The organism is Clostridium nigeriense, from assembly GCF_900086595.1.
Classification (GTDB): Bacteria; Bacillota; Clostridia; order Clostridiales; family Clostridiaceae; genus Clostridium; species Clostridium nigeriense.
Genome location: NZ_LT575472.1, coordinates 2,796,060 through 3,559,315, shown reverse-complemented (window position 1 = coordinate 3,559,315; position 763,256 = coordinate 2,796,060). Strand labels below are relative to the sequence as shown.

The window sequence follows — 763,256 nt, the reverse complement described above, 5'->3', positions numbered from 1 at the left end:
CTTGACTGTAGATATAAAGAGCGCAGCAAAAAAGATAGAGGAATTATCTAAGGCTTATGGTTTAAACGTTGATCCTTATGCAAAAATAGAAGATATTTCTGTTGGTATGCAACAACGTGTTGAAATACTTAAAATGCTTTATAGAAATGCTGAAGTTCTTATTTTTGATGAACCAACAGCAGTATTAACACCACAAGAAATTGAAGATCTAATTGGAATTATGAAAAATCTTATAAGAGAAGGAAAATCAATAATTTTAATTACACATAAATTAAAAGAAATTAAAGAAGCTGCAGATAGATGTACTGTTATAAGAAGAGGTAAGTACATTGGAACTGTTAATGTTAAAGAAACTTCAGAAGCTGACATGGCCAAAATGATGGTTGGAAGACAAGTATCATTTAAGGTTAATAAAGGAGAAGCGCACCTAGGGGAAGAAGTTTTAAAAATAGAGAATTTATCTGTTAAAAATAATAAAAAAGTTTTAGGGTTAAAGAATTTCAATTTAGAAGTTAAAAGAGGAGAAATAGTTGGTATAGCTGGGGTAGAAGGAAATGGACAAACGGAATTAGTAGAAGCTATAACAGGAATGAGAGCAGCAGAAGAAGGCAAAATATTATTTAATGGGAATGAAATTACTAATTATTCTATTAGAAAGAGAATAGAGGAAGGAATAGCTCATATTCCAGAAGATAGGCATAAAAGAGGACTTATTTTAGATTATACATTAGAAGATAATTTGGTTCTTAAAGTATATAAAAATGAACCGTTTTCAAAAAATGGACTTATTAATAGAAATAAAATTACAGAGTATTCAAATGAAATTATAGAAACTTTTGATGTAAGATCAGGTGAAGGTGGAAAATCACCAGCAAGGTCTTTATCAGGAGGAAACCAGCAAAAAGGAATTATTGGACGTGAAATTCAATCAAATCCTGATTTATTAATTGCTGTTCAGCCTACTAGAGGATTAGACGTTGGATCTATAGAATACATACACAAAAGATTGGTTGAACAAAGGGATAGTGGGAAAGCAGTGCTTTTAGTATCTCTTGAGTTAGATGAGATACTAAATGTTTCAGATAGAATAGCTATTGTTAATAATGGCGAGCTTGTAGGAGTTGTAAATGCTGATGAAACAGATGAAAATGAAGTAGGGCTAATGATGGCAGGAATAAAGAGAGGTGAAAGCTAATGGAAAAGAATCAAGGCATAAAATCAATAATGGCTGTATTATTAGGACTTTTAGCAGGAGCTTTATTAATGTTAATCATGGGATTTAACCCAGCAGAAGGATATAAATATCTATTTATGGGTGGATTAAAGAACCTAGAAAGAATAGGTAATACTCTTGCAACAGCAACTCCATTAATGCTTACTGGACTTTCAGTTGCCTTTGCTTTTAAAACAGGTTTATTTAATATAGGAACTCCAGGACAAATGCTATTTGGAGGATTTTGTTCTATAGCTACAGGGTTAACTTTAGACTTACCAAAAGGAATATTAGTACCAGTAGTAGTACTTGTGGGTATTCTTGGCGGTGCAATATGGGGAATAGTTCCTGGAATATTAAAAGCTAAATTTAATGTTCATGAAGTAGTATCATCTATAATGATGAACTGGATAGCTTATTGGATGGTTTATTATATGGTGCCTCTGTATTTTAAGGGAGAATTTTTAGAAACTGAATCTAAAATGCTACCAGAAACAGCTACTTTAAAAGTTCAATGGCTTTCAGATATATTTAAAGGTTCATATATAAATTTAGGAATTTTCTTAGCAATAATAGCAGTATTAATAATATGGTTTATTTTAAACAAAACTGTTTTAGGATATGAATTAAGGGCTGGTGGATTTAATAGATTTGGTGCTGAATATGCAGGGATGCCTGTTAATAGAAATATTGTTATTTCAATGATGATAGCAGGAGCTTTATCAGGACTTGCAGGAGCAATACAATACACTGGTAATGCTAATATAATGCAAATTGGAGTTATGCCAAGCCAAGGTTTTGATGGTATAGCAGTTGCTTTACTTGGAGCAAGTAATCCAATTGGAGTTATGTTCTCATCATTATTCTTTGGAGTACTTTATGTAGGTAAAGGATTTATGAATGCTGCTGTAAAGGTACCGCCAGAACTTGCAGATACAATAATGGCTACAATAATATACTTTGCAGCAACTAGTATGGTTATGGATAAGGTAATAAAAAAATTAAAGAAATTTAAGAAGGATAAATCTAATAAAATAAACAATTCTTCTGAAAGGGTGGTGGAAAAATAATGTGGAGTATAGTTGAACAAATTTTTCCATATGCAATTTCTTATACAGTTCCTCTGCTAATAACTGCTCTAGGAGCACTTTATTGTGAAAGAAGTGGTGTAGTAAATATAGGATTAGAGGGACTTATGATAATAGGATCTTTTTCTGGAGCCTTAACTGTTTCAAAGTTACAAGCTAATGGAGTACCAGGTGCACTATGGATAGGACTTTTAGTAGCAGTATTAGTTGGAGTATTATTTTCTCTACTTCATGCCTTTGCTAGTATAAATTTAAATGCAGATCAAGTTATAAGTGGTACAGCTATAAATATGATAGCAGGAGCTTTAACAGTTTATTTAGCAAGAAATATTACAGGTAGTGGTAATATAAGAGTTACTAATAGTTTTACTCCAAAGGATCTTCCGGTACTTTCACAAATACCTGTTATTGGACCATTATTCTTTACGAAGACTTATGCAACTACTTGGCTAGTGATAGTCATACTATTAATAAGTGTATTTCTATTATATAAAACTAGTTTTGGTTTAAGATTAAGAGCTTGTGGTGAGCATCCTCAAGCTGCAGCAGCTGCTGGCGTAAGCGTGTTTAAAATGAGATATCTAGGAGTTATGATATCTGGAGGAATGGCAGCTTTAGGTGGAGCTATAATGCTTTTAACTTTTGCTGGAGAGTTTAATGGAAGCGTTGCTGGACTTGGATTCTTAGCATTGGCATCTTTAATATTTGGACAATGGAGACCGCTTGGAATACTAGGAGCAACATTTTTCTTTGGATTTGCTTCAACTATTGCTAATGTGTCACAAGCAATACCAACATTAGCTCAAATACCAGGAGTTATACTTAAGACATTCCCATATATAGTGACATTAATAGCATTAGTATTATTCTCTAAAACATCTCAAGCACCTAAAGCTTCTGGAGAACCTTTTGATACAAGTAAGAGATAATTTTATTAAAATAGATATATGGAGGATGAAGGCGTGAAGATATTTATAGATACAGCCAACATAGATGAAATTATATCTGCAAATGATATGGGGGTTATTTGTGGTGTAACTACAAACCCATCTTTAATAGCGAAAGAAAAAAGAGATTTTAATGAAGTAATTAAAGAAATAACATCAATAGTAGATGGACCAGTTAGTGCGGAAGTTATAAGCTTAAAGCATGATGAGATGGTAGATGAAGCCCTTGAATTAGCAAAAATTCATAATAATGTAGTTATTAAAGTGCCAATGACTATAGAAGGGCTAAAGGCTGTAAATATACTTTCTTCAAAGGGAATAAAAACTAATGTAACCTTAATTTTCTCAACGGCTCAAGCTTTATTAGCTGCAAGGGCTGGAGCAAGCTATGTTAGTCCTTTTATAGGAAGAATAGATGATACTGGAAGTAAGGGAATAGAGCTTATTAAGGAAATTGCAGAAGTTTTTAAAATTCATAATATAGAAACTGAAATAATAGCTGCTAGTGTTAGAAATCCAATTCATAGTATTGAGGCTGCATTAGCGGGAGCAGATATAGCCACAATTCCATATAAGGTTTTAGTTCAAATGACAAAGAATCCTCTAACAGATATAGGGATAGAAAAGTTTTTAGAGGATTGGAATAATAGTAATAAGTAGATATTATTAGTTCTACAAGGATCTGAAAATGGACATCTAAGTGTTTTCGTAGATATTTATTATCTAAAATGCATTAGGTGTCCTTTTATTTATGGTTATTATAAAATAACATAAATATAAAATTAGGAGGGGTATTTTTGAAAATTGGGTCTAACCTAAAAAAACTATTAGCTTATGTGGTAGTATTATTGTTTATTGTAGGGCTTTTACCTATAAAAGCAATAAAAGCAGCTACAGAAGAACTAACAACTAAAACTATTCAAATTCTTGCTACAACTGACTTACATGGTAGATTTGTTCCATATGATTATGCAAGAGCTACAAAGTCAGATGGAGGCTTAACTCAAATTGCAACATTGGTAAATTCTGAAAGACAAAATAATCCTAACACTATACTTGTTGATAATGGAGATAATATTCAAGGAAATTACAATCATTTATTTTTAAATGATGAAAAGAACCCTATGATGACAGCTATGAATTATATAGGATATGATTCATTTGGCTTAGGAAACCATGAGTTTAATTTTGGAATGAGAACATTAAAGGATATAACTGGACAATTACAAAATACAGAAGTTTTATGTGCAAATTTATATAAGGACAACGCAAGGGTATTTAGTCCATATGTATTGAAAACAGTAGAGGATGGAATAAAGGTTGCAATAATTGGAGTAGTTACTCCACATATTGATAGGTGGGATGGACCGAATTTAGCTGGATATATTCCAACAAATCCAACAGAGGAAGTAAAAAAAGTAATAGGTGAAATAAAAGCTATAGGTGGAGCAGATGTTTATGTTGTAACCGCTCACATGGGATTTGAAAGTGAGTATGGAAAGGGTGATTCTGCAAAAGAAATAGCAAAAGGTAATCCAGATGTTGATGTAGTAGTAATGGGACATAGCCACATGGAAANTTATTTAATATAGGAACTCCAGGACAAATGCTATTTGGAGGATTTTGTTCTATAGCTACAGGGTTAACTTTAGACTTACCAAAAGGAATATTAGTACCAGTAGTAGTACTTGTGGGTATTCTTGGCGGTGCAATATGGGGAATAGTTCCTGGAATATTAAAAGCTAAATTTAATGTTCATGAAGTAGTATCATCTATAATGATGAACTGGATAGCTTATTGGATGGTTTATTATATGGTGCCTCTGTATTTTAAGGGAGAATTTTTAGAAACTGAATCTAAAATGCTACCAGAAACAGCTACTTTAAAAGTTCAATGGCTTTCAGATATATTTAAAGGTTCATATATAAATTTAGGAATTTTCTTAGCAATAATAGCAGTATTAATAATATGGTTTATTTTAAACAAAACTGTTTTAGGATATGAATTAAGGGCTGGTGGATTTAATAGATTTGGTGCTGAATATGCAGGGATGCCTGTTAATAGAAATATTGTTATTTCAATGATGATAGCAGGAGCTTTATCAGGACTTGCAGGAGCAATACAATACACTGGTAATGCTAATATAATGCAAATTGGAGTTATGCCAAGCCAAGGTTTTGATGGTATAGCAGTTGCTTTACTTGGAGCAAGTAATCCAATTGGAGTTATGTTCTCATCATTATTCTTTGGAGTACTTTATGTAGGTAAAGGATTTATGAATGCTGCTGTAAAGGTACCGCCAGAACTTGCAGATACAATAATGGCTACAATAATATACTTTGCAGCAACTAGTATGGTTATGGATAAGGTAATAAAAAAATTAAAGAAATTTAAGAAGGATAAATCTAATAAAATAAACAATTCTTCTGAAAGGGTGGTGGAAAAATAATGTGGAGTATAGTTGAACAAATTTTTCCATATGCAATTTCTTATACAGTTCCTCTGCTAATAACTGCTCTAGGAGCACTTTATTGTGAAAGAAGTGGTGTAGTAAATATAGGATTAGAGGGACTTATGATAATAGGATCTTTTTCTGGAGCCTTAACTGTTTCAAAGTTACAAGCTAATGGAGTACCAGGTGCACTATGGATAGGACTTTTAGTAGCAGTATTAGTTGGAGTATTATTTTCTCTACTTCATGCCTTTGCTAGTATAAATTTAAATGCAGATCAAGTTATAAGTGGTACAGCTATAAATATGATAGCAGGAGCTTTAACAGTTTATTTAGCAAGAAATATTACAGGTAGTGGTAATATAAGAGTTACTAATAGTTTTACTCCAAAGGATCTTCCGGTACTTTCACAAATACCTGTTATTGGACCATTATTCTTTACGAAGACTTATGCAACTACTTGGCTAGTGATAGTCATACTATTAATAAGTGTATTTCTATTATATAAAACTAGTTTTGGTTTAAGATTAAGAGCTTGTGGTGAGCATCCTCAAGCTGCAGCAGCTGCTGGCGTAAGCGTGTTTAAAATGAGATATCTAGGAGTTATGATATCTGGAGGAATGGCAGCTTTAGGTGGAGCTATAATGCTTTTAACTTTTGCTGGAGAGTTTAATGGAAGCGTTGCTGGACTTGGATTCTTAGCATTGGCATCTTTAATATTTGGACAATGGAGACCGCTTGGAATACTAGGAGCAACATTTTTCTTTGGATTTGCTTCAACTATTGCTAATGTGTCACAAGCAATACCAACATTAGCTCAAATACCAGGAGTTATACTTAAGACATTCCCATATATAGTGACATTAATAGCATTAGTATTATTCTCTAAAACATCTCAAGCACCTAAAGCTTCTGGAGAACCTTTTGATACAAGTAAGAGATAATTTTATTAAAATAGATATATGGAGGATGAAGGCGTGAAGATATTTATAGATACAGCCAACATAGATGAAATTATATCTGCAAATGATATGGGGGTTATTTGTGGTGTAACTACAAACCCATCTTTAATAGCGAAAGAAAAAAGAGATTTTAATGAAGTAATTAAAGAAATAACATCAATAGTAGATGGACCAGTTAGTGCGGAAGTTATAAGCTTAAAGCATGATGAGATGGTAGATGAAGCCCTTGAATTAGCAAAAATTCATAATAATGTAGTTATTAAAGTGCCAATGACTATAGAAGGGCTAAAGGCTGTAAATATACTTTCTTCAAAGGGAATAAAAACTAATGTAACCTTAATTTTCTCAACGGCTCAAGCTTTATTAGCTGCAAGGGCTGGAGCAAGCTATGTTAGTCCTTTTATAGGAAGAATAGATGATACTGGAAGTAAGGGAATAGAGCTTATTAAGGAAATTGCAGAAGTTTTTAAAATTCATAATATAGAAACTGAAATAATAGCTGCTAGTGTTAGAAATCCAATTCATAGTATTGAGGCTGCATTAGCGGGAGCAGATATAGCCACAATTCCATATAAGGTTTTAGTTCAAATGACAAAGAATCCTCTAACAGATATAGGGATAGAAAAGTTTTTAGAGGATTGGAATAATAGTAATAAGTAGATATTATTAGTTCTACAAGGATCTGAAAATGGACATCTAAGTGTTTTCGTAGATATTTATTATCTAAAATGCATTAGGTGTCCTTTTATTTATGGTTATTATAAAATAACATAAATATAAAATTAGGAGGGGTATTTTTGAAAATTGGGTCTAACCTAAAAAAACTATTAGCTTATGTGGTAGTATTATTGTTTATTGTAGGGCTTTTACCTATAAAAGCAATAAAAGCAGCTACAGAAGAACTAACAACTAAAACTATTCAAATTCTTGCTACAACTGACTTACATGGTAGATTTGTTCCATATGATTATGCAAGAGCTACAAAGTCAGATGGAGGCTTAACTCAAATTGCAACATTGGTAAATTCTGAAAGACAAAATAATCCTAACACTATACTTGTTGATAATGGAGATAATATTCAAGGAAATTACAATCATTTATTTTTAAATGATGAAAAGAACCCTATGATGACAGCTATGAATTATATAGGATATGATTCATTTGGCTTAGGAAACCATGAGTTTAATTTTGGAATGAGAACATTAAAGGATATAACTGGACAATTACAAAATACAGAAGTTTTATGTGCAAATTTATATAAGGACAACGCAAGGGTATTTAGTCCATATGTATTGAAAACAGTAGAGGATGGAATAAAGGTTGCAATAATTGGAGTAGTTACTCCACATATTGATAGGTGGGATGGACCGAATTTAGCTGGATATATTCCAACAAATCCAACAGAGGAAGTAAAAAAAGTAATAGGTGAAATAAAAGCTATAGGTGGAGCAGATGTTTATGTTGTAACCGCTCACATGGGATTTGAAAGTGAGTATGGAAAGGGTGATTCTGCAAAAGAAATAGCAAAAGGTAATCCAGATGTTGATGTAGTAGTAATGGGACATAGCCACATGGAAAATAAAGGATTAGAAGCCGGTAATGCTATTTTAATTCAACCTGCCAATAATGCTGGTAGCTTAGGAAAAGTTGAATTAAAGTTAACTAAGAAAGATGGAAAATATGAAATAACTTCTAAGACAGGATCACTTATTAGCACAAAAGGTGTTGAAGAGGATACTAAATTAGTGGATATATTAAAAAGTTATGATGAAAGAGCTAAGGCTGATGCAAATCAAGTTATAGGAAAACTTGAAGGTCCAAGCCTTGCAGATGAAAATGAAATTGCAGATATTCCAGAGTCCTTAGTTAGAGACCAAGGAATAACAGATTTTGTGAATGAAGTTCAAATATATAATGCTAAGAAGCATTTGGCTAGTAAAGGAGTAAATTCAGATAATGTATATCTAGTATCAGCAGCTGCTTTATTCGATGCAGATTCTAATATGAAATCTGGAGAAATTAAAAAGTCGGATGTATCTAAAATATATAAATATGATAATAAGTTATATACAATAGAAACTACGGGAAAGCAACTTAAGAATTTTATGGAATGGACAGCATCCATTTATAATACATTTAAAACTGGTGATTTAACAGTTTCTTTAAATGAAAAGATAAGGTTATATCAATACGATATGTTTAGTGGAATTAGCTACGATATAAATATAGCAAAAGATCCTGGAAAGAGAATAGAAAATCTTAAATTCCAAAAGGATGGAAAAGTTGTTGAGGATAATGATATAGTTTATCTATCGGTAAATAACTATAGATATGATTCTGTTTTAGTTGGACTTGGAGTATTTGAAACAGGAACTCATAAAAAGATTTATGATACTAATAATGATAGTATTTCAGATATGAGAGACTTAATTATAGATTATATTGAAAATGTTAAGGGTGGAACTATCCAAAGAAATATAGATAACAACTGGAAGCTTACAGGTGTAACTTATGATAATGAATTAAGAGCTGAAGCAGTAAGGTTAGTTAAGGAAGGAAAGCTTCAAATTCCTAAATCAGCAGATGGAAGAACTCCAAATGTTAGAAGCCTTACTTGGAACGATGTATTAGCAGCGTCAAATAAAAAGAGAGTAGAAATATTAACTTTTAATGATTTTCATGGTAATGTTGAAGAAAGTGGAAAAAATATTGGAGCAGCCAAGCTTGCATCAATAATTAAAGAAAGAACAAGGTTAAATAATTCAAGTAATTATGAAGCAATACCAGTAGCTGGTGGGGATTTATATCAAGGAACTGCAATATCTAATTTAACTCAGGGTGCTCCTGTTACTGAATTCTTAAAGGAAATAGGATTAAAAGCATCAGCAGTAGGAAATCATGAATTTGATTGGAACAGAAATAATATAGTTAACTGGGCTAAGGATGGCAATTTTGATTTCCTAGCAGCTAATATAGTAGATAAAGTTACAGGAAAACCAGTGGATTGGGCAAAACCTTATAAAATAATTGAAGTTGATGGATTAAAGATAGGTTTAATAGGAATAACAACTCCAGAAACTGCTTATAAGACTAAGCCTGAAAATGTAAGGGATTTAAGTTTCTTAGAGCCAACTGAGATAGTAAATAAGTATGCTAAGGAACTTAAAGAAGATAAAAAAGTAAATGCTGTTGTTGTCCTATCACATTTAGGAGCTAAGACGGATTCTGCTACAAAAAAAATTAGTGGAGAGGCTGTAGATTTAGCTAATGGAGTTAAGAATGTTGATGCAATAATTGCAGCACATGATCATCAATTTACAAATGCTGTTGTAAATAATATTCCAATAGTTGAGGCTGGATATAATGGTAGAGGTCTTGGACTTTTAACTTTTGATTTTAATGAAAATGGAAACTTAATAAATGTTAAGGGAACATTAGATGAAGCATATAAGAGAAGTAGCAACATAGTTCCAGATGAAACAGTATTAAATATAGTTAATAAATATAAGGATGAATTAAAACCTATTTTAAGTGAAAAGGTAGCTGATTTAGATAAAACATTAGAGCATGATAGTTATAATGGATTAACACCACTAGGAATTGTGGTTTCAGAAGCAATGAGAAAAATAGCAGGTGCAGATATAGCTATAACTAATGGAGGCGGAATAAGGGCTCCATTAGAAGCTGGAGAAGTAACTATTGGTCATTTATATACTATAATACCATTTGATAACACGTTATTTACAATGGAGTTAAAAGGATCAGATATAAAGAAGGCTATAGAACATGGAATTATGCCAGGAAATATGGGATGGGGACAATTCTCTGGAATAAAGGTTTGGTATGACAAGGATGCCAAGGCAGGGGAAAGAGTAACATCCATAAGATTACAAGATGGAACTCCTCTAGATATGAATAAGTACTATAAGGTAGTTACTAATGACTTTATGGCAACTGGCGGAGATGGATATGATTTTAGTAATGCCAAAAATTTATATGATACAAATCTAGTTATGAGAGATGAGATAGTTAAGGAATGGAAAGCTAATGGAATAAATACTAAAATAGAAAATCTACTAATAGCAGGAATAGATGATACTAAGAATAATGTAAAACCAGATGATAATGGCAAACCAAATACTGAAAATCCTTCAAATAATGATTCTAATAATAACACAAATTTACCTTTAACAGGTGGAGAAAATTCTATAAGCTTAGCTATTTTTGCTATAATGATTTCAGGAATTGGATACACTATGGTTAAGAAGAATAAAAATAGAAAAATTAGTTAATAGTATTATTTAGGGCTATCTTAATAAGGTAGCCCTTTAAATTTTATAGATTAAAAGCATAGAATTAGGAAATAATAATAATAAATTCCTTGATAAATTAGCTAGAATAATTCATAATATATATACATGTATAAATTCGAGAAACATATCTTTAATATATCTTATAAACTCCCATAAATTTAACAGAACTTATGAATAGAATATGGAGGTGTAATTTTGAACAAAGAAAATTACGAAAAAAAGACTTTAATAGAGTTAAAAGAAATAGCAAAAGAGCTTAATATAAAAAATATTAGTAAGCTTAAGAAAAGCGAGCTTATAGATGAGATACTAGAAAAATCTCCTAAAAGTATAGAGAAAAATGGAGTAATACTACAAGAAAAAATAACTCCTAAAGCAAAACTTGAAGAGAATTCAAATTTAGTTAAGGAAAATAAAGAAGAAGTTAGGGAAGAAAAAAAAGAGAGATTAAAGGTTATGATTAATGAATCTGATACAGCTAAGGGTGTATTAGAAATATTAGAAAATAATAGCTTTGGATTCTTAAGATGCAATAATTATCAAACGGGAGAAAATGATATTTATGTATCGCCGTCTCAAATTAGAAGATTTAACTTAAGAACTGGAGATGAGGTTCAAGGAAAAGTTAGAGAGTCTAAAGAAGGAGAAAAGTTTAAAGCTTTATTATATGTTGAAAAGGTAAATGGAGAAAATCCTGAAAGAGCAGTGGGAAGAAAATCTTTTGAAACATTAACTCCAATTTATCCAGAAGACAGACTTCATTTAGAAACTACTGGAGAAAATGACTTATCATCAAGATTAATGGATATAATTTGTCCAATAGGTAAGGGTCAAAGAGGAATAATAGTTGCACCTCCTAAAGCTGGTAAAACTACGTTATTAAAGAAAATAGCCCAAAACATATCTAAAAATTATCCGGAAGTTAAGCTTATAGTGTTACTTATAGATGAGAGACCAGAAGAAGTAACTGATATGAAGAGATCAATAAATGGTGATGTAATATATTCAACTTTTGATGAAGAGCCGCAAAACCATGCAAAGGTATCTCAAATGGTATTGGAAAGAGCTAAGAGAATGGTTGAGCAAGGAAAAGATGTAGTTATACTACTAGATAGTTTAACTAGACTTTCTAGAGCTTACAACTTAACTATAACGCCAACAGGAAGAACATTATCAGGTGGATTAGATCCAGGTGCTTTAATTATGCCGAAAAAATTCTTTGGAGCAGCTAGAAATGTAGAAGAAGGTGGAAGTTTAACTATATTAGCAACAGCTTTAATAGATACTGGATCAAGAATGGATGATATGATATTTGAAGAATTTAAGGGAACAGGAAATATGGAAGTCCACTTAGATAGAAAGTTACAAGAAAGAAGAATTTTCCCTGCAATAGATATATATAAATCAGGAACTAGAAAAGAAGACTTAATTTTATCAGAAGATGAAAAAGAAGTTGCTTATACAATTAGAAGAGTTATGTATAGGGATGGTAATATAGAAAATGTTACTGAAAAATTAATTAATATGCTTTCTAAAACTAAAAATAATAAAGAGTTTATAAATGTATTTAGTAAAAGTGAAATAGAGCGAAAATAAGAGGGACTGTTTTATACAGCCCCTCTTATTTTTAATTGTTTGGAGTCTATTTTAGAATTCTTTAAGAACTAATTTATCTGCCAATTTAACTATTTCTTTCTTAGAATACAAAGAAGAAAGATTAGCTAAATTTAATTTCATTTTTTCTAATTCTTTAGGATTAGAAATTAATTTATCTACAATTAAGTTTAACTCTAATAAATTATCAATATAGAGAGCATATCCATTCTTGGTTAAAAACTCTACATTTTGTGTTTCTTGTCCAGGAATTGCAAAAGGAATTAATAAAGGTAAATTCTTAGTTATAGCTTCTGTAACTGTTAATCCACCGGGTTTACTTATTATTATATCTGAGTATTCCATTAAATAATCTATATCTTTACAAAAACCTAGTATATGAAGTTTTTTATTTTTTATATTATGATCATACTCTTTTAATAAGTTCTCTTTTAATTTTTCATTTTTACCACATACAACAGTTATTCTTAATTTGTTGGAATTATTTAAAAGCTCTTTTAGAACATAAGAAATATTTTTTAATCCCATACTACCACTCATTAATAATATGTTAAAGTAATCATCGTTTTTAGTATTTTCAAGATTCAATTTATTTTCGAAGAATTCATCTTTTACAGGAATACCATAAGAAAATATTCTTCTAGAATCTATGCCCCTAAGTGATAAGTCTTCCTTAGTATTCTCGCTAGCTGTAATATATGCATCAATATTTTTATCTATATAGGTAGAATGAGCTTTGAAATCTGTTACTATTACTATTACTGGTATTTTTAAGCCCTTTCTTTTTAATGAGCCCATAATGTTAACTGCAAATGGATGTGTAACTAAAATTATATTAGGTTTAGTTTCATTAATAAGCTTTAATATTTTTCTTTTAGTAAAAGAAAAAACCATAGATAAAAGTTTATTAGTAAAGAATGTATCAGTTAACTTATAAGCAAAGCCATAAGTCTTAGGAAAAAATGAAGCAGAAATTTCATAACCTGTTATAAATAACTTAGTCAGTAATTTACTATTACTTTTTAAAAAATCATGTCTTATAATTTCATATCCAGATTTTTCGAAAGTAGTAGAAATTGAATTAGCAGCTTGATTATGACCTTCACCAGTTGAAGTTGTTAGTATTAAAATTTTCTTCATAAAATAACACTCACTTTTCTAAATAACATAATTAATATTAAAAATAATAGCAATATACTATATTATAATATAAATATATTAAGGAAAATATAAAAAATATTAATTCTAAGATAAATTTAAGATTTTAAACAAAAGAAAAATGGGAAAGACTATGTCTTTCCCAGAATTTCTATTTGTTAAGGTTAAATCTCTTATTGAATTTGTCAACTCTACCGCCAACATCAATGATTTTTTGTTTACCAGTGAAGAATGGGTGGCATTTAGAGCATATTTCTACTTTTAGTTCATCTTTAACAGAACCAGTTGTAAAAGTATTTCCACATGCACACTTAACTACAGCTTCGTGGTTGTATTTTGGATGTATGCCTTCTCTCATATTTTTCACCTCTTTCGAATACTTAAATAACTATTAGAGTATATCATAGGCATAAGTAATGGTCAATATTATACATAATAAAAATATCTTTGATAAGTCATAAATAAAAATGCTATAATCTTATTATATCTAGAGAAAAGGAGACATAAATATATGAGTAAATTGTATTTTAGATATGGAGCTATGAACTCAGGAAAATCAACTCACCTTATGCAAGTGGCTTATAACTATGAAGAAAGAGGAATGAAGGTTATATTAATTAAACCTTTTACAGATACTAAGGGTGGAGATAAGTTAGTTTCAAGACTTGGAGTTGAAAGAAAAGTAGATTTAGTTATTTATGAAGAAGATAATATATTAGAAAAAGTTAAGGAATATACAAAAAAAATTGGGAATATTGATTGTATTCTAGTAGATGAGGCACAATTTTTAAAGTCTAATCAAATAGATGAGTTATTTGAAGTTGCAGTAGTACTAGATACACCTGTAATATGCTATGGTCTTAGAACAGATTTTAGAATGCAAGGTTTTGAAGGAAGTACAAGGCTTTTACTGTTAGCACATAGTATAGAAGAAATGAAAACCATATGTAAATGCGGTAAAAAAGCAATATTAAATGGTAGAAAAATTAATAACAGATTTGTCTTTGAAGGAGAACAAGTTGCAATTGATAATGTTAATAACGTTGAATACGAATCTTTATGCGGACACTGTTATTTCAAATATAAAAATAATTTATAAATTAGAAAGAGTGGTAGTATGAGAAAGTGTGAAGTAGGAGGCCAAGCTGTTATTGAAGGAGTTATGATGAGAGGTAGCAAAGGCCAAGCTACTGCTATTAGAAAGCCTAACGGCGAAATAGAAATAGATATGAAGAAAATAATTCCTATAACTAAAAAATATAAGTTTTTAAATATTCCTTTTATAAGAGGAATTTTTGTACTTATTGACTCACTAGTTACTGGAATAAATACCTTAAATTATTCTGCATCATTTTTTGAAGAAGATGAGGAAGAATCGAAGTTTGAACTTTGGTTAAAAGCTAAATTTGGAGAAAAAAGTAATGACTTAATAATAGCTGGTACTATGATATTATCCTTTATATTAGCAATAGGACTATTTGTAGCACTACCAACAGGTATAGCTTCTATATTCAATAGTATAGGCTTATCCCCTATTATATTAAACTTAATAGAAGCAGTTATTAGAATTGGTATTTTACTTATATATATGTATTCAATAAGTAAGATGGAGGATATTTACAGAGTTTTTCAATATCACGGTGCTGAACATAAATCTATTTTTTGCTATGAAGCTGGTGAGGAATTAACTGTAGAAAATGTTAGAAGATTTACTAGATTTCATCCAAGATGTGGAACGAATTTTTTATTCTTAATAATGTTTGTAAGTATAATAATTTTTAGTTTTACTGGGTGGGGGAATTTTTTTGAAAGATTAACGCTTAGAATTTTATTAATTCCAATAGTTTCAGGAATAACCTATGAATTAATAAGATGGCTGGGAAAAAATAATAGTTCATTATCTAAAATTATTGCTTATCCAGGTCTAAAGCTTCAAGAGCTTACAACAAAAGAACCTGATGATGATCAATTAGAAGTTGCCATAGCAGCTCTTATGACTGCAGAAGGATTAAAACCAAAAGAAAAGACTATAGGAGAACTTTTAGATATTGGTTCTAAAGCATTAAAAGATAAAAATATAGATACATATATTTTAGATTCTCAATTACTATTAGGCATGGTTTTGGGGAAGGATAAAATATATATAATTACTAATAGAAATAAAGATGTTTCAATTAAGGATGAAAAAGAGTATTTAGATTTAATTGAAAAAAGAAGTGAAAAAATGCCTATAAAATATATTTTAGGTGAAACAGAGTTTATGGGATTAGATTTTGATGTAGAAGAAGGAGTCTTAATTCCAAGAGGAGATACTGAAATTCTTGTTGAAGAGTTGCTTTCTATTATTAATGAAGATGAAGAGTTAGAGATTTGTGATCTTTGTTCAGGAAGTGGAGCCATTGGAATAGCTTTGGCAACATATAGAAAGAATATAAGTGTAGATGAAATTGATAATTTTAGTATTCCAGAAAAAGTTACTAAAAGTAATATTTTAAAACATGGTTTAGAGAATAGAGTTAAGTTTATAAAAAGTAATTTATTAGAAGAACCTATTAAAGAAGAGAAAAAATATGATTTAATAGTATCAAACCCTCCTTATATAAAAGCTAGTGAAATAGATAAGTTAATGGATGATGTTAAACTTTATGAACCTCATACAGCTTTAGATGGTGGAGAAGATGGCTTAGTATTTTATAGAAGAATTATTGAGGAGAGCAAAATAACATTAAAAAATAATGGGATACTAGCTTTTGAAATAGGCCATGATCAAGGAATTGATGTTAGAATATTAATGGAAGAAGCCGGATTTAAAAATGTTAAATTAGTAAAAGATTTGGCGGGTTTAGACAGAGTTTTACTGGGATACTTTAAATATTGATAAATTTCTGTATATTGTGATATAATAGGGAGATGTAAAAATTTAAAGTACGGAGTGATATTTATGTTATTAGATAAATTAGCGTTTATAGAGAATAAATATGATGAATTATCTGTAAAGATATCAGATCCTTCAATTATGGCTAATCAAAACGAATGGAGAAAGCTATGTAAGGAGCATGCTGATTTAGAAACTATAGTTACAGCCTATAGAGAATATAGAACAGTTATAGATGATTTAGAAGCAAACAAGGAAATGTTATCAGAAGAAAGCGACAAAGAAATGAGAGAAATGCTTTCTGAAGAAATTTCAATGTTAACAGAAAGAGAAGCAGAATTAGAAAAGCATATTCAAATTTTATTATTACCTAAGGATCCTAATGATGAAAAGAACGTATTTGTAGAAATAAGAGGAGGAGCAGGTGGAGATGAAGCAGCTCTATTTGCAGCTAATCTTTTTAGAATGTACACAAGATACGCTGAAACTCAAAGATGGTCAGTTGAACTTATGAGTGCCAATGAAACTGATATTGGCGGTTTTAAAGAAGTAGTATTTATGATTAAAGGACATGGAGCTTATTCAAAGCTTAAATATGAAAGTGGAGTTCATAGAGTTCAGAGAGTACCAGATACAGAATCAAGTGGTAGAATTCATACATCTACAGCAACAGTTGCTGTTTTACCAGAAGTTGATGATGTAGAAATAGAAATTAATGAAAAAGATTTAAGAATAGATGTTTATAGATCATCAGGTAATGGAGGACAATGTGTTAATACAACAGATTCGGCGGTAAGAATTACTCATATACCTACTGGAGTTGTTGTTGCATGTCAAGATGAAAAGTCACAATTAAAAAATAAAGAAAAAGCTATGAAGGTTTTAAGATCTAGATTATATGAAGCTGCAGAGGCAGAAAGAAATGCTGGTATAGCAGAAGATAGAAAGAGCCAAGTAGGTTCTGGGGATAGAAGTGAAAGAATAAGAACATACAACTATCCACAAGGTAGAGTTACAGATCACAGAATAGGCTTAACACTTTATAAATTAGAATCATATTTAAACGGAGATATAGAAGAAGTAATAAATGCATTAATCACAGCTGATCAAGCTGAAAAGATGAAGCAAATGGGTAATACAGACGCTATTTAATAAAAAAGCCTTGCATTTTTAATGTAAGGCTTTTGAAGTAGGTGGGAAAATGAAAATACTTAAGGCCTTGAAAAAGGAAAGAAAGCATGAAAAATATTTTTTTATACTTATGAGCACAATTTTTATACTTCTTCCTTTAATAGCTTTTTTATCACAAATAAAATCAGTATTTTTGTGGTCCTATTTAGGAATTATAGAGGTATTAATAATCATAGCTTGTATAAATAAGCTAAATTATCATAAACTAAGATTTTCTTGTATTAATAATAAGTTGAAATTTAAAAGTGGATTATTTTCAAAAGAATCAGTTGTTTTATGTGATAAAGTAGTTATTGTACATACTGATAAATGTAAAGAAGAAATGGATATAATACTTATAAGTACAGTAAGGTTTAGAAATAAATATTTAAAGCCAGTTTCTAAAGCTTTTTTAAAGAAATATCCAGAGGCCTCTGAAGAATACATAAAAATTAAAAAAATTAATCCAGAAGATAGTTATTATTTTCAAATAATACGAAGAGGTGCTTTAAAAAAGTATACATTATTAGATGATATATATAGAAATTGTGTTAGAGCTTCATATACGGCTTCTGCTATAGAAAATATAAAAATAGCTAGAGAACAAATAGAACTATAACAAATCTAATAGGAAAGAAGGAATCTTTTTTGGAAACAAAGGTAGCTATCATTAAAGATGTTAATAAAGATATTGAATACTTAAAAGAAGCAGCTAACATAATATGTAATGGGGGCATTGTAGCCTTTCCTACTGAAACTGTTTATGGACTTGGAGCCAATGCTTTAAATGAAGATGCAGTAAGTAAAATATTTGAAGCAAAAGGAAGACCACAGGATAATCCATTAATAGTTCATGTGGCTTCTAAAAAAATAGATAATTTAGTTACTGAAGTACCTGATATAGCACAAAAGTTAATAGATAAATTTTGGCCAGGTCCTTTAACAATAATTTTAAATAAAAAAGAAATAATACCAAATAGAACTAGTGCAAACTTAGAATCTGTAGGTATTAGAATGCCAGCAAATGATATAGCCTTAAGATTGATAGAGCTTGCAGGATGTCCAATAGCTGCCCCATCAGCTAATATTTCCGGAAGACCTAGTCCTACGGATGTTGAAAGGTGTATAGAGGACTTAGGTGGAAAAATAGACTATATACTAGGGGGTAATAAAAGTGATGTAGGTGTTGAATCTACAATAGTAGATTGTACAGTTATACCTCCAGTAGTTTTAAGACCAGGTGGAATAACATTAGAAATGCTTAGAGATGTTTGTAGTGATATTACTATAGACAAGGCTATACAAGGAAAACCAAGAGAAGATTTAAAGCCAAAAGCACCTGGAATGAAGTATAGACATTATGCACCGAAGGCTAAGCTTAGAATAATAAAAGGTAATAAAGAAAAAACTATTGAAAAAATTAACGAAATAGTACAAAATTATATAGAAAATCAAAAAAAAGTAGCAATTTTATCTACTGATGAATTATATGGTAAATTTCCATTAGGTGAAGTTATTACTTTAGGAAGTGAAAAAAATCTATATGAAGTTGCAAGAAATTTGTTTGAAGCACTTAGAAAATGTGATGATTTAAAAGTTGATTTTGTTTTATGTCAAGCTTTTGAAGAAGATGGAGTTGGTCTTGCAATAATGAATAGATTAAATAAAGCAGCAGGTTTTGATATACTAGAAGTATAATTAGGGAGGGAGGGGGAATACCTTCCCTTTTTTTTTATATATACCATATTATAGTTTGGAGGAATTTAAATGAAGAAGATAGCAATTGGCTGTGATCATGGTGGTGTTGAATTAAAATTAGAAATTAAAAATTTTCTAATTAAAGAAGGATATGAAGTTAAGGACTTTGGTACTGATTCGACTGAGTCTTGTGATTATCCAGATTATGCACTACCAGTAGCAGAAGCTGTAGCAGCAAAAGATTTTGACTTTGGAATCTTAGTATGTGGAACAGGTATAGGTATAGGTTTAGCAGCAAATAAAGTTCCAGGAATAAGAGCGGCACTATGTTCAGATACATTTAGTGCTCATGCAACAAGAGAGCATAATAATGCAAATATATTAACCCTAGGACAAAGAGTAGTTGGTCCAGGATTAGCTTTAGATATAGTTAAAACATTTTTAAATACTGAATTTGAAGCTGGAAGACATCAAACTAGAATAGATAAAATTTCAGAAATTGAAAAAAAATATAATAAATAAATTTATGCTATAGGAGGAAATAAGATGAGTAAAGTAACACAAATAGATCACCCGTTAATATTACACAAATTAGCTTTTATAAGAAGTAAGGAAACAGGTTCTAAAGACTTTAGAGAATTAGTAGAAGAAGTTGCTATGTTAATGGCTTATGAAGTAACTAGAGATTTAAGTACAGAGGAAGTAGAAATAGAAACTCCAATATGTAAAACTAAGTGTAAAATGCTTTCAGGTAAAAAGATGGCTATAGTTCCAATATTAAGAGCAGGCTTAGGAATGGTTGATGGTATGTTAAAGCTTATACCAGCAGCGAAAGTTGGCCATATAGGATTATATAGGGATGAAGAAACTCTTCAACCAGTAGAGTATTTTTGTAAATTACCTCAAGATATAGCTGAAAGAGATGTTATAGTTGTAGATCCAATGCTTGCAACAGGTGGTTCAGCGGCAGATGCAATAACTATGTTAAAGAGAAGAGGAGCTAAGAACTTAAGACTTATGTGTTTAATAAGCTCACCAGAAGGAATTGAATTTGTTCAAAAAGAACATCCAGATGTAGATATATACGTTGCAGGTATAGATGAAAAATTAAATGAACATGGATACATAGTTCCTGGTCTTGGAGATGCTGGAGATAGATTATTTGGAACTAAATAATTTTTAATTAAAGAGTAGCTTTTAAAGCTACTCTTTAATTGTTTATTTAACTTTTAATGTGTATAATAAGGATGATGATATAGGATAATAAAATATAAGTTTATAATATAAACAATATATTAGGAGGAACCTTAAATGGAAAAGAAAAAAATAATAACTATATTTGGAACAAGACCAGAAGCTATTAAAATGGCTCCTTTAGTAAAGGAATTAGAAAAAAGAGAAGGCATTGACTCTAAAGTATGTGTTACAGCTCAACATAGAGAAATGCTAGATCAAGTTCTAGATTTATTTGATATAAAGCCTGATTTTGATTTAAATATAATGAAGAGTAAGCAAACATTAACAGGCATTACTAATAGAGTTTTAGAAGGGTTAGAAGAAATTTTTGTGGAAGAAAAACCGGATATGATATTAGTACACGGAGATACAACTACTACATTTTCAGGTGCTCTTGCAGCCTTCTATCAGCAAATAAAGGTTGGGCATGTAGAAGCTGGACTTAGAACCTTTGATAAATATTTTCCTTTTCCTGAAGAGATGAATAGAAAACTTACAGGATCTTTAGCAGACTTACATTTTGCACCAACTAAAAGCTCTAAAGCAAACCTTTTAAGAGAAGGAGTTAAAGAAGAAGAAATATTTATAACTGGAAATACTGTTATAGATGCTATGCTCCATACTGTTAAAGAAGATTATAAATTTGAAAATGAATTATTAAATGAAATAGATTTTGAAAATAAAAAAGTAATTATGATAACTGCTCATAGAAGAGAAAATTGGGGGCAGGGAATAGAAAATATCTGTGATGCATTAAATAAAATAGTAGAAGAAAACAAAGATGTTGAATTAGTTTATTTAGTACACCTAAATCCTGTGGTTAAGGATGTAGTTACTAAAAAATTAGGAAATAAGGAAAGAATACATTTACTACCACCTCTAGATACTAACGAAACACATAATTTAATGAATAAATGTTTTATGGTTATGACTGATTCAGGTGGATTACAAGAAGAAGCACCGCATTTAGGAAAACCAGTTTTAGTATTAAGGGATGTTACAGAAAGACCGGAAGCTGTTGAATATGGAACTGTTAAATTAGTGGGAACTGATATAAATAAAATAGTTCATGAGGCTAACACTTTAATAACAAATAATGATGAATATTTAAAAATGAGTAAGGCTGCAAATCCATATGGTGATGGATATGCTTCAAAAAGAATAGCTGATATTATAGAAAAATATTTTTCTATAAGAAATATAGAGATTGAAGAGTATTTGAGATAATATTCAAAAAAATCGGATAATTGGGTTGAATAACAGGCAGAAAGTGGTATAATTGAGTTATGTTAATTGTTTAACAAATTTGAAAATTCTTAAGATTAAATAAGGAGATGTGAATATGAGAGAAGTTGTAATTGTAAGTGCTGTAAGAACTCCAATTGGTACATTTGGTGGATCATTAAAAGATGTATCAGCAGCAGATTTAGGAGCATTAGTTATAAAAGAAGCTATAAATAGAGCAGGAATTAAAGGCGAATTAGTTGAAGAAGTAATAATGGGTAATGTTATTCAAGCTGGTCTTGGACAAAATATAGCTAGACAAGCTACTATAAAAGCTGGTTTGCCTGTAGAAGTTCCAGCTATGACAGTTAATAAGGTTTGTGGTTCAGGACTTAGAACAGTTTCATTAGCGGCTCAAATAATAAAAGCTGGTGATGCTGATGTTATAATAGCTGGTGGAACAGAAAACATGTCTCAAGCTCCATATCTATTGAAAACTGCAAGATGGGGTCAAAGAATGGGCGATGGAAAAATGGTTGACTCTATGATTAATGATGCATTATGGGATGCATTTAATAATTACCATATGGGAGTTACTGCAGAAAACATTGCAAAAGAATGGAATTTAACTAGAGAAGAACAAGATGAATTCGCTTTAAACTCTCAGCTAAAAGCTGAAGCTGCTATTAAAGCTGGCAAGTTTAAGGATGAAATAGTTCCAGTAGTAATACCTCAAAGAAAGGGAGAACCAAAAGTATTTGATACAGATGAATTCCCAAGATTAGGTTCAACTATAGAGGGATTAGCAAAATTAAAAGCTGCATTTGTAAAAGATGGTACAGTAACAGCAGGAAACGCTTCAGGAATAAATGATGGAGCAGCAGCTTTTGTAGTTATGAGTGCTGAAAAGGCTGAAGAATTAGGTCTTACTCCTTTAGCAAAGATAGTTTCTTATGGACAAAAAGGTTTAGATCCTTCAATAATGGGATATGGACCATTCCATGCAACCAAAAAAGCTTTAGAAGTGGCTAATTTAAATATAGAAGATTTAGATTTAATAGAAGCTAATGAAGCTTTTGCAGCACAAAGTTTAGCAGTTGCAAAAGATTTAAATTTTGATATGAGTAAAGTAAATGTAAATGGTGGTGCAATTGCTTTAGGTCATCCAGTTGGAGCATCTGGTGCAAGAATCCTTGTTACATTAATTCATGAAATGCAAAAGAGGGATGCTAAAAAAGGTTTAGCAACTTTATGCATAGGTGGAGGAATGGGAACAGCACTTATTGTTGAAAGATAATATTATAAAATAAAGCCCTCGAGTAATCGAGGGCTTTAAAATTATTTGAATTATAAATATGATTTCAGATAATAATACTATATATAATAAAAATTTATAATAATCATAATAAAATGATATATAAGTTTTAAAACAAAAATATGAATAAATATTAAATGGATTATTCATTTTTCAAATAATAATTTAAAGGATAATAGTATAAAAATACAAAAAAAATAATAAAAAACATAAAAAAATATGACTGAAAAGTATAAAAAGATAATTGAAAATGTTATCAATTGGAGAAACGGTATATTATACGAGAAAGTGAATTTTCAGAAAAATGAATTGACTTAAATTCATTAAGCTATATTTGGAGATAAAATGAAATATAATGAAGTTAGTTAAGTAAAAATGAAATAAACTCTTATAATCATTATAAATTAAGTAATAATCTGTTAAATAGACATATTTAGGGTTTTCATTAATGTTTTCATAGTACTATAATAACAAGAGTTAGTTGGGGGTGAGGATAAAATGAGTAGAGAAATGAATAATATTATTTCTAAGATGATAAAATACGATTTAATTGCAGGATTCATTTTTGTACTTATATTATCCCTATTCTTTAATTTAAAAGTGGCTTCAATATTCTTTTTAGGATTAATAGTATCATTAATTAATACAATTGCTAACGGGTTAATTATTGAATATTCATTTAAAAATGATAAAAAAGCATTATTAGCTATTAGTTACTTATTTAGGATAACTATTATTATTTTAATAGCATTGCCATTTTTAAATAATTTAATACAACTTTTATCATATATTTCAGGGTATTTATCCCATTTTGTTTTTGTTGTATTTTATTGGATGAAAAAAGGGAAAGGAAGTGATTAAGTGGAACCACTAGAACCAATATGGTCTTTTTATGTTGGACCCATGAAAATTGATATAGTTCCAGAAGTGGTAATGCAATGGATAACTATTGTTTTAGTAGCAATTATTGCAATATGGGCAACAAGAAATATGAAGCTTAGACCAAACAAAAAGCAAGTAGTAGTAGAATCTATATATACTACATTAAGAAAAGTAGTAATAGATAATATGGGAGAGGAATTTTTAGATATAATTCCCTTTATAGGAAGTTTAGCGGTATTCTTACTATTTATGAACCTGACAGGTCTAATAGGATTACCAGTACCAACAAAGAGCTTCAGTGTAACAGTAGCTTTAGCTTTAATAACTTTTTATATGGTACAGTACTATACAATACGAAAGTATGGATTAAAAAGTTATTTTGGTGGATATACATTCCCACTTGCTATAATAACACCTATAAATATACTAGAAAGAATAATGCTTCCAGTATCATTAGCACTAAGATTATTTGGTAATATACTTGCAGCTACATTCTTAGTAGAACTATGCTATGAAGCTCTTAATCATATAGGTTTTGTAGCTCAGTTAGCGATACCAGTACCTTTACATGCATATTTTGATATTTTTGATGGTGGTATTCAAACTATAATTTTTATAATGCTAACTATGATAAATATTAAAATGATAGCAGAACATTCAGGACATGAAGAACATTAATTTCGCTAAAATATTTTTATTAAATTATAAATTAAAAAATTATTAAATTATTTTTTATTAAAGGAGGATTTTTATTATGGAAATATCAATGAGAGCATTAGGTGCAGCTATAGCTGTATTAGTAGGTATAGGAGCAGCAATAGGTATAGGAAATGCAACTGCTAAAGCAGTAGAAGGAATATCAAGACAACCAGAAGCAAGTGGTAAAATAACTACAGCTTTAATGCTTGGTTCAGCTTTCGCAGAAGCAACAGCAATTTACGGTTTATTAGTATCAATTCTTTTAATATTCGTTGGAGTAAAATAGTGTCTTAGGGCTCCAGAAGGGAGGCAATAGTTATGTTAATGGAAATAAACCCTAGTACCCTTATAGCCACTATAATTAACTTTATTATTCTTTTAGCTATTCTGAAGTATTTCTTCTTTAATAAGGTTAAAGCTATTATTGATGAGAGAGAAAATCTTATTAATGAACAATTAGATAATGCTGAAGAAGAAGCAGAAAAAGCAAGAATGCTGGCTATAGAAAATGAAAGAATATTAAAAAATGCTAGAGAAGAAGGGAAGTTAATTACAGAAAGACATAAACAAAAAGCTGAAAAGATATATGATGAAATAATTGAAGAAGCTAATAAAGAGTCTAAAGTAATAATTGAAAGAGCAAAAGTTGAAATAAATAGAGAAAAAGAAAAAGTAGAATATCAATTAAAGAAAGAAGCTATCGATTTAGCAATTGAACTTTCTAAAAAGGTTATAGAGAAAAATATAGATGAAGAAAAAAATAGAGAGTTAATCGGAGACTTTATAACTAAGGTAGGTAATTCATAATGTATGAATATTTAGACCGTAGATATGCACTGGCTTTATATGAAGTGGCAGAAGAAAAAGGGAAAGTTCAACAATATCTACAAGACTTAAGAGAAATCTGTAATCTTATAGATACAAATAAAGAATTCTACGAAGTAATTAAGCACCCTCAAATTAGTACTAAAAAAAAGAAAAGAACTTTTATTAATATTTTTAAAGGTCATATTGACGAAGAATTACTATCATTTTTATTAATTCTTATAGAAAAAGATAGAATACTATATTTAAGAGAAAAATTAGAGGAAATGGAAAAAATAGATTTAGAGAGAAAAAATACTCTAAATGGTATTGTAAAAACAACAGTTCCTTTGAGTAAAGAAGAGTTTGAAAAACTAATAGAAACATTAGAGAAAAAATATAATAAAAATATTATATTAGAACAAATTATTGACGAAAGTATTCTAGGTGGAATTTACGTAAGAGTTAATAATGATGTTATCGATGGAACAATCAAATCTAAGTTGGATGAACTAAAAGAATTGATGCTTAAAACAGAATAGAGGTGAAGGTATGAATATTAAGCCTGAAGAAATAACTTCCATAATTAAAAAAGAAATTGAAAGATACGAAAAAGAAATTAAAACTGTAGATTCAGGTACTATCATTCAAATTGGTGATGGTATTGCTAGAGTTTACGGCTTAGATGATTGTATGGAAGGTGAATTATTAGAATTCCCAAATAATGTTTTTGGTATGGCTCTAAATCTAGAACAAGATAACGTAGGTTGTGTTCTTTTAGGATCAGAAGAAGGCATTAGAGAAGGAGATATAGTAAAAAGAACTAATAAGATAGTAGAAGTCCCTGTAGGAGAAGAATTACTTGGAAGAGTAGTTAATTCTTTAGGAGAACCTATAGATGGAAAAGGCCCTATTAATAATGCAGGATATAGACCAATAGAAGTTCCAGCTCCAAGTATTATAGATAGAAGCTCTGTTAATGAACCTTTACAAACAGGTATAAAGGCTATAGATTCCATGATACCTATAGGAAAAGGTCAAAGAGAACTTATAATTGGAGATAGACAAACAGGTAAAACTGCTATTGCAGTAGATACAATATTAAATCAAAAAGGTAAGGATGTAATTTGTATTTACGTTGCAATTGGACAAAAGCAATCTACTGTTGCAAATATAGTTAATACATTAGAAGAATTTGGAGCATTAGATTACTCAATAATAGTAGGTGGTACAGCTTCAGAATCAGCACCACTTCAATATTTAGCTCCATACGCTGGATGTAGTATGGGTGAATATTTCATGCATAAGGGAAAAGATGTATTAATAATATATGATGATCTTTCTAAGCACGCAGTAGCTTATAGAACAATGTCACTATTACTTAGAAGACCACCAGGCAGAGAAGCATATCCAGGAGATGTATTCTATATCCATTCAAGACTTTTAGAAAGAGCTGCAAAGCTATCTAAAGAAAATGGTGGAGGATCATTAACGGCCTTACCAATAATTGAAACATTAGCTGGAGACGTAACTGCATATATTCCAACCAATGTTATTTCAATTACAGATGGACAAATATTCCTAGAATCAGATTTATTCCATTCAGGACAAAGACCAGCAGTAAATGCCGGTATATCTGTATCGAGAGTTGGAGGAAACGCTCAAATAAAAGCGATGAAACAAGTTTCTGGTACTTTAAGATTAGAGTTAGCTCAATATAGAGAACTTGAATCTTTTGCACAATTTGGATCTGATTTAGATAAAGATTCTAAGAAGAGACTTGAAAAAGGTAAGAGATTAGTAGAAGTTTTAAAACAAGATCAATATTCTCCTATGGATGTAGAAAAACAAATAGTAATTCTTTACGCTATAGTTAATGATTTCTTATCAGATATCAAAGTTAATGATGTTAGAAGATTTGAAAGTGAACTTTTAGAATATATGGATACTCACAATAGGGATCTATTAAGAAAAATAGTTGAAGTTAAGACTTTAACTGATGAAATAAAATCAGAATTAGAAAATTCTATTGTAGAGTTTAAGAAATTATTCTTACAAGATGCATAGCCTAAAAAGCTATGCAATTCTTTAGGAGGTGGAAACTTGGGAGCAGCAGGACTTATAGATATTAAGAGAAGAATAAAGTCGGTTGAAAGTACAAGAAAGATAACAAAAGCTATGAATCTTGTAGCCACTTCTAAACTTAGAAAAGCAAGGAAAGAACTAAATGATAATGAGGAATATTATAAATTAAGTGAAGAAATAGTAGAGAATTTAATGTCAGCATTACCAGAAAGTTATGAAAGTTCCTTCTTTAATACGAATTCTAATGATTTAGATAAGCTATATATTGTTATGGCTTCAGATACAGGCCTTTGTGGAGGCTTTAATGGAAATGTAGCTAACAGCTTAAATGATTTAATCAAAGATAAGGGCTCAGCTAGAATAGTAATTGTAGGAGCTAAGGGAATTTCCTATATGAGAAAGTATGGATTTGATACTATTAAAGAATATGTAGAAATTCCAGATATACCTACTATTAAAGAAGTTAGAGCTATATATGATGATGCATTATTCATGTTTAATAATAAGGAAGTTGGAGAGGTTAATCTTGTATTTACAGAGTTTAAATCTCCAATTAAGCAAGAGGTTAAAATAGAGAGATTATTTCCATTAGAAATAAAAAGAGAAAAATCAGAACAATTTTTAATAGAGCCTAGTGTAGAAGAGGTTTTAAATTCAAGTTTAGATATATATTTTAAATGTAAAATAAGAAGAGCTATGTTACATTCAAAAGTTAGTGAGCAAAATGCTAGAATGACTGCAATGGATGGAGCAACTCAAAATGCCAATGATATCCTACAAGCCTTAAATCTTAAGTATAATAGAATAAGACAAGGAATGATAACTCAAGAAATATCTGAAATTGTAGGTGGGGCAGAGGCTCAAAAATAGTAAGGAGGGATTACTGTGTCTGAAAAAGTAGGAAAAGTAGTTCAAGTAATTGGACCTGTAGTGGATATAAAATTTGATACAGATTCTTTACCTAATATCTATAATGAAATTAGAATAGATATGGGAGAGAAAGTCCTAGTAGTTGAAGTTGAACAACATGTTGGTGATGATATAGTTAGAACTATAGCAATGGAATCAACTGAAGGTTTAAAAAGAGGAATGAAGGCAATAGATATGGGAAGATGTATTTCTGTTCCTGTAGGAAAAGAAGTATTAGGAAGAGTATTTAATGTTCTTGGTAATCCTATAGATAATGCTGGAGATGTAGATATAAAAGAAATGTATCCTATTCATAGACCTGCACCAAGTTTTAAAGAACAATCTTTAGAACCAGAAATGTTTGAAACAGGAATAAAGGTTATTGATCTTTTAGCTCCGTATCAAAGAGGTGGTAAAATAGGTCTATTTGGTGGAGCTGGAGTTGGAAAAACAGTTTTAATTCAAGAACTTATAAACAATATTGCAAAAGAACATGGTGGTCTTTCAGTATTTACAGGTGTAGGTGAAAGATCAAGAGAAGGTAATGACTTATACTATGAAATGAAAGAATCAGGAGTTATAGATAAAACAGCTCTAGTATTTGGACAAATGAATGAGTCACCAGGAGCTAGAATGAGAGTTTCATTAACTGGACTTACAATGGCTGAATACTTTAGAGATCAAGGTCAAGATGTACTTTTATTTATAGATAATATATTTAGATTTACACAAGCTGGATCAGAAGTATCTGCTTTACTTGGAAGAATTCCATCAGCTGTTGGTTATCAACCAACTCTTGCAACTGAAATGGGAGCTTTACAAGAAAGAATCACTTCTACTAAAAATGGTTCTATAACATCAGTTCAAGCAGTTTATGTTCCTGCTGATGACCTTACAGACCCAGCACCAGCAACAACCTTTACTCACCTTGATGCGACAACAGTTTTATCAAGAAGTATAGCCGAACTTGGAATATATCCAGCTGTTGATCCTCTAGAATCTAACTCAAGAATATTAGATCCAAGAGTTGTAGGTAAAGAGCACTACGAAGTAGCTACATCTGTTAAAAATATACTTGAAAGATATAAAGAATTACAAGATATAATTGCAATTCTAGGTGTAGATGAATTATCTGATGAAGATAAGAAAGTAGTTGCAAGAGCAAGAAGAGTTCAAAGATTTTTATCTCAACCATTTACAGTTGCTGAGCAATTTACAGGAATGCAAGGAAGATACGTTCCGGTAAAAGAAACAGTAAGAGGATTTAAAGAAATATTAGATGGTAAATATGATGATTTACCAGAATCAGCTTTCCTTTTTGCAGGAACTATAGAAGAAGTAATAGAAAAAGCTAAGACCTTAAGTTAGGGGATGAAGCTATGAGTAAAACTTTTAAAATAACTATAGTTACTTCAGGAAAGGAACCTATTGAGTTCGAAGGAGAAGCATTAATTACATCTACTAAAGATGGTAAGGTGGAATTTAAGTCTAATCATGCCCCTATAATTACTAGTACGGTTCCAACAACAACTACGATAGTTAATGGTAGTACAAGAGAAGAGGTATTTACTTCATCTGGAATTGTATATATTAAGAACAATGAAATAAAGTTTTGTTGTGATGCAGCTGAAAGAAGTGCAGATATAGATAGGGAGAGAGCTTTAAAATCAAAGGAAAGAGCTGAAAAAAGATTAAAAGAAAATAATAATAACATAGATATAGAAAGAGCTAAAAGGGCATTAGCAAGAGCAAATGCTAGAATTAGCACTATAAGTATAAATGATTAAAAGAAATAAGGAGGACTTAAGTCTTCTTTATTTCTTTTTTTACTTTTTAGGAAAATATAAAAATGTAACCCTATTAATAATTTTTTTGTAATTTACTTAATAAGTATCACTATTAATTTTGGATGATTTAGAGCGAATGTGACGGAATAACAAAATTATACATATGAAATTATCATAGTAATGACAATTAATCACAAATTTCAACTATTTTTATATATTATAATATGACTATTATTTTTTGAATAAAATAAAAAAAATGGACAATAATTAAAAGAGAAAGGTAGGGGGAATATGAGAAGGATATTGAAAATACTACCTATGATAGCCTTTTTTTCTTTAATTATTGGAACAATTCCAGCAAAATCTGAACTTAATTCAGATAATTTTTATTTTTTAGAGAATAAAGTGATTAGTGCTGGAGACTTTATAGAAAATGGCATTAGGGTAGAATATGATTCAAAAAATAATTTAAAAAACGAGTTACTTATAATTAAAAATAATTTAGAGAAACTATTTAAAGAAGATATTTATATTATTGATAATAAAATTTTCTTTAATGATGATTATAGAGAAATTAATGTACTAGCATGGAAGGAAGATAATGAAACGAAAGTACAAATTACTTATACAAATAATAGAATAGAATGTACAACTAATCAAATTAAGAAAGAACTAGAACAAATACAATATTTTGCAGCAGAAAATATAAAATATTTTAATTTTATAAAGGTAAAAATAATAGAAGAGCAAAAGCAGAATCTTTTAGATCTACTAAAGAACAATATAAAAAAAGGAACTCTGGAGGAATTAAGTATTATTAATGGGATGGTTGGTAAAGGAAGGTTAATAAATGGAGATAAAATTAATTTTTCTTTTATGACCTATAATGGAGAAGAATATTTAATTCTAGGAACACCAGTGATATTCATAACATACTAACAATTTATAATGGAGGATAATATGGAAAAAATTATAGTTGAAGGTGGTAATAAACTAAGGGGTGAAGTGAATGTTAGTTTAGCTAAAAATTCTGTTTTACCTATAATAGTTGCAAGTATTTTAAATCCAAATGACATAGTTATAAAAAATGCACCTATGTTGGAAGATGTAGTGGTTTTAACTGATTTGTTATCAGGTATGAATTGTAATATTGAAAGTACTGTAAATGGTGATCTGAAGATAAATACATCAAATTTAGCAGAAGTAAATTTAAATAGTGAATTAATTAGAAAGATGAGAGCATCTTTTTTAATAATGGGACCTATGCTCTCAAGATTCGGTAGATGTAGAATATCAATGCCTGGTGGATGTAATATAGGTAGTAGGCCTATAGATTTACATTTAAAGGGTTTTAAACTTTTAGGTGCAGAAATAGAAACAGAGCATGGTTATGTAGAAGCTAAGGGAAAGAAGTTAATAGGAAATAGAATATATTTGGATTTTCCATCTGTAGGTGCAACTGAAAATATTTTAATGGCAGCTGTTTTAGCTGAAGGAACAACTATTATAGAAAATGCAGCTGAAGAACCAGAAATATGGGATTTAGCAAATTTTTTAAATTCCATGGGAGCTAAGATTCATGGAGCTGGAGTAGGGAAAATTACTATAGAAGGAGTAGACTCTTTAAAGGGAGTAGAGTATAAACCAATATATGATAGGGTTGAAGCTGGCACATTTATGGTAGCAGCAGCAATAACAAATAGTAAGATAACTATAAATGGAGCCAATGAAGATCATTTGAGACCAACTATAGAAAAATTAAAAGAATGTGGTGTGAAGTTTGAAAATCTTGGAGAAAATAAAATTTTAGTAGATGGAACTGGAGTAAAATCACCAGTAGATATAAAAACTCTTCCTTATCCTGGTTTTCCTACAGACATGCAAGCACAAATGATGGCTTTATTAGCTGTTACAAAAGGATCAAGTATAATAACAGAGACAGTATTTGAAAATAGATTTATGCATGTAGCAGAACTTGTTAGAATGGGTGCAAATATTAAAATTGATGGAAGAACTGCCATAATAGAAGGCGTTGGATCTTTAACTGGGTGTGATGTAAAGGCAACTGATTTAAGAGCAGGAGCAGCAATGATATTAGCAGGGTTAGTTGCACAAGGTAAAACTGAAATTAGCGATTTATATCACATAGACAGAGGATATGTGGATATAGAAGAAAAGTTTAGAGGCCTAGGGGCAAATATATATAGGGTTGATAAATAATAAAACTTTAAAATAAATTTTATTACTATAACAACCTATTTAAAAAACTTAGATAAATCTAAGTTTTTTAATTTTTACAATATTTTAATGAGTAAGTAATAATTACCTTCAGTTTGTTAAGAGATAAATATTGTATGAGGTTGACTTGGAGCGAATGCGACGGAGTAAGGAATACAATATTTATCTTTTTTTCTTACTTAACATAAAAATTAAAGCTTAAAGTATATTTGAGTATTTTAAACATATATTTAAATGTATTACGTAAAAAGGAGGATAGTTATGAGGAAGCAATTTCCATATACTTTATTTTTTAGTATTCTAATATTAATTTTTATGATAGTAGCACCAATGATTATTATTAAATCTATGCCAGTAAAGGCTAGTAGTGAAGAAGATAATTCATCTAGTATAAGTGAAAATAATAATTTAATAACCATAAATGGGAGTGAAAATATTAAAGTGTACATTACTAAAGAAGATAGAATGGAAGAAGTTCCTATTGAAGATTATGTGAAGAGTGTAGTTTCAGGAGAGATGCCAGCTAGTTTCAGTGATGAAGCATTAAAAGCACAAGCTGTTGCCGCAAGAACTTATATTATGTCTAAAAGATCTAGACCTTGTGATATAGCAAAGGGAGGAGATGTTTGTGACACAACTCATTGCCAAGTTTATATAAGTAAAGTAAGTAGATTAGAAAAATGGGAAGATAAGGCTACAGAAAATTGGGATAAAATATCAAAGGCAGTAGATGAGACTAAAGGGAAAGTTCTAACATATAATAATCAATTAGTTTTATATCCACAATTTTTCTCAACTAGTTCTGGAATGACAGAAAATGCTGTAGATGTTTTTTCAAATGATGTTCCATATCTTGTTTCTACAGAGAGTAAAGGGGAGGAAATAGCACCTAAATATGAATCAGAAATCCCGTTTAATATAAATGAATTTGTTAATAAAGTAAATGAAAAATATCCTGAAGCAGAATTAACAGTAGAGAATTTACAAGGCAATATAGAAATAATAAGTAGGAGTAGTGCAGGAGGAATTAAAGAAATAAGGCTTGGACAAACAAAGGTTAAGGGCTTAGATTTTAGATTATCCTTCGGATTAAATTCAACTAACTTTGAATACACAATAAGTAATGATCAGATATTATTTAAATGCAAGGGGTATGGTCATGGGGTCGGAATGAGCCAATGGGGAGCAAATGTTATGGCTAAAAGCGGATCTAATTATGAGGAAATATTAAAGCACTATTATAAGGGAATTGATTTAAAAGTAATAAAATTTAAGGAATAAAAAATAAATAGTAGTTACAAACAGTAAATAATATATTGTTAGTGTTTTGCTATTAAATATGAGTGTAGAAAAGATAATTAATGATTTTTTCTACACTCTTTTTATATAAATAGAAAATATTAATACATATAAATTAATGTTGGTAAATGTAGAAATTTGATGAAAACAAATCTTTTTGAAATTGTATTAATTTACTATAAAGGGCAAGAATACAAAAAGGAGGTGTTGATATGCATGTAAACAAAAAAGATAAGGTAAAAGACTTTTTTAGAAAGGAGGGCTTTTATTTAGTATTATTCCTTTGTTTATGCGTAATTGCTACTGTTGCGATTGTAACTACTAAGAGAAATAAATCATTAGAAGAAAGCAATAAGGCACAAAGTGAATTTACTTTAAATATTAATGAGAATGAAACTTCAGAGGTTAAAAAGCAAAATGCTGAAAGAGTAGAAGAAAATTCTGATAATGAATTGGCACAACAAGAAAGTGATGTAAATGTTTCAGCAGGTACTAATACTGAAGTAGTATTTTCTAATCCTATAGATGGGGTAGTTTCAAGAGGATATACATATCCAAAACCTCAATTAATGTCTGATGGAACTAGCAGAAATATAAGGGGAATTGATATTAGTGCGGCTGTAGGAAGCGAAGTTAAAGCTGCAGCTGTAGGAGAAGTAAAGGAAGTTTCAAGCAAAGTAGAAGAGGGTAATTATGTAGTTATTGCTCATGCAAATGGTTTATATACAAAGTATAGTAATTTATCAAATGATATAAAGGTAAATGTAGGAGATAGAGTAACAGAGGAAACTGTTATTGGAACTGTTGGAAATAGCTCTAAAATATTTACTAATAATGAGTTTGGTGACCACTTGAGTATTCAAGTACAAGATTCTTACGGAAAAGATCTTGACCCAACAGCATATTTTACATTTAAGGAAGAGTAATTAATAGATTATCAGTCATTAAATAGTGGCTGATAATCTAAAGATAAAATCAGATTTTATTTTTAAGAGGAGGTAATATTTTTGAAGGATTATATAGAAGAAAGAGTTTTAGAAGTAGCAAAATACATTATAGAGTCAAAGGACACTATTAGAAAAACTGCAAAAGTATTTGGTGTAAGTAAAAGTACAATCCATAAAGATATGACAGAAAGATTACCTAAGATAAATCCAACAATAGCTAAAGAAACACATTCAATATTAGAATTAAATAAAGCTGAAAGACATATTAGAGGTGGAAAAGCCACTAAAATGAAATATAAAGCTGCAGATCAATAGAAATTTTTTTATATTTTAAATAAAAATTATTTTAAAGTGAAAATAAATACAAAAATATTGAAGGTTTACCATATTCCATATATAATAAGAAATAGGGCAAATATTGTAAAATAATAAGCGTTTTATGAAATTATGTAGATTTAGATTAGGAGTGAACAAGGAATGTGGTTTTTTAAAAATAGGGGCGATTTAGGGATTGATTTAGGTACAGCTACAGTTTTAGTCTATTCTGAAGGCAAGGGTGTTATACTTAAGGAGCCATCAGTTGTAGCAATAAATAAAAATAATAATAAGGTACTTGCTGTAGGTGAAGAGGCTAGAAAAATGATTGGAAGAACTCCAGGGAATATTGTAGCAGTAAGACCATTAAAGGATGGGGTTATATCTGATTACGATATAACAGAGAAAATGTTAAAAGAATTTATAAAAAAAGCATATGGAAAAAGTAAAATAACAGCTCCTAACGTAATGATTTGTGTTCCATCTCAAGCAACAGAAGTAGAGAAAAGAGCAGTAATTGATGCTGCAAGAAATTCTGGAGCAAAAAAAGTACATTTAATTGAAGAACCTCTAGCAGCTGCTATTGGAGCAGGACTAGATATTACTAGGCCAAATGGGTCTATGGTAATTGATATTGGTGGTGGTACTACAGATATAGCGGTAATATCATTGGGGGGAGTAGTTGTAAGATCATCTATAAAAGTAGCTGGAGATACATTCGATGATGCTATAATTAAGTATGTTAGAAATAAATATAAAATAATGATAGGTGAAAAAACAGCAGAAGAATTGAAGGTTAGTATTGGTTCAGCATTTAAAGGGTCAAGAAATTTAACTGCAAGTATGAGGGGAAGAAATTTAATTACTGGATTACCAGATGAAATTTCTATTACATCTGACGAAATAAATGTTGCGTTAAAGGAATCTGTATCATTAATTGTTGAAAGTGTAAAATCAGTATTGGAAAAAACACCACCTGAGCTTGCTGCTGACATTATAGAAAAGGGAATTTTGATGACTGGTGGAGGCTCTTTATTACATGGATTAGATAAATTAATAGAGCATGAAACTGGAGTTAATGTTGAAATTGCAAATAATTCTATTGAGGCAGTAGCAGAAGGAACAGGCAAGGTTTTAGGATATTTAGATAAATTGGAACCAAATTTAATGGACAATGAAATTAGTTTAATTGAATAAATGTAATTTCTACATAATTTGTATAGTACTTAAGGAGCAGATTTGCTCCTTTTTTATTTTTTTTGTGATAAATTATATGAATACATAAGAGCTTTTGAAATTATTTTAGCCATTTCCATAATTAAATATAAACGAATACTTCTGCTTGTGAAGAATAAGGAGTTGTCACTTGAATCTACAACACCTATTATTGAATAATTACCTACTTCAGGTAGGATTTTACCAACTCCTTTGCCAGGATGAACTGGATAGTCTCTAATATGTATTTCACCAATAGAATCTTCTTCACTTAAGCAAGCATCTATACCAATAATAGTTGAATTTGGATGGAACTTATAAATAGAATTTAATTTTTCTTTTATATTTAATGCATGAATAGGAGATTCAAGGGTTCCAAATACAGGAAGCGGAAAATTGCTTTCTACTAAAAGAGTTCCTACAAGTGGGCCTAGACAGTCTCCAATGCATTTATCAGTGCCTATGCAAATTATTATAGTATTATCTTTAATATAGCCTTCAATTTTTTTTGCTATCTCAATATATGAATCAGAATTGTTATAGTGTATTTTATGTTTCACAAGATTCACCCCCCTAGTTATACAAATATATGCTGAAAAAATTGAAATATAATTAAATGTATAAAAAAACCTTAATAGGAAATTAATTAAATAAGGAGATGATAATTATGAAAAAAATATTAATTTATATATTTGCTATATTATTAGGAGCCAGTATCCCCATATACTTTTTGTTGATTTGGGAGCCTTTAAAAAGCGAAGAAGCTTTAAGTGAAAATATCATTAATATATCTACTGAGGATAAGTTGAATGAAAATACTAATTTACTAGCTGAAGAAGAAAAATTAATTTTAAAGCAAAAAGATAATCAAGAAAGCTTATTTAATTATTTAGAGGGCAATAGAAGAGAAAGTTTAAATTTAATTTTAAAAAAATTATCTATATTAGATATAGTAAAAGTTAATGAATATTTTTCGGATAAAAATAATGAGGAAAAGATAAAACAGGGAATTGAACTAGTTAAGAGAAGGTTATCTTCTTCTGATTATGATATATTTAAAAGTATAATACAAAATAAAGTAAACTCAACTTTTTTATAATAAGGTTAGATTTGATAATTAAAAAATAAATTTTTATTAAAAAGATATTAGTATTAAATAAGAGAAAATAAGAGCATTAGTGAATAATATAGATATAATTTTATTAAATGATTAAATATTGCACTTGAAATTAGGAAACAATAAATATATACTAGACAATGTCAGTTGAGGACGGCAAGTTTACTTAACTGAAATTAAATAGAATTAAATAAATTTGATATGGGGGAGTTCCCGAGTGGCCAAAGGGGGCAGACTGTAAATCTGTTACGTTATCGTTTCGATGGTTCGAATCCGTCCTCCCCCACCATTTAAAATTTATTTAATGAATATGCTGGCATGGCTCAACGGTAGAGCAGCTGACTTGTAATCAGCAGGTTGTAGGTTCGATTCCTATTGCCAGCTCCATAAAAATGGGGGAGTTCCCGAGTGGCCAAAGGGGGCAGACTGTAAATCTGTTACGTTATCGTTTCGATGGTTCGAATCCGTCCTCCCCCACCATTTTTAAATTTTTTTAATAAGTATGGAAGCATAGCTCAGCTGGGAGAGCATCTGCCTTACAAGCAGAGGGTCACAGGTTCGATCCCTGTTGTTTCCACCATTAATATGCTGGCATGGCTCAACGGTAGAGCAGCTGACTTGTAATCAGCAGGTTGTAGGTTCGATTCCTATTGCCAGCTCCATAATAAGGGGGAGTTCCCGAGTGGCCAAAGGGGGCAGACTGTAAATCTGTTACGTTATCGTTTCGATGGTTCGAATCCGTCCTCCCCCACCACAAAGACAAGATTAACTTCTTGTCTTTTTTTGTTGACTATTATGGATAAAGATGATATAATCTGTAAAGAAAAATTTGATATTAGTTCTTATCAAGAGAGGTGGAGGGAAAAGGGCCCTATGAAACCCGGCAACCTACTTCATTAATTTGAGTGTGGTGCCAATTCCAGCAATGTATTTTGCAAGATAAGAAAGAAAATGATTTTTAGCATCTCTTCTTATCGAAGAGATTTTTTTATTTTTAAAAATATACAAGTTTATAACTTGCTTTAGAATTAATATCAAATAAAATGAAAGGAGATATTAAGATGAAAAGATTATTTACTTCAGAATCAGTTACAGAAGGACATCCAGACAAAATTTGTGACCAAATTTCAGATGCTGTATTAGATAGCATTTTAGAAAAAGATCCTATGGCGAGAGTTGCATGTGAAACTGCTGTTACTACAGGAATGGTTTTAGTAATGGGGGAAATATCAACTAATTGTTATGTTGACATTCCAAAGCTAGTTAGAGAAACTGTTAAGAATATAGGTTATGATAGGGCTAAATATGGATTTGATTGTGAAACATGTTCAGTTTTAACTTCTATAGATGAACAGTCAGGGGATATAGCTATGGGAGTAGATGAGGCTTTTGAATCTAGAGCAGGAGAAAAGGATAATGTTGAAGCTGTGGGAGCCGGAGACCAAGGGATGATGTTTGGTTTTGCAACTAATGAAACAGAAGAATTTATGCCTTTACCAATAGCTACAGCTCATAGATTATCAAGGAGATTATCTGAAGTTAGAAAAAATGGAACTTTACCATATTTAAGACCTGACGGAAAAACTCAAGTTACAGTTGAATATGATGATAATAAAGTTGTAAGAATAGATACAATAGTTATATCAACACAACATAGTGAAGAAATTTCTCAAGAGCAAATAAGAGAAGATTTAATGGAATATGTTATTAAAGCAGTAGTTCCTTCAGAATTATTAGATGAAAAAACTAGATATTTTATTAATCCAACAGGAAGATTTGTAGTTGGTGGACCACAAGGAGACAGTGGATTAACTGGAAGAAAGATAATAGTTGATACTTATGGTGGATATGGAAGACATGGTGGCGGCGCTTTCTCAGGTAAAGATCCAACTAAGGTTGATAGATCAGCTGCATATGCAGCAAGATGGGTGGCAAAAAATTTAGTTGCTGCAGGAGTAGCAGATAAATTAGAAATTCAATTAGCTTATGCTATTGGAGTGGCTAAGCCGGTATCGATTGAAGTAGAAACTTTTGGAACAGGTAAAAAATCAGAAGAAGAAATAGTATCTATAGTAGAGAAGGTATTTGATTTAAGACCAGGTGCAATAATTAGAGACTTAGAGTTAAGAAGACCTATATATAAACAAACTGCAGCTTATGGACATTTTGGTAGAAATGATTTAAATTTACCTTGGGAACAGTTAAATAAAGTAGAAGAAATAAAAAAATATTTGCTATAGCATAATAAAAATAAGTATTTCATACCGAAATACTTATTTTTTTACTCTACATTATATATCTTATATTAATGTAGCTACCTTAGGTAGCTACATTTTTTATACTAATATTTTTCCGCTAACAATAACCTTTTTAATATTGATATCTTCATCAAATAATACTAAATCCGCATCATAGCCTTCCTTGATAAGACCTTTCCTATCTTCAACCTTACAGTGTCTTGCAGGATTGTAGCTAGCCATTTTTACAGCCTCATATAAAGGAAGTCCTACATTTTTATAAACATTTCTAACAGCCTTATCTAAAGTAAGAATTGAGCCAGCTAGACTTCCACTTAGTAATCTTGCAGCTCCTTCTTTAACAACTACATCTTGACCTCCTAAAGCATACATACCATCAGGCATTGCACAAGCCATCATAGCATCTGTAACTAATAGAACCTTATCAGGAGTCTTTTGATTGTAAGCTATTCTAAGAGAAGGATAAGAAACGTGAATTCCATCAGAGATAGTTTCAGTAGTAATTTCACTATCAAATATAGCGCCTACAACTCCTGGTTCTCTATGCGCAAAAGGAGTCATTGCATTGAAAAGATGTGTTGAGTGACCGCAACCACATTTTATTCCTTCCATAGCTTCTTCGTAAGTAGCTTTAGTATGTCCTATTGAGCAAACTATACCTCTTTGAGATAACTCTTTAATTAATTCTTTTGCACCAGGAACTTCAGGAGCAATAGTAATAGATACTACAGCATCTTCTGCATCTCCAACCATTGCTTTATAGTTTTCTAAAGTTGGAGGTATTAAGTAATTAGGATTTTGAGCACCAATAGCCTTTGGACTAATGAAAGGGCCTTCTAAATGAGCACCCAATACTATAGCACCATCAGTACCATTTTCCTTAGCATCTTTAATTACTTCCATTGATTTTCTAATATCTTCAACAGCAACAGTCATAGTAGTTGGTGTAAAAGAAGTAGTTCCGTGTTTTACTATTGTTTTTGCAATTTCATTAATAGCTTCAAAAGTTCCGTCCATTGTATCATGACCACCTGCACCATGAATGTGAACATCTATAAATCCAGGAGCTAAATATAAACCATTAGCATCTATTACTTCATCAACATCAGTGTTACTTGGATTTATTTCTTTAATTTTACCATTTTCAATTAAAACTGAACCATTTTCAATTTTATCAAGATATATTATATTACAATTTTTTATTAGCATATAAACACCTCCATGCTTTTTTATATTTTTATTATAACATATTTAAATAATATTAATTAAAAAAGCCAATCTTTATTATGTATTATTTGTTATATATTATATAATAAAATAATAGGAAATAAAATATTTTAAGTTTGGAGCGATAACATGGAAGATTGCATAAATGGAATAGTTGAATCTATTGTATTTAAAAGCGAAGATACTGGATATGTAGTATCTAAGATAAGAATGGAAAAGGAAGTTGTAAATGCAGTTGGAGTGGTTCCTTTTATGAGAGAAGGGCAACATGTTAGATTAAAGGGACAATGGGTAATTCATAAGCAATTTGGACGTCAGTTTAATATAGAGGAATATGAAGAAATATTACCAAGTTCCATTAAGGGAATAGAAAGATACTTAGCAACTGGTATAATAAGAGGAATAGGACCAATTACTGCAAAAAGACTAGTAGAGAGGTTTAAAGAAAAAACATTAGATATTTTAGATACAGATATAGATAGAATAAAAGGAATTGAAGGGATTGGAGAAAAGAAATTTGAAATTATTAAAGAATCCTATATAGAGCAAAGGGAATTAAAGGATATAATAATGTTTTTCCAAGGGCATGGAATGAGTACCAATCAATGTATAAAGATTTATAAAACTTTTGGAGAAAATTCTAAAGAAATAATAGTTGAAAATCCATACATACTTTCTGATGAAATTTCAGGAATTGGATTCCTTACAGCAGATAGAATAGCTAAAAGTCTTGGAGTTGAACCTACATCTCCCTTTAGAATACAAAGTGGGATTAGATATATATTAAATCAATTTTCTTCATCAGGAAATACTTTTATGCCTAAGGATGAGTTGATTAGAGAAACAAGTAAAATATTAGGGGCTACAGCTCAAATGGTGGAAGAAAGTTTATATAATTTATCTTTAGATTCTAAGATAAAGGTTGAGAAAATAGATGGGGTAGATTCTGTTTTTGCACTACCGTATTATTATTGCGAATTAGGAGTAACTAACAGAATAATAACCTTGAGTATGGAGAATTTTAGAAGTATAAATTCCGATATTGAGTTTGAAATAGGTGTATTTGAAAAAAAACACAATATAAAATTTGCACCGTCTCAAAAAGAAGCTATAGTAGGAGCCTTTGATAATGGAATAGAAATTATTACAGGAGGTCCAGGGACAGGTAAAACAACAATAATTAGAGCTATAATTGAAATATACGAAAATAATAATATGAAGGTAGTTTTAGGAGCGCCTACTGGAAGAGCAGCAAAAAGAATGAGTGAATCAACGGGTAGAGAGGCTAAAACAATACATAGATTACTAGAGATGGGAGTCAGTGAGGAAGGAAAGTCTTACTACAAATTAGGAGAAACTGAGCCATTAGAAGCTGATGTTATCATCATTGATGAAGCATCTATGATAGATGTAATGCTTATGCATAGTTTACTTAAAGCAATAAAACTAGGAACTAGAGTAATTATAGTTGGTGATGTTGATCAACTTCCATCTGTAGGAGCTGGTAATGTTTTAAAAGATTTAATAGAAAGTAAATTTATTAAGGTAGTTAGATTAAGAGATATATTTAGACAGGGAAAAGAAAGCTTAATTGTAACAAATGCGCATAAAATAAATAATGGAGAAATGCCAATATTAAATAGGAGAGATGGTGATTTCTTCTTTGAAAATAGAGAAGATGTAAATGAAATATTAAATACTATAATAGATTTAATAAATAGAAGACTTCCTAAGTTTAATACTAGTTGGGATAAATATAAAGATATTCAAATATTAACTCCTACAAGAAAGGGAATCTTAGGTGTACAAAATTTAAATAATGAACTTCAAAATGTATTGAATCCAAAGTCTAAAGTTAAAAAGGAAAAAGAGTTAAAGGATGTTACCTTTAGAGAAGGAGATAAGGTAATGCAAACAAAGAATAATTACTCTTTAAAGTGGGTTAGAATTAATGGAGATGGAGATAATGAAGGCGTAGGAGTATTTAATGGGGACATGGGATTCATAGAAAGTATAAATGAAGAAGATAAGACATTAACAGTTATTTTTGATGATGAAAGAAAGGTAATATATGATTATATTTATTTGGATGAACTAGAACTAGCTTATGCAATAACTATCCATAAAAGCCAAGGTAGTGAATTTAAAGTTATTATAACACCAGCATTTATGGGATCACCACTTTTAATGAATAAAAATTTATTATATACCGCTATAACTAGAGCTAAAGAACTAGTGGTTGTTGTTGGTATTCCTAAAGCACTGCAATATATGATTACTAATGATAAGAGTGTAAGTAGGTATTCTTCATTAAAAAATAGAATTTTAGATATTACTAATAATGAAATATTTAGTGAATAGGAGAATTTTAATGTTAGATAATAAATTAATAAACCTAAAAGAGTTTAATAATTGTACGTCTAAAATAAACAAGTGGTATAACAAGCAGTCAAAAATATTAAGTGTCATAACTAATCCATATAATACAACATTAATTTTTACAAATATAATAAAATTACTATTAAAAGAAAATAAAAAAATTTTGTATATATGGAATGGAGAAAACTATAATAGAGAAATATTAGAAGCTCTTAAAAAAGATGAATTAAATTTTAAATATTCATATATTGAAGATAAAGAAGGTAGTGAAAATTTAGTTTTTATTAATTTTAAAAATATAAAGAGTATAAAAGAGTATTATGATCTTTGTATAATTGATGATATAAGTAATTATTCAATATTTTCAAAGGAAGAGTTAAGAGAATGTATTGAGTATATATACGTTTATTCTAAGAGGATTATATCTTATGGAATAGAAAAAATAATTAATATGGGAATGTCTTTTGAAATTTCAGACTTAATTAGAACTAAAGTTTTTGTTGAACCAAGAATAATAACAACAAGAGTAAAATTAGATGAAGATATGCCCTATACTCTTTACGATTATCTAATGTGGTTTAAAAGTAATAATAAAAAGGTAATTATTTATGTTCCCACTGAAGAAAAAATAAATAAAGTATATAACTACTATACAAATGATTTGAAAATAAAGGATACAAAAATAATAAAATATTTAAAAAAAGAATCTATTAAGCAAATAGACTACATTTACAAAGTAAAGAATAAAAGTGCATTTGTAATTACTAATAATATAAGAGAATATACAAAGGGTGAAGATAATATTGATATAGTAGCATTATTTGCCGATGAAAGTTTCTATAATTATAAAAAAATAATCTATTTCTGTGCAGATGTAGGAAAAGCTACAAAAAACCTAGGTGAAGTACTTTTAGTTGGGAAAGATATTTCAAGAGATATGGATTTATCAAAGGATATAGCAAGGAGTTATAATAAAAATATATGGGAAAAAGGATTATTGAATTACTAATAACCTTAAAAGATGAAATCTTAGATATAATTTACCCGCCTAAAAATACTTGTATTATTTGTGAAAATGAGTTTGCTGGTATATGTCCAATATGTGAAGGAAAGATACAAAGAGTAAAAGATGATGACGAAATTCTTTCTTATGGGTATTATAGTGGTGTGTTAAAAAAATTAGTACTAGAATTTAAATATAAGAAAAACTTTATAGCGGGAAATGTGTTAGTGGAATTTTTATATGAATTAATTGATAAAAAGAATATAAAGATAGATGCTATAGTTTTTATTCCAAGTAGCAAAAAAGCTTTAAAGGAAAGAGGATTTAACCAATGTGAATATTTGGCTAAAGAAATAAGTAAAAAATTAAGAGTAAATTTATATAAAGATATAATAAAGGTTAAAAATACAAAAGAACAAAAGCTTTTATCAAAAGAAGATAGATATAAAAATATTAAGGATGCATTTGCTTTAAAAAGTGAAAAAAATATTAAAAATAAACATTTGTTACTTATTGATGATGTTATTACAACGGGTGCCACATTATATGAATGTGAAAAATTGCTGAAAAAAAGTGGAGCATCATCCATAAAAATATTGACAGTTGCTAAAAGTTATATATAATAATAGAGTAAAGATAGGTCTGTGGATGAAAGTCGATGCCAGTCGCAGGCAAAACGATCCACGTAAGTTTGGAAAAATTCCTAATGAGCATGGTGCGGTGTAGAAGTAAGTCCTACCAAGAAATTGAGAGGGTTAGTAGTGAGGGGTTAAGTCCTAGTAGCAAAAGCTCCAGTAGGCGAGTGTGGGGTCAAAGTCCAGGTCAGCTATTTTTACAAAATAGTAGCTATTAGTAAGACTAATGGCTCTTTTTTTTATTTTTAAAAGATTAGCATGAATTATAAATATAGTATATATTCTTGTATTTATGGAATAATTAAAGAGTGAATTTTCTGATAAATAATATATAAGCCTTGATAAAAACGATTACTTAATGGTATAATGTATACATAACAAAAACAAAATAATTCTACAGATTAAGCTTTTAAGCTTATAGAGAGGGGATGAACTTTTATGAGAGTTTCAGTAATAGCAAAAAATACTACAGTTACACCAGCATTAAAGGATATGATAGAAAAGAAGTTGTCTAAAGTTAAGAGGTACTTTAACCCAGATGTAGAAGCTAAGGCTACTTTGTCAGTACAAAAAAGTAAACAAAAAATTGAAATTACAATACCTTTTAATGGTGTTATACTTAGAGCTGAAGAAGCTACAGATGATATGTATAAGTCAATTGATTTAGTAGTTAACAAGCTAGAAAGGCAAATTAGAAAACAAAAAACAAAGTTATCTAGAAAAAATCATGAATCTCTAAGATTCTCTCAATTAGATGAAGTTGCCTTTGAAGATGAAGATGATAAAATAGAAGAGGAAAATGGAAAAGTTGTAAAAATTAAAAAATTTGGTATTAAGCCTATGTCAGTAGAAGAAGCTATACTTCAAATGGAGTTAATAGGACATAACTTTTTTGTATTCCAGGACTTTGAAGAAAATAAAATTAGTGTTCTATATAAGAGAAAAGATGGAGATTATGGTCTTTTAGAACCAGATTATATCTAATAAATAAAATGTAAATAGTAAAATATAAGAAGGAAGTGCTTAAACACTTCCTTTTTAGTTATAAATTTATTAAAAAATAACATATTTGTTGAATTAATTGTTAGTAAAATGGTATAATTTATTAATGAAATTCGATAACCTATAAATAACTAAAATATATATGTGGAAGGAAAATTATTATGGGATTTTTGGAAAAGATATTTGGGTCTTATAGTGAAAGAGAAGTTAAGAAGTTAGAAAAGATTGCAGATAAAATAGAAGCTTTAGATGAATCAATGCAAAAATTATCAGATGAAGAACTAAAGGCTAAAACTGATGAATTTAAATCTAGACTTAAAAATGGGGAAACCTTAGATGATATATTACCAGAAGCTTTTGCGGTATGTAGAGAAGCTGCATGGAGAACTTTAGGAATGAAGCATTATAGAGTTCAACTTATAGGAGGTATGGTTCTACATCAAGGAAGAATAGCAGAAATGAAAACCGGTGAAGGTAAAACTCTTGTTGCTACACTTCCATTATATTTAAATGCCTTAACTGGAGAAGGAGTTCACTTAGTAACAGTAAATGATTACTTAGCACAAAGAGATATTGAGTGGATGGGACAATTATATCATTTCCTTGGCCTAACTACAGGATGTATAGTTCATGGACTAAACTCTGAACAAAGAAGAGCTGCTTATGGAGCAGATATAACTTATGGAACAAATAATGAATTCGGTTTTGATTACTTAAGAGATAATATGGTAATTTATAAGGAAGAAAGAGTTCAAAGAAAATTAAACTTTGCTGTTGTAGACGAAGTTGACTCTATTCTTATAGACGAAGCTAGAACACCACTTATAATCTCAGGTGCTGGAGAAAAATCAACTAAATTCTATAATGTTGCAGATAATTTTGTAAAACAATTATTAGCTGATACAGATTATACTATAGATGAAAAAGCTAACTCTGTTATGTTAACTGATTCAGGAGTTTCTAAGGCTGAAAAAGCTTTTGGAATAGATAACTATGCTGATGCAGAACATTTAGAGTTACAACACTATATAACTCAAGCTTTAAAGGCTAACTATGGAATGAAAAGAGATAAGGACTACATGGTTAAAGATGGTCAAGTAATTATAGTTGACGAATTTACGGGTAGACTTATGGAAGGAAGAAGATATTCAGATGGTCTTCACCAAGCAATAGAAGCTAAAGAAGGAGTAAAGATTGAAAGAGAATCTAAGACTTTAGCTACAATCACATTCCAGAATTACTTTAGAATGTATAATAAATTATCTGGTATGACTGGTACTGCTTTAACAGAAGAAAATGAATTTAGAGAAATTTATGCTTTAGACGTTATAGTTGTACCTACTAATAGATCAGTGGCAAGAATAGATAAAAGTGATTTAATTTATAAAAATACTAAGGGGAAATATAATTCAATTATAGAAGATATAATTGAATGTAATAAAAAAGGTCAACCAGTTTTAGTAGGAACCGTAAGCATAGAAAAATCTGAATATCTATCTGCTTTATTAAAGAAGAGAGGTATTAAACATCAAGTACTAAATGCTAAATACCATGAACAAGAAGCAGAAATTATATCTCATGCAGGAGAATTAGGAAGCGTAACAATAGCGACTAATATGGCTGGTAGAGGTACAGATATTAAGTTAGGTGAAGGTGTTAAAGAAGTTGGTGGCTTAAAGATAATAGGTACAGAAAGACATGAGTCAAGAAGAATAGATAACCAATTAAGAGGTAGATCTGGTCGTCAAGGAGACCCTGGTGAATCAGTATTCTATATTTCACTTGAAGATGATTTAATGAGAATATTTGGATCAGAAAAGATTCAAGGTTTAATGGATAAATTAGGCTTAGAGGAAGATGAAGCTATTGATCACAAGATGGTAAGCAAAGCACTTGAAAATGCTCAAAAGAAGGTTGAAGGTAATAATTTTGATATCAGAAAGAACCTTATAGGTTATGATGATGTTATGAATATGCAAAGAGAGGTTATTTATAAGCAAAGATCTGAAGTGCTTGAAGGAAAAGACTTAAAAGAGCAAATTCAAGGAATGGTTAAGGAATTAGTTTCTGATGCTGTAAAAGCTCATTTAGATAATGTTACAGATAGTCTTGAAAAAGAAATAGAAAGATTAATTCAGTATTTAGAAGATATATGTTTACCAAGCAAAGCAGTTAAGGTAGAAAATTTAATAGATTTATCTAATGATGAAATTACAGAAAAGTTATTAGATATATTAATGAAAATTTATCATGAAAAAGAAGAAGAGTTTGGTGAAGAACATTTTAGAGAAATAGAAAGAGTTATTCTTCTAAGAGTAGTTGACCAAAAGTGGATGGATCATATTGATAATATGGACCACTTAAAGCAAGGTATAGGTCTTAGAGCTTATAAGCAAATGGATCCAATACAAGCATACCAAATGGAAGGTAGTGCTATGTTTGAAGAAATGATCGAGGGAATAAAAGTAGATACAGTTAAGTTCCTATATCATATCCAAATTCAAAAACCTGTTGAAAGAGAAAGAGTAGCCGAAGAAACTACTGCAAGCCATGGTGGAGAAGATGGAGATTCTAAAAAACAACCAGTTAGGAATGAAAATAAAGTTGGCAGAAACGATGCATGCCCATGTGGAAGTGGAAAAAAATATAAAAATTGTTGTGGAAGAGAAGCATAGGGTGCTATCGCACAATTAAAAATTAAGAATGAATAATGAAGAATTAAAGAAGTAATTTAAGGGGCTGTCTTATTAAAAAGAAATATCGCAGTATATTATGTAATTATTAAAAAATATATTGTATATAAATTTCTTAGTGAGGCAGCCTCTATTTATGAATGTGAAATTAATAATTAAAATAAAATGTAATTAAAGAAATTCAGTTTACTGAATTTCATCTAAAATTATTAATTATGCATTATCAACTATCAATTGTAAAGGTGTGATGTTATGATAATTAAGCTAGAAGCAGAATTAGCTAAGCTTACAGATATTAAAAAATTTATAGAAGAAATGAGGGCTTCTCTTTGACAAAGAAGCTTTAGAAAAACAACTTCAAGAATTAGAGCTTCAAATGCAAGAGTCAGGCTTTTGGGATGATGTAAAGAGGGCAGAAGAAGTTACTAAGGAAAGTAAAAGAATAAAAGATAAGATAGATAGATTTGATAACTTAGTTAATAGGGTTGAAGATGTAGAGATACTATCTGATTTAGTTGAAGAAGATGATAATGATTCAATTAATGAGGTTATTAAGGAAATTAGATCAATAGAAAAAGATGTAGAGGAATATAGAATAGAACTTTTATTATCTGGTGAATATGATAGGAATGATGCTATTTTAACACTACATGCAGGTGTTGGTGGCAGTGATGCTAATGATTGGACTGAAATGTTACTTAGAATGTATACTAGATGGTCTGAAAAGAAGGGCTTTTCTATAGAAACTTTAGATTATCTTGAAGGTGATGAAGCAGGAATAAAAAGTGTTACCTTAAAAGTTAAGGGAGAGTTTGCTTATGGGTATTTAAAGGCTGAAAAGGGAGTTCATAGATTAGTAAGAATATCTCCTTTTAACGCTAATGGCAAAAGACAAACGTCTTTTGCATCTGTGGAAGTTTTACCTGAACTTACAAAGGATCAAGATATTGAAATAAGAAGTGAAGATTTAAAAGTAGATACTTATAGGGCAAGTGGAGCTGGTGGGCAACATGTCAATAAAACAGAGTCTGCTATAAGGATAACACATATTCCAACTGGAATTGTAGTTCAATGCCAAAGTGAAAGAAGTCAATTTTCAAATAGGGATACTGCTATGTCTATGCTTAAATCTAAGCTTATAGATTTAAAGGAAAGAGCCCATAAAGAGAAAATAGAGGATTTAACTGGAGAGTTAAAGGATATGGGATGGGGAAGCCAAATAAGATCTTATGTATTCCATCCTTATAATATGGTTAAGGATCACAGAACTGGTGAAGAAACATCAAACTTAAATGCAGTTATGAATGGAGAAATAGATAATTTTATAACAGCATATTTAAGAAAGAAAGAATAGAATAAGATTGCTTAGCAATCTTATTCTATTCTTTTCTTTTTAAAATAATTTATAAACGGTGCTGACACTAAAAATCCAAATAATATAGAAAATATTAATATAGATAATTTTCCATAGAAGAACTTTGTTATTAAGTTGTAGGAGGATTCAAATATTTTATCTTCTATAACGCTATAAGCACTGTTAATAGAATTAAGATCAATATATTCAACTTTATCATTAGGCGTATGAATTTTACTTACATCAGCATGACAAAAGCTTAAGGAATCAATTCCTAGATCATTAAAGCTTGCATGATCACTAGAATTTTCATATTTTACAACAGTTTCTACATTATTAGATTTAGCTATTTTTTCAATTGATTTAAGTAGCTTAGAATCTTTATCTTTATAGGTTGTTCCTAGCATTAAAGTAAGCGGAAAATCTTTACTTCCTATCATATCAAAATTAATAACCTCAGCGCCTTTTAACTTATCTATATTTTTTTCCGCAAAGGCTTTAGAACCTAAAAGTCCAAATTCTTCAGCATTTAAAGCAACAAAAATAATATCTCTTTTTGGCTTACCATAAGTAGATAAAGATCGTTGAAGTTCTAATAAAAATGAAGTTCCAGATGCATTATCTAAAGCTCCACCATAGAGGTTTTTAAGGGCATCTTTTCCTAAATGATCAAAATGAGCTGTCAGAACTAATGGAGGAAGAGTATTAGAGGTACCTTTAATAACCCCAACAACATTAGAAATTTCTTTTTCTTCAGATGAAAATGGAATGTTAACTGAAATAGAAGCTCCTTCTCTTAAAGAATCTAAAATCTTATTATAAGAATTTTTGTTTAAGAGAATCATCATATCATATGGAAAGCTACTTATAAATGAACTTCTAAATGAAAAAGTATCATCAGGAGACAAATAAAATAAGCAATTGCCTTGAGATGTAGTAGCTTCTATATAGTTTGAAAATAAGTTTATTTTATCTTCCTTTGAGAAGGTTAAATTAGTATTTTTAAAGTTTATCATATCTTCCTTAAAATCAACACCATAATTTAAGTTTTCTTCGAATCCATCATCATAAGATATTTTTAAGTAAGGAACACTATTATTATTAACTGGAGATATAACATTATAGCTTTCCTTATAGTCATCATTAAGTGGAGTTAGTTTATTGTTTTGGAAGTTAATTCTAATTAATTCTTCTACTAAAGAATTTTCCTTACTTCCAGCTAGCCTACCTCCATAGGTACTAGAAGATAAGATAGCTATGCTTTCCTTTACATTATCAGCATTAAAAGGTGAATATGTAAAATTAGAAAATATTGATAAAGATAATAGTATTATTGTAGTTAATAAAGAGACATAATAAATTAATTTTTTTTTCATAAAAATACCTCGAAAAATAGTTATATTTAATACTATTAATCAAGGCTTTGAAATATAACAAATATAAATTTAAAATAATTTAAGCTCTTTTATAAATAAGATCTATAAATCCATGAATTAAAGAAAATAATATACAGATATAAATGAAAATATTTATCTGATTAGTAATTATTGAAAAAACTCCACCAACGATAAAACTGAATAATATTATACAGTTTATAAATTTAGATAGTCCAGATTTACCTAATATTATTTCTTTAGTAGAGGAAATTAATATTAAAATAAGTGTTAAAAAATATAAAACATATTTTAAGGTATTGGAGAAATCAATAATATAATATTGATTCAATATAATAAAAACAATGAAAAAAACAAGAAGTATATTGATTATTTTATTTATAAACATTGAAAATTTATTCATATCATCACCTAATTGTAAATTTTTTACAATTATAATTATATACTTAATTTTACATAATATCAAGTCGATAATTTTATAAAAATAGTAAATTGTATTATAATAATATTATTATGTAAAATTTCATTAGGAGGAAGTTTATGGTTGATATAGTAGGTAGACTAGCGGGGGAACTAAATATAAGTTTAACTCAAGTAAATAACGTTATTTCATTACTTGATGATGGAAATACTGTTCCTTTTATTTCAAGATATAGAAAGGAGCAAACAGGAGCATTAAGTGATGAGGTTTTAAGAAAATTTCAAGAGAGATTAATTTATCTTAGAAACTTAAAAGAAAGAAAAGAAGATGTATTGAGACTTATAGAGGAACAAGGAAAACTAACTGAAGAAATTCAAAAGTCTTTAGAAAAAGCGATGACTTTGACTGAAGTTGAAGATATTTATAGACCATATAAACAAAAGAAAAGGACTAGGGCGACGATAGCCTTAGAAAAGGGATTAAAACCTTTAGCGGAAGTTTTATTATCTGGAGACTTTAAGGATGATTTAAAAAAAGAAGCTTTAAAATACATTAATGAAGATAAATCTGTAAATTCAGAAGAGGATGCTTTAAATGGAGCCTTAGATATAATAGCAGAAGAAATATCAGATGAAGCTAAATATAGAAAGTGGATAAGAAATTTAGTATTTAGAGAAGGTAAAATTGAATCAAAGGGGCAAAGTGAAGAACATACTCCTTTCGAAATGTACTATGAATATAGTGAAGAAGTCTCAAAGATACCACCACATAGAATTTTAGCTATAAATAGAGGGGAAAAAGAAAAAGTTTTAAGTGTAAAAATAGTTGTAAATGAAGAAAAAATTATTAGCTATTTAGAAAATGAAATATTAAAGAAAAATAATATAACAGATGAATATTTAAAAATTGCCATTAAAGATTCTTTAAAGAGACTAATTTATCCATCTATAGAAAGAGAAGTTAGAAATGAACTAACAGATAAAGGCGAAGAAGGAGCAATAAAAATATTTAAGGAAAACCTAAAGTCACTATTGATGCAGCCACCTATTAAGGGGAAGGTTGTTATGGGATATGATCCTGGATTTAGAACAGGATGTAAAGTAGCTATATTAGATAGCACAGGAAGATTTTTGGAAAATACTACTGTATATCCAACTGCTCCTCAAAATAAAATTAAAGAAACTAAAGAAGTGTTAAAAAGATTAATTAATAAACATAATGTTGAAGTTATTTCTTTAGGAAATGGAACTGCATCGAGAGAATCCGAAGAAGTAATTTCAGAAGTAATTTCAGAAATAAAAAAAGAAAATGGAAAAGAAGTAGCTTATGTAATAGTATCAGAAGCAGGGGCATCTGTTTATTCCGCCTCTGAGCTTGCAACTAAAGAATATCCAGATTTAGATGTTACAGTTAGAGGGGCTATATCAATAGGTAGAAGGTTACAAGATCCAATGGCAGAATTAGTTAAGATAGATCCAAAAGCACTAGGAGTAGGTCAATATCAACATGATGTTACTCCTAAAAGATTAGATGAATCATTAACAGGAGTAGTTGAAGATTCCGTTAATAAGGTAGGGGTTGATTTGAATACTGCTACACCATCATTACTTACTTATATTGCAGGAATAAATGCAAGCATTGCTAATAATATAGTTCTTTATAGAGATGAGGTTGGTGGATTTAAAACTAGAAAAGAGCTTTTAAAAGTTAAGAGACTTGGACAAAAGGCATATGAGCAATGTGCAGGATTTTTAAGAGTTATGGAAAGTAAGGAACCTTTAGATAATACTTCAGTTCATCCAGAATCCTATGAAGTAGCTAGAAATTTAATAACTTTACTTGGATATAGTAATAATGATTTAAAAGAAAATAATCTTAGTGATATAGATGAAAGAGTAAAGGAAAAAGGAATAAAAAATATAGCTAATGAATTAGAAGTTGGTGAACTTACTTTAGAAGATATTATTAAAGAACTTAAAAAACCAGGAAGAGATATAAGAGAAGAAATGCCAAAACCAATTTTAAAAACTGGTGTAATAGATCTTAAAGATTTAAGTGAAGGTATGATTCTTATGGGAACTGTAAGAAATGTATCAGACTTTGGAGCTTTTGTAGACATAGGTGTCCATCAAGATGGTTTAGTCCATAAAAGCCAAATGGCTGATAGATTTGTAAAGCATCCGTTAGATATAGTTAAGGTTGGAGATATAGTAAAAGTTAAAATTTTAGAAGTAGATCCTAAAAGACATAGAATTTCTTTATCTATGAAGGGAATAAAAGAAGAAGATTGTTAAAAAAAATCTTGTCAAAGATTACAAAGAGGAATATAATAAAAGTGTAAATAAAATTATCTTCAGGGCGGGGCGTAATTCCCCACCGGCGGTATAGCCCGCGCGCTAAGTTTTAGCATGATTCGGTGAAACTCCGAGGCCGACAGTATAGTCTGGATGAAAGAAGGTAAGGTGTTAGATATTGCTTATTATGTAAGTTTAATTGGCAAATCTTATTTCCTATGACTTTGTACCCTGATGTAAAAAAATTACATCAGGTTTTTTTATTATAAAAAAGGTACAAATAAATAAAAATGAAATATTTTTTGTTAAATAAATATCAATTGTAAGCACTAACCCATGCCCCAGAGGATATCTTTTGGGAGGAGATATAAAATGAATAATCAACAAAACAAAAATCTAAACAAATTTATTAAAATTTCACTTTTAGGTGCTATAGCTGTAGTACTTATGTATTTTGATTTTCCAATACCTTTCTTACCATTTCCATGGCTTAAAATTGATTTAAGTGATATACCAGCACTTATGGGAGCATTTGCTTTTGGACCAATGGCAGGAGTAGTAATAGAATTATTAAAGAATTTATTGATATTAATTGTGAAAGGAACTGGAACAGGTTTTGTTGGAGAAATTGCCAATTTTATAGTAGGAATTTCTTTAGTTGCTCCAGCAGCATGGGTTTATCATAGAAATAAAAGTAAGAAAACAGCTTTACTTGGAATGTTGTTAGGGACATTATGTATTGAAATTGTAGGAATTATAGCTAATGTATATTTCTTAGTACCTGCATATGGAATGAAAATGGCTACAGATGAAATTATTAACTATGTAACTATAGGGTTAGTACCTTTTAACGGAATAAAAGCTATAATGGTATGTAGTTTAACTTATGTTTTATATAAGAAGGTTTCATTAGCAATTTTCAAAGTAGATTCCAATTTTGATAGAGTAGAAAAAAGAAAATTAAAATCAATTTAAGTATAGATATAAGATAGATAGGAATTTAAATTCCTATCTATTTTTTATACATAGGAATTTATAAAGATTATCCAATTATTAAGGACATTTTATAATTTTTACCCTTCGGTTTTAAAGTATTAAAATATTATAAGAATGCGACTTTAAGCTTGAGGCTTAACCCAGATATTATATTAATGGTTTTTTATGTTGTAAGTTAGGTAAGAATAAGATATACTAATATAGTTGCAAATGCAACTATATTAGTATATCTTATTTGGGAGAGTATAATGGAAGAAAATAAATGTGAAAATATAGCAAGATATATTTCTGAAATTCAAAGAAAAGGTAATATATTTTTTTTGAAAGAATTAGCAGATTTAAGTTTAGGATATGGGCAATTTAATTATTTAATGGAATTATATAAAAAAGATGGAGTTAGACAAGAGGATTTATCTTTAAGCTTAAATATTGATAAGGGTACAACTGCAAGGGCCATAAAAAAATTAGAGACCGAAGGATTTATTAATAAGATTCATGATGAAAATGATAAGAGAGCCTATAGAATATTTTTAACGGATAAAGCTTTAAGAAATAAAGAGGCTATATATGAAGTAGCAATAAAATGGGAAAGTAACATAACAAATAAGTTAACTATAGAAGAAAGAGAACTAATGTTGAAGTTATTGAAAAAATGTATATAAGGAGTGTGATTTAATGAATACACAAGAATTATTAGCTAAGGAAAAGATAAGCAAATTATTATTGAAATATTCAATACCAGCTATAATAGGTATGGTAGTTAATGCTTTATATAATGTAGTAGATAGAATTTTTATAGGTAATATTCCAGGGGTAGGATCACTAGCTATAACTGGAGTAGGAGTAACACTACCTATTACAACAATTATCCTTGGATTTTGTATGTTAGTAGGAGTAGGAGCTACTACTACTATTTCTATTAGGCTTGGCCAGGGTAAAAAGGAAGAAGCAGAGAAAGTTATAGGTAATGCAATAACATTATCAATAATTATTGCATTAATCTTAACAGTAATAGGATTAGTTTTTGGAAATTTTATATTAACTAAATTTGGTGCAAGTGAAAGTACTTTATACTATGCAAAAGCATACATATATATAATACTTATAGGTACAGTATTTAATGTAGTAGCATTTACATTAAACAACACTATAAGAGGAGATGGAAATCCAAAGTTAGCTGCTATAATAATGGTTATTGGTTGTTTAACTAATATTGTATTAGATGCAGTTTTAATATTTGTATTTAATATGGGAATACAAGGAGCTGCAATTGCAACAATAATATCCCAATTCATTACTGCTTTTATAGGAATAAGATATTATGTAAGCGGAAAATCAAACTTAAAGTTTTTAAAATCTAGTTTGAAATTAAATAGAAAGATAACAGTACAAATATTATCCATAGGGGCGGCTCCTTTTGCTATGCAAATTGCAGCTAGTTTAGTTCAGGTTATTGCTAATAATGTTTTAAGAACTTATGGAACTGATATTGCTATTGGTGCAATGGCAACTATATCTTCTGTAAGTCTTATGTGTTTAATGCCTATATTTGGAATAAACCAAGGAGCACAGCCTATTATAGGATTTAACTATGGTGCAAAACAAGAAAAAAGAGCTCATGAAGCATATAAGCTATCTCTTTTAGTTGCAACAATAATACTAGTAGTAGCATTTATATTAGTTCAAACATTCCCAGAAGCTATAATAGGAATATTTAATAAGGATCCTAAGTTCATGGATATATCAGTTAAGGGATTAAGAATTTATCTATTAATGCTACCTATAGTAGGAATATCCGTTACAGGTTCTAACTATATTCAATCTATTGGTGAAGCAAAAATAGCTATGTTTTTAAGTTTACTAAGACAAGTAATATTATTAGTTCCATTTATAATAATCTTACCAAGAGTATTTGGTCTAGGATTAAATGGAGTGTGGATAGCACAACCATTAAGTGATTTAATCTCTTCAACTATAACTGCAGTAATACTTATAAGAAGTATCAAACATAAAGAAAAAGTAGAAGAAATTAAGTTAAAGAAAGCAAATTAAAGGGGATGTTTAAAACATCCCCTTATAATTTTTTACTCATTAATATTGCATCTTCTTTATTATCTTCATAATAGCCTTTTCTGATTCCATCTATTATAAAACCATGTTTTTTATAAAGGTTTTGAGCCGTATAATTTGAAGCTCTTACTTCTAAATTAATTAATGTACAGCTTAAATCATCACAAAGATTGATTAATGATTCTAATAGTTTATTACCTATACTTTTTCCTCTATAATCTGAACTAACAGCTATATTAGTTATACTTCCTTCACCTATAACTATCCAAACTCCAACAAAGCCAACTACTAAATTTAGATCTTCATCTCGAGCTACTATATACTTTGCTAAAGGATTATTTAATTCACTTTTTATTGAGTCTATACTCCAAGGAATTGAAAAGCAAGATTTTGATATATTAAAAATTCCATTAATATCTTTATCTGTCATTAAATTATAAGTTATTTTCATTTTTTAGTGCTAACCTTTTTTCTAATTCTCTTTGAGCCTGTGGCTTTTTTAAATAAAAAGGAGATGAATTTAAATCGTCTTGTTCATTGTTTAATAGCATTTTAACACCTAACTCTCCTAAAGAAGAAGCTCTTATAACACTAAGATGATTTGGTGCAAATAATGCGTTGGGGAAATTTTTTAATAAATAATCCTTATGTTTATTTACAGCATCTCCAGTAAAAATAACTGTTTCTCCTTTTTCTTTTAAGATATCAATTAATTCATCTAATTCTAAAGCTGAATAATCAATTAATTTTTCTAAGTTTCCATTATTACCCTTATAAAGGCAAGTATAAACGCTACTTCTCAATGCATCCATAATTGGGCATATAATGCCATCAAAGTTAACAAGAGAGTATGCAAGAGAATCTAAACTAGAAATACTAATGTAAGGCTTGTTTGCACCTAAGCTTAGTCCTTTTATAGTAGCCATTCCTATTCTTAATCCTGTAAAGGAACCAGGGCCTTTTGAAACTACAAAGCCATCTACATCATCAATATCTAAATTCGAATCCTTTAGTAGTTTATCAACAATATCCATAATTAATGTGGAATGTTCTAATTTATTATTAATAGTATATTCTGCAATTAAGTTATTTTCATCTAAAAGAGCAGCAGTAGCTACTTTAGATGCTGAATCAATACTTAAAACTATCATAAGCTTAACTCCTTTATATAATTATATCTTTCTCCATAAGGAGTAATAGTAATTTTTCTAAAATTTTCACCTCTTGATAAATCTTTCTCTATTAAAATATGTAAATACTCATTTGGTAAAATTTCTTCAATATAATTAGCCCATTCAATAACAGATACACCATTTGAAAATATATAATCATCAAAACCAATAGCGTAAATTTCATCAGGATCACTAACTCTGTAAACATCAAAATGGTATAGTTTAAGTCTTCCTGAATCATATTCATTAACTATTGTAAATGTTGGACTTGTTATATGTTCATCTATTTCTAAACCTCTTGCAATTCCTTTTGTTATGTGAGTTTTCCCAGTTCCTAAATCTCCAGTTAAACAAACTATATCACCAGAATTCAGTAGCTTACCTATAGAAACTCCTAATTCGGTAGTTTCTTCTATATCTTTAACATAAAAATGCATATGGAATCTCCTTTCTAAATACTATATAATAATATATATTCTATCCAAAATGAATAAAAAAAGAAAGTTAAAAAATATATATACATATATTTTAAGTTGTAATATATTTGTAATTCTTTTTTATAAGTGATAAGATATTATGAAGGTAGTAAAGAATTATATTCCTTGGAGGAAATTATTATGAAGAAGTTAACATATGCTTTAGTTATTTTTACTTCTATTTTATTTTTAGGATTAACCTTTTCTTATAATCCGTTAATGGCTAATCCAACAGATGAATTTGATGAAGAAAAAGAAGTATATTTAAATATATTAGTAGTAAATAAGGAACTTTATAACATGACTAAGGATTTAGTTGGAAATAAGCATAATGTTGAGTACTTATTTAGTAATGAAAAAGAAGTTAGAGAATTTAAAATAAATGATAATATCATAAATAATGTGTTAAATATGGATTTATTTATATATAATGGCTTAGGGTATGAGCCCTGGATAAATAAGATTGTAGATAGTTCTAAAAATTCAAATGTTGGTGTAATTAATGCTAGTAGAGGTATAAGACCAATAACAAAAGAACTGTCAACAGTTAATGAAGAAAATCCATATTACTTATTAGGATTTAATGAATATAAAATAGCATTATATAATATAAAAACAGCACTACAAGAAAGAGATATTAAAAATAGAAATTATTATGAAGAAAATTATAATAATATAGTTAAAAATTTAGATGAATTCTTAGCTAAGTCAAAAGAAGAGCTAGATTCATATAAGGACTATACTATAGTTACTAATACAGATAAGTTTGATTATCTATTTAGAGAGATTGGAATTTCCGTAGAGAAATTAATAGATGGTAAAGAAAAAATTAATAAAAATGAACTAGAAAAAAGTATTTTTCTATATGACAGGGATAATAACACTATAGATGAATTAAAAAATAAAATGAAAAATGAATATATATATGTTGGGCTAAACTCCCCTGAAGATGCTAGTGTATTAACTAGAAATATTACTAATATTCTTGAAGCAATAAAAAATAAAAGTAATAGTTGATTTTTAGGTATACATAAGATATAATAGTTATTGTTGTACAAAGGGGTATAGCTCAATTGGTAGAGTAGCGGTCTCCAAAACCGTTGGTTGTGGGTTCGATTCCTACTGCCCCTGCCAAAATGAAAATAGGAAAGTCTTTGATATTGCTAGGTTCAAGACTTTCCTATTGTATTATTATTTATTTACTTTGAGTAGCTTGGTTGTGTTTTGGTTGTAATCTAAAATACTTTCCAAGTTATTTTTTTTATAAGAATTCTGCTGCTTTATATATTTCTTCTTTTTGCATATCTAAATTAACGTGTACATAAGTATCCATTGTAAAGGCAACATTACTATGACCTAACCTTTTAGATATTACTTTTACATTTGTACCAGCCTTTAATAACATTGTAGCGTGTGTATGTCTCGTACCATGGAATGTTATTCTTTCTTTTATTCCACAATAATCTAGGGCATCTCTAAAGTTTTGACTTACATAATGAGGGTCTAATGGTCTACCATCTTCCCAATGAAAAACAAAATCATCTTTTTTTTCATTTTTACAGCCATTTATAGATATTACCTTGGTTGTATTTTGTAATTTGCGAAGTAGCTCAATAGTTGATGGATAAAGGCTTATAACCCTTTTGGCATTGGTTGTTTTTAGTTTTACTAATCTTAATTTCCCATCAACTCTTTGGAGTTGTTCTTCTACTTTTATTACTCCGATTTTAAAATCTACATTTTCCCATCTAAGTCCACATAGCTCACCTACACGCATACCAGTATGACATGCTAGATAAGTTATATTATATAAAAAATGATTTTCAAGTTTTTTTAAATACTCTTTTACTTTGCTAGGTTCCCAGAATTCTATTTCTTTTTTTACTTCTTTAGGTTTAGTTACTAAATCACAAGGATTAGTATTTAATAACTGCCATTGTTGCGCACATTTTAAAGCTAAATGGAAAGTTCTATGTGTTTTTAATAATGTATTTGTGCTTATTTCTTTATCCTCAAGTACATCTTTATAAAATTTTTCTATCACCAATGGATTTAATTTAGAAATTTTTATGTTACCCAAATAATTATTTATATCATTAACAGATAATTTATATCTCTTATAAGTATTTGGAGAGCAATTAGACTTCACATAGGTTTCCATCCAATAATCTAAATAATCACGTACAATCATTTTTTCATTATCTATAGTTGTTCCTTTATCTAACTCCGTTATTAATTGTGCTAAAGCAATTTCACATTCCTTTTTGGTTCTAAATCCTCTTTTTCTTTTGTATTTATATTTATCTGTGGTTGGGTCTTTACCTATACATACAAGGTAAGACCAGGAAGAACCTTCTTTCCGTACAGTTCCTTTCACAGAAACACCTCCTTATAGGTTATTGACCACGTAAACCTAATAATATTTCTGGATGTTTAGCAGCAATATTAGAAAATTCTTCTGCTTCCTTTTCAGCAATAGTTACGGAATAGGCTTTATTCAAATGAGAATATACATGTTTTGCTTCATGCCACAATTCTTTTATTTGTTGTTCATAGCTTAAAGAAGGATCTATAGCAATGCAAAATCTATCAGTATTAGTCATAACAAGAGCTTTTGCTCCTAAGTCTTCTACATATACTATTCGTAATTCACCACATTCTTCTAACATTTTTAGTTTTAATCCAATTTGAATAACTTCATCCATATAACCAATCCCTTCATCTAGTTGTTATTCTCGTCCTCAAAAATTTCAATCATTTTTAACACTTTTTTTCTATTTTCTTTGGATAATTGTTTAGCTTTAGAAAATAATAGTTTCATATCTTCTTCTAAATCTTCTAGTTCTTCGTCAATAGGGTCTTGCTCGAAAAGGTCAGATACGCTAATGCCTAATGCTTTTGCGATTTTATCTAATATTTCGATGTTAGGATTTTCTTTAATTCCATTTTCAAGTTCACTTAAATACCCTTTACTCACACCAGATTCTCTGGAAAGTTTAGATAAGGAAATTCCTCTCTTATTCCTAATTTCTGCAATTTTAGAACCAACCATAATAAATACACACCTTTCTATGTTCGCCCTCAATGAATATTATATCACCTTTTTGTTCTCTGTCAACGAAAAATAAAGAAAAATTTAGCAATTATTAGGAAGTACAAGGTAATTTGTTCAGGTCGCTTACAGAGAACGATTTGAGGTATTGTTCTCTATTGGAGAACGATATATAATAAAGTCACAAGGAGGGAGAACATGAATAAAATTAAAGAAATAAGAAATCAAAAGAAGCTCTCACTAAGAGAATTAGCTAAAAAAGCTAAAGTTTCAGCATCTTATATTTCTGAATTAGAGAACGATTCAGAGAACAAAAAAAATCCAACAAAAGAAATAATGGAAAAAATTGCAGAAGCTCTAGAGAGAACAGTTCCAGAAGTATTTTATTAAAGGAGGAAATTGAATAATGTTTATTACACCAAAAAAATTTGCTGAAAAAACAGGAGAAAATTATGATCTAATTTTAGATTTATGTAAAAAGGGAAATATTAAATGTGAGAGAACAGATGGAGGTCATTTTAAAATTTATTACACAGAATTAGATAAATTTACTAAGCAAAATGAAGATTTTATATCTAGAGAACAATATGAAGCAGTTATAAGAGAGAATGAAAGACTTAAAAGTTTTATTATACAGTTAAAAACTCTTGTAACAAGTTGTAATTAAGGAGGACAAGCTATATGAAATATGAAAAAATAATCAAAAAAATTTGTGAAAACAGATTAATAGGATTTGAATCTAAACAAGAAGATGCACAACTTATAGCAAAAGTAATCGAAACTCTTGCCGGAGAAGAAAACTTATCTATAAGTCATGCACAAGCAATCTTAGAAGATGCTAAAAAGATTATACCCATGATAGTAACCTTTTAAAGGCCTAATGATTTTCTATCTAAGATTTTCGCTTTAGGAGTAGGTAAATCCTTAAGTTGCTTTTCAGCTTGGGAATATGCTTCAACGTACTTAGAAGTAAAATCTTCTACCAATTTAGAATAGCCAGATTCTTTATACTCCGGAAGGTTAGTTTCAATGTAAAGTTTAGCACATTTAGAAGCTATTTCATTACAAGCAGTTTTAATATCCATAAAAACACCTCCTTTCAACATAGATTTTACCATATGTTAGGAGAAAAGAAAAAAAAGAGGCAAGCTATATAAATAAAATAATAAATATTTCAATTGAATAGTTTAAGAATTTATTGGTAATTCTATTTTTGATGGAGCACTTTAACTAAGTGTGAATACAAAAAAAGGAGACATTAAACAATGACTATCAATGTAGTAATCCATTATCCAGAAACTGAAGAAGGGATTAATAATCTGATAAACTCACAAGTTACTGTAATGATAGATATATTAGAGAATCAGATTGGTATTGAGAAAACAAAAATGCTTATCGATAAGTTGAGAACATCAAATAAAGTGTAATGTTATTAAAAATAGGAGGGAGTATTAATGTTATTAGATTACTTAACAGAAGTTAAGGAAAGTCTACCAGAAAAAGAGTTTTTAGATTTTATGAAAGATGTTGAGAACGACATAAAAGTGAATAGAGTTGCCTTTGGTAAAAGGACAAGCCAAGATGAATTTAAAAATATATGTGAAATATTAAAGGGGGCTATGAGTAGATGATTGAGTTTGATGATTATGGAAGAATGAAATATAATCCAGAGCTTCATCCTAATCACGGGAAACCTTGGACATATGAAGATACTAAATATTTAATTGACTGGCTAGAAAAGATTGGCTATGAAGAAATGTCACTTGCATTAGGAAGAACAGAATCTACTTTAAGAGATAAAGTCTTTAAATTACGTAAAAAGGGATTGATGAAAGAGGGTGATAAATCAATACGTCATATAAGGCTTTTAAGGAGGTGCGAAGGTGAACAGATTGTTACTTATTAATAGTAATGCTATAAGGCTAGGAAGGAGAAGCAGGTGGATAAAATCAATATTAAATTGGAAATAGCAAAAGAAGTTGAACATAAGGTTGTTGATAAAGGTTTAGAATTAAATGCAGCTTTAAGAGAAGCTAAAGAAATTTATAAAGAAAAAGCTCATAACTTAACCGACCAAAGTAAAAGTTACGAGCACATAAAAACATTCAATGACATTATAACACAGAAAGTGGGTGTTAACCATAGGTAAGTTTAATTTAGAAATTCAAAAAGCTAAAGAAGAAGTAATTCAAAGGAGAAAAGAAACTTGGGTTAAAGATTGGCTAAGAAAGAATCCTAAGGAAAGAGTTGCACCAGAGCCGCCATTAGAAGAAGTTACTCCAAAGGCATGGTTTATAGCTGAATGGGATACAGGTTTTGTGTTAGCAGATTATGAAGAACTTAAGAAGTGTCCTAAAAGGCAGAGAGAAAAGATTTTATCATTAGGGGGAATTTAATGGATAAGATAGCATTAGTTAAATTTCCTAGAGGAAGTTTTGATCAGGAGTATTCATATAAGACAGATATAGAAGATTTAAAGAAAGATGATGTTTTAGTTGTACAAGCTAACAACTCATATTCAATAGCAATATTTCAAAGATATTCTTCTACAAATAGAAATATCGAACAGGCCACAAAATGGATAGTTCAAAAAGTAGATGTAGAAGAATTTGAAACTAAATTATTTTTAGGAGAACTAGAATGAGGGCATTAAGCAAAAAGGAGTTTATGAATAAAGTTATTAATGACATGTACAATAGGCAAAGGCTAGAGAAAGAAAGACTGAAAAGTGCTGATGTTCATGCAATAGAAAATGTTTATAGAATACAAGAATATAGGAGGAAAAAGAAATGAAAATTATAGCAGAATTTAATTCAACAAATGAGGTACTAGATTTTATTAATGCTTTTGGTGCTGGAGTAGTAACAAGTCAAATAACTATTGATGGGGCAAAAGTAGGTACAGCATTAGAAGATATAAAAGAAAGTAAAAAGTCTAGTCCAATTAAGGAAGAAGTAAAAACAGTTGAGAAAGAAGAAACTCAAAAAGTTGAAAAGTCTAATGATGTTACAGAAGATAAAGAAAGTGAAGTAGTTAAGATTACTAAGGAACAAATAAGAGAGGTATTCTCTAAATTAATTAAGGCTGGTAAGCAAAAAGAAGCTAAAGAATTAACAGCTAAATATGGTGCTAGCAAAGTTGGTGAAGTTAAAGAAGAAGATTATGCAGCAATACTAAAAGATGCGGAGGAATTATTATAATGGCACATGCAATACTTAGTGCTTCAGGAGCTAGTAGGTGGATGGCTTGCACTCCATCTGCTAGACTAGAGCAAAATTTTGAAAACAAAACTTCTGAATATGCAGCAGAAGGAACATTGGCTCATGAGTTAGGAGAACTGAAATTAAGGAAAGAATTAGAAGGACTATCAACAAGAAGTTTTAATTCAAAGGTTAAGAAGATACAAGAAGATAAGTTATACACAGCTGATATGCCAGATTATGTGGATATGTATGTTGAAACTTGTTTAGAAAGAGTTAGTGAAGCTAAGGCTAAAACTCCTGATGCACTTTTCAAAATAGAACAAAGATTAGATTTTAGTGAATGGGTTCCTGAAGGATTCGGAACTGGTGACTTTGTAATTATAGCTGATGGAACTATGGAAGTGTGTGACCTTAAGTATGGAAAAGGTGTTCCAGTAAGTGCTAACAACAATAAGCAAATGATGTTATATGCATTAGGAGCTATATCAGAGTTTTCATTCTTATATGATATTGAAAAAGTAAGGATGACAATAATTCAACCAAGGTTAGATAACATATCTACTTTTGAAGTAACAGTTGAAGAACTTCTTAAATGGGCTGAAGAATATGTGAGGCCAAAAGCAGAACTAGCTATAAAAGGAGAAGGAGAGTTTTGTGCAGGAGATCATTGTAGATTCTGTAGAGCTAAAGCAGTATGTGAGGCAAGAGCAGAAAAGAACTTAGAACTAGCTAAGTATGACTTCCAAAAGCCTAACACATTAGATAATAATGATATAGCTTATATATTAAGTAAAGTAGACGAACTTGTTAATTGGGCAGGTGACGTAAAAGAATATGCACTTGAACAAGCATTACAAGGAGAAGAGTTTGATGGATATAAGGTTGTTGAAGGTAGAAGTAATAGGAAATGGTCTAGTGAAGATGATGTTGCAAAAGTACTAATAGGACAAGGATTCCAAGAGAACATGATATATACTAAAAAGCTTGATGGTATTACTAAAATAGAATCTGCTATAGGTAAAAAAGAAGTTCAAAGGCTACTTGGAGATTACATTGTTAAGCCAGTTGGTAAGCCTACATTAGTACCTATAACAGATAAAAGAGAGCCATATAATCCAGCTAAATCTGATTTTCTAGATTAGGAGATTGATTATGAGTTTAGCAGATGATTATTGCGAGTATTTAGCTTTTAAAGAATATAAAGCTAATTATTATATTGATTTAAATGATCCATTATTTGATTTTAATAAAGTATATGAAAGTGAGGAAAAAAGAATGAAAGTAACAGCAAAAAGAACAGGAACAAAGGTAACTACAGGAAAGGTGAGATTAAGTTATGCACACTTATTCGAACCTCATGCAATAGAAGGAAACGAGCCTAAATATTCAGTATCAGTAATTATACCAAAGAGTGACAAGGAAACTTTACAAGCTATTAAAGAAGCAGTAAATGAAGCTAAGGAACAAGGGAAAGGTAAATGGAGTGGTAAAGTACCAGCTAATATTAAAACACCTTTAAGAGATGGTGATGTAGAAAGACCAGATGATGAAGCTTATGTAGGTTGTTACTTCTTGAATGCTAATAGTAAGAATAAGCCAGGAATAGTCGATATAAATGTACAACCTATTTTGGATGCAACAGAAGTTTATTCAGGTTGCTATGGTAGATTAACTCTTAATTTCTATGCGTATAATGCAAATGGTAATAAAGGAATAGCTGCAGGACTTGGAAATGTTCAAAAGTTAGCAGATGGAGAACCATTAGGAGGATTCACTAGAGCCGAAGATGACTTTGAGGCAATAGAATCAGCAGAAGATAGCTTCTTAGATTAGGAGAAGAAATTATGAGAACACTTGCAATAGATGTTGAAACATATTGCGAGTTAGACATTAAAAATGTGGGTGCTTATAGATATTGTGAGCACCCATCTTTTGAAATAATGTTATTCGCATATGCTTATGATGATGAACCAGTACAGATAATTGACTTTATGAATGATGAAACTTTACCTTTTGAAGTTATAGAAGATTTAGAGAATCAAGATGTATTAAAAACAGCATTTAATGCTAACTTTGAAAGAAATGCAATAGCTAATGATTCTTATTGGCCTAATGGTATAGAGGATATGAATCCAGAGCAATGGGATTGCACAATGATACAAGCTTTAAGAATGGGTTTACCAGGTAGCCTTGATATGGTTGGTAAAGCATTGAATTTTGAAGAAGATAAGCAAAAGATGAAGGAAGGTAAGGCCTTAATACAATATTTTTGTAAGCCATGTAAGCCTACTAAGACAAATGGAGGTAGGACTAGGAATCTTCCAGAACATTATCCTGAAAAGTGGGAGCTATTTAAAAAATATTGTAAACAAGACGTAGAAGTAGAAAGAGAAATAAGAAGAAGGCTTAATAAGTATAAACCTACTGATAAAGAAAAAAGATTATGGGATTTAGATCAAGAGATTAATGATAGAGGTATAAACTTAGATTTAATATTAGCAGAACAAGCGATAAAATGTGATGAACAGTTTAAAGATAGATTAACTAAAGAAGCAATAGAACTTACAGGATTAAGTAATCCTAATTCACCTACTCAATTAAAAAAATGGCTTAGTGAGAAAGTAGGGTACGAAGTTACTAGTTTAACTAAAGATAGTGTTCCTAAATTATTAGAAGCAGCTGAAGATGAAAATGTTAAAAGAGTTTTAGAACTAAGGCAGCTTATGTCTAAGACTTCAATTAAAAAATATAAGGCTATGGAAGATGCTAGATGTGATGATGGAAGATTAAGAGGACTATTGCAGTTTTATGGAGCTAATAGGACTGGTAGATGGGCAGGAAGGTTAGTGCAAGTACAAAACCTACCACAAAATCATTTACCTGATTTAGATGATGCAAGACAACTTGTTAGAGATGGTAAATTTGATGAAGTTGAATTTTTATTTGATAGTGTACCTGATACTTTAAGTCAACTCATAAGAACTGCTTTTATACCTAGTGAAGGTAATAGATTTATAGTTGCTGACTTTTCAGCAATAGAAGCAAGAGTAATAGCCTGGTATGCAGCTGAGAAATGGAGATTAGAAGTTTTTAAAACTCATGGAAAGATATATGAAGCTTCAGCTAGTCAAATGTTTAAAGTTCCAATAGAAGATATTAAAAAAGGTAGTGATCTAAGACAAAAAGGTAAGATAGCAGAACTTGCTCTGGGATATGGGGGAAGTGTAGGAGCTATAAAGTCTATGGATAAGTCAGGAAGTATTCCAGAAGAAGAATTACCTGGACTAGTTAGAAGTTGGAGAAATGCTAATCCTAATATAACTAAGTTTTGGTGGGATTGTGATAAAGCAGCTAAGAAAGCCATAAATGAAAGAACAACTGTAAGCATGCAATATGGACTTAAATTTATCTATGATCCTGGAGTATTATTCATTCAATTACCTTCTGGAAGAAGATTAAGTTATGTAAGGCCTAAGATTGAAGAACACCAAACTTTTGAAGGCTACAAAATAACATATGAGGGTATGGAACAAACAAGTAAACAATGGACTAGACAAGATACTTATGGACCAAAACTTGTGGAGAATATAGTTCAAGCAACAGCAAGGGATTGTTTAGCAGAAGCTCTATTTAATGTTGATAAAGCTGGATATAAAACTGTAATGCATGTACATGATGAAATTGTTATGGATGTACCTATTGGTTTTGGCAGTGTAGAAGAAGTTAATAATATATTTGGCCAAGAAATTAGTTGGGCACCAGGACTTCCTTTAAAAGCAGATGGATATGAGTGTAATTACTACATGAAAGATTAAAGTAATTTAATTAATTTTTAAAATATAATTTTGGTATTTTAATTAATTTTGAATTTATTACGAAATAAAATTAAAAATGAAAGTGAGGAAATTAGAATGAAAGTCAAAGATTTAATAGCAAATTTAGAAAGGCAAAATCAAGAAAATGAGGTTTATATAGCTACGCAAGATGGTACTGATATTCTTGATATTTTTGAAACCACAGGTTGTAAATTTCTAAGTGGTGAAACCTTTACTTTAATTAATCCGGTAGGTATGGATGATTATATATCACCATTAAAGTAATTCGCCATTCAAATAAAAAAGAACTACATATACTGTAGTTCTTAGCGAATGAGTGAGATTTAATTTAATTAATTTTAGATTTACAAATAAGCTGAATTTAATTAATTTTTAAACCTAGTTATAGAGTATCCCCTAGGATAGATTTTACCATTCTAAGATAGAGATACTTTAAAATACTTTAAGATATTTTTATTAGATAAGCAATAATCATAATTAAGATTAGGTGTTGCAATACATCTAATAAAAATTCTCTTCTAGTTTTACCCATTAAATCTCACTCCTATATTCAATTATAAGTATAACACTATTATTATATTAAAAAAGTAAAGGAGATAGAAGTGGATAATAAAGGAATAACAAAATTTCTAGAAGAAAATGCTTGTAGAACTAAAGGTGAAACCTTAATAAGGGTAGTTAGAAAATTCAATTTGAGTAAAGAAGAAGCAGAAGAAATTTATAATGCTTGGAAGAAAGAGTATATGAAATTTAAAGGTAATCATTAAATAAGGAGTGTGAGCTATGGATATTAAGACTAAAGAGGATATAGAATTAAAAATTAAATATGATGGTTCCATAGCCTTAGCAACAGGTAAAAGTAAGAAAGAAACACATTGGAAGAATAAAACTATAAGTTGGTCAGATTTAGTTAAAAAGTTAAGTATTACTACAAGAACACCTGAAACTGTAGCAGAATACAAGAAAATGGGTAAGGTTGATAAAGATAGAGTAAAAGATGTTGGTGGATTCGTAGGAGGTACACTTAAAAATGGTAGAAGATTAAAAGCTAATGTAGCTAATAGAACATTGCTAACATTAGACCTGGATTATGTTGAAGGAGATATATGGTCCAGTATAGAGCTCTTATATGACTTTAATGTTGTTATGTATTCAACTCATACACATACAACCGATAATCAAAGATTAAGATTAGTAATCCCATTATCAAGGCCAGTTCTTCCAGATGAATATCAGGCTATTTCAAGAATGGTTGCAGACGATTTAGGAATAGACCAATTTGATGATACAACATATGATCCAGAACGATTAATGTATTGGCCATCAACTTCATGTGATGGAGATTATGTATTTAAATATCAAGATTTACCCTGGCTTAATCCTGATGAAATATTAGAAAGATACCCATTTGGTTGGCGAGATGTTAGTTATTGGCCAGAAAGTTCAAGAGCTAGGGCAAAATTAAGTAAGGCATTAAGCAAACAGGAAGATCCTTTAACTAAGAAAGGAATTATAGGAGCTTTTTGTAGGACATATTCAATAACTGAATCCATAGGAGAGTTCTTAGCTGATATATATATTCCTGGCGCCGATAATACTAGATACACTTATTCAGAAGGAAGTACAACAGGTGGTGTAGTTATCTATGATGATAAATTTAGTTATAGCCACCATGGTACGGATCCAGCTTCAAATACTTTATGTAATGCATTTGACTTAGTAAGAATCCATAAGTTTGGAGAATTGGACGAAGGAGCTAAGGAGGGAACTCCAGCTAATAGGCTACCTAGTTTTACGAAAATGAGTGAATTTGCATCAAGTAATAAAAAAGTAATGGAAACCTTGGGTAAGGAAAAGATGCTAGCAGCTCAGGAAGATTTTGACCAAATCGAAGAAGATGAAATAAATACAGAATGGCTAAAAAAATTAGAGTATACGGAACAAGGTAAGCTAAGAAGTACAATAAGTAACTTTAGCTTAATTATAGAAAATGAGCCACTACTTAAAGATAAAATTGCTTACAATGAATTTTCTAATAGAGCTGTAGTGATTGGCCAACTTCCTTGGAGAAGAAAAGGGAATATGGGTGATTGGAATGATACAGATGATAGTGGGCTTAGAGAGTTTATTGAAAAATATTATGGAATAAGTTCTACTGCAAAATGTGCTGATGCATTAGCATTAAGTTTTGAGAATCATTCTTTCCATCCTATAAAAGATTACTTAGAAGGGTTATCGTGGGATGGTAAAGAGAGAATAAATTCTTTATTTATAGATTATTTAGGTGCTGAAGATAGTAGTTATGTAAGAACAGTAACAAGAAAAATATTAGTTGCAGCAGTAGCAAGAGTTTTTATTCCAGGTATCAAGTTTGATAATATGCCAGTACTTGCAGGTACACAAGGTATAGGTAAAAGTACAATAATTAAAAAGCTTGGCCAACAATGGTATAGTGATTCATTAACTACAGTATCAGGCAAAGAAGCTTATGAACAATTACAAGGTGTATGGATACTAGAAATGGGAGAAATGATGGCCACAAAAAAAGCTGATATTGAAGCAACAAAACATTTCTTAAGTAAGACAGAAGATATTTATAGAGTTGCTTATGGTAGAAGGACAAGCCGATTCCCAAGACAATGTGTATTTATAGGAACAACTAATGATAGGGAGTTCTTAAGAGATAAAACTGGTAATAGAAGATTTTGGCCAATAGATGTAGGGGTAAAAACTCATAGTAAAAGTGTATTTGATGATTTAAATCAATATGAAATAGATCAAGTTTGGGCTGAAGCAGTTGAGCTATGGAAAGCAGGAGAAAAGTTATTCCTAACTGGAGAAGAAGAAAAAGAAGCTAAAAGACAACAAGAAGAACATAGCGAGGAAAGTGCTAAAGCTGGGCTTATTGAAGAATATTTAGATAGATTATTACCTGAAGATTGGTATGAGTTAGGTATTCCTGAAAAAAGAAACTTCATACAAGGGACTGAATTTGGAGAATCAAAAGAAGGAACTTTAAGAAGAGATAAGACTTGTGTTATGGAAATATGGGTTGAACTATTTAACGGAGATCCTAAACAATTAACACCTATGCAGTCAAGAGAAATAAATGATATTTTAACTGGAATTAAAGGGTGGGCAAAAGCAAATGGTACTTTAAGATTTGGTAAAGTGTATGGAAGACAAAGAGCTTATATTAGAAAAAATTAATGGATACAAAGTTTTGTTTTACGAAATAAGTAAATGGATACAATGGATACAAAAATAATTGTTCTGTATCCAGTATTGTATCCATCTTAAAGCAAGTAATATAAAGGTTTTGAAAGCTACTGGATACAGTGGATACAAAATATTCTTTATAAGTATTATTTATATAATTAGGCATATACCTATATACACATATACGCCTAATACACACATTTATATATATATAGAAATTGTGTATCCATGTATCCACTATAAAGAAGGTGATAAAGTGGAAGAACAAAAAATAGAAAGACGACTTAAAAAAGAAATTGAGTTGATAGGTGGTAAAGCATTAAAGTTTGTTAGTCCAGGAGTGTCAGGAGTGCCTGATAGGATTATTCTTCTTCCATACGGAAAAGTGATATTTGTAGAACTTAAATCACCTGGTAAAAAATTAAGACCAATACAAGAACTTAGAAAAAAAGAATTAGAAAAGTTAGGTTTTGATTATTGGGTGATTGATAGCTATGAGGACATAGAAAGCTTACTTGTTTATATAGAAGTACAAGAATATTAAAAGGAAGTGGTGTAATGCAGTTCAAACCTTGGAACTATCAACAGTATTCCATTAACCATATTATAGATCATAAAGCTTCAGGGTTATTCTTAGATATGGGTATGGGCAAGACAGTTAGCACCTTAACAGCAATAGATAATTTAATTTTCTTAGGTGAAGTAAATAAAGTTTTAGTTATAGCACCACTTAGAGTTGCAGAAGATACATGGAGTACAGAAGTAGAAAAGTGGGACCATCTAAAACATTTAAAAATATCTAAAATTCTAGGAACTAAGAAGCAAAGAGAAGAAGCTTTAATGAAGAATGCAGATATTTATGTAACTAATAGAGAGAATGTAGATTGGTTAGTTAATGAATGTTTTGATAGCTGGATATGGGATATGGTAGTTATAGATGAATTAAGTTCTTTTAAATCTAGTAAAGCAAAAAGATTTAGAGCATTAAAGAAAGTAAGGCCTTATTTTAAAAGAATAGTAGGATTAACAGGAACACCAGCACCTAATAGCTTAATAGATCTTTGGCCACAAATTTATTTATTAGATGGTGGACAAAGATTAGGAAAAACAATAACAGGATTTAAAGATAGATATTTTAATCCAGGAAGAAGAAATGGTTATGTAGTTTATAACTGGGATTTAAAAGAAGGAGCAGAAGAAGCAATTCAAAATAAAATATCTGATATTTGTATTTCGATGAAAGCAGATGATTATCTGGATCTTCCTGAAAGAATAGATAACAAAGTTGAAATATCATTATCTAAAAAGGCTTTAGAAACCTATAAAACATTAGAAAAGGATTTAATTATTGAATTAGGAGAAGAAGATATAACAGCAGCTAATGCAGCAGTGCTAACAAATAAATTATTACAAATTTCTAATGGGGCAATTTATTCTGAATCAAAGGAAGTAGTTAATATTCATGATGAGAAGTTAGAAAAGCTTGAGGAAATTATTGATATATCAAATGGTAAGTCTGTATTAGTATTTTATAACTTCAAACATGACTATAACAGAATATCAGAAATGTTAAATAAGAAAAAAGTAAGTTATCAAACTTTAAATGATTCGGAAGATATTAAAAAATGGAATGAAGGAGAAATACAAGTAGCCTTATTACATCCAGCAAGTGCAGGACATGGGTTAAATCTACAATACGGAGGTAACATTATTGTATGGTTTGGGCTTACTTGGAGTTTAGAGTTATATCAACAAGCTAATGCAAGACTTCATAGACAAGGACAAAAAGAAACTGTAATTATACACCATTTGATAGCTAAGGGAACTGTAGATGAAGATGTCATGAATGCATTGGCCAATAAAGAAATAAATCAAAACATGCTTTTAGAAGCAGTAAAAGCAAGATTGGAGGAAGTATGAAATATATAATTATTTACTTCTTGGTTTTAGCTTTAATAATAATGTTTTTCAAAGGAGCTGATATAGATTGAAACTATTAATGCATGTGTTAAAAGAAAGTAAGAAATTAAATATAGATAATACTAAAATAGGACCAATGGCTATAATAATAAAACTAGATGAAGAATTTAAAGAAGTAGTAAAGGCTATGATGACTTACAGCAGAGATAGAACTTTAAGTAATCTAAAAGAAGTTATTGCAGAAACTTTTGATTTAATTCAGATGTGTATATTAATTTTATGGAGATGTCATAGACAGGCACTTGATTTTGATGAACCTAACTCATTAAAAGATATTAATATGGCACATAAGGATAAGTTAGTAGAAAGACAATGGATCTTTGAAACTGGAATTGAAATTGACATTAAGGAATAGGAGGGATATAAGTGGAAAAGATAAGTTATGAGGAAGCAGTTAAGATTGGAGTAAGAGAAGGAATAAAATATATTAAAGAACAAGAATATCAAAAGTTAACTAAGAGATATGATAGAAGATTAAGAAATACCAGATTACTTCTTAAGCATTATAGAGGGCTTACCATTCATAGTGATTTTAGTGATACAGTTATCAATAAGGTATATTATGAAAATGCTGTAGATGTGTTAGATGACATAGAAGCGATAAATGATGAAGAGCAATATGTACAAGCTATAAGTAGAACTAAAGTTCGAACAACAATAATGGTTGGACATATAAATAAATCTATTAAATATTATGAAGCTATTTGTAAAAGTGAAGGTAAGAATAAAATTAGAAGGTATAAGATAATAAAATACATGTATATAGATCCTAATGAAAATCAAACAATACCAACATATGAAGAAGTAGCAGAAAAATTTGATATTACTGTTAAGACAGTAGGAAGAGATGTAAGATTAGCAATTGAAGATTTATCAATATTATTTTTTGGAATTGATGGAATTAAGCTTTAAAAAATGTCCTTTTTAAATTGCATCAATACTAGTAATACAGCCAAAAATATAATAATAATATATGAAAAAATGTCCTTTTCAATGGGATTGTGGTACTTTTTATACCATAGTATAATGGTATCAAGTAATTTTATAAATTAGCACCTAGATAAATTCTGTATAAGGATTTAGGTGCTTTTTTTATATTTAAAGAAGGAAACCTAATCAATATGTAGAAATATCTATATAGATGGGAGGTTGAAAGAAAATGGATATTAAGTTAACGGATGAACAATGTTATGAGATAGCTGATAGTATAGTAAGTGGAAATTTTAGAATGTATGGATTAGGACATTTTGATTTAGGATTAGATGAAATGGCCCAAATAATTAAAATTGCATTTAATGAAACTAATTCAAAAGAAAAAATGTTAGAATATTATGAAGAAATACAATTAAAGTAAAAATATTAACAGAGCCCTTTTAGGCTCTTTTTTAATATATAAAAATACAGGAGGTGGCATTAATGGCCAGACTTACAGATAAACAAATAATATTTGCAAATGAATACTTGATAGACCTTAATGCTACTAGAGCATATAAAAAGGCTTATCCTAATGTGAAAAAAGATAGTGTAGCAAAGGCAGCAGCAAGTAGACTGTTAACTAATGTTAACCTTAAAAACTATATTGATGAACAGCTTAAGAAAATAGAAGATGAAAGCATAGCAAATGCAACAGAAGTTATGAAATACCTTACAGCAGTAATGAGAAATGAACTAACAGAAGAAGTTGTTGTTGTAGAAGGTGAAGGAGAAGGATGTTCATCAGCAAGAATAGTTAAGAAAGATATATCAGCTAAAGATAGAAATAAAGCAGCAGAGTTATTAGGTAAGAGATATAGATTGTTTACTGAAAAGATTGAAGTTGATGGTGTTCAACAAGTACAGATAGTAGATGATATAGATGATTAAAGTAAAACTAAAATCAATAATAGCAGAAAGCTTTTATGAAGCACATAAAGATATAAAAAGAGGACTTCATACTCACTACTGGTTTAAAGGTGGTAGAGGTAGTACGAAGTCTTCTTTTATTTCTATTGAAATAGTTCTAGGAATGATGAAAGATGCACAAGAAGGAATAATGTCTAATGCTTTGATACTAAGAAGGGTTAAAGATACTCTATCAGAATCAGTAAGAGATCAGATTAAATGGGCAATAGATATATTAGGTGTAAGTGATGAATGGCACGTTCCAGAAGCTAAATTAACAATAACGTATAAGCCAACAGGGCAAGTAATAAGATTTAAAGGTGCTGATAATCCTAAGAAAGTTAAATCTACCAAAGTACCTAAAGGATATATTAAATATATTTGGTATGAAGAAGTAGACGAGTTTGAAGGAAAACATAAAATAGATACCATTAATCAGTCTTTAATGAGAGGTGGACCAAAATTCTTTGTATTCTATTCTTTTAACCCACCAGAAAGTCAAAGGAATTGGTGTAACCAAGAAGTTATAGAGCAAAGAGAAGATAAATATATACATCATAGTGATTATAGAGCAGTACCTAAAGAGTGGTTAGGAGAACAATTTATTATTGAAGCTGAACACATGAAGAAGGTTAATCCTACTAAATATGAACATGACTATTTAGGAGCTGTAACTGGAACTGGTGGAGAAGTATTTAGAAATATAACAGTAAGAGAAATAACAGATGATGAAATAAAAGTATTTGATAGATTAAAGAATGGATTAGACTTTGGATATGCAGCAGATCCTTTGGCTTATTTATTAATGAATTATGATAAGACTAGAAAGAGATTATATATCTTTGGAGAAGTTTATAAAGTTCAATTAAGTAATAGTAAAGCAGTTGAGGAAATAAGGAAACTTAATCCTTTAAATAAAAGAGTAACAGCAGATTCAGCAGAGCCTAGAACTATAAATGAATTTAAGAATCTAGGATTAAATATTGCAGGAGCAAAGAAGGGACCAGATAGTGTTGACCATGGAATTAAGTTCTTAAGTGAAGAAATAGAAGAGATAATAATTGATCCAGTAAGATGTCCTAATGCTAAAAGAGAGTTTGTAGGATATGAAATAGAAAAAGATAAAGAAGGTAATTTAAAGGGAGAATATCCAGATAAAAATAACCATACTATAGATGCTTGTAGGTATGGTATGGAAGATGAAATTAACTCTACTAAGGTAAAAGTTAAGAGCAAGGTTAAGTTGGGATTAAGATAATTTCGTTAAATTTTCGTTTAATGAATATTAGTTAAATTACCTATTTAAGCCATTTATAAGATGTGAAAATAAGAAACTTAGTTTAATAAAACTAAACATTTAAAGTAAAAAGTACTATTTCGCATATGAAGTTACGAAATGATATAAAAAGAGGTGATAAAATGCCAATAATTAAGGATAGAGATTTACTAAATGAAGATGGAAGTATTCCTATAAAGTTATTAGTTAAATGTATTGATGAACATAAGTCTATAGTAAGGAATAAGTACGAGAAGTTAAATAAATATTATGATGGAGAACATAAGATATTAAACAGAACATTATCAAGTACATCTTTACCTAATAATAAGGTAGTTGCTAACCATGCAGAGTATATAACAGATATGGCAACAGGATATGTATTTGGTACTCCAGTAAGCTATGGAGGTAAGGGAGCAGAAGAATTAAATAAGATATTTATAGAAATAGATGAAGATAGTCATAACAATGAGTTAGCTTTAGATTTATCTATATTTGGTGTAGGATATGAATTAATCTATATGAATAACGAAGAAGTTCCTTACCCAGAACTGGCAGTAGTAAGTCCTTTAAATAGCTTTATTGTGGTTGATAGCACAGTTAAACATAAGCCTATGTTTGGAGTGACTCATTATCCTAAGTATGATATTGATAATATATTAAAAGGATATGATGTTAATGTCTATACAGATAAGGATATAACACATTATTTCTTTACAGACTTAACTAGTGAATCACCAACTATTGATGATCCAGAAGAACATTATTTTAAAGGTGTTCCATTAATTGAATATAAAAATAATAAGAAGTTCAAAGGTGATTTTGAAGGAGTAATAACTTTAATAGATGCTTATAACTTATTGCAAAGCGATAGAGTAAATGATAAAGAACAAATGGTGGATGCTTTGCTTGCTGTTATAGGTGCTTCATTAGGTGATGATGGAGAAGAGAAGATAGAAACAGCTAAACTATTGAAGGAATTAAAGATTATTGAACTAGACCAAGGTGGAGATGCTAAATGGTTAGTTAAAAGTCTTAATGAAACTGAAATAGAAGTATTAAAGAACTCATTAAAAGATGATATACACGAATTCAGTAAAGTACCATGTCTTACTGATGAAAACTTTGTTGGTAATGCTTCTGGAGTAGCTATGAAGTACAAGCTATTAGGCTTTGAACAACTAGGAAAGACTAAAGAAAGATACTTTAAGCAAGGAGTAAGGCGAAGATTAAGGTTAATGTCTAATATAGAGAATATAAGAGCGAAGAATATAAATCCAAGCGACATAGATATTACTATGAAGAGATCACTTCCAGTTGATGATGAATTGGCAGCTAAAATAGCACAAGAAACAGAAGGGTTTATAAGTTGGGAAACTAGAATCAAAAGATTTGATGAAGAAATAGATGTTAATGAAGAAAGAAAAAGGATAGAAGAAGAAAATAAGAAAAAGTTAGAGGACCAACAAAAAGCTTTTGGATCATATGATTTTAAAAATATAGAAAGGGAAGGTGAAGAAGAATGATAATAATAGCTTGGATAGTATTAATATTAAATATTTTAGTTAGCTTAATAACTTTTCTTGGAATATTTAATGAAAAAACAACTTCTGGAAGAATAGGAAGCTTTATATCTTGTACAGGTGGTATATTAGCTTGCATAGTTTCTATTTATATTTTAAGGCTATGATATGAAGAATAGAAGTAAAGCTTATTGGAATAAAAGAGCCAATGAAAGAATGGCTACTTATCATAAAGATAGTGATGAAACAATTAGAAAAATAACTAGTGCTTATGATAAAGCTATTAAGGATATTAATGGCGATATAAATAATATATTCTATAAATACATGAAAGATAGTGAACTTAGTGAGAAAGAAGTTAGGCAATTATTAAACTCTAAAATACCTAAGAAAGAGTTAAATGATATAAGAGCTAAGATACATGGAATACAAGATGAAGAATTAAAAAGATATATGATGGCTCAATTAAATGCAGAAGCATATAAGGCTAGAATAACTAGATTAGAAGCTTTAAAAGAAAGCATATATATCAATACTAAGTTAGTAGCAGATGTTGAAATAAAGCAAAGTACAAAACTATATACAGATAATATAAAGAAAGCTTATTATACTAACCTATTTGATATTCAAAAAGGATTAGGGATAGGCTTTAATGTTGCAGAAATGCCATTAGAAAGCATACAAGAAATACTTAAAAATAATTGGAGTGGTAAACATTATTCTAAGCGTATATGGCATAATACAGATGTGTTAGCAGAGAAGTTAGAAGAAGTAATAACAAATGGATTAATGACAGGCAAGAGTTCTAAAAAGATGGCTATAGAGTTAGAGGAATTAACTAACTATGGTAAGTTTGCAGCAGAAAGAATTATAAGAACTGAGACAACTTATATATCTAATTCAGCAGAAATAGAATCTTATAAGGAGTGTGGAATAGATAAATATGTTTTTATTGCTACTTTAGACTTAAGAACATCTAAAGTATGCAGAGAAAAAGATAAGAAGATATTTAAGGTTAAAGATGCAGAAGCAGGAGTTAATCTTCCACCTTTACATCCACATTGTAGAAGTACAACAAGAGCATACTTTAAGGGGATGGAATCTTTACAAAGAAGGTCAAGAGATCCACAAACAGGAAAGTCTTATTTAGTACCAGGAGATATGAACTACCAAGATTGGTATGATAAGTTTGTAATTGATAAGTATGGTAAAGATAAAACAGAAGTATTTGAGAAGATGATTAAGAATAAATCTTATGATAGAAAACAACTTAATAAATATAAGGAAGTTTTAGGAAAAGAATCGCCAAAGACATTGAAAGACTTCCAAGAGTTGAAGTATAATAATATTAAGGAATGGAGTATAAAACAAAGAGAGTACTCTACTATTAATTCTATAAATAATAAAGAATGGTCTAACATCTATAAAGAAAAGGTAAAATCGACATATTATAATTTTAGGAATGATAATATTGAGTTATCCTGGCATGGAGCTCAAAGATTTGTAGATAGAAATATAGATAAGAAAGGGAATACTATATTTACTCAAAAAGATATTGTTGATAGCTTTAATAGTAAACCTAATTATATACAAGAAGATGGCAGGTTAGTAAACTTTAATAATGGAATAGCTATTATTAGAAATAATGAAACAAACGAAATTGTAAGTATTGTAGTTAGAAAGAATCCAAAGGAAGGGTGGATAAGGAATGATTAAAAAGGTTCTAGATATAATTGAATCATACTTAGATGGAAAATATGAAGAAGATAAAAATTATCCTTTCTATCTTGAATTAGAAACGGAACTTTTATTTAACAATTATGATGAAATGTACAAAGAAAATAAAGAAGTAACAGAGTTATTAAATGATGAAATTCCAGATATTTGTGCAGCAGTTGAAGAAATAGATATTAAGGAGTTTAAAAGACTATTAAGAATTGAATTTTTAAAAGCTAAAGAATTATATAATAAATAAAGGCACTTACTAAGTTAAATGGTAGGTGCTTTTATTATGCTTAAAATAAAGTCTTAGGAAACTAAGGCTTTTTATTATGCCTTTTATTACTTGCTGTAAGGCTTTAAAGAACAGGATAGTAAATAATATTTGAATCTAATGGGCATTGAACATTAGGGGCAAGGAGGAAGAAATGAAAAGAAAATTAATAATGAATCTACAGTTATTTGGTTTAGGTGGAATATCTAGACCTTTTTTTGAAGCAGACGGAGGAGCTGGAAGTGGTGCTACTGGAACTGGGGCAGATAATGGCAATGGTGAAGGTACTGGAGAAGGAACTCAAAGTCAAGAAGGTGGAGAAAAATCTTTTGATGATGTATTAAAAGATAAAAAGTATCAATCTGAATTCGATAAAAGAGTAGCTAAAGCTTTAGAAACTGCTAAAGGAAAATGGGAGACAGATTATCAAGCCAAAATCGAAGAAGCTAAAACAGAAGCTGAAAAACTAGCTAAGATGAATGCTGACCAAAAGGCAGAATATGAGAAACAAAAGAAGCTAGATGAACTAGCAAAAAGAGAAAAAGATATTACTACTAGAGAATTAAGAGCAACAGCTTATGAAACTCTAGCAGAAAAGAATCTACCTAAGGAGTTAGTAGATATTCTTAACTATTCAGATGCAGAACAATGCAATAAAAGTATTGAAGCAGTAGAAAAGGCTTTCCAATCTGCAGTAGAGAAAGCAGTAAATGATAAGTTAAGAGGTGGAAATCCTCCTAAGGGTGGACAAGGAAGTAAAACAGATTATAGCAAAATGAGTGATGCTGAATATTATGCAGCTACTTATAAAAATAAAAAATAGAAAGAAGGAATATTAAATGGCAAATGAATTTATTACAGTAAAGGAAATAGCAAGACAAATATTACCAAGATTAATTGAAAATTTAGTTTTTCCTAACTTAATCCATAAGGATTTTAGTGAAGAATATGTAACTGGTAAAGGTGCTACTATTCAAGTAAAGAAACCAGTTATTTTAACTGCTAAAGATTTTAATGAATTAGAAGGAACTTCTCCACAAGATGTTAAAGAAGAATCAGTAGATGTAACATTAGATAAGCTTGCAACAGTTGATGTTGAGTTTGGAGCAATTCAAAGAGCAACTAATGTTGATGATTTAAATAGATTATTCTTAGAACCTGCAGCAGTTGCATTAGCAGAAAAGATTAACTCAGATGGGTTATTCTTATACAAAGATATACCTTATGCAGTAGGAACTGCAGGAACAACTCCAAGTAAGCTTACTGATTTAGCTAATGTAAGAAAGATGTTAAATACAAATAAAGTTCCAGTTGCAGGTCGTGTTGCTGTGTGGGATCCAGAAGCAGATGCTAATTTTACAACTATAGATGCAATTGTTAATGCTGAAAAGAGTGGTTCAACTGCTGCATTAAGAGAAGGTTCTATAGGTCGTGTATTTGGATTAGATAACTACATGGCACAAGGTGTTAAGCAACATACTACAGGAATTACTAAAGCTACTGATATTAAGGTAAATGGTAAAGTCACTGCAGGAGCAACAAGCCTTGCTATAGATGGAACTGCTTTAACAGGTAAGCTTGTAAAAGGTGATATATTAACAATTAAAAAGAATAATTATGTAGTTGTAGAAGATACTGCAGATGCATCAACAAATGCAATTGCTTCAGTTAAAGTATATCCAGCTTTACCAGAAATCGTAGATGATACAGTAGTAACATTAATTTCTGGACATACTGCTAACTTAGCATTTAATCCAATGGCATTTGCTTTTGTTACTAGACCACTAGTTGCGCCAGCAGGAGTTGAATCTTATGTTACTTCTTATAATGGAATCACTTTAAGAGTTGTAAGAGGATATGACATGAAATATAAAAAGGAAATGCTTTCAATGGATGTGCTTTATGGATATAAGACAATGTATCCAGAGTTAGCGACAAGAGTATTAGGATAATAGAGGGTATTAACCCTCTTTTTCTTTAGGGGGTGTTTATTTGATACAATTAGAAAAGCTAAAAATAAGGTTAGGGATAAATGATACTAGTCAAGATAATCTATTAAATATGCTTTTAGAAGATGCAGAAGGAGAAATATTAGACTTCTGTAATAGAGATAAGCTTCCAATAAAGGCTGAACCTTTGCAAAGGGAACTAGCTATTATTTATTACAATAGACTAGGAAGTGAAGGGGAAGTGTCAAGAAGTGAAGGAGGAGTATCTGTTTCTTATTCTACCGAAATACCAGAAAATATAAAAAATAGGTTAATAGCTTTTAGAAGGCTTAAGTTAGTGGGTGTTGCTAATGCGAATAAAGAATAAAAAGACTTATTATCTTAAAAAGAAAACAGTAATAGAAGATAATGAGAGTGGAAAATATCCAGGTTATTCAGAAGCTATAGAAATTAACGCTAATATAAGTCCTGCATCTGGTAGGCTACAAGCTGAAATTTATGGAGAAAGATTAAATTATATTTTAAATATGCTTGTAGATGGACCATATGAAGTAATAGTAAAAGAAAATATAACTTACTATATAGTTAATGGAATAGAAATATGTGAAGGTTATGGAATATGTGTATATGTATCTAAAGAGAGTAACCCAGACTACAAGATTATAAGTATAAAACCATACTCACATCTATTTATAGAACTGGAGAAGATTTAAAATGGCTACTAACGTTACTGGAGTAGAGAGTTTAATGAAAAAGCTAACTGAACTAGGTGGAAATGTAGAAGAAACATTATATAAAAGCATACAAAAACAAGGTGAGTTGGTAAAAGGTGAAGCAAAGATGTTATGTCCTGTAGATACTGGAGATTTAAGAAAAAGTATCTACAAGAAAACTAAAAGGGCCAAAGGAAAAATAATAGGAATAGTTTATACTAATTCAGATCATGCAGCTTATGTTGAATTTGGAACAGGTAGAACAGGTGAAATAACTAATAAAAATACTAATGTAAATGTTAGTTATAAACAAGATAAATGGTTAGTTAATATACCAGATGTAGGTCCAAGATGGATAGAAGGTCAACCAGCTCAACCTTATTTATATCCAGCACTTAAGAATAATGAAAAAAGAATAATTGAATATATAAAAGCAGATTTAAGAAAAGCAATAAGGGAGGTAGCTAAGAAGTGATAAATATTAAGCCTATAATAGTAAATGAACTAAAAAAAGTATTTAATAATATTAATGATACTTATCCTTCTGAATGGACCATATTCCCTGTAATACAATATACAGAAGAAGATAACAAAACTTACACTAAAACAGATGATAAAGAGCAAGAAGCTTATGTAAGATACAAGATTGATATATGGAATAAAAGAAGTACTTCTGATATTGCATTGAAAGTTGATGAAGTACTTTCTTCTTTAGGATTAGTAAGAATACAATGCTTAGATACTCCAGAACCTAGTCAATTAAAACATAAGGTAATGAGGTATGAAGGCATTATTGATGTAAATAATATGAGAGTTTATAACTCTTAAAAGGAGGAATGAAAAGTGTTAGCTAATGGAATAACTTTAGGATATAAGAAAAAAAGTGGCTCCCCTTCAACTTATACAATTTTAACAGGATTGAAGGAAGTTCCGGAAATAGGAGATGAACCAGAGAAAGTAGAAAATACTTGCTTAAGTGATGCAGTAAAACAGTATGAGTTTGGAATAGGTGATCCAGGAGATTTAGAATTTAAATTCAAGTATGAAAATTCTAGTGCAACTAGTCCATATAGAGTATTAAGAACTGCTGCAGCAGCTAAAGAAATATTAGCATTTGAAGAAACTCTTCCAGATGGAACTAAGTTTAATTGGGATGCACAAGTAAGCGTAAAACTTGGTGGTGGTGGAGTAAACAATCCACTGGATTTTACTGTTAAGATGGCATTACAAAGTGAAATAACTCCAGTAGATCCATCAACAGGTTCATAAATTTAAGACACCATTAATTTGGTGTCTTTTTAATTTAATAGAAAATAAGAAAGGATGATATAAATGGCAAGAAAACAATTTGCAATATGGCAAGTAGGAGAAGAAGAATATAAGTTAAAACTTAAGACTTCAACTTTATGTGATTTAGAAGAAAAGTTAGGAACTAGCTTAATGAATGTATTAGGTAATGGTAATATGCCAGCATTAAAGATAATGCTTACAATTACCCATTATGCTATGAAAGATTATAATGCAAACATTAAATTCAAGGATGTTCAAGATCTATTTGATAAATATGTTGATGAAGGCGGAAGTCAGTTAGAGTTTTTTACTAAGGTAATTATGGATATTTACAAGGTGAGTGGTTTTTTTACGGAAACACAAGCAGAGATGGTGGAGGAGAAACAGGAGAAAGCAGAGGAAATGCTACTAGGATAGAAAACTTCACAGATTATATTAATAATTTATATCCTCAATTTCTAGACATGGGATATACTCCATCTTTATTCTGGGAGAGTTCTTTATTAGAAATATATGATTTGATGGATAGCTATAACAGAAGAAAGAAGAATGAAATTAAAGAAATTGAAGAAAAAATAAAAGCTGAAATTTCTCTTAATGCTGTATTAGCAAGACAAATAGGAGAGTATGTTGCTAGTTTATTTAACAAAGACTCACAGATAACACCATTAAACAAATTCTTTCCTAGTCTTTTTGAGGAAGATGAAGAAGAAAAGAATGTTGATATGGCTTTATATAAAGCTAAGATGGAGGAGTTCGCCTTTAGACATAATCAAAGATTTAAAAGAAAGGAGGAATAGTTTATGGATGGCATGACCTTGGAGAAATTGCAAGTTCTTATTGAAGCACAAACTAAAGGCTTTAGGGATGAAGTTGCAAAAGTTCAAAACGAAGTAAAGAAAATGACTAACAATGTTAATAATGAAGTTAATAAAGTTAAGAGTATATTTAAAAGCCTAGGTAAGTTTATAGCAGCAGTAGGAATAGGTAAATTCTTTGTAGATAGTACAAGGCAAGCCATGAAGGTTGAAGCAGCTATTCAGCAGATAACTCGTACAATGGGAGAAAGTACAAATCAATTCTTAAAATGGGCAAAGAATAATGCTTTAGCCTTTAATATGTCACAATCGGATGCTATGAATTATGGAGCTATTTTCTCTAATTTAGTAAGTACTTTTAGTAGTGGAACAAAAGAAACATTACAATATACTACTGATTTATTAAAAGCATCTTCTATTATAGCGAGTGGTACAGGTAGAACTATGGAAGATGTAATGGAACGTATTAGATCTGGTTTACTTGGTAATACGGAAGCCATTGAAGATTTAGGAGTTAACGTAAATGTTGCTATGCTTAAGAGTACAGAAGCCTTTAATAGATTTGCTAATGGTAAGTCATGGGACCAATTATCTTTCCAAACTCAACAACAAATTAGGTTGATGGCTATATTAGAGCAAACACAAAATAAATTTGGTGGAGAAGTATTTAATAATACTAATAGTGCTTTACAACAATTAGTAGCAGTATTAAAAGACGTAGCTTTAAACATAGGAAATGCTTTCTTACCTATACTTAATGTAGTTTTACCTATATTAACTGGATTTGCTATTAAATTAAGAGAAGTAACATCATATATAGCAACATTTATGCAAGTGCTATTTGGTAAAAAGGGAACTAGTACAGCAACTAAAACTATGCAATCTGCAACTAATGCTGCTTTAAGTGGAGCAAGTGCACAAAATGCCTATAATGATGCTTTAGGTAATACTGGGGATACAGCTAAGAAAACAGCTAAAGAAATGAATAGATTACTAGGTGGATTTGATGAAATTAATTCATTAAGCAATAATAGTGATTCTGGTGGAGGTGGCCTAGCATCCTCAGGTGTGGGTGGTGGAGCAGATATACCATCAATAGACTTAGGATTAAGCGAAGAACCAGATACTAGTGGAATTTCAAAAGCTGCAGAAAAGGTTAGAAAGATATTTGAAGACTTTGCTAATTTCTTAAAAACAAATAAGGATATTGTTATTTCTATAGTAGGAGGAATAATAGCAGGAATAGGAAGTTTCTTTTTAATAACTAAATGGAGCAAAATAATAGAAGGAATAAGGTTAGGTTTTAGTAGTCTTGGAGGAGTTATAAGTGGTATTAGTTGGCCAATAGTTGCTATAGCTGCATTAATAGCTTTATTAGTAGGGAACATAATTTATTTATGGAGAACTAATGAGGATTTTAGAAACTCTGTCATAGAAATATGGACCATGATAAAAGATTTTATAGGACAAGTAATAACAGATATAGGAAGTATATTAAAAAGCTTATGGCAAGAATATGGACAAACATTAATAGATAATCTAAAAGGCTTTATGTTAAGCATACAAAAGATAATTATTAATGTTTGGGAAGGTGTAATAAAACCAATTATAACTAATGCTTTAGAAATGCTAAGTTGGTTATGGAATAATCACTTAAAAGGATTAGTTGAGGAACTAGGAAAATTCTTAATGAAATTAACTAATTTTGCACTTGAGTTATGGAATAATTTCTTTGGTCCAATAGTAAATTTTTTAGTTGATGTATTATCTCCTATATTTATAGCTACTTTTAATTTTATAGTAGATTCCATTGGAACTGCAGTCGGAGTAATAGCAGATATTATAAAAGGATTATTAAGAGTATTCAATGGATTAATAGATTTTATATCTGGAGTGTTTTCTGGAAATTGGTCTAGGGCTTGGCAGGGTATAGTAGATATATTTGGTGGAATATTTGATGGATTAATAGGAATAGTTAGATGGCCATTAAATATAATCATAGACATGATAAATAGTGCTATATCTGGTATTAATTCAATGATAAGAACTATAAATAAAGTACCTGGTATTAATATACCTAGTGTACCTAGCATTCCTAAATTAGCAAAGGGAGGAATTGTTGATAGTGCAACTCTTGCTATAATTGGTGAAGCAGGTAGAGAAGCAGTAGTTCCATTAGAGAATAATAAAGCAGGCTTAAGAGAGTTAGCTAGTTTATTATTGGCTGAAATGGGACCAAGGAGCTCTAATAATGATAGCTTTGGTGATGGAGATTTAATCTTACAAATAGATGGTAGCGTGATAGGTAAAGTAGCACTTAAGCAATTAAGAAAAATGCAAAGACAAGGGAATATTACATTAATACCATTATAGAGGAGTGGTGATATTGATAAAGATTAATGGAGTAGATATTGCTACTCCTAAAACATATGAAGCAACTGTAACTGATTTAGATGGGGAAACAAATCGTAATGCAAATGGAGAAATGATAAGAGATAGAATAGCAGTAAAAAGAAAGTTAAATTTAGAGTGGGGACCATTAACCCAAGCAGAAATACAAACATTACTTAGTGCTGTAAGTAGTGTTTTTTTTACTGTTACTTTTCCAGATCCAATGAGTGGTATGGTAACTAAAACAATGTATGTAGGAGATAGAACTGCTCCAGCATATTCTTTTATCAATGGAGAAATTAAATGGCAAGGTCTAAAAATGAATTTTATAGAAAAGTAGGAGGGTATGTATGTTTATAAGAAAAAAGACATTATTAACTATGATTGAAGTATTAAAGGGAGAAGTAATTAATCTTAAACAAAAAGTATCAGAACTTGAAGCTTTAAATAATACAAGAAAGATTAATTTCAATATTGATAGTAAAGAAATAGGAACAATTACAGCCGAAAAAATTTATAAGGCTAACACTAAACCTATACTAAGCTGTGATAGTAAGGGAAATGTAACTATTAATGGGAAAATAGCTATTAAAGGTAAAAAGAATGAAGCATTAGAAGAAGGGGGAATTGTTAATGAAAATAAGTAATGAAAAGTTAGTAAATAGCATAGGTGTTTTAAGTAAATTAACCAATATGGAGTTACCGATTAAACTTAGTTATGCATTTTCTAAGAATATAACAAAGATAGACAGAGAACTAACTGCATATAACAAAGAAAGGCAAAAGTTAATTGAAAAGTATGGAGCAAAAGATAAAGAAGGTAATTTAAAAACTAAGGAAGATGGAACTATTAATATAACTGACGTAGATAGTTTTAATAATGAGATAAAAGAAATTTTAGAAATTGAAACAGAAGTAGATATACATCTTATAGATTTAGAAAAGGTTGAGGTAGATATAAATATTACTCCTGGTGAATTGATGGTTATAGACTATATGTTTAAATAGGTCCTTCTAAAATCTAAGAAAGGAGGGAGAATTATTTACACAACAAGTACAGCTTATAAAACAGCAATAAAAGATTCAGCAAGAAGTTTTGAATGTAAGGTTACAATATTAGATAAAGTCTATAAAAATGAGGATATTGTAGATATTATAATAGATGGTAATATACAACCTAGTGATGGATTTATGATAGGTGCTACAACTAGCCAATCCCTTGATTTAACACTACTTAATAAAGGTGATATTGTTTATGGTACTAGCACCATAAAAGTAGAAATAGGCTTAAAAATAGGCTCTACAGTAGAGTATATTCCTATGGGTATCTATAATATAGATGATATAGAGAAAACTGACTATACAATTAAAATTACTGCATATGATAACATGATAAAATTTGAAAAGAACTTCACAACTACATTAGGAGATTATTTAACATTACAGCAAGTGGTAAGCGAATTAACTAGAATAACAGGAGTAGAGTTTACAGGAAGCCTTCCATCTTACACAGTTAAAAAGTTGGAGGGTTTTTCTTGTAGAGAAGTTCTTGGATATGTAGCAAGTCTATGTGGAGGAAATGCAGTTATAAATCGTGATGGTAAATTTATTATAGTAACTCCTAAGGATATTAATTACCCTATAGGAACATCTAATTATTTTATAGGAGATTATAAAAGAGAAGAAACTAAATATAAGATGGGAAAAATATCCTGCCAAGCAGGAGAAGAAGTCTTAACTAAAGGAACTCTAGGAGCAGATTCTATGGAGTTAGAATTTGAAAATCCTTGGGTAACTACAGCAATATTGAATGATATTTACACTAAGTTAAATGGATTTGAGTATTTAGGATATTCTATGAAATGGCAAGGAGATTTATCTTTAGATGTAGGGGATATAGTAACTATAACTGATAAAAAAGGAGTAGTAAGAAAACACCCTATATTATCTCAAAAATTTACTTACACCGGCGGGTTAACATCTGAATTAGGAGCAAAAGGAGAAACAAAAAACAAAAATAGTTTTTCTAGTAGTGGAAGTACAGCAAAGAAAGTAGAAAGAGTTGTAATGGAACTGGCTCTTATAAACAAAGCTTTAATAGATGTAGCTTATATAGGAGATTTAACAGCAGGAAATATAAAATTTGATACAGCAAGTGGTACTATACTAGATTTACAAACTCTTTTAAGTAAATTTGTAACAGGGGAAAATGGACAGTTTTTAAATCTTACAACAGATAATGTTGTTATAGCAAATGCAGTAATTAAAGATGCTATGATAGATAGCTTAAGCTTAAATAAATTAAAAGCAGGAACTATAAATACTAACACAATTAATTTAGCTTCTGCAGATGGTGGTCTTTCAATAGTAGGTCCTACAATGCAATTTAAAGATAAAGCTAATAAGGTAAGGTTACAACTAGGACAAGATACTGCTGGAGATTTTAATTTTATATTAATAGCAGCAGATGGAACTACTACATTAATAGACGGATATGGAATAAAAGAAAAAGCTATAGCAGATAAATTAATCAAGTCTAATATGGTAGCAGATAATGCGATAGGAGAGCAACAGATTAATTATAGTTCTTTAGTAACTGGACTTAATAAAGATACTAATACAAGCTTAATACAAGCATCCAAAGTAGCAATAGACCTTACTGGACAAAGCTTAGATGTTGCCTTTAATTCTCTTAAATCAAGCGTAAATGGATTTGATGAGAGAATAGAAGCTAATACAACTTCAATATCAGTAGCACAAGGAAAGATAGAAGGATTAATAAAAGAAAGTGCTATAACTAAAAGTGATGTAACTACTTTAAAAGATAACTATACAAGTATTAAAGCTACAGTAGATGGAATTAATACAACAGTAGCAAGTCATACAACTTCTATTTCTACTTTAGATGGTAAAATATCTAAAGTAGAAACTAAGGCGACTACAGTAGAACAAGGTTTAGAAGGATTTAAAGTGACTGTAAGCAATAACTATATAACAAAAACAGATGCAGAGAATTCTTATGCAACTAAAGCAAGTATGGAACTTACAGCCAATCAATTAAAATTAGATTTTAGTAAAACTGGTATAGCGAATATAGTACCTAACTCTAGTTTTGAAGATGGGTTAAACGGGTGGAATTATTACACAAGTGGAGGATCTATAGTAGCTACTATAGTTGATACAACTGGAGATAATCCACAATCAATTAGTGCACTAAGAATGGGAGTAAGCAATTTTTCTTATACTGGAGGATACCACAGGTTTGTAGATTTAGAACCAGACACTACCTATACAATTAGTGCTTATATAAGAATTTCTGCATTAACATCATTACCTGGTAGATCTATAGGAATAATTGTAAATGAGTATTCTGGAACAACTCCTTTAGGAATTAATAATTTAGCAGAATATACAGAATCAACAATAAACACTAGTAAATGGGTAAGAGTAACCAAAACTTTCACAACAGGAGCAAACACAAATAGAGGGCAAATCTATTGTAGAATAAGTAATATATCTAATGGTGTAATTTACTATGATAATATTAAATTAGAAAAAGGAACATTTGCTACGGATTGGACATCTGGAGAAAATGAAATATATAGTGGGAATACAATAATAGATGCAAATGGAGTAACAATTAAAAATGGTGCATTAACTATTAAGAACAAAGCTAATGCTAATGTATTAACATCAGATACAAATGGGGACTTAACTATTACAGGGACATTTATTAATAAAAATAGCAATGGTGTAAAAGCAGTAGAAATAAATAATACCAATATATACCTTTATGATTGGGAAAGAAGTGGAAGAGAACTAGGGATAATCTATAGTTCTTATCTTACCGATTATCCAAACGTAAGAGGATTTTCCCTTGCACATAATCAACAAGGATATATGACACTTGGATATAGAACAGGAAAAAATACCTTTGGACACTACATTATTTTAGATAAATATTCTAAAAATCCAAGTTATACATCTCCAATAAGAGTTTTGGAAGGTACTGTATTTAGTCAAGCTGTAAATATGCAGAATAGAGTTTACGTTCCAGATATAGTATGTTTTGAAGGTTCTTATAATTCAACAACTCCACAGATATTTAAGAACACAGGAGATTCTAGAAATCTTCTTTGTGTACAAGTATCCGTAAATGCTAAAAATGATGGCTTTTTGATACAAAGTAATACAGGTAGTAAATTATTTGCTATTGAAGCAGGTTATCCTTACCCAGTATATTCAAATACGAATTTTGCTGTAAATGGTAATTTTACTGCAAGTGGTTCAAAGAACTCTTTACAGACAACTAAAAATTATGGAGAAAGATTAATAAATGCTTATGAAACAGCAGAATATTATTATTCGGATATAGGGTTTGGTAAAATAAATGATTCTGGAGAGTGTTATATAAGCATAGATGATATATTACAAGAATGTGTAAATTTAGATTGTGAATATCATATATTTACACAAAAATATAATGGTGAAATAAATATAATTGATAGACATAGAGATTATTTTGTAGTCTATGGAGAACCAGGAACTGAGTTTAGCTGGCAATATATAGCTAAAAGAATAGGATATGAAAATGTAAGATTAGATCAACCAGAATTAGTAGGATATTTAGACAACTCAGTAGTCTTTACAGAAGAAGAGTTTACAGTTAAAACAAGTGAAGAAATATTGATACAAGAACTAGATTTTAAATTAGAAGATATTTTATTGGAGGTGGCTTAATGAAAATACTTACAGGATTTGCAGTTATAAAAGATAATGTTGGAAATAGAATAACTTACAGTTATTCAGAGGTAGATGGACAGGGAACTATAACTTCTAGTAATAATAAAGAAAGTTACATTGTTTTAGATGATGAAACTAAGAATTTAGTTACTCAATTAGAAGCAAAAATAAAAGAAAGATTATAAGAACTTAACTTTTACCTAAAATATGTATATAATTAAAGTATAATACATATTTTAGGAGGGTAAATATGAGAATAAATAAAAATTTAATTATAAGTATTATAGTTACTCTTGTTTTAGGGGTAGGAATAAGCGCTATAGTATTTAAACCTATGGGTACTGTAGCAACTGAGAAAAATAATGCAGAGCTTTATGCAGAAATGAAGGAAAGTGCTAAGGAAGAAGTTAAGGCAGAGTTACAAGAACAATTTAACGCTCAGCTAGAAGAAGAAGTAAAGAAAATCAAGGAAGATACAGAGTTACAAATAAAAACATTGAAATCAGAGTATGATTCAGCTATTGCAGATGCGAAGCTACAGCAGGCAAATGATTTGCAAGCTGCGATAAATAAAGCTAATGAAAATGCACAAGCTGCAATAAACCAAGCAACTTCACCAGAGGAAATCGAAAGAAGAAGACAAGAGGAAATGAAAAATAATCCAGAAAAATACGGTTTAAGTGGTCCTATTAATGGAGGAAGTGATACTGGAAGTGGTGCAGGTAGTAATGTAGGAAGTAATGGGAATTAATGTTTAAGAGCTTACAAATGTAGGCTCTTTTTATTTTTAAATAATATAGTGAACTATCATACGATAAATAAGAATAACTAAATCCTTAAATTACTATAGTAATAAAAAACAATATTTATGGAGGAAAAATCAATGAACATAATTAATATTTTTAAAAATACTAATGTTAATTTAGGGTTATTCTTATACTTAGTGGTGGTTATCTTTATATTAGGCAGGCACTTAGGTTATAAGGAAGTTAGCAACAAGTTCTTACTAATAGTAGTAATATTAAATCTATTTAATTTACTATAAAAATTAAATAAAAAAAATAGAGATGTATTATATAGGTGAGCCTAACATCTCTATTTCTGGTGATTTTTTATATATTAATATTATTGACAGAAAATAAAAAAATAAACACATTAAGAGATTAGATAATTCTAGTCTCTTTTTTATTTGAAAAATAAGAAAGAAGGTGAAGTATGGATGAATTAATGCAATTAGCAGCAGGACAAGGACTAGGGTATGCGTTATTTGTATTCTTATTAATCTATGTACTTAAAACAACAGGAGATAGAGAAAAGAGATATCAAGATTTATTAGATACTTTAGGAGAAAAGTTCGGTGTTGTTGAAGATATAAAGGAAGATGTTAAAGAAATAAAAAGTAAAATAGAAGGAGAGAAATAGAATGGAATTTGTAAAATTTATAATTGAAAATGCTTTAATATTAGTGCCTGCATTATATGTAATAGGACTAATTATAAAAGGAACTGAAAAAATAGGAGATAAATATATCCCTGTAATATTATTAGTATTTGGCATTCTTGGAGCAGTAGCTTTATTAGGGTTTAATATTAATGCAATAATACAAGGTATTCTAGTTACGGGTGCTGCAGTATATACCAATCAATTATTTAAACAAATTAATAAACAAGAATAAGAGTAGGATTATTTCCTACTCATTTTAAATTAAAAAAGAAAGGTGGAATTTAAAATGTCATTAATTAAAAATTTAATACCAGAAAGTCAATATCCAACTAAGTGCCCCTATTCAATGCAACCAAAAGGGATATGTATCCATAACACAGGAAATGATGCTTCAGCTGAAAATGAAAGAGATAATCTGGCAAGACCTGATAATAAAGCAGAAGTTTCATTTCATATTGCTATTGATGATGAGAAAGCTATTCAATGTGTACCATTCACTAGGAATTGTTGGGCAAGTGGAGATGGAGCAAATGGTGATGGAAACAGAAACTATATCCATACTGAAATTTGTTATTCTAAATCTGGTGGAGATAGATTTATAAAAGCAGAGAAGAGAGCAGCTAAAGAAGTAGCAACATTATTAAAACAATATGGGTGGACTATTAATAATGTAAAGAAGCATCAAGATTTTAGTGGAAAGTATTGTCCTCATAGAACTTTAGATTTAGGTTGGCAAAGATTCTTAAATATGATTCAATCTGAATTAGACATATTGAATAGAACTAATAAATCTATATTTCCATTACCTTTAAAAATGAAATCTGATGCAATGAGTTATGATGGAGAAGTAAAGATATATAACATTGGAGATCTATTAACAGCAGATGCAGAAAATCAATTTGCTTATTCTATTGAATTAGATGGTAAGAGATGTTGGGTAGAAAAAGCAAATGTTAAGTTATTAGGCTTAACTGATGAAAGATATAGAAGGTTTAGACTACAAGTAACAGAATATCCTTGCAGGGTGTGGACTAAGGAAATTAAGCCTTTTTATAAGGAGGAATTAATAACTGCACAATGGGAAATGAGTGGTTATTATGCTTTAGATATAGATGGAGCTAGAGCATATATAAGAAAGAATGCAACTATGAATAGATAATTTTAATGTTAGTAGGTAGGACAAATTTTACTTACTAGCCTTTATTTTTATTTTATGGACAAGTTTACCAGGAATGTGTAAAATATAATAAAAGAACTCGTAATCTGACTACCAATCTATACGAGTTCAAAACAATAATATATTTCGTTGAATATACCTCTATTATAACATATGTTCAATGGAATATAAATATAAAATAGGGGGATAATATGAATAAAATTGAATTAATAAGCAAAATGAATTCCTTTACTGGGGAAAGAATAAGTGTTGGAATGGAATTAATTAATAAAAGTAATAAGAATTATTCATTTTTAAAATGCAATATTGATGATGAGGTTCAGAAGGATATATTTAATTTATTAAAATCTTCTATAATGTCAATAATTAATGGAAATGAATTAATAGAGTTTAATCCGATTGGAAAAGCAGATTGTACTATAGAAAAGTTGAAGGTACCAGATGTAGAAGGTTTAGTTAACATAATAAATATGAGAAGAGATAAGAGTAATTTTACTACAAGTTTTGAGGATTTAAGGGAGATTAATGCTTATATCTTAGAAGTAAAAATGGGAGATGAAAATTTAAAAATATTTAGAAGATATTCTAAAAGTAAAAGCTTATCAAAAGGAATGTTTTTGAAAGTTTTTTCAGAACAATTTACAAAACTAAAAGAAAATATATTTCAGATTGATAATATAGTTGATTTTATTGTAATTAATGACGAACTCATTATAATATTTAATAGATATGCATTTGAGGTTATTACTAATTATAAAGATAATTATTTCTTAAATTTAGATACAGCTCTTGAAGAAATAAGTAGAAGTAATCTTATAAATAACATAGAACAATTTGAAGAAGATTGTAAGGAAAGTACAAAGATAGCAAAGCAATTTACTAAAGCAATGCAAGATAATAGTATAAATTTAATTTTAGAAAATATACAAGAAGTATCGGATGCTATTAGAGAAGCAGAATTACCAATTGAATTTATAAATAATAAGTTTCAATATGAAAGTAAAGAGCAATTATCAATACTAGTTGCATTGTTATCAGATAAATATGCAAAAACATTGATAGGTAAAAGAATTACGAGTAATTAATAATGAAAGGAGGGCTAATATTTGTTTACAAAAATAAGTAAATGGATTCTATTTATATCTTCATACATCCCATTATATATAATATTTATAGTTAGTAATTTATTTGATATTTATAGCAATTATAAGAGCTTAGTTGGTAATAATACTTTTAGTCCTCAATTACTTATATTAAATTCAGAGGTTAATATAATTCTTATATTAATATTTACTATCTTATCAATTATATCACTAATTCTATTATTACTTATTTTTAAAGTTGCTGGTAAAAGTAGTGAATATACTTCTATGTATGATATAAGCAAGAATAATAAATCTATAAATGAATATGTATTAGTTTATATCCTACCATTCATAACAGTAAAAACTAATGATTATAAAGAGTTAGTAATTTTTATAATAATATTTTTCTTAATTGGATTACTATCAGTAAAAAATGATATGGTATATATAAATCCAATACTATATATTATGAAATATAATATATATACATTTAAAGAAGATAAAAGGTCCTTAGAAAGTTCTATATTAATTAGTCAATATTCCATTTTAGATTTAAAGAGAAATTCAAATGGCGGAACGGACAAAATTAATGTGAGAGCGTCAATAATTGGTGAAGGAGTATATTATATAAAAAGTAACTAATTTAATACTTAAATCTAGTTTTATAAAATCCTTTTTAATATTATTCACCCCCTAGTCTGATTATAGACAAGGGGGTATTTTTTTATACATATAGTTCTACAATGCACTCCATGGTCATACAATGTAATACAAAGCAATAAATGGAGGTGTAAGCATGGCAGATAGATTAAGAATAATAATAGAGTTTTCTAAGAATAAAGAAAGAGAATTAAAGCTTTATGGTAAGTTACAAGAGTATTCGGTTCCATCTGTAGCAGTTAAGGATATGCTACTAGGATTAATTCCTTTACCTGATATAAAGGATACCAATGTAACCATTAAAGAATTATAAGAATAGTATAATGGTCCGTACAGTACGGATATGTACGGACGAGCCTTTTAAAAGCATTTAATTTTGAGTAAAAGAGAAGTGGGGGAGATTAGTGAGTAAGATATTAGAATTAATTAACTCTATATTTAATAGGAAAGAAATTGTTTTAGATGATAGAATTGAATTTAGAGTTAATAAAAAAGAAAAGATTTTGATTAAAAAGTATTGTGATCTTAAGAGAGTTACTACATCAGATTTTTTTAGAACATTAGCGATGAAAGAGATAGATAAGTTTATAAAAATGAATAGTTAATATCTGTATGGTTGTATTTTGGTTGTATAAGTTAAATAAAAATAAGTAATAATTAATGAATTATAATAATGTAAAACCTAGTAATATCAAATGTTTCCTTTAATAACGGAATAGAAAGGAAAGTTTTTTACATAAAGAAAACGACCTCCAAAACCGTTGGTTGTGGGTTCGATTCCTACTGCCCCTGCCAAAAAGTCAGTAATTTAGTTACTGACTTTTTATTTTTTCTTTAAAACTTATAAAGGGCTTACATTGAGGAGAGCTTTTTTATACTTTTTTATTGACAATAGTTAAAATATCATGATAGAATAAATTTTGTCGAAGGGGTATAGCTCAATTGGTAGAGTAGCGGTCTCCAAAACCGTTGGTTGTGGGTTCGATTCCTACTGCCCCTGCCAGAGAAAAAAAGACTAAAAACTGAAAGTTTTTAGTCTTTTTTTGCATATATTAATAATTAAATATACAAGTAGTTGTTTAATTTGGTATAATTTTATATACCGAATTATTAAATTATCTAAGAGGTCATGTATATGAAGAAAAATATAAAAAATATAAGTGTTTGTTTATTAATGATAACTATGTTGATAAATGTTTTTTGTATTAAAGTTAGTGCCGTGGATAATAATGAAAAAAATATTAACTTTAAAAGAATAACTGTAGAGGACGGGTTATCACAAACCTCTGCTCAATATATATTTCAAGATAGTAAAGGATATATGTGGATAGGAACATCAGATGGATTAAATAGATATGATGGAAATGAATTTAAAGTCTATCGATATAAGGAAGGTGAAAAAAAATCATTAAGTGTAAATTATATTACGGCTATAAATGAAGATGAATATGGGAATATATGGGTAGGAACCATAAGGGGATTAAATAAGATAGATGCTAAAACAAAAGAGATAAAAACTTACTTTCCAGAAGTAGATGGATGTAATTTATCTTATCACAATATAACTGAAATTTTAATAGATTCCAATGATAACATATACATAGCAACTGCGGATGGATTAAACTTGTATGATAAAGAAAATGATAATTTTATACGAGTTTATGGAGAGGATTCTGAATATAAATTAACTAGTCAATTTATATATTCTATAACTGAAGATAAGAATGGAGATCTTTGGGTAGGTACAGAAGAAGGATTAAATAAGGTTAGTAGAAAGACCAACAAAATTATAAAATACTATGCTGATGGATTAAGTAATTCTATTACAGATGACTTTATATACAAGTTATATGTTGATACTATGAATAATTTATGGATAGGAACCTATAGTGGAGGGTTAAATAAATTAAACATTGATACTAATAAGATAGAGTATTATTTAAATAATCCAAATAATGATAAATCTATAGCTAGCAATTCCATTAGAGATATTCTAATGGATAGTGATGGTATTGTTTGGGTAGCTACAGATAATGGGTTAAGTAGATTGAATAATAAGAATAATAGCTTTATAAATTACAAATCTAAAGTATATGATCCACAGAGTATAGTTAGCAATAATATTTTAAGTTTGTTTGAGGATAACTCTGGTTCAATATGGATTGGAACCTATGATGGAATAAGCATTTTTAATATGGAAAATTCATTTATAAATTATAAAAAAGATCCATTTGATACAAACTCTTTAAGTGATAATATGTTAGCTGGAATATACAAAGATAAGGATGGACTTTTATGGGTTGGAACAGTTTATAATGGATTAAATGTTATGGATAGAGAAAAAGGTATAATAACAAAGTACAAAGCCGATGGTAGTGAGAACTCCTTAAGTGATGATGATATTAGAGATATAACAGGAATCGACAATGAAATTTGGATTGCTACTGAAAATGGACTAACAAAGTATGATAAAAATACCAATAAATTCACAAAATATTTCCATGGAAATGATAATTCTTTAATTTCAAATGATGTTAGAAGTCTATATATAGATAGTAGTGGAGTTTTATGGATAGGAACTGCAGATGGTGTTTGTAGTTTTGATAGAAAAAATACCTTTAAATCCTATAAAAAGATTTTTGGGGAAAATGGAATAACCGAAACTATGTTTTCAGATATAGTTGAAGATAAAGAGGGGATAATATGGATAGGTTCATCCTTAGATGGTGGATTAATTAAGTTAAATAAAGAAACAGAAGAGATAAAAGTATATAGAAATGATAAAAATAATGAAAAAAGTTTAAGCTTTAATATAGTAAAATCTATAGCAATAGATAAAAATAATAACTTGTGGATTGGAACACAGTATGGACTTAATAAATTTAATAGAGAAGATGAAACCTTTACAAGATACACTGAAGATGATGGATTATCTAATAACTTTATTTATGGTGTATTAGTAGATGATGAAGGTGATTTGTGGATAAGCACTAATTATGGTATATCAAAATATGACGTAAAGAAAAATAAATTTATCAACTATGATGTAACAGATGGATTGCAAGGAAATGAATTTAATGGGTTTTCATATTATAAGGCCGTAGATGGAGAATTGTTTTTTGGAGGAATAAATGGTTTAACTACATTTTATCCAAAAAATTTAAAGGAAAAAAACTTTCTTCCTAAGGTAGTAATAGGAAGTGTTTATAGTAATGACAATAAAATTTTGAATTTAGATAAAATACATATAGGATATAAAAATAATAATATTAATTTCAAATTTTTCTTGCCGGATTATGGAAATATAAAGAAGATTCAGTATGAATACAAATTAGTTGGTTTAGATGATAATTGGAATTTTGCAGAAAATAGGAATTATGCAAGCTATACTAATTTAGAATCGGGAAAATATACATTTATGGTAAGAGCTAGAAATTCTACAGGAGATTGGAGTGAAGCTACTAGTATAAGTTTTACTGTAGGAGTTAAGCCATGGAAGAGCTCTTTTGCCTATATGATATATGGATTATTTTTATTTCTAATAATTTATATTATTTGGAATAGAGTGAAAATACTTGATAGTTTAGTGGAGCAAAGAACTAATGAATTAAATAAAAAATTAAAAGAAAATGAAGATTTATATAATAAGTTAATTGAAAATGAGAAATATAAAAATAATTATTTTATAAATTTATCTCATGAGCTTAGAACACCTCTTAATGTTATTATTTCTGTAGAACAATTAATATCTAAATTAAATAAAGACAAAAAAGAAATATCTATGGAGAAGTTAGATTATTATATGGATACCTTAAGAAGAAATTCAGATAGGTTATTAAAATTAATTAATAATATAATTGATACTTCTAAAATAGAATCTGGATCATATAAGTTAAATATTAAGGAATATGACATAGTATATTTAGTAGAAGAAATAGCTCTATCTATGAAGAATTACATAGAATCTAAGGGAATAGAATTAATAATAGACCCTGAAATTGAAGAGAAAATAATAGAATGTGATGCTACAGAAATTGAAAAATGTATAGTTAATTTAATAGGAAATGCAGTTAAATTTACTGAAGTTGGAGGTAAAATAGAAATTAAAATAAAGGATAATAATAATTATGTGAAAATTTCAGTGAAGGATACGGGGGTCGGAATAGATCAAAAATATCATAATGCTATATTTGATAGATTTGGACAAGCTTATAATAATATTTCTGAAGAAAATGGAGGAAGTGGATTAGGACTTACATTAACAAAACAATTAGTTACTTTACATAAAGGGAAAATATATGTTAAAAGTGAAGTTAATAAGGGAAGTGAGTTTGTTATAATCTTGCCTATAAAACAAGGTTAGTTTGGAATGTTGACAGTATTTATTCACAATGATATTATATATTTAATAAGTATGTGGATTGTTACTGGAATACAGGCAATACCTAAATTAAAATAGAATATTCTATTTTAATTTAGGTATTTTATTTTCCAAGTGTAAGGAGAATGTTAAGATGATTGTAGAAAAAATATTGAACAACAACGTAGTTGTAGCAATAGATCCTAATACTAAAAAAGAAGTTATTATTATGGGGTCCGGAATTGCCTTTAAAAGAAAGATAGGGCAAGAAATTGAAGAGGATAAAATTGAAAAGATATTTGTAGTAGATGATAAGACCATGGGAAATAAACTAAAGAAATTAATAAATCAAATTCCAGATGGTATATTTGAAATAGCTCATGAAATAATTTCATATGCTGATAAAAAATTAAATAGAAAATTGGATAAGCAAATATACATATCTTTATCAGATCATATAGCTTTTGCTATAAAGAGATATAAAAATAATGTTCAAATTAAAAATGATTTATTAGATGAAATTAGAAGAATACACAAAGAAGAATTTTCTATAGCTTTATGGGGAGTAAACTTTATTAATAAAAGATTAAAAATAAATTTGCCGGAAGACGAAGCAGCTTTTATTGCTCTTCATTTAGTTAATGCTAGTTACCGAGAAACTTCAAAGGAATCTGTAGTTGCAACTAATATAATTAAGGGAATTTTAAATATTATAAGGTATTATTACTCTGTAGAATTTAATGAAGAAGATTTAAATTATGATAGATTATTAACTCATTTAAAATATTTTGCAAAAAGAGTAGTAACAAATAATCAAAATAAAGATAATAATAGTGAGTTTTTAGATATAGCAAAAAGAAGCTACCCAGAAGCATATGATTGTGCTGAAAAGATAAAAAAGTATATTGAAGGTAACTATAATTATATTGTTAATAAGGATGAGATGGTTTACTTAACAATGCATATTCATAGGGTTATATCTGTGTTAAGAAGTAATTAATATGGTAGATAAAAATTTTGTTGGACTGTTGCAAAGATAGATAAAGTGCGACAGTCTTTATTTAAATAAAAATGAATTGAATGAAGGAGTAAAAATGGATAGTAGTTATTTATTAAAAAAGATATTTGGAATTTTACAAAGAGTAGGAAAATCATTAACCTTACCTATTGCATTATTACCAATAGCAGGACTTTTAATGGGCTTAGGAACACTGTTTGAAAACCAATATATATTAACTACATTTCCTATTTTGACTGGAGAAAAATTTCAACTAGTAGCCAATATTATGTCATCTTCAGGAAATATCATATTTACAAATTTACCATTAATATTTGCAGTTGGAGTAGCTATTGGAATGACTTCAGGAGATGGAGTTGCTGCTTTAGCGGCTATAGTTGGGTTTTTAATTATGAATATAACTACAGGTATTATTGCTGGGGTAGAATTATCTGAGGTAGCAAACAATCCAATGTATGCTACTATTCTTGGAATACCTACATTACCAACTGGTGTTTTTGGTGGAATAATTATGGGACTTGTTTCGGCTATAGTGTATGAAAAATTTTATGACATTAAATTACCAGAATTTTTAGGCTTTTTTTCTGGAAAGAGATTTGTACCAATTGTAGCAGCTATATCTGGAGTTATAATAGGAGTTATAATGGCAATAATTTGGCCTCATATACAAAATTCTTTATTAGTTTTCTCTAGAAGTGTCTTAAGTACTAATGAGACTATTTCAGCTTTTATATTTGGAGTTATAGAAAGAGCACTAATCCCATTTGGGTTACATCATATTTGGTATGCTCCATTTTGGTATCAGTTTGGAGAGTATATAAATTCAGCGGGTCAACTAGTAGTAGGAGATCAGTCTATATTTTTCGCTCAGTTAAAAGATGGAGTAGAATTTACTGCTGGTACTTTTATGACAGGGAAATTTCCTTTTATGATGTTTGGTTTACCAGCAGCAACTTTGGCAATGTATCATGAGGCAGAGGATAAAAAGAAAAAGCTAGTATCAGGCATTTTACTTTCAGGAGCATTAACTTCTTTTCTTACAGGGATTACAGAACCTATAGAATTTTTATTTTTATTTATAGCACCAGTTTTATTTATTATTCACTGTATTTTTGCAGGCTTATCATTTATGATAATGGAAATTTTAAATGTAAAGATAGGACTAACGTTTTCTGGAGGACTAATAGATTTTATTCTATTTGGAGTGATACCAAATAGAACTAAGTGGTGGGATGTTCTTATAGTAGGTGGAATTTTTGCTATAATATATTATTTTGGATTTAGATATTTAATAAGAAAATTAAATTTAAAAACCCCGGGAAGGGAATATGAAGAAAATGACTTATTCATAGATGTTTCAGATGAAAATATAGCTTATGGAATATTACATGCCTTTGGAGGAACTAAAAATATTAAGCATTTAGATTCCTGTATAACTAGACTAAGAGTAACAGTTAATAATTTATCATTAGTAGATAAAGATAAGTTAAGGAATTTAGGTGCTATAGATTTAATGATAATAGGTAATAATATTCAAGCTATCTTAGGACCACAATCAGATATAATTAGAAGTCAAATTAAGGATATTATGGATGGTAAAGAGATTTTTATAAAACAGAAAAAAGTTATAGGTGAAATTAAAAGTGGAATTAAAACAGAAACAACTATAGATATACCTATCTCAGGTACATTAATGAGATTAGAAGAGGTACCAGATGAAATATTCTCAATGAAACTAATAGGTGATGGATTTGCAATTAGCCCCATAGAGAACGTATTGAGATCTCCAGCTAGAGGAATGATACTTACATTATCTAAGGAAAAACATTCTATAACTATTAGAACATTAGATGGATATGATATATTAATTCATATTGGTATAGATAGTTTAAAATTAAAAGGAGAAGGTTTTAAATCTTTTGTTGAGGAAGGCGATATAGTAAATCAAGGAGATATATTATTAGAATTTCCATTAGAACTTATCAAAGCAAAAGCTAAATCACCTATAACACCGATCATATTTAAGGGCTTAGGAAAAGACAAATATATATTTTTTAAAAATAATATGAGAGTTAAAAGTGGAGATAAAAATAAAGTACAAATACACCAACATGTAAAAGAATAATATAATAATAAAAGAGAAATAATTATTAAAGAAATTTAATTGGGAGGTGAGTTACTATTAAAAAAGAAGAAGTAGTTTATAATTTTTATACTAAGGGAGAAGAAATTGCTAATGCTGTAACTCATGGTGTAGGAGCAATATTATCAGTTATAGGAAGCGTCTTTTTAATTTTAGCATCAGTAAAGACAGGTAGTAAATATGCAGTTACAGGGGTAGGGGTCTATTGCGCTTCTTTAATTATTTTGTATTTAGGCTCAACACTATATCATAGTATTCCAGGGAAATTAGCAAAAAAAATATTAAGAATATTAGATCACTCGTCTATTTATCTATTAATAGCTGGAACTTATACACCTATTATTTTGATTTTAATGAATAGCGATAAGAAATCTATGTATATTCTAATTGCTTTATGGATAATTGCTGCTTTGGGGATATTTTTCAAAGCCTTTTGGATAGGAAGATTTGAAATTTTTTCAACTATATTATATATTTTAATGGGATGGACAATTGTAATTAACATAAAAGCAGTACTTCTATTAGTACCTACAAATATTCTGATGTTTGTAGTATTAGGTGGAATTGCCTATACGGTAGGATGTATATTTTTTGCAGCAGATAAAATGCCTTACAATCATTTTATTTGGCACTTATTTGTTATGGCAGGAAGCGTCTTACACTATGTAGCAATTTTCTTAGGAATATTATATATAAGTTAAAATCAATTTAAGATGGATTATCTATTTTTATTAATAATTTAGATAATCCATTTTTATTTAAATTTTTTAAATTAAGCTTTTTAGAGTCTAATAATAAAAATGTACTAACTTATCCATGAATTACTAGGAATATAAAAGTAGCCTAAGGTTAAGATAATAGTGTAAACATTAAAGCTTTAAAATGAGAGAGAGTTCCATTTAGAAGCAAGTTTACAAAACCAAAAGCCAAAGGAGGAATTACAAATGGCAAAAACATTAGTTCCAGAAGCAAGAAAGGGATTAAGTGCATTTAAAAATGAAGTTGCATCAGAGTTAGGAGTTCCATTTAGTGAATACAATGGAAACTTAACATCAAAGCAATGTGGTTCCGTTGGTGGCGAAATGGTAAAAAGAATGGTGGAACAATACGAACATTCAATAAAATAGCCACAGCAACAAGATAACCAAGGTTAAAAGTAATAGGATGGATATACCGCCAAAGAAATTCGTAATTACACCGTTCTAAAAAGGAGAAGTCTTCTTGAAATAAAAAATTAATTTTTATTTCAAGGGACTTCTTTTATATTTTTAGAAAACTATAATAAAAAATATAAAATTACAGTATTTATAGAAAAATGAAGAAATTACAAGAAAATTAAAGATATATACAAATAAATATGAATAATGAAGTTTTATAAGAATAGCAAATTAGAATGTATTAGTGTACTATACTATTAATACACTAATACTGTTTGAAAGGAGATAAGCTTATGGGACTTGAATTAAATTCAAAGGAGCCTATATATCTTCAAATAATTTCTTATATAAAAAAGAAAATAGTTTCTGGGGAATTAAAAGGGGGAGATAGAATTTTGTCTGTAAGGGAATATGCTAGTGAAATAAAAGTGAATCCAAATACAATTCAAAAGGTATATTATGAGTTAGAAAATGAAGGACTAATATATACTCAAAGAGGTATTGGAAAATTTGTAACTGAAAATGAAGATAAAATTAATTCATTAAGACAAGAATTATTTAATGAAACTATAGATAAATTTATAAAAGACTCAATATCATTAGGATTTACAAAGGAAAAAATATTAGCAATTATAAATGAGAGATATAGGGAGGATTAAAATGGGGAATTTATTAGAGGTAAATAATGTATATAAAAGTATAAAGGGAAAAGAAATTTTAAGGGGAGTCAATTTTAATATTGAAAGAGGAAAAGTACTTGGGATAATGGGCCCAAATGGGCAAGGAAAAACTACTCTCTTAAATATTATAGAAGGATTTTTGAAAATAGATAAAGGAGAAATAAAATTAGAAGGAAATAGTATTTCTCATGTAACAAAAGGGCAGATATCTTATTTGCAAGATATGAATATCTTCAATAGATCCATGAAAATTAAGGATGCTATAAAGTTGTATTCTGATTTTTTTCAAGATTTTAATAGAGAAAAGATGGATAATTATTTAGAGTTTATGAATTTAGATAGAAATTCAAAAATAAAAGATTTATCAAAAGGAATGATGGAAAAGTTTAATTTGTCCTTAACATTAAGTAGAAAAGCAAGACTTTTCTTGTTAGATGAGCCAATATCAGGGGTTGATCCTGTTTCAAGAGAGAAGATCCTAGATGCCATCTTGGAAAACTTATCAGAGGATAGTTCTATGATTATAACAACACATTATATAGGTGAACTTGAAAGAATATTTGATGAGGTATTATTTTTAGGAGACGGTAAAGTAATAGAATATGGTAATGCAGAAGAATTAAGAGAAAAGCATGGGTCATCTATAGATGAAATTTATAGAAAGATATTTGCAGAATAAATAAGAGGAGGAAATTATGAGAAATATTATTAATCTTTTAAAATATAATTTTGGTAAGTATCATACAGGTACTAGTAAAATACTATATATAATTGGTTTTTCTATTTTGCTTATTAATGTTTTCTCGACTTTTAGTAGAATACCATTAATAAGTGAAGTTATGTCATTATCAAATATAGCTTTCATATCAACATTTTTAGGATTAAACTTTATTGGAGCAATAATAAGATTTACAAGGCAGATTTCTAAGGAAAAGGGAAAGTTAATATTTACTTTTCCAATTAATTCATATGAATTTTTAATATCTAAAATTTTAGAATTTATTATAATACAGGGGAGTATAGTTGTTGTAGCATATATAATGTCATTAATTTCAGTAAGTTCTGTATCAGGTTTAATTAGAACGGTAGCTTTTTCTGTAGCATATGGAACTATTATTAGTTATATGGTGATAATATCCTTTATTATAATAGCATTATCTTATATAAAGAATATGCCACTTAGTATAATAGCTGTTATAATTGGGGGCCCTATAATTGCTGGAATAGTTGATAAATTTATTTATTCTATAACTAATCTTTTCCCTTATTTATATATTAAAATAGGTAGCTTTATAGAAATCGATATTATATATTTTCTTTTAAGCTTAGCGGGGATTGTTTTTATTGTATATTTAGCAATATATCATTTAGAAAAAAAATTAGATATAATCTAGGGGGAGGGATTTAAATGAAAAAATCTTTTAAAATAATAATGGCTTTAACATTAACTATTATGCTTACAGGCTGTGGAGTAAAATTTGGTAGTGAAAGTAGAAATAATAAATTTAATTTTTTTAATATAAATAATGAAGATGTAAGTGATAATAATGACAATGATAACTTAATACAAAATGTTGATATTTCTGAAGAAATAGATGGGATTAATAAGTTAGATATTAATATAGATGTAAGTAATGCAGATATAGAGTACTACGATGGAGATACTATTAGAATTTCAGGGAATTTAAGCAAATACTCTAGAGGAGTTAAAACTGAAAAAAAATCAAATAAGCTTATTATTATAGAGGAATCTAAAAGAAGCACAAATGTTTCTCAAGATTATGCAAGTGAATTAACAATAAGTGTTCCAAGAAGCTTTAATGGAGATTTTGAATTTTCTTTTGGAGTAGGAGAATGTGAGATTAATGAATTAGAATTAGATAATGTAACTATAAAGAATGGTGTTGGAGAGCTAACTTTAGAAGATATATCTTTTAATAACTTAGATTTAGAAAGTGGAGTTGGGACTGTAAACTTAGAAACAAAGAAAAAAACAGGAGAAATTACTATAAAGGGTGGAATTGGTGAAACGAATGTTTCATTAGGAGATATAAATGGTAATTTAAAATTTGATGGAGGTATGGGCAGTACAACTATCAAAGTGCCTGTTAATGCAGCTATAGCAATAAATTCTAATTCTGGACTTGGAGATGTTAAAATAAGAGCTAAGACATCAAATGAAGCTAAATATAATTTTGATATTACAGTGGGAATTGGTGAAGTAGAAGTCACTAATTAAAAAAAGGAACTGCTATGGAGTGTTAAAAAACTTTATAGTAGTTCTTTTTTAGTTTTAAGTGTGGTGTATAAAGTTGCGAAAAGCTTAAGGGTGGCCTAGGTAAGAAGTAAACTTGTATAATAAAGATAAATATTAAATGATATGTAGAAAACACTGTTTTTATCTGTTGTATAAGCATTTGAAAAATGATAAAATAGAACAAAAGTTCGTGAATTTGTAAAGGTGATAAGATGAAAAAGATTAAGATATTACAAGCTGGAGATTTACATTTTGATACTCCATTTAAAGATTTAGATAAAAATATATCGGAAATAAGTAAAGAAGAACTTTTGGAAGTATTTAGTAAAATAATCAACCTATCAATAGAAAATAATGTGGATATTTTATTGTTAACTGGTGATATTTTTGACAATTTAACTGTAAATAAAAAAACATTGATATTTATAAAAAATCAAATGGAAAGAATAAGTAATATAAAAGTATTTATATCCCCAGGTAACCACGACCCATATAATGAGAAATCTTTTTATAAGATGATAAATTGGCCAAAGAATGTTTATATATTCAAGGAAAGTATGGAAAGTGTATTATTAGAAGAATTAAATACTGTAGTTTGGGGAGCGGCTTTTAACGAATATCATGTAAGAAAGAGTATGATTAAAAATATTAATGCTAATAAAAATTATATTAACATAATGACTATTCACGGTGATATTTCTAATTCTGATGAAGGAAATGATTATAATCCAATTACTTTAAAAGATATAGGTGAAAGTGGAATGGATTATATTGCTATTGGACATAGGCATAATTTTAGTGGGATTTTAAGAGAAAATAATACTTATTATGGATATGCAGGTTGCCCTCAAGGAAGAGGTTTTGATGAATTAGAGGATAAGGGAATTATAATTGGAGAAGTATCTAAGGGGGCAGTAGATTTAAGTTTTTTTAGAACATCAAAAAGAAATTATTATGTTAATGAAATAAATATAAGTAATTCTGTTAGCTATGAAGAAATAAGGACAAAGATATTATCATCTATAAAAGAGGAAGATAGAAAGAATAATTTATATAAAATAATATTAAAGGGTGAAATAGAATCTTATATTAATTTAAAAGAAGATTTGATTTTAGAAAAAATAAAAGATGCCTTCTATTTTGTTAAAGTTATTGATAGATCAGAGGTTAAACTAGATTTTGATAAGATAGCGAAGGATTATTCTTTTAAGGGAGTATATGCTAAAAAGTTATTGAAAAAATTGGAAGATGAAAATTATAATAAGGATGTTTTAAAAATGGCTTTAAAATTAGGAATGCAATGTTTATCCCATGAGGAAGTGAATTTAAATGATTATAAATAAAATTAATATAATTTCCTTTGCAGGGTTAAAGGATAAAATAATAGATTTAGAGGATAATGTTAATTTAATTTATGGAGAAAACGAAAAAGGAAAGAGTACTATTCAAAACTTCATAAGAATTTGGCTTTATGGAATGAGTTCTAAAAGAACAAAGGATTTAAAAAATAATGATAGAGTAAGGTTTTCGCCGGTAGATGGAGATAAAATAAGAGGGGAATTATACATTACTTATAATAATAGAAAATATATAATAAGAAGAAGCTTTGGATCTACTAGAAAAGAAGATATTTCTGAAGTTTTAGATGCTGAAACTGGAGAAGTTATTAAAGATATACCGAAAGATGAACCAGGAAAGTATTTTCTTAATGTAAATTCAGCAACCTTTACAAAAACATTATTTATTAATCAATTAGGAGTATCTATTTCTAAAGATAAGGAAGAAGATATTATTGATAGGGCGGCAAATCTTCTTGATAGTGATAGTGAAAATATTTCTATTCAAAAATCTTTAGAAAAGTTAGAAGGTATTAAAAAGTCTATAATTACTTCTAGAAAAACAGGAGAGTTAGATTTATTAAGAAATAAACTGGATGATTTAAATAAAGAAAGATATGAGGGCTATAAGTTATCAGAGGAAAACATAGATAAGGAAAATCATTTAATAGAATTAAGGGAAAGAAATAATGAACTAAGGGTTGAACTTAGAAATTTAGATATTTATAAAAAGTACTTGAAAAAGTCAAAGCTTCAAAAGGAATATGAGGAAATTAGTGACTATCTAAGGAAGAAAGAAGAACTTAAGAAAAAGGAAAGATATATTCAAGAAAGTATATCCTCCAGAAATGGAGTTATAGATGAAGTTTTATTAAATGATATAAAAGATGAGAATGCGTTATATTTCAGTATTTTAGATATGAAATATGAAGAAGAAAAGAGTTTAAATAAAAGTAAGGAAATTTATTTAAGTAAGAGAGAAAGCTATGATAATTTACTTTTTATTGAAGACATATCTATTGAGGATAAAAATAGATTTATAAAGTCAACAATGGAAAGAGGAAACTTAGAAGAAAAAATTAACAATTATGAAGTTTTAAATAAAGAGATAGAAATTATAAAAAAAGATATTTCTAATAAAGAGAAGTTTATTGGTAGTGCAATAAATTTTAAAGAAATTAGAGAAGAGATAAGATTATTATTAGTAAAGTATGAAGATAAGCTAAAAGAATATAAGTTTAAGGCTGAAAATTATAAGAATGCTAATATAACAACTAAAAAATTAGAAAGTAAATTTAAAATTTTTAGTATTTTATCTATTTTAACTTTAATTTTTTTAGTAGGAACTATAGTATTATATACGAATAATTTGCTTTTAGTTGGAATGTTTTTAGGAATATTACTACTTTTTATATATAAAAGCATATCTTTAAAAATTCAAATTAAAGGTGGAGGGAATGGGGCTTTAAATATAAAAGCTTTAGAAGAGGACATAAAATATATAGAAAAAGAAATATTTAAGTATACAAGTGTAGTTGAAGCATCTTCTTATGAAGAATTTATTAAAAAATTAAAACTTTTTGATGATTTTAATAATTATTTAGAGAAACAAAAAATAAAGATATCAGAAAAGGAAGCACAGATTAAGTATTTAAATATAGATGTAGTCAAGGAAAATTATAAAATAAATCAAGAATATATAAAACATATATTAGAACTAGCTAATTGTGATGATATTAATGAAGTTCTATTAATGTTTTCAAAGTATGAAGAAGTTAATAAAGAAGTATTATCACTAAAAATAGATATTGAAAAAGAAGAAAAATCTATTGAAAAATTAAATAATGAATTAAGTATTAGAGAAAAAAGAATTAGAGAAAAATTAGAGAATATAGGCCTTGAAAATGTAGATCTGTATGATTTAGAAGAAAAATTATTTGAAATTAAAGAAAAAATTAAACAGAAGGATGAAATATTAAAAACTTTAGAAAATATAGAATCAGCTTATAATGCCTTAACTAAGGATAAGGATATAGAGGCTATAAAGGAAGATTTAAAGGATATAATTAATGAAAATATAAATTATACTTATTCATCCGAAGAAGAAATAGATAATCAAGTTTCTCTAAAATCTAATGAATTAATTGAAATAGAAAAAGAAATTAAAGATGTGGAAAATCATTTAAATAATAGGTTTATAGGTAAAAGAACAATACCTGAAATAGAAGAAGAAATTAATGAAGTTAAAGAGAAACTTAATAAGTTAGAGATTTTACTTAAGGCAACAGAAATAGCAATAGAGAATTTAAATGAATCAATAAGGGAAGTTAGAGGTAATTTTGGAAACATATTAAACTCAAATGTAATTAATTATTTCAAAACCCTTACAGATGAAGAATATGATGATGTTATGGTATCTGATTCTTATGATATGAAGGTGAGAAAGGGGAAAGAAATACTACCTGGGGCTATTTTAAGTAATGGAGCAAATGATCAATTATATTTATCCTTAAGATTAGCTTTTATAAATATGATTTATAGGGGGATGGACTTCCCTGTAATACTAGACGATGCCTTTGTTCAGTACGACGACATTAGAGCAGAAAGAGCTTTAGAAGTATTATTAAGTGGTAATTTTAAGCAACTTCTTATATTTACTTGTCAAAGTAGGGAAAAGAATATATTAGATAATAAAAATATAGAATTTAATTATATATTTTTATAATAATGTTAATAATACTATTGACAAGGTAGATACTAAAATATAGAATTATACCTATGAATAATGCAAATCATTTGCATAAAAGAGGTGGAATAATGAAAAAAAAATTAATAAGCCTAGTACTTATATTAGGTATATTATTTTCTCTTTCAGGATGTAAAAGTAAGGACTTGGAAGATAATAAAGGTGAAAGATTAAGGGTAGGAGTTACTATTAATCCTTTAAAAGATTTTGCAGAAGCAATTGGTGGGGATAAGGTGGATGTATTTTCAATAATACCAGATGGAAGCGATGCCCATGACTTTGATCCAAAACCAAAGGATTTAAAGGACTTAATTAATACGAACATATTTATATATAACGGACTTGGAATGGAAGAGTGGATAGATTCTGTTTTAGGAACTATTGAAGGAAAAAATGTAAAAATAGTTGAAGCAAGTAGTGGCATAGATGCAATTAGCATATCAGAGGAAGTTGTCAATGAACAAGGTGATGAAGAAGAACATGATGATCATGATCATGGACATAGTGGAAAAGATCCTCATATTTGGCTAAGTCTAAGTAATGCTATAAAAGAAGCCGAAAACATAAAGAATACTTTTTGTGAAGTTGATCCAGATAACAAAGACTTTTATGAAGAAAACTTTGAAAATTTGAAGAGCGATTTTAATTCATTATATGAAGAATATATTTCTAAATTTAACGAATTAAGTAACAAAGATTTTGTTACTGGACATGCAGCTTTTGGATATCTATGTAAAGATTTTGGGTTAACTCAAAAGAGTATAGCAGATGTTTTTGGTGAAGGAGAATTAACTCCTAAGGATTTAGAAACTTTAATAAATTATTGTAAAGAAAATGGAGTTAAGACAATATTTAGTGAATCTACTGCAAGTTCAAAAGAAGCAGAAACTCTAGCTAAGGAAGTTGGAGCAAAAGTAGTTAAAGTATATAGTCTTGAAACTAAAGAAGATAATATGAGTTATTTAGAAGGAATGAAATACAATCTAGAAACTATATATAATTCTTTAAAATAAAAAATGTGCTATACAATAAAATTATGCTAAACAATCAGTAATTAAATATAATTAATGTTTAATAGGATACATATTATATTGCAAAGACTTGAAGAAAATATAAGGGTGTTAGCAAGATATTGTGTATCCTATAATTTTTATTTCCATAAAAATTATAAAATTACATAGTGAACTTTTTATGGTAGAATATTTCATAAGGTGGTGTATATATGAGTAGGGCATTGAACTTTTATGAAAATGAAATTACAAATTATAAAGATAAATTAAAAATTCTAAACAATATTATTAATATTATTTCAACTATAAGATTAGTAATAATTATTTTAATAATTTCATCGGCATATTATTTTTATAAAAAAGAAAATATATTATTTTTAATTGGGTCAGTAATAATTGGATTCTTATTATTTATAGTAGTAGCAGTTTTTCATAATAAAAAGATAAAAGAAAGAAATGAATCAAAATTATATATTTCTATTAATGGTAAAGGTATAAATAGAATTAATGGAAGATTTAAAGAAGAAGAGGATAAAGGGGAGGAATTTTTAAATGATAAACATCCTTTTACTAGCGATTTGGATGTTTTTGGTAGAAATTCCTTATTCCAAATGATAAATTCAACTAAGACTAAATTTGGAAGAGAAAAGCTAAGGGATATTTTATCCTTAAAAGAAATACCAAGTAAAGAAAAAATAATAAATAGACAAGAAGCTATTAAGGAGTTAGGAAATAAGGTTAAATGGAGGCAAGAATTAGAGGTAAAATCAACTTTTAAGAAAAGTGGATTAAGGGATATTAGTGACTTATTAGAATGGGCAGAATCACAAAAAGAAATTAAACCAATATTTAAAATAGTTCCATATATATTTATATTTATTACTATGGTTTCTATAATTTTAGTAGCAGTAAGAATTTTGCCTATAACATATTTAATATTAGTTTTTATGATCAATTATTTAGTGGTTAAAACTCTTACAAAAGATTTATCACAAGTTATATCATTGTTTAATAATCATAAAAAGGATATTGAAGCTTATACAAACTTATTAGATTTAATAGATAAAGAAGATTTTAAGGCAGAATTATTAAAGGGCTTAAAACTGAAACTAAGAAGCAATAATTCTAGTGCCATAAAGGAAATGAAGGCATTAAAGTCATTAGTTGATTGGCTGGGAGATAGTAGCGGGAATGCTTATTATTTAATTTTAAATGTAACCTTATTATCGGATATTTTCATATTAAGGAACTTAGAGGAATGGAGAAACTTAAATGGAAATAAATTGAAAGAATGGCTTGAAATTATGGGAGAGTTTGAGGCTTTATCAAGTATTTCAAACTTATCTTTTGACTTTGAAGATTGGTGTTATCCTAAAATCTATGATGAAGATGGATTAGAGGGGATAGAGGTAGCTCATCCAATGCTTGGGGATAAGGCAGTTTCTAATAATTTTAATTTAAACTCAAAGAATGGGATTAGTAGAAAAGTTGCTTTAATTACTGGATCCAATATGTCTGGTAAAAGTACTTTTTTAAGAACTATAGGAGTGAATTTATTATTAAGTTATATAGGAGCTCCTGTTTGTGCTAAAGAGTTTAGTTGTAGTATTTTTAGTATATATACATGTATGAGAACTAAGGATAACTTAGAAGAAAGTATATCTTCTTTTTATGCAGAAATATTAAGGATAAAGATATTAATTGAAGCAGCTAAAAATGGAGAAAAAGTATTTTTCTTATTAGATGAAATTTTTAAGGGAACTAATTCAAGAGATAGGCACGAAGGAGCTAAGGTCCTAATAAATCAACTAGTGGATAATGGTGCTATGGGACTTGTATCAACCCATGATTTAGAACTTTGCGAGTTAGAAGAAACTAGGAAATGGCTTAAAAATTATAATTTTCAAGAGTATTATGAAGATGATAAGATTAAATTTGACTATACTCTTAGAGAAGGAAAAAGTAAAACTCAAAATGCAGTACATTTAATGAAGCTTGCAGGAATTAATTTTGAAAATAAATAATTAATATAGTTTTTAGTGTGTTATATAAGGTCGTGATGGCTTATAGGAAATATAGGTCATAAGCAAACTTATATGGCACACTTTTTTATTTGTTTTTCAATTTAATATATATAATTTTGGGCTTTAAGCAAGGATATAGTACATATGTATATTTACTAGTAATTTATACAAATAGTAGTGAAAAATATTGAAAAAAATGGCATAATATACTTATGAGTATAAAGTTTTGAGAGGTATGAAATGGCATTTATAATAATTGATTTAGAATTTAATAATTTAGAAGGTATACATAGGTATTTTCCTAATATATTAGAAGAATATCCAGGACTTGAAAAGCTTGATTTAGATAATGAAATAATTGAAATAGGGGCAATAAAGCTAGATAATTATATGAAGCCACTAGAGGAATTTAAGACTTATATTAAGCCATCAGCAATACCTATTTTAAATCCTAAAATATCAGAAATAACAAATATAACAGAAGAAGATTTAAAGGAAGGTTTAACTTTTCAAGAGGGTATAGAAAATCTATCTAAGCTTATAAATGAAGGAGATATAATATGTTCTTGGGCTAAGGATGATATTATTGAAATAATAAATAATGCAATGTATTATGGCTATAATAATTTGAATTGGCTTAAAAACTATTTAGATCTTCAAGAATACTCTACTAAAATACTAGCAAAGAAAAAATCTCTGAGTTTAAAGAATGCGTTAGAAGAATTAAAAATTAAAGTTGATAATAATAAGCTTCATGATGCACTAAATGATGCTATATATACATCTGAAGTATTTAAAAGAATATATAATTCCAGAGTTCTAAAAAATTATATAATTAAAGATATTTATAATATGCCAGCTGTAGATTTAAAAAATTTAAGTGAATATTTATTGGATAAACAAAAAATAAATAGCAAATGTCCTAAGTGTCAGGTAAATATAGATATAGAGTATGATTTTGTTCCAATAAAATGGAGATTTGTATCTCTTGGAAAATGTCCAAGGTGTAATAATAAAGTAATGAATGAGGTTATAGTAAAGAAAACCTTCAGTGGTGAAGAAGTTTATAATGAAATTTCAACCATAATTGATGAAATAGAATATATTAATTTTAGTTATAAAATTAAAAAAATGGATAATAAATTAATTAAGTATTAAAATTTATATATTCTAAAACAATTACATTGTAAATATGATAAAATGTATATGTAAGTTGTGATAAATATTACACATGTAATTTAGACATATATAGCTTAATATCAATTTTAAGTATGGGAGAAGATACATTATGAATATTGCATTTTTTTTAACACCTAAAAATGAGGTGATTTATGAGTATTTAGATGCAACAATGAGACAAGTTATAGAGAGAATGGAGCATCATGGATACACAGCAATTCCTTTAATAGATAAAGAAGGCAAGTATGTAGGAACTTTAACTGAAGGAGATTTGCTTTGGAAACTTAAAAATACTCCTGATTTAAACTTTAGAAATACTGAAAATGTTAAAATTATAGATATACCGAGAAAAAGAAAGCACAAAAGTGTTTCAATAAATGCTGATGTTGAGAGTCTTATATATTTAGCAACAAGTCAAAATTTTGTTCCAGTAGTAGATGATGAAGGAATTTTTATTGGAATAATTAAGAGAAGTGATATAATAAATTATTGCTATGATGAAATGAAGAAGAAAAAGATAGTTTAGAATATTAAAGAAAAGGAGGATTATTATGATAGTAGTTATTTCTCCTGCAAAAACTTTAGATTTTGAAAAAAAAGAAAGTAACTTACCAATGAGTGAACCAAGATTTTTAAAAAAGTCGCAGGAAATAATAGATGAAATTGTTAATTATGATAGTTATTCTTTAGAAAAGTTGATGAAAATAAGTACAAAGTTAGCCACTTTAAATAAAGATAGATTCCAAAAGTGGACACCTGATTTAGATACTGCAAAGCAATGTATTCTTGCTTTTAAAGGTGATGTATATAGGGGCATGGATGTAGGAAGCTTATCAGATTCAGAACTTTTCTATGCAAATGATCATTTAAGAATATTATCAGGTTTATATGGGGTATTAAGACCTTTTGATGGAATTAATGAATATAGGCTTGAAATGGGAACTAAACTTAAAGTTAATGAGTTAAAGGACCTTTATGAGTTTTGGGATAATACTTTAGAAGAAAGCTTAATAGAAGAATTAAGCACTCATAATAATAAGACCATAATAAATTTAGCATCAAATGAGTACTTTAAGGCTATAGAAGGATTAAGTAAAAGTGATAAGGTAAATGTAGTAACGCCTATATTTAAGGAGTTAAGAGGAGAAGAATATAAGATTATATCTTTCAATGCTAAAAAGGCAAGAGGGATTATGACTAGATATATAATACAAAATGAAATAGAAAATATCGAAGATATTAAAAAGCTAAATGTAGACGGATATTTATTTAATGAAGATATGTCTACTGAAAAAGAATTAGTATTTACGAGAGAGTAACGTATATTATAAATTTAAATAATTAAGAGGCTGCTATAAGCAACCTCTTAATTATTTTTTATCACTTAACACTAAACATAATGTTGCTATAGGTCCAAGTAGTAATGATAGTAAAAACCAATTCAGACCAGATCTATTTTTTCCTTGGGCAATTCCTGCATTAATCAATGCCAATGTTCCAAAGCCAACATAAAATTCATTATTCATAATAGTTTTTATCCCCCAATATTGATATAATAGCATAAACCAATATAGCTATTATTTATAAAAATGCTTTTAGTAGTTTTTACCCCAATTATACATTCTTAATTATTAATTGTTTCAATTCGCTAATTAGCTTTGTTCATAAGTTTCAACTATAAGGTTAAATTCTTCTTCATCTGTAATTTCGCCAAAATCATCGGATGAAATTCCAGGATAATAATATAAAATAAGCTTATCATTATTATCTAATAAGTTTTCAAGAGCTATATATAAATTGTCTTCTATACAGTTCTCAATTGTAGCAAGGACTTTATATCTATTAGATTTTCCAGTATTGTTATTAGTTAAATCTAAAATAAAGTTTTTGTGGAAGCGTACATTTAATTTAGATTTATCACAAGATTTTATATAGGAGTTTGTTCTACATCCACTACAACTTTTGAAATTACACTCCTTTATACAATTAAGGCAGGAGCATTTTGCACAATTTTCAAATTGACTAAAGCCCTCTAGGTTATCATTTTTATATTGTTCTAGTTTTATAATACTATCATCTTTTTTAAAAAAACTAAATTTTTTATTTTTACTAGAGTATTCTACCTCATCTAGCATATCAATATATTTTTTTAATATAGGAAGTTTTGAATAATACTTTCTTCTTTTTAATATACTAGCGTCAAGAAAGGGAGTAACTTCACTTATTGCATAAGTAATTTCAGTATAAGTTTTTCCAATAACATCCCTTTCCTTATTTATAAACTCAATGGTACTAGACATTTAATCACCTAATTCATATTTTTATATTTTTCAAGTTCTAAATCTAAATCAACAGTATCTAAAGCTTCAAATTCACTTTCAAAAGTGTCAACATTTCTAAGTTCATTTAATCCATTAGCTAGAGCTTCATGTTTTTGTATTTTTCTTTCTATACTATCTATTTCAATAGAATTAGATTTGGTTTGAACATTTGCCAATACTTCATTTACTTTTTGGCTGGCCTGAGCATTGCTATATCTAGCAGCAGCTTCATCTCTGTAGTTTCTAGTTCTATCTATTTCAGCCTCTAAAGCAGCAAGATTTTTCTTGATAGTATCGGCTTGAGTTCTAGCATTTTCATAACTAGTCTTTAAACTTTCTAATTTCTTTTCAGATTCTATTTTTCTAGCTAAAGCTTTTTTAGCCAAGTCTTCATTGCTTTTAGATAATGCTAACTTGATTTTATCTTCATAATCTTTTACTTCTAATTGGCAAGCATCCATTTTATTTTTTATTTCATGTGCATTACCAATTATTTGAGCTGAATTTAATTTTGCTGAGTTTAGTTGTTTTTCCATATCCCTAATTTTTTGATCTAATAATTCTATTGGATTTTCCATTTCATCTAATGTTGAATTTACCTTTGATTTTAACATATTTGACATTCTTGTAAAAATACCCATAAGTATTCCTCCTAATTAATATTTTCTTTTCTTTAAATAAATTTTTATTATAGAAATTATAATTACGAATATTATTCCCATTATAAGTATAGAACCAAAAGAAATAGAGCTTCCCCCAGTGCCATAAGCAAAATGTCTAAGGGCTGATAGTCCATATAACATATCTCCTAATGAGAATCCACTATCATAATCATCGTAATTAGTTGTTTGATTGTCGTAATCTTTATCTTGGGTTGTATTGTCCTTATTTGAGGTGCTATAGGACCCGGAAGAAAAACCTTTCGAAGTTCCTGACTTCCCTTTATCTACAGTACTACTAAAGGAACCACTTTTGAAGTTTCCAGAGCTTGAGTTAGAGCTGCTTTGAGTTTTAGAGCTACTAGAGGAACTAGAGCTACTACTTTTAAAGGAGCCACTTTTAAAACCACTAGTAGATTTAGAAACATTTGACTTACCACCACTTGATTTAAAGCTACTAGAAGAACTTTTAAAACTACTAGAACTCTTAAAACCGCCACTTTTAAAGCTACTAGAACTTTTAGCTTTTGCAGATACTGTTACTTCTCCATGAGTAATATTATCAAAGATAGGAATAGTATCTATAAGAAAACTAGAAGTTAAAAAAATAAAAGTTAAAAATACAGTAAATATTATTTTTTTATAATTATTTCTTTTAATAAAATTCACCTCCAAGAAAAGATTATAGATTTATTTTATATAAAATAGTTAAATTATTCAAAGTCAATTTAAGAATAAAATTTAGTAAATAGCCAAATAAATAGTTAGATAAGTAATATTTGCTAACTATATCGTACTATAACTACTATTTACTAGATTTATATACTGTTTAATATGGTATATAAAAACTTATAATTTGTGAATTCTTGCATAATCAATTATAACACAACTTATTTGACTAATAATTAAGATGAAGTTAATATTAAGAAAAAACTTAGTAGATATAAATACTTGTAATCAATATCATATTAATCTAAAATTATATTATGATACAACATAATTTAAGGAGTGAAAAACATGACAAATCAAAACTTAGAAGGAACTATGGGGGATTTATTAAAGGAATTTGACGTTAAGAGAATAAAAACTGGGGATATATTAGATGGAGAAGTAATTGATGTTAATGATAAAGAGGTTTCTGTTAATATTAATTATGCTTTTGATGGAGTTATAGAAAAATCAGAATTAACTAATATGGATAAAGATCCAAGAGAAGTTGTAAATAAGGGAGATAAGATAAAAGTTTATGTTTTATCACCTAATGATGGAGAAGGATATGTTCAGTTATCAAGAGTAAAGGCTTTAGAAATAACTGAAAGAGAAGATATTAAAAAAGCTTTTGAAAATGAAGAAACTATAAAGGTTTATGTTAAGGAAGAGGTAAAGGGTGGCTTAGTAGCTTACTATGGAAATATAAGAGTATTTATACCAGCTTCTTTAGTTTCAAGGGAAAGAGTAGTATTAGCAGATTATATTGGAAAAGAATTAGAAGTTAAAGTTATTGAATTAGACTTTAGAAATAGAAAAGTAGTTGCATCAAGAAGAGTAATTGAAGATGTAATATACGAAGATAACAAAAAACAATTATGGAAATCGGTTAAATCTGGAGAAAAGAGATCAGGTGTTGTTAAAAAGATAATTAAATCAGGAGCAATAGTTGATATCGGTGGAATAACAGGATTAATTCACTTAAATGATTTATCATGGGGAAGAGTTCATAGAGCTGAAGAAGTAGTTAAAGAAGGCGATAAAGTAGAAGTATTCGTTGGAGAAGTAGATGCTCAAAATGAAAGAGTATCATTAATATTAAAAGATATAAATGAAGAACCTTGGACTAAATATGGTGAAGGGCTAAAAATAGGTGATATCTTAGAAGGTAAAGTAATGAAGTTCTTAAACTTCGGTGCTTTTGTTGAATTATTCCCAGGAATTGAAGGATTAGTTCATATAAACGAAATTACAGAAGAAAATATAGCAAAACCTTCAGATGTATTAAAACTAGGACAAAAAGTAAAAGTGAAGGTTTTAGATGTTGATAAGAATAATAAGAGAGTTTCTTTAACTATAAAAGATGCTGAAGAAAAATCTAAAGAATACTTACAATATAATGATTTAGATGAAGGTGTTTCGTTAGGAGATTTATTTAAAGGCTTGTTTGAATAAAATGTTTAAAGAAATATTGACATTATTATAGAATTTATAATATATTAAAAAAGATAGATTTCAAAAAAAGCGAGGGAAGTTTGTGAGTGTTTAGTATCAAATAGTTAATTTAATATTGATTCCAAAAAATAGGGTTACTATACCTTTGTTTGTTGTGGAATTAATTAAACTATATTGATACAAGTCCACGAATTAGCTTGCATTAGGTATAATTATATACCTTTTATTGTTGAATTTTTAGCTGTGGAAGTATCCACAGCTTTTTTATTTTTTATATAAGTGAAATCTATCTAGATTTCGTGGCTTGTATTTATTTAATGCAAGAAAGGAATATTAAAATGGATAAAATGACATTAGAAAAATTAAATTATTTGGATTTAAAAGAAATAGTTAAAGGATATTGTGTAAGTGGTTTAGGAAAAGATTTAATTGATAAACTTAAACCAAGTGATAATTTAAAAGTTGTAAATAAAAGACTTGATGAAACTTCAGAGGGAAGAAAATTAATAGAAGCTTCATACCATATACCTTTAAATGGGATATTTAATATAGTTCCATGTATTGAAAAAATAGAAAAAGGTTCATCATTAGATCCAGAAGATTTAACAATGATATCTGATTTTTTAAGAGGATGTAGAAAGATCAAAATATTTTTTAAGGATAAAGAAGGTTACGCACCTACTTTAAGCAGTTATGGAGATAGTATTACAGAACTGAACTATATAGAAGAGGAAATAAATAGATGTATTAAGGGAACCATTGTAGATTCTAATGCAAGTAAGGAACTTAAAAAAATAAGAAGGCACATAGATGAGTGTGAAGAAAAAATAAGAGAAAGATTAGATAAATTTTTAAAGAATAGTGAAAATAAAAAATATATACAAGAATTTTTTATAAGCAAGAGAAATGGAAGATATACTATTCCTATAAAATCTTCTTATAAAAATTATGTTTCAGGAAGTATAATTGAAACTTCTTCAAAAGGGATGACAGTATTTATAGAACCGGATGTAATTTCTAAATATACTTTAGAACTATCTACATTAAAAGTTGAAGAAAGTATAGAAGAGTATAGGATACTAGGAATGCTTACTGAAATGTTAAACGAAAGAATTAGAGATTTGAAAATTAATATAGAAGTAATAGCAGAATATGATATGATTTGGGCTAAAGCTAAATATAGCAATGAGATTTCAGGAATAAAACCTAAATTAAATGATACTGGGTATATAAAAATAATAAATGGTAAATATCCATTACTTCAAAATTCTGTGCCTCTTAATTTTGAAATTGGAGAAAACTATAGAACATTAATAATAACAGGACCAAATGCTGGGGGGAAGACAGTTGTTCTTAAAACAGTAGGCTTATTAACTCTTGCTGTACAATCAGGTTTTCATATAGGAGCTAAAGAAGGAACAGAAATTTCCGTATTTAATAATATTTTTGTTGATATAGGTGATAATCAAAGCATTGAAAATGCTTTAAGTACATTTTCGTCTCATGTAAAAAACTTAGCTGAAATTATAAAGAAAAGTACAAAATCAACTTTATTATTATTTGATGAAATAGGAAGTGGAACTGAACCAAATGAAGGAGCAGCTCTTGCAATTGCTATTTTAGAAGAGTTATATCATAAGGGGTGTATTACAATAGCAACTACTCACTATGGAGAAATAAAAAATTTCTCTAAGGAGCATCCAGACTTTGAAAATGCAGCTATGGAATTTAAAAAGGAAACTTTAGAACCATTATATAAGCTTAATATAGGTAAAAGTGGAGATAGTAATGCTCTCTATATATCTAAAAAAATGGGGATAGCGGATTCTATAATAGAGAGAACTAAAAAGTATATAGAAACAAAAAAATATAATTATGATTTAATCAAATCTAGTAAAGTAATTAAAAAGAAAGATGAAATAGAAATTTTAGAATCGAAATATAATTATTCTGTTGGAGATAGAGTAATTTTATTAGATAAAAATGATAGTGCTATAGTTTATAAAGAAATAAATGAGTTGAATAATCTAGTAGTGTTTTATAAAAATGATTTTATTGAAGTAAATTATAAAAGAGTTAAATTAGACCTAAAAGCAAGTGAGCTATATCCAGAAGGATATGACTTAAATCAACTATTTGTAAGTTATAAAGAAAGAAAACTAGAACATGATATAAATCGTGGATCAAAAAAAGCCTTGAAAAAAATAAGAAAAGAATCCTTTAAATAATAAGAAATTATAAAAGTGTATAAAAATTTTCCAGAGTATTATTTATGTAGATATATTTTAATAGATTTAGGGAAATATAATATGGAATATTAAAGCGGAGGTAATAGTATGGAAAATAATATGGAGTTAGAATATCCAATGTTTTGCTATCAATGTGAACAAACTTTAGGTGAAAGGGATGTACTAAATTAGGGGTATGTGGTAAAACTCCTGAAATAGCAGCGCTTCAAGACTTAAAAGATAATAAACAGCTTTCTATTTACTTGTAAAAGTATATAGAGAGCTGTTCTTTTTATGTAGAATTTAAATTTTGTTTTATATCATAGGGGTGAGTATGCATACTAATATTATTGAATTAGTATATATTAAAATCAGCAATCATAAAGGAGGATTAAGATGTCAAAGTATAATTTACAATCCAATGAATCTTTTATTTTAGAAAACGATCATGTTAGACATGGTAATAGTAATGGCGAGTTAATATTAACTAATTTAAATCTTGTTTATATTACAACAAAAGGCGTTTTTAGAACTAATTATATACATCAAATATATCCAATTAAGCAAATAAAAGTGTTTAATGAGAAAGCTCAAGTAGTTTTGGGGAAGGATGGTAATATTGATATTTATTTTGTAAATGGTATGGAATCATTTAAATTTTGGAATACAGATTCTCTATTTAGCATAAAAAAGGCAGAAAAAGAAGCAAGTAGATGGGTAAATGCAATAAACAATTTAATTACTGGACAAGTTTCTGAAGTTGACATGGCAGTTACTCCTAAGTTAGTAGATTCAGAAGTAATAGCAGGAGCTATAAAAGATACTTTTGATATATTTAAAGGAGCTTTAGGAGGTAAGACTCAAAATAATAATGAAATAGTAACAAAAGTGGCAAAAAAATGTAGCTTTTGTGGCGCTCCAATTTCTGGAGTGAAAGGGAAAATTGTTCGATGTCAGTATTGTGACGGTGATCAACAACTATAAAAGAAAGGGGTTAAAATACAATGGGAATAATTAGAGCATTTACAGGGGCTATTGGTGGAACTTTTGCAGATCAATGGAAAGATATAATTACTGCAGGTTATTTTGATGAGCATACTGTTGTTAATCAGGGGATATATCAGCAAACGAATAAAGGGCGAGGTTCCAATTTCAATGGTTCTAACGCTGTAATTTCAAATGGTTCAAAGATATTTGTTCCGGAAAATACCGCTGCATTTATTTTTAGTAAATCTGGGATTGAAGAAATTATTACAACTCCTGGTGGATATGAATACCAAAATGGTCAAAAAAGTATTTTCAATGGTGATGGAATGACGAGTTCTATCTTAAATCAAGTAAAAGATAGAATAGCTTTTGGAGGACAGACTTCTGACCAAAAACAAATCGCATTTGTTAATTTAAGAGAAATACGTGATATAAAATTTGGAACTCGTGGACCATTAGTATATAATGATATGTTTTATGGTACTGATTTAGAGATACTTGCTTTTGGAACATTTTCTATAAAAGTGATTGATGCTGAAAAATTTATTAAAAATTATGTTCCAGCTAATACTACTTATTATTCCTTTGATGATATAAAGGCAAGATCTCAAATTATTTCTGAGTTTGTCCAATCATTTACTGTAGCATTAAATTCATTATCAACAACATATCGAATATCTCAATTACCTTCACAGTCTAATCAAATTGCAGAAAAAATATCTTCTGATAATTCAAATGCAGGAACTTGGAAAGAACGATTTGGTTTTGAAATAGTAAAGGTCGGAATTGAAAACATTGAATTCTCACAGGAATCTAGAGAATTGGTTAAACAGTATTCTTCAAATAAGATGAATCTTAAAGCATATGAAGATATTTCACAAAAAGCATCAAATATTTCAGCACAACAAAAAATAGCACAAGGGATTCAGGATAACGGATTAGGTGATGGCGCAGGTATGATATTTGGTATGAATATTGCTCAAAATATGAACACTCAGACCGTAGCACCCATTACGCAAAAATCTAGTATGTCCCTTGATGAGCAAATAGATGCTGTGAAGAAGTTAAAAGAGTTAATGGATATTGGGATTCTTTCGCAAGATGAGTTCGATGTTAAAAAGAAGGAGATTATGGGGTTGTAATCTTGGAAGTGAAAAGCAATTAAGTATATTATAATAATGGTAGAATGAGATGATATATTTATTATAAAATTAAGAAAAAAAGTTCAGTTTAAGCTGAACTTTTTTTGCTTTCATATAACGGTAATATTATACTTTTTCTATTTTAAGCATATTAGTTCCACCAGTGGTAGCGCTAGGCATTCCAGCTGCAACTATTATATCATCACCTCTTTCAGCAAAAGATAAATTTGTAGCAACTTTTTTGGCTTCGCTTAGTATTTCATCAGTTGTTGTGAATACTTGGCATTTAGTTGGGAATATGCCAAAATTAAGGTTTAATCCTCTTCTTACTTCATCATAAGGCGTTATAGCTATAATAGGGCACTTAGGTCTATATTTAGATATAAGCTTAGCTGTGGCTCCACTATTAGTAGCTGCAACTACAGCTTTAGCATGTAGTAAATTAGAGCTTCTACATGCTGAATAACTAATAGCTTCTGAGAATGAAGTTAAAGATGGTTCCTTTAATCTCTTATTTAAATAGTTATAATCTAAGTTTGCTTCGGTTTCAACAGCTATACGAGACATCATTTCAGCAGCTTCTATAGGATAGTTTCCACTAGCACTTTCACCACTTAGCATAATTGCATCAGTCCCATCAAAAATAGCATTACATATATCACAAGCTTCAGCTCTAGTAGGTAGAGAGTTTCTTATCATAGAATCTAGCATTTGGGTTGCGGTAATTACTATTTTTCCAGCCTCATTACATTTTCTAATTATGTTTTTTTGAATTATTGGAACTTTTTCAATAGGAATTTCAACTCCCATATCACCTCTAGCAACCATGATTCCATCTGAAGCTTCAATTATTTCATCTATATTGTCAACACCTTCTTGGTTTTCTATTTTAGCTATAATCTGAATATAATCTCCACCATGGCTTTTTAAAACTTCTCTCACATCTTCTATATCGGAAGCTTTTCTAATAAAAGATGCAGCTACGAAATCTATCTTATTTTCACAGCCAAAAATTAAATCCTCTTTATCTTTTTCAGTAATTGAAGGGAGATGTATTTTAACGTTAGGTACATTTACACCTTTATGATTTTTAATAGTTCCACCAACTGTAACTATACATTTAATTTCTGTCCCTACAACTTCTTTAATTTTAAACCTTAAAAGTCCGTCATCAACTAGAATTTCTCCACCAACTGTAACATCCTTATATAAATCTCTATATGAAACAGTACATTTTTTATTATCTCCTAGAATTTCATCGTCACATATAAAAGAGAATTCATCATTTTCCTTAAGTTCTACACCGTCATTAATAAAGTTGTGAGTTCTAATTTTAGGACCTTTAATATCAAGAATAATAGCTGTAGGAGAATTTAGATCTTCTCTTACTTTCTTTATAAGATCTATTTTTTCTTTATGGGTTTCATGAGTTCCATGAGAAAAGTTTAATCTTGCAGCACTCATTCCAATTTGAATAAACTTTCTTAAGATTTCTTCTGTATCGCTTGCAGGTCCAATGGTAAAAATCATTTTTGTTTTTTGCATAACATCACCTCAAAATAAAATATTATGAATATTATGAATAATTATAATAAAAAAATAAAATTTAAGTATCATATATACTATGATATACTTATTTCATAATATAATTCTAACATAATTTAGCATGGAAGGAGAAAATAAAATGAATATTTTACAAAATTTAGAACCTAAAAAGGTTTTTCAATATTTCGAAGAAATATCTCAAATACCAAGAGGATCAGGAAATGAAAAAGCTATAAGTGATTATTTGGTAAGTGTAGCAAAGAAACTTAATTTAGAAGTTCATCAAGATGAAGCTTTAAACGTAATTATTAAAAAACCAGGAACAGAAGGATATGAAAATTCTACAACTGTTATACTTCAAGGACATATGGACATGGTTTGTGAAAAAAATAAAGGAACAGATCATGACTTTGAAAAGGATCCATTAAAATTAAGAGTTATAGATGATATGGTATATGCAACAGATACAACACTAGGAGCAGATAATGGTATTGCAGTTGCCTATGCATTAGCAATATTAGATTCAACAGATATTCCGCACCCACCATTAGAAGTATTAATTACTACAGATGAAGAAACTGGAATGTCAGGAGCTATGGCAGTTTCTAAAGAAAACATAAATGGTAAAATTCTTTTAAACTTAGATAATGAGGAAGAAGGACATTTATTAGTAAGTTGTGCAGGCGGAATTAGAAGTAAACATATACTTAAAGTTAATTTAGAAGAAGTAGGAGACTACGATAACTTTTTACATATTGCAGTAAGAGGATTAAAGGGTGGTCACTCAGGTATGGAAATTAATAAAGAAAGAGGAAATTCTAATAAAATTATAGGTAGAATTTTAAAATCTTTATTATCTTCTGTAGATTATAAATTAGCTTCACTAAATGGCGGTTCAAAAAATAATGCTATACCAAGAGAAGCAGATGCTATAATTGCACTTAAAGCAAGTGATGTAGAAAAAGCAAAAGAAATAATTAATTCATGGAATCCAGTTTTATTAAATGAATTAAAAACACAAGATCCAGGAGTTAAAGTTTCTATACTTCAAAATACTGAAAATGTTGAAAAGCTATTTACAAGGGTAGATACTGAAAAAACAGTAAATTTACTTTACTTAATACCAAATGGAATTAACACAAATAGTGTTGAAATAGAAGATTTAGTTGAAAGTTCTACTAACCTAGGTGTAGTTACAACTAAGGGGGATACAGTTGAATTTGATAGTGCTATAAGAAGCTCTATTGCATCTCTAAAGGATGAAATAGTATTAAGAAGTAAAACTGTAGCAGATTTAATTGGAGCAGAATTTGAAACTACAGCTAGCTATCCAGAATGGCAATATGATAGTGAATCAAAGGTAAGAGGAATTTGCCAAGATGTTTATAAGAGAATGTATGGAAAAGATGCTAAAATAGTAGCTATACATGCAGGTGTTGAATGTGGTTTATTTAATGAAAGATTAGGAAAGCTTGATATGATAAGCTTTGGTCCAGATCTTTATGATGTTCATACACCACAAGAACATATGAGTATATCATCAGTTAAAAATGTTTGGGATTATTTATTAGAAGTATTAAAAGAACTTAAGTAGTTTATATATTAAAATTTAATGTAAATGATAAAAAATCGATGGCTTTAAAGTCATCGATTTTTTTATTGGCTCTGTTTTATTTGATTGTTTAACACCAATTTTTGTATAATGAGTTTGTTTATATAGTATTATATATCTATATAAGTGTATAATACTATATAAGTTATTATGCAATAGTATTATAGTAATAAATAAATATATTTTTATATTATATAGATAAATAGTAATTTGAAAGAGAGAAAAAAATGAAGTTTACTATTATTGATAAAAAAAATTGGGATAGAATAGAATACTTTGAACATTATTTTTTTGAAGTTCCGTGTACATATAGCATGAGTGTAAAATTGGATATTACAGAAATAAAAAACAGAAAACAAAAATTATATCCAGCAATGCTATATTTTATTACTACTATTGTTAATAGACATAGTGAGTTTAGGACTTCATTTAATGCAAATGGTCAATTAGGTGTGTATGATGAAATGATACCTTGCTATACAATATTTAATAAAAATACAAAAACTTTTTCTAATCTTTGGACAGAGTATTCTAGCAAGTATGATGATTTCTGTACCGCTTATGAAAAAGATATGGCAGAATTCGGAGAACTAAAAGGGATGATACCAAAGCCGAATATACCCGAAAATAATTTTTCAGTATCAATGATTCCATGGACAACATTTGAAGGGTTTAACTTAAATCTTAAAAAAGGGTATGAGTATTTGTTACCTATATTTACAATGGGAAAATATTATGAAGAAAGAGGAAGATACATTTTACCATTAGCTATTCAAGTACATCATGCTGTATGTGATGGATTTCATGTATGTCGTTTTATAAATGAGTTGCAAGATTTAATTGATGAATAAATTACAATTTTTAAATTAGATTTAATGAAAAATATTAATATATTACGAAGTTAAGACCAGTGATTTCAAGTCATTGGTCTTTTAAATTAATCATATATAATATTAGCATTGTTTTAAAACAGATCTTTTTTATTATACTAAGTTATATATTTTTTTACATATGTTATACTGTTAGATTATTTTTTATTAAAAAATGTTTTACATAATGAATATTATCAAGAAATTTATAATATATATAAGTATGAAAGAGGGGGATGATAAAATGAAGTACACAAAATATCAATACAAAAAGAAAAATAATGGAATAAAGTTTTTGACATCTTTATTAATGACAACTCTTGCAGCAATATCCATAGGAGTATTTGCAGCTTGGTTTTTGTTAAAGATTATTCCTAATATAGATACCTTAGGTAAAATAAACAATAAACCTCAAGTAGAAGAAAATAATAGTAATGCAAACTCAGAAGGTGTTGATACAGAAAACTTTGACATAATTCAATGTGGATACTTTTCTAAGGAAGAAAACGCTAAACAGGTATTAAGTAAAATAGATAGTGAATTTAACTCTTTTATTGTAAAAGATTCTGAAGGAAAATATAGAGTCCTTGCTGGAATAACTAAGGAAGAAGGTAGTGAAGAAATTATACAAAAATTAAAGGAAAAAGGAATAGAAACAGCTAAAATTAAATTAGCTTTAAATAAAAATGATGAAATTCAAAATCAAATAATTGAAATTACAAATGGATACTTAGAAATATTAAATACAGCTAGTAAAGAAGAGGTTAAGGAAATTAATACTACAGATTTTAAAGCATGGATAAAAGATTTAAAAGAAATATCTGAAGGGAATTCAATAGATATTTTAAAAGATTATAAAGGGCATATGGACTCTTTACCAGAAGTAATAAATAAGTCAAATATAGTATCAGAATTAGAATATATTTATTCAATCTTAAGCAAATTACAAAAGTAAAAAAATAGATGGTGGGTAATTATAACAAAACTATTACAATTAAATAAAAATTAAATAAAGAAGGGCAAAGCTACTTGTTTCAAAGCTTATATAATGATAAACTATATAAGATATAAGATAGGGACAAATATCTTTGTCTTTATTTTTACTTTTAAACCGTGCCATTTTTGTCAAGACTATAAATAAGTATAAAAGTAGGATGTGATAGGTTTGAAATATGTTTTAGCGTCATCATCTGCAAGACGCCAGGAACTATTACATAGAATAATTAGTGACTTTAAAATAGAAGTTAGTAACTTCGACGAAAGTACTGTACTATTTAATGGAAACATAGAAGAATATGTAATTAATTTAGCTAAAGGAAAGGCCATTAGTATTAAAAATAGTCTTAAAGAAGAAGCTATAATTATTGCTGGTGACACTGTAGTTGTATTAGAAAATGAGATTTTGGGAAAACCTAAAAATGAAGAAGATGCATATAGAATGCTGAAAGAGTTAAGTGGGAAAACTCATAGAGTTTATTCCGGTATAGTAATTATTAACATGTACAATAATAAAATGGAAGAGGCTTCCTTGTACACTGAAGTTAAAATAGGAACCTTAACAGACCAAGAAATATTAAATTACATAAAGACTGGAGAGCCACTTGATAAGGCAGGATCTTATGGAATACAAGGATACGGTGGTGTTTTTGTAGAAGAAATAAAGGGTTGCTATTATAATGTAGTAGGATTACCATTAAATCTTCTAAATAAAATGTTAAATAAGGTTAAGGAGTAGGATTTTAGGGTATATTTATAAATAAAGCTACTATTTTTTGAGGTGTTTATTTATGAATAATAGTATAAAAGTTATTGATATGCCAGAAGAAGAAAGACCAATTGAAAAATTACTTATAAACGGTCCAGAAACCTTAACTAATGCAGAACTTCTTGCGGTGATTTTAAGAACAGGAACAAAAGGTGAAAATATAATTTCCTTAAGTACTAGAATTTTATCAGAGTTTAATGGACTAGATGGTTTATTAGAAGCTGGATTAGATGAAATTACTAATATTAAAGGAATTAAAAATATAAAGGCAAGTCAAATTATGGCTATAGGTGAACTTGTTAGAAGAATTAATATGTTAAGTCTAATTAGAGAGAAAGAAAGTATTACTTCTCCAAGGGATATAGCAAGATTAATAATGAGTGAAATGGTTCTTTTAAAACAGGAAGTGTTAAAACTAATAATGTTAGATACAAAAAATAATATTATAGGTATAAAGGATGTTTTTAAGGGAAGTTTAAATACATCAATTGTACATCCAAGAGAAATCTTTAAAGAAGCTTTAAAGAAAAGTAGTTCCAGTATAATTATTTGTCATAATCATCCTTCAGGAGATCCTACACCAAGTAAGGAAGACATCAATATAACAATTAGGTTAAAAGAATGTGGTAAGATAATGGGCATTGATTTATTAGACCATTTAATAATAGGAAAAAATGAATACGTTAGTTTGAAAGAAAAAGGAATAATATAAGCGAAAGGGGAATTCATATGGGATTTTTCAGTAGTAATAAAGACATGGGAATAGATTTAGGAACAGCAAATACGCTTGTTTTTGTTAAAGGTAAGGGAGTAGTATTAAGTGAACCTTCAGTAGTTGCTATAAATAGTGCAACTAGAAAGCCACTTGCAGTAGGGGCAGAAGCTAAACTTATGATAGGAAGAACTCCAGGAAATATAGTTGCCATTAGACCTTTAAAAGATGGAGTTATAGCTGATTTTGATATAGCACAAACAATGCTTAAGAAATTAATTGAAAAAGTAACTAGCAAAAGTGCTTTCACTAGTCCAAGAATTATAGTTTGTTACCCATCAGGAGTAACAGAAGTTGAAAGAAGAGCAATAGAAGAAGCTGCAAAATTTGCAGGAGCTAGAGACGTAGTATTAATGGAGGAACCAATGGCGGCAGCAATTGGAGCAGGTCTTCCAGTTGGAGAGCCTACAGGTAGCATGATAGTTGATATCGGTGGAGGTACAACGGAAGTGGCTATAATATCTTTAGGTGGAATAGTTACTAGTAAGTCATTAAGAGTGGCTGGAGATGAATTAGATCAATCAATTATAGCTTATATTAAAAAAGAATTTAACTTAATGATAGGTGAAAGAACTGCAGAACAAGTTAAAATGGAATTAGGCTCAGCTTATAAGGTTGATGATGAAGTAAGAGAAATGGACATAAAAGGAAGAGATATGATTACAGGACTTCCTAAGACTGTAACAGTTGGCGAAGATCAAATAAGAGAAGCTTTAAAGGAACCTGTATATGCAATAATAGAATCAATAAAGACAACTTTAGAGAAGACACCACCTGAATTAGCAGCAGATATAATGGAAAAAGGAATAATGTTAGCTGGTGGCGGGGCATTACTTAGAGGATTAGATGCACTAATTAACCATGAAACAAATATGCCTGTTCATATAGCGGAATCACCGCTTGATTGTGTTGTACTTGGAGCAGGTAAGGCATTAGATAACTTTGATGAGTTAAGTAAGACTCAAAGAGGTCAATAATGAAGCTTCACAAGAATAAACTGGCAGCTACTGTAATAGTGCTGTCAGTTGCCTTTTTAGGCATAATTATTTATACAATAAATAATGAACAAAAGGATGCTGTTTCAAGTGGTGTTGGTAGTGCTATAAATCCTTTGCAAAAGGTAGTTTATAATATTAATGATAAAATAAAGGGTGGTTTAGACTTTTTATTAAACTTTTCTAAAGTAAAACAAGAAAATGAAGAGTTAACTAAAGAAAATATAGAATTAAAAAATAAATTATTAGAATACGATAAATTTAAAGAGGAAAATGATAGATTAAGAGAAGTTTTAAATTTTAAAAATTCAAAGAATAACTATGATTATGTAGGTTGTGATATCATTGGCTATAGTGGAGAAAGTTTGTCAGATGGCTATATTATAGATAAAGGTGAAAATGATGGATTAAAAAAGGATATGGTAGTTATTTCAGAAAAGGGTTTGGTGGGACAGGTTACCAGTACAGGGTCTAATTGGGCTATTGTAGAAAGTTTGTTAAATGAAAATATAGCTGTTTCGGTTATGGTTAATAGCACAAGAGAGACTACTGGAATATTAAAAGGGTATGTCACACGTACTAAGTCTGGTTTAACAAAAGTAACTAATTTACCATTAGATTCTGAAATAAAAGAAGGAGATGTAATACTTACATCTGGACTTGGCCAAATCTATCCTAAGGAAATTAGAATAGGAGAAGTTGTTTCAGTAGAAAGTGATGAAATAAAGGTTATGAAAACCGCCATAGTAAAACCTTATGTTGATTTCAATAAGTTAGAAGAATTATTTGTAATCATACCAAAGGAAACAAGAGAAGTAAAATACGATAATTAGAGGTTAGTATATGAAAAAGTGGATTTTAATTTTAATTTCATTAGTACTCTTAATTCTAGATAATTCTCTTATGCCTTTTTTATCTATTAAGGAAGCTTTCCCAAGCTTACTTTTTACATTTGCAGTAGCTTATTCTATTATAAATGGAAGAGAAGAAGCTGTAACTATTGGAGTTATATCAGGATTCTTGCAAGATATATATTTCTATAATGGTTTTGGAGTGAATTCTTTAATTAATATGCTAATATGTTTACTTGCAGCAATTATAGGTGAAAACATATATAGAGAAAAGAAGTTTATACCAACAATATCTATGTTCTTTTTATACTTGTTAAAGGTATTTTCAATATTTTTAATATTAAAAGTGGCTAAGAGGACAATAAATATTGAGATAGGATTATATTCTTCTATTTATAGTTCTGTAATAATGTTTTTAGGGTATAATTTTGTTTTAAGGCTTTATGATAAAAAAAATAAAAAGAGATCATGGAGGTTTAAATGATAGTAAATAAACCGAAAAAGAAAAAGAAAATTTCAAGGTATACTGTTTTAAATATAATAATGATAGCTCTTTTTACTACCTTTATTGCAAAGCTAGTTTATCTTCAAGTTTATAAGCATGAAGACTATAAAGAAAGAGCAGACATTAGCTCTACAAGACTTATATCTGAAAATGCCCCTAGAGGGAAGATTTATGATAATGAAGGAAATGTTTTAGCAACTAATATTCAAACTTATACATTAACATATACTAAGCCTAGTGATGAAAATGAAAACTTTTATGAAACTATGGATAAGGTATTTAATATTCTTTCAGAAAATGGAGAGAAGTTTGAAGATGATTTAATGCTTAAAATAGATAGTAATGGTAAATTCTATTTTGATTTTAAAACGGATGATGCCGATACTAAAAAAATAGTTGAAATTAGATTTAAAAGAGATAGAGGATTAAACGAGGAAATAGAAAAGGAACTATTTGATGAAGAAAAGACTGAGTTTAATGATGATGAAACTAATAAAGTTAATGAGGAATTATTAAAAATATCAGCAGAGGAAACCTTTTATAAACTTATTAAAACTTATAATCTTCAAGAACTTGTAAATCCAGTTCCAGTTCAAGAAGAAGGAGAAAGTAATAAGGCTTATAACGCAAGACTTGAGGCTTATAACGAAAAGTATAAAGAGTTATCAGGTAAAGAGATATTAAATGAACTTTTAACTACTTATTCAATTCAAGATGTTAGAAAATACATGGTAATTAAAGATGCTATAAAAATGCAAAGTTTTAAGGGATATAGAGCAGTTACAATTGCTTCAAATATAAAAAAGGATACAGCATTTGTTGTATATCAAAAGCTAAATGATTTACCAGGTATAGATGTAAGCATAGAACCTATTAGAATTTATCCTTATAATAATCTAGCTTCAGGAGTAATAGGATATTTATCATCTATAGACTCTTCTAAAGAAACTAATTATGAATTAAGAGGATATGATGTATCTTCTGATTTAATTGGTGTTGCTGGGATAGAATCTGCCTTTGAAGACCAATTAAGAGGTACAAAGGGTGGCACTACTGTTAAAGTTAACTCTAAAGGTAGAGTTACAGAGGAATTGTTTAAGCTAGATTCTTATCCAGGTAATAATGTACACTTAACTATAAATAAAGATGTTCAATATGCTGCTGAACAAGCTATGCAAGATACTATGGAGCGTATAAAGAGTATAGCACCGAATGCGACTAGAGGAGCTGTAGTAGCAATTGAAGTTAAAACAGGTAGAATTGTTGCAATGGTAAGTTATCCAGGATATGATCCCAATGTGTTTTCTGTTCCAGGTATGCTTACTGATGAGTTGTCACAACAATACTTTGATCCAGATATAGAAAATTATGCAAAAGAGTTTATTCAAAGAACTGGAGCTACAGGTGGTATTGATTATTTATTCCCTGTGGATGATGATACTGGAAAAAGAAGAGATAAGTTTGATACTTATCCTAAAAAATTCTTTAACTATGCAACTCAAGGTTTACTTCCACCAGGATCGACTTTCAAACCTCTTACTGCAATTGCTGGATTAATGGAAGGTGTAGTAAGTACTGGGGAAGTTATGAATGATACTTCTGGTACATGGAGTAATGATGATTTACCAGAAATTAGAGAGAACTTTGAAAGAGTAGCAAATGGAGCTACTGATTTAAGAAAAGCCTTACAGGTATCATCAAACTATTATTTTTATGAGTTAGGATATAGACTTTGGAAAAATAATGGTGCAAATATTGAGGCTTTAGATACTCTTGCTAAATATGCATGGAAATTTGGATTGGGAGTTCCTAAATCCAGCCAAAATGCTAGCACTTTATCTACAGGGATTCAAATTGAGGAAGCTTTTGGGCAAGTCTATAATTTTGAGTCATGGAAGGATGATGTGTTAAGTAATCCAATGTATGACATAGTAGAATCATTACAAAAAGGGAATTATTATAGTTATTCTTTTGTTCCTTTTAACATAGAAGATAGTGAAAGTGATCCGGATGAGTTAAAAGAAGCAAAAACAGCTTTAAAAACGTATATGAAGGATACCCTAGCAAAAGTAGGAACAGATGAAGAAGTAACAGATAATACTAAGTATGCTGAAAGCTTAATTCCATATATTAAAAAGATTATGGAGTTATCACCTGAGTTTAAAGCAGCTGTAGTTGAAACTTCTCAAAGAAGAACAGTGGATATAGATGAGGAAGCTGGAGTAATATCAGATGCTATAGCATATTATATTGTAAATAATAAATCGGCAGAAATTAAAACAGCAGGACAAATAGTATCTAGTGCAATTGGGCAAGGTATGAATAACTTTACACCAGTACAAATCGCAAATTATGTTGCAACGCTTGCTAATGGAGGAGTTAGATATAGACTTACTCTTGTTGATAAAATTACATCACCAACAGGAGAAGTAATAAAAGAATATACTCCGGAAATAGTTGATACACTAGATATACCAGCAGAATACCTTCAAGCCGTTAAAGAAGGGATGTATAGAGTTAATACAAGTCCTAGTAATGGAACTGCTTATACAAGTTTTGCAAACTTTCCAATTAAGGTTGCAGGAAAGACAGGTACTGCGGACTTTAGTACAGATGCAAATTATACTATTCAAGGAAGACTAGCCTATGGTAACTATATTAGTTTTGCACCTTTAGATGATCCGGAAATAGCTATATTCTCAACTATTTATGATGGTAAGAGAGGTAGTGAAGGTGCAACTATTCATAAGGCTATATATGAAGCATACTTTAAAGAAAGACTATTACAATTAGATCCGTCTTATGCTTCTAAATCAGAATCTTTTAGAAAATATGTTTTAGATTCACCTCTTAAAGATAATAAAGAAGGCGAAAAAACAAATAATAAAACTGAAGATACAAGTTCTAGTAACTAAAAAAAGCTGAGTTTACTCAGCTTTTTTTTATTATTAAAAAAAATTATCATAATTTTACTGTTTTTTTTAATTTAATACAAAATTAGGTTGTTAAAGTGTATAATATAATTGTATAATTATAAGTACGTAACAATATTATAATAAGTTAAGGTAATTGGTGGAGGGTGGCCAATGAAGGTACATAGCATACAAATAAGGGGTACCAAAGAAGGTATTAATGCGGCTATAGATATGGACAAGTTTGATAGTTTTCAAGATATGTTAGATACATTAGTTAAGAAACTATCAGTTGGTAAAGGTTTTTATAAAGGCGCATCCCTTAAGATAGAAACGAATTTAAAATTATTAAAAGAAGATGACATATTAAAACTAAAAGATGCTTTATTTGAAAAAATACAAATAAAGGACTGTATATTTGAAGATATTAAAAGGTTAGAATCTAATGAAAATAAAGAAAATAAGCTTTTTAATGGAATATATGAAGGAAAAACTAAGTTTATAAAGAAAACAATAAGAGGTGGGCAACAAGTTAAATATTATGGGAATATAGTGATAATTGGAGATATAAATCATGGGGCAGAAGTATATGCAGGGGGAAATATAGTAGTTTTAGGAACAATTAAAGGACAAGTTCATGCTGGGGTAGGTGGAAATAAAAAAGCTATAATTTCAGCTTTTAACCTTCAACCAGAAATACTACAGATAGCTGACATAGTTACTATTGCACCAGATGATGGAATAAAGCCATCTTATCCGGAGCTTGCCAAAATTAAAGATAATATTATTGTGGTAGAACCATATTTACCAAAGAAATATATATAGTGTTGGAGGGAGAAGAAATGGGAATTTCTATTGTAATTACATCAGGTAAAGGCGGAGTTGGAAAAACAACAACAACTGCAAATATTGGTACTGCATTAGCAGCTTTAAATAAAAGAGTTGTAGTAGTAGATGGAGACACTGGGCTTAGAAATTTAGATGTGTTAATGGGACTTGAAAATAGAATAGTTTATACAATTTCAGATGTTATAGAAAATAGGTGTAGATTAAAACAAGCTTTAATAAAGGATAAAAGATATCAAAACCTTTGTTTATTACCAACAGCTCAAACAAAGGATAAGGATGATATAAGACCTCAAGATATGTTAAAGATAGTAAATCAATTAAAAGAAGATTTTGATTATGTCATAATTGACTGTCCAGCTGGAATTGAACAAGGTTTTGAAAATTCAGTAGTAGGAGCTGATAAAGCAGTTGTAGTGGTTAATCCTGAAATAACTTCAGTTAGAGATGCAGATAGGGTAATTGGAAAACTAGATGCTAAGGGACTAGATGACCATTCTGTAATAATTAATAGATTAAATTATGAAATGACTCAAAGAGGCGATATGTTAGATGTTCCTGATATAATTGAGACGTTATCAATAGAGTTATTAGGAGTAGTTCCAGACGATAAAAATATTACAGTTTCAACCAATAAGGGAGAGCCGATAGTTTTAGATGAAAAGTCAATGTCTGGTCAAGCGTTTAGAAATATAGCTAGAAGATTAATTGGAGAAGAAGTACCTTTACTTGATTTAAAGACTGAAGGAGAAGGATTCTTCGCATCATTAAAGAAACTATTCAAACGTTAAAAGGGGGAGTTGAGAGGTGGATTTTTTTAGAAAGTTTTCAAGTAAGCCAACACCAAAGGATGTTGCAAAGGATAGATTAAAACTAATATTAATACATGATAGAGGGGATTTGCCTCACGAAACCCTTGAAAAGATAAGAATGGAAATATTAGATGTATTATCAAAATATATAGAGATAGATGTTGAGGATGTGGAAATTGCAGTAAGCAAGAGTGAAAATGTAGATGGTAATAATCCTGCTTTAGTTGCTAATATTCCAATAAAGAATATTAAAAACTAGTACCAGAAGAGAAGTATATTTAGTTTAAATACATAGTGAAAGGTCTATAATTAAGGTAGTATATGGTTATCCATAGAAGAATATATAGGCCTTTTGCTATTTTTTATGAAAATAATATTTTAAATTAATTAATAAATTCTTAAATTTTAGTTTTTTATTATATATATTATAGAGAAATATAATATTTTTGGATATAATAAATCTAGGTTGAAAGATGGAGGTGAAGTACAAAAGAATGATACCATTATCAAGATTTAAAATAGATTTTAAAAAGTTAAAGGAAATAGATAAAATAATCTTATTTTCAATGATTGGGTTAATGATATTTGGAATAGTAAATATATACTTAGCAAGTGCAGCAGAATATGGGACATTGTTTTTAAAAAGACAATCTGTCTGGTTTGTAATTTGTTTAGTTGCATTATACTTTATGCTAGCAATTGATTATACATTATTAAAGTCCTATACTCCTTTGTTTTATTGGGGATCTATAGTTTTACTTATAGTAACTATGTTTATAGGAACTGATATAAATGGAGCAAGAGGATGGATAAGACTTGGCCCATTATCCTTTCAACCAGCGGAATTAGCAAAGATAGCAACCATAATGATGTTAGGTAAAACTTTAGAGGAAATGAATGGAACTATAAATGATTTAAAAAACTTTTTTACTATGGCTTTTTATGCTATTGTACCTGCAATATTTATAGTAATTCAACCAGATATGGGAATGACTATGGTTTTATTTTTTATAGTTGTAGGTATATTTTTCATTGCAGGATTAGATTTAAGGGTAATAGGTGGAGGTTTGTTCTCTCTACTTTTAATAATTGTAGTAGTTTGGAATTCAGGTTTAATACAGGATTATCAAAAAACAAGAATAACCTCATTTTTAAATCCAGAATCTGATACTTCCCAATCAGGGTATCAGTTAAGACAATCCCTTATTAGTATAGGGAACGGGGGAACTTTAGGTCTTCAAGGAAATGCTATAACTAAAGAAAATTCAGTTGGCTATGCAGCTCAGTATGTTCCAGAGGTTCAAACTGACTTTATCTTTGCTAGCATAGCAGAACAGTGGGGCTTAGCTGGAGGATGCTTCTTACTTCTACTTTATGGACTATTAATATCTAGGATGATAGCAATTGGACGAACAGCTAAGGATACCTTTGGATCAATTATTTGTGTTGGGTTAGTAGCTTACTTTTTATTTGCGTTATTACAGAATATAGGAATGACTATTGGTCTTATGCCTATTACTGGTATAACCTTACCCCTACTTAGTTATGGAGGAAGTTCTTTACTTACAACAGTAATGTCTATAGGATTAATTTTAAATGTGGGAATGAGAAGAAAAAAGATATACTTTTAATAAATGAAGAATATAGATTTAATGATTTAATTTGTTATAAATTACTAAAATACATTTATATAAAATCTGCTTTTTTAAAGGGCAGATTTTTCTTTTTTATAAAGTTGTTTATCTATACTTCTTTACTTTTTAGGAATTTACAAAAGTGTTACTTTGCGAACTATTTTTTATATAATTCCCTCCTTTATTTTAAAAGTGCTTCTATTAATTTTACTGTGGCTTGGAGACGAGGCCACGGAATAAGCAAAATACATAGATACATTTTTATGGCATAAAATTATTATTACTTAAATATAAATACATTATTAAGAGTAGGGAGAGAGGTGTATGAATAATAATTATAGTGAGGCTTACAAGGATTATTATGACAAAATGAGAAAAAAAATTAAAGGAAATACAAATAAAATGGATAAGGTAATTCATACAAGAGAAGACGTATATCCAAGTATGAATAATGTAGGTAGATATACCTATAAAAGAGGTAGCTATGGGGTTATACAAGAAAAGAAGAACTTTAAATATATAGATAGATTTATAATTAGACTTATATGTACATTTGTATTGTTTTTAGGTGTATTTACATTGAAGGTACTTCCAAACAAAGAGGCAAAGGATATATATAATGTTTTTAAATCAGCTATAAGTAGTAATATTAATTATGATAAATTACTTTCGAATATCAATATATCAGGTTTAAAGTATAAGGATATATTAAATAGTGTAGAAGAAAAATATTCTAACATTAAGGAAAGTATAGATTTAGAGAATTTAAATAAAGTTTTAAAGCTGTAACATACAGAATTTTATAAGTAGAAGGTGATTTTATAGAATTGTAGTAATTAGTAGGGAGATATAAATGAAAAGAGAAACAAAAAAGGTTTTAGCAGAAATACTTTTAATTTTATTAGTGTGTAGCTATAATCCAATGTTTATATTTGCTTTTATATGGGTATTTCTCCATGAACTAACTCATATATTTATAGCGTTAAAATATGGATGTAAATTTTATAATATAGGGTTTCATATATTTGGATTAAATGCAGAACTTTCTGATATAAATATTCTAAAGGATAAGGAAAAAATCAGTATTTATCTTTCTGGTGCCGTTTTTAATATAATTTCTGCAACTTTAATTTATTTAATTAGTTTTAGATATAATAATAGATTTATTGAAGAAAGTATTAATTTAAACATAGGGTTAGCGATATTTAATCTATTACCTGCTTATCCATTAGATGGATCTAGAATTTTAGAAGTGATTTTATCTAAAAAAATTCTATTTAAGAAGGCACAAAGAATTATAAGTATAATTAGCTTTATAATAGCAGGTTTATTTATTATTATAGGAATTTATATTTATATATTTCTACATAGTTTAAATTTTAGTATGATTATAGGAGCAATAATTATAATTTATATTACTAGAATGGAAGCACATACTTCCATGTATATAACTATGGGAAACATAGTTAAAAAAAGAAAGAAGCTTTTAAAGGATAATTATATAGAAAATAAGAGCATATCAGTTTATTACAAGCAAGGTCTTGTTAATGTATTAGCTTTAGTTGATAGAAATAAGTTTAATACTTTTTATATTTTAGATGATGATATGAAACTTATATATATATTATATGAAGATGAATTAATAGAAGCTTTAAAGTGTTATGGGAATATGACTTTGGAGGAATATATAAAAGGCAAATCCTAAAAATTATAAAAAAGGATTAAATTATCAATAGCCTATGTAATAGTAATACATTTACCTTTAGTTTTATATATGCTAGAATAGAAAAGATATAGGTGCTGTCATATATAGCACCTATTTAAATTCTCGACTTAGGAGGAATGATTATGAAGAAAATTACTGATCATATTTTATATAAGGTTGAAAAGCCATCAAGATATGTTGGTGGGGAATTAAATCAAGTAGTTAAAAATCCAAAAGATGTTGACATAAGATTTGCTTTTTGTTTTCCAGATGTATATGAAGTAGGAATGTCCCATTTAGGAACAAGAATACTTTATCATACTATAAATGAGAGAAAAGATACATATTGTGAAAGAGTTTTTGCACCATGGCCAGATATGGAAGCAGAACTTAGAAAAAATGAGATTCCTTTAATGACTTTAGAAACAAAGGATCCACTTACAGAGTTTGATATATTAGGGTTTACTCTTCAGTATGAAATGAGTTATACAAATATATTAAATATGCTTGATATGGCAGGAATAACTTATAGAGCCTCAGAAAGAAGAGAAGATGAGCCAATAATTATGGCTGGTGGACCTTGTGCTTATAATCCAGAACCGTTATATGACATAGTTGATTTCTTTGAAATTGGTGAAGGTGAAGAAATCATGAATGATGTTCTTGATGTATATAAAAAGTACAAAGGAAAAGGAAAGAAAAAAGAATTTTTAAGAGAAATAGCTAAAATAGAAGGTGTTTATGTACCATCGCTATATGATGTTACTTATAAGGAAGATGGAACTATAAAAGAATTTAAACCTAAGTATGAAGATGTTCCAGCTAAAGTAAAAAAGAGAATAGTAAACAACTTTGATAAGGTAGATTTCCCTATAGACATGATAGTACCTTATTCAGAAATAGTACACGACAGAGTAGTTTTAGAAACTTCAAGGGGATGTACTAATGGATGTAGATTCTGTCAAGCTGGTATGATTTATAGACCAGTTAGAGAAAAGACAACTAATACATTATTAGAACAAGCAAGAAAAATGATAGATGCAACAGGATATCAAGAGGTATCATTAGCTTCATTAAGTATTTGTGATTATTCAGATATACAAAACCTTGTAAGTAGTTTAATAATGGAACATGGAAAGAAAAACGTAGGGGTGGCTCTTCCATCTATTAGAGTAGATGCATTTTCAGTTGATTTAATTAAAGAAATTCAAAAGGTTAGAAAAACTGGATTAACATTTGCTCCAGAAGCAGGCTCTCAAAGAATGAGAGATATCATAAATAAAGGATTAACAGAAGATAGAATATTAGAAGCAACTAAAAGTGCCTTTGAATCAGGTTGGAGTACTATTAAATTATACTTTATATTAGGACTTCCATATGAAGAATTAGAAGATGCGGCTGGTATTGGTGAACTTGCGGAGAAAATGGCTGCAGTTTATTATGAAATTCCAAAGGAAAAGAGAGCAAAGGGATTAAAAATTACAGTAAGTACTTCAATACTTGTACCAAAACCATTCACTCCATTCCAATGGGCACCAATGGCTAGACCAGACGAAGTATGGAAAAAGATAGATGCTGTTAAAGGCGCTATAAAAACAAGAGCTATTCATTACAATTATCATGAGCAAAAAACTTCATTTATGGAAGCTGTATTTGCTAGAGGAGATAGAAGAACTTGTGACCTATTAATAAAGGCCTTTGAAAAGGGAGCTAAATTTGATGGTTGGTCAGAGTACTTCAAATATGATATATGGATGGAAGCGATGAAGGAATGTAATATAGACGAAGATTTCTATGTTTATAGAGATAGAAGCTATGATGAAATACTTCCATGGGACTTTATAGATATTGGAGTTAATAGAAAATATCTAGAAAGAGAAAATGAAAAAGCAAAAAGAGCAGAACTTACACAAAACTGTAGAAAAGGATGTACAGGATGTGGAGTTAATGTAAACTTTAAAGAAGGGAAGTGTTTTGAAGGTGCGTTATGTAATTAAGTTTACTAAAGAATCAAGTATTAAATTTATATCTCACTTAGATTTAATGAGAACTTTACAAAGAGTAATAAGAAGAGCAGATCTTCCAATGGAATACTCAAAGGGATTTAATCCTCATATGGCAATGTCAATAGCACAACCTTTATCAGTTGGTGTTTATTCAGATGCTGAATATATGGATATAGTATTAGTAGAAGAACTAAGTGAAGAGGAAATAGTAAATAGATTAAATTCAAAAACTGCATCAGGAATTAAATTCTTAACAGCTAAGAAGGTAATAAATAAAGAGGGAGAAAAAAAGGTTCCTCAAACTATGGCTTTAGTAGATGCAGCAAGGTTTACAGTAAAAATTTTATGTGAAAATGCTAAAATAGTAGAAGAAAAAATGGAAGAATTAGAAAAAAAGGCTGAATGGACTACTATAAAGAAGAGTAAAAAAGGTGAAAAAGAAGTTAATTTAAGAACTATGATTAAGGAAATGAAATATTGGATAAATGATAATGAGTTAATATTAAATATCCTTGTTTCTTCAGGAAGTAGAGAACATTTATCACCAGATTTAGTAGCAAGTTATATAAAAAGTAATATTGAAGAAATAATAGAAGATGCCTTTATAGATATAAAAAGAGAAGAAATGTATGTATTAAAAGAAGATAAATACGTACCAATATATAAATTTATTTAGGGAAGTGTATTTTTATGAGAGAAATTTTCATTGAAAGAGATGAATTGCTTTTAAGAATAGCCATAAAAGAAAATGGAAAGCTTGAAGAGTGCTTCTTTGAAGAAGCCTCTCAAGACCCTAAAATAGGAGAAATTTATAAGGGAAGAGTAAAAAACATAGTACCTGCTATAAATTCTATTTTTGTAGATATTGGATTAGAAAAAGAAGCTTATATGTATCTTAGCAATGATTTAAAGAATGAAGGAATTAAAAAGGGCGATGAAATTTTAGTAGAAATAATAAAAGAGCCAATAAATAATAAGGGTGCTAAGATAAGCAAAAATATAAGCATTCCAGGAAGATTTATGGTACTTACTCTAGGGGGAAGTGGAATAAGCTTTTCTAAGAGAATTAATAGTAAGGAAGAAAAAGATAGGATATTAAAGGCTGTTAGCAACATAGATGGCTATGGAATAACTATTAGAACGGAAGCAGTACATGCTGGTGATGAGGATTTAATACAAGAAAAGCTTAGACTTTTAGATGAATTTGAAATTCTTATAAAGAAATTAAATTATAGCTTAAATCTTGGTAAGGTCTATGGTGAAAATATTATTTTAAATAAGGTTCTTACTGAAAATCTAAATACAAAGTGTAAGATATTTACCAATAATGAAGAAGATTTAAATGAAATATATTCTTTAATAGAAGGAAATAAAGATATAATTGTAGAAAAGTTCAATAATATTAGAAGCTTATTTGATTTTTATGGAATAGAAAAAGAAATATTAAAGCTTAGACATAAAAAGGTAGCTCTAAACTGTGGTGGTAATATAGTTATAGATAAAACAGAAGCTATGTATGTTATAGATGTAAACTCATCTAAAAATATTAAAGGAAGAAGTTTTGATAAAACTATATTAGAAACTAATCTAGAAGCAGCAAAAGAAATAGGAAGACAGATTAGGCTTAGAAATTTAGCTGGAATTATTGTTATAGATTTTATAGATATGAGAGATTTTTCTCATAAATCAATAGTTATGGATGCATTAAAAGAAGCATTAAAAGAAGATAAGGGAAATGTTAAGATATTCCCATTTACTGAACTTGATTTAATTCAAATTGCAAGAAAAAGAAGAGGAAAATCTATATATGAGTATTTAGAAGAAAAGTGCAAAAGATGCAATAGTGAAGGCTTTGTTTTAAAACTATCATATATAGAAAAGTTAATAAGAAATGAAGTTATAAAAGCAGAAGAGGAAAGTTCAATAAAATCCTTTTATATTGAATTAGATAGAAACTATGAAGAAATAGTTAAGGGAGATGAGTTTTCGTTTTTAGCAAATATAAACTCCTTAAAAAATGAAATTTACTTAAATTTTGTAGATGGAATTGAAGGATATAAAGTAGAACCATTAATTTTTAAAAGCCAAAAAGAAAATGTAAAACATTATCTTATAAATGCCTATGAAAAATATGAATAAATTGCTTTACAATCTACATAATAATATGGTAAAATAGCAGATGTTAAACCGCACATAAGAGGTTTTTTTATTAAACAAAGTTTAGAGCTTTGTACCTCGGTTGGCGAGACCGTAATAAGAGGAGGTGTTTTTAATGTACGCAGTATTATCTACAGGAGGAAAACAATACAGAGTTCAAGAAGGAGACGTAATATTCGTTGAAAAACTTAACGCTGAAGTTGACTCAACAGTTGAATTAACAGAAGTATTAGCAGTTTCAAATGGTGATGCTTTAAAAGTTGGTACACCAGTTGTAGAAGGTGCTAAGGTTGTAGCTAAAGTTGTTGCTCAAGGCAAAGCTAAGAAAATTACAGTTTTCAAGTATAAGCCAAAGAAGGACTACAGAAAGAAGACTGGTCACAGACAACCATACACTAAGTTAGTAATCGAAAAAATCGAAGCTTAATTATTATGATTAAGATTAGAATTTTAAAAAAAGATGATTTGAGACTTGGTTTTAAGATAGAAGGGCATGCTTTATCAAGAGCTGAAATAGAGAAAAGTGGAAATGCTTATGATTTAATTTGCAATTCAGTTTCTGTATTATCTCAAAGTGCTTTAATAGGTATGGAAGAGGTTTTAAAGCTTAAAGTTAAGTATGAGATAAATGATGGATTTTTACATATAAATTTATCAAATCTTAAAATTCAAGAAATAGAGAATTGTCAAGTATTACTTTTAACTTTTGAAAAAAGTATAGAAAGCTTGATGGAATCTCTTAAATTAACTTTTGGAAGTAAAAAAGATAGTGAATATATAAGATTGTTGAAAGAGGAGGTGCAATAGTATGTTAATAATGAACCTTCAATTATTTGCCCACAAGAAAGGGGTAGGTAGCTCTAAGAACGGTAGAGACTCAGAATCAAAGAGATTAGGAGTTAAAGCTGCTGACGGAGAGTTCGTTTTAGCTGGTAACATTTTAGTTAGACAAAGAGGAACAAAGATTCATCCAGGAACTAATGTTGGTAAGGGTGGAGATGACACTCTATTTGCTAAAGAAGACGGAATTGTTAGATTTGAAAGAATGGGTAGAGATAAGAAAAAAGTTAGCATTTACCCAGTAAATCTTGAAGAAATAGCAGAATAATTTATTTTCATAAAGCACCCTGTTTAGGGTGCTTTATTTTGTAAAAATAATAAATGAAAAAATGGGCAATTGACAATGAATAAATTTGCCCATTGTACACTGTCAATTGTCCATTTACATATAATTTGTGAAATATAATGGATGCTTATTTAAATGTAATAATTAAATAATAATATTATTCACAATTATGATATAATAAACCTTACAAAGTTTGAAATAATAAGAATAAGGTTAAAATAATTTATGAAAGATAGGTGATTTTATGTTTATAGATAAAGCCAAAATATTTATTAAATCTGGAGATGGTGGAAACGGATGTGTATCCTTTAGAAGAGAAAAATATGTTCCATTAGGTGGACCAGATGGAGGAGATGGCGGAAAAGGCGGAAGCGTAGTTTTCGAAGTTGATCCAGGTTTAACTACACTTTTAGATTTTAAATATAAAAAGAAATTCGTAGCTGAAGCTGGTGGAAAAGGTGAAGGCTCTAAATGTTATGGAAAAGATGGAGATGATTTACATATAAAAGTTCCAATGGGAACTATCATAAGGGACTTTGAAAGTAATAAAATAATAGCAGACCTTTCTCATAAGGATGATACTTTTGTAATTGCAAGAGGAGGAAAGGGTGGAAAAGGAAATTGTAAGTTCTGTACACCAACTAGGCAAGCACCTCATTTTGCAGAGCCAGGTATGCCAGGAGAAGAAAGATGGATTACACTTGAGCTTAAGTTATTAGCAGATGTAGGATTAGTAGGATTCCCGAATGTAGGAAAATCAACATTCCTTTCAACAGTAACAGCAGCTAAACCAAAGATAGCAAACTATCACTTTACTACTTTAAAGCCTAATTTAGGTGTTGTTAAAGCAGAAGGTATAAATGCTTTCGTTATGGCAGATATTCCAGGAATAATTGAAGGAGCTGCTGAAGGAGTAGGTTTAGGATTAGAGTTCTTAAGACATATAGAAAGAACTAGATTATTAATACATGTTGTTGATATATCAGGAATAGAAGGAAGAGATCCTTTCGAGGATTTTGTAAAGATCAACGAAGAACTTAAGAAATACTCAGTTAAGCTTTGGGATAGACCACAAATAGTTGTAGCAAATAAAACTGATATGCTTTATGATGAAGAAATCTATGAAGACTTTAAGAAAAAAGTAAATGAATTAGGCTTTGATAAAGTATATAAAATGTCAGCTGCTACTAAGTCAGGAGTAGAAACAATAATTAAAGAAGCTGGTAGAATGCTTTCAGAAATTCCAATTAGAGAATTAGAAATAAGTGAAGATGAAAGATTTATCCCAGAAGAAAAGAGATTTACTTATGATGTTTCCATTGAAGATGGAGAAGATGGAAATAAGGTATATATAGTTTACGGATCTTTCGTGGATAGATTATTAAACTCAGTTAATATACATGATGCTGACTCTTTAAGATATTTCCATAAGGTATTAAACAATAAAGGGGTTTTTGATAACCTTAGATCAATGGGAATTGAAGATGGAGATATAGTAAGATTAAATGACTTTGAATTTGAGTATTTATTGTAATTAGGAGGAAAAATATGATAACAGGAAAACAGAGAGCTTACCTAAGAGGGCTTGCAAATAATATGGATCCAATATTTCAATTAGGTAAGAATGGAATAGAAGAAACTTTTTTAAAACAAATAGAAGAAGCTTTAGAAGCAAGAGAATTAATTAAAATTAAGGTTCTTGAAAATAGTGGTTTAGCTACTAGAGAAGCATCAAATACAATATGTGAAAAAATAGGTTGCGAAGGTATTCAAGCTATAGGAAGTAAAATAGTTTTATATAAAAAATCCTCTAAAAAACCTAAGATAGAATTACCTAGGTAATAAGAATATGAAAAAGATTGGTATAGTAGGAGGAACTTTTAATCCTATTCATTTAGCTCATTTATATATAGCCTATGAAGCTAAGAACCAATTGAATTTAGACAAAATAATATTTATACCAGCAGGAAGTCCTCCTCATAAGAAAGATAAAAATATTATAGAGGCTTCCTTAAGGTATAAAATGGTATATGAAGCTATTAAAAATTATGAGGATTTTGAATTAAGTAATTATGAAATAGAAAAAAAAGGCTATAGCTATACTTTTGAAACCTTAAGAAAATTTAAGTCTAAAGATAATGAGTTATACTTTATTACAGGGGCAGACTGTCTTATGGATATAGAGAAGTGGAAAAATCCAGAGGAAATATTTAAGCTTTCAAAATTCGTTGTCTTTAATAGAGCAGGTTATAGTAAGAAAAACTTAACAATTCAAAAGGCAAAAATTGAGAAAAAATTTAACACAGATATTACTTTTTTAGATATAATAGATTTAGAAATTTCATCATCTATGATCAGAAAAAGAATATCAGAAGGAAAAAGAGTAGATTTTTTCTTATCAAAAGAAGTCTTAGATTTTATTAAAGAAAAAAATATATATGATTATTTTAATAATATTAAGTAATCGTAGATAAGGGTTTAAGGAGAGGATTATGCTTAGTATAGAAGAAATGAAAATCTACCTTAAAGATAACTTAATGGAGAGCAGGTATATTCATACTTTAGGGGTAGTTGATACAGCTATAAGGTTAGCACAAATTAACAATGTAGATAAGAAGAAAACAGAAATTGCGGCCTTAGCTCATGATATAGCAAAAAATAAAACTATATATGAATTAAAAGATATTTTAGATAAAAACAATATAAAATTAACTTATGATGAAGAAGAAAATCAAGAACTTTGGCATAGTATGGTTGGACCAATTTTAGCAAAAGAAATTTTCAAAATAGAAGATGAGGAAATTCTAAGTGCTATGAGATGGCATACTACAGGCAAAGAAAATATGAGTAAGCTAGATAAAGTAATTTATATGGCTGATATGATAGAACCGAATAGAAAATTTCCAGATGTAGATATGTTAAGAAGAGAATGTTTTAATGATTTAGATAATGGGGTTCTTCAAGGATTGAATCATACTATTAAGTACTTGCTAAGTAAGGGAGTTCCTATAGATATAAATAGTATTAAGGCAAGGAATTATTTATTGCTTCATAAATAAATAGTAGAGAGGAATTAAGAGGATGGGGAATAGTAAAGAAGATCTTCAAAATAGAGGGAGAAGAAGACTTTCAAGAGAGGAACAGATAAAAAGAAGAAAAGTAATAGAAGCTAAAAAACGAAAAAGAAGAAGAAAAAGAATAATAGCTTCAATTATTATAGTTACTGTAGTTTTAATTGTAGGTGGATTATTTTATGGATATAACTTTATATCTGGTCTTAAAACTAATAATTTAGGTACTGGAACTCCACCAGCATCATCAAGTGATCCGATTAATATATTGGTTTTAGGAATGGATATAGGAGATGCAGAAAATCAAGGTAATAAGGCTGGTAGAAGAAGCGACACCATAATGGTTTTAAATTATAACCCTAATACAAAAAAAGTACATTTAGTATCTATACCTAGAGATACTTTAATTGAAGTAGATGCTTATTTAGATACGGGTGAATATAGAAGGTATTGGAAGATTAATGTTGCCTATGTTCTAGGTGGAGAAGATGAAGTTATAACTCATGTTGAATCATTATTAAATATTGATATAAATTATTTAGTTGAAGTTGATTATAATGCCTTTAGAAGTATTATAGATGCTATTGGTGGAGTAGAAATGACAATAGAAAAAGATATGTATTATGATGATGATGAACAAAATCTTCACATTAATTTTAAGGCAGGAGAAACAGTACTTCTAGATGGTAAAAAAGCTGAGGAATTCTTTAGATGGAGAAAAAATAATGATGGAACTGGGCTTGAAAATGCTGACTTAGATAGAATTAAAAATCAACAATTATTTATGAGTAAGTTACTAGATAAGGTAATGACTCCTTCTATAGTATTTAAAGCTCCTAAAATATTAAACGCTATTAGTGAAAATGTTGAAACTAATATCCCGGCTAAAGATTTAATTTCTCTTGGAATGAAAATATTAAGGTTAAAACCTAGTGACATAATCATGGCTACTATTCAAGGGGAGTCTCAATATTTTTATGGAGAATCATTTTTAGTAGCTGATAAAGATTATAATAGGGATTTAATAAATGCACTAAATACAGTTAATCCTTCAGCATCCAATGCTATAACAGCTATAAATAGAGGCGATCTTAAGGTTTTAGTCTTAAATGGAACTAAGATAGATGGATTAGCATCTAGTGCTAGAGATACTCTTTTTTCATTAGGGTATACTAATATAGAAGTAGGAAATAGTGATATAGCAACTTCTAAAAGTATAATACAAACTAATAATAAAGATTTAAAAGAGTTATTGAAAAGTGATATAGATATAGAAAAATTTGAAAAAATAAGTAAATCTGAATATAAGGATTATGATGCAGTAATAATATTAGGTGAAGATTATAACTTATTCAACAATAGGTAGGAAGTCTATAGATTTTCTACCTTTTTTCTAGGAGGAAAAATGAGTACTATAAAAAAAGTAGTTAGTAAAGCTTATGATGGAAGAAAAATAAGAGAATATCTTAAAGAGGAACTTGGACTTTCATCTAGATTAATTAGAAGTGCTTCTGTTGACAAAAGAATATTTGTCAATAATAAGGCTGTTAAGATGAACTATATATTAAAAGGCAATGATAACATTTTAATTAATTTAATGAAGGATGAAACTCAAAATATAGATCCAGAGGATATACCAATAGACATAGTATATGAGGATGAAGATATTATAGTTGTAAATAAGGGACCTAATATGGTTGTACATCCTACAAAAAGACACCAAAGTGGTACCTTAGCCAATGCTTTAATGTATTATTTTAAAGAAAGTAATCAAAAGTGTATAGTTAGACTTGTTAGTAGATTAGATATGGATACATCAGGATTAATTATTATAGCTAAAAATCAATATGCTCATATGGAATTATCAAAGGAAATGACTTTAAATAATGTAGAAAAAAGATATTTAGCAGTAGTACATGGGCATATGGAAAGTATTGAAGGTACTATAGATTTACCAATATATAGACCAGAAGAAGAGGGAACTATTAGAAGAGTTATTGATGACAGAGGTCAAAGAAGCATAACTCATTATAAAGTTATAGAAAGATATAAGGATTCAGATTTAATAGAATGTCTATTAGAAACAGGACGAACACATCAAATAAGAGTGCACTTAAGTCATTTAGGACATCCTATATGGGGAGATACATTATACGGTAATGAAGAAGATAATACTATTATAAAAAGGCAAGCACTTCATGCCTACGGATTAGATTTTAAATCACCGAGAACTAAAAAGTCATTAAGTCTTAGGGCAAATTTACCAGATGATATTGATAATTTAATTAATGAAATTAAATAATAAAATAGGAAATTATAAAAAGCTTTCAATATGAATAACTTTTTATAATTTCCTTATTTTATATTTTATCTATTAAACTTTGGGCGTTTATTTTTTAGGTTACGTCTTCTTTTAAAGAGAACAATATAGTTCCTAATTATAAATAAAGCAAATACTACAAGGATCACATAAAGTATATTCAAAGGCTTTTTAAAAAATTCGGATATACCTTCCTTAGTTTTAACTTGAATAGTATAGTCTCTATCAGTTCCACTTATTAAGTCCATAGTAGAAATAGTTTTTCCATCAACTTTAAGTTTTGCTTTATATAATATATCTCCAGTTTTAATAGCTTGTTTACTAATATCAATCTTATCATATTCTAAAGAATATAAAGGCTTATCTTCGGATTTAGCTTTAGTGTAATAAAAATCAGTTTTAGCCAATAATGGAATAGTAATTTCATCATTAATTTTATATGTATCTAATTCATCATTTGCGCTTATTAATTTTATAGTTTCAAAGTTATCAAAACCATAGTCGAATAATTTACCAATATTGGAGTAAAAATTATCCTTATCAGTTGCATTTATAAAAGCTCCAACTAATACTTCCTCATCTCTTACAGCAGCTGCTGTGTAAGAATGGTTAGCTTCTGGTGTATAACCATTTTTTCCACACAAAGTACTTCCGTAAAAATAAGGGCTATATTCATTAAGAAGTTGATTTCTATTAGTTGCCCACTTTTCACTTCCATCAGAAAATGGTTGATTTACATACTTATAAGATTCTGTCTGTGAAATTCTTACATAGTCCTTATTATGTAGAGCGGCCTTCATCATAAGAGCTAAATCATAGGCTGTAGTTAAATGTCCATCTTCATGCAAACCACTAGGATTTTTGAAATTTGTATTTAGGGCTCCAAGCTCCTTTGCTTTGGCATTCATAAGCTTGGCAAATTCCTCGTTAGAGCCAGCAACATATTCAGCTAATGCTTCTGCACAATCATTGCCTGATTCAAGTAAAAGACCTAACATAAGCTCTTCTACCGTATAAACTTCTCCCTCTCTAATACCAATGGCAGATCCATCTACCAAAGGAGGTTTTTCCCCTATTGTTACTTTATCTGTTAGTTTTACATTTTCAAGAACAACTAATGCTGTCATAACCTTGGTTGTAGATGCAGGCTCAAATTGAGTATGCTCATTTTTTGAATATAATACTGTCCCAGTTCTTCCATCCATTAAAACTGCACCTTCTGAATATACAGGTGGTAATTCAGTCGCTTTTACATCAATTGAATTTATTGAAGTAAAAATACTAGTTACAAATAAAGAAGATAGAAGAAATTTCTTAATAAATTTTTTCATTTTGAATCTCCCACATAAACTTTTTCATATAGACAAAACTATTTTATCAAAAATAAATGAATCATTCTATATTTTATGAATATTTAAATAGAAAATAGTTTAAATTTTAAGAATAAGTTAATACTTAAGATGAATATTTACGAAATAGGAGATAATGATGGATAAAAAGATAAAAACCATATTAAACTTAAAGAATATAATTTTATTTACTTTAGGGCTTTTTTGTATTTTAACTTCATTTTATTTATATGGTAGAAATAAATCTAAGGTATTTAAAGATGAATATATGGAAAATATATTTGTTGAAGAAGCTGATAGCAAAGAAAGCGTTACAACTATGGGAGAAAATATAGTCAACAATAAATCTAACAAAATATTGGTAGAAATAAAGGGAGAAGTAAATAAGCCAGAGGTTTATGAAATAGATGAAGGCAGTATAATAAGAGATTTAATTGATAGAGCAGGAGGATTAACTTCTGATGCAAATATTAATAATATTAATAGGGCTGAAAAATTAAAGGACAATCAACTTATAATAATTCCTAATAAAAATGATGTAGTAAATAATGAAAATAATAACATAAGTCAAGGAGATTCAAATAGTGGACTTATAAATATTAATAATGCAGATTTATCAGAATTACAAAAAATTAATGGAATAGGTGAGGTTAAAGCACAGAGTATAATAAATTATAGAGAAAAAAGTGGAGGATTTAAATCAATAGAAGATATTAAAAATGTTGATGGTATAGGAAGCAAAACCTTTGAAAAGATAAAGGATAAAATATGCATTTGAAGAAATTTACAAATCTTTAATACACCAGTATAACTTTTATGATAAAATTAATGTATGTAATCCAAAAGGGGGATGAGTTATGGAAGTAGTTTTAAATGCTATTATGAATTTAGTACTTAGCTTAATATTTGGAGCAGCAGGAATTTTAATTTTAGTTGCTGGATATAAAATTTTTGATGCAATAGTACCAGCAGATTTTAACAAAGAATTAGAAAAAGGTAATATTGCAGTTGCAATTTTCCTGGCAGGAGCTTTAATTGGAATAGCTATTATAGTTTCACAAGTAATTAAATAATTAAAAGCTAATAGTAAAGCATAAAGTTACTACTATATAAAAGTGTGAGATAAGATATTAAACTTAAGAGATAAGTCTTTAAAATTAATATTTTCTTTCACACTTTTTTATTCTTTTAAAATTAGTTGTAAGATGCTTTTCTAATAAAAGACATAATAATACTAAATCGAAGCTTATGTGACAGTTAAGTGACAAAGACTTTTAAAATAGAATGGTTAGTGTTATAATAAGATGAATTTAGGGAAAAATAATAAATATTGTATAGGTTGAAAATCCTAAGGAGGATGTTATGATAAGAAAAATTTTAGCAGCAATTTTAAGTGGAGTTATGGTTGTATCTTTAGTTGCATGTAGTCCTTCCAATAATAAAAAAGTAGAACAAAGAAAAGTGGAAGAACCTGCAAAAGCATCAATAGAAGAAAAGCCTTTTATAGGAGAAGGTGAATGGGCACAAGACTATACTAGAGAAGAAGTTACAACACTAAATGAAGAAATAACAGCAAGAGTGGAAGAAGCAGCTAACTTTTTAGGCTTAGAATATATAAAAGAAGAAAAAATTAAAGATGAGAATTCAGAAAGTGTTAATGATAAATATATATATTTTGATAATTTAAATCCAGAACCTAACAAAATAGAAAGTATGTATTATGGTTTTAAGACTTATGGTTCAGATATGGCAAAAGGTAGTTTAAATTTAAAAATAGGATTAAAACTAGATTTAGAGCAAATAAAAAATGAAGATAAGTTTGATTTAAAGGAAACTTCGATATCAAATTTTTCAGAAGCTATGACTAATGATTCAGAAAGAGATTATTCAGAAGTAAATGAAAAAATAATTGATATAGTGAAGAATCAAAATGCAAATGGAACTATAGAGACTAATTTAAATGGACTAGTTGAAACTATAACAATTAAGGATGAATTTTTATTATATAAAATAGATTCAAAAATGTACGATTTTAAGAAATAGTATAAATTAGGAGGATGAGGGTTTGGATAATAAAGAATTAAATAATGAGGAAGTATCAAATGAAGTTATAGAAGAAGTCGTTGAAGTGACTAATGAAGTAGAAACAGAGGTTTCTTTAGAAGAAGTAGCAGGTGAAATGCTTACAGAAACTAAAGAAGATAGTAAAGCTATGAAGTTTTTAAAGAAGGTTTTAGCTGGAGTAATAGATCAAATAATAAGTATTGCTGTAGCATTAGTATTATTAATAGTTTTGGATTTTATATTAAAGCTAATTGGCTTCTATATAGCAGAAAGAGAGCCAATGTTCTTAATAATGTATGTTATAGTTAATATTTTTTATAGACCTATTTGTTCATTAACAAAATTAAAAGATACTATAGGAACAAAAACAATGTCAAAATAATTTCAATTAGGAGTTAAGATGAGAAAAGGGAGTACTGTACAAGTTAAAATAGATAAAACTGAATTTCCATCAATGGGTGTTGGAACTTTAGAAGGTAAAAAAATATATGTAAAAGGTACTTTTCCAGGGCAATTAGTAACTGGTAGAGTAAAGAAAAAAAGAGAATCCTTTGCAGAATTAAAACTTATTTCTGTAGATGAAAGAGCAGATTATGAAATAGACCCACCATGTGAACATTTTGGAATTTGTGGAGGATGTACTTCACAAAATCTAACTTATGAAAAGCAATTAGAGCTTTTAAGTGAAGAATTTAAAGAATTACTAGAAGATGCTGGGTTACCAACTAATAATTATAAAGGTATAGTTGCTAGTAAAGAGCAATGGGAATATAGAAATAAGATGGAGTTTACCTTTGGTGACTTTGAAAAAGGTGGAGAATTAACCTTAGGAATGCACATGAAGGGTAAATCCTTTGGAATTATAACTGTAGATAAGTGTTTAATAGTAGATGAAGATTTTAGAACTGTAATTAAAGCTACAGTAGATTACTTCAGAACTCAAAACTTACCTTATTATAGAGTAATGAAAAGAGAAGGTTATTTAAGACACTTAGTTATAAGAAAAGCTATTAATACTGGCGAATTAATGGTTAACATAGTTACAACAACTCAAATTGATTTTGATTTATCGGAGTATGTAGAAATATTAAAAAATCAAAACTACAAAGGTGAATTAGTATCTATACTGCATACTGAAAATAATTCTTTTTCAGATGCTGTAGTACCAGAGAAAGTAAAGTTATTATATGGTAAAGACTATATAATTGAAGAACTTTTAGGACTTAGATTTAAAATATCTCCTTTTTCATTTTTCCAAACTAATACTAAGGGAGCAGAAAGTCTTTATAGCATAGTTAGGGATTATATAGGTGAATCAAATAACAAGATAGTATTTGATTTATACTGTGGAACAGGGACTATAGGTCAAATAGCAGCTGCAAATGCTAAAAAAGTAGTTGGAATCGAACTTATAGAAGAAGCGGTTGAAGCAGCAAAGGAAAATGCTAAGTTTAATAATTTAGATAACTGTGAGTTCTTAGCAGGAGATGTAGCAGAAATAATAAAAAATGTTAAGGATAAACCAGATACAATAATTTTAGATCCACCAAGAAGTGGAGTACATCCAAAAGCTCTAGAATATGTAATTAAATTCAATGCTAAAGAAATAATTTACGTATCATGTAATCCAAAAACTTTAGTGGAAAACTTAAATACATTAATAGGAGCAGGCTACAAAATAGTAGAAAGCTGTGTTAAAGATATGTTCCCAAACACACCGCACGCTGAGGCAGTTGTTAAACTTACGAAGTAAGTTGTTACAACTACCCATGTAAAGATTGACGAAGAAAACGAGCGAAGCGAAGTTTGATTGGAATCAATCTACTGCAAGACCATTTTTACACTAAAGAAAATAAATAGACTTATTTTTCTCTCTCAGAGTACAGTTCTGAGGGAGATTTTTTATAACTTTTTTGAGTATTTTTCATAGAATAATTATAGAAATTACTAGGGAAGTGTATTATCACGAGTATTATAAGCAAATCATTATATAAGATACTAAGAGGAGCAGGAGCTTTTGTAGAAAAAAAGTTTGAAAGTGATACTAAAAATCCGCAAGAAGTTAATGAACGGATATTATTAAAAATTTTAAGAAGAAATTCCAGAACAGTAATTGGGAATATTTATAATTTTAAGAATATAAAATCTTCTGAAGAATTCAAGAGAATATTTCCTATAACTGATTATGAATACTATGAAAAGTATATAGTAAGGATGGCTGAAGGAGAGAGTAATGTACTAACTTCAGATAAGGTGGAGTATTTCTGCCATACTTCAGGAACTACAGGGAAACAGAAGTTAATTCCAACTACTAAGAGAGGTAGGAGAGTACCTACTAAATACATGGTATTTCTCATTAATCGCTTTGCATATAAGGAATTTAAAGAGAAGCGGAACTATGGAAGAGGGCTCATGATAGCAGATATTACAATGACTAACTATACAAAGGGCGGATATCCTGTGTGCTCTGCAACTTCAGGAGGAATTAAAGCTATGAAAACAATGCTACCCTATATGTATACTTCACCAATTGATGTAATGGAAATTAAGGACAAGGAGACATCTTCCTATCTTCATCTCCTCTTTGCCCTTAAGGAGGTAAATCTACTTTTTATAAATGGAGTATTTATTTCTAATGTGGTGGATTTATTTAGAATACTTCAGGAAAACTCAAGTAAATTAGTGGAGGATATTAGAAGGGGGAAGGTTAGCAGGACAATTAATCTTGAGGAAGACGTAAGACAGAAACTGAATAGCTATTTAACACCGGATGCTGGAAGAGCAGATGAGCTACAGAGGATATTTAAACATGGATTTGCAGGAGTTGCCAGAAGGGTTTGGCCGAAACTGCTTTACATTGGTTCTGTTACGGGAGCAAACTTTGCTATCTATGATGATATGCTTAACTACTATACAGATTACCTGCCTGTCTATTCTCCAGTTTATGCTGCCACTGAGGGGACAATTGGGATGAATCCATTTGTTAAAAAAATAGAGTATGTAATCATACCTGATACTGTTTATTATGAATTTATTCCAGAGAAAGAAATGAATATTAAAAATCCTAAAACACTTTGTCTTGGAGAGCTTAAGGAGGGAGAAAAATATGAAATACTTATGACTAACTGCATGGGACTATATAGATACAGGCTGGGAGATGTAGTGAAAGTTGTTGGAAAATATAATAACACTCCAACCATTGAATTTTTATATAGAAGGAATCAAGTACTTAACATGGTTTCAGAAAAAACTAATGAAGAACATTTAACAAGTACTATAAAAGATGCCATAAAGACCCTTAATATTGATATTGTGGATTATACAACATTACCTGACAATACTATTACTCCAGGCCGATATGTGTTTTATATGGAGCTGAAGAATTGCCTTATGCACGAGGAAAAGTGTAAATTGGAGGAGTTTTTGGATAAGGAACTTAGAGGGGCTAACTTGGCATATGATAGAGCTAGAGCTAGTAAAAAATTAGGTAGACTAAAGGTTATAGCTTTAAGACCTAATACCTTTAAGAAGGTTAAAGAGGCTTTAATAAAGAATGAAGTATCCAAAAATCAAATTAAGATTCCAAGGGTTGTTACAGAAAAATATGAAGTTATAAGAATATTAGAAGAAAATAGTATAAAATAACATTAGGTTTAATACTATTGTTGATTTTATAATACATTAATTATATGAAAAATTTCATAGATACTTACAGATTATGAATATTAATTACTAGAATTTGTCGATTAGTATTTATAAGAAGAAATATTTTTAAATAAATTTTGAATAAATTTAAAAAATATTTACAAATTACTTGCAATAAAGTTTATATTGTGGTATTATAAATAAGTAGCAATTTTGCTAACAAAAAAAGTTTCATTTAGGTAAATAGTTTCTCAAAAGTTAGAGATTATTATATCAATTTAGAATCTTTAATTTTAGGAGGAATATTTATGACAGATAAGACAATAACATGTAGAGATTGCGGAAGCGAATTCATATTTTCAGTAGGAGAGCAAGAGTTCTATAAAGAAAAAGGATTCGATAATGAACCTACAAGATGTATAGCTTGTAGAAGAGCTAAAAAAGAACAAAATAGAAGATAATTTAGATTATTATAGGTTGTAGTTTAAACTACAACCTTTTTTGTTAATTGCAATGAATAGATATTTCAATTATAAGAACCTAATCTAAATACTATAAAAAATAGTGTTTAGACTAATTAAGATAAAAGAGAGAAGGATAATTAATGGATTTAACATTTTATAAACCAAACTATAAAGTCTTTGAAGATCTAAGTTTACTAGATTTCCAAAGACTTTTTCATTAGTTAAGGATATATTAAGAGCCAGAGTATCCATATGTAAGATAATAATAAAAAATTATAATTATTTATATAGAAAAGATATTGACATAAAGTTAACTTTACCCCTTATCATATGGGTATAGATAAAAATATGTTTATTAATTATTTAGTCAAGAAAGGAGTTCTATATGAGTTATACCATAAAAGAGTTTTCTGAAAAAATTGGAGTTTCTATTTCTACATTGTGATATTATGATAAAGAGGGATTATTGCCATTTATTGATAAAAAAGAAAATGGTACTAGAATTTCTAAAGATGAAGATTTTGAAGGGTTATCTATAATAGCATGTATGAAAAAATCTGGAGTTCCAATAAAAGACATAAAGAAGTATATGGATTTATGTATAGAGGGAGATAATACTCTTAAGGAGCGTATGGAAATTTTCCTTGAAAGAAAGAAAACTGTTCAAAAGCAAATTGAAGAATTAAATAATATAATGGAAACTATTGATCATAAAATATGGTATTACGAGGAAGCAATTAAAGCTGGAACAGAAGATATACATAGAAAATGTAATGATAATAATAAACAAATCATATAAAAAGGGAGAGAACTTAAATGTATTTAGAAAAAATAAATTCACCAGAGGATGTAAAGAAATTATCAATAGATGAAATGAAGGAGTTAAGCTTTGAAATTCGTAAGGCTTTACTTAATAGATTAAGTGAGAAGGGAGGTCATGTAGGACCTAACCTTGGAGTTGTAGAACTTACAATTGCATTACATTATGTATTTAATTCTCCAAAGGATAAAATAGTTTATGATATTTCTCATCAAAGCTATGTTCATAAAATTCTTACAGGAAGAAAAGAAGGATTTACTAATTTAGAAAAATATAAGACGATTTCTGGTTATTCTAATCCAGATGAAAGTGAACATGATTTCTTTAAATTAGGTCATACATCTACTTCTATAAGTCTTGCTTGTGGCCTTGCTAAGGCTAGAGATTTAAAGGGAGATAAGGATAATATTATTGCTATTATTGGAGATGGTTCATTAAGTGGTGGAGAAGCATATGAAGGTTTAAATAATGCTGCAGAAGCTGGTACAAATATGATTATAATTGTAAATGATAATGAAATGTCTATTGCAGAAAATTATGGTGGTTTATATAAAAATCTTAGAGAACTTAGAGAATCAGAAGGAAAGTGTGAATGTAATTTCTTTAAAGCAATGGGATTAGATTATTACTATATAAAAGATGGCCATAACCTTGATGAATTAATAAGTACATTAAGGAAAGTTAAAGATATAGATAATCCAGTAGTTGTTCATGTTCACACTATTAAAGGAAAAGGCTTTGAAGTTGCAGAGAAAAATAAAGAACAATGGCACTGGGGTATGCCTTTTGAAATAGAAACAGGAAAATTAAAGGTAGATAATAAAAATACAAATACTTATGCTAATTTAACAGGAGAATATCTTTTAAATGCTATGAAAAAAGATAAAAATGTAGTTGCTATTACATCAGGAACACCAACAGTATTTGGATTCTATAAAGATAGAAGAGAAAAAGCAGGAAAACAATTTGTTGATGTTGGAATTGCAGAAGAACATGCAGTAGCTTTAGCTTCAGGAATTGCAGCTAATGGAGGAACCCCTGTTTATGGAGTAAATAGTACTTTTCTTCAAAGAACCTATGACCAGCTTTCACAGGATTTATGTATAAATAATAATCCAGCTACAATATTAGTTTATTCAGCATCTGTTTATGGAATGAATGATGTAACACATATTGGATTATTTGATATAGGATTTATGAGTAATATTCCTAATATGGTATATTTAGCTCCAGCCTTTAAGGAAGAATATTTTAAAATGCTTAATTGGGCTATGACCCAAAAAGAACATCCAGTAGCTATTCGTGTTCCGGCTATGGGAGTAATTGAAAGTGGAGTAGAAGATACTACAGATTATTCAATATTAAATAAATATCAAGTAACTAAAGAAGGAAATGAAGTTGCAATAATTGCACTTGGGGATTTCTATCAACTTGGTGAAAAAGTAGTTAAAAAGCTTTCAAAGGAAAATGATATTGAAGCTACTTTAATTAATCCAAAGTTTATTACAGGTATTGATGAAGAATTATTAGAAAGTTTAAAGAAAGAACATAAAATTATAATTACTATTGAAGATGGTATTTTAGAGGGGGGATTTGGTGAAAAAATTTCAAGATTCTATGGTCCATCTAATATGAAAGTTTTAAATTATGGTATTAAAAAGGAAATATTAGACCGTTATATTCCAGATGAACTTATGAAAAAGAATAGACTTACAGATATTCAAATAGTAGAAGATATTATAAAAATTATAAGATAGAGGTTATATAGATGGATACAAATGATTTATTAGAATGTGCTAATAAGGGAGAAGTAATTGTAGGAAATTCTAAATTACATGAAGTAATGCATGAAGCAGCACAAGAAGCATTAAGATTAACTTTTGAACTTAATGGAAAGTATCATACTCCAGAAGAAATTAGAAAAATATTTTCAATGATAATTGGTAAAGATGTGGATAATACATTTAATATGTTTCCACCATTCTATACAGATTGTGGGAAAAATATATTTATAGGAAAAAATGTTTTTATTAATTCGGGATGCCGTTTTCAAGATCAAGGTGGAATTAAAATTGGAGACGGAGTTTTAATTGGGCATAATGTAGTTTTAGCCACTGTTAATCATGATACTGATCCAAGTAAAAGAAGTGATATGAAGCTTTCACCAATAGTTATAGGGAATAATGTTTGGATTGGTGCAAATGTTACTGTAGTTCCTGGTGTAACAATTGGTGATGGTGCAATTATAGCAGCAGGTGCAGTTGTAACAAAAGATGTTCCAGACAATGTTATTGTTGGAGGTATACCTGCTAAAATCATTAAAAAAATTGAAGCCAGCCAGGAGTAATACTAATATTCTTAAGTGTACCTAGACAAAAATTATAGTTAAGTATATAATAATTTCAACAAGAATCTTGATAAAAAAAGCTTAAATATTTTTAAAATAATAAAAATTTAGATTTAAAACCTTGAGAAATCAAGGTTTTTTCTAACAAAAAATCATCCACTTTATAAATTAAAGAATTATATAAAAAGGGGAGAAAAGAAATGACAGCGGAATTAGAAAAACATTATAACAAGTTTTGTGAAGATAAAAGATTAACAAGAAGACATGGGCAAGTAGAATACATAACTTCTATGAAGTATATACATGAATATTTAAATGATAATAAGAGCTTAAAAATACTGGATGTTGGTGCGGGAACTGGAAGATATTCAGTAGCATTAGCTAATGAAGGATATGATGTTACAGCTGTTGAACTTGTAAAGCATAATTTAGGAGTTTTAAAGTCTAAAGGAAGTACAGTAAAAGCCTTTCAAGGAACTGCACTAAACTTGGCTAGATTTGAAGACAATACTTTTGATATGACATTGGTTTTTGGGCCAATGTACCATTTATATACACTTGAAGATAAAATAAGGGCTTTAGAAGAAGCAAAGAGAGTAACTAAAATTGGAGGAAAGATATTAGTTGCTTATCTTATGAATGAATATAGTGTAATAACATATGGCTTTAAGGAAAATAATATTAAAAAGTGCATTGAAGATGGTAAGATTGATGAAAACTTTCATGTTATATCAAATCCAGAAGACTTATATGATTATGTAAGACTTGAAGATATAAATAAAATAAATGAAGTTGCAGGAGTAAAAAGAATAAAAATAATTTCAGCAGATGGTCCAGCTAATTATATGAGACCAACATTAAATGCAATGGATGAAGAAACTTTTAAAACTTTTGTTCAGTATCATTTATCTATATGTGAAAGACCAGAATTAATAGGGGCAGGAGCTCATACATTGGATATTTTAACAAAAGAATAGTAAGCATATTGAAATTTTATTAAAGGAGTGATAGTTTTGGCACTAGGTATATTATTTATACTAACGATTGTAATTGGAATACTTATATTATCAACAGTAGGAATAGGATTTTTTAGTAAAGATAATATCTTAAATAAAAAATGGTATGCATATTATGCATTAATAGCTATATTAGTTCTTACCATAATTACATTTACAGCTCTACCAAGTAACTATATTATTTATAAATCTTTAACAGTTTTATTAGGTTTACTAGGTATCTTAGGAATTTATTTAGGTAAGACAAAAAAAGTGCATTATAAAATTGGTATATTCTTAATTTCTATATCCTTATTAGGCAATTTTTATATAGGATTTTTAATGTAATGATACATGCTTTATGATAATTTCTATCCATAAATGAAGGGAATAAAAGAAAAATTAATTAAATTAGAATATATAGATAAGGTGGCATTAAGTATTAAAATCATTTAATGTTGCCTATTTTATTAATAATAAATAGAATAAAATTTTACTAAAAGTAGCTACTGTAAGGTTTTCGTTAGAATTATAAGATAAATTTAATAAATGGGATTAACATAAGCTTTTAATAAAAATGGTATAATTAATATGACTTTAATTAAATTAATGGAGGGGTAATGTTAAATAAAAAGAAAACTATTATTTTAATTGTATTATTAGCTTGTTTAGTAATGGGATTTATAGATGTAGTTATAAGACCGCAATATCTTATAAAATCCTTTGTAAAGATTATACTTTTTTCTATGATGCCAATTCTTTATTCGAAATACAATAAAGAATTAAACGTAGCTTCCTTATTTAAAATAAAAAGTAAGAATGAAATTCTTACGGCTATTTTATCTGGAATTGGAGTATTTATAATTATTTTTGGAGCTTATTTAGTAATAGGGAAGTTCTTTGATTTTTCAAATGTTGTATCTTCGTTATCAGAAAATACAGGTGTTACTATTAGTAATTTTATATTTGTTGCAATATATATTTCTTTTATTAATTCATTGCTTGAGGAGTTCTTTTTTAGAGGGTTTGCATTTTTAAAATTGAAGGAAGTATCAAGTAGAAAATTTGCTTATATTTTTAGTTCTTTAGCCTTTGCATTTTATCATGTTGCTATGATGATAGGGTGGTTTGATATAAATTTATTTCTTCTAACTATAGTAGGGTTATTTATTGGAGGAATAATTTTTAACTATTTTAATGAAAAATATAAAAATATATATGTTACTTGGTTAATTCATATGTTTGCAAATTTTGCTATTAATATAGTTGGATTTATTCTTTTTAATATCATATAAAATTTGTTTTTTTTAATACTTTAAAATAAATTAAAAAAATAATTAAAAGAGCTATTGTATAAAATGATGATAATATGATAAAATTTACCTATAAAATTTAATAGGCAAACTTAAAGAAATTTAAGGACGCAAAGCTACAGGGACTAAAGTGTTAATCAAAGTCAGCCAGTTGCCAAAAAGTATTATTGATGCTTTTTGTTTAAATAAAAATATTAAATCTCATTTAAATATCATTTTAAATGGATTTTATTTTTATGCAAATTTATATGACACTACCTTATTAGGTAGTTTTTTTATTGTTTCATAAAGGCTTTAAGGTTGCCGGAAGGTGGGGTAAATACATATGATAAGAAGAAAACTATCAGCAGTTATTATTGTTGCAGTAATGACAAATTTAGCAGCAACACCTATAAGTGTTTTTGCAGAGACTATGAGGAGTAACAGTGTTGTACTAGCTTCCAATGAACAAGAAGAAAAAATAGATACGGAAGCGAAAATATCAAAATTTAATCCATATTACTCACAATATAAAGAAGCCTATGATATAGCTTTTAAAATGGATAATTCTAATATTAAAAGTATCACTAGTACTGGTGGTAATAGGGCTTCAAGTGTTGGAACTGAAAATATAATAGATGGAAAGTTAGATAGCTATTGGGAAACTAGAAAGCATACATCAGATTCTTTTAAAAATGAGTTAATATTCACATTTGAAAAAGAAACAGTTTTGAATAGAATAGCATATAGATCTGCATGGAATACAGTAGGATTTGCAGAAAATTTTGAAGTTTGGGCATCTAATACAGAAGAGGGAGATGATTTTAAACTAGTTTCAAATGGTACAGCAAGTAAGACTGCAGACGTTATTGAAATTAAATTTAATCCAACTAATTTTAAAAGAGTTAAGTTTACTTTTAAGAATTTAGGAACAGCAACAGCATCTGAAATGATGTTTTATAAAGAAGATAAAGTTTTAGATAAAATGAATTCTTTATTTACAGACAATACATTAGCGGTAGTATCAGAGGATTTTAACACAATAGAAAAAATAACATCTTTAGAAGAAGAGGCGAAAACCCATCCATTATATGAAGATTATAAACAAACTATAAATAATGCAAAGGCTTTAATAAGAAGAGGAGAAGTTAAAGCTGTTGAAGCAAAAGTCATGAACTTTGGTGTAAGTGATGAAAAGCTACAGGCATACAATGAGAAGTTTAAAATATCAAGAGATGAGATAATAGCAGCTTCTAATACTGGTGGAACTTCTAATAAAACTAAAATAGAAAATGTATTAGATGGAGATTTAAATACATTTTGGGAATCAGGTAGGGTAAATACTTCCACATATAATAATGAGGTAAACTTTGAATTCAATGAATTAAAAACAATAAATAGAATAGTTTATTCTACTAAAAGAGGGACAAATAGAGGTTTTGCACAAGAATTTGAAATATATGCATCACCAACTAGTGTTGGAGATACTTTTAAATTAATTTCAACTGGAAGTGCAGATGCAACCCAGGAAACATTGGAGTTTAGATTTGAGCCAACAGAAATAAAAAGAATAAAATTTATATATAAAAAGAGCGTAGAGTCATGGGCAGCAGCAGCAGAGTTTGCATTTTATAAAGAGGATGCTTTAAGGGATAAGGTTACACAATTATTTACAGATAACACAATGTCTAAGGTTTCAGAGGAATTTAATACTTTAGATAAGATAAAGGAATTAGAAGAAGAATTTAAATCACATATATTATATGAAGATTACAAAGAAAATTTTAAAAATGCAAAAATTCTTGTAAGTGAAAATAAGATAGAGGCAACTGAAGCTAAGGTTTCTAAATTTGAAACTTATTACTCCGAATATAAAGAAGCTTATGATAAGGTCTTTAGAATGGATAATTCAAATGTAGAAAATATATATACTAATGGGGGAGATTTAAATTATTATTCAACATCAAGTAATATACTTGATAATAATTTAGATACTTATTGGGAAACGGCAAAACAAACAAAAGATGATTTTAAAAATGAAGTAGTATTTACATTAAAAGAAGATGTAGTTTTAAATAGAATATCATATAGATCAGCTTGGAATACAGTAGGATTTGCAGAAGATTTTGAAATATGGACATCAAATACAAGTAAGGGAGATACATTTCAATTAGTAAGCAGCGCTACAGCAACTAAAACATCAGATATGGTGGAGATAAAGTTTAATCCAACAAGCTTTAAGAGAATAAAATTTATATTTAAGAATAATGGAAAAGCTACTATATCTGAAATGATGTTTTATAAAGAAGACAAAACACAAGATGAAATAAATACAATATTTAATGATAATACTTTTTCATCTGTATCAGATGAGTTTAATTCACTAGATAAAATAAATGAATTAGAAGAAGAAATTGCTAATCATCCATTAAAAGTAGAATTACAAGAAAAGATAGATTTAGCTAAAAGTATAGTAAAAGGTGAAGTAGATTTTAGTGAAAATACATTCACACTTAAGCAAGATGGAGATATTGTAAGACATATAAGAAATGATTTAAAAATGAGTTCTCTTGGAACTAATCTTCAATCAACTGGAATAGTTGCGTTACCTGGTGAAGTTTTTAAAATATACGTTGAAGCAGATGGTCAAAAGTATTTACCTCAAATAGCATTTACTCAACAAGAAGGACACTATGGAAACTGGATTAGAACATATAATCTAAAAGAGGGTATGAATACGATAGTAGTACCTGAAATTTATAGTGAAAACTGGGCTAAAAAGAGTAATAAGGGTGGAGCAGTTTATTTAATAAATCCATATACTCCTGAACAACAAGGAAAAGCACCTGTAGTTAGAATTGAAGGAGGCGGACATTTCCCACTATTTAATGAAGGTGATAATGTAGCAGAATTTTTAGAAGAGCTAAAAGCATACAAAGAAAAATTAGATGAAAATCCAGATACAATGATTGATATATTTGAGTTTAATGGATATAGATTAATGTTCACAGGAAAAGCTACATCAGCATATCAAGTTTATATAAATGAGGGTGTAGATGTAAATGAATCTATTAATATTTGGGATGATAAGTTTGAAGATGCAATTAAGTTTGCAGGATTAAGCGACAATGTAGAAGATATTAAAAATGATTCAACTAATATAAGAACAGCTGTAAGATTAATGCAACCATTTGGATCAGCATATGCAGCGTCTGATCATATAGGATTACAAAGAGGTGTAATGGAATACTTCCTAAGAACAGACAAGTACTATGTAAATGACATAATTTGGGGAACTTTACATGAACTTGGACATCAAATGGATATACCAGCTAGAACGTGGGGAGAAGTAACTAATAACATGTGGGCAAATCAAGCGGCTATATTAAATGGTAAAGGTGATAGAATTAACTATGAAGATTTATATAAAGAAATAGCTGCAGAAGATAGCAAGAAAGAGAGTGAAAGCGTTGGATTAGATATGTTCTGGCAATTACAATTAGCCAATGAAAATTATTGGCCAAGCTTAGAAAGAATGTATAGAGAAAATAATCCAAACGTACCTGATTATAAAGCTAAAAAAGATACTTTAGCTAAATATTCTTCTCAAATATTTGGGATGAATTTGACTCCGTATTTTGAAAAGTATAACTTTACACTTTCAGATGAATGTAAAGAAGAATTAGCTAAACTTCCAGATATGGATAAAAAAATATGGTATGCAAATACTAGCGCTATGAATTATGAGGGAACTGGATTTAATAATAATGTAAAAGTAGAAATAACATCAATAGTTAATAATTTGGAAAATGGTGTTACATTAACATTTGATATTGATAAAGAAAATAAAGATGACTTATTAGGATATGAAATAGTTAGAGATGGAAAGGTAATAGGATTTACATCAACAAATACTTTCACAGATTCTACTGTAGATATTAATAAAAATTACAAATATGAAGTAGTTCCATATGCTAGAGATTTATCAAAAGCTAATGGATTAGAAATTAACTCTAAAACGCCTAGCTTATTAGTAAATGATAAGATAACTATTAAATTAAATAGTGAATTTAATCCATTAGATTATGTAAATGCATTTGATTATTTAGGGGAAAAAATAACTGATATAAATGTAATTCAAAATGTAGATACATCAAAGAAAGGTAGTTACAATGTAAGTTATGAAGTAACATCAAATGATATAAAAGTTACTAAAAATGTTACAGTAGAAGTTGTTAGTGATTATGACTATTTATCAGATATAGAATGGACTTCGTCATTAACAGGATATGGTTCTATAAGAAAAAATACTGATTTAAAATTATTTGTAAATGGAGAAGTTAAGAGTTTCGATAAAGGAATAGGACTTCATGCAAATGGTGAATTAGTTTATGATTTATCAGGAAAAGATTATGATAAGTTTGAAGCTTTTATAGGAGTAAGCAGGTCAATAGCTGAGCAAAACAATTCAAGTATAAAATTTAGTATATTAGCAGATGGAAATGAAATTTACAATAGTGGTTTAATGAAATATTCTACTCCTGCTAAATATGTAAGTTTAGACATTAAAGGGATAAATGAATTAAAAATAGTTATAAATGATGCAGGGAATGGAATATCTTCAGACCATGCTGTAATAGGAAATCCAATAGTTACAACTAATAATGTAAAACCTATATTAGAAGTTGGATCAGATGATTATATTGAATTAAGAAGTGAATTTAATCTAATGAATTCAGTTAATGCAAGTGATGTTGAAGATGGAAATTTAACTGATTCAATAGTAGTAAATAAAAATGGATTTACTACAGATAAAGCAGGAGAATACACTGTTGAGTATTTAGTAACAGATAGCGATGGAAATACAACTACTAAAGAAAGAAAAATATTAGTATATAGCAAGTCAGAATATATATCTAATATGGAATGGGAATCAGCAGTATCAGGATGGAAGACAGTTAAAAAAGATGCTGCAGTAAATACTAATAATAAGATTAAATTAAATGTAGATGGAGTTATTAAAGAGTTTAATAAAGGTATAGGTGCTGCCACAAATGCAGAAATAGTTTATAACTTAAATGGAGATTATAATGTATTTACAACTTACTTAGGAACCGATAAAAACTATAATGTAAATGCTACAACTATAATATTTAAAATATTTGCAGATGGAGAAGAAGTTTATACTTCTGATGTGGTAAGAGTAAATAGTGAAGCTGAGTTTGTAAGATTGGATGTAACTGGAGTAAAAGAACTTAAATTAGTAGCAAATGATGCAGGAGATAGTGGATATGGGGATTTTGCATCTTGGGCAGATACTAAGATTTATACTACAAATTCTAAACCAGAATTAGTTATACCAGAATCAATTTCAACAACTTTAGGACATCCTATTGATATTAATCAAGAATATAGTGCTACTGATATAGAAGATGGGAATTTAACAGAAAGAGTTAAAGTTGAAGGTGAAGTTAACTTTGATAAGACTGGAGAATATCCAATAACTTATACAGTAGTAGACAATGATGGAAATGAAGTATCTAAAACTAGAACAATAGCAGTTGTTGATATGAATGATTTTACTTATTTAACAGAATATGATTGGAAGTCAGAATCTCATAGCTATGCAGCTCCAAAGAAAGATTTAGGTAATAGTTCAAGAGCTATTAGATTAACTGATGAAAATGGAAATGAAGTAGTTTATGAAAGAGGATTAGGAGCTCACTCAAATTCTACAGTTATTTATGATTTAAGTGATAAGAATTATGATTATTTCACATCATATGTTGGAGTAGATAGAAGTGCATATAATACTATAGGATCTGTAACATTTGAAGTATATGTTGATGGAGTTAAGAAATTTGATAGTGGTTTAATGAATTCAAGAGATGTTAAGAAATATATACAAGTAGATATTAATGGAGCAAAAGAATTAAAGTTAGTTGTAACTGATGGTGGTAATGGAAATGGTTATGACCATGCATCATGGGGAGATACTAAATTACACTATGCAAAGGAAAATGGAGCATCAATAAATAGAAGAGAATTAAGTGAATTGATTAAGACTGTAAGTGAATTAGATTCAAAAATATATACTGAAGATAGCTTTAATAATTTAGCTTTAGTTTTAAAAGATGTTAATACTAATCTAGCAGATGGATATAATCAAGAAGAAGTTGATAAGTTATATAATAACTTAAAACAAGCTTATGATGCTTTAGTTAAAGCAACAGATTATTCAAGTCTTAAGGAAGTAATAGCTAATAATAGTAATTTAAATGAATTGAATTATTATAAAGATGCAATTACTTCTCATAAAGCTCTAGTAGAAGAAGCTAAAAAAGTTTTAGCTAATGAAAAGGCTACTCAAGAAGAAATTGATAAAATGGTAGATAAAATAAATGAATCATCTAAAAAGTTAGTAGTTAGGGAAAATAAAATAGAGCTTGAAAAGAAAATAAAAGAAGCTAAAGAAATTAAAAATGATAATTATCAAAAGATAAGATGGGATAATTTCCTTTGGGGCATAGATTATGCAGAAGGAATATATAATAATATCGATGCAACTGATGCAAATATTAGTTCAGCGTTATTCACACTTGAATATATGAAGAGTGAATTAAAATAAAAATATATAAATTAAAGTATCAAAACGGTAGAGAAAACTCTACCGTTTTTTTAATAATATATAGTTTAAATTAAGAATTCATATTATAAGAATTTGATGCAATTTCTATAAAATAATCTTCATCTAATATTTGGTAATATTTTCCTGATTTATTTAACTTACCATTATTACAAAATGAATTAAGAACTCTTAACAAATGTCTATAACTAGTGCATAAAAGTTCAGCACATTCTGTTAAGTTATAATGAAAAATATTGTCCTTAGAATTTTTTAAAATAAAGGAAGCCAATCGACTTTCTAAGGAATCAAACATAGTTATACAAGTGTTACTGTTCATAAAGCTAAGTCTTTCACCTAGGTTCATACATGTATATCTTAAAAACTTTACATCATTTAAAAGAGTTTCTCTATATCGAACCAAGGATATTCCAAGACAATATCCATTTGTAGTTGCTTGAACAGTTGCTGTTGGTATTTTTCTCCACAGACTACAAGTCTCACCTAAAATTTGTAAAGATCTAAAATAAGAAACAAACATCACTTTACCTGAGCTAGAATGAGAAAATACCTTCATTTTCCCACTTACTAAAAAAAACAGGTAATCCGAACATTCTCCTTCGGTTATTAAAATATCACCTTTCTTAAAAGAAAAAAGGTCCATTTTATTACTCATATCATGTGAAAATATCTCTAAAATTTTTGTTTCACTGACATATTTATTAAAAAGAGAGTTATTTTCTACTTTTTTCATAAGGCCTCCAAGTATACAAATAAGAAGATATTCATTATTTTATATTTTATCATAAGGGTATTTATCATTCAATTAATAAAGATTTTAATATTATATCAAAAGAGAAAATTTATCCATTGAAAATCACGAACATTTTTGTTAAAAATAAGTTAAATATAAAGATTTATTTGAAAAAACATGACCTATGTCATATTTTTAATGGAAAATAGTCATTATAATAAAAATATAAGTTGAATACGGGGGATTAGTTATGAAAAAAATCATGAAGAAAGTTACTATTTGTTTATTATTTATTATGTCAACTCTTGTTTTTGCAGGATGTTCTTCATCAGGTAATGGTGCATCAGGTGACAAAAATTCTTCTAATGGAGATTACTCAAAATTAAGAGTAGCATTAATTTCAGACACAATTGGAACAGAACAATTTATTCTTCAAGCTTATAATGCAGTAAAAGATGCAGCAGATAAGTACGGATTTCAATGGACATCAATTGAATGTACAGATACAGCTGCTTGGGAAGAAAATACAAGAGCAGCATCTAATGAAGGTTATGATTTAATAATAGGTATTGGTTGGCAAGCAGCAGACCCATTTAGTGAAGCAGCAGATGAATTTGAAAATACAAAATATGCTGTAATTGATACAACAGCATCTAATGATAAAGTAACAAGTATAGGATTCAAAGAAGCAGAAGGAAGCTATGTACTTGGAGCAATGATAGCAAAAGCTTTCCCGAATGAAAGTTTATATGGGTATGTATCTTCATTCCAAACACAAGCTACATATAAGTACAGATATGGTTTTGAAGAAGGTGTTAAATCTTTAAATCCAAATGCTAAATTTATGTATAACTTTACAAACTCTTATAGTGATACAAGTTTAGCATATGAATATGCAGTTCAACAAAAGGCAGCAGGTGCTAACTTCATATTTGGTGGAGTATCAGCAAGTGGTAACTCAGGTATATATCAAGCTGCACTTGAATTAGAAAAGAAGGGTACACCAATATATACAACTGGTTTAAGTATTGACCAAACAACAAAAGATAACAAATATATAATAGGTGGATTAATAAAAGATACAGCAGTATGTGTGAATACAATTATAGATGAATTCTTAAATGGTGAATTACAAGGTGGAGCACAGCTTCTTGGAATTAAAGAAGGAGCTTTTGGAGTAGTTGGTGTTACGACAGAAACTATGAACTATAAAAACACTGAAATTTTAACAGATGAAGTTATAGAAGCTGGAAAGAGTGCAGCGGAAAATATTAAATCTGGAAAAGTTGTAATAGAAGTTCCAGAAGAATCTAAAAACTAATAATAAGAAAATAATATTTTTATAGGGCAGTGGGGCATAGTCCCTTGCCCTTATTTTGTGATTAGGAGATTAAAAAGGAGAATTGGATATGCTTTTAGAAATGAAAAATATCGTTAAAAGATATGGAAATGTTCTAGCTAATAATGGGGTAAGTATAGAACTTAATAAAGGTGAAATCTTAGCTATTGTTGGTGAAAATGGAGCTGGTAAATCAACAATAATGAAAATACTTTATGGTCTTGAAAGGCCTGATTCAGGTGAAATTTATATAAATGGCAGGAAAATGGACTTTCATAATCCATCAGATGCTATGGCTCAAGGAATTGGAATGGTTCAACAACACTTTATGCTTTTTGATTCTATGACTATTGCTGAAAATATAGTTTATAAAAATGAAATGAAAAAAGGAATTTTATTCGATTATAAAAAGAATATAGAAGTAGTAGAAGAACTTTCTAAGAAGTATATGTTAAAGGTTGACCCAAAGGCAATTATAGAAGATTGTCCAGTAGGATTACAACAACGTGTTGAGATTTTAAAGATTCTTTATCAAAATGCAGATATTATAATTTTCGATGAGCCTTCAGCAGTTTTAACTCCTATTGAAGTAGATGAACTTTTAAAAACTATGAAGCAATTAGCTAGCCTTGGTAAAAGTATAATTATAATAACTCATAAGCTTAATGAAGTTATGGAAGTAGCTGATAGAATAGTTGTAATGAGAACTGGTGAAGTTGTTGCAGAGAAGCTTAAAAGAGATACAAATGTAGAAGAGTTATCTTATTTAATGGTAGGAAGACAAATATTAACAAGGGTAATTCCTGAAAAAGAAACTAAGGAAAATGTATTAGAAGTTAAGGGATTAACTTTAAATGGAGAGCATGAAAAGAAAACTTTAAATAATGTTGATTTACATGTAAGAAAAGGTGAGATTGTTGGTATTGCAGGGGTATCTGGAAATGGACAATCTGAACTTATAAGATGTATAACAGGTCTTGAACATGTAGATTCAGGAAAAGTTCTTCTTAATGATGAAGATATTACAAATAAAAAGGTTATGGAAATTAGAGATGTAGGTATAGCTCATATTCCAGAAGATAGATATTACTGGGGAAGTGCAAAGGAAGCTACATTAACAGAAAATGCATTAATGGGCTTTGAAGATCATAAGGATTTCTCTAAAAGAGGAATTTTAGATACTAAGAAGGTTACAAATCATGCAAAGGAATTAATAAAAAAATTCTTAGTAAAAGCAGATTCTCCAAATCAAAAAATTAAGGAATTATCAGGTGGTAATGCTCAAAAGCTTATAGTAGCAAGGGAAATGGAAATGCAAACACCATTACTTATTGCCTGTGAACCTACTAGAGGTATAGATATAGGTGCTATTGAATTTATTCATGATAAGCTTGTTGAAAAAAGAAATAATGGAGATAGTGTTCTTTTAGTTTCTTCTGAGTTAAGTGAAATAATGAGTTTAAGCGATAGAATTTATGTTATTTATGAAGGTGAAATTGTAGGAGAATTTAAAAGAGGAAGTATTGATGAAAAGAGATTAGGTCTTTTAATGGTAGGAGGTAAGGAAAATGAAAAGTAAAATTAATAAGTTTGCTGGATTTTTTGAACCTTTAAAACATCCTATACAAGCTATAGTTGTTGGATTAATTTTAGGTGGAGTGATTATTGGACTTTCTGGATTTAATCCTATAGAAGCTATGCTTGGAATGTTTAAAGGTGGTTTTGGATCAGCATATTATTTAACAACTACATTAACACGTTCAGTTCCAATTATTTTTGCAGGGCTTGCAGGTGCATTAGCATGGGGATCTGGTTATTCAAGTCTTGGAGCAGCTGGACAAATGGTTTTAGGAGCATTTACATCTGCAGTTGTTGCAGCTAATTGTCCAGGACCAGCAGTTTTCGTAGTAATTGTTTCATTACTTACAGGTATGTTAGTTGGTATATTATATTCTATTCTTTCTGCATATTTAAGCGAAAGATTTAAATTAGATTTACTTATTATAACTCTTATGCTTAACTATGTTGCTGATTATATAGCTTCATATTTTACAACTTATGTAGTAAAGGACCCATTAGCTGTGGATTCATCAGCTATACAAACACAAAAGTTAACTGATACAATACTTCCTAAGATTTTTAAGGGATATTCATTACACTGGGGCTTTATAATTGCCTTAATATCTGTATTATTAATTTTATTTATTATGAAGAAGACAAGCTTTGGATATAAGGCTAAAATGGGTGGATTAAATCCTAACTTTGCAAATTATGGTGGAGTTAACAGTACAAAGATGATGTACTATGTATTAATGTTAAGTGGTGCTATTGCAGGTCTTGGTGGAGCTTGTGAAGTTTTAGGTGCTAGATATAGATATGTTGATGCAATGATAACTTCTCCGGGATATGCATGGACAGGGATTATAGCTTCTTTAATGTCAAGTAATCATCCAGTTGGTATTTTAGTAAGTTCTATTTTCTTAGCAGGACTTACAACAGGGGGCAGTACAATAGAGCGTAGTATGGGAGTTCCATCAGAAGTAACAACTATAATTCAAGGTATTATTACTCTATTAATAACAGCTAGATTTGCTGTTAAGTGGTATAAGAAAAATAAAGAAGCATCAACTAAGGAAGGAGTACAATAAAGATGGAAATAAGTATAGATTATTTAGCTGTAGTAGTTAATTCTACTATTCGTATGATGACACCTATTTTATTAGTAACTCTTGCAGCAGCAATATGTACAAAAGTTAAGATTTTCAATATTGCTATGGAAGGTACAATGTTAACTGGTGCATTCTTTAGTATTGTTGCTAATTATTATACTCATAGTGTGTTTTGGTCAGTAGTTGCTGGTGCTGTAAGTGGAATGATAGTATCTGCAATAGTTGGTTTTTGTATAATTAAATTAAAAGCTTCTCCAGTAGTTGTTGGGATGGCTACTAACACAATGATGGGTGGAGTAACTACTTATTTACTTTATGTAATATTTAAAACAAAGGGAGTTTTTACAGATCCAAGCTTAGTAAGTCTTACAAAGATAGATTTACCAGTTATAAAGGATATACCTGTTATTGGAACAATGCTTTCTGGTTTAACAATAATAGATTATTTAGCTTTTGTAATTGTAATAGCTATGCATATATTCTTATATAAAACAGTTTTAGGATATAGATTAAGAGCTATTGGAATAAATAAAGAGGCTGCAAGAAGCTTAGGTACTCCAGTTGAAAAGTATCAATTCCTTACAATAAGTTTATCTGGAATATTATGTGGATTAGGTGGAGTTCTTCTTTCAATGGGAACTGTAACTTTATTTATACAAAATATAACTTCAGGACGTGGATATATTGCTATGGCTGCTAATAATTTAGGTAGATCAAATCCAATAGGAGTTCTTTTATCAAGTTTATTTTTTGGATTCTCACAAGCAGCAGGAAATGTTCTTCAAAACACATCTTTAAAAACGCAAATAACAGCATCTATTCCATATATAGCTACAGTAGTTGCTTTAGTTATATTTAGTATAAAGAATAGAAAAAATAAGGTTAAAAAGGTGTAGTAATGATATTTTTACATATATCAGACATACATTTTTTAAGAGAGTATAAAAAAGCGGAAGAAGGATATAATTCTATTTTCAATAATATGACTAATCCAATTATTCAAATAAAGAGTGTATTAGAAAAAATAGATAAGAATACCTTAGATTTTATTATTATTACTGGAGATTTAGTTGAATCGGGAAAAAGTGAAGATTATAAATGTTTAAAAGAAAACTTAGAAAGTTTATTCGGGGATATTCCTTATATTGTTACCTTGGGAAATCATGACAATAAAAAAGAGTTCTATAAGGGCTGGTTTAATGAAGAATTAGGTGATATACCCTATAATACGATTATGGAAATAGGAGATTTAAAAATAATAAGCTTTGATAATTCTAAATATCATGAAAATAATGGAATTATAAATTTAGATCAGTATGAATGGTTAAGGTTTGAATTAGAAAAAGATACTGAAAAAGATATAATACTTATGCTTCATCATCATCTTTTAAAAGAACAATTTAATTTGCCTCCTGTTAGCTTTAGTAAAGAGTTTGAAGAGACTATTAGCAAAAGTAAAGTTATAGGAGTATTTTCAGGACATACTCATCATCCATATAAAGGAATTTTTGCAGGGAAACCTTATTTTACAGCAGGTAGTCTTTCTTTTGTTGGATATGATGAAGAGTATGGTAGAGTTAGATTTGAAGAAGCAACAAAGTGTAATCTTTGTAAATATGAAAATGGAAAAATATTTGTAAAAGTTATAGATGTTTTAGAAAAAAATAAATTTTTAACTTATGTAAGGTTTTAAAAATGCGCCAGGAAATAAATTTGGAATAAAGTTTTCTATGTAAATATCCTGAGGTATTTAAATTTAACAATGTATAACAATTGTTAAAAAGTCTTTACTTTATTTTACATAAATATGATATTGCTTAAAATTTTGAAATGATATACTCCAATCAAATAGAACTTTTCTTAAAGATAAGTTAGGAGGATATTATGGCAAAAAGGAAATTATATAGAAGTAAATTATTTACATTAGGATTAACAGCTTTAATTTGTACAACTCCAATGGAGACTATGGCATTAAGTTCAAAAACATTATTAGCAGAAGCTGAAACTATTGAGAATGCTAATGAAACAGAGAGTTTTCAAATACCAGAATTATTAATTACAGAAATATTACCAGATTCAAAAAATGTTAATGGTGCAGATGCTTATGAATTTATAGAGGTTTATAATAACTCTACTATAGATGTAAATTTAAAGGATTATAAAATATATTATAACTATCCTGATAAAGGTGATGAAAGTGATGTAATGTGGGTAGATATTAATGAAGATATTAATGTCAAAAGTGGAGAAGCTATCGTTTTTTGGATTAAGAATGGAAGTAATGACACTTTAACAGCTAGTGATTTTAATGATCACTTTAAGGTTCAATTGCAAATGGATGTAAACTTATTTGAGGTATATAGTGCAGGTATGGCAAATAGTGGAGCAAGAGCTCTTAGACTTACTACGAGCATAAAGGAGCAAGTTGATTTTGTTGCTTATAATATGAATGGAGTAAAAGATACAAGCGCAGACAAATCTATAAAGTATCTTTATGATGAAAATATAAATGAAAGTGTTATAAAAACTAATAAAGGAACACCAGATCCAGGAACAGTAAAAGATGAGGATAAACCTAAACAAGCTATATCAACTATCCCGCAAAATGAACCTACAGTAGTAGATATGACAGAAGAAACTTTTATTACTGAAGAGGAAGTAGTATTTAAAGTAAATGCTAAATCTGATGAAACTAATATTAAAACTGTTAAATTAAGCTATAGAAATAATAAAATGAGTGATTATGAAACATATAATTTATTAAAAGAAGAGGGAGATGTATTTTCAAAGATAATTTCTAAATATGATTTAATAGGAAAAGCTTATTTTGATTATTATTTTGAAGTTAGTGATGGATTTACTACTGTAAAAACTCCTATAAAGAGAATTACAAATACTGAAGTTGATACATCAGCTATAAGATTTAACATAAATGAAAACACTTATTTATCTGGAATAGATAATTTAATAACTACTGGAGACAAGCTATTTATTGATGGAGAAGATAAAACTTCAGAAACTGTAGAATCTATTGAAAATAATGCAAAGATAGTTTTTGATATTAAAGATACTGATACTTTCTTTAAAAATGCAGTTGCAATTGGTGATACTGTTCTTGGAATATTTAATGAAGGAACTTATGATAATTGGGACACAGTAGCTTATGATGTAGATCCTGTTTACTTTATTAAGGGTGAAAAAATTCAAATTGATATTCATGCTGGTAATAAAGCCAATGCCTTAGAACATAACTGGGAAAATAATGATGACTTTGTGGTTAAAAATATTAGATTAATATTACCAGATGGAAGTATATTAAGACCAGAAGGTTTTGAAAATCCTGAAGAAGTTATAAAAATGGGAGATTCAGCTGGGAAAATTGAAATATTAGAAGCTATTTTTACACCAAGTGATGAATCCTTTAATGCTTTAAGATATGAAATTGATACAACTAAGCTAAGTGATGGAGAGCATACTTTTAGTGGTAGCTTAACTGCTTCAAATGAAAGTGAAGATATTAAATTTATTGTTGATAACACTGCTCCTGAAATAATTACAAATATTAAGGATGATGAAATATATAAAGGAACAAATGAAATTATAGTAGACGCAAAGGATGCTCTTTCTGGAGTAAAAGAAGTATCAGTAAAATTAGATAATAAGAAAATTGAATTACCTTATACCTTTAGATCTTTAGAGTTATCCCCAGGAGAACATACTTTAACTATTTATACTGTTGATAATTGTAACAATGAACATATTAAGGAAATTAAGTTTATTATTCCTGAAGAAAATGCAAAGTTAGGACTTGAAATAACTCCAGGACCTGGTGCAATATTAACTTCAGACCCAACTTTTAAAATAGAAGCAACTGATAGCACTAATGATATTATGACTGTTTCCTTTAAAAAGGGTGAAAGATATGTTTTAGGAGATTATAATATCTCTAAAACGGAGGGGGTTAGCCAAAGTGCAGGTACTAATGGACAAGATTTTACTGCAGATAGTAGTAATGGATTCCCTTATGAAGAATTTGATATTGAATTAAGTGAAGAAGTAAATGAAAATGCATCAATTCAAGTTGACTGGACTGGAACTTCAAATAATTTGAAAACAAAGATGTATGCATATAACTATACAACAGGTTCTTTTGACTTAGTTGAAGCTACTATGGAGCAAAATGGAGAAGAAATTAAATTAACAGGATTAGTTTCTTTAAAGGATCATTTAAAAGATAGTAAAGTGAAAATTATGGTTCAAAATGGGGAAGGTTATACACCAACTCAATATGAGGCGGGAACTCCAGCAACACCTTCTGAAAATCCAAATATTACAACTAGTAACGAAAATGATTTAAATAGAAATTCTTATGATTTTACTTTTGCTATTGAAAGTGATACACAGTATTATAATGAAGATACATCTGATAATACAAATATTGTTGGTAAGTATGAGCATCAATTAAATATACATGATTGGTTACTTGCAAATCGTTCAAGAATGAATATTCAATATTTATTCCACGATGGAGATATAGTTGATGATGTAGATATGATTTCTCAATGGGAAAATGCTGATGCAGCTTATAAAAAGTTAGATGAAGCGGGGCTTCCTTACGGTGTACTAGCTGGTAATCATGATGTTGGACATTTAACTGGAGATTATACTAACTATGGAACTTACTTTGGAGAAGATAGATTTATAAATAATCCATGGTATGGAGAAAGCTATAAAAATAATAGAGCTCACTATGATTTAATATCAGTAGATGGAATTGATTTTATAATGATGTATGTAGGCTGGGGAATTGGTGATGAAGAAATAGAATGGATGAATAATATTCTAAAGAAATATCCTGAAAGAAAAGCTATTTTAAACTTCCATGAATACCTACTTGCAAGTGGAGGCCTTGGTGAAGAGCCTCAAAGAGTACTTAATGAAGTAGTTTCCACTAATTCAAATGTATGTATGGTTTTATCTGGTCATTATCATAATGCCCAAACTGTAGTAAATGAATTTGATGATGATGGTGATGGAGTAAATGATAGAAAAGTTTATCAAATGCTATTTGACTATCAAGGATTACCAGAAGGTGGTATGGGATATTTAAGATTAATGCATTTTGATTTGACTGGTGAAAAAGTAGTATTTAAAACTTATTCTCCTTCATTAGATGATTATAATGCAAAAGATACAGTTGCAGGTGGAGATACTATATTAGGAGAAGAGGATTTTGAAATTTCCTTTGCTGATTTAGGAATTGAACCTAAGACAAAAACAATTGAAACAACTAATTTAGATGTAAATGTGTATACAGATGAAGTGATTGGTGTAGTAAATAATGTAACAAATGATACTGAAATTTCTTATACATTGGAAAATGCAGTAAATGGTGTATATGGATGGTATGCAGAAGTCACAGATGATTTTGGTGGACTTTCTAGAACTAATGTAAATTACTTTACTGTAGATAAGGATATAGTAAAACCTGTTATAACATTACCTGAAAATAATATAATTCCATTGGGGGCTGAATTTAATCCAAAGGATGGAGTTTCAGCAAAAGATGACATAGATGGAGATTTAACTTCTAAGATAGTTGTATCAGGTTCAGTTGATACAAGCAAAGAAGGCGAATACAAAATTACTTACACAGTTTCAGATAGTTCAGGAAATACAGAAACAGTATCAAGAGTTATTACAGTAGAAAACTTTGAAAACTCTAATGAAGAAAATAATGATGAAGTAGAAGACAATAATAACACCAATATTGATTCAGAGAATAATAATAGTGAGGATTATGTAACTGAAGATACTATAGAAAATGAAGATAAGAATACCTTACCACAAACAGGAGCTGATGTATCAACATTACAAGTTTCGATATTTGCAATGCTATCAATTGCTATAGGAACACTATTAAATAAAAGAAAAAGAAAATAAACAAAATCAAAGAATAATAGTACCCCGGGCATAAGGAGGGAATAAATGTTCCACCTATATCCCCGGGGAATTTTTTTTTGTTTTTTTAGGGAAAGTAAATATTTATATTGACTAATTATACATTGTTACTGGTGAATGTCATAGGATAATAGAAGGAAGTAAAGTATGTTGTATGTTAACTAAGCTTACAACATATCCGTTAATATGTAAACCGGAAGATATTTTAAAGGCTTTAAATGAAAATTTAAATAACTATTCATTGTTGAAAATGGAATGGGAGCTGTTGATAAAATTGAAGAAGATGGATCTATAAATGATGATTATAGAATTGAATATTTTAGAAGTCATATGATAGAGATGAAAAAGGCAGTATAAGAAGCTGCTAATATCGCCTTTCACTTAGTAAATGCACAAAGTGGTAAAAGTTATCAACATGATGCTATGAGGGCAGCTCAGTTAAATATGCAGAAAAGGTTGCTCATTATATTTACAAGGCATATAACAAAGTAATTATTTTAAATAAAATCTAAAAATCATATTGACTTATACGAATAATTATTATAATATACAAAATATAATTCGACTTTTGTTTCATAGAAACGAAAAATGGAGGAGAAACTAAAGATGGAAAAAATATTTAAATTTAAAGAACGTAATACAAATATAAAAACTGAGGTAACAGCAGGTATAACTACCTTTATGACTATGGCATATATTTTAGTCTTACAACCTATGTTTATGAGTGCAGCTGGAATGGATGTTGGAGCAGTAACTGTAGTAACTGCAATGTTATCAGCTGTATTTAGTATTTTTATGGGGATTTATACAAATTTACCTTTTGCTTTAGCACCAGCTATGGGGAGTAATGCTTTCTTTGCTTATACTTTAGTTGCAGGTGGAGTAGTAAACTGGGAAACTGGTTTGGGTATGGTATTTATTTCAGGGGTTATTTTTATTCTTTTAACTATATTTGGGCTTAGAGAAGTTATAGTAAATTTAATACCAAAGAATATTAAATATGCAATAGGAGTTGCAGTAGGCTTTTATATAGTTTTATTAGGCTTTAAAAATGGAGGCTTAATGAGTTTAGAAGGTGGAAGTATTGCCATGGGAGATGTTAAGTCTCCAGGAGTTTTACTTACAATTATAGGTTTAGTAATAGTTGTATTTTTACAAGCTAGAAAGATTAAGGGTGGCGTATTAATAGCAATAATATTAACAACAATAATCGGAATTCCAATGGGAATAACGAATGTTCCAGAAAGTTTAGTTACAATGCCACCATCAATAGCGCCAATAGCATTTAAACTTGATGTTATGGCAGCATTAAAGTGGAGTTTCTTCCCACTTATGTTTACATTCTTCGTTGGAGATTTTTTCTCAACCTTAGGAACTTTATTAGGAGTTTCTGCAAAAGCTAATCTTTTAGATGAAAATGGGGACTTACCTGAAATAAACAAACCATTTTTAGTTGATGCAATTGCAACTGTAGTAGGAGCCTTATTTGGATCCACAGTAGTTACAACTTATATTGAGTCTGCAGCTGGAGTTGAAGAGGGTGGAAGAACTGGATTTACAGCAGTAGTAGCAGGTATATGCTTTGCACTTACAATATTTATTACTCCAATTGCAGGAATGATACCAAGTGAAGCAACGGCACCAGCATTAATTTTAATAGGGTTATTAATGATTACAGGAATTAAAAATATAGAATTTAATGATTTTACGGAAGCTTTTCCAGCTTTTGCAACAATTACATTTACAGCATTTACATCAAGTATATCAAATGGCATAAGCATAGGAATAATTTCTTATGTAGTTACAAAAGTAATGGCTGGAAGGTTTAAGGATTTAAATATAGGAATATACATTTTAGCAATTCCACTAATAGCTTATTTTATAATATAGGAGAAATGATATGAAAATTTTACCTGAGGATAAAAAGGGACTAATAGAAGCAGCTATAGGAAAGAGACCTTGTGATTTAGTTATAAAAAATGCAAATATAGTAAATGTATTTACAGGTGAGATATATGTAGGAGACATAGGAGTGTTTAACGGATTTATAGCTCATATAAGTACAAGAATTGATAACGAAGAAGTTAGTGAGATATGTGCAAAAAAATATTATGATGTGAAAGGACAATATGTTATTCCAGGTCTTATAGATAGTCATATACATATAGAGAGTACTCTTATGACACCAAGAAACTTTGCAAAAGAGGTTATTCCATATGGAACCACTACAGTAGTTACAGATCCTCATGAAATTGCAAATGTATATGGAATAAGGGGAGTTAAATACATGCACGATAGTAGCGAAGATATTCCAATGAGGCAATATGTACTAGCTCCATCTTGTGTGCCAGCAGTCTTAGGTTTTGAGAATGCTGGAGCGGAGTTTTTTGAAAAAGAAATTGAAGAGATGCTAAACCTAGATAGAGTAATAGGCTTAGGTGAAGTTATGGATTTCTTAGGTGTTATAGGCAATAGTGATAGGATGGTATCAATATTAGCTGAAGCCGAAAAACGAGGAAGTTTCATTCAAGGACATGCTCCCTTTCTAAGTGGCAAACAATTATCTTCGTATCTATGTGGAGGAGCAACTACTTGTCATGAAAGTAGAACAGCTAAAGAAGCAAGAGAAAAAATTAGAAATGGAATGTACGTAGATGCTAGAGAAAGTTCTATATCTAAAAATGTTACAGAGATTGTAAAGGGAGTAAAGGAGTTTAGATATTTAGATAATTTGACATTATGTACAGATGATAGAGAAGCAGATGAAATACTTAAAAGTGGTCATATGAATGATGTAGTTAGAACTGCAATAAAAGCAGGACTTAATCCAATTGATGCTATAAGATCTGCAACGTTAAACTCAGCAAGAGAAATAGGAGTAACTAACTTAGGGGGAATAGCTCCTGGATATGTAGCTGATTTAGTTGTATTAGAAAATCTTGAGAATATGAAAGTAAAATCTGTTATTTTCCAAGGGGAGTTAGTTGCTGAAAATGGGGTTTTATTAAAACCTATAGAAGATAGAAAGTATGATATAGAAAAGGAGAATTCAGTTCATATTAGTGATTTATCCTTAGAAGATTTTAAGTTAAAAGCTCCAATTCAAGAGGGAAAGTGTAAGGTTAATATAATAAAATATAATAGTCAATTATCTTCATCTACAGAAATTGTAGAAGAGGAAGTTGATATAAAAGATGGATATGTATATATTAATGATAATGATTTGAATTTTGTTATAGTTATTAATAGACATGGAAAAGTAAACACAAAATCCATTGGATTAGTGAGAGGCTTTGGAATAAATAAAGGTGCCATAGGAAGTACAATATCTCACGATAGTCATAACCTAACTATAGTTTATAAAGATATAAATGAAGGTTTCAAGGTAGCAAAAGATTTAATTTCTATAGGTGGAGGAATAAGTTGTGCTATAGATAGAGAAGTAAAAAAGAATATTCAGCTAGAAGTAGCAGGACTTATGACAACTAAAAGTGCACTAGAAATAGCGAAAGATGCTGAAGAAATGAAGAAAATTTTAAAAAGTATAGGATTAACTGAAATAAAGAATCCTTTATTAAGAATAGTTACATTAGCTCTTCCGGTAATACCTGAAGGTAAAATGTCAGATTTAGGTTTAATAAATGTAAATAAAAAAGAAATAGTTAATATTTTTAATTGTTAAAAATATTATGACTTAACTTAAAAACTCCTAAGGGAGTTTTTTCTTTGATTTTATATTTAATAATATTATCTTTGTATTTAAAATAGAAAACTAATGAAAATATAAGTGGGTGGGTAAATGATAAAAGTAATAAGAAAATTTATAAGGTTGATGTTAGGTTTTATATTGTGTGCAAGTTCAACTATATTTATGCTAAATTCAAACTTAGGTTTATCTCCATGGGATGTGTTTCATCAAGGTATATCTAATGTTACAGGTTTAACTATAGGGGAAGCCAATATTCTTTCAAGTATAATTGTAATATTAATAGGAATACTTCTTAAACAAAGAATAGGGTTAGGAACTTTATTAAATATAATAATGATTGGGAAGTTTGTAGATATAATCAATAATAGCAATTTAATTCCAATAGCTAATAATTTATGGATGGGAATTGTAATGATGATAATTGGAATGTTTGTTATGGGATATGGATGTTATTTATATATAGGTTGTGAGTTAGGCTGTGGTCCTAGAGATGGAGTGATGGTAGGATTAAGTAGTAAGCTAAATAAGCCCATCAAAATTGTAAGAGGAAGTATAGAGGTTTTTGTTTTAATAATAGGTATATTTTTAGGCGGAAAGTTTGGAATAGGAACATTAATAAGTGCTTTTGCAATTGGATATTGTATACAAATAGTATTTAAGTTGAGAAACTTTGATGCTGTTAGTCTAAATCATAAATCTATATTAGATACCATAAAATTATAAAAGTATAGTTGCTACTAAGTATAAAATATAAACCTAGGATAAGTTTATCCTAGGTTTATATTTTATATATTATTAATTCTTTTGAATATATAAAATTTTTAGAATATATAATATATATTTTTTTAATATAAATTGCTATAATGGAGATAACAATATGTTACAAAAATAAAACAAATTATAAAAAATGAGATTTGTTTTATTAGTTTATAAAAATAAGTCTTAATATCAAAAATATTGTAAAATTAAATTGTACTAATTATTAAATAATTAGGTAGGAGGAAAATGGTATGTATAAAGTGGAAATAAATGGAGTTCAAATGAAATTTATAAGGGAGTTTTTTGATAACTATGAAGATGATAAGGTTAAGCTAACAGTTTTAGATGATAAAAATAGAATTAAGATAATATATTCAGCGGAATCTGAATTATCAGCAGCAGATTTAGAAAGATATTTAAAAACACAATTTAAGACTAAGTCAATATATGGGACAACTCTTTATTATACATTAAATGTAAAATAACATATTGAATTAAAAGGGCTTATTTTTATAAATGGGAGGAAAAATAAATGAAGTTTGCAAAGGATTTTTTATTTGGAGCTGCATCAGCTTCATATCAAGTGGAAGGTGCTTGGAATGAAGATGGAAAAGGATTATCAAATTGGGATGTATTTTCTAAAGTACCAGGTAAGACTTTTGAAGGAACTAATGGTGATATAGCAGTTGATCATTATCATAGATATAAAGAAGATATAAAATTAATGGCAGAAATGGGGTTAGAATCCTATAGATTTTCTATTTCCTGGCCAAGAATTATTCCAAATGGGGTTGGTGAAGTAAATCCTAAAGGAATAGAGTTTTATAATAATATCATTGATGAATGTTTAAAGTATGGAATAGTTCCTTTTGTAACACTATATCACTGGGATTTACCTCAAGTTTTAGAGGGAAAAGGTGGTTGGATTAACAAAGAAACTGTAGATGCTTTTGTAAAATATGCTGAAGTATGTTATAAAGCTTTTGGAGATAGGGTTAAACGTTGGATTACATTTAATGAAACAATTGTTTTTTGTGGTTTAGGATATCTATCAGGAGCACATCCGCCAGCATTAGTTGGAGACGTAAATAAATATTTTCAAGCTACTCATAATGTTTTCCTAGCTCATGCAAAATCAGTAGAGGTATATAAAAGTTTAAGACAGTATGGTGAAATTGGAATTACTCATGTTTTTTCACCAGCCTTTAGTGCAAATAATAAGGAGGAAAATATATTAGCAGCCAAACATGCAAATGCTATGGATATGCATTGGTATTATGATCCTATATTAAAAGGAGAATATCCTAAGTATGTTATTGATGAAATTAATAAAAAAGGCGTTAATATAGATTGGACAGATGAGGAGTTAGAAATTATTAAGAATGCTTCGGATAAAAATGATTTTATAGGACTAAATTATTATCAACCTCAAAGAGTTATAAAAAACAATATAAATGAAATGGTAGAAAGAAGTAGGGAAAACTCTACAGGAGCACCAGGAAATCCTTCTTTAGATGGTTACTATAGAACAATAAAAATGGATGATAAAAATTATACTAAATGGGGATGGGAAGTATCACCTGAAGCTTTTTTAGATGGTCTTAGAATGCTAAAAGAAAGATATGGGGATATAAAAATATATATAACAGAAAATGGACTAGGAGACGAGGATCCAATCATTGAAGGTGAAATAATGGACATTCCTAGAATAAAATTTATTGAAGCCCATTTAAAGGCAGTTAAGAATGCAATTAAAGAAGGAATTAATATAAAGGGTTATTATGCATGGTCTGTTATAGATTTATTAAGCTGGCTTAATGGATTTAAAAAACAATATGGATTTATATATGTAGATCATAAGGATAACTTAAATAGGAAGAAAAAAGCCTCTTTTTATTGGTATAAGAACATAATAAAAACAAGAGGGGAATACATTTAAAATAGAACTATTAATTTGGCTGAAGTCTTGACTAATTAGATTTCAGCCATTTTTAAAATTATTATTTATAGGTGATGTATATGGGGAATTATTTAGAAAATTACTATGAATGTTTAAGTATAGCTGAACATTACTATTAAAGGAGGGTAGGAATGTTTAGTTATAATAAGATACAAGGGCTAAATGAACTTGAGCTTTCATTATATAACTATATTATGAAAAATAGTGATAAAGTTATTTATATGAGAATAAGAGAGTTAGCAAATGAAGCTCATGTTTCAACAACAACTATTTTAAGATTTTGTAAGAAACTAGATTGTGAAGGATTCTCAGAGTTTAAGATAAAGTTTAAAATGTATTTAGAAGAATCAGGCGGAAAAGAGCTTAAGGATAATACATCTATGATAATAGACTTTCTAAAAAAATCCCAAGGTGAAGAGTACAAGAAAAAAATTGATTTAGTTTGTGATGAATTAGAAAAGTCAAATACAATTATATTTGTAGGGATAGGATTTTCAGGAATACTTTCTAAATATGCAGCTAGATATATTTCTGCAATAGGTAAAAATGCTGTATATATAGATGATCCATTTTATCCCTTAAATTTCAAATATACTGAGAATTATGTAACTATTGCATTTTCTGTTTCTGGAGAAACACCAACAGTAATAGATCATATTAATAGACTAAAGAGAAAAGGCAGCAAAATAATAAGTATTACTAATAATGAAGATTCTACATTAGCTAAAATATCAGATATTAATATTGGATATTATGTTCAACAGGAAAAAACTGAAGAACATGATATAACAACGCAAATTCCGGCATTATATATTATAGAAACTATAGGTAGAAAATTATATAAGAATTAAAGGGTAGATGAAAGTCTATCCTTTTTTGTTTTTATAACTATATTTGAGATTAGGTTTACTTAAAATAAATGAAAAAAAATTAATTTTAATAATACACTTTTCTATAAAAATACCTTGTTATTTTTAAGATAAAAAAATAAAAAAAACCTATAAAAAACACTTAAAAATGGAACAAATTGTTATTTTAAAGTGACAAATTATATCTTTAGCAGAGTTGTTTTTTTAACTGTTAAAAACGATTACAAAAGTGAAATAATAATATATAATTTAGTAAAAATAAGAATTGGAGGAGGTAAAAGTGATTTACGATAAACTTGATAATTTTAAAGAAGATTTCTTGTGGGGAAGTGCTTCTGCAGCATATCAAGTTGAGGGAGCTTATGATATAGATGGTAAGGGTCCAAGTATTTGGGATAAGTTTTCTGAGGTTCCAGGGAAAACCTATAAGGGGACAAATGGAAAGGTTGCAGTTGATCACTATAATAGGTATAAGGAAGATATAGCTTTAATGAAAGAGATGGGACTTAAAGCTTATAGATTTTCTATTTCATGGAGTAGAATTTATCCAAAGGGTAGGGGAGAGATTAATGAAAAGGGCTTAGAGTTTTATGATAATTTAATCGATGAACTTATAAGAAGTAAAATAAAACCTATTATCACTATATATCATTGGGATTTACCACAATATCTTCAGGATCTTTACGGGGGGTGGGAGTCAAGGGAAATAATAGATGATTTTAACAATTATTGTATAACCTTATATAAAAGATATGGAGGGAAAGTTAAATATTGGATAACTCTTAACGAACAAAATGTATTTATGCTTTTAGGATATAAGTTAGGAATTCATCCACCTGGTGTAAAAGATGAAAAAAGGATGCTTAAAGCAAACCATATTGCAAGTTTAGCAAATGCAAAAGCAATAGTATCTTTTAGAGAATATGTTACTAACGGAATGGTTGGTCCTAGCTTTGCCTTTACACCAAATTATGCCTATACATGCAAACCAGAAGATGTTTTAGCAAGAGAAAATGCAGAAGATATGAATTGTCATTGGTGGCTGGATGCATATTGTTTTGGAAATTATCCTGCCTTTGCTTTAAGTTACTATGAAAAACAAGGAATAGCTCCAGAAATAGAGGATGGAGATTTAGAACTTTTAGAAAAGGGAAAGCCGGATTTTATCGGTATAAATTATTATAGAAGTGAAACGGTAGAGGAAAATCCGATAAATGGGATTAATGATTTTGAAGAAATAAATACATCAGGAAAAAAAGGTACATCTAAGGATTATGGAATACCAGGTAACTTTAAAACAATAAAAAATCCTTATCTAGAAAGGACAAATTGGGATTGGGAAATAGATCCTACAGGATTGAGAATAGGAATTAGAAGGATAAATAGTAGATATAGGCTTCCTATATTGGTAACGGAAAATGGATTAGGTGAGTTTGATAAATTAGAGCAAAATGATGTTATAAATGATGAATATAGAATTAAATTTATAAAAAATCATATTTTAGCATGTAAACAAGCTGTAACTGATGGAGTAGAACTTTTAGGATACTGCACATGGTCTTTTACAGATTTACTGAGCTGGCTTAATGGATATCAAAAAAGATATGGCTTTGTTTATGTAGATAGAGATGAGAATAGTGAAAAAGAGTTAAAGCGTATTAAGAAGAATAGTTTTTATTGGTATAAAAATGTTATTGAAACTAATGGTAAAGACCTTTAGTTATATAAATTTAGGAGGGATTATATTATGAAAAACATTTTATTAGTCTGTGCAGCTGGTATGTCAACAAGTCTTTTAGTAAATAAAATGAATGCTGCAGCAAAGGAAAAGGGAGTAGAAATTCATATTGAGGCTTTACCAGTTTCAGAATGTTCAAGTGTCATAGACAAAATGGATATTGTACTTCTTGGACCACAAGTAAGGTTCCAAAAGCCACAAGTAGATGCTTTAGTCAAGGGAAGAGTTCCAGTTCAGGTTATAGATATGAGATTATATGGAACTATGAATGGAAAAGCTATTTTAGAAGGTGTATTAAAAACTCTTGGAATTTAACAAGAGATTTAATAAATAAAAAATTATAAGGGGGAAAAACAATGAGTATCATGACTAGCTTTGAAAACGGAATAGAAAGACTACTTGTTCCAGTTGCTACAAAATTAAATTCTCAAAGACATATTTGTGCAATCAGGGACGCATTTATCTTAACCTTCCCATTAACAATGGCAGGTTCATTAATGGTATTATTAAACTTTGTTTTACTAGATCCAAATGGATTTATAGCAAAACTAATTCATTTAGGTGACTTAATACCAAATTTAGCAGACTATCAGGCAATATTTGCACCTGTACTAAAAGGTTCATTAGATATTTTAGCAATTTTAATAGTATTTTTAATAGCAAGGAACCTTGCTAGAACTTTAGGTGCAGATGATTTATTAACAGGACTTACTGCAGTATCAGTATTTTTCATAATCTATCCTGCAGGAGAAAATGGAATGCTTTCAACTCAATATTTAGGACCTCAAGGATTATTTGTTGCAATTATAGTAGGTTTATTAGTTGGAGAAATTCTATCAAAACTTTCTAAATCACCAAAGCTAGAAATTAAAATGCCTGAACAAGTACCTCCAGCTGTATCTAGAACTTTTAAGATTTTATTACCAATAATTATAGTAACTATTGGATTCTCAATAGTAAACTTCATATTATTAAAAGTTACAAATGGTGGAGGAATTCATACTCTAGTTTATAATTTATTGCAAAAACCATTAACTAAACTTGGAGATAATATTTTATCAGTAGTAGTTATGACTTTAGTATCAAATTTATTATGGATAATGGGTATTCATGGACCTAATACTATTGCAGCTGTAAGAGACACTATGTTTGCAGAAGCAAATGCTGCTAATCTAGCTTTTGCACAAGCTAATGGAACAGCTTGGGGAGCTCCATTCCCAACAACTTGGGCTTTAGTAGATGGATTTGCTAACTATGGTGGATCAGGTTGTACTCTTGGATTAGTTATTGCTATTTTTATATTCTCAAAAATGAAGGACCAAAAGGATATAGCTAAATTATCAATAGGACCTGGATTATTTAATATTAATGAATCAGTAATATTTGGTTTACCTATAGTTTTAAACCCAATATTTATAATTCCATTCTTATTAGTGCCAATAGTTAATGTTTTAATAGGTTGGGGTGCAATGATGATAAAACTAATTCCACCTATTGCATATTCTGTTCCATGGACAACTCCTGGACCACTTATTCCTTTCTTAGGAACTGGTGGAAACTTCATGGGGTTTGTAGTAGGCTTTGTATGTTTAGCTGTTAGTGTAATTATATATGCTCCATTTGTTATAGCATCTAATAAAGCTGCTAAGAAGATGTATGAAGAAGATTTAACATCAAATACAGAAAGTGTTTAAAAATAAAGTTTAGGAGAATGTAGTAAAATGGATGAACTAGAATTAGTAGCTTTTCAAATAATAAGCAATGTGGGAATGGCTAAATCTTTAGCTATGGAAGCAATAAGAGAAGCTAGGGAAGGAAATTTTGAAGAGGCAGAAAATAAGGTGGAAGAAGCTAAAGGATTTTTATTAGAAGGACATCATGCCCATTCTGGTTTAATTCAAAATGAAGCTAGTGGCAAAAAGTTAGAATTTTCTTTAATAATAATGCATGCAGAAGATCAACTTATGAGTGCAGAAACTATTAAAGATATAGCAATTGAGCTAATTGAAATGAATAAAGAAATAAAAATGAAATAATATCTGTTTCAAACAATAACTTAAGGCTATTAAGAGATTTAATAAACTCTAATAGCCTTTCTTTGTTTTTATTATAACATGTTAATTCTTCTATGATATTAGTGAAAGATATATAATAAGAAAACTTATATAAGCGTATTTTTTGTTTTGGGATTCTTGTATTAATAATATAATAAATATATAATTACTAGATGAATATAAATATTAAGGGAAGAGGATAATATGGTAAATTTTTTTAATAATTTAGATATAGGAATTTTATATTTTATAAGAGATAGCTTTTCTAATCCATTTATGGATAAGCTTATGGTATTTATAACTTCTTTAGGTGATAAAGGTTTCATATGGATAGCAATTGGAATAATATTATTGATTCAAAAAAAATATAGAAAAGTAGGTTTTATATTATTATTGGCTTTGCTAATAAATGCAATAATAGGAGAAGGAATTATAAAAAATATAGTACAAAGGCCAAGAGCCTTTATAACATATCCTAATATAAATATAATAATTAATCCACCAACCTCCTTTTCATTTCCATCTGGACACACTGCATCTTCTTTTGCAGCTGCTGTTGTTATAGGGTATTATATAAAGGAATGGAAATATATATCTTATAGTCTAGCTACTTTAATTGCATTTTCAAGGTTATATTTATTTGTTCACTATCCATCAGATATAATTGGTGGAATATTATTAGGGATTATATCTGCTTTACTTACAATTAGGATAGCTAAAAGCATTAATATTAAGAAAATAAAAAAATATAAAAAATTTTAATTTCAGTAATAGCTAAAATAGTTACATTTATATCTCTAGCTAGTATAAATATTTATTAAAGGTTAAATATAATAATATAACTAGTTAGGAGGTGTAAAATATGGGTATGGAAGAAATAGAAAAGAAAATGAAAAAGCTATATAAGCATGTTAAATCAGGTAGATTAACTGAAGAAATAGCAGATGAAATATCTGAGTTAATAGACAAAGTTGAAGATATAGGTGGAGACGTTAAAGAAAATTTTGCTTCAATGATTAATGATATGAAAAAAGCCATTAAAAAAATGAAATAATTAAAGTAAATATAAGAATAAAAAAGATGAATATACTCATCTTTTTTATTCTTATAGCAGTTTTGTAACATTATACAAAAATAAATGTCTGAATTGTGCAAAAATACTATTGAATTAAAACGATTGCAGGAATATAATTGAAATATAAAGACAAATAAAAGTTAAAAATAAAAATAAATTTTATTTTTAAGGTTTTTGGAAACGTTACCTGTTTCAGTGTCAAAAGAATTTTACGGAGGGAGCTTATGTATGGGTTAAAAAACTCCTTTAAGAAAATAAGTGAGGAAATTCAAATTCCCTTCAAACTAAGTGAAAAAGATGGAACTGTATTAGCAAATTTTCTTCAAGGAAATAATTCTAAAATAATAAGCAGTGTTATTAATATTCCTACAGAGGAATTATTATTAGAAACTTATGAGAATTATAGTAATTGTATAAGTTTATTAAAATGTTTTTTAGAACAAGAATTAAGTAATGCAGTAAAGTCCAAGGAAGAAATTATACTAGATATTTTAAAGGGAAGAGAATTTTCAGATGATATTTTAAAAGAAGTTATTAAGTACAAGCCTTTTAAATTAATATTACTTTATTTAGAAGAAAAACACACAAGTGTTTTGAATTTAATAAAGGATAAATATTTAGAGGAAGAAAGTATAGTAGTAAATCAAGAGGAATATATTTTAATTATAAGTAAAAATGATATTAGCAATGAGAAAATTAATGATTTATTTAAATTAATAAGAAAAAGTATTACGGAAAAATTATATATTACTTATTGCAAAATAAATGAATACAAAGAGCTTAAAGAAAGATTCGAATACTTAAAGGGAAATATAGGAATTTGTTTAAAATATGATTTAGCATCAAAGGTATATAGTGAAAATTCTTTATTACTTGAAAAGATGGTTAATAATGCAGGAAATGAAGAAATAAGTAGAGCATATAAGCATTATAATGATTTGTTTTCAAAATTAGATAGTGAACTTATAAAAACTATAGAAATATTTTTTAGTGAAGGTCTTAAGGTTAGTGAATCTGCGGACAAGCTATATATTCATAGAAATACACTGTTTTATAGAATAGATAAGATTAAAAAACTAATTAATTATGATATATCTAATTTTAATGAAGCAATAGAGTTTAAAATTTTGTTTTTACTTTGGAAAGAAGCAATTTATAGTAATAAATTGTAGTCTATTATGGAAACGGTACCGGTAAGGATACCTGAAAATGTTATCAATAAGTTGATAAACCTAAGGGGTTTATAATATAAAGATATAAATTAGATTTTGGGAGGAATTTATTATGGTAAAAAGTTCAAAATTATTAGCAATTTTAATTGCTGGTGTAATTACAACAACTGCATTTGTTGGTTGTGGAAGTAAGGGTGGAGATGGAAATTCTACTTCAGCTGAAAAGAAGACATTAACAGTTTGGTCTCACTTTACTACTAATGAAGTTCAAGAATTTGAAAAAGTTGCTAAAGCTTGGGGAGAAGAAAACAATGTTGAAGTTAATGTTGTTGAAGACCAAGGAAAATTCCAAGAAATGATACAAGCAGCTCAAAGTGATAACGGTCCAGATATAATGTTAGGAGTTCCACATGATAATTTGGGAACATTCCAAAAAGCTGGAGTTACAGCAGAAGTTCCTTCAGGAATGGTTTCAGCTGATAAATATACATCAGAAGCTGTAGTTGATGCTGTTACTATAGATGGTAAGGTTTATGCAGTTCCATTTGCACAAGAAACAACATCAATGTTCTATAATAAGGATTTAGTTAAAGAAGTTCCAAAAACTATGGAAGATTTAGTTGCAAAAGCTAAAGAAGTTGGCTTTGTTTATAATATTAATGATTTCTACTTCTCATATGCATTTTTAGCAGCTAATGGTGGTTATGTATATAAGAATAATAATGGTACATTAGATTCAAGTGATATAGGACTTGGAAATGAAGGCGCTGTAAAGGGACTTCAATTTATCACTGATTTAGTAAATAAAGATAAATTAATGGCTGCAGATATTACTGGGGATATAGCTAAAGGTGAATTTACTTCAGGAAAAGCAGGATTCTATTTCTCAGGTCCATGGGATGTTTCAGGTGCTAAAGAAGCAGGAATTAACTTTGGTGTAATTCCAATGCCAACATTAGGTGGAAATGCTCCTCAAACTTTCTTAGGTGTTCAATCTGCAATTGTTAATGAAAATTCTAAGAATAAAGATTTAGCATGGAAGCTTATGGAAGAGTTTGTTAATAAGGGACAAGATATAGTTTATAAGACTGGTAGCAGAATTCCTGTAGCTAAAGATTACGTAGTTGAAGACGAATATACTAAGGTATTCATGGAACAAGCTAAAGTTGCTTACCCAATGCCTAATATAGTAGAAGTTCAAGCTATGTGGGAACCAGCTGCTAATAACTTAAAGTTATTAACTTCTGGACAAATTGATGCTGCTACAGCAGGAAAGAACATGGTTGAGCAAGTTAAAGAAGGTATAAAACAAATAAAATAATAAATCTAGCAATTAGAGATAGGTTTTTAAAACCTATCTCTATATAAAATAAAGGGGGATTTTATATGGGCATGAAGAGTAAAAGTCATAAAGCTTATTATTTTTTAGCACCAGCACTTATTTCAATATGTATATTTACAATAATGCCAATAATATCAACAATATATTATGCTTTTACAGATTATACTCAGTACTCCAAAGGTGAAATAAATTTTGTAGCCTTAGATAACTTTAAAGAAGTTTTAACAGGACCTTTTAAAGATACATTCTTACCAGTATTCGGATGGACAATGGTTTTTGCGTTGGTATCAACTCTTGGATGTTTTTTATTAGGATTAATATTAGCCTTAGTTTTAAATAATCCAAATATAAGAGAAAGAGGATTTTATAAAGGAATATTAATATTACCATGGGCGTTACCAGCCACAGTTGCTATTCTTTCTTTCCAAGGGCTTTTTAATGGAAGTTATGGACAGATAAATAATGTATTAATGCAATTAAATTTAATCAGTGAACCTATTAAATGGTTAACAGATCCTAACCTAGCAAGAATAAGTATATTAATTGTTAATATATGGCTTGGATTTCCATATATGATGAATGTTTGCCTTGGATCATTGTCAGCAATACCAGAAGTTTATTATGAAGCTGCAATGGTAGATGGTGCAAGTAAGTGGAAGCAGTTCACAAGTATTACAGTACCATCAATAGCTAAAACATCATACCCTTTAATAATTTCATCCTTTGCATTTAATTTTAATAATTTTGGTTCAGCATATCTAATAACTCAAGGTAATCCACCAAGATTAACTACTCAGTTTGCTGGATTTACAGATATACTGGCATCAGTAAACTATAAGCTTTCAATGCAATTTGGTAGATTTGAGATTGCATCTGCACTTAGTATTATAATATTTATAATAATTGCATCAATTTCATTTGTACAAATGAAAGCATCTGGTCAGTTTGAGGAGGTTGAATAAAATGCAAGTAGGTATAAATTTAAATAAAAGTTCAACTACAAGTAAGAAAGTAGTTTATAAGAAAAAGTTAAGACCTGATGAAGTAAGAGCTGCTTGGCTTGGTAGAATATTTTTATGGATAATGATAGTAATAACTCTATTTCCTATAGTAGCTGTAATTTCAGCATCAATGGCAAAAGGACAATCATTTACACAAACAAGTTTTTTCCCAGCGGAGTGGACATTAGAAAATTATAAGAGAGTTATAGATAAAACTCAATTTTTATTATGGGTTAGAAATTCACTTATGATTAGTACTATAGTAGCTATAGTACAATTAGCATTATCAGTGCCAGCAGCCTTTGCCTTTTCTAAGTTAAGATTTTGGGGAAGAAAAAATGGTTTAATGAGTTTATTAATACTTCAAATGTTTCCAGCAACAATGGCATTACCAGCAATTATGGGAATAGTATTTGCTTATAATTTAACTAATAGGCCATGGGTATTAATATTGATATTAGCTGGAGGAAGTGCTTATAATATATGGCTTTTAAAAGGAGCCGTAGATGGTATTCCAGATGAACTAGTAGAGGCAGCTTATATTGATGGTGCATCAACTTGGAAGGTATTTACTTCAATAATAATACCTTTATTAAGAAACATGTTAATAGTTATATTCTTATTTGCATTCATAGGTGCATATAGTGAATTTATGTTTACTTCAGCAATACTAAAAAATGCAAATGTTCAAACTATAACTACAGGATTACAGAAGTTTATTACTAATAATTTCTCTGCAAACTGGACTATGTATTCATCAGCAGCAGTAATGGCAGCTTTACCAATAGTAATAATATTTATGTTATTCCAAAAATATATAGCAACTGGATTAGTTTCAGGATCAGTAAAAGAATAATATAATTTATGGGGTTATTATAATTTAATTATAGAAAATAATGGAAACGATACCGAATATTTTGTCGAAACTTGGAGGGAGTTATGATTAACATAAGAGATATTGCAAGAATAGCAGGAGTTGGGGTTAGTACAGTTTCAAGAGTAATTAATAATCATCCCGATGTTAAAGAGCAAACTAGGGAAAGAGTATTAGAAGTTATTAAAGAAAATAACTATATACCTAATAATAGTGCAAGAAACTTGAAAAAGAATAATACAAATAACATTGGTGTGCTTATAAAAGGTGTATTTAATCCTTTTTTCTCTGAAATGTTAGACTCAATAAGTAAAAGAATATCTAAAGCTGGATATTCTATGATATTAGAGCATCATGACTACTTAAGTGATGATGAAATGAATAATTTAATATCAATGATAAAAGAAAAAAGATTACAAGGTGTAATATGCCTTGGAGGAAACTTTACAGAAGTTAAGAATGATGATTTTGAGGATATAAATGTACCAGTAGTATTAACTTCTATAAATCATAAATATGGAAAAGAATTTTCAAACTTTTCATCTGTATCAATAGATAATGAAAAGTCGGCTTATTCAGCTACAAAATACCTAATAGATTGTGGTCATAAAAACATAGCTTTAATGCTAGGGGATGAGTATGACATAGGAATTGGTCACTTAAGAGAATCTGGTTATTTAAAAGCTTTAAGTGATAATAATATTAAATTTAATAAAGAATATAGAATCCTAGGTAATTATGATTACAGAGGAGCTTATGATGAGACAAATAAATTAATAAAAAAACATAGCGAGGTAACAGCTATATTTGCAATATCAGATATAATGGCGGTTGGATGTGCCAAGGCTATAAAAGATAATGGATTAGCTGTTGGAAAAGATATAGCTATAATTGGGTTTGATGGTATGGATATAAGTGAATTTTATAATCCTACTATATCAACAATAATACAACCTAAAGTAGAAATGGCAAAAATAAGTGTTGATTTATTATTAGATTTAATTGCAAATAAGACAAACAATAAACACGTAATTCTAAATACAGAACTAGTTACAAGAGAATCAACTAACTTTAAGATAGGAAAATAAACTTAATTAATTTTTGTTAATAAGTTTTAAATTAATAAATTATGTAAAGTTACAACCCTTAATTATAAGCTTGTAAATCTCTTATGAAAACAGTTGTACTAAGAATAAAAAATATTTAGCTTTATAGGAAATGAGGTAAAGTTCATGGAAAGAAGTAGTGGAATATTAATGCATGTTTCATCACTACCTGGAAAGTATGGAATAGGCACTTTTGGAAAGCAAGCCTTTGCCTTTGTAGATTTTTTAAAGAAGAGTGGACAAAAATACTGGCAGATACTACCTCTAGGACAAACAGGATATGGAGATTCACCATATCAATGCTTTTCAGCTTTTGCTGGTAATCCATATTTTATAGATTTCGAGTTATTAGAAGAAGAAGGCTTATTAAAGAAAGAAGATTATGTAAATCTAGATTATGGATCAAATGATGAAAAAGTAGATTATTATAAATTATTTATAAATAAAAATAAAGTTTTAAGAATTGCTTATGAAAACTCAAAAGGAAAATATGAAAATGAAATAGAAGAATTTAAGATAACAAATAGTTTTTGGTTAGAAGATTATGCTCTATATATGGCAGTAAAGAAACATTTTAAACTAGTTAGCTGGTATGAATGGGATGAAGATATTAGATTAAGGAAACCAAGTGCTGTTAAGTACTATAAAGAAGCTCTTAAAGATGAAATTGAATACTGTATATTTATCCAATATATGTTTTTTAAACAATGGAATAAGCTTAAAGATTATTCTAATAAAAATGGTATTAGAATAATAGGTGATATACCTATCTATGTAGCAGAAGATAGTGCTGATATATGGAGCAATCCTAAATATTTTAATGTAGATGAAAATATGAAGCCAATAACAGTAGCTGGATGTCCACCAGATACATTTTCAACTACAGGACAATTATGGGGAAATCCTATTTATAATTGGAAAAGCATAGAAGCAGATCAGTACTCATGGTGGATAGACAGAGTTCGAGAAAGTTTGGAAATATATGATGTTGTTAGAATAGATCATTTTAGGGGCTTTGACGCCTATTGGGAAGTTCCATATGGAGATAAAACTGCAGAAAATGGGAAGTGGACTAAAGGGCCTGGAATAAAACTTTTTGAAGCTATAAAAGAAAAACTTGGAGATGTTGAAATTATAGCTGAGGATTTAGGAATTATGACAGATGAAGTAATAGAGCTTAGAAATAATACAGGATTTCCAGGTATGAAGATATTACAATTTGCTTTTGGTGGTGAAGATAGTGAATATTTACCTCATAATTATCCTTTAAATTGTGTAGCCTATACAGGCACCCATGATAATGATACTGTTATGGGGTGGTATAACTCAACTGGAAGTAAGGAAGAAATTGAAAAAGCAAAGAAATATCTTAATTTAACCTATGAAGAAGGAATTTCCAGAGGTTTTATAAGGGGAGTATGGGGTAGTAGAGCTTATTTAGCCATTACTACTATGCAAGACTTATTAGGACTTGGAAATGAAGCAAGAATGAATTTTCCATCAACCTTAGGTGGAAATTGGGGATGGAGAGCTAAAGAAAGTGATATTAATGATAAACTNTATGAAGCTGCAATGGTAGATGGTGCAAGTAAGTGGAAGCAGTTCACAAGTATTACAGTACCATCAATAGCTAAAACATCATACCCTTTAATAATTTCATCCTTTGCATTTAATTTTAATAATTTTGGTTCAGCATATCTAATAACTCAAGGTAATCCACCAAGATTAACTACTCAGTTTGCTGGATTTACAGATATACTGGCATCAGTAAACTATAAGCTTTCAATGCAATTTGGTAGATTTGAGATTGCATCTGCACTTAGTATTATAATATTTATAATAATTGCATCAATTTCATTTGTACAAATGAAAGCATCTGGTCAGTTTGAGGAGGTTGAATAAAATGCAAGTAGGTATAAATTTAAATAAAAGTTCAACTACAAGTAAGAAAGTAGTTTATAAGAAAAAGTTAAGACCTGATGAAGTAAGAGCTGCTTGGCTTGGTAGAATATTTTTATGGATAATGATAGTAATAACTCTATTTCCTATAGTAGCTGTAATTTCAGCATCAATGGCAAAAGGACAATCATTTACACAAACAAGTTTTTTCCCAGCGGAGTGGACATTAGAAAATTATAAGAGAGTTATAGATAAAACTCAATTTTTATTATGGGTTAGAAATTCACTTATGATTAGTACTATAGTAGCTATAGTACAATTAGCATTATCAGTGCCAGCAGCCTTTGCCTTTTCTAAGTTAAGATTTTGGGGAAGAAAAAATGGTTTAATGAGTTTATTAATACTTCAAATGTTTCCAGCAACAATGGCATTACCAGCAATTATGGGAATAGTATTTGCTTATAATTTAACTAATAGGCCATGGGTATTAATATTGATATTAGCTGGAGGAAGTGCTTATAATATATGGCTTTTAAAAGGAGCCGTAGATGGTATTCCAGATGAACTAGTAGAGGCAGCTTATATTGATGGTGCATCAACTTGGAAGGTATTTACTTCAATAATAATACCTTTATTAAGAAACATGTTAATAGTTATATTCTTATTTGCATTCATAGGTGCATATAGTGAATTTATGTTTACTTCAGCAATACTAAAAAATGCAAATGTTCAAACTATAACTACAGGATTACAGAAGTTTATTACTAATAATTTCTCTGCAAACTGGACTATGTATTCATCAGCAGCAGTAATGGCAGCTTTACCAATAGTAATAATATTTATGTTATTCCAAAAATATATAGCAACTGGATTAGTTTCAGGATCAGTAAAAGAATAATATAATTTATGGGGTTATTATAATTTAATTATAGAAAATAATGGAAACGATACCGAATATTTTGTCGAAACTTGGAGGGAGTTATGATTAACATAAGAGATATTGCAAGAATAGCAGGAGTTGGGGTTAGTACAGTTTCAAGAGTAATTAATAATCATCCCGATGTTAAAGAGCAAACTAGGGAAAGAGTATTAGAAGTTATTAAAGAAAATAACTATATACCTAATAATAGTGCAAGAAACTTGAAAAAGAATAATACAAATAACATTGGTGTGCTTATAAAAGGTGTATTTAATCCTTTTTTCTCTGAAATGTTAGACTCAATAAGTAAAAGAATATCTAAAGCTGGATATTCTATGATATTAGAGCATCATGACTACTTAAGTGATGATGAAATGAATAATTTAATATCAATGATAAAAGAAAAAAGATTACAAGGTGTAATATGCCTTGGAGGAAACTTTACAGAAGTTAAGAATGATGATTTTGAGGATATAAATGTACCAGTAGTATTAACTTCTATAAATCATAAATATGGAAAAGAATTTTCAAACTTTTCATCTGTATCAATAGATAATGAAAAGTCGGCTTATTCAGCTACAAAATACCTAATAGATTGTGGTCATAAAAACATAGCTTTAATGCTAGGGGATGAGTATGACATAGGAATTGGTCACTTAAGAGAATCTGGTTATTTAAAAGCTTTAAGTGATAATAATATTAAATTTAATAAAGAATATAGAATCCTAGGTAATTATGATTACAGAGGAGCTTATGATGAGACAAATAAATTAATAAAAAAACATAGCGAGGTAACAGCTATATTTGCAATATCAGATATAATGGCGGTTGGATGTGCCAAGGCTATAAAAGATAATGGATTAGCTGTTGGAAAAGATATAGCTATAATTGGGTTTGATGGTATGGATATAAGTGAATTTTATAATCCTACTATATCAACAATAATACAACCTAAAGTAGAAATGGCAAAAATAAGTGTTGATTTATTATTAGATTTAATTGCAAATAAGACAAACAATAAACACGTAATTCTAAATACAGAACTAGTTACAAGAGAATCAACTAACTTTAAGATAGGAAAATAAACTTAATTAATTTTTGTTAATAAGTTTTAAATTAATAAATTATGTAAAGTTACAACCCTTAATTATAAGCTTGTAAATCTCTTATGAAAACAGTTGTACTAAGAATAAAAAATATTTAGCTTTATAGGAAATGAGGTAAAGTTCATGGAAAGAAGTAGTGGAATATTAATGCATGTTTCATCACTACCTGGAAAGTATGGAATAGGCACTTTTGGAAAGCAAGCCTTTGCCTTTGTAGATTTTTTAAAGAAGAGTGGACAAAAATACTGGCAGATACTACCTCTAGGACAAACAGGATATGGAGATTCACCATATCAATGCTTTTCAGCTTTTGCTGGTAATCCATATTTTATAGATTTCGAGTTATTAGAAGAAGAAGGCTTATTAAAGAAAGAAGATTATGTAAATCTAGATTATGGATCAAATGATGAAAAAGTAGATTATTATAAATTATTTATAAATAAAAATAAAGTTTTAAGAATTGCTTATGAAAACTCAAAAGGAAAATATGAAAATGAAATAGAAGAATTTAAGATAACAAATAGTTTTTGGTTAGAAGATTATGCTCTATATATGGCAGTAAAGAAACATTTTAAACTAGTTAGCTGGTATGAATGGGATGAAGATATTAGATTAAGGAAACCAAGTGCTGTTAAGTACTATAAAGAAGCTCTTAAAGATGAAATTGAATACTGTATATTTATCCAATATATGTTTTTTAAACAATGGAATAAGCTTAAAGATTATTCTAATAAAAATGGTATTAGAATAATAGGTGATATACCTATCTATGTAGCAGAAGATAGTGCTGATATATGGAGCAATCCTAAATATTTTAATGTAGATGAAAATATGAAGCCAATAACAGTAGCTGGATGTCCACCAGATACATTTTCAACTACAGGACAATTATGGGGAAATCCTATTTATAATTGGAAAAGCATAGAAGCAGATCAGTACTCATGGTGGATAGACAGAGTTCGAGAAAGTTTGGAAATATATGATGTTGTTAGAATAGATCATTTTAGGGGCTTTGACGCCTATTGGGAAGTTCCATATGGAGATAAAACTGCAGAAAATGGGAAGTGGACTAAAGGGCCTGGAATAAAACTTTTTGAAGCTATAAAAGAAAAACTTGGAGATGTTGAAATTATAGCTGAGGATTTAGGAATTATGACAGATGAAGTAATAGAGCTTAGAAATAATACAGGATTTCCAGGTATGAAGATATTACAATTTGCTTTTGGTGGTGAAGATAGTGAATATTTACCTCATAATTATCCTTTAAATTGTGTAGCCTATACAGGCACCCATGATAATGATACTGTTATGGGGTGGTATAACTCAACTGGAAGTAAGGAAGAAATTGAAAAAGCAAAGAAATATCTTAATTTAACCTATGAAGAAGGAATTTCCAGAGGTTTTATAAGGGGAGTATGGGGTAGTAGAGCTTATTTAGCCATTACTACTATGCAAGACTTATTAGGACTTGGAAATGAAGCAAGAATGAATTTTCCATCAACCTTAGGTGGAAATTGGGGATGGAGAGCTAAAGAAAGTGATATTAATGATAAACTAGCTAATGAAATTTATAGTTTAACGAAATTATACAACAGGTGTTAAAAATGAAAATAATACCTAAAAGGGTCAAGCAGTGCTTGACCTTTTTTACTGTGTATTAAATACATTATACATTTAATTTTAANAAAATGGTTTAATGAGTTTATTAATACTTCAAATGTTTCCAGCAACAATGGCATTACCAGCAATTATGGGAATAGTATTTGCTTATAATTTAACTAATAGGCCATGGGTATTAATATTGATATTAGCTGGAGGAAGTGCTTATAATATATGGCTTTTAAAAGGAGCCGTAGATGGTATTCCAGATGAACTAGTAGAGGCAGCTTATATTGATGGTGCATCAACTTGGAAGGTATTTACTTCAATAATAATACCTTTATTAAGAAACATGTTAATAGTTATATTCTTATTTGCATTCATAGGTGCATATAGTGAATTTATGTTTACTTCAGCAATACTAAAAAATGCAAATGTTCAAACTATAACTACAGGATTACAGAAGTTTATTACTAATAATTTCTCTGCAAACTGGACTATGTATTCATCAGCAGCAGTAATGGCAGCTTTACCAATAGTAATAATATTTATGTTATTCCAAAAATATATAGCAACTGGATTAGTTTCAGGATCAGTAAAAGAATAATATAATTTATGGGGTTATTATAATTTAATTATAGAAAATAATGGAAACGATACCGAATATTTTGTCGAAACTTGGAGGGAGTTATGATTAACATAAGAGATATTGCAAGAATAGCAGGAGTTGGGGTTAGTACAGTTTCAAGAGTAATTAATAATCATCCCGATGTTAAAGAGCAAACTAGGGAAAGAGTATTAGAAGTTATTAAAGAAAATAACTATATACCTAATAATAGTGCAAGAAACTTGAAAAAGAATAATACAAATAACATTGGTGTGCTTATAAAAGGTGTATTTAATCCTTTTTTCTCTGAAATGTTAGACTCAATAAGTAAAAGAATATCTAAAGCTGGATATTCTATGATATTAGAGCATCATGACTACTTAAGTGATGATGAAATGAATAATTTAATATCAATGATAAAAGAAAAAAGATTACAAGGTGTAATATGCCTTGGAGGAAACTTTACAGAAGTTAAGAATGATGATTTTGAGGATATAAATGTACCAGTAGTATTAACTTCTATAAATCATAAATATGGAAAAGAATTTTCAAACTTTTCATCTGTATCAATAGATAATGAAAAGTCGGCTTATTCAGCTACAAAATACCTAATAGATTGTGGTCATAAAAACATAGCTTTAATGCTAGGGGATGAGTATGACATAGGAATTGGTCACTTAAGAGAATCTGGTTATTTAAAAGCTTTAAGTGATAATAATATTAAATTTAATAAAGAATATAGAATCCTAGGTAATTATGATTACAGAGGAGCTTATGATGAGACAAATAAATTAATAAAAAAACATAGCGAGGTAACAGCTATATTTGCAATATCAGATATAATGGCGGTTGGATGTGCCAAGGCTATAAAAGATAATGGATTAGCTGTTGGAAAAGATATAGCTATAATTGGGTTTGATGGTATGGATATAAGTGAATTTTATAATCCTACTATATCAACAATAATACAACCTAAAGTAGAAATGGCAAAAATAAGTGTTGATTTATTATTAGATTTAATTGCAAATAAGACAAACAATAAACACGTAATTCTAAATACAGAACTAGTTACAAGAGAATCAACTAACTTTAAGATAGGAAAATAAACTTAATTAATTTTTGTTAATAAGTTTTAAATTAATAAATTATGTAAAGTTACAACCCTTAATTATAAGCTTGTAAATCTCTTATGAAAACAGTTGTACTAAGAATAAAAAATATTTAGCTTTATAGGAAATGAGGTAAAGTTCATGGAAAGAAGTAGTGGAATATTAATGCATGTTTCATCACTACCTGGAAAGTATGGAATAGGCACTTTTGGAAAGCAAGCCTTTGCCTTTGTAGATTTTTTAAAGAAGAGTGGACAAAAATACTGGCAGATACTACCTCTAGGACAAACAGGATATGGAGATTCACCATATCAATGCTTTTCAGCTTTTGCTGGTAATCCATATTTTATAGATTTCGAGTTATTAGAAGAAGAAGGCTTATTAAAGAAAGAAGATTATGTAAATCTAGATTATGGATCAAATGATGAAAAAGTAGATTATTATAAATTATTTATAAATAAAAATAAAGTTTTAAGAATTGCTTATGAAAACTCAAAAGGAAAATATGAAAATGAAATAGAAGAATTTAAGATAACAAATAGTTTTTGGTTAGAAGATTATGCTCTATATATGGCAGTAAAGAAACATTTTAAACTAGTTAGCTGGTATGAATGGGATGAAGATATTAGATTAAGGAAACCAAGTGCTGTTAAGTACTATAAAGAAGCTCTTAAAGATGAAATTGAATACTGTATATTTATCCAATATATGTTTTTTAAACAATGGAATAAGCTTAAAGATTATTCTAATAAAAATGGTATTAGAATAATAGGTGATATACCTATCTATGTAGCAGAAGATAGTGCTGATATATGGAGCAATCCTAAATATTTTAATGTAGATGAAAATATGAAGCCAATAACAGTAGCTGGATGTCCACCAGATACATTTTCAACTACAGGACAATTATGGGGAAATCCTATTTATAATTGGAAAAGCATAGAAGCAGATCAGTACTCATGGTGGATAGACAGAGTTCGAGAAAGTTTGGAAATATATGATGTTGTTAGAATAGATCATTTTAGGGGCTTTGACGCCTATTGGGAAGTTCCATATGGAGATAAAACTGCAGAAAATGGGAAGTGGACTAAAGGGCCTGGAATAAAACTTTTTGAAGCTATAAAAGAAAAACTTGGAGATGTTGAAATTATAGCTGAGGATTTAGGAATTATGACAGATGAAGTAATAGAGCTTAGAAATAATACAGGATTTCCAGGTATGAAGATATTACAATTTGCTTTTGGTGGTGAAGATAGTGAATATTTACCTCATAATTATCCTTTAAATTGTGTAGCCTATACAGGCACCCATGATAATGATACTGTTATGGGGTGGTATAACTCAACTGGAAGTAAGGAAGAAATTGAAAAAGCAAAGAAATATCTTAATTTAACCTATGAAGAAGGAATTTCCAGAGGTTTTATAAGGGGAGTATGGGGTAGTAGAGCTTATTTAGCCATTACTACTATGCAAGACTTATTAGGACTTGGAAATGAAGCAAGAATGAATTTTCCATCAACCTTAGGTGGAAATTGGGGATGGAGAGCTAAAGAAAGTGATATTAATGATAAACTAGCTAATGAAATTTATAGTTTAACGAAATTATACAACAGGTGTTAAAAATGAAAATAATACCTAAAAGGGTCAAGCAGTGCTTGACCTTTTTTACTGTGTATTAAATACATTATACATTTAATTTTAATAATGAAATTTCTATATAAATTTAATATGAAGCATATTTAACTTAAGGATATTTTTTTGTTATCTATAAATAAAATACAAACCATAGAGAAATTTCCTCCAAGATTTACCTTTATATCTTCGCCGCTTGGTAATCTCCCAATAAGTTTAGCCCTAGATGTAAGACCGTATGTCTCATCTTGAACTTCACCATCAACTAATAATATTTCCTTATTCCAGTAATTTTCAATTCTTATAAGATGATTATTGTATTTTTTCTCCCAAACTTTCATAAGTCCCTCCAAATATTTTTATTAATTATATAACTAATACTCATCATTTAATTTATATTATTTTAACATTATTTAGAAAATAATTCCAATATTCTTTTGATAAATGTATTTTTACATATGGCAACTCACATATAAAGTCACGACATTAATAAATTTATTAACGGTTCTAAAACTAATACCAAAATTTATATAAATTTTTACTAAAATAAAGCAAAAAAAGCAATAGACTTATTTTGGCTTTATGTGATTTTAAAGTTTGAACCTCAAAATGGAATCAGTTGTAAGCAGGAATACTACTGTATTATATATAATTAAAACAAATATATATTTTATAAGTAAAGTAGAAAAAATGGATAAAACTTTAATGATAGAAAAAACTAATGTAATTTCCCCCTGTTTTTTATTAATTTTAGTATTATAATATAAGTAAAAAGGTGATAATATGAAAGTATTAGTTATGACTATAAACTTAAGAGCAGAGTGGGTTCATTCGTTAAAAGAAAAAAGGATGGTAGTTAGAAGTATAATCCAAAAGCTTAAAAATAAATTTAATATCTCTGTTAATGAAGTTAATAATCAAGATATCCATCAAAGTGTTATAATTGGAATAAGTTGTATATGTGCAAATAATGCTCAAGTTGATTCTACAGCTGAGAATATAGTAAATTTTGTTGAAGGAAATACTGATGCAGAGTTGGTAAATATAGAAAAAGAAGTTATAAGTTTTAAATTTTAAAAAATAATTGTTGACAAATTTATCTAATAAATGTATATTAGTATCAATAGAAAATTTAATAAATTTTTGAGTTTCTTATCAAGAGTGGTGGAGGGACTGGCCCTGTGAAACCCAGCAACCTGTAATAAGATATTTAGGCTTATTTTATATGCTTAAAAATAATCTTATTAAGTTTGGTGCTAAATCCTGCAGCTTTTAGCTGATAGATGAGAGAATAAATTAATAGGTGAATTTTACGCGCACTAGAGAATTTATTCTCCAGTGCGCTTTTTATTATAAAAAATTATATATATTTTCTTAATTAAGTTCTTAGGGGGGACTACAATGATAGAGATTAAAAATCTAAGTAAAAGATTTAATGATATTGAAGTTATAAAAAATGTTTCTTTAAAAATAGAAGAAGGAAAAATATATGGAATAATTGGACATAGTGGAGCAGGAAAATCAACTTTACTAAGATGTATAAATGGGCTTGAAAGCTATGAAGAAGGATCTATAACTGTTATGGGAAAGGAAGTTAATAAGTTAAGAGGATACGAATTAAGAGAGTTTAGAAAAAAGCTAGGCATGATATTCCAAGGGTTTAACTTATTAAATAGAAAAACTGTATTTGAAAATATAGCTTTACCGCTAGAAGTTTGGGGATTTGAAGAAGAGTATAGGGTGTATAAGGAAGGCTTAAATGGAAATAAGGGAATTAGCTATAGAAGATATAGAAAAAATAAAATAAATGATAGGGTTAATTATCTTTTAGATTTAGTAGGACTTTCAGAAAAAGCTAAGGAAAAACCTTCAAAGTTAAGTGGAGGGCAAAAACAAAGGGTAGCAATTGCAAGAGCATTGGCTCTTGAACCAAAGGTTTTACTTTGTGACGAAGCAACTTCAGCATTAGATCCTAAAATAACAAAAGATATATTGTCTCTTTTATCTAAGATAAATAAAGAGTTAGGAATTACAATTGTTATAGTAACTCATCAAATGGAAGTTGTTAAGGAAGTTTGTGAAAAGGTAGCATTAATAGAAGGAGGAATTTTAAAGGCAGAAGGAAATTCAGAAGAATTATTCCTAAGACCTGGAGTATCATTAAAGAAATTCTTAGGCGAAGATGATGAACTTTTACCGGAAAGTGGAGTCAACATTAAATTATTTTTCCCAAGTACATCTTCAGAAAATGCACTTATTACAAAAATGGCAAGAGACTTAAATGTAGATTTTTCAATAGTTTGGGGAAAGTTAGAAAAGTTTAGAGAAGAGATACTAGGAAACTTAGTAATTAATATTCAAGAAGAAGATAAAGAAAAAGTTATAAATTACTTAAAAGAAAAAGATATAGTATTGGAGGTGCTTAATTAATGTTAGATTTATTAATACCAGAACTAAATAAAACAATAATAATGGTTTTTTTCTCAACTATATTTTCAGTAATATTAGGATTTATTTTAGCAATTGTATCAATAATTACAGCTCCAAATGGTTTAAAACCTAATAAAATAACTTACAAAGTACTGGATACTATAATAAATATCTTAAGAGGATTTCCATTCTTAATATTAATGGTAGCAATAATGCCAATTACAAAATTATTAGTTGGAAGATCTATAGGAACAACAGCAGCAATAGTTCCATTAACTATAGCAGCAGCTCCATTTGTAGCAAGGGTTATAGAATCAGCTTTAAAGGAAGTTGATCCAGGAGTAATTGAAGCGGCAAAATCCTTTGGAGCATCAAATACACAAATAATATTTAAAGTTATGCTTAAAGAAGCAGTACCGGCAATAACATCAGGTTTAACTTTGACTGTAATAAGCATAATTGGATATTCAGCTATGGCAGGTACTGTAGGTGCAGGTGGACTTGGTGATTTAGCTGTAAGATATGGTTATCAAAGATATCAAACAGATGTAATGATAGTTACAGTAGTTATTTTAATAATAATCGTACAAGCACTTCAAACACTAGGAAACTATTTATACAAAAAACTATCATAGATTTTATAATGGATAATGCATAATCAAAATGAAGAATTAAGAGTGAAGAATGAAAAATTAAGGATGTTTTACTTTGTAAAACTTAAAATTTTATTAGTAAGAAATATTTTTGTTAAAAAAGTATTTAGAGTTTTTTATTATTTCTCATTACTCACTTTAAATTATAAAAAATAAAGAAACTCCGGTAGGAGTTTCAACCAAAATTATCAACTATCAATTATCAATTATTAATTAAACAGGGGGTTTATATATGAAAAGAAAATCAATTTTATCAATTTTATTAACAGGGGCTTTAGCAATAAGTTTAGTAGGATGTGGAGGAAAGAAAACAGATGATAACACAGGTTCAGCATCTGAAGATAAGACAATAACAATAGGGGTAACTCCAGTTCCTCATAAGGAAATAGTAGAGCAAATTGTACCAGATCTTGAGGCGAAAGGATATACAGTTAAAATAGTAGAATTTACTGATTATGTAACACCTAATACAGCTTTAGAAGAAGGTGAATTAGATGCAAACTATTTCCAAACTATAGCATATTTAGATGAAACCAATGAAGGTAAGGGATTGCATTTAACTTACACAAAGGGAGTTCACTTAGAGCCTTTAGCAGTTTATTCAACTAAAATTAAAGACATAAAAAATTTAGCAGATGGAGCAACAATTGCAGTACCAAATGATCCATCTAATGAAGCAAGAGCTTTAAGAGTTTTAGAAAGTGCAGGTGTTATAAAATTAAAAGATGGAGAATTAGTAACTCCAAAGGATATAACAGAAAATACTAAAAACTTAAAATTTGAAGAATTAGAAGCAGCACAACTTCCAAGAGTTTTAGAAGAAGTTGATTTAGCAGTAATAAATGGTAACTATGCTCTTGAAGCAGGATTAAGCCCAGCAAAAGATGCTGTATTTGTAGAAGATTCTACTTCAGAAGCTTCAAAGAAATATCACAATGTAATAGCAATAAAAGAAGGAAATGAAGGTAGTCAAAAAATAAAGGACTTAACAGAAGCATTAACATCAGAAACTGTTAAAAAGTATATACAAGAAAAGTATTCTGATGGATCAGTAGTTCCAACATTCTAAAAATAAAATGTTATTAAGAAATTTTTAAAATAAAAGATGAAATATCTAACTGTAAAATCAGTTGGGTATTTCGTCTTTTTTATATTATTAATTCATATGCTATAATGTAATAGTTATCAAGGAAAATGAAGGTGAACTAAGATGAGAAAAAAATATATTTTTATGCTTTTATCCTTAACAATTCTATTAGTAGGGTGCAAAGGAAAAGAGGCATTAAAAGAAGAGGATGTTATATTAGATAAAGAAGTTGTAGGAGTAGACTTTACTGAAAAGGAGGAAGTACTAGATGTAGAAGAAAAAAGTTTAGTAGAATTAATTGAAGAAAAGGTAAATGAAATTATAGGTAATTATAAAGACAATGTAGCTATATATTTTAAGAATATGAATACCAATGAAGAATATACTTTAAACGAAAATACATATTATGTTGCCGCTAGTACTAATAAAATTCCATTATCAATGATGATATTAGATGATGTTAATAATGGAAATAAATCTTTAAATGATATACTTTATTTTAGAGAAGAGGATAGAGAAGGTGGTAGTGGTACTTTATATTATTTAGATAAAGTACCTAATTTAACTATTGGAGAAGCAATTTATTTATCTATTGTAGATTCAGATAATATTGCAAAAAATATGCTAACTAGAGTAGCATCAACAAGTGTTACTGATTATATGAGATATATAACTAATGATAATGATATTCCCTATGGAAATTATATAACAGCAAAACAGTTAGGAATATTATTAAATAATTTATATGAAAATCAAGAGACTAATAAATATTATACAACTTTAATAGATTATATGACTAAAACAAATTACCATGATAGATTAGATAAATATATAGATTATGATAAAGTTGCTCATAAGATTGGAAATTACTATAGATATTATCATGATGCAGGTATAATTTATGGAGAAGATCCTTACGTATTAGTTATATTAACTAAGGATATAGGAGAATTAAGTAATGAGTCATATGATAATGGTGGAGAAGATGAAAGATTTGTGCTAGATTGGGGAGAAGAAGCTTGTGAGCTTATAGCAAAGATATCTAAGGAAATTTATACTTTAGTAGAGGTAAGTAAAAAGTAGGTGAACATATGGTGAAATTATATTATAAAGATCAGTATTTAAAGGAATTTTATGCTAAGGTTATAGAAGTAAGAAGAATTAAAAATGAATATCATGTAGTTTTAGATAAAACAGCTTTTTTCCCAGGAGGAGGAGGACAGCAGTGTGATTTGGGATATATAGATAACAAAGTAGTTTTAGATGTATATGAAAAGGATAAGATTATATATCATGTTCTAAATGAATCAATTAAAGAAGATTCAATTGTTTTATGTAAGATTGATTGGGATAGAAGAGAAGATGGAATGCATCAACATTTAGGTCAGCATGTTTTATCAGGATGCTTTTTTAAACTATTTAATGCTAATACAGTAAGTATTCATTTAGGAAAAAAAATTAGTACTGTAGATATTATAGGAGAATTAAATGAAAAAAAGGTAATAGAGGCAGAAGCTTTGGCCAATGAAGTTATTAGAAAAAATATAGAGGTAGATTTTTTAGTACCAGATAAAGAAGAAATAAATAATATTAATTTAAGACGGGATTTACCTAATACAGAGGATGATATCAGGGTTGTTAAAATAGGAGATTTAGATATAAATGCTTGTTGTGGTGTACATCCTGCTAATACTTTAGATTTAAAAATGATAAAGATAACTAAGTTTGAAAAAAACAAAGGGAATACTAGGGTAGAGTTTTTATCAGGAAACAGAGCTATAAAAGATTCCTTAAATAAAGATAAAATATTAAGAGATATATGTAATTATTTAAGTAGTAATGAAGATGAGGCTTTAAATGGAATAAAGAATATAAGAGCTTTATTAGAAGAAATAAGGCTTGAAAAGAAAAAATTAGAAGAGGAACTTTTAGAATATGAAATTAATTCATTTTTGGAAAATGGAAATACTAATAAAATGGTAATAAAGAGAATATTTCAAGGTAAATCTGTAGATTATATCACAAAACTTGCTAATAAATTAAGTGAAAGAGATAATATTATTTGTTTATTTGCAATAAAAAATAAGGAGAAAGCTAATATAATATTGTCTGCATCTAAAAATATAAGTGACATAAATATGGGAAACTTATTTAGAGAGTTTTCTGAAGTGATAAATGGAAAGGGTGGAGGTAGTAAAACCTTAGCTCAAGGAATAGGTGAAGCAAATAAAATAGAGGAATTTTTAAATAAAATATATGAATTCTGTTGTAGTACAATGTAAAAATATAACAGATAAAAATAAATTTTGTAACCAACTCTTGAATCCTAAAGTATACTAAAATATAAAGTAATACAGTGTTTATATGACTAATATATAAATAATGGGAGGGAAAAAGTTGGCAAAATGGGTATTAGATGCAGGGCATGGCGGTAGTGACTCAGGAGCAGTAGGGAAGTATGGCAGGCGAGAAGCTGATATTGTACTAGAAGCTGTTTATGAGACAAAAAGGTTGTTGGAAAGAAATGGCGAAGTAGTACTACTTACTAGAGCATCTGATGTTTATTTAGATGTGAAGGATAGAGTAGATATTGCAAATAACTGGAATGCAGATTATTTTGTTAGCTTCCATATGAACTCCTTTGTAGATAATTCTGTTAGTGGAACTGAAATTGTTATATTTGAAAAGGGAAATAAATCAGAAGAATTAGCAAGATTCCTAAAAGATGAACTACTTGCTAATTTAAAATCTAAGGATAGGGGAATAAAGGAAGCTAGTTATACTATTTTAAGACAAACTAAGATGCCAGCGGTAATAATTGAAGCTGAATTTATATCGAATGAAGATGTAGAGAAAAACTTTAGTGCTATAAAGTATGGGTACATGGTGGCCAGAGCTTGTTTAGCTATGGTAAATAAGGTTTTAATAGATATTCCAATAAAAAAACCAAAAACTCCTACTAGAGAAGGATGGAGAATTTGCATAGGATATTATAGGGATTATGAGGAGGCAGAGGATGAAGTAATTAGACTTCAAAATGAAGGGTTTAAAGATGTCTATGTAGTTCCTTATCCAGAAGATAATTAAAAAAATGGACTGTTTAAACAGTCCATTTTTTGTTTTACTCTTTAGTAAATTATAAAAAGTTTTACCACTCCAATAACATATTAGAATTAAATATACTTAATAACATTGGTTAGAGAGTAATAAAATGGTAAAATATTTATAAGTTTAAATTTAGGGGGAATTTATATGAGGTATAAGGGGGCTTTTTTTATGATATTAATATCAGTTCTTTTATTTGGCTGTGGTGAAAAAGTTGATACTATAAAATTAAGGAAGGAAAGTGAGCATTTTAAGTATAATTCTACTAAGGCTGATAAAGATAGCTTAAGTGATTTAGAGAAAAATTTAGAAAGTAATTATGATAGGATAGCTAATGATTTAAATGTAACTTTAGATGAAAAAATAAATGTGACTATTTATCCTAATATTAATGAGTTTCATAAAGCTATTGGATATACAGAAGCAGAAGATTGGCTTGTTGGAGTTGCAAGAAATGGTGAAATACTTATGGTATCGCCATTAAATCCTGGAAGTGTTCATAATTATGACAGTTTAATGAAGATTATTGTTCATGAATATACACACATATTAGTAGGGAATATTAATCCATCTACAGATATATATTTAAATGAAGGAACTGCAGTAGTTGAAGCTAATCAGATAGATAGTATTGCTCAAAACTATTTAAAGGAAACTGCTAAAACAAATAAGCTTCCAACTATAGATTATATGAAAAATAATTATAGTAGATTAGAGCAACCATATTTTCTATCAGGAGGATTTGTTGATTTTATTATTAAGGAGTATGGTTACGATAAAATAATAGCGGTAATTAAAAATCCAGATAATATAGAAGAAATTATAGGTTTAACTAAAGAAGAAATAATAGTAAAATGGAGTGAATATATATTTAATAATTATTAATAAACATAAGAAGGGAAGGGATAGGATGATAAGTAATTATTTGTACTTATTTTCTATAGGAATAGCTTTTATAACAATAATATTTATAGTTTATAATCTTATTTTATTAGGTAAAAGGATAAAAGTCTCAAATATAGGTACTAGCAAAGAAGAAAACATAATAAAAAAATATAAAAATAATTTAGTAATTTTTGTAGTGGTATTAGTAATTTGTATTTCATATATTTTTTACTATTCACGACCAGTAACCGTATATAATACTGTAGGTATAGGTGAGGAAATAAATTATGATACCATAAATATATACGGAAATATTACTAGTGAAGATATTATTAAATTAGATTCAGATAAAGGTAAAAAGGTATTTAACTTATTAGAAAAATATAAGTATAAAAGGGTATTTAATTTCAGCGATGTTACTGGAGAAGTAGAATTTATTTTATTTGAAAATGTAGATGGTAAGCCTGGAATAATAGAGGTATGGAGTACTGGATATATTAGGATACCAAATAATAATTTATATAAAATAGAGATAGACAATACAGTTCAATTATATAATGAGTTAAAAAATATTCTTGTAGATTAATTAAAAATAAGGATTGTAAGTAATTTTGCAATCCTTATTTTTTATTAGATTGTTAGGAGTATAAGCTGATTTTTAGTTTGCATAATAGTGTACTATTTTTTTATAGGTATTTTTAATAGGTAGTGAACTTTTTAATAGGGAGATATATCTAATAGATAAGAATATGTGGGGAGGTAAATAAATGTTTGGATTAAACAAAGAAGATTTAGTGTACAAGGCTAAGAGAGGAAACGGAAAAGCCTTTACTAAATTAATGGATGAAAATCTTAAAAGTATGTATAGAGTGGGAAAAGGAATTTTAACTAGAGAAGATGATATAGAAGATGCTATACAAAATACTATACTTAAGGCATATTTAAATATTAAAACTTTAAAAAATGATGAATTATTTAAAACTTGGCTCATAAAAATTCTTATAAATGAATGTAATAAAATTTATAACTTTAATAAAAAATGTATAAGTTTTGATAAGGTTGTTGAAGAACAATATAAGGATAAATATGAGGATTTTGATTTAAAAGTTGCTGTTGATTCTTTACCAGAAGATTTAAGGCTAGTTATTACGTTATTTTATTTTGAAGATTTAAAGATAAGTGAGATTTCAGAAGTTTTAAGAATCCCAGAAGGTACAGTTAAATCAAGATTATCTAGGGCAAAGTCTAAAATTGCTGAAAGTATTAATGGAAAGGAGATAATGTAATGATGGATTTAGATAAAAAGTTAAAGAATCTTTATAATGAAGATGATATAAAAATACCAAATTCTTTAAGAGAAAAGGTTGATAAAATATATGAAGATATAGAATCAAATAACAAGAAGAAGGTTAGAAAAAATTTATTGAAGGTTGCTGGAATATTTATTGCTATATTGATAGTAACTAATTTTGTTAAGCCATCCTTGGCGGAAGAGCTACCTATATTTGGTCCAGTTCTTAAAGTGTTAAATAACAAATGGGGATTAGGAATTAAATATACAGAAAATGGGCTATCAGTTAAAGAAGAGTTTCATACAGAAAATCACACTATTAATATCGAAGCTGTAGATTTTAAGGGGGATAAACTATTAATAGTATATAAAGTTGAGAGTAAAATTGAAATTGATGATCCAATTATGTATTCAATTAGCATAGATATAAGAGGAGAAGATTTTATTAATAAAGAAGGAGCTGGATTAGATACAGGTGGTCCAGATGAAGATGGAATATATTATGGTTATTCCATAAGAGAATTAAATTTTGAAAAAGGATCAAATAACAAAGAGGAATTAAATGTGAGTATTTATCCTAAGTCAATAACCTATTTCAAAAACGATGATGAAGTTATAGAAGAAGTTTATGACTCTCGAGAAATAAAGCTAACAATAAAAAATAAAAATTATAGATAAAGTATCTAAATATAAGAGTGAAAAATAACCAAGAAATATTTCATGGTTATTTTTTTGTATACAAAATATTTAATTTGGAATATAATATAATTAGTAAAAAATATTTTAGTAATAAAATATTTTTAATTATATTAAGAGGGTGTTAGAATGAATTATTTAGATTTGTATTTACAAAGGAATAGTATGAAAAGGTATGATGTTTATAAAAAAACTGGTATAAGCCAACAGTTATTATCTACTCATACTAATAAAAAAATAGAAAAGTACTCAAATAAGGTTATAATGGCTTTAGCAGAAGCTTTAGAAAAAACTCCAGGAACTGTATTAGATGAATTATTAGCTATTGAAAAGGAAAATCCAGCTTTTGAGGCCTATAATCCAACTGAATTACTAACAGCTCTAGAATTTAAGTACGATAAAATTATAATTAAAGGAGCTTATTGCAGAGAAATATATAAGTTGATGAAAGGACAATTATCAGAAACTGAAAGTATGGGATTTGAACTAGGGAGTGCTGGGGTAGCTACAGTATTAGCTTATGCAATAAATGCAGCAAGAGATCTTTTTAGTAATACAGATAAAGTTACAAAAGAAATTGAAAGAAAAGTAATATCTTATAAGTTAGAAAGTGCATCAGAAGATGAGGTAACTATAAGATTAAAACAATTAGATTATTAAGGATAAAATAAGGAGAGTTATAAAAAAACTCTCCTTATTTTATTTTTAATAATATAAAGTAAAAAATTAAATTTCTAAATTTTGTAGAAATTTAATTCATTTTGATTATTTTCTACATTGCATATTAGTAGAATTTTGTTGTAATATGTAATTGATGGCATTATTATACTTTGGATAAAATAATATTATTTAAAAGGACTATTAAAGAATATAAAATTTAAATTTTAAAGTATAGAAGTACATAAAAATTATATATTTCTGATTACTAATATTTAGTTAGCATCCTTAGAATAGTCCTTTACAATATAGGGGGAAGAATAAGTGAAAATTTTTCAAAAAATGTCTGTAAGGACAAAATTATTATCTGGTTTTTTAATTTGTGCAATTATGCTAAATATTGTAGGAGTTATTGGTGTTTTAGGGATGCGTACTATTAATAGTAATTCAAAGGAAATATTTAATTATGATTTTAAAAGCGTAACCTATCTTCATCTTGTTAAAGAAAAATTATTATTAATAAGGGCAGAAATTGATAATGGAGTGCTTTATGAAGAAACTAGTAGAACTGCAGAAGCTATAGAAAATATAAAGGTACTTGATAATGAAATTTATAGTGGATTAGGGGAATATGCAAAGCTTCAGCATTCATCTGAAATTAAGGAGAAATATGAAAAAATACTAACATCCTTTGAGGAATATAAGGCTTTTAGAACAAAGGCTTTAGATTTAGCTATAGCTGGGAAATATGATGAAGCTGAAACTATTTTACCTAAAATAACTGAAGTAAGAAGCGAAATAGGTGAAACACTAGATGGTTTAATTGAAGACACTCAAAAAAATGCAACAATTAAAAATGATAATAATAGGGATACATATAAAGCTGAATTTAATAATATAGTATTTATAATTTTAACAGGGACTATTATTTCAATAATAATAGGAATTGGAATATCAATGTCTATTGCTAAAAAAATTAAAAATATGCTTTTATTTGCAGAAGCCATTGGTGAAGGAGATTTTACATATACAACATCTATTAAGGGGGAAGACGAATTTGCCAAGCTTTCAGATGCTCTTAATAGTGCTAGAGAAAAGTTAAGAAATTTAGTAAAAACAATTGTTGATCAAAGTCAAGAAGTATCAGCTTCCAGTGAGGAACTATCAGCTAATATAGAGGAAATAACAAGCACATTTTCTCAGATTATTGAAAATATAACTTTAATTGTGATGAATATTCAGGAGATAAATGTTACTACTGAGGAATTATCAGCTACTGTAGAACAAGTAGATTCAGGAATAAATCAGTTATCTTCAGACTCCATGGAAAGCAATACTGAAGCCAATAAAATAAAAGAAAGAGCCATTGATATAAAGACTAAGGGTCAAGAATCTAAAATAATAGCAGATAGATTAAGTGAAGAAAAAAACAAAAGAATTTTGGAAGCCATTGAAGAAAGTAAAGTTGTTGAAGAAATTATAAAGTTTGCAGAATCAATTGCATCAATTGCACAACAAACAAATCTTCTGGCCCTTAATGCAGCTATTGAGGCAGCAAGAGCAGGAGAACATGGAAAAGGATTTGCAGTAGTAGCTGATGAAATAAGGGAGTTAGCAGAAAAATCATCTAAGGATGTTAAGGAAATACAAAATATTATAATAAATGTTCAAAAATCAGTAGAAAATTTAACAGTTCATTCAGAAGATTTATTAAAATTTATAAATAGCAACGTAAAAGAAGATTATCAATTATTAATAGATACTGGATCAAGCTATGAGAAAGATTCAGAATATGTAAGTGATTTATCTACTAGTATTGCAGCAATGACTGAAGAGTTAAATGCATCAACTAATGAAATAGCAAATGTAACAAAAAATATTGCTTCTAATATAGAGCAAACATCATTTAATTCAGAAGAAATTTTAAAGAGTATAGATGAAGTTGGAATTTCTATGGAAGATATATCAAAAGCAACAGAGCATCAATCTGAAATTGCAGAAAAGTTAAATGAAATCATATCTGTTTTTAAAATATAATTTTAGGATTTAAAGCTACCCAGTAAGAAAATATAGTTCTTACTGGGTTTTATTTGGTTTTAGGAAATTATATATTACTAATTAATCTAATCTTTGTGTAATTATAAAAGAATTTTAAACCTGATAATAATAAGGCAAAACCTAATCCAGTATAAAAGAATGCAATAAATGATTCAGAAGCTAGGTTATTTGCACGTACGATTATTCCAAAGGACATCATGAAAGCCATAATTATAAATGATTTAATATCAAAGAACTTCCAAAACCATTGTTTTGAGCTTTTATATTCAATAATTCTTTTAGTGTGTTTTTTTACCATTTTATTAAAAATCATATATTTAAAAAATAAAAATATAATTGTTGATAAAGTAATAAGTTTTAATGATATATTTCCAATATATGATTCACAACCTATGTGTAATACATTATAGCCAGCAATACTCCATACAAAGCCAGCTAAGAATAATAGTGATTTTTTTTCTATCATACAAATCAACCTTCTTTATAATAAAATAATATTATATTATGAATTTATTTGAACAAGGTTCATTATAAAGTTATTAAATTAATTTGTCAACTAGGTAAATATAGAAAATAAAATAAAAAAATATTGACAAACAAAATATAGAAAATTATAATGAACATTGTTCAGAAAATTATAGGGGTTAATTATTCTGAATATAAATTTTAATATCAGGAGGTATAATATGAGCAGTAAATTAATTATGGCAATTGTAACTATAACATTAGCACTTATTTTTTATACAATAGGTGTATTTTCAGAGCGTAAAAGTGGAACCTTAAATAAGTTTCATGTGATTATTTTTTGGATTGGATTATTATTTGATACAACTGGTACGACTATAATGTCAACAATTGCAGAGGGAGCAAGTTTATTTAGCTTACATGGTATTACTGGAGCATTAGCAATAGTTTTAATGCTATTCCATGCAGTTTGGGCTACAATAGTATTTGTTAAAAAGGATACGAAAAAGCTACAAAATTTTCATAAGTTCAGTATTGTAGTTTGGTTGATATGGTTAGTTCCTTATATAATAGGATTAATAATAGGAATGACAAAATAAAAATGCTAACATTTTTATAATGGATAATTGATAATGCATAATGAATAATTAAGGAAAAAAATCCTTCGGATTTTTGAAAAGAAGGTGCTTGGAACGGATGTAAATTAAGTTTTGCTGTGCAAAACCTCCTTAATTATCCATTATCAATTATGCATTATTAATTACAAAAGTTTGTATATATCTTTTTCATCTAAAGTTTCTTTATCTAATAGTTCCATAGCGATTTTATCTAATATATTTTTATTTTCTTTTAAAACACATATTGTTTCTTCATATAATGAATTAACTAATTCTCTACATTCTTCAACTATAGGATTTCCATAAGTAGTAGAAAGTTGTCCTAGGCTAGATAGCTTTAATAATCCAAGGGTATTTCCCATTCCATATTCTGAAATCATAGCCATAGCCATTTCAGTTGTTTGACTTAAATCTCCTTCAGCACCTGTGGATATTTTTTCTTTTCCGAATATTACCTCTTCAGCAGCTCTACCACCTAGCAATACCATAATTCTGTTTTTAAGATAATCTAATCTTTGATATGAAGTATCTTTAGGTATAGTTAGAGTATATCCACCAGCACCCTTGGTAGTTGGAATAATAGTTATTTTTGAAACCTTATCTTCAGGTAGTTTTATAAGTGAAAGAAGAGCATGTCCAGCTTCGTGATAAGATGTTAATAATCTATCTTCGTCTAAATAATGACTTCTTTCTTTTTTCTCGTAACCTGCAAGAACAATGGAATAAGCTCTATTAATATGTTCTTGGGATAATGAAACAGAATTTTCTTTAGCAGCTATTATAGCAGCTTCATTAATTAAGCTTTCTAATTTTGCTCCTGAGAAATAAGCAGTTTTTCTAGCAATATCTTTTATATTTATTTCATCATGAGGTTTATTTTCTAAATGAAGAGAAATAATTTTTTCTCTTGCAGGTAAATCAGGTAATGAAACCTCTATATGTCTATCAAATCTTCCAGGTCTTAAAAGTGCTGAATCAAGGGTATCTAATCTATTAGTAGCAGCAATAACTACTATACCTTCTTTTTCACCAAAGCCTGACATTTCAGTTAAAAGAGCATTTAAGGTTTGATCTCTTTCATCATTACCATTTGAAGTACCAGACCCACCTCTTTTCTTACCTATTGCATCTATTTCATCTATGAAAATAACTGCCTTACCTTGAGCTTTTGCTTTTTTAAATAATCCTCTAATTCTAGCAGCCCCAACCCCTACGTAGACTTGAACAAAATCAGATCCACTTAAAGCATAGAAGGGTACTTTAGCTTCACCAGCTACTGCTTTAGCTAGAAGAGTTTTACCAGTACCAGGAGAACCGTAAAGTATTACTCCTTTTGGCATTCTTGCTCCATATTCTTTATATTTTTCAGGGCTTTTTAGGAAGTCAACTATATCCATAAGACTTTCTTTAGCTTCTTCATTTCCAGCAACATCCTTAAAATTTAAAGCACTATCTCCTTGAGAGAAATCTTTAACATCTAAGTTTGAAATTTTAGAGGCACTAGAACTTCTTTTATTTATTGATATAAAAACAATAGATATAACAGAAGCCAAAAGGACTATAGAAGTTAAAGTTTTTGATGGACTACTTAAATTTTCATCTGAAATTTCTATATTATTTTTTAACAACTCTTCTTTTAAAGTCGGACTATTAGGATTTATAGTAGAGTATTTACTACCATCCTTTAAAAATACAGTAAGTTTTGAACTATTGTTAATAGTTACTTTAGATATATTGTTATTAGTTATATCTTGTAAAAAAGATGAATATTGTTTATTATAGTTAGCTGTTTGTCCAAAACTTAAATATACTAAAATTAATGTTGAAATAATAGTAGTTACTATTGGAACCCAAATTATATTTTTCTTTAGTTTATTCATAATTACCTCCTAAATAGAAGATGAAATATCATAAACATTTTAACATTTTTAAATATTAAGTCCACTTAAGAACATATATTTTACCAATGTAAGTGTTGGTATATATGTAAAATAAAAAGGAATCCCAAGAATAGCCTAAGTAAAATGAATAATTACTTATATAGTTTTTTTCGTTGTGTGAAAGCACCAAATAGGGTATACTTTAAGGTAAATAGCTGACTGATTAGACTAATAAATTTTATATTAATATAATAAGGGGAGATAATAAAATTGCTAAATTTAACTGTATTATCATCAAAAGATATTACTGAAATAGTTAATTTAAAGGGCAAGGATAAAGGTATAGAGGTGACCCATATAGAAATAAATAATGGTATAGTTTTTTCAGGTAGTATAGCTAGTAAAATAAATAGTAAGTTTAGTGGGAGCCTTTATATAAAAAGCTTTTGTGAAAATAAAATAATCTTAGAAACAAAAAATATAAATATAGATAAACTAGGACTTTTAAAGGGGATTAGTGGATTAGCTTTAAAGACAGTTGTTAAGATGCTAGGAGAAGAGTATATTAGTATAAAAGGTAATGAGATTGTTATTGACTTAGATAAGTACGAGACTGGTATTACTGATATCTATATAAAGGACAAGCTTCTTTATATAATTGGAACAAATTTAAAAATGTATATAAATGCATGATAACTTATTAATGGGAGGTAATTAGGATGAACATTTCAAGTGTTAAAGTTGCGTTAACTGGAGAAGATTTATTAAGTATATTAAATGAATTTGTAAGTGTAGACGGATTAGTTTTAGAAAAAGTTGAAATTGAAGATGAAATAAGATTATATGGAAGTTTTACTAAGGGCGTTACAATTAATTTTGTAGCAGGTGTAAAACTTATGAGAATAGAAAATGGAGTAATACATGGAGAGATTTCATCTTTTAAAATAGCTAAGATAAAGATTTTATCTATTTTCAGAAAGGCAGCTTTAAAATATGCTTTAAAATCTTTAGAGGAAAAAGGCATAAGTTATAATGATGGTAAAGTAGTAATTAATTTAAAATATTTATTAAAGGATGTACCATATGTCGATTTAGATATTTCGGAAATATATACAACACAAGATACATTAAATGTAGATGTAGCAAATATTAATATATCTTTGAAGGGGACATTAATAAAAGAGGTTCCTAAAGAAGAAAATGTAGAAGAAATTGAAGAAGAATTTGATGAAAATATAGAAAAGGTTAAGGATTATTATACTTTAGGTAGAGGATACATAGAAGAAAAATTACCAGAAAAAATAAAGACATACAGTGATTATATACTTATAGTCCCTGATATGGCCGCATTAATTTATAGACTTTTAAAGGATAAAAGAGTTCCTTTAAAGACTAAGTTAATAATATCTGGTGCAGCTGCATATATTGCATTTCCAACGGATATAATACCAGATAATATTCCTTTTATAGGAAAAGTTGATGAAATAGCTGTGGCATTTTTTGCACTAGAAAGAATTATATCAGATGTACCAACTAAGATTATATTAGAAAATTGGGAAGGAAAAAATGATATTGTTTTTGTAATAAAAAATATAATAGAATATGTAGTAAACTTTACAGGGGCAAAAAATGTAGAGAAGGTTTATAACTTTATTGAAGAAGTTATGTCTTTATAATAAAGATAAAGGAGTAGTAAGTTTGGCTAAAAAGGTTTATGCAATTAAAGAAGGATTTAATTTTTCTACAAATGAAAAAGTAGAGAATTTAATAGTTGATACTTGGGCAGAATGTCAAAAATATATAAAAGGGGTTAAAGGAGCTAAATATAAGAGCTTTGAAGATATAAATGAAGCAAGAAAATTTTTATCTCAAGGTGATGGGATGCTGAAAAAGGGAATAGACAGTTATCCTATGGATTGTTTACATATATATGTAGACGGAAGTTATAATATATCTACTGAAAAGTACTCTTATGCATTAGTCGCTGTTAAAGAAAATATAATACAGTATATTGAAAATGGAAAAAGTAAAGATAATTCTAGTAAGAGTATAAGACAAATTGCTGGAGAGTTAGAAGCAACAATTAAAGGCGTTGAATATGCATTAAGGCAAAAAGAAAATAAGGTTGTTATTTTCCATGATTATGCTGGTATAGCGCATCATGCAACTGGATTTTGGGAAAGAAAAGAGCAATCATCAATAGAGTATCACAATAAGATGAAAAGTTTAATGAATAATGGAATAGAAGTGATTTTTGTTAAAGTAGATAGCCATACTGGAGATTTATATAATGAGATAGCAGATGAAAAATGCAAAGAAGCTTTAAATATTACTTCTAATAATGAGGTTTATAAATATTTAGGAAATAATAAAATTTATGTTTCTAATAATTTAGTTAAGGAAGAATTAAAGTTTATTGTAAGGGATAGGGATTATAATATTATTAATATAAATAATGAAGAGAATATCAATAATGATCATATAAAAAAATGTGAAGTAGCTTTGGATAATAATATTAATGAAAGTGATGAAATAATAAATAAACTAAAGTTACTGTTAAAGGCTATTCCAATAGAAAAGCAAAGAGATGTGTTAAGTTATGCTGAATATCTATATAACAAGGAAAAATAAAAGATTGCAATGCAATCTTTTATTTTTAGGAAATTTTGCAAGGAAACTTTTATTATTAAAATTTCTGTATAATATAGATTAGTGAAAAAGAATAAAGAATTTGAAATTTAAAATTGATGAGGATAAAGGGGAGGAGATTGTTTGCATAGGATATTAATAGTAGAGGATGATATAACCATGGCAGAGTTAATGAAAAATCAAATTGAGGCATGGGGGAATGATGTTAGATGTGTAAGGAATTTTCAAGATATAGTTTCTGAGTTTACGGATTTTAATCCACATCTTATCTTATTAGATATTATGCTACCCTTTTATAATGGTTATTATTGGTGTACTGAAATTAGAAAAATATCTAACATACCCATTATATTTATTTCTTCAGCATCGGATAATATGAATATTATAATGGCTATGAATATGGGAGGGGATGACTTTATATCTAAGCCTTTTGATTTAAACGTACTTATGGCTAAGATTCAAGCGATATTGCGTAGAACTTATGACTTAGGGGGAAAGGTTCCGTTTTTAGAATATAGAGGAGCTATATTAAATTTAAATGATAATACTATAATTTATGATGGAAAAAAAGCTGAATTAACAAGAAATGAGTTTAGAATTTTACAGACTTTAATGGAAAATAAAAATAAAGTTGTAAGTAGGGATACTCTTATGACTAGACTTTGGGAAATTGACTCATATGTAGAAGAAAATACTTTAACAGTTAATATAACAAGGCTAAGAAAGAAGCTTGAAGGAATAGGATTGGTTGATTTTATTAAAACTAAAATAGGTTTAGGATATATTATTGAATAACTTTATATGGGGTGATTATTTGGAGGAAGTTAATGTATTTAAAAGTTTATATAAGTATATTTGTGGAAATATTTCTATAATAATTTTATTTTTTGCTTTTATAGGTATATTTATGGGAGTATTTTCTTTATATAATTTAGAAGCTGAGGCAGTAATATACTCTTCAATACTTTGTATATCTTTGGCATTAATTTATTTTACATTTAAATTTTTAAGTTATTATAAAAAACATAGTGAATTTATAAGAATTGAAAAAAACATTTCATTAATAGCCAATGAACTACCATTACCTAGGAAAGGTATAGAGGAAGATTATCATAAGATGATTTTTACTTTAATGGATATTAATAATAAGAACTTAACAGAATTAGTTAAACAAAGAAAAGAGAGCATTGATTATTATACAACTTGGGTTCACCAAATTAAAGTACCAATATCAATAATGAAGCTAATTCTTCAAGGAGAAGATACTAATGAAAATAAAGAATTATTATCTGAGCTTTTTAGAGTTGAAGAATATGTTGAAATGGTTTTATGCTATTTTAGATTAGATAGTAGTTCAAGTGATTTTGTTTTTAAGGAGTATGAATTAGATAATATTATTAAAAAATCTGTAAGAAAGTATGCTTCACAATTTATAAGAAAGAAAATTTCTTTAATCTATAATGGGACTGATAAAATAGTATTAACAGATGAAAAATGGTTGGCCTTTATCTTAGAACAAATTTTATCTAATGCGATTAAATACACAGATAAGGGGGTTATAACCATTTCTGTTGATAATGATAGCATTCTATCTATTTCTGATACTGGGATAGGAATTGCAGAGGAAGATATACATAGAATATTTGAAAAGGGCTTTACGGGGTACAATGGTAGGGCAGATAAAAAATCAACAGGCTTAGGATTATATCTTTGTAAAAGGGCTGCTAATAAGATTTCGCATAAAATTTATGTGGAGTCAGAAGTAGGTAAGGGTAGTACATTTTTTATAGATCTAAAGACTATAAATCTCCAAGTAGAATAAAGTACCTTACAAAAATGTAAGGACATAAGGCTAAAATGTCACAGAAATGAATGGAGGCGTTTTAGTCATTTTATTATACTTATGTTATAAGATGAAAGGGGAGATAATATGTCAATATTAGAAGTTAATAGTGTGAAGAAAATATATACTACACGATTTGGAGGAAATCAAGTTAAAGCGTTATCTAATGTTTCTTTTTCTGTTGAAAAAGGAGAATATATAGCCATAATGGGAGAATCAGGCTCTGGAAAAACAACTCTTTTAAATATACTAGCAGCCTTAGATAAGCCAACTAACGGTGAAGTAGTATTAGATGGAAAGAGGATTAATAATATTAAAGAAAAGGAAATTTCTGCATTTCGTAGAGATAATTTAGGGTTTGTGTTCCAAGATTTTAATTTGCTAGATACTTTTTCTATAAAGGATAACATATTTTTGCCTTTAGTTTTAGCAAGAAAAGAATATGGTGAAATGAAGGAACGTTTGCATCCTATAGCTAAGAAGTTAGGTATATCAGATATTCTTGAAAAATATCCTTATGAAGTTTCAGGAGGACAAAAGCAAAGAGCTGCTGTAGCTAGAGCTTTAATAAATAATCCTAAACTTATTTTAGCTGATGAGCCGACAGGAGCTCTAGACTCACATGCAACAGACGGTTTACTTAAACTTTTTAAGGAAATTAATAAAGAAGGTCAAACTATTTTAATGGTAACACATTCTACTAAGGCAGCTAGTCATGCAAGCAGAGTTTTGTTTATTAAAGACGGGGAGGTATTTCATCAATTATATAGAGGTAAAAATTCTAATGAGGAAATGTACCAAAAAATTTCTGATACCCTTACTTTAATAGCAACAGGGGGAATGAAAAATGAATAATGGTTTTTATCCAAAGCTTGCAGCAAATAATATAAGGAAAAATAGTAAAACCTATATTCCATATATTCTTACCTGTATTTTTACTGCAGCAATGTATTATATTATTCATTCTCTTTCAAACAATGAAGGGATTAGTACATTAGTTGGGAGTGAAACTATATCTATAACATTAGGTTTAGGAAATAGAATAACGGCAATTTTTGCAATTATATTTCTTTTTTATACTAATAGCTTCTTAATTAAGAGAAGAAAAAAAGAATTCGGATTATTTAATATTCTTGGAATGGAAAAAAAACATTTATTAAGGGTTATAGGATATGAAACTTTATATATAGCACTAATAAGTCTTACATTAGGAATAACTATTGGGATTTTATTGGATAAACTTATGTATCTAAGTGTTTTAAAGATGATGGAAGTAGAAATTTCATTAGGTTTTTATATTTCTTGGTCATCGATCCTATCAACCATAATATTATTTTCAGTTATATTTTTTATAATATTTATTAATTCTCTTCGTCAAGTTCATATATCCAATCCTATTGAACTATTGAAAAGTACCAATTTAGGAGAAAAAGAGCCTAAGACTAAATGGTTTATGGCTATATTAGGATTTATTTGCTTGGGAGTAGGCTACTACATTGCATTAACTACTAAAAATCCTGTTATGGCAATAACTTTATTCTTTGTAGCAGTTATTTTAGTTATTATAGGAACATATCTAATATTTACAGCTGGAAGTATAGCTTTTCTAAAGCTTCTTAGAAAAAATAAAAAATATTACTATAATGTTAAGCACTTTACCAGTGTAGCAGGAATGATATATCGTATGAAGCAAAATGCCGTTGGACTTGCCAACATATGTATATTATCGACTATGGTATTAGTTATGATATCATCAACTTCATCTATGATGATAGGTATGGAAGACATAATTAATACAAGATATCCTTATGATATTTCTATATATTCAGATGTAAGTGATAATGATAATAAAGAATCATTAGTATATGAAATAGAGAATGCCATAAAAAATGAAAGAGTGAAAAAGGAAATTTCATATACTTATTTAAATTTTGCGGCTATAAAAGATAAAGATAGGTTTGTTACTAATAGTAATTCAAATTCAGATATTTATAATGATATGAATAATCTTATATTTATAACTCTCGAAGATTATAATAGAGTAACTTCAGAAAATAAAAGTTTAGGAGAAGGGGAAGTACTACTATATTCAAATCGTGAAAAATATAGTTATGATACAATTAACATCTTTGATAGAGAGTATAAAATATTAGAGAAGGTAAATGAATTTTTAGGTAATGGTATTATTTCAGCTAATATAGCTAGTAGTCAGTATATAGTAGTAAAAGATACTGATGAGATAAATTATCTATATAAAAAGCAAAAAGAAGTTTTTGGCGAAAATGCTTCGGAAATAGAGTTTTTGTATGGAATTGATTTAAATGAAACTGAGGTTGAAAAAGGGGAAGCTTACGAGAGTATTGTTGGTAGACTAGATGAGAAGGGATTTGTTTATAAATGTGAAACTAAATTAGGAGCTAGAAGCAGCGCTATCTCATTATATGGTGGATTATTTTTTATTGGAACTTTCCTAGGAGTATTATTTATTATGGCAACAATTTTAATAATTTATTATAAGCAAATTTCAGAAGGATACGATGATAAGGAAAGATTTGAAATAATGCAAAAGGTAGGTATGAGTAATGAGGAGGTTCAAGGATCTATAAGATCTCAAGTCCTAACTGTATTCTTTTTACCATTAATAACAGCAGGAATTCATATTTCTTTTGCCTTCCCATTTATAGTTAAGATACTTTCTATGTTAAATTTAACTAATACTAAGCTATTCATATTATGTACTTTTGTATCATTTGCAGTATTTGCTTTAATATATAGCGTTATTTATATTTTAACAGCAAGGTCTTATTATAAGATTGTTAGAAGAAAATAAGGGAGTAGAGAAGAATTAAAATTTAAGAATAAATAAGTGTGAATTACAGATAATATAGTAAGAAAATTATTTATGAGGTGATAAAATGCTAAGAATGTTAAAAGGTATGGCTGCAGGAGCTTTAGTAGGAATGGCAGTTAGTGCTGTTATACTACCACAATTAGATAGAAAAACACAAAAGAGTTTAAGAAGAGTTGGTAAAAGAGCATTAAATATAGCAGAAGATGCTTGTGATATGGTTATGGGATATATGAAGTAAATATTACATAAGGAGCTGTTTTTAACAGCTCCTTTTTGTGACTTAAGTCCTTTTAAACAAGAGTTATCAATATGGTAATAATTTATTTTTTTATTATAATTATTAAAATAAAATTATAAATTATTTAAATTTTATAGAAAATTTTTCAAATTCACTATTACTTTTAATGAATTTAATGATATAATAATAAAAAGAAAAAATATTAAAAATTTTTTGGGTTTATATTAGAATTTGACGAAAAAAATCTAAATGGTAAATTGTAGTAATGGATTATCTATTATAAATTGTTAAATTATGATATAATCTAAAATATTAATATAGTAAAAAATTATTAATTTTATGATAATGAAAAGGAAGAGTGTTAATGGAAATTCTTGCATTAGGGGAAAAAATAAAGAGAAGAAGAAAAGAATTAGATATGACTCTTAAAGATTTAGCTGGCGATAGAATAACACCTGGACAAATTAGCTTAGTTGAATCAGGAAGATCTAATCCTTCTATGGACTTGCTTGAATATTTAGCAGGAGCATTACAAACTTCAGTAGAATATTTAATGGAGTCAGAAGAAACCCAAGCTGAAAAGATAAGTATATATTATGAGCAGATAGCAGAATCATATATATTATCTGGAGATTACATTACAGGTGAAAAGTATATAGAAAATGCTTTGTACTATGTTGAAAAGTATAATTTAGAATATAGAAAAGCAAAGATTATATATTTAAGAGCACAAATATATAAAGCTAAAGGAGAATTAACTTTAGCTCAACAATTTTTCTTATCTTCTAACGTAATATTTATTAAAAATAATAATTATGAGGAAATAATAAATACATTTTTGAATTTAGGAAAAATAACATTAAAGCAAAAAGCATATCACTCATCTAGCAGTTATTTAAGACAAGCTGAAAAGGTCTACTTAGATAATAATATAGGTGATGATTACTTACTTGGAGAAATATATTATTATATGGCTCAAGCATATTTTAATACGGAAGATATATCAAGGGCTATAGATTATTCGTTTTTAGCAAAAAGTAAATTTGAGCAAGTCCATAATAGAGAGGAATATGCAAAAACACTTTTATTATTATCAGAGGAGTATAATAAAAAAGGTGATTTAACAAATGCAATAAAGTACTCTCAAAAGACTTTAGAAGTGTACAAGGAATTAGAAGAATTAAATAGTATTTCAGAGATTGAAAATAATTTAGGTAAATTATTCTATGAGTTCGAGAATATAGAAGAATCCTTTAAGCATTATGAAATATCTAAAGAGATTAGACTAAGAAGAAAAGATGTAAAAATAGTAAATACATTAATGAATATGTGTGAAAATTACATTAAGTTAAAGGATATTTCCATGTGTGAAGAAGTATTAGCGGAAGTAACTACATATTTAGATGAAGGGGATATAGAAAACTTAATAGAATTAAATTTATTATGGTATAGAATATACATACTGAAAGATATGCTAAGAGAAGCGGAATATATTTTACTTGATACTTATGACTTAGCTAAAAATAATAATTTACAAAAACAAGCAGGGCAATTAGCAATAATGATTGGGAAGTTCTATATAGATAATAAAAAAGATATTGAAGCAGCTAAATATTTAGATGAGGGAGTTAATATTTTTAGGAAGATAGGAATACTTAAAAATTAATTCAAGCGGGGGTTGCAAATGGAAATATTATCAACTGGAGAAAAGATAAAAAGGGCAAGGGTATATCAGGGAATAACTTTAAAGGAATTGTGCGGAGATAAAGTTTCAATATCGAAAATGAGCTGTATTGAAAATGGAAAAATAAAAGCTGATAAAGATATTTTAGAGTATATTTCTAAAAAGCTTGGTCTTGATTATGAATATTTAATAAGAGATGTTGAAGAGCAAATTACTAGTAATCTTCAATTAATAAATAAAGATTTAGTTCCTGATGAAGAGATGGACAATGTTATTAATCATAATTTAAATTATGCTTTAGAATATTCCTATAACGATTTAGCCTTTGAGCTTATACATAAGCTATTTAACCATTACGTCAAGATGAATAAAGTTGAAAATATACAATTAATCATATCACAATATTATGATTTATATCAGAAAAATAATACTCGCGAGAATACAATAACTTACTATAAAGACATGGCTACGTTCTTTTACAGTATTGAAGATTATAATGAGGCTATAAATTATTACAGCAGAACTAGAAGCTTAATAAAGTCTAATATAAATTTTAATAAGGCTGATTATGCTTATATTTCTTATAGAGAAGGAAAATCTTATGAAAAACTAGGCCAATTGGAAAAAACTTATGACACTATTAATGAGGCATTAAAATATATAGATTATATAAATAATACATTAGACAAGGGTGATATTTATCATTGCTTTGCAAATGTATGTATAAAGCTTAATAAGGATGAAGCTGAAAAATACATGAGTTTAGCTTATGAATATAAAAAAGAAAACCCTATAGTCCTAGCAATAGCTAAGGGGAAAAGTGGCAAGAGTTACTTCTATGCAAAGGATAGAGATAGAGCAGTAGAAGAAATTAAAGAGGGGATAGAGTTATTCCCAACAATAAATGAAGGAAAATATGTTAAGTTTTTGAATTCATGTATTAGAACTCTTTATGAAAATAAGGAGTATGATATTGCCTATGAAATTACTGATAAAGCTTTAAACTCTGCCATAAATTCAAAGAATATAGTATTGATTGAAGAGGCATACTATTTAAAGGGAATGATTCTTCAAAAGAAGGGATTATATGTTCAAGCAGAAATGTATATGAATTTATCTTTAGATTCAGTATTTAAATTTGCTAGTAAGGAAAAAAGATACGAAAGATATTTAGATATGGGAGAAATGTACTATAAGCTTGGAGATGTGAAAGATTCTTTGAAATATTTTACTTTAGCAATGAGGCTAGAAAAAGAATAGAATTTTATAGAAAAATAATAAAGGCATTTAATGCCTTTTTATTATTCAGAAATTTATATATTTTAAATTAAAAATGTACTTAATTGTTTTTTATAGGGTGAAAAAATGATGATAATATATTTAATAATGAATATTTTGAAAATATGCTAGGTACAAAAAATAGACCTCTCATTAAAAATCAATCCTTTCTAAGTTTTAAACTTTATTACTATAATTAAAGTATACTTAAATTTATTTAATAATGCATTGACTTAAATGGTTACTTTTAAGTACATTTAAGTTATTAGCAAAACTTTTAATATATTGAAAAAGTACAAAGAAACCATAAAATTTGGTTTCTTTGTACTTTTACTTGATATTTTTTATTAAAATTAGTTTAGCATGATATCCATTTAGTTCAGTAATTATGTTTAAGATTGTATTTTTCTTTGAATATTTAAATTCTATCTTAGGAAAAGAAGCTCTATGCAAAATTTCTTTTTCTTCTTTATTTAGTCTATCTGGTGATCCCATAGATAGCCAGTAGTTATAAGAAGAACCAATCCTCTCACTAATTTCATAAGTAATTATTCTAGAAGATTTTTTTGTATTTTCAATATTTAAAGATATTTTTTTTTTGTAAATTTTTCTTTTACCACGTTTAGTAAAGATATCTTCATAATTTTGTATTTCTTCTAATTCATCAGTATAGGAATAAAGTAAAATACAATACTCATCATCTTTTTTAGTTACTATTAATCCATTATCTATAGCTACAATTTCATCGCCAAGTTTACTTAATAAGTAATAAGCATAATAGGAAGGCTTTCTAATTCCCATATCATTAACTAGTCCTGGTGCACCAATAAATACTTCATTAGTTAAACTTATTTCTTTTTCTAAGACATCAAAAGCTCTTAAGAAGTTTAATGAATTTTTATTAAAGATAGTATTGTGAATTATAAAAGGGAGCATAAAAGCTGTATCATAAATTTTATTTAAACTTTTATCACAAATGAAATCAGCTTCAATTATATCTAAACTATATTCCTCTATTAAGAATTTTAATAAGGATTTCTTTATTTCTCTATCTATAACAGGAGTAAATTGAAATTTAAATTCAGTTACGTTAATATAGTCTATTTCTGAGAAATATTCAAAAAAGCTTTTTAAAACTTGCTTATATTTTTCAAAAGTAAAATTTGGGTTGTCTATCAATATAAGAGGTTTTAAATCAATATAATCTAAAAATTCAATGACACTTTTAGCTTTATTCCAATTATAGAAGTCAGCTTTGGGGAAAACTCCCATATCATTGTTAAACATATTTTCAAGTCTTACATATTTAAAATGAAGTTCTTCTTGGATTTCTTCCAAAATATCCTTATTATCTTCTAATAATAAATCGAAAGCATCATCTAAGTTTATTATTTCGCTATAATCTTTTTTGAAATGGCCAAGACTTTCATCCATGTCAATATGTATTTTCCATATCTTGTTTTCATAATTGAATCTTTCATAATCATCTAAATCAGAGGATAAATATTCTAAAGCATCTTCAATATTTAAAATTTCTATTTTTTTAGATGCCTCATATTCCTCCTCAGTTAATTTATTTTTTTTTCTATATTGAAGAGGAGTACAACCATAATAATTTTTAAAGTTTTTATTTAGATACCTTACATGAGAAAATCCAACTTCATCAGATATATCTGAAATACTTAAATCACTATCTAATAAAAGTTTTACTGATTCTTCTACTCTAGTTAAATTTACTAAGTCTGTGAAACTATATCCTGTAGCATACTTAATCTCATGTGATAAGTAGTGAGGGCTTAAAAATTCTTTCTTTGCAATTTCTTGTAATGTGATATTACTATCGTAGTTATTAAAAATATATTTAGAAATCCTATGATACCTAGCTAATTGTTCCGACTTATCTTTTAATTCTTCCTTCTCATAAGTTAAGTAGTGGAAATTATTTATAAGATGATATAGTAAATCAACTAAAATTGATTCGATTTCCTTATCATAATCATCAAGTTTTTGAACTGCCTCACATAATAATTTAGCTAAAAATTCTCTTAGTATATCATATTCTTCACCTTCTTGAGCACCATCATCTGTTGAGTTAGTATAAAAGAAAATGTTATTAATATCCTTATAATATTTTTCAAAAAAATAAGGATCTATATGAAAAATTAATACTCTATTTTCTTCATTGCTATATATTCTGTGTGCTTCATCAACATTTATAATTTCCATTTCCTTTTCTAAAACTTCAAAGGAGTCTGTATCTACGTTGACATTTATGCTTCCTCTTAAAACATAAAGTACCTCTATAGAATTATGCCAATGTACTGGATATTCTTTAATATTAGCATAAGATATTTTTATAGGAGAATCAGATGGATAACTTACATATTCTCTTCTTATAAAAATCACCTCTTTTCAATTAATTAAATTATTTATTCTAATTATATCCTATTTATTAAGAAATAGAAAATTATAAAAAAATAAAATATACTTTGACTTTCTTTGACTTTTGTATTATTATTGAAATATAGATTAAAATAAAAATATAAAGTAGTATAAAGGAGTGAAGCACATGAATATTGATAAGATGACTTTAAGAGTCCAAGAAGCATTAAACAATGCTAGTATGATTGCAGTTAAATTTAATCACCAACAAGTAGAGTTAATACACTTATTTACAGCGCTAGTAGAACAAGAAGATGGATTAATACCAAATATATTTACTAAAATGGGTGTAAATGTAAAATCTATAGACGATGATTTAAATAGAGTTTTAGGAAATATGCCAAAGGTTTTAGGAGAAGGTGCTAACTCTTCAGGTGTTTATGCTACTAGACAAATAGAAGAAGTATTAGTAAAAGCTGAAGATTTAGCTAAAAAATTTGAGGATTCTTATATAAGTGTTGAACATTTAATGCTTGCAATAATTGATGTAGATAAGAATGGAGAAGTTAAGAGATTATTAGATAAGTACAATATTAATAAAAAGACTTTTATGGAAGTACTTAAGGAAGTTAGAGGAAATCAAAGAGTAGAAACTCAAGATCCCGAAGGAACCTATGATGCTTTAGGGAAGTATGGTACTAATTTAACTGATCTTGCTAAAAAGCATAAATTAGATCCTGTAATAGGAAGAGATGAAGAAATAAGAAGAGCTATTAGAATTTTATCAAGAAGAACTAAAAATAACCCTGTATTAATTGGAGAACCAGGGGTAGGTAAAACTGCTATTGTTGAAGGTTTAGCTGAAAGAATAATAAAAGGTGATGTACCAGAAGGTTTAAAAAACAAAGTTATTTTTTCTTTAGATATGGGAGCTTTAATTGCAGGAGCTAAATATAGAGGGGAATTTGAAGAAAGATTAAAGGCTGTATTAAAGGAAGTACAAAGTAGTGAAGGTAGAATAATTCTATTTATAGACGAAATTCACACTATAGTTGGAGCAGGTAAAACTGATGGAGCTATGGATGCAGGTAACTTAATTAAGCCGTTACTTGCAAGAGGAGAGTTACACTGCATAGGTGCTACTACTTTTGATGAGTATAGACAATATATAGAAAAGGATAAGGCTTTAGAGAGAAGATTCCAACCTGTTGTTGTTGAAGAGCCAACTGTAGAAGATGCTATTTCAATTCTTAGAGGTTTAAAGGAGAGATTTGAAATACATCATGGTGTAAGAATTCATGATTCAGCTTTAATTGCAGCTGCAAAATTATCACATAGATATATTCAAGATAGATATTTACCAGATAAAGCAATAGATTTAATTGATGAAGCTGGTGCAATGATAAGAACAGAAATAGATTCTCTTCCAACAGAGCTTGATAACATAAGAAGAAAATTATTCCAACTAGAAATAGAAAAAGAAGCATTAACTAAGGAAAAGGATGAAGGTTCTAAAAAGAAATTAGTTGCATTAGAAAAGGATATTGCAGAGCTTAAGGCTAGAAATGATGAAATGACAGCAAAGTTTGAAAAAGAAAAAGATGCAATAGTTAGTTTAAGAGACTTAAAAACAAAATTAGATGATGCAAGAGGAGATTTAGAAGCTGCTCAAAGAAATTACAATTATAATAAAGCTGCTGAAATTCAATATAGTGTAATTCCAGCTCTAGAAGAAGAAATTAAACAAAAAGAAATTGAAGTTAAAGAAAATTATGAAGGTGCTTTATTAAAAGAGGAAGTAACAGAAGAGGAAGTATCAAAGATTCTTTCAAAATGGACTGGAATTCCTGTAACTAATCTTTTAGAAGGTGAAAGAGAAAAACTTTTAAGATTAGAAAGTGAAATGGAAAAGAGGGTTATTGGCCAAGAAGAGGCAATAACTACTGTTTCAAATGCTATTCTTAGAGCAAGAGCTGGATTAAAAGATGCTAATAAGCCTATAGGTTCATTTATATTCTTAGGACCAACAGGGGTTGGTAAAACAGAACTTGCAAAAACTTTAGCAAGAAATTTATTTGATTCTGAAGAGAATATTATAAGAATTGATATGTCTGAATATATGGAGAAACATTCTGTATCTAGACTAGTTGGAGCTCCTCCAGGATATGTAGGATATGATGAAGGTGGTCAACTTACAGAGGCAGTAAGAAGAAATCCATACAGTGTAATTCTATTTGATGAAATAGAAAAAGCACATGAAGATGTATTTAATATTTTCCTACAAATATTAGATGATGGTAGATTAACTGATAACAAAGGAAAAACTGTAGACTTTAAAAATACTATTATAATTATGACTTCAAATATTGGTAGTAGCTATCTTTTAGAAAATAAAGGTGAAGATGCTGTAGATGAAAGTATTAGAAATCAAGTTATGAATGAAATGAAATTAAGATTTAAGCCTGAATTTTTAAATAGAGTAGATGATATAATAATGTTTAAACCTTTATCTGAAAATGGAATTAAGAAGATTATAGATATATTCTTGAAAGAAGTTTCAGGAAGATTAAAGGATAAGAATATTACTCTTGAAGTAACTGATGAAGCAAAAACATTTATGGCAACAGAAGGATATGATCCAGTGTACGGAGCAAGACCTTTAAAGAGATATATTCAAAATAGTATAGAAAATACTTTAGCTAGAAAGATTATAAAAGGAGATATTGGCTACGGCTCAAATGTTATAGTAGATGTTGAAGGAGATAATATAATAATTAAATAATTGATAATTCATAATTGACGAAAACTCCCTAATGGGAGTTTTCTGATTATTATCATTTGATAGAATGGTTTCATAAATTATTTTTATTGAAATATATTATAAGTTTTTTAGCTTAAACTTTCAGATTTTAATTTTTTTATTTAAAATTTGTTGACAAGTTACGACAAAATAGGGTATTATATTTCACGTAGAAAAAATGCGTGTTTAGCTCAGCTGGATAGAGCAACGCCCTTCTAAGGCGTGGGCCAGGAGTTCGAATCTCTTAACACGCACCACTGTGGTTTACTAGCTCAATCGGTAGAGCACTTGACTTTTAATCAAGGTGTACCGGGTTCGATTCCCGGGTAAGCCACCATATTTTAGTGGTATTTTATTTATAAATATAGTTGACCATTTTAAAAGTCTATTATATTATATAATTATAATTAATGTGCGGAAGTGGCTCAATGGTAGAGCGTCACCTTGCCAAGGTGAATGTTGCGGGTTCGAGTCCCGTCTTTCGCTCCAAAAAGGAAGTATGAGATACTTCCTTTTTTTATATCTTCAATTCTTTAGTTTTAAAGTACATATATTGATTTTGAGATGAATGAGAACCTATAAAGAGAAGAAAAATACATAATTCTGAGAAATGAGGAATTATTACCTTATTATACAAAATGAGAATTTTTCTAAGATAACATTAAAATACTTACATTATTCTTTTTGTGTGGTATAATAAATGAAATTAATACATAAAAAGGAGAAAAAGACATGTTAGTAGTATATGATAGTAGATTTGGTAATGGAAAGGCATTTGCTGAAAAATTAGGAATGCCAACACAAAATGTTAATGAGGAATTAAATGAAGAATGTGTTCTTGTTACACGTAATGAAGGATTAGGTGAAATTACACAAGTTACAAGAGCATTTTTAGATAAAAACAAAGATCTAGTTCGTGGCGTTGTTGTAAATGGTAGTAAGGAAAGACATGCTGAAACATACTGTTTTGCAGCTGATAAAATTGAAAAGGAATATGGAATTACTTGTCTTCGTAAAATTGATGGACAAGGAACTGATGAGGATGTAGAAGCAGTAAAAGCTGCTATTGAAAATCTGTAAGCTAAGTAGGAATTTATCTTACTTTAAAAGAAAAGGCTATGTATAGGTATAACCTACACATAGCTTTTTTGTTATTAGATAGTATTAATTTATTTTATTTTTGATTCGTATTGTTCTACCATTCGTTTAACCATTTCTCCGCCAACGCTACCGCATTGCTTTGCAGAAAGGTTTCCGTTATATTCTGTAAAAGGAACTCCCATTTCATTAGCTACTTCATTTTTGAATTTAGCTAATCCTTTCTTTGCTTCTGGAACTAATTTTTTGTAGCCTGCCATAATAAGCGCCTCCTTAAAATTTTGATACAAAGCTTTTTCTAACTTTGTAATATTATATTGTGTAAAAAATCCATATATAAACTATTAAATTAAATACATTACAGGAAAGCTATTCTTATTAAGGATAAAAATAGTACAAACTATAAAAAGGTTATTTGATTAATTTCAAATAACCTTATAATAAGCATATTTATAAATTTTTCTTTTGCATTTTAAATATTGCAATTACTATAGGAGTTACAACGAAAGCTGATAAAATAGCTTCGGCAATTCCATTTGTACCTATTACAGTTAATAAGGCTGTAGTAACTGCACTTAATGAATTTGATGCAATTGTACCTCTTTCAATAAGTACATTAGCATAATCTTTAAAGTAAATTAAGTAAATACCACCAAGAACACCGATAGTATTAACTAATGATCCACAAACTGCTGCAATGCTAATTGAAACTTTTACATTTTTTACTTTTGATTTTATCATTTTATAAATGTAATAAGCCAATACTCCGATTAGGACTCTTGGTAAAACAGAAATTAGTGGATTATAAAAAAATGGTGACATTGGTGTTGGAGCTGTTATATTTTGATAAATTGAGAATAAGCCAAAAATTAGGCCTATAGAAGCACCTACTACTGGTCCTTCAATTATAGCTCCAATGATAACTGGTAAATGTAAAATAGTTAGTTTAAAAAGTGGTAAGGGTATAAAACCAAGACCTGTTAATCCTAAAAATAAACAAATCCCCGATAGCATAGCTATTACTACCATCTTTCTAACATTTTCATGGGATTTTCCCACCCCTCTAGTGTTTAACATTATAACTCCTCCGTTCTTATTCCTTTATAGGATATAATTCGGCAAAAATAAATTTTGCAAAGTTCGGTTTCATTGAATACCGACTGATATAATTTTACCATATATGAAGAAGGTGTAAAGAAGAAAATTTTAAAAATATATTGATTTCACATTATATCTGTTATAGTATTAATATAACAGATATAATAAGGGGTGTTAAAATGTTAGAAGTAATTAACTTTTCAAAAGCATATAAAAGTGGGAAAAAGGCTGTGGATAATATTTCTATTAAAGTTAATGCTGGGGAAATATTTGCCTTTATAGGTCATAATGGAGCCGGAAAAACAACAACTATAAAATCTATAGTTGGGATACTTGAATTTGAAGAAGGAGATATATTAATTGATGGAGTTTCAATTAAAAAGGATCCTTTACAATGCAAAAGAAAAATTGCATATATACCAGATAATCCAGATATATATGAGTCTTTAACAGGAATACAATATTTGAATTTTATTGCAGATATATTTAATGTATCAAAAAATGATAGAGAAAACTTAATAAAATTTTATGCTGATAAATTTGAGATAACAAATTTTTTAGGTGATTTAATATCTTCATATTCTCATGGTATGAAACAAAAATTAGTTATTATTTCAGCTTTAATTCATAAACCTAGACTATTAGTTTTAGATGAACCTTTTGTTGGGTTAGATCCAAAAGCAGCACATTTATTAAAAGAAGAAATGAAGAACTTATGTAGTGAGGGAATAGCTATTTTCTTTTCAACCCATGTCTTAGAAGTAGCAGAGAAACTTTGTAATAAAGTTGCAATAATAAAAAATGGTGTTATTGTAACACAAGGAAAAATGGAAGAAGTAAAAGGTGATAGTTCATTAGAAGATATATTTATGGAGTTGATAGATAATGAATAATTTAGGAAGTCTTTTAAAAATTACATTTATTAATTCTAGTGGGATTAATAAATTTACTAAGGAGAAATCTAAGGTAGAAAGAAATAAAGCTATTTTTCTTGCCATAACAATTGGAGCTTCTATAGCTGTGCTTTTAAGTATGCTAGTTGTATATTTTAAATTTTTAGCTAAGGGTTTAGAGGAAATTGGTTTATTAGAAATACTTTTAGTTATGGGATTTATGGCTAGTACAGCAATGATACTTTTTACATCCATTTATAAAGCACAAGGTATATTATTTTCGTTTAAAGATTATGATTTACTAGCAAGTTTACCTATTAAAAAGAGTGATATTTTAATTTCTAAAATGGTATATTTACTTGTTATAAATTATTTATTCGCTATATTTACATTATTACCACCAGCAATAATTTATTATAAATATACATCAGTATCTTTATTGTTTTTTATAAATTTATTATTAATATTTTTAGTATTGCCACTTGTGCCTATAGTACTAGCTTCTATATTGGCCTTTGGGATAAGTTATATTTCATCGAGAATGAAGCATAAAAACTTAATTATCATTTTAGGGACTTTAGGTATTGTATTTTTCATGTTTGTAATATCTTTTAAATCGGGAGATTTTGTACAAACATTGATTATAAATAGTAAATCTATAAGTGAAGGAATTTTGAAAATTTATCCACCTGCAATTTGGGTTGTAAGAGGATTAACTAATAATAATTTTTTATATATTTTATTATTTATAGTATATTCGTTATTAATTTTTTCATTGTTTATAATTGTTTTTAATAAGAGCTTTAATAAAATAAGTGCAAGGCTTCAAGAAAGTTATAAAAAGGCTAATTATAAAGTAAAAGAGATGAAAAGTTCTTCACAGTTAATGGCCCTAGTTAAGAAGGAAATAAAGAGATATTTTGCATCACCTATATATGTAGTAAATACAATAATTGGACCATTACTATTACTAGGAATGTCAATAGCAACTATATTCTTAGGAGATGAGGTTATTTTAAGTATTCTTGAAGTAGATGTTATAAAAGATCTTATTCCTATATTTATTATAGTTGTTGTATGCGGTACTTTAACATTATCTTGTACGACAAATTCCTCTATATCATTAGAAGGAAAGAATTTATGGATATTAAAATCAAGCCCAATTAATACAATAGAGATTTTTAAAGCTAAGATACTGATGAATTTAATATTAATTTTACCAAGTGTTGTAATTGCAGATATTATATTTACAATTTCATTAAATTTATCATTAAGTCAGTCTATTTGGCTTATTTTAATATCAAGCATATACTCCCTTATAGTTCCAACTTTAGGGTTGATAGTTAATTTATACTTTCCTAATTTAAATTGGGTATCAGAAACTGCTGTAGTAAAGCAAAGTGCAAGTGTTTTAATACAAATGCTTGTAGGAGTAGGAATTATAGCTATTCCTGTAGTTATATTTATATACGGAAATATACTGAACTTAACTATGTTTCTAATAGGAATAGTAGTATATGAATTAATAGTATTGTTAGGATTAACAATTATCTTAAATACTAATTGTGTAAAATTATTTAATAAGCTTTAAAATACAAATTCAGGGGCTGTCAAAGGCAGCCCCTGAAAGTTACATTATTTCTGATTTATCAGGCATTATAAGTGCGCAACCAAAATAAAAAATTAGTCCTATAGAGAATGAACAAAGAATGATTAGTAGAGTTAACACTCTAATTAATGTAACATCTGCATTAATATATTCTGCAAAGCCAGCACAAACACCAGCTACTCTTTTTTGTGATGAAATTTTATAAAGCTTTTTATTCATTATAACCCTCCTCAAAGGTTTTTATTGTTTAGAAGATAATATATTAGATTAAAGTTTTTAATTACTACACAATTAGAATATACAGCTTATATTCATAAGTAATAAATATGCATACAATTATAGGATACTTTATTATTCTAATATATAATGTAATTATACTACAAAATTTTTCTTAAGATTTATAATAGAGAAAACTTAAAAAAATCTTAAAATAATTATAGCAAAAGAGGTGATTTAGTGATTTTGAGGATAGATTTTGATTCGGAGATTCCGATCTATATTCAAATAAAAAATCAAGTCATTGAAGGAATAGCAAGGGGCGAAATTGAAAGTGATGAGGAGTTACCATCAGTTAGGGCTTTGGCAGAAGATATAGGGGTTAATATGCACACTGTAAATAAGGCATATGCTTTATTAAAGGATGAAGGATATATAAAAATTGATAGAAGAAAGGGCGCAATAGTATCTTTAAATTTAAATCAATCTATGGAAAGATTTAAATATGACTTAAATGAAAATTTATATTATTACATGGCTCAGTGTTTTAATAGAGGATTAAGTAAAGAAGATATTAAATCTTATATAGATAAAGTATTTTTAGATTTTAATAAAAAGTAGGTGAGGATTAGTGGAGAAAATAATTATTTTAGGAAGCGCTATTTTTGTAAGTATAATTTTAGTCTTTTCAACGATTTTTGTGAACAAATTGTCTAATAATGGTATAATCTTTGGCGTTAGAGTTCCTAAGGAATATGAAAAAGATAAAGATATAATTAATCTAGAAAAAGAATATAAGAGAAATTATTTGTTATTTATCTTGCCGCTAATTATTATTATAAATATAATTTTGTTTTTTAATTCAAAGATCTGGGTATATCTTTTATTAATATTTACTTTAATTATAGTCAGCAATATTCCAATATTTATTTATTGGAAGAAAACAATGAAACTTAAAGAAGAAAAAGGGTGGAAAAGTCTAGGGAAAAATGTTGTTCTTGTAGACACAACTATTAGAAATCCCAAAATTAGAGAAGATAATGTTGTCATAAGGACTAGAACTTATATGCTTTTATTGATAATACCTTTAATTACAATTATAGCAACCTTAATTGCTTATAAGAATGTTCCAAATCCTTTTCCTATTCATTATAATGCAGAAGGAATTGCTGATGGATTTGTTAAGAAAGAAGGATTTAAAGGATTTTTCTATTTAGTTATATTTCCAACTTTAACTCAATGCGGAATGATACTTTTTTTAGCTTTAACTAATAAGTTTGCTATAAATGGGAAGGTTGATATTAATAGTGGAACTCTAGAAGAAATTAAGAAGCAAAGAAGGGTATTCAAAAAGGTTAATTCTATTATGCTATTTGTAATAACTTTAGAAATAGTATTAATGTTTGCTTTTATACAATTTTGTACTATTTATTCATGGAATGTTAGTATAGTAAATATTATAGCTTTGCCTATTATAATAATTACAATAATTATTTTTTTAATTATAGGATATAAAATAGGGCAGGGTGGTAAAAATATTAAATTTAACAAAGAAGAAAAAGAAATTTATAGAGACGATGATAAAAATTGGATATTAGGAAATTTTTATTATAATAAAAATGATCCAAGTATATTTATCGAAAAGAGAATAGGAATTGGTTGGGAAGTTAACTTAGGAAATCCCATTGGATTAATATTAATGGTATTACCCTTTATATTGATTATAGTATTAGTTATATATTTTATTATAAAGGGAATTTAAACCACAGGAGGTATTTATTTTGTATGGCTTAAGTTCATTTATTGTAGCAAATATTACAATAATATTTTTAGGAGTGTTGTCATATTATTTAAATAGCTATTCTAATAGTGGAATATATTTTGGTGTTAGAATTCCTAATAAATTTAAAGAGTTAGATGAGATTAAATTTTTAGAAAAAGAATATAAAAAACTAATATTAATATCATTCTCAGTAGTTATAGTACTATTTAATATAATTATGTTTTTAGGTAGGAGAAAGGGAGAAGGAATAGCTTCTTTGGTTTTAGGAGTTACTTTAATAGTTGCATTATTAATTCATGGACTAGTTTTTGTTATTTATAATAAGAAGACTAAGAAAATAAAGAAAGAAAAAAACTTAAATTATATAAGAAATAATGTAGTTATAGTAGATACTACTTTAAGAAAAGCAAAGAAGGATGAAAGATATAAGCCTTTAAAAGATTGGTTGTATTTATCTCCAATAGTTATTCCAATAGTACTTTTATTTTTAACTTTTTCAAAAAAAGAATATTTATATGAATTAGGTTTAAATAAGATATATAATATTCCTATAATTGGAATGTTAATGTGTATGTTCATGTATGTACTTGCTAAAATAAGCTTAAAATCAAAGGTTGATTTGAATAGTTTAAATAGAGAAAAGATAATTATTAAAAAGAAAAAAATAAAGAAGTATATATCAATATTTTTCTTACTAAGTGAAGTTGAGGTTATATTACTTTACTCTATAGTTCAGCTTGGAATTATATATGAATTTTATACTGTTAGATTAATTAATTATATAAATGTATTTATATCAATTAGTATGATAGCTTTTGTCTCAGTTTTATTAATAATAGGATCATCTGATAGAGAGGATTTTGACGAAGTTAATAAGTGTGAAGACTATAGAGATGATGATGATAATTGGATATGGGGAATGTTTTATTTTAATAAAAATGATCCAACCTTTATGATTGAAAAAAGAGTTGGGATAGGATATACAGTGAATTTTGCTAATAAAAAATCATGGATTTTATTTGCTTTTATAATAGCATTTATTATATTAATGTCATTTGTATAAATTTATCAGAAGAATGAGGGGGAACAAAATGGTTAGTAATTTATCAATATTTTTTATGGCTATTAGTTTAATTATAAGTGTAATGTTACCTATTGCTGGAATTATTTACTTGAAGAAAAAATATAAAGTAAGTTTAAAGATATTTTTTATTGGGATGGCAGCATTCTTTGTTGCTGTACAAATTTTAGAAGCGCCTATTCATAGTTATTTTTTAAGTTTTAACGAAGGAACTTCTAATTTCTTATTAAATAATCCAGTAGCATATATGCTTTATGGTGGATTAATGGCTGGTATTTTTGAAGAAACAGCAAGGTTAATATCCTTTAAATATTTAATAAAGGAAAGAGATAATTTAACAGGAATAACATACGGTTTAGGACATGGTGGTATAGAAGCTATCTTAATTGGTGGTATATCTACCTTAAACGCTATTGTATATTCAATCTTAATAAATAAAGGCGGATTTCAATCTTTGATGGAGGGAGCTCTAGTATCTAAGGATGTAATAAATACAACCTATAACCACTATGTAAATAGTAGTGCTTTTTATTGGTTGGCTCCTGGTTTTGAAAGAATTGCAGCCATAATTGTTCATATTTCCTTATCAGTTTTAGTATTATATGCAGTAAAAGAGAAAAAGTATATTTATTATTTTTTAGCTATAATAATTCATGCAACGATAAATTTCCCAGCAGCTCTTTATCAAGTTGGGGTGATAAATAATGTTTTCTTATTAGAAGTAGGTATTATGATCTTAGCTATAATAATTTCAATAATTATATTCAAAAAAATAATAAAAAATCCTCATAAACCTAGCAATAATTTGGAAAATTCTTTATAATATTATTAAAATAATAATTTCAAATATAAACAATAGATTTCTATTTTGTAGAAGTCTATTATTTTATATAAAAATAAGGGGGCTAAATATGAAAAATTTAATTATTAGAAAAGCTAGAGCAGGGGACGAGGAAAAAGTTTTAAGTTTAGTACAAGAAGTACTTAACTCATATGGATTGAAACTAAATCCATATGATGAGGATTTGGATATTACCAACATACCTAAATACTACACTGAAAATAATGGGGATTTTGAAGTGATAGAATTTAAGGGAGATATAATAGGAAGCTATGGAATATATAAAATAGATGAAGAAACCTGTGAACTTAGGAAGATGTATTTAAAAGGGAATTTCCAAGGGTTAGGTCTTGGAAATATAATGATTGAGAATTCTTTTAAAATTGCAAAGGCTTTAAAATATAAAAGAATTACGTTACAAACTAACTCCGTTTTATATAAAGCTATAAAGCTTTATAAAAAGTATGGATTTGAAGAATTTAGTGAAGAGGTATGTACAAGATGTGATTTAGCAATGATAAAAGAAATTGCTTAATATATTTAATTATAACTAAAGAGGTGGGTTTTTTATGCATTATTATAATACTAATATTGAAAATTTAAAAATTAGAGAAACTGAAGAAGAAGATTGTAAGTTAATTTTATCTCTTATTCATGAAATCGCTAAGTATGAAAAAATGGAAAATGAAGTTATAGCAACTGAAGAAAGCTTAATGGAATCAATTTTTAAAAATAATAGAGCTGAAGCAGTAATTTTAGAATTAGATGAAGAACCTGTAGGATATGCTATATATTTTTATAATTTTTCAACTTTTATAGGAAGAAGTGGATTATATTTAGAAGATATTTTTATAAAAAAAGAATATAGAGGAAGAGGTATAGGTAAAGAAGTATTTAAGTTTTTAGGGAAAAAGGCCAGAGAAGAAGGTTGTAAGAGAATGGAATGGTCTTGCCTTAATTGGAATGAACCTTCAATAAAATTTTATAAGTCATTAGGTGCAGTTCCTATGGATGAATGGACAGTTTATAGATTAACTGAACAAGAAATAATAAAATTAAGTGAAATGTAAAAGAAATTCAGCTTAGGCTGAATTTCTTTTATTTTAGATAATATTCTCATTTTCTTAGTTGTTACTTATTATTTCTAATTGCCTTTTATTGAAATAGACTCCCTGTAAATTTAAGTTTTCTAAAAAGCTTAAAGCTATATCAAAATTTTTAGCAATGGAGTTTTGGATATGAGCATCTGAGCCTAAAGTAACATATTTTCCACCAAGATCCGTGTAAAGTTTATAGATATCTAATAATGAATCTTGGGCTTCTTTAATATGAAGTCTTGAGGTGTTAAGTTCTAATACCTTATTTTTAATAATTAAAGTTTTAAAAACTTCAGCTATAATATCTTTAAAATCTTTTAATATTATTTCCTTATCCTGAATTTTAAAATATCGACTAGGGTAATCTATGTGGGATAAAGAATCAAAATTGTCATATAACTGTACACATTTTAGCATATCCTCAAAATAAGAGGATAAAAAGACGTTTTTATCACTTGATTCATGTAAAAGATATGTATATATGTCTAAGCCTTTTACAGAATGTATAGATCCTAAAATAAAATCAAAATCATAACTACTAGCTATTTTTTCATTATCTATAAAAGTACTTTCTGCAAGTCCTATCTCAATTCCAAGTTTTAAATTAGCAGATCTATATTTTTCATATTCATTAAAATAGCTTGGAACATCAAACCTAAATTTATCTTTAATAGGATAATCTAAATCCATATGATCAGTTATTATGATTCCTATATTTTTTTCCTTTGCAGTATTAATTGCATCTTCTATTTTCATTATACTATCTGTAGAAAATTGAGAGTGCATATGACTATCAAAAATCATTTTTATTCCCCCTTTTATAATATAATTATAGCATTTCGTAATAAATTATTAAAATTAAATATCTTGATTAATAGTATTAATAAATATAAAATTAAAGTACAATATAGCAAAGGTTGTGGTTTTATGGAGAAATTATTTGAAATAAAAGATTTAGTGTTTTATAAGGAAGAATTTTTAGATAATATCGAAGAATTTGAAGATATTCTATTTATTATAAAAGAACTTAGTCCTAGACTTAATTATGAAGAAATAGAAGTTGTAGGAGAAAATGACTGTTGTGAAAAAACTAATAAAAATTATATTGTTGAAATTCAAGGTTTTTTAAATGAAGAAGATGAATTTTTTACAAAAGAAGAAGTTGAAATATTAAGTAAAGAAAAGTCAATGGGTATATTAGATTTATTTGTTATTAGGATATATAAGTGTTTAGAATGCAAGAAATGGATAATAGATATTTTAGAATAAAGGGTGAAAATATTGAATAAATTCAAGATATTTATCGAAGCTTTTAGGAAGTATTTAAAAGTTTTATCAAAAGATATAAGTAATTTAACCTTTAATAATTTAAAAGATTTTCTTATTAACAGAAAAATATTATTTATAAGTATTCTAATATTTTTTACTATAGTCGGTTTTGGAGTTGGTAATTATAAATCATCTAAAAACATATTGCTAAAAAATTTAGAAATAGCAATGAAAGAAAATAGGCCAAGTAAGATATATAGAAAAATAAAAGTAGATGGTAATAGAATAACTAAAGGAGAATTGAAACCTTTAGTTGAATATTATTCTGAAAATCAACAACAAGTAATTGGGATAATTAAAGAATTAAAAAACAATGGTAGAAGTGGTTATTTTACTTTGGTAAATAAAAAAATATTATTTTTCGACAATTATCACATAGAAATTGAACCAGTTGCAGTCAAAATTAATACTAATTTTGAAAAAACTAAGGTGTTGATAAATGGAAAAGAAATAGCTGCTACTAACATAAAAAGAAATTTAATTCCTGGGAAATATTTAATAAGGGGAGAGTTATTAACTTCATACGGTTTAGTTGAAGAAGAAAAAGAAGTTTATATAATGGAAAATTTAGAATATAACTTAAATATGCCAGCAATTAATATAAGTTTAAATTCTAATTTTAATGATGCTGATGTTTTTATAAATGATGAAAATATTAATAAAAAAGTGAAGGATATTCAAAATTTTGGACCTATTCCTTTAAATAAAAATATAAAAATACAGTTAGTAAAAGAATTTCCATGGGGATTGTTAAAAAGCGAAAAAGTAAAAATTGAAAGTTTACCCAATATTAATATAAATATAAATATGGTTAATGATAGGCTTATTGATGATGTAAATAAATCTACTGAAAGCTTTTATTCTAGTGTTTTTAATGCACTAAATAAATCAGATTATACATTAATAGAAAATTCCAGAGAAGAGGCTAAAAATAAGATTTATGATAGTATAAAAAGAGAAAGCTTATTTTTAAAAAATAATTACGAGCTAAATGATTTACATACAGAAATGAAAAGCAGTGAATTCTATTTTGAAGATGGAGTTTACAGAGGAAAGATAGTAATTAACTTAAGTTACAATATAAGTAAAAAGATATTACCTTTTATAGATAAAAATGTTGAAGAAATGTTTTTAACAAATATAGAATATGAAAATGGTAATTGGATTATTAATGATGTTCAAAAGTTTAACTTAGAATAATTAGTGGAGGGTGAAGATGAAAAAAATATATAAGTTAATGACAATTATAGTTACCATAGTTTTTTCTACGAATATCATAGCATTTGCAGAAACTAGCTCTTCTCTACAAGATAAAATAGATCAAAATCAAAGTCAAATTGATAGCCTTGAAGGTGAGAAAGATAAAGTTAATAATGAGATAAATAATCAAAGCAACGAACTTCAAGGTATTTTAAATAAAATAGATGAAAAGAGTAAAGACTTAGAAGCTGCTAAAGAAGATGTAAGAACTTATCAAGTTAAAATTGATGAGGTTCAAGCTGAGATAGATAAAATTAATAGTGAAATTTCTAAGTCTGAAAATGAAATTGCTAGTAGGGAACAATTAATTGCTGAAAAAGAAAAAGAAGCAATTAAGATAAAAAGTAATATAGATAAGAGGCTTAGAGGCTATTATAAAATGGATGTAGTAACAAATTACATATATTTAATATTAAAAAGTGAGGATATATTATCTTTATTTAATAATATTCAAAGTATATTTAGATTAATTAATTTTGATAAGAACTTAATTACTGAAGCTAAAGGAATACAAGCGCAGTTAGAAAATGAAAAAAATGAAATTTCAAAACAACTAGAAAGTATAGAAGAAAACAAGAAAGCTATAGTAGCAAGACAAGATGATTTAAAAGAGGCTCAAAAAGAATATATAGCCAAGGAAGAGTATCATCAAAGTAAAATGAATGAACTATATGGATTAGAATCGGAAAAATCTAATTTGCTTGCATCATTAAATGATAAAGAAAAAGAATTAGCAGATCAAATTGGGGATTTAGCTTCTTATAACCAAGAACTTCAAGCAGAATTAGATAAAATATTTGCAGATATAAATAATGGAAATAATGCAGGAACAGGTGGAAATACTACTCCTGATGAAGGTGGAAATAGTGGAGTGACAGGAGATCCAAGCACTGAAACTTATTTAAGACCTGGATATGGAGTTGTTACAGATCCTTATGGACCAAGAATAAACCCTGTAACTGGAGCAGCTGGTTTTCATACTGGTGTTGATTTAGGCGATCCGGAGGGGGCTCCAGTAGCTGCATCAAAAAGTGGTGTTGTTGCATATTCAGGATGGCTTGGTGATTATGGAAATACTATAATTTTAGATCATGGTGGTGGAGTTCAGACACTATATGCTCATAATAGTGCTCTGCTAGTTGGTGTTGGACAATCTGTCTATAGAGGACAAACTATAGCACAAGTAGGATCTACAGGAATGAGTACAGGACCTCATATACATTGGGAAATAAGAATAAATGGGCAACATACAAATCCAATGGGATATTTATAAAATATTTAAATATGGATATAATAAGAGCTGGTGCATACCAGCCTTTATTTTTTTATAAAAATAAAGAACCTGCACAAGAATATTGCACAGGTTAAAGGGTTTTATGTTCATTTAAGAAAGGGAATAAATGAACATATGTGGGGTTTTATTAAAACTGTTAATATAATTATTAACAGCAGTATGGGCATTATTATTTATTAAGTATGTAAGTTTTTGGTCATAAATATTATATAATTATTATAGTATATTTGGTCAAAAAATCCAATAGTTTAGGAAAAAAAATCGAAAATTATAATTTATTAGAAGCATGTAGATAATTATCTTAAAATAAAATTAAAAATACATAAAATATGTGGAGATTTAATGAAAATAAAGTATATAATATAAGTTGAGGTGATTTAAATGATAAATATTAAGAATGAAGATCTATTGAAGACTACGCCAGAATATGAAGAATATGATAAAAATGAGGCTAAGCTTACAGTAGAAGAATTAAGGGAGAATGGGCTCATAAAATGTGGGGGCTGCTGTAGCACAAAGGGTGGAAAATCTTCTTGTGGTTGTGGGAGCAGAAAATAATAGCTAATAATTAAGTTTTTATATATGAAGCTTTTATGTAAAATATTTTTTTAGGAGGTAATTAGGTGTGAGAAAACCTAGCATATTCAGTAGAGATTATGAGAGGCAGATGAGAAAACGCAGAAAAAGAATATTCTTAGTATCTTTATTAGGAATTTTATTAATTGGATTATTATTTGCTAAAATAGCTATGAGTAGTATTAATATGGAAACTCTAAGAAATAAAGTCCAAAATTGGATTGATGAAGATAATAATATCCAAGAAAACCCTATAGTTAAAGAAGAAATAAGTGAAGAAGAAGCACCTAAAGAAGAAACACCTAAGGAAGAATTAAAAACTATGGATCTAGTGATTAAAGAAGGAATTATATTAAAGGCAGAGTATGAAGAAACTAATGAAGGGCTTAAGTTTAAGGGGATAAAGGATACTCCAAATAATATTTATTATGCTTTAAATCCAAATAGAAATTTAATATTGACTATTGATGAAAAACAAGATATGAAGATTTTCAATATAGATAAAAAAGAAGCTAGTATAAATAAGGATAAATATATAGCACCAAATGGGGAAATATTTAATAAAGAGTCTGTATTGCAGTCTTACGAAGGATACTTATGGAATGTAGAAGCTAAATTTATTGATAATACAAAGATAGCTTATATAAGTAATCTTCCTTACTTTGGATATAATTTAAGTAAATATATCTGGATAGTTGATTTAAATGATAATTCTCATAAAACACTATGGAACTCTAAGGGGAAGGATATCAAGTTTGGCGATATTAAAGAAAAGGGATTAGAAGTTACTATAGATAGTTCTATTAAATTTATAAATTCCAATGGGGAATTAATTAACTAAAAATTAATTTTAATTAGTAATATTAATTTGAAACATTGATTATTTAATTATATAATATTTATTAAAACTTATACAAACAAATATTTGAAACTAATTGATATTATATGGTATAATAACGTAGTTATATCAATTATGATAGTATCTTACTATTTTAGGAGGAAAGAATACGATGGAAGCTAAAATGGAAAAAATAGAGAAGAACATTGTTAAGTTCGAAATAACAGTTGAAGCAAATAAGTTTCAAGATGCTATAAAGAGAGCTTATAACAAAAATGTTAAAAACTTCAATGTACCAGGATTTAGAAAGGGTAAAGTTCCTATGGCTATAGTTAAAAAATACTATGGAGTAGGAGCATTAATGGAAGATGCAATTAATTTTGCTATAGAAGGTTCTTACGCAAAAGCATTAGAAGAAAATAACATAGTTCCTGTTGACTATCCACAAATAGATATAGTAACAGCAGAAGAAGGAAAAGACTTTGTTTATACTGCAGAAGTTACTGTTTATCCAGAAGTTGAATTAGGTGAATACAAGGGATTAAAAGTAGAAAAACCAGTTTATGAAGTTACTGAAGAAGATGTTGAAGCAAGATTAAAAGAAATGCAAGAAAAAAATGCAAGTGTTGAAATTAAGGAAAATGGAGAAATAGCTACTGGAGATACAGCAGTTATTGACTTTAAAGGTTTCATTGATGATGTAGCTTTTGAAGGTGGAGAAGGTAAGGACTATTCACTTGAAATAGGTTCAGGTACTTTCATAGATACTTTTGAAGATCAATTAGTTGGAGCGAAAGTTGGAGATAAAGTAGAAGTTAACGTAACTTTCCCTGAAAACTATGGAAGAGAAGAATTAAATAATAAGAAAGCTAAGTTTGATGTTCTAGTAAAAGAAATCAAAGTAAAAGAATTACCAGAAATAGATGATGAATTTGCGAAGGAAGCTTCAGAGTTTGATACGTTAGCTGAATTAAAAGCTGATATAACTAAGAAGATGGAAGAAGCTAATGCTAAGAGAGCAGAAAATGAATATGAAGATGCTATAATAAAAGCTGTTGTAGACAATGCAAAAGTAGAAATACCAACTGTTATGGTTGAAAAAGAAATAGATTCTATGGTTAAAAACTTAGAACAAAGACTTCAATACCAAGGATTAAACTTAGAACAATACTTCCAATTCACAGGTACTGACGAAGCTAAGATGAGAGAATACATGAAAGAAAATGCTGAAGTTAAAGTAAAAACTGACTTAGTATTAGAAGCAGTTGAAAAGGCTGAAAATATAGAAGCTACTGAAGAAGAAATAAAAGAAAAAGCAGTAGAAGTTGCTAAAATGTATTCAGCTAGCGAAGATGAAAAAATGGTAGAGTTATTAATAAATAGTCAAAAAGCAGCACTTACAGCTGATGTTAAAATTGCAAAGACAGTAAAATTATTAGTTGAAAATAATAAATAATGAAAAAAATAATTGCCAGAATTTTATTCTGGCAATTATTTCAAATAACCGTTAACAAAATATATAAAATTTTATATAATTAATATATATGTTTCAGTTAGTAATATACAATAGAGATGAGTTATATTATTGAAATCATATATATTATTTAATTTTTATATAAGTTAATGAAAGAATAAATTTACTTAAAAACTATGAATTTGAAATATAATTCATTTAAATGTAGAATATTTATTATAACTTATATAATTAGTTTTAAGCAATGTGGATATATTATAAAAGAAGATAAATTTTAGAAAAGGAGGGAAAATAAATGAGTTTAGTTCCAATGGTAGTAGAACAAACTAGTAGGGGAGAAAGATCTTACGATATTTTTTCAAGATTATTAAAAGATAGAATTATAATGTTAAGTGGAGAAATAAATGATACGGTATCTAACTTAGTAGTTGCACAACTATTATTTTTAGAAAGTGAAGATCCTGATAAAGATATTTATTTATACATAAATAGTCCAGGAGGATCAATAACTTCAGGAATGGCTATTTATGATACAATGCAATATATTAAACCAGATGTTTCAACTATATGTATAGGTATGGCTGCATCAATGGGTTCTTTCTTGCTTTCATCTGGAGCAAAAGGCAAGAGATTTGCATTACCAAATAGTGAAATTATGATTCATCAGCCTCTAGGTGGTTTCCAAGGTCAAGCGACTGATTTTGATATTCATGCTAAAAGAATTTTAAAAATTAAAGAATCTTTAAATAAAATTTTAAGCGAAAATACTAATCAGCCAATAGAAAAGATTAAGTCAGATGTTGAGAGGGATTACTTTATGACAGCAGATGAAGCTATGAATTATGGGTTAGTAGATAAAGTGATTACTAAAAATGAAAAAGGTAGTAACGAAAAATAGTTCTATCTTAACCTAAGTGAGGTGAATTTATGGCTAAATACGATGAGAAGAAACAATTAAAATGCTCTTTTTGCGGTAAAAGTCAAGAGCAAGTTAAAAGATTAATAGCTGGACCAGGAGTGTACATTTGTGATGAATGTATAGATCTTTGTTCAGAAATAATTGCAGATGAATTTGAAGAGAATATTGAGTTAGATACAACTAGTGTACCTAAGCCAAATGAAATTAAGAATTATTTAGATCAATATGTAATAGGTCAAGAAAAGGCTAAAAAATCTTTATCTGTTGCGGTTTATAACCACTATAAAAGAATAAATTCAAACTTAGTTGATGATGAAATTGAGCTTCAAAAAAGCAATATTTTACTATTAGGTCCAACTGGATCTGGTAAGACGTTATTAGCTCAAACTCTAGCTAAGTTTTTAAATGTTCCTTTTGCTATCGCAGATGCTACAACTTTAACTGAAGCAGGATATGTAGGTGAAGATGTAGAAAATATATTATTAAAGTTAATACAAAATGCTGATTATGATATAGAAAGAGCTGAAAAGGGAATTATTTATATAGATGAAATAGATAAGATTGCAAGAAAGTCAGAAAATCCATCTATTACAAGGGATGTATCTGGAGAAGGGGTTCAACAAGCTTTATTAAAAATTCTTGAAGGAACTACAGCTTCAGTTCCACCGCAAGGAGGAAGAAAACATCCTCATCAAGAGTTCTTACAAATTAATACATCAAATATATTATTTATTTGTGGTGGAGCTTTTGATGGAATAGATAAAATAATTGAAAAAAGAACTGAAAAAAGTTCTATAGGATTTGGAGCTAATATACCTTCTAAGCATAATAAGGATGTTGGTAAGTTACTTCAAGATATAATGCCTGGAGATTTATTAAAATTTGGACTTATTCCTGAGTTTGTAGGTAGATTACCAGTAGTTGTAACATTAGAGTCTTTAGATAGTGATGCTTTAATTAATATTTTAACTAAACCAAAGAATGCTTTAGTTAAACAATATAAAAAATTATTCGAAATGGATAACGTAGATTTAAGTTTCAGTGATGAATCTTTAAAAGCAATTGCTAATGAAGCAATTAAAAGAAAAACAGGTGCAAGAGGATTAAGATCCATAGTTGAAGAAATAATGACGGAAATAATGTTTGATATACCTTCTGATGAAAGTATATCAAAGGTTGTTATTAATGAAGAATGTATAACAGAAAAGAAGAATCCAGAAGTAGTTAAGCTGCCAGAAGGTGAAGTAAGACCTCAGTTAAAAGCTAAAAAAATTAAAAAAAGAAAAGATATAGAAACTGCCTAATAAAAAAACACCCTATAGTTATTAAAACTTTAGGGTGTTTTTTATTAAGAAAAATTATGGTAATCCAACCTTTTTTTATAGAATATTAAGGAGGTAATAAGTTAATAATACTTATATGACTAGAAAGAAGGGAGGATGCATTTACTTTTAAAGTTAATGCAGAAATTATGGCAGAGGTATTAGTAATATTACAGATAACCACCATGTTGCTTTTCATTTATTATATTGTTAATAGTAACAAAGGACAGAATAATAATAAGATAGTTATAGAAAAAGAAAATGCAAAGGAAATGGATAAACTAAAAAAAATGAGAAGTATTCAGTTAACACAACCATTAACTGAGAAAAGTAGGCCTACAAGTTTTGAAGAAATAATAGGGCAAGAGGAAGGAATAAAGGCATTAAAAGCAGCTTTGTGTGGACCTAATCCACAACATGTTATTATTTATGGACCACCAGGGGTAGGGAAGACAGCGGCAGCAAGATTAGTACTTGATGAAGCTAAAAAGTTTTCTAAATCTCCATTTAAAAAAGATGCAAAATTTATAGAAATAGATGCAACAACTATTAGATTTGATGAGAGAGGAATTGCAGATCCTTTAATTGGCTCAGTCCATGATCCAATATACCAAGGTGCTGGATCTTTAGGGATCGCCGGGATACCACAACCAAAGCCTGGAGCTGTAACAAAGGCTCATGGTGGTGTTCTGTTTATGGATGAAATAGGAGAATTGCATCATATAGAATTAAATAAGCTTCTTAAGGTTCTTGAGGATAGAAAGGTTTTTTTAGATAGTTCATATTATAGTAGTGAGAATCCTAATATGCCTGATTATATTAAAGAAGTATTTGATAATGGTTTACCAGCTGATTTTAGATTAATAGGAGCTACAACTAGAAGTCCAGAAGAAATTGTTCCTGCTATAAGATCAAGATGTGTTGAAATTTTCTTTAGGTCATTACATCCCGATGAGATTAAGATAATTGCAAAGAATGCAGCGAGTAAGGTTGGACTAAATATAGATGAAAAATCCTTAGAACTAGTATCTAAATATTGTACTAATGGAAGGGATGTAGTAAATTTAATTCAACTTTCATCAGGTGTTGCAATTAATGAAAACAGAACGGAGATTAATATTGATGACATACAATGGGTAATAGAAAATGGAAACTATAGTCAAATTCCTGATAAAAAGATTAAAGATAAAGCAGAAATTGGGGTAGTAAATGGATTAGCAGTTCATGGAGCTAACATAGGAATATTGATGGAAATAGAAGCTACCGCTAAGAAGGTTAATCATAGGATTGGTACATTAAAAGTTACAGGAATAGTTGAAGAAGAAGAAATTAGTAGTAGTAACAGAAAAATTAAGAGAAAAAGTACTGCATATTCATCAATACAAAATGTATTAACAGTTTTAAATAATATTTTTGGATTAGAATGTGAAAATTATGATATACATATAAATATTCCAGGTGGAATGCCGGTAGATGGACCATCTGCTGGAATAACTATTGCAACTGCCGTATATAGCGCTATTAATAAAGTTAAGATTAATAATAAAATTGCTATGACTGGAGAAATAAGTTTATTAGGTGAAGTTAAACCTATAGGTGGAGTAAATGCAAAAATTTATGCAGCTAGAAAAGCTGGAGCAAATAAAGTTATTATACCTATGGAAAATTGGAGGGATAATTTTAAAGATATAGAGGGAATAAGTGTAATACCAGTTAAGAGTTTAAAAGAGGTTATTGAAACAGCTATCTATAAAGAGACTTTAGTAGAAGATATAATAATAAACAATAATGTAGATATACTATCAGCTAAATCTGAAGAGTAATATAATAATAATATAAAAATCAATATGTAAAATATTAAACGTAGGTTGCTACAAAATAGAGAGAATTTTGTAACAACCTATTCATTTTTAAAGCATAAAATTAGTTTCTTATTACTTTAGTTGCAAGTGATAATATTAACCTTGTGATGAAATAAAATCTATAGAAGAACTCTTTTATCATTGCTAAAATTTATGTATGTATTATAATATTAATAAAACTATTGATAATTAGTGTATAATGATAATTAATATTAATTATCTAACTAAGCATAATGTTCAAAGTAATAAATAGATTGAAAAATAACAATTTTATGTGTATACTAATAAAGTTATACAATGAAATAAAGGAGGATGGGAATAATGAGTGAAAAAGTTATGACTCTACCTTTAATTCCTTTAAGAGGAATTAGTATCTTTCCTAATATGATAATACATTTCGATGTAGGAAGAGAAAAGTCTAGGGCAGCTATAAATGCAGCAATGGAAAATCAAACAGAAATCTTTTTATCAACCCAAAAAGATTATGAAATAGAAGATCCTGAATTTGATGATATATATGAAATTGGTACTATATGTAGAATAAAGCAAATAATAAAATTGCCCAATGATGTAATAAGGATATTAGTAGAAGGAATAGATAGAGGTAGACTTACAAATTTAATAACTAATGATGAATATTTAGAAGGTGAGATAGAAAAAATAGATGAGCCGTCTAATGAGGAATATGAAGGTATTGAAGCTTACGTAAACTTATTAAAAAAGAGTTTCAATAAATATATAAAATCAGCTGGAAATACTAGAAACAATGTAATGTCTATATTTGATACAATCAAAAACTATAGTGAGCTTGCTGATGTAGTAGCATCTTATATAATAATAGATGAAGAAAAAAGACAAGAAATTCTTCAAGAAATAAATTGTATTAAAAGAATAGAAAAGCTATTAATTATAATAGAAAAAGAAATAGATATTTTAAATATTGAAAAGAAAATAGGTAAGAAGCTTAAAGAGAACGTTGATAAGTCTCAAAGAGAATACTATATAAGAGAACAAATTAGAGTACTTCAAGAAGAAATTGGCGAAGATGATGAAGATAAAAAAGAAATAAGGAAGTATGAAGAGAAAATTAGGAAGAGTAAATTACCAAAGTATGTTAGAGAAAAGGCTGAAAATGAACTGAGTAGACTAAAATCAGCAGCTGGTCAAGGTTCAGAAAGTAATGTAATCAGAACATATTTAGATTGGATATTAGATATACCTTGGAGTAAATCAACAAAGGATAATTTTGATATTAAAGAAGCTGAAGAAATATTAAATAATGATCATTATGGATTAGAAGAAGTAAAAGAGAGAATAGTTGAGTATTTAGCTGTTAAACAGTACACTAATAGTTTAAAAGGACCAATTTTATGTTTAGTTGGACCACCAGGAGTAGGAAAAACATCTATTGCTAAATCTATAGCAAATGCAACTAATAGAAAGTACACAAGAATGTCATTAGGTGGAGTAAGAGATGAAGCTGAAATTAGGGGACATAGAAAAACTTATGTAGGAGCTATTCCAGGAAGATTTGCATATGCATTAAAAGAAGCTAAGGTTAACAATCCACTTATTTTATTAGATGAAATAGATAAACTTGGTTCGGATCATAGAGGAAATGTTGCAGATGCCTTATTAGAAGTTTTAGATAGTGAGCAAAATAATACATTTAGAGATCACTATTTAGAATTAGATATGGATTTATCTAAAGTATTATTTATAACAACTGCTAATTCATTAGATACTATACCGGCACCTTTATTAGATAGAATGGAAATAATAGAAGTGTCAGGATACACATATGAAGAAAAGTATCATATTGCGAAGGGGTATTTACTTCCTAAGTTATTGAAAGAGCATAAATTAGAAGAAAATCAATTTAAAATTTCAGAGGCAGCAATTAAAGAAATTATAAATTCTTATACTAGGGAAGCGGGAGTAAGAAGTTTAGAAAGAGTTTTAGGTAAGTTAATTAGAAAATCTCTTACAGAAATGATAAAGAGTAATAAGGAAACTATTTCCATAAGTGCTAATAGAATAGAAAAATATTTAGGTAATAAAATTTATACCTTTGATATTAAGGATAAAGAGGATAGGGTTGGAGTTGTTAAAGGAATGGCTTGGACCGCTGCTGGTGGAGATACTTTACCTGTGGAATCTGTAATAATGAAAGGAACAGGAAAGTTAACTTTAACAGGACAATTAGGAGATGTAATGCAGGAATCTGCAAAGATAGCCTTTGGATTTGTAAGAGCAAATGCAAATAAATATGGAATAGAAGAAGGATTTTACAAAAATACAGATATTCATATTCATTTCCCTGAAGGAGCAATTAAAAAAGATGGACCTTCTGCTGGAGTTACTATAATCACTTCAATAGTTTCAGCCCTAACTAATAAAAAGGTTAGAAGTAATGTTGCTATGACTGGGGAAGTTACGCTAACTGGTAGAGTTCTTGCAATAGGTGGCTTGAAAGAAAAATCTATTGCAGCATTTAGAGCTGGAATTGATACTATAATAATTCCAAGGGAAAATGAAAAAGATATAAATAAAATACCAGATACAGTTAAAAATAAACTAAATATAATAACTGTAGATCATGTTGATGAGGTATTAAATAAAGCTATAATTGGAGTTGATACTATTGTTTAAAATTAATAATTCTGATTTTGTTACGTCTGCTGTTAAGAAAGATCAATATCCAACTACTGGACTTTCTGAAATTGCATTTGTAGGTCGTTCAAATGTTGGAAAAAGTTCTATAATAAATGCTTTAACTAATAGAAGAAAATTAGCTAAGGTAAGTCAAACACCAGGAAAAACAAGACTAATTAACTTTTTTATAATAAATAATGATGAGTTTTATTTGGTGGATTTACCTGGATATGGATATGCTAAGGTTTCTAAAAGTGAAAAGGCAAGTTGGGGAAATACTATTGAGACTTATTTAAGTGGGCGTAATGAATTAAAAAGAGTAGTATTATTAGTAGATTCTAGACATAAACCAACTGCAGATGATATACAAATGCATGAATGGATTAAATTTTATGGATATGATGAAGTAATTATAGCTACTAAAAGTGATAAATTATCTAATAATGAATTAAGAAAAAGTGAAAAGTTAATTAGAGATACATTAAAATTAACTAAGGAAGAAAAATTATATTTCTTTTCATCGGTTAACAAAAAAGGAAAAGATGAATTAGTAGATAGTCTTTTTTCACCGTTGTTAAATAATGAATAATGCTACTATAATATAATTTAAAATGCATAGAAAGTATAAAGGGTTTATTCTTATATAAACTATTTATACTTTCTTTTTTATTCTTTTTTTATTCTTTTTTATATTTTAAATTTTAAAATATTACAATAAAAAACAGTGGCAATTATTATTCGTGGGAATATCATATAGTATAAAAACAAAATAAAACTAAAAATCCCAAGGAGGAGTAAGTTATGGAAATGAATGAAATTCTAAACGGTTTAAATTCATGTGGATGTAACGATGGAGTTGCACCTCAATGTCCAACTCAACCAATTGGACCATGTAATAATAACGGTTGTTTTGGATTTGGAAGTTGGATTTGGATCCTATTAATTCTATTCTACAGCGGTGGATTTGGTGGCGGATATAACAATAATAGATGCTGCTGTAAGAAGCAAGTAAAATCTGAGTGCTGCTGTGGTAGAGGAAATGCTGGATATGGTGGATTAGGAAATTGCACACCTTATCTATTCTTATTAGTAATACTATTCCTTTGTAATGGTTGTTCAGGCTTTGGTAACTGTGGAAACTTCGGAAACGGAAATTTATTTGGCGGATGCTGCTAATATAAATTAGAAAGGAGAGAGGATCATGTCAAAGAAAAAACATCGTGAAAGATATAATGAATGTTGTTGCTGTGAACCAGTATGCTGTGAACCAGTAGGAAATGCTTGCTGTGGATCAGGAAATATATTTGGTGGATTAAATAGCTGCATTACACCAATTATATTCTTATTAATAGCATGTGGTTCTGGTGTATTAAATAATAACTGCTCATATCTAATAATTTTATTATTCTTACTATGTGGAGGCTGCTTCGGAAATTTATTTGGTGGAGACGGCTGTTGTTAATAGTATAGAGGATGGAGGGCAAGGCCCTCCAAAAAAATGTCTAAAAACATAAGCAAAATTAAAATTTTTACATATAATAAAACAATAGAAATATGTAGGAGGATCCTTGATGTCTAAAAGAAAAAGGAGACGTAGAGAGGAATTTAGAAGAGAAGATATTAATAATGCTACGCCTTTTGGAATAAATCCAGCTCAGTTAATGAGTTTATTAGGTAATAATATGGACTTTAATCAGATCGGAAACATGTTATCATCTATGAAGATAGATGGTTTAGATTTAAATAACTTTAACTTAAATCCTAAAAATAATAATGAAACTAATAGATCTGGTTTTGACTTAGGACCATTACAAGGATTTATGAATGGTTTAGGATTAGGAGGAAGTAATTTATCGAATAATAATTCTAATGTTTTTGGATCTATGGATAATAATCAAAAAGAATTTGAAGTACAAGAAGTTAATGAAGAACATAAAAATAATTTTGAAGAAAGTTTTCAGGAAGAGGATTTTCTTGAGGAAGATGAGAACATACAAATGTTGATTGCAATAAAAAGTATTGTAGACTCTAAAAAAGCACATTTTTTAGATAGAGTAATAGAGGAGTATAATAAAGGGAATTTTAAATAAGAAAACCAATGCATAAAAAGATTAATTGAAGTTAATACTATAACTGTACCGGAGAAGTATTCTCCTATAGCAAACGTAGAGAAATCTTCGTTTAAGCTAAAACCCCCCCATCCCCCTTTTAGGCCGCATTTATGCGGCCTTTCACTTTGGTTCTTTAGATATATATAATTTTTATGTTTATTAAATGTTATGGTTAGATATAATTTTCTAAAGAATAAAATAAGCTAGAAATTTTTGGAAATTTCTAGCTTGTTCATTATTTACAGTTTGCGCATAAACCGTAAAAGAATATTCTATTTGATAAAACTTTAAAATCTGAGCATTCCTCAGCAGTACGATTAAGAGTAGAAAAAGAAATATTATCTAAATCAGAAACCTTACTACAGTTTATACATTGAATATGAGCGTGATCATGTTGATTAGCGTCATATCTAAAATTACCTTCTCCAACATTAATCTCTTGAACTAATCCAACTTCCACTAAAGTTTTTAATGCTTTGTAGACTGTAGCTAAGCTCATAGTAGGATACTCAGGTTGAAGTGATTTATATATAATTTCTGCAGAAGGATGTTCATTTGTACTCATTAAATACTTATAAACTGCTAATCTCTGAGGAGTAAGTTTTAATTTCTTTTCTCTGAAGATAGAAGTTATATTCTCCATAATACACCATCCTTTTTTATTGTTGTTACAATTATATAACAGAAATTATTATAAGTCAATATATATCTATTAGTAAAAAATATTAATAAATAATGAATATCATTTAATCGATTACTTAATTTCATCCTATTATTTATTAAATCTATTGAATTAATAAATAGAATATGATATTATATACGTAGAAGTTGTTAATAAATTAACAAACTAATGTGATTATAAAATATCTAGAATTATAATATCATAATTTTGAGAAATAATATATAATAAATATAAAAAAAATGTTCAAAAAAAAGGAGGAATTTTTATGGGAAAATATAAAGTTGGAGATGAATTAATTGTAATTAGTGATCCTTCTGAGGAAAAAGTAAAATTAAGAGAGTTAACTAAGTTAACAACAGATGGGGAGTATGCACAAATATCATGGGGATTAAAAATAGTTAACGTTGAATATGATAAACCTTATGTAACCTTAACATATAGAAATGTTGATGGAGAATTAAATAAAGTTTTTGCTGAATGTAGAGATATTAAGAATTTTGATCATGAAAAAGTTTTAGAGAAAGCTCTTCTGAAAGCTTTTACTAATGAAATAATAAATATTTCTGTAGTTAAGAATAGTAGTCATTGTAATAGATAAAAGAGGATAATTATCCTCTTTTATTATTTTTTTACAAAAATCAATAAATTTATTTCAAATTAATATTGTATAGTTTATAATATTAATATAATAATAATTGAGGATGGGAACATGGATATATTTATAGCTAGACAGGGGATTTATAATTCACTTAATAAAGTGGTAGCTTATGAATTATTATATAGAAATTCGTTTAAAAATAGTTTTGCTCCCTTTATAGAAGATGAAATTGCAACTTATAAGGTTATTGAGAATATTTCTTCTTTTGGATTAGATATACTTACAGATAATAAAATAGCTTTTGTAAATTTTTCAGAGCAATTAATAATAAAAAATATTGCTACATTACTTCCAAAGGAAAATGTTGTTATAGAAGTACTTGAAACTGTAAGTCCATCTCCAGAGATTATACATAAATTAAGTTCTTTAAAAGATTTAGGATATTATATAGCATTAGATGATGTAATAGATGCAAAACATATATTAAAGTTTATTGGCGTAATAGATATAGTTAAAGTTGATTTCTTACTATCATCAAAAAAATCAAGAAAAGAAATATCCTATGTTTGTGAAAAATACAATATTAAAATGTTAGCAGAAAAGATTGAAACTGAGGAAGATTTGGAAGAAGCAAAAGCCTTAGGTTATGATTACTTTCAAGGATATTATTATAGTAAGCCATCTGTTTTTTTAGGTAAGGACATTGCCATTAAAAATACTAGTATTTTTATGCTTTTAGTAGAACTAGTAAGAGAAGATTATGATATTGATAAAGTTGAATATGTTATGAAAACTGATATTGCATTAACATATAAGTTTTTAAGATTTATTAACTCTTCATATTTTACTTTTCTTCAAGAAATTAAATCTATAAAACAAGCTATAATGCTAATAGGAAGAGAAGAGCTTAGGAAGTGGTTATCTATATTGTCAGTAGTTGAAATGTCATCTACAAATGATGAGTATGCTAAAAGTATAATAATAAGGGCTAAGTTCTGTGAGGAAATTGCTAAAACTATAAAAGTAAAGGAAGACGCCTCAGCTTTTATGGTTGGATTATTTTCAAACATACATTTAATGATAGAAAAGGATATAAACTATGTAGTTGACAATTTACCATTAAATGTTGAAATAAAAAGGGCATTATTAGGTAGTGAAAATATTTTTAGAGATATTTTAGATTTAGCTTTAGCATATGAGGATATAGATAGTGATAGAATAGGTGAATTGTGTAATAAACTAGGTTTAAGTGAGGGGGCATTATGGGAGTTATATTGTAAATCTATAGAATGGTGTGGCAATATAGGGGATTAAGTCGATATTTGTCTTATGAAAAGAGGGTTATAAGACTTTATTTTAACAAAAATATATAATATAATATAAGAAAATTCTGATTTCGTTTTCAACTATTGGGGTATGGAGGGAAGAGTATGAGTAAGTGTCCGTTTTGGTCAACAAATAAAGAAAGGGTTAATTGTTATAGTGAATGCCCTATGCATACTATAAGCAATGAAAGTGAAGGATGTCCTTTTAAGGAGTTTTTATCCTCAGGAGCCAAGACATCTTTTGTAGATAGCATGAATGAGGACTTATTTTATTCTCAAGATAGATATTTAAATTATGATGAGGATGATAGGGTAATTAATTATTAAAACATAAAAAAAGAGTGCATTTGCACTCTTTTATTTTATACATTTATGAAGCAAGTTTTGTTTTAAGCCCCATAACTTTTCGGATAAATCTACATAATAGGTATGTGGATTTTCAAATCTTAAAATCTCAGGCCACATTTTTAGACTTTCATTTTCAGAGAATTTTTTTATTTCTAATACAGAAGGGCTTTCATAAACTTGCTGACCTTTATCAAATATTTTAACCATTAGTTCTTTAACATAGTAATTAGTAACAACTTTTCTTTTCCAAGTTTCTATTGGATGAAAAATTTCAAGAGGAATAGACTCATCAATAGTTTCATTATTTAAAGCTATAAGGTCTGCAATAGCATTATGAGTTTCCTTATCATAAATTCTATATATCTTCTTAAACCCTGGGTTTGTTATTTTTTCAGTATTTTCACTTATTTTAATTTTAGGCACTATTTTATCATCATTCTCAACTGCTACAAGTTTGTAAACACCACCAAAAACGGGTTCTGACTTAGCGGTAATTAATCTTTCACCTACTCCAAAAGAGTCTACACAAGCACCTTGATTTAAGACATCTCTTATAATATGTTCGTCTAAAGAATTAGAAACTATTATTTTACAATCAGAATATCCAGCTGCATCTAATATCTTTCTACATTTTTTAGTTAAATAAGTTATATCTCCTGAATCTATTCTTATACCTTTAGGTCTTTTTCCAAGGGGTTTTAAAATTTCATCAAAAACTTTTATTGCATTAGGCAATCCAGATTTTAAAACATTATATGTGTCTATAAGTAATGAACAATTATCTGGATAAACTTCTGCCCAAGCTTTAAAAGCTTCATATTCAGTATCAAATAATTGAACCCAACTATGAGCCATGGTTCCAACAGCTGGCACGTTAAAATATTTATCAGCTATAGTACAAGCAGTAGAATCACATCCGCCTATTATAGCAGCTCTAGCTCCATATATTGCTCCATCGTAACCTTGGGCTCTACGAGAACCAAATTCCATAACAGTTCTTCCATTAGCAGCTCTACATATTCTATTTGCCTTAGTAGCTATTAGAGTTTGATGATTTATTGTAAGTAAAATCATAGTTTCAATAAATTGAGCTTGAACAACAGGTCCTCTAACTATTACTAGTGGTTGATTAGGAAACACAAAGTTTCCTTCTGGTATTGCCCAAACATCACATTCGAATTTAAAGTTTTTTAAATAATTTAGAAATTCCTCTGAGAAAATATTTTTACTTCTTAAATAATCTATATCAGAGTCAGTAAACTTCAAGTTGTTTAAATATTGGATTAGTTGGTCAACACCTGCCATAATACAGTATCCACCACCATCAGGAACTCTTCTAAAATACATATCGAAATATGCAATCTTATTTTGAATTTCTTTATTGAAATATCCATTTGCCATAGTTAGCTCATAAAAGTCTACTAACATTGTAAGATTACGTTCGTTAGTAACATCAAATCTAATTAAGTTTTCCATTTTTTTCTCCTTTTAAACAAATATTATTATAAAATAATAAAGGAATTAATTTATAAAATACATAATTATTGTATCTCTATAAATTAATTATTACAATATATATGTTTCAATTAATAAAATCTATCTCTGTAATCTGATAAGGTTACAAGAGAAATTAATTGGATTTTGAATATTTATTATAACCTATATAGTTATTTATAACATAAAGAGGTCAATAATACATAAAAAGAGGAGAAGATATGAAAATTAATTTAGATAAATATCAAAAGGAAGCTGTTTATATAAAAGACAAAAATGTATTAGTAGTTGCTGCACCAGGATCTGGTAAAACTACTGTTATTATAAATAGAGTAAATCACTTAGTTATGGATTTAAATATAAAGATAGGTAATATAATAGTAATTACTTTTACAAGAGCCGCAGCAGATAATATGAGAAATAGATATAAAAATGTGTTCAAAAGAGACACAGCCCCATTCTTTGGTACCTTTCATGGACTTTTTTATAAAATTCTCTTAAGAGAGGGATACAATATATCTATAATTGATGGGGGGATATCTCATAGAATAATTAAGGGAGTTTTATCTAAATACTCAGATGAAGTTAATGAAGATAAGATTAAAGAATTACTTAACAATATATCATTTTTTAAAACTTCCTTGAAATCAATGGAAGAGTTTAAACCTACTTTATCAAAGGATATTTTTATAGAAGCATTTGAAAAATATGAAGAATTTAAAAGAAAAAATGGACTTTGGGACTTTGATGATTTGTCAATTAAAGTAATTACATTGTTTAAAGAAAATAAAAGTATATTAAATAAGTATTTAAATTTATTTAAGTATATCCTTGTAGATGAATTTCAAGACTGTGATGAATTACAAATTAATTTTCTTAAAATGATGAATGAAAATAGTTCTTTATTTGCAGTGGGGGATGAAGACCAATGTATTTACAGTTTTAGAGGATCTAAGCCTGAATATATGGTAACTTTTAATGAATTATTTAAAGAAGGAAAGAAAATATACTTATCCATAAATTATAGAAGTAATGAAAACATAGTAGAGGTATCAAAAGAGGTAATAAAAAATAATATTAAAAGAAACTCCAAGTTAATAAATCCATATAAGAGTACTAAGGGAATAATAAAATTTTCTTTACCTTATGATGAAAGACTTCAAGGGGAAGAAATTGCAGATGTAATAGAAAAAAGTATAGATGATTTGAATGAAAATGCTATTTTATATAGAACTAATATGGAAGCAAGAAGCATAATAGATACTTTTACTAGGAGAAAAATTCCTTTCGTATTGCTAGATAAAGGATATAATTTTTTTGATCATTTTATTTGTAAAGATATTTTAGCGTATTTAAGATTAGCCATCAATATAAAAGATAGAGAGAATTTTTTACATATTATAAATAAGCCCTTTAGGTATGTAAGTAAAAGCAACTTAGAATATATTAGAACATATAGAGAGGATAAGTGTCCTTTTGAAATATTAATAGAAAAAAAAGATACACCACCTTATCAAGCAAAAAAATTAGATGAATTAAGAAGGGATATAATTCATTTAAATAAATTATCATTATCATCTGCAATACAATATGTTATATCTGAATTAGGATATATAGATTATTTAAGAGAGTATGCCGAAAGATACAATCAAAGTATAGATGATCTTGAGGAAATTCTTGAGGAATTTAAAAGTGCTGCTGATGGATTAAGAACTATTATAGAATTACTTTCTCATGTAGAAAAAGTTAAAGATAAAATTGAAGAAAGCAAAGATGTAAAAGAAGGCGTAATTTTAAGTACAATTCATGGCGTTAAAGGAATGGAGTTTAAAAATGTATTTTTGATAAATGCAAATGAGGAAACTATTCCTCACAAATCATCTATAGATGAAAACATAGAAGAAGAGAGAAGATTATTTTATGTTGGCATAACAAGAGCTATAGACAATTTGTATATATATTCAACAAAGACACAAAGGGGAAAGTTTAAAGAAACATCTAGATTTGTAATTGAGGGTGGATTTAAGGATATTGAAAATAATGAAGATTACGGAATAAAAAAAGATGATTATATTAATCATAAGGCTTATGGTAGAGGAAGAGTTGTAGATATAAATAAAGATGTAATAAAATTAGATTTTGGAGATAAAGTTAGCAAAAGTTTTTCAGTGAAGGTTTTAATGGAGAATAATCTTATTACATTAATTAAGTAAGTGTTCACTAATTTTGTATTAGGCTGTATAATCTTATTATGGCAATAAAAGGAGAAATTAACTGATATTATATAAATTACGAGGTGTATTATATGGGTAATGTAAATTTAAGGAACATTAAATTTGCACTAGATGTTGGAACTAGATCTTTAATTGGAACAGTTGGTATAGTTGAAGATAACAATTTGAAAGTAATATGTGAAAAATATTTAGAGCATGAAGAAAGAGCAATGATAGATGGACAAATTCATGATATAGACTTAGTTGCAAAGGGTGTAAAGACTATTCTAGATGAAATAGAAAAGGAACTTGGAATAAAGCTTACTGATGTTTCTATTGCGGCAGCTGGAAGGTTTTTAAAAACAGTAAATTCTATAGGGAAAATTGAATTAAATATAGATGATGAAATAACTAAGGAAGATGTAAAAAGTTTAGAACTAATTTCTCTTAAAGAAGCAGAAAATGAAATTAATAAAACTACTGAAGGAAGATTATATTGTGTAGGATATTCAGTTAAAAACTATTTTTTAAATGGATTTGTCATTTCAAATCTAGTTGGTCATAAGGGAGAAGAAGCTAAGGTTGAAACTATAGCAACATTTTTACCAAGGTCAGTAGTTGATTCTTTATATTCAGTAATGAATAAGGTTGGTTTAAGAGTAAATAATTTAACTTTAGAGCCTATTGCAGCTATTGAAGCTGTAGTTCCTAAAAAGTTAAGGCTTTTAAATATAGCTTTAGTAGATATAGGAGCAGGTACTTCAGATATAGCTATAAGTTCTAAAGATAGTATATCTTCATATGGAATGGTGCCACAGGCAGGAGATGAGGTTACAGAAGCAATTGCTCAAGAATGCTTAGTAGATTTTAATACAGCAGAGTACATAAAGAGAAATTTAACAATAAAAGATGAAATAACATATACTGATATAATTGGACTAGAAAATACAGTTAAATCAGAAAACATATTAAAAAGTATTAAGCCTATAGTTAAAAAGATTGCAGAATCTATAGGTAAAAAGATTATTGAATTAAATGCAAATAAATCTCCAAGTGCTTTATTCTTAGTTGGGGGAGGTGCTCATACTCCAGGACTTATAAATGAATTAAGCGAAGTTTTAAATATGCCAATTCAAAGGATAGCAATTAAGGATAGAAAAGCTATAGAAAATTGTATAAGCGACAATAATATTGGATCTGCTGGTGTAACTGTTTTAGGAATAGCATTAATGGCTATAAAGAATGGGCAGAATGATTTTATAGAAGTAGTTTTAAATGGTAGTCCTGTTACAATGTTTAATTCTCATAATCATAGTGTCATGGATGTAATTATTCATGCTGGAATTAATGGGAGTATGCTTATAGCTAAAAATGGTAAAAATTTAAGATATACATTAAATGGAGTTAAAAGAATAGCCTTTGGAGAAAGAGGTAGAAGTCCTGTTATTAAGATAAATGGAAACATAGAAAGTATAGATAAACCTATTAAATCAGGAGATAATATAGAGATAAATTATGCAATATCAGGAAAAGATGCATCTCCTCAAATAATAGATCAAATAAGAGAATTTAGTACTATAAGTGTATATTTAGATGATGAAATTATTAACTTAGAGCCTATAATTTTAGTAAATGGTAACAAAGAAAATTTAGATTACTATATAAAGGAAAACGATGAGGTTAATATAATTCTTCCTAAAACTATTGGGGATATAAAAAAATATATAATGAACAAAGAGTTATATATTAAAAAGGATGGAATTAATATTAGTGATAATTATATACTGCAAGAAGGAGATAAATTAATAACTAATGAAGAAACAATAATAGAAGAGCATCACGGAAAAAAGGATTTAAATAACAACTCAGAGATAATAGTTACTTTTAATAGTAATGAAGTTAAGTTAAAAGGACAAAAAGACTATATACTTGTGGATATTTTTAACTATGTTAATTTTGATTTAAGTGAAGCAAAAGGGATAATTAATTTATTATTAAATGGAGAGAAAGCGGGATATACAGAAACACTAAAGAATGGGGATAATATAGAAGTTTTCTGGAGTTAAATATTATTAAAATAATTTAATATGGATAAGTATAAAATTATAAATATATTATAAAATTAGTAAAAATAAATTTGAATAAATGATTTTTACTAAGTTGGAACAAACTACATCAATAATTATCAACTATCCATTATCAATTAGCAATTTAAATATGGGGGTATTTATGAATTTTAAGAATGAGGCAATAAGCATAAAAGATGAATTAATTAGTATAAGAAGAAAATTACATGAAAATCCTGAATTAGGTATGGAAGAATATGAAACCTCTAAACTCATAAAGTCATTTTTGATTAAAGAAGGTATAGAATTTAGAGAGGTAGCTAAAACTGGAGTTTGTGGAATTATAAGAGGAACTAAAGAATGTACTGTGGAAAAGACTATAGCCTTAAGAGGAGATATAGACGGATTACCTATTTTAGATAAAAAAGCTTGTGATTATTCATCTAAGATAGAAGGTAAAATGCATGCTTGTGGTCATGATGGACATACTACGATTTTATTAGGTGCTGCAAAGATACTAAATAGAAATAGACATTTATTTAGTGGAAATATAAAATTATTATTTGAACCGGCAGAAGAAACTATAGGTGGGGCTAGATTTATGATTAATGAAGGAGTTTTAGAAAATCCTAGAGTTGATTGTGTTTGTGGTCTTCATGTAGAGGAAACTTTAGAGTGTGGTACAATAATGATAAAAGAAGGAGTAGTAAATGCTGCATCAGATCAATTTACTATAAAAATTACTGGTGCTGGAGGTCATGGAGCATATCCTCATACAACAGTAGATCCAATAGTAATAACAAGTCATGTAGTATTAGCGTTACAAACTATTGTTAGTAGAGAAATAAATACCTCAAATCCAGCTGTTATTACAATTGGGAGTATCCATGGAGGAACTGCTCAAAATATAATTCCAGAAGAGGTAACAATAAGTGGTATAATTAGAACTATGAGCAAAGAAGATAGAATATTTGCTAAGGAAAGATTAATAGAAATAGTTCAAGGAATATGTAAATCTTCAAGAGCTACTGCAGATATAAATATAGAAGAATCTTATCCTAATCTGTATAATAATGAAGATATGGTAAAACTATTTAAAAATGGTGCTGAAAAGATTTTAGGTAAAGATAATATTTTAGTTCAAAAGCATCCAAAAATGGGAGTAGAAAGCTTTGCTTACTTTGCAAATGAAAGGCCAGCAGTTTTTTATTTCCTAGGATCAGGAAATAAGGAGAAAGATATTATTTATCCAGCTCATAGTAGCTTATTTGATATAGATGAAGATTGTTTACCCCTTGGAGTAGCAATGCAATGCCAAATGGCTTTTGAATATTTGACAAGAAGATAAATTAATATTAATCTAATACAATGAAATAATAAAAATGTGAAAACATTTTTACAATATATAATGCATAATGCATTATATATTTATAAAATAATTAACTGGAGTGATAACTATTGAAAATAGAAATAGGAACAAATGAAGCAGGTCAAAGATTAGACAAATTTTTAAGAAAATTATTAAAGGATGTTCCTTTAAGTAAAATATTTAAGGCCTTAAGAAAAGGTGATGTTAGAGTTAACGGAAAGAAGCAAAAGGAAAATTATACACTGCAATTAGACGATGTAGTTGAAATTAAGTATATACAAAGCACTAAAGAAAAGCCAGAAGAAAAGTTTATTAAAGTAAATGCTAGTGGAATGAAGATAACATATGAGGATTCTAATATATTAATAGTTGAAAAATGGCCTAATATTTTAGTTCATCCCGATGAAAAAGGTAAGGAGCCTAGTTTAACTGATTATGTATTATCATATTTAAATGCAAAAGGAGACTATTTACCTGAAAATGAATTAACATTTACCCCAGCACCGTGTAATAGATTAGATAGAAACACTTCTGGTATAGTTATATTTGGTAAAAACTTTGAAGCGTTAAGAACAGTAAATGAATTAATAAGAGAAGGAAATGTTGAAAAGTATTATAATGCCTTAGTTAAGGGGAAAATTAAGGATGGACTATATAAAGGGTATATACTTAAGAATGAGGATGCTAATATTTCCAAAATATATGAAGAAGAAGTTCCAAACTCTAAGGAAATAGCCATGGAAGTTAAGACATTAAAAACTAATGGAGCATATTCATTTCTAGAAATAGATTTAATAACAGGAAGAAGTCATCAAATAAGAGCTCACTTATCTCATCTAGGAGCTCCAATTATTGGAGATAATAAATATGGAGATAGAAAGTTAAATTCATTTTTTGCTAATAAGTTTGGCTTAGATTGTCAATTTTTATATGCATATAAACTGATTTTTAGAGATACAAAAGATAAATTAAGTTATTTAAATAATAAAACAATAACAGAAAGTTTACCACCAGTATTTAAAAAGATAAAGAATGATGTGTTTAAGTTCAAAATATAATAAAAGGTGATTAGTATGGAACAAAAATCAGCCGGACGTGGTTTTTTAATATTATCAATAGCAGGTATTGCTGGTAAGTTATTATCAGCAATATATGTTCCTTTATTAACAGCGGTTTTAGGGGATACAGGATATGGAATATATGTAGCAGGCTATGATATATTTGTATTTTTAATTGCAGTAACTAGTTTAGGGGCACAACCTGCAGTAACTAAGGTGGTTACTGAACTTAGAGCAATGGGAAATCATAAAGATGCTTTACGAGCAATGAAGTTATCAATTAAATATTTAGCAATTATAAGTATAGTTATTGCAGGCATATTTATGGCATTGGCATTTCCTATATCTAAGTTGATTTATAGAGAAAGATCAGCATGGACATTTGTATTTTTAGGACCGGCCATAATTTTTGCAGCTATTTTAGCTGGATTTAGAGGATATATGCAGGGGATTGAGGAAATGGAATCTCTAGCAATATCTCAAATTATTGAGCAATTGATAAATGTTGTACTTAGTCTTATATTTGCTGCTTTATTAATAAAGATTACAAGCAGCTTAGAATGGGGAAGTGCAGGGGGAACTATAGGTACTTCTCTTGGTGCAGTTGTTGCAATAATGTATATTATCTATATTTATAATAAAAACGATTTTAGAGAAGAAGCAGAATTAAATCATGATCCAAGTAGAAAAAGAGTTTCTGATAAGAGGATAGTTAAAAAATTATTTATGTATGCTATTCCAATAACGTTAGTTGCAGCAGTTCAAAATTTTGCAGGAGTTATAGATAGTATAACTTTAGCAAGAAGTTTAACTGCAGCTGGTTTTGCTGAAACTAATATAGATAGTTTAACATCAGTTTTATCTTATTATAAAACACTTATTTATGTACCGCTTGCTATTGTAACAGCTCTTGGAACATCAATATTTCCAAAGATAATACAAGCATTTGTGTGTAAAAATAGAAAGGAATTAAAACAACAAACTAGTTATTCCTTTAGAATGATGTATATAATAGTTATGCCAGCTACATTTGGATTAGCAATATTAAGTAAGGAAATATATACTTTCTTATTTCCTTCCAATGAAGGGTACAAATTACTTATGTATGGCTCGGCATTATTAATATTTATGTCGATAACAACTATACAAAACGTTATATTGCAAGGAATTAATAAATTATACTTGATTATTGTATCTGCGGGACTTGGATTACTTGCGAAAATAATTATAAACATAGTTTTAGTTTCTATCCCAAGTGTAAATATAATGGGGGCAGTAATTGCAACTTTTGTATCATTTATTATACCTACTATAATAAATCATAGAAAAATTAAAGAATTTTTTAAAGTAAATATTCCTATAGTAAAACAAGCAATAGTACCAACTATTTGTTCAATATTAATGTCAATTGGAATATTAATTGCAAAGTTTCCTATAATTAAAGTTTCAGAAGCTTTAGGTGGAGGAAGAATAATAAGTGCAATTATAACATTGATACTAATTTCTATAGGGGGAATAATTTACCTTTATACTATGATATATTTTGGTGGAATAAGAAGAAAAGACTTAGATTTAATATCACCAAAACTATTTAAGTTTTTACCAAGAAGTTTAAGAAAAGAACTTATATAGTTAATGTATAATTGATAATGCGTAATGGATAATTATTGACAAAACTCAGCCTAGGCTGAGTTTTTACATTAATTATCCATTATTAATTATGAATTTTTAATTTTGCTTTAGCACTAGTCTTCTTCTATTCCAAAGAAATTCAAGCCTATAAATATTAAAAAAGTCACTATTATAAGTAGTATATTTTTTATAGTAATATAGTTAGTTAGTATATTTCCTGTTAAACCTCTTAGAATCATAAAGGTTAAAATTGCTAGTAATATAAAAATAATAATATTACTCTTTGATAAATTTAAGTATATATGTTTTTGTACTTCTCTAAGATTTATAAGTAAACTTATACTAGAAGTTATAAATAAGGTTATACCGTATCCCATTATATTTACTCCTGGAATTCCAATAAATATAAAGAGACAAATAATTTCTATTGCAGATACTATTAAGGAGTTTCTAAGAATTATTCCTTGTTTATTTAAGCCATTTAAAATTCCAAACATAGTATTAGCAGTAAAGAAAATTGGAGCACTTAAAGATGCTATTTTTATATAATTACCAAGATCATCTCTCTTGAAAAACATTTCTCCTAAGGAGGTTGGAATTAAATTACAAATAACTGTAGTAGCAAGACCTAATAAAAAGGCAATTTTCATAACTTTTTTAATTCTTATTGAGGCATTATAATAATCCCGTCTACTTATTGTTTCAGAAAGATCAGGGACTATTAATGAATTTATAGACATAACTACAATCATTGGAAAAGTGACTATAGTCAAGGCCATTCCTGTAAATTTTCCTATCATTCCTAAAGCTGTAGATGCATCAAATCCAGCTGAAATTAAGCGCCTTGGAACCAGAAGAGTTGAAGCAGTTCCAAATAAATTTCCTAAAAAACCATTTATACACAAAGGTAATGCAATAACTAAAACATTAAATAATAGTTGAGAAGCTCTTTCAGGTTTATCCAAAGAAGGTGGAGATTTTTTCTTTAAATTTTTATAATATGAAAAAAGTAAAATCAGGCTTTGTAATTCACCAATAGCTAGAGATAAATAAGCTAAAGTTACAAGGGTAGTAATAGAAGTAGCTTTAAATATTAAAATAAGTAACGTTATAGTAATTATACGCATAGCTTTTTCTAAAATATCAATAAATGAAGGTACTGCTATTTTTGAAACACCATAAAAATATCCTTTTAGAATATTTGATAATGCTATAAAGACCATTGCAGGACAAGTTATTCTAATAGCATTTACAGTTCTCATATCGTGAATTCCATATTTACTTATGTAAGGAGCTAAAAAAAACACTATGACTCCTATGGCAATAGCCCATATTACATTAAAGCTTGCAACTGATTTAATAGTTTTATTTATATTATTATATTGGCCTTTTGACTTGTATATAGCTGAAACTTGAGATATAGCAGCTATTATTCCTGCTGTCATAAGACAAATAAAAAGGTTATAAATAGGCATTACTAATCCATAAAGTCCAAGTCCAACAGGACCTATGAGATCAGCTAGGTAAAGTGAGAAAATAAATCCTAAAATTCCTGTTGTAACATTAGACGCAGTAAGAAGGATAGAATTTTTAAGAAAACTATCTTCTTTCAAGTTTTTCACCCCCAATCAATACATTTATATCTATTCCTAAATAAATAGAAATATGAATAAGAGGCAATTTTTAAAGATTAATATAAAAAGTATTAATAAATTTAATTAAACATAAATATAAATAATAATATAACTTATGTAATATGGAGGTAAGGTGAGATGGGCAAAACAATAGTATTAAATTTATCAGATGTAAAACTACAAGGAAACATAATAGACATTGGTGAAAGCTTTGGAGTAATTTACAATATAACAAAGGAAGTAATGGATGAAATTTCAGTAGATTATGTATATGGGAATGAAAATAATAATCTTATGAAAGAAGAATATAATATTTGTACTATGTTTTTTTGTTTAAGTAGATTTTGGAATGCATCAAGTAGATTAAAGTTAATTGAAGAAGTAAGTAAATATATTAAATCTGGGGGAGAATTATTTATATGGGATATAAATAAAGAAATGAAAGATATGGTTAATAATAAGATAATAGCAATTTTACCTTCTGGTAATTTTAAAGAATTTGAATTTAAGAATCTAAATCCAATAATAAAGTCAAATATAGAAGAAAATGAAAAACTCCTTGAAAAATATTATAAAATAGAAGAAACTAAGTTATGGGAGGATATACATTTTATAAGAGCTAGAAAAATATAAATTTAAGTTGAAGGGAGAAATACTTATGAAGATTTTACTTACAGCTATAAATTCTAAATTTGTACACAGTAATTTAGCTGTTAGATATTTAAAAGCATTTACAAAAGATATGAATTACCAATGTAAAATTAGGGAGTTTTCCATAAATGATAGAGAAGAGAAAATTTTAGAAGAAATAATTATGGAAAGGCCTAATGTAGTGGCCTTTTCTACTTATATATGGAATATTGAAATGATAAAACATCTATCAAATTTAATAAAATTAGTAGATGAAAATATTCAGATACTATATGGTGGTCCAGAAGTATCTTATGATAGCCAAAACATACTTAAGGAGCTTAATGGGGAATATATTATTGAAGGTGAAGGGGAAAAAACATATAGAGAATTTGTAGAATATAAGTTAGGTGAAAGAGATATATCATCAATTAGAGGACTATATTACAAGGAAAATAATGAAGTCTTATTCAATGGGAAAAGACCTTTAATGAATATGAATGAAATAGTTTTTCCATATGAAGAAGATGAGAATTTAGATAATAAAATTGTATACTATGAAGCTTCTAGAGGATGTCCTTTTAATTGTAAATATTGTTTATCATCTACAGTTCATGGAGTTAGATTTTTAGATGTAGAAAGAGTAAAGCAAGAATTAAAATATTTCATAGATAAGGAAGTTAGGCTTGTAAAGTTTGTAGATAGAACATTTAACTGCAATCATAAGTTTACAATGGCTATATGGGAATTTCTAATTAATCAAGATACAAAAACTCAATTTCATTTTGAAATATCTGCAGATATACTAAAAAAAGCAGAATTAGAGCTATTAAGAAAAGCTCCTAAAGATAGATTCCAATTTGAAGTAGGTGTTCAAACTACTAATGATGATGTTTTAAGTAGAATAAATAGATTTGTAAATTTCAGTGATATTAAAGAAAAGGTTGATGAACTTCTCCAAATAAGAAATATAAAACAACATCTAGACCTTATTGCGGGACTTCCGGGAGAAGATTATACTTCTTTTAAAAAATCCTTTAATGATGTATATAGTATAAGACCAGAAGAAATACAATTAGGGTTTTTAAAGTTACTGAGAGGCTCTTCTATGAGAGAAGAAGCAGCTGATTATGGTATGAAGTATTCACCTTATCCACCATATGAAATATTAAAAACAAATCATATAAGTTATTACGAGCTTTTAAAGTTAAAAAAGGTAGAAGAAATGGTGGATAAATACTACAACTCACAAAAGTTTAATAACATAATAAAATATTTAGTAAAGAAATTTGAAACTCCGTTTGATTTTTATTATGAGCTAGGAATGTATTTTGAAGAAAAAGGTTACTTTAATAGAAATATAGGAAATAGTGAGTATTATAGAGTATTTTTAGATTTTAATATGGAGATATTAAAAGAAGATAATTTTATATTAAAAGAATTAATAAGATTTGATTATTTAAATTTTAATAAAAAAAGAGGAATACCTGATTTTATAAAAAGAAATATAGATAAGAAAGAAGAAGAAAAAATAAAGGATAAATTAAGAGGAAAGTATTCTTTTAAAGATTATTATTTAGAGTCATTTAATATAAATATTAATAAATTTAAAAATGATTCGATAATAAGTAATGAAAAAGATTATTATTTATTTGGCTATGGAGGTGATATAGTACATATAACTGATGAAATAAATGAATATTAAGAAAATATAAGTATGATAAATAATTTCCGAAGAAAACATTTACAATAGCTGAATATTAATGTTTGTTTTTCTAAATTAGGAATAAATATGTTGAAAAAAATAGGAAAAAGTGTATAATGGAAAATAGTAAAGAGTAATTAATACTATATAAAGTATTAATTTCTATATTATTAAAATGATAAAGGTGGTGAGATTTTGGCATTAGAAGCAATAAATGATATTAAAAAAGCTGAGGACCAAGCTGAAAAGTTAGTTCAAGAAGCTACAATAAGGTCTAAGGAAATAATTAAAAATGCAAGTATTCAAGCTGAAGAAGAATACAATAAAATATTAGAATGTGCTAATTTAAGAAAAATTGAAATTCTTAAGAAATCAGAAGAAGATGGAAATTTAGAAGCAGCACCTATATTAGAAAAGGGTGAAGAAGAAGTACAGGAAATAAAAAATGTTTCTGATGATAAGCAAAATAATGCTATTAATTTAATAGTTGAGAGGATAGTGAAGATTCATGGCAATAGTTAAGATGAAGAAGTTCACTTTGCTTACCTTTGAATCTAAAAAGCCAAGACTCTTAAAAGAAATGCAAGGTTTATCTAATGTTGAATTCATTAACTTGCAAGATGAAGATTTTCTTGAAAAATATGAGAGCCTAAAAGAATTAGCTAAGGATAATGATGATATTGAGTGCTCAAAGTATGAAGAAAATTTATCAAAAGCTAAATTTGGAGTAGAATTTTTAAGTAAGTATGTTCCGAAAAAGTCAGGCTTAAAAGCATTGCAAGAAGAGAAACTAACTTTAACTTTAGATGAATTAGAGGAAAAGTTTAAATCTTCTAACTGGTTAGATAGTTATGAAAAGGCAAAGGAAAAAGAAGAAGAGTTAGCTAGATTAGATTCACAAGTGACAAAGCTGCAATCTGAAATAGAAACTTTAACTCCTTGGGAAGGTTTAGATGTAGCTTTTAGTGAACTTAAAACCTTAAAAAATACATCCTATTATTTAGGGACTGTAGCTAAGTCATACGAGGATACTTTAATTCAAGAAATATCTAATGCTTACATTGAAATTATTTCAAGGAGCACTAACGATATTAATTTATTGATTTTAGCTAATAAGGAATATGATGAAAATATTTCTGAAGTTCTAAAAAATATTGGATTTAGTTCTTTTAAAACAGAACATAATAGTGTACCACTAAAATTAATTTTAGATTTTAAGCATCAAATAGAAGAAATTCAATCTAAGAAATTCTTTGTGCAAGAAGAAATTTCAGATCTTGAAGAAGATTTGAAAAAGTTACAAATTGCATATGATTATTTCGCAAGTAAAGTTGAAAGAAATAAAGCATCTAAAAATTTCTTAAAAACTAAAAATATTTGTGCAATTCAAGGGTGGATAGCAGAAGAAGAAAGTGAAGCTTTAAGAACTATGTGTAATAATACACTTGGTAATGATTATTATATTGAACTTGAAGATGTTAAAGAAGAAGAAATTGATGATGTACCTATTAAACTTAAAAATGGGGAACTCGTATCTGCATTTGAAAGTGTTACAGGTATGTATAGTTATCCAAAATATAATGAAATAGATCCTACACCACTTCTTGCACCCTTTTATTTAATATTCTTTGGTATGATGGTGGCAGATGCTGGATATGGATTACTAGTACTAATAGGTTCATTTTTAGCTATCAGATATTTAAAATTAAGTGATAGTATGAAGGACTTTGCTAGATTTTTCTTTTATTTAAGTTTTCCAACAATATTCTTTGGGTTGATTTATGGATCTTTCTTTGGAGATATAGTGAAATTACCAACTCAATTAATAGATACTAACAAGGATGTTATGACAATAGTTTATTTATCTTTAGGATTAGGAGTTATTCAAATATTCTTTGGATTATTCATAAAGGTATATAGCTTAGTAAGAATAGGAAAAGGAAAAGATGCACTATTTGGTGCAGGATCTTGGATAATAACATTATTATCAATTGGTGGATTAGCAACCGCTAAGGCTTTAAAATTACCAAGTGTAGTTGGAACTATTTTCATAGTAACAATGGTTATTGGTATGATACTTATAGTTATTGGTGGAGGAAGAGAAGAAAAATCCTTTGGAGCTAAGGCTGGTCAAGGTTTATATTCTTTATATGGTATAACTGGTTATGTAGGAGACTTAGTTTCTTATACAAGACTTATGGCTTTAGGTCTAGCTGGTGGTTCTATTGCAGGTGCATTAAATTTACTAATACATACATTGCCTGGAGTAGCTGCCATAATAATAGGACCGGTATTATTTGTATTATTCCATATATTTAATTTAGGATTATCTTTACTTGGAGCATATGTTCATACAGCAAGACTTCAATATGTTGAATATTTCTCTAAGTTTTACGATGGCGGTGGAAGACCGTTTAAAGCATTTAAAGGTTCAGAAAAATATATAAGGATCAAAAGAAATTAGGAGGAATTATAAAATGGAAATGACATGGATTCAATTTTTTATGGAAAATAACGGAGGAATGATTTTAGCAGCAATGGGAGTTGCATTAGCAGTTGGTTTAGCTGGTATAGGATCAGCTAAAGGAGTTGGTATAGTAGGTGAAGCAGCTACAGGATTAGTTACAGAAGAACCAGAAAAGTTTGGTAAGGCACTTGTTCTTCAATTATTACCAGGTACTCAAGGTTTATATGGTTTCGTTATAGGCTTCTTAATATTCACTAAGATGTCAGCTGGTATGCCATTTGAACAAGGTTTATATTTATTAGGAGCAGGCCTTCCAATAGCATTTGCAGGACTTTGGTCTGGTATTGCTCAAGGTAAGGTTGCTGCTGCTGGTATTCAAATATTAGCTAAGAATCCAGAACATAACACTAAGGGTATAATCTTAGCAGCAATGGTTGAAACATATGCATTATTAGGTTTCGTTATTTCATTTATGTTAGTAAACAAAGGATTCTAGGATTGGAGAGAATAGGCGATGGCAAATATTAATAATCTAACTTCTAAAATCCTTAGGGATTCAGAAGAAAGAAAGGAAAGCATTCTAGCTTCTGCAGAAGAGGAAAAGAGTAAGATTCTTTCAAAGAAAATAGCTAAAGCCAAGGAACTAGAAAAAGAAATAATACAAAAGGCTGAGGTTGAAGCTAAGAGCAGAAAAGAAAGAATTATATCTTCTGCATCTTTAAAAGTTAGAAATGATAAATTAGCTGCAAAGCAAGAAGTTATTAAAGAAGTATTTGATAAAAGTATAGATGTGTTATCTTCTATTTCAGGAGATGATTTCTTAAGATTTATAAAAAATACAATTCTTTCTTTAGGAAATATAGGAGAGCAAAATCTTATTTTAAATAAAGAGGGAATGGAATTAGTTGATCTTACTTTTATATATGATTTAAATCAATCCTTAGGTGATAAGGGGAATATAAAGTTAAGTTCTAATATCGGAAATTTTAAGGGCGGATTTATCCTTGAAAGAAATGGTATAGAAATAAATAACACATATGAGGCTTTAGTAAGTTCATTAAGAGATGAATTGGAGTTTGAAGTGGCAAATGTGTTGTTCAATTAAGGAGGGTAAGAGATGGATGTAATGAAGTTTACCCAAGCGGTATCAAGAATATGGGTTTTAGAAACTAAACTTCTTGATAAGCCAAAAGTTGAAAGAATGATAGAAGCTCCATCTGCTAGTGAGGCTCTTAGAATATTAAATGAAACAGAGTATTCTAATGTTTCAGCTAATATAAAGAGGCCAGAGGATTATGAAGAAATATTAACAGCTGAATTAAAAAGAGTGTATGATTTAGTTTATGAAATAAGTCCAATTAAAGAAGTTGTTAAAATTATGAGTTTAAAATATGATTATCATAATATTAAAGTTCTTTTAAAGGGAAAGGTATTAGGTAAAGATTTTTCTTCAATGCTTATTAAGCTTGGAAATATAGATTTACAAGAAATTAAGCGTAAGATAGATGGAGATAATTTAAAAAGCTTAAATGGAACTCTTGGAAAAGGGGTTCAAGAAGCTATGAAGGTCTTTGAAGAAACTAAAGACCCTCAAAAGATAGATATAATAATAGATAAATATATGTACAAAGAATTAGTAGAAATAAAAAATTCTTTAAACTATAAGTTTATAGATAATTTAGTTAAAGCTATGATAGATTCTACTAATATAAGAACTTTACTTAGAATTAAGAAACAAAAAAAAGGACGGGATTTTGCTAGTGAAGTAATAGTAGATGGTGGAGCAATAGAAAGTAGCAAATTAATAGCTTTATTAAATGAATCACCAGAAAATATAATGTCTAAACTACAAAGTACAATTTATTCTGATTTAGTTAAAGAAGGCTTTGAAGGTTATATAGCAACTGAATCAGCAAGTCTTTTAGAAAAATTAAGTGATAATTATATTATGGACTTAATGAAGGATTCTAAGTTAGTTACTTTTGGACCAGAAAAAATATTATCTTATATTTATGCTAAGGAAACTGAAATAAAGATTATAAGAATTATAATGGTTGGCAAGCTTAATAATATTGCTGAGGAAGTAATAAGAGAAAGGCTGCGTGATATATATGCATAAGAAAATAGGCGTTGTTGGTGATAAAGATTCAATTTTAGCATTTAAGGCTTTAGGAATAGATGTATTCCCAGTAGTTGAAGCTGATGAAGCAAGAAGAGCAGTTGATAATTGTGCAAGAAATAATTATGCAGTAATATTTGTAACTGAACAAATAGCACAAAATATAGAAGAAACTATAGCTCGTTACAATGAGCAAATACTTCCAGCGGTAATATTAATTCCAAGTAATCAAGGTTCATTAAATATTGGACTTAAGAGAATTAGTGATAGTGTGGAAAAAGCTGTTGGCGTTAATATTTTATAGGAAGGTAGGTTAGTAAGTTGAAAACCGGAAAGATAATTAAGGTTGCAGGTCCCTTAGTAGTAGCTGAAGGGATGGAAGAAGCAAATATATTCGACATGGTTAAAGTTGGAGAAAATGGCCTTATCGGTGAAATAATTGAAATGAGAGGCGATAAAGCATCTATCCAAGTTTACGAAGAAACTACAGGAATTGGACCAGGGGATCCAGTAATTACAACTGGAGAACCATTAAGTATAGAATTAGGACCAGGTCTTATTGAATCAATGTTTGATGGAATTCAAAGACCACTTGATGCTTTTGCAAAGGCAGCAAACTCACCGTTTTTAAAGAAAGGTGTTGCTGTTAAATCATTAAATAGAGAAAGAGTTTGGAAGTTCGTACCTACAGCTAAAGCTGGAGATGTAGTAGAAGCTGGAGATGTTATTGGAACAGTTCAAGAAACTACAGTAGTACTTCATAAAATAATGGTACCTTATGGTGTTAAGGGAACTATAAAAGAAATAAAAGAAGGCGAATTCACTATAGTTGACACTGTATGTATAGTAGAAACTGAAAAAGGTGATAAGGAATTAACTTTAATGCAAAAATGGCCTGCAAGAAAAGGCAGACCATATGCAAGAAAATTAAAACCAGATGCTCCAATGACTACAGGTCAAAGAGTTATAGATACATTCTTCCCAGTTGCAAAAGGTGGTGCAGCTGCAGTTCCAGGTCCTTTCGGAGCAGGAAAAACAGTAGTACAACACCAAGTAGCTAAATGGGGAGATACTGAAATAGTTGTTTATGTTGGATGTGGTGAACGTGGAAATGAAATGACAGACGTTCTTAATGAATTCCCAGAACTTAAAGACCCTAAAACTGGCGAAAGCTTAATGAAGAGAACAGTACTTATTGCTAATACTTCAAACATGCCAGTTGCTGCTAGAGAAGCTTGTATTTATACAGGTATAACTATTGCAGAATATTTTAGAGATATGGGATATTCAGTATCAATAATGGCTGATTCAACATCAAGATGGGCAGAAGCTTTAAGAGAAATGTCTGGTAGACTTGAAGAAATGCCAGGGGATGAAGGTTATCCAGCTTACCTTGGATCAAGACTTGCTGATTATTATGAAAGAGCAGGTAAGGTAATTTGTTTAGGTAAAGATGGAAGAGAAGGAGCTGTAACAGCTATAGGAGCAGTTTCACCTCCAGGAGGAGACCTTTCAGAGCCAGTTACTCAAGCAACACTTAGAATAGTTAAGGTGTTCTGGGGACTAGATGCACAATTAGCTTATAAGAGACACTTCCCATCAATAAACTGGTTAAACTCATATTCATTATATGCAGATACAATAGATGAATGGATGAATGGAGAAGTTGCTTCAGATTGGTCATCATTAAGACAAGAAGCTATGACATTATTACAAGAGGAATCAGGACTTCAAGAAATAGTGAGTCTTGTTGGTATAGATGCTTTATCAGAAAATGATAGACTAAAATTAGAAGTATCTAAGTCAATTAGGGAAGACTATCTTCAACAAAATGCATTCCATGAAGTTGATACATATGCATCATTAGATAAGCAATATAAGATGCTAAAGTTAATACTTCTATTTAAAAAGGAAGCAGAGAGAGCTTTAAAGGCTGGAGTATATTTAAATAAAATTTTAGGCTTAAGTGAAATTAGAGATAAAATTGCAAGAAGTAAATATATTTCAGAAGATAATATAAATAAAATTGATGAGATTGAAATAGAATTAAAATCTGCTATAGATACATTAATCAACCAAGAGGGAGGGGTTCTAGATGCTTAGAGAATATAAAACTGTAACAGAAGTTGTAGGACCTTTAATGGTAGTTGAAGGTGTTGAAGGCGTTAAATATGATGAATTAGTTGAAGTAGAACTTCAAACTGGTGAAATGAGAAGAGGTAAAGTTCTTGAAATTAATGGAACTAGAGCTATGGTGCAACTTTTCGAAGGATCATCAGGAATTAATTTAAAGGGAACAAAAGCAAAGTTTTTAGGAAGACCTCTTGAACTTGGTGTTTCAGAAGATATGCTTGGAAGAATATTTGACGGGATGGGACACCCAATAGATAATGGTCCAAATATAATACCTGAGAAAAGAGTAGATATAAATGGAGAAGCTATAAACCCAGTTTCTAGAGATTATCCATCAGAATTTATACAAACAGGTATATCAGCTATAGATGGACTTAATACTTTAGTTAGAGGACAAAAGTTACCTGTTTTCTCAGGATCAGGACTTCCTCATGCGCAATTAGCGGCTCAAATTGCAAGACAAGCGAAGGTTTTAAACTCTGATGCTAACTTTGCAGTTGTATTTGCGGCTATAGGAATTACTTTCGAAGAATCTCAATTCTTCGTTGATGAATTTAATAAAACTGGTGCTATAGATAATTCAGTATTATTTATGAATCTTGCATCAGACCCAGCTATAGAAAGAATAGCTACTCCTAGAATGGCTCTTACTACAGCAGAATTCTTAGCTTATGAAAAAGGAATGCATGTACTTGTTATTATGACAGATATAACAAATTATGCAGAAGCATTAAGAGAAGTTTCAGCAGCTAGAAAAGAGGTACCAGGAAGAAGAGGATATCCAGGATACTTATATACTGACCTTTCAACTTTATATGAAAGAGCAGGAAGACTTAGAGGTAGAGAAGGATCAATTACTCAAATTCCTATATTAACAATGCCAGAAGATGATAAGACACATCCAATTCCAGACTTAACTGGATATATTACAGAAGGTCAAATTATCCTTTCAAGAGAATTATATAAGAAAGGAATTATGCCTCCAATAGATGTTCTTCCATCATTATCAAGACTTAAGGATAAAGGTATTGGAAAAAATAAAACAAGAGAAGATCATGCTGATACTATGAATCAATTATTCTCTTCTTATGCACAAGGTAAGCAAGCAAAAGAATTATCAGCAATACTAGGGGAATCAGCATTATCAGATACAGATAAGCAATATGCAAAATTTGCAGAAGCTTTTGAAGAACAATATGTATCCCAAGGATTTACTACTAATAGAAGCATAGAAGAAACATTAGAATTAGGATGGAAGCTTTTAAAGATACTACCTAGAACAGAGCTTAAGAGAATTAGAGATGAGTATCTTGAAAAGTATATGCCAAAGGGAGATGAAGAATAGCCATGGCAAGATTAAATGTAAATCCTACTAGAATGGAGATGTCTAAGCTTAAGAAAAGATTAGTTACAGCAACAAGAGGACATAAACTTTTAAAGGATAAGCAAGATGAGCTTATGAGGCAATTCGTTAATCTTGTCAAATATAATAATGAATTAAGAAAATCTGTAGAAGCAGAGCTTCAAGGGGCACTTAAGGATTTTGTTATGGCTAGAGCTGTTATGAGCTCGGAATTTTTAGAGGAAGCAGTAGCTTATCCAAAAGAAAGTATTTCTGTTGAAGTAGGAACTAAAAATATAATGAGTGTTAATGTTCCAAAGATGGATTTTCATAGACAGCTTGAAGGTGATGAAGGTAGTATATTCCCATATGGTTTTGCAAGTACTTCATCTGAATTAGATGATTCTATAGCTAAGCTTTATGATATATTACCTAAGCTATTAGAACTTGCAGAGGTTGAAAAATCAACTCAACTTATGGCAGATGAAATAGAAAAAACAAGAAGAAGAGTTAATGCGCTTGAATATATGACTATTCCTTCATTACAAGAAACTATTAAGTATATTAGAATGAAGCTTGATGAAAATGAAAGAGGAGCTTTAACTAGACTTATGAAAGTTAAAGATATGATACAAGCAAAAAGCTAAAGGAGACCTTAGGGTCTCTTTTTTTTATGTGAAAATATTTGGAATATTGACGTAAAATGCAAATATATTTTAAGGTGGGGTTAAATTAAAGAAATAAAACATAGTGGGGGAATATTTAATGGCAAAGAAAAAATTTAAAAAATTAATTTTAATGTGGGGAGTAGTAAGTTTAATAGGATCAACATGTATAGTTTCAACTAAAGCTTTAGAAAGAGATAAATATTTTAATATGAATAGATTTTTCGCAAAAAAATTATCTAATGAAGAAAATTTCCAAGGTCAGGCAGACGGGTTAATAGATGAAACAGATAGAACTAATTCTTATGCTTGGGCTATGGCTGAATCTAAAGAATATATATACATTGGAATAAACAGAAATTTTCTTCATGGAGTTGTTCAACAAGCTGTAGGAGATAACAAATTAGCAGATTTATTAACTAATACAATTTTTAAGGGAGATGTAGAAACAGAAAATATAGATTATACTGGGAAAATAGTTAGATATAATAAAAATACTAATAAAATGGAGATTGTATATAGTTCTGAGATAGCTGAAGATGGAAATCCATATGAAACTAGTTACAGAAGTGCTTTAACTTTTAAGGGAAAAGAAGAAGATTCTCCTAGTGTATATATAGGATCATCTTTTGGAAAAAAATATTCACGTATACTAAAATTTAAGGAAAATTATAATATTGAAACAGATAAACCAGAGGTTGTTTTTGAAACTGCTAGTGGTAATACAAGTTTAAGAGCATTATGTGAACACAATGGAAAAATGTATGTTGGATCAATGATAGTCAATGAAGATTTAAGAATTTTAGAAAGTGATTCTCCATCTAAAGATAATTGGAAGGCTATAGCTAATTGGGATGACTTTAATAATATACCAAATTTAGATTCTCAATCATCTGGGTTTGGCGGGATAAGTGATTTAATAAGCTATAACGGATATTTATATGCAACAATAGGATCAGGAAGTAAGACTGAAAAGAATGAGACTGGTTTCATGGTATATAAGGGGAAGGAAGTAGGTGTAGGAGAACCAGGAGCAAATGAGTCAGGATGGAAATGGGAAATGATAGTTGGTCCTAATGGAAAGTATCCTTTAGGAATGGGAAATTACCAATATGTTATGGGAACTCCTTTTAAGTATACAGCTTCTGATGGAAAGGAATATGTGTATGTTGGAACTTTTTCTAATATTATGGCGGCTATAATAAATTCACTATCTTTAGACTATAGTTTAATGTATGAAACTATGATGAAACCTACACAATTATATAGATTTGATGAAAATGATAATTGGGAAATGGTTGTAGGAACTCCAGGGGAAAATGATATATTAAAAGGAAGAATAGGTAATTATAAAGCTGGATTTGTGGATCCACTAGAAAATAAAAATTATTCAACAAATCAATATGTATGGAGAATGGAAGAGTATAATGGAAAATTATTTGCATCAACCTATGATTCAAGTACATTATATGATTATTTTGTACCTGATAAAATAGAAAATGCAAAAAATCAAGAGGAAGCAATAATAAGAACATTACTAGAGTATTCAGAAATTATTAATGGTAAAAAATCTAAAGAAACAGAAAAAATAGTAAGTCTTTTAGAGGAAAAGCCAGCTAAATTTAGGTTACAGGAAGAAGAGAATAAAGAAATAAGATTAATATCCGAGTATTCTACAGGAGAAGAAGATTTACCAAGTGACTATATAAATAATATTTTAACTGGTGCTGAGATGGAATTAACAGAGGATATGCTTGAGGAATTGAAACCTTTATTAAAAGATGAGGAAGTAAAGAAAGCAGCAGATATAATTAATAGTATTGATTGGAATCATATAAAGGAAGTATTTTCACAAGAAGTAATGGATAAGATAAATAAAGTAGTTAAAGAAAATCCTAAGAGTAATGATGAAACATATACTGAATATTTTAATAGTATATATGATGAATTAGCAAAAGCTGTAGATGATGAAATAATAGATGAAATAAAAAATATAGTTGAAAAGCTGGATAAATATGTAGATGAAATAAACAAGTTAATAGAAAAAATTAAAGATTATATAAATAGTAGTGAAATAAAAAAGCAATATGAGTATATTACTAAGTTGCAAAAAATATTTGAAGAAAGTAATAAAGGGTTCGGATTATATGTATCAGATGATGGAGTTAACTTTAGTTGCTTAAATGAAAATGGTTTTAATGATAAGTATAATTATGGATTAAGAACATTTGTAAGCACAAGGGAAGGCTTATTTATTGGTACTGCAAATCCTTTTTATGGAGCACAATTATGGAAATTAAATGAAAAGTCAACTAAATTACAGAGTATAATTTTAAATGATGGATATATTCCATTAGAGTTTAATAAAAATAAGAACAATTATGAAGTAACAGTAGATAATAAAGTAGATAAAGTTATAGTTAAAGCTATAACAGAGGATTTATCATCAAAGGCAACTTACGATGAAGAAAAAGAATTATCTGTTGGATTAAATTTAATAGAAATAAAGGTAACGAATATTGATAATGAAGAATCAGTATATAAAATTAATATAAATAGAAAAAGTGATGATAAAGAAGAAAAACCAAATGAAGAAGATAATAATGAAAATGAGAAACCTAATAAGGAAGATGATAAGCATCAGAATAAACCAAGTGAAATATTACCACAAACAGGTGGAATTAATTCTAATGTATTAATTTTAATAGGATGTTTATTTTCATTAATAGGAGGCTATTTTCTAAATTTCAGAAGAAAATCTTAGTAATAATTATAAAAGCTACGTTTAAACGTAGCTTTTATTTAGAAAAAATCGTAACTCTTTTGTCATTGATAATAATAAAGGTTAATAGTATAATAAAATAATAATTAATTAACATAATAAAAGAGCATTTTAAAGTTAAGGAGAAAATTATGCGATATATATTATCCTTTATATTAGCATTTTCAATAGTATATTTTATAACACCAAGCATAATAAATTTATCATATAAATATAGTTTTACCGACAAGCCTACAAAAAGAAAAAAACATAGTAAAGAAACTCCACTTTGTGGGGGATTAGCTATGTTTATAGGATTTTTTATAGTATACTTTTTAGTTAATAGATACTCCTTGTTAACTGAAAAGGTATGGATATTCCTTGGAGCTATATTAATTTTAGGAATAGGCTTAGTAGATGATTACTATAAGACTAGGGGGAAAGAGTTTCCTATATATCCAAGGTTAATTGTGCAATTAATTGCTGCATTTATTATTTATAATGCAGGGATAGCTTTTAGAGGATTTACTAATCCTTTCACAGGTGAATATGTATTACTAACTAAAACAATACAGCTTATACTAACTATAACATGGATATTTGGAGTAACAACAGTAATAAATTGGTCAGATGGTATGGATGGACTTGCTGGTGGGTTGTCTTTTATATCTTCATTAACCTTTGTAGCAGCAGCAATTATATTAAAGCAAAGCGAATCTATTACTATGTCACTAATAATATCTGGAGTTACATTAGGGTTTTTAGTATATAATAAGTATCCTGCAAAGATATTTATGGGGGATTCTGGAGCTAATTTCTTAGGATTTATGTTAAGTATAATAGCTTTAGATGGAGCTTTTAAACAAGCTACATTAATGAGTTTATTTATACCTATATTAGCTTTAGCAATACCTATTTTTGACAATTTATTTGTTATAATTAAAAGGTTCAAAGATGGAAAGCCAGTTTATCAAGCTGATAGAAGTCAGATTCATTATAGATTAGAATCAAAAGGATTTACTCCAAAACAAGTTGTAACCTATATAAATATGGTAAGCCTTGCATTTAGTTTAATTTCAATAATATTATTACTTATTAAAAATTAGAGTGATATAAAGGTTCTGTTTAAAACAGGCCTTTTTTTAGTATTTCTAGGAAAGCTTATTCTATGAATAATTGCTAATAAATTCATTGATTTAAGTATAAAGCTTTTTAGAAAAGTATATTTATGAGATAAATTGACGTGGATATATTTGGGTGATATAATTTATGAAATATAAAAAGGGGGAATATATTATGTATAATGGGGATTTAGTTAAATTAAGAGCTTATAAGGAAGATGATGTAGAAAGAGCAGTAGAATTTATTAATGATGAAGAAGTTAAAAAGCTTCTTGACTCAAACATACCATTTCCAATGACTAAATGGCAAGAGGAAGAATGGGTAAAGAGTAGAAAGGCAGAAACTAACTTTACTTATGATTTCGCAATTGAAGATTTAGATACTGGTAAATATATTGGGGGATGTAGCATTAATGAATGTAATTTAAAAAATAGAAATTGTACTATTGGAATAATGATCGGTGATAAGAATTATTGGGGTAAAGGATATGGTAGTGATGCCTTAAAAGTTCTTATTAAATTCATATTTGAAGAAGTTAATATGGATAAGATTAAGCTTAATGTATTTTCTTTTAATAAAAGAGCTATTTCATGCTACAAAAAAGTTGGATTTAAAGAAGAGGGACTATTAAAAAGAGAAATTTATAGAAATGGGAGATATTACGATGAAGTTCCAATGGCTTTATTTAAGGAAGATTGGATAAAATAAATAAGAATCCAGTTATTCTATTGTTTACAAAAAAGAGGAAATGAATTATAATATATAAAAAGAATATTTAGAAACTTATCAAGAGTGGTGGAGGGACTGGCCCTATGAAACCCAGCAACCTACAAGTTTAATTATGTTGATTAAGTATTGTGTGGTGCTAATTCCTGTTAGATAAGGGTAATATATAGGCAAATAGTGTACCTAAAGGTTATCCTTTAGGTACTTTTTTATTTTAAATTTTAGCAATAAGCAGGGGGAAATTATGAATATTAGCAATTTATTTAAAGAAAAAAAGGTGGTTTTTTCATTTGAAATATTTCCACCAAAGAAAGAATCAAAAATAGACACAATATATAATACTTTAGAAGAATTAAAGGGGTTAAGTCCTGATTTTATTAGTGTAACTTATGGGGCTGGAGGAAGTTTAACTAAAAATAGAACTTGTGAAATATCTTCTATAGTAAAGAATAAGTATGGTATAGAACCATTGGCTCATTTAACTTGTATAAATTCATCTAAGGAAGATGTAACTAAAATATTAGATGATTTAAAAAAAGAGGGTGTAGAAAATATTTTAGCTTTAAGGGGAGACATTCCTCTTGACTATAAAGAAAATAGTAATTTTAAATATTCGAGCGATTTAATAAAACATATTAAAGAAAGAAATGACTTTAATATAGTTGGAGCTTGTTATCCAGAAGGTCACTTAGATAGTAAATCTTATGAAGAGGATTTATTAAATTTAAAAAGAAAACAAGAATTTGGGGCAACCCATGTAATATCTCAATTGTTTTTTGACAATAAGTTTTTTTATGATTTTTTAGATAAAAAAGATAAATATGGAGTTAATATTCCTATTCAGGCGGGGATTATGCCTGTAATTAATACTAAACAAATAAATAGGATAGTAAGTTTGTGTGGTGCAAAAATTCCAGATAAATTTATTAAAATAATGAATAAGTACGAATATAATCCTGAAGCTTTAAGAGATGCTGGAATTGCATATGCTACTGAGCAAATTATAGATTTAATATCTACAGGTGTAGATGGGATTCATTTATATACTATGAACAATCCATATGTGGCTAAAAAAATAAGTGAAAGTATCTCTTCAATTATTCATACTATAAATAACTGTGATAAGGTAGTTAATTAATTTAAAAATATTTTGTGGTTGTTATAGTGTTTAGGTAAAATTATTTTTTAAATAAAGTATACTAATAAGTTTGGAGGAAGAAAATATGGAAAAGGTTGAAAGTTTTGAATTAGATCATAGAATAGTAAAGGCTCCTTATATTAGAAAATGCTGCTTGCTTGAAGGAGAGAAAGGGGATAAGGTATCAAAATTTGATTTAAGGTTTTTACAACCTAATAAAGAAGCTTTTGGAACAGCTGCTATGCATGGATTAGAACATATACTAGCACATGAACTTAGAAAAGAAATTAGTGGAATTATAGACCTATCGCCCATGGGATGTAGGACCGGTTTTTATTTAAGTATATGGGGGGATAGGGAAGCATCCGAGATAAAGAAAGCTTTAGAAATATCTTTGAAGTCAGTTTTAGAGGCAAAAGAAATACCAGCAGCAAATGAAATTCAATGTGGTAATTATAAAGATTTATCTTTATTTGGAGCGAAGGAGTATGCTAAAGAAGCTTTAGAAAAAGGTTTTTCGTTAAATATTTATGGAAATAATTAATAAACTGTATAAAATACATTCTAATGTAATATATTAGAATGTATTTTTTAGTTTATAAGATAGTATTAAGAATATTTTTATTTAAATATAAAAATATTTATGATAACATTTAATTAGCAAAATATTTTGAAAATTTAAAATATTTAAAGTGGGAGATGATTTAATGGACAAGTGTAGTAAATTTAAAGATTTAGAAGCATTTATCCAAGAAGGAAATGATGATGAAAGTTCTTTAATAGCGGTTTTACATCATGCACAAAACCTTTACGGATACTTAGGAAGAGAGGTACAAGAATATATAGCTAAAAGGCTAAATATTCCAGAGTCAAAGGTTTATGGTGTAATAACCTTTTATTCATATTTTTCAACAGAACCAAAGGGCAAATATGTTATTAGCATTTGCACTGGAACAGCTTGTTTCGTTAGGGGAGCTAATGATATATTAGAAGATTTTAAAAAGGTATTAGGTATAAGAGAAGGTGAAACTACAAAGGATGGGTTATTTACGGTAGATACTTTAAGATGTGTAGGATCCTGTGCAATTGCACCAGTTGTTTTAGTTAATGATAAAGTTTATGGACACTTTACAAAACCTCAAGTTACTGAATTAATTAATAGTTTAAGGGAGCAAGGTTAATATGAATAAAATAAAGACTTACGAAGAATTATTAAACAAAGTAAGCTACTGTAAAAATAAAATTGAATTAAGAGAACACCCTGAAAAATTTAATAGGGGACAAATAGAAGAAAGGCATATATTGATTTGTGGTGGACCAGGATGTAGAGCATCAAAAGGAGATAAAATAGCAGAGAGTTTTAATGAGGAAATAACTAGGTTAAATTTAAATGATAAAGTAAAAGTAATAATCACTGGATGTTTTGGATTTTGTGCTAAGGGTCCTGTAATAGAAATTATGCCAGATAAGGTGTTTTATATTGAAGTAAAAGAAGAGGATGTTAGAGATATAATAGAAAATCATATACTTGAAGGTAGAGTTGTTGAAAGATTGCTTTATGAGGATAAAGAAAGCAAGGAAAGAATAAGAGTAAAAGAAGAAATCCCTTTCTATAAGAAACAAGTAAAAATTGCTTTAAAAAATTGTGGGCTAATAGATCCAGAAAATATGGAAGAAGCATTAGCCGTTGGGGCCTACACTGCTTTAGGTAAAGTATTGACATCAATGTCTAAAGAAGAGGTAATAAACGAAATTAAAGAGTCAGGTCTTAGAGGAAGAGGTGGCGGAGGATTTCCAACAGGTAGAAAGTGGGAAGCGGCTAAAAGAGCTGAAGGAGAAATTAAATACGTTATATGTAATGCTGATGAAGGTGATCCAGGAGCATTTATGGATAGAGCCATATTAGAGGGAGATCCTAATTGTGTATTAGAAGCAATGGCTATATGTGGATACGCTATAGGAGCTAATAAAGGGTACATTTATATTAGAGCAGAATATCCTTTAGCAGTACAGAGGTTAAAGATAGCTATTGATCAAGCCAGGAAACTTGGGTTGCTTGGAGAAAATATTTTAAATAGTGGCTTTAATTTTGATATTGAAATTAAGTATGGAGCAGGTGCTTTTGTATGTGGAGAAGCTACTGCATTAATACATTCTATTGAAGGGTTAAGAGGGGAACCAACAATGAAACCACCCAGAACCTCGGAAAAAGGATTATGGCAAAGACCAACTTGTGTTAATAATGTAGAAACCTTTGCTAATATTAGTCAAATAATTAACAATGGGGCAAAGTGGTATAACAAAATTGGAGCAGAAAAATCTACAGGGACAAAGGTATTTGCTCTTGCTGGAAATATTAATAATGTTGGGTTAGTTGAAGTTCCAATGGGAATACCATTAAAAGATATAATTTATGAAATTGGTGGAGGAGTAATAGATGATAAAAAATTAAAAGCAATTCAAACTGGGGGACCTTCTGGAGGATGCATCCCTATTGATTACTTAGATTTACCAATAGAGTATGATACTTTAACAGATATAGGGTCTATGATGGGGTCTGGTGGAATGATAGTTATGGATGAAGATAATTGTATGGTAGATATAGCAAAGTTCTATTTAGAATTTAGTGTAGATGAATCCTGTGGAAAATGTACTCCTTGTAGAATAGGAAATAAAAGGATTTTAGAAATTATAAATGATATAACAAATGGAAGAGCTAAGAAAGAGGACTTAAAGAAATTAGAGAGTCTTTGTGAAGTAGTTAAGGATTCATCTCTTTGTGGCCTTGGAGAATCTGCTCCTAATCCAGTATTAAGTACATTAAAATTTTTTAAAGATGAATATGAGGATCATGTAGTAAATAAAAAATGTAGTGCTGGGGTTTGTAAAAGTTTAGTAAAATATGAAGTTACAGATAGTTGTATTGGATGCACTAAATGTTTAAGGGCATGTCCTGTACTTTGCATTAAAGGAGAACTTAGAGAAAAGCATATTATTGATATAGATAAATGTATAAGATGTGGATTGTGCTTTGAAGCATGTCCTGTAAAAGCAATAATTAAAACTAGCTTAGGGGGTGAAAATTAATGATTAATGCAAAGATTAATGGAATTAATATAGTAGTAGAAAAGGGAACAAGCATCTTAGATGCTGCAAAATTAGTTAATATTAAACTACCAACTTTATGCAATATGAATATGATAGATGGTGAAACTAGAAATTGTAAAGGAACATGTAGAGTTTGCGTAGTTGAAATTGAAAAAAAAGAAGGATTAGTACCAGCATGTGCTACAGAAATAAAGGAAGGCATGTCAGTAAAAACTAACTCTTTAAAGGCAATTAGAGCTAGAAGGACAATAGCAGAACTACTATTATCAGATCACCCTATGGATTGTTTGAAATGTGAAAAAAATAACAAATGTGAATTACAAGATTTGGCCTTTGAACTAGGTATAGATAAAAACTCTTATGAGGGAGAAAGGGTACATTATGATTTAGATATATGTGAGTCCTTTGTAAGAGATAGAGAAAAATGCATAATGTGTAGGAGATGTGTCACCGTATGTAATGAAATCCAAAAGGTTCATGCAATAACAGTAGCTAATAGGGGATTTGAAAGCAATATTTCTACTTTTTGTGATGATAGTATAGTTAATAGTAGTTGTACGTATTGCGGGCAATGTGTAGCTGTTTGCCCTACAGGAGCATTAAGAGAAAAAAATGACTATAAAGAACTATGGAAATTATTAAATGATAATAAATATGTAATAGCTCAAATTGCTCCAGCAGTAAGATATGCTTTAGCAGAAGAATTTAAACTTGAAGCAGGAGAGTTATCTCTTGGAAGGATAATTACAGCTTTAAGAATGATGGGATTTAATGGGGTATTTGATACGAATTTTGCAGCTGACTTAACTATAACGGAGGAAGCTAATGAGTTTATGGAAAGACTTACAAAGGGGGAGAAGCTACCTATTATTACAAGTTGCTGTCCAGCTTGGGTTAAGTATGCTGAAAATAATTATTATGATAATATAGAACTTTTATCTACATGTAAATCACCACAACAAATCTTTGGAGCAATTGCAAAAAATTATTTGCCAACAAAATCTGAATTAAAAAAGAAGGATATAAAAGTAGTTTCAATAATGCCTTGTATTGCAAAAAAGTATGAGTCAAAAAGAGATGAAATGAAGGATAGAAATGGAATAGCAGATGTTGATTTAGTAATTACAACAAGAGAGCTTGCTAAATTAATAAGGGAAGCAGGAATAGATATTCTTAGTTTAAATGAGAGTGACTTTGATAGTCCATTAGGAACATCTAGTGGAGCTGGCGTTATATTTGGAACAAGTGGTGGTGTTATGGAGGCGGCATTAAGAACTTCTTATGAATGGATTACAGGAAAGACATTAGAAAAAATAGACTTTGAAGAAGTCAGGGGCTTAGAAGGAATTAAAGAAGGGAAAATAACTCTAAATGGAAAAGAGATAAATATAGCAGTTATTAGTTCTCTTGGAAAAGTTAAAAAAATAATGGATGAAATTAAGGTAGGAAACTGTAAGTATCACTTTATAGAAATTATGGCATGTCCAGGAGGATGCATTGGAGGTGGAGGACAACCTTTTATCAAATCTAATAGGGAAATATTGAAAAATAGAATGGTTGCTATTTATAAAGATGACAAAGGAAGAAAAATTAGAAAGTCTCATGAAAATCCTATTATAAAGCAAGTTTATAGAGAATATCTTAAAGAACCTAATAGTTCTATAGCACATGATATTTTACATGTAAATTATAAAAATAAATAAATATGAATTTTAAATAAAGGGAAAGTATGTAAATCCCTTTATTTTTTTGAGAATTTTAACAAGAAAAAAGGCTGAAAAAGTAGAAAAAAAGCGAAATATAAGCAAAAAAAACTATGGAAAAGAATAACGGGCAATAGTATAATTGGTTTATAAAAAAGAAATGTAATAAAAACGTATTTTTTGATGGAATATAATAAAAATAAAAGGTGAATGTTGAATTATGTTAGAAACTATAATTATTTCATTAATATTTTGTAAAATAAAGAAATTTAAAATATCACCATTATTTAAAAATTGGGCCATTTATCCTGTTTTATTTATGGAAATGGTTTACCTTGTTGTACAAGCTAATATATTTATGGAGAATTATGCTGTTATTAAGTATGTAGGTATACTAAAAACTATATATTTATGTTCGTATTTACCATTAGTTTTTAAATATAAACAGTTTATAGCATCTATTATTGGTTCTGTTTTTGTTATAGTTGGAGGAATATTGAATGATATAGCAATTGCAGTTAATAATGGATATATGCCTGTTTTTCCTACTTTATCATATATAACTGGATATGCAAAATTAGATGCATTTGATAAGGTAAATGATATACATATATTGGGAGATAGTTCAACAAAATTAAAGCCATTAACAGATATATTTGATATAGGATATAGTGTACTTAGCATAGGAGATATTTTCATTAGAGTATATGTATTCATTATAATTTACAATGTAGTTAAATCATTAAACATAACAAAAGATAAGATAAATTAGTTGATTTATTTAAAAACATATAGAAAAAGGAGATAATGCATGTTAAAGTTACAACCTATAGAATTTTTCTTAAGAACAATACCTGAAGGATTTCTTTTTATATTTGCTATTTATGTATTTTCACAAATTAATATAGATAGAAAAAAATATTTAATATCGAGTTTGTTATTTTCTACTTCAGTGTACATAATAAGATTACTTCCAATAAACTATGGGGTACATATGATTTTATCAGTGTTAGTTTTATCGTTTATATCCATAGTATATAATAAAATAGATGCAATTCAATCAATAAAAAGTATTATAATTTTATATATAATTCAACTAATATCAGAAGCCGTTAATGTCGTATTACTTAACTTAATGAAGCTTGATTTAGATAAGTTATTTAAAGATCCAATAAAAAAATCTATTTTAGGACTACCATCATTACTAATTACATTAACAATTATTATAATATTTTATTTAATAAATAAAAAAAGAAGGAAACTTAAAAAATGAATTTAGAACTATTGTGCAAAAATATATCACATAATTTAAAAAAAGAGTTAAATTTAGATGAGGATAAAAGAAGTATAATAGAATATGGTTTATATGCTGTTTTACACATGATTATATCAATATTAGCAGTTGGTATATTTGGTAAAATATTAGGGGTAATGTATGAAGCATTAATTATCTCATTTGTTCAAGCTATATTGAGAAAATATTCTGGTGGAGTTCATGCAAGCACTCCATTTAATTGTATAGTAATAGGTGTAATAGTATCTGTATTACCTGGATATTTAATGAAAAATGTTAATTTAAATGTTAACTATATAATTATTATAGGAGTTATTTTATATATCACTTCATTAATTATTATTTATAAGCTAGCTCCTGTAGATAGTCCTAATAAACCAATTAAAAAAGAAGAAAAAATAAGAAGATTAAAAAAGAGTTCACTAACAATATTATCTATTTATATGATTATAGTATGTTTTAATTTAATAATGTATTATATTAAAAATAATGAGGTTTTTTTAATTTATTCTGCGTGTATATATTTAGGTATATTATGGCAGGTGTTTACTTTAACTACATATGGTCATATTTTAGTAAATACAGTAGACTCTTTATTAATAAAAATTATTAAAATGATGGGAGTTGAAAGAAATGAAAAGATTAAACAATAAAATTCTAATGGCAGTTGCAGCTTTTGCTACAGCAATAGCATCTGTAGTAGCTACATCAGCATGTTTCTGGTCAGTATATCAACCAGAAGAGCCAAAGGCTTTAAGAGATGAATAATTAAATAAAGATCGGATGAATCCGATCTTTATTTAAATTACTAAGAGGTGGACAATTTGAACAAAATAAACAAGGATAAAAGAAAGCAAATAAATGATATGGTTTCAATAGTAAAATTGACATCATTAATGTTCACAGCTATTATATTTTTTCAATATATTTTTAATGATAATGAATTTTTAAATAATTTAATATATCAACAAATTATGGTTATGGCCTTAGGAGTTGTAATGTTATTATTATTAGGAATATACCTTGTATGGTCATTTTCACTAAATGATCAAATAAATAAAAATAAATATAGAAAAATAATATTTGTAGAAAATTTAGTTTTTATTGGAATTTTCTTTGTTGCTGTATTCCTATCAGGGGCCTATAAAAGTGAATTTAAATATATATTTCTTTTTATAATAACAAGTTCAACTATACAGTTAGGTTTAAAAAATGGAATAACAGTTGCAGTAATATCTTCAGTATTAATACTAGGAATGGATATCCTTTGTGTTCAAAATACAAATGTTAATAAATATTTTCAAACAGATTTAATTCTTTCAGGCATTTTCATTTTAACAGCTTGGCCTTTAGGGTTCTATGTTAAGATAGAAGGTGAGCATATTGATAAATTAGAGGAATTAGTAAATAAAGATGGTTTAACTGGAGTATTTAATCATAGATATTTTCAAGACGCATTAAAAGAGAAAGTAGCACTATCAGAGAAATATAAAGAGCCTGTTTCAATGATATTTGTTGATATAGATTACTTTAAACATTACAATGATTTATATGGTCATCAAAAAGGTGATGAAGTACTAAGGACTATAGGGAAAATATTAAGAGAAAACTTAAGAGAAAATGATGTTGCAGCTAGGTATGGGGGAGAAGAATTTGCTATAATTCTACCTAATACGAAGGAAACTGAAGCAGTTATTATAGCTGATAAAATTAGAAAAATTATAGAGGATACAAAATTCTATGGTGAGGAAAATCAGCCAAATGGGGTATTAACTGCTTCTATGGGAATATCAGTATATCCTGATAAAGCTAAAAATGATGTTACCCTAATTAAAAGTGCAGATGATGCGTTATATAGAGCTAAATTCTTTAAAAAGAATAGAGTTGAAACATATACATCAATATTAGATGAAATAAATGCTGATATTGAGGACAAGGATGTAGAGTTAATTGCATCTATTAAAACCTTAATAATTGTAATAAATGCTAAGGATAGATATACATATGGTCATTCAGAAAGAGTAGTTCTCTACAGTAGGTTGCTAGCTGAAAAGTTAAAGTTAAGTGAAAAAGATAAGAAAAAATTAATTTATGGTGCTTATATGCACGATATAGGAAAAATTAATATTTCTCAAGACATATTAATTAAAAAAATGCCATTGACAGATAAGGAATGGGAAATATTGAAGTGTCATCCTCAAGATGGAATAGAGATTATTAAGCCAGTAAAATCATTACAAGACATAATACCAATAATATTACATCATCATGAAAGGTATGATGGAACAGGATACCCAAATAAGTTAAGGGGAGAAGAAATACCTTATTTAGCTAGAGTTTTAAGTGTTGTAGATAGTTTTGATGCAATGACTTCTAATAGACCATATAATGTTAGAAAAAATTATCAAGAAGCAATAGAAGAATTAAAAAAATATAGTGGAAGTCAATTTGATCCTGAAATTGCAGATAAGTTTATAGAAGTAATTAAAGAAAATAAAGATAAGTTAGACAACTTAATCTAGTATATTAATTAACTTTAGAAAATAAAAGTGCTATTGCACTTTAAAATAACGCTATAATTATAAATGGGCTGTTTGTAACAGCCCATTTATAATTTTATGTCTTTTTTTATAAGCCTTTTATTAGTATATTCTTTAATAAGCTGATAAGCTACACTAAATGTAGGAATTCCTATAAGCATACCTATTAAACCTAAGGTGCTTCCACCAACTAACATTGCAAGCATAACCCATATTGCCGATAATCCAACAGAATTACCAACAACTCTCGGATAAATAATATTACCTTCAAATTGTTGTAGACATAGAATAAAGACTATAAACCATAAAGCTTTTATAGGATCAATAATAAGAATTAAGAATACAGCAGGTATAGTTCCTATAAAGGCTCCAAAAACAGGGATTAATGCAGTAACACCTATAAGAACACTTATTAATAAGGCGTAAGGCATTGAAAATATTGTCATACCTACAAAACATAAGGCTCCTAATATAAAAGCCTCTACACATTGACCTGTTATAAATTTAGAAAAAGTAGTATTAGCAATTTTACCTACTCCAATAGATTTATCAGCAAAACTTTTTGGAGTAAAGGCATATAACATTTTTTTTGCTTGATATATAAGAGTTTCTTTACTAGCAAGCATATAAATAGTTAACACTAAAGAAAGAACAAAGTTAACAATTCCGCTAGTTATTGTAACTGTAGTACTTAAAATTCCCGTTAAAGATGTAGTTAAAAAATTGGCAAAAAACTTAAGAAGCTCTCTCCAAGTACTAATTAGAGTATTGTATATATTATTTAATATTTCAGTTGATGAAATATATTCATTAATTAAAGCTTCAAAAGATTTAATATAATCTGGAACAGTATCTAAAAGAGTAGATACACTAGAAACTAATTGAGGTATAACAAAAAATGCTAGGGCTAATATTAAACCTATAACAGTAATAAATGTGGTTAATATAGATAATGGTCTTTTTAGGCCTCTAAGAAAACTAGATTTTTCTTTATCTAAAAAGTTAAAAACTTTATTTTCAAAAAAGCTCATTGGCAAGTTTAGTACAAAAGCCATACTAAAAGCAACAATAAATGGACTTATTATTCCAAATATATTACCAAAAGTTGAAACTACTGATTTTATATTTAATAGAATAAAACATAGAAATATCAAATATGTTCCAAGTAGAATATTTTCTTTAAATTTCTTATTTAACTCCTTCAACTAAAAATCCTCCAATATTTAAAATTATTATATATGTTTTTAATTAGTGAACATATCATATATTATAATTTTAAAACAATAATAAAAGGAATGCTAGTAATAAAGTTGAATCATTTGTAAATTAAAAGTAAAATATAAAAAGGAAATAAGATGAAATGGAGATGAGATAATGAGTAAGGTTAATAGTATAAAAACATTAGCAAGTACTAAATATTTATCATTATATAGCGCTGATTATACAAATAAAAAAGGAAATTTAAGAAATTGGACTATAGCTTCTAGAAAGAATTTAAAAACTATAGAAAATAAATTTTTTAATGATGGAGATGACAATATAGATGCAGTTGTAGTAATTGCAAAACATATTGATGAAGATAAGCTAGTGGTTATTAGACAGTTTAGGGTACCTATAAATGATTATGTTATTGAGTTACCAGCTGGATTAGTAGATGGAAATGAAGGATTTGAAGAAGCTGTCAAAAGAGAATTAAAAGAGGAAACAGGATTGGATTTGATAAATATAGATAAAGAAGCTACTAAAGAGAAAGTATATGTTTCCGTAGGAATGACTGACGAATCTATAGCTTTAGTACAATGTACATGTAGAGGAACAGTATCTAAAGAAAATTTAGAAGATGATGAAGATATAGAGGTTGTTATGCTTTCAAAAGAAGAAGCAAAGGAACTTATAAAATCAAATGAAAATATAGATGTAAAGGCATTACTTGCAATACAAAATTTTATATTAAGCTAATAAATTTACTAAAAGGAGATAAAATACTAAATATTATAGTTTAAGAGGTAATTTAAATGGATAATAGAAAGTATTTTATGAATTTTGGTATGGATGAAGATGTAGTTGAAGAGGTTAAGAAAAAGCTTAAGTATATAAAGACTAGTGGTAACTTTACTGGAGAAAAGGGAAATAAAATATATTATGAAAAATATAAGGTTAAAAATGAAAAGGGAAGAATAGTTATTTCGCATGGTTTTACCGAATGTATAGAAAAATACATTGAAATTATATATTACTTTACAAGAGAAGGTTATTCTACCTTTATTATGGAGCATAGGGGACATGGTCGTTCAGGATGTTTAGGAGCGGATAGTACTCAAATACATATTGAAGATTTTAATTTTTATATTAAAGATTTAAAAAGTTTTATTGATAAAATTGTTGTTAAAAAGAAAAATTTATTTTTATTTGCTCACTCTATGGGAGGAGCCATTGGAGCTATGTTTATAGAAAAATACCCATCATATTTTAAAAAGGCAATTTTATCTTCACCTATGCTTAAAATTGCTATAGGAAAAATTCCGAATTTTTTAGCTTTATTTTTAGCTAAGATAGCTATAGTAATGGGAAAAGAAAATGAGTTTATAGTTGGTAATATGCCTTATGAAAGTTCCTATGATTTCTTTTTAGCATCTACTTCAAATGAGAGTCGGTATAACTACTACTACAGAGAGATAGTAGCAAATAGCAAAATACAAAGAGGTGGTGGCTCTTATAGATGGTTATATGAATCCCTAAAAGCAATTAATTACATATTAAATAGAAATAATATAAAAAATATTAATATACCAGTTTTACTTTTTCAAGGAGGAAAGGATGAACTAGTAGGCGAAGAGGGAGGTCAAAAATTTGCTAAAAAATGCAGGTTTTGTAAGTTGATAAAATTTGAAAATGCAAAGCATGAACTTTACTTAGAAAATAATAATATACTGGAAGTTTATCTGGATACTATATTTGAATTTTTAGAAAACTAAAATTAGTTAGATTTTTTTGTTAACAATATTAAAGAGAAGAAAATATGATAATATAGGTGAAAGAGGAGGGATAAACTTTGGAGGAATTACTAAAGCTTAAAAAAAAATCTGGAAATATAGTAAATGCAAAATATAAGATTTTAGATTTAAGTTATATAGATAAAATAATGGAATTACAAGACAGAATAATTGAAGATTTAGAAGACAAACAACTATATGCTCCTACAGAAAAAGAAGAATTTATTGATTGCATAGTAAATGATGGTAAAATAATAGGTTATTTAGATGAGAACAATGAATTAATAGCAATGGGAGCATATGTAAGAAAAGGATATTCAAAAGGTAACTATGGATATGACTTAGGAATAGAAGGAGAAATGCTACTTAATATTGCTCAAGTAGAGTCTACAGTTGTAAGAAGTGACTATAGGGGAAATGGGCTTCAAAGAATATTGTGTGAGAAGATAGAGGATATTGCAAAAAAGGATAGAGTTAAATTACTAACCTCCACAGCATCCCCATATAATAACTATAGTGTTAATACTTTTAAAAAATTAGGATATGAAATCAAGAAAGATAAACTTAAGTATGGTGGTTTAAGAAGGTACGTATTAGCTAAGGAACTTTAAAGTATATCTGAATTGATTTTTAAAGTGCACCTATTAATTTTGCAATGGTTTAGAGACTAGCCATTGGATAAACAAAATTATTTAGGTGCTTTTTTTATAAATTAAAATAATAATTAGAAATGTAAAGATAATAAAAGTTATTAAAAAATATTTACTTTATATAGTTAATAATAGCTAAAATAACGGTTGATTAATTCTTAGTAATTTAGTATGATATAATTAATTCAGAGTGAAACACTAAGATATGATTTAAATATATTATTTCTATAATAAGGAGATGTAAAAATGAGTGAAGTTTTATTAAATATAAATGGTTTAAAAACTGCAGTAGAAGGAAAGGAAATCCTAAAGGGTCTAGATTTAAAAATAAATAAAGGTGAAATACATGTAATAATGGGCCCAAATGGAGCTGGTAAATCTACTTTAGCAAATGCATTAATGGCTCATCCAAGATATGAAAGAGTTGAGGGAGACATTGTTTTTGAAGGTGAAGATATAACAGAATTAAAAACAGATGAAAGAGCTAAGAAAGGTTTATTCTTATCTTTTCAACATCCAGAAGAAATACCTGGAATAACAGTTGAAAACTTTATTAGAAGTTCAAAAATTGCAAAGGATGGTCAATTAATTAAATTCTTAAAGTTTGATAAAGACTTAAAAAACAATATGAAAGAATTAAAAATGGATCCAATCTATGCAAAGAGATACTTAAATGTAGGTTTTTCTGGTGGAGAAAAGAAGAAAAACGAAATACTACAAATGCTTATGTTAAGTCCTAAATTAGCAATTTTAGATGAAACAGATTCAGGTCTAGATGTAGATGCTATTAGAGTTGTTTCAGAAGGTATAAAAATGTATGCTAATGAAAATAACGGAGTATTAATAATAACTCACAATACTAAGATTCTTGAAAACTTAAAACCTGATTATGTTCATGTTTTAGTTAATGGAAAGATAGTTAAAACAGGAAATGCAGATTTAGCTAATGAAATTGAGAAAAATGGATATGAAGCTTTTAAAGCAGAAGCTATGTAGGAGGTGACTGGCTTTGGAAATGAAAAAAAAGACCTACGTTGAAGACGTAGAAAGAGGAATTTACGACGTAAAGAATGAGGATAAGTTTGAATTTAAAACAGATAAAGGTTTAACTAGAGAAATTGTTGAAACAATTTCAAAAGAAAAAGAGGAACCAGACTGGATGAGAGAATTCAGATTAAAATCTCTTGATATATATAATAAAATTAAATTACCAACTTGGGGTCCTTCTTTAGATGAATTAGATATGGATAATATAGTTACATATGTTAGACCAAAATCTAAGTTAAATGAAAGCTGGGAAGATGTACCGGAAGATATTAAAAAGACATTTGATCTTTTAGGTATTCCAGAAGCAGAAAAGAAATCCCTAGCAGGAGTTGGTGCTCAATACGATTCAGAGGTAGTTTATCATAGTATTAGAGAAGACCTTGTAAAACAAGGTGTAGTTTATACTGATATGGAAACTGCAGTTAGAGATTATGAAGATATAGTTAAAGAATACTTTATGAAATGTGTAGCCCCAAGTGATCATAAATTTGCAGCCCTTCATGGAGCTGTATGGTCAGGTGGATCCTTTGTATATGTACCAAAGGGAATTAAAGTTGATATACCATTACAATCATACTTTAGATTAAATTCACCAGGAGCAGGTCAATTTGAACACACATTAATTGTAGTAGAAGAGGGAGCTAGTCTACACTTTATTGAGGGATGTTCAGCACCTAAGTATAATGTAACTAATTTACATGCAGGTTGTGTTGAATTATTTGTAAAGGAAGGCGCTAGTTTAAGATATAGCACTATAGAAAACTGGTCAAAAAACATGCTTAACTTAAATACTAAGAGAGCAATAGTTGAAAAGAATGGAACAATAGAATGGGTATCTGGTTCCTTTGGATCTAGAATATCTATGTTATATCCAATGAGTATATTAAAGGGTGAAGGAGCAAAGGCTGAATTTACGGGAGTATCTTTTGCAGGAAAAGGCCAAAACCTAGACACTGGAGCTAAGATAATTCATGCAGCACCAAATACTTCATCAACAATAAACTCAAAATCTATTTCTAAAAATGGTGGAGTTGCAACTTATAGAGGTGTAGTTAAAGTAAATCCAAATGCTTATAACTCAAAATCAGTAGTATCCTGTGAATCATTAATGTTAGATAATATTTCAAAATCTGATACTATACCAGTTATTGATTTAGCAAATGATGATGTTGAAATCGGACATGAAGCAAAAATAGGTAAAATCAGCGATGATGCAATATTCTATTTAATGAGTAGAGGAATTACAGAAGAAGAAGCTAAATCAATGATAGTAAGAGGTTTCGTTGAACCTATATCAAAGGAACTACCACTTGAATATGCAGTTGAAATGAATAATTTAATTAAGCTTGAACTAGAAGGGAGCATAGGATAATGAACAATTTAGATTTTAATAATATTAATAAGACTCCTGTAAGAACAAAAAGCTGGTTAAAGGTTAATGATGTATCATTAAAGGATTATAATGCTCCTGAAATTGGAGAGTTTAATAATTATAAGGTAACTGGTAATGAACTTGAAGGAGTTACTATAGAAGAGTTTTCAAAAGGTAAAGTATTACCATTAAATAAAGATTTTACTTATGGAGCTTCAGAAGAACTAATAAATCAAGGAGAGCTTGATTTTAATAAAGGTTTCTTTATAAAAATAGATAAAAGAGCAAAGGTTCAAGATCCAATAGTTATAGAATTTAATATGGATAATGAAAATAGCACTTTAGTAGATAATGTTTTAGTAGTTGCTGAAGAAGATTCAGAAGCTAAAATTATTATAAAATATAATTCAAAAGATAATGTAGAAGGTTATCACAATGGAGTATGTAAAATCTTTAGTAAAGAAAATAGTAATATACAAGTAATTAAAGTGAATTTATTAAACAAAGAAACAGTTAATATAGATTCAAATTTATCTGATATCAATAGTTATGGAAAAGTAGATTTTGTATCTATTGATTTAGGTGGAAAAGTTAGTATAACAAACTACCATGGAGATTTAAAAGAAGATAGTTCAGAATCTAATTTAAGTTCAATTTATCTTGGTGGAGATAAAAAAGTTATAGATATGAATTATATTGTTACTCATAAGGGAATAAGAAGTAAGTCTAATATTATTACAAGAGGTGCCCTTAAAGGAGAAGCAAATAAGATATTTAGAGGAACTATAGACTTTAAAAGAGGAGCTTCTAAAAGTAAGGGAGCAGAAGATGAATATTGTATGATTTTATCACCAAAGGTAAAATCTAAAGCAATGCCATTGTTACTTTGTGAAGAAGATGATGTATCTGGAGAACACGCAGCAGCTTCAGGTAAAATAGATGAAAATAAGCTATTCTATTTAATGAGTAGAGGATTAGATTACAATGATGCCAGAAGAGTAATTATAGAAGGTGCATTTAATCCTATAATAGATAAAATAGAAGATGAAACAATAAAAAATGAAGTTTTAGCTTCAATAAAGGAATGTTTAGATAATGAATAATAGAGATTTTTTAAAGGATTTTCCTACTTTAAATAAAGAGAGAAATGGAAAGAAAATAGCTTATTTAGATAGTGCTGCAACTACACAAAAGCCAAGAGCAGTAATAGAGGCTATAAAGGGATACTATGAAAAAACAAATGCAAACCCTCATAGAGGAGCTTATGAGTTAAGTGTTCTTGCTACTGATGCATATGATGAAGCAAGAGAAAAAGTTAAAAGCTTTATCAATGCAAAACATAGAGAAGAAATTATATTTACTAAAAATGCAACAGAAGCTTTTAATTTACTTTCAATGTCTTATGGCATGAATTTTATAAATGAAGGCGATGAAATAGTTATTTCTATTGCAGAACATCATTCAAATTTAATTCCATGGCAACAAGTTGCAAAGGCAAAGGGTGCAATTTTAAAGTATATGTACACTGATGAAAATGGTGAATTAACAGAAGAGGAAGTACATTCTAAAATAACAGATAAAACTAAGATAGTAAGCATAACACATGTTTCTAATGCTTTAGGAACAATAAATCCTGTAAAGCAAATAGCAGAATATGCTCACTCTAAGGGAGCTATAGTTATAGTAGATGGTGCACAAAGTGTTCCTCATATGAAAGTAGATGTAAGAGATATAAATGCAGACTTTTTAGTTATTGCAGGACATAAGCTTTTAGCACCAATGGGAATAGGTGTACTTTATGGTAAAAAAGAATTATTAGAAAAAATGCCACCAATTATTTTTGGTGGAGATATGGTTGAATATGTTTATGAACAAGAAACAACATTTAATGTTTTACCATATAAATTTGAAGCTGGAACACAAAATGTAGAAGCAGCTGTTGGTTTATCTAAGGCCATAGACTATTTAAATGAAATTGGAATGGATAATATTGAAAAAATAGAAAAAGAACTAATGTCCTATGCAATAGAAGAAATAAGTAAATTAGAATATGTAAAAATATATGGCCCGAAAGATATAGATAAAAGAGGTGGGGTTTTATCCTTTGAAATAAGCGGAGTTCACCCACATGATGTTGCTTCAATTTTTGATACCTTTGGAGTTTGTATAAGAGCTGGAAACCATTGTGCTCAGCCTCTAATGAGATATATGGGAATAAATGCAACATCTAGAGCAAGCATTTATTTCTATAATACAAAAGAAGATATTGATAGATTAATAGAAGCAATCAAAAAGACATACGATATGTTTTCAAAATGGAGGTAATATTTAATGGATTTAAATGAAATTTATACAACTCTTATAATGGAGCATAGTTCATCAAAGCATAATAGAAGAAAACTAGATCATGTAGATTTATGTGAAAAAGGACATAATCCAAGTTGTGGTGATGAAATAACATTAGAAATAAAAATGAATGGGGATATAATAGAAGACTTAGCATTTACAGGCCAAGGATGTGCTATTTCTCAAGCATCAACCTCAATGATGATAGATCTTATAAAAGGAAAAAATAAAGAGGAAGCATTAAAATTAGTTGAAACCTTTATAGGAATGATAAAAAGAGAAATTGATGATGAAGATGAGTTAGAAGCATTAGAGGATGCAATAGTTCTGAAAAATATCTCAAATATGCCAGCAAGAGTAAAATGTGCTGTTTTAGCTTGGCATACTTTAAAAGAAGCAATAGCTTAGATAAAATGCATGCATTTTATAATGTAAAGTTAAGAATGAAGAATTAAGAATTAAGGAAAAAAATCCTTTGGATTTTTAAATAAAAAGTGCTTTGCACTATTTAAAATAAGTTTTGCTGTGCAAAACATCCTTAATTTTACATTCTTCATTTTTCATTCTAAATTTAAAGTGTTCTTAATTTTTCATTATTAATTCAAAGCTATGATTTATTATTCTTAAATAAAATGGAATAATTTTAAATTTTACAACAATTTGCTTTATATCGTTATAAATAAGGATTTGATATAGTAATATAAATTATGGTAGAATAAAGTCATTATATTTTAAAAATAAGGAGAAATGCGTAAATGGAAGGTAGTCCCGGGAGTAGTTTTATTTTAATCTTAATTTTAGTATTGGTTAATGCTTTTTTTGCATCTGCAGAAATGGCAATAGTATCATTAAACAAAACTAAAATAAATATTTTAGATGAGGAAGGAAATAAGAAAGCAAAGCTTTTAAAAAATGTAATGAAGGATCCAAATAGGTTTTTATCTACAATACAAGTTGGTATAACTTTTGCAGGGTTCTTTGCATCAGCATCAGCAGCAACATCGATTTCTTATGGATTTGCTAACTTTTTAAAGGGTATTAATGTACCATATAGTGAAAGTATAGCTTTAGTTTTAACAACACTTGCTATATCTTATATAACATTAGTATTAGGAGAATTAGTACCTAAGAGAATAGCACTTCAAAATTCAGAAAAATTAGCAATGTCAGTTATTAAACCTATAATTTTTATTTCTAAGTTGACCAAGCCTTTTGTATGGTTTTTATCTTTTTCAACTAATGTGATTTTAAAAATCCTTAGAATAAATACAGAAGGAATAGAAGAGCAAATATCAAGAGAAGAAATAAGAAGTTTAATAGAAATAGGTGAGGAAAACGGAGCTATAAATCCATCAGAAAGAGAAATGATAGATGGAATTATTGAATTTGATGATACAACAGCTAAAAAGATCATGACCCCTAGAACAGAAACTTTCTTATTAAATGTTAATGATAATATAAGAGAGTGTATTAAAGAGATTTTAGATGAGAATTATTCAAGAATACCTGTTTATGAAGGTGAACAAGATAATATTATAGGAATACTACACATGAAAGATTTATTTGCATGTATAGTAGAAAATGGTATAGATAATGTTAATATAAGAGATTTATTAATAGAGCCGAGCTTTTTTATTGAAACTAAAAATATAGATGATTTATTTAAAGAATTAAAAGAGAAAAAGGCATATATAGCTGTATTAATAGATGAGTATGGTGGTTTTTCTGGAATTGTTACCATGGAAGACATAATAGAAGAAGTAATGGGAGAAATTCTAGACGAATATGATGATAATCTAGATATAGAAAAAATAGATGATGACAATTATATAGTTAGTGGTTTAATGGCATTAACAGATATAAATAGTTATTTAGATATAGAGTTAGAATCAGAATTTGCTGATACTATAGCAGGGTTATTTATAGAAAAGTTAGGTGAAATACCAACTTCAACTCAAAATTGTGAGGTTAATCTAAATAATGTAACTTTAAAGTTATTAAAATTAGATGATAAAAGAATAGATAAGATTCATATAGTTTTAGATCATAATTTACAAGAAGAAGTAAGTTGTGATGAAGATATAGAAATTTAATAAATAAAATGTATAATACTCCTCTATAATACTAAAAATATTATAGAGGAGTGTTTTAATTATGATAGAAAATACCTTAAAAGAATTAAATACCCAACTTGAAGGAGTAATAATGGGTGAAAATGCAATGTCAAACTTAAAAGATAAAGCAAAGGATTATAAACTGATTGAATTAATCGATGATACCTTATGCACAGTGCAAAAAAATAAAGATGTAATAGTAAAAGAAATAGAGGAATTGGGCGGAACACCTACTCATAATGAAGGTGTATGGGGAAAAATATTAGAGATTTTTAATAATATAAAAGAAATGACAATTGATACAGATAAGGAAATATTAGAAAAAGCTATTCAAGGAACTGAAATGGGATTTAAAGCTATATTGGATTTCTTAATAAAAGAGGATAATTTACATGATCATTTTAAAAAAGAATTAATTAAGGTTTCAGATGAATATAGTAGAAATATTAAGGATATGCAAGAATATTTAATTAACATATAATAGATATAAAAATGAATATGCATAAATTTATTTAATTAATGCAAAATAAAACTAATAAAATAAAGGAGTGTGTATTTATGAGTGATAAAATAATGACATTTAATGATGAGAATGGAAACAAAGTGGAGTATGCAATTTTAGAACAAAAATTAATTTGTGGAAGTGAATATGTTGCAATGGCTCCTGTTAAAGATAAATCACATATTGAAATTTATAAAATAAAATTTGATAAGGATTGGAATGAAAGTTTGAGCGAAGTAGAATCTCAAACAGAAATAAATATGTATAAAGAAGTATCAAATTTAAAGTTTTAATTGCACATAAAAACACTAGTAAACTAAATTATGTTTGCTAGTGCTTTTTAATTTTTGGAAATTATAAAAATGTTATTCTATCAATAATATTTTTATGATTTCCTTCCTTCAGTTTGAAAAGAGATAAAAATTGTATGACGGGGACTTGGAGCGCATGCGACGGAGCAAGTAATACAATGTTTATCTCTTCTTTTATTTTAGATTCACAAATGAATTTGTCTATGAATAAGATAAAATAAAATAAGTTTAGGAGTAATGATTTCATGAATAGTTATAATCTAATAATGAAACTACAAGCTAAAATGCAAGATCCTAGATTTGCAGAAAGATTTAATAGAATAGTTTCAGAATTCAATAGTATTCCTGGAGTTCAACAGGAAGTAATGAGAATAGCTCAAATACAAGACGAAAGACAAAGAGAAAAAGCTATATCCAAACTACCAGATAGAGTTAAACATTTGGTTAGAGAAGTAAGCTCATTATTAAATGAATAAGTTAAAATTAATCATTAACAAAAGCCAAGTAATTTGCATATATTATGTATTATAAGTATTTTACAAGGAGATAAAAAATATGGGAACTAATTACGAATATAATGCTGAAAATTTCGAAGAAATTTTAAGTAGGCTTCAAGCAGATGAAACTGAATTATTATCAAACAATAATTGTAATAATTCAGAAAATGGATTAGCTGATTTTGACTTTTCAGAATTAGAAAACTTAGGTTTAGAAGGACTAAACTCAAACACTTCTAGAAGCTGTCCTGACTTAGAAAATAATATTGGAACATTAGAAGTAGCTAGCAATTGTAATTCAGGCTGTGGAGTTGTAAGCTGTAGACAATGCTATGAAAAAGGATTAAGAAATGGATTAGAGCAAGGATTTACTAGAGGATATCAAAAAGGATATTGTAAAGGAAGAGACGCAGGATTACGTGAAGGATTTAATGCAGGGTTAGAAAGAGGATTAAGTAGAGCAGAAGAATTAGCTAGAGCTGCTTATGAAAAAGGCTTTAAATGTGGATATCAAAAAGGGTATTCAGCTGGATACCAAAAAGGTTTCCAAGATGGATGCAGAATTGGATTCCAAAGAGGAGCAAGAGCTGGTTTTAACAATGGTTTTAGAAGTGGCTACGAAAAAGCTGTTAGAGATATTATTAGGTGTGCAAATGCAAATGCAGCTAACAATGGTGTAGGAACAGGCTGTAATAATAATTCAAATTCAAATGGATCTTGGAGAAATTGTTAAAGATATTAAAAGTAAATTATAATTTTTAAATTTTAGGGTTGCTAATAGAGTAGTAACCCTATATTTTTATTTAAAATACTATAGATAAAATTGTAAAATTAAGTTATAAATAATATAAGATTAATTTAGATAATAGAAAATATAATAATGAATAAATAATTAAATTTAAGAAATATGTAAAAATATTTATATAAATCATTTATAATTGTAATGATAATAAATTTAGTAAAGAGAGGTCAAAAATGAAGATAAATTGGAATAATAAATATACAACTATAGCTATATATTCTTTTCTTGTTGCAATTTCTGTAATTTTATTTTATTTAGCAATATCGCAAGTGTCTATATTTACTGATAAATTAAACTCTATATTTGTAATATTACAACCTTTTATTATAGGTTTTTCTATAGCGTATATAATTAATTTTTTATTAGAGTTTTATGAAAATAAGGTTTTTGAAACAAAGTATGTAAAAAAAATAAGATTAAAATCAAAAAGGGGTTTAGCTATAATTCTTTCATATATTACTGCATTTTTTATAATCAGTATGGTAGTGAAATTCCTTTTACCACAGGTTATAGATAGTATAGTAGGATTAGTTAATGATATACCAACTTACATAAATAATACTACTAATTTTGTTAATAATGTTATAAATGATTTAAACATAGAAGATCAGTATTCAAAGACTCTTATAGATAATTTTAATAATTTAATAAACTATATAATTAGATTTATCACTAATTTAATTCCAGCTTTAGGAGGATTTGTTGCAAGAATTGCATCAAGTATTTGGAATGTTATTTTGGGGATAATAGTATCGGTATATCTATTAATAGATAAAGAAAAGCTATGTGCTGTAAGTAAAAAAATAACATATGGACTTTTACCAGAAAATTATGCAAATAGTATAATAGAGTTAGTTCATAGAAGTAATTATACTTTCGGAAGGTTTTTAATTGGAAAAATAATAGATTCATTAATTATAGGTGTGCTAACATTTATTATATTGGCTATCTTTAAAATGCCATATACAATATTAGTATCTGTTATAGTTGGAATAACCAATATTATACCTTTCTTTGGACCATTTATAGGGGCAATCCCTTCATTTATAATTATTTTATTTGTATCACCAGTTCAAGCATGTTGGTTCTTATTAATAATATTATTTATCCAACAATTAGATGGAAATGTAATTGGACCTAAGATACTAGGGGATACAATAGGGATATCAGCATTTTGGATTTTATTTTCAATATTAGTAGCAGGTAAGGTCTTAGGTATAATTGGTATGATAATAGGTGTACCTTTATTCGCTATATTCTATTCAGTAGTAAAAGGCTTTATAGAAGGAAAATTAAAAAAGAAGGGGTTAAAAACAGAAACAAAAGATTATATGAAAAATTAATATAAGTAAAAGGGCTGTTATAAACAGCCCTTTAATACAAAATGTATAATTAATTGTTAATTATTAAATGAGCTGTCTAATTACAGTTCTTTACCATCTTCCAGAAGATCCTCCGCCTCCAGAAGAACCACCTCCAAAGCCTCCAAAACCTCCGGAAGATCCGCCACCTCTACCACCTCTACCATAGCCACCAGTTAAGAATAATATTCTAAGTATTAATAAAGTTATAGATCCTCTATTGAAAATCAAATCTAATAATAATAGTACTCCTAAGATTCCAAATGAACTAAATAAAGGAGTTCTTATAGAATTATAATTATTATTAGGAAGAGATATATTTAGAGATTTATCAAGAGAAACATTATACTCTTCTGCAATTAAATCACTAAAAGAACTATAACTATTTAATATCCCTTCACCATACTCTCCTAATTGAAACTTTTCTTTTGCTAAAGAATTCATAACTCTATTACTTAGTGCATCTGGAATAGCACCCTCTAATCCACGTCCTACTTCTACTCGCCAAGCTCTATCATTAATAGCTACTAATATAAGTAGCCCATTATCTTTATTTTTTTGACCTATTCCCCAAGTTCTAAAAAGCTTTAAAGCATAGTCCTCAATTGCTTCACCATTAGTACTATCTATTATTACTGTAACAGCTTGAGCTCCAGTTTTATCTTCTAGCTCTTTTCCAATAGATATTATTTTTTCTTTTTCATCTTGTGTTAATATACCTACATAGTCATTTACATATTTATAATTAGTTGGAGAGGGTAAATTAGCTTCTGCTAATGTAATTAAAGAAGAACTAAATAATAATGATAATAATAAAGAGATTAGAAGGAATTTTAATTTTGATATTATTTTCATATTATCTATTAAAATCTACAGAAGGTACTTCGCTAGCATTATCGCTTGCTTTATAAAGTGGCATTTGTTCAAATCCAAATATTGAAGCAATAATGTTGCTTGGAAATCTTCTTAATTTAGAATTATAATTAGTTGCTGCTGTATTATAATCTTGTCTTGCAACAGCTATTCTATTTTCAGTTCCTTCTAATTGGATACTTAAATCTTTAAAATTTTCATTAGATTTCAAATCAGGATATCTTTCAACTACAACAAGCAATCTAGATAATGCATTAGATAGTTCACTATCGGCATTAGCTTGCTCAGTAACATTGCTTGCACCAGCAAGTTTACTTCTTGCATTAGCTATATCAGTAAAAATATCCTTTTCTTGAGTAGCATAACCTTTAACAGTGTTAACTAAATTAGGTATTAAATCAGATCTTCTTTGTAGTTGAGTATCTATATTTGAAGCTGATTTATTTACTTGTTGTTCTAAATTTACTAAGTTATTATAACTAGATATAACAGGAAATGCTATAATAGCAAGAACTATTAATATAGCTATTAATACTTTTACTCCATTTTTCAAAAAAAACACACTCCTTTCTACATAATTAGTATATGTAGAAAAAGAATGTGTTATTAAAAATTAACCTATTAATAGTGTTATAATTAATAATAATGTGAAAGTCCAATGTAAGTTGTTTGTATAAGGTATACCTAATTTTTCAAAACTACAAACTGCTTTATGAGCTTTTAAAGCAATAGGTAGAGTTATAAATACTAATAGTGAAACTAAAGGATAAAATCCTAAAATAATATATATTGAAGTTAATATATAGGCTCCAAATACTAAGAACCTATAAATATATGTACTATACTTACTTCCAATTCTAACACTTAATGTACCAAGGCTTAAGTTAGCATCTCTTTGGAAATCTCTCATTTCATTGCTTATCATAAGAGCTGGTATTATAAAAGATGCTGGTAAAGATAATAATATTGGATAAATACTTAATTCTTTTGTAAATGGATAAGATGCACCTAGCACCATAAGTGGTCCCATTGTTATAAATGATATTGGAACACCAAGACCTTTTCGCTTAAATACAAAAGGTTCACCAGTATATGAATAAGCACCAAAGATTCCTATTAAGCCTATTATTAACATTTTATAATCAGTTATATAAATTAAATATAATCCAATTAATGATGCAAGTCCAAAACAAGCCATTGCCCATAGAAATACATAAATATCAAAGTAAGTTCTAGTAACGCCTAAAAATTTTATTTTTCTTCCACTAGGTCTATAATATCTAAAGCTTCCTTCAAAATAATCATTTACTAAATTTGCACCAGATTGAGCTAATAATCCAGCAATAGTTACAAGAATAACTAAGAATATATCCCTAGAATTTGAAAAATTAATTGCTCCCATTTTATATGCAGCAACAATCCCTAAAGTAGTAGAGCCTATTGCAAGAGTTAATGAAAATGGTCGAAAGGCTTTCCAAGAGTCTTTTATAAATTTTATTATATAATCTTTATTCAAATAATCACCTCATATCAATTATTGCAAGTTAAAATTTTATCATAAATACGTAATTCTTTCAAATAAAAACTTATTTTAAAATATAAGAAATTATAATATCTATCTCTTTTAAGAGTTAAGAATTTCGATATATTTGTTAAGTTTTTTATATGGAAGTTAATGTATTAAGAATCTATAATTATAAATGTAAACGAAATCAAATATGAAAATATTTTATAGAGGTAGGGGATTTTTATGAAAAAGGTTAAAAAGTTACTTACAATGGCAATGGCTACTATTATGCTTACTGCTTCATTAGTAGGCTGTGGTGGAAAGGAAACTGGAGATAAGGGAGGTACTTCATCAGGAGATAAGGTTAAAGTTGGAGTATGCCTATACAAGTTTGATGATACTTATATTTCAACTGTTCGTCAAAACTTAGAAAAGATTCAATCTGAGAATCCGGATAAAGTTGAATTTACTTTCTATGATGGAAAAGGTGACCAAGCTACACAAAATGATAGTATAGATACATTATTACAAAAGGATGTAGATTTATTATTAGTTAACTTAGTTGATACAGGAGCTGCACCAACTGTAATTGATAAGATTAAAGCAGCTGAAAAACCAGTAGTTTTATTTAATAGAGAGCCTGCAACTGATGCAATAAAGGCATATGACAAGGCTATATTTGTTGGAACTAATGCTCAAGAAGCTGGAGTTATGCAAGGTAAAATACTTACAAGCTTATGGGAAAAGGATTCAAAGGCTGTAGATAAAAATGGAGATGGAGTTTTACAATATGTTATGCTAAAAGGTGAACCTGATAATCCAGAAGCAGTTGCAAGAACTCAATTCTCAGTTTCAACTTTAAATGATAATGGAATTAAAACTGAAGAATTAGCTCTTCAAGTTTGTAACTGGCAAAATGATTTAGCACAAAGTGCAACTGAAGCTTGGTTATCAAGATTTGGTGATAAGATAGAAGCTGTTATAGCTAATAATGATGGTATGGCTCAAGGTGCTATAGCTGCATTACAAGCTCAAGGATATAACAATGGTGATGCTGCAAAGACTATTCCAGTTGTAGGTGTTGATGCTACATCAGCAGCTCAAGATTTAATTGCTAAAGGATTTATGTTAGGATCAGTTCTTCAAGATGCTGAAGGAATGGCTAAGGCTTTATATGCAACAGGAATGAATTTAGCAGGTGGTAAGGGTGCTGTAGAAGGAACTTCATATAAATTTGATGATACTGGAGTTGCAGTACGTATTCCATATCAAGAATATACTAAATAAAAAATTTCAATTAACTGCATAGTGAAGATTCACTATGCAGTTTAAAAATAAAAGAAAAGTGGTGAAAAGTTATGGCAGATACAAAATATGTTCTTGAAATGATAGATATTTGCAAAGAGTTTCCAGGAGTTAAAGCATTAGACAAGGTTCAGTTAAAGGTAAGGCCAGGAACTGTACATGCTTTAATGGGAGAAAATGGAGCAGGAAAATCTACTTTAATGAAATGTTTATTTGGTGTTTATATCGAAGATAATGGAGAAATTTTTATTGATGGAGTAAAAATTAAGTTTTCTAATCCAAAGCAAGCCATGGATAATGGAGTTGCAATGGTACATCAAGAGTTAAACCAAGTTTTACAGCGAAATGTTATGGATAATATTTGGCTTGGTAGATATCCAGGCAACACTGGAATAGTAAATGAAAAAATTATGTATGAAGAAACAAAAAAAATATTAGATGAATTAGAAATAGATGTTGATCCTAAAATGAAAATGGCTAAGTTATCTGTTTCACAAAGACAAATGGTTGAAATAGCAAAGGCTGTTTCATATAATGCAAAAATTTTAGTATTAGATGAACCTACATCATCCTTAACTAATGAAGAAGTTAAGCATTTATTTAGAATTATAAATAAGTTAAGGGATAGAGGTTGCGGTATTATATATATTTCTCATAAGATGGAAGAAATTCTTCAAATTTCAGATGATGTAACAATTATGCGTGATGGTAAATGGATAGATACACTTCCAGCTAAGGAGCTTACAACAGATAAAATAATAAAATTAATGGTTGGACGTGATTTAACTAATAGATTTCCACCAAAAACAAATAAGCCACAAGATGTTATTTTAGAAGTTAAAAATTTAACGGGTTCATATCAACCTTCAATTAAGAATGTTTCTTTTGAACTTAAAAAAGGAGAAATATTAGGGGTTGCAGGATTAGTTGGATCTAAGAGAACTGAACTATTGGAAACTATATTTGGAATAGCTAAACACAGTGAGGGTGAGATACTTCTTCATGGTAAAAAAGTAGAAAATAGTGATTCTCGTAAGGCTATAAAAAATGGATTTGCCTTACTAACAGAAGAACGTAGAGCAACAGGTATATTTGGACAACTTGATATTAAATTTAATACTATGATTGCTAATATAGATGGGTATAGCAAATATGGTGTATTAGATAATAAAAAGATGACAGAAGATACTAAATGGGCAATAGATAGTATGAAGGTTAAGACTCCAAGTCAAAAGACTTTAATTAGGAGCCTATCTGGAGGTAATCAGCAAAAGGTAATTATAGGAAGATGGCTCTTAACGAATCCAGAAATACTTCTATTAGATGAACCAACAAGAGGTATAGATGTTGGAGCTAAATATGAAATTTATCAACTTATTATAGATTTAGCTAATAAGGGTAAAGGGGTTATAGTTGTATCCTCTGAAATGCCAGAATTATTAGGAATTTGCGATAGAATACTTGTAATGTCAAATGGAAAAGTAGCTGGAATAGGTGATGCAGATAAAATATCACAAGAAGATATTATGACTATGGCTGCTAAATATATTTAGAATAGAGGTGTAACTTATGAATAAAGTTAAATTTAATAAAGAGTCTTTACAAAATTTCTTGCTTAATTATGCGTTGTATATAGTTTTATTTATAATGATAGTCTTCTTTGTAATAAAGGAACCAGGATTCCTTTCATTAAAAAACTTCACTAATATTTTAAGTCAAGCATCAACAAGAGGGATACTTGCACTTGGAGTCGCTGGTTTAATTGTACTTCAAGGTACAGACCTTTCTGCAGGACGTATTTTAGGACTTACAGCAATAGTATCAGCATCTTTATTGCAATCAACAACATATGCTGCTAGAATGTATCCTAATTTAAAGGCATTACCCCTAATAGTACCAATGTTTATTGCTATAGTAATAGGCGGTATATTTGGAGCAATTAATGGATTTGGAGTTGCTAAGTTAAAGGTTCATGCCTTCATTATAACTCTTGGAACCCAGCTTATAGCCTATGGTGCATCTTGTTTATATATAGACAGACCACCACTAGGAGCTCAACCAGTTGCTAACTTAGATGAAAGATATACATCCTTTGTTAATGGTTATTTAAAATTAGGTAGTGTTCAAATTCCATATTTAGTTTTCTATCTTGCAATAGTTGCAGCAATAATGTGGTTTATATGGAATAAGACTAAGCTTGGTAAAAATATGTTTGCTATTGGTGGAAATCCAGAAGCAGCAGCTGTTTCAGGTGTTAACCTAGTAAAGAACATAATGCTTATATTTATAATTTCAGGTGTGCTTTATGGATTAGCAGGTTTCTTAGAAGCTGCAAGGGCTGGATCTACTACTACAAGTACTGGATTTAACTATGAACTAGATGCTATATCTGCCTGCGTAGTAGGGGGAGTATCCTTTACAGGTGGTATAGGTACAATTCCAGGAGTATTAATTGGAACAGTATTATTACAAGTTATAAACTATGGACTTAACTTTATTGGAGTAAATGCTTACTGGCAATATATAATTAGAGGATTAATAATTATAGTTGCAGTATCATTAGACGTAAGAAAATATATAGCTAAAAAATAATAAAGGATTTGATTAATATGGAAAATGAAGCTATAAATAAAAAAATAGAAGATATTCCTAAAAAATCTATGAGAGATACTCTATATGGTAATTTAGACGTATCAGTAAAAACTATGGATAGAGTATTAATAGTATTATTCATTCTACTTGCGTTATCCTTAATAATAGGAATATTACTTTAAAGTATAAAATAGAAAATTTACTCATATATTAGGGTGGGGTTAATTAAACCTCACTCTATTTTTTTATAAAAAAATAGAAAAGTGTGATATAATTAATTTTGAAGATTTGGAATATTTTGATTGATATCATAATGACTTATTTTAATATAGACTGTATTAATATTATTTGCAGGAGGTTATTTATGGGGTTATACAAATTAATGATTGTAGATGATGAAGAGGAAATAAGGTTAGGAGTTATAAAAAAAATAAATTGGCAAGAACATGGATTTGTTGTAGTTGGAGATGCGGAAAATGGACAAGAAGCCTTGGAAATGGCAGAAAAATTACATCCAGATGTAATAATGACAGATATTAAAATGCCCTTTATGGATGGATTAGAGCTAGGAAAAAGAATAGTTGATTTAATGCCATCTACAAAAATAATAATTTTTTCAGGGTCAGATGACTTAGAATATGCTCATCAAGCTATTAAAATTAACGTTGTTGAGTATGTTTTGAAGCCGATTAATTCAATTGAACTTATTGAAGTTTTAAAGAGACTTAAAGACAAATTGGACAAGGAATATGATGATAAGCGTAATATGGAAATCTTAAAAAAACATTATGTAGAAAGTATTCCAGTAATAAGAGAACAGTTTTTAGTTGGGACTTTAGAAGGTAGAATCACTAAAGAACAATGGGAAGAAAATGAAAAAAAACTAGGATTAGATTTAATAGATAAATATTTATCTGTAGCATTAATAAATCTTGATACTATTTCTAAGGAGCAAGACGATAGTTTAATTTTAATATCTATAAAAAAAATTGTTGATGAAACTATAATTGGATATTGTAAGTTTATTAGTTTTCCTTATTTAGATAAGATAGCTATTTTATTATCCTTTAATGAAAAGGATAACATAATGAAAGCTATAAAAGGATTAAACGAAGTATGTAAAGTTTTTGAAAGTGTTTTTGAAAGTACAATATCTGTAGGAATAGGAAGAATATATGATAATATTAATGAAATAAGGCTTTCCTATAGAACTGCACAAAGTGCCTTAGATTATAGACCTATATTAGGAAATGGAAAAACAATATATATAGATGATGTGGAACCGGATAATACTATACAGCTTCAATTTGATGAGCAGGATGAAATACATTTTTTAAACTCTATAAAGCTTTCAAATGAAGATAACATAAGAGAAGTGGTGGAAAGTGTATTTAAAAAAATGGAAGAATCTTTTGTTTCATTAGAAAAGTATAGAATTTATTTAATGGAAGTTCTTACTTCTATTCTTAAATTAGTTCAAAGTTATAACATAGAAATTAATAGTGTTTTTGGAGAGGAGTTTAATTTTTATAGTCATTTAGAACAATTTAATTCTATAGAAGAAATAAAAAAATGGTTTATTGAAAAATCATTAATATTAAATGAAATAATAAAAAAGGAAAGAGTAAATTCTTCAAAATTATTAGTAGAAAAGGCAAAAGAATATATAAAAAATAATTATGATGATTATGAACTTTCAGTTGAAAAGCTATGTTCTAAGCTACATGTAAGTCCAACTTATTTTTCAACTATATTTAAGAAAGAAACTGATATGAATTTTGTGAATTATCTTACTAATATAAGGCTAGAAGAGGCTGTGAAACTATTAAATACAACAGATGAAAAAACATATATTATTGCTAGTAAAGTTGGATATCAAGAGGCAAATTATTTTAGTTATGTTTTTAAAAAGAAGTTTGGAATATCACCTTCTAGGTATAGAAAGAATTGAGAGAAATAATATGTTGAAATTAATAAAGGAGAAGCTAACTACTTATTATAAAAAAGCTAGTATTCAATATATAATATCAATATCCTTTACTATAGTAGCTGTTCTTGGAATGATAGTTGTGGGTGGAGCTCTTTATATAAGATTTTCTAATTCTACAGAAGAAATGGTTTCAAAAAATAATGAAACAATTATAGAACAAGTTAATCTAAATTTAGATAGTTACTTAAGAAATATGATGAAGATATCGGATACTATTTATTATAGGGCTATTAAAAAAACAGATATGTCTATAGAAAATGTAGATAAGGAAATGGATTTAATTTATGAAGCCAATAAGGATTACTTAATAAGTATTACATTATTTTCAGAATATGGTGAAATAATAGCTTCTTATCCCCTAGAGCAATTAAAATTAAATATAGATCCAAGAGAAAATGATTGGTTTAAAAATGCAAGAAATAAAAGAGAAAACTTACATTTTTCAACTCCTCATGTTCAAAACTTATTTTATGATCCTAATTATAAGTACACTTGGGTAGTATCTTTAAGTAGAGCAGTTGAAATAACTGAAAGTGGAAATATAAGTAGTGGAGTTCTATTAGTAGATATGAATTTTAGTGGAATAGAACAAATATGTAAGAATGTTGAAGTAAGTAAAAATGGCTATGTATATCTAATAGATAGAGATGGAGAAATAATATATCATCCAAGGCAACAGCTTATTTATTCTAATTTAATTAGTGAAAATAATTATGAAGCAGCTAAATATGAAGATGGTAATCATATTGAAAGTTTTGAAGGAAATAAAAGGTTAGTTACTGTAAAAACAGTGGGATACACTGGCTGGAAGTTAGTGGCTATATCTCCAATGTCAGATGTTACTGCAGATTATTATGAATTTAGAGTTTTTGCAATTTTTATTATGCTTTTTGCAATTTTTACATTAATATCAATTAATATGTTTGTATCTTCAAGGATAGCTAATCCAATAAGAGCTTTAGAAAAAAGTGTTAAAGAACTTGAAGATGGAGTTGGTAAATTAAATATACCTGAAAAGGGTTCTTACGAAATTCAACATTTAGGAAAAGCTATTAAATCAATGGTGAAGCAAATGAATCAACTAATGGATAATATTATGTTAGAGCAAGAAGCAAAAAGAAAAAGTGAATTAAATGCTCTTCAAGCTCAAATAAATCCACATTTTTTATATAATACATTAGATTCTATAATTTGGATGATAGAAAATGAAAATTATGATGGAGCTATTATAATGGTTACTGCCTTAGCTAGATTCTTTAGAATAAGTTTAAGTAAGGGTAAGAATGTTATTACAGTAAAAGATGAATTGGAACATGCTAGAAATTATTTAACCATACAAAATATAAGATATAAAAATAAATTTACCTATAGTATAGAAGCAGAAGAAGAGACTTTAAATCTAACTAGCATAAAGTTGATAATTCAACCCCTTATTGAAAACGCTATTTATCATGGAATGGAATATATGAGTGGTGATGGTGATATAGAAGTTAAAGCCTATAAGAAAGATGAGGATTTATATATAGATATTATAGATAACGGTTTAGGTATGCCTCAAGAAATAGCTGATAAACTTTTAGTAGCTAATGTTAGTAATCATCAAAAGAAGGGCTCAGGTATTGGCCTAAGAAATGTTCATGAAAGAATTAAGTTATATTTTGGTGAAAAGTATGGGTTAGAAATCTATAGTGAGCCTGATGAAGGTACTACAATTAGGATTCATATGCCATCTATAGAATTTAATAATATTAAGGAGGATAAACTATGAAGATAAAGAAAAAGCTAATATTTCTAATTTTATTTGTATTAGTTTTGTCATCCTCATTATTATTAGTTAAAGAAAGCAGTGGAAAAAGTGTTGTAGTATATAACGTATCAGTAATAATAAGAGGAAAAAATAGTGAAATATGGAGTAGGATAAAAGCTGGTATGGAGCAAGCTTCCTCAGAAATGAATGTAAACTTAAGATTTATATCCTTACTTGAAGAAAATAATGCCATGGAACAAAAAAATATCCTGGAAAGAGAGATGAATTCAGATATTGATGCTATAATTATTTCTCCAGCAGATTATAATGAACTTTCATCATTAATTGAAAATATAAATAAAAAGATTCCAATAGTTTTATTTGAATCAACAATAGATACTAAACAAGATATACCTTATATTTCTTGTGATAACTATGAATTAGGTAAAAGTTTAGCCGAAGAAGTCATTAGAAATGGGAATAGTAGAAGTAATATTGCTATAGTAAAAAGTGATTTGTCTTGTAGTAGCACAAAGGAAAGGTATGATGGGTTTATTGAAGAAATAAGTAAGAGTAAAAATACCTATGAGTTAATTGAAATGCCTTTAGATGATTCTAAACTATATAATAAAATAAGAACATTAATTGATGAAAATAGAACTAAAGCAATAGTTTCTTTTGATCCTAGTCTTTTAGAATCTATTGGAAAGGCAAAAAAATATGTAATAAATAATAGTGAAATAAAACATAATATTGAATTATATGGAACCGGATGTACAAGCACTATAATTTCACTAATAGAAGAGAATATAATTAGTTCTATATCAATGCAAAATGAATTTAATGTTGGTTACTTAAGTATTAAAAGTGCTGTTTTAAAGATAGAAGGAAAGAAGAATAGTGATAAGATAAATATTACTTCAACACTAATAAATAGTCGAAATATGTATTCTAAAGAAAATCAAAAGATGCTATTTCCTATAATAAGGTAAGAATTTTTATTTTACAGGAGGGTATTGTGAAAAAGGGGCGTAAAATTTTTAATGTACTTGGATTAATGATAATATCTACTCTTATTGTAAGCTGTAATAAAAATGTAACTAATAAATCAAATGATGAAATAAAAATAGGAATAACTTTATATAGACAAGATGATACTTTTATTTCAACCATTTCAAGTAATTTAGAAGAAATAGCTAAAGAGAACGAAAGCAATTTTAATAGTAAAATAGTACTTGAATTTGTAGATGCTAAAGCAAGCACTATAAATCAAGGTAACCAAGTAGATAAATTTATAAAACAAGATTACGATATTATTTGTGTTAATTTAGTTGATAGAACTGCAGCAGCAACAATTATAGATAAAGCAAAGTCTGCTAACATACCATTAATTTTTTTTAATAGGGAACCAGTGGAAGAAGATATGAATAGATGGGATAAGGTATATTATGTAGGGGCTCAAGCAGAACAATCAGCAAGGCTTCAAGCAGATATAGTGGCAGAGGAGTGGCTTTCTAATAAAGATTACTATGATAAAAATAAAGATGGGAAAATTCAATATGTAATGATAGAAGGGGAGCCGGGACACCAGGATGCTTTAATAAGAACAGAGTATTGTATTAAAGCATTAAATGAAAGAGGAATTCAATTAGAGAAACTAGCAGATGATAGTGCTAACTGGCAAAGTGATCAGGCTAATAGCAAGATGTCTCAGTGGATTAAAGAATTTGGAGATAATATTGAAGTAGTCTTTAGTAACAATGATGTTATGGCTTTAGGAGCCATTCATGCAATTAATTCTAATAGCAACTTAATTAGAAGGCCAATAGTTGTTGGGGTAGATGGAATTAAAGAGGCCATGGAGGCTATAAAATCTGGGGATATGAAAGGAACTGTTATTAGTGATGCTAAAGCTCAAGCTCAAGCAATTTTTGATATAGCTATTAATGTAGCTAAAGGAACTTCTTTAGAAAATGTAAGTGATATGGAAAAAGGAAAGTATAAAAAGCTTCCACATACTAAGGTTACTGTAGATAATGTAGAGAGTTATTTAAGTGAATAAAATAGCTATAACTGAGACTTTCTTTAGTTTCAGTTATAGCTATTTTTTACTTTTTAGGAAGTTATAAAAAGCATTTTAAATATTTATTCTAAATATTTAATTTAATATTGACAAGGCAATAAATAGTGATATAATTTAATCATAGTATTCCGATATGATTAAAAACATTGAAGAGGGAAAGTAGTTAGTAATGATTATTTCAGAGAGGGCTAGTTTGCTGTGATAGCCTATAATTATATTAATGAAGTGCACCTTTGAGTTTAATTCTTGAATTAAGTAGGGAATTATGGGTTCTCCCATTATAGAGATTAGGTATTATATGTACCGAATATGAGATGGATATTTTATATCTAATCAGAGTGGGACCGTGGAAGTTAACTTTCTGCCTCTGTAATACAGAGCAGGAGGTTTTTTTTACGTATAGGAAAGTATAAAAAATTTACTATAATTATTAATTATTTATACATTTCTTAATTTAGTTATAAAATTTTATTCTTTCATTTAAAATATAAATACAGGAGGAAATAATATGAATATTAATATTAGTTTAAATTTAATTTTAGCAGTAATATTATCACTAGTTGCATTTTATGTAATTTATTTAGTTAAATCAAAAACAGGTAAATTTTCTTACTCAACTTTAACAGCTTTAACAATAGGTCTAGTTTTAGGAGTAATATTTAAAGAAAATATTACTTTCTTAGAGGTTGTTGGTAAAGGATATATATCATTAATTAAAATGATTGTAGTACCATTAGTTATGGTTTCAATAATAACAAGTATTATAAGACTTAAGAATTTAGATACTTTAAAGTCAATAGGGTTAAAAACTTTAGGAATATTATTAGGAACCACAGGGATAGCAACTATAATTGGATTAATTGTAGGGAGAGCTTTTAATTTAGGACAAGGATTAAACTATGTTGGAATAGAAGGGTTTACTCCAAGGGAAATTCCAGCCTTCTCAAAGGTTATATTAGACTTCTTACCATCTAACCCAATAGCATCAATAGTTAATAATCAAATTATACCAATAGTAATATTTTCTTTATTTGTAGCAATAGCTTTAGTTATTGAAGATAATAAAAATCCAGAGAAGGTTAAAGCTTTTAAAGATGTAATATTATCAGCTTATGAATTAGTACTAAGTATAACTAGAATAGTTTTAAAGTTTATACCATATGGAGTATTTGCTTTAATTGCTACTGCAGCTGCAAAGAATGGACTAGATACAATAAAATCTTTAATAGCAGTAATTTTAGCTGTATATATAGCGTGTGGATTACAAATATTATTAGTTCATAGTTCATTAGTAGCATTTGTAGCTAGAAAAAATCCATTTAAGTTCTTTAAGGATATATTCCCAGCTCAAGTAGTTGCATTTACAAGTCAAAGTAGCTATGGAACTTTACCAGTAACTATTAAGAGTTTAATTGAGAATGCTAAAGTTTCTGAAAATGTAGCAAGCTTTGTAGCACCGCTTGGTTCTACTATAGGTATGAATGCTTGTGGAGGATTATATCCTGCAATAGTAGCTATATTTGTAGCAAATGTATTTAATGTAGATATGACAATGTACCACTATTTCTTGATAATAATTACAACTATTATTTCATCAATAGGTATAGCAGGGGTTCCTGGAGCTGCTACTATGTCAACAACAGTAGTATTATCAACAGTTGGACTACCTATAGAAGGAATGGCAATGGTAATGGCAGTAGATGCTATAATAGATATGATGAGAACAATGACTAATGTAACAGGATCTGCCGTGGCAGCAGTTGTTGTAGATGAAACAGAGAAAAGAAAAAAACAAAGAATAAAAGCATAATATTAATTTTGCTTAGCAAAATTTAAAATTTATAATGCATTATCAATTATACATTATAAACATCAGTTTAAAACAGAGCCTTATTTTAGGCTCTGTTTTATTTTTTTCAACAATGGTATATTATTTATATACCTAATGGAATTATATTCCAAATAAGTGTATAATAAAAGTATATATTATTACGCAATTGTATTATAAAACTAATTAACTTTATAGAATAAAAGGGAGCGAATATTATGAAAAAGAAGATTATACTCATTAGTACAGTAGTAATATCAGTAATTGTATTTTTAATATTTATCGCATCTAATAGTAATGGTAGAACAGATAGCATTCAAGAAGCATTAGATAAAAATCCAAATAGTAATTTTGAAATAATTCATGAGGAATATACCGATAAAGGAAGTATTGTCTTTAGCATTAATGTAGATAATAATAAAAAATATCTTTCTACTGCATTTATAAGTAAAAATATATTTGGCTATAAAGACCTTTATAGTGGAGTTTCTTCAATTGATGGATTAGGGAAAAGAGATTTAACTATTAAATATTTTCCTGCAATTAAACAAACTTCATTACCAATATATTTTGGAGTAATATTAAATGATGAAATAGTTAAAGTTAATGTTAGGCAAAGTGATAATTCTGAAATTAAAAATGCAAAAATAATTGATACTGGTGATATTAGAATATAGCTTACCTTTATGGAGGGTTTTAAAGGTACTGACTTTGAAATTGTAGGTTATAATAATAGTGAAAAAGAAATATATAAAATTCAAGATATAATTCCATGGAATGTAGAGCAAAAGGCTCAAAAAAGTCCATACGAATAAAATTAATATATTACGCCGATGCATTATATTATTAATTATATGGAGGAAAGTGGGATGGGAAATACTATTACAGCAACTTTAGTTTCAGTAATATTTATTATAATAATATTAGAAATATTAAGGTATTTTAGAAAATCAAAAAAACTTATGATTGAGTTCGAGGAATTAGAGAAAAGAGTGAAGTTTTTAGAAAATAAAATAAATGAAGATTAAAAAGTTACAATGATAATAATAAGCAATATTAATCTATTACGCACTAAATAATAAAATTTGTTCTTTGAAAATTGAATAGTACGGAATTTACAAAATATGTTATAATTAACTCGTAATTTTATTTTAAAATAAATTTAAAGAAGGGTTTTATAGTATGAAATCTATAATTTACAAAAATAGAATAATATTTTCTATAGTATTATTTTTATTAACAATGGCATTAGTTACATACTTATATAATAACAATCTTATATATCTTAATTGGTGGATTATAACACTCTTTATTGTTTTAAATAGAAAGATATTATGTAATATAGGTGACTTACACAAAAAAGAAAAAACAATTTTAGTAGTTAGCTTAATTTTAATAACTATTGTATTTATGTTCTTTTTTTATACCATAGCAATTAACAAAGTTATTAATAAATAATTTGTAATCTTAATCTTTTACGAATTAAAAGAAGGAGGAAACTATGAGTAAAAACACTAAATTACTATACTGCATTTTAGGGAGTGTACTTTTAGCTTTAATAAGTATTCCTACATTTTATAATGCAGTTCACTATATCCCATTAATTGGATTTAGTTTAAGTCAGTTGCTTTATTTTATTTCAGCTATAGGAGTGATACTAACTATATATTTTGCTATAGTATTAATAAAAGAAAATTGGAATTTTAAGTAGACAATATTAAACCATGATTCGCAAAACGGGGTGTCTTATTTGAATAAAAAATTATTTATAGGAAATTTAGCAATAATAATTGGAGGGTTAGTTTTATCCTTAGAATTGATGGGGGTACAAATAATACAAATAATTGAGGGAAACCAATTTCCTTGGTATAGTTATATAAGTATGTTCACACCAGTGTTTATTGCATTTATTATAACAATTAGTGTTATTGGTTATGGGATAAAGCTAGTAGCTAAATCAATTAGAGAAAAGGACAACAATAATAAATAAAAAAACGGATGATATAATCTATTCGTTATGATTATAATTTTTTTTAAATAAGAATTTATTATATAGAAAAAGAGATAGATATTATATGAGGTTGACTTGGAGCGAAGTGAAGGAGCAAGGAATATAATATCTATCTCTTTATTTTTACTTCAATAAGTTAACTATTTCCTCAAGCTTTTTACCACCAAAGTAAACTTTTGAATCATTAACTATTATTGCTGGTACACTCATTATTTTATGCTTATCTTTTAAATCAGGGAAGTGAGATAAGTCTAGCATTTCTGTTTCAATATTAGGGTTTTCTATAGCAATTCTTTGTGCAGCCATAACTACATCAGGGCATACATGACAAGAAAGTGATACTCCAACTTTAATATTTAATTTCTTATCAATAGATTTAATATCATTTAAAATAGATTCACTTATTTGTTGTCCTGGACCAGCTACATTATACATAGCTATAAGGAAGGAATTTAATTCATGTCCACCTGGCACACCATGGAATTTAACTCCTGTATATTCATCATCTTTATTTAATATAGCTACTATTGGGAATTTATCTGCATGAATTTTAGATTCCATATCATGATTTTCACCTTTTTTATAAATTATAGCATTTACTTTATCACCTAAATCAGCAATATCTAAAACTAAATCCCTTAATTCTATAGAATTTTTATTATTTTCATCTACAATAGAAACTAATGATATATTATTTTCAAATCTAGCTAAAACACCTTGAATTTGGCTTCTTAAAGCATCATTTAATAGAGCACTCTTACCAGAATTTGTGTTAGGGGAGAGTGGAGCCTCCTTTTTAGGTTCAACTTTTTCTTCTTCAATATACTCATCAACTATTCCAAGTCTTTCTTTTTCAGAAGCTACATATCTTTCAGCAGATGTTGCAGCAATAGCACCATCAGAAACAGCTGTAATAACTTGTCTTAGCATTTTAGGTCTTAAATCACCAGCTGCATAAACCCCTTTTATGTTAGTTTCCATATTTTCATCAGTTAATATATAACCCCATTTATCCATTTCAATTTTATTTTTAAATACGTCAGTTTGAGGCTGATATCCAACGAATACAAATATACCAAATGTTCCATCTTCTTTAGGTGGATAATATTCAGAAGTTTCATTAGTTACATTGTTAACTAATTTTACTGATCTTAATACATCATCACCTACAGCTTCAACTACTTCAGTATTAAATCTAATTTCTATGTTTTTATTAGCCTTGACCTTGTCACCAATTGATTTAGCACAAGTAAAGTCAGGTTCTCTTGCAATTATAATTACCTTCTTAGCAAATCTAGTAAGATATATTGCTTCTTCTGCAGCTGCATAGCCAGCACCAATAACAAGGACTTCTAATCCTTTAAAGAATTCTCCATCACAAGTAGAACAGTAGGCTACACCTCTACCACCATATTCAATTTCTCCAGGGAACCCTAATTTTCTTGGAGACGCACCAGTAGCTATAATAACTGATCTTCCTTCAATATCTCCTGAGTTAGTTTTGATTACTTTAATATCGCCATTTAAATCTACATCTATAACATCTGCAGTTTTAAATTTTACACCGAAATTTTCAGCTTGAGTTCTCATTTGTGAAGTTAATTCTGGGCCACTTGTTCTTATAACTCCAGGATAATTTACAACTTCAGCAGTAGTGTTAATTTGTCCACCAGTATGTTCTTTTTCAACAATTAATGTTCTAAGTTTTGCTCTTCCTGCATATAGACCAGCGGATAAACCAGCTGGTCCACCACCGATTATAATTAAATCATAAATATTTTTATTCATATATACCTCCTAAAAGTAATTTTATGTATTATTACTTAATAATTATTATTCGTTAATTATTAAAAAAATAGCGAGTTTCCTCGCTAAATTTTTAAGGGAGAAGATAGCCTCCCTTATATGTTATCTATTATAGCTTTCCAACTAAGTCTAAGCTTGGTGTTAATGTTTCAGCTCCTGGAGTCCAGTTAGCTGGGCAAACTTCATCACCATGTTCGGCTACGAATTGAGCAGCTTGAACTTTTCTTAATAATTCTTCAGCATTTCTACCAATTCCGTTTTGGTGAACTTCGTAAGCTTGAATTGTTCCTTCTGGATCAACTATAAATGTTCCTCTTAATGCTAGACCTTCTTCTTCAATAAGAACTTCAAACATTCTTGCTAACTTACCAGTAGGATCTCCTAACATTGGATACTTAATCTTTCCAATTGTTTCAGTAGTATCAGCCCATGCTTTATGAACAAAGTGAGTATCTTCTGATACTGAATAAATTTCAGCTCCAATTTCTTTAAAGCTATCATAATGATCAGCTAAATCTCCTAATTCTGTTGGACAAACAAATGTAAAGTCTGCTGGGTAGAAGAAGAATATTGACCACTTTCCTAAAACATCTTCCTTTGATACTTCTACAAACTTTCCATTATGATAAGCTTGAACCTTAAAATCTTCTATTTTCTTTCCTATTAATGACATATTGTTTCCTCCTAAATCTCTTTTAATATTCTCTATGTATTAATAATAATTATTATTTAATAATTTGTCAATAGATTTTTAAGAAATAATGAGAATTTTTATCAATTAACTTTCTATGATTTAAAACAATATAAAGTATAAAATTTAAGTACATTTAATAATTAAATAAATTATTAATTTTATACATGTTGTATATAAGATATATTTGGTATAAAATATACTTAAAAAGTAGATTTTTTAGGGAGGATTATATTCTTGAATAAGGGTGGAATTAGACTATATTATAAAAATCAAGAGGAGCTTAGCTATGCTTTAAGAAACTACATAGATGATTATTTTGAAGGAAACGTTGAAGACGATACCTTAGAAGAAAAAATTTATATGGTTATACAAGCTAACAAAAATAAATTTTACAAAGATAATGAGATAGCTAAGAAACCAAAACAAATATTGGGTAAAACAAGATTAAATGTTTTAGAACAAATTTTACAGAAGAAGCAGGGGGAATAGGGTAATATTACAAGGTATAATTATTTACTACAACGTAGAAGTTCCACTAAGTTATATTGAGTAATTTAAATAAACTATAAATTTTAAGGAAGAGGACAAACCTCTTCCTTAAAATTTATTAATTATTATCCAATGAAATTAACGAAAAACCAAAAAATTCGGGAATTAGATCATTTGATTTATTGTGAGTTAGATTAAAATAATTTGAATACTCATTAGTATCATAACTTAAATAAATTTTAAAATATTCTTTTGAGAGATTAATTTCATCAATTTTCTTATAGCAGTAACTTAAAAATAAGTATAATTCTCTAATAAAATTATATTTTATAGAAAAGCTTTCACCTATTAAAATTGCTTTATTGTATTTTTTTAGATTGTAGTATGATTTAACTATTAATAAAGTAACGTAACTATTTATAAAAATATTATCATTTGAATTAAGTGCTTTTAAGTAGTAGTTAGCGGCTAAATTATATTTTTTTAATAAGTAATATTCATTTCCTATATTGTAATAATATAAATAATTCTTTTCTTCATCAGAAAAAGATAAATAAATATTTAAATTTCTATTACACCTATCTGTAAGACTTTTTCTATTATAATCGAATCCAAAGTTATATAATAAATAATCTAAATTCATTACTTTATTTATATAGGATTCTCTATATTTAGAATTCATTAGATTCTCATTAATTTTTCCTGAAAAATAGAAACCGGAGTTATTTTTTATTATTCGCAATACATATTTTCCATTATAAGCTTTATTATCAATGACATTAATGAGCTTTAACCTAAAGCCTAAATGATTTGAGTTATTTAAAACTTTTTTTATTTCATGGGTTTGAGAGCTATCTAATGCTTCATCACAGTCAAGATATAATATCCAATCTTTAGAGGCCATTTCTAAGGCTTTATTTCGTGCAGAACTAAAATTATTTTGCCAAGGAAATTTTATTACTTTAGCATCATATTTTTCGGCAATACTTATTGTATTATCAACAGAACCTGTATCTACTAATATTACTTCATCAGCAATGGCTTTTATACTTTCTAGGCATTTCAATAAGTTCTTTTCTTCATTTTTAGCTATTATACAAATACTTAAAGTATCCAAATTAAATTTCCTCCAACAAAACTTTTTATATTATAGGATATGATAGGTGTTAAATTTATGATAATAATAGATAAAAAGATATTCATAGTAATTTCTACTTAAAATTACTTAATAAGATATCAAAAAATAAATAAACACATATAGTATTGTTACAATTCACAACAATATTACATGTGTTTATATTAAACTGAGTCTAATTTACATTAATTAAATTTTCTATGAAAAATCTTGGTTTTATTTTCATCTTCAAAATCTTTTAATGATGATATTCCTATTTTATTTAACACATCATCCATAGTAGAACTATGAGTGGCAATTTTTATTGGGGAATTAAAGGCAAGATTATCCACAGATATCTTTCCTTGCTCCTTTGGGATAAGAGCTTTGGGACCACCAACACATCCACCAATACAACCCATTCCTTCAATAAAGTTAGCAGATACTTCTCCACTTAATGCTTTATTTAAGACTTCTTTGCATTCTTTTACTCCTTCAGCTTTAACTGATTTAAAAAGCTTTGCTTTTTCTGGATATAACTCTTCAACAGCCTCATAGACTGCAGTAGATACACCGCCAGTACGAGCATATAATCTACCACCTCTTGAAGCATAATCTTTAGTTGGAATACCCTCTAGTTTACTTGGATTAATTTCTAAAGATTTAAATATATTATCTAATTCTTGGAATGTTAATACAAAATCTATATCTCCACATAAATCTGCTTCTTTAGCTTCAGCTTTTTTAGCAATACATGGACCAATAAAAACCACTTTAGCCTTTGGATTTAATTCTTTTATAATTCTTCCTGCACCAATCATTGGTGATACCGATGGTGATAAATCTGGAACTAATTCTTTATACACTTTTTTTAACATTCCTACCCACATTGGACAACAGCAAGAGGTTATCATTAAGTCTTCTGGTCCATTTACATGTCTATTAAATTCCACTGCTTCTTTAATAGTTATCATATCAGCAGCAAAGGCTACTTCAATCATATCAGTAAAGCCAACTTTTATTAAGGCTGCTCTTAGTTGGTCAAGGGATACATTTTCACCAAATTGACCTATAATTGCTGGAGCAACAGCAGCAATAACTATTTCATTGTTTTTTATTAAATCAGCAATTGGTATAAAATCAATTTTGTCTAAGATTTTTCCTTCCTTACAAGAATCAATGCATAACCCACATCCAACACAAGAGTCATAATTAATATATGTTGTTTTATTTTCTTTATCATATAATATTGCATTAAAAGGACAACTTAATTGACATTGGTGTTTTCCATTTTTATCTTTCTTACAATTAATACTACAACTTTCAAGTTTTTCTACTAATTTTTTATTTACAGAGTAATTAGTAATAGCTTTTTTTATGTTATATACATAGTTATTGTCAAAGTCTATAGATACTCCGCAAAGAGAGGTTATAATTTTAAAAGTTTCTTGAGGAGAAATTTCATGACAAACCATAATTCTTGATAGAGTTTCATCAAAATTCCCGTTGTAATAAGATTTTACTAAAGAGTTAAAAAGATCATTATATTTACTATGCACTTTTACACCACCTAATAATTATTTATATATATTATTAATATCCTATATTTGCAATTAATATTATACTATTTTAGTAAAAATGAAAGATAAAGTATTTTGCAAACAAATATAAAAAATGTTTATAATTATATAGACTAAATGATTATAGCGTTGTATTATAATATTAACAATATTTGGAGGTGGAATAATGAGTGATTTGTTTTGGAGTGCTAATATAGAGGAAGTAGAAAGAGGGTTTATTGAAACAGAAGAAAATATAAAGTGTCTTATATGTGAAGAGAATTTTATTAAGGGAAGAATATATGAGATAGAAGGGAATCTTTATGAAGCAAAAAAAGCTGCAGAAATTCATATAATAAATAGACATAAATCAATGTTAAATTATTTGTTAAATATGAATTCATCTTATACAGGCATCTCCTCTTCACAAAAGTCAGTAATAGAGTTAATGGCTTTAGGGTTAACAGATAAGGAAATATCACAAAAGCTAGGAATAGCAAACTCAACTATAAGAAATTATAGATATAAATTAAGAGAAAAAGAAAAGCAGTCAAAAGTCTTTTTAGCAACAATGAATTTATTATCTAAAAGTATTAATAGGGATATTAATATTTTAGAAGAAGATAAAATTTGTGATCCACATAAGGGAGCAACAACATTAGATGAGAGGTTTAATATAACAAGTGAAGAAAAAAGAAGGGTTATTGAAACTTATATAGATGAAAATGGAGCATTAAAAAGCTATCCTTCTAGAGAAAAAAAGAAAGTTATTTTATTAGGAGAAATTATTAAAAATTTTAATATAGGCAAGAAGTACACTGAGAATGAAATTAATAGAGTTTTAAAAAGAATTTTTGAAGATTATGCAACAATAAGAAGGGCGCTAATTCAATATGGTTTTTTAGAAAGATCAAAGGATTGTAGCGAGTATTGGGTTAAGGAATAATGGTAAAAAGCTTTTTAGATATGGATATAAAAGAGCAAGAACGAGCTTTAAATTTTATAATGAAATATAAAAATACGTATAAATCAGTAGAAGACTTTAAAAATGAATTGAATAATAAGATATGTAATTATGGAGAAGGAATAATATTTTATTACGATGAAAATGGGATAAAAGGGAAGTTATCAATAATATTAGAATTAGTAGAAAAACTAAAAGTGATATATATAAACAAGATTATTTGCCCTTATGAGGATGAAAATATATTAAAAGCTTTAATTAATGAGGCAAAAACAATTGCAGATAAATATAAAGCAAAAGAAATTTTAATTGGAATAAGGGATGAGAAACTAATGAATTTATCAAAAAAACTTGGATTAAATAAATCATACTCATCTTTTAAAATGATATTAAAAAATAAAAGTACTATTTATAATACCTTAGAGACAGTTAAGTTATCAAATAAAAATATTGAAGATTATGTAAATACTTATAATAAATCATTTATGGACATGCCACATGGAACATTTATTGAAATAGAAGATGCTAAAGAGTATTTAGAAAATAAAGATCCAAAGGAAGACTATTTTATTATAATTAAAAACAATGAAAAAATAGGTTTTTTAAGCACTGTAATTGAAGATAATAAGGGTTTTTTTGATATAGGTTTAATAAAAGAATATAGGGGAAAAGGATATGGTAAAAAACTTTTGGAAACTGCAATTGAGTTTTTTAAAGAAAAAAACGTAGATAATATATGTTTGATTGTTATAGAAAAAAATGAGGTTGCTTTTGAAATGTATAAAAAAAGAGGTTTTGAAGTTTATGAAAAGTTAAGTGACTGGATAGAAATTTATTTATAAGGGCTGTCTGTGCGACAGCCCTTAGATATGTTATTTTAATACTTTTTTATGCTAGTCCAGATAAGTGTTCAATTAAGATTTTAATGCCTATAAATATTAATATAATTCCTCCAAGCAATTCTGCATAGTTTTGAAATAATCCTCCAATTTTTTTCCCAAGAAATACTGCAAAAAAACACAGGATAAAGGTTGTTAATCCAATGATTATTATTGATGGAATTATGCTTATATTTAGAAAAGCAAGGCTAACTCCAACGGCTAAAGCATCAATACTAGTTGCAATTGCTAGAACAGTTAACTTTTTATAACAAAAGTCATCTCGTTTACACTCAGTAGGTACATTATTATCTCCACCATTTCTAATGTCCTTAATAGATTCTAACAGCATTTTTCCACCTATAATACCTAGTAAAATGAAAGCTATCCAATGATCTATAGATTTTATATAACTTTCAAAATAAGTTCCAACCCACCAACCTAATAAAGGCATAAGTGCTTGGAAAGCACCAAATAAAAATGCAACTCTAAAAGAATATTTTACTTCATTATCTTTTAGGCAAAAACCTTTAGCAAGAGAAACTGCAAAGGCATCCATAGATAATCCTAAGCCTGTCATAAAAATTGAAAATAAACCCATAATATGTACTCCTTTTTATTATGCTAGGAAATTATAAAAATGTTTTTATAATTTCCATATTTTTATAGAATTTATTATAAAACTAAAGTTATAAGGAATTTATTAGCTTTATATATCATGAACAAATAAAACGAGACTTATACGTAGCAAAGCTACGCATAAGTCTCGTTATTTAATATTAAGCCAGAACCACGTTCAATATGTTGACTTAATAACTCTTACTAAATTAGAGCTAACTACTCCCTTATACAAAGTATCTTAATATATAATATCAAATAATTAAAATACTATCAATAAATAAATTTAGATTATATTAATTATCAAATCTATCAACACTAAATAATTCCATATTGGAATCATAATCCTTTTTATATAGTTTTGATAGCATTAGACCTCCTAATATAGAGAAAAGAACTCCATTTGCACCATATCCAAGACAATACCACAAATTTTCATTAGTTTTTTTAGAAGGTCCAATAAAACCTAAATTGTCTTTAGTTGATGCAAAACAACCACAATACTTATATTGGATTTCAATATTTTTTATATTTGGAAACATTGATCTCAATTTATTTTCTAAGATAGAATATTGTTTATTGCATAAAACTTCATTATTTATATCTTTAAAATTAATATCTTCTCCTCCAATTATAATTCTATTATCAGAAGTAGATCTTAAATAATTATATGGATCAGAAGTATTTCTAATCAAAACTTTATTACTCCAGGGTTCGGTATCTAGTGGATTAGTAACAAGATTAAAGGTAGTATACTTAGTAGCAAAATTTTTGTTAGTAAATAATTCAGTATTATATCCAGTAGCAACAATAATTTTTTTGCATTTAATTTTAAATCCGAAAGATGTTTCTACTTCTATATAATTACTAAAATAATTTATTTTTTGAGCTTCAGTGTTTTCATATATTTTAACTCCCATATTTGAAGAAATGTTTAAAAGTTGCCTTGTAAACTTATAAGGATTAATTTCAGCACCACCATTTCTAGCAAGTACACCATATTTTAATGGGAAATTATATTTAGAGTTCTCCGAATTAATTAATTCTACATGGAAACCAACTTCTTTTCTTAAATTAAATTCTTCTTCAATTAACTTTTTATCTAAGATATCATTAGAATAAAAAAGAGTATCTCTTTCATGATATTCACATTCATTTCCATAATCATTAATAATTTTATTGATTTCCTTTAAAGCAAAGTCACCTAATTTATATGCCTTTTCAACATTTTCTTTTCCAAGTATAGGAATAAGTTGAGAAAAGGTGCTATCAAGTTCATATTGAAGTAGAGCTGTAGTAACACTAGTACTGCAATATCCAATTCTATTTTTTTCTATAATCACAGCTGGGATATTGTTTTTAGAAAAATAATACCCACAAATGGCTCCAGTAGCTCCACCACCAATTATCAAAACCTCTGTTTCTATATTTTTAGATAAATATTTATACTGTTTATCAATAGGATTTGAAGTGAAAAATGGTATTCCTTTTACATATTCAGTCATTATATTATTTCCTCCAAGACATTATTATAAATATTATTTATCATATATTAAAAATTTATCCTGAAAATTATAATGATGTAGATTATTAATAAAACAGTAATATAATATAAAGAATAAATTTATTGGTGAGAGAAATGAATATAGTTAAAGAAATTACTTCACTATTTTTAATAATGTTAATTGGAGTATATGGAAAAAGAAAAAATATAATAAATGAAGAAATAAATATAGGTCTTAGAAAAATTTTATTAGAAATAACATTACCTTTGTTAGTTATTAATTCATTTAGCTTTGATTTTCAAGATGAAATGAAAAGAAATATATTAATAGCTTTTATTTATAGCATAGCCTTTTTTATAATTGCTACTATTATATCCTATATTTTTTTGATCCCTATAAAAGGAGACAAGAAAAGAATATTACATTTTGCTAATGTATTTTCTAATTGTGGGTTTATAGGATTTCCTGTTATAAATAATTTATATAAAGCAGAAGGCATGGTCTATGGATCAATATTTAATATGGTATTTACTATTTTTCTTTGGACATATGGAATTATAATTTTTTCTAATAAAATAAATAAGAAAAATATTAAAAAAGTCTTTTCAAATCCATCTATAGTTGCTGCTTATATAGGAATTTCAATGATGCTTCTTAATATAAAACCTCCTTCATTTATATTAGAATCAATGAAAATGGTAGGTAATATGACAACTCCAATTTCTATGATAATTGTTGGGGGAATATTAGCAAAAGTTAAAGTAAGGGATTTATTTAAAGAAGTATCAATATATTATGGAGCTGTAATTAAGCTAATATTAATTCCATTAACTCTATATATTATTAAATTGTTTTTAAAAGATAATTCAACTATAATAAACACTATTATAATTCTTCAAGCTATGCCAGCAGCAGCAATGACATCCATATTCGCTGCAAATTTTAATAAAGAGAAGGAGTATTCAGCAGTAGTAGTATTTTTATCAACTTTATTATCAATAATAACTATTCCTCTAATAGTCAGCTTTATTTCTTAATTAAGATTAACTTTTAAATAATATCTTTTATTTATAATGAAAATATAATATAATTAAAACAAGCTATAATAAAAAAGCTTTTTGTTACAAATAATAATAGTGATAATTTAGAAATTGAGGTGTATAATATGGATTTAATTTGCTTATGCAAAGGTGTAGAAAAGGACGTAATAGTTAAAGCTATAAAAGAAGGCGCAGATACATTTGAAAAAGTACAAGAAGCTACTGGAGCAGGAACAGGTTTTTGTGGTGCAGGTAGATGTAGAGGCAAGATAGAAGCTTTAATTGAAGAAAATAAATAGTGTATAAGGGTTGTTTTACAACCCTTTTTTTATTTATTTATTAAGATTCTATTAAATATGTTAAAATTAGAATAAAATGTAACCAAAATGACAATAAATCATTCTATAATATAATAAGGAGATATTTTAAAAGGAGGTGAAAAAATATGCTTAAGGTAGATACTAATAAACATTGTAGTTTAAATAAATCAATAAGAGCTCTATTCTATATGAAGCAAAACATTAATAACTCAAGAACTTATAGTGAAGAAGAAAAAATGTTACTTACAAGAAAAATTGAAAAGGATATCTATAATACTTGGGAAAGAGTAAAATATGATTTAAAAATAAGAAAAGGATAGAAACACTATTATTTTTATATTAATTCTTAAATAATTATAGAGGAGCATATTTTAATGATAATAAAATCCAGTATTAAGGATGTATATAATAATAGTAATAACAAAATAATTTTGCATAATAAGTCATAAGAGAAGTTAGGATTAATATTATTCTAGCTTCTTATTAATTTGTTTCGTTAAATTAATAAGTAGATATATGTAAGTCTATTAAATTAAATAAATAATATTTTTAGTAAACTTACATATGGTTACTTTTATTTAGAAGATGTTAAAATAGTATATAGTATATTTTTTAATAATTAAGGAGAACGCTATGTTTTTTATAGGAATTTTTGGAGTAGAGGATAAGGAAAAAGAAATTAAAATAGTTGATAAAATACAATGTAAGTCATGTAATAATATAACAAGGGGAAGATTAATAAAGTCCTTTAGGTATTTCCATTTTTTCTTTATACCTATTTTTAAATGGAATGAAGAATATTATATAGTGTGTGAAAGCTGTAATAAAGTATTTTCAATTTCAAAAGATAAGGGGAAGGACATAGAGAATGGAAATAATATAGAGATAACGTATTGGGATTTAAAAGAAATAAATATGAATTATAATTATACCTCAGTATGTAATAATTGTAAAAAAGTTGTGGATAGTGAATATGAATATTGTCCTTATTGTGGTAATAAATTAAGATAAAGTTTTGAATAAATATAATATCTCTGGATAAATTATAAGTAAATATGTAATTTGAAAGGAGAACATTTATGTATAATAAAATTGATTTACCTTATGCTTTTAATGCATTAGAACCATATATTGATGAAGAAACTGTAAGAACACATTACGGAAAGCATCTTCAAACTTATGAAACTAACTTAAATAAGGCTTTAGAAGGCTATGAAGAATACACAAAAGGGAAAACTTTAGATCAACTAATAAAAGATATAGAAGATCTGCCAGAAGAAATAAGGCCTGCTGTAGTAAATAATGGAGGTGGAGTATCTAATCATAATTTATATTTTTCAATTCTTTCACCTACACCTAAAAAACAACCAGAGGGCAAATTACTTGAAGAAATAAATAAAACTTTTGGAAGTGTAGAAAATTTAAAAGAAGAATTAACAAATGTTACTATAAGCCAGTTTGGATCAGGTTATGGATTTTTAGTTAAAGATAAGGATGGCAAATTATCTATAGTTAAGAGGGTAAATCAAAATTCGCCTGTTATGGATAATTTAATTCCTATTTTAACTATAGATGTATGGGAACATGCTTATTATTTAAAATACAAGAATTTAAGAGCAGATTATGTTAAAAATATATGGAATATAATAGATTGGGAAAAAGTAGAGGGGCTTTACGAAAATTGTCATAACATATAATAACTTATAAAGGAGGAGATTCTAAAAGGGTTTCCTCCTTAATTTATTATTTTAATTAAAATTGGAGTGATTTTAAATATTAGAATGCTGTAATGATGTAGAATATTAATTTTAAAAAATATATAATATTAGTATTAATTTTTATAAAAGGAGAAGAGAATTATGATTAATTTTGCTCATAGAGGAGCAAGTAATGATTACCCGGAAAATACCATATTATCATTGAAGGAAGGTATAAATTCAGGAGCAAATGGATTAGAAATTGATGTGCATAAAAGTAAGGATAATGAATTAATAGTAATACATGATGAGGATATAGAAAGAACATTTTGTGGGAGAGGCTTAGTTAAAGATTATACATTAAAAGAATTGAAAAAATTTAAGAATAGAAAGAAATTATTTAGAAATAACGATGAGTGTTGTATTCCAACTTTAAAAGAAGTATTAGACTTAGTAAAAGATAAAAATATTCTACTAAATATTGAGTTGAAAACTGATATTATTTCTTATGATGGAATAGAAGAAGATGTTGTTAATTTGGTTAAAAAGTATGGGATAGAAGAGAAAATTATATTATCTAGTTTTAATCATGAATCAATAAAAAAAGTAAAGTTAATAAGTAATATAAAAACCGGAATTTTATATGAAAGGCCCATAAAGAATGTAGTTGAATATGCAAAAGTATTAGGAGTTGAATATATACATCCAGATTTAAGATTAGTAGATGAGGATTTAATAAAAGAAGCACATAAAAATAATATAAAAGTTAATATTTTTACTGTAAACAACCCAATATACATGAGAATGCTTATTGACAATAAAGTAGATGGGGCTTTTACTGATTATCCAGAATTGTTAAATGAAATACTACAACAGGTTTAAATATTATATTATGGGGCTATTTTAAAAAGCCCCAAATATTATTCTATCATTTCTCTATAAAGTTTAATAAGCTTTTATTCACTTTATCTTTTTCCTCAATAAAAGCACCATGTCCACTCTCTGTTAATGGAATTAAAGTAGAATTTTTAATTTTTTCATTTAAATATTTAGCAAATTCATATGGACAAATTAAATCATGAAATCCATGAAGTATCAGAGTTGGAAGATTAATTTTTTCAATGTCATCAAACAATCTTTCATCTCTTAAGCTAACTAAGCATTTGAAAGTACCCCAAGGAGAGGCATTTAAAGCAATACTATTGAACCAATTTAGCATAGGTTGAGATATATACTTAAAAAAGAATTGGTCAGATACATCTTTTAAAAATTTTGGCCTATCTGATAAAGAGTCCTTAATAAATTCATTAACTTTTTCTTGTGTATAACCATAAGGGAAGTCCTTGGTTTTAACCCAGCTAGGTACTGCGGCACCAATTAAACAAAGCTTAGAAACACCATGGGAATTATACTTAGAGATGTATTTGATAGATATAGCACCACCCATAGAGTGACCAACTAAAGTTATATTTTTTAGATTAAGCACATCAATCACTTTTTTTATATCTGAAGCCATAGTATCATAATCGTAATTATTATAAGGTCTATCAGATTCACCAAAGCCCCTTAAATCAACAGCTACACATCTATATCCTTTATCAGGGAAAAAATCTAATTGATATTCAAAGGCAGTATGATTCAATGGCCAACCATGTATAAATAATATTGTTTTTTCAGAATCAGAATTTAGGTCTTCTACTAAAATCCTAGCATTATCAGAGGTTTTAATAAAATATTTCATAGTTGCTCCTTAAATGTAATTAATATATAGTCAATATATTCAAAAGCTATTCTTGATGACAATAAGATAAATAATAAAAAATTAATCTTTTAAAAAATAAGTTAATTTAGATAAGATTTCTTTGAATTTAAAGGTATTTACTTTTTTTAATTTCATAGTTTTAGTCTCTTTCTTTAACAATTCTAATTCTAGTTCCTTTTCAATATATAATTTTTTTAATTCATTAAGTTCAGTTTCTTTATTAGATAAATCATCTTGAAGGAGTGATATACTTTCATTTAATTGGTAGGTATTTTCATTAAACTTTTCTATGAGATTCTTAATGGAATTTAATTTGTTTTCATTTGATAGTAATTTAGTTTTTTGTTTTTTTATAATATTGCTTTGTTTTTGAATTAATATATCTTTGTCAGAAAATGATATATTATTTGAGTTATTTTCTATGTTAATAAGTGAAAGAAAATATAGAATATAAAATCTATAACTATTATATTGACTATGTTTATAAATTAGCTCATAGATATTATCAATTACTAATAATTTTGGAGAATTGATGTTTATAATGAATGTGTATCCTATGCACATAATATTTTTATTTTCTAAGACGTTTGAGATATAGTAAGCTTTATAAATCTTTAAGTTATTTACTTCATCCACTTGATAAGGCTTGATAAATGAATTACCTCCATCAATGGAAACAGTACTAAAAAGTTTATTATCCTTAAACCAAAAGCACCAAATATATCTATGAGCTATAAATATTGATGAAGAAAAACTAGATTTACTTTTAAATATAGAAATGCAATTATTTAAAGATAAAGTAATTTTACAATAATTTAATAAATAGCTTTTATTAGTATCTATTTTTGTATAAATAGAATGAAGTTCATTTTTAAGAGATAATAAATAATAGTCTTTAAATAAGCCAATAGATTCATCTATTTTATAAAATTCAGAATAAGTTTTGGAATTAGTATTATATAGCTTATACCCTAGAGTATAGTTAGTTTCTTTTTTTTGATACAGGATATATACATTATCCTTAATAGAGGAAAGTGAAAAATTAATATTATTTTCAAAGAAAAACTTATCAACTAATGATGGTAAGCCTAAATTATACTTATTATCAATTATATAAGAGTTTATAGTTAAAACATTAGTATATTTATTATAGATGCTACAAAATAATAATAAATCATTTTTAATAAATATAGCTTTAAAGTAAGTATCTATTTCATCATATTCCTGATTTTTAACTATATAATTGTAACTCCACTTTTTATTAGTATATATCTTCATAACTAATTGCCTACTAAGGTTTTCATATATAAGACATATTGTATCATTTGGTAATAAGCTTACGGAATATTTACCAGTAGTTTTTTTAGTTAATATATATATATTTGACCACTTATTTTTTTCATATATTTTATATGTAATTCCTAATCTTTTATCATATAGAAAGTTCCATATAGAACCATTAGATTGCTTTAGAATGTGTATATTTTGTTCTATAGATACCACTAGCTTTACCTCTCAAATTAATTGTTCATTTATATAGAATATATGCATATTACGTTTGATATTATAACTTTAATGACTATAAAGAAAAAATATAAAAATGGCTTCATCACAATAATAAATTTATTTTGATGAAGCCAAGTATAAGTTTATTTTATAATATATATGCTAAAGATAGTATTTATAATTTAAAGATTATTAAGAGCATGCTGGAAGTCTGAAATTACCTGTTACTTTTACAAAGCAATCTCCTGGAGTATATACAGCTCTAAAATCTGCAACTGGAACTGTAACAGTATCACAGTTAAATCTAATATTAGAACGAGTAATAATAGCATCTTCATAATTACATTTATTACAAATAACTTTATTTACACAGATACTGTTGCTAGCGCATGCTGCTACGGTAGAATTAGAAGGTACAACACAATTTCCTGTAGTTTTAATATCTACATTGACAACAAATGAGATACTTCCCACAACTCTTATATCCCATTTTGGAATTCCATTACAACAACATGATTCAACCACTGTTCTTAGGCAACTTAAATCATATATTATCTTAGGTGTAGGGCTATTAGTAGTAGGAACAAAGTTACCAGGTAAACTTATTACAGCACAAAATGGAATATAACGGCTAGTAGCATCTACATTAGCACAGGTAGTTTGAGGACTAGCTGCACATGATGGAGTAGTTTGAGTTACAGCTTCTACTTGATTTACTACTTCTTCTTCACTATTTAATGAAACTGCAATTTGCTCACTTAAGCTATTCATTTCCTTCATAATATCCTTTATTTTTTTCATATAGATTCTCCTTTAAATTTTTTTCTTCTGAAATAGCACTTTATGTAATATATTATGAAAATAAAGAGGTGTTTGTTCCTTTATTAATTTAGTTTTTATTAAATTAAGATATTAAGTAAATTTACCTATTATATTAAATAATTATTACAAATTTATAAAAAATTAACATATTATAGTAAAATGTAGTGAATAATAGTAAAATTAAAATAATAAGGCTTAATAATATTTATTAGGTATATTTAGAGAAAATAAGGAAATTTTAAGATTTTGTTAAGGTAAATTTCTATTATTTGGTCTAGACTTATAATATGTGAGAAATTTTATAACTTAGGGGGGAAAATAATGAAGTTATTCTTGAAAAAGAGTTTATTAGTAATGCTTACAACTTTAGTAATCAGTACTATTTCCTTTAGTAATTTAATTGTAAAAGCTGATACTAATAAAGCTGAGGCTTATGAAATGAAAATTACTTCAGGATTAGAAGGAAAGTATAGGGCTTTAAAGTATATTCCAGTTACTGTTGAATTTACGAGCTCTGAAAAGGATTTTAATGGAGAAGTAGAAATAAGAACAAGTGGTGCACGTACTTCTACTTATGATTCCTATAGTAAGGAAATTTCAGTGACTCAAGGTGAAACTGGAAAATTAACTATTCCAATAAAACTATTAGAAGGATCGAGTAAAATAACAGTAAATCTTGTTGAGAATGGAAAGGTTTTGTTTGAAAAGAAAAGCCTAATTTCAAATGGAAGAGTAAGTGAATCAAATTTATTTATGGGAGTTTTAACAGATGACCAAACATCCTTAAGCTATACAGGAAGTGTAATGTTTGATAATCCTAATAGCCCAGGATATAAAGGTGTAATTGAAAAAGTTCAATTAGATGAGAAGATAATTGGAGAAAATAATTTAAACATAGATGGATTGGATATTATCCTTATTAATAATTATAATATGTCAAACTTAAAAACTGAACAATATAAAGCATTAAGTTCTTGGGTCAATAAAGGTGGAACTTTAATAATTGGTGCAGGAGCAAATGAAGGAAAAACTATCAGTAATATAGATAATGAATTTTTAAGCATAAAGTCAAGAGGAACTAAAGAGAAAAATATTACTTTAGTAGATGAAAACTTAAAACTTATAGTTTCAGACTTAGAAGTAAAAGATTCTAAGATTAAAAATGGAAGTGATGATAATCCTTTAACCTACTCCTTGAAAAGAGGCAAGGGAGAAATAATAGTTACAACCTTTGATTTGGGTTTAGATCCATTAATATCATCAAAAGATGCAGGAAAATTTTTTAGCAACATTATATCAGATTCTACAACTAAGCTCTTTGAAAATAATATGAATGGCGGATATATGCAAGGATATTATAGAGCAAGCGAGCTAACAAGAACTATTCCTATAAATGAAATAGTAGGGGTTAAGTCTTTAATAATAGTTCTTTCTTTATATGCAGTTATAGTTGGTATCATTCTTTATATAGTGTTAAAGAAAATAAATAAGAGAGATTTTGCTTGGATTGTAATACCTGTAATATCAATATTATTTACTTTTATAATTTATTTTATGGGTTCAGCAACAAGGGTTAATGACATTGTATTAAATCAAAATAATATAATTTTAGTAGATGAAAATGGAAAAGGAACTGCTAAAGGATATTTAGGAATAGGAAGTAAATATAAATCAGATGTAATAATTAAAAAGCCTGAAGATTTAACTATGAACTATGCAACTATTGACAATTACTATTATGGAAATGAAGAAGAAGAAGGAAGCAGTATTTTAAGAGTTAAGACAACATATAGTGGAAATAATTCCTACTTTACCTTTAATAATAGTGATGCATTAGATATGAAGCCTTTTGAAGTAGTAGGCAAGGAACAAATAATATCTACAATTGAGTCATCATTTAATTTATCAGAGGGAAATTTAAATGGAAAAGTTAAGAATAGTTTAGGATATGATATTAATAAATTATTGTTAGTAGCCGGAAGAAATATTTGGGATATTGGTTCAATTAATAAAGATGAAGAAAAAGAGATTAGTGATTTAAAGACTGTGGGTTCTGGCGGTTTACAAGCATATTCAGATACTTTAAATCAAAAATACTATGATGCTAGATGGAATAACAAAGAAAAATTAAAATCTGAAGAATTTAAAAATATATTAAGAGTATCAGGTTTAATTGGAGTTGCTTCTGATGAAATTCTTATTAATAAAGATATTAAGTTAATTGCAATTACCAATTTACCTATAGAATATGGTGTTGACTTTGGAAATAAATCAGTTTCTAAGTTTGATACAACTGCAATAGTTCAAGATGCAGAATTAGATTTTAGAGATAAAAATGGTGATTATAACTTCCCAGATGGATATTTTGATCATACTGTAGAGTCCTCTTCAAATAATGTTCATATAGACGATTATAATGGCTATATTTATGGCCAAGGGGAAGTAGTATTTAAATATGAAATTGATAATAATATAGAAATTTTAGATTTAATTATTAAACAAGGAATAGATAGATATGGATATTCCCCTGGAGATAATGCAGAAAAGTATATTTACAACTATAAAACAGATACCTATGATAAATTTTTAATGTCACAAGGATATGAGAAAATTAAGGATTTAGAAAATTATATATATAATAATACTGTTAAAGTTAAGTATATAGTAGATGATGCAGGTAAAGGTCAATCAATGATTCCAAGAATTACTGTAAAGGGGAGGGAAAGATAGTGCTAGTTATAAAGAATCTTGAAAAATCCTATGGTAATTTTAAAGCATTAAAGGGTGTTAATCTAGAAATTCAAAAAGGTGAAATTTTTGGTTTTATAGGTCCAAATGGAGCAGGAAAAAGTACTACTATGAAGATTGTTTCTGGGCTTCTTTCACCGGACAGTGGAGAAGTATATGTAGATGGAATAGATGCCATTAAGAACAATAAAGCATTAAAAGATAAAATAGGCTATATGCCTGACTTCTTTGGTGTATATGATAACTTAAGAGCTATAGAATACTTAGAGTTTTATGCATCGATATATGGAATAATTGGAGAAGAAGCAAGAAAATTATCTATGGATTTATTAGAACTTGTTAACCTTCAAGATAAGTGGGATGCAAATGTAGATGGATTATCTAGAGGAATGAAACAAAGATTATGCTTAGCTAGATGTTTAGTCCATAATCCAGAGTTATTAATATTAGATGAGCCAGCATCAGGTATGGATCCAAGAGCAAGGTTTGAAATGAAGGGAATATTAAAGAACTTAAGAGAAATGGGGAAAACCATAATAGTATCCTCTCATATATTATCAGAACTTGGTGAGATTTGTACTAGAATAGGAATAATTAAAAATGGATCTATAGTTTGTGAAGGAACTGTAGAAGAAGTTATGTTAATGGCATCGGGGACAGCACCTATAAATATAACTGTTATAGATAAAGTTGAAGAAGCAATACAATTATTAAAAGAGAAAACAGAAGTTAAAGAAATATCAGTTGATAGTAATAAAGTTACTATAAATGTAGCTGGTGGAGATAAAGAAGCTAGGGATATATTAAAAGATTTAATATTAAAGGATATTCCAGTTATAAGCTATAGTAAAGCATCAGGGAATTTAGAAGAAGTCTTTATACAAATAACTGAGGAAAATAATTAAAGGGGGGCAGCAAGATGAAATTAAATCCAGTTTTAAGAAATGAAAGTAAACTATCTGTGAGAACTCCAAGATTTTCACTAATGCTATTAATATATATTGCAGTTTTATCAGTAGGCACTTTAATATTTTACAATAGCTATAGCTCAGATGTTTATGCTTCAGGGATAAATCCTCAAGGAGCAGTTACTCTTTATATTGTTATGGCAGTAATACAAGCTATATTATTAATGTTTATAGTTCCATCATTAACAGCAACTTCAATATGTTCAGAAAGAGAAAAGCAAACATTAGACATTTTACTTTCAACAAGATTAAGTCCTCTACAAATTATACTTGGAAAGCTTTCAGCTTCTTCCTTAAAGGTAATAATGCTAATAATTTGTACAATACCTTTATATGCAATTTGCGGATTAATAGGAGGTATTAAACTAAGTAATATATTGATTTTAGTTGGATCTTTTATTATAAGTACAATATTTGTTGGAGCCATTGGGGTGTTTATTTCCACTTATTCTAAAACTTCCAAGGTAGCAACCTCATTAACCTATGCTTTAATATTGTTCATATTTGTTGGAACAATAGTTATAGCTTATATTCTGTTGATGGTTAATATGTATAAAATGGGCTACAACGGAAAAACACCAGAAATTTCTCCAATTGCCTATTTAAGTCCTGCAACTGGCTTCTTTGTAATGTTATCTAATCAAGTTGGATTTGGAGGAAATTCTATTTACTTTATAGGACAACTAGGTGTTTCTAAATATGCAGATTATATAAGTATTAGTATTCAATTAATATTTAGCTTCATATTTATATTTTTAGCAGCAAGGAGGCTAAATCCGTTAAATGAAAAGAAGTTTTCAAGAAGGAAAAGGGCAAAAGGAAAGAAAAAAGTAAAGGAGTAGGGCTATGAATTCTTTAAACAATGAAATATTAACCTTTATTAGAAAGGCATCAAAAAGAATTAAAGCTAACTTTATAATTAACTTAAGCATAATAGGTTTAAAATACCTATTATGCTTAATATTATGCGTACTATTAATATCTTTGTTTATAACTATTCCATATGTAGAAGAGATTTCTTTAGGAATTTTACTAGTAGGAGTTATGGGAATTATAATTTTTGGGTTTATTAAAGCACCAGATAATAGGAAAGTTGCTTTAATAGTAGATTCAAAGGGGTTAAAAGAAAGAGTAACAACTTCTTTAGAATTTATTAATGAAGAAGATAACATATCTATTGCTCAAAAAAAAGATACAGTAAAATTTATTAAAAATTTTAATATTAAAGAAAATCTAAAAATTTCTATAGATAAAAAGCAAATAATTTTAGTAATTTCATTAATTTTTCTATGTGTACTAACTTCTTTTATAGATACAGCATCTAAAAAAGAAGCTAATAACATAAGAGAGTTCAATAAATATCAACAGGAATATATTAAAAAGATTGAAGAAGAGAGTAAAAATGTGGATAAGTTAGAGAATTTATCAAAAGAAGAGAAGGAAGCAATAAAAAAGATATTAGAGGATGCAAAGAAGGAATTAAAGGAAAGTGAAAAGAAGCTTGATGTAAATAAAACATTAGAAAGAATGGAAAAGAAGCTAGAAGAGGCAAAAGAAAAGTCAAGCAGTGAAAAAAGCAAAGAAGATATACAAAATATGCAAAAGAATTTATTAGATAAATTTAATAAGGAAAAAGAAGAGGGAGCTAAAAAAGATTTAAATAAGCTTACAAATGAACTAATAAAGAAAAAAGAAGGTAAAGATTTAGCAGAGGCTATATTATCTAAGGATAAAGAAGCTTTAGAAAAGGCGTTAGGAAAATTAAAAAAATCCTTAGGAAATATGAGTTCAAGTGAACTTAATAATTTGTCAAAAGCTTTAGCAAGTGCTTCTGAAGGTGTTAATGATGAAAATTTAAAAGAAGCCTTAGAAAATGCATCTAATTCAGTTTTAGATGGAAAGTTAGATGCTGAAGCTTTAAAGGAAGCTATTGAAAATTCTCAAAATAATAGTGATGGTAATAAAAATGAAGGAGAAGGCTCAGGAGAAGGAGAAGGCTCAGGAGAAGGTTCTGGAGAAGGAGAAGGCTCTGGTGAAGGCGAAGGTTCTGGAAGTGGTCAGGGAAATGGTCAAGGACAGGGAAGTGGAAATGGATCTGGTCAAGGTTGGAACATGGGAAGCGACGAAGGTAAGGAAAATGATATAGATAACAAAGTAGGAGAGCAAGTATATATTCCAGGAAGAGAGGTTGGAGATGATAAGAACCTTACTGGAAATAAAAATCAAAATGGAAACTCTCAAAGTATAGATTCAGAAAATGGATTTAATTTAGATGGAAATAAAATAAATTATGATAAGGTAATTGGAGATTATACTAATAGCGCCTTAGAAGGTGCTAATAATAGTAATTTACCAGAAAGTTTAAAGGATCTTATTAAGCAGTATTTTGAAGGATTAAACTAAGGGGTGAAAATCATGGAAATAAATGAGAAAGAAATGCTAGAAATTTCAGAGAAAATTAGAAAATGCGAAGAAGAAATATCAAAAGGAATTATAGGTCAAAAGGATATAATAAGAAATGTTTTAGTTGCAATATTTGCTGATGGAAATGTACTTTTAGAAGGTATGCCAGGAATGGGAAAAACTCAATTAGTAAAGACAATAGGAAAGGTATTAAATTTAAAATTTTCTAGAATTCAATTTACACCAGATTTAATGCCAGCAGATGTTGTTGGTACTAATATAGTTGTAAAAGAAGAGGATAAAACTGTATTTAAATTTGAAAAGGGGCCGGTATTTACTAATCTTTTACTAGCAGATGAAATAAATAGAGCTACTCCTAAAACACAATCGGCTTTACTTGAAGCAATGGGAGAAAAAACTGTTACAGTAGGAAAACAAACTTATGAGATGTCGAAGCCTTTTATGGTACTTGCAACTCAAAATCCAATAGAACAAGAAGGGACATATCCACTACCAGAAGCTCAATTAGATAGATTTTTATTTAAGTTAAATGTAGATTTTCCAAACTTACAAGAATTAAAAGAAATAATGGATTTAACCTTAACTAATGATAAAACTGATATTAATGCTGTTCTTGAAGGGGATGAAATATTAAAGATAAGAGAAGCAATAAGGGAAATTAAGATTGCAGATTCTGTTAAAGAATATGCTTTAAAGTTAATATTAGCTACTCATCCTGAAATAGAAGAGGGTGCTGAAATAGTTAAAAAGTATCTAGAAGCAGGTGCAAGTCCAAGAGCTGCTCAAGGGATAATTAGCGGAGCTAAAGTTAGAGCTGTAATGGAAGGGAGACTTAATGTTTCCTTCGAAGATATAAAAGTATTGGCTTATCCAGTTTTAAGACATAGAATTATATTAAATTTTGATGCTATAACAGAAGGTTTAACTGAGGAAAGTATTATAGATAAGCTATTAGAAGATTTAAAGGTTGTGTAGTTAATGAGTGAAAGATTATTTAATGAAGATTTCTTCAAGAAGCTAAATAAAATTAATATGCATATAAATTTTAAGCTTTCATCTGGAACTCAAGGAGGAAGAAAATCTAAAGCAAAAGGAGTATCAGTTGAGTTTTCAGATTATAGAGAATATGCACCAGGAGATGACTTTAGAAGAATAGATTGGAATGCATATGGAAGATTTGATAAATTTTTTGTTAAAGTTTTCATGGAGGAAAGAGAAGGAGTATTTAATTTTTTTATAGATAAATCTAAGTCTATGGATTATGGATTAGTAAATAAAAAGGATACTGCCTTAAAGGTAGTTGCAGCCCTAAGCTATATTGTATTAAACAATTTAGATAGAGTAAATATTTCTACTATGGATAGTGGAAGTATAGAAAATATTAAATCAGCTGCAGGAAATAAGGCTTTTCAAAGAATACTTAGGGAATTAGAAAGTCTAGAGTTTAAAGGAAGTACAGATTTAACTAAAAGTATAAAAAAGAGACCGTTAACTCCTAGAGGAGTTTCTGTTATAGTGTCGGATTTCTTTAATAACCAAGGAATGAAGGATTTAGAAGAAGCCTTAAAATATTTAGCTTTTAAGAAACAAGATATAATTTTAGTTCAAATATTATCAGAGGAAGAACTAAACCCTGATTTTAATAATGAAATTACATTTATAGATAGTGAAACTAATGAAAATATAAAGATGAGTTTAACTCCAAGTATAATTAAAGAATATAAATCTACATTGAAGATATATAAAAAATCAATTGAGGATTTAGTAAGAAAATATGGTGGAAAGTTTATAAGTGTAAGCTCATCAATGGAAATAGAAGAAATAATATTAGGTGAATTTAGTAAGAAAAGAGTATTGTATTAGGGGGAATATATTATGGGATTTAGTAGCTTATGGCCTTTATTTTTATTAATAACTATTCCTCTTTTAATACTACTTTATATATTAAAGAGAAAGTATAAAGAAGAAGTTATTTCTTCAACTCTTTTATGGAATGAAGTTTATAAAAATACAAGAGCCAATACACCTTGGGAAAAACTTAGAAAAAATATAATGTTACTTTTGCAAATAATTACATTATTACTACTAATTTTAAGCTTAATGAAACCATATTTAAATTTTGGAGGCAAGACTTATAAAAATATTATCCTAGTATTAGATAATACTGCAAGTATGAGTGCAGAGTATGGAAGTGGAAGTAGATTAGATGAAGGAAAAAGATTAGCAAAGGAAGTTTTATCTTCAACTAAAGAAGATACTAATACTTATATTATATCTTTTGACGGAAGTAGTAATTTACTTCAAAATGGTGAGTTTAATAAGGAAGTATCTAATGAAATTATTAATTCTATATCTCAAAGCTATAATACAGGTGATATAAATGAAACTATATCTTTTATTAAGGCTATAGGAGAAGGTATTGAAGAAGATTATGAAGCAATTATTATTACTGATAAAGACTTTTCATTGGGAGATGTTAATGGAAAGGTAGTGTCACTAGCAAATTCAGGTGTAAATGCTTCAATAGATAATGTATCTCATAAGTTTTTAGAAGATAAAGTTAGAGTAATTGCTACTATAACTAATAGAGGAACTGGAGATTACGAAGGGGATTTTTCTCTTTATGATGGAGAAGAGCTTATATCAGTTGAAGCTCTAAATCTTAAAGAAGGAGAAAATAAAACATTAAGCTTAGATTTACCATCAATTAAATCAGAAACTTTAAGAGGAGAATTATCCAGAAAAGACATGATTTTAGGAGACAATACTTATAATCATGTAGTTGGAAAGAAAAAGGTTAATAAAATTCTTATAGTTACAGAACAAAATTTATTTTTAGAAAAAGCCTTTAGTAGTATTCAAAATACTGAAGTATATAAAACTAATAATGTATCTAATTTAACTAGTTCAGATATTTATGATTTATATGTATTTGATAGTGTTACACCAGATGTTATGCCATCAAAAGGAAGCATATTATTTATTAACCCTTCATCAAATGAATTTTTTAATGTTATTTCTGGTGGAGAAGGGGGAGAAGCTAAGGCTGTTATTGGAGAAGTATCAAAATACTTAGAAGATACAACCTTCACTGCTGGAAAATATAATTCAATAGAAATACCTTATTACGGAAGGGGTTTTTTAAATATAGATGAAGAGTTTATAGGATTTAAGGGAGAAGTTGATGGAAGAAAAATTGCTGCTTTATCCTTTGATCTTCACAATAGTGATTTTCCACTAAAAAAAGAGTTTCCTATATTAATGTATGAACTTGGTGAAAATTTAATTTCTAGTGGGATGGTGTATAAGAACAACTATAAGGCTGGAGAAAAAATCATAGCTAAGGGTATAAGTTTAGATTCTAGTATTACACTAACTTATCCAAATGGTGAAAGTGAAGAAATATCTTCAGGCGATGAAATAAAAGAGGAAAGTCAGCTTGGGATATATAAACTAGAAGCCTTAGAAGAAAAGGAATTATTTTCAGTAAATTTCCCTTCAGAAAAAGAAGGAGATACTAAGGTAAGTAATATTAGTGAAAGTGAGAACTTAGTAAGTTCTAAAGCAGAGTTAAAAAGAGGATTAAATATTTCTCCTTTACTTATAATTATGGCAATGATGGTAGTAGCTTTTGAATGGATAATGTATAAACGAGGAAATTAGGAGGCAAGAAGATGAAGATAGAAATAGGAAATTTATATTTTTTAATACTAATCCCATTGATTTTTGCCTTTATGATTTATAGTTTTAAAAAATATAAACCATGGAATAAAAATGAATTAGCTATATTTATAAGTAGAACATTAATTTTTGCTTTACTTATACTAGCTTTTGGGAATATAACAATAAACTTAAAGGGAAGAAATATATCAACAGTATTTTTATTAGATGTATCTGAAAGTATTGGTGATTTTGAAGAATCGGGAAAGGATTTTATATCCACAGCTTTAGAAAAAATGCCAAGAGGAAATAAAGCTGGAGTAGTTTTGTTTGGAGATAATTCTAAGGTAGATAAGGTTTTAAATAGAAAGAAAGAATATAAGTCTATAAATGAAAGTCCTATAGTTACAGCTACTAATATTCAAGAGGCTATAGAAAGTTCTTTAAGCTTGTTTGAAAGAGGTGGATCAAAAAGAATTGTCTTAATTACTGATGGAGAAGAAAATCAAGGAGATATTTTAAAATCTATTCCTTTAATAAATGAACAAAAAATAGATTTTAAAGTATATAAAGTAACTGGAGAAAAGGGAAATGAAGTTTATGTAGATAGTGTAAAGGTTCCAGATAATATAGCTGTAGGAGAAGAATTTTCAGTATCTATAGATATAAAATCTAATTATGCAACTAAGGCTAAGCTTTCACTTTTTTCTGGTAGAACTAAGGTAGGAGAGCAAGAAGTTCAAATACAAAAGGGAAAAAACTCCTTTGTGTTTAGAGATAAGCAAAATTCAGGGGGATTTAAAGGATATAGAGTTTTAATAGAAGCAGCAGATGATACAAATAAAGTAAATAATGAATATAGTACCTTTACAAATGTAATGGATAAACCAAATATTCTTCTTATAAATGGAGCTAAAGGAGATTCAACATCTCTAGAGGAAATATTGTTAAACTCTGGAGCTAATATAAAAAAGATAGCACCAGGAGGATCACCTAATTCATTAAATGAGTTATTAGAATATAAGACTATAGTTTTGAATGATGTTCATAAGGATGATTTGACAAATGGATTTATGGAAAATATTGAAGCTTATGTAAGAGACTATGGTGGTGGTTTAGTAACCTTCGGTGGTGAAGATTCTTATGCTCTTGGAGGATATAAAGATACATCATTAGAAAAGGTATTACCTGTGTATATGGATAAAAGAGGGAAAAATGAAGTTCCAGCTATAAGTATAAACTTAATTATAGATAAGTCAGGTAGTATGAGTGCAGAAGGCGGAGGTGTAAGTAAATTAACCTTAGCCAAGGAAGCTGCAATGAAGGCCTTAGAAAATTTAAGAGAAGTAGATGAAATATCTGTAATAGCCTTTGATGATACTTATGATGTAGTTGTACCACTTCAAAAGGTTGGAGATAAGGAGTATATAAAGGAACTTATTTCTGGAATCCAAATAAGAGGAGGAACTTCTATATATCCAGCTCTGGAACAAGGCTACAATATACAACTTGAAAGTAATGCAAAAATAAAACATACTATTCTTTTAACAGACGGACAAGATGGATATGGATATGATAACTACTTAAATTTATTACAAGGCTTTAATGATAATAATGTTACACTTTCTACAGTAGCTGTTGGTGAAGGGGCTAATGCCGATCTTTTAAATCAACTAGCATCTGTAGGTAGGGGGAGAAGTTATTATACAGATATTTATACAGATATTCCTAGAATATTTGCAAAAGAAGTATTATTATCAGCAGGTACTTATATAATAAATGAAGAATTTACTCCAAAGATACTAAGTAATCATGAAATATTAGCAGGAGTTAAAACTTCTGATGGTATACCTAGTTTACTAGGATATATAGGTACTTCTATAAAAGAAAATGCAGTAGAAATTTTAAGTTCAAGTCATGATGAACCAATATTGGCTGCTATGCAATATGGAATAGGTAGGACAGTAAGTTTTACTTCAGATATTAATGGACAGTGGAGTAAAAATTATTTAACTTGGGAGTATGGTCCACAATTTATAAAGAATATGGTTTACTTTACAATACCCAAGTATGGTGAAGATGGGTATTTAAATATATCACAAGAAGGTAATGAAGCCAAAATTGAATTTTATAATGATAATATTTCTAAAGATGCAAAAGTTAAGGGTATTTATAATGGAGAAAATGGGGAAGAAGGAGAGTTTGAGTTATCTCAAGTTGAACCTGGTAAATTCTCTGCCAATATACCTTTAAATTCATTAGGATTTTATAATTTCAATATAAGAGAAGAGGAAAATGGTGAAATTACTAATAACTATAAAGGTGCTTTTGCACTTCAGTATTCAGATGAATATAAGTTTAATACTAATGCTGAAAAGCTAGATGTAGTAGTAAAAGAAACAAAGGGAACCTTTATAAATAAGGCGGAGGAAGTTTTTCAAGGAAAGCTTCAAAGAGAATATAAAAAAATTAATTTAACTAACCCTCTTTTAATAATAAGTATCTTATTGTTTATGCTTGATATAGCATATAGAAGGTTAAATTTAGATTTTATTAAAATATTTAAAAAGAGAAAAGATAAACCTAAGAAGGAAAAGATAATACCAGAAAATGATCTTTCAACAAATAAAGAAAAAGATAAAAATTATAAGATAATATCTGAGGAAAAGAAAATTATAAAAGAAAAGCTTCAAGAAGATATAAAAGTTGAAGAAATTAAAAAGAAAGAAAGTAAAAGAGCAAAAAGTAAGGTAACAAATGAAGAAAATAAAAAACAATCCTTAGATACTAGTTCTCTACTAAAAAAGAAAAGCGATAGAAAGAAAATATAACTGAGACTCTAAATCTTTGATTTAGCCAGTCGAAGTTAAGTGACACTTCAAAACTTGTTTTTGAATAGTGGAACTTACACAGAGTGCACTCCTACGAACGAATGTGAGTAGCGAGTTTCCATTGAGACTCTAAATCTTTGATTTAGCCAGTCCAAGTAAATAATTTGTGTTAGTGGCATTTGGAGATGCTGGAAGAACAACTAACACAAATTATTTACTTTTTTTTTTGTGAAAATATATTAAAAATTATTGATATATTAAAAAAAGAAAATGATTTAAATTAAATAAATGCTAATAATATTAATGAAAAATTAAAGAAAGAAGCATTGTTGAAATTGAAGATTCATTGTGATAATATTTTTTCTTGTATCAAAAGGGAGGGACTAGAATGAAAAATAAAATAATTACCAATACAATAATTTTTATATTTATAATAGCTTTTGTTAATATATTTCAGTCATTATTTGGAGCTGGAAATTCCTTAGTAGGGGTAACTATAATAACTACAGGGTTAACTCTTATGGAAAGGGACTTAACAATAGCACCATTAAAAAATTTCTTTAAAATATTAGGGATTAATTTATTTAGTTTAGTATTTTCAGTTTTAGCTATTCAAAATGTATGGCTTGGAATTATATTTAATTTTATTGCTCTTTTTGCAATTGGATATTTCTTTAGTGGAAATTTAAAAAAATCTATTGTGGTGCCATTTGGCCTTCAGTATTTCTTTATGTTGTTTTATCCAGCAGAAGGAGAAGTTTTATTTAATAGGTTTATAGCTTTAATTTTTGGAAGTATCTTTATAATGTTAATTCAATTTGTTGTAAATAAGGATAAGTTGTTTAAAACAGGAACTAAATTAATAGATAAAATTAGTAATAGCATATTAGAAAAAATAAAATTAATACAAGATAATAAAAGCTTTGAAAAAGAAAATATAGAAATATTAGAATCAATAAATTATTTAAAAAGAGTTATATATGACAAAAGAGTTGATGATTACTATTTAACTAGTGATGGTATAATTATAACGGATATTATATGGGCATTAGAAAGAATAAATATGTTACTAGATGGAATTAACATAGAAAAGAATAAAAGTAACTATAAAGATTTATTAAATGATATATATAATGAGGTTAAAAATATTAAAGATAGAAATTTAGAATTAAAAGATATAGAAAATATAAAATTATATTTAAATAGAGAAGATTTAAATAAGGATTATATAAATGAAACTATAGACTTGATTAATATTCTTTATAGAGAAGTAGAAAACATAAGTGTTTTAAGTGAAAAAGAAAAGAAAAGTATAAAGAAAGAATATCATATTCCCTATCACTTCCATAATATAGCCATTCACAAAAGAAACTTCAATATTGATTCAGCTAAAGTTAGATATGCTATAAGATTAGGGGTAATAGGTGCCTTTACTGCATTTATAGCTAAGTTCTTTAATTTATCTGAAGGAAGATGGATGTGCTTTACTATCTTCTCCCTTATTCAACCTTATGTAGAAGTTTCGAATGAAAGAGTAAAGGATAGGGTTATAGGTACATTTATAGGTGGAGTTATTGTTCTTATAGCTTTTGGAGCTATACATAATCAAACTGCAAGAGCAGCAATTATTCTTTTAGCTGGATATTTAGATCCATTTAGTAAAAATTATAAACAAAAAATGGTTTGTGTTACTGTATCAGCAGTAGCTTCAGCTGCAATAATTGGTGGTACAGTTGAATTAGTATTTGAAAGAATTATATTTGTTATTATAGGTGCTACTTTAACCTTATTTGCTAATAAGTATATATTTCCTTATAAAATTAAGGATATGAAACAATATTTATCTGAGGTATATAATTCTCTTATAAGTCAAATGAAGGAAGACATAAAGGAAAAGCATAATGATTATAGTATAAGAAACCTTTATCTTATTACTGGTTTTATAGAAGAGAAAATGAAATTACCTTTGAGCATTGATAAAGATAATAGAGAAATTAATAGATTTTTAAAGGAAAACAAATTTGAGGTAAGTAATATATATAAATCATTTGTTACTATAAAAAATTAAATTATTATTTATGTAGCAAATTAGTGGTTAGATAAATATTTATATAGTAACAGTAATAAAATAGGAGATAACCATATGCAAATGATGGATATGCTTTTTAGAGGACTTATGGGAGGCGGAATGCCAGGAATGGGTGGAGGAATGCCAGGTATGGGTGGTGGAGGAAACCCCCTTGGAGGACTAGGTGGAAATCCACTTATGAATATGCTTTTTGGATCTATGATGGGTGGAATGGGAGGACAACGAGGAGCACAAGGTCAAGGTAACAATCCTTTATCCATGCTTATGAATGGAATGGGCGGAGGAATGCCTGGAATGGGTGGAGGAATGACTGGTATGCCACAAGGAAATAATATGAACCAAGGAAATGGTATGAATCAATTATTAAGTATGTTAATGGGCGGAAATAATATGATGCCAAATAATATGAATGGTAATATGAATCCTAATATGAACAACAATCCTTTAGCAATGTTTATGAATGGATTAAATCAACAACCACAACAACAGCAACAACAAAGAAACCAAAATGGCAATAGAAATAACAGCGTTGATATGAATCAATTAATGAACATGTTAATGAATGGTGGAAATTCAGGAGCACAACAAAGTCAACCAAACCAACAAGGACAACAAAATCAGCCTAATATGAATGACCAAAATGGCTCTCAAATGGATCCTTTAGCAATGTTCTTTAATTCTATGAATGGTGGCGGAATGAATGGCAATATGAATGGTGGAATGAACCCTACTCAAAATCAAGATAGTAGACGATCTTCAAGAAGTCACAGAAAACACCGTTAAGAAATGTAGAATATAGAATGAATAATATAGAATTCAGGAGAAAACTCCTGTGGAGTTTTTTTCAAATAAAGTTTTTTATAATAAATTTTGAAATTAGAAAAATGGGTTTTGGTAATTTAGAACAAATTACTTCAACGATTATCAACTATCCATTATCAATTATTAATTACATTAACGTGGCTGTCCTTTGGGCAGCCTTATTTTACTTAACATAATGTAATAAATGAAAATACTTAAATAAACACTTTATTATTTTCCGAAGAAATGTTATTCTATATAATTGAGAATAAATATATAGGAGAGTATTAAGTGATGGCAAAAAATATGACAAAAGATATGACAACTGGGAATCCGGTTAAATTAATACTATTATTTTCAATACCACTACTTATAGGGAATATATTTCAACAATTTTATAGTATGGTAGATACTATTATAGTTGGTAGATTTATAGGAGTAGATGCATTAGCAGCAGTTGGGTCTACTGGATCAATGTCATTTTTAATAAATGGGTTTGTTGTAGGACTAACAAGTGGTTTTTCTGTTTTAGTTTCTCAAAAGTTTGGAGCAAAAGATGAAGAAGGATTAAAAAAAGCAACTTCAAGTGCATTGGTTTTATCCTTAATAGCAACAGCTATAATAACAATAGTAAGTGTTTTATTAGCTAAACCTATGCTTCATTTAATGAATACTCCAGAAAATATAATGGTAGATGCCTATAGTTATATAGTAATTATTTATGCGGGAACTATAGCAACTGTAGTTTATAATATAATTTCAGGAATATTAAGAGCATTAGGAGATAGTAAGACTCCGTTGTATTTCTTAATAGTAGCATCAATATTAAATATAATTTTAGATATAGTATTTATAGTTAATTTTTCTATGGGAGTTGCAGGAGCAGCTTGGGCAACAATAATCTCTCAAGGGGTTTCAGGCATATTATGTATAGTTTATACATATAGCAAATATAATATTTTAAGGTTAAAAAGAAATGACTTTAAAGTTAAGAAAAGAGTATATATAAAGCATTTAAAAATAGGTATTCCAATGGCATTACAATTTTCTATAACCGCAATTGGAATTATGATAGTACAAGGAGCTTTAAATGTTTTTGGTTCTACAGCAATAGCAGCTTATACAGCAGCTTCAAAAGTTTTACAAATAGTTATGCAACCAGCAATTACCTTTGGTGTAACTATGGCAACATACTGTGGACAAAACTTAGGAGCTAAAAACTATAAGCGTATAAAAGAAGGGGTAAAGAAGTGTACAGAAATATCTGTAATTACAAGTATTATAGCAGGGCTTATCCTAGTATTTGGAGGAAAATTCTTTGTAGGTTTATTTATTGAAAACCCAAATGCAACTATTTTAGCTTATGCTCAAGAGTGTCTTAATTACTCAGCTATATTCTTTATACCTTTAGGATTAATATTTATATATAGAAATGCACTTCAAGGTATGGGTGAATCCTTTGTGCCAATGATGGCAGGAGCTTATGAACTTATAGCTAGAGGTTTAGTAGCATTTATTTTACCAAAATTTTTAGACTATACAGGAATATGTTTAGCTGATCCAGTAGCTTGGCTTTCAGCATCAATTCCTCTTGGAATATATTACTTCAAGAAAATGAAGTCTATTGAAAAACAAGGATTATAAAGATTTTTAAAATAAGTTTAAAATAAATTTAAAAAATTCAGAAAATTTACTTGCGATATAAATAATAGTATGTTATTATTAGATAGTAGCAAAAAGCTAACAAAGAAAGTTTCGATTGGATAAATAGTTTCTCAGTAATTAGAGATTATATATCAATTTAGAATCTTTAATTTTAGGAGGAATATTTATGTCAGATAAAACTTTATCATGCAGAGATTGCGGAAGCGAATTCATATTTTCAGTAGGAGAACAAGAATTCTACAAAGAAAAAGGATTCACAAATGAACCAACAAGATGTATATCTTGTAGAAGAGCAAAAAAAGAACAAAATAGAAGATAATTTTAGATTGTTGAAGGTTGTAGTGCAAATTACAACCTTTTTTGATGTCCTTTTTTATTGAATATTATAAGATTAAATCTATAGAAGTTTTAAATATACTAATTAAAATGAGGTAAGGATAGATATTATAGAATATGATATAATAATTTTTTGTTCATTAACAAAGACATTATTAAATAGAAAGAATATGTAAAGTATGAAAAAGGTAGCTTTAGGCCAAAGTGATTTAAAACAATTATTAAAGATGATAGATATTTTGTAGATAAAACTCTTTTAATAAAGGAATTTTTATAAGATCCATCACAAGTGATTTTGATTCCAATATCACTAAGGTTTTGGAAAACTCTTGATAAGATATTTCGTTGAAAAATATGATGAAGATAGAAGACATCTGTTTAATAATCTTCTTATAGAAAAAGAAGAATATATAATGAAAGGACAAGGAATATATCTAACTATATATTTAACTTTTAAAGACGAAAAACATAATGATTTAAGTCGCTTATTGAAAGAATTAAATGGTTTATAACAGAAATATATAATGAACATAAGGAAGTTTATAGTAATTTAAAGGATAAACAAGTTAAAGATTTCTTTAATAAAATAATTAATAGTGATTACAGAATGGCAGAATTAGAATTATCATTGAAAAATTTATGTAAATATCTTTATGAATATCATGGGGAAAAAGTTATTTTTTAAATAGATAAATATGATACACCAATCTAACATAGTTATTTTTCTGGAATTTATGATGAAGCAATTAATTTTATGAGAAACTTTTTATCTAATACTTTAAAGGATAATATATATTTAGAAAAAGCTATGCTTACAGGGATATTAAGAGTAGCTAGAGAATTTATATTTTCAGGACTTAATAATATACAGGTTTATTCTATTCTTAAAGAACGATATTCAAAACATTTTGGATTTACAGATGGGGAAATAGAGAAAATATTAAATGCTTTTAATGTAATAGAGCAAAGAGAAGAATTTAAAAGGTGGTATAACGGATATATTTTTGGAAGTACAGTAATTTATAATCCATGGTATGTTTTATCTTATTTAAAGGATAAAGATAGCGACTTTATGCCTTACTGGGTAAATACTTCAGAAAATAAAATAATAAAAACAATTTTAGCTAAAGGTAGTGAAACCTTAAAAAATTCTTTGAAGAACTACTTAGTGGGAATTCTATAGATGAAAATATAATAATGGCAGATATAGAACTTAATGAAGATAATATATGGAGCTTTTTATTAATGGCTGGATATTTAAAAGTTGTAGGAAAAAGAAGAGAAGATATAGAGATATATTATAGTTTAAAGATTCCGAACTTAGAAGTTAAATATATGTATGAAAAAATAATTAGAGATTGGTAAAGTGAAAGTTATATAGCATCATAATAAAATGAAATACCAAAACTTTAGTAAACTTTGATTATGAAGTATTTGAAGAAATATTTATAGATTATGTAGAAAAGTCATTAAGTTACTTTGATGTATCTGGAGAAGATCCAGAAAAGGTAGATCATAGCTTTGTTCTTGGAATGTTAGTATCTTTAAATAGAACACATTAGGTTTTATCAGATAGAGAATCAGGATACGGAAAATATGATGTAATGCTAATACCAAAAGATATAAATAAACCAGGAATAATCATAGAATTTAAAAGAGCAAGAAAAACAAATAAAAAATCAATAGAAGAATTAATAGAAGAAGCAAGAAAACAAATAGAATATAAAAAGTATGAAACAGAACTATTAAATAGAGTAATAGCTAATATAAAGAAGTTACTTATAGTATTTAAAGCAAAAGAAGTTCAGTTAATGATGTAAGTTAATTAATTTATAATTAAATAAGTAAGAGTTAATAGAGTTTTATTTAATTTATTACATAAGGAGGATATGCATATAAAATGTGAAAAATGTGGCTGTGAAGATTACTCAACTTATACGGATGATAAAACTGGAGAATGGAAAAAAGAATGCCAAAATTATGGAGAATAGCTAGAAAGTAATATAATGGTTATTGAAGAAGTATAGAAACTAAAAAATCAGTTTCTTTTTTATGCTGGACATATATTAGATTTTATTAGTCCAATTGTAGTAATTATTATAAATTATATATGTTTAGGTAAGGTTTAAAATATATTCTGAAAATTGTGAAATGAGGCTGAAATTTTAATTTATTAAAGAATGAAGTTGTTAAAAAAAGAGTAATAGAATGTATGGATTAAAATGTTTATAAAAAGTTCATAAATCTAATATAGAATTAGCGGGATAGATAGTCTTAAATAAAAATGATAAGGGAAATATATTATAGAAACTGCTAACTGATATAATGTCTACTTATTTCAGTTCTCTCCAGAAAAAAATATTTATATAAAAGCTAGATTTAAATGCTTTAATATACAAGCAAGTAAAAAAATTAAAAACTAGTGGAATATTTTATCTATATTTTTATAAAAATTAATATTAGTATTTGATAAAAAAATATTACAGGAAATCAAAATTTCCTGTAATATGAAAATAATAAAAAGAATAATTATACAGAATTATATAGAGTCTTTTAAAGTATGTTAATTATAATCATCTAATATTTTAACTATGTGTTTACCTATAGCTTCGGCAAGAAATGGAGGTACTGCGTTACCAATTTGCATACCAAGTGAAGTTATATCACCAATAAATTTATATCTATCAGGGAAAGATTGAATCCTTGCAGCCTCTCGAGGAGTAATTGTCCTATGCTGTTTAGGGTGCGTTATTCTTCCTACTGATGGAGTGTTTAAACGTGTTGTAAGAGTATAAGCAGGAGAATTTCCTTCCATTCTGCCATAAGCACCGCTATGGACTGATTTAGTTCTATATTGTTCAGGCAAATCTTTCATTGTTTGCCCTTCATTTATCATTTTTAAGAGTTCTATAGTTTCTGGCTTGTGCTGAGAACTTATATGATTATATATTAATCCATGTGGATTTTTTAGTTTTTTCTGGTAATCTGTTAAAGTTGTATTGGTAGAATAAGGAATATCATCAACGCCCTCACCAGAATTTAATGCTGGAAGATCGCTAATTGCATCCATAACAGATATATATTTTTCTTTAGAATGTGTAGCTGGTGGAAAAAAATCTTTTGAGCATATTCCAAGATTATTACCTATAAAGATAGCTCTTTTTCTCATTTGTGGAACACCATAATCAGCAGCACATAAAACTTCCGCATGAACATCGTATCCTAAATTTAAAAAAGTTTCATAAATTTCTTTTTTAACAGCCCCATAATTATAGTTTAGAATGCCAGGCACGTTTTCAATAACAAAGACTTTAGGTTTTAGATATTTTACCATTCTAATAAATTCTTTAAAGAGATAATTTCGTTCATCTTCAAGAAACCTAGCATTGCATCTAATACGCCTACCAGCCATGCTAAAACCTTGACAAGGTGGACCACCAAAAATTATGTCACAAGTTAAGGCTTTTTTATCAAATATTTGTTTTATATTTTGGAAACCATGTTCATGTACAGGTAACGAGATATCAATATCATCATTTGATGCCTTAATGAATCTTATATCATCTACAATTAATTGTGTTTGAGGATTATTATATTTATAAGTTTCTGCAATTTGAGGGTTAAATTCAATTGAGGCAACAACATTTATTCCTGCCTGTTCCATTCCAATAGAAAAACCACCAGCCCCACAAAAAAGATCTAAAGCATTATATTTTTTTTTGTTTTTATTTATTTTACTATCCATTTGTAATTTTCACCTAGTCCTTTATTCCCTAAATTTGTTATTTCTATATACTCAAAATTTTTCTTTATCAAATTATCTATATTTATAACTTTGCCGTCATTATTACAGTAAGCGTGGTTTTTGGCTATTATTGGAATGAGATATTCGTAAAGCTGAGATGAAGTAGCACCGTTCTTTTTAATTAAAAAATCTCGTATAGTAGTCAATATAAATTCCTCAGCGTTTGGAAGATATTGATAACTATGTTTGTTTTTATTTGGAGCAACTTTCTTGAAGTTGTAAACAAAATCTCCAGTTAAAGTATTTTTCTTATTAATACCTTGTGTACCTGAAGAGACCGCTTGAGATTGGAGTACAATTCCCATTAATTCAAATCCAGCATCTAGGCAACCTTCTAAGATGGATTTCCATATATTTAGGTCTCTGTTATGAAAAGTGAAGGACATATAATGATTAGGCTTTAATACTCTATACATTTCTTTATAAGCCTTTTTAATTCTTAAATCATAATCAGCATAGTCCTTATCCCTATAAGAATCAATTATTATTTCATCTTTATAATCGACTTTGAAATTCAACCAACAGTTCCAAAAATGGCTTAGTGCAAAATATGCTATACTTTCTCCATAAGGTGGATCAGTAAATATGTAATCAATGCTATTAGATTCAATGTTATCTAAATGAGATGAATCCATATTGTAGAATGTAGCTAAATTTGAATCAATACCTTTTAACTCAAGTTTCCCTTTTAAAATTGTCTTAAAGCGTAAATTAAAACATGTAAATATGTTTCTTTCGGTATGAACTGTTGGAGTCCAAAATTTACTAATTACCCATCCAGACTTATAAGTACAATTCTTTATATCTCCAGGAATCATCCTAGAAACATTAGGTAACATAGAAGTAAAACATAATAGAAATAAATTTTTAATATTTTCATCTTCAATGTTTAATATCTGCTTTCTAAGATAAGATAGAATTATCAGAGCACGTTGGGTAAATAATTCATCAATACGCTCACGTCCACTTCTTTTAACATATTGCATGATAGGGTCTTTAGGATATTCCAATTCACCAGACATTTCAAGTCTATTAAAAAGTTCTATGTATTCATTTACCTTTTGGTTATCAAATTCATCTGCATCTTTAATGAATAGGCCGTGCTCTCCACATTTAGCTCTAACTCTAACTAAGGAGTCTTGTTCCCATACGTATATTTCAACTTGACAAATGCTACCACAGTTAGGGCATTTAGTGAAATATAGAGTATGAAATTCTTCATACATAGTATTATAAATAATTTTAAAATGCTCCTTAAAAGCATTTAAATCTACCTTGCTCAAAGTGTTTTTAACAATAAATACAGACATTGGATTAAGATCAACACCGATAGATTTTCTATTCAGTTTTGAACTTTCAACATTTGTTAATCCACTACCCATAAAGGGATCAAGAACAATATCACCTTCATCGGTAAAGTTTTTTATGTATTCACTTACAACATTATGAGCCTTACGCCCCCAATACCTATGCATCAAGTAATGTGATGGATGTGGCAAAGGTGGTATATTATTTTTGATTATTTGTGAATCTTTGGAAACGCCTTCTTTATTAAGTGAACTGCTATTTGAATAAATTTCAGATTTGATTTTTTCAATATCATTAGCATTAAATTTTCTGTATTTAGATTCACCTACCCTATAGCAAGGTAAATAGCCAGAATCTGCCCATCTTCTTATAGTAGATTCTGATACATCTAATGCTACAGCGACTTCTTTTGTTGTTAGTAATTTTTTGTTATTCATCTAAAAGTCCTCCAAGTCTATCTTAGTAACGTATGATATTTTAACATACTTCGATAAATTAATCAATGAAAATACACGGTATTATTGTTAGCATATTTGAAGTGTGATATAGTTACTATGAGAGGGGGGGCTGTATATGAAGGCTATTAAGGTAGAAAATATAATTGATGAATTTGAAGCAAAAAAATTCTTCTTTAATAAGGAACTAATATTTAATTATTTTAATTGTTTAAAAACTAAACCTTTTTTGATTTTGACAGGAATATCAGGGTCAGGTAAATCAAAATTATCACAAGTATTTTCAGATATAATATCTGAAGGTAATAAATCAAAAATTGAATTAATCCCAGTTAAGCCTAATTGGAAAGATAGTAAAGGGTTGTTTGGATATCATAATTTATTAGATAATACGTACTATATTACGCCTTTAATTAAATTAATGATAAGAGCTTTAAGTGATGGTGAAAATCCGTATTTTTTAATATTAGATGAGATGAATTTAGCAAAGACAGAGCATTATTTTGCTGATTATCTTAGCTTAATTGAAAGTAGACAATTACGTATAACTAACACGACAAGAGATATTAATATTTATAGCACTTTGAAAAGTAACTTTACTTTTAAGCAGGGAGACTCACTATCTGAAGCAATAATATTAGCAGCTATAGATTTTAATACTAATACTTACCGACCAGTTGCTGATTATAGGGGACATAATTTTTCTAAATTGTGGAGAGAACAGTTTAGTAACGTTAGTGATGAGAATTGGACACCACAGTTTAGGACAGAATTAAATCAAGGTGATAATAGGTTAGCTAATAGGGTGTTTGAGTCTCCAAATGGTGAAGGTAGGAATTATAGATTAAAAGATAAAAGTGGTCTTAGTGTATCAGACAGAGCTATAATTGAGCGTTTAGAGAAAACCTATAGTGATTTAGTAAATGGAACATCAGTTGAAATATATCAAGATTTAATAACATTGCATAATAATGATATATGTATTGGAGCATGTAGTGGTACAAGCTGTACGATAACTAATTGTCCGTATAAAAATGAAGAAAAATATAAATGTGACAAGTTATACGATAGTAGTAGCGACACATATTTAGTGCCACCTAAAATGCCAATTCCTTTAAACCTATTTACGATAGGAACAGTTAATATTGATGAGACAACATATATGTTTAGTCCTAAAGTATTAGATAGAGCTAATGTTATTGAATTCAATGATATTGATTTTGAGAATCTTTTAGGGTTGAGTGAAGAATTTAAGAGTATTATAAGTGAAAACTCTAATTATGTTTGGGATGAAAATTTTTATTTCAATGATGGTACAATTATTGATGAGTTTAAGATAGATATACCAAATGCAGAACATGCTAAATATTTTATGAATATATATTCAAATGGATTTAAAGATATCCTTAAGATATTTGATATTTTAAGAGTGTATAATATGCATTTTGGATACAGAACTATGAATGAGATAAGTTTGTATATTAGTAATGTTAATAAATTTACAGCATATGAACATAAGTTACAAATTGCTGTTGATTTACAGGTGCTACAAAAAATATTACCCAAATTCCATGGGTCATTTGAAAAATTGTGGAATCCTTTATTTAACATTTTATTAGTTTGTTTAAAGGAAATTCCAAAAGAATTCAAAAATACGTCAAGCTTTGCAAGCGGTGATATAGAAAAATTATTATCGATTGTGTCTGAGGATGCAAACTATGAAAAAATGAGTCTTGATGCTGAAACATTAAAAAATAAATTTAAGTATCCTAGAAGTGCAAAAAAAATATTATCAATGATGAAGAATCTTCAAATGTACGGATTCTGTAGTTATATAGAATAGGTATGCATATGAAAGGGTATGAAAAGTTAATAGCAATTAAACAAAATGGTATTCTTTTATATGTTGATGGGATATCAAGAGAAGTACTTGCCAAATTTAAGAACTCTAAGGAAATATATTTACCTTATGATGAATATTGTAAAGATTATATATGTTTGAATTCTTCAGCAGATAAGTCTAATATAATATACTTAAACGAATGGGCTTCATATAAGGTAGAACCTCTAAATGATAGTATTGTATTTGAAGAAAAAGACTTCCTAAAAAGAGGTTCTTATGGAAATGATAAGTTTGGAACATTAATTTTTAAGAATTGTACAGGATTGTCATTTTTCAAAAACTTAACAGTTTTTATTGTTTCAAACAAAATAAATGAAGAAACATTTGAGAAAATGCTTAACACGATAAATAGTTATATATTAAATTTATCATTTGACTTTAACCAAAGTACATTTAGCAGTGTAGAAAGAGATAAAAAAATACATACTGATATAGAGTATCATATTTTTATAATGGTAATGCATTGGCTTGATACTAAACAAAGAAATATTAATCTATTTACCTTATTTAAGTTAATAAGAAACAACCCTCATAGAAATATTTATGATAACTATTATTATGAAGATATAAATTCATTATCATATGTAGATGAGGATGTTATGGTTGATATTTTTTCAGGTTTAGATGAATTAATTGAAGTTCAAGGAGTTAATAATAAGTTGTCAGCTAAATTAAGCAAAGGTGGTAAGAATTATCTTCCTAAAAAAGTATTACAAGTTGAAATAGAAGATACTTTTAACACTAATGAGAATAGGTTTCTCAAATATTTTATTAACTATATTATTAAAATAATTGATTACTTTGTGGGTGTATTCATTAATAAAAAGGATGCGATGATAAATTATAGTATTATAGAAAAGTCATTATTATATAAAAAGGAATTAGAAACATTAATAAGTGATAGTTTTCTAAGAAATGTAGGAGATTTATCATATATACCATCTAATTCCACAGTGCTTCAAAGAAGAGAAGGTTATAGGCAGTTTTATAATTATTATGTAACAATTAAGTCAATGCCTAAAATAAGTGATATTAATGTGGATCTATCAGATATTATTGAAAATAAAAGCTTAGATTTATTGTATGAATACTATTGCTTTTTTATGGTAGCTGATGTTCTTTGTAATATTTACAAAGTAAACATTAATAATTTAGCTTTTAAAGTGTATAAAAATGAATTTAATAAAACATTAGCAAAAAAGACTAATGCTAATTATTTTGAGTTTGAAGATAAAATGAAATTATTGCCAAGGATTAAGCTTTTTTATAATAAGAATTATTCTAATCCCTTATCTTATTCAAAAGCTTATGACCCTGATATATCAATAGAAATATTTGATAACAAAGGGGAGTTAAAGGAAATAGTTATTTTGGATGCTAAATTTAAAATTGTTAACTATCAAATACAAGATGAAGAATCAGAGAATAGTTTCAATTTTGATGATATTACCAAAATGCATGCTTATAAAGATGCAATTACAGATGTGGTAGGGGCATTTGTTTTATATCCAGGGGATATACATAAGGTTTACAGAGAAAAAAGTGATTGTGTTAATTGTGAGGAATCTAATTGTAAAAATGCATTTAATGGGGTAGGAGCGTTTACTTTAAACCCAGATAATCATAACGATTATTTAAAGCTTACTATAATATTGAAGACTATATTAGAAAGTTATTATAAAGGGATACCAGCTAATTGTAGAAAGGGCAAAATAATAGAAATAGCACTAGATAAAGTTGCTGAAAATAGAGAGAGTTACGATTGATTTATCAAATAAGAGAAAGTATGGTGTAAATCACTTATAATTCTCAAGTGATAACTAGGAGCTTTTTAAATAGATGTAAAACATAGATGATCATAAAGAAAAAAATATTTAACACTTTATGATCATCTATATTTATTTTATAAGAATTAGTTAGAGTATCTATCATGAATTTAAATTTTTAGTAAAATTAAAATCAATGTATGCTTAAATAAACAATTTATTAAATAGAAAGTGGGATGAAAAGCCTCCCACAAGTAACTCCTGGTATGAGTACGATGTTCCAAATTAAATAATATGAGAAGTATTTTTAATAACGTTGAAATTCTAAAATCTAATAAAAGTTTTGCATAATGTATAAGCTATGGGTAAGATAAAGACTTTATCCATAGCTTATATTTTTTATTTCTAATTTACCATTTGATACTAAATTTATTCTTAGAATTCATACAAGGTAATTTAAATTCAAAAAAGTTTAAATGTTTTCCGTTAGTTGAAAATCTATCCCCAACAATATGTAGAGTATAACCCATAATAAATCCCAATGTAAGATATATAATACCAATATTATATATGGTATAGAAAAAAAGCATTGTCCCAAACCATTTATGTGTGAACATTCTATGTGGTGACAATTTTCCTAAGGTCATTAAAATAATAAAATATAAACTATATTTATTTTGTACAATAACTTTAGGTAATATTTCCACAACTCTATTTGTTATATTTAGCTTATAGACTAGTGCAAATAATAATAAAGCTATTACTAAGACTTTATTAAAAGTTTGACTTGCTTTAGATTTTTCAGCATCTATGTCTGGTAAATATGAACCTATGATGCTCCCGCTAATAAGGGGAATAAAATAATTTAAATTTTGATTCTTATCTAAATTAAAGACAGCTAGTCCCATAATACTTGTAGCTGTTATTCCAATAGCTAAGTGTTCTCTACCTTTCATTAGTTTTTCTCCATTTATCTTTTGTAATTTCTTATAGTGTACTATATTTAATAAAAAAACAAAAGTATGTTCTTAGATAACACTTTAGGTATAGAAGTTAAATATGAAATAGGGAAAGAATTAGGTTATATTTTATAAGTTAATTTTTAATATTATAGTTATTTAAGTTAGTATAATAAATTAAATAAAATAGTGAGTATTATTTATTAGGAGTAAATAAAAGTTACAATGGATAAAATAATTAATTTAAAACAAGGATTTATATAAAATTTGAAAAAAAGCAAAGAAAAAATTTGAGTATATAAAAATATTAGATGATGTATATGAAGTACCTACAAATGAAATATTTTCAAAAGATATTGCAAATATATATTTGGATTCTAAAATTTATTCTGATTTAAACTTAGTTAAAGATATTAAAAAGGTTAAATTTAAAGAAAATGATTGTATAAGTATAATGTAAAAATATTAGTGTTACCTATAATTACAGAATATATAAATGAAGTGAGGACTATAAATAAAAATTAAAAATGTATTTATCATATGAAGATAGAGAAGAATTAATAAGTTAATTTTTAGTATTATAGAAAATTAAATTTTTAATAATAGATGATTATAAAGGTCGAATAGTTAATACCTTTTAATCACCTATTTTTTATTTTAGAGTTAAATTAATAAAAGGGATAATTTTGATTAATATATTGAATATTTATTTGTATTATCTTAGAATTAAAAGGAATAAATGTAAAATGATAACTAAATGATTTTACTTAATAAAAAGTATGATTTATAGATATTTTTAAATAAATTTTAATTAGATAGTTATAATATTACGCAAAAATTACGTTGTATATTGTGAAGAAATTAAATTTAAGGAGAGAGGTTTTATGAGTTTACAAAGTGAAATAGTAGAAAAAGAGGTTAAGAAATCAAGTTTTTTTAAGAAGTATCTTATCAAAAAAGGAAAATGGGGGATTCTAATTTTAGTAGTTATTTTAGCTGTATTAATTGGATTAAGATCAGCTATTTATTTTAATAATAAGACTACAAAAATTGGATTTGAAAATATTGGAGAATTTGCTACACAAGCTGCTTATTGTACAGAACTGAGTTCTATAGATAATTCAAGAGAATTGCTTAAATTTTCAATACCATTTACACAAAGTAAGTATATATATAGCTATGATGTAGTCATTAAGGCTGGTTTTGATTTTAGTGAAATTGAATGGGAGGAAAATGACAAGATAATTGAAGTTAAGTTTCCAACGGCAAAAATCCTAAGTAGTGAAATAGATTTAGACTCCTTTAAAGTTTATCATGAGGAAGAAAGTATCTTTAATAAAATTACTATGACAGAAAACAATGAATCAATTAGAGGGTTAAAAGAAAAAGCAGAAGAAGATGCCATTGCAAATGGATTGTTAGAAAATGCTCGAGCTAATGCTGAAACAGTATTAACTGGATTTTTTAGTAAGGTATATGATTTGGACAAGTATGAAATAGTTTTTAAAGATAAATAGGTAGGAGGAATAATTATGAAAAAGCGTTTAATTTTCTTAGGCGTTGGTGTAGGAGCTATTATATTTTTGTTTTACTTTGTATTATTTCTTACGGCATAAGAATATGCCAAATGAACAGTTAAATAATATAATTATATTCAGTTAGAGAAGATTATTATAAAGTTAGAATAATTAATACTTTATAATAATCTATTTTTGTAAAATAAAACTTTTATATTGAAAGAAAAAATAACACTAAAAGAATTAATTAAATATAATAATATAAATAATAAATTAGGAGTTTTATATGGAAAATTCTAAATTATATCAATTAATAGCTTTTGCTTGTTGTTCGGCAATAAATGATAATCTGAATGGTATTTATTATACCTATAACAGATATAATAAAAAATTAGATAACATAAATAATAATAAATTTATTGTAAAACTAAACAAAAGTATTAAAGAAATTTCAAAAGATTTATTTAAATAAAGTATATATAGATAGCCAATAAAAAACTCATCTTTAAGGTGAGTTTTTTCTATGTTAAATTATTTTATAAATTTATTTGTGTATAGTGTAAAAGTTCCATAAAATTAAAATATATAGTTTTTCATATGCAACATTTTAGGTTGTTGTTTTGTATTAGTTATGAAAGGGGGATGAGGTGAAAGATGGATAAGTTTTCTTTACCTAGGGAAGAACTTATTTTAGAAGTTTTAGAAAAATATAATACTATGGTTTACAGATTAGCCTTTTCAAGAACTAAAAGTGTACATGACGCTGAGGATATAATGCAGAATGTTTTTATAAAATTTATAAAGTGTAATGTTAACTTCGAAAGTGATGATCATATAAAAGCTTGGTTAATAAGAGTGACTATAAATTTGAGTAAAAATTTATTAACTTCAGTTTGGTTTAAAAGAACTACAACCTTGGAAGAGGATATAGTTGTAACACTAAAGGAAGATAGTGAAGTATATAAGTATGTATTGGATTTACCAAACAAGTATAGAACTGTTATACACCTTTTCTATTATGAAGACATGTCAACAGCTAGTATATCAGAGGTTTTAAATATAAAAGAGTCAACAGTACGTTCTCAGCTTCATAGAGCAAGAAATATGCTTAAGGAAAAAATGAAAGGAGATGAGTGCCTTGAATTTTAAAGATAGTTATAAAAAAGATAATGAAAAAATTAAGCCAAGAAAAGAAGTATTAACTGGTATATCAAATAATATTAACAACTATAGTAAAAGCAAGAAGAAGCTCAATTATAAACTGGCATTTTCAATAGCAGCAGTTTTAATTTTTTCATTTTTAATTTTTGCTAAAGAAAAAATAAAATATGATGATAAGCTCTCAAATAATATAACTGAAGACTATAACAAAGTAGTTGAAGATAGTATTGAAGAAAATCAAATAAATGATGATGTCAATAATACTTATAAAAAAGGAATATATGTACCTAAGCAACAACTTGGTAAAATAGATCCTAATATTCAAGCCTGTAGAATTGCTAGTCTTGTATATAAAGGGAGAGTTTATACTGTAGCAGGAACAGAAATTTCATTAGAAGAAGGAAAAGCTTTAATGGATAAAAAAATAGGTGTTACCTGGGACCTAATAGGTGAAATTAGAGATAATGGCACATCAGCAGGATATGTAGATTTAGAAAATCTAAAGGATTTTGCAAGCTTTGGAGAGGGTGAAGAAGTTTATACAGTAAAAGGGTATGATGAGGAGTTTAGATTAATAACACATACTAAAAATGAATATGGTGAGTTTGTTAATCTTTGGGAATGTTTAAATGATTTTATTTTAGCTGATGGTAGTGATGTATTTGGCAAGATGAATATAAAAGATAAGTTAGAAAGCGTTACTTGGGAGACATTTAATAATTGGAATTACGGAAATATAAATGAAAAAGAAGTTGTTATAGATAATGTAGTAATCAATTTTATTGAGGCTATGTATAATGGAGTACCCTATTCTTTAGAGGATGAAGAATTAAGAAAGAAATTGTTTGACAAAGAAAGCAATTATAGTAGTGGAGAAGAATATTTTCAAGCTAACGAGGAAAGACAAAAATTCTTATTTTTAAAAATGAAAGATGGAACAAAAGTAGAAATAAGATTATTTAAAGATGGGTATATATATTATTCAGGATTAAACTTTGCTTTTAAAATTGATGATGAGACCTTCAATAATATGTGGAATAAACTTATATAGTAGTATAACATGTAAAACCATTAGTTTAGTAATATTTATGAACTAATGGTTTTATTATGTTATAGTATTGCCATATTGAGTTTGAAAACAATTAGACTTTAAGATATTTAATTAAAAATCTATAATAAATTTAAGGAGGAAATATTTATGAATGAAAGATGTAATCAGATTTTATTATCAATCATAAATAGTGAAGAGTACATCACAATAAGTAAATTAAGTAACATATTTAATGTTTCACAAAGAACAATTAGATATGACTTAGATACTATAGATGAGTTTCTAAATGATAATTGTTGTGAAGTATTGTTAAGGAAACAGAAATTAGGAATAGGATTTGTTAAAGATACAAATAAAAAAAATAAAATACTTGAAATAATAGGGAATCAAGATTTATCTTTCTATGCATTAGGAAAAGAAGAAAGAATTAATATAATAATAAGTGAAATCCTTCAATGTAGAGATTTTATAAAGATAGATAGGTTGGTAGAGAAAACACAAACTAGTAGGGCAACAATATCTAATGATATAAAATATATTAAAAAATGGTTTAAAGAGAAAAATATTAAATTAAATGTAGTTCCTAAAAAAGGTTTTGTAGTGGAAGGCGAAGAGTATTTTATAAGAAAAGCCTTATTAGAAGTAATAAGTAATTCAATAGATATAAGCAAATATGAGAGAAACCCACAAATGGGAAAAAATACTAGATTCAACTTCTCTCTTTACAAGGAAGTGGAAGAATTTTTCAAAGAAATTAATTTAGAGATAATAAAGATGTTCTTAGAAGATGTAGAAAAGGATTTAGGGATTGTTTTAACTGATGAAGGGTTTACTAATTTAGTAATAAATATATCATATTCAATTAAGCGTATAAAAGAAGGTAAATCCATAATAGAAACTAAGAATTATAATAGCATAATAGAAACAAATGAATTTAGAGTTATAAAGAAATTAAGTAAAAAAATTGAGGATGAATACAAAATTAAGATTAATAATGATGAAATTCAATTTATTGCTATTGAATTACTAGGAAGTAGTTTAACAAATTGTAATCAGAGAATAAGTGAAAATTGGGTAGAAATAAATCTAAGTGTAAAATATTTAATAGAATCTATAAGTTTAATAGAAGGAGTAGACTTATTAAATGATAAGCAATTATTTTTAGGAATAGTTAATCATTTAAGGCCTGCAATATATAGAATGAAAAATGATATTATTTTAGTAAATCCAATTTTAAATGAAATAAAGGCTAAATATACAAAAATATTTTTAGAATTAAAGAAATATGTATATTTAGTTGAGAACTCTTTTAGTTGCAAGTTTAATGATTCTGAAATAGGCTATTTAACTATACATTTTGCTGCAGCTTTGGAGAGAAATAAAACTATTAAGTCAGGTAAAAAAAATGTAGTTATAGTATGCTCTGAAGGAATTGGAACATCACAAATGATTTTATCAACTATTTTGAAAAGGTTTAAAGTTAACGTTGTTGGTGTAACTTCTAAAAGATATTTAGATAAAGTAGTAGCTAAGAATAAGGTAGATTTAATAATTTCAACTATTCTGTTAAATACAAAAATAAAGACAATAGTAGTTAATCCTATTATTTCAAACGAAGATATAGAAATGTTAAAAGATGCTATTGGAGAAATAGAGGAAGAAGATAGAGAAATAAGTAATGTTATAGAAACCATAAGAAAAAGTTGCATTATTAAAGATGAAGAAAGATTAATTTGTGATTTAAGAAAATTATTAAATTATAAAGATGAAATAATAATAAAGGAGAGATATAAACCAATGCTAAAAGAGATCATAACAGAAAATGAAATTTTAACGAATATAGAAGTAAAAGATTGGAGGGAAGCCGTTAGAAAAGGTGGAGAATTATTATTTAAGTCAGGAAAAATTGAAGAAGGATATATACAGGGAATGATAGAGAATGTGGAGGAAAATGGAGCTTATATTGTAATAGCACCTAAAATAGCTATGCCTCATGCTAGGCCAGAAAAAGGTGTGAAGGAAATAGGGATAAGCTTAATAACATTGAAAAAACCTATAAACTTTGGTAATCCTAAAAATGATCCAGTAAGCCTAGTTATTTGTTTATGTGCTGTCGATCATTCTTCTCATTTAATAGCTTTATCAGAGCTTATGGAAATTTTATCTGATGATGAAAAGGTTAAATACATATTAAGTGAGAATGATTCAAATAAAATTATTAATTTAATTAAGGGGGTATAAAGTATGATAAAAATTGTAACAGTTTGTGGAGCAGGGGTAGGCAGTAGTATGATGCTTAGAGTTTTTACACAACAAATAATTGAAGCTTATAATATTGAGGCAGAAGTAGAGGCTTCAGATATAGGGTCAGTAAATGCAAATGAGTATGATATTGTTATTACTACATCAGACTTTGCAAATGTATTGAGAGAAAGCACAGCTAAGATAGTTAGAATTGACAATTTAATGGATAAAGCATATTTAAAGAGTGAATTATTATCTGCAATTAATGAATTATAATTATAAGTTAAGGGGGACTAGAGATGAAAGATTTTTTTATGTATCTAGCAACTAATGTTTTTAATGAAGCAGTATTTTTAATCGGAGCAGTAACTCTTGTAGGATTGATTGCTCAAAAGAAAAAACTAAGTTCAATGATATCAGCAACAATTAAGACCATGGTTGGATTTACTCTTATTACAACAGGAGCACAATCAATGGGAATGTCTTTAACTCCAATGCAGTCAATGCTTCAGCATATATTTGGGCAATCAGCTGAAGTTGTAGATGTGGGAGTAGCTATGGGAAGTAGTATGAGTTCAATAGGAGCGTCAGCGGCACTAATTTTTGGATTCGGATTTATTTTAAATGTACTTATTGCAAGATTTACAAGATTCAAATATATACATTTATCAGCGCATGTATCTTTTTTTTATGCGGGACTTATCTCTGCAATACTTGGAACTATGACAGATTTATCTATGATAATGATAGTAGCAATTGGATCAATTCTCCTAGGTATATATATGACATTTACTTGTGCATATATGAATCCATTAATGAAATATGTTAAGGGAGGAGAAGGTTTTACAATAGCTCATTCAAGTTCTATTGGGTGTTTAATATCAGCAGGAATAGGAAAAGTATTAGGTAATAAAGAAAACGATATTGAGGAGATTAAACTTCCTAAAGGATTAGAGTTTTTAAGAGAAATAACAATAGCATTAACTGTAGTAATGACATTAGTTTTTATGATAGTTTCATTAATAGCAGGTCCAGTCTTTGTAATGGAGAATGTAAGCAATGGTAAAGATATAATTACTTTCTCAATATTAAATGGAATACAATTTGGTTTATGGATAACTGTAATAATTACTGGAGTTAGAATGATGATGGCAGATATAGTACCAGCTTTTCATGGTATTTCAGACAAATTAGTACCAAATGCAAAGCCAGGTTTAGACATACCTTTATTATTCCCTAAATATCCTACTTCAGTTATCGTTGGTTTTTTATCAAGTTTAACTGCAGGGCTAATCGGAATGAGTATATTAGGGTTTATTAACTATCCAGTTTTTGTGTTTCCAGCACTTATACCAACATTTTTCACTGGAGCAATAACAGCTATATTTGGTAATGCAACAGGTGGAAGAAGAGGTGCTATTATTGGATCTTTTGTGAATGGACTAATATTAATTTTTGGACAAGCATTTTTAATTCAATATATTGGAGGATTTGAACCTGTAATGAGGGTACTTTGTGAAACAGATTATGCTTTCTTTGGACCATTATTTGGATGGATATTGAATTTATTATAAGAGAGGTATATTTTGAATAAGAAAAAAAAGTTAATTACTGTATATTTACTAGCTAATTTTCCTAATAAGAAAAAGTTTTATGCAGTATTAGATGAAATTAAAAAAGCTAAAATAGATTATTTAGAATTAGGGATACCATGTAAAAATCCCTTTATGGATGGAGAAATTATTTCAAATGCACATAAGCTTGTAGCTAATAGTGGATTTACAGAGAATGATTTGAAAGAGATATTTGTATATATTAAGGAGAATATGCCGGAGATTAAGTTAATAGTAATGACATATAAGGATGGCATTTCAACTTATAACTTATATAATTATAAAAACTATTATGATGGAATACTATGTCCAGAAACGTTTATAAATGATAATACAGTAAATAGAATTCAAATTTATAATGAAAAATTAACAGAAGACGAAATAAAGGAAAGATTGAAATATAATAAAGTATTTGCTTACGTTATGACTGGAGTTATGAAAACAGGAAATAAATGCGAAATTCCAAAATCTTATTTAAAAACAATAGAAAAAATAAAAAAATATAGTGATATATTAATTCAAGTTGGTTTTGGAATAAGTACTCCACAAGATGTTAAAATGATTGCAGAGAGTAAGACAGATGGTATTATTATAGGATCTGAACTAATGAAACGCGTAGAAAATGATAGTTTAGATGATATATGTGATTACTTAACAAGCATTAATAGTGTATTATAAAGTAAAAATTGATTTTAAAGAGTCATCCAAAGCAATAGTGTTTGGGTGACTCCTATTTTTATGGATTTGTAAATTTATATTATGTATTATTAAATTTTTATTATGTCATAGCACCTAGAATCCCTTTTTCTTTGCGTCAACTCCACTTTCATTGAGAGCAGGTTCTTCTGTGGTAAAGTTATAGTGGTTATTAGCATATTGATTTTGAGTTTTAGATCCATTCTTTAGATAATTATCTTTAGAATGGACTTTTTTGTTTTGACTTTTCATAATTAGTACCTCCTAAAATATATTCATTTATATTATTAGAAGAATTAAAAAATATTATTATAAGTAATTATTATATAAGTTGTAATAAATATTCACATTAATATTATGATATATCTTATGCTGATCATATTTAAGTAAAGTCTCATATAGAAGATATAAACTTTAAAACAATATACCACAAAATTGTATAAATTGATGTTATTGGTTAAAAAATTATGGTAGCATTTAAGAAGAGTAATGAACAAAATTTGGAATTAATTTTTAAAAGGGGGGCTTTAGAATTTGATTAAGATTTTATTTTTGGAAGATGAACCAAATATACTTGAAGTTACAACTGAATATATGAAGATGCAAGGTTATGATGTTACTTGTGTATCTAATGGAGCAGATGCCATTGAAATGCTAAAAAGCTATAATTTTAACTTAGCTGTTTTAGATATAATGGTTCCTAAAGTTACTGGATTGGAAGTTTTAGAGTATATTAATGAAAATAAAAGAGATATAGCTACTATTATGCTTACAGCTCTTGGAGATGAACAAACTCAGCTTAAGGCTTTTAATTTAAAAACAGATGATTATGTTATTAAGCCTTTTTCACCTTTATTACTATTAAAAAGGATTGAAGCTGTATTAAGGAGAAGTCTTACTGAGAAAAAATATGAAGAGAATACTGAATTTTATATAGATGACAAAACTTACCAAGCTTATTATAAGGGACAAAGCTTAAATTTAACTCTAAGTGAATTTCTATTGTTACAAACATTAATTAATGAACCTGATAGAGTTTTTAATAGAGAACAATTAATAATGAAAATATTCAATGAGGACTATATTTCTAATGATAGAATTATTGATGCTCATGTGAAAAATTTAAGAAAAAAGCTTCCTTATAATTATATAAAGACAGTAATTGGAGTTGGATATCAGTTTAATAAGGAGGATAATCAATGAATTTGTCTAAAAAGACATTTATTTATAGCTCAATACTTTCAGGAATCATACTTTCACTGATATTAATTTATTTTATTATCATGTTGCCTTCCTTATATATAGATTATCAAGGCAAAAGTAATTATCAAGCTATAAAGGCAATTCATGAGGAGTATATAAAAGATAAAAATTATGATAATATACATTCTCCTAATCCAACAGCAACTATTAGTCTTAGAATACCATCTAGTGGCAGCTATATATATGCATCCAATAATTTTAGTACAGTTAAAATTATTATTAAGAATAATGATTTAAATGATTTATTAGATGAGCTTAGATATTACTCTAATAATATAGAAGAGTTAAAGGAAGATAATACTTATTTTGAAAGGTTTTTTGATACTTTAAAGAAAAGTTTTAATAAGGAAGTTTTTGTTAATGAATTACCAATAAAATTTGAGTTTACTGAGAATAATAATAAAAATGTATTTGATGAAGGTACAAGTAAGCTTAGTATTGTTTCAGATAATACTGTAATTTATGAGTTTAATAGCTTTGATGGAGTAAATTATTTTACAGCATACTTTGCAACTACTATTGATAAGGGAGAGATAATAGTATCTTTATTATCTGTAATGACACCTAAGATTGAAGATGTTAGATCCATAGTATTAGAAAGTTTACCTATGATAATTTCAGTTATGATTTTAATATTATTAGTTTTCACCTATTTCTTTTCTAGAAAGATAATAATTCCAATTAAAAAACTTGCAAATCATGCGGAATTCATTAAAGAGAACAATATAAGTGATGCCTCTCCTATTGAAATAAAGGGAGAAGATGAAATATCTATTTTAGGAAATACCTTAAATGAGTTATATAGCAAACTAAATGAAAGTTTTATTAAGATAGAAGAGAAGAATAGATTGCTAGTATTAGAAAATAATAGACAAGATATATTTTTAAGAGCATCATCCCATCAATTGAAGACACCAGTTGCAGCTGCACTTCTTCTTGTAGAAGGTATGATAGATGAGGTAGGAAAATTTAAAGATACAAAAGAATATTTACCTAAGGTAAAAGGTCAGCTTTTATCTATTAGAAAAATTATAGATGAAATTTTGAACCTTAATAATAAGACTATAAATAAGAAGGTAATAAATATTAATGTATTAATTAATGAAATATTATATGAGCATGAAATAGAAACAAAGGAAAAGCTTATAAATATAAATTTTGAAGATAAGGATATTCTTTTAGATACAGATTATCATTTGATTTATAAAATTATAGATAATTTAATTACTAATGCAATTAATTATACTAATAAAAATAATGATATAAGCATTATATTATCAGAAGATAATCTAGAAATCATAAACTATGGTGCTCATATAGATGAAGAGCTTTTACCTAATATATTTGATGCTTTTGTATCAAGTAATTCAGAAAGTAGGGGAAGAGGATTAGGTCTTTATATAGCTTATTACTATTCAAACCTTTTAGATTATAAGATAGAAATAATCAATATTAATAATGGCGTTAAAGCTATAGTTTATTTTAAGAGATAGCTATATATGAATAAAGCTACAGATGATTTCCATAGCATATTCATATGAAATTCATAGGAGGGTATTATAATTAGACTATAGAGGGTAGTTAAAAGGGAGGAATAATAATGATAACTATAAATAATTTAGAGGTTAAATACGGAGAAGAGTTAGCTTTATTAATTAAAAATCCTATAAAGTTTGAAAGTGGAGATAGAGTAGGAGTAATTGGTTCAAATGGAGCTGGAAAAACAACCTTAGTAAAGTCAATATTAGGCCTAATTAAATATAATGGTTCAATAAATACAAAGATAAAACCAGAGGAAATGTCAGCACATATGCAAATTAATAATTATGTGGATACAATGGCAGTTAAGTATATCATTGAAGGAATTTTAAACACAAAGATAAAAAATAATATAAAACTTCAGGAATTGATTAATTTCTTTGATTTTAATTGTTGTCTAAATAAAAAATATAGTGCACTTTCTGGGGGACAAAAGCAAAGGCTTACTATTATTTTAGTATTAATTCAAGATTCACCACTTGTTTTCTTTGATGAAGTTACTTCAGGTCTTGATTTTGAAACAAGGCAACAGTTAATGAGTAAAATTGAAGAATGGTATAAAAATAAAAATACTACCATATGTATAGTTTCTCACTATTATGAGGAATTAGAACAATTAACTAATAAGATATTGATATTAGAAAAGGGAAGAGTAGTAGATTTTGGAGAAAAAGAAGAATTGTTTAAAAAGTACTGTGGTAAATCAATTATAGTTTTAGCTAATAACAATAAGAACTTAGAAATAACAAAAAACTTAAAAAAGCTAAAATCTCCTGACCATTTAATTGCAGTTTCTTGTATGAGCATTGAAGAAGAATTAGAAGTAACCAAACTTTTAATTGAAAATGATATAAGCTTTAAGAGAAGTAACTCAGATATTGAAATAATGAGTATTAATGCAAAGAATAAAATAAATACTAAGGAGGTAGCTTAGAGTGAAGGTACAACTAATTAAAAGTAACTTAGTAAAGTATGAGTTGAGAAATTTAGTGGGGAATATATTTTCAGTGATTTTTGGAGTCGTGTTTCCAATATTTATGTCTATTTTCTTAGGAGCCATAATTGGAGGGCAAGTTCCAGAAGAAGCAAGAGCAAGAGTAATTACAAATATATTTATAAGTAATAGCATGATGATTCCATTAGCTACAGTTTTCATTGGATATTCAGCAACCTTTTCTCAAGAGATAGAAAAGAATATTCCTCTTAGATTTAGACTTTTTGGATATAGAGAAGAGACTTTAGTGGTATCTAAGATAATTGCATATTTAATTTTTATGACAATAGCATTAATAATGTACACAATAATATCCTTTATAGTGCTAGATATACAAGTTCCATCCTTAGGAGCAGCTTTAATCTTAATAGGTTCACTATATTTACTTGCAACAATATTTTTTGTTTTGGCTCATGGCATTTCATTAATTATAAAGAAATTTGGGCCAACTTATGCAATTACTATGATTCTATATTTTGGAATAATGATTTTAAGTGGTATGTTTGGAGTTCAAGCAAAAGATTTTCCAGAGCCTTTAATGAAGGTAGCATATTTATTTCCAACTACCTATGTGACAAGCGACTTTATTGATTTCTGGCAAAAAGGCAGCTATAATTTCATGCCATATATTCAATCCTTGGTATTATTATTAGCAGTAGCATTAATTGTTTTAATAATTGCCATAAACAAAGATTCTAGGTATAATCATAGAAATAAAGTATCATTAAATAAAATTGATAAAGTTTCAGTTAATAAATAAGAGTATAGTGGGCTTCCAGAGGGGAGCTCATTATAATTTTCAGCAAAATATATTTTGTAACATTATGTAAATTTTAAAAAATCAATGATAAATTTCTTTTATAATGTTATAATCAATTAGCGAAAAGTAAACATAAAGTAGGTGTTTAAATGTCAAATAATAGATTTTTGCCGATAAGTAAAGAAGATATGCAAGAGCGTGGTTGGGAACAATGTGATTTCATTATAGTTACAGGGGATGCCTATATTGACCATCATAGCTTTGGAACAGCAATTATTTCAAGAGTTTTAGAAGATGCCGGATATAAGGTTGGTATTATACCACAACCAGATTGGCATAGTACAGATGATTTTATGAAGCTTGGAAGACCAAGGCTTGCCTTCTTAGTTAATGGTGGGAATATGGACCCAATGGTTAACCATTATACTGTAAGCAAGAGAAGAAGAGAAAAAGATCTTTATACTCCTGGTGGAAAAATGGGAGCTAGACCAGATAGAGCAACTATAGTTTATTGTAATAAAATAAGAGAAGCTTATAAAAATATAGATATTGTTATAGGTGGTATAGAAGCAAGTTTAAGGAGATTAGCTCATTATGACTACTGGGATAACAATGTAAGAAATTCTATTTTAATAGATAGTGGTGCTGACCTTTTAATTTATGGAATGAGTGAAAAGCAAATAGTTGAAGTTGCTAATGCTTTAAATGATGGATTTGAAGCAAAATATATAAGGCACGTTAATGGTACTACATATACTATAGATTCCTTAGATGAAATTTATGGTGATTATAAGATTTTACCTTCAAAAGAAGATGTTACAAAGGATAAGATGGAATATGCTAAAGCTTTTAAAATACAATATGAAGAACAAGATCCTGTAAGAGGAAAAGTTCTTGTTCAAAAGCATGCAGATAGATATGTAGTTTGTAATACTCCTGAAATGCCTCTTAATAGAGAAGAGTTAGATAGAGTTTATGCTCTTCCATACACAAAGGAATCTCACCCTATATATGATGAATTTGGTGGAATAGCAGCTTTAGAAGAGGTTAAATTTAGTATAGTAAGTTCAAGAGGATGTTTTGGGAACTGTTCATTCTGTGCAATTACTTTCCATCAAGGAAGGGCTGTTCAAAGTAGAAGCGAATCATCTATCTTAGATGAAGCAGTTGAAATAACTAATTTAAAAGACTTTAAAGGGTATATACATGATGTTGGTGGTCCAACAGCAAATTTTAGAAAGCCAGCATGTAAAACTCAGCTTACTATAGGAGCATGTAAGAGTAAACAATGTTTAACTCCAAAACCATGTAAGAACTTAATAGTAGATCATAGTGAATTCTTAGGAGTACTAAGAAAAATAAGGAAACTTCCTAAAGTAAAGAAGGCCTTTGTTCGTTCAGGATTAAGATATGATTATATAATGGCAGATAAAGATGATACATTCTTTAGAGAATTAGTTGAGCATCATGTAAGTGGTCAATTAAAGGTTGCTCCAGAACATGTAGCAGCTAATACATTAAAATATATGGGTAAGCCATCAGGAGATACCTATGATAGATTTAGAGAAAAATTCTTCAAGATAAATAAACAATTAGGTAAGGAACAATACTTAATACCATATTTAATGTCAAGCCATCCAGGTAGTGGTCTAAATGAAGCAATAGAACTTGCAGAATATTTAAGAGATACTAAATATCAACCAGAACAAGTTCAGGATTTTTATCCAACTCCAGGAACATTATCTACAGCTATGTTCTATACAGGAATAAATCCAATAACTGGGGAAAAAGTTTATGTTCCTAAGACGAAAGAAGAAAAAGCTATGCAAAGAGCACTTCTTCAATTTAAAAATCCGAAGAACTATAATTTAGTTCATGATGCTTTGGTTAAAGCTGGTAGAGAAGATTTAATAGGAAATGGACCAAAGTGTTTAATAAAATCAAAAGCTGATAGATATTTAGCAAAAATTAAGAAGGAAGAAGCAATGGCAAGGGGAAGTTCTAGTAGAGGAAAACAAGGAACTAAGTCAAAATCTTCTTCAAAAACTAATGGTAAATCAAATTCAAAGTCTGCAAATAGTAAAACTTCATCAAAAGGAAAATTTGGAGACTTCAAAGGAAAAAGTTCTAAGGTAAAAAGTAATAAGAGTAGTAATAGAAGACAAGGAAGATAAGAATATAATTAAGGTAATTCTATAGCTAAAGGGGATCTTTAAATGAAGAAGAGTTTTAACATAGATGAATTTATATTAAAATATCCACATGTAGAAAAAATTATTGAGGAGAAGAATATAAATACTGAAAATTTAAGGGACATTTATAATAATTTCGTAGATTATGAAGTTTCCTATGAAAATCAAGCAGATTTTATAGCTAATATTTTACGTTCAGAGCCTATGATTCATTCAGTAAAATCAAGAATAAAAGAACCAGATAGATTAATAGAAAAAATCATAAGAAAAACTGAAGATAGAAGATTAAAATATGGTGAAGATTTTCAATTTACTTTAGATAATTATAAAAATGAAATAAATGATTTAATTGGAATTAGAGTTATCCATATATTTAAAGATCAATGGCGGGATATTCATGAATTTATTACTAAAACTTGGAATGTTATTGAAGTTACTGCAAATGTTAGAGAAGGAGATAATACTAAGAAGTTTGAAGAACTTAATATAGAAGTTAGGTCAAGAATATCCGGATATAGATCAGTCCACTATTTAGTAGAATTTTATCCAACTAACGAAAAAGTTATAGCTGAAATTCAAGTAAGAACAATATTTGAAGAAGGATATGGAGAAATAGATCATAGACTTAGATATTCACATGTGGAGATACCTGAAATACTAAAGTCAAATCTACTTTTATTTAACAGAATTGTAGGAAGTGCTGATGAAATGGCTTCTTTAATTAATGATCTTAGTAAAGAATGGGTTACCAAGGAAGAGGAACTTTTAAAGGTAATAAAAGAGCAAGAAGAGGAAATAAAGCGATTAAAAAAATTAAAATAGAGTAGGCAAAGTTATTTATATAAAAGTTAATTAAGCTCAGATAAAAATGTGCAATTATTTTTTTAGAACCTTGAGAAATCAAGGTTCTTTTTAATTTAAAAGAATATTTTAGTTATTAAGGGAAAAGATAGAAGATATAAAGTTTATAACATAGAAAGAAGGGTTGCTAATTATGTCATTAGAAAGTATGATTATTAAAAAATATTTTAATAAAAATAATCAAACACCTTTTAAGGTCATATTTAAAGATGGGAAAGTAGTAGATATAGGTAATGGAAATCCTAAGTTTGTAATTAAAGTAAATGATAATATCGATAAAAAGTTATTACTTACTAGCACATCTTTGGCATTAGGTGAAGCTTATATGGATAAGAAGCTAGATATGGAGTCAGGAGATTTATATGATGTTCTAGATATTGTATTAGGAAAGTTGGATACCTTTGATGTTAATGAGAGTGCATTAAGTAAATTAATATTTACATCCACATCTAAAAAGAACCAAAAGAAAGAAGTAACTTCCCATTATGATATAGGAAATAATTTTTATAGCCTTTGGTTAGATGAAACTATGAGTTATTCCTGTGCATATTTTAAAAATGAAGATGATACTTTATATGAAGCACAAATAAATAAAATTGATCATATATTAAAAAAATTACAACTTAAAGAAGGTATGAGCTTACTAGATATAGGATGTGGTTGGGGTTACTTACTTATTGAAGCTGCTAAGAAATATAAAGTTAATGGAGTTGGAATTACCTTAAGTGAACAACAATATTTAAAATTTAAAGAAAGAATTAAGGAAGAGAATTTAGAAAAATATTTAACAGCTGAATTAATGGATTATAGAGATTTAGAAAAGAGTAAATTAAAATTTGATAGAGTTGTAAGTGTAGGAATGCTTGAACATGTTGGTCGTGATAACTATGATCTTTTCTTTAAGAATGTAGATACAGTATTAAAGGAGCAAGGATTATTTTTATTACACTTTATTAGTGGAAGAAAAGAGAATTCAGGAGATCCGTGGATTAAAAAGTACATATTTCCAGGTGGAGTTATTCCTAGCTTGAGAGAAATAATAAGTTTAGGAAGTGAAATGAATTATTATACATTAGATGTTGAAAGCTTAAGAAGGCATTATCATAAAACATTACTTTGTTGGTATGATAATTATAAAAAAAATATAGATAAGATTTCTAATATGTTTGATGAAAGATTTGTTAGAATGTGGGAGTTATATTTATCTTCTTGCGCTGCATCTTTTAATAATGGAATGATTGATTTGCATCAAATAGTATTTTCAAAAGGAAATAATAATACATTGGAGATAACAAGACAACACTTGTATAAATGAAAAATGTAGAATTAAGAATGTAAAATTAAGGATGTTTTGCACAGCAAAACTTAAATTAAATTGGTGCAAAGCACCTCTTATTCAAAAATCCGAAGGATTTTTTTCCTTAATTCTTCATTCTTAATTTTTAATTCTTAATTATAAAAAATGCTGGCATTTTTTGTTGACTAAATATAGATAATCATCTATATTTAATATGATACATAGATATTCGTCTATGTATAAATAAATAATAGGAGATATTATTATGAGTAAAAATTATGAAGATAATATTAAAATACTTAAAGCTTTAGGAGAAATAAATAGACTTAAGATAGTTGATATGCTTTCTTCTGGAGAAAAATGTGCATGCATAATATTAGAAAGCTTTCATTTTACTCAACCAACATTATCCCACCATATGAAAGTATTAATGGATTCTGGTATTGTTAAATGCAGAAAAGAAGGTACTTGGATGCATTATAGTCTAGATAGAGAACTATGTAATGATGTAGTAAAATTTTTAAATGAGGTTTTAAATGATGAATAATATTTGGAGAGTAGTATGAAAAAAGTGGATTTAACAAAGGGAAATGTTCTAAAAGTTTTAGTTACTTTAGCCCTACCAATAATGGGAAGTTCTTTGCTACAGTTTACTTATAATCTAATTGATATGCTATGGGTTGGAGGTCTAGGAAGCAATGCAGTAGCTAGTATAGGGTCATCAAGCTTTTTTGTTGGACTTGGTTACTCTATTAATGCTTTTGTAGCTATAGGCACTGGAATAAAAGTAGCTCATTCAATTGGAAGAAAGGATAATAAGGCTGTAGATGAATATATTTCTAGTGGGCTTATTTTAAATGCAATTATAGGAGGATTATATTCTTTAGTATTAATATTTTTTGGGAAAAACTTTATAGGGTTTTTAAATTTAGGAAATAGTATAGTTGAAAGAGATTCATATATTTATTTAGCTATTAGTGCGCCAATGATGTTCTTTTCTTTTTTTAATACTCTATATATAAGAATTTTTAATAGCTTTGGTAATAATAGATCTGCTTTAAATATAAGTGCTATAGGAGTTGTTATAAATATAATATTAGATCCAATTTTAATATATACATTAAAGCTTGGAGTTACTGGAGCTGCAATTGCTACATTAATTGCAAATGGAACAATGTTTATTTTATTTATTAATAAATCAAGAAAATTATTTGATTTTAACTTTAAAAGTGGATTAAATTATATTAAGCTAAAAGAAATTACAATATTGGGTTTACCAATGTCCTTTCAAAGAATTTTATTTACTTTAGTTAATATATTGTTAGCTAGAATAATAGGAAGCTTTGGCTCAGAAGCTATAGCAGCACAAAAGATAGGTTTACAAATAGAGTCGGTAGTTTATATGGTTGTAGGTGGACTAAATGGAGCTATAGCAGGATTTGTTGGACAAAACTTTGGAGCAAAAAAATATAATAGGATAAATAAAGGGTATAATACAGCAGTAGGAATAGGTGTTATTTATGCCTTGATTATAAGTATTTTATTTATTTTTACCCCAAGCACATTAGTTAGATTATTTATAAGAGAAGATGCTACAGTTATAATTGCTAGCAATTATTTAAGAATAATAGGATACTCTCAAGTGTTTGCAACTATTGAGATGATATCAAATGGTGTTTTTACAGGCTTTGGAGTACCAAAGATACCAGCTATTATAAGTATAATATTCACTATTCTTAGAATTCCTTTAGCTTTAATTCTTATTAAATATTTTGATGTTAATGGGATATGGATTGGAATTTCTATATCAAGTGTTTTAAAAGGAACAGTAGCTTATTTAATATATAAATTTAAAATATGGAAGGTGTATAAAGATGTTAGATGTGATTCAATCACTTAATTATAAAGAAGAATTATTAAAAGGAAATTTTGGAATAGAACGTGAGACCTTAAGAGTAGATGAAAGTGGAAAACTTGCATTAACTAAACATCCAAAGGTTTTTGAGTGTAAAATGACTCATCCATATATAACAACTGATTTTTCAGAAAGTCAAATAGAGTTAATTACTCCAACATTAAATACATTAGAGGAAGTATATAGCTTTGTAAATTCTCTTTACGATATAACTGTATCAGAGCTGAAGAAAGAATATTTATGGCCTCAATCTATGCCTTGTAGCATTCCAGAAGATGATCTTATACCAATAGCAGATTACGGTCATTGTGAAAGTGGTGTGGGAGCTAGTGACTATAGAAAAAAGCTATTAAAGAAATATGGTGGAAAAAAACAATTAATATCTGGAATTCACTATAATTTTTCCTTTAGTGAAGATTTAATAAAAGATTTATACAAAAAGATAGGTAATGGAGAAGATTATAGAAGTTTTAGAGATAGTATATATTTAAAGGTAGTAAGAAATTATTTAAGATATAGGTGGTTATTAATATATCTTTTAGGTGGAACTACTACAATGCATGAAAGCTTTGGAGAAAAGTGCGTTGTTGATTTAGATAAAATATCTAAAGATAGCTTTAGTAATAATGGAGCTGTATCTTATAGAAATAGTGAATGTGGTTATAAGAATCCAATAGATTTATATCCTAATTATAATTCTGTAAAAGATTATGTAGAAAGTGTATATAAATTTATTGATGACAAACTAATAGAAAGCCATAAAGAATTGTACACACAAATTAGATTAAAAGCTAGGGATAATGTAAGATTCTTAGATTCATTAATAGAAGAAGGTATTAATTATCTTGAAATTAGAAGTATAGATATTAATCCTTTTAGTAAGGCGGGTATATCTTTAGAGGATTTAAACTTTATTAATTTATTTACTATTTACTTACTAATAAAAGAAGAAAGTTCTTATAAGGAATGGCAAGAAGAAGCTCAAAATAATCAAAATATAATTTCTATGTATGGTCAAATGGATGTTGTTTTATATAAAGATGGGAAGACTATATCCAAAACAGACTGGGCATTAAATATATTAAATGAAATGATAGATATGAATAATAAACTATCATTAGGGAAATTAGAAGTAATAGAAAATATGATAGAAAAAGTTAAGGACCCTAAGTTAACTTATGCCTATAGAATTTCTGAAATGGTTAAAGAAGAAGGGTTTATAGAAAGTCATTTAAGATTAGCAAGTGAATACAAAGAAGATGCTTATAAAAAGAGATTTAAGCTAGAAGGATTTGAGGATTTAGAACTTTCTACTCAAATATTAATGAAAGAGGCAATGAAAAGAGGAATAAAAGTAGATGTAATTGATAGAAGTGAGAATTTTATTTCTTTAAAAAAGGATAATCATATAGAGTATGTAAAGCAAGCTACAAAGACATCAAAAGATAGTTATATATCTGTTTTAATGATGGAAAATAAGGTTGTAACTAAAAAAATATTAGAAGATAGGGGCATTAAAGTTCCAAGTGGAGATGAATTTTTTAATTTAGAGGAAGCTTTAAAAAAAGCACATAGATATATAAACAAGGCTATTGTTGTTAAACCAAAATCAACTAACTTTGGACTCGGAATCTCTATATTTAAAGAAGGGGCAAATGAAGAAGATATAAAAGAAGCATTTAAGTTGGCATTTATTCATGATAATACTGTTTTAGTTGAAGAATTTATAAATGGTAAGGAATATAGGTTCTTAGTAATTGGAGATAAAGTTCCAGGAATTTTGCATAGAGTTCCAGCAAATGTAGTTGGTGATGGAAATAGTACTATTAAAGAATTGGTTGAAGAAAAAAATAAAAGTTCTTTAAGAGGAAAGGGATATAAGACACCATTAGAAAAAATTAATTTAGATGATAATGCAAGATTATTTTTAAAGCAAGTAGGTAAAGATTTTGATTATATTCCTGAAAAAGATGAAATAGTGTACTTAAGAGAAAATTCTAATATTAGTACAGGTGGAGATAGTATAGATTATACAGATTTGATACCACAAAGATTTAAAGATATGGCAGTAAAATCAGCAAAGGCAGTTGGAGCTAATATTTGTGGTGTGGATATGATGATTGAAGATTATAATGATGAAAATTCAAGTTATGGAATAATTGAACTTAACTTTAATCCAGCAATTCATATTCATTCTTATCCATATCAAGGAACAGAACGAGAAATAGCAAAAGAAGTATTAAATATATTAGGCTTTATAAAATCTAAGTAGAACAAAAAGAGAGTTTTTAGTAAAAGACTCTCTTTTTTAATTTCTTAAGGTAAACTTAAATAAAATATAATATAGAAATGATATAATTAATTGTAGTAAAATAAAGTAAAAGTATATTTACTATATTAGATAATTACTGGAAGGAGATATATTTATTATGAAATACTGTATAAATAGAGATTATGTTTTAAACACAGCAAAAAAAATACTTGAATTTGATAGTCCAACAGGTTTTTGCTTTGATATTATGAAAATAATTGAAGAAATAGCAGGTAGCTTTGGATATAAATTTGAAACTACTAGAAAGGGCTGCGGAATTATTACTATTCCAGGGGAAAGTAATGAAAAAGTAATAGGACTTTCTGCACATGTAGATACTTTAGGAGCTATGGTAAGATCAATAACTAATGGCGGAACTTTAAAGTTTACATTATTAGGAGGACCAATTCCTGCAACTATGGATAGTGAATACTGTAAGATTAGAACTAGAGATGGAAAAATATATACTGGAACATTCTTAAGCACAAGCCCAGCAGTTCATGTGTATCCAGATAGCAAGGATAAAAAACGTGATCCTGAAAACATGGAAGTAAGAATAGATGAAAAAGTTTTATCTAAGAAGGATGTTGAAGAGTTAGGAATATGTCCTGGAGATTTTATATTTATAGATCCTAAAACTACTATTACAGAAAGTGGTTTTATAAAGTCTAGATTTATAGATGATAAAGGAAGTGTATCAGCTTTAATGGGGCTACTAGAAGTATTAAATAGGGAGAAGATAACACCTAAGTATAATACTAAAATATTTATTTCAACTTATGAAGAGGTTGGTCATGGTTCATCATATATTCCTCAAGATATTACAGAAATGATAGCAGTGGATATGGGATGTATTGGAGATGATTTAAGCTGTACTGAGTACGATGTGTCTATTTGTGCTAAAGATTCAGGTGGTCCTTATGATTATAATATGGTAACAACCTTGGTTAACCTAGCAAAGAATAATAACATTAGATATGCAGTAGATATATATCCAATGTATGGTTCTGATGTAGGAGCAGCTTTAAGAGGTGGAAATGATATAAGAGGAGCACTTATAGGACCAGGGGTACATGCTTCTCATGGTATGGAAAGAACTCATTATGAAGCTATTGAAAATACAATAAAATTACTTATTGAGTATTTAATGTATTAATGAAATAGTGCTTTTAATTAGTTTAGGAAGTTTTAAGAAAAATAATATTTTATATTAAGGTTATATTAAGAAAGATGGGGTAAACTAAAAGTCGTTAATAAATGACTTGGAGCGTAGATAAAATGGATAATATACAAATAGTGATTGAATATTTAGCACGATATGGCTTAATATTTGTATTTATAATTATTTTTTTAGAATATTTAAACTTTCCTGGATTAGGAGCAGCTATAATAATGCCAGCTATAGGAATTGCATCAGCAAAGGCAGGAATTAATTTCTTTATGGCCTTACTAATTTCAATAATAGCTGGAGCATTAGCTAGTTATATCTTATTTGGTATATCATATTGGTTTGGTGAAAGGATTTTAACTAAGGTATATAATAAATATCCTAAAACACGGAAATCTATTGATAAGATATGCCTATACATAGAAAACTACGGGGATAAGGGAGTTTTAATTATAAGATTATTACCAGCGGTTAGAACATTAATACCTTTTGTTGCAGGAATGTTTAGAATGAATATAATTAAATTTTCTATTTATTCAACTATAGGTATAGCAATTTGGAATGCAGCATTTATATATGCAGGTTATGCATTTGGATATTTATTTATTTAATATAAAACTAAATATATGATTTTAATAACAGTAAATAGAGTGTATAAAGCTATTTACTGTTATTTTATAAGTTTATGGGAGGGGTATTTATGTATAAAAATATAATTTTTGATTTAGGAAATGTATTATTAAGTTTTAATCCAATGGAGTATTTAAGAAGTAAGATTTCAGAGGACAAGATTGGAGAGGTTTTTAAAGCTATATTTCAAAGTGAAGAATGGATTATGCTAGATAGAGGGACAATAACTGAAAAAGAAGCTGTAAATAATATAATAGAAAAAAATAGTATTTATAGAGAGGATATTAATTTAGCTTTTGAGGATTGGTATGGAATATTAAAACCGATAGAAGAAACTATTAAAGTTTTAGAGGATTTAAAAAGCAAAGGATATAATATATACTATTTATCTAATTTTCATGAGTTAGCTTTTAAAGAAGTAAGTACAAAGAATAGCTTTTTTGAGTTATTTGACGGTGGAGTTGTATCTTATGAAGAAAAAATAATAAAACCAGAAGAAGAGATTTATAGATTAATTTTAAAAAGATACAATTTAGAACCTAGTGAAACTATATTTATTGATGATACAAAAGCAAATGTAGAAGGTGCAAGTAAATTAGGGATAACTACAGTATTTCTTGAAAACCCAAATAAGTTAAGAGAAGAATTAAGAAAATTAAATTTAAATATATAATAGACATTAGTTTATCTATACTTAATATACTTGTATATGAAATAATACTAGGGTAAAATAAGAAAAGTTATTTAAATATATAAGAGCGAGGTAATTTAATGAATATAGATAAATTTGAAAATATGAATTTAAAGCCTGAAATATTAAAAGCTTTAATAAATTTAGGATTTGAGGAACCATCAGAGGTTCAAAAAGAAGTTATTCCAGAAATGCTAAATAAAAATGATATAGTTGTAAAGTCGCAAACTGGAAGTGGAAAAACTGCAAGTTTTGGAATTCCTTTATGTAATCTTATTAATGAAGAGGAAAATACAATAAAAGCATTAATATTAGTTCCAACTAGAGAACTGGCAATGCAAGTAAAAGATGATATTTCAAATATAGGAAGACTAAAGAAAATTAGATGTGCTGCTATTTTTGGAAAACAACCATTTAACGAACAGATAAGAGAGTTAAAACAAAGAGTTCATATAGTATGTGGTACTCCGGGGAGAGTAATAGATCATATAAAAAGGGGAAACTTAGATGCTAGTAAAATTGAATATGTAGTAATAGATGAAGCAGATAAAATGCTTAATATGGGATTTATAGACCAGATATCTGAAGTTTTAGATACATTACCTGAAAATAGAGGAACTTCATTATTTTCAGCTACAATACCAAGTGAAATAGAAGGATTATATTCTAAGTATATGAAAAATCCTAAAGTTTTAAATATAAAATCTAAGGTCTTTAATAGAGATAAGATAAGTGAAAAGTATATTATAGCTAATAGAGAAGATAAGTTTAAGATTTTATTAAAACTTCTTTATACTTATACAGATGATGCTGCCATTATTTTTTGTAATACAAAGGATTCAGTTAAATCTTTAAGTTCACTTCTAAAAAAAGAAAAAATTAAAGTAAATGAATTGCATGGAGATATGGAGCAAAAAGATAGACTAAAGATAATGGATAGCTTTAAAAATAAGGATTTTAAAGTGTTAGTAGCCACAGATATTGCAGCTAGAGGTATACATATAAATAATATTACTAATGTATTTAATTATGAAGTTCCAATGGAAAAAGAAAGCTACGTGCATAGAATCGGAAGAAGTGGTAGAGGTGAAAAAAGAGGCTTAGCAATAACATTAACATCATTAAAAGAAAAAAGATTTTTAGATGATATAGAAGAATATATTGGATATAAAATTGAAGAAGTAGAAATGCCAAGTTATGAAAAAGTTATAGAAGGAAGAAAAAAATTCTTAGAAGATCAAAAAAATAATTATGGAATTAATACTAATATTGCAAAGGTCATACATAATGAAGTTACAAAGATTCATATAGGGGCAGGGAAAAAGAAAAAAATTAGAAATGTAGATATCCTTGGAGCCTTAAGTAATTTAGATGAATTAACTGGTGATGATATAGGTATAATAGATGTTCAAGATGGATTTTCCTTTGTAGACATATTAAATAAAAAGGGGAATATTATACTTAAAAAGTACAAGGAAATTAAGATAAAAGGTAAATTAGTAAAAATAAGTAGGGCAAAAAAATAAGATTATAAAGAAAAGGAAGTCAAATGAAAACATAGACTTCCTTTTTTGTGTATGTAATAAAAGCAGTTAAATATATATTCTGTAAAATACTTGAGGTGTAAGGCATATATTTGTATAATTAGAAGAGGAAAATTTTATGAAAAGGAGTCTGGTGAAAGGGTGAAGTTATCAAAAAAAATTGGCTTTCTTTTGTTATACACTACAATAACTATATCCATTGTAATTAGCTCTATGTATGCATTTATTTATAATAAATTAAATAAAAGTTCCATTGATATTATTATTAATTATAAAGGTATTTTTTTTACTATATTATTTTTAATGGTAATTAGCAATATTTTAATTTATTGTTTCATAAATACAAAGATAATAAAAAGGCTAAAAGTTACTGAAGAAACTATAGAAAATGTTATATATAAAGATATAAAGGAAAAGAAACTATATGATAATAAATATAGAGAAAGAGATGAAATTACTAATTTACATAATGAAATAAGTAATGTAATGGACAAGCTTTTAGATGCAAAAAAATATTTAAAAGTAGAAGAAAGAAATTATTCTAATATTTTAAATGCAATGTCCAATGCTTTTTTTCACTTAAAAGCTATAGAAGATGAAAATGGGGATTATATAGATGGCATAGTAATAGATATTAATTATGCAGCTAGCGATTTTTTAGAGTTAGATAGGGAAAAAATTATTAATAAAAAACTTTCTGAACTATATGAAGGCTTCGATATATATAAAAATAAGGTAATAAAGGTTTTAAAAAGAATAAAACAAACTAAATCTGAGTGTTTTGCTAGAGAATTGAATGTTATTGGAGATAAATGGGGAGTTATTTCTATATATTTTCTTAATGAAGGATATTTTTCTATAATTATTAATGATGTTACAGAAATAAAAAAACATTCAGAAGAACTTACATATTTAGCTAACTATGATACTTTAACTAATTTGTTAAATAGACATAATCTACTTGAATATATGATGGAACTTATAAATAAGGAAGAAGAATTTAGTATTTATTTTATAGATATAGATGATTTTAAAAATATTAATGATACTTTAGGACATAATACTGGTGATGAAGTTTTAAGAATAGCTGCAGATAAACTATTAGAGTTAAAATATAGCTTTGATATGGAGACATTTAATAAAATAACAGTTGGAAGAGTAGGCGGAGATGAATTTTTAGTAGTTAAAGAGGGAAAAGATAGTATAAGTGAAATGAAGCTATTAGCAAAAAATATATTAGATGCACTTAATAAACAATTTAATATTGGAATGCATACTTTTAATTTAAAAGCTAGTATTGGAATAAGCTCTTATCCATCAGATGGAGATAATGTTTTTACATTAATTAAATATGCAGATATTTCCATGTATAGATGTAAAGAAGAAGGCGGAAGTAGATATAAAATTTTTTCAGAAGAAATGTTAGAAGAAATTAATATGCAAAGTAGTCTGAGTTCAGCAATAAATAATAAGGAATTTGAAGTTTATTTTCAGCCAATATATGATGTCAATAAAGAAAAAATTGTAGCAGCAGAGGCATTAACTAGATGGAATACTCCAGAAGGAATTATTTCTCCAGCTAGATATATTCCATTAGCCAAGAAAACAGGAGATATAATAAAGCTTGATGAATTCGTTTTAGAAGAGGCTTGTAAATGTTGCAAGACAATGCAGGAACTTGGCGAAAAGGATTTTAAAGTATCTATAAATATATCTTATTCAGCTATAAAACAATCAAATCTTATTGAAAAATTATTAAGTATAATAAATAAAGAAGGAATACCTCCTGGATCTATAAAACTGGAAATAACTGAAGACGAGATAATAGATAATATTGACTTTACAGTAAATATATTAAATAAATTAAGAGAATTAGGCTTTAATATAGCTTTAGATGATTTTGGGGTTGGATATTCTTCATTTAATTATATTAAAATTTTACCTTTAGATACATTAAAAATAGATAGAAGTTTATTAAAAAGCTTAGAAAAAGATAAAAAGACATTAGCTATAATAGAAACCTTAATAAAATTATCTCATACTTTAGGGTTAGATGTTGTTTGTGAAGGGGTAGAAATACATAATCAGTTAGAATTACTTAAAAAAATTAATTGTGATAATATACAAGGATTTTACATAAGCAAACCTATAGATTTTAATAGTTTTAAAAATTTTATAATAGATTTTAATAAAATAGAAAGAAGGGATTTAAGTGAGAATAATAAAGAAGGACGGGAGATTAGAAGAGTTTAATATTAAAAAAGTTAGAACAAGTATTGAGAATGCAGCAAGTGATGCTGAAGCAATGCTAAATGAATCTGACTTACATATTTTAGCTTCAGACGTTGAAAAAATGTTATTTAATATTAGAAAAGATTCTCTTATAACATCAAGCTATGAGGTAGTTGGAGTTATTTTTAATGTTTTAAAAAGAGATGGATTTAGTAAAATTTTAAAAGCATATGTTGAATTTGAAAAATAAGAATTAAATTCATTTATATGAGGAGTTATGCTATAATCGAAGTAAATTTAGTATAAATGGAGGAAAAATATGTACAAATTAGTAGCTATTGATATGGATGGCACTTTATTAAAAGAAGATAAGACTGTATCAGAAAGAACAAAAAATGCTATCCAATCTGCTAGAGAAAATGGTGTTACAGTAGTTTTAGCAACAGGAAGACCAATAGAAGGGGTTTCTAGGTATTTAGAGGAATTAAACATGTATTCAGAGCATGATTATGTACTTAGTTATAATGGAGCATTAGTTCAAAAAACTTTAAGCAAGGAAGTTATTGGGAAAATAGCTTTAAGTGGATCAGACTTACATTATTTAAAGAAATTAAGTGATGATTTAAAAGTTAATATACATGCTTTTTCAGAGACTAAAGGGTTAATAACTCCTAAAAATAGTAAATATACTGAAGTTGAAGCAAATATTAATGATATCAAAATTCATGAAATGAATTTTGATAGTATTCCAGAAGATGAAGTAGTTATAAAGATAATGATGATTGATGAGCCTGAAGTTTTAGGACCAGCTATGGAAAAGCTTCCTAAGGAGGTTTTTGAAAAATATACTGTAGTAAGAAGTACACCTTATTTCTTAGAATTTTTAAATAAAGAAGCTAATAAGGGAATAGGTGTTGAAATGTTAGCTAAGCATCTAGGAATAAAGCAAGAAGAAGTTATAACATTTGGAGATGCTGGAAATGATCTTCATATGATTGAATATGCAGGTCTTGGAATAGCGATGGCTAATGCCTTTGAAGAGGTTAAAGAGGCAGCAAATTATATTACTGATTCTAATGAAAATGATGGAGTTGCTAAGGCAATAGAAAAATTTATATTAGACATATAATTATAATAAAAATGGAGCTTTTTAATAGCTCCATTTTTATTTCTTATTACTTTTTTATAAAAGATCAGCTTTAATTTTAAATACAATTTTTTTTATTGCTGTAGGAGAATCTTTCATAATTGCAACCTTATGTGCATCTGTAGGCCAACAAATCATGAAATTTCCAGGAGTTAAATAGTATATTCCATTTGCGTCTCCAGTATAGAAAGCAACATCATTATTTATATCATAAGGTTTTTTTATATTAAGATCAGTAGGATAAGCTGTTGCAATTCCCTCAGTACCATCTAAAATATAGTGTATATCTAAATATTTTTCATGAGCTTCAAAGATACATTCACTTTCAGGTTTAGAAGTTAAAGAAACTGGGTTAGCGAATAAATTTCCTTCTTCATAAACTACTGTGGAAGTAGGCATATTTTCTAGATTAAATTTAGAAAGCTCCTGTAGCGCTCTATAAATTACAGGAAAAGATTTGTAGTTATCAATAAGTTTTATATTGTCAAATATCATAAGTACCTCCTATAATAAATTATTTTCATATATTAAGTTATAAACTGCACCGCATAAACCAGCATTATTACCTAATGATGCTGAGGAAATTTTCAAACCATTTTTAAAGCTAGGCATTATTAGTTCAAATATCTTATTGCGAAGTGGGGTTATAAAAAGCTCCTCTTGATTGCTAACGCCACCTCCTATTATTACAAGTTCAGGATTAAAAATATGAATTAATCCTACGAGGCCCATAGCAATACTTTCTATCCACTTATCAACTATCTTTTTAATATCAGCATTACCCAAATTAATTTGTTCAAATATAAACTTTCCATTAATATTATTGATATCAATATTAGCATTAGATTTTAATAAATCCTTTACATTATTAACTAAAGCAGTAGTCGAAGCATATTTTTCATAACAACCTATATTTCCACAAGAGCATTTTTTACCTGTGATGTTAATAGGGAAATGACCTAATTCACCTGCAATGCCTATTTTGCCAGACAACAATTTCCCATTTGAGATTATTCCTCCACCAATACCAGTTCCTACGGTTATCATTATAACATTAGAACAACCCATAGCACTCCCCCTCCAATATTCACCTATTACAGCACAATTTGCATCATTAGCTACTGAAACTGGAAGGGAATATTTTTCTTTAAGAATATTCTTTATTGGGGTGCCTATCCAATTATCTATATGTCCTGCTGTACCAGCTACAGTTCCATTATAGGTATCAATTTGGCCAGTAGCGGAAATACCAATACCAAGAATAGTAGATAAATCTAAATTATTTTTATTAATAAATATATCTAAAGATTTTAATACAGTCTCAATGATAGGAGTTTTGTAATTGTCAAAGTTTACTGAAAAATTATCAGTTTTAATTATATCTCCAGCCCCTGTAACAACTCCTATTTTAACTTCGGTTCCACCTATATCAATCCCTAAATAAAAATTATTCATTATTTACCTCAATAGCATTAATAAAACGTGTGGCAATTTCTAATGGGCGAGTGATAGCTCCACCTACTACAACTGCATAAGCACCAGCATTTAACATTTGGATTGCTTGTTCAGGTGTATGAACTTTACCTTCAGCAATTACTGGAATATCTATTGTTGAAGCAAGTTTTTTTACTAGCTCAATGTCTGGGCCATCAGTTTTAGGAGAATAATTAGTATATCCACTTAAGGTTGTCCCAACAAAATCTACACCACATTTCCATGCGTTTACTCCTTCTTCATATGTAGAAATATCAGCCATAAGAACAATATCTGGATATTTAACTTTAATTTCTTTTATAAATTCATTTATAGTGCTACCATCACCTCTTTTGCGCATAGTGCAATCTAGGGCAATAATATCAGTATCAACAGAAACTAATTCATCAATTTCCTTCATTGTTGGAGTAATGTAAGAGTCGTAACCTTCGTAATCAATTTTAATAATTCCTATAACAGGTAATGAAGTTTCTTCTTTTATTGCGATAATATCACGAACACTATTTGTGCGGATACAAGGAGAACCAGCTTGCTTTGCAGCACGAGCCATTAGATACATTATAGATTTTTCTTCTACGTATAAAGGTTCTGATGGAAGTGCTTGACAGGATATTATTAATTTACCTTTTATTTTTTCTAATATTTCATGTTTTTTATACTTCATAGAATAAAAGCTCCTTTAGATAATTATATTTTGTTTTTTTAATGTGTTTCTTAATACAGTAGCCATTATGTTGTAACCCTTTGCATTTGGATGCAGACCATCATAGGTAATTCCATCAAGAAGAATATTTGTTCCTGCAACTACAGTTGTATGATAGTAATCAACATAGATAATATTTTTTTCTTTACTGTAAGTATATAAGAAATCATTAAAGTCACAGATGAATTTTTTGCGCTTTGTTTCACAGAGGGAAACTGGTATATTAATTGGAAGTAAAGAAACTATAATAGGAATTGTTGAAGTTTCAAGGCATTGTTCAATAATATTTTTATAATTTTCTTTTGCTCTTATTAAAACTTCATCATAAGGAATACCAGGAATTTGCTTCCAGTAATCACCTTCTAAATCCATAGAATCGTTAATACCTATACCGATTACGCAGTATTTAGGAGAAAGCTGTAAGGCATCAGCCCATAATCTCTTAGCTAGATAAGTAGTAGTATCCCCTCCTATACCACGATTTATGATTAGTTGCCCAGGTTTATTAAAGTAGGAATTTAACTCCCAGTAATGGGTAATTGAGTCCCCTATAAAAACGAAATCTGGATTTAATTTATTTTCTAAAAGAGTTAGATTTTTTATATCAAATTCCTTTCTACGAGTATCAGCAAAGACATTTAATGAAAAATATCCAGGACTATCATATTCATTTCCCGACTTCATTATAAAAATCTCCTCCTTTCATTAAAATCTATTTTTATATTTTGAATTATATTATTATGTAAAAATTTTATAAATAGGTTAAATGAGTAATTATAGCACAAAACAACTAAATAATAATTGAAAATATAAATTATATGTATTATACTTGTTATATTATTCCATATTAAAGGGGAGAAAAAAATGAACAATTCATTTATTAACTCTATAAGATTTAATTTTCTTTATATAGATAGATATGCTTTTGGAAAGTCTTGGGTTTATCCTGAAAGCTATTTACCTTATTGTATGTTGCGTTATATCATAAAAGGAAATGCAATATTTTTTATAGATGGAAGGGAAATTAAGGTTAAAGAAGGGGACATTGTATATCTTCCAGTTGGAAGTAAATTATCTTGTCATGCTCTAAATGAAGATTTTGCTTTTTATAGTATAAGATTTGCAACCTCAGTTAACTACGATGGTGGAGATTTATTAACAGATTATTATCATGTGCCTACAGTTATTCATGATATAAATGATGAAGGACGAATGTATTTTGAAAAAATGTATAAATGGATAAAGGCAGATGAAGACTCAAGAATGTTTTGGGTAAGAGGATATCTTGAGTTAATAATAGGATATGTTATTGATAAGGGGAAAAGTAATATTGACATTAATAGAAAAGAGTTATTTGAAGAAGAAGAATTTTCATTAGAAAGAATTAAAAATAGAACAAGAAAGTCAGATGTAAATTTGGATCCAAGGATACAGGTAGTTGTAGATTATATTATATTACATCCTACAGAACAATATACTATTTCTAAAATGAGCGAAATGGCTGAATTAAGTGAATCAAGATTTAGAACTTTATTTAAACAGCAAATTGGAAAAAATCCATTAGAATATTTAAATGAAATAAAGGTTATGACAGCAGCTAGAAAATTACTAATGTCAGGAGATAATATAAGTGATATAGCATATGAAGTAGGATACGAAGATGCAAATTATTTTAGTAGAATATTTAAAAAATACTTTTGCATTACCCCAAAACAATATAGAGATAATGCTAAAGAGTAGTTAAAAATAACTACAAAATAATTGATTTATGCTATAAAAAATAGAATTATATATTGTACAAAATCACAATTGAAAGTATAATCATCTCTATTTACTTATAAAAACTTGAGATTATATTGTAAAAAGGCATTTGTATTGGGGCAAATGTCTTTTTTATGTAAATAAAAAGATAAAGAATTGAATGAAATTAATTTAAATAAAAGATTTTATTAAAAGATAAAAAGATTAAAAATAATTGTTTTATGCTAATATTTAATGTTTTTTGTGTGGAAATGAATAAAAGAGTGATATATACTAAGTTTAAAAGTAAAGCTTTACATAAAACTTCATTATCAAGGAGGATAAAAATGAGAAAAAGATTATTAAGCATTTTGTTAACGATGGTTATGGGGACAACGTTACTTGTAGGCTGTGGAGGTAACTCTTCAAAAGGAGGGGGAACTGATACAGCAACAGGAGAATTAAAGGGAGAAATTACATTTTGGCATTCATTTACTCAAGGAGCAAGATTAGAAACTATACAAGCAGTAGCGGATCAATTTATGAAGGACAATCCTGAAGTAAAAATTAATATTGAAACTTTTTCTTGGGGAGATTTTTATACAAAGTGGACAACTGGTCTTGCATCAGGAAATGTACCTGATATGAGTACAGCTCTTCCAGGACATGTTGTTGAAATGATGGATGCAGGTGCAATTATTCCAGTAAATGATGTTATTGATAATATTGGTCGTGATAAGTTCTCTGAATCAGCATTGTCAGAGGGAGAATTAGATGGAGATAATTATTCATTACCTTTATACTCTCATGCACAAGTAATGTGGTACAGAAAAGATTTGTTACAAGCAGCAGGGCTTGATGTTCCTAAAACTTGGGCTGAATTTGCAAATGCAGCTAAGGTTTTAACTACCAACGATGTTTACGGATGCTCATTCCCAACAGGATCTAAGGATTTAATGGGAACAAGATTCTTAAATTTCTATGTACGTAGTGCAGGTGGAAGCCTTTTAACAGATGATTTAAAAGCTGATCTTACAAGTGATTTAGCTATTCAAGGTATTAATTATTGGCTTGATATATATAAGAATTCATCACCAAAGGACTCTGTTAACTACTCAGTTCTTGACCAAGCAACTTTATTCTATCAAGGAAAGACTGCCTTTGATTTTAACTCTGGTTTCCAAATAGGTGGTGTAGCTACAAACTCACCAGATTTAGTAGATAAAATTGATTGTGCTCCAATTCCAAAGGTTAATGCAAATGATCCTGATTATGGAATTGAAACATCAAATATTCCAATGGTAATTTGGGAAAAATCAAAAAATCCAGAAATATGTAAGGCATTTATTGAGAAATTATATGAAAAAGAAAATTATATTAAATTCTTAGAAGCAACACCTGTAGGTATGTTACCTGCTATTAAAGGTATAGCAGATACTGAAGAATATAAAGCAAATGAAACAGTTAAGAAATTCTCAAATGCTGTAGATGTAATTAGTACAGCTGTTGATAAAGGTACAGCTATAGGATTCGAACATGGTCCAAGCGTAGAAGCAGGTTTATTAACTTCACAAGGAATTATTGAATCTATGTTCCAAGATATAATTACAAATGGAACAGATGTTAAAAAAGCAGCTCAAACTGCTGAAGATAAATTAAATGAGTTATTTAGCACAGTTAAGTAATATGAATTTAATAGAGGAAACCTTTGTAGGTTTCCTCATTTAAGAAAGGGTGGAGAGGTTGTTTGTGAAAATAAAAGCAAAAAAAGATTATGCAAGATGGGTATTTATACTTCCGGCTCTTATTATAGTAGGAGTGTTATTGATTTATCCTATATTTTCAAGTTTGTATTATAGTTTAACAACAAAACATTTAATTAAGCAATCATATGATTTTATTGGATTACAAAACTATATCTCAGTTTTAAAAGATCCAGAGTTTTTTAAAGCATTTATTATATCTATTATATGGACAATAGTATCATTGCTTGGACAATTATTTATAGGTTTTACATCTGCTTTGGCAATTAATAGAGTAAAACATTTAAAAGGGTTTTACCGTACATTATTAATTATTCCATGGGCATTTCCTTCTATAGTAATAGCCTTATCTTGGAAGTGGATATTAAACGGTGTATCTGGTTTTATACCGAATATGCTTGTTCAATTAGGTTTTACTAGTACCTTACCACAATTTTTAAGTGATGCTAATTTAGTTTTACCAACTTTATTTTTTATAAATATATGGTTTGGAGCACCAATGATAATGGTAAATGTACTTTCAGCGCTACAAACAATACCACAAGATCAATATGAAGCAGCACAAATTGATGGGGCATCAAAAGGACAACAGTTTAGATTTATTACTATGCCTCATATAAAGACTGTAATAGGATTACTTGTAGTATTACGTACAATTTGGATATTTAACAACTTTGATTTAATTTACTTAATTACAGGTGGTGGACCTGCAAATGCAACAACAACAGTACCTATATATGCTTATAACATGGGATGGGGTACTAAATTATTAGGAAAGTCATCAGCTGTAACAATTTTACTATTATTATTCTTATTAGTTATATGTACAGTTTACTTCACTATTATTGGAAAATGGGAAAAGGAGGAGAAATAATGACAAGTAAAAAAGATAAGTTTGGAAATTTTTTGTGTCATATATATCTTATTATTTTAACTATTATAGCTGTTTTCCCATTACTATGGATAATACTTTCTTCTGTGAAAACAACAGGAGAACTTACTTCAAATCCAACAAGTTTTTTACCAAAGAATTTTACTTTAGAAAATTTTATTCATGTAATTAAAGATTTAGGTTTTGCAGTAAATATTAAAAATAGTTTATTAATTGCTCTTATAACAACTTTAATAGCAATTACAATTTCAGCAATGGCAGCTTATGGGATTGTTAGATTTTTCCCTAAGTTTGGAAATGTTATGTCTAAATTATTAGTTACTACATATATGTTTCCACCAATCTTATTAGCAATTCCATATTCGTTGGTAATGGCTAAGATAGGTCTTACTAATACACGAATAGGTTTAGTTATAGTATATCTTTCCTTTAGTGTGCCCTATGCCGTTTGGATGCTAGTTGGGTTCTTTAAGACAGTTCCAATTGGGATAGAAGAAGCAGCTAAGATTGATGGGGCAGACAAGCTACAAACATTTGTAAGAATAGTACTTCCATTGGTTATGCCAGGAATCGTAGCTACAGCAATTTATACATTTATAAATGCATGGAATGAGTTTTTATATTCATTGATTTTAATAAATAGTACAGATAGAATGACAGTTTCAGTTGCGCTTAGATCACTACAAGGAGCAGAGATTCTTTCATGGGGAGACATGATGGCAGCATCAACTCTTGTAGTAGTACCATCAATAATTTTCTTTATGTTTATTCAAAGAAAAATTGCAGCTGGAATGACAGAAGGATCAGTAAAATAATTAATATAAAAATGGAGGGTAAATTATGAAGAACATAGGTTATGCAATAGTAGGAACAGGATATTTTGGCGCTGAGTTAGGGCGTATTATGAAAGAACAAGAGGGAGCTAAGGTTGTAGCAGTATTAGATCCAGAGAATGCAGAAACAATAGCTAAGGAATTAGGATGTGATGTAGAAACTGATTTAGATACTATGTACAGTAGAGAAGATGTAGATGCTGTTATAGTAGCATCACCAAATTATTTACACAAAGAACCAGTAATTAAAGCAGCAGAACATGGAATTCATGTATTTTGTGAAAAGCCAATAGCTTTAAGCTATGAAGATTGTGATGAAATGGTTAATATATGCCAAGAAAAAGGTGTTATATTTATGGCTGGACATGTAATGAACTTCTTTAGAAGTGTAAGACATGCTAAGAAGCTAATAAATGATGGTGAAATAGGAGATGTGTTATATTGTCATTCTGCTAGAAATGGATGGGAAGAGCCACAACCAAGTATATCATGGAAGAAAATTCGTGAAAAATCAGGTGGGCACTTATATCATCATATCCATGAATTAGATTGTATACAATTTATTATGGGAGCACCAGAAGAAGTAACTATGGTAGGAGGAAATGTAGCTCACTCAGGCGAACAGTTTGGTGATGAAGACGATATGTTATTTATAACATTACAATTCCCTAATAATAGATATGCTTTGTTAGAGTATGGATCAGCATTCCATTGGCCTGAACATTATGTATTAATTCAAGGAACAAAGGGCGCTATTAGAATTGATATGAAGGATGTTGCAATGACAGTAAAAACTAAAAATGGAGAAGAAACATATCTTGTTCATGAGACAAAAGAAGAAGATGATGAACGTACAAGAATTTACCATGGAACAGAAATGGATGGAGCTATAATGTATGGTAAACCAGGAAAATTACCTCCAAAGTGGTTACATGGAATTATGAAAAATGAAATGAAGTATTTTAATGAGATTTTACATGGAAAAGATGTTGATGATGAGTTTAGACCATTATTAACAGGCGAAGCAGCTAGAGCAGCAATTGCTACAGCAGATGCTTTAACTAAATCACGTTATGAAAATAGAAAAGTAAAATTAAATGAAATTATTTCTAAATAAATTTAATATTACATTGTAGTTGGTGACTGAGAATATAAATAAATTTGAGGAGAAGATTATGTATAATTTAATAAAAAGATCAATATCTACTATTGTTCTAACAACATTAGCTATTACTTCTTTACCTACTCATAGTGCATCAAGTCAAACTACAGCAGAATATAGTGCAAAAAAATATAATATAGAAAGTACAAAAAATATAGCAACTGAACCTTTCAATTTGGTACAAAGTTTAAGTGCTCCAATGTTAGAAAAAGAAAATGTAGAAATTTTAAGTGGAACAGTTTTTGATTTAACTAAAGAAGCTGCAGCTACATCAATTTTAAGTATGACAGAAGGTACAATAATTATTAAGTTTAAATCTAATAGTAATAACCAATATCAATCATTATTTAGTGTTTCAAATTCAACTACTGGTAATCAAGATAGGCATTTTCATATTTATATGACTCCTGATGGTAGCTTAGGAATGGAACTTAGAAACACTGATGCGGATTTTAAATACACAATGAATGTACCAAATGTTTTAAGTGTTGGAAAAGAGAATATTATAGCTTTTAAAGGAGATAAAATTTCAAAAGAGTATAAGTTATTTGCAAATGGTAAGCTTGTATCAACAATATCAAAAAATAACTTTAAGTTCTTTAATGATATTTTAGGTGCAGATAATATTTCTCTTGGCGGAACTATTAGACAAAAAAATATAGCATATCCATTTGTGGGAACTATTAATAAATTAAGTATATATAATTTAAACTTAACTGATAATGAATTAATTGAAGCAACAAATAATTCTAGTATTCCAAGTGGATTAATTATTGAAAAAAATAATATTAATATTACAGAAGGTAAAGGATATGATTTAAGCCAAGAGGTGGGGGCTGAATATGTAAAGGCCTTAGAAAAAGGTACAATCCTTGTTTCATATAAATCAACAAGCAGCAATAGTGTACAATCTTTAATAAGTATTGGTAATGGAACCAGCGGAAACCGAGATAGACATTTTCATATTTACATTACTAACACAGGTGAAGTAGGCATGGAGCTTAGAAATACTGATAGTGTATTGAAGTATACATTAGGTAGACCTGCAGCTGTAAGATCCATTTATAAAAATAATCTTGTATTCAATACAATTGCATTAAAGGCAGATCCAAGTACTAAGCAATATAAAATATTTGCTAATGGTGAATTACTTGCAACTTTAAGTGTAGATGTATATAAATTTATAAATGATATTACAGGTGTAAATAATATTATGTTAGGTGGAACCCTTAGAGATGGAGTCATAGCATATCCATTTGGTGGAACAATTGGAAGTGTTAAGATTTATAATGAGATATTAACTGATGATGTACTAAAAAATGAAACAGGAATAACATCCTATGGGAAAAATATTTTCTATGCAGGTGATAGCACTAAATCTAATTATTTCAGAATACCATCATTATTATCTCTAAGTTCAGGAACAGTTGTATCAGCAGCTGATGCTAGGTATGGTGGTACACATGACTCTAAAAGTAATATAGATATTGCATTTTCAAAGAGTAAGGATGGGGGAATAACATGGTTAAATCCAACCATACCATTACAATTTAATGATTATGTTGCAAAGAATATTGAATGGCCACGTGATTCTGTAGGCAAAAATGTTCAAATTCAAGGTAGTGCATCTTTTATTGATCCAGTTCTTTTAGAAGATAAGGAAACTAAGAGGTTATTCATTTTTGCAGATGCTATGCCGGCAGGAATCGGAAGCTCTAATGCATCAACAGGTTCTGGTTATAAAGATATTGCTGGTAAAAAATATATGAAACTAAGATGGCATCAGGACGGAAGTTCAACTTATAATTATTCCATTCGTGAAAATGGAGTAATATATAATGATGTAACTAACCTACCTACAGAGTATAAAATAGACGGAGAGTACAACTTATATAAAAATGGAGTAGCACTATTTTGTAAGCAATATGATTATAATTTTAGTGGTACTACACTTTTAGAAACAGCTACAAATGTAGATGTTAACATGAATGTATTTTATAAAGATTCTTTGTTTAAAGTTTTTCCAACAACATACTTAGCAATGAAATATAGTGATGATGAAGGCGAAACTTGGTCTAATTTAAATATTGTAAGTAGTTTTAAACCGGAGAACTCCAAGTTCTTAGTTTTAGGACCAGGTGTAGGAAAACAAATTTCAAAGGGACAATATAAAGGTAGATTAATTGTACCAGTATATTCAAGTTCATATGCTGAATTAGGATTTATGTATAGTGATGATCATGGATCATCTTGGAATTATGTAGCAGCTGATAATAGAAATACAGGATCTACAGCTGAAGCGCAAATTGTTGAGATGCCAGATGGATCTCTTAAATCATATTTACGTACAGGATCAGGAGTTATAGCAGAAGTTACTAGTATAAATGGGGGAGAAACCTGGAGTGAAAGAGTAACTGTGCCTAATATGCATACTACTTCATATGGAACTCAACTATCAGTTATTAACTATTCTGGATTGATTGATGGAAAAGAAGCAATTATTCTATCAGCACCAGATTCAACGAGCGCACGTAGGAATGGGAAAATATGGATAGGACTTATTAATGACACAGGTAATTCAGGAGTTAATAAGTATACTGTTGAATGGAAGTATTGTTATTCAGTAGATAGTGCAAATATGGGATATTCATATTCTTGTCTTACAGAATTACCTAATGGAGATATTGGATTATTATATGAAAAATATGATTCTTGGTCTCGTAATGAGCTGCATCTTAAAAATATATTAAAATATGAAACATTTTCAATTAATGAGTTAAAGCAGCCTATATCTAACTAGGATTAGTAGAAAAATATTAAGGAGAAAATATATGAGAAATTTAGAAAAATATAAAGGAATAATACCAGCTTTTTATGCTTGTTATGATGAAGAAGGGAAAGTAAGTCCAGAGCGTACACAAATGTTTACACAATATTTAATAGATAAAGGTGTAAAAGGACTTTATGTTTGTGGTTCTTCAGGAGAATGTATATATCAAAGTAAAGAAGAGAGAAAAGTAACATTAGAAAATGTAATGAAGGTTGCAAAAGGAAAAATAACTGTAATAGCTCATGTTGCATGTAACAATACTTCAGATAGTGAGGAGTTAGCTGCACATGCAGAAAGTTTAGGCGTTGATGCAATAGCTTCAATTCCACCTATTTACTTTCATTTACCTGACCATGCCATTGCAGAATATTGGAATGATATAAGTAAAGCTGCACCAAATACTGATTTTATTATATACAACATTCCACAATTAGCAGGAGTTAGTTTAGGAATGAATCTATATAAAGAAATGTTAAAGAACCCTAGGGTGATAGGTGTTAAAAATTCATCTATGCCAGTACAAGATATACAAATGTTTAAAGATGTATTAGGTGATAATAGTGTGGTATTTAATGGACCTGATGAGCAGTTTGTTGCTGGACGCATAATGGGCGCTGATGGAGGTATTGGTGGAACTTATGCCGTAATGCCAGAGTTATTCCTTGCAGCAGACAAAGCTTTAAATGAAGGAAATTTTAATAAAGCAAAAGAAATACAATATAAAATTGATAGAATTATATATGCAATGTGTGCTTGTCACGGAAATCTTTATGGAGTTATGAAAGAAATTCTTAGAGGTAGAGGAGTAGATATTGGTGGAGTTAGAAAACCACTAGCATCAATAACAGAAGAGGATAAGAAGCAAATAGGAATATGTAGCAAAATGATTGATGAAGCTATAGAAAGTTTAAATTAATATAATAAATAAGAATTCCTTCCAAGTTAAAATATAAGTAAAAATCCACTTATGAGAATTTCATAAGTGGATTTTTTTATATTAAATTATGATATTTATATAGCATACTTTTCATAAAAAATTCCTAAATGAGTATTATTAAATCACGATTGTCAAAAGATACTCATATAACTATAAATATAGGTTAACAAAGAAGGAAGGATAATTATGTGTGGAATAACAGGATTTATTAATTTTAATAAAAATATAAGAGAAGAAAATAAGATTTTAAAAGATATGACTGATACTTTAATTAATAGAGGACCAAATTCAGAAGGAATGTATGTATCTAATAATATTATGTTTGGACATAGAAGACTAATAGTTGTTGATCCAGAAGGTGGTAGTCAACCTATGAAAAGGTCGGTTAATGGAAAAGAATATGTTTTAGTATATAATGGAGAATTATATAATACTGAGGATTTAAGAAAAGAACTAATAAATGATGGATATAAATTTGAAGGATATTCAGATACAGAAGTTTTACTTTTATCATATATAAGATGGGGAATAGAGGCTATTTCTAAATTTAATGGAATTTTTGCATTTGCTATTTATGATGAAGATAAAAGACGAGTTGTTTTAGCAAGAGATGCTATGGGAGTTAAACCATTATTTTTTAGCTATAAAAATGATACTTTTATATTTGGGTCAGAAATTAAAGCATTATTAAAACATCCATATGTTGAGCCAATTGTAGATAATGATGGATTAACAGAATTGTTTGCACTAGGACCTGCTATTACTCCAGGTAAAACATTATACAAGGATATAGAAGAAGTTAAGCCAGCACAATATATAATTGTTAATGAAGATGGAATAAAAAAGGATATGTACTGGAAGCTTAAAGCAGAAGATTTTAAAGAAAGTGAAGAGGAAGCAGTTGAACATGTAAGAGAGCTTCTTGTGGATTCTATAAAAAGACAACTAGTAGGTGATGTACCACTTTGTACTTTTTTATCAGGAGGACTAGATTCTTCAGCAATTTCTGCTATTGCAGCACAGGAATATAAAAATAAAAATAAAATATTAACTACTTATTCAATAGATTATGAAGACAATGATAAATATTTTAAATCATCATTATTTCAGCCAACATCTGATCAGCACTATGCAGAGATAATGGCTAAGTATATAGGGAGTGATCATAGGACTGTAGTTCTAGATCATAAAGAGTTAGTAACTGCTTTAGATAATGCACTAATAGGAAGAGACTTACCGGGAATGGCAGATGTGGATTCTTCACTATATTTATTTTGTAAAGAAGTTAAAAAGGATTTTGTAGTTGCATTATCAGGTGAATGTGCAGATGAGTTGTTTGCCGGATATCCATGGTTTACTAATGAAGAAATGATAAATTCTAAAACTTTTCCTTGGTCGAGATTTGTAAATGATAGAAAAGAAATATTAAGTCCTGAATTAAAAAACTTAAAAATAGAAGAAGCAGCTAATTCAGCTTATATGGATACTTTAAAAGAAGTTCCACATTTAGATAGAGAAAGTCCTAAAGAATATAGAATGAGAGAATTATTTTATTTAAACTTAAGATGGTTTATGGTAAATTTGCTAAATAGAAAAGATAGAATGAGTATGGCAAATAGTTTAGAAGTGAGAGTACCTTTTGCTGATTATAAAATAGTAGAATATGCATTCAATATTCCATCAAATATAAAGATTTTAAATGGAAGAGAAAAAGGGCTACTAAGAAAATCCTTAGAAGGAATATTGCCAGAAGATATAATATACAGAAAGAAGAGTCCTTATCCAAAGACACATAATCCAATATATACAGATTATGTTTGTAATATAATGAATGAAATATTAGAAAATAAGACATCACCTATTTTAGATATAATAGATAAAAATAAAATTAAGGAAATAGTTGATACAAAAGGAACTTCATATAAAACACCATGGTTTGGACAGCTTATGACAGGACCTCAAATGATTGCATATTTGATTCAAATTAATAACTGGTTAAAATATTATAAAGTAAAATTAGTTTAAAATTGAATAAGATATAAAAATAAAAAGTTAAGTATCTAATTATAAAATTCTTAACTTTTTATTTTTGATTATGAGAAAATATTTTATTCCTTTATAATATAAGTAGGATTTTTTATAAGGGGTGAGGGAAAATGATAACTTTAATATTATCAAATGGTAGCATAATAGAGAGTAATGATATAGATGAAAACCAAAAAGATGTTGTTGGATACCTATATAACTCAAATAATATAAAAAAGATAGAAGATAAGAAGTTTAATAATATTCATAAAGATATAGTGATAAAAAATAAAGATATGATATTATTGAGAATACCTATTTTAGTTGAAGGTGAAAAAATAGTAATAGAGGCAATAATAGATGAATCAAAATTTATAGTAAATTATAAGAATGATACTTTAATTGAATTCTTACAAGAAAAAATAACATTACATGATAAAATAGATAAATACATGGTATGCCTATTTCTATTTCAATATTTTTCTTATATGTATAATGAAGAGCTGTTAGAGCTAGAAGAAAAAGTAGATGACTTATTTCAAAGTGCAGTTTATGAAGGAGAAGCAGATAATAAAGAAATATTAGAAATTAAAAAATCAGTATCATTAATAAAAAGATATACAACCTACTATAAATCAATGATAACTTATTTAGATGATGAACTTGGCAAATTAGATACATATAATAAGGTTCTATTAGTCTTGGATAATACTATAAGTTTAGTAGAAAATATTGAATCCTCAATTTTTTCATGTATAGATGTGTATAATTCAGAGCTATCTAACAAAATGAATAAGACAATGCAATTATTAACTATAATAACAGTCTTATCACTACCACTTACAATAATATCAGGGATCTTTGGAATGAATTTCGAAAGCATGCCATTATTACAAAATAGATATGGATTTATTTTATCAATGATTTTTACAATAGGAATAATAGTAATAGAAATGTTCTATTTTATAAGAAAGAAGTATATATAAGATTGCGAAGCAATCTTATATATTGATAATGGATAATTGATAATGCATTATGCATTATCAATTATCCATTGTAAAAATGTTCGCATTTTTTACATAAGGTATTTAATATCTAGTATTTTATTATCTTTAATATATACTCTAGGAGCTCTTCTTCCTATTAGACAAAGAACTTCATAACTAATAGTATTTAGTATTTCTGCCATGTCTTCTGCATCAAACTTTACATCACCATCAGAACCTAAAAGAATAACTTCATCAAAGGCTTTAACGCCTTCTATATCAGTAACATCAATCATAAATTGATCCATACATACGTTTCCTATTATAGGAGCTAATTTACCATTAATTATAACTTTTCCTTTATTAGAAAGACCTCTTGAGTATCCGTCTGCATATCCAACAGGCAATGTAGCAACTACAGTTTTTCTATTTGTCTTATAATTTTTCCCGTATCCAATATATTCATTTTCATCCACTTCTTTAAGATGAATTATTCTAGTTTTCCAAGTTAAAACAGGCTTAATATTAAAATCCACAGTATTAACTTCGTTAGAAGGATAATAACCATATTGTATTATTCCAGGTCTAACATAGTTATAATGGCTTTCTGGAATATCTATTATAGCTGCACTATTAGAAAAGTTCTTCTTTTCTATAGATACATTTTTTTCTTTTAATTTATTTATTATTGAATTATAAATATCCATCTGTTTATTAGAATAACTTTTATCCTTTGAATCAGCTGTTGAAAAGTGAGAAAAAATGCTTTCAATTTTTAAATTGCTCAACTTAGAAATATTAACTATATCATTAATATCATTGTCTGTATTTCTAAAGCCTATTCTACCCATTCCAGAATCTATAGCAATATGAACTTTTACTTTTTCATTCATTTCAATAGCTCTAGAATTCAATTTATTTGCAAATTCTAAAGTCGAAATTGTTGGTTCAACTTTATATTTTATTAATGAATCAATTGCATAATCTTCACTTATTCCAAGAAGCATTATGGGAGTATCAATATTATTTTCTCTAAGTTCTATAGCTTCCACAATATTTGCAACTGCAAGTTTTTTTATATTACAACTTAGTAAAGTTTTAGAAATTTCAACAGCTCCATGACCATAAGCATTAGCTTTTACAACTCCAATTATTTCACTGCTATGAGATTTTTTCTTTATTTCCTCAATATTATTTATTAAGTTATTTAAATTAATTTCTGCCCAAATTGGATGTAATAAATTCATACTAAAACTCCTTACTATCATTGACTTCTTAATATTACCATTGATAATATTATATACATAAACTGAAACTTTGATAAGTATCAGTTTTAATAAATTTTATGGTATCAGATTGGGTGATAAAATGGATATATTAACAATAAATCTAGATTCTAAAAGTAATGTTCCACAATATATTCAACTTTATAATTTTATAAAGGTAGAAATTCAAGGGGGAAAATTAGAAGCTAATAGTAAATTACCATCAAAGAGAAAATTATCTAAGCATTTAGGGGTTAGTCAAAATACTATAGAAGCAGCCTATGAGCAATTAAAGGCAGAAGGATATATAATTTCTATTCCTAAGAAGGGATATTTTGTTTCAAAACTTCAAGGAGTTGTGAAAATAAATAATGCTAGGGAAGATAAAAAAGAAAAATCAAAGTTAAAAAAACAATATAAGTATGAATTTTATTCGAGCAGAGTAGATTTAGAGAGCTTTCCTTATTCTATATGGAGAAAAATAAATAAGGATATTATTAATGAAGAAAATAAAGACCTATTGCAAATTGGGCATTCTCAAGGAGATATAGACTTAAGAGAATCTATATTGAATTATTTGAAATTCTCAAGAGGGGTTAATGCCAGTGTAGATAACTTAGTTATAGGTTCAGGAAGTGAATATTTAATTCAAGTTTTAATAAACATAATTGGTAGAGATAAAACTTATGGAATAGAAAATCCCGGGTATTATAAGATAAGAAAAATATTAAAGTTAAATGGTATAGATTCAAAGGCAATTCCAATAGATGAACAAGGTATTAAGATAGAAAATTTAAATGTTAATAATGTTGAAGTAGTTCATATAACTCCATCCCATCAATTTCCAACAGGGGTTATTATGCCAGTAAACAGGAGACTAAATCTTTTAAACTGGGCTGAAGAGAAAAAGGGAAGATACATAATCGAAGATGATTATGATAGTGAATTTAGGTTTGAAGGAAAGCCCATACCAGCATTACAAAGCTTAGATAGTAAAGGAAAAATAATTTATTTAGGAACATTTTCAAAATGCTTTTTTCCATCTATAAGAATTGCATATATGATATTACCAGATGAGTTAATGAAAATTTATAAAAAAGATTTCAGTTTTTTAGCATGTACAGTTTCAAGGTTTTCTCAGCAAGCTTTACTGAAATTTATTAATGAAGGTTATTTTGAAAGACATTTAAATAGAATGAGAAATATATACAAGAAAAAGAGAGAGTTTTTAGTTACATTGATAAAGAAATATTTACCTAAAACGGAGATTATAGGAACTAATTCAGGACTTCATTTACTGCTAAAGGTTAATAATGGAATGAGTGAGTTAGACCTTATTAAAGCTGCTGAAGAAAAGAAAATAAGAATTTTAGGTTTGTCTAACTCTTATTTCAATAGTTCAAATGACAAAAGTACTGTTTTCTTAGGCTATGCAAGTTTAAAAAATGAAGAAATGGAGAAAGCCATTATTTTATTAAAGGAAGCTTGGAATTTATAATAAAAAACTGTAAATAATATAGGTAAAGTGATTTAAAGGAGAATAACTATGGCCTATATTAATTTTAAAGAAGAAGTTTCTGTAGCTAAAATACAGTTTCAAAAAAGAAGAAGTAATAATAAAAAGATATTTGAAAATTTATTAGAAAGTAAGGATGTATATTCAGAATATATTCCAAATGAAAAATATAGTTTTAAAGAGCATAAAGAGTTAGTTTTAGGTGGAGGTCATCCAAAGAAAGAAGATGAGTTCCAAGAATTTAAGGACTTAGATATAATTTGTGCTAAGTTTATTAAATGTAGATTTTCTAGTGTCAAATTTACTAACTGTAGGTTTGTAGGTTGTTACTTTGAAAATTGTGACTTTATGGGTGGAGGAACAGTATTTCAGGACTGTGTTTTTATTAAAAAAGATAGTGATGAAAAGCCAAATTTAAATAAAGAGGATAATTTCTCTTGTGAATTTAATAATTGTAGTATATATGCAAAGTTTATAAATTGCACTATTGAATATATTATTTTTAATAGTTGTAGTTTAAAGAATACTAATTTTGAATTAAGCGATATGAGTAATGGAATGATATTCGATTCAAATTTAGATATGATTATAATTTCTGATACAGATTTATCAGGAATGAAAATAGTAAATACATATATAGAAGATTTAGAGTTCAGGGATAAATATAAAAGTAAGATGGATGAAAAGACATTTATAGATAAAATTCAATTTAGAAAAAAGACAAGAGATGAATATGAAGGTATCTATACAGTTTATGAGAATATTGCAGATAAATTTAAGGACAATAATTTAAATAATAATTTTGGAGAATACTATTTTTTATGTAGAAAAACTCAGAGAAAAGTTCTTAAACCATTGCCTAAAATTTCATCTACCATAGGATTGTTAACTTGCGGATATGGAGAGAGACCTGTTTATGCCATTTATTTTTCTTTATTTATAATATTATTATTTTCAATTTTATATTTGTTTTTTGGAATAAAGGTAGATGAGGAAATTATTACATATAGCAATAATATTAACAATGTATTAAACATAAAACAATTTCTTAAAGATTATAATGAAGCTTTAAATTTAAGTACTGGAATGTTTGCAGGTGTAGGTCTTAATGAAGCACAACCTTCTCCAAGATCTTATATGTTAAGTAATATTGAAATGTTAATAGGTGTTTTAATGATGGGGGTTGGAATAGGAGCATTAGTAAAGAAAATTGTAAGGTAGATTTTGATTATCAGTATCATTTAAGATACTATGATACTAAAAAGTACCTACTTAACAAATTTTTCTAATAAGGATAACATTATAATATAATTAATTGCATACAATTAAATTAATTGAGATAAGAGAGGAAATGTTATGAATTTAGAAAAATATTTAAGTAAGGTAGAAATATCAAATAATAATTTATTAAAAAATAATAGGAGAGACGCTTCAATTGATTAAAGATATTATGTTTCAGTTAATAGATAAGAAAGGATTTTTTATAAATCTTTTATTAGAACATTTACAAATATCTTTAATCTCAATATTTATTGCAACTATTATAGGATTACTTTTAGGAATTCTAATTAGTGAATATGAAAAAAGTTCAAAATTAGTTCTTGGAATAATAAATTTTATTTATACAATTCCATCAATATCATTATTAGGTTTTTTAATTCCTTTATCTGGAATAGGAAATACTACTGCTATTATAGCATTAACTATTTATGCTTTATTACCAATGGTACGTAATACTCATACAGGTATAACGAATGTAGATAAAAAGGTACTAGAAGCAGCAGAGGGGATGGGAAGCACTAATTTTCAAATATTATATAAAATAAAACTTCCTTTAGCCATGCCGGTTATTTTAACTGGTTTGCGTAGTATGGCAACTATGACTATAGCTTTAGCAGGTATTGCATCTTTCATTGGTGCAGGAGGTCTTGGAGTTGCTATTTATAGAGGAATAACTACTAATAATACAGCATTAACTATAGCGGGAAGTTTACTTATTGCTATATTAGCAATAGTAGTTGATTTCATATTAAGTATTTTAACTAGAGGATTAAAAAATAATAGAAAAAATAATAACTTAAAATGGATAGCTTTAGTACTAATATTAATTATGTTTATTCCTTTAGTTGGAAGAATGTTTACTAAAAAAGGTTATTCAAAAGTGATAAATATTGCAACAAAGCCTATGACAGAACAGTATATAATAGGCTCTATGCTAAAGCAGATAATTGAAAATGGAACAGATTTAGAAGTAAATATAACTCAAGGTGTAGGTGGAGGGACATCTAATATAATGCCTGGAATGGAAAATAAAGAATTTGATATGTATCCCGAATATACTTCAACAGGATGGAATATGGTCCTAAAGCGTGAGGGAGTATATGATGAATCAATGTATGAAGAATTGAAAAAAGACTATTTAGAAAAATATAATTTTGTATGGGAAGGAATATTTGGGTTCAACGATTCTTATGGACTAGCTGTAAGAAAAGAAATAGCTGATAAATATAATTTAAAAACATATTCGGATTTAGCAAGAGTATCTAATGATTTGACTTTTGGAGCTGAATATGATTTTTATGAAAGACCTGATGGGTATGATAGCTTTGTAGACACTTACGGATTTAAGTTTAAGAATACTATAGATTTAGATATTGGATTAAAGTATTCTGCTATAAATGAAGGAAAAGTAGATGTAATGAACATTTTCACTACAGATGGACAACTTTCTGTTTCTGATGTTGTAGTGTTAGAAGATAATAAGCAATTTTTCTCATCTGCAATGGCAGTTATGGTTATAAGAGCAGAAGTGTTAGAAGAATATCCTGAATTAAATAAAGTTTTAAATGATATAGAAGGAATTTTAGATGATAGCACTATGGCTTATCTAAATTATCAAGTTGAAACAGAAGGTAAATCTCCTGAAGATGTTGCTAGAGAATATATTTTAGATAAAGGTATTATAGAATAGGAGGTTATGAGATGGAAGAGATAATTAGATTTGATGATGTCAAGAAGAGCTATGGAGAAAAAACTATAATAGAAAATTTTAATTTATCTATTGAAAAGGGAGAGTTTCTTACTATTATAGGTAGTTCAGGATGTGGGAAAACTACAATATTGAAGATGATTAATGGATTAATCGAGCCTGAGTATGGAAATATATTTATTAAAAATAGAAATATAAATGAAGAAAATATAATAGATCTCCGAAGAAATATAGGGTATGCAATTCAAGGAGGAGTTTTATTTCCACATATGACTATTGAAGAAAATATTTCTTACGTTCCTAATTTATTAAATAAGAAAAATAAAGAAAAAACTAAGGAAGCTGTTAAGAAATGGATATCTATAGTGGGTTTAGAAGAAGATATGCTTGAAAGATACCCAGATGAGTTGTCTGGTGGGCAACAACAAAGAGTAGGAATTGCAAGAGCTTTAGCTGCATCCCCTGATATTCTATTAATGGATGAACCTTTTGGAGCAGTAGATGAAATTACAAGAGGTCAGCTTCAAGAAGAAATTTTAGATATTCATAATAGAACAGGAATAACAATAGTATTTGTTACTCATGATATTGCAGAGGCAGTTAAATTAGGAACGAAAGTTCTTGTTATGAATGAGGGAAAAATAGAGCAATATTCATCTCCTAAAGAGATGCTAAAAAATCCTAATACTGATTTTGTAAAAGCTTTGGTTTCAAGGGAGAGAAAATTTTGTAACCTATCTGAAGAAGAGGAATGTAAATATAGTAATGCTAATTGATAAAATACCATAGAGATTTTCTCTATGGTATTTTAATATTTCAATAAAAATATATTGTTTTTCGATAAAAATATCTTGAAAAAGATTAAATTGAATGATAATATATAATTAAATGATAGGAGGGAGTTTATGGAACTAAAGGATGAGAAAAAGTTATCTAAGATATTATCAATTATTCTTAATATTAGTATTATTTTTGGGATAATTCTTACAGTGATACTTGTCTATGACACTTTTATTAAAAGAGGAATACAAGATATAATAATTGATAAAGGGCTAATAACGATACTGTTAGTAGTAGGAATTGGAAATTTATTTTATATAGTTTTTAAGTTAAAAGGAATAATTAATACTTTAATTAAAGGAGATCCATTTGTTAGATCTAATGCAGTAGCTTTTAAGAAGATATCTATATCATGCTTAATAATATCTATGTGTTATTTATTAAATTTAGTTTTAAATTCTAATTTTAAAGCATTTAAGTTTATTTATGTAGATAATATGGGAATTCATACAGATATGGAAGTGTTTATTTTCTTGTTTGCATCTGCCTTTATATATATTTTAGCTAAGGTATTTGATAGAGCTGTATCCTTTAAAGAAGAAAATGATTTAACTATATGATAAGGAGAATAACATGAAGATAGTTGTAAATTTAGATGTTATGATGGCTAAGAGAAAAATTTCATTAAATGAGTTAGCTGAAAAAGTAGGAATAACTAATGCAAATCTTTCTATATTAAAAAATAATAAAGCAAAAGCAATAAGATTTTCAACTCTAGAGGCAATTTGTAGAGAACTTAATTGTCAGCCAGGAGATATATTAGAATATGTAAATGAATAGTGAAATATAGTGGAGGTGTAATATGGTCAATGCTGTATCTTTAGTTTTAATGAAAGGAGATAAGATTCTTTTATTAAATAGAGAAAAAAATAGACTACCAGTTATTGCGATGAGAGATGGAGAAACCACAGAAAAGTGTATTGAGAGATGGACTAAGGATAATATAGAAATTGGAGCAGCAAAATTAATAAAAGATGATAAAAGTATTAAGGTAGAGAATTATAATATAAACTTAATTTTTATAGATGGAAGTAATTCAGAAATTAAAATATTAAATGAAGATTTAATATTTGAAGATTGTACTTTTACATCTAATATAAATAAGGTAGAAGAAGAGTTAATAAGGAAGATAATAAGAAGGTGCTGTTCATTAAATTACAAATCTTTTGCTGTAGAGTCTTTAGCAAAGGCATATAATATGAGTAATAAATTTCAAGTTAAAAATTCTTTTATAGAATTTGAAAAAGAAAAAATGAATAATAATAAGGCTATAAGTCTTATAGCTTTATCATTAATTATAGGAGCATTATTTTCTATTTTTGTATTTAATTATTATGGAATTTCAGTTCCAATTATAATATTATTACTTATTATAACTTTTGTTAAAATAGTTGGTATTAAAAATAGAAGTATATTAGGATTTTTCTTTGTGATTTCTAGCTTAGTACTTTCAATAACCTATGGTATTTTTACTAATGAGCTATTTAGAACATTAAATTTAGTGATTATTCCCATTAGTTTATTTTCAGGATTTTTATTATTAACTTACGATAAAATTCCATTTAAACTAGCAACTTTTATAACGGCGTTTTTAGAGTTAATAGTTGGTCAATCTATAGAAAACACTTCAAAGCTTTCAGTAGAAGTTAAAGAAAGGTTTGGGAATATAGAGGGAGACAAGAAAAATGGATATATAAAATATGTAATTAAAGGTATGTTTATTTCTGTTCCTTTAATTATAGTTTTATTAATGTTACTTTCAGGGGCAGATGAAGTATTCAATTATTATTTATCAAATATTTGGGATTATATTAATATAAGGAATGTCTATGATTTTATTATTAGAGTTGTATTAACTATTATTCTTATGTTTTTAATTTATGGATTAAATTATGGATTATCATCAACTAAAGTTATAAAGGTAAATAATAAAAGTCTTAACAAGACTTTTAATTCAACAACAATAATAACAGTATTGGTGTCAGTAATCTTAGTGTATTTAGTATTTACAAAAATTCAAGTATCCTATCTATACTTAAATAAAACTTTGCCAGTAGGATTTAGTTTTTCAGAGTATGCAAGAAAAGGATTCTTTCAATTAGTATTTTTAGTATTTATAAATTTAGTTACTATAATGACAATTAAATTAAAAACAGAAATAAAGACTTTAAAATCTAATAATATTTTAAATACTATGTATAGTATAATTACTATTTTAACTTTAAACATGGGGGTATCTGCAATATATAAAATGAATTTATATATTGGTGAATTTGGATATACAAGACTTAGAATATTAGTTCAAGCTTTCACCTTATTCCTATGTGTATCACTAATACTACTTCTTGTTTTTATATGGAGAGAAAAAGTTTTATTTAAGCCTATTATAATTACAGCTATGGCAATTTATATAGGATTAAATTACATGAATATAGATAATTTCATAGCAAAAGAAAATATAAAGCTAATAGAAAAAAGAGCAGAAATAGATTTATGGTATTTATCAACTCTTTCCTTAGATGCAAAAGAAGCTCTTAGTGAAGGAAGAAAAAATGGTTTAGTGAGTAGTGAATATTATAATATTTGGGCTAATAAAAGAGTGTTAACTGAGCATTGGTATGAGTATAACTATATGAATGAAAATATATTGAAGTAAAAAAATAGGCTGTCTAAGGACAGCCTATTTAAATAAAAGCCTTTATTTATTATAGTACACATTAAAAGAAAATATTAATATATTAGGGGTGAATAATTTATGAAAAGAAAAATTAATAACATATTTTTCAGCTTAGTAATTTTATTATCAATTCTTATTGTAGGATGTTCTATAAAGAATGAGTCTTACAATTTGTTAATTACTAATAATAGTGGAGAAAATTTTAAGAGTATTGGATTTCACAAAAAACATAGTTCAGGGGGTGTTTCTAATGCTGATAATAGTTTTATAGAAGCTGGAGATGAATTTAAAATATATATGGAAAGTGATGAGTTTAGCCTAAATGTTATTGATACCTATGGTAATGAAATTATGAGCCAAAAATTTAATGCAGATTTTTCCAATAATAAAAATAAGGTTTATAAAATTTCCATAGAAAAAGATTTTTCAGGAAGTTTAGAGTTTATCTTAAGTGATGAATAATTTTAATCCTATTGTACATCAAAGAGTAGGTATAGTGGAGGGAAGAGTATATGAGAAAAACAGAAATGGTGAAATTAAAAATATTTATTGGCAATATAATTGCAAAAAAGCAGATTTAGAGTGGTTAAGTGATGAAGTCATAAAAATTAATGGGGTTAAGTTAAATGTAAAAAAAGAAATCTATGATTATAGAAGATGATTATAGATTTCTTTTTTATAATATAATATTATAATACTTATGACAATATATGTTATAATTTCAATAAAAAACTAATAGGCTTAAGTGGTATATTTGAGGGAATATTGAATGGATGGTTTATCAATTATTAGAAGAAGAGTAGGTTTTGTATTTATTTTTGTAGGAAGTTTATATTTTTTCAATAAGAAGAAAGGAATAAAAGGGGGAATAAAATGAAAGAGACAATTACTGATAGGTTAGTTATAAGGCCTTGGAATATTAGTGATAGTAGTGATTTATATGAATATGCTCAAAGCAAATTAGTTGGTCCAAGCGCTGGATGGAAACCGCATAAATCAGAAGATGAAAGTAAAGAAATAATAAAGAGGTTTATAAGGTGCAATGATTCATATGCAATAGTTTTAAAGGAAGAAGGTAAAGTAATTGGAGGGATAGGATTACATAAGAGAAAACCAGATGTTTCTTTGAAAGATTTAGAACAAAGAGAAATTGGATATGTTCTCAATCCTAAATATTGGGGAAAAGAGTATATTCCAGAAGCAGTAAATGCATTGGTTAATTATGGGTTTACTCAAATGAAGTTGGATTTGATTTGGTGTGGTCATTATGATTTTAATAATAACTCTAAAAGGGTTAATGAAAAATGTGGTTTCAAATATAAATTTACAAAAAAAGAAAGGTTAGAAAGATTAGATAATATAGAAGTTAATGTGCTATATTACAGTATTTCTAAAAATGAATATGAAAAAAATTTTTGATTTTATATAATGAATATAGGCTTAGGAGGTATTTGAGAAATGGAAATAAAATTAATAAAACCAACTTTAGAATATTCTAATGATATTATGGAATATAAAAAAGAGTTTTTAAAATCTGGAGATAATATGGCTGGATGTGGAAATTTAGGAGAATGCTCTACAGCTGAAGAGTGGATTAATGAAAATGAGTTAAGGGAAAATAGTAAAACTGTTCCATCGGACAAGGTTAGTTCTAATGCCTATATAGCAGTAAGAATGGCGGATAATAAAATTGTGGGAATGATTAATTTTAGGCATCATATTAATCATCCTATACTTAGTACATGGGGAGGGCATATAGGATATTCTGTTCGACCATGTGAAAGAAAAAAAGGTTATGCAAAAGAAATGCTTAGACAAGTTATTATAAATTGTAAAAGTTGTGGATTAGAGAAGATACTTGTAACTTGTAATAAGGACAATATGGGAAGTAAAAGAACCATAATTGCTAATGGAGGATTATTTGAAAAATATATTGAAGTAGATGGTGATGTTATAGAGCGTTATTGGATAAATTTGCAATAAAGAGTTAAAGTTTTTATCTTTTATTAGAAATATAGTGGGCTTTGTATTTATATTTTTAGGTATGTTATCTTTCTTTTCATAAAATAATTATCAATCAAATATTAGATTAAAAATATTTGAGAAGGTGGAGGAAAGAAAATTGAAGTAGCTGAAATTAATATAACTTATGAAAAAAATATGGGGGTATACGAAGGACATTTTTCGGATAAAGATTATGATTTAAATATAAATGAAATAGAAGAGAAAATAATCAAAATAAAGTAATTTAAGTAATAGAAATTTTCTAGTTGGAGTTGTGCTTAAGCCATCCTTATGTGGACAAAAACTAGGATGTACAATAATGTTTCATTTCAACAAATTGATATACAAGATATTAACTTTCCAGATGAAACTTTTGATGTTATTATTGCTAATCATATGCTTTACCATATTCCTGACTTGCAAAAGGCATTATATGAAGTGAAACGTGTGCTTAAGACTGGATGAAATCCACAATATCTATAGCAAGTTATTCAGAAAAGGATATTGATGGATTATTTGATTATTTTGAAGAGATAAGAAAAAAACATGGAGTAATCAATATTGAAAAAGAGTGTGGTTTATTTATTTCAATTAAATAATTATTATAAGCTAAGTCTGGCTGATGGTGATTCGGTGAAGCCTTATGAACCGCTGTATTAACTTATAAATCAGTTTTTTCTTCAAATATACATTTTTATATTTCACCTATAGTAGATAGAAGAGGAATTTCAAAGGATAATTGGTTTCTAAATTGAGATAGTATTGGAATTGTTATGAACGAAGTGGTTAAAATAGGTAGTTATTTTGAAGATAAAATAAAAAAGTGGGTTTAATGTAGTTCGTAATCTTAAAGTTAAATTAATTAACTAATAGAAAAAGGGGGAGGGGGTAAAAACCATGATTATTGATAAGAAAGAAATTATATTAAAAAACGGACAAAAAGTATTACTTCAAAGTGCAACAGAAAAAGATGCAGAGATGATTTGTAATCATCGTTATATTACTTCTTGTGAATCATATTTTATGGCAAGATATCCGGAAGAAATAAGTTTAGATATAGAAGGAATGAAAGAAAGGTTAGTTTCTACTGAAAAGGATGAGAAGGATTTTACAGTTACTGCTTTTTTAGATGGAAAAATAATAGGAGATGCAGGGGTTACTAAAATTAGAAATCACATGAAATATCGTCATAGAGCATATTTTGGAATTTCTATTTTGAAGGAATATTGTAATCAGGGACTTGGAAAATATATATTAGATATTGCATTAGAACAGGCTAAGAAGAATGGTTTTGAACAAGTTGAATTAGGGGTATTTGAAGATAATCTAAGAGCAATACATTTATATGAAAAATGTGGATTTAAAAAAGTGGGAATTCAACCAAGAGCCTTTAAGCTTAAAGATGGTACTTATAGAGATGAAGTTCAAATGGTGAATATTTTCAATTAATATGTATTTTGGTTTATTTTGACTATGAAAAAGAAAATTTATAGTATAAATCATTGTTGAAAGTGTTATAATTACATTAAAGTGGACAATACTTTAATTGAGGTGAAATAATGTTTGAAGATAAGTTAAGGGAAGCTATTCAACTGTTATTAGAATATAATCCCATTATTATATATTTATTTGGATCTGCAAGTAGAAACGAGTTAAGAGAAGATAGTGACATTGATATTGCATTTTTATCTAAGGAAGATATTGATGAATATGATGTGTTTATGAAAGCACAAGAACTTGCTGATATTTTTAAAAGAGAAGTAGATTTAATTGATATTTCAAAGTCATCAACAGTATTTAAAGCTCAAATCGTAGGAAATGGAAAAGTTATTTATTGTTCAGATGACAAAGAAAGAATGTTTTTTGAGATGCGTGCTTTTAAAGAATATGTTTTATTTAATGATGAGAGAAAATGTATTATTAAAAAGATAAAAGAAAGAGGTTATATCTATGGCAAGTGATGTAATTTTAAACAAAGTAGATACTATAGAAAGATGTATAAATAGAATAAAGGAAGTTTATGATAACAATCCAGAAAATTTAAATGATTATACAAAACAAGATTCTATAGTACTAAATATTCAAAGAGCGTGTGAAGCTTCTATTGACTTAGCTATGCATGTTATTTCAGAGAAAAAATTAGGAGTTCCACAAAGTAGTAGAGATGGTTTTGAAGTATTAAATAAAAATAATTTAATAGATGACAAATTAACTAAAAATTTAAAAGCCATGGTTGGTTTTAGAAATATAGCCGTACATGACTATAAAAAAATTGAAATAAAAATTGTTCAAATGATAATTGAAAAGCATCTAAATGATTTTCAAGAGTTGATATATTATATGAATAAATTAATATAAAAGAAAAGCATAAATTATTTACAAAGGGGCAATGTAAAGTTATAATGTTACTGATAATAAATGAATATATAGGCTTTGAAAGAGAAAAGTATATAGTAATTTAATTTAAAGAGATCTAGGGAGGGTGTAATCCTAGAAATTAAACCTATAGAAAGAAGCTCTGGAGCTATAAACTGAAAAAACATTTTGTAATTAGGTTTATGGGATTCTTCCCTTAAAAAGAAAGAGTGGATTAATTTATATTAATCAACTTAGGTGGTAACGCGGAATATGTCTTTCGTCCTAAGGTTTTTTAGGATTAAAGACTTTTTTTATTTTTAAGCAAACGAAAGGATGTAAAATTATGAGTTTTGAAAAATTAGCTGAATTAATATTTCCTGAAATTGATAAGACACCGGAATATTACATTGAAAAATATCCAAAGAGAAATTTAAAAGAAGGTGCAGTAGTTTCAAGATATGCTCCATCTCCAACAGGATTCCAACATATAGGAGGAGTTTTTGCGGCATTAATTAATGAAAGATTAGCAAGTCAAACTGAAGGTATTTTCTTTTTAAGAATAGAAGATACAGATCAAAAAAGAGAAGTTAAAGGTGCTATAGAAGATACTATACAAACTATGCATAACTTTGGAATGGATTTTAATGAAGGTATGACTGGTGAAGATTCATCAAAAGGTGAATATGGTCCATATAGACAAAGTGAGAGAGCTGAAATATATAAAACTTTTGTAAAAGACTTAATCAAAAAAGGTTTAGCTTATCCAGCTTTCGATACTCCTGAAGAGTTAGCAGAGCTTAGAGAAAGACAAACGGAAGCTAAGATAACTCCAGGATATTATGGTGAATATGCTAAAGATAGAAATTTAACTGAAGAAGAATATATTGAAAGAATTAATAGTGGAAAAGACTATGTAATAAGATTTAAATCACCAGGAAACAGTGAAACAAGAGTTGAGTTTTCTGATTTAATAAAAGGTGATATAAGCTTCCCAGAAAATGTTCAAGATGTAGTTATAATAAAGGGAGATGGGCTTCCAACTTATCACTTTGCTCATGCTATAGATGATGCATTAATGAGAACTACTCATGTAATAAGAGGAGAAGAATGGTTATCTTCATTACCAATACACGTACAATTATTTGATACTTTAGGTTTTGAAAGACCAAACTATGCTCATATTCCAACAATAATGAAAAATGATAATGGATCAAAGAGAAAGTTATCAAAGAGAAAAGATGCTGAAGCTGCTGTATCATACTATAAAGAGGTTGGATACCCAGTTCAATCAGTTATTGAATACTTACTTAACATAGTAAACTCTACATTTGAAGAATGGAGAGCTGAAAATCCTACAGTTGATTATCATGACTTTGAAGTAGCTTTAGATAAAATGAGTAAATCAGGAGCTTTATTTGATATAGTAAAATTAAATGACGTAAGTAAAGAAGTTATTTGTAAGCTAAAAGCAGATAAGGTTTATGATTTATATACTGAATGGGCGAAAGAATATGATAAAGAAATGTATGATTTAGTAACTTCAAATGAAGCGATGTCAAAGGAAATCTTTAATATAGATAAAGAAGGTCCAAAGCCAAGAAAAGACTTTGCAAAATGGGATGAAGTAAGAGGAAAAGTTGATTATTTCTTTGATGAATTATTTAATAAAGAAACAGCAGAAAATGTTGAACTTCCAAAGACTTTAAGCTTAGAAAATGCAAAAGAAATAATAAAAGTATACAAAGATAAATTTAACTTTAATGCAGGAAGCCAAGAAAACTGGTTTGAAGATTTAAAGGTTATTGGAGCAGAACTTGGATATTGTGCAAATAGAAAAGAATATAAAGCAAATCCAGATGCATTTAAAGGAATGATTTCTGATGTTGCTGGAGCTGTAAGAGCTGCATTATCTCATAGAAGCAATACTCCAGATCTTTATACTATTATGCAAATATTAGGCGAAGATAAAGTAAGAGCTAGATTTGAAGCCTTTTTAAATATATAAATATAAAAAAATTGAACTATCTTAATGGTAGTTCAATTTTTTTAGCTATATTTTAATATAGTGTTAATAATAAAATATATAATAAAAACTTGAACTTTAAATAATAACTATATTTTATCCGCGGAAGTCTATATTTTTTACTTACGATAAGGTGAAGCATATCTATGGAGACCCAAAATAAAAAGAGATTAAGTTTATTATTTTTTAGGTTTGGTATATAATAATATATAAATAGGATTTCATTAGGAGGAGTTTGATATGGAAAATAAAGATAATAATTTATATGATATTTTCATCAAGTATTCTTATAGTGAATTAAAAGATTTATTTAAAAAGGCAAAAACAAAAGAAGAACAAGATTTTTATATGGCTTTATCAAATTTAGTCCTACAAAAAGAACAAGAAAAGATAATAGGTCAATAATATGCCGACATATACAATTTTTGCTGGAGTTAATGGTGCTGGAAAAACTTCAATATATAAATCTATTTATTATAATGAAAATAAAGAAGAAAATAGAATAAATACAGATGAGATGGTAGCTAGGATTGGTTCTTGGAAAGATACTAATCTTCAAATGAAATGTGCAAGAGAAGCAGTTAAATTAATAAAACACTATATTTTAGATGGTATATCATTTAATCAGGAAACCACTTTATCAGGAAAAAGCATAATAAGGAATATAAAGTTTGCAAAAGAAAATGGTTTTTATATAGTTATGAATTATATAGGTGTAGAAAATCCTAATGTTGCAAAGGAAAGAGTTAAGATTAGAGTAAGTAAAGGTGGTCATGGGATACCAGATAAGGATATTGAAAGAAGATATTATGATTCTTTAAATAACTTGCATAATGTAATTACAATATGTGATGAAGTTAATATATTTGATAATACAGATGTATTAAAAGAAGTTATATATTTTAAAAATGGCAAGCTAATATGGCAAGATAAAAAAATACCAAATTGGGCAAATAATATACTGAAAAAATAGCTAGTAAAACAATAAAAGTTTTACTAGCTATTTTTGTAATGAAATATTATTAAAACTTGAAATTGAAATAATGTTAATTATATTGTATATGGGAAAGGCTATTTTTTACTGGAATTTAAAATTATATTATGAAATATAGAGATAATATTACTTCACACCTAGTAGTTATATATTTTTTTAGTTAATCGTAGACATTATAGCAGAGTAATATATACAATAAGTAATTACATGATTTGAATAATCTTGGATATTTTAAAATTAAGGATATGGGTATAGAAAATAAATGGTATAATTATCAAAACAACGTTATTTAACGAATTATAAATGGTTTTTAGGACATTAGGAATTTATAAAATTAATAATAGAAGATTAAATAGCGAGCGGGAATTACTAGAAAGTAAATTTGTAAAGAATTTAGTTCTAGATAATTTGGTAAGTAATTTGAGGGAGATAGATTATGAATAACTATTTTGAACATGAAGAACAGGTAAAATATGTTGATGGGTTATTAACAAATAATCAGGATTGGCAATGGATAATTAAATATATTGAAGAAAATTTTACACTAGATGATGTAAGTAATTGGGTGGAGTTTCAAACTCGGGACCAAAATTTACGAGAAGTTTTATTACATTTTGTTAAAATAGTAGAAGTATGTAGAACTGTTCCTAAAATTAAAAATAAAGTTTGTATGGATTTATATATTCTTGCGAAGTATTATAACGGAATTATAGAACAAGAAGAATGTAAAGCTTGTATAACGACAGAATTTGGACATGCGCTTTATTTTGTAATATGGATTACAAAGCTAGAAAATCAGGATAATAAAACAAAATATATTGTTGATTATAGATTATTACAACAAAAGAATTTTTGGGATTTAATTAATATGGACTCTTTCGAATTGTATAAAGAGGATATATATGCATTAGCATCAGATATAAAATTACCAGGATTTGAAAATGCAATGAAGAGTCTTAGTGATAATATTGAAAATAAATATTATGAATATAATGGTGAATTTGTAAAGAAGAACAAAGAAAGAATTTTATCAGGTAATGCTTTTAATTTTCGTCACATAGAAATGGAGCCTTTTATTACATGGCAAGAAGAATATGTGAAGGATATGTTACAGATATCTATAAGAGATGGTAAATTAGTGCCAAGATTTTCAGATGGAGTTACAACAACCCCAGATTTTACATTATGGACAGAAGAGGTGTTAAGTAAAGTCCAGAGTTATTTTAATTGTGAAGAGATAGATTTCGTGGTTGAAACAATACGTTTAATTAAATTTCGTAAAGTTCCAAGCAATAATACAATTATTCTACATTGTAAATTACTTAGCGATATTATTAAGAATACTGATAAATCATTTAAAATACTAAGAACTTCTTCTTTTGAGGTTATATCATTTTTATTTAAGGAGAAAATGATGAAGGGTGTTACCCAAGAAGAAGCGTATATAGAATTTCTAAAATTAATTCACTATATAACTGAACCTAAAATATTAGATAAAATTATAAATGCAGGTATTCCTTTAAACAAGGAACAGAAGGACTTGCTTAGAATGTTTTATCAAGAAAAATATAAAAAAATAGAGGAAATAGTGAACATTTCAGAACTATCACAGTATTTAGAAGATGAAGACATTCCAAAACAAATAGATAATGAATATTATCTACTAACAGTAAAAGCATTTGAAAGATATATAGAGCCTTGTAACGGAATTGAAATTGCAGATTTATTTTATAATTTTATGGTATTTTTAATTAATGTAAATGCTACAAATCAAAATATTGATAAGAAACTAATTAAACAACATATGATTTTTACTCAACAATTATGGGAAGAAAAGTATTATAAAGAGCAGTGTAGTAATTTGCAAAGATTTAAGTATACTACTTCAGTAGAAACAAAACAAGTAGAATTATATAATGACCAGATTGTAAGAAATCCAATTTTTGCAGCTAAGAATTGCATTAGTGCTGATAAAGAGTCTATATGCAATATTATGGAGGCGGTATCTGAGCATGCAATTATGTATTTGTTTTCTTCAATTTCACTGACTCCTGTATATCCAATTAAAATTAATGGAGTAAACTGTGACAAACATGATATTGATATTATGTTAAGGAGCATAATAGATGAGATAAATGAAACAATGGGTTATAAATTCCGAAATCGTTTGGAAACAGATATATATTTAACTGCTGTTCATGAAAGATATAAGAATAATGCCAATACTATTGCAGGGCTATTTACAAAAGAAGAAGAAGTATATAAGTTTATTTCAGAAGAAACTAAATATGAACTTATTCCGTATGAATATAACCTTAAATTAGCACATTTGACTCAGTTATTTCCTATTTTAGAAATTAAAATAAGAGAGTTAGGTTCCCTTACAGGTATTGTACCTTTCAAAGAAAACTTAACTAATTTTATGCAATATAAAGATCCAAGTTCGGTGTTAAGAGAATTATTGCAGGAAATATATTCTGAATTGAATGGTTTTGAAAATGTTCCAGATTTGTTATTTGTATATAACTTTATGTATAATGGTAATTCACTAAATATACGAAATGAATGTATGCACGGAAGAGATTACTTATCAGGTAAAAGACTAAAATTTGCTTTTAAAATGACATTACTCGCTATATATATGGTTATTTTCAGAATTAAAATAATAGAAGAAAATAAGGAAGGTAATGGTGTTTAAAAACTATTTTGGATATGATATATATAGTTTTATTTTTCTATAAGTAATATTAAAAATGACAGTTAAAACTTTAATTTGTGGTTATTTATGTATATTATTTTCCTTTAACAATGTTTAAAATAAAATTAGAATTTTACAATTAACTAACTAGAACATAAGAATAAGAGTTGAAAACCTTACTTAATAATGATACGGAGAAGCGTATCTGTGGAGAACCAAAATTCAGAGAAATGTTTAAAAGTGAGAGTTTAGGCCAATGATATTAAATATGTAGTTACTTTATGCTATAATTAAAGCCTTATTAATATAGTAATAAAATTAGATTTAATATGGATAAACTGAAGATAATGAAGTAGATAGTGGAGGTCATAAAGTTGATTAATGAAAATAGTAACTTCGAATAAGAAATAGCATAGCTGAATTTTTGGTCTTTACATCATAAAATAAAGAAAATTTTCTCGAAGTATTAGTATTAGATGATAACGTGTGGTTAATTCAAAGTATCATATAAATATCGGCTTTTTAATTTAGAGTATATAAAATACTGTGAGAGAATGTTAAGATAAAAATCCCACAATTTCAAACAGGATATTGTATGTTATGCTTAACTGCATGGGAACTGAGAATTTCTATATTTTGAGATGCTTAAATAAAAATGGAAAATATAGGTTGACAATAGGTTTTTGTAGCTGTATAATTTTTACTATAGATATGGCTATACAAGATGCGAACTACGAAAACGCTGAGTCGAAGTCATTACCATTACATGATTTTAGGAATCCCACCTTTATCAAGTATACGGCGAGAGATTATTGAATTATATCTGTACATATGTGCAGAATTTTATTTTATAACCTCCTTGTTAAAAGTCATATCTGAATTTTAACAAGGAGGTTTTTTTATGAAAAAACATAATATGACAAAAATTATGCCTGGGGAAGCGCATAAACGTATCAAGTCAGCCCAGTCAATTGTTGTAATAGGGCCAACATCTTCAGGAAAGAGTACTTTGATTTATGCACTTGTTAATCATAAGATTGTCAAGTATATATTAGTAGGGGTTGGAGATAAATGCCAAACAACCATAATTCCATGCAATTTCTTATTTGACGAGCGAATTGAAAAGAATGAGTATTTCTCATTGCATATTAGGGAAAAAGTGTTTTCTTACAAGATGATTCACATAAAGATAATGGAGATGTTGGCTAAACAGTTCGTATTAAATGATTATGATGCCGAAGATACACTTGATGCTATTGATGAAAGTATATTTTCATCAATATTAGAGCCAAAAGATGCTTCGTATCATTTGGAACGAATTGCAGATGATATCTCAATTAAAGAGTTCAAGAAGGTAGTTGGTACAGTCCTTAACTTTATTCAGAATGAGGAAACCTCGTTTATAGAACGTGTAAAGAGTAAAAAGAAGGAACCTGATAAGAGAAAAGTATCCATTGAGGAAATTCGTAATATTGTTATGGAGGATATGTGGGGTGAAGTTTCTTCTTCATTGTTGGAAGAGTATAATAAGTGGTTAATTAATATTGGAGAAATTATTAAGTCGCGTTTAAATGCATTCATGGGTGGAACAAATGACATCGAAGGAATTAATGAGTATAGTATAGATTGTGATGACTTATTACAATATGGTGGTGAAATTTTGCAGAAATTATTCGATCCATATGAGCCATTTAGTTTAATTATTGAGGAGCTAACAATGGCTTGTAGACCAAGAACTGAACTGATAGATATGTTTGATGATAAAATTCCTCTTCGTTTCTGTTTACGTGATACTATGGGGCTTAATCAAATCAGTATGGATAATAACTCAATGAAAGATGCATTGGATATTGCATTAAATTGTAGTCCAGATAGCATTCTGTTGTTAATGAATTTGGAAGAACGAGATGATGTGATTGTAAGTTGTTGTGAAGCAATAAATTCTAAGATTGGAAAAGCGAAGAAATTAGATATTCCAATTAATGTTATTTTTACAAAGGCTGATAGGGTAATAAGTAATATCGTAAATAAAGCAGATAGAGATACAGTTGAATTGATGCAGAGTGATTTTACAAATCATATTCTTACGGCTATAGGTTCTATGGAAGATGATATTGAAGATTATCTGACCTATTTAGAGCAAGATAGTGCGACTTGGTTATCTATAAGATATATGGAGGAAGATATTGATCCAATTCAGCGTGCACTAAAAGAACTAAAATCTGAAAAGCTTGAAAAGTTCAGAAGAGAAGGTCTTTATAAAAAAATTGATGCAATTATTCGTGAAACACAGATGAGAATCTTACCAAAAGGAATGACATCACCGTTATTTATTACCGTTAAAGATACTAATTTGCCTGCAGTTGATATTAGAATTGATGATGAAGCGATTAATAATGAGTTTGAACAGATTCAAGGGATGTTAACTGAGGATAAAGCAATTGTTAATGGATATCAGATAACAGATACTAGAAGAATTCATGGACGTAGTGTTGTAAGATATTATGAAAATCTACAGATTGGACTTGGATATACAACTAATGCTTATATATATGGAAATTTTAGCATTAATATGAAAGGTATGATAAAAAAGGTATTAGAAAGAAGCATTCCTGATTTCATCACTCTTTATGAGGGAGAATCAATTAAGACATTAGCTAATAACATTGAAGAAGTTGAACTGGATAAAGTTATTGGTGAATTAGATGCGAATAAGCAAATCACCCAATACGCATTTAAAGATATTAATCCAGCATTATTTGATGGCTTACCATCAAAGGTAAGAAAGATTCAGAAGCTCCACTTGATTTTTAGAAATTATTTTGCATCTTCAGAAAAGTACCATATGGTTGTAGATAAGGTGGCATATAACTTATCTTATGGAAATTATGAGATTCGTAAAATGGTTGATGAAATTTATAATGAATCATTTATAACTTATGATGAAACTATTAGAAAGATACAGGAGAGATTCAAGAATTATTTTAGTACAAAAGAATTCTTGAATATGGTTTCGAGTGAAATAGGAAATTCAATGACAGAGCTTGTCAACAAAATGTTTATTATTATTTAAGAAGTTAAGTATTAGAAAAGAAAAAAAGGAAGATAGCTTATAGTTTTATAAGTTATTTGCCCTTTTTTTGAGCAAAATCCTGTTTAATGCTATCAATGGTATATATTGAAATTATACACATACTCAATATATTGTGAGGATTATTCATTTAAAATTAGTTGAATCTATATAATAAGGAACGCACAAATTATAATATATGATAATTAACAAGTATAGAATATTGAGTTTATCAATATTAAGCATATATTAAAAGAATAAAATTTCATATTAAGGATTTGAATGAATAATTTTGATAAGGAGTATCTTCATGAGGGAATTTTACACTAACCAAATATAAAATTAGAGTGTCATTTAAAATAGTTGATGAGCTTGAATACAGCAATAGAAAAAGCTGAAAAAAAATCAAATACATGAGTAGTAATGAAGAAACTATGAGGATTTATTATGAGATATAAAGATTATAACATGAAAGGGATAACATGATTAGTTCAGCTGAAAAAAGAGGGAAATTAGAAGGTGCTAAAAAGCTATTATATATTTTAGACAATGAAACAATAGCAATAAAGACTGGGTTAGATATAAAAGAAATTAGAGATTTAAGAGATGAAAATTGTTAGGATAGATTAAAAACTATCCTATTTTTTTATAAAAAAATATAATTGAAAATTGAACTTGAAATATTATTAATTATATTGTATATGGGAAAGTCTAAAGTTTTTACTTACGGTGTGTTGAAGCGTATCTGTGGAGAGCCAAAATTAGTAGAATTAATAAAAAGTTTAAAAAACGTTAAATAATATATAGATTATTTTTAGTATAGTTAGATTAAAAAAATAGATGCTAGAGTTCAAAAATATTTAAATTAAAGATTAAATAAGGGTTTATTTAAGATAAAACAGTAACAATTGATGTAGTAACCATAACTGATAATGATAAGGAGATATTTGCTGAAGGTAAATTTGCATTCCGAAGAAATATGGATAAAGGAATATTATTTTATTTAGTAAAGGTGCATATGAAAAATATCAAAAGGTGAGGCTATGTAAATCTAGAAAATTAATAACTATAAATAATTTAAATGTTTAGGTAATGAAACTATAGTTTTAGAGTAGAGTTAAATATAGAAGAAGTAAAATTACTTACATAGAATAATTGATAAGATAGGTTATAAAAGCCTATCTTATTTTTGGTGAAAATGTAATAAAAAATTGATATGAAGATTTAATAATATAATTCTAAACAACAAAGTTGTTGACGAGCAGTGTGAACATTACTAAATTTTACACGTTAGGTAAGGAATTAATTTAAAGTTTATAGTATACTTATAAATAAGGTTTTAATTAATTTATCGGTTTAAATTTGAGACTTTATAATAGTTCAAATATATATTTTTGAAGATAGAATATAGAAATTTTAGAAAATGGGTTGTGAAGGGTAAGGTATATGGAAGTGCAAAATGAAATTGTTGGAAATCATCCTAAGAATGGTGTTTTTTTTGATTGGGTAGAATGCCAAGATACAAAATGTACAGATACTAAAAGACATCGACATTTATTAGAGAAAGCTGAAAATAGACAAGTAGCTATTGAAACTGTAGCAAGGTGGTTAGTTGAGTATCATCTCTCAAAAGGGAAAAAAAGATTATTATGCAAAAAAAAGAAAATACTTAGAAAATATGAATTTGAAGAATATGCAAGATCACTTCGTATATTTCCTAATACTGATAAAACAAAGAAAGGAAATTTGGGAGAAGTAATATTAACAGAATATTTAAGTGAAGTATCTGGTATAGAAGTACTAATTTTTAAATTACATTATAATCCTAATGTAGACCAATCAATGAAAGGTGACGATGTTTTATTAGTTGATGAAACAAAAATATTGCTTGGTGAGAGCAAATTTCGTTCAACTCCATCTAAGAAAGCTATAGAAGAAGCTTCGTATTTAATGAACAATACATTAGCTTTACCAATATCACTCGGATTCATTGCTGATAGGCTATTTGAACAAGAGCAAGATGAGTTAGCAGAAAAAATACTAGAAATTCAATATAATTTAAGTAAAGAAAATTTTGATATTAAAAATATTGCATTTTTATTATCTACCAAGTTGGTCAAAGATCATGTTGAAAGAAATATGAACTCAAATAACAAAGATTTTCTCTTTATTTCACTTGGAATAGATAATCCAGTGGAATTTATGGAATTAGCTTTTTCAAGAGCTAAACAGATTTTAATTGAGGTGGCTGTAGATGAATCTTAATATAACTATGAAGTATTTTAATAAGTATGAAGAAGATACTATAATACAAAATTATATTGCACAAGCAAATTCGAGATTTATTCTTTATAATGCAAAAGAAGCAATTGAAAATTTCCCAAGATATACAGAAGGGTTAGATGAAAAATGTCTACATATAGCTTTTTCCTATCTCAATTTTGGGTGGTGTTTTTTACATAATGAATGCAAAGAGCAAGGAATTTATTGCATTGAAAAGGCAGCAGAAATACTAGAACATCTTTATGCATATAATCAGTGTGAAAAAACATATCAAGAATATTATAGTATCACCTGTGCAATAGCTTATTATGTAGCTTCCCACTACTCTAAATCTTTTATTGTTCTTAAATATTATACTTGTGATACTGAATTAGCAAAAATTATAAAATTTTTTTTGAATCGAAATTTTTCAAGTTTAGAGGAAGTGTTGAAAGATTTACATTTTATAAATGTCCCAAATAGTGAGGAAACAGAAAGTGAAGGATTTATTTATACGAAAATTCTTTCTAAATCCATAGTCAAAATGTTGAGATATGTGTTTTATGGAAATAGTTATGAGTTAATGGAAGCTAAAAAAATATTATTAGATTTAATTAATTTATCAGAAGTGAATAGTGAGGCTCATTTATGGTGGATTTTTCGATTATTATATTTAGTATTAGAAGAATATGAAGATGCATCTCTATGGACGGTACTCACACCAGTTATTAGTAACAAAGAAAGGTGTATAGATTACATTAGAGCTAATATCTATAAGCAACCTTCAGTTGTAGAATTATTTAGATCGCAGAGAGAATGTATAAATATAAATTTAAATAACAATGAAGGTGTTGCTATTGGAATGCCTACAAGTTCTGGTAAGACGAAGATTGCGGAAATAGCTATTATAAAAACATTGAGTGAATGGCCAGATGCTCTTTGTATTTATATTGCACCTTTTCGTTCTTTAGCTAACGAGGTAGAAAATAGTTTTACTAGTGTTATTAATTCGATGGGGTATGTAATATCTCATTTGTATGGTAGTGCACAGTCTACTCAAATAGATAGACAATTAGTAACTGAAGCTAATGTTGTGGTTGCAACTCCAGAAAAAATAAAGTCAATTTTACGTTCTAATCCAGATTTAGAAGAACGGATAAAACTTGTTGTTGTAGATGAAGGACATTTGGTTGGTGCTCAACTACGTTATATAGCTTCAGAATTGCTCATTGAGGAAATTAAAATTACTTTAAAGAAAACTTCGGGGAAACTTATATTGTTATCAGCTGTTCTTCCTAATTTATCTGAATTTGCTGAGTGGATTAGTGGAAATAAAGAAACTACATTAAAGTCTTCATGGAGACCATCGGTACAACGATTTGGAGAACTAAATTTTGTTAATCATACTGTTAATTTATCTTGGGATGGAGAGCAACCATCTTTTAATAATAAATTTATAGAAGCACAATTGATACGACCGGCAAGGAAAACGAAAAGTGGAAAAATCTTTAAACCAGTCTATTTTCCTAATGATAAGAAAGAGGCTGTAGGAGCAACAGCAGTAAAAATGTTATCAATGGGTTCTGTTTTAATATATGTAGGAAGATCAAATATGGTTTTATCACAAGCAAGAGTAATTTCGAAGCTATTTGTACATCAAAATGTCAGGCATGAATGGCAAAATACAGATGATCTTAAATATGTTGAATTAGCTTGTGAAGAGGCTTATGGGAAAAACTCAGAAATATATTTGTTATTGCTTAAAGGAATAGTTTGTCATAGTTCTAAGTTGCCAATAGATGTACGCCAAGGTATTGAAAGATTAATGTCTAACGGAAGTCCCAAAGTTATAGTAGCAACATCTACATTAGGTCAAGGTGTAAATATTGGGGTTTCAACAGTTATTATTTCAAATGTATACTTAGATCAAGACTCTCTAGTAGATGTAAAAGACTTTTGGAATATAGCAGGTAGAGCAGGACGTGCGTTTACTGATACAGAGGGGAAAATATTATTTACTATAGATAGACATAAGAATGATTATTCAATTCAAAATCAGATAAGTAATAAAGATAAATATTTCGAAAGAAAGAATATTGAAAAGGCAGAAAGTGGGATATTAATATTATTACAGGCATTATATATAATTTCAGAACAGTGTGGTATTGACTATGAATCCTTTTTAGAACTATTATCTGAAAATAGGGATATAGTAGATACGGAAAAAGCTGAAAAATTCTTTGAAAAAAGCAGTTGGTTATTAGACTTAATTGATGATACGTTAATTTCAATGGATTTAAAAAGTGGTGTTCAGGGGTTACAAGATTGCTCAGATTGGATAGATGATGCTTTTCGAGGTTCATTAGCGTATATACAAGCAAAAAACAGTAAAAGGATTGAACAAAATCAAATTATAGATATATTAAAGGCGAGGAATAAAGGAGTTATAAGATTATCTGGTTCACAGCAAAATTGGAAATCTATTGCATGTTCTAGTGTTCCTCTTAAAGCAAGTTTATATATAGATGAGCGTATTAATGAGATATCTAGGAATATTTTGATTTATATTGAATCGACTAAATCATTTACTGACCTTATGACACTTATACAATATTTAGATATATTCGTATCGGAAATTCCAATAAACTTGGATACTGAATTAATTAAATTAGTTAAATCTTCAGATATACGTGAAAAGTGGTATAGTGGAGATGCAATATGTGAGATTGAAAATATAGACCAGAAAGCAATAGATGTATGTAATAAATATTATGCATTCCATTTTCCATGGATTATTAATGCAATTTCAAAAAAATTAAATTTGAATGGTAATTCAGATGAAGCTTCAATTTTAGAAAATATTTCATTATTTTCTGAAATTGGGGTACCTAATATTGAGAGTGCAAAAGTATATTTGGCAGGAATAAAATCAAGGGAATGCGCTATAGAGCTGTCTAAATTTATTAATATAGATACTGAATATTCAATTAACGAACAGTTATTTAATATTTTTAGATTATTCCAAAATAAAGAAATAACCTGCTCAGAAAAAGCTTATAGATGGTTAAATTTATTAGATGCAACTAACAAAAAAGACACTATAAAGACATTGAAAAAGGTAGTTATAAGTATTAATGAAAAGTGTGTTGGGAAGTATGATGAACTTATGGTAAAGCAGCATAAAAATAAATTATATCTTTGTTCATATGATTATAATATAAAATTGCAAATTCGGAACGAATTTCAAGAAAAGTATAAAAAGATGATAAATTTACAAGGGGTATTTTTTGAAAAACAATCTTCAAGAGTATGGGAATTAAAGTCAAGAAACCCATACATAAAAATTATTAGTGACTAATTAATAATTATTTATTTAATAGATTATAATGTTTCATTATTAACTATGTTATTACATGAATAAAAGGTAAGTATAATTAAAAAACTGAATTTTATGCATTTTACTTTTGATAAAAAAATACTTGAGAATCTAAAATATCTTTATGTATAGTGGTAACTATATTTAAAGGTATTTTTTTGTTTTAAAAAGGTATTAAATTATTGTTTAGTGAAACTTGTTTTGAAAAATTAAACAGAACAACTCTTTGATAAAAAGGGATTATTATAGATTATAAATAGGAATTAATAATTATTTAGAAGTGTTAGCTTTTATAGTAGCACCTATGGTGAGAATACTTCAATCCGTTGTATCAATATTTATGAATATAGATACGCTTGCAAAGGTAAGTATACGGGCTTATTACTAACCAGAGTTTTTATGTACATAGCAAATCGTCTCAGTACATTTACTGAGACGATTTGCAGCAGGGCTGTAAATCCTTATCCGGTGAGGGATAAGCAGAACAACTTGTCTGAAAATTTAATGAAACAAAATAATGAGTAAAAATTTTGGTCAAGTTTTTATAAAAATCTTATACAACAATTTGATAATAGGTAAGAAGTATGTATACTGTCTTTAAGTTATTAAAGGAGATGATGTATATGAGAAAAAATATTGATAAATATGATTGGGAACTAGATGAAAAAACACAAAATATTTATGATAACTTATGTGTACAAATAGAGAAAGTTTTTATACATTGTAATCAAGGATCTTTTAAAACTAGGGAGAGATATGCGGATGGTGTGAAAAACTTTGCAAAATTTATGGCAGATGCATTTAAAAAGCAGAATCTAAATAATATAAAGCCTAAACATTTATATGCATATGTAGAATTTTTACAGGATATGGGATACTCTACATCTTATGCAACTACAAATCTTTCATCAATAAGATTTTTTATTGATCAGAATGGAGGAGATAGTAGTAAATTGCCAACTAATAATAAATTAGGTGTAATTAGTAGAAGTAAAGAAGAAAGAATAGGAGATAATAAGGCTTGGTCACCTATGGAGATAGAAGGATTTGTAAGATATGCAAGTGATGTAGGACAAGAGAGATATGGAGATATGGTGAGATTAAGTAGTCAATTAGGACTTAGGCTACATGAAATTTGTAGATTAGATAAAAATCACCTAAGACAAGGATTACAAGAGAAGAAGATATCTATTAAAGGTAAGGGAGGATTAGTAAGAGATGTACCCGTAAGAGATATTTTTCTAATACGAAAGTTATATGATAATACCCAAAGAGGTGAGAAAGTATTTATTAAAAAAGAAGAGCAAACCCATAAAGTTATAAAAAATATACAAATGTTTATCTATAATAAGCAAGATAAGTTTGCATTGGATAGAGACAAACAATTAACATTCCATGGATTACGCCATTTTTATTGTCAAAACAGATATTCGGAACTTGTTAGAGGGGGATTAACAGACTTGCAAGCTAGAAAAATTGTAAGTAGAGAGTTAGGTCATTATAGAATAAGCATCACAGAAATATATTTAAACTAGATATTTATTTAAAATATATTGTTAAAAGTTGAAAGTAGGATATGTACTCTATATAATGCACTAAACTTTTAAATCAAAGGAGAGATGTATTATGGAGAAAGAATTTATAAAATTTAGCAAGGATTTTATGTATGTTATAGGAGACAATGGAGATAGAGTAGATGTGCCTCTATTAGTTGCTAAAGCATTTAATAGGCATAGATATGCTATTGAAACTAAAGAGTTGCAGATGCAATGTGTAGAATGTAAGACTTGGTTTACAATTATGAAGATTAGTGATAATAAATTTATAGATGCTTATGATGAAAGCATTATAGATAAAGTATTTACTAGAGATAGGCAAGGATTCTATTTTGCAAATAGATGTATAAAGTGCAAAGATAAGTTGATAATTAATAAAGAAAATAGTCAAGTTAATCTGGTTGAGAAAAATAGTAAATATAGTTTATATTTAAAACCTACAAATAAAGAGTATTTAGAATTTAAAGCAGCAGCTTTAGGTATAGATATTGCAGAAACACTAAATAGGATTATAGAAAAAGATAAAACAGTAGATAACATACAAAAGTTAAAAGATGAATTTGCTAAAAGAGTAGATAAGAAATTTAAATTGTAAACATTGCGCTAACAACGCTTAAAGCATCCTGTCAAGGGTGCTTTTTTACGTTATCATCCAGTTAGGAGGGAGGTGAGGCTGGATGGGAGATACTGAAATAAAGTATTTTGATATTGCAGATTTTACAGAAGAAAATAATTACTATATGAAGATTTTGTATAGAGTATTAAGGAAAAGTGATAAACCAATAACAGAATTTAATAAAGATAATTATTTGATTTTGAGTATAGTGCAAGATTTATATAATCTATTTAATAAAGACAGTAAACTAGAGTTTGAACGGGCGAAAATAGAGATAAGCATAAAAATAGCAGCTAAAGATGAAAGAGATGAAATTGTTACTATTGAAAAAATAATTAAGGATGATACAGGAGATTTTTATGTTGCAGATTAATACAGATGCAAGCTGTAAAAAAGAGAGTCCAAGATATTTAATAGGGTATATAATTTTACAAGATAATGTGGTCTTAAAAAAATATGTTAGAGAAATAAATATAGGCAAAATAAAAGATAATAAAAAAGTTAACGAGACTATATATTTAGAATTGCTTTCTGTAAATTTTGCTTTAGGGCAACTAATGAAGAGTAACCTTCAGGATATAGATGGAATTGAAATTTATAATGATAACACTACTGTAATTTATATACTTAACAGGATATTTAGAAATAAAAGAAAAGTAACTAAAATAGAAGAAGTTTTAAAGGCAGAATTGGAAAATACAAAAAATATGATAAGTAGGATTGGAACAGTAAAATTTAAGTATATTAGTAGCAAAGAAAACAAGGCTCATAATACTCTAGAAAATTACAGAAAAGCGTGCAAAGTATATAACAGATTTAAGTTGTTACGAAAATGGGAAGAGGATATTAAAGGATTAAGTATTGAAAATATTAAGGATGAAGAATTTATTGTAACAACAGCAAAAGGAAATAAATTTAGGGTAAACATAGAAAATAATATCTGTTCATGCAAGTATTTTTACTACAATAGAGAAACTTGTAAGCACATTATTGCCTGTAAAAGATACAACTAAAAGTATAGCCATTAGCATTTAAAGCTAATGGCTAAAAAAATATAAAAAATATCACCTGAAAATTTGATTTTAGATTTTATATCCGTATATTGTCTAAAAATTAAGTTTTGGAGGTGATGTAGTATATGTATGACACATTTACTTTTAATAGAATAAAGACAAGGGTGACAAGAGATAATTTAGAGAATGGATGTTATATATCTAATAGCATAGAGGTATTAGAAGAAGTTTATATAGATGAAGATTACATGGAGCAAATGTTTGAGCCAATATTAGAGGTATTTTATAACCTTTTACAAAAGGAAGGAAAGTTACAGTAGAAGAAAGGAAGTTGATGAAATGAAAATGAGAGTTGTGGCATATGCAAGGTATAGTAGTGATAATCAAAGGGAGGAAAGTATAGATGCTCAGTTAAGGGCAATAAGGGAATATGCAAAAAGTAATAATATGTTAATCGTAAAGACTTATGTAGATAGAGCAATGTCTGGTACAAAAGATAATAGACCAGAGTTCATGCAAATGATTATGGATAGTAGAAAAAAGATATTTGAGGCAGTTATTGTTCATAAATTAAATAGATTTAGCAGGAATAAGTATGATTCAGCTAAATATAAACATAAATTGCAAAGGAATAATGTTAAACTATTAAGTGTATTAGAAAAGTTAGATGATAGCCCAGAAAGTGGGATAATGGAATCTCTATTAGTTGGGATGGCTGAGTATGAATCAAAAAATCTGGCTAGAGAGGTGATGAAGGGTTCTTTAGAAAATGCGAGAACTGCTAGACATAATGGAGGATTACCACCATTAGGATATACTGTTGACCCTAGAACACAATTATATTTAATTAATAATGAAACGGCGCAAATTATAAGATTTATATATGAATCTTATATCAATGGAAGTGGGTATAATGATATTGTAAATGAATTAAACAAAAAAGGTGTAAAGACTGCAAAGGGAAACAAGTTCACTGTATCTACAGTTAAAGATATATTAAAAAATGAAAAATACATTGGAACTTATACTTACAATAAAGCAGAAGCAAAGAATGTGGATGGAAAAAGAAACTCTCATAAATCTAAAAATGAAGATCAAATAATTAAAATAGAGGGTGGAATGCCAGCTATTATTGATAAAAAAGATTTTGAAGAAGTTAAAAGAATTATGGAAAGGAATAAAAGGATTCATAACACTTATAACGCTAAGGAAACTTATTTACTATCTGGACTAATTCAATGTGGTGAGTGCGGCTCAAAAATGAATGGTAATATATCTTATTACAAAAGTGATGGAGAAAAGTTAAGGTATATAATGTATCGTTGTACTGCAAAAGCAGGGGAAAGTAAGGAACATACTAAAAGCATAAAAAGAGATATAATAGAAGAATATATTTTAACAGAGATGGAAAGAGTCATTTTCAGTGATAGAGCCATAAATTATTTAGTAAAAGAGTTAAGTAAGTTTTCAAATGCTAAAGGAAAGCAAATGCAGGATGAATTGAAATTTACTAAAAATAAATTATCTAAAATAGAAAAGGATATAGAAAATATTTTGTTAGCAGTTGCAGAAGGAAATAGACATGCTAGCTTAATGGACAGGCTATCTAAATTAGAAGAAAAAAAAGAAAGTTTAGTTATTGAGATTGAAGAGACTAAATTAAGTTATCCAGAAACAGAACCAATTACAGCTTCTTATTTAAAGAAGATATTTAAGGAACATAAAGATATATTAGAACAAAGAGATAAGCAACTAATAAAGAAGTTCGTTTCTCTATATGTAGAGAAGGTCATGGTTTTTGAAGACTACGTAGATGTAGTCTTTAAATTGTCTCCACTTTTGGTTGAACGAAGTCACGGTGAACCATATCACAAGTAAAATAAAGTTTTAGTTTTCGCTATTGAAATTACTTGGTTAAATTAATGAATATAATAATATCAAATATAGAGATTTAAAAAATATAGTACAACTAAAGAATAAAAATTTTTATTTAATAGTTGAAATTAATTAGGATTATTATGTAAAATAAATATAATAATATATAAAGGAGATGAAGTCATGGAAAATTATAATGTTGTATTAGAATGTTTTGAAAAAAATGATGAGCCAATGAATGCTACTGCAGTTGCAGAAAAAACAGGTATAGATAAGAAAGAAGTATCTAAGGTAATGGATAAACTTAAAAAGGAAGAAAAAATCTATTCACCAAAAAGATGCTACTGGCAAATAAAAAGAGATTAACATTAAAATAAGCTTCCAAAATATAAATTCATTATTAGTAACAAACTTTAAAGTTAAAGTAATGAATTTATTTTGGAAGCTCTTATATTTTAATGAGAGTATATATTTAAAATATATAGATAAGTAAGAGCACATTTAATCTATAAGTTTATAATTTGTCCAGTTTTTATAGTTTGAATGTTTGTGCCTAAAATTGATTTTAATATTCCATATGCTTTTAATCCAGTGCAATGACATGTTAAAAATTTAATGTTTCTATTAGAGAGCTCAGAGGCTAATTCGGTTATAAAATTTAGACTTTCAGTTCTACGATTTATAGGGTTAAATAAATGCAATCCCCCTATTACAAGGTCAATTTTTAAATCAAATTTTTCTTCAGTTTCTTTTAAAATATTCAATATTCCAGAATGAGAACAACCACAAATTAAAATATTTTGAGTTGAATTACGTATTATTAAATGTTGTTCATGTTTAAACTTATCAAGAATAAAATTATCTCTCTCCTTCAATAATAAATTATTATTACCTTTTGGAAGTAATACAGTTCCTGTAATATTTGATACTAATGAAAGCTTATCATCTATTGAATATAACTCATCGGTTAATACTATTCTTTTATTAAATTTAAGTTCTTTATTTAAGCCTACATATACTTTTGCAAATTTAAAAAGCGAAGCATAATAATTATCAAATGCATATCTACTAATATAAATTTTAGCCTTATCATTATAATTTAAAAATGTTTCTAATCCTCCACCATGATCCTTATGTCCGTGAGATATAATTACAATATCAACAGCTTTTATATCAATATTTAACTTATTTGCATTTTTGATAAAGGTATCATCTGGACCTAAATCGAATAGAATATTATGTTTTTCTGTTTTTAAATGAATACATAATCCATGTTTATTTTTATAGTTTTTTGATATTGTTGAATTTTCAACTAAAGTAGTTAATAACACTTAATCACCCCATATCCAAGTTATATTTATATTATATATGATTATAAGTATAACCTGGATAAAAAAGTAAAAAATAATTAAACTTATTAGGATTAGAATTTAAAATAAAAATAAATGTATGAAAAAGAACAGTATTGTTATATTATAAATATAGTGGTTATATACAAAATTAACCATTAATTATCTAAAAGGATGTGATGTTTTATGATGAGTTTAGTAAGAGTAAATAAAAACTATATTGTTGTTAATGGGAAGGTGACTACAGTATAGCAATAAATTAAGAATCCTTCCTAATAAGATATATTTCGGGAGGAAAAATGAATAATAAAAACTTACTAGAATTAGGGTTAAATGAAGGATACATTAAGGAAGCAAGTATTTATAATAAAGACTTTTATTTAGGAAGAATTTCAGTACAATATAGAGAGATTTATAGAGTATTTACTGAAGAAGGGGAAGTGCTTGCAAGGGTATCTGGTAAATTATCATATTCTTCAAATAGTACTTTAGATTACCCTGTAGTTGGAGATTGGGTATTGATAGATAGGTTAGATAATAAAAATGGTGATGCTATAATTCATAAAGTATTATCTAGAAAAAGCTATTTTTCAAGAAAGATTGCAGGAAGTAGATTTGATAGGCAAATTGTTGCAGCAAATATTGATTATATATTTATTTGTATGGCATTAAATAATGATTTTAATATAAGTAGGCTTGAGAGATATGTAGCTGTAGCGTGGGATAGTATGGCAATACCGGTTATAGTATTAACTAAGTCTGATCTATGTGAAAATATAGAAGAAAAGCTAGAACAGGTCCAAGAAGTTGCTATAGGTATAGAAATATTAATAACTTCAAGCTTAAATGGATACGGATATAATAAAGTTAAAGAATATATAAAAAGTGGAACAACAATAGCATTTATAGGTTCATCAGGAGTAGGGAAATCTACTCTTGTAAATAAATTATTAAATAAAGAAATATTAAAAACTAATTCAGTTGATGAAAATGATAAAGGAAGGCACACAACTACTCATAGGGAATTAATCTTATTAGAAGACGGTGGAGTAATTATAGATACTCCAGGAATGAGAGAGCTTGGATTAATTGATGCTGATGTAGATAAATCTTTTAGTAATATTGAAGAGCTAGAAAAGCAATGCAAATTTTCAGATTGTACTCATAAAAATGAACCTAAATGTGCAATTAGAGAAGCTATAGAAAATGGAAGTTTGGATGTAGAAAAACTAGAAAGATATAGGAAGCTTAAAAGAGAAGAAGAATATAATTTATTAAAGGCTAGACAACAAGAAAAGCAAAGAATCAAAAATACAATAAAAAGTAAAAAGTAAAGTAATAAATTAAGAGTTGCATAAGCAACTCTTTTTAATATATATAAATATTTTTACAATTTACATAATTAATTGAACCTTTAAAGGAAGTTATACGTCTAATTAATTGAGGGGAAAATAACATAGCGATGTGAATGTGGAAGGATAAATAGAATGGGGATATCTAATATTATTCCTATAGGGGTATTTAATAAATTTAAAGAAGAAAGTCTTAAGAAAAATAATGTTGAATTAGCTATAGATGGAGATAAGAATGCATTTAATATTTTAATTAAGGAAAATAACTAAAATACCCTGAAGAACTCCTATTATAGCTCCTAGCACAAGACCTAAAATTTCAATATGCTTTAGTTCTTTTTTAGCAACTTTAATTATTATATCTTCTAACTTTTCTAAGTCTAATTCATTAATTTTTTCTTCAATAATTTTTTGAATATCAACATTTTCTTTAGCCTTAACTAATAAATCATCACTAATTTCATCAATTGCACTCGGAACTTCTTTATTTAAAATGTCATCAATATAAGGAGCAGCCATCATTCTAAATGGCATTGGAATAATATTTAGTTTTTCATTTATTATATTTTTAATTTTTTCTATTATATAAGAATTGAAGTTTTCTCCATTTGAATTGGTTAATGCTTGATCTAATATATCATCTATTGAAAGTAGTTCATTAGAAATAACTTCACCTATATTAGCGGCTATTTCATTTTTTCTCTTAGGAATTAAGCCTAGAATTTCTATGTTTAAAATAGGGATTTTAATTGGGGTAATTGGTCTAAATAAAAGCTTTATAGCAAGTATATTAGTTATCCATCCTATAAGACCACCAACAACTGTTAATATTAAAATAGTTATAAAATTATTCATAAATGCCTCCTATTATGTAAAATGTTAAAATACATAAACATTTTATAACTTTATAAAAGATATTTCAATATAAATTTGACTGGTTAGTATAAAAAATAGAAGGATGTTGAAAAAACATCCTTCTATAAAATTATTTATAGTAATTTGGAACAAATTACATCCATAATTTTTCATTTTTAATTCTTAATTATTAATCTTAAACGAGCTCTTTAATGATACTATTCTATTAAATACTAATTTATCGTCAGTAGTATATTTAGGATCAACATTAAAGAAACCATTTCTTACAAGTTGGAATTTGTCTTGTGGTTTTGCTACTTTAGCAGTAGTATCTTCGATATATCCTTCTAAAACTTCTAATGAGTTAGGATTTATTTGCTCTAAGAAATGCTTACCTTCATTTTCAGGAGCATCATCTAATATTAAAGGTTCATAAAGTCTAAATTCAGCAGGTTTTGCAGTTTTAGCATCTACCCAGTGAATAGTTCCTTTAACCTTTCTTCCAGTAAATCCAGAACCACTCTTAGTTTCAGGATCATAAGTACAGTGTAATTCAACTACGTTGCCATTTTCATCTTTAATAACATCATTACATTTAATAAAGTAAGCACCTATTAATCTTACTTCATTTCCTGGGAATAGTCTAAAGTATTTCTTAACAGGAACTTCCATAAAGTCATCTTGCTCTATATAAATTTCTCTTGAGAAAGGAACTTCTCTTGTACCAGCAGATTCGTTCTTTGCATTGTTTGGAACTGATAGCATTTCAGTTTGACCTTCTGGATAGTTAGTAATTACAACTTTTAAAGGTCTAATAACAGCCATAGCTGCATTTGCTTTAAGTTGTAAATCTTCTCTTATGAAATACTCAAGCATTTGGGAGTCTACTAGTGAATTAGCCTTTGATACTCCAATTGCACTACAGAAATTTCTAATAGCTTCAGGGGTGTATCCTCTTCTTCTTAATCCAGATACTGTAGGCATTCTTGGATCATCCCATCCATCAACTACATTTTCATCAACTAATTGTTTTAGTTTTCTCTTACTCATAACAGTATTAGTCATATTAAGTCTAGCAAATTCAATTTGTCTTGGAGTGCTTTCCATTTCACATTCTCTTACAAACCAATCATAAAGAGGTCTATGATCTTCAAATTCTAAAGTACAAATTGAATGAGTTATTCCCTCTATGGCATCTTCAAGTGGATGAGCAAAATCATACATAGGATAAATGCACCACTTATCTCCTGTATTGTGATGAGTAGCATGTGCAATTCTATATATAATAGGATCTCTCATATTTATGTTAGGAGAAGTCATATCAATTTTAGCTCTTAGTACCTTAGAACCATCTTCAAACTCACCATTTTTCATTCTTTCTAATAAATCTAGATTTTCTTCAACTGATCTATTTCTATAAGGGCTTTCTTTTCCAGGTTCAGTTAAAGTACCTCTATACTCTCTTATTTCCTCTGGAGTTAACTCACAAACATAAGCTAATCCCTTTTTTATTAAAAGCTTTGCTTTATCATACATTATGTCGAAATAGTTAGAAGCGAAATATATGTTATCCCAGTTTCCGCCTAGCCATTTAACATCTTCTTTAATTGATTCAACATATTCAGTATCTTCTTTAGTTGGATTAGTATCGTCGAATCTTAAATTAAATTTACCTTTAAATTCTTCTGCAAGACCAGAGTTTAAAACTATGGATTTAGCATGACCAATATGTAAGTATCCATTTGGTTCAGGTGGAAAACGAGTTATTATTTCATCATGCTTTTTGTTTTCTAAATCTTCAATAATTATATTTCTAATAAAATTAGATGACATGTTTTCATTTGACATATGCAAACCTCTCCTATACAAATTATCGTTATTGTTATATATAGTTATATACTATTTATTTACTTTTAAATCAAATATTAAATAATATATATAATTTTAAACTAAGGTTAAGAAAAAATAAAGCCATAACTAAGGTAAAAGATGTATTTTATGATTATTTATTAAAAAACATATAGGAATAATGAGTTTATATAAGAAATTAACTAGAAATATTAATAAGAGGTATATAAAATTTGGAAATCAATTATAAATAATGGCATAAAAAGTAAAAATGATATATAATTAATATGAGAATTTATTAGTAAAAAGGAGAGTTATATGAAGGAAAAAGTAAAAGTATTTTTTGCTGCAATAGGTTATTTACTTTTAACAGTAGGAATTCAACTAGTAATCTCTATAATAGGGGGAATAGTTGTTGGAGTTTATTATGTGGTAACAGAGTTTAATCAATCTAATAATGGGGTAAATGCCTTAGATGGAAATTTTGATAACTTAATTAATTTCGCAGCAGGTCTAACTAACGTATTTCTTTTAATTTCATCAATAGCAACTATATTAGTTTTAATTTTAATTTATAAAATTAAAAAAAGAGAATACAAAGAGGAGTTGAAACTTAGAAAAACAAGTAACTTAAATATTATATTTGCAATTATTTTAGGAGTTTCATGTTGGTTATTTAATTCAGGATTATTAAGCATAGTTGAAGAGGTAGGTCTTTTTTCGAGTCAATTTGAGTATATGAATGAAATACTAGCCCCACTTAGTCAAGGAAGTATAATACTTTCAATAATTACTGTAGGAGTAATAGCACCAATAGCTGAAGAGTTTTTATTTAGAGGTGTTATTTACAATACCTTAAATAAAAAAATATCAATTAAGTGGACAATTATCATTCAAGCTATTTTATTTGGTGTTTTTCATGGAAATTTAGTACAAGGTTTATACGCAACATTTTTAGGGTTAATTTTTGGGTATGTTACCTACAAGACAAAATCATTATGGCCAGCTATTACAATGCATATAGTAAATAATTTAGTAGCTACGATAGTATCTTATTTGATTGGAGATTATTTCTTGAACATATTAGTCTACGTTGTATTTATAGTAATTGGAGTTATAGGAATATTATCATTCTTATTACTAGTAAAGAATAATAATTCAAATAATGAAGAAGAAATAATAGATTTCGAGAATTTTAATAATTTAAACTAATAGAATTGGATTAATAATGGATTAAGAAATATTACGAAAATAAAATTAAATATTAAATTGCTAAAATACCGTATTATTTAATAAGAATATACTCATTAAACTAGTTAGTTGTTTATTNAAGGAACTTCTCTTGTACCAGCAGATTCGTTCTTTGCATTGTTTGGAACTGATAGCATTTCAGTTTGACCTTCTGGATAGTTAGTAATTACAACTTTTAAAGGTCTAATAACAGCCATAGCTGCATTTGCTTTAAGTTGTAAATCTTCTCTTATGAAATACTCAAGCATTTGGGAGTCTACTAGTGAATTAGCCTTTGATACTCCAATTGCACTACAGAAATTTCTAATAGCTTCAGGGGTGTATCCTCTTCTTCTTAATCCAGATACTGTAGGCATTCTTGGATCATCCCATCCATCAACTACATTTTCATCAACTAATTGTTTTAGTTTTCTCTTACTCATAACAGTATTAGTCATATTAAGTCTAGCAAATTCAATTTGTCTTGGAGTGCTTTCCATTTCACATTCTCTTACAAACCAATCATAAAGAGGTCTATGATCTTCAAATTCTAAAGTACAAATTGAATGAGTTATTCCCTCTATGGCATCTTCAAGTGGATGAGCAAAATCATACATAGGATAAATGCACCACTTATCTCCTGTATTGTGATGAGTAGCATGTGCAATTCTATATATAATAGGATCTCTCATATTTATGTTAGGAGAAGTCATATCAATTTTAGCTCTTAGTACCTTAGAACCATCTTCAAACTCACCATTTTTCATTCTTTCTAATAAATCTAGATTTTCTTCAACTGATCTATTTCTATAAGGGCTTTCTTTTCCAGGTTCAGTTAAAGTACCTCTATACTCTCTTATTTCCTCTGGAGTTAACTCACAAACATAAGCTAATCCCTTTTTTATTAAAAGCTTTGCTTTATCATACATTATGTCGAAATAGTTAGAAGCGAAATATATGTTATCCCAGTTTCCGCCTAGCCATTTAACATCTTCTTTAATTGATTCAACATATTCAGTATCTTCTTTAGTTGGATTAGTATCGTCGAATCTTAAATTAAATTTACCTTTAAATTCTTCTGCAAGACCAGAGTTTAAAACTATGGATTTAGCATGACCAATATGTAAGTATCCATTTGGTTCAGGTGGAAAACGAGTTATTATTTCATCATGCTTTTTGTTTTCTAAATCTTCAATAATTATATTTCTAATAAAATTAGATGACATGTTTTCATTTGACATATGCAAACCTCTCCTATACAAATTATCGTTATTGTTATATATAGTTATATACTATTTATTTACTTTTAAATCAAATATTAAATAATATATATAATTTTAAACTAAGGTTAAGAAAAAATAAAGCCATAACTAAGGTAAAAGATGTATTTTATGATTATTTATTAAAAAACATATAGGAATAATGAGTTTATATAAGAAATTAACTAGAAATATTAATAAGAGGTATATAAAATTTGGAAATCAATTATAAATAATGGCATAAAAAGTAAAAATGATATATAATTAATATGAGAATTTATTAGTAAAAAGGAGAGTTATATGAAGGAAAAAGTAAAAGTATTTTTTGCTGCAATAGGTTATTTACTTTTAACAGTAGGAATTCAACTAGTAATCTCTATAATAGGGGGAATAGTTGTTGGAGTTTATTATGTGGTAACAGAGTTTAATCAATCTAATAATGGGGTAAATGCCTTAGATGGAAATTTTGATAACTTAATTAATTTCGCAGCAGGTCTAACTAACGTATTTCTTTTAATTTCATCAATAGCAACTATATTAGTTTTAATTTTAATTTATAAAATTAAAAAAAGAGAATACAAAGAGGAGTTGAAACTTAGAAAAACAAGTAACTTAAATATTATATTTGCAATTATTTTAGGAGTTTCATGTTGGTTATTTAATTCAGGATTATTAAGCATAGTTGAAGAGGTAGGTCTTTTTTCGAGTCAATTTGAGTATATGAATGAAATACTAGCCCCACTTAGTCAAGGAAGTATAATACTTTCAATAATTACTGTAGGAGTAATAGCACCAATAGCTGAAGAGTTTTTATTTAGAGGTGTTATTTACAATACCTTAAATAAAAAAATATCAATTAAGTGGACAATTATCATTCAAGCTATTTTATTTGGTGTTTTTCATGGAAATTTAGTACAAGGTTTATACGCAACATTTTTAGGGTTAATTTTTGGGTATGTTACCTACAAGACAAAATCATTATGGCCAGCTATTACAATGCATATAGTAAATAATTTAGTAGCTACGATAGTATCTTATTTGATTGGAGATTATTTCTTGAACATATTAGTCTACGTTGTATTTATAGTAATTGGAGTTATAGGAATATTATCATTCTTATTACTAGTAAAGAATAATAATTCAAATAATGAAGAAGAAATAATAGATTTCGAGAATTTTAATAATTTAAACTAATAGAATTGGATTAATAATGGATTAAGAAATATTACGAAAATAAAATTAAATATTAAATTGCTAAAATACCGTATTATTTAATAAGAATATACTCATTAAACTAGTTAGTTGTTTATTAAATTAGCGAAGTATTAAGTTGGAAGTGGGTGAAATCTCTATATGAGAAAAGAACGAATTAACTACTTGGTGCAGTTATAATAACTGATAGTAGATTGTACCAAGAATAAATATATATATATATATATACTATCAGCAAACTGCACCAATTTTCTATTGATAAAAATATATGAAAAGAGGGACAGTTATGAATTATAGTAAATTAAAAGAGTTATGGAAAAAAGAAGAACAGGCTACATTTAAGGGGTGGGATTTCTCTTACTTAGAAAATAGATGGGATGATGAAGAATTACCTTGGAATTATGAGGTCATATTAAAGAAATATTTAAAACCAGATTATAAAATATTAGACATGGGAACTGGCGGTGGAGAATTTTTATTATCACTTAATCATCCTTATAGTAATACATCTGTTACAGAAATGTGGATACCTAATGTTGAATTATGCAAACAAAAATTAGAACCACTTGGAATTGAAGTGAAACAGGTATTTAATGATTCTGAATTACCTTTTGAAGATAATACTTTTGATATAATTATTAATAGACATGAGTCTTTTGATATTAAAGAAGTAGAGAGAATACTAAAGCCTGAAGGAATTTTTATTACTCAACAAGTAGGAGGAAAGAATAATGAGATATTATCTAAAGCGTTAATAGATAATTTTAATCCATTATATGCAGAGAATACTTTAGATAATACCTTAAAAAACTTAGAGAATAGTTTATTTGAAGTTTTATATGCTAACGAATATTTTCCTTATCTACGATTTAAAGATGTTGGAGCAATTGTTTATTTTGCTAAAGTTATTGAGTGGGAATTCCCTGATTTTTCTGTTGAAAATTGTTTTAATAAACTATGTAAATTAAATGAAGATATAAATATTAAAGGATATATAGAAAGTTTTGAACATAGATATATAGTAGTTTGTAAAAAACAAAAATAAGTGTATTAAGATTAATTTAGATATAGAAACAATTTCAAAGTATTACAAAGATAGAATTAAATATAAATAATAAAAATACCGTATTATATCAAATATAATATACGGTATTTTTAATTTTTAAATGAAAGATTAGTTCTTAATCTTCTGTCTTGATTAATTATAAAAATAAGTATAAAATAATAATAAATAATAACAAACGATAATAAATGACTGTTAGGAGGTGTTAGTGTTGTTCATGGAAGAAAGACTAGAGGATATATTATATTTACTCAAAAGAGATGGTAAGGTTAAAGTAAAAGAGTTAAGTAAAAGATTTAATGTATCTGAAGGAATGATACGTAAGGATTTAAGTAAACTTGAAAAGTATGCTAATATCAAGAGGACGTATGGGGGAGCCATTTTAGAAAGAAAAATAGTTCATGATGAAGGAACTTCATCTAGGGTTATAAAAAACTTAGATGAAAAGCAAAGTATAGCAAAAATAGTAATTGATCAAATAGAAGAAAATGATGTTATATTTTTAGATATTTCTAGCACTAATTATATGGTTTCAAATATGATGGGAAATTTTGATAAGAAGATAACCTTAATAACTAATATGTGCAGAATAGCTATGGATTTTGATTACAATGATAATATAGATATAATTCAAATAGGTGGAAATTATAATAAAAAACTTGGGGGAACAGTGGGGGCTTTTTCTATTGAAGAGATAAAGAAATTTAAAATAGATAAGGCCTTTATAGGGGTTGGAGGAATAAATATAGAAGATGATTTCATAAGTAATTTCAACTTAGATGAAGCTGAAACAAAAAAAGCGATTATAAAATCTAGCAAGATTACTTATTTATTAGGAGACAATGAAAAGTTTTATAAGGATGGATCGTATAGATTTTCAAAATTAGATGACATTCAATATATTATAACGGATACGAAACCTAATGAAGAAATTTTAAAAAGTTTAAGTCAAACTAAAGTTAAAGTATTATATTAATTATAATAAGAAAGGAATTAGTTATGATAAAATTAATAGCAAGTGATATGGATGGAACTTTATTAAATAGTAATAATGAAATAAATGAAGAATTTTTTGAAGTATTTAATAAGTTAAAAGAAAAAAATATAATATTTGCAGCAGCAAGTGGAAGACAATATTATAATTTATTAAATAGATTTGAAAAAATAAACGATGATATTATGTTTATAGCTGAAAATGGAACTTTTGTAGTATACAAAGGAAAAGAAATATTAGTTAATTCTTTAGATAGAGATGTTGCAAGGGAACTTATAAAAATAGGGAGAAATATAGATAATTCCTATGTAATTGTTTGTGGGAAAACGTCAGCTTACATAGAAAGTAGAGATGAAAGATTAGTTAAAGAAACTAAAAAATATTATGAAAGATATGAAATAGTAGATGATTTAACTAAAGTAGAGGATGATATCTTAAAAGTAACTATTTGTGATTTTTCAGGATCAGAATTTAATAGTAACAATTATTATAAAGAATATTGGGACAAGCTACAAGTAACAGTTTCAGGAGAACTATGGTTAGATATTACTGCAAAGGGAGTTAATAAAGGTGTAGCTATTGAAAAGGTTCAAGATTTATTTGATATAACTCCAAAAGAAACTATGGTATTTGGAGACTATTTAAATGATTTAGAAATGATGGGTAAAGCTTATTATAGTTATGCTATGGAAAATGCACATGAAGATTTAAAAAAAGTATCTAATTTTATTGCTAAAAGCAACAATGAAAATGGAGTAGTAGAAGCTATAAAGGAAGTTATTAAACTTTAATTTGCTATATATGACATAGTAAATTAAAGTTTAAAATATAGGGACAGAAGTTAGTTTTATATAAATACAAAAACAACTCCTGTCCCTAAAAATGTGCCACAGCACTTATTTTACTTCTTCTAATAATACTACCCCATTTTTATCAGGTTTTACTGTTATTTTTCCGTTTTTTACAGTATATTTCTTATTAGTATAGAAATCTTTAATTTTTGTATTGTCTTCCCAAAGAGAAGAAACATCTATTTCACATTCATTAGTTACTTCAGTAGCTATAACTACCTTATCATTTATAGTATTTTTATCATAAGTTCTACAAAAGGTATAAGGAGAAGTTTGTATTATTTTATGTTCTCCAGCACCTATTGAAATATGTTTAGCTCTAAATTGTCCGATTTTTTGCCAATGAGATAAAGTATCCTTATCTAAACTATCCCAATTCATATCTGATCTAGAAGGTTGGTCCTTTGCTGTTGTTATAGTGTTAGTTGATGCTTTTCTATTTGATTCATCTCCATAATATATTTCTATTCCACCAGGAGATAACAAGAGTTTTGTACCAAGATTTATCGTATTTCCTCTAGTTAATCCTGTGTCATGAGAAGAAATATAACTTAAAACATTAAATTTATCATCACTATTTATTTTTTTAGCATATTCGGAATAGATTTCTTCAATATAATCTAAGTTATCACTTTTAGGAAACGTAAAATTAATAATAGAATCGAAGCCGTTGTTATAGTATTCATTTTTTTCTAAACCTTGTCCAAAAACCTCACCTGTCATCCAAAAATCATCACTCCAATTAGCACCAGCTTTATTTGGATTGTTTTCTCTCCAAGTTGATAAGGCTTTATTGCATTCATCTTTTAACTCTTTCCATCTATATATATCTATATGCTTTGCAGTATCACATCTAAATCCATCTATACCAAATTCTTCAACCCATGAAGACAACCATTTTATTATATAGGTTGACGGATCAACATTTAAGTTTGTTCTGTATTTTAAAGCAGAAGGAACTATCCAATCTTCATTATTTTCAGTATTATCTTTTTCCCATTTAGTTTTTAAAATTGGAGGAATATCAACTGCTTCCTTAGACTCTGTTTTAATATCGGGAAGTCCAGAAAGATTCATATTTATATCATTACTTCCTCCGGAAGTGTACCCTGGAAGCCCAGCTCTAATCCAATCCTTTCCCCACCATTTTGCCCATTCTTCTTCATGCCCATTATAATCTACAATAGTTTTATTGTAAGTATCATAGGTTTCACTATTACTAGGTTGCCAATTGGAAATATCAATTGATGAATTTTTTAATGGCTTAAAATCATAATCAGCCATATCTTGTAAGGTTGAATAACCAGTATGATTTATAACTACATCTAAAACAACCCTAATACCTTTAGAATGTGCAGTATCAACAAATTCTCTCATATCTTCTACAGTTCCCATATTTTTATCTATGGATGTCCAATCTAAAGTATAGTAGCCATGATAGCCATAATGAGCAAATGAGCCGGAATTATCACCAGATATAAAACCGTGAATTTGTTCCACAGGTGAAGTTATCCAAATAGCATTTATCCCCAAGTCATTAAAATACCCATCCTTTAATTTTTTTGTTAATCCTTTAAGATCACCACCATGAAAAGTACCATTTGTAGAACCCTTAGTATCAATAGATAGACGACCATAAGAGTTATTATTGGATTTATCACCATCATAAAATCTATCAGTCATAACAAAATAAAGAGATAGGTTGTCCCAAGAAAATGGTTTGTCTTCAAAACCGTTACTATTTTTATATAGATATTTAGTTAATATTGCTATAAAAGCTATTAGTATTATTGAAATTAATGGATAAATTATTTTCTTCTTTTTCATAAACTGCACCCCTTTAAGACCATTATAAGTTGAATTTAACATACATTAAAAAGGATAACAATTGTAAAGGTAAGTATAATAATATTTTTGGATATCAATACAAAAATGCTAATAATTTTTATATTAATCAATAAATATGCAATATAGGACTTTTGTCCTGTTATTTTATGACCTTTATATGGGAAGATAGGACTTTTAAATTACTAATATTCATACGAAAATATAAGTATAAGATAAATTGTTATAATTAGGGTAAATTTTAGGCTTAATGTAAAATTAAAGGAGGCTTAATATGGATTGTATTGAAATAGATGATATTCTATCAACTACAGTAGTATATGAAGATTTTTTTAATTATAGTGAGTTCTTTAAAATTTCTAGTGATAGTATTGATAAATTAAAAAAAATAGCGAATAAATATACAGATAGAGATAATACTTTTTATATAGATAATGAAGAAAGCATATATTTAAAAAAACATAATGATTTATATTCAAGGGAATTTATTTATAAATTTAAAGATTATGTTTCAATTAAGAATATAGTATATCCATTAGATGGAAATGATATTGTTAGTTGTGAAATTATAGATTTATCAGAGAATAAAGAAGTGAAAATTCTTCCTATTGATGTACATAAGGATATTAAAAATTTAGATATATTATTAAATAATAAATTCAAAGTTATAAAATTAAAAATTAAATGTAGAAATAATATATTTCCCAAAACTCAAGAAATAAAAATAATAAAAGATATATATGAAAACTTTTAGAGCTCATAGTTTAATTAATTTAGCTATGGGTTTTTTATTTTGTGGAAAAGATGGATTTATTGACTTTTAGTTAGAAATTAATATATTATAACAAAAAAAGAAGAAATTAATTAGGTGATTAAATGATATATAAAAGAGAAGTTTTTAATTTAATAAACAATATAGAAAAAGTAAATGAATTAGCAATATTAGAAGCTAAAAACAGAGTTGATTCTTTAGCTAAACCTTTGGGTAGTCTTGGAAAATTAGAGGATATATCCGTTAAGTTAGCTGGAATAACAGGAAAAATAAAAAATAATATAAATAAAAAATGTATTATTATTTTATCTTCTGATAATGGAGTAGTAGAAGAGGGAGTTTCATCAGCACCCCAATATGTCACTTTAGCTCAAACAATTAATTTTTCTAAGGGGCTTACTGGAGTTGCAGTTTTAGCAAAGGAAAATAATGCTGATTTATTTGTCGTTGATATTGGAGTTAATTGTGATGGAGAAATTCCTGGAGCTATAAATAAAAAAATAAGAAAAGGAACTTATAATATTGCAAAAGGTCCAGCTATGAGTTATGAGGAAGCTTTAAAGGCCATATATATTGGAATTGATATGGTTAGGGAAGTTAAAGAAAAAGGTTATGATATAGTTGGTGTTGGGGAAATGGGCATAGGAAACACAACTACCAGTAGTGCTGTTTTAGCTTCATTATTAAATTGTAATATTAATGATGTTGTAGGTAAAGGCGGAGGTCTTACAAAGGAAGCTTTTGAAAAGAAAAAAGATATTGTAAAAAGAGCTATAGAAATAAATTCACCTAAAATAGATGATCCAATTGATATAGTAGCTAAAGTTGGAGGCTTTGATTTAGCTGGAATGGTTGGGGTTTTTCTAGGCTGTGCTTATTATAAAGTGCCAGTAGTTATAGATGGTTTTATATCAGCAGTAGCAGCTTTAGTTGCAACAAGACTATGTCCATATGTTAGAGAATATTTGATTTCTTCCCACCTTTCTAAGGAGTTAGGATATATTATTGCTATGAATGAAATTGATTTAGAGCCTATGCTTAATTTAGATATGAGATTAGGAGAGGGAAGTGGATGCCCAATTGCCTTTTCTGTAGTTAGTTATGCCTGTGCTATGATGAATAATATGGCTACCTTTAGTGAAGCAGAAATAGATCCAAGTTATTTAGAAGAAGTTAGAGGCAAGGAAAATTATATAGTGGATACAAAGTAAAAGAGGTTAGAAATTATGATAATTTTATTAGTTGGTGGATCAAAAAGTGGAAAATCCATGGCTGGGCAAAGATATGCAAAAAGCTTATATAATGATAATGGGAACTTATATTATATTGCAACTATGAAGCCTTATGATAATGAAGATTTAAAAAGAATAGAAAACCATATAGAAGATAGGAGAGGTTGGGGGTTTATAACTATTGAAAAGGAAGTAAATATAAGTGAACTAGAAAATTCTATTAATAAAAATGATACTATATTAATTGATAGTATAACCTCTCTAGTAACTAATGAAATGTTTAAAGATAATAGTTTTATACCGAAGGTTAACGATAAAATATATTCGGAAATAGAAGTATTAACAAAGAAAATAAATAATGTAGTCATAGTTACAGATTATTTATTTAGTGATGGGATTATTTATGATGACTATACAGAGACCTTTAGAAGAGAAATTGGAAAGCTTAATATAGCTTTAGCTAAAATAGCAGATGTAGTTATTGAGTATTCCTTTAATAATGAAATAATTCATAAAGGTGAAAATTATGTGAGGGATTTAAATGAAAAATTTATTTAGTGGCTTTTTAATGGCGATAAGTATGTTTACTATAATACCAATGCCTTATAAAGCTTGGAGAGATGAAGCTGTTAAGCATATGATGAAGCTATATCCAATAGTTGGTTTAGTTGTTGGATTAATTAATTACCTTGTATATAGCATAGTAGATTATTTTAATTTATCTACTATTTTAATTGCTACTTTTACAATGATAACTCCATTTATTATAACTGGAATGTTACACTTAGATGGATATATGGATGTTTGTGATGCCTTATTATCTAGAAGAGATCAAAAGGAAAAAATAAGAATACTTAAAGATCCAAATACAGGTGCTTTTGCTGTTATATCTTTAGGAATTTTATTTCTTATAGATTTTGCAGCAACATATACATTAATTGATAGTAAAACTAATATTATTGGGATTATTTTAGTTCCTATTATATCAAGAAGTCTTATGGCAATTATGCTACTTAAAAAAGAGACCATGAAGGAAAGCTCTTTAGGCTCTTATTTTAAAAAGGGTACCGGGAAATTAGATATTTATATACTTTATGTGTTTTTAATAGCAGCTTCAATTTCAATGATTATTTTACTTAATGTAAAAGCTAGTTTAGTACCTATATTTATGATAATTTCTGCAATACTATCGGTAAATAAAAGTACAAAGGAACTTGGAGGAATGTCAGGGGATAGTGCAGGATATGGACTTGTAATAGCAGAAGTTGTTGGTATATTATGTTTATCTATTATATAGTTTGGAGTGAAATATATGATATTAGTATTTGGGGGAGCCTATAATGGAAAGTTAGACTTTGTAAAAGAAAAATTTAATATTTCGAATGATGATATTTTTAATGTTAACGATGATTTAAAAGATTTGAATATAGATTATTCAAAGAAGGTAATTAATAAATTTCATAAGCTTACATATAAATTTTCTTTAGAAAATAAGAATTTATTGCAATTTATTATTGAAAATAAAGAGTTATTTAAAGATAAAATAATTATTAGCGATGATATATCAGAAGGTATTGTTCCTTTAAAAAAAGAGGATAGAACATGGAGAGAAAGTAATGGAAAATGTCTTCAATATATAAGTAAAAACTCTAGTGAAGTTTTTAGAGTTTTTTGTGGAATACCAATGGTGATTAAAAGTGAGTAATATTATTATATATTTAATTCGTCATGGAAAAACCTTAGCAAATGAAAGAAAGTTATACTGTGGTAAAACGGATTTACCTTTAAGTGATATAGGAATTAAGGAAATTGAGAAATTAAAAAGCAAAATTGATTATCCAAACTGTGAAAAATATTTTACTAGTGGAGCAAAAAGAGCTAATGAAACTTTTAATATTTTATATGAAAATGAAAAATATATAGAGTTAAAAGGATTTTTTGAATATGATTTTGGTGACTTTGAAATGAAGTCTTATGAAGATTTAAAAGAAAATAAAGATTATATAAATTGGATAATGGATAACGAAGGCATAGTATCTTGTCCAAATGGTGAAAGTAAAAATACATATAAAAAAAGAATAAAAGAAGAATTTGAATCTTTTATAAGTACTATTAAAAAAGAAAATTTAAAAGATGTTTTAGTTGTTTCTCATGGAGGAACTATAGGAACCATATTAGAAGAATTTTATGATAATAGTAAGAATTTTTATAGCTGGCAACCAAAGTGTGGTGAAGGCTATAAAATTGTAGTAGAAATTTTAGAAGATAACTTTAAAATTAAAGAAGTTAAGGAATTAAAAAAATAGAAGTTAGGAAGAAGTAAATGAAAGAATTAACTATAGGTTTTTTATTAGATTTAATAATTGGTGATCCTCAAAATCCAATTCATCCTATTAGATTAATAGGAAGTTTATGTAGTAAGTTAGAATCTTTATTTAGAAGAATATTAAAGGAGTCATTAAAGTTAGCTGGATTATTAACTTGGATTTCTGTAGTTTTAATAGTTTTTTTAGTAAGTGAATTTATATTAAAGATTAGTTTTAGAACTAATTTTATTCTTGGAATAATAATTAGCGGCATAATGTTTTACTTCACTATATCAACAAAGGCTTTAAAGGTAGAGGGATTAAAGGTAATAAAATTTTTATTAAAGGAAGATATAGAAGGTGCAAGGAAGCAGCTTTCATATATAGTTGGAAGAGATACAAAATCCTTAGATAAAGAGGGGATTTTAAGGGCAGTAGTAGAAACTATTGCAGAAAATATGTCAGATGGAGTAGTTGCTCCAATATTTTATGTAGGTCTTTTTGGAGTTCCTTTTGCTTTTGTTTATAAGGCTGTAAATACAATGGATTCTATGTTTGGATATAAAAATGATAAATATAAGGAATTTGGATTTTTCCCAGCAAAGTTAGATGATGTATTTAATTTTATACCAGCGAGGCTTACAGGATATTTAATAGTACTAGCATCCTTTATATTAAAGATGGAATATAAAAATTCTTATAGGATTTATAAGAGAGATAAAAATAATCATAGTAGTCCAAATAGTGCACACCCAGAGGCAGCAGTTGCAGGAGCCTTAGGTTTAAGATTAGGTGGGGCAAATTATTACTTTGGTAAGTTAGTAGAAAAGCCAACTATTGGTGATGAATTAAAGAAAATAGAAATAAATGATGTATATAATACTAATAAAATTTTATATTTAGTAGCCTTTTTTAGTTATTTAATTTCTATGCTTTTAACTTTATTATAGGAGATTTTAATATGAGTAAAGCTGTTCATGGTGGAAATCTAGAAGAATTATCAAGAAAATTTAATTTAGATAAAGAAAAGTTAATAGATTTTTCAGCTAATATAAATCCATTAGGTGTAAATGAAAAAGTGAAAAAAGCTATTATTGATGCTTTAGATAAAGTAGAAAAATATCCTGATATTACTTATTATAATTTAAAATCTGCTATTGGTAACTTTGAAGATATTGATTATAGTAATTTAGTTCTAGGAAATGGTGCTGCTGAAATAATATTTAATTTAGTAAGAGCTGTAAATCCTAAAAAGGTGTTAATTCCAGCACCTACCTTTAGTGAATATGAAGAAGCTAGCTTAAGTGTAAATAGTAATATTGAATATTATTATTTAAAAGAAGAGAATGATTGGTCAATTGATAAGGATATTTTAAGCTTTATTAATGAAGATATAGATATAGTTTTTATTTGTAATCCTAATAATCCAACAGGAGTTATTACAAAAAAGGATATACTTTTAAGTATTATAGAAAAAGCAAAGGAAACTAAAACTATTGTGGCAATAGATGAATCATTTTTAGATTTTATAAAAAGTTCAGATAAGTATTCTTTAGTTAGTTTATTAAAGGATTATGATAATATTTTTATTATTAAATCTTTAACTAAGTTGTTTGCAATACCAGGCATTAGAATAGGATATGGAATATCTAATAATATGGATATTATAAATAAAATACAATCTATTTCTGTACCTTGGAATATAAATATTTTAGCAGAAGTAGCAGCTATAAATTCTTTAAATGATAAAGAGTATATTTCAAAATCTACAGCATATATTGAAGAAGAAAAAAAATATTTATTTAAAGAGTTATGTAAGTTTAATGATGTTAAGATATTTAAACCATCTGTTAATTTTATAATGTTTAAATTAAAAAAAGATATAGATTTAAAGTATGAATTAATGAAAAGAAATATTATTATAAGGAGTTGTAGCAACTATAATGGATTAGATAAAAACTATTATAGGATTGCAGTTAGAACTAGAGAAGAAAATGAAATATTTATAAATACTTTGAAAAAAGTCATAAGTTAGCATATTTAAATTGACAAATTATATCAATTGAAATATAATTTGTATTGAAAATTTAAGCTATATAACTATATTAGGTGCTTATTTTAAGCTTAATAGGGAATCAGGTATATTCCTGAGCTACCCCAGTAACCGTGAAATGGACGAAATCTGTTAATACCACTGCTTAATGCGGGAAGGTTAGAGAGTAGGATGAAGTAAAGCCGGGAGACCTGCCTTGTATGGGAAAACTATTATCTTCTGAGGGTGGGATAATGGGAATACTAGTATAGTTTTGAGTTGTATTTTATAACTTGAAATTATTTGAAAAGTATTTGGGCATACTCTTAGTATGTCTTTTTTGTTTTGTAAAAAATATTAATTTACAAAATAGCCCTAATTATAATTAGGAGGATTAATAATGAAAAAAAGAAGTAAAATTCTATCAGTAGTATTTGCTATGATGTTTTCCTTAGCATTATTTGCAGGATGTAGTAGTACTACAAAAACAATGACAGACAGAGAAGGTAATGAATTTACTTTACCTAAGAAAGTTGAAAAAATCATATCAACTGCACCGTCTAACACAGAGGTGCTAGTTGCTTTAGGACTTTCTGATAAGTTAGTTGCAATAGACAAGTATTCAGCAGATGTAGAAGGTGTTAATACTGATTTACCACAAATTGATTTTAGAAATCCAGATGCAGAAACTTTAATTTCTTTAGAACCAGATTTAATTATTGCATCAGGACATAATAAAGCTGGAGAAGAAGATCCATTCCAATTAGTTAAGGATGCTGGAATTCCAGTTGTATATATTCCAAGTAGCTATAGCATAGATGGAATATACGGAGATATCAATTTTATCGCTGAAATAACAAAAACAGAAAAGCAAGGAAAAGAAATAGTTGAAAATATGAAAAAGGAAGTTGAAGAAATAAGAGCTGTAGGAGAAAAGATAACTAATAAGAAAAAAGTATATTTCGAAATTGGTTCAACTCCATCTTTATTTAGCTGTGGTAAAGATACTTTCTTGAATGAAATGATTCAAATAATAGGTGCAGAAAATATATTTGCAAATGAAGATTCATGGATATCACCTACTCCAGAAGCAGTAATTTCTGCAAATCCAGATGTAATATTAACAAATGTGCCAGATATTAATGGAGTTAAGGCTGTTGATGAAATAAAGAATCGTGAAGGTTGGGATAGTGTAACGGCAGTTAAAGAAGGACAAATTTATAGCGTTGATAAAAATGCTTCAGCAAGACCTTCACAAAATGTTATAAAAGCATTAAAGGAAATGGCTAAGGCTGTTTATCCAAATGAGTATAAATAGAGATAAAAAAAATAAAGCATTGATGATACTATCGCTAGGATTAGTATTTTTAATAATTTGTATTGGAACTTCCATAGGAAGTTCCAATATTAGCATTATAGATATTATTTCTATAATTTCACATAAATTATTTAATACTGGTTTATTAGAAGGAATAGAAGCAAAGGATGTTTCAATAATATGGAACATAAGATTACCTAGAGTTTTGTTAGCTTTTTGTGTTGGGGGAGCTTTAGCAGCCAGTGGAGCTGTTGTTCAATCGATATTAAAAAATCCATTAGCGTCCCCGTATACATTAGGAGTATCATCAGGAGCATCACTAGGAGTAGGGCTTTTAGTTGTTTCAGGAGTGACTATCCCCTTCCTTGGAAACTTTTCATTACCCCTAGTTGGATTTTTATGTAGTTTGCTTACCATGATTATAGTTTTATTATTTGCTAATAAAGTTGATAAGGAATTATCCAATACAACAATAATTTTGACAGGAATGGTTTTTTCCTTATTTTTTAATGCTGCATTAACTACACTGACAGCTCTTTTCACAAAGAAAATGGAAGCTATAACCTTATGGCAAATGGGGTCATTTTCTATGAGAGGGTGGAGCTATCTTAAAGCAGGAATTCCTTTTTTCTTAGTTGGATCAATAGGAATTATGGCTTTTGTTAAAGAAATGGATGTACTAACTTTTGGAGAAGAACAAGCAAAAGCAATAGGAGTAGAAGCAGAAAAAGTTAAAAAATATCTTTTCTTATTTGTGGCAATATTAACTGGAGCTGCTGTTGCTATAAGTGGAACCATAGGTTTTGTAGATTTAATTGCTCCTCACCTTGTAAGAAAAGTTTTTGGATCAAAACACTCTTATGTTATTCCTATGTCTGTTGTTTTTGGAGGATGCCTTATGGTGATTACAGATTTAATTTCTAGAACTATTATAGTACCTTCAGAACTTCCAGTAGGAGCTGTAACAGCTATAATAGGAGCTCCATTCTTTGCATATCTATACTTTAAAAAGTCAAAGTAGGTGATTAAATGTTAGAGATTAAAAATATATATTGTGGTTATAATGGAGAAAATGTTGTAAAAGATGTTAGCTTTAAAGTAGATAGAGGAGAAAATATTTGTATAGTTGGCCCAAATGGATGTGGCAAAAGTACTTTATTAAAATCTATATCCAATTTAATTTCTTTTGAAGGAAATGTATTGTTAGATGGAAAAAATATAAAAACTTTAAAAAGAAAAGAATTAGCAACTAAGGTTTCTTTAATGACTCAAAATTCAAATATATTATTCCCATACACCATATTTGAGACAGTTGCATTAGGAAGATATGCTCATTTAAATGGTTTATTCTCAAAGCTAAGTAAAAGGGATGAAGATATAATAAATAAAAGTTTAGATAAAGTTGGTCTTTTAGATATTAAAGATAAACTTATAAGTGAGTTATCAGGAGGCCAACTTCAAAGAGTTTTCTTAGCAAGATCATTTGCTCAAGATCCAGATGTGATTTTGTTAGATGAACCTACTAACCATCTAGATTTAAGATGTCAAATAGAAATATTAGATTATCTTAAAGTTTGGGCAAAAGAAAATAATAAGATAATAGTTGCAGTTTTACATGATTTAAATTTAGTTCAAAACTTTGCTGATAAAGTATTAATGCTGAAGGATGGTTCTATAATAAATAATGGGGATACTAAGGAAGTACTAAATGGAGAAGATTTAGAGAAGGTTTATGGAATTGATATTAAGGCATTTATGGTAAAAACATTAAGAAAGTGGAGTTAGGAGGAAAGTTATGAGTAAAAAATTTGTAATGTCATATAGTTGTGGAAAAGATAGTACATTAGCTTTATATAGAATGATAGAATCAGGACATAAACCTGTTGCATTACTTATTACAGTAGATAAGAAAGTATTAAGAACTTGGTTTCATGGAGTTCCTGAAGAGTTACTACAAGAAGTTTCAAAATCATTGAATATACCATTATTATTAGTTAAATGCGAAGGTGAAGAATACAAAAATGCATTTAGTAAGGCTTTAAATAAGGCGAAAAAAGAGCTGGGTGCTGAAGCTTGTGTATTTGGAGATATTGATTTAGAAGCTCATAGAGTATGGTGTACAGAAAGATGTGATGAAGCTAATATGGAGGCAATTTTCCCATTATGGCTAGAAGGAAGAGAAAAATTAACTTTTGAATTTATAGATACTGGTTTTAAGACAGTAATTAAAAATGTAAGATTAGATGTGCTATCTACAGACTTTTTAGGCAAGCAATTAACAAAGCCAGTAGTAGAAGATATAGTGAAAGCTGGTTCAGATGCATGTGGAGAAAATGGAGAATATCATACTTTTGTTTTTGATGGACCATTATTTAAATATCCAATTAAATTTAAAGAAAATGGAATTATTACTAATGATACACATGGATTTTTGGATATTGTAGGTGTTATTAATGAGTAAAAGCATTATGGTTTTAGGAACAGCTTCATCTGTTGGGAAAAGTACTATTGCAACGGCTTTTTGTAGATACTTTAAAAATAAAGGGATGAAAGTTGCTCCTTTTAAAGCTCTAAATATTTCTTTAAACTCCTTCGTAACAGAGGATGGTCTTGAAATGGGAAGAGCTCAGGTCGTTCAAGCAGAGGCTTGTGAAATAAAACCTAGAGCTTGGATGAATCCAGTTCTTTTGAAGCCAAGTGGAAATATGAAAACTCAAGTTATTGTAAATGGAAAAGTAAAGTGTAATATTGATTCATATAAATATAAAGAGTTAAATAAGGAGTTAAAAGAAGTAGTTAAGGAAACATATGATGAAATTTCAAAAGATTATAATTTAGTAGTTTTAGAAGGATCAGGAAGCTGCGCAGAGATAAACTTAAAGGAAAGCGATATAGCTAACATGTATATGGCTAAGGCTTCAAATTCTCCTGTTATTTTAGTTGCAGATATTGATAGAGGTGGAGTATTTGCATCAGTAGTAGGAACCATAGCTCTTTTAGATAGTGAAGAAAGAGAAAGAGTAAAGGGAATAATTATAAATAAATTTAGAGGAAGTATTGAATCTTTTAAGCCTGCAATGAAGCAATTAGAAGAAATTATTAATATCCCTGTTTTAGGTACAATGCCTTATTATGATTTAGACATAGAAGATGAAGATAGTGTAACAGAAATAATTAATAATAAGAATAAAGAAAAAAATGGACTAGATGTTGTGGTAATTAGATTACCCTATATGTCAAATTTTACAGATTTTAATTCGTTAAGTAGATTAGATGAAATAAACTTAAGGTATGTTGATAATGAAAAAGAAATAGGAAATCCTAATTTGCTTATAATACCTGGTAGTAAAAATACCATAGAAGATTTAAAGTTTTTAAAGAAGAGGGGGATATATTCTAAGATTGTTGAACTAGAAAAGATTAATACAGTTATTTTAGGGATTTGTGGTGGATATCAAATTCTTGGAGAAAGTATTGAAGATGAACTAGGAATTGAGGGGGATGTAAGATCTGAAAAAGGATTTGGATTTTTACCTATAAAAACAGTTTTTAATAAGGAAAAGGTTACTAAGCAGTCTAGAGGAGAAGTTGTATCTAAAAAAATAAAAGAGTTTTTTAATATAGAAGTATCAGGTTATGAAATACATAATGGAAAAACTTTTATAAGTAATGAAGAAAATATATTTATAAGATTAAATAATAATGAAGTGGCAGGAGCTATAAATAATAAGGGAAATGTTCTAGGTACATATTTGCATGGAATATTTGATGAGAATGATTTTCTAACTTGTTTTATAAATTATTTATTAAATAACAATCATATGTATAAAACTAACAGTAAAATAATATCTTATAAAGAGTATAAATTAAATGAACTAGATAAGTTAGCTAGACTGTTAGAAGAAAATATAGATATGAAAAAGGTAGAAGAAATTCTTAAGAAATAACAAGGAATCTTATAAAATTCTTAATAATGAACCATTTAAGGCACAATATAATTTTTATATTGTAAAATATATATATAGTTTTTATTTATAGGGGGAAGTTTATATGGGAAGTGTTTTTAAGAATTTTATTTTTAAGCATGGCTTAAATGAAGTAAAATGGGTAGATTTAACTTGGTTAATAATATTGCCAATAATTAATCTTAACTATATTATAGCAGGTTCTTTAGCTGAAAGTGGTAAAAATATTTCATTAACATTAGATAAAGAAATTCCTTTTATATCAATGTTTATTTTTCCTTATATATATTGGTATATTTTTATTTTATTAGGATTAGTTTTTATTTTATCTAAGAGTAGAAAAAGGTATTTAAGAGCACTTTTAGCTATATATATAGGAATGTGCATTTGTTATTTATTTTACTATTTATATCCTGTAGAAATATCAAGACCAGTAGTAGCAAATACAACAATATCAAATAAATTAGTTAATATTATATATGAAAATGATAGACCTTTTAATTGTTTTCCTTCTATACATGTTTTAAACACATATATAATTATGAGGTTTACTAAATTTAAAGATAATAATAAATGGTTTTACTATACAAGTATTACAGGGATTTTAATAATTTTATCTACATTATTCATAAAGCAACATTTTATCTTAGATGGAGTTGTAGCAATAATATTAGCAGAGGTAGTAATATTAGTATCAAAGAAAATAGAGGATAAATATATAGAAAGTATATTGAAGATACCATATAAGATTTTTGATAGGGTAAGAAATAATAGTGATATTCCAATAAATTAGAAATTATAAATAAAGTGAAGATAAGAGCAAATAGTATTACTCTTATCTTTTATATTTAATATTGGATTATAAATTTTTTTAGAAATTTGAGAAAAACTATTTACAACTAATAATAATTATTATATAATAAATACATCGAATGAAATAAAAATATAAATTGATGTGGAAATTAGGAGGATTTAATTATGAAGAAATTTGTTTGTACAGTATGTGGATACGTTCATGAAGGAGATAGCGCACCAGAAGTATGTCCAGTATGTAAAGTTGGAGCTGATAAGTTCGTAGAACAAACTGGAGATTTAAAGTGGGCTGATGAACATAGAGTAGGAGTAGCTAAAGATGTAGATCCAAGAATTATGGAAGGATTACAAGCTAACTTCGTAGGAGAATGTACAGAAGTAGGAATGTACTTAGCAATGTCAAGACAAGCTGATAGAGAAGGATTCCCAGAAGTTGCAGAAGCATATAAGAGAATAGCATTTGAAGAAGCAGAACATGCTGCAAAATTTGCTGAACTTATCGGAGAAGTAGTTGTAGCTGATACAAAAGCTAACTTACAAGCTAGAGTTGATGCAGAACACGGCGCTTGCCAAGGTAAGAAAGATTTAGCTACATTAGCTAAGCAATTAAACTTAGATGCAATCCATGACACAGTTCATGAAATGTGTAAAGATGAAGCTAGACATGGACAAGCTTTCAAGGGATTATTAGATAGATACTTTGGACAAAACTAGTATTTATATATAGGGGTATAGTACAGATTGTACTATACCCCTTTTAGTTTTCTGATATAGATTTTAAATAATTATTTTTATCTAAAAGCATATTATAAGATAGACCTATAAGTATAAATACTCCCCCTATTATTTTACTCTTAGAAACGCCGTTATTAGAAAAATAGTCTATAAAAATGCCTATAGAAAGCTGTCCGATAAAAACTAATAAGGATAAGGAAAAAGAAGAAACCCTAGGTATAGTATAGTTTGAAAGTACAACAACTAATATTCCTATTATACCGCCAAAATATGAATAAATAGGGATAGTATAATAGTTATTTAAATCTATATTTACATAGTCTTTAGTAATTAATAAAAGTACGAAAGAAGTAACAAGGCCAGTAAAGTAATTAATGAAAGTTCCTTGTAGTGTACCAATTTCTTCTGCTATTATAGAGTTGAAAATTCTTGAAATAACTACTGAAACTCCAGCGAGTACAGCTAATAAAATATAAAAATAAAACATAAATCCTCCTTTTTAAAACAATGCCATAATTGTAATTCCAACCATTATCATTGAAATTCCTAAAAGCTTCCTCTTTTCAAATTTTATTCTTCTCATTTTAATTAAACCAAAGGAATCTATAATAAGAGATGAAATAGTCTGCCCTAATAATCCAAGGGAGATTGTTAATGATGCACCTAAGTTAGTAAAACTTAAGTTATTAAGTAAAACTGTAAATACACCTATAATGCCTGCACTATAAAATATTAGTGATATGTTGGGTGAAACTTTAATTTTATATTTCTTTATAAGAAATATAAAAGATAAAATTATGATACCAACAAGATGAATTACAAATGTAGAAGAGTAATTTCCAATATAGTTAGATAAAATACCATTGAAACTTATCATTATAGTTATTAAAATACCAGTTAATAAAGATAAAAAATTATACATTTCTTTCCTCCATAATCTTTTAATATTAATTTATCATAAAGTAATTAAATTCTATTATGACATATGTCATAATAGATAAGTAAAGTGAAAAATATTAAGTTATTATAGGAGTTAATATGTATAAAGTAAAGGATTTAGATTTATTAGATAGGTATATTTCTATTCATAATTTAGAGAATATATTTAGTGGCTATATTAGAGAAAATTTAGAGGTGCTTTTTTACGATGAAAAGGAGTTAATAGTAAAAGAGGGGGAAGAGATTACTCACCTTATGTTCTTTGTAGAAGGAAAAGCTAAGATTTATATGACTCTTAGAAATGGAAGAGTACTTTTATTAGATTTTTATAAGGAGCTAGATACCATGGGTGATCTAGAGTTAGTAACTAATGATGTTGCTACTTGTAATGTAGAAACCATTGAACCTTGTATTTGTATAGGAATACCTATAAAATTTTTAAAAAATAATTATGAGAAGGATATAAATTTAATGAATTTTTTATCTAGTGCTTTAGCTAAAAAACTAAAAAGATCTTCTAAAAACTCAACTATTAACTTACTTTATCCATTAGAAAATAGGGTAGCTAGTTATATAATTTCTATAGGAATTAATAAAGAAAGTAAATCTTTTAAATTTGATGAAACCTTAATGATTATTTCCGAGCTTTTAGGTGCAAGCTATAGACATTTATTAAGAACCTTAAATAAATTATGTGAGAAAGGAATACTTTATAAAGAAGAGGATTACTATATTATTTTAGATTATCATAAACTTGAAGAATTATCAGCAGATATATATAGATAAATTATTAATATATAGTTTACAGAATTTATATATTTAAGAATTTTACATATGATATAATTAATATATTATTTGTAGGAGGCAAGAATTACATATGAAGATGAAAAAGGTAGCAACAATTATTACAATAGTAGCATTAACAATAGGTTTAGCAGGATGTACTAGCGGAGTGAAATTACCAGAGGGTGATGTTAAGATAGTAAATCAAGAAGTACAAGGAGTAATAGAATTATTATTACAATCAACTAATTATGGCAAAGATAAGAGTACTGTAGCATCTTTAGTATTACCGAAGGATTCAAAATATAATATAAGTTTATTTACTGAAAAATATATAAATGGTGAATTAAAAGAAACAAAGGAAATAGCTAATTACTCTACTGAGACAATAGAGAAGGATTCTATTATTCATGTTATANGATGTAGATCCAAGAATTATGGAAGGATTACAAGCTAACTTCGTAGGAGAATGTACAGAAGTAGGAATGTACTTAGCAATGTCAAGACAAGCTGATAGAGAAGGATTCCCAGAAGTTGCAGAAGCATATAAGAGAATAGCATTTGAAGAAGCAGAACATGCTGCAAAATTTGCTGAACTTATCGGAGAAGTAGTTGTAGCTGATACAAAAGCTAACTTACAAGCTAGAGTTGATGCAGAACACGGCGCTTGCCAAGGTAAGAAAGATTTAGCTACATTAGCTAAGCAATTAAACTTAGATGCAATCCATGACACAGTTCATGAAATGTGTAAAGATGAAGCTAGACATGGACAAGCTTTCAAGGGATTATTAGATAGATACTTTGGACAAAACTAGTATTTATATATAGGGGTATAGTACAGATTGTACTATACCCCTTTTAGTTTTCTGATATAGATTTTAAATAATTATTTTTATCTAAAAGCATATTATAAGATAGACCTATAAGTATAAATACTCCCCCTATTATTTTACTCTTAGAAACGCCGTTATTAGAAAAATAGTCTATAAAAATGCCTATAGAAAGCTGTCCGATAAAAACTAATAAGGATAAGGAAAAAGAAGAAACCCTAGGTATAGTATAGTTTGAAAGTACAACAACTAATATTCCTATTATACCGCCAAAATATGAATAAATAGGGATAGTATAATAGTTATTTAAATCTATATTTACATAGTCTTTAGTAATTAATAAAAGTACGAAAGAAGTAACAAGGCCAGTAAAGTAATTAATGAAAGTTCCTTGTAGTGTACCAATTTCTTCTGCTATTATAGAGTTGAAAATTCTTGAAATAACTACTGAAACTCCAGCGAGTACAGCTAATAAAATATAAAAATAAAACATAAATCCTCCTTTTTAAAACAATGCCATAATTGTAATTCCAACCATTATCATTGAAATTCCTAAAAGCTTCCTCTTTTCAAATTTTATTCTTCTCATTTTAATTAAACCAAAGGAATCTATAATAAGAGATGAAATAGTCTGCCCTAATAATCCAAGGGAGATTGTTAATGATGCACCTAAGTTAGTAAAACTTAAGTTATTAAGTAAAACTGTAAATACACCTATAATGCCTGCACTATAAAATATTAGTGATATGTTGGGTGAAACTTTAATTTTATATTTCTTTATAAGAAATATAAAAGATAAAATTATGATACCAACAAGATGAATTACAAATGTAGAAGAGTAATTTCCAATATAGTTAGATAAAATACCATTGAAACTTATCATTATAGTTATTAAAATACCAGTTAATAAAGATAAAAAATTATACATTTCTTTCCTCCATAATCTTTTAATATTAATTTATCATAAAGTAATTAAATTCTATTATGACATATGTCATAATAGATAAGTAAAGTGAAAAATATTAAGTTATTATAGGAGTTAATATGTATAAAGTAAAGGATTTAGATTTATTAGATAGGTATATTTCTATTCATAATTTAGAGAATATATTTAGTGGCTATATTAGAGAAAATTTAGAGGTGCTTTTTTACGATGAAAAGGAGTTAATAGTAAAAGAGGGGGAAGAGATTACTCACCTTATGTTCTTTGTAGAAGGAAAAGCTAAGATTTATATGACTCTTAGAAATGGAAGAGTACTTTTATTAGATTTTTATAAGGAGCTAGATACCATGGGTGATCTAGAGTTAGTAACTAATGATGTTGCTACTTGTAATGTAGAAACCATTGAACCTTGTATTTGTATAGGAATACCTATAAAATTTTTAAAAAATAATTATGAGAAGGATATAAATTTAATGAATTTTTTATCTAGTGCTTTAGCTAAAAAACTAAAAAGATCTTCTAAAAACTCAACTATTAACTTACTTTATCCATTAGAAAATAGGGTAGCTAGTTATATAATTTCTATAGGAATTAATAAAGAAAGTAAATCTTTTAAATTTGATGAAACCTTAATGATTATTTCCGAGCTTTTAGGTGCAAGCTATAGACATTTATTAAGAACCTTAAATAAATTATGTGAGAAAGGAATACTTTATAAAGAAGAGGATTACTATATTATTTTAGATTATCATAAACTTGAAGAATTATCAGCAGATATATATAGATAAATTATTAATATATAGTTTACAGAATTTATATATTTAAGAATTTTACATATGATATAATTAATATATTATTTGTAGGAGGCAAGAATTACATATGAAGATGAAAAAGGTAGCAACAATTATTACAATAGTAGCATTAACAATAGGTTTAGCAGGATGTACTAGCGGAGTGAAATTACCAGAGGGTGATGTTAAGATAGTAAATCAAGAAGTACAAGGAGTAATAGAATTATTATTACAATCAACTAATTATGGCAAAGATAAGAGTACTGTAGCATCTTTAGTATTACCGAAGGATTCAAAATATAATATAAGTTTATTTACTGAAAAATATATAAATGGTGAATTAAAAGAAACAAAGGAAATAGCTAATTACTCTACTGAGACAATAGAGAAGGATTCTATTATTCATGTTATATTAAATACAGCTAAATTAGGTGATGGAGAAGCAGATAAATCAATATACTCAATTGCAGAAATAGATAAAGAAAATACTAAGGATAGTAAGAATCCTAATTATAAATTAACTAAGTATTATGGGGAAGTTTTAAATTTTGATTCAAAATCATCATTAACTCAGATTGGTACAAATTTTGATGAAGAGGCTGTATTAGCTGGATTAGTAAAATATAAGGAAGATGATACAGAAAAATCTCCTATTAATTTAGATTCATATAAGGATGAAGTAGGAAATTATTCAGAAGTAAATATGTTTAAGATAAAGGTTAATAAGTAAAAGGGGTTGTTTCATACAGCTCCTTTTATAATATCATAAAGAAAAATAAAGTTTGATACAATTATCATAAATATGTATAATAGTTATGAATTATAAAAAATGGAGTGAACAACATGAGATTAAGAAAAAAGCCCTGGGCTAGACCAGAACTAGAAGCATGTAATTTTTTTATAACTAATCCAAGAGATTATAAAGGTAAATGGAGAGAGTTTTTTAATAACGATAATCCAATATATTTAGAATTAGGCTGTGGAAAAGGAACTTTTATAGCAGTTCATGGGGCAGAGAATAAAGATAAGAATTATATAGCTATAGATATTAAGGATGAAGTTTTAGTTCTAGCAAAAAGAAATATAGAAAAGTCATACAATGAAAAAGAAACAGTAACTGATAATATAAAGTTAATGGCTCAAGAAATATTATTAATTAATGATATTTTAGGAGAAGGAGATTTAATAGATAGGATATATATTAATTTTTGTAATCCTTGGCCAAAGAAAAAACATAAAAAGAGAAGACTTACACATACTAATCAATTAAAAAACTATAAGAAATTCTTAAAAGAAGATGGGGAAATATACTTTAAAACAGATGATGATGAATTGTTTGAAGAATCATTAGAGTATTTTAAAGAGAATGGTTTTAATATAGATTATATTACATATGATTTACATAATAGTGATTTTAAAGGTAATGTAAGAACTGAACATGAAAATATGTTTAGTGAGCAAGGAATAAAAATAAAATTTTTAATAGCAAAAAGAATATAACAAGAAGGTCATTGTAGCTTATAAATAGTTTCAATGACCTAAAATTATATTAGATATAAAACAAAAAAATAATAAATTATTTATTTTTTTAACCTAATTATCAATTCAATTGTATTTAAAAATATATCTATTTCTCGTATAGAATTATAAATTCCAAAACTTGCTCTTACCATACCAGGCATTTTACAACTAGAATCAACTAAATATCTACTAGATTCTATATCATTTATTTTTAATAATCTTTTTACATAAGGATGGGCACAAAATGCTCCCTGCCTAACTGCAATAGCTCGAAGACTTGCTAATAATTTTGCGTTTTCTGCATGATATATATTTTTAATATTAAATACAACTATTCCAAGTCTATCATCTATTTTATAATTGTCACCATAAGTTATTACATCTTTTATTGAATTAAGACCTTTTAGAGCATAATTTAACAGTATTTTTTCATTGTTTTCAATTGTTTCATAACCTATATTATTTAGTTCTTTCATTGCTTCTACTAAAGCAATAGCACCAAAAAAGTTGGGGCTACCTGCTTCATCTTTTTCAGGAGGGGGAAGTAATACCTCTGAATAATCTAAAACAGCATCAACTGTTCCACCACCTTTAAGATCAGAATTTAATCTTTCAAATTCTTCTTTTAGCCCAATTATTGCACCACTACCAAAGGGAGCATACATCTTATGGGCAGAAAATACTAAATAATCAATTAAAGTTTCCGTAAAATCTAGTTTTTTATGAGCTACTATTTGAGCACCATCTACTATTAGTTTAGCATTATATTTATGAACAAGTTTTGAGATATAAGATAAATTATTTACATAACCTGTAACATTTGAAGCAGCAGTAATTGTAACGTATTTAACTAAGCCATGATATTTTTCAAGTAAGTATTCTAGTTCATCTAGTTTTAGCCTACCATTTTCATCTACCTCAATATATTTTAAAATACACTTTCCTCTCCATGGTAAGTCATTAGAATGATGCTCCATTCTAGTAGTTATTACAATATGATTTTTATCTTCAATTAACATATTAGATAGTCTATTTATTCCTTCGGTAGTATTATTAACGAAGATAACAGTATACTTATTTTTTGAAGCTTTAAAAAAATCTAAGATATAATCCCGAGATTCTGAATAAACTTTGGTTGAATACTCAGACTTTTGTCCGAGGCCCCTTCCTATTGCTCCATATAGTTCACAAGCCTTTGTTATTCTATCTAGAACACTTTTAAAAACTGGAGTAGTAGCTGCGTTATCAAAATTTATTGGTATTATATTATTGCTATCGTAAATTGGCACTTTTTTATCAAGGCCTATAAATAAATGTCTAAAAGAATTATTCGTTAAATCATTCATAGCAAAACCTCCCTTAATATAATATTCAGAGAATTACGTTAAGGTGATAGTAATATAAATGAAGAGTGTTCTAATACAATTAAATAGAACATATATAAATGTATAGCGTATACTTATAATGAAATATTTTTTGGAGGAAATATATGTCTTATAATAACCGTAATGTAAAATCAGAGGATGATGATTTGAAATTTATACCATTAAATGTAAGAGAACCATTTATAGATAAAGATTCAAGTTGGTTTCCTGTTATAGATTTAAATTTGCCTAGTTTTAGTAATATACCACAAGGTTTTGTTTTAGGATTTACAGCACAAACAGATAATTCAAATTTAGTAGGAACTCCATTAAAAACATTAGACTATGTACAAAGTAATAATTTAAATGTTAAAGATACTGAAAATCCTATCGAGAAGAAACAGTTTGAGGAAGATTTTAATTTATATTATCCATCAGAAACTTTAGGAGAAGAGCTTCCTTCCTATAATAAAGAAGATAAGTGCAAAAAAATTAATGATTCTGAAGAGAGCACTAATAAAAATAATATAAGTAATATTAGCAAAAATCCTCAAGTTCAGGGAATGAATCAGGGAATGAATAATTCTGAAATGCAAGGTATTAATAACCTTGAAGCACAGGGAATAAACAATCCTAAAACCCAGGAGATGGACAATATAAATAATCAGGGAACGAAAATACAAGATATGAATATGAAAAATAGTAGTGGTGATTTGGCTGAACCAATCCATATGAAGCTTTTAAGAAATTTAGACTTTGAAAGTTACTTAGATACAGAATACAGGGGAGATGAAGAAAGTAAAATTAAAGATATAGACAGGATTTTTAATATAATAAAAGATGATAAATCAATAGTTGATACATTGAAAGCTTATAATCTTCCAAAACCAATTTACGATTTGATAATTAAGAAGATAATTAAATTAACTTTAGAAAATTCAAAATATAAGTGGGGTGATTAAGCTTGTTATTTCGTCAAAATATGCCTAATTTACAAAGTAAAATAAGATTTCTTCATGCAATACCAACAGCTCCAGCAGTAGATATATATTTAAGTGGAGATGTGCTAGGGAAAAATTTGAAATTTTCTGATATAACATGTTATGAAAGTATATCACCAGGAAAATATGAACTTCAATTATATCCAGCAGGGATTTATGATAAGCCATTAATAAGCAAAGATATAGATATTCTCCCTAATACTACTTCAACTGTTAATATAATAACCTTAAGTGAAGCAATAGATATATTTGTATTAAATGATGCTAATATTAAAGGAGAAATAACAAGTTGCTTTCTAAGATTTATACATTTATCACCTAATGCACCTTTATTATCATTATCCTTACCAAACGACATAAATCTTTTTGGAAATGTTGAATATTTAGAGACTACAGGATACTATCCTTTATCTCCTGCTATTTATGATTTTAAAGTTAGTTTTTCTGGTTCCTCAGGATTATATAAATATATTAATAATAGTACTCTAAAAAACGGAAAATTTTATACTATATATATAATAGGATTATTAAATAAAACTCCTACTTTAGGATATTTATTATTAGAAGATGGAGCATAGTAGTTGATAATTATAATGCGTAATTAAGGATGTAATTTGTTCCAAATTACTGAATTTTAATTTTTTAGAGGCTGCTTTTACAGCCTCTAAATATTTATAAATTAATGTTACATAAGTAAGTATAATTTTCTAATGAGAATAAATATGGCTTAATATAATTGTAAAGATTCCTAAGAAAATAGATATTAAATATATTTTATGATACTTATATTTTCTAGCTGTTGGAATAAGTTCTGCAAAGGAAATATAAAGCATTATACCTGCAACTAAAGCAAATGTTATAGCTAAAATAATTTCATTTATATAAGGTCGTAAAAATATAAAGGCTAGAAAGGCACCAAGGGGTTCAGCAAGGCCAGAATATAGAGTATATTTAAAAGCCTTTAATCTACTTCTAGTGGAATAATAAATTGGTATAGCTATTGATATACCTTCAGGAATGTTATGAAGTGCAATAGCAAGTGCAATTGATATTCCTAAAGTGGTATTTTCATAGCCTGATATAAATGTAGCTATACCTTCAGGAAAATTATGTATCATTAAGGCTACCATTGATACAAAGCCAACTCTATATAGCTTTTCATTTGTATTATCATTATAACTTTTTGGTGCCTCTGGAATAAATTTATCTATAAGTAATGCCATTAAAGCACCTATTAGCAAAAATAATAATGAATATAAGACTCCTTTGATATTTCCATTATATGAACTTAATGTTTTTTCAGCAGATATAAAAAGATCTGTAAATGATACAGTAATCATTACTCCAGCAGAATACGATAAAGCAAAGGTAATTAATTTTTTGTTTTCAACTTTGGAAAAAAACAGTATAAAGGCACCTATAACAGTTGAAAGTCCAGCTATTAAGGATAATATTAGAGGGATTAATGATTGATTAGTTATCATAGTAGTTCTCCTTTTAAAGTTTAAAGTATATTAATAAATATATTAAAATTAAAAAATACTATGCAAAATAACATAAATTTTATAATATATAATAGTGTTAAGTGATAAATAGGAGAGTGGATATGCTAAAAAATAGAATAGAAGAAAAGTTAATAATGATTCCTTTAGTTAGCAAGGCTTTTCTAATAAATTTGAAAAGTAAAAAAAATAATTTTATAACTTATAAATATGGGGAAAATATAAAACAATATTATAGAGTATTTTCTGGCGATAAAAATAAGCCTATTATTTTATTTATACATGGTGGTGGGTGGTGGCATGGAAGTCCTAAGACATCAAGTTGTATAGGAAAGTATTTTAATGATTTAGGTTATACGGTAGTTATTCCAGCATACAGACTAGTTCCACTTTATAAATACCCAACGCAAATAAATGATGTGTTTACTGCATTAAAGGATTATTTAACTAAAGAAAAAGTTGAAAAAATTATAGTAATGGGTTTTTCTGCTGGTGCAGAGCTTTCAACTAATTTAGTTTTCAATAGGGAAAAACAAAAAGAGTATGAAATAAACAAAGATATTTTTAAAGGATTAATTACATTATCTGGAGTATTAGATTTTACTAAATGTAAATCAAAGCATTCACAAAGACTAATAGAAAACTATTTAGGGAATGAAAATAGGTCAGAGGATATTAATCCAATCAATCTTGTAATTAATGACATTAACTTAAAGGTACTTTGTATTCATGGAAATAAAGATCCATTAATAGATATAGATAATTCTATTAGCTTTGTAGAGAAAATTAAAAAGTTAAATGGAGATGCTAAATTAAAAATAATTAATGGGAAACATCATTCTGATATAATTTCTTTATTTCTAAATAAGGGAGAAAAGGAATCTAGAGAGATTTTAGATTTTATAGAAAAAGTATGAGTGAAATAAAAAAAAGAAACTATTTATTAGATAATATAAAAGTAATATTAATTTTCTTTGTAGTTTTCGGACATGTAATTGAATTTTATATAAAGGACAATTACATACTAAGAACTATATATATTTTTATATATATTTTTCATATGCCACTTTTTATTTATATATCAGGATATTTATCTAAGAACTTCTATAAGATGAAAAGAAAGGCCGTGAGAAATTTATTAATACCCTATATAATATTTAATATGATTTGGTACACAGCAGTTTATATTGGTACAAATAGAGTAATGTTTTCGTTGATTTCTCCAGGGTGGACTCTTTGGTATTTATTAAGTTTGTTTTTTTGGAGAATTTCGTTAAAATATCTTGTGAAATTTAAACATATATTAATTATAAGTTTTATAGTTGGTGCAATTGTTGGGATAGTACCTAATGTAGGAAATGTTTTATCTATATCAAGGACCATAGTGTTTTTACCATTCTTTCTTTTAGGTTATTACACTAAAGAAGAAGATTTATTTAGAGTAAGTAACTTTAATAAAGTTTTATCTATGCTAGGAATAGTAGTATTTTTATTTTTAGCTATTTATATAGTAAGAACAAACTTATTTGATTATAAATTCTTATATTATTCTTATTCATTTAAGGATTTAGAAATTTCTTTATTAAAAGGAATTATATTAAGAGGGATACTTTATTTATCTTCTATTATATTTAGTATTTGTGTAATATCATTAGTGCCGAATAAAAAGCAAGCATATTCTAATTTGGGAAGAGCTACTATGAATATATATGTTTTTCATATTTATTTAGTTATGTTAGTATATTTTTTCATCCCTAAATGGAATATAAGTATATTAAGAAATGTATTAATACTTATAAGTCCATTTTTGATAATGTATATATTATCTAGAAAAAGAGTAAATAAAGTGTATGATGGAATTTTTTATCCGGTAAATATAAGTATTGATACTGGGAAAAATTCATATAAAAAATATAGAAAGTTTAGAAAGTAGTTGAATTTATTTCAGCTACTTTTATTTTTTTAGATAAAAATTTTTAATAATAGATATAAAAATATATTTACAAGTGATTAACTAAGTACTATACTAGTGTATATACAGTTAGGGGGATTTTTTATGGATAGTAGAGATAAAATTAGAAAAATGATGTTTGCGGCTGTTTTGATAGCAATTTCAATTATTATTCCAACTCAATTCGGATTTTTGAAAATTAATATTCCACCATTTAGTGCAACACTAGCATCTCATGTACCAATGTTTTTAGCTATGTTAATATCGCCAGAAGTTGCAATAGTAGTAGGAATAGGTTCTGCACTTGGATTCTTTATAACGAGTCCATTAGTGATAGCAGCTAGAGCAGCAATGCATATAGTGGTAGGCTATGTTGGGGCATTAATTATTAATAAAGATAAGAACTTTAAGAAAGCAATTGCAATAACAGCTCCTATTCATGGAGTTTTAGAAGGATTAATAGTTATTCCATTTGGATTTTCAGTTTATCAATTCATAGTGGTTGTTGCAGTAGGAACTATGATACATCATTTTGTAGATGGAGCAATTTCTTATGCTTTAGCTAATGCTTTAGCTAAGGCAAGAGGAAAAAAACTCTATGATGTATTTACTAGTGAAGCAATGTAGAAAAAAGGGAACTGTTATTAATTATAATAGCAGTTCCCTTTTAATTATGTACTAGTGAATTCTTATAAAAAATATTCTAGATTTTCATTGCCAATTTCTATTGTTTTCATTTATTATAAACTACAAATTGATACAATTGCGAGTTTATTATAAAATATTTTCTCAATACCGTAATATTAAGTGAGAATCCCAATTCTACATTTTGATTCTAAAACTTACTAATTGGACTATATGAGTAAATTCCACTAACTAAATCAAAGATTTATAGTGTCACTTAATTTTTCAGTATAAAAATGTTCGCATTTTTATCTCAAAGTGATATAATTTTAAATTAATGGAAATAGTTATAATATCAAAATGTTTGGAGGCGGAAATATGGATAACACATCACTTATATTAGAAGGTGGAGGAATGAGAGGAGTTTACTCAGCTGGGGTACTAGATTTATTGTTAGATGAAAATATTCATATAAAATATTGCGTAGGGGTATCGGCAGGTGCGTGTAACTGTGTTTCTTATATTTCAAGACAAAAGAAGAGAAATTATAGAGTTAACATAAATTATATTAATGATAAGAGATATTTAAGTTTTAGGAATTTGGTTAAAACTGGATCGGCTTTTGGTATGGAAATGCTATTTGATATAATACCAAATGAATTAGAGATTTTTGATCATGAAGCATTTATAAATTCAGGAACAAAGTTTTTTGTAGGTGCTACTAATTGTGAAACAGGATTACCTGAATTTTATAATATAAAGGATTTTAATGAAGATGGCTATGATACTTTAAAGGCATCTATTTCTTTGCCTTTAGTTGCGAAGATTATTGATTATGACAATAAAAAACTTTTAGATGGTGGTATTGCAGCGCCAATACCAATTCAAAAAGCTATAGATGATGGAATAGAAAAGCATGTAGTTATATTAACTCAGCATAAGGGATATAGAAAAAGCAAAACAAAGATAATGCCTATAATAAAGAAAAAGTATAAAGATCATTCAGGGCTTATACAGGCTATGGAAAATAGATATAAAATATATAATGATACATTAGATATGTTAGATAAATTAGAAAGTGAAGGAAAATGTTTCATTATAAGACCAACTGTTCCTCTTAAAGTAAGTAGATTTGAAAAAGATAAAAATAAGCTTGAAGCAATATATAATAGGGGATATGAGGATGCAAAAGTTATTTCGGAGAAGTTGAAAAAATTCTTGGAAAGTTAAATAAATATGAATTATTTAAATACATATATTAAAATAATTATAAAGTAACTATTGTAATAATTGTTAATTGAAAGGAGATGGGGAGTTAAATGAGAATATTCCATATGGGGGATTGGCATATAGGTAAGCTTGTAAATGGATTTTATATGACAGAAGATCAAGAATATATATTAGAAGAGTTATGTAAGGCTATAGAGGAAAAAAATCCAGATGTACTTTTAATTGCAGGAGATTTATATGATAGATCTGTACCACCTGTTCAAGCTGTTGAGCTCTTAAATAGATATTTAAGAAAAATAGTTAAAGATTTAAATACAAAAATAATAGCTATAGCAGGAAATCATGATAGTAATGAAAGAATAGAGTTCGCTAGTTCTCTTTTATGTGATAGTGGTTTATATATATATGGAAATTTAAAAAAGAATATAGAAAAAATAACTTTAGAAGATGAGCATGGAAAAGTTAATTTCTATCCAATACCATATGCAGATGTTCCAGTTGTAAGAGAGTTATTTAAGGATGATAATATAAAAAATTATGACTTAGCTATGGCTAAGATAATGGAAGAGATAGATAAAGATTTTAATGTTAATGAGAGAAATATAGCAATTGCTCATGGATATATTACAAAAGTAAATGAAGAAGGAGTAGAAAAATTAGAGGAAAGTGAATCAGAAAAGCCTTTATCAATAGGTGGAACGGACTTTATAAACTATAATCACTTTGAAAAATTTAATTATACTGCTCTTGGACATTTACATGGACCTCAAAAGGTAGGATGTGAAAAAATAAGATATTCAGGTTCACTTATGAAGTATTCTTTTTCGGAAGTTACTCAAAGAAAGGGAATAACAGTAGTTGATATAGATAAAAATGGTGAAGTTAACATTGAAATCTATGATTTAAAGCAAAGAAGAGATTTTAGAGTTAAAAAAGGAACTCTAGAGGAATTATTAAAAGATTATAAAAATGAAAATAATGAAGATTATATAAAGGTAATATTAGAAGATAAGGGTGAGATATTAGACCCTATGGCTAAGCTTAGAGCAGTTTATCCAAATGTTATGGAACTTATAAGAGAAGAAAAGCTTTCAAAAAGATCTAATAATGAAGTTTTGACTAATGATATTAAGAAAAAGTCAAAGGTTGATTTATTCAAGAATTTTTATAGTGAAATAATAGGGGAAGAAGTAACAAGTGAAGAAATAGAGATTATGGAGAAAATAATAAGTAAGGCTGAAAGGGGAGAAGAGTAATGATAATTAAAAAACTTACAGTATCTGCTTTTGGACCTTATGCAACTGAGCAAGAATTGGATTTTGAAAGTTTCTTAAGTGATAAGAATATGTTTGTTATTACTGGTAATACAGGAGCTGGAAAAACAACTATATTTGATGCTATAAATTTTGTTTTATATGGTGAAGCAAGTGGTAGTGAAAGAGATGGAAAATCATTAAGAAGTGATTTTGCAGAGCCTTCAACTAAGACTGAAGTTAAGCTTTGGTTTTCTTTAAAGGGAAAGGAATACTATATAAAGAGATCTCCACAGTATTTTAGACCTAAGCAAAAAGGTGAAGGCTATACTGAAAGTAAAGCAGAAGCAGAACTTATATATGATGATAAAACTATTACTGGATCAAAGGAAGTTACAAGACAAGTAGAGGAGATTCTAGGAATAACATCAGATCAATTTAAACAGCTTGTTATGATTCCACAAGGAGAGTTTAAAAAACTTCTTAATTCTGATAGTGATAAGAAAGAAGAAATATTTAGAAAAATATTTGGAACTAAGATTTTTTCAGATATTCAGCAAAATATAAAAAATGAAGCTAATAATTTAAAGAAATCTATAGAGGAAGTTTTAAGAGATAGAGAAAATAGAATAAGATCTTTTAAATTAAGAAAAGATGATGATTTGCTAGGTAGTCTTATTTTAAATAAGGATTTAAATGTTGAATTAATATTAGAAGAATTTAATAAATCTATAGATCTTGATAAGGAAGAAGAAAAAGCTTTAAAAGAAAAGCATGATAATATAAAGCTTAAGCTTGAGACTTTATCTAAAGAATTAGTATTAGGTAAAGAAGTTAATAAAAAGTTAGAAACCTTAGAAAAGTATAAAAAAGAATTTGAAGAATTAAATGCTTTAAAGGAAGAATTTAAGCTTAAGGAAGATGAATTAAAATATGCTAAGAAAGCTGTTACAGCATTAAATTATGAAGAAAAGTACGAAGAGAAAAGAAAAGCTTTAGCTAGAATAAAAAACAATTTGACTTCAAGCATAGAAAAAATAAATAAACTTAAAATTGATTTAGAAAAGGCTGAAGAAAACTTTAAAAAAGAAGTAGAAAAAGAGCCTTTAAAAAATGAATTAACAAAAAAACTAGATGAAATAAAGATTTTAAAAGAAAAAACTTTAATTTATAAAGAAAATAATGAAAAATTAAGTTTATTAAAAGTAGCTTATGGAAAAATTAAAGAAAGAATAGAAAAGATTAAAAAAGATATAGAAGAAAATTCTAAATTAGTAGTAAAAATAAATGATGAAATTGCTATAATACAAAATTTAAAAGAAGAAGCTTCAAAATTAAATATAGAAGAATTAAATTATAAAAATAAAGAAGAAAAGTTAAATTCCCTAAAGATTAGTTTAAATAAATTAACAAATGAATTAATAAAAGAAGAAAAATTAAAAAATGATTACGAAGTATTAAATAATATTTATAAAGATAAAAGAAGTCTTTATGAAGCTTTAGATGAAAGTTTTAGAAGAAACCTAGCAGGGATTTTAGCTAAGGATTTAGAAGAGGGAAAAGAATGTCCTGTTTGTGGATCGACAAGTCACCCTAAGGTTGCAATGCTAGAAAATAAGGATATAAGCGAAGAGGAAGTTAAAAAAGCTAAATTAGAAGAAGAAAAATCAAGAGTAAATATGGAAGCTTCATTAACAAGCCTTACTAAAATTAAAGCTGAAATAGATTCCTTGAAAAATGATAATATTAATAAGTTGTTTAAGGAAATATTTAATGAGAAATTAGGAGATATATCATTAAGTTTAGAAAAAGTATGTGAAACTTTAAATTCCACAGTTAAAACTTTAAATAGTATTACTTTAAAGAAAAAAGAAATAGAAAGCAGAATATTAAAGGAAGAGGAATTAAAAAATAAAAAGCTTAATTTAGAGAATTTAAATGATGCCTTAAGAAAAGAATTAGATAATAAGAGTGAAGAACTTTTACTTAGAGAAGGGGAAGTTAAAACTCAAGAAGCTAATTTAAATAATATAGTAAATGACTTTAAGGGTAATATAAAAACTATTGAAGCATTAAACTTAGAAGAAAAGGATATTAATAATAATCTTATAATTTTAAAGGAAGCTTATGAGAAAGCAGAAGTATATTTTAAAAATGTACAAAGTATTTTTGATAAGGAAAATGGAAACAAAGAAACCTTAGAAAATATGGAAAAAGAAGCGGATATAGAATTAAAGGTTGCTTTAGAAGAATTTAAGGAAAAAGTTTTATCTTTAGGCTTTAAAGATTATAAAGATTATGTGAGCAAAAGAAAAAAAGAAAATGAAATTGAATTAATAGAAGAAGAAATTAAAAAATATAACCTAAATTTATCTAATGCCAATAAATTATATAGTTTATCATTAGGGGAATGCAAAGATTTAAAGATTATAGATATAAGTTTAATAGAATCTTCAATTAAGGAAGTTAATAAAGAAAGTGAAGATATAAATAATCTTATTAAGGAAGTTTACTCTAGAATAGATCAAAATAGCAAAACTTTAGAAACTTGCTTAGAATTTAATAAAAAGATAGTACAAGAGGAAGAAAAATATAAAACTATAGGTAGATTATCTAAAATTATAAATGGGGACAATCCAAGAAAAATAAGTTTTGAAAGATATGTTTTAGCAGCTTATTTTGAAGATATTATAAGTGCAGCTAACATAAGATTCTCTAAAATGACAAATAGTAGATTTGAGCTTTTAAGAAAAGAAGAGCTTGGAGATAAGAGAAAAGGTCAAGGATTAGATTTAGAAGTTTTTGATAATTATACAGGAAAATCTAGGGACGTTAAAACTTTATCTGGTGGAGAATCCTTTAAAGCTTCTTTAGCAATGGCTCTAGGACTTGCAGATGTAGTGCAAAGATATTCAGGTGGAATTCAGTTAGATACAATATTTATAGATGAAGGCTTTGGAACGTTAGACCCTGAATCTTTAGATATAGCTATAGATTGTCTAATTGACCTTCAGGATAATGGAAGGATAGTAGGGGTAATCTCTCACGTTCAAGAATTAAAAGATAGAATAGATGTAAAACTAGAAGTTAAATCTACTAATAAAGGTAGTAAGGCTGAATTTAAATCTTAGATATTTAATAATTATATATTATTGATTTTAAACTTAGGCTCTGTTAAACAGAGCCTATTTTTTACTTAATTATACATTCTTCATTTTTAAACAGTTCTTTCCTATATTTAGTTGGTGAAATAGACATCTGTTTTTTAAAGGTTTTTATAAAGTAAGAAACATCACCAAATCCTACTTCATAGGCTATATCTGTAATTGATAAATCTGTATTAGCAAGTAATAGACTTGCTTTTTCAATTCTAAAATTATTAATATACTGAGTACAAGTTTTACCAGTTTCATTTTTAAAAAATCTTAAAAAATGATATTCACTATATTTAGCTATATTTGACAAGTCTTTAATAGATATATGAGATTTATAGTTAGTTTGAATATATTTTATAACTTCCTTTAGTTTTTCAATCTTAATTAAATTATTATAATTTTCTTTTTCTATATTTGCATCAATATAGCCTTCTTTAAAAAACAAGTGAAATATAGTAAAAAGATAAGATTTAATTGCTAATTGATATCCATAGCCCTTATATTTATAGCAATCAACCAATGATTTAAATGCATTTACAATATTGTCATAACTAGAATCCTTACATGTAATTATATTATTAAAAAATAATTTATTTTGTAAAATTGGATTTATAAAATTAATTTGGGAGAAATCCAATGAATTACCTTCAATAAGAGATAAATTAAAAACTAAGGCAATATAAGATATTCTAATGTTAGTATTATCCACCATATAATGAATTGCTCCCTTAGGTATAATTATAAAGTCTCCAGTAGATATTTTAAAAATCTTAAAATCAATACAAATTTCTGAAGAGCCATTAAGAACATATATAAATTCCATTTCATCATGCCAATGAGAGTAGAAATCGGAAGAACTTCTATACTCTACTGGATAAATTTCCATAGGTAATTGAATATTTCCATGATTAACTTGTTCTTTAAGATTTAAATAACTTAAATTATCCATACTAAATTAATACTCCTTCATATATTTAAATAGCAAAATAGTTATATATATAATCAATTTTTAATGAGTAATTTAATTTTAATAACAGTATAATACAAAAATAAAAAGATTTCATTATATTGATATTAGTTTAGCTTACTTTTTTTCAAGAGGCAGTGCTTTTACTATAGATAAATAAAATTTAAAATTTTTATTCAAATGTAACTGATGTTACCGAAGTGAATCTAAAATCCTCATATAATGAAATCAGAAAGAAATTAATGAATTAAATTATCAAGGAGGATTTTTCAATGGAAAATAAAATGTTTTGTTTCCAATGTCAAGAAACAGCAGGATGTACTGGATGTACTCAATTTGGAGTTTGTGGTAAGTCACCAGATTTAGCAAGAATGCAAGATCTATTAGTATATACAACAAAAGGATTATCAGAGGTTACAACTAGACTTAGAAAAGAAGGAAAAGAAATATCAACTGAAATTAATCACTTTATCACATTAAACCTATTTACAACAATAACTAATGCTAACTTTGATGATGAAATATTCTACGAAAGAGTTCAAAGAGTTTTAGAAATAAAGAAAGAATTATTAAATAAATTAACAAATAAAGATGGTTTATCAGAAGCAGCATTATGGACAGCTGTCACAAGAGAAGAATACGATGCGAAGTCAAAAGAAGTTGGTGTATTAGCTACTAAGGATGAAGATATAAGAAGTTTAAGAGAGCTTATAACTTACGGATTAAAAGGATTATCAGCATATATGAAGCATGCCAATGAATTAAGCTACGATAATGAAGAAGTAAGTGCATTTATGCAAGAAACTTTAGCTAAATTATTAAATGATAATTTAACTGTTGATGAATTAGTTGCATTAACTTTAGAAACAGGTAAAGTTGGGGTAGATGGTATGGCTCTACTTGATAGTGCTAATACTGGAACTTATGGACATCCAGAAATGACTAAAGTTAATATAGGTGTTAGAAATAATCCAGGAATATTAGTTTCAGGACATGACTTAAAGGATTTAGAGCAGTTATTAGAACAAACAAAGGGTACAGGAGTAGATGTTTATACTCACTCAGAAATGTTACCAGCTCATTATTATCCTGCATTTAAGAAGTATGATCACTTTGTAGGAAACTATGGAAATGCTTGGTGGAAACAAAAAGAAGAATTTGAAAGCTTTAATGGACCGATTTTAATGACTACAAATTGTATAGTACCACCAAAGGATAGCTATAAGGAAAGAGTATTTACAACTGGAGCAGCTGGATTCCCAGGATGTAAGCATATAGATGGTGTAGATGGACAAGCTAAAGATTTCTCAGAAATAATTGAACTTGCAAAAACTTGCAAAGCTCCAACAGAAATAGAAAATGGAGAAATCATTGGAGGATTTGCACATAATCAAGTAATGCAGCTTGCAGATAAGGTTGTAGATGCAGTAAAATCAGGAGCTATTAAGAAATTCTTTGTAATGGCAGGATGTGATGGAAGAGCTAAATCAAGAAATTATTATACTGATTTTGCAAAGGCTTTACCTAAGGATACTGTAATATTAACAGCAGGTTGTGCAAAATATAAATATAATAAATTAGATTTAGGCGATATTGGTGGAATTCCAAGAGTCTTAGATGCTGGTCAATGTAATGACTCATATTCATTAGCATTAATTGCTTTAAAGCTTAAAGAAGTATTTGAATTACAAGATATAAATGAATTACCAATAGCATTTAATATAGCTTGGTATGAACAAAAAGCTGTTATAGTATTATTATCATTACTATATTTAGGAGTTAAAAATATTCATTTAGGACCAACATTACCTGCATTCCTTTCACCAAATGTTGCAAAAGTATTAGTTGAAAACTTTGGAATTGGTGGAATAACTAATGTAGAAGATGATTTAAAAATGTTTTTAGCTTAATATAAACTTAAAGGGACTGTCATCCAATGAAAAATTAAGAATGTAAAATTTAAAATTAATGAAAAAACTCCTGCGGGAGTTTTTTCCTTCCTTTAGTTTGTAAAGAGATAAACATTGTATGAGGTTGACTTGGAGCGCATGCGACGGAGCAAGGAATATAATGTTTATCTCTTTTTTACAATAGATTTTTTTTCTATGATTTGTTAAAGTTAAAAGTATGAATATTTAATATAGAAATAGAAAATTCATTAAACTAAGAGAGGTATAGAGATGATAGAGGTATTAAAGAATACTTGCTTTTTTAAAGGAATTCCAGAAAGAGAAATAGATAATATTTTAAAAAGTGAGCTTTACTTAGTAAGGGATTATAAGAAGAATGAAGTAATAGCCAATCAGGGAGAGAAATGCAATAGTTTATCAGTAATTCTTCAAGGAAAAGCTGTTATACAAACAATATATGAAAATGGAAAGGTTCTAACATTATCTAATTTTAATGTTAGTGATGTATTTGCAGAAGCTCTATTATTTTCGAAAGATAGGGAATATCCTGCTACAGTTATGGCAGTAGAAGATTGTAAAGTACTGTCTTTTCCTAAAAATAGCGTTTTAGGAATAATGCAAAAAAATACTAAATTTGCAGAGAATCTTTTAGAATTACTTTCTCAAAAGATAGTAATATTAAATAGAAAAATAAACTTAATAGAGTTAGATTCTATAAGAAGAAAAATATGTAAGATATTACTAGATAATTATAAAAGAAATGACAGTTATGTTTATAAAATAAAGTCTAAAAAAGAACTTGCAGAGGAACTAGGGATACCTAGACCATCACTTTCTAGGGAACTTATTAATATGAGAGATATGGGGATTATTGACTTTAACTTAAAAGAAATAAAGATTACGGATTTAGAAGGGTTAGAAGACGAATTTTTTATGTAAAAAGAATTAAAGTACTTAGCAACAAGTGGAATTAAGTTTTGTTGTGAAAACATAATTAATTTTTATTTTTAAATCTTCATTATTAATTTAATAAATTAGGCAGACTCTAAAATTAGAAGTCTGCCTAATCATTTTTTGGTATATATAAATTGTAAAGGGATAACTATATTTCTATATTTTAATTATAATATAGAAAGTTAATAAAATAAATAGAATTTTTTAAATTTAGAATATTTACCAAAAATAATTAATAAAATTTGTAGAATAGGTAAATAAGCAATAATTTATAGGTATGAAGATAAAAGCTATATACTTATTATTAAATTTATGGTAGAATTATACTATAATTTATTTAATGTGCTAAGAGATTTAGAGATAAGCATAAGAATAAGAGTTGCTCTTATTTTTGTGCTTTTTTTGTTGTGTTAAAAGCAGGGAATAAGGGTAATATAAATATAATTTAGGAGGTAATTATATGTATGATGTAGCAATAATAGGAGCAGGGGTTATAGGTGCTTCTATATTTAGAGAGCTCACTAAATTTAATTTAAAGGTTGTTATATTAGAAAAAGAAAATGATGTAGCAATGGGAACAACAAAAGCAAACTCAGCAATAGTTCATGCTGGATATGATCCTGAAAATGGAACATTAATGGCGAGACTTAATGTTTTAGGCAATGAAATGTTTGAAGGATTATGCAAGGAGCTTTCAGTACCTTTTAAGAGAAATGGATCCTTAGTAATTGCTTTTGATGATGAAGATATGAAAACAATTAAAAGGTTATATGAAAATGGAGTAAAAAATAATGTGAAAGATTTAAAATTAATAAATAAAGAAGAAGTTATAAAGCTTGAGCCTAATATAACAGGTAACGTTGTTGGGGCTTTATATGCACCAACGGGAGGAACAGTAGGACCTTTTGAATATACCATTGCTTTAGTTGAGAATGCTATAAAAAATGGTGGAGAAGTTATGTTGAATTCAGAAGTTGTTTCAATAAATAAAGATACTTTTTTTAACATTAAATTAAAAAATAATAGAGATATTAAATCTAGATATTTAATAAATGCTACAGGGATATATTCAGATAAAATTCATAATATGATTTGTGAAGAAAGCTTTGAAATATATCCAATTAGAGGTGAATATTACGTTTTAGATAAGGATCAGGGAAGTAATTTTAAGCATACAATATTTCAATGTCCATCAAAGCTTGGAAAAGGAGTTGTTGTAACTCCAACTGTTCATGGAAACTTAATTGTTGGGCCTAATGCGGAATCCATAGAAGATAGGGATTCTGTAAGAAATACCACAGAGGCTTTAGAATATATAAAAGAGACTGCTAAAAGGACAACAGATAAGGTTAATTTTAGAAATTCTATTAGAAATTTTGCAGGATTAAGAGCACATGCTGATAAGGGAGATTTTATAATTGAGGAAAATAATAAAGTTAAAGGATTTATAGATGTTTCAGGAATAAAATCACCAGGACTTACAGCAGCACCTGCCATAGCTTTAGAAGTAGTTAAATTATTAGAGGAATCTGGACTTAGTTTAATAAAAAATATGAATTTTAATCCTTATAGAAAACAAATAAGATTTATGGAGTTATCTATAGAAGAAAAGAAAGAAATTATTAGTAAAGATAAAAGTTATGGGAAGATTATATGCAGATGTGAAGAAATAACAGAAGGTGAGATTGTAGATGCTATTAAAAGATCTTTTGGAAGTGTTTCTTTAGATGGAATCAAAAGAAGATGTAGGCCAGGAATGGGAAGATGTCAAGGGGGTTTTTGTGGACCTAGAGTTCAAGAAATAATTGCTAGGGAATTAAATATTCCTCTTGAAAGTGTTGTTTTAGAAAAAGAGGGATCTTATATTCTAACTGGAAGGTCAAGATAGGAGGGGTATTATGATATATGATTTAATTGTTATTGGGGGAGGACCGGCTGGACTTGGAGCTGCTTACGAAGCTTATAATAATGGTGTAAAAAATATTTTAATTATTGAGAGAGATAAGGAACTTGGAGGAATATTAAATCAATGTATTCATAATGGGTTCGGTCTCCATACATTTAAAGAGGAGCTTACAGGACCAGAATATGCTGATAGATTTATAAAATTTATTAAAACTACTGGTATAGAGGTAAAATTAGATACTATGGTTTTAGAAATTGAAAAGGATAAAAAAGTTCATGTTATTAATGAATATGATGGATATATGATACTTGAAACTAAGTCTATTATACTTGCAATGGGATGTAGGGAAAGAACTAGAGGAGCAATAGGTATAGTAGGAGATAGACCATCTGGTGTTTTTACAGCAGGTGCTGCTCAAAGATATGTAAATATAGAGGGATATATGCCAGGAAAAGAAATTGTTATTTTAGGATCTGGTGATATTGGACTAATTATGGCAAGAAGAATGACCTTAGAAGGGGCTAAAGTTAAAGCAGTAGTAGAACTTATGCCATATTCAAATGGTTTAAATAGAAATATTGTACAATGCCTGAATGATTATAATATACCCCTTTACTTATCACATACTATAACTGATGTAGTTGGAAATAAAAGATTAGAAAAAGTAATTATAAATAAGGTTGATGAAAATAGAAAGCCAATTAAAGGAACAGAAAGAGAACTAACCTGCGACACTTTATTATTATCAGTAGGTTTAATTCCGGAAAATGAATTATCTAAAAGGGTAGGTATTACTTTAGATAATAGAAATAACGGGTTGGTTGTTACTGAAAGCATGGAAACTAATATTGATGGAATATTTGCGTGTGGAAATGTAGTTCATGTTCATGATTTAGTGGATTTTGTAACAGAAGAAGCTAAACATACAGGAAGGTCAGTAGCAAGATATTTAAATAATAAATTAGAAAAAAGTAAATATATAGAAATAAAAAATGGTAAGGGAATAACTTATACAGTTCCACAAAGAATATCTATTAATGATATAGAAGATAATTTAACTATTTTTATGAGAGTTGATAATGTTTATAAAAATAGGTGTATAAAAGTTAAATCTTTAGATAATGTAATTCAAAGCCTAAATAAAAAACATTTAGCGCCAGCAGAGATGGAAAGAGTAATAATAAAGAAAGAGATATTAAAGGACTTAAATGATGATATTACAATATCTATAGAAGATAGGTAGGTGGAGTAAAATGGAAAGAGAATTGATTTGTATATGTTGCCCGATAGGATGTCATTTAAAAGTTAATATAGAAGAAAATAAAGTAGCAGGTAATGGATGTAAAAGAGGCTTGGATTACGGCATTAAGGAAGTGAAAAATCCAGTTAGAATATTAACTACTACAGTTAAAGTGAAAAATGGTGAACTTCCTTTAATACCTGTTAAGACTAAGGGAGAAATACCTAAAGATTTATTGTTTAAGTGCATGGAAGAATTAAAAAAGATAGAACTTATAGCCCCTATTAAAATTGGAGATGTAGTAATTTCTAATATATTAGGAACAGGAATTGATGTTATAAGTTGTAGAGATGTAAAAAACTTGAAATAGTCTAATATAAAGAGAATAGGTATTGATAATAGAAGTGGACAAATTTAATTTGTCCGCTTTATTTTTAAAGTAAATAGCTTAATGTTACTTACTAATAATACTATATTTTATATTTGTATGAAAATTGACAAAGAGCGTTAGTAAGGATAAAATTATATTAACTTTTTTTGGATATAGATTTAACAGAAAGTAGGAGTTGAAGATTATGAAGGCGATTTTAACAGTAATAGGAAAAGATAAGGTTGGCATTGTTGCAGGAGTAAGTAATGAATTATTAAGATTAAACATTAATATTTTAGATGTAAATCAAACTATAATGGACAAGTACTTTACTATGATAATGATGTTAGATTTAAAAGAATCTAATTCAAGTTTTGATATTATTAAAAATTCATTATTGGCTAAGGGTGAAGAATTAGGAGTTGAAGTAAAGATTCAAAGAGAAGAAATATTTAACTCTATGCATACTTTATAAAAAGAAGGATATGGAGGGTGAGATATGAATAGCAATAATATTTTAGAGACCATAAAAATGATAGAAGAAGAAAAGCTAGATATAAGAACTATAACTATGGGAATATCTTTACTAGATTGTATAGATTCGGATGGAGATAAGGCAAGAGAAAAAATATACAATAAGATAGTAAGTAGTGCTAAGGACTTAGTTAAGGTTGGGAAAGAAATAGAAAATGAATTTGGGATACCTATAGTGAATAAAAGAGTTTCAGTAACTCCAATATCTATAATTGCAGGAGCTACAGACGAAGAAAATTATGTTAAGTTTGCTGAAACTTTAGATAAAGCAGCTGAAACCTTAGGGATAGACTTTATAGGTGGATTTTCTGCATTAGTTCAAAAAGGATATACAAAGGGAGATAAAATTCTTATTAATTCAATTCCAGAAGCTTTAGCTAAAACTAGTAAGGTTTGTTCATCGGTAAATGTAGGATCATCAAGATGTGGAATAAATATGGATGCAATTAGGGAAATGGGAGAAATAATTAAAAAGACTGCTGATTATACTAAAGATACAAAGGGCTTTGGCTGTGCCAAACTTGTAGTGTTCTGTAATGCTGTTGAGGATAATCCTTTTATGGCAGGAGCTTTCCATGGAGTTGGAGAAGCTGACAAGGTAATAAGTGTTGGTGTAAGTGGACCGGGAGTTGTACAAAGAGCTTTAGAAAAAGTTAAAGGTGAGTCTTTTGATGTAGTAGCGGAAACTATAAAGAAGACTGCATTTAAAATAACAAGAATGGGACAGCTAGTAGCAAAGGAAGCATCAGAAAGATTAGGGGTACCTTTTGGTATAGTAGATTTATCATTAGCTCCAACGCCAGCAGTAGGAGATTCAGTTGCTCATATTTTAGAAGAAATGGGTCTTGAAGTTGTAGGAACCCATGGAACAACAGCTGCCTTAGCTTTATTAAATGATGCTGTTAAAAAAGGTGGAGTTATGGCATGTAGCCATGTTGGTGGATTAAGTGGAGCATTTATACCTGTTTCTGAAGATGCGGGAATGATAGATGCTGTGTTAAATGGATCTTTAAACTTAGAGAAGTTAGAAGCTATGACTGCAATTTGTTCTGTTGGATTAGATATGATTGCTGTACCAGGAGATACACCTGCAGAAACAATTGCAGCTATGATAGCGGACGAATCTGCAATTGGAATGATTAATAACAAAACAACAGCTGTAAGAGTTATACCAGCACCAGGGTGCAAAGTAGGTGATTTAGTTGAGTTTGGAGGGCTGTTAGGAACAGCTCCAGTTATGCCTGTAAATAAGTATTCATCTTCACTATTTATACAAAGAGGTGGAAGGATACCTGCTCCAATCCACTCATTTAAAAATTAATATGAATAATTTAAAATATTTATCAAAGCAAGGTTCTAACACTAAGCCCTGTGAAGATAGAATAACAGTTTTAGAGAATACTGCCTGGGTTTTAGATGGAGCAACAGGTATTACAGGTAAGAAAATTACGAATAGTGAAACAGATGCTGTTTGGTATGTAGAATCAATAAATAATTATTTAAAAGAAAATATAAATACTTCTAAAAGTATTAAAGATATAGTTAAAGATGCAATTAAAGAAACAAAGGATAAATACATTAAATTTAAGGGGTTTAAAGATTTAAAAGAAATAGATTATCCTTGTGCAGCCATAGCTTTAGTCAGATTTAATGATAATTATCTTGAGTATTTTGTACTTGGGGATTGCACAATTATTATTAAAGAAAATGGAGAAAAAGCAATAGAAATTGTGGATAATAAATTAATAGAGCTAGAAGAAAAAATTCTAAAATCAATGTCTAAAACTGCTTTTGAAAAAAACATTTCTATTTTAGAGGCTAGGAACTATTGTAATAAGGAAGTTCTTGATGTTAGAAAATTAAAAAATACTAATAATGGATATTGGATTTTAGAACTAAATAAAGAAGCTGTAGATCATTGTTTATATGGGAAAATAAAAATAATTAATTCTACTAGTATTTCTTTAACTTCAGATGGATTTTCTCAATACTATGATACCTTTAATTTAACTAAAGGATATGAAGATTTTATAAATATAGTAAAAGATACAAACATAGAAGAAGTATATAATAAATTATATACTAAACAAGAAGAAGACAGTAAATGCAATAACTTTCCAAGACTAAAAAAAAGAGATGATGCTAGTATAATATATTTTGAAATATAAATAAGAGGGGGTGTTTGTAGCAACCCCTCTTATTTATATAATATTGTAATACTTTAATAAAATTTACTAAATAAGAAAAGATATATAAGCGTACTTTTAATGCAGGGAAATATAATTTTTAACTGTTTCTAAAACAGAATCATCCCCAACATAAACTACAATATCATCTTCATTTATTATAAAATATGGTCCAGGTGATAAGAACATATCTCCATTCCTTTTAACAGCAATAATTGTTGCTTTTGTATTGTGCCAAAAATCTAATTCTCCTATACTTTTTCCCACAGCAAAACTATCTTTTTCAACAATACTTTCAAAGGGAATTATTGATCCAACATTTCTAAGTTGTGTAGCAAATTCAATTATAGAATTAATATTTTTTTCTAATTTATCATCTATTTCTTTTCTTTTCTTTATTAAATCAAAGGTTTCACTATTTAAGTATGTAAAGTCAGATTTAGTTTTAAATTTATTTAAAAACTCTTTTGCAGAGGTTTTGTCATTGATTATTATTCCACTTTTTTCGTTAATAGTAACAACATTCATATCTTTAAGTAAGGCAAGTGACCTTCTAATTGTTTCTGGAGATACATTATAGATACTAACTAAAGTAGTTCTACCAGTTATTTTTTCTCCTTCAATGAATTGATTATTTACTATTCTATGAGCTATATCAACAGCTATTTTGATATAATTAGGTGTTTTAGTTTGTTTAGACAAAATGATCCACTCCTTTACATTCAAATTCTAACATACAAAACTAGAAAGTAAAATACTTATGAATCTATATATTAACAAAAGAAAATAATATAAAAAAAGGGAATAATTATTACTTCTAAAGTAGATAATCATATTATAGAAATATTTACTTGAAATATATAAACATATGTTATGTCCTAAAGATGTTATTTAATTGAATTTAAATTTTACTTATTCTATAATTAACTTAATAGTTTGAATTAGAGGTATTTGTATGGAGAAAGAAGGTTTAATATTAGAAAAAAAGATTTTAAAAGAAAAAAGAGGGAAAATAAAAGGAGAACTTTCAGAAAAAATAAGGAATTTTGAGGTTATTAATAAAAAGCTTAAGCTTTTAACAAGAGAGTCTAAGGGAAGTTATAGTGAAGAAAAAGAAACAACTGAAAAAATTTATTCAGTATTAAAAAAAGATATTAATAATTATGAAGAAGCAATTAAGACTCCTTATTTTGGAAGAGTGGATTTTAGAGAACTAAAGGGACAAAAAGAAAGTATATATATTGGAAAACAATCCGTAAATTCAAGTCTAGATGGTGAAGAAATAGTAGTAGATTGGAGAACTCCAGTTGCAGATCTTTATTATAGTGGAACAGGGGGAGATGCTTATTATAAGTCTCCTAATGGTATAATAGAAGGTAGCTTATCTTTGAAAAGAAAATTTTTATTTAAAGAAGATTCCCTACAGGATATATTTGATGAAGGAATAAATGAGATAATTATAAAAAGTGGTTTAGAAGAAAGTGACTTAGTAGATGAGTTTTTAAAAATAAATTTAGAAGAAAGTAGAGGGAAAAAGCTAAAAGAAGTAGTAGCAACAATTCAAAAGGAACAAAATGAAATTATTAGGTGGCCAAAAAACTTACCTATAATAGTACAAGGATCAGCTGGTTCAGGTAAAACAACAGTTGCATTACATAGGTTAGCTTATTTAATCTATAGGTATTCAGAAAGTATAAAAGGTAAAGATATATTAGTATTGGCACCGAATAAATTATTTCTAGATTATATTTCAGATATACTTCCCAATTTAGGTGTAAATGAAGTTAATCAAACTACATTTCAAGAGTTAGTTTTAAAGCATTTAAAAAGCAAATTTAAAATCAAAGGTAAAGATGAAAAATTAAAGTACATTATAGAAGCTAATGATTTGGAAAAATGTAGATTTACAATAAATTCATCTAAAATAAAAGGTACATTAATGTTTAAAGACATTATAGATAGATACATATCTTTGTTAGAAAGTGCTTCTGTAGAAATAACAGATATTACTATAGAAGGGTATGTTTTATTTAACAAAAGAGAAATAATGAGATTATATTTAAAAGATTTAAAAAGCTATCCAATTAATAAAAGAAAAGATGAGATAAAGAGATATTTAAATTTAAAAATAAAAGAGAAAATAGAGATACTTTGTCTTCAAGTAGATTTAGATTGGGATAAGAATATTAAAGAAATAAAAAGAGAACTTAATGATTCTAATGAAAGAAGAGCTAGACTTATTAAAGTATATTCTGAAAGAGATAAAATAAAAGAAAGTATAAAGAGTAATTCTAAGAAAGTTATGAATGAATATTTTAAAAATTGGAGAGGCATAACTTCAAAGGATATATATTTTGATTTATTTAAAAATGAAGAATTTTTTGAGTTTGCTACATTAGGAAATATACCTAAAGATCTTTTGGATTTTATGAGAGAAGAACTAGAAGAAAATAATAGTAATGGAGTAATTGATGAAGATGATTTAGCACCACTTTTATATATAAATATGCTTTTAGAAGGTGTTGAAGAAAAAAACAAATACTCCCATATAGTAGTAGATGAGGCCCAAGATTATAACCCTTTTCAGATATATTTAGTGAATAGATTAACAAAGGGAAATTCTTTAACATTAGTTGGTGATATTGCACAAGGAATTTATTATTATAAGGGAATTAAAAGCTGGCAGGATATAGTAGATAAAGTTTTTGAAGGTAAGGCTACATATATTCAATTGACACAGAGTTATAGATCTACAGTTGAAATAATTGATTTTGCAGAGTGTTCTTTAAAAGCACAAAATTTAAATTTAAAAAATGCTAAGCCAGTTTTAAGACACGGTGAAAAACCTAAAATAGTTAAATGTAATAGTGAAAAAGAAGCTGCGTTAAAAATAAAAGATATAATTAACGAAATCTTCGAAAAAGGAAAAAGTAGTATAGCTATTATTACTAAAACAGTAGAAGAAGGAAAAGCAATAGAAAAAATTATTAAAAAGGAAACTAATCTAAAAATTTCCTTACTAAAAGGTAATGAAAAAGAAAATAATGAAGATATAATAATAATTCCATCTTATTTAACAAAAGGATTAGAATTTGATGCCACTATAATATATAATCCAAGTGAATTAAATTATAAAGATAATATATTAGACCAAAGACTTTTATATGTTTCTTTAACAAGAGCTTTACATTATGAATATATTATAGAAATAAATAACCTAACTAAGATGATAAGAGCGTAAAACTATATAAATAGTAGAATTTTATAATTGTTTGTAGAATAAGTTCATGGTAAAATATTACTGAAAATGAACTACTAGATTGAAGTTGGAGGCAGGGATATGGTACAAGAAAAATTAAAAGATAAAATTTATTGGGTTGGAGTAAAGGATCCAGATTTAAAGGTTTTTGATATTATTATGGAAACTAAAAAAGGAACAACCTATAATTCATATGTAATTAATGATGAAAAAGTTGCAGTAATTGACACTGTGAAAACTGGATTTTATGATGAATTCAAACAGAATTTAGTATCAGTCATTGGTGAAAAAAATGTTGATTACGTTATAGTACAACATACAGAATTAGATCACAGTGGTTCTTTAATTAAGTTAATAGAGGATTATCCTAATGTTAAGATAGTAGGGACAAAAGCAGCTATTACTTATTTAAAAAATATTTTAAATAGAGATTTTAATTATATTGAAGCTAGAGAAGAGATTAATCTTGGAGAAATAACGCTTAAGTTTATTACAGCTCCAAACTTACATTGGCCAGATACAATGTTCACTTATGTAAAAGAAAGAAATTTATTATTTACGTGTGATTTTACTGGATCACATTATTGTCCAGAAGGTGGAATAACATCAAGTTTAAATGATGATTATTTTGTTGAAATGAAGTATTATTTTGATTGTATAATGGGGCCATTTAAGAGATTTGTTTTAATGGGACTTGATAAAATTAAAAATTTAGAAATAGAATGTATTGCTACAAGTCATGGACCTGTTCATGTTTCTAATATCGATAAAATTTTAAATCTTTATAGAGAATGGGCAACAGAAGAAAAACTAGATGACAAAAAAGTAGAAATATTTTATATTTCAGCTTATGGAAATACTGAAGCAATGGCAAAATTTTTGAAAAATAAGGTAGAAGAAAAAGGTTTTAAAGCTGATATAACAGAAATAACTTCTGTTTCAGTAGAGGAATGTATAGCTAAAATTGAAAAATCTAAGGGATTTATGGTTGGGTCTCCAACAATAAATCAAGATGCAGTTAAACCTTCATGGGATTTATTATCAATGGTTAATCCTATTATTAATAGAGGAAAAGCAGCATTAGCTTTTGGTTCTTTTGGATGGAGTGGAGAAGGGGTAAAAATGCTTACATCAAGACTTAAAGATTTAAAACTAAAGGTTGTAGAGCCAGGATTATCCTTCTGTTTTGTGCCATCAGAAGAAGATTATAAAATTGCTGAGGAAGCAGTTAATAAATTCTTAGAATTAATGTAATAAATTAATAGAATTATATATTAAGGGGTTGTTTGTAACAGCCCCTATTTATATTTTTATTAACTTAGTTTTAAGTGTGCTATATAATGGTGAGGTGACTTGAGGCGAAGGCAAGGTCATAAGCAAAATTATATAGTACACTTTTTTATTATGACATTACTGAAAGAGTAGATTCATATAATAGAGTATATTTCTATTAATTAAATTAATTTTCAAATTTTATTCCCTAAACCGGTATTATTAGAATATCTATATAATAAATAATTAAAAAAGGGGGGGAACTGCTTCTAAAAAAATTGCAAAAGCGATTTGAAGGTAGGAAAGGTATGAGAAAAGAGTTAACTTCACAGGAAGTAAAATTTAACTTTAATTTTAAGGCAAGGGAACAAAAAGGTAACGTAACTATGATACCTGAAATAGATGGAGAGTATGAAAAGATAGGAAGAGCACTTAATATAAATAAAGAGGGCTATAATATTTATTTGATAGATTCCTTTTCAAAGGAAAAATTAATAAAACTTCAAGCTTATATAAGGGAGCAGTATAAAAATTTAGAACCTCCAAAGGATATTTGCTATGTAGTATTAGAAGATTATAAAAAACCAGAGTATTTATTTGTTTCTAATGGTAATGGCAATAAATTAAAAGAGGCAGTAGAGGAAATTAGAAATAATTATATAGAGCTGGTAGAAGAGTTCTACAATTCTTCTACAGAAGAAGAAAAGGATGAATTAATAGAAGAAATACAAAACAAGAGAAATTCTTATATAAGCGAATTAATGGAAATGGCAAAAAAAGAAAACTTTGAAGTAAAAGTAACCAATAAAGGCTTTGCTTTTATACCATTAATAAATGGAAAAGCAATTAGTGAGAGAGAATATGATAATTTAGAGAGAGATAAGAAAGAAGTAATAGTAACTAAGGCAACTATTTTAAAGAAAAAAGCAGAGGTAGTTTTAGGAAAAATTAAGGAAATCGAAGTGAAGTCTATAACAAAATTAAAAGAAATCTATAGTGATTTTTTATCAAAGGAAATGGAAGATTATAGGGATGAAATATTATTTGAATTTATAGAAGACGATAATGCTTATGAGTATTTAGAAAAGCTTTTTCTTTTAATAGAAAAAGATATTATAGGATGTTATACAATGGATATAGAGGAAGATGAGGAGAAACTATATGATATTATTAATAAATATAATATTCATGTTCTAGTGGATAATAGCTCTATTTATCATCCCCCTATAATATATGAGGAAGATCCAAATGTAAATAATTTAATGGGATTTTTGGAGCATGAGAATCACAATGGAGTATATACTACGGATATATCTTTAATAAATTCTGGATCATTGCTAAAGGCTAATGGAGGATGTTTAATTTTACGAATGAGTTCTTTAGCAAGCAATGGTTATGCATATTATTATTTAAAAAAGGCTTTAATTACAAATAAAATAACTTACGATGCATCCAAATCATATTTAGATTTAATATCTATTAATACTTTAAAGCCACAACCAATACCTATAAGTCTTAAGGTTATTTTAATTGGTGATATGGAAACCTACGATACATTGTATAATCTAGATGAAGATTTCGGAAAGCTTTTCCCTTTAAGAGCTGAGTTTTATCCAATAGTAGAAGCTAATAGTAATGTTACAGCATATATTAATAAATCCATTGATAAGAAGATAAAAGAAAATAAGTTAATGCCAATAACAGATGAAGGAAGAAATGAAATAATAAAATATTTATCAAGAAGTGCAAATAGAAAAACTAAGATAAATATAGATACTATAGAGATTGATAAAATAGTAATTTTAGCTAATGATAATGCAAAAAAAAGAAAATCATTACTGATTGAAGGTAATGATATAAGAAAAATAGCTTATTCTAAAGAACGAATAGAGGAAGAATATGATAAGCTTTATGAAGAAAATAAAATATTGCTTTCAGTAACTGGTGAGAAGATAGGCGTAATCAATGGGTTATCTGTATTAGATACTGGATACCACTCTTTTGGAAAGCCTGTAAGAATTACTTGTATAACTCATAAAGGTAATGGAAAAATAATAGATATTCATAAGGAAAGTAGGTTAAGTGGGAAAATTCATGAAAAATCTATAAATATTCTTAGAGGTTTAATGAGCAATATTTTAGATTCTTATGAAGATATACCAGTAGATTTCTATTTGAATTTTGAACAATCTTATGGAATAATTGATGGTGATAGTGCTTCTGTTGCGGAAGCTATTTGTATGTTATCATCTCTATCTAAGAAACCAGTTAAACAAAATATTGCTGTTACAGGTTCAATTAATCAACTAGGTGAAGTACAAGCAATAGGTGGAGTAAATGAAAAAATCGAAGGATATTTTAGAGTTTGTGAATTTTTAGATAGCTATAAAAACAAAGGAGTATTAATACCTGCGTCAAATAAAGATGAGTTAATTTTAATGCCTGAAGTAGAAAAAGCAATTGAGGATGGAGATTTCCATATATATGTAATGAATACGTTAGAAGATGCTATAGAAACTTTGATATTAAAAGAAGATGAAACCTTAGATGAATTTTATTTATCTTTAAAGGAAGAAATAAAAAAATATAAAAATAAAAAAGAAATTAAATAAGCCTTTATTAAAGAATTAGTATGTACATCATATTAATTCTTTTTATTTTTTGAAATTTTCTTTGAAAAGTAATATTTGTATTTGACTATGAATAAACTAATATGTTAAAATTATGGAAAAAGAAGGAAATTAAATATTCTATGGAGGAGGTGGATCTCTAAAGCTAATGTTATTGCTTTAGAGTAGTTTGTATGTATCTAAAATTTGATAAAAAAGATGACAAGCTAATTGTAGGTTTAATGGGAGAACTAGATCATCATAGTGCTGAAGAAGTTAGAGTTAAGATAGATGACAGAATAGATAGAGATAACATAAAAAAAGTTGTTTTAAACTTTAGTGGAGTAACATTTATGGATAGTTCAGGAATTGGAGTAGTAATAGGCAGATATAAAAAAATGCAAAATAGAGGCGGGAAATTATGTGTTACAGATATAAATAGAACTGTAAACAAGGTCTTTGAAATTTCTGGTATGTATAAGATAATAGATGTTTATAGAAATATTGATGAAGCCATAGTGAATATTTAATGGAGGGTTTAAAATGGTTGATAATAAAATTAGTATTGAATTAATGAGTAAATCGCAAAATGAAGCTTTTGCAAGAGTGGCAGTTGCTGCTTTTGTATCTCAATTAGACCCAACGGTTGAAGAATTAACAGATGTGAAAACAGCAGTTTCTGAAGCTGTAACAAATTCTATAATACATGGTTACGAAAACAAAAAAGAGGGCATAATCAAAATAGAGGCAAGTATTAGTGGAGATGAAATAACTATTAGTATTGAAGATTATGGTAAAGGAATTAAGAATATTGAACAAGCGATGGAACCATTATATACTTCTAAACCAGAGTTGGAGAGGTCTGGAATGGGTTTTACAGTTATGGAAACATTTATGGACAATTTAGAAGTAATTAGTGAATATGGGAAGGGTACAAAAGTTGTTATGAAGAAGAAATTTAATACAGTAAGTTAGGTGAAGTAGATGGAAAATGGAAGTATTAGAAAAGAGGTGTATAATTACGAAGAAAATTCACAATTAATACCTCTAGCCAAAGCAGGTAATCAAGATGCTATGAATAAGGTTATTGAAATGAATTTACCTCTTGTATCATCCATTAGTAAAAAATTTCTAAATAGAGGTTATGACTATGAAGATATATTCCAAATAGGATCGATTGGTCTAGTAAAGGCTATAAATAACTTTGATGATAAATTTAATGTTAAGTTCTCTACTTATGCAGTTCCTATGATAATAGGAGAAATAAAAAGATTTATTAGAGATGATGGAATAATTAAAGTTAGTAGAAATGTGAAAAGTTTAGCTAGAAAGCTTCATTTTGACAAAGAAAACTTAACTAAGCAATTAGATAGAGAACCAACTATTGAAGAACTATCCGAATTTTCAGGTGTTGAAAAAGAAGAAATACTGTTTGCCATAGAATCTTCTGTAAATATGCAATATCTCTATGATACTATTCACCAAGATGATGGAGCTCCTGTTTTACTTATTGATAAGTTAAGTGAAAAAGGAGAAGATGACAGCGAAATGATTAATAGACTTGCTCTTAAAGAAGCATTGAGAAGTTTAGATAGTAAATCAAGGCAAATTATAGTCCTTAGATACTTTAAAGACAAAACTCAAGTGCAAGTTGCAAAGATGCTTGGAATTAGCCAAGTTCAGGTATCTAGAATAGAAAAGAAAGTATTAGGATTAATGAAAGAAAAACTTCAGGAATAAACCTATTTTAATAGGGTAGCAAGAAAACATAATTAAAATATGTAAATGTTGTTGATTTATTAAAAAAAACTCCTTAGGGAGTTTTTTGTTTTTAAATAAACATAAGTATGAGAATGTTCTAATTTTTATACAAAAACTACCTGTGTTAAATTTTCAAGAAGTGGAATAATAAACTTATAAAATCACAGAAAGGAGTAATAGTATGCCTAAAAAGAAAAGACCAAGTGAACAGCAAATATTTAAAAAATTTCAAACTATTACTGATGCTACAAATCCCAAACCTAAAATTGCAAGAAATTGTGCAAGAGCATTTATTGTGGGGGGAGCAATTTGTACAATAGGTCAAGTGCTTCAAGAGTTATTAACAAAGTATGGATTTCCAGAAGATGAGGTAAAAATGTTACTACCTATAATTATGGTGTTTTTAGGAGCATTATTAACTGGAGTTGGTATATATGATAAAATTGCTTCCTATGGAGGTGCAGGAACTGTAGTTCCAATAACAGGATTCTCAAATGCAATAGTTGCACCAGCCATTGAATTTAAACAGGAGGGATTTGTATTTGGAGTAGCGGCGAAGATGTTTACCATAGCTGGCCCTGTTTTGGTTTATGGAATTGGAAGTTCTGTAATAATAGGAATAATTTATTATTTCATACAACTACTATTTTAGAAAGGATGGTTCAGGATGAATAAAGAAACATCACTAAAAAAGATTGGTAAACAAACGGTAAAGCTTAAGAATCCACCTAAGATTATAGCAGCTTACTCAATAGTAGGACCAAAGGAAGGTGAAGGACCTTTAGGAAGTTATTTTGATGAAATATTAAACGATGATTTATTCGGGAAAGAAAGCTTTGAAAAGGCTGAAAGTGAGATGCTTTATACAGCAATAACAGCTGCTATAAATAGGGCAAATTTAAAGGAAGATGATATAGATTATTTATTTGCAGGAGATCTTTTAAACCAATTAACATCTTCATCTTTTGCTGCTAGAAAGTTGAATATACCTTTCTTTGGATTATATGGAGCATGTTCAACTATGTCAGAATCATTAAGTGTTGCTTCTATGATGTTAGATGGTGGCTTTGGAAGCTATGTGGTTGCAGCTACATCTTCTCACTTTAGTTCGGCAGAAAGACAATTTAGATTTCCTTTAGAATATGGAGCACAAAGAAGTCCATTAGCTCAATGGACAGTAACAGGTGCAGGAGCAATGGTACTAGCTAAAGAAGGAAATTTTCCTGAAGTTACATATATTACAACTGGGGTTGTAAAGGATTATGGGATAAAGGATCCTAATAACATGGGAGCAGCAATGGCACCAGCGGCAGTTAATACTATTTCAATGCACTTTAAAGATACAGGTAGGAATCCTGATTATTATGATGCAATAGTAACAGGAGATTTAGGTAAGGTAGGAAAAGAGATAATTAGTAAATTGTTATTAGAATATGGATATGATATTAGATCTAATTATTACGATTGTGGAGATATGATATTTGATGACACAGTCCAAAATACAGATTCAGGAGGAAGTGGCTGTGGATGTTCAGCAGTTGTATCAACAGGATATTTTTATAAGAAAATGCTTAGAAAAGAAATTAAAAGCATCCTATTAGTATCTACAGGAGCATTAATGAGTACCACTTCATCATTACAAGGAGAAAGTATTCCAGGAATTGCTCATGCAGTTGCAATTGAATTTAATAATTAGAAAGGAGGATTTAGTATGGTATATGTAAGTGCATTTATTGTGGGAGGTATTATTTGTGTAATAGGACAAATCTTAATGGATACAACTAAGTTAACTCCAGCTAGGATATTAGTAATGTTTGTGACAATAGGGGCTATTTTAGGAGCTTTTGGACTTTATGATAAAATAGTTGAAATAGGAGGGGCTGGAGCTAGTATTCCTCTGCCTGGATTTGGAAACTCCTTGGCTAAGGGAGCTATAAAGGCAGTTGAAGAAAAAGGATTAATAGGTGCCTTTACTGGAGGAATAACAGGAACTGCTGCTGGAATAACAGCAGCAATTTTCTTTGGATATTTAATGGCATTAATTTTTAATCCAAAAACAAAATCTTAGATATGTAGAAAATATTAGAAATAATACTTTTAAAAAGCAACTTAACAAATTATACTATAATTGTTAGGTTGTTTTTGCTTAAATATAACATTTTAATTATAGTATTTAAGGAAGGCGGGGTTAAATGGAAAAATATTATGGAAACTCTTGGGTTAAGGTAATAGAGGATTTAGACAGTGATATTCATAAAGGCCTTTATGAAGATGATTGTAATTTAAGAAGAAATATAGAAAATAATAGAATCGAATTGCCATACTCAAAGGGATTTTTTAAGCTTCTTTTAGGAGTTTTAAGGCAAAGATACTTATATGTTTACTTGTTATTTATTACTTTCTTTTTTCTGAATAAATTTTATTTAATGGGAATAGTTTTAAGTTTTTTATTAATTATAAATATATTTTTTAAGCTATATAATGAAATACATAAAGAAAAAGAAATTGAAATTTTACAAAATTTAAATACTTCTCAAGTTTTAGTATTAAGAGAGGGTATAGAAAAATTAGTAGAAGCAGAGAACTTAGTAAAGGGTGATATAGTTTATTTTAGAAAAAATTCTATAATAGCAGCTGATATTAGAATAATAGATAGTGATAATCTTAAAGTAGATGAAAGAGGAGTTACTGGAGATAATCTTATAAAGGAAAAAGACGCTATTAAAATAGAAGATAAAGTTTCATCCATTGGTGAAATATCAAATATGATTTTTAGAGGTTCTATAATTAAAGAAGGATCTGGAAAAGGAATAGTAGTAGAGGTCGGGAAAAATACGCAGCTTGGGAAATTAGTAAATATTATAAGTAATACAAATAATAAAAAAGATATTCTTATAAAGAGTTTAGAAATAAATCTTTTTAAAATAACATTATGTTTAATTTTGGTACATGCTATCTTAATATTAATATTTCCAGGGAAATTATTAGATAAAACTGAACTTTTTGCTCAAGGGGTATTTGCTATTGGTTCTATTCTATTTCCATTGATAGTATTAAATTATGGAAAGTATTATAAAAAATCTTTATTAGAAGATAATAAAATAGAATTAAATAATTTTTCAATATTAGCGTTAATAAAAGATGTAAAGATATTTTTTATGGATAAGCTAGGAAATATATCGAAGAAAGAATTGTATGTAGAAAAACTATATACTAATGAGCAAATTTATTTATCTAATAAAATTGATTCTATAGATATAAATATTAAGAGACTTATAGATATTTCTGTTCTTTGCAACAATGCTAAATATAATGGTGATAATAATTTCATAAAGGGAGATATTTATGAAGTAGCTTATGTAAAATTTGGGATTGATAACTCTGTGTACAAGGGAACACTAGAAAGTTCAAATAGAAGAAAATTTCAAATTACTAATTCGTTTAATGGTGAAATTATTACAACTTTAAATAAAAATAAAAAAGGTTATAGAGCTAATTCAAGAGGAAAGTTAGAAAGTATTCTAGAATGTTGCACACATATTTTAATAAATGGTATAGAAAGAGAAATAACCTCAGAAGATATTATAAAAATTAAACTTGCAGACTTGAATTTCTCAAAGGAAGGATTACTAACAGAAGCTTTCGCATATAGAAGCTTTTATTATGAACCATCTAAATATGAAAATATAGAGAGTAACTTAGTTTTTGTTGGAATTATTGCTTTAGAAAACCCATTAATAGATGATGCTATTGATGATATTAATAACATCCTTGGAGAGGGAGTTCTACCTATTATTTTTACTGATGAAAATAAATTATCAGCTGAGTTCTTCGGTAGAAAATTAGGTTTAGTATCTGAAGGAGAACAAGTAATCTCCGGAGCTGAACTTGAATATTTAAATGATGAAGATTTATTAAAAGCAGTATCTAAAGCTAGAATTTATTGTAAAGTTAATCCTGAAACAAAAAATAAAATTGTTTCGCTATATAATAGGGATGGTTATGGATTTATTGCCGAGGGTGAAACTTTAGCAGACTTATCTATAATAAGTTTAGCTAATCTTGGTATAGTAAAGGGAAAAATTTCAATGCTTTTAAGAAAAATAGGTGATGTTTTCATTGAAAAAAGTAGTATAAAAGCATTTTTTGATCTTAAAGATAGATCTAAAGATATATATGAAAGTACCAAAAGAGGTTTAAATATATATACTATAATAATGCTATCAGAGATAATATTCTTAAATTTTCAGTATTTATTTGGAAAAGGAATATTATCTAAAGAATATTTTATTTTAATGTTGAATTTATTTATTCTTTTCCCTATATTATTACTACACTCAATTTATGGTAAATATAGTTGTATGAATAAAAAGGTTATATTAAGGGGAGCTTTATTTATTCTAATACCAATAATAGCAAATTCATTTTCAAAAGAGAATTATGATGTGATTGGACTTGTATCTATAGGTGGGATTAGTATTTTAGATACATTAATAAATTGTAAGATGTTTAGTAAAAAAAATATAAAAGCACTAAATCTATTTCTAATTTCTATTTTTATATATGCGGTATCAATAGGAGTTTTAGTTATATTAAATAATTTTAAGTTTAATATAATAGAAGTAGTAATTGAAGGATGGCTTTTATTTATTTTCCTTTTAGCAGATTTAATTATAAAAAAATGGTAAGACTTTAAATTGAGGTGTTGCCGTTTGAAATATAAAGAAAATATGAATATATTACTTTATATATTTATAGTTTTTATACTATCAAGTTCTATATTTTTACTGTTTTATAAAGATAAATGGCTAGCAATAATACTTGTTAGCTGTTTTTTTATTTTCCTTGTTTTAATCAGAAAAATAGATTTATTAATTATACTAACTATATTTTTTTTAGTACCTATAGTAAATAATATTTTTTACTATAATTTAAATTTAAGTAATTTAGAAGAAATAAGAATAATATCCTTAAATAATTATGGTGGTATAGGTGAAATAAAGGGGAGAAAATTTTATTTATCTGGTGAAGTTAAAAATCTTAGATTAGGGGATAAGATTTTAGCAAATATAAATGAAACTAAAGATATTAATATTGAGAAAGGAATAATTGGAGAGGTAAGTATAGATAGTTATGAGAAATTAGAGATAGATATTAAGTCTAAAATATATAGTGTTAGAGAAGAAATTTTTAACACCTTAAGAGAAAAGCTAGGAAGCAGGAGATCAGCATTAATTACATCTATGGCTTTTGGATATACTGAATTTTTAGATAGAGAAGATACAAATAATATGAAAAATTTAGGGATTCTACATGCTGTTTCAGTATCTGGTCTCCATATGGTTTTAGTTTATTCTTTATTAAGAAAGATATTTGGTGAGAAGATGGCTCCAATAATAGCAATAATTTATGTTATTTTTACTGGATGTGCTACTTCAACCATTAGGGCATATATAATGCTTTTATGTCTAAGCTTAGCAGTACCATTTAGAAGAAGCTATAATCCTTTAGCAGGTTTATCATTAGCAGGAATAATACTTATTTTATATAAGCCCTATAGCCTTTTTGAGGTAGGGTTTCAATTAAGTTTTTTATCTACAATAGGTATTATATTATTTAATAAAAAAATGAATAAATATTTTTATAGGCTTCCTAAAATTATAAGAGAAGGGACTTCAATAAGTTTATCATCACAGGTATTTACATTTCCATTTTTAATTTTATACTTTAAAGAGTTTTCTTTGGGATTTCTTGTAGGAAACTTACTTTTAATACCTTTAATTAATATTATTGTGATTTTAGGAAATATTTTAGCTGTAACATTTAAATTCAAAGTTTTATTTAATTATTTAGCTTTTTTATGTTATTATTTTACTTTGGTATTAGATATACTTTCAGAAAAATTAATTACCATTTTACCAAATACCTTGTATTTAAATGAAATAATAGCTATCAGTTATATTATTTTACTAATTACTATTTATTTTTATAAAAAGGGGTATAAAAATGCTATTTATTTTAATTTGACTATAATTATATATTTATATTTTATATTTTATAGTCCATTTCCTAAAATTGAATATTATAAAGATGGAATAATGTCAATTAGTTTTAAGGGAGAAAGAAATGTAATAGCACTAAAAGAAGGAGTAAAATTAGATAAATATAAATCAATAACATTTTCTAAAAAAGAATATGAAAATTTTAAAAGGATTAGGATTAAAGATTATCTAGAAATAGAAAAACTAAATAAAGATATATTAATAAAAAACAGGGATAAGAAATATTTAATACAGTTAAGTAAGAAGAAAAATCACTATAATTATGATATAATAGACTGCAAACATAGTAATTATTTTAAAATTATTTTTTTGAAAAATAGGATTTTAGTTTTTAATTAGGAAAGGTAGATTATTTTGATAGATTTTGATGTACTAGAAGGCGAAGTTAAGAAAGGTAAGATTGAAAATTCTTATATATTTTGTGGGCTAGATGAAGAACTTATTAAGGAAGGTATAAATTTAATAGTGAAAAATAACATTGATGATTCTTTGTTAGATTTAAATTGTATAAGATTAGATGGATTAACTACAACCTTTGATGATATTATGAATGCTTGTGAAACTATGCCATTTATGGGGGACAAAAAAGTTGTTATAGTTTATAGATCAAGTTTTTTAAAGGATAAGACAGATTCAGCAGGAACTAAATTATATAATGAGATGTTAAAGTATTTAAAGGATTTACCTCCTTATACAATCTTAATAATGTATTATTTATTTAATGATAAAAGAGATACACCTAAAAAAAGTAGTAAGGTTAAAGCCTTAGATAAAGTTTCAAAAGTAGTGCATTTTGATAAATTAAAGAAGGATAGATATTATAAAAAGGTTGAAGAGGTATTTAAGGAAAAAGGAAAAGAAATAGGGAAAGTTGAATTAAGATATTTTGCAGAAAAGGTACAAAATAATTTTAATATAATAAGAAGAGAAGTGGATAAAGTTATAGCTTATACAAAGGACAGATCCATAACTAAAGATGATATAGATAAGCTAATAGCAAATTCTAGTGAGGATGATATTTTTGATTTAATTGATTTTATATCTCAAAAGAAGGTAGAACAAACTTTAGATTTACTTTATGAATTATTATCAAAAAGTGATCAACATATGCTTATTATTTCTAATATAGAAAACAATTTTAAAAGACTTTATGAGATAAAAATACTTCTTCAACATGGAGAAAGAATAGATGGAATTGCTAGTAAATTTAAGCTTCCAACCTTTGTAGTTGAAAAATTAATAGGCCAATGTAATAAATTTTCATTAAAACAACTTCAAAAAATTATGGAAATTTGTTTAGAAACTGAAAATAAAATTAAAACTACTGGTGTAGATAAGAATATGGAAATGGAACTTATGATATTTAACATATTTATGACAAAATAATAGCCGATCCAATTTGGATCGGCTTCTTATTTGATTACGCCATAGCGTTTAACTTTGCAGCTAATCTTGATTTCTTTCTAGCTACCATGTTCTTGTGACATACTCCTTTTTGAGCAGCCATGTCTAAAGCTTTAACAGCTTTAGGGAAAAGAACCTTAGCTTCTTCTACGTTGTTTGCAGCAACAGCTACTTCAAACTTCTTTATAGCAGTCTTTAAAGCTGATTTGATCATTCTGTTTTGAGCAGTTTTAGCTTCAGTAACCTTTATTCTCTTTTTTGCTGATTTAATGTTTGCCATTCTAAATTCACCCCCTTAATAATTTTATAGGGTCTCTTTTGCAGTTTTGGGGAAATCTGCGTTCGAGTTCGTTTTTAACATACTAGATTATATCATTGAAACTTTATAAGTTCAAGTATTAAATTGAAACATTAAGGAAAAATAAAAGGGATAATAGATTTTTTGGAGGTTTTTTTATGATTAATGTTAGAACGGATTTGGCCATTGAAGCACGTGATATGTATACTAAAGAAAATAAGAGGGAACTTGATGGAGTTATTGTTGATGAAGAAAAAGAAGGCGATATAAAAATAACTACAGTAACTATTGAAAGTGATGAGGCAGGTAGGGAACTTGGAAAACCAAAGGGGAATTATATTACAATAGATTTTCCTGAATTTACACACTATGATGGAGAATCTATGGATAATGTTTCAAAGGTTGTTGATAATGTTTTAAGTAGATTAGTAAATTTACCAGAAGAAAAAACAGCATTAGTTGTAGGGCTTGGAAACTGGAATGTTACTCCTGACTCTTTAGGACCGAAGGTTACAGAAAAAATAATGGTAACAAGACATTTAAAACAAGTTATGCCGGAGGCAATAGATGATTCAGTAAGACCGGTTTGCTGTATATCACCAGGAGTACTTGGAATTACAGGGATTGAAACTGGTGAAATTATAAAATCATTAGTAGATAAAATAAAACCAGATTTAGTAATTTGTATAGATGCTTTAGGTTCAAGAAAGCTTGAAAGAGTAAATAGAACTATTCAAATAAGCGATACAGGTATATCACCAGGAGCTGGAGTTGGAAACCATAGAATGAAAATAAATGAAGAATCTTTAGGCGTTAAGGTAATTGCAATAGGTGTTCCAACAGTGGTTCATGCAGCTACTATAGCAAATGATACTATAGATCTTGTTTTAGATGAACTTATAAGTAAGGCTCAAAAAGGTAAAGAATTTTATAATATGTTAAAGTCACTAGATAAGGTTGAAAAAAGCCAATTAATTAAAGAGGTTTTAGATCCATTCGTAGGAGATTTAATGGTTACTCCGAAGGATGTAGATGCTGTAATTGAGTCATTAGCAAAGATAATTGCTAATGGAATTAATATGGCAGTTCAACCTAACCTGGATATGGAGGATATAAATAAATTTATGAATTAAAAAATTTTTTTATAAATTTATTAATAATTATGTAACTCTCTCAATATACTTATTAGAGAAAGGGGGAGTTGCATGTATTCTTTAGGGCAAGGATTGCAAAGTAAGAAAAGACTAAAAAAAGGTGGAAATTTAGGGGTAAATGGTAATAAATTTAGTTTAGGATATTTAATTATTATAATAGCTTTTATTATATTTTTAATAAGAGGAATAACAGTTATTAAAAGCTATAAAGAACCAGGAGGATATGCTTATGTTCAAATGTTAAACTTTTCAATGCCAGTTGTAAAAACAGCAGTATATGATGAAGGGGTATATGCAGATAATAATCTTTCTTTAAAAAATGTAGTACTAGAAGCTTTAGGGATTAGAGGTATAAATGCTTATAATATAGTTGGAAAAGAGATTGGATTATTTAGTAATATACTTGGTGGTTCAGATATAGTATCTTCATTTAAAAAATTAACACCATTTTCATTAAAAAATGAAAGTATTGCAAAGATGACAGCTGAAGAAATTGCTGAACTTAATAAAGTAAGTGCAGCTTATGATCCAAGCTTGAAGAAAAACTTGGATAATTCAAAACCAGAAGTATTAATATTCTCTACTCATACAACAGAAAACTATTCTGAAAGAGAAAATTTAACTACTGACAATGATTTTAATGTAGTTGGGGTTGGAGAAATCTTAGCTAATGAATTAGAAGAAGGATATGGAATATCTGTAATTCATGATAAAACTAATCATAGTGTATCTTATAGTGAAGCTTATTCAAGGTCAAATGAAACTTTGAAAAAATATTTAGATGAATATGGGGATTTTAAGGTAATAATTGATCTTCATAGGGATGGCGTTGATGGGGCTAAGGCTGAACAATTAAAAAGTGTTTATACTATAAATTTAAATGAGCAAAATTTAGCTAAAATGATGTTTGTTACAGCTCCGAATAGTGGTAGATATGAAGCAAATAAAGCTTTTGTAGAGAATTTATATAATATTGGAAACAAGTTATTTCCAGGTTTAATAAGAGATATTCATGAAATTAATCCAGCTGCGACAGCTATTAACTATAGCTTAAGTGATAATTTTATACTTATAGAAGATGGATCGAATGTAAATACTGCTCAAGAAGCAAAGCTAACAAGTAAATATATTGCAAGAATAATAGCTGAGTATCTAAATAGATAAAAAATGAATAAAATATATTCTTTATGAGCATCCTTTAGATATTAAAAAAACTAGGGGGTGCTTTTTTGATTAATAAAAAAGTTATAATTGGAACAGTTATTTTCTTTATAATAACCTTATTGGGATTTATTCAAATTAACATTATTAATACGAAGGCCTTATCTCCAGTAGGTAATGGTGAAGACAACTATGAATTGGTTAAGGAGGAGTTTGGAAAAGACTTTGAAGAATTTATAAAAGATGATGCAGAAGTTAAAATATATACTCCTAACGAGAATAATGAAAACACAACCATTAGAGTAACAAATAAAGAATATATAATAAATATGAATAATAAGATAACTGAAAATTTTTATAAAATGGGCGGATTTTTATATAATGGTTTAGATAGTATAATAAATAAGGTAAGTGGAAAAGTTAAAAATAACACTGAGAAAGATAGCAAAAGTGAAGATTTAGATAAGATAATCGATGATTTTTTAGAAAAGAATGATAACTAGAGGTTAGAACATATTAACAACTTCACATTTGTATTGACACACAACCTAGACTTTATGATATAATTTACCTTGAAATTTAAAATGGGGGTGAAGTGACTATTAGCTTAATTAGTTGATAGTTTTATATATGAGTAGTAATAGACAACAACATATTAGAAATTTTTCTATAGTAGCCCATATAGATCATGGGAAGTCAACCCTAGCTGATAGATTATTAGAAGCCACAGGAACTCTTACTCAAAGGGAAATGGAAGAACAGATTCTTGATAATATGGAAATAGAAAGAGAAAGAGGAATAACTATAAAGTCTCAAGCGGCAAGACTTATTTATAGAAGACCTGATGGAGAAGAATATATATTAAATCTAATTGATACTCCAGGACACGTAGATTTTACATATGAAGTTTCAAGAAGCTTAGCTGCATGTGAAGGAGCTGTATTAGTAGTAGATGCAACTCAAGGAGTTCAAGCACAAACTTTAGCAAACTGCTATTTAGCTTTAAACAATGACTTGGAAATTGCACCAGTTATTAATAAGGTTGATTTGCAATCTGCAAGACCAGAGGAAGTTAAACAAGAAATAGAAGATATTATTGGTATAGAAGCAGAAGATGCTCCAATGATTTCTGCTAAAACTGGATTAAATATTCAAGATGTATTAGAAACTGTAGTTGAAAAGATACCAGCACCAAATGGAGATGAAGATGCACCGCTTAAGGCATTAATCTTTGATTCCTATTATGATAGCTACAAGGGTGTTGTTTCTTATGTAAGGATCTTTGATGGTACTATAAAACCAGGAACTAAAATTAAGCTTATGGCTACTAATAAAGTATATGAAGTAACTGAAGTTGGAGTATTTACTCCAAAGATTTTACCTATTGGAGAACTAAGAGCTGGAGATGTTGGTTATATTGCTGCATCTATAAAAAATGTTAGAGATGCAAGAGTTGGAGATACTATAACTGAAGCAGATAGACCAGTAGCAGAAGCATTACCAGGATATAAGCCTGCAGTGCCTATGGTTTACTCAGGTATTTATCCAGTAGATGGAGCAAAATATCAAGAGCTAAAGGATGCTTTAGAAAAGCTTCAAATCAACGATGCTGCATTGAGTTTTGAACCAGAAACTTCAGTAGCCTTAGGGTTTGGATTTAGATGTGGATTCTTAGGATTATTACATATGGAAATAATTCAAGAAAGAATAGAAAGAGAATTTAACTTAGATATTATAACAACTGCACCATCAGTTATTTATAAGGTTATAAAAACTAATGGAGAGGTTATTGAATTAACTAACCCAACAAATCTTCCAGAAGCCACAGAAATAGAGTATATGGAAGAGCCGGTAGTAAAGGCAAGTATAATAGCTCCTTCTGATTATGTAGGAGCGGTAATGGAATTATGTCAAGAGAGAAGAGGAACATTTATTGACATGCAATATTTAGAAGAAACTAGAGTTTCAATAAATTATGATATTCCATTAAATGAAATAGTTTATGATTTCTTTGATACTTTAAAATCTAGAACAAGAGGATATGCATCCTTAGATTATGAATTTAAAGGATATACTCAAACTGAATTAGTTAAACTTGATATTATGTTAAATGGAGATGTTGTAGATGCTTTATCTATGATAGTTCCTAGAGAAAAAGCTTACGAAAAGGGAAGAGGAATAGCTGAAAAACTTAAAGAAATAATTCCTAGACAAATGTTTGAAGTGCCAATTCAAGCTGCTGTAGGATCTAAAATAATAGCAAGAGAAACTGTTAAAGCTATGAGAAAAGACGTTCTTGCAAAATGTTATGGTGGAGATATTTCAAGAAAGAAGAAGCTATTAGAAAAGCAAAAAGAAGGAAAGAAGAGAATGAGACAAGTAGGCTCAGTTGAAATTCCACAAGAAGCATTTATGGCAGTTTTAAAAGTAGATAAATAAAAAAATATACTAAATAAAAGATATTATCAAAAGGGGCTGTTTTATACAGCCCCTTTTTGATAGATAACTATAAGAGTAAGGTGGTAATATTATTCATTAACAAGAAATGTTAATATACTTTATTATATATTAGAAAATAAAAAGTGTTACTTAAATGTATTATTTTAAATAAATAGAGTCTAAAAAATTAAATAAACTAGATAAATCGCAAGTGCTTCCTATTAGTTTTAGGTAAGGAATAAACTTATAATCATCTAATTCAATAAATTTAGGAACTATTGGACTTATTCTAAAATAATTTTTCTTTAAAAAGGTTTTACAATACATATCTTCTAAATCAGACATTCCGTCCATTAATAATGCTAGTAATGGTGATTTCATTTTAGAAAAAGGATGAAAAGACCATTGTGCTATCCCCCATTTTTCGGTTTTTCCCATGATTTTTTCAGGACTATTTCCTGTGCCAATTGATAATAGAACAATATCTTGAATATTATATTTAGGTATAGAAGATAATGTTGCCATTAAAGAAATTGCTGTAGGAGAGTTTGCTATAACACCTCCATCAATATAGTTTTTATAAGATGGAAAGTATGTAGGAGCAGCGGAACTAGCTAATATAGCATCTTTAGCTAGAAAATTGCTTGTTGAGTTATTAGATAAATTATTAAAAAATACTGGTTCCCATGAATTTTGGCTATTATCACCTAAATAGAAGGCTGGAATAAAAATGTATCTTTGAAAGTCTGAAATTTTAAAGTTATCATCAAAATAATTAGAAAGAATATTTTTTAAAGTTTTATTACTAAATTTAGGTTTTATTAAATTAAGTTTAGAAGAGGAAAATATAGATTTTGCTATAGGTTTACTATATAACTTACTTAAATCTTCTAAAGGAACTCCTTTAGCTAAAAAGGACGCAATTATAGCACCTGTAGATGTACCAGCAAAAAGATCAATCTCATTTAAGAAATTTGGGTGTTTAAGAATTATTCTATTTAAAATTTCAATGCTTAAAGCTCCTTTAATTCCACCACCATCAAAGGCGAGAATTTTAAATTTCTTCAAAATAAACCTCCTAAAATTATGAATAATTATTAATATATAATATTCAAAAAAAATTTTATTGATATAAAGATAGATGTAATTAAATTAAAAGCATGAAAATATATTTAAAGTGTAAAGTGAATTTAGTGAGGTGGATTTATGATAGAAGTAAATATTAGAGATGTAAAGAAAAAGGGGAAGACTTTAAGAAATAATGGAATAATAACAGGAACATTAAAAAGAAAGGATGGGAGAGTATTTTCTATAGAAACATTTGGCAATAACATTGATACTTTAGTAGCTAGAAGTGGGTTAAACTTAAATTTAGAAATAAAGTTTCAAGGTGAGGTATTAAATACAAAGATAGATAGGGTTCAAAGAGATACCTTATTCCATAATATAATAAATATCGATTTATTAGAAAAGTAAGTTAAAAACTCCTTCTGGAGTTTTTTTCTTTGATTTTTAATTTATCATTTTTTTAGAGCTAATATACTTTTTATTTTCTTTTTGTATAATAAGGATAAGAAGAATTAATTAAGGAAAGAGTTGATGAAATGGAAAACAAAAAAGAATTATCACTTTATATACATATACCTTTTTGTAAACAAAAATGTTTTTATTGTGATTTCCCTTCATATGCTTCTATTGACTATTTAAGAGAAGATTATGTAGAAGCTTTATGCAAGGAAATAGAAGGTAAAGCTATTAATTATAAAATAAAGAGCATATTTATAGGTGGTGGAACTCCATCTTATTTAGATACAAAAGAAATAATTAAAGTATTAGAATCTATAAATAGGCTTAACTTAACTGAAAATATGGAGTTCACTATGGAGTGTAACCCAGGAGCTTTAGAAGAAGAAAAGCTTAAGGCAATGATTGATGGCGGAGTAAATAGAATAAGTATGGGGCTTCAAGCCGTTCAAAATTCATTTCTAAAGGATATTGGAAGAATTCATACTTTTAATCAATTTGAAGAAAATTTTAATTTAGCAAGGAAAGTTGGATTTAAAAATATAAATGTAGATTTAATGTTTGGACTCCCTAATCAAAAAGTATATGAGTGGATAGAGTCTTTAGAAGTTATTGCAAAATTAAACCCTGAGCATATTTCTGCTTATAGCCTAATTATTGAAGAAGGAACTGCCTTTTATAAACTTTGGGAAAAAAATAAATTAATTTTACCCTCTGAAGATGAAGAAAGAGAGATGTATTCTATAACTAAGAGTATATTAAAAAAATATGGCTACCATCAGTATGAAATATCTAATTTTGCTAGAGAAGGATATGAATGTTATCACAACAAGGTTTATTGGAGAAATGATGAATATTTAGGAATTGGCTCTGCTTCCACATCTTTTATAGATAATAAGAGGATAAAAAACATAGAAAATGTAAAAGATTATATAGATAAAATAAGAAATAATGAAGATGTTATTGAAGATATTACCATAAATACTATAGAAGATAGTATGGAAGAATTTGTTTTTATGGGATTAAGAATGATTGAAGGAATAAATATTAATGAATTTAAAGAACGATTTGGTGTTACTATAGAAAGTATATATAAAAATGTAATTGATATAAATATTAATAAAAATCTTCTTGTTTTAAAAAACGATAAATTAAGCCTAACAGAAAAAGGAATAGAACTATCTAATTCAGTTATGAGTGATTTTATATTAAATTAAGCGTTATAGAAAAATAGAGAAAATAATAGAAAATTAAAGAAAAAGAAGGATAAATTAATAAAATTAAATGAGATTATTTATTTTATTAATTAATGGAATTGACAAAAAAGTCAATAAGGAATATATTGATATTGTAGTCATTAGCACTCGATGATACTGAGTGCTAACAGATAGAGGTGATATTAATGGCTATTGATGAAAGAAAAATAAAAATACTTCAGGCTATCATTAATGACTATATCTTAACAGGAGAGCCAGTAGGCTCAAGAACAATAGCTAAAAGATATGACTTAGGGGTTGGATCAGCTACTATTAGAAATGAAATGGCTGATTTAGAAGAAATGGGTTATTTAGAGCAACCTCATACTTCTGCGGGAAGGGTACCGTCCAATAAGGGATATAGATTATACGTAGATAAGCTAATGGATACAGGAAGTCTTACCAAGGATGAGGAGTTAAAAATTAAAGAATACCTAATTAATTCAGCAATGTATGAAGTTGATAAAATAGTAAAGCAAGCTTGTTCTTTATTATCAGAGCTTACTAATTTAACTACTGTAGTACAGACTCCATCTGTAAGAAGTAGTTATATTAAGTCCATACAATTACTTCCTATAGATAGTCATAATTTGGTTTCAGTAATAGTAGCAGACAGTGGAGTTATTAAAAATCATAGAATAATAGTTAATAATATGCCAAGGCCTGAAACTATTCAAATGATAAATAAGGTCTTAAATTTAAGACTGAGAAACTTAACAATTGAAGAAATTAACTTGGAAGTAATAAATAACCTTAAACATGAATTAGCTGGTTTTGAAGAAGTCTTTAATGGATTGCTTCCTGCATTATATGAAACCTTAAAGGAATCAAACAATACAGAAGTATTTGTAGAAGGAGCAACCAATATTTTTAATTATCCTGAATATAACAATATTGAAAAGGCAAAAGAAATTTTAGCTTTAATTAATGATAAGGATAATTTATTAGATTTAATTGAACCAGGAAGTGATATAACTATTAGAATTGGAGAAGAAAATTTCTTCCCAGAGGCAAAAGATTGTTCTATTATTTCTGCAGAATATTCTTTAGATGGTAGACCGATAGGAAAGATTGGATTAATCGGACCAAAAAGAATTAATTATTCTAAGGTTGTTGCAATTATGAATCAAGTTATGAAAGAGCTTAATAAAAGTTTGAGAAATCAAATTATAGAATAAAGAAATGAGGTGTTTTTGTGGAGGATATGAAGGAAAGATTAGAAAACCAAGAAGAATTAGAAAATAATGCTGAGGTTGATAATGAATTAGAGGCTGATAACAACGAAGATATAAACGTTGAATCAGAAATACCTGAACCTTCAAGTGATGTAGCAGATGACTCTTCAGAAGATATAGCTTTTGAAAATAATGATAAGGAAAATGAATTAAATAGTATGCGTAAGTTAAAGGATGAAAATAAGAAGTTAACTAATGAAGTAGAAGCATTAAAAGAAAGATTAGTTAGATTAACAGCAGAATATGAGAATTATAGAAAAAGAACTGCTAAAGAAAAGGAAGGAATATACACTGACGCATGTACAGACGTACTAAAAGAAATGATTCCTGTTCTTGATAATTTAGAAAGAGCAGTAGCTGTAGATGGAAGTGCAGAAGATATTAAAACTGGAATAGAAATGACTATAAAAGGTTTTAAAAATTCCTTTGAAAAATTAGGGGTTGAAGAAATAGATGCAACAGGAGAGTTTGATCCAAACTATCATCAAGCAGTAATGCATATTGAAGATGAGAATTTTGGAACAAATTCAATAGCAGAAGTATTCCAAAAGGGATACAAAAGAGGAGAAAAAATAATTAGATACACTGTAGTAAAGGTAGCTAATTAAGATTAAGACATATTAACTAAATTTCAATATAGAAGATAGTTTTTAGGAGGAAATAGATTATGGGAAAAATTATAGGAATCGATTTAGGAACAACTAACTCATGTGTAGCTGTAATGGAAGGTGGAGAACCAGTTGTTATCAGTAACTCAGAAGGAGCAAGAACAACTCCATCAGTAGTTTCATTCCAAGCAAATGGAGAAAGATTAGTAGGACAAATCGCTAAAAGACAAGCGATTACTAACCCAGATAAAACTGTAATCTCTATTAAGAGACATATGGGAACAAATTACAAAGTTAATATAGATGGAAAAGACCATTCACCACAAGAAATATCAGCAATGGTACTTCAAAAAATTAAAGCTGACGCAGAAGCTTATTTAGGAGAAACTGTAACTCAAGCTGTTATTACAGTACCTGCATATTTTAATGACTCAGAAAGACAAGCAACTAAAGATGCTGGTAAAATAGCTGGATTAGAAGTTTTAAGAATCATAAATGAACCAACAGCAGCTGCTTTAGCATATGGATTAGATAAAATGGATACTAACCAAAAGATATTTGTTTATGACTTAGGTGGTGGTACATTTGACGTATCTATACTAGAACTTGGCGATGGTGTGTTTGAAGTTTTATCAACAAACGGAGATACTAAGCTTGGTGGAGATGACTTCGACCAAAGAATTATGGACTTTATCGCAGAAACATTTAAAGCTGAAAATGGAATAGATTTAAGAAATGATAAAATGGCACTTCAAAGATTAAAAGAAGCTGCTGAAAAAGCTAAGATTGAATTATCTTCATCAATGCAAACAAATATAAACTTACCATTTATAACAGCAGATGCAACAGGTCCAAAACACATAGATATGAACTTAACTAGAGCTAAATTTAATGAAATTACTCATGATTTAGTTCAAAGATCAATAGAGCCAATGAAGAAAGCATTATCAGATGCAGGTCTTTCATTAAGCGATATAGATAAGGTAATATTAGTTGGAGGATCTACAAGAATTCCAGCAGTAGTAGATGCTGTTAAGAACTTTACAGGAAAAGAACCTTCAAAGGGAGTTAACCCAGATGAATGTGTTGCAGTTGGAGCAGCAATTCAAGCAGGTGTATTAACTGGAGAAGTTAAGGATGTATTATTATTAGACGTTACACCATTAACATTAGGAATTGAAACATTAGGTGGAGTTGCTACACCACTTATCGAAAGAAACACTACAATTCCTACTAAGAAGAGCCAAACTTTCTCAACGGCAGCAGATGGTCAAACATCAGTTGAAATTCACGTAGTTCAAGGTGAAAGACAAATGGCAGCTGACAACAAAACATTAGGAAGATTTACTCTATCTGGAATAGCTCCAGCACCAAGAGGAATTCCTCAAATTGAAGTTACATTTGATATAGATGCTAATGGACTAGTTAAGGTATCAGCTTTAGATAAGGCAACAAATAAGGAAGCAAATATTACAATTACAGCTTCAACTAACTTAAGTGATGATGAAGTTGAAAGAGCAGTAAAAGAAGCAGAAAAGTTTGCTGAAGAAGATAAAAAGAGAAAAGAAAAAATAGAAGTTAAAAATAATGCAGACCAAGTTTCTTATCAAACAGCTAAGGCTTTAGAAGAATTAGGTGATAAGGTATCAGCAGAAGAAAAAGCTACAGTTCAAGCTAAATTAGATGAATTAAATAAAGTAAAAGATGGCGAAGATATAGAAGCTATAAAAAATGCAATGGAAGAATTAAATAAAGAATTCTATGCATTATCTTCAAAAATGTATCAAGCAGCTGGTGGTGCAGAAGGTTTTGACCCAAATAACATGGGTGGAGCAGGCTTTGATCCAAACAATATGGGTGGAGCAAACACAGCTCAAGACGATAATGTAGTAGATGCAGATTTTGAAGTTAAAGACGATAAATAGTTGTAACCTATTAGTTTTGTATATATAATATTGGAGGGAAGGCAAATGTCGTCTTCCCTTTTATAAAGTTTAAAAATGGTGGTGAAAATAGATGGCAAATAAGGACTATTATGCAACCCTTGGACTTGAAAAAGGTGCTTCAGATGAAGAAATTAAAAAGGCCTTTAGAAAGCTAGCTATAAAGTATCATCCTGATAAAAATCAAGGTAATAAGGAAGCTGAAAATAAATTTAAAGAAATAAATGAAGCTTATCAAGTGCTTTCAGATCCAGAGAAAAAAGCTACTTATGATAGGTATGGAACAGTTGACTTTGATGGCAGTGGATTTGGATCAGGTGGATTTGGTGGCTTTGATTTTTCAGATATGGGTGGATTTGGAGATATATTTGAAAGCTTCTTTGGCGGCGGTGGCGGCGGAAGAAGAAAAAATGGTCCTCAAAGAGGTTCAGATTTAGAATATACTATTAATTTAACATTTGAAGAGGCTGTTTTTGGGATTGAAAAAGAAATATCCATAGATAGAAGTGAAAATTGCGAAACTTGTAAAGGAAGTGGAGCAAAAGAAGGTACTTCTAAAAAGACATGTCCAACATGTAATGGGCAAGGTCAAGTAAGAGTACAAAGACAAACTCCTTTAGGAAGTTTTGTAAGTACTTCAACATGTAATAATTGTGGTGGAACTGGAAGTGTTATTGAAGAACCATGTACTTCTTGTCATGGAAGAGGGCATGTAAGAAAAACTAGAAAGATCAAGGTTAACATTCCAGCAGGTGTAGATACTGGAAATGTAATGCCTTTAAGAGGTCAAGGAAATCATGGAACTAATGATGGACCACCAGGAGATTTATATGTAAGAATTAATGTAGCTCCTTCTAAGAAGTTCGTAAGAAAAGGAAATGATATCTATATAGACACTAATATTTCTATGGGAAAGGCTGCTTTGGGAACAGAAATAACAGTTGCAACAGTAGATGGAGATGTTAAATATACTATTCCTGCTGGAACTCAATCAGGAACACTATTTAGGTTAAAAGGAAAAGGTGTTCCAAGAGTAAATTCATCAGGAAGAGGAGATCAATATGTTAAGGTAATAGTAGATATTCCTAAGAATTTAAATGAGAAGCAAAAGGATGCATTAAGGGCATTTATGGAAGCTTGTGGAGAAAATGTTGGAGAAGGAACTCCGCATAAAAAAGGTTTAAAGGATTTATTTAAATAAGAAGAATTAGCTTTTGCTAATTCTTTTTTATTATATATAGGAAATTATATATGAAAACTTATTTTTTTATAAAAAAATAAAATATGTGCAAACTAAAGTATATATTAACTAAAGCATAGTAATAAGTAAATCTTATTATTATAATAAGAATATCTAATAAGTAAATAATGTTTTTAATGTTATAATTTACATTGGCATTAAAGTTTAAAAGAGGTGGCAAAAATGGAAGAATTAAAAAAAGTTTTATATGGAGAAATAGAAGAGTTTAGAAAAACTGGACACAAATTTGTTAATGGTGAGTTAAACCTAATGCAATTTAAGCATGCATCAGGGGGATTTGGTGTATATGCACATAAGGGTGGAAAGGAATTTATGATACGACTTAGAATCCCTTCAGGTATAACTAATGTTGCTGAAATGAAGAAAGTATATGATTTTGCAAAGAAATATGGCTTAGATAAAATTCATTTTACAACACGTCAAGCTATACAATTACACGGATTAAACATAGATGAAATTTGTGATTTAATGAAGGAAGCTTTAGATAATGATATATACACAAGAGGTGCTGGTGGAAACTATCCAAGAAATGTAGCTATGTCTCCTTTAGCTGGAGTAGATCCCAATGAAGCTTTTGATGTAACTCCATATGGATTGGCAATAGGAAACTATTTTTTAGAAAGAATATATACTTATAAGTTGCCAAGAAAGCTTAAAGTTTCTGTTTCAGGTGGAAGTGATGATGCTGCACATTGTACAGTTCAAGATTTAGGATTTGTTGCAGTAAATAAAGATGGAAAAGAATATTTTGAAGTTTATTTAGGTGGAGGATTAGGTCAAAATCCTAAGATAGCTGCAAAATACAATGAATTAATTGATCCAAAAGATGTGTTATATTATGTGGAAGCTATGGTTAAAATGTTCATGGCAGAAGGAGACTATGAAAATAGAAATAGAGCACGTGTAAGATATATATTAGATAGAATGGGTGAAAAAGACTTCTTAGCTTGTTATAAAAAACATGTAAATGAAGTTATAGAAAAAGAAAATTTAGAAATAGACGTTAAGGCTAAGTCTTATGATAAAAAAGGAATAGAAATTGAATTAGAAGATTCAAGATTATTTAATCAAAAACAAAATGGACTATATAGTGTTTATTTACATCCTATTGGAGGACAGCTATTAATAAAAGATTTAAAAGAAATTTTAGATTTAATAAGTAATTTCAAAGACATTGATATAAGATTAGCTATGTCTGAGGGGATTTATTTTAGAAACTTAAATGGAGAAGAAGCTAAAAAATTATTACAACTAACTGAAAATATGAGTGCAAAGACTAAATTCGAGCAAAGTGTATCTTGTATAGGTGTTCCAATTTGTCAAATAGGATTATGTAATAGCCAAGGAACTCTAAATGCAGTTATGGACTATTTTAAAGCTAATAATGGAAATATGCATGTATTACCAACAGTTCATTTTTCAGGATGTCAAAACTCTTGTGGAGTTCATCAAATAGGCTCAATTGGATTTACTGGAAAGAAGAAAAGAGTTGGAGATAAGGTAGATGAATGCTTTAGTCTATTTATAGGAGGAGCATATGGAATAGGTGAAACTAAGCTAGGAGTAGTTTATGGAGATCTTCCGGCAGCTAAAATACCTGAATTTTTACTTGAATTATCAAAGACAATTGAAAGTAGTAATTTAAGCTTTAATGAGTATATAATAAGTAAAGAAGATGAATTTAAAGGATTAGTTAATAAATACGAAGTATAAACAATTACATTAGTCTAACTAAGTTGAAATGATGGATTTTTAAAATAATAAATATTTACAAATAATAATTATTAGATGTATAATGAGAATATATAAAAAATGATTATTTTGGAAAAGATAAAATAGAATTTCAATTTAGGAGGAATATATAATGAAAACAGTAAAATTTCAAGGTTCACCAATTACTTTAGAAGGAAATATAATTTCAGTTGGAGATAAATTACCTAGCTTTAAGGTTACAACTAATGATTTAGGGGAATTTACAGAAAAGGATACAAAGGGAGTTAGAGTATTTTTAACAGTACCATCAATTGATACACCAGTGTGTAATATGGAAGTTAAAAAGTTTAATGAACAAATTGATAAATTAGATGGAGTAACTTGTTATACTGTATCAATGGATTTACCTTTTGCTCAAAGTAGATGGTGTGCTTTAGAAGGTGTGGAAAAAGTTAAGACACTTTCAGATTATAAGGATAGAAGCTTTGCACAAGCTACAGGAACTTATGCTAAGGAACTTGGATTATTAACAAGAGCATCATTTGTAGTAGATTCAAATGATAATGTTACTTATGTTGAATATTTAGATGAAATAACAAGTGAACCAAGTTATGATAAGATATTAGAAGCAGCAAAAGCAGTGAAATAATTATAATTTACATAAAGCACCGATTTTTCGGTGCTTTATTTTTTGAAAATTAGAAGGCTATATGAAACTTTTTGACTTTAAACCTAGACAGAAAGTTAACATAAGTGTAAAATAATAAATTAGTCAAATATCTTTGAAAGGACTGATTTTAATGGAAGGAACATGGATTGAAGTTAGAGTTATAACAAAAAGTGAAGCTCTAGAACCAGTTTCAGGAATTTTCTATGGATTAGATTGCAAAGGGGTTGCAATTGAAGATCCAAATGACATATTAGAGAGAGAGCAAGGACCATTAACTTGGGATTTTGCAGATATAAATGTATTAGAACATAAAGGAAAGGTAGCTGTTGTTAAAGCCTATTTTTCAGAAGAAGATAACATAGATGAAGTTCTAAAATATGTTAATGAGAAGATGGAAGAAATTAAAGAACTTGGAATAGACACTGGAGATTACGAAGTTGAAAGTGAAAAAATGTATGAAGAAGATTGGGCTAATAACTGGAAGAAATATTATAAACCTACTAAGGTTGGAGAAAGAATAGTAGTAAAACCAATTTGGGAAGAATATGAAGCAAAAGAAGATGAGTTGGTTTTAGAATTAGACCCAGGTATGGCTTTTGGAACTGGAACACATGAAACAACAAGAATGTGTATTCAAGCTTTAGATAAATACGTTAAAGCAGAAAGTACTGTTTTTGATGTTGGATGTGGATCAGGAATACTTGCTATTGCCGCAGCAAAATTAGGTGCTAAAAGAGCTGTTGGAGTAGACTTAGATCCAGTTGCCGTTGAATCTGCAAGGGAAAATGTAGGCTTTAACAATTTGAATAATATAGAAATATTATATGGCAATTTAGTTGAAGTAATAGATGGAAAAGCAGACATTGTAGTTGCTAATATTATTGCAGAGGTAATTTGTATATTAACAGAAGATGTTAAGAGAGTTTTAAAAGAGGATGGTTATTTTATAACATCGGGAATAATTCATGATAGGGTAGATATGGTTACTAAAAAACTTGAAGAAACAGGTTTTGAAGTAGTTGAAATAAATAAAGATGGGGAATGGAACTGTATAGTTGCAAAATTAAAATAGTTTTAAGGAGATTGAGGGATGCATAAATTTTTTACTCCTAAAGAAAATTTTATAGAAAAAACAGCAAAAATTTTAGGTGATGATGTAAAACACTTATATAAAGTATTAAGGCTAAATGAAGGGGATAAAATAGTCTTAAATAATTGTGATGGAGAAGAATTTTTAGCTAACATAAGAACTATTAGTAAGCAAGAAGTTATTGTTGATATAGAGGAAAAACTTGAAATAAATAATGAAAGTGAAGTTAAAATATATTTATTTCAAGGGTTGCCAAAGGCTCAAAAGATGGATTTAATAGTTCAAAAGGGAACAGAATTAGGAATAACTGAATTTATACCTACATTAACGGAAAGAGTAGATATAAAGTTAAAAGGCGACTTTAAAAAATTAGATAGACTAAATAGAATTGCTTTAGAGGCGGCAAAACAAAGTAAAAGAACTGTTATACCTAAGGTTACAGAGCCTATTTCCTTTGAGGATGCCTTATATAGATTAAAAGCATTAGACTTAGCTATAGTTCCTTATGAAAATGCGGAAAATTTTGGTATAAAAACATTGTTTAATGATGAGAATATTGATACATCTAAAATAAAAACTGTTGGAATATTAGTTGGTCCAGAAGGTGGATTTGAATTAAGTGAAATAAACAAACTAAAAGAAAATGGTGCTTATATTGTAACCTTAGGAAGTAGAATCCTTAGAACAGAAACGGCAGGTTTTGTTGCTACTTCATTAGTTCAATATGAGCTTGGAGATTTAGGAGGAAGTAAATAATGAAAGTTGCATTTTCTACTCTTGGATGTAGAGTTAACGTATATGAATCAGAGGCTATGGCTGAAAAATTTATAAGAGAAGGCTATGAGGTTGTAGAAGCTAATGAAGTAGCAGATGTATATGTAATAAATACATGTACTGTTACTAATATGGGAGATAAAAAATCTAGACAGATTATAAGTAGAGCAAGAAGACTTAATGAAAATTCTGTAATTGCAGTTGTAGGTTGTTACTCACAAATTGCCCCAAAGGAAGTTTCTGAAATTCCTGGAGTTGATGTAGTTTTAGGAACAAGAAACAAGGGGGATGTAGTTTACTATGTAAACAAAGCAAGAGAAGAAGGAAAGTCACAAGTTCATGTTGAAGGTGTGCTTAAAAATAAAAAATTTGAAGAATTAAATATTGAAGAATACCAAGATAAGACTAGAGCTTTCTTAAAGATACAAGATGGATGTAATAGATTTTGTACATATTGTATAATACCTTATTCAAGAGGATCAGTTTGCTCAAAAGATCCAAAGAAGGTGTTAGAGGAAGTAAATAAGTTAGCAGATCATGGATTTAAGGAAATTATACTTTCAGGTATTCACACTGCTTCCTATGGATTAGATTTAGAAGGAAGTGTTAACCTTATAGATATTATTGAAGAAATAGAAAAGGTTGAAGGTATAGAGAGAATAAGAATAGGATCTATAGAACCTGCTTTCTTTACTCCTGAAGTAATAGAGAAGATTAAAGGGTTTAAAAAGCTGTGCCCTCACTTCCATCTATCATTACAAAGTGGTTGTGATGCTACTCTTAAGAGAATGAATAGAAGATATACTGCTGAAGAGTATGCAGCTTCAGTTGAGCTTTTAAGAAAAACATTGCCAGATGTATCTATTACAACTGATGTAATAGTAGGATTCCCAGGGGAAACAGAAGAAGAATTTAATGAAACATATGAGTTCTTGAAAAAAATAAAACTTACAAAAACTCATGTGTTTAAATATAGTCCAAGAAAAGGTACTAGAGCTGCTGAGATGGGGGATCAAATAGATGGTAGTATTAAAGAGAAAAGAAGTAAGTTACTAATAGAATTAAGCAATAAAAATGAAAAAGAATTTACAGAAAAGTTTATCGGTAAAGAAATGGATGTTCTTATAGAAACAGAAGTTAAAGGTCAAGAGGGTGTATATGAAGGATACACAAGAAATTATATAAAAGTACATGTTCCTTGCACTTGTGCCGATGTAACTGGTAAAATAGTAGATATAGAAATAACAGAAGCAGAAAATGAATATGGAATAGCGAAGCTACTTTAGAATGTAAAATTAAGAATGAAAAATGAAGAATTATTGTTGAAACTCAGCAAGCTGAGTTTCTGAATTAAAATTTTCTTAATTCAGCTATGCTGAATTATAGCCTTAATTTTACATTTTACATTCTACATTTTAAATTTGCAAAGGGGGTGTTAATTTATGAGTTGTATATTTTGTAAAATAGTAAATGGAGAAATCCCAAGTAATAAAATATATGAAGACGATAAAGTATTAGCTTTTCATGATATTAGTCCTGAAGCTCCTATTCATTTTTTAGTAATACCTAAGGAGCATATAAAAAGTGCTAATGATTTAAATGAGAAAAATGCACATATTATCTCACATATTTTCTTAGTTATTAATAAAATAGTAAGAGAGCTTAATATAGCTGAAACAGGTTATAGAATAGTAAATAACTGTGGAAAAGATGGAGGGCAAACCGTAGATCATATGCACTTCCACGTGCTAGGTCAAAGGGATTTAAAATGGCCACCAGGCTAAATACTTTATATGAAATAGTTGACTTTAGAGTATGCCTATTGTATAATATAGCGTGTGTTATTAAGCCCGTAGCTGAGTTAAATTAATTAATTTGAGCTAGCGGAGGGAGGGATAATAGATGTCAGAAATAAAAGTTGGAGAAAACGAAACACTTGAAAGTGCATTAAGAAGATTCAAGAGAAAATGTGCTAGAGCGGGAGTTCTTTCAGAAGTTAGAAAGAGAGAACACTATGAAAAGCCAAGCGTGAAGAGAAAGAAGAAATCAGAAGCTGCTAGAAAGAGAAAATTCAAGTAGAACTATTTTGATTTATTTTCAATGTAACTTAATTAATTAAGTAAGCTATTATTGGAGGCTATAATTATCCAATAAGTCTAAGTGTATTTTTAATACATTAAGGTTGAGGGCTATAGTTTATGTATTTGTCAAAAGTGTAAAATAATTATACTTGAATAAAGGGAATAGATGAGATTTGAAATTTCAAATCTTGTTATATTACCTTCCTCAGCAGTTAATAAAAGAAAAATAAAATTATTAAAGAAACGGCTACACCATTGGTGTTAATAACATTTGTAACTTTAAAGTTATATGAAAAGACAATTTTATAAGAGTATTATTAACTGATAAATAAAAGCAAAAGGATTTAATCCTTTTGCTTTTTGCTTTCTATAAGTAATTTTCTATATATTTTTATCATAAAGTACTATGAGAAAAAATATAAGGAGAGAAAATATGAAAGATAAAATAGAAAAAAGTAGAGAGATAATATCAGAAAAACTGGACTTACCAAAAGATGTAATTTTAAATCTTCCTAAGATTACTATAATAGGAAATAGTGAGATTACTATAGAAAATCATAAGGGTATAATACTTTTCGAAAGAAATGTTATTAAAATAAATACTAAAGTTAAGGTTATAAATATTCAGGGAGATAACTTTGAGATTTTATACATTGGTGATTCCACTATAACTATAAGTGGAAAATTTAAGTTAATTTCTTACGAGGTGTAATATGAGTGTAGGAGTTTTTGATAGTGGAAAGGTTGTAGTAGAAATTAACATATTAAAACCAGAGAGACTTTTGAACATATTATGGAATGAAAATATTCACATCATCAATGTAAAAAGAATAGATGCAGCTACTATTAGAATAACAATAGATTTTAATGATTATGAAGATGTTACAAATATAATAAAGAAATTAAATGGTAAAAGTAAGGTGATAGGAAGTAGAGGAATTCTTTTTCTTATTGGAAGGTTAAAAAGTAAGATTTTTTTAAGTCTAGGTGCTGGAATTTTTGTTATATTGTTGTTATATTTATCTACTTTTGTATGGAGTATAGAAATTATTACTAAAAAAAATGTATCTCCATATGAAATAAGGCAACAATTATATTCATTAGGGATAAAACCAGGAATTAGCAAGAGAAAAATAGAGTATAAAGATATAGAAAAAAAACTTGAAGATATGAATTCTGATATTTTATGGCTAAGAGCAAGGGTTGAAGGATCAACCTTAAAGATAGTTATTGAAGAAAAAGTAAATCCGCCTGAGATTAAAAAAGGTAAATATGGAAATTTAGTTGCTAAGATGGACGGGGAAGTAAGTAGGGTTTATACTTTCTCGGGAAGATCAGTAGTTCATGAGGGAGAGTATGTCCATGTAGGAGATGTTATAATAGAAGGTATAAATGGTAAAGAAGAAGAACCTTATGAAGTTATACCTGATGGAGTAGTAATGGCAAATACTTTTTATGAAAAAAGTATGGTTGCAAAAGTAAGTGGTACAGAATTAAAAAGAAGTGGAGAAAAAGATAGTGATATTTATGTAACTATTCTTGGAAAGAAAATTTATATTAAAAAAGCTATAAAAGATTTTAAAGAGTATGATAAAATAGAGGAAAGTGGAAAAATCTTTACTAAAATAAATTATTATGAAAAGAAAGAATTTCCAGTAGAATTATCTGAGGAAGAAATAATTAGCAATTCTGTTAAAGCGTTAGAGGAGTCTCTCTATAATAATTTAACAAGGGAAGCAAAAATTGTAGATAGAATAATTAGTACCAAGGAAAATTCAAATAATGAGATTATAGTTAATGTAGTCTTTATTGTAGAGCAAAATATAGTAAATAATGAACCGATAGATTATTAAAACTATCTAGTAAAGGGGGATGAACTTGTTTTTAAAAAAAGATAAGATAAAAGAGAACAAAGGATATAAAAGGGCTTTAGTATATTTAATAGTATTCATTATGACCTATGTGCTCCTATTAACTACTATTGCACCTAAGAAGCATAATTTATCTGTTGGAGATATTGCAACTGTTGATATAAAGGCACCTATAGATACTATTGATGAAATTGCAACACAAGAAAAAATAGAAGAAGCTATAACAAAAGCTAAGGAAGACAAAAAGTACACTGTTAAAAGTGAAGTTAAGACACAAGCAGTGGACAATATAAATAAATTATTTAACAAATTATCTACTGAGATGTCATCCAGCAAGGATGAAAAAGAAAAAATAGTAGAAATTAAAAAAGTAGATGTTTTTAGGCTGACTGACGATGAGTATAGTGTATTATTAGATATAGGAACATCAAAAATTTCAGAAATACAAAATATAACCTTAGAAGCTATAGAAAAAGCTTATAAAAATGATATAGGTGAGAACGACTATGAGGCTTTACAAAAGGCGAAGGATTATGCTGATGAAGAGCTTGTAAATTCTAACCTTCAAAGAAATCTAGAAGATACACTGAGAAATATAGTTTATTCACAAATAAAGCCTAATTTATTTATTGATACTGAAAAAATCGAAGAAAATATAAAAGAAGCACAAAAAAATGTTCAAAAGGAAATAATAAAGAAAAATCAAATTATAGTTAAAGAAGGGGAACCTGTAACTGAAAGACAAATAGAAATATTAAAGGAGCTAGGTTTATTAAATAATGGTTTAACAAAAAGTTATGTAGCTTCCTTTATTTCTTTAGCAATATTAGTTGCATTAATATTATTTATACAATACAGTTATATAGCTAAGGAAAAACCAAATGTATTTAAAGATACTAAATTAATAATATTAATAAGTAGCATAAATATAATTACTATAATACTTTCTATGGGGCTTAATATAATTTCTCCATACTTAATTCCTATAGCCTGTGGTGCTATGCTTATGACCATATTAATAGATTATAGGGTCTCTTTAGTTGTAAATTTATTAAACCTAATATTTGTGGCTATAATAGTAGGTTTTAATCCATCTATTATAGTAATATCTATTCTTAGTATAGTATTGGGTTCTACAGCTTTAAAAAAGGTACAACAAAGGAATGATATTATATATTCAACACTTTATATGACAGTGATTTTATCAGTAGTTACTTTAACTGTAGGTATGATTTCATCCAATAATTTAAAGGAAAATTTAATACAAACTGGTTATACTATTATTGGGGTATTGCTTTCAGGAATACTGGCAGTTGGCTTATTACCATTCTTTGAGTCAATATTTGATGTTGTAACTAATATTAAGTTATTAGAATTATCTAATCCCAATCAGCCACTTATGAAAAAGCTTCTAATGGAGGCGCCAGGAACTTATCATCATAGTATGATGGTAGCTAATTTAGCAGAAGCAGCAACAGAATCCGTAGGAGGAAATCCTGTAATTGCTAGGGTGGGAGCTTATTATCATGATATAGGAAAAACTAAAAGACCTTATTTCTTTGGAGAAAATCAAATAGGAAGGGAAAATCCCCACGATAAGATAACTCCAAATTTAAGTGCCTTAATAATTTTATCCCATACTAAGGATGGAATAGAATTAGCAAAAGAACATAAGATACCACAGGTTATTCAAGATATAATAGTCCAACATCATGGAACAACCTTAGTTAAATACTTTTATTATAAGTTAAAAAACTCTTCGGAAAATCCAGAAGAGGTGAAAGAAGAGGATTTCAGATATTCAGGTCCTATTCCAAATACAAAAGAGTCTGGAATATTGATGTTAGCAGATAGTGTAGAAGCTTCTGTAAGATCAATACCAGAACCAACTAAAGGGAAAATTGAAGAAATGGTCAATAATATAATAAATGATAAATTAAATAATAAGCAACTAATAGATTGTGATTTGACATTGAAAGATATAGAAGTGATAAGAAAAAGTTTTTTAAAGACTTTAGAAGGAATTTATCATCATAGAGTAGAATATCCAACCGAGAAGAAGATAAAAAATTAAATTTTATAAGGGATTTGATAGGGGAGGGTATCATACCTTTCCCTTTAATATTTTTAAATTTATATTATAAAGGAGTAAGATATGTTATATACAGAAAATAGACAAAATAAAATAGAAGTAACAGATGAGTTTATAAATAAAATAACAGAGGTATGTGATTTTGCATTAAAGGAAGAAGGCGTAGATATTGAATATCAAATATCCTTGTTATTTGTTGATAATGAAGAAATACAAGAAATAAATAATGAAACAAGAAATATTGATAGAGAAACAGATGTATTATCCTTCCCTATGCTTGATTTTGAAGAGGGAAAAGTTTATAAGGATATGTATATAAACTATGATTTTGACGAAACTTTTAAGGATGGAGAAGAGTTAATATTAGGTGATATGGTTTTATCATTAGAAAAAGCTTTAGAGCAAAGTGAAGAATATGGTCATTCTTATGAAAGAGAAGTAAGTTATTTAGTTGTTCATTCAATTTTACATTTATTAGGCTATGATCATATGGTTGATGAAGAGAAAATAATAATGAGAAAAAGGGAAGAAGAAATATTAAATAAATTAGATATTAGAAGATAATACTATATTTGGGGGGAGTTTATGAAGATAAAAAAGCTTGTAGAAAGCTTTAATTATGCAATAACAGGGATTATACAAACTGTTAGAACACAAAGAAATATGAAAATTCATTTATTTGCATCTTTATGTGTTCTTTTAGCTTGTTTTGTAATAGATATATCAAAGGCTGAATTTCTTATTTTGGCTATAACAATTACAATGGTTCTCGCAGCAGAAGTTATAAATACAGCTATAGAAGCTACTATAGATATGTCTACCAATCATTATCATCCATTAGCTAAAATTGCAAAAAATGCAGCAGCAGGAGCAGTATTAATTACTGCAATAAATGCTTTAGTAGTAGGATATATTATATTTTGGGATAAGATTTCATTAATTTCTTACGATGTAATTCATAAGATGAAGGAATCAGAACCATATATGGTTTTAATAGCTTTAGTAGTAGTGACCATTGCAACTTTAATAGTAAAATCTATATATGGAGAAGGTACTCCACTAAGAGGAGGAATGCCAAGTGGACATAGTGCCCTTTCATTTTCAATAGCAACTGCATTATCATTAATTACAGAAGAGCCAATATGTATAATGCTAAGTTATTTAATGGCTCTTATAACAGCTCAAAGTAGAGTTGACTCAAATGTTCATTCTATTTTTGAAGTTATTGTAGGGGCATTTTTTGGGACTTTATTAACTTTATTTATATTTACTATATTTAAAATTTAATTTTCTTAAAAAGATGCTAAAAGTGTTTAAGAATGCTATAATTTAAAAAAGCAATGTTATAGAAAAAAGAATTATTTTAAATAAATCCCAATAAGATATTATTAAATTGGGGGTTAAAATTAGGAGGAAAAATGTTTAAATCAGGATTTGTAACAATAGTTGGAAGACCAAACGTTGGTAAGTCAACTTTATTAAATGAAATAATGGGAGAAAAACTTTCCATAGTATCAAATAAACCTCAAACAACAAGAAATAATATACAAACAATTTTAACAGGTGAGAATCATCAAATTGTATTCGTTGATACTCCAGGAATTCATAAGCCTAAGCATAAATTAGGAGAATATATGGTTAATTCAGCCAAAGATTCTATAAAAGAAGTTGATCTTGTATTATTTTTAATAAACCCTGAAGAAGAAATAGGAAGAGGAGATAAATTCATTATAGAAACTTTAAAGAATCAAAAAGCTCCTATATTCTTAGTAGTAAATAAAATAGATGAATTTACTCAAGATAGAGTAGCAAAAACTCTTCAAATGTATTCTCAAGAGTTAGATTTCAAAGAAATAATTCCAATATCAGCATTAAAGGGAAAAAATGTAGATAGATTAGTTGAATTGATGATAGATGCTATGCCGGAAGGTCCTAAGTATTATCCAGATGATATGATAACTGATGTTCAAGAAAGATTTGTAGTATCAGAAATAATAAGAGAAAAAGCTTTAAGAACATTAAGAGAAGAAATTCCTCACGGTATAGCAGTAGATATAATTCAAATGAAGCAAAGTCCAAGTGGTACATGGCACATTGAAGTAGATATGCTTTGTGAAAAAGATTCACATAAAGGAATTATTATAGGTAAAAATGGGCAATGTCTAAAGAAAATAGGGGAAACTGCTAGATATGAAATAGAAAGATTTTTACATTCAAAAGTAAATCTAAAAATATGGGTAAAGGTTAGAAAAGAGTGGAGAGACAATCAAAACCTATTAAAGGAGTTAGGATATAAGAAGGTAAATAAATAGGGGGTTGGTTTTTCTGTCACTACATAAGGTAAATGCCGTAGTTATAAAAACTATGGAATTTAAGGAAAATGATAAATTAGTATGGTTATATACAGATAAATTTGGGAAGATAACTGCTATAGCAAAGGGAGCTAGAAAAAGTAAGAGTAAGTTTTTATCTCTTACTTTACCTTTATGCTATGGTGAGTATGTTTTATTTAAAGGTAAAAATTTATATAACCTTCAAGAAGGTAAGATTATAAATTCATTTCAAGGGTTATTAAATAATTTAGATAAGTTAACTTATTCATCTTATATTTGTGAACTTATAGATATATGTGTTGAAGAAGGAGAAGTAAATGAAAATTTATTTAAGAGTTTTCTAACTTGTATGTATTTACTAAATACTGATGTTTTAGATTATGAAATGTTAATAAGATCCTTTGAAATAAAACTATTAAAAGAAACTGGATATGGTTTAAGCTTAGATAATTGTGCTATTTGCAAGAAAAAGATAGCTGTATCAAACTATATATCACTTTCTCATTATGGTGGAGTTTGTGATGAGTGTCCAAAAGAGCATGGTATTTATATTTCTAAACCAGCATATAATTCTATAAAGTTTTTAATGAAGACACCTATGGATAAGATATATAAATTAAATATAAATGATGAGGTGAAAAGAGATATAAGAAAGATTACAACCTTTATTATATCTTCAAATTATTCTAAAAAACCTAAAAGCTTAGAAATGTTAAATTATATAAAGGAGTGATTATAAATGGAAATAACTTTAGAAAAGGTTGATCAAGTAAGAGAAAGAACAGGGGTTACATACGCTGAAGCAAAAAGTGCACTTGAAATTACTAATGGAGACGTATTAGAGGCAATTATCTATATTGAAGGCATAAAGGAAGCAGATGCAGAAGCTAACAGTAAAATTAAATCAGAAACTATAGATGATTTTAAGAAATGGCTTAAAGACTTAATAAATAAAGGTAATGTTACTAGAATAAGAATAAGTAAGGATGGTAAGGAAATAGTTGATGTTCCTGTTAATGCTGGTATAGCAGCAGGAGTAATTGCAGTTATTATTCCTCCAATTTTAGCTTTTGCTCTTATTGCAGCTGTAGTAACTCAAATAACTGTAGAAATAACTAAAGCTGATGGTAGTGTGGAAGTAGTTAATAAATATATAAGCAAAACTGTTGAAGATATAAAAGATACAGCAACAGATGTAGCTAGTAAGATTAAAAATAAAGTTGATGAAGTTAAAAAAGATAAGTTTAGTAGTGATGATAATAAATCTTATAAAAAGAAATCTCAGGATGAAGAAATAGATGAAAACTCTTTCACATACACTGTGAAATTCGATGATGAAGAGTAAATAAGAGTAAAAGAGAGAGAAACAGGAGATAAAGAGGAATAAAATAAAAGGAATAGGGATATTCAGATAATATGACTGATTTTTCAGAAAATTAAGTATAGTCAAACTTTTATAAAATGTTATAATTAGTATGTAAATATCAAACTAATCAAAATTATCTGAATATTTCCATTAAAGCTAGAAAGAGGGATATATTTGAAGTTATCAGAAAGGCAAGAAGAAATAGTAAGGATAGTTAAAAAAGGACAGCCTGTCACAAGTGAATCTATAGCTGAAAGGCTTGGTGTAACTAGAGCAGCGTTAAGAGCAGATTTAGCTATTTTAACTATGATAGGCATATTAGATGCTAGACCTAAGGTTGGTTATGTATATTTAGGAGAAGCTCAAAATACTAGAGTATTAGAGAATATATCAAAGGTATTAGCTGGCGAAATAATGTCAAAGCCAGTAACAGTAAACGAAGAAACAACAGTATATGATGCAATCGTATTCTTGTTTTTAAATGATGTGGGGACATTATTTATAGAAAGTGAAGGAGTTTTAGTAGGTGCTGTTTCAAGAAAAGATTTTTTAAAAAATGCTATAGGTGGAACTGATATTCATAAGGTGCCAGTTGGTGTTATTATGACAAGAATGCCTAACATAGTTTGTGGTAGTGCAGAAGATAGTGCTTATAATTTAGCAAAAAAAATAATTGAGCATGAAATAGATAGTATTCCTATAGTTGAAAAAATAGAAAGTTCTCCAAAAGATAAAGTGTTATATAGAATAATTGGAAAAATTTCTAAGACTAACATAACTAAACTATTCGTTAAATTGGGAGAGGGAAATTAAAAAATTGGTAATTTTTAAAGGGTAACTGCAGTATGAGAGTACTGTTAGTATATATTACAATTCGATTGAACGGAGGAGTATTGAGATGGAGAAAAAGAAGTATGTTTACCTTTTTAATGAAGGAAATGGGTCAATGAAAAACCTTCTAGGAGGTAAAGGAGCAAATTTATCAGAAATGATTCTACTAGGAATTCCTGTACCACAAGGGTTTACAGTTACTACAGAAGCTTGTAATAAATATTACGAGGATAATAAAGTAATTGCACCAGAAATTATTGAAGAAATTCATCAAAAGATAGCTGAGTTAGAAAAGCTTACAGGTAAAGAGTTTGGTAGCTTAACTAATCCACTTTTAGTATCTGTAAGATCAGGTGCTAGAGCTTCAATGCCAGGTATGATGGATACAGTTTTAAATCTTGGCTTAAACGATGAATCAGTAGTTGCTATAGCAAACTTAACAAATAATCCAAGATTTGCATATGATTCATATAGAAGATTTATTCAAATGTTCTCTGATGTTGTTATGGATATTGAAAAGAGATTATTTGAAAATCTAATAGATGAAATGAAAGAAGAAAAAGGTGTTGAAGTTGATACTGACTTAACTGCGGATGACTTAAAAGTATTAGTAGAAAGATTTAAGGATCTTTATAAAAAGGAAAGAGGAGAAAACTTCCCACAAGATCCTAAGACTCAATTAATTGAATCCATAACAGCTGTATTTAGATCATGGAATAATCCAAGAGCTATTGTTTATAGAAGATTAAATGATATTCCTGGAGAATGGGGTACAGCAGTAAACGTTCAAGAAATGGTATTTGGTAATAAGGGTGAAACTTCAGGAACAGGAGTTGTATTCTCAAGAGACCCTGCAACTGGAGAAAATAAAATATATGGTGAATATTTAATGAATGCTCAAGGGGAAGACGTTGTTGCTGGTATTAGAACACCACTTCCAATTTCAAAATTAGAAGAACAAAATCCTGAAATATATAAGCAATTTACTGATATAGTTCATACATTAGAGAATCACTACAGAGATATGCAAGATATGGAAATAACTATTGAGGAAGGAAAATTATACTTCCTACAAACTAGAAATGGTAAGAGAACAGCTCAAGCAGCATTAAAGATAGCTGTTGACTTAGTTGAAGAAGGAATGCTAACTAAGGAAGAAGCAATATTAAAAGTTGAGCCAACTCAACTTGATTCATTACTTCATCCAACTTTCCATACAGGTGATTTAAAGAAGGCTACTCCAATAGCAAAGGGACTTCCAGCATCACCAGGAGCTGCTTGTGGTAAAATAGCATTTACCGCTGAAGAAGCTAAGGAAAGAAATGAAAAGGGTGAAAGTGTAGTTTTAGTAAGACTAGAAACTTCACCAGAAGATATTGAGGGTATGATAGCTGCTAAGGGTATCTTAACTGTAAGAGGAGGAATGACTTCTCACGCAGCAGTTGTTGCTAGAGGTATGGGAACTTGCTGTGTAGCAGGATGTGGAACTTTAAAGGTTAATGAAGAAGCTAAAACTTTAGAAGTTAATGGAAAAGTTTATACTGCGGATGATTATATTTCTATAGATGGAGCAACAGGTAATGTGTACGGGGAAGCTGTTAATACAGTAACACCAGAAATATCAGGACATTTTGCTATATTTATGGCATGGGCAGATGAAATAAGAAAGTTAAAGGTTAGAACTAATGCTGATTCTCCAAGAGATACTAAGCAAGCAGTAGAATTTGGAGCAGAAGGTATTGGGTTATGTAGAACAGAGCATATGTTCTTTGCTGAAGATAGAATTATGGCAGTTAGAGAAATGATAGTTGCTAAAAATGAAGAGCAAAGAAGAAAGGCTCTTGATAAATTACTTCCAATGCAAAGAGAAGACTTTATTGGAATCTATGAAGCATTAGAAGGCATGCCAGCAACTATAAGATTCTTAGATCCACCACTACATGAGTTCTTACCACACAATGATGAAGATATTCAAGAGTTAGCTAATGACTTAGATATAACTTTTGAAGATTTAAAAGCTACAGTTGATGAATTACATGAATTTAACCCAATGATGGGTCATAGAGGATGTAGATTAGCTGTATCTTATCCAGAAATAGCTGAAATGCAAACTAGAGCAGTTATAGAAGCTGCTATAGATGTTAAAAATAGAAAAGGTTATGACATAGTTCCTGAAATAATGATTCCGCTTGTTGGAGAAATTAAGGAATTAAAATATGTTAAGGATGTAGTTGTTAAGACTGCAGAAGCTGTAATGGAAGAAAAGGGAGTTAAAATAGACTACAAAGTAGGTACTATGATAGAAATCCCAAGAGCTGCATTAACTGCTGATGAAATTGCTAAGGAAGCAGATTTCTTCTCATTTGGTACAAATGACTTAACTCAAATGACATTTGGATTCTCAAGAGATGATGCTGCTAAGTTCTTAACTAGCTACTATGATAAGAAGATCTATGAGCAAGATCCATTTGCTAAGCTTGACCAAACAGGTGTTGGTGCTTTAGTTAAAATAGCAACTGAAAAAGGTAGATCTGTTAAGAGTGACCTTAAGGTTGGAATATGTGGAGAGCACGGTGGAGATCCATCATCTGTAGAATTCTGCCATAACATTGGGTTAGACTATGTTTCATGTTCACCATTTAGAGTGCCACTTGCTAGATTAGCAGCTGCACAAGCTCAAGTTAGAAATAAAAGATAACAACAAATAAGGCTGCCAAAAGCAGCCTTATTTTAATGTAAAATTAAGAATGAAAAATGTAAAATTATTGATGTAATTTGTTCTATATTCTAAATTTTTATATTGTAGTGTCTTCTAAAGGTATTAATAAGTTCATAAGTAAATTCTAATTGATTTTTACTTTTATTAAGACCTTTTTCCATAAGGGAAATAAAAGAATTTTTATTACATCTCCTTATATTCTTATAATAGTCTCTAGATAGCTTCCAAAATTTTTGGGGAAATGCTATATAAGCTAAAATATATTTTAAATCTGAATCAGTTAGATTATTTTCTTCTTTATAAGCATCTAATATATTTAAAGTTAAATTAATTTGCCAATTAGTATTTTCTCTCTTCAAAAGTCTTCTTAGAAAGTAAGAAATATCTCTTGAACAATAATCCATTTTACATTTATCAAAATCTATTAATGATACTTTGTTATCATGAATTAATATATTTTTATTCACATAATCACCATGACAAAGAGAGCGTGATAAGTCATTATTATCTATGGAGGAAGAAACCTCAAAAGAAATTTTGGCAAGTTCTAAATTTTCATCTATGTTATTTAAAAACAGCCTTGAAAACCTATCGTTATACTTGTGAGCATTATTTATACTTATTAGCAGTTGATTAAAATGTTTGGATATAGATTCACTATAATCTTCAAAGCCTTCTCTTTGGCAACTTCCTTGTATTGGTTTAAAATTTTTAGAGGTTTTATGTAATCTTCCAAGAGTTCTAGAAGATAATAAGACATGATTTAAATTATCAAAGTCACATTTTTCTCCATCAAGCCAAGGAGTTAAAATAAATAACATATTTTTATATATAACATATCTACTACCAGTTATAGTTGGTAAGAGCTTTGGTACATCTATTCCATTAATAAAACACCATTCCATTGCAGAATAGACATATAAAAGGTTTTCTTCATTATAATAGACTTTTTTTAAACAAAAACTTTTATCATAAAGGTCTATTCTATATACAGCTCTTTGTTTTTCAGTATCCTTAAATTTTATATTAACTATAGAAGCTTTTTCTAAATTATAATATGGTAGAATTTCTGTTTTAATTTCATCTATAGGAAGAAGTTCATCTTTTAAATTAGACAATAAGTTTTCCATTATTCTCTCCTTTATAATTACTTATTATTAAGATATTAGTAAAAAAAAGAAAATATACTAGGTATTAAATATATAATTATAAAATATGTTTAAATAGAGGAAAATAGAGAAAAATATAGAATATGTTATAAAGAGGTGAGATATATGAATGTAAGAGAAAAAATGGAAGGTTTTGAAAGGTTGACATTAATTAAACAAGCAACATTTAGTAGCGAAACCTTAGGAAGAAAGCGTAAAGAAGAAAATGATTCTATGAGAACTTGTTTTATGGTGGATAGGGATAGAATAATTCATTGCAAATCCTTTAGAAGGCTAAAGCATAAAACTCAAGTTTATATAAAAACTTTTGGAGATCATTATAGAACAAGATTAACTCATACATTAGAAGTATCTCAAATTGCAAGAACCATTGGATTAGGAATTGGATTAAACGAACAATTAATTGAAGCAATAGCCTTAGGTCATGATTTAGGTCACGCAGCCTTTGCACATAATGGTGAAGAAGTATTAAGTTCATTCCTTGAAGAAGGATTTAGACATAATGAGCAAAGCGTTAGAGTAGTTGAAAAGCTTGAAAGAAATGGTAGAGGATTAAATTTATCTGAAGAAGTTATAGATGGAATTTTAAATCACAGTGGTCTAAGTAAAAATAGTAATAATAAAGCAAAAACCTTAGAAGGTAGAGTAGTGAAAGTTAGCGATAAAATCGCTTATTTAAATCATGATATAGATGACTCTATAAGAGCTGGGCTTTTAAGTGAAGACATATTACCAAAAGAAATAATAAAGGTGCTAGGAAAAACCCATTCTGAAAGAATAGATACTTTAGTTAAGGATGTGATCATCAATACTACAGAAGCTTTAAATAATAATGAATTTGATATAGCTTTTAGTGATGAAGTTTGGGAGGCTATGACGGAACTTAGAAGATTTATGTTTAAAAATGTATATCTAGGAGATATTTTAAAGGTAGAGAGAAATAAGGCAAAATTTGTCTTAGAGAATTTAATAAATTATTATTATACTCATGAAAATGAGCTTCCTGGAATATATAAAGAAGTAGCTAAGGAAGAAGGACTAAAAAGAGCTGTAGCGGACTATATATCAGGAATGAGCGATGATTATTGCTTAAATATGTTTAATTCCTTATTTGTTCCGAAGATGGTAATATATTAGATTTTTGGATAAAATAAAATATAAAATGATGAAGGATTTTTTAATTTGATAAAGAATATAAATAAAGAAGCTTTAATAAAAGATTATAAAATTTTTTATTTAAAGAAGGATTTTTATAAAAAATGTCGAAATCAATATAAGTTGACGAAAATTTTTAGTAAGGAGGTGAATCTCCTTGCAGATTTCTGAAGAGATTCTAGAAAAAATTAAAGAAGAAAATGACATAGTAGATATAATATCTGAGTCAGTTAGACTTAAAAAGTCTGGAAGAAGCTTTTCAGGATTATGTCCATTTCATAATGAAAAATCTCCTTCATTTTCAGTTTCTCAAGAAAAACAAATATATAAATGTTTTGGTTGTGGAGAATCAGGAAATGTAATTACTTTTGTTATGAAAAACAAAAACATGACCTTTATAGATGCTGTTAAGTATTTGGCGGATCGAGCTAACATTATTTTAGAAGATGAAAAAAGAGTAAATCCAACTACGAAAAAGAAGGAATTGCTTTATAAAGTAAATGTAGAAGCAGGTAGGTTTTTTTACTCAAATTTAAGAGCTAACAAGACAGCCATAGACTATTTTTTAAATAGAGGAATAAGACAGGAAACTATAAATAGGTTTGGTTTAGGATATGCAAAGGATAGTTGGAACAGTTTATTGTTTCATCTTAGAAAATTAGGCTTTAGTGATAACTTGTTATTAGAGGCAGGATTAGTTTTAACCTCAGAAAAAACAGGGAATAAGTATGATAGATTTAGAAATAGAGTAATGTTTCCAGTTTTTGATTATAGGGGTAAGGTAATAGGTTTTGGTGGTAGAGTTTTAGATGATTCTAAACCAAAGTACTTAAACTCTCCTGAAACACTAGTATTCCAAAAGGGAACTAATTTATATGGTTTAAACTTTGCAATAAAAAGTAATATGAAGGAAAGATACTTCATTATGGTTGAAGGATATATGGATTTAATTACTTTGCATCAATATGGGATTACAAATGTAGTAGCATCTTTAGGTACTGCCTTAACTGTAAATCAAGCGAGGCTTTTAAAAAGATATGCTGATAAAGTAATAATATCTTATGATGCAGATGTAGCAGGTCAAACAGCTACTATGAGAGGATTAGAAATATTAAAGGATGCAGGGTTTGATGTAAGAGTCTTAAGTATTCCACAAGGAAAAGATCCTGATGAGTATGTAAGAGTCAATGGGAAAGATGCATTTATAAAATTAATAAATCAAGCAGAAGGTTTAGTTGAATATAGGATTAAAAAAGCAGGAGAAAATATAAATTTTAAAGATAGTAATGATTTAATAAAGTATGGAAAAAAGGTTACTGAAATTCTGGCAAAGGTAAATCCTATTGAAAAAGATATTTATATAAAAAAAATATCTGAAAACACAGGTATAAGAGAACAAGCGCTATATGATTTATTATCAAGAGAAATGACAAAAAATATACAAAATCAAGAAAATATGAATAAAAAGGAAGAAAATGGAACAAAATTATATAAAGAGCCTGCTTTTGTTAAAGCAGAAAGATCTTTATTAAAATTATGTTTAGAAGAAGAATATTTTGATTATATTTCTAATTTAATAAGCCAAGATGAGTTAATTCTTCCAGAACATAAAGAGATATTTTCTATCATTAAAGAAGCTAAAAAGGGAAATATAAATAATATAGGCACCTTTTTAGAAGCAAAGTGTACCGATTTAAAAACTATTGAGGAAGTTGTAAAAATAAAAGATCAACAAGTCTTAATAGGAAAAGATAATAAGAGATTAATTCAAGATTTAATAAAGCAAATAGATAATTACAAGTTAAATAAAAAGCTCAAAGATTTAAAGCAAAAACAAAAGATGTTGGAAGCACAAGGTAAGATTGAAGAATCTATACAAATTGCAATTGAATTAAAGAAATTGATGGGTAGCTAAAGAGAGGTGTAAGTGCAGTTGGCAATAACGGAAGGAGGTAAAAATATGTTAGATGAAAAAACAAAAGCTAAGCAGGTTAAAAAGGAAAATGATGATAGAAGTAGTAAAATGAATATTGTTAAAAGTCTGCTTGATAAAGGAAAGAAAAATGGTACTTTAACATATAAGGATATAATGGATGAAGTTGAACATATTGACTTAAGTCCAGAACAAATAGAAAAAATTTACGAAGTGTTAGAGTCTATGGGAATAGAAGTTATAGGTGAACCAAGTGGTGAAGAAGAAGTAGAAGAAGAATTAGATTTAACTATTCCAGAAGGTATTGCTATTGATGACCCAGTTAGAATGTACTTAAAAGAAATAGGAAAAGTTCCTCTATTATCATCAGAAGAAGAAATAGAGTTAGCAAATAGAATAGAACAAGGTGACCAAAAAGCTAAAAAGAAATTAGCTGAAGCAAATTTAAGACTTGTTGTAAGTATTGCTAAAAGATACGTTGGTAGAGGTATGTTATTCCTAGACCTTATTCAAGAAGGAAACTTAGGACTTATTAAGGCAGTTGAAAAATTTGATTATAGAAAAGGCTTTAAGTTCTCAACTTATGCTACATGGTGGATAAGACAGGCGATTACAAGAGCTATTGCTGACCAAGCAAGAACTATAAGAATACCAGTTCATATGGTTGAAACTATAAATAAATTAATAAGAGTTCAAAGACAATTATTACAAGAGCTAGGTAGAGATCCATTTCCAGAAGAAATTTCAAAGGTAATGGACTTACCAGTAGATAAGGTTAGAGAAATCCAAAAAATTGCTCAAGAACCAGTGTCATTAGAAACACCTATAGGTGAAGAAGAAGATTCACATTTAGGAGATTTTATACCAGATGATGATGCTCTAGCTCCAGCAGAAGCTGCTGCATTTACAATGCTTAAGGAACAATTAATAAATGTTTTAGATACTTTAACTCCAAGGGAAGAAAAAGTGTTAAGATTAAGATTTGGATTAGATGATGGTAGAGCAAGAACTCTTGAAGAAGTAGGAAAAGAGTTTAATGTAACAAGAGAAAGAATAAGACAAATTGAAGCAAAGGCACTTAGAAAGTTAAGACACCCTTCAAGAAGTAAAAAATTAAAGGATTATTTAGATTAGCACCTACTGGTGCTAATTTTAATTTAGCAAGGAGAAGAAATTTATGGAACTAAGCAAAAGATTAAATTTTATAATTGACAATATTGATAATACATCAGTTTTAGCTGATATAGGAACAGATCATGGATATATTCCTTTGTATGCAGTTCAAAATGGACTATGTAGTAAAGCTATAGCAATTGATATAAATAAGGATCCTTTAGATAAGGCAAAGCTTAATGCTATTTTAGAAGGGGCTGGAGAAGAATTAGAGTTCAGATTAGGAAGTGGTTTTAAGCCTTTAGAAAAAGATGAAGTTGAAGTTGCAATTATTGCTGGTATGGGAGGAAATTTAATAAGAAATATATTAGAAGAAGATTTAGAAAAGGTAAGCTCAATAGGATATTTAGTACTCGTACCTGCACAAAATCCAGAGGTTTTAAGAGAATATCTTTATAATAATGATTATGAAATAATATGTGAAGACCTTTGTGAAGAAGAAGGCATATATTATGAATTATTTAAGGTAAGAAAAAAGGCTGGAGAATCAATAAAGCTAGATTCTATTTATTACGAGGTTAGTCCTAAATTGTTAATGCAAAAGCACCCTTTAATGAAGGAATTCTTAAATTCAAAAGTAGAAAATTATAAAAGAATACTTAGTTTTATAACAGAAAGTACAGTAAATGCTAAAGAAAGAAGATTAGCAATTGAAGAGAAAATAAATGTAATTTCAAATATGATTAATTTTTTATAGGGAAGTATAGTTATGAAAAAAGTTAAAGATATTATTAAAATAATGGAGGACTTTGCTCCATTAAATTTAAAAGAGGACTTTGACAATGTTGGGTTAATGGTTGGAGATAAAGATAAAGAAGTAAAGAAAATTTTACTATCTTTAGATTGCACCTTAGAAGTAATTGAAGAAGCAAAAGAAAAAGGTGCTAATTTAATAATTACTCATCATCCATTGCTTTTTATAAAACCTAAAAGTATAACAACAGATACATTAGTTGGTAAAAAAGTAATAGAACTTATAAAAAATGATATAAATCTTTATTCTAGCCATACTAACTTAGATTCAGCTAGTGGTGGATTAAATGAAACAATAGTAAATATTTTAGGGTATGATTCAAAAGAACTTATGGAAGTAAGTAAAAATGCTAGAAATTCTAATGAAGGTATAGGAAGAGTTATTAGATTAGATAAAGGGATTAAATTAGAAACTTTAGTAAATGAAGTGAAAGAGAAGCTTAATATAGATAGCTTAAAAGTAGTAAAAGCTTCTGATGAAGTTAAAAATATTGCTGTTATTAATGGCAGTGGAAGTGACTTTTTTGATATAGCATATAGAAAAGGAGCTGATTGCATAATAACAGGAGATACAACTTATCACTTTGCAAGTGATTATAAAGAAATGGGAGTATCAATAATTGATACAGGACATTTTTTATCTGAATGGATAGTATTTTTAGAAGTTATTAATAAGCTTAAAGATAAACTTCAAGATACAGAAATAATAGTTTCAGAATATAGTAAAGACCCATACACTTTTGCTTAAGATTGCAAAGCAATCTTTGAATGTATAATGTAGAATGAAGAATATAAAATTAAGATTGTTTTGCGTGGCAAAACTTGAAATGTATTTGTGCGAAGCACCATTTGTTTAAAATCCGGAGAATTTTTCCTTAATTCTACATTTTAAATTTTTAATTTTTAATTACAAAATGTAAGCATTTTTATACCTTTGTGCATAAAATAGTAATAAGATAGCAATTTAGGAGAGATTGTATGGGAAAGTCTTATTATAAAAAAAAGAAAGGCTCGTGGGCAAAGGTATTTCAAGAAGGAGTTAAGGATATATTTGATGGAATAGGAAAAAATATTAGTTCAGGAGGACCAATATTTTTTAGAAATTGTCTTAATCCTGCTGCAAGATTAGTAATTTTTGTTCTTATAATACTTACTCTTTTACTTTCTGGCATAGGATTTTATTCTTGGGTTATATTGCTTATGCTAATTTTAATACTTCAATTTGTTTAAAATGTAAAAAATTTCATTTGTATTATTTATAAAGTTATGATAATATAATTTTTGCGAGTAAGACATGCAATCGCTGCTAGACTTAGATCTAGGAGAGGAAAGTCGGAGCTCCATAGGGCAGGGTGCTGGATAACGTCCAGTCAAGGCGACTTGAAGGAAAGTGCAACAGAGAGATACCGCCTAAGTTAAAAGACATTCTAAAGGTATGATTTAGATGTGTAATTATATATTTTAATTTATTAAAATATATTGCTTAGGTAAGGGTGGAAAGGCGAGGTAAGAGCTCACCAGCATCATGGTGACATGATGGCTATGTAAACCCCACCTGGAGCAAGGTCGAATAGGGAAACATTTTGGGGTTGCCCGCCCCGTTTCCGGGTGTACCGCTTGAGCTTATTGGCAACAATAAGCCTAGATAGATGATTGCTTAATACAGAACTCCGCTTACGGCTTATCTCGCGTAAAAATACAAGTTAATACTTGTTTAATCGTTGAAAACACTAGGTTTTCAGCGAGGGAACATTCCCGAAAAGGGGAAGTAGACTATAACAGAAATGTTAAAGTGTACTTCCTCTTTTTTTGTTGTCTTTTTCTCCAAATTTAAGGAGGGATAAGCAGTGAATTCAAAGAAAAAACGCATCATTTCTACTAAGGAATATAGCACTTCTACAAAAGACATTATACGGTTGGGTTACACACTAGATGAAGTTTATGATTTGTATATTAAGGACTGTGAGGCTAGAGGGCTAAGACCAGAAACGTTAAGGCAATATCATTACTGTATGGTGTCTTTTTATAAATTCATTCCACATAAAACACTAATAGCTGAAATAACTCTTGATACCTTACAAGAGTATCAAACTTTTTGTAAAGATATCAGAGGTAATAAACCTAGAACAGTATATAGCAATATGAAAGGTATAAGATCGTTTTTTTACTGGGCTATGTCAAATAACTATATGAACAGTTACAAGATTAAGTTACCAAAGTCTGAGGCTGTTCCACTAGATATGTATACCCAAGAGGAAATAACAGCATTACTAAAAGAACCAATTATATCAGAAATACGTTTCAGTATGTATATGACTTGGGTAGCTACTAATATATTTGTTTTTACTGGTTGTAGGGCAAGAACAATTATAGACATTAGGATAGGTGATGTAGACCTAGAAAATCAGCTTTTATTTTTTAGGCATACAAAGAACGGTAAGCCTCACGTAGTACCACTACCAACTCATTTACTACCTATAGTAAAAAAGTATATAAAGATAAGATTACAGAATGAGGAACAGGACATTGATGTAAATGAGTTGCCACTTTTATGTAATGCTTATGGGGAGCAATTAACGGTTAAGAAGTTGGACAAGTATTTTAGAGAATACAACAACAGTAGAGGAGTTACTAGAACAGGTATGCACTCATTTAGACGTTTTTATATAAAGTCATTAGTGTTACAAGGTGTGCCAATACCTAAGATAATGCATTTAGTACAGCATAGTACACCTAACCTAATAGCACATTATTCAAAGATGTACCCAAGAGACTTAACAGCAGATGTTGAGGAGTTTGCTAATAGTATTAAGCAAGTAAAGGGAACAAGATTAAAAACAAGGATAAGATAGATAAAGAAAAAGAGGGTAGGTCGGCAAACCTAGCCCTCGCAGTTAACATACCCAACCGACTAAAACTGAATATGTAATAACTATCTTTATTCTACAGCAAGGCAATGCTGTTGTAAAGGGGTTATATAAGTCAGCTATGCACTGGACTGACTATAAATAATTCTAGTGGTTACATAGAGCCAACGCAGAAAATCTATGGGGTATAGTTTAATTACCTTAGTTATAAAGCTATATCCTTAGTCGGGTACATATGACCGATTAACAAATTATATGGGTTGTTTTAGGGAACTGGTACGAAAGTACGGGAGTTAAGTCACAGTTACACTTTATAGGGCAACAGTTTATAAAGTGGTAAAGGCTTAACTATAACTAAGGTGTTGAGTGAGGGATACAATGCGTATACTCGGTATTAACAATGTCCTAAGAGTAATTTCTTAGGGCTTATTATATTCGCTCAGAACGTGTCCACGTGCCTCGGTATTATAACGCTACGCTACTGTAAAGTAAAGTCAATACTAACTTTACAATTATAATAGTCAACATAAAATTAACTTGATATAGGAGTGATGAAACAATGAAGAAACTAACAACTAAAGGTATTAAGTGTCCAAACTGTAGTAGTATGGCTACAGTATCAGAACATAAGTTAAGTCATAATGGTGCTAGACTAGCAGGAACGGGTGCTATATTCTCAATAACAATAATAGGAGCAGTTATCGGAGTACCTATGATCTTTATAGGTCTAGGAATGATGATAGCTGGACTATTCACGGGAAAAGAGTATAAAAATAAATGCAAGAGTTGTAAATATCAATGGACAACAGTAGGACTACTAAAAAATAAAAGATTATATTAGAGGATCAGCAGTAATGCTGGTCTATTTTTATATGGGTGTCACAAATTCTCTAACGATTTACGTATTAGTAGTGTAAACCAGTGATGTTGCTGGAGTATATGTCTGAACGGTAGGGACTAGTATTAAAGCTGGTTCCTCTTCTTATATTATAAACAATAGGAGGACTAATTATGAATAGAGAAATAAGTGAGGTAAGAGAAAATACAGAGAAGGTATATAACGTACCAGTACCATCACACCCAGAACTTATTAAGAATAAAGAGTATGACGCTAGAGCATATGCACTGGCACTGTTAGAGAGTAGACGTGGAGATAAGGAGCAACATAGATATATAAACTTGAACGACTTCAAGCAAGACACCAAAACAATAGCAAGTAAATATAATATATCTACTAAGACACTAAGCAGGTATATAATAAACATTAAGAAGTTGCAGAACGTATTTAAGGGTACGGAGATAAATATAGTTAATTCATTTGCTACAGAGAATGGAGAACTATACATACAGTTAATGAGCAAGATTAGCAGTAGATACTATGTATTAATACCGTCTAACGTACTCTATAAGATGTTAGTAACCACTAGGAGAGATGTTATTAAGACATTTATAACTCTGCTGTATACTCTAAAGGACAAGAATACGGGCAAGTATATAGAAAGACAGGTAACATATAACTACTTACTAAACAAAGTAGGAATGAGCCAAACAAGCACTAAAGCAATGTGTGCAATATTGGGGTTGTTGCAAGATATGAGGCTAATACAGGTTAGACAAGTAGAAAGCACCCATTACAACACTGAGACATTAAAGGCAACCCCTAAAACTGTTAATATGATCAGTATTCACCCCGAGTATTTACAACTAGTTGAGGACGTTGCTAATGGTTACATAACAGAGCAGGTGCCACAGCCAGATATTATGACAGCAGAAGAAACAGAAGAAGTAAGTAGACAAGAAAAAGAGTTTGTTGTTGCAGATATGTACATATAAGACGGGAGCCATAAAAGGCTCTCTTTTTTGTTGTGGTTGGTAGGGTATGTTAAAAATGATTACATAGTGGACAAAAAAGCCCTGCTCGAGCACCCAAAAAAGCCCTGCTCCAAGACCCAAAAAAGCCCTCCAAAATAGATAGCTTAGTACTACATAGAAAAGTAATAAAGAGAATATAGTTCCTTCGGAACAATGATATAAACGACATAGAAGTAGTTACTATCTTATAAAACAAAATATATAGTATGATAGATAGGTAAACCACATATGGAGTGGCTGGAGTACATCACTACTATTGTTTCAAATAGAAAAAGAGGCAGACTGTTAAGTCCACCTCTAAACTCTAATGTTTCTAAGATAACCCTTTAAGTTGGTTCAATAGCTTATTAATAGTCCCGTCTTGTGGGTTTATGTAATATAAGTTAAATACTGTTTGGTGGTTGATCCTCTCATTATGTTTATTAACCTCTGGGGCTGGGATAATTCCACCTAATACATTCCATACAGCCTTAACCTCTTCTAATTCTGATACCTTTCTAACTCTTTCAGCCTCTAGCTTTTTATGTAGCTTTTCTAGTTCTTCCTTACCTTTAATGTGTAGTTCCTCTAGTTCTGTATTAATAACAGCGTGGTACTCTTTAATAACTGGGTATAGTGTTTCTAGGTTGCTTTTAATATAAGCTATACGTCCTGTCCTTACTTGTTCTAAGGCTTTTTCTAATCTGTTTAAATCTGCTTTAACCTTTTCTAGTTCCTCAGCTACTTCTAAGTTTCGATCTATATTACCTATAGCCCCTGTAACTTTATATTCTCTTTCTAACTCTGCTACCTTAGTGCTGTGCTGATCTATTAACGCTATAACCTCTATTTGTTTTGTGTCATAATCAGCCACCTTATTACTGATAACCTCTAAGGCGTCTAATATACTCTTTCTATTTGCTTTAATCTCTTTTATATTTTCCATATTATCTGATCTCCTCTTTCTTTTTATATTGTTGTTATCCTGTTAGCACTAACGCCATAGCCTTCTAATAGCGTTTTTACTGTGCTTGTAAGTTCATAGTAGAACCTTTTTACTTCCTGCCTCTTATCGGTGTTTAAGGCGTCTGTAGGTGTTTCTAGTATCATAGTATATAAAAGCCCTAAGAAGTCTATAAACGCTGTTATATAGTCGGCTGTGTCGTCGGGTGCACTGAATATATAGCCCTGTGTTCTTAGATCATACTGTCTAGCTTGATCCAGTTCATTGATTAGCTTTTGAACGTTCTCCTGTGTAGCCTCCCAAGCCTGTAGTTCCTTTACCTGCTGTTCTTCTATAGTACTTAATACGTTATGGTGTTTTAACAATAGGTCTATTGCCTTAGCCTCTCCTGCTAATGCCTTAGTAAAAAGAACTTTCTTAATACTATTGAATGCCTGTAGTGCGTTTATCTCCTCAGCCTCAGACCCTAAGTTCTCCTTGTCTAATTCTCTAATCTGTTGTAATACTTCAACGTATTCACTAGCTACTGGCTCCTTTAATAGCCTATGTAACGTTGCCCTTGACTTTCCAGCTATATTAGCTACCTCGTCGTTATTAAGTCCTAGAACGTCTTTCATAACATAGGCGTCCAGCATTTTAATAGTGTCGCTGTCTAGCTGTTGGGCTAATTTCTCTCTTTGTTCTATAAGTTCTAATCTAGTTTTCATCTGGTGCCCCCTTTGTTTTTAAGTGGGTGTCTATAACGTTCAAGGATAAAAGTATTATCTCAGTTGATCCCTTACCCAAGTAGTGCTCTGATAACTCTACTAATTTGTTTTTAAATGGAGTTGTTATCCCTCTGGTACCGTGTATCATCATTGAAACGTAAGCCCCACTAACTCCCAATTGTTCTGCTAGTTCTCCAACTGTATGACCTGTATACCTTTGTAGAACCCTCAGTAATAAAATATATGTATTATCTGAATATATCATTTTATACCCCCTGTATTTTAGTTAAAAAGAAGTCCCAGCACTGGGTGTTGGCTGGGAATAGTATAGTAATGTACTACGGTGTCCTCTATAATTGCTGTTGTTTCAGCTTTAAACTCATTTGGAAGGGGTGGCAGGAACCACCTTTCCATATACCTATATAACTGTTGTTAAGTTTTTTAAGTAATAAGCGTAATGTTTTAAAGTTTTTTTCTATAGCCTCTTCTAATAGCTGTTAGTAGTAGTGTTAGCTACTGTAGTACATTTCTTTTCCTTTTCCGTGGGGTTGTTTCAACAGTAGCATAGTAGTAGCTTGTATACCTGCCTGCACGTTATATAAACGGTAGAAGTGCCGAAAATAGGGGGTTAGGGGGTTTCTTTATGTAGCAGGCGTGGGCGTGTATATGTGTAGCAGGAGTGTAGTAGTTATGTAGTTATTTTGTTTCCAACTGTAGCATAAACAAAAAAAAGAAGAGGCTTTGTTCCTCTTCTGATTATCCTTCTATATTATTCATACTTTTTCTTTTTGCTTGTTCTCTTTTGATAGTTGCCTCTGATATTCCTGTCATTTGTGCCACCTGCTTAATGCTATGCGTCTTTCTTAACTCCATAGCGTGATCTAGTTGTACCTTACTATATTTCTGTGGTCTACCTTCTCTAAAACCTTCTTTTGTCTTAGCTATAGCTTTTCCCTCTTGTGTTCTCTCAACGATCATATCTCTTTCAAATTCAGCAAACGCAAAAAATATTTGTCTTACTAACTTACTAGCTGGGGTATTGTCAAGCATACCCATATTAAGTATATAAACTTTAATACCCCTGTCTAATAGTTCCTGCACTAATTCTGCCCCAGCTATAGCACTTCTAGCCATACGATCTAATTTAGTTACTGCCAATGTGTCTCCAGCTTGTAACTTTTCTAATAGTTCATTTAGTATTGGTCTATCTTTCTTTGTTCCTGTGTAGCTTTCGCTATATATTTCTGTGGCTCCTGCCTCTTTTAACGCTCTCTCTTGAACCTCTAAGCTGTTCCCGTCTTTTTGTCCTGCTGTACTTACTCTTGCATATCCGTATATTGCCATTTTATTACCTCTTCTTTCGATTTATTTTTGATCCTAAGTTTTGATCTATTCTTGATACTGATTATATGGTAACGCTGTTCTTTTGTCAATAGATAGTTCAAAACTTTTAAGTTATGAGCCACTTTTTTATAAGGGGGGCTATTTTTGAACTGGGGGCTCTTTAACAGTAGGGGACTATTATTCAAGTTCTGGGCGCTATGTTTTAATGTACCTGTAATTTATGATCCATAACAGCAGGAACGCCATAACAACTTTATATAACGTTATATAGTGGCTATGTGGGCTCTTGTGGCTCCTGTCTTTTATTCCTCTATAACTTCTATTATCTGGGCTAATAAACTGTGTAGTAGTGTTGTAGTAGTTCTGTGGTTAGTTCCCTCTGTGGTTCCTCCTGCTCCTTCTGCTCTTGCTGTTCTATTATCTGTTGTTGTTTTGTTGTTCTCTTCTCTTGTTCTCTCTTGCTGTTCTCTCTGCTCCTGTTGATCCTCTAGTTGATCTGTTGGCTGTCTCCTGCTAGTGCCCATAATGTCACCCCCTCACCTCCCCAAGTACCCCCTATTTCAGCCCCGCAGTTAGTGCCTAAAAAATTTACATATTATTTTTGTACTGTCTCAGCCTTAAACTGTTCCTATTAGTTGCCCTGTGTTGCTTCCTAAGACTTCAACTTCTTTAAAGTCTAACTTATATTAGCTTTGGTCTACGTTCAAATTTTAAAAGCTGTTAGAGAGGGGATTAGAAACTAAAAAATACCAGAGAGGACGTTTATATGTATGTATTAAAAGTGACTATACAGAAAGTAGAGTATATAGCAAATATGTACGAGGGATAGTTGACAATAGGGGGAAGATAGTAGTATAATCGTAGAAAAGATATGAAAAAGACTACTTCCTAAAGGAAGACTTGTATAGTTAGAATGAGATAAATACAGTAGGAGAGACTGTGAAAATACAGAACTCCGCTTACGGCTTATCTCGTACATGAAAAACACTAGGCTAACGTCTAGTGTTTTTCTTTTTTTACTCTTTAGGAAATTATATAGATGCACTTTTTTATGATATGTAGAAAAGCATCTACTAAAAACAATATATCTTTACTTTATTTACCAAAAAGTATAATATTGTAAATAAAGATATAGATAACATAAGATATAAAGTGAAATAAGAACCTTATAAAGAAGATTCTTTTCATTATAATAATATGGTTAATGATTGTTTTAATATTTTTTAGGAGGGTATTATGAGGACAAAGGATTATCGAGAAATAGTAATACAGCATATGGAAAGTTATAAGAAGAACTTCTTAGGTATTACTAAAAGAGGAATTTATAAAAATTCACCTAAAGATTATGGTCATATTTTACCAAAAACTAAAGAGGAAAATGGAATACCTATATACAATTTATTGCCATCTATAGATATTAAAGATGAAATATTAAAGGAAATTAAATATCATGAATATGCACATCATTTAAATTCATCTCAATTAATGTGTATAAATTTCTTCTTACCAATAACAAAAGATAAGATTTTATTAAAATTATTAAAACAAGTTACTAATTTAAATTTTAGTAGCGATTCAGAAATAAAGGAGATAGCCTTTGAAAAATCATTTTCCAAAAGGGATAGTACTAATTTTGACTTATATATAGAAATTTCAACTGGAGAAAAAATTTATTTAGAGATTAAATATACAGAACAAGATTTTGGTGGCAATTGTTATGACAATGGAATATTAAAAGAAAAATATGAGAATAAATATAATGATTACTATGAGAAATGCATACAAGATTCATTAATGGATATAAAAGGGAAGGAAGAATTTTTTAGAGATTATCAAATTAATAGGAATATATCATATATAAAGGATAAGAATGACTATGTGATATTTATTTTACCTTTTGATAGTGAAGATTTATTAAATGAAGTTAAAAATATAGTAAGGAAAAATATATCATTAGAAAATCAAGTAAAAATAGTAGATTGGAAAGAATTATGCAAAATAGCATTGAGAGAGAGTAAAAATACAATTTTTCATCAGCACTTTAATTTATTTAAAGACAAGTATATTATTTAATAGAATAAGTAATTACTAGAGAGCTTTTTAAAAAAATAAGAATTTTTTTTTATTAATGAGGAATACTAATAGCATTTATAGAAGAGGTGAAATAAATGCTATTTTTTATTGCAACAATATGGCTAATAAGCATTATTTTAATATTGATATTCTTTAAGGGAGCAACTAGAAAAGAAAAAGATATGGAAATTAGAATGAGATTATTAGGGAATGAAGAAGATAAATAATAGAAGATAATAATGTATAACTGGATACTAAAATAAATATGATGTAATAAAGGAATTTTAAGAAAATGGGAGAGGATATTGTGGAAAAATTATTTATCATATTTATTTTAGCTTTAATATCTGAAAGTGTTTGGGAAACATTAAAGATGACCTGGCAACAGGGGAAAATATCTGTAGATAGGATAGGAGCCTTAGTTGTATCTTTAATTATTTGTATAGATGTTAAACTAGATATTTTAAGTTTATTAAATATTAATACAACATGGCCCTTTGTAGGAATAATATTAACAGCTATCTTAATATCTAGAGGATCTAATTTTGTCCATGATTTAATAGTAAAATTAGGACAAGCTAAAAGTAATTGATATTAAAAGCAATATGTTTTTACCAAGCAAAATTATAATATTATTTTATTAAAGTATGTAAGTAAAGGCATTTGCATAGATTTAAATTAAAAAATTGAAAAAATTAAAATTACTTGGTAAAATATCTATAAAACATAGTAATATAAGATGTTTAGAGATTTTAATAAAATAAGAGTGGCTTAAAATCAATGGATTAACATTAACATGAGATGTATTTAAATTTTTCTTTTACTATTACATAAGAGTTCTTAAGTCCGATTAACATTAACATGAGATGTATTTAAATAGCACATTAACATTTATATAATTTCCATAAAGTAAGGATTAACATTAACATGAGATGTATTTAAATTTGGTTAATGTTCGTAAATTAAAATATTTAGTGAACGATTAACATTAACATGAGATGTATTAAAATTTATAGCTTTAATTATAAGAATATAAAACAAAAAGTACACACTACAATGTGAAGATAGATACAAATAAAATATATAATTGATATACTTGTTATGGATATATTTGTAAAAGAGTAGTGTATTAAATTTAAGAAGATTATTTTGAGTATTTTTATTGTGATACTAGTAGTTCTTTCAAGTAATATTCTAATTTTTAGTAATATCAAAGTTAGAATAATAGGTATAGAAGATAATAAAAAGTTATATTATATGATTTTAATAATGAAATACAAGCCATAGATATAGAAATAAGATCTTCCTTTTAAAATATTAAATCAAGAGAAGTTAAGGTTTTTAAAAATGGAGAATATTTTAAGAGTGAAAATATAGAAGGAACTAAATGTATGACTTTTGATAATTATGGTGATTATAAAGAAAATTTAAGAAATAGTAATTTAGAGAAATATCTTAATTTTTAAAGATATGCTAGGCAGAAAAGCAGTATGTATAAAATCTACCCAGCAAAATAATTAACTACTAAATATATGATAAGGTAAAGACAAGTTTTATGTCAAATAAATATTTTGGTAATTTTAATAGTATTGATAGTTAATGTTAATTAAAAATTCCTACTACTTGATTTATAAAATCAGAATCCTTATACTTAAATATAAAGAAGAAATATAAGGAAGGTGGTTTTTATTATGAAGGATTTATTTACTCCTTATGAGATTAAAGGTCTTAAATTAAAAAATAGAATAGTTTTACCACCAATGTGTCAATACTCAGTAGATAAGAAGGATGGAATAGCTACAGACTGGCATTTTGTTCATTATGTAAGTAGAGCAGTAGGTGGAACAGGTTTAATTATTATTGAGATGACAGATGTTGAACCAGATGGACGCATTAGTGATTATGATTTAGGGTTATGGTGTGATGAACAAATAGAACCATTAAAAAGAATAGTAGATGAATGCCATAAATATGGTGCAAAGGTAGCGATACAAATTGCCCATGCTGGTAGGAAGGCGGAAGACGCAGAATTACCAGTTGCACCTTCAGCAATAGCCTTTGATGAAAATTGTAAAACACCAAGAGAGTTAACTACATTAGAAGTAAAAGAAATGGTAAATAAATTTAAAATGGCAGTTAGACGTGCTATTAAAGCAGGTTTTGATGCTATAGAAATACATGGAGCTCATGGATATTTAATTCATCAATTCCATTCAGAATTAACCAATAAGAGAAATGATGAATATGGAAGGGATTTAACTAAGTTTGGATGCGATATTATAAGAGCTGCAAAAAGTGAAATGCCTGAAGATATGCCATTAATTATGAGAGTTTCTGCTGTTGAATATGTAGAAGGTGGATATGGAATAGAAAGAGGAATAGAGCTTGCAAAGGCATATAAAGAAGCTGGAGCAGATATATTCCATATTAGTGCAGGAGGAGAAGGTCCAATTGCAGCAGCAGGAAAGCCAGGAACTCATGCAGCATACCAAGTTCCATTTGCAAGAGCAATAAAGGAAACTTTAGGAGTAGATGTAATAGCAGTAGGGAAGCTAGATGAACCAGAGTTAGCAAATGCTGTTATAGGCAATGAAGAAGCGGATTTAGTAGCTATAGGAAGGGCTATGTTCAGAAATCCTTACTGGGCTTTTGAAGCAGCAATTAAATTAAATAGAAAAACTCAGATACCAAAACAATATGGTAGAGGGTTTACTAGAAGTATACAAGAGGAATAGGTGATAGTAATGAGAAGTATAAAGTATCCTGCTATTTATAAACATTTTAAAAATAATTATTATGCTGTAATGACTGTAAGTAAACCTATTGAGGATAAAAGCATAATTAATGAAGATAATAAATTGCAAGCTTATCATACAGAATTAAATAAATTTATAAATATCTATAAGATAGAAGATTTATATTATCACGATGAGAATTTAAAAGATAGCTTGGTTCTATATAAGGCTCTATATGACGATAAGGGAATATATGCTAGGCCAATAAATATGTTTTTAAGCCAAGTAGATAAAAATAAATATCCAGATATAGAACAAAAATATAGATTTGAATTAGTAAATTAAAATAAGGGGACATAAAATGTCTCCTTTTTTATAGGTAATATTTTTAAATATATTATAGAAAAAAATGGATAAAATATCTTTTAATAATTGACTCTTTTAGTTTGAAAGTATATATTAGGAATATAGTTATAATATTATGTATAATATTATTAAATGAATAAATTTAGGAGTGGAACTATGGAGATATTGAAGAGTTTAATTGGAGAATTTGATAATAAAGAAGTTGAAAGTTATAGTTTAAGAAATTCAAAAGGTTTTGGAATAAATGTACTAAATTATGGTGGAATAATAACTGATGTATTAGTACCAGATAAAAATGGACTTATAGAAAACGTTGTTATGAAGTATAAGGATATTAATGTTTATAAAGAAAATCCTTCATATTATGGAGCTTTAATTGGAAGAACTTCAGGAAGAATAGCTGATGGTAAAGTTATTATAAATGATAACCTTTTGGAGTTTAATAAAAATTATGGAATTAACCAAGGGCATGGTGGAAATATAGGTTTTAGTAAAAAGTTTTTAAATGTTATAACTAGTGCAAATGAAGATGAAGCATATATTGAGTTTGATTATTTAAGTCCATCAGGAGAAGAAGGCTATCCAGGAAATTTAAACCTTAAAGTTAGATATACTATTACAGAAGAAGATGAACTAAAGTTATCTTATAGAGCAAATAGTGATGAAGATACATTAGTAAATCTAACAAATCATAGTTATTTTAATTTAAGTGGTAATTGTAAGGAAGACATTCTAAATCATCACCTATATATTGATAGCGATTTCATAATTGAAGTTAATGAAAATTCAGTACCTACTGGAGATATTATAGAAATTGGAGGGACTCCTTTTGATTTTACAAATCCCAAGACTATCGGTAGGGACATTGAGGAAGAAGATTACCAATTAAATATTGGACAAGGTTATGATCACTGTTGGGTATTAAATGGCGGAAATGATGTTAAGATAAGGCTTTATCATAAAGAATCAGGAAGGCAAATGGATGTCTATACTAACCAAAATAGTGTTGTACTATATACTCTTAATTTCCCTGATGAAGAACTTTTAGAGTGGAATAAGAAGCCAAATAGAAGAGATGCAATAGCAATAGAAACTCAAAGCCCACCAATAGGTAGAGATAATGTATTTGTAAAATATTCACTTCTGAAAAAGGGAGAAGAATATAATAAAGAAACTATATATAAGTTTTCAATAATAAAGTAGATGTTTTAATATAAACCTCAGGATATTCCTGAGGTTTATATTTTTTGTTAAACTCTAGTTTTGATTTATATATAAAATAAAGATAAAAAGGGATGCATACAGAGAACAGAAGCCATATAAAACCTCCTGTCAAATCAAGTGTTAATAGTTCACCACCTTTTTCAGTAATTTGATATATTTTTATTCTTTTAACATTACTAGGAAAATGAAAAATATTTCAGTGAAAGTTTTTATATTATCATTTTTATTTAAGTTACTATATAAAATATAAGTAGATAATTAATTGAGAGGAGTTTATATGAAAAGAAAAACTTTATATGAATTGTTTATAGGGTTATTAGCATTAATGCTTTCTATTATGATAATATTAGATTTAATGTATAAGCTTCCTTTAATGGTAGTAGAGAGTTTTTATTATATTAATTATATTGGTAGTTTTATATTTTTACTAGATTACGTATTAAATCTTGCTATATCTAAGAGAAAGATAAAATTTATAGTTAATAATATTGTAGATTTTCTATCTATTTTTCCCTTTATCTTAATTGGAAAAATAATTATTAATTTAAACTTAAGGATATTTGTAGATATTAATACTCAACTAAAGATAGTTAAAGTAATATTTTTATTTATTTTAATTATTAAGTTTAAGAATAAAATTAAAGAAACAGTTAAAGTTAATAAATTTAATTACTTACTAATTGTAACAACCATTATAATAGTATTAGGTGCAGTTATAATTGCATTGCTTGAGGATATGACCTTTGGAGATGCAATTTGGTGGAGCTTTGTCACATTTACTACTGTAGGATATGGTGATATATTATTAACAACTAGATTAGGAAGAGTAGTTGCTATACTTCTTATGATTTTTGGAATAGGATTTATAGGGGTAACTACAAGTACTATTGCAGCTTATATAATTAATAAGGATATAAGAAAGAGGGAAAAAAGAACTTTTAGAGATGAAACTATCGAATTTATTAAGTTTAAAATAGATAATTTAGATAATATTTCTGATGAAGAATTAGATAATATATACAAAACTTTAAGGGTTTTAAGAGAAAAGAAGAAAGGATAGAATGGAATTTGTTATGAAAAATAAGATGAAAGCTATAGTTATTATTTTAAGTGTAATATTAATTACGTCATACATAGGGTATGTAAACTTATATAAATATGTAAAGAAGGTTCAATTACCTTCATTTATATCTAATGAAGAAGTTTCAAGAGAAGAAGGATTATTATTGAGTTTCATTAATAATGAATTAATGGATGATGAAGGAGGAATATATACTAATTATAGTAATAATAAAACTGATGGAGATTTAACTAAGGGTCATGATATATTATCTGAATCTCAAGGAATGATTTTAAATTATTATTTGTATAACAATAATAAAGTAGAATATGAAAATATCTTTAAATACATTAAAGATAATATGATGTTAAAGGATGGCTTAATAAGCTGGAGGATTGAAGAAAATCAGCCTTCAAATGTTTCTGCAACTATAGATGATTTAAGAATAGCAAGATCATTTATTTTAGCAGGAGAGGATTTTGATAATTTTAAATATAGATATTATGGATTAAAGGTTGCTAAAGGAATTAAGAAAAATTTAGTTACAGATGATAGACTTGTAGATTTTAATGATGGATATGGAAAAAGTAATATAACTACTTTATGTTACTTAGATTTATATGCAATGGATGTATTATCTTTGTTTGATGAGGAGTGGAGTAACATATATAATAAATCTCTTGAAGTTATCAACAATGGATTTATAAGTAGTGAACTTCCATTATATAGAAAGTTTTATGATGGTGATAAGGAAAGCTATGATAATGAAGAAAAGGTAGATACATTATTATCTGTTCTGGTTATTTTAAATAAAGCAGAAGTAAATGAAGATGTAAGTGAAAGTGTACATTGGCTAAAGAATAGGTTAAGGGAATATGGATATATTTCAACCACATATGATATAAAAACAATGGAAGAAAGTAAAGTAGAATCAACATCTATTTATGCTAACTTAGTTTTAATAGCAAAGGTAATAAATGATAAAGAACTGTATGATTTAGCAGTGAATAAAATGAAAAATTTTCAAGTGTTAAATATAGATAGTGATATTTATGGTGCTTTTGGATATGAAGCTGCTAATGAAGTATATTCATATGATAATCTAAATGCATTACTTGCTTTTAGAAGAGGTTTTAAAAATTAGATTCTCTATATAAGCTATATTAAAAAGGTAATAATTTTATTGAATTAAGTGAACAATAAAGTTATTACATAGGATAAGGCTTATATGGAGGAAAACATGAGAAATATATTTAAAATATTTAATAGAGATTTAAAAAGTATTCTTAATAATTGGGTGGCACTTATTATTATAATTGGACTTATTGTATTACCTTCTTTATATGCTTGGTTTAATATAAGAGCTAGTTGGGATCCTTATGGAAATACTGGTGGAATAAAGGTTGCAATTGTTAATAAGGATATTGGGGGAAAACTTCAAGAAAAAAATATAAACATTGGAGATCAGCTAGTAGAAAAGCTTAAAGATAATACTAATTTAGGATGGCAGTTTGTTTCAGAAGAAGAGGGGAATAGTGGGGTTGAGAAGGGAAAATATTATGCAACTATAATAATACCAGAAGAGTTTACAGAAGAAACCTTATCTATAGTAAACAAGCCCATTAAAAGGCCAACATTAATATACAAAGTTAACGAGAAGAGCAATGCAATTGCTCCTAAAATAACTGATAAAGGAGTTACTACAATAAAGTCTCAAGTTGATAGTAACATAATAGAAACTGTAGATGGTGTAATATTTAAAATACTAAATGAAGCTGGAGTTAGTATTGAGGGAGCTAAAGATAAGATATTAAAATTAATGAATGGAATTATTAGTTTAAATAATAAGATTCCTGAAATTGAAAATATAATAAATGAAGCTACAGAGGGTAGCCAAAAGGCAGAAGCGTTAGTAAAGAGAGCCAAAGAGAATCTTCCTTTATTAGATGATACCTTATCCTCAAGTGATAGTTTATTAATTGATACTAAAAATGCTTTGGAAAAATCTAAAGGAGCTTTAGGAGAGATAGCACCAGTAGTAAAATCGGATTTAGAATTAATAAGTAGAGAACTTAATGCCTTAGAAGGAATTATTAATTCAATTATTAATATAAATATAGATAAAAATTCAATTATAACTGGACTTGACAATATTAGTAGTAAGTTTGGAGAAATAAATAATAAGATTAATGGTATTTTGAAAGCTTTAGAGCCCTTAGCTAAGTTTAATGAAAGTATAAAAGAAATAGTTAATGATTTAAATTTAGCAAGTTCTAAGATAAATTCTGCTATAGACGTTATTGGAAAAATACAAAATGAAATTAATAATGCAAAGCCTATAGATAAAAGTAAGCTTCAAGAAATTAAAGTATTAATACAAAATAATAAAAATATTATAAATAGCATTTTAAATAATTATGATTCTAAATATATTCCGGCTATAAATAAGGCCATAGATGAATTAACTTCAATTGCTGACAACTCTCTTAAGCTTATAGACGAAGCTAAATCAGCTATTCCAGATATAAATAGTTTGCTTGATACTTTAGATAAAGCACTAAACTTAGGGATGGAAGATATAGATAAATTAAGAAGCGAAATGCCAACTATAAAATCTAGCTTAGGAGAAATATCAAAGAAATTATCAGTAATAAATAATGAAGGGGAAATAGATAAACTATTATCTATTTTAAAAAATGATTGGGAAGCTGTAAGTAAATTTTTAGGAAGCCCAGTAGAAATAAAAGAAGAAATATTGTTTTATATTCCTAATTACGGATCTGCAATGTCGCCATTTTATTCTACCCTAGCTCTATGGGTAGGGTCATTAATATTAGTTTCTTTATTAACTACTGAACCACATGGATTTAAGGAAAAAATTAAGTTTAAACCTTATGAAAAGTATTTTGGAAAACTTCTGACCTTTGGAGCTATAGGAATATGCCAAACAATAATTCTTACCCTAGGAGATTTATATTTATTAAAATGTTATGTATTAAATAAATGGTTGTTTATAGGAGTAAGTATATTAAGTAGTATAATATTTATTACCATAGTTTATACATTAGTATCTATATTTGGAAATGTAGGTAAGGCATTAGCTGTGATTTTATTAGTTATACAAGTTGCAGGAGCAGGTGGTACTTTTCCAGTAGAAGTAATGCCAAGTTTCTTTAAAAAGGTAAATCCTTTATTACCTTTTACTTATGCAATTTCAGCTATGAGGGAAGCTGTAGCTGGTGTTGTTAAAGAAAATTTAACTAGAGACTTACTTATGCTTTTAAGTTATGGAGCAATATTTATAATAATAGGATTATTTTTAAAAGGACCAATTAATAAAGCAAGTAAAAAGTTTATAGAAAAGTTAAATAAAAGTGGGCTTATAGGACACTAGGATAAGATTGCACAGCAATCTTATAAATTAAATAATGAACAATGAAAAATTGAGGTTGGAATTCAGCTTTGGCTGAATTCCTTAAATTTAAATAATTAAGTTAAATTTTTATTTTAAAATATTTTCTATAATTGAGTTTATTTCTGGGATTTTTTTGTCTGTGTAAGTCATAAGCTTATAATCATAAGAATAGTTATCAAGGGCTCTTTCTGTTTTATGATTGTTTTGAGTAACTGTTAAATTACTCTTATAATCAACTCGAGTTATATGTATAGAAATAGTTTTCCCTATGGTTTTTAAACACTCTATTTCTTTAGGAAATCTTGCATCAGGGATTATTGCTATATCAAAGTCATTTTTAACTAAATTTAATATTTTAAGTAATTCATCAATCAAGAACATTTCATCTTGTGCTCTCATTTTATCTCCCAATCTCTGTAGAATATCTCTACCGGTTTTATCTTTTAAACCCTTCCAATTATATACTTGAGTTGCTACCATTTTTAAGTAATCAGCATAATGAATTATAAATACCTTTTTCCCTTTACCCTCAAGAATATATTTCAATTTTTTTGCAAGGGTATCTTTTCCATGTCCTGCGCCACCAGAAATTGATATACATTTCATAATAGCTCCTCCTTTCGTGGTTATCCAATAGTATTATATAATTTTACATTGCCTATGAAGCAATGTAATAAATAAATTTACATATATTAAATTTTTTAGACTTTCTTAAAGATTATATCATAAGATAGTTATAATATATTGAAAAATATATTATAATAAATTAAAATTATATTATGCAGATGTGGCGGAATGGCAGACGCATCATCTTGAGGGGGTGACGGGGGAATCCTCGTGCGGGTTCAAGTCCCGCCATCTGCACCAATTTATAAATTTTGTATTAAAAATAAAAAATTAATAGTTAACAAAAATAAGGGTCAGAGTATATGTTATTCTGACCCTTAATACTTATAGAGGTTAGATATATTTTTTGATGGTTTAGGAGGAAGTTTAAATGAAGAGGTTATTTGAAATTATATATATTTTATTAGAAAAAGAAAAAGTTACAGCAAAAGAATTATCTGATCATTTTGAAGTATCTCAAAGAACAATTTATAGAGATATAGAAAAACTTTCTGAAGCTGGAATTCCTATTTATATGGCTAAAGGAAAGGGGGGAGGAATAACTCTTTTGCAAGATTTTATATTAAATAAAACACTTTTATCTGAAGAAGAAAAAAAAGAAGCATTAGCGGCTATTCAAGGGTTTAGTGCTATTAATGAAGGTGCTTTTGAAGACAAATTATCTAAATTAAGTATGTTTTTAGGTGGAAATAGTCAAAGTTGGATTGAAATAGATTTTTCAAGTTGGAATAAAGATAATAGCCTAGGTGAGAAGTTTGAAGCAATAAAAAGATCGATAATAAATAAAAAAATAATAGAAATTGCTTATTATAATTCTAATGGAGAATATTCAAATAGGACTGTAGAGCCCTTAAAGTTAGTATTTAAAGGTCAAGGCTGGTACTTGTATGCTTATTGTAAAAATAAAAGAGATTTTAGATTTTTTAAATTAAATAGGTTAAGAAGTATTGACGTTCTTGCTGATACTTTTAGTAGACCTATTCCTAATAAAGTTTTGTTAGAGAATGTTTATGAAAATAATGATATAGTAAATATAAAATTAAAAATAGATAAAAGTATGGCTTTCAGAGTGTACGATGAATTTCAAGATTATATTATAGATAAAGATGGGGATTACATAGTAGAAATAAAGTTGCCTTTAGGTGAGTGGATATATGGATATTTAATGACATTTGGAGATAGCATAAAAGTACTAGAGCCACAGGAAATAAAAGAAGAGGTAAAGAAACGATTAATTAAGGCCTTAAATAATTATTAATATGACAGATAGGTGTCATATTAATATGGTTATAATTTAATTATAAAGATAATGTCAGGAGAGATATCATGGAAAAAATAGATTATAAAAAGAAATATAAGGATTTATATTTACCTAAAACAAGTCCTATGGAAATATTAGTACCTAAAATGAATTTTATAATGGTAGATGGAAAGGGAAATCCTAATGATAAAGAAGGAGAGTACCCAAAAGCTATTGAATTGCTGTATGCCTTATCGTATACAATAAAAATGAATAAGGAAATTAGAAACCAATTAAAAGGATATTTTGATTATGTTGTCCCACCACTAGAAGGGTTATGGTGGTTAGAGGATGATGATATGGATTTTAGTAAAAAGCATAAGTATATTTGGACATCTATGATACGTCAGCCAGAGTTTGTTACTAAGGAAATTTTTGAATTTGCTTGTAATGAAGTTAAAAAGAAAAAGCCTAATCTAGATATTAGTAAAGCAAGATTTGAAGCTTTTAATGAAGGATTATGTGTTCAATGTATGCATATAGGTCCTTTTGATGAGGAATATAAAACTACTGCTAAAATTGATAAGTACCTTAAAGAAAATAATTTAATAGATGATATATGCGGAGTTAATGAAGATGGAAAAATAAAAAGACATCATGAAATATACTTATCAGATCCAAGGAGAGCTAGTATAGATAAAATGAAAACTGTTATTAGACATCCTGTAAGGAGATAATATGGATTATATTATTGCTAAAAGTATTGTTTCCAATTATAAAGAAGATAATAATTGGTTTGGAGCCAATTATACTATGAATATTTATAAGGGCTGTTGTCATGGTTGTATATATTGTGATAGTAGAAGTGATTGCTATGCAATAGAAAATTTTGATAATGTTAGGGCAAAGGAAAACTCCTTAGATATTATAAGAAAAGAGTTAAAATCAAAAAGAAAAAAAGGAGTAGTTAGTACTGGTTCTATGAGTGATCCATATAATCCTTTTGAAAAGAAATATAATTTAACAGGAAGAGCTTTAGAAATTATTAATGAAAATGGATTTGGGATAGAGATAGCAACTAAAAGTGACTTAATTACTAGGGATGTTGAAATATTAAAGAGAATCAAAGAGCATTCTCCTGTAATTTGTAAACTTACAATAACAACTATGGATGATGAGTTATGTAAAAAAATTGAGCCTAATGTTGCAGTAACTTCTAAGAGGTTTAAAGCCATAGAAAAATTATCCTCAGAAGGAATTTATACTGGAGTATTATTAATGCCTATATTACCATTTATTAATGATAGTGAGGAAAATATAATTTCTATTGTAAGAATGGCTAAAAAGTGTGGAGCAAAATTTGTGTATCCTCTTTTTGGAGTAACCTTAAGAAACAATCAAAGAGATTATTTCTTTAAAGCTTTAGATAAAAATTTTTATGGTGTTAAAGAAGAATATTTAAATGTTTTTGGCTACGAATACTTATGTTTAAGCCCTAATGCAAATTATTTATATAAGATATTAAGCGATGAGTGTAAAAAGCTAGATATTCTTTATAAAATGAAAGATATAGTAGAAGATTATAAAAAAGGATATTTTAATGAGCAAATAAGTTTGTTTGATATATAAAGGATGGTTAAGCCATCCTTTATATTTTCTTAAAGAGTGTAGAGTTTTGCATAAGTGTATTTTAATATGTTATTATTAAAATAAAGAATTTACAAAGGTGCATAAGATAAATTGGAGGGAATATGATAAAAGCAGTATTATTTGATTTAGATGGAACATTAATAGATACAAACGAATTAATATATAATTCTTTTGTAAAGACCTTTAAAGATAAATTAGAAATGGAACTAACAAGAGAAGAAATAGTAGATTTTTTTGGTAGACCATTAGGAGAACCATTTAAAAAATATTCAAAAAGAGATAATGTTGATGATTTAGTTGCTTATTATAGAGAATATAATGAAGCTATACATGATACGATGTGTTTTGCCTTTGATGGTGTTAAAGAGCTTTTAGATGGTTTAAAAGAAAGAAATATAAAGATAGGAATAGTTACTTCAAAAAGAGCAGAGCTTGCAATTAGAGGGATGAAAGTAGCAGGAATATATGATTATATGGATATAATTATTACGCCAGAGTCTACAGAATTACACAAACCTAATCCAGATCCATGTTTGAAAGCTTGTAGCGACTTAGGAATAGAGTCTAATGAAGCAATGATGGTTGGAGATAGTATTTATGATATATACTGTGGAAAGTCAGCAGGATGTAAAACTTGTGGAGTAAATTATACATTTATTGGCTTAGATACTTTAAAATCTTCAGAGCCAGATTATTTAATAGATAAACCGGAAGATATATTAAATTTAATATAGCAATTTGGAGGGAAAAATATGAAAAATATAGTTATTTTAGATGGACAAACTCTAGGAAATTTAGATTTTGATGCATTAAAGGAATTTGGTAATGTAGTTAATTATGATACTACAAAGCCAGAAGAAGTAGTAGAAAGGATTAAAGATGCTCATATAATATTAACTAATAAGGTAGTATTGAATGAAGATAACTTAAAAGAAGCTAAGAATTTAGAACTTATATGTGAGACAGCAACAGGCTTTAATAATATAGATATAGTATATGCAAAAAATAATAATATTGCAGTAACTAATGTTGCAGGATACTCTACTAACACAGTGGCACAACATACTTTTGCTACAGTTTTATCTTTATATGATAAGCTATCATATTATGATAATTTCGTAAAGTCAGGAGAATATGCAACAAGTGGCCTATTTACAAATGTCACTAATCCATTTTATGAACTTGAAGGTAAGACTTGGGGAATAATTGGACTTGGAGCTATTGGAAGAAGAGTTGCTAAAATTGCAGAGGCTTTTGGGGTAAATGTAATTTATTATTCTACATCAGGAAAAAATTCAAATAGTGATTATAAAAGAGTGGAATTTAATGAGCTATTAGAAAACTCAGATATAATTTCTATTCATGCACCATTAAATAATAATACACAAGGATTAATTAATTATGATGCTCTTAAGAAAATGAAGAAAAACTCTATATTAGTAAATATGGGAAGAGGGCCTATAGTGGTAGAAGGAGATCTTGCAAAGGCGATAGATGAAGAACTTATTGCTGGAGCTGCTTTAGATGTTTTTGAAGTAGAGCCAATAGCTTTAGATAATCCGTTAGTTTCAACTAAGAATAAAGAGAGGTTAGTTCTAACTCCACATATTGCTTGGGCAAGTGTAGAAGCAAGAAATAGATTATTTAAAGAAGTACTAAATAACATAAGAGCCTTTTATAATGGTGAAATAAGAGGAAGAGTTGAATTATAAAATTAATAAAAAACTCCTAGAAATGTTTGACAAATTGTGAAGTATATAGTATATTACTAATTAAATCAATAAAGAAAAGCGTAGAATGAGAGTAGTAAAAAGCAAGATTTATTAAAGAGAGTAGAGGTTTGGTGAGAGCTCGCATATAATCCCTTTTGAACTCGCTCAGGAGCTACAGGACTGAATGGGGAAGTAGGTCTTGTCGGTATGTTTATACCGTTAAATAAATTAAGTTTAAAACTTGGATGGTACCGCGTAAATCGCTCCAAAATTAGGAGGATTTGCGCGGTTTTTTATTCAATAATAAAAGGGGGCATTTAAATGAATTATAAAAAGTATAAAAAATTTCAAACTATAAGATTAAAGGATAGAAAATGGCCAGATAATGAAATTAATAAGGCACCTATATGGTGTAGTGTGGATTTAAGAGATGGAAATCAAGCTTTAATTAATCCTATGACAGTAGATGAAAAAATAAAAATGTTTAATCTTTTAGTGGAATTGGGTTTTAAAGAAATTGAAGTTGGCTTTCCCTCAGCTTCGCAAATAGAATTTGATTTTTTAAGAAAATTAGTTGATGATAATTTAATTCCTAATGGAGTTAAGGTACAAGTGTTAACTCAAGCAAGACCACATTTAATAAAAAGAACTTTTGAGGCTTTAGAAGGTGTTAAGGAAGCTGTTCTTCATATATATAATTCAACATCGATATTACAAAGGGATGTAGTATTTAATATGAGCAGAGAAGAAATTAAATCTATTGCAGTAGAGGGTACTAAATTAGTTAAGGAGCATACTAAGGAGTTTAATGGAAAAATATATTTAGAGTATTCTCCAGAAAGCTTTACAGGAACAGAGGTTGACTATGCTTTAGAAATATGTGAAGCAGTTTTAGATACTTGGGGTGCAACAGAAGAAGAAAAAGTAATTATTAATTTACCTTCAACAGTAGAAATGGATACTCCTAATGTATTTGCAGATCAAATAGAATGGATGAGTAGAAATTTTTCAAATAGAAATAGAGTTATTTTAAGTGTTCATCCTCATAATGATAGGGGAACGGGAGTTGCAACTGCTGAACTTTCTATGTTAGCAGGAGCTGATAGAATTGAAGGAACTTTATTTGGCAATGGTGAGAGAACAGGAAATGTAGATATTATAAATTTAGCTTATAATATGTTTTCTCATGGGGTAGATCCAAAGCTTGAATTAGATGATATAAATAAAGTGATAGATGTATACGAAAAGTGTTGTAAGATACCGGTTCATATAAGACATCCATATGCAGGAGAATTAGTGTTTACAGCCTTCTCAGGATCTCATCAGGATGCAATTAATAAAGGAATGAAAAAGTATATGGAAAGAGGTAGTGAGCATTGGGAGGTACCGTATTTACCTATAGATCCTAGAGATTTAGGAAGAGAATATGAGGCTTTAGTTAGAATAAATAGTCAGTCTGGCAAAGGTGGAATAGCCTTTGTATTGGAAAATCACTATGGTTACAAAATGCCAAAAAGAATGCATAAAGAATTTGGAGAAATTATACAAGGAGTAACTGAAAAGTTTGGAGAAATTTCACCAAATGTAATTTTAGACAAGTTTACTGAAGAGTATTTAGATGTAACTGGACCATTTAAATTGATAAAATTCAAAGTAGAAGATAATGATAATATAGATTCAAATGGTGAAAATACTAAAATTAAAATTACTATTGCATATAGTGGTGAAGAAAAGATAGTTGAAGCAAATGGAAATGGACCTATTGACTCATTAAAGAAGGCTTTAGTAAAAAGTAAATTAGTAGAAACTAGTATTATGGACTATGTAGAACACTCCTTAGGAGAGGGATCTGAAGCTAGAGCCGCTGCTTATGTTGAAATGAAAAGATTAGATACACAAAAGTCTACATTTGGTGTAGGTGTAGATAGTAATATTACAATAGCTTCAATAAAAGCAGTCTTTAGTGCGATAAACAGACTGTACAGATAATTGATAATTGATAATGGATAATGCATAATTTATGAAAAAACTCCTAAAGGAGTTTTGGAAAACAAAAAGTATTTCGGGAAGAAATACAACATTAATTTTACATTTTACATTTAAAGAGCTGTCTTATGACAGCTCTTTTATAATTTTCAACTTTTAGTTTTCAAGTGTTAAAATATCATAGCAAGGTGACTTATAGCTTGCGACGGAACCTAGATATGATACTTTAACACTTTTTTATTGTGCTTTTTTTGTGGTATTTATTTGAGCTAATTTATTTTTTTCGTATTCTTTAAGTAAGTCTATTAGTACTTTGTTTAGTACTTTTCCTATAATATAATAGCAATTATCCTTTAGGTTAGCTAATGAAACTCTAAAGGACCATTCTGATGAAGCAAAACCATCACCGTTTAATAGAACTACAGAATAATTTTTAGCTAAATCATATAATATATCAAATGGAGTGTAGTTTTGAGAAATAAAGTTAGAAAAATCTTCATTATATTTATTTTTTGCCCATTCAATGATATTAACCTCAGTATAATAGGAAGCATCCATAGGGTTTTCAATAAGTTCTACTTCTAATCCTTGAAATAAAAGAGATTTACGTCTTTTACATATTTCTATAGTTAAATTCTTATAGTTATTATCTATGTCTACAAGTGCTGAAGCACAGAATAAAGCCATTTGAACTTGTTGAGGTGTAGAAAGGCCTGCTGTATGGTTTAGGGCAACTTGTCTACTATCTGCAACTAACCTATCAATAAAAGAAACAGTTTCTGGGTTTAAGCTCATATGCTTGTATCTATTATTTATATTTATTTTTTCTTCTTCAGAAAGATTTTTAATTAAATCATTAAATATATTATTTTTGCTTAGTAAGATAGTTCCTAGCCTCCAGCCTGTAACACCGAAGTATTTAGATAATGAGTAAACTCCTATAGTGTTATAAGGTAAATATGATATAACAGATTTAAAATCTTTAATGAAGGTACAATAAACATCATCAGTTATGATCATTAAATTAGGATTAGAATTTTTAACAACATCTACCAAGTTATTAATACATTTATCATTAAGAGCAATAGAAGCTGGATTATTTGGGTTAACTATAAATAAAGCTTTTATATTTTTATCCTTAAGCTTTTCTAATTCTTCTATAGGATATTGATAAGTTGGTTTATTATTAATATCTACTTCATTTGCATGGATTCTAACTACATTAAAATTATAGTTAGGCAAATGAGGAATTTCTAAATATGGAGTGAATATTGGAGTCATTAGTGCAATAGTATCGCCTTTGTGCAATAAATTGTTTGCAACTAAAGATTCAAAAATATAACACATTGCAGCTGTTCCACCTTCTACAGAAAAAACATCAAAGCTATTATCATATTTATTATTTCCACATAATTCTTTAATTAAATACCTGTTTACTATTTTTTCTATATGTAAAAGCATTCTATCCGGAAAAGGATAATTATCTCCTATAATTCCATCGGATAATTCAAATAAAAATTCATCTTTGTCAAATTTAAATTCTAAAATACAATAATCTATTATACTTTTTAAAAGTTCTATACCAGGTTGCTCTAGATTTTCATTATAGTAGTTTATAAATCTATCATAAATTCCATCCTTTTGAATCATTCCAGCTAAGTTTCCTATACTTAAAGTTTTCTTACACTCTAAAACTGCAAATTGTCCTAAAGTAAAAAAGGCTTGTCTAGGATTGGCTGATATCCAATTAGGGTTTCCTCTTCCTGCATCTAAGACAGTACCATTAAATTTTTCTTTGTTAAGGTTAGCTAATTTTATTAAATTATCTTTAAATTCGAAAGGACTTATTCTACCATAAAGTTTTTTTAAATAGTCCTTATTTAATGTAACATTCATTATGGTTCTCCTTTTGCATGTTTAATTATCTACTAATAGTATATATTGAGAAATAAAAAAATCAATGATTTCTTGCAAGAAATATAATTAATGAAATAATTGCTTCAAAAAATATGAAAGTGGAAAAATATATAATTCAAATAGGGCTTATATTAATAAATTAATAATAATAGATATAATCTTTTATTAAAATAATTCTTGAACTAATTCGTATAGACGTATATAATAAATTTATAATTTAATAACGTTCGGTTGAAGGTAGTGGGAGAGTGATTTTTTATAAATCCACCGAAGAAGTAAATCTTTCAGGTATTAGGACCGCTATTGGACGAACCTCTGGAGAGACTCGTAAAGAGCACCGAAGGAGCAAGGTAGTTAAGAATTTAGCTATTGAAACTCTCAGGTAAAAGGACAGGGGATAGGGTAAAAGTTTGGGTTATAAGTATATAGCCTATTCTTGTTATCCATTCTCCTCCGTAAATATTTTTAAGGGGGATTTTTTTATGTTAAACAAAATTCAATTATTATTAAATGCTGTAGACAGCATAATATGGGGACCACCATTATTAATATTATTAGTAGGAACAGGTATTTATTTAACCTTAAAACTTAAGTTACTTCAAGTTTTTCGACTGCCATTAGCTTTTAAGTATATTTTTTCTAAGGAAGATGAAGATGAAAGTACTAAAGGGGATGTATCTAGTTATGGAGCATTATGTACTGCTTTATCTGCAACTATAGGTACAGGAAATATAGTAGGAGTAGCTACAGCAATAAAGGCAGGAGGACCGGGAGCATTATTTTGGATGTGGATTGCAGCGTTTTTTGGTATGGCTACAAAATACGCAGAAGGTGTACTTGCAATAAAATATAGAGAAGTTGATGAAAATGGTCAAATGTCTGGTGGACCAATGTATTATATAAAGAATGGTTTAGGATTAAATTGGCTAGCTAAATTATTTGCTATATTTGGAGTTGGGGTTGCTTTACTTGGAATAGGGACTTTTGGACAAGTTAAATCAATTGCAGATGCTGCACAAATAGGGTTTAATGTACCTGTAATAATTACGGCGGTAGTTGTTACAGTATTGGTAGCCTTAGTAACTTTAGGTGGAATACAAAGAATATCAAAGGTTTCTGAAAAAGTAGTGCCATTTATGGCGGTTTTATATATAGTAGGAGTTATATTTGTTTTAATATTTAATTTTAATAAGATACCTTCAGCAATTGCACTTATTATTGAAAGTGCTTTTAATCCTAAAGCAGCTTTAGGAGGTACTGTTGGAATAACTATATCAATAGCAATGCAAAGAGGAATTGGTAGAGGTGTATTCTCAAATGAAGCAGGTCTTGGAAGTGCTCCAATTGCAGCGGCAGCAGCTAAAACCAATTCACCAGTAAGACAAGGTTTAATATCAATGACAGGAACATTTATAGACACTATAATTATTTGCTCTATGACTGGGATAGTAATAGTTATAACAGGAAGCTTTAGTGGAAGCTTAGAAGGCGCAGCATTAACAACAGCAGCTTTTGAAGCTGGACTTCCTATACCTGATTTTGGAAAGTATATTGTAAATATAGGACTTATATTCTTTGCATTTACCACTATATTAGGTTGGAATTACTATGGTGAAAGATGTATAGAATATCTATACGGAGTTAAAGGAATAAAACCATATAAATTTATATTTATAATATTAGTAGGAATTGGACCATTCTTGCCACTAGAAATGATTTTTATTATAGCAGATATAGTAAATGGATTAATGGCTCTTCCAAACTTAGTAGCCTTAATAGGATTACGAAAAGTAGTTATAGAAGAAACTGAAAATTATTTTTTATAATTTCCTTCCTTCAGTTTGCAAAGAGATAAACATTGTATGAGGTTGACCTGGAGCGCATGCGACGGAGCAATGAATATAATGTTTATTTCTTTTTTATTAAATATTACTTAAGATTTATTAATAAGATTTATAATGTGTGAATATTATTATATGATAAGATTATTAAGTAAAGCAGGAGGTGAAGCTTTGCAATATAAAGGTACTTATAAAGGGTTAAATGATATAACAAAATCATATTTGGATAGCAAAACAAATAAGATGATTTTATCACTAATATTTATATTAGTTCTTGTAATAACAACTTTCATAGCAACTTTTAAATTAATAGGTGTATCAAAGGATGAAATTTATTTATCAAAAGAAGAAATTCAAAATTATATAAATATAGCGGATGAATTAAGTAAAGATGGATATCAAATAAATTGGCAAGAAATTGCTAGTGTTAATTTTGTTTTAAATAATGAAAGCTTTGAAATTAATGAAAATAATATAACTAAAATAGAGGATGTATTCTTAAATAAAGATAAAGATGGAAATGTAGTTGGTATTAATAATTTTAAAGATTCAATTAAAAGATTAAACTTTAATTCAGAACAGATGGAGTTAGCAAATAAGAATTTAAAAGCTTTAAAAAATAATTATATTAATGATAAATTACCTAAGGATGAAGAAAAATTAGAATTTATAGAAAGTGTATCTGAAATTGCATTTGATAACTATAAAAATTATGGGATATTGCCTTCTATTACTATTTCTCAAGCTATCTTAGAGTCTGGATGGGGAGAATCTACTTTGTCAGAAGAGTATAATAACCTTTTTGGAATAAAAGCTGACAGTAGATGGAGTGGAAAAACAGCAGAACTAGAAACAAAAGAGAATTATGATGATGTTATAGTTGGCGCATTTAGAGCTTATGATAGCTTTAAGTCATCAATTAGAGATCATGGTAAATTCTTATATGAAAATGAAAGATATGCAAAAAATGGACTTTTTGAATGCAAAACATATAAAGAGCAAGCTCAGGCTCTTGAAAATGCAGGTTATAGTACAGCAAAGGATGAAGAAGGAAATTTAATATATGCAGATAAGTTGATAAGAGTAATTCAAGAAAATAATTTAATGCTTTATGATAATCTTGTAGAGCAAAAGTAGCAAATATATCAGTGTTTAATTAAATTTATAAAGACTATGAACCGTTTAAGCATAGTCTTTATAATAAATTAAGATAAAATCATTATAAATATCTATAATGATTTTATTTTATTATGAATTTTTTTTCGTTCTCAATCATAGATATTTCTTTTTTAGAAAGTGAAGTAACTTTAATAAAGAAATTACCTTTGCTTATTATGCTAATGAATTTTAAAATAACATGTTCATTTCCTTGGACTTCCATTTCCACCATTCCATTTGACATATTATGTACCCAACCAGTTAAATTCATATTTAAAGCATTCATTTGACAGAAATATCTAAAGCCAACTCCTTGAACTCTACCATCAACAACAATATAATACCTAACCATGTTATCCTCCTAAGATATATAAATATATAAAATTATACCACAGAGTATGAAAATAAAGAATATTCTAAATATAGTTATTAAAAGGTTCAAATCAATGGTATAATTTAAAGGAAAGTTTTATAATGGGAGGGTTAATTATGGAAAAGTCATTGGTACTTATAAAGCCAGATGCAGTTAGAAAGAATATAATAGGAAAAATTATTGGTATGTATGAAGAAAACGATTTAAAGGTTATTGCTTTAAAAATGGAGAAAATTACTGAAGAGTTAGCAAGTAAACATTATGAAGAGCATATTGGAAAAGTTTTTTATAAACCTTTGATTGATTTTATAACTAGTGGACCTTTATGTGCATTAATTTTAGAAGGTGAAAATGCAATTAAAAAAGTTAGAGATATAAATGGAAGTACAGATCCTAAAGAAGCAATGATTGGGACTATAAGAAACTTATATGCAGATAGTAACAGAGAGAATTGTGTTCATGCATCAGATAGCACGGAAAGTGCTAAACGAGAAATTTCTTTATGGTTTGGTAAAGAGTATTTATAATTATATAAATAAATATGGAGCTGAAACAGCTCCATTTTTTAATTGATTTTTACTTTTAACCATGCATCATCATATAATTTTATATTATTTCCTAAATCCTTAAAGATTTCACATTTATCTAAAACTTCTTCTGGAGGATAAACTGTTTCATCTTCTTGAGTTTCTATATCTAAAAGTTCATATGCAGCAGTATTAGGTGTTGCATAACCTATATATTCAACATTTTCCTTTGCATTTTCAGGGTCACATAAGAAATTTATAAATTCTTCTGCTTCAGTCTTATGTTTTGCTCCTTTTGGAATAACCATAACATCAAACCACTTATTAGAACCTTCTTTAGGTACTACATATTGTAGATTTAAATCGGAAGCTTCTTCTTGAATGAAGATTGCATCACCAGAGTAAACAGTAGCGAAGATAGCTTCTCCATTTATCATTTTATCCTTAACTTCATCCATTACATAAGATTGAATTAAAGGTTTTTGTTTAATAAGTTCATTAGCTGCTTCATCTAACTCTTCTTTATCTATAGAATTTATTGAGTAGCCTAATCTTGCTAAGGAAATAGCTAAAGTATCTCTTATTGAGTCAAACATAAAAATTTCACCCTTGTATTTAGAATCCCATAATATATCCCAGCTATCTACTTCTTCAGTAACTTTATCAGCATCATATATTATTCCTATAGTACCCCACATATATGGAACAGAGTATTCATTATTAGGATCGTAAGGTAAGTTTTTGAAGTCTTCTCCTATATTTGAATAGTTAGGGATATTAGTAAAATCTATTTTCTCTAACATATCTTCTTTTAACATTTTTTCAACCATATAGTCAGAAGGAAAAATTAAATCATAAGTACCAGGGCTGTTTTTTACTTTTTGATACATTATTTCATTTGATTCATAAGTATCATAAACAACATCTATACCTGTTTCTTCTTCAAACTTATCTATTAAATCTTCATTTATATAGTCACCATAATTAAATACATTTAAAGTTCTTTTTCCGTTATCTTCATTATTTTTACATCCAACAAAAGATGATGATATTAAAATTAATGATGATAGTAAAGCAACAAATTTTTTAAGCTTTTTCAACTTTATCACCTCTTGTAAATTCCTTTCTATTAGCTATTAATAGAAGTGTTAATACTGTTACAAACATTAGAGTAGAAAGGGCATTTATTTCTGGTTTAATCCCTCTTCTAGCCATTGCAAATATTTCTATTGATAGGTTTGTAACTCCTGGTCCTGTTGTAAAGAAACTTATAACAAAGTCATCTACAGACATTGTAAATGCCATAAGCATACCAGCAAAAATACCAGGTTTAATTTGAGGTAATATTATTTTTCTTAAAGTATAAGATGGAGTAGCACCTAAGTCTAAGGCAGCCTCTTCTATATTTTCTGGTAACTGTCTAAGTTTGGGTAAAACTGCTAATATTACATATGGAATATTAAATGTAATATGGGCAAGTAGCATTGTAGTAAATCCAAAATCTAATTTAGTAATAGGTCTTATAAAAATAAATAAACTCATTAATGCAATACCAGTTACTATATCAGGATTTAATACAGGTAAATAATTTATATTTAATAATAAGGCTTTTTTAGGACCTTTCATCTTATTAATTCCAATTGCAGCTAAAGTTCCAATTACTGTTGCAACTAATGAAGAAATTACTGCAATAACAATAGTATAAAATAAAGCTTTTAATATAGTATCATTGTTAAATAATTCAACATACCACTTAAAAGTGAAGCCGGACCATTTTCCCATAGTTTTAGAATCATTAAATGAGAATATTATTAAGGCAGCAATAGGCATATATAAAAATATGAAAATTATTACTAAATAAAACTTTTTAATAAAGTTTTCAAATCCTTTTACCATAATTGTCCGCCTCCTTCTTTAGCTTCAGAGCTATCAAATAAACTCATTATAGCCATACAAATTAAAATAATTGCCATCATAAATATTGATATTGATGAACCGAAGTTCCAATCACCCATAGTTGTGAATTGCTGTTCTATTAAGTTACCTAAAAGTGTGTATTGTCCACCACCTAATAACCTAGAAATTACGAAAGTAGAAACAGCAGGCATAAATACCATAGTAACACCTGAAATTACACCAGGCATACTTAAAGGTAGAACTATTTTTCTGAAAATTTCACCTCTATTAGCTCCTAAATCAGCAGCTGCATTTAATAAATCTTTATCTATTTTAGTTAGAACTGTATAAATAGGTAATACCATAAATGGTAAGAAGTTATATATCATACCTAAAATAACGGCACCATCATTATATAAGAAGTTAAAAGGTCCAAGACCAATATAACCAAGAATATTATTTATAAATCCGTTTTTACCTAGAATAGGTAACCATGCATAGGTTCTAAGTAAGAAGTTCATCCACATTGGAACTATAAATAACATAATTAAAATATTACCCTTTGATGGCTTCATTTTAGAGATAATATAGGCTACGGGGTAACCAAGTATTAAGCACCAAAATGTGGATAAAAATGCAAGCCATAAGCTTCTTTCAAAAACTTTTATATATTGAGGTTGAACTAATCTTTTAAAGTTTTCAACTGAAAAAGCATAACCATCAGGAGTAGATACTGTAAAACCAAAGAATAAAACTATTAATAAAGGAATTATAATAAATAGGGCACTCCAAAATATAAATGGATATGAGGCAAGGTTCTTTTTAGATACCTTTGATTTACTCATTATTAGATACCTTTCTCATAATATGAATATCCTCTGGATAGATATCTAATCCAATTATTGAATTAACTTCTGCAAATTTAGTGTTGTGTAATATCCATTTATTATTTCCTTCTTCTACTTCTATTTCGTAATGAACTCCTTTAAAGATTATTGATTTTACAATTCCTTTTAGCATTCCTTTATCTTCAGGTACTATTTTTATATCTTCAGGCCTAATTACTACATCAATTAATTCCTCTTTATTAAATCCTTTATCTACGCAATCAAAAGTTCTATTAGAAAATTCAACTTTGTAATCTTCAAGCATTTTTCCATCAAATATATTACTCTCACCTATAAAGTCAGCTACAAAAGCATTAGCGGGTTCATTATATATATCTTCAGGAGAGCCCATTTGCTGAATTTTTCCTTTATTCATAACTATGATTGTATCAGACATAGTTAATGCCTCTTCTTGATCATGGGTTACGAATATAAATGTTATTCCTAGTCTTTGTTGGATTCTTTTAAGCTCTATTTGCATTTCTTTTCTAAGTTTTAAATCTAATGCTCCAAGAGGTTCATCAAGAAGAAGAACTTCAGGTTCATTAATAAGTGCTCTGGCAATGGCTACTCTTTGTTGTTGACCACCACTTAAAGATTCAATTTTTCTCTTTTCAAAGCCTTCAAGAGAAACTAGCTTTAGCATTTCTTTAACTTTTGAATCTATTTTATCTTTAGAAGTTTTCTTTATTTTTAATCCAAAGGCTATATTTTCATAAACATTCATATGAGGAAATAAAGCATATTTTTGGAATACGGTGTTTACTTGCCTCTTATAGGGAGGTAAAGCAGATATGTCAGTTCCGTTAAATAAGACTTCACCTGTATCAGCTTCTTCAAAACCAGCAATGATTTTTAGTGTTGTAGTCTTTCCACATCCGCTAGGTCCAAGTAATGTTAAAAATTCATTCTTTTTAATGTTTAATGAAAGGTTGTCTAAAACACAGTTATCTTCAAAAGTTTTAGAAACACCCTTTATTTCTATAATGTTTTGTTCCAAAATAAACACCTCTTTCTATAGATTTAAAATGATGGTGGAGTACTTACCCAAATTACCTTAGCTTGAGTTTTTCCAGCATTTGAAATATAGTGATTAGATTTAGGCTTAAAATAAAAGCTTTCGCCCTTTTTTACTTTAAATTTCTTATTACCTAAATGTAATATTATTGTCCCTGATAACACGTAACCAAATTCCTCACCTTGATGAGGTTCTTCTTCTATATATTGCCCTTCAGGTTCTAAAGTTATCATAATAGGTTCCATTTCATTTTTTTGAGCATTAGGTATAAGCCACATTAATTTATATTTTAAGTCTTCATTTTCTGTTTCAAACATATCTTCATATGTAAAATTAACTTTTTCTTCAGTAGCATCGCTAAAGAACTCTGTTAAATTAGTTCCAAGAATCTCTAATATATCTATTAAAGTTGCTATTGAAGGAGAAGTTAAATCATTTTCCACTTGTGATATAAAGCCTTTAGATAGTTCACACCTATTAGCTAATTCTTCTTGAGTTAATTGTTTTTCGATACGAAGTCTACGTATCTTTTCACCGATTTCCACAACTACACCTTCCACTTTAAATATTTTCTAATACTAAACCTTTTGTTTAAAATTACTAAACAAACAATAGTTATTATATATATATATCATAAATAAATCAACATTTTTTTGAAAAAAACAGAAAAAATTTTTTCTGTTCAAATCATTGATATTATTAAGTTAAGGTGATATCTTAAGAAAAATAGTTTAATAAAACAACACTTGAAGTTTAGTAATACTAATTTTTTTAAAAGCGAGAGTGAAATTTATTGAAAACTAAGAATTCTTATAAAAGTAGAGAAAATCTTATTTTATGAAATTATTAGTTTTTTATGAGTTATTAGTATAATTAATAAATTATTAAATTTAAATTTAATAATTACCATATATAGCTTATATTTGTTGATAAAAATTTGGATTTATGAGATAGTTATTTATATATTGACTTTAAGAAAAAGTAAATATTTGTAGGTGGTATAATGAGTAAGAAAATTAATTTATATAGAAGAAATGGTACAAAAGTTTATATAAGAACTCCAGAATTTAGTGAGTTATCTTTTGTTAAAGAATTATGGGCAGATAAGAAAAATATGGATGACTTTGGAGAAGTATATTCCTTTCCAAAAGAAAAGTGGGACATGTTTTATAAAAAAATGGTTAATCCAACAGATGGAAAAAATTTTTATTGTTTAGTTTATGATCTAGAAGATAATCCAATAGGCGAGGTTAGTTTTCATGGGTACAATTCTGCGACTAAAGTGGCTAGAATAAATATAAAAATCCAGTATGATAAAAGAAAAAATGGATACGGTGAAGAAGCGTTAAGATTACTATTAGAATATTATTTCTTAGAATTTGGAGGAGAGGCTATTATAGACTCGGTGAAAACTAATTCTGGAAAGTCTTTATTAAAAAAGATTGGATTTGAAGAGTTAAATAACTTTAGAAATCAAGGAACATATAAATTAACTAAGAAAAAATTTTTGAATTGCAAAATTAATAATAAAAAATCAGTTGGAGTTTTATCTTATGATAATGTTAACTTAACTGAGCATTCAATTGTATTTTATATTTTTAATAAGGTTAATGAAATTTTAAAGGAAGATTATTTTGAAGTATTTTCTATATCAAATGAAATTGATGAAAAAATTTGTCCAGATATTTTAATTATTCCTGGTGGTATGGGGATTAATGAAGCTATAAAAGATAGTATTTTATTGAAATATATTGATAAAATATATAGTACTTGTAATTATATAGCTACTTTTTCAAATGGATTATATTTTTTAGAAGGATTAAACAGTGTTAGAGGTATTTCTATACCAAATTCTAGTTATGAAATAGAGGGAACTATTAAAATTAATAGGAATTTTGTAGATAATGGTAAAATAATGATTTCTAGCAATTTAATTAGTCACATTGAATTATGTATAAGTATAGTTAAAAAAACCATTGGAGATGATGTTAGTATTAAGTTGGCTAAAGCTCTTGGTTATTTAAATTAGTATTTATAATTTCAAATTGGACAATTTATAAGATAGAACTTATAATGAGTAAGACAACTTTAGGTAAGGTAATTGTATTAAATAGAGGTGAATATAATATGATAAAAGGTAGAATTCATTCAATTGAAACTATGGGACTAGTAGACGGACCTGGAATTAGAGTGGTAGTTTTCTTTCAAGGTTGTAAATTAAGATGTGCTTATTGTCATAATCCAGACACTTGGAATGAAAGTACCGGAATAGAATATACTGTAGATGAGTTAGTAAATAAAATAAAGAGATTTAAAAGTTATTTTTCTACATCTGGGGGAGGAGTTACTTTTTCAGGAGGAGATCCTCTTAGACAACCAGAATTTTTATTAGAAGTATTGAAAGCTTGTAAAAAAGAAGGAATACACACTTGTTTAGATACTTCAGGGGTTGGGTTTGGAGATTATGATGAAATTCTTAAATATACAGATTTAGTCTTATATGATGTTAAACATCTTACAGAAAAAGGTTATTTGGATATGACTGGTTTTAAAATAGATGAAACTAATAAGTTCTTAGAAGCTGTAAAAAGAGTTGGTACTAAATTGTGGATTAGACAAGTGGTATTACCTGGTAAAACGGATAGCGAAGATTATATGGAAGATTTAAAAGAGTTCGTAGATACTTTAGAGAATGTTGAAAAAGTAGAATTACTACCATATCATTTATTAGGTGTTAGTAAATATGAAAATATGAATTTAAAATATAGGCTAGATGGAGTTCCAGCTATGGATAAAGAGGTATGTAAGGAACTTAAGGATAAGTATTTTAGTAAATATTAAAAATTTAAGAATAATAAAGAGCATAGTATAGATACTTATATTTTAAGTAAGTAGATTAACTATGCTCTTTTAATTTCCTTGCTTCTGCTTTGAAGTGCACCTATTAATTTTGTGATGACTTGGAGCTTGCGATGGAACACTGATATGATATTTTAATACTTTATTTATTAAGTAACTTTGAAAAATATCCTGCTGGAATTAATCCTTTTTTCATACCTTGGATAACTGTTAGATATGTTGCTGCAGTATCAAATCTTGCATCATGATAATTTCCACTACCTTCAAAAAGCTCATTAGCTTTATTAGCAATTTGCTCTTCAGTGATTCCTAAATAATCTATTACCTCTGCAAGTTTTGGGTTTTTAACAGTTCCAGATGGATTTAATATATTACATACTGGTTTATAGTATGCCATTGTACAAAAAGTATGTTTAGGCTCCCAAGTAGTATCTATAAGACCAGCTTCCCATAATTGTTGTAGCTCATGCTTTAAAAATTTTATATCAAATTGTACGTTATGACCAATAATAAAATCTGCATCAAAAAAATCTGGCATAAATTCATGAACAAATTCTAAAAACTCTTTTCCGTCAGAAAGCTCATATAGTTTTTCTAAAGAAAAACCGTGAATAGCTTCTGCGCCTTCGTCCATACTATCTACTGTAAAGAAAAAATTTTTCCCAGTAGTTTTTTGTGGTTTAGTTGAAGCATCTATTACTATATAACTTAATTGACATATACTTCCTGGTTTTATACTAGTAGTTTCTGTATCAAAAAATAATAGCTTCATTATATCCTCCTAAAATTAATATATAATATATAATAACATAAAATTTAAATAAATCGAAAAGGATTTTCAAATTGATAATAAAAGGACTTACAAAATCTTTTAAAAAGAATCTTATAAGTCCTAATTACATCTTATTTACCTTCAAAGGATTTAGAAATAATTTTTAATAACTCAAGACAAGTTTCTAAAGTTCTTTGATTATTATCTAAAGTAGGATTAAACTCTACAAAATCCATTGCTCTAACTAAAGAAGTATTAATTATAGTTTCAATAACTTCCTTTCCCTCAGAGAAAGATAATCCATCTTCAACAGGGGTTCCCGTACCTGGTACGTATGATGGATCTAAGCTATCTATGTCAAAGCTAAAGTGAATATTTTTAATATTAGCTTTGTTAATAGCTTGTAATAATTCTGATAATACAGTTTTTATGCCCTTTGTCTTAATATCTTTCATGGTCCACACGTTTAGATTATATTCCTTAATTAATTCAAGTTCACCTAAATCTAAGTCTCTGCAACCTAATAAAAATACATTTTCAGGTTTAACCTTTTGGCTAGGAAAATAAAAACTAGTTAAAGTTTCATGGCCAATTCCCATAGAACTAGCTAAAGGCATTCCGTGAATGTTTCCTGATGGGGAAGTCTCTAGTGTATTTATATCACCATGAGCATCCACCCAAACAACTGCAAGATCTTGCTCAAAAAATTTACTGCTTCCTGCAATACTTCCTATTGCTAAAGCATGATCTCCACCTATTATTAGTGGTAGAGAGGAATTTTTTAAGGACTCATAAACTTTATCAGCTAGTCCAATATTTGATCTCACAACTTCATCTAAATACTTCATTTTTGCGTTTGCTGCGTATTTATCATTTGAAGAAACATTTTTTACATGAACTTCGCCCATATCACAGACTTCATGGCTTTTATTAAAGATATCTAGAAGGTTGTTCTCTCTTAAAATTTTTGGGCCTTTTTCTACTCCAGGATTATCACATCCATAGAATAGAGGCATATCTATAATACTAATATTCATAAAACAAACCTCCAAATTTAATTTAATTATTAGGGCAATAAATATATATTAATAGGTTAAAGTAAATATGTAAATAAAAAATATAAAATTTTTATTTGAAAATTTATAATTTAATTTTTATTTAATAAAATTAAAAGATAACCCTATATAAATATATAAATATTGTCTAAAAATGTGAAAATTATTGTTGTTTAATGAATAATTTGTAATAATTTTCAAAACACTTCTTTATAAATAAATATATAGTTTATTTATACCCTTAAAAATTTTTGTTATTCTGGTTATGTACTATTTATTATTAAAGTAATATAATAATTTTAATTAATTAAGCATATAGAAGAGGTGTCTAATGAAAGAAAAAAGAAATAAGAAAATTTTGAAAAATATTATAATTTCTATCTTTATTATAGTAGCTGTAGCAATAGTTGCATTTATTATTTGGGCAAAAGATTCATATAAGCCTGCAGAAGAAGCTAAGTCAGTTTTTAATAATCAAGATATTGTTGAAGTTACTATAGACGAATTTATTACTTTTACTCCAAAAGATTCTAAAGCTAATAAAGGATTTATTTTTTATCCAGGAGGAAAGGTTGATCCAGAAGCTTATTCTGTCTTAGCACAGGGAATAGCAGAGAAGGGTTATTTGGTTGTTATAGTACCAATGCCTTTAGATCTTGCTGTATTATCACCTAATAAAGCTAGTGAAGTTATTGAAAAATATAGTTATATAGATACTTGGGCAATTGGTGGACATTCTTTAGGAGGGGTAATGGCTAGCAAGTTTGCAAGTGAAAATGATAAAATAAAAGGATTAGCATTATATGCATCTTATCCAAGTGGAGATGAATTAAAGGGTAAAAACATAGAGGTTATAAGTATATATGGAAGTAATGATGGTGTAGCTGATTTAGAAAAGGTAAAAAGTGCTCAATTATCAGATAAAAGTAGTTATTTTGAGATTGAAGGTGGAAATCATGCACAGTTTGGAAATTATGGACCTCAAGAAGGGGATAATAATGCAAGTATAAGTCCATCAGAACAAGTTAATGAAGCTATTAAATACACAGTTAAAATGTTAGAGGAAATATAGAAATAATAAAAAATAGCTGGTAAGCAATTAACCAGCTATTTTTTTATTATGATATCATTTCACTTAATTTTTGTAAGGCATCATCTTTTGAGTCAAAAGAAAATTTATTTTCTTTTATATAGTTTTGGTCTGTTTCAGGTAGATTAGTTATTGGCTTAGAATCTTTATATACTTTTTTTTCTGATTCTATAATATTTCCATCAGCATCAGTTTTAAATATTGAAATATAGCCATCTTCTTCTCCTAAGTAATATTTATTAGCCTCAAACTTACTACTATTAACTTCCTTTTCTCTAATATATGTTAATTTTTGCTCATTTTTCTCTGAAAGGGCATAACCTTTCTTAGAAAGCTCATTTGATAGTTCTTCTTCTGTAATCTTTTCTTTTAAGTTGAATTTTTTTATTATATTAGCTAACTTATCGATAGTATCTACATTATCCTGTGTTTTTAAGGTGATAAAAATATTATCGCTTAAATATTTATTGTCTGCATATACATTTTCATTTTCCTCATCAATGTTGGCGTTTTTTCTATTTGGATTAGTAATATAATCAGTAATAAAATAGCTTGCACAAAAAGAAATTGATAATAATGTAATTAAGGATACTAAAAAAGCAGCTCTTTGTTTTTTTATTAATTTTTTCTTTGATTCTTCATCATTTCTAAAATTATCCATATATATCACTCCTTGCTATGATTATTGCCAATAATTTAAAAAAATAAACAAATTCTAATGAAAAATGTGATTTGGGTTAAATTTTTATAAAAAAGTTAAGAATTATAATGAATTGTTATAATTTTGTAATGAAAAAGACAAATTAATTATGTATAATTAAATAGGTATTGTTTTGGATATAAGGAAAATAGTTATATACTTATATAGGAAGATATGGAGGAGTATAAATATGAATGAAAATGAACCAGTAAAAAGAAGAACTGCTAAGAAAAGAAAGAAAAAAAATAAAAATAAAATAATATTATTATCTGTTTTAGGGGTACTAGCCATATTAATAGCTTTGGGCGTTGGATATTACTTCCACATCAGAAATCAAATTTATGTTGAGTATAAGCCAACTCCTAAAAATGAAGTAAGTTATAAAGAAGTTGATGGAATTACTAATGTGCTATTAATAGGAACCGATGGTAGAACCAATGATGAACCAGCAAGATCTGATTCCATAATTATAGCGACCTTAGATAATAACAATAAAAAAGTTAAGTTAACATCAATAATGAGAGATACAGTGGTTGATATTCCTGAATATGGTGAAAATAAAATTAATGCAGCATTTTATTATGGAGCTTCAGAATTAGATGATAAAGGAAAATTAAAGGGAGCTGAAGGTGGAGCTGCATTACTTATGCAAACTATTGAGGAAAATTTTGATCTGCATTTAGATAAATATATTATAGTTAATTTCTGGGGATTTGAAGCTATAATAGATGAAATTGGTGGAATAGAAGCAGATATTAAGGATTATGAAATAGATGAAGTTAATAAATATATTGGTGAATCTACAGGAGTAAACTCTCCTCCAATAACTGAAACTGGACTTCAAACCTTAAATGGTCAACAAGCTCTTTCTTATGCAAGAATTAGGTACGTTGGAAATGGTGGATTTGAAAGAGGAGAAAGACAAAATAAAGTATTATTACAAATAGCTACAAAACTAAAAGAAGTTAATCCTTTAAAGTATGTAAGTATAGCAAATACTTTAGCTAAACAGGTAAAAACTAACATTGATATACCAGAAGCTTTAAACTTAGCGTATACTATATATAAATTACCTTCCTTAGATTTTGAACAATTACAAATACCTCAAACAGAACTTATAGCAAGAGATTATTATTATAAGGATAGAGGTTGGTGTCTTCTTATAGATTTAGAACAAAATTCTAAAATTATGCATGATTTTATATTTAATAATAAGATTCCTAATCCAGAGGAGTTTGATTTAATTTCAGTGGCAAATGCTTCTGCAAGGTATGATGCAGAGGAAGCAAGATATAATGCACTTTATAATATAAAGCCAGAAGATTACGATGATAAAAATCAGGAAGAAATTAAACCGCCAACACCTCCGAAGGAAGAAAAACCAAGCACTGGAGGAAGTGGAAGCCAAGGCACAGAAGGAAGTGGAAACCAAGGTACGGGAGGAAGTGGAAACCAAGGTACTGGAGGAAGTGGAAACCAAGGTACCGGAGGAAGTGAAAACCAAGGTACCGGAGGAAGTGGAAACCAAGGTACCGAAGGAAGTGGAAACCAAGGTACTGGAGGAAGTGGAAACCAAGGTACCGGAGGAAGTGGAAACCAAGGTACCGGAGGAAGTGGAAACCAAGGTACCGAAGGAAGTGGAAACCAAGGTACCGGAGGGAATACTTCTCAAGAAAAACCACCAGCTAGCAATGGAACTACAAATCAATAAAGTTAATAATTTAATATAATATTAAGGTGGGATGTTTATATACATTCCACCTATTTTCTTAAATAAATGTTAACAAGGTAATTTATAGAAAAAATATGATATAATCATAAAAAAGAAAAGAGGAGGGCTTAAATGTCAGGCGCTTTATATGAAAAAATTATTATTATACCTGCAATATTAATAGCCTTTGTTGCACAAGGCTATGCAAGAGCTAAAGTTGCAGATAAATTAGGAGATAAAACACCAAGATTCCAAGGAAGATTAAGTTTAAATCCATTAGCCCATATAGATTTAGTTGGATTTGTAATGATAATAATAACTAATTTTGGATGGACTAAACCTGTTGAGACTAATCCAAGTGCTTTTAAAAGGGGATATAAGGATGAAATAAAAGTTACTTTAGCAGGTCCATTAGCAAATTTATTAGTTGGATTTGTTGCGATCTTTCTATTTTATATATGGGTAGAGGTTGCTTACAACATTTTACCTTATTCAACATATAGAATTATAGGACAAATGATATCTGCAATTTGCTTAATAAATGTAAATTTATTTGTATTTAATTTATTACCAATTCCAGGCCTTGCTGGTTTTGATTTATTTAGGGAACTTAGTCCTAAGAATTTTTATAAGTACGGAATGAAGTTATATGACTATCAAATAGTAATACTTTTAGGAATAGTACTTTTAGGAAGCTATATTTTAAGATTTCCAGTATCTTTAATAGTTAATTTATTTTCAAAAATAGCAGGATTAATTTTAGGGATATTCTTCTAATATCAAAAAAGATTATAAAAATGGTATTATAAAAAACAATAAGTTTTTTATAATACCATTTTTTTAAGATTCAGGAAAATATAAAAAGTTGATATAAATAGTAACTTTTTATACTTGTTCCCTTAGCCTTTTATTTTAGTTTGCTTTAATAATTAATTCTTTACCATAAATCTCTTTAAATCTTTCACTAGCTCTTAAAGCTTGACGAATCTCAAAGTCTACATCTATATCAGAATAAACAGTTATTGTTACAGTTTCATCATCAAAGATAACTTTAAGATCTTTAACAGCTCCAACTAAGCTTCTATCTAAGCCTTCAGCTATTTTTAAAAGTACACCAATATACTTAATTATTTTTAAATCTAGTTGATTTATTATAGCAGAGAAAGGTGATATTGGAGTTTGATAGCTATTAAATCTATGAGATGCAGCAATAGAAGCACTCATTAATAACTCTTTATGAGTTAAGCCATTTATATTTGAATTTAATATTACATAAAATGAATGTTTATGATGATTATAATAATTTATACTTATACCACAATCGTGAAGCATTGAAGATGTTTTAATAATATTATAAAACTCATTGCCTAAGTGATGAAGTGGCTTCAAAGCATTGAATAAATTATAGGTTATATTAAATACATTTTTAGCATGACTTTTATCAGAATTTAAAGTATTTAATATTCCTTCGATATTATAGTCTAATATATCTTCTGGGATAGAATGATTTTCTTTTAGATATTCATATATTAATCCTTCTCTTAACCCTCTTGCAGAAATAATTATTTTACTGCACTGAACCATATTAGCTATTTTTTTAAATATAGCTGTTCCTCCAACTATTATGTCAGAGACCTCAGGTTCCATTCCTTCAAGTTTTTGTCTTTGTTTGAAGTTCTTACATTTTAATAAATTAAATATTTCTTGTACGTCTATGTCTGTCAATTCGTAATTATGTGGTATTTCAAAAGGATATCTTTTCCTTGCTCTATCGATTTTACCTATATTTCTAATAATAGAAGCTATACCTATTATAGAGTCAAATTTAGTTTCTTTAAGCCATTCTATATCTTCTAAAAGAACCGATAAGGAATCGAAAGCATTAGTTAAATCTTGAGGTAATATTCTATCATGCAAATTAAAATTATATGTAAAATTTACACTACCTAAAGGCAAGGTTATGCTTTTAATTATTTTATCTCCTTGAACCCAAGCTAAATGAGTATCAGTTCCAGCAACTTCTACCATTAATGAGTTTTCTACATACATACTTCTTCTTATGCCTAAGAAATTATAATGTATTTCTTCTTCACAACTTAAAACTCTTATATCTATATTAAGTTCTTTTTTTATAAGAGGAAGAAGTATATCTTTATTTTTAGCTTCTCTTAATGATTCCGTTGCTACAGCAAATATTTTGCTTGCCCCTGAAACAGTACATAAGGACTTATAAGCCCTTAAGGAAGTAAGTATAGTTTTAAAATTTATCTCGCAAATACCATAATCATTAACTAAATCATGGCATAATCTAATTGATGTCTTTAATTCATCAATTATTTTAAAATATCCATTTTCATCAACCTCAGTTAACATAAGTCTGAGGGAACTTGGACCTATATCAATGATACCAACCCTATCCATAATAACTCCTTAAAAAAATTTGTGAAAAATATTTGTTATTAACATTATATCATTTAAATTTATAAAGTATAGGTGATACTAAAAGATTTAAGGTTGACAATAAATCTTTTATTTATGTATAATGTTGATATTGTAATAGAATAATAGTAATATCTATGAAAAGAAGAGTACTATATTTGATGCTTTTAGCGAGTAAGGGATGGTGTGAGCCTTATAAGATAAAATATAGGAAAAGAGCCTTGGAGATAACTACTGAAATTAAGTAGGATAGTTCGTTTGCTGCGTTAAAGCATTGAGTGGCATTATTGCAATCAGAGTGGTACCGCGGATTTATTCGTCTCTTATATTTAAGAGGCGATTTTTTATTTCTATAAATAATTATATATTTTGCATTTAGTAAAAAGAAAAATGCAGAAAGTATAAATAAGGAGGATAATAATGGATTATAAGAAAAAAGTTGCTGAAGCTATAAAACAACATGTTGATATGGATATTGAAAGTATAGAAAAGTTAATTGAAATTCCACCTAAAAGTGAAATGGGTGACTATGCATTTCCTTGCTTTCAATTAGCAAAAGCCTTTAGAAAGGCTCCTAATATGATATCAGAAGAATTAAAAGAAAAAATAAGCTCAGAAGGATTTGAAAAAATAATAAATGTTGGGCCATATGTCAACTTCTTTGTTGATAAAAATGAATTTACTAAAAACACTATTGAAAAAGTATTAGTAGATGGGGCAAATTATGGTTCAAGCAATATAGGAGAAGGAAAAACAGTATGTGTAGAATATTCATCCCCTAATATTGCAAAACCTTTCCATGTAGGTCATTTATTTACTACTGCAATAGGTAATTCTTTATATAAATTATTTAAAAAAGAAGGATATAACGTAGAGGGAATCAATCATTTAGGTGATTGGGGAACTCAATTTGGTAAGCTTATATCTGCTTACAAAAGATGGGGAAATGAAGAAGCATTAGAAGAAAATGCTATTAACGAACTTTTAAGAATATACGTTAAATTCCACGATGAAGCAGAAAAAGATCCTGCATTAGAAGATGAAGGAAGAGCATACTTTAAAGCTTTAGAAGATGGGGATAAGGATGTTGAAGCTTTATGGAAGAGATTTAGGGATTTAAGCTTAAAAGAGTTCGAAAGAATATATGAAGTGTTTGATGTTAAATTTGACTCATATGCTGGGGAAGCCTTCTATAATGATAAAATGGATGTAGTAGTTAATGAATTAAAGGAGAAGAGCCTTTTAGTAGAAAGTAACGGTGCACAAGTTGTTATGCTAGATGAGTATAATATGCCACCTTGTATAGTTTTAAAGGGTGATGGGGCATCAATATATGCTACAAGAGATTTAGCGGCAGCTATGTATAGAAAGAAAACTTATGACTTCTATAAGAGTATCTATGTTGTTGGAACACCTCAAGCATTACACTTTAAACAAGTATTTAAAGTATTAGAACTTGCAGGACATGAATGGGCTAAAGACTGTGTACACGTAGGTTTTGGATTAGTTAAATTTGCAGACAGAAAGCTTTCAACAAGAAAGGGAGAAGTTATCTTATTAGATGATTTAATAAAAGAATCTGTGGATAAAACATTAGAAATAATTAATGAAAAGAATCCTGAATTAGAAAATAAAGAAGAAGTTGCTAAGAAAATAGGTGTAGGTGCAATTGTATTTACTTACTTAAAGAATTCAAGAGAAAAAGATATAGTCTTTGATTGGAAGGAAATGCTTTCTTTTGAAGGAGAAACAGGACCGTATGTTCAATACTCATATGCTAGAGCTAATAGTATTTTAAATAGAGCAGGCGAATTAAAAGGTGTAGCGGATTATTCTAAATTAGATTCTAAAGAAGAATTTGAATTAATTAAAGCTTTAGAAGGATTCGGAAAGCAAATACATCAAGCTACAGAAAAATTGGAGCCATCTATTATCACAAGATATGCTATAGAAGTTGCTAAACTATTTAATAAATTCTATAATGCTCATTCTGTATTAAACTTAGAAGATGAAGGCTTAAAAGAAGCTAGAATTAATTTAGTAAAGGCTACATGCCAAGTTATTAAAAATTCTTTAGCTTTAATAGGAATAGAAGTAGTAGAAAAAATGTAAAATATATAATAAGCTTACAGTTAATAGATGTATTAGCTGTGAGCTTATTTTTACTCAAATTTAACAAATAATATATGATATTAATAAGGAATTGTGTTATATTATTTATAATAAAGGTAAGGGAGAGTAGATATTATTTTTAAGAATATAAAAAATAAAGATATAGTAATAAGTATTGTATTTGCTATTCTAGTAGGAATTGTTGGATATAAGTTAATAGAAAATTATAATTATTTTTTTAATATTATTAAGAAGTTATGGTCATTGCTATTACCTGTAGTTTATGGATTTGTAATTGCATATATATTAAATCCATTAGTAAAATTTATTAGAAAAAGATTCAAGGTAAAAGAAGGAGTAGCAATCTTATCTTCTTATTTGTTACTAATTGCCTTAATAATAGTTGCTTCTATCTTTTTATTACCTAATATGATTAATAGTGCAATAGATATTACATCAAAGGTTCCATTTTATATAAAAGAAGCTCAAGGATGGATAGATAGTATTCTAAATAATAAGGCTATTCATGAAATCATAGTAAATACAGGAACTATGAAGAATGTTAATGAACTAATAGCACAGGTTGGAACTATGGCCGTTACTATATTAGAGGGGACAGTAGTATATATTTTTGCTTTTTCAAGTCAATTAGTAAAAATATTCTTGGGATTACTAATATCAATTTATGTATTAATTGATAAAGATAGAATTATAAGAGAAAGTAAAAAAATAACCTATTTAATTCTTAAAGAAGAGAAAGCAAAAAAATTAATTGAAGCTATAAGAATTTATCATAGCATGATTGGAGCTTATATAGGAATTAAGGCTATAGATTCAGCAATTATAGCAGCAATGGCATTAGTATTACTAACTATTGTAAAATCAGAATATGCCTTTTTACTTGCTATAATAGTTGGTGTAACAAATATGATTCCATATTTTGGACCTTTTATTGGTGAAATAGTAGGTTTCTTATTTAATGTATTTGTTTCTCCAACCAAAGGATTAATTGTTTTTTTAGTTCTATTGGCACTTCAATTATTTGATGGTTGGTATTTAGATCCTAAGCTTATAGGGGATAAGGTTGGAGTTAGAGCCTTAGTAATAATAGTAGCTGTAATAATTGGTGGAGGGTTCTTTGGACCTGTTGGAATGTTGTTAGCTTCACCTACAGCAGCAACTATAAAGATATATTATGAAAGGTTAATGAATAAAAATTGTAATATTATAAAGAATGCAGAGAAAAATTAAGAGGTTGTTTTAAACAACCTCTTAATTTTAACTTATGTAAGTATTTCAATAGGAAATACTTATTTTTTTTCTATTTTAAGGCTTTTTTCTTTTTCTTCATACATAGGGCAATGATTTGAACAACTTCCGCAACTACAGCCACCCTTAGATGATTTTCGAAGAGTCTTAAAAATTATATATGCTGCAAAAGCAACTATAACTAGTGTAATTAATATTTCCATTACAACACCTTCTTTATAATATTAAATTAGCAATGTGATAAATAATAAATGAAACCACCCAAGCTAAAACTAATTGATAAGTGCTTGAAAATAAAGTGAACTTAGTTCCATATTCTTTTTTCATTGCACCAATAACTGATATACATGGAGTGTATAAAAGTACAAATACTAAAAATGATATAGCTGATGCTGCTGTAAAATAAAGTGGAAGAGTAGCACTTAAGTCACCAGCAAATATAACACCCATAGATGCTACAACAGTTTCTTTAGCTAAAAGGCCTGTTAATAGTGAAACAGAACTTTGCCAATTACCAAATCCTAATGGTTTAAAAATAGGTGCTATAAAGTTACCTATTGTAGCTAATATACTGTCATTTACGTCAACCATTCCTGAAAAACTAAAGTTTGATAAGAACCAAATAACTACGCTCATTGCAAATATAATTGTTCCAGCTTTAATTAAGAAGCTTTTAGCCTTTTCTAAAATTTGTTTTAAAACATTTTTAGGTGAAGGAAGTTTATATTCAGGAAGTTCAATAATAAATGGCTCTTCATCTTTTTTAAACAATGTATTCTTAAATATTATTCCTAATATAAATGCTAATATTACACCAAGTAAATAAAGTAATGCAACAACTAAACCAGTATAATTAGGGAAGAAAACTGCTGCGAAAATTGCGTAAACAGGTAATCTTGCATTACAACTCATTAGTGGAACTAACAAAGCTGTAAGTTTTCTATCTTTTTCACTTTCTAATGTTCTTGCAGACATAATAGCAGGAACTGTGCAACCAAATCCAACTATCATTGGAATAAATGCTTTCCCTGAAAGTCCCATCTTTCTCATTAGCTTATCCATAATAAAAGCTACTCTTGCCATATAACCACTATCTTCGAGAATGGATATACAAGCAAATAAAACTAATATTATTGGAAGTAGTACTAAAATTCCACCAACACCTGCTACAATACCATCAACTATAAGTGATTGAAACCAAGGTGAGGTATTAGATAAAAGATTAGATAAAAACGGTAATAAACTATCGTTTAATAAAGAATCTAACCAATCAGAAACAGGTTGTCCTATCCAAGAAAATGTTATTTGAAACATTAATGCCATAATTAGTATAAATACAGGATAAGCTAACCAAGGATTTAAAAGAATATTATCTATTTTATCCTTAATAGTATTTTTGTTAGCATCCTTAGTTTTATTACATTTATTTAATAGATCCTCTATATATTCATAAGTATCTTTTTCATTTTTAAAATCATAAGTATTAGTATCTATATTTTCAAGAGTGCTCTTATCTTCTAAAACTTTTTTAATTTCATCTATTCCTTTACCCTTTGATGCTACAATTGGAATAACAGTTACATTTAGAAGTTTTGATAGCTTTTCAAAATCTAAATTTATTCCTTTTTTCTCTGCAACGTCTATCATATTGATAGCTAAAACTATAGGTTTATTAAATTGTTTTAATTGAGTTGTTAAGTATAAATTTCTATCTATATTAGAAGCATCTATTATATTTAGAATAATATCTACATCATCTTTTTCTAAAAAGTTCTTTGATATTTTTTCTTCGTTAGAAAAAGTATCCATTGCATATATTCCAGGTAAGTCAACTATCTTAATATCATTGAAAAATCCTTCTTTTTTATCAACTGTAACTCCAGCCCAATTACCTATTCTTTGATTAGACCCAGTTAATGAGTTAAATAAAGTTGTTTTACCTACATTTGGGTTACCAAGCAATGCTACTGTTTTCATTGTAATTCCTCCTAAACAGCTAAAAATATATTTTTAGCATCTTTTTTCCTAATTGCTAAGTCAAAACCTCTTAGATTAATTATCATTGGATCACCTAGAGGAGCTACTCTTTTAAGTTCAATTTCAGTTCCTTCAATACATCCAAGTGCAAGTAATCTTTTGGCGAGTTTTTCATCTCCACCAATTTCTTTGATTATTGCTTTTTCTCCTAAATTTAAATCACATAGACTCATTTCATCCACCTCGTATTGAAAATCATTATCATATTTTAATAATATCAGAATGTTAAAAAGTAGTCAATATAATTATAACCAATTGATAATTAATTTCAATTATTTAAAATTTTTAAAATATTAAACATAAATATCATTACATAATACTATATAAGTATATATAATTATATTTTTATTTGTTTCTATATTGTTATAAAAGATGATATAATATTATAAGATAAATTTAGGAATTTAAAGGTGATAATGATAAGGAAGAAAGAGTGGTAATGTGATTATTAGAGAAAATATAATAGAGATAGATTCCACTAATAGGGAATTTATGCTAAAAACAGATGATATAAACAGGCCACCAGAAGAACTTATATTTTTTGACTTAGAGCATTATGTATATAAGAAGCCAAAATGTATAGGAGTTTTTGGAGCTTGTATTTTTGAAAACAATAAACTAATTGTAACTCAATATATGATAGAGAATAAATATGAATCAATACAGATACTAGAACTAGCTAAAAAATATTTTTTAACAATGAAGAAAAAAGGAAAAAAAGCTATTGTCACCTTTTCAGGAAATAACGATTATACAGTAATCAATTATTTGTTTAAAAAATATGGAATAGATTTCAATTTCTCTAAAGAATTTCAAGATATTGATATTCAAAGAGAATATGAAAAGAAAATGAAACATTCCATAGGACTTAAAAATCTAGAAAAGGATTTTGAAATCCATAGAGAAGGTGAAGTTATTAGTGGATCCAATCTTGCTAAAACCTTTAATAAGGTATTAAAAGATAAAGATTATATATTAAGAATGCCTAAAGAAAAAATTGAAACTATACTATTATATAATGAACAAGATGTAACTAATTTATATAATATTTATATGCTTTGGCAGGCATATGTAAAAGATGAAAATGGTAAAATTAATAAAATTGAAGATGAAATTAAAGAAAATGATTTGAAAGAAGAACCTTTAGATGATAAAAGTAGTGAAGATGTAGAGTTAAATAAAGAAGAAATTCTAGATTCTAAGGATAATGATTTAGAAGAATTAGAGTAGTTTTATATATTAGTTTAAGAATTATATTCTTAAATGATAGATGCTCCTAAAATTTTAGGAGCATCTATCATTTAAAAGAATATTTTAAATAGTTTCCATCAGAGGTAATAACTATAGATCCATCTTTATCAGTTCTAAATAAAGATGTTCTTTTTAGATTATCTAAGGTTTTTAAAGTTGGATGTCCATAAGAATTATTTTTTCCTACAGATATTATTGAAATTTTAGGATTTACTTTCTCTAGAAATTCTAAGCTAGATGAAGTTGAAGAGCCGTGATGTCCTACTTTTAATACATCGCTATTGAGATTAAAATTATTTATTAATACTTCTTTTTCTATATCTTCTTCGGCATCTCCAGTAAATAAGAAAGTATTATTTCCGTGTGAAATTTTAATGATTGGAGAATAATTATTTAAATTTTCATAGTCATCTAAAGTAGGAGAAAAAACTTCTACTAAGGTATTATATCCTAAATCTATAGATGTAGTATTGGCTTTTAAGATTTTTATTTTTAAGTTTTTTCGTGAAAGAGCTTCAGCCATATTCTCAAAAGAAGAAGTAGTATTTATAATTTTAGGTGAATAAAAGTTAATTACTTTATAGTTATTAATAATATAGCTCATATTACCTATATGATCTTCATGGGGGTGAGTTGCTATTACATAGTCAAATTGAGAAATATTTAAGAGGTTTAAATATTTAGTAAGTTTATCTTTTTCATCCTTAGGGCCTGAATCTATAAGTAAACTCTTATAATTAACTTGTACTAAAATAGAATCTCCCTGCCCAACATCAATGAAGTGGACTTTCATTTCTTTGGGATTAATATTAATTTTATTAAAATTTAATAGTGATTTTAATAAAAAAAGGCTAAATATTATTAATACGATTATAGATATATTTTGAATTTTTTTTAATAATTTATATTTTTTTATCATTAAAGCTCCTATAAAATAAAAGTATATTTTGAAATGTATATAGTATATATGTATTATAGACATAACATATTTAAAATATAATTGAAGAAAAAAATATTAGCCTTTATAATAAAGTAAAAGAAAATAAGAGATAGGCGGTGTAAAAATGAAAATTTATAAAGTAATACATTACGGATTATATATGTTATTTATGCAATTTAAAGCAATAAAGCGTTGGTATATAGAAAAAACTAGAGGGGAAAAGGCTGCTGTAGATTATAGTGGCAAGGTAGGCGAAGATTGGGCAAAATATACAGTACATAAAGCTATAGAAATGAATGTTACAGTAAAGGGAAAAGAGAATATTCCTGATGTTCCTTGTTGTTATATTGGTAATCATACAAGTATATTAGACATACCTTTATTAATAGACTCTGTAGGAAAATGTATGGGATTTGTAGCTAAAAAGGAAATGGTTAAGGCTCCTATTTTAGGTTATTGGATGAAAAAATACAACTGCGTTCCTTTAGATAGAGAGAATGCAAGAGAAGCTATAAAGGTTATAAGAGAAGGAGCTGAGAATATAAAAAAAGGATATAGTATGGCTATTTTCCCAGAAGGTACTAGAAGCAAAGATGGTGTACTTAGAGAGTTTAAAAAAGGAAGTTTAAAACTTGCAACTATGGCAAAGGCACCGGTAGTACCTGTGTCAATAGATGGAGCATATAGAGCCTATGAAATAGATGGTAAATTTAAACCAATAGATATAACTGTTACTTTTGGAGAACCTATTTATACGGATAGTTTAACTAGGGAAGAAGAAAAGCAGCTTATGGAAAAAGTTAGAGCGGTAGTAGCTAAAAATCTTCATCAATAAGAAAATTTGTTTTAAGTTTAGAGTGTTGTAAAAATAGTTTCTTAATTTTACAACACTTTTTATATATAACAATAATCACATTATTAAGAGGAAAGTTCGACTATATATAAATAATATTATAGCAATACTGTTAAAAGTTCGTATTTTTATTAAATCTATAAAAATATATTATTTTAAATGTTATGGTTACGTTTACTTTGTATAAAATATTAAAAACTCGTAAAAAATATAAAAAATGAAAAATCATTCTTTAAAAACTTGCATAATATGTGTTATAATATAAAAAAAATACGAGAAAATGAAATTTTTCAATTTTATATATTTCAAAAAGGGGGCAAATCTATGAGAAAAGAATTTTCCATAAGTAATGATAAAGTATTAATAAATTTTACAGCTAAATATTGTAGTACCTTTGAGGCTTTAGTTGAAAGTGAAGGGTTTATAAGAGTTTTACAAACTTATTTAAGAAAATCAAAAAGAAAAGTAACATTAAGTTGGAGATACTTAAAAAATGAATTAAAAACAGAAGATATATATGAAATATCAGCTACTTTAGCAAAGATATTTAAATATTGTACAGTTATGAATATTGATGAGATAGTAGAAGCTAATCCTGCATATAAGGATTTATTTTCAGACAAAGATAAGTTCATTGCCTTTATAGAAGACTTATATTTATTCTGGAGAAGACTAGAAAGATACACTATTATTCATAGCAACAAGCTTCAAGATGGATTATCGGCAGTTAGTTTTACACAAGTAAACTCATCTTTATCTAATTTAATATTAAAATTATATAGAAAAGTTGAAAAGAATGTTTTAGGTTACAAACCTAATGTATTTAGACAAATACCTGTTGGAGGAAATGCATCTATAATAATTAATAAAGTTTTATGGCCATTACCAAAGGGATATGAAGCATTAGAAGATATAGAGTTTATAGATAGTATATTATTAGAAACTCCATTTATAACTTATCCTAAAAAGAATACAAGAAGTGGAATGTTTACTGAAGTAACTAATAATCCAATAGCTCATGCTTCTTTAAACAAAGATCACTGGTTTTGCTATCCAGCAAAGGTTGGAGAATTAATTGCATTTATTTATTTCCATAGAGATTTTATGCAACATGGAATAACATTATGTAACTTATTTGAAATGGCAAGATTAGAAGAGTATAGAGGCAAAAAGCCAGATTTAGTTTATGTATTTGGGGCAAAAGATTCTGAAGGAGATAAAAAGACTGTATTCTACGATGACAAAGAAAATGATATAATGGTTGGATATGTTAATCATTCAGAGGAAATTGATTATTTTGGATATATGAAGAAAATGACATTAACTCTTCATAATTTAGTAATGATAAAAAGAGGATACTTACCGATTCATGGTGCCATGGTAAATATAGAACTTAAAGATGGAAAAACTGCAAATGTTGTTATTATGGGGGATAGCGGAGCAGGAAAGTCAGAAAGTTTAGAGGCCTTTAGAACCTTAAGCGAAGATTATATAAGCAATATGACAATAATTTTTGATGATATGGGAACATTTAAGGAAGTGGATGGAAAAATCTATGGATATGGGACTGAAATAGGTGCTTTCGTTAGATTAGATGACTTAGATCAAGGATATGCATTTAAAGAAATAGATAGAAGTATATTTATGAACCCAGATAAAATTAATGCAAGATTAGTTATGCCTGTAGCTCCATATAAAGAGATAGTTAAGGGGTATGAAGTTGATTTATTCCTATATGCTAATAACTATACTGAAGTGAAAGAAGGAGAAAACTCAATTGAGTACTTTAAAACTCCTAAAGATGCAATAAAGGTATTTAAATCAGGGGCTAGAATGGCTAAAGGAACAACTTCAGAAAAAGGGTTAGTTGAAAGCTTCTTTGCAAATCCTTTTGGACCTGCTCAAAAGCAAGAGGAAACTAATGCTTTAATAGAAAAGTATTTTGATGCTATGTTTAAGGGAACTGTAAAAGTTGGGCAAATAAAGACTTGTCTAGCTTTAGAAGGCCAAGAAAAAGAGGGGCCTAGAAATGCAGCAATAGAATTATTTGATATAATAAAAAAAATGAAATAAATATTTAATAAAGTCTACTTTAAAAGTAGGCTTTTTATGTTATAAAATTATTCTATTAGGTTATATATTAGGAGATGAATTAAAGTGAAAAAAAATAAAAGCGTTTACTCATTCATATTAATACTAGCGGTAGCCATTTCTTTATTTAACTTTCCGGCCTATAAGAGTTATGGAATAACTCATAGTTATTATAATACTCAAGGACAAGAATTTATAAGGGGGTTAAATTCATTAAAAGAGAATAATTATGTGGAAAAAGTACCCTATTCAATTGCTTTAATTCTGAAAAATAATAAAATGAATTTTAAAAAAGATATTTTATATAAAAACAATAGGTTATATATTCCAATAGGAGAATTTATAAAATATTTTGGATTAACTGAAGAAATAAATGGTGATGATATAAATATAGGTGATTTTGCAGATATAAAAATACAAGATAAAATTATCTGTAAAGAAGATGAAGAAATTTCTTTAAGAGGAGATATTATAGAGAAGAGTGGAGAGTATTATATTTCTTTATTTGATTTGTGTGAAATATTAGAGTTAAATACTTATTGGGATTATGAAAATAATAAAATTTATATTTCTAAAAAAACAACTACAAATGTAAATGATAGTGAAAGCCTTAATGGAAAAAATGGATATATAAGGTTTGAGGATTTTACGGCAGGAGATATATACCTTTGCAAAGGTGCATTAGAAAAAGTAAGATTAGTTACAGATTATATGAAGAGAAATAACGAAAGCTTTAGTATTTCATGGATTCCTAGGTATATAAATAATGATAAAAAAATAGATAATGATATTTCTAAAGAAAAATCAATGGAGAATTCTAATTTTGTTTTTACATTAGATTACATAGTTAATAATGGAGGAAATATTGGACTTCATGGTTATACCCATCAATATAAAAATAGTAATAGCGTTTCTGGAGTAGAGTTTGGAGATGAAGGGTGTAATAATTTAGATGAAGTTAGAAAAAGAGTTGAAGATGCTTTGGGGATTGCAAAGAAACTTAATATTCCAATTAGTTATTGGGAAACTCCTCATTATAAGACTACAGCTGAAGAACAAAAAATATTTGAGGAATATTTCAGCATAATATATGAACCATCTATAGGACTTTATAATAAAAAAATTATTACAAGTGAAAATAATGAGGTTACTAAATATATACCAACACCTTTAGGATATGTGGATGATGATAATGGAGATTCTATTATAGAAAGAATGATAAATTGTGATGAAAATCAAGAGTTTAGTTTATTTTATCATTTAAGTATGGAAATTAAGAGCATAAATATAACCATTAATAATGGGAATATAGAATATAAATATAAAGATGATTCTATTTTGAAAAAAATAGTGAAGTTAGCTAGAAAATTAGGATATAGATTTTCAAATATTAATTTTATATAAGAATAAGGGAGTAGAAATACTCCCTTTTCTTTAATTATAATTATTCATTATAACTTGTATATTTGCTTTTAGCAAAAAATGAAATTGAATATAGTCCAGCTATACCAACTAAAGCATAAATAACTCTTTCTAAAGCAGGCATAGAACCAAATAAACCATTAACTAGATTGTATTGGAAAAATCCAATTAATCCCCAATTAACAGCTCCAACTATAACTAAAATAAGAACAATTGAATCTAATACTTTCATAATTTGTCCTCCCTTTTAATAGATTCTAAAAATAGTTTAACCTAAGGGAAGAAAATTATTCATTAGATAGATATGTTTCTATCTACACGTTGATCTAAAGAAATAATAGTATCAGTTCGTTGAATTCCACTAATAACATTAATTTTATTTAATAATATATGTTGAAGATCTGAAATGTTTTTACATACAACCTTGGCGAAAATAGAATAATTACCAGTAGTTAAATGAAGCTCTACAACTTCTTTAATTTTAGATAATTCTTCAAATACTGAATCATAAGAAGAAGTCTTGTCTACGTATATTCCAACAAAACAGCACACGTCATAACCTAGCTTAGGTAAATTTAAAAGAATTCTTGTTCCTTTAATTATACCAAGTTCTTCCATTTTCTTCATTCTTACATGGATAGTACCACCACTAACATGACATATTCTAGCTATTTCTAAATAAGGAGTTCTACAATCTTTTATTAATAATTCTAATATTTGCAAATCTAATTCGTCTAATTGATAGCTTAAATTCAAACTCATAAGACCACCTCGTTTTAACATTTTATAATTTCTTTCTATATTCTATCAAATAATTAATTAAAATAGAAGGGAAATATAATAAAATTAATAAATATACTATAAATTATTAATATTTTTTAAATTTTTGCACTATTATATTATGTATTATAAGTTTAAAGAGGAAGTTACAAATAATTAAATTTATATATCTTGAAAATACATACTATTTCTTTTAATATATATTATAGAAGCTTTTAAAGGAGGATTTATACTATGGGCAACATATTATCTGTTATTCTATATTTTGTAATTATAATAGCATTAATGTTTTTATCATTTACATTGGGTAGAAAATATATATTTTCTAAAGTAAGAATTAACAAATGGATACCATTAGCAATAGCAATTGTTTTATTTATACTACAAGTTATTGTAAGAAGTAATAACATATGGGTAACTATGGGCTTTACAATATCTACTGTATGGTTCTTTATGTGGTTTATTGATATTCAAAGTACAGGTGGACCTAAGAAAAAGGAAAAGAAAATTGAAATTAGGCCTAAGGCTAAACCTAACAGAGCAAAGCATATACAAAATGAAAAAAAATAATAGCTTTTAAATAAACAGGGTATTCAAATTTGAATACCCTGTTTATTTATTAAGATGGATCTATAAAAATAGGAGAACTAAAGGCAGTTTTATTATCATCTTGAATTAATTTTATAATATACCAGGTTTCTTTATCTTCCTTTTTGTGTTCATAAAGATATTTAATACTATTTAAGTTTATGTTTTCAATGGCTCTAATTAATTTACCTTTATTGCTTATTATTTGAATTTCTTTTATTTTATATTTTATATCCTCTGCAAAAATCATAAATCTAAGTTTATCTGAAGTAGAATATATTTTTTCTCCCATAAATTCGTCGTTTATTGTAAAGTAAAATTTAAGATACCTGGATTCTGTAGAATAAGTATGTCTCTCTCTAAATGAAGAAATTATATTATCACTTGAAAGATTATTACATATACAGACAGTAAGATTTTCGGAAGTAGAAATATTTAATCTATCAGCATTTTCTCCATTAATTGCACCTAGTAGCCAACCTTCATCAAGTAAATTATAATAATATTTATCATAATTTGTATTTTGTGTATCTAAAGAGTAACCACCTACTTCAATTGATGTAATTAATTTATTTAAAATTTCATTATAAGGTATAATTCTTTTATTTTTATGAGGATGAGCAATTGATATAAGGGCATCTGGATTATTAAGCATCCATAATGATAGAACCTTTAAGTCCCTAACTTCGCTATTAAAGAATGTATTTGTATTTATAATATTGAAATCTCCATAAAAGCTTGTTTTGCATTTGAAACCTACTATAGGTAAAAAGTCAGTATATTTTTTTCTAATTCTAGATGCATAAATTCGTAATCCTTGAAACTTAGAATAGAGATTTTCTTTAATATAAACTTCTTCTGATAAATAATAATTATAATCTGTAAGAAATATGAAATTTAATCCAGCTTTATAAGCATATTCATAAGCTTCCATGGGAGAAACTTTTCCTGTGGAAAAATCAGTAGGATAATGAGAAATTCCATAATAAAATTTTAAGTTAGATTTATCAAATTTAGTTATATCTTTATTTTTTTTTCTTCCCAAAATAAGCTCCTTTATAAATTATTCCATATCTATATATAGTATTTAACAAGCATAAATAATGACAATAATATTAATGAGTGATAAAATAACTTTAAATATAAATTTATTTGGGAGGTTATTAAATTGATTTTAGAGTTTGATGGAATTAAGCCAAATATACATAAAACTTGCTATATTTCAGAAAGTGTTGATATAATAGGAGACGTTGTTATTGAAAAAAACGCTAATATTTGGTTTGGAACAACTATAAGAGGGGATATGAGTAAGGTTCATATTGGAGAAAATACTAATATTCAAGAAAACTCTGTTGTTCATGTGGATTTTGATTTTGAAACTAATATCGGAAAAAATGTAACTATAGGACACAGAGCAATTATACATGGGTGTGAAATTGCTGATAATGTTTTAATTGGTATGGGTTCAATAATATTAAATGGAGCTAAAATTGGTAAAAATAGTATTGTAGGTGCAGGATCATTAGTAACTCAAAATAAGGTGTTTGAAGAAGGCGTCCTTATTATGGGTAGTCCAGCTAAAGTTGTAAGAAAACTTACGGAAGAAGAAATTAAGAGTATAGAGCAATCTTCAAAAAATTATGTGGAAATTAGCAAAAAATACTTGTAAAATCAGGAGGAATAATGATTAATATAGGTGATTATAACTTATTAGAAGTAAAAAGAGAAAAGGATTTTGGATATTATTTAGGAAATGAAGGCAAAGTAGATGTTTTGCTTCCAAAATCAATGACTGAAGGGAAGAAAATAAATGTAGGTGATAAATTAGAAGTCTTTGTTTATAGAGACTCAAAGGATAGACCTATTGCAACCTTTAAAAAACCTTTAGTAAAAGTAGGTGAAGTAGGATATTTAAAAGTAGTTTTTCAAACAGATTTTGGTGCTTTTGTTGATTTTGGTTTAGATAGAGATATATTTGTACCTATGAAAGAACAAAGATTTAAATTGCATACAGGCAGTAAATATTTATTTTATGTTTATTTAGATAAGACAGATAGATTAGCGGCAACTACAGAAGTGGAAAACTATATATTAAATGCACTAGAAGAAGGTAAGGAATATAAGGTTGGAGATGAAGTAGTAGCACAAGTTTATGGAAAAACTGAAGGTGGCACTGTTCATGTTGCAATAGAAGGGAAATATAAGGGATTAATTTTACCTAATGAATATTATATGGATATATATCCTGGAACTGAAATGAAGCTTAGAGTAAAAAGATTATATGAAGATGGTATTGTAGGATTGACTCCTAGGAAGACTAGGCTAAATGAAAGAGAAAAAATTCAAGAGGATATCTTAAAATACCTAAAGAAAAATGGAGGCTTTATGCCTTTTAATGATAAATCTAATCCTGAAGATATTAAAGCAACATTTAATACAAGTAAAAATTATTTTAAAATGGCTTTAGGTGGATTAATGAAAGAAGGGAAAATAGTTCAAGAAAAAGAAGGAACTAGAATAAAATAATAAAAAAAGGAAGTTTAAACTTCCTTTTTTTATTACTTTATTCTACAATATTAAATATAACTAAAATTTATTTGTTAAAAAATATGTGATTTATGACTTATATTTAAGAAAAATGCATATATGTAGTATAATTTGCTTAAAATAAGTAATAAAAAACGTTGTTTTGAGGAAGGTTATGAGAAGATTTTTAAAGAAGATTAACTTCAATACATTATCAGTAATTTTGTTTTTATTAATAAGTATAACAACATTATTTGCATATCCAATTGTAGGTATGGCTGATAATGGAGATTATTATAGAATAATTAGTCAAAATGATTTATATCATTTATCTAGTAATGATGAGGATATTTACTTTGGATATTTTAATAAAGATTACGGTATATTTAAATATAATAATGAAGTGAGCAAAACCTTAATATCAACACAGTCGATTATTATAAAAATTGCAGTGTTTATAGATAAAGTTATAACAAAAGACTATATCTTTGATATTAGGGTATTAGCATGTCTTTATATAGTAATACAAGCGTTTGCAATGTATTTTTTTACTAAAGTACTTATAAAGGATGTTAATAACGAAAAATATAAGCTTTTAATAGTTTTATTGCTTAATTTTATTTTTGCTGATACTGCCTATCTAGCATACTATAATTCTTTTTATGGTGAAGCAGTTGGCATGAGTTGCTTTCTATTTAGTATAGGAATTATGTTATATATGTGTAAGTATAATAAGTTTAATATTCATAATATAATGTTGTTTGGTATATTTACTTTTTTATTAATAGGATCTAAACAACAACTATCACCAATAGGAATAATAGTATCTTTATTGATGATAAGAATAATATTTTTAAATAAGGATATACGAATAAAAATAATTTCATCAATATTAGCTATTTTATTTATATTTAGCTCAATTTATTTTTACAAATCTATAAAAGGAGATTTTGATTATATAAATAGATATCATTCAATGACCAGAGGAGCTTTATTGAATGAAGAAAGTACTGATGATATATTAGAAGAGTTTAGAATATATAATCAATATTCAATATTAAAAAATGAAATATTTTTTGAAGATATACCTATGATAAATCCATATAATGAGCGGTTGCTAGAAAACTTTTATAATAAGTATTCTTTTATAGATATACTAGAATTTTATATAAAAAATCCAAAAGCATTAAGTAAAATGGCTAATTTAGCTTTTAAAAATGCTTACTCTATTAGACCAGAATTAATTGGCAATTATGAGAAAAGTGTAGGCAAGCCATATGGTGAAAAATCTTACTTTTTTGCTTTTTGGAGTTCATTTAAAAAAGGAGTTATACCAAATAGTCTGGGTATTTCCTTAATATATATTTTTCTGTTTTTATTATACATAATAAAAAAATATGTCAACGCTATTAAAGCTAAAAATAAAAACAATTTGATTTTTCAAGATACATTAGTATATTCATTGTTAATTGGATTATCACAGATTGTAATTTCAATTATAGGATCAGGGGATGCAGACTTAGCAAAACATTTATTTATGTATAATTTAAGTTTTGACTTAATTTTATTAATTATAATTGGAGATTGTTTAAAAAGTCATAATAAAGAAGGAAGTGAGAATTAATTATGGATGATAGTCAAAGAAAAAAAGTAGATTTCTATATGAATTTGTTAATAGCATATTTTTTGATTTTAACTATGATAATATCTTTATTAGATTTTAAAAGTAGTTTTGAAAATTATATAATGTTAACTATTCTTATGATTGTTGGAATAATAAGCTATTATTTTAATATAACAATATCTTTAGTAGCTACTCTTATTATTGATTTTATTTATGGAACTTATAGTTTGTATCAAAATATTTTCTTAGGAAAATCATTAGATTATAAATTATATCTATGGTTTATATTAATTCCTATAACAGCAATTATAACTTCTTTAGTATCAAAAAATATATTATTACTTCAAGAAAAATTAAAAAAGCTTGAAGCTGAAAATGAAGAGTTAATAATGATAAATCCATTAACTGGCGATAGAAATATGAAGTCTTTTAATAATGAAATTCCAATATATTTGAGTATGAATAAAAGATATAACATACCTATAACAATAATGATGGTAAAGTTTAAGTATGGAGATAGATTAAAAAATATTGTAGGGCAGGACTACTACAATAATATATTAATTATTGTTTCACAATTGCTAAGTGACTCTTTAAGGGTTGAGGATAGAAATTATATTTTAAATGATGATACCTTTGTATATATTTTACTTTCTGATAAAGAAGGAGCAAAAGTAGTAGAAAAAAGATTAAAAGAAAAAATAAAAAATATGGATATGAAGAATAATAAATTTAAAAAGAATATACATTTAGAAGTGCAAATTGGACTTTATACTTATAATGGAAAGTTAGATAAACCTTTAGAGTTATTAAAAGCTGCTGAGAAAGAATTAGAATATGATGTATAGAAAATTTTTAAGGATATTAATTTGTGTACTATTTATTAATTTTTTTATACCTTTTCAAAATTTAAATGCAATGGAGAAAAAACTTCTAATATTAAATGATGGGTATAAGAACTATGGAGAAAAAACTAATATTTTGCAAGAAATAATAAAAACAACCTTATCTATGAAATATGAAATTAAATCTGTTACTTTTAATAATTTTAATGATGTTAATTTTAATGAGTATGATTCTATAATTATTTTAAAAAATGATCATATAGATTTTTCAGATAGTATGATAAATAAAATTAAGGACTATAAAGATAAGATATTAGTACTAGATAATTCTATTGAAGAAGAAAGGGTTATTGGTATTAAAGGTGACACAAATAAATTTATTAAGTTAAGTGAATTAGATGAAAATTTAAAAGCAAAAGCGGTAAAAGAGTTTATATATAATAATTTGAACCATGAAATGTTAACAAATAACACATATTTAATATTGGATGAAATGTATCCAATTGATGATTTAAATGATGTAATAGTAAAATTTAATTACTTATATAATTTAGGAATTCCATTTATAGTTTCGGCAATGCCTATTTTTAATAATACAGATATAGAGGCAGTTGAAAGGTACTATGAAGTTTTAAGATATGCTCAGGCAAAAGGAGGGAGTATAGTATTACACTTTCCTGATGTTAATAAAGAAGGTGTTGTTAATATCAATATTGATAACTTAATAAATAAAATGACAACATCATATAAATCTTTTATTAATTATCAGGTATATCCAAGAGCAATAGATATTCCAGAGGAATTTTTATATCATGATAGGATAAATGATTATTTAAAATTAACTGATACTTTATTTTTAGATTCTAATAAAATAAGTTTAAGCAAAGATAATATAAATTTAAAACCTATGAATAATATTATAGAAAAAATATCCTATGATGATTTTTATAATGAATTAGAATATAAGAATAATTTAGGAATATCAATTACTTCAAATATTGATTTTGATAAGTTTAAGAATATATTACAATCTTTAAATAAAAGAGAAATATACTTTAATGATTTTTCTTATTTAGATACTTATCTTAATATAGGAGAAAATCAAATAGAATCAAAGGAAGCTAATTTGTATCTTAATAATAAAAATATAAATGTTCAAAGATTTATTTCTAGAGAAGAATTCAAATCTAGTATTAATAAAGATGAAAAAATAGAAGAAGAGAATACTATAGATTTATCTAATTTTAATAAGTGGTTAATTATAATAACGTCATTAGCAAGTATTATTTTTATAATTATTGCAATTAGAAACAGAAGAATAGATAGGAATAAATTTTTTAAGTAGGTGTAAATTATGAGTATTTTTGATTATGTAATTTTATATTCACTTATTATAATTTGGATAATAATATTAATTAATGTGGTTTTAGTTATTGGAGGATACTTTTATTATTTAGACACAATGAAAGTAGAGGATAATGAGGTATTAGAGGAATATCCCTTTGTATCTGTACTAGTACCAGCTCATAATGAAGGTAAGGTAATAGAAAAAACAGCAAAATCTCTATTAGCCTTTGATTATCCAAAAGATAAATATGAAATTATAATTATTAATGATAATTCAAGTGATAATTCTGCAGAGATATTAAGTGATATTAGTAATGAGTTTAAAGATAGAAATTTTATAGTTATAAATACAGACAAAACAAATGGCGGAAAAGGAAAATCTAATGCATTAAATATAGGTTTTGAAAGAAGTAAAGGAGAAATAATTGCAGTTTACGATGCTGATAATACTCCAGAGAAAAATGCATTAAAGTATTTAGTAAGTACTCTAGTAAAAGATAATAGTTTAGGTGCAGTAATAGGAAAGTTTAGATGTAGAAATAAAGAGGTAAACTTACTTACAAAATTTATAAATATAGAAACCCTAACATTTCAGTGGATGGCGCAAGCAGGTAGATGGAAATTATTTAATTTGTGTACTATACCTGGAACAAATTTTGTTATTAGAAGAAGTATATTAGAAGAAATTAATGGATGGGATACTAAGGCTATAACTGAAGATACTGAATTAAGTTTTAGAATATATAGAATGGGATATAAAATAAAGTTTATGCCTTTAGCAGTAACTTGGGAGCAAGAGCCACAAACTTTAAAGGTATGGTTTAAACAAAGATCTAGGTGGGCAAAAGGAAATATTTACGTAGTACTTAAAAATTTTAAATATCTATTTGATAGATCAGCTGGAGCAACGAGATTTGATATTTTATATTATATATTAATTTATGGTTTCTTTTTATCTGCAACTATAATTTCAGATATTTTATTTATATTTGGAGCAGCAGAAGTAATTACTATGAATATACTTGGATATAACATAATACTTTGGATATTAGCATATTCAGTATTTATACTTTCAATATTAGTTGCAATATCTACTGAAAAAGGAGAGTTATCATTCAAAAATTTTTTAGTAGTACTGGCTATGTATTTTACATATTGTAAGTTATGGGGGATAGTAGCAGCTATTGGTTTTTATGACTATATAAAAGACTCAGTTTTAAAAAGAGAAGTTAAGTGGTATAAAACAGAGAGGTTTTAAGGAGGGAAAAAAAGTGAAAAGTTCTAAATTAGTGAAATATGTAAATGTATTAATTTTATCTTTTATATTAGTTTTATCTTTTAATGATATATCTTGGGCAGAGCCAAAGGATTATTCCCTAGGAAATAAAACTTACTCTAAATCTGAAATAATAAATAATGACGTTGTTTTTAAGGGGATTTTTTCAAGTTATAGTTTTCAATTTAAGGTTGATAAGTGGATTAATGTAGAAAAAATAACTACAAACATTAATCTTGATGTTAATCAATTAATTAGTAAGGCTAGAGAATCATATATTACTTTGAGTCTAAATGGAGTTCCATTTTATTCTACTCCAATAGTTTATGATGAATCTAAGAAAGTTCAAAACATTAAGGTTAATATTCCTTTAGATAATATCAAAGAAGGATATAATGAATTTAAGGTTGAAGGATATTGTAGAATATCTGATGAACCTTGTGCAGATGATGTAAATACTGCAAATTGGTTAGTTATAAAAAAGAATTCTAGTATAGATATTAATTTTAAAGAAAAATTATCGGATAATAAGATAATGTATTTTCCATATCCATTTATAAAATCAAATAATGTTAGTGATGATTCAAAAATAGTTATACCTGATGATTACTCAGACAATGATTTGCAAAAAGCATTTTTATTATCTAGTTATTTAGGAAGAAATAATACTTCAGATTATAAATTAGAAATAATTAAATATAGCGACTTAAAAAAGAAGGATAATAATAGTAATATTATTTATTTAGGAAATAAATCATCTATACCGAGAGAAATAAATGATATATTTAGTGATTTAAAGGCTTTAGATTTAAGTAATTCAGCTGTTATCAGATTAGGAAACTCACCTTATTCAAATAATAATTCACCTTCAAAGCTTATGGTTATAACTTCAGATAATGAAAATTATAATTTAAAAGCTATTAATTTATTAATAAATGATAAATTAATTACTCAAATAGATAGTGATAAATTTATAGTTAATAATGAAATAAATGAACAGATACAAGTAGAAGAAGTGAAAAATACAATTACCCTTAAAGATATGGGGATAAATGAACTACAATTTAAAGGACTATTTAGAAGTGAAAGTGGATTTTCTTATTTTATTCCTAAAAATAGAATTATAGCAAGCGGTGGGAAGATAAAGTTAAATTTTAGATACTCAGAAAATTTAGATTTTGATAAATCCTTGTTAAGTATATATATTAATAATTCTCCAATAGGAAGTAAAAAGCTAGAGAAAGAAAATGCATTAAATGATGAATTAGAGTTAGTAATACCGAGTAATTCTATTACTAGCAATTATATTGAAGTTAAGATTGCTTTTGATTTACAGCTACCTAATACATATTGTGAAAGAAGAGAAGAGGAAATGCCATGGGCTGTTATAAGTGGTGACTCATATATTAACTACCAAACTCAAAATGTAAGTGGATATTTTTTTGATAAATATCCAGCACCTTTTGTAATGGATAATAGGTTTAATGAGCTACTATTATCAGTACCAGATAATATGTCTTCTAAAGAGCTAACTGCATTGGGAGATATTTTTGAAATCATAGGAATGGAAGTTACAAATAATACTGGAAGTTTAGAGGTATCTAGATATAGTAATTTAAATGGACGAGAAAAGGATAAAAATTTAATTATTTATGGAACACCTGAAAGTAATAATCTAGTTAAGGATTTAAATAAAAATTTTTGGTTTAAATATAATAATGATTATAGTAAATTTATTGGGAATGAGAAATTGTTTTTAACAGATGATTTTAACTCAAACATATCTATTTTTCAATTTGATATATCACCATATAATAATCAGAGAGCTATACTATCAATAACTTCACCTAATGAGGATATTTTAATAAATTCTTTAAGTTATTTAGGTAATAATGAGGAACTAATTAAATTAACAGGGGACTGTGCTATTGTTGATAAGTATGGTGAGATTAGAACTTTTAAATTCAAAGAGGATGTAGAAGCTCCAATATACGAAAAGGCTAAAAATTTAGAAAATAATTCAAAGATTGTTATAGGAATATTGGGATTAATATTAATATTTCTTATTTTATCTATTGTTATGTTTTATAATAAAAATAAGAAAAGCAAAATTAAATAATGTTTAACAAAAAATACGATAATTTTATTATCGTATTTTTTTTGTTGACTTCATCACTTTAACATGATAAAGTAGTAAATAAGAAAAGCAAAATTAAAAGGGGGATTTAAATATGAATTTAAAAATTAAAAGAAAGGTTCTAACATTAGCTTTATTATTTGTATTGTCATTTACATTAATATCTTGTAGTGAAAAAAAATCAGACAGAACTTTAGATAAGGAAGAATTAATTCTTGGCTTTGATGATACTTTTGTACCTATGGGATTTAAAAATGAAAATGGAGAATATACAGGTTTTGATATAGAACTTGCAAAAGAAATTGGGGACAAACTGGGAAAGAAAATTTCGTTCCAACCAATAGATTGGAGTATGAAAGAAACAGAGCTTAATAATAAAAATATAGATTTTATTTGGAATGGTTATAGTATAACAGAAGAAAGAAAGGGAAAGGTTGAATTTTCAACTCCATATTTAAATAATAGACAAGTTATTATAACTTTAGCAAATTCTAAAATCAATACTAAAGCAGATTTAGCAGGTGCTGTTGTAGGTGCACAAAATCAATCAAGTGCTGTTGATGCTATAGAAGCAGATGGTGATATAATATCAACTTTTAAAGATGGGAAGGTAGTAACTTTTGACACTAATAATGAAGCTTTAATGGATTTAGAAGCAGGAAGGTTAGATGCAGTTGTTGCAGATGAAATATTAGCTAAATACTATACTAATCAAAGAGGAGCAGATAAGTACAAGGTTTTAAAAGAAGACTTTGGGTCAGAAGCTTATGCAGTAGGAATGAGAAAAGATGATAAAGAGCTAGTAGATGCTTTTAATAAAGCTTTTAAGGAAGTTGTTGATGAAGGGAAAGCTGGAGAAATATCTAAAAAGTGGTTTGGGGAAGATATAATAGCTAAATAATAAAAGATAGTGAGGTGTTTAATTTGGAACTAATAAATGAAATAATAGAATTTTTACCACAAGTATTAGAAGGGTTAAAAATGACTATTGAAATATTTTTAATAACTTTAGTATTATCTATTCCATTAGGTATAGTAATTGCTCTTGGAAGGGTATCTAAAATAAAGGTGGTAAAATCATTAACTGGAATGTATGTGTTAGTTTTAAGAGGAACACCTTTATTACTTCAAATATTATTTATATTTTTTGGATTACCCTTGATTAATATAAATATACCAAGATTTCCGGCTGCCATTATGGCTATGGTATTAAATTATGGAGCATATTTTGGAGAAATATTTAGAGCTGGTATATTATCAATAGATAAAGGACAATTTGAAGGAGCAGAAGTTTTAGGTTTAAGCAAGAAAGATACATTTTTTAGAATTATAATGCCACAAGCATTAAAGAGAATATTTCCACCTGTAGCAAATGAAGTAGTTACATTAGTTAAAGATACAGCTTTAATATATGTTGTAGGACTAGATGAATTATTGAAGATTGCTAAAATTGCAGCTAATAGACTCTCATCCATAATGCCATTTGTAGTGGTTGCAATTGTCTATTTAATTTTTAATGGTTTAATTACTAAAATATTAGAGTTTATAGAAAATAAATTTAATTATTATCAGTAGGAGGGATACTATGCTTAAAGTAGAAGGATTAAAAAAAAGTTTCGGAAGTTCAGAAGTTTTAAAAGGAATAGACTTAAGAGTTAATGTAGGAGAAATAGTAGTTATAGTAGGCCCTTCTGGTGGTGGAAAAACTACTTTATTAAGATGTATTAATGGATTAGAGCATTGTGATAATGGCACAATAAAAATTAATGATAAATTTCTATGCGAAAATGGAATTTATAAAGATAAAAAGACTTTTTCAGAGACAAGAAGAGAGATAGGATTAGTATTTCAAAATTTTAATTTATTTCCTCATATGAGTGTGTTAGAAAACTTAATTGAAGCACCAAAGAGGGTTTTAAAAGAAACAGAAGAAGAAGCTATAAAAAATGCAAAAGAAATTTTAAACTTTTTAGGGTTAGAAGATAAAATAAATAGCTATCCATGTGAGTTATCAGGAGGACAAAAACAAAGAGTAGCTATAGGAAGGGCTCTTGCATTAAATCCTAAATTAATGTGTTTTGATGAGCCTACATCAGCTTTAGATCCGGGATTAACAGGGGAAGTTGCGGAACTCATAAAATCTTTAGCAAAGAAAGGCATGAGTATGCTTATTATAACTCATGATATGGATTTTGCAGAGAAAGTTTCTGATAAAATTTATTCTATGAATAATGGAGTTTTATCTAATGGCAATTTTTATAATTTATTTAAAAATAATCAACCATTAAAAATTCTAAATGCATAAAGGGACTGTCTGATACAGTCCCTTGATTTTTAAAGCATATTTATTAATGAAGCAATAAGCCAAATTACATAGCTTTATTTTTATCATTTGCTCTAAAGAATATTTTAACTATTTCATTAATTACAAAAGGTATTAATGAAATTAAAATTACTAATCCCCAATCCTTAAAATCTAACGAGTATACTTTAAAGATATTAGCTGTAAATGGAATACTTATTATAGCAAGTTGTAAAAGTATTCCGAATAATAAAGATCCAATTAACCATTTATTTTTAAATACTCCCACTTGGAATAAGGATTTAGTTTCGTTTCTCATAGATAAAGAATAGAAAAGCTGAGAAACACTAAGAACAACAAATGCCATAGTTTGAGCATGTTTTAATGAATCAGGATATAAATATTCCCCTAATACAAAGGCAAATAATGTAGTTGCTCCTATTAATATTCCATTTAAAATTAATAAGATTCCCATTCTACCTGAAAACAGGCTTTCATTTGGACTTCTAGGTTGAAGCTCCATTACACCTTTATCACCAGGATCTACACCAAGTGAAAGAGCAGGGAAACTATCGGTTATTAAATTTACCCATAATATATGAATAGGTAAAAGTGGAGCTGGCCAGTTTAATAAAATAGCTACAAATAATGCTACAACTTCTCCTAGGTTACAACTTAGAAGGAAAATTATAGATTTCTTTATATTATTGAATATATTTCTACCTTCTTCAACAGCTTTTACTATTGTGGTAAAATTATCATCTGTTAAAACCATATCTGCAGCTCCTTTAGCAACATCAGTACCTGTTATACCCATTGCAACTCCTATATCAGCAGTTTTTAAAGAAGGCGCATCGTTAACTCCATCACCAGTCATGGAAACTATATTGCCATATGACTTAAAGGCCTTAACTATTTTTACCTTGTGTTCCGGAGAAACTCTAGCAAATACTCTATAGTTATTAACTATTTTAGTAAATTCTTCATCCGAATAAGTGTCAATTTCACTTCCTGCCATAGCTTCGGATATATCATTTGCGATTCCTAATTCTTTAGCTATAGCTACAGCAGTGTTTTTATGGTCACCAGTTATCATTATAGTTCTTATTCCAGCTTTTTTACTCAATTCTATAGATCCTTTAACCTCTTCTCTTGGAGGATCTATCATTCCCATAAGTCCAACAAAAATTAAATCTTTTTCTAAGTCGTCAATAGCAACATGCTCGCTATCTATTGACTTGTAAGCTAGTGCCAATACTCTTAAAGCATCATCAGACATTAGATTAGAAGCTTTTAAAACTTCATCTTTTTTCTCTTTAGTAAAATCTTCGACTTTATCATTAATTAAAATCTTATTTGAAATTTTAAGAATACTATCAATAGCTCCTTTAGTAAACACATTAAATTTACTATCATATTTATTAACAGTAGTCATAAGTTTTCTATCAGAATCAAAAGGAATTTCATTAACTCTTTTATGTTCTTTGTTTAAATCCTCTTTAGTAATATTTACTTTATTACCAACATCAATTAAAGCAATTTCTGTAGGATCCCCAGTTTGAACTCCATCATTTGAAGTAGCATCATTACATAATACCATTCCATTTACTAAAAGATTAGTTTCATTATTTTTAATATCTATGGTTTCTAAATTCTTAATTTCTCCATTAACATAAAATTTTTTAACTGTCATTTTATTAATAGTAAGAGTACCTGTTTTATCAGAACAAATAATATTTACAGAACCTAAGGTTTCAACAGAAGGCAATTTTCTTATAATTGCATTTTCTTTTATCATTCTTTGAACTCCAAGAGCAAGAACTATTGCAACTATTGCAGGTAATCCTTCAGGAATTGCAGCTACTGCTAGGCTTATAGAAGTCATAAACATTTCTAAAAAGTCTCTTCCTTGAAATATTGATACTATAAACATAATTATAGATATTCCTACAGCAGCAAAGCCTAGTGTTTTGCCTAACTGGGCTAATTTTTTTTGTAAAGGGGTAGTATTATCCTCTTCCTCATCAAGCATTTTGGCTATTTTGCCTATTTGTGTTTCCATTCCTGTGTTTACAGCAACCCCAACTCCTCTACCGTAAGTAACTAAAGTGGACATAAATGCCATATTATGCTGATCCCCTATTGGAACTTCCTTGTCCTCATTTATAATGTCAGAAGTTTTTTCAGAAGGTACGGATTCTCCTGTAAATGCTGATTCTTCAATTTTTAAATTTGCAGATTCAATAATTCTTAAATCAGCAGGAATATATCTACCAGCATCGATTATTACAATATCGCCTACAACAACTTCTTCAGATGGAATTTCTATAGTATTTCCATCTCTTCTTACTAAGGCTTTAGGGGTAGACATATTTTTTAAGGCTTCTAAAGCTTTTTCAGCTTTTGATTCTTGAATAACTCCAATTATTGCATTCACAAATATAACAATTAAAATTATTATAGAATCACTAACTTCTCCAACTGCAAAAGAAATAATTGCTGCAATAAGCAAAATATAAATCATTACATCATTTATTTGAGCAAAGAAAAGTTGAAGTATAGTTTTTTTCTTCTTACCTTGCAATTTGTTTAGTCCATTTTTTTCTAAGCGAGATTTAGCTTCAGAAGAAGATAGACCGTTAATTAAATTGGAAGATAATTCACTTATAATTTTATCTGACTCTTTATTAAACCACATTTATAAACCTCCAAACTATAATTTAAATCTTTATATAACTATATATCAAAACTCTATATAAGTATATTGTATTAACTTTTAATAATATTAATACATGGAAAAAAAGTGAGTAAAATAATTTTTAGTGATATAATAACTTATGAAAGGGTGAAAAAAGTGGAAATAGGAAGAATAAATAGAAAAAGTATAGTGAATCAAGATAGAAAAATTGTTTCAGAAAAAAGAGATTTTTCTCAAAATTTTAATCAAGCTAGAGAAAGAAAATCAGAAGAACAATTAAAAAAAATGATAGAGGATATTCATAAAAAAGGGAATAGATTAGTGATATCTAAAACTTATGGAGATGTAATAGCATATAAAAAATTAATTAAAGAATATTTAGAATCAATATTAAAATTTATGTATGATACTAAAAAAGATATTAGCTTTTGGCAAACTCAATATTTTATTACGGTAGATACTATAGATAAAAAATTAGAAGAATTAACGGATTCTTTAATAAGGGGAGAAATGGATAATTTAAATATTGCTGCCTCAATAGATGAAATACAAGGTTTAATTGTTGATATATATAGATAAATACAAAAGTGACTTGAAAATTACTCTCAATAAAGATATTATTAAATAATAATAATTTGTACTAATATAAGGAGGTTAGATATGGTAAAAAGATTTATTAGTTATTATAAACCCTATAAGAAGTTATTTTTCTTAGATATGCTGGCAGCTTTTATAGTAGCAGCTTGTGATTTGGTTTATCCAATGATGACTAGAACTTTAGTAAATGATAGTATTCCTAATAAGAATATTAGAATGTTAGTTATATTTGCTGTGACCTTAATAATTATATATTTAATTAAGGCTGCTTGTGGATATTTTATGCAATATTATGGACATGTTATGGGAGTTCATATGCAAGGTGATATGAGAAAGGATATGTTCTTGCGCTTACAAAAGCTACCTAACACATATTTTGATAATAATAAAACTGGGGATTTAATGAGTAGAATGATTAATGACCTTATGGAAGTTTCCGAACTTGCTCATCATGGTCCAGAAGATTTATTTATTTCAATTGTTATGTTGGTAGGTTCTTTCATAGTATTATGCACAATTAATATTCCTTTAACATTAATAATATTTGCATTTATTCCTTTTATAGTTATATTTACATGGAAGCAAAAAAACAAAATGATGACTGCTTTTATGGAAACAAGAGTAGAAACTTCAGCAGTAAACTCGAATTTAGAAAATTCCCTTTCTGGAATAAGAATTACAAAAGCTTTTGTATCACATAATCATGAAATTAATAAATTTGAAATGGGAAACAATAGATTTAAAAATGCTAGGTCTAGAGCATATAAGGTTATGGCTGAGTATTTTGCAGGTGTAGGATTTGGAATAGATATATTAGATTATATTTCTTTAATAGCAGGTGGTATTTTTACTTATTTAAATATTATTAATTTAGGTGATTTCTTTGCTTATTTATTATATATTAAGCTATTTACACAACCAATCAAAAAGCTTGTAAACTTTATGGAACAATATCAAAATGGTATGACAGGATTTAAAAGATTTGTTGCTATAGTAGATGAAAAAATAGAATCAGATGGTAACATAGAGTTAAATAATGTTGTAGGAGATATAAAGTTTGAAGACGTTCATTTTAGCTATGAAGATAATAATATTTTAAATGGAATAAATTTAAATATAGAAGCAGGAAAGATGCTTGCTCTAGTTGGACCTTCAGGTGGAGGAAAAACTACTTTTTGTAATTTAATTCCTAGATTTTATGATGTCAGTGAAGGTAATATAACTATAGATAATAAAAGTATTTATGATGTTACATTAGAATCATTAAGAAGAAATATTGGTATAGTTCAACAGGATGTATTTTTGTTTACTGGAACGATAAAGGAAAATATTTTATATGGTAATCATAGTGCTAGTGATGAAGCTGTTATTGAAGCTGCAAAAAGAGCTAATATACATGAGTTTATTATGAGTTTACCTAATGGATATGACACATATATAGGAGAAAGAGGAGTAAAGCTTTCTGGTGGACAAAAGCAAAGAATTTCAATTGCTAGAGTTTTCTTAAAAAACCCTCCTATTTTAATATTAGATGAAGCTACATCAGCCCTTGATAATACAACAGAATATATGATTCAAAAATCTTTAGAAGAATTATGTAAGGGAAGAACTACTATTGTTGTTGCTCATAGATTATCTACAATAAAAAATGCAGATGAAATATTAGTATTAACTGATAAAGGTATTGAAGAAAAAGGAAGTCATGAAGAGCTTCTAAATAATGGAGGATTATATAAGGAATTATATGAATCACAATTTTTAAATTTAAAGAAATAAAATTTTAGATATTGGAGAAAATATCTAGGAGTATATTGACTATTCAATAAAAAGTATGTAAAATAATTTTATAAAATACCCCTAAGGGGTATAGTAGGAGGTAAATTTATATGGTTCAACATGTATCTGAAGTAGATTTTAATGAAGTAGTTTTAAAGTATGAAGGTGTTGTTTTAGTTGATTTCTGGGCAACTTGGTGTGGTCCATGTAAGATGATAGCACCAGTAGTGGAAGAAGTTTCTAATGAAGTTAGTAATGCTAGATTTGTAAAAGTAGATGTTGATGAAAATGAAAATTTAGCAAATAAATATCAAATTTCAAGTATTCCAACTTTAATGATATTTAAAAACGGTACTCCTGTTGATACTTTAGTAGGATTTATGCCAAAGGATTCTTTAAAAGCTGCAATTGTTAAGCATCTATAATATGAGGCATAATTTTGAGTAAAAGATATGATATTGCAATAGTAGGAAGCGGTCCAGCAGGATTATCAGCAGCATTGAATGCAAAAATAAGAAATAAGGAATTTGTTATTTTTGGAAATAAAAATTTAACAACTAAAATAGTTAAAGCACCTAAAATTAATAATTACTTAGGCTTCCCTGGAACTAGTGGGGAAGGATTAAAGGAAAGATTTCAAGAGCATTTAAAGGCTATGGATATAGAAATTACTGAAGAGAGAATAAATAGTATATATGCAATGGGAGAATATTTTGCTTTAATGGCAAATGATAAAGCCTTTGAAGCAAAAACTGTTATATTAGCTACTGGTATAGAGTATACAAAGCCAATAAAGGGCGAAGAAGAATTTTTAGGTAAGGGTGTAGGATATTGTGCTACCTGTGATGCACCATTATATAAAGGTAAAACTGTAGTTATAATAGGGCACAACAAGGAAGCGGAAGCTGAAAGTAATTATGTTTCTGAAATTGCAGGAAAAGTATATTATGTTCCTATGTATAAGGGAACTTATAATTTAAGTGATAGTATAACTTTAATTGAAGATAAACCAGAAGAGGTTATAGGAGATTTAAAGGTTAAAAAATTGCTATTAAAAAATTCAGAAATAGAAACTAATGCTGTATTTATATTAAAGGATTCAATTTCTCCAGGACAGTTAGTTCCAGGTTTGAAAATTGAAGATGATCATATTGCAGTTGATAGACTAATGAAAACTAACATAAAAGGATGTTTTGCAGCTGGTGATTGTGTTGGTAAGCCTTATCAATACATTAAGTCAGCTGGTGAAGGGAATATTGCATCTCTTAGTGCAGTTAAATATTTAGATGAATTATCTAGAAAATAATATATGTAAAAATACGATATTCTATATTGAGGATATCGTATTTTTTATTTTCCATAAATTAAGATTGAAGTATTAATATACTTTATTTAATTAAAGGAAAAATAGAAATACCTAATTTTTTATACAAAAAATTAAAATTGTCTAAATACTTTTTAAAGTGGATAAACTATAATATTATTAAAGATAAGAATATGTAGGAAAGGTGAGATATAATTTATGGCTAAGAAAAATAATAGTAAAGTAAATCCTTTGTTAGTAGTTGGAGCTATAGCAGGAGCAGCAGCTGTAGCGGCAGCAGCAAAGAAAATGAAAGATAATAAAGAAAAAAAGGAATCCTTTATAAGATTTAGTGAGAACTTTTCTGAAAATGATGAAAGGCAAGCTTATTTTGTAGGAGGAGGATTAGCTTCTTTAGCTGGAGCTGCATATTTAATAAGAGATTGTAATTTTAAAGGTGAAAATATTCACATTATAGAAGGTATGCACATTTTAGGTGGAAGTAATGATGGAGCTGGAGATACAGCAAATGGTTTTGTATGCAGAGGAGGTAGAATGCTTAATGAAGAAACATATGAAAACTTCTGGGAGCTATTTAGAACTATACCATCAATCGATATGCCTGGTATGAGTGTTACAGAAGAAATATTAAATTTTGATCATTTACATCCAACTCATGCTCAAGCTCGTTTAGTAGATAAGTTTGGAAATAAATTAGAAGTAGAAAGTATGGGATTTAATAATGCAGATCGTTTAGCATTGGGTAAATTAATGATGATGCCAGAGGAAAAATTAGATGATTTAACTATAGAAGATTGGTTTAGACATACACCTCACTTCTTTACTACTAACTTCTGGTATATGTGGCAAACAACTTTTGCTTTCCAAAAATGGTCAAGTTTATTTGAATTCAAGCGTTATATGGAACGTATGATATTTGAATTTTCACGTATTGAGACATTAGAAGGAGTTACTCGTACTCCATATAATCAATATGAATCAGTTATTTTACCTATTAAAGAATATTTAAGTAAGCATAACGTAGATTTTAGTATAAATGCAGCTGTTACAGATATAGACTTTAAACCAGGAGAAGGAATAACAGCTACAGCAATTCATATTACCGATGAAGAAGGCGAAAAGGTAATAGAATTAAAAGAAGATGACTTATGTATTATGACTAATGGATGTATGACAGATAATGCTACATTAGGAGATTTAAATACAGCACCAGAATATAAGCCTGAAAAGCCAATGTCAGGAGAACTTTGGGAAAAGGTTGCAAAAAAGAAAATGGGATTAGGAAATCCAACGCCTTTCTTTGGAAACCCAGATCAAACAAATTGGGAAAGTTTTACTGTTACTTGTAGAGGAAATAAATTACTAAAGCTTATAGAACAATTCTCAGGAAATATACCAGGAAGTGGAGCTTTAATGACATTTAAAGATTCAAGCTGGTTGATGAGTATAGTTGTAGCAGCACAACCTCACTTTAAAAATCAACCAATGGATACAACTATTTTCTGGGGATATGGACTTTACACAGATAAAGTAGGAGATTATGTAAAGAAACCTATGAGAGAATGTACAGGTGAAGAGTTGTTAATTGAATTATTACATCATCTTCATTTTGAAGATAAGATTGATGAAATTATGGAAACTGTAGTTAATGTAATACCATGTATGATGCCATATATAGATTCACAATTCCAACCTAGAAAAATGACAGATAGACCTAAAGTAGTTCCAGAAGGATCAACTAACTTTGCTATGATAAGTCAATTTGTTGAAATACCTGAAGATATGGTATTTACAGAAGAGTATTCAGTTCGTGCAGCAAGAATAGCAGTTTACACATTATTAAATGTTAAACATAAAGAAATAGCACCAGTAACACCATATAAAAAAGATCCAAAAGTTATGATGAAAGCATTAAAGAAGTCATATAGCTAAAAAAAGCTGCCACAAAAGGCAGCTTTTCTAATTAAAAATTAAGAATTAAGAATGAAAAATTGAGGAAAAAACTCCTATAGGAGTTTTAAAAAATAATTTAATTTTAGTAATTTGGTACAAATTACATCAATAATTCTAAATTCTACATTTTACATTTTTAATTTAAATAGGGTTGGTACATCATAAATGCATGATTTTCACAAATAAATTCATCATTTATTAATTCCTTATTTAAGTTAAATACTTTTCTATAAATAATATTATTTCTTATATATCTTCCAAAGAATCCTGGTGTCATTGAATGTTCCTTTTCGTATACTTCGTAAGTATAATTACAAGGTTCTACAGCTCTCCACTCTCCAATTAAGTGACTATCTGTGAGATATAAAATAAGTTGATAGGTTGTCTTAGTGGTGTTTTTAATTTCTAAGTCTAAATAATTATAATAGCAAGTGGCACCTGAGCCAAAGGGTTGAGTTCTTTTGACATCTGGAAATACATCATGACTATGTCTATACCTTTCTGTAACAGTTAGTGGAGTATGTAGAGTCATCCAGTATATTAAATTAGATAATTGACAAAGTCCACCTCCAACTCCAGGTTTAAAGCTTCCATCTGGACAGAGAATAACTCCATCTTTATAGCCTTTTTTATAGCTTGGTTTCCCTATAAGCTTCCAATAAGAAAAGTATTCACCAGGGCTAATGATGATTCCATTAATTTTTTTTAAGGCTAATTTTAAATTCTGAACCTTATTTTCTTGTAAATACATATCAACATCTTTTAGCTTTCTATAGAGTGGTGTTTTATGAGTAAAAATTAAATGGTTCAAAGTATTATTATTAATATTTTTACTATAGGTATTATTAGAAAAAAACCAATAAAAATATTTTTTTGTTTTATAGTAGTTTTCACCTAGAAATAGCCTAAGTTTGCTTCTTGTTATTGGTTTTTTCTCAACATAAGACATAGAAGTATCCCCCTTAAATACATATATAACAATTGTATAATATTTACAAATAATCTACAACTAATATTATTTAAGGGGGATTTTTAATGCAAGGACCTATAAAAAGCTTAACTTACGGAAAGCTTTTTAACCTATAATTAATTTACTAATTATATCTTTTACTGATACGATTTTATCTATTTTATAAGCATTAGCACCACAGAAGACAAGTCCATTTTCTACATCTCCTTTTACTGCTTTTATTAAAGCAGAACTTATACAATAAGGTGTATCAGCTGGATTACAAGGAATTAAACAATTGTAACATTTAGTAACCTTTATTTTTCCATTCTTTAATTTTTCAGTTAAGTTATTTTTTATAGCTCTACCAGGCATTCCAACAGGACTTATAGTAAGTTCTATGTCTTCTTTTTTAGCATTTACATAAGCATTTTTGAAGTTAACGTGAGCATCACATTCGTGTGTAGCCACAAATTGAGTTGCAACTTGTACTCCACTTGCACCAAGATTTAAATATTTCATAAAATCTTCATGGGTAAATACACCACCAGCAACAACTACTGGAATAGTTTTATTAAACTCTTTTTCAAAGTTTTTAACTTCATTAATTACATTTAAGATATTATTATCAAAGTTAATTATTTCTTCTTCTAAATTATTTTTCTTAAATCCAAGATGACCTCCTGCCAGTGGCCCTTCTACCACTATAGCATCTGCAGTTCTATTGAAATGCTTTTTCCAATAATTAAGTATAACTCTAACGGCCTTAGAAGATGAAACTATAGGAGCTATCTTAATAGAACTATTCCTTGTTAATTCTGGTAAATTTAGAGGTAAGCCAGCACCTGAAATTATTAAATCTGCACCAGCATCAATTGCAGCCTTAACATGGTCTACATAATTATTCATAGCAACCATAACATTAACACCTATGATTCCATTAGAACTTATTTCTTTAGCTTTTTTAATATGTTTAGCTAGTCCTCTTAAGTTAGCAGCCAAGGTGTTAGTTTCAAAATCTTCTTCTAAGTATCCAGGATGTGCAGCGGAAATAATTCCTATTGCACCTTCTTTTGCAACAGCTCCAGCAAGGCCAGATAGTGATACTCCTACTCCCATTCCCCCTTGAATTATTGGTATTTTAGCAATTAAATTTCCTATATTTAATGGTTTAATATTCATAAATCTACTCCTTTATAAATCAAAATAATAGTTTGATAATCAAAATATTATTAATAGTATAATCCAGTATTTTTAAAAAGACAATAATATTAAAAAAATATTACGAATATTGACAAATAAAAAAAATGGTATTATGATGATATTACTTTGATAATCAAAATATTTGAGGAGGTGTTAAGGTTAAGCTTTCGATAATAAATGAAGTATCAATGACTATTTTTAAAAACTTTAATACATTAAAGTTTAAGCTTTTTTAGGGGGAAGCCCTATAGGTAAACTTTAATTATAAACAAATAATTGGACTTATTTAATATTATACTTAATAAAAATCAATGTTTACAAAGTTACACTTATTGGTTTTTTATAAATTTTAGTTAAAGTTTTAAGATAGGAAATACAAAATAAAATAGAGTAGCTTAATATAAATAAATAGTTTGATAGTAAAAATATTTGAATAAAAAATAAAAACGAAATTTTATTTTTTAGAAAGAGGCGAATAATGAAGGGAGTAAAAGTACTAGGGTTTGGTCATTATTGTCCTGAAAATATAGTCTCAAATACTGATTTAGAAAAGATAGTTGAGACTACTGATGAATGGATTATAAAGAGAACCGGTATAAAAGAAAGAAGGATATCAACTGGAGAAGGAACTGTTGACTTAGCATATAAAGCAGCTTTAAATGCCTTAAAGAATAGTAACTGTAGTAAAGATGATATAGATTTAATTATCGTAGCAACTACTTCACCAGATAAATTGATGCCATCTACAGCTTGTAGCATTCAAGGCCTTTTAGATTGTAAAAATGCAGCGGCCTTTGATATTTCAGCAGCTTGTTCAGGATTTGTATATTCCTTAATAGTTGCATCTAGTTTAATAAAGACTACAGGTAAAAAGAAAGCTTTAGTAATAGGCTCAGAAGTATTATCCAAAATAGTAGATTGGTCTGATAGAGGTACTTGCGTACTTTTTGGAGATGGAGCTGGTGCAGCTATATTAGAGATTTGTGAAAGTGAAGATTCTATCATTAGCACTTGCTTTGCAGCAGATGGAAACTTAGGTGAAAAATCATTAGTTGCAGCAGAACTTAAAATAAATACGCCTTTTATTACTGATAATTCAGATGAAAAAAGATATATAGAAATGAAAGGTGGAGAAGTATTTAAATTTGCTGTTTCTGTTTTACCAGAGATAGTTAGAGAACTATTAGATAAAGGAAATGAGGATATAGATAATATTAAATATATTGTTCCTCATCAAGCTAATTTAAGAATAATAGATGAAGCAGCAAGAAGATTAAAGGTTAATAAGGAAAAGTTTTATGTTAATGTTGATAAATACGGAAATACTTCAGCAGCAAGTATTCCAATAGCATTAAGTGAGCTTTTAGAAAAAGGTCTCATTAATAAAGGAGATAAAATAATTTTAGCGGCCTTTGGTGGAGGTTTAACCTGGGCTGGAGCATTAATTAAATTTTAGGAGGAAAATAAAATGGTATTTGAAAAAATTAAGGAAATCGTTGTTGATCAATTAGGAGTTAATGGAGAGGACGTAAAATTAGAAACTAGTTTTATTGAAGATTTAGGAGCAGATTCATTAGATTTATTCCAAGTAGTTATGGATTTAGAAGATGCTTTTAATGTAAAAGTTGAAAATGTTGAGAATATTAAAACTGTAGGAGATGCTGTAAAGTATATAGAAAGCGTTATATAAAAAATAAATTGGAGGAAGGCTCATGAATAATAATATTTGCAATTTGTTAAATATTAAATACCCTATATTTCAAGGGGGGATGGCATGGGTTTCAGATAGTTCTTTAGCCGCTGCAGTTTCAAATGCAGGTGGACTTGGCATAATTGCAGGAGCAAATGCTCCTGCAAGTTTTGTAAGAGAAGAAATAAGAAAAGCTAAAGAGTTAACTGATAAGCCATTTGGTGTAAATATAATGCTACTTTCAGATAATGCAGATGAATTATCTGAAATAGTAATTGAAGAAGGTGTTAAGGTAGTTACAACTGGAGCAGGAAATCCAGGAAAGTATATGGATAAGTGGAAGAAGGCTGGAATAAAAGTTATACCAGTAGTAGCTTCTGTTGCTTTAGCAAAGAGAATGGAAAGAGCAGGAGCAGATGCAATTATTGCAGAGGGTTGCGAAGCTGGTGGGCACATAGGGAAATTAACAACTATGGTTTTACTTCCACAAGTTGTTGATTCAGTAAATATTCCAGTTATAGCAGCTGGAGGAATTGGTGACGGAAGAGGAATTGCAGCAGTTTTTATGCTAGGGGCTAAAGGCGTTCAAGTAGGAACAAGGTTTCTTGTAGCAGATGAATGTACAATACACGATAATTACAAAGAAGCAGTTCTAAAAGCTAAGGATATAGATACTGTTGTAACAGGAAGACCAACAGGACACCCTGTTCAAGTAATAAAAAACAAATTAGCAAGAGAATACATGAATCTTGAAAAGGAAAATGCTCCAATGGAAAAGATAGAGGAGCTAGGAAGAGGTGCTTTAAGAAAAGCTGTAAAGGATGGAGATATTGAAAATGGCTCACTTATGGCAGGACAAATTTCAGGGCTTATAAATAAAAGACAAAGCGCAAAAGAAATAATTGAAGAAATGTTTAATGAATTTGATAATATAAAGAATAGCCTTTAAAGGAGAAAAAATATGAAGATAGCATTTATTTTTGCAGGTCAAGGTTCTCAATATATAGGAATGGGTAAGGAATTATATGATAATATTTTAATTTGTAGAGAAACCTTTGATAAAGCAAGAAATTTATTGGATTTTGATATAAAAGAGTTAATGTTTAACGGCGAAAAAGAAGAGTTAGATATAACTGAAAATACTCAACCTGCAATATTAGCTACTTCTATTATGGCAATGAAGGCATTAGAGGAAAAAGGAATTAGGCCTGAGGTAGTTGCTGGATTAAGTCTTGGAGAATATTCAGCCTTAGTTTCAGCAAAGGCTTTATCTTTTTATGAAGCAATTCCCCTAATAAGAAAAAGGGGAAAATTTATGCAAGAAGCTGTACCAATAGGTGTAGGTTCTATGATTGCTATTATAGGATTAGATTTAGAAAAAATAAAAATTGCATTAGATAAAGCAAAATCAATAGGAATAGTAGAAATTGCTAATTACAATACTAATAATCAAATTGTTGTTGGTGGAGAAAGAGAAGCTGTAGAAAAGGTAAAAGATTTATGTATAGAATTTGGTGCAAGAAGAGTTATTGAGCTTAAGGTTTCTGGACCTTTTCATACATCATTATTAGAAAGAGCTTCAGTTAAACTTAAAGCAGAACTAGAAAAAGTGGAGTTTAAAAAGCCAGAAGTAAAAATAATATCTAATGTTACAGCTGATTTTATTGAAGATGAAGAAGAAATAAGTGGAATACTTTACAAACAGGTTAAATCTTCAGTTAGGTGGAATGAGAGTATAAACAAAATGTTAGATATGGGCATAGACACTTTTGTTGAACTTGGACCTGGAAGAGTATTAAGTGGATTTGTAAAAGAAATTAGCAGAGATAGAAAGTTAAAGGTTAATATTTTTAATGTTGAAGATCTAAAATCTTTGGATAAAACATTAGAAGGGATTGGAGGTTTAAATGATAAAAAATAAAAGTGCAATAGTTACAGGAGGAGCTAGGGGTATAGGAAAAGCAATAGCAAGAACTCTAGCAGAAAATGGAGCTAATATTGCAATTAATTATAGAAATTACAATGAGGAAATTAAAGCATTTGTTGAAGAGTTAAATGAGCTTGGAGTAAAAGTCTTAACTTTTAAATGTGACGTTAGTAATGAAGAAGAAGTAGAAGCATTTATTAATGAAGTTAAGAATACTTTTGGAAACATAGATATATTAGTAAATAATGCGGGAATAACTAAAGATGGTTTATTATTAAGAATGAGTGAAAAGGACTTTAATGATGTTATTGATGTTAATTTAAAGGGTACATTTAATATGACTAAAGCAGTATCATCAATAATGGTTAGACAAAGGTCTGGAAAAATAATTAATATTTCATCAGTAGTAGGGGTAGCGGGTAATGCAGGACAATGTAATTATGCAGCCTCTAAAGCAGGAGTTATAGGATTTTCAAAATCAATAGCAAGGGAGCTTGCATCAAGAAATATAAATGTTAATGTAATAGCTCCAGGATATATTAATACAGACATGACTAAGGTTCTTCCAGATAGAGTAAGGGAAGAAGTTTTAAAGACTATTCCTATGAAAAAAATTGGTGAACCAAAAGAAATAGCTAATTTAGCTTTATTCCTATCATCTGATTTGTCAAACTATATTACAGGGCAAGTAATAAATGTAGATGGTGGAATGGTTATGCATTAAAAGGAGAGAGTTAATATGAAGAGAAGAGTAGTAGTTACAGGATTAGGAGCAATAACACCTATTGGTAATTCTATAGAAAGCTTTTGGAACTCTGTAAAGATTGGAAAAAATGGAATAGATAAAATTACTTATTTTGATACAACTGACTTTAAGGTAAAGGTAGCAGCTGAAGTTAAAGATTTTAATGCAGAAGAACTTTTAGGAAAGAAAGATGCAAAAAGATTAGATAAATTTACACAGTTTGCTTTAGTAGCAGCTAAGGAGTGTATCAAAGATAGTAATATAGATTTAGAATCTATAGATAGAGAAAGATTTGGAGTAATATTTAGCTCGGGAATTGGAGGGCTTATTACTATTGAAAATCAAATGACAAACTTAATAAATAGAGGACCTAGTAGGGTATCACCAATGGCAATTCCAGCTATAATATCTAATATGGCAGCTGGTGCAATTTCTATTGAGTTTGGTATACTTGGAACTTGCTTAAGTGTTACAACAGCTTGTGCTTCCTCAACTCATTCTATTGGAGAAGCTTATAGAAGTATAAAAGATGGATATTTAGATAGAGCTATAGTTGGAGGGACAGAGGCATCAATTTGTAGATTTGGAATTGCAGGTTTTCAATCTTTAACTGCTCTTAGTAAAAGTGAAGATATTAACAGAGCATCCATCCCATTTGATAAAGATAGAAGTGGTTTTGTTATGGGAGAGGGAGCAGGAGCATTAATATTAGAAGATCTAGAAAGTGCATTAAATAGGGGTGCTAAGATTTATGGAGAAGTAGTTGGATATGGAACAACTTCCGATGCTTATCATATCACATCACCAAGAGTAGATGGAGATGGAGCATATAGAGCTATGAGAGATGCAATCAAGGATGCTAATATAAATCCAAATGAAATAGGATATATAAATGCTCATGGAACTTCAACAGATATTAATGACAAAGTAGAAACCTTAGCAATTAAAAATGCTTTAGGCGAAGCTGCAAAGGATGTATATGTAAGTTCTACTAAGTCAATGACAGGACATTTATTAGGAGCAGCAGGAGCTGTAGAAGCAATAATATCTATTAAGGCTTTAGAAGATGGATTTATTCCAGCAAATATTAATTACTTAAATCCAGATGAGGAATGCGATTTGAATTTAGTAAAGAATGAAGGCAAAAATAAAGAAATAGATTACGCTATGTCTAATTCACTAGGATTTGGAGGACATAATGGAACTGTAATATTTAAAAAGTGGAGAGGAAAATAATATGTTAAATTATGAACAAATTATGGAATTAATAAAATCAATAGATTCATCTTCTCTTAGAGTTTTTGAGTTAGAGGACCAAGGTTTTAAATTAAAACTAAGTAAAAATGAAGAGGCTCCAAAAGAGGTTATAAAAGAAGATACTTCTTTAAATAGAGGAAATTTATTAAATTCTTCATCAGAAAATAATACTACAATAATAAATAATAAAAATGAAATAAATAATGAAGAAAATAAAACTCAAAGTAATGATGAAGATTGTAATATAGTTAAATCTCCTTTAGTAGGAACATATTACTCATCTGGAACCCCAGGAGGAAACCCATATGTGAAAAAAGGAGATAAGGTTAAAAAAGGAGATGTTCTTTGCATAGTAGAAGCAATGAAGATAATGAATGAAATAACTTCTGAATATGAAGGTGAAGTTATAGAAGTATTAAGAAGTGACGAAGATATAGTTGAATATGGAATGGAATTATTTAAAATAAAGTAGGTGAATATTTTGGATATAAAAGAAATTATGGAGTTAATACCACATAGATATCCTTTTTTATTAATAGATAGAGTTGAATCTTTAGAAGGAAATAAAATAGTAGCTATAAAAAATGTAACAATGAATGAGTATTTCTTTCAAGGACATTTTCCAGTGGAGCCAGTAATGCCAGGAGTTTTAATTATTGAAGCCTTAGCTCAAACTGGAGCTGTAGCATTATTAAAAAGGGAAGAGTTTAAAGGTAAAATTGCTTATTTTGGTGGAATTAATAATGCAAAATTTAGAAAGAAAGTAGTACCAGGAGATACTTTGAGGTTAGAAGTTGAGCTAACTAAAATTAGAGGTTCAGCAGGAATAGGCAAGGGAATTGCTTATGTTGAAGGTAAGAAGGTTTGTGAAGCAGAGCTAACCTTTATGGTTGGATAATGAAGAGGTGTTTTTATGATTAGAAAGGTTTTGATAGCTAATAGAGGAGAAATAGCAGTTAGAATAATAAGGGCTTGCAAAGAACTTGGCATAAAAACAGTAGCTATTTACTCGGAAGCTGATAAAGATGCTATGCATACTCAGCTTGCAGATGAAGCTATTTGTGTGGGTAAGCCTAAATCAAAGGACTCTTACTTAAATGAAAGTAATATAATAAGTGCTGCAGTAATTACTAAGTGCAATGCAATTCATCCAGGATTTGGTTTTTTATCAGAAAATGCTGAATTTGCAGCAATCTGTGAAGAGTGCAACATAAAGTTTATTGGTCCTAGTAGCAAAACCATAAGTATAATGGGAGATAAATCTAGAGCAAGAGAGATTATGAAAAATGCAGATGTTCCTATCATACCTGGAAGTGATGGTATTATAGAAACTGTAGAGGATGCATTTGTAGAAGCAGAAAGAATAGGGTATCCAGTAATGATAAAAGCAGCTCTAGGTGGAGGTGGTAAAGGCATAAGAATAGTTCAAAGCAAAGATGAACTAGAAAATGCTTATTTTACAGCAAAAACTGAAGCAAAGGTTAATTTTGGTGACGATACTATCTATATGGAAAAATTTATTGAAAATCCAAGACATATAGAGTTTCAAATTTTAGGAGATGAACATGGTAATATAGTACATTTAGGAGAAAGAGATTGTACTGTACAAAGAAGAAATCAAAAAGTATTAGAAGAAGCGCCATCTACTATTTTAAGTGATGAACTTAGAATAGAAATGGGTAAGGCGGCTATAAATGCTGCAAAAGCAGTAAATTATGTAAATGCAGGAACTATAGAGTTTTTAGTAGATAAATATGGACATTTTTATTTTATGGAAATGAACACAAGAATACAGGTTGAACATCCAATAACAGAGATGATTACATCTATAGATATAGTAAAAGAGCAAATTAAAATTGCTAATGGAGAAAATTTAAATTTTTCTCAAGAAAATATTGAAATAACAGGTCATGCCATTGAATGTAGGATAAATGCAGAAAATCCAAGTAAGGGATTTATTCCTTCGCCAGGTAAAATAGAATTTTTAAATTTACCAGGGGGAAATGGAATAAGAGTTGATACTGCTGTGTTTACAGGATATACGATACCACCTACTTATGATTCAATGATAGCAAAATTAATAGCCTATGGGAAAAATAGAGAAGAAGCTATTAATAAAATGTTAAGGGCCTTAGAAGAATTTGTAATTGAAGGAATTGACAATAATATTGAGTTTCAAATAGATATTTTAAATAATGAAAAATTTCGCTTAGGAGACTATGATACTAGTTTTATAAGCAAAGAATATAATTTATAGTTGGTGAAAAAATATGGGGATTTTTAAGAAAAGACAGTATGGTGTTATAAACATAAGTCAAATAGAAGAAAAAGATATACCAGTAGTTCCAGATGGAACTTGGATAAAATGCAGTAATTGTGGCAAGATTTTATATAAAAAATCTTTAGAAGAAAATTATAATATATGTACTAATTGTAATTATCATTTTAGGCTTGGTAGTTATGAAAGAATAAGCCAAATTTGTGATAAAGGTTCTTTTAAAGAATTTAATAAACATATGAAATCAAAAAATCCAATGGACTTTCCAAACTATGAAGAAAAACTAAAAAATAATGAAGAAAAAAGTGGAACAAATGAAGCTGTAGTTACAGGGGAATGTGAAATTGGTGGTAATAAAGCTTTTATTGCAGTAATGGATTCTAACTTCTTAATGGGAAGCATGGGAACTGTAGTAGGAGAGAAGCTTACTTTAGCAGTGGAAGAAGCTACTAAAAGAAAATTACCTATAGTCATATTTACAGCATCAGGTGGGGCTAGAATGCAAGAAGGAATATTATCCCTTATGCAAATGGCTAAAATAAGTAGCGCTTTAGCAAGACATAGTGAAGCAGGACTGCTTTATATAACGGTATTAACAGATCCAACTACTGGTGGAGTAACAGCAAGTTTTGCAATGCTTGGAGATATAATATTAGCAGAACCAAAAGCATTAGTAGGCTTTGCAGGAAGAAGAGTAATTGAAGGAACTATAAAAGAAAAATTGCCTGAAGATTTTCAAAGTGCAGAATTTTTATTAGAACACGGATTTATAGATAATATTATTAAAAGACAAAATTTAAAAATGGCTCTTTCAACTCTTTTAAGTTTTCATAAAAGTAAGGAGGTGTAGTTGTGAAGAATATTAAAGCTTATGATAGATTACAAATTGCTAGAATGATAGAAAGACCAACTACACTAGATTATATAGATAAAATATTCACGAATTTTTTTGAATTACATGGAGATAGGTTATTTAAAGATGATAAATCTATTGTAGGTGGAATAGGATTATTGAATAACATGCCAGTTACAATAATAGGAATTCAAAAAGGTAAGGACTTAAAGGAAAATATGGAGAGAAATTTTGGATCTCCACATCCTGAAGGATATAGAAAGGCCTTAAGATTAATGAAGCAAGCAGAAAAGTTTAATAGACCAATAGTTTGTTTTATAAATACATCAGGAGCATATTGCGGTATTGGTGCAGAAGAAAGAGGGCAAGGAGAAGCTATTGCTAGAAATTTAATTGAAATATCACAAATTAATGTACCTATAATATCAATAATAATTGGTGAAGGTGGTAGTGGTGGTGCTATTGCATTAGCTTGTGGAGATAGAGTATGGATGCTTGAAAACTCGGTTTATTCAATTTTATCACCTGAAGGTTTTGCATCAATATTATTAAAGGACCCATCTAAATCAAAAGATGTAGCAGAAATTATGGGAATAACATCCTATGAGCTTTTAGAAAGAGGAATAATTGAAAAAATTATAAAAGAGCCTAAGGGTGGAGCACATAAAAATTTAGATTTAGTTGCAACTTCAATAAAAGATGAATTAATTAGTGAATTTAGAATTTTATTAAGAAAACCAAAAAAAGTTCTATTAGAAGAAAGATATCAAAGGTTTAGAAAATTTAAGTAAAAAAAGGGAGAAATTATTTTGCTTGTTCAGTCGTAAACTCCAAGTCATCGCAAAATGATTTCTCCCTTTTACATACTAAAGTAGTAAATTCCTCATACTTTGGAATTTATAAAAGCTTAATTAATATAGAATATTTTGAATTTGATGTTATAATAAAGAAGTATAATCAAGTTAATATCAAACTTACTAAAGATAAATAAAGGGTAGAATGAAAAAATAAGCAATGTTTTTCATTCTTCATTTTTAATTATTAATTATCTAATGGGGGGATTTATTTGAAAAGAAGTGATTACATATCTTGGGATGAGTACTTTATGGGAGTTGCTATTTTAGCTGGAATGAGAAGTAAGGATCCAAGCACTCAGGTTGGAGCATGTATAGTTGATAATGATAATAAGATTTTAAGTCAAGGATATAATGGATTACCGAGAGGATGTTCTGATGATGAATTTCCATGGGATAGAGAAGGTGATATGCTTGAAACTAAATATCCCTATGTAGTTCATGCAGAATTAAATGCAATATTAAATAGTAGAGGAACTAGTTTAGTAGGTTCAAAAGTATATGTTGCTTTATTTCCATGCAATGAATGTGCTAAGGCAATAATACAATCTGGTATTAAGGAAGTAGTATATTTATCAGATAAATATGCAGATACAGATATAGTTAAAGCTTCTAAAAGGATGTTTAGTGCTGCTGGAGTTAAAATGACTAAACTAGAACCAAAAAATAAGAATATAGGAATATCTTTTGATGTAAATGATATTTAATTTAGATATGGGAGCACTAGCTTCCATTTTTTATAATTTCTATCATTCAGTTTTGAAGTGTTAAAATATCATAGAAAGGTGACTTGGAGCTTGCGACGGAACCTGGATATGATACTTTAACACTTTTTATTTATATAAAAAGGAATAAAATGTATAATATATAAGTGTATATTTAAATAAGTTTGTTAACAACTTGGAAACAAGTTGTTAAAGGATATTAATATTTATAGATTATAATGTAAATAAATATATGATGGGTAGGAGAAAAAATGAGAGAAAATATATTAATTATAGAAGATGATAGGGACATAAGTGAAATATTAAGATTTTCCTTAATGAAGGAAGGATATAAGGTGAAAGTAAATCCAAATGGATTAGAAGCTGAAAATGAAATAATAAGCTTTAATCCAGATTTAATATTACTAGATATAATGTTAAATGATACAGATGGTTTTAGTGTTTGTAGAAAAATTTCAAAGTACAAAATTCCTATAATTATGCTTACTGCTAGAATAGATATTATGGATAAAATATTAGGTTTAGAACTTGGGGCAGATGATTATATTACAAAGCCTTTTGATATTAGAGAAGTAATTACTAGAATAAGGGTAGCCCTTAGGCTTAGAGAAGAAATTAAAAAATCAAATGAAAAAATAGAAGAAAAGGACATTATTATAGATAATATAAAAATTAGTGAAGAGTGTAGAATAGTAACTGTTTTAGATAAGGAGATTCAATTAAAGCCAAGGGAATTTGAACTACTATTATTTTTATCTAAGAATCGAAATAAAGTTTATTCTAGAAATCAATTGTTAGATTTAGTTTGGGGATATGATTATTTAGGAGATACTAGAACTGTTGATGTTCATATAACTAGATTAAGGCAGAAATTAGGAAAGGAATTAAATATAGAAACTGTTTTTGGAGTTGGCTATATCTTAAAGGTGAAGGATGTTAACCATTAGAAAAAAGTATGGAATAGTATTATTATTAATATTTTTATTATCAACAATATCCTTTAATTTAGTTATGGACAAGTTCTTTGATAAAGAATTTGAAGATTTTATTAAAAATGATATGCAAGATATTTACTATATTTCATCAAAAAATTTAGAGGATTATATAGCATTAAATAGCATAGAAAAAAGTAATATAAATATAAATTATTTTGATAATAAGATGATAAGATTTGTGGTTGAAAGGGTAAATACTCAAGGAATATTTTATGATATAAATGGAAATGTTATTTCAACAGGTATAACTAATGAAAAAGTTGTAAATTTAAGTATTTTGAAAGATTTACCACCATCCTTTGATGAGGCGAAGAATAATAAAACAATGCTTGATATAGAAAGCAAGAATGGAAGCATATTAGGTAAATTAAGTGTACCTATTTACAAAAGTTATAATGATCAAATATGTACATTAGTTTTAATTAAGGACTATAGTGAGGACTATATAAGAAATATAACAATAAAAAAGCTAGTTAATAGTATAGTTCTATTACTATTTTTAGCTATTTTTATTTCTATTTATTTTATATTATCAAAGATTATAAAACCAATTGTGCTTTTAAAAGAGAAGCTTTCAGAAATATCAATAGGAAGTTATCCAGAGAAAATAGAAAATAAATCTAATGAAGAAATTGGAGTTCTTATAGATAGCTTTAACAATATGAGTGAGAGGCTAAAAAATAAAGAAGAGCAAGAAAAAAACATATTTAGAAATATTACTCATGAGTTAAAAACCCCTTTAACTAATATTTCTGGCTATGCACAAATTTTAAGAAGTGATGATTTTAATGATGATGAATTTAAAAGAAGTGCTTTAGATAGAATAATTTCTGAAAGTAATAGAATGCATGAAATGGTAATATCATTACTTAATATATCAAAGCAAAGTAGTGATTTAAAAGAATATTCTTTTGAAGAAGTTAACATAAAAAATATTATAGAGGATTTATTAATTGAAAAATATCCAAAGATTATTGAAAAGGAACTAGAAATAATTAACAACATTAACAAAGAAATTATAAGAGGAAATAAACAGTATCTAACTATGTTATTTAGCAATTTAATAGACAATGGAATTAAATATTCCTATGAAAACACTAGTATAACTATAGAAACAAAAGAAGAAAATGAGACTTTTCAGTTTTCAATATTAACTAAAGGAAAGAAGATACCTATTGAATTTAAAGATAAGATATTTGATCCTTTTATAAAAATAGAAGAAAAAGGGTTTTCTAGTAAAGATTCTAATGGACTTGGGCTTTATATATGCAAAAATATAGTTTTAGGACATAAGGGAAGTATAGAAGTAACATTAAATAATGATGAAACAAAATTTATAGTAAATCTCCCTAAAAATTAACATCTTAGAAATAACTTGGTATTATTTTGAAAATAAGAATTTATTAAAATAAATTTAGGAAGGGGAGAGATAAAATGATAATAAAAAAAATATTTATAGGATTAATAATTATTACTTTAAGTACAGCCATAGGATGTTCTAATAGCATATTCAAAGAAGATAAGGTTATAGATAGCATAATAATTGATGATGATGCAAATGAAACTGCTAATTCAAATAATATACTTAAGGTTACTAAGGTTTTAAAAACTGAAAATCTTAGTGGAAATAAAAATGGAGCATTAATAAGAAATGATGATAGGTTAATAGAAATAAATTATCATAGTGAAAGGGAGGGGGAGGAGGAAGCTATTTATTCTAGTCAGTTCCCCAAGATATACATTGATAGTTTATATATAGGAAATATAACGGATGTATTAGATAATGATAGAAACATAATTAATTGGGATAATAAAGAGATAAGTGGACAATTACTTGTAGATTATATGGGCGCATCAGAAAATTTCAGAATTTTAAAAGATAATAAAGTATATATTTTAGATGAAGATTGTAGTCTAAAGGAATTAACTGCATATAAAAAATTAATAGAAGATACAAAAGGAAATTTAAACAGATTTCAAATAAGTGATGATGGAAAATTAGACATTTATTTCTTTGATGAGGGAAGTGGAATTGAAAAAATATCAATAATAGATACAGTTAAGGACAAATATTATGAACTAACCGGATCGATTATAGATATTATAAAAAATAATTTTAAAAGTGTCTTAATGATAGATGGAGAAAAAATATATATATTGTTAGAAAATGGTTCTTCTACAACTATAGGATATATCGAAGATAATAAGTTCAATGTTATACTTGATGATAAAAGTGGAATAGATTTTTGGGTTAGAGGTGGAATTATATATAGTAACAATAAGATATTGTTTTCTGGGTTTGTGGAAGAAAAATATGGTGTATGGAGATACGATATAGATAGCAAAGAGTTAACAAAAGAAATTGAATTAGATTATTTGTATTCATTTTTTAAGTTAAATAAAGAAAAAGACTTAGTATTAATAGAAAATTCAGGACCACAGGATGAGAAAAGTATAGGTATAGCCAGAATAAATGATAATTTAGAAATATCTAATTTTCAAGATTTCACAAATTCAATGGTAGTTGATGATAATTATAAGGAATATATGTCTATTAAAGGATGGAGCAATAAAGAAAATAAATTTTATGTTCAATATATTAATTCCAAAACAATAGATGGAGCTATAACAATAGATGATATTTATTATGAAATATATGAAGTTAAATAATAAAATTCACTTTATTATTTGAAAATTATATAAAAAAGATGTTAAAATAGTGAAGGCTATAATATATGAAACTATATTATAGCCTTTATTATTTTAATTAAAGTGAGGTTTTAAAAATGCCGGAAAACAAAAGCAAAAAGATTATGTGGTATAGTCTTGCATTAATGGCCTTTTCAGGAGTTTGGGGATTTGGTAATGTAATCAACGGATTTTCTGAATACAATGGATTACAAGCAATTGTTGCTTGGTTAATTATTTTTGCAATTTATTTTGTACCATATGCGTTGATGGTTGGGGAATTAGGATCAGCATTTAAAAGTCATGGGGGCGGTGTTAGTTCTTGGGTTGGAGAAACTATAGGACCTAAGCTAGCATATTATGCAGGATGGACATATTGGATTGTACATATGCCATACCTTTCACAAAAGCCTAATAATTTTATGATTGCAACAAGTTGGGCTATTTTTCAAGATAAAAGAATCAGTAGTATGGATACAAAATTACTACAAGTAAGTTGTTTAATTGTATTTATAATTGCTATGTATATTGCATCAAAAGGATTAAATCCATTAAAGAAGTTATCTTCTTTAGCAGGAACATCTATGTTTGTAATGTCTATGCTATTTATACTATTAATGATGGCAGCCCCAGCAATTACTAATGTTCAATTAAATGAAATTGATTGGTCATTAAGTACATTTATACCAAAGTTTGATGCTGCATTTTTTACCAGTATATCTATATTAGTTTTTGCAGTTGGAGGTTGTGAGAAAATATCTCCATATGTAAATCAAATGAAAGATCCAGCTAAAGGTTTTTCTAAGGGGATGATTGCTTTAGCTGTTATGGTTGCAGTTACAGCAATACTTGGAACAATTTCATTAGGAATGATGTTTGACTCAAATAATATTCCAAAAGATTTAATGACAAATGGAGCATATTATGCATTCCAAAAGTTAGGTGAATACTATAACCTAGGAAATTTATTTGTTATAGCTTATGCAATTACTAATATGATTGGACAATTTGCTGTACTGATAATTTCTATTGATGCTCCATTACGTATGCTACTTGATAGTGGAGATAGAAGATTTATTCCAGAAAAATTATTTGTCACAAATAAAAATGGTGCATATGTAAATGGACACAAATTAATTTTTGTTATAGTTTCTATATTAATAATAGTTCCTGCATTTGGAATAGGAAGTGTTGATGATTTAGTTAAATGGCTTGTAAAGCTAAATGCAGTATGTATGCCATTAAGATATTTATGGGTATTTGTTGCCTATATAGCATTAAAGAAAGTAGGTGACAAGTTCCAAAGAGAATATTATTTTGTTAAGAATAAAACTTTAGGAATAATTTTAGGAGCTTGGTGCTTTGCATTTACAGCATTTGCATGTATAGGAGGAATGTACTCGAAGGACATATTCCAATTAGTATTAAATATTGTAACTCCATTTATATTAATTGCATTAGGATTAATATTACCTTATATAGCTAAGAAAACAAATAAAGTAAAATAAAACAAAAAGCTGTCTCAAGAAATTTATTAAATTACTGAGACAGCTTTTTAAATATAATAAATTAATTACAATCAAAAAATTATGAAATATAAAATAAAGGCAATTAGAGTAAAAAGTATTTAAATTATGTTATAATTGTTTTGTAAGTTTTTGGAATATGAAAGAGGGATATATGAGAATTTAAGGGATGCTTTAAATCTTTGATTTAGTTAGCAGAACTTACTCCTACGTACAAATGTAAGTAGTGATGTTTCTTTATAAATAAACTAAATGGAGGTTTAATTATGTACTATGAAAAAGCTAGAAATTTTATTTATAAGAATGCTAGGCCACTTGATATAGCAAGATGGAAGTATTTATTTGAAAATGGAAGCAAGGAAGATGTTCTGACAGCATTGAGGGTATATCAAAATGAAGATGGAGGATTTGGGAATGCACTTGAGCCAGATTTTTGGAATCCTAATTCATCTCCAGTTCAAACTTGGGTTGCCACGGAAATTATTAAAGAGATAAATCTTAAGGACAAAGATCATCCAATTATACAAGGAATATTGAATTACTTAGCCTCTGGAAAGGATTTTGATGGACATACATGGTCAAATAAAATAGCTACTAATAATAATTATCCTCATGCACCATGGTGGAATTTTCAAGATTCCAATGAAATATCATATAATCCTACAGCATGCTTTATTGGTTTTATATTGAAGTTTGCAGATGAAAATAGTAAACTTTTTGAACTTGCCTGTGTTCTTGCTAAAGAAGCATACAATTATTTTAAGATAAATTTTCCTATGGAATCTATGCACACTGTTTCTTGTTTTGTTAGATTGTATGAGTATATAAAAGAAAGCTCAATAAATGATATTTTGGATATGGATGAATTTAGATATTTACTACAAAAACAAATTCAACATGTTATAACATATGACACATCAAAGTGGGAAGTTGATTATATATGTAAACCATCTTTATTCATAGACAATAAAACAAGTGATTTCTATATGGATAATAAAGAAATATGTGATTATGAATGTGAATTTATTTTAAATACTCAAGAATCCAATGGCACATGGGGGATTACATGGACATGGAAAAATTATCCTGAACAATGGAATATTAGTAAGAATTGGTGGAAATCAAATTTAATTATAAAAAATGTATTATATATTAAGTCAACCTATAGTTAAATTCAAATTTATATAGGTAGATTTATAAAATAGATATTAAAAAATAGAAGTGAAATGTAAAATAGTGTAATGAACATGCAATGGAAGATATTTTACCTATTTATGAAAAAGATTATTCTAATGATTTTCGTTTAAGAAATGCACTAAATGAATGGCTTAAAGGAAAAATTAAGCTAGTAGAAGCAAAGAAAATTATCAAGGAAGTTCAAATAGCTGCAAGGGAATGCAATAAAATGGAAGAAGTTTTACGTGAAATTGCTATAGTAGGTGAACCTAATCCAGCAAAAATAAATTGGAATTGTTAATCAAATGAATTTGGAAGTTTAGGATTAGTTACGGAGAAGCATATCTATGGACAACCAAAATAAAAAGATATTAAGTTTATTATTTGATAGGTTTGGTATATAATGATTGATAAATAGATTATCGAATTTAGTGTTACAGAAAGAACAAGCGAAGGTAATTGGTCATTAATATGTGAACTTATATAAATTTTGCTGGGGTTAATGGCGCGGGAAAAAACTTCTATATATAAGTCTATATACTATAATAAAAATAAAGATGAGAAAAGAATAAATACTGATGAAATGGTATCTAGAATTGGATCATGGAAAGATTATAATAAAGAATACAAAGTTTTCAAAAGAAAATGGTTTTTATATAGTTATGAATTATGTATGTATAAAGAACCTAAAAGTTGCGAAGGAGAGAGTTAGAGTTAGAATTAGAGTGAGCAAGGGTGGTCATGGAATACCTGTTGAGGATACCATATAGGTATAAGAAATGGCAAAATAATATGGATTAAAAAAAATACCTAATTGGGCAAATAATATACTACAAAAGTAGCTAGTAAAATAAAAAGAGTTTTGCTAGCTATTTTATATAATCAAAACTTGAATTTTAAATATTACTAATTATATTGTATGCGTAGAAATTTAAACTTTTTTACTTACGATATGGTGAAGCGTATCTGTGGAGAACCAAAATTGTTAGAAAAAATAATTGAAAATTTAATATATTAAGTTTTAAAAGAGCAGCTGAATTTATTTCAGTTGTTTTATTATATATAGAAAAAATATGTTTTTAACTTTTTATATACAAATTTTTAGGATAATAAGTAAAAATAAAATTTTTATCAATTTAAGTGAGGTAAATTAAATCAATCATACAAAAAGCATCCGTGGATTGTGATATAATTATTTCAGTAATATATTGGGAAATATAAGAAGCTAAGGTTTTAGGAGGGATGAGTATGGATTTAATTATTAAACCAAATTGGGATATCTTTAGAGCAAAGTTTAGTGAAAATCCACAGAACAACTTTGAGTGGTTTTGTTATATACTTTTCTGCAAAGAATATAAGCAAGAAAAGGGAATATTTAGATATAAAAATCAGTCTGCTATTGAAACAAATACCATATCAGTAGGGGATGAAATTATAGGATGGCAAGCAAAATTTTATGATACTACTTTATCAAATAATAAGAGTAAGTTAATAGAAACATTGGAATCGGCAAAAAGGAATTATAAAGGCATAAATAAGTTAATCTTTTATACTAATCAAGAGTGGGGGCAATGTCATGATAAGAAGGCACCAAAAGAGAATGATACCAAAGCTAAGAAAGAAGTCGAAGAAAAATCTAAAGAATTAGGAATTGATTTAATATGGTATACAGCTAGCTTTTTTGAATCACCATTTGTAGTCGAAGGAAATAAAGAAATAGCAAAGCATTTTTTTACATTAGAAGAAAGTATTATAGATAGGATAAATAAGAAAATTATACCTAGAGTAAGTGAGTTAAATGAACAGTACAAGAATACTTTTAGAGGAATAAAAAGAACTTTTATAAATAGACCAGAAATAGATGCATGTATTGAAGATATTAAGATTGATAAATCACTTATTATACATGGTAAGGCCGGGCAAGGAAAGAGTGGGTGTACTCAAGGGGTAATAGAGTACTGTGAAAAAGAAGATATTCCGTATGTTGCAATTAAATTAGATGATAGAATGCCAGAACTAAATGCAGATAAGTGGGGAGAAGAGTTAGGGTTAACAACATCAATTCCTAGAGCTTTGAATATGCTTTGCGAAGATAAAAGAGGAGTTATTATATTAGATCAATTAGATGCATTACGGTGGACAAATGTGCATTCAAGGCAAGCCTTAATTACATGTACAGAAGTAATAAAGAGAGTAGAGGAAATTAATTTAAATAGAGATAATAAGATATCTATTATTTTTGTATGTAGAACTTATGATTATGAGAATGATCCTAATATTAAGTCTCTATTTAATAGCAACGATAATCAACAAAACAAAGAAAAAACAGGCATAGAATGGAAAGAAATTATAGTTGGAGAGTTGTCAGAAGATGTTGTTAGAGAGATTGTTGGATTTAGGTATGATAAATTATCGTACAAAATGAAAAAAGTACTTAGTATTGCTAGCAATCTTTATATATGGGAACATTTAGAGCAAGAGAGTATGTATGATGATTATTCAACTGCTAATCAATTAATTCAGAAATGGTGGGAACAAATAAAACAAAATTGCACAGAGAATCTAATTGATGAAGTAGAGATTGAGCATACTAAATCTGCACTTATAGATAAGATTAATACTTTAGGGAAATTACATATAAGTGTTAAACTTTTAAATGCATTAAAAGTAACAGAAAGAAGTTTAACGTATTTAAGCTCAAATGGTTTTATAATCAAGAATAGTAATAGCGTTTCATTTGCACATCAGAGTATTTCAGATTACTTTTTGGCACAGGAAATGTTGAAGAGATATTTTGAAGGAGAAGATATTATAAGTATAATAGGGGATAAGCACAAACAGACTCCCCAAAAAAGGTATCAAATTCAAATGTTATTACAGGATATACAGACGGAAGATGAAGAAGAGTTTATTCAGTTTGGAATACAAATGATGAAATCAAATGAGATTAGGTTTTATGTTAAATATGTATTTTTTGAAGTTCTTGGACAATCTACTAATATAAGTGATGCTACTAGAAAATTTATTTTACAATACTATGATGATAATGAGTATGGAAATCATATTATTGATGGAATAATTGTAGGACACGCAATATTTGCACAGCTATTAATTGATAATGGCATTTTGGATAAATGGATGTCTTTAGATGATAAAAAAGATATAGCTATAAAGTTAGTTCAAAGTATAAGCCCTAAATATAGAAATGAGGATATAGAGTTTATAAAAAGACATTTATTTAAATCAAAGGATAATGACGAAAAATTTAGTAGATGCTTCTATTTTAATATTTATGAAGATATAGATGAAATGTTTGAGTTAAGGTTGGTATTCTATGAGAAGTATCCCAAATTTATTGATAGGTATATCGATTTTAAAGAATTATTTATTAGATGCGAAGTAAGAGCAGTGAGGGTTTTTGAATTAGTATTAAAAAATGAGTTAAAAGGTCATAGAATATATCAAGATGAAGAAAATTTTTTAGATAATGATAATGAGATAGCAATAGAGAATGTAGAGTTTATACTAGATACATTATTAAAATATATTCCACAGGAGACAGAAGCATGGTGTTCTAAATGGAATGCCAGAGAGTCTTATAACCAAGGAATGGAAAGAATTTGTGTTCAAATAATAAAAAAGACAAATATGATTTTAATAAAACGAAATCCCGAAGAATTCATTAATAGATATAAGCAATATTTTAATAAAGGATATAATGTATACAATGAAATTATATTAGATGGTTTAAAGAGATTCCCTACAGAATTAAGTAATTTAGTAATCAATTGTTTATATGATAATTTTGATAATATAATTTTTGATAAAAGTAGTTCTACAAAAAATAAGCTAGATAAGGTAAAGGATGTTATAGAGATACATTCAAGATGGTGTGATAATCCAACATATTTAAAACTGGAAGAAAAAATTATATACTATATAGACCCAAGAGCAAAGGAGCGGTATAAGAGCCGAATTGAGTTTAATAGAAATAAAAGCAATAATACAAAGGTATACTGGAGTTTCTGGGGAGATTTACAAATAATACTTCTTACTGCATTACCTAAAAAGCGAATATCATTAAAGGTAAAAAAATTATTAGATGTTCTTAAACGACGTAATATTAGTTTTGTAGAAAGCAATATATATAATAAAAGCAGTGGGCATTCAGGAAGTATCTATTCTCCTATAGCTGGGAAAAGGTTGAGTAATAAGCAATGGATACAAATTTTAACTAATACTAAAATAAAAACTAGAGATAGAAGATCTAGATGGGTAGAAGTGAAAGGAGGATTTGTTGAAAGTTCAATAGAAAAGTTTGCAAGTGAATTAAGAGATGCTGCAAGTAAAGAACCGAAAAGGTTTATAAATTTGCTATTGGATAACAGCTTAAATATAGATGATGTGTACTTAGATTCGCTTTTTAGTGGAATCACCTATAGTGAAAATTTGGAAGAGGTTAACAATAAAATATTAGAAAGATTTATATTGACATATAAATATGATTATGAGGGATATAGGGCAAGATATATTTGTGATATGGTACGTAAGAAGGATAATGGAGAATGGTCGTACGAGATACTAGATATACTTAAGGATATTGCTCTAAATCATATTAACCCTAAAATTGATGAAGCTAATGTGACATCACCATATGATAAGGAAATAAAATCATTTAATATGTTAAGTAGCAATGCGTTAAATTGTGTTAGGGGAAGTGCGGCATCAGCTATAGGAAAGCTTTTATGGGATAATAAAACATTATTTGAGTATTTTGAGGATAGTATTATACAGCTATGCCAAGATGCGAATCCTGCAGTAAGGTTAGCAACATTAGATATTTTATTTCCTATATATAATATTAATAGAGGATGGGCGATAGAAAAAATAATAAACATACTAGAAAGTGACTATAGGCTTGCGGGATATAGAGGTATGAAGCAAATGTTTTTTTTAACTCATAATGATAAGCAAGATGAGATAGAAAATATCATACTAAAATGTTTCTATGAAGAAGATAAGGATTTAATGAAAATGGGTGCATATATTTTAGCTGAAATGTATATTGTAAAAAATAGATTTACAGAGGTAGTAGAAAATGTTGAAAGTTTAAATCAAGAACAAATTAAGTATATACTTGAAATGGTTATAATTTATTTTAATAAGGAAGAATACAATGAATTAGCTAAGAAGTTGATTATGAAGTATATAAAACTAGATTTGGATTTAGAGTTTCCAATAAGCAGAATTTTTTATGATAATTTAATAGATATAGAGCGAGATGAAGAATTTTTAAAAAATCTGGTATCTTTTAAAAGCAGCAAGAAAATAGTAAGTACTTTTGTACGTTATTTAGAAAAGAGTAATCAACCTATTATTGCATATAAAGATGTCATTTTTGCGATGAGTTATAATATAATTGAGAATAATATTGATTCAGAAGGTTATATTTATGGACTAAATGAAGAAATATCTAAACTTATAATAGGGTTATATGATGAAACATCAGAAGAAAAAAACGAAGAAATGAATGAGTGTCTACGTATTTGGGATTTAATGTTTGAAAAAAGAATAGGAGCTGCGAGAGTTTTGACCTTTAAGATGTTAGATAGGTAAAAGATACCTATAAAATTTTTTCGAGGTATTATACATGAAGAATTGATTTTGTTAAAAACAATTGCGGTTAATATACTAGATTTTCAACTTTTAGGTGTAGAAAATATAAATCCAATTTTAAATGAAGGAGCATCAAAAGGAATTTTGGTAACAACTTCTGATTATGGGGCTGATTCTTATGAGTTTGCGAAGGATAAGCCACTTACATTATTAAATAGATCAAATTTATTACATATGCTACAAAAGCATAGATATGAAGCAAGAATAGATTTGAAAGAAGCAAAAATTGAAAAAAATAATTTAAAGTAAATATGTTAAGTGGGTAAAAGATATTACAAAAATGCAGGAAATGTCTTATTTCCACCATTAACCCTAAACAATAAAGAAAATTTGTTGTCTAGGGTTATTTATTTTAGATTAATTTTAATAAAGAGACACAAGATGTCTATATTTATATATTATACTTTCATTATGTTGTAAAAATAAATTTTAGGAAGAGTTATAGTATGTACTGTAGAGAATGTAGAGAAAAATTTAATAATGAGAAATCAGTTATTTGTATTAAGTGTGGTACAAAAAGGGGACAAGGAGATAAATATTGTCCAGAATGCAGTAGTATGATAGAGAATAAGAATGCAGAGATTTGCTTAAATTGTGGTGTCAAAGTTAAATATAGACTATCGGGAATAAAAGAAAATTTAGGAAGTGGAAATAATTCTAAAATGACAGCAGGGCTATTAGCTTTTTTTTTTTAGGTTCATTAGGAATACATAGGTTTTATTTGGGATATAAACAGATTGGTTATATCCAATTAGGGATATTTATTGCGGGTATATTACTTTTAGATTTAGCTTCGCTAGTAGCAGTAGTATGGGCGTTGGTTGATGCAATAATGATATTTACAGATAAACTAACAGATTCAAACGGAAATAAACTTATATAAAGTAAATATTTAAATAGAGGTGTGTAAACTATTTACATACCTTTGTTATTTAATGATTTATATTGAAGTAATGTATAATATTATAATATAATGTAAAAATGAGTGTAAATATGTAATATTTAGTATGTAAGAGGAAGTATAATCTATGAAGAAAGATAAAGGTGAAGAACAAAAATTACGTATTCTTGAATTAAATGATAGATTTAATAAAGGAGAAGTAATTGAAAAAGAATATATTTCAAGGGTATTTGGTGTAGAGAAAAGGACTATTCAAAGAGATATTAAAGTTTTAAACAATTATTATATAAAGGTTGATGGATTATCTCCGAGAAGAATACATTATTCTAGAAAGAAAAATGGACATGAATTACTTAATAGAAAAAGTAATCTTATAGAGAGTGATATTTTTGCGGTTTCAAAGATTTTATTAGATTCAAGGGCTTTTTCAAATGAGGAGATTAATAGGATTATAAATGCATTAGTACAAAATTATAATGATGGAAGTATAATAAAAAAACTCATTTCAAATGAGTTATTTCATTATGTGTCACCCAGTCATAATAGAAATATTGTAGATTTTCTTTGGAAAATAAGCCAAAGTATATTAGAAAAAAATATAGTGAATGTATCATATATGAGACAAGATAAAGTTATTAAGCAACATAAGTTAAAGCCATTAGGGTTAGTTTTTAATGAGTATTACTTCTATTTATTAGCAGAAATAGTGAGAAAAGATAAATACTATCAAGCAGTTTTTAGAGTTGACAGATTTCAAGAATATATTATTACAGAAGAGAAGTTTAAGGTAGATTATAAAGACAGATTTGAAGAAGGAGAATATAGAAAAAGGATTCATTTTATGTATCAGGGAGAACTGATGAATATACAATTTAAATTTGGAGGAGATTCTCTTGAAGCTGTTTTAGATAGAATACCAACGGCTAGGGTAATTGGCAGGGACGAAGATAAATATGTTATTAACGCGGAAGTTTATAGTAAAGGAATTATCATGTGGCTGTTAAGTCAACGAGAATATATTGAAGTTATTCGTCCAAATAGCTTACGGGAGGAGATGAAGGAAATAGCAAGAAACATATATAATTTATATTGTTAATAATAAAAAATACGGTGATAAATTTTAATATAAGGTGGATTAGGTTGAGAAAATATGATGAATTAAAAAAGAAAAAAAATAGTGCGGTGAGTGGAATTAAACAAGGCACTTATAATTTGGAAAAGATATCAGAAGAATCAGAGAGAGTTGCGAATGTAGCAAGAGATGTTTCGATAATTATAAATGATATTGAAAAAAACTTTAAACAAGTTACAAAGCTTAATAAAATAGACATTTCATTTTTAATGTTGGCAATTTCATTACAATGTGCAAGGCAATACATATTTGCTAACGATAAGTTTAGATTAGATAAAGCATCAGATGGAGATAAATTAATAAAGGATCCTCTAAAAAAAGTTACGCCTAAAGAATGGCATGATACATTATTTGGGAGTGTACCTTATGATGCTACTAGGCAAACAGAAAATTTCAAAAAATTAGATCTGAAGTCTGGGATTTCTGGATCAACACACAGATATAGAGCCTTGGGTCATGATCCTATTTTAGGATGGATTATTGGACCTATTAATATTCTTTCAGATTCTTTGACTAAAAATGATTTTACTACATATACAGTAAAAAATATGAAGTTAGATGGAGTTTTTGAAGGTGATATAGCAGGAGCAATAAAAGTTGCCCATGAACAAGGTACAAATGATCCTTGGAATATACCAGCTGCGATTATCAAACAAGCTATTCATTTTGGGGCAGATTATTTTACTAAACAGGGATTGCCAATACCTGTATTATCAATAGCAAATGAAGATATGGCTAGAAAAATGCTTAGTAAGAATTACCGTATTGATACTTATAGTGTAATGCGAGGAGCTACTATGTCTATATTTATTAATAGTATTATAGAGTGTATACATACACTTTTCTATGATGAAGTTAGGGATATTTCAACTGATTTATATAAAGTAAGAACTAGGAAAATTTTAATGTATTCTAATATAATTGCATCTTCAAGTAATATTATTTATACAGCTATTTCAGAGGATCTTACTAAATTAGATGTAGGAGGAATATTGGTTACTTTATATAGAATTGTAAGTGATACAAAATTTATTAATGAGGTGAAAAAGGAATTTTTAGAAAAAGAATTTTATAATAAAGTTATGGGAAATGATATAGGTTTAATATGGGAGGAGAATAATGAGTACTAAAGATTTTAAAAGAGGAATGGAAGCTGGAGCTAAACCATTTTATGAAAAATTCAATGAGGTAAGTGAAGTAACTAAAAAAATTGGGAAAGAAATAAATACAAAGATAGATTCATTAGATGAAGTAGTTGATGTTATAATAGACGATTTAACATCTATGAAAAAGAAAGAAATATATGATTTAAATACAAAGTTAGATATTAATGAATGTTTAGACAATGAAGAAAAAGAATTATTATCAGCATTATTGATTAATATTTCTAATCTGTGGGCAACAAATAATTCTTATCAACAAAAATTTATAAGAAGTGTAAACTCATATATTGGAGTTAAGAATCCTCAAGTAAGTATAGATTTAAGTAGTATTGAGAATATTGAAAATTTAAATTCCCAAAAAGCAATTTTTCAAGTAATAACAGAATATTTATTTTTAGAGTATGGAGATTTTGAATTCTTGCAAAATGAAGAATACGAGAAAAATTTATTTGAATACTTTAATATAAATAAAAGAGGTATTAAAGAAATTATAGAGTGTATTAAAGTAATTTATAATGCAACTGGATTTGAAGGTATTGCTGAAAAATATGGTTATGTAGTTGAAGAAGAAATAGTGGATTCAAGTATTAGTAATGAGGTAGAGAAAACCTTTATAACGTATGATGGCAGTGATATTTCAGAAGAGTGTGCAGATCAAGTTAATATAAATCAGTATGTTACATTAGATAATTATTTAGTTTATCAAAGTGATGAAGGTGAATTTTTTAAAGTTAAGAAAAGTGATGGATGTAAAGAAAAAATTGGTGTTTGTATTGAGAAATACAAAACAGAAGATATTTTTGGAAAAGGTAAGTATCTTTGCATAAAATCACAAGGAGAGAGTTGGGGTAAAAACAATATTAGTATAATAGATATTGAATCGTTGAAGAAAACTGAAATTAGTATAGTAGGTAGGATTAGTAAGTGTGATTGTAATGAAGAAAATCTATTCTATACAATAGAAGTAGATAATATAGAAAGAATGTATATATATAATTTTAAAAATGATACAAGCAAGATTTTAGAGGTAATAGTAGATAATGAAAATATACTAACTTTTGAAAAATTTTTTGTAAATGAAAATATTATTTATTTTACTCCAAGTTATAGTGATTTAATTTCAGAAAAGAATAGATTAATGGAGAATACTTTATATTTATATAAAATTTTAGAAAACACTATAGAAAGATTATGTGAAATACCATTTGAATCTAATTACTTTTTAGAAAGATGTGTTCTTGAGTGGAGCCAAACTAATATGAAAAATAATTATTTATATAGTATATCAAGATATGATAAGGAGTATGCATATATAGCATTAGATAATCCAAAAGCTATAAAATGTTCTAAAATTCCTTTTAGTAGTTACAGTGATATTTATACCTTTATAGGATATGGTGTAATTTATTATGTAATCTTAGATAGTGACTTTTCGATAAATAAATATGATATTGAAACAGGTGAAATCAAAGTTATACTGGAAAGTACAGGATGTGGTATTATTGGGGAAAGGAAGGCTGGATTGTTTAAAAAGGAAACTTTTTATGCTATTGCTTGGGAAAAGCCACAAGTGGTAGGAAATTGGATATATTATAGAGGGAATACGAGTAGAAATATATTAAAGGTATCAGTGGACGCTGTAAATGGAAAAAGTACTTTAGTAGATGTATAGTAATAAAATATTTATTTCTAGTTGTACTACTTTTAAATAAAAATGACCACAAGTTTAATAGATGCGTGATAGAATAGATAATCTTGTGTAATTATCATCTTTATTATTTAACTATTACTGGAAATTTTGATTTCCAGTAATAGTTTTTTTAATAAAATGGCTTAAACTCTGAGAAAAAAATACTTGATATAATGGTAATGACTTATAATCGTAAAAAAAATAAATCATAGGAGGTGTCGTATGGGTAACAACATATAAATATTATCATATTAAAAATGGAGGTATCAATATAATATATTATTTGCACATAAATATAGAATACAAATACTATATGGAAAGTATAAATCTGAAATAGGCATTTCTGGTGTGGAAGATATTATGTTGATACATTAGGAAGAAATAAAGCTTCAACTACGAATAGGTTGACTTCATTTTTCTATTATCTCCGTTGTAGCTAATGAGAAGCGTATTATAAGTAAATGAACGTATGTCTATATGTAAATATTTAAAATTTATAGAAACCTATCAATTGATAATAGAAAGGTATTTATCAGTTGAATGATAAAAGCAATTAATAAATAATAAGTAGTGATTTCTAATTAAATACTATTGATATTTTTCATGGTTAATTATATACTTTAAAAAAATACTTAATGAGGAGATTAACTATGAATAAAGGACAAGAAATGTTTTTTAATTTTATAATGCAAAACGTAGAGGAAGAAAATCAAGAAAAGGCTAAGGAATTATTAGCTGAAAGCTTCGGAAAGCAAGATGATGGAACATTCAATAAAGAGTATATGATGACTTTCATTCCTAGAATGTTAGAGTTAGTAAAACCAGAAAGCATTGAAAAAGTAAAAAATATTATGATGAGTCATAATGCATAATTATAAAAAATAAATTGTATATTAAGATATCCCAGTAAGAAAATTACTGGGATTAATTTTTTTATAAGATTAATAAAAGAGAATTATAAGTAAATATTATGTAGTTTTTTGCGTTTAATATATAACATAAATATAATATTATACAAGAATTGATAAAATATTGAAAAATATGCTATAATCTCTAAGGAATAATTATAAGTATAAATTAAATAAAAATTTAAAATAGATAAAACCAAATATAAATACCATGTATCTATATATAAGATTAATTAAAAATATAAAAATAAGGAGAGAATTAAATGAAAAAAGGAATAGTAAAAGAATTGATAATTATAGGAGTTATCGTGGTAGTAGTGGGAGGCGTAGTTTTAGCTCTTACGAATAAGTCTGATTTGGATAGTTCAAGTAAATCAAATGAAATTACAGGTGAAATTAATCCTGGTACTAGTGATAATAGTAGTAATACGCAGAATAACCCTAGTAATACAGGTAATAAGGAAGATGTTAAAGAAATTAACTTTGATTTGACAAATTCAACACAAAGCATTTTTGAAGGAGAAGTTAATGTTTCATTGGTTAAGGTGGAATATAAAAATAATACATTAACAATTGATGGACAAGTTGATAACAATTCTAATGAATCAATTGTAGGACATGTATCAAACTTCTATTTTAAAGATTCAAATGAAGTTATTACAAATCTAGATTTTTTTGATAATCCTAGTTTCAACATTAATGCACCTTCAGGTGGAAAAACAAATTTCCAAATGATATTTAATAATTTAAAACTTGAAGGTAACAACTTCACTATTGGTGGAGAGTTCTTTAAATTTGGATACTTTGGATCAGATAAAAAAATAAATTTAGAAGTAAGACTTTAAAATTTTCAGTAGGAAAGGATTGTAGTTATGAAGATTATAGTTATTATTATTTTGTCAATTATTGTTATAAGCATTGTTAATAAATTAAGGTTAAAATTTACTGGAAACAAAATACTTGTATCTCCTACAGATGAGTTAGTTGACAACTATATAAATATATTAAAATTTACTTTAATTGAAAATAAACCTTCAGTATGGGGGGGACTTAGATCTATATTTTTTAGAGTATATAACTCAGAGAATATTTCTAAAGAATTAAAGGAAAGGCTATATATTGAATTGGTGAAAAAGGGATGTAATCTTGGTAGTATAAGTCCATATAATATGACGGATGAAGAAAAAATTAGAAAGAGTGGAGAAGAAGGAGAGAAAAATGTAGCGTATAAGTTAAAATGGTTATCAAAGGAATATAAGGTTTTAAATAATGTTAGATTAAAATCAGAAATAGAAAGTCAAGAATTTGATAATATTGTAATAGGGCCAAATGGAATATTTCATATTGAAACTAAGAATTATGGTGGAGATCATGGATGTAAGATAAAAATAGATAACTTTGGAAATTGGGTTAGAGAAAAGAATGGGAAAGAGATTGGTATTGATAGTCCTGAGTTTCAATTAAGACGACATGAGATAGTTCTTCAAGAGAATTTAAAAAGATTTTATAGTGAAAAGGAATACTATGTAAAAGGAATAATAGTAATTTCAAATCCTAAAACAATTATAGAGGGTGCAGAAAACTTAGAAGTTCCTGTTATTAAAGCAGATGCTCTATGCAAGTATATTGAAGGCGTAAAAGGGGAAAGTATTATTTCAAGTGAAGAAATAGATGATATATATAATAGATTAAAACAATAGTTATTTTATTATATTAAAATAAAACCAAATCTAAATCTTATGTATCTATAATATATAAAGTGTTTAGGGGGAATAAATATGATTAAAATTAATATGAGTAGGATTGAAAGTGAATTAAAAAGTATACATAATAAAATTAAAATAACAATAGGTATTGGTGTACTGAGTGCAATATTTATGGCTACAGTTTCTATAGGATTTATTATTCCAATGATATTGGCATTTAAATTCTATAAGAAGTATGATAGACAAGTAAATGCTCTAAGTAGTGCAATTAGTGGAGATTTAAATATTAAGAGGAATTATAAAATCAATAGAAATTTTATTGGGAATAATAATTTAGATGAAGTTTTAAAAATGCAACATCAAGGGTTAAATATGGAATTTATGGAGCAACAAAATGAATTTAATAGACAGATGGTTAATCAGCAACAAGATGAAATAAATAGACAAATGCAAGAACAATTTGATAGAGAGTTTATTGATTTTTCAAATAAAAGTGTTACTTCCTTTGATGATGGAGGCTTTGTTCAAGGTCCAGGATTTAATTTATCTGATACTATGATGTCTAATATGAATAATGGATTTTAAAGTATTATGCTTATTTAAAATAAAGATATATAGAAACTAAATTAAGGGAGATAATAATGAAAAAAATTGCTAAAATTTGTTTAATTGTATTAATAGCTTTATGCATTATAGGAGGCATAAGTATTTATATTAAGAAAGATAGTTTAAGTAATAAATTACTTGGTACTTGGGTTATAGAAAGTAGCGGGTATAACTCTGATAAGTACACTGAAGAAGATATGGAAAACATGATATCTAATGGGGGGATATTTCAGGGATTAATGCTAATGAGAAACTCCATGTTATATAGTGAAGGAGCATTTGTTACATTTAAAGAAAATAATAATTTAAATATAGGATTATTAAGTGGTAATTATAAAATTAATGATAATGAGATAGAAATAGATTTAGGAGATGGAACTACAGATTCATTTGAGGTGAATATAGGAAATGAGAGAATGATTCTATCTGGCGAATATATAATAGAATTAGTTAAAAAGAACAATTAAGATCAAATAAATGTAAACTGAAAACATTTATAATAATATTATATGGCTTTCAATTGAAATGCACCATGTCAAGTAGGAAGTAAAAATGATATACTAAGTATAATAATTATTACCATTTAAAGATATTAAGGAGTAGTAATATGAAGGAGCGTAAAATAAGAATGAATACATTAATAAGTATATTTTTATTTATAGTAATATGCATTATATTTTTTACTTGGCAAAATAATAGTATTGTTATTTCTAAATATGAATATAAAAATTCAGATATTCCTTTTGAATTTAATGATTTTAATATTGTTCAAATTTCTGATTTACATAATAAAGTTTTTGGAAAAGAACAATCTAAGTTATTAGAAAAGGTTAAAGATTTATCACCTGATATTATTGTAGTAACTGGTGATATGATAGATAGACGTAGATATAATTTAGAAAATGCTATGTATTTTATAGAAGAGGCCATTAAAATAGCACCTGTTTATTATGTTTCAGGAAATCATGAGGCTTGGTCAGAAAAATATTCTGAGATTAAGAAAAGGTTAATAGATACTGGAGTTTATGTTCTTGATGATGAAACAGTAAAGATTAATAAAGATAATAGTAGTATTAATATACTAGGTTTATCTGATCCAGCCTTTATTACATCTAGCTATATTGATGAAACTAATACAAGCAATATGGAGGAGTGTTTAAATAGCTACTCAAAAATTGAAGGATTTAAGATTTTACTTTCTCATAGACCAGAACTGTTAGACTTATATTCTAAAAATGATATAGATTTAGTTTTTTCAGGACATGCTCATGGTGGACAAGTTAGAATTCCTTTTTTAGGAGGAATTATTGCACCTAACCAAGGCTTTTTCCCTAAATATACTAGTGGGAGTTATAATAGTAATAAAACTACAATGTTTGTTAGTAGAGGCCTTGGAAATAGCTTGTTTCCATTAAGAGTATTTAATAGACCAGAAATTATATCAGTAACCTTGGAGTCTAAACAATAAGAGTTAAATCACTTAATAATTTTTAATTATATGAAATAAGAAAGTTATTGTACTTGGAGGATGTATGTATATAGATTGTCATACCCATTTAGATTTTTTTGAAGAAAATATAGATAAAGCAATTAGTGATATAAATGAAAATGAAATATTAACATTAGCAAATAGTATGGATATTGAAAGTTACATTAAAAATAAAGAATATAGTAAAAAAAGCAAATTTATTAAACCTTGTTTTGGGATACATCCATGGAAAGCAGCTGAGTATAAAGAAAACTTAGAAAAGCTAATTCCTTATATTGAAGAAAGTGAAATTATAGGAGAAATAGGGTTGGATTATCTTTGGGTAGAAGATAAAAATACTTTTGAACCTCAAAGAAAAGTGTTTAATTTTATACTAAAAGAAAGTGTAAAAAGAAATAAGGTAGTGAATCTTCATACCAAAGATGCAGAAGAGGAAATATATGAAGCCCTTAAAAAGTTTAATTACAGTAAAGCAATAATTCATTGGTATAGTGGGGATATAGAAACTTTAGAGAAATATATAGAACTTGGGTGTTATTTTACTATAAGCGTAGATATGGTTTATTCAGAGAAAACTAATGAAGTATTAAGTAAAATACCAATAGATAAACTGCTATTAGAAACTGATGGACCTACTGCTTTAGAATGGGTTAATGGTGAGTATGGTTATCCAAGTGAAATAAAAAGGGTATATAAAAATGTGGCTGAATTTAAAAAAGTTAATATAGATTTTTTATTAAAGCAAGTTGAAAAAAATTTTAACAAGCTAATTATTAAGTAGAATTGATATAGCTTTTTAATTAAAATTAATAAAGAACATGTGCAAATGATAAGGATTATTAACTGACTTGACATTTATGTTTAAAAGGAATAGAATGGAATCATAAACTTAATATTTGTCTGGGGGGGCAGCGAACTGTCTGAGATAAAGTTGATACTATTTTGACCCATGAACCTGATTTGGATAATGCCAACGTAGGGAGATTTTTTGTTGTTGAATATTAATATACAAATTGAACTATATTACAGTATCTCTAATCAGAGATACTGTATTTTTTTTATTAATATTTAAAAATTTAAAAGTATTTTAAGGAGGAATAATTATGGCACTTTGTAATGTAAGTCTTCAAGTAATACCAACAGTAAGTGAAGATAGAATTTATCCTGTAGTGGACAAGGTTATAGAATACATAGCTTCTACTGGAGTAAAGTATGAAGTTGGAGCAATGGAAACAACTATGGAAGGTGAGTTAGATGTTTTATTAGAAATAGTAAAAAAAGCTCAAGAAATATGCACAGAAGAAGGTGCATCAAGAGTATGTTCTATGGTTAAAATAGACTATAAAAAAGAAGGCGTGACTATGGATGAAAAAATCGAAAAGTATAGGAAATAAGCTTGCACCTATAGTGTTTATATTAATTTTATTAAGTTTATGGGAAATAGTAGTTAGAGCAGGTGGAATAGAAAAATATATAATGCCAACTCCATCAGATGTAATTAAAGTTTTATTTAGTGATTTTAAAGTTATGATGCCTCACATATTAGCTACACTATATGAAGGTTTTGTAGGATTTATAATTGCAATTGGATTATCTATAGTACTAGCAGTGATTATGGATATGGTACCACTAATAAAAAAGGCTCTTTATCCAGTATTAGTTATATCACAAACTATACCAACTATTGCATTAGCACCACTTTTTATTATTTGGTTTGGCTTTGGTGCTTTGCCCAAAATAATTGTTGTTGTCATTGTATGTTTTTTCCCAATAGTAATAAGTATAGTAGATGGTCTTGAAGGTGTGGATAAGGATTTAATAAACCATTTTAAATTAATGGGAGCTTCAAAGCTAAATATATTTATGCACTTAAAATTACCCTATGGAATGATAAATTTCTTTTCAGGAATGAGAATTGCAGCAACTTATAGTATTATGGGAGCTGTAATTGGAGAATGGCTTGGAGGAGATAAAGGTCTTGGTGTATATATGACTAGAGCAAGAAGTGCATATGCTTTAGATAAAATGTTTGCTGCTATAGTAATAATAGTAATTATAAGTATGGCTATATTTGGTTTGGTTTCTGTAATGGAGAAGATATTTACTCCATGGAATAATAAAGATAATAAAAGGGAAAATAATTAATTTAGAGGTGAAATAATGTTAAAAAAGAAATTAGTATCAGTAGTATTAGCATCATTAACAGCACTAACTTTATTTGCTGGATGTAGTAAAAAAGAAGAAGCAAAAAATAATGAAGGACTTCAAAAGGTAACATTAATTTTAGATTGGACACCTAATACGAATCATACAGGTTTTTATGTAGCACAGGAAAAAGGTTACTATAAAGATTTAGGATTAGAGGTTGAAATAATACAACCATCTGAAGGTTCGTCACTACAGCTTTTAGCAGCAGGAAAAGGAGATTTTGCAGTAAGCTATCAAGAAGATTTAACTTATGCAAGAACATCAGATAGTCCATTACCTGTTATGGCTATAGCAGCTATTATACAACATAACACATCAGGTTTTGCTTCACCTAAGGAAAAGGGAATTGAAACTGTAAAAGATTTTGAAAATAAGGTTTATGGTGGATGGGGAAGTCCATCAGAACAAGCTATATTAAAAGCTGTTATGGAGAAAAATGGAGCAGATTTTAGTAAATTAAAAATGGTAGATGCAGGAACAGAAGACTTTTTTATAGCAACTAAAAATAACTTAGATTTTGAATGGACTTTTGAAGCATGGACAAATATTGAAGCAAGACTTAGAGGTTTTGATATAAACTATATACCAGTTAGAGATTTGGATCCAGCATTAGATTACTATACTCCAATAATTGCAACTACTGAAGATACAGTTAATAATAAAAAAGATTTAGCTAAAAAGTTTATGGAAGCTACAACAAAGGGATATGAAGAAGCAATAGCTAATCCAGAGGAAAGTGCAAAACTTTTAGTAAGTAAAGTCCCTGAAATTAGTGAAGAACTTGCAATAGAAAGCCAAAAGTATCTTGCTGATAAATATATGGAGGATACAAAGGTGTTTGGTGAAATGAAGGATAGTGTATGGGATAACTATACTAAATTCTTATATGATAATAAATTAATTAATAAGGAAATGAAATCAAGCGAGGCTTATACAAATGAGTTCTTATCAAAATAAGATTTTATTAAAAAATATATCTAAATCCTTTGATGATATGGAAATATTAAGAGATATAAATATAGAAGTAAATGAAGGGGAGCTAGTTTCAATTCTTGGTCCTTCAGGCAGTGGGAAAAGTACTATTTTTAATATTTTAACTAATATAATAAACAGCGATAATGGAGAAGTAAAAATTAATGGAAATTTAAGTTATATGTATCAAAAGGATATGATGGTTCCATGGAAAAAGGTAATAGATAATATAGGAATTCCATTAATATTTAAAGGTAAAAATAAAGGTGAAGCTAGAGAGGAAGTTAGAAAACATATAGATGAATTTGGCCTTAGTGGATTTGAATATAAATATCCATCACAGTTATCAGGTGGAATGAAGCAAAGAGCTAACTTTTTAAAAACCTATTTAACATCTGACGATATAATGCTTTTAGATGAACCTTTTGGAGCTTTGGATTCTATGACGAGAAGAAAAATGCAAAATTGGTTATTAGAGTTAACTAAAGAAATGAAATCTACTATATTATTTATAACACATGATATAGAAGAAGCAATATTATTATCAGATAGAATATATATTATTTCTGAAAAGCCTGCTATTATAAAAGGAGAAATTAAAGTTAACTTATCTAATGATAGAAATGGAAATGTAGTTACTAGTAAAGAGTTTATTGAAATTAAGAAAGAAATATTAAGTCTTATGTAATTTATCGAAGTAAAAAGCTTTAACAGTTGATTAAAAATAATCAATGTTAAAGCTTTTTTATTATAAAATTAGTTTAATTTAATATTTTAAATGCATTTGAAATATTGCGATAATTATACAATATATAGTATTAGTTTTTCTATAAATACAATATGTAGTATAAATAATAAAAGTCAAGACTTGAAAGTGATTTTTTTATTATGTAATATAGAGAAAGATAAAAAGTAAAAGGATAGGTGAAGCATGTTGATAGTTGTTGGAGGTATGATTGGACTTGGTAAAAGTTCTGTTGCTGAAATTTTAGGAAAACATTTCAATTCTGATGTATTTTATGAGAGTGTAGATGATAATCCTATATTGCCATTATTCTATAGTGAAAGCGAAGAGGAAATCCAAAAGAAGAGATATCCTTTTTTATTGCAACTTTATTTTTTAAATACTAGATTTAAAAGTATAAAGGAAGCACTTGTTCATAATAATAATGTATTAGATAGATCCATTTATGAAGATTGGTATTTTGCTAAGAAAAATATGGAGCTTGGAAGAATTAATGAGTTAGAAATGAAGATATATGAAGATCTTTTACACAATATGCTAGAGGAATTAGAAGAGCTTCCTAAAAAAGCACCCGATATAATGGTTTATTTAAAAGGTTCTTTCGAAACTGTTTTAAATAGAATAGCTTTAAGAGGTAGAGAGTTTGAAATAGATGATAGTTTAAGAGAGTATTATAATTTCTTATGGAAGGACTACGATGCCTGGGTGGAAAATTGCTATAATGCTTCTGAAGTTTTAATAATAGATATGGATAAAATGGATGTTGTAAATAATGAAGCTGATAAGTATAAGCTTATAGAATTAGTTGAAGAAAAGCTTAAGGAAGTTAGAAAAGTTGAAAAAAAAGCTTAATATTAGATTAAAAAAAAGTAGGTCAAATTAAATGAGTTGACCTACTTTTCTATTTGTTAATAAGAATGTAGAAATAATTATAGTTACAGCTATAATAATTACATTTGGATCATCAGCCTTTATAGCAGCTTTTGCATGAGGTTGAATAAGTAGCAACAATACAAGAAGTAATAGTTATATAAGGAAAATTTATGTTAAAATATAAAAAGGATAAAAGAATAATATATAGAAAGATACGGAGGTAGAAATGAAAAGATATATTAAGATAATATTATTGATAATAATGAGCGTATTTGTGTTTTTAGGGTGTTCAAAGGATAATAAAGATAAAGCAGATAAGGACAATAATGTTAAGTTATACCCAGTATTAGAAGAGAAAAGTGGCTTATATGGGTATGTAGATATAAATGGTGATTATAAAATAGAGCCTAAATTTTATGATGCTGAAACTTTTAGTGGTGATTATGCAAAAGTTTATATAAATAAGGATAGAAGTGAGAATATAATTAATTCAAAGGGCAATTATATTTTACCAGAGGATAAAGAATTTATAAATATTACAATGGAAGATGATTTTATAATAACTAGTACAAAAGAATTTAAATACTCAATTTATAATGAGAATGGAGAAAAAATATTAGAGGATGAGTATGACAGTTTCTTTGTAGATGAAAATGGATTAATTGTAGTATTGAAAGATACAGAAAAAGCTATTTTTAATGATAAAGGAAAAGTAGTAGTACCTTTTAAAAGTAATGAAAGTCGTCTTCATATTCAAAATAAATATATTATATGGAATGAAGATAATACTTCCATAGTAGCTAATTTAAAAGGAAAAGAAATTCTACGAATTGATGATAACAAAGGGATAAGAGTAATAACTGATAATACTATAGTAAATGAAGATAGTAATGGTAAATATAATTTATATACTATTAAGGGGGAAAAGATAACAGAAGATGAATACGATTATATAGGATTTGAAAGTGATGGATTGATAGGTGTAGTCAAGGATGGGAAAAGTGGATTTATTAATGAAAAAGGTGAAGAAGAAATTCCATGTATATATGAATCTGCATTACCATTTTCAGATGGATATACAGTTGTAAGTAATGGAGGAAAATATGGAATTATAGATAAAGATAATAATGCAGTAATAGATATAAAATATGATGGCATAATTGATAAAACGGAAACTTTAGATAATGAGAAAGGAAGCATATATAAGTATGTAATAGATGAAAGAGTGGCGGTAATAGAAAATGACAGAACATATTTAGTTAACTTAGAGGGGAAAAGAGCAACCTCTTCTTATGATAATATACAATTTTATAATGATTACATCATAGGTACAGTTACAAGAATAACAGAGTCAGGATTTGCAGGGGTAGGAAATATGATAATTGATAAAGATGATAATATTCTATCCAAAAATCTTGCAGTTATGGGGATAGTACCATATGATTTAATGATAGTAAATGAAAAAGAAGGTAACGAAGGGTATATAATTAATAGCAAAGGTGAAATCTTAAATAACAATCTTTATGGAGTAGTTTCTTTTGGATATTCAGAAGGGTACGATTCATTTGTAACTACGAAGGGGGATGGATGGGCTGTTATAAGTAAGGATGGACATGAGATAATATCCTTTGATGATAAGGTTGAAAGTGTAAAAATATACGATGAAGGTTTATATTATTTAAATTATAAAGATGGTAAAGTTGATTTAGTAAATAGGGAAGGTAAGTCAATATTAGATTAAAGTATAAGGGAAATTTTTTATGTGGATTTTTATTAGTTTGGGTTTTAAGTATTTTACTAGCAAGATATTTAAAAAGTAAAAAGCTATTGAAGCTATTTTTAGGATTTTGGATATTGAATTTATTAATATATTTTTTAGTGATGATCTTATTAAAGTTTGAAATTTATATTGCTGTTCTTATTCTTTGGGTAGTACTATTTATTGGGCCTATGCAAGGAGTGTATTTAGGTAATAGTTTTATTACAATAATTATAATAGATATTTTAATTAGCATTTTTATAGGTTATTTAATGAAAAAAACTCCATAAGGAGTTTTTTTTAGATTAGTTATTCTTATGTGAAAATAATTCTTTTGCTTTTAAAGCTATACGCTCTCCAAATATTTCAAACATTTCTTTGCTTTTTTCAAAATTTTCATCTATTGCAACAGGACCAAGATGAATAAATGGTTTACCAAGTGCCGATCCTCCTGAATATACTAACATACCTTTAACCATTAAGTGATTAATAAGAGTTAATAGAGCAATATCTCCTCCGCCTTGTGCATAGTGAGCTGTTGAAAACACAGCGCCGATTTTTCCTTCTAAATTATACTTATTTCCTTCATCAAACCATCTTTTTAGTTGCCAACAGGTATTAGCCATATATGTAGGTGTTCCAAATATTACAGCTTTACTATCTAGCAAGAAATCGTCATCGATATTATCAAGATCAAATATCCCTACTTCAAAATCAGAAACTTTTTTAATCCCTTCTGCAATTACATTAGCCATTTCTTTGGTGTTGCCGGTTTTACTAAAGTATATAATTGATACTTTCATTTTATCTCCCCCATAATATAAAAATCAAAATATATAGTTATTATAGAGTTTTTATTATATTTTTACAAATAATAAAAGTTATAGAATATCATAGAAATAAATTATTAATATACTCTAAAGGATATTAAATATAGATAATTAGATATTTTAAGAAATTATGAATATATTAAAGATAATTTAACAAAATTAACTAAAACTTAATTTTATGTTTTTTTTCATAGATTTTCAATTAAAGAAAATAGGAGTATTATATATAAATTAACGAATTTTTTTACAAGGAGATGAAAGTATGAAAAAAGAATGGGCAATATTATTGGTAGTTTTACCTATGACATTTATGACCACCTTAGACAGTAGTATAGTAAATGTTGCCTTACCAACTATGGCTAGAGAACTTGGAACAACCATGGCTGGAATAGAGTGGATAGTAACCAGTTATCTTATAACAATTTGTGCATTAATTTTACTATTTGGTAGATTTGGAGATATAATTGGAAAAAGTAGAGTGTTTAGGTTTGGAATAGCTATATTTACAATAGGATCTTTACTTTGCGGATTATCAAATTCACTTATAATGCTAATTATATCAAGAGTAATTCAAGCAGTAGGTGCAGCAGCAGCTATGGCTACTAATCAAGGAATAATTACTGAAACTTTTCCACCTTCAGAAAGAGGAAGAGCTTTAGGTATGACAGGTACAGCAGTTGCACTAGGAACTATGGTTGGACCTACTTTAGGAGGATTAATTGTATCTGTTGCACCATGGAAATATATATTTCTAATAAATATACCAATAGGTATAATAGTTTATATTTTTGTATTAAAGACATTGAACTTTAAAAAGGTTGAAAATAAAATACCTTTTGATTCTAAAGGAACTAGTTTATTTATTGTTTCAATAATATTACTTTTCTGTTCAATAAACTTTGGACAAAGTATGGGATTTGCTAATCCTATTATAATAGGAACTTTTATTATATCAATTATATTATTATTTATATTTGTTAAAGTGGAAGGGAAAATTAAAAACCCTATGTTAGACATTGATATATTTAAGAATAAATTATTTTCTTTAAGTATATTTTGTGGATTTACTTCTTTCATTGCTATAGGAGCTATGAATATAATTTTACCTTTTTACCTTCAAGATGTATTGAAGCTTAGCCCAAGTTTAGCGGGACTTATGATGACTGTTTCACCTATAGTTTTAGCTGTAGTAGCACCTGTAAGTGGTTATTTATCTGATAAGATTGGAAGTGAAAAGATATCAGCTTTAGGTTTAAGTATTATGACTTTAGGATTATTTTCACTAGCTATTTTTAAGGAAAGTACACCTTTATTTTTAGTTGCAATTCTTATAGGTTCAGTGTCTTTAGGGAGTGGAATGTTCCAATCACCTAATAATTCTTTAATAATGTCAACAGTAGATAAAAGTAAGCTTGGAATTGCAGGAAGTATTAATGGCTTAATAAGAAATTTAGGAATAACAACAGGAATAGCAGTATCTACAAGTATTTTATATTCTATAATGAGTGGAAAAATAGGATATAAAGTATCTGGATATATTGAAGGTAGGGCAGATATATTTATATTTGCTATGAGATTTGTATTTATAGGTATTGCAAGTGTTTGTTTAATAGGAGCAATATTAACTTTATTAAGAGTTATAAGAAAACAAGATGTATTAAATAATTAATAATGGATAATGAATAATAGAGAAGAGGTTGTCTAAGACAGCCTCTTAAATTTCTAGATAAACTATTATTATCGACTTAAAAATATTTGAAGAATTATATTTACATTTATTTCTAAAATCAATTTAAAGTTGTTTACAAGTGTAACAATGTTATAATATAATAATATTATATTATAATTACTATCTATTTTAAAGGGGTCTTATATGTAACAATGTTATATATAATGTAATAGTAAAAGTAAAATATAATTTGTAAATGGTATAAAAAGGGGGAAATATGAAATTTAAGCTTCTAAAAGAAAAAAACTTTTCACTTTTAATGTTTGGGAAAATTACATCACTTATTGGATCTTATATGCAGAGCTTTGCATTATCTTTATTTGTGTTAAGCACTACAGGTTCTGCTACAAAGTTTGCATCTATCCTTGCGGTTTCACTAATTCCAGGATTAATAATATCACCTTTTTCAGGAGTAGTTGTAGACTGGTTTTATAGAAAGAATATATTAATTTTTTTAGATTTAGCCAGTGGGGTAGTAGTAAGTATTTTTGCTATTATTTATTTCATTACAGGAGAAATGTCTTTAATTAATATTTATATTTTAGTTATAGCACTTTCTTTAATTTCAACTTTAGATAATCCAACTCTTCAAACTATAATTCCAACCATAACTAAAAAAGAAGATTTAGTTGAAGCTAATGCATTAAATTCACTTCTAATGGCTATTGGTAATGTAATTTCACCAGCTATTGCAGCATTAGTATATGGCAGTTTTGGATTAGAGGGTGTTTTTATAGTAAATGCTATTTCATTTTATGTTTCTGCTATTTCAGAAGTTTTTCTAGTTATTCCTAGAAATATAAAATCAAAAGGAAAATTATCTTTTAATAAATTTGCTTCGGAATTTAAGGATGGTATTAGTTTCATATTAAAGAAAAGAGATATTATAAACGTTGTAAGTTTAGCTGTAATATTAAATTTTGCTCTAGGTTCTTTTACTATTGGTTCAGCATATATTAGTAAAATTACTTTAAAGGTGTCAGATATGCAATATGGTATAGTTGATACTTTTGCAGTGGCAGGAATGATTTTAGCAACATTTATTGTAGGTTGGCTTTCAAAGAAGTACTCCTTAGGAAAAAATTTATATGGAAGCTTAATGATAGCATCAGTGCTTCTAGCAGGATATGCTATTGTAGCTTTAAAGCCATTAGTAGCCATTGAAAATTCTATTTTTTATTTATATTCATTAATGTTAATAGTTACACTATTTATGTGTATATTCATTGGTATTGCCAATACATTTGTAAGTGCAGGACTACAGTCAATAGTTCCTTTAGATTTTTTAGGAAGAGTATCAACTGTTGTTTCAACTGGATGTATGATAGCTTCACCATTAAGTAGTATGGTATATGGATATCTTTTTGATAAGATTAGTGTTTCAAGTATATTTTTAATTTCTTCAGGAATAATGATAGGAGCAATGCTGTTATTTAAAAAATCATTACTTCAAATTAATCTTGATGAAGAGGAAAAATGTGAAATTGATGTAGAAACTATTTAATTTAAATAAACAAGCTGTCTTTAGAGACAGCTTATTGTTGGGGAATTTATAAAAAACTTATCCTTTAAATAGTTTTTTATAAATTCCTTAATTTAGTTTTGAAGTATTCCTATTAACTTTGAAATTACTTAGAGATTGCGACTGAGCAACTAATATAGCATATTTGCTTCTTTTTTATTTAAAGGAATTAAAAGAAGCATCAGAAGGCATTCTCCAATCTCCGCGTGGACTTAAGGATATACTACCAACTTTAGGGCCATCAGGTAAAGCACTTCTCTTAAATTGCTGAGTAAAGAATCTATAGATAAATTTATCAAGCCATTTTGTTATTTCTTCTTTACTGTAATCATCTTTAAAAGCATATTCTGCAAGAGTTCTAATTCTTTCTTTTGAAGAACCATTTTTTATAAAGTGATATAAGAAAAAGTCATGTAATTCATATGGACCAACAATATCTTCTGTTTTTTGTGTAATTTCACCCTTATCTCCTTTAGGTAATAATTCAGGGCTAACTGGAGTGTCTAATATGTCTAATAATGTTTCAGCAACTTCTTTAGTAGATTCCTTTTCAGCTACATATTTAACTAAGTATCTAACTAAAGTTTTTGGAATAGATGGATTTACTGAATACATACTCATGTGGTCACCGTTATAAGTACACCATCCAAGAGCAAGTTCTGAAAGATCTCCAGTTCCTATTAATAAGCCACCTTCCTTATTAGCAATATCCATAAGTATTTGAGTTCTTTCTCTTGCCTGAACATTTTCATAAGTAACATCATGGATATTTTTATCATGACCTATATCTTCAAAGTGTTGTAAAGCTGCTTTTACTATATTTATTTCTCTTAAATCACAACCAAGTTCTTTACATAGTGTTAAAGCATTATTATAAGTTCTATCTGTAGTACCAAAGCCAGGCATAGTGATAGTAACTATATTTTTATTATCTATACCTAAAAGTTTAAAGGTTTTTGCTACAACTAGTAATGCTAAAGTAGAATCAAGGCCTCCAGATATACCTATAACAGCTTTTTTCAAATTGGTATGCTCCATTCTTTTAGCTAAAGCAGAAGCTTGAATACTAAATATTTCTTTACATCTTTCTTCTCTTAATTGTATATTTGATGGAACAAAAGGATGTTTATCTATGTATCTATCAAAATTAATAATTTTATTTTCTTTATAGTTGAAATTTATTATTTTAGCATCAAAAGGAACAATTCTAGAAGCATCTCTATAGCTTATATTTTTAAGTCTTTCGCTATTAAGCTTAAATACATCTATATAAGAATAAATAACTTCGTTATCCCTTTGGAACCTATTATTTTCTTTTAGTATTGTACCATTTTCGGATATAAGAAGATGACCACTAAATAATAAATCTGTAGTTGATTCGTGAACTCCTGCAGATGAATAAATATATGCTGACATACATCTAGCACTTTGATTTGAAATTAAGTCTTTTCTATAATCCTTTTTACTTACAAGTTCGTTTGAAGCAGAAAGGTTTCCGATGATATTTGCTCCTAAAAGTGAAAGATAAGAACTAGGAGGAATAGTAACCCAAAGATCTTCACAAACTTCAAATCCAAAGGTATAATTATCGGATTTGAAAATTAGATTAGTACCGAAGGGAACATCTTTTTGAAAGTCAAAATCAATTTTTTCATTAACTATTCCTAGCCCTTCGCTGAACCAACGCTTTTCATAAAACTCACTATAATTTGGTATATAGGATTTTGGAACAATGCCAAGTAGTTTTCCATTAAATATTATATAAGCACAGTTAAATAATGCATTTTTAAAATTTAAAGGAGCACCAACTGCAATTAACATATCTAAATCTAAGCTTTTTTCAACTATTTTTTTTATAGCCATATTTGATTTCTCTATGAGGCTATATTGCATAAATAAATCACCACAGCTGTAGGATGTAATACATAGTTCGGGGAATACTATTGCTTTTGTATCATTTTTATTTGCTTCATCTAAACATTTAAATATATTATCTAAGTTATACTCTATATCTGCAACTCGTGTTACGGGACATGCAGAAGCAACTTTTATAAAATCCATAAAATCTCTCCTATCTATAAACTATATTTATATTTTAACTCTTTTTAAATATTAAATTCAAAACTAACTATTTAAATAATAAAAGGAAAACTATAGAAAATCAATGATAATAGGAGAAAAGTAAGTGAAAATAGAATAAAAGGTTATAATATACCATATAAAAGGATATAAAAACTATTGTAAAATGATAAAGAGTATAATATAATAAAACCATCAATTAAATAATTTTTAAATTTTTGCTAAGAATGCTATAATATTATTAAAAGAAGGAGGGGGAATAATGAGTGCTATAATTTTTTGGATTATTATTGCTGCGATTTCAATTGCTATAGATATAGCTACTAGTAATTTCTTATTTGCTTGGTTTATAGTAGGAGCAGTTACAGCAATGGTAGCAGACTTTATAGGTGTATCTTTTGGCATTCAGGTTATAATTTTCTTAATTGTAAACTTAATTACTATTGCCATAGGTTATCCTTGGGCAAAGAAGAAATTTAAAAAATCAGTTAAAAGAACACCTCTAATGGAGGAAACCTATATAGGTAGAATTATGAGGGCAGAAGAAGATATAGTGGATAGAGCTAGAGTTAAAGTAGATGGAATCTATTGGACTATGCAAAATACAGGAGAAGAAATTAAAAAAGGGGAAAACTTTAAGATTATAGGAATTGAAGGTATAAAATTAAATATAAAAAAAGAGGTGTAGGTAATGGAAAATGTAATAGGACTTGTTATTATAGGAGTAATAATACTTTTTGTTTTAATTACAATTTTATCATCAATAAAGATAGTAAATACAGGATATTTATACGTAGTAGAAAGGTTTGGGCAATATCATAAGACATTAGAACCTGGATGGCATTTTATGATTCCTTTTGTAGACTTTGTTAGAAAAAAGGTTTCAACAAAGCAACAAATTTTAGATGTACCACCACAATCAGTTATCACTAAGGATAATGTTAAGATTTCAGTTGATAATGTAATTTTCTATAAACTTTTAAATGCTAAAGATGCTGTTTATAACATTGAAGATTATAGATCTGGTATAGTTTATTCAGCAACAACTAATATGAGAAATATATTAGGTAATATGACTTTAGATGAAATATTATCAGGTAGAGATAAGATAAATCAAGATCTTTTAAGTATAATTGACGAAGTTACTGATGCATATGGTATAAAGATTCTCTCAGTTGAAATTAAAAATATAATACCTCCAACAGAAATTCAAGAAGCTATGGAAAAGCAAATGAAGGCAGAGAGAAATAAAAGAGCTATGATTCTTGAAGCAGAAGGACAAAGACAATCACAAATTGAAAAAGCTGAAGGAGAAAAGAGATCTAAAATACTTGCAGCAGAAGCTGAAAAGGAAGCTAATATAAGAAGAGCAGAAGGTTTAAAGGAATCTCAATTACTTGAAGCAGAAGGTAAAGCTAAGGCAATTGAGGAAATTTCAATTGCAGAAGCAGAAGCTATTAGAAAGGTTAACCAAGCTATTATTGAATCAGGAACAAATGAAACAGTTATAGCATTAAAGCAAGTTGAAGCTCTTAAAGAAATGGCTAATAATCCAGCTAATAAGCTTATATTACCAAATGAAACATTATCTTCTCTTGGAAGTATAGCAGCTATTGGAGAAATGTTAAAGGGAAGCAAGGAAAGTTAAGAGTTAGGCAAACTTAACTTATAAAAAAACTTAGGACGATTGCATTAAGGATATTATATAAATATTAAGATTTTATAATAGGTCTTTATGCAAAAGTCCTTTTTTTATGTAATAAATTTAGTTTTATTTCAAAAGATATAATATAAACTGAAAGGATCTGGAGAAATAAAATATGAAGAAAATATTAAAAATAGACATTAAATTAAAGCTAATAATGGTATTGGTTTTATTCTTTATGTTGTGTGAATTAGGAGTGAATAGGAAGGTTTCATTAGCAGGAAATATAAATGATAATTTAGAAAATTATGCTGATAATAGCTATTATGATAGGGAAAAAGCTAGAGATTATGCTATTAAATGGGCAATAACTTCTAATAAGGAATATTATAATTATATAAATGATGGTGGAGATTGTACTAACTTTGTATCGCAAGTATTGCGTGCTGGTGGCATGGAATTTATAGGATCTAAGAAAAGTTCAACTGATATTAAATCTTGGTTTTATTATTCTTCTAATTTACCTAATAGAAGTGCAACTTGGACATCAGCTAAGGCTTTTAATTTACATTTTGGAAAGGAATATAAGCGAGTTTATAGTTATAGAGAGTATAAAATTGAGGATGCTTTAGGTAATTGGGATGAAATTTACAATAGTATATATGTTGGGGATATTGTTCAGTATTCGAGGCCAAATAATATAGCTTTTCATTCCCAAGCAATAACAGATTTACTAGAGAAAAAAACTATTTATTTTTCCCAACATTCAAATTCAATAGAGAATTTCTATAAGAACGGTAATTTAAAATACTATTTATTAGGTAAGCCAGATGATTATAATCTCTTAATTTATAATATAAAAAATGATATAAATAATATAAAAGAATCTAGAGGGATGACTGTTTTAACAGAAGAGGATTATAATGAGGAGTTACAAGAAGCTATGGATATGATAAAAATTAGCATAGAAGATACTAGATTTGACAATGCTAGTTATAAAAGTAAGGATACAGAAGAGTTTATTTATAATATGGAAAATAAATTAAAGAATGTAGAATATGAAAGATATTCTAGAGCAAAATCCTCAAAAGAACTTTTAGAATATTTACTGGATAGAAGTGATTTATAAAATAAAATTATAAATAAAGAATATAAAATAGTAAAAATGATAAAAATAATAATGACCCTAAGGGGTTACGTAGGTTTCTTTGCCGGTAGTATACGCTACCGGTATTTTTTATAATTTCCATACTTCATGTTTTAAGTTATTAAATAATCTAATGAATATAAGACAGATAAAGAAAATTTATAAAGGTAAAGTTGGAAAAATTTTTGTTGTATAATATTAAAAAAAGTGTGGATTTTTTTTTTGAATTATGATAATATAATAACGTAGCTAAAAGCTATAAAAAATAATTAGTTTAAAGATTTTGATAGATAATGATATTCTCCATGGTAGAGATTAATATTACTATATAGTCTTTAAAATGGAGGTTTTAATAATGGAAGATAAGAAAATAGTTTGTAAAGATTGCGGAAATGAGTTCGTGTTCACAGTTGGAGAACAAGAATTCTACAAAGAAAAAGGATTCGATAACGATCCAGTTAGATGTGCTGATTGCAGAAGAGCAAGAAAGAACAACAACAGAAGATAGTAAATTAGACTGTAGGAAACTACAGTCTTTTTTGTTTTAATCTTTAAATCCATAAGTAGAAGTTCTAGTAATATTTAAAGCTTTATTAACATTAGCTAAGGTATCTTGCAAGATTTGTTTATTATCCTCTTTTTCTACCGTTTTAATTGCATCATGAAGTAATTCTTGAGCATGAACAACATTAGTTAAAGCACTTTTCAATTCATCTTTAGCATTAGGTTTATGTCCCATATACATACACTCCTTTAATCTTTATAATTTCTTATAGCATTTTGTGTAGTTTCTACTGCACTACCTATTGCTTTTAGAGCTGCATGAATTTCAGTTCTATTATAAGAATCTTCTGCATGTAAATAGGCAGTATTTAAATGATTTTCACAAGAGCAAAGCTCTTCTAAGGTTAATTTTAAGTTTTCCTTTGCATTTCTTTTCATAAATAACACCACCTTTAATTATTCTCTATTAGTTTGTCTTAAAAAAAATATTAAATAACATAAATATATTATTTTTTAAAGACAAAATAGGAAAAAGAAAGAAAATACAAATTATATTAAAATAAATAAGAGTATAATTCGTTATATAACGAATTATTTTTGTGTTTAATAAAATAAAGTTGACAATATATTCTTAAAATGATAATCTTTAAATATAAATACGAAATATTTTTGAAATAAATAAATAAATGTTCGGTTTTATAACTGATTACTTTGGAGGTATGAAGGTTGAAGATGAGATGTATATTTGTTGAGAAGAAAAGTGGTTATGATATTGAAGGAAAAAGTTTATTAGAAGATTTTAAAAATAACCTAGGATTAAATTCTTTAGAAAATGTTAGACTAGTTAACAAATACACTTTAGAAGAAGTAAATAAAGAAGAATATATAAAATCACTTTACACTATATTTTCTGAGAAAACTGTAGATAATCTTTACGAAAATGAATTTCCATTAGAAGAAAATGAATTTGCCTTTGGAGTTGAATATTTACCAGGTCAATATGATCAAAGAGCTGATTCTGCTTCAGAATGTTATCAAATATTAACTTCTGGAGAAAAAATAAAAATTAAGTGGACGAAAATAATTGTATTAAAGGGAATTTTATCTACTAAAGAAATTGAAAAAATAAAAAAATATTATATAAATCCAGTTGATTCAATAGAAGTAGATATTAATAACTTAGAATTATCATCAAATTCTTTAGAACCAAAAGATGTAGATATTATAAATGATTTTATAAATAAAACAAATGAAGAAATAGAAGAATTACATAATAATATGGGATTAGCTATGAGTTTAGAAGATATTAAGCTTATACAAGACTATTTTAAAGATGAAAATAGAAATCCAACTATTACAGAGATAAAAGTTATAGATACTTACTGGTCAGATCATTGTAGACATACTACTTTTTCAACATCTATAAAAAATGTTGATATTGAAGATGGATGTTATACAAATCCAATAATCAAATCTTATAATTCATATTTAAATTCAAGAAACTTTGTTTATGGTGAAACAGACAGAGATAAAACTCTTATGGATATTGCTGTTATAACCATGAAGGAAATGAGAAAAAGGGGTCTATTAGATGACTTAGATATTTCAGACGAAATAAATGCTTGTTCGATAAATGTAAAAGTTGAAACCGATAATGGACAAGAAGATTATTTATTAATGTTTAAAAATGAAACTCACAACCATCCAACAGAAATAGAACCTTTTGGTGGTGCAGCTACTTGCCTTGGAGGAGCTATAAGAGATCCATTATCAGGTAGAACTTATGTATATCAAGCTATGAGAGTGACTGGATCAGCTGATCCAACAGTAGAGATAGAAAAAACTTTAAAAGGAAAGCTTCCTCAAAGAACTATAACACTAGGAGCAGCTCATGGTTATAGTTCCTATGGAAATCAAATAGGACTAGCTACGGGTCAGGTTTCAGAAATTTATCATCCAAATTATGTTGCGAAAAGAATGGAAATAGGTGCAGTAATAGCAGCAGGACCTAAAGAAAATGTAGTAAGAGAGGAACCTAAGGCTTCAGATATAGTAATTCTTTTAGGTGGAAGAACTGGAAGAGATGGTTTAGGTGGAGCAACAGGGTCTTCTAAAGAACATACAGAGGATTCTATTAATGAGTGTGGTGCAGAAGTTCAAAAAGGAAATCCTCCGATAGAAAGAAAAATACAAAGATTATTTAGAAATTCTGAAGTTTCTAAAATGATAAAAAGATGTAATGACTTTGGTGCTGGAGGGGTATCAGTAGCAATAGGAGAATTAACTAGAGGGCTAGATATAGATTTAGATAAGGTTCCAAAGAAATATGATGGACTAGATGGAACGGAAATTGCAATTTCAGAATCACAAGAAAGAATGGCAGTTGTAATAGATAAAGAAAATGAAGAAAAGTTTATAGAATTAGCTAGAAAAGAAAATTTAGAAGCAGTAAAGGTTGCTACAGTTACAGACTCTGAAAGACTTAAGATGTTTTGGAGAGGGAAAAATATAGTTGATTTAAAGAGAGAGTTTTTAGATACAAATGGAGCAAGACAAACAACTAATGTAAAAGTAGAAACTCCTAAGAAATATCCATTTAAAATTGATGAAAATTTAAATGTAAAAAAAGAATGGATAAATACATTAAAAAGTTTAAATGTAGCATCACAAAAAGGGTTAGTTGAAAGATTTGATTCAAGCATAGGAGCTGGAACAGTACTTATGCCATTTGGAGGTAAATTTCAAAAAACTCCTGCAGAAGGAATGGCTGCAAAAATACCAGTTTTAAATGGAGAAAGTAAAGATGCAAGCTTAATGACATTTGGATTTAATCCAGAAATGGGAATTTGGAGTCCGTATCATATGGCATATTATTCAGTTATTGAAGCAGTAACTAAGCTTTCAGCTATGGGTGGAAATTATAAAAAGGTAAGGCTTACATTACAAGAGTATTTTGAGAGATTAGGAAAAGATAGTACAAAATGGGGAAAACCATTTGCAGCTTTACTTGGGGCATATCAAGCACAAATGGATTTAGAAATACCTGCAATAGGTGGTAAGGATTCAATGTCTGGAACTTTTGGGGAAATAGATGTACCACCATCCTTAGTGGCTTTTGCAGTAGCTGTAGAAAAGGCGGAAAATATTATTTCTCCAGAATTTAAGAATAATAATTCTAAGTTAGTACTTTTAATGGCAGAAAAAAATGAGGATATGACATTAAAGGTTGAAGGATTTAAAAATAATTTAGAAATACTTTATAAATTAATAAAAGAAAAGAAAGTTATTTCAGCATCATCAATAAAATTTGGTGGGGTATCAGAGATAATTACTAAGATGTCTTTAGGAAATAAAATAGGGGCAGAGGTTGAAAACTTAACTAAGGAAGAACTATTTGGTTTTAATTATGGCAGTTTAGTATTAGAAGTAAAAAATTATGTAGAAGTAGACAAAGAATTCGAAGGTTGCGCTTATAAGGTGATAGGTAAAACAATAAAAGATAGGGCTATTATTTTAAGAGAATATGATATTAATTTTGAATTAGATACTTTAGAGAAAATATTAGAAGAAAAATTATCCAAGGTATTTAAAATAAAAACAAAGGATAAAAAAGAAGTTGTTAATATAGATTTATTTGAATACAAGGAAATAAAAACACCAACAATTAAAATTGCTAAACCTAAAGTATTTATCCCTGTATTTCCTGGAACAAATTGTGAATATGATAGTGCTAGAGCTTTTAGAAAAGAAGGTGCAGATGTTTCAGAATTTATTTTCAACAATATGAATAAAGAACTTTTAAATGAATCAATATTAAATATGGAAAAAAGAATAAGAAAAAGTCAAATAATAATGTTACCAGGAGGATTCTCAGCAGGTGATGAGCCTGATGGATCAGGTAAATTTATTTCAACAATATTTAGAAATGAAAGAATAAAAGATGCAGTGATGGATCTTCTTAAAAATAGAGATGGATTAATACTTGGAATATGCAATGGCTTCCAAGCACTTATAAAGTTAGGATTAGTTCCATACGGAGAAATTGTTGATATTGAAGAAAATATGGCAACTTTAACTTACAACGAAATTAATAGACATATGAGTTCAATAGTAAATACAAGAATAACTTCTAATAAATCACCATGGTTTAATGAAGTAAATGTAGGAGATATACATTCAGTTGCAATTTCCCATGGAGAAGGAAGATTAGTTGCACCAGAAGCTTTACTTAAAGAATTAGCTAAAAATGGTCAAATTGCAACACAATATGTTGATTTAAATGGAAAAGTATCTATGGACATGCCTTACAATCCAAATGGTTCAATGCTAGGAATAGAAGGTATAACAAGTCCAGATGGAAGAGTTCTTGGAAAAATGGGTCATTCAGAAAGAATAGGAGATGATCTTTATAAAAATATTCCAGGAAACTTCGATCAAAAAATCTTCAAATCAGGAGTAAAGTACTTTAAGTAATTAAAAATGAAAAATGAAGAATTAAGAATTGTTGAAATAACTCAGGCAAGCTGAGTTATGTAAAATTTTTAAACATCTAAAGTTTTATAAAGATATTATTTATTTAATAATATTTTACGAAGTAAAATAAACCTAAATTTTTCATTTTTAATTCTTAATTTTTAATTTAAAGAGGGGTGTTTTTTATGAAGGTAGCAATATTTTTTGGTAGCAAGTCTGATACTGATGTTATGAGGGGAGCTGCTAATTGTTTAAAAGAGTTTGGAGTTGATTTTAAGGCTTATATATTATCTGCTCATAGGGTTCCTGAAAAGTTAAGTGAGACTTTAAAGGAAGTAGAGGAGAAGGGGTGTGAAGTTGTTATTGCTGGTGCTGGTCTTGCAGCCCACTTACCTGGGGTTATAGCATCTCAAACTACTATGCCTGTTATAGGAGTTCCAATTAAGGGAGCTGTTGAAGGATTAGATGCTTTATTTTCAATAGTTCAAATGCCAAAGTCTATTCCAGTTGCAACTGTTGGAATAAATAATAGTTATAATGCGGGGATGCTTGCAGTTCAAATGTTAGCTATAAAAGATACAGAATTAAGAGAGAAAATAAATAAGTTTAGAATAGATATGAAAAATAACTTTATAAAAGAAAATGGTGAGGGAGTGGATTTATAATGGAAAAATTAGAAATGATGTATGAAGGAAAAGCTAAGAAGATTTATTCAACAGATAAGGCAGATGAAGTAATAGTTTATTACAAAGATGATGCTACAGCGTTTAATGGAGAAAAAAAAGGTCAAATTGAAGATAAGGGAGCTTTAAATAATTCTATAACTTCTATGATATTTGAAATGTTAAAGGAAAATGGAATTAAAACACATTTTATAGAAAAGTTAAATGAAAGAGAACAGCTATGTAAGAAGGTTGAAATAGTTCCTTTAGAAGTTATTGTTAGAAATGTAGCAGCTGGATCTATGGCAAAAAGATTAGGCTTAAATGAAGGCTTTGAACTTAAGACTACAGTATTTGAATTATCATATAAAGATGATTCACTTGGAGATCCACTAATAAATGATTATCATGCAGTAGGAATTGGAGCAACAACTTTTGAAGAATTAGAAAAAATATATGAAATGACTGCAAAGATAAATGATTTACTTAAAGAATTCTTTATAAAACAAAATATAAGATTAATAGATTTTAAATTAGAATTTGGAAGATACAACGGAGAAATTCTATTAGCAGATGAAATTTCACCAGACACATGCAGATTCTGGGATGCAACAACAGGAGAAAAACTAGATAAAGATAGATTTAGAAGAGACCTTGGAAACGTAAAAGACGCATATGTAGAGATATTTAATAGAATTAAAAGAGAAGAAAGAATTTAATGCATAATGCATAATGGATAATGCATTAAATAAATTAAAAGTTAAGAATGAAAAATGAAAAATTAAGGAAAAAACTCCTTTAGGAGTTTTAATAAAATCAATTTTAGAGGAATTCAGCTTTGCTGAATTCCAACAACAATTCTTAATTCTTAATTTTTAATTCTTAATTCAAAACGGGGGTGTTTTTGTGAATTTTAATTTAGTTTTAGACCCAAGTAATGATAAGTTTAAAGAGGAATGTGGAGTATTTGGGGTTTATGCTAATGAAGATATAGATGTGTCATCTTTAATATATTATGGGTTATATGCACTACAGCATAGGGGGCAGGAGAGTGCTGGTATAGCTGTTGCAAATGGAGAAAAAGTTGATATTCATAAGGGAATGGGACTTATAACAGAAGCTTTTTCTAAGGAAAATTTAGAAGCTTTAAAGGGATTTGCTGGAATAGGACATGTTAGATATTCTACAAGTGGTGATACTAGAATTGAAAATGCTCAACCTTTACTTAGTAAATCAAAGCTTGGTTCAATAGCAATGGCTCATAATGGGACTTTAGTAAATGCTGATGTAATAAGAGAATTATTAGAAGATGGTGGTCATGTATTTCATACATCAATAGATTCAGAAGTAATAGCAAATCTTATTGCAAGAGGAGCTAAGAAGGGAATTGAAAGAGCAATTTTTGATGCTATTCAAGCAATAAGAGGATCCTTTGCAATGGTAATTTTAACAGAGGACAAACTTATAGGTGTTAGAGATCCTCATGGAATAAGACCTTTATGTCTTGGTAAATTTGATAATGGTTATATTTTAGCATCTGAAAGTTGTGCATTAGATGCAGTAGGAGCGGAACTAGTAAGGGATATAGAACCAGGTGAAATTATTATTATAGATAAAAATGATATAAAGTCCTATAAGTATTCAGAAAATACTCAGTGTCAAACGTGTGCTTTTGAATATATATATTTTGCTAGACCAGATTCAACAATAGATGGTTTAGATGTACATGAATCAAGAGTTAGAGCAGGTGAAGAGCTATTTAATGAATATAAAATAGAAGCTGATATAGTAATAGCAGTTCCAGATTCGGGAATACCAGCAGCTATAGGATATTCAAAAGTATCAGGAATACCTTATGATACTGGTTTTATAAAAAATAGATATGTTGGCAGAACTTTTATAACACCTTCTCAAGAGATTAGAGAAAAGGCAGTTTCCGTTAAATTAAATCCATTGAAGGTAAATGTAAATGGAAAAAGAGTTGTTTTAATAGATGATTCAATTGTAAGAGGAACTACTTCAAAGCATTTAGTGGAGTCATTAAGAAAAGCTGGAGCAAAGGAAGTACATTTTTTAGTGGCATCTCCAATTGTTAAGTTTCCTTGTTATTTTGGTATAGATACTCCTTATAGAAGTGAATTAATTGGAGCAAAAAAATCTATCGAAGAAATTAGAGAAGCTATGGGAGCAGATACCTTAGGTTATTTAAGTATGAATGGTATGTATAGATGTTTTAAGAAAGATTCGGGATATTGCGTTGGATGTTTCAATGGTATTTATCCAGTATCAACACCAATAGAAGGTGCAAAATAAATATCAGGGGGATTTTATAAAATGATAACTTATAAAGAGGCTGGAGTTAATATAGAAGAAGGGTATAGATCAGTTAAGCTTATAAAGGAATATGCTAGTAAAACTATGAGTGAATATGTATTAAATGGGTTAGGTAGTTTTGCGGGAATGGTTGAATTGCCAGAAGGATATAAGAACCCAGTTTTAGTTTCAGGAACAGATGGAGTTGGAACAAAGCTTGATATAGCTTTTAAAACTAAAAAATATGATACTGTTGGAATTGATTGTGTGGCAATGTGTGTTAATGATATTTTATGTCATGGTGCAAGGCCTTTATTTTTCTTAGATTATATAGCTTGTGGGAAATTAGAAGCTGAGGTTGCTGCAGATTTAGTTAAGGGAGTTTCAGAGGGATGTATTCAATCAGAGTGTTCATTAATTGGTGGAGAAACAGCAGAGATGCCAGGCTTTTATAGGGATGGAGAATATGATATGGCAGGTTTTGCAGTTGGAATAGTAGATAAAGATAAAATAATAAATGGAAGAAATATCAAAGAGGGAGATAAGCTTATAGGAATTGCATCTTCAGGGTTACATTCAAATGGGTATTCATTAGTTAGAAAAATATTTACAAATTTAAATGAAGAGTTAGATGGAAAAGAAGTTTGGGAAAACTTAATTATACCAACAAAAATTTATGTGAAACCTATTTTAAAGCTACTTGAAAAGTTTGAAATAAAGGGAATGGCTCATATTACAGGTGGAGGCTTTATAGAAAATGTTCCAAGAATGTTTAATGGTGAAAATTTAACTGCTGTTATAGAAAAAGATAGTTATCCATTGCCAAGAATTTTTGAGAAAATACTTGAAAAAGGTGTAGATAAAGATCATATGTATAATACTTTTAATATGGGAATTGGCTTTGTCCTTTGTGTTAATGAAAAAGATGTAAATCCTATAATAAAAGAATTAATTGCATTAGGAGAAAAAGCTTATGAAATTGGATATGTTACATCTGGAGGTGAAGGCTGTTGTTTAAAATAGCAGTACTTGCATCAGGGGGAGGAAGTAATCTTCAATCTATAATAGACTCTATTGATAAGGGATATTTAAATTGCAAAATAGAAATGGTAATAGGAAGTAAAGAAGGAATATATGCTTTAGAAAGAGCAAAACATAAGGGAATAGCAACCTATGTAGTTTCTAAAAAAGAATATGGAGTTAAGGTTTCAGATAAGATATTAGAATTAATAAAGGATAAGGTAGATTTAATAGTACTTGCTGGTTATCTTTCAATTTTACAAGGAGATATTTTAAAGGAATTTAAAAATAAAATAATTAATATTCATCCATCTTTAATACCAAGCTTTTGTGGACCAAAGATGTATGGACTAAAGGTTCATGAAGCAGTTATAAATTCAGGAGTAAAATTTTCAGGTTGCACAGTGCATTTCGTTAATGAAGATGTAGATGGAGGAGAAATAATATTTCAAGAAGTAGTTCCAGTATATTTTGAAGATACAAAAGAGGAATTACAAAAGAGGGTTTTAGAAAAAGAACATATTTTATTGCCTAAAGCAATTGATTTAATAAGTAAAAATGAAGTTGAAATTATAAATGGAAAAACAAGAACGAGGGGAGTTTTTTAGTTGATAAAGAGAGCGTTAGTTAGTGTTTTTGACAAGGATGGAATTTTAGAGTTTTCTAACTTTTTGCAAGAAAAAGGAGTTGAAATAATATCTACAGGTGGAACATATAAACATCTTAAGGAAAATGGAGTTAATGTAATTGAAGTAAATGAAGTTACTAATTTTCCTGAAATGTTAGATGGAAGAGTAAAGACTCTTCATCCAATTATACATGCAGGTATTCTTGCTATAAGAAATAACGAAGATCATATGAATACTATTAAAGATAGAAATATAGAAACTATAGATATGGTTATAGTTAATTTATATCCTTTCTTCCAAAAGGTTAGAGAAGATTTAAGCTTTGATGAAAAAGTTGAATTTATTGATATTGGTGGCCCAACAATGTTAAGAGCAGCTGCAAAGAATTTTAAAGATGTTATTGTAATATCTGATAAGGAAGATTATAAGGCTGTTATGAAAGAAATAAATGAAAGTGGAGATGTTTCTATAGCATTAAGAAAAAAATTAGCAGGTAAAGTATTTAATTTAATGAGTGCTTATGATGCTGCGATATCTAATTTCTTACTTGAAGATGAAGAGTATCCAGAATATCTTTCAATATCCTATAAGAAAAAGCAAAGTTTAAGATATGGAGAAAATCCACATCAAAGTGCAGCTTATTATAGCTCGAATGAGTTTGATGGAGCAATGAATAGCTTTGAAATATTAAATGGAAAAGAATTATCATATAACAACATAAAAGATTTAGATATAGCTTGGAAGGTTGCATGTGAGTTTGAAGAAGTTGCTTGTTGTGGTCTTAAGCATAATACACCATGTGGTGTTGCTATTGGAGAAAGCACTTTTGAAGTTTATAAAAAGGCGTATGATGCTGATCCAATTTCTATATTTGGTGGAATAGTTGCTATAAATAGAAAAGTAGATAAAAAAACAGCAGAAGAAATGATTAAAACATTTTTAGAAGTAGTAGCAGCACCAGATTATGATGAAGAAGCTTTAGAAGTATTAAAAACTAAAAAGAATTTAAGAGTAATTAAATGTAATAATGTACCTAAAGATAAGAGATATATGGTAACTGTAGATGGCGGAATATTAGTTCAAGAAGAAGATAATAAATTAATTGATGACATAAAAGTAGTAACTAAAAAAGCACCAACAGAAGAGGAAATGAAAGATTTAATATTTGGAATGAAGGTAGTTAAATATGTTAAATCAAATGCAATAGTTACAATTAAAGATGGTGTAGCTCTTGGAATCGGAGGAGGACAAGTTAATAGAATTTGGGCAACAGAAGAAGCTCTTCAAAGAGGAAAAGGTGCTAATGTTTTAGCTTCAGATGCATTCTTCCCATTTAGAGATGTAGTAGATGAGTGTGCTAAAAATGGAATAAAAGCAATAATTCAACCAGGTGGCTCATTAAGAGATCAGGAATCAATAGATGCTTGTAATGAACATGGAATAGCTATGGTCTTTACAGGAATTAGACACTTCAAGCACTAAAAGAAATGTAAAATGAAGAATTAAGAATGTAGAATTAATGAAAAAACTCCTGTGGAGTTTTAAAAATTAATTTTTAGTAATTTGGAACAAATTACATCAATAATTCTTCATTTTTCATTATCAATTATTAATTTAATATGGGGGTATTTCATGAAGATATTATTAATTGGTTCTGGTGGGAGAGAACATGCTTTAGCATGGAAATTAGCTAAAAATTCTAGAGTTGAAAAAATATTTGTAGCACCTGGGAATGGTGGAACGGCTATAGAAGATAAATGTGAAAATGTTAATATAACTGATATAGATGAACTTTTGGAGTTTGCTTTAAATAATTCTATTGAATTAACTATTGTTGGACCTGAGGATCCACTAACAAAAGGGATAGTTGATAAATTTAAGGCTAAGGGTTTAAAGATATTTGGACCGAGTATGGCTGCAGCAAGACTTGAAGGTAGTAAGAGTTTTTCTAAGGAATTTATGAAGAAGTATGGGGTTAAGACAGCTGAGTATGAAGTTTTTTATGAAGCTGATAAGGCTTTAAGGTATTTAGAAACGTGTTCATATCCTATTGTAGTTAAGGCTGATGGACTAGCTGCTGGCAAGGGAGTTGCTATTTGTGAAAGCAAAGAAGAGGCTATAAATTCGGTTAAGTCCTTTATGATAGAAGATATATTTAATGGTGCTGGGGAAAAAATAGTTATAGAAGAGTTTTTAGAGGGTATAGAGGCATCTATTCTATCAATTACAGATGGAAAAACTATAATACCATTTATTTCTGCAAAGGATCATAAGCAAATATTTGATGGTGGAAAAGGTCCTAATACAGGGGGAATGGGAGTTATTGCACCAAATCCTTATGTGACTAATGAAGTATTTAGTGATTTTAAAGAAAATATAATGAATAAGACTTTAGTTGGAATAAAAGAAGAGAATTTCGATTTTAAAGGAATTATTTTCTTTGGCATTATGATAACTAAAAAAGGAACATATTTATTAGAATATAATGTAAGAATGGGAGATCCGGAAACACAATCAGTATTGAATTTAATGGAAAGTGATTTATTAGAATTAATTGAAGCCTCTTTAGATGAAAAATTAAGCGAAGTTAATATTAAGTGGTTTAATGGAAGTTGTATAAATGTAGTATTAGCTTCTAATGGATATCCGGGTTATTTTGAAAAAGGCTTCGAAATAAAAATAGATAGAAGTGTTAAAGATAAAGTATTTCTAGCTGGTGCTCAATTGGAAAAGGGGATATTAAGAACTAATGGTGGAAGAGTATTATCAGTTGTTGGTAATGGTAAAAGTATTGAAGAAGCGAGAATTAATGTATATAAAGCTATAGAAAAAGTAGATTTTAATGGAAAATATTTTAGAAATGATATAGGATTAGTATAAAAAGTGTAGCAAACTGTTAATAGTAGATAAGAAATAACAGTAAGGTAAGTTATAAAAGATATAACTTACCTTATTTTTATATAATAGAATTTTATTTACCTAAGTCAACTATTATATTCTCACTTGCACCATGATCATATCCAGAAACAGTAAATATATTAGTTGCATCACTATCTTTAATAAAGAAAATTGAATATTCATTATTCCAAGTATATGGACTTAAATAATTATTATTACTATCTATAAGGAAAAATGGTGGAATAGAGTAATGATCACTTTTAGTATCTAGATTATAATAAATCTTTATACTTATATCAGATTTTTCTATTTTATTTATTTTTAGTACATCTCCATTTTTATAAGTAAGCATATTATCATTTTTTAGGTATAGCTCTTTTTGAGAATTAATTATATTAGTAGTATTTAAAGAAAAATCAAAAGCCCATGTTCCATTAATTTCTTTTTCTATATAGCCATTTTTAGGTTTCTTGAATGAAACACTAGAAAATTTATAAGAAAGTGAACAATTTAAAGGTTTAGATTTAGAAGCATTTTCAAGATCAAAAAGGCTAATATATCTTATTTTATCATCTGATATTTTAAAGAACTGTGAAGATTTAGATTTTAACTCAATATCATTAATATAAAGGAGAGGAAGTACAAGGATATCCTTGGTTTTATCTATAATACTCTTCTTTAATTTTTCAGGAAGGTTATTATAGTCTATAGTAGAACTAACTATTAATTTATTTTCTTCAATTAAAATTTCCTCAATAGATACTGAAATATTATTATCTGTTACTGTTTTATTTATTATATTTGCATAATTATCATAATGTTTATTTTCTGATATTTTAAATATGTCTTTTAAATTTTTACCAAAAGAATTAATAATTGCATTAACATTGCTAGTATTTAAAATTGAGAAAGAAATTATTGATAATATTATTAATGCTGCAATTTGTCTGTAAATAGGTCTTTTTCTAATATATATTTTTTCAGAGATCATATTCTTATATTTTTCTATTTCAGAAGTAGTGAGTTCAGTATTATCGTATTCATCAATATTAACATCGATATTATTAAAAGCTTTATAAATATTTTTCATAATTCACCTCATTAAGACTATTTTTTAAAATTGAAAAGAGCTTCTTTCTACCCCTTGATAATTTGTTATATATTTGTGTCTTAGGTAATCCTAATTCCTTAGAAATAGTATCAGTAGGAATATCTTCTAAATAGTACTTAGTAAATATTACTTTATCTTCCGGCTTTAAATTATCTAAAAGTAATTTAATTTCATTTTGCAATTCTTCATATAATAAGTTTTCTGAAAGATCTTTATTATCACTTAGTAAAACTTTATCTATATCTTCAAAATTATTATGTTTCAGGTATTTACGTTTATAATCAATGGCTTTAAATTTAGAGATTATCACAATCCAACTCTGAAAAGAACCTTTACAATCAAATGAATCAATATTATTCCAAATTGATATTAAAACATCATTAATACATTCATCTTGATAATAAGGGAGTGAAGATAGATGTTTTCTAATTGCTCCTCTTATTAAGCCACCATAATTTTCAAGTAGTAGCTCTAAGCCTTTTTCATTTTTGGATTTTATATATTTAATTATAATTTTATCCTTCAATAAATTCTCCTCCTTGTAAGTACTCACACTTTATATAACGAATGATTTACTAATAACCTATCAATTATATTATATAAATTTAAAATGTAAGATTATATAGAATATACTTAATAAGTTAGTGTAATAAATACTATTAAATATTCTAATACTATAAGTGAATGAAGAAATATAAAAATAGATTAATAAATTTGGAGGAATTATGAATAGAGAAAATAGAAATCAAGCTTATTCTAAAGCAAAAGAAATGATGATAGCTGGAGAGTCTTGGGATAAAATAATGGAAGAAACAAGGCTTAGACAAAAGGACTTAAAAAGAATTCAATCAACAGAAATAAGTCCTAAATTTTAAAAGAAAAAGTGTGATATTTTATATCACACTTTTTCAGACTGCTGAATATTTAAATAACATTAACTTGCTAAATTAACTTTCCCATCTTTTATTTCTATTATTCTATCAGTTTTTTCTGCAATTCTTCTATCATGAGTTATAACAACAAAAGTTGTATTAAATTTTTTATTTATATCTCGCATTAAATTATATATAGTCTCTGTTGACTCAGAATCTAGATTTCCAGTAGGCTCGTCTGCTAAAATTATTTTAGGATTATTCATTAATGCTCTTGCAATAGCTGTTCTTTGTTGTTGTCCACCAGACATATTAACTGCAAGATTATTTTTAACTTTAGATAATCCAACTAAATCTAGTAGGGCTTCAGCTCTCTCAATAATTTCCTTTGAAACTTTAGAAGATTTTATCTTATAAGGCATTAGGACATTTTCAAGGGCTGTAAATTCAGGTAAAAGATAATGAAATTGAAATATAAATCCAATAGTTTCATTTCTAAGCTGAGCTAATTCATTTTTACTTAAATTATCAGTTCTTTTTGAATCTATATAAATTTCTCCACTAGTTGGTTTATCTAATGTTCCCATAATATTTAGTAAAGTACTTTTTCCACTTGCTGATGCACCTATTATTGAGTTAAAACTTCCTTTCTCAAAGGATAGATTAATATCCTGTAAAACTTGAGTTTTGAAAGTATTTCCATAAAATTTATTTATATTATTTAGTGTGATTATTTTATCCATTTTTTATTACCTCCAATAAATTAAGTTTAGATGATCTTATAGCTGGTATTAGTGATGCTATAGTAGAAGATAATATAGCTATTAATGCTGAAAAAGCTATAAATTTATAATCAATATATAATTTTACTATAGGAGTACCATCTGGATTTAGTGCAAATTTACTAAATAAGTAGCTTAGTAAAAGACCTAATATTACTCCAATGAATGCTCCTATTATTCCAAGTAAAAAGCCTTCAAAAAGGAAGATTAGACTTGCATCTTTATCCTTTATACCCATAGCTTTTAAAATTGCGATTTGTTTAGATTTTTGGAGTACAGTTATTGCAAGAACACTAGCTATACCTAATACTACAGAAACTAACACAAAAATTTGGATCATTATACTAGAAATACTTTGTCCATTTAATCCACTTAAAAGCTCTGCATTATCATCCTTCCAATTGCTAATTTTAATAGTATCATCTAATTTTGAACCTAAATCAGAAGCTATCACATCAGCATTGAATAAATCATTAGTTTGCATTTCAATAGAGGTAACATTATCTCCAAAAGAAAAAATGTTTTGAGAAGTATTTATTGTAGTAATTAACCAAGATTTATTTATAGAGGCAACACCTAAGTCATAAAAGCCAACTATTTTTAATGTTTCATTAGCACCTGAATTTGAAATAATATTAATATTATCTCCAAGAGTTAGATTAAGTTCCTCCTTAAGATCTTTTCCTATTAATGTCTCAAAATCATTTCTCACTTCTCTACCTTCATATATTCTATCTTTTATATTATAGATTTTATCAGAAGCATCTATATTCATGCCTCTAATTAAGACAGAATAAGTTTTATCATTAGCTTTTGTTAAAGCTGCTCCATCAGCTACTGTAGATAAATTAGTAATATTTGTGTTTATATTATTAATATTTTCTGTAAGCTCATTATAATTAGAAATTAAATTATCATTGCTAGTAGATGTTATTTTTATTTGTGGTGAATTTCCTATTGTTTTATTTATAAGACTTTTTTGTAGTCCTGTTATTAAAGAACCTATAAAAATTTGTACTGAAATCCCAATAGCAATTCCAATAGCAATTAGAATTGTTTGTCCCTTACTAGATTTCAGAAATCTTAATGATATTTTAAATGGTAAACTCATAATAATCCTCCTTTTATTAGTAAATATATAGAATAATAAATATTATTTGAAAATAATTATTAATTAGGTTAATATTATATTACATCACAAAATGTGATAAATCAAGATTAAAATTGAATAAATAGAAAAAATATTACGATATGTTATATTACGTTATAATAAATATAAATATTTGTTATAATAGAATAACAAACATTTAGAAAGGAGTTTTATATGAATGAAAAATTTTCCAATCGTTTAAAGACTCTTAGAAAACTAAAAGGATATACGCAAAAAGATTTTTCAGATATTATTGGAGTTAAACAGACTACAGTATCGAATTATGAAAAGGGATTAAGATTTCCTGATGTAGATAGATTAAATCAGATAGCAAATATTTTTAATGTTTCTGTAGATTACTTAATAGGTAGAAATGAAGTTGAGAATGTAATAATTAATACAGATAATTATAATATAGTAAATAAAGAAGATTATAGAACTGTTTTAGATTTTTTGTTAAAGGGTAACAAAGATGAAGCTAGAAATTTAATTATGAATATATATAATTCAGGAGTAGAAATTGAATTTATTTATTTCAACATATTAGAGAAAATATTGAAAGAAGTAGGTAGGCTTTGGGAGAGTGGTAAAATAGATGTTTGGAATGAACATTATGTATCTGAAAATATTTTAGATATTATGAGAGAGATTAAGAGTATTCAAGACAATAAAAAATATAAAAAACTGTCATTGATTTCCTTAACAGCTGGTGCTGAACAGCATAATATAGGAATAAAGATGATTTCGGATTTATTAGAAGTAGAGGGGTATGATGTAACATATCTTGGATCAAATATACCTACAATGAGTATTATTAATGCAATTAGAAATAAAAATCCTAGGGTTGTTGCTATTTCAGTAACTATTTCTAGTAATATAGAATCTGCAAAAAATATTATAAAAGCTATAAGAGAGGTATTCAAGGAAAAGGCTCCAATAGTGGTTGTTGGAGGTATGGCTTTTAATAATATTAATGACGTATGCAGTGAAACAGAGGCAGATTTTTATTGTAAAGATATAGAAGAGATAAAAAGAATATGTAATATATAAAAAGAACTATTAAAGTCAGGCCGAAACCTGACTTTTTATTATTATTTAGGAATTTATAAATAAATATACAAATAAAATGATTATTTGCAAAGAGAAAATTTAAAAGTATATTTATTCTTAATTTACAAAATAAGTAGGAATTATTTTAACATTTTGGAGATTGATGGCAGGAAAAAATGTTAATAATCAGAAAAGGAACTTTAATAACTATAAAATTGTAAATATTTTCAGAATAAATTGACAATAGATATTATTAGTTTTAAAATAATAATTATTAAGAAATAGAAAAAATTATTAATAAGTTTTAGGTGAATTAGTAGGAATATTTGCAGCATTAGTTTTAGCTTTATTATTATGGAAGGGTGTTTTAAACTAAACACTAAATAAAAGGAGGCAGTTTTATGTTTTTTAAAACAACAGAACAACACGAAGAATTTCGTGCTAAAATTAGAGAATTTGCAGAGGCTGAAATAAGACCACAAGCCTTTATGTGGGACAAGGAAAATATTTTTCCAACAGAAGTGGTTAAAAAACTAGGGGAAATGGGTGTTATGGGTACACCTTATCCAAAAGAGTATGGTGGATTAGGAAGAGATGTTATTAGCTATGCTATTGCTGTAGAAGAACTTTCCAGAGTTGATGGTGGAACTGGAGTTATATTATCTGCTCATGTTTCTTTAGGTAGCTATCCAATAGCTGCTTTTGGTACTGAAGAGCAAAAACAAAAATATTTAGTTCCATTAGCAAAGGGAGAAAAAATTGGAGCATTTGGATTAACTGAGCCTAATGCAGGTAGTGATGCAGGAGGAACAGAGACAACAGCAGTATTAGAAGGAGATTATTATATATTAAATGGTGGAAAAATATTTATAACAAATGCAGATAAAGCAGATACATATGTTGTATTTGCTGTAACTACTCCGGATATAGGTGTTAGAGGAATTAGTGCTTTTATAGTTGAAAAGGAATGGGATGGATTTACATTTGGAGACCATTACGATAAAATGGGGATTCGTTCATCTTCAACTGCAGAATTAATATTTAACAATGTTAAAGTTCCTAAGGAAAACTTATTAGGAGAAGAAGGACAAGGCTTTAAAATAGCTATGCAAACATTAGATGGTGGGCGTATAGGAATAGCGGCACAAGCTTTAGGAATAGCTCAAGGTGCTTATGAAAACGCTTTAGAGTATTCTAAGGAAAGAGTTCAATTTGGAAAACCTATATGCCAACAACAAATAATTTCTTTTAAATTAGCAGATATGGCAACTAAATTAAGATGTGCTAGGATGTTAGTTTATAGTGCTGCTGAACTTAAAGAAAATCATGAGCCATATTCAATGGAAGCAGCTATGGCTAAACAATATGCTTCAGATATATGCTTAGAAGTTGTTAATGATGCGCTACAAATATTCGGTGGGTCAGGATACTTAAAGGGAATGGAAGTTGAAAGAGCTTATCGTGACGCTAAGATTTGTACTATTTATGAAGGAACAAATGAAATACAAAGAGTGGTTATAGCTTCTCATATAATAGGCAAGATGCCAAAGAATAACGTTAAAGGAAAGAAGAAGGCTGACGCATTGACAGGGGCACGTAAGAAGGTTATATTTAAGGAAGGTACAGCTAAAGAAAGAGTAGACAAGCTTGTAGAAGCTTTAAAATCAGATGGATATGATTTTACTGTAGGAATAGATATAAATACACCAATATCTAAGGCAGAACGTGTAGTTAGTGTAGGTAGAGGAATTGGGGAAGAAAAGAATATGGAACTAGCAAGAGCTTTGGCTGTTCAAGCTGGTGCAGCTATTGGTTCATCACGTCCTGTAGCTGAAACATTAAAATACTTACCTTTAAATCGTTATGTTGGAATGTCTGGACAAAAATTTAATGGAAATCTTTATATAGCATGTGGAATATCAGGTGCTGGACAACATCTGAAGGGTATAAAAGATGCCACTACAATTGTTGCAATTAATAATAACCCTAATGCACCTATATTTAAAAATGCCGATTACGGTATAGTTGGAGATATAATTGAAATAATGCCATTATTAACAGATGCTTTAGATAACGGAGAACTTAAGAAGGAAGCTCCTCCTATGAAGAAGATGAAGAGACATGTTCCTAAGAAGATTGCGACTACATGGAAGACATATGTGTGTACTGGGTGTGGATATGAATATGATCCTGCAGTAGGTGATGAAGAAAATGAAATAGTACCAGAAACTCTATTTGAAAATCTTCCAGAAGAATGGATATGTCCAGATTGTGGTGAAGAAAAATCTAATTTTATAGAGTCTTAATATTTAGCGAATGTTTAAATTTTCATAGTCAAAAGGAGGATTAATTTATGTTTTGTGTTAGAAAAGTAACTGAAGACCTTTATTGGGTAGGTGGCAATGATAGACGTCTTGCTCTATTTGAAAATATTCATCCAATTCCAAAAGGAGTATCATATAACTCATATTTATTATTGGATAAAAAAACAGTATTATTTGATACTGTAGATTGGTCAATATCAAGACAGTTTTTAGAAAATATTGAAGCTGTTTTAAATGGTAGAAAATTAGATTATTTAGTAATTAATCATATGGAGCCAGATCATGGAGCTTCAATAGAGGAAATAATTTTACGTTATCCAAATGTTAAAATAATAAGTACTGAAAAATCATTCTTATTAATGAGGCAATTTGGTTTTGATATTGATAATAGAATAGAAGAAGTAAAAGATGGTGATGTTAAGTCTTTTGGTAAGCATGAGATAAAGTTTATAACTGCACCAATGGTACACTGGCCAGAAGTTATGGTTAGTTTTGATACTACAAATGGCGTTTTATTCTCAGCAGATGCCTTTGGATCTTTTGGAGCATTAGATGGAAAATTATTTAATGATGAAGTTAATTTTGAACGTGATTGGATTGACGAAGCTAGAAGATATTATACAAATATAGTTGGTAAATACGGACCACATGTACAAGCTCTTCTTAAAAAAGCAAGTGCTCTTGATATTAAAATGATTTGTCCTTTGCATGGGCCTGTTTGGCGTACAGATTTAGGATATTTCATAGATAAACATGATAAGTGGAGTAGATATGAGCCAGAAGAAAAAGCTGTAATGATAGTATATGCATCAATGTATGGAAATACTGAATCGGCAGCTAATGCATTGGCTACTAAATTTGTAGAAAAAGGAATAACTAATGTGGTTATGTACGATGTATCTAATACTCATGTATCCACATTAATTTCTGAAACATTTAGAGTTAGCCATATTGTTTTAGCTTCTGTAACTTATAATTTAGGAATATATCCATTAATGCATAATTACTTAATGGATATGAAGGCTCTTAATGTTCAGAATAGAACAGTTGCTCTTATTGAAAATGGATCATGGGCAACTAAGTCTGGTCAATTAATGGGAGAATTCCTTGATAGTATGAAGGGAATGAATATTTTAGATGATAAGCTTTCTTTAGTTTCTTCTATGAAGGAAGATAATGTTGTAGATATGGATGCACTTGTTGATAGTGTTATTGAATCTATGAAATAGTCAATACATCACACTTACATTAATATAAATAAATTAAAAGAATCTGCAGTGTAATGTTGTAGATTCTTTTAATTTTTTATATCTTTTTTGATATAATATTATATATTTAAAATTTAGGAGGAAGTATGCTTACAATTGGATATATAGGAAATGGGAAAAGTACAAATAGGTATCATTTACCTTTTGTTTTACAAAGAAAAAATATAAGAGTAAAAACTATTTATCAGAGAAATCCTAATAATGAAGTTTGGGATAGGGTTCAAGGAATTAAATATACATCTAATTTAGATGAAATATTAAAAGATGATGAAATTAAATTAATAGTAATTTGTACAAGACAAGATAGCCATTACAAATATGCAAAATTAGTTTTAGAAAATAATAAACATTGTTTAGTAGAAAAACCTTTTACTGAAACTTATTCCGAAGCAAAAGAACTATTTGATTTAGCAAAATCTAAAGGATTAGTGATTCAAGCTTATCAAAACAGAAGGTATGATAGTGATTTTTTAACTGTTCAAAAGGTTGTTGAAGAAGGAAAGCTTGGAGACTTGTTAGAGATGGAAATGCACTTTGATTATTTTAGACCAGAGGTTTCAGAAGGAACAGAGGTCTTTTCACCATATGAATCTTTTTTATATGGGCATGCTTGTCATACTTTGGATCAAGTAATAAGCTATTTGGGTGAACCAGATAAGATTAATTATGATGTAAGACAATTGTTAGGTAAAGGTAGGATGAATGATTATTTTGATTTAGATTTATATTATGGAAACTTAAAGGTATCTGTTAAATCTAGTTATTTTAGAATAAAACCAAGACCGAGTTTTATTGTTTATGGAAAAAAAGGGTGTTTTGTAAAAGAAACTAAAGATAGACAAGAGGAACATTTAAAAATGTTTTATATGCCTAATAATAAAGATTTTGGTTTAGATACTTTTGATCACTATGGAACATTAACTTTTATTGATGAAGAAGGAACAATACATGAAGAAAAAGTTAAATCAGTAGATGGTGATTATGGAAGAGTATATGATGATTTATATGGAGTTATTATGAATAATAAGAATAAAATTATTAAAGATGAAGAAACTTTATTACAATTAAAAATATTAGAAGAAGGAATAAGAAACTTAGAATAAGTTTTTAATATTAAAAAGCGAATTTTAATTAATGAATTCGCTTTTTATAATATAAAACTTGAAGTTTATTATAATATTTCTAATACTTCAACTGTATATTTATCCTCAGGTGCAACTACCTCAACTATATCTCCTACTTTTTTTCCTTTTAAAGCTAATCCTAAATCAGATTCTATACTTATGCACATATTTTCAGGATCAGAGTCCATAACAGTTACTAAAGTTATAACATCTTCAAAATCATCTTCAATAAATCTTATTTTGGCTTTGCTATTAATATCAAGTGAAGATTTATCTATTTCATCTTCTGATATAACTGTAGCAGTAGAAATCATAGTCATCAGATATTGTATTCTATTATCATTTTCTCTATAGTTAGCACATGCTTCTTTATATTCTGCATTTTCGGATCTATCACCATGAGCTGCAGCAATTGCTTTTTCTTTAGCTATTTCTGCTCTTTTCACAGTCAATCTATATTCTAATTCTTCTTGCAACTTTTTTATATTTTCTTCGGTAAGCGTATTATTCATAGAAATTAATCACCTCTTAAAAATTATCATAAGAATATTATATATAAGATATTGTAAATATTCTATATGTAACTTAATTATCTTTTGAAATGAAAATAATGGAACTATTAAATAGTTCCATTATAGAAAGTTTAAAATATGGTGGAATTTGCTACTAAATTTATTATTAATACTTCATTATTTAGTAATTCCTTTTATAAGAGTACTGCTTGAAGTTATGGATATAAATGCAATCATAACAAATAGTATATTTGCGCAAAGGCCACCTAGTGTTAAAGCTGAATTAAACAAATATATTGTTGGAACAAACAATAAAGTAACTAATGCAATAGGAATAAGCATTATATAGGAAATATTATATTTATGATCTAAAATTTTTGTGATAACAGAAGTTATCGAAATTAAAATTCCTGGAAAAACAGTTATATAGCTAGCTCCAGGTAATAATAAAGTTAATATTATGGATAAAGCTAATAATAATGTTAAAGAGCCTATTAAATATTCATTTTTTTCATTAAAATTATTAGTGAATTTTTTTATTGTAAATATATAAGCAATAAAAGTAATTAAGATAAATAATATTAAAATAATAGATTCATATTTTATAAGTGGTAAATAAGTTATTTTAAATGGTCGACCATTTATAATTGCTAAAATCCTAGTAACAATATAAGCTATTCCCATACTAATTATTGTATAAAGTAAATTAATAAATGAGAATTTAAATACTTTTACTAAATTTTTATGTTTTAGATTTATATATAAATATATTATACAAATTAATATTAAAAGTATAAGTATGTAGTTAATAGCTTTTGAGTACTTAATAAATAAATTTCCAAGACTAAAGAATATACTATCACTTTTACTAGTAATTTCAGATGGATTTGAATATTTACTATTAGATACAAACTCTTGGACTATAGGTAAAACTTGATCACCGTAATGTTGCATAGATTTATAATTTAAATTATTAGGATTGTCATTAGGTGTATGATAATTTTCAATACCATTTAAGACACTTATATTTATACCAGGAATATTGTTTTCAAGAAATACAGTAAAATCAGTTCCATTAGGTAAAAGTCTATATATTTCAGGGGTTATAGAGTATGAGAAAGTCTTATCAGCCGAATTATATAAATCTACTACAGCTGAATTATTAGGACTTGTTTCGAACATTACTGCAGGACCTTTTGTGCCTCTAGCTTCAAGGTTTATTAAATAATTTACACCATTGAAAATTTCATATTCCTTAACAGCTTCTTTAGCACCTAAAAGACCAGCTTCTTCACCATCAGTAAATAAAATTTTTATACCATTTTGAAGTTCTATATTGCTTTCTTTTATAACTCTTAAAGTTTCAAGAATTGTAGATAATCCATATCCAGCATCAGCTGCTCCAAGAGAGCCATCTTTTTCTGCATAACGCTCAGGTTTTGCTCTAGAACTATCATAGTGGGTTACTAACATAATATAAGAATCAGATTTACCTTTAATTTCTGCATAAATATTTTGAATGTCTTCATAACTATCACTTCTTTTTACATAAACATGACTATATTCATATATTTTTGGTTGTGCTCCTAACTTAGTTAATTCAGAAGTCAAATATTCCCTAACTTTTTCTTTAGCTTCTACATCATAGATTGAATGTGGTTCCTTTGCAATTTCATTGATATGATCCATTTGGTTACTAACATTAAATTTTGAAAAATCATCATAATTAGGTTTTGAAGGATTGAGAGAATTAAGTCCAAGAATCCCAAATAGAAAAAGTGTAAAAATTAAAATAATATAGCTTGTACTATTGCTTTTGTTCATAATAAATCTCCTTTTGTTTGATAATAAATTATGTAAAATATACTATCAAATATCAAATAGTTTGTAAATCAAATATTTTGCTGAGGGGATGAATTATTTTTAGTATAGATATGTTTTGGTGTCATTTTCTCCAAAAAGCAAAAAATTAAATTAGAAAAACTTATACAAAATAGAAAATATAAGTATATAATTAGATATATAGAAAAATTTTATAAAGGGTATGGAGGTAAAATTATGTTTAATTTAAATGGAAAAATAGCAGTTGTTACTGGGGCTTCGAGTGGTCTAGGAAAGGATGCAGCAATAGCATATGCTAAAGAAGGCGCAAATGTATGCTTATTAGCAAGAAGAATTGAGAAAATAGAAAGTTTAGCTAAGGAATTGGAAAGCTTAGGAGTAAAAGCTATTGCACTTAAATGTGATGTAACAAACGAAGATGAAGTTAAGAGCGTAATAGAAGATATAATAAATAGATTTGGAAGAATAGATATTTTATTAAATAATGCTGGAATAGCTATAGGTGGAGGAGTAGAAACTTTAACTGAAGAGGATTGGGATAAAAGTATGGATACTAATGTAAAGGGAATTTACTTAATGTGTAAATATGTTGTTCCAGTTATGAAAGAACAAAATTATGGTAAAATAGTTAATGTAAGCTCAATAAATGGATTAATAGCAGATAAAGCTGATATTTTTATTAGACATTCTTATAATGCATCAAAGGCAGCTGTATTAGGATTATCTAGAGGAATGGCAGCTTCATATGCTAGGTTTGGAATAACAGTAAATTCAGTTTGTCCTGGATTATTTGAATCAGAAATGACTGAGAATACATTATTTAAATCTAATGAATTTTTAAATGGCTACAACTCACTTTGTCCTGCATCTAGACCAGCTAAAAAGGGTGAATTAAATGGAACTATTTTATATTTTTCATCAGATGCTTCAAGTTATGTTACAGGACAACATATTGTAGTTGATGGAGGAACATCAATAGTATAAAAAAGTTAAATTAGGAGGATACAATGAAAAAATTATTAGTAGTTATTGATTATCAAAAGGATTTTGTTGATGGAGCATTAGGATTTGAAAAAGCTACTGCTTTAGAGGATGGGATTTATAATAAGATAAATAAATATTTAAGAGAAGAAGATAAAGTATTGTTTACCTATGATACTCATAAAGAAAACTATTTAGAAAGTAGAGAAGGAAAAAATCTACCTATCGTTCATTGTATTGAGGGAAGTGAAGGACATAATTTATATGGAAAATTAAAAGATTTTATAGGTGCAGATAATACCTTACATTATTATAAATATGGGTTTGGTATAGCACCTAAGGATATGGTTAAAATTTCACAGGATATTGGAGAAGATATAGAAGTAATTGAGATAGTTGGAGTTGTCACTAATATTTGTGTTATTAGCAATTTTGTAATGTTTCAATCTCAATATAGAAATGCTGAAATAATTGTTGATGCAAGTCTTTGTGCTAGTTTTGATGAAAGCTTGCATTCAAAAACATTAGATGTTATTGAAGGATTACAAGGAAATGTTACTAATAGAATAAATAGTTGATAGTTAGAATAAGTGCCATATATTGACATGAGATAAAAAGTTTTATATAATAAAGTAAAAAATAACCTTTAGGAGGTGCCTATGAAATTTGATATCATATATTTAGTAAATTTAATATTTATATTGAGTATTACAACATTTCTATTTGTGTATCTAAAAGGTTGTTTATCAAAGGAAAGAAAGAGTTTTAATAAGGTTATCTTAAAATATTTAAATAAAGAAATATTTAATTATTTTATAAACTTAACCTTAGACAAATTTAATACTTATGAAAAAATAGATATTTGGAGATATTGTACCTTATTTTAATAATAATGATGTTTAGAAAATTTATTTAAATTAAGGAGGATTTATGAACATCATTATTAATGGTTTTAAATTTATGATAGATTTATTTTATGGACTTACTGGAGATTTTGGAATAGCAATTGTATTACTAACTGTAGTTGTAAAGCTTATTATGCTTCCTTTTTCAATAAAGCAAAGAATAGCTATGAAAAAGCAAATTAGTTTTTCTAAAAAGATAGAAGAGGTTAAGAAGAGATATAACAATAATAAAAAGAAACAAGAGGAAGAATTAAATAAGCTTTATTTAGAAAGTCCTAAGGGATTACTGGGTTGCTTAATTCCAATATTACAATTACCAATAATTTCAGGGTTATATATGACAATAAATAGATTACAAGTTGAAGCTATGACTATTTTAATACCTTGGGCTATGAATATTGGAAGTGCGGATGATAAATTTGTTGTTCCTTTACTATATACACTTATTACTATAGCTCCAAGTATTATTTCGTACTTAAATATTTTTAGTAATGAGGAAAAATCTATAAGCATAAAGTCTATTTTGCCGATGATTATATTTGGTTTAGTTATTAATATAAAAGCTCCTATTGCATTAGGAATATATTTTATAACTTCAAGTTTGTTTACTTTAATTGAGGATATAGGCTTTAGATTATATAGTAAAAATAAAGTTTTTGCATAGACTAAAGGTATTTAAGGAAATTTCCTTAAATACCTTTTAATTTATAAAAAGGAAGATAATTATGAACTTTGTCAGATTGAAAAAGATATTTAAATGTTTAATACCTATTTTATTATTTATGTTAATAATTAATATACCATCAGATGCTGTTGCAAGAGCTGGCGGAGGCGGCGGGGGCGGCGGAGGCGGTGGTGGTGGCGGTAGCTCACATCATTCAGGATCATCAAACTCTTATAACCGTAGAAGTAACCCTATTGCTTCAATAATAAATATTGGAATGTTTTTTTGTATTTCTTCAGCTGGAGTTATAGTTTTTAAAATAAGGCTTAGTAAAAAGAAGTTAAAGAGCATTTCAGCTATAAAAACTTTAAGTGAAAATGACTATACTTGGGATTATGATAAAATGAAAAATGATATTGAAGAAGCTTTCTATAAAATTCAAAATGCTTGGATGGAGAGAAATCAAGATTTAGCAAAGGAATATATGAGTGAAAAATTATATGTTAGGCATAAATCTAAAACAGAATGGATGAAGGTAAGAAAAGAAAAAAACATCCTTAAAAATATGAAATTGATTAAAGCAACTCCAATTTCAATTAAGGATAAGGAAGGAATTATAGAAGATCTTATCTGGGTTCATATAAAAGCAAAAGCGATAGATTACATTATTAATGAAGAAAGTGGAGATTTAATAGAAGGTAATAAGTATAGAAGTATTCCATTTGAAGAGTATTGGAAGTTTATAAGAAGAGAAGATAGATGGATATTAGATGAGATAATGCAAATAGATGAAATTGAGAATTTAGATTTTTTTGATATAAACTTAAATAGTTAAAAATGTAATAAGATTAGACAAAAAGGACTTCAAATAATAAGTTGAAGTCCTTTTTATGTAAAATTATTTAAACTTATCATGAAATTGTTTTATTTTAAAGAACTTTACCAGTTAATTCTATATGTTCCTTTACTAATGCTGTAAGTTTAGTAATAATGCATATTTAGAATAAATTAGTATAAAATTTGTAATTATATTATGTATATGATAGTATAAAAAAGTATTAAACTATAGTGAGCATATTATAAAAATGGAGGAATAACTAATGATAAATTTACCAAATTGTCCAAAGTGTAATTCAGAATATACATATGAGGATGGAAGCATTTTAATATGTCCAGAATGTGGATATGAATGGACTTTAACTTCAGAAGATGAGAGTAATGATGATGAATTAATAGTAAAAGATTCAAATGGAAATATATTAAAGGACGGAGATTCAGTTAGTATAATTAAGGATCTAAAAGTTAAAGGAAGTTCAGCTCCATTAAAGCAAGGTACTAAGGTTAAAAATATAAAGTTGGTTGAAGGTGATCATAATATAGATTGTAAAATAGATGGATTTGGAGCTATGAAATTAAAATCAGAATTTGTAAAAAAAATATAATATTGACATATAAATAAAATGGTTGTAATATTAAGGTAAATAAATTTGAAAATTCTATGAAGAGAATAAGTAAATTATTATTTTGTTCAACAGAGAGTTGGTAACTGCTGAAAGCCAATGTTCAAAAGATAATTGAAAATCATCTCTGAGAAGCAACGCCGAAAAATATAGTAAGTGTTGACGGAGTCTTTCACCGTTAAAAGATAAGCGTATTGTTAGATACGTAACTAAGTGCTATAAATATATTTATTTTAAATTATTTATAGAATTAGGGTGGTAACGCGGATATTTCCGTCCCTTGTTTTTAAGGGACGGTTTTTTTATTTAAAAAATTGGGGGTAATAAAATGAATAACTTAACAAAAAAAGATTTATTATTAATAGGACTAATGCTTTTTTCGCTATTTTTTGGAGCGGGAAATTTAATTTTCCCACCATTTATGGGGGAAGCCGCAGGAGATAAAACTTGGATAGTACTAGTAGGATTTTTTATTACAGCAGTTGGATTCCCTGTATTAGGAGTTATAGCTGTGGCAAAATCAGGAGGATTAACAAATTTAGCAAAGAGGGTAAATCCAATTTTTGCAACAATATTTACGATCTTAATATATTTATCAATTGGACCAGGATTAGGAATTCCAAGAGCAGGAAGTTTACCTTTTGAAATGGCAGTTGCACCTTATTTACCTGAAAGTATTTCTTTAAAATTATCATTATTTTTATATACACTTATATTTTTTGCTATAGCATATTGGCTATCATTATCCCCTAGTAAATTAGTTGATCGTATGGGAAAAGTTTTAACACCTGCATTATTGGCATTAATTTTAATTATGGTTGTAGGGTCATTTGTAAAACCATTAGGTAGTTATGGAGCACCTGTAAATGGGTACCAATCATCATCCTTCTTTAAAGGATTTTTAGATGGATATTTAACTATGGATACTATTGCAGCTTTAAATTTTGGGATTGTTATAGCACTTGCAATTAAGTCTAAGGGAATAAATGATGATAAAAAGGTTGTTAGCCTATCTATAAAAGCGGGTATTATAGCTGGAGCACTACTTGCTGTTATATACGCTATGCTAGCTCATTTAGGAGCTACAAGTGGTGGAAAGTTTGGATTAAGTGAAAATGGAGCTCAAACATTAACCAATATAACTGCATATATATTTGGTAAGCCAGGAGCTATATTATTAGCCTTAATTTTTACTTTGGCATGTTTAACAACTTGCGTTGGATTAATAACTTCATGTAGTCAGTATTTTACTACGCTAACAAAAAAGATATCATATAAAAATTGGGTAGTAATCTTAACTGTTTTTAGCTTATTAGTAGCTAATATGGGATTAACAAAAATACTTAGTATATCAGTTCCTATATTAAATGCTATTTATCCAATTGCAATAATGCTTATTGTGTTATCAGTATTTGATTTTATTTTTAAAGGAAGCAAATATATATATGGATTAACTATATTGTTTACTGGTATAGTTAGTATAATTGACTCATTAGGACAAGTTGGAATAAAAATAGATTTTATTGCCAAAATAATTTCATTGCTTCCACTTTCAAATGAAGGATTAGCATGGTTTATTCCAGCTATCTTTGGAATTATATTAGGGTTAATTTTGAAATTAGCTAAAGAAGAAAAACTTACTATAAGTAAAGACATTGAAGAAGAGATTATTAATTAAGTGGTAGAAAGAATAATATTTATTTAAGGACAAATAATAAATATTAGATTTAGTATAGTAATTATTTATTGAGGTGGATATATGTTTAATAATGATAAGCCTACCATACTTATAAGCAAATGTATAGAAGGAGACGCATGTAGATATGATGGTTCTATGATAAAGGATTCCTTTGTTAATAAATTAAAGTCTTATGTAAATGTTATTGAAGTTTGTCCAGAAGCTCAGATAGGACTGTCTACACCAAGAGATAGCTTAAGGTTAATACAAAATAATAATGAAGTTAGTTTAGTTTGTTCAAAAACAGGAGAAGATTTAACTAATAGAATGACAGAGTTTTCTAATCGATTTTTAGAAAGCTTAGATAAATCTAAAATACAAGGTTTGATTTTAAAAGGAAGGTCACCATCTTGCGGAATTAAGGATGTTAAACTTTATAATAATATTGGGAAATCAAGTACTATAAATAGAAGTAATAGTGGTATTTTTGCACAAAGGTTAATAGAAGAATTTGATACTATACCTATAGAAGACGAAGGAAGATTAACTAATTATAATATTAGAGAAAAGTTTCTAACTTGGATGTATGCTAATTATAATTTCAATAAGGTTGAAGAGAACAAATCTGTAAGTGCACTTGTTAAATTTCAAAGTCAATACAAATATTTATTAATGGCATATAGTCCTTCAAGACAAAAGGAATTAGGTAAGATTGTTGGTTCCGCTACAAAGGCTAACTTAGATGATTCAATTAGAGAATATAAATTAGTCTTAGCAAAAGCTTTGTCTACAAGCCAAAGACCTATGAGAAATATTAATATGTTATTACATTTATTTGGTTATTTTTCAAAGGATTTAAGTAAGGAAGAAAAATCCTTTTTCTTAGATACATTAGAGAAATACCAAAATAAGAAGGTTCCATTCTCTTTACCACTTACTATAATTAAGTCTTGGGCAATAAGATTTAATAATGAATACTTATTAGAGCAAAAGATTTTTGAAAGTTTTCCTATAGAGTTAGTTGAAGTTACTGATTCTGGGAAGGGAATATAAGGGGCTGTCACAAAGATAGCTCTTTTTTAGTATTTTTGTATTATATAAAAAGATATCTAAATAGTATTTAAAGCACAATAATACATTAAACAGAGTATAAATATCAATGAAAAATATTTCTTGATTTCATATAATTAAACTATACAGAAGAGTAAATTCTGTATGGGAGGTTGGAATTATGAGTTCGAAAAATATTATGATTAGAAAAGCAAAAATTGAAGATATAAATGAAATTGCAAATTTAATTTATTACACAGAGATAAATCCTGAAGATGTTTGAGGGGGAGAATCTAAAGAAGAAACTTTAGATAACTTGAAAATATTAGTTAAAAGTAAAGAATCAAGATATAGTACAGATTATATAACTGTTGCTGAAGTAGATAATAAAATAGCAGGGGCAATTATACTAATTCCTTATGATAAATTAGATATTTTAAGTATTGAAACAGATTTGAAGCAAATTAATAAAATAGATGGATTTTCAGAAAAAATATATTATATATTTAATTCATTAAAATATATGTTGTTTAGAGAATGTAGAAGAGGAAATTTATATATTTCTAATATAGCTACAGATGAAAATGCAAGAGGACTTGGAATAGGGAAAAGGTTAATGATGTATGCTGAAAAAGTTGCAAGAGAAGAGGAGTTTGAAGGTATATCATTAATTGCAAAAAATGAAAAAGTAACTAAATTCTATGAAAAATTAAATTACAATAAAATTTTTGATAGGGTACTTTTAGGTGAAAGAGTAATAAAAATGGCTAAAGTACTTTAATATAAATATAATCTTTCTAGTTTATCTAGGAAGATTTTTGGTTTTTTATGATAAAATTAATAATATATAAAGTTTTGGAGGATGATGAAATGGAATATAAAGTTTTTGGAGAAACAATTGTATTAAGATTAGAAAAAGGTGAGGAAGTTATTGAATCAATAAAAAACCTATGTGAAAAAGAAGATATAGGCTTAGGATCAATTTCAGGACTTGGAGCTACAAATCATGTAACTGTTGGATTATTTAAGGTAAGTGAAAAGAAATATTATTCAAATACCTTTGAAGAGGACTTTGAAATAACTAATTTAACAGGAAATATTTCTAGAATGAATGGGGAAGTCTACTTACATATACATGGTACTTTCGCAGATATAGATGGGAAATGTATAGGTGGACATTTAAATAAAGCTATAATAAGTGCTACTTCAGAAATAATAATAAATAGAATCAATGGAGAAATGGGAAGACAGTTCAGTGAAGAAATAGGATTGAATTTAATAAAATTCTAGTACAAATAAAATGCATCTTATATAGTTCTATTTTTTATTTTATAACTTTAATAATAAGTATTCAGAAAATAAAAAAATATATATTGACAATATTATGTAATGGTTGTATTATATAAATAAAGATATTGATAATTATTATCAATTAATGGCGATGAGATACAATCATTTTCTTAAAGTGTTTATTTAACCCCTAAAAAAGAATCCTAAAAATTTTAGGATTCTTTTTATTTAAAAATTATTCTTTAATTAATATCTTTTCCACTTCAGCAACGTAGAGAGTATGATAATCCTTAGTAGGATAACATTTATCATCTAGAGATTTATCTATAAAGCATTTAAGATCTAAGTCTTGGGCATAAAGCTTTTTACATATAATGGTAAGTATTGATTCTTCAAATACTGGAGTTTCTTCAATGTAGCTTAGATTAAGTTTTGTTTTAGAAATTTTATTTTCATCTCTTCCAGATACAGTTCCTAAATAACTTAAATCTTTTTTATAAGCTTCATTAAAGAATGTTAAAGAGAATTTATCTGATGCATCTACAAATTCTTTAGTGTATCTTTGAGGTCTAATAAAAATATATACAACATTTTTATTCCAAAGAACACCAAGTCCACCCCAAGAAGCAGTCATTGTATTAACAGTTTCATCTTTAGCTGCAGTAATAAGCATCCAATCGGAACCTATTAATTTAAAAGCGCTTTCATTTAATTCCTTAGGACTAATTTCTTTATAATTATTCATAATATGTCCCCCTTTTATATTAAAAATATTATATACCCTAATTATTAATAAGTAATATTAATTCCAAAGGATATCCTCTGGCATAGTTTCAAGAACCGTATTTAATACATCTAAAATACTATCTTTTTTAACGTTGGATGAAGATAATAATTGCTTATATTTTTTACTTCCTTTTTGCCCTTGAAATAGACTATGAAGAGGAGAAACTAATGAGTGAACACTATTTCCATTTTCGAGTTCTTCAATTATATAAGGAATATAAGCTTTAATAGCATTACCTCTTGAAATAGGTTTATTATTTTCAGCATTATCATAAAGCTTATAGAAATTAGCTAAAAGATAACAATCTTCATAAGCAGCTCTTCCTATCATAACACCATCAACTTTGGTTAAAGCATCTTGGATAGATTCCATAGTTTTAAATCCACCATTTATTTCTATATTTAAATAGTTAAATTCTTTTTTTAGATTATAGACCATGTCATAATCCAAAGGTGGAATTTCTCTATTATCCTTAGGACTTAGTCCTTTTAATATTGCAGAACGTGCATGTATAGTGTATCTATCAGGTTGAGCCTTAGATATAGTATTTAAAAATTCTAAAAGATCGCTATAACCTTCCATTATAATTTTATTATTAGTATTATTTAACACTCCTGTACCATCAATACCAATTCTATGCTTTATAGTAATAGGTTTATTAGTAGCCTCTTTCATTGCACATAAAATTTCATATACTAAGTCTTTTGATGACATTAATGCAGCTCCCATTAAGTTTCCTGAAACTCTATCAGAAGGGCAACCACAATTTAAATTAATTTCAGTATATCCATAGTCTTCCGATAGTTTCACAGCTCTATAAGCATCTTCAGGATTAGAAGCTGCAATCTGTAAAGCTACAGGACCCTCTTCTTCTTTAAAGTATAGTATTTTATCCCTATCTCCATGAATAATAGATTGAGCAGTAATCATTTCTGTATATAAAAGAGCATCTTTAGTTAAAATTCTTGAAAAATATCTAAAGTGTCTATGAGTTTTATCCACCATTGGAGCTATGCTTATCTTTGGGGTTTCAACATTTGAAAAGTATTTTTCCATCTTTTGTATCCTTCCTAGATTTTTTATTTTTAATAATTATATCATACAGAAATAAAAAGTATGAAATATTATAGTGATTATTTAGGTAAAATTATAAGCAACTTTATATAATATCTCATACTTAATTTTTAGTTATTATCTAGTAATAAAAGTGTTACGAAAATTGATAGTAAAAAACCTCTAGCTATATTAAAACCAATAATACCAAGTCCTATAAAATCTATAAGTACATATCCAATTATGTAAATAGTACAACAAATAATGGTCCAAATTATTTTACCTTTAGTGTTTTTAGGAGATTTAAAAGATATTTTGTTTTTGCTTACTAAATATTTAACTATATATTTTAATAAGACACTAAAGATAGCAAATGATAAAATAAGTGTTAAGATGCTTTCCAAGCTTTCAGCTCCTTTCAAATTCTTTCAATTTTATGGTAATATTATAACATTTATTTAGATGGAATAAATGTAAATTTATTTTAAAAAGATATGAAAATAAATATTCATATGGAAGATTGACAAAAATGTCACAATAGAATACACTAAAAGTAATATATACCAAATAAATACAGTTAGTGTAAATGATTTTATTTAATACATATTATAAATAATAGAATAGTTCATATACATACCTATAAAAAGATAAAATAACAGAAGAAAATATAATTTGATAATTAACAAACTATATTTGTGTTATAAGTAATTAATTTAAAATAAATGATTATATTTAGGAGGTATTTTATATGAAACTTTTAGGGAAAGTTGCTGTAGTTACAGGTGCAAGTTCAGGTATGGGGAAATCCATAGCCCTTCTTTATGCAAAAGAAGGAGCTTCTGTTATTGCAGTTGCAAGAAGAAAAGAAAAACTTGATGAAATAGTTGAAATGTCTAAGAATTATGAGGGCAAAATAATTGCAATGCAAGGGGATGTTTCAAGAAAAGAAGATAATGAAAAAATGATTGATCTTGCTGTTAAAAACTTCGGGAAAATTGATATTTTAGTTAATAATGCAGGAATAATGGATGAAATGATGCCTGTAGGTGAAGTTGAAGATGAACTATGGAGCAATGTGATGAATGTTAATTTAAATGGACCATTTTATGCTTGTAGAAGGGCTGTAAACTTAATGATTCAGCAAGGCGGAGGAAACATAATTAATGTTGGTTCTATAGGAGGATTAAATGGCTGTAGAGCAGGAGTTTCTTATACTGCTTCTAAATATGCATTATTAGGACTAACAAAAAATATTGGTTTTATGTATGCGGATAAAGGAATAAGATGTAATATTATTTGCCCAGGTGGAGTAGAATCAGAAATTGGAGTAGGTACAAGCCACCCTAGTGAATTTGGATTTTCAAGAATTAGACTTGGATTAGGGAATGTACCAAGAACAGGATTGCCAGAAGAAATAGCTACAATAGCTTTATTCCTTGCAAGTGATGATTCTAGTTTAATTAATGGTGCGGAAATAGTTGCAGATGCAGGTTGGACAGCATTTTAATAAAGTTAAAGTAGATTAATAAAAATTATAAATTTAAGAACTAATAAGATTTTAAATAGGCTATTCAAATTCATTTTGAGTAGCCTATTATTATTATAAATAAAGATATATAATAGTAGTAAATTAATATTAAACTAAGGAATATAGAATCAGTTAAGCGAATATGAAAATAACTTTTTGAATCTTAGAAATATTCATAAGGAGGTAACTATGGAGAAGTTAAGTCACGGTTGTACTTTAGATTGCTTTGATTGTTGTAAATTTAATGTATATGTTGAAGATAATAAAATATTAAAAATTGAAGGGGATAAAAGTCATCCTTTTACTAAAGGATTTATTTGTAAGAAGGGATTAGCTCATTTAGATAGGTTAAACCATAAAAATAGGATAGATAGCCCGATGTTAAAAATTAATGGAAATTGGACTAAAATAACCTTTGATGAAGCATTAAAACTAGTAGCAGAAAAATTATCTTACTATAAGCAAGAATATTCTTCAAAATCTATTTTATATTATGAGCAATATGGAAATGGTGCTTTATTAAAAAGTATGGGAGATGTATTTTTCAACTTTTATGGTGGTGTAAGTAAGTCGAAAGGAGGTCCTTGCTGGAGTGCTGGTATAAAGGCACAAACTTTAAATTTTGGCGATGTAAAAAGTCATTCATTAGAAGACATGCTTAATAGTAAGTCAATATTTGTATGGGGAAAAAATCCTGCTTTTACCTCAGTACATACTATTCAATCTATAAAAAGAGCTAAATCAAAAGGAATCAAGATAGTTGTAATTGACCCTATATATACTAAAACAGCTGAAATGGCGGATTTGTATATTAGAGTTAAGCCAAATGGAGATGGAGCTTTAGCTCTTGCCATGGGAAAAATAATTATAGAAAATAAATTGTATGATGGAGACTTCATAAAAAGTTTTGTTAATGGATTTAACTCTTATAAGGAATATGTTGATTCTCTTAATTTAGAAGATTTGATAGAAATATCAGGTGTAAGCAAAGAGAAAATAGAAGAATTAGTAGATTTATATACAAATAAATATTCAACAATATTATTAGGTTATGGAATGCAAAAGTATAAAAATGGTGGTAATACCATAAGTTTAGTAGATATATTAGGTGCATTAACTGGTCAAATTGGATATAGTGGTGGAGGCATAAATTATGCTAATAAGGTTTATCCTAACATAATAAATTCCGATCCTTATAATAGCGAGAGGTTAGCTGAAAATAGATTTTTTTATGTTAGTGAAATGTCTGACTTCATAACTGCTTCCTTAGGTGGATACGATAATTATGATAAAGACAATATTTTTATAAACAATAATTTTAATAAAGAAGCTAATAAATCGGTAGAAAGTCCAATAAAAATGGCTATAGTAACTAAATCTAACCTTTTAAATCAGCTTGCTAATTTAAATGAATTAAAGAATTCCTTTTCTAAAATAGAATTTAAAGTATGCTTTGACATGTTTATGACAGATACAGCAAAGGAATGTGATTTGTTTATACCAACAACTAGCACTTTAGAAAGTGAAGATTTAATTTATAGTTCTATGACTAATCCATATATAATTTATAATGAAAAGCTAGTAGAGCCTAAGGAAAAGTTAATGGATGAGTATGAGTTTTATAAAGAGCTTGCAAAGCTTCTTAAAATAGAAGAATATCCATATGTGGATAAATATGAATACTTAACAAAAGTGATAGAGCCATTAAAAAAATATAATAACAAAGTAAGTATTGAATATTTAAAAAATAATCATTTTACAATTCATAGTCCAATAGCTTGGGAAGATAAAAAGTTTAAAACAAAATCAGGAAAATTTGAGATGTTCTTTAATAAAAATCTTTATAAAGAGTATAAGAGTAATAATGATTTTATATTATTAACAAATCATACAAGGGATAGCTTATCTAGCCAACACATGATGGATGCTGAAGGAATTTCAAATGCTTTTATCAATAAAAAAATGGCTAAAGAATTATGTATATATAATGATGATATTGTTATTTTAAAAAATGAAAATGGTGAGATTAAAGTTAAAATTAATATTGACGAAAGTGTAGCTGACTATGTTGTTTTAATGTATGTAGGTTGGTGGACAAAGCATGGAAATCCAAACTATTTAACTGACTCAGGTATATCAGATATTGGTGGACAAGTAACTTATAACGAAACAAAAGTAAAAATAAAAAAAGTCTAAGGGAGATTAAAGAGTAAATAATAGAAAAGCTTATTAGTTTTATGATATAATTTAAAAAGAAATTTAGAGAAAAAATAAAAATATATCAATAATTAGTTATGAAAGTGTATCATTTTGATGCACTTTTTATAATGACGATATAAGGAGGCTTTATGGGGAGTATATATTTAAAAAATGTATTTGAAGACAAGAAATTTTTAAGAAAAACAATTGCAATTGGAATTCCCATTGCAATACAAGCTTTGTTAAACACAACTTTAAACCTTGTTGATAATATGATGATAGGAAGTTTAGGTGAAAGCTCTATTGCAGCAGTTGGATTAGCTAACAAGGTGTTTTTCGTATTTACATTATTATTGTTTGGTGTGGTTAGTGGATCTTCGATATTAACAGCTCAATATTTTGGAAAAAGAGATATAAAAAATATTAGAAGAGTTCTTGGAATGTCTCTTATAATAGGACTTTCAGGAGCGATATTATTTACGATTGCAGGTTTATTTATTCCTAAAGCAGTAATGAGAATCTTTACTCCTAGTGAAGGTACTATATCAATAGGAGCTTCTTATTTAACAATAGTAGCCTTAAGCTACCCATTAACAGCTATAACTAACTGTTATATATCATTGCTTAGAGCAACTAATAAGGTTAAAGCACCAGTTTTTATAAGTTTAGTGGCTATATTAGTAAATGTAGTTTTAAATTATACTTTTATATTTGGTAATTTCGGAGCACCAAGGCTTGGAGTACGAGGTGCAGCTATAGCAACATTAATTGCTAGATTAGTTGAGTGTATTTCTATATTATCAGTGGTTTATATGAGTGGTGGACCTGCAGCTGCAAAAATAAAAGAACTTATTGCCTTTGATAAGGAGTTTATAAAAAAATATTTCATTACAGTTTCACCGGTAATAGCTAATGAATTTATGTGGGGACTTGGAGTAACTATGTATTCATTAGTTTATGGAAGAATGGGAGATAGAGCCGTTGCAGCAATAACAATAACTCAAAATGTTGAACAAATTTGCGTTGTTATTTTCCAAGGATTAAGCTCAGCAACTGCTGTTATATTGGGAAATGAACTTGGAGCAAATAAACTTAAAGATGCTGAGAAGCATGCTAAAAGTTTCTTTGTACTACAGTTAATGTTAACTGTAGTTATGGGAATAGTATGTATTTTAATTAGAAATCCACTTATAAATCTATTTTCAGTCCAAAAAGATGTTGCCAGCGATATTACAAGATGTTTAACTGTTTTTGTATGTTATTTACCTTTTAGAATGTTTAATTTAATAAATATAGTTGGAGTTTTAAGAAGCGGTGGAGATACTAAAGCTTCATTATTATTAGATATAACTGGGGTCTGGTGCGTTGGAATACCTTTTGCGTTTTTAGGTGGAATAGTCTTAGGATTACCAATTTATTATGTATATGCTATGATAACTATTGAAGAAGTTTATAAATTTGTTTTAGGATTTAAAAGATATAAGCAGAAAAAATGGCTTAAGAATATAGTTGGAGTTTAAAAGAAGCATATAAGTACTAAGGGGGCCTTTAAATGAAAATAGTAGCTAACAAAGGAGAAGAAGTATATAAAAATAGAATAATTAGAAGATTTAGAGAGAAAGTTCCAAGCCATAATAGAACATCTGAATCCTTAAGACTTGGAGTGATTTTAGCAGTAGTTGGTGGTTTTTTAGATGCTTATACATTTATTTGCAGAGGCGGAGTTTTTGCAAATGCTGAAACAGGAAACATAGTTTTACTAGCTCTTGGATTAACAAATAAAAATTATAAAAGTGCTTTAATGGCTGGTGTGCAAATATTATTTTTTATTTTGGGCGTTTTAGTAACTGAGGAAATAAGAGAACATTCTATTAAAAAATATAATGATTCAATAAGAGCGGAGAAATTAATATTAATAATAGAAGCAATAGTGTTATTTATAATAGGATTTATTCCTAATAATGTACCTAATATTTTTATAACTAGTATTATAGCCTTTATATCATCAATCCAAATTTCATCATTTAGAAGACTTGTAGATTCACCTTATAGTACAACTATGTGTACAGGGAATTTGAGAACAGCATCACAATCAGCTTATTTAGCAATTAAGAAAAAGAATAAAGAAGCAGAAACTAGAGCAATAAGATATTTTATTATTATTTTATCATTTTTAGTTGGAGCATCCCTAGGAGGAGTATTAACTTTAAATTTTGGAGTTAAGTCAATATGGCTTTGTTCAATATTATTGATAATATCAAAGTTTATATTTAGTATAGACGAATATAGATTTAATAAATATAACATAAAATTCCTTTAATATAGCAAACAATTTTGTATTGAAATTATCCTAATGTTTGTGTATAATACAATATAAATTGAAAAGAACTCGTATATAATCGGTAATATGGGCCGAAAGTTTCTACCTGCTAACCGTAAATATGCAGACTACGAGGTATTTGACTTAAGGATTAAAGTGAAATTTTTATGATATAGAAAAGTTACTTATATTTTTAGGACAAGCACCTCGGTATAGAGGTGCTTTTTAATTTCATTTAAACAATGGAGGATGAAATAATGGAAAATTTAAAAACAACAGATGGAATTAAATTAACTTATGGTGTTGATGATAACCCATCAATTTCAGAAAAAATATTATTTGGAATACAACATATATTTGCTGCTTTTGGAGGTATTATAGTAGTTCCTCTAGTTTTATCAAGTGCATTGGGATTTGATGCTAAAACTAGTACTGCATTAATTAGTGCATCTATACTTGCTGCAGGTATAGCAACAATAATACAAGCTAGAGGTGTTGGACCGGTAGGGGCTAAAGTTGCTTGTATAATGGGGACTGATTTTACTTTTATTTCTCCATCTATTTCCGTTGGATCAGTTTTAGGTCTTCCAGGAATTATAGGAGCAACAATTTTAGGGGCGCTTTTTGAAGTTATTCTTAGTTATTTTATAAAACCATTAATGAAGCTTTTTCCACCACTAGTTACAGGAACAGTAGTGTGTTTAATTGGATTAACATTACTACCAGTATCTATTGATTGGGCTGCAGGTGGAAGTGGTGCAGCTGATTATGGGAGTTTGAAGAATATATCAATTGCTATGTTAGTTTTAATGGGAACTTTACTATTAAATCGTTACGGAAAAGGTATGCTTAGTAGTGCTTCTGTACTTATAGGAATGGTAGTTGGATACATTGTTTGCATTCCTCTAGGATTAGTAGATTTTACAGCTGTTAAGGAAGCAAGCTGGATTTCATTCCCGAATATATTTGAATATGGTGTAAAGTTTGATTTAAAGGCCCTTTTAGCATTTATACCTGCATATTTTGTTACGGCAATTGAAACAGTAGGATGTTTAAAGGCTGTAGGAGAAGTTTCAGAAGTTCAAATGGATGAAAAGCGTATAGGTGCAGGTGTCCTATCAGATGGAATTGGAAGTATGTTAGGTGGGGTATTTGGAACATTACCAAATACAACTTTTAGCCAAAATGTAGGGTTAATTCCTTTAACTAAGGTTGCTAGTCGTTATGTTGCAGTTATGGCAGGTATTATATTAGTCATATTAGGATTTTTACCAAAACTTGCAGCTATAGTTAATGGTATTCCACAACCTGTATTAGGAGGAGTTGGAATAGTTATGTTTGGAACAGTAGCTGCTGCAGGGATTAAAACGTTAAGTAAGGTAAAAATAAATGAGCGTAATCTTTTAATAATAGCTACATCAATAGGTTTAGGTCTTGGTGTTACATTCAGACCAGAATTTATTTCACAATTACCAGAAGCATTAAAAATGATATTTACTTCAGGTATATCAACTGGGACAATTACAGCTTTACTGTTAAATATAATATTAAAGGAAGAAAAATAAAAATATTAAGAATGGGATCTGAAAGAATTCCATTCTTTTTTGCTCTTTAGGAAATTATAAAAATGTTACCCTATAAATAAAATTTTTATAATTTCCAACCTTCAGTTTGTAAGTGTTAAAATATCATAGCAAGGTGATTTGGAACCTGCGACGGAACCTGGATATGATACTTTAACACTTTGTTATAGGATAATTATTCCAAGTGTGATATTATAAATAATAGGATTAATTATAACATTAAGGGAGAGGAAAATGAGAAATATAAGAACTGCTTTAAGAATTTCCGGAATAATAATTTTATTATCATTTATATTAAGCATAACAACAGTAAATTATTTAAAACTACCTAATCCTGTTTTTTTAAAGAATTATATTGAAGCAGATATAGCAGAAGGAGAAAATAGATACAATTTATTAAATTTTGATATAGAGTTAAAATATATCTCTAATATAGAAGATAAAAGGAAGGTAGTAGGAATAATTTTTGATGAAGCACCAGAATTAAATTTTAATGCTAGTGAAACTAATTTTGAATTTGCTAGATTTTATGATTATAGTAATGATAATATAGAAAATAATGGAAGGTATGGGATACATACTGTGTTTTTAAATGTAGACACATCAGAACAGAAAATAGAAATAGATGATAAATTAGTATTAAGTAAAGCAACTATATTCTTTGATGATGGACTTAGTATGAAGATTGATTTGGGTAAAATAGTATTAAATAAAAATAATATATCTGAAACTCCATTAGAGAATTCAGGCGTAGAAGGTTCTAATTATGGATATAGCAAAAGTATATTTTGGACTAAAGATTATATACAAGTAGATAATATATATTCTTTATTATTTGAGGATACGAGAGATTTATTTGATTTTAATATAAATAAAACAGGAGATATAGAAGATAGGAGTTTAATTTATAATAAAAATGAAAATTTATATTTTGTAACACAATTTCATTCTATTGATGATCCTATTAAGAAAATGTATAGATATGATATACAGCCTAAAATATATTTTAGTGATAGAGATGGAAATGAATATGAAAAAAGGGTATATAATATAACGCATTATCCAACCTTTAAATTTTATGACATATATAAATATCTAAGGGAAATGGGGGAAATATAGAATGATTAAAGGATATAAAAAAGTTTTCTTTGGAATGTTATTTAATACCTTTCACTTTAATTTAGGTCCAATACAACTTTTACCGGATTTTATTGCAATAATAATTATTTGCTCAGGTATTAAAGAAATATTAGAGGTTTATGATAACAATTTACTAAATGCATCATTAAAATTATTTAATATAAAAATGATTATTGCAATTATAGCTTTTATATTACCTATTATGGGGATAGAAAGTATATTTGGAAATGATATGATTTTAAATATAATATGGTTTAATATAGGGAACATTTTAGAACTTTTAAGTATATTAAAATTTATGCAAGGAACTTCAGAAGTATTAAAAGAAAACTTTAATACTTATTTAGGAGATAAGTATAATAATAAAACAATAAATTATATTTACTTATATTCAATACTTATTGTCTTAGCAAATATAAATTTTATATTTATGTCAAATACATTAGCCGTTGTAACAGCAATTTATGGGGTAATAATTAGATTATATGTAATACTTGGAATTAAACCATTGTATAGTGAAAGTTTAGAATACAATTAATAATTATTTATATTCTACAAATAATACTTATAAAGAATATGGAGGTATTATTATGATTAAGGATATATTAGATAAATTAGAAATTAAAAAAAGTGAGAATTTATCTGAAAATAATTTTAAACAAAATACTGTTCTAGGAATGAATAGAGATTTAGATAAGCTGAAGATAAATGATGACTTTTCTAATGAAGATATTATAAGTAGTGAATATACATCCAAAACTATAAATTCTTATGTAGAGCTGAAAGATACAATAAAAAAAGATAAATAAAATAATTAAGGAGCTAGAGAAACTAGAATATAGTAATCTCTAGTTCTTTTTTTATACTTTCCTTCATCTAGTTTTAAGATTAATTTAAGGTAAAAATGATATTATTTATTCAATAAAACTCTAGGAGGATGTATTATGAGCAAAAAGGTTATAGCAATATTATCTATAGTATCTGTTTTAGCAGTTGCTACAGGATGTACAAATAAAACTACTTCATTAAATAATACTGTTGTAAGTGAAAATATAGAAAATGTAGATACTAAAATTATATTAGGTGATTCCATATCTGTAGAAGGAGATGGAGTATCAGTTGAAAATGACAAAGTTATTATAAATTCTGTAGGAACATATGAAATAACTGGTACATTAAATGATGGGCAGATTGTAGTAAATGCTGGAGATGAAGATAATGTAAAATTAGTTTTAAATGGGGCTAATATATCATGTTCTAATAGTGCACCCATTTATGTTATGAATGCTAAAAATGCTTATGTAGTTTTAGCGAATGGAAGTGAAAATGTAGTTACAGATGGTGAAAATTATGTTTATGAAGATGCTACTAGTGATGAGCCAAATGCAACAATATTTAGTAAATCTGATTTATTTATTAGTGGAACTGGAAAGTTAACAGTAAACTCTAATTTTAATAATGCAATAACTAGTAAGGATGATTTAGAAATAGGTGAGGCTACTATAGAAATAACTTCTGTTGCTGATGGATTTAGAGGAAAAGATTCTATAACTATTGTAAGTGGGAATATTAATATAAATGCAACTGGAGATGGAATGAAGTCTAATAATACGGAAGATACTGAAAAAGGCTATATAGAAATACAATCAGGAAATATAAATATTACTTCAGGAGAAGATGGAATTCAAGCAGAAACAAATTTAAATATATTGGATGGAACAATTAATATAACTTCAGGCGGTGGAAGTGAAAATGTAGTGAAAACTAATTCTAATAATGAAAAAATGAATTTTGGAGGAGAGAAACCAAGTCAAGATGCAGTAAGTGGAGCTAGTGAATCTATGGATAATGGAGCAAATAATACTTCTGCTAATTCGAATAATATAGAGTTAATAAATTTAGCAACTGAAACATCAAGTGATAGTGAGTCTACTAGTATGAAAGGAATAAAAGCAGGACAGAAAATAAAAATTGATTCTGGTAATATTAATATAAATTCTGCAGATGATTCAATACATTCCAATAATACAATAGAAATAAATGGTGGAATATTTAATATTTCTTCAGGAGATGACGGTATACATGCAGATTCTGTTATTGATTTAAATAGTGGAACTATAGATATAAGTAAATCATATGAAGGAATAGAAGCAGAAACAATAAATATAAATGATGGAGACATTAAAGTGGTAGCTAGTGATGATGGAATTAATGCTGCTGGAGGCAATGATGGTTCCTCAATAAATGGTAGACCAGGACAAAATAATTTTGCATCTTCAGGAAAGGGAACTATTAATTTAAATGGTGGTAAATTAGTTGTAGATGCAAGTGGTGATGGTATTGATGCTAATGGAAGTATTTATATGAAGGATGGAATAGTAATAGTTAATGGCCCCGAAGATAATGGAAATGGAGCTTTAGACTATGATGGAACTTTTGAAATTTCAGGAGGTACTTTAATAGCAGCTGGAAGTTCGGGTATGGCTCAATCACCAAGTAATTCTTCAACTCAAAATTCAGTTAATGTATTTACTTCAGTTTCAGCAAGTACATTACTTCACATTGAAGATGAAAGTGGAAATGAGTTAATAACTTTTGCACCAAGTAAAAACGTTCAATCAGTTTTAATATCTTCACAAAATATAAAAACAGGAACAACTTATAAGGTATATACTGGTGGAGAATCAACAGGAGCATCAGATGATGGACTATACTCAGGAGGAAGTTATTCAGGTGGAACAGAAGGAGATAGTTTTACCGTATCTAGTTCAGTTACAACTGTAGGGCAAAGTGTTGGAGGAATGGGAGTTCCTGGTGGCGGAAGAGGAAATCAAGGAGGTATACCAGGACAAGGAGCAGGAATTCAACAAGGTCAAAGACCAACAAGATAATAATTTAATATTTAAATATAAGAAAGAATATTACGAATATTAGGATCTCGTAATATTCTTTTTTTATATTACTTAAAAGTATGGTAAAATAATACAAATGAATAAAGTTGAAAGAGCGGTAGATAAAGAAAAATTTAAGTTTATTAATATTCATTATTTAGGCGAATAAATAAGAAAATATAAATAATATTTAAGGGGAATAATAATGATATTTAGAAAAAAGAAGTGGATTTCATTCAGTTTTTTACCTTATGAATATAAGTGTTTAGAAGATTATTTAGAAAAAATGGCGGAAAAAGGGTGGATACTAGAAGATATAAGTGGATCTTCTTTAAAGTTTGTTAGAAGCTCATCTAAAAGTTTAAATTATTTAGTATATATAATAAATAATACTTCAATTTTTGGTGGGAAGGATATTGATAAGGCATCGGAATATAAGAAATACTGTAAAGAAGTTGGATGGACTTTGGTTTGTGAAAGTGATAAGATGCAAATTTATTGTAGTGAATTATATAATATGAAGGTAGATATTAATGAAAATGAAAGAGAAAAGTTTAATACTATTTCTAAAACATCGGTAAAATATATTTTTTTAAAGTTAATAACAGTTATATTTCTTTTGTTATCTCAATATATAGGAACAATTGGAAGTAGTAATAGGTACTTTTTAGCAAATTCATTGAGTTTAGGTAGCCTTATATTTGTTACTATTTTATTTATTCATGAAATATTAAGCTTAATAACATTATTAATATTTTTTATAAAGGGAAAAGTATTAATAAATAATGGGATAAAAGTTGATTATAACTTTAAATGGATGTTTTCACTTAAGAAATTAATATATAATTTCATGATTATTAGTATGGCTATAACTTTTTTATACTTTGGTATAGATTTTTACTACAATAAAAAGATAAGTATAGATGAAGTTACTTTAAAACTTCAGGATTTTAATGATGTTGATAAAGATGACTCTGAATGGTTTAGAGTAGATAAGTCTCCAATAGCTAATTATATTTTTTATAGTAATGAAGGTAATAAAATGTATTTAAGCTATGAACTTTTGGAAAGTAAATATAAATGGCCAGTTAAGTATAATTTTAATAAAAGAATTAATTATTTTAAAGAGCTTGGAATCAGTTATAAAGAAAAGGAAACTAATTTAGAAAAAGATATAAAGGTATATGTAAATGAAGAGAGGTTTAAGTATATAATTGTATCTGAAAATAAGATGATAGAGATATATGAAGCTGACACTGTAAGTGAAGAGGAATTGATTAATATTGTTTATGAGAAAGTATTTGAGAGTGTAAAATAGTCTGTGTAAACTTCAGAAGATAATGTATAATAAATTATCTATACGAGGAGGACACAGACTATGTCATTTTCAAAAGAAGAAATTAAAAGGATTATAGCAGCAAATCCAAATATGAAAACAGCTGATGATGTTCAGAATGTTTTAAAGGATCTCTTTGGAGAATTGCTTCAGCAAATGCTTGAAGCGGAGATGGATAACCATCTTGGTTACTCTAAATATGATTATCAAAACAAAAATACTACTAACAGTCGTAACGGAAAAAGTAGTAAGACTATGAAATCTAATCTAGGTTATTTTGACTTAGACGTTCCAAGGGATCGAGAAGGTTCATTTGAACCTGAAATTGTTAAGAAACATCAAACGGATGTATCACACTTAGAAAACTCTATAATAGGCATGTATGCTAAAGGAATGAGCACAAGAGATATTGCAGCACAAGTTAATGAGATTTACGGTATGGATGTTTCACCGACACTTATATCTAATATAACTGACAAAGTAATTCCTATGATTAAGGAATGCAAAATAGGCCTCTTGATGAAGTATATCCTATTATATTTATGGATGCTATTCACTTTAAGGTTAGAAAAGATAATGCAGTAGTTTCTAAGGCTGCTTATGCAGCAATCGGTGTGAATATACAAGGTAAGAAAGAAGTACTTGGGATTTGGATAGGTGCATCAGAGTCATCAAAGTATTGGCTTTTAGTTCTTAACGAATTAAAAAATCGAGGAGTAAAAGATATTTTAATAACATCTGTAGATGGATTAAATGGATTTACTGAAGCTATTAAAGCAGTATATCCTAATACTGAAATTCAAAAATGTATAATCCATCAAATAAGAAACTCAAGTAGATATCTATCATATAAGGATTTAAAGGCATTTAATGCAGACTTGAAACTTGTATATACTGCCAGCACTGAAGAACAGGCGTTAGCGCAGCTAGATAAGTTAGAAGATAAATGGGGAGAAAAATACTTGATTGCTATAAAATCCTGGAGAAATAATTGGGATGAGCTAGCTACATTTTTTAAGTATCCACCTGAAATAAGAAAGATTATCTATACTACCAATGCGATGGAAAGTTATAATCGCCAATTGAGAAAAGTAACTAAAACTAAGTCGATATTTCCAAATGATGAATCATTAATGAAAATCTTATATCTAGCTACAATTGATATTAGTAAAAAATGGACTCAATCTATTCGAGGATGGGCTCAAATATTAGCACAGCTTTCTATCTTCTTCGAAGGGCGTTTAGACGACCAATTGTTTTAAATTAAAATTGGGAACTCTTATTAAATCACAGATATCATTTCATATATTTTCTATAAATATAAAAATAAGGTTGGATGTATAAAGTATACTTCCAACCTACAATAAAAAAATATTTTTTCTAAAGTTTACACAAAATTATTGACATACTCTTTTTATATTTACAAATTAATTCTACTAATTAAACAAAAGCCTTGTAAATTGAATTTATAGCTTTTTCGAAGTCGTCAGTTTCTATTCCAATAAGAATGTTGATTTCGCTAGAGCCTTGATCTATCATTCTAATATTAATATTAGATTCACTTAAGGAATTGAATATTTTAGCAGCCACACCCTTATTTGAAGACATACCATTTCCAACTGTTGCAATTAGTGCCATATTAGGATGTACTACTATAGAATCAGGGTTGCATGTCCTTTTTATTTCATCAACTAATATTTCAGTTTTGTTTTTTAATTGAGCATCTGAAATAACTACACATACTGTATCTATACCAGAAGGCATGTTTTCAAATGAAATACAGTTTTGCTCTAAAATAGATAAAACTTTTCTACAAAAACCAAGTTCTGAGTTCATCATTGCTTTTTCAATAGAAATTACAGTGAAATCTTTTTTGCCGGCAATACCCTTTATTGGATTATTAAAGTCTGGCTCCATATCCTTTACTATTAAAGTACCAGGATCACTTGGAGAATTAGTATTTTTAATATTAATAGGAATACCTGCATTTCTTACTGGAAACACAGATTCTTCATGTAAAACAGAAGCTCCCATATAAGAAAGTTCTCTTAATTCTCTATAAGTAATTTTTCTGATTTGCATGGGATTTTTAACAATTCTTGGATCAGCCATTAAAAATCCAGAAACATCTGTCCAATTTTCATATAATTCAGCATTTATACTAGCGGATACTAAAGCACCAGTAACATCAGAACCACCTCTAGAAAATGTAACAATATTACCTAGTGAATCAGCTCCATAGAATCCTGGAATTACTGCTCTTGTATTTTCATTAATAATGTTTTGTAAGGCTTTATATGTAGNGCAAAATAGGCCTCTTGATGAAGTATATCCTATTATATTTATGGATGCTATTCACTTTAAGGTTAGAAAAGATAATGCAGTAGTTTCTAAGGCTGCTTATGCAGCAATCGGTGTGAATATACAAGGTAAGAAAGAAGTACTTGGGATTTGGATAGGTGCATCAGAGTCATCAAAGTATTGGCTTTTAGTTCTTAACGAATTAAAAAATCGAGGAGTAAAAGATATTTTAATAACATCTGTAGATGGATTAAATGGATTTACTGAAGCTATTAAAGCAGTATATCCTAATACTGAAATTCAAAAATGTATAATCCATCAAATAAGAAACTCAAGTAGATATCTATCATATAAGGATTTAAAGGCATTTAATGCAGACTTGAAACTTGTATATACTGCCAGCACTGAAGAACAGGCGTTAGCGCAGCTAGATAAGTTAGAAGATAAATGGGGAGAAAAATACTTGATTGCTATAAAATCCTGGAGAAATAATTGGGATGAGCTAGCTACATTTTTTAAGTATCCACCTGAAATAAGAAAGATTATCTATACTACCAATGCGATGGAAAGTTATAATCGCCAATTGAGAAAAGTAACTAAAACTAAGTCGATATTTCCAAATGATGAATCATTAATGAAAATCTTATATCTAGCTACAATTGATATTAGTAAAAAATGGACTCAATCTATTCGAGGATGGGCTCAAATATTAGCACAGCTTTCTATCTTCTTCGAAGGGCGTTTAGACGACCAATTGTTTTAAATTAAAATTGGGAACTCTTATTAAATCACAGATATCATTTCATATATTTTCTATAAATATAAAAATAAGGTTGGATGTATAAAGTATACTTCCAACCTACAATAAAAAAATATTTTTTCTAAAGTTTACACAAAATTATTGACATACTCAAGTATTTAAAAAATAGGGCTGTTGTATAAACTGCCCTTTAATTATAAACCTTTTCTTCAAATCCAGCAAAATTTAATGAAATATTTAAATTACCATTTTTACATCTTAATTCATCTATGAATTTTTTTTGATTAGCATCAAGCTTCATTTGAACAATATAATGAATTTCAAAAAGTGAACCAAAGTCTCTAGTCTTAATGGTCTCAATATACCAAGAATCTGTATATTTATTTAAAATACCATCGAAGATTCCATCATAGTTTAAATCTTCAGGAATTGTTATTTTAAGTTTTGAAGTTTTAGTCTTTGGCATAGCAAATTTTGTTGCATCTAATATTAATGTTAAAGCACAAAGAACTATTGTGAAAATAAAGGCATATCCTATATATCCCATACCACAAGTTAAACCAACAGCTAAAGTAAAGAAAACATAAGTTATATCCTTTGGATCTCCAGGAGCACTTCTAAAACGTATAATTGAAAAAGCTCCAGCTAAGCTAAAGGCTCTAGCTACATTGTTACCTACTAAAAGGATAATAATTGATATTATAACAGGTAGCATAATAAGAGTTATTGTAAAACTTGGTGCATAACCTTCTCTCTTATGAGTTTTGATATATGCAAGGCTAATAATTAAGCCTAGAATAATGGCTGATGAAATAATTAATAAAGCATTAAATAAAGTAAAGGATTCTCCATTTGTAGAGGTTATTATTGTTTCTAACATATGCTTTTCCTCCTTATGTCATAATTTTTATTTAAACAATAATTCATATATTCATTTCCATATTTAGAAAAGTGAGTGTTATAAATTTCTAAATCTGATAACACTTTTGTAAACCAAACAGGTATAGCACCTAATATTTTTACTTCCATTAAATAATGTTTATCTTCTAATAAGTTATTACCGAAGTTACCAAGTTCAAGTTTAAGATTATGGCGTCTTGTTAAAATATTAGAATCGAATGTTATTCTAAAATCATTATCATCTTTAGCGAAAAATGCTTTTCTACTATAACTTATATAAACCATTGGATAAACTGTATTTTTATCTAAATGATATTCTATTTCGTTAAGAACTTGATTATTTATATAATCATCAGTTTTAGGACGAGTACCATATTCTAAAAAGTTATAAGCTTCTTCTAAAGTTAAAGTTGCTCTACGTTTATTTACAATTCCGTTAATTTTCTTTTTTAATTCAAGAAAGACTATATCTTTAGGACAAGTTGGTATATTATAGCTTCTTAATCTTAACTTTTCTTTATAATAAGGCTTATTTATAGAATGTCTAATTATATGGTTATCTTTTGTATCATAATAGATATTATAAATACTATAGTTCTTTCCTGATTTACAAAATTTATCTGGATCCATATATTTGGATAAAATCGGAAGAAGTAAATTATATTGAGTTTCGGTTAATATAAATTTTTTCTCATATCTTTGAAAAGACTTTATTGCCATTAAGATACCTCCTATAGAAATCATATTTTATGAGGTAATTATATAATTCTAACCTTAAAGAAATCTTAAATTGGATAGTATTTTATTAATTATAAAATTTACCAAAGGTGAAACTTAATAATAGAGTAATACGTCTAATAAATGTAAATAGATTAATGCATTAATTAAAGATTAAGTGGGAGGTAAAATGGAGTCAATAATTAAATTAGAAAAGAATAATCATAGAAATGATTATAATAAATTAATAAAAAGTGCTTGTAAGGGGGATAGGGAGTCCTTATCAATATTAATTAATGAAAATATTGAATATTATACAGTTTAAGTAAAAGATTATACAATAGAAAATAAAAATGACAATGATAATTTACCCAATGAAAAAATTATCGAATTCAGAGAAAAAGTAGAGAATACTTTTAAATAATCATATTACAACTATTAAGTATGATATTATAAAATAAGTTATATAATGGTAAAATAAGTGTATTGTAATAAAAAGGAGTAAAGCTGTTATGAAAAAGTTACTAACAATTTTATTAATATCTACATTATCTTTAACCGCATGTACATCAAATAAATTGCAAGAGTTAAGGAAAGAAATAAGTAATAACTCTAATGAAATTAATCAGCAAAAAAATGATGATAATTTAGAAGAAAAAGATCAAAATAAGAGTTTTGAAGAAAGTTCTAATAAAGTTAATGAAGGAAAAGATATTGTTGTAGAATTAGAAAATATAAGTGATAGAGTTAGGGATTATATTATAAATGGTCAAGAAGATAAATCAGAAGCTCAAAAGTTAAAATGGAGCAAAATATTTTTAAATGAAGTTAATATTGATAGTTTATATCAAGAATATATAAAAAATGGTGGAGAAAAAAATAACATAGAAGAGTTAGCTTTATATATTACAGAAAACGCTCCTATTCTTAGTAATTGGGAAGAATTATTTAAAAAAGATTTGTTTAATTCATATGGAGAGGTAGTTATTAAGTTGGAGCCATTAGGAGGGGACTTATACCAAGCATATGTAATAAAAGAAGGAAAAGAAGTTCCATATGTTGTAGTTTCATCAAGAACAGGATACTTTCACGGATAGATAATTATATTAAAATAAGACTATGTTTTATTAGAACATAGTCTTATTTTAATATAAAAAATTAATATATTTTAATAGTTTTGTAATGAAAAAGTAATAGGAAAACAATAAATTAAAGGTAGAATTATATATGTATAGTAAAAATATGGTAGGGAGGATTTTTATGAGACATAGAAGACTTAATAAAAATAAAATAATAAAATTAGTATTAGTAGTTTTATTATTATCCATTGGTCTAATTATTTTTAGAAATTTTTATAAAAAGGACAAGTATGAAAATGAAGGAATAACTATGACAGAGGAAGAAAAAGAAATTATAGATAAAGTAATAGCCTTAGCAGAAGAAAAGATTGGACTTCAATATGTTTGGGGTGGAAAAGGAGAGGTAATGACAGAAGAAAGACTTGATGAACTTATAAGCTATTACGGAGATAGTTATTATCCATTAAGTAGAGAAACATATATAGGCAATCAAGCCTTTGATTGCTCAGGATTAACATATTGGACTTATAAAGAAGTGACAGGAGTAGAAATAGGATATTCAACCTTTGATCAAGAAGATATCCTTCAAGGATATGAGATTAATAAAGAAGATTTACAACCAGGGGATTTAATATATACTCCAGGGCACGTAGTTTTATATATAGGTAGAGGAGAAATTATTAATGCTTATAACAAATATGTTTATCCAATTGGAGGAGTAAAGAAAAGTAATTTATATTTAAGTGAAGATAGTGTTATTTATAGACCTATTGATTATATTAATTCTTTAAAATAATTTTTAATTTAGGGAACTTTTTAGTAAAAGTTTTACTCTTAGGTATATAAAGGTGGTTAGTTAGGGGGAAAATAATTGGAACTAGAAGTTAAAAAGGCTATAAAAGGTGATAAAGAATCTCTTTTAAAATTAATAATGAAAGAAAAAGATAATTATTATAAGCTAGCCTATTTTTATATGAAAAATCAACATGATGCTTTAGATATACTTCAAGAAATGATGATAGTTTTATATAAAGAAATACCAAAGCTTAAAAAGGCAAATTCTTTTTATATATGGAGTAAAAAAATATTAGTTAATTTATGTAAAAAGGAGTTAACTAAGAAAAATAAATTTGAAGAAATAAATGAAACTATTTCTTTAGAAGAAAAGGGATTTAAGGAAACAGAAAATAAGATTTACTTAAAAACTTTAATAGAAAGTTTAAATGAAGAGCAAAAAGAGGCAATTAAGCTTAAATATTACTTAGATTATTCCTATGAAGAAATTGCAAAGGTTTTAGATATTCCATTAGGAACAGTTAAATCTAGGATAAATAAAGGTATTAATAAAATTAGAAAAAATATAGGGGGTGATATAAATGATGGATTTAGATAAGGAATTAAAAAGTTTAAAAGAAGATAATGTAAAAGCACCTAAAGAGTTTGAAGCTGTAATGAGAGAAGCTTTGGAAAAGTTTAATAGAGAAGATAAGAAAAAGAATAAATTTAATAATAAATATCTAAAAATAGCTCTATTATTTATATCATTTATTTTTATTTTAAATATAAGTACAGTATCAGCAATGGTAAAAAAGCTAATTGGATATAATGAATATTTTTCATATTATAGTTATGTTAAAAAGCTAAATGAAATAGGGAAAATTCAAGACATTGACGAAAAAATAGTATTTAGTAATGGAAAAGAAGTTACGATAGAAGCAATGGTTTATGATAATAAATATATTGCTGTATTTATGAAAGAGAAAGTTCAAGAAGAATATAATAAAGCAAAGGTTGAAGCAGTAGGTGGAGAAGCTACAGGTGTTATAGGTGTAGGGCCTGAAAGAGAAGATACTGGAGATTATTTAAGAGTTGAAAGATTTAAAATTGGAGAGGACAAAGAAAAAGTTAATTTAATAATTACTGAAAAAGAAGAGAGTAAGGAAATAACTATTAATATAGATACTTCAAAGAAAATTCATATTGAAAATATAAAACCAGAAGAAAATGAAATTGAAATAGATGGAGTAAAATTTATATTAAATAATTTAAGAGTTAGTCCACTTTCATTAGATTTAGATTATTCACTTGTTTCAGAGGATGATGAAAAAATTAAGGCAATTCAGATAAATAAGGGGAGTTTCTTTAATGAAGGTATATATTTTATGCCAAATATAGAGGGGCGAAATATTGAACCAATGGGAGTAAGCGGTGCATATGATGAGGTTGAAGTCTTAGATAATGGAATTAGGTTCATTGAAAATTTTGTTGTTAAAGATTTAGCTGTAGATAAGTTTAATAAAGCCAATATAGTTATTGAAAGAGCAAATTTTACTGAAGCTTTAAATTTAGATATTAAAAGTAATGTTAAAGACAAAAAAATAAATGATAATTTATTTATAGAAGAACTAGAATATAATGAAGAAACAGAAACTGTTTATATTGCATATTGGAGTAAGTGTAAAAAAATATGGTGGGATAAATATTTAACTTACGAAATAATTCCATATGATGGATTAATTTCTTATGAGCCTTCAACTCATAAAAGTAATACAAAGGATTATCTTGGCAAAGATTATAGAAAATATGAATTTATGAGAAGACAACTGTATATAGGAGAAGGAAAAGAATTCTTTATAGCAAATAATAAAGCTTTGGACATAAGAAAAAAAGATAGGACTATAAAGGTTAAAATTGATTATTAATCTGTAGAATATTATAAAGATATTGACAACTAACTAAATAAGCATTATAATCCATATTAATAAATAAGCATAACTAAGAATTATTTATATAATTCGGAGTATAAGATAATAAAAAGCTATGATAAGAAGAAGTAGTAATTAGTAAGGCTTACAGAAAGCTACCGGTTGATGAGAGGTGCAAGAAAAGCTAATTATGAATACATCTTTGAGCTTCACACCAAATGATGCTTTTAGCATCTAGTAGGCTGTGACGTATTCCTTGCACACGTTATAGTGCTAGAGTATTACCTAGTATAATCTAGAGTACTTGAAAAGGTAGGCAATGTGAATTGTCTATGAACTTAAGGTGGTAACACGAAGATTTATCTCTCGTCCTTTTGATATAAGGGACGGGAGTTTTTTTGTTTTCATTAAGTTCAACATTATCAAAAAGCTTTAATACATTATACTTATAGAACTTGCTTATATTTAAAAATATAAGAGGAGTGTTTAAAATTATGAAAACAGTAGAGGAACAATTTAGGATCATTAAAAAAGGTGCAGATTTAATAGTTAATGAGGAAGAATTAAAATTGAAGCTTGAAAAATCTATAAAAAATAATAAGCCACTAATTATTAAATTGGGTCTTGATCCAAGTGCACCAGATATTCATTTAGGTCATGCTGTAGTTTTAAGAAAGATTAAGCAAATGCAAGATTTAGGGCATAAGGCAGTTATTGTAATAGGTGACTTTACAGGTAAAATTGGGGACCCTACAGGAAAAGCAAAAGGTAGAAAAGCATTAACAGATGAAGAAGTATTGAAAAATGCTGAAACTTACAAAAATCAAATTTTTAAAGTTCTAGATAAAGATAAAACAGAGGTGAAATTTAATAGTACTTGGTTATCAAAATTAAATTTCGATGATGTATTAAAGTTAGCAGCAACAACTACTGTAGCTAGAATGCTAGAAAGAGATGATTTTCAAAAAAGATATAAGAATAATGTTCCAATAGGAATTCATGAATTCTTTTATCCATTAATGCAAGCTTATGACTCTATAGCACTAGAAGCAGACATCGAACTTGGGGGAACAGATCAAACTTTTAATATTTTAATGGGAAGAACTCTTCAAAAGGCAAGAGGACAAGAACAACAAATTGCAATGTTTATGCCAATATTAGAAGGTTTAGATGGAAAAGAAAAAATGAGTAAAAGTTTAGGTAATTACATTGGAGTTAATGAACCAGCCAATATAATGTTTAAAAAAGTTATGGAAGTTCCAGATGAGTTAATTATAAAATACTTTGAATTAGCAACTGATGAACATCCAGATAATATAGATAAGGTTAAGGAAAGACTTAAAGATGGAGAGAATCCAAGAGATATTAAGTTAGAATTAGCAGAAATAATAACGAGATTATATCATTCAGAAGAAGAATTAAAAGAAGCAAGAGAGTTTTATAATACTGCTTTTTCGAAAAAAGAAATACCAGATAATATACCAGAATTAAATTTCAGTGGAAACATATTAAAGGAACTAACTGAAGATTTAGTAAAGGAAAAAATAATTCCTAGTAAAAAAGAATTTAATAGACTTTTAGATCAAGGTGGAATTCAACTTAATGGTGAAAAAATAAAAGATTTTAATACAATCATCGAGGATAAAGATGTACTGAAAATTGGGAAAAAGAAGTTTATAAAAGTAGTTAAAACTATATAAATATAGTAATAATATTATAAATAAGAAAGGAGTAATAGTGAATATAATTTTAATTATTGCTCCTTTTTTATTTACATTTATTAATTAGTTGTTTTATTTCATTATTTAAATTAAATATATTAATATCTACATTTTTTGTTGAATAAATTGGTTGTATAGCAAATTTACTTTTGTGCTGTTTTAAAAGTAACATAGTTCTCCGACTTACTATTAATTGTGGTCTAGTTATAAAATTATTAGAATTCTTATAAAAATCATCAAAGGCTAAGTAAGATATATTAAAATCTTTAAAGTTATTAGCTATATATTCTTGATTATAAATACAAACATCCTGTCTTTTTAGATAATAATCATGAAGTGGTGATCTTTTACTTGGATATACAATTCCCGCAGAATCAAATAATGAAGAAATTTCAGTTTTTATTTTAGATTCTTTGATAATATTTATTACTTTTAATTGATAAAAAATTACTTCACTAGTATTTATATTTATTACTGGAAGTAATTCAAACCCCGTAAAGTTATTATTTAAAAGAAAATCACCTAAAGATTTATTAATAAAATATATAGTACAAAAGCCAGTATTATATTCTTGGAATTGGACTTTATTTACAATATCTTTATTACAAATTAAATTTTCGCAGTTATCGAAAATAATAAAATTTTCAGTTAAAATAATAGACTTAAATTTTTGATTATTAACATATATACACTTTTTAGAAATTGAACTTTGATAAAAATTAAGATATAAATTGAAATAGTCACAATTAGTATAATCATTTTTATTATAATCAATAACTGCATAATTATTGCTTATAATATTATAATTAATAATTAATTTATTGTTATAGAAAAAACTTAGCAGTTTTTTATGTTCAGTTGAATTATAATCAAAGAAATTAGTTGTTGGATCATTAGGATTTATTAAATTATTACTAACATTTTCATTGTAAAAGATAGGATCATATTTATTTTTAATCAAATCACAATATTCCGATAAAAGTTTTAATTCTATTAAATAGAATTGTAATTTTTTTAAGATATAATCATCGATAGTGTTTAATCTTATTATATAACTTATTTTACATTTCAATTTTATTAACTAACTCCTTATAAATATTTTAATTAATATGGACTATCCATCAGTGAAATATATTTTTTGCTGCAGTGGTTATTTTAAAATTATATTATATTTTTATTAATATAAAAAACATATTTTTAAATTATAAAGAATGTACTACTAAAACATTATTATATAAGGTAGATGGTAACATTATTTAAATAATAAAGATATCAAATTAGAAAAAGAAAATTTAAAATAAAAAAATAGTGGAATTTTATGATAGAGTGTGTAAGTTTGATTAAATAAAATTATAAGAAAACTTACACACTCTATTTTTTCTTTATTTGTTGTGAGACAATTTTGATCTTTTAGTGAATTTTTTTCCGTTAGAATGTGAACCTTTTTTCACACCATTTTCAATTCCAATTTCAGCTCCAGACTCAGAATACATTTTTCTAAGTTCTGCGTTAGATTTAGGGCGATCTTTTCGTCTGTTCTTATTATTATCCATACAAAAGTCCTCCTAAGTATAAGTTGTCTATATTAGTGTGCCACAATATAAATAAATAATATTATTAAAATATATCTTAAAGTAGAATTTATTATTTAGAGAGGAAAAAACTATGAAGATAAATTTTTAGTTTTTATTTTATTATTTTTTAAAAAGGAAATGTTATTTTTACATAAATAACACCCTATAAAAGCAGTTATTGGAACGGCTAGTACAATCCCAATACTTCCAGATAATCCTTGGATAATTTCAATACCTAAAAGATCTAAGTTTATCATCTTATTAAAGGGCATATTTGCTGAGAAAATTAATATTAAAATACTTAAGGAACCACCAGCAAAAGCTAAAATTAAAGTGTTGGTCATTGTACCAATAGTATCTTTTCCTATGTTCATTGCACTTTTAAAAAGTTCAGAAAAACTTATCTTATTATTTACTTTGTATATTTCAAAAATTGAAGAAGAAATAGACATAGCTATATCCATTACTGCTCCTAAAGAAGCAACCAATATTCCTGTAAACATTATTCCTCTAATTTTTAAACCAGTATCTTCAGCAATATATGTTAAACTTTCAGCTTCGCTCATATTAAGACCTGAAAGATTTGTTAAATATCCAAAAGTGTAAGCAATTAATCCAGAAATAATTACACCGGAAACTGTACCTAAAATAGCAGTTAATGTCTTCTTATTGAATCCTGAAACTAAAATTAAAGTTATTATTATACTTAGAGTACTCATTAAAATTCCAGCAAATATAGGATTTATTCCTCTAAGCATAAGAGGAACCATTAAATAAACACAGCATATTAGAGTGAAAAATAATGCTACTAAAGATTTAATTCCCTTAAACCCTCCAATGAGAACTACAGAAGTAATAAAAATAGCAATTAACAAATAAATCATATTACTTCTATCATAACTATATAAATTCATTTGAATATTACCATCTTTCTCAAGAACACCTATTATTACCTTACTACCTTCCTTTACTTTAATATTATATAGTCTACTTATTGGATTTTCTATTAAATAGCTGTCTTCAGTAAAATTAGATGAATTTATTTTAACTAAGATTTTTTGAAATCCTATTTCTACATCCTCTAAATATGGATCCTTACTTAAATCTTCACTTATTACGTCAGAAACAACAGCATTATAATACCTCATATTTTTATTATATTTATCAGGTAAAAATCCACCTTTAAAAATTGATTTAGAAAGGATTATTAATAAAATACTAAAAAAAACAACTCCTATAATTAAAGATAGATTTTGGCTTTTTAGATTTTTATAAAAATTTTTTTTCTTTTGTAGTTTTATTTTTTTAATATGCTTACTCATAACATCCTCCTTGGAAAAATATTCCTAAAATAATTATATTATAAGAATATAAAAAGGTAAATTGAAGAGTTTGATATAAATACTATTTAATTATATAATTACTTATATAAGGATATATTTTATTTGGGGGTAAAAACATGTTTAGACCAATTTAACAAAATCTAAATACATTTTTAATAGCCTTTTTATAAAGGTTTATTTTTTGTGTCTTTAGGAGGATTGTTAAATTGAATAAAAGACTAAATATTTATTTATTAAATCTTATTGTATTTTTGCAAGGTTTAGTATTTTATGCTCCTGTTGCAACTATTTATAGAGAGAATAGGGGAATATCATTATCTGAAATCTTTATAATTGAATCTATTTATATGGTTTTTATTATATTATTAGAAATTCCTTGGGGTATATTTGCAGATAAGTTTGGATATAAAAAAACTTTACTATTATCTAATTTTATTTTTCTTGTATCAAAAGTTATTTTTTTTAAAGCAAATTCATTTACTCTATTTTTTATAGAAAGATTATTATTAGCATTTTCTATATCAGGTTTGTCAGGATGCGATTCTGCAATGATGTATCTGTCTTTAAATGAAAATGAAAATAGTGAAAAAATATTTGCAACATATGGATTTTTTTCAAATTTAGGATTTTTAACTGGGTCAGTAGTAGCAACATTTATAATTGATATATCCATAGATTTAGCGGCTTTTTATACTATAATACCTTATGCTTTAGCCTTTTTATTATCCTTTCTTTTAAAGGAAATAGGATTAGAAGAAAATAAAAAAGTAGGAGTAAAAGGTAATATAAAAAGTATATTAAAAAAAAGAAGTATGTTAATTTTTATTATTTCAATGGCACTTATAACTGAAGTTTTTCAAAGCATTACTGTATTTTTAAATCAAGGTATTTATATGAAAAGTAAAATTGATATTAAGTATTTTGGGATCATATTATCAATTATTCAAATAATAAGACTAATATCTGTAAAGTCATATAAGATTACAAACAAGTTCGGACAGAAAAAAATAATAATTTTTTTAGTTATAAGTATATTGATAAGTTCAGTTGTTTTAATATTTACAAGTAATCCATTATTAGCTATTAGTGGAATTGCTATAATAACTACAAGTATGTCTTTTCTTGAACCTATTTCTATGGATATTAAAAATAAATCAATTTTATCAAGTAATAGAGCTACTATATTATCTATATATTCTATGATAGGGAGTCTTGTTTCAGCCAGTATTAATCCTATAATAGGTTTAGCTTCGAATTTTTACATAGAATGTGGTTTATTTACCTGTACTATCATTTGTTTGATATCAATTATCTTATTAAGAATATATAAATAATTTTTATATTAAGACTAATTATTCAAAGTCACAAGTTATCTTGTGGCTTTTTATTATGATTTAGAAAATTATATAGGCATACTTTTTTATTATAATGGAAAAAATAAAAATTTTTTTGTTATAATATTATATATTTAAAGAAAAGAGGGGAAGAATGAATTTAAAAATAAAAGATATAAATAATATTAATTATAAGGAAGCTATAAAATTAACAGTAAAAAGCCATCAAGTAAGTTTTATTGAAACAGTAGAAGAATCATTATTAGAGGCAAGAGAGTTATCTTTATGGAGGCCTGTTGCTATATATGATAATGATAAAATAATAGGTTTTGCTATGTATGGGTTATGGAAGGAAAAAGATTTTCCAGGTAGAGTATGGCTTGATAGATTTATGATAGGAAAAGATTTTCAAGGTAAAGGGTATGGAAAAAAATCATTAGAAATTGTTTTAGATAAAATTTTCAATGATTATAAATGTAATGAAATATACTTGAGTATTTATGATAACAATATTTTGGCAATAGATTTATATAAAAAATTTGGATTTAAATTTACTGGTGACCTAGATATAAATGGAGAACTAGTAATGAAATTGGAGGTTTAAGTTAATGATAATAAGAGAAGAACTAACAAAAGATTATAATGAAGTGGAAGAAGTAATAGAAAAGAGTTTTAAAACAGCAGAGTTTACAGATAATGAAGAACATAATTTAGTTAAAAGACTTAGAAAAAGTAATGAATTTATTAAAGAGCTATCTCTAGTAGCAGAAGATAATAATAGAATAGTTGGACATATACTTTTAACAAAAGCATCTATTAGAGATAATAATAAAATTATTGAAACTTTAGCTCTAGCCCCACTATCTGTTTTACCAGGATATCAAAATTGTGGGATAGGGAAAGCTTTGACAAATAAAGCAATAGAGTTAGCTAGGAAGTTAGGATATAAATCTATAGTTGTGTTAGGTCATGAAAATTATTATCCAAAGTTCGGATTTAAGAAAGCTAGTATGTATGGAGTTAAAGCTCCTTTTGAAGTTCCTGATGAAGCATATATGATTTTAGAATTAATACCTAATGCTCTTAATGGAGTTAGTGGTGTAGTGGAATATTCAAAAGCTTTTTTTGAATAAACAATAAGTAACTTTAAGTGTTTTGTGAAGCATATTTAATTTAATATAAATCTTCATGTAAATTTTAAGTTTTAATGAGGAAATCATAAAGGGGGCGTTGAATACAACCCCTTTATTAATAATTATTTTAAATGTTTAAGTTTATTCAATATGTCAAAGTAATCTTTTTCTAGTGAATTCTTTTTTTCAAAGTCGCTTTCAAGAGATAATAATGATATAAGTTCTGAAAGTTTATTTTCTAGAATTAATTTATTTTCTTTTAGAAGTCGATTATTCTTATTAATTTTAGATTTGTTTTTAAAATTAATATAGTCATCATAATTTCCATCAAATTGAGCGATATTAGTATTACTAATTTCTAATACATTGTTGCAAACATTAGAAATAAATTTTCTATCGTGAGATACTATTAATAAGGTTTTATCAGTGTTTTTCAATGCGTTTTCAAGGGCTTCCATGCATTTAATATCTAAATAATTAGTTGGTTCATCAAGAATAATAATATTATTATCAGAAAGTAAAAGCTTGCATATAGCAACCTTAACCTTCTCTCCACCGCTCAATTTGGAAATTTTTTTATAAACATCATTTCCTTTAAATCCAAATCCATCTAAATTTATTCTTATAAAACTTTCTGAATATGAGGAGTTTATTTGAATATTTTCTAGAATACTTTTGTCAGGAATTAAGATATTTTTTTCTTGATCAAGAAATCCGATAACAACATTCTTAGCTATTTTAATACTATCATTTTGGTTTTTAATTATTTCTTTTAATAGAGTACTTTTACCACAACCATTATTCCCTAATAAGGCTATTTTTTTACCCTTTTTTATTTTGAAGTTAGCTTTAGATAATAGTATTTTATCATCTATAGTTAAATTTAAGTTTTTTACTTCAATGGGATTCTTAGAAGTAAGTTCTAAACTATCTAGTACATTTATTTTTAGTGATTTTTCAGTTCTGGGTTTTTCTTTAACTTCTAAATGTTCAATTCTACTTTTAATAGCTTTTATATTGTTATCTAAGCTTTTCTTTGCCTTTTGTCCACCCATTCTATGAAGTCTTGCTTCAGAGTTGCCCATTCTTTTTGGTGTCCTTCGAATATCATTTTTAAGTGTTTTTTTTATTGTTACTGCTTCTTCAAGTCTTGATTTTTCTGTAAGGTACTTATTATATTCATAATTTTTACGCTTTTTTTCGAAAGCTTTTACTTCTAAATATTTTGAGTAATTCCCTTTATAGATATTTATTTTTCCATTTTCAATTTCAAATATTGTATTACATAAAGAATCTAAGAAATTTCTATCATGGGAAACTAGAATTAAAGAACCATTATGGTTTTTAAGCATTTCTTCTAAAATTTCAATACTATTTGAGTCTAAATTGGAAGTAGGCTCATCAGCTATTATAAGTTCTTTATTTTCACTTAGTGCATTGGATATTTTAAGCTTAACCTTTTCTCCACCAGATAGGTATTTTTTATATTTATCTGGTGCATTTAATAAACTTTTGATTTTGCTTGTATAGCAGCTTTCATCTAAGTCTTCCGTTTGACTGATATAAGAAAAACTATTAGTTAGATATATGCTACCAGTATCAGGTTTTTCAGTACCTATTAAAATTTTCAAAAGTGTACTTTTCCCAACTCCATTTGCACCTACTAATCCTATTTTATCTCCCTTTAATATTTCAAGTTTTTTTATATCTAATATTAATTTATCACCATAATATTTTGTTAAATTATTTATTAATGCTAATTGCATAAAAAAATCCCTCCTTGTTTTAGGAGAGAGTTATAGACGATATAAAAAGGCAACACAAATAAACCTATAGTCAATAATCTACTCTCCATAAATTAATGCACAACAAAAAAAGCCAAAAGACTTAATTTTATACGCAATAAAATCAATTAAAGTAGATTACATTCTCATTGTTGAAATTACCTTTTCCTTTCTTATAATCAGTTTTATTTTAAAGAAATTATATCTTCAAATATATTATATATAAAATATTGATTTTTAGATAGTATAAATTATATAAGCTTAAAATATTAAATAATTTTAGAAAGCATATCTTAATGATATAATTAATGTAATAATTTAAAAGAAAGGAAGAGTTATGAGTAAATTTATTAAAAAGGAAATTAATAAATTAAACAAAAAAGAAAATAAGATAATTAATAAGAAAAGAAATAAAATAATTAAAGATAAATTAATTCCAATATCAGAAAAAATAGAAGAAAAGATTCCAGATAAGTTAAGAGCGACACTAGAAGGTGCTTTTTATAATGCTTTTAAGGTGGTTTTTAAAGGTGGAAGTAAGTATATAGAAAAATTATATAATAAAGAAAAGATAAAGTTAGATCATGATATTAACAATTATTCCCTTAATAAAAGGGCTACAAGAAAAAGTTTAAAGCTAATTGATTCTCAAGGAAAAAGAAGCAAATTGATTAATTCTACCATTTCAACAGTTGAAGGAATAGGACTAGGGGCTCTAGGAATTGGAATACCAGATATACCAATATTTATTTCAATTATCTTAAAAACTGTTTATGAAATTGCTTTAAGTTATGGGTTTAATTATGAAAGTGAATCAGAAAAAATATATATTTTAAACTTAATTAATGTTGCATTAACAAGTGAAAAAGAAAAACTATTTTATAGCGAAAAACTAAACGAAATAGAAAATAAAATAAGTTTGTGCTTAGAATTGGAAAACAATTTAGATAGTGAAATTAAGGAGACAGCTAAAGTTTTATCAAATACTTTATTACTTGTTAAATTTATTCAAGGATTACCTATTATTGGAGTAGTAGGTGGAGCTTTAAATTATCAGTTTATAAACAAGATAAGTAAATATGCAAGTATTAAATACAAAAAGAGATATTTAAAAAAACAATAAATTTTAATTTTTAGAAGGTGACTAAATGAAAAAGACAATAGGAATACTTGCTCATGTAGATGCTGGTAAAACAACATTTTCTGAGCAAGTGCTTTATCATACAAAAAGTATTAGAAATAGAGGAAGGGTAGATCATAAAAATTCTTTTCTAGATATAAATAGATTAGAAAAAGAAAGAGGAATTACAATATTTTCAGATCAAGCTATTTTTGAAATAGATGAATCAAAATATTATTTAATTGATACACCAGGGCATATAGACTTTAGTTCTGAAATGGAAAGAGCATTAAGTATTTTAGATTATGCAATATTAATAATAAGTGCCGTTGAAGGAATTCAAGGACACACAGAAACTATATGGAATTTATTAAGAAAATATAATATACCAACATTCTTTTTTATAAATAAGATAGATAGAACAGGTGCTAGTTTAGAAAAAGTAATTAATGAAATAAAAGAAGATTTAACTTCTGACATATGTTACATAAATAAATTAGAAAACTTAAATGAAG

At 27.8% G+C, this 763,256-nt stretch carries 726 protein-coding genes, 12 tRNA genes, 1 other RNA gene, 10 pseudogenes, 10 riboswitches and 6 other annotated features (1 of these 765 only partly in view); of the genes and pseudogenes, 633 read left to right on the top strand and 116 right to left on the bottom strand.

Going from position 1 to position 763,256, the window contains the following annotated elements; all coding sequences use genetic code 11:
- The 10 genes and pseudogenes from BN6774_RS16750 to rho form a co-directional block, all read left to right on the top strand.
- Positions 1 to 1,195 (top strand): ABC transporter ATP-binding protein (locus tag BN6774_RS16750; protein WP_066895829.1); only part of this gene is annotated, 1,195 nt, incomplete at its 5' end.
- Entirely contained in the window at positions 1,195 to 2,283 is a 1,089-nt protein-coding gene (locus BN6774_RS16745; RefSeq protein ID WP_066895827.1) for an ABC transporter permease, read from the top strand. The genes BN6774_RS16750 and BN6774_RS16745, both read left to right, overlap by 1 nt.
- Positions 2,283 to 3,230 (top strand): ABC transporter permease, encoded by a 948-nt coding sequence (locus tag BN6774_RS16740; RefSeq protein ID WP_066895823.1) that lies wholly within the window; start codon positions 2,283 to 2,285, stop codon positions 3,228 to 3,230. The genes BN6774_RS16745 and BN6774_RS16740 overlap by 1 nt, the downstream gene beginning before the upstream one ends.
- A 33-nt stretch (positions 3,231 to 3,263) precedes the next feature.
- Positions 3,264 to 3,908 carry a fructose-6-phosphate aldolase gene (fsa, locus tag BN6774_RS16735; protein ID WP_066895820.1) on the top strand — a complete coding sequence of 215 codons (645 nt, stop codon included), beginning with the start codon at positions 3,264 to 3,266 and terminating at the stop codon, positions 3,906 to 3,908.
- A gap of 176 nt (positions 3,909 to 4,084) precedes the next feature.
- Positions 4,085 to 4,840: a metallophosphoesterase gene (locus tag BN6774_RS16730; RefSeq protein WP_407922098.1), complete on the top strand. Its 756-nt coding sequence runs from the start codon at positions 4,085 to 4,087 to the stop codon at positions 4,838 to 4,840.
- A pseudogene (locus tag BN6774_RS16725) lies at positions 4,828 to 5,697 on the top strand (ABC transporter permease); the annotation flags it as partial. The gene BN6774_RS16730 and the pseudogene BN6774_RS16725, both read left to right, overlap by 13 nt.
- Complete coding sequence (locus BN6774_RS16720; protein WP_066895823.1) at positions 5,697 to 6,644, top strand: ABC transporter permease; 948 nt, start codon at positions 5,697 to 5,699, stop codon at positions 6,642 to 6,644. The pseudogene BN6774_RS16725 and the gene BN6774_RS16720, both read left to right, overlap by 1 nt.
- A gap of 33 nt (positions 6,645 to 6,677) precedes the next feature.
- Positions 6,678 to 7,322 (top strand): fructose-6-phosphate aldolase, encoded by a 645-nt coding sequence (gene fsa / locus BN6774_RS16715; protein WP_066895820.1) that lies wholly within the window; start codon positions 6,678 to 6,680, stop codon positions 7,320 to 7,322.
- A 137-nt stretch (positions 7,323 to 7,459) separates the two neighbouring features.
- Entirely contained in the window at positions 7,460 to 10,954 is a 3,495-nt protein-coding gene (locus BN6774_RS16710; RefSeq protein WP_066895818.1) for a 5'-nucleotidase C-terminal domain-containing protein, read from the top strand.
- 216 nt (positions 10,955 to 11,170) lie between these two features.
- Positions 11,171 to 12,571 (top strand): transcription termination factor Rho, encoded by a 1,401-nt coding sequence (rho, locus tag BN6774_RS16705; RefSeq protein ID WP_066895812.1) that lies wholly within the window; start codon positions 11,171 to 11,173, stop codon positions 12,569 to 12,571.
- A 51-nt stretch (positions 12,572 to 12,622) separates the two neighbouring features.
- Here rho and BN6774_RS16700 read toward each other — a convergent pair whose 3' ends face one another.
- Positions 12,623 to 13,729: an MGDG synthase family glycosyltransferase gene (locus tag BN6774_RS16700; RefSeq protein WP_066895810.1), complete on the bottom strand. Its 1,107-nt coding sequence runs from the start codon at positions 13,727 to 13,729 to the stop codon at positions 12,623 to 12,625.
- A 169-nt stretch (positions 13,730 to 13,898) separates the two neighbouring features.
- Positions 13,899 to 14,105: a 50S ribosomal protein L31 gene (rpmE, locus tag BN6774_RS16695; RefSeq protein WP_008676589.1), complete on the bottom strand. Its 207-nt coding sequence runs from the start codon at positions 14,103 to 14,105 to the stop codon at positions 13,899 to 13,901.
- A 153-nt stretch (positions 14,106 to 14,258) separates the two neighbouring features.
- Between rpmE and BN6774_RS16690 the strand changes: the two genes are divergently transcribed.
- From BN6774_RS16690 to mreB, 24 genes are all read left to right on the top strand, one after another.
- Complete coding sequence (locus BN6774_RS16690) at positions 14,259 to 14,846, top strand: thymidine kinase (protein ID WP_066895808.1); 588 nt, start codon at positions 14,259 to 14,261, stop codon at positions 14,844 to 14,846.
- Between the two features lie 18 nt (positions 14,847 to 14,864).
- Positions 14,865 to 16,625, top strand: a complete 1,761-nt coding sequence (gene prmC, locus BN6774_RS16685) for a peptide chain release factor N(5)-glutamine methyltransferase (protein ID WP_066895806.1) — start codon at positions 14,865 to 14,867, stop codon at positions 16,623 to 16,625.
- Between the two features lie 63 nt (positions 16,626 to 16,688).
- A complete protein-coding gene (gene prfA / locus BN6774_RS16680) occupies positions 16,689 to 17,774 on the top strand; it encodes a peptide chain release factor 1 (protein ID WP_066895804.1) in 1,086 nt (361 codons plus the stop codon).
- Positions 17,775 to 17,823: 49 nt separating this feature from the next.
- On the top strand, positions 17,824 to 18,411 hold the full coding sequence (locus BN6774_RS16675) for a hypothetical protein (protein ID WP_066895801.1): 588 nt from the start codon (positions 17,824 to 17,826) through the stop codon (positions 18,409 to 18,411).
- 29 nt (positions 18,412 to 18,440) lie between these two features.
- Positions 18,441 to 19,490, top strand: a complete 1,050-nt coding sequence (locus BN6774_RS16670; RefSeq protein WP_066895799.1) for an L-threonylcarbamoyladenylate synthase — start codon at positions 18,441 to 18,443, stop codon at positions 19,488 to 19,490.
- A 69-nt stretch (positions 19,491 to 19,559) separates the two neighbouring features.
- The gene (gene rpiB, locus BN6774_RS16665; RefSeq protein WP_066895796.1) at positions 19,560 to 20,012 is read left to right on the top strand and encodes a ribose 5-phosphate isomerase B; all 453 of its coding nucleotides are present in this window, start codon (positions 19,560 to 19,562) and stop codon (positions 20,010 to 20,012) included.
- A gap of 24 nt (positions 20,013 to 20,036) precedes the next feature.
- Positions 20,037 to 20,666 carry a uracil phosphoribosyltransferase gene (gene upp / locus BN6774_RS16660; protein WP_066895794.1) on the top strand — a complete coding sequence of 210 codons (630 nt, stop codon included), beginning with the start codon at positions 20,037 to 20,039 and terminating at the stop codon, positions 20,664 to 20,666.
- A gap of 135 nt (positions 20,667 to 20,801) precedes the next feature.
- A complete protein-coding gene (gene wecB / locus BN6774_RS16655; protein WP_066895792.1) occupies positions 20,802 to 21,953 on the top strand; it encodes a non-hydrolyzing UDP-N-acetylglucosamine 2-epimerase in 1,152 nt (383 codons plus the stop codon).
- 115 nt (positions 21,954 to 22,068) lie between these two features.
- Complete coding sequence (locus tag BN6774_RS16650; RefSeq protein WP_066895790.1) at positions 22,069 to 23,247, top strand: acetyl-CoA C-acetyltransferase; 1,179 nt, start codon at positions 22,069 to 22,071, stop codon at positions 23,245 to 23,247.
- Between the two features lie 516 nt (positions 23,248 to 23,763).
- Positions 23,764 to 24,126, top strand: a complete 363-nt coding sequence (locus BN6774_RS16645) for an ATP synthase subunit I (protein ID WP_066895789.1) — start codon at positions 23,764 to 23,766, stop codon at positions 24,124 to 24,126.
- The gene (locus BN6774_RS16640) at positions 24,127 to 24,825 is read left to right on the top strand and encodes a F0F1 ATP synthase subunit A (protein ID WP_066895787.1); all 699 of its coding nucleotides are present in this window, start codon (positions 24,127 to 24,129) and stop codon (positions 24,823 to 24,825) included.
- 76 nt (positions 24,826 to 24,901) lie between these two features.
- The gene (atpE, locus tag BN6774_RS16635) at positions 24,902 to 25,132 is read left to right on the top strand and encodes an ATP synthase F0 subunit C (protein WP_008676605.1); all 231 of its coding nucleotides are present in this window, start codon (positions 24,902 to 24,904) and stop codon (positions 25,130 to 25,132) included.
- A gap of 38 nt (positions 25,133 to 25,170) precedes the next feature.
- Positions 25,171 to 25,653, top strand: a complete 483-nt coding sequence (locus BN6774_RS16630) for a F0F1 ATP synthase subunit B (protein WP_066896768.1) — start codon at positions 25,171 to 25,173, stop codon at positions 25,651 to 25,653.
- Positions 25,653 to 26,192, top strand: coding sequence for a F0F1 ATP synthase subunit delta (locus tag BN6774_RS16625; RefSeq protein ID WP_066895785.1), 540 nt, complete (start codon positions 25,653 to 25,655; stop codon positions 26,190 to 26,192). The genes BN6774_RS16630 and BN6774_RS16625 overlap by 1 nt, the downstream gene beginning before the upstream one ends.
- Before the next feature lie 10 nt (positions 26,193 to 26,202).
- Positions 26,203 to 27,717, top strand: a complete 1,515-nt coding sequence (gene atpA, locus BN6774_RS16620; RefSeq protein WP_066895783.1) for a F0F1 ATP synthase subunit alpha — start codon at positions 26,203 to 26,205, stop codon at positions 27,715 to 27,717.
- Between the two features lie 36 nt (positions 27,718 to 27,753).
- Positions 27,754 to 28,605: an ATP synthase F1 subunit gamma gene (atpG, locus tag BN6774_RS16615; protein WP_066895782.1), complete on the top strand. Its 852-nt coding sequence runs from the start codon at positions 27,754 to 27,756 to the stop codon at positions 28,603 to 28,605.
- 15 nt (positions 28,606 to 28,620) lie between these two features.
- On the top strand, positions 28,621 to 30,012 hold the full coding sequence (atpD, locus tag BN6774_RS16610) for a F0F1 ATP synthase subunit beta (protein ID WP_066895778.1): 1,392 nt from the start codon (positions 28,621 to 28,623) through the stop codon (positions 30,010 to 30,012).
- A gap of 11 nt (positions 30,013 to 30,023) precedes the next feature.
- Positions 30,024 to 30,431 carry an ATP synthase F1 subunit epsilon gene (atpC, locus tag BN6774_RS16605; RefSeq protein ID WP_066895776.1) on the top strand — a complete coding sequence of 136 codons (408 nt, stop codon included), beginning with the start codon at positions 30,024 to 30,026 and terminating at the stop codon, positions 30,429 to 30,431.
- Positions 30,432 to 30,722: 291 nt separating this feature from the next.
- On the top strand, positions 30,723 to 31,370 hold the full coding sequence (locus tag BN6774_RS16600; RefSeq protein ID WP_066895775.1) for a hypothetical protein: 648 nt from the start codon (positions 30,723 to 30,725) through the stop codon (positions 31,368 to 31,370).
- 21 nt (positions 31,371 to 31,391) lie between these two features.
- Positions 31,392 to 32,651 carry a UDP-N-acetylglucosamine 1-carboxyvinyltransferase gene (murA, locus tag BN6774_RS16595; protein WP_066895774.1) on the top strand — a complete coding sequence of 420 codons (1,260 nt, stop codon included), beginning with the start codon at positions 31,392 to 31,394 and terminating at the stop codon, positions 32,649 to 32,651.
- A 279-nt stretch (positions 32,652 to 32,930) separates the two neighbouring features.
- Positions 32,931 to 33,950: a stage II sporulation protein D gene (gene spoIID, locus BN6774_RS16590; protein WP_066895773.1), complete on the top strand. Its 1,020-nt coding sequence runs from the start codon at positions 32,931 to 32,933 to the stop codon at positions 33,948 to 33,950.
- 230 nt (positions 33,951 to 34,180) lie between these two features.
- Complete coding sequence (locus BN6774_RS16585) at positions 34,181 to 34,894, top strand: peptidoglycan DD-metalloendopeptidase family protein (RefSeq protein ID WP_066895772.1); 714 nt, start codon at positions 34,181 to 34,183, stop codon at positions 34,892 to 34,894.
- An 81-nt stretch (positions 34,895 to 34,975) separates the two neighbouring features.
- Positions 34,976 to 35,230, top strand: coding sequence for a sporulation transcriptional regulator SpoIIID (gene spoIIID, locus BN6774_RS16580; protein ID WP_066895771.1), 255 nt, complete (start codon positions 34,976 to 34,978; stop codon positions 35,228 to 35,230).
- 162 nt (positions 35,231 to 35,392) lie between these two features.
- On the top strand, positions 35,393 to 36,427 hold the full coding sequence (mreB, locus tag BN6774_RS16575) for a rod shape-determining protein MreB (protein ID WP_066895769.1): 1,035 nt from the start codon (positions 35,393 to 35,395) through the stop codon (positions 36,425 to 36,427).
- Between the two features lie 53 nt (positions 36,428 to 36,480).
- On the opposite strand, the gene yyaC is transcribed toward mreB, so the two are convergent.
- Positions 36,481 to 37,005, bottom strand: coding sequence for a spore protease YyaC (gene yyaC / locus BN6774_RS16570; RefSeq protein ID WP_084767084.1), 525 nt, complete (start codon positions 37,003 to 37,005; stop codon positions 36,481 to 36,483).
- A gap of 107 nt (positions 37,006 to 37,112) precedes the next feature.
- Between yyaC and BN6774_RS16565 the strand changes: the two genes are divergently transcribed.
- The 8 genes from BN6774_RS16565 to metK all read left to right on the top strand — a co-directional run bounded on the left by BN6774_RS16565 (position 37,113) and on the right by metK (position 39,802).
- A complete protein-coding gene (locus BN6774_RS16565) occupies positions 37,113 to 37,544 on the top strand; it encodes a hypothetical protein (protein WP_066895765.1) in 432 nt (143 codons plus the stop codon).
- A gap of 221 nt (positions 37,545 to 37,765) precedes the next feature.
- Positions 37,766 to 37,851 (top strand) — tRNA-Tyr (locus BN6774_RS16560).
- Between the two features lie 23 nt (positions 37,852 to 37,874).
- Positions 37,875 to 37,949, top strand: a tRNA-Thr gene (locus BN6774_RS16555).
- Between the two features lie 7 nt (positions 37,950 to 37,956).
- Positions 37,957 to 38,042, top strand: a tRNA-Tyr gene (locus BN6774_RS16550).
- 24 nt (positions 38,043 to 38,066) lie between these two features.
- Positions 38,067 to 38,142 (top strand) — tRNA-Val (locus BN6774_RS16545).
- A 7-nt stretch (positions 38,143 to 38,149) separates the two neighbouring features.
- A tRNA-Thr gene (locus tag BN6774_RS16540) sits at positions 38,150 to 38,224 on the top strand.
- Positions 38,225 to 38,230: 6 nt separating this feature from the next.
- A tRNA-Tyr gene (locus BN6774_RS16535) sits at positions 38,231 to 38,316 on the top strand.
- A gap of 85 nt (positions 38,317 to 38,401) precedes the next feature.
- Positions 38,402 to 38,508: riboswitch (SAM riboswitch) on the top strand.
- 115 nt (positions 38,509 to 38,623) lie between these two features.
- The gene (metK, locus tag BN6774_RS16530) at positions 38,624 to 39,802 is read left to right on the top strand and encodes a methionine adenosyltransferase (RefSeq protein WP_066895763.1); all 1,179 of its coding nucleotides are present in this window, start codon (positions 38,624 to 38,626) and stop codon (positions 39,800 to 39,802) included.
- 96 nt (positions 39,803 to 39,898) lie between these two features.
- On the opposite strand, the gene nagA is transcribed toward metK, so the two are convergent.
- On the bottom strand, positions 39,899 to 41,029 hold the full coding sequence (nagA, locus tag BN6774_RS16525) for an N-acetylglucosamine-6-phosphate deacetylase (RefSeq protein WP_066895761.1): 1,131 nt from the start codon (positions 41,027 to 41,029) through the stop codon (positions 39,899 to 39,901).
- 147 nt (positions 41,030 to 41,176) lie between these two features.
- On the opposite strand from nagA, the gene recD2 reads away from it, so the two are divergent.
- From recD2 to prfB, 6 genes are all read left to right on the top strand, one after another.
- The gene (gene recD2 / locus BN6774_RS16520; protein ID WP_066895760.1) at positions 41,177 to 43,408 is read left to right on the top strand and encodes an SF1B family DNA helicase RecD2; all 2,232 of its coding nucleotides are present in this window, start codon (positions 41,177 to 41,179) and stop codon (positions 43,406 to 43,408) included.
- A 10-nt stretch (positions 43,409 to 43,418) separates the two neighbouring features.
- Complete coding sequence (locus BN6774_RS16515; protein WP_066895759.1) at positions 43,419 to 44,435, top strand: hypothetical protein; 1,017 nt, start codon at positions 43,419 to 43,421, stop codon at positions 44,433 to 44,435.
- Positions 44,408 to 45,052 carry a ComF family protein gene (locus tag BN6774_RS16510; RefSeq protein WP_066895758.1) on the top strand — a complete coding sequence of 215 codons (645 nt, stop codon included), beginning with the start codon at positions 44,408 to 44,410 and terminating at the stop codon, positions 45,050 to 45,052. The genes BN6774_RS16515 and BN6774_RS16510 overlap by 28 nt, the downstream gene beginning before the upstream one ends.
- Before the next feature lie 450 nt (positions 45,053 to 45,502).
- Positions 45,503 to 46,048, top strand: a complete 546-nt coding sequence (gene hpf / locus BN6774_RS16500) for a ribosome hibernation-promoting factor, HPF/YfiA family (RefSeq protein ID WP_066895753.1) — start codon at positions 45,503 to 45,505, stop codon at positions 46,046 to 46,048.
- Between the two features lie 179 nt (positions 46,049 to 46,227).
- The gene (gene secA / locus BN6774_RS16495) at positions 46,228 to 48,741 is read left to right on the top strand and encodes a preprotein translocase subunit SecA (RefSeq protein WP_066895752.1); all 2,514 of its coding nucleotides are present in this window, start codon (positions 46,228 to 46,230) and stop codon (positions 48,739 to 48,741) included.
- 270 nt (positions 48,742 to 49,011) lie between these two features.
- Positions 49,012 to 50,113 (top strand): peptide chain release factor 2 gene (gene prfB, locus BN6774_RS16490; protein WP_106404284.1). Its coding sequence is split into 2 segments (ribosomal slippage): positions 49,012 to 49,089 and positions 49,091 to 50,113, totalling 1,101 coding nucleotides; the frame shifts between segments, so codons are not numbered across the junction.
- Positions 50,114 to 50,133: 20 nt separating this feature from the next.
- On the opposite strand, the gene BN6774_RS16485 is transcribed toward prfB, so the two are convergent.
- A complete protein-coding gene (locus BN6774_RS16485) occupies positions 50,134 to 51,489 on the bottom strand; it encodes a M28 family metallopeptidase (RefSeq protein WP_066895749.1) in 1,356 nt (451 codons plus the stop codon).
- 558 nt (positions 51,490 to 52,047) lie between these two features.
- On the opposite strand from BN6774_RS16485, the gene BN6774_RS16475 reads away from it, so the two are divergent.
- The 4 genes from BN6774_RS16475 to BN6774_RS16460 all read left to right on the top strand — a co-directional run bounded on the left by BN6774_RS16475 (position 52,048) and on the right by BN6774_RS16460 (position 57,270).
- Positions 52,048 to 54,222, top strand: coding sequence for a Tex family protein (locus tag BN6774_RS16475; RefSeq protein ID WP_066895748.1), 2,175 nt, complete (start codon positions 52,048 to 52,050; stop codon positions 54,220 to 54,222).
- Between the two features lie 51 nt (positions 54,223 to 54,273).
- Positions 54,274 to 54,391: riboswitch (FMN riboswitch) on the top strand.
- A gap of 203 nt (positions 54,392 to 54,594) precedes the next feature.
- Positions 54,595 to 55,197, top strand: coding sequence for an ECF transporter S component (locus BN6774_RS16470; RefSeq protein WP_066895747.1), 603 nt, complete (start codon positions 54,595 to 54,597; stop codon positions 55,195 to 55,197).
- 269 nt (positions 55,198 to 55,466) lie between these two features.
- Positions 55,467 to 55,880, top strand: coding sequence for a MarR family winged helix-turn-helix transcriptional regulator (locus tag BN6774_RS16465; protein ID WP_084767080.1), 414 nt, complete (start codon positions 55,467 to 55,469; stop codon positions 55,878 to 55,880).
- 13 nt (positions 55,881 to 55,893) lie between these two features.
- Entirely contained in the window at positions 55,894 to 57,270 is a 1,377-nt protein-coding gene (locus BN6774_RS16460; RefSeq protein ID WP_066895742.1) for an MATE family efflux transporter, read from the top strand.
- Positions 57,271 to 57,292: 22 nt separating this feature from the next.
- On the opposite strand, the gene rimI is transcribed toward BN6774_RS16460, so the two are convergent.
- From rimI to tsaE, 3 genes are read right to left on the bottom strand one after another with little or no spacing between them, the layout of a single operon-like run.
- Entirely contained in the window at positions 57,293 to 57,739 is a 447-nt protein-coding gene (gene rimI, locus BN6774_RS16455) for a ribosomal protein S18-alanine N-acetyltransferase (RefSeq protein WP_066895740.1), read from the bottom strand.
- Entirely contained in the window at positions 57,723 to 58,439 is a 717-nt protein-coding gene (gene tsaB / locus BN6774_RS16450; RefSeq protein WP_066895738.1) for a tRNA (adenosine(37)-N6)-threonylcarbamoyltransferase complex dimerization subunit type 1 TsaB, read from the bottom strand. The genes rimI and tsaB overlap by 17 nt, the downstream gene beginning before the upstream one ends.
- A complete protein-coding gene (gene tsaE / locus BN6774_RS16445) occupies positions 58,436 to 58,897 on the bottom strand; it encodes a tRNA (adenosine(37)-N6)-threonylcarbamoyltransferase complex ATPase subunit type 1 TsaE (protein WP_066895736.1) in 462 nt (153 codons plus the stop codon). The genes tsaB and tsaE overlap by 4 nt, the downstream gene beginning before the upstream one ends.
- Positions 58,898 to 59,077: 180 nt before the next feature.
- Between tsaE and BN6774_RS16440 the strand changes: the two genes are divergently transcribed.
- Complete coding sequence (locus BN6774_RS16440; RefSeq protein WP_066895733.1) at positions 59,078 to 59,953, top strand: metal ABC transporter substrate-binding protein; 876 nt, start codon at positions 59,078 to 59,080, stop codon at positions 59,951 to 59,953.
- Positions 59,954 to 59,994: 41 nt separating this feature from the next.
- Positions 59,995 to 60,070 (top strand) — tRNA-Trp (locus BN6774_RS16435).
- Between the two features lie 127 nt (positions 60,071 to 60,197).
- Here BN6774_RS16435 and BN6774_RS16430 read toward each other — a convergent pair.
- From BN6774_RS16430 to BN6774_RS16420, 3 genes are read right to left on the bottom strand one after another with little or no spacing between them, the layout of a single operon-like run.
- Positions 60,198 to 61,313, bottom strand: coding sequence for a site-specific integrase (locus BN6774_RS16430; protein WP_066895731.1), 1,116 nt, complete (start codon positions 61,311 to 61,313; stop codon positions 60,198 to 60,200).
- A 19-nt stretch (positions 61,314 to 61,332) separates the two neighbouring features.
- Positions 61,333 to 61,641 carry a lectin gene (locus tag BN6774_RS16425; protein WP_066895730.1) on the bottom strand — a complete coding sequence of 103 codons (309 nt, stop codon included), beginning with the start codon at positions 61,639 to 61,641 and terminating at the stop codon, positions 61,333 to 61,335.
- Positions 61,642 to 61,658: 17 nt separating this feature from the next.
- Positions 61,659 to 61,988, bottom strand: a complete 330-nt coding sequence (locus BN6774_RS16420) for a helix-turn-helix domain-containing protein (protein WP_066895721.1) — start codon at positions 61,986 to 61,988, stop codon at positions 61,659 to 61,661.
- Between the two features lie 198 nt (positions 61,989 to 62,186).
- On the opposite strand from BN6774_RS16420, the gene BN6774_RS16415 reads away from it, so the two are divergent.
- Genes BN6774_RS16415 through BN6774_RS16405 form a run of 3 tightly spaced genes read left to right on the top strand, consistent with a single transcriptional unit; the run spans position 62,187 to position 62,861 of the window.
- Positions 62,187 to 62,378, top strand: a complete 192-nt coding sequence (locus tag BN6774_RS16415) for a helix-turn-helix domain-containing protein (RefSeq protein WP_066895719.1) — start codon at positions 62,187 to 62,189, stop codon at positions 62,376 to 62,378.
- Positions 62,379 to 62,394: 16 nt separating this feature from the next.
- Positions 62,395 to 62,655 (top strand): MerR family transcriptional regulator, encoded by a 261-nt coding sequence (locus BN6774_RS16410; protein WP_066895717.1) that lies wholly within the window; start codon positions 62,395 to 62,397, stop codon positions 62,653 to 62,655.
- Positions 62,656 to 62,669: 14 nt separating this feature from the next.
- Positions 62,670 to 62,861 (top strand): hypothetical protein, encoded by a 192-nt coding sequence (locus BN6774_RS16405; protein WP_066895715.1) that lies wholly within the window; start codon positions 62,670 to 62,672, stop codon positions 62,859 to 62,861.
- On the opposite strand, the gene BN6774_RS16400 is transcribed toward BN6774_RS16405, so the two are convergent.
- On the bottom strand, positions 62,858 to 63,073 hold the full coding sequence (locus BN6774_RS16400) for a hypothetical protein (RefSeq protein WP_066895713.1): 216 nt from the start codon (positions 63,071 to 63,073) through the stop codon (positions 62,858 to 62,860). The two genes, BN6774_RS16405 and BN6774_RS16400, sit on opposite strands and share 4 nt — an antisense overlap.
- Positions 63,074 to 63,253: 180 nt before the next feature.
- Here BN6774_RS16400 and BN6774_RS18685 point away from each other — a divergent pair, with 180 nt between their 5' ends.
- The 66 genes from BN6774_RS18685 (at position 63,254) to yaaA (ending at position 118,398) form a co-directional block, all read left to right on the top strand.
- Positions 63,254 to 63,415, top strand: a complete 162-nt coding sequence (locus BN6774_RS18685) for a hypothetical protein (protein ID WP_167349607.1) — start codon at positions 63,254 to 63,256, stop codon at positions 63,413 to 63,415.
- A 27-nt stretch (positions 63,416 to 63,442) separates the two neighbouring features.
- Positions 63,443 to 63,619 carry a hypothetical protein gene (locus BN6774_RS18575; protein WP_159426850.1) on the top strand — a complete coding sequence of 59 codons (177 nt, stop codon included), beginning with the start codon at positions 63,443 to 63,445 and terminating at the stop codon, positions 63,617 to 63,619.
- Complete coding sequence (locus tag BN6774_RS16395) at positions 63,616 to 63,894, top strand: hypothetical protein (RefSeq protein ID WP_066895712.1); 279 nt, start codon at positions 63,616 to 63,618, stop codon at positions 63,892 to 63,894. Before BN6774_RS18575 ends, BN6774_RS16395 begins: the two co-directional genes overlap by 4 nt.
- Before the next feature lie 33 nt (positions 63,895 to 63,927).
- The gene (locus BN6774_RS16390; protein WP_066895711.1) at positions 63,928 to 64,137 is read left to right on the top strand and encodes a hypothetical protein; all 210 of its coding nucleotides are present in this window, start codon (positions 63,928 to 63,930) and stop codon (positions 64,135 to 64,137) included.
- On the top strand, positions 64,121 to 64,384 hold the full coding sequence (locus tag BN6774_RS16385) for a hypothetical protein (protein ID WP_066895706.1): 264 nt from the start codon (positions 64,121 to 64,123) through the stop codon (positions 64,382 to 64,384). Before BN6774_RS16390 ends, BN6774_RS16385 begins: the two co-directional genes overlap by 17 nt.
- Positions 64,384 to 64,632 carry a hypothetical protein gene (locus BN6774_RS16380; RefSeq protein WP_066895704.1) on the top strand — a complete coding sequence of 83 codons (249 nt, stop codon included), beginning with the start codon at positions 64,384 to 64,386 and terminating at the stop codon, positions 64,630 to 64,632. Before BN6774_RS16385 ends, BN6774_RS16380 begins: the two co-directional genes overlap by 1 nt.
- Positions 64,629 to 64,781, top strand: a complete 153-nt coding sequence (locus BN6774_RS18570) for a hypothetical protein (RefSeq protein WP_159426849.1) — start codon at positions 64,629 to 64,631, stop codon at positions 64,779 to 64,781. Before BN6774_RS16380 ends, BN6774_RS18570 begins: the two co-directional genes overlap by 4 nt.
- Positions 64,778 to 65,188: a hypothetical protein gene (locus BN6774_RS16375; protein WP_066895702.1), complete on the top strand. Its 411-nt coding sequence runs from the start codon at positions 64,778 to 64,780 to the stop codon at positions 65,186 to 65,188. Before BN6774_RS18570 ends, BN6774_RS16375 begins: the two co-directional genes overlap by 4 nt.
- Positions 65,185 to 66,333 (top strand): DUF2800 domain-containing protein, encoded by a 1,149-nt coding sequence (locus BN6774_RS16370; protein ID WP_106404283.1) that lies wholly within the window; start codon positions 65,185 to 65,187, stop codon positions 66,331 to 66,333. Before BN6774_RS16375 ends, BN6774_RS16370 begins: the two co-directional genes overlap by 4 nt.
- 133 nt (positions 66,334 to 66,466) lie before the next feature.
- Positions 66,467 to 67,024: a DUF2815 family protein gene (locus tag BN6774_RS16365; protein WP_066896765.1), complete on the top strand. Its 558-nt coding sequence runs from the start codon at positions 66,467 to 66,469 to the stop codon at positions 67,022 to 67,024.
- Positions 67,025 to 67,035: 11 nt separating this feature from the next.
- Positions 67,036 to 69,006, top strand: coding sequence for a DNA polymerase (locus BN6774_RS16360; RefSeq protein WP_066895698.1), 1,971 nt, complete (start codon positions 67,036 to 67,038; stop codon positions 69,004 to 69,006).
- 96 nt (positions 69,007 to 69,102) lie between these two features.
- The gene (locus BN6774_RS16355; protein ID WP_066895697.1) at positions 69,103 to 69,291 is read left to right on the top strand and encodes a hypothetical protein; all 189 of its coding nucleotides are present in this window, start codon (positions 69,103 to 69,105) and stop codon (positions 69,289 to 69,291) included.
- Positions 69,292 to 69,629: 338 nt separating this feature from the next.
- Positions 69,630 to 69,794: a hypothetical protein gene (locus BN6774_RS18565; protein WP_159426848.1), complete on the top strand. Its 165-nt coding sequence runs from the start codon at positions 69,630 to 69,632 to the stop codon at positions 69,792 to 69,794.
- Positions 69,795 to 69,810: 16 nt separating this feature from the next.
- Positions 69,811 to 72,237, top strand: a complete 2,427-nt coding sequence (locus BN6774_RS16350; RefSeq protein ID WP_084767079.1) for a virulence-associated E family protein — start codon at positions 69,811 to 69,813, stop codon at positions 72,235 to 72,237.
- Positions 72,238 to 72,502: 265 nt separating this feature from the next.
- Positions 72,503 to 72,790, top strand: a complete 288-nt coding sequence (locus BN6774_RS16345) for a VRR-NUC domain-containing protein (RefSeq protein WP_066895696.1) — start codon at positions 72,503 to 72,505, stop codon at positions 72,788 to 72,790.
- Between the two features lie 14 nt (positions 72,791 to 72,804).
- Positions 72,805 to 74,166, top strand: a complete 1,362-nt coding sequence (locus BN6774_RS16340) for an SNF2-related protein (protein WP_066895695.1) — start codon at positions 72,805 to 72,807, stop codon at positions 74,164 to 74,166.
- Between the two features lie 67 nt (positions 74,167 to 74,233).
- Positions 74,234 to 74,581, top strand: coding sequence for a hypothetical protein (locus BN6774_RS16335; RefSeq protein WP_066895690.1), 348 nt, complete (start codon positions 74,234 to 74,236; stop codon positions 74,579 to 74,581).
- 11 nt (positions 74,582 to 74,592) lie between these two features.
- On the top strand, positions 74,593 to 75,138 hold the full coding sequence (locus BN6774_RS16330) for a hypothetical protein (RefSeq protein ID WP_066895688.1): 546 nt from the start codon (positions 74,593 to 74,595) through the stop codon (positions 75,136 to 75,138).
- Positions 75,139 to 75,385: 247 nt separating this feature from the next.
- Positions 75,386 to 75,580, top strand: coding sequence for a hypothetical protein (locus BN6774_RS16325; protein WP_066895687.1), 195 nt, complete (start codon positions 75,386 to 75,388; stop codon positions 75,578 to 75,580).
- Positions 75,581 to 75,642: 62 nt separating this feature from the next.
- Positions 75,643 to 76,089 (top strand): terminase small subunit, encoded by a 447-nt coding sequence (locus BN6774_RS16320; protein WP_066895685.1) that lies wholly within the window; start codon positions 75,643 to 75,645, stop codon positions 76,087 to 76,089.
- Entirely contained in the window at positions 76,082 to 77,365 is a 1,284-nt protein-coding gene (locus BN6774_RS16315) for a PBSX family phage terminase large subunit (protein WP_066895683.1), read from the top strand. The genes BN6774_RS16320 and BN6774_RS16315 overlap by 8 nt, the downstream gene beginning before the upstream one ends.
- Before the next feature lie 161 nt (positions 77,366 to 77,526).
- The gene (locus BN6774_RS16310; protein ID WP_159426847.1) at positions 77,527 to 78,909 is read left to right on the top strand and encodes a phage portal protein; all 1,383 of its coding nucleotides are present in this window, start codon (positions 77,527 to 77,529) and stop codon (positions 78,907 to 78,909) included.
- Positions 78,906 to 79,073, top strand: a complete 168-nt coding sequence (locus BN6774_RS18560; RefSeq protein WP_159426846.1) for a hypothetical protein — start codon at positions 78,906 to 78,908, stop codon at positions 79,071 to 79,073. The genes BN6774_RS16310 and BN6774_RS18560 overlap by 4 nt, the downstream gene beginning before the upstream one ends.
- 1 nt (position 79,074) lies before the next feature.
- Positions 79,075 to 80,622, top strand: a complete 1,548-nt coding sequence (locus tag BN6774_RS16305; protein ID WP_066895680.1) for a minor capsid protein — start codon at positions 79,075 to 79,077, stop codon at positions 80,620 to 80,622.
- Positions 80,615 to 80,881 carry a hypothetical protein gene (locus BN6774_RS16300; RefSeq protein ID WP_066895677.1) on the top strand — a complete coding sequence of 89 codons (267 nt, stop codon included), beginning with the start codon at positions 80,615 to 80,617 and terminating at the stop codon, positions 80,879 to 80,881. Before BN6774_RS16305 ends, BN6774_RS16300 begins: the two co-directional genes overlap by 8 nt.
- A 172-nt stretch (positions 80,882 to 81,053) precedes the next feature.
- Positions 81,054 to 81,722, top strand: a complete 669-nt coding sequence (locus tag BN6774_RS16295) for a DUF4355 domain-containing protein (RefSeq protein ID WP_066895675.1) — start codon at positions 81,054 to 81,056, stop codon at positions 81,720 to 81,722.
- 16 nt (positions 81,723 to 81,738) lie between these two features.
- The gene (locus BN6774_RS16290) at positions 81,739 to 82,851 is read left to right on the top strand and encodes a major capsid protein (RefSeq protein ID WP_066895674.1); all 1,113 of its coding nucleotides are present in this window, start codon (positions 81,739 to 81,741) and stop codon (positions 82,849 to 82,851) included.
- Between the two features lie 40 nt (positions 82,852 to 82,891).
- Complete coding sequence (locus tag BN6774_RS16285) at positions 82,892 to 83,215, top strand: phage head-tail connector protein (RefSeq protein WP_066895673.1); 324 nt, start codon at positions 82,892 to 82,894, stop codon at positions 83,213 to 83,215.
- Positions 83,199 to 83,561, top strand: a complete 363-nt coding sequence (locus BN6774_RS16280; protein WP_066895672.1) for a hypothetical protein — start codon at positions 83,199 to 83,201, stop codon at positions 83,559 to 83,561. Before BN6774_RS16285 ends, BN6774_RS16280 begins: the two co-directional genes overlap by 17 nt.
- A gap of 1 nt (position 83,562) precedes the next feature.
- Positions 83,563 to 84,036: an HK97-gp10 family putative phage morphogenesis protein gene (locus tag BN6774_RS16275; RefSeq protein WP_066895671.1), complete on the top strand. Its 474-nt coding sequence runs from the start codon at positions 83,563 to 83,565 to the stop codon at positions 84,034 to 84,036.
- The gene (locus BN6774_RS16270; protein WP_066895669.1) at positions 84,033 to 84,389 is read left to right on the top strand and encodes a hypothetical protein; all 357 of its coding nucleotides are present in this window, start codon (positions 84,033 to 84,035) and stop codon (positions 84,387 to 84,389) included. Before BN6774_RS16275 ends, BN6774_RS16270 begins: the two co-directional genes overlap by 4 nt.
- Before the next feature lie 15 nt (positions 84,390 to 84,404).
- The gene (locus tag BN6774_RS16265; protein ID WP_066895667.1) at positions 84,405 to 84,830 is read left to right on the top strand and encodes a phage tail tube protein; all 426 of its coding nucleotides are present in this window, start codon (positions 84,405 to 84,407) and stop codon (positions 84,828 to 84,830) included.
- A 63-nt stretch (positions 84,831 to 84,893) separates the two neighbouring features.
- Positions 84,894 to 85,268 (top strand): DUF6096 family protein, encoded by a 375-nt coding sequence (locus BN6774_RS16260; protein WP_066895666.1) that lies wholly within the window; start codon positions 84,894 to 84,896, stop codon positions 85,266 to 85,268.
- A 104-nt stretch (positions 85,269 to 85,372) separates the two neighbouring features.
- Positions 85,373 to 85,651: a hypothetical protein gene (locus BN6774_RS16255; RefSeq protein WP_066895662.1), complete on the top strand. Its 279-nt coding sequence runs from the start codon at positions 85,373 to 85,375 to the stop codon at positions 85,649 to 85,651.
- Positions 85,652 to 85,654: 3 nt separating this feature from the next.
- A complete protein-coding gene (locus BN6774_RS16250) occupies positions 85,655 to 88,042 on the top strand; it encodes a phage tail protein (RefSeq protein ID WP_066895658.1) in 2,388 nt (795 codons plus the stop codon).
- A 13-nt stretch (positions 88,043 to 88,055) separates the two neighbouring features.
- Entirely contained in the window at positions 88,056 to 88,400 is a 345-nt protein-coding gene (locus BN6774_RS16245; protein ID WP_407922093.1) for a DUF6711 family protein, read from the top strand.
- A gap of 10 nt (positions 88,401 to 88,410) precedes the next feature.
- Positions 88,411 to 88,707 (top strand): hypothetical protein, encoded by a 297-nt coding sequence (locus tag BN6774_RS16240; protein WP_066895656.1) that lies wholly within the window; start codon positions 88,411 to 88,413, stop codon positions 88,705 to 88,707.
- Positions 88,694 to 89,068, top strand: coding sequence for a hypothetical protein (locus tag BN6774_RS16235; protein ID WP_066895654.1), 375 nt, complete (start codon positions 88,694 to 88,696; stop codon positions 89,066 to 89,068). Before BN6774_RS16240 ends, BN6774_RS16235 begins: the two co-directional genes overlap by 14 nt.
- Positions 89,069 to 89,251: 183 nt before the next feature.
- Positions 89,252 to 92,800: a carbohydrate binding domain-containing protein gene (locus BN6774_RS16230; protein WP_066895652.1), complete on the top strand. Its 3,549-nt coding sequence runs from the start codon at positions 89,252 to 89,254 to the stop codon at positions 92,798 to 92,800.
- The gene (locus BN6774_RS16225; protein ID WP_066895650.1) at positions 92,800 to 92,988 is read left to right on the top strand and encodes a hypothetical protein; all 189 of its coding nucleotides are present in this window, start codon (positions 92,800 to 92,802) and stop codon (positions 92,986 to 92,988) included. The genes BN6774_RS16230 and BN6774_RS16225 overlap by 1 nt, the downstream gene beginning before the upstream one ends.
- 65 nt (positions 92,989 to 93,053) lie before the next feature.
- Positions 93,054 to 93,554, top strand: a complete 501-nt coding sequence (locus BN6774_RS16220) for a hypothetical protein (protein ID WP_066895648.1) — start codon at positions 93,054 to 93,056, stop codon at positions 93,552 to 93,554.
- A 132-nt stretch (positions 93,555 to 93,686) separates the two neighbouring features.
- A complete protein-coding gene (locus BN6774_RS18555) occupies positions 93,687 to 93,848 on the top strand; it encodes a hypothetical protein (RefSeq protein WP_159426845.1) in 162 nt (53 codons plus the stop codon).
- Between the two features lie 170 nt (positions 93,849 to 94,018).
- Complete coding sequence (locus tag BN6774_RS16215) at positions 94,019 to 94,225, top strand: BhlA/UviB family holin-like peptide (protein ID WP_066895646.1); 207 nt, start codon at positions 94,019 to 94,021, stop codon at positions 94,223 to 94,225.
- Between the two features lies 1 nt (position 94,226).
- Positions 94,227 to 94,478 carry a phage holin family protein gene (locus BN6774_RS16210; protein WP_066895644.1) on the top strand — a complete coding sequence of 84 codons (252 nt, stop codon included), beginning with the start codon at positions 94,227 to 94,229 and terminating at the stop codon, positions 94,476 to 94,478.
- A 54-nt stretch (positions 94,479 to 94,532) separates the two neighbouring features.
- Complete coding sequence (locus BN6774_RS18230; protein WP_084767072.1) at positions 94,533 to 95,405, top strand: peptidoglycan recognition protein family protein; 873 nt, start codon at positions 94,533 to 94,535, stop codon at positions 95,403 to 95,405.
- A gap of 209 nt (positions 95,406 to 95,614) precedes the next feature.
- Positions 95,615 to 96,508, top strand: a complete 894-nt coding sequence (locus BN6774_RS16200) for a Kiwa anti-phage protein KwaB-like domain-containing protein (RefSeq protein WP_066895642.1) — start codon at positions 95,615 to 95,617, stop codon at positions 96,506 to 96,508.
- A 21-nt stretch (positions 96,509 to 96,529) separates the two neighbouring features.
- Complete coding sequence (locus BN6774_RS16195; RefSeq protein ID WP_066895640.1) at positions 96,530 to 97,150, top strand: hypothetical protein; 621 nt, start codon at positions 96,530 to 96,532, stop codon at positions 97,148 to 97,150.
- 154 nt (positions 97,151 to 97,304) lie between these two features.
- A complete protein-coding gene (locus BN6774_RS18680; RefSeq protein WP_167349606.1) occupies positions 97,305 to 97,481 on the top strand; it encodes a hypothetical protein in 177 nt (58 codons plus the stop codon).
- Between the two features lie 91 nt (positions 97,482 to 97,572).
- Complete coding sequence (locus tag BN6774_RS16190; RefSeq protein ID WP_066895638.1) at positions 97,573 to 97,773, top strand: DUF6290 family protein; 201 nt, start codon at positions 97,573 to 97,575, stop codon at positions 97,771 to 97,773.
- Between the two features lie 322 nt (positions 97,774 to 98,095).
- A tRNA-Trp gene (locus BN6774_RS16185) sits at positions 98,096 to 98,171 on the top strand.
- A 132-nt stretch (positions 98,172 to 98,303) separates the two neighbouring features.
- Positions 98,304 to 101,531 carry a ligand-binding sensor domain-containing protein gene (locus BN6774_RS16180; protein WP_066895636.1) on the top strand — a complete coding sequence of 1,076 codons (3,228 nt, stop codon included), beginning with the start codon at positions 98,304 to 98,306 and terminating at the stop codon, positions 101,529 to 101,531.
- Positions 101,532 to 101,682: 151 nt separating this feature from the next.
- Positions 101,683 to 102,528 carry a BglG family transcription antiterminator LicT gene (gene licT, locus BN6774_RS16175; protein ID WP_066895634.1) on the top strand — a complete coding sequence of 282 codons (846 nt, stop codon included), beginning with the start codon at positions 101,683 to 101,685 and terminating at the stop codon, positions 102,526 to 102,528.
- Positions 102,529 to 102,622: 94 nt separating this feature from the next.
- Complete coding sequence (gene ptsG, locus BN6774_RS16170; RefSeq protein WP_066895632.1) at positions 102,623 to 104,671, top strand: glucose-specific PTS transporter subunit IIBC; 2,049 nt, start codon at positions 102,623 to 102,625, stop codon at positions 104,669 to 104,671.
- A 56-nt stretch (positions 104,672 to 104,727) separates the two neighbouring features.
- Positions 104,728 to 105,390 (top strand): PAQR family membrane homeostasis protein TrhA, encoded by a 663-nt coding sequence (trhA, locus tag BN6774_RS16165; protein WP_066895630.1) that lies wholly within the window; start codon positions 104,728 to 104,730, stop codon positions 105,388 to 105,390.
- Positions 105,391 to 105,633: 243 nt separating this feature from the next.
- Positions 105,634 to 105,816 (top strand): alpha/beta-type small acid-soluble spore protein, encoded by a 183-nt coding sequence (locus BN6774_RS16160; protein ID WP_066895628.1) that lies wholly within the window; start codon positions 105,634 to 105,636, stop codon positions 105,814 to 105,816.
- A gap of 323 nt (positions 105,817 to 106,139) precedes the next feature.
- Positions 106,140 to 106,505, top strand: coding sequence for a GntR family transcriptional regulator (locus tag BN6774_RS16155; protein ID WP_066895626.1), 366 nt, complete (start codon positions 106,140 to 106,142; stop codon positions 106,503 to 106,505).
- A 1-nt stretch (position 106,506) separates the two neighbouring features.
- Positions 106,507 to 107,205: an ABC transporter ATP-binding protein gene (locus BN6774_RS16150; RefSeq protein WP_066895624.1), complete on the top strand. Its 699-nt coding sequence runs from the start codon at positions 106,507 to 106,509 to the stop codon at positions 107,203 to 107,205.
- 16 nt (positions 107,206 to 107,221) lie between these two features.
- Positions 107,222 to 107,920 (top strand): hypothetical protein, encoded by a 699-nt coding sequence (locus tag BN6774_RS16145; protein ID WP_066895621.1) that lies wholly within the window; start codon positions 107,222 to 107,224, stop codon positions 107,918 to 107,920.
- 14 nt (positions 107,921 to 107,934) lie between these two features.
- A complete protein-coding gene (locus BN6774_RS16140) occupies positions 107,935 to 108,765 on the top strand; it encodes a DUF4097 family beta strand repeat-containing protein (protein WP_066895619.1) in 831 nt (276 codons plus the stop codon).
- 230 nt (positions 108,766 to 108,995) lie between these two features.
- Positions 108,996 to 110,126, top strand: a complete 1,131-nt coding sequence (locus BN6774_RS16135; RefSeq protein ID WP_066895617.1) for a metallophosphoesterase family protein — start codon at positions 108,996 to 108,998, stop codon at positions 110,124 to 110,126.
- Entirely contained in the window at positions 110,113 to 112,845 is a 2,733-nt protein-coding gene (locus BN6774_RS16130; RefSeq protein WP_066895615.1) for an AAA family ATPase, read from the top strand. The genes BN6774_RS16135 and BN6774_RS16130 overlap by 14 nt, the downstream gene beginning before the upstream one ends.
- Positions 112,846 to 112,937: 92 nt before the next feature.
- A complete protein-coding gene (locus tag BN6774_RS16125) occupies positions 112,938 to 113,879 on the top strand; it encodes a metal ABC transporter solute-binding protein, Zn/Mn family (protein WP_066895613.1) in 942 nt (313 codons plus the stop codon).
- A gap of 209 nt (positions 113,880 to 114,088) precedes the next feature.
- Entirely contained in the window at positions 114,089 to 115,900 is a 1,812-nt protein-coding gene (locus BN6774_RS16120) for a MutS-related protein (RefSeq protein ID WP_066895611.1), read from the top strand.
- A 240-nt stretch (positions 115,901 to 116,140) separates the two neighbouring features.
- A complete protein-coding gene (locus tag BN6774_RS16115) occupies positions 116,141 to 117,058 on the top strand; it encodes a 3'-5' exonuclease (RefSeq protein WP_066895609.1) in 918 nt (305 codons plus the stop codon).
- 130 nt (positions 117,059 to 117,188) lie between these two features.
- Positions 117,189 to 117,605 (top strand): CBS domain-containing protein, encoded by a 417-nt coding sequence (locus BN6774_RS16110; protein ID WP_066895607.1) that lies wholly within the window; start codon positions 117,189 to 117,191, stop codon positions 117,603 to 117,605.
- 25 nt (positions 117,606 to 117,630) lie between these two features.
- Positions 117,631 to 118,398 (top strand): peroxide stress protein YaaA, encoded by a 768-nt coding sequence (gene yaaA / locus BN6774_RS16105; RefSeq protein ID WP_066895605.1) that lies wholly within the window; start codon positions 117,631 to 117,633, stop codon positions 118,396 to 118,398.
- Between the two features lie 51 nt (positions 118,399 to 118,449).
- Here the strand turns inward: yaaA and BN6774_RS18550 are convergent, their stop codons facing one another.
- From BN6774_RS18550 to BN6774_RS16090, 4 genes are all read right to left on the bottom strand, one after another.
- Complete coding sequence (locus BN6774_RS18550; protein WP_159426844.1) at positions 118,450 to 118,641, bottom strand: hypothetical protein; 192 nt, start codon at positions 118,639 to 118,641, stop codon at positions 118,450 to 118,452.
- A gap of 90 nt (positions 118,642 to 118,731) precedes the next feature.
- Positions 118,732 to 119,379, bottom strand: a complete 648-nt coding sequence (locus tag BN6774_RS16100) for a DUF1292 domain-containing protein (RefSeq protein ID WP_066895603.1) — start codon at positions 119,377 to 119,379, stop codon at positions 118,732 to 118,734.
- A gap of 8 nt (positions 119,380 to 119,387) precedes the next feature.
- Complete coding sequence (locus tag BN6774_RS16095; protein ID WP_066895601.1) at positions 119,388 to 120,041, bottom strand: PspA/IM30 family protein; 654 nt, start codon at positions 120,039 to 120,041, stop codon at positions 119,388 to 119,390.
- Between the two features lie 15 nt (positions 120,042 to 120,056).
- Positions 120,057 to 120,728, bottom strand: coding sequence for a hypothetical protein (locus BN6774_RS16090; RefSeq protein WP_084767070.1), 672 nt, complete (start codon positions 120,726 to 120,728; stop codon positions 120,057 to 120,059).
- A gap of 348 nt (positions 120,729 to 121,076) precedes the next feature.
- Here BN6774_RS16090 and rpsA point away from each other — a divergent pair, with 348 nt between their 5' ends.
- The 4 genes from rpsA to BN6774_RS16070 all read left to right on the top strand — a co-directional run bounded on the left by rpsA (position 121,077) and on the right by BN6774_RS16070 (position 126,579).
- Positions 121,077 to 122,222 (top strand): 30S ribosomal protein S1, encoded by a 1,146-nt coding sequence (gene rpsA, locus BN6774_RS16085; RefSeq protein WP_066895600.1) that lies wholly within the window; start codon positions 121,077 to 121,079, stop codon positions 122,220 to 122,222.
- A gap of 338 nt (positions 122,223 to 122,560) precedes the next feature.
- Complete coding sequence (locus BN6774_RS16080; protein WP_066895598.1) at positions 122,561 to 124,450, top strand: endonuclease MutS2; 1,890 nt, start codon at positions 122,561 to 122,563, stop codon at positions 124,448 to 124,450.
- 396 nt (positions 124,451 to 124,846) lie between these two features.
- Entirely contained in the window at positions 124,847 to 125,434 is a 588-nt protein-coding gene (locus BN6774_RS18225; RefSeq protein WP_084767068.1) for a hypothetical protein, read from the top strand.
- A 20-nt stretch (positions 125,435 to 125,454) separates the two neighbouring features.
- Positions 125,455 to 126,579: an SPFH domain-containing protein gene (locus tag BN6774_RS16070; RefSeq protein WP_066895596.1), complete on the top strand. Its 1,125-nt coding sequence runs from the start codon at positions 125,455 to 125,457 to the stop codon at positions 126,577 to 126,579.
- A 126-nt stretch (positions 126,580 to 126,705) separates the two neighbouring features.
- Here BN6774_RS16070 and pyk read toward each other — a convergent pair whose 3' ends face one another.
- Positions 126,706 to 128,124, bottom strand: coding sequence for a pyruvate kinase (pyk, locus tag BN6774_RS16065; RefSeq protein WP_066895594.1), 1,419 nt, complete (start codon positions 128,122 to 128,124; stop codon positions 126,706 to 126,708).
- Between the two features lie 139 nt (positions 128,125 to 128,263).
- On the opposite strand from pyk, the gene BN6774_RS16060 reads away from it, so the two are divergent.
- The 27 genes from BN6774_RS16060 to BN6774_RS15930 all read left to right on the top strand — a co-directional run bounded on the left by BN6774_RS16060 (position 128,264) and on the right by BN6774_RS15930 (position 154,064).
- On the top strand, positions 128,264 to 129,718 hold the full coding sequence (locus BN6774_RS16060) for an aminoacyl-histidine dipeptidase (RefSeq protein ID WP_066895592.1): 1,455 nt from the start codon (positions 128,264 to 128,266) through the stop codon (positions 129,716 to 129,718).
- A 245-nt stretch (positions 129,719 to 129,963) separates the two neighbouring features.
- Positions 129,964 to 130,587 (top strand): type A chloramphenicol O-acetyltransferase, encoded by a 624-nt coding sequence (gene catA, locus BN6774_RS16055; RefSeq protein ID WP_066895590.1) that lies wholly within the window; start codon positions 129,964 to 129,966, stop codon positions 130,585 to 130,587.
- 262 nt (positions 130,588 to 130,849) lie between these two features.
- On the top strand, positions 130,850 to 131,560 hold the full coding sequence (locus tag BN6774_RS16050) for an SPOR domain-containing protein (protein WP_066895588.1): 711 nt from the start codon (positions 130,850 to 130,852) through the stop codon (positions 131,558 to 131,560).
- Positions 131,561 to 131,770: 210 nt separating this feature from the next.
- Positions 131,771 to 132,340, top strand: a complete 570-nt coding sequence (locus BN6774_RS16045; RefSeq protein ID WP_066895586.1) for a Maf-like protein — start codon at positions 131,771 to 131,773, stop codon at positions 132,338 to 132,340.
- 52 nt (positions 132,341 to 132,392) lie between these two features.
- On the top strand, positions 132,393 to 133,082 hold the full coding sequence (radC, locus tag BN6774_RS16040; RefSeq protein ID WP_066895584.1) for a RadC family protein: 690 nt from the start codon (positions 132,393 to 132,395) through the stop codon (positions 133,080 to 133,082).
- Between the two features lie 17 nt (positions 133,083 to 133,099).
- Positions 133,100 to 134,119: a rod shape-determining protein gene (locus BN6774_RS16035; protein WP_066895582.1), complete on the top strand. Its 1,020-nt coding sequence runs from the start codon at positions 133,100 to 133,102 to the stop codon at positions 134,117 to 134,119.
- Positions 134,119 to 134,970, top strand: coding sequence for a rod shape-determining protein MreC (gene mreC, locus BN6774_RS16030; RefSeq protein WP_066895580.1), 852 nt, complete (start codon positions 134,119 to 134,121; stop codon positions 134,968 to 134,970). Before BN6774_RS16035 ends, mreC begins: the two co-directional genes overlap by 1 nt.
- 10 nt (positions 134,971 to 134,980) lie before the next feature.
- Positions 134,981 to 135,472 (top strand): rod shape-determining protein MreD, encoded by a 492-nt coding sequence (mreD, locus tag BN6774_RS16025; protein WP_066895578.1) that lies wholly within the window; start codon positions 134,981 to 134,983, stop codon positions 135,470 to 135,472.
- Positions 135,469 to 138,408, top strand: coding sequence for a penicillin-binding transpeptidase domain-containing protein (locus BN6774_RS16020; protein WP_066895576.1), 2,940 nt, complete (start codon positions 135,469 to 135,471; stop codon positions 138,406 to 138,408). The genes mreD and BN6774_RS16020 overlap by 4 nt, the downstream gene beginning before the upstream one ends.
- A gap of 171 nt (positions 138,409 to 138,579) precedes the next feature.
- Positions 138,580 to 139,230, top strand: a complete 651-nt coding sequence (minC, locus tag BN6774_RS16015; protein WP_066895574.1) for a septum site-determining protein MinC — start codon at positions 138,580 to 138,582, stop codon at positions 139,228 to 139,230.
- A 17-nt stretch (positions 139,231 to 139,247) separates the two neighbouring features.
- Positions 139,248 to 140,042 (top strand): septum site-determining protein MinD, encoded by a 795-nt coding sequence (minD, locus tag BN6774_RS16010; RefSeq protein ID WP_066895571.1) that lies wholly within the window; start codon positions 139,248 to 139,250, stop codon positions 140,040 to 140,042.
- Positions 140,043 to 140,058: 16 nt separating this feature from the next.
- On the top strand, positions 140,059 to 140,322 hold the full coding sequence (gene minE / locus BN6774_RS16005) for a cell division topological specificity factor MinE (RefSeq protein WP_066895569.1): 264 nt from the start codon (positions 140,059 to 140,061) through the stop codon (positions 140,320 to 140,322).
- A gap of 235 nt (positions 140,323 to 140,557) precedes the next feature.
- The gene (gene rodA, locus BN6774_RS16000) at positions 140,558 to 141,694 is read left to right on the top strand and encodes a rod shape-determining protein RodA (protein WP_066895567.1); all 1,137 of its coding nucleotides are present in this window, start codon (positions 140,558 to 140,560) and stop codon (positions 141,692 to 141,694) included.
- Between the two features lie 327 nt (positions 141,695 to 142,021).
- Positions 142,022 to 142,486, top strand: coding sequence for a peptidase M23 (locus tag BN6774_RS15995; RefSeq protein ID WP_066895565.1), 465 nt, complete (start codon positions 142,022 to 142,024; stop codon positions 142,484 to 142,486).
- A 64-nt stretch (positions 142,487 to 142,550) separates the two neighbouring features.
- Positions 142,551 to 143,402: a site-2 protease family protein gene (locus tag BN6774_RS15990; protein WP_066895563.1), complete on the top strand. Its 852-nt coding sequence runs from the start codon at positions 142,551 to 142,553 to the stop codon at positions 143,400 to 143,402.
- A 143-nt stretch (positions 143,403 to 143,545) separates the two neighbouring features.
- Positions 143,546 to 145,399 (top strand): TIGR03960 family B12-binding radical SAM protein, encoded by a 1,854-nt coding sequence (locus BN6774_RS15985; protein WP_066895561.1) that lies wholly within the window; start codon positions 143,546 to 143,548, stop codon positions 145,397 to 145,399.
- Positions 145,383 to 146,084 carry a TIGR03936 family radical SAM-associated protein gene (locus BN6774_RS15980; protein ID WP_066896752.1) on the top strand — a complete coding sequence of 234 codons (702 nt, stop codon included), beginning with the start codon at positions 145,383 to 145,385 and terminating at the stop codon, positions 146,082 to 146,084. The genes BN6774_RS15985 and BN6774_RS15980 overlap by 17 nt, the downstream gene beginning before the upstream one ends.
- Before the next feature lie 14 nt (positions 146,085 to 146,098).
- Complete coding sequence (locus tag BN6774_RS15975) at positions 146,099 to 147,547, top strand: Rne/Rng family ribonuclease (protein ID WP_066895559.1); 1,449 nt, start codon at positions 146,099 to 146,101, stop codon at positions 147,545 to 147,547.
- A 133-nt stretch (positions 147,548 to 147,680) separates the two neighbouring features.
- Positions 147,681 to 147,992 (top strand): 50S ribosomal protein L21, encoded by a 312-nt coding sequence (gene rplU / locus BN6774_RS15970; protein ID WP_066895557.1) that lies wholly within the window; start codon positions 147,681 to 147,683, stop codon positions 147,990 to 147,992.
- A gap of 5 nt (positions 147,993 to 147,997) precedes the next feature.
- Positions 147,998 to 148,372, top strand: a complete 375-nt coding sequence (locus BN6774_RS15965) for a ribosomal-processing cysteine protease Prp (protein WP_066895555.1) — start codon at positions 147,998 to 148,000, stop codon at positions 148,370 to 148,372.
- 1 nt (position 148,373) lies between these two features.
- Positions 148,374 to 148,673 (top strand): 50S ribosomal protein L27, encoded by a 300-nt coding sequence (gene rpmA / locus BN6774_RS15960; RefSeq protein ID WP_066895552.1) that lies wholly within the window; start codon positions 148,374 to 148,376, stop codon positions 148,671 to 148,673.
- Between the two features lie 262 nt (positions 148,674 to 148,935).
- Positions 148,936 to 150,225, top strand: coding sequence for a GTPase ObgE (obgE, locus tag BN6774_RS15955; protein ID WP_066895550.1), 1,290 nt, complete (start codon positions 148,936 to 148,938; stop codon positions 150,223 to 150,225).
- A gap of 14 nt (positions 150,226 to 150,239) precedes the next feature.
- The gene (gene yhbY / locus BN6774_RS15950; protein WP_066895548.1) at positions 150,240 to 150,533 is read left to right on the top strand and encodes a ribosome assembly RNA-binding protein YhbY; all 294 of its coding nucleotides are present in this window, start codon (positions 150,240 to 150,242) and stop codon (positions 150,531 to 150,533) included.
- A gap of 7 nt (positions 150,534 to 150,540) precedes the next feature.
- Entirely contained in the window at positions 150,541 to 151,155 is a 615-nt protein-coding gene (nadD, locus tag BN6774_RS15945) for a nicotinate-nucleotide adenylyltransferase (protein WP_066895546.1), read from the top strand.
- Positions 151,156 to 151,183: 28 nt separating this feature from the next.
- The gene (yqeK, locus tag BN6774_RS15940) at positions 151,184 to 151,750 is read left to right on the top strand and encodes a bis(5'-nucleosyl)-tetraphosphatase (symmetrical) YqeK (protein WP_066895544.1); all 567 of its coding nucleotides are present in this window, start codon (positions 151,184 to 151,186) and stop codon (positions 151,748 to 151,750) included.
- A 22-nt stretch (positions 151,751 to 151,772) separates the two neighbouring features.
- Positions 151,773 to 153,128: an LCP family protein gene (locus tag BN6774_RS15935; RefSeq protein WP_066895542.1), complete on the top strand. Its 1,356-nt coding sequence runs from the start codon at positions 151,773 to 151,775 to the stop codon at positions 153,126 to 153,128.
- A gap of 39 nt (positions 153,129 to 153,167) precedes the next feature.
- A complete protein-coding gene (locus BN6774_RS15930) occupies positions 153,168 to 154,064 on the top strand; it encodes an RluA family pseudouridine synthase (RefSeq protein WP_066895540.1) in 897 nt (298 codons plus the stop codon).
- Positions 154,065 to 154,129: 65 nt separating this feature from the next.
- Here BN6774_RS15930 and BN6774_RS15925 read toward each other — a convergent pair whose 3' ends face one another.
- Positions 154,130 to 155,413, bottom strand: a complete 1,284-nt coding sequence (locus tag BN6774_RS15925) for a D-alanyl-D-alanine carboxypeptidase family protein (protein ID WP_066895538.1) — start codon at positions 155,411 to 155,413, stop codon at positions 154,130 to 154,132.
- A gap of 157 nt (positions 155,414 to 155,570) precedes the next feature.
- Here BN6774_RS15925 and BN6774_RS15920 point away from each other — a divergent pair, with 157 nt between their 5' ends.
- The 14 genes and pseudogenes from BN6774_RS15920 (at position 155,571) to BN6774_RS15855 (ending at position 173,686) form a co-directional block, all read left to right on the top strand.
- On the top strand, positions 155,571 to 156,209 hold the full coding sequence (locus BN6774_RS15920; RefSeq protein ID WP_207644581.1) for a ComEA family DNA-binding protein: 639 nt from the start codon (positions 155,571 to 155,573) through the stop codon (positions 156,207 to 156,209).
- A gap of 79 nt (positions 156,210 to 156,288) precedes the next feature.
- Positions 156,289 to 156,504, top strand: a complete 216-nt coding sequence (locus tag BN6774_RS15915; protein ID WP_066895535.1) for a DUF350 domain-containing protein — start codon at positions 156,289 to 156,291, stop codon at positions 156,502 to 156,504.
- Positions 156,505 to 156,793: 289 nt separating this feature from the next.
- Positions 156,794 to 157,474, top strand: a complete 681-nt coding sequence (locus tag BN6774_RS15910; protein WP_066895533.1) for a hypothetical protein — start codon at positions 156,794 to 156,796, stop codon at positions 157,472 to 157,474.
- A 22-nt stretch (positions 157,475 to 157,496) separates the two neighbouring features.
- Complete coding sequence (locus tag BN6774_RS15905; protein WP_066895531.1) at positions 157,497 to 157,877, top strand: hypothetical protein; 381 nt, start codon at positions 157,497 to 157,499, stop codon at positions 157,875 to 157,877.
- Between the two features lie 18 nt (positions 157,878 to 157,895).
- Positions 157,896 to 159,248: a 23S rRNA (uracil(1939)-C(5))-methyltransferase RlmD gene (gene rlmD / locus BN6774_RS15900; RefSeq protein WP_066895529.1), complete on the top strand. Its 1,353-nt coding sequence runs from the start codon at positions 157,896 to 157,898 to the stop codon at positions 159,246 to 159,248.
- A 206-nt stretch (positions 159,249 to 159,454) separates the two neighbouring features.
- Positions 159,455 to 161,140, top strand: coding sequence for a GH3 auxin-responsive promoter family protein (locus BN6774_RS15895; protein ID WP_328586449.1), 1,686 nt, complete (start codon positions 159,455 to 159,457; stop codon positions 161,138 to 161,140).
- Between the two features lie 308 nt (positions 161,141 to 161,448).
- Positions 161,449 to 161,601 (top strand): zinc-ribbon domain-containing protein, encoded by a 153-nt coding sequence (locus BN6774_RS15890; protein WP_066895525.1) that lies wholly within the window; start codon positions 161,449 to 161,451, stop codon positions 161,599 to 161,601.
- A 460-nt stretch (positions 161,602 to 162,061) separates the two neighbouring features.
- Positions 162,062 to 162,403, top strand: a pseudogene (locus tag BN6774_RS15885) (MerR family transcriptional regulator); the annotation flags it as partial.
- A 17-nt stretch (positions 162,404 to 162,420) separates the two neighbouring features.
- Positions 162,421 to 164,181: a 1-deoxy-D-xylulose-5-phosphate synthase gene (locus BN6774_RS15880; protein WP_066895523.1), complete on the top strand. Its 1,761-nt coding sequence runs from the start codon at positions 162,421 to 162,423 to the stop codon at positions 164,179 to 164,181.
- Between the two features lie 11 nt (positions 164,182 to 164,192).
- Positions 164,193 to 164,771, top strand: coding sequence for a sugar O-acetyltransferase (locus BN6774_RS15875; protein ID WP_066895521.1), 579 nt, complete (start codon positions 164,193 to 164,195; stop codon positions 164,769 to 164,771).
- Between the two features lie 200 nt (positions 164,772 to 164,971).
- A complete protein-coding gene (locus BN6774_RS15870) occupies positions 164,972 to 165,748 on the top strand; it encodes a class I SAM-dependent methyltransferase (RefSeq protein WP_066895519.1) in 777 nt (258 codons plus the stop codon).
- A gap of 36 nt (positions 165,749 to 165,784) precedes the next feature.
- On the top strand, positions 165,785 to 166,114 hold the full coding sequence (locus BN6774_RS15865) for a hypothetical protein (RefSeq protein WP_066895517.1): 330 nt from the start codon (positions 165,785 to 165,787) through the stop codon (positions 166,112 to 166,114).
- Between the two features lie 272 nt (positions 166,115 to 166,386).
- Entirely contained in the window at positions 166,387 to 167,061 is a 675-nt protein-coding gene (locus tag BN6774_RS15860; RefSeq protein WP_066895515.1) for a CPBP family intramembrane glutamic endopeptidase, read from the top strand.
- A 93-nt stretch (positions 167,062 to 167,154) separates the two neighbouring features.
- Positions 167,155 to 167,238: riboswitch (cyclic di-GMP riboswitch) on the top strand.
- A gap of 166 nt (positions 167,239 to 167,404) precedes the next feature.
- Positions 167,405 to 173,686: an NPCBM/NEW2 domain-containing protein gene (locus BN6774_RS15855; protein ID WP_066895513.1), complete on the top strand. Its 6,282-nt coding sequence runs from the start codon at positions 167,405 to 167,407 to the stop codon at positions 173,684 to 173,686.
- 70 nt (positions 173,687 to 173,756) lie between these two features.
- On the opposite strand, the gene BN6774_RS15850 is transcribed toward BN6774_RS15855, so the two are convergent.
- The gene (locus BN6774_RS15850) at positions 173,757 to 174,437 is read right to left on the bottom strand and encodes a cyclic nucleotide-binding domain-containing protein (RefSeq protein ID WP_066895511.1); all 681 of its coding nucleotides are present in this window, start codon (positions 174,435 to 174,437) and stop codon (positions 173,757 to 173,759) included.
- Positions 174,438 to 174,687: 250 nt separating this feature from the next.
- Here BN6774_RS15850 and BN6774_RS15845 point away from each other — a divergent pair, with 250 nt between their 5' ends.
- The 31 genes and pseudogenes from BN6774_RS15845 to malQ (BN6774_RS15700) all read left to right on the top strand — a co-directional run bounded on the left by BN6774_RS15845 (position 174,688) and on the right by malQ (BN6774_RS15700) (position 210,924).
- Positions 174,688 to 175,758 carry a BMP family lipoprotein gene (locus BN6774_RS15845; RefSeq protein ID WP_066895509.1) on the top strand — a complete coding sequence of 357 codons (1,071 nt, stop codon included), beginning with the start codon at positions 174,688 to 174,690 and terminating at the stop codon, positions 175,756 to 175,758.
- 88 nt (positions 175,759 to 175,846) lie between these two features.
- Positions 175,847 to 177,355 (top strand): ABC transporter ATP-binding protein, encoded by a 1,509-nt coding sequence (locus BN6774_RS15840; protein ID WP_066895507.1) that lies wholly within the window; start codon positions 175,847 to 175,849, stop codon positions 177,353 to 177,355.
- Positions 177,345 to 178,424, top strand: coding sequence for an ABC transporter permease (locus tag BN6774_RS15835; RefSeq protein ID WP_084767066.1), 1,080 nt, complete (start codon positions 177,345 to 177,347; stop codon positions 178,422 to 178,424). The genes BN6774_RS15840 and BN6774_RS15835 overlap by 11 nt, the downstream gene beginning before the upstream one ends.
- 2 nt (positions 178,425 to 178,426) lie before the next feature.
- Positions 178,427 to 179,341 (top strand): ABC transporter permease, encoded by a 915-nt coding sequence (locus tag BN6774_RS15830; RefSeq protein ID WP_066895505.1) that lies wholly within the window; start codon positions 178,427 to 178,429, stop codon positions 179,339 to 179,341.
- Positions 179,342 to 179,343: 2 nt separating this feature from the next.
- Positions 179,344 to 180,138, top strand: coding sequence for a metallophosphoesterase family protein (locus tag BN6774_RS15825; RefSeq protein ID WP_066895503.1), 795 nt, complete (start codon positions 179,344 to 179,346; stop codon positions 180,136 to 180,138).
- A 191-nt stretch (positions 180,139 to 180,329) separates the two neighbouring features.
- Positions 180,330 to 184,388 (top strand): immunoglobulin-like domain-containing protein, encoded by a 4,059-nt coding sequence (locus BN6774_RS15820; RefSeq protein ID WP_066895501.1) that lies wholly within the window; start codon positions 180,330 to 180,332, stop codon positions 184,386 to 184,388.
- A gap of 252 nt (positions 184,389 to 184,640) precedes the next feature.
- Positions 184,641 to 184,760: pseudogene (locus BN6774_RS19110) on the top strand (family 1 glycosylhydrolase); the annotation flags it as partial.
- A gap of 252 nt (positions 184,761 to 185,012) precedes the next feature.
- Complete coding sequence (locus tag BN6774_RS15815) at positions 185,013 to 186,296, top strand: NCS2 family permease (RefSeq protein ID WP_207644580.1); 1,284 nt, start codon at positions 185,013 to 185,015, stop codon at positions 186,294 to 186,296.
- A gap of 10 nt (positions 186,297 to 186,306) precedes the next feature.
- Positions 186,307 to 188,088, top strand: coding sequence for an adenine deaminase (ade, locus tag BN6774_RS15810; RefSeq protein WP_066895497.1), 1,782 nt, complete (start codon positions 186,307 to 186,309; stop codon positions 188,086 to 188,088).
- Between the two features lie 117 nt (positions 188,089 to 188,205).
- The gene (locus BN6774_RS15805) at positions 188,206 to 188,838 is read left to right on the top strand and encodes a YczE/YyaS/YitT family protein (RefSeq protein ID WP_066895495.1); all 633 of its coding nucleotides are present in this window, start codon (positions 188,206 to 188,208) and stop codon (positions 188,836 to 188,838) included.
- A 287-nt stretch (positions 188,839 to 189,125) separates the two neighbouring features.
- Positions 189,126 to 189,359 carry a hypothetical protein gene (locus BN6774_RS15800; protein ID WP_066895493.1) on the top strand — a complete coding sequence of 78 codons (234 nt, stop codon included), beginning with the start codon at positions 189,126 to 189,128 and terminating at the stop codon, positions 189,357 to 189,359.
- Between the two features lie 47 nt (positions 189,360 to 189,406).
- Complete coding sequence (locus tag BN6774_RS15795; RefSeq protein ID WP_066895491.1) at positions 189,407 to 190,813, top strand: GH1 family beta-glucosidase; 1,407 nt, start codon at positions 189,407 to 189,409, stop codon at positions 190,811 to 190,813.
- A gap of 152 nt (positions 190,814 to 190,965) precedes the next feature.
- The gene (locus BN6774_RS15790; RefSeq protein ID WP_066895489.1) at positions 190,966 to 191,685 is read left to right on the top strand and encodes a MurR/RpiR family transcriptional regulator; all 720 of its coding nucleotides are present in this window, start codon (positions 190,966 to 190,968) and stop codon (positions 191,683 to 191,685) included.
- 298 nt (positions 191,686 to 191,983) lie between these two features.
- Entirely contained in the window at positions 191,984 to 193,423 is a 1,440-nt protein-coding gene (locus BN6774_RS15785) for a glycoside hydrolase family 1 protein (protein WP_066895488.1), read from the top strand.
- Between the two features lie 27 nt (positions 193,424 to 193,450).
- A complete protein-coding gene (locus BN6774_RS15780; protein WP_066895486.1) occupies positions 193,451 to 193,756 on the top strand; it encodes a PTS sugar transporter subunit IIB in 306 nt (101 codons plus the stop codon).
- Positions 193,757 to 193,797: 41 nt separating this feature from the next.
- A complete protein-coding gene (locus BN6774_RS15775) occupies positions 193,798 to 195,135 on the top strand; it encodes a PTS sugar transporter subunit IIC (protein ID WP_066895484.1) in 1,338 nt (445 codons plus the stop codon).
- Positions 195,136 to 195,162: 27 nt separating this feature from the next.
- Positions 195,163 to 195,477 carry a PTS sugar transporter subunit IIA gene (locus tag BN6774_RS15770; protein WP_066895482.1) on the top strand — a complete coding sequence of 105 codons (315 nt, stop codon included), beginning with the start codon at positions 195,163 to 195,165 and terminating at the stop codon, positions 195,475 to 195,477.
- 222 nt (positions 195,478 to 195,699) lie between these two features.
- Positions 195,700 to 196,257: a phosphatase PAP2 family protein gene (locus BN6774_RS15765; protein ID WP_066895480.1), complete on the top strand. Its 558-nt coding sequence runs from the start codon at positions 195,700 to 195,702 to the stop codon at positions 196,255 to 196,257.
- 100 nt (positions 196,258 to 196,357) lie between these two features.
- On the top strand, positions 196,358 to 196,549 hold the full coding sequence (locus BN6774_RS15760) for a hypothetical protein (RefSeq protein ID WP_066895478.1): 192 nt from the start codon (positions 196,358 to 196,360) through the stop codon (positions 196,547 to 196,549).
- Between the two features lie 245 nt (positions 196,550 to 196,794).
- Positions 196,795 to 197,742, top strand: a complete 948-nt coding sequence (locus BN6774_RS15755; protein ID WP_066895476.1) for a PucR family transcriptional regulator — start codon at positions 196,795 to 196,797, stop codon at positions 197,740 to 197,742.
- Positions 197,743 to 197,854: 112 nt separating this feature from the next.
- Positions 197,855 to 199,063, top strand: a complete 1,209-nt coding sequence (locus BN6774_RS15750) for a sugar ABC transporter substrate-binding protein (RefSeq protein WP_066895473.1) — start codon at positions 197,855 to 197,857, stop codon at positions 199,061 to 199,063.
- 65 nt (positions 199,064 to 199,128) lie between these two features.
- A complete protein-coding gene (locus tag BN6774_RS15745; RefSeq protein WP_066895471.1) occupies positions 199,129 to 200,046 on the top strand; it encodes an ABC transporter permease subunit in 918 nt (305 codons plus the stop codon).
- Position 200,047: 1 nt separating this feature from the next.
- Positions 200,048 to 200,941, top strand: coding sequence for a sugar ABC transporter permease (locus BN6774_RS15740; RefSeq protein WP_066895469.1), 894 nt, complete (start codon positions 200,048 to 200,050; stop codon positions 200,939 to 200,941).
- An 86-nt stretch (positions 200,942 to 201,027) separates the two neighbouring features.
- Positions 201,028 to 202,047, top strand: a complete 1,020-nt coding sequence (locus BN6774_RS15735) for a LacI family DNA-binding transcriptional regulator (RefSeq protein ID WP_066896748.1) — start codon at positions 201,028 to 201,030, stop codon at positions 202,045 to 202,047.
- A gap of 144 nt (positions 202,048 to 202,191) precedes the next feature.
- Positions 202,192 to 203,967, top strand: coding sequence for a 4-alpha-glucanotransferase (gene malQ / locus BN6774_RS15730; protein ID WP_084767064.1), 1,776 nt, complete (start codon positions 202,192 to 202,194; stop codon positions 203,965 to 203,967).
- Position 203,968: 1 nt separating this feature from the next.
- Complete coding sequence (locus BN6774_RS15725; protein ID WP_066895469.1) at positions 203,969 to 204,862, top strand: sugar ABC transporter permease; 894 nt, start codon at positions 203,969 to 203,971, stop codon at positions 204,860 to 204,862.
- Positions 204,863 to 204,948: 86 nt separating this feature from the next.
- A complete protein-coding gene (locus BN6774_RS15720) occupies positions 204,949 to 205,968 on the top strand; it encodes a LacI family DNA-binding transcriptional regulator (RefSeq protein WP_066896748.1) in 1,020 nt (339 codons plus the stop codon).
- Positions 205,969 to 206,112: 144 nt separating this feature from the next.
- Positions 206,113 to 207,591 carry a 4-alpha-glucanotransferase gene (malQ, locus tag BN6774_RS15715; RefSeq protein WP_066895467.1) on the top strand — a complete coding sequence of 493 codons (1,479 nt, stop codon included), beginning with the start codon at positions 206,113 to 206,115 and terminating at the stop codon, positions 207,589 to 207,591.
- Positions 207,592 to 207,685: 94 nt separating this feature from the next.
- On the top strand, positions 207,686 to 208,195 hold the full coding sequence (locus tag BN6774_RS15710; RefSeq protein ID WP_235829628.1) for an ABC transporter permease subunit: 510 nt from the start codon (positions 207,686 to 207,688) through the stop codon (positions 208,193 to 208,195).
- An 86-nt stretch (positions 208,196 to 208,281) separates the two neighbouring features.
- Complete coding sequence (locus tag BN6774_RS15705) at positions 208,282 to 209,301, top strand: LacI family DNA-binding transcriptional regulator (protein ID WP_066896748.1); 1,020 nt, start codon at positions 208,282 to 208,284, stop codon at positions 209,299 to 209,301.
- Positions 209,302 to 209,445: 144 nt separating this feature from the next.
- A complete protein-coding gene (gene malQ, locus BN6774_RS15700; RefSeq protein WP_066895467.1) occupies positions 209,446 to 210,924 on the top strand; it encodes a 4-alpha-glucanotransferase in 1,479 nt (492 codons plus the stop codon).
- Positions 210,925 to 211,043: 119 nt separating this feature from the next.
- On the opposite strand, the gene BN6774_RS15695 is transcribed toward malQ (BN6774_RS15700), so the two are convergent.
- Positions 211,044 to 211,277, bottom strand: coding sequence for a hypothetical protein (locus BN6774_RS15695; protein WP_066895466.1), 234 nt, complete (start codon positions 211,275 to 211,277; stop codon positions 211,044 to 211,046).
- A 442-nt stretch (positions 211,278 to 211,719) separates the two neighbouring features.
- On the opposite strand from BN6774_RS15695, the gene BN6774_RS15690 reads away from it, so the two are divergent.
- From BN6774_RS15690 to BN6774_RS15630, 13 genes are all read left to right on the top strand, one after another.
- Complete coding sequence (locus BN6774_RS15690; protein ID WP_066895464.1) at positions 211,720 to 212,013, top strand: DUF503 domain-containing protein; 294 nt, start codon at positions 211,720 to 211,722, stop codon at positions 212,011 to 212,013.
- Between the two features lie 72 nt (positions 212,014 to 212,085).
- Positions 212,086 to 212,226: riboswitch (SAM riboswitch) on the top strand.
- A 111-nt stretch (positions 212,227 to 212,337) separates the two neighbouring features.
- On the top strand, positions 212,338 to 213,366 hold the full coding sequence (locus tag BN6774_RS15685) for a methionine ABC transporter ATP-binding protein (protein WP_066895462.1): 1,029 nt from the start codon (positions 212,338 to 212,340) through the stop codon (positions 213,364 to 213,366).
- Positions 213,366 to 214,001 carry a methionine ABC transporter permease gene (locus BN6774_RS15680; RefSeq protein WP_066895460.1) on the top strand — a complete coding sequence of 212 codons (636 nt, stop codon included), beginning with the start codon at positions 213,366 to 213,368 and terminating at the stop codon, positions 213,999 to 214,001. Before BN6774_RS15685 ends, BN6774_RS15680 begins: the two co-directional genes overlap by 1 nt.
- Positions 214,002 to 214,251: 250 nt before the next feature.
- On the top strand, positions 214,252 to 215,088 hold the full coding sequence (locus BN6774_RS15675) for a MetQ/NlpA family ABC transporter substrate-binding protein (protein WP_066895458.1): 837 nt from the start codon (positions 214,252 to 214,254) through the stop codon (positions 215,086 to 215,088).
- 141 nt (positions 215,089 to 215,229) lie between these two features.
- Entirely contained in the window at positions 215,230 to 216,189 is a 960-nt protein-coding gene (locus tag BN6774_RS15670; RefSeq protein WP_235829627.1) for a serine hydrolase, read from the top strand.
- An 8-nt stretch (positions 216,190 to 216,197) separates the two neighbouring features.
- Entirely contained in the window at positions 216,198 to 217,388 is a 1,191-nt protein-coding gene (locus BN6774_RS15665; RefSeq protein ID WP_066895456.1) for an alanyl-tRNA editing protein, read from the top strand.
- A 115-nt stretch (positions 217,389 to 217,503) separates the two neighbouring features.
- Positions 217,504 to 218,193 carry an N-acetylmuramoyl-L-alanine amidase gene (locus tag BN6774_RS15660; RefSeq protein ID WP_066895454.1) on the top strand — a complete coding sequence of 230 codons (690 nt, stop codon included), beginning with the start codon at positions 217,504 to 217,506 and terminating at the stop codon, positions 218,191 to 218,193.
- A 189-nt stretch (positions 218,194 to 218,382) separates the two neighbouring features.
- A complete protein-coding gene (locus BN6774_RS15655; RefSeq protein ID WP_159426843.1) occupies positions 218,383 to 219,096 on the top strand; it encodes a peptidase MA family metallohydrolase in 714 nt (237 codons plus the stop codon).
- Between the two features lie 25 nt (positions 219,097 to 219,121).
- Positions 219,122 to 219,682 (top strand): hypothetical protein, encoded by a 561-nt coding sequence (locus BN6774_RS15650; RefSeq protein WP_159426842.1) that lies wholly within the window; start codon positions 219,122 to 219,124, stop codon positions 219,680 to 219,682.
- Between the two features lie 181 nt (positions 219,683 to 219,863).
- On the top strand, positions 219,864 to 220,382 hold the full coding sequence (locus BN6774_RS15645) for an RNA polymerase sigma factor (protein WP_066895448.1): 519 nt from the start codon (positions 219,864 to 219,866) through the stop codon (positions 220,380 to 220,382).
- A complete protein-coding gene (locus BN6774_RS15640; protein ID WP_066895446.1) occupies positions 220,382 to 221,065 on the top strand; it encodes a DUF4179 domain-containing protein in 684 nt (227 codons plus the stop codon). The genes BN6774_RS15645 and BN6774_RS15640 overlap by 1 nt, the downstream gene beginning before the upstream one ends.
- A gap of 147 nt (positions 221,066 to 221,212) precedes the next feature.
- Entirely contained in the window at positions 221,213 to 221,743 is a 531-nt protein-coding gene (locus BN6774_RS15635; RefSeq protein WP_066895444.1) for a helix-turn-helix domain-containing protein, read from the top strand.
- A gap of 321 nt (positions 221,744 to 222,064) precedes the next feature.
- Positions 222,065 to 223,777 (top strand): HAMP domain-containing methyl-accepting chemotaxis protein, encoded by a 1,713-nt coding sequence (locus BN6774_RS15630; protein WP_066895442.1) that lies wholly within the window; start codon positions 222,065 to 222,067, stop codon positions 223,775 to 223,777.
- 67 nt (positions 223,778 to 223,844) lie between these two features.
- Here the strand turns inward: BN6774_RS15630 and BN6774_RS15625 are convergent, their stop codons facing one another.
- Positions 223,845 to 224,264, bottom strand: coding sequence for a hypothetical protein (locus BN6774_RS15625; RefSeq protein WP_066895440.1), 420 nt, complete (start codon positions 224,262 to 224,264; stop codon positions 223,845 to 223,847).
- Positions 224,265 to 224,484: 220 nt separating this feature from the next.
- Between BN6774_RS15625 and BN6774_RS15620 the strand changes: the two genes are divergently transcribed.
- Positions 224,485 to 224,862, top strand: coding sequence for an HsmA family protein (locus BN6774_RS15620; protein ID WP_066895438.1), 378 nt, complete (start codon positions 224,485 to 224,487; stop codon positions 224,860 to 224,862).
- Between the two features lie 161 nt (positions 224,863 to 225,023).
- On the opposite strand, the gene BN6774_RS15615 is transcribed toward BN6774_RS15620, so the two are convergent.
- A complete protein-coding gene (locus BN6774_RS15615; protein ID WP_066895436.1) occupies positions 225,024 to 226,760 on the bottom strand; it encodes an ATP-dependent metallopeptidase FtsH/Yme1/Tma family protein in 1,737 nt (578 codons plus the stop codon).
- A gap of 270 nt (positions 226,761 to 227,030) precedes the next feature.
- Between BN6774_RS15615 and BN6774_RS15610 the strand changes: the two genes are divergently transcribed.
- The 10 genes from BN6774_RS15610 (at position 227,031) to BN6774_RS15570 (ending at position 237,285) form a co-directional block, all read left to right on the top strand.
- The gene (locus BN6774_RS15610) at positions 227,031 to 227,453 is read left to right on the top strand and encodes a hypothetical protein (RefSeq protein ID WP_066895434.1); all 423 of its coding nucleotides are present in this window, start codon (positions 227,031 to 227,033) and stop codon (positions 227,451 to 227,453) included.
- A 26-nt stretch (positions 227,454 to 227,479) separates the two neighbouring features.
- Positions 227,480 to 228,436, top strand: a complete 957-nt coding sequence (locus tag BN6774_RS15605; protein ID WP_066895432.1) for a YkvA family protein — start codon at positions 227,480 to 227,482, stop codon at positions 228,434 to 228,436.
- A 22-nt stretch (positions 228,437 to 228,458) separates the two neighbouring features.
- Positions 228,459 to 229,391 (top strand): ribonuclease H1 domain-containing protein, encoded by a 933-nt coding sequence (locus BN6774_RS15600; protein ID WP_066896742.1) that lies wholly within the window; start codon positions 228,459 to 228,461, stop codon positions 229,389 to 229,391.
- Positions 229,392 to 229,532: 141 nt separating this feature from the next.
- Positions 229,533 to 230,204 (top strand): response regulator transcription factor, encoded by a 672-nt coding sequence (locus BN6774_RS15595; protein ID WP_066895430.1) that lies wholly within the window; start codon positions 229,533 to 229,535, stop codon positions 230,202 to 230,204.
- Between the two features lie 19 nt (positions 230,205 to 230,223).
- Positions 230,224 to 231,231 carry a sensor histidine kinase gene (locus BN6774_RS15590; protein ID WP_066896739.1) on the top strand — a complete coding sequence of 336 codons (1,008 nt, stop codon included), beginning with the start codon at positions 230,224 to 230,226 and terminating at the stop codon, positions 231,229 to 231,231.
- A gap of 108 nt (positions 231,232 to 231,339) precedes the next feature.
- Complete coding sequence (locus tag BN6774_RS15585) at positions 231,340 to 232,107, top strand: ABC transporter ATP-binding protein (RefSeq protein ID WP_066895428.1); 768 nt, start codon at positions 231,340 to 231,342, stop codon at positions 232,105 to 232,107.
- Positions 232,100 to 234,082: an ABC transporter permease gene (locus BN6774_RS15580; protein WP_066895426.1), complete on the top strand. Its 1,983-nt coding sequence runs from the start codon at positions 232,100 to 232,102 to the stop codon at positions 234,080 to 234,082. Before BN6774_RS15585 ends, BN6774_RS15580 begins: the two co-directional genes overlap by 8 nt.
- Before the next feature lie 85 nt (positions 234,083 to 234,167).
- Positions 234,168 to 234,341 carry a YtxH domain-containing protein gene (locus tag BN6774_RS18390; protein WP_122983000.1) on the top strand — a complete coding sequence of 58 codons (174 nt, stop codon included), beginning with the start codon at positions 234,168 to 234,170 and terminating at the stop codon, positions 234,339 to 234,341.
- Between the two features lie 364 nt (positions 234,342 to 234,705).
- On the top strand, positions 234,706 to 236,007 hold the full coding sequence (locus BN6774_RS15575; RefSeq protein ID WP_066895424.1) for a helix-turn-helix domain-containing protein: 1,302 nt from the start codon (positions 234,706 to 234,708) through the stop codon (positions 236,005 to 236,007).
- An 18-nt stretch (positions 236,008 to 236,025) separates the two neighbouring features.
- Positions 236,026 to 237,285 (top strand): helix-turn-helix domain-containing protein, encoded by a 1,260-nt coding sequence (locus BN6774_RS15570; protein WP_066895422.1) that lies wholly within the window; start codon positions 236,026 to 236,028, stop codon positions 237,283 to 237,285.
- Positions 237,286 to 237,633: 348 nt separating this feature from the next.
- Here BN6774_RS15570 and BN6774_RS15565 read toward each other — a convergent pair whose 3' ends face one another.
- Positions 237,634 to 239,700 carry a helix-turn-helix domain-containing protein gene (locus BN6774_RS15565; RefSeq protein ID WP_066896736.1) on the bottom strand — a complete coding sequence of 689 codons (2,067 nt, stop codon included), beginning with the start codon at positions 239,698 to 239,700 and terminating at the stop codon, positions 237,634 to 237,636.
- A gap of 172 nt (positions 239,701 to 239,872) precedes the next feature.
- On the opposite strand from BN6774_RS15565, the gene clpB reads away from it, so the two are divergent.
- From clpB to BN6774_RS15540, 5 genes are all read left to right on the top strand, one after another.
- A complete protein-coding gene (clpB, locus tag BN6774_RS15560) occupies positions 239,873 to 242,467 on the top strand; it encodes an ATP-dependent chaperone ClpB (RefSeq protein ID WP_066895420.1) in 2,595 nt (864 codons plus the stop codon).
- Between the two features lie 198 nt (positions 242,468 to 242,665).
- Positions 242,666 to 242,742: transfer RNA gene (locus BN6774_RS15555), tRNA-Arg, on the top strand.
- Between the two features lie 4 nt (positions 242,743 to 242,746).
- Positions 242,747 to 242,822, top strand: a tRNA-Lys gene (locus BN6774_RS15550).
- A 77-nt stretch (positions 242,823 to 242,899) separates the two neighbouring features.
- Positions 242,900 to 242,974 (top strand) — tRNA-Gly (locus tag BN6774_RS15545).
- Positions 242,975 to 243,217: 243 nt separating this feature from the next.
- Complete coding sequence (locus tag BN6774_RS15540; RefSeq protein ID WP_066895418.1) at positions 243,218 to 243,565, top strand: class Ib ribonucleoside-diphosphate reductase assembly flavoprotein NrdI; 348 nt, start codon at positions 243,218 to 243,220, stop codon at positions 243,563 to 243,565.
- Positions 243,566 to 243,654: 89 nt separating this feature from the next.
- Here the strand turns inward: BN6774_RS15540 and BN6774_RS15535 are convergent, their stop codons facing one another.
- Positions 243,655 to 243,843: an alpha/beta-type small acid-soluble spore protein gene (locus tag BN6774_RS15535; RefSeq protein ID WP_066895416.1), complete on the bottom strand. Its 189-nt coding sequence runs from the start codon at positions 243,841 to 243,843 to the stop codon at positions 243,655 to 243,657.
- Positions 243,844 to 244,033: 190 nt separating this feature from the next.
- Positions 244,034 to 244,660: an ECF transporter S component gene (locus BN6774_RS15530; RefSeq protein WP_066895414.1), complete on the bottom strand. Its 627-nt coding sequence runs from the start codon at positions 244,658 to 244,660 to the stop codon at positions 244,034 to 244,036.
- Between the two features lie 200 nt (positions 244,661 to 244,860).
- Here BN6774_RS15530 and BN6774_RS15525 point away from each other — a divergent pair, with 200 nt between their 5' ends.
- Positions 244,861 to 245,574, top strand: a complete 714-nt coding sequence (locus BN6774_RS15525; RefSeq protein WP_066895412.1) for an ABC transporter ATP-binding protein — start codon at positions 244,861 to 244,863, stop codon at positions 245,572 to 245,574.
- On the top strand, positions 245,567 to 247,165 hold the full coding sequence (locus tag BN6774_RS15520; protein ID WP_066895410.1) for an ABC transporter permease: 1,599 nt from the start codon (positions 245,567 to 245,569) through the stop codon (positions 247,163 to 247,165). Before BN6774_RS15525 ends, BN6774_RS15520 begins: the two co-directional genes overlap by 8 nt.
- A 39-nt stretch (positions 247,166 to 247,204) precedes the next feature.
- On the opposite strand, the gene BN6774_RS15515 is transcribed toward BN6774_RS15520, so the two are convergent.
- Positions 247,205 to 247,402 (bottom strand): PspC domain-containing protein, encoded by a 198-nt coding sequence (locus tag BN6774_RS15515; RefSeq protein ID WP_066895408.1) that lies wholly within the window; start codon positions 247,400 to 247,402, stop codon positions 247,205 to 247,207.
- Between the two features lie 237 nt (positions 247,403 to 247,639).
- Here BN6774_RS15515 and BN6774_RS15510 point away from each other — a divergent pair, with 237 nt between their 5' ends.
- The 6 genes from BN6774_RS15510 (at position 247,640) to BN6774_RS15485 (ending at position 252,174) form a co-directional block, all read left to right on the top strand.
- On the top strand, positions 247,640 to 248,020 hold the full coding sequence (locus BN6774_RS15510) for a GntR family transcriptional regulator (protein ID WP_066895407.1): 381 nt from the start codon (positions 247,640 to 247,642) through the stop codon (positions 248,018 to 248,020).
- A gap of 10 nt (positions 248,021 to 248,030) precedes the next feature.
- On the top strand, positions 248,031 to 249,161 hold the full coding sequence (locus BN6774_RS15505) for a DUF5808 domain-containing protein (protein WP_066895405.1): 1,131 nt from the start codon (positions 248,031 to 248,033) through the stop codon (positions 249,159 to 249,161).
- Positions 249,162 to 249,180: 19 nt separating this feature from the next.
- Complete coding sequence (locus BN6774_RS15500; protein WP_066895403.1) at positions 249,181 to 250,245, top strand: DUF5808 domain-containing protein; 1,065 nt, start codon at positions 249,181 to 249,183, stop codon at positions 250,243 to 250,245.
- 28 nt (positions 250,246 to 250,273) lie between these two features.
- Positions 250,274 to 251,086, top strand: coding sequence for a YhfC family intramembrane metalloprotease (locus BN6774_RS15495; RefSeq protein WP_066895401.1), 813 nt, complete (start codon positions 250,274 to 250,276; stop codon positions 251,084 to 251,086).
- Between the two features lie 88 nt (positions 251,087 to 251,174).
- The gene (locus tag BN6774_RS15490; protein WP_066895399.1) at positions 251,175 to 251,639 is read left to right on the top strand and encodes a GNAT family N-acetyltransferase; all 465 of its coding nucleotides are present in this window, start codon (positions 251,175 to 251,177) and stop codon (positions 251,637 to 251,639) included.
- A gap of 34 nt (positions 251,640 to 251,673) precedes the next feature.
- Positions 251,674 to 252,174: a GNAT family N-acetyltransferase gene (locus tag BN6774_RS15485; protein WP_066895395.1), complete on the top strand. Its 501-nt coding sequence runs from the start codon at positions 251,674 to 251,676 to the stop codon at positions 252,172 to 252,174.
- Positions 252,175 to 252,228: 54 nt separating this feature from the next.
- On the opposite strand, the gene BN6774_RS15480 is transcribed toward BN6774_RS15485, so the two are convergent.
- The gene (locus tag BN6774_RS15480) at positions 252,229 to 253,005 is read right to left on the bottom strand and encodes a histidinol phosphate phosphatase (RefSeq protein ID WP_066895393.1); all 777 of its coding nucleotides are present in this window, start codon (positions 253,003 to 253,005) and stop codon (positions 252,229 to 252,231) included.
- A 123-nt stretch (positions 253,006 to 253,128) separates the two neighbouring features.
- Here BN6774_RS15480 and BN6774_RS15475 point away from each other — a divergent pair, with 123 nt between their 5' ends.
- The 14 genes from BN6774_RS15475 (at position 253,129) to BN6774_RS15415 (ending at position 267,820) form a co-directional block, all read left to right on the top strand.
- Complete coding sequence (locus tag BN6774_RS15475; RefSeq protein ID WP_066896733.1) at positions 253,129 to 253,470, top strand: hypothetical protein; 342 nt, start codon at positions 253,129 to 253,131, stop codon at positions 253,468 to 253,470.
- Between the two features lie 12 nt (positions 253,471 to 253,482).
- On the top strand, positions 253,483 to 254,730 hold the full coding sequence (locus tag BN6774_RS15470) for a TcaA 3rd/4th domain-containing protein (protein ID WP_066895391.1): 1,248 nt from the start codon (positions 253,483 to 253,485) through the stop codon (positions 254,728 to 254,730).
- 16 nt (positions 254,731 to 254,746) lie between these two features.
- Positions 254,747 to 256,063 carry a murein hydrolase activator EnvC family protein gene (locus tag BN6774_RS19055; protein WP_066895389.1) on the top strand — a complete coding sequence of 439 codons (1,317 nt, stop codon included), beginning with the start codon at positions 254,747 to 254,749 and terminating at the stop codon, positions 256,061 to 256,063.
- A 402-nt stretch (positions 256,064 to 256,465) separates the two neighbouring features.
- A complete protein-coding gene (locus tag BN6774_RS18675; RefSeq protein ID WP_167349605.1) occupies positions 256,466 to 256,642 on the top strand; it encodes a hypothetical protein in 177 nt (58 codons plus the stop codon).
- Between the two features lie 67 nt (positions 256,643 to 256,709).
- Positions 256,710 to 257,501, top strand: coding sequence for a hypothetical protein (locus BN6774_RS15460; RefSeq protein WP_066895387.1), 792 nt, complete (start codon positions 256,710 to 256,712; stop codon positions 257,499 to 257,501).
- Positions 257,502 to 257,670: 169 nt separating this feature from the next.
- Entirely contained in the window at positions 257,671 to 258,954 is a 1,284-nt protein-coding gene (tig, locus tag BN6774_RS15455) for a trigger factor (RefSeq protein WP_066895385.1), read from the top strand.
- A 313-nt stretch (positions 258,955 to 259,267) separates the two neighbouring features.
- Complete coding sequence (clpP, locus tag BN6774_RS15450) at positions 259,268 to 259,870, top strand: ATP-dependent Clp endopeptidase proteolytic subunit ClpP (protein ID WP_066895383.1); 603 nt, start codon at positions 259,268 to 259,270, stop codon at positions 259,868 to 259,870.
- A gap of 29 nt (positions 259,871 to 259,899) precedes the next feature.
- Positions 259,900 to 261,195 (top strand): ATP-dependent Clp protease ATP-binding subunit ClpX, encoded by a 1,296-nt coding sequence (clpX, locus tag BN6774_RS15445; RefSeq protein ID WP_066895381.1) that lies wholly within the window; start codon positions 259,900 to 259,902, stop codon positions 261,193 to 261,195.
- A gap of 167 nt (positions 261,196 to 261,362) precedes the next feature.
- The gene (lonB, locus tag BN6774_RS15440) at positions 261,363 to 263,036 is read left to right on the top strand and encodes an ATP-dependent protease LonB (RefSeq protein WP_066895378.1); all 1,674 of its coding nucleotides are present in this window, start codon (positions 261,363 to 261,365) and stop codon (positions 263,034 to 263,036) included.
- Positions 263,037 to 263,396: 360 nt separating this feature from the next.
- On the top strand, positions 263,397 to 265,727 hold the full coding sequence (gene lon / locus BN6774_RS15435) for an endopeptidase La (RefSeq protein WP_066895377.1): 2,331 nt from the start codon (positions 263,397 to 263,399) through the stop codon (positions 265,725 to 265,727).
- Positions 265,720 to 266,319 carry a ribosome biogenesis GTP-binding protein YihA/YsxC gene (gene yihA, locus BN6774_RS15430; protein ID WP_066895375.1) on the top strand — a complete coding sequence of 200 codons (600 nt, stop codon included), beginning with the start codon at positions 265,720 to 265,722 and terminating at the stop codon, positions 266,317 to 266,319. The genes lon and yihA overlap by 8 nt, the downstream gene beginning before the upstream one ends.
- A 212-nt stretch (positions 266,320 to 266,531) precedes the next feature.
- Positions 266,532 to 266,906: a hypothetical protein gene (locus BN6774_RS15425; protein WP_066895373.1), complete on the top strand. Its 375-nt coding sequence runs from the start codon at positions 266,532 to 266,534 to the stop codon at positions 266,904 to 266,906.
- Between the two features lie 25 nt (positions 266,907 to 266,931).
- A complete protein-coding gene (locus BN6774_RS15420) occupies positions 266,932 to 267,192 on the top strand; it encodes a hypothetical protein (RefSeq protein ID WP_066895371.1) in 261 nt (86 codons plus the stop codon).
- A gap of 109 nt (positions 267,193 to 267,301) precedes the next feature.
- Positions 267,302 to 267,820: a hypothetical protein gene (locus tag BN6774_RS15415; protein ID WP_066895369.1), complete on the top strand. Its 519-nt coding sequence runs from the start codon at positions 267,302 to 267,304 to the stop codon at positions 267,818 to 267,820.
- Positions 267,821 to 268,076: 256 nt separating this feature from the next.
- On the opposite strand, the gene BN6774_RS15410 is transcribed toward BN6774_RS15415, so the two are convergent.
- Positions 268,077 to 268,484, bottom strand: a complete 408-nt coding sequence (locus tag BN6774_RS15410) for a transcriptional regulator PerR (RefSeq protein ID WP_066895367.1) — start codon at positions 268,482 to 268,484, stop codon at positions 268,077 to 268,079.
- 304 nt (positions 268,485 to 268,788) lie between these two features.
- Here BN6774_RS15410 and BN6774_RS15405 point away from each other — a divergent pair, with 304 nt between their 5' ends.
- The 3 genes from BN6774_RS15405 to BN6774_RS15395 all read left to right on the top strand — a co-directional run bounded on the left by BN6774_RS15405 (position 268,789) and on the right by BN6774_RS15395 (position 270,773).
- Entirely contained in the window at positions 268,789 to 269,121 is a 333-nt protein-coding gene (locus tag BN6774_RS15405; protein WP_066895365.1) for a hypothetical protein, read from the top strand.
- A gap of 111 nt (positions 269,122 to 269,232) precedes the next feature.
- A complete protein-coding gene (locus BN6774_RS15400; RefSeq protein ID WP_066895363.1) occupies positions 269,233 to 270,435 on the top strand; it encodes an EAL and HDOD domain-containing protein in 1,203 nt (400 codons plus the stop codon).
- A 116-nt stretch (positions 270,436 to 270,551) separates the two neighbouring features.
- The gene (locus tag BN6774_RS15395; protein ID WP_066895361.1) at positions 270,552 to 270,773 is read left to right on the top strand and encodes a hypothetical protein; all 222 of its coding nucleotides are present in this window, start codon (positions 270,552 to 270,554) and stop codon (positions 270,771 to 270,773) included.
- 30 nt (positions 270,774 to 270,803) lie between these two features.
- Here the strand turns inward: BN6774_RS15395 and BN6774_RS15390 are convergent, their stop codons facing one another.
- Positions 270,804 to 272,270: a nicotinate phosphoribosyltransferase gene (locus tag BN6774_RS15390; protein ID WP_066895359.1), complete on the bottom strand. Its 1,467-nt coding sequence runs from the start codon at positions 272,268 to 272,270 to the stop codon at positions 270,804 to 270,806.
- 239 nt (positions 272,271 to 272,509) lie between these two features.
- Here BN6774_RS15390 and BN6774_RS15385 point away from each other — a divergent pair, with 239 nt between their 5' ends.
- The 5 genes from BN6774_RS15385 (at position 272,510) to BN6774_RS15365 (ending at position 280,626) form a co-directional block, all read left to right on the top strand.
- Positions 272,510 to 274,501, top strand: coding sequence for an ATP-dependent helicase (locus BN6774_RS15385; protein ID WP_066895357.1), 1,992 nt, complete (start codon positions 272,510 to 272,512; stop codon positions 274,499 to 274,501).
- Between the two features lie 92 nt (positions 274,502 to 274,593).
- A complete protein-coding gene (locus BN6774_RS15380) occupies positions 274,594 to 276,567 on the top strand; it encodes a cell division protein FtsA (protein WP_066895355.1) in 1,974 nt (657 codons plus the stop codon).
- Between the two features lie 163 nt (positions 276,568 to 276,730).
- Positions 276,731 to 277,915, top strand: coding sequence for a M20 metallopeptidase family protein (locus tag BN6774_RS15375; RefSeq protein ID WP_066895353.1), 1,185 nt, complete (start codon positions 276,731 to 276,733; stop codon positions 277,913 to 277,915).
- A 110-nt stretch (positions 277,916 to 278,025) separates the two neighbouring features.
- Positions 278,026 to 278,994 carry an RluA family pseudouridine synthase gene (locus tag BN6774_RS15370; protein ID WP_066895347.1) on the top strand — a complete coding sequence of 323 codons (969 nt, stop codon included), beginning with the start codon at positions 278,026 to 278,028 and terminating at the stop codon, positions 278,992 to 278,994.
- Between the two features lie 15 nt (positions 278,995 to 279,009).
- Entirely contained in the window at positions 279,010 to 280,626 is a 1,617-nt protein-coding gene (locus BN6774_RS15365) for a putative polysaccharide biosynthesis protein (protein WP_066895345.1), read from the top strand.
- Between the two features lie 113 nt (positions 280,627 to 280,739).
- On the opposite strand, the gene spoVB is transcribed toward BN6774_RS15365, so the two are convergent.
- Complete coding sequence (gene spoVB / locus BN6774_RS15360) at positions 280,740 to 282,239, bottom strand: stage V sporulation protein B (protein WP_066895343.1); 1,500 nt, start codon at positions 282,237 to 282,239, stop codon at positions 280,740 to 280,742.
- A gap of 159 nt (positions 282,240 to 282,398) precedes the next feature.
- On the opposite strand from spoVB, the gene BN6774_RS15355 reads away from it, so the two are divergent.
- The 24 genes from BN6774_RS15355 (at position 282,399) to BN6774_RS15240 (ending at position 307,695) form a co-directional block, all read left to right on the top strand.
- Entirely contained in the window at positions 282,399 to 282,893 is a 495-nt protein-coding gene (locus tag BN6774_RS15355; RefSeq protein WP_066895341.1) for a hypothetical protein, read from the top strand.
- 25 nt (positions 282,894 to 282,918) lie between these two features.
- Positions 282,919 to 284,595 (top strand): B12-binding domain-containing radical SAM protein, encoded by a 1,677-nt coding sequence (locus tag BN6774_RS15350; protein ID WP_066895339.1) that lies wholly within the window; start codon positions 282,919 to 282,921, stop codon positions 284,593 to 284,595.
- Positions 284,596 to 284,790: 195 nt separating this feature from the next.
- Entirely contained in the window at positions 284,791 to 285,117 is a 327-nt protein-coding gene (locus tag BN6774_RS15345; protein ID WP_066895337.1) for an ATPase, read from the top strand.
- On the top strand, positions 285,104 to 287,059 hold the full coding sequence (locus BN6774_RS15340; RefSeq protein ID WP_066895335.1) for a V-type ATP synthase subunit I: 1,956 nt from the start codon (positions 285,104 to 285,106) through the stop codon (positions 287,057 to 287,059). The genes BN6774_RS15345 and BN6774_RS15340 overlap by 14 nt, the downstream gene beginning before the upstream one ends.
- Positions 287,060 to 287,072: 13 nt before the next feature.
- A complete protein-coding gene (locus tag BN6774_RS15335; RefSeq protein ID WP_066895333.1) occupies positions 287,073 to 287,558 on the top strand; it encodes a V-type ATP synthase subunit K in 486 nt (161 codons plus the stop codon).
- Positions 287,559 to 287,576: 18 nt separating this feature from the next.
- Positions 287,577 to 288,167 (top strand): V-type ATP synthase subunit E, encoded by a 591-nt coding sequence (locus BN6774_RS15330; protein WP_066895331.1) that lies wholly within the window; start codon positions 287,577 to 287,579, stop codon positions 288,165 to 288,167.
- 12 nt (positions 288,168 to 288,179) lie between these two features.
- On the top strand, positions 288,180 to 289,181 hold the full coding sequence (locus BN6774_RS15325) for a V-type ATP synthase subunit C (RefSeq protein WP_066895329.1): 1,002 nt from the start codon (positions 288,180 to 288,182) through the stop codon (positions 289,179 to 289,181).
- Positions 289,174 to 289,485 carry a V-type ATP synthase subunit F gene (locus BN6774_RS15320; protein ID WP_066896730.1) on the top strand — a complete coding sequence of 104 codons (312 nt, stop codon included), beginning with the start codon at positions 289,174 to 289,176 and terminating at the stop codon, positions 289,483 to 289,485. The genes BN6774_RS15325 and BN6774_RS15320 overlap by 8 nt, the downstream gene beginning before the upstream one ends.
- Before the next feature lie 17 nt (positions 289,486 to 289,502).
- Positions 289,503 to 291,284 (top strand): V-type ATP synthase subunit A, encoded by a 1,782-nt coding sequence (locus BN6774_RS15315; protein WP_066895327.1) that lies wholly within the window; start codon positions 289,503 to 289,505, stop codon positions 291,282 to 291,284.
- A complete protein-coding gene (locus BN6774_RS15310) occupies positions 291,277 to 292,659 on the top strand; it encodes a V-type ATP synthase subunit B (RefSeq protein WP_066895325.1) in 1,383 nt (460 codons plus the stop codon). The genes BN6774_RS15315 and BN6774_RS15310 overlap by 8 nt, the downstream gene beginning before the upstream one ends.
- A 2-nt stretch (positions 292,660 to 292,661) precedes the next feature.
- The gene (locus BN6774_RS15305; protein ID WP_066895323.1) at positions 292,662 to 293,303 is read left to right on the top strand and encodes a V-type ATP synthase subunit D; all 642 of its coding nucleotides are present in this window, start codon (positions 292,662 to 292,664) and stop codon (positions 293,301 to 293,303) included.
- Positions 293,304 to 293,421: 118 nt separating this feature from the next.
- Complete coding sequence (locus BN6774_RS15300; RefSeq protein WP_066895320.1) at positions 293,422 to 296,085, top strand: cadherin-like beta sandwich domain-containing protein; 2,664 nt, start codon at positions 293,422 to 293,424, stop codon at positions 296,083 to 296,085.
- Between the two features lie 149 nt (positions 296,086 to 296,234).
- Positions 296,235 to 297,188, top strand: coding sequence for an MraY family glycosyltransferase (locus tag BN6774_RS15295; protein WP_066895318.1), 954 nt, complete (start codon positions 296,235 to 296,237; stop codon positions 297,186 to 297,188).
- A gap of 190 nt (positions 297,189 to 297,378) precedes the next feature.
- Entirely contained in the window at positions 297,379 to 297,912 is a 534-nt protein-coding gene (locus tag BN6774_RS15290; RefSeq protein ID WP_066895316.1) for a GNAT family N-acetyltransferase, read from the top strand.
- A 72-nt stretch (positions 297,913 to 297,984) separates the two neighbouring features.
- Positions 297,985 to 298,090: riboswitch (SAM riboswitch) on the top strand.
- A gap of 84 nt (positions 298,091 to 298,174) precedes the next feature.
- Complete coding sequence (metF, locus tag BN6774_RS15285; protein WP_066895315.1) at positions 298,175 to 299,068, top strand: methylenetetrahydrofolate reductase [NAD(P)H]; 894 nt, start codon at positions 298,175 to 298,177, stop codon at positions 299,066 to 299,068.
- Positions 299,069 to 299,153: 85 nt separating this feature from the next.
- A complete protein-coding gene (locus BN6774_RS15280; protein WP_066895313.1) occupies positions 299,154 to 299,612 on the top strand; it encodes an S-ribosylhomocysteine lyase in 459 nt (152 codons plus the stop codon).
- 163 nt (positions 299,613 to 299,775) lie between these two features.
- Positions 299,776 to 300,249, top strand: coding sequence for an NADH-quinone oxidoreductase subunit NuoE family protein (locus BN6774_RS15275; RefSeq protein ID WP_066895311.1), 474 nt, complete (start codon positions 299,776 to 299,778; stop codon positions 300,247 to 300,249).
- Between the two features lies 1 nt (position 300,250).
- Positions 300,251 to 302,155 carry an NADH-ubiquinone oxidoreductase-F iron-sulfur binding region domain-containing protein gene (locus BN6774_RS15270; protein ID WP_066895309.1) on the top strand — a complete coding sequence of 635 codons (1,905 nt, stop codon included), beginning with the start codon at positions 300,251 to 300,253 and terminating at the stop codon, positions 302,153 to 302,155.
- Complete coding sequence (locus BN6774_RS15265) at positions 302,155 to 303,879, top strand: NADH-dependent [FeFe] hydrogenase, group A6 (protein ID WP_066895307.1); 1,725 nt, start codon at positions 302,155 to 302,157, stop codon at positions 303,877 to 303,879. Before BN6774_RS15270 ends, BN6774_RS15265 begins: the two co-directional genes overlap by 1 nt.
- A 220-nt stretch (positions 303,880 to 304,099) precedes the next feature.
- On the top strand, positions 304,100 to 304,651 hold the full coding sequence (locus tag BN6774_RS15260) for a DUF5317 family protein (protein WP_066895305.1): 552 nt from the start codon (positions 304,100 to 304,102) through the stop codon (positions 304,649 to 304,651).
- A gap of 39 nt (positions 304,652 to 304,690) precedes the next feature.
- A complete protein-coding gene (locus BN6774_RS15255) occupies positions 304,691 to 305,152 on the top strand; it encodes a hypothetical protein (RefSeq protein WP_066895303.1) in 462 nt (153 codons plus the stop codon).
- Positions 305,149 to 305,826, top strand: coding sequence for an accessory gene regulator ArgB-like protein (locus tag BN6774_RS15250; protein WP_066895301.1), 678 nt, complete (start codon positions 305,149 to 305,151; stop codon positions 305,824 to 305,826). Before BN6774_RS15255 ends, BN6774_RS15250 begins: the two co-directional genes overlap by 4 nt.
- The gene (locus BN6774_RS15245) at positions 305,807 to 305,941 is read left to right on the top strand and encodes a cyclic lactone autoinducer peptide (RefSeq protein WP_066895299.1); all 135 of its coding nucleotides are present in this window, start codon (positions 305,807 to 305,809) and stop codon (positions 305,939 to 305,941) included. The genes BN6774_RS15250 and BN6774_RS15245 overlap by 20 nt, the downstream gene beginning before the upstream one ends.
- Positions 305,942 to 305,997: 56 nt before the next feature.
- Positions 305,998 to 307,695, top strand: coding sequence for a bifunctional diguanylate cyclase/phosphohydrolase (locus tag BN6774_RS15240; protein ID WP_066895297.1), 1,698 nt, complete (start codon positions 305,998 to 306,000; stop codon positions 307,693 to 307,695).
- An 86-nt stretch (positions 307,696 to 307,781) separates the two neighbouring features.
- Here BN6774_RS15240 and BN6774_RS15235 read toward each other — a convergent pair whose 3' ends face one another.
- Positions 307,782 to 308,918, bottom strand: a complete 1,137-nt coding sequence (locus BN6774_RS15235; RefSeq protein ID WP_066895295.1) for an AI-2E family transporter — start codon at positions 308,916 to 308,918, stop codon at positions 307,782 to 307,784.
- A 169-nt stretch (positions 308,919 to 309,087) separates the two neighbouring features.
- Here BN6774_RS15235 and BN6774_RS15230 point away from each other — a divergent pair, with 169 nt between their 5' ends.
- From BN6774_RS15230 to BN6774_RS15165, 14 genes are all read left to right on the top strand, one after another.
- Positions 309,088 to 309,672 (top strand): NUDIX hydrolase, encoded by a 585-nt coding sequence (locus BN6774_RS15230; RefSeq protein WP_066895293.1) that lies wholly within the window; start codon positions 309,088 to 309,090, stop codon positions 309,670 to 309,672.
- 56 nt (positions 309,673 to 309,728) lie between these two features.
- Positions 309,729 to 310,688: an alpha/beta fold hydrolase gene (locus BN6774_RS15225; protein WP_066895291.1), complete on the top strand. Its 960-nt coding sequence runs from the start codon at positions 309,729 to 309,731 to the stop codon at positions 310,686 to 310,688.
- A 77-nt stretch (positions 310,689 to 310,765) separates the two neighbouring features.
- Positions 310,766 to 311,317: a GNAT family N-acetyltransferase gene (locus tag BN6774_RS15220; protein ID WP_066895289.1), complete on the top strand. Its 552-nt coding sequence runs from the start codon at positions 310,766 to 310,768 to the stop codon at positions 311,315 to 311,317.
- 285 nt (positions 311,318 to 311,602) lie between these two features.
- Positions 311,603 to 312,352: a Fe-S cluster assembly ATPase SufC gene (gene sufC, locus BN6774_RS15215; RefSeq protein ID WP_066895287.1), complete on the top strand. Its 750-nt coding sequence runs from the start codon at positions 311,603 to 311,605 to the stop codon at positions 312,350 to 312,352.
- Between the two features lie 13 nt (positions 312,353 to 312,365).
- On the top strand, positions 312,366 to 313,775 hold the full coding sequence (sufB, locus tag BN6774_RS15210; protein ID WP_066895285.1) for a Fe-S cluster assembly protein SufB: 1,410 nt from the start codon (positions 312,366 to 312,368) through the stop codon (positions 313,773 to 313,775).
- A complete protein-coding gene (gene sufD, locus BN6774_RS15205) occupies positions 313,775 to 314,878 on the top strand; it encodes a Fe-S cluster assembly protein SufD (RefSeq protein WP_066895283.1) in 1,104 nt (367 codons plus the stop codon). The genes sufB and sufD overlap by 1 nt, the downstream gene beginning before the upstream one ends.
- Positions 314,871 to 316,100, top strand: a complete 1,230-nt coding sequence (locus BN6774_RS15200) for a cysteine desulfurase (RefSeq protein WP_066895281.1) — start codon at positions 314,871 to 314,873, stop codon at positions 316,098 to 316,100. The genes sufD and BN6774_RS15200 overlap by 8 nt, the downstream gene beginning before the upstream one ends.
- Before the next feature lie 6 nt (positions 316,101 to 316,106).
- Positions 316,107 to 316,529 (top strand): Fe-S cluster assembly sulfur transfer protein SufU, encoded by a 423-nt coding sequence (sufU, locus tag BN6774_RS15195; RefSeq protein ID WP_066895279.1) that lies wholly within the window; start codon positions 316,107 to 316,109, stop codon positions 316,527 to 316,529.
- Positions 316,530 to 316,876: 347 nt separating this feature from the next.
- A complete protein-coding gene (locus BN6774_RS15190; protein WP_066895277.1) occupies positions 316,877 to 318,214 on the top strand; it encodes a hemolysin family protein in 1,338 nt (445 codons plus the stop codon).
- 61 nt (positions 318,215 to 318,275) lie between these two features.
- Positions 318,276 to 318,716, top strand: a complete 441-nt coding sequence (locus BN6774_RS15185) for a DUF2383 domain-containing protein (RefSeq protein ID WP_066895275.1) — start codon at positions 318,276 to 318,278, stop codon at positions 318,714 to 318,716.
- Positions 318,717 to 318,793: 77 nt separating this feature from the next.
- A complete protein-coding gene (locus BN6774_RS15180) occupies positions 318,794 to 319,030 on the top strand; it encodes a DUF1292 domain-containing protein (protein ID WP_066895273.1) in 237 nt (78 codons plus the stop codon).
- Positions 319,031 to 319,293: 263 nt separating this feature from the next.
- Entirely contained in the window at positions 319,294 to 319,524 is a 231-nt protein-coding gene (locus BN6774_RS15175) for a hypothetical protein (RefSeq protein WP_066895271.1), read from the top strand.
- A gap of 79 nt (positions 319,525 to 319,603) precedes the next feature.
- Positions 319,604 to 320,278 carry a FliH/SctL family protein gene (locus BN6774_RS15170; RefSeq protein WP_066895270.1) on the top strand — a complete coding sequence of 225 codons (675 nt, stop codon included), beginning with the start codon at positions 319,604 to 319,606 and terminating at the stop codon, positions 320,276 to 320,278.
- Positions 320,279 to 320,520: 242 nt separating this feature from the next.
- Positions 320,521 to 321,690 carry an AI-2E family transporter gene (locus BN6774_RS15165; RefSeq protein WP_066895268.1) on the top strand — a complete coding sequence of 390 codons (1,170 nt, stop codon included), beginning with the start codon at positions 320,521 to 320,523 and terminating at the stop codon, positions 321,688 to 321,690.
- Positions 321,691 to 321,780: 90 nt separating this feature from the next.
- On the opposite strand, the gene BN6774_RS15160 is transcribed toward BN6774_RS15165, so the two are convergent.
- The 3 genes from BN6774_RS15160 to BN6774_RS15150 are packed head-to-tail and all read right to left on the bottom strand — an operon-like array spanning position 321,781 to position 324,097.
- Positions 321,781 to 322,563 (bottom strand): TPM domain-containing protein, encoded by a 783-nt coding sequence (locus BN6774_RS15160; RefSeq protein WP_066895266.1) that lies wholly within the window; start codon positions 322,561 to 322,563, stop codon positions 321,781 to 321,783.
- Position 322,564: 1 nt separating this feature from the next.
- Positions 322,565 to 323,134, bottom strand: coding sequence for a LemA family protein (locus tag BN6774_RS15155; protein WP_066895264.1), 570 nt, complete (start codon positions 323,132 to 323,134; stop codon positions 322,565 to 322,567).
- Between the two features lie 60 nt (positions 323,135 to 323,194).
- Positions 323,195 to 324,097, bottom strand: a complete 903-nt coding sequence (locus tag BN6774_RS15150) for a prenyltransferase (RefSeq protein WP_066895262.1) — start codon at positions 324,095 to 324,097, stop codon at positions 323,195 to 323,197.
- A 234-nt stretch (positions 324,098 to 324,331) separates the two neighbouring features.
- On the opposite strand from BN6774_RS15150, the gene BN6774_RS15145 reads away from it, so the two are divergent.
- The 15 genes from BN6774_RS15145 to BN6774_RS15090 all read left to right on the top strand — a co-directional run bounded on the left by BN6774_RS15145 (position 324,332) and on the right by BN6774_RS15090 (position 337,623).
- Complete coding sequence (locus BN6774_RS15145) at positions 324,332 to 325,375, top strand: galactose ABC transporter substrate-binding protein (protein ID WP_066895260.1); 1,044 nt, start codon at positions 324,332 to 324,334, stop codon at positions 325,373 to 325,375.
- 71 nt (positions 325,376 to 325,446) lie between these two features.
- A complete protein-coding gene (mglA, locus tag BN6774_RS15140) occupies positions 325,447 to 326,946 on the top strand; it encodes a galactose/methyl galactoside ABC transporter ATP-binding protein MglA (protein WP_066895258.1) in 1,500 nt (499 codons plus the stop codon).
- A gap of 16 nt (positions 326,947 to 326,962) precedes the next feature.
- Positions 326,963 to 327,985 carry a galactose/methyl galactoside ABC transporter permease MglC gene (gene mglC, locus BN6774_RS15135; RefSeq protein WP_066895256.1) on the top strand — a complete coding sequence of 341 codons (1,023 nt, stop codon included), beginning with the start codon at positions 326,963 to 326,965 and terminating at the stop codon, positions 327,983 to 327,985.
- Positions 327,986 to 328,002: 17 nt separating this feature from the next.
- On the top strand, positions 328,003 to 328,167 hold the full coding sequence (locus BN6774_RS18670) for a hypothetical protein (protein ID WP_167349604.1): 165 nt from the start codon (positions 328,003 to 328,005) through the stop codon (positions 328,165 to 328,167).
- Positions 328,168 to 328,349: 182 nt separating this feature from the next.
- Positions 328,350 to 329,936 carry a response regulator gene (locus BN6774_RS15130; protein WP_066895254.1) on the top strand — a complete coding sequence of 529 codons (1,587 nt, stop codon included), beginning with the start codon at positions 328,350 to 328,352 and terminating at the stop codon, positions 329,934 to 329,936.
- Between the two features lie 10 nt (positions 329,937 to 329,946).
- On the top strand, positions 329,947 to 331,743 hold the full coding sequence (locus BN6774_RS15125) for a cache domain-containing sensor histidine kinase (protein ID WP_066896727.1): 1,797 nt from the start codon (positions 329,947 to 329,949) through the stop codon (positions 331,741 to 331,743).
- Positions 331,740 to 332,714: a substrate-binding domain-containing protein gene (locus BN6774_RS15120; RefSeq protein ID WP_066895252.1), complete on the top strand. Its 975-nt coding sequence runs from the start codon at positions 331,740 to 331,742 to the stop codon at positions 332,712 to 332,714. The genes BN6774_RS15125 and BN6774_RS15120 overlap by 4 nt, the downstream gene beginning before the upstream one ends.
- A gap of 26 nt (positions 332,715 to 332,740) precedes the next feature.
- Positions 332,741 to 333,784, top strand: coding sequence for a galactose ABC transporter substrate-binding protein (locus BN6774_RS15115; protein ID WP_066895250.1), 1,044 nt, complete (start codon positions 332,741 to 332,743; stop codon positions 333,782 to 333,784).
- A 158-nt stretch (positions 333,785 to 333,942) separates the two neighbouring features.
- Positions 333,943 to 334,177 (top strand) — a binding site (T-box leader).
- A gap of 136 nt (positions 334,178 to 334,313) precedes the next feature.
- Complete coding sequence (locus tag BN6774_RS15110; protein ID WP_066895248.1) at positions 334,314 to 335,615, top strand: dicarboxylate/amino acid:cation symporter; 1,302 nt, start codon at positions 334,314 to 334,316, stop codon at positions 335,613 to 335,615.
- A gap of 236 nt (positions 335,616 to 335,851) precedes the next feature.
- Entirely contained in the window at positions 335,852 to 336,310 is a 459-nt protein-coding gene (locus BN6774_RS15105; protein WP_066895246.1) for a hypothetical protein, read from the top strand.
- A gap of 9 nt (positions 336,311 to 336,319) precedes the next feature.
- Complete coding sequence (locus tag BN6774_RS19010) at positions 336,320 to 336,448, top strand: hypothetical protein (RefSeq protein WP_268873152.1); 129 nt, start codon at positions 336,320 to 336,322, stop codon at positions 336,446 to 336,448.
- A 54-nt stretch (positions 336,449 to 336,502) separates the two neighbouring features.
- The gene (locus tag BN6774_RS18545) at positions 336,503 to 336,661 is read left to right on the top strand and encodes a hypothetical protein (RefSeq protein ID WP_159426841.1); all 159 of its coding nucleotides are present in this window, start codon (positions 336,503 to 336,505) and stop codon (positions 336,659 to 336,661) included.
- Between the two features lie 154 nt (positions 336,662 to 336,815).
- Complete coding sequence (locus BN6774_RS15100; protein ID WP_066895244.1) at positions 336,816 to 337,091, top strand: hypothetical protein; 276 nt, start codon at positions 336,816 to 336,818, stop codon at positions 337,089 to 337,091.
- 43 nt (positions 337,092 to 337,134) lie between these two features.
- Positions 337,135 to 337,344 carry a hypothetical protein gene (locus tag BN6774_RS15095; RefSeq protein WP_066895242.1) on the top strand — a complete coding sequence of 70 codons (210 nt, stop codon included), beginning with the start codon at positions 337,135 to 337,137 and terminating at the stop codon, positions 337,342 to 337,344.
- Between the two features lie 39 nt (positions 337,345 to 337,383).
- Positions 337,384 to 337,623 carry a hypothetical protein gene (locus tag BN6774_RS15090; RefSeq protein ID WP_066895240.1) on the top strand — a complete coding sequence of 80 codons (240 nt, stop codon included), beginning with the start codon at positions 337,384 to 337,386 and terminating at the stop codon, positions 337,621 to 337,623.
- A gap of 144 nt (positions 337,624 to 337,767) precedes the next feature.
- Here the strand turns inward: BN6774_RS15090 and BN6774_RS15085 are convergent, their stop codons facing one another.
- Positions 337,768 to 339,432: an FAD-dependent oxidoreductase gene (locus BN6774_RS15085; RefSeq protein ID WP_066895238.1), complete on the bottom strand. Its 1,665-nt coding sequence runs from the start codon at positions 339,430 to 339,432 to the stop codon at positions 337,768 to 337,770.
- Positions 339,433 to 339,559: 127 nt separating this feature from the next.
- The gene (ahpC, locus tag BN6774_RS15080) at positions 339,560 to 340,123 is read right to left on the bottom strand and encodes an alkyl hydroperoxide reductase subunit C (protein WP_066895236.1); all 564 of its coding nucleotides are present in this window, start codon (positions 340,121 to 340,123) and stop codon (positions 339,560 to 339,562) included.
- 255 nt (positions 340,124 to 340,378) lie between these two features.
- Between ahpC and BN6774_RS15075 the strand changes: the two genes are divergently transcribed.
- Entirely contained in the window at positions 340,379 to 340,633 is a 255-nt protein-coding gene (locus BN6774_RS15075; RefSeq protein WP_066895234.1) for a TIGR04540 family protein, read from the top strand.
- Positions 340,634 to 340,751: 118 nt separating this feature from the next.
- Here BN6774_RS15075 and BN6774_RS15070 read toward each other — a convergent pair whose 3' ends face one another.
- Positions 340,752 to 341,750 carry a glycosyltransferase gene (locus BN6774_RS15070; RefSeq protein ID WP_066895232.1) on the bottom strand — a complete coding sequence of 333 codons (999 nt, stop codon included), beginning with the start codon at positions 341,748 to 341,750 and terminating at the stop codon, positions 340,752 to 340,754.
- Positions 341,751 to 341,953: 203 nt separating this feature from the next.
- On the bottom strand, positions 341,954 to 343,306 hold the full coding sequence (locus tag BN6774_RS15065) for a [Fe-Fe] hydrogenase large subunit C-terminal domain-containing protein (protein WP_066895230.1): 1,353 nt from the start codon (positions 343,304 to 343,306) through the stop codon (positions 341,954 to 341,956).
- 187 nt (positions 343,307 to 343,493) lie between these two features.
- On the opposite strand from BN6774_RS15065, the gene BN6774_RS15060 reads away from it, so the two are divergent.
- Positions 343,494 to 344,252, top strand: coding sequence for a DUF2087 domain-containing protein (locus BN6774_RS15060; RefSeq protein ID WP_066895228.1), 759 nt, complete (start codon positions 343,494 to 343,496; stop codon positions 344,250 to 344,252).
- Complete coding sequence (locus BN6774_RS15055; protein WP_066895226.1) at positions 344,252 to 345,112, top strand: GNAT family N-acetyltransferase; 861 nt, start codon at positions 344,252 to 344,254, stop codon at positions 345,110 to 345,112. The genes BN6774_RS15060 and BN6774_RS15055 overlap by 1 nt, the downstream gene beginning before the upstream one ends.
- Positions 345,113 to 345,158: 46 nt before the next feature.
- Here BN6774_RS15055 and BN6774_RS15050 read toward each other — a convergent pair whose 3' ends face one another.
- Together BN6774_RS15050 and BN6774_RS15045 are read right to left on the bottom strand one after the other, a co-directional pair.
- Positions 345,159 to 345,749 (bottom strand): manganese efflux pump MntP, encoded by a 591-nt coding sequence (locus tag BN6774_RS15050; protein ID WP_066895224.1) that lies wholly within the window; start codon positions 345,747 to 345,749, stop codon positions 345,159 to 345,161.
- A 313-nt stretch (positions 345,750 to 346,062) separates the two neighbouring features.
- Complete coding sequence (locus BN6774_RS15045) at positions 346,063 to 347,274, bottom strand: NAD(P)/FAD-dependent oxidoreductase (protein ID WP_106404281.1); 1,212 nt, start codon at positions 347,272 to 347,274, stop codon at positions 346,063 to 346,065.
- A gap of 131 nt (positions 347,275 to 347,405) precedes the next feature.
- Between BN6774_RS15045 and BN6774_RS15040 the strand changes: the two genes are divergently transcribed.
- The 6 genes from BN6774_RS15040 to BN6774_RS15015 all read left to right on the top strand — a co-directional run bounded on the left by BN6774_RS15040 (position 347,406) and on the right by BN6774_RS15015 (position 351,210).
- On the top strand, positions 347,406 to 348,308 hold the full coding sequence (locus BN6774_RS15040; protein ID WP_066895220.1) for an AEC family transporter: 903 nt from the start codon (positions 347,406 to 347,408) through the stop codon (positions 348,306 to 348,308).
- A 128-nt stretch (positions 348,309 to 348,436) separates the two neighbouring features.
- Entirely contained in the window at positions 348,437 to 348,610 is a 174-nt protein-coding gene (locus BN6774_RS15035) for a (2Fe-2S)-binding protein (RefSeq protein WP_066895218.1), read from the top strand.
- A 146-nt stretch (positions 348,611 to 348,756) separates the two neighbouring features.
- A complete protein-coding gene (locus BN6774_RS15030; RefSeq protein ID WP_066895216.1) occupies positions 348,757 to 348,951 on the top strand; it encodes a hypothetical protein in 195 nt (64 codons plus the stop codon).
- A 313-nt stretch (positions 348,952 to 349,264) separates the two neighbouring features.
- Positions 349,265 to 349,642, top strand: a complete 378-nt coding sequence (locus tag BN6774_RS15025; RefSeq protein WP_066895215.1) for a zinc ribbon domain-containing protein — start codon at positions 349,265 to 349,267, stop codon at positions 349,640 to 349,642.
- Between the two features lie 68 nt (positions 349,643 to 349,710).
- The gene (locus tag BN6774_RS15020) at positions 349,711 to 350,328 is read left to right on the top strand and encodes a superoxide dismutase (protein WP_066895213.1); all 618 of its coding nucleotides are present in this window, start codon (positions 349,711 to 349,713) and stop codon (positions 350,326 to 350,328) included.
- A 162-nt stretch (positions 350,329 to 350,490) separates the two neighbouring features.
- Entirely contained in the window at positions 350,491 to 351,210 is a 720-nt protein-coding gene (locus tag BN6774_RS15015; RefSeq protein ID WP_066895211.1) for a glycerophosphodiester phosphodiesterase, read from the top strand.
- A 46-nt stretch (positions 351,211 to 351,256) separates the two neighbouring features.
- Here BN6774_RS15015 and BN6774_RS15010 read toward each other — a convergent pair whose 3' ends face one another.
- From BN6774_RS15010 to BN6774_RS15000, 3 genes are all read right to left on the bottom strand, one after another.
- Complete coding sequence (locus BN6774_RS15010) at positions 351,257 to 352,069, bottom strand: alpha/beta fold hydrolase (protein ID WP_066895209.1); 813 nt, start codon at positions 352,067 to 352,069, stop codon at positions 351,257 to 351,259.
- A gap of 81 nt (positions 352,070 to 352,150) precedes the next feature.
- Positions 352,151 to 353,593: a hypothetical protein gene (locus BN6774_RS15005; protein ID WP_066895208.1), complete on the bottom strand. Its 1,443-nt coding sequence runs from the start codon at positions 353,591 to 353,593 to the stop codon at positions 352,151 to 352,153.
- Between the two features lie 195 nt (positions 353,594 to 353,788).
- Positions 353,789 to 354,397 carry a hypothetical protein gene (locus BN6774_RS15000; protein WP_066895206.1) on the bottom strand — a complete coding sequence of 203 codons (609 nt, stop codon included), beginning with the start codon at positions 354,395 to 354,397 and terminating at the stop codon, positions 353,789 to 353,791.
- Between the two features lie 342 nt (positions 354,398 to 354,739).
- Between BN6774_RS15000 and BN6774_RS14995 the strand changes: the two genes are divergently transcribed.
- The 16 genes from BN6774_RS14995 (at position 354,740) to BN6774_RS18875 (ending at position 373,760) form a co-directional block, all read left to right on the top strand.
- Positions 354,740 to 357,148, top strand: a complete 2,409-nt coding sequence (locus BN6774_RS14995; protein ID WP_066895204.1) for a hypothetical protein — start codon at positions 354,740 to 354,742, stop codon at positions 357,146 to 357,148.
- Positions 357,148 to 358,071 (top strand): ABC transporter ATP-binding protein, encoded by a 924-nt coding sequence (locus tag BN6774_RS14990; protein ID WP_066895203.1) that lies wholly within the window; start codon positions 357,148 to 357,150, stop codon positions 358,069 to 358,071. Before BN6774_RS14995 ends, BN6774_RS14990 begins: the two co-directional genes overlap by 1 nt.
- Before the next feature lie 14 nt (positions 358,072 to 358,085).
- The gene (locus BN6774_RS14985; protein WP_066895200.1) at positions 358,086 to 358,976 is read left to right on the top strand and encodes an ABC transporter permease; all 891 of its coding nucleotides are present in this window, start codon (positions 358,086 to 358,088) and stop codon (positions 358,974 to 358,976) included.
- A 4-nt stretch (positions 358,977 to 358,980) separates the two neighbouring features.
- Entirely contained in the window at positions 358,981 to 360,537 is a 1,557-nt protein-coding gene (locus BN6774_RS14980) for a pectinesterase (RefSeq protein ID WP_066895198.1), read from the top strand.
- Between the two features lie 12 nt (positions 360,538 to 360,549).
- Positions 360,550 to 361,533 carry an AAA family ATPase gene (locus tag BN6774_RS14975; RefSeq protein WP_066895196.1) on the top strand — a complete coding sequence of 328 codons (984 nt, stop codon included), beginning with the start codon at positions 360,550 to 360,552 and terminating at the stop codon, positions 361,531 to 361,533.
- Between the two features lie 3 nt (positions 361,534 to 361,536).
- Positions 361,537 to 362,421, top strand: a complete 885-nt coding sequence (locus tag BN6774_RS14970) for a DUF58 domain-containing protein (protein WP_066895194.1) — start codon at positions 361,537 to 361,539, stop codon at positions 362,419 to 362,421.
- Positions 362,422 to 362,433: 12 nt separating this feature from the next.
- Complete coding sequence (locus BN6774_RS14965) at positions 362,434 to 364,221, top strand: vWA domain-containing protein (protein ID WP_066895192.1); 1,788 nt, start codon at positions 362,434 to 362,436, stop codon at positions 364,219 to 364,221.
- Positions 364,222 to 364,232: 11 nt separating this feature from the next.
- A complete protein-coding gene (locus BN6774_RS14960; protein ID WP_066895190.1) occupies positions 364,233 to 367,049 on the top strand; it encodes a VWA domain-containing protein in 2,817 nt (938 codons plus the stop codon).
- A gap of 388 nt (positions 367,050 to 367,437) precedes the next feature.
- Positions 367,438 to 369,117, top strand: coding sequence for an FUSC family protein (locus BN6774_RS14955; protein WP_066895188.1), 1,680 nt, complete (start codon positions 367,438 to 367,440; stop codon positions 369,115 to 369,117).
- Between the two features lie 75 nt (positions 369,118 to 369,192).
- A complete protein-coding gene (locus BN6774_RS14950) occupies positions 369,193 to 369,921 on the top strand; it encodes a hypothetical protein (RefSeq protein ID WP_066895186.1) in 729 nt (242 codons plus the stop codon).
- A gap of 324 nt (positions 369,922 to 370,245) precedes the next feature.
- The gene (locus tag BN6774_RS14945) at positions 370,246 to 371,583 is read left to right on the top strand and encodes an MATE family efflux transporter (RefSeq protein WP_066896724.1); all 1,338 of its coding nucleotides are present in this window, start codon (positions 370,246 to 370,248) and stop codon (positions 371,581 to 371,583) included.
- Between the two features lie 187 nt (positions 371,584 to 371,770).
- Positions 371,771 to 371,923 (top strand): zinc-ribbon domain-containing protein, encoded by a 153-nt coding sequence (locus tag BN6774_RS14940; RefSeq protein WP_066895184.1) that lies wholly within the window; start codon positions 371,771 to 371,773, stop codon positions 371,921 to 371,923.
- A gap of 346 nt (positions 371,924 to 372,269) precedes the next feature.
- Positions 372,270 to 372,452 (top strand): AAA family ATPase, encoded by a 183-nt coding sequence (locus tag BN6774_RS18890; protein ID WP_235829626.1) that lies wholly within the window; start codon positions 372,270 to 372,272, stop codon positions 372,450 to 372,452.
- 242 nt (positions 372,453 to 372,694) lie between these two features.
- A complete protein-coding gene (locus BN6774_RS18885) occupies positions 372,695 to 373,123 on the top strand; it encodes a P-loop NTPase family protein (RefSeq protein WP_235829625.1) in 429 nt (142 codons plus the stop codon).
- Positions 373,124 to 373,137: 14 nt separating this feature from the next.
- Entirely contained in the window at positions 373,138 to 373,305 is a 168-nt protein-coding gene (locus tag BN6774_RS18880; protein WP_235829624.1) for a hypothetical protein, read from the top strand.
- 239 nt (positions 373,306 to 373,544) lie between these two features.
- The gene (locus tag BN6774_RS18875) at positions 373,545 to 373,760 is read left to right on the top strand and encodes a PD-(D/E)XK nuclease domain-containing protein (protein WP_235829623.1); all 216 of its coding nucleotides are present in this window, start codon (positions 373,545 to 373,547) and stop codon (positions 373,758 to 373,760) included.
- A gap of 743 nt (positions 373,761 to 374,503) precedes the next feature.
- Here BN6774_RS18875 and BN6774_RS14930 read toward each other — a convergent pair.
- Both BN6774_RS14930 and BN6774_RS14925 read right to left on the bottom strand, forming a co-directional pair.
- Positions 374,504 to 375,685, bottom strand: coding sequence for a DNA cytosine methyltransferase (locus tag BN6774_RS14930; RefSeq protein WP_066895182.1), 1,182 nt, complete (start codon positions 375,683 to 375,685; stop codon positions 374,504 to 374,506).
- Positions 375,670 to 377,490, bottom strand: coding sequence for a DNA methyltransferase (locus tag BN6774_RS14925; RefSeq protein WP_066895180.1), 1,821 nt, complete (start codon positions 377,488 to 377,490; stop codon positions 375,670 to 375,672). Before BN6774_RS14925 ends, BN6774_RS14930 begins: the two co-directional genes overlap by 16 nt.
- 136 nt (positions 377,491 to 377,626) lie before the next feature.
- On the opposite strand from BN6774_RS14925, the gene BN6774_RS14920 reads away from it, so the two are divergent.
- Together BN6774_RS14920 and BN6774_RS14915 are read left to right on the top strand one after the other, a co-directional pair.
- Positions 377,627 to 379,351 carry an AAA family ATPase gene (locus BN6774_RS14920; RefSeq protein WP_066895178.1) on the top strand — a complete coding sequence of 575 codons (1,725 nt, stop codon included), beginning with the start codon at positions 377,627 to 377,629 and terminating at the stop codon, positions 379,349 to 379,351.
- Between the two features lie 8 nt (positions 379,352 to 379,359).
- Entirely contained in the window at positions 379,360 to 381,177 is a 1,818-nt protein-coding gene (locus BN6774_RS14915) for a DUF2357 domain-containing protein (RefSeq protein WP_066895176.1), read from the top strand.
- Between the two features lie 410 nt (positions 381,178 to 381,587).
- Here the strand turns inward: BN6774_RS14915 and BN6774_RS14910 are convergent, their stop codons facing one another.
- Positions 381,588 to 382,133 carry a metal-dependent hydrolase gene (locus tag BN6774_RS14910; RefSeq protein ID WP_066895175.1) on the bottom strand — a complete coding sequence of 182 codons (546 nt, stop codon included), beginning with the start codon at positions 382,131 to 382,133 and terminating at the stop codon, positions 381,588 to 381,590.
- Between the two features lie 887 nt (positions 382,134 to 383,020).
- Between BN6774_RS14910 and BN6774_RS14905 the strand changes: the two genes are divergently transcribed.
- The 8 genes from BN6774_RS14905 (at position 383,021) to BN6774_RS14870 (ending at position 390,400) form a co-directional block, all read left to right on the top strand.
- Complete coding sequence (locus BN6774_RS14905) at positions 383,021 to 383,653, top strand: DUF4230 domain-containing protein (protein WP_066895173.1); 633 nt, start codon at positions 383,021 to 383,023, stop codon at positions 383,651 to 383,653.
- 286 nt (positions 383,654 to 383,939) lie between these two features.
- Positions 383,940 to 384,125: a hypothetical protein gene (locus BN6774_RS14900; protein WP_066895171.1), complete on the top strand. Its 186-nt coding sequence runs from the start codon at positions 383,940 to 383,942 to the stop codon at positions 384,123 to 384,125.
- Between the two features lie 182 nt (positions 384,126 to 384,307).
- Positions 384,308 to 384,802 carry a sigma-70 family RNA polymerase sigma factor gene (locus tag BN6774_RS14895; protein WP_066895169.1) on the top strand — a complete coding sequence of 165 codons (495 nt, stop codon included), beginning with the start codon at positions 384,308 to 384,310 and terminating at the stop codon, positions 384,800 to 384,802.
- Positions 384,792 to 385,865 (top strand): hypothetical protein, encoded by a 1,074-nt coding sequence (locus BN6774_RS14890; protein ID WP_066895166.1) that lies wholly within the window; start codon positions 384,792 to 384,794, stop codon positions 385,863 to 385,865. The genes BN6774_RS14895 and BN6774_RS14890 overlap by 11 nt, the downstream gene beginning before the upstream one ends.
- Positions 385,866 to 386,012: 147 nt before the next feature.
- Entirely contained in the window at positions 386,013 to 388,106 is a 2,094-nt protein-coding gene (locus BN6774_RS14885; protein ID WP_066895164.1) for a BglG family transcription antiterminator, read from the top strand.
- A 3-nt stretch (positions 388,107 to 388,109) separates the two neighbouring features.
- Positions 388,110 to 388,385 (top strand): PTS sugar transporter subunit IIB, encoded by a 276-nt coding sequence (locus BN6774_RS14880; protein ID WP_066895162.1) that lies wholly within the window; start codon positions 388,110 to 388,112, stop codon positions 388,383 to 388,385.
- Between the two features lie 23 nt (positions 388,386 to 388,408).
- Positions 388,409 to 389,683: a PTS ascorbate transporter subunit IIC gene (locus BN6774_RS14875; RefSeq protein ID WP_066895159.1), complete on the top strand. Its 1,275-nt coding sequence runs from the start codon at positions 388,409 to 388,411 to the stop codon at positions 389,681 to 389,683.
- 12 nt (positions 389,684 to 389,695) lie between these two features.
- Positions 389,696 to 390,400, top strand: coding sequence for a tryptophan synthase subunit alpha (locus BN6774_RS14870; protein WP_066895156.1), 705 nt, complete (start codon positions 389,696 to 389,698; stop codon positions 390,398 to 390,400).
- A 114-nt stretch (positions 390,401 to 390,514) separates the two neighbouring features.
- Here the strand turns inward: BN6774_RS14870 and BN6774_RS18665 are convergent, their stop codons facing one another.
- Positions 390,515 to 390,670 carry a hypothetical protein gene (locus BN6774_RS18665; RefSeq protein WP_167349603.1) on the bottom strand — a complete coding sequence of 52 codons (156 nt, stop codon included), beginning with the start codon at positions 390,668 to 390,670 and terminating at the stop codon, positions 390,515 to 390,517.
- A 282-nt stretch (positions 390,671 to 390,952) separates the two neighbouring features.
- Here BN6774_RS18665 and BN6774_RS14865 point away from each other — a divergent pair, with 282 nt between their 5' ends.
- From BN6774_RS14865 to yidA, 17 genes are all read left to right on the top strand, one after another.
- On the top strand, positions 390,953 to 391,621 hold the full coding sequence (locus tag BN6774_RS14865) for a response regulator transcription factor (protein WP_066895154.1): 669 nt from the start codon (positions 390,953 to 390,955) through the stop codon (positions 391,619 to 391,621).
- The gene (locus BN6774_RS14860) at positions 391,618 to 393,174 is read left to right on the top strand and encodes a HAMP domain-containing sensor histidine kinase (protein ID WP_066895152.1); all 1,557 of its coding nucleotides are present in this window, start codon (positions 391,618 to 391,620) and stop codon (positions 393,172 to 393,174) included. The genes BN6774_RS14865 and BN6774_RS14860 overlap by 4 nt, the downstream gene beginning before the upstream one ends.
- A 107-nt stretch (positions 393,175 to 393,281) precedes the next feature.
- Positions 393,282 to 394,154, top strand: a complete 873-nt coding sequence (locus BN6774_RS14855) for an ATP-binding cassette domain-containing protein (protein ID WP_066895150.1) — start codon at positions 393,282 to 393,284, stop codon at positions 394,152 to 394,154.
- Between the two features lies 1 nt (position 394,155).
- Positions 394,156 to 394,974 carry an ABC transporter permease gene (locus BN6774_RS14850; protein WP_066895148.1) on the top strand — a complete coding sequence of 273 codons (819 nt, stop codon included), beginning with the start codon at positions 394,156 to 394,158 and terminating at the stop codon, positions 394,972 to 394,974.
- 149 nt (positions 394,975 to 395,123) lie between these two features.
- A complete protein-coding gene (locus BN6774_RS14845) occupies positions 395,124 to 397,148 on the top strand; it encodes a YgiQ family radical SAM protein (RefSeq protein ID WP_066895146.1) in 2,025 nt (674 codons plus the stop codon).
- A gap of 42 nt (positions 397,149 to 397,190) precedes the next feature.
- Positions 397,191 to 397,988: a RelA/SpoT domain-containing protein gene (locus tag BN6774_RS14840; RefSeq protein ID WP_066895144.1), complete on the top strand. Its 798-nt coding sequence runs from the start codon at positions 397,191 to 397,193 to the stop codon at positions 397,986 to 397,988.
- Positions 397,989 to 398,160: 172 nt separating this feature from the next.
- Positions 398,161 to 399,342, top strand: coding sequence for an SAM-dependent methyltransferase (locus tag BN6774_RS14835; protein ID WP_066895142.1), 1,182 nt, complete (start codon positions 398,161 to 398,163; stop codon positions 399,340 to 399,342).
- 247 nt (positions 399,343 to 399,589) lie between these two features.
- The gene (locus BN6774_RS14830) at positions 399,590 to 399,871 is read left to right on the top strand and encodes an ArsR/SmtB family transcription factor (protein ID WP_066895140.1); all 282 of its coding nucleotides are present in this window, start codon (positions 399,590 to 399,592) and stop codon (positions 399,869 to 399,871) included.
- A gap of 15 nt (positions 399,872 to 399,886) precedes the next feature.
- Positions 399,887 to 401,224, top strand: a complete 1,338-nt coding sequence (locus BN6774_RS14825; protein WP_066895139.1) for an MATE family efflux transporter — start codon at positions 399,887 to 399,889, stop codon at positions 401,222 to 401,224.
- Positions 401,199 to 403,511, top strand: a complete 2,313-nt coding sequence (gshAB, locus tag BN6774_RS14820; protein WP_066895138.1) for a bifunctional glutamate--cysteine ligase GshA/glutathione synthetase GshB — start codon at positions 401,199 to 401,201, stop codon at positions 403,509 to 403,511. The genes BN6774_RS14825 and gshAB overlap by 26 nt, the downstream gene beginning before the upstream one ends.
- Positions 403,512 to 403,668: 157 nt before the next feature.
- Entirely contained in the window at positions 403,669 to 404,706 is a 1,038-nt protein-coding gene (locus tag BN6774_RS14815; protein ID WP_066895136.1) for a M42 family metallopeptidase, read from the top strand.
- A gap of 122 nt (positions 404,707 to 404,828) precedes the next feature.
- Complete coding sequence (locus BN6774_RS14810) at positions 404,829 to 405,329, top strand: DedA family protein (protein WP_066895134.1); 501 nt, start codon at positions 404,829 to 404,831, stop codon at positions 405,327 to 405,329.
- Positions 405,330 to 405,418: 89 nt separating this feature from the next.
- Positions 405,419 to 406,021, top strand: a complete 603-nt coding sequence (locus BN6774_RS14805) for an HAD family hydrolase (RefSeq protein WP_066895131.1) — start codon at positions 405,419 to 405,421, stop codon at positions 406,019 to 406,021.
- A 98-nt stretch (positions 406,022 to 406,119) separates the two neighbouring features.
- A complete protein-coding gene (locus BN6774_RS14800; RefSeq protein WP_066895129.1) occupies positions 406,120 to 407,565 on the top strand; it encodes a DEAD/DEAH box helicase in 1,446 nt (481 codons plus the stop codon).
- Between the two features lie 159 nt (positions 407,566 to 407,724).
- Positions 407,725 to 409,836, top strand: coding sequence for an EAL domain-containing protein (locus BN6774_RS14795; RefSeq protein WP_066895127.1), 2,112 nt, complete (start codon positions 407,725 to 407,727; stop codon positions 409,834 to 409,836).
- Positions 409,796 to 410,065 (top strand): ATP cone domain-containing protein, encoded by a 270-nt coding sequence (locus tag BN6774_RS14790; RefSeq protein ID WP_066895124.1) that lies wholly within the window; start codon positions 409,796 to 409,798, stop codon positions 410,063 to 410,065. The genes BN6774_RS14795 and BN6774_RS14790 overlap by 41 nt, the downstream gene beginning before the upstream one ends.
- A gap of 69 nt (positions 410,066 to 410,134) precedes the next feature.
- The gene (gene yidA / locus BN6774_RS14785) at positions 410,135 to 410,944 is read left to right on the top strand and encodes a sugar-phosphatase (RefSeq protein WP_066895122.1); all 810 of its coding nucleotides are present in this window, start codon (positions 410,135 to 410,137) and stop codon (positions 410,942 to 410,944) included.
- 54 nt (positions 410,945 to 410,998) lie between these two features.
- Here yidA and BN6774_RS14780 read toward each other — a convergent pair whose 3' ends face one another.
- From BN6774_RS14780 to BN6774_RS14765, 4 genes are read right to left on the bottom strand one after another with little or no spacing between them, the layout of a single operon-like run.
- Positions 410,999 to 411,457: a NanQ anomerase/TabA/YiaL family protein gene (locus BN6774_RS14780; RefSeq protein ID WP_066895120.1), complete on the bottom strand. Its 459-nt coding sequence runs from the start codon at positions 411,455 to 411,457 to the stop codon at positions 410,999 to 411,001.
- Positions 411,458 to 411,466: 9 nt separating this feature from the next.
- Positions 411,467 to 412,417 carry an ROK family protein gene (locus BN6774_RS14775; protein ID WP_066895118.1) on the bottom strand — a complete coding sequence of 317 codons (951 nt, stop codon included), beginning with the start codon at positions 412,415 to 412,417 and terminating at the stop codon, positions 411,467 to 411,469.
- Positions 412,410 to 413,120 carry an N-acetylmannosamine-6-phosphate 2-epimerase gene (locus BN6774_RS14770; RefSeq protein ID WP_066895116.1) on the bottom strand — a complete coding sequence of 237 codons (711 nt, stop codon included), beginning with the start codon at positions 413,118 to 413,120 and terminating at the stop codon, positions 412,410 to 412,412. Before BN6774_RS14770 ends, BN6774_RS14775 begins: the two co-directional genes overlap by 8 nt.
- A 15-nt stretch (positions 413,121 to 413,135) precedes the next feature.
- Entirely contained in the window at positions 413,136 to 413,843 is a 708-nt protein-coding gene (locus BN6774_RS14765; RefSeq protein WP_066895114.1) for an SGNH/GDSL hydrolase family protein, read from the bottom strand.
- A 180-nt stretch (positions 413,844 to 414,023) separates the two neighbouring features.
- Here BN6774_RS14765 and BN6774_RS14760 point away from each other — a divergent pair, with 180 nt between their 5' ends.
- From BN6774_RS14760 to BN6774_RS14720, 9 genes are all read left to right on the top strand, one after another.
- A complete protein-coding gene (locus tag BN6774_RS14760) occupies positions 414,024 to 414,899 on the top strand; it encodes an AraC family transcriptional regulator (RefSeq protein ID WP_066895111.1) in 876 nt (291 codons plus the stop codon).
- Positions 414,900 to 415,246: 347 nt separating this feature from the next.
- Positions 415,247 to 416,584 (top strand): ABC transporter substrate-binding protein, encoded by a 1,338-nt coding sequence (locus tag BN6774_RS14755; RefSeq protein WP_066895109.1) that lies wholly within the window; start codon positions 415,247 to 415,249, stop codon positions 416,582 to 416,584.
- A 64-nt stretch (positions 416,585 to 416,648) separates the two neighbouring features.
- Positions 416,649 to 417,536, top strand: a complete 888-nt coding sequence (locus BN6774_RS14750) for a carbohydrate ABC transporter permease (protein WP_066895107.1) — start codon at positions 416,649 to 416,651, stop codon at positions 417,534 to 417,536.
- Complete coding sequence (locus tag BN6774_RS14745) at positions 417,536 to 418,369, top strand: carbohydrate ABC transporter permease (RefSeq protein ID WP_066895105.1); 834 nt, start codon at positions 417,536 to 417,538, stop codon at positions 418,367 to 418,369. The genes BN6774_RS14750 and BN6774_RS14745 overlap by 1 nt, the downstream gene beginning before the upstream one ends.
- A gap of 25 nt (positions 418,370 to 418,394) precedes the next feature.
- Positions 418,395 to 419,504 carry a Gfo/Idh/MocA family protein gene (locus BN6774_RS14740; RefSeq protein WP_066895103.1) on the top strand — a complete coding sequence of 370 codons (1,110 nt, stop codon included), beginning with the start codon at positions 418,395 to 418,397 and terminating at the stop codon, positions 419,502 to 419,504.
- 58 nt (positions 419,505 to 419,562) lie between these two features.
- Positions 419,563 to 422,349, top strand: a complete 2,787-nt coding sequence (locus BN6774_RS14735) for a sialidase domain-containing protein (protein ID WP_207644579.1) — start codon at positions 419,563 to 419,565, stop codon at positions 422,347 to 422,349.
- A gap of 31 nt (positions 422,350 to 422,380) precedes the next feature.
- Positions 422,381 to 423,295: a dihydrodipicolinate synthase family protein gene (locus BN6774_RS14730; RefSeq protein ID WP_066895101.1), complete on the top strand. Its 915-nt coding sequence runs from the start codon at positions 422,381 to 422,383 to the stop codon at positions 423,293 to 423,295.
- Positions 423,296 to 423,502: 207 nt separating this feature from the next.
- On the top strand, positions 423,503 to 425,341 hold the full coding sequence (asnB, locus tag BN6774_RS14725; protein WP_066895099.1) for an asparagine synthase (glutamine-hydrolyzing): 1,839 nt from the start codon (positions 423,503 to 423,505) through the stop codon (positions 425,339 to 425,341).
- A 131-nt stretch (positions 425,342 to 425,472) separates the two neighbouring features.
- Entirely contained in the window at positions 425,473 to 426,327 is an 855-nt protein-coding gene (locus BN6774_RS14720; RefSeq protein ID WP_066895097.1) for a magnesium transporter CorA family protein, read from the top strand.
- An 89-nt stretch (positions 426,328 to 426,416) separates the two neighbouring features.
- Here BN6774_RS14720 and alr read toward each other — a convergent pair whose 3' ends face one another.
- Positions 426,417 to 427,574 carry an alanine racemase gene (alr, locus tag BN6774_RS14715; RefSeq protein ID WP_066895095.1) on the bottom strand — a complete coding sequence of 386 codons (1,158 nt, stop codon included), beginning with the start codon at positions 427,572 to 427,574 and terminating at the stop codon, positions 426,417 to 426,419.
- Between the two features lie 121 nt (positions 427,575 to 427,695).
- On the opposite strand from alr, the gene pdxR reads away from it, so the two are divergent.
- From pdxR to BN6774_RS14575, 31 genes and pseudogenes are all read left to right on the top strand, one after another.
- On the top strand, positions 427,696 to 429,090 hold the full coding sequence (gene pdxR / locus BN6774_RS14710; RefSeq protein ID WP_066895093.1) for a MocR-like pyridoxine biosynthesis transcription factor PdxR: 1,395 nt from the start codon (positions 427,696 to 427,698) through the stop codon (positions 429,088 to 429,090).
- Between the two features lie 48 nt (positions 429,091 to 429,138).
- Positions 429,139 to 430,329, top strand: coding sequence for a pentapeptide repeat-containing protein (locus BN6774_RS14705; RefSeq protein ID WP_066895091.1), 1,191 nt, complete (start codon positions 429,139 to 429,141; stop codon positions 430,327 to 430,329).
- A gap of 214 nt (positions 430,330 to 430,543) precedes the next feature.
- Positions 430,544 to 432,079 carry an ABC transporter permease/substrate-binding protein gene (locus BN6774_RS14700; protein WP_066895089.1) on the top strand — a complete coding sequence of 512 codons (1,536 nt, stop codon included), beginning with the start codon at positions 430,544 to 430,546 and terminating at the stop codon, positions 432,077 to 432,079.
- Between the two features lie 11 nt (positions 432,080 to 432,090).
- Complete coding sequence (locus tag BN6774_RS14695; RefSeq protein ID WP_066895087.1) at positions 432,091 to 432,873, top strand: ATP-binding cassette domain-containing protein; 783 nt, start codon at positions 432,091 to 432,093, stop codon at positions 432,871 to 432,873.
- 129 nt (positions 432,874 to 433,002) lie between these two features.
- Entirely contained in the window at positions 433,003 to 433,497 is a 495-nt protein-coding gene (locus BN6774_RS14690) for a DUF2975 domain-containing protein (protein ID WP_066895085.1), read from the top strand.
- 13 nt (positions 433,498 to 433,510) lie between these two features.
- Positions 433,511 to 433,717 (top strand): helix-turn-helix domain-containing protein, encoded by a 207-nt coding sequence (locus BN6774_RS14685; protein WP_066895083.1) that lies wholly within the window; start codon positions 433,511 to 433,513, stop codon positions 433,715 to 433,717.
- A 22-nt stretch (positions 433,718 to 433,739) separates the two neighbouring features.
- On the top strand, positions 433,740 to 435,593 hold the full coding sequence (locus tag BN6774_RS14680; protein WP_084767055.1) for a DUF4153 domain-containing protein: 1,854 nt from the start codon (positions 433,740 to 433,742) through the stop codon (positions 435,591 to 435,593).
- A 99-nt stretch (positions 435,594 to 435,692) separates the two neighbouring features.
- On the top strand, positions 435,693 to 436,076 hold the full coding sequence (locus tag BN6774_RS14675; RefSeq protein WP_066895081.1) for a fimbrillin family protein: 384 nt from the start codon (positions 435,693 to 435,695) through the stop codon (positions 436,074 to 436,076).
- Entirely contained in the window at positions 436,069 to 436,275 is a 207-nt protein-coding gene (locus tag BN6774_RS14670) for a DUF5412 family protein (RefSeq protein ID WP_066895079.1), read from the top strand. Before BN6774_RS14675 ends, BN6774_RS14670 begins: the two co-directional genes overlap by 8 nt.
- Positions 436,276 to 436,487: 212 nt before the next feature.
- Positions 436,488 to 437,033 carry a GNAT family N-acetyltransferase gene (locus BN6774_RS14665; protein ID WP_066895077.1) on the top strand — a complete coding sequence of 182 codons (546 nt, stop codon included), beginning with the start codon at positions 436,488 to 436,490 and terminating at the stop codon, positions 437,031 to 437,033.
- 39 nt (positions 437,034 to 437,072) lie between these two features.
- Complete coding sequence (locus BN6774_RS14660; RefSeq protein ID WP_066895075.1) at positions 437,073 to 437,597, top strand: GNAT family N-acetyltransferase; 525 nt, start codon at positions 437,073 to 437,075, stop codon at positions 437,595 to 437,597.
- A gap of 378 nt (positions 437,598 to 437,975) precedes the next feature.
- Positions 437,976 to 438,077, top strand: a pseudogene (locus tag BN6774_RS19105) (class I SAM-dependent methyltransferase); the annotation flags it as partial.
- A 2-nt stretch (positions 438,078 to 438,079) separates the two neighbouring features.
- Positions 438,080 to 438,217, top strand: coding sequence for a hypothetical protein (locus BN6774_RS18540; RefSeq protein ID WP_159426840.1), 138 nt, complete (start codon positions 438,080 to 438,082; stop codon positions 438,215 to 438,217).
- Positions 438,218 to 438,515: 298 nt separating this feature from the next.
- Entirely contained in the window at positions 438,516 to 439,067 is a 552-nt protein-coding gene (locus BN6774_RS14655; RefSeq protein ID WP_066895073.1) for a GNAT family N-acetyltransferase, read from the top strand.
- 110 nt (positions 439,068 to 439,177) lie between these two features.
- Positions 439,178 to 439,579 (top strand): type VII toxin-antitoxin system MntA family adenylyltransferase antitoxin, encoded by a 402-nt coding sequence (mntA, locus tag BN6774_RS14650; RefSeq protein WP_066895071.1) that lies wholly within the window; start codon positions 439,178 to 439,180, stop codon positions 439,577 to 439,579.
- The gene (gene hepT / locus BN6774_RS14645) at positions 439,569 to 439,976 is read left to right on the top strand and encodes a type VII toxin-antitoxin system HepT family RNase toxin (protein ID WP_066895069.1); all 408 of its coding nucleotides are present in this window, start codon (positions 439,569 to 439,571) and stop codon (positions 439,974 to 439,976) included. The genes mntA and hepT overlap by 11 nt, the downstream gene beginning before the upstream one ends.
- Before the next feature lie 66 nt (positions 439,977 to 440,042).
- Positions 440,043 to 440,264: a binding site (T-box leader), on the top strand.
- Positions 440,265 to 440,319: 55 nt separating this feature from the next.
- Entirely contained in the window at positions 440,320 to 441,981 is a 1,662-nt protein-coding gene (gene gltX, locus BN6774_RS14640; protein WP_066895066.1) for a glutamate--tRNA ligase, read from the top strand.
- 258 nt (positions 441,982 to 442,239) lie between these two features.
- Positions 442,240 to 442,404, top strand: coding sequence for a hypothetical protein (locus BN6774_RS18660; protein ID WP_167349602.1), 165 nt, complete (start codon positions 442,240 to 442,242; stop codon positions 442,402 to 442,404).
- Position 442,405: 1 nt separating this feature from the next.
- Positions 442,406 to 442,972 carry an ATPase gene (locus tag BN6774_RS14635; RefSeq protein ID WP_066895064.1) on the top strand — a complete coding sequence of 189 codons (567 nt, stop codon included), beginning with the start codon at positions 442,406 to 442,408 and terminating at the stop codon, positions 442,970 to 442,972.
- 457 nt (positions 442,973 to 443,429) lie between these two features.
- A complete protein-coding gene (locus BN6774_RS14630; protein ID WP_066895062.1) occupies positions 443,430 to 445,691 on the top strand; it encodes a hypothetical protein in 2,262 nt (753 codons plus the stop codon).
- A 901-nt stretch (positions 445,692 to 446,592) separates the two neighbouring features.
- Complete coding sequence (locus BN6774_RS14625) at positions 446,593 to 448,764, top strand: hypothetical protein (RefSeq protein ID WP_066895060.1); 2,172 nt, start codon at positions 446,593 to 446,595, stop codon at positions 448,762 to 448,764.
- A 479-nt stretch (positions 448,765 to 449,243) separates the two neighbouring features.
- The gene (locus BN6774_RS18760; protein ID WP_207644578.1) at positions 449,244 to 449,381 is read left to right on the top strand and encodes a hypothetical protein; all 138 of its coding nucleotides are present in this window, start codon (positions 449,244 to 449,246) and stop codon (positions 449,379 to 449,381) included.
- Between the two features lie 826 nt (positions 449,382 to 450,207).
- Positions 450,208 to 451,026 carry a Hachiman antiphage defense system protein HamA gene (locus BN6774_RS14615; RefSeq protein ID WP_066895058.1) on the top strand — a complete coding sequence of 273 codons (819 nt, stop codon included), beginning with the start codon at positions 450,208 to 450,210 and terminating at the stop codon, positions 451,024 to 451,026.
- Positions 451,016 to 454,381, top strand: coding sequence for a DEAD/DEAH box helicase (locus BN6774_RS14610; RefSeq protein WP_084767051.1), 3,366 nt, complete (start codon positions 451,016 to 451,018; stop codon positions 454,379 to 454,381). Before BN6774_RS14615 ends, BN6774_RS14610 begins: the two co-directional genes overlap by 11 nt.
- Before the next feature lie 641 nt (positions 454,382 to 455,022).
- Positions 455,023 to 455,934, top strand: a complete 912-nt coding sequence (locus BN6774_RS14605; RefSeq protein ID WP_066895056.1) for a tyrosine-type recombinase/integrase — start codon at positions 455,023 to 455,025, stop codon at positions 455,932 to 455,934.
- Between the two features lie 91 nt (positions 455,935 to 456,025).
- Complete coding sequence (locus BN6774_RS14600) at positions 456,026 to 456,550, top strand: hypothetical protein (protein ID WP_066895054.1); 525 nt, start codon at positions 456,026 to 456,028, stop codon at positions 456,548 to 456,550.
- An 82-nt stretch (positions 456,551 to 456,632) separates the two neighbouring features.
- Positions 456,633 to 456,944, top strand: a complete 312-nt coding sequence (locus BN6774_RS14595) for a hypothetical protein (protein WP_066895052.1) — start codon at positions 456,633 to 456,635, stop codon at positions 456,942 to 456,944.
- The gene (locus BN6774_RS14590; RefSeq protein WP_066895050.1) at positions 456,931 to 457,584 is read left to right on the top strand and encodes an SWIM zinc finger family protein; all 654 of its coding nucleotides are present in this window, start codon (positions 456,931 to 456,933) and stop codon (positions 457,582 to 457,584) included. The genes BN6774_RS14595 and BN6774_RS14590 overlap by 14 nt, the downstream gene beginning before the upstream one ends.
- A gap of 125 nt (positions 457,585 to 457,709) precedes the next feature.
- Positions 457,710 to 457,904, top strand: coding sequence for a hypothetical protein (locus BN6774_RS14585; RefSeq protein WP_066895048.1), 195 nt, complete (start codon positions 457,710 to 457,712; stop codon positions 457,902 to 457,904).
- A gap of 19 nt (positions 457,905 to 457,923) precedes the next feature.
- A complete protein-coding gene (locus BN6774_RS14580; protein WP_084767049.1) occupies positions 457,924 to 459,462 on the top strand; it encodes a recombinase family protein in 1,539 nt (512 codons plus the stop codon).
- Positions 459,463 to 459,642: 180 nt separating this feature from the next.
- Positions 459,643 to 459,825: a helix-turn-helix domain-containing protein gene (locus BN6774_RS14575; protein ID WP_066895046.1), complete on the top strand. Its 183-nt coding sequence runs from the start codon at positions 459,643 to 459,645 to the stop codon at positions 459,823 to 459,825.
- Between the two features lie 140 nt (positions 459,826 to 459,965).
- Here the strand turns inward: BN6774_RS14575 and BN6774_RS14570 are convergent, their stop codons facing one another.
- Positions 459,966 to 460,790: an MBL fold metallo-hydrolase gene (locus tag BN6774_RS14570; RefSeq protein ID WP_066895044.1), complete on the bottom strand. Its 825-nt coding sequence runs from the start codon at positions 460,788 to 460,790 to the stop codon at positions 459,966 to 459,968.
- 317 nt (positions 460,791 to 461,107) lie between these two features.
- Between BN6774_RS14570 and rsgA the strand changes: the two genes are divergently transcribed.
- Together rsgA and BN6774_RS19005 are read left to right on the top strand one after the other, a co-directional pair.
- Positions 461,108 to 462,142, top strand: coding sequence for a ribosome small subunit-dependent GTPase A (rsgA, locus tag BN6774_RS14565; RefSeq protein WP_066895042.1), 1,035 nt, complete (start codon positions 461,108 to 461,110; stop codon positions 462,140 to 462,142).
- A 153-nt stretch (positions 462,143 to 462,295) separates the two neighbouring features.
- Complete coding sequence (locus BN6774_RS19005; RefSeq protein ID WP_268873150.1) at positions 462,296 to 462,430, top strand: hypothetical protein; 135 nt, start codon at positions 462,296 to 462,298, stop codon at positions 462,428 to 462,430.
- Here BN6774_RS19005 and BN6774_RS14560 read toward each other — a convergent pair.
- Positions 462,410 to 463,015: a DUF445 domain-containing protein gene (locus BN6774_RS14560; RefSeq protein WP_066895040.1), complete on the bottom strand. Its 606-nt coding sequence runs from the start codon at positions 463,013 to 463,015 to the stop codon at positions 462,410 to 462,412. The genes BN6774_RS19005 and BN6774_RS14560 overlap by 21 nt on opposite strands.
- 183 nt (positions 463,016 to 463,198) lie before the next feature.
- Positions 463,199 to 464,863 carry a glutamine--tRNA ligase/YqeY domain fusion protein gene (locus BN6774_RS14555; protein WP_066895038.1) on the bottom strand — a complete coding sequence of 555 codons (1,665 nt, stop codon included), beginning with the start codon at positions 464,861 to 464,863 and terminating at the stop codon, positions 463,199 to 463,201.
- Between the two features lie 318 nt (positions 464,864 to 465,181).
- On the opposite strand from BN6774_RS14555, the gene BN6774_RS14550 reads away from it, so the two are divergent.
- Positions 465,182 to 466,075: a CPBP family intramembrane glutamic endopeptidase gene (locus BN6774_RS14550; protein WP_066895036.1), complete on the top strand. Its 894-nt coding sequence runs from the start codon at positions 465,182 to 465,184 to the stop codon at positions 466,073 to 466,075.
- Between the two features lie 122 nt (positions 466,076 to 466,197).
- Here the strand turns inward: BN6774_RS14550 and glnS are convergent.
- Positions 466,198 to 467,334: pseudogene (gene glnS, locus BN6774_RS14545) on the bottom strand (glutamine--tRNA ligase); the annotation flags it as partial.
- A 318-nt stretch (positions 467,335 to 467,652) separates the two neighbouring features.
- Here glnS and BN6774_RS14540 point away from each other — a divergent pair.
- From BN6774_RS14540 to BN6774_RS14525, 4 genes are all read left to right on the top strand, one after another.
- Complete coding sequence (locus BN6774_RS14540) at positions 467,653 to 468,546, top strand: CPBP family intramembrane glutamic endopeptidase (RefSeq protein ID WP_066895036.1); 894 nt, start codon at positions 467,653 to 467,655, stop codon at positions 468,544 to 468,546.
- A gap of 304 nt (positions 468,547 to 468,850) precedes the next feature.
- Positions 468,851 to 469,609 carry a class I SAM-dependent methyltransferase gene (locus BN6774_RS14535; protein WP_066895034.1) on the top strand — a complete coding sequence of 253 codons (759 nt, stop codon included), beginning with the start codon at positions 468,851 to 468,853 and terminating at the stop codon, positions 469,607 to 469,609.
- Positions 469,610 to 469,844: 235 nt separating this feature from the next.
- Entirely contained in the window at positions 469,845 to 470,603 is a 759-nt protein-coding gene (locus BN6774_RS14530) for a DeoR/GlpR family DNA-binding transcription regulator (protein WP_235829622.1), read from the top strand.
- Positions 470,604 to 470,626: 23 nt separating this feature from the next.
- A complete protein-coding gene (locus tag BN6774_RS14525) occupies positions 470,627 to 471,412 on the top strand; it encodes an HAD family hydrolase (protein ID WP_066895030.1) in 786 nt (261 codons plus the stop codon).
- A 105-nt stretch (positions 471,413 to 471,517) separates the two neighbouring features.
- On the opposite strand, the gene BN6774_RS14520 is transcribed toward BN6774_RS14525, so the two are convergent.
- Positions 471,518 to 473,299, bottom strand: coding sequence for an alpha-amylase family glycosyl hydrolase (locus BN6774_RS14520; RefSeq protein ID WP_066895028.1), 1,782 nt, complete (start codon positions 473,297 to 473,299; stop codon positions 471,518 to 471,520).
- A 292-nt stretch (positions 473,300 to 473,591) separates the two neighbouring features.
- Between BN6774_RS14520 and BN6774_RS14515 the strand changes: the two genes are divergently transcribed.
- The 15 genes from BN6774_RS14515 to BN6774_RS14445 all read left to right on the top strand — a co-directional run bounded on the left by BN6774_RS14515 (position 473,592) and on the right by BN6774_RS14445 (position 486,469).
- Entirely contained in the window at positions 473,592 to 474,071 is a 480-nt protein-coding gene (locus BN6774_RS14515) for a hypothetical protein (protein WP_066895026.1), read from the top strand.
- A gap of 122 nt (positions 474,072 to 474,193) precedes the next feature.
- Complete coding sequence (cobT, locus tag BN6774_RS14510) at positions 474,194 to 475,300, top strand: nicotinate-nucleotide--dimethylbenzimidazole phosphoribosyltransferase (RefSeq protein ID WP_066895023.1); 1,107 nt, start codon at positions 474,194 to 474,196, stop codon at positions 475,298 to 475,300.
- 15 nt (positions 475,301 to 475,315) lie between these two features.
- Positions 475,316 to 475,879 carry a bifunctional adenosylcobinamide kinase/adenosylcobinamide-phosphate guanylyltransferase gene (locus tag BN6774_RS14505; protein WP_066895021.1) on the top strand — a complete coding sequence of 188 codons (564 nt, stop codon included), beginning with the start codon at positions 475,316 to 475,318 and terminating at the stop codon, positions 475,877 to 475,879.
- Complete coding sequence (locus BN6774_RS14500; protein WP_066895019.1) at positions 475,863 to 476,618, top strand: adenosylcobinamide-GDP ribazoletransferase; 756 nt, start codon at positions 475,863 to 475,865, stop codon at positions 476,616 to 476,618. Before BN6774_RS14505 ends, BN6774_RS14500 begins: the two co-directional genes overlap by 17 nt.
- Positions 476,619 to 476,633: 15 nt before the next feature.
- Positions 476,634 to 477,026, top strand: coding sequence for a bifunctional adenosylcobinamide kinase/adenosylcobinamide-phosphate guanylyltransferase (locus tag BN6774_RS14495; RefSeq protein ID WP_066895017.1), 393 nt, complete (start codon positions 476,634 to 476,636; stop codon positions 477,024 to 477,026).
- Positions 477,019 to 477,627, top strand: coding sequence for a histidine phosphatase family protein (locus BN6774_RS14490; RefSeq protein ID WP_066895015.1), 609 nt, complete (start codon positions 477,019 to 477,021; stop codon positions 477,625 to 477,627). The genes BN6774_RS14495 and BN6774_RS14490 overlap by 8 nt, the downstream gene beginning before the upstream one ends.
- A 17-nt stretch (positions 477,628 to 477,644) precedes the next feature.
- Entirely contained in the window at positions 477,645 to 478,577 is a 933-nt protein-coding gene (locus BN6774_RS14485; RefSeq protein ID WP_066895012.1) for a cobalamin biosynthesis protein, read from the top strand.
- A gap of 11 nt (positions 478,578 to 478,588) precedes the next feature.
- Entirely contained in the window at positions 478,589 to 479,662 is a 1,074-nt protein-coding gene (cobD, locus tag BN6774_RS14480; protein WP_066895010.1) for a threonine-phosphate decarboxylase CobD, read from the top strand.
- Between the two features lie 55 nt (positions 479,663 to 479,717).
- A riboswitch (cobalamin riboswitch) is annotated at positions 479,718 to 479,893 on the top strand.
- A 166-nt stretch (positions 479,894 to 480,059) separates the two neighbouring features.
- Positions 480,060 to 480,977: an ABC transporter substrate-binding protein gene (locus BN6774_RS14475; protein WP_066895009.1), complete on the top strand. Its 918-nt coding sequence runs from the start codon at positions 480,060 to 480,062 to the stop codon at positions 480,975 to 480,977.
- Entirely contained in the window at positions 480,964 to 481,998 is a 1,035-nt protein-coding gene (locus BN6774_RS14470; RefSeq protein ID WP_066895007.1) for a FecCD family ABC transporter permease, read from the top strand. Before BN6774_RS14475 ends, BN6774_RS14470 begins: the two co-directional genes overlap by 14 nt.
- An 8-nt stretch (positions 481,999 to 482,006) precedes the next feature.
- A complete protein-coding gene (locus BN6774_RS14465) occupies positions 482,007 to 482,762 on the top strand; it encodes an ABC transporter ATP-binding protein (protein WP_066895005.1) in 756 nt (251 codons plus the stop codon).
- 10 nt (positions 482,763 to 482,772) lie between these two features.
- Complete coding sequence (locus BN6774_RS14460) at positions 482,773 to 483,438, top strand: Dph6-related ATP pyrophosphatase (RefSeq protein ID WP_066895003.1); 666 nt, start codon at positions 482,773 to 482,775, stop codon at positions 483,436 to 483,438.
- Positions 483,431 to 484,924: a cobyric acid synthase gene (locus BN6774_RS14455; protein WP_066895000.1), complete on the top strand. Its 1,494-nt coding sequence runs from the start codon at positions 483,431 to 483,433 to the stop codon at positions 484,922 to 484,924. Before BN6774_RS14460 ends, BN6774_RS14455 begins: the two co-directional genes overlap by 8 nt.
- A gap of 103 nt (positions 484,925 to 485,027) precedes the next feature.
- Positions 485,028 to 485,735 (top strand): phosphatase PAP2 family protein, encoded by a 708-nt coding sequence (locus tag BN6774_RS14450; protein ID WP_066894998.1) that lies wholly within the window; start codon positions 485,028 to 485,030, stop codon positions 485,733 to 485,735.
- A gap of 185 nt (positions 485,736 to 485,920) precedes the next feature.
- The gene (locus tag BN6774_RS14445; RefSeq protein ID WP_066894996.1) at positions 485,921 to 486,469 is read left to right on the top strand and encodes an NADH peroxidase; all 549 of its coding nucleotides are present in this window, start codon (positions 485,921 to 485,923) and stop codon (positions 486,467 to 486,469) included.
- A 43-nt stretch (positions 486,470 to 486,512) separates the two neighbouring features.
- Here the strand turns inward: BN6774_RS14445 and BN6774_RS14440 are convergent, their stop codons facing one another.
- Both BN6774_RS14440 and BN6774_RS14435 read right to left on the bottom strand, forming a co-directional pair.
- Entirely contained in the window at positions 486,513 to 486,977 is a 465-nt protein-coding gene (locus BN6774_RS14440; RefSeq protein WP_066894994.1) for a DMT family transporter, read from the bottom strand.
- A 12-nt stretch (positions 486,978 to 486,989) separates the two neighbouring features.
- The gene (locus BN6774_RS14435; protein ID WP_066894992.1) at positions 486,990 to 487,412 is read right to left on the bottom strand and encodes a DMT family transporter; all 423 of its coding nucleotides are present in this window, start codon (positions 487,410 to 487,412) and stop codon (positions 486,990 to 486,992) included.
- A gap of 116 nt (positions 487,413 to 487,528) precedes the next feature.
- Here BN6774_RS14435 and BN6774_RS14430 point away from each other — a divergent pair, with 116 nt between their 5' ends.
- Together BN6774_RS14430 and BN6774_RS14420 are read left to right on the top strand one after the other, a co-directional pair.
- Positions 487,529 to 488,215, top strand: a complete 687-nt coding sequence (locus tag BN6774_RS14430; RefSeq protein WP_066894990.1) for a cyclic nucleotide-binding domain-containing protein — start codon at positions 487,529 to 487,531, stop codon at positions 488,213 to 488,215.
- A gap of 416 nt (positions 488,216 to 488,631) precedes the next feature.
- Positions 488,632 to 489,027, top strand: a pseudogene (locus BN6774_RS14420) (ferritin-like domain-containing protein); the annotation flags it as partial.
- A gap of 43 nt (positions 489,028 to 489,070) precedes the next feature.
- Here the strand turns inward: BN6774_RS14420 and BN6774_RS14415 are convergent.
- Together BN6774_RS14415 and BN6774_RS14410 are read right to left on the bottom strand one after the other, a co-directional pair.
- The gene (locus BN6774_RS14415) at positions 489,071 to 489,535 is read right to left on the bottom strand and encodes a DMT family transporter (protein WP_066894994.1); all 465 of its coding nucleotides are present in this window, start codon (positions 489,533 to 489,535) and stop codon (positions 489,071 to 489,073) included.
- A gap of 12 nt (positions 489,536 to 489,547) precedes the next feature.
- Positions 489,548 to 489,970 carry a DMT family transporter gene (locus tag BN6774_RS14410; protein WP_066894992.1) on the bottom strand — a complete coding sequence of 141 codons (423 nt, stop codon included), beginning with the start codon at positions 489,968 to 489,970 and terminating at the stop codon, positions 489,548 to 489,550.
- A 116-nt stretch (positions 489,971 to 490,086) separates the two neighbouring features.
- Between BN6774_RS14410 and BN6774_RS14405 the strand changes: the two genes are divergently transcribed.
- The 3 genes from BN6774_RS14405 to trmB all read left to right on the top strand — a co-directional run bounded on the left by BN6774_RS14405 (position 490,087) and on the right by trmB (position 492,276).
- Positions 490,087 to 490,773 (top strand): cyclic nucleotide-binding domain-containing protein, encoded by a 687-nt coding sequence (locus tag BN6774_RS14405; RefSeq protein WP_066894990.1) that lies wholly within the window; start codon positions 490,087 to 490,089, stop codon positions 490,771 to 490,773.
- A gap of 91 nt (positions 490,774 to 490,864) precedes the next feature.
- Entirely contained in the window at positions 490,865 to 491,506 is a 642-nt protein-coding gene (locus BN6774_RS14400; protein WP_066894988.1) for a hypothetical protein, read from the top strand.
- A gap of 113 nt (positions 491,507 to 491,619) precedes the next feature.
- On the top strand, positions 491,620 to 492,276 hold the full coding sequence (gene trmB / locus BN6774_RS14395) for a tRNA (guanosine(46)-N7)-methyltransferase TrmB (protein ID WP_066894986.1): 657 nt from the start codon (positions 491,620 to 491,622) through the stop codon (positions 492,274 to 492,276).
- Positions 492,277 to 492,356: 80 nt separating this feature from the next.
- On the opposite strand, the gene BN6774_RS14390 is transcribed toward trmB, so the two are convergent.
- Entirely contained in the window at positions 492,357 to 493,643 is a 1,287-nt protein-coding gene (locus BN6774_RS14390; RefSeq protein ID WP_066894984.1) for an aminotransferase class V-fold PLP-dependent enzyme, read from the bottom strand.
- Between the two features lie 143 nt (positions 493,644 to 493,786).
- Here BN6774_RS14390 and BN6774_RS14385 point away from each other — a divergent pair, with 143 nt between their 5' ends.
- Positions 493,787 to 494,623, top strand: a complete 837-nt coding sequence (locus BN6774_RS14385) for a hypothetical protein (protein ID WP_066894982.1) — start codon at positions 493,787 to 493,789, stop codon at positions 494,621 to 494,623.
- Between the two features lie 20 nt (positions 494,624 to 494,643).
- Positions 494,644 to 495,240 (top strand): DUF4397 domain-containing protein, encoded by a 597-nt coding sequence (locus BN6774_RS14380; RefSeq protein ID WP_066896709.1) that lies wholly within the window; start codon positions 494,644 to 494,646, stop codon positions 495,238 to 495,240.
- A 129-nt stretch (positions 495,241 to 495,369) separates the two neighbouring features.
- Here BN6774_RS14380 and zupT read toward each other — a convergent pair whose 3' ends face one another.
- A complete protein-coding gene (zupT, locus tag BN6774_RS14375; protein ID WP_066894980.1) occupies positions 495,370 to 496,146 on the bottom strand; it encodes a zinc transporter ZupT in 777 nt (258 codons plus the stop codon).
- A 122-nt stretch (positions 496,147 to 496,268) separates the two neighbouring features.
- On the opposite strand from zupT, the gene BN6774_RS14370 reads away from it, so the two are divergent.
- The 6 genes from BN6774_RS14370 (at position 496,269) to BN6774_RS14345 (ending at position 504,353) form a co-directional block, all read left to right on the top strand.
- Entirely contained in the window at positions 496,269 to 497,081 is an 813-nt protein-coding gene (locus BN6774_RS14370) for an alpha/beta hydrolase (RefSeq protein WP_066894978.1), read from the top strand.
- A complete protein-coding gene (locus tag BN6774_RS14365) occupies positions 497,078 to 498,097 on the top strand; it encodes an acyltransferase family protein (protein ID WP_066894976.1) in 1,020 nt (339 codons plus the stop codon). Before BN6774_RS14370 ends, BN6774_RS14365 begins: the two co-directional genes overlap by 4 nt.
- Before the next feature lie 123 nt (positions 498,098 to 498,220).
- Complete coding sequence (locus BN6774_RS14360) at positions 498,221 to 498,742, top strand: ECF transporter S component (RefSeq protein ID WP_066894974.1); 522 nt, start codon at positions 498,221 to 498,223, stop codon at positions 498,740 to 498,742.
- A 375-nt stretch (positions 498,743 to 499,117) separates the two neighbouring features.
- Complete coding sequence (locus BN6774_RS14355; protein WP_066894972.1) at positions 499,118 to 499,969, top strand: patatin-like phospholipase family protein; 852 nt, start codon at positions 499,118 to 499,120, stop codon at positions 499,967 to 499,969.
- A gap of 89 nt (positions 499,970 to 500,058) precedes the next feature.
- A complete protein-coding gene (locus BN6774_RS14350; protein ID WP_066894970.1) occupies positions 500,059 to 501,225 on the top strand; it encodes an exonuclease SbcCD subunit D in 1,167 nt (388 codons plus the stop codon).
- Complete coding sequence (locus tag BN6774_RS14345) at positions 501,225 to 504,353, top strand: AAA family ATPase (RefSeq protein WP_066894968.1); 3,129 nt, start codon at positions 501,225 to 501,227, stop codon at positions 504,351 to 504,353. Before BN6774_RS14350 ends, BN6774_RS14345 begins: the two co-directional genes overlap by 1 nt.
- Before the next feature lie 61 nt (positions 504,354 to 504,414).
- Here the strand turns inward: BN6774_RS14345 and BN6774_RS14340 are convergent, their stop codons facing one another.
- The gene (locus BN6774_RS14340) at positions 504,415 to 505,326 is read right to left on the bottom strand and encodes an AraC family transcriptional regulator (protein ID WP_066894966.1); all 912 of its coding nucleotides are present in this window, start codon (positions 505,324 to 505,326) and stop codon (positions 504,415 to 504,417) included.
- Positions 505,327 to 505,616: 290 nt separating this feature from the next.
- Here BN6774_RS14340 and hcp point away from each other — a divergent pair, with 290 nt between their 5' ends.
- The 8 genes from hcp (at position 505,617) to BN6774_RS14300 (ending at position 514,426) form a co-directional block, all read left to right on the top strand.
- A complete protein-coding gene (hcp, locus tag BN6774_RS14335) occupies positions 505,617 to 507,254 on the top strand; it encodes a hydroxylamine reductase (RefSeq protein ID WP_066894964.1) in 1,638 nt (545 codons plus the stop codon).
- Positions 507,255 to 507,524: 270 nt separating this feature from the next.
- Positions 507,525 to 508,193 (top strand): Crp/Fnr family transcriptional regulator, encoded by a 669-nt coding sequence (locus tag BN6774_RS14330; RefSeq protein ID WP_066894962.1) that lies wholly within the window; start codon positions 507,525 to 507,527, stop codon positions 508,191 to 508,193.
- Positions 508,194 to 508,668: 475 nt separating this feature from the next.
- Entirely contained in the window at positions 508,669 to 510,096 is a 1,428-nt protein-coding gene (locus tag BN6774_RS14325) for an NAD(P)/FAD-dependent oxidoreductase (protein ID WP_066894960.1), read from the top strand.
- A gap of 10 nt (positions 510,097 to 510,106) precedes the next feature.
- On the top strand, positions 510,107 to 511,357 hold the full coding sequence (locus BN6774_RS14320) for an NAD(P)/FAD-dependent oxidoreductase (RefSeq protein WP_066894958.1): 1,251 nt from the start codon (positions 510,107 to 510,109) through the stop codon (positions 511,355 to 511,357).
- Positions 511,358 to 511,367: 10 nt separating this feature from the next.
- Positions 511,368 to 511,724 carry a DUF1667 domain-containing protein gene (locus tag BN6774_RS14315; RefSeq protein ID WP_066894957.1) on the top strand — a complete coding sequence of 119 codons (357 nt, stop codon included), beginning with the start codon at positions 511,368 to 511,370 and terminating at the stop codon, positions 511,722 to 511,724.
- Positions 511,725 to 511,929: 205 nt separating this feature from the next.
- Positions 511,930 to 512,199 carry an ACT domain-containing protein gene (locus BN6774_RS14310; RefSeq protein ID WP_066894955.1) on the top strand — a complete coding sequence of 90 codons (270 nt, stop codon included), beginning with the start codon at positions 511,930 to 511,932 and terminating at the stop codon, positions 512,197 to 512,199.
- Between the two features lie 24 nt (positions 512,200 to 512,223).
- Positions 512,224 to 513,579, top strand: a complete 1,356-nt coding sequence (locus tag BN6774_RS14305) for a PFL family protein (protein ID WP_066894953.1) — start codon at positions 512,224 to 512,226, stop codon at positions 513,577 to 513,579.
- A gap of 1 nt (position 513,580) precedes the next feature.
- Positions 513,581 to 514,426: a protein phosphatase 2C domain-containing protein gene (locus BN6774_RS14300; RefSeq protein WP_066894951.1), complete on the top strand. Its 846-nt coding sequence runs from the start codon at positions 513,581 to 513,583 to the stop codon at positions 514,424 to 514,426.
- A gap of 96 nt (positions 514,427 to 514,522) precedes the next feature.
- Here the strand turns inward: BN6774_RS14300 and BN6774_RS14295 are convergent, their stop codons facing one another.
- Complete coding sequence (locus BN6774_RS14295; protein ID WP_066894950.1) at positions 514,523 to 515,146, bottom strand: GntR family transcriptional regulator; 624 nt, start codon at positions 515,144 to 515,146, stop codon at positions 514,523 to 514,525.
- A 253-nt stretch (positions 515,147 to 515,399) separates the two neighbouring features.
- On the opposite strand from BN6774_RS14295, the gene helD reads away from it, so the two are divergent.
- The 12 genes from helD (at position 515,400) to holA (ending at position 530,793) form a co-directional block, all read left to right on the top strand.
- Positions 515,400 to 517,685, top strand: coding sequence for an RNA polymerase recycling motor HelD (gene helD / locus BN6774_RS14290; RefSeq protein WP_066894948.1), 2,286 nt, complete (start codon positions 515,400 to 515,402; stop codon positions 517,683 to 517,685).
- Between the two features lie 99 nt (positions 517,686 to 517,784).
- Positions 517,785 to 518,957, top strand: coding sequence for an FprA family A-type flavoprotein (locus BN6774_RS14285; protein WP_066894945.1), 1,173 nt, complete (start codon positions 517,785 to 517,787; stop codon positions 518,955 to 518,957).
- A 326-nt stretch (positions 518,958 to 519,283) separates the two neighbouring features.
- Positions 519,284 to 521,587 carry an AAA family ATPase gene (locus tag BN6774_RS14280; RefSeq protein WP_066894943.1) on the top strand — a complete coding sequence of 768 codons (2,304 nt, stop codon included), beginning with the start codon at positions 519,284 to 519,286 and terminating at the stop codon, positions 521,585 to 521,587.
- A gap of 191 nt (positions 521,588 to 521,778) precedes the next feature.
- Complete coding sequence (spoIIAA, locus tag BN6774_RS14275; RefSeq protein WP_066894941.1) at positions 521,779 to 522,114, top strand: anti-sigma F factor antagonist; 336 nt, start codon at positions 521,779 to 521,781, stop codon at positions 522,112 to 522,114.
- Between the two features lie 13 nt (positions 522,115 to 522,127).
- Positions 522,128 to 522,559, top strand: a complete 432-nt coding sequence (gene spoIIAB / locus BN6774_RS14270) for an anti-sigma F factor (RefSeq protein ID WP_066894939.1) — start codon at positions 522,128 to 522,130, stop codon at positions 522,557 to 522,559.
- Between the two features lie 9 nt (positions 522,560 to 522,568).
- Positions 522,569 to 523,324: an RNA polymerase sporulation sigma factor SigF gene (gene sigF / locus BN6774_RS14265; protein ID WP_066894937.1), complete on the top strand. Its 756-nt coding sequence runs from the start codon at positions 522,569 to 522,571 to the stop codon at positions 523,322 to 523,324.
- Positions 523,325 to 523,526: 202 nt separating this feature from the next.
- Positions 523,527 to 523,997, top strand: a complete 471-nt coding sequence (spoVAC, locus tag BN6774_RS14260) for a stage V sporulation protein AC (RefSeq protein ID WP_066894935.1) — start codon at positions 523,527 to 523,529, stop codon at positions 523,995 to 523,997.
- A 15-nt stretch (positions 523,998 to 524,012) separates the two neighbouring features.
- Entirely contained in the window at positions 524,013 to 525,041 is a 1,029-nt protein-coding gene (spoVAD, locus tag BN6774_RS14255) for a stage V sporulation protein AD (RefSeq protein ID WP_066894933.1), read from the top strand.
- Between the two features lie 15 nt (positions 525,042 to 525,056).
- Positions 525,057 to 525,413, top strand: coding sequence for a stage V sporulation protein AE (gene spoVAE, locus BN6774_RS14250; protein ID WP_066894931.1), 357 nt, complete (start codon positions 525,057 to 525,059; stop codon positions 525,411 to 525,413).
- A gap of 124 nt (positions 525,414 to 525,537) precedes the next feature.
- Positions 525,538 to 528,033 carry a P-type ATPase actuator domain-containing protein gene (locus BN6774_RS14245; RefSeq protein ID WP_066894929.1) on the top strand — a complete coding sequence of 832 codons (2,496 nt, stop codon included), beginning with the start codon at positions 525,538 to 525,540 and terminating at the stop codon, positions 528,031 to 528,033.
- A 24-nt stretch (positions 528,034 to 528,057) separates the two neighbouring features.
- Positions 528,058 to 529,746 (top strand): ComEC/Rec2 family competence protein, encoded by a 1,689-nt coding sequence (locus tag BN6774_RS14240; RefSeq protein WP_084767045.1) that lies wholly within the window; start codon positions 528,058 to 528,060, stop codon positions 529,744 to 529,746.
- Positions 529,747 to 529,761: 15 nt separating this feature from the next.
- Positions 529,762 to 530,793, top strand: coding sequence for a DNA polymerase III subunit delta (gene holA / locus BN6774_RS14235; protein WP_066894926.1), 1,032 nt, complete (start codon positions 529,762 to 529,764; stop codon positions 530,791 to 530,793).
- 34 nt (positions 530,794 to 530,827) lie between these two features.
- Here the strand turns inward: holA and rpsT are convergent, their stop codons facing one another.
- Positions 530,828 to 531,091, bottom strand: coding sequence for a 30S ribosomal protein S20 (rpsT, locus tag BN6774_RS14230; protein ID WP_066894924.1), 264 nt, complete (start codon positions 531,089 to 531,091; stop codon positions 530,828 to 530,830).
- A 176-nt stretch (positions 531,092 to 531,267) separates the two neighbouring features.
- Between rpsT and gpr the strand changes: the two genes are divergently transcribed.
- The 4 genes from gpr (at position 531,268) to lepA (ending at position 535,863) form a co-directional block, all read left to right on the top strand.
- A complete protein-coding gene (gpr, locus tag BN6774_RS14225) occupies positions 531,268 to 532,242 on the top strand; it encodes a GPR endopeptidase (protein WP_066894922.1) in 975 nt (324 codons plus the stop codon).
- 72 nt (positions 532,243 to 532,314) lie between these two features.
- Positions 532,315 to 533,427, top strand: coding sequence for a stage II sporulation protein P (locus BN6774_RS14220; protein ID WP_066894920.1), 1,113 nt, complete (start codon positions 532,315 to 532,317; stop codon positions 533,425 to 533,427).
- Positions 533,428 to 533,492: 65 nt separating this feature from the next.
- A complete protein-coding gene (locus tag BN6774_RS14215; protein WP_066894918.1) occupies positions 533,493 to 533,927 on the top strand; it encodes a hypothetical protein in 435 nt (144 codons plus the stop codon).
- A 127-nt stretch (positions 533,928 to 534,054) separates the two neighbouring features.
- On the top strand, positions 534,055 to 535,863 hold the full coding sequence (gene lepA / locus BN6774_RS14210) for a translation elongation factor 4 (RefSeq protein WP_066896703.1): 1,809 nt from the start codon (positions 534,055 to 534,057) through the stop codon (positions 535,861 to 535,863).
- A gap of 159 nt (positions 535,864 to 536,022) precedes the next feature.
- On the opposite strand, the gene BN6774_RS14205 is transcribed toward lepA, so the two are convergent.
- Positions 536,023 to 536,931: a patatin-like phospholipase family protein gene (locus tag BN6774_RS14205; protein ID WP_066894916.1), complete on the bottom strand. Its 909-nt coding sequence runs from the start codon at positions 536,929 to 536,931 to the stop codon at positions 536,023 to 536,025.
- Positions 536,932 to 537,069: 138 nt separating this feature from the next.
- Between BN6774_RS14205 and BN6774_RS14200 the strand changes: the two genes are divergently transcribed.
- The 23 genes from BN6774_RS14200 to ppdK all read left to right on the top strand — a co-directional run bounded on the left by BN6774_RS14200 (position 537,070) and on the right by ppdK (position 561,209).
- Positions 537,070 to 537,339 carry a hypothetical protein gene (locus BN6774_RS14200; protein WP_066894914.1) on the top strand — a complete coding sequence of 90 codons (270 nt, stop codon included), beginning with the start codon at positions 537,070 to 537,072 and terminating at the stop codon, positions 537,337 to 537,339.
- A 128-nt stretch (positions 537,340 to 537,467) separates the two neighbouring features.
- The gene (hemW, locus tag BN6774_RS14195; protein ID WP_066894912.1) at positions 537,468 to 538,604 is read left to right on the top strand and encodes a radical SAM family heme chaperone HemW; all 1,137 of its coding nucleotides are present in this window, start codon (positions 537,468 to 537,470) and stop codon (positions 538,602 to 538,604) included.
- Between the two features lie 185 nt (positions 538,605 to 538,789).
- Complete coding sequence (hrcA, locus tag BN6774_RS14190; RefSeq protein ID WP_066894910.1) at positions 538,790 to 539,821, top strand: heat-inducible transcriptional repressor HrcA; 1,032 nt, start codon at positions 538,790 to 538,792, stop codon at positions 539,819 to 539,821.
- 26 nt (positions 539,822 to 539,847) lie between these two features.
- Positions 539,848 to 540,486 carry a nucleotide exchange factor GrpE gene (gene grpE, locus BN6774_RS14185; protein ID WP_066896700.1) on the top strand — a complete coding sequence of 213 codons (639 nt, stop codon included), beginning with the start codon at positions 539,848 to 539,850 and terminating at the stop codon, positions 540,484 to 540,486.
- Positions 540,487 to 540,545: 59 nt separating this feature from the next.
- Positions 540,546 to 542,411 carry a molecular chaperone DnaK gene (gene dnaK / locus BN6774_RS14180; protein WP_066894908.1) on the top strand — a complete coding sequence of 622 codons (1,866 nt, stop codon included), beginning with the start codon at positions 540,546 to 540,548 and terminating at the stop codon, positions 542,409 to 542,411.
- A 91-nt stretch (positions 542,412 to 542,502) separates the two neighbouring features.
- The gene (gene dnaJ / locus BN6774_RS14175) at positions 542,503 to 543,630 is read left to right on the top strand and encodes a molecular chaperone DnaJ (RefSeq protein ID WP_066894906.1); all 1,128 of its coding nucleotides are present in this window, start codon (positions 542,503 to 542,505) and stop codon (positions 543,628 to 543,630) included.
- Positions 543,631 to 543,852: 222 nt separating this feature from the next.
- The gene (locus BN6774_RS14170; protein WP_066894903.1) at positions 543,853 to 545,403 is read left to right on the top strand and encodes a nitrite/sulfite reductase; all 1,551 of its coding nucleotides are present in this window, start codon (positions 543,853 to 543,855) and stop codon (positions 545,401 to 545,403) included.
- A gap of 151 nt (positions 545,404 to 545,554) precedes the next feature.
- Positions 545,555 to 546,052 carry a thiol peroxidase gene (gene tpx, locus BN6774_RS14165; protein ID WP_066894901.1) on the top strand — a complete coding sequence of 166 codons (498 nt, stop codon included), beginning with the start codon at positions 545,555 to 545,557 and terminating at the stop codon, positions 546,050 to 546,052.
- 151 nt (positions 546,053 to 546,203) lie between these two features.
- A complete protein-coding gene (gene prmA, locus BN6774_RS14160; RefSeq protein WP_066894899.1) occupies positions 546,204 to 547,145 on the top strand; it encodes a 50S ribosomal protein L11 methyltransferase in 942 nt (313 codons plus the stop codon).
- Positions 547,146 to 547,163: 18 nt separating this feature from the next.
- Positions 547,164 to 547,919 (top strand): RsmE family RNA methyltransferase, encoded by a 756-nt coding sequence (locus BN6774_RS14155; RefSeq protein ID WP_066894897.1) that lies wholly within the window; start codon positions 547,164 to 547,166, stop codon positions 547,917 to 547,919.
- Positions 547,919 to 549,223 (top strand): tRNA (N(6)-L-threonylcarbamoyladenosine(37)-C(2))-methylthiotransferase MtaB, encoded by a 1,305-nt coding sequence (gene mtaB, locus BN6774_RS14150; RefSeq protein WP_066894896.1) that lies wholly within the window; start codon positions 547,919 to 547,921, stop codon positions 549,221 to 549,223. Before BN6774_RS14155 ends, mtaB begins: the two co-directional genes overlap by 1 nt.
- 156 nt (positions 549,224 to 549,379) lie before the next feature.
- Positions 549,380 to 549,721 carry a histidine triad nucleotide-binding protein gene (locus BN6774_RS14145; RefSeq protein WP_066894895.1) on the top strand — a complete coding sequence of 114 codons (342 nt, stop codon included), beginning with the start codon at positions 549,380 to 549,382 and terminating at the stop codon, positions 549,719 to 549,721.
- 118 nt (positions 549,722 to 549,839) lie between these two features.
- Positions 549,840 to 550,016 (top strand): 30S ribosomal protein S21, encoded by a 177-nt coding sequence (gene rpsU / locus BN6774_RS14140; RefSeq protein ID WP_003441547.1) that lies wholly within the window; start codon positions 549,840 to 549,842, stop codon positions 550,014 to 550,016.
- A gap of 435 nt (positions 550,017 to 550,451) precedes the next feature.
- Positions 550,452 to 550,730 carry a sporulation protein YqfC gene (gene yqfC, locus BN6774_RS14135; RefSeq protein WP_066894893.1) on the top strand — a complete coding sequence of 93 codons (279 nt, stop codon included), beginning with the start codon at positions 550,452 to 550,454 and terminating at the stop codon, positions 550,728 to 550,730.
- A gap of 1 nt (position 550,731) precedes the next feature.
- Complete coding sequence (gene yqfD / locus BN6774_RS14130; protein ID WP_066894891.1) at positions 550,732 to 551,871, top strand: sporulation protein YqfD; 1,140 nt, start codon at positions 550,732 to 550,734, stop codon at positions 551,869 to 551,871.
- A gap of 19 nt (positions 551,872 to 551,890) precedes the next feature.
- Positions 551,891 to 553,963, top strand: coding sequence for an HD family phosphohydrolase (locus BN6774_RS14125; RefSeq protein ID WP_066894889.1), 2,073 nt, complete (start codon positions 551,891 to 551,893; stop codon positions 553,961 to 553,963).
- An 81-nt stretch (positions 553,964 to 554,044) separates the two neighbouring features.
- Entirely contained in the window at positions 554,045 to 554,545 is a 501-nt protein-coding gene (gene ybeY, locus BN6774_RS14120; RefSeq protein WP_066894887.1) for an rRNA maturation RNase YbeY, read from the top strand.
- A gap of 21 nt (positions 554,546 to 554,566) precedes the next feature.
- Positions 554,567 to 555,268 carry a diacylglycerol kinase gene (locus BN6774_RS14115; protein WP_066894885.1) on the top strand — a complete coding sequence of 234 codons (702 nt, stop codon included), beginning with the start codon at positions 554,567 to 554,569 and terminating at the stop codon, positions 555,266 to 555,268.
- 131 nt (positions 555,269 to 555,399) lie between these two features.
- A complete protein-coding gene (gene era / locus BN6774_RS14110; protein WP_066894883.1) occupies positions 555,400 to 556,293 on the top strand; it encodes a GTPase Era in 894 nt (297 codons plus the stop codon).
- A 4-nt stretch (positions 556,294 to 556,297) separates the two neighbouring features.
- Positions 556,298 to 557,047 (top strand): DNA repair protein RecO, encoded by a 750-nt coding sequence (gene recO / locus BN6774_RS14105; RefSeq protein ID WP_066894881.1) that lies wholly within the window; start codon positions 556,298 to 556,300, stop codon positions 557,045 to 557,047.
- Positions 557,048 to 557,053: 6 nt separating this feature from the next.
- Positions 557,054 to 557,659 carry a DUF4342 domain-containing protein gene (locus tag BN6774_RS14100; protein ID WP_066894879.1) on the top strand — a complete coding sequence of 202 codons (606 nt, stop codon included), beginning with the start codon at positions 557,054 to 557,056 and terminating at the stop codon, positions 557,657 to 557,659.
- A 195-nt stretch (positions 557,660 to 557,854) separates the two neighbouring features.
- On the top strand, positions 557,855 to 558,493 hold the full coding sequence (locus BN6774_RS14095; RefSeq protein ID WP_066894877.1) for a transcriptional regulator CcpN: 639 nt from the start codon (positions 557,855 to 557,857) through the stop codon (positions 558,491 to 558,493).
- An 85-nt stretch (positions 558,494 to 558,578) separates the two neighbouring features.
- Positions 558,579 to 561,209, top strand: a complete 2,631-nt coding sequence (gene ppdK / locus BN6774_RS14090) for a pyruvate, phosphate dikinase (protein WP_066894875.1) — start codon at positions 558,579 to 558,581, stop codon at positions 561,207 to 561,209.
- A gap of 89 nt (positions 561,210 to 561,298) precedes the next feature.
- Here ppdK and BN6774_RS14085 read toward each other — a convergent pair whose 3' ends face one another.
- Complete coding sequence (locus BN6774_RS14085) at positions 561,299 to 562,360, bottom strand: CotS family spore coat protein (protein WP_066894873.1); 1,062 nt, start codon at positions 562,358 to 562,360, stop codon at positions 561,299 to 561,301.
- 144 nt (positions 562,361 to 562,504) lie between these two features.
- Here BN6774_RS14085 and BN6774_RS14080 point away from each other — a divergent pair, with 144 nt between their 5' ends.
- From BN6774_RS14080 to BN6774_RS14035, 10 genes are all read left to right on the top strand, one after another.
- Positions 562,505 to 563,536, top strand: a complete 1,032-nt coding sequence (locus BN6774_RS14080; RefSeq protein ID WP_066894871.1) for a deoxyguanosinetriphosphate triphosphohydrolase — start codon at positions 562,505 to 562,507, stop codon at positions 563,534 to 563,536.
- A 175-nt stretch (positions 563,537 to 563,711) separates the two neighbouring features.
- A complete protein-coding gene (gene dnaG / locus BN6774_RS14075) occupies positions 563,712 to 565,469 on the top strand; it encodes a DNA primase (RefSeq protein ID WP_066894869.1) in 1,758 nt (585 codons plus the stop codon).
- A gap of 45 nt (positions 565,470 to 565,514) precedes the next feature.
- Complete coding sequence (gene rpoD, locus BN6774_RS14070) at positions 565,515 to 566,621, top strand: RNA polymerase sigma factor RpoD (RefSeq protein ID WP_066894866.1); 1,107 nt, start codon at positions 565,515 to 565,517, stop codon at positions 566,619 to 566,621.
- 43 nt (positions 566,622 to 566,664) lie between these two features.
- On the top strand, positions 566,665 to 567,357 hold the full coding sequence (locus BN6774_RS14065) for a tRNA (adenine(22)-N(1))-methyltransferase (RefSeq protein WP_066894864.1): 693 nt from the start codon (positions 566,665 to 566,667) through the stop codon (positions 567,355 to 567,357).
- 12 nt (positions 567,358 to 567,369) lie between these two features.
- The gene (locus tag BN6774_RS14060; protein ID WP_066894862.1) at positions 567,370 to 568,161 is read left to right on the top strand and encodes a Nif3-like dinuclear metal center hexameric protein; all 792 of its coding nucleotides are present in this window, start codon (positions 567,370 to 567,372) and stop codon (positions 568,159 to 568,161) included.
- 230 nt (positions 568,162 to 568,391) lie between these two features.
- Positions 568,392 to 568,643: a hypothetical protein gene (locus BN6774_RS14055; RefSeq protein WP_066894861.1), complete on the top strand. Its 252-nt coding sequence runs from the start codon at positions 568,392 to 568,394 to the stop codon at positions 568,641 to 568,643.
- 54 nt (positions 568,644 to 568,697) lie between these two features.
- Positions 568,698 to 569,106, top strand: an RNA gene (rnpB, locus tag BN6774_RS14050) — RNase P RNA component class A.
- Between the two features lie 154 nt (positions 569,107 to 569,260).
- Positions 569,261 to 570,265, top strand: a complete 1,005-nt coding sequence (locus tag BN6774_RS14045; protein WP_066894859.1) for a tyrosine-type recombinase/integrase — start codon at positions 569,261 to 569,263, stop codon at positions 570,263 to 570,265.
- 574 nt (positions 570,266 to 570,839) lie between these two features.
- Entirely contained in the window at positions 570,840 to 571,121 is a 282-nt protein-coding gene (locus BN6774_RS14040) for a DUF5362 family protein (RefSeq protein WP_066894857.1), read from the top strand.
- A 170-nt stretch (positions 571,122 to 571,291) separates the two neighbouring features.
- A complete protein-coding gene (locus BN6774_RS14035) occupies positions 571,292 to 572,113 on the top strand; it encodes a hypothetical protein (protein ID WP_066894855.1) in 822 nt (273 codons plus the stop codon).
- A gap of 352 nt (positions 572,114 to 572,465) precedes the next feature.
- Here the strand turns inward: BN6774_RS14035 and BN6774_RS14030 are convergent, their stop codons facing one another.
- The 5 genes from BN6774_RS14030 to BN6774_RS14010 form a co-directional block, all read right to left on the bottom strand.
- The gene (locus BN6774_RS14030; protein WP_066894854.1) at positions 572,466 to 573,077 is read right to left on the bottom strand and encodes a coiled-coil domain-containing protein; all 612 of its coding nucleotides are present in this window, start codon (positions 573,075 to 573,077) and stop codon (positions 572,466 to 572,468) included.
- Between the two features lie 23 nt (positions 573,078 to 573,100).
- Complete coding sequence (locus BN6774_RS14025) at positions 573,101 to 573,802, bottom strand: hypothetical protein (RefSeq protein ID WP_066894852.1); 702 nt, start codon at positions 573,800 to 573,802, stop codon at positions 573,101 to 573,103.
- Positions 573,792 to 574,067: a helix-turn-helix domain-containing protein gene (locus BN6774_RS14020; RefSeq protein WP_066894850.1), complete on the bottom strand. Its 276-nt coding sequence runs from the start codon at positions 574,065 to 574,067 to the stop codon at positions 573,792 to 573,794. The genes BN6774_RS14025 and BN6774_RS14020 overlap by 11 nt, the downstream gene beginning before the upstream one ends.
- 491 nt (positions 574,068 to 574,558) lie before the next feature.
- Positions 574,559 to 575,146: a recombinase family protein gene (locus BN6774_RS14015; protein WP_066894848.1), complete on the bottom strand. Its 588-nt coding sequence runs from the start codon at positions 575,144 to 575,146 to the stop codon at positions 574,559 to 574,561.
- Between the two features lie 302 nt (positions 575,147 to 575,448).
- On the bottom strand, positions 575,449 to 575,670 hold the full coding sequence (locus BN6774_RS14010; protein WP_066894846.1) for a hypothetical protein: 222 nt from the start codon (positions 575,668 to 575,670) through the stop codon (positions 575,449 to 575,451).
- A gap of 712 nt (positions 575,671 to 576,382) precedes the next feature.
- Here BN6774_RS14010 and BN6774_RS14005 point away from each other — a divergent pair.
- From BN6774_RS14005 to BN6774_RS13970, 10 genes are all read left to right on the top strand, one after another.
- Positions 576,383 to 577,219, top strand: coding sequence for a PGN_0703 family putative restriction endonuclease (locus BN6774_RS14005; RefSeq protein ID WP_066894844.1), 837 nt, complete (start codon positions 576,383 to 576,385; stop codon positions 577,217 to 577,219).
- Positions 577,220 to 577,314: 95 nt separating this feature from the next.
- Positions 577,315 to 577,446 (top strand): hypothetical protein, encoded by a 132-nt coding sequence (locus BN6774_RS19000; protein ID WP_268873144.1) that lies wholly within the window; start codon positions 577,315 to 577,317, stop codon positions 577,444 to 577,446.
- Positions 577,447 to 577,526: 80 nt separating this feature from the next.
- Positions 577,527 to 577,811, top strand: coding sequence for a hypothetical protein (locus BN6774_RS14000; RefSeq protein WP_235829621.1), 285 nt, complete (start codon positions 577,527 to 577,529; stop codon positions 577,809 to 577,811).
- A gap of 572 nt (positions 577,812 to 578,383) precedes the next feature.
- Positions 578,384 to 578,506, top strand: a complete 123-nt coding sequence (locus tag BN6774_RS18995) for a hypothetical protein (protein WP_268873143.1) — start codon at positions 578,384 to 578,386, stop codon at positions 578,504 to 578,506.
- A gap of 404 nt (positions 578,507 to 578,910) precedes the next feature.
- Positions 578,911 to 579,954, top strand: coding sequence for an NADH:flavin oxidoreductase/NADH oxidase (locus BN6774_RS13995; RefSeq protein ID WP_066894840.1), 1,044 nt, complete (start codon positions 578,911 to 578,913; stop codon positions 579,952 to 579,954).
- 9 nt (positions 579,955 to 579,963) lie between these two features.
- Positions 579,964 to 580,299, top strand: a complete 336-nt coding sequence (locus BN6774_RS13990) for a DUF1653 domain-containing protein (RefSeq protein ID WP_066896697.1) — start codon at positions 579,964 to 579,966, stop codon at positions 580,297 to 580,299.
- A gap of 177 nt (positions 580,300 to 580,476) precedes the next feature.
- Positions 580,477 to 581,523: an aldose epimerase family protein gene (locus BN6774_RS13985; protein WP_066894838.1), complete on the top strand. Its 1,047-nt coding sequence runs from the start codon at positions 580,477 to 580,479 to the stop codon at positions 581,521 to 581,523.
- Positions 581,524 to 581,821: 298 nt separating this feature from the next.
- On the top strand, positions 581,822 to 582,604 hold the full coding sequence (locus BN6774_RS13980) for a potassium channel family protein (protein WP_066894837.1): 783 nt from the start codon (positions 581,822 to 581,824) through the stop codon (positions 582,602 to 582,604).
- 13 nt (positions 582,605 to 582,617) lie between these two features.
- Positions 582,618 to 583,748 (top strand): glycosyl hydrolase family 8, encoded by a 1,131-nt coding sequence (locus BN6774_RS13975; RefSeq protein ID WP_084767143.1) that lies wholly within the window; start codon positions 582,618 to 582,620, stop codon positions 583,746 to 583,748.
- 96 nt (positions 583,749 to 583,844) lie between these two features.
- The gene (locus BN6774_RS13970) at positions 583,845 to 585,998 is read left to right on the top strand and encodes a YhgE/Pip domain-containing protein (protein WP_066894835.1); all 2,154 of its coding nucleotides are present in this window, start codon (positions 583,845 to 583,847) and stop codon (positions 585,996 to 585,998) included.
- Positions 585,999 to 586,106: 108 nt separating this feature from the next.
- Here BN6774_RS13970 and BN6774_RS13965 read toward each other — a convergent pair whose 3' ends face one another.
- A complete protein-coding gene (locus BN6774_RS13965; protein ID WP_066894833.1) occupies positions 586,107 to 586,625 on the bottom strand; it encodes a nucleoside/nucleotide kinase family protein in 519 nt (172 codons plus the stop codon).
- A gap of 175 nt (positions 586,626 to 586,800) precedes the next feature.
- Here BN6774_RS13965 and BN6774_RS13960 point away from each other — a divergent pair.
- From BN6774_RS13960 to leuA, 7 genes are all read left to right on the top strand, one after another.
- Positions 586,801 to 586,886: transfer RNA gene (locus BN6774_RS13960), tRNA-Leu, on the top strand.
- A gap of 130 nt (positions 586,887 to 587,016) precedes the next feature.
- Positions 587,017 to 587,904, top strand: coding sequence for a helix-turn-helix transcriptional regulator (locus tag BN6774_RS13955; RefSeq protein ID WP_066894831.1), 888 nt, complete (start codon positions 587,017 to 587,019; stop codon positions 587,902 to 587,904).
- 68 nt (positions 587,905 to 587,972) lie between these two features.
- Positions 587,973 to 588,623, top strand: a complete 651-nt coding sequence (locus tag BN6774_RS13950) for a GyrI-like domain-containing protein (RefSeq protein WP_066894829.1) — start codon at positions 587,973 to 587,975, stop codon at positions 588,621 to 588,623.
- 1 nt (position 588,624) lies between these two features.
- Positions 588,625 to 589,515: an SPL family radical SAM protein gene (locus BN6774_RS13945; protein ID WP_066894827.1), complete on the top strand. Its 891-nt coding sequence runs from the start codon at positions 588,625 to 588,627 to the stop codon at positions 589,513 to 589,515.
- A gap of 122 nt (positions 589,516 to 589,637) precedes the next feature.
- Positions 589,638 to 590,270: a pyrophosphatase PpaX gene (gene ppaX, locus BN6774_RS13940; RefSeq protein ID WP_066894825.1), complete on the top strand. Its 633-nt coding sequence runs from the start codon at positions 589,638 to 589,640 to the stop codon at positions 590,268 to 590,270.
- A gap of 18 nt (positions 590,271 to 590,288) precedes the next feature.
- Positions 590,289 to 591,248, top strand: a complete 960-nt coding sequence (locus BN6774_RS13935; protein WP_066894823.1) for a D-2-hydroxyacid dehydrogenase — start codon at positions 590,289 to 590,291, stop codon at positions 591,246 to 591,248.
- A gap of 72 nt (positions 591,249 to 591,320) precedes the next feature.
- Positions 591,321 to 591,519, top strand: a binding site (T-box leader).
- Positions 591,520 to 591,569: 50 nt separating this feature from the next.
- On the top strand, positions 591,570 to 593,237 hold the full coding sequence (gene leuA / locus BN6774_RS13930; protein ID WP_066894819.1) for a 2-isopropylmalate synthase: 1,668 nt from the start codon (positions 591,570 to 591,572) through the stop codon (positions 593,235 to 593,237).
- A 234-nt stretch (positions 593,238 to 593,471) separates the two neighbouring features.
- Here leuA and aspD read toward each other — a convergent pair whose 3' ends face one another.
- Positions 593,472 to 595,133 (bottom strand): aspartate 4-decarboxylase, encoded by a 1,662-nt coding sequence (aspD, locus tag BN6774_RS13925; RefSeq protein ID WP_066894817.1) that lies wholly within the window; start codon positions 595,131 to 595,133, stop codon positions 593,472 to 593,474.
- Between the two features lie 249 nt (positions 595,134 to 595,382).
- A riboswitch (glycine riboswitch) is annotated at positions 595,383 to 595,461 on the top strand.
- Between the two features lie 2 nt (positions 595,462 to 595,463).
- Positions 595,464 to 595,548, top strand: a riboswitch (glycine riboswitch).
- Positions 595,549 to 595,633: 85 nt separating this feature from the next.
- Here aspD and BN6774_RS13920 point away from each other — a divergent pair.
- Complete coding sequence (locus tag BN6774_RS13920) at positions 595,634 to 596,977, top strand: alanine/glycine:cation symporter family protein (protein ID WP_066894815.1); 1,344 nt, start codon at positions 595,634 to 595,636, stop codon at positions 596,975 to 596,977.
- Between the two features lie 150 nt (positions 596,978 to 597,127).
- Positions 597,128 to 598,129: a glycoside hydrolase family 73 protein gene (locus BN6774_RS13915; RefSeq protein ID WP_235829620.1), complete on the top strand. Its 1,002-nt coding sequence runs from the start codon at positions 597,128 to 597,130 to the stop codon at positions 598,127 to 598,129.
- A 103-nt stretch (positions 598,130 to 598,232) separates the two neighbouring features.
- Here BN6774_RS13915 and BN6774_RS13910 read toward each other — a convergent pair whose 3' ends face one another.
- Positions 598,233 to 598,502, bottom strand: coding sequence for an acylphosphatase (locus BN6774_RS13910; RefSeq protein ID WP_066894813.1), 270 nt, complete (start codon positions 598,500 to 598,502; stop codon positions 598,233 to 598,235).
- 137 nt (positions 598,503 to 598,639) lie between these two features.
- On the opposite strand from BN6774_RS13910, the gene ndk reads away from it, so the two are divergent.
- Positions 598,640 to 599,050 (top strand): nucleoside-diphosphate kinase, encoded by a 411-nt coding sequence (ndk, locus tag BN6774_RS13905; protein ID WP_207644577.1) that lies wholly within the window; start codon positions 598,640 to 598,642, stop codon positions 599,048 to 599,050.
- A 38-nt stretch (positions 599,051 to 599,088) separates the two neighbouring features.
- On the opposite strand, the gene BN6774_RS13900 is transcribed toward ndk, so the two are convergent.
- The 5 genes from BN6774_RS13900 to BN6774_RS13880 are packed head-to-tail and all read right to left on the bottom strand — an operon-like array spanning position 599,089 to position 603,396.
- Positions 599,089 to 600,150, bottom strand: a complete 1,062-nt coding sequence (locus tag BN6774_RS13900; protein WP_066894810.1) for an ABC transporter substrate-binding protein — start codon at positions 600,148 to 600,150, stop codon at positions 599,089 to 599,091.
- Entirely contained in the window at positions 600,137 to 600,946 is an 810-nt protein-coding gene (locus tag BN6774_RS13895; RefSeq protein WP_066894808.1) for an ABC transporter permease, read from the bottom strand. The genes BN6774_RS13900 and BN6774_RS13895 overlap by 14 nt, the downstream gene beginning before the upstream one ends.
- Complete coding sequence (locus tag BN6774_RS13890; protein ID WP_066894806.1) at positions 600,940 to 601,791, bottom strand: ABC transporter permease; 852 nt, start codon at positions 601,789 to 601,791, stop codon at positions 600,940 to 600,942. Before BN6774_RS13890 ends, BN6774_RS13895 begins: the two co-directional genes overlap by 7 nt.
- Positions 601,784 to 602,833, bottom strand: coding sequence for a spermidine/putrescine ABC transporter ATP-binding protein (gene potA, locus BN6774_RS13885; RefSeq protein WP_066894804.1), 1,050 nt, complete (start codon positions 602,831 to 602,833; stop codon positions 601,784 to 601,786). Before potA ends, BN6774_RS13890 begins: the two co-directional genes overlap by 8 nt.
- Before the next feature lie 23 nt (positions 602,834 to 602,856).
- Positions 602,857 to 603,396: a helix-turn-helix domain-containing protein gene (locus BN6774_RS13880; protein ID WP_066894802.1), complete on the bottom strand. Its 540-nt coding sequence runs from the start codon at positions 603,394 to 603,396 to the stop codon at positions 602,857 to 602,859.
- Positions 603,397 to 603,854: 458 nt separating this feature from the next.
- Between BN6774_RS13880 and BN6774_RS13875 the strand changes: the two genes are divergently transcribed.
- Positions 603,855 to 604,880 (top strand): GNAT family N-acetyltransferase, encoded by a 1,026-nt coding sequence (locus tag BN6774_RS13875; RefSeq protein WP_066894800.1) that lies wholly within the window; start codon positions 603,855 to 603,857, stop codon positions 604,878 to 604,880.
- 98 nt (positions 604,881 to 604,978) lie between these two features.
- Positions 604,979 to 605,692 (top strand): pyruvate formate-lyase-activating protein, encoded by a 714-nt coding sequence (gene pflA / locus BN6774_RS13870; RefSeq protein ID WP_066896686.1) that lies wholly within the window; start codon positions 604,979 to 604,981, stop codon positions 605,690 to 605,692.
- A gap of 160 nt (positions 605,693 to 605,852) precedes the next feature.
- On the opposite strand, the gene BN6774_RS13865 is transcribed toward pflA, so the two are convergent.
- Both BN6774_RS13865 and rocF read right to left on the bottom strand, forming a co-directional pair.
- Positions 605,853 to 606,482 (bottom strand): 3'-5' exonuclease, encoded by a 630-nt coding sequence (locus BN6774_RS13865; protein WP_066894799.1) that lies wholly within the window; start codon positions 606,480 to 606,482, stop codon positions 605,853 to 605,855.
- Between the two features lie 131 nt (positions 606,483 to 606,613).
- Positions 606,614 to 607,519, bottom strand: a complete 906-nt coding sequence (gene rocF, locus BN6774_RS13860) for an arginase (RefSeq protein ID WP_066894797.1) — start codon at positions 607,517 to 607,519, stop codon at positions 606,614 to 606,616.
- A gap of 349 nt (positions 607,520 to 607,868) precedes the next feature.
- Here rocF and BN6774_RS13855 point away from each other — a divergent pair, with 349 nt between their 5' ends.
- Positions 607,869 to 608,609: an alpha/beta family hydrolase gene (locus BN6774_RS13855; RefSeq protein WP_066894795.1), complete on the top strand. Its 741-nt coding sequence runs from the start codon at positions 607,869 to 607,871 to the stop codon at positions 608,607 to 608,609.
- Between the two features lie 46 nt (positions 608,610 to 608,655).
- On the opposite strand, the gene BN6774_RS13850 is transcribed toward BN6774_RS13855, so the two are convergent.
- Positions 608,656 to 609,288: a hypothetical protein gene (locus BN6774_RS13850; protein ID WP_066894792.1), complete on the bottom strand. Its 633-nt coding sequence runs from the start codon at positions 609,286 to 609,288 to the stop codon at positions 608,656 to 608,658.
- Between the two features lie 229 nt (positions 609,289 to 609,517).
- Here BN6774_RS13850 and BN6774_RS13845 point away from each other — a divergent pair, with 229 nt between their 5' ends.
- Together BN6774_RS13845 and BN6774_RS13840 are read left to right on the top strand one after the other, a co-directional pair.
- Positions 609,518 to 611,038: an LCP family protein gene (locus tag BN6774_RS13845; RefSeq protein WP_084767037.1), complete on the top strand. Its 1,521-nt coding sequence runs from the start codon at positions 609,518 to 609,520 to the stop codon at positions 611,036 to 611,038.
- A 132-nt stretch (positions 611,039 to 611,170) separates the two neighbouring features.
- Entirely contained in the window at positions 611,171 to 611,815 is a 645-nt protein-coding gene (locus BN6774_RS13840; RefSeq protein WP_066894790.1) for a site-2 protease family protein, read from the top strand.
- 135 nt (positions 611,816 to 611,950) lie between these two features.
- Here the strand turns inward: BN6774_RS13840 and BN6774_RS13835 are convergent, their stop codons facing one another.
- Positions 611,951 to 613,459, bottom strand: coding sequence for a Ppx/GppA phosphatase family protein (locus BN6774_RS13835; RefSeq protein WP_066894788.1), 1,509 nt, complete (start codon positions 613,457 to 613,459; stop codon positions 611,951 to 611,953).
- A 146-nt stretch (positions 613,460 to 613,605) separates the two neighbouring features.
- Positions 613,606 to 613,804: a binding site (T-box leader), on the top strand.
- 93 nt (positions 613,805 to 613,897) lie between these two features.
- Here BN6774_RS13835 and argS point away from each other — a divergent pair.
- The gene (gene argS / locus BN6774_RS13830; protein WP_066894786.1) at positions 613,898 to 615,589 is read left to right on the top strand and encodes an arginine--tRNA ligase; all 1,692 of its coding nucleotides are present in this window, start codon (positions 613,898 to 613,900) and stop codon (positions 615,587 to 615,589) included.
- Positions 615,590 to 615,721: 132 nt separating this feature from the next.
- Positions 615,722 to 616,840, top strand: a complete 1,119-nt coding sequence (locus BN6774_RS13825) for an AI-2E family transporter (protein WP_066894784.1) — start codon at positions 615,722 to 615,724, stop codon at positions 616,838 to 616,840.
- A gap of 59 nt (positions 616,841 to 616,899) precedes the next feature.
- Here the strand turns inward: BN6774_RS13825 and BN6774_RS18210 are convergent, their stop codons facing one another.
- The 3 genes from BN6774_RS18210 to BN6774_RS13815 are packed head-to-tail and all read right to left on the bottom strand — an operon-like array spanning position 616,900 to position 619,068.
- Positions 616,900 to 617,061, bottom strand: a complete 162-nt coding sequence (locus tag BN6774_RS18210) for a FeoB-associated Cys-rich membrane protein (protein WP_084767034.1) — start codon at positions 617,059 to 617,061, stop codon at positions 616,900 to 616,902.
- 13 nt (positions 617,062 to 617,074) lie between these two features.
- Positions 617,075 to 618,835, bottom strand: coding sequence for a ferrous iron transport protein B (gene feoB, locus BN6774_RS13820; protein WP_066894782.1), 1,761 nt, complete (start codon positions 618,833 to 618,835; stop codon positions 617,075 to 617,077).
- Between the two features lie 11 nt (positions 618,836 to 618,846).
- A complete protein-coding gene (locus BN6774_RS13815; RefSeq protein ID WP_066894780.1) occupies positions 618,847 to 619,068 on the bottom strand; it encodes a FeoA family protein in 222 nt (73 codons plus the stop codon).
- Positions 619,069 to 619,336: 268 nt separating this feature from the next.
- Here BN6774_RS13815 and BN6774_RS13810 point away from each other — a divergent pair, with 268 nt between their 5' ends.
- Positions 619,337 to 620,125, top strand: a complete 789-nt coding sequence (locus tag BN6774_RS13810) for a ribonuclease H-like domain-containing protein (protein ID WP_066894778.1) — start codon at positions 619,337 to 619,339, stop codon at positions 620,123 to 620,125.
- A 67-nt stretch (positions 620,126 to 620,192) separates the two neighbouring features.
- Here BN6774_RS13810 and BN6774_RS13805 read toward each other — a convergent pair whose 3' ends face one another.
- Positions 620,193 to 621,065, bottom strand: coding sequence for a ComEC/Rec2 family competence protein (locus BN6774_RS13805; protein ID WP_066894776.1), 873 nt, complete (start codon positions 621,063 to 621,065; stop codon positions 620,193 to 620,195).
- 145 nt (positions 621,066 to 621,210) lie between these two features.
- Between BN6774_RS13805 and BN6774_RS13800 the strand changes: the two genes are divergently transcribed.
- The 3 genes from BN6774_RS13800 (at position 621,211) to BN6774_RS13790 (ending at position 625,434) form a co-directional block, all read left to right on the top strand.
- A complete protein-coding gene (locus BN6774_RS13800; RefSeq protein WP_066894774.1) occupies positions 621,211 to 621,921 on the top strand; it encodes a lysophospholipid acyltransferase family protein in 711 nt (236 codons plus the stop codon).
- A gap of 342 nt (positions 621,922 to 622,263) precedes the next feature.
- Positions 622,264 to 624,012 (top strand): phosphoenolpyruvate carboxykinase, encoded by a 1,749-nt coding sequence (locus BN6774_RS13795; RefSeq protein WP_066894772.1) that lies wholly within the window; start codon positions 622,264 to 622,266, stop codon positions 624,010 to 624,012.
- Positions 624,013 to 624,096: 84 nt separating this feature from the next.
- Positions 624,097 to 625,434: a DUF2334 domain-containing protein gene (locus BN6774_RS13790; RefSeq protein WP_066894770.1), complete on the top strand. Its 1,338-nt coding sequence runs from the start codon at positions 624,097 to 624,099 to the stop codon at positions 625,432 to 625,434.
- 40 nt (positions 625,435 to 625,474) lie between these two features.
- On the opposite strand, the gene BN6774_RS13785 is transcribed toward BN6774_RS13790, so the two are convergent.
- Both BN6774_RS13785 and BN6774_RS13780 read right to left on the bottom strand, forming a co-directional pair.
- A complete protein-coding gene (locus BN6774_RS13785; RefSeq protein ID WP_066894768.1) occupies positions 625,475 to 625,684 on the bottom strand; it encodes a DUF378 domain-containing protein in 210 nt (69 codons plus the stop codon).
- Positions 625,685 to 625,746: 62 nt separating this feature from the next.
- Positions 625,747 to 626,214 (bottom strand): Lrp/AsnC ligand binding domain-containing protein, encoded by a 468-nt coding sequence (locus BN6774_RS13780; protein WP_066894766.1) that lies wholly within the window; start codon positions 626,212 to 626,214, stop codon positions 625,747 to 625,749.
- Positions 626,215 to 626,466: 252 nt separating this feature from the next.
- Here BN6774_RS13780 and BN6774_RS13775 point away from each other — a divergent pair, with 252 nt between their 5' ends.
- Complete coding sequence (locus BN6774_RS13775) at positions 626,467 to 626,802, top strand: hypothetical protein (protein WP_066894764.1); 336 nt, start codon at positions 626,467 to 626,469, stop codon at positions 626,800 to 626,802.
- Positions 626,803 to 626,851: 49 nt separating this feature from the next.
- Here BN6774_RS13775 and BN6774_RS13770 read toward each other — a convergent pair whose 3' ends face one another.
- Positions 626,852 to 627,865 carry a CehA/McbA family metallohydrolase domain-containing protein gene (locus BN6774_RS13770; RefSeq protein WP_066894763.1) on the bottom strand — a complete coding sequence of 338 codons (1,014 nt, stop codon included), beginning with the start codon at positions 627,863 to 627,865 and terminating at the stop codon, positions 626,852 to 626,854.
- A 123-nt stretch (positions 627,866 to 627,988) separates the two neighbouring features.
- Between BN6774_RS13770 and BN6774_RS13765 the strand changes: the two genes are divergently transcribed.
- The 10 genes from BN6774_RS13765 (at position 627,989) to BN6774_RS13720 (ending at position 638,880) form a co-directional block, all read left to right on the top strand.
- Positions 627,989 to 628,489, top strand: coding sequence for a gamma carbonic anhydrase family protein (locus BN6774_RS13765; RefSeq protein WP_066894761.1), 501 nt, complete (start codon positions 627,989 to 627,991; stop codon positions 628,487 to 628,489).
- Between the two features lie 14 nt (positions 628,490 to 628,503).
- Positions 628,504 to 629,346, top strand: coding sequence for a CvfB family protein (locus BN6774_RS13760; RefSeq protein WP_066894759.1), 843 nt, complete (start codon positions 628,504 to 628,506; stop codon positions 629,344 to 629,346).
- 175 nt (positions 629,347 to 629,521) lie between these two features.
- On the top strand, positions 629,522 to 630,970 hold the full coding sequence (wsfD, locus tag BN6774_RS13755; RefSeq protein WP_066894757.1) for a glycan biosynthesis hexose transferase WsfD: 1,449 nt from the start codon (positions 629,522 to 629,524) through the stop codon (positions 630,968 to 630,970).
- A 2-nt stretch (positions 630,971 to 630,972) separates the two neighbouring features.
- Entirely contained in the window at positions 630,973 to 631,818 is an 846-nt protein-coding gene (locus BN6774_RS13750) for a diguanylate cyclase domain-containing protein (protein WP_235829619.1), read from the top strand.
- A complete protein-coding gene (locus BN6774_RS13745; protein WP_066894753.1) occupies positions 631,808 to 633,160 on the top strand; it encodes a DUF2334 domain-containing protein in 1,353 nt (450 codons plus the stop codon). Before BN6774_RS13750 ends, BN6774_RS13745 begins: the two co-directional genes overlap by 11 nt.
- Before the next feature lie 9 nt (positions 633,161 to 633,169).
- On the top strand, positions 633,170 to 634,420 hold the full coding sequence (locus tag BN6774_RS13740) for a glycosyltransferase family 2 protein (protein ID WP_066894751.1): 1,251 nt from the start codon (positions 633,170 to 633,172) through the stop codon (positions 634,418 to 634,420).
- Between the two features lie 13 nt (positions 634,421 to 634,433).
- Positions 634,434 to 636,557 carry a cellulose biosynthesis cyclic di-GMP-binding regulatory protein BcsB gene (locus BN6774_RS13735; protein WP_066894749.1) on the top strand — a complete coding sequence of 708 codons (2,124 nt, stop codon included), beginning with the start codon at positions 634,434 to 634,436 and terminating at the stop codon, positions 636,555 to 636,557.
- 112 nt (positions 636,558 to 636,669) lie between these two features.
- A complete protein-coding gene (locus tag BN6774_RS13730) occupies positions 636,670 to 637,476 on the top strand; it encodes an amino acid ABC transporter substrate-binding protein (RefSeq protein ID WP_066894747.1) in 807 nt (268 codons plus the stop codon).
- 32 nt (positions 637,477 to 637,508) lie between these two features.
- A complete protein-coding gene (locus BN6774_RS13725; RefSeq protein ID WP_066896681.1) occupies positions 637,509 to 638,150 on the top strand; it encodes an amino acid ABC transporter permease in 642 nt (213 codons plus the stop codon).
- 10 nt (positions 638,151 to 638,160) lie between these two features.
- Positions 638,161 to 638,880 (top strand): amino acid ABC transporter ATP-binding protein, encoded by a 720-nt coding sequence (locus BN6774_RS13720; RefSeq protein WP_066894745.1) that lies wholly within the window; start codon positions 638,161 to 638,163, stop codon positions 638,878 to 638,880.
- Positions 638,881 to 638,944: 64 nt separating this feature from the next.
- Here BN6774_RS13720 and BN6774_RS13715 read toward each other — a convergent pair whose 3' ends face one another.
- Positions 638,945 to 641,575 (bottom strand): calcium-translocating P-type ATPase, PMCA-type, encoded by a 2,631-nt coding sequence (locus BN6774_RS13715; RefSeq protein ID WP_066894743.1) that lies wholly within the window; start codon positions 641,573 to 641,575, stop codon positions 638,945 to 638,947.
- A gap of 156 nt (positions 641,576 to 641,731) precedes the next feature.
- Here BN6774_RS13715 and BN6774_RS13710 point away from each other — a divergent pair, with 156 nt between their 5' ends.
- The 5 genes from BN6774_RS13710 to BN6774_RS13690 all read left to right on the top strand — a co-directional run bounded on the left by BN6774_RS13710 (position 641,732) and on the right by BN6774_RS13690 (position 647,204).
- A complete protein-coding gene (locus BN6774_RS13710; RefSeq protein WP_066894741.1) occupies positions 641,732 to 642,154 on the top strand; it encodes a YaaR family protein in 423 nt (140 codons plus the stop codon).
- A gap of 81 nt (positions 642,155 to 642,235) precedes the next feature.
- Positions 642,236 to 643,948 (top strand): ABC transporter ATP-binding protein, encoded by a 1,713-nt coding sequence (locus BN6774_RS13705; protein ID WP_066894739.1) that lies wholly within the window; start codon positions 642,236 to 642,238, stop codon positions 643,946 to 643,948.
- Positions 643,949 to 644,058: 110 nt separating this feature from the next.
- The gene (trxA, locus tag BN6774_RS13700) at positions 644,059 to 644,373 is read left to right on the top strand and encodes a thioredoxin (RefSeq protein ID WP_066894737.1); all 315 of its coding nucleotides are present in this window, start codon (positions 644,059 to 644,061) and stop codon (positions 644,371 to 644,373) included.
- A gap of 14 nt (positions 644,374 to 644,387) precedes the next feature.
- Positions 644,388 to 645,254, top strand: coding sequence for an NAD(P)/FAD-dependent oxidoreductase (locus tag BN6774_RS13695; protein ID WP_066894735.1), 867 nt, complete (start codon positions 644,388 to 644,390; stop codon positions 645,252 to 645,254).
- A gap of 216 nt (positions 645,255 to 645,470) precedes the next feature.
- On the top strand, positions 645,471 to 647,204 hold the full coding sequence (locus tag BN6774_RS13690; protein WP_066894733.1) for an oleate hydratase: 1,734 nt from the start codon (positions 645,471 to 645,473) through the stop codon (positions 647,202 to 647,204).
- A gap of 157 nt (positions 647,205 to 647,361) precedes the next feature.
- Here the strand turns inward: BN6774_RS13690 and BN6774_RS13685 are convergent, their stop codons facing one another.
- On the bottom strand, positions 647,362 to 648,174 hold the full coding sequence (locus BN6774_RS13685) for a VanW family protein (RefSeq protein WP_066894731.1): 813 nt from the start codon (positions 648,172 to 648,174) through the stop codon (positions 647,362 to 647,364).
- A 126-nt stretch (positions 648,175 to 648,300) separates the two neighbouring features.
- Positions 648,301 to 649,356: an NAD(P)H-dependent flavin oxidoreductase gene (locus BN6774_RS13680; RefSeq protein WP_066894729.1), complete on the bottom strand. Its 1,056-nt coding sequence runs from the start codon at positions 649,354 to 649,356 to the stop codon at positions 648,301 to 648,303.
- A 499-nt stretch (positions 649,357 to 649,855) separates the two neighbouring features.
- Here BN6774_RS13680 and BN6774_RS13675 point away from each other — a divergent pair, with 499 nt between their 5' ends.
- The 38 genes and pseudogenes from BN6774_RS13675 to BN6774_RS13495 all read left to right on the top strand — a co-directional run bounded on the left by BN6774_RS13675 (position 649,856) and on the right by BN6774_RS13495 (position 686,139).
- Positions 649,856 to 650,833 (top strand): beta-ketoacyl-ACP synthase III, encoded by a 978-nt coding sequence (locus BN6774_RS13675; RefSeq protein ID WP_066894727.1) that lies wholly within the window; start codon positions 649,856 to 649,858, stop codon positions 650,831 to 650,833.
- Positions 650,834 to 650,845: 12 nt separating this feature from the next.
- Complete coding sequence (acpP, locus tag BN6774_RS13670; RefSeq protein WP_066894725.1) at positions 650,846 to 651,067, top strand: acyl carrier protein; 222 nt, start codon at positions 650,846 to 650,848, stop codon at positions 651,065 to 651,067.
- 22 nt (positions 651,068 to 651,089) lie between these two features.
- On the top strand, positions 651,090 to 652,016 hold the full coding sequence (gene fabK, locus BN6774_RS13665; RefSeq protein WP_066894723.1) for an enoyl-[acyl-carrier-protein] reductase FabK: 927 nt from the start codon (positions 651,090 to 651,092) through the stop codon (positions 652,014 to 652,016).
- 12 nt (positions 652,017 to 652,028) lie between these two features.
- Positions 652,029 to 652,988 carry an ACP S-malonyltransferase gene (gene fabD / locus BN6774_RS13660; protein WP_066894721.1) on the top strand — a complete coding sequence of 320 codons (960 nt, stop codon included), beginning with the start codon at positions 652,029 to 652,031 and terminating at the stop codon, positions 652,986 to 652,988.
- A complete protein-coding gene (fabG, locus tag BN6774_RS13655) occupies positions 652,975 to 653,718 on the top strand; it encodes a 3-oxoacyl-[acyl-carrier-protein] reductase (protein WP_066894719.1) in 744 nt (247 codons plus the stop codon). The genes fabD and fabG overlap by 14 nt, the downstream gene beginning before the upstream one ends.
- A gap of 15 nt (positions 653,719 to 653,733) precedes the next feature.
- Positions 653,734 to 654,975, top strand: coding sequence for a beta-ketoacyl-ACP synthase II (gene fabF, locus BN6774_RS13650; RefSeq protein WP_066894717.1), 1,242 nt, complete (start codon positions 653,734 to 653,736; stop codon positions 654,973 to 654,975).
- Between the two features lies 1 nt (position 654,976).
- A complete protein-coding gene (gene accB, locus BN6774_RS18335) occupies positions 654,977 to 655,468 on the top strand; it encodes an acetyl-CoA carboxylase biotin carboxyl carrier protein (RefSeq protein ID WP_066894714.1) in 492 nt (163 codons plus the stop codon).
- 9 nt (positions 655,469 to 655,477) lie between these two features.
- Positions 655,478 to 655,894: a 3-hydroxyacyl-ACP dehydratase FabZ gene (gene fabZ, locus BN6774_RS18330; RefSeq protein WP_066894712.1), complete on the top strand. Its 417-nt coding sequence runs from the start codon at positions 655,478 to 655,480 to the stop codon at positions 655,892 to 655,894.
- 15 nt (positions 655,895 to 655,909) lie between these two features.
- The gene (locus BN6774_RS13635) at positions 655,910 to 657,253 is read left to right on the top strand and encodes an acetyl-CoA carboxylase biotin carboxylase subunit (RefSeq protein ID WP_066894710.1); all 1,344 of its coding nucleotides are present in this window, start codon (positions 655,910 to 655,912) and stop codon (positions 657,251 to 657,253) included.
- Positions 657,254 to 657,266: 13 nt separating this feature from the next.
- Positions 657,267 to 658,124, top strand: coding sequence for an acetyl-CoA carboxylase, carboxyltransferase subunit beta (gene accD / locus BN6774_RS13630; RefSeq protein ID WP_066894709.1), 858 nt, complete (start codon positions 657,267 to 657,269; stop codon positions 658,122 to 658,124).
- 2 nt (positions 658,125 to 658,126) lie between these two features.
- Positions 658,127 to 658,918 (top strand): acetyl-CoA carboxylase carboxyltransferase subunit alpha, encoded by a 792-nt coding sequence (locus BN6774_RS13625; protein WP_084767030.1) that lies wholly within the window; start codon positions 658,127 to 658,129, stop codon positions 658,916 to 658,918.
- A 275-nt stretch (positions 658,919 to 659,193) separates the two neighbouring features.
- Positions 659,194 to 659,688 (top strand): deoxycytidylate deaminase, encoded by a 495-nt coding sequence (locus BN6774_RS13620; RefSeq protein ID WP_066894707.1) that lies wholly within the window; start codon positions 659,194 to 659,196, stop codon positions 659,686 to 659,688.
- Between the two features lie 269 nt (positions 659,689 to 659,957).
- Entirely contained in the window at positions 659,958 to 660,653 is a 696-nt protein-coding gene (locus tag BN6774_RS13615) for a response regulator transcription factor (RefSeq protein WP_066894705.1), read from the top strand.
- On the top strand, positions 660,640 to 662,061 hold the full coding sequence (locus BN6774_RS13610) for a HAMP domain-containing sensor histidine kinase (RefSeq protein WP_066894703.1): 1,422 nt from the start codon (positions 660,640 to 660,642) through the stop codon (positions 662,059 to 662,061). The genes BN6774_RS13615 and BN6774_RS13610 overlap by 14 nt, the downstream gene beginning before the upstream one ends.
- A 74-nt stretch (positions 662,062 to 662,135) precedes the next feature.
- Positions 662,136 to 663,371 (top strand): hypothetical protein, encoded by a 1,236-nt coding sequence (locus tag BN6774_RS13605; protein WP_066894701.1) that lies wholly within the window; start codon positions 662,136 to 662,138, stop codon positions 663,369 to 663,371.
- Between the two features lie 116 nt (positions 663,372 to 663,487).
- Positions 663,488 to 664,897 (top strand): amino acid permease, encoded by a 1,410-nt coding sequence (locus BN6774_RS13600; RefSeq protein ID WP_066894699.1) that lies wholly within the window; start codon positions 663,488 to 663,490, stop codon positions 664,895 to 664,897.
- 284 nt (positions 664,898 to 665,181) lie between these two features.
- Positions 665,182 to 666,087 carry a hypothetical protein gene (locus tag BN6774_RS13595; protein WP_066894697.1) on the top strand — a complete coding sequence of 302 codons (906 nt, stop codon included), beginning with the start codon at positions 665,182 to 665,184 and terminating at the stop codon, positions 666,085 to 666,087.
- Positions 666,088 to 666,167: 80 nt separating this feature from the next.
- Positions 666,168 to 666,392, top strand: a complete 225-nt coding sequence (locus tag BN6774_RS13590; protein ID WP_066894695.1) for a putative immunity protein — start codon at positions 666,168 to 666,170, stop codon at positions 666,390 to 666,392.
- Positions 666,393 to 666,574: 182 nt separating this feature from the next.
- Positions 666,575 to 666,849: pseudogene (locus BN6774_RS13585) on the top strand (ATPase); the annotation flags it as partial.
- A gap of 490 nt (positions 666,850 to 667,339) precedes the next feature.
- Positions 667,340 to 671,707, top strand: a complete 4,368-nt coding sequence (locus BN6774_RS13580) for a hypothetical protein (RefSeq protein WP_066894691.1) — start codon at positions 667,340 to 667,342, stop codon at positions 671,705 to 671,707.
- Between the two features lie 48 nt (positions 671,708 to 671,755).
- A complete protein-coding gene (locus tag BN6774_RS13575) occupies positions 671,756 to 672,016 on the top strand; it encodes a restriction endonuclease (RefSeq protein ID WP_066894689.1) in 261 nt (86 codons plus the stop codon).
- 197 nt (positions 672,017 to 672,213) lie between these two features.
- Positions 672,214 to 672,462 (top strand): hypothetical protein, encoded by a 249-nt coding sequence (locus BN6774_RS13570; protein ID WP_066894686.1) that lies wholly within the window; start codon positions 672,214 to 672,216, stop codon positions 672,460 to 672,462.
- 26 nt (positions 672,463 to 672,488) lie between these two features.
- Positions 672,489 to 672,650, top strand: coding sequence for a hypothetical protein (locus BN6774_RS18200; RefSeq protein WP_159426838.1), 162 nt, complete (start codon positions 672,489 to 672,491; stop codon positions 672,648 to 672,650).
- 145 nt (positions 672,651 to 672,795) lie between these two features.
- Positions 672,796 to 673,764, top strand: a complete 969-nt coding sequence (locus BN6774_RS13565; protein WP_066894684.1) for a helix-turn-helix transcriptional regulator — start codon at positions 672,796 to 672,798, stop codon at positions 673,762 to 673,764.
- A 44-nt stretch (positions 673,765 to 673,808) separates the two neighbouring features.
- Positions 673,809 to 674,930 carry a hypothetical protein gene (locus tag BN6774_RS13560; protein WP_066894682.1) on the top strand — a complete coding sequence of 374 codons (1,122 nt, stop codon included), beginning with the start codon at positions 673,809 to 673,811 and terminating at the stop codon, positions 674,928 to 674,930.
- The gene (locus tag BN6774_RS13555; protein ID WP_066894680.1) at positions 674,920 to 676,635 is read left to right on the top strand and encodes a hypothetical protein; all 1,716 of its coding nucleotides are present in this window, start codon (positions 674,920 to 674,922) and stop codon (positions 676,633 to 676,635) included. Before BN6774_RS13560 ends, BN6774_RS13555 begins: the two co-directional genes overlap by 11 nt.
- A 668-nt stretch (positions 676,636 to 677,303) precedes the next feature.
- Positions 677,304 to 677,525 carry a hypothetical protein gene (locus BN6774_RS13550; RefSeq protein WP_066894678.1) on the top strand — a complete coding sequence of 74 codons (222 nt, stop codon included), beginning with the start codon at positions 677,304 to 677,306 and terminating at the stop codon, positions 677,523 to 677,525.
- Positions 677,526 to 677,824: 299 nt separating this feature from the next.
- The gene (locus BN6774_RS13545; RefSeq protein ID WP_066894676.1) at positions 677,825 to 678,406 is read left to right on the top strand and encodes a hypothetical protein; all 582 of its coding nucleotides are present in this window, start codon (positions 677,825 to 677,827) and stop codon (positions 678,404 to 678,406) included.
- Between the two features lie 27 nt (positions 678,407 to 678,433).
- Positions 678,434 to 679,261 carry a nuclease-related domain-containing protein gene (locus tag BN6774_RS13540; protein ID WP_066894674.1) on the top strand — a complete coding sequence of 276 codons (828 nt, stop codon included), beginning with the start codon at positions 678,434 to 678,436 and terminating at the stop codon, positions 679,259 to 679,261.
- Between the two features lie 78 nt (positions 679,262 to 679,339).
- Positions 679,340 to 679,852, top strand: coding sequence for a hypothetical protein (locus BN6774_RS13535; protein ID WP_066894673.1), 513 nt, complete (start codon positions 679,340 to 679,342; stop codon positions 679,850 to 679,852).
- A gap of 56 nt (positions 679,853 to 679,908) precedes the next feature.
- Entirely contained in the window at positions 679,909 to 680,340 is a 432-nt protein-coding gene (locus tag BN6774_RS13530) for a hypothetical protein (RefSeq protein ID WP_066894671.1), read from the top strand.
- A 140-nt stretch (positions 680,341 to 680,480) separates the two neighbouring features.
- On the top strand, positions 680,481 to 681,341 hold the full coding sequence (locus BN6774_RS13525; protein ID WP_106404278.1) for a metallophosphoesterase: 861 nt from the start codon (positions 680,481 to 680,483) through the stop codon (positions 681,339 to 681,341).
- Between the two features lie 64 nt (positions 681,342 to 681,405).
- Positions 681,406 to 682,143 (top strand): TatD family hydrolase, encoded by a 738-nt coding sequence (locus BN6774_RS13520; RefSeq protein ID WP_066894669.1) that lies wholly within the window; start codon positions 681,406 to 681,408, stop codon positions 682,141 to 682,143.
- A 110-nt stretch (positions 682,144 to 682,253) separates the two neighbouring features.
- Positions 682,254 to 682,361: riboswitch (TPP riboswitch) on the top strand.
- 104 nt (positions 682,362 to 682,465) lie between these two features.
- On the top strand, positions 682,466 to 682,756 hold the full coding sequence (locus tag BN6774_RS13515; protein ID WP_066894667.1) for a thiamine-binding protein: 291 nt from the start codon (positions 682,466 to 682,468) through the stop codon (positions 682,754 to 682,756).
- Entirely contained in the window at positions 682,728 to 683,507 is a 780-nt protein-coding gene (locus tag BN6774_RS13510) for an ABC transporter permease (RefSeq protein ID WP_066894665.1), read from the top strand. The genes BN6774_RS13515 and BN6774_RS13510 overlap by 29 nt, the downstream gene beginning before the upstream one ends.
- A gap of 15 nt (positions 683,508 to 683,522) precedes the next feature.
- Positions 683,523 to 684,527 (top strand): ABC transporter substrate-binding protein, encoded by a 1,005-nt coding sequence (locus BN6774_RS13505; RefSeq protein ID WP_066894663.1) that lies wholly within the window; start codon positions 683,523 to 683,525, stop codon positions 684,525 to 684,527.
- A complete protein-coding gene (locus BN6774_RS13500) occupies positions 684,508 to 685,230 on the top strand; it encodes an ABC transporter ATP-binding protein (RefSeq protein ID WP_066894661.1) in 723 nt (240 codons plus the stop codon). Before BN6774_RS13505 ends, BN6774_RS13500 begins: the two co-directional genes overlap by 20 nt.
- Positions 685,231 to 685,473: 243 nt before the next feature.
- Complete coding sequence (locus BN6774_RS13495) at positions 685,474 to 686,139, top strand: deoxynucleoside kinase (RefSeq protein WP_066894658.1); 666 nt, start codon at positions 685,474 to 685,476, stop codon at positions 686,137 to 686,139.
- A gap of 27 nt (positions 686,140 to 686,166) precedes the next feature.
- On the opposite strand, the gene BN6774_RS18990 is transcribed toward BN6774_RS13495, so the two are convergent.
- The gene (locus BN6774_RS18990) at positions 686,167 to 686,298 is read right to left on the bottom strand and encodes a hypothetical protein (protein ID WP_268873142.1); all 132 of its coding nucleotides are present in this window, start codon (positions 686,296 to 686,298) and stop codon (positions 686,167 to 686,169) included.
- Positions 686,299 to 686,386: 88 nt separating this feature from the next.
- On the opposite strand from BN6774_RS18990, the gene BN6774_RS13490 reads away from it, so the two are divergent.
- Positions 686,387 to 687,901 carry a WG repeat-containing protein gene (locus BN6774_RS13490; protein WP_066894656.1) on the top strand — a complete coding sequence of 505 codons (1,515 nt, stop codon included), beginning with the start codon at positions 686,387 to 686,389 and terminating at the stop codon, positions 687,899 to 687,901.
- 323 nt (positions 687,902 to 688,224) lie between these two features.
- On the opposite strand, the gene BN6774_RS13480 is transcribed toward BN6774_RS13490, so the two are convergent.
- Positions 688,225 to 688,722 (bottom strand): flavodoxin family protein, encoded by a 498-nt coding sequence (locus BN6774_RS13480; RefSeq protein WP_066894652.1) that lies wholly within the window; start codon positions 688,720 to 688,722, stop codon positions 688,225 to 688,227.
- A 289-nt stretch (positions 688,723 to 689,011) separates the two neighbouring features.
- Here BN6774_RS13480 and BN6774_RS13475 point away from each other — a divergent pair, with 289 nt between their 5' ends.
- Both BN6774_RS13475 and BN6774_RS13470 read left to right on the top strand, forming a co-directional pair.
- Entirely contained in the window at positions 689,012 to 690,418 is a 1,407-nt protein-coding gene (locus BN6774_RS13475) for an MFS transporter (RefSeq protein WP_066894650.1), read from the top strand.
- A 277-nt stretch (positions 690,419 to 690,695) separates the two neighbouring features.
- A complete protein-coding gene (locus BN6774_RS13470; RefSeq protein ID WP_066894648.1) occupies positions 690,696 to 691,982 on the top strand; it encodes an MFS transporter in 1,287 nt (428 codons plus the stop codon).
- Positions 691,983 to 692,156: 174 nt separating this feature from the next.
- Here BN6774_RS13470 and BN6774_RS13465 read toward each other — a convergent pair whose 3' ends face one another.
- Complete coding sequence (locus BN6774_RS13465; RefSeq protein ID WP_066894646.1) at positions 692,157 to 694,061, bottom strand: NAD(+) synthase; 1,905 nt, start codon at positions 694,059 to 694,061, stop codon at positions 692,157 to 692,159.
- Positions 694,062 to 694,341: 280 nt separating this feature from the next.
- Between BN6774_RS13465 and BN6774_RS13460 the strand changes: the two genes are divergently transcribed.
- The 4 genes from BN6774_RS13460 to BN6774_RS13445 all read left to right on the top strand — a co-directional run bounded on the left by BN6774_RS13460 (position 694,342) and on the right by BN6774_RS13445 (position 697,379).
- Complete coding sequence (locus BN6774_RS13460; RefSeq protein WP_066894644.1) at positions 694,342 to 694,767, top strand: NfeD family protein; 426 nt, start codon at positions 694,342 to 694,344, stop codon at positions 694,765 to 694,767.
- A gap of 3 nt (positions 694,768 to 694,770) precedes the next feature.
- Positions 694,771 to 695,727, top strand: coding sequence for an SPFH domain-containing protein (locus tag BN6774_RS13455; protein WP_066894642.1), 957 nt, complete (start codon positions 694,771 to 694,773; stop codon positions 695,725 to 695,727).
- Between the two features lie 172 nt (positions 695,728 to 695,899).
- Positions 695,900 to 696,853: an amidase domain-containing protein gene (locus BN6774_RS13450; protein WP_066894640.1), complete on the top strand. Its 954-nt coding sequence runs from the start codon at positions 695,900 to 695,902 to the stop codon at positions 696,851 to 696,853.
- A gap of 373 nt (positions 696,854 to 697,226) precedes the next feature.
- Positions 697,227 to 697,379, top strand: a complete 153-nt coding sequence (locus BN6774_RS13445) for a zinc-ribbon domain-containing protein (protein WP_066894638.1) — start codon at positions 697,227 to 697,229, stop codon at positions 697,377 to 697,379.
- Positions 697,380 to 697,415: 36 nt separating this feature from the next.
- Here the strand turns inward: BN6774_RS13445 and BN6774_RS13440 are convergent, their stop codons facing one another.
- Together BN6774_RS13440 and BN6774_RS13435 are read right to left on the bottom strand one after the other, a co-directional pair.
- Positions 697,416 to 697,610, bottom strand: a complete 195-nt coding sequence (locus tag BN6774_RS13440) for a hypothetical protein (protein ID WP_066894636.1) — start codon at positions 697,608 to 697,610, stop codon at positions 697,416 to 697,418.
- Between the two features lie 14 nt (positions 697,611 to 697,624).
- Complete coding sequence (locus BN6774_RS13435; protein ID WP_066894634.1) at positions 697,625 to 697,813, bottom strand: hypothetical protein; 189 nt, start codon at positions 697,811 to 697,813, stop codon at positions 697,625 to 697,627.
- A gap of 294 nt (positions 697,814 to 698,107) precedes the next feature.
- Between BN6774_RS13435 and BN6774_RS13430 the strand changes: the two genes are divergently transcribed.
- From BN6774_RS13430 to purD, 8 genes are all read left to right on the top strand, one after another.
- The gene (locus tag BN6774_RS13430; RefSeq protein ID WP_066896672.1) at positions 698,108 to 701,848 is read left to right on the top strand and encodes a phosphoribosylformylglycinamidine synthase; all 3,741 of its coding nucleotides are present in this window, start codon (positions 698,108 to 698,110) and stop codon (positions 701,846 to 701,848) included.
- A gap of 185 nt (positions 701,849 to 702,033) precedes the next feature.
- Positions 702,034 to 702,513 carry a 5-(carboxyamino)imidazole ribonucleotide mutase gene (gene purE / locus BN6774_RS13425; RefSeq protein ID WP_066894632.1) on the top strand — a complete coding sequence of 160 codons (480 nt, stop codon included), beginning with the start codon at positions 702,034 to 702,036 and terminating at the stop codon, positions 702,511 to 702,513.
- Positions 702,513 to 703,229: a phosphoribosylaminoimidazolesuccinocarboxamide synthase gene (gene purC, locus BN6774_RS13420; protein ID WP_066894630.1), complete on the top strand. Its 717-nt coding sequence runs from the start codon at positions 702,513 to 702,515 to the stop codon at positions 703,227 to 703,229. Before purE ends, purC begins: the two co-directional genes overlap by 1 nt.
- A gap of 187 nt (positions 703,230 to 703,416) precedes the next feature.
- Positions 703,417 to 704,823: an amidophosphoribosyltransferase gene (gene purF / locus BN6774_RS13415; RefSeq protein WP_066894628.1), complete on the top strand. Its 1,407-nt coding sequence runs from the start codon at positions 703,417 to 703,419 to the stop codon at positions 704,821 to 704,823.
- 21 nt (positions 704,824 to 704,844) lie between these two features.
- Positions 704,845 to 705,846 (top strand): phosphoribosylformylglycinamidine cyclo-ligase, encoded by a 1,002-nt coding sequence (gene purM / locus BN6774_RS13410; RefSeq protein ID WP_066894626.1) that lies wholly within the window; start codon positions 704,845 to 704,847, stop codon positions 705,844 to 705,846.
- A complete protein-coding gene (purN, locus tag BN6774_RS13405; protein WP_066894624.1) occupies positions 705,834 to 706,451 on the top strand; it encodes a phosphoribosylglycinamide formyltransferase in 618 nt (205 codons plus the stop codon). The genes purM and purN overlap by 13 nt, the downstream gene beginning before the upstream one ends.
- A complete protein-coding gene (gene purH, locus BN6774_RS13400) occupies positions 706,452 to 707,954 on the top strand; it encodes a bifunctional phosphoribosylaminoimidazolecarboxamide formyltransferase/IMP cyclohydrolase (protein ID WP_066894622.1) in 1,503 nt (500 codons plus the stop codon). It abuts the gene before it with no gap.
- Positions 707,955 to 708,104: 150 nt separating this feature from the next.
- Positions 708,105 to 709,352, top strand: a complete 1,248-nt coding sequence (purD, locus tag BN6774_RS13395; protein ID WP_066894620.1) for a phosphoribosylamine--glycine ligase — start codon at positions 708,105 to 708,107, stop codon at positions 709,350 to 709,352.
- A gap of 91 nt (positions 709,353 to 709,443) precedes the next feature.
- On the opposite strand, the gene BN6774_RS13390 is transcribed toward purD, so the two are convergent.
- Both BN6774_RS13390 and BN6774_RS13385 read right to left on the bottom strand, forming a co-directional pair.
- Entirely contained in the window at positions 709,444 to 710,460 is a 1,017-nt protein-coding gene (locus BN6774_RS13390; RefSeq protein WP_066894618.1) for a DUF4179 domain-containing protein, read from the bottom strand.
- Positions 710,444 to 711,007, bottom strand: coding sequence for a sigma-70 family RNA polymerase sigma factor (locus tag BN6774_RS13385; RefSeq protein WP_066894616.1), 564 nt, complete (start codon positions 711,005 to 711,007; stop codon positions 710,444 to 710,446). The genes BN6774_RS13390 and BN6774_RS13385 overlap by 17 nt, the downstream gene beginning before the upstream one ends.
- 199 nt (positions 711,008 to 711,206) lie before the next feature.
- Here BN6774_RS13385 and BN6774_RS18655 point away from each other — a divergent pair, with 199 nt between their 5' ends.
- Positions 711,207 to 711,356 (top strand): hypothetical protein, encoded by a 150-nt coding sequence (locus BN6774_RS18655; protein WP_167349601.1) that lies wholly within the window; start codon positions 711,207 to 711,209, stop codon positions 711,354 to 711,356.
- 59 nt (positions 711,357 to 711,415) lie between these two features.
- Here the strand turns inward: BN6774_RS18655 and BN6774_RS13380 are convergent, their stop codons facing one another.
- The gene (locus BN6774_RS13380) at positions 711,416 to 712,096 is read right to left on the bottom strand and encodes an ABC transporter ATP-binding protein (protein WP_066894614.1); all 681 of its coding nucleotides are present in this window, start codon (positions 712,094 to 712,096) and stop codon (positions 711,416 to 711,418) included.
- Positions 712,089 to 713,246: an ABC transporter permease gene (locus tag BN6774_RS13375; RefSeq protein ID WP_066894612.1), complete on the bottom strand. Its 1,158-nt coding sequence runs from the start codon at positions 713,244 to 713,246 to the stop codon at positions 712,089 to 712,091. Before BN6774_RS13375 ends, BN6774_RS13380 begins: the two co-directional genes overlap by 8 nt.
- A 213-nt stretch (positions 713,247 to 713,459) precedes the next feature.
- On the opposite strand from BN6774_RS13375, the gene BN6774_RS13370 reads away from it, so the two are divergent.
- The 4 genes from BN6774_RS13370 to BN6774_RS13355 all read left to right on the top strand — a co-directional run bounded on the left by BN6774_RS13370 (position 713,460) and on the right by BN6774_RS13355 (position 719,030).
- Entirely contained in the window at positions 713,460 to 714,335 is an 876-nt protein-coding gene (locus BN6774_RS13370; RefSeq protein ID WP_066894610.1) for a cobalamin-dependent protein, read from the top strand.
- 401 nt (positions 714,336 to 714,736) lie between these two features.
- Complete coding sequence (locus tag BN6774_RS18195; RefSeq protein ID WP_084767020.1) at positions 714,737 to 716,641, top strand: acyl-CoA dehydrogenase family protein; 1,905 nt, start codon at positions 714,737 to 714,739, stop codon at positions 716,639 to 716,641.
- 47 nt (positions 716,642 to 716,688) lie between these two features.
- Positions 716,689 to 717,888 carry an FprA family A-type flavoprotein gene (locus BN6774_RS13360; RefSeq protein WP_066894608.1) on the top strand — a complete coding sequence of 400 codons (1,200 nt, stop codon included), beginning with the start codon at positions 716,689 to 716,691 and terminating at the stop codon, positions 717,886 to 717,888.
- A gap of 125 nt (positions 717,889 to 718,013) precedes the next feature.
- On the top strand, positions 718,014 to 719,030 hold the full coding sequence (locus BN6774_RS13355) for an oxidoreductase (RefSeq protein ID WP_066894607.1): 1,017 nt from the start codon (positions 718,014 to 718,016) through the stop codon (positions 719,028 to 719,030).
- A 68-nt stretch (positions 719,031 to 719,098) separates the two neighbouring features.
- Here the strand turns inward: BN6774_RS13355 and BN6774_RS13350 are convergent, their stop codons facing one another.
- Positions 719,099 to 719,563, bottom strand: coding sequence for a GreA/GreB family elongation factor (locus BN6774_RS13350; RefSeq protein WP_066894605.1), 465 nt, complete (start codon positions 719,561 to 719,563; stop codon positions 719,099 to 719,101).
- 177 nt (positions 719,564 to 719,740) lie between these two features.
- Entirely contained in the window at positions 719,741 to 721,387 is a 1,647-nt protein-coding gene (locus tag BN6774_RS18755) for a M20/M25/M40 family metallo-hydrolase (protein ID WP_066894603.1), read from the bottom strand.
- A gap of 234 nt (positions 721,388 to 721,621) precedes the next feature.
- On the opposite strand from BN6774_RS18755, the gene BN6774_RS13340 reads away from it, so the two are divergent.
- The 10 genes from BN6774_RS13340 (at position 721,622) to BN6774_RS13295 (ending at position 729,433) form a co-directional block, all read left to right on the top strand.
- The gene (locus BN6774_RS13340) at positions 721,622 to 722,389 is read left to right on the top strand and encodes an SDR family NAD(P)-dependent oxidoreductase (protein WP_066894601.1); all 768 of its coding nucleotides are present in this window, start codon (positions 721,622 to 721,624) and stop codon (positions 722,387 to 722,389) included.
- A 23-nt stretch (positions 722,390 to 722,412) separates the two neighbouring features.
- Positions 722,413 to 722,964 carry a cysteine hydrolase family protein gene (locus BN6774_RS13335; RefSeq protein WP_066894599.1) on the top strand — a complete coding sequence of 184 codons (552 nt, stop codon included), beginning with the start codon at positions 722,413 to 722,415 and terminating at the stop codon, positions 722,962 to 722,964.
- An 81-nt stretch (positions 722,965 to 723,045) separates the two neighbouring features.
- Positions 723,046 to 723,273: a hypothetical protein gene (locus tag BN6774_RS13330; protein WP_066894597.1), complete on the top strand. Its 228-nt coding sequence runs from the start codon at positions 723,046 to 723,048 to the stop codon at positions 723,271 to 723,273.
- A 43-nt stretch (positions 723,274 to 723,316) separates the two neighbouring features.
- The gene (gene yidC, locus BN6774_RS13325) at positions 723,317 to 723,955 is read left to right on the top strand and encodes a membrane protein insertase YidC (protein ID WP_066894594.1); all 639 of its coding nucleotides are present in this window, start codon (positions 723,317 to 723,319) and stop codon (positions 723,953 to 723,955) included.
- A gap of 61 nt (positions 723,956 to 724,016) precedes the next feature.
- Complete coding sequence (locus BN6774_RS13320; RefSeq protein ID WP_066894592.1) at positions 724,017 to 724,790, top strand: Tim44 domain-containing protein; 774 nt, start codon at positions 724,017 to 724,019, stop codon at positions 724,788 to 724,790.
- A gap of 265 nt (positions 724,791 to 725,055) precedes the next feature.
- Positions 725,056 to 725,397: a zinc ribbon domain-containing protein YjdM gene (locus tag BN6774_RS13315; RefSeq protein WP_066894590.1), complete on the top strand. Its 342-nt coding sequence runs from the start codon at positions 725,056 to 725,058 to the stop codon at positions 725,395 to 725,397.
- A gap of 47 nt (positions 725,398 to 725,444) precedes the next feature.
- Positions 725,445 to 725,699, top strand: a binding site (T-box leader).
- 44 nt (positions 725,700 to 725,743) lie between these two features.
- Positions 725,744 to 727,093 carry a branched-chain amino acid transport system II carrier protein gene (gene brnQ / locus BN6774_RS13310; protein WP_066894588.1) on the top strand — a complete coding sequence of 450 codons (1,350 nt, stop codon included), beginning with the start codon at positions 725,744 to 725,746 and terminating at the stop codon, positions 727,091 to 727,093.
- A gap of 81 nt (positions 727,094 to 727,174) precedes the next feature.
- Positions 727,175 to 728,146 carry a YbgA family protein gene (locus tag BN6774_RS13305; protein WP_066894586.1) on the top strand — a complete coding sequence of 324 codons (972 nt, stop codon included), beginning with the start codon at positions 727,175 to 727,177 and terminating at the stop codon, positions 728,144 to 728,146.
- Between the two features lie 313 nt (positions 728,147 to 728,459).
- Positions 728,460 to 728,924: a GNAT family N-acetyltransferase gene (locus tag BN6774_RS13300; protein WP_066894584.1), complete on the top strand. Its 465-nt coding sequence runs from the start codon at positions 728,460 to 728,462 to the stop codon at positions 728,922 to 728,924.
- 89 nt (positions 728,925 to 729,013) lie between these two features.
- Positions 729,014 to 729,433 carry a PPC domain-containing DNA-binding protein gene (locus BN6774_RS13295; RefSeq protein ID WP_066894582.1) on the top strand — a complete coding sequence of 140 codons (420 nt, stop codon included), beginning with the start codon at positions 729,014 to 729,016 and terminating at the stop codon, positions 729,431 to 729,433.
- Between the two features lie 235 nt (positions 729,434 to 729,668).
- Here the strand turns inward: BN6774_RS13295 and BN6774_RS13290 are convergent, their stop codons facing one another.
- From BN6774_RS13290 to BN6774_RS13280, 3 genes are all read right to left on the bottom strand, one after another.
- Positions 729,669 to 730,178 carry a flavin reductase gene (locus BN6774_RS13290; RefSeq protein ID WP_066894580.1) on the bottom strand — a complete coding sequence of 170 codons (510 nt, stop codon included), beginning with the start codon at positions 730,176 to 730,178 and terminating at the stop codon, positions 729,669 to 729,671.
- A gap of 57 nt (positions 730,179 to 730,235) precedes the next feature.
- Positions 730,236 to 731,276: a tRNA dihydrouridine(20/20a) synthase DusA gene (gene dusA / locus BN6774_RS13285; protein WP_066894578.1), complete on the bottom strand. Its 1,041-nt coding sequence runs from the start codon at positions 731,274 to 731,276 to the stop codon at positions 730,236 to 730,238.
- Positions 731,277 to 731,404: 128 nt separating this feature from the next.
- On the bottom strand, positions 731,405 to 731,677 hold the full coding sequence (locus tag BN6774_RS13280; RefSeq protein WP_066894576.1) for a hypothetical protein: 273 nt from the start codon (positions 731,675 to 731,677) through the stop codon (positions 731,405 to 731,407).
- 344 nt (positions 731,678 to 732,021) lie between these two features.
- On the opposite strand from BN6774_RS13280, the gene BN6774_RS13275 reads away from it, so the two are divergent.
- The 11 genes and pseudogenes from BN6774_RS13275 (at position 732,022) to BN6774_RS13225 (ending at position 745,532) form a co-directional block, all read left to right on the top strand.
- Positions 732,022 to 732,780, top strand: a complete 759-nt coding sequence (locus BN6774_RS13275) for an SDR family NAD(P)-dependent oxidoreductase (protein WP_066894574.1) — start codon at positions 732,022 to 732,024, stop codon at positions 732,778 to 732,780.
- A 210-nt stretch (positions 732,781 to 732,990) separates the two neighbouring features.
- Positions 732,991 to 734,997 (top strand): molybdopterin-dependent oxidoreductase, encoded by a 2,007-nt coding sequence (locus BN6774_RS13270; protein WP_066894572.1) that lies wholly within the window; start codon positions 732,991 to 732,993, stop codon positions 734,995 to 734,997.
- Positions 734,998 to 735,149: 152 nt separating this feature from the next.
- On the top strand, positions 735,150 to 736,520 hold the full coding sequence (locus BN6774_RS13265; RefSeq protein WP_066894570.1) for an MATE family efflux transporter: 1,371 nt from the start codon (positions 735,150 to 735,152) through the stop codon (positions 736,518 to 736,520).
- 32 nt (positions 736,521 to 736,552) lie between these two features.
- Positions 736,553 to 737,320, top strand: coding sequence for a YoaK family protein (locus BN6774_RS13260; RefSeq protein WP_084767019.1), 768 nt, complete (start codon positions 736,553 to 736,555; stop codon positions 737,318 to 737,320).
- A 49-nt stretch (positions 737,321 to 737,369) separates the two neighbouring features.
- Positions 737,370 to 737,471: riboswitch (purine riboswitch) on the top strand.
- 106 nt (positions 737,472 to 737,577) lie between these two features.
- On the top strand, positions 737,578 to 738,885 hold the full coding sequence (locus BN6774_RS13255; protein WP_407922092.1) for a nucleobase:cation symporter-2 family protein: 1,308 nt from the start codon (positions 737,578 to 737,580) through the stop codon (positions 738,883 to 738,885).
- A 252-nt stretch (positions 738,886 to 739,137) separates the two neighbouring features.
- Positions 739,138 to 740,022: a hypothetical protein gene (locus tag BN6774_RS13250; protein WP_066894566.1), complete on the top strand. Its 885-nt coding sequence runs from the start codon at positions 739,138 to 739,140 to the stop codon at positions 740,020 to 740,022.
- A gap of 1 nt (position 740,023) precedes the next feature.
- Positions 740,024 to 740,581 carry a hypothetical protein gene (locus BN6774_RS13245; RefSeq protein WP_066894564.1) on the top strand — a complete coding sequence of 186 codons (558 nt, stop codon included), beginning with the start codon at positions 740,024 to 740,026 and terminating at the stop codon, positions 740,579 to 740,581.
- Between the two features lie 52 nt (positions 740,582 to 740,633).
- The gene (locus tag BN6774_RS13240) at positions 740,634 to 740,852 is read left to right on the top strand and encodes a hypothetical protein (RefSeq protein ID WP_066894563.1); all 219 of its coding nucleotides are present in this window, start codon (positions 740,634 to 740,636) and stop codon (positions 740,850 to 740,852) included.
- A 135-nt stretch (positions 740,853 to 740,987) separates the two neighbouring features.
- Entirely contained in the window at positions 740,988 to 742,934 is a 1,947-nt protein-coding gene (locus tag BN6774_RS13235; protein ID WP_066894561.1) for a carbohydrate-binding domain-containing protein, read from the top strand.
- Between the two features lie 205 nt (positions 742,935 to 743,139).
- Positions 743,140 to 744,252 carry a DUF2812 domain-containing protein gene (locus BN6774_RS13230; RefSeq protein WP_066894559.1) on the top strand — a complete coding sequence of 371 codons (1,113 nt, stop codon included), beginning with the start codon at positions 743,140 to 743,142 and terminating at the stop codon, positions 744,250 to 744,252.
- Between the two features lie 60 nt (positions 744,253 to 744,312).
- Positions 744,313 to 745,532 (top strand): annotated as a pseudogene (locus BN6774_RS13225) (IS256 family transposase).
- Between the two features lie 178 nt (positions 745,533 to 745,710).
- Here BN6774_RS13225 and BN6774_RS13220 read toward each other — a convergent pair.
- Positions 745,711 to 746,571 (bottom strand): annotated as a pseudogene (locus BN6774_RS13220) (aspartate kinase); the annotation flags it as partial.
- Positions 746,572 to 746,575: 4 nt separating this feature from the next.
- On the opposite strand from BN6774_RS13220, the pseudogene BN6774_RS13215 reads away from it, so the two are divergent.
- A pseudogene (locus BN6774_RS13215) lies at positions 746,576 to 747,334 on the top strand (IS256 family transposase); the annotation flags it as partial.
- A gap of 187 nt (positions 747,335 to 747,521) precedes the next feature.
- On the opposite strand, the gene BN6774_RS13210 reads toward BN6774_RS13215, so the two are convergent.
- Both BN6774_RS13210 and BN6774_RS13205 read right to left on the bottom strand, forming a co-directional pair.
- Positions 747,522 to 748,211 carry a DUF4956 domain-containing protein gene (locus BN6774_RS13210; RefSeq protein ID WP_066894557.1) on the bottom strand — a complete coding sequence of 230 codons (690 nt, stop codon included), beginning with the start codon at positions 748,209 to 748,211 and terminating at the stop codon, positions 747,522 to 747,524.
- On the bottom strand, positions 748,205 to 748,951 hold the full coding sequence (locus BN6774_RS13205) for a polyphosphate polymerase domain-containing protein (RefSeq protein ID WP_066894555.1): 747 nt from the start codon (positions 748,949 to 748,951) through the stop codon (positions 748,205 to 748,207). The genes BN6774_RS13210 and BN6774_RS13205 overlap by 7 nt, the downstream gene beginning before the upstream one ends.
- Positions 748,952 to 749,138: 187 nt before the next feature.
- On the opposite strand from BN6774_RS13205, the gene BN6774_RS18985 reads away from it, so the two are divergent.
- The 6 genes from BN6774_RS18985 (at position 749,139) to tyrS (ending at position 754,432) form a co-directional block, all read left to right on the top strand.
- Positions 749,139 to 749,273, top strand: a complete 135-nt coding sequence (locus tag BN6774_RS18985) for a hypothetical protein (protein ID WP_268873141.1) — start codon at positions 749,139 to 749,141, stop codon at positions 749,271 to 749,273.
- Positions 749,274 to 749,460: 187 nt separating this feature from the next.
- On the top strand, positions 749,461 to 750,045 hold the full coding sequence (locus tag BN6774_RS13200) for a hypothetical protein (RefSeq protein ID WP_066894553.1): 585 nt from the start codon (positions 749,461 to 749,463) through the stop codon (positions 750,043 to 750,045).
- Between the two features lie 163 nt (positions 750,046 to 750,208).
- Entirely contained in the window at positions 750,209 to 750,823 is a 615-nt protein-coding gene (locus BN6774_RS13195) for a C40 family peptidase (protein ID WP_066894551.1), read from the top strand.
- Positions 750,824 to 750,898: 75 nt separating this feature from the next.
- Positions 750,899 to 751,420 (top strand): RNA polymerase sigma factor, encoded by a 522-nt coding sequence (locus tag BN6774_RS13190; RefSeq protein ID WP_066894549.1) that lies wholly within the window; start codon positions 750,899 to 750,901, stop codon positions 751,418 to 751,420.
- Positions 751,404 to 752,729 (top strand): hypothetical protein, encoded by a 1,326-nt coding sequence (locus tag BN6774_RS13185; protein WP_066894547.1) that lies wholly within the window; start codon positions 751,404 to 751,406, stop codon positions 752,727 to 752,729. Before BN6774_RS13190 ends, BN6774_RS13185 begins: the two co-directional genes overlap by 17 nt.
- Before the next feature lie 109 nt (positions 752,730 to 752,838).
- Positions 752,839 to 753,109: a binding site (T-box leader), on the top strand.
- 117 nt (positions 753,110 to 753,226) lie between these two features.
- A complete protein-coding gene (tyrS, locus tag BN6774_RS13180; protein WP_066894545.1) occupies positions 753,227 to 754,432 on the top strand; it encodes a tyrosine--tRNA ligase in 1,206 nt (401 codons plus the stop codon).
- A 67-nt stretch (positions 754,433 to 754,499) separates the two neighbouring features.
- On the opposite strand, the gene BN6774_RS13175 is transcribed toward tyrS, so the two are convergent.
- The 3 genes from BN6774_RS13175 to BN6774_RS13170 all read right to left on the bottom strand — a co-directional run bounded on the left by BN6774_RS13175 (position 754,500) and on the right by BN6774_RS13170 (position 757,349).
- Positions 754,500 to 755,525, bottom strand: coding sequence for a hypothetical protein (locus BN6774_RS13175; protein ID WP_066894543.1), 1,026 nt, complete (start codon positions 755,523 to 755,525; stop codon positions 754,500 to 754,502).
- Positions 755,526 to 755,835: 310 nt separating this feature from the next.
- Positions 755,836 to 756,006, bottom strand: coding sequence for a hypothetical protein (locus BN6774_RS18325; RefSeq protein ID WP_106404277.1), 171 nt, complete (start codon positions 756,004 to 756,006; stop codon positions 755,836 to 755,838).
- Between the two features lie 110 nt (positions 756,007 to 756,116).
- Entirely contained in the window at positions 756,117 to 757,349 is a 1,233-nt protein-coding gene (locus BN6774_RS13170; protein ID WP_066894541.1) for a YibE/F family protein, read from the bottom strand.
- Positions 757,350 to 757,576: 227 nt separating this feature from the next.
- Here BN6774_RS13170 and BN6774_RS13165 point away from each other — a divergent pair, with 227 nt between their 5' ends.
- From BN6774_RS13165 to BN6774_RS13155, 3 genes are all read left to right on the top strand, one after another.
- The gene (locus tag BN6774_RS13165; RefSeq protein WP_066894539.1) at positions 757,577 to 758,704 is read left to right on the top strand and encodes an MFS transporter; all 1,128 of its coding nucleotides are present in this window, start codon (positions 757,577 to 757,579) and stop codon (positions 758,702 to 758,704) included.
- Between the two features lie 154 nt (positions 758,705 to 758,858).
- Positions 758,859 to 759,308: a GNAT family N-acetyltransferase gene (locus tag BN6774_RS13160; protein WP_066894537.1), complete on the top strand. Its 450-nt coding sequence runs from the start codon at positions 758,859 to 758,861 to the stop codon at positions 759,306 to 759,308.
- Between the two features lie 4 nt (positions 759,309 to 759,312).
- The gene (locus tag BN6774_RS13155; RefSeq protein WP_066894535.1) at positions 759,313 to 759,837 is read left to right on the top strand and encodes a GNAT family N-acetyltransferase; all 525 of its coding nucleotides are present in this window, start codon (positions 759,313 to 759,315) and stop codon (positions 759,835 to 759,837) included.
- A 122-nt stretch (positions 759,838 to 759,959) separates the two neighbouring features.
- Here the strand turns inward: BN6774_RS13155 and cplR are convergent, their stop codons facing one another.
- Positions 759,960 to 761,603, bottom strand: coding sequence for an ABC-F type ribosomal protection protein CplR (cplR, locus tag BN6774_RS13150; RefSeq protein WP_066894533.1), 1,644 nt, complete (start codon positions 761,601 to 761,603; stop codon positions 759,960 to 759,962).
- Positions 761,604 to 761,958: 355 nt separating this feature from the next.
- On the opposite strand from cplR, the gene BN6774_RS13145 reads away from it, so the two are divergent.
- Positions 761,959 to 762,744 carry an EcsC family protein gene (locus BN6774_RS13145; RefSeq protein WP_066894531.1) on the top strand — a complete coding sequence of 262 codons (786 nt, stop codon included), beginning with the start codon at positions 761,959 to 761,961 and terminating at the stop codon, positions 762,742 to 762,744.
- Between the two features lie 25 nt (positions 762,745 to 762,769).
- A protein-coding gene (locus BN6774_RS13140) for a GTP-binding protein (RefSeq protein WP_066894529.1) crosses the window boundary here: on the top strand, positions 762,770 to 763,256 show its start. It continues 1,463 nt past the right edge of the window; 487 of the gene's 1,950 nt are visible here — the first part of the coding sequence; its start codon is at positions 762,770 to 762,772; the stop codon falls past the right edge of the window.

What these genes read in the sequence shown, in the direction of transcription:
- BN6774_RS16405 (WP_066895715.1), top strand. Translation starts at nt 62,670, where the DNA reads ATGAAATATGAAAAAATAATCAAAAAAATTTGTGAAAACAGATTAATA.
- BN6774_RS15935 (WP_066895542.1), top strand. Translation starts at nt 151,773, where the DNA reads ATGGGGAATAGTAAAGAAGATCTTCAAAATAGAGGGAGAAGAAGACTT.
- tig (WP_066895385.1), top strand. Translation starts at nt 257,671, where the DNA reads ATGGAAGCTAAAATGGAAAAAATAGAGAAGAACATTGTTAAGTTCGAA.
- BN6774_RS15165 (WP_066895268.1), top strand. Translation starts at nt 320,521, where the DNA reads ATGAAGATAAATTGGAATAATAAATATACAACTATAGCTATATATTCT.
- BN6774_RS15990 (WP_066895563.1), top strand. Translation starts at nt 142,551, where the DNA reads ATGAAAAGAGAAACAAAAAAGGTTTTAGCAGAAATACTTTTAATTTTA.
- BN6774_RS15010 (WP_066895209.1), bottom strand. Translation starts at nt 352,069, where the DNA reads ATGAAATATTTTATTAAAACCTCTGATAATGCTAGGATTTTAGTAGAA.
- rplU (WP_066895557.1), top strand. Translation starts at nt 147,681, where the DNA reads ATGTACGCAGTATTATCTACAGGAGGAAAACAATACAGAGTTCAAGAA.
- rpsU (WP_003441547.1), top strand. Translation starts at nt 549,840, where the DNA reads ATGTCAGAAATAAAAGTTGGAGAAAACGAAACACTTGAAAGTGCATTA.
- BN6774_RS16415 (WP_066895719.1), top strand. Translation starts at nt 62,187, where the DNA reads ATGAATAAAATTAAAGAAATAAGAAATCAAAAGAAGCTCTCACTAAGA.
- BN6774_RS14860 (WP_066895152.1), top strand. Translation starts at nt 391,618, where the DNA reads ATGAATTTGTCTAAAAAGACATTTATTTATAGCTCAATACTTTCAGGA.
- BN6774_RS14695 (WP_066895087.1), top strand. Translation starts at nt 432,091, where the DNA reads ATGGAAGAGATAATTAGATTTGATGATGTCAAGAAGAGCTATGGAGAA.
- BN6774_RS13780 (WP_066894766.1), bottom strand. Translation starts at nt 626,214, where the DNA reads ATGAGTTTGAATTTAAGCTATCAATTAGACGAATTAGATTTGCAAATA.
- BN6774_RS18760 (WP_207644578.1), top strand. Translation starts at nt 449,244, where the DNA reads ATGATTAGTTCAGCTGAAAAAAGAGGGAAATTAGAAGGTGCTAAAAAG.
- BN6774_RS14920 (WP_066895178.1), top strand. Translation starts at nt 377,627, where the DNA reads ATGAAGGCTATTAAGGTAGAAAATATAATTGATGAATTTGAAGCAAAA.
- BN6774_RS13590 (WP_066894695.1), top strand. Translation starts at nt 666,168, where the DNA reads ATGGAAGATATTTTACCTATTTATGAAAAAGATTATTCTAATGATTTT.
- BN6774_RS15395 (WP_066895361.1), top strand. Translation starts at nt 270,552, where the DNA reads ATGAGTAAGTGTCCGTTTTGGTCAACAAATAAAGAAAGGGTTAATTGT.
- BN6774_RS14855 (WP_066895150.1), top strand. Translation starts at nt 393,282, where the DNA reads ATGATAACTATAAATAATTTAGAGGTTAAATACGGAGAAGAGTTAGCT.
- BN6774_RS14280 (WP_066894943.1), top strand. Translation starts at nt 519,284, where the DNA reads ATGAGAAAAGAGTTAACTTCACAGGAAGTAAAATTTAACTTTAATTTT.
- BN6774_RS13955 (WP_066894831.1), top strand. Translation starts at nt 587,017, where the DNA reads ATGAAGAGGTTATTTGAAATTATATATATTTTATTAGAAAAAGAAAAA.
- BN6774_RS16720 (WP_066895823.1), top strand. Translation starts at nt 5,697, where the DNA reads ATGTGGAGTATAGTTGAACAAATTTTTCCATATGCAATTTCTTATACA.
- BN6774_RS18540 (WP_159426840.1), top strand. Translation starts at nt 438,080, where the DNA reads ATGAAATCCACAATATCTATAGCAAGTTATTCAGAAAAGGATATTGAT.
- yqeK (WP_066895544.1), top strand. Translation starts at nt 151,184, where the DNA reads ATGCTTAGTATAGAAGAAATGAAAATCTACCTTAAAGATAACTTAATG.
- BN6774_RS15275 (WP_066895311.1), top strand. Translation starts at nt 299,776, where the DNA reads ATGGACAAGTGTAGTAAATTTAAAGATTTAGAAGCATTTATCCAAGAA.
- BN6774_RS15265 (WP_066895307.1), top strand. Translation starts at nt 302,155, where the DNA reads ATGATTAATGCAAAGATTAATGGAATTAATATAGTAGTAGAAAAGGGA.
- rsgA (WP_066895042.1), top strand. Translation starts at nt 461,108, where the DNA reads ATGAATAATAAAAACTTACTAGAATTAGGGTTAAATGAAGGATACATT.
- BN6774_RS14950 (WP_066895186.1), top strand. Translation starts at nt 369,193, where the DNA reads ATGCAAATGATGGATATGCTTTTTAGAGGACTTATGGGAGGCGGAATG.
- BN6774_RS13740 (WP_066894751.1), top strand. Translation starts at nt 633,170, where the DNA reads ATGAGTATTTTTGATTATGTAATTTTATATTCACTTATTATAATTTGG.
- BN6774_RS14610 (WP_084767051.1), top strand. Translation starts at nt 451,016, where the DNA reads ATGAATCTTAATATAACTATGAAGTATTTTAATAAGTATGAAGAAGAT.
- BN6774_RS14955 (WP_066895188.1), top strand. Translation starts at nt 367,438, where the DNA reads ATGAAAAATAAAATAATTACCAATACAATAATTTTTATATTTATAATA.
- BN6774_RS15180 (WP_066895273.1), top strand. Translation starts at nt 318,794, where the DNA reads ATGAGTGATAAAATAATGACATTTAATGATGAGAATGGAAACAAAGTG.
- BN6774_RS16645 (WP_066895789.1), top strand. Translation starts at nt 23,764, where the DNA reads ATGAGTAGAGAAATGAATAATATTATTTCTAAGATGATAAAATACGAT.
- BN6774_RS16210 (WP_066895644.1), top strand. Translation starts at nt 94,227, where the DNA reads ATGGAATTTGTAAAATTTATAATTGAAAATGCTTTAATATTAGTGCCT.
- BN6774_RS13155 (WP_066894535.1), top strand. Translation starts at nt 759,313, where the DNA reads ATGATAATAAGAGAAGAACTAACAAAAGATTATAATGAAGTGGAAGAA.
- gpr (WP_066894922.1), top strand. Translation starts at nt 531,268, where the DNA reads ATGATTAATGTTAGAACGGATTTGGCCATTGAAGCACGTGATATGTAT.
- BN6774_RS13815 (WP_066894780.1), bottom strand. Translation starts at nt 619,068, where the DNA reads ATGAGTCTATGTGATTTAAATTTAGGAGAAAAAGCAATAATCAAAGAA.
- BN6774_RS14670 (WP_066895079.1), top strand. Translation starts at nt 436,069, where the DNA reads ATGAATAATTTTAATCCTATTGTACATCAAAGAGTAGGTATAGTGGAG.
- BN6774_RS18325 (WP_106404277.1), bottom strand. Translation starts at nt 756,006, where the DNA reads ATGGATAATAATAAGAACAGACGAAAAGATCGCCCTAAATCTAACGCA.
- BN6774_RS16100 (WP_066895603.1), bottom strand. Translation starts at nt 119,379, where the DNA reads ATGTCTAGTACCATTGAGTTTATAAATAAGGAAAGGGATGTTATTGGA.
- BN6774_RS16230 (WP_066895652.1), top strand. Translation starts at nt 89,252, where the DNA reads ATGATAGGTGCTACAACTAGCCAATCCCTTGATTTAACACTACTTAAT.
- BN6774_RS14125 (WP_066894889.1), top strand. Translation starts at nt 551,891, where the DNA reads ATGAACTTGTTTTTAAAAAAAGATAAGATAAAAGAGAACAAAGGATAT.
- BN6774_RS15880 (WP_066895523.1), top strand. Translation starts at nt 162,421, where the DNA reads ATGTATTTAGAAAAAATAAATTCACCAGAGGATGTAAAGAAATTATCA.
- BN6774_RS18675 (WP_167349605.1), top strand. Translation starts at nt 256,466, where the DNA reads ATGATAAATATTAAGAATGAAGATCTATTGAAGACTACGCCAGAATAT.
- BN6774_RS14895 (WP_066895169.1), top strand. Translation starts at nt 384,308, where the DNA reads ATGGATAAGTTTTCTTTACCTAGGGAAGAACTTATTTTAGAAGTTTTA.
- BN6774_RS15300 (WP_066895320.1), top strand. Translation starts at nt 293,422, where the DNA reads ATGGCAAAGAAAAAATTTAAAAAATTAATTTTAATGTGGGGAGTAGTA.
- mglC (WP_066895256.1), top strand. Translation starts at nt 326,963, where the DNA reads ATGAATAAAGTTAAATTTAATAAAGAGTCTTTACAAAATTTCTTGCTT.
- BN6774_RS15910 (WP_066895533.1), top strand. Translation starts at nt 156,794, where the DNA reads ATGATAAGAAAAATTTTAGCAGCAATTTTAAGTGGAGTTATGGTTGTA.
- BN6774_RS15605 (WP_066895432.1), top strand. Translation starts at nt 227,480, where the DNA reads ATGAACATTTCAAGTGTTAAAGTTGCGTTAACTGGAGAAGATTTATTA.
- BN6774_RS13460 (WP_066894644.1), top strand. Translation starts at nt 694,342, where the DNA reads ATGAGTGCTATAATTTTTTGGATTATTATTGCTGCGATTTCAATTGCT.
- BN6774_RS14370 (WP_066894978.1), top strand. Translation starts at nt 496,269, where the DNA reads ATGCTAAAAAATAGAATAGAAGAAAAGTTAATAATGATTCCTTTAGTT.
- cplR (WP_066894533.1), bottom strand. Translation starts at nt 761,603, where the DNA reads ATGCAATTAGCATTAATAAATAATTTAACAAAATATTATGGTGATAAA.
- BN6774_RS14680 (WP_084767055.1), top strand. Translation starts at nt 433,740, where the DNA reads ATGGTCAATGCTGTATCTTTAGTTTTAATGAAAGGAGATAAGATTCTT.
- BN6774_RS15270 (WP_066895309.1), top strand. Translation starts at nt 300,251, where the DNA reads ATGAATAAAATAAAGACTTACGAAGAATTATTAAACAAAGTAAGCTAC.
- minC (WP_066895574.1), top strand. Translation starts at nt 138,580, where the DNA reads ATGAAGGTACATAGCATACAAATAAGGGGTACCAAAGAAGGTATTAAT.
- BN6774_RS14170 (WP_066894903.1), top strand. Translation starts at nt 543,853, where the DNA reads ATGGAAGAATTAAAAAAAGTTTTATATGGAGAAATAGAAGAGTTTAGA.
- BN6774_RS14660 (WP_066895075.1), top strand. Translation starts at nt 437,073, where the DNA reads ATGGAAATAAAATTAATAAAACCAACTTTAGAATATTCTAATGATATT.
- ppdK (WP_066894875.1), top strand. Translation starts at nt 558,579, where the DNA reads ATGGAGAAAAAGAAGTATGTTTACCTTTTTAATGAAGGAAATGGGTCA.
- BN6774_RS13200 (WP_066894553.1), top strand. Translation starts at nt 749,461, where the DNA reads ATGAAAAAGTTACTAACAATTTTATTAATATCTACATTATCTTTAACC.
- BN6774_RS15015 (WP_066895211.1), top strand. Translation starts at nt 350,491, where the DNA reads ATGATTAATTTTGCTCATAGAGGAGCAAGTAATGATTACCCGGAAAAT.
- BN6774_RS14575 (WP_066895046.1), top strand. Translation starts at nt 459,643, where the DNA reads ATGGAAAATTATAATGTTGTATTAGAATGTTTTGAAAAAAATGATGAG.
- BN6774_RS19010 (WP_268873152.1), top strand. Translation starts at nt 336,320, where the DNA reads ATGGAGGGTTTTAAAGGTACTGACTTTGAAATTGTAGGTTATAATAAT.
- BN6774_RS15160 (WP_066895266.1), bottom strand. Translation starts at nt 322,563, where the DNA reads ATGAAAATAATATCAAAATTAAAATTCCTTCTAATCTCTTTATTATTA.
- BN6774_RS16160 (WP_066895628.1), top strand. Translation starts at nt 105,634, where the DNA reads ATGGCAAAAACATTAGTTCCAGAAGCAAGAAAGGGATTAAGTGCATTT.
- rpmA (WP_066895552.1), top strand. Translation starts at nt 148,374, where the DNA reads ATGTTAATAATGAACCTTCAATTATTTGCCCACAAGAAAGGGGTAGGT.
- BN6774_RS16145 (WP_066895621.1), top strand. Translation starts at nt 107,222, where the DNA reads ATGAGAAATATTATTAATCTTTTAAAATATAATTTTGGTAAGTATCAT.
- metK (WP_066895763.1), top strand. Translation starts at nt 38,624, where the DNA reads ATGAAAAGATTATTTACTTCAGAATCAGTTACAGAAGGACATCCAGAC.
- BN6774_RS14410 (WP_066894992.1), bottom strand. Translation starts at nt 489,970, where the DNA reads ATGTATAATTTTTTATCTTTATTAACTGGTATTTTAATAACTATAATG.
- BN6774_RS13505 (WP_066894663.1), top strand. Translation starts at nt 683,523, where the DNA reads ATGTTAAAAAAGAAATTAGTATCAGTAGTATTAGCATCATTAACAGCA.
- BN6774_RS13805 (WP_066894776.1), bottom strand. Translation starts at nt 621,065, where the DNA reads ATGATAAAAAAATATAAATTATTAAAAAAAATTCAAAATATATCTATA.
- BN6774_RS13230 (WP_066894559.1), top strand. Translation starts at nt 743,140, where the DNA reads ATGATATTTAGAAAAAAGAAGTGGATTTCATTCAGTTTTTTACCTTAT.
- BN6774_RS14440 (WP_066894994.1), bottom strand. Translation starts at nt 486,977, where the DNA reads ATGTTTTATTTTTATATTTTATTAGCTGTACTCGCTGGAGTTTCAGTA.
- BN6774_RS16425 (WP_066895730.1), bottom strand. Translation starts at nt 61,641, where the DNA reads ATGGATGAAGTTATTCAAATTGGATTAAAACTAAAAATGTTAGAAGAA.
- BN6774_RS15965 (WP_066895555.1), top strand. Translation starts at nt 147,998, where the DNA reads ATGATTAAGATTAGAATTTTAAAAAAAGATGATTTGAGACTTGGTTTT.
- BN6774_RS14615 (WP_066895058.1), top strand. Translation starts at nt 450,208, where the DNA reads ATGGAAGTGCAAAATGAAATTGTTGGAAATCATCCTAAGAATGGTGTT.
- BN6774_RS14475 (WP_066895009.1), top strand. Translation starts at nt 480,060, where the DNA reads ATGAAAAAAAGAAGTAAAATTCTATCAGTAGTATTTGCTATGATGTTT.
- ndk (WP_207644577.1), top strand. Translation starts at nt 598,640, where the DNA reads ATGGAAAAGTCATTGGTACTTATAAAGCCAGATGCAGTTAGAAAGAAT.
- BN6774_RS13895 (WP_066894808.1), bottom strand. Translation starts at nt 600,946, where the DNA reads ATGGTAAAAGGATTTGAAAACTTTATTAAAAAGTTTTATTTAGTAATA.
- BN6774_RS14965 (WP_066895192.1), top strand. Translation starts at nt 362,434, where the DNA reads ATGGGATTTAGTAGCTTATGGCCTTTATTTTTATTAATAACTATTCCT.
- BN6774_RS13685 (WP_066894731.1), bottom strand. Translation starts at nt 648,174, where the DNA reads ATGTCTTATGTTGAGAAAAAACCAATAACAAGAAGCAAACTTAGGCTA.
- rodA (WP_066895567.1), top strand. Translation starts at nt 140,558, where the DNA reads ATGATACCATTATCAAGATTTAAAATAGATTTTAAAAAGTTAAAGGAA.
- trxA (WP_066894737.1), top strand. Translation starts at nt 644,059, where the DNA reads ATGGTTCAACATGTATCTGAAGTAGATTTTAATGAAGTAGTTTTAAAG.
- fabF (WP_066894717.1), top strand. Translation starts at nt 653,734, where the DNA reads ATGAAGAGAAGAGTAGTAGTTACAGGATTAGGAGCAATAACACCTATT.
- BN6774_RS16515 (WP_066895759.1), top strand. Translation starts at nt 43,419, where the DNA reads ATGTTAGATAATAAATTAATAAACCTAAAAGAGTTTAATAATTGTACG.
- tsaB (WP_066895738.1), bottom strand. Translation starts at nt 58,439, where the DNA reads ATGATAGTTTTAAGTATTGATTCAGCATCTAAAGTAGCTACTGCTGCT.
- BN6774_RS14035 (WP_066894855.1), top strand. Translation starts at nt 571,292, where the DNA reads ATGAATAGAGAAATAAGTGAGGTAAGAGAAAATACAGAGAAGGTATAT.
- BN6774_RS14535 (WP_066895034.1), top strand. Translation starts at nt 468,851, where the DNA reads ATGAATTATAGTAAATTAAAAGAGTTATGGAAAAAAGAAGAACAGGCT.
- BN6774_RS15995 (WP_066895565.1), top strand. Translation starts at nt 142,022, where the DNA reads ATGAATAATAATTATAGTGAGGCTTACAAGGATTATTATGACAAAATG.
- BN6774_RS16060 (WP_066895592.1), top strand. Translation starts at nt 128,264, where the DNA reads ATGAATATTTTACAAAATTTAGAACCTAAAAAGGTTTTTCAATATTTC.
- BN6774_RS18575 (WP_159426850.1), top strand. Translation starts at nt 63,443, where the DNA reads ATGTTATTAGATTACTTAACAGAAGTTAAGGAAAGTCTACCAGAAAAA.
- BN6774_RS18680 (WP_167349606.1), top strand. Translation starts at nt 97,305, where the DNA reads ATGGCAGATAGATTAAGAATAATAATAGAGTTTTCTAAGAATAAAGAA.
- BN6774_RS18390 (WP_122983000.1), top strand. Translation starts at nt 234,168, where the DNA reads ATGCTAAGAATGTTAAAAGGTATGGCTGCAGGAGCTTTAGTAGGAATG.
- BN6774_RS16150 (WP_066895624.1), top strand. Translation starts at nt 106,507, where the DNA reads ATGGGGAATTTATTAGAGGTAAATAATGTATATAAAAGTATAAAGGGA.
- BN6774_RS13985 (WP_066894838.1), top strand. Translation starts at nt 580,477, where the DNA reads ATGGAGATATTGAAGAGTTTAATTGGAGAATTTGATAATAAAGAAGTT.
- BN6774_RS15530 (WP_066895414.1), bottom strand. Translation starts at nt 244,660, where the DNA reads ATGTTAAACACTAGAGGGGTGGGAAAATCCCATGAAAATGTTAGAAAG.
- mntA (WP_066895071.1), top strand. Translation starts at nt 439,178, where the DNA reads ATGTTTGAAGATAAGTTAAGGGAAGCTATTCAACTGTTATTAGAATAT.
- BN6774_RS14445 (WP_066894996.1), top strand. Translation starts at nt 485,921, where the DNA reads ATGAAGAAATTTGTTTGTACAGTATGTGGATACGTTCATGAAGGAGAT.
- BN6774_RS15060 (WP_066895228.1), top strand. Translation starts at nt 343,494, where the DNA reads ATGAGTGATTTGTTTTGGAGTGCTAATATAGAGGAAGTAGAAAGAGGG.
- nadD (WP_066895546.1), top strand. Translation starts at nt 150,541, where the DNA reads ATGAAAAAGATTGGTATAGTAGGAGGAACTTTTAATCCTATTCATTTA.
- BN6774_RS14885 (WP_066895164.1), top strand. Translation starts at nt 386,013, where the DNA reads ATGAATGAAAGATGTAATCAGATTTTATTATCAATCATAAATAGTGAA.
- rpoD (WP_066894866.1), top strand. Translation starts at nt 565,515, where the DNA reads ATGTTAGATGAAAAAACAAAAGCTAAGCAGGTTAAAAAGGAAAATGAT.
- BN6774_RS14245 (WP_066894929.1), top strand. Translation starts at nt 525,538, where the DNA reads ATGGAAAAATATTATGGAAACTCTTGGGTTAAGGTAATAGAGGATTTA.
- BN6774_RS13595 (WP_066894697.1), top strand. Translation starts at nt 665,182, where the DNA reads ATGTACTATGAAAAAGCTAGAAATTTTATTTATAAGAATGCTAGGCCA.
- BN6774_RS15620 (WP_066895438.1), top strand. Translation starts at nt 224,485, where the DNA reads ATGAGCAGTAAATTAATTATGGCAATTGTAACTATAACATTAGCACTT.
- BN6774_RS15755 (WP_066895476.1), top strand. Translation starts at nt 196,795, where the DNA reads ATGTATGGGTTAAAAAACTCCTTTAAGAAAATAAGTGAGGAAATTCAA.
- spoIIAB (WP_066894939.1), top strand. Translation starts at nt 522,128, where the DNA reads ATGGTTGATAATAAAATTAGTATTGAATTAATGAGTAAATCGCAAAAT.
- BN6774_RS15295 (WP_066895318.1), top strand. Translation starts at nt 296,235, where the DNA reads ATGCGATATATATTATCCTTTATATTAGCATTTTCAATAGTATATTTT.
- BN6774_RS13835 (WP_066894788.1), bottom strand. Translation starts at nt 613,459, where the DNA reads ATGGATAGGGTTGGTATCATTGATATAGGTCCAAGTTCCCTCAGACTT.
- BN6774_RS15290 (WP_066895316.1), top strand. Translation starts at nt 297,379, where the DNA reads ATGTATAATGGGGATTTAGTTAAATTAAGAGCTTATAAGGAAGATGAT.
- BN6774_RS15040 (WP_066895220.1), top strand. Translation starts at nt 347,406, where the DNA reads ATGAATATAGTTAAAGAAATTACTTCACTATTTTTAATAATGTTAATT.
- BN6774_RS13745 (WP_066894753.1), top strand. Translation starts at nt 631,808, where the DNA reads ATGATGTATAGAAAATTTTTAAGGATATTAATTTGTGTACTATTTATT.
- BN6774_RS16200 (WP_066895642.1), top strand. Translation starts at nt 95,615, where the DNA reads ATGAATAAAATTGAATTAATAAGCAAAATGAATTCCTTTACTGGGGAA.
- BN6774_RS14975 (WP_066895196.1), top strand. Translation starts at nt 360,550, where the DNA reads ATGGAAATAAATGAGAAAGAAATGCTAGAAATTTCAGAGAAAATTAGA.
- BN6774_RS14345 (WP_066894968.1), top strand. Translation starts at nt 501,225, where the DNA reads ATGATAATTAAAAAACTTACAGTATCTGCTTTTGGACCTTATGCAACT.
- BN6774_RS16565 (WP_066895765.1), top strand. Translation starts at nt 37,113, where the DNA reads ATGAAAAAAATATTAATTTATATATTTGCTATATTATTAGGAGCCAGT.
- dnaK (WP_066894908.1), top strand. Translation starts at nt 540,546, where the DNA reads ATGGGAAAAATTATAGGAATCGATTTAGGAACAACTAACTCATGTGTA.
- BN6774_RS14780 (WP_066895120.1), bottom strand. Translation starts at nt 411,457, where the DNA reads ATGATATTTGACAATATAAAACTTATTGATAACTACAAATCTTTTCCT.
- BN6774_RS15870 (WP_066895519.1), top strand. Translation starts at nt 164,972, where the DNA reads ATGACAGCGGAATTAGAAAAACATTATAACAAGTTTTGTGAAGATAAA.
- BN6774_RS13375 (WP_066894612.1), bottom strand. Translation starts at nt 713,246, where the DNA reads ATGAGTTTACCATTTAAAATATCATTAAGATTTCTGAAATCTAGTAAG.
- BN6774_RS13330 (WP_066894597.1), top strand. Translation starts at nt 723,046, where the DNA reads ATGAAATTTGATATCATATATTTAGTAAATTTAATATTTATATTGAGT.
- BN6774_RS14910 (WP_066895175.1), bottom strand. Translation starts at nt 382,133, where the DNA reads ATGAAAGGTAGAGAACACTTAGCTATTGGAATAACAGCTACAAGTATT.
- BN6774_RS15890 (WP_066895525.1), top strand. Translation starts at nt 161,449, where the DNA reads ATGACAGATAAGACAATAACATGTAGAGATTGCGGAAGCGAATTCATA.
- BN6774_RS13795 (WP_066894772.1), top strand. Translation starts at nt 622,264, where the DNA reads ATGAGAAAAGAATTTTCCATAAGTAATGATAAAGTATTAATAAATTTT.
- BN6774_RS16675 (WP_066895801.1), top strand. Translation starts at nt 17,824, where the DNA reads ATGAAAATACTTAAGGCCTTGAAAAAGGAAAGAAAGCATGAAAAATAT.
- BN6774_RS14985 (WP_066895200.1), top strand. Translation starts at nt 358,086, where the DNA reads ATGAAATTAAATCCAGTTTTAAGAAATGAAAGTAAACTATCTGTGAGA.
- BN6774_RS18985 (WP_268873141.1), top strand. Translation starts at nt 749,139, where the DNA reads ATGGAGTCAATAATTAAATTAGAAAAGAATAATCATAGAAATGATTAT.
- BN6774_RS19000 (WP_268873144.1), top strand. Translation starts at nt 577,315, where the DNA reads ATGCTATTTTTTATTGCAACAATATGGCTAATAAGCATTATTTTAATA.
- BN6774_RS16135 (WP_066895617.1), top strand. Translation starts at nt 108,996, where the DNA reads ATGAAAAAGATTAAGATATTACAAGCTGGAGATTTACATTTTGATACT.
- fabG (WP_066894719.1), top strand. Translation starts at nt 652,975, where the DNA reads ATGATAAAAAATAAAAGTGCAATAGTTACAGGAGGAGCTAGGGGTATA.
- BN6774_RS15415 (WP_066895369.1), top strand. Translation starts at nt 267,302, where the DNA reads ATGTCTAAAAGAAAAAGGAGACGTAGAGAGGAATTTAGAAGAGAAGAT.
- yaaA (WP_066895605.1), top strand. Translation starts at nt 117,631, where the DNA reads ATGATAGTAGTTATTTCTCCTGCAAAAACTTTAGATTTTGAAAAAAAA.
- pdxR (WP_066895093.1), top strand. Translation starts at nt 427,696, where the DNA reads ATGGATATATTAACAATAAATCTAGATTCTAAAAGTAATGTTCCACAA.
- hcp (WP_066894964.1), top strand. Translation starts at nt 505,617, where the DNA reads ATGGAAAATAAAATGTTTTGTTTCCAATGTCAAGAAACAGCAGGATGT.
- metF (WP_066895315.1), top strand. Translation starts at nt 298,175, where the DNA reads ATGAATATTAGCAATTTATTTAAAGAAAAAAAGGTGGTTTTTTCATTT.
- BN6774_RS14900 (WP_066895171.1), top strand. Translation starts at nt 383,940, where the DNA reads ATGGAAAATTCTAAATTATATCAATTAATAGCTTTTGCTTGTTGTTCG.
- BN6774_RS15035 (WP_066895218.1), top strand. Translation starts at nt 348,437, where the DNA reads ATGGATTTAATTTGCTTATGCAAAGGTGTAGAAAAGGACGTAATAGTT.
- lonB (WP_066895378.1), top strand. Translation starts at nt 261,363, where the DNA reads ATGGCAGAGGTATTAGTAATATTACAGATAACCACCATGTTGCTTTTC.
- BN6774_RS15230 (WP_066895293.1), top strand. Translation starts at nt 309,088, where the DNA reads ATGAGTAAGGTTAATAGTATAAAAACATTAGCAAGTACTAAATATTTA.
- BN6774_RS15255 (WP_066895303.1), top strand. Translation starts at nt 304,691, where the DNA reads ATGTTAAAGTTACAACCTATAGAATTTTTCTTAAGAACAATACCTGAA.
- BN6774_RS13935 (WP_066894823.1), top strand. Translation starts at nt 590,289, where the DNA reads ATGAAAAATATAGTTATTTTAGATGGACAAACTCTAGGAAATTTAGAT.
- tsaE (WP_066895736.1), bottom strand. Translation starts at nt 58,897, where the DNA reads ATGCATTTTTATGTTAAAGATATAGAAGAAACTACCGAATTAGGAGTT.
- BN6774_RS15670 (WP_235829627.1), top strand. Translation starts at nt 215,230, where the DNA reads ATGAGAAAAAAATATATTTTTATGCTTTTATCCTTAACAATTCTATTA.
- BN6774_RS16130 (WP_066895615.1), top strand. Translation starts at nt 110,113, where the DNA reads ATGATTATAAATAAAATTAATATAATTTCCTTTGCAGGGTTAAAGGAT.
- BN6774_RS14055 (WP_066894861.1), top strand. Translation starts at nt 568,392, where the DNA reads ATGGGAAAGTCTTATTATAAAAAAAAGAAAGGCTCGTGGGCAAAGGTA.
- BN6774_RS15250 (WP_066895301.1), top strand. Translation starts at nt 305,149, where the DNA reads ATGAATTTAGAACTATTGTGCAAAAATATATCACATAATTTAAAAAAA.
- BN6774_RS15175 (WP_066895271.1), top strand. Translation starts at nt 319,294, where the DNA reads ATGAATAGTTATAATCTAATAATGAAACTACAAGCTAAAATGCAAGAT.
- BN6774_RS14355 (WP_066894972.1), top strand. Translation starts at nt 499,118, where the DNA reads ATGGATAACACATCACTTATATTAGAAGGTGGAGGAATGAGAGGAGTT.
- sigF (WP_066894937.1), top strand. Translation starts at nt 522,569, where the DNA reads ATGGAAAATGGAAGTATTAGAAAAGAGGTGTATAATTACGAAGAAAAT.
- ybeY (WP_066894887.1), top strand. Translation starts at nt 554,045, where the DNA reads ATGTTATATACAGAAAATAGACAAAATAAAATAGAAGTAACAGATGAG.
- BN6774_RS14385 (WP_066894982.1), top strand. Translation starts at nt 493,787, where the DNA reads ATGTCTTATAATAACCGTAATGTAAAATCAGAGGATGATGATTTGAAA.
- BN6774_RS18560 (WP_159426846.1), top strand. Translation starts at nt 78,906, where the DNA reads ATGATAATAATAGCTTGGATAGTATTAATATTAAATATTTTAGTTAGC.
- BN6774_RS16475 (WP_066895748.1), top strand. Translation starts at nt 52,048, where the DNA reads ATGGTTGATATAGTAGGTAGACTAGCGGGGGAACTAAATATAAGTTTA.
- BN6774_RS14340 (WP_066894966.1), bottom strand. Translation starts at nt 505,326, where the DNA reads ATGGATAATTTAAGTTATTTAAATCTTAAAGAACAAGTTAATCATGGA.
- BN6774_RS16315 (WP_066895683.1), top strand. Translation starts at nt 76,082, where the DNA reads ATGATTAAAGTAAAACTAAAATCAATAATAGCAGAAAGCTTTTATGAA.
- BN6774_RS14530 (WP_235829622.1), top strand. Translation starts at nt 469,845, where the DNA reads ATGGAAGAAAGACTAGAGGATATATTATATTTACTCAAAAGAGATGGT.
- argS (WP_066894786.1), top strand. Translation starts at nt 613,898, where the DNA reads ATGGATTATAAGAAAAAAGTTGCTGAAGCTATAAAACAACATGTTGAT.
- mreC (WP_066895580.1), top strand. Translation starts at nt 134,119, where the DNA reads ATGAAGCTTCACAAGAATAAACTGGCAGCTACTGTAATAGTGCTGTCA.
- BN6774_RS13970 (WP_066894835.1), top strand. Translation starts at nt 583,845, where the DNA reads ATGAGAAATATATTTAAAATATTTAATAGAGATTTAAAAAGTATTCTT.
- BN6774_RS15975 (WP_066895559.1), top strand. Translation starts at nt 146,099, where the DNA reads ATGAGAGAAATTTTCATTGAAAGAGATGAATTGCTTTTAAGAATAGCC.
- BN6774_RS14450 (WP_066894998.1), top strand. Translation starts at nt 485,028, where the DNA reads ATGGGAAGTGTTTTTAAGAATTTTATTTTTAAGCATGGCTTAAATGAA.
- BN6774_RS16180 (WP_066895636.1), top strand. Translation starts at nt 98,304, where the DNA reads ATGAAGAAAAATATAAAAAATATAAGTGTTTGTTTATTAATGATAACT.
- BN6774_RS16325 (WP_066895687.1), top strand. Translation starts at nt 75,386, where the DNA reads ATGGATATTAAGTTAACGGATGAACAATGTTATGAGATAGCTGATAGT.
- spoVAD (WP_066894933.1), top strand. Translation starts at nt 524,013, where the DNA reads ATGAATAAAGAAACATCACTAAAAAAGATTGGTAAACAAACGGTAAAG.
- BN6774_RS15355 (WP_066895341.1), top strand. Translation starts at nt 282,399, where the DNA reads ATGGGCAAAACAATAGTATTAAATTTATCAGATGTAAAACTACAAGGA.
- BN6774_RS15340 (WP_066895335.1), top strand. Translation starts at nt 285,104, where the DNA reads ATGGCAATAGTTAAGATGAAGAAGTTCACTTTGCTTACCTTTGAATCT.
- BN6774_RS14960 (WP_066895190.1), top strand. Translation starts at nt 364,233, where the DNA reads ATGAAGATAGAAATAGGAAATTTATATTTTTTAATACTAATCCCATTG.
- BN6774_RS15410 (WP_066895367.1), bottom strand. Translation starts at nt 268,484, where the DNA reads ATGGAGAATATAACTTCTATCTTCAGAGAAAAGAAATTAAAACTTACT.
- BN6774_RS15320 (WP_066896730.1), top strand. Translation starts at nt 289,174, where the DNA reads ATGCATAAGAAAATAGGCGTTGTTGGTGATAAAGATTCAATTTTAGCA.
- BN6774_RS15480 (WP_066895393.1), bottom strand. Translation starts at nt 253,005, where the DNA reads ATGATTTTTGATAGTCATATGCACTCTCAATTTTCTACAGATAGTATA.
- BN6774_RS16275 (WP_066895671.1), top strand. Translation starts at nt 83,563, where the DNA reads ATGGCTACTAACGTTACTGGAGTAGAGAGTTTAATGAAAAAGCTAACT.
- BN6774_RS18545 (WP_159426841.1), top strand. Translation starts at nt 336,503, where the DNA reads ATGGGAAATACTATTACAGCAACTTTAGTTTCAGTAATATTTATTATA.
- BN6774_RS14755 (WP_066895109.1), top strand. Translation starts at nt 415,247, where the DNA reads ATGAGAAAAAGATTATTAAGCATTTTGTTAACGATGGTTATGGGGACA.
- BN6774_RS13465 (WP_066894646.1), bottom strand. Translation starts at nt 694,061, where the DNA reads ATGGATTTTATAAAAGTTGCTTCTGCATGTCCCGTAACACGAGTTGCA.
- pyk (WP_066895594.1), bottom strand. Translation starts at nt 128,124, where the DNA reads ATGCAAAAAACAAAAATGATTTTTACCATTGGACCTGCAAGCGATACA.
- BN6774_RS18555 (WP_159426845.1), top strand. Translation starts at nt 93,687, where the DNA reads ATGAACATAATTAATATTTTTAAAAATACTAATGTTAATTTAGGGTTA.
- BN6774_RS16650 (WP_066895790.1), top strand. Translation starts at nt 22,069, where the DNA reads ATGAGAGAAGTTGTAATTGTAAGTGCTGTAAGAACTCCAATTGGTACA.
- BN6774_RS14365 (WP_066894976.1), top strand. Translation starts at nt 497,078, where the DNA reads ATGAGTGAAATAAAAAAAAGAAACTATTTATTAGATAATATAAAAGTA.
- BN6774_RS16410 (WP_066895717.1), top strand. Translation starts at nt 62,395, where the DNA reads ATGTTTATTACACCAAAAAAATTTGCTGAAAAAACAGGAGAAAATTAT.
- BN6774_RS13965 (WP_066894833.1), bottom strand. Translation starts at nt 586,625, where the DNA reads ATGAAATGTATATCAATTTCTGGTGGCGCAGGACATGGAAAAGATACC.
- BN6774_RS15120 (WP_066895252.1), top strand. Translation starts at nt 331,740, where the DNA reads ATGAAGATAAAGAAAAAGCTAATATTTCTAATTTTATTTGTATTAGTT.
- purE (WP_066894632.1), top strand. Translation starts at nt 702,034, where the DNA reads ATGAAGGTAGCAATATTTTTTGGTAGCAAGTCTGATACTGATGTTATG.
- BN6774_RS13690 (WP_066894733.1), top strand. Translation starts at nt 645,471, where the DNA reads ATGGCTAAGAAAAATAATAGTAAAGTAAATCCTTTGTTAGTAGTTGGA.
- BN6774_RS15575 (WP_066895424.1), top strand. Translation starts at nt 234,706, where the DNA reads ATGGAAATTCTTGCATTAGGGGAAAAAATAAAGAGAAGAAGAAAAGAA.
- BN6774_RS13975 (WP_084767143.1), top strand. Translation starts at nt 582,618, where the DNA reads ATGAAAAATAAGATGAAAGCTATAGTTATTATTTTAAGTGTAATATTA.
- BN6774_RS13730 (WP_066894747.1), top strand. Translation starts at nt 636,670, where the DNA reads ATGAATTTAAAAATTAAAAGAAAGGTTCTAACATTAGCTTTATTATTT.
- BN6774_RS13335 (WP_066894599.1), top strand. Translation starts at nt 722,413, where the DNA reads ATGAAAAAATTATTAGTAGTTATTGATTATCAAAAGGATTTTGTTGAT.
- gshAB (WP_066895138.1), top strand. Translation starts at nt 401,199, where the DNA reads ATGTTAGATGTGATTCAATCACTTAATTATAAAGAAGAATTATTAAAA.
- BN6774_RS15840 (WP_066895507.1), top strand. Translation starts at nt 175,847, where the DNA reads ATGCTTTTAGAAATGAAAAATATCGTTAAAAGATATGGAAATGTTCTA.
- BN6774_RS13445 (WP_066894638.1), top strand. Translation starts at nt 697,227, where the DNA reads ATGGAAGATAAGAAAATAGTTTGTAAAGATTGCGGAAATGAGTTCGTG.
- purM (WP_066894626.1), top strand. Translation starts at nt 704,845, where the DNA reads ATGATAACTTATAAAGAGGCTGGAGTTAATATAGAAGAAGGGTATAGA.
- BN6774_RS13265 (WP_066894570.1), top strand. Translation starts at nt 735,150, where the DNA reads ATGGGGAGTATATATTTAAAAAATGTATTTGAAGACAAGAAATTTTTA.
- BN6774_RS16375 (WP_066895702.1), top strand. Translation starts at nt 64,778, where the DNA reads ATGAAAATTATAGCAGAATTTAATTCAACAAATGAGGTACTAGATTTT.
- BN6774_RS13185 (WP_066894547.1), top strand. Translation starts at nt 751,404, where the DNA reads ATGATGGATTTAGATAAGGAATTAAAAAGTTTAAAAGAAGATAATGTA.
- alr (WP_066895095.1), bottom strand. Translation starts at nt 427,574, where the DNA reads ATGAATTTATTACATCCAATTTGGGCAGAAATTAATTTAAATAACTTA.
- BN6774_RS14765 (WP_066895114.1), bottom strand. Translation starts at nt 413,843, where the DNA reads ATGAAGTCGGGAAATGAATATGATAGTCCTGGATATTTTTCATTAAAT.
- BN6774_RS13875 (WP_066894800.1), top strand. Translation starts at nt 603,855, where the DNA reads ATGAGTAAGAAAATTAATTTATATAGAAGAAATGGTACAAAAGTTTAT.
- BN6774_RS15570 (WP_066895422.1), top strand. Translation starts at nt 236,026, where the DNA reads ATGGAAATATTATCAACTGGAGAAAAGATAAAAAGGGCAAGGGTATAT.
- BN6774_RS16440 (WP_066895733.1), top strand. Translation starts at nt 59,078, where the DNA reads ATGAAGAAGTTAACATATGCTTTAGTTATTTTTACTTCTATTTTATTT.
- BN6774_RS14025 (WP_066894852.1), bottom strand. Translation starts at nt 573,802, where the DNA reads ATGAAAACTAGATTAGAACTTATAGAACAAAGAGAGAAATTAGCCCAA.
- BN6774_RS14320 (WP_066894958.1), top strand. Translation starts at nt 510,107, where the DNA reads ATGATATATGATTTAATTGTTATTGGGGGAGGACCGGCTGGACTTGGA.
- BN6774_RS15525 (WP_066895412.1), top strand. Translation starts at nt 244,861, where the DNA reads ATGTTAGAAGTAATTAACTTTTCAAAAGCATATAAAAGTGGGAAAAAG.
- BN6774_RS14745 (WP_066895105.1), top strand. Translation starts at nt 417,536, where the DNA reads ATGACAAGTAAAAAAGATAAGTTTGGAAATTTTTTGTGTCATATATAT.
- BN6774_RS14800 (WP_066895129.1), top strand. Translation starts at nt 406,120, where the DNA reads ATGAATATAGATAAATTTGAAAATATGAATTTAAAGCCTGAAATATTA.
- tyrS (WP_066894545.1), top strand. Translation starts at nt 753,227, where the DNA reads ATGAAAACAGTAGAGGAACAATTTAGGATCATTAAAAAAGGTGCAGAT.
- BN6774_RS13510 (WP_066894665.1), top strand. Translation starts at nt 682,728, where the DNA reads ATGAAAAAATCGAAAAGTATAGGAAATAAGCTTGCACCTATAGTGTTT.
- yqfD (WP_066894891.1), top strand. Translation starts at nt 550,732, where the DNA reads ATGAGTGTAGGAGTTTTTGATAGTGGAAAGGTTGTAGTAGAAATTAAC.
- BN6774_RS13380 (WP_066894614.1), bottom strand. Translation starts at nt 712,096, where the DNA reads ATGGATAAAATAATCACACTAAATAATATAAATAAATTTTATGGAAAT.
- BN6774_RS15020 (WP_066895213.1), top strand. Translation starts at nt 349,711, where the DNA reads ATGTATAATAAAATTGATTTACCTTATGCTTTTAATGCATTAGAACCA.
- BN6774_RS16690 (WP_066895808.1), top strand. Translation starts at nt 14,259, where the DNA reads ATGAGTAAATTGTATTTTAGATATGGAGCTATGAACTCAGGAAAATCA.
- BN6774_RS13570 (WP_066894686.1), top strand. Translation starts at nt 672,214, where the DNA reads ATGTACTGTAGAGAATGTAGAGAAAAATTTAATAATGAGAAATCAGTT.
- BN6774_RS18875 (WP_235829623.1), top strand. Translation starts at nt 373,545, where the DNA reads ATGCTAATACCAAAAGATATAAATAAACCAGGAATAATCATAGAATTT.
- BN6774_RS14875 (WP_066895159.1), top strand. Translation starts at nt 388,409, where the DNA reads ATGAAAGATTTTTTTATGTATCTAGCAACTAATGTTTTTAATGAAGCA.
- BN6774_RS15025 (WP_066895215.1), top strand. Translation starts at nt 349,265, where the DNA reads ATGTTTTTTATAGGAATTTTTGGAGTAGAGGATAAGGAAAAAGAAATT.
- BN6774_RS14100 (WP_066894879.1), top strand. Translation starts at nt 557,054, where the DNA reads ATGGAAATAACTTTAGAAAAGGTTGATCAAGTAAGAGAAAGAACAGGG.
- BN6774_RS16740 (WP_066895823.1), top strand. Translation starts at nt 2,283, where the DNA reads ATGTGGAGTATAGTTGAACAAATTTTTCCATATGCAATTTCTTATACA.
- BN6774_RS14350 (WP_066894970.1), top strand. Translation starts at nt 500,059, where the DNA reads ATGAGAATATTCCATATGGGGGATTGGCATATAGGTAAGCTTGTAAAT.
- BN6774_RS16350 (WP_084767079.1), top strand. Translation starts at nt 69,811, where the DNA reads ATGGATATTAAGACTAAAGAGGATATAGAATTAAAAATTAAATATGAT.
- BN6774_RS19005 (WP_268873150.1), top strand. Translation starts at nt 462,296, where the DNA reads ATGGGGATATCTAATATTATTCCTATAGGGGTATTTAATAAATTTAAA.
- BN6774_RS14605 (WP_066895056.1), top strand. Translation starts at nt 455,023, where the DNA reads ATGAGAAAAAATATTGATAAATATGATTGGGAACTAGATGAAAAAACA.
- BN6774_RS14585 (WP_066895048.1), top strand. Translation starts at nt 457,710, where the DNA reads ATGTATGACACATTTACTTTTAATAGAATAAAGACAAGGGTGACAAGA.
- BN6774_RS14015 (WP_066894848.1), bottom strand. Translation starts at nt 575,146, where the DNA reads ATGGCAATATACGGATATGCAAGAGTAAGTACAGCAGGACAAAAAGAC.
- catA (WP_066895590.1), top strand. Translation starts at nt 129,964, where the DNA reads ATGAAGTTTACTATTATTGATAAAAAAAATTGGGATAGAATAGAATAC.
- BN6774_RS16380 (WP_066895704.1), top strand. Translation starts at nt 64,384, where the DNA reads ATGGATAAGATAGCATTAGTTAAATTTCCTAGAGGAAGTTTTGATCAG.
- BN6774_RS13240 (WP_066894563.1), top strand. Translation starts at nt 740,634, where the DNA reads ATGATTAAGGATATATTAGATAAATTAGAAATTAAAAAAAGTGAGAAT.
- BN6774_RS14930 (WP_066895182.1), bottom strand. Translation starts at nt 375,685, where the DNA reads ATGGATAGTAAAATAAATAAAAACAAAAAAAAATATAATGCTTTAGAT.
- BN6774_RS14145 (WP_066894895.1), top strand. Translation starts at nt 549,380, where the DNA reads ATGAGTTGTATATTTTGTAAAATAGTAAATGGAGAAATCCCAAGTAAT.
- asnB (WP_066895099.1), top strand. Translation starts at nt 423,503, where the DNA reads ATGTGTGGAATAACAGGATTTATTAATTTTAATAAAAATATAAGAGAA.
- BN6774_RS14970 (WP_066895194.1), top strand. Translation starts at nt 361,537, where the DNA reads ATGAGTGAAAGATTATTTAATGAAGATTTCTTCAAGAAGCTAAATAAA.
- BN6774_RS14945 (WP_066896724.1), top strand. Translation starts at nt 370,246, where the DNA reads ATGACAAAAGATATGACAACTGGGAATCCGGTTAAATTAATACTATTA.
- BN6774_RS14285 (WP_066894945.1), top strand. Translation starts at nt 517,785, where the DNA reads ATGGTACAAGAAAAATTAAAAGATAAAATTTATTGGGTTGGAGTAAAG.
- ahpC (WP_066895236.1), bottom strand. Translation starts at nt 340,123, where the DNA reads ATGTCATTAATAGGAAAGAAAATAGAAGATTTTAAGGTTCAAGCTTAT.
- BN6774_RS15645 (WP_066895448.1), top strand. Translation starts at nt 219,864, where the DNA reads ATGTTTGGATTAAACAAAGAAGATTTAGTGTACAAGGCTAAGAGAGGA.
- brnQ (WP_066894588.1), top strand. Translation starts at nt 725,744, where the DNA reads ATGAATAACTTAACAAAAAAAGATTTATTATTAATAGGACTAATGCTT.
- BN6774_RS14400 (WP_066894988.1), top strand. Translation starts at nt 490,865, where the DNA reads ATGAAGATGAAAAAGGTAGCAACAATTATTACAATAGTAGCATTAACA.
- BN6774_RS15860 (WP_066895515.1), top strand. Translation starts at nt 166,387, where the DNA reads ATGTTAAATAAAAAGAAAACTATTATTTTAATTGTATTATTAGCTTGT.
- BN6774_RS16215 (WP_066895646.1), top strand. Translation starts at nt 94,019, where the DNA reads ATGGATGAATTAATGCAATTAGCAGCAGGACAAGGACTAGGGTATGCG.
- trmB (WP_066894986.1), top strand. Translation starts at nt 491,620, where the DNA reads ATGAGATTAAGAAAAAAGCCCTGGGCTAGACCAGAACTAGAAGCATGT.
- pflA (WP_066896686.1), top strand. Translation starts at nt 604,979, where the DNA reads ATGATAAAAGGTAGAATTCATTCAATTGAAACTATGGGACTAGTAGAC.
- BN6774_RS14310 (WP_066894955.1), top strand. Translation starts at nt 511,930, where the DNA reads ATGAAGGCGATTTTAACAGTAATAGGAAAAGATAAGGTTGGCATTGTT.
- BN6774_RS15625 (WP_066895440.1), bottom strand. Translation starts at nt 224,264, where the DNA reads ATGATAGAAAAAAAATCACTATTATTCTTAGCTGGCTTTGTATGGAGT.
- BN6774_RS14550 (WP_066895036.1), top strand. Translation starts at nt 465,182, where the DNA reads ATGAAGGAAAAAGTAAAAGTATTTTTTGCTGCAATAGGTTATTTACTT.
- BN6774_RS13305 (WP_066894586.1), top strand. Translation starts at nt 727,175, where the DNA reads ATGTTTAATAATGATAAGCCTACCATACTTATAAGCAAATGTATAGAA.
- BN6774_RS14810 (WP_066895134.1), top strand. Translation starts at nt 404,829, where the DNA reads ATGGATAATATACAAATAGTGATTGAATATTTAGCACGATATGGCTTA.
- BN6774_RS16235 (WP_066895654.1), top strand. Translation starts at nt 88,694, where the DNA reads ATGAAAATAAGTAATGAAAAGTTAGTAAATAGCATAGGTGTTTTAAGT.
- BN6774_RS15710 (WP_235829628.1), top strand. Translation starts at nt 207,686, where the DNA reads ATGAGTTTATTAATACTTCAAATGTTTCCAGCAACAATGGCATTACCA.
- atpC (WP_066895776.1), top strand. Translation starts at nt 30,024, where the DNA reads ATGAGTAAAACTTTTAAAATAACTATAGTTACTTCAGGAAAGGAACCT.
- BN6774_RS16625 (WP_066895785.1), top strand. Translation starts at nt 25,653, where the DNA reads ATGTATGAATATTTAGACCGTAGATATGCACTGGCTTTATATGAAGTG.
- BN6774_RS14915 (WP_066895176.1), top strand. Translation starts at nt 379,360, where the DNA reads ATGAAAGGGTATGAAAAGTTAATAGCAATTAAACAAAATGGTATTCTT.
- BN6774_RS14845 (WP_066895146.1), top strand. Translation starts at nt 395,124, where the DNA reads ATGTCAAATAATAGATTTTTGCCGATAAGTAAAGAAGATATGCAAGAG.
- BN6774_RS14720 (WP_066895097.1), top strand. Translation starts at nt 425,473, where the DNA reads ATGATAACTTTAATATTATCAAATGGTAGCATAATAGAGAGTAATGAT.
- BN6774_RS15845 (WP_066895509.1), top strand. Translation starts at nt 174,688, where the DNA reads ATGAAAAAAATCATGAAGAAAGTTACTATTTGTTTATTATTTATTATG.
- BN6774_RS14495 (WP_066895017.1), top strand. Translation starts at nt 476,634, where the DNA reads ATGATATTAGTATTTGGGGGAGCCTATAATGGAAAGTTAGACTTTGTA.
- wecB (WP_066895792.1), top strand. Translation starts at nt 20,802, where the DNA reads ATGGAAAAGAAAAAAATAATAACTATATTTGGAACAAGACCAGAAGCT.
- BN6774_RS13945 (WP_066894827.1), top strand. Translation starts at nt 588,625, where the DNA reads ATGGATTATATTATTGCTAAAAGTATTGTTTCCAATTATAAAGAAGAT.
- spoVAC (WP_066894935.1), top strand. Translation starts at nt 523,527, where the DNA reads ATGCCTAAAAAGAAAAGACCAAGTGAACAGCAAATATTTAAAAAATTT.
- BN6774_RS13480 (WP_066894652.1), bottom strand. Translation starts at nt 688,722, where the DNA reads ATGAAAGTATCAATTATATACTTTAGTAAAACCGGCAACACCAAAGAA.
- upp (WP_066895794.1), top strand. Translation starts at nt 20,037, where the DNA reads ATGAGTAAAGTAACACAAATAGATCACCCGTTAATATTACACAAATTA.
- BN6774_RS18660 (WP_167349602.1), top strand. Translation starts at nt 442,240, where the DNA reads ATGGAAAATAAAGATAATAATTTATATGATATTTTCATCAAGTATTCT.
- BN6774_RS18880 (WP_235829624.1), top strand. Translation starts at nt 373,138, where the DNA reads ATGGCAGATATAGAACTTAATGAAGATAATATATGGAGCTTTTTATTA.
- BN6774_RS15520 (WP_066895410.1), top strand. Translation starts at nt 245,567, where the DNA reads ATGAATAATTTAGGAAGTCTTTTAAAAATTACATTTATTAATTCTAGT.
- BN6774_RS18570 (WP_159426849.1), top strand. Translation starts at nt 64,629, where the DNA reads ATGAGGGCATTAAGCAAAAAGGAGTTTATGAATAAAGTTATTAATGAC.
- BN6774_RS14635 (WP_066895064.1), top strand. Translation starts at nt 442,406, where the DNA reads ATGCCGACATATACAATTTTTGCTGGAGTTAATGGTGCTGGAAAAACT.
- BN6774_RS13450 (WP_066894640.1), top strand. Translation starts at nt 695,900, where the DNA reads ATGAAGAAAATATTAAAAATAGACATTAAATTAAAGCTAATAATGGTA.
- BN6774_RS13535 (WP_066894673.1), top strand. Translation starts at nt 679,340, where the DNA reads ATGATTAAAATTAATATGAGTAGGATTGAAAGTGAATTAAAAAGTATA.
- BN6774_RS14330 (WP_066894962.1), top strand. Translation starts at nt 507,525, where the DNA reads ATGATAGAGGTATTAAAGAATACTTGCTTTTTTAAAGGAATTCCAGAA.
- BN6774_RS16700 (WP_066895810.1), bottom strand. Translation starts at nt 13,729, where the DNA reads ATGAAGAAAATTTTAATACTAACAACTTCAACTGGTGAAGGTCATAAT.
- BN6774_RS15825 (WP_066895503.1), top strand. Translation starts at nt 179,344, where the DNA reads ATGATATTTTTACATATATCAGACATACATTTTTTAAGAGAGTATAAA.
- BN6774_RS16420 (WP_066895721.1), bottom strand. Translation starts at nt 61,988, where the DNA reads ATGGTTGGTTCTAAAATTGCAGAAATTAGGAATAAGAGAGGAATTTCC.
- BN6774_RS15400 (WP_066895363.1), top strand. Translation starts at nt 269,233, where the DNA reads ATGGATATATTTATAGCTAGACAGGGGATTTATAATTCACTTAATAAA.
- atpE (WP_008676605.1), top strand. Translation starts at nt 24,902, where the DNA reads ATGGAAATATCAATGAGAGCATTAGGTGCAGCTATAGCTGTATTAGTA.
- BN6774_RS16250 (WP_066895658.1), top strand. Translation starts at nt 85,655, where the DNA reads ATGGATGGCATGACCTTGGAGAAATTGCAAGTTCTTATTGAAGCACAA.
- BN6774_RS14630 (WP_066895062.1), top strand. Translation starts at nt 443,430, where the DNA reads ATGAATAACTATTTTGAACATGAAGAACAGGTAAAATATGTTGATGGG.
- lepA (WP_066896703.1), top strand. Translation starts at nt 534,055, where the DNA reads ATGAGTAGTAATAGACAACAACATATTAGAAATTTTTCTATAGTAGCC.
- BN6774_RS14360 (WP_066894974.1), top strand. Translation starts at nt 498,221, where the DNA reads ATGGATAGTAGAGATAAAATTAGAAAAATGATGTTTGCGGCTGTTTTG.
- BN6774_RS15685 (WP_066895462.1), top strand. Translation starts at nt 212,338, where the DNA reads ATGATAGAGATTAAAAATCTAAGTAAAAGATTTAATGATATTGAAGTT.
- BN6774_RS14685 (WP_066895083.1), top strand. Translation starts at nt 433,511, where the DNA reads ATGAAGATAGTTGTAAATTTAGATGTTATGATGGCTAAGAGAAAAATT.
- BN6774_RS15485 (WP_066895395.1), top strand. Translation starts at nt 251,674, where the DNA reads ATGCATTATTATAATACTAATATTGAAAATTTAAAAATTAGAGAAACT.
- BN6774_RS14435 (WP_066894992.1), bottom strand. Translation starts at nt 487,412, where the DNA reads ATGTATAATTTTTTATCTTTATTAACTGGTATTTTAATAACTATAATG.
- BN6774_RS15855 (WP_066895513.1), top strand. Translation starts at nt 167,405, where the DNA reads ATGATAAGAAGAAAACTATCAGCAGTTATTATTGTTGCAGTAATGACA.
- BN6774_RS14835 (WP_066895142.1), top strand. Translation starts at nt 398,161, where the DNA reads ATGTCATTAGAAAGTATGATTATTAAAAAATATTTTAATAAAAATAAT.
- BN6774_RS16280 (WP_066895672.1), top strand. Translation starts at nt 83,199, where the DNA reads ATGCGAATAAAGAATAAAAAGACTTATTATCTTAAAAAGAAAACAGTA.
- BN6774_RS15515 (WP_066895408.1), bottom strand. Translation starts at nt 247,402, where the DNA reads ATGAATAAAAAGCTTTATAAAATTTCATCACAAAAAAGAGTAGCTGGT.
- BN6774_RS14740 (WP_066895103.1), top strand. Translation starts at nt 418,395, where the DNA reads ATGAAGAACATAGGTTATGCAATAGTAGGAACAGGATATTTTGGCGCT.
- leuA (WP_066894819.1), top strand. Translation starts at nt 591,570, where the DNA reads ATGAATTATAAAAAGTATAAAAAATTTCAAACTATAAGATTAAAGGAT.
- BN6774_RS14380 (WP_066896709.1), top strand. Translation starts at nt 494,644, where the DNA reads ATGCCTAATTTACAAAGTAAAATAAGATTTCTTCATGCAATACCAACA.
- BN6774_RS18670 (WP_167349604.1), top strand. Translation starts at nt 328,003, where the DNA reads ATGGAAAATGAAGCTATAAATAAAAAAATAGAAGATATTCCTAAAAAA.
- BN6774_RS15420 (WP_066895371.1), top strand. Translation starts at nt 266,932, where the DNA reads ATGTCAAAGAAAAAACATCGTGAAAGATATAATGAATGTTGTTGCTGT.
- hrcA (WP_066894910.1), top strand. Translation starts at nt 538,790, where the DNA reads ATGGCTATTGATGAAAGAAAAATAAAAATACTTCAGGCTATCATTAAT.
- BN6774_RS13210 (WP_066894557.1), bottom strand. Translation starts at nt 748,211, where the DNA reads ATGTTAGAAACAATAATAACCTCTACAAATGGAGAATCCTTTACTTTA.
- BN6774_RS15105 (WP_066895246.1), top strand. Translation starts at nt 335,852, where the DNA reads ATGAAAAAGAAGATTATACTCATTAGTACAGTAGTAATATCAGTAATT.
- cobD (WP_066895010.1), top strand. Translation starts at nt 478,589, where the DNA reads ATGAGTAAAGCTGTTCATGGTGGAAATCTAGAAGAATTATCAAGAAAA.
- BN6774_RS14085 (WP_066894873.1), bottom strand. Translation starts at nt 562,360, where the DNA reads ATGGAAAACTTATTGTCTAATTTAAAAGATGAACTTCTTCCTATAGAT.
- BN6774_RS15375 (WP_066895353.1), top strand. Translation starts at nt 276,731, where the DNA reads ATGAATTTTAAGAATGAGGCAATAAGCATAAAAGATGAATTAATTAGT.
- BN6774_RS13920 (WP_066894815.1), top strand. Translation starts at nt 595,634, where the DNA reads ATGTTAAACAAAATTCAATTATTATTAAATGCTGTAGACAGCATAATA.
- BN6774_RS15760 (WP_066895478.1), top strand. Translation starts at nt 196,358, where the DNA reads ATGGGTATGGAAGAAATAGAAAAGAAAATGAAAAAGCTATATAAGCAT.
- malQ (WP_066895467.1), top strand. Translation starts at nt 209,446, where the DNA reads ATGGAAAGAAGTAGTGGAATATTAATGCATGTTTCATCACTACCTGGA.
- BN6774_RS15050 (WP_066895224.1), bottom strand. Translation starts at nt 345,749, where the DNA reads ATGGGTTTATTTTCAATTTTTATGACAGGCTTAGGATTATCTATGGAT.
- era (WP_066894883.1), top strand. Translation starts at nt 555,400, where the DNA reads ATGTTTAAATCAGGATTTGTAACAATAGTTGGAAGACCAAACGTTGGT.
- mtaB (WP_066894896.1), top strand. Translation starts at nt 547,919, where the DNA reads ATGAAAGTTGCATTTTCTACTCTTGGATGTAGAGTTAACGTATATGAA.
- BN6774_RS15280 (WP_066895313.1), top strand. Translation starts at nt 299,154, where the DNA reads ATGGAAAAGGTTGAAAGTTTTGAATTAGATCATAGAATAGTAAAGGCT.
- licT (WP_066895634.1), top strand. Translation starts at nt 101,683, where the DNA reads ATGATTGTAGAAAAAATATTGAACAACAACGTAGTTGTAGCAATAGAT.
- BN6774_RS13355 (WP_066894607.1), top strand. Translation starts at nt 718,014, where the DNA reads ATGCTTACAATTGGATATATAGGAAATGGGAAAAGTACAAATAGGTAT.
- BN6774_RS15125 (WP_066896727.1), top strand. Translation starts at nt 329,947, where the DNA reads ATGTTGAAATTAATAAAGGAGAAGCTAACTACTTATTATAAAAAAGCT.
- BN6774_RS13550 (WP_066894678.1), top strand. Translation starts at nt 677,304, where the DNA reads ATGAATAAAGGACAAGAAATGTTTTTTAATTTTATAATGCAAAACGTA.
- sufU (WP_066895279.1), top strand. Translation starts at nt 316,107, where the DNA reads ATGGATTTAAATGAAATTTATACAACTCTTATAATGGAGCATAGTTCA.
- BN6774_RS13850 (WP_066894792.1), bottom strand. Translation starts at nt 609,288, where the DNA reads ATGGATAATTTTAGAAATGATGAAGAATCAAAGAAAAAATTAATAAAA.
- BN6774_RS13800 (WP_066894774.1), top strand. Translation starts at nt 621,211, where the DNA reads ATGAAAATTTATAAAGTAATACATTACGGATTATATATGTTATTTATG.
- BN6774_RS18685 (WP_167349607.1), top strand. Translation starts at nt 63,254, where the DNA reads ATGACTATCAATGTAGTAATCCATTATCCAGAAACTGAAGAAGGGATT.
- BN6774_RS16585 (WP_066895772.1), top strand. Translation starts at nt 34,181, where the DNA reads ATGCATGTAAACAAAAAAGATAAGGTAAAAGACTTTTTTAGAAAGGAG.
- yidC (WP_066894594.1), top strand. Translation starts at nt 723,317, where the DNA reads ATGAACATCATTATTAATGGTTTTAAATTTATGATAGATTTATTTTAT.
- BN6774_RS13475 (WP_066894650.1), top strand. Translation starts at nt 689,012, where the DNA reads ATGAAAAAAGAATGGGCAATATTATTGGTAGTTTTACCTATGACATTT.
- wsfD (WP_066894757.1), top strand. Translation starts at nt 629,522, where the DNA reads ATGAGAAGATTTTTAAAGAAGATTAACTTCAATACATTATCAGTAATT.
- BN6774_RS16360 (WP_066895698.1), top strand. Translation starts at nt 67,036, where the DNA reads ATGAGAACACTTGCAATAGATGTTGAAACATATTGCGAGTTAGACATT.
- BN6774_RS14705 (WP_066895091.1), top strand. Translation starts at nt 429,139, where the DNA reads ATGGCCTATATTAATTTTAAAGAAGAAGTTTCTGTAGCTAAAATACAG.
- BN6774_RS14315 (WP_066894957.1), top strand. Translation starts at nt 511,368, where the DNA reads ATGGAAAGAGAATTGATTTGTATATGTTGCCCGATAGGATGTCATTTA.
- secA (WP_066895752.1), top strand. Translation starts at nt 46,228, where the DNA reads ATGGGATTTTTGGAAAAGATATTTGGGTCTTATAGTGAAAGAGAAGTT.
- spoIIAA (WP_066894941.1), top strand. Translation starts at nt 521,779, where the DNA reads ATGTATCTAAAATTTGATAAAAAAGATGACAAGCTAATTGTAGGTTTA.
- BN6774_RS15305 (WP_066895323.1), top strand. Translation starts at nt 292,662, where the DNA reads ATGGCAAGATTAAATGTAAATCCTACTAGAATGGAGATGTCTAAGCTT.
- BN6774_RS15765 (WP_066895480.1), top strand. Translation starts at nt 195,700, where the DNA reads ATGGTAAATTTTTTTAATAATTTAGATATAGGAATTTTATATTTTATA.
- BN6774_RS13245 (WP_066894564.1), top strand. Translation starts at nt 740,024, where the DNA reads ATGATTAAAGGATATAAAAAAGTTTTCTTTGGAATGTTATTTAATACC.
- BN6774_RS13855 (WP_066894795.1), top strand. Translation starts at nt 607,869, where the DNA reads ATGAAAGAAAAAAGAAATAAGAAAATTTTGAAAAATATTATAATTTCT.
- BN6774_RS16305 (WP_066895680.1), top strand. Translation starts at nt 79,075, where the DNA reads ATGAAGAATAGAAGTAAAGCTTATTGGAATAAAAGAGCCAATGAAAGA.
- BN6774_RS16035 (WP_066895582.1), top strand. Translation starts at nt 133,100, where the DNA reads ATGGGATTTTTCAGTAGTAATAAAGACATGGGAATAGATTTAGGAACA.
- BN6774_RS13470 (WP_066894648.1), top strand. Translation starts at nt 690,696, where the DNA reads ATGAAATTTAAGCTTCTAAAAGAAAAAAACTTTTCACTTTTAATGTTT.
- BN6774_RS16070 (WP_066895596.1), top strand. Translation starts at nt 125,455, where the DNA reads ATGGGAATAATTAGAGCATTTACAGGGGCTATTGGTGGAACTTTTGCA.
- BN6774_RS15475 (WP_066896733.1), top strand. Translation starts at nt 253,129, where the DNA reads ATGGAGAAATTATTTGAAATAAAAGATTTAGTGTTTTATAAGGAAGAA.
- BN6774_RS14060 (WP_066894862.1), top strand. Translation starts at nt 567,370, where the DNA reads ATGAAAAAAGTTAAAGATATTATTAAAATAATGGAGGACTTTGCTCCA.
- minD (WP_066895571.1), top strand. Translation starts at nt 139,248, where the DNA reads ATGGGAATTTCTATTGTAATTACATCAGGTAAAGGCGGAGTTGGAAAA.
- BN6774_RS16295 (WP_066895675.1), top strand. Translation starts at nt 81,054, where the DNA reads ATGAAAAGAAAATTAATAATGAATCTACAGTTATTTGGTTTAGGTGGA.
- dusA (WP_066894578.1), bottom strand. Translation starts at nt 731,276, where the DNA reads ATGGAAAAATACTTTTCAAATGTTGAAACCCCAAAGATAAGCATAGCT.
- BN6774_RS15380 (WP_066895355.1), top strand. Translation starts at nt 274,594, where the DNA reads ATGGGTAATGTAAATTTAAGGAACATTAAATTTGCACTAGATGTTGGA.
- BN6774_RS15875 (WP_066895521.1), top strand. Translation starts at nt 164,193, where the DNA reads ATGGATACAAATGATTTATTAGAATGTGCTAATAAGGGAGAAGTAATT.
- prmC (WP_066895806.1), top strand. Translation starts at nt 14,865, where the DNA reads ATGAGAAAGTGTGAAGTAGGAGGCCAAGCTGTTATTGAAGGAGTTATG.
- purD (WP_066894620.1), top strand. Translation starts at nt 708,105, where the DNA reads ATGAAGATATTATTAATTGGTTCTGGTGGGAGAGAACATGCTTTAGCA.
- BN6774_RS13615 (WP_066894705.1), top strand. Translation starts at nt 659,958, where the DNA reads ATGAGAGAAAATATATTAATTATAGAAGATGATAGGGACATAAGTGAA.
- BN6774_RS15850 (WP_066895511.1), bottom strand. Translation starts at nt 174,437, where the DNA reads ATGAAAAAAGTAGAAAATAACTCTCTTTTTAATAAATATGTCAGTGAA.
- BN6774_RS13435 (WP_066894634.1), bottom strand. Translation starts at nt 697,813, where the DNA reads ATGAAAAGAAATGCAAAGGAAAACTTAAAATTAACCTTAGAAGAGCTT.
- BN6774_RS13680 (WP_066894729.1), bottom strand. Translation starts at nt 649,356, where the DNA reads ATGAATATTAAACCATTAAATATAGGAAATTTAATTGCTAAAATACCA.
- BN6774_RS14690 (WP_066895085.1), top strand. Translation starts at nt 433,003, where the DNA reads ATGGAACTAAAGGATGAGAAAAAGTTATCTAAGATATTATCAATTATT.
- rpsT (WP_066894924.1), bottom strand. Translation starts at nt 531,091, where the DNA reads ATGGCAAACATTAAATCAGCAAAAAAGAGAATAAAGGTTACTGAAGCT.
- murA (WP_066895774.1), top strand. Translation starts at nt 31,392, where the DNA reads ATGGAAAAAATTATAGTTGAAGGTGGTAATAAACTAAGGGGTGAAGTG.
- BN6774_RS18755 (WP_066894603.1), bottom strand. Translation starts at nt 721,387, where the DNA reads ATGAACAAAAGCAATAGTACAAGCTATATTATTTTAATTTTTACACTT.
- fabK (WP_066894723.1), top strand. Translation starts at nt 651,090, where the DNA reads ATGAATAATAATATTTGCAATTTGTTAAATATTAAATACCCTATATTT.
- feoB (WP_066894782.1), bottom strand. Translation starts at nt 618,835, where the DNA reads ATGAAAACAGTAGCATTGCTTGGTAACCCAAATGTAGGTAAAACAACT.
- BN6774_RS14560 (WP_066895040.1), bottom strand. Translation starts at nt 463,015, where the DNA reads ATGAATAATTTTATAACTATTTTAATATTAACAGTTGTTGGTGGTCTT.
- BN6774_RS16400 (WP_066895713.1), bottom strand. Translation starts at nt 63,073, where the DNA reads ATGGATATTAAAACTGCTTGTAATGAAATAGCTTCTAAATGTGCTAAA.
- BN6774_RS14040 (WP_066894857.1), top strand. Translation starts at nt 570,840, where the DNA reads ATGAAGAAACTAACAACTAAAGGTATTAAGTGTCCAAACTGTAGTAGT.
- yidA (WP_066895122.1), top strand. Translation starts at nt 410,135, where the DNA reads ATGTACAAATTAGTAGCTATTGATATGGATGGCACTTTATTAAAAGAA.
- BN6774_RS14905 (WP_066895173.1), top strand. Translation starts at nt 383,021, where the DNA reads ATGAGTTTACAAAGTGAAATAGTAGAAAAAGAGGTTAAGAAATCAAGT.
- BN6774_RS13705 (WP_066894739.1), top strand. Translation starts at nt 642,236, where the DNA reads ATGGTAAAAAGATTTATTAGTTATTATAAACCCTATAAGAAGTTATTT.
- BN6774_RS15665 (WP_066895456.1), top strand. Translation starts at nt 216,198, where the DNA reads ATGGTGAAATTATATTATAAAGATCAGTATTTAAAGGAATTTTATGCT.
- BN6774_RS15405 (WP_066895365.1), top strand. Translation starts at nt 268,789, where the DNA reads ATGGGAAAATATAAAGTTGGAGATGAATTAATTGTAATTAGTGATCCT.
- BN6774_RS15225 (WP_066895291.1), top strand. Translation starts at nt 309,729, where the DNA reads ATGGATAATAGAAAGTATTTTATGAATTTTGGTATGGATGAAGATGTA.
- BN6774_RS13775 (WP_066894764.1), top strand. Translation starts at nt 626,467, where the DNA reads ATGGGCAACATATTATCTGTTATTCTATATTTTGTAATTATAATAGCA.
- BN6774_RS13525 (WP_106404278.1), top strand. Translation starts at nt 680,481, where the DNA reads ATGAAGGAGCGTAAAATAAGAATGAATACATTAATAAGTATATTTTTA.
- BN6774_RS14465 (WP_066895005.1), top strand. Translation starts at nt 482,007, where the DNA reads ATGTTAGAGATTAAAAATATATATTGTGGTTATAATGGAGAAAATGTT.
- BN6774_RS14625 (WP_066895060.1), top strand. Translation starts at nt 446,593, where the DNA reads ATGAAAAAACATAATATGACAAAAATTATGCCTGGGGAAGCGCATAAA.
- BN6774_RS18550 (WP_159426844.1), bottom strand. Translation starts at nt 118,641, where the DNA reads ATGCTATTATATCAATATTGGGGGATAAAAACTATTATGAATAATGAA.
- obgE (WP_066895550.1), top strand. Translation starts at nt 148,936, where the DNA reads ATGTTTATAGATAAAGCCAAAATATTTATTAAATCTGGAGATGGTGGA.
- ptsG (WP_066895632.1), top strand. Translation starts at nt 102,623, where the DNA reads ATGGATAGTAGTTATTTATTAAAAAAGATATTTGGAATTTTACAAAGA.
- BN6774_RS14775 (WP_066895118.1), bottom strand. Translation starts at nt 412,417, where the DNA reads ATGAATAATTTTTATTTAGGGATTGATATAGGTGGAACCGAAGTTAAA.
- BN6774_RS13600 (WP_066894699.1), top strand. Translation starts at nt 663,488, where the DNA reads ATGCCGGAAAACAAAAGCAAAAAGATTATGTGGTATAGTCTTGCATTA.
- dnaJ (WP_066894906.1), top strand. Translation starts at nt 542,503, where the DNA reads ATGGCAAATAAGGACTATTATGCAACCCTTGGACTTGAAAAAGGTGCT.
- BN6774_RS13720 (WP_066894745.1), top strand. Translation starts at nt 638,161, where the DNA reads ATGCTTAAAGTAGAAGGATTAAAAAAAAGTTTCGGAAGTTCAGAAGTT.
- BN6774_RS15655 (WP_159426843.1), top strand. Translation starts at nt 218,383, where the DNA reads ATGATATTAATATCAGTTCTTTTATTTGGCTGTGGTGAAAAAGTTGAT.
- BN6774_RS15350 (WP_066895339.1), top strand. Translation starts at nt 282,919, where the DNA reads ATGAAGATTTTACTTACAGCTATAAATTCTAAATTTGTACACAGTAAT.
- BN6774_RS15780 (WP_066895486.1), top strand. Translation starts at nt 193,451, where the DNA reads ATGAAAAACATTTTATTAGTCTGTGCAGCTGGTATGTCAACAAGTCTT.
- BN6774_RS13275 (WP_066894574.1), top strand. Translation starts at nt 732,022, where the DNA reads ATGAAACTTTTAGGGAAAGTTGCTGTAGTTACAGGTGCAAGTTCAGGT.
- BN6774_RS16050 (WP_066895588.1), top strand. Translation starts at nt 130,850, where the DNA reads ATGAAGTACACAAAATATCAATACAAAAAGAAAAATAATGGAATAAAG.
- BN6774_RS16310 (WP_159426847.1), top strand. Translation starts at nt 77,527, where the DNA reads ATGCCAATAATTAAGGATAGAGATTTACTAAATGAAGATGGAAGTATT.
- BN6774_RS16340 (WP_066895695.1), top strand. Translation starts at nt 72,805, where the DNA reads ATGCAGTTCAAACCTTGGAACTATCAACAGTATTCCATTAACCATATT.
- BN6774_RS13205 (WP_066894555.1), bottom strand. Translation starts at nt 748,951, where the DNA reads ATGGCAATAAAGTCTTTTCAAAGATATGAGAAAAAATTTATATTAACC.
- BN6774_RS15145 (WP_066895260.1), top strand. Translation starts at nt 324,332, where the DNA reads ATGAAAAAGGTTAAAAAGTTACTTACAATGGCAATGGCTACTATTATG.
- BN6774_RS15055 (WP_066895226.1), top strand. Translation starts at nt 344,252, where the DNA reads ATGGTAAAAAGCTTTTTAGATATGGATATAAAAGAGCAAGAACGAGCT.
- BN6774_RS15000 (WP_066895206.1), bottom strand. Translation starts at nt 354,397, where the DNA reads ATGAAAAAAATAAAGGATATTATGAAGGAAATGAATAGCTTAAGTGAG.
- BN6774_RS14805 (WP_066895131.1), top strand. Translation starts at nt 405,419, where the DNA reads ATGTATAAAAATATAATTTTTGATTTAGGAAATGTATTATTAAGTTTT.
- BN6774_RS15425 (WP_066895373.1), top strand. Translation starts at nt 266,532, where the DNA reads ATGGAAATGAATGAAATTCTAAACGGTTTAAATTCATGTGGATGTAAC.
- BN6774_RS16095 (WP_066895601.1), bottom strand. Translation starts at nt 120,041, where the DNA reads ATGGGTATTTTTACAAGAATGTCAAATATGTTAAAATCAAAGGTAAAT.
- BN6774_RS13565 (WP_066894684.1), top strand. Translation starts at nt 672,796, where the DNA reads ATGAAGAAAGATAAAGGTGAAGAACAAAAATTACGTATTCTTGAATTA.
- BN6774_RS14880 (WP_066895162.1), top strand. Translation starts at nt 388,110, where the DNA reads ATGATAAAAATTGTAACAGTTTGTGGAGCAGGGGTAGGCAGTAGTATG.
- BN6774_RS16290 (WP_066895674.1), top strand. Translation starts at nt 81,739, where the DNA reads ATGGCAAATGAATTTATTACAGTAAAGGAAATAGCAAGACAAATATTA.
- BN6774_RS14505 (WP_066895021.1), top strand. Translation starts at nt 475,316, where the DNA reads ATGATAATTTTATTAGTTGGTGGATCAAAAAGTGGAAAATCCATGGCT.
- mreB (WP_066895769.1), top strand. Translation starts at nt 35,393, where the DNA reads ATGTGGTTTTTTAAAAATAGGGGCGATTTAGGGATTGATTTAGGTACA.
- fabD (WP_066894721.1), top strand. Translation starts at nt 652,029, where the DNA reads ATGAAGATAGCATTTATTTTTGCAGGTCAAGGTTCTCAATATATAGGA.
- BN6774_RS14665 (WP_066895077.1), top strand. Translation starts at nt 436,488, where the DNA reads ATGAAAGAGACAATTACTGATAGGTTAGTTATAAGGCCTTGGAATATT.
- BN6774_RS16225 (WP_066895650.1), top strand. Translation starts at nt 92,800, where the DNA reads ATGAAAATACTTACAGGATTTGCAGTTATAAAAGATAATGTTGGAAAT.
- BN6774_RS13545 (WP_066894676.1), top strand. Translation starts at nt 677,825, where the DNA reads ATGAAAAAAGGAATAGTAAAAGAATTGATAATTATAGGAGTTATCGTG.
- BN6774_RS14405 (WP_066894990.1), top strand. Translation starts at nt 490,087, where the DNA reads ATGTATAAAGTAAAGGATTTAGATTTATTAGATAGGTATATTTCTATT.
- BN6774_RS15365 (WP_066895345.1), top strand. Translation starts at nt 279,010, where the DNA reads ATGGAACAAAAATCAGCCGGACGTGGTTTTTTAATATTATCAATAGCA.
- BN6774_RS15390 (WP_066895359.1), bottom strand. Translation starts at nt 272,270, where the DNA reads ATGGAAAACTTAATTAGATTTGATGTTACTAACGAACGTAATCTTACA.
- BN6774_RS13890 (WP_066894806.1), bottom strand. Translation starts at nt 601,791, where the DNA reads ATGAGTAAATCAAAGGTATCTAAAAAGAACCTTGCCTCATATCCATTT.
- BN6774_RS16240 (WP_066895656.1), top strand. Translation starts at nt 88,411, where the DNA reads ATGTTTATAAGAAAAAAGACATTATTAACTATGATTGAAGTATTAAAG.
- BN6774_RS14525 (WP_066895030.1), top strand. Translation starts at nt 470,627, where the DNA reads ATGATAAAATTAATAGCAAGTGATATGGATGGAACTTTATTAAATAGT.
- BN6774_RS14470 (WP_066895007.1), top strand. Translation starts at nt 480,964, where the DNA reads ATGAGTATAAATAGAGATAAAAAAAATAAAGCATTGATGATACTATCG.
- BN6774_RS18195 (WP_084767020.1), top strand. Translation starts at nt 714,737, where the DNA reads ATGTTTTTTAAAACAACAGAACAACACGAAGAATTTCGTGCTAAAATT.
- BN6774_RS15740 (WP_066895469.1), top strand. Translation starts at nt 200,048, where the DNA reads ATGCAAGTAGGTATAAATTTAAATAAAAGTTCAACTACAAGTAAGAAA.
- BN6774_RS14735 (WP_207644579.1), top strand. Translation starts at nt 419,563, where the DNA reads ATGTATAATTTAATAAAAAGATCAATATCTACTATTGTTCTAACAACA.
- BN6774_RS15330 (WP_066895331.1), top strand. Translation starts at nt 287,577, where the DNA reads ATGGCAAATATTAATAATCTAACTTCTAAAATCCTTAGGGATTCAGAA.
- rocF (WP_066894797.1), bottom strand. Translation starts at nt 607,519, where the DNA reads ATGAATATTAGTATTATAGATATGCCTCTATTCTATGGATGTGATAAT.
- BN6774_RS16630 (WP_066896768.1), top strand. Translation starts at nt 25,171, where the DNA reads ATGGAAATAAACCCTAGTACCCTTATAGCCACTATAATTAACTTTATT.
- BN6774_RS14300 (WP_066894951.1), top strand. Translation starts at nt 513,581, where the DNA reads ATGAATAATTTAAAATATTTATCAAAGCAAGGTTCTAACACTAAGCCC.
- BN6774_RS15675 (WP_066895458.1), top strand. Translation starts at nt 214,252, where the DNA reads ATGAAAAGAAAATCAATTTTATCAATTTTATTAACAGGGGCTTTAGCA.
- BN6774_RS15170 (WP_066895270.1), top strand. Translation starts at nt 319,604, where the DNA reads ATGGGAACTAATTACGAATATAATGCTGAAAATTTCGAAGAAATTTTA.
- BN6774_RS16745 (WP_066895827.1), top strand. Translation starts at nt 1,195, where the DNA reads ATGGAAAAGAATCAAGGCATAAAATCAATAATGGCTGTATTATTAGGA.
- BN6774_RS14500 (WP_066895019.1), top strand. Translation starts at nt 475,863, where the DNA reads ATGAAAAATTTATTTAGTGGCTTTTTAATGGCGATAAGTATGTTTACT.
- BN6774_RS15615 (WP_066895436.1), bottom strand. Translation starts at nt 226,760, where the DNA reads ATGAATAAACTAAAGAAAAATATAATTTGGGTTCCAATAGTAACTACT.
- BN6774_RS15185 (WP_066895275.1), top strand. Translation starts at nt 318,276, where the DNA reads ATGATAGAAAATACCTTAAAAGAATTAAATACCCAACTTGAAGGAGTA.
- BN6774_RS16115 (WP_066895609.1), top strand. Translation starts at nt 116,141, where the DNA reads ATGGCATTTATAATAATTGATTTAGAATTTAATAATTTAGAAGGTATA.
- BN6774_RS14840 (WP_066895144.1), top strand. Translation starts at nt 397,191, where the DNA reads ATGAAGAAGAGTTTTAACATAGATGAATTTATATTAAAATATCCACAT.
- clpP (WP_066895383.1), top strand. Translation starts at nt 259,268, where the DNA reads ATGAGTTTAGTTCCAATGGTAGTAGAACAAACTAGTAGGGGAGAAAGA.
- BN6774_RS13530 (WP_066894671.1), top strand. Translation starts at nt 679,909, where the DNA reads ATGAAAAAAATTGCTAAAATTTGTTTAATTGTATTAATAGCTTTATGC.
- BN6774_RS14730 (WP_066895101.1), top strand. Translation starts at nt 422,381, where the DNA reads ATGAGAAATTTAGAAAAATATAAAGGAATAATACCAGCTTTTTATGCT.
- BN6774_RS15535 (WP_066895416.1), bottom strand. Translation starts at nt 243,843, where the DNA reads ATGGCAGGCTACAAAAAATTAGTTCCAGAAGCAAAGAAAGGATTAGCT.
- accD (WP_066894709.1), top strand. Translation starts at nt 657,267, where the DNA reads ATGGGGATTTTTAAGAAAAGACAGTATGGTGTTATAAACATAAGTCAA.
- BN6774_RS15095 (WP_066895242.1), top strand. Translation starts at nt 337,135, where the DNA reads ATGAGTAAAAACACTAAATTACTATACTGCATTTTAGGGAGTGTACTT.
- BN6774_RS15110 (WP_066895248.1), top strand. Translation starts at nt 334,314, where the DNA reads ATGAATATTAATATTAGTTTAAATTTAATTTTAGCAGTAATATTATCA.
- BN6774_RS13340 (WP_066894601.1), top strand. Translation starts at nt 721,622, where the DNA reads ATGTTTAATTTAAATGGAAAAATAGCAGTTGTTACTGGGGCTTCGAGT.
- BN6774_RS14390 (WP_066894984.1), bottom strand. Translation starts at nt 493,643, where the DNA reads ATGAATGATTTAACGAATAATTCTTTTAGACATTTATTTATAGGCCTT.
- BN6774_RS13540 (WP_066894674.1), top strand. Translation starts at nt 678,434, where the DNA reads ATGAAGATTATAGTTATTATTATTTTGTCAATTATTGTTATAAGCATT.
- BN6774_RS16140 (WP_066895619.1), top strand. Translation starts at nt 107,935, where the DNA reads ATGAAAAAATCTTTTAAAATAATAATGGCTTTAACATTAACTATTATG.
- BN6774_RS15775 (WP_066895484.1), top strand. Translation starts at nt 193,798, where the DNA reads ATGAGTATCATGACTAGCTTTGAAAACGGAATAGAAAGACTACTTGTT.
- BN6774_RS14080 (WP_066894871.1), top strand. Translation starts at nt 562,505, where the DNA reads ATGAATGTAAGAGAAAAAATGGAAGGTTTTGAAAGGTTGACATTAATT.
- BN6774_RS13760 (WP_066894759.1), top strand. Translation starts at nt 628,504, where the DNA reads ATGATTAATATAGGTGATTATAACTTATTAGAAGTAAAAAGAGAAAAG.
- hemW (WP_066894912.1), top strand. Translation starts at nt 537,468, where the DNA reads ATGGAAAACAAAAAAGAATTATCACTTTATATACATATACCTTTTTGT.
- BN6774_RS16395 (WP_066895712.1), top strand. Translation starts at nt 63,616, where the DNA reads ATGATTGAGTTTGATGATTATGGAAGAATGAAATATAATCCAGAGCTT.
- BN6774_RS13160 (WP_066894537.1), top strand. Translation starts at nt 758,859, where the DNA reads ATGAATTTAAAAATAAAAGATATAAATAATATTAATTATAAGGAAGCT.
- radC (WP_066895584.1), top strand. Translation starts at nt 132,393, where the DNA reads ATGAATAATAGTATAAAAGTTATTGATATGCCAGAAGAAGAAAGACCA.
- BN6774_RS15335 (WP_066895333.1), top strand. Translation starts at nt 287,073, where the DNA reads ATGGAAATGACATGGATTCAATTTTTTATGGAAAATAACGGAGGAATG.
- recD2 (WP_066895760.1), top strand. Translation starts at nt 41,177, where the DNA reads ATGGAAGATTGCATAAATGGAATAGTTGAATCTATTGTATTTAAAAGC.
- BN6774_RS14980 (WP_066895198.1), top strand. Translation starts at nt 358,981, where the DNA reads ATGAATTCTTTAAACAATGAAATATTAACCTTTATTAGAAAGGCATCA.
- BN6774_RS14830 (WP_066895140.1), top strand. Translation starts at nt 399,590, where the DNA reads ATGAGTAAAAATTATGAAGATAATATTAAAATACTTAAAGCTTTAGGA.
- BN6774_RS13635 (WP_066894710.1), top strand. Translation starts at nt 655,910, where the DNA reads ATGATTAGAAAGGTTTTGATAGCTAATAGAGGAGAAATAGCAGTTAGA.
- BN6774_RS15245 (WP_066895299.1), top strand. Translation starts at nt 305,807, where the DNA reads ATGAAAAGATTAAACAATAAAATTCTAATGGCAGTTGCAGCTTTTGCT.
- BN6774_RS15985 (WP_066895561.1), top strand. Translation starts at nt 143,546, where the DNA reads ATGAAGAAAATTACTGATCATATTTTATATAAGGTTGAAAAGCCATCA.
- BN6774_RS15190 (WP_066895277.1), top strand. Translation starts at nt 316,877, where the DNA reads ATGGAAGGTAGTCCCGGGAGTAGTTTTATTTTAATCTTAATTTTAGTA.
- BN6774_RS16125 (WP_066895613.1), top strand. Translation starts at nt 112,938, where the DNA reads ATGAAAAAAAAATTAATAAGCCTAGTACTTATATTAGGTATATTATTT.
- BN6774_RS14825 (WP_066895139.1), top strand. Translation starts at nt 399,887, where the DNA reads ATGAAAAAAGTGGATTTAACAAAGGGAAATGTTCTAAAAGTTTTAGTT.
- BN6774_RS16355 (WP_066895697.1), top strand. Translation starts at nt 69,103, where the DNA reads ATGAAAGTCAAAGATTTAATAGCAAATTTAGAAAGGCAAAATCAAGAA.
- BN6774_RS16465 (WP_084767080.1), top strand. Translation starts at nt 55,467, where the DNA reads ATGGAAGAAAATAAATGTGAAAATATAGCAAGATATATTTCTGAAATT.
- BN6774_RS15690 (WP_066895464.1), top strand. Translation starts at nt 211,720, where the DNA reads ATGAAAGTATTAGTTATGACTATAAACTTAAGAGCAGAGTGGGTTCAT.
- spoIID (WP_066895773.1), top strand. Translation starts at nt 32,931, where the DNA reads ATGAGGAAGCAATTTCCATATACTTTATTTTTTAGTATTCTAATATTA.
- BN6774_RS13500 (WP_066894661.1), top strand. Translation starts at nt 684,508, where the DNA reads ATGAGTTCTTATCAAAATAAGATTTTATTAAAAAATATATCTAAATCC.
- BN6774_RS15725 (WP_066895469.1), top strand. Translation starts at nt 203,969, where the DNA reads ATGCAAGTAGGTATAAATTTAAATAAAAGTTCAACTACAAGTAAGAAA.
- BN6774_RS18885 (WP_235829625.1), top strand. Translation starts at nt 372,695, where the DNA reads ATGAGAAACTTTTTATCTAATACTTTAAAGGATAATATATATTTAGAA.
- BN6774_RS13350 (WP_066894605.1), bottom strand. Translation starts at nt 719,563, where the DNA reads ATGAATAATACGCTTACCGAAGAAAATATAAAAAAGTTGCAAGAAGAA.
- BN6774_RS13750 (WP_235829619.1), top strand. Translation starts at nt 630,973, where the DNA reads ATGGATGATAGTCAAAGAAAAAAAGTAGATTTCTATATGAATTTGTTA.
- yhbY (WP_066895548.1), top strand. Translation starts at nt 150,240, where the DNA reads ATGATAACAGGAAAACAGAGAGCTTACCTAAGAGGGCTTGCAAATAAT.
- BN6774_RS18665 (WP_167349603.1), bottom strand. Translation starts at nt 390,670, where the DNA reads ATGAAAAGTCAAAACAAAAAAGTCCATTCTAAAGATAATTATCTAAAG.
- BN6774_RS13990 (WP_066896697.1), top strand. Translation starts at nt 579,964, where the DNA reads ATGAGAAGTATAAAGTATCCTGCTATTTATAAACATTTTAAAAATAAT.
- BN6774_RS14430 (WP_066894990.1), top strand. Translation starts at nt 487,529, where the DNA reads ATGTATAAAGTAAAGGATTTAGATTTATTAGATAGGTATATTTCTATT.
- BN6774_RS15915 (WP_066895535.1), top strand. Translation starts at nt 156,289, where the DNA reads ATGGAAGTAGTTTTAAATGCTATTATGAATTTAGTACTTAGCTTAATA.
- BN6774_RS14200 (WP_066894914.1), top strand. Translation starts at nt 537,070, where the DNA reads ATGATAGAAGTAAATATTAGAGATGTAAAGAAAAAGGGGAAGACTTTA.
- BN6774_RS15085 (WP_066895238.1), bottom strand. Translation starts at nt 339,432, where the DNA reads ATGAATAAAAATATTTATGATTTAATTATAATCGGTGGTGGACCAGCT.
- BN6774_RS13865 (WP_066894799.1), bottom strand. Translation starts at nt 606,482, where the DNA reads ATGAAGCTATTATTTTTTGATACAGAAACTACTAGTATAAAACCAGGA.
- BN6774_RS16470 (WP_066895747.1), top strand. Translation starts at nt 54,595, where the DNA reads ATGAATAATCAACAAAACAAAAATCTAAACAAATTTATTAAAATTTCA.
- prmA (WP_066894899.1), top strand. Translation starts at nt 546,204, where the DNA reads ATGGAAGGAACATGGATTGAAGTTAGAGTTATAACAAAAAGTGAAGCT.
- BN6774_RS15820 (WP_066895501.1), top strand. Translation starts at nt 180,330, where the DNA reads ATGGCAAAAAGGAAATTATATAGAAGTAAATTATTTACATTAGGATTA.
- BN6774_RS14515 (WP_066895026.1), top strand. Translation starts at nt 473,592, where the DNA reads ATGGATTGTATTGAAATAGATGATATTCTATCAACTACAGTAGTATAT.
- BN6774_RS15800 (WP_066895493.1), top strand. Translation starts at nt 189,126, where the DNA reads ATGTATAAAGTGGAAATAAATGGAGTTCAAATGAAATTTATAAGGGAG.
- BN6774_RS15635 (WP_066895444.1), top strand. Translation starts at nt 221,213, where the DNA reads ATGAATTATTTAGATTTGTATTTACAAAGGAATAGTATGAAAAGGTAT.
- BN6774_RS13840 (WP_066894790.1), top strand. Translation starts at nt 611,171, where the DNA reads ATGTCAGGCGCTTTATATGAAAAAATTATTATTATACCTGCAATATTA.
- malQ (WP_066895467.1), top strand. Translation starts at nt 206,113, where the DNA reads ATGGAAAGAAGTAGTGGAATATTAATGCATGTTTCATCACTACCTGGA.
- atpA (WP_066895783.1), top strand. Translation starts at nt 26,203, where the DNA reads ATGAATATTAAGCCTGAAGAAATAACTTCCATAATTAAAAAAGAAATT.
- BN6774_RS14460 (WP_066895003.1), top strand. Translation starts at nt 482,773, where the DNA reads ATGAGTAAAAAATTTGTAATGTCATATAGTTGTGGAAAAGATAGTACA.
- BN6774_RS15815 (WP_207644580.1), top strand. Translation starts at nt 185,013, where the DNA reads ATGGAAAAAATATTTAAATTTAAAGAACGTAATACAAATATAAAAACT.
- BN6774_RS13290 (WP_066894580.1), bottom strand. Translation starts at nt 730,178, where the DNA reads ATGAATAATTATAAAGAAATTAGTCCTAAGGAATTAAATGAAAGCGCT.
- BN6774_RS14770 (WP_066895116.1), bottom strand. Translation starts at nt 413,120, where the DNA reads ATGAAGTATAAAAAACATGAAATATTAGAAAAAATAAAAGGTAAATTA.
- BN6774_RS14325 (WP_066894960.1), top strand. Translation starts at nt 508,669, where the DNA reads ATGTATGATGTAGCAATAATAGGAGCAGGGGTTATAGGTGCTTCTATA.
- BN6774_RS15695 (WP_066895466.1), bottom strand. Translation starts at nt 211,277, where the DNA reads ATGAAAGTTTGGGAGAAAAAATACAATAATCATCTTATAAGAATTGAA.
- spoVAE (WP_066894931.1), top strand. Translation starts at nt 525,057, where the DNA reads ATGGTATATGTAAGTGCATTTATTGTGGGAGGTATTATTTGTGTAATA.
- BN6774_RS15750 (WP_066895473.1), top strand. Translation starts at nt 197,855, where the DNA reads ATGGTAAAAAGTTCAAAATTATTAGCAATTTTAATTGCTGGTGTAATT.
- BN6774_RS15835 (WP_084767066.1), top strand. Translation starts at nt 177,345, where the DNA reads ATGAAAAGTAAAATTAATAAGTTTGCTGGATTTTTTGAACCTTTAAAA.
- BN6774_RS13360 (WP_066894608.1), top strand. Translation starts at nt 716,689, where the DNA reads ATGTTTTGTGTTAGAAAAGTAACTGAAGACCTTTATTGGGTAGGTGGC.
- tpx (WP_066894901.1), top strand. Translation starts at nt 545,555, where the DNA reads ATGAAAACAGTAAAATTTCAAGGTTCACCAATTACTTTAGAAGGAAAT.
- rimI (WP_066895740.1), bottom strand. Translation starts at nt 57,739, where the DNA reads ATGAAAATAACTTATAATTTAATGACAGATAAAGATATTAATGGAATT.
- BN6774_RS16255 (WP_066895662.1), top strand. Translation starts at nt 85,373, where the DNA reads ATGGATAGCTATAACAGAAGAAAGAAGAATGAAATTAAAGAAATTGAA.
- lon (WP_066895377.1), top strand. Translation starts at nt 263,397, where the DNA reads ATGAGTGAAAAAGTTATGACTCTACCTTTAATTCCTTTAAGAGGAATT.
- BN6774_RS13555 (WP_066894680.1), top strand. Translation starts at nt 674,920, where the DNA reads ATGAGTACTAAAGATTTTAAAAGAGGAATGGAAGCTGGAGCTAAACCA.
- BN6774_RS15130 (WP_066895254.1), top strand. Translation starts at nt 328,350, where the DNA reads ATGGGGTTATACAAATTAATGATTGTAGATGATGAAGAGGAAATAAGG.
- BN6774_RS14305 (WP_066894953.1), top strand. Translation starts at nt 512,224, where the DNA reads ATGAATAGCAATAATATTTTAGAGACCATAAAAATGATAGAAGAAGAA.
- BN6774_RS16110 (WP_066895607.1), top strand. Translation starts at nt 117,189, where the DNA reads ATGAATATTGCATTTTTTTTAACACCTAAAAATGAGGTGATTTATGAG.
- clpX (WP_066895381.1), top strand. Translation starts at nt 259,900, where the DNA reads ATGGCTAAATACGATGAGAAGAAACAATTAAAATGCTCTTTTTGCGGT.
- BN6774_RS16155 (WP_066895626.1), top strand. Translation starts at nt 106,140, where the DNA reads ATGGGACTTGAATTAAATTCAAAGGAGCCTATATATCTTCAAATAATT.
- gltX (WP_066895066.1), top strand. Translation starts at nt 440,320, where the DNA reads ATGAGTTTTGAAAAATTAGCTGAATTAATATTTCCTGAAATTGATAAG.
- BN6774_RS13980 (WP_066894837.1), top strand. Translation starts at nt 581,822, where the DNA reads ATGAAAAGAAAAACTTTATATGAATTGTTTATAGGGTTATTAGCATTA.
- BN6774_RS13295 (WP_066894582.1), top strand. Translation starts at nt 729,014, where the DNA reads ATGGAATATAAAGTTTTTGGAGAAACAATTGTATTAAGATTAGAAAAA.
- BN6774_RS14995 (WP_066895204.1), top strand. Translation starts at nt 354,740, where the DNA reads ATGAAGTTATTCTTGAAAAAGAGTTTATTAGTAATGCTTACAACTTTA.
- BN6774_RS15830 (WP_066895505.1), top strand. Translation starts at nt 178,427, where the DNA reads ATGGAAATAAGTATAGATTATTTAGCTGTAGTAGTTAATTCTACTATT.
- BN6774_RS13845 (WP_084767037.1), top strand. Translation starts at nt 609,518, where the DNA reads ATGAATGAAAATGAACCAGTAAAAAGAAGAACTGCTAAGAAAAGAAAG.
- BN6774_RS14520 (WP_066895028.1), bottom strand. Translation starts at nt 473,299, where the DNA reads ATGAAAAAGAAGAAAATAATTTATCCATTAATTTCAATAATACTAATA.
- BN6774_RS13610 (WP_066894703.1), top strand. Translation starts at nt 660,640, where the DNA reads ATGTTAACCATTAGAAAAAAGTATGGAATAGTATTATTATTAATATTT.
- accB (WP_066894714.1), top strand. Translation starts at nt 654,977, where the DNA reads ATGTTAAATTATGAACAAATTATGGAATTAATAAAATCAATAGATTCA.
- cobT (WP_066895023.1), top strand. Translation starts at nt 474,194, where the DNA reads ATGATATATAAAAGAGAAGTTTTTAATTTAATAAACAATATAGAAAAA.
- BN6774_RS13235 (WP_066894561.1), top strand. Translation starts at nt 740,988, where the DNA reads ATGAGCAAAAAGGTTATAGCAATATTATCTATAGTATCTGTTTTAGCA.
- BN6774_RS14675 (WP_066895081.1), top strand. Translation starts at nt 435,693, where the DNA reads ATGAAAAGAAAAATTAATAACATATTTTTCAGCTTAGTAATTTTATTA.
- BN6774_RS15495 (WP_066895401.1), top strand. Translation starts at nt 250,274, where the DNA reads ATGGTTAGTAATTTATCAATATTTTTTATGGCTATTAGTTTAATTATA.
- BN6774_RS15790 (WP_066895489.1), top strand. Translation starts at nt 190,966, where the DNA reads ATGTTTAGTTATAATAAGATACAAGGGCTAAATGAACTTGAGCTTTCA.
- BN6774_RS18210 (WP_084767034.1), bottom strand. Translation starts at nt 617,061, where the DNA reads ATGGAAATATTAATTACACTAGTTATAGTTGCTTTTGCAGCATATATA.
- BN6774_RS13370 (WP_066894610.1), top strand. Translation starts at nt 713,460, where the DNA reads ATGAATGAAAAATTTTCCAATCGTTTAAAGACTCTTAGAAAACTAAAA.
- BN6774_RS15770 (WP_066895482.1), top strand. Translation starts at nt 195,163, where the DNA reads ATGGATGAACTAGAATTAGTAGCTTTTCAAATAATAAGCAATGTGGGA.
- BN6774_RS14540 (WP_066895036.1), top strand. Translation starts at nt 467,653, where the DNA reads ATGAAGGAAAAAGTAAAAGTATTTTTTGCTGCAATAGGTTATTTACTT.
- BN6774_RS16600 (WP_066895775.1), top strand. Translation starts at nt 30,723, where the DNA reads ATGAGAAGGATATTGAAAATACTACCTATGATAGCCTTTTTTTCTTTA.
- BN6774_RS15585 (WP_066895428.1), top strand. Translation starts at nt 231,340, where the DNA reads ATGTCAATATTAGAAGTTAATAGTGTGAAGAAAATATATACTACACGA.
- BN6774_RS13440 (WP_066894636.1), bottom strand. Translation starts at nt 697,610, where the DNA reads ATGGGACATAAACCTAATGCTAAAGATGAATTGAAAAGTGCTTTAACT.
- BN6774_RS13315 (WP_066894590.1), top strand. Translation starts at nt 725,056, where the DNA reads ATGATAAATTTACCAAATTGTCCAAAGTGTAATTCAGAATATACATAT.
- BN6774_RS15925 (WP_066895538.1), bottom strand. Translation starts at nt 155,413, where the DNA reads ATGAAAAAATTTATTAAGAAATTTCTTCTATCTTCTTTATTTGTAACT.
- BN6774_RS16365 (WP_066896765.1), top strand. Translation starts at nt 66,467, where the DNA reads ATGAAAGTAACAGCAAAAAGAACAGGAACAAAGGTAACTACAGGAAAG.
- acpP (WP_066894725.1), top strand. Translation starts at nt 650,846, where the DNA reads ATGGTATTTGAAAAAATTAAGGAAATCGTTGTTGATCAATTAGGAGTT.
- BN6774_RS14815 (WP_066895136.1), top strand. Translation starts at nt 403,669, where the DNA reads ATGAAATACTGTATAAATAGAGATTATGTTTTAAACACAGCAAAAAAA.
- BN6774_RS16510 (WP_066895758.1), top strand. Translation starts at nt 44,408, where the DNA reads ATGGGAAAAAGGATTATTGAATTACTAATAACCTTAAAAGATGAAATC.
- grpE (WP_066896700.1), top strand. Translation starts at nt 539,848, where the DNA reads ATGAAGGAAAGATTAGAAAACCAAGAAGAATTAGAAAATAATGCTGAG.
- BN6774_RS13260 (WP_084767019.1), top strand. Translation starts at nt 736,553, where the DNA reads ATGAAAATAGTAGCTAACAAAGGAGAAGAAGTATATAAAAATAGAATA.
- BN6774_RS14655 (WP_066895073.1), top strand. Translation starts at nt 438,516, where the DNA reads ATGATTATTGATAAGAAAGAAATTATATTAAAAAACGGACAAAAAGTA.
- BN6774_RS14020 (WP_066894850.1), bottom strand. Translation starts at nt 574,067, where the DNA reads ATGATATATTCAGATAATACATATATTTTATTACTGAGGGTTCTACAA.
- BN6774_RS18225 (WP_084767068.1), top strand. Translation starts at nt 124,847, where the DNA reads ATGTCAAAGTATAATTTACAATCCAATGAATCTTTTATTTTAGAAAAC.
- hepT (WP_066895069.1), top strand. Translation starts at nt 439,569, where the DNA reads ATGGCAAGTGATGTAATTTTAAACAAAGTAGATACTATAGAAAGATGT.
- BN6774_RS13915 (WP_235829620.1), top strand. Translation starts at nt 597,128, where the DNA reads ATGATAAGATTATTAAGTAAAGCAGGAGGTGAAGCTTTGCAATATAAA.
- BN6774_RS14220 (WP_066894920.1), top strand. Translation starts at nt 532,315, where the DNA reads ATGTATTCTTTAGGGCAAGGATTGCAAAGTAAGAAAAGACTAAAAAAA.
- BN6774_RS19055 (WP_066895389.1), top strand. Translation starts at nt 254,747, where the DNA reads ATGAAAAAAATATATAAGTTAATGACAATTATAGTTACCATAGTTTTT.
- BN6774_RS14590 (WP_066895050.1), top strand. Translation starts at nt 456,931, where the DNA reads ATGTTGCAGATTAATACAGATGCAAGCTGTAAAAAAGAGAGTCCAAGA.
- BN6774_RS15640 (WP_066895446.1), top strand. Translation starts at nt 220,382, where the DNA reads ATGATGGATTTAGATAAAAAGTTAAAGAATCTTTATAATGAAGATGAT.
- BN6774_RS14580 (WP_084767049.1), top strand. Translation starts at nt 457,924, where the DNA reads ATGAAAATGAGAGTTGTGGCATATGCAAGGTATAGTAGTGATAATCAA.
- BN6774_RS13675 (WP_066894727.1), top strand. Translation starts at nt 649,856, where the DNA reads ATGAAGGGAGTAAAAGTACTAGGGTTTGGTCATTATTGTCCTGAAAAT.
- nagA (WP_066895761.1), bottom strand. Translation starts at nt 41,029, where the DNA reads ATGCTAATAAAAAATTGTAATATAATATATCTTGATAAAATTGAAAAT.
- rlmD (WP_066895529.1), top strand. Translation starts at nt 157,896, where the DNA reads ATGAGAAAAGGGAGTACTGTACAAGTTAAAATAGATAAAACTGAATTT.
- BN6774_RS16485 (WP_066895749.1), bottom strand. Translation starts at nt 51,489, where the DNA reads ATGAAAAAAAAATTAATTTATTATGTCTCTTTATTAACTACAATAATA.
- BN6774_RS18655 (WP_167349601.1), top strand. Translation starts at nt 711,207, where the DNA reads ATGAATAGAGAAAATAGAAATCAAGCTTATTCTAAAGCAAAAGAAATG.
- BN6774_RS13250 (WP_066894566.1), top strand. Translation starts at nt 739,138, where the DNA reads ATGAGAAATATAAGAACTGCTTTAAGAATTTCCGGAATAATAATTTTA.
- BN6774_RS15540 (WP_066895418.1), top strand. Translation starts at nt 243,218, where the DNA reads ATGTTAGTAGTATATGATAGTAGATTTGGTAATGGAAAGGCATTTGCT.
- BN6774_RS13605 (WP_066894701.1), top strand. Translation starts at nt 662,136, where the DNA reads ATGATAATAAAAAAAATATTTATAGGATTAATAATTATTACTTTAAGT.
- BN6774_RS16120 (WP_066895611.1), top strand. Translation starts at nt 114,089, where the DNA reads ATGAGTAGGGCATTGAACTTTTATGAAAATGAAATTACAAATTATAAA.
- BN6774_RS14595 (WP_066895052.1), top strand. Translation starts at nt 456,633, where the DNA reads ATGGGAGATACTGAAATAAAGTATTTTGATATTGCAGATTTTACAGAA.
- BN6774_RS13950 (WP_066894829.1), top strand. Translation starts at nt 587,973, where the DNA reads ATGGAAAAAATAGATTATAAAAAGAAATATAAGGATTTATATTTACCT.
- BN6774_RS15325 (WP_066895329.1), top strand. Translation starts at nt 288,180, where the DNA reads ATGGATGTAATGAAGTTTACCCAAGCGGTATCAAGAATATGGGTTTTA.
- BN6774_RS13145 (WP_066894531.1), top strand. Translation starts at nt 761,959, where the DNA reads ATGAGTAAATTTATTAAAAAGGAAATTAATAAATTAAACAAAAAAGAA.
- BN6774_RS13495 (WP_066894658.1), top strand. Translation starts at nt 685,474, where the DNA reads ATGTTGATAGTTGTTGGAGGTATGATTGGACTTGGTAAAAGTTCTGTT.
- BN6774_RS13515 (WP_066894667.1), top strand. Translation starts at nt 682,466, where the DNA reads ATGGCACTTTGTAATGTAAGTCTTCAAGTAATACCAACAGTAAGTGAA.
- BN6774_RS14065 (WP_066894864.1), top strand. Translation starts at nt 566,665, where the DNA reads ATGGAACTAAGCAAAAGATTAAATTTTATAATTGACAATATTGATAAT.
- BN6774_RS15490 (WP_066895399.1), top strand. Translation starts at nt 251,175, where the DNA reads ATGAAAAATTTAATTATTAGAAAAGCTAGAGCAGGGGACGAGGAAAAA.
- BN6774_RS15310 (WP_066895325.1), top strand. Translation starts at nt 291,277, where the DNA reads ATGCTTAGAGAATATAAAACTGTAACAGAAGTTGTAGGACCTTTAATG.
- ade (WP_066895497.1), top strand. Translation starts at nt 186,307, where the DNA reads ATGAAAATTTTACCTGAGGATAAAAAGGGACTAATAGAAGCAGCTATA.
- BN6774_RS13490 (WP_066894656.1), top strand. Translation starts at nt 686,387, where the DNA reads ATGAAAAGATATATTAAGATAATATTATTGATAATAATGAGCGTATTT.
- zupT (WP_066894980.1), bottom strand. Translation starts at nt 496,146, where the DNA reads ATGATAACTAATCAATCATTAATCCCTCTAATATTATCCTTAATAGCT.
- BN6774_RS13270 (WP_066894572.1), top strand. Translation starts at nt 732,991, where the DNA reads ATGGAGAAGTTAAGTCACGGTTGTACTTTAGATTGCTTTGATTGTTGT.
- BN6774_RS13320 (WP_066894592.1), top strand. Translation starts at nt 724,017, where the DNA reads ATGAACTTTGTCAGATTGAAAAAGATATTTAAATGTTTAATACCTATT.
- clpB (WP_066895420.1), top strand. Translation starts at nt 239,873, where the DNA reads ATGAATATTGATAAGATGACTTTAAGAGTCCAAGAAGCATTAAACAAT.
- BN6774_RS16020 (WP_066895576.1), top strand. Translation starts at nt 135,469, where the DNA reads ATGATAGTAAATAAACCGAAAAAGAAAAAGAAAATTTCAAGGTATACT.
- BN6774_RS15680 (WP_066895460.1), top strand. Translation starts at nt 213,366, where the DNA reads ATGTTAGATTTATTAATACCAGAACTAAATAAAACAATAATAATGGTT.
- BN6774_RS15795 (WP_066895491.1), top strand. Translation starts at nt 189,407, where the DNA reads ATGAAGTTTGCAAAGGATTTTTTATTTGGAGCTGCATCAGCTTCATAT.
- BN6774_RS15100 (WP_066895244.1), top strand. Translation starts at nt 336,816, where the DNA reads ATGAAATCTATAATTTACAAAAATAGAATAATATTTTCTATAGTATTA.
- BN6774_RS16080 (WP_066895598.1), top strand. Translation starts at nt 122,561, where the DNA reads ATGGATAAAATGACATTAGAAAAATTAAATTATTTGGATTTAAAAGAA.
- BN6774_RS14030 (WP_066894854.1), bottom strand. Translation starts at nt 573,077, where the DNA reads ATGGAAAATATAAAAGAGATTAAAGCAAATAGAAAGAGTATATTAGAC.
- purC (WP_066894630.1), top strand. Translation starts at nt 702,513, where the DNA reads ATGGAAAAATTAGAAATGATGTATGAAGGAAAAGCTAAGAAGATTTAT.
- BN6774_RS15385 (WP_066895357.1), top strand. Translation starts at nt 272,510, where the DNA reads ATGAAAATTAATTTAGATAAATATCAAAAGGAAGCTGTTTATATAAAA.
- BN6774_RS13520 (WP_066894669.1), top strand. Translation starts at nt 681,406, where the DNA reads ATGTATATAGATTGTCATACCCATTTAGATTTTTTTGAAGAAAATATA.
- ppaX (WP_066894825.1), top strand. Translation starts at nt 589,638, where the DNA reads ATGATAAAAGCAGTATTATTTGATTTAGATGGAACATTAATAGATACA.
- prfA (WP_066895804.1), top strand. Translation starts at nt 16,689, where the DNA reads ATGTTATTAGATAAATTAGCGTTTATAGAGAATAAATATGATGAATTA.
- BN6774_RS14760 (WP_066895111.1), top strand. Translation starts at nt 414,024, where the DNA reads ATGAACAATTCATTTATTAACTCTATAAGATTTAATTTTCTTTATATA.
- BN6774_RS14940 (WP_066895184.1), top strand. Translation starts at nt 371,771, where the DNA reads ATGTCAGATAAAACTTTATCATGCAGAGATTGCGGAAGCGAATTCATA.
- BN6774_RS13715 (WP_066894743.1), bottom strand. Translation starts at nt 641,575, where the DNA reads ATGTGGTTTAATAAAGAGTCAGATAAAATTATAAGTGAATTATCTTCC.
- BN6774_RS13195 (WP_066894551.1), top strand. Translation starts at nt 750,209, where the DNA reads ATGAGACATAGAAGACTTAATAAAAATAAAATAATAAAATTAGTATTA.
- BN6774_RS15260 (WP_066895305.1), top strand. Translation starts at nt 304,100, where the DNA reads ATGTTAGAAACTATAATTATTTCATTAATATTTTGTAAAATAAAGAAA.
- BN6774_RS13430 (WP_066896672.1), top strand. Translation starts at nt 698,108, where the DNA reads ATGAGATGTATATTTGTTGAGAAGAAAAGTGGTTATGATATTGAAGGA.
- BN6774_RS16300 (WP_066895677.1), top strand. Translation starts at nt 80,615, where the DNA reads ATGATTAAAAAGGTTCTAGATATAATTGAATCATACTTAGATGGAAAA.
- BN6774_RS15030 (WP_066895216.1), top strand. Translation starts at nt 348,757, where the DNA reads ATGCTTAAGGTAGATACTAATAAACATTGTAGTTTAAATAAATCAATA.
- BN6774_RS13390 (WP_066894618.1), bottom strand. Translation starts at nt 710,460, where the DNA reads ATGAAAAATATTTATAAAGCTTTTAATAATATCGATGTTAATATTGAT.
- BN6774_RS15580 (WP_066895426.1), top strand. Translation starts at nt 232,100, where the DNA reads ATGAATAATGGTTTTTATCCAAAGCTTGCAGCAAATAATATAAGGAAA.
- sufC (WP_066895287.1), top strand. Translation starts at nt 311,603, where the DNA reads ATGAGTGAAGTTTTATTAAATATAAATGGTTTAAAAACTGCAGTAGAA.
- BN6774_RS14115 (WP_066894885.1), top strand. Translation starts at nt 554,567, where the DNA reads ATGAAGATAAAAAAGCTTGTAGAAAGCTTTAATTATGCAATAACAGGG.
- BN6774_RS14005 (WP_066894844.1), top strand. Translation starts at nt 576,383, where the DNA reads ATGAGGACAAAGGATTATCGAGAAATAGTAATACAGCATATGGAAAGT.
- rpmE (WP_008676589.1), bottom strand. Translation starts at nt 14,105, where the DNA reads ATGAGAGAAGGCATACATCCAAAATACAACCACGAAGCTGTAGTTAAG.
- BN6774_RS14600 (WP_066895054.1), top strand. Translation starts at nt 456,026, where the DNA reads ATGGAGAAAGAATTTATAAAATTTAGCAAGGATTTTATGTATGTTATA.
- BN6774_RS14455 (WP_066895000.1), top strand. Translation starts at nt 483,431, where the DNA reads ATGAGTAAAAGCATTATGGTTTTAGGAACAGCTTCATCTGTTGGGAAA.
- BN6774_RS16260 (WP_066895666.1), top strand. Translation starts at nt 84,894, where the DNA reads ATGGCAAGAAAACAATTTGCAATATGGCAAGTAGGAGAAGAAGAATAT.
- rpiB (WP_066895796.1), top strand. Translation starts at nt 19,560, where the DNA reads ATGAAGAAGATAGCAATTGGCTGTGATCATGGTGGTGTTGAATTAAAA.
- BN6774_RS13455 (WP_066894642.1), top strand. Translation starts at nt 694,771, where the DNA reads ATGGAAAATGTAATAGGACTTGTTATTATAGGAGTAATAATACTTTTT.
- BN6774_RS14485 (WP_066895012.1), top strand. Translation starts at nt 477,645, where the DNA reads ATGAAAGAATTAACTATAGGTTTTTTATTAGATTTAATAATTGGTGAT.
- BN6774_RS14925 (WP_066895180.1), bottom strand. Translation starts at nt 377,490, where the DNA reads ATGAATAACAAAAAATTACTAACAACAAAAGAAGTCGCTGTAGCATTA.
- BN6774_RS15920 (WP_207644581.1), top strand. Translation starts at nt 155,571, where the DNA reads ATGGATAAAAAGATAAAAACCATATTAAACTTAAAGAATATAATTTTA.
- yqfC (WP_066894893.1), top strand. Translation starts at nt 550,452, where the DNA reads ATGAAAGATAAAATAGAAAAAAGTAGAGAGATAATATCAGAAAAACTG.
- rpsA (WP_066895600.1), top strand. Translation starts at nt 121,077, where the DNA reads ATGACAAATCAAAACTTAGAAGGAACTATGGGGGATTTATTAAAGGAA.
- hpf (WP_066895753.1), top strand. Translation starts at nt 45,503, where the DNA reads ATGAGAGTTTCAGTAATAGCAAAAAATACTACAGTTACACCAGCATTA.
- BN6774_RS13255 (WP_407922092.1), top strand. Translation starts at nt 737,578, where the DNA reads ATGGAAAATTTAAAAACAACAGATGGAATTAAATTAACTTATGGTGTT.
- BN6774_RS13995 (WP_066894840.1), top strand. Translation starts at nt 578,911, where the DNA reads ATGAAGGATTTATTTACTCCTTATGAGATTAAAGGTCTTAAATTAAAA.
- BN6774_RS14555 (WP_066895038.1), bottom strand. Translation starts at nt 464,863, where the DNA reads ATGTCAAATGAAAACATGTCATCTAATTTTATTAGAAATATAATTATT.
- BN6774_RS16320 (WP_066895685.1), top strand. Translation starts at nt 75,643, where the DNA reads ATGGCCAGACTTACAGATAAACAAATAATATTTGCAAATGAATACTTG.
- BN6774_RS14010 (WP_066894846.1), bottom strand. Translation starts at nt 575,670, where the DNA reads ATGGGCACTAGCAGGAGACAGCCAACAGATCAACTAGAGGATCAACAG.
- BN6774_RS15805 (WP_066895495.1), top strand. Translation starts at nt 188,206, where the DNA reads ATGATAAAAGTAATAAGAAAATTTATAAGGTTGATGTTAGGTTTTATA.
- BN6774_RS14415 (WP_066894994.1), bottom strand. Translation starts at nt 489,535, where the DNA reads ATGTTTTATTTTTATATTTTATTAGCTGTACTCGCTGGAGTTTCAGTA.
- BN6774_RS16460 (WP_066895742.1), top strand. Translation starts at nt 55,894, where the DNA reads ATGAATACACAAGAATTATTAGCTAAGGAAAAGATAAGCAAATTATTA.
- BN6774_RS13580 (WP_066894691.1), top strand. Translation starts at nt 667,340, where the DNA reads ATGGATTTAATTATTAAACCAAATTGGGATATCTTTAGAGCAAAGTTT.
- BN6774_RS14155 (WP_066894897.1), top strand. Translation starts at nt 547,164, where the DNA reads ATGCATAAATTTTTTACTCCTAAAGAAAATTTTATAGAAAAAACAGCA.
- BN6774_RS18230 (WP_084767072.1), top strand. Translation starts at nt 94,533, where the DNA reads ATGTCATTAATTAAAAATTTAATACCAGAAAGTCAATATCCAACTAAG.
- BN6774_RS13785 (WP_066894768.1), bottom strand. Translation starts at nt 625,684, where the DNA reads ATGAAAGTATTAGATTCAATTGTTCTTATTTTAGTTATAGTTGGAGCT.
- mreD (WP_066895578.1), top strand. Translation starts at nt 134,981, where the DNA reads ATGAAAAAGTGGATTTTAATTTTAATTTCATTAGTACTCTTAATTCTA.
- BN6774_RS13910 (WP_066894813.1), bottom strand. Translation starts at nt 598,502, where the DNA reads ATGGTTAGGTATTATATTGTTGTTGATGGTAGAGTTCAAGGAGTTGGC.
- BN6774_RS15745 (WP_066895471.1), top strand. Translation starts at nt 199,129, where the DNA reads ATGGGCATGAAGAGTAAAAGTCATAAAGCTTATTATTTTTTAGCACCA.
- helD (WP_066894948.1), top strand. Translation starts at nt 515,400, where the DNA reads ATGGAGAAAGAAGGTTTAATATTAGAAAAAAAGATTTTAAAAGAAAAA.
- BN6774_RS16220 (WP_066895648.1), top strand. Translation starts at nt 93,054, where the DNA reads ATGAGAATAAATAAAAATTTAATTATAAGTATTATAGTTACTCTTGTT.
- BN6774_RS15650 (WP_159426842.1), top strand. Translation starts at nt 219,122, where the DNA reads ATGATAAGTAATTATTTGTACTTATTTTCTATAGGAATAGCTTTTATA.
- BN6774_RS15200 (WP_066895281.1), top strand. Translation starts at nt 314,871, where the DNA reads ATGAATAATAGAGATTTTTTAAAGGATTTTCCTACTTTAAATAAAGAG.
- BN6774_RS15930 (WP_066895540.1), top strand. Translation starts at nt 153,168, where the DNA reads ATGAGTACTATAAAAAAAGTAGTTAGTAAAGCTTATGATGGAAGAAAA.
- mglA (WP_066895258.1), top strand. Translation starts at nt 325,447, where the DNA reads ATGGCAGATACAAAATATGTTCTTGAAATGATAGATATTTGCAAAGAG.
- BN6774_RS13170 (WP_066894541.1), bottom strand. Translation starts at nt 757,349, where the DNA reads ATGAGTAAGCATATTAAAAAAATAAAACTACAAAAGAAAAAAAATTTT.
- sufD (WP_066895283.1), top strand. Translation starts at nt 313,775, where the DNA reads ATGAACAATTTAGATTTTAATAATATTAATAAGACTCCTGTAAGAACA.